Genomic DNA, 922746 nt, shown 5'->3' on the forward strand with positions numbered 1-922746 from the left:
GAAAATTTAAAGAATGCGAAGCAAGTTGGAATAGAGAACGGAATACACACATACACGATTGTAAGTGATCCACTTCATATGAAACGCGCAATGAGAATCGCAAAACATATTAATATTGAAGCATATGCTTCACCAACGCCGACATCAGCATATAAAACGTTAGATACAGAAATACCATTCTTCTTTAAAGAATTATTCTCGTATATTGGATATGTAACCTCTTTGCCGTTAAAAGCATTGAAGGGGGACTAATATAAGAAAAGGATCTATCCTTAAATAGGAACTTTTCTTATTAGTCAAAAACATTGTATTTTTATCGGAATAGTGAAACAATAGAGAGGTAGCTTCATATAATCATAATGACAAAATGAACGGTTTATGAATCGAGCATAAAGTGAAACTTTAATCAGTGGGTGGGTTTCCCACTGATTATTAGTTGAACCAATCGGGCGTTTACGGGCAGTTGATCTCCCACCTAACTTCCTTTGCTTCACCTGAATTTTTAGGTGGGAGTTTTACTGCCCGCAAATAGCGGGATAAAGGAGATTATAGTATGGCACTCTCATTTGTTGAAACAGAAGAACAGTCTTTAATTATTGAGAAAATAAATAAATTGATTCCGAAGTTCATGGAAAGGGAGCATCAACTAAGTGAATTAGGATCATTTCCGTATGAAAATATAAATGATTTGAAAGATATCGGATATACGAAATTAACGTTACCGAAGGAATTTGGTGGTAGTGCGATTTCTTTATATGACTTCGTTTTATTTCAAGAAAAAATCGCGGAAGGCTGCGGAGCTACTGCATTATCGATTGGCTGGCATCTTGGCATTGTGAAAGAATTAGCGGAAAATCGCTCTTGGGATGATGATGTGTTCAAATGGTTTTGCGAAGAAGTAGGCAATGGTGCGCTCTTTAACAGGGCAGCAACAGAGCCAAAAACAGGGAGTCCGACGCGTGGTGGTAAGCCAGAAACAATAGCGATTCAACAAGGCGAGAAGTGGATTATAAATGGAAGAAAAACTTTTACAACAATGGCGCCAGTACTTGATTATTTTATTATTTCAGCAAGTATGGAAGGCCAAGAAGAAGTTGGTGAGTTTGTCATTCCAAGAAATACGCTCGGTGTATCCATTGAAGAAACGTGGGATAGCGTTGCAATGCGAGGGACTGCTAGCCACGACCTTGTCTTACAAAATGTAGAGATAGACAACCGCTTTTTTACGGATGTAAAAGGCGGGAAAGTGAAACAAAAGGGTATTGGCTGGTTGCTACATATACCAGCATGTTATTTAGGAATTGCACAATCAGCAAGAAATTATGCAGTTCAGTTTGCGGGATCATACAAACCAAATAGTTTAAACCATTCTATTAGTTTATTACCGAATGTTAGAAGATTAGTTGGAGAATTAGAACTCGAGCTTATGCAAGCTCGCGTCTTTTTATATCAAATTGCGAAAAAATACGATGAGGCAGAAGATAAACTGTCACTGCAAGCAGAATTAGCGGCAGTGAAATACGCCGTAACAAATGCGGCGATATCCATAGTGGATAAATCAATGCGCATCGTAGGAGCAAAAAGTTTATCAGAAAAAAATCCGCTCCATCGTTACTATTTAAACGTCAGAGCAGGATTACACAATCCGCCAATGGATGATGCAACATTGTCTATGCTGGCGGATGCGGCGTTTCGGTCGTAGTTTTTAAAGCTTATATTTTATTGTTTATGGATAAAATAGTTGTTTTGAAAGCACGGGTTTGATTAGTGATCAAATCCGTGCTTTTTATGTGTATGAAGTACTTGGGTGAGATGTAGGTTTTTAATATAAATGATTATCATGGTTTTGTGATTGTTTCTTGTTGAAAAATTCTTGTTGTAATGCCAGTTTGAAGGCTGTATAAACATTTTTCGTATTTAATCCCAAATTAATGGTCTTTCTAAGTTTATCATTCGTAAATATTGTAAAAATTGACCTGCATGGACCGCATCATGATAGGCAATTCGTAATAGCATGTCTCCTAAATATCTTTGATAGCCAACATCGCTTCGATCGATAAGGGTTGAATCTAGCTCTGCTATGTTTATGGATTGAACATACTCTATGAAGTCAGTAAAGTATGATTGTGCCAATTCAATTTCCTTTTTTACACAAGTAATTGGCTCTTCATCATACGGGAAATGTATATCATTTATTGAGCCGTTGTTTTTTAAAATCATATGATAGTAAAAAGTTGAGCTCCATACGTGACGAATCATCTCACCAAAAGAAATAGCCTCATTATCAGGCCTCCAATTAAGAAAATTATCGGGAAGAGAATTCCATAATTTTTCTGAGCGCCTTCTCGTCTCTTTCAAATTTAATATACTAAGATCAATTGCATTCATAATAAATTCTTCTTTACTATTAAACTTAAAATAATTGTATCAATTTAACAGTTAGGGTATCATCGAAATATGAATGTATATCCGAATATCTCATATATAGCTAAACTAATTGCTGAACCTACAAGAGCAATCATCTTAGATTGTCTAATGAATAATCAGGCACTACCTGCTAGCGAATTGGCTTATATGGCAAAAGTGTCACATCCAACAATTAGTTCTCATCTTTCTAAATTAGTAGAGGGGAATCTACTTACAGTTGAACAACATGGTAGACATCGTTATTATCGACTTGCTAATCAAGAAGTTGCAGAAGTGCTTGAAAAGTTAGAGACAATCGCACCAACAGTTCAAGTTCGCTCTTTAAAACAATCAGGTCAACTAAAACAAATTCGTTATGCTCGAACTTGTTATGATCATCTTGCAGGCAAACTCGGTGTAGAGATAACTGAAAAATTACTAGATAGGAAATTTATAATTTTAGGGGATGGAGAATACATTGTAACAGAACAAGGTAAACAATGGTTTCTGAATTTTGGAATAAATGTTGATGAGGCAGATACAAAAAGGAGGGTATTTGCAAAACCTTGCCTTGATTGGAGTGAACGGCGTTACCATATTTCTGGTTGGCTAGGGTCTGCAATTGCAAAACTGCTTTTTGAACAAGGATGGATTACGAAAACGGATAAGAACCGAGCTGTCCATCTTACAAAGAAAGGTGTAAAGTTATTGGAAGATCAATTAGGCATTGATATGAAAACTGAGGAAAGAAAAGCTTGAAATTAGAAAAGTACGTCAAAATGACGGGCTTTTTCATTATGGTAGGAGTGTACATGAATAATAGGATGTTACCAATAATCGTTGCCAATAAAAAATCTTTCTTTTCATTCTTCTTTTTTAAGTTTTAAAGGAGAAAGCTAGGCTTCTTATTTTTACTAATGTTATAATAAGAAAAAAGCACGAAAAGAGGTCATCTCATGTTAGAGGTTATTGCAACATGTTTAGAAGATGTAAAACGAATTGAAAGCGCTGGCGGGAAGCGGATTGAATTAATTTCATCTTATACAGAAGGTGGTTTAACACCAAGTTATGCTTTTATAAAAAAAGCGGTAGAAGCGGTGAGTATACCAATTCATGTTATGATTCGTCCGCATGCGAAGTCTTTTACATATACGGAAGAAGAAATTGAAATGATGAAAGAAGATATTATAGTTGCGCAGAAGTTAGGAGCAGCTGGTGTAGTATTAGGCGTATTAAACGAACAAAATGAAGTAGATGAAGAGAAATTAGCGGATTTACTATCTGTTGTAGATGGAATGAATGTAACGTACCACCGTGCGATAGATGATATAGAAAATCCAGTAGAAGCGATGAGAACTTTAAAGAAGTTTCATAAAGTAACTCACGTTTTAACTTCAGGTGGACAAGGAGATATTGTAGACAATATTCCGGTGCTTACAGAAATGCAAAAAGTAAGTGATGGTCAAATTCAGCTTGTAGCTGGAGCTGGCGTGACGAAAGAAAATATAAAGCGATTGCTAGATGAAACTGGAATTTCGCAAGCACATGTCGGTACAGCGGTAAGAGAAGCAAAATCATGTTTTTCTGAAATAGATCCTAATGTAGTACAAGAACTAGTTGAAATAATAAAATAAGTGCTTAAGAAAGAGGAGAAACGATGAAGGAAAATACGAAGAAAGAATTATTCTCTTGGGCTAAAACGATAGGGTTTACCCTTGTATTAATTGCTATTATTCGCGGTGTTTTATTTACACCTTCTTTAGTACAAGGTGAATCGATGATGCCCACTTTAGAAAATAACGAACGAGTTCTCGTGAATAAGATTGGTTATAGTATAAGTGGATTAGATCGCTTTGATATTATCGTCTTCCACGGAAAAGAAGGGTACGATTTAGTAAAACGAGTAATTGGTTTGCCAGGCGATACAGTTGAGTATAAAAATGATGTTTTATATGTAAACGGCAAAGCGATGGAAGAACCATATTTAAAACAGTTTAAAGAAAAAGCAGTAGGCCGTGTATTAACTCCAGACTTTACGTTAGAACAAATCACAGGGAAAACGAAAGTGCCAGAAGGCCAAGTATTTGTTTTAGGGGATAATCGTGAAGTTTCTAAGGATGGTCGCATGTTTGGCTTTATTTCAGAAGATGAAATTGTCGGAAAAGGACAAGCTGTTTTCTGGCCGTTAAAACAAGTAAGAGCGTTATAAAGTGTGGTGAAGTATGGGAGAGATATTCTTCCATACTTTTTTATTTGCTTAAAATCTATTGATTGAATTGAAAGAATATTTTATAATTTTAAATTATATGTTTGTTTCGAAAAATGGAATTTAAGTTCCGTAATTCGGAACGAAAGGGAGATAGAATGAGTATAAATAAAACGGCAGTTAAGACAATGGATATTTTAGAGTTGTTTTATGAGCATGAAGAGCTAAGTTTAACTGAGATGGTTCAGCTTACAAATATGCCGAAAACATCTGTTTATCGTTTAATTGGCTCGTTAGAAGAGATGGAGTTTTTACAAAAAAACGAAAAGGGGAAATATCGTTTAGGGGTCGTATTTTTACGGTTCGGTCAACTTGTTTCACACCGGTTATCAGTAAGAAATATAGCAATTCCTTATATGAAAGAACTTAGAGATAGTTTAGGACAGGCAGTTAATTTAATAATTCAAGATGGTAATGATGCAATTTATGTTGAAAAGATGGAAGGTGTTCAGCCGGTACGCGTGTATACGGCGGTTGGAAGAAGAGCACCACTTTATGCTGGCGCATGTCCAAGAATTTTACTATCATATTTCTCTGAGGAAGAGAAACGGAGATACATAGAGGAAGTGGATTTAAAACAGTTTGCAGATGGAACAATCGTGGATAAGAAACAATTGTTAGAAGTGTTGCAAATGGCAAAAAAGGAAGGCTACACAATTAGTTATTCTGAGTTGGAAAATCATACAGCCGCGATAGCAGCACCCATTTTTGCGAGCGATGGAACGGTTGTAGCAGGCATTAGTATTTCAGGATTAGCAATTGAGTACAGCGAAAGTAACATTTCATATTTTATTGCGAAGGTGAAAGAAACAGCGCATCGCATTTCGAAAGAACTCGGCTTTTTGGCATAGAAAGAGGGAGTAGGATGAAATTTTCTGCGTTAGGGGATCAAGCAATTATTGTTACATTTGGTGAAGAAATTAAGATGGATATATATGAGAAAGTACAGTGGTTATTTCAAGCACTGCAGCAACAGCCGTTTGCAGGAATGATTGAGTGCGTTCCGTCGTTTACTTCATTAGCTGTTTACTACAATGCATATGAAGTATGGAAGAGAAATGAGAGAAGTGAAAGGTCATATGATTACGTTCGTCAGTATATAAAGGAGCTGTGTGATTCTTATAAAGAAGAAGTAAAACAGGATGTGAAACATATTTCTATACCAGTGTGCTACGGGGGAGAATATGGACCTGATTTAGAAGAGGTTGCACATTATAAAGGTTTACAAGTAGAAGATGTGATTCGAATACATAGTGAAACTACATATTTTGTATATATGCTTGGTTTTACACCAGGGTTTCCGTATTTAGGAGGACTATCAAAAGAATTAGAAACACCTAGAAAAGAAACGCCACGATTACAAATCTCTCCTGGTTCAGTAGGTATTGGCGGAAATCAAACAGGTATTTATCCGCTTGAAACACCAGGTGGATGGAATATTATCGGCCGAACACCTGTTACTCTATTTAATCCGAACGAAGAAATACCAACATATATTCAAAGTGGTATGTATTTACGATTTATCCCAATAACGAAGGAAGAGTACGTATCGCTTGAGGGGGCTAAAAAATGGATGTAGAGGTTTTGCATGCAGGGATGTTTACAACAGTCCAAGATTTAGGGCGATCTTATTATCAACAATATGGTGTACCTGTTGGCGGGGCTATGGATCAAAGTGCAATTCGGATGATCAATATGTTAGTTGGTAATGAAGAGAATGAAGCGGCACTCGAAATGACGATTATGGGACCTAAATTGTTAATAAAGAAAACGACTTTACTTGCGATTGGTGGAGCAGATATGGAACCGTTACTGAATGGAGAACGTATCCCGTTATGGCGTCCCATTTTAGCGGAAGAAGGTAGTATGCTTTGTTTTGGAAAAGTAAAAAGTGGTTGCAGAGCGTATGTGACTTTTGCGGGTGGCATCCATATTGATCACACTATGGGAAGTAAAAGTACGTACATACGTGCTGCGATTGGCGGTATAGAAGGAAGAATGCTCAACAAGGGTGACTACTTCCAAATTGGTGCACAACCAGAAATGGCGAATCGTTTCATTCAAGACTTACAAAAAAATGAGCGAATAAAAACGAAATGGGCAATTAGCAACAGCGTACTACCAAAATATAAGAAACATCCTAAGCTTCGTGTCATAACTGACTTTGAATACGATCAATTTACAGAAGAAAGTAGAAAGACATTTTTTACGAAAGAGTATAAAGTATCTAATTATGCTGACCGTATGGGCTATAGGGTTGAGGGAGAAGTTTTAAATAGGATTGAAGAAAAAGAGATTTTATCGAGTCCTGTTACATTTGGAACCATTCAAGTTCCTAATGGTGGACAGCCGATTATATTAATGGCAGATAGGCAAACGACAGGTGGCTATCCGAGAATGGGAAATATCATTTCAGTAGATTTCCCTCTTCTTGCCCAGCTAAAGCCGGGGGACTATGTTTCTTTTGAGAAAATTACGCTTGAAGAAGCGGAACAATTGTACATAGAACAGGAAGTAAATATGAATCTATTAAAGAAATTCATCGCTTTACGAAGCTGGAATTAGGAGGAATACATTGTGACTACAATCGATTTAAACTGTGATTTAGGAGAAAGTTTTGGAGCTTATAAAATGGGGAATGATGATGAAATTCTTCCGTTCGTTTCCTCTATAAACGTTGCTTGCGGTTTTCATGCGGGTGATCCGTCTGTTATGCGTCAAACTGTTGAAAAAGCTTTGGAGCATAACGTAGCGATAGGAGCGCATCCTGGATTTCCTGATTTAATTGGATTCGGTAGAAGAAACATGAATGTTTCAGCAAGTGAAGTATACGATTATGTTTTATATCAAATCGGCGCATTAGACGCATTTGTAAAAGCGGCAGGCGGGAAAATGCAGCATGTAAAGCCGCATGGTGCCTTATATAATATGGCGGCAACGGATTCGAAAATTGCAGATGCAATCGCTAAGGCAATTTATCATATGAATCCGAGTCTATCGCTTTACGGATTAGCAAATAGCGAGGCGTTTATACAGGCTGCAGAAAAATACAATGTAACTCTCGTACAAGAAGCGTTTGCGGATCGTACATATAAGCAAGATGGAACGTTAACGAGCCGTACAGAAGAAAATGCACTTATAAAAAATGAAGACGAAGCGATAAAGCAAGTGCTTCAAATGGTGAAAGAAGGCTATGTAAATTCGGTCAATGGAGAGGAAGTAGCAGTTCAGGCACAGACGATTTGTTTACACGGTGATGGAGAAAAAGCAGTACAATTTGCGGGAAAAATATACAGAATATTCGAACGTAATGGTATTTCTATTTGTGCACCGAAATAAAAAATAGGGGGAAGTGCTGGGATGATTAAATTAATCGGAATACTACTTGTTGCAGTGGGCTTTTTATTTAGATTAAATACACTTTTAGTAGTTATGGTTGCAGGTATTGTTACGGGGATGGTTTCAGGATTAAGTTTTTATGATGTGATCAGCATGTTCGGTAAATTTTTCATAGAAAATAGATATATGTCTATGCCAATTATATTAACTTTACCGGTAATCGGAATTTTAGAGCGTTACGGTTTAAAAGAAAGAGCAGAAGCACTTATAACGAAATCAAAAGGAGCAACAACTGGAAGAGTATTAATGTCATATTTTACGATAAGAGAATCGTCAGCAGCACTAGGGCTTAATATTGGTGGGCATGCACAAACGGTAAGACCGCTCGTTGCACCGATGGCAGAAGGGGCCGCGCAAGGTAAATACGGTAAACTTCCTGAAAAATTAAGAGAAAAGATTAAAGCAAACGCAGCTGCTGCGGAAAATACAGCTTGGTTTTTCGGAGAAGATATTTTCATCGCAACTGGTGCTATTTTATTAATGAAAGGGTTCTTCGATTCAGTAGGTATGCATGTGGGTGTATGGGATATGGCACTTTGGGGCATTCCAACTGCAATATCTGCACTTATTGTAAGCTGGATTAGATTTAGAAGGTTTGATAAATATATAGAGAAAACAATGAAGGCAGAAGGAAAAGAAGAGAAGGAGGCAATCTAATATGAACATCATCACAATGGATACAATCTATTATGTATTAGGGATAATCGTTGCTTTTATCGCTGTTCGTATCGCATTCGATCGTGAACATCCCAACAGATTCGGTTCTAGTTTATTTTGGGCATTGTTTGCAGTTACATTTTTATTCGGAAATGTAATTCCTTCGTTTTACGTTGGCTGTATCGTGCTCGCTATGGTCGTTTTAGCCTCGCTAAATAAAGTAACAAAATCAGAGGAAAAAGAAGTTCCAGTACAAGAGCGTGTAAAACATGCTGAGAAATTAAAAAATAAAATTTTTATGCCTGCACTATTAATTCCTATTTTTACAATTATCGGTACGTTGACCTTAGGGAAAATTAAATGGGGAAATGTCTCTCTTGTTGATCCAGATAAAGTAACATTAGTTGCATTAGCGCTTGGTGCATTACTCGCATTCGTTGCGGCGATGCGTATTACAAAATCAAAAATAACAACGCCTGTACAAGAAGGAAGCAGACTATTACAAGCTGTCGGCTGGGCTGTAATTTTACCACAAATGTTAGCAGCACTTGGCGGTATATTCGCGAAGTCTGGCGTTGGACAAGTTGTTTCAGATTTAGTCGGACAAGTGTTACCGACAGAGTATCCGTTCGTTGCTGTTATGGCGTATTGTTTAGGAATGATGCTTTTCACAGTCGTAATGGGAAATGCATTCGCAGCGTTTGCCGTTATTACTGGCGGAATTGGTTTACCTTTAATTGTTCAAATGCACGGTGGGAATCCAGCAATTATGGCAGCACTCGGTATGTTTGCTGGATATTGCGGAACGCTACTTACGCCAATGGCAGCAAACTTTAATATCGTTCCGGCGATGCTTTTAGAACTAAAGGATAAAAATGCAGTTATTAAAGCACAAGTACCAATTGCTCTTTCAATCTTTATTATCAATATGTTTATTATGTACGGCCTTGTATATCGTTTCTAATTAGGAGGGAAAACTATGAAAACAGTATTATTAACAGGATTTGATCCGTTTGGCGGAGAAAGCATCAACCCAGCTTGGGAAGTAGCAAAAAGTTTGCATGAAAAAACAATTGGAGAGTACACGATTATTAGCAAACAAGTCCCAACGGTATTTCATAAATCAATAAAAGTATTAAAAGAATATATAGAAGAACTAAACCCTGAAATGATTATATGTATCGGACAAGCTGGGGGCAGACCAGATATTACGATAGAGCGTGTCGCAATTAACGTTGATGATGCAAGAATTGCTGACAATGAAGGGAATCAGCCCATAGATGTGCCAGTTGCAGAAGAAGGACCAGCTGCTTATTGGTCTACACTTCCGATGAAAGCAATCGTAAAAAGACTGCAAGAAGAAGGTATACCAGCTTCCGTTTCACAAACAGCAGGTACATTCGTTTGTAATCATTTATTCTACGGTCTCATGCATGAACTAGAGAAGCGTGATAAGAAAATAAAAGGCGGATTTATTCATATTCCGTTCTTACCAGAACAAGCGAGTAAATATCCAGGGCAACCGAGTATGTCACTTTCTACTATTCGTAAAGGGATCGAATTGGCAGTTGAGGTAACGACAACAGTTGAAGTAGATATTGTAGAGGTTGGGGGTGCGACGCATTAAATAAAACGAATTGTACAACACCTCCTGTAAACAACTGGTATAATAAGTATAGGAATATACATAGAGGTGATTTTTGTGCAACAATTTGAAGAAGTACGTTCAATTTTAGAAAAAGCGAAGAAAATTACAGTATTAACAGGCGCTGGTGCAAGTACGGAAAGTGGTATTCCAGATTTTCGTTCAGCAAATGGATTGTATGCTGATGCGAATGTGGAGATGTACTTATCAAGAGGGTACTATAACCGAAGTCCGAAAGAATTTTGGAAGCATTATAAAGAAATCTTTCAAATTAATACGTTCCATCAATATAAACCAAATCGTGGCCATCGCTTTTTAGCTGAGCTAGAAGAACAAGGGAAAGATATTACGATTTTAACGCAAAATATTGACGGTTTACATCAATTAGGTGGCAGTAAGCACGTCATTGATTTACATGGAACACTTCAAACAGCACATTGTCCAAAATGTAAATCAGGCTATGATTTACAGTATATGATTGATCATGAAGTACCGCGCTGTCAGAAGTGTAATTTCATTTTAAATCCAGACGTTGTTTTATACGGAGATACATTGCCGCAATATCAAAATGCGATGAAACGTTTATATGAAACAGATGTACTTCTCGTTATGGGAACGTCATTAAAAGTACAACCTGTCGCTTCATTCCCAGAAATCGCAAAAAGAGAAGTAGGGGCAACAACTATTTTAGTAAATGAAGAGTTAACAGAACAGGAATATAACTTTGATTATGTTTTTCAAAATAAAATTGGTGAATTTGTTGAAGGATTATCTTCAATGAAATAAGTTATCGAAAAAACTGAGGTATCCGCCTCAGTTTTTTATTTGAGTAATCACTGTTTTAAGCCATATGAAAACATTTTGATAATGTAGTAACCACATCTCTATAATTTATAAAAATCAATTTGCCCCATTTTTCTTTTAGAATAATATTCATGTTATTGTGCATTAAGGGAATGGTAATAAATAGGATAATTAATTAAAAAACTGAAAATTAAATCTTTTATTTCTTTTGTAATTAATATAAAATTCTATATATATCATATAAATAAATTTGATACATAATGATTTTGCGTAGAAATGTTAATAGAATGAAGCGAGGGAGCGAAATGAGACAGAAAAAGGAGCAGAAGAAACAATCGAAAAAGAAAAAGACTCATATTCCTTTTCGGTTAAATGTACTATTTTTTATTGTCTTTCTTTTATTTTCAGCTATTATAATTCAATTAGGTAAAGTACAAATCATTGATGGAGAAACGTATAGAAATGAAGTAAACAAAAAGGAAGATGTAACGGTAAGCACTCCCGTTCCTAGAGGGAAAATGTTTGATCGGCAAGGTCACGTTATTGTAAATAATAAACCATTGCGAACCGTTACATATACGAAAATGAGAGGAGTAGACTCGAAAGAAGTTTTACAAGTAGCAAGAGATTTAGCCAAGCTGATTGAAATGTCGCAAGAGGACATGGATAAGTTAACAGAGACAGATAAGAAAGATTTTTGGATGCAGTTAAATGAAAAGCGGGCAGCAGCGAAAGTAACGAAAGAAGATGAGAGTAAATTTAGAAAGCAAGAAATAGAAGGAAAAGAATTAGATAAAAAAGTAGAAGAACTGCGCCGGGAAAGAATTACACAAGAAGAATTAAATGAGCTTTCAAAGGAAGATATAGAAGTATTAGTAATTAAAAGCAAAATGAATGCGGGATATAAAATGACACCGCAAATCGTTAAAAAAGATGTAAGTCAAAATGAATATGCTGTCGTTAGTGAAAGATTGGCAAGTTTACCGGGGGTAGATACGACAGTAGATTGGGAACGAGAATACCCAAATGATAAAATACTGCGCTCTATACTAGGTAGCGTTTCTAATGAAAATGAAGGGTTGCCAAGAGAACAATTAGATTATTATTTAGTTCGTGATTATAATCGAAACGATCGTATTGGTAAAAGTTACATTGAAAAACAATACGAAGATGCACTACATGGAACGAAAGAACAGTCTAAAAATATTATGGATAAAGCAGGGAAAATTGTTCGAACAGAAAAAGTGACCGAAGGAAAAAGTGGAAATAACTTAATGTTAACAGTCGATATGGATTTACAGAAAAAAGTAGAGGGAAGCCTTGAAAAGAATTTACGAGCTTTTCATGCTGCAGAGCCGATGATGGATCGTGCGTTCGTAGTAATGATGAATCCGAAAAACGGTCAAATTTTATCAATGGCAGGAAAGAAAATTGTAAATAAAGATGGCGGTATGCAAATAGAAGATTATGCATTAGGAACGATGACAAGTTCTTATGAGTTAGGATCAACTGTAAAAGGTGCTACTTTATTAGCTGGATATCAAACAGAAGCGATTAAGCCATATACACATTTCTTTGATGCACCAATGTATTTTAAAGGAAGTTCTAAGCCGAAGAAATCGTGGAAAGAATTTGGGGATATTGATGATTTAAGAGCTTTACAAGTTTCATCAAACGTTTATATGTTTAATACAGCTTTAAAAATGGCAGGCATTAATTATGTCCCAAATAATCCATTAGATATTAAACAAGAAACATTTAATAAAATGCGCTACTATTTTAGACAATTTGGCCTAGGTGTGTCGACTGGTATTGATCTGCCAAATGAAGCAATCGGTCAAGTAGGTAGAACTGATAACATACCCGGATTTTTACTTGATTACGCGATTGGACAGTATGATACATACACGCCGCTTCAGCTTGCGCAATATATTTCCACAATTGCAAATGGCGGTTACCGAATGAAACCACAAATTGTACAAGAAGTTAGAGAGCAACCGAATAGACCAGAGGATGTAGGAAAAGTCGTTCGGTCGATTGAACCAGTTGTATTAAATCGAGTGGATATGGACACTTCGTACATTAATCATGTAAAAGAAGGGTTTAGAAGAGTTTTTCAAGAAGCTGACGGAACAGGTACCGGAACGTTTAAAGGTTTACCATATAAACCAGCGGGAAAAACAGGAACAGCTGAGACAGTATATGGTGGAGAAAGTGATATTGGAAGAGATGAGAATAACAACCGAAAAAAATGTTATAATTTAACTCTTGCCGGTTATGCACCATATGATGCTGATCCGGAAGTAGCTTTTTCAGTTGTTGTACCATGGGTGAATGATGATAAATCAGGAATTAATTCTGCGATTGGTAAAGAGATTTTGGATGCGTATTTTGAATTAAAAACAAATAGATCAAATACAAATTCAATTCCAGTAGAACAACCGAACAAGGCACAGTAAAAATAGTATCACTGCATGGAAACATATTGTGCAGTGATATATTTTTTGAGTTAAAAAGCGCTTTATAAGGTGGGAATGGATATGAAAAAGGAAATTAAGAGAGGCTGGGGAAAGTACATACTATTTATATTGGTGATGGTAATAGGCTACCATTCTTTTACTTTATGTAAAGTGGAAGGGGAATCGATGCAGCCGACTTTATATGAAGCAGATTACGTATTTGTAAATAAAGCAGTAGTACGTCTTTCTAATTTACAACGCGGAGAAATTGTTATTATAAAGGAAGCGGATGAATCGAAATATTATGTGAAACGTGTAATAGGGCTTCCGGGTGATGTAATTAACATAACGAACGGAAAGGTATATGTGAACGATAAAAAGCAAGAAGAACCATATACGAACAAAGATTTATTTAACAACACACAAGTGTTTTATAACTTTCAAAAGACAAAAATTCCGCCAAATAAGTTATTTGTAATGGGAGATAACCGCGAAGTAAGTAGAGATAGTCGAAATGGCTTAGGATATATTGAAGAAGATAACATAATTGGCAAGGTGGAATTCGTATATTATCCTTTTTCAAAAATGAAAATGATAGAATAAGTGGGGGAGAAGCAAAACCCCACTTATTAAAGTTTCACTTTATTTTCTTTAAAAAACCTTTTGGATTAAATGATATGAAAAATTTATGTTTAGACTCGTCGATTATGAAGTTATTATTTTTAGTTAAAAACTCATCCACAGCCTCCATCGGACCAGGACCCCAATCGGGAAGAAGCGGATTTCCATTAATGGAGGTATCTTCTACAATCATATAACTGCCAGTAGTGACGATAGATTTATATAGTAATAGTTCTTTGGATACATGCTCTTTACTATGATCAGAATCTAAAATAACTAAAACCACATCATCAGGTTTGCGCATGCTTACTATTGTTTGGACGGCCTGCACAGAAACAGAAGAGGCTGTTAAATACGTAATCCGATTATGTGATGGCCGATTTGGCTGCGGAGTTATATCGATAGTAAGTACGTGACCTTTTCCAATTAAATCTAACATAGAAGCTAAATACAGTGCACTACCACCGTGAAAAGTCCCGCATTCAATAATTAAATCGGGCTTTAATTCATAAATAATTTCTTGATACAAAAAGAGGTCAGAGGGAAGTTTACAGATTGGAACTCCGAACCAGTGTGTATCGTTTAACCACACGAGGCTGTTGTAATATTGGTTTAGAAATTCATTGCTTATATTATCGATTTTAAATTCTCCTTTCTAAAAAGGATTCTCTCGTTTGACGTAAAGTGTTTACGCATGAAAGTTGTACTATATATTATGTAGTAAGGAATTGTAAGGCGAGTGTTTTTACTTGAAAATAAGCCAAATAACTCATGTGGAAAATGAAAGGAAATGATTGTATGTACAAATACACAATTTGTTTTATTAGAAAAAGCGATAAAATACTGCTATTAAATAGAAATAAAAAGCCGAATATGGGGATGTGGAATGGTGTTGGAGGAAAAATAGAAGATAATGAAACGCCATACGAAGGAATAATTAGAGAAACGTTTGAGGAAACGGGTATAGAACTTTCAAGTGTAATGTATAAAGGGACTGTTGGTTTTAAAGGTAAAGATGAGCCCCAGGCTAGTGAAGGAATGTATGTGTTCGTTGCTGATTTGCCAGATGGAATGCAAATGAATACACCATTTCGTACGGCTGAAGGATTATTAGAATGGAAAGAAATTGATTGGATATTAGATGGTGATAATAGAGGTGTTGTTAGCAATTTACCAAAATACTTACCGACAGTATTAACAGAAGAAAATAAGTTAAAACATATATTCACGTATGATAACCGGAATATTATTCATTACACAACTGCATGTTTGACAGAAGATGATGCGAATAAGCGATATGAAAAACAACTCATTTCTCAATAGAAGAGGATAGTGAAAAATCACGTTTTTGCTCTCATTATATATGCGAGATAATATGAAGTGACCTCCTAGATTATCAAGTCAGGGATTTTAACCCATAATAATGAATGAAAACATTATGAATGGGGTTATACCCTATGATAATAGGAGGCCACTATGGAAAATATAATATATATTGGGATGGATGTCCACAAGGAAAGTTTTAGCTTATGTGCACTACACGGAACAACTGGGGAAATTGTAAGAGAAGCACGATGTGCTTCAAATGTATCTCTCGTAAAAAAATTCGTTGAGAAACTGAAAACAAAATATGGTGAAGATATAAAAATTAAAGCTGGATATGAGGCTGGTTGTTTAGGGTATTCACTTCATAATCTTCTTGAACAAAATGGAATTGATTGTGATATTTTAGCTCCCACAACAATGTACAGTTCATCAAAAAACAAAATGGTGAAAAATGATAAATTCGATGCCAAAATGATTGCTCTTAATTTAGCAAATGGCACCTATAAAGAAGTATATGTTCCAGAAGAAGAGGATGTTGCCGTGAAAGAGTATATCCGCATGTTAGGTGATTTTAAAACATCTTTGAAAAAAATAAAACAACAGATAAAAGCATTCCTTTTAAGACATGGCTATGTGTATGAAGGGAAATCAAGCTGGACAATCGCTTATATGAAATGGTTAAAGAATCTTGATCTACAAGGATTATTCAAAGAAACGTTAGGCGAATACCTATTACAGTATGATGTTCTAGTCGATAAAATTGAGCGGTTCAGTTTGAGATTAGAAGAATTATCTCATCGTGAAAGGTACGAAGAACCAATCGCAAAGTTAAGATGCTTAAAAGGTATAGATACAACATCGGCAATGACTGTTCATGTGGAAATTGCAGACTTCACTCGTTTTCCCACGGCTAAAGCATTTATGGCTTATGTAGGATTGACGCCAAGCGAAAGCTCAAGTGGAGAGAAAATCAGTCGACGTTCGATTACAAAACAAGGAAATTCGACCGTTAGGTCTACTCTTGTAGAATGTGCAAATGCGTTGGTAAAAGGAGCAATCGGATTAAAATCGAAGCGAGTGAAAGCAAGACAAAAAGGGCAACGAAGCGAAGTGATTGCTTATGCGGATCAGGCTGTAGAAAGGTTACAAAGAAAATATTATCGCATGATATATCAAGGGAAGCCTAGAAATGTTGCCGTTACAGCTATCGCAAGAGAACTGGGGTGTTTTATATGGGGATTAGAAACAGGTAAAATTCACCGAAAATAAAGAGGGAAGGATATGAAGTTGATTGATTCATAGTTAGAAATCAAAGGTATCAATTGATGGCATAGATGAGCTTCAGAGATAGTGAATTACAGGTCTGGCTATCTATGACTCACCTCTTCTGGCATGGCTGAAATTCTGATAAACAAGCTATTTATTAGAATTTGAAAAGGTGTGATCCACGCAGTGAGATTATAAGAGCCTAACGACGAACCATTAACCTGAGGTAACCAATCCACGAATAACAGAGTGGTTAACTGTCGATAGATCTTATTTCTGAAGCTTTTGTATGCCATCAAGAAAAATATTATGGGTGAAAAACTATTGACAAAGGTCACTTCATAACAGGTGATTATATGTTTCAGAAATACAATTCATTGGTCAGAATTGTAATATATATGATATAACTTTTCTTATGGTGAAAGAGTAGAGAATATACGTAAACGGAACAAAAAGGAGGTGGCTTTGCCACCTCTTTTTGTTAGCTACGAATCGCCTTAATTATAAATCGATGTTGATTCACATCTAAATATCCTTTTTGCAAAATAATCTCATGTATACGATATAACTCCTCAAAGTACTTTTCGACAGTAAAATCAGGAATTTGCCACGGAATTGCTTTTAAATAATAGATGATAGCGCCAATATCATAAAAACGTTGGAAAGGGAATTCTTCTTTTGCTTCTAAAATAGTAAATCCATTTTGGTTTAACTCACTGCATGCAGTTTCGAGAGACCAATTTGCAAACTCACTATTTAGAGGCGTACCCAATTGTTCATTAAGTTCAACGCAATCAAGACCGCCAACTTGTTGTGTAAGAAATGTTCCATTAGGAGAAAGTATTCTATTTACCTCAGAAGCAGAATAGGATTCATGTTGATTCAGAATGAAATCAAACTGTTCATTTTGAAATGGTAAAGCAGTATCATCACTTACTGCCACAACTGTAACCCCTAAAGGTTCTAATTTCTTCTGAGCAATTGGCACGTTTGGAGCGTAGCCCTCAGTAGCGAATGTAGTTGACGGGAACGGTTGTAACATAGATAAAAACTCTCCGCCACCAGTACCCATATCGAGCATTGATTCTGCACGTTGCATAAGCTGAAAAGCAGTACTGCCGTACGACCACGATAATGGCTCGCTCTTCATTCGACCCGTTTCTGAAATGAAAGAAAAATCCCAGCCACTAAAGTTTGTATTTGCACTTTCTAATAAAGTTAAAAATAATGGATCACGTTTCATAAATTTGTCCTCCTATTTTTTAATGGATAATATGATGAGAAAAGAAAAAGGGAGGACCTCTTATTAAAATGAAGCAGTTTTATGTTTCATGTTCGAATAGATTCATATAAATTCGCTCCTTGTGAGAATGGTTATTTATATATTCGGGATAAATAAGTGGAAATCCTTTGATCAAGAGCTAGGGAATTTAGTAGATATGACTAAGGAAGTTCTAAATCGCTTGGAAAGCATGATAAGTGATAAAAATATATTAATTGGAATGCACCGAGAGAAATAATCGTTATTCACGAAAAAATATAGATGGAGGAAGCTTTGTTAAACCTGTTGAAGAATGCAATAGAACATTCTAAACCAGGTGGTAACATAATGATTCAGGTCAAAAATTCTCCAATCTATATCGAACCAGTGATCCAAGATTTTGGAGAGGGAATTTTAGCTGAAGAATTACCTCATATTTTTGAACGATTCTATAAATCAAGTAGTTCTAAAAAGCTTGGCTCGAATGGAATTGGGTTGGCACTTGTCAAAGCTATTATTTAGGCTAACTAACATATTGTATGTTTCAGTATCTATTTTATAAAAAAGAAAATAGATGTAACGGTCCTCCTTTTAATAAAAAAATCCTATAAAAATATAGTGCTCTTAAAAAATTTTGTTACAAATTTGTTTTGTTTGACTTTAAAAAAGGAAAGTAATATTTATTTGTAGAAAATTTTTAAGGATAAAAATAGGATGAATATCCATGGTAAGAAAAAGGGGGCACTTAAATGTTAACAAATGATTTAGATTTTCGATTAGAACCACGTTTAAAAGAACTGTATGAACAACATAAAATAAGAGCGCAGAAGATAGACTGGGCTTATCATGAGTTTTTACCATGGGATAAGGGAATGGACTTTAAAAGAGTTCCTTGGGATGAAAGTCAAGTTACTCTCCCTTCTGGTGTAATTACGGCCATTGAAACAGCTTTATTAACAGAAGTGAATTTACCATGGTTTACAACGTATTTATCTGCGACTTTTAAAGGTTCCCTTTCTGTTATTACAGACTTTATTCATACTTGGACCTCAGAAGAGGATCAACATTCGAATTTATTAGAGACATATTTACTACTCACTCGAAGTGTAAACCCTAAACGTATACATGAATTAAGAAAATCAGTCGTTGAGTGTGGATTTGAGCCTGATTTTCATACACCAATCGAAGCCATGACATATACGACGCTACAAGAACTTGCAACAATGGTGTTTTACAATAATGTAGCTAAGGTGGCAAGTAAGCATGATCCAGATCTTGCTACATTATTACGCCGTCTTGCAAAAGATGAAACACTTCATTATGCGTTTTATCGAGACGTTATTCGAACACATTTAGAATTGGAACCAAATTATTGCTACCATATTGCCAATGTGATTAGGAATTTTAAAATGCCAGGTGCCGTCATGCCTGATTTTGAAAATAGAATGGCTGTGATTGCAAAAGAAGCAAACTATGGCCCACTACAATATTTTGATCAAGTACTTGATGTAGTGGTTGAGTATTGGGGGTTAAAAGATTTACGACCAATTGCCCCTCTAGCAGAAAAAGCAAGAATTGAGATTTTGGAGTATCATATAAGATTGAAAAAAATACGGGATCGATTTGGCCGTTTTCAAGGGGAAATTGATCTACGTTAATGGGTGGAGATTTCAGGATATACGCGTATGGATTCCCTTTTCTTTTATTGGAAATCTCGAACGCTCTTTGGTATTTTACGGCTGTTTTACTTGATTTAACTTTTGAAGAAAAAAGTAATTGACACCTAAAATGAACTTGTGATATTATTAAATATTTGATAAAAAACAACATATGTGTTAAGCTTGAAAAGGTTACCACATATGGAGGTGGATTATATGTTTCAAATTGGCGATAACATTGTTTATCCAATGCACGGAGCAGGTATAATTGAAGCCATAGAAGAAAAAGAATTCTCAGGGGAAAAACAACAGTATTATGTCATCAAAATGTCAATCAGTAATATGCAAGTCATGATTCCTACGGGTAAAATATTGAATTCGAATATACGCCCAGTTACTGATATACTTGCATTAAAACACATTATACACATTTTTCAGCATGAAGAATCATGTAAATTACTGCCGTGGAAACAAAGGCATAAAGTGAACACGGACAAAATAAAAACGGGTGAAATACAAGAAGGTGCTGAAGTTGTACGCGATTTAATGCGTATGAAGAAAGAAAAAACACTGAATACAAGTGAAAAAAAATTGTTGGATGATGCATATAAGTTTTTGGTCAGTGAACTAGAATTAATTAAAGGAATCACTGAAAATCAAATAAAAAGTTTCTGTTAAGGTTTATTATAGATAATGTATTATATTTCCCGAAAACATCCTGAATTTTTCGAGAATATGATGAGTATTAAAAGTAAATCATTTCAAAGACATTCAATTTCTTCAACTCACTTTTAGAGTAGGAACCTCTTTTGTTATTACTTCAATCTAATCCATTTTTATTTTTAAATTTATTTTACGAACATTCGAAGTTTCATTAAATAACTCGATTAAATAGTCACTTGATTTTTGCAATCCTGATTCACACTGGCACGGACAAGGAGCCGTAAGGATGAAAGAGAGGTAGGGCTTTCATTGTTTTAGGTAATATACTATCTAAGTCATTATTTCTAGAAGAAAAAACAATCAATCTCACCGCCAGCTTTAAGAGTTCCTTACATCTACTGAGACAGTGAATAGTAATTGTTTATCTTCTTTACGTAAAATTGATAAACGAACTGGTAACACCATATGGTAAACTACAAAAAATGGTTTCCAGACCAAGAAACCATTTTTTATTTTATTTACATAACAATAGTAAATTAAGCAGTAAGAAGGAGTCCGCACATGAAAAAAATGTTAACAAAAGAATTAAGTAATGAATTAAAGAAGCGAGAAGGGATTATTTCTATTACAGTTGAGCCTTATGAAAAAATCGAAGTTGGTGGAATTCGTGTAGATGGACCAGCTATTATTCTAATTAATCAAGAATAGGTAAAAATAGTTGCATGCAAGGAGAAAAGGATCAGCCTTTAAGAAAAGGGGGATCCTTTTTGCTTGCTGCAGCTAATATGGGATATACATAACTTTTATCTGATGTGTTGGGCTTAAAAGGAAGGAGAGGATGGAGATTATCATGGTGGAAAGCTTAATATTGGTAGGATTTCTTTTTACGTTATATAAATTAGTTGATAAAAAAACAAACTAATTATTTAAAACGATAGATTGTTTCCTTTTTAAGGGCGAGATTTATCTGAGAGTGAAATGGATCATCTAAAGGAGGAATTAAAATGGATGCAAGGAAAGAACGCATAAAATACGAGAAGATGTCAAAGAATTATGATCGTATTTATTTAGTTTCGTTTATCCTATTAATTGTACTTGTTTGTAGTAGTGTGATTATCATAGGAGCTACAGGCGGAAAATATGGAGTATTTTTATTGTTAGCAATTTTACTTAACGCACGTATTACGAAAGAATCTCAAAAAAAGTATGAGCACTATTCTAATAAAGGGCGTATTTAAAATGATACATAACCAGAAAGGAACAACCTAGATGTATATTCAAAATATCCCTTTATCATCTCCTATTAACTAGTAAAAGTAACTTTATATAAATCATTTTTTTAGCAATGTAGAAATAGAAACCGTACCCTATTAAAATGTTATTTCCGTCCATATAATGAATTATCCTTCTAGCATATTTATAAGATTTATATCATATATTAGTAGAAAGAATGCAAGTTAGAAAGGAGTTTTATAGAATGAGTTATTTGGAGGGAAATGACTTTAGTAAACAAAATATGGTAAGTGTGCCTAATCCCTATGTATATCAGACATTACAATCAGTAATTGGTAAACATGTGGTTATTGAAACTGTAAGAGGCAATATAAGAGGTAAATTAAAGGATGTGAAACTAGATCATTTGCTCATTGAAGATACGGTGCCATATATTGTACGCATTCAACAAATTGTATGGATTATGCCAAAACAATAATCACATGTAATTTGATTTATAATAGATTAGCATTATAGAGCATCAAATAAAAACACAGGGTTTTATCTCTGTGTTTCTTCAAATTTTCGTTTTTGGATATATGCTTGAGCATGGATAATTTCTTTCTGAAGTTCTTTTAATTCTTCCGTAGATCCAGATTCAATCCTCATGTACGTAGTAACTAGACTAATCATCATATCCATCTTCTCTACTATATTTTGAATGACCTGTTCAGATTGCTCTTTTTTAGGGTGTTGTATTGCTATTAGAGCATTTTCTATATAATTGTTCTTTCTTTGCTGGATATCATAAATAAACTGTTTTGTGTTTGAGTTCATTTGTTATTCCTCCGTTTTGGATATACTACTATTCTATCATATTTGAATGGTGAATATTAGATTCCCCTAAATATACACCTGTCACATACATCTCCTCAAATATAGAAACTAATTCCTTAACGTACAGGGAGCTAATTAAACTATGTTAATTTTGTGTCTAAACGTACAATTTTTGTTTTTGATATGGTGAGCCCTAATTGTAGTGCCCAATCCGATGTAAATTCCTCAATAACAACAGATTTTTCCATATCTCTAATACCCTTATGTATTTTGTGCTTGAATATAATATCAGATTTAGATAAGCAAAACTATTTCAAGTGAATAGAATCCACTCTTTAAGAATACATAAAAAATATATATACAAGTGTATTCTAATCACTGCATCATTGGTGAAAGTAGAATTCTATAAATTTTGGAGGAAGAGATATGCAAAAAAAGGTTCTCCTGTTTACAGATTTAGGGATTGATGATGCGTTTGCTATACTGTACACCTTTTTTCGTAAAGACATTCAACTTGTAGGAATTGTGGCCGATTATGGAAATGTATCAAGAGAAGATGTAATAAGAAATATTAACTATTTAAAGTACATTGCGGGAAGAGAAGAAATACCTGTATTCCTTGGTGCTTCTGTACCGTTGACAGGTATAGTGATTCAGTATTTCCCTGAGGTACATGGAAAAGTTGGATTAGGACCTATTATTCCACCTGAAATTTCATATCCAGTTTATCCTTTAAATGATATTTATCAAATTATAGAATCAAATTTAGAAGATCTTACAATTATCAATTTAGGAAGACTTTCTTCGCTAGCTACGACTTTTGTATTAAATTTAGAAACAATGCGAAATGTAAGAGAATGCATTTGCATGGGGGGAGCTTTTTTCTATCCAGGTAACGTAACTGCTGTGGCTGAAGCTAATTTTTACGCAGACCCTTATGCAGCAAACTTAATTCTGCAGCATGCAAAGAACTTGACGATTATTCCTTTAAATGTGACTCAACACGCGATTGTTACACCCGAAATGGTCCAGCAAATTGATGCATTTCATCGGAGTACACAGGATCTTGCAGGACTCATCATCAAACCTATGTTAGATTATTATTATAATTTCTACTCCAAGTCTAATCCTGGTATAAGTGGAAGTCCTATGCATGATTTTGTAACAGTTTGGTATTTGCTAAATCAAGACGCTGTTAGTCTTTCAAGAGTACCTATTAAAGTAATCCCTGATCAAGGAGAAGGATTTGGTCAAAGCATTGCAGATTTTCGTTTTGTTACTAATCCAGGCTATAAAACGCATAATGTAGCTTTTCAGTTTGATTATGAAAAATTTAAGAAAGATATTATGGAAACGTTCCTAAAGAAGAGAGTGTAATAGACTTTATTAACTTCAGATAATACGGATTATGAGAATCAAATGTCACTTAACTTAACTGTAAATATCAAATTAACAAAACAAGTTCCCCTAAAATAAAAAAGACGTTGACTTCTCTATGTAATTAACTGTCGTTTCATGTCCAGCGATGATGAATAGCCAAATTGTCGAAAGAAGCTCGTTCTTATTCAACTTGTTTTCTTGCTCTCTTGTTTGAATGAGATCGTTTATCAAATCAGAATCAGGATTTAGACGCTTTTCGTTAAGTAATGTCTCAATGTAATGAATAAACTTTTAAGTGTTGTTTTAACTTCAGTTCCCTGAATAGGTTCCACAGAGGTGTCCATGAGTTTTTTGTCTATTTGCGGAACTGGTTTCGATCAGTGGCGGGAATCCCAAGCACCTCTGAAATGAAAATAATGGGTAGTGGTTAAGCAAAATCTGCAATAATTTCCATCTTTCCTTGTTCTTGTACAGCAACTAACAATTCGTCGGCAAGTTGCTGAATACGGGAACGAAGGTCCTCAATCATACGTGGTATAAAGGGTTTAGAGACCATCCGACGCAGGCGAGTATGATTAGGAGGATCTACCGTAAGCATATTCGGACTCTAGATTCTACAACATTTCAACTTACAGACAAGTTTTCTTGACATATACATTATTTTAGACAAGCCTTTTATAATGCATATAGGGTAAATTGTTAAATTTTGATTTTTTATATGTAAAATGATAATAAAGTTATTTAATTTCAAAAGTCCAAATAAGTATAACCCGATCTAAATTTAGATCGGGGTTAAAAATATAGTTGTTTAATCTTGATGTAAGAAACGTCACTAGATTGAAAAATATAACAAAAAAGTTATTGAAAAATGAATCTTTTCACTTGATATATATTTCTTCTGGAGCATTTATACATTTTCATAGTAACCAACCAGCTAATCAATATGATTCCTGCAAAAAGTAATAGTAAATTACTATACAAATGAGTGAAAGAATTAGCATTCATAGGTAGTAATTTTCGGTTTAGCAAATGTATCGATAATAATCCACCTACAATCGCAATCCCCATTCCTTTCGTTAGAAAGCCTGGGAAATTAAGCAAACTCATTCTAGTACCAGCAGCCTTTTGTTCCAAACTACTGAAACACTGATAGAGATAACTGTTTTGGTCATGAACTCACTGTTGTAATATGTCTAGTGTGTCTTCATGGTATGTTTCAAGAAAAGGCCGAATGGCATATTCAGCGTTATTCCTTTTCGTTATTTCATACATGGTGTTGAATGAGGTTTCAAAATCGTTCAGACCATATTTTTCAACGTATTTTGCGATAGGCATGTACATATATCCGTTTGTGAATGTGCCTACTTCTGTTGTATTTTCTGGTCCTAATGTTTTCAGTAATATATGTATTGCTACATTAAAATCTTTTTGTAAAGCATTGTGTAATTCATCTGCTATTACTTCAATACGTTGTTTTAACTCTAAATTTTCAACTTTATATGTTACAGAATCTACAAAGATTCTTTTAGAAAAATTAGGATCGTGTTTACAAATAGAATCAGCTATTTTCTCTGCTAATTCTTCATTAAATAAAAATTTTAACGGAACATATTTACCCATTTTTTCACCTCGGTGGTCAAATGAAAACAATTTTTATTTTTTAATCGACAATCCATAAACTAAAGTCTCACTCGGAGTCGTAATACTAAAACCTGTCGTCTTATAATCAAGTTTCACTGTATCACCAGTGTATTCTTTCGTGAATGAATCCATTTGTACGATAAGCTCTACATCTTCATATACAACATCATCTGCGTTATATGTATCCCAAATTAAATCGACATCAACGAAAATACTACAAGAGTTCGTCATTGTTCCTCTAATGCGAACGATCTTTTTATCTTCACGTTCTAATCTACGTATAGCTGCTTTTGCTTCATCAGTAATACGAATGTTCATTGTATCCCAACCTTTATTTATATTTCCTTTATTATTGCAAAAACAGGAGCAATAATAAAGGAAAGAGGTTTGCAACAAAAAACGAGCAAACAAATTTGTTTGCTCGTTTCACTTTATTTTAGTTCACATTTATCAAGTGGAATCACTTTTGTTTTTTTCGTAAATTTATAACCTAACCATAGTACTAAGAAGAGTGGTAAACCGATGTAAGAAACGAGTACACCGTTCCAATCAATTGCTTCACCCATAAATGCGCCGTAGTTTTGTCCTAAAATTACGATGATACAAAGTGTAAATGCGAAGATTGGACCGAATGGGAACCATTTTGCTCTATATGGTAAGTCTTTTAAATCTTTTCCTTGTGCGATATATGCTTTACGGAAACGGTAATGACTAATTGCAATTCCGACCCATGCGATAAAACCAGACATTCCAGATGCGTTTAATAACCAAATGTATACAACACCGTCACCGAATAAAGAAGCAATGAAAGCAATACTACCAACAATTGACGTTACGATTAATGCGTTAACAGGTACACCGCGGCTATCTAATTTACCAAGAAACTTTGGTGCTTTTCCTTGGCGAGCTAAATCCCAAAGCATACGAGTTGATGCATACATACCAGAGTTACCAGCAGATAGTACAGCAGTTAAAATAACAGCGTTCATAACAGAAGCAGCAAAGGCAACGCCCGCTTTTTCAAAAATAAGTGTAAACGGACTTACTGTTACATCACTTGCAGCAAGGCTTTCAGTTGTATAAGGAATTAGTAAACCGATAACGAGAATCGCAAGGATATAGAATAAAAGAATACGCCAAAAGATTGAACGAATTGCTTTTGGGATATTACGTTCTGGATCAGATGTTTCACCAGCAGCTACTCCTAATAATTCAGTTCCTTGGAAGGAGAAACCAGCTGCCATAAATACACCGATAATTGCCATGATACCGCCGTTAAATGGTGCATCTGCAACTGTGAAGTTTTTAAATCCAACAGTTTCGCCGCCCATAATTCCGAAAATCATCATGAAACCAACAATTAAAAAGATAATAATAGTAACTACTTTAATAAGTGCGAACCAATATTCAGATTCACCAAACCCTTTAACAGATAAATAGTTTAAAAGGAAAATAATAGCTAAACATAATCCACTCCAAATAAGAGAAGGAGTATCTGGGAACCAAAATTTCATAATTAATGTTACAGCTGCAAGTTCAGCAGCAATCGTAATTGCCCAGTTATACCAATAGTTCCATCCAAGTGCAAAGCCAAGTGATGGATCAACAAATTTTGTTGCATACGTACTAAAAGATCCAGTAACAGGCATGTAAGCTGCAAGTTCAGCTAAGCTTGTCATTAAAAAATAAACCATAATTCCAATTGCGGCGTATGCAATTAATGCGCCACCAGGTCCAGCTGTATGGATGACACCACCGCTGGCAAGAAATAGTCCGGTACCAATTGTACCACCGAGAGAAATCATCGTAAGGTGACGAGATTTTAATCCGCGTTTTAATTCACCTTGTCCTTGTGTAGTTTGCGTTTTAGAGGTAGATTGATTTGTTGCGCTATTCATGTTCAACACTCCTTTTCTTGTAGGTTAGGAAGGAGCGGGGGAGAAAAATACAAAAAACCGCCAAAGGAATTTGGCGGAACGTTTCACAAATAACCACCCCATCATACCCTTCCGTTAAGATAGCACCCCACGTTTACACGGTAATTTGTAAACGTGACAGTTCTGTTCCTTTCGGAGACAGCCCCAGCTCATATTTCCAGAGAAGAAATATAAACTTCGGCAACCTTTCCTTTCAAACGGAGTTGGTGACATTCTCTGTGTCTCGTCCGTTTTACTCATAAAAGTCGCAACCTCTACCTCATCGGATTGATGAGGATTTGATATATTGCTAAGATTTTTAATATATGGCAATTGTAATGACTTTCTGAATATATTGCAAGATATTTTGTTAGGAAAAGTCAAAAAATATCGGTTATTGTATAGGAAACGCTTGCAAAACTCCACCCGAACCTACTGTTATGTAACAAAAAAAAAAGAAAGAAATTGTTATACAAATGTTTCGCAAAAAATATTGAAAAATCCTTTAAAATTAAAAGAAAATTCAGAAAATATAATTCGACATAACTATCAAAAGAGGATTATTCCTTAAATTCGTTTCAAAGAATAAGTATAAATCTGATGAATAGAATGAATATTCTTTTTATTTGTGATAAAATTGAGGCGTTGTTTAATTGAAAAGACCTGCGGTAGTATGTCAACTGAAAAATAATATATTTTGAAGTTATCAAAGGACAAATTGCTTAAAAAAGACATCACGAAACTAGACCAGCACCGCATGTAAAATACTGGAATTGATTGAAAGGTAGCGATGACAAGTTTTATGTCACACTTTCACACACCTTTCAGGCGTAAAGAGTTGGTGATTACGTAGTAGCGCATCCACCAATCGCACAAATTTTCTTGCGGTTAGAACGAGTGCACGTTTGTGTTGATGTTTTGGTACTTCATTATACTTTTTTGCGTAATATTCTTGGTATTCCAATACATGCTTTCTTACAGAGTTGGCGGCTTCAACTAAGTAATACCGCAAGTAATGATTCCCATTACGAGATAATGAAGTATTTTCAGCGGTGAACCGGCCAGACTGGTATGTACGCCAATATAACCCGGCATATTTTGCGATTTTGGTTTCATCGTCAAATCTTTCGATTTGGCCAATTTCAGCGATAATACCAGCGGCATATATAGGCCCGATTCCAGGAATGGATTCTAATGTTTGCGTTAATCCAGCCATGATCCGCTTAATAGATTTTTCTAGTTCTTTAATTTGTCTTTGATAGGTACGAATGATTTCGATTGATGTTCCTAAAAGAATATCGATTGAGTCTTCTACCACCTTATCTAAACGGTACGACGTGCGAACAGCCTTTTGAATGGTTGATGCGACACATTTCGGGTCACCAAATCGATTTTTACTCTTTTCCTGTAGGAACTCAGCGAGTTCCTCTAAAGGCATGTCAGCTAGCTCTTCTAGACTGAATTTTTCAAGGAACAATTCCATCATGGCGTTACCAAATATAGAAGAATCGACTTCTTGTGAGAACGTATTACATTTATAACTTAGGTGTTGTAGAAAATGTTGTTTCTCCTTTGTCAACATTCTAACGAGTTGATAACGAGCTCTTGTTAATTGCTGTAATGCCACGTATTGACTTTCTTTCACGATGGACATTTGATTTCGCCCAAATCGTAAATAATCAGCGATGACAAAGGCATCAATTTCGTCAGTCTTATTCATGTCTGAATAACTTTTCTTGAAGTTTGCGACTTGTTTTGGATTTAGAAGAAATACCTTTGTGCCAAATCTTTTTAAGTCTTCGTCATGATGGAGAAACATGGATGGGTGAAAACTGTAAACAGATGTAGATTCTAAGCCGATTTTTAAAGTTTCAACCTCTTGATTGGTTGTGCACTGTAATAATCGTTCTTTAAGTACCTGTGCACCTGGTAAGTCATTACTGACTGAAAAAGAATCTAGCTTTTCTCCTTCACCATTTAAAAAGCAAACTTTCATATCAAACGAACTTACATCTAGACCAACAAATAATCTCACGTAAGAGACCTCCTTTCGATTTAGAATCATTGCTTGGACGTCTCGAGATATCTCTAGTGTGTACGCCGACCAACAACCTCGTGTATAAGAGCTAGTCCTGAATCGAAAGCCGCCCTAGAGCTACTAACATCTAGGTTCGAGGATCAGGCTGCTCAGCCTGCGAGTAGGGAGCCCCGCGCGTTCACTGAGAAACACTCTTTTCGTGTGGTAAATCCACAGGGGAATACAGAATTGTCCCAAATGATCCTAAGACCATTATCTAGAAATATCTTGAGACGTCCAAGTATTTTCTTTATTACTGGACTCTTATTAGAGAGAAAAACTAAGCCTGAGATAGGGCTTAAATATTAATATACGAGGGGAAATCAACATGAAATTAGAAACAGAAAGACTCTATATAGTACCGTGTACAGAAGAGAGTATGCAAGTTGCTAACGAGCAAGGATATAACAGTGGTCCGCATATTGTAGGGCATGTAGAAAATGTAAAACAAAATAAGGTTTTATTACCTTGGGGCGCGTGGTATGTCATTCGCAAAGAAGATGACATCGTTCTAGGTGATATAGGATTTAAAGGGAAACCAAATGAGGAACATACAGTAGAAATTGGTTACGGATTTATTGAGAAATATTGGAATAAAGGGTATGCGACAGAAGCTGTAAGAGAATTAATAAATTGGGCTTTTCAAACAGGAGAAGTAGAAACGATTATTGCGGAGACACTTCTTGAAAATGATAGCTCGATTCGTGTATTAGAGAAATTACATATGAAGAGAATTGACACTACAGAAACGATGATTAATTGGAAAATAAAAAAATAAAAAATACCGCTCGAAGTATATCGGGCGGTATTTTTGTCGTTATGGTAGCATTTGTTTTTGATCATTCGGATATCCGGCTGTCGATGCGTTAGAACGCTTGGAATGATTGCGAACAGCAATGAAAATAGAAATAATAACGACAAGACCAACTGCCACGTAAGAAAGTGAAATAATAGTTGGATCCACTTTAAATGTAGTCAGCAGTGTACGTATATTCGTAAAGATAATAAGACCACCAACTAATACCCCAAGTAAATGTGCTGGAACGATACGAACTAACCATGCAGCAATTGGAGCTGCGACAATACCGCCAAGCATTAAGGCAAATACCCAAACCCAGCTTACTTGTTCCCAGCCAAGTGAGATGAAGAAACCAATTGTTGCAGCGAGTGAAACAGGAAATTCACTCGTATCTACAGATCCAATAACTTTTCTAGCTTCATTTCCTCTTGCTAGAAGAACGGGTGTCGTAATCGGCCCCCAGCCACCGCCACCAGTTGAATCAACGAATCCAGCGAATAAACCAAGCGGCACAAGTTGTTTTGCAGACATACGTTTATTTGAAGCAACAATTTGTTTTTGAAGGACGAATCGTAATAAAATATAAACCCCTAAAGTAAATAAAAAAACGGAAATGTACGGTTTAATTACATCGCCAGGTAAATTACTTAAAAAACATGCCCCAACAAATGCACCAATTGCTCCAGGTAATGTAAGTCTGGAAACTGTATATTTATCAACGTTTCCAAATTTGATATGAGATGCACCGGAAGCGGCGGTTGTAACGACTTCAGCTAAATGAACAGAAGCGGAAGCTACAGCCGGTGCGATACCAAACATTAATAATAGTGAGGTAGATGTTACCCCATACGCCATTCCAAGTGCCCCATCAATCAATTGAGCGAAAAATCCGATAATAGCAAAGACAATTAATTTCTGCATAAATAATCCCCCTGTAATAATAAATGAAAAAGGCACTTTTCCCGTATGAGAAAAGTGCCTTTGGTTTTTCCAATCAGCAATAATTAAATTTGTTTCATTATAATACATATTAATCGTATAAATCAACTGGGTTTTAAAGTTTTTTGAATTGAATGAAAGAAAAATAAAATATACAATAAAAGGATGGAGAGAAAGGGGAGAAGGACATGTTGCGATTTGATCATCTAGTACACGCCGTACATTGTACACCGGAAGAAGCGGCAAAACAAATGCAGGCGCACGGATTTTATACTGCAATAGGTGGAGAGCATATTACTTGGGGTACTTGGAATAGTTTATGTTATTTTGATTTATCATATATCGAATTTTTAGCAGTGCAGCATGAAGAAAAAGCGAAAGAAGCAGACAATCCATTAGTACAAGAAACAGTAGTGAAATTACAAGACGGAGAAGGAATGCTGCAAATCGCAATTCGAACAGATGCAATTGAAGACCTAGCAGTAAAGTTTAGTAAGCACGGTTTACATACGATAGGACCATTTGAAGGGAAACGTATGAGAAAAGATGGCCGCCTTTTAGAATGGAAAATGTTATTTGTAAAGCAAGAAGAGAACGGACCGAAATTACCTTTCTTTATACAATGGAATGAAACGGACGAAGAAAGAAGAAATGATTTACGTAACATTGGAACAATCACGGAACATAAAAATAAAGTACAACAAATTGAAACGATCCATTATGCAGTGAAAAACGTTCGAGAAACGGTGCGGAAATGGAAAGAAGTAATGGGGCTATCTACAAGCTCAGTTGTGAAAAGTGAAAAATGGAATGCCGAGTGTCAAAGTGTAGTATTTGGAGATATTCATGTGCAGTTTTGTGAGCCGATTGGAGAAGGGCTAGTGCTAGAACATCTGAATAAGAATGGCGAAAATCCTTTTGCAGTGGAGTTTAAAGGTGAAAATAAACGAGAGCATGAAGTGTTACATAGTTTGTACATATATTGATAGAGGTGAACGTTGTGAAGGAAATGCTTAGAGAGATAGAGAGTAAACTAGAATGGCCTCGTATTGTAAAGTGTACAGTTATTTCAAAAGGTTTTTCACATGAAGAGAAATATAAAATAGAATTAGAAAACAGAGTAACATATTTTGTGAAAGTATGTGATGCTGTTCATTTTGAACGTAAACAAGAAGAATATATGTATATGAAACAATTAGAGTCATTACATATTCCAACGCCTAAGTTAATTCATTTTATAAAACTTGAACAAATAAATAAATGTGTTCAAGTATTTGAATGGATCCAAGGTATAAATGGTGAAGAAGGTTTAGGGAAGCTATCCGTGGAAGAACAGTACCATGCAGGAAGAAAAGCAGGAGAAGTACTAAAGAGGATTCACTCAATTGAAAGAGAAAGTGCAAGTAATAAATGGGAAACAGTTCGATGGAATAAATACGAAAGATACGTAGAAGCGTTAGCAAATTATGAAATAGACTTCCTTGATTTGAAGCCAGTATTAAGATTTGTAGGGGAGCATAAACAATTATTGAAAAATCGCCCTATTACCTTTTTACACGATGACTTCCATCCAGCAAATAGTATGATTCATAATAAGGAGTTTATCGTTATCGATTTTGGTGGATATGATTTTGGTGATCCAATACATGATTTTTATAACGTAGCGATTTTTACTACAAGAATAAGTAAACCATTTGCGGTTGGACAAGTTCACGGATATTGCGGAGGCGAACCGTCGCTTCATTTTTGGAAACTGTACTCATTATATGCAGCAATGACATTCCCAGCTGATATCGTATGGACAAACCGAAGCACGCCACATTTAGTAAATGATATGAAGGAAAGATTGAACGGAATTTTAGAAGATCATAATCAATTTTCATCCTATATTCCAAAATGGTATCAATCACAACATGAGGATATAATAAACTATAAGTAATGGAGGGATTCATTTGGATAAAATAGCGGTAATTTCAGATATACATGGTAATATTCCAGCATTAGAATCTGTACTGCAAGATATTAAATTAAGAGGAATCGAGCGCGTCGTGTGTCTTGGAGATTTAGTCGGAAAAGGTCCTCATTCTAGCGAAGTGATTGAAATCATTCGTAAAGAATGTGAAGGAGTTGTAATGGGGAACTGGGATGATTTCATTACAAAACCGACTGAATTTGAAACGTTAAAATGGCATCAAAAACAATTATCGGAAGAACAAAATGACTATTTAAGAAGCTTACCATTTTCAATCGAATTTTTTATGAGCGGCAAACTGATCCGTATGTTCCACGCTTCACCGAGAAGTTTATATGAAAGAATTCAACCACATGCCTCAAGAGAAGAGCGTATTAGTATGTTCGAAAATAGTGAGCTCACAGAGAATATAGAAGGGGAAAGAAAACCAGATGTCGTTTGTTACGGTGACGTTCACCAAGCGTTCGTTCAAAATTTCAGAGGGAAAACGTTATGTAATGCCGGTAGCGTAGGAAACCCACTTGAAATAACACAAGCTTCCTATTTAATATTTGAAGGAACTTACAATGAAAAAGAAGCAGCGAGCTTTTCTATTCAACTCGTACGAGTACCGTATGATATTGAACTAGCCATCAGACTAGCAGAAGAACTCGATATGCCAGAAATTGAAGAATACAAACAAGAATTACGGACTGCTTTATATCGAGGGTTTAAGGGAAAGTAAGCCAATCATAATATATCAACGATTTTTTTCGATATATCGACGATTCGAAAAAGAATATTGACTTGCCGACAAATAGCGACATAAGTTATAACTCATAATTATATTATGTAAACCGATTGTGTGGAGGCAATATCATGAACCGAAAACAACAAATCAAAAAAATTGCAGATCATATTTTAAAGCTAAACTTAACCCATCCAACAAGAGTTGGAGTAAGTGGTATTACAGCGTCGGGAAAAACAACATTTGCAAACGAACTAGTGGAAGAAATAAAAAAACGAGGATTACCAGTAACACGCGCCAGCATTGATGATTTTCATAATCCGAGAGCAATTCGATACGCGCAAGGAAAAGAATCTGCAAGAGGGTATTATGAAGATGCACACGATTATACAGCTTTCAAAGAAAGATTATTAAAGCCTTTAGGGCCTAACGGGAATTTACAATATGATACGATTTCTCATAACTTAATAACGGATATACCTGTCCATAATGGGCAGCTATTGGCTCAACCTAATATGGTACTAATAGTAGATGGGACGTTTCTATTGAAAAAAGACGTAGAGCATTTATTTGACTATAAAATTTTCGTAGATACAGATTTTGAGATTGCGAGAAAACGTGGTGCAAAGCGCGAGACTGAGGCTTTTGGAAGTTATGAAGAAGCTGAGAAAATGTTTTTAAACAGATATCATGCGGCCTGTAAGATGTATATAGATGAGCATAATCCGAAAAGTTGTGCGGATGTTGTATTTCAGAATAGTGATTTAGGAAATCCAGAAGTTATATTTCATGAATGAGCGTATTACATAATCAGAAATATATGTATAGCCTTTTGTTTATTGTTATAATTAAATTAATTTTATGAAGCAAATAAAAGGGGATAAGACAATAAAAAACGCAAAAAGGGGACAAGAAATATAATGAATGAAGTACTAGAACTAAAAGAAGAACTACTACAAATTAAAAATAATAATTATGCTGTACCAGAAGACGTAGATGCTTATCCATATGCACAGTGGATGTTAGATTATATCGGGTCAACTGATGCTGAATTACGTGATGATTTAATTTATAGTACGCTTCACAAATGGATTACAAATGATGTGTTTAGACAAAAAGAATTACGAGGATTAATGCTGCAAGCAATTAGCCCTGATTATTTATTTTATAAAATTGGTGAAAAGGGAACAGATTCTGTCTTTAAACGTGCCTTTTCTGTATTAATTCCACCACTTATTTTATCTGTTCATGAAAGAGAACCATTGTTATCTGAAGAACAACTGTACAGTGTGGCAGAACAAGTGCTGGAATATGTATATTTAGAAGAAGATGTAAGAGGCTACGTAGAAGGAAAAGGCTGGGCACACTCTACTGCACATGCAGCAGATGCGCTCGATGCTTTAGCACATACAATCCAAAATCGTGAGTTCTCATATGCAATACTAGCTGCTGTTCGCCAGAAGGTACGCTTACATGACTACGTATACATTCACTTTGAGGATGAGAGATTAGTAGCACCAATTATGTCGTTACGTAACCAAAATCTTTTAACTGAAGAAGAGTGGAGCAACTGGTTACATAGTATAGCAATTGTTGAAGACATCCCGCATCCTCAATATGATATTTTAGTACAAAATATTAGAGCTTTCTTAAGAAGTTTATATTTTAGAGTTTTAGAGACAGAGGGTAGTACAGCCTTTACAGAGGATATATTGGAGACTTTGAAAGGGTTGCGTAGGTATTAAAAATACGTTTTTCTAAGAGAAAAGTACATAAAACCACTACCTCCCAACCATACTAAAAAATGTGTTGGAGGTGAATGTTATGGACAATAAAGACTTTGAAAAAGTTTATAATGATTACTTACATCAAGGAGAAGAACAAGCTCAATTTGAAGTAGACCATGAAGTTAATTCAGGAGCAGAACAAATTGTTGCTGTTCGTAAAAATGATGATGGTGATTTAATTGCGTTTAAAACAAGTAGCGGGAGAGAGTTAGATTATATGACTGCCCTTGAAGAAGCAAAATCAGGGAAGTTAGCTCATGTAGACGTATTTCATAAGTATGGCAGAGATATTATACGTAGTGAACCTGATGGAATAAAGGAAAATAACTTAGATAATTTACCTTCATTTTAAACGGGTAAACCTCAAGAAGAGAATGTTCATTTGGATATTCTCTTCTTTGTGTTGCGAAGTTTTCCTTGCGAAAAGAAGGTTCATCTTTAATGAGCGATCATACTTTTAAAGAGCGCTCTAAATTTCTCTTTATCTTCTGCTGTAAATGGTTTCGGTCCCTTTGTACGCTTACCGCTTTTTCGAACCATTGCACTTAAATACCGTGTTTGTAACAATTGTTCAATGTTGTCATTCGTATACTTATAGCCTTTATGGTGTAGTACGATACAGCCTTTTGCTAAAGCGAGTGAAGCAAGACCGTAATCTTGCGTTACGATTAAATCTTCTTTTTTTGCTAACTGCATAATCCGGTAATCCGCAGCATCTGCTCCAGAATCAACATAAATTGTTTCGACACCTTTTGGCTGCTCTGCATTAGAATAATGTGAAAAGCTAGTAACGAGGGTAACAGGAATTTCCACATTCGTAGCCTCAAAAATAATTACATCTTTTACAGGACAAGCATCTGCATCAACGTAAATCTTCATTTTATCACTCCTATAAATAGGTTCGAGTTGATAATAATGGTAGATTTAGGTTTTGTCAAACGAGAAAGCTTTATTTAAAGTTATTTTCACATACCAAAATAGCCTCGCGTAAACGAGAAATACCTTCCTCAATTTGATCAATATCCACTTTTCCATAAGATAAACGTATATAACCATCTTTCGCACCGAAAATACTACCTGGCATAAAAGCAATTTCTTGTTTTAAACTTTGCATAATGATTTGTTTTTCGTTTATAGGTTCTTTTAATTTCCCCCAAATGTATATACCACCAGTAGGGTTTGAAAAAGAGATTTTATCATGAAGTTGCTCGTTTAGGGCACGAACGATAACGTCTCTTTTTTCTGCTAGTTGTTTTCGTAACGGTACGATATGAGACTGAAATGGTACAGTTTCAAAAAATTGTTGCATAAGCCACTGCGGGAAAATACTCATTCCTAATTCCATTTGGTGCCGTGCATCTGATAATCGCTCTACGACAGACTGCGGGGCGACAAGCCAACCGACTCGTAAACCTGGTGCAATCATTTTTGATAAAGAATGTACATAAATGACAGTTCCATTTTCATCTATTGATTTCAAAGTAGGACAAGGTTGTTTCTTTTCTAGCGTCAGCAAACTAGATGGATCATCTTCAACGATTGCAATTCGTAAATCTGCGCAAAGTGATAATAGTTTTTTTCTACGGTTTGGATGAAGCATCGTCCCCGTAGGGTTTTGGAAATTTGGATTTAAAAAAATCATTTTAATGCGGTGCTTTCTGTATAGCTCTTGTACATCGTCTGGATTAATGCCGTGTTCATCGACAGGTAATGGGAAAATACGAATACCTGCTGATTGGAATAACGGCAGGGAATAACAGTGTGAAGGACTTTCGAAAGCAACAGCATCACCTGGATTTAATAAACATTGCACGATAAGGTGCAGTGCTTGTTGAGCGCCGGATGTAATCATAATGGATTGTTCAGTCGCCTCAACTTTTAAATATTCTTTCATATATTTTACGACCGCTTGTCTTAGCGGGAGATAGCCTTGCGGATGATCGTAACTTAATGAATGCGTTAACGGTTGTTCACGTAAAATCGTTTGTAGTTGATCGTGAGGATAAAGATTACAACCGAGTTCTCCATTAGCGAAATCTATAATATTTTCATTTTGTTGTACTTCTGCCCGAATATGGCGAAGTAGTGGTAAGTTTGGTAAAAAAGTACCACCTTCTACGAAATTTCTCCAGTTCGGCGTTAATGTTGGAGAAACGCCCCACATATGTGTACTCACACGTGTACCTTTACCAGTCGTACTTTCTACAATTCCCATAGCACGAAGTTCATTATAAGCAGTCGTTACTGTACTTCTGTTTACATTTAACTGCGTAGCTAATTTCCGTTCTGAAGGGAGGAAGCTTCCTGGAGGAAGTTCTCCATATGTAATACGTTTTTCAATAAAGTCAACCACTTGCTGATAAATAGGGATTTTACTGTCACTATCTAGCTTCCATTCCATACAAACGCCTCCGTATCTCTTATATACATTAAGTATAACAAATTGGCTGGGTAAAAAAACAGCCAATTGGACGGTGCTATATCCAGCCAATTTTACTATGCTAAATATGGAAGGGGAGATTCGGATGAAAAGATGGCAAATGGAATGGCTCCTAGTATCAGTAGCGTTAGTATGGGGAGCAAATTATACAATAGGAAAGTATGGCGTGGCATATATGTCATCCATTCAATTTAATAGTTTACGATTTTTAGTAGCATCACCGGTCTTATTACTTATTACATTTATGATGGAACGCTCATTACGTATTGAAAGAAAAGATTGGTTACGATTAGTAGTAGTCGGTATCGTTGGTACGGCAATGTATCAAACGATGTTTATGTTATCTGTGAAATATACTTCAGCAACGAACGCCTCATTATTAATTGCGATGTCACCTATATTTACAGGGATATTAGCAGTATTGCACAAACAAGAACGTTTTTCGATGAAAGTACAAATTGGTTCAATAGTAGCGTTTATTGGTGCAGCATTTGTTTTATTAACAGGACATACAGGAGGAGCTACTTACGAATATGCGTGGCTCGGAAATGTAATTGGATTAGTCGCAGCAATTGCGTGGGGATGGTATCCAATATTAGCGCAACCTCTTATTACAAAATACTCCGCAATGAGAGTTACATCATGGTCTACTTTAATTGGAATTGTACCACTTGTTATATACTGTTTATTCAACGTAAACTCTTTAACATGGCCAGTAGATACGCCAAGCTGGGGTTCACTAGCATATTCAATCATCTTTGCGACCATCTTCGGACTAGCAATGTGGTATGTCGGTATTAGTCAAATAGGCTCAACGAAAGTAATGGTTTATATGTATCTCGTACCATTGTTCGCAGTTATCTTTGCGGCAGTTACAATTGGAGAGCAAATTAATATGATGCAACTCGTTGGCGGACTTATTATCTTCATCGGCTTATATGTTGTAAAAAAAGGCGGAATCAAAAAGCCTGCTTTCAATTTGAAAAAAGTCAGTTAATAGTAAAAATGATCTCTTTCATATAGAAGGAGATCATTTTTGTTTTCGTAATAAAAGTGCTTGTTCAACCGCCCATTTTTGATGATCGTGAATGAGAAGCTTAACAGCAAGTAATGGAGACATCCATCGTAAAACATGATCCTCCCCACAGTTTTCAGTTTGTTTCTGCACCATGTTCGCAATATAAAAGAATCCATCATTCAAATAATATGTATCTTCCTTTTCTGCATAAAAATATCGAGCCGCATTACCGATATACTGATCAATTTTAATTGCCCATCCTAATTCCTCTAGTAGTTCACGGTGCAAACATTCTTCTTTTGTTTCATTACCTTCCATACCGCCACCAGGTAAAAAGTAACGGTCACCTTTTTGGATAACAGCAATCATTGAAGAAGATGAATGGAAAATAACTGCATAACAACTAGGTCTTAATACATAATGAACGGTACGCTTTTTCGAGCCAAACGTAAGTTTTGAAATCATAAAACACGACCTTTCTCTATAAAATACATAAAAGGGATATTAAGGTAAATGCAGAATGATATAAGTATAATCTTAATAGATTGGAGTGGTAACAACATGATAAATCGAAAATGTTCAAGGTGTAAAGAGATAACGGGTACAATACATGGGGGTAAAAAAATTAAGGAAGAATTTTTATGTGAGGACTGTTTGCAAAAAGGAATTGCGAGCGGGGAAATCGAATTATCACAAGTGGAGAAAGAACAAACTTCGTATCTTTCTATAAAAATATTAAAAATAATGAGTGTTATTTATTTAATAGTATCAATTATAACCGCTTTTTCTGCTGGAGCATTTATACAGGATCCAGGGCTTGGTGGAATATCTTTTTCAATAACAGGTGCAGTTGGTGTTATGATAATTGGATCGATATTTCAGTCTGTTCTTGTATTTTGTGGAATATGGGTATTCATCCTTTTAGTAGAAACGGTTATTAAAATTTATGAAAAAATGAAGTGAGTGAAAGGGAGAAACATATGCAAGTAAGAAACATCCAAGGGGAAGATTATGTAAAGATTCATTCTGTTTTAAATGATTGGTGGGGCGGTAGAGATATGGCTGCTATGTTGCCAAAACTGTTCTTCGTTCATTTTCAAGAAACGAGTTTTATCATTGAAGAAGATGGCGAAACGTTAGGTTTCTTATGTGGATTCTTTTCACAAACATATAAAGATGAAGCATATGTTCATTTTATCGGTGTCAATCCGAAGTATAGAAGAAGAGGAATCGCATCGACATTGTATTCTTATTTCTTTGATATCGCTCGTGCAAATAATCGTAAAGTTGTAAAAGCAATTACGTCACCAATTAACAAAAAGTCGATACAGTTTCATCAAGAAATCGGTTTTCGAATTGAGGCCGGGGATGATGAGGTAGAGGGTGTATCGGTACATACAAATTATGATGGGAACGGCGGTAGTAGAGTTTTGTTTTTGAAAAATGTGTAAAAGTAGGCTAGCTTAACGGTAGCCTTTTTGTTGTGAGGAGATAAAAATATGGAGAGTAAACAAAGTAGAAATGAATACTTACGACGCATTTATAAAGTGCAAGATTATATAGAATCACACATAAATGATTCACTATCCATTGAAGAGCTAGCGGATATAGCAGGATTTTCAAAGTTTCATTTTCATCGGATTTTCAAGGGGATAGTAGACGAGCCATTATCACGGTATGTAAACCGATTGAAGTTAGAAAGGGCAACAAATCTACTTACATATCGCACAGATATGACGATTACACATATTGCGTATCACTTCGGGTTTACAGATTCAGCAGTTTTCTCCCGAACATTTAAAAATTATTACGGTGTAAGTCCGTCTCAATATCGAAATGACAATAGCAAGAATTGCAAAGACGTAAGCGAAACTTCTCAATACAATGAGTGTAAGAAGGTTCGAGGAAATGTTGAAATTGTAACAGCGGATAATATAAACGTCGCATACAAAAGACATATCGGTACATATGAAGAGTTAACGATAGCTTTTCCAAAAATGATAGAGAAATTATTTCATTACGCAGCGGTGGAAAACTATTATGTATTTGAGGATACGAAAGTATTAACCATTTACCACGATCATCATGAATTTACTGAGGACAATCATTTAAGAACTAGTTTATGCATAACAATTCCGAATGAGTCCGCAGTAGAAACGAACGACATTGGAATAATGGTTATACCTTCTGGAAAGTATGCGGTAGGTCATTTTGAAATATTCCAAGATGAATATAAAGGAGCATGGGATTTCTTATACGGTGAGTGGCTTCCAAATAGCGGATATAAACCGAGAGATTCATATCCTTTTGAAATGTATAAAAATGACCCAAGGCAGCACCCGGAAAAGAAACATATAGTTGATATATATGTACCTATCGAACCTTTTTAATCGTTGATTAAGGGGGAAGAACAATGCAAACTGCTGAAAAGCTAGACTGTATTATAAAAGAAGAATACAAAAATATTAATGGTATGTTAGTAGTGCAGAAAGATAATGTTGTTTTTGAAAATTATTATAATGGTTACAGTCCAGATAATGCGTTTCATGTAGCGTCAGTTACAAAAACGATAATCTCTGCGTTAATTGGGATATGTATAGATAAGGGCTATATAAAAAGCGTTGATCAAAAAGTAATAGAGTTTTTCCCTGAATATACACTTAAGGCATCTGACATAACAGTGCGACACCTCCTTACAATGACAGCACCATATCCTTTTACGGATTGGCAGGAACCGTTAGAAGAACTATGTACACAAGAGGATTGGGTACAGTATACACTTAATAGAATGGGGAACGGCGGAGAAATCGGATCTTTTAAATACTCATCTGCAGGAGCTCATTTACTATCAGCAATTATTACGAGCACAACAGGAAAAAGTGCTCGTGAATTTGCAAACAAATACTTATTTCAACCACTCGATATGAGAGAAATTCCAAACTATAATATGAAAGCATTTGGATTTGATGACCTATTCGGAAAAGATGTGAAAGGATGGGTTCACGATCCAAATGGTATTTCAACAGGCGGTTGGGGACTAACGTTAACGGTTAGGGATATGGCGAAGTTTGCACAGATGTATTTGAATGAAGGTATTCATAATGGAAAACAAATACTATCAAAATCATGGATAATAGAATCAATAGCGATGAATTCAAATCAATATGGTTACTTATGGTGGTTACGAGAAGAAGATGGAATCTTTTCATACTGTGCTATGGGTGATGGTGGGAATATGATTTGTTGTATTCCGAAGCAGGATTTGGTTGTAGTAATTGCTTCTGAAATTATACCGAATGCACGGGATAGATGGGAATTGATTGTGAAATATATTCTTCCTTACTTACAAAACAATTAAATTTAAGATATAAAGGCGGTATGAGATCTCATACCGCCTTTATATATGGCATTTTACATAGAAAGGGAGATGGGAAAATAACTTAATGTCATTAAGTTAACTGGAAAATAAATATAGCGTAAAAAAATGTTAAGATTTCGAAGGCTTGATTTTAACCTTTATTTTTCTATGTATAATGAAGCCGCATACTAAAAATCTTTTAAAGAAAGGGGATGAAGTGTGTATGAAAAACGAATTAAAAGCTAATGTGCATTTCTTGATGGCTTAAGGAAACAGAATAATATTTTAAGTTTTTTTGATAAGTACAGCGTTTATATGGAATTTGTCAAAAAGGATATTTATCTTTTTGACGTTTGGAGGGTATATGAATCTAATATTAAAAGAAATAGCAGTGAACATAAAAATATTCATTATGTTATTTATTGGATTTACTTTAACAATTCTGCCCATACTTATAGCGATGTCGATTCGAGATTATTACGATGAAAAATTTTATGAGTATAAAAATGGTTATTTTAAATATTACTATGCTATTCAGCTTACTAGTTTTGGGGAATTGGATTTTAAAGCAATCCAAGCGATAACAGAAACTAGTTTTAAGAATTCAAGTGTTATTACAAATGATATGAGAACCAAACTGCCAGGCATAGGTGAAGTAACGATGGTTGGTCTTATAAATAAAAATTGGTCTCCGCCTTTAATAAAGGGTTCTCATATGGAAGATGGGGAAGAAAATAGTGTAATTGTCGGAAAGAGAATTTATAAAGAATCTGAAACAATAAAACTGTTTAGTAGAGAATATAGAGTTAAAGGCGTGAGCGCTGCGAATACCGGATACGCATATGACTACAATGTTTTTGTCGGCTTAAGTGACATGCCTGATGAGATAAAGCGACGTATGCAAAATGAAAATACATTTGAAATGATAGTAAGGTCTAACGAAAATCCTAAACAAGAAATAGATACATTTATTCGGTATGTTAAGCAAAATAGAACTGATACAAATGCGAAAGTGATAAATGAAAAAGAGAATTATGAGAACGAAAAAAGCTCGAATAAAGCTATGAGAGCACAACTTACTCTTCCGTACAGTCTACTTTTTATTGCTGTAATGAACTGTATAATTGCGAGTTATTTTTGGATTTACACGAAGAAGAAGAGTATTTCCTTAAGGAAAACGTTGGGAGCAAGCAATTTGAATTTATTTGTATTTATATTTAGCCAATTATTCATATGCGCAATCGTTGCAGTCATTTGTGCGATATGTATGCAGTGGATTTTAAGTACAATGAATAAAAGTATAGTATATGTAATGGGTTTTACTATTCATATAGATGTTTTCAAAGTTGTGATGAGTGTAGTAATTTCCTTGTTTATTTCGTTCATCACCGCTGTAATACCATTTTTCAAAATACTTAAAATTGAACCTGCTAAAGCGTTAAAGGAGTAAATAAGATGAGACTAAAAAGTGCTCTTATGGCTTTGAAAAATAGATTGCTCATTTCCATATTTCTCTTAATACAATTCACGTTTGGATTAGCGGCAATAACCCTTTCCATTAATATGCTTTGTAATTTTCACTATCTTGGAAACAGTTCCAACTCGTTGCTAGATTTAGAAAGTACATATTTTATCACTTATGATGAGATGACTACTGATAGGTTGAAGGCAGATCAATTTAATAAAGGGCAAATCGAAGAAGTTTATAAAAAAATGCAGCAAAATAAAGATGTGATTTCGTATGGTACATACGAAGAGAGCATAATCGAACTAGAATCAAGCAATCGACTGCTCCAAGAAATTATGTTAGAAGAATTGAAAAATAAAACTTTTCGCGATAAAAACCCTACTATTCTTATAATTACAATAGATGAAAATTATTATAAATTACTGAATATACCTATAAAAGCTGGAACAGGCTTTTCTTATCAAGACTTCCAAAAAAATAGTGAAGAGAAAACGAATGTTTTACTAGGTCCTTACTTTAAGAAATATTTTCAAATAGGGGATACAATCAATAATCAATATACGATTATTGGATTTTTGCCGGGAAATAAATTCATTATAAATGGTAACGGAGCGAATATATACCAGAAATTAGATAAGGCTATGCTATCACCCATGCCAATTGATAGATATGAACATTATGAAATAATGTTTTCAAGATTACATCAAAGTACAATTATGAATTTAAAAAGAGACGCAGATGTAAACAAACTACAAGAAATGATTCAACTGAAGGGAAGCGACGTTACGTTGTACTTGAAAAATTTAGGAGAAGAAATAAATGAAGCCGTTACTAGTAGTATGGATACGGAAAATATCGATCTTATAGTAGGAAGTCTATTTATTTTATTTATAATAGCGGGAATTGTCGTAACGACAATTGTTTCCATCATGATGAGAAAGAGGGAATTTGGTATTAAGATGGTCCTTGGAGAAAGTAAGTTTGGGATGTTCATTCAAATTGTATTAGAAAACATATGTATTGCGATAGTTGGTAAGTTTTTATCGATAGTTTACTTTTTATGGAGATATGAGGATCATCTGCAAGTTTCGAAGGACTTTGATATGGCATCTGTACGCGAAATAAATTTAAATATGCCTATTTTATTATTTGTATTCCTATTCTTATTAGTGATCATCATTATTTCAAATCTCATTGTCTTCTTGTTTATTAGAAAACTTGAACCGAAAACATTAATAGGTGGGATGGAATAATGAGTTTAATTGAATTGAAAGACATTAAGAAGGTGTATAGTAACAAGAACCATAATACGTTCGCGTTAAATGGTATAAACTTAACGATAAATAAGGGCGAAATTATAGCGATAATGGGTCGATCAGGGTCGGGGAAAAGTACGCTATTAAATGTTATAGGGTTAATTGATATGCCAAATGAGGGTGAATATACGTTAAATGGAAAACCATTAAATGAAATTAGAGCGAATAAAGTTCATAAAACAAGAAATGAAATGATTGGATTTATTTTTCAATATTTTGCATTGTTAAAAGAACATACTGTACTGGATAATGTAGCACTACCACTCACATATAGAAAGTTAAAGCAACGAGAAAGAGAAAATAAGGCGAAGTTCTATTTAGAAAAAGTAGGTTTAAAAGAACATATGCATAAAACACCGGACGAGTTATCAGGTGGACAACAGCAGCGCGTCGCAATTGCTAGAGCGTTAGTAGGCGAACCAGAAATAATTTTGGCTGATGAACCGACAGGGAATTTAGATAGAAAAACAGGAGAAGAAATTATGGATCTACTATTACAACTGAATGAAGAAGGACGAACGATTATTATTGTAACGCATGATATTGAGGTAGCGAATAAGTGTAATAGAATTATTGAGTTAATTGATGGGGAGATTGTGTAAAGGTAAAGAATGAGCGCTAATAATTACTTTTTATTTTATAGAACTAAGATTATAGTGAAAATCTGCATTCCACCCGTAACTTTTAAGAGCAAAAAATCGTTTAACAAAAGAAAGGATTTTTAATGATGAATGGGGGAGAACCATGAAAATTCTAATTCTAGGCGGTACACGATTTTTAGGAAGAGCATTTGTAGATGAGGCTTTACAGAGAGGGCATGAAATTACGTTATTTAACCGAGGAACAAACAAAGAAATTTTTTCTAATGTGGAGCAGTTAACCGGTGACAGAAATAACGATGTATCAAGTTTAAAAAATCGAACGTGGGATGTTGTCATAGACACATGTGGATTTTCTCCGCATCATATTAGGAATGTTGGAGAAGTGCTTAAAGATAATATTGAACACTATATATTCATCTCAAGCCTTTCCGTATATAAAGATTGGATTCTGCATGACATAAAAGAAGACTATATATTACAACCTGAACCGACGGAAGAGCAAATAAAGGCTGTAGAGAATGGTGAAATATCTCCTTATGAGCATTATGGTGCGCTGAAAGTATTATGCGAAAAAGAAGCAGAGAAGTATTGGCCGGGGCGTGTTTTACACGTAAGAGCAGGACTTCTTTCAGGAATGTTCGATTATACAGATCGACTTCCATACTGGATCGGGCGTGTAGCAAAAGGAGGTAAAGTGTTAGTTCCAGGAAGAAAAGACCGTCCAGTACAGATAGTTGATATAAAAGACGTCGCAAACTGGGGACTAAACATGGCAGAAAACAAAAATGCAGGTACATTCAATGTAACAGGTCCGAATTATGATTTGACGATGGAAGAGCTATTAAATACGTGTAAAAAAGTTACGAATAGTGATGCTGAATTCGTTTGGATAGAGGAATCGTTTATGAATGAACATAAAGTGCAGCCTTGGACAGAGATGCCTTTATGGCTTCCAGAAACTTTTTCATTAGAAGGTGAAACGAAGCCGTGGAAAGGTGGATTTTCAATTAGTATTGAAAGTGCTGTTAAAGAAGGACTTACTTTTAGAAGGTTAGGACATACAGTTACAGATGTGTATGAGTGGATGAAGAGTGTGGACGAATGGGAATTAAAAGCAGGTATTTCAGGGGAGAGGGAGAAGGAATTGTTAGAAAGATGGTATCAATAAATTTAGCGGTGTCCTTTGAATATACTTGATTGCACATAAGGAGGAGAAAAGGTGATGTGGAAAGACACCATTCACAGTATCTCATCAAACTTAAGCTTAAAAAATTCGGCTACGAAGGAGGAACTTACTGATATACAACAATGTATACATGTGGAGTTACCGAATGATTTATATCAATTATTACAGGAAACAAATGGTATAGAAGGTGAATACGGTGACTTTATATGGTCTGCTTCAAAAATTAAAACTGAAAATATGAGTATGAGAAATATAGTTGATTTTAAGGATTTATACATGCCTTTTGACTGTTTATTATTTTTTGCTGATGGCGGAAATGGTGATTTGTTTGGCTATTCCATTTTGAATGGAAAAGTGCAAAGAGATGATATATATGTATGGAATCATGAAAATGATAGTAGAACGTGGGTTGCTCCTTCTTTAAAGACTTTTATGGAGTGGTGGGAGAGTGGGAAGATAATAATTTAAATATAGTATCAAAAAAAGCGCCTTGTTACTAAAGAAACAAGGCGCTTTTTCACGAATAATTAATCTACTACTCAATCGGTTCTTCCCCATACATCTCCCATAGCTTAGGAAACATCTTTTTTAAACCTTCTTCATCGTCTTCATTCCAGTCAAATTCAAAATCTACATCGTCGAATTCTTCATTAGATAAGACATGGTAAAGTGTAAAGTAAGTATCATCTTCGTCACCAGTTTTTTCTGCATATACAGTGAAACCGAAATATAAAGAAAGTTCTTCAATCTCTGGGACGTCATACTCACTCAAGTTTTCTAATACAGGAATTAATCGTTCTGGATCTTCAATACAAGCTTCGTATGTCTCTTTTCCTTGATATAATAACCATCCGCGGAAGTAATCGAAAGTATCATCTGAACAGCCACCCATAATAATATAGGCTGCTGCCCATAAACGGGAGGTATAGGAGTCTTTCAAAAGACGATGCATATGCGTATCAAATGCTACAATTTCATGTACTGTACGTTTAGCAAGGTGAGAAGTAAGCCATTCTATTTGTTCTTCTTGGTCCTCACCTTTCGTTTTTGCACGATGAAGTAGTTCCCAAAATTCTTCTTCGGTTATCGTTTTTTCTTTTATGTAATCTTCCCCAGGCAACGGGTCTGTATATCCTTTTTTACGTTTGGAAGCAACTAGTTTATTAGCTTCTTTCATACATTCTTCTTCTGTTTCAAACTCTTTCGCTTTCACACTGCCAGCTGTGCCAATTTTTCCGTAAAACACAACATAGTCTTTTTCTTTCACAACGATTTTCCAAAACTTATTTGATTTCTCAGTTTGCTGGATTAATAACGTTTCCATCCGTACCCCCATAATGTTTTCTAGTGTGCAATGTGATTGTAACATATGTATATACACTTGTAATGATGAAAAATAATAGTTTAGAAAATTCAAAAACCATTGAATGAAGTGGATAAATTTAGTAACCTTATTTGTACAGTAATTACATAATTGTTTTGTAATAATTCGATATTTATATGAGGGGGCATTACGGATGGATCTTACGTTTAAAGTAGAGGAAACATGTTTTAATTATCGCGTCGGAGCAATTTGTAAACAGGATAATAAAATACTTATTCTTCAAAACAAAGGGGAAGATTATTGGTATGTACCAGGCGGAAGAGTGAAAATGCTAGAAAATAGTGAAGATACGTTAAAACGAGAACTTGCAGAAGAATTAGGTGTTCCTATGAAAGGGAAAAGATTAATATGGTCAGTAGAAAATTTCTTTACACTTTCTGAGCGAAAGTTTCATGAAATTAGTTTTTATTATGAAGTAGAGCTACATGAGTTACCTGCAAATGGAGCGGATCAATATATTTTGGAAGAAGAAGGTAGAACGTATTTCTTTAAGTGGGTGCCGGTAGAAGAGTTAGAGGCATATAATTTACAGCCTGCATTTATAAAAGAGAAAGTAAAGGATATAGCAGTTCATACAGAACATATCGTTTTACAAAATTAAATGTATTCGGAGGGGAAAAGGGTGAAGGGGACTAAAAAAGAAATACATATAGATGATAAAGTAATTCGTTACACACATATCGAAAAAGGTTCTAGTAGGATTTGCTTTATGTTCTCCGGTTCAGGATACAATTACGATAAACCGTTATTTTATTATGCGACGATGCTTATGCTCGAAAATAAAATAGATGTAGTACATATTCATTATTCTTATGACGAACAAGTAATGAATAAAACAATGGAAGAAATAACGAAAGTAATGATGGATGATATTAATTCTATAATGAAGGGCGTATTAAAAGGTAAGCAATATAACGATACTATGTTTTTAGGGAAATCACTCGGAACAATTCCGATTGCAAATGATTTAATGAAGAGAGACGAATTCGCGCAGTCAAAAATGATACTACTTACACCTTTACTGACGTTTGATACAATTTTTGATTCTATCTTACATAGTCGACACGAAGGGTTTTTAGTTATTGGGGATAAAGATTACCAATACAATGCAGATCAAATTGATCAGTTATATAAAACGAATTTACAGATTGAAGTTGTCAAAAATGCAAATCATTCTGTAAATGTTGGGGGATATGAAACGGAAAATTCAATTGAGGCTATAGCGAAAATAATAGGAGAACTTAAAGAAGTTGTTAGGACAAACTAACCTATTAATACATGCAAAAGAGGTGCGAATTGCACCTCTTTTACTTTAATAAGCCTTCAAAACATGAAGTAAATAATCCTTACGGTTCAGCGGATTATAATCAACACGTTTTCGAGTAGGGAAGGGAGCCATAAGCTTTGTGAAACCAGCTGGCTTCGTTGTAAATATGCCGTCTCCTTCTGTAAATGAATGTAGCATTCGTTTAAAATTCTCTGTTTTTGCAACAGGTAATGATCCTGTTAACTGGTAAGAGTTATTATTCAATATAGGCTCTCTAAAAGTTGCTGGAACGGCAGCGAGCTTATACATCGCGGTACTAATTGCGTGCTCCGGTACAGTTAATTCAAACTCGTTTATTGGTTCATATACATGTGTTTCAGCTTGCTTTAAAGCATCCATTAATACGATCGGTGTTAAATTTCTAAAGTCACTCGCTGTTGTAACAGGACTAGCATAACCAGTATGTGTTAACGTGACGATAATATCTGTAACTTCCCATCCATATAAACCTTGTTTTAACGTTTGAAATACCGTATCTTCAATCGCTTTATGGAATGCTAATGGAAGTGATCCAAGCTCAACACCTAAGTTATACGTTATGCCAGAATTAAGTTCACCACGCTCCACTTCGAAGCCAATTGTTGCGTAAAATGGATTCGCTTTTTCGCCCATTACTTCAACGCTATTCCCTATGCCAATTGGTTTCTCAATACATACAACTCGTGTATTTGAGAAAGTAACCTGCAAATTATACTTCTCAAAAAGTGTGGTTTCAATTACTTCTTTTTGCACTTCACCGAAAAGGCGAATGTATAGTTCCTTATGAACATCATCTTTCCACACTTTAATGAGTGGATCTTCTTCACAGAGTTCCATAAGTGCAGCGTATAAATCATGAATTCTTTCTTTTGATACTGCATCAATGGCCGCTTCCATTTGTGGTTCGGCAAAGTGAATATCTTTTATATAACGAGTCCGTTCACCGATAATATCACCAATTTTAATATCATTCAGTCCCCACACTTTGCAAAATTCTCCGCTAGGAACGATAGAAGCTTGAACAACATTCCCGTTATGAAATAGACATATTTTCTTAACCTTTTCTTTATGCCCCAGAACGTCTCCGCGCTGTATATCAACATATTTTCTTACGTGTAAACGACCAGAAAAAACTCTTACATAAGCAATCTTTTCTCCAGAAGGTTCACGTTCAATTTTAAACACAACACCGGATAATGTTTCGTTTTCTGCCGACTTATTAGCTGGAAATAAGGTTGAAATATTTTCGAGCAGTTCAGTTACACCTATACCTGTCATGGCTGAACCGAAAAAGATTGGGTACACACTTGCTTGCTGTATTTGTTTTTCGAGTTCTTCTCTTAATAATACGTCCGGTACGATTTCATCATTTACATATGACGCAAGTAACGATTCATTATATGGCGCTAACAGTTCCGTACAATCGTCATATGATTTGTATGCAATAATCCGGGCTCCTTTCGTTCCTACGTTTAGAACAGAGTAGAAGGGGAATGCTTCATTTGAAAGAATCTCTTTTATTTGTTTCATAACTTTTTCAGTATTTGCGCCATTACGATCAATTTTATTTACGAATAATATTGTTGGTATGTTTAGTTTCTGTAATGTTCGCATTAAAATCTTCGTTTGTGCTTGCACACCTTCAACGGCAGAAATAACTAAAATCGCACCGTCTAAAACGCGGAAGGATCGCTCCACTTCAGCGATAAAATCAGCGTGTCCAGGTGTATCAATTACATTTACTTTTAAGTCATTTATATAGAAAGAAACGACAGATGCTTTAATCGTAATTCCGCGTTGTCTTTCTAATTCCATTGAGTCAGTTTGTGTATTACCACTATCAACTCGGCCAATTTCTTTAATTACATTTGTTTCATAAAGAATACGCTCAGTCAAACTCGTCTTGCCAGCGTCTACGTGCGCGACAATCCCTATATTTATTGTTGTCATATTTAAATATCCTCATTTCATTTTCCATTTTCATTTCCTCATTTCTATTTGTGTATTGCCGCATTACAATCACTCTCCAGTTCTTTAAATTAGTATTATTATAGTGCAATTAACATTATTTGTAACGCTACAAAGCGCCTTAATTTGGAAAAAATAAAATAAAAACAAAATGCTTGCATTCTAAATCGATATAGATTATATTAATTGACATATCAACTATTGATACATCAAATGTTTTTATTTTGATTGTAAAGGAGGGGTAATTTGACAAGTTCATGCTCAAAAGAAGCGATTATTTTATATAAATTACACTTTCTAAATAAAGAAGTAAGTTCGAAATTTGAAGGGTGTACGGGTATGAGCCAGTCTCGATTAGAGCTTATACTTCAATTATTTGAAGTAGGTGAAATTAGTCAAAAAGCACTTCAGCAAGAAGTGAATATTGATAATGCTGCGATAACAAGGCATTTAAAGCAGCTTGAGGCCAATGAAATGATTGTAAGACGTAAAAATCCAGATGATAACAGAATTACGTTAGTTTCTCTTACTGAAGAGGGACGAAATAAAATTCAAGCATTTCAAGAGGAAAAAGAACGTTTTGCAGCATCTGCATTTAAAGGATTAAGTGAGGAAGAACGCGATAATCTTTTAAATATGTTAAATCACATTCAAGAAAATATAAAAGAATTATAAAAAAATTATAAAAAAGGGAGAATACAACTATGACTAACTCAGTAAAAACAAATGATTTTAACGAAATTTTAACAGGACGTCGTTCAATTCGTAAGTACGACCCTTCAGTGAAAATTAGCAAAGAAGAAATGACAGAAATTCTTACAGAAGCAACACTTGCACCATCTTCAGTAAACATGCAACCATGGAGATTCGTAGTGATTGAAAGTGACGAAGCGAAAGCAACACTTGCGCCACTTGCGAAATTCAATCAATCTCAAGTAGAAACATCTTCAGCAATGATTGCTTTATTTGGTGATTTAAACAACTTTGATAACGCAGAAGAAATTTACGGTACAGCAGTAGAGCGTGGTTTAATGCCAGCAGAAGTAAAAGAAGACCAAATGAAAAAACTTTCAGCTTACTTCTCAATGGTTACACCAGAAGTAATGAAAGACACTGTATTAATTGACGGTGGTCTTGTAGCGATGCAGTTTATGCTAGCAGCTCGTGCGCACGGTTATGATACTTGTCCAATTGGTGGATTTGAAAAAGACCAAATTGCAGAAGCATTTGGACTAGATAAAGAACGCTACGTACCAGTTATGTTAATTTCAATCGGGAAAGCTGCAGACAGTGGTTACCAATCAGTACGTCTTCCAATTGAAAAAGTTGCAGAGTGGAAATAATTTTATAAAAGAACTTCAATAAGTGAAAGATGAGAGGGGAAGCACCATGATTATTATTCACGCAATATTTCAAGTAGATCCAACGAAACAACAAGCATTTTTAGAAGAAATTCGTCCGCTTATTCATGGTTCAAGAGAAGAAAGTGGAAATGTATCTTATGACTTATATAAAGATACAGAAAAAGAAAGTGTTTATACGATGGTAGAAGTATGGAAAGATGAAGCAGCAGTTGCGAGCCATAATACGAGTGCACACTTCACATCTTTCGTTAGTAAAGCAGCACAATTTTTAACTGCTCCGCTTAATATAAAAGCTTATAATGGAGAATTAGTAAAATAATAAGGTAGAAAAAGATGACTTTAGCATATGGCTGAAGTCATCTTTTTTGTATAAGTAGAATCCATCTTGGACTCAGTTATGTTGATAGATAAGCGTTGCTCGCACCCTCAGTAACAGTTCTGAATTGTATGTTAAATTCGAACATTCGGTTTATTTGGATATTTTTCCGTGTTATAATTTTCTTGTAAATAAAAGGTAGAGGGGAGTAAGTAATGGGAGAATTTCAAAGTAATTTGCATACGGCAACGCAACTTGCAACGAAAATGAGAAATGCTTCAGATAGGATGCAAAGTGCTACTAGTCGCTCTATAAATAAGGCAACGCGTACGACACTATCTGTGAACTTCAAAGCACAAGAAGCAAATCAACAAAATTTACAAATCACGAAACAATTTTGCGCTACTTTTCAACAAACGATTGATAATATCCATTCCGTAGCAAATGAATTTGAGAAAATGGATACTGGACTTCAAAAGACTTTTCAATAATGTAACAACCTACGTAAAGGGGAAAAGGTAGGGAGAAAAGATGAGTCAAGAAATTGAAACGAGAATCAGTCAATGTAATCAAAAATTACGAATTATATTTGAAGAACAAAATGAAAACCGAATCGCGCTGCAAAATCAAGAACGAGCTGAGGCTAGTTTTCATGAATGGAAAAATAGAAGCAATCGTTTATTTAACCGAATACTAGAAACTTGGCACGACGACAAAGAAGTGTTTCACCTTTTTACGAATATGCGGCAAGAAATCGGACAGTATGAAAGAAAACTTACATTCGAATTAGAAAATGAAAAAGAGACGTTGCTTAAAGAAAAACGGCATCGCAGTGAGAAAGAAAACGACCTTTCCTATGAACAGCAGCAACTACAAAGGGAGGCCGATACATGAGTTTAAACATGTATTTGGGAGAAGTACAAAGTCAAACTCAAAGTATGAACGCTATATGTAATGCTACGATTCAAAGTATGGAACAAGCCATTCAATCTATTGATGCCTTTGCGATAGACACAGTATTACAAGGACAAACATACAGTAGTGCAAAAGCCTACCTTGTCCAAACATTTCGGCCATTAGCGCAAGGAATCATATGCTTATGTGAAGAATTAATTCGCCAAAACGAAGCATTTCCAAACGAGTTCCAAGCGAAAGTTGCTTCGACAGATGTGATCGAACAAGAAATAAGAGAACAAATACGGGGAATTAATCAATCGATTACAAGTATAGAAGCAATAGAAGTACTTACACCAATGCCTGGAGTAGACGCAATTATTGCAGTCTTAATTGCAATGAGAAAAAAACTAGAAGAAAAACTAGAGCGTCTATATGAATTCAATCATTCGTCCAGCAACAACTACAGCACCGCCCTCCAATTAGCCGCTAGCATCACAGCCGGACTCGCTGAAGTGCAAAGCGGGAAAGGGTTTAGTCCTGTGAGTGGGACGTTTCATAGTGAAAAGTTAAATATGGAATGGGCAAAGCAAATTCAAATAATTATAGAAGAAAAAATACGGAAATCTGACAATGGTATTGGAAAAAGTGTAGATTTAGAGCACAATGTGTATAACGACTTTGAAGGAATAAGCAGCGAAAATCAATCTATCAATAATAGATTTACAAAAGATGAGATACAAGCGACACAAAAATACCTTGAAGGAATTAAAAATGGTACAATAAAAGGGAATATAGGTGAGGATTTCCAAGTTGAAACCGATGATTATGAAATGGAGCATAACATTTTTGGCCAGCCAGTCGGTGGTAGAAGGCCAGTACTCGATCCTTTTTTAATCGGTGTGGCGAAGTTTGGATTCGATTTTCTCTTTGGTGATCTTTTCACACTCTTTGACCCAGAAGCTACCTATGGTGAAAAACTCCTAGCAGTTGGGATGATGACTCCATATGGGAAAGGTGTAAAAATAGTTGATAAACTTCATGATTTAAAAAAGGTTGGAGATGTGAAGAAAGCAACGTCTGGGAGTGCGGGGGTTGCTAAGGGGATAGATAATCCTTTACTACCAGGTGAAGGGAAAGTTGGAACATATGAAGAATTAATTGATGCAGGAACACGTGGAGACAATATAACTCCTCACCATATGCCGTCTGCAAAATATATGAAAACAAAAGCAGAGGTACATAAAAATGATGGAGTAAGTATGAATATGGAGCACCCTCATCCAGGGAAAGGGGGCAGGCACCGTCAAACTGAAACATACGGAATGACTGGTAAGAAATTAGATGCCTATCTTAACCTTGAACCACGTGACGCTTTAGCACGTGATATAATTGATGCAAGGAATATTTATATAAAAGAAGGACTTTACACTCCTGAGATACGTTCAGGACTATTGGAAGTAATAAAATTAAATAAAACAAAGTACCCAAATATTTTTGACAGACAATAGGAGGTGGGGAAAGTTGGACATTTTAGTCGAACTTACCGAATTAAAGAATAGTCGTTTATTAAGAGATGAGAATGAAGTAGAAAAATTTGAAAAATCTATTGGGAATATTTTAGAAATGGAGGATGTTAACCATATAGAAGTATTGTGTCAAGGCTTTGATGATTTAACTGAAAATGATGAAGTAATGTTTGGTTTAATTCATGCTATAGAGTCGTATGACAAGATTGTTAGTTCTGAAGTTTCGCTGAAAGTGTTAGCTAATTCTATTCCTAAGATGATTCCTCATGCTAAGGAATGGTTAAAGATACTTCACAAAAGAATATTGAATCATGAACCATCGAGGAATATTTATAAAAAAATCATCCCTACATTAAACAATGATATTCAGAAATATGTTGTTTCTCAATTAACTAGTATTAAAGAAAGAAACCCAAGTCGTTTTGAAGAAAGTGTAAATTCAATATTAGATTTTTTAAAGTAAGTTAAAAACCTTGACTGGCTAAATGCCTTTCAAGGTTTTTTAGTAAACTAAAAGGTTTTACTTTTTGAAAATTTCACATGTAAATCAAAACTTATAATAGTAAATTGATATTCAAATATAGCGACAAAACTTACAGAATAATAGTTATCTATTAAATGAAACTACAATTCATAAGTGTTGATTTCTTTTTCTACCATTTTAAAACAAATATTATATTACTCCTAAGATTAACACAAATAGCTACCACAATATTAGGCGATAAGGCACTAAATAAAGTAGGCTATATCACAAAAGGAGCAAAAGCATCAAGTGGAGTAAGTACATTTGCTAATGCAGTAAAACTAGCAAAAGAATTGAAGCCTACGCTTGAAATGTTACAATCATTTAAGAAAGAGGCTTCCTATGCATTCTCTAATGTTGGTGGAACTATTATAACCAAAATACCACAAGGCGAATTATTAGAAGCTTTTTATAAGTTTGCGAAGTCTAAAGATGGTGGTAAGGGTAAAACTGGTGAAAAACTATCTAAAAAGAAATCAATACCGGACTTTGTGAAAAAGCAATGGGAAGCAGGGAATAGATTTAATAAGGAAAATCGTCCTCGATATCCTTATAATGAAGTAGAGTTAGAGGCAAAGGAAATCAATGGGAAGAAATATGTTGTAGATTCTTATATTCCGGGTGAAGAAATTGTCTCGAGGAAATTTACCCAATTGGCTGAAGTAAAAGAAAAGACGGCATTAAGTTATTTAAGTGAGTTTACTAAAAAGTATTCTTCCGGTTCAGAAGTTTCTTCAGGTAAATTTAATCCTAATGCTTTAAAAGGTGGTCGACTAGATGGAGAGTTAATTTTGGAAATCCCTGTACAAACAAAGCCAGTTCCACAAAAAATTATTGAAGAGGCGAATGAGAAAGGGATTATTATTCGTGATATTAATGGGAAGGTGTATAATTAATGGGAATTTATTATTGTGATAAGTGGTCTAATATAAAAAAGAAGCCTTGGAATATTATTGATGAGAATACAGCCAAGACACTTCATGAAAATCGTCATTCTTATACTGCTGTTCTTAGTGATGGAGAGCAGCCAAAGTATTTAGTAAATGTCACTGAGAAATGGGTATCGGTAAGTTTTTTGGATGATTTTCTTCGTAAATATTTACACTACGATTTTATTGTTAAAGAAGATAATAGACTATTCCTAAGGACAATAATGTATTGGGAATATGACGGGGATACACAGTTAAAAAGTATGATTTTGGGGTATCAAGAAAATGGTCATATTGCTATGGAGCAAAAAGATTCTAAAACTGGAGAAGTAGAAGAGCGAGAGATAAAAGATGATGTATCTAGAAATTGGGATGCATTCCCTAAGTTTGGCCAATACTTATATTTGTGCAAAGAAGAGAGGTAATTCTTTTGAATATAAGAACAATAACTAGGCGAGATAGCTATTAGTGGGCTAAGAATATAAATAAATGGAATAAACATGAAACTAATGAATTCGTAAGTTTTAAAGATATTGTAAAGTTAATTGGAAATTTCCCCAAATAATCCTACTTAATAAACAGATGAACTTAAAGCACTTGATTGCCGACTAAAAGCAACAAGTGCTTTTTATTTCGGAATTACAATATTTGGTACGGTGAATTATATATTCAAAAATACCAAAACAAAAGTTTCAAATGATGAAGTGCTTCCACAATTCTCTTTCATGATATGAAGAAGTTTTCAACGACTGGATTATCGTAGCAGTTTACTCTACGAGACATGCCAATCAATCGATTACAAGTATAGAAGCAATAGAAGTACTTACACCAATGCCCGGAGTAGGTGCAATTGTAACGGTATTAGGTACAATGAGAAAAAAACTAGAAGAAAAACTAGAAGAAAAACTAGAGCGTCTATATGAATTCAATCATTCATCCAGCAACAACTACAGCACCGCCCTCCAATTAGCCGCTAGCATCACAGCCGGATTCGCTGAAGTGCAAAGCGGGAAAGGATTTAGTCCTGTGAGTGGGACGTTCCATAGTGAAAAGTTAAATATGGAATGGGCAAAGCAAATTCAAATAATTATAGAAGAGAAAATACGGAAATCTGATAATGGTATTGGAAAAAGTGTAGACTTAGAGCACAATGTGTATAACGACATTGAAGGAATAAGCAGCGAAAATCAATCTATCAATAATAGATTTACAAAAGAAGAGATACAAGCGACACAAAAATACCTTGAAGGAATTAAAAATGGTACAATAAAAGGGAATATAGGTAAGTATTTCCAAATTAAAACCGATGATTATGAAATGGAGCATAACATTTTTGGCCAGCCAGTCGGTGGTAGAAGGCCAGTACTCGATCCTTTTTTAATCGGTGTGGCGAAGTTTGGATTTGATTTTCTCTTTGGTGATCTTTTCACACTCTTTGACCCAGAAGCTACCTATGGTGAAAAACTCCTAGCAGTTGGGATGATGACTCCATATGGGAAAGGTGTAAAAATAGTTGATAAACTTCATGATTTAAAAAAGGTTGGAGATGTGAAGAAAGCAACGTCTGGGAGTGCGGGTGTTGCTAAGGGTACGGGTAAAACTGTAAGCAATTATCTTGATGATATAGTCGAGGCTGGTGGTACCAGAGGAGAAATAGATTCTAAACTTCGAAATCCATTAGATAATCCTAAGATAGCAAAGGAGATTGAGGGAAATACTGAAGCTATATATGGATATTCACCTAAGAAGGAATCTGCCTTAAATAAGTTTGGGGTAGACTGGACAAATGGTGATGAAGTAGCTTATGCAAGAAGTGAAAGAATAAAGTATCATGAAAAAATACAACAAAAAAGAATACAACTAGAACAAGATATTAAAAATCTTCAAAATGATGGACTATCTATGGAGGAAATTGCTAGATTGAAAGTTGAAGAGCGAAATCAAGGAAGAATGGAAACGTATATAAAATCTAATAATTTAGATGGATTGAATGCAATGAAAGAAAGAAATATTCTTGAATATGGCAGGGCAGAAGGACCTACACCTGAACAACTTTATAAAAAGTATGGTTCATGGGAAGATGTGATATATGGCAGTTTAAAAACAAATCCAGCAATGGATGTCTTGACAGGATTATTTCATAGTATGGGAGGAAAATAATTATGAAAGAAGAAAAAATACAAGGTAATATAAAGTGGATTGCATACAATAATTTAAGATTTAGAATAGAGAAGGTTAATGATGATTCATCCGTAATTTGGGTTTCTGATAATTTTGTGAATTTATGTTTTACCTTAGTAATGAATGACTTTTTAAGTAGATGTGAGGATGAGTTGAATATAAATATTGAAATTGATTTTACTTGGAATAATCATAGAGGTTTGATTATAAAAAATCATGATATAAATCTAATTTTAGGAGAAATAATTAATTTTATTAGTGAATGGGAGTTAGAAGGAAATTCAAATGCTGATAATTTTTCTACGGAAGAGTGGTATTCAGCATAAGCTTACAAGGTATGCTAGCTTTCCATCATTCTTAGGAATTTAAAAATATGGAGGGAAATTTAAATTTAATGTATGTTTAGGGGATATTGAATGTGAATTGAACCTAAAGAGTTAGATAAATATTTTAAGCAACTAGTGAGGAATGAATTCTGTATAGTAAAGAATTCATTCCTTTTAAGTTTGTTTTAATTTACTTGTAATTATAGTAGTTAATATTTGAAGAGGCAATCACCCTAAGTCATAAAGAGACGAAAGCCTATACTCAAAGTAAGATTTCAAAGCTTTAGGAAGAAATTGGTTGAGTTAAAGGGGCTAAGGATGATACTTAGGCTGCGGCTAACGGTAAACCTAGCAGTAACAAAAATACAAATGTAGACAATTTTGACGCAAAAACAGCTACAAATAAGCAAAAAGGTAATTATGGTGAAATAAAATCTAGTGACAATTTATTGAATAATCAAAGTTTAAAAGAAGCTGGATTTGATTTTAAGCCAGTCGGAAAAAGTGCACCATCAGGCATAAATGATAAAATAGTAAAAGGGATTGATGGATTATACGAAAATGCAAATCCAAATTCAAATATTAAATATGTTATTGATGAAGCAAAGTTTGGTAGTTCACAATTAGGAAAAACTAAAGATGGACGACAAATGTCAGATGGTTGGTTGACAGGTGTGAATACTGAAAAAAGTAGAATATTGAAAGCTGTTGATGGAGATAACAAATTAGCAGATAAGATTACAAAAGCGTTGGAGAGAGATAAGGTAGAAAGAGTATTATCAAAAGTCGATAGTAGCGGAAAGGTTAAAACATTTAAGATAGATGCAAAGGGTAACATCGTTGGAGAATGGCCATAATTTAGAAGCTAGGAGGAATTGAATGGTATGAGAGATTATTTATGTATAGAAGAAAAGTGTAGAGAAGGAATTGAATATCATAAAGAGTTTATAGAGGAAAATAGAGAAGATATTAAAAGTTTAGAAGAAGATACTAAAAATGGAATTCAAAGATATTCTAAAGATAATAAGAGTATTATAGAAGGGACATATCTAGCCAATTTTAGATATGAGATGGAGGATATTAGGGCAAAGTATTCTTTAGGGGAAGATGTTAGTGTAATAGAAGAAGATTTTCATAATGCAATTTATGATTTAGAGAATACAGGAAGTAGGGAAATTGGATATTTAAGTCTGATTTGGATGATTTCCTTAGGGATTTTGTTAGAAACGGATAAAAAGAATATAGAAAGATTAAAAAAGATAGTTGATAAAAAAAATGTGAATGACGCAGTAATTGATTTCCTCTTATGCGCTAGTGATATCGGATACACAAAAATGATGAATAGATATTATAAAGAAAATCCATATGCAAAAACGAGAGAGATTATAGAACTTGCACAAATAGATAAAAAAGAAGCGTCTAAAAGATTACAAACGTACATGGAGAAAGAATGGTTTAGAGGCCATTATGATTATGAATGGAAAAATGCGCATAAAGAACCTGGATATGTAGGATATTGGAGCTTTGAAACGGCAGCGCTTGCGAAAATTTTGGAACTGGATGATATAAGTTTAAAAGATAATAATCATTATCCATATGATTTGGCACATTATAAAAATGAAATGAAATTTAAGCATATAGACCTAAGTGAATATCACTATGAAGATGAGACAGAAGAAATCGAGGATATAGTAGAAGGAATTGAACATAATCCTGCATTGGAAAATATTATTCCGCCAAAATGGCATTCATTGGTCAATGAATTAATACATGATTATGAGAATATGAATGATAGTAGTTTTTATGAAAAATACAAAAAAACGATAGGAATAGGTCAAGTGTGGTTCTTACCACAAGAGTATGAAGAAGAAAATGAGCAAAAAAATCTATTAGGAAGTTTAATTGTGTTTGCCCTGACGGTAAGAGATTATATACTACAATTGGACTATAAAGAAGATTTAGAGGACTACATCGATAATCTTAAAAATTTCTGGAATGTTTCAGAAACAAAGTTAGTTCAATTTATGTTAGAGAATGATCAAAATTATTATGCATGGGTACCAAAAGAAGTAAATATCCCAAATATGTATGAAGTGAAGATAGAGAGTGTCGATGTAGAGGAAGTTCTATAATAAGCATATTAAAACATTGTGTATCATGAGTAACGTTGAAAAACTAATTTATACGGAATTTAATGAATTAAGAGGTTAAAAATAGTGGTAGTTTGGAGAATCCAACTGCCACTATTTTTGTGTTTACGAATGGTTCTGTAAATTAAGTAGAGTATTTCAGAGTATATATATTATGTAGGAGAAGTAAATAAGTTAAAGGCGCTAAATAAAATCGGTCATATCGCAAAGACATCAAGTGGAATAAGTACAATTGCTAATGCAGAAAAACTAGCAAAAGAATTGCAGCCTACGCTTGAAATGTTACAATCATTTAAGAAAGAGGCTTCCTATGCATTCTCTAGTGTTGGTGGAACTGTTGTAACCAAAATACCTCAAGGTGAATTAATAGAAGCTTATTATAAGTTTGCGAAATCTAAAGATGGTAGTAAGGGTAAAACTGGTGAAATAGCTAAGGAATCTAGAAAAGTAGCCCAAACATTAGAAGCAGCTAGAGCACAACAACGTACGGTAATAGAATCAGTAGAAAGTGGCGAAGTAGCTTTAAAAACAACGAAGCGTAAAGGAAATTATGGTGAAATGAAGATGGATGACTTTTTTGAAAGTCAAACATATACTAGAATTAGTGATGATCGTGTATTAACATTAGATCAAAAAATTGTTAAGGGAATAGATGGTATATATGAAAATTCATCTCCGCCGCCTAAGTATGTAATAGCGGAGGCTAAGTATAATACTGCGCAACTTTCAAATACAAAAGATGGAAAGCAAATGAGCGAAACATGGATAGATGGTTCTAGACGTTTGGAATCAACTGTTGGAGAAGAAATGGCAGATAAAATTCGAGAAGAAATGCTTTTGAATCCTGAAAATGTACAAAATATACTAATTAATGTTGATAAGGATGGTAATGTGGTTAAAAGCATTTTGGATTCTTCTGGGAAGAAAATAATTGAGTAAGGAGAATGAAATGAGAGATATTTTAAAAAATGAAGATTATTTCGAGGATTATTTAAATAGACAGAATAATAGAATAGAAAAGTATAAAGAATTAGCAATGAAAGTAAAAAATGAAAGACCAAATGATTTAGGTAGTATTAAAAGAGCTTATGGATATATTGAATCAATTTGTATTGATAAATTTAATTGTTTATATTCAATGGGAAGACCTATGGAAGTACTAAGAGATTTTTACCCCGAAATAATTGAGGCGATGAAAAAGGGGTGGAGTGGCAAATATAGATATATAGATTTATTGTGGGTTCTTTCTATTGGGATAATGCTAGATGTTTCAAAAGATTATATAATTGAATTAGAAAAGTTGGTAGAAAAAGAGAAATTGAATGATTATTTGATTGATTTTTTATTTAGTTATAAAGATGAAAATTGGGAAGGGAATACCACAGAATTTATCTTTGCAGACCCATATAAATCAATTTATCGTGTGGTCAATGCAAAGAATAAAGAAGAATCAGTAAAGGAATTGAAAGAATATTTAGAGGGAAAATGGTATAAGGGGCATAGTGATACAGGCTGGTATGATTCACATGAAAATAAAAATGATATCTACAATGGTTATTGGAGTTACGAAAGCGGAGCAATCGTAAATATTTTAAAATTAGATGATTCAAGTTTAAAAAATACTTTATACTACCCTTATGATATGGTGCATTATCAAGGAAAATAAATGTAATAATCCACAGTGTTCAACTTTTTACACTGTGGATTTTTTAGTTTGTGTTAAAGTAGCTATAAGGGTAATGTTGGTAAGGGATCTAGTGAGCTAGAAGTAAGGTTGATGCAGAACTAATTAGGAATTATCACTGTTTTTTTATCTAAATATCCATAATATCTAATTGACTGTTAGTAAATTCATCAACATGTTGTTATCAGAATATATTTTTATATATATAAATTGATTTAAGAGTTTAGCTAAATCTTCAATAGGCCATATCACAAAAGGAGCAAAAGCATCAAGTGGAGTAAGTACATTTGCTAATGCAGTAACACTAGCAAAAGAATTGAAGCCTACGCTTGAAATGTTACAATCATTTAAGAGAGATGCTTCTTATGCATTCTCTAGTGTTGGTGGAACTATTGTAACCAAAATATACCTCAAGGCGAATTAATAGAAGCTTATTATAAGTTTGCGAAGTCTAAAGATGGCGGTAAGGGTAAGACTACAGAACCATACGATGTAGTACCGTATAGACCAAGCAATTCACCATTAGAAAATCATCATGGCGTTATGGATGTATGGGCTGAACATAATGTCCCTGATTATGTTAGTAGAGGGGCGAATACTCCAAATATAGCTTTAACTAAAGAGCAACACAATGATACTAAAGCTGTTTATAGACAATGGCTCTTTGATAAAACAGGGAAAAAGGTTGGAGGTAAAGTAGAGTGGAAATCTGTTTCAACAAAGGAAATACAAGAATTGACGGAAAAAATGTTTGATGCTGCGAATGTACCACGTTTAGCTAAGCAAGAGTATTATAGGGCTTTTAATCAATATAATTTTAGGGAGTAATTCAGATGGAAAATATTAATCAGTTGATTAAAAAAGTAAAATCATTACCTAATTGTCGAGTTCAGGAGCCTACAGAATTACCGTTAATTGATAAGAATAAGCATATGCTACCAGGTGATTTAAAAGAATTTTATAGTCTTTGTGGTGGTCTAACTTTATTTGAAAATGAGGAATATCCTATTCATATTGTTACCCCAAAGGGGTTTATTTTGGCTAATCCCGTAATTGTAGGAGAGTTATGTGAAGAAGATATTTCATCAACTTGGTATATTATATGCAATGATGGCAAGGATGAATATTTAACAATAGATCTTAGTGAAGAAAGACTAGGTAGATGTTATGATAGTTTCTTTGATCGGCATGGAATAGTTGGGGAGTCGCAAATTATTGCCACTTCATTCACTGACTTACTTGAAAAACTTATTAAGAATAATGGACAATATTGTTATTGGCTAAAGAGTGAATTTGAATCACTGGGTGATGCTTATGATGATCAAGAGTGAAAAGAGAATCTTTAAGTGAGATAGGAAAGTGACAGGGTGTTTGAAAATACGTATTCTATGATGGTTGAACCATTATGGAGTACTATGTGCAATTATAGAATAGAAAAAGAAGTACGAGTTTAGGTGAGATGAGACCATGAACAGAGAAGATTCTCTGAAACGATGTAACAATGGCAAAAGAGAATTTGTAGAACGAGAGATATTATTCCGTTATATGAGTCTGTTCGTTATGGTGAAAAGACGTATACGGATTTAGATGTGGAAGAAATAATGAAGTGGGTAGAGGAAGATGGGAAGGTGGATACATAAATATCCACCTTTTCTTTTTTTATACGGAAATTTGATTAACATGAATTCTTTTTTTATATGAAACCGTCTTCAAATAGGTAAACAAAATTAACTTTATTTACTTATACTTTATTACATGTTAACCTATACTTAATTTTTATAAAATATACTTAATTTTTGATTTTTTAAGGGTGTGAAAATGTAATGAAATCGGTATTAAAAAGCATACTTATTTCCTTTGTTTTTTCTGCAGTAGGTATGTGTTGGTTACTGTACGTATTATTCAAAGGGGACGGAGACTGGTTATTGTCTTGGATAGGTGTATTAATGGCATATTTATCTTTATATACTTTAATAGATTTATATTGTAAAAATACATACGATAAAAAAATAAATAAATGGCTTATAAAAACATCGGTGACTAGTTTTAGTTTTGCTGTATTAGGAATCTCATTTTGTATCATACATGAGCTATTAACACCATGGAGTCTTAGTTTAATGGTGTGGTATTGGTTGCTAATGTTAGTATTATTTTTAACGACTATAATATCATTAATCAGTTTAGTATTTGTTAATCGTAAAAATCACAATTTCACCGTTGGATATAAAATGCTCATACTTCTAAATGTATTTCTTACATTGGGACCAGTATTATGGCCGCTATTACTTTCTATTATTGGAAATGGTATGAATGCTAGTGCGGGCTGGTAAAAAGGAATTTAGATTAGTTGTGCAAAGAATAGGATGACAAGTTGATATAGAATTTTAAATGTTTATGAGAACATGTTTACATAAAAAATGAAAACATGTTCTCTTTTTATTTGCATGCATAACTCTTCCTCAGTTTACCGTATTTAAATTTAAACGTAAGTATTTCGTAAGGAATGGATAAGAAAAAAGAGAGATTTATCATATAGGATGAAAGTATAGCTTGAATCAATCCGATATTAATGGAGGAGAGAAAGCCTTATGAAAAAATGTAATTCAATTAAGTTAGCAAGTTTTGCAGTTTTATTAGCGGGTACTGCTCTATTCACACCTGGTTTTACTGTGACTGCAGAGTCAACTCAAAATATTTCTAGTTCGTCACAAGTACATGATCAAAAGAATCGTAATGGCTGGAAACAAGTAATGCAGGAAACAGTACAGCTTGGTGCTGTAGGAATATTAGCTAAGGCGTCTAATAACGGAAAAACTAGTAGTTTTACTGCTGGCTTGGCGGACTTAAGTACAAAGAAACCGGTGAATTCGGATTATCGCTTTCGGATTGGTAGTGTGACGAAGTCGTTTACTGCCACGACTATTCTTCAATTAGTAGGAGAAAAGCGCTTACAACTTGACGATCCAATTGAAAAGTGGCTACCGGGTCTCGTGCAAGGAAATGGGTATAATGGTAATCAAATTACGATACGACAACTTTTGAATCATACGAGTGGTATCGCTGAATACTTAAAGTCAAAAGACGCGGACATAATGAATTCGAAAAAAACGTATACAGCAGAAGAAATAGTGAAAATAGGCCTTTCGCTGCCTCCAGATTTCTCGCCGGGTAAAGACTGGTTGTATTCAAACACAGGATACGTAATACTAGGAATGCTTATTGAAAAAATAACTGGAAATAGTTATGCGGAAGAAATCGAAAAGCGAATTATTGAACCTTTGGACCTATCAAATACGTTTTTACCAGGAAATTCACCCGTCATCCCAGGAAAGAATCATGCTCGTGGATATGTAAAAATGGAAGGAACAGGCGAGTTGAAAGATATTACTTATTATAATCCGAGTTTAGCTAATGCAGCTGGAGATATGATTTCTAATGCGGATGATTTAAATAAGTTCTTTTCATCTTTACTCGGTGGTAAGTTACTGAAGGAACGCGAGCTAAAAGAAATGCTTACTACAGTTCCTATAGAAGGAAAAGGGGTTGGTGACGCATACGGTCTTGGAATCTATGAGACTAAACTTCCAAACGGTGTTTCAGTTTGGGGGCATGGAGGAGGAATTCCTGGATTTACAACTTTTGCTGGGGGAGTAATTGGAGGCAAACATACATTGGCTATCAGTCTCAACTCTATAGGTGGGGTCGATATTGTTCCACAGTTTAATAAAATGATGCAAATTGAATTTAATAAATAGATGAAAAGAAAGTGAATGGAATTTTTTTATAGTTATATTTAAAAGAGGTGCTTTTTTAAGTTCGCAACTATGGACAGTAGTTGCATTTATGATATGGCATCAAGTGTATTTCAAAGTGAAAATCAATCTTAATGCTTACGATAAAAATAAAAAGGATGTCAGTTGCATGGCATGCTTTTTATTTTGAAGAAAAGAAATGTGTTTATTTCTGAAAATTGTTATTTTTATAATCTTTTCATATAATGAAAGTAATAGGGGGTATAAAGGGGAGTTATGAATAGATGATACTTTAGTTTGTTAATTATTTCTAATATTAACTAATATAACAGTGGAGTTGAATACGATGGGACAAAATCATTTTAAATGGAGTAATAAGCAATTACGAGAACATGTTGAAGTACTAGACGGCACAAGAAGTCCACACATATTATTAAAGAATGTAACATATTTAAATTCCTATATACGCGAGTGGATGACAGCGCACATTTGGATATATAATGATCGAATTGTATATGTAGGGGAGCAGCTGCCAAAGCAATTAACGGAGTGTGAAGTTGTTGATTGTGAAGGAAAGTATGTCGTACCCGGTTACATAGAACCCCATGCACATCCATATCAGTTGTATAACCCAGAGACGCTAGCGAATCATGCGATGCAGTTTGGGACAACAACTTTTATTAATGATAATTTAACTTTATTTTTCACATTAAAGCGTGAAGAAGCATTTCGTTTATTAGATGAATTCAATAAGATTCCAGCAAGTATGTATTGGTGGTGCCGTTTTGATGGACAGACTGAATTACAAAACGGGGAATCTTTGTTTAATAGTGAAGAAATAGTAGAGTGGCTACAGCATGAAGCGGTGATTCAAGGCGGCGAGCTAACAGCATGGCCCAAATTATTACATGGTGATGATGAAATGTTACATTGGGTGCAGGAAACGAAACGATTACATAAAAAAGTAGAAGGACATTTTCCAGGTGCATCTGAAACGACTTTAGCGAAGTTAAAACTGTTAGGTACAGATTGTGATCATGAGGCGATGACAGGGCAGGAAGCTTTCGCTCGTCTTATGCAAGGTTACACTGTTTCCCTAAGAAATTCTTCAATCCGTCCAGATTTAGAAGTTTTACTGAAAGAATTGTTGGAACTAGGCGTAAAGCAGTTTGATAGATTTATTCTTACTACAGACGGCTCACATCCTTCGTTTTATGCAAATGGAATGACAAACGTTATGATTTCTACCGCGATAAAACAAGGAGTGCCAGTAATAGATGCATACCATATGGCAAGTTATAATATTGCTCGCTATTATAATATGGAGCATGTGCATGGTTCAATTGCGACAGGTAGAATCGCCAATGTCAATATTTTAGAAAGTAAAGAAAATCCGGTGCCAACGAGTGTAATCGCAAAAGGACAATGGGTAAAGCGTGATAGAGTAAACAAAAATGAATCGTTACTTATAGAATGGAGTAACTTCAAAGTAACTCCACTACTGTTAGACTGGACCATAGAAAAAGAGGATATGGTTTTTTCTAATAAAGCAGGTATACACTTATTGAATAACGTTATAACAAAACCATACGTTAGCGAAATCGACTTAGGCCTTAATGAACTGTCTATTGTTCATGATGAATGTTTCCTCATGATGATTGCCCGTGATGGCAGTTGGCGAGTGAATACAGTTGTGAAAGGTTTTGCGAATGAATTAGGTGGCCTTGCTAGTTCTTATTCAGGTACAGGCGATATCATTCTTATTGGAAAGAGTAAAGAAGATATGCTTACAGCTTTTCATAGAGTAAAAGAGCTTGGCGGAGGGATTGTAATTGCTGAAAAGAATGAAGTATTGCACGAAATTGCATTACCATTGCTCGGGATTATGTCGGATGTAAAGATGAGTGAATTAATACAAGAAGAGAAAAAGATGGTGAACTTACTGCAAGCGCGAGGATATGCTTATAACGATCCAGCATTTACGATTTTATTCTTTTCTGCGACGCACTTGCCTTTTATACGAGTAACACCTATAGGATTATATGATGTGAAAAGTAGTAAGGTAGTTGCCCCGCCCGTGAATTTGATAAAGCAATATTAAAAGGAAAGGTCCTATAAAAAATTTATTTTATAGGACCTTTCTCATTTCTAGCATAAGAATATTGTAAGCCTCAAATAATATAGTATCTAAATCATTTGAGGTGATATGTAATTATGAAAAAAATATTGTACATCTTAAGCATATTTATTTTGTGTGTATCGATACAACACGTTGTACATTCTCAAACAGATGCACCAAAGTTAACTTCAGATTGTCTCGAAGAAAGTAAAATTCGGGATGAAAAGTATGTGGAAAATATTATGAAGGACATTAAATCCGTATTTCATTTGGATTTTGATGAAGGTGGCTTTTGGGAAGTTAATAAAAGAGATTTAGAAGCTGCACATTTAATGTATGGTGGTCGGATTGATGATACGTATTATAATTCGTTAACTAAAGTTTTTGAAAGTGGTGGATATAGAGGAGAGCCAAGATTGTTTGTAAAGCCGCTTGAAGCATTTTTACTCTATAAAGAAATAGACGATACAAATGTGATAAAACACCTTGAACTTGAAAAAGGGGAATGGGTTGTTACTGAAACGCAAAAGAAGCAAGGGGAAATAGTGGAATACAAACCGTTGCAATGTGAAAAAGATTATTTGAAAAAGAGATATGAGTATCATAATCCCAAATGAAATAACGGAAATTTTGAAGGAGAAAAATTTCGTTAATACTTGTAAATGAGGCGGTAGAAATTCCTAGTAATTTCGCCATAAAAAAAACGTCATTTTATAGATTAAAAATGACGTTTTTTTTATTCTCAAAGCTTTTGTATTGCACTCTCAATTTTATTCACCAAATCAGCTGACACTTTATGAAAATACCCCAAAACTACCTTTCGAATATCATCGGATATAACTTTCAAATCACTAGCTAAGTTTTCAGCGAGATGTTCTTTTTCTATCGGCTGTAACTTCGTATAAAATTCACCAGCCTGCGTAAAGTCATTTTGTTTTGTTATAGAAGTTCTTTCAAGTTTACCTTCAACGTATCTTCCGTCACCGCTCGTTATTTGCTTAGTCGGTGTCCAATCTTGCTGCTGGTTAATCGTTAATTTGCGAAATTCGGGACCAATTCTTCTTCGTTGTGAATCACTGTAAATATTAGCGCGCCCTTGCAGCATTTTATCATCTGATAGTTCTGCACCATCCAGTAAATTAGAAGGGGAAAATGCGACTTTTTCTACTTGTTCCATAAAATTTTCAGGATTTTTATCTAATACCATTTTCCCGACTGGTATGAGAGGATACGTCTGTTCATCCCATACTTTTGTGTCATCTAAAGGATCATAAGATAGGTAAGCTTCATCTTTCGGATCCATGAGCTGGACGTATAAACCATACTCCAATGGTTTACCATTTTCAATAGCATCATATAAATCTTTCCCGCTATAATCAGGATTTTCAGCAGCTAGTTTAATTGCTTCTTTACTAGTAATGTACTGTACACCTTCAAATGGGTACCAATGATACTTTACATACTTTCGATTACCTTCCGCATTTCTCCATACATATGTATTAACACTATGTCCTGGAATGTGGCGAAGACTTTTGGCCGTACCATTATTAGAGTATAAACGGACAACAAAATGAATAGATTCAGGTGCTTTAGCGACAAAACTCCAAAATCTATTAGGGTCTATTAAGTTATTTTTAGGTGAAGGCAATAATGCTTGAATCGTTTCAGGGAAACGCATCGGATCACGAACAGAAAAAACAGGGATGTGATTGCATAAAAGATCAAAAATGCCTTCTTTCGTATAAAATTTTGTGGAAAAACCGCGTACATTTCTAGAAGTATCCGGTGTTCCTTTCGTACTAACAGCTAACGAAAATCGCACCATTACAGGAACTTTCTCATTAGAATTTTGTAAAAAACTTAATTTAGTATGTTCAGACATCGAATATATCGTTTGAAAATAACCGAACGCACCAAATCCTTTTACATGAACAGGTCTTTCTAAAATTTTTTCATGAATAAATTCTTGTAATGACTCATGCAGTACACTATCTTGCTCTAGTACGGGTCCACGTGAACCAACTGTTTGAGAGTGAAGTTTAGCTTGTTCATTACGTTCGTCATTTTCATTAAAGTCTTTCCCTAGTATAGATTGCCCCTGTTTATCATAGTTTTCATCCATCGATATAGCCTCCAAATCTTTTTTGTCCATTGTTACTAAATATGATTCTATAGCCTTAATTATGTATGACACGCACAGTTCAAAGCAGTAACATACCGCTAGATGAAAAAAACACATATGTAGTGGACCTGTTGAAATAGAAGAAATTATGGAAAAATGAATATCGGGAAGAGAAAGCACACGTTTTACTAAAAATGTGGAAGAAAACCACTATTAAAATTTCAATCTTAAAACTTAATTTATAAACGATTATATAGAGAATGAACGTTAAAAAAGGGAAAATAACTAGGAGGAATTTAGCATGTCGGATTGGTTTCAATTAGATAAAGAATATATGATGTCTACATATTGTCGTACAGAGGTTGCAATGGAAAGGGGAGAAGGGTGTAAACTGTATGATGTAGATGGTAAAGAGTATTTAGATTTATTTTCTGGCGTAGGAGTAAATGTATTAGGATATAATCATCCTAAAATTGTACAAACGACAATGGAGCAAGTTGCGAAATCGTTGCATTTACCGTTTCATTTTTTAAACCCAGTTGCAATTGAGTATGCAAAGAAATTAGTAGGTTGTACTTTAAAAAGCGGAAAAGTCTTTTTTACAAACTCTGGTACGGAAGCGACAGAAACGACATTAAAATTAATTGATAAATATAGATCTATTGCGAATGAAGAGCGTGATGGAGTAGTTGTGTTAAAAGATAGTTTTCACGGGAGGACGTTAGGGGCACTACATTTTACGAGACAAGAAAAGGTATATCAAAATTTTCCTAAAACATCTATTCCTGTATATGAAGTAGAGCGCGAGAATATAGACCAATTAGAAGAAACCATTATTAAAGAAAATCCAATTGCGATTATGCTAGAGCCTGTTTTAGGTAGCGGGGGGATTTATCCTTTATCAAGTGAATATTTACATGGTGTTCAAAATTTATGTAAAAAATATAATGTACTTCTTGTCGTTGATGAAGTTCAAAGTGGAATGGGTCGAACGGGAAAACTATTTGCTTATCAAAATTTTAATATTACACCGGACATTATTCAAATCGGTAAAGGAGCAGGAGGCGGGATACCGCTAGGGGGAATTATTGTAGGTGAAAAGTTATGTGATGTATTTTCACCAGGAGATCACGGGACAACGTTTGCTCACTCATCAATGGGAACAGCATTAGGTTTAACTGTATTAAATACATTACTTGATGATGGGTTAATGCAAGAAGCTTATGAAACGTCACTATATTTAAATGACAAACTGCAAGACATTCAGAAAGAAAATTCTTATTATATTCAGGAAGTGCGTCATGCGGGGATGATGTTTGGGATAAGTGTGAATGACACGAATGAAAATGTGAAGAAATTACAGATTGAGTTAATGAATAAAGGGATGTTGGTCGATGTAACACAAGGGAATATTATTCGATTACTTCCGCCGTATATTATTACGAAAGAGGAAATTGACGCATTCACTTATGAGTTTATTTCCTGTGTTCATAACATAGCTGCTACAGCAAGTATTTAAAAAAATATAAAAAAATATAAAAAGCTAAAGAAGCCGCTATTTTAGCGGCTTCTTTAGCTTTTTAAAATAGTAAATTACTTAACATAGAGAGCATCTCATTGGACAAATAATTAATTATGTGAAACAATAATAACAGATAAGGAGACGTTAATTTTCCTTAAGTGCTTCGAATTAATTTTATTCAATAAGAGAAGGTGTGCTTAAAGAAGTTAAATTAAATAAGGAGCTGTTTTATTATATGCAACAAAATAATGATTTAAATTTTGAACCTCAAGACGTTAATATTGTCAATCCTAAACAAGCCAGGAAAGCAGTAATTGCTACTGGTATAGGAAACGCAATGGAGTGGTTTGACTTCGGATTATACGCGTATTTAGCGGTTATTTTAAGTCAATTATTCTTCTCAGGTGTTGATAATAGTGGATTGCAGCTTGTACTTACATTCGGTACATTTGCAGCAGCCTTTCTCGTTCGACCAATCGGAGGTGTATTCTTTGGTAGAATAGGAGATAAGTACGGCCGAAAAATCGTGTTAAGTACTACTATTATTTTAATGGCACTTTCTACATTATTCATCGCATTACTACCAACCTATGAACAAATTGGTGTATGGGCACCAATACTACTTTTAGTTGCCCGAATGATTCAAGGCTTCTCTACAGGCGGCGAATATTCAGGTGCAATGGTTTATATCGCAGAATCTTCTCCAGATAAAAAGCGTGGTATACTCGGTAGTGGTCTTGAAATTGGAACACTCTCAGGTTACATTGCTGCATCGGTAATTGTTACCATTTTGACGTTATTGTTAACAGATGAGCAAATGCTCAGCTGGGGATGGCGTATTCCGTTCTTAGTAGCTGCACCAATTGGTTTGGTCGGTTTATACTTACGCCGTCATCTAGATGAATCTCCAATCTTTGAAGAGATGGAAAAAGCACAAGAGGAATCTGAAGACAATGAACAATTTTCATTTATGGATATTATTAAATATCACAAAAAAGACTTCTTATTAAGCACAGTAATTGTCGCCTTCTTTAATATTACAAATTATATGATTCTTTCGTATATTCCTTCTTATCTAACTCAAGTACTTAAAGTCGAAGAAACAACAGGCTTATTAATTATTTCTATTACGATGGCACTTATGATTCCACTAGCACTATATTTTGGTAAGTTAAGTGATAAAATTGGTAATAAACGCGTTGTGCAAATTGGTTTACTTGGTTTAACTGTATTTGCAATTCCAGCATTTTTACTAATAGGTAACGGACATATTGCAGCTATATTTGCAGGTATTTTCGTACTAGGTTTCTTCTTAAGTGTATATGAAGGAACATTACCTTCATTATTACCATCACTCTTTTTCACCGATGTACGTTATCGAGCACTTTCGATCTCATTTAATATTTCTGTATCGATATTCGGTGGAACAACACCGCTCGTATGTTCATACTTAGTTCATGCAACTGGTAACCCGCTCGCACCGGCATTTTATTTAGCAGGTGTAAGTATTATTGGATTAGTTGTATTTAGTGTACTATTTGTTACGACTTCAGGGCGTGCGCTAAAAGGTTCATATCCTACAGTAGAAACGAAAAAAGAAGCACACCTAATCGCTAAAGAAGACCCTGAAGAAACACTTTGGTGGCATGAAGAGTCATTAGAAATTGAAGCAGGGAAGAATGCTTCAATTTAAAAAGCAACGTAGAAGTATAAAAAGACTCCTATGAATAAATAACGGGTTCAGTTACGGGAGAGAAAATATAAAATAACAAACAAAAAAGGGATGTAAATCACATATGATTTAGCATCCCTTTTTATATTGTTATTAAAATGTTTAAGCACTTTTATGTACTCTTGCTATTTTATATACTAAAACCATTGCTAAATTGGTTGTCTAGAAAGACCTTTAATGATAGCTCGTGGAGATGGTAAAAGTTATATCCATTCTAATTTTAATCCAAAATACGCACAAATGGCTCTAACGATAATTCGAACCCATTATAACTTTTGTATACCATTTACCACAAACGAAGGGAAAAAGAAAACAGTAAAAACACCAGTATAACGATTGGGTATTACTGGAAAACAGTTTGATTTAAAAGATATAATTTAATTTAGATAGTTCACTCAAATAATGGTGGACTATATTTTTTAAAAGGTAAATGGAAAATTACGTTAAAATAATTATAGAGATTGTGAAAAAATGTTCTTAAACTAACGGTCAGGTTACTTTAAGCAGGATTTTTCAAAGGAAATGGTGAATATCATATTTTGAAGGTGTGATTGCAGTGAAGTAAGTGATTTTTTTATCTTGGTTAAATACTTTGAAGAAAGGGATTTATAATTATGAACACAAAACTAATAATAGTAGAAGGTTTACCTGGATTTGGAAAATCAACCACTGCAAAGCTAATAAATGAAATTCTAAGCCAAAATAAAATTGAAGTTGAACTATTTTTAGAGGGAAATTTGAACCATCCAGCCGACTATGATGGTGTATCTTGTTTTAATAAATTTGAATTTGATAGATTATTATCTAACAGTGGAGATTTTAAAGAAGTGCTTCTTAAAAGAGTTCTAAAAAAAGGAAGCAATTATTTATTACCATACAGAAAGATAAAAAATGAGTTTGGTGATCAGTTTTCGGACGAATTATTTAACGATATTTCAAAAAACGATATATATGAATTGCCATTCGATAAAAATGTTGAATTAATTGCTGACAAATGGAATGACTTTACTGAAAGTGCTCTAGAAGACAATAAGGTTTATATCTTTGAATGTTGTTTCATACAAAACTCATTAACTATTGGGATGATTAAATATGGTGAACAAAAAGAAAAAATAATAAATTATGTAATGAAAGTTGCAAAAATCATAGAGAATTTAAATCCAATGTTATTGTATGTAGAACAAGATAATCTTGAATTTTCATTTAGGAAGGCACTAAAAGAAAGAACTCCAGAATGGTCCACAGGAATCGTCGACTATTACACTAACCAAGGCTATGGGAAAGAACATAATCATTCAGGTGTAGAAGGAGCGATAAAAGTTCTTGAAGCTAGAAGGAATTTAGAATTAGAAATATTCGATATGTTAAAAATGAAAAAAGAAAAAATCAATAATACAAAATATGAAATTGACTCATATAGCTCAATGTTAAAAGATAAGTTAACAATACAAATGGTGAAATAGCTTTTTGCACTAACTGGTACTTTAGTTGAAGAAGGAAATGAAAACGCTCAGAATATTTTCTGAGCGTTTTAGTTTGCTATTTATAATGCGAAATACATACAAATTATTGTGTTATTTCTAATGGTTATTAGCATTTTTCTCTCCCTAAACTGAGCACATGAATGAAAAAATAGGAGTCTTTTGTTGTCTTATTTCTTTCTTTTCTTCAAATGTTTTTGATATGCATAAAGCTTATGAATCTCTTCCTTAAATTCATGCAGAAGTACAGTGTTTTCACCATTTGAATAACGCACCGTATTATAAGCATCTATAATAATATCACTTTGAATATTTACATCTTCTTCATCATGTATTCTTTCTAGCCAAGCCTCAACAGTTTCTCCCCGTTTTCTATTTAAAGGAGGGGTTAACTTACTCTCTAGCTTGAAAATTTCCTTCCGAATTTCGTTATGCGGCGGTTTATTTCGTTTAAAACGATTTTGGCTCATTCCTTCTTTATCAGTAATGATAGTAGATTCGAAGACGTGCATATTTGGTAAACTTAAATGTTTTCGTTTTTTTACTATTTTCCAAACGACGTAAATAGCGATAGCTGTACAGACTATTATTGTAGCGCTATTTATGAGTATTGGATCAAAATCAGGAATTTTTTTTCCGTCTTCAATTTTTGGTTTTAAGAGATGTCCTTTATTTGCCCAAACATCTTCAGTATCTTTTAATTCCGCTGCTTTAATTAATGGCATTAAAGCATAGCCGACGCCTAATGCGACTACTTCCGTTATAAAACCAAAAATAAGTCGAATGAAAGGAAATATTTGAACAATTAATATACTCATTAAGCCAATCGTAATGATAGAAGCAAAACGTAATAGTTGTTGTTTGCGATTTGCCCCGGTTAACCAAAATGTAATCATAAGATGCAAGGCTAACATTAATAGTTTCCACAACGGTGGAAAGGGTGCATAAAATATAACTGAAACGACAAACCATACAATACCACCTAAAGATTTTTGAACTGGATATCCAGGTCCGACCACATGTACGATAAAGAAAAATAGTGGTAATATGATTGTGCCAAAAAGAGAAAAAGGTAAAAATAAAGAGAAAAGAACGATTTGAAGAACTAAAAGTATTACAAATCCTGTTGTTTTTTTCTGCATAAATTTATGAATAAGAAATACTCCAATATAGCCTGTTGTTAAAAATATTGCAATACTAATTAGTTCATCTCTTTCTGTTAATAATGAAAGCAGGAGGAGCAGAATGAAATCATGAATGTGATATAGCCAAGTTTTCAACCGATTCCACCATCCCTTCACTAGTAATGAGAAACGTTGGCTGCGAGAGAAGAGGGAGTTCATTTCTTTGTAAACCAATGTATATCATTGTAGACGATCGTTCTCTCTTTCTCTTTACATAATGAAGGAATCCTTGTTTCGGAAGTAACGTACTATCATCTGAAATACGGGCTAATTCTTCTAAAGCTTTTGCATATTGTGTTTGTCCTTCATGTAACGGTACATGTAATGCACCGCCTTCTGCTAATACACTAATAAACAATTCAAACGGAATGTGGTGCTTCGTTGTGTACTGGAAAATGTATGTTGCATATGAAATAAGTTCTTCTACATTATCTTTCCAACCAAATCCACGATCGGCAGCTAAAGAAAGACAAATCGTCCAACTATAATTTTTTACAGGTTCATATTGCTTCGCTTGTAATTGTTGCATTTTAGCAGATGCCTTCCAATGAATAGAGCGGAAAGACTCACGCTCATATCGCTTTACACCGATAATAGATGTTTCATCATTGTAAAAAGAAAAATTCGTTCGATAAAATCCATTCAAAAGTTGCTGAAGTTCTTGCAAACCTGCTACTTCTTTAGGAGAAGGATACACAATAATTTCAGTCCTTAATTTATCAAAAACAGGTAAATGTACAGTTAATAGATGAAATGGATCTTTTAATACACATTCAAACTGTTCAATTTGAAACACACCACGCTTCGTTGCGGTTAATGTTAAACCCCATTTTTGTGCCGAATGTGCGGGTTGTGAAAATGGGAAAGAGAATAATGTTTTTGATATTTGTTCAATGCCTTGCTCTTTATGCGGTATAAGGGACGAATTTAAATGAAAGTAACAAACACCATTAACGAGCGGTATGCTGGCTCCATTTTTTAAATGAATAAAAAACTGTCCAGATTCCTCAGGAAAAAGCCGTGTAGTTTGTTTCTCATTTATGATTTGAAACTTCTTCTCTATGAAAGCGACATATTTATAAATAAAAATCGCAAATATATAATAGAAGAAAAAGAGAAACATAAGCATTCGTTGCGGGAAAAAGAATGTGAAAAGTAACGCGATTGGAACTGTTAGTTGAATAATATGAAGTTGAAAAAATAAAGGTACAGTTACAACGCGCTGTCCATTCATGCTTGCTCAATCTCCACAGGTACGTCAACTTCTTTTAAAATACTTTTCATAATATCATTTTTTGTCGTACGTAATGCACCTTCCATTGATAAGACGATACGGTGATTCCAAACAGAAGGAACTAACAATTGTATATCTTCTGGTGTGCAATATTCTCTCCCGCGTAAAAAGGCTAAAGCTTGAACAGCACGTACTAAAGCTAATGTGGCACGTGGGCTTACACCGTTAGCGATATAATCATGATTTCTTGTAGCATGAGCAAGTTTAATAATGTAATGTTCTAAAGGTTCCGAAACAAATATTTCTTTTACTCGTTTTTGAGATTCTAAAATATCTTCTAATGAGATGACAGATGTGACACTTTCTAATGGTAAATCGTTCCGAAAACGTCGCATCATTTGTAACTCATCTTTAGGAGTTGGATAACCAATTGAAATCGTCATTAAAAAGCGATCAAGCTGTGCATCTGGAAGAGGGAAAGTCCCTTGTGATTCGATTGGGTTTTGCGTCGCAATAACAAAGAACGGTTTCGGCAGAGGCGTAGATTTTTTTTCGAGCGTCACTTGTCGTTCTTCCATCGCTTCTAACAAACTCGACTGCGTTCTCGGCATTGCACGGTTAATTTCATCTGCTAGCAAAATGTTTGTCATAACCGGTCCAATTCTTAATTCGAATTCGCTTGTTTTTGGGTTGAAGTATTCAATACCTGTTACATCACTTGGAAGTACATCAGGGGTGAATTGAACGCGAGAAAAACTACCACCAATACTTTTGGAAATGGTTTTCGCCAGTAACGTTTTCCCAGTACCAGGCACGTCTTCGAGTAGTGCATGTCCATCAGCAAGAAGTGAAACGAGCAGTAGATCAATAACATTTTCTTTCCCAACAAACACAGATCCGATGTTTTCTTTCAATTTATGTATCATATGTACCATTCCTTTCATTATAAAAGAGCTAATATTTCTATATTTTAACAAATTATTCAGAAAATTTGTATGGTTTTTTAATTCAAAGAAATGGATATTTAATTATTAAATTACTCTTGCATATTTTGGAATATGATTATACAATATCGATATATGATGTATCGCAAGTCGATATATCATAAGGCGATGCATCGGAGGTAGTTATAATGAATGCGAAGGCGCAAAAATATATTCCGTTAACTGAGGCGACATATTACATACTGTTATCACTAGTGAAACCAATGCACGGATATGGAATTATGCAAATGGTAGAAGAGATGACAAATGGGGAAGTAAAGCTTGGTCCTGGTACTTTATACGGGAATACGACGAAGTTACTAAAAGAGAAGTTAATTGTTGAAGTTGCCTCTACAGATAGAAAGAAGTGCTATGAGTTAACGCCGTTTGGGAGAGAAGTGCTGGAACTGGAGTACAACAGATTACAGCGGTCTGTAAAGAATGGAAACAGTATATTAGGGGAGTGAATGGAAGATGGAGACAAAGAAGATATTCAAACCTTTCGCAGTATGGAGCTTAGAAAAAGAAGAAGCGTATTTACGTAAAATGCATCAACAAGGCTGGGCGTTACAAAAGTATAACGTAATGTATAGGTTTAAGAAAACTGAGCCGAAAGATGTAGTATATAAAGCAGACTTTAGATTAGAGTATAAAGATTCGACAGAAAAACAAAAAGAATATATCGAAATATATGAAATGTGTGGTTGGAAACATGTAACGAGTTTTGCGAAGTGGAATTACTTTTGTAAAGAAGTAGAAGAGGAAAATGAGTTACCTGATATTTATTCAGACAAAGAAACGAAGATACAAAAACTTGTTGAATTGATACAGTTCGTTGCAATTATGTTTGTAATGTTAATTCCAGTGCTTTACTTATGTTTTCTTGGAGTATCAGAATCAGGATTATATAAAGGTATGGTAGGGTTTTTAGTTTGTATATATTTATATGCGTTTATTAATTTATTTAGGAAGATTAAAAAGTTAAAAAAGGAAATATTTTAACAAAGAGTGATATTCTTAGAGAAGATATATATTGATGGGAATCAACTTCTCTAATTTCTATATATATTTTTTTTGTTCATTCTTTTTTATATAATAAAAGACCAACTTTTTAATTCATAGAACTAACAGTTACAAAGATAATATCAGTAACAACACCTAAAAAAATCATAAATGAAGAAGAAATAATCAACAATAACGAACTAGCAATTAATATTAATTTATTAGATTTTTGATTTTAAAAATGGTAGTAAAGTAAAAGACTACAAATAGTAGAAACAATCCATATTGTTAGATCGTAAGGAGTCGTTATTTTCTCCCAATCGAAGATCCAAAAGTAAAAGATGACTATATGACAAGTTAATAGTAGAAATATTGATGGAAGCGTTATCTTTTTATTGTTTGTTTTACCTCTCTTATGTAAACATTTCTAAAAGAGTGCGAAGTTTAACATATAATAAGGAAGAAACACATTTTTAATTAAGTTATTAAACGGAAAAATCCCTTATAGAAAAATCTATTTCTATAAGGGATAATAATGTTTTTATTAGAAAGACTGATTTTGAGCAGGTTTAATAAATTGTTCTGGGTTTTCAACAAGCCCACATACAGCGCATTGGACGCGATAAGTAGGTCCTTGATAGGCCATATGAAAAGCATTCATCGTGTCATTTGTATATTCTTCTTCTACTTGACCAGTTTGTGGATTTAATTTGACTGGTTTTACTTGTTGCTCAAGAATATTAAAGCGAGTACGGTTCGTTTTACAACTTGGACATAGCATTGGTTCCATATGTATACACCTCCATTTGTATCATTTCTTAAACTCTTTAATTTTATGCAAGCAAAAAACTTTCTCAATATAAATAGGTGTTTAATGTATTTAAAATTCAGAAAAAATAAAATATAATAAAAGTACGAACTGGTTATGTCCAAACCAAATCTCCTGTTTTATGCCAATAAGCTGGGGGGCCGAGAAATCGGCCTCATTTTTTTTGCTCATTACTACAAAGAACAAGGTTTTTATGAGACTTTTGTCGAAATTTTAGGGGTAGATATAAAGGGGGATGTAAAATGGATTTGAAAATGAAGTACATCATTTTATATGTAGAAAAGTTTGAGGAATGTTTAAAATTCTATAAAGATATTTTACAGTTACCTATAAAAGCAGAGCACGGTACATATATTGAATTTAATACTGGAACTACCATTTTAGCGATGAATACGCGGCAAGATGTGAAAGAATTAACAGGACTACCGCTTACAGAAGGTGAATTACAGTCTTCTCATTTCGAATTAGGATTCGTTGTTGAGAATGTACAAGAAACGATTGAGCAATTTAGAGAACAAGGTATTAAGATTTTAGTTGAACCTATTGTAAAACCGTGGGGACAAACAATTTCTTACATTGCTGATCCAGATGGAAATTATATTGAAATTTGTAGTTCATTAGAATAGAGGGAGAAAGAGAGATGGGATTTCCGAAACTAGAAACAGAACGTTTATTCTTAAGAGAACTTACACTATTAGATGCGGAAACGATGTTCCGTTATTTTTCGAAAGAATCTGTTATACGTTATTTCGGAATGGATTCTTTCCAAAATATTGAGCAAGCGAAAACAACGATTCAAACGTTTAAAAATCGTTATGAAGAAGGAAGTGTATTTCGCTGGGGAATCGAGAAAAAAGGGACGGGCCAATTAATTGGGACGTGTGGATTTCATTTAATTAACAATCATCATAGACGAGCTGAAATTGGTTATGAATTAGATGATACATATTGGGGACAAGGGTACGCAACGGAAGCGTTACAGGCGATTTTAGCTTACGGGTTTGAAACATTGCAACTTATAAGAATTGCTGCTGTTGTATATGTAGAAAATAAAGCTTCTCAAAAATTATTAAGTAAAGCAGGGTTTCAAGAAGAAGGATTACTTCGAAAACATATGATTCAAAATGGAGTTGCTCATGATACTATTTTATATTCTTTATTAAAAGAAGAGTGGAAGAAGTAATGAGCACAAACGAACTTATAAAGATTATGAAGAAGCATAGGGAAAATAGATTCATTTTAGGTATAGATGGTTTAAGTCGATCTGGAAAAACAACATTCGTAGCAAATTTAAAAGAAAATATGAAACAAGAAGGCATTCCGTTTCATATTTTTCATATTGATGATCACATAGTGGAGCGTAATAAACGCTATCATACAGGATATGAAGAATGGTATGAGTATTATTGTTTACAGTGGGATATTCCATACTTGAGGCAGAAGTTTTTTCAGAAGTTACAACATGAGACAAAACTGACTTTGCCTTTTTATCAAGAGGAAACAGACTCATGTGAAATGAAAAAAGTACAGATTCCTATTGTAGGCGTAATTGTTATTGAAGGAGTCTTTCTACAGCGAAAAGAATGGAGAGATTTCTTTCATTATATGGTCTATTTGGACTGTCCAAGAGAGACAAGGTTTCTACGTGAGAGTGAAAAAACGCAGAAAAACCTTTCAAAGTTTGAAAATAGGTATTGGAAAGCAGAGGATTATTACTTAGAAATGGAATTGCCGAAGGATAGGGCGGATTTAGTCATTGAATGATTTGAAAATAGAAGGTGAATAGAATGAATATTTTATGGGATTTTGATGGGACGTTATTTGATACGTATCCTGCATATACAATGATGCTTTCTGAAATATTAGGTGATTCAGTAGAAAAACAAGAAATATACAAAAACTTAAAAATATCATACTCTCATGCAATTCAATATTATAATATTTCATGCGAGCAGGAAGAAAAAATTAAAGTTTTGAAGGGGAAATTTACTCCAAAAGATATGGAACCTTTTGCGGGTGTCGAAGAGGTTTTGAAATTTGCAAATAAAAATGTGATTATGACCCATAAACATAGGAAAGGGGTTATGGCCATTTTAAAATATTACGGCTGGGAAAAATACTTCGTAGATATGGTTACAATTGACGATGGCTTTCCTCGAAAGCCGAACTCTTTGGCTTATAATCATCTGCATAAAAAATACAATATTGATTTAGCTATTGGAGATAGAGAATTAGATTTATTACCTGCAAAAGAATTAGGTATTTCAACATGTATGTTTCAAGGTAATTGTGATGTAGCGAATTATTCTTTATCACATTACTCGGAGTTTTTTAAGGTAGTGATAAATAGAGAGTTTTCTTTATAAAATAAGTTAGTATTTAAGACTGTATATTTCATTTTAAAGGTACAGTCTTTATTTTTTAGAACTATTTCATTTTATTTTCTGTATATAAAAATTGCTAGGAGTTAAAGAATGTCCGTCCATCTTTATTAAAGAAGTAGCCAGGTTAATTGTTAGATAGAAATAAACTGAAGGATAAAGTGATAGCGTCCACTTTATCTTTTTTATGTTTTAACCAAATTATGGTTATTCGTGTTAATATGAACTCATAGCTATATAGAAGGGGTGGGGTTAGTATGAAAACAGAAATAGTTCCTAAAAAGAAGTACAGTATAATAAGCTATATATCTTTACTCATCGGTATTTTGTGTTTTCTATTCGTGTTTATAACGCCAACAAGGATAGCGAATGCAGGTAATATAGTTGGAGATTATATTACAATTGCCCTGACAGGTGTAGGTATCATGCTTTCAATAATCACAATGACGAAAAGAACAGAGAAGAAGGGAATTGCTATTCTTTCATTAATACTGTCCTCATCATTTTTTATATTTTGGATCATAGCAATTATCCTATTGTTTACTGGTCAAATTAGTTTTGCGCCGTAATGTGTAATAAAAAGAGTCCTTCTCGTATGAAGGACTCTTTTTATTCGGTTTCTTCAGGTTGATATTCTAAAATATCACCCGGTTGGCATTCTAATGCTTTACATATTGCTTCTAAAGTTGAAAACCGAACTGCTTTTGCTTTTCCGTTTTTCAAAATAGAAAGGTTAGCCATTGTAATTCCAACCTTCTCCGAAAGCTCTGTTACACTCATTTTTCTTTTCGCTAACATTACATCAATATTAATGATAATTGCCATATTATTCACCTCAGACCGTTAAATCATTTTCTGATTTTATATCTATAGCATCTTTTAATAGTCTTTGGAGAACGGCAGCAAAGACCGCGATTACCATTGAAGCAAAAATCATAATCATTCCGATAATAATAATGCCAGGGGCGTCATCTCTCTCTGCCACAAGATAGAAAAGTGGCATACCTAATACATATAATACACTAATTGCCAATGCGCTGTACTTAATATTTTTTAAAGCTTTAACAGATAACTCTGAAAATGCGTTGTTTTTATCAATATAGTTTAAAAGCTTAAATGTTTGGTACAGTGCGAAGTAATAAGGTAGTGCTGTTGCGTATAAGTTGATAAATACAAGATATTTAATATATGCAATATCTGGATATAATTCTGCGGCGAAATTTCCTATTTTAGGGACTAAAAAAATGCACATAGCAAGAACAGGGATTCCGATCAGAATCACAACGGTCTTTAAAAAGAGTGTGGATCCTTGTTTCATAAAAAGCACCTCATTTATTTAATATCTTATTAATTTAACATGAAATTTATTGTTTAACAATAAATTTTTATTTCTTTTAATCGAGGATTTATTGTTAAACAAGTAATTAATGAAAAGAATGCTAAATCTTTTTTATAAGATAGATGAAACATACCGATATTTAATTAAAGAAAGAGAAGGTAACTATTGTTAGCTTTATGAGAATTGGGAACTAATAAAACATATGTAGGTTTTGGAATGGAAAAGGAAATAAGGTGTATTTAAATGAATGCAAAGTTTATGGAGGAACAATCATGTTGAATTATGGTGTGAAGATAAAAAAGTTGCTATTAGTGGCAGCTATAATAGTAAGCGTATTAAGTACGGAAAGTATGATGAATTATCATGCGGCCAAAGCTAAGGTGAAAAAAGTAGAACATCAGCCTAAAAATATAATTATGATGGTTATGGACGGGACTAGTTCAACGGCGACAACATTGGCTCGCTGGTATAAAGGGGCACCGCTTACGTTAGATCAAATTGTAACAGGAGGTGTTCGTACGTTTTCGGCGGAATCAGCTATTACAGACTCAGCGCCAGCAGCAACAGCATTAGCAACTGGAAATAAATCGAATTCAGGATATGTAGGTGTACTACCTTCTATTGTAAATTCACCTAGCTTAAAGCCAATAAAAGAAGAGGACAAGTTACGGCCGGTCGCAAACGTATTAGAAGGTGCAAAACGTACTGGTCGTGCAACGGGAATTGTTGCTACATCTGAAATTCAGCATGCTACTCCGGCGGGATTCTCAGCTCACCATGTCAATCGCAAGCAATTTAACGTAATCGCGAAGCAGCAAGTATATCAAAATATAGATGTCGTATTAGGCGGGGGAAAAGCGGCGCTTCTACCTATAAAAAGTAATGGAATCCGAAAAGATGGTGAAAATTTAGTAAAGGTGATTCAAGACAAAGGATACGATTTTGTTGAAACGAAAGATGCGTTATTGAACTCCAAATCTAATAAAATTTGGGGCTCTTTCTCACATCATGCTCTTGCGTTTGATATGGATCGTATAGCAACAAATCCAGAACAACCGACACTTTCTCAAATGACAGAAAAAGCAATTCAAACATTATCAAAAGATAAAGATGGCTTTTTTTTATTCGTAGAAGGTAGTAAGCCAGATTGGGCAGCTCATGCTAATGATCCGATTGGGATTATTAGCGATGTATTGGCATTTGATGAAGCGGTAGCAAAGGCGTTACAATTTGCGAAGAAAGATGGGGATACGATGCTTATCGCTTTAACTGATCATGGTAACAGCGGCATCTCTATAGGGAATAGGAATACGACAAAAGGATACAATACTACACCGGTTTCTGCATACATTGATCCATTGAAAAAGGCGAAAATGACACTTGAAGGAACTATAAATAAACTGAAATCTGATTTATCAAATGTAGAAGATGTAGCTAAACTATACGGTTTGGATAATCTAACTCATGATGAAAAAGAAAAATTAAAAGCGGAAAAAAAGAAAATGGATGTAGGACGAATCCTTACTACATTATTGGCTAATCGTGCAAATATCGGCTTTACGACAGGAGGACATACAGGTGAGGATGTATTCTTATATTCTTATGGACCTCAAAAACCAGAAGGCTTAATCCAGAATACAGACATTGCGAAGACGATGGCCAAAGCGATGGGCTTTAACTTAGAGGAAGTAACGAATAAAATATTTTTAGAGAGTGAGCAAGCCTTTAAGAAAATCGGTGCAACTGTAACAGCCGACAAAACCGAAGGAGTAAACCCGTTACTTGTGGTAAAACATAATAAAGTAGAAGCACAACTATTTGGTAACAAAAATATAATTCGTATCAATGGTAAAGGGTATGAATTAGGAAGTATTATTGTAGAGAGTAATGGAAAGTGCTATGTACCACAAGAAGCAATTCAACTATTTGTAAAGCATTCTCGTTAAAAAATTGCCAACCAGTTAAGCTAACTGGTGGCAATTTTTTGTGTTCATTCTAAATATAAGGGCTCGGATTGTTTTGTAAAGTTTTTCAGAGGAGACTTGTATAAATGTTAAAGGGGAATTATATTCTTTTCTTACATTAAAAAATTTCGTTTTGTAGAATAGAGAATTTATACATATAGTAAAGTCTAATGTATTATCAATTAATATTTACGAAAAATATATTAATACTTTAGAATTTCTTTAATTTTCATTATTTTTTATTTAAGGTTATCCGTTATATTTATAATGTGTTTATTTCAATTTATCGTATTGTAGCGCAGTTTCATATAATTAGAAAGCAATCCTCAAAATAAAATCTCCACTAGAGTAAATTTATTATTTTTTTGCGTTTTTTATTTACAAAAATTATTATGCCGCTAAGAAAACTGTAGTTTATTGAATTAGAGATATATTAGAATTTATTTGAAGAAAGAGAGAGGGAATAAAATGAATATAGTGCACTTACGTCCTAAACAGCGTTCTAAGTATCGAATTATGCTAGGGACGTGGTATTACTCTACAAAGAGGTATATTCAGTGGTTATCAGACGGAAAAACATATGCAAAAAGGTTCCAACAAGAAAAGCTACCTTGTACAGCAATTCAGCACCGAACGATATTACTCCGTAAGCTCAAAGATGTAGATATGTGGTATCAACAGAATAAGGTTGTTAATTTGAAAATTGCTGTTAAAAAACTAAATGGTATCGTCATTAGACCAGGAGAAACATTTTCTTACTGGCGTTTAATAGGTAAGCCTACGAGGAAAAAAGGGTATGTAGAAGGTATGGTATTACATTACGGATCTTTTCAAACAGGTATTGGAGGAGGTCTTTGTCAGCTTTCGAATTTAATATATTGGATGACTTTACAGGTTCTTTCCCGTATTAGTTGAACTCTCGTAATAGAATCTTTTTTCGCAAAATATCAAAATTATTCCTGCCATACATAATCCGTTTGATGAGCTTTGTTTTATTCACACTGCCTTCCGCTAAACCATTACTATAGGGATATTTACAAGCATGGAGTACAGACTCAAAATCTCGTTTTATTCCATGTAGGAAGGAGTCTACTTCTGGAATAGAAAGTTTTTCTGCTTTAAGTATCCATTCAGACAATTTTTCATACTGTTTTTCTGCCAGTATAGTTTGAAACTGGTATAGCAAAGTTAACAATTCCTGAACAGATGGATAAAGCTCAAAAATTTCTTCTATCTGTTGACTCTTCAATGCAGGATCCCCTGCTGGATTAAAGATCAATCTAATAATTTTTTGTCTAGGAATAGAATGAAAAAATGGTTTCTTGATGTTCTGTTGCTTCTTGAGCAATCGGATATGGTAACGAGTTGTAGAAACACTGCCTGTGTATCCTTGCAAAACTAAATGATCATGAATTTTCTTTGAGGAGTATCCTTTTTGCATATATGTAATCATGTGCTCCAAATAAGAATTGATTTTTGTAGTTCGACCAGAACGGGTTTGTACACTGATTGTTCGTAAATTTTCCTTTATATACCTTCGTACCGTTCGTCGATCTAAATGTACGTATACAGCAATTTTTCTGATACTCATTCCTTCGGAATGAAGTTTTTTCACCTGTTTGATTATCTGCTTTTTTCGTTGTATGTTTTCAAATCTTTCCCTTTCAAATTTAGTCATGAAAAGAGTAGACAATTGATGTTTAGGCAGATGAATATACTTTTGAAGCGTACGAATGTCCATTGCTAATTCTTTTGCAATCCTAGAAATAGGTATCTTTTTTTTCTGTAATTTTTGCGCGATCACAATTTTTTCTTTTCTGGTAAGCAAAGAGTAAGCTGGATTTATTTCGTCCACTAATGGGCTATTAATTTGTATAGAAGTAGGTAGTAATCGTTGAAAATATTTTTTTATATAATCCATTACGTTTTTTACTAAATGAAAGCGGTCATTAACTTGAATAGCTGTAGGGTGTGCCGCTGTAATTGCATTTCGAAAAGTGACAGAACCGTCTCTAGAAACGATTTCTAGATGGGGAAATGTTTTCAACCAGACAGTCACATCTTCTAAATCCCTAGAAGGGATTAAATCGACGATTTTATGCGTTTCAATATTTACCATAATCGTTCCATATCGATGCCCTTTTTTAATAGCGAAATCATCAATACAGACCTTGGTAATATTACTTTTATCGATTATGATTTCTTTTTTTTAATCCAACGGCAAATGGTGCTTTTACTAATTTTAATTTTCTGTTGATGGAGCCTTTTAGCAGAGTTAATCGAACTCATTTCTAAAGAAAGAGCCAAAATTTCCTTTTGTAAACGCTTTGTTTTGCGTGCCTTCGGCTCGATATAAGGAAGTGGCATGCTAAAAGTCGTATAAGAGCAGCTAGCGTTTATACAAAAAAATTTAGGCAGCTCTAGATGAATAAGGGTTTCAAAATTTGAAACAGGAAGATCTTGAAAAACTCGATAGTATTTTGAATGTACTTTGTCTGATTCCATCATACAATATGGGCATATAGCTTTTATATATTTTGTTTTAGCTTGAAAAACAATTTGATCGTCGATAAATTCATGTTTTACATATTGAATGTTAGAATCTAATACACTTAAAATATTTTCCATCGAATATCCCCCATACCTTTTCCCTATTTTATATGTCATTATATCAATTTCAACTAATACGGGAAAGAACCACTTTACATACACCACTGACAGTAACAGAACGATATCGTCATAGCTTTGATGTCTTTCCTGATTCTAGGCGAACTCAACCGTTTGGGAGTGGAGCAACTTGTTCCTATAACTATTTGGATTTACAAATTAAAAATGAAACGGACCAACCGTATCAACTTCATCTTTATATGACAGATGAATATTTAGTTGGTGAATGGAGAACAGTCTATCCGCAACTTTATCAATATGAAGTGTATGAGAAAGAACATTCAATTCAACCTGCATACTGGGGCGGTTATATACGACATAATGTGATTCAACGTAAAGTATATAATCAACAGAAACAGTTAATAGAAGATCAATATGTAACAGAGAATCACGCTATAATGATGTACGAACCACTATTAGCTTGTAATAATGAGAATAGTGAGTAATATGGTAATCCATAGATTAAATAGTATAGAAAATATTTAATTCTTATTTTTATTAAAAAAGTATGAATCCCAGATTTACTGGATTTTAATTGTAACTAAGAACATATAAAAGTTCACTGTTATTTATAGGAGAGTCTGTTTGTTTTTATATCTTATGTATTTCACCCTGCATAAAAAATATTTCTCAACATTTTATTTGTTGAAAAAGATTGAATATTCGTATTATAACGAATATTATGTTGTTATCGGCAAAAAACGATAATTTGCAGACACTGGGGAGGAAATACATTGAAAAAGAAAAAGAAATTAAAACCATTAGCGGTATTAACAACAGCAGCAGTACTAAGTAGTACGTTTGCTTTTGGAGGTCACGCAGCTTATGCTGAGACACCAACATCATCTCTACCAATAGATGAGCACTTAATACCGGAGGAGCGTTTGGCAGAAGCGCTAAAACAACGGGGGGTAATTGATCAATCTGCATCACAAGCTGAGACGTCAAAGGCTGTCGAAAAATATGTTGAGAAAAAGAAAGGGGAAAACCCTGGGAAAGAAATCTTAACAGGAGATAGTCTTACACAAGAAGCTTCTGATTTTATGAAAAAAGTAAAAGATACAAAAATGAAGGAAAATGAACAGGCACAGCAGCCTGAAGTAGGCCCAGTAGCTGGACAAGGTGCAGCATTGAATCCAGGGAAATTAAATGGAAAAGTACCTACTACATCAGCGAAGCAAGAAGAATACAATGGAGCTGTTCGAAAAGATAAAGTACTTGTTTTACTTGTAGAATTTAGCGATTTTAAGCATAACAATATTGATCAAGAGCCAGGATACATGTATTCTAAGGACTTTAATCGTGAACATTATCAAAAAATGTTATTTGGTGATGAACCATTCACTTTATTTGATGGATCGAAGATTAACACATTTAAGCAATATTATGAAGAACAATCTGGTGGTAGCTATACAGTTGATGGGACTGTAACAGAGTGGCTTACTGTTCCAGGAAAAGCATCAGATTATGGTGCTGATGCGGGTACTGGGCATGATAACAAGGGGCCTTTAGGACCAAAAGATTTTGTGAAAGAAGCATTAAAAGCAGCGGTAGCAAAAGGAATCAATTTAGCAGACTATGACCAATTTGATCAATACGATCAAGATGGTGATGGAAATAAAAATGAGCCAGATGGCATTATTGATCATTTAATGGTTGTACATGCTGGCGTTGGTCAAGAAGCTGGCGGCGGTAAATTGAAAGATGATGCGATTTGGTCACATCGTTCAAAACTAGGTTCAAAACCATATGCAATTGATGGCACGAAATCTTCTGTTTCGAACTGGGGCGGAAAGATGGCTGCATATGATTATACAATCGAGCCTGAAGACGGAGCAGTTGGTGTGTTTGCACATGAGTATGGCCATGATTTAGGCTTACCAGATGAATATGATACAAAGTACTCAGGACAAGGTGAACCTGTTGAGTCATGGTCTATTATGAGTGGTGGTAGCTGGGCTGGAAAAATTGCAGGAACAGAGCCAACGAGTTTCTCGCCACAAAATAAAGAGTTTTTCCAAAAGAATATGAAGGGGAACTGGGCGAATATTCTTGAAGTAGATTATGACAAACTTAGCAAAGGAATCGGTGTTGCAACATATGTAGATCAAAGTACTACAAAATCTAAACGACCTGGAATTGTTCGTGTTAACTTGCCGGACAAAGATATAAAAAATATCGAATCGGCGTTTGGTAAGAAGTTCTATTACAGTACAAAAGGAAATGACATTCATACAACACTTGAGACACCAGTATTTGACTTAACAAATGCAAAGGATGCTAAGTTCGATTATAAGGCATTTTACGAACTTGAAGCGAAGTATGATTTCCTTGACGTATATGCGATTGCAGAAGATGGAACGAAGACACGCATTGATAGAATGGGCGAAAAAGATGTAAAAGGCGGCGCGGATACAACTGATGGTAAATGGGTTGATAAATCATACGATTTAAGCCAATTCAAAGGGGAAAAAGTAAAACTGCAATTTGAGTACTTAACAGATATTGCAGTAGCTTATAAAGGATTTGCGTTAGATAATGCAGCCTTAACTGTAGATGGAAAAGTTGTTTTCTCTGATGATGCAGAAGGTCAGCCAGCAATGACGTTAAAAGGCTTTACTGTGTCTAACGGATTTGAACAGAAAAAACATAATTACTATGTAGAGTGGAGAAATTACGCTGGTTCTGACACTGCGTTACAACATGCACGTGGCCCAGTATTTAATACAGGAATGGTTGTATGGTATGCGGATCAAAGCTTTACAGATAACTGGGTAGGCGTTCATCCAGGTGAAGGGTTCTTAGGAGTAGTAGATTCTCATCCAGAGGCAATTGTAGGGACATTAAACGGACAACCTACTGTGAAGAGCAGTACGCGTTATCAAATTGCCGATGCGGCATTCTCATTTGATCAAACACCAACATGGAAAGTAAATTCACCAACACGCGGTATCTTTGATTATAAAGGATTACCAGGAGTGGCAAAATTTGATGATTCTAAGCAATACATCAACAGCGTTATTCCTGATGCAGGACGTAAGTTACCGAAGCTAGGACTGAAGTTTGAAGTAGTAGGCCAAGCTGAAGACAAGTCTGCAGGTGCAGTTTGGCTTCATCGATAAAATAAGGTAAAAAGAAGAGAAGCTGCGATAAGTCGGTGAAACTGACTGATTGCAGCTTTTTTCTTCTTGTGAAAAAACTCGCTGTTTTTTATGTACTTATTGGAAAAATATGAAGTTTTTTTGATACATAAAATGCTCCGTCTGTCCAATTATAGAAGCTATTTTGGACGTAAGAAATTTGTAAGTAATGAGTAAGAAAAAAGAGATTTTCATAGTATAAAATATTTATTATAGCTACTTTTAACACCTGATACTAATAGTGTGCTATAATATGAATTAGCAACAAAAAGGAAAGGAATTAGAACAATGACCTTAGAAAATACTAAAAATTTAAAAAAACAAGTTGCTCCTTTTGAAAAATCAACGATTAAAAAAAGTGTTTGGCAACTGATCAACACAATCGTGCCATTTATTATTTTATGGTACCTTGCTTATAAAAGTTTGTCAGTTTCTTATTGGTTAACATTAGTTCCAGCACTGTTAGCCGCTGGATTTATGACAAGGATTTTCATTATTTTTCATGATTGTACCCATTATTCATTCTTTAAAAGTCGACGTGCAAATAGAATAGTTGGAACGTGTATGGGTGTTTTAACATTATTCCCATTTGATCAGTGGGGGCATGAGCATTCTATTCACCACGCTACGAGTGGTAATTTGGATAAGAGGGGTACAGGGGATATTTGGACGCTTACAGTAGATGAATATGTAGCAGCACCATTTAGACTCCGTTTAGCATATCGTTTATATCGCAATCCATTCGTTATGTTTGGGTTAGGCCCAATTTATGTTTTCCTGCTTAAAAATAGATTTAACCGAAAAGGTGCTAGAAAAAAAGAACGTATGAACACTTATTTAACAAATATTTTAATCGTTGCTGTAGTAGCTATACTTTGCTGGGCGATTGGGTGGCAATCGTTTCTGTTAGTACATGGTACTATATTCTTAATAGCAGGTTCAGTAGGGATTTGGCTGTTTTACGTACAGCACACATTTGAGGATTCTTATTTTGAAGAGGATAAAGATTGGGAATATGTGAAAGCGGCAGTGGAAGGAAGTTCTTTTTATAAGCTTCCCAAAATTTTGCAATTTCTAACGGGTAATATTGGATTCCATCATGTTCACCATTTAAGCCCAAGAGTACCTAACTATAAACTAGAAGAGGCACACAATAATACGCTTCCTTTAAAAAATGTACCAACGATTACGCTTGCTACAAGCTTACAATCACTACGTTTCCGTCTTTGGGATGAGAAAAGTAACAATTTTGTTAGCTTTAAAGATGTCAAAAATATAATTAAAAATAATGTTTCTGTTCGGGTGAAATCTGAACTATAATTGCATCGCATATAAAACTCCCCTTAATCATTTTCGATTTAAGGGGAGTTTTTGTTATATATAACTGATATCGAGGACGTGGAATACTCATATGTAGGTATAAATTTAAGGATACGGTAATTATATTATGTAAATAAGATTAATCATCATAATTTTTTATTATTGTGAAGGATATCATACATATATAATGGAAAGCAGAAGGTAGATGATAGTAATTATAAGAACAGAAACAACGTAATATAATAATTCTTTCAAAAGGAAGGGGACATGAAAGATGTTGAAATTACAAGGAAAATACAATGAAGCGAAAGTATTTACGAATAACGTTGATGAGACTGCGACTGGGCAGATTATTGATCTTTGTAATCAAGAATTCGTAAAGGATAGTCAAATTCGTATTATGCCAGATACACATGCAGGAGCAGGTTGTACGATTGGAACAACAATGACAATACAAGATAAAATTGTTCCTAATCTTGTAGGGGTAGATATTGGGTGTGGAATGGAAGTTGTTGTAATTGATAAGAAAAAAGAAGAAATTAATTTCGATTGTTTAGACGAAATAATTCGTAAATTTGTTCCAAGTGGTTTTCGTATACGAGATAAAGAACATCGATTCTCAAAAATGATTGATTTTGATGGTGTGAGAGCTCCATTTACATTACAACGCGCTCAAAAAAGTATAGGTACTCTTGGGGGAGGAAATCATTTTGTCGAATTAAATGAAGATGAAAAAGGAAATGTATATATTGTCATTCATAGCGGTTCTCGTAATTTAGGTAAGCAAATTGCAGAGTATTACCAAAAATTTGCATATGAACAACTCACTGACGTTACATCAATGAAAGATGAGATTATTAAGAGATTAACTGAAGAGGGTAGAGCAAAAGAAATACAAGAAACTTTAAGAGGAATTCAGAAGCCTAAGATTCGTAAAGAACTAGCTTATTTAGAAGGGCAAGGATTCAAAGATTATATGAATGACATGAATATTGCTCAAAAGTACGCTACGTTAAATCGTAAAGCAATGATTGATGAAATTGTTATGAAAATGGACTGGAAAATAACGGATCAATTTACTACAATACATAACTATATTGACATGGAAAATATGATTCTACGAAAAGGTGCTATTTCAGCCCAGAAAGATGAACGAGTCATTATTCCAATTAACATGAGAGATGGTTCAATTATTGTATTTGGTAAAGGTAATCCAGACTGGAACTTTTCTGGTCCGCATGGGGCAGGACGTATCATGAGTCGTAAGAAGGCTAAAGAATTATTGAGTCTAGAGGACTTCCAAAATACGATGACAGAGGTGTGGACTACATCGGTAGTAGAGAGCACAATTGATGAGGCACCAATGGTATATAAGCCAATGGATGAAATTATCGAAAATACGAACGAAACAATAGATATAAAGCACATTATTAAGCCATTATATAATTTTAAAGCGAATTAGAAGGGTTAAATAAGCAGCTAGAAAAAACTATTTTTCGCATTTTATGTTCGCAAACAATCTAATCAAGGGAAGTAGTTTCATTTTATGGTGATGGGATACGAAAAAAAGTCGATTTCCTGTGGAGTTAAGAAATCGACTTTTTTATTTATTATGTGAAATGAAAACAATCATTAGCTTAATAGTAAATGATTATAACCGTCTATTTCTCCCAAAGTTCAATCAATCGACCTTCAGGATCCTTAATCCAAATAAACTTTCCAAATTCACTCATTTCTTCTTTCTTTTCAAGAGGTACACCAATATTCTCAAGATGCTTTATAGTCTTGTTTAGATTATATACTTGGAAATTTAACATTACTTGTTGTTCTGTTGGAAAATAATTGTCATTCTCAGTAAAGAAAGAAAAGATGGTCTCATTTCCTAACTGGGGTTTAATCACAGTCCCATTCCAATCTTCTATATCAAGTTTCAACACTTCACTGTACCATTTTTTTATAACATCAAGATTCTTAGTTCTCCAAAATATTCCTCCGAAACCTTTTATCATCGTATCTAACTCCTGTCTGTCTTTAAATATATATTAAATATATCAAAACAAAACAGTAATAGTAAGCTGAATCATCAACTTATGAACAGTAAAAATCATAATTGCTAGTATTGTAGCATTTACTACATTAACACTTTCAACATCATCATTGGCAAAACTTGAAATCTGGGGGGAAGGTATTGAAATGCTCACTTTTCAACCCATAGTTCATCTGAGAAATTCAGAACTTAAAGTGTTATAAATAATCCTTTCAATAGTAGGGAGAAATGAAAGAAGGAACGATAAAAGACCATACATGAAGTGAAGCGCCACGTGTGGTCTTTTATGTATCGTCAAATATTACATAGTCTCGCTAATTTTACTTTCACTATGAGTGTTAGTAGATATTCTTTTCTTAACTTTAAAGTGATAGTAGGTATAGCAAAAGATGATAAATGGTACAGTGCAATAGATTCCAAGTCGTTGTTCTGGGATAAAAATAAGACTGATTAATATAATGCCATACAATCCAAAACCAAGAATTGGTACGAGTGGATAAAGTGGTGTTTTAAATTTTAAGTCTTCTAATTTTCCACCGTCTGCTAAATAATGTTTGCGGAAAAAGAATTGAGAAACACAAATTGACATCCAAACAATAATGGTAATGACTCCGGAAATTGAAATGAGCCATAAGTAAACCGTTTCAGCAGCTACTACGCTTGTCAAAAGAGAAAAAGCAGAAATAGCTATCGTCATGATTAAAGCGTTGAGAGGAATTCCACGTGATGATAATTTCTTTAAAAAGGTTGGAGCCATTTCGTTTTTTGATAAAGACCAAAGCATTCGAGTAGCAGCGTATAGTCCTGAGTTTGCAACAGAAAGAACAGCAGTAAGAATAACAAAGTTCATAATATCAGCTGCATATGGAATACCGATATTATCAAAAACAGCAACGAATGGGCTCTTTGTTAATCCAGCTTCTTCCCAAGGAATTAAAGCAACAAGAACAAAGATTGCTAAGACGAAGAAAAACATCGTGCGCCATATAATATTTCTAATAGAACGAGGTAAAGTTTTTGCTGGATCTTCACTTTCACCTGCTGCGATTCCAACAAGTTCTGTACCTTGGAAGGAATAGTTGACTGTAACCATTGTTAAAAGAATAGCGGCAAGTCCATTTGGGAATAAACCACCATGATTTACGAAATTTGATAATAGCGGAGCGGGTTCGTCGCCTTTTAAATCAATAAAACCGAACATAGCGGCGCCGCCAAGAATAATGAAAGCGATAATGGCAGATACTTTTATACTTGAAAACCAAAATTCTGTTTCTGCATAACTACGAGCAGATAATGCGTTAATAGTGAAGATTGTAACGCCAAATATTAAACACCAAACCCAAACAGGAATATCAGGAAACCAGCGCTGCATTGTAATGCCGGCAGTTGTAAATTCAAGACCGGTCGTATTCGCCCAGCTTAACCAATACAACCATCCGATTGTAAAGCCAGTTGCAGGATTGATGAACTTAGTGGCATATTCCTGGAAAGAACCTGAGACAGGCATGGCTACAGCGAGTTCACCAAGACATAGCATAACGAAATACATTAATAATCCACCGGCCATAAAGGCAAGTACGGATCCACCAGGTCCAGCTTGACTTATTATAAAGCCAGATCCGTTAAATAACCCCGTTCCAATCACACCACCGAGTGCAATCATGAATAAGTGTCTACTTTTCATCGTTCGTTTTAATTCATTGTTTGTATTACTTACTTGGGCCATTGTTTTCCTCACTTTCGTAGTTGATAGAATAAAGTTTGATGTTTTTCCGTATTATGGAATGTATTCCGTGATGTGAAATCTTGTTATAATTTTCAGATAATTAAAAAGAAAAGTCAATATTTTTTTGTTTGCGTTTTCAATTCTTTGTTAGTGATATGTTTTTATTGTTAGAAAATTAAATAAATAAATTGATTTCATTTCGAATGTTTGCTAAATTGATAGTTAATTAAGCATACTAACATATTACGAGTAAAGTTGAGGCGAGTTATGGTACAGTCCATTGATCGAGCGATAAGTATTATTAAATTATTGAATTCTACAAATGAAAAAGAGTATTGGGCTATTTCTGATATAGCAGATGGAACACATCTCCCAGTTAGTACAGTACATAGATTACTTAACTCTCTAATGGAGCATGGGTTAGTTACACAAATACCAGAGACAAAACAGTACAAAATTGGACCAATGTGGATGGAAATAGGGTTACGTCAATTGGAGAAGGTAGACTACAGATCAGTTGCAAGAGAAGTGATGAAGCGGTTGGCCTTTGAAGTCGAAGAAAGTGTCTATTTAAATATTCCAAACGGAACACATTCTATTATCATTGAAAGAATGGATAGTCCTTTAAAAATTCGAGTTATCGATAATCTAGGGGAACAAATTCCACTTTCAATTGGTGCCGCAAATAAAACGATGCTTGCTAATATGAAAACGAATGAAATGGAACATATTGTAGAACATTTACTTTCTTCATTACCAGAACAAAAGCAAATTCTTCTTAATCAAATAAAGCAAATAAAAAATGAAGGATATGCTGTCAGTTATGGTGAAAAAACAGAAGGGACAGCTTCAGTAGCTGCACCTATTATCGGATTTAATCATAAAGTAGTAGGAGCATTAAGTGTTGGGTTAATTAGTCATCGTATTAATGATGATCGACTATCTTTTCTTATTAGCAAGGTAAAACAAGCAGCTCATGAAATATCAATAAAAATCGGCAGTACATCAGAACTATAATTTTGATAGCTGTCGTCATTTTTTTATTCATATACTGGAATTCGTTTTCATAATGCGGAAAAATAGGGGGATTTATATGTCAAAGTGGCAATCAAAAGAACAATTGATTCAATTATTAAGCAGTCTTGTTGAAATTCCTAGTATTACCGGTTCAGAAGCTGAAGTAATATTGCCAGACTTTGTTGTGGAACAATTATCTGAATTACAGTATTTCAAAGAAAACCCGCATCATTTACAAAAAAATCCGACAGGGGACGGACGATATTTTGTTACAGCACTAGTAAAGAAAAAAGATAGTACAAAAAATACTGTAATTCTAGTAAGTCACTTTGATGTTGTAGATGTACAAGATTACGGAGTGTGGAAAGAAGATGCATTTAATCCTAAAAAGTTAACATCTATGTTTTATTCTCATAAAGATGAACTTCCAGAGCATGTGCGTGAAGATATAGAACATGGGGAATGGCTGTTTGGTAGAGGAACAATGGATATGAAATGCGGTCTAGCATTACAAATGGCAATGATTGAACAAGCATGTGAAGGAAGATTCGATGGGAATGTTCTTTTATTGGCTGTACCAGATGAAGAAGTGAATTCTGTAGGGATGAGGGCCGCTGTTCCGGGACTGTTAGATTTAGCTAGAGAGCATAACTTAGATTATAAAACGGTCTTAAACTCAGAGCCTATGTTTTCAAGACATCCTGGTGACCAAAATAAGTATATTTACACTGGCTCTATTGGTAAAGTGTTACCTGGTTTTCTTTGCTATGGAAAAGAGACACATGTAGGTGAACCTTTTGCAGGCTTAAATGGGAGTTATATGGCTTCATTAATAACAGCAGAATTAGAGTTAAACACAGACCTTTGTGATATTGTAGAAGGGGAAGCGAGTCCTCCGCCAACTAACTTACTTCAAAGGGACTTAAAGGAGGATTATTCTGTACAAATTCCGCATCGTGCAGTTACATTATTTAATTTGTTTTTATTAGAAAAATCAATGACAGATGTAGTTTCATTGTTACGTCAAAAAGTAACGAAAGTAGCAGAGAAAATAGAAGAGTCGTATGAAAAACATGCATATCGTTTTTCTAAATATAATCCATTTATACCACCTAATCTCAAAGTAAATGTATTAACGTATGAAGAGCTTATCACATATGCAATTGAGCAACATGGACAAGAAAAAATAAATCATATTCAATCTAATATTATAAAAAATAGAGAAGATAAAGATGATCGTGCGGTAACGATTGATTTAGTAGATAAATTAGCGATTTTATGTAAAGAAAAGGCACCGATGATTGTACTTTTCTTCGCTCCGCCGTACTATCCAGCTGTGAGTTCACGCAACAATCCTTTAATAAAAGAGGTGGTTGTAGAAATGGAAAAGTATGCACACTACAATCATAAGATTACATTTGAAAACCAAAATTATTTTGGGGGGATTTCAGATTTAAGCTATGTAGGCTTGCAGTATCCACTGGATTCAATGAGTTCGCTTGTAGACAATATGCCATTATGGGATAAAGGTTATTCAATTCCGCTTCAGGAATTAGAAGAGTTTGATGTTCCAGTATTAAATATGGGGCCGGTAGGAAAAGATGCACATCAATGGACAGAACGTCTAGATGTAAACTACGCATTTGAAACACTATTAGATATGTTACCGAAATGCATTGAAAAATTATTAGTTTCTAATAAAATTACACAATCATAGTAGGGAATAGGTAAGGGATAAAACAGAACCTTTAAAGAAAATTCAAATGAAATTATTTTAATATAATTAAAAACGGAACGGCCAAGCTCAATTTTATATGAGTTTGGCCGTTTATCATGTAGTGAATTTTTAATTAAAATTATGTGAATTCATAGCTAACGTAATCTCTTTTATAGTTTTATTTTTTAGTTTGACCAGATAGTTCAACAGACTTTTGCGTACAACGCTGCATAGCTGAAATAATCGCTGTTCGTAATCCTTTTTCCTCTAATGTTGCTACAGCTTCTATTGTCGTTCCACCAGGAGAACAAACCATATCTTTCAATTCACCTGGATGTATTCCTGTTTCTAGTACCATTTTTGCAGAGCCTAACACAGCTTGAGCAGCGAATTTATATGCTTGATTTCTAGGCATACCATCTAGTACAGCAGCATCTGCCATCGCTTCTATAATCATATATACATATGCTGGTGAAGAACCACTTACAGATGTTACAACATCCATTAATTTTTCACTTACGATCTCTGTTTGACCAAAACTATTGAAAATGTTTAGTACATCTTCTAAATCTTTTTCTGTCACCATTTCATTAGGGCATAATGCAGACATTCCTTCTCCAACAAGAGCAGGAGTATTAGGCATTACTCTTACAACTTTTAATTTTTTATTAAAGGCATTTTCAGTACTTTCAATACTTTTACCAGCAGCGATCGTAACGATGATAGCATCGTTTTTGATTACTTCTTTTATTTCATTAATTATTGATGCGTATAGGTCTGGTTTAATTGATAAAATTAAAATATCAGCATTTTTAGCTACTTTATTGTTGTCGGTAGTTGTAGTTAGCCCATATTTTTCACTAGCATTTTTTAAATTAGCAGTGTTTAAATCTGAACAAATAATATGATTTGAAGACACTATCTTTTTGTTTAGCATCCCGCCAATCATAGCCATTCCCATATTTCCGCAACCGATGAATCCAATTTGTTTATCCATAATAACTCAATCTTGCTCCTTTTATAATCAATTATATCGGTTTGGTATTGTTATCTTAGAATAATAATAATATCCCTGTGCAATATAAAGAAACATTCTAAGAGAATATATTCCTTTTTGCAACACTAAAAGATAAAAATTAATTATATTCGACATTATGTAAATATATACACTATAATGTAAGGTTTTATGTTTATGAATATGAGTTAAACTTATATCAATTTGTATTTTCATTCAGTAGGGCAATAATTTCATACAAGTCACTTGTGGCACTATTTATTTTTAAAAATACCTCTTGACACCGAATTGAACTATATCGCATAATATAAAAAAATTAGATTGAAAATCGTTGAAGGGAATTAGTACATATGTCTTCTTGCGAAAGAGAGTGGAATTCACCGGCTGAAAGATTCCTCGTATAGAATGTATCGAACCTATCCCCGAGTCTTAAATGAAAGTTTAGGCGTTCGCCTGCGTTATAGGCACCAAGTGGATATCTATGTATATCAATTAAGGTGGTACCGCGGAACAATGACCGTTTCGTCCTTTTTATTTTATTAAGGGCGAAGCGGTCATTTTTATTTTGCTCTTAAATACTTCAATGCAGCATTGATGAGAATAGATATAGTTGCAAAGTGAATGAAGTGTAAACTATAAAAACTTTGATTTTAGACTTGGGGGATAAAAAGGTGAAAAAACAACGAATTGTTGTAAAGATTGGAAGTAGTTCCTTGGCAGATAGTCACGGAGGCATCTCTACAGAACAGCTTTCAGATCACGTTGCCGCATTGGCTCGGTTGAAAGAGGAAGGGCACGAGGTTGTGTTAATTACATCTGGAGCCGTCGCTGCAGGTTTTTCAGCGCTAGGATATCCTAGTAGACCTGTAACGATTAAAGGGAAACAGGCTGCAGCAGCTGTCGGACAAAGTTTGTTAATGCAGGCGTACACGGAGGAATTCCGTAAATATGGCATCGTTACTGCGCAACTTTTGCTGACGAGAAGTGATTTTTCTAGAAAAGAACAATATAGTAATGCTTACGCTACGTTAGGAGAATTACTAAACCGTTCCGCTCTTCCAATTATTAATGAAAATGATTCCATCTCTTTAGAGGAGCTGACGTTCGGTGATAATGATATGCTGTCAGCTTTAGTAAGCGGGCTTGTTTCGGCGGATATGCTTATGATCTTTACGGATGTGAACGGGTTATATGACAAAAATCCTCAGAAAAATGCGGATGCAAAAAAATATTATTTTCTTCCTGAAGTTACGGAAGAAATTTCTTCTCTTGCAGGAGATGCTGGCTCAAAACTTGGGACTGGTGGTATGAAATCAAAAATCGATGCTGCAAAGACAGCACTCTCTCTTGGTGTGAGTGTATTTATCGGGACAGGACGTGGACAGGAAAAGTTTGTAGATGTTTTGAAGGGTAAGGGTGATGGAACGTATGTTGGTAATGCTCCTCAAAAAGAAATGAAGATGAACAAGCAATGGATTGCCTTGCATTCGCTTGTTAGCGGACAAATTGAAGTAGATGCTGGGGCGGCTACTGCCATCATTCAGCATGGTAAGAGTTTACTTCCAGCTGGTGTTACGAATGTATCAGGATTTTTCCAAGTGGGTGAAGTTGTAGAGGTTGTAACGCAACAAGGGCGCGTAATAGGAAAAGGACAATGCACATATAGTGCAGAGGAACTAAGAGATGTAAAAGGTATGCAAAGCCAAGATATTCAAGTAAGAGGCGAGAGACATAGTTATGAAGTCATTCATAGAGATCATTGGGTTTCACTTTAAAAAGGAGGAAATGAAAATGAATGAAGTGTTGGCAAAGGGGATAAAAGCAAAAGAGGTTGCTAGAGAACTTGTGCTTAAAACTACAGATCAAAAAAATGAAGCACTTGCTGCAATTGCTAATCAGTTGATAGTAGAAACAGCTTATATTTTAGAAGAAAACAAACGGGATATTGAAGAAGGTAAGGAGAAAGGATTTTCTGATTCACTCCTTGATCGCCTTTTGCTGAATGAACAGCGAATTGTTGATATGACAGAGGGTATTAAGCAGTTAATTGAATTACGTGATCCTATTGGAGAATGTGTAAGTGCATGGGAACGACCAAATGGACTATCTATTCAGGAGATGCGCGTACCACTTGGTGTTGTCGGAATGATTTATGAGGCAAGACCGAATGTAACTGTTGATGCTGCTACAATTTGTTTAAAAACAGGAAACGCAGTAATACTACGTGGTAGTTCTTCTGCTATCCATTCTAACAAAGCCATCGTTAGCGTTATTCACCGGGCGCTTAAGCAAACTAGCTTGCCTTCAGAAAGTGTACAGCTCATAGAAGATACAACGAGAGATAGTGCAAAACAGCTGTTTACATTGAATGAGTACTTGGATGTTCTTATACCAAGAGGCGGTAAACAATTAATTGATACAGTAGTGAGAGAAGCGTCTGTTCCAGTACTTGAAACAGGTGCGGGAAATTGTCATATATTCATTGATGAAACAGCGGATAAACAAATGGCATTTAATATTATTATAAATGCAAAAACACAGCGCCCATCTGTATGTAATGCAATTGAGACGATTGTACTTCATGAGAATTGGGCAGAGCAATATGGTAGCGAGTTGTTTTCTTCTTTGAAGGAAAGAGGAGTAGAGCTACGCGGTGATAATAAAGCAGTGGCGATTGATACTTCTATCTTACTTGCGACAGAAGAAGACTGGGAAACAGAGTTTTTATCTCTCACACTAGCAGTGAAAGTGGTTGCCAATGTTGAAGAAGCGATTCATCATATAAATACGTATGGATCTATGCATTCTGAAGCGATTATTACTGAAAACGAGGAAAACGTCAGCAAGTTTTTTACTTCTGTAGATGCCGCGGCACTTTATCATAATGCATCGACTCGTTTTACAGATGGATCCGAATTTGGATTCGGAGCGGAAATTGGTATCAGTACGCAAAAATTACACGTAAGAGGACCAATGGGGCTTCCAGCATTAACTTCCACAAAATATGTAATTCGTGGAAATGGACAAATTCGGAGCTAAGAATAACAAAAGACATCCAATTTAATTGAGATGTCTTTTGTTATTATAATATCCATTTACCATACAAAAAGCCCTACAAGCATAGCGCTTAATAAAGAAACAGCCATCCCGCTAACAAGAAGCTTCCAAACATTTTTACCGATGACTGATGATTTTTCCCCGCCAAATAATGAATTGTAAGTTCCGTAAATCATACCTACTGTACTAAAGTTAGCAAAAGAAGCTAGAAATGTTGTTGCAACCGCAACCGTATGCGGTTGTAGCGACTTTAAGTTTGATTTTAAATCCATCATAGCAACAAATTCATTCGTTGTAATTTTTATTCCCATTAATTCAGCTACATACATAGCATCTTTGCCGGATAAACCGAGTAAAAATGCAAAAGGACTAAAGATAATGGAGAAGATTTTTTGAATTGTTAACCCCGTTACAAAAAAGCCTAAAATCCCATTTAAACATGCTGTTAAAGCTACATACCCAATTACCATGGCTAAAATAACGATAACCATATTCATTCCAACTAACATACTGTTTGAAATAGTAGAAAAGAAATCCTTTTTTTCATGCTTTGAAGGTGTATATACGACATCATCTTCTTTTGTAACTTCCACAGGATTTAATACATTGGCTAAAATTAATGCATTAATACAGTTTAAAGGGATTGCACTGAAAATATATGTAGCTGGTACCATTGATAAATAAGCGCCAAGAATGGATCCGCTAACGCTACTCATACTCATAATTCCAAAAGTCAACAAACGATTTTCTTTTAAAACAGATAATTGATCACGAACAACTGCAAGTGCTTCAGTGTTTCCTAAAAACATCATTTGAATGGAAAAGAAATTTTCTAACTTTGGTAAACGAGAAATCTTTGAAATAACCGCACCTACTTTATCAATAATCCAAGTTAAGATTCCGAAATACGAAAGAATATCGAAAAAAGTAATAACAAAGATGATAGGCAGTAATGCACTAAAGAAGAAATCAATGTGTGGACTGTCCATAGCGGAAGGAAATGCAAATCGAATACCTTCGTTCGCGCATGCCAGTAGCCAACTGAAAAATGACGCAATTTTATTAATGATAATACTGCCGAGCTTCGTGCCTAACATAAACCACGTAATAAAAAGCTCCAATATGATGAGAATTACAATTGGTCTCCATTTTATATGGTTTTTGTTAGGTGAACATAAGAAAACGATTAATATGACAACGAAAATCCCTAACATATTTAATATGAAATGCATGTCAACCACTCCTTGAGCTTTATTATTTGTATATAAAAAAGCTCTTATTCTTCTTAATTTAGAATGAATGTGGTTTAATTTATATTTTTATAAATTCTAAAAATATAGAAGGTGAAATTCGATAAAAATAGAATTTAATACATAGCAAACAAGGAGGGGATAAAAATGGAGGTCTATCACATAACGAGTAGAAAGAGGGAAACATACAACGTTCAGGTGAAATATTCGATACTTTTCGAATGTGCACTTGGCATTGCAGCAATTACTCATAAAAGGTTAATTAATACACTTGAAAAGACTGAAAGTGAATGGGAAGGAATTAGACAATCATTAACAAATGAGATGAGAGAACACTTACAGTTTGTAGAAGAACATAATACGTGGAAAGCATTGCTTCAGTTATTGTATGAAGAGGATTTTCAGGACTTATCGCAGTTTAATTTTAAAATTGATTCACTTTCAGAAGAGGATTTGAAATTTATATGTTTACCGTTTTTAGGAGAGAAATATGAAGAGAAAAGACGTTTAGCTGCAACGGGAGTTGTATGTGCAATACACGAACTAAAGGAACTAACAGATGATCATCCGTTTTTTTCTACTTATATTAGCTTTATATGTGATGTAGATGTACAAGTGCTGAAATCTCATTTAATCACTGTAATGACAGGTTGGTATGAGAGCATAATTAAGAAAGAGGAAGAAGAAATACTTTCTATATTAAAACGAGATTATGAAGCAAAAAATGAAATGAATAAAAAGATGAAACCGGAAGAGTTTGTCGAGTGGGCGACTGGCGGAGTGAACTATATGCCAGAGCCAAGTGTTCATCACGTACTTCTTATTCCGCAAATGACGTACAGACCGTGGAATATTGAAGCAGATATTGAAGATACGAAAGTATTTCATTATCCAGTTGCGAATGAAAGCATTCATCCTGAAGATCCGTATGAACCGAATTATTTTTTAGTTCAAAAACATAAGGCTCTTGGGGATGAGGCGAGATTGCGAATTGTAAAAATGTTGTTTGAAAAAGAACGTACATTACAGGAAATAACGGAAAGATTGCAGCTTGGTAAATCGACAGTACACCATCATTTGAAATTGTTACGTGCAGCGAAGTTAGTTGATATACATGACGGAAAGTATGTATTAAGGAAGAAAGCAGTACAGTCGTTAGCAAAAGAATTAGAAGCGTTTTTGAATAGATAATATGCAACAAGAATGTACATAAAGGGAGGAATTTAAGAGAAAAGTTGGTGAGCTATAGTGAAGAGTGTATTGAAAAATCGTTCTTTCTTTTTTATGTGGATTGGTAGTGCAATCTCAGAATTAGGAGGGGCTTTCGGAACGTTATGTAATTCAATTCTAGTATATGAATTAACAGGATCGGAAATGGCTTTAAGTAGTATGTGGCTATTATATTTCATCCCATCACTCATATTGCAATTAATAAGTGGCCCATTTATTGATAAATGGAGCCGGAAGTGGATTATGATATTTTCACAATGGATACGAGCGTCCGTATTTTTATTACCTTTGGTGATGCTAGTTTCGGGTAGTATAGAAGTTTGGCACATTTATGTTGTTCAAATTGTAGTGGGACTTATTACACCACTTTATACACCTGCAAGTCAAGCAATTACACCGAGCATTGTAGGGAAAGAACAACTTCAAGATGCAAATGCGTATATTGATGGGATGACTCGCCTTATGATGTTTCTTGCGCCAGTATTAGGCGGAGTAGTCATTCATTTGATTGGAACAGAACTTACATTATCTTTCGTATGCATATGTTTATTTGTTAGTGGCACTTTCTTATTTTATATAAAAGAAAATAGAACGTCGCAACCTATTCGGAAAACGTGGCTAGAACAATTTCTTCACGGTTTTACATATTTTTTCACAAAACCAATCATCGTTTGGCTCGGTATATTTCTTACTTTCGTGCAGTTTGGAGTAGGGGTAACGATGGTCACAAATCTTCCTTATATAAAAGACGAGCTGTCAGCGGGATATGCAGAGTACGGTTATTTCATGGCAGGTTTTCCACTTGGCTACGTAATTGGCTCAGTATTAGTCAGAAAAGTAACATATAAAAGTCGGCGTATACTTATGCTCGGAGGATTGTTTATAGTGGGACTCACATACATTTCATTAGGATTCAATCATAGTATTATCATTGCAATAATAATTGAAGTAATAGCAGGGATTTGTATTGCATTTTTCAATGTTCATAACACGACAATATGCCAACAAACCGTCCCAAATAATATGATAGGACAAGTATTTTCAGTGCGTTTATTTTTTATACGATCCGCTATGCCATTAGGTGTGTTAGTAGGGGGAATATTGAGTGAAATGTGGGGAGTAAGAGCGCTATATGTAATCATCGGTGCAATTATATGTGTTACATCTTTAATAGGGATGTTACTTCCATATTTCAAATTTTTAGATGAGGCGATAGAAAAGAAATCAGCATAATTCAAAAAATTAAAACTTTACAATTGAAAATAATTATCATAATCAATTATAATAGAAGAATACTAGTATTCGTATAACAAAGAGGGAGTGGGATATATGTTTATCGAAACGAAAACATTTACAGTAAAAGAAGGTACATCAAATATAGTTGTAGAACGTTTCACTGGAGAAGGTATTATTGAAAAATTTGAAGGCTTTATCGATTTAAGTGTTCTCGTGAAAAAAGTAAGACGCGGCGACGAAGAAGTTGTCGTAATGATTCGCTGGGAATCTGAAGAAGCATGGAAAAACTGGGAAACAAGTGAAGAACACTTAGCTGGACATAGAGCAGGCCGTGGTAAACCAAAACCAGATCATATTATTAATGTGGATCACGCAGTTTATTATGTGAAATCATCGAAATCGGCTTATCAACAGTCTTAATATACAAGCAGAGGATACATGTTGTAGAAGCAAACATGTATCCTCTTTTTTATTACTGGGGGATGTAAATGATAGGAAATCTTTCATTCATTAAAAAAATGTTCTAGGATATAGAAAAAAATATTAGACTTATAAAGCATAGTCTTAGATGGAACGCTTGAATATCTTGCCTTACATATTTAAGGGTTATGAAAATGAGTCTATATCCCTTCTGTTTACAAGGAGATGAGTACATGAAGCTGAATCATTTAAATTTATGTGTTGATGACTTATCAGAAGCAAGACATTTCTTTGAAACATTTTTTGATTTTCAATTTTTGGAACAAAAAGGGAAAGCACTTGTAGTTATGAGTGATGAGAGTGGATTTATACTTGTGCTAAGTGATCCAAAAGCATTTAAAGGGAATAAGGAAGTTACGTATCCGGAAGCTTTTCATATTGGTTTTTTAGTGGAAACTACAAATGAAGTGGATCAAGCGTATAATCGTTTAGTAGCAGGCGGCATTGAAATAGATAAGGAACCTTATTCGATGCGAGGTAGTAGTTATGGTTTTTATTTTACAGTATTTAATGGCTTATTAATTGAAGTGTCTTGTCTTGATTATAGAGAAGGTAAGAAAATTTCAAAGCTTAATAGTAATCACCAAGAGTAATCATTTGAAGGTGTATAAAATTTAAGTATGTATCATATTAGAAGACGGATTATGAAAGTTTCACTGTAAAGTAAAAAAGACAGACTAATAAATAGTCTGTCTTTTCACATTAATTTTTCACATCATCATAAAGTTCAAGCGCCTCTTTCACATTCAATCTATTCTTCACAATACCATGTATTGCTTGAATCATCGCAGCTGGGTGCTCAGATTGCCATATGTTTCGGCCCATGTCTACTCCGATCGCGCCTTCTTGCAGTGCATTGTACGTAATGTTTAATGCGTCTTCGATTGAATCTAGTTTTGGGCCACCCGCGATGACAACTGGGGCAGGGCATGTGCTCGTTATTTTTTCGAATCCTTCGCAGTAATACGTTTTAATAATATCAGCACCCATTTCAACACATACGCGGGAAGCAAGTGCTAGAAAGCGAGCTTCACGTTTTTGTAATTCCTTTGCGACTGCGGTAATACCGAGTACTGGTAGGCCGTAATCGTGAGCTTCAGAAACTACATTTGCGAGATTCGAAACAGTTTGTGTTTCATAGTCTGATCCGACAAAAACAGAAACGCCAACGCCAATTGCGTTTTGCTTCACTGCTTCTTTTACAGGTGTAACAATTGTTTCATTCGCTAAATCTTTACCAACGACAGTAGCGCCGCCAGATACACGCATAACCATCGGTGTACTGCAGTTTTCAGGAATACAGGAGCTAAGTACACCGCGCGTTAAAAAGAGGGAGTCTGTATAAGGAAGTAAGTTTTTTACTGTTTCAAGTGGTTGTTCTAGTCCGTGAATTGGTCCTAAGAAATATCCGTGATCTATTGCTAACATAACCGCTCTACCATCAGGTAAAATTGTATTTAATCGATTTTTAAATCCCCAAGTCATTCGAAATCACTCCTTCGTTAATGTTGGATTTTCCGTTTGTACCGTATCTTTATTTGGTAAATGTGGTGACTTTATAAAAACAGCTTTAAAAGGTTTATCAGAATGGTTAATCAGATAGTGAGATTCATGAGGGCGAACTTGCAGGACATCACCTTGTTTAATCGGAACTCTTTCGTTATTTACATAGAAGTCTATTTCACCTTCTAACGCATAAAAAACTTCTTCACACGTTGTATGATAGTGATTTTGAAACTCTTGCCCAGGCTGAATGACAACAAGACCAAGATCAATATTCGGGCCTTGTATTAAATATTTCGGCCCGTTATCACCGAAGCGATAGGAGAAATCATTTTCATTCGCTTTTAACATACAGTTCACTCCTTTATGTAAACGAGTTACAGTGCACCTGGCGCAATCCACATATGTGTTGTAAGTCCTTTATCAGCTAAAGTGAGCTGACTGTTATACACGGTTTTCCATGTTTCATAGAATTCCTTGTATAGCTCGTGATTTTCCGTGATTGGTTCAAATGTATTTTCCCACTGTAAAAATTGTTCGGCAGCCTCTTCCATAGATGTATATATTCCAGCGCCAACTCCAGCAGCAATCGCAGTTCCTAAAGCAGCTGCTTCTTTCACAACTGGTACTTTTACAGGAATGCCGAGTACGTCTGATAGAATTTGTGGCCATAGTTTCCCTTTAGCGGCACCGCCAGCAAAAACAACTTCAGAAGGGAATGTATCAGTAAGATTTTCAATTAGTTTTAAGTTTCCAAGTGTAACGAAGGCCGCATTTTCTTCAATAGCACGGAACAGTTCCTTTTTTCCGCATTTGTCAGCGTCTAAACTTAAATTTAAGAATGAAGGTGCGGCATGACGCCAAGAAATGTAGTTCATAACGTTTGAAAAAGTAGGGATAATACCATATGAACCGACAGGTACGTCTTTCGCTTGTTCTTCTAATAATTCATAAGCGTCTACACCGAGTTTTTCAGCGAGCTTTTTTTCTTCTTGGCAAAAAGCGTCTCGAAACCAGCGCATAACAAGACCAGGGAAAAAAGCGATTGTTTCATATTGCCATAGATTCGAAATGACATGGCAATTTACACGAATCGCAGCATATGGATCTGTAATTGGTTCTGTAATATTTACTTCTTGTTGCCAAAAGCTGCCTCCGCATATTAATGTTTGATTTGGTTTCACGACTCCAGTTCCGAGTGATGCCATTTGAGCATCTCCGCCGCCAGCGACGACAGGAATTCCTGCCAGTAATCCAGTTAATGCTGCACACTCTTTTGTAACGTTTCCGATTACTGTACCAGCCTCATTTACTTTTGGTGAAAATGGCAAAGTTATACCACACTCTTTAGCGACATCGTTATCCCAATTTCTATTTTGTAAATCAAAGATTCCAGACGTACAACCGTTGGAAGGGTCGATTTGCAGTACATCGCTTAATTTATACAAAATCCAATCGTTTAACATCGTAAAGGAGTGGATATTACAATAGATTTCTGGTTCATGTTTTTTAATCCAAAGTAGACGTGGTAAAGCACCTAATGAAAAAGTTTGCCCAGATTTTCTGTATAAATCTTCTTCAAGATGTGAGCGGATTTCTTTTAGCTCACTAACTTCAGCGGATGCACGGCCATCAACATTTGCACATGCCCATATTTCTTGCCCATTTTTATCATATAAAACAAAACCTTCTCGCATACTTGTAGCGCTAATAGCTTGAATAGAAGAAGGAAGTATATTACTTTTTTGTAGAACTTCTTTCGTACACTGTTGTACGAGTTGCCAGTTTGCTTTTACATCAAAATTCATAGAACCGGGGTAACGAGGATCAGTTTTATGAACCCATTCTTTTTGGCTTACTGCAATTTGATTGCCTTGTAAATCAAAAAGAACAGCTCGAATGCTTCCTGTACCAGCATCGAAAGCTAATAAAGTAGACATTAAGAATCACCTTCCTTTCTTAATAAGGAGAGCGCAGTTTCTTCATCAGTAATTAATGTATGAATAAATTTCCCTTTTAAAGCCCCATAAATGGCATCTATCTTTTGAGTACCTCCAGCCACACCAATGACATGCTTCATACTGCGAAGAATCGTAAGTGGTGTGCCAATTAGACGATTATGATGCGAGAGCTCTAATAAATCACCATTCGTATTATAAAACTGTCCTAAAATATCGCCCGCCCCGTTTTGACTTCGAATATATGTCATTTCACGTAGCGTTAATTTTTCTTCTTTTACAATCGTAGCGTCTTGAGATAACCCGCCAATACCGACAACTGCCGTATGTGCAAGTGAAGCGACATGAAGCATATCTTTCACGCTTGGTTCTGATAAAATACTTTGTGCCATTTCAGTAGAAGATGCTAGAAAAGGAGTAGGAATAATATGAAGATCACCTTGCATGTAGTGTAAATAGTTTTGTTTTCTTGGGAGATAGTGGTTTACTCCGCCTGTTAGCGTTACGAATGAAAGATTAATAGAACTTTCAAAATGAATGTTTTCTAGCATTTTACTTATTGTTTCACCCCAGCCGATGCCGAGTAAATCACCTTGTTGGAGATGAGTCTCTAAATATTGTGCAGCGGCTTTTCCGAGAGAAGCGTGATAATTGTCTATTGGAGTAGGGATAATGAAAGCATCTTTTAAGTGGAATTTTTTCATTAGGTCACGCTCAATACTTAAACAGTGTAAACCAGTTCCTTTTACGTGAAATGTAACGATACCTTCACTGCGTGCCTTATCTAATAACCGGACAACTTTATTTCTTGAAATGTGAAGAAGTGAAGCAATTTCCTGTTGTGTTAATTGGTCTTTATAATAGTACCAAGCTACTTTAGTTAATAAATTCTCTTCAAAGTTCAGCTGTGTCATACTCTTCATCCCTTTCAACAATTGACCACTCCTTAAACATATGTGCCACATATTTTGTTTATTCCAGTTGAAACGATTAATTGTACGTAGAAAAAAGTGTTCTAGATATAAAAAAAGGAATATACAATGCTACAAAACAAGTAGAACAAATAATCATTTTCTCAAAAAATGTTCTGGATAAAGGCAGGTGACATCATGTGGAGAACGTACCTTTATTACAAATAAAGAAAATGAGTAAGGCGTTTTTAAATCAACTTGTATTAAAAGAAGTGAACTTACAAGTAGAGCGTGGAGATATATACGCTTTAGTGGGAGGGAATGGCGCCGGGAAATCAACATTAATGAAAATATTAACGGGGTTATATTCGTATGATGATGGAGAGATGTATGTAAAAGGAATGAAGCAACAGTTTTCAAATCCGTCAGAAGCACATAGAAAAGGTATTTATTTAATACCGCAAGAACCACTCATTTTTCCGCATATGACTATTGAAGAAAATATATGTATCGGGTTAAAAGAAAAGAAAAAGAAACTAAGAGTACAGATTCAGCAATTGATTAACAGTCTAGGGTGGGATATTGACCTTTATGAGTTAGGAGCATCATTATCCATTGCGCAGCAACAGTTAGTAGAAATCGTTAGAGGATTAATAAGAGAAGCTGAGATTCTTATTCTAGATGAGCCAACATCGACATTAACAACACACGAAATTAAGAGTCTTTTTGTGTTGATGAAAAGTTTACAAGAAAAAGGAATTGGGATGATTTATATTACGCATCGTTTTCCAGAAATCTTTGAAATTGCCAACAAAGTAGCAATACTACGTGATGGAATGATTGTAAGCCAAGGTGATGTATGTGACTATACATATGACATGCTAATGGAGGGACTATTGCCAAAAGGATATAAACAGAAAGAGAAAATAGAAGTAGTTCAAGAGACAGCAAGGACGAAAAAAATATTAGAAGTGGTTGATATAAATGGTCACGCATTCAAAAATATATCATTCACTGTACATGCGGGAGAGGTTGTAGGTGTTGCTGGCATTATAGGATCTGGCAGAACGGAATTAGCAGAAGCGATATTTGGATTGAAAACTATAAAATCAGGGTCTATCTTATTAGATGGAAAATCAATTGATACGTGTTCTTTGCATAAAAGGCTAGACGAAGGACTAGTTTATGTGCCAGAGGATAGGGCGAGGAATGGAATTTTCTCAATGGCTTCTGTTAAAGAAAATATTGCAGCAGCAAGTTTACAGCAAAATAAGCGCTTTTTTATAAATCAAGAAAAAGAAAGCGCTTTAGTTAATTTTTTTATAGAACAATTCCGAATTGTTGTACAGAATATGAATGAAGAACTCGCATCTTTATCGGGAGGAAATCAGCAAAAAGTCGTACTTGCGAAGTATCTCGCATGTAATCCGAAAATTATTATTCTTGATGAACCGACTCGCGGAATTGATGCGAAAGCAAGGCTTGAAGTGTATGAGACGATAGAAAAAATGAAAAGGGAAGGACTTGCAATTTTATTAATCTCTTCAGATGTTGAAGAAATTGTTCAATTAGTAAACCGTGTATATGTAATGAGAAATGGACGATTTGTTTCTCATATGGAAAAAGAACAACTGAGTGTGAATGAAGTTACACGCCTTGCAAACGGAGGTGTAGCGAAATGAAACGTATGTTAAAAATGCATGAAACGTCTATCATACTGTTACTACTAATTTATATAGCCATGGTCGGGATAATAAATCCTAGTTTTGTTCAGTTTAACTCGTTATCGTTAATGATGAAATCAAGCGTTATTTTAGTCGTTCTAGCAATTGGCCAATCGTTCGTTTTATTTACGAAAAATATAGACGTATCAGTTGGCTCAATTATGGGATTAAGCGCGGCAGTTTGCGGGATGTTATTAACGAACGGATATAGTGCAGTCTTGTCGATACTTGCTGCTATAATGCTTGGTGCTATTATCGGTTTCATAAACGGGATTGGAGTTGCAAAGTTTCGGGTACCAGCCATTATTATGACATTAGGGATGTTAGGAATTGTTAGAGGTGCAATGTTAATCTTCACAGGCGGGAAGTGGATTGAAGATACTCCAAATAATTTTAAGAAACTTTCATCTATCGTCATACTTGGTCTGCCGATAATTGTATGGGGTGTTCTTATTATTTTATTACTACTATACTTCTTTTTAAGGAAGGTACCATACGGAAGATACTTCTATGCGGTAGGTGACAATGAAGATGGTGCGAGGCTCATTGGGATACCTGTTAATAAAGTAAAGATAAATGCGTTTATTATATCGGGCATAAGTGCGGCAATCGCTGGTTGCATATTTGTTATGAATATCGGGTTCGTTCCAAATCAAACTGGTACAGGAATAGAACTACAGGTGATCGCAGCTGCTGTGCTAGGAGGAATTCATCTAAAAGGAGGAACCGGTTCTATATTTGGAGCCGCATTAGGAGCATTATTTTTAGAAGCAATAAGCAGTTCACTCGTCTTTTTAAAAATACCAGCATTTTGGAATAATGCTATTTCGGGTTTTTTACTATTACTTATTATCATACTAGATAGTGTCATGAAGAAGTGGAAAGTAGAGAGGAGGATGAATCTATGAAGTATTTTTACAGATGGGAAGGTGTTCTAATCGTATTACTTCTTATAGAATTCATTCTCTTTAGTTTTATAAATCGTGATTTTTTAAATATTAGTAATCTCCTTTTTAGTACAAATGATTTTCTGTTTATAGCAATCGCAGCGATTCCAATGACTTTCGTTATTGTAACAGGAGGAATTGACGTATCTGTAGGATCTATTATGGGGCTAACTTCGATTTTAATTGGTGTACTTTGGATGAATGGGATTCATATTTTATTAGCAGTAATAATGGCACTTATAGTCAGTTGCTTAGCAGGCGCTTTAAATGGATTCATTATAAAAATGACAGATGTAGAACCACTAGTTGTTACACTCGGAACGATGTTTTTATATGGAGGAATTGCACTCGTCATTTCAGGAGGGGCGGGTGCTTCTGGATATGAAGGGATAAGTGGTTTACCTGATGCTTATGTACAACTAGCAAATGGTAGTTTTATAGGAATACCTAACTTATTATGGCTTCTTATCGCATTAACAATTGTATGCACGATTTTGTTTCACCGAACGATATATGGACGCCACGTACAATTAACAGGAGCGAACGAAAATACAGCAAAATACACCGGGATTCAGACGAAGAAAGTAGTAATCATTGCTTACATACTTTCTGGGTTAGGAGGTGGATTAGGGGGTGCTTTCTTAACTGCATATTTCGGTTCCGCACGTGCTGATATGGGAAGTGAAACAATATTACCAATCATTACAGCAGTCGTATTAGGCGGGACACTTATTACGGGAGGAAAAGGAAGTATTATTGGTACTGTACTAGCGAGTATTTTTATAGGCCTTATGCAATATGGCCTACAAATGACAGGTTTAACAAATGAACAATCAAATGTAGTAATAGGTATTATCCTTATTCTTTCAGTTATTATGAGACATTTCAAATTACATCAATTCTTAGCAGGGAAAAGACGGAATTTGCATAAGGGGGAAATGTCATGAAGAGAAAACTAGGGATTGTATTGATCGTATGTATTTGTTTAATTGGTTTAATCGCTTGTTCCAGTCAAACGGCAGATAAGAAAAAAGCAGATGATGTGAAATTTGCATTTATCCCGAAATTAACTGGAGTTGGCTTCTTTACATCGGGCGGTGAAGGAGCAAAGGAGATGGGAGATAAGCTAGGCGTACAAGTGAAATATGATGGGCCGTCTGAAGCGAGTGTATCAGGGCAAGTAAAGTATATAAATAATTTCATTAATCAAAACTATGATGCACTTATGGTTTCCTCTACATCAGTTGATGGTTTATCGCAATCACTGCAGCGTGCTAAGAAAAAAGGAATGACTGTCTTAACGTGGGATTCTGATGTGAATCCGAAAGACCGTTCTTTTTATATAAGTCAAGGGACACCAGACCAACTTGCTAACTTATTAATTGAAATGACTTCCAAGCAAATTGGAGATAAAGGAAAAGTAGCTTTCTTTTATTCTAGTCCAACAGTAACGGATCAAAACCAATGGGTAACGAAAGCGAAAGAAATTATTAAAAAGAAATATCCGAACTGGGAAATTGTAACGACGCAGTACGGTGAAAATAATGCGCAAAAATCGTTATCAGTAGGGGAGAACATATTAAAAACGTATCCAGATATTAATGCAGTCATTTGCCCGGATGCAACGGCACTACCAGCGATGGCACAAGCAGCTGAAAACTTGAAAATGGATAAAAAAGTTGTTGTAACTGGCTTCTCTACACCAAACGTTATGCGTGATTACGTAAAACGAGGAACAGTACAACAATTTGGATTATGGGATGTAAAACAACAAGGTGCACTCGCAACGTATGTAGCAAATGAAATAGTAGTAAAAGGGAAGAAGTTAAAAGTAGGGGATAGTTTTGAAGTAAAAGGAATCGGAAAAGTGAAAGTAGAGCCAAACTCCATCCAAGGTTATGATTATGAGGCAGAAGGAAATGGAATTATTGTATTGCCAGAGCGGGTTGTATTTACGAAAGAGAATATTGATAAATATAATTTCTAGTAACGAAAAAACGTCCGAATATATCGGACGTTTTTTATTTCTTCATTAGTTATGAACTGTTTCTTTTTCATTTAATCCAAGCGTACGACCTGTAGAAGTGTGTAGGTCTTGGAACAACCTTGGATTTTCAGTTAGTGAAATGCCATATGAAGGAATCATTTCTTTTATTTTTTCTTCCCATTCTACCATGCGGCTTGGGAAACATTTTTCTAATACTTCAAGCATGACGTGAACAGCAGTAGAAGCACCTGGTGATGCGCCTAGTAATGCGGCGATTGAGCCGTCAGCTGCACTTACTACTTCTGTACCAAATTGAAGTGTTCCTTTACCGCCAGCATCAGTATCTTTAATTACTTGTACACGTTGTCCAGCAACTACAATATCCCAATCTTCACTTTTCGCGTTCGGAATGAATTCGCGTAATTCTTCCATGCGTTTTTCGTGCGATAACATAACTTGCTGAATTAAGTATTTTGTAAGTCCCATTTCTTTTACACCAGCAGCTAACATCGTTAAGACGTTATTCGGTTTTACAGAACCGATTAAGTCAAGATTTGAGCCAGTTTTTAAGAATTTAGGTGAGAACCCTGCGAATGGTCCGAATAATAAAGCTTTTTTATTATCTATATATCTCGTATCAAGGTGAGGTACAGACATTGGCGGAGCGCCAACTTTAGCTTTACCGTATACTTTCGCATGATGTTGCTCTACAACTTTTTGGTTTTTACATACCATAAATAGTCCACTTACTGGGAATCCACCGATATGCTTTGATTCAGGGATACCAGTCTTTTGAAGTAGAGGTAGACTACCGCCACCACCGCCAATAAAGACGAATTTAGCAGTATGATGCTCAATTTTACCACTATTCATATCGTGTACTTTCACTTCCCACAAACCATTTTTCGTGCGCTTAATATTTTCAACACTATGCTTGTAGTTTAGCTCGACATTTTTCGTTTTTAAGTAATCAAACAACATACGTGTTAATGCACCGAAGTTAACATCTGTTCCAGAGTCAATCTTCGTTGCCGCCATCGGTTCATTAGATGTACGGCCTTCCATAATGAGTGGAAGCCATTTTTTTAATGTTTCAGGAGCGTCGGAAAATTCCATTCCTTGAAACAGTGGATTTTTTGAAAGCGCTTCAAAACGGTTTTTTAGAAACTCAACATTTTTTTCCCCTTGTACTAAACTCATATGAGGTAGTGGCATAATAAAATCTTGTGGATTACGAATTAATTTGCTTTTTACAAGATATGCCCAAAATTGTCTTGAAAGCTGGAATTGCTCATTCACTTTTACAGCCTTACCAATATCTATAGATCCGTCAGATTTTTCGGAAGTATAGTTCAGTTCGCATAGCGCAGAATGCCCTGTACCTGCATTATTCCATTCGTTAGAGCTTTCTTCCCCGGCACTTGCGAGTTTTTCAAAAACTTTAATTTCCCATTCAGGTGCTAATTCTTTTAGTAATGAGCCTAACGTTGCACTCATAATTCCTGCACCAATTAAGATAACGTCTGTTTTTTGCTGCATGTTGCTCATGATAATCTCTCCATCCCCTATATTGGCAAAAAAGTGTAGGTGTTTTCTATGTCTAAGCCGTAAAAGAGAAACACCGCCTAGGCCCCACCTAGGTGTATACCTTTTTTGTCTCAATTATATAACCATCTCATACTCTATTATAATAATTAATAGACTAAAATATCTAGTGTTATCTGATAATTTTAAACTATTTAACGTTTTATTCGCTAAAAATCTTATTTAACAAGCTCTTTTAAGGTGGTAAATAGAAAAAAATTACAGTTTGAAATTATCTCGAAAAAGCTTACGTATCCTTAAGTGACTAAATCGAGTACCTTTTTATGGGATTATTCTTTCTGTAATGGTAAGATTATTCTGAAAAATAAAAAGGAGGGACTCTAATGTGTACAAAAGAACAAATTTCAAACTTATTTCGAAACTTTTCAATAAAGGAATGTAAAGGGTCAAGTGATTTATATGAATATTTATCAATGAAAATTGCTGAAGATGAGGAAGTACTTACACTATCGTCCTATGCTCAGGTAGGTCAACCAGTCCCAAACTTACTATTAGGTGCAGTACATTATTTATTGCTAGCAGGGAAAGAACATCATTTAAAAACGTATTATAGTAGTTTAGTTGAAAATGCTGATACAAATTTAGATAAAGCTTTTAATCATTTTAAAGATTTCTGTAAAGAGTACCGAGAAGAAATCATTACTTTGTTACAAACGAAACTCGTTCAAACAAATGAAGTAAGACGGTGCGCATACTTATACCCAAGTTTCTGCTACATATTTAACAAAGTGAAGAAGCCGTTAGCGTTAATTGAAATTGGGACAAGTTCTGGGTTGCAACTGTTCTGGGACCAATATCGTTATTCGTACGGGACGGATGAAATGTACGGAAATATAAATTCAAATGTGCATGTAACTTCTGAAATAAGAGGGGAGAATGTACCGCATTTTCTAAAAGAAAGCCCATCTGTCGTAGAAAGAATCGGACTGGACTTACATGTGAATGATTTACATAATGAGGAAGATTATTTATGGTTACGTGCTTTAATTTGGCCAGAACATAAAGAAAGGCTTGAGATGTTTGATCAAGCTGCATCTTTAGTGAAAAATGAATCTGTCCAATTCATAGAAGGAGACGGTGTAGAGCTATTATCATCTATTATTGAACAAATAAGTGAAGAAGCTGTTATTTGTATTTTCCATACACACGTCGCAAACCAAATACCAGAACAAGTTAAACATAAATTAGAAAAACAAATACAAGAAATCGGCGCAAAACGTGATGTATTCCACCTGTATAACAATATGTGGGATCGTGACCTTCATATTGATTATTATATTAACGGAAACGAATATCGTGAAACGGTTGGAGAAACAGAAGGACACGGGAGATGGTTTAGCTGGAAGATTGGAAATGAGACGCTTATTTAGATTAATATTGGCGCTCTCACTTGTAAAAAGTGAGGGCATAGGTTCAAGCATTAACTAAATGACTAAGGAATAAATATTATTAGTACAATACAAAAAAAGCTTGGGAGAAATCCTAAGCTTTTTTTGTATTACACTTAAACCCCATAATGGATCATGTACTTTTGTTCTGTTGTAGCTTGTTCAATTTTTGAAGCTAACTCAATCAGCTCATCAGAATTTTTGAAGAACTTTGAAGATGTAACTGTTTCATAGAATATTGCTAATGATTCAGGCGGGATAATTGTAATACCGTAATAAGCTAAACCGTATTCCTGATTTTTGACTGTATGAAAGCAGGTTTTCATAATTGATAAATTTCGATTTAAGCTACTGATAATATCATCATCAACAGAAATACAATGATATTTCTCTGGTGTATAATCTTCGTAATTTTTTTGAGAAGTAAAATCGTCAATTATTCCAAAATCATGGACACATGCCATCATTATCATCCTTTCAATTTTAATAAAGTGAGTTCTATTAAAGTAAAATGGTCATTCGTTTAAGTGTAATAGAAATAGTTATGTAGTTCATAAAATATCTTCGGTTCTTCTTCGTGAAGACAGTTTATTTATCGATAAACTCATCGGGAGCCCAAGTGGCGATTTCATTCCCAGGTGCAGCGACTACAAGCCATTGCTCACATAGAACACCAGATTGCCAACATTCATAATAATCATGAAAACCATTTACAAAAATAATTTGTCCACTATCTAATGTAATAATTAAATGAGGGCTTTCTAAGCCAAGTTGTATATCGGTAACTTTTTGTCTTCTTATCTTAAATATTCTTTCATATTCTTCTTCCCCAGAATAAACTTCAAATTCATCTTCATTTAATGGGTATCTTTTTTGAGGTTTATTAAATAAACACCATTTTGATTCGATATTGATATATAATTGTCCGTCATAATCAACTGAGTCGTGAAAGTTTGTGAAATGAATCTTTATAGCGCCTGGAGAAATACCAAATTGTAATCCATCAACTTGTGATCCGATGAATAGATTTTTCAACACTTTTTCAGCGTAAATTTTATCCTCTTGATTCATTCTTGAAATCCTCCTTTTCTTAAAAATATACCTTATATTTTTATTGTAATAAATAAATTTTCATGTAAAATGAACCTTTTGTGAAAAACGAGCGAATATAGTGTGAAAGATCACGAGAAGGGGTTGTAATGTTGGATGAAGTAAAATTGAAAGAATGGCTATAGAGTTTACTTTACTGTTAAAGTATTTCATATAAAAATCACGCATTCATTCTAAGTCATTTACCCAAATTACGATATGTTCAATTTTCATAGGTTTCATCCATCCTATCTGTAGCAATTAGGCTTCCACTGTATTAAGTTTGCATTTGCATTGCAACAATTTTGCTTTGGTGTTAAAGCTAGTTGTTAATTTTTGATTATGTACGTACATACAATATGTAATTAAGTAAATGATCAACATAGTAATTACAGAAAAGGGTGAATGAAGCATATGAATCAATTTGAGCAAATGATGTACGTTGGTGTCATCATGTCTATTGTACTATCCGTTATGATTTTAGGGTCCTTATATTATAATCCTCGACTTTCATTAACTGATTATCCGAAAGATATTCAAAAAGTAGTTTTTCCAAAATCGATTCATGAAAAAAAGCAAACCATTTACTTTAATATTGTATATAATGCTATTCTTTTCAGTTGTCCTTTCGTTTCTACATATATATTACATAAGCATGAAAAATTATTGTATATTGATGCTTATTTACACACTTTTGGTATTTTAATGATTTTTAATTTAGTAGATTTATTTATAATTGATTGGCTAATTTTTTGCTGGATTACTCCGAGGTTTGTTGTGATTCCTAGTACAGAAGGAATGAAGGGATATAAAGATTATAAGTTTCATTTAAGAGGTGCTATAGTCGCTACTAAAATTTTAGCAATCGTAAGTTTATTTTTGGCGGGAATTGCAACAACTATTTAGTGTGAAGAAGGGCATGAAGCTTTTATAAAAGATAAGGATATTTATAATATATAGAATTAGAAATAAGAATTTGATAGTATTGGAGTAAGGAGTTTTAATAACAGTATATTAAACAATATTAATATACTGTTGCAAATGTTTTGATATTATGTAAAATTATACAATTTTACAGAGGCATTTGATAAAATTCAAAAAATATAATGGAGGCTAATATGAAAAAAGTAATTGGCGCAGCAACAGCAACTATTTTTGGATTGGGGGCGTTTACCTCAACTGCTACCGCAGAAACAATCGTAACAGCAGATGTACTTAACGTACGTGAAAAACCGACTACAGAATCAAAAGTGGTCGAAAAAGTAAAGAATGGGCAAGAGTTAAAAGTCATCAATACCGAAGATGGTTGGTCAAAAATTGAATTGAACGGTAAAGAAGTGTTTGTAAGTTCGGAGTTTACAAAAGATGTGTATCATGTAACGGCGAATTTGTTAAATGTACGTACCGAAGCAAACACAGAATCAGAAATTCTTGGCAGACTGAAAAAAGATGATGTAATTGAATCAACGCATCAAGTAAAAGACGGATGGCTGCAATTTGAGTATAAAGGAAAAACAGCTTATGCAAACGTTTCTTTCCTATCAAGTACAGCACCAACTGAAAAGAAAACCGAAGAGAAAACGAAGCAAGTAGCGAAAGTACAAAAATCAGTTAAAGAAAAGAAAGAAGTAAAGACGCAGAAAGTAGCAAAAGCGAAAGAAACAACGAAAGCACAAGAAATAGTAAAGCCTAAAGAAGAAGTAAAAGTTAAAGAAGAACCGAAAGCGCAAGAAATAGTAAAGCCTAAAGAAGAAGTAAAAGTTAAAGAAGAACCGAAAGCGCAAGAAATAGTAAAGCCTAAAGAAGAGGCAAAAGTCAAAGAAGAAGTAAAAGTTAAAGAAGAACCGAAAGCGCAAGAAATGGTAAAGCCGAAAGAAGAGGCAAAAGTTAAAGAAGAAGTAAAAGTTAAAGAAGAACCGAAAGCGCAAGAAATAGTAAAGCCTAAAGAAGAGGCAAAAGTTAAAGAAGAAGTAAAAGCTAAAGAAGAAGAAAAAGTGCAAGAAATAGTAAAGCCTAAAGAAGAGGCAAAAGTCAAAGAAGAAGTAAAAGTTAAAGAAGAAGAAAAAGAGCAAGAAATAACAAAAGCTAAAGAAGAAGAAAAAGCAAGAGAAATAGCAAAAGCTAAAGAAGAAGAAAAAGCAAGAGAAATAGCAAAAGCTAAAGAAGAAGAGAAAGCGCAAGAAATAGCAAAAGCTAAAGAAGAAGAAAAAGCAAGAGAAATAGCAAAAGCTAAAGAAGAAGAGAAAGCAAGAGAAATAGCAAGAGCTAAAGAAGAAGAGAGAGCAAGAGAAATAGCAAAAGCTAAAGAAGAAGAGAGAGCGAAAGAAGTATCAAAAAACAATATACAGTCTGCTAAACGTGAATTAACGGTAGTAGCGACAGCGTATACTGCTGATCCAAGTGAAAATGGTACATATGGTGGACGCGTTTTAACTGCGATGGGGCATGATTTAACGGCAAATCCGAATATGAGAATTATCGCAGTTGACCCGAAAGTAATCCCATTAGGATCTAAAGTATGGGTAGAAGGTTATGGAGAAGCTATCGCTGGTGATACTGGAAGTGCAATTAAAGGTAATCGTATTGATGTATTAATGGGGTCAAAAAGTAAAGCTATGAATTGGGGAAGAAAAACTGTTAAAGTAAAAATTTTATAGTAACTATAATGATCTAAATAGAAGTCAGTTCTCTTTATTGAGGCTGGCTTTTATTTTTTTAGTGGAAGTATAATAGGATTCTTAAATGACTTATTAATAAAACTGTAATAAAACATAAAAATTGTATCATGTTTAGAAAAACTATTAAGAATGAGGTAAGGAAGTAGAACAGAAGGTTATTGAGAAGTAGAGAAGAATAGTATGTTGCTACAATTACACAAGATATCGAGGAACGTGAACTTATTTCAGTAGTTGATTTCCAGTTTGGGGAAATGAATATATACTATTATTTATGTAAAGATTGTTCAATTATAAAAACGGAAACACAAAGTACATAACAAGACTAACATATTATATTAGTCTTGTTTTTGTATCGCAACATCATTAAGAATCGCATCAAATATATCTTTTTGCGTAAAGTTATCTGTAAAAATAGTTTCTCTGGAAACCTCAATTGTATCGTGCGGATTATACCATTTTTGTAGGGAATCTTCACCAAATTCATGTCGTTTGTCCCTTGTGTTATGTCGTCTAATAGTTTCCTCTAATGATAAATCAAAGTAATATGTAAATGCATTTTTATCAAAATAACGAATTAATTCTTTTAACATCTCACCATACCTACGACTGTTCAATATACCTTCTAAAATAACAAATTCACATTTTCCTTTTCCGTACTTTGTAATTTCAAATAGTAAATCATGTGATAAATTCCCCATTGTGTCGTGTACTCTAAGCATATCTCTACGCACAACATCCTGTGATACTAAAAGTGTACCTTGTCCGAAATGTTCTTGTAGTTGCTTTGCAATCGTTGTTTTACCACTTGCGGAGTTTCCTCTAAGAATGATTAAAGTGGATGTAAATATAGGATTAGACATAATGTATTCCCCCCAACAGTATTAATTATATAGAAAATTTTAACAAATAAAGTGAGGAAAGTGTATAATTAATATGACGGATATTTAAGGAGGGGGTTAGATGGGGGATATATTAAAAAATGCACGACCTATATGGAAACGGACTTGGTTTCGTTATCTAGGGGCATTTTTTATTGTTCAGTTACTGTTTATTCCGCATTAACGGGCAGTAAGACCCCCACCTCAAAATTCAGCGAAAGCGAAGAAGTTAGGTGGGGGATCAACTGCCCGTAAAAGCCCGAATGGTTCAACTAATAATCAGTGGGGGATGAACAAAACCCCCACTGATTAAAGTTTCACTTTATTTTGTGTGAAATAACTGCGTGGGCACCAAACTTTAGGCCAGGCGGAGAGTTTTTTAATAGAATATTAAATTCTCAATTTTTCACTGAATGGTTCACACTCTATACAATCCCGCAATTTAACGTATTTACAGCATTTTTTTCGATTACATTACTACCATATGCATTAGTAGGTGCAATGAAAGATATAACATCAAGAAAAAATATAAAGGAATAATAGAGGTATAATATGCTTTTTCAAAAAGAAGGTTTATTGATTAGATACGTAATGGAAGATGATGCATCTATCGTTTCTAAATGGTTAACGGACCCAGCAGTCCTGCGGTATTACGAAGGACGAGATAATCCGCAGTCTGTAGAAAAGGTGCTTGATCATTTTATACATAATCCAAACAATAATGAAAAAAGATGTTTAATAGAATTTGATACCGTTCCGATTGGTTACATACAAATGTACCCAGTTGATTCAGAGTGGAAAGCGTTATATGGCTATAAAGAATCACAAAATGTATGGGGAATGGACCAATTTATCGGTGAACCAGCCTATTGGGGAAAAGGAATTGGACAAAAACTCGTTCAGGCAGCAATTACATATATTATGGGTGAAATGAGAGCAGAAGCAATTGCAATGGATCCGAAAGTAAATAATGAACGAGCGATAAAGTGTTATGAAAAATGCGGATTTAAAAAAGTAAAGATTTTAAAGGAACATGAGCTGCATGAGGGGAAATTAGAAGATTGTTGGATGATGGAATACAAACAATTATAATGAATATGCAATGGCTTATATAAACGAAGGGAGCTGTGCGAAATGAAAAAAGCGTTAATCGTAATTGATGTGCAAGCGGGTATGTATACAGCTGGAATGCCAGTACATAATGGGGGAAAGTTTTTACAAACACTGCAAGAGCTTATTATGGAATGTCGTTCAAATGATATCCCAATTATTTATGTCCAACATAACGGTCCTAAAGACCATCCGTTAGAAAAAGGTACGGATGGATGGCGAATCCATGCGGCCATCGCTCCGCAAGAAGGAGATAATATTGTTGAAAAGACGACGCCAGATTCATTCCATAAGACAAACTTAAGCGAAGTGTTACAAGAGAAAGGAATTGAACACGTTATTCTTTCGGGAATGCAATCAGAGTATTGTGTAGATACGACAACGCGCAGAGCATGTAGTGAAGGATATAAAGTAACGTTAGTGAGTGATGCGCATAGTACATTTAATACAGAAGTGTTACGTGCTGAAGATATTGTGCAACATCATAACGCAGTATTGGGAGCGTTTGCGGATGTTGTTGCATTAAAAGACTTGAAAGTGGCTGCCTCTAAATAAGAGGTAGTTTTTTTATTAGAAAAAAGCGTCAAATATTGTCGGTAAGTCGATATTTTGAAATAATCGTTTATATAATTTCACGTACCATAATGAAAATATACAAAAAAGGAGCACCACATAATTAAAAAGGGTGCTCCTGCATTAAAATGTTACTTCTTCTTGTCTTTATCCAATATATTTTGTTCTTCAGCAAATTCCGTACCATATGCAAAGCGGCGATTAATACGAATGTTATCATTGTTGTGCCTTGTATGAGAGTTAGAGAAGCGATGAACGATTACTTCAGATAAAGTGAAGACGATGGCAGAAAGGATACTGCCCCATGCAATTTGCATATAGTTGTCTAATAAAATATTACCGAAAATCCATACGCTTAAATATGTTAATAAGAAATCCGACATAATGGCACCAGTATTGCCAATTCGATTTAAAATGATTTTATCAACGAACATGTAGGATACGATTGTAACAAAGAGACTGAATGAAATAATTTGAACAAACGTTGCAGGGAAAAATAAAGCAAGCCCAATGCTAAATGCGATAATGCACGATATAAACTTGATAAGCACTACTGTGAAATCATTCAAAATTCACACCTCCGATTTATACATAGTTTTTCAATAAATTCTGGAGTTCATACATTGTAACGGATTTATTTACGTAAAACTTTTTCATGTTCGGAATTTAGTCTAAATATTATAAAAACAACGGAAAAATGTTATAGTAAAATGAGAGTGTATGACATTTTTAGGTAAGGGGGAATCCAGGATGTGGATTACTTCAGAAGTAGAAATTCCAGATGAGTTAATCGATCACCTTGAGCAAGGAAAGTTAGTGTTATTTGTTGGAGCGGGAGTTTCTATGAAAGGGAAATCAAACTTACCGAATTTTGATGATTTAGTTGATGCAATTGCAAAAACGTTATATGTCGAAAAACGTGAAATAACAGAACCACATGATTATTATCTTGGTAAAATTGCAAAAACAAAAGATGTACATCAAGTTGCAAGAGATCTTGTTCATATAGAGAAATCAAAACCGAATCCATTGCATTTTGCAATTCCAAGGTTATTTCCTTTAGATACAGATATCCGCATTGTAACAACAAATTTTGATCAACATTTTACAACTGCAATTAAGGAAATAAATAGAGATATCAATGTTTATTATGCTCCAGCTTTACCGACTGGGAGAGCATTTAAAGGTCTTGCTTATATACATGGTAATGTAGAACAGGAGAAAGAGGCTTTAATTTTAACAGACGGTGATTTTGGAAGGGCTTACTTAACCGAAGGGTGGGCGAGAAGATTTTTAGTCGATCTATTCTCGAATTACACCGTTTTATTCGTTGGATATAGTCATAATGACCCAGTAATGAAATATTTAGCAACTGGTTTACCACCAAGTACAAGACGATTTGCTTTTGTCGCACAAGGGGAAAATACGTACCACTGGGAACATTTAGGGATAAGACCAATTGTGTATCCGAATAAAGTGAATAATCATCAATCCCTCGTAAAAGCGGTAAAACGCTGGGCGGAATTAATGGGCGATAATTATATTACGAAAAGAATGCGTATTCGGGATATTGTAACGGTTCCCCCGTCAGTAGAACAGGAACAATTATCATACATAAAGCAATCAATTAAAAAAATTGAAACAGTTCGTTACTTTGTGGAATTTGCTCATGATTATGAATGGGTCGAATGGTTAGAAGCAGAAGGTAAATTACAAAATTTGTTTATGCTTACGCCAAACTATAATGAAGTAGATGAATTACTTGCAGAATGGTTAGTGGAACAATTTCTTTTTAGTCATCAGAAAGAATTATTTCAATTAATTTATAAAAACTATTCTAAAATATCACCGTTATTATGGAGAACGATTTGTAACTACTTAAACGAAACGAAGAGTAAGATGGATCCGTTGTTGTTTGCAAGATGGACACTCTTTTTATTAGAAACAGCTGAAAAAGATAGTAGCTCTATAGAAAAGATTTCTAAGTTACTGCAAAAATGTTCTTTTCCTGAGCATAAGGAAATTGCCTTATTGTTACTAACTTTTATTTTAGATGGAAAACTGAAGTTGAAACGTGTAAGAAAATGGGGAAATGATACGCAAGAATCAATAGAACTCGAGGAATCGAGTCGCTTACCAGTATCTACATTTTCTCATGTGGAGCAAATTTGGAACGAAAAGATGAGGCCATATATCACCCATTATGCTGTTCCAATTATGATGATCGGATTAGAAAAATTGAGAATGTTGTCGTTAAGACAAACGGCACTGAAAAAAAGAAATAAGGAAGATGTAGAAAAAGATTTTCATCAAAATGATCTTGCATTTTTAATACAAATTGTAAAAGAGTGTCTAACTTATTTATGTGAAAACAATGAGAAAAAAGCGGATTATTATATTACAGAAATGATAGAAGCAAATAGTGTACTTCAAAAGCGAATTGCAATTGACGCGATGAATAAAAATATTTTTGTTCGTGTAGATGACAAAATGAAATGGTTGTTACATGAAGGACTTCTTTTAGATTTCACTTATAAACATGAAGTTTTTCAACTTTTAAAAAGGCATTATGCACATTGTTTAGAAGAAACAAAAGAAGAAGTCACTCGAACTGTAATAAAGCATCTTACAGAAGAGAGGGTATTTGATGCATGTCTCGTATTAGACTTATTATTCAAGTGTGATTCAAATAGTCCATCTACGGCAAATGGGTATGAGTTAATGAAGCAAAAGCATCCTCATTTTCATTCTGAACGATACAGTGTACAAAAGAAAGAGGATACAGCGCAAAGCATTACTTGTAATGTAACAGCTGACGGATTATTGCAGCTGAAAGATGTTGAAATTATGAAGCAAGTTCGGCAATTTTCGCAAGATGGTGTTTTTGAACAACGCCATTTTTTAGAGATGTTATCAAAAGCATGTAAATTGAATACAGAGTGGAGTATTTCATTCGCATATCAATTAGTAGGAGTGCAAGAAATAAGTAATGAAGTATGGTTTGTTTGTATTAGAGAATGGCGAAATAACCGAGGATTGACAAATGATCAAATCCAAAAAATTATTCCGCTATTGCAGAAATTTGTTAGAAATACTGCTTATCATTGGTTAATTAGTAGTTTTCTATATGAAATTAGTAATCGACTAGAAGAGTTAGAAGAGAATAGTATACGTGTTGTAAAACGCTTTGCTTTTTCAGTGTTTCCTCAAGTTATGAAGAGTGATACGGATTTTAAGCTTGGAAAACAAGATTTTTACAATGAATCAATTCAGCATCCTGTTGGGAAAATGACGGCTGTATTATTAAAGTTGTTATCATATGATCATTTATACGATCGTAATGTATATGAATATTTATTTTTATTTGAAGAACAAGTAAGAGTTAATTTGGAACGAACAAACTTTATGTTTGCTCGTTTAATAGCAGATATTACATTTCTATATCATATTGAAAAGCAATGGTGCCGAAAATATTTGTTACCATACTTAGATTTAAAAAAACAAAATGAAATTACGGAATATGCATGGGCTGGTTTATGTTACACGCAAATAAATTTACCTTTATTTACAGAAATGAAGCGTTTTATTAAGTATGCGATAGAACATTTGGAAGTATTACATCCGCATACGAGGGAAGCTTTCTTGAAGTGGCTTAGCTTTGTATTTATTAAATGTGTACTATATTGGGAGCAAAAAACAGAGTGGTTATACCCTTTACTCATACTAGAAAATGAAGAAAATAAAATTAAATTTATGCAGTTTTTATGCTATTACGTCAAAACATTAAGCGTAAAAGAACAACAAAAATTTTGGACAGCTTGGCTCAGTGTATTTTTACGAGAACGACCAAAAATGGGTGAGATAACTGCGAGAGAATATGTAATGCTTTTACGTATTATCTTATACATGGATGAAATATTAGAAAAAGGATTATGTATTATGTCTCGTGCATTTTCAAGTGTACATGGTAAATGTACAGGTGAGGAAATGAAGCAGTTATTGATTGAAATGCTTCATAAAAAAGAAAGTATGAAAGCGCATAAAGAAATGTTTGCAAATGTGTTTTTTATTTTACTACAAACATGTCACGAAGCCGTTTTATTTGAAAAAGAAATCATACAAATAAAAGAATTATTAGTTCAGTATGAAGTAGAGGAATATGTTTTACATTTACTAGAAAATGAAATAATTCGCATAGGAATTGTAATGGGTGATTTACAAAAAGAATTATAGGATGAAAGTGGAATTTTAAAAAAATATATAAAAAGTTGTTGACAGTGTTTTAAAAAGCGTTCTATAATACGAATCATACTTATTCAATTTCAAAAACATTTGAATAAACAAAGTGCAATGAAGAGATCACAGTAGTGGTTAGTCTTACTGTAACAGAGAGCTGGTGGTTGGTGTGAACCAGTACAGGGATAATCATGAATTACAGTCTTGGAGCATCTTTTTCGTAATAAAGATAGTTTGTCTTTATGAGGAAAAAGCGGTCAATTGATCGTTAACAGTGAAGAGAGGTAGACGGAAAGTTAGTCTACAACTAGGGTGGTACCGCGATAAATATCGTCCCTACTGATTTATTCAGTAGGGACTTTTTGTATTTTAGTGGTCCAACTTGAAAATAAAATAGTCATGCATTGAAAGGAAAAGCAGTAGTTGTTGTTTCCCTGTAACAGAGAGCTGGTGGTTGGTGCGAACCAGTACAAAAACAAGAGCGAATTACAGTCCTGGAGCATCTTTTTCGTAGTAAAGATAGTATTTGTCTTTATGAAGGGAAAGACGGTCAGATGATCGTTAACAATGAAGAGAGGTAGACGAAAGAAGTCTACAACTAGGGTGGTACCGCGATAAATATCGTCCCTACTGATTGCATCAGTAGGGCTTTTTTGTACAAAAAAGTGGGTTTTTAACTAGTAGTTCATGTCTTTGTACGAATTATTAGTTTAAAATAAGAAGAGGTATCGATTCCACTATAAATTTGTATAATTAACCAGTTCAGAAAATAGAGAATCTTTTATTCTCTTACTATACTTTTAAAACATTAGAGGAGGATTTCCAAATGGCAAATCATGAATTAGATCAATTACGTAAACAGGTAGATGAAATTAACTTACAACTATTACACCTTTTAAACAAACGTGGTGAAATTGTTCAAAAAATTGGAGAGCAAAAGCAAGTACAAGGTACGAAACGCTTTGATCCAGTACGTGAGCGTGAAGTACTTGATATGATCGCAGAGCATAACGAAGGACCATTCGAAACATCAACTGTTCAACATATTTTCAAAACGATTTTCAAAGCAAGCTTAGAGTTACAAGAAGATGATAACCGCAAAGCGTTACTAGTATCACGTAAAAAGAAACAAGAAAATACAATCGTTGATGTAAAAGGTGAATTGATTGGAAACGGAACACAAACGTTCATCATGGGACCTTGTGCAGTAGAAAGCTTAGAGCAAGTTCGTCAAGTAGGGCAAGCGATGAAAGATCAAGGCTTAAAATTAATGCGCGGCGGTGCATTCAAACCGAGAACATCTCCATACGATTTCCAAGGTTTAGGAGTAGAAGGACTTCAAATTTTACGTCAAGTAGCAGACGAGTTCGACTTAGCAATTATTAGTGAAATTTTAAATCCGAACGATGTTGAAATGGCATTAGACTACGTTGATGTAATTCAAGTTGGTGCACGTAACATGCAAAACTTCGATTTATTACGTGCTGTAGGTAAAGTTAACAAACCAGTATTATTAAAACGTGGATTAGCAGCAACAATTGATGAGTTCATTAACGCAGCGGAATACATCATTGCGCAAGGCAACGATCAAATTATTCTTTGTGAGCGTGGTATCCGCACATACGAAAGAGCAACACGTAACACATTAGACATTTCTGCAGTACCAATTTTAAAGAAAGAAACACATTTACCAGTTATCGTTGATGTAACACATTCAACTGGACGCAGAGATTTATTATTACCAACAGCGAAAGCGGCACTTGCAATTGGCGCAGATGCAGTAATGGCTGAAGTGCATCCAGATCCAGCAGTTGCATTATCAGATTCTGCACAACAAATGGACATTCCAGAATTCCATAGATTCATGGATGAGTTAAAAGGTTTCAAAAATAAATTATCTTAATTCCATATCATATATGCATTGAAGAGGAAACAGTAGTGCTTATCTCACTGTTAAAGAGAGCTGATGGTCGGTGTGAATCAGTACAAAGGTAAGCATGAATTACAGCCTTGGAGCATCTTTCCCGACAACTTATGGAGGGGAAGACGGTCAAACGATCGTTAAAGAAGAAGAGAGGTAGACGACAGTTGTCTACAACTAGGGTGGTACCGCGATAAACATCGTCCCTACTGAGCGCTCAGTAGGGACTTTTTTGTACAAAAAAATAGTAAAGGGGCAAGAGAAATGAGATACATTACAGCTGGAGAATCACATGGACCGCAGTTAACAGTTATTTTAGAAGGTGTACCAGCAGGTTTGACACTTACGGCGGAACATATTAATAAAGAATTATTAAGAAGACAAAAAGGTCATGGACGCGGAAGACGCATGCAAATTGAAACAGATACAGTTGAAATTGTAAGTGGTGTTCGTCACGGGATGACACTTGGATCACCGATTACGTTAATCGTAAAAAATGATGATTTCAAACATTGGACGAAAGTAATGGGTGCCGAGCCAATTTCGGAAAAAGAAAGTAAAGACATGAAACGTACAATTACAAAACCACGTCCCGGACATGCGGATTTAAATGGAGCAATTAAATATGGTCATCGTGATATAAGAAACGTATTAGAGCGCTCATCTGCAAGAGAAACGACAGTTCGTGTAGCTGCTGGTGCAGTTGCAAAACAAATTTTAAGCGAATTAGGCGTGGAAATTGCAGGACATGTTCTTGAAATTGGTGGAGTAAAAGCAAAACATATTTCAAACTTATCAATTGAAGAAATTCAAACAATTACTGAAAACTCACCAGTTCGATGTTTAGATAAAGAAGTAGAGCAAGAAATGATGAATGCGATTGACAACGCAAAAAGTAGTGGAGATTCAATCGGTGGCATCGTGGAAGTCATTGCAGAAGGTATGCCAATTGGCGTTGGTAGTTACGTTCATTACGATCGTAAATTAGATGCAAAACTTGCTGGTGCAATTATGAGTATAAATGCATTTAAAGGTGCTGAAATTGGCGTAGGTTTTGAAGCGGCACGACAACCTGGAAGCAAAGTGCATGATGAAATTCTGTGGGATAAAGAAAAAGGATACACGAGAAAAACGAATAATGCCGGCGGTTTAGAAGGCGGTATGACAACAGGTATGCCAATTGTCGTAAGAGGCGTTATGAAGCCAATTCCTACTTTATACAAACCGTTAGCAAGCGTTGATATTGATACGAAAGAAGAATTCCAAGCGAGTATTGAAAGATCTGATAGTTGCGCAGTACCAGCAGCGGGTGTAGTAGCTGAATCTGTTGTGGCATGGGAACTTGCAGATGCACTAGTCGAACAATTCGGAAAAGATCGTATGGAATTATTAAAACAAAACATTATGCAACACAATAACTACGCAAAAGAATTTTAATAAAAAGGTGGGTTTAACGTGCAAGTAAAGGATCAACTATCATCATTACAACCATATAAACCAGGTAAATCACCAGAACAAATGAAAGAAGTGTACGGAGATCATTCGTTTGTGAAATTAGCATCGAATGAAAATCCATTCGGTTGTTCACCGAGAGTTTTAGAAGAGTTGCAAAAATCTTGGTTGGAACATTCTTTATATCCTGACGGAGGTGCTACAACGCTCCGTCAAACAATCGCAGATAAGTTGCATGTGCAAATGGAACAAGTACTTTGTGGTAGTGGTTTAGATGAAATCATTCAAATAATAAGCCGCGCCGTATTACGAGCGGGAGATAACATTGTAACAGCAGGTGCAACATTCCCGCAGTACCGTCATCATGCGATTATTGAAGGCTGTGAAGTGAAAGAAATTCCTTTAAATAAAGGTGTATACGATTTAGACGAAATTTCGTCAGCGGTAAATAATAATACGAAAATCGTATGGATTTGTAATCCGAACAACCCGACGGGCACATATGTGAATGAGCAAAAATTAACTCAATTTATTGAAGGCGTTAGTGAAAATACGTTAATTGTCATTGATGAAGCGTACTATGAATACGTAACAGCAAAAGACTTCCCTGAGACATTATCGCTTTTAGAAAAACATAAAAACATTCTTGTACTTAGAACGTTTTCTAAAGCATACGGATTAGCTTCTTTCCGCGTTGGATATGCGATCGGACAGGAAGAGCTAATTGAGAAATTAAATGTTGTACGTTTACCATTTAACGTATCTTCATTAGCGCAAAAAGCAGCTACAATTGCTTTTAGTGATGACGAGTTTATTAAAGAAATAGTTCGCGTGAATACAGAAGGATTACAGCAATACGAGAGTTTCTGTAAGGAAAACGGTATACCATTTTATTCGTCACAAACTAATTTCATCTTCTTACCGGTAGATAATGCTGGAGAGATTTATGAAGCTTGCGCACATGCAGGGTTTATTATTCGTCCATTCCCAAATGGTGTCCGTATTACAGTTGGAACAAGGGAGCAAAATGAAGGAGTGATTTCAGTGTTAAAACAACACTTTGAAAATAAAAAAAGTAAGTCTCGAGATGAGGCAAATGCGTAAAAAGGTAGTATTAATTGGAACAGGTTTAATAGGAGGCTCTCTCGCATTAGCAATTAAGAAAGAGCACGATGTAATGATAACAGGTTATGATATATTTAAAGAGCAAGTAGAGCGTGCAAAAGAATTACACGTAGTAGATGAAATAGCAGTTGATTTACAACATGCATGTGAAGAGGCACATTTAATTGTTTTTGCTTCTCCAGTTGAAGAAACGAAGAAGTTATTACACAAACTTGCGTCATTCCGTTTACGAGAAGATGTTATAGTGACTGATGTTGGTAGTACAAAAGGGTCTATTATGAACGAAGCGGAAGCTTTATTTTCAAAGGAAGTTTCTTTCATTGGGGGACATCCGATGGCGGGTTCTCATAAAACGGGAGTTGAAAGCGCAAAGGCGCATTTATTTGAAAATGCATTTTACATTTTAACACCGATGAATCATGTACCAAATGAACAAGTGGAAGACCTTAAAGTATGGTTAAAAGGAACAGGATCACATTTTCTTGTTTTAAATACAGAAGAACATGATTATGTAACAGGGATCGTTAGTCATTTCCCGCATCTTATCGCAGCAGGTTTAGTAAAGCAAGTTGAGAAGCATGCAGGAGATAATCCGCTCATTCATCAACTAGCTGCTGGAGGTTTCAAAGACATTACACGTATCGCATCTAGTAGTCCGAAAATGTGGAGTGATATTGTAAAGCAAAATCGAGAGCATTTAATGGTATTATTAAAAGAGTGGATCTCTGAAATGGAAGGTTTATATAAGACAGTTTCTACTGGAGATGCAGGCGAGATTCAAAACTATTTTGCAGATGCGAAAGAATACCGTGATTCTTTACCAGTAAGAAAGAGTGGTGCAATTCCTGCTTATCACGACTTATACGTTGATGTATTAGATAAGGTGGGGGCATTGGCTCATATTACGAGTATTTTAGCGCGCGAGGAAATTAGTATTACGAACTTGCAAATATTAGAAGCGCGTGAAGGACTGCTTGGGGTATTACGTATTAGCTTCCAAAGGGAAGAAGATCGTATGAAAGCAAAGCTAGCGCTTGGAGAAGAAGAATACCAAACTTATGAAACAATTTAAATGAGAAGGTGAAAAACGTGAAAGAAAGAACAATACAACCTGTTAATAACGGATTGAATGGCAATATTACAATCCCAGGTGATAAATCCATTTCACACCGTGCTGTTATGTTCGGTTCGATTGCAGAAGGGAAAACAACAATTAAAGGTTTCTTGTCCGGTGCAGACTGTTTAAGTACTATTTCATGTTTTAAAGAAATGGGAGTAGAAATTACGCAAAACGGTGATGAAGTTACTGTAGTTGGTAAAGGATTAGAAGGTTTACAAGAACCGAAAGCTGTATTAGATGTTGGTAATTCTGGTACAACAATTCGATTAATGTCAGGTATATTAGCTAACACACCATTTTTCTCTTGCGTACAAGGTGATGAATCTATCGCAAAAAGACCGATGAAGCGTGTAACAAACCCATTAAAACAAATGGGTGCAAACATTGACGGCAGAGAAGAAGGAACATTTACACCGCTAACAATACGTGGTGGAGATTTAAAAGCAATTGAATATATTTCTCCTGTTGCAAGTGCACAAGTAAAGTCAGCTATTTTACTTGCAGGGCTTCGCGCAGAAGGTGTAACAGCTGTTACAGAACCACATATTTCCCGCGATCATACGGAAAGAATGCTTGAAGCATTTGGTGTTAAAGTAACTCGAGAAGGAAAGACAGTGAAGCTGTCAGGTGGACAAAAATTAACAGCAACAAACATTCAAGTGCCAGGTGACGTATCATCAGCAGCATTTTTCTTAGTAGCAGGTGCAATCATCCCAAATAGTAAACTAGTATTACAAAATGTAGGAATGAATCCAACTCGTACAGGTATTATTGATGTTTTAGAGAAAATGGGTGCTACGTTCACTGTAGATCTAATTAACGAAGGGGCATCAGAACCAGCTGCAAATATTACAATTGAAACATCTTCATTAAAAGGAATTGAAATTGGCGGAGATATTATCCCTAGATTAATCGATGAGATTCCTGTAATCGCATTAGCGGCAACGCAAGCGGAAGGAATTACAGTAATTAAAGATGCACACGAATTAAAAGTAAAAGAAACAAATCGTATTGATACAGTCGTTGCTGAGTTAACGAAACTAGGAGCTCGCATAGAAGCAACTGATGACGGCATGATCATTTACGGAAAATCAGCTCTAAAAGGCAATACAGTAAATAGTTATGGTGATCATCGCATCGGAATGATGCTTGCGATTGCTGGCTGCCTGGCAGAAGGAAAAACAATTATTGAAGATGCAGAAGCAGTAGGTGTATCATATCCTACATTCTTTGATGAACTTCAAAAGTTAGCTAAATAATAAGGATGGAAAGCAGATACGTGATGTATCTGCTTTTTTTGTTAAAACGTCTTTCTAATTTCACTTACCGAACTACAAAAGTAAGAATTGTGATACAATTCAAACGGGGAATGGAGGAGAATTATATGAATGTCATACAATTAAAAGAAGATAAGTTCAGAGAAGCATTACGTTTATCAGAATACGCTTTTCAATATAAAGTAGATGAGGAACGATTACAGCAGCAACTTACAAAGATGAAGGAAAGTCATAAAATATACGGCATTATGGAAGGGGAAGACTTAGCAGCAAAACTACATCTTATTCCGTTTCATATTTACATAGGTAAAGAAAAATTTAAAATGGGTGGCGTTGCAGGAGTAGCGACGTATCCAGAGTACAGAAGAAGTGGGTATGTAAAAGAGCTACTTCAATATTCACTTCAAACGATGAAAAAAGATGGCTATACAGTCTCTATGTTACATCCATTTGCGGTTTCATTTTACCGTAAATACGGCTGGGAACTTTGTGCGAATTTAGTCACATGTCATATGACTAAGAGCGATTTAGTGATGAAAAAACAAGTAAATGGCACTGTGAAACGTTTCAATAAAGAAAATCATCCAGAAGAAGTCGAGAAGCTCTATGAAGTATTTGCAGAACGTTTTTCAGGTATGTTAGTTCGAGAGAAGAACTGGTGGTTTCAAGCGGTTTATGATGATTTAACATTAGCGATTTACTATGATGAAAATAAAAAGGCAGCCGGTTACATGTTATACAAAATAGAAAACTATAAAATGACAGTAGAAGAATTTGTACCACTGCATAATGAAGCACGAAATGGTCTGTGGAACTTTATTTGCCAGCATGATTCTATGATTAAAGAACTTGAAATGACAGTAAGTGAAAACGAACCGTTGCTATATTCATTGCAAGAGCCACGCGTGAAGACAGAAATAAAACCATATTTTATGGGAAGAATTGTAGATGTAGAGCAGTTCTTAAAACAATATGAGTTGAGCTGGAACAATGTACAGCAAGAAGTGATTCTACACATTACAGACGCATTTGCTCCGTGGAACAACGTATCAGTGAGGCTTGCGAATCATGAAATAACAATTGTAGAAGAAACAACGGAAAAAGGAATAAAACTGGATATTAATGCACTATCGGCAATAATGTTTGGTTATAAACGCCCATTAGAACTAAATGAACTTGAATTAATTAGTGGAAGTGACGAGGCAATACGGTCAATTGAGAATCTAGTACCAGTGCGTAAGCCATTTATTTATGATTTCTTTTAATTTGTATGTATGAAGGTGGGCTATCCTAAGTGGAATTTCGGGATAGCTTCCTCTTATATTGTGAATTTTTGTCGGTAAGTCAATATATCATGAAAATCGCTGATATAATTAGAGTTGCGCCAATATATCCAGAAAGTCGCTCGTATAATTACATTCACAAATAAGGGATAAAAAATCACAGCTATACTTTGTCACGCACTTGACTTTTAATTCATGTAATTTATAATTAAAAACGGAATGAATTTTCATTCCTGGAAATTGAGGTGGAAAAATGGCTAAAAACAAACAAGAGGATATTTTTGATGCTGCAATACAACTTTTTGCAGAACGAGGTTATGATGGTACAACAATTCCGATGATTGCTGAAAAAGCAAAAGTAGGCGCAGGTACGATCTACCGTTATTTTGAAAATAAAGAAGCGCTTGTTAATTCTTTATTTACGAAAAGTGTTTTACAACTATCAGAATTAATAAAAAATGATTTCCCGGTCGATGCAAATATTCGTGAACAGTTTAGCCATACATACAACCGTTTATTTGAATTTGCGAGACAAAATGCAGATGCTTTTCTTTTTACAAATTCTCACTGTGATAGTTATTTTCTAGATGAACATAGCAATGAAATATTCGAGGACTTCATGGGTTTCTTCATGAACTTGATTGAAGATGGAATCGAAAAAGGTTTGCTTCGTCCATTACCACCAATTGCTTTAATTATTATTGTATATCAACCAATTGAAAAATTAATTAAAGTAATGGAAACAGGGCAGTTAGAATATACAGATGAATTGGTAAAGGAATTGGAAGAAAGTTGTTGGAATGCTATTAGAATCATTTGATTCTATAGCGTTATAAGGATAGGAATGAACATTCATTCCGAGAGAGGTATGAAAAAGAATAACAGGAGATGATAACTCTTTATAACTAAAGGAATGAATATTCATTCCGATTCACCTAGTTTAATAAAGTTAATTAATAAATTAATAGAATGATAGGAATGAACGTTCATTCCGGAAAGTGTTTTCAAAAGATTAGGAATGAATATTCATTCCACATGTGAATTTTATAATGGGAGATGATTCAAATGAGCAAGTTAAAAAGTTGGAGAAGTTTATCTTTTCTATTATGGATAGTTATTACTATTACAATGGTCGTAACGATGCCTAATATGGATAAATTAGTGAAGGAAAAAGGGAAAATTACAATCCCTAATACAGAACAAAGCAGCATTGCTGACAAGATGATTAAAGAGATGGATAAAGAAGGGGTTGAAAAGTATGAAATTATAGCCGTTTTTAATAGTGGCAATAAGGCAGCTTTAACAGATGAACAAAAGAAGGAAATAACAAAAACGATCAACGCCCTGCAAAATGAAAAAGTGCAATTAGGAATTAAGGAAGTTGTTTCGCATTTAGATAATAAAGACTTGGAGAAACAATTAGTTTCTAAAGATAATACGACTATTTTAACGCAAATATCGATAGATAAAAAACATGGTGAAATATCAAGGGTTTCAAATAATCTGCATGAAAAGGTGCAAACGAAAGGAGTAAAAACGTATTTAACAGGAAGTGACTTAATAGCGGGTGATTTTCTTAAATCCTCTCAAGAGGGAGTGAAAAAGACAGAAGTTATTTCAATCATTTTCATTCTTGTAGTATTAATCCTCGTATTTCGTTCACCAGTTGTTCCGATTGTTTCTCTTCTTACAGTCGGTGTGTCGTATTTAGTTTCAATGGGGATTATTGCTCAGCTTGTAGATCAATTTAATTTCCCATTTTCAAACTTTACACAAGTGTTCGTAGTCGTCGTCCTCTTTGGAGTAGGAACAGATTATAATATTTTATTATATACGAGGTTTAAAGAAGAATTAAGTAAACAAGAAAATGCATTTTGGGCCACGAAAGAAACATTTAAATCGGCAGGTAAAACCGTATTATATAGCGGTATAGCGGTGCTAATTGGTTTTGCATCACTTGCGTTAGCAAATTTTAAATTATATCAATCTACTTCAGCGGTAGCAATTGGTGTTTTAGTATTACTACTCGTATTAACGACTTTAAATCCATTTTTCATGGTGCTTTTAGGAAAAGGAATGTTTTATCCAGTTAAAACATTTAACGGTCATGAGGATAGTCGCTTATGGGGATTTCTTGCGAAAAACTCAGTAGTAAGGCCATTTGTCGCTTTAATCATCGTATTTGTAATATCGATTCCTTTCATATTAAAATACTCTAATACACTAAATTACAATGATTTATTTGAAGTAGATAATAAGTATGAATCAAAGATGGGTATTAACGTAATAGAGGATCATTTTCCGCCTGGTTTCTCTTCACCGAGTACATTAGTCATTCAATCTGATAAAAAGCTGGATGAAGGAACCTCTCTACAAATTTTAGACGAATTAACTGATAAAATTTTGAAAGTTAAAGGTGTATCAGAAGTATATGCACCAACACGTCCAACTGGGGAAAGGATAAAAGAATTATATTTAAATAAGCAAGCGGGAGAATTGAATACAGGATTAGGAGATGCCGATGGTGGCATAAAGGAAATTAATGATGGATTAACGGATGCGAAAAATAAAATGGGAAGTAATGATTCAAATAGTCTTGCGAATGTTCAAAAATTAATTGATGGAACGAACGAGGCGAAAAACGGGGTATCAGCATTAGGAACAGCTTTACATCAATTATCAAATGGCATAAACGACGGTGCACAAGGGGCACAGCAAATTGAGAGTGGCTTAGCTTCAGTAAACGAAAATATAAATGTTCTATCTAATGCAACGTCGCAGCTGCATGCTGGCTATGCACAGTTAGAAAAAGGTTTAAGCTCTTACAATCAGTACTTCGGAAGCATTTCTCAAGCAATTGATGGTGCGAAAAAGGGATATGAACAAATTGAAATGTTAATGACCAATTTCGTTCAAACGAAACCAGAACTAGCGAATGATTCAAACATACAACAAACGATAGGGATTGCTAAAGAAGCTCAAAAACAATTAAATGTACTTTCAAAAGAATTAAATCAATTAGCAACGCAGCATAAAGCAGCGATGAGTTCATTTAAAGAAGCGAATCAATCGTTACTGAAAGTGGATAACGGCTTAAAAGAAATGAACAATGGAATTAATAAGTTACAAAAGGGAGCAGCCGATCTTAAAAATGGATTAAATGAAGGTTCTGCAGGTTCAAAACAAATTGCGAATAAATCAGCTGAGTTACAATCTGGATTAACGAAAATAAACGATGGGCAAGGGCAACTTTTAACGGGCCTTAAAGACCTGCAGGAAAAGATGGGGCAATTACAATCTGGTTTATCTAAAAGTACAGAAGGGCTTGGAAAAGTAAGCAATGGCCTGCATGACGCGCAGAAATATTTAGGGGAGCTCAATGAATCGAAAAGCTCTGAGAAGTTTTATATTCCAAAAGAAGTGTTAGAGGGAGACGATTTCCAAAAAGCATTGAACACGTACATGTCACAAGATAGAAAGATTGCTAAAATGACCATCATTTTAGATGTAAATCCGTATTCAAAAGAAGCAATGCCGATTATTCAAGAAATCAATAAAACAATCGAGGGCACTGTAAAGGGAACGGAATTAAAGGATGCGAAAACAGCAATTGGCGGAACAACAGCTAGAAACGTTGATTTAAAAGAAGTAACGGGGCAAGATTTCTTACGTACAGCTACGATTATGTTAATTGGAATTGCGATTGTATTACTTGTAATTACACGTTCATTATTAAATACAATATTTATTATTGGCTCATTACTATTAGCGTACTTTGCATCGCTTGGTATAAGCGAACAAATTAGTGCACATGTATTACATGTAGAGTTATTAAGCTGGAATGTTCCATTCTTTAGCTTCATTATGATTGTCGCTTTAGGAGTGGATTATAGTATTTTCGTAATGATGCGCTATAACGAGGTAGAAGGGGATTCGGTAACGAAAATTATAACTGCATCTCGTCATATAGGAGGAGTTGTATTATCAGCGGCGCTAATTTTAGTAGGGACATTTGCAGCATTAATCCCTTCAGGTGTATTAACACTTATACAAGTAGCATCAGTTGTTGGCGTTGCACTATTACTATTAGCTTTAATCGTGATGCCGATATTGTTACCTGCTTTAATGGGGTTAACGAGTAAATTGAAGAGTTATAAAGAAAAGATAATAAATACGAAATAAGTGAAGACTGTAGGGGATGATTTCTCTACAGTTTTTCTATATATAAAATTTTGAATGAAAAATGAATCCAATGTATTACAGAATGAGAAGTGAATGGTTATATGAGAAAGAGGTCAATGATATACATACAATAGCTAGGGGAATGGATAAAAACTATCCGATTTCATTATAGAAAGGTAATCAACCGTTGCTATTCATCCAGCTTCTACTATATAATAGCTATAGTCTACAATAATTGAGTCGTAATATGCGATTTTTTAAGACAATCGGTGAGAAAACGCTGAAATAAGCGGTATTAGTAGGAGGACACAAATGATTACAGTAAGTAACGTTAGTTTGCGTTTCGCGGATCGCAAATTATTTGAAGATGTTAACATAAAATTCACGCCAGGTAACTGCTACGGTTTAATCGGAGCAAACGGTGCTGGTAAATCAACATTTCTAAAGATTTTATCTGGAGAAATTGAACCATCAACAGGTGATATACATATTACGCCAGGTGAGCGTCTAGCAGTATTAAAACAGAACCACTTCGAATATGAAGAGTTCCCAGTATTAGAAACAGTAATTATGGGTCACACGCAACTTTACAAAGTAATGCAAGAGAAAAATGCTATTTACATGAAAGAAGACTTTAGTGATGAAGATGGAATGCGTGCTGCAGAACTTGAAGGTGAGTTCGCTGAGCTTAACGGTTGGGAAGCTGAGTCAGAAGCTGCAATCCTTCTAAAAGGTCTTGGTATTGGTGAAGATCTTCATGACAAAAAATTATCAGAATTGACTGGTGCAGAGAAAGTAAAAGTATTACTTGCTCAAGCATTATTCGGTAAACCTGATATTCTATTACTAGATGAGCCTACCAACCACTTGGACTTAAAAGCGATTCAATGGTTAGAAAACTTCTTAATGAACTTTGAAAATACAGTAATCGTTGTATCCCATGACCGTCACTTCTTAAATAAAGTATGTACGCACATGGCTGATCTTGATTTCGGTAAAATTCAACTTTATGTTGGTAACTATGACTTCTGGTATGAGTCAAGCCAATTAGCTTTAAAATTAACACAAGATGCTAATAAGAAAAAAGAAGAGAAAGTAAAAGAGTTACAAAACTTCATTGCACGCTTTAGCTCAAACGCATCTAAAGCGAAACAAGCAACTTCTCGTAAAAAATTATTAGATAAAATTACATTAGATGATATTAGACCATCATCACGTCGTTACCCATTCGTTGGCTTCACACCTGAGCGTGAAATAGGAAATGACTTATTAACTGTTGAAGGCCTTTCTAAAACAATTGATGGCGAAAAAGTGTTAGATAATGTGTACTTCACTTTAAATAAAGGTGATAAAGTTGCATTTATCGGTCGTAACGATATCGCGATGACAACATTATTTAAAATCCTTATGGGTGAAATGGAGCCAGATAGCGGTTCATTCAAATGGGGTGTCACAACATCTCAATCTTACTTCCCAAGAGATAACTCTAAATACTTTGAGAACAGTGACTATAACTTAGTTGATTGGTTACGCCAATTCTCTCCACAAGATGAGTCAGAAAGCTTCTTACGTGGTTTCTTAGGCCGTATGTTATTCTCAGGTGAAGAAGTTAAGAAGAACGTTTCTGTATTATCTGGAGGCGAAAAAGTTCGTTGTATGTTATCTAAAATGATGTTAAGTGGTGCGAACGTAATCACACTTGACGATCCAACGAACCACTTAGACCTTGAGTCTATCACTGCATTAAACAACGGTTTAATTGCTTTCAAAGGTACAATGTTATTCACATCTCATGACCATCAGTTCGTACAAACAATTGCAAACCGCATTATCGAAGTAACGCCAAACGGTGTAATCGATAAAGAAGCAACTTACGATGAGTACTTAGAAAATGAAGAACTTCAAAAACAAGTAGATGCAATGTACAAAGGTCAATAATATATAATGAAAAAACTCGCTCTTTTTAGAGCGAGTTTTTTTGTCGAGAAAACATAACACCATTGGTGGGGGCAAATGAATAATTATTCAAATATAATATTAGTGAACATGAGGATTTTTCATGTATGGAAGAGATGTAATGACTTTAAGATTTAGTTGAAGCAGGGGAATGTAAGGTGAGCAATATAATTAAATAACATTATTTTGTCATGTGAAATATGTACCAAAATTGGGGATAGAATAGTTTGCGAATGAGTTTATAAAGGTATATAGTATGGGATGTCATAATTAGTGGATGAATCTTGGGAGAAAACAGGAAATGTTACAAATTTATTTTATTAAATAGAAACCAAGGTCAAAATGTTTAAAAAGAAATAGTTGAATAAATACAAGCTTCAAATTATAATTACTAATATTCTTCATATAGTTAAATAAAAAAATCTATTTGAAGAAGAAAAATCGAATAGAGAGACAGACTTATAAAAAATAAGCCTTGGATGATCAAAAGAGGTGGAGAAATGAAACAGTTCTTATTAAAGAGCAAAAGTGTGTTAAGCAATCATTTTGGATTCTTTCTGTTTGCCGTTATTTTATTGTGGCTCAAAACGTATGCAGCCTATGTAACGGAATTTAATTTAGGAATTTCAAACACAATCCAAAAATTCTTGCTGTTTTTTAACCCGCTTAGTTCAGCAGTTCTATTTTTAGGACTTGCATTATTTGCAAAAGGGAAGCGATCTTATATTTGGTTAATTGTTATCAACTTGTTATTGTCGATTCTTTTATATGCAAACGTAGTTTACTATCGCTTTTTCAGTGACTTTATTACGTTCCCAACATTAACACAAACGAATAACTTTGGAGATTTAGGTGGTAGTATTCTTGCGTTGCTACATCTTTATGATCCACTATACTTCTTAGACACGATTATATTAATTGTGTTAGTTGCAACAAAATTTGCAAATCCAAAACCAATTCGTGTTGCGAAGCATAAAGTATCTCTAGTATTTGTAGCAGGTATTTTATTATTCAGTGTTAATTTAGGTCTTGCAGAGTCTGACCGTCCTGAATTATTAACAAGAACATTCGATAGAAATTATATTGTGAAATATTTAGGGGCATACAACTACACAATTTACGATGGTATTCAAAGTGCGAAAGCATCAACAGAACGAGCATTAGCTGATGGGGATAATATGACAGAAGTAAGAAATTATTTAACATCAACTTATGCAAGTCCAAATCCTGAGTATTTCGGTAAAGGAAAGGGAATGAACGTAATTTATATTCATTTAGAGTCATTCCAAAACTTCTTAATTGATTACAAATTAAATGGTCAAGAAGTTACACCGTTCTTAAACTCATTTACAAAAGATGCGAATACGCTATACTTTGATAACTTCTTCCATCAAACAGGACAAGGGAAAACATCTGATGCGGAGTTTATGTTAGAGAATTCAATGTTTGGTTTACCGCAAGGTTCTGTCTTTACAACGAAATCTCATAATACGTATCAATCAGCACCAGCTATTTTAGGACAACAAGGATACACATCAGCAGTATTCCACGGTAACTACAAAACATTCTGGAACCGTGACGATATTTATAAATCATTTGGTTTTAATAAATTCTTTGATGCGTCATACTACGATATGAATGAAAAAGACGTAGTAAACTACGGATTAAAAGATAAACCGTTCTTTAATGAATCTATTCCGTTATTACAAACGTTGAAACAACCGTTCTATACGAAGTTTATTACGTTATCGAACCATTTCCCTTATCCAATTGATAAGGCAGAAGCAACGATTGAACCAGCAACAACAGGTGATTCATCAGTAGATACGTACTTCCAAACAGCACGCTATTTAGATGAATCTGTAAAAGGCTTCATCGATTACTTGAAACAATCTGGTTTATATGATAACTCAATTATCGTTATGTACGGAGACCATTACGGTATTTCAGATAATCATAACGCAGCAATGTCAAAAGTAATGGGTAAAGAAATGAACTCATTTGAAAATGCACAGTTACAACGTGTGCCTTTAATCGTTCGTGTACCAGGAGTGAAAGGTGGCGTACAACATCAATATGGCGGTGAAATTGACGTTCTTCCTACGTTATTACACTTACTAGGTACAGATACGAAAAACTATGTTCAATTCGGTTCAGATTTATTATCACCAGAGCATAAACAAGTCGTTGCGTTCCGTAACGGTAACTACGTAAGCCCAACTGTTACTGCACTAAACGGCAAATACTATGATACAACAACTGGAAAACCTGTAGAATTTACAGATGAAATAAAGAAAAATGAACAAATGGTTCAAAACTCACTAAAATACTCTGACCAAGTCGTAAATGGTGACTTATTACGATTCTACACACCGGAAGGATTCACTCCAGTAGATCGTTCGAAGTATAACTATAACAATCGTGATAAAAACAAAACGAAGGTAAAAACGTCTCCGGAAGGGGAAGCTAAATAATAAAAAGCGCTATTCATATGAATAGCGCTTTTTATTTGTAAATATACCATCATTATTAGACAGAACTAGCTGTTGCTTTTTGTTTTGCTTTTCCGAAGAACACTACACCAACAATGATCATAATGATAAATGCCCATTTAATGAAAGGGTTACTTTCGAAAAATCCAGCGAACCATTTCTCATCTACAATCATTTTTGCAGCAGTATAAGCTAAAACCGCTGCTCCAATCGTAATGATGACAGGAAAACGATCTACCCATTTTAAAATCAATGTACTGCCCCATACGACTACAGGAATAGAAACTAATAGCCCGATGATTACTAAAGAAAAGTTACCATGCGCAGCTCCTGCAACAGCGAGTACATTATCAATACCCATTAACGCATCAGCAATGATAATGGTTTTAATAGCAGACCAAAATCCTTCTTCTGCCTTAATATCATGGTCTTTGCCTTCAGCAATTAATTTGTAAGCAATCCATATAAGAAGTACACCACCAATTAAAAGTAATCCTGGTATTTTTAATAACCAAACGACAACTAAAGTAGCAAGAGCTCTTATAGCAATTGCTCCAACGGTTCCCCAAATGATAACTTTCTTTTGTTGATCTTTCGGTAATCGTCTTGCTGCTAATCCAATTACAATGGCGTTATCTCCGGCTAACACTAAATCGATTACGATAATTGCTAATAAAGCAGACAAATATTCAGGTGAAAGAAAATCCATAAATATATCACTCCTTATAATTAATATGTACTTATAAGCTATTCCGTATTAAGAATTCTAAGGATTATTTATTAAAATACAATCTCTTCAAATAGTAATTAAGGATTATAATTATGGTGCATAAACACTTAAAAAGATGGATACGGTACAATTCTGGAACCATCTTTTAAGTGCTTAATTTTTAATTATCATTTTTTGTTTGAAGATTTACTTTCGTATCTTTGATTATTACTTTTTTAGGCGTGAAACATGCAATAATTAAAGCCACAATAGATAAGACTAACATAAATACGTACGCATCACTTGAGCTATAGATAGAAGATAAGTTTGTTACTTGCATAGCTGATATATTTCCATTCTCACTAGATAACTGTGAAATGTGTGAAGTGGATTGAATTGTATACACCGTGATAATAACTGCTGTTCCAATAGCACCTGCTAATTGGCGAATCCTACTATTTCAAGCTTAACGGTTCAGAAAATCGCAACAAAAGCAGGGTTAAATCGAACAACATTTTATTTGCATTATCAAGATATTCAAGATTTACTAGACCAAATCACTAGCGAAATTTTAAATGAGCATTCAAATAAAATTGTTGATTTAATACATGCAAAAGATTTATCAGAAAAACAAAAGCTAACACAATTGCTAGATTATTTATGTATTCACCGAAATTTTTTATTTATATTATTTAAAATGAATCAATTTGAGGAGCAATTGTTTTTATTTTTAAAGCAATTAATAGAAACGAGAAGAGAGAATACGAAAAAGAATTTACCTGATGATTACGTTGCAGTTGATATTAAAACAGCCTCTTTGGTAGGGATTATCATGTGGTGGATAAGGAATGGACTTCACTTTAGTTCAGATTATATTGCAAATCAAATTTATTTAATGTATAAAGGATGATATGTTAAAATCAGTCATATGTATTAGTAAATAAAAATCATTATATCTAAGAGTTGAAATTAATGGGAGATAGAAAGTGTCTTACAAGTTAAGAAAGGCGTATAAATTTCAAATTTATAAAGTAAAAGTTTTATAGCAAGAAGAGGAGGAATTTATGAATTTTCAAAATAAAAAAATAGTATTACATTTAGAGGTGGTGAAATACCAATTTAAAGATGCAAAAGAGGAGTGTGATAGAAATTGGCTAATAGTAAAAGCGAAACTGTCAGAAGGAAATAAAGTTTTTGAAACGATGGATCCTTTTCTACAAACGTTCGACTTACAGCGTATGAAAAAATGGTTTCAATCATTACCGAATCCTACATATACCGAACTAGATTTCATAGAGCCTAATATAGCGTTTGAATTAATGGGGGAAAATGAAGATGAGTTTCAAATTGTAGTCCGATTATCTCAGGAACTTACCCCTTCATGGTGTAAGGAAGAGGAGTACGAATTTTCTATAAGTATTACACAAGAGGACAGAGAAAAGATTATTCTTTTTATTGAAGAGCAACAAAGAAATTTCCCAAAACGATAAAAAAGACTTGATAACCTACTAGAGGGAATCAAGTCTTTTCATTACATACGATTATCATGCCAGAAGTTTAATGGGAAGTGTTCGTTCTCATTATATGCTTCTAATTCATATCCTTTTTCTTTCAGTCCTTTAATAATTCCAGGTACTGCTTTTACCGATTGTGGATGAATATCATGCATAAGGATAACTTCTGTTGGATTTGTAGCACCATGTAGTACGTTCTCTACAATTTTAGCAGATGCAGCATCAACTTGCATTTTGTTATATTTCCAGTCTAAAGAATCAATTGTCCAATCCCAAACCTTTAAGCCATTTTCTACAACTTTGTTGCGAAGAGCTTCGTTTAATCCTGGCATTGATCCGTAAGATGGGCGAGTTAATACTGGTGATTTACCTAAAACACCAGCGATTAAGCCTTGATCTTCCTTCATTTCATCTACATAATGACCTTCAGTGTAAAGTTTCTTGTAGTTATGAGTCATACTGTGCATCCCAACGTAGTGGCCTTCAGCATCTTCGCGTTTTACAAGATCAGGGAAAGCTTTTACGTTTGAACCAATTAGGAAGAATGTTACTTTTGCATTTTCTTTCTTTAACATATCTAAAAGCTCAGCTGTGTATTTTCCGGGACCGTCATCAAATGTTAAGTAAGCGACTTTTCTAACTTGTCCGTTATAATGCTTTGGAGCCTCTTTCGGAGCAAGAGATGTTTGAATCTCACTTACAAGTTGAACAGATTTTGCTTCATCCTCTGTACTAGCTAAAGCAGTATGTACTGATCCTAAAGCGGCTTCGTATGTAAATAATACCCCCGCACAAACCAACATAGCCCTTTTTACCAAAGTTGTCATTCGAATTCCATTGTGCATAATTTTCCTTCTCTCTATAAAAGTTCTACTCTACTATATTAGCAATTATAGGTAGGGAAATGCAAAAAAACTTTTTTACAAGTGTAAAAAAGTTTGGCAAAAAGTATGCAAGATTTTAAAGGAATGTCATTTTGGAAGAAACATCACAAATGATTGGATAAATTGAATGGTGAATTGGAAACAATACAAGGGATATTAATTTTAGGAGGTGCTTTAATTGAATTATAAAAAAATGCTTTCAATATTAATGACAAGCATATTTACAGTAGGATTATTAATTGGCTGTAATCCAGCTCCAAAAGATGAAAAGGAGCCAGATCCAACGGAGGAACCTTCTGAACAAAGACAGGAGGAAAAAAATAATGAATTAAACAAAAAGGATGAGCAAGAACCAGATCCAACAGAAGAGCCATCTGAGGAACAAAAGAAGAAAAAAGAAAATGAGTAGTTGTAGTTTAATGAAATGTGTAGCATGATTTTGTAACAAAAAATACTTTTTAAAACATACAACCACTTTTCTTGCTTTATAAAAAAGTGGTTGTATAAAATTGTATATGAATTTAAACATTTCATGGATATGACTTTTGCTTTAAGGCTAATTTTTAATTCATGTAGTTTGTGATGTTTATTTCCCCTAAAATGAAGCTTGAAATCAATATTCATCTCTCGTTACAAACTCTTCAATCATCAAATTTAATTGATCCGATATTTCTATCAACAAACTTCTATATTAAATACCTCGTACAACATAATAGCACCTAATGCAGTAATTCCTTCATAAAGCATTATAATGCTTTTTATTAAAATCTTTCCTTAATTTAAGCCTAATATCCCCCTGATGTGTGTTAGTAAGTATTGTTGTGTTAAAATTTTGACAAAAACTATTAATTTATTCGTTTATTTTATGAAGATTTGCTCCTTCTTTTAACGATTAAAGGATTAAATATATTAGAAAGTTTTAATAAAATTAAAACTCTATTTTCTTGGAAGTAGGAAATAAAAAAATTTATAGGAATTAGACTAAAGTCTTAAAACGAAAGGAGACTAATCATACTTTCGTATCACTTCATTTTCGTTCCAATTATTGATTCGAATATTTTTGTTTTTTATTAAAATATTGGTAAAGAAATAATTACATAAAAAAAGGAGTGGGAATATGAATAATTATATTTGTACTACATGTGGAGTACAGTATCCCGAAAATGAAGAAGCACCTTCTCGTTGTAAAATTTGTAATGAGGAAAGACAATATGTTAATCCAATTGGGCAGTCATGGACAACATTAGAAACAATGCAAAATAGCAATTTATACAAAAACGAAATAATAAAAGAAGAAAGCGGTTTGTATAGCATTACTACTAAACCTAAATTTGCGATTGGACAAACAGCATTTTTAATACAAAGTAAAACTCTAAATGTTATGTGGGATTGCATTAGTTATTTAGATGATAAAACGATACAACGTATATATGATTTAGGTGGTATTCAAGCAATAGCACTTTCTCATCCACATTATTATTCTACACAAGTTAAATGGGCAGAAACATTCAATGTACCTATTTATATTCATGAAGATGATAAAGAGTGGGTGGTTCGTCCGAGTAAGCAAATTAAATTTTGGTCTGGGGAGCATCTTTTGTTATCGGAAGAACTTATATTACATCGCTTAGGAGGCCATTTTAAGGGCGGGACTGTTATACATTGGAAAGACGGTAATGAAGGGAAAGGTATTTTGTTATCAGGTGATATTATACAAGTAGTTTCGGATCAAAAATGGGTAAGTTTTATGTATAGTTATCCCAATCTTATTCCATTACCAGCGAATAAAGTTAGAGATATGGCAGAGAAAGTAAAAGATATCCAATTTAGTCGACTATATAATGCATTTCATGGTGTGGTGGAAGATGCAAATAAAGCTGTACAAAGATCTGCTGATCGGTATATAAAGGCCCTGCAAGGAGAACTATTTCATACGTAATAGCTTGTATTTCATCTCTACATTTATATAACTAATTTTATATGAATTTTATACGAAAGTCCTATTGTTTATTAACTTATAGGTCTTTCAACTTAGGAAGCTCACACTAATGAGGGATGTTAAAGGGAATATATGTAACCTATACTAATTACTATAAAGCTTTGGAAAATGAAAAGGAGGAGATTTGCATGAAGAATTGGGTTCAATTTAGAATTGCAAGACCAACAGATAGATTTGAAGAAGTGATAAGTTTTTATGAAACAGGATTAGGATTAAAACGTATAGGGGAATTTCACAATCATGAAGGATATGACGGGGTTATGTTTGGTTTACCAGATGAAGAATATCATTTGGAGTTTACTACACATGTTAATGGAAGTCCATGTCCGGCACCGACAAAAGATAATTTACTAGTTTTTTATATGCCTAATAAAGGTGAAATTGAAAAGATAGTGAATCGATTAAGTAATATGGGCTATCATGAGGTGGAACCAGAAAACCCGTATTGGATAGAGAAAGGAACCACAATAGAGGATCCAGATGGTTGGAGAATTGTGCTTATGAATGCATCTGAATAAAGAAACTATTATTATATGAAATAGAGTGTAACAAAATGATTTAGACATAAATCCCTACAGTGTTTGTAGGGATTTTTATATAAGAAAATCTTATTGAGAGAGTTATTAAAATGTAGAAAGATTTTGGCTAAGAGCAAATGTAATAAACATAATTTATGAAGGAGGTATAAAAGTATGATAGTAAAACATTTTAAAGAGTTTTCTAAACATGTTGGAAATACACCTCTCATGAAATTAGAATGCGAAGAAACGAAGAACCTTTCTATCTATGCTAAATGTGAATGGCATAATCCTACAGGATCAATTAAGGATAGGGCCGCACTTGGAATGATTAATAAATATTTACAAGAAGCGGACAAAAAACAAAATATTTTAGAGTATAGTGGTGGAAGCTTAGCGAGGTCAATTGGGTGTATTTGTAATTGTTTAGGGATTGAATGCACGTTAGTGTTAAGTTCTGCAACTGGTCAATCTCTATTAAATAAACTCAAATATTATGGTGCTAACGTAATCTTAGTTGATAAATGTAAGGGGTTTTACGCAGTAATTGAGAAGGCAATAGAGATTAGCAAACAAAATCCAGAATTATACTTTTTATTCCAACATTATAATAATGCAAATATAGTAAGTCATATTGAAGGTACAGGGCGAGAAATTATTGCACAAATGATTGGAAAACCAATACATGCATGGGTAGCATCTGCTGGTACTGGTGGAACTCTAATGGGAGGCTATACAGCAATAAAGAATTATACAAAAAATGTTGAACTACATTTAGTAATGCCTGCTGAATTGCCTTATGCTTCGGAACAACCACCAAATGATTTAAAGAAATATGCTGGATCAGGTGGGTTCGGCTTAGGAAGGAAACAACATTTCATAGAACAGGAAGAAAATTTGATAGAAAAACAATGGACTTATTCATATGAAGATACCCTGTATGAAATGGCACGTTTTTACAAAGATACTGGTATAAAAATAGGAACTTCTGCGGCAGCGAATTTATTAGCTGCTAAACAAATTGGGAAAGAAAAAGGTGCGAATTTTAATGTAGTTACAGTTTTTCCGGACGCAGGGTCAATAGAAGAGTGGTCAGATGTAAAAAAATTAGTTGAAAAATAGGGAATAGACCAAATGATAGAGAGGACCATTAAAAGTTCTATTGTAGTTTATATCTTATTCTACGCAAAATTGATACCATTAAAAAACTGTATGTTTAACATGTACAGTTTTTTAATGGTGTAGCTGTGCAATGTTTAGAAATTTCACATACCGTATTTTAAAAATAAATATAGGAAAACCAAAAAGTAATGTAGAATATATCGTGCATACATGTATAAAGTCAACATAAAAGATAAAGAGGTGGGTATATGTTTCTTGAGGAAGTAATGCAGCAACTAGAGAAATATGGAACAGAACAAAATCGTAAAACGTATAAAAACCACGGAGCGAAAGAGCCACTATTCGGAGTTAGTTTTGCGAATTTAAAATTGTTAAAAAAGAAGCTAAAAAAAGATCATGATTTAGCAGTTGAATTGTGGGAAACAAAAAATATGGACGCAATGACATTAGCAACTTATATTTTAGATCCGAAGAAAATAACGACAGAACAGCTTAATAGTTGGGTTCAGGATGTTGATTATTACTGTTTAATGGATCTTCTTATGACATCTATATGTACTTCGCCAATTGCAATAGAAAGAATGGAAGAGTGGACAAAGTTTAATGATGAATGGATTGGAAGAGCTGGCTGGTCTTTATTAGCAAATATAGCGATTAAAAATAAAGCGTTACATGATGATTTCTTCTCTCCGTACTTAGAAGAGATTAAAGAAAATATACATAATGAAAAAAATAGAAAAAAAGAAGCGATGAATAGTGCTTTAATCGCAATAGGAATTCGTAATGAAGACTTAGAGCGACAAACGATTGGAATTGCGCGTGAAATTGGAAAAGTAGAGGTTGATCACGGTGCGACATCATGTAAAACACCAGATGCAGAAAGCTATATAAAAAAAGCGAGAGAAAGAGCTGAAAAAAAGAAAGTGAAATAAGAAAAGAGGAACGGTTATGAAACCAATTGAAGCAGCACAAAACATAATTACATCACAATTTCCGAATTGTGATGTAGCTTTACTCGGCGGAAGCGTTGCACGAGGAGAAGCGACGAAAACATCTGACCTTGATATTGTAATAGTCGATCAAAGTTTAACTTCTTGTTATAGAGAATCTTTCTATAGTAATGGATGGCCTGTTGAGGTGTTTGTTCATAATTTTGAAACATATAAAACCTTTTTCAAAATGGATTGTGATCGAGGGAGACCTTCGTTACCACAATTAGTTTCAGAAGGGATTGCATTAAAAGGGGAAAAGGAAATTGTTGAGAAATTAAAAAAAGAAGCGAATGGTTTACTACATAAAGGACCAGATAAATGGACGGAAGAAACGATTAAGCAGAAGCGATATTTTATTACGGATACTTTAGATGACTTTATTGGTGCAACGAAAAGAGAAGAAGAATTGTTTATCGCTAATCTATTAGCGGATTTAGTACATGAATATGTATTAAGAGTAAATGGTAGGTGGCTTGGGAGTTCAAAATGGTTCATTAGAGTGCTAAGAAGGTATGATGAGCAATATGCAAACAAATTTGTAGCCGCTTTTGATCATTTTTATAAAACGGGAGAGAAAAATGAATTAATTCATTTTATAGAAAAGACGTTAGAACAGTATGGTGGAAGAGTGTTCGAAGGATTTTCTATTGGTAAATAAAAAGGGGAGAGAAAAATGAATGTACCATATGTTCAATTAAGAGAATTGACATTAGATGATGTAGAAGATCGCTATCAATGGTCATTAGATAGAGATGTAACAAAGCATTTAGTCGTACCAGATCAATATCCTCCGTTCACTCGTGAAGATACGAGAAACTGGATTGAAGCTTGTATAAGCCGAAAAAATGGTTATGAACAAAGGGCAATTGTTACTGAGAAAGGTATACATATTGGATGGGTAGACCTTAAAAATTTTGATAAAACAAATAAAAATGCAGAACTAGGAATTGCGATTGGAAATAAAGACTATTGGGGTAAAGGATTTGGAATGGCAGCTCTAAACAGCATGTTACATATAGGTTTTTCCCAGTTTGAATTGGAGAAAATTTGGTTACGTGTAGATGAAGATAATACACAAGCTAAAAAGAGTTATGAACATGCCGGATTTGTATGTGAAGGGTTAATGAGAAATGATCGATTGAGACAGGGGAAGTTCATTCATCGCTATCGTTACAGTATATTAAAAGAAGAGTATGAATTAAAAAATAATAACCTATAAAAATATTATGTAAATGAAAAAGGGGAAGATAAAATGATTCGATTACTTACAAAAGCGGATGCAAAACAATATTGGGAGTTACGTTTACAAGCACTACAAGTAAACCCAGAAGCATTTGTAACGACTTATGAAGAAGCAGTACGTCAAGAAAACCCTCTTGAACGCGTTGCTAGTAATCTTTCATCTAACAGTAGTTTTACATTTGGTGCTTTTAATAATGAAAATCGTTTAGTTGGGGTTGTTACTTTATTAACAGAAGAAAAGGATGCATATAAGCATAAAGGGCATATCGTTGCAATGTATGTAGATACTGAAAATCGAAGAAGTGGTCTTGCACGTGATTTAATACGTAAAGCAATTGAAAGGGCAAAAGAGATGAAGCTAGAGCAATTGAACTTAGGGGTTGTGTCAACGAACGAACCAGCCAAACGATTATATGAATCAATGGGATTTAAAACGTACGGAATTGAAAAAAGGGCTATAAAAATGAATGGTGTGTATAGTGATGATGAACATATGGTGTTGTTCTTTTAAGAGAGGAAGTTTAGCATGAAAGATCTCCATTTAGAAAGAAATATGGACCTTCAAGTAGCGATTTTGTATGCGACGGTTGCTGATACGTTTAATAGATTGCAAAGGTTAGTAGAAGGTACTGAAGAGAACGAACTATCCTATAAAGGGTCTGAAAATAATGAAAATAGTATTGGGCAGTTACTTCAGCATTTAGCAGTTGTCGATTTACATTGGGTGTATCGTTTCAAGGGAGAAGATGTTCCAACAACATTTGAAAATAAATATGGTCCTATGTTGAATGAAGTAGGAGAAATGCCGAGTTTAAGAAAATACACGTTGCAAGAGTTAATGCAAGATTATGAAGCAGTGCAAAAATTGTTTCATGAAGAATGTATGAAACTAACAGAAACTGATTTAACGCGGGAAGTTTTGTATGAAAAAGGGGAAACTGCGACTATAAGATGGGGAATTTGGCATATAGCAGATCATAATCGATATCATCAAGCACATATAAGTCGATTGAGGAAATTATATAGAGCTAGATTACATACAAGTTAAAGATTGTGAATTTTAATTATATTTATTTTGTTGTATAGTATTAGGGAGAAACTAAACAAGGGGTTTTACAATGAAAGCAATTGTTATAGGGATACTGGCATCATTTTTCTTTGCCTTTACCTTTGTTTTAAACCGGGCAATGGACTTAGAAGGTGGAAGCTGGATTTGGAGTGCATCATTACGGTATTATTTTATGGTTCCAATGCTATTACTTATTGTTATGTATAGAGGGAACTTAAAGCAACTCTTTCAATATATGAAAAACAATCCGAAAGAATGGTTAGTATGGAGTATCGTTGGATTTGGTCTCTTTTATGCACCGCTTAGTTTTGCTGGAGCGTTCGGACCAGGTTGGCTTGTTGCATCAACATGGCAAATTACAATCGTTGCAGGGATTTTGTTAACACCATTTTTTGCGGTGGATCCACTACATAAAAAACTTCCGATGAAGGAATTAGTTATGTCGGGTATTATTTTATTTGGTGTTGTTCTCATGCAAGTAGAACATGCTTCTTCATTAGGTATTCGTGAAACCGTTTTATGTGTAGTTCCTGTACTTATTGCAGCATTTGCGTATCCTCTTGGAAATCGAAAAATGATGCAAGTTTGTAAAGGGGAATTAGATGTATTTCAGCGAGTACTCGGTATGACATTAGCAAGTTTACCATTTTGGTTTTTATTATCTGGTTACGAAGTATCAACTGGCGGATTACCGTCAAGTAGCCAAGTTTTTCAATGTTTTATTGTAGCAGTTAGTTCGGGGTTAATCGCGACAGTATTATTTTTCTTTGCAACAGATCTTGTGAAAGATGATCCACAAAAACTAGCAACAGTGGAAGCGACGCAGTCTGGTGAAGTTTTATTTGCGCTAGTAGGAGAGCTGATCTGGTTATCTGCACCAATTCCGTCATCATTATCTTGGATTGGTATGAGTCTCGTTATTATTGGGATGATACTTCATAGTTATGTAGCTGTCGTTGTAAAAAAAGAAGAAAAAATAACGGCGTAATGAGACTAGCTCTTTTTATTAAGAGCTAGTATTTTTTCGTAGAAAGGGATGAAAGTATGAATTTACAACTTGTTGAACAACTTGAAAAAGATTCAATATTAAATGTGCTACAATATGCCGTCGGTCCAAATGAAATAAGCTTAAAGAAAGCAGTATTACTTTATCAAAATAATAAAGGGACTTTGTACAAATATGAAGAAAAAGCTTGTATAGGTATAGAAGTAATCGGAGCAACTAAAGCACGAGTATGTCATATAGCAGTGGATCCAGATTATCGTCAAAAAGGAATTGCACTGCAAATGATTAAAGAGGTTGTAAGAATATATCAATTGACTTATATAGAAGCAGAGACAGACGATGGGGCGGTAGAATTTTATAAAAGAATTGGTTTTCGAGTTAAAAGTTTAGGAGAAAAATATAAGGAAATCGAAAGATTTCATTGTTATTTGGAAAAATAGTATAAAAATATGCATATGGAGTATAGTCTGAAAAAATAAGATCTACATTTTTCTTCATTTCAAAAAACTCTCGTTCATCATTATCTACGATTTTAATAGAGTTTTGAGTCTTCAGTATAATAATATACATATTTTTGTAGTAATGAATATGATTAAGTTAAAAATTAAGAAAAATATGATAATATATTTATATAAAAGTTTAAATTTACATGGCTAGTGGGGGAACCAATATGAAAATGAATGATATAGTAGCAAGTACAAAATTTCCAAATACAATCGAAACAATAACAAAAGATTTAAAAGCATTAGGAATCGAAAAAGGAATGACAATTATCGTTCATTCATCACTAAGTTCTATCGGGTGGATATCTGGTGGTGCGGTTGCCGTAGTAGAAGCATTAATGAAAGTTGTTACGGAAGAAGGAACGATAATAATGCCAACGCAATCTTCGGATTTATCCGATCCGAAACATTGGTCAAGACCACCTGTACCGGAAGACTGGTGGCAAATTATCCGAGATAACGTCCCGGCATTTGATTCACGTATAACCCCAACAAGGGGAATGGGTGAAATAGTTGAATGTTTTCGTACATATCCGAATGTAGTACGTAGTAATCATCCGTTAGGAAGTTTTGCTGCATGGGGAAAACATGCAGTAGAAATAACAATGAACCATTCGTTATCAATGAGCTTTGGAGAAGAATCTCCATTAAGAAAAATATATGATTTAGACGGGTACGTATTATTAATTGGTGTTGGATATGATTCCAATACGTCTGTTCATTTATCCGAGGTGCGTACTGGTGCATGTGAGTTAATACAAGTAGGAGCACCTATTATAGAAAACGGTGAGAGAGTGTGGAAAGAGTTTGTTGAAATGGATTACGAATCTGAGAAGTTTGTTGAAATTGGTGTTGAGTTTGAGCGAAAAGGAACTGTAAAAAATGGGAAGATAGGGAATGCAACGTGTCGTCTAATGAAACAGCGTGATATAGTTGACTTTGGAACAGAATGGTTTCGTAAGAAAAATTAGTAAGGGATGGTTACAATGAAAGGGAAAAAGGTATTAATTACGAGCGGTGGTTGTCTAGAAAAATGGGATCAAGTACGCGGGCATACGAATATGGCTAAAGGTACAATCGGAAGGATAATCGCAGAAGAACTTCTAGCTAAAGGGGCACATGTTATATATTTACACGGTTATTTTGCGGAGAAACCGAGCGATGTACATAGAGGGTTAGAATTACATCCATTTGAAGGGATTGTTGATTTACAAGATAAAATGAAAAGTATCATCACACATGAAAAGGTTGATGCGGTTATTATGGCAGCGGCTGGATCAGATTGGATTGTGGAGAAGATCTGTGATCAAGATGGTAATGTTCTTAATATGAACGGAAAAATTTCAAGTGATATTGCACCGATTATTCACTTTCAAAAGGCTCCAAAAGTATTAAAACAAATAAAAGAATGGGACCCAGAAACAGTACTTATTGGTTTTAAACTTGAAAGTGATTTAAATGAAGAAGAACTGTTTGAAAGAGCGAAAAATAGAATGAAAGAAGCAAGGGCGAATGTAATGATTGCGAATTCACCACATTCTTTATATTCGCGCGGAGCTGTGCATTATGTAATTGGACAAGATGGTAAAGGGAAGTTGTGTAATGGGAAAGATGAAACAGCGAAAGAAATTGTCAAAAGCTTAGAGGTATTATGTAATCGTGTCACTGCTTTTTAAAATTAAGTTTTTAGATAAGAATGAATCCGCATAGTAATAAGTAAGCGAAACTTTAATTGGTGGGAATTTTACTTTTACACGAATGTGAAGCGTATATCAATCAAGAGCTATACACAGAATAATTGGTGAGGAGTGGATTCTATGGAACATTTATTAAAGCAAGCTATTAAACTTAGAAACGAAAAGAAATATGCGCAGTCTAAAGAGATGCTTATAGGATTAACAAACTTTACAAAGGATGCAGAAGTACTGTATCAGTGTGCGTGGATACATGATGTAATGGGGCTAGAAACAGAAGCAGTTCCGTATTATGAGCAGGCAATCGCAAATGGACTTGATGGCGAATCCCTTTGCGGTGCTTATATTGGTCTAGGAAGTACATATCGTTGTATAGGGGAATATGAAAAGGCAATTACAGTATTAGAAGCTGGGGTGAAAAAATTCCCAGAGAACGATCCGATGAAAGTATTTTTATCATTAGCAAAATATAACGTAAACGATCACGAATCAGCTATGAAATTATTACTTGAAACTGTCGTGAAAGTAGAGGAAGTAAAAGAATTTGAGCGTGCCATTTCATTTTATAAAGACCATTTAAATGAGGTTTTTAAATAAAGGAGTGAACGTATGAATGTTACACTATCGCGAAGGCGAAAAGGTATTTGGATTGGACTCGTCTCTTTAATAATACTATCAAACTACTTATTGTATGCCCTTCCAATAGTACCAGCTGCGCCGAAAGAAGTTGTGCTTGGGTCATTATTAGATTGCATGTTTGTCATTCCAATCATCACGTATTTCTTCATTATTCGAAAAAGATACTCGTTAACGTATATATTTCCTGTTGTAATAGCTGGATATATTTTTGCAAGATTTATTATTCCAAGTTACTATTTACAAGCTTTTTCATTCATCTCTTATATTATTGTTGCGGCTGAAATTGTATTTGTAGGTCTAGAATTATTCCTTCTCTATAAAATTGTTAGAGTGCTTCCTAAAATAATAAAAAAATATAAAAAACATAGAAGAGAAAATTATTCCTTTTCTTATGCGATTGATGCAGCATTTGAAGCTACTATGAAAAGAAATAAATTAATAGATATCATTGTAACGGAGTGTAAGTTAATCTATTATGCATTTTTATCGTGGCGTGAAAAAGTACCAGAAGGTGAATCCGTATACTCATATCACAAAAAGACTGGTGCAATAGGTGTATATATCATGATCATCCATGCGACCTTAATAGAAAGTATCGGTTTTCATTATTTGTTTCATCAATGGAATCCGGTTGTAGCATGGATTTTACTTATTTTAAATGTATACGCGATGATTTATTTTATAGCTGAAATACAAGCGATGCGTAAAAATCCACTTATCGTAACAGAAGAACAAGTAATCATTCAAATTGGATTAGGAAAGAAAATTGTTATATCATTTACACAAATTGATAATATTGCGTTCTACAAGGATGAATTGCTAACGGCAAAAGAAGGGAAACAGGTATTGGATGCAACTGTTATGGAGTTCATAAAAGAACCTGCTACTTTTGAAATAACATTAAAAGAGCCAGTGAAAGCACAGTTGTTATATGGATTTTCTAAAACAGTAAGTCGTGTGCACTTAAATGTTGATGAAGAACGAAAATTTTATGATGCGGTTAAGGAAAAGTTAAAACATGAGTAATAGTGCTGTTAGTTACATAAAAACAAATAAACTTCCGTTAGAAGTGAAAAACTCTTTCTAAATAAGAAGGAGTTTTTCTTGTATAAATCATTATATAAAAAACTATATACTTCTTTATCACTATATAAATGGATATAATTGAGGATAGAACTAGTGTAAGGGGAAACAAAATAATGAATAAGTTACTTACATCGAAAAGTGAAATTATAGAAAGAAAAATCCGGTATAACTCAACAATAGTAGATCACAATTGTTTATTACTTGAAAAGCAATCACAAAGTATCGTTTTATTTCACGAGGTGCAGTATTCATTTACAATGACTGCAAATGATACTAAGTTAACAATCCCAAAAGGGAGTTATACAATCGCATATTACTGGAAAGATTGTCCGTACAATTTATACGTATGGAGAGATATAAAAGGGAAGTATTTAGGTTCCTATTTTAATATCGTAAAAAATACACAAATAAAAGACGAAGTGGTTTCCTTCGAAGATTTAATCATCGATATTATGGTACTTCCAAATGGAGAATACTTCATATTAGATGAGGATGAATTACCAGAACCATTAGGAAATTTCGAAGGTGGTTATGTGAAGGAAGCTCTTTATATATTAATGGATACAATTAAAACGTTCCTTCCAAAAATAATAAAAGGGACTGCTGATATCTTTAAAAATAAATAATGTTCGCTAAAACCCAGTTGACTTATCGGAAATATTTGTATAATATGTACTTAATTCCATAACGTATTGCTGATTGGAGAAACCAAAGGCATTTTATCTGTTGATAAAATGCCTTTGGTTTTTTTATTGCACAAATACTGAATCTGTTCATTTATATGAATCATTTTAAGGAGGGGAAGAAATGACTGTTTCAATTGATGGGGTATCAAAATATTTTTTGAAACAAACTGGTACTGTTCAAGTATTAGAGAATATTAATTTTCAATTAGAGAAAGGGGATTTTGTTACAGTAATTGGTCCGAGTGGGTGTGGAAAAAGTACATTACTAAAAATTGTTGCAGGTCTAGATAATGATTTTGAAGGGGAAGTTGTTATTGACGGGGAGTCTATCTTAAAACCGAGTAAGAAACAAGGTTTTATTTTTCAAGAACATAGGCTTTTTCCATGGTTAACAGTTGAAGAAAATATAGCGGCAGATTTGTCGTTAAAAGATAAGTATGTGAAAGATAAGGTGAGAGAATGGGTTGAAATCGTTCGTTTAGATGGCTTTGAAAAATCGTATCCGAAAGAAATTTCAGGTGGGATGTCACAACGTGTTGCGATAGCGAGAGCGTTATTAAGAGATCCGAATGTATTATTACTTGATGAACCTTTTGGAGCGCTGGATGCTTTTACTCGAAGTCATTTGCAAGAAGTATTGCTAAATATTTGGGAGCAGAAAAAAACAACAATGATATTCGTTACACATGATATAGACGAAGCGATTTATCTTTCAAACCGAATCATCATTATGAGTGCAAAACCAGGGAAAATACATAAAGTGATTGAAAATAATTTGCCTTATCCGCGAAATAAAACTTCTCAATCGTTCCAACAACTTCGAACGAAAGTATTACAGCAGTTTGAATATGGAGGATTGATTCAAACAAGTATATAGGAAAAGGGTGATTTTATATGTATAAAAAATTTAAAGTTCTTTCTTTTGCTTTAGCTATATCAGTATGTTTATTAGGATGCGAAAAAAGTACAGCAAGTAGTAAGAAAGAAGATGTAACAATACAAATTGGTATACAGCAAGGATTAAGCCCGCTATTACTAGCAAAGAAAAAGGGATGGTTTGAAGAGGAGTTTAAAAAAGAAGGAGTTAAAGTGAAATGGACAGAGTTCCAAAGTGGACCTCCTTATTTTGAAGCAATCGCATCAAACCGGTTAGACTTTGGTGAAGTAGGGAATTCTCCAGTCATTTCAGCGCAAGCAGCAGGTATTGGATTTACCGAAATCGCCAATACAAGTTATGCGAGAAAAGGAACTGGAATTCTCGTTCAAAAAGATAGCAAGATTGCGAGTGTAAAGGATTTAAAAGGTAAAAAAATTGCAGTAGCAAAAGGAAGTAGTGCCTTTAATTTATTGTATCGAGCACTTGATAAAGAAGGTATTGATGCAAAAGATGTAAATGTCATTCAATTACAACCAGATGAAGCGCAGCCTGCATTTGAATCAGGATCAGTAGATGCATGGGCGATTTGGGACCCTTTCATATCATTACATACGTTAAATAAAGGTGCGAAGGTGATTGCAGACGGTGAAACATTAAATGTCTCTTCACCAGAATTTTTAATTACGAGGACAAAATTTGCGAAAGAACATCCAGAATTAGTTGAGAAATTCCTCAAAGTTTATGAGAAAGCACGTGTATGGCAAGATGCTAACTTAGATGAAGCAATAAAAGTATACACTTCTGTAAAAAAGATAGATGCAGAGATTGTAAAAGAAGTGTTTAATCACGACAAACCAATTTTAGTTCCGGTAACGAAGGAAATAATAGCAGAACAACAAAAGACAGCGGATTTTCAATATAAGCTCGGTTCTATAAAGAAAGAAATTAAGACGGAAAAAGTTGTAGATAATTCTTTCGTAGAAAAAGCATTGAAAGCGAAGTGAAAAGAGGTTTTGTAAAGTGGAAAATACGAAAGCTGTTATGAAACCAGCGAGTATAACGATTAAGAAAAATGGCATAAAGAAGGTACGAAAGTTAAATGTAAAAGTTTTAGTAAGGGCGATTACTATACCGGTTATTATATTAATAATTTGGCAGTTGGCTGGCGTATTCGGTCTTGTTTCTAAAACAGTTTTACCAACACCATTAGATATTTTTCTAGCTTTCCAAGAGCTTATTAAAACAGGAGAGTTATTCGGCCATTTAAGTATTAGTGTATTCAGGGCTGCGGCTGGTTTCTTTATTGGTGGGGGCTTAGGAATCATTTTAGGAACGATTGTTGGATTTTCAACGAGAAGTGAGCAATATTTAGACCCATCTGTGCAAATGTTAAGAACTGTACCTCATTTAGCTGTTGCGCCGCTTTTCGTATTATGGTTCGGTTTTGGTGAAACATCGAAAGTGCTATTAATTGCAGATGGTGCATTTTTTCCTTTATACGTAAACGCATTTTTAGGTATTAGAGGTGTGGATTCAAAGTTATTTGATGTTGCGAGAGTGTTAGAGTTTAGCAAAAGAAAACTAATTACGAAACTAATTTTACCATCTGCATTGCCTAACCTTTTACTAGGAGCAAGGTTATCGTTAGGTGTTGCATGGGTGAGTTTAGTAGTAGCAGAACTTATGGGATCTACAGAAGGTATTGGTTATATGATTATGGATGCAAGGCAATTTTCAAATACAGATATCGTATTTGTCGGCATAATTATCTTTGCATTTGTTGGGAAGTTTTCTGACTCTCTAGTACGTTTATTAGAAGTGAAGTTTTTAAGATGGCGAGATAATTTTAAAGGTGAGACTAGGAATTAACATATAAATTATTAGGGGTAATTTATATAGAATTTGTTAGTATACGTTTCAAAATAAATAAGGGGTGTGTAAAGGTATGGAATTATTATGGTTTATTCCGGCTTATGGAGATGGTCGATATTTAGGAACGACAAAACGAGGAAGAGCAGCTGAATATGGTTATTATAAGCAAGTTGCTGCGGCAGCTGATTATTTAGGATATACGGGTGTTTTACTTCCAACTGGTCAAGGATGTGAAGACCCTTGGGTGTTAGCTTCAGCTCTTGCTGCTGAAACAGAAAAACTAAAATTTTTAGTAGCAGTGAGACCAGGACTAATGTCACCTACAGTTGCAGAGAGGATGGCATCTACATTTGATAGAATTTCAGATGGGAGACTACTTATTAATGTAGTAGCTGGAGGAGATCCAGTTGAACTACAAGGAGATGGATTATATCTTGAGCATGATGAAAGATATGAAGCAGCGGATGAATTTTTAAAAGTTTGGAAATCGACATTGCAAGGTGAAACGATCTCTTTAGAAGGAAAACATATTCAAGTTACAGATAGTAAAGTTGTATTCCCGCCAGTTCAAACACCATATCCTCCTATATATTTCGGAGGATCATCAGCTGCTGGAAAAGAAGTAGCAGCTGAACATAGTGATGTATATTTAACGTGGGGAGAGCCACCAGAGCAAGTGAAAGAGAAAATAGAAGAAGTAAGAAAACTTGCAGAAGAGAAGGGGCGTACAGTACGATTTGGCATTAGATTACACGTAATTGTAAGAGAAACAGAAGAAGAAGCGTGGGAAGAGGCAGAACGTTTAATTCAATATGTGGATAATGAAACAATTGAGCTTGCTCAAAAGACATTTGCAAGATATGATTCGGTTGGTCAAAAGAGGATGACACATTTAAATAAAGGTACGAGAGAGTCGTTAGAGATAAGCCCTAATTTATGGGCTGGAATCGGACTTGTAAGAGGTGGGGCAGGTACTGCACTTGTAGGCAATCCACATACAGTAGCAGAAAGGATAAAAGAATATGAATCGTTAGGAATTGATACGTTTGTTTTATCAGGATATCCGCATTTAGAAGAAGCGTATGAAGTGGCAGAATTGTTATTCCCATTATTGAAAAACGAGAAGAAAGAAGAAAATAAAATGGTTGGTGAAATGATTGCTGATGCATATGCATTAAAAAAATAGTGAGAAATAAAGTTTCACCTATTTATTGCTTTATTTTGTTTACTGCCTGTTAATACGGGATAAAAAACCCGCAAGTTATTCGCTTGCGGGTTTTCATCGTAAATTATTAGAAAATATGGTAAAATTAAAGGGTAACTTAAGGTGCGGTTGGTTGTTCAATTATCACTTCTCCGAGTAGGAGGGGGGTGATAATACGTGAGTGAAATAGCGTTGCTACTGCAAGGTGGACTGTTTCTCGTTGCATTGTTAACGTTCGTCGTCGTTTTAATAGACAAGCTCAAAAAATAACAACCCACCTATGCTTATAGAATGTGGGTTGTTTTGTTTGTAAGAAACAAATAGGATAAATGAACAATCCAATCTGCTAAGTTACGTGGACTAGTGTGTAGCCGCACATTAGTCTTTTTTATTTATATACAATTTATAATTGGTTTATGTGATTGTATTGTTCTTTTCATACTCATTATAACACAGTGTCTTTTCATCAAGAAAGGAGACCGTATGTTCTGGTTTCTGTTATATAGTAGGTGCTTTTTCTTTAAACAGCCCATCCATATACTGTTTTAAACTTTGGACATAAAATTTCTGCGTATTCACATTATTTACACCGACAATCGGCGATGGAAGGTCAAATCTTTTTTCTGATAAATGAACGACAACATCAAAGATGTCAAACAAACGAATGAAGCAAAACAGGCCGTCTTTATCGCTAAGTAAAATAAAGTAATGATTTTCACTACTTGTATTTAGCGTATTCCATAAAGAACTTTTGCTTAAATCACGTACAATGCTTTTTTCTTTTAGTTCCACGAAATCTGCATTGGAGAGAATGGTAGAAATATCAATTGCATCTTGATCTTCAAAGTAGCCGTCAACTGCTTGTACAGCGAATGTATAAGCCATTTTTAATACACTCATTTTATATTTACGGTTATCTAATAGTAATTCACGTTGAATAGAACTCGCTACTTTCGTTACACGTTCCTCTTTCCAAATTTCATTATGTAAGGAAATATCGTGCTTTTTACATAGTTTCATAATTAATGCATTAGAATAAAGAATCTCGTCGCTTACTTCGACAACATCAGTCTCAGCAGCCGCAAGTTCCTCACCGTGCTCATTCGTATAGAGTGGGGAATCAATTTGTCTTTTCATTTGTTCAATCTTAAATTGACTCAATTTATGCCTAATTAAAGGACGATCAATATTTGTTGTCATTTGTTCATGACAAGTATCACAAATTGAGTTTGTGAAATAATATCCACATAATATTTCTGGAATGACATATTGTTCACTAAGTTCTTTCGTATCTTTTCTGCAAATGATGCATTGTGTCATTTTTATCACCTTTACCTGCAAATTTGTATGTAATCTCATTGTAGTGTATTTATCGGTATTTTGGAATATTGTAAAGGAAAATATTATGTGAAATTCATACTTATTTTGGTACAATGAAGAGAAGTGCTAGTTTAAAGGAGGCCGTTTTTTTGAAATCAAAAGTGCACTTTTGGACATTAGAAGTGCTAATGGTTGTAGGAATCATATTTATTTGCACAAAAATATCATTTTTATTTCAACCGATTGGTATCTTCATATCAACATTATTTTTCCCAATCTTAATCGCGCTTTTTTTATACTTCATATTTAATCCTGTATTAATCTTTTTGGAGAATAAAAAAGTACCTAGAAATTTAGCGATATTACTGTTATATCTTTTTATCATAACATTAACTGCGGTTGGCGTTGGAGTAGTTGTTCCTACGATTTCACAACAGCTAATGGACTTAGTAAAAAATATGCCAGGCTACATAAAAGAGGGAAAAGTATACATACAAGAATTATCACATCATAGGTTGTTTGAATGGTTATCTACACAAAACTACGTTTCCATTGAAACAATTGAAAAAAATGCAATTGAATACTTAAAAGATATACCAAATACAATTACGTCGAGTGCAACGGCTTTATTTGGTATTATCACGAACGTTGCATTAGTTGTATTTACTGTACCGTTCATTTTATTTTACATGTTTAAAGATGGACATGCCTTTCCAGGAAAAGCGGTAAGTTTATTACCAGAGTCTTACCGTGAAGAGGGGCTTCGTATCATTAAGGAAACGAACGAAACATTATCTGCATATATTCAAGGACAAGCGCTCGTTTGTATATTTGTAGGTGCGTTTACATTTATCGGTTATTTAATTATCGATTTACCGTACGCTTTCGTTTTAGGAATTATTGCAGCATTTACAAACATCATTCCTAACTTAGGTCCATTTATTGGGGCAGCGCCAGCTGTTATTGTAGGACTGTTCGTATCTCCGATGCAAGCATTGTACGTAATTATTATCGTAACAATTGTACAACAGTTTGAAAGTAATATTATTTCACCACGTATTATGAGCTCGAAATTAAACATCCACCCATTAACAATTATTATCCTAATTTTAGGGGTAGGTAACTTTGCTGGAATCATCGGAATGATTTTAGCAGTACCAGTTTATGCAGTAACAAAAACAGTTGTTTCGAACTTAGTGAGATTGTTTAAGACGAAGAGAAGTAATCGGAAATAGTAAAACCTGAGAAAGATACACCGCTTTTTAAGTGGTGTATCTTTTGTTTATAAAAAATAATTAAAAGTGGGTTGATTTGATTTTATTATATATTTTTTATACATCAAATTCAGTGATGAACTTGTGTGATATAAGGCTCTATAAAACTATGTGGAATCCCTCTGAACTATCCAAATCATTTCCTTACAGCACGCTATCAACATCAAAATCGACTCCTTTCAATTCTATATAGTTAAACGATTAAAGGTGAGTGTAGTATTTGCTTCTACGATCTCGAATTTCATTAATAACTTGTTTATATTGTCTTTCTTGTTTTAATTCATTTTGAGATATTGTTTCTTTTTGAATCGTAATCGTTAAAAAGAAAAGGTGAAACTTCATATGTGAATTCCTCCTTTCGAATTGGAATTACAGATGACTACAGTAATGACTTTGTCTTTCTTTTACAGAATCCATAGCTTGATTAATTTGTCGTTCATGAAGCATTTCAGACTCAGAAAATTTATTTTTTTGAATGGTAATGGTTAAAAAGAATACTTTAAATTTCATTGGATAATTACCCCTTTATAAGTGATTTAGAAAAGACGAGTGTAATAAGAAGATTGGCGCTCTTTTACTTCGTCCATAATGTTTTGGATGTGTTGCTCACGTAAAATCTCTTTCTGTGAAAGCTTACGTTTTTGAATGGTGATTGTTAAAAAGAATGCTTTAAATTTCATGAATATATTACCCCTTTAAAATATATTTTTAATACATTTGAGTGTAGTATGAACTTTTAATGTCAGTTATTTTATCAGTCAGTTGTTTTAACTGTTGTTTACGAATGATTTCAGTTTCAGATAAAGTATTTTTTTGAAGCACAGTCGTAAAAAAGAAAATATGAAAAGTCATAAATGAATTCCTCCTTTCGAAAAGGAATTACAGGTGATCACAGTAAAGTGCTTGGCGCTCCTTAACATCATTCATAGCTTTTTCAATTTGCTCATTATGAAGAATTTCATCTTTGGAAATTGTATTTCTTTGAATCGTAATACTTAAAAACAATACGCTAATAGTCATTGAATGTTGCTCCTTTCTTAGAAAAATAATGTAAGAGACTAAAAAAACCGCGCAAAAAAACCACAGGAAGATACAGTTCTCCTATGGCGGGGCGTGAAAAAGCCACAGGAAAGTATACGACCTCCTGTGGCGAATTTATGAATTAAATGAAATAAAGTACGATTTTCAATTCTCCATTAGGGTGGTCGAATTCATATTTAATTGTCCAGAAAACACAGGTGCAGTTAACGCTAAAGTTAATGCATGTAATTGTAATTTCATCATTTCCTTCGACCTCCTTTTAGAATTTTTTTCTTACGTTAGTAAGTATATACAATTAATGGATAATTGTAAACATAAAAAATGAAAATTTTTAATTTTGATTAAAATGCGTATATTTAAAAAGGGATTTGAAAGTAAATATTGTAATTAACGAAATATCGATAAAAATGGGGGATGCTAAATGAAATATATGCATCATAACATAATCGTTATGCTAACAATTTTTTTATTCATTACGGCTTGTTCTAACGGAGAAAGAATAAAAGATATATATGATGTTAGGTCAGATGATTTTAAGAAATATACTGGGACATACGTTGGTAATAATTCAGATGTGGTTGCAATTATTAATCATTTATCCGGTGGTGGAACAGTTCAAAGTATAAGTTTAGAAAATGAAAATATAAAAGTGAACTATGGTGCAAAAGAGAGTGGAGCTCTTACAGAAGAAATGATTGAGACGTATTGGTTTGATGAGAAAGATACGATGAAGAAGAATTTTCTCTTTAATGCTACCTATCTAGTAATTTTAGTACCAAACGCAAAAGCTTATGAGTTTCAAATAGAAAATAAAAACTTTAAGATAACGAGGGAAGAAATGTTATCAATTTTGCATAGGGAATTCGATGATTTTCCAAAAGAAAAAGATATATGGGATAAAAATAAAGTTATAAAGTTCTTTAACGGCAATGAAGAAAAAATTAAAATGCTTGTGGAAGATAAAGATTTTCGGAAATCTTTATTTGCTAAATATCCAGTGAGCCAGTTGAAATAATGGAGGGGAGAAGATGGAGTTAGTATACAAAATTTCTTATCATAGAATACAGGACCTTTATTACAATTTTTGAAAGAAGACATTCCGTACATCCCGCATGTAACAGTCGGAAGAAAAGAAAGTGTCGCGTTAGCTGCTGAAGTAGTGAAGGAGATTCCTAGTTTTCATGGGAAGTTAAATTGTGTGATTGATAGAATAAGCGTGGAGCGAATTGGAGAGAACGGGGAATCAATTATTGAATTTGAAGTGCCATTTCTAAAAAGCTGACAAAAGTCAGCTTTTTATTTCGTAGCATGAAGTAATGCACCAATTGCACCGCTATTACCACCATCTTGTAAAAAGATTGGTGTTTTATTTTGATATTCGGTGTAGCTACTAATAATATGTTGAAGTTGTATGTTATTACATAAAGTTGAACCAATATAAATAATGTGTTCAATGTTTTTTGTTTCAGCGAATTGAAGGCTTAATGCAGTAACGACTTCACCGACAAGTCCTTGTACAGTAGCTAGTATATCGGAGCTACTATTATTTAATTCTGTAATGGCTGCTTTTCCGAAGTTACTAGCAGTTAAGTTATTATCGATAGGGGAAAGAATACCACCATAAATATCTCCAACCGTAATATCTAGTTCTTTTCTAGATCCTACTTTTGTTAGAGGGATTACATCTTCAAAATGATCTATATTTGTTAACAATTTTGAAAGTCCCATAATAGTCCCACCGCCAACTCCGGTTCCACCAGCGCGAATATATTGTTCATTATAAACGTAATGGATAGAAGTACCTGTACCGATATTGGTTAAAATAAAATTGCGTATAGCATGTTTTTCTTCTTTTAATATGTATTGGATACCTGCAAGAGTAGCTTCAAATTCGTTTAGCTCTATTATTTTATATGAACCTGTAAGCAGATGCTGTAATAGTTTCGATTTACCACCCGTAATACATATTTGTTTTATGCCATTGTTGTTTTTAATCCAATCTATTATTTTATGTTGTTCATGCGAATAAAATTTTTCAAAAGTTAATAGCTTTTTTTCGTTAAAATAAGCTATTTTCGTTAATGTGCCTCCAGCATCGATACCGATAGTACGTTCCATTTCCCTGCTCCTAACTACGTAATATATTTTCTTATTTATTTAATTGGTTGAGAATAGATATTTCCAACTGATATAAGGAACACTTTAATCTGCTTGATATATTAATAGTTTTTCTATAGTTACAATAGGCTGGTCGTTTACAGTTGCAATACCTTTACCAAGAATAAAACCTCGACGATTGCGCGTTAGCTCATAATGTAAATCAAGTTTATCACCGGGATATGCTTTTCCGTGGAATTCAACTCCATCTAAAGAGGAGAGAAATCCTAGTCCTTCAGAATCACTTGTATGTACAAATGCACTAAGCTGAGCAAGTGCTTCTACAATTAACATATGAGGCATATGTTTGTGACTATCGTTTATAAACCATTCGTTATTTGTAATGAGTTTATATCCTGTAACGAATTCATCTTGTTTTACATTTATTACTTTATCAATCATTAAAAATGGATAACGATGGGGAAGTGTGTCTTTAATATGCATATGAAAGTACCTCCAATTAATAATACCCCTGCTAAAGTTAAGCAGGGGAGTGGGAACTAATTTTTAACTAATTCATTTACTTTTTCAAGGACGAAAATGCCGCTATTTCTAATGTTTTCAACAACTTGTTGCAACACTTCTTTATCTTGAACGAGTGCAATACGTACGAAGCCTTCTCCGTGAGGTCCAAATGCATGACCAGGTGTAACAACGACATTCGCACGATCCATTAATGCATAAGCGAAGTCTAGAGAAGTCCATCCTTGTGGAATTTCAGCCCAGACAAACATACTACCGGCTGGCTTATCGACATTCCAACCAAATGTTCGGAATCCATCGACTAAAGTATCTCTCCGTTCTTGATAAATATCGCGGTTTTTCTCACAAAATGCAGCGCCATTTCTTAGTGCTGCAGATGCCGCTTTTTGAATTGGTAAAAATACACCGTAGTCGGTATTAGATTTAAATTGAGTAAGTGCACGAACAATTTCTTCGTTTCCAATCATATATCCAATACGGCTACCTGCTAAACTATAACTTTTTGACAAAGAATTGATTTCTACACCAACTTCTTTAGCACCATGTACAGAGAGGAAGCTAATTGGCTTATTACCATCGAAATAAAATTCAGCATAAGCAAAATCATGGACAACGATAATATTATGCTTTTTCGCGAATGCGATTACTTCTTTAAAGAAATCTTCATGAGCCATTGCTGGAACGGGATTCCCTGGGAAGTTTAAAATCATCATCTTCGCTTGATCGGCAATTTCTTCAGGGATGACTCCTAAGTCTGGTAAGAAATCATTCTCTTTCTTTAAAGGCATGTAGTAAGATGTTGCACCAGCCATTTGAATACCTGTTTCATAAGCTGTATATCCTGGATCAGGAACTAATATAATATCACCTGGATTTGCATAAACCATAGGTAAATGAACGAGCCCGTCTTGTGAACCCATTAATAATAAAACTTCTTTATCCGCATTTAATAAAACGTTATGAGTGTTGTTGTAATATTCAGTTACAGCTTCGTGAAATTCTTGAATACCTGATAATGTATACCCGTAGCTCTCTTTCTCACTCGCTGTATGTACCATTGTTTCTCTTACAAAATCAGCGGGCGGCATATCAGGATTTCCGATGCTCAAATCAATCATGTTATGACCTGCTGCAATTTTTTCTTTTTTATAGGCTCCTAATTCACTAAATATAGAAGATTGGAATGCTTTCATTCTAGTTGCTAACGTGTAAGTCATCAAAACCCCTCCTAAAACAGTGCTTTCATTCTGCGTTTTTAATTATTCTGAAAACACATGTTTATATTTTATCATTTTTTTATGAAAATTAAAACGATTGACAAATTTAGAGGAAGGATTAGCCTATTTTGAAAAGTATCGATGTAAATAGCGTAGACGTGTTAATTGAAATGTCTATTATAGGATTCATTTTATATAACTTAAGTTATTTTATAGTTTTTATTAAGTATTTGTGGAAGATTTCTAAAGTGAAATAACGCAGAAAATATTTTCTGCGTTTCCTCTGAAATGTAATCATTTCTTTTTATACGTGCATAATTTTTCAGCTATCAAAAAGTATACATTTAATGTACCGTCGGCAACTTTTAAAGTTTGCTCTGATGTAAATGAATTACCATAATCAATGTGATATACATTAGAATTTTTGACAAATGAGCCTTTATATAAATCGTCTTTATTCTTTGTGGTTTGCATTTCTACTAAATTTTGCACAATTTCCTCTTTATTTTCTTTTTTGACAACTGTTTCAAATTTATAATATACAGGGCATTCACCATTTTTATTGTCAACGACTTCCCAAGAACCGTATATATCGTTATTGCTGCATCCACTAAGTAGGATGATTAGTATAGGAATTGTAAGTAGAACCTTTTTCATTTTGTGCTCCTTTCTTTTAAATTTGAATAAACGTGCGAATACGATAGGGATATTATAATAAATAAAGTTTAAATTTTTTTAAAGAATTATTTAATTTCATATAAAAATTTAGGAGAAATTAAATAAGCATGAATCTAGTGTAAAGTCAGATTCATGCTAGTACCATAGCCTATGTTATATCTTTTTTGAGGATAAATAAAGAGGAAAGCAGAAGCACTATTCCATTTAATATATATACGCTTGCGATCATAAAGGCTAACGTACCTGCGCCAAATCCTGCTTTATCGAATATAGAAGCAAATGTTGCGATAGTCAAAAAGATAATGGGAGTCAGTAGTAAAAATATGAAACCTGCCACGATTCTTTTTTTTAAACTATGTTCAGATAAGGAAATGGCTAAAAAGTTTAGGATGCTAAACAGAGCAATTGCAAAGAGCAGGACAATAAATACTTCAATGCCATCAGACATTTTACCACTCCTTTTATAAAGAGTACTCTTTATAATCTATTCGAAATAAAAGGGGGATACTCCTTTAGGTAATTTCAATAAACGTAATAAATAGGCGTATTATAGAACAAAGAAGTATGGATTCAATATTATATCCATACTTCTTTGTTTATTTTATAAATTCGCAGATTGTGAATGCTGTTTTTCATAATGTTTCTGCTTAGAAAGGGAAATAGAAATAATCAATAATGAAACGACTCCGAAGATGAGAACCATATATTGTAACCCAATTGTATCTAAGAAGAACCCTGTGCCAAGTAAGACGATTTGGAACATAACCCTCTCAAACATATTACGGAATGAGAAGAGGCGACCGTGATAACTTTTTTCCACTTTCGTTTGGAAAATTGTCGACATAATAGGGAAGAAGCAGCCAACACTAAACCCAAACAAACCAAATGATGTAAGAGCCATCCATTTTATATCGCTAAAGAACAATGACAGGTGTGCAAAAGCAGTACAAATTGCGAAGAAATATAGTAATTTTTCGGGTTTGAAATGATCAGATAGACGTTTAATTACGAAGGCACCTAACATAAATGCGACACCTTCAATTGTATATATGAACCCTTTAATCGTAGGATCATGTTGCATTTCGCTAATGTTAATAACCATTAAATTAAACCCTGCTATAAATAATAGAGGGATGATACTTAATATAAGTGCTGTAAAAGCAATAGGAATTCCTTTTAAAATACGAAATACTTCCATAAAGCTATTATCTTTTGCAGCTTGTTTACTTGGTGTTGTTGATTTCTTGTCTTCGAATTGTAGGAAGAAAGTCGAGAGGAATAATAAGGCGTATGCTGCCATTGAGAAGGCATACATGTACTGTAAACTCATCACAACTAAAAGAATTCCACCTAGTGAAGTACCTGCAATACGAGCGATTGTACCAACATTCATATGTACACCATTCATTTGTAATAACTCATGCTCACGTACGATGAGTGGAATTACAGATTGTAATGCAGGGAAATAAAATGCTGCTGAAATTTGAAGAGCAACCATAAATGCAATCATAAATGCGATACTTTCAAATTGAATAGCAAAAAACATGAAAATAACACTTAAAACTCGACCAAACCCAGCGTAAAGAAGAACTTTTTTCTTTTCATACTGATCGATGACACGGCCAGCCATAGGTCCAACTAGAACACCGGCTAATAGTCCGATAAATAATATAACTGATTTCATGAAATCAGAAGGGACATATTTTTGCATAAATTCAAGGTTGCCAAGAATACCAAGCCATAATCCTAGACCTGCAATAAACTCCCCAATTAAAACAATCCAAACGTTTTTATTACGCCACATAACATAAAACCTCTCCGTCTTTTAAAATGAAAAACTCGTATATAAAACCTCCTTATTTATGTAGTATTTTTATACGAACTTTTTTAGAGTCAGAGTCTATATTACGTGTTTCATAATTGGATTTCAATCTTTTTGATTTGTAAAAAATTTGATGTATTAATTGATGAAATAAATGAAGCAAAACGTAAAAAATTCATGATTAAAGCTAATAGAAAGTAAGGATAAATATAAAAAAGCAAGAACGTATAACTACGTCTTGCTTTTCCAAAGTACAAAATTAAACATTAATTTCAATTAGCAATATTTACGCTCTTGTCCAATAGCTAAAGCGCTAAAAGATAGAGGACCAGCAACTTCTGTACTTGCACTACTAATAAGGTTTTCTACAGTTAATGAATATTCGTGTGTTCCACTGCTAACGTTTTGGTCTGTAGCTTGGAATGTTTGTACGTAAAATTGTTCAGAATTTGTTGATTCAATACCTACTTGTGTATTGAAAATTTCAATGTTATCAAGGAAAATTCGGAATAAAACTTGTGAAATCTCAGTTATACCTTCTACACCAACTGTAGCTATTAATTCTACTCGATTATTACGTGAATCTCTACTTGAAATTCTCAATTTCAAATTTGCTAGAATTACTTTGTTTGGAGAAGAGGGGATTGCAAAAGTTGTTGCATCAGTTTTACTTATAGGTTGAGTAGCTTAATAATCAATGATATGAGTCATATTCACAACCTCTTCATATACTGAAATACGGAAATAGGGATGAATTATCTTGGACAAATACTAGAATATTATAATAGAGTCCACAACAATTGTTGAAAAGAAGCAATTTACATAAAAGCATCAAGAATATATCATAATAAGATGATATTTTTCTTAATGCTTTTTGTAATTAAGCAGAATATTCTTCTTTACGTACTTCAAAAAATTCATTACGTCGTAAGTAATTATAAATTCTCTCAGAAACTTCTTCTTCTTCAGACACTAAGAAACGATGGTCAAAAGCGTAGAAAGATTGACCTTTAATTAATTTTACATAATATATATTAAACGCCTCCTGACACTAGATTATTACTTTCTTCATATTATGATGGCCTATATGTCTGCTAAAAATACTTGGAGTTTCAAAGGAAGTAAGTAAAGGGATGAAAGAGCTTACAATTTTGTAAGGTTTATGTCACCTTTTTCGATAGTTTACATTCACCAATTTCTTCTATACTACAAATAAGTTGCATAAAATAAGGGGGTAAAAAGATGGATGAAGTAATTGGAGAAGTTGTAGCAGGTATTTGTGAATTTGTAGTAGAAGTAACAGCGGATGCTATAGGAAGTTTAGTTTCCGGAAATGATGAGGAAAAAGAAACATTATAATAATTTGTAAAAGTATAAAGTTGATCAAATTGTAAAGGCTGATTTCTAAAGGGAAGTCAGCTTTTTATTTTTTACATTATATTAACTTAATTTGAATATTCATTTGTTATTATATTGAAGAAACCTATATAAGGAGGTGAATAAACAAATATGTCGAATTCGGGGGCTGATTTATCTGTTTCTCGTTTGATTGTGGCAAATGTAGAGGAAAAGGAATATCATTTTATTGTTCGTGAACATCCGATTGTAGGGAAAGTTATATCGCTATTTGAAAATGGTAAAGAATATGGTTTACTAGATAAACAAATCGCTAATAAAGATAAATTTATTACATCGGAGCTTACTAAATTAGATTATTTTAACTTAGATGTTTTATATCATACACCTGGGTGGATATGGATTGGTATGGATCAATTTGGTTTACATGCTCGTGAGGCTACTTATAACGAAGTAGATGTTATTATGAAGTTGAAAGAGGATTTATATTATATAGATATATACGAAGAAATAAAAATGTAGTAAATATTTAGTCAGGTTAGGGGACAAGTTCCCGTAGCCTTTTTTGTTTAATAGTAAAACGTAAAATTATATTATTTTGATTATAGGTAAACTTGATAAGAAGTGAGATGAAAAGAGGATTTGAAAATACATGAAGAGAATTGTAATAATTATATGAATCGTATATGTAAATAACAATAGAAAGAAGATGATAAAATGAGTAAGGAAGAGCTTGTGAAAAAACAGTTTGGCAGTAATGCAGATAAGTATGTGAATAGTAAAATACATGCTAAAGGACAGGACTTACAATATGTAGTTCAACAAGTTGCGTCTCGCCATAATAATCGTCTTCTTGATGTTGCTACTGGTGGCGGACATGTTGCGAATATGTTAGCACCTATGTTTGAAGAAGTAGTTGCACTTGATTTAACAGAACAGATGTTAGAAGAAGCAAAAGGTTTTATAAAGCAGAATGGTCATGGAAATGTGTCTTTTGTAGTAGGAAACGCAGAGGATTTACCATTTGCAGACCATTTTTTTGATACAATTACATGCCGGATTGCAGCCCATCATTTTACGAATCCGGCTCAATTTATTTTTGAAGTAAATCGTACGTTGGAGGATAATGGATTATTCATCTTAATAGATAATGTTTCGCCAGAAAATAATGAATATGATACATTTTATAATTTTATAGAAAAAAAGCGGGACCCAAGTCATGAACGAGCTCTAAAAAAGACAGAATGGCTTACTTTATTAGAAAAAAACGGTTTGCAAATGCAGTCATGTCTTACTTTTGATAAGAAGTTTGATTTTGACTGGTGGTGTAATATGATGAATGTCCCTGTACAAAAGCGCGAAAAATTAACAGAATGTATGATGAAAGCACCAAACGAAATGAAGGGATATTTTAATATTCAATTTAAAAATAATAAAGTAGATTCATTCTATACTGAAATGGCTATGTTTATATGTAAAAAAAGTACAACATTAAAAAGATAAATGTGTTGCAGTCTTTCTGAAGTACGATATACTTAGTACAGAGAAACTGAGAATTGAGGAATAGTTATAATGATTCGTGTACGCATTGAAGGTACTGAGGAAGAAATGCTTGAATTTATGGGGAAAATGCCGGACATTCCTGGATTTGAAAAGACACATATGAGAGAGCCGAGAAAAGGAAATAACCCGAAATACGATTCGAGTAAAAATGTACTAGCATATTTGTCTTATAAAAAGATTGAAGTCGCCAATAAATAGGCGGCTTTTTTAGTTTGCGCTGTTTCACCGCCTTGTCTTTTTCACATAATAATAATAGTAGATTATGCTGAAGAGGGGTGAGAATAGTTAATAAGAAAATCATCTTTTTTGGAGACTTTGGTATTGATGACGCCGTAGCGTTAATTTATGCAAATAAAACATGTAAATTAGATATTCTAGGTATTGTTGCAGAGTACGGGAATGTATCACGAGAAATCGTTACGGAAAATGTTTATTTTTTAGAAAGGTACTATGCTACACATGTAAAAATTATTGAAGGTGCGAGTAGGCCGATGACAGCTGAAGAACCTTTGTTTTTCCCTGAAATCCATGGGGATCACGGTTTAGGTCCTATTAATCCACCTGAGATGAGAATTTGTAAACGAGAAAATTTTTGTGAATTAATCAAATTAATCGAACCTTGTCCAGAAGATATTATAATTGTGGCGACAGGAAGACTAACGACGCTTGCTACGTTATTTTTATTGTATCCCAATATAATGGATCGTATTTGTTCGTATTATATAATGGGCGGTGCTTTCCTATTTCCAGGTAATGTTACACCAGTATCTGAAGCGAATTTTTATGGTGATCCAATTGCAGCAAATATTGTTATGAAATATGCGAAAAACGCTAGTATATACCCGTTAAATGTAACACAGGGCGCGCTTATTACGCCTGAAATGGCCAATATAATAGATAAACAAGGAACTGGACAGGCGAAACTCATTAAACCAATGATTGATTTTTATTATGAGAACTTCTATAAAAAAGAATATCCGGGTATTGGTGGAAGCCCTATACACGATTTACTACCGTTTGTCTCGTTTATAAATGATAGTATTTTTGAATATAAAAAATCGGCAGTGTGGATTAGTACGACAAATGATGTGACTAGGGGCCAAAGTGTAGCTGACTTTAGAAAAATAGCTGAACCAACAAGGTTTGATGGTCGGCCGATTCAAAGAATTGCTGTTGGTTTTAACTATCCTGCTTTTAAAGAAGAGTTTATGCGAACAATATTGAAGCCAGATTGTCCTTAATGTGTTAATAATAAGTCGGATAAATCGTTAGTCCGAAAAATGGTTTATCAGTCTGTATTATTCTCAAAAGTCTTATAGTTGAGCAGCATGAATAACTTATGAAAAATGTCACATAACTAATGGTAAGCAATTGTTTCTAATTATATTTTGATTGGTTAAATATAAAGGAGGTTATTATATGATTTGGTCTTTAATCGTTGGTGGTTTATTAGGATGGTTTGCAAGCTTAATTACTGGAAGGGATGTACCAGGTGGTGTAATTGGTAATATTATTGCTGGTATTATCGGTTCTTGGATTGGTACGAAATTACTTGGTAGTTTCGGTCCTGTAATAGGCGGATTTGCAATCATTCCTGCTTTAATTGGTGCGGTTATTTTGATTTTCATTGTGAGTTTTTTACTACGAGCAATGCGGAAATGAATGTAGCAGGACTGTTTACATTTGTAAGCAGTCCTTTTTATATGTTATGCTAGTATTATACAATCAGGAGGTGTCAGCATTGAAATCATTTACAGTAAATTTCCATCAAGAAGATAATGCAAAAGCGACAACAGTACATAAATTAAGTGAAGAGGACTTCAATAAAGCAACTGAAAAAGGTACTCGTCATTTATTTGATTTAGATACAAACGTTGGCTTCTTCGTATTCTTTGATGCAGAAGATGCAGAAGGAAATGATCAATACTTAATGTTACAATATGAAGGGGATCATGAAGAACCAACTGCGTGCTACGGATTTGATTTAAAACTATATTATCAATTTTTAGCGCTATACTTAAACGATCTTGAATTCCAAGGCGAAACAGATGAGGAAGAGGAAGAATACGGTCCAATTCATCATTTAGCGCACTTACTTTATCATATTGTTGAAGATGGTAAATCAATCGAAGTATAATATACATATTTGAAGCTGTCCTTTTGGGGCAGCTTTTTTATATGACATTGAATTGGTGTATTATTAGTTGAACCAATAAGGCTTTTACGGGCAGCCCTGCCCATCTAACTTCTTTGCTTCTGCTGAATTTTGAGGTGGAGATTTTACTGCCCGGCAAATAGCAGGATAAATTCATAATAGAAATTTATTTATTACTTTCATGTTAGCATCGTAAAACACCTGTTATAATGATTGTAATTAAATTCATGGAGGCTAATTCTATGCTTGTAGATGTAAAAGCTTTTATTAAAGCTGCAGGTTTAACATGTATTTCATCATTAAGTGGAGATAACACGTTTGTTTATAATTTTGAAACTGTAAAAAACACTATCGCTACACTTTTTAAGAAGCTAAGATTTACCATTTAATTTCATTTCAACCAGTAGGAAAAGAGTAATCACTTCCTACTGGTTTTTTTTCTGTTTGAAGGAGCTGTTGTGACAACATGTTTTAAGTGATAGATAGAGGATATTGTCATTGAGAAGAGAAGGGTTAAATAAGGAGATGAAAATGGTTTCGTTTATCAGGAGGTAGTTACTTCGGATATAACAGAATTGGTTACTTTTTAGAAACAGCTTTTGTAATATATTTTGTACAAGCTTTTTGAGAGAGTGAAGTACTGACTTTTTGGAACAAACATAATTTGAAAAGTAGTGTAGTGGGATGGTTAACGAAATAAATAAGATGCAATAGGGGGTAAAAATGATGAAAATATATTTAAAAATAGTTATGTTATTTTTGGTGTTTACATGTATGTTTGCGCTAGCCGCATGTAAAGAGACAGACGAAAAAAACGAAACAAATCCAACTTTGGAAAATAATAAAAATAAACAAAGTAATTCTTCAGAAGAACAGAAAGATCTTGAAACAAAACCAAGTAATGAAAAAACAACAAAACCATCAACTGAGCCAGATTCGAAAAATAGAACATTTAATCAAAAATCAATTAACCACGTTAAAGATTTGTTTGAATTAGCAAAAGAAGGAAAAGTACCTAATGTACCATTTGGAGCCCATACAGGGGATATTGAAGAAATAGAAAAAGCATGGGGGAAAGCGAATAAAACCGAACAAGCAGGGAACGGAATGTACGCAACTTTTACAAATAAAAATGTTGTTTTTGGATTTAATAAAGGGTCACAAGTTTTTGATGTACGCTCATATCATGCAGAACTAAAATCGATTACATTACAAGAAATTGAAAAAGTGTTAGGAAAACCATCTTCAGTTAAAGGGAATGGTGGAGACAAAATATATGTATACAAAGTAAATAACCAGTATGAGTTAAAATTTGTCATTCCAAAATCGACTGGTAATGTAGATCATATTTCCGTGTTTTCACCAGAGGATAGTATTAATAAAATGGCAGGATAAGAAATTAAGTGATTTCAAAAACACCTCGCTCTTTAAGTGAGATAATATGAAGTGACCTCCTAGATTATCAAGTCAGGGATTTTAACCCATAATAATGAATGAAAACATTATGAATGGGGTTATACCCTATGATAATAGGAGGCCACTATGGAAAATATAATATATATTGGGATGGATGTCCACAAGGAAAGTTTTAGCTTATGTGCACTACACGGAACAACTGGGGAAATTGTAAGAGAAGCACGATGTGCTTCAAATGTATCTCTCGTAAAAAAATTCGTTGAGAAACTGAAAACAAAATATGGTGAAGATATAAAAATTAAAGCTGGATATGAGGCTGGTTGTTTAGGGTATTCACTTCATAATCTTCTTGAACAAAATGGAATTGATTGTGATATTTTAGCTCCCACAACAATGTACAGTTCATCAAAAAACAAAATGGTGAAAAATGATAAATTCGATGCCAAAATGATTGCTCTTAATTTAGCAAATGGCACCTATAAAGAAGTATATGTTCCAGAAGAAGAGGATGTTGCCGTGAAAGAGTATATCCGCATGTTAGGTGATTTTAAAACATCTTTGAAAAAAATAAAACAACAGATAAAAGCATTCCTTTTAAGACATGGCTATGTGTATGAAGGGAAATCAAGCTGGACAATCGCTTATATGAAATGGTTAAAGAATCTTGATCTACAAGGATTATTCAAAGAAACGTTAGGCGAATACCTATTACAGTATGATGTTCTAGTCGATAAAATTGAGCGGTTCAGTTTGAGATTAGAAGAATTATCTCATCGTGAAAGGTACGAAGAACCAATCGCAAAGTTAAGATGCTTAAAAGGTATAGATACAACATCGGCAATGACTGTTCATGTGGAAATTGCAGACTTCACTCGTTTTCCCACGGCTAAAGCATTTATGGCTTATGTAGGATTGACGCCAAGCGAAAGCTCAAGTGGAGAGAAAATCAGTCGACGTTCGATTACAAAACAAGGAAATTCGACCGTTAGGTCTACTCTTGTAGAATGTGCAAATGCGTTGGTAAAAGGAGCAATCGGATTAAAATCGAAGCGAGTGAAAGCAAGACAAAAAGGGCAACGAAGCGAAGTGATTGCTTATGCGGATCAGGCTGTAGAAAGGTTACAAAGAAAATATTATCGCATGATATATCAAGGGAAGCCTAGAAATGTTGCCGTTACAGCTATCGCAAGAGAACTGGGGTGTTTTATATGGGGATTAGAAACAGGTAAAATTCACCGAAAATAAAGAGGGAAGGATATGAAGTTGATTGATTCATAGTTAGAAATCAAAGGTATCAATTGATGGCATAGATGAGCTTCAGAGATAGTGAATTACAGGTCTGGCTATCTATGACTCACCTCTTCTGGCATGGCTGAAATTCTGATAAACAAGCTATTTATTAGAATTTGAAAAGGTGTGATCCACGCAGTGAGATTATAAGAGCCTAACGACGAACCATTAACCTGAGGTAACCAATCCACGAATAACAGAGTGGTTAACTGTCGATAGATCTTATTTCTGAAGCTTTTGTATGCCATCAAGAAAAATATTATGGGTGAAAAACTATTGACAAAGGTCACTTCATAACAGGTGTTTTAGTTGTAAACAAGGAACGTCTCATTTCATATGCGAAATACTTCACTTTTGTTTTTTAGCATGCATCCAATAAGAAATGTTGATCTACTGAAAAAGTAGTAACTTATAAATTATGTGTAGGCTGGTTTGCGATTTTTTTTCGTTCCAAATTTTGAACAAATAACGCTTGTACAATACCTCCAACTAATAAGAAACTAGCGCAAATATAAAACAGCATACTTCCATTTAACTTACTTAATAAAACTGCACCAATAACTGGTCCACACGTTCGAGATATATCCCAGTGTATACCGTAAATTGAAAAATATAAACCACGTTTATCATGAGGTGCAATTTCTGAAACGAATCGTAATAAATGGTTTAGAGCAATACTTTCTCCAATGACTAAAAAGAGTAAGGTGAAGAATAACGACAATATCGTCGTTGAATAACTAAAGCCAACTGCAGCTATTGTATAGCAGGCGTAAGAAATAAGGATGATTTTCGCCATAGAAAATCGTTCAGACCATTTTACGAGGAAGATTTGTAGAATGATTTCCAAAATGGCTTTACATGTTGAAATAAATGCGAGTATGAATACGAGATTAAGAAATACATGTTCTGCGAAAATACGATAATTCGTCTCAGTTTGTGCATAAAAAAAGCTAATAGGAAGTGTAGAAACCATAAGACCGAATATGGCGTAATGTTTAAAAATAAATTGCTTTGGTGAACTTGCCTCAACTGTTTGTTTTGACATACTTATTGGTGGAACGGTTTCTGGGAGCTGGGTCCAAACAACAACGGCATATATCGTAAGGGTTACACTTTGCACGATAAATAAATATTCTGGGTGAGTATTATAAAAACTTGCACCGATTAAAGGGCCGACTACGGATCCAATTGCTTCCATCGTTTGTAGGAGAGCAAAAATTTCTGCTTGCTGCTCTTTTTTTGTTAAATCAGCAATTTGTGCACGTTGAGCCGGAATATATAAGGAACGGCCAATGCCATTAATGACATATAACAGTGCAAATATAAAAACGGATTGAGCGAAAACGAAACTACCGATTGCAACACTTTGTAGCAATAAGCCGAGTAACATAATCTTTTTCCGGCCATATTTATCAGTAATTCCTCCAGCAATAAGTGTAAATAAAATGTCTGAAAGTGGCTGTAATCCGAAAATCAGCATAGTTATTATTACATTGCCGTTTAACATTTTATTGACGTAAATAATCATAATGATAGCTAACATAGATTCAGTCGTTCTGGTTAATAATTCACCACACAGTCTAATAAAAATAGGTTTATTGTAACGAAGTAAGAGATAATTCAATATTAATTCCTCCTTTCTATATTGAAATGATAAGATGAAAGAAGAATTGGAAAAAGTGTAGAAACAATAGGGAGTATTTTTCACCTTTTAGGGGGATTATGATGTTTATTTTAGATCAATACATTGAACTATGGAGTGCTTATGGAAAAGGGGAAAAAGAGGGAGAACAATTGGAAGTAACAGTGCAAAATATATCTGAAACATTATTTTGTACAGAGCGTAATAGTAAATTAATTATAAAAAAATTAGATGAGTTAAATTGGATCAAGTGGTTTCCAGGTCGCGGCAGAGGAAATCGTTCTAAGTTAATATTTCAAAAGGACCCGATATCTTTAATTTTAGATAGAGGAAAAGAAATAACGAAAAAAGGGGATGTGAAAAGCGGGAGCATATTTGTGGAACGCTATAGCTCACATTTTCCATTAGTAAAGGAAGAATATCACTCCTGGGTGGATTCAATATTTGGTCATAAGATTGAAATGACATCTGAAGGGAGAAGAGATGTACTCCGGTTGCAAGTACAAATGAATTTAGATATCACATTAGATCCTGTATACGCTACAATGCGTTCAGAATGCCATATGGTAAAACATATATTCGATACACTCGTGTATGTAGACGGTAATACAAACATTATAGAGCCAAGACTTGCATTTCACTGGGAATATAATGATGCTGAAAAAATATGGACGTTTTATTTACGAAAAGGAGTTCACTTTCATAATGGAAAACAACTTACTGCACATGATGTTATATACTCATTGAATCGATTTATGAAGCTGGAAAATAATGCACACGCATGGATGTTACAACACGTTGAAAGTATTCGTTCAGTGGATGACTACGTTGTCGAAATTCAATTACATACGGAAAATCGAATGTTTTTACATATGCTAAGTGCAGAACAGTGTTCTATCGTGAATAAAGATGAAGCAGGAGAGCTAATTGGAACAGGGCCTTTTCAATTATATAAAAGTAATGAAAATTTGTTCATTTTAGAAGGTCATCCTTTATATTTTCGTGAAAGACCTTTTTTAGATCGTGTTGAGTTGTGGAATGTAGAACAAGGTGTAAGTACATACGATGTTTTAGTAAAGGCGCAGTATAAAGATAAAGAAAAACATAATAAAGAATTGTCTCGGCTTGAGTCGAACGTGACATATATAACATGTAATCATACGAAAGAAGGACCAATGCAAGATGAGTTATTTCGGAAAGCATTATATAAAATCATTCATGGTTATACAATCGTTCAAGAACTCGGCGGAGAACGTGGAGAAGTGGCACAGAAACTAATATTAGCAGGTGAAAGCATTGTAGAGATTGAGGAAGATGTAGAAAGTTTAATTAAAAGGAGTACTTATCATAATGAAGTGCTACAACTCTACACATTTACAGGACGAGATCATGTTGAAGATGCACAATGGATACAAAAAGAGTGTGTGAAGTACGGGATTCGTGTAGAAAATAATTTTCTTGACATAGAAGAGCTATTGGAAGTAAGTACGATACAAAAGGCCGATATGATGCATGATAGTGCCACAATAAGTGAACGAATAGAAGATAGTCTATTATATATGTTTCTTACAAAAAATAGTTTTATTCATGGACAAAGCAGCATGGACTTTCATGAAAAGTTGTCTCCTTATTTTAAACAAGAAGAATTAGAGAAAAGAGTTACACTGTTACGCGATATTGAGGATACTTTGTTACGTCAAATTCATATTATTCCTTTATATCGTAATAAACAAGAGGTAAGTACACATGAAAAAGTCCAAAGTATAATGATTAATTCACAAGGTTGGATTGATTTTTATAATATTTGGTTTAAATCTTGATATATAAGGGCTTTTGCGCATTTTCATAAGATGTGTAAGAGCCTTTTTTTGTATGTGGGAATAGGTTTGTTTTACACATTGTTACCCTACTTGTGATAAAAGTCTATTTACAGCGTAACAGTGTTATGTTACATTGTTATCAGGAAGGGGTGTTATACAGTTGAGTACAGATTTAATTTCAAAAAAAGATTTATTAGAACTAACTGGTATTTCATACGGACAGTTATATAGGTGGAAGAGAAAAAATTTAATACCGGAAGATTGGTTTGTACGAAAGTCAACATTCACGGGTCAAGAGACATTTTTTCCGAAAGAAAAGATATTAGAGCGCATTGATAAGATCCAAACGATGAAAGAGGATTTATCACTTGATGAACTAGCGAATATGTTTTCACCGAGTGTGAGAGAAATTCTTTTAACAAAGGAAGACATTTTACGTAAGGAGATTGCATCAGAACCAGTTTTACAATTTTTCATAGAACAAACGAATAAAACAGCAGAGTTTCAATTTGTAGATATTCTTTATGTGTACATGTTAGAAGAATTACTACAATCGGGAGAGATTAGTTTAGAAGAAGGAAAAATGGTCTTGCAAGTTTTACGTGAAAATTATGAAGCAATTAAACATAAAACTTGTGATTTAATCGTTGTCCGAAAATTAGGGATTTCTACATGTTTATTAGTTTCAAACGTGGACGATTTAATTTTTGAAAAAGGCACTAAAATCGTTTTACGCGAAGCGATTATGAAATATACCGAAGCATTAAAAACTAAATTGTTGTAGTGGAGGAGAAAGTATGCGTACAGATAATTTGATTATAAATGGTTACGGTTCATCCAATGGCGGCGAGTTTCATAAAGTACAATTAAACGGAAAAGGAACTGTGAATGGAAATGTTGAATGTGAGCAATTTGAATGTAACGGTTACGGTGCAGTTACTGGCGATTTGAAAAGTAGCAGTGCACGAATTAGCGGATCTGGTAAAGTCGATGGCACAGTTCATGCTGAAACGATGCGAATTGATGGGAAAGCAACAATTACGCAAGATGTAAAGGCAAACAGTTTGAAAATTGCAGGAAAAGGTACGATAGGTGGAAATGTCACTGGTGAAGAATTTAAGGTCAATGGTCAAGCTACAATTGACGGTAATTGTGAAGTGGATACTTTTTCTTCAGAAGGACAATTTACAATTGGCGGATTATTAAGCGCTGATGAAATAAATATTAATATTCACGGTACATGTCGAGCGAAAGAAATTGGTGGTCAAACGATTAAAGTAAAGCATAGACTAAGTACTTTTAGTAGGCTGTTTAAATCAGTATTTGGTATGCAATTAGAGGCTGAACTATTAGAAGGTGACAATATCGATATTGATTATGCTCACATAAGAACGGTAAGAGGAAATAATGTTACGGTAGGACCGAACTGTGAGATTGAACTAATCGAATATACGGGTGTTCTTACTGTTGATAAAAGCGCAAATGTAAAAGAAATTAAGCAGATTTAATGGAAGGGAGAAAATGATATGGAACATCAACACAGTCTTACTGTTAATGGTTCTGGTAGTTCAGCGGGCGGAGATTATAATAAAGTAAAGATTCGCGGTGAAGGAACGATTTCTAATGATATGAGCTGTAATGAATTTAAAACGTACGGCACGAGTGAAGTGTGCGGTAATATGAAAGTGAAAAGTTATGTCGTGTATGGAGATAGTGAAGTACAAGGAAATGTAGATGCGGAATCTGTAAAAGTATACGGAAATACACAAATGCATAGTGATGCTCATATTGAAAAAATAAAAGTAAGAGGTATGATAGAAGTTAAGGGGAAATTAACTGGTGATTTCGTAGATGTGAAAGGCGCTTTAAATGTAAAAGGAGATATTGAAGTTGAAGAACTATCACTAACTGGTGGCCTTGAAAGTGATGGATTACTTAATGCTGAAAATATTGAAATTTCACTTCGTTATGAAGGTAGCAAAGTAAGAGAAATTGGCGGTCAGAAGATTACCGTTCGTAAAAAAGTGAGATTTATTCCATTTACCAATCATGCTGGAAGCCTCCAAACGTCTATCATTGAAGGAGATGATATCTATTTAGAACATACGATTGCTGAAGTTGTAAGAGGAAACAACGTTACAATTGGTCCTGGATGTGAAATTAGTATTGTAGAATATCATACTAGTTTTAACCAAAAAAGTAATGCAGTCGTAAAAGAACATAAACAAATATAAGTAGTATGAGGGAGAGCAAGGTTATGGTTGAGAAGAATAATAAGCTCGGCTTTGTTGTAGCGGGCTTATTGCTAGGTATTTTAATGGCATCAATGGATAATACCATTGTCGTTACAGCGATGGGAACAATCGTTGGTGATTTAGGAGGCCTTGAAAACTTTGTATGGGTCGTTTCTGCCTATATGGTCGCAGAAATGGCAGGTATGCCGATATTCGGAAAACTATCAGATATGTATGGTAGAAAGAGGTTCTTTATTTTCGGTTTAATCGTCTTTATGATTGGTTCGGCACTTTGTGGTACTGCTGAAAATATTACACAGTTAGGGATTTATCGTGCCATTCAAGGTATTGGCGGCGGGGCATTAGTGCCGATCGCGTTTACTATCGTTTTTGATATTTTCCCTCCTGAAAAGCGTGGGAAAATGGGTGGTTTATTCGGAGCAGTATTTGGTTTATCAAGTATTTTTGGTCCGTTGCTTGGTGCGTATATTACAGATTACATAAGCTGGCACTGGGTATTTTATATTAACTTACCGCTTGGCGTTTTAGCACTTATTTTTATTACATTCTTTTATAAAGAGTCAAGAGTTCATAGAAAGCAAAAAATTGATTGGTTTGGCGCAATTACTTTAGTTGGAGCAGTAGTTTCTTTAATGTTTGCGCTTGAACTTGGCGGACAAAAGTATGATTGGGATTCTAAGTTTATTTGGTGGATTCGCTATTTTAATTATTGCATTCATTTTTATTGAACGTAAAGTAGAAGAACCGATCATTTCATTTGAGATGTTTAAACAACGTTTGTTCGGAATGAGTACAATTATTGCTTTATGTTACGGAGCTGCGTTTATGTCAGCAACTGTATACATTCCATTATTCATTCAAGGTGTATACGGTGGCACTGCAACAAACTCGGGATTATTACTTTTACCAATGATGTTAGGCTCAGTCGTAACAGCGCAGTTAGGTGGGTTTTTAACGACAAAGCTTAGCTACCGAAACATTATGATCATTTCTGCGGTTATTATGCTAATTGGACTATTTTTATTAAGCACATTAACGCCAGAAACAAGTCGTGTATTATTAACAGTGTATATGATTATTATCGGATTTGGAGTCGGCTTCTCATTCTCTGTACTAAGTATGGCAGCTATTCACAACTTCGGTATGGAACAGCGCGGATCTGCGACTTCGACGAGTAATTTCATTCGTTCATTAGGTATGACACTTGGTATTACAATCTTCGGAATGATCCAAAGAACAGGTTTCCAAGATCAATTAGAAGAAGCATTTAAAGGCATGAGCGGGGGAATGAATACAAACACATTAGGGGATTCAAGAGCCATTTTATCAGAATCGGCAAGATCTCAAATCCCTCCGCAAATATTAGATAAGATTATTGATGCTCTTTCTAGTTCAATTGTTCAAACATTCATGTGGGCATTGGTACCAGCTGGATTAGCATTCATATTCATTTTCTTTATGGGAAATGAGCGCATGGTAATTAAGAAAGAAAGAACAAACAAATAAAAAAAGTGAAACATCAAAAGCGTAATGAAAAAGCTCCTTTCCAATTGGAAAGGAGCTTTTTCGTATGTATGGTGTTAGATTAGCCTTCAATAATTTCGTATTCTTCGTCTGCAAGTAATAAAATTTGTGTTTTCTTACCTTTGTTTTGAACTTCAATTACATCGTATGCACCTAAGTCTCTTACTTTGCTTTGAGAAGCGTTAACCATAACTTCCATAGAATCGATTAAGATATCTTCTTCAATGTATGATTCAGGCAATGCCATATCTTCAGTTTCTAATACACATGCATATAGATTTTGTAAGTTTTCAGCAGTTGGGTTTTGTTCCTCAACATCAATGATGTTTTTTACTGCTTCCATATTTTCTTCTTTTACTTGGTATACTTTAATTTTAGCCATTGTTTTAATCTCCTTTATAACGTAATCGTAGAGGCTACACTTCATTATAACGTTTTTTTCATGAAAGATGAAATTGTTATATGTATTTATAGTAAAAATTATGTGTTATTACTCATTATTGGTGTAATTCCCGTACTAATGTTATGAATAGATAACGATATTCCTACGTTAAAGTTATATTGTCCAAGCTTTTTTGTTTTCCTTTCATATATATGTATTAGCTATTCTATATAGAGAAGGGATGGAGTGTAAGTGGATTGTGAGCCGAAACGTGATTGTGGGTGTTGCCAAAATAGTATATGTGAATTTTTACAAAGTCTAGAACCGTATACTAAAGTTGAAAGTATTGTAATAGTAGGAAACGAAATCGTTGTATCTTATTTTCTTTCATTTAATGCGATGAAAGGGATTGTATCATTCGTACAAGAAGACAGTGAGGTTATTTTTGTAGATTGCTCAAAAATTGATGTAATCCGAATAGGAAAAGTTTGTAGTTGCAAATCGAAAGTTAAATATATTGAAGAGGACTTTAGCTTGCTAGGAAATGTGTGCCCGCAATGTTTAACAGAGGGGAGTACAATCTTTTTTGATTTTCATAATCCAGAATTAAATTTATCTTTACAAGCGAAAACAATTGATGCACCTATATGTACTGAATTTACAGATGAACTTGGGAATGTAGTAAAGCAATTTGCAATTGTAGGTGAAGCGATTGTTTCTAAGGATTTTGTTCAAGTACCTGAACTGTTAGATTTTCGATTAGTTTTATCGGATACTGCTGCGAACCCTTTGAAGTTTGGAATGCTGTTCATTAATTTTCCTGATATTACATTCGTTATTCTTTTCGCATCTAGTGGATACTTAAACATTTCAAATTGTTTAAAGGTAGAGAGTGGAACTGGTAATATCGAAATAGAAGAGCTGAAAAAAATGATAAAGGATGACGTTAACACGTACAAGTCAGTTGTTAAATTGACTAAAGTATATAAAAATGGTGAAATGGAATCTTTTATTTCTAAGAAGGAGTTATAACGCATTTTTTGATAAATCCTCATACATTATGTTGAGGGTTTATACATACACGATGTATATTCTAAAGTTTAAAAAGTGAGATACTCTTTTTTTATTAGATGTTATAATAATTTTATATTTGTGAATGATTTATAATTATATAAAAATTTAGTTTAATAGGTGTTTTCTTATATGGTAAATGGTTGATTGAAAAATTATATAAGTTTATTCTAAAAGATTTAGAATAAGATTGATTTTATAGAAGGCGGGAATGTAAATGATACATGAAGCGAATATACATACAAGAAAAAAACTAGTTTCTATGTTTGATGATTTCAATAACGTTATTTTACTTTCTTATTTACAAGGGCATATGGGGACTGCTTGGGTAAATGATCTTGAAAATCCAACAGTAGCACAAGTTACGGTAGGAATTTTCACATTTTACGCTGGAGACCCAAATGTGCAAGAAACAGAAGAGTTATTACGTAACATTCCTGAAAGAATTCTAGTTATCGTAAATAGTGAAGAGTGGAAACAACGCTTAGAAACATTCCATGAAAGAAAAATAGATAAGTTTTTACGCTATAAGTTCAAACGAAATTCAGAAGGTTTTAATCGTTCAAAATTACAGTCTTTTATATCAATACTTCCAAAAGGATATGAGTTAAAAAGAATAGATGAGCATATCGCAAATAGCCCTACATTACATAAAATCTCTGAAGATTTTATAAGTCAATTTCAGTCGGTAGAAGATTATATAAACCGTGGTATAGGTTATAGCATTTTATATAACGGAGAAGTTGTATGTGGTGCATCCTCGTATAGTATTTATAATGATGGAATTGAAATTGAAGTTGCGACTGATCACAATTATAGAAGAAAAGGCTTGGCAACTGTAGTTAGTGCAGCTCTTATATTGGATTGCTTAGAAAATGGAAAGTATCCAAACTGGGACGCAGCGAATACTACATCTGCTAACCTAGCAGAAAAGTTAGGATATGTTTTTGATAAAGCGTATGATACTTATTTTGTGGATAATAGATGAGTGAAGGAAATTACATACTAAAAAATAAATACGCCCTAGTACGTAAGTCTAGGGCGTATTTATTAGTTGGTAAATATCTTCATAACAATCTTATCACATTTTATCTTTTGAATGTTTGGAATTAAAGATATTTATGTGACTTTTTGAAAAAATAAAAGAGCAGCTAGCAAAAGCTAACTGCTCCTCTCCAAGGGAGAATGGAGAAATACAATCATGTTACCTATAGTATTGACGGAACATTGAGTTTTAATCAGCCATTTATAAAAGGAGAGATAAAATATCTTTGATTAATCCTTAGGCTCCGATTAGGAGTACTGATAGAAAAACGATTGAGAATATACTTTTTATTATATTTACAATTTAAATAGTAGAACGTGTTTATCGTAGTTCTCCAAACACCAATTATATTTTTTTAGAATAATTGGATGGACTGCTTCTTTCGTAGTATCGACTTCAGTATAGCCATATTTCTTATAAAAGTTTTCTAATTCCTCAAAAGGAAGACAATATACATCTTGTATTTGTGATTTTTTTACAGTTTCTACTAAAAATGAAACAAGCTCACCAGCTAATTGTAGCCCTCTAAATTTAGGGAGAATAAAAATCCCGCCCATTTCTATAGTATCTGCATCTATTTGGACTAATCGTCCAACACCTGCATACTCGTTGTTATATGTAATAATTGCAACTTTATCTCTCTTTAAATCACTTCGTACAAATCCTATTGATTCATATTGATTATTAATCCATTTTAAATCGTTAGATGTAGCTAGTTGAATACTCATATACATGCTCCTTCCGAATACTAGCGCTCTCTTCATTATATAGAACATAAGATACTATATCAAAGGAACCTTGAGATAGCACATTTGTTTAAGTTATTAGTTAAAAGTGTGGGGTTGCTGGCATTGAAATGTAGGCTTCACCAAATATAGGATAATAATGTTGTGAATTTAGTGTTACATAGTCAAAATAAAAAATAGTTCATGTGTTCGATAACGCACGATTTTTTTAGTGTAGAGAAAATCATAGGGATATTTTAATTAGTAGCTACTGTATTCATTGAAGCTATTAAGGAAATGTGGTAATCGCCAGCCTTAGTGATACAAATCATATTAGGATTTAGTAAAAAAACTCTTCCTGAAAAAGAGGGAGATTAAAGATAAGAGCACTTCGAAAAGTGCCCTTCAGTAACGACTACTCATTCTAAAAATATTATATGAAGTTAAGTGTATTTAAGTATGGGTCTTTTATATAAATGTGAAATAAAAGATGGTTGTCTTCTTGTTAGAAGGCTATTTTTTGTTATTACAAAAAAGAATTAGAAGTAAAATATAAATTCAAGTTACTTGTCCAAACAAATTATTAAAAAATACATAAAATGCTAGTAGTTAGCCAATATTTTAATATTGCTAATTTTTTAGTTTAAAAGGGGTGATTTTATGTGTGATTGTGAAGTTTGTAGACGAAAGAAAAACCGGGATCCATTAAATCGGGATTCTGAACGAAAAAAAGTGGATTCTGAGCCAATAAAAAAGGATTGTGAACCAAAAAAACAGGTTTCTGAGCCAATAAATCAGGATTCCGAATCAGTAAATTCTTATTCATATAGTAAAAATGCAAATTTTTTAGAAGAAGCTATACAAACAGATGAAATCGATCAAGTTTCTGAGGAATATATTGAAATAGTAGATTCAGCAGATGTACAAGTTACTACTACAGATACAAAAGCTGCGCTATCCATCCAAGCTGCGTTACAAGCAGCTATTGTGGTTGTAGTAAGTATTTCTATAGCAGATAGTGAAAAGGCAGATAAAATAACACAAGAATTGTTTCAAAAATCATCTATTAAACAAATTAATAGACAAAAAACATTTATTAAAAATTCCAGAAACGTAACCGTAACAACTACTGATACAGATATTGCAGTGAATATTCAAATTCTCCTTCAAATTTTATTAGCGTTACTAGTTAAACTAAACATTTTATAAAGTGTCTATCCCATTTATATTTAGCTATAATGGTTGACTCAAAGTAAATATTTTTTTGTTGTAATATGTGGTACAAGCTTGGACTTCTTATTATGACTAAATTAAAATTCAAGATTGATGGGAAGGTAAGTGGGGATAACTATACAATAGCAAAGGTGAACTTATTATTTAACAGTAATTAAAACTTATATATGTTAAGTAACGGGAGGCTGTCTTCGCATTAGAAGACAGCCTTTTGATTTCATTAGTAAAAAGAAGGGAAAATAGAAGATTAAGTTACTTGTCCAAGCAATTGTTATTTAAATACATATAATGCTGGTAGTTATTTGAAATTTTTATAGAAAACTGATAGGAGTGAACATTGTAAATGGATGATTTAAATAAATTTTCTTCCTTTAAGTTTGATAAAGATCAAAAGAATATAATTATAGACCTTTTACTCTCAGATATTTTTAATAGGCATGGGATAAATGAAGAAAAACTAAAAAATTTATCGCCAGAAAAAAAGCAGCAAATTAAAAGTATTATTTCTGAAATACAATCACAGGTTAATAATTATTTAGATTGAAAGGGGGTGAACTTATGGAAAAAACATGTCATTCAGATGGAAATAAAAAGTGGAGTGCATTAGATTCTTCAAATCCTCATCCGTCTTTTAAAAATGCTAGCGTTTCAGAAGCAGCTGCGCAAGAAAGTAAAACTTATCAAATTTCTGAAGAATCTATTACAATAGTTGATTCAGCAGATGTAGAAGTTACTACTACTGATACAAAAGCTGCGTTATCTATTCAAGCAGCTTTACAAGCAGCTATTGTGGTTATAATAAGTATTTCTATAGCAGATAGTGAAAAAGCTGATCGTGTAGCACAAGAATTGTTTCAAAAATCATCTATTAAACAAATTAATAAACAAGAAACTGTTATTAGAAATTCTAGAAATGTTACAGTTACGACTACGGATACAGACATAGCAGTAAATGTTCAAATTCTTCTCCAAATTTTATTAGCTTTACTAGTAAAATTAAATATTTTATAAAATGTTTAACCTGTTTTTTTATATAGTGATTCTTACAGGTGAATATAGTACAGGCTATAAATATTAATCATTAACATCGCCAAAATAATAATGAGAACAATGTGATGGGAAATAAAGTTTGGTTGTTTTATGGAAATTTAAAAGCCATTTCCTTTATTGGATGTGGCTTTTAAATTTTAAACAGTATAAATTTTAAACAGTATAAATTTGAAAAGATTATATTAAGATAAAGAATTAAAATATGATGATACAAAATACTTATAAAATTATTCGTGTTATTGAAAAATGATAAGAAAAAGGTGTTTAAAATAGAACCATTTTCATTAATAGTTCAAGTTTTGAAGAATAGTGCATACAATATAAAGTGTTTTCCTTTCTTCATTTAAGTTTTACGTATATAATTTAAAAGTACTATTTTTATTTTATTATTTTATATTTATAACAGAATAGAGGTTTAAAAATGGGTGTTAAAATCATTACGGATAGTGCGGCGGATTTACCAGTAGAATTGCTGCAAGCATATGATATTGATTTAATTCCACTCCGTGTATATGATGAAGTAGAAACAGAGTATTTAGATGGAGTAACATTAGAGTCAGTTACATTACTGCAAAAAATGAGAGAAGGCGCTGTTTATAAAACGTCATTGCCTTCACTTGAAACTTTCCAAGAAAAATTTGTTTCTTATGCAAAAGAAGGTAATCCTTGTATATATTTAGCTTTTTCATCTGAACTGTCTGGTACATATCAATCATCAGTTGTCATTAAAGAGGAAGTAAAAGAAACATATGCAGATTTAGATTTAGAAATTATTGATACGAAATGTGCTTCGCTTGGTCAAGGGCTTGTCGTATTAGAAGCTGCTAAAATGGCAAAAAACGGCGCATCAAAAGAAGACATATTAAAACGTGTCGCTTTTCTAATGAACCATATGGAACATATCTTCACTGTAGCTGACTTACAGTACCTTGTTAGAGGCGGGCGCTTAAGTAAAGTAGCAGGATTTATCGGTGGTTTATTAAACATTAAGCCGATTTTGAACGTGGAAGAAGGAAAACTTGTCCCACTTGAAAAAGTACGAGGGAAAAAGAAAGTATTAAGCCGTATTGTTGATATTATGGAAGAACGTGGAAAATACCTTAAAGGTCAAACAATCGCTATGACTCACGGTGACGACTTAGAAACAGCTGAAGCGTTAAAAGCATTAATTACTGAAAGATTTGGCTGTGAAGTATTTATCGTAAATACAATTGGTGCAGCAATCGGTGCACATACAGGTCCTGGCGTTATAACGTTATTTTTCTTAAATGAAGTAGAGTAAAGGATTGATCTTTTGATCAATCCTTTTTTATTTTTTAATCTGTGATAATCGGTCGATATGGTATGGATGAAGATGAAACCTTTGAAGTTAGCCTATATCAAATGCAATCCTGTAGAGGGAGTATTTTTTATATGTGAAATGATACTTTATGGTAGAAGAAAAGATATAAATAAGAATGCATTTATAGAAATCTGAATATTTAAGGATATCGAAATTTTTTTATTTCATATATAATTGTGTAGGAAGAAATATCTGTAACTATTTGTAAAAATAGGAGGCGGCTATAAAAATGCAAGAAATTGCTAGATGGGATTTAAATCGATTGTATTTGAATGAGGATATTCTATTTCCGATTTTAGAGTTGAAAGAGCAATATTTTGTAACAAAAGATGTAGAGGTTCTTTCAAAGCTTATACAAGCTATTGAAAAAGCAGAATACTATTTGTATTGTCAATGGGTTGAAGAAAGTGTTTCATCTGACCTTACTAAATTGAATGTGAAAGTGAAGGAACTAAAAAGTGAAGTACAGCAAATAATAAAACATAGTGAAGTAGAAACTTCCGATAATATTAATATTAAGTTTATAAAAAATGAACTTAGTGCGTGGGAAGATATGTACATACAATTACGGGATAGGATAGAAATAGAGCACAATAATAAACAATTATCATTTGGACAAGCAAATAATATTGCAATGAATAGTGAAAATGAAAAGGAAAGATTAGAAGTATTCGAGTTACTTACAAGTACTTTACATAAGGAAAAAGAAATCTTTGCTACTGTATTAAATCAAATAGGGAGATTGCGTAATGCAAAGAGTAATGAAATAGAAGATAGAGAGATTTTAACACAATCTTTTCATGCGAATGGCATTTCAGAAGCTGTATTATTCCAAATGTGGAATGCGACAGAAGAAAACCTTGATAAATTAGTAAGTGCTTTAAACGTGTATAAGAAGGGAAAAGAGTCAATTACATGGCATGAACTTATGACAGTAAAGGAAAGTAATGAGGTTATAATTCCTTTTTCAGTAGCAGTACAAAACGTTTATGATGCATGTAAGAATATTGATGAAGAATTAGCAGAATTTGCACGTAATGCGATAGAAAGTGGATGGGTAGATGCTGAACCGAGAGAGAATAAACCACCAGGTGGGTTTTGTGCTCCATTTTTCAGTGAGAAAGAATCACGAATTTCAATGCGCTATGATGGGAGTATAGATAGTGTAAGAGTGCTCGCTCATGAATTAGGACACGCTTGGCATTTTTATAATATGAGTTTCGAACAATCTATATCTTTTTTAGATGATAATTTGCCAATGAGTACGGCTGAATCAGCATCTATTTTCTTTGAAACGGTACTCTTAAATTATCTAATTGAAACAACGGATAGTAAAGATATGAAAAAGTCATTACTTAGCTGGAAAATAAGAAATAGTTTTAATTATGTAATGGCAATACGAGCATCGTATCAGTTTGAAAAAACATTTTATGAAAAATGTAAAGAGGGTCCTTTAAGTGCTGATGAAATTGAGAAATTATCTATAATGGCACAGAAAGCAGCTTATGGAAATGCTTTAAGTGAATACCAACCGTTTGTATGGATGAAATATATTCAATTTTATATAGCAGATGTTCCTTTTTACAATTATCCATACACATTTGGATATTTAGTAAGTTTTAGTTTATTAGAAATCGCTCAAGAAAGTAAAGGTACTTTTCATTCGAAATATAAAGAGTTTTTACGAGAAACAGGAAAGGTTCCAGTAGAGGAGCTTATGAAAAAATATTTTGAAATAGATATAAGAAATTATGAATTTTGGAATAAGGCTTTTATTCAAATTTCTAAAGATATTGATGAATATTTGCAGCTTATGTAAGGGGAGAGTATAGTGGATCAGCAGTTTATAAAAGGTATACCTTTTTCAACTTTAGAATATGCAAAAGCTATAAGTTTATTAAAAGGTTGGCTACATGAACAACAAGAGAAACCAAGGTTTGTAGTAACTGCAAATCCTGAAATTGTTATGTCTGCAAAGGAAAATACGGAAAAATCAAAGCAGTTTAAAAAGATGTTACTATCTGCGGATTTAATAACAGCGGATGGGATTGGTGTCATAATTGGCTCGAAAATATTAAAAGGAACTTTGAAAGAACGTGTTACTGGAGCGGATTTAACTCACGATTTAATAAAATATTGTAACGACAATGAATATCGTGTCTTTCTTTTTGGAGCCGCTCCAGAAAGTAATAAAAAGGCATTAGAAAAATTAAATGAGCAGTTCCCAGGAGCGCAGTTTAAAGGACAGCATGGATTTGTAAATGGTGAAGAAATAGAAGAAATAAAAATGAAAATTAAGCAATTCAAGCCGCATTTACTACTAGTAGGACTAGGTTCACCAAAACAAGAAGAGTTCATCTATGAAAACATACAAACATTAAACGTTCCGCTATCTATTGGTATCGGAGGCATGATTGATATAATATCTGGTACTGTAAAAAGAGCACCGAAAATGATGAGGGATACCGGAACTGAATGGCTGTATAGGTTACTCTCACAGCCGAAAAGGTTAAAGAGACAACTTGTACTTCCGAAATTTTTATTGTCGGTTATGTCTGAGAGGATTAAAGGGATTAATTAATAAAGGAGACTACATACATGAACAGAATCGGCATTATTGGAGCAATGCAAATTGAAATAGATTTACTTTTAGAAAAACTAGTTATACAAGAGGAACAGACAATAGCGGGAATGCCTTTTTATATTGGAGAATTCATGGGAATAGAAGTAATTATTACACGTTCTGGTGTAGGGAAAGTAAATGCAGCTGCATGCGCACAAACATTAATTCATAAATTTGATGTAGACTCTATCATTAATACAGGCGTTGCTGGTGGGTTACATCCAGATGTAAAAGTTGGCGATTTAGTTATTTCAACTAACGTAACCCATCATGATGTAAGTAAAAATCAAATGAAAAACTTATTTCCGTTCAAGGAAGAATTTATCGCAAGTAAGGAATTGGTAGAGTTAGCACGTAAAGCATGTAATAGTAGTAGTTTACGTACTAGGGTTCATGAAGGAAGAATCGTCAGCGGTGAATGTTTTGTTGAAGATTCAAAGTTAAAGGCGAAATTAATAGACGAATACGCACCTCATTGTACAGAAATGGAAGGAGCAGCAATTGGACATGTCGCCTACATAAATGATATACCGTTTCTTGTTATAAGATGTATTTCTGACAGTGCAGATGATGAAGCTCAAGTTTCTTATGATGATTTCGCGAAAACTGCCGCAAATTATTGTTCAGAAATTATCGTTGAGATGCTGAAAAATATATCGAGTAATACTTATAGTTCAAAAGGGGAGAATGACATGTTACAAGCGTTAATTTTTGATATGGACGGAACGTTATTTCAAACAGATAAAATTTTAGAATTATCGTTAGATGATACTTTCAATCACTTAAGATCACTACAACTATGGGATACAGTAACACCAATTAATAAATATAGAGAAATTATGGGTGTGCCGTTACCGCAAGTTTGGGAAGCTTTATTACCGGACCATTCTATTGAAGTAAGAGAACAAACAGATGCATATTTTTTAGATAGACTAATTGAAAACATAAAAAGCGGAAAAGGCGCTTTATATTCAAATGTAAAAGAAATATTTACATATATAAAAGAAAATAATTGTTCAATTTACATTGCTAGTAATGGTTTAACTGAATATTTACGAGCAATCGTAACTTATTATGCTTTAGACAAGTGGGTGACTGAAACGTTTAGTATTGAACAAATACAATCGCTAAATAAAGGTGACTTAGTTAAAAGTATTATGAACAAATATGATATAAAAGAGGCAGCGGTAGTTGGTGACAGGCTATCTGATATAAATGCAGCGAAAGACAACGGTTTACTTGCGATTGGATGTAATTTTGATTTTGCGCAAGAAGATGAACTTGCTCAGGCTGATATAGTAATAGATGATTTAATGGAGTTGAAGGGGATATTATCTGAAGTGAAGAATACGCACGCTATAAATTACATAAAGTAACAACCATAAAAATGCTCAGAATAAATGATTCTCGAGCATTTTATATATTTTCGTACTTAGGGGGAATGGACTTGAAAGATATACATATTCAACAAATAGAAAAATTAATGGGATATGAATTCAGTCATCTCGTTCAAGACAGTGAAGAAGAAGGTTTTAATTTCCTTATAAGGCTAATAAGTGAATATAAAAACGAAATAAATACATTCAATAAAACTGGAGAATGTTTATATGGTATTTTTCAAGGTGATATGTTAATTGGAGTTGGAGGTTTAAATGAGGATCCGTACACAAAAGACAATAAGATTGGGCGGTTAAGGAGATTTTATATTTCAAGGGATTATCGGCGTTTAGGGTTAGGGAACTTATTATTAAACCAACTATTATGTCATGCGGAAAAGTATTTTGAAGTGATTGTTTTACATACTGACACGAAGCAAGGGGATGTGTTTTATACTGCGAATGGATTTGTAAAAGGGGGATTATATAAGGGATCGAGTCACTACAAACTATTATAGAGATTGCTATCCAAATAATAGCTACGAACAGGTTTTTTGTTGGTAAATCGATATATCTTAAAAATCGCTGATATATGAAGTTGCGATCCTTATATTAAAAACCAACTTTTATAATTTCATTTACTAAATTGTTATTATAAAAAAGAGCACCTTAGCTTTTAAAATTTAGCTTATAAGGTGACTCCTTTTCAGTCAATTACGTTTTAACGTTCATTTGTTTCAATAATAATCCTGGTTTACCTTTTACATAATAAAAATGCGGATTATTTTCATCATCATAAAGCATAATATAAGGCTTTTCATTTAGTGGGAGCAGTATAAGTACTTCGTCTATTGTAGTGTGTAACCATTGATTAGTAATAGAAACCGGCTTAGATAATGGGATTTTTATCATATAGCCATCTTTTGGAACGACATTTAAGTTTTTAAATGGACCGGTTATTGCTTTAGCGTATTGAACTGCTTCTTTTTGGATTACTGGATCTAAAGATTGTTTTTGAATGACCATTTCTTTTTGACAATCAAATACTTCAATTTGTTGATTGGTTTTTGCGAACGCATTTGTTGATAATAGAAATAAAAGAAGAGAAATGACCCCGATTTTTTTTATCATAATACAACACCTGTTATGAAGTGACCTTTGTCAATAGTTTTTCACCCATAATATTTTTCTTGATGGCATACAAAAGCTTCAGAAATAAGATCTATCGACAGTTAACCACTCTGTTATTCGTGGATTGGTTACCTCAGGTTAATGGTTCGTCGTTAGGCTCTTATAATCTCACTGCGTGGATCACACCTTTTCAAATTCTAATAAATAGCTTGTTTATCAGAATTTCAGCCATGCCAGAAGAGGTGAGTCATAGATAGCCAGACCTGTAATTCACTATCTCTGAAGCTCATCTATGCCATCAATTGATACCTTTGATTTCTAACTATGAATCAATCAACTTCATATCCTTCCCTCTTTATTTTCGGTGAATTTTACCTGTTTCTAATCCCCATATAAAACACCCCAGTTCTCTTGCGATAGCTGTAACGGCAACATTTCTAGGCTTCCCTTGATATATCATGCGATAATATTTTCTTTGTAACCTTTCTACAGCCTGATCCGCATAAGCAATCACTTCGCTTCGTTGCCCTTTTTGTCTTGCTTTCACTCGCTTCGATTTTAATCCGATTGCTCCTTTTACCAACGCATTTGCACATTCTACAAGAGTAGACCTAACGGTCGAATTTCCTTGTTTTGTAATCGAACGTCGACTGATTTTCTCTCCACTTGAGCTTTCGCTTGGCGTCAATCCTACATAAGCCATAAATGCTTTAGCCGTGGGAAAACGAGTGAAGTCTGCAATTTCCACATGAACAGTCATTGCCGATGTTGTATCTATACCTTTTAAGCATCTTAACTTTGCGATTGGTTCTTCGTACCTTTCACGATGAGATAATTCTTCTAATCTCAAACTGAACCGCTCAATTTTATCGACTAGAACATCATACTGTAATAGGTATTCGCCTAACGTTTCTTTGAATAATCCTTGTAGATCAAGATTCTTTAACCATTTCATATAAGCGATTGTCCAGCTTGATTTCCCTTCATACACATAGCCATGTCTTAAAAGGAATGCTTTTATCTGTTGTTTTATTTTTTTCAAAGATGTTTTAAAATCACCTAACATGCGGATATACTCTTTCACGGCAACATCCTCTTCTTCTGGAACATATACTTCTTTATAGGTGCCATTTGCTAAATTAAGAGCAATCATTTTGGCATCGAATTTATCATTTTTCACCATTTTGTTTTTTGATGAACTGTACATTGTTGTGGGAGCTAAAATATCACAATCAATTCCATTTTGTTCAAGAAGATTATGAAGTGAATACCCTAAACAACCAGCCTCATATCCAGCTTTAATTTTTATATCTTCACCATATTTTGTTTTCAGTTTCTCAACGAATTTTTTTACGAGAGATACATTTGAAGCACATCGTGCTTCTCTTACAATTTCCCCAGTTGTTCCGTGTAGTGCACATAAGCTAAAACTTTCCTTGTGGACATCCATCCCAATATATATTATATTTTCCATAGTGGCCTCCTATTATCATAGGGTATAACCCCATTCATAATGTTTTCATTCATTATTATGGGTTAAAATCCCTGACTTGATAATCTAGGAGGTCACTTCATATTATCTCACCATTACTATCCCCTCAAAAGCTTTAAATATTTTTCTGTCACATTCATGTAACAAAGATGTTGTATGATACAATTGGTTTTTGTTTAAAAGCAATGGAGGAAAAAATATGAAAGTTTTAATTGCAGATGACGAACAAGATATGTTAAGAATTTTAAAAGCTTATTTTGAAAAAGAAGGCTTCGAAGTTTTATTAGCGAAAGACGGAGAGGAAGCACTTCAAATGTTTTATGATGAAAAAATTGATTTAGCAATTTTGGATTGGATGATGCCGAAACATAGTGGTATTACTGTCTGTCAGGAAATAAAAAAGAATTCAAGCGTAAAAGTGTTAATGCTTACGGCGAAAAGTGAAAGCGAAGATGAATTAGCAGCGCTTCAAAGTGGGGCAGATGAGTACGTAAAAAAACCATTTCATCCAGGAGTACTAATTACACGAGCGAAAAAGCTTATTCAGCATGATGATATTATTCAAGTACAAGATGTAAAGATAAATTTCGCCAAAAATAAAGTATATAAAAATGATATAGAGTTAGAAATTACAAAAACAGAGCTCGAATTAATAAAATGCTTTTTAAATCATAAAGGAACGATTTTAACTCGTAAAAAATTGCTAGATATTGTATGGGGATTTGACTATTTCGGAGAAGAGAGAACTGTTGATACACATGTAAGAAGGCTGCGTAAAAAAATTGGAGAAAATATTATTAAGACGCATCGCGGGCTGGGCTATAGTTTGGAGGAACAAAGTGAATAAACTTGGAAAAAAGTTATTTTTCAGTATTTCTGCAACTGTTATTCTCATCTTTATGATTTCGTTATTATTCATTAACAATCTCTTACCGAACTATAATATTTATAAAACACGTGAAAACTTAAATAAATTTACAACACAAATACAAAATACAACAGTGGAAAATATAGAGGATGTTATTCATACAATTGAAAGTGAAAATAACGTTACAATTGCGTATACGCCAATTAATCAGTCAGAAGATGCTATGAACGAAGCATTACGCATGCAACTTACGAAAAAGAAAGTGACGTTAAATAAGCTTTGGATTACGAAAGACGAAGTCATGAAAGTGAAGACGGAAGGGCAATCGAATAAACTGTACGATCAAGGAAAGGTAAAAGCGAGTTTTTTTGCTAAATATATTGCGAAAGATGATACGATAATTTTAATTGGGACTTCTATTGCGAATTCAAATGAAATTATAAGTACGTTAAATACATTTTACTTATACATCGTATGTTTCTCGCTGCTTCTTATTATTTTACTTGTGTGGATACTTTCAAAAATAATAACGACGCCACTGAAAGAGCTAAGTGATGTAGCTCAGGATATTTCACATTTGCAGTTTAAAAGAACGAAAGTGAAAACGAATGATGAAATAGGAGAGTTGGCCAATAGTATTAATATCATGAGCGAAAAACTACATGAAGCACATCAAGATTTAACTGATCGTAATGAACATTTAAAACGATTTATGGGTGATGTGACGCATGAATTAAAGACACCGATCGCATTAGTAAAAGCATACTCTATGGGGATTAAAGATGGACTAGATGATGGGACTTACGTAGATACAATTATTAAACAAACAGATCAAATATCAAACTTAATTGAAGAACTATTACGATTTTCTAAACTAGAAAGAGATATTTTACAAAAAGAAGAATTCCCTATTGAACCACTGGTCCAGAGTATATTAGATAAGCATCAGATTGAACTGGATTCGAAAGAAATTAACTTGCAAGTAAACTGTAATACGAGCGATACAATCGTTTATGCAGATTTAAATAAAATGAGAATGGTATTTCAAAATTTAATTTCTAATGCAATAAAATATTCAGCAAATCAAAACATAATAATTACTTTAGAAGATAGAAATAAAAGTATATATTTTCAAATAAAAAATGGCATTCATACGGAAAAAATTAAAGATATCGATAAAATTTGGGAGCCTTTTTACGTACTAGAATTTTCTCGTAGTAAAGAAAAATCAGGTACAGGATTAGGACTAGCGATAGTGAAAAGTATTTTAGAAAGACATGGTTTTGAATATGGAGTTTCCTCTATAGATGGAGAAATTCAATTTTATATAAATGTGAAAAAGGATTAATGAAAATATTAGTCCTTTTTGCAGCTTTAGAGGTTAGCGATACAGGATGAATCACCATAATTTTCAAAATTGATGTATTAAATGGAGAATTAGCAAATGTTCTACTTTCATTAAATTCACGTGAAGTTCACAGGGAAACGTTACATTTACATAGTTACATTTGAATTTAATGAAGTGAGGTATTCGGATTTGAAAAGAAAGAAATTAGTAATAGGTAGCATTTTAATGGGGATGACGTTATCTTTATCCGCATGTGGTTCATCAGATACTATTGTAACTACAAAATCAGGAAGCATTTCAGAAAGTGATTTTAACAAAAAATTAAAAGAAAACTACGGTAAACAGAATTTATCTGAAATGGTAGTAGAGAAAGTATTAGATGATAAATATAAAGTTACGGATGAAGAGGTAACGAAACAACTAAAAGAATTAAAAGACAAGATGGGCGATAATTTTAATACATATATGGAATCTAATGGTGTGAAAAATGAAGATCAGTTGAAAGAGAAATTAAAGCTTACTTTCGCTTTTGAAAAAGCTATTAAAGCAACCGTAACGGAAAAAGATTTTAAAGATCACTATAAGCCAAAGCTTCAAGTTAGCCATATTTTAGTGAAAGATGAAAAGACAGCAAAAGAAATTAAAGAAAAATTAAATAGTGGCGAAGATTTCGCGGCATTGGCTAAACAATATTCAGAGGATCCAGGTTCTAAAGAGAAAGGTGGAGAACTATCTGAATTTGGACCAGGTATGATGGTGAAAGAATTTGAGGATGCTGCATATAAGTTAGAAGTTGGTCAATTGAGTGAACCTGTTAAATCTTCCTTCGGATATCATATTATTAAGTTAACGGATAAAAAAGAGCTTAAACCGTATGAGGAAGAGAAAGAGAATATTCGTAAAGAATTAGAACAGCAACGTATACAAGATCCTCAATTCCATCAACAAGTTACTAGAGATCTGCTTAAAAATGCAGATATAAAGGTATCTGATAAAGACTTGAAAGATACCTTTAAAGAGTTAGAAAAATAATAAATGGAATGTAAGACAATCGATAGAAATATCGGTTGTCTTTTCCTCTATTTATCCCGCTATTTGCCGGGCAGTAAGACCCCCATCTCAAAATTTAGCGGAAGCAAAGAAGTTAGGCGGGGGCCCTGCTGCTCGTAAATGCCCGATTGGTGAGTGCTGATTACAGTTTCACTTTATAAAGAAGGGGGGAGTGGGAAAATACTTTCACACCTGCATTAAATTTTACTTAATAAGAAATCTTTGAGTTTCTCAACTTTTACATAAAAATAAAACTGAATTTTCAGTTATTTTTTATATAGTAAAAGAGAACGAATAAGGGGAGGGAACATTTTGAGTAAAAAGAAAATGGCAATTACACTGTCAGCAATGCTATCTGCAACAATTATACCTAGCTTTACTATGGATGTGCATGCAGAGAAGAAGGAAGAGACTAAAAATACGAAAATTGAATTAGAAAATGGGATGACAAAGCCGATTTATTCTCTCGATGAAGCTATTATCGAAAATTTATATGTAGAGACAGAAGTTGATAGTGATCGCGACGGTAAGAAAGACAGAGTATCGATAAAAGTTATGCGTCCAAAGACAGATCCGAATGTGAAGGTTCCTGTTATTTATGAAATGAGTCCATATCGATCTGGATTAAAAGATGTTCCTGTATATAATGTAGATGAAGAATTGTATGCGTATGAAGGAAAACCGTATGGAGCAGTTAATCTTGGTTCGTATGGGAACTATTACGTGCCAAGAGGTTATGCAGTTATTCTAGGCGAAAGTATCGGTACTGGAAAATCAGATGGATGCCCTACAACTGGAGATGAACAAGAAATACTCGGTACAAAGTCTGTTATTGATTGGGTAAACGGTCGCGCGAAAGCATTTACAGAACAGGGTGAGGAAGTTCAGGCAAATTGGTCTACAGGAAATGTAGGTATGACTGGCGTTTCTTATAATGGTACATTACCAAATGCTGTTGCGACTACTGGAGTTGAAGGTTTAAAAACAATTATTCCAATCGCAGCAATTAGTAGTTGGTATGATTATTATCGTGCAAATGGTGCAGTCATTGCTCCAGGCGGATATCAAGGAGAAGATACAGATAATATGGCAGAAGCAGTACTGACAAGAAAGAATCCAGAAGTTTGTGGTCCGATAATGACAGAACTTACTGCTGGACAAGATCGGAAAACGGGTAATTATAACGATTTTTGGGATAAAAGAAATTATGTAAAAGATGCTAAAAATGTAAAAGCGAGTGTATTTGTTGTTCATGGTTTAAACGATTGGAATGTTAAAACGAAACAGTTCGCACAATGGTGGGATGCTCTTGGAGAAAATGATGTACCTCGTAAAATGTGGCTACACCAAGGTGTTCATGGTGGGACATCAAGTAATAACTGGCAGCAAACACAAAATAAATGGTTAGATTATTGGTTGTACGGAATTGAAAATGGAATTATGGATGAACCAATGGTTGATGTGCAAAGAGAAAATAAATCGTGGCAAAAGATAAAAAATTGGCCAGATCCAGCGGCTGTACCTTCAAAAATCCGTATGTATTTAAGTAATAAATCAGTCAATTTGCGACTAAGTATGGGATCGGTTAATAAAGTTTTCTCATTCGTAGATGATGCACAAATAAAATCAAATCAATTAGTAGCAAACCCAGAATTAGAAGTAGCCAATCGATTAGTATATACAATGCCTGTACTGCAAAAAGATACGCGTATAAGTGGTATACCAAAGATTTCAATTACAGGAAATATTGATCAATCTGTATCAAATTTAACAGCATTACTTGTTGACTATGGAGGAGCGAAGCCGGAAATCGTAACGAGAGGCTGGATGGATCCACAAAACTTAAAGAGTATAGAAAATTCAACGGCGATTCAACCGGGCAAAGATTATACATTTACATGGGACATGCAGCCAGATGATTATGTATTTAAAGTGGGGCATCAAATCGGAGTTGTTTTAATTGCAAGTGATTATGATTATACAATTAGACCGAAAGCTGGAACGAAACTTACAGTGAAATTAAGTGAAGTGACATTGCCGATTGTGAAATAAATATTTTTTCTAAAGAGCTTACTAAAGTAAGCTCTTTAATTTACAGTCTGAATTTTTAATTTTTATATTTCAAATTGGAAGGTTATGTAATACAATATCATTATATTCTATGGAAAGTGAGTGATATATTATGACAGTCAGCTCTTTCAAAATCTCATTAAAATTCGAGGTACAGGAAGATTAGTTGAATTGAAATCTTCCGTACGTAAAAACGGAGGAGAAAATAAATGTTTAGTTTTTATAGTACACTTTGTACGGAACTGTATGATTACACAAAACCAGTCGGTTATTCTTTGAATGGTGATATTGAGTATTACAAAGAACGTTTAAAAGATTGTAGAGGAAGAATCCTCGAAGCTGCAGTAGGTTCAGGGCGTGTCATCATTCCACTTCTAGAGGCTGGTTTTACAGTAGATGGGATAGATTATTCACCTGAAATGCTAGATTCTTGCCGTAAGCGCTGTAAAGAGAGAGGCTTACATCCTAATTTATATGAAGGAAGCTTGCAACAATTATCACTTCCGCATAAATATGAGGCAATTATCATTCCTACTGGATCTTTTTGTTTAATTGAAAATCGTGTCGATTCTATAAACGCATTGAAATATTTTTATGAACATCTTAATCCAGGCGGCCGATTAATCGTAGATATTATGCTTCCGTATGACTGGAAGACTGGGGAAATTCATATATCGACTTTTTCTTTGCCGAGCGGAGACGGAATCACATTAGAAAATAAATCAATTGAAATAGATTGGCTGAACCAAGTTACTGTATCATATTTGAAATATGAAAAGTGGAGTAAAGGACAGTTAGTACAAACAGAACTACAACGCTTTGCGGTACGTTGGTATGGAATAGAAGAGTTTAAACTTCTGTTAGAAAGTATAGGTTTCTCTAATATTACTTGCTCTGCTGAATATGCTTATAAAAACGAACCGTCAAATGCAAATCAAATGTTTACTTTTGAAGCTGTGCGAAAAGAATAGAACTAATACTATGAATAAAAAAATAAGGCAATCGATTAAAAATCGGCTGCCTTATTTTTAATTTTATGTAATTGTTTATAGAGAAAGATCGGAGGGAAATAAATGAAACTTATATTAATATTTGGCCCACAAGCAGTTGGGAAAATGACAGTGGGTCAAGAATTAGCAACATTAACCGGTTTAAAACTTTTTCATAACCACATGACAATTGATTTAGTAAGTCCAATTTTTGATTACAGTACGACAGAAGCAAAAAGGCTAGTAAGTTTATTTCGTAATGAAATATTTGAAGAAGTATCTAAAAGTGATTTATCTGGAATGATTTTTACGTATATATGGGCATTTGACCTCCAATCGGATTGGGATTATATACATTATGTAGAAAGTATTTTTGAATCAAAAGGTGGGACAGTGTATTTTATAGAGCTGGAAGCGGAATTAGATGAAAGATTAGAACGGAATAAAAGTCCGAATAGATTAGAACATAAACCGAAAAAAAGAGATATTGAGTGGTCTCAAAATAATTTGAAAGAGACGATGAAAAAGCATAGATTAAACTCTCTTCATGGTGAAATTGAAAAAGAAGAGTATATAAAAATTAATAACACGTATTTGAGTGCAAAAGAAGTAGCGGAAATGATTAAAGAGAAGTTTCAATTGTAAAATTTTCGAAGTCTATTTCGTTTCCATTGTCTAAGCATTCTCCTACTAATTACATATACTATTTATGTTAAAATCGGTCGCTATTTTAATATATATAACTATACAGGGAAGAGGAGAGAATAAATTTGGAAAACGTAGAACAAGATAGAATTGAAAATCAAGTGTATTCAAATCGTGTAGTAAGATCAGAATTTGATGCGAATTGGGAAACTTGTATATCAAAGAGTGGTTATGTAATTTATGTAGCAACAAGTAATAATGCTGAAGTAATAGTGCTTCTTGCAGATGGTTCAAGTAAATTATTAATTTTCGAAAAAGGCGGTAAAGTAGTAGTTGGTGGCGGTGGAACAAGTCATTACAGTAAGCCGCATATTGCAATAAATATTTAAGGTAAAACATGTTAATTGAGAAGAAGCTGAAAGACGGTTAGTCATTCATATTTAGAGAATGACTAACCGTTTTTAAATGTAGTTTTTGAAGAATTATATATGTTATAGTATAATAGTGTTTTAAAACAATGTTATTTTAATATATTTCAAATTTTGTTATGTATTATTTTTATATTAAATTAGCACCTAAAGTATTTTTTTATATAAGGAGTAGTAATTAGAGAAATGAAAAATATAGACTTTATACTAGAAAGTGATGAGGCATTAAAACCGTCTGAACGATTAGTACTATTACTATTAGAGAAGCATAGAATGTTATATACGAACGATCTATTGGCATTATCAAATTTATCATATAAAACATTAACAGATTCATTAACGGCGCTAGTTTTAAAATCGTATGTGTTAAAGGAAACAGGTAAGGGAAGAAGACAGAATTGCTATAGATTAATATGATAAGGCGGCTGTTTTAGAAGCTTTTACATATGTTTTTTCAATCGTAAGGCGAAAATGTGTTTTTGTTTTCAAACGAAAATCTTACTATAAGAGTGGTTAAAATAGTAGCATTTCATTTTTGTAAGTGTAATTATTTCGTCATTGAAAATACTAAAATAAAATAAACCGCATAAAACAGAAATAAAAAAACAATCCATTTTAAAAATGGATTGTTTTTTTATTGGAATAATATTATTTGATATGTTGAAAGCATGAATAGCAGAATAAACATTACCTGTTTTAGTTCATGCAACTGAACAAATATGATGAAAACTATGTGTATAGTTTTTTTAATTGCTTTTTTCAGTAACTCTAATGAAATCATAGTCTTTATTGTTTAAAGGTATTATTTTTAACATTATTGCTATTCAACATTTAGTACAAAAGTGATTTATAATATTATTATGTAAACTTAAGTTTTTAAAAGGAAAATGTAATAATTAATAGAACATGTAGAAGGGGATGCTTAAATATTTTGAAGGATAGGAGATTATTATGGAGCATTTACAATCAATAGCACAAGCTGTTTTAAGTGGTCATAAGGAAAAAGTAGCGGAGTTTATAAAGGCGAGTCCAAGTATTGTTAACGAATGTAGTGAAGATGGATGGACACCACTTCATTTAGCAGCTTATTTTGGACAGAAAGAAATAGCGAGTTTTCTTTTAGAAAGCGGTGCAGATATACATAGTAGAGCGAAAAACGAAAATGAAAATACGCCTTTGCAAGCAGCAATTGCGAACAAGCAAAGTGAACTTGTTGCTTTCTTAATTGAAAAAGGATCAGATGTAAATATTATGCAAAGTGGTGGCTGGACAGGACTTCACGAAGCGGCATTATTAGGAAATGAAGAAATAATTATGTTACTCCTTAAAAATGGAGCTAATAAGATGATAAAGAAATATGATGGGAAAACAGCGTATGATATTGCATTAGAAAAAGGATATGATCATCTATTACATCATTTGAAACAGGAAGTGAACTTATGATGAATAAATGGAGTGTTGGTATATTTTTATTTAATGAAGTAGAAGTGTTAGACTTTGCAGGGCCATTTGAAGTTTTTTCTGTAACTGAGGTGAATGAAGAAAAACCATTTACTGTTTATACCGTTAGCGAGAATGGGGAAATGATTACAGCAAGGAACGGATTGAAGGTACAGCCAGATTATAGTATTGAAAATTTACCACCAGTGGATATTTTAATAATTCCGGGTGGGCTAGGTGCTAGAGAATATGAAATAAAAAATGAAATAGTAATAAAATGGATTGGCCAGCAAATGAAAGAAGTAAAGCTGATGACGTCAGTTTGTACAGGAGCGCTATTACTGGCGAAAGCAGGTTTATTGGCAGGTTTAAAAGCAACAACACATTGGGCTAGTATTGAAAAGTTTAAAAATGAGTTTCAAAATGTTGAAGTTATAGAAAATGTAAAGTTTGTAGATGAAGGACATATTATAACATCTGCCGGAATTTCAGCTGGAATTAATATGGCATTTCATATTGTGAAAAACTTGTTAGGTGTGCATGTTGCGGAGGACACAGCGAAGCGAATGGAGTATGATATTAGTTTGCCAAATTAAAAAGCCCGGATTGGGCTTTTTATATTGAATGAATATAGTTAAGCTCTTCATCACTCAAAATAGGGCGAACAGATGCATTTGCATTTTCTTGTGCTTGCGTTCCTGACTTCGCACCAGGAATTACAACACTTACTGCCGGATGAGAGAGTACATAGCGAAGTGCAAGTTGCCCGAGGGTCTGATTTTTATTTGAGAGCAACCTAAGTTTTTCTACGGTTTGTAAGTCTTCTTGAAACCAAGTTTCATTTGGCCATTCTTTGCGTAAATCTCCATCTGGAAAAATTGTTTTATTTGTGAATTTTCCAGTTAAAATGCCCATTTTTAATGGACCACGAATAATAGCTCCTAGATTTTTCTCTTGTAAGAATGGTAATATATCTTTTTCTGGTTTTCGATTTAATATATTGTAATCAAGTTGTACGATATCAATTTCGTTGTTTTTATTGAAATGATGAATGTATTGTAAATCATGAGTCGAAACACCGACTGCTCTTACTTTGCCATCACGTTTTAATATGTCAAATGCACGTAGAAATGCTTCTGTTTCTCTACGATTATGCCACCAAATATGACAAAAATAAAGATCAATATAATCTGTTTGAAGACGTTGTAAACTTGTTTCGAATACGGCGATGATTTTTTCGGGAGTATCATATACAGGAACTCCATTAGGATCGTAGTGGTGTCCGATTAAACCACCTTTCGTTGCTAGGATAATATTATTACGATGTCCTTTAATCGCGGTAGCTACCAACTTTTCACTATGTCCTAAACCATACACATCCGCAGTATCAATAAAATTCACACCACACTCAATTGCTTTTTTTATAGCAGTTATAGATTGTTTATCGTTAACAGGTCCCCATTCATCACCACCGATTGCCCATGCCCCAAAACCTATTTCAGAAACAGTTATTCCAGTTTTACCTAATGTGCGGTAATGCATATTTCCCCTCCTTGTAAGCATGTTATAACATGGATATGTGGGGAAGGAATTTTGTGTGTAAAAAAACTCTTCTACAATAGTAGAAAAAGAATTACAGAAACTACTATTTTATAGCAGCATACATAAAAAATTTCGATGTAAATATGGAAATGTCGTCGAATGCTATCTTTAATTGGTTAATTTATGGGATATTTTTGTGAAGGAGTTTATTTTATAAGAATAGAATTTAGTTTAGTAAGAAAACGTGCCGATGGTAGTGAAAAATATGGGTTAGGGGGATTTGAATGAGGAAACTCAAACGAGTAAATGTTCCTAATATACCAGAGCAATCATCACAACCTAGTGACAAGCGTAAGATAAATAAAAAGAAGTTAAGGCGTCTTATTTTAATGGTCCTTTTTATTGCGGCAACTACTCTGTACGTTCAATATATTTTAACGAAACAACAAGAAGTAATTGATAAAAAGAAAGATATGATTACGGATCAAAAGAAACAATTAGTATCTTTAAAGAAAGATAAAGGTTCTTTAAAGACTAACATAGAAAATTTAACAGACGATGAAGAAGAAATTTTGAAGTTTGCGAGAAAAGAGTATCAATTTTCTAAGTCAAATGAAACTATATTTGTGATGCCAAAGTAATGAAAAAACAGTTAGCCATAGCTAACTGTTTTTTCATGTTTAAATGTCATGGTACAAGGAACAATCACATATTGTAAAAATGAAGAGTTTGAGATATTTTCACAATTATGGAATATACACTGAAATAAATATTGTTAAAATTCTGTTAATTGTATTATAATACAAGATAAGCGGATACATTTTTTAATCAACGTTGAGTTCATCGCTCATACGACTATTAAGAAACCCGTTATCCTCGTATAAGAAAGGAAGGTAGCTGTGTACGCTTCAAATACAATTTATGTCGTAGGGGATGCGAAAGCACCTCAAAATAATCCCATTACTGAAAAGTTTAAAAGCTATTTCGTAGCATTTGTTCTTGTTAAGGATACAGGGGAAATTGTAGATGCAGATTGCTCAGCGACAATTGCATTAACATCTCAATTTGTTAAATATTTATTTTTACATAAAAATATAAATGACCCAGCGTTAGTAATGGAAGTGAAGAACCGTTATTTCGGTTCTTCTCAAAAAGCGTTACTTGTAGCGCTAAAAGATGCACAGAAAAAATATAATCAGATTGCTGCTTTGTCTACTCAATCATAGACAAAATCCAGCCGTAAGAATCATTCTTATGGCTGGATTTTTTTATTCCACTAAAGTCCTACATCAAAAGCAAAGTAGAGAGATAGGAGAGTAAATGCTCAATAGGTTTACCTAATAATATGTGGGTATAAATTTCCGGTGGATTAAGATTTCACTTCATTGGAGAACGAAAGGATGAACAAAATGAAAATTACAGACGTAAAAGTAAATCGTAGACGTATAAAACTTCATACACCGTTTAAAACCGCGCTTCGTACTGTAACAGAAATTGAAAGTATAGATGTTTATATTCATACAGACGAAGGAGTGATTGGTAAGGGGGCTGCAGCCGCAACGCCAGTTATTACGGGTGATTTCACCAGTGGAATGGAAGAAGCGATTTTAGGACCGATGCGTTCATGTTTAATTGGTCAAGATATCATTCAGTTTCAGCAGTTACTACAGCGCATTCAAATGAGTTGTATTGGAAATTCAAGTGCGAAAGCAGCGGTAGATATCGCTTTATATGATGTATATTGCCAATATCAAAATGTGCCGTTATATGCATTGTTAGGCGGGAAGAAAGAAATTTATACCGATATTACAGTGAGTGTGGATGAGCCTGTATTAATGGCAAAAGAAGCGAAGAAACATATAGAAAAAGGATTTCAAACATTAAAGATTAAAGTGGGTAAAGAGGCGCATTTAGATTTGGAACGTATTGAGGCAATTCGAAATGTGGTACCAAGAAATACGACATTACGTTTAGATGCGAATCAAGGTTGGAGTCCAAAAGAAGCGATCTCTATCATTCAAGAGATGGAAAATCGTAATTTAAATATAGAATTTATTGAACAACCAGTACACGCGAAAGATTGGGATGGGTTAAAGTACGTCAAAGATCGTGTGCAAACGCCAATTATGGCCGATGAAAGTATATTTTCAGCAAGTGATGCATTAAAGCTCGTTCAAGGAAGATACGCAGACTTAATTAATATTAAATTAATGAAATGTGGTGGCATACGTGAAGCATGGCGTATTGCAGATATCGCAGAAACGGCTGGTGTGAAGTGTATGGTGGGAAGCATGATGGAATCTTCACTTTCCGTTAGCGCTGTTGCACATTTAGCAGCAGCACATCCTAATATACATTATTTTGATCTTGATGCACCGCTTTGGTTAATGGAAGAGCCAGAAGGAATGACTTATTCTGGATCAAAGGTAAACCTTCAATCAACAGTGAATAGTAAGTCTTAGGAGAAGAGACTAGTAAACTATTTTTTTAAGGGGGATATATATGAAAAAAGTAGGAACTGCATTTTTAACAACTTTATTTATATTTTCATCGTTTACATCGGCAAATGCTGAAGAAAAGAAGGATAATAAAGCATATATAGATGTATCTGCTGCAACGTTATGGACAGCACCTGATTCATTAAGGTCAATCGATACACCGAGTGCAACAAATCCAGTGGATCTTTGGAAATGGACGAAATCAATGACACTTGACGAGAAACTATGGTTAACAAATGCAAATAAATTAGAAACACAAGCGTTACTCGGTCAAGAAGTAACTGTTATTGATAAGAAAGGCGAGTGGGTGAAGGTATTAGTGCATGGACAGCCAACACCACGAAATGAAGAAGGTTATCCGGGCTGGATGCCTGAAAAGCAATTAACATATAATCAAGAATTTGCAGATAAAACAAATGAACCTTTTGTGTTAATAACAAAGCCAACAGCGATTTTATATATAAATCCTTCTGAAAAACATAAATCACTTGAAGTCAGTTATAATACAAGACTGCCGCTATTAAGTGAAGACACAATTTCATACCGTGTATTGTTGCCAAATGGTCAGAAAGCATGGCTACGAAAAAATGATGGAACAGTTTACCGTTCTCAAACTGATATTCCAAAACCGACAGCTGATGATTTAATTAACACAGGGAAAATATTTTTAGGTTTACCGTATATATGGGCTGGTACAAGTGGTTTTGGATTTGATTGCTCTGGCTTCACGCATACGATCTATAAATCGCACGGCATTACAATTCCGCGAGATTCTGGACCGCAATCAAGAGCAGGAATTGCAGTTGATAAAGAAAACTTACAAAAGGGAGATTTAATCTTCTTTGCACATGATCAAGGGAAAGGTAGTGTCCATCACGTTGCAATGTATATTGGTGATGGCAATATGATTCACTCACCAAGAGCTGAAAGGTCGGTAGAGATTATACCGCTAAATACACCAGGATATATAGAAGAATACGCTGGTGCACGTCGTTACTTACCTTAAAAATAGAGGGGGTTTTCAAATGAAAAAAATTGTTCGTTACTCATTAGTTAGTACTCTATTAGCTTCTTCATTTTTAGTTGGCTGCGCAAAAGAAAAAACTGCAACAAAGCCGAAAGATGAGAAGAAAGTATTGCAGTTACTAGAAATAGGTGAAATTCCGTCGTTAAATTCAGGAAAAGTAACAGATGCAGTCTCGTTTAACGTTTTAAATAACGTAATGGAAGGACTATTCCGTTTATCGAAAAATGATGAAGTAATTGAGGCAGGCGTACAAAAATATGAAGTGAGTAAAGATGGAAAGACATATACATTCCAATTGCGTGATGCGAAATGGTCTAACGGAGATCCAGTAACCGCTCATGATTACGTATACGCTTGGAAGCAATTGATTAATCCAGATACCGCTTCTCAATATGCATACATTGCGTACGATGTGAAAAACGCTGAGAAGATAAATAAAAAACAACTAGGTCTAGATGAATTAGGAGTAAAAGCGAAGGATGATAAAACATTCGTCGTAGAGCTAGAACATCCTGTACCGTATTTTACGAAATTATTAATTTTACCATCCTTCTATCCAATTAACGAAAAATATGCGAAAGAGCAAGGTGATAAATACGGATTAGAAGCAAATAAAGCGGTATATAATGGACCATTTACATTATCAGAGTGGAAGCATGAAGCTAGCTTTACAATGAAGAAAAACGATAAGTATTGGGATAAAAAAGAAGTGAAGTTAGATGAAGTAAACTATCAAATTGTAAAAGAAATTTCAACTGCGGTAAATTTATATGAAACAGATAAAGTTGATAGAGCTGTTATTTCTACAGAATTCGTAGATAAATATAAAAATAATAAAGAGCTAAAACAATACACAGATCCAGTTATGTACTTCTTCCGATTTAATGAAAATGTACCGATTCTTAAAAATAAAAATGCAAGGCTTGCGCTAAGTACAGTTTTTGATAAGAAAGGACTCGCAGATTCATTTTTAAATGATGGTTCGGTTGCTGCAAATTATTACGTACCAAAAGGATTCTTAAAAGGCCCAGATAAGAAAGATTTTAGAAGTACGGCTGGTGAGTTTAATAAGACGAATGTAAAACAGGCGAAGGAATATTGGGAGAAAGCAAAACAAGAGACAGGTACAAATGAAGTGACGTTAGAACTATTAAATTATGACTTAGAAAACTTTAAAAAAGTCGGAGAGTACATTAAAGAGCAGCTTGAGAAAAATTTACCTGGATTAAAAGTGAATGTGAAATTACAGCCACATACGCAAAAATTAGCACTTGAGAAGAAGAAAGAATATGAAATGTCGTTATCACGCTGGTTACCGGATTATCCAGATCCAATGACTTACTTAGAAGTATTCCTTTCTGGAAGCAGTGTTAATAATACAGAATATGCAAACCCAGAATATGATGCGTTAATTAAGAAGATTAAAACAGAATTAGGTAATGATGAAAAGGCTCGCTGGAAAGCAATGCAAGATGCTGAAAAAATGCTACTTGATGATGCAGTAATTGCACCGGTATTCCAGCGTGGATTATCTTACTTACAAAAACCATATGTGAAAGATTTATATGTACATCAATTTGGTCCATCTACAAGTTTAAAATGGGCAGATGTACAAAAATAAAAGAATGGGGAAACAGACTTCACGTGTGTGATAGTCTGTTTTTTGTACAGTTCCGAATGAAATATAGACATTTCATATGTTTTTTCACGACTTAAAAATAAAATTATTACTAAAATTCCAGTGTGAAATTTATGTAGAATCTTGTATAATTAACGTGTTTCTATGGAAACATTTTCTGGCGCTATTTATATAGGGCTTAATAGAACAAGGAAGGAAATACATACATGTATATAATAGATAAATAGAATGGAACATGTATAGAGAAAAAGGAGAGAAAAGATGACGTGTCAAAAACAAGGGTTACAAGTTAATAACGATAGAAAGAGGGACAGAAGATGAAAATGAAGCATGCTTTTGGTCCTATAATTTTAGCGTGTGTGCTGTTTTTCATTATCATTCTAATCCCATCGAAAAGTTTGGTATCGCTTATTAGTGATAAGAAGGTAGAAGATGCGGCAACTTCTTTACAAAAAGAGAAATTACAAAGTGCTTTCTTACAGCAAAAAATGTTAGATAATTCACAGTATTTACCGATGTACGGTTCATCAGAATTTTTACGAATGGATGCATATCATCCGTCTAATTATTTCAAAGTAAATCCAGCTGGTTTTACACCGTTTTTAATTGGAACTGGCGGTACACAAAGTTTAGCTCATATTTTAAATATGACATCTACTATGGATGAATTAGAAGGTAAAAAAGTAGTCTTTGTTCTTTCACCACAATGGTTTACAAAGACTGGTGTATCACAAGGGGATTTCACTAATAATTTCTCCAAACAACAAGCATATCATTTTATTTTTAATGATGAGATAAATCCAGAAATGAAGAAGCAAATCGCGAAACGGCTATTAGATTATAAAGTTGTTCAAGAAGATGATATATTAAAAAATTCATTAGAAGGTATTGTATATAATGATACGAAACATAACATAAAAGCAGGTTTAGTTAAACCACTTGCTTATATGCATCGAAATATTTTAGATCATAGAGATTTATTTAACTCTTTATTTAAAATCGAACCGATGAAAGAGAAAACAAATAGCGGACTTCGTTCAATTTCTTGGGAAGATGCACGTAAACACGCAGAACAAGAAGGGAAAGCTGAGTCTACTACAAATACATTTGGAATTGAAAATCCGTATTATCATAAGAATAATCTGAAGAAAAAACTTAAAGGTTTAAAAAACTTTAGAGCAAATGAAACATATGATGAATCACCAGAATATAATGATTTACAAATTATTTTAGATTTATTTAAAGAGAAAAATGTCAAACCGCTCTTTATTTCTGTACCTGTAAATGGGCCTTGGTATGATTATACTGGATTCCCGAAAGAACGCCGTGAAGTGTATTATAAAAAAGTTCGAGAACAGGTTGAGAAAGCAGGATATCCAGTAGTTGATTTCTCTGGCCATGAATATGATAAGTATTTCTTAAAAGATACGATTCATTTGGGCTGGAAAGGTTGGATTTATTTTGATGAAGCAGTGCAGAAATTTTATTCTGAGAAATAAAGTATAGAAATCGGAATGGCTATGAGCCGTTCCGATTTTTTTAGTATAGAGGATTTTGGTGAGGACAATTTGGGAATGCATGTATATCTTGAACCTGTCTATAATCATAATGTTTCATTGCGAACTGAGCTTGATAAAGGTATTCATACACATATAATTGACCATCATGCGCTGAACATAATACGCCGGAAGTTCCTTGCCCATTTATGAAGGAAATACCGATAGGGCGTCCGATTAAGTATGGTATTTTTTGCTGCCAATGCATAGGGGAATCACTCCTTTTTGAGATAATATACGAAAAGAATGATCGAATGGTTGCTTATCCATGTAAATGTAGATGGAAAGGTGTTATATAATTTCTGAAGATTAATTCATATATAAATAAAAAACCGCTATAACTTCGAATGAATTTATAGCGGTTTTTATTATATTCTTAAGCAAGATTTTTGCGCTTTTTTGTCCATTTTTTTATAACGAAGTATAAAAGTATAAGTACGACGCCACCAATTGCAAATGATTTCACATACGGACCAGCAATATCGTTTATATTCTCCCAATTTTCACCTAGTTTTTCACCTAAATAAATGAAAATAATAGACCAAGGGATAATCGCAAGTGCTGTTAATGTAGTGAAACGTAGTAAAGGCATTTTTGTAATACCAGCAGGAATTGAAATCGCATGACGCACTACTGGAATGAAGCGTGCTGTAAAAATGACGCCAGTTCCGTAACGATTAAACCAATCTTCTGCAGCATCTATTTGTTTTTTATGTATGAAAATATATTTTCCATAACGTTCTAATATAGGGCGTCCGCCGTATCGTCCAAGCCAATAAATAAAGATTTGGGCAATAACACCGCCAATTGTACCGAATACAACTGCGCCTATAAATGAGATACTACCATTGAATACTAAGTATCCTGCATAAGCAAGGACAATTTCACTTGGGATAATCTCAATCATAAGTCCAAGCATAATGCCCCAATAACCTAATCCTTCAAAAAACGTTAATACTGAATGAATAAAACTACTTAACATTGTTGCACCTTCTAATTTATGGATTTTTGAATATATGCCCCTTTACTTAATAATATAAAAGGTTCACTATATGTATATTATACCTTATTCATATAGGGGATTGCTATTTCAATTCTTTTATGTCTCCCATAAGTATTATAGTAAAGGATATAAGCCACGTTTTCATGAAGGGTTAATGAAAAGATTATTAAAAATTTCTTATAAAAAAATAGAAGCATTTCTGCTCCTATTTTTTAAGGCTTCACATCTAAGTTCTGTAAAAATAACGTTGCTGTTACGTAACGTTTTGCTAACATTTGTACATAAGCGGTATGTACAGAAAGGGTCGCAATAATAATAGCGTTACGAATTGCTTCGCGTTGTTCGTTATTAATTTGATCGAACTTGCTTGCGATTTTATCAGCTTTTTCTTTTACGATGTTTTCAATTGTATGAACTGTATCTGTTGCATTTAGTTGTAAGCAATTCCCTTGATTGAGTTCTTCAAATAGAGAAGAGTATGCTACATATAAATGAACAGGATTGATTAAATCATCACTTCGATCGGCTGGGTCATTAACGATAAGGCGTAATAGCTTACGAATTGATTCAAAATCAAGTGCTGTTTTTAAATCTTCGACAATGAACAGTAAGGCTGCTTGTTCAATCGAATATTTTTTCCCTTTTTGAGGAGAGCCAATCATTTCTTTTATATCTCGTTTCACCCAGTTTTGCATAGCAGTTACAGAGAAACTTGTGTTTTCAATCTGATTGCCAAGCGCAACTATTTCATTTAAAGAAAAACCGACATCAGTATCGTCAATTTTAATCAGCTTTTCAAAAATAGGTGAAAGTGCGGTAGTAATAAAAGCTGTAACGCTTTGTCCGCTTTCAATATCTTTTTTATGTGACTTTGCCCAAGCTTCTTGTAAAATACCGAGAGGCTTTTTCGTATTCCATCCTCTTAGTGATAGAAGAAGGGTAGCCATTTCGTTTCGTGTGAGATGAAATGTTTCCATCTTTTCACCTCCAAAATAATAAAAAGTTCTTATGAACTTATAATATGTTTTGTTTCATTTAAAGTCAATTCTGTTTTGCTTAATTTTTCCTTTGTCACCAAACTGTCGGAAGTAAATAATACTTGCATATTTCGACAAAAGTTCATATAATAAGTTCATAAGAACCTTTAAAATGTTCTTAAAAACAAATCTATCATTCTGAATTTACTAGAAAGATAGATTTCACATATATCTATATAAAAGGAGAATGGATATAATATGTTGAAAAAACTTGTAGCAGTAATGACAGCATTCATGGTTATCTTTGGGGCTAGCAGCTTTATGTTCGTAGATCATGCAGCAGCGAAAAGTTACAAATCTGGTAAAAAATCATTTACACCAAGTTCAGGTCAAAAGTCAAAAGTTGATTTAAACAAAAAAGACTCAAATGTAAATTCTCAAAAAACGACTCCAGATTCAAAAACGAAAGCAACAAACACAGCACCAAAAAGTAATAAAGGAAGCTTTATGAAAGGTTTATTACTAGGTGGTCTTGGTGGTTTACTAATGGGTAGCTTATTTGCAAATATGGGAGCTCTTGGTTCTGTATTAGCGTTTATGGTAAATATGTTAGTAATGGCTGGTATCGTAATGTTAGCAGTTCGTGCATTTAAATACTTCAAAGACCAACGTAAAAAGAAGGCAGATGAAGTAGCATGGAAACAATAAAAATTTCTGAACAAGAATTAATAAATGCGCTTTGCGTATATATAGCTGAAAAAAGACAAGTGGGTCCAGAAGAAGTGTTAGTTGAACTCATGTATGACGATGACTACGGTTTCTCTGCGGAAGTAGAGGTAAATGGTCGCCAGCAAATTTTAATTCAAGCAAACTTAATCGAAGCATTACGCTTATTGCTTGACAGAGAATATAATGTCAATTCATTCGCAGCGAGATTACAACTTGAATTAGATGATGAAGAAGGTATTTACGCATTAGCGAAAATTAACAGTGACGAACAATAAGACTGTTAGGGCTTTATGCTCTAGCAGTTTTTTTATTTTAATTTCTATTATTAGTATGTTTCCTATTTTGGGATAAAATTCAATTATTAATAAATGAATGAATTGGTAAAAATATGTTATTCTTATTAAGAATGTTTTATATTAATAGGAGGATATTATGAAAAAGAAATTATTAGCAACAATAGCTGCGGTATGTTTATCTTTAACTGCTTGTAATTCAACGGAGCAAACAAAAGATGTACAAGCGAACGAAAAAAAAGATAACAATACTGAACAGCAAACAGCAAAAACTAGCCCGAAAGCTAAAGAGATAAAAGAAAAAAGTGCAGTGGAGAGATTATCACAAGATCATAGTGTTTCGTTAGAAGGTGATGGCGCGAATTCTTCTGATTTTTTTGAGTTAAAATCCGGATTTGTTATTGCGGAAGTAGAACATACAGGAGAAAGTAATGCAATTCTAGAGTTAAAAGATGAACAAGGTAATGACTCTGGTTCACTTTCGAATTTTATTGGTAATGGAAAAGAAAAACGTGTAGTTTTATTAAACAAGAGTGGAAAATATTTTATTAATCCAATGGCAGATGGTCACTGGAAAGTGAATATGTCTCAGTCTATTCCAATAGATAAAGTAGTAACAGCTCCAGGAACAATTAGTGGTCACGGATCTGATGTTGTTTTTGTGAAGCTTGAAAAAGGTTTGAAAGAATTGCATGGTGTACATAAGAATGGTGAAAGTAATTTTGTAGTTGATTTAAACGATAGCATGATATTTAATGAAATTGGTGCTGCCGATACTACGAAAAAAGTACCTGTAAAAGAAAATGGTATACATATATTCACTATTCAAGCTGATGGTGATTGGACAATCGAAGTGAAATAATTTGAAAAGCTCTCCTTATGTTTTTGATAAGGGGAGCTTTTTGACAAATAAGTCTTATTAAATAATTTCTTGTTGTTTATAGAAATCTTTATCATTTGTTTGGAATTTATGCCATAAATTATTCATCTTTCGTCTACCGATATCTACCATCGGATTAAACTGAATTGCAGCTTTCTGACGAACAAAGTGAACGTTTTGAATGGCGTGATATAATTGTTGGTCGACTATATCACGTTTTTTACTTGCATATTTAGCAATTGATAGACCTGCAACAGTTCCTTGCGCCATCGCAATTTTTCCGCTTTCAATGCCTGTAATATTGCCAGCTACAAATAAACCTGGAAGAGGGGTTTCCATTGTTTCGGAATGGAGAGGAACGTGTCCGCCTAATTCTGAAATGTAATGGAAGGGACAACCAGCTACAGCTGCAAGTTCGGCAAGTGGGTATAATCCCCCGGCAATACAAACAAAATCTGCTTCATATATTTTCTCTGATCCATTAATAACATTTCCTTTAGAGTCAATATTAGCAATACGTACACCTTCAACTTGATCTGTTCCGATAATTTCAAGAGCTGCTTTCCGAAGGTGAAGTGGCGTTCCGTTTATTTTCATTCCGCTGTTTGGATAGAATGTTAATCCAGCTTTTCGAATCCAATCATATTTCATAAAGTGGCTACCTATTCGTAAAATAGCAGAAGGAGCGAGATGTGCTGCATTTAAAAGAGAGTTTAAAACTTCTTCAGGTTCACCAGCTTTTTGACTTAACTCGCTTTTTTCAGGGAGTACAATATGATCTACTTTAATTCCCGCTAATTGCAATTCACTTAAAATGGCGAAAGACAAAATGTTAGCACCAATAATGATTCCTTTTTTTCCAACTTGCACGCGATGAACATTTGTCATAACTTGAGCTGCTCCAATTGACATCACTCCTGGAAGTGTCCAGCCTGGAAGGGGAATAGAATATTCCGCAGCACCAGTAGCAAGTAGTACGAACGGTGCTTCTAACGTACCGATATTAGTATGTACAAACCAATTGTTTTCATCTTTATCTAAATTATAGACCGAAACACCGCACCTGATATGTACTGAAAGTGATTCTGCTTCTTCATGAAGTCGCTTCGATTCTTCTATTCCGTTCCACCATTCTCCAGTAGGCTCTTGATGCAACTGTCCTAACAATCTCCCACCCGGCTTCATAAATTCATCAATAACGAGCACTTTTAGTCCGAAACGAGCACAAGAGATAGAAGCAGATAATCCCGCTGGTCCTGCACCAATGATAATTACATCACTCATCGTTTTTTCACCATCTCTCTCACGATATTCGGATGCTGTTTCCCGCTTTCAACAACCATGTTTTCTTCTACAACAGTTAAGCATGCGCGTACATTTGTTTGATTATTTACTGTCACGCGGCATTCAGAACAGTGCCCAATATTACAATAAATACCTCGCGGTGTCCCGCTATCTTCATGAACTCTTAATGTCCGTATTTCATTTGCTAACAGGGCAGCAGCTATCGTTTCATGTTCATATGCTTCGTATTGATGACCGTTAAATTGAAAAGTAATACGCTCACTACTTTGTAAAGTACCTAAAATAGGGTGATGTGTAATTCTACTCATTTACTTTCACCTACCGATCCAAAAGTAACTGCACGTATTGGTGGTTGATATTTTAACGGTAGTTCATTAAGAGTTACGTCAGGATTCGCATTTTCAATCATTCGATCTATCATTATTCTGCATGTACGACCACCGCAAAATCCCATGCCAGCACGTGTTCTTAGTTTTAATTCTCTTGCCGAGCAGTTATATTCAGCAATTGTCGATTGAAGTTGTCCGTATGTAACCTCTTCACAACGACAAACGATTAAGTTGTTTTTATTGGTCATGTGTATTCCTCCTCTAGTTCGGTTTGCACAAATTATATATGCAAAAATCATGCCAATATAGAGGAAGGGGAGAGAGCTACCTGTAAACGCCTAATCGGTGCATACTGCTTCTTTATTGAAGTCCAAGTTTTTTTAAACGGTTATATAAAGTAGCCCTTGTTACGCCAAGTTGTTTTGCACATTCTAATTTATTCCCATTTAAAATTCGTAAAGCCCTTTCAATAACTTTTTTCTCATGCTCATCCATCTCTTCTTGTAAAGAAAGGATTGTATTATTGTTGCTGAGTAATAGGGAATGAGCTGTATGATTGTCTAAATTTTCGGTTGTATGAAATGGTAAATATTCTTGTTTTATAATTCCGTCTGTCGCAAATACCACAAGTCGTTCAACAACGTTTCGAAGTTCGCGAATATTACCTGGCCAATTGTAATGAAGCAGTTCATGCATAATGCTTGAAGGTAAGTCACGAATTGGTCTGTTATAGTTGATTGAAAAATCGTTTAAGAATGAGTATGTGAGTTCGATAATATCCTCTCGTCTTTCACGCAGCGGTGGAATATGCAGGCTAACTACATTTAAACGATAATATAAATCTTCTCGGAAAGTTCCTTTTCTCATTTCTTCTTGTAAATCCCGATTTGTAGCAGCGATAATGCGGAAATCAATATTAATTTCTTTTTCTCCGCCAACTCGGTAATACTTTCGTTCTTGTAGTACACGTAACAGTTTTACTTGCATATCGAGCGGCATTTCGCCAATCTCATCGAGGAATAAAGTACCGCCTTGTGCGAGTTCGATTTTACCTTTTTTCCCTTTACTATTCGCTCCAGAAAAGGCCCCACGCTCGTAACCGAATAATTCACTTTCAAATAAAGCTTCTGGAATTGCCCCGCAGTTAATCGAAATGAAAGGCGCCTTCGCTGCTTCACTTGCTTCATGAATTGCTTTCGCAAATACTTCTTTTCCAACTCCGCTTTCCCCAAGTATTAAAACAGTTGATTTCACCGAACAAACTTTTCTAGCTAATTGTATCGTTCTTTGTATAACAGGACTTTTCCCATTCATCGCAAGGAATGGATCGGATTCATCTTTATACTTTGCCACTTCTTGTTCTAAACGGTGCATTTCATGTGACATATTAAATAGTTTTTCATTTAAAGCGACTTGATTTGTAACATCTGTTTCTGAAACGACTGCTCCTATAATTTCATCATTACAATAAACTGGATTTGAATTAATTAATACGAATAAATCGGGACGAGGCTGATGGAACTGAGCGACTATATTTTTTCCATCATGTAAAGATTGTAAAATTTCCAAGTCTTTATAATCAAAAAAACGAGTAATCGGTTGCCCAATAATCTCATTATGGTTGACTGAAAATATTTTTTCAGCACCATCTGTCCAAGTTCGAACGCATTCTTTACTATCAATGACTGTAACAGAAGAGTCAGTTGTTTGTATTACGGTGTTATAAAATGACTGTAGTTCATTGTAGGACTTATAAAGAAATGGAATCATTTGCTGAGAGGTTATACAGAATATCGGCTCATCATTTTCGTTAAGGATGATAACAGCTAATTCATAAGAAAAAGCGTCAATTAATGTAGTGAATGAGTCATCTACATAAATAATGGCGCAATTATATTCTTCTGTAGTAGAAGGGAGATAATAAAACCTTCCGTTTACTTGCTTAATGTGATTAAGGCTACATGTATGATCGATTAAAATACTTTCCAAAAACTCTTGTATAGTCGGAAATGAAAATGCCATAATATCCTCCCGTTATGTATAAAAAATTTGACAGTGATAAAAAAATAATACACCTATTTACTATAAATTTGAATTATTTTTACAAATAAAAATATTGTTTATGGAAATTGTATATGTGCAGAATTGGCACGTCAATTGCATAAAAGAAAGTGAGAGGTTTAGGGAAAGGAGGAGTATATTGTGAGGCACTGCGACGTTTTAATTATAGGTGGTGGAATAATAGGGTGTTCTATCGCTTATTACACTTCAAAATACGGAAGAGACGTAACAATCATTGAAAAAGGAGAATTTGTCAGCGGGACGTCTTCACGGTGTGATGGGAATATTTTGGCCATTGATAAAGACCCAGGGTTTGATAGTCAAATGTCTTTAGTAAGTCAAAAATTAGTAACTGATTTAAGTGAAAAATTAGAGCATTCATTTGAATATAGGGCACCAGGAAGTATTCTCGTATGTGAGTCAGACGAAGAGATGGAAGCTGCGCAGCAATGGGTAGATCGGCAAAAAGAAGCTGGATTACCGTTTCGAATGCTTGATAGGCAAGATATAAGAGAAGAGTCGCCTTTTTTTGCTGATGATTTATTAGGCGGTTTAGAATGTGCGACGGATTCAACTGTGAATCCATATCTCCTTGCTTTCTCGCTTCTGTCAGAGGCACAAAAGTTTGGCGCAAAAGCCTTTAAGCAGACCGAAGTAAAGAGTATGAAAATAGAGACGAATGGTTCATTTGTTGTAGAAACTACGAATGGTACTTTTACAGCAAAACAAGTTGTAAATGCAGCCGGTGTGTGGGCTCCTAAGATTGGTCAGATGTTAAATGTAAATATACCAATTGAACCGAGAAAAGGGCATATTATAGTAGCATCAAGGCAACAACATGTAGGATGCCGTAAAGTAATGGAATTCGGTTATTTAATTTCTAAATTTGGCGGAAAAAGAAAAGTAGATGCTTTAACTGAAAAATACGGGGTTGCGCTCGTATTTGAGCCTACTGAAAGTCAAAATTTCTTAATTGGAAGTAGTCGTGAATTTGTAGGGTTTCATACGAGAATAAACAATGAAGTCATTAAATGTATCGCAAATAGAGCGATTCGCTTTTATCCGAAAATGGCAGATATGATGGTAATTCGTTCTTACGCTGGTTTACGTCCGTGGACAGAAGATCATTTGCCGATTATTTCACGAGTGGAACATATTCCGAATTATTTCATTGCCGCTGGACATGAAGGGGATGGGATTAGTCTTGCAGCAGTTACTGGGAAAGTAATTGAAGAGTTATTAAATGAAAAAGAGACAATTATTCCTATTGAACCACTTCGTTTGAGTCGTTTTACAGAAAGGGTGTTAAACGGATGAGGTCACAAAGAGTCTTTACGACTATTGATACACATACGGGCGGGAATCCAACGAGGACATTAATTAGCGGACTTCCAAAGTTGATTGGAGAGACGATGGCAGAGAAGATGTTACATATGAAAAAGGAATATGATTGGATTCGAAAATTGTTAATGAATGAACCGCGTGGTCATGATGTAATGTCAGGGGCATTATTAACAGACCCGTGTCATCCTGAGGCTGATATAGGTGTTATATACATAGAGACAGGTGGATACTTACCGATGTGCGGTCACGATACAATCGGTGTATGTACAGCGTTAGTTGAATCAGGTTTAATTCCAGTAGTTGAACCGATTACTTCTTTAAAACTAGATACCCCGGCTGGCTTAGTGGAAGTAGATATTGCTGTTCAAGATGGAAAAGCAAAAGAGGTATCTTTCTGTAACATACCAGCTTTTTTATTGAAAAATATTACTGTACACGTCAAAGACATTGGAACTGTAGAGGCTGATATTGCGTATGGAGGGAATTTTTATGCCATTATTGATGCGAATTCAGTAGGCCTAGAATTAGTACCAGAAAATGCATCTACAATCATCGATAAGGCGATTCATATAAGAAACACAATTAATGAGAAGTTTGAAATCATTCATCCAGAGTATTCGTTTATTAGAGGATTAACACATGTTGAATTTTATACAGATGCTACTCATGAATGTGCGAATGTGAAAAATACAGTTGTTGTACCACCAGGCGGAATAGATCGATCCCCATGCGGTACAGGAACATCTGCGAAGCTAGCTGTATTATACGCTCAAAAAGAAATCAAAATTGGTGAAGAGTTCATTCATGAGAGTATCGTTGGTTCTTTATTTAAAGGATATGTCGTGAATACGACACATGTTGAAAATATTGAAGCTGTCATAACGAAAATTACGGGATCAGCTTGGCTTATGGGTATGCATAAATTTTTTTACAATGAAATGGATCCACTCAAAGAAGGATTTTTGCTAATTCCGCCGATGGAACATGAAACGGAGGATATAAAATGAACATTCAAAAAATGTATACAGCAGTAGACGTACATGTAAATGGCGAGGCATTTCGTGTAATGAAAGACGTACCATGCAAATACTACTACAGTTTGGAGCAATTAAATGAACAATTTTCAGGTGAATTAGCAGAAGAGAGGAAGCTTTTATTAAATGAACCACGTGGTTTTATCGGTTTGAATGGGTGTATTGTCGTTCCATCTATCCATAATGAAGTGGATGCAGCTGTATTATTTTTTAATCATGAAGGTTCGATTCCGCTTCATTATGGGGGCATTGTTGCGGTAATAACGATGTTACTCGAAAGTGGGTATTTAAAAAAGAGAGAGTCCAATCAATACAAAATTGAAACGTTATCTGGAATATTTTTAGTTCATGCGTATGTAGAGAATGATGAAGTTGTATCTGTTTCGTTTGAAAGCAAACTTTGCTATTTGATTGAGGAAAATTTACAGGTTGGTAATGTAAGTTATTCTCTCATACAAGCAGATAAAGTATATGCAGTTGTAGAAAAAGGTGCGTATTCGCCAGAAATTCGTGTTGAAAACATTCCAGAATTGAAAAGATGGGGAGAAGCTACACTGCAGGTTATACAAAAACAGTCGCTAATAAAAAGGCTTATTTTAGTAGATCCTTCGCAAAAAGAAAAGAACCATATAAAGTCGATTACATTTCATGAAGATAACTTTATCGTACGTTCGCCAGGTTTTGTTTCTACTATCGTTTCCTATGTTCATGCGTTATTTAAAAATGATTATATGGCGGATAAACCTTTTAAAAATGAAAGTATATTTAATAGTTTTATAACTGTGGAAAAAGTGAAGAAGGAGGAGCTAGGATACATTTTCGGTTTTGAAAGTAGAGGATTTATTACAGGAATGCAGACGTTTCTATTAGACCCTACGGATCCATTTCCGGCAGGGTTCTTATTAAAATAAAATGTGATAAGGAGAGATAAATATGCAAAAAATTAAAGGGGCATTTCCAGTATTAATAACACCGATGGATGAATTTCAGGAAATTAATTGGGATGGGGTAAAACAAAATGTAAATTACTTTATCGAACAAAAGGTTGCAGGCATCATCATTAATGGAAGTACAGGAGAGTTTGTAAGTTTATCAAAAGAAGAGCGATTTAAAATGGTAGAAACCGTTTTGAAAGAAATTGATGGCCGTATTCCAGTCATTGTTGGAACTGCTGCGGAAACCACGAAAGAAACAATTGAATATACGAAACATGCAGAAGCGCACGGAGCGGATTGTGCATTAATTATAAACTCTTACTATTGTAAACCGAAGGAAGAGGAGATCTATTTTCATTTTAAAGAAATCTCAAACTCTGTAAATATACCAATTATGTTATACAATAATCCATTTACTTCTGGTGTTGATATGAGTACAGAGCTAATGCTCCGTATTGGAAAAGAGTGTGAAAATGTTACACATATTAAAGAATCTAGCGGAGATATTCGAAAAGCAAGAGATTTAGTAAGACAAAGTGAAGGGGCTTTCCAAGTCTTCTGTGGTTCTGAAGATTTAGTTATGGAATCATATTTAGTTGGTGCCTCGGGATGGGTTTCAGTAGCAGGAAATATCGTTCCTGGTCTCGTTACAAAAATGTATGAGCATTTTCAAAATGGTGAATTAGAAAAAGCATGGGAAATAAACGATGCTATTTTACCACTTTGCGAGTTTCTTGAAGGGTCAGGGAAATATGTTCAAATCGTTAAACGTTCCATGGAATTACATGGGCAAGCGGGAGGACCTTCTCGCTATCCAAGACTAGGATTAACTGTTAACGAAGATCAAAAGCTTCAAACGATTTTATCAAATATTGCAGCTCATGCAGCTGTTTAAATAAGGAGGAGAACATAATGTTAAAGACAAATATTGAGCTGAAACCAAAAGTGGAAGCGTTTTTAAATGAAGAAATTAAAATGTTTATTAATGGCGAATTTGTTTCTGCTATTGGCGGAAAGACGTTTGAAACGTACAATCCAGCAACAGAAGATGTTTTAGCAGTCGTATGTGAAGCGCAAGAAGAGGATATTGATGCTGCAGTAAAAGCAGCAAGATCTGCATTTAAATCTGGTCCGTGGGCAGAAATGACTACTGCTGAAAGAGCGCATCTTATTTATAAATTAGCAGATTTAATTGAAGAACATAGAGAAGAGTTAGCGCAATTAGAAGCTTTAGATAATGGGAAGCCGTATCAAGTAGCACTTGAGGATGATATTTCAGCGACTGTAGAAAATTATCGTTATTACGCAGGATGGGCTACAAAAATTATTGGGCAAACAATCCCGATTTCAAAAGATTACTTAAACTATACGAGACATGAACCTGTAGGTGTTGTAGGTCAGATTATTCCGTGGAACTTTCCGCTCGTTATGTCTTCTTGGAAAATGGGAGCTGCACTGGCGACAGGTTGTACGATCGTATTAAAACCAGCAGAGCAAACACCTTTATCCTTACTATATACAGCAAAACTCTTTAAAGAGGCTGGATTTCCAAACGGTGTTGTAAACTTTGTACCAGGCTTTGGTCCTGAAGCAGGAGCGGCAATTGTAAATCATCATGACATTGATAAAGTTGCTTTTACAGGATCTACTGTTACAGGAAAGTATATTATGCGTCAGTCTGCAGAAATGATTAAGCATGTAACGTTAGAGCTTGGCGGCAAATCACCAAATATCATTTTAGAAGATGCGGACTTGGAAGAAGCAATTAGTGGTGCATTCCAAGGTATTATGTATAATCACGGTCAAAATTGTAGCGCAGGATCACGTGTATTTGTTCATCGTAAACATTATGAAACTGTAGTAGATGCACTTGTGAAAATGGCGAACAACGTAAAACTTGGAGCAGGTATGGAGAAAGGAACGGAGATGGGTCCACTCGTATCTAAGAAACAACAAGAGCGTGTGTTAAATTACATTGAGCAAGGGAAGAAAGAAGGTGCTACAGTTGCGGCTGGTGGTGAACGTGCGCTTGAAAAAGGTTATTTCGTTAAGCCAACTGTATTCACAGACGTTACAGACGATATGACAATCGTTAAGGAAGAAATATTTGGACCAGTTGTTGTTGTACTTCCATTTGATTCGACAGAAGAAGTAATTGAACGAGCGAACAACTCATCTTATGGCCTTGCTGCGGGTGTATGGACGCAAAATATCAAAACGGGTCATCAAGTGGCAAATAAATTAAAAGCAGGAACAGTGTGGATTAATGATTATAACTTAGAAAATGCAGCTGCACCATTTGGTGGATACAAACAATCTGGTATTGGCCGCGAATTAGGTTCATATGCGCTTGATAATTATACAGAAGTGAAAAGTGTTTGGGTAAATATAAAGTAATAGGGCGTTTTACTGACAAAAATTGAGGGATGAAATAATGAAAGATGCGGACAACTAGAAAGTTTGATAATAGTTGTCCGTTTTCTTATATACAAAATTGTTTTTCAAAAGAATGATAAGGGGGATTTGGATGGAGAATTTAGTAGAATGGTTAGTAGGGCAAGTGTGGAGTATCGGTTTAGTTGTTTTTGCATTAGGGGCAGGCGTATATTTCACGATTGCAACACGCTTTTTGCAAATTCGTTATTTTAAAGAGATGATTAAACTATTATTTGAAGGAAAGAGTTCAGAGACGGGAATATCATCTTTTCAGGCATTTTGTTTAGCCTTATCAGGAAGAGTTGGAATTGGTAATATCGCAGGGGTAGCGACAGCAATCGCTTTCGGCGGGCCTGGAGCTGTATTTTGGATGTGGGTAATGGCTTTGTTAGGGGCAGCGAGCGCGTTTGTTGAATCAACATTATCTCAAGTATACAAAAGTAAAGTAGGGAATGAATATCGCGGCGGTACTCCATATTTCATTGAGAAAGGTTTAAAAATGAAATGGTTTGCAGTCATTGTAGCGGTAGTTGTAACACTTTCATATGGCGTGTTATTACCAGGTATTCAATCTAGTAGTATCGCAATTGGATTTGAAAACTCTAATGGTATTAACAAATATATAACTGGTATATTTTTAGTCGTGTTACTAGCAGCAATTATTTTTGGTGGTGTAAAGAGAATAGCTGGCGTTTCTCAAATGCTTGTTCCATTTATGGCAATTGGTTATGTAATTGTTACATGTATCATATTAATTGCGAATGTAACGGAGATTCCAAGTATGTTTGCTTTAATTTTCTCTAGCGCATTTGGTGTAAATGAAATGTTTGGTGGAATTGTTGGTGCAGCTATTGCATGGGGCGTAAAACGCGCTGTATTTTCAAACGTTGCTGGTGTCGGAGAAGCGACGTATAGTTCGGCTGCTGCTGAAGTATCGCATCCTGCAAAACAAGGATTAGTTCAAGCGTTTTCCGTATATATCGATACAATTGTCGTATGTACAGCGACAGCTCTTATGATATTAATTACAGGTATGTATAATGTTATACCTGAAGGGAAACGCGCTATTGTAAAAAACATAGGAAATGTGGAAGCAGGTCCAATTTATACGCAACAAGCAGTTGAAACTGTGATGACAGGGTTTGGTCCAATATTTATTTCAATTGCAATTTTCTTTTTTGCATTTACAACGTTACTCGCTTATTACTATATCGCTGAAACGACACTTACTTATTTAGATCGTCAATTGAAGTATGGCTGGTTAAAACCAGTTTTAAAATTTGGATTTTTAATTATGGTTTACATCGGTAGTGTTGAATCAGCGTCGCTTTTATGGAATCTCGGAGATTTAGGAATCGGTAGTATGGCATGGTTAAACTTAATCGCGATTCTATTATTAAGTAAAATCGCATTAAAAGTGTTAAAAGACTATGAAACGCAGAAAAAAGAAGGGAAAGATCCAGTATTTGATCCTAAAAATGTAGGGATTGAAGGATTAACATTTTGGGAAGAAAGAAGTAAAGAGGTTGAAAGGAAAAGTTCTAGAGAAAAAGTTATAGTAGATGATAATTTAAAATTATAACGTAAATTAACTGAAAATTCTTGATTTAAAAGAAGGTATATTGCCTCCATTTCATCGCATACTACAATAGGTATGGATAATATGACTGGAGGGAATAAGATGGAACATGAGCAACATAGTTCGATAAATGATATTCTACATCATTATAAAGAAGGTATAGGTAGTTTTACAAATCAAATTCCTGAAATCGCTGAGACATATAATGCGTTTACGCAAGCTTGTTTTCAAGAGGGTGCTTTAACAAAAAGAGAAAAACAACTTATTGCATTAGGAATTAGTTTAGCAACGCAAGATGAGTATTGTACAATTTATCATACAAAAGGTTGTCTTGATCAAGGATGTTCGGATAAAGAGATTCTGGAAGCATGTGGTGTTTCAGCAGCATTTGCTGGCGGAGCTGCGATGAGTCAAGCGGTAACTTTAGTGCAAGAGTGTTTAACAGAACTGAAAAATCAAAAGCATTGAATAAAAAAACGTTTTAAACTTTATGTTTAAAACGTTTTTTTATGTGAAATTAAATTTGTATTCACTTTAGTATTCTATATCTTCATAAATCGAATTCTCTACATCAGGAAGAACTGTGTATATACTCTTACCGATTAAAGCTTCTAATTCTTTCTTAATTGCATAAAACCCTTTCCAATGTAAAGATGTATGAGATGTTGTACCATGACGCAAACCAACGGAAATTAATCTTCTTTCCAGCGTAGTAAAGCCATCCGCGTCAGCAAGAGCGTCACAAAGAGTAATTACTTTATTGTATAAGTCGTAGTTACTATGTTCATTCAATATTGCAACCAACCGGCTTTTCATATGGTCAGGAACGAGATGCCATTCCGCTGCGATATCTATATGTTCATTTTTACAGGGAAATGAGTGTGTCACACAAATAATGGCGTTTCCTGCATATCCTAAATCATTCATATACATATAACCATCATAGGAATGAATGACCGATTTGGTAAAACCTTTGTATCTTCCGATATCATGCAAAAGGGCAGCGTTATATGCTATGTCAGCGTCTAGGTCATACCCTTTTTTGATAAGCTCTATAATTATGTTTTCAGTTGCATGAGCAACATGTAGTGAATGTTCAAACCAAGGGCCCGGGTTTTGTTCATATGCCCATTCGAGTAATTCTTTTGCATATGTTCTATCTAATATATATTTCATATCGTTATCCTTTCAAAAAAAATCATATCCTAAATAAATTCATCTTATTATTTCATTATTCCTTCTTTAAAAATTGTTACAATGAAACAAAAGGGGGAAAAGTAATGCGAAATTTAGTAATTGAAGAAATTAAGCAACTAGAAAATGATATGGAAGAACTTTCGAAACTTTTGAAAACGGTTGTAAATGATGGGGCATCAATTGGTTTTTTGCCTCCACTGGAACAAAAAGACGCAACAAAGTATTGGCAAACAGTATTAGCGCCAGAAGTGATATTGTATGTGGCTAAAATAAACAACGAAGTAGCAGGGAGTATTCAATTACAATTAGTTACAAAGCCTAACGGAATTCATAGAGCCGAGATTTGCAAATTAATGACTCATCCAAACTTTAGACGTAACGGTATTGGACGATTGCTTATGCAAAAAGCAGAGGAACGAGCGAAGCAAGAAAACAGGTCTCTTTTAGTATTAGATACTAGAGAAGGAGATCCTTCCAATAAATTGTACAAATCACTAGACTACCAAGAAGTTGGAACAATACCAGGGTATGCAATTTCTCCGAATGGAAAGTTAGATGCTACGGTTCTTTATTATAAATGCATATAAATTGTGATTAAAAGGTTATCATACTGAATAATAAGAAACTATTTTAACACCGTCTATATTTTTCTGGCGGTGTTAAATAAATTTATTGATATAATCCATTTAACGCACTAAATGAATTTGAGAAAGTTTTTAGAGGGTTCTTTTAGTAATGATTCTCGTCTTATAATAAATGTAGAGAAGATGACTAGCCAACTATAGTTATTTTCGCTTTATTATCGGAAGGGGATGAAAGAATGAAAAAGAATAGTTTACAAAAGATGAAGAAAGTTATTTTAAGTGGTGGCGTATTACTTACGGGATTATTAACATTTGGATTTTCAGAAAAGGCTTCAGCTCATGGTTATGTAGAATCACCAGCGAGCCGATCTTATTTATGTAAGCAAGGGGTAAATGTAAATTGTGGACCGATTCAATATGAACCACAAAGTGTAGAAGGGATAGGGGGATTTCCGCAACTAGGACCTTCTGATGGACAAATTGCAGGGGCTGGTCATTTTCCTGCTTTAGATGTTCAAACTGTGGATAGGTGGAAGAAAGTTACGTTAAATGGCGGGACGAATACATTCAAGTGGAAACTAACTGCTCCTCATAGTACGAAAGAGTGGAAATATTATATTACGAAAAAAGGCTGGAATCCAAATAAACCTTTAACGCGATCAGATTTAGATTTAGTGCCATTCTATGTGAAAAATGACGGTGGGGCTAGACCAGGGACAACAGTAACGCATGAAGCAAATGTACCAACTGATCGTAGTGGATACCATCTTATTTTAGCTGTTTGGGAAATTGCAGACACTGGAAATGCGTTTTATCAAGTTATAGATGTAAACCTTGTGAATAATGGCTTAGCTTCAAATTTCGCTTTTAACAACGTAGTGCAAGCTCCTACACTATTTTAATTGAAACATATATTTCGATCATCTAATTCATTTTAGATGATTTTTTTTATGAAAATGATGAAAAATATAGAAGAAAGTGCAATTATTTATAAAAAAATATGCTTTAAATATTGTCATATTTGCTTCTTTAAGATATCCTTTTCATGAAGAGGTGGAAAACATGGAAAAAGTACTAGTTTTCGGGCATAAAAACCCAGATACAGATGCAATTTGTTCTGCAATTGCTTATGCAGAATTGAAAAAAGAATTAGGAATGAATGCTGAGCCTGTACGTTTAGGCGAAATCAGCGGTGAAACTCAATTTGCGTTAGACTATTTTAAAGTAGAAGGACCGCGTTTTGTTGAGACAGTAGCAAGCGAAGTGGACAACGTTATTTTAGTTGACCATAACGAGCGTCAACAAAGTGCTAACGATATCGAATCAGTTCGTGTGTTAGAAGTTATTGACCATCACCGTATTGCTAACTTTGAAACAAGCGATCCTATATACTATCGTTGTGAGCCAGTTGGATGTACAGCTACAATCTTAAACAAAATGTACAAAGAAAATGGCGTTACAATTCGTAAAGAAGTTGCAGGTTTAATGTTATCTGCAATTATTTCAGATTCTTTACTATTCAAATCTCCAACTTGCACAGAACAAGACGTAGCAGCTGCTCGTGAATTAGCGGAAATCGCTGGTGTAGATGCTGATAGCTACGGCTTAGAAATGTTAAAAGCTGGTGCTGACTTAAGCGGAAAAACAATGGAGCAATTAATCTCTCTTGACGCTAAAGAATTCCAAATGGGTAATGCGAAAGTTGAAATCGCACAAGTAAACGCTGTTGATACAAACGACGTTCTTGTACACCAAGCGGAACTTGAAAAAGTAATTTCTGCAGTAGTAGAAGAAAAAGGTTTAGACCTATTCTTATTCGTTGTAACTGATATCTTAACTAACGATTCTGTCGGTCTTGCGATCGGTAAAGCAGCAAACGTTGTTGAGAAAGCATACAACGTATCACTAGAAAACAACACAGCTACATTAAAAGGTGTTGTATCTCGTAAAAAACAAATCGTACCAGTATTAACAGAAGCATTCCAAGCTTAATTTTATTGAGTACACATAAACAGCAAGGACAAGTAGTCAGATTGGCTACTTGTCCTTTTTTATCTCTAAAAAACAGAAAATTAAATGCAGGATTTAATAATTATAGTGAGTATGCCTTTAAACAAAAAAATAGAGATTACAGTATTGAAGATTGTTTTAAGTTTCATGAGTCGATAGAAAAGTGTGTTGTACCAATTTGGAAACAGTTAGGAAGTTTTCTTAAAAAGAATCTTGATGTAAAAACGTATCGTCCCTGGGATCTTGTTCCTTGTAATTTGCAAAAATATCCATTTGAAAATTATATTAATTTATTGGATGGAATTGAAGAAATGTTGCGGAAGACAGATTCATGTTTTCATGAGGAATTTACTCATATAAGGAAAGCGGGATTAATTGACGTACAAGAACGGAAAAATAAAGCACCAGGAGCTGCTTGCTTTACCTTATCTCATAGTAAAGACGTTTTTGTTTATTCTAATTTTAGTTCTTCATTTTATGCGATTCATGCATTAATACATGAATTGGGGCATGCATTTCACTTTTATAAACAATTTAACAATGAAAGTAGTATGCAGGAAAGATACCTTCGTGAAGAGGTGGCGGAACTTTATTCCCTTAGTCTTGAATTACTATTAATGGATAAGCTTAATATTTTTTATACGCAAGAGGATGATTATAAAGAAGTACAGCAAGCTCAATTATATCGTACTTTATCGTTATTAATATCGTCAGTTTCAGGAGATGTATTCCAGCACTGGCTTTATACAAATCCAAACCATTCACCAGAAGAGCGAGATGAGAAATATATTGAACTATGTAAAAGGTATCAATATTCATCAGTTGATATTGCAGGAGTAGAGAATGAAATTGGTTCGAGTCATTTCACTTTGTTCAGTTTCCTTTTTATAAAATTGAATATGCAATTGCGCAAATAGGAGCGATGCAATTGTTTCAAATTTATCGAGAGAATCAGGAACAAGCGATTGCTTTCTTTAAAGAGGGAGCGAGTTCAGATTGGAATTTACCTATACAGGAAATATATATAAATACAGGTGTTGCGTTTGACTTTTCGGAAGAAAGGATACAAAGTACTGCAAGGGCTATTTTAGATTTGATTAACGAATTAAAATAAGGATAGCGTTAGCTATCCTTATAATCGTTTATTCGTAAGATTTTTTCTTGTTTATATAAAATGTGATTATCGCAGTAATGAAGAAAATAGGTATCGCATACACTTGCCCAACAAATAACTTCCAGCCGACATAATTATAGCCTTCAGATGCTGGGATGATAACGGAAATAACGCAAACGATAAAATAGACTAATAGTGCAGGGATAATATTTTTCATTTTTATGAACCTCCTTTTTAATTATATCTATACATCCTTATGTTAAAATTTATATTTAATATTTTGAAGAAAAAAAGCAAAAATTTTTATGGTATTATAATATTTGCAATGAGAGTGATCCATAGTACGTATATGGTAAAATGTGTAATTTTAGCTTTCGGAATTATTATATAGTATTTCGAGAGAAAAATGTACAAAATAACGAATTTTATTTACAGAAGTAAAGGGAGTAGAAATATATATGAAAAGGCTATGTATAATTCCTTGTGGAAAAAAGAAAATTTGGGATAAGCATTCAAACTACGGACCGATGGAAGCAAAAGATGTATATATTAGTCCGTTCGGAAAAGCATGTCAGGCGTACACAACTATGTTTTTCGAAAACTGGGTTATATTATCAGCGAAACATGGATTTTTAAGACCAAATGATATTGTATTAGAAAACTATGATCTTGCATTTGATTCAAAAAGCGATGAGGTAATAAGTATAGAGCAATTACAAAAACAGATGGTAGATAAAAGTTTATTACAGTTTGACGAAATCGTCTTACTAGCAGGAAAAAAGCATAAAAAAGTAGTGACAAAGTTATATCCAGAAGAAATGATTACATATCCGCTAGAGGGGTGTAAAGGGATTGGGTATATGTTGCAGAGGTTAATAGAAGCTGTGAAGGAAGGGGAGGAAATATAGGTGAAGTTTCAGTGATTTTAAACTCTATTTATTTAGGGAGCTTAGGCATCGCCGAAAGGGTGATGCTTTTTTGTTCGTACCGTCAATTTTAGAAAATGTAGGGTGTATGGGTACAGTTAAGATTGTAAGTGGGAATAGCAATAAGACAAGTTTTGAATAGAATATTAAGAAAGGAGATGTTGATGAATAATGGCTAGATATAGTTTGCACGGAGGACATAATAGTATTGTTCAAGGTGCTAATTTCGGGAATCGGAAAGAACACGTTCTGGATAGGCAAGTTAAAGATGCCGTGGCGGCTAAGTTAAGAGCCTTAGGACACACGGTTTATGACGATACGGACGAGGTAGGAACAACTCAATCACAAAATTTAAATAATATCATTCGTAAAAGCAATTCCCATGCTGTGGATTTAGTTATTTCTTTTCATCTTAATGCAAGCGATGGAAATGGACAGGGTGTTGAGGTTCTGTATTATGATCAGAAAGACTTGGCGGCTAAAATCTCAGCTCAACTAGCAAAAGATATTGGATGGCGTGATCGAGGTGCAAAACAGCGTACAGATTTAGCGGTATTAAATGGGACGAAAGCACCTGCTATTCTTATAGAATTAGGATTTATTGATAATGAATCTGACATGGCAAAATGGAATGTTGATAAAATCGCTAATTCTATTGTGTTTGCTCTTACAGGACAAACTGGAGGAGGTACAGTGGATTTGCTCAAAGTAAAAACTGGCGGTGTAGCATTTAGTAATTTACAAGCTTTGGCTCAAGCGATGGTTGATGCGGGTATTGATGGACAAATTGTCGTTCAGAAAGATGGCATTGGTTATGCTATAACGAATGGCTATCCAGCTGGAAATATCGATAAATTTACAGCTTGGTTAGATGCGCGTAAGTGGTACTATGAGTATGTGAGATAAAGTAAAACTTTAATCAGTGGGTTAAAAATACAAGTTGGCTTTTATTATTTTAATGGCTCACGATAATATACTATGTAACCACAAATATGGACAATGTATATAATTAAAACCACCTATCAAAAAGGTGGTTTTAATTATATACTTTAGTTTTTTTGAATAATCATCTTTTAAATCTATAATAATATTCTATTTTTCGATACATAAGTTAAATTTTAAATCATTATCAATGAATACAAAATCTCTACTGCTAATTAAAAAACTGACTTGATTGTTTAAGGGATAAGAGCAAAAAATACAATCTCTGAATATGATAATAAAAAAGGAGATGATGAATAATGGGTTACATTGTAGATATTTCAAAATGGAATGGCAATATTAACTGGGATATCGCAGCCCCACAATTAGATTTCGTAATTGCACGTGTGCAAGATGGTTCAACTTATGTTGATCCTTTATATAATAATTATGTACAAGCAATGAAAGTAAGAAATATTCCGTTTGGTAATTATGCATTCTGTCGTTTCGTTTCAGTAGAGGATGCACGGATAGAAGCAAGAGACTTTTGGAACCGTGGTGAAAAAAATGCCACAGTTTGGGTAGCTGACGTAGAAGTAAAAACAATGAATGATATGAGAGCGGGTGCACAAGCATTTATTGATGAATTACGTAGATTAGGAGCTAAGAAGGTCGGTTTATATATTGCTCATCATATGTATGCTCCATTTGGAATGGCAAATGTCAATTCTGATTTTGTATGGATTCCTCGTTATGGTGGTAACAAACCGGCGTATCCATGTGATATTTGGCAATACACAGAAACAGGGAATGTAGCTGGTATCGGAAAATGTGATTTAAATGAGCTAATTGGAAATAAACCGTTAGCTTGGTTTATAAATCAAACTGTTGAGCCAATAAAGAAACAAGAAGGGGTTGGAATTATAGTGAATAAATATAACAAAGTAGTTACTTATGAATTTGGTGTAAATTTAATTCCTGACATGATTCAAATGATGGATAAGCTTGGATATACTTCTAAAATAATATCTCCCGGAAATAACCAAGGACTTGTGTATTTCGAGACAGATTATCGTCAAGGGAACGAACTGGACAAAGTAACGGCTTGGTTAGATACGAAAGGAATTAAATTTTTTTATACAAAAGAGTAGTTTGCTAAATAAAAAGCCGTCATGTGACGGCTTTTTATTTTTATGTAATCTTCTAAATCTAGTTATAATATGGAGAAAATAGACTAATAAACAAGCCTTTGTATACTTTCAAACATAGAATATGATGAATTCTATTAAGGAGGAAGCATATCCATGGGGAATACTTGTCATTGTGGGCATTCCCGAAATTGTAATAAATTTTGGGATAATTTAATGTTTGGGAGATGTAGATGTAAACGCAGTGATTTTCACGAATGTTGTTGCAAAGAGAAACCGAAATGTGAGTGTGAAAAATGTCATTGTAAAACAAAACCGAAATGCCATTGTAGAGATGAAGATGAAGGGTATTAATAATAAAAAAGAGTACGATACTGAACTGCACCCCAATTGTTAGACACAGTCTAACAATTGGAGGTGCAGTTTTTCTATGGCTAAATTTACAGCTGATGAAAAAATACAAATCGTTCTACGTTATTTGAACGGAAATGAAAGTTATCGAGAAATGGGTAGATCGCTCGGTATAAGTGACACAATCATTTTGAATTGGGTAAACCAATATAAACAGAATGGTCTGGAAGCTTTTCTAAAACGATGTACAAATTACACACAACAATTTAAACTAGACGTACTAAACTTTATGATTGAAAACGGTATGTCCTTATTTGAGACGGCAGCTATCTTTAATATTCCTGCCCCTTCAACGATTTCTGTTTGGAAAAAACAGCTCGAAACACAAGGAATTGATGCCCTTCAATCTAAGAAAAAGGGGCGTCCATCCATGAAAAAAGATTCAAATAAACAATTAAAACAACATTTAGCTGAAGGGTCAGTCGAAGCACTTGAAGCACGCATTAAACAGCTTGAGATGGAAAATGAGTACTTAAAAAAGTTAAATGCCTTAGTTCAAAACAAGGAAAAATCACAAAACAAGACAAAGCGCAAGTAATCTATGAATTAAGGCATAAATATTCGGTGAAGGCACTCGTGGAGCTAGCTACTATTCCTCGAAGCACGTATTATGATTTAGTAAAGAAAATGAATCGTCCAGATGTAGATGCCGATTTGAAAGCTGAGATTAAAGCGATTTATGAGGAAAATGAAGGTCGTTATGGTTACCGTCGCATTCGTGATGAATTAACGAATCGTGGCCAGAAAGTGAACCACAAGAAGGTTCAGCGCATTATGAAAGAGCTTGGGTTAAAGTGTGTTGTGCGTATGAAGAAATATAAATCCTATAAAGGAAAAGTCGGTAGAATTGCACCTAATATTTTAGAGCGTAATTTTCATACAGATGCACCGAATCAAAAGTGGGTAACAGACATCACAGAGTTTAAATTGTTTGGAGAAAAACTGTATGTATCACCTGTATTAGATTTGTATAATGGTGAAATTATTACCTATACAATTGGTTCTAGACCGACGTATTCGCTTGTTTCAGACATGTTAGAGAAAGCATTGGAACGTTTACCTGAAACGCACCAGCTACTGATGCATTCGGATCAAGGATGGCATTATCAAATGAGACAATACGTCCGTACACTAGAATCAAGAGCTATCGTCCAGAGTATGTCTCGAAAAGGCAACTGTTACGACAACGCAGTAATAGAAAATTTCTTTGGGATTATGAAATCGGAGTTCCTCTACATAAAAGAATTTGAAAATGTAGAGCACTTTAAAATAGAATTAGAAAAATATATAGATTATTATAATACGAAACGGATTAAGGCAAAATTAAAAATGAGCCCGGTACAATACCGGACTCACTTTTATCAAGCTGCCTAATCAAATAACCGTGTCTAACTTTTAGGGGTCACTTCATACGTACTCTTTTTTAGGGTGGTTATATTCCATCTTGAACAGATTTCTTTACAATTACCCATGTGTCTTTCTTTTTAACCGTTATAGCTACATTAGTTCCATTAGATTCCTTATAAAAGATATATCCATTGTTTGAGTTTACATATGTTACTGGCTCACCTATGCAATCTCGCGAGCAGGATTTGTTGACCAGTTCAATTAGGGATAGTTCGCTTGGATCGGTTTTACTTGCTTCTATAACAGCATCAAGGTTTGTTTTTCGATAACCTTGCAAGTTTATATGAAAAAGCTGCTCTATTTCTCCTGTAATGCTAGTATTCATTACTTCTACTGAATTCTTTTTTTCTTGAAGAAATCCGTTTTCATAAAGTAATTTTGTATATCCAATCCATGCTATTAATACTAGCATGAAAAACATACCCGTCATTTTAAGCGTTCGAAGTCGTTTACTTATAATTGTTTCTGAGTATTTCATTCAGTCTAATCCTCCAATGTTTTTAATTTAAAATATGCTTGGATACATACTTTTAGAAGAGATGAGAATGAATGAGTTTTCAATAAAAAAGAAAACATCCAGAGCTAGATGCTTTCCTTTTTTGTATGTTTCGCTATCTGTTAGTTACTTGTTTCATCAGCGGTCTTATTTCTTTAACTGGTGGTTTCTTATCATAGGCATCAACGTAAGAAAAGTAGTAGTTTAAGTTTCTTAGAAGACCTTTTCCTATTTTTGCACTTAAGAAAGGAAATACTTGTCCAGTATAATCATCGAGAGATTTACAGTAATATTTTTCATCTAAATATATACTGTATTTACATGTTAGTTCTACTAAAGGATTCCCTTCATCATCAAATACTTCTTTAGAATCAATAATATCTATTAGTGCAAATTTTTCATTTAGGTAAACTTTCTTTTTTTTCTCGTGTTTATTTGTAAGTATAAAAACGAGCCCAATCGCGTTAATCAAACTATTTCCTCCTATAAAAAACGGATATTAATAAAATATATCGATATAAGCTAAATGTAAAGAGGAGAGGTGAAATATCATGGAGAGAAAGTTAAATAAGCCGATTTATGTTGGGGAATCGACTTATTTTATCAAGTATTACTTAGTAGTAATACCTACTCTGATTAACATTTCACTTTATTGAAATACTTGTGGGAATTGTTTTACGATTGCGTTTGTTATCATGTCGGCCATTTCTAATGCTTCTTTTTCAATTTTATCGTAAAGTTGTACTCCTGCTTCATAATCTTTATTTAGGAAGGTAAGTGCTTCTGCTTTCGTTAGTGCTAAATGTTCATAAAACATTTTTCGGAATTCTTCTTTTCCTATATATGGGTTGATGTTATTAAGAAACTCAACGATTTCATCACCATTAGCGTACCATTTTTTCTCTATAGCGGCAGCTGCATTTTGATTACCAGTTTTTGCGGCTTTAACAAGATCTGCTGCAATGACTAAGTGATCCTTAATTAATGCACTATATTTTTTTACTGCATCTTCACCGTAAAATGGTTCAAGTGATAGTCCCATATGTGTTGCGTTTTGTAGAAGTCGTCCAACAGTAACGTTAACATCGGGTAAATTAAATACAATACTTATAATAGCCAATCTCGTCCAAGCGACGTGTTGTTCCCATAAAGAACGCATATACCCTTTTAAAAAATTCTCGTTTTTACTAATTCGGTAGTTACGTACAGATAAATCATAGTTTACATAAGGGTTATGGTAGGGGGAGTAATACGATTGCCAATAAGAATACATAAATAGTAACACTCCTTTGAACATGTATAACTCAAAGTATGATATAGATTTATGTTTAGTTACGTGTCCTAGATTATTTTTAGGGAATTTTGAATTGGAGAAATTAGGTGAATGATCTTGTGGTATATATGAATAAATTGAATATAAAGTAAAAGAGGGTCTGCAAGGGAAGTTACAGACCCTCAAAAGGGTATTGCCGAGATGTCGGACTCGACTACGTAATGTTATCATAAAATTCTTTTGAAAAAACCTGGTAAATGTGTCCAAATGAAATTGGGACCTTAATAAAGTCAAAGAGACCTGCTTCCCGCGGCAGGCCCCATTAACTAGATAATGTCGATGAGCAAAAACTCATCTGGAGTACTTTCATAGTAACAAGTAAAATGTGTTTTGTGTATTGAGAAAGAAGAATTGCATAATTATATGTGAACAATTAAAATCCCAACAATTTATGATTATCATTAATTGTTGGGATTTAAATATGGTTATAAAATGGAAAAAAGACTTGGAAGTGAGATTGAGGTGTAGAAGTAAGTAATCATGAAAAAGACCTGCTAATATAAGCAGGTCAACTTAAGGGGTTTATCCAACAGATTATTATATATGGTAACAACTGAATTGTAGTAAGTCTATACATTTAATATTGAGAAAAATTCTGCGAATGATATATTTTTTGCGCATATATTAACATCTAAAAAGTTGAGAAAGAAAATTAAAAAGCTTTTTATAAGAGAATAATGGTTGGTACTTATAGTATGATTCATATTTCCACGCATCATTATTAGAGAATTGGAGTTGTGTTGTTTTCTTTTTTGCCGTGATGGAACTCATATTATGATGTTTCATATAGAAACCTCCTGAATTTATATGTATACGATTAGTAGTATTCAAGAAAGGGAAATAAAATGAATATTTAAATTGAAACTCTTTCTTCATGTTTACTGGATTTACGTTATAAATGTTGTAAAACATATAAAACATGGATGCTAATTCATATTAAATAGGTGGAGAAACATAGAATAATGAAAAAATAATAAGCATCTATTCATCTCTTTCAAGTCGCATAAGTGATTGATATAATAGAAGTAGATGAAAGATAAAGAAAAGCAGGTGACTCTTTTTTGTTTACTAAAGCACAAGAACTTTTAGCGTCCTATTTTGGTTATTCTTCGTTTCGAAGAGGACAAGATGAAACAATTAAAAATGTACTAGATGGGAAAGATACAGTATGTATTATGCCAACGGGTGGCGGTAAGTCGATTTGTTATCAAATTCCGGCATTAGTATTTGAAGGAACGACGTTGGTTATATCGCCTTTAATATCACTTATGAAGGATCAAGTAGATACATTGGTACAGAATGGCATTTCAGCTACATATATTAATAGTTCTATTTCTATTGCCGAAGCAAATCAGCGAATTCAATTAGCGAAACAAGGACATTACAAATTACTTTATGTCGCGCCTGAGCGTCTTGATTCGATGGAGTTTGTTGACCAACTTATCGATATGAAAATCCCTATGATTGCGATTGATGAAGCACACTGTATTTCACAGTGGGGACATGATTTCCGTCCAAGTTATTTACATATACATCGCATATTAGATTATCTTCCAGAAAAACCGCTCGTATTAGCATTAACAGCAACAGCAACACCGCAAGTACGTGAGGACATTTGTAACACACTTGAAATTAATCAAGAAAATACAATTATGACAACGTTTGAGCGTGAGAACTTATCGTTTTCTGTCATTAAAGGGCAAGATCGAAATGCATATTTGGCGGATTATATTCGTCAAAATCAAAAGGAATCTGGGATTATATATGCAGCTACTAGAAAAGTAGTCGATCAGTTATATGAAGATTTAATGAAGGCTGGAGTTTCTGTATCAAAATATCATGCTGGTATGAGTGATAGTGATCGAAATGAGCAACAAGAACTCTTTTTACGAGATGAAGTAAGTGTAATGGTAGCAACATCTGCATTCGGGATGGGTATTGATAAATCGAATATTCGTTACGTAATTCATTATCAGCTTCCAAAAAATATGGAAAGTTACTATCAAGAAGCAGGACGTGCTGGTCGTGACGGATTAGATAGCACATGTATATTGTTATATTCTTCTCAAGATGTACAAGTACAGCGTTTTTTAATTGATCAATCAACTGGAGAATCACGTTTTTCAAATGAACTTGAAAAATTGCAAAATATGACTGATTACTGTCATACAGAACAATGTTTACAATCATTCATTTTGCAATACTTTGGAGAAGAACCGAAAGAAGATTGTGGACGCTGTGGTAATTGTACAGACGATCGCGAGAGCATTGATGTGACAAGGGAATCACAAATGGTTTTATCATGCATGATTAGAACGAACCAACGCTTTGGGAAGCAAATGATAGCGCAAGTATTAACGGGGTCGAAAAATAAGAAAGTTATTGAATTTAATTTTCATACTTTACCAACGTATGGGCTTTTATCGAACCGTAGTGTAAAAGAGGTCAGTGAGTTTATTGAGTTTTTAATTTCAGATGAGTTAATTGCAGTTGAACATGGCACTTATCCGACGTTAAAAGTAACAGAAAAAGGGAAAGAAGTATTACTTGGTAAAGAGAATGTTTTACGAAAAGAACGAGTAGAGACAAGACAAATTGTACAAGACCATCCTTTATTTGAAGTGCTTCGTGAAGTACGTAAAGAAATTGCACAAGGAGAAGGTGTACCTCCGTTCGTTATTTTCTCTGACCAAACATTAAAAGATATGTGCGTGAAAATGCCGCAAAGTGATTCCGAATTGTTGACGGTAAAAGGTATCGGAGAACACAAACTTGTGAAATATGGCTCGCACTTCTTACAAGCAGTTCAGCATTTTATTGAGGAAAATCCAAATTACGCTGAAACGATTAAGACAGAAGTAGTTGCAGAGCGTAAAAAGTCAGGAAAAGCGTCCGCAAATTCTCATTTAGAAACGTATGAAATGTATAAACAAGGTATTGATTTGAATGAGATTGCAAAAGAACGTAACTTATCAAGACAAACAATCGAAAACCATTTAATTCGCTGCTACGAGGATGGAATGGAAGTAGAGTGGCAAAGTTTTGTTCCAGCAGAGTATGAATCTCTTATTGAAACTGCCGTTCAAAATGCTGAGGGTGGTCTGAAATCTATTAAAGAACAGCTTCCGAATGAAGTGAGTTACTTTATGATTCGTGCTTATTTACAAATAAGAAAGTAGAGACATATAAAGGGGATAAGATTTTATGTATCATGTTTTCGTTTATGGCACGTTAAGAAGAGGACAAACGAATGCTCATTATATGTTAGGTGCAACGTGCATTGCAGACAGAGCTTGGACATATGGAAAATTATTTGATACGAATGAAGGATATCCGGCTATGACTTATTCGATTGAAGAAAAGGTGTATGGAGAAGTTTATGTAGTAAATGATGAGATATTGTGTAAGTTAGATGAACTAGAAGAATATACAGGTAATGCGGAGACCGATTTATATGATCGAATCACGCAAACAGTATATGTTGCTGATAGGGAAATAGAAGCATATGTGTATATCGCTCAAGATAAAAAGATGATATTGAAAGTTATTGATTCTGGTGACTGGGTGGAGTATCAAAAAGAAAAATAAAAGTAGCTAAAGAGTAGATAGTGGAATAATCCATTATCTATTTTTTATACTTTCACTTTCAAAATTCTTATTATTTTGATGAATTGTAAATATAGGGAAATCAAAAGGAGGATTTTTCATGGGCATTAGAAATTTAGTTTCTCACCTGTAACAGAAAAATAATTTGCAGGAGGAGAATAATAATGAACGAATTAAATGTAAAAGAATTTTATAAAAAACAATTTGAACTAATAAGCTATGATATAAATAATGAAAATTGGTTACAGGAAGTTGCTAAAGAAGTGCAAGAACAAGTTGGATATCCAATTCAGACGATGTTAGAACTAGGAGCTGGAAATGGCGGATTTGCAAGGGCGATGTCTAATTTGAATGTAAAAATGACTACTGTTGAGCTTGTACCGGAGTTAGCTATGTTTGCAAAAGAACATGCTACTAATGATATTGAGGTTCATTGCGCCGATTTTTATAAAATTAACTTTAAAGAAAAGTTTGATGTTGTTATTTATTTAGACGGATTTGGTGTAGGAACAGATGAGGAACAATTGATTCTATTAAAACGAATTAAAAATTGGATGATGGATGATGGATGTGCACTTATTGATATTTATCAACCGTTATATTGGGAAAAGGCCAATGGACAAGAAATGCCGATAGGTTCTGCAATGCGAAAGTATGAATATGATAGTGAAAATGCAAGAATGCTAGACCATTGGTGGGAAATAGATTCTTCAAATGATATCGTGACACAATCTTTACGCTGCTATGCTGTAGGTGAGATTAGTAATTTATGTGCCGAGGCTCATTTAAGTATAGTTGGGATTTTCCCAGGAGGAGCGCATGATTTTGAAGCTGGGAAATATAAAGAGCGATCCTCTTTAAATGAATGTTTATCATATCGAATAAAAGTAAAAAAGAGTAGGGATTAATGAAGTGACCCCTAAAAGTTAGACACGGTTATTTGATTAGGCAGCTTGATAAAAGTGAGTCCGGTATTGTACCGGGCTCATTTTTAATTTTGCCTTAATCCGTTTCGTATTATAATAATCTATATATTTTTCTAATTCTATTTTAAAGTGCTCTACATTTTCAAATTCTTTTATGTAGAGGAACTCCGATTTCATAATCCCAAAGAAATTTTCTATTACTGCGTTGTCGTAACAGTTGCCTTTTCGAGACATACTCTGGACGATAGCTCTTGATTCTAGTGTACGGACGTATTGTCTCATTTGATAATGCCATCCTTGATCCGAATGCATCAGTAGCTGGTGCGTTTCAGGTAAACGTTCCAATGCTTTCTCTAACATGTCTGAAACAAGCGAATACGTCGGTCTAGAACCAATTGTATAGGTAATAATTTCACCATTATACAAATCTAATACAGGTGATACATACAGTTTTTCTCCAAACAATTTAAACTCTGTGATGTCTGTTACCCACTTTTGATTCGGTGCATCTGTATGAAAATTACGCTCTAAAATATTAGGTGCAATTCTACCGACTTTTCCTTTATAGGATTTATATTTCTTCATACGCACAACACACTTTAACCCAAGCTCTTTCATAATGCGCTGAACCTTCTTGTGGTTCACTTTCTGGCCACGATTCGTTAATTCATCACGAATGCGACGGTAACCATAACGACCTTCATTTTCCTCATAAATCGCTTTAATCTCAGCTTTCAAATCGGCATCTACATCTGGACGATTCATTTTCTTTACTAAATCATAATACGTGCTTCGAGGAATAGTAGCTAGCTCCACGAGTGCCTTCACCGAATATTTATGCCTTAATTCATAGATTACTTGCGCTTTGTCTTGTTTTGTGATTTTTCCTTGTTTTGAACTAAGGCATTTAACTTTTTTAAGTACTCATTTTCCATCTCAAGCTGTTTAATGCGTGCTTCAAGTGCTTCGACTGACCCTTCAGCTAAATGTTGTTTTAATTGTTTATTTGAATCTTTTTTCATGGATGGACGCCCCTTTTTCTTAGATTGAAGGGCATCAATTCCTTGTGTTTCGAGCTGTTTTTTCCAAACAGAAATCGTTGAAGGGGCAGGAATATTAAAGATAGCTGCCGTCTCAAATAAGGACATACCGTTTTCAATCATAAAGTTTAGTACGTCTAGTTTAAATTGTTGTGTGTAATTTGTACATCGTTTTAGAAAAGCTTCCAGACCATTCTGTTTATATTGGTTTACCCAATTCAAAATGATTGTGTCACTTATACCGAGCGATCTACCCATTTCTCGATAACTTTCATTTCCGTTCAAATAACGTAGAACGATTTGTATTTTTTCATCAGCTGTAAATTTAGCCATAGAAAAACTGCACCTCCAATTGTTAGACTGTGTCTAACAATTGGGGTGCAGTTCATAAATCCTTACTCTTTTTACTTTTATTGTGTGAATAATTGTCGTTTTTGTATACATCAATTTAATATATGTGTAGTTGTGTGATTTAAATGTTGCATATTCTTTTTAAATTAGAAAGATGAAAAGTAAGTTTTTTCGGAAAATTTAAATAGAAACTATTGACTTTATGATTGGATTTTTAATACAATGATACTTCGACTGAAAAATTAGAACGGACAGGAGGGAATCGTCGAAATGAGCAACATATTTGAAGATGAGTTACAAAAAATGAAGGATACTTTGCATACGATGGATGAGCAATTGGATAAGCTTGAAAAAATCCCAGTTTATTATGGAGAAGATTTTAAGGAGCAAATTCTTGAAAGTATGAGAGAGTCTAATAGACAAAATTTACGTATTGGTGTGCAAGAGCCATACTTTGGAAGGTTAGATTTTCAGGAAGATGGTAAAGAAGCAGCTATGCCGATTTATATTGGAAAAGTAGGGGTTTCGGATATGGACACGATGAAACCAATCATTATTGATTGGAGAGCACCTGTCGCAAGTATGTTTTATTCATTTACCGGTGGAGAAGAATTAGCATTTTATCAATCACCAGATGGGTTAGTAGAAGGTGATGTGTATTTAAAACGAAACATTTCTATTCGAAAAAGAGAACTTGAACGTGTCGTTGATACATATGTAAAAGGAAATGAAGATGTATCACATGCCGATGATTTTCTTCTATATCGATTAGGTGAGAATAAAGATAATAAACTAAAGGATATTGTTTCAACGATTCAATCGGAACAAAATGATATTATTCGTGCGGAAAGAAACTTGCCATTATTAATTCAAGGGGTTGCAGGGAGCGGAAAGACAACAATTGCTTTACATCGCCTTGCTTTTTTGATTTATGAATATCGTGAGCAGCTAGAAGCTGAGAGAATGATCGTATTTGCGCCGAATAGTCTGTTTTTAGACTATATTTCGAGTGTACTTCCTGAATTAGGTGTAGGGAATATTAGTCAAACAACGTTTCCGGATTGGGCATTACGCACGTTAGATGATTCAGTGAAACTAAAGCAGACAGAAGAAAAATTGAAAGAAGCATTTTCAATTAATCGTGATGAAGAAAAGGTTATGCTCGGTAAATTGAAAGGTACACTGGAATTTAAGTTCTTTATTGAAGAGAGAATGATTCAATTTGAAAATGAATTAATACCAACAAGTGATTTTGAGGCATGGGACAAAGCTATTATTCCAGTAGAAGACATAAAAAAATGGATGCAAGTTGAATATAAACATTATCCATTAAAGAAAAGAAGAGAAAGATTAGTCGGCCGAATGAAGCGCTGGATTGAAATTGAACTGAAAAAGTATGGAGAAACAAACGAGAAGAAATTATTAAAAAAAGAAGCGACAAAGAGATTGAACACTTATATGAAGTTTTGGCCGAAAATGAGCCCACTTTCACTATATAGTTCAATATTGAAAAGTAAAGAAATACTCGAAGTATTGCCTGAAGAACTTGTGAAAGAAACTGAAAAGAGTTGTCGTAAAAAAGAAGTGTATGTAGAAGATTTACCAGCTTTAATTTACATACATCACCGCATAACAGGTATTGAAATCGGACAGAAATTCCATCACGTCGTTATTGATGAAGCGCAAGATTTTCCACCATTCCAAGTTTATGTATTAAAAGAAATTACACTAGGTAATTCTTTTACTATATTAGGTGATTTATCTCAAGCAATTTATGATTATCAAGGAATTGAAGATTGGAGTGCTTTTAAAGAAGTATTCCAAGAAACAGGTTATTATGAACTGACGAGAAGTTATCGTTCTACAAAAGAAATTATAGAATTTGCGAACGAAATAATTAAAAATGCAGAGATTCCAGTTGGGCTCGCAACACCAGTTTTTCGCAGTGGTGAAGATGTTAAGGTAATCCATGCAGAAGATCAATTTAATGAGATTATGAAGACGTTAAAACATCTACAAAACGAAGATGTGAAAACCATTGCGGTAATAGGAAGAACAGACGATGAATGCCGCGATATATATGAGAAATTAACAAAAGCAGGATTGGCTGTAAACGTTATTGAAGCAGATCAAAGTAAATATGAAGGTGGTATTTCAGTAGTACCTGTCTATTTAGCGAAAGGTTTAGAATTTGATGCGGTGCTTTTAATTGATGTGGATGAAGAACATTACAAAAACACAAAACATGATGCAAAGTTACTATATGTCGGATGTACGAGATCACTTCATGACTTATGGATTTTCCATAGTGGGGAAGCGTCACCTTTAATTAAAGGATTAAAATAAAGTGAAACTATAATCAGTGGGGAGTTTTACTGCAAGCTAATGTGGGATAAATATAAAAAGAGGATTTTCTAGTACTGTATGAAAATCCTCTTTTTTATATTGAAATGGTAGATGTGTAAAATGACAATAAAGTTATTTAATTTTAAAACCTAAAACAAGTATAACCCCGCTCTAAATTTAGGACGGGGTTAAAACATAGTTATTTAATTTTCGATATAAGATACTTCACTGTACTTAAAAATATAACAATAAAGTCGTTTGAAAATCTAAGTTTTATTCAACAATACCGCCCATTGTTGAATAATGTTCAATTTTAAACGAATAAAGCCATTAATATTAAATTTTGATAGCTATCATCCAATTTTACACCCTTTGCTTTTCTACCCTCTTCAAAGAAGCCTAGATTCTTATATAACTGGATTGCACCTAGATTATCTTCCATTACCTCAAGACAAACTTTTTCAATCTTACTGTTATTTTTAGCCCAATTGATTAACGTTTCTAGAAGAGCTCTTCCAATACCATAATTTCGATATTCAGGTAGTATGGTCATCGCAAAAGCCCCTTGATGACTAATTTTTTCTTTGTTTCCGTTCTTAAAATCTATTGCACCGACTAACTTACCATCAACTTCAGCAATAAACTGTACATAATTTGGATTTTCATGATAAGCTTTTAACGTTTTTTGAATAGCATCGATACGCACCTTTTTTACATCCTCAACCGTACTTAGCATGTATGGAGCGTTTATTAAAGCTTTTGAAGCAGAATCTAGTATTCTTTCTGCATCCTGTTCTTTAGCTTCTCTAATTATTACTGTTTTTCCATCCTTAGATTTATAAGTAAAAACATTAGTTGATAAGATACTACACACACCCTTTCGGAATATAATTAATTAAAATTTTTAACTGTTTCGCGATTCTTAAGTAAGAAAAAGTCGTATCACCTTTTTCTGCATTCGCTCTGCTTCAACTTAATAACGATTATTTCAAATGTTTCTAATTTTTACAATAATTTATTCCGTTATATAACCCGATTTTTGAATAACATGACTGGCGTTTTTTAAACAAATTCATTATCTCTGTACAAGATGAATTAACGACTTGAGCTGTTGTATAAATAATATACAATGACCTTTTCTAATTCCTTAGTTTGTCCTTTTTCCCGTATACGAACGGCATCTACTGGAATTTGTGTATGTTTTAACCAATCTAGAATAAGGTGTAGTTGTACTTGTATTTGACCAATGTGTAGCTTCTTTATGTTCTTATTCTGAATTCTATTAATTAATTGCAGCATATAGGGAAGTTTTTCTATACATTCGCTTAAATCTCCGCAATAACCTGAAGGGAATTCATTTGTACCAAATTCTAAAGTATTGATGTAATTAGAAACTAGGTATATCATGGCTTTTTGTTCGGTATAACCACCTAATTCAATCGCTTTTCGAAGGGATTTTTCTAAATCGTCTTCTTTATTGCTAGAGTCCATATAAATTCCTATCCATCTAAAAGGTCTTGAATCAATCGGATTGTTTTCTGTCCATCTATATAGAATATCAATTAGAAAACTATTTAGTGAGAAAGTTAAGACCTCATCTTTTTCGTTTAATGCATCTAAAATAGTAAACAGCGAAATGGCAAACTCTTCTTGATCTTTTGATTCCCATTTCTTTGCATTTGAAATAAATGTCTCTAAATGTTTATAAGCTAATTTTCGAAGTCCCGCTTCGCGATGCTGACAGTAACAAATAAAATCATGCCAATGTTCATTTGTATTCATATTTATAATAATGGTTTGTAATGCAGTGTGAGGTTTATGTATTATAAGTCCCCCAATCTATTAAGAACGTGTTGAAAATTTAGTGTTATTATATCATTACATAAATTAAAAAGGGAGAGTTACTATGATTACAAAAGTAATTACGAAAAGTAATTGGGAAATAGCAAAAATAATTGGAGAAATTAATGAAGATTCACTTATAGAAGAGGGATTTATTCATTGTTCATTAGTAGATCAAGCTTTAAAAGTTGCAGAAAAATATTTCAAGCATGAAGAAGATGTTTTATTACTTACAATTGATCCAGCCCTATTAAAAGCAGAAGTAAAATATGAACTTGCTTCTAACGGTCAAGAATATCCGCATGTTTACGGAGTAATTAATGTTGAGGCGATTGTAGAGGTTGTTCCATTGCATAAAGAAAACGGAGAGTTTATCCCGCATTAACAGACAGCTCGATTGGTGAGGGCTGATAATCAGTGGGGAATGAACCAAACCCCCACTGATTAAAAAAGATAAGTATGTTATATATGTTAGTGAGAAAAGCGCAAATCATATAGTTAGTGTGTTTTATTATCCGTTTTTTTGTAAAAAATATTGTTTTTATCACACTAATACTGTACGATACATAGTATAAAACATATACTGTATGACATATAGTAATGGAAAAGAGGTGAGTGAATGGATGCTTTATTAAATTCGTTAATTACTGAACTAAGAAGAGGAACATTAACATTAGCGGTTTTAAGCCAGTTAAGAACACCGCAGTATGGGTATTCACTTGTCCAATTATTGGAGAAATCAGGGATCACAATCGATCAAAGTACTTTATATCCACTACTTCGCCGATTAGAAAAGCAAGAGCTAGTGACGAGTAGTTGGGATAAAACGGAGAGTAGACCGCGTAAGTATTACGTTTTAAGTGAATACGGATTAGAGATATTTTTGCAGTTAAAAAAGGAATGGATAAAGGATTCGAAGGAACTTTATAACTTATTAAAGGAGGACAAGAATGAATTTAATTGATATTTATGTCGAGGAAGTAGCGAAGAGATTACCTGAAAAAAATCGTGAAGATATTATTCTTGAACTACGGTCAACAATCGAGGATATGTTACCGGATGATTATAATGAAGATGATGAAAAAAGAGTTCTTGAAAAATTGGGAAGTCCAGTTGCATTAGCTAATGGGTACTTGGATAGACCAATGCATTTAATTGGACCACGTTATTTTGATGTATATATGACATTATTAAAAATGATCTTACCAATCGCAGTTGTAATTGCGCTTATTTCAATGGTTGCAGAAAATTTTATTAGTTATAGTGGTGATCAGGCTGTATTAAATGTTATTTTAAAATTGATAGGTGAAGGCATTGGAAGAACGTTTGAAGTAGGTTTCCAAGTATTTTTCTGGCTGACAGTTGTGTTTGCTGTTATAGAAAGAACGGATAAAGAAAAGGACCCACAACCATTAACAACAAGTTTAAAAAAATGGACGCCAGATGATTTGAAAAATATTGCGTATATCCCGAAGAAAAAGGCGATCTCAAAGTTTGAAGTGTTTGGAGGTCTAATGTGGACGGCAATATGGGCTACACTTTACTTCTATGCGAATCATCTCGTTGGCGTATACAATGGTACGGAAAATGGACTGAAGTTTGTCTCGCCAACTTTTAATCAAGATGTTTTACTGCAGTACTGGCCAATTGTTGTAATTATGATCGTTTTTGAAATAGGTATATCCCTTTATAAATTAGTGCAAGGAAAATGGACGCAAAGATTGGCGATTGGAAATGCTATTCTTCAAGTAGCTGGGACGATAGTATTCATTGTAATTGTAGTAAATCCACATTTATTTAACACAGGATTTATTACGTATTTGGCAAATGCATTTACTATTTCCACAGAGGAGTTTAAAACGTGGCTCATTGGGGGAGGAATTTTCTTCTATACGTTATCTGCTGCAATAAATATATTTGATGGTTTCCGAAAAGCTAGTATTCGTACGTAGATAAAAATCGGAAATTTCGGTAAAATAAAACTATTAAAAAGATAGTGAAATAAGATGAACATGATGAAAGGAAGAAAACAATGATAAGGGAAGCAACGAAAAGAGATTTAGCATACATTTTAGATATTTATAACGATGCGATACTTTATACAACAGCTGTATATGCGTATAAACCTGTAACCCTTGAAAATAGAATAGATTGGTATGAACAAAAAAAGGCCGAAGGGTATCCAATTTTTATATACGAATTAGATAATAAAGTAGTAGGATTTGCGACATTCGGCCCATTTAGAGCGTGGCCTGCTTATAAATATTCAGTTGAACATTCTGTGTATGTAGATAAGACATATAGAAAAAATGGCATTGGGTCTTTATTCATGAAAGAATTAATTAAAATTGCGAAGGAACGAGAGTATATGACCTTAATTGCTGGAATTGATGCAGAGAATGAGAAAAGTATTGCCTTGCATCAAAACTATGGATTTGTTCATGCAGGGACAATAAAAAAAGCTGGTTATAAGTTTAATAAATGGCTAGATTTAGCTTTTTATCAGCTGGAGCTTAACGGTCCTGAAAATCCTATAGAAGAATAAATATTTTTCGGTAGCAAGAAAAAATTCATGCTACCTTTTTCTTATTTTAATAGCTGATGAAAAGGTTTTTTATATTCAATATTGAATTATTAGAAGTTAATATAACGATATGAAAAGACCTGCGGTAGTATGTCAACTGAAAAATAATATATTTTGAAGTTATCAAAGGACAAATTGCTTAAAAAAGACATCACGAAACTAGACCAGCACCGCATGTAAAATACTGGAATTGATTGAAAGGTAGCGATGACAAGTTTTATGTCACACTTTCACACACCTTTCAGGCGTAAAGAGTTGGTGATTACGTAGTAGCGCATCCACCAATCGCACAAATTTTCTTGCGGTTAGAACGAGTGCACGTTTGTGTTGATGTTTTGGTACTTCATTATACTTTTTTGCGTAATATTCTTGGTATTCCAATACATGCTTTCTTACAGAGTTGGCGGCTTCAACTAAGTAATACCGCAAGTAATGATTCCCATTACGAGATAATGAAGTATTTTCAGCGGTGAACCGGCCAGACTGGTATGTACGCCAATATAACCCGGCATATTTTGCGATTTTGGTTTCATCGTCAAATCTTTCGATTTGGCCAATTTCAGCGATAATACCAGCGGCATATATAGGCCCGATTCCAGGAATGGATTCTAATGTTTGCGTTAATCCAGCCATGATCCGCTTAATAGATTTTTCTAGTTCTTTAATTTGTCTTTGATAGGTACGAATGATTTCGATTGATGTTCCTAAAAGAATATCGATTGAGTCTTCTACCACCTTATCTAAACGGTACGACGTGCGAACAGCCTTTTGAATGGTTGATGCGACACATTTCGGGTCACCAAATCGATTTTTACTCTTTTCCTGTAGGAACTCAGCGAGTTCCTCTAAAGGCATGTCAGCTAGCTCTTCTAGACTGAATTTTTCAAGGAACAATTCCATCATGGCGTTACCAAATATAGAAGAATCGACTTCTTGTGAGAACGTATTACATTTATAACTTAGGTGTTGTAGAAAATGTTGTTTCTCCTTTGTCAACATTCTAACGAGTTGATAACGAGCTCTTGTTAATTGCTGTAATGCCACGTATTGACTTTCTTTCACGATGGACATTTGATTTCGCCCAAATCGTAAATAATCAGCGATGACAAAGGCATCAATTTCGTCAGTCTTATTCATGTCTGAATAACTTTTCTTGAAGTTTGCGACTTGTTTTGGATTTAGAAGAAATACCTTTGTGCCAAATCTTTTTAAGTCTTCGTCATGATGGAGAAACATGGATGGGTGAAAACTGTAAACAGATGTAGATTCTAAGCCGATTTTTAAAGTTTCAACCTCTTGATTGGTTGTGCACTGTAATAATCGTTCTTTAAGTACCTGTGCACCTGGTAAGTCATTACTGACTGAAAAAGAATCTAGCTTTTCTCCTTCACCATTTAAAAAGCAAACTTTCATATCAAACGAACTTACATCTAGACCAACAAATAATCTCACGTAAGAGACCTCCTTTCGATTTAGAATCATTGCTTGGACGTCTCGAGATATCTCTAGTGTGTACGCCGACCAACAACCTCGTGTATAAGAGCTAGTCCTGAATCGAAAGCCGCCCTAGAGCTACTAACATCTAGGTTCGAGGATCAGGCTGCTCAGCCTGCGAGTAGGGAGCCCCGCGCGTTCACTGAGAAACACTCTTTTCGTGTGGTAAATCCACAGGGGAATACAGAATTGTCCCAAATGATCCTAAGACCATTATCTAGAAATATCTTGAGACGTCCAAGTATTTTCTTTATTACTGGACTCTTATTAGAGAGAAAAACTAAGCCTGAGATAGGGCTTAAATATTAATATACGAGAGGGATGGAAATGGAAACTGTCATAAATAAAATAAAAGAGGTACAATCTAATTATGTGGGAATGGAAATTTATTCTACAAAAAAAAATCGTATAGTTGCTTCATATAATAGTGAATTAAATATTCCGTTAGCATCAGCAGCAAAATTAGTTATTGGATTTGTAGTAGCACAAATGGTGAAGGAAAATAAACATAATTGGAATGATATACTTCATCACATTAAATTTAATCCGCATGAAGATAGTACGCAGTTATATCCGCATTTACAAGGAAGAACTTCTTTAACACTTAGTCAAGCGGTCGAGGTAATGATAGCTTGTCATGATAGTTACGTTGCACAGTCAGTTGTAATGCACTGTGGTGGATGGGATGCTGTGAAAATGTATGTACAAACGTACTTTTCAAAAATTCATATACAAGAGAATGCTAGAGATGAGAAAAATATTGGAGACTTAAATGAAGTTCTTGCCCTTTTGATACAAACCTTTCAAGGTTATAAATCAGAACCAGAATTATGGGAACCAATTATTAGTGGCATGGTAAGACAACAAGGAGAGTATGAAGAAATCCCATATTATCATTTAGCTCATATGACAGGTGGATTGCTCACAGCTACAATAAATATTGGTATAATAGGAATGTTTAACGAATTTCCGCTTCTTTATGTGATTGGGGGAAAAGATTTACCGAATCGACGTGAAAATAAAGAGGTAGATGAAGCTTTTGCAGTAGTTTTAAAGTACATATACAAAGAATATAGTGAAAACATGCTAGGAGTGAGCGGTTGAAAAGAAACTTAAAGACTTCAACAATCATTATTTTAATTTTAACGATTATTGCTCTTGAAGTTGGAATCGCACTATCTAATCACAATTTGTCATTAGATACAATTTACTTTGCAGCAATCCTTATTTGTATTGTATTGCTTTTTGGTACACGTGTTTCTGAAAAGAAAGAAAGTAAATCGAAACGAGGGCGAAGAAAAACAGCTCTTATATTTTGGCCATCTATTTTATTGTCTATCACTTGTTTCGCAGTTATAAGTTACATAAGGATAGGCTATGTCTCTGTACCAGGGATAATTGGCTTTTCATGCTTTGTTACATATGGTGGATTCGTATGTATTAGTATTTTAAAGAGAAAAAATAAAATGTAGCTTACTGAGCTGAAAGGAAGCAATATATATGAAACATATAAAGAACGGTACACGCACTGAAGGAGAATATATTAAAAATAAAGTTATTCAATATAATATGTCCATCTTAACAGATGAGGCAAGACAGACGATGGAAGAAGTAAGCCTCGTAGTAAAAAATGAAGAAGGAAAAATTTTTGGTGGCGTAACAGGTACGATGTATTTTTATCACCTTCATATCGACTTTTTATGGGTTGATGAATCAGTTCGTCATGACGGTTATGGTAGCCAACTTTTACATGAAATTGAAGGTATTGCGAAGGAAAAAGGGTGTAGATTAATATTGCTAGATTCATTTAGTTTCCAAGCACCAGAATTTTATAAAAAGCACGGTTACAGGGAGTATGGTGTCGTTGAAGATCACCCGAAAGGTCATAGTCAGCACTTTTTTGAAAAGAGATTATAAAGTGAAACTTTAATCAGTGGGGGTTTTACGGGTAGCCGGATCCCACCAAACTTCTTTGCTTTTGCTGAATTTTGAGGTGGGGTCTTACTGCACGGCAAATAGCGGGATAATAATATTATGTATACTGGTTGATGGGAGAAAGCATATGTACACGTATAAATTGCAACAAGAACAACCAGTCTGTGCAGAAAAAATAAAAAAACTTTATGATTCTGTCGGTTGGTGGCCAGAAAGAAAAGAAGTCGATATTGAAATAATGTTAAAGAATAGTATAGCAATTGGAGTATGGGAAGAAAATGAATTAATTGGATTTGCTAGAGTCGTTTCTGATGGTGTTTTTCGAGCATACATTGAAGATGTTGTCATACATGAGAGTGTAAGAAATAAAGGTATTGGAGAGAAGATGCTTACAATATTACTTCGAGAAATATCTCATATTGATATTGTTAGTCTATTTTGCGGAGAGAAGCTAATAAAGTTTTATGGTGAGCAACAATTTCAAGCAACGAAGCAAATTGTGATGCATCGTAATCAAACAGGGAAAGAATAAGAGGTGCCAATTAAAATGAATGCAACAAGAGCGTACTGTTTATCGAAAAGAAAAGCGACAGAAGATTCTCCAGATGGTTGGAGTGCAACATGTATGAGGCTTAATAATAAAATATTTGCGATAGTAAATCATGAAGAAGGTGAAAAAGCTGCGATTACATTGAAGTGTGATCCAGAAGTCGCATTAAGAATAAGAGAAGATTATCCAGAAACAATTATTCCAGGGTATCATATGAATAAAAAACATTGGAATACCGTTTATATTCGTAAGGGTATAGAACAGGAGCAAATAAATAAAATGATTGATTGGTCGTATGATTTAGTACTACAATCATTTTCAAAGAAAAAGCAGCAGGAGTTAATGAATTAATATGTATTAGGAGTGTGTGTAATGAAAGATTCGATTAAAGATACGTATGATAAATTAGCGAGTACATATAAAGAAAATCTAGATTTCGCAAATCCATATAACAGTTATTATGAAAGACCGGCGATGATGGAGCTTATTCCAAAGGAACTAGAAGGAAAAAAGATACTAGATGCTGGATGTGCAGCTGGATGGTATACTTCTCAATTCATAGGAAGAAGAGCAAATGTTACAGCAATTGATATAAGTCCTGAAATGGTAAAAGCAGCAAAAGAAAATATAGGAGAAGAAGCAACGTTCCTTTGTCATGATCTGCAAGAAACATTGCCATTTGAAGATAGTACGTATGATGTGATTGTAAGTTCGTTAACTCTTCATTACTTAGAAAATTGGAATCAAGTATTTCAAGAATTTCGTCGTGTACTGAAGCCAGGTGGAGAACTTATTTATTCTATTCATCATCCTTTTATGGATTTCACAAAGTTTCCATGTGAAAATTATTTTGAAAAACAGTTATTAATAGATACTTGGGTTAAACCGAATATTACTATTGAAGTCAAGTTTTTCAGAAGGTCACTACAAGACATAATAAATGAAACTACAAATTATTTTGTATTAGAAGAGATAGTGGAACCGAAGGCAGTTGAAAAGATGAAAGAAGTAGACGAAAAATCATATTATTATCTAAATATGAATCCACATTTTCTTATCATAAAAGCAACTAATAAATAGCTAGTAAAATAACTTTATTTTACTAGCTATTTACAGTTATACATTATATATTAGGAGACTTTAAAATGAATACGAAACGAAATAGAGTATTATATGCACTATTTACTATAGTTGTTATTATTTTAGGTCTTAGCTCAAGGAAGTTTTCTTTTGCACTACCACATCTATTAAATGATTACTTAGGCGATGCTTTATGGGCATTAATGATTTTCACTGGCTTTGGATTTTTGTTTCTTAAAACAGAGACGAAGAAGTTGTCTTTTATTAGTTTAATGTTTTGCTACGGGATTGAAGTGAGCCAATTGTATCATGCTGAATGGATAGATAGCATGCGTGCAACGACTTTGGGTGGACTCGTGTTGGGATACGGTTTTTTGTGGAGTGATTTAGTGGCTTATACAATTGGTGTTGGAGTGGGAATACTGTGTGAGGTTATTTTTCGGAAGAAATAAGAATTGTAAAAGGAGTATTTGTAAATGGAACAAGCACTGGAAATTGCAAAGTTTTGGTTTCAAAATGAACATGTCACAGCTACTGTAATGCAACCAAAAGTAGCGAAGGTTATATGCAAGAATAAAGAGTATATTTTAAAGAGAACGGGATCGATAGACCAACTTCTAGTTGAATTCGATGTTTTGGATCAACTGTATGAAAAGGGAATTAAAGTACAGAGAGTAGTAAAGACAGAAAATGATGAACAATATGTATTATATAAAGAAAAATATTATTGCTTATATGAGTATGTTGCCGGAAGTGTTTTAGAAATAAAAGATACGGATAAGCTGGAAAGGCTAGCAAGTACAATTGGAGAAGAAATAGCTAATCTGCACAAAGCATTACATTCGGTGAATAGTGATCATGAGTTAATAAAAAGAAATTTATATAAGACGGTATTTGAATGGGCTATACCAATTTTAGAAAAGAATGAGTATGTTCATCGAGAGGTAATTCAAAAGATGGAGCGAATGCACACAGATTTCAAGGAAACGGTCCATCCATTACCGAGACAAATTATTTATCGTGATATGCATCTATCAAATGTAATCTTTAAAGATGATAAACTGGAAGGGTTTATAGATTTCGATATTTTAGAAAATAATGTAAAAATATTTGATATATGTTATTGCTGTACAAGTGTATTAAGCGAGGTATTTAGTGATGAAAGATTAAGAGGAAAATGGTTACATATCGTTAGCAAAGTCTTTGAAGGTTATTATAAACAAAATGATTTAACGAAAGAAGAACTAAAAGCTATTTGGTATGTTATGCTTTCAATTCAAATTATCTTTATTGCTTATTTTGTCCAGTTACCAGATTTATTAAAGTTAAATGAAGAAATGTTCTTCTGGATCTTTGCTAATAAGGAAGATATTGAAGAAGTTATAGAAGGTATCGTAAAGGTATGAAAAAAATAATATTAATTGGTTCTGGTGGTTCAGGAAAATCTACACTAGCAAGACAGTTAGGAAATAAATTAAATATTAAGGTGCATCATCTTGATGTATTATTTTGGAAACCGAATTGGGAAGGTGTTCCGAGAGAAGAACAAATAACAGTTCAAAATAACTTAATTAAAGATGAGAAGTGGATTATTGATGGGAATTATGGCGGGACGATGGGTATCAGACTGAATGCAGCTGATACAATTATTTTCCTTGATATTCATAGAACAATTTGTATTTATCGTGCTTTTAAAAGAATTGTAAAATACCGAAATAAAACAAGACCAGATATGGGCGCGGGGTGTGAAGAAAGATTTGATTTGCAATTTTTTAAATGGATATGGGAATATCCTAATGCTAAACGACCTACAATTTTAAAAGAGTTAGAGCAATTGCCCGAAGAGAAAAAGGTTATTGTTTTAAAATCTCCAAATGAGGTTCGGAAATTTTTAGAGCACATATAATAATAGAATGTAACACAAAAATTCTTTGTGGATCTTACCGATTAGTTTAATAAAACTAATCGTTTTTTATTATGAAAAATTTAACGCTTTTTGAAAATTGTATTTTGTAATGAGTATATGACTATAAGTTCATATAAAATGAACGTTTGGAGGAATAGAAAATGACTAACGATTTAATTCAACTAATCGATTCATTAATGGTCAATATTCCAGCTGGAGAGGTAGTATTAAGAGATGATCGAATAAAAAAAGAATGGCTAGTACAAATTCAACCATTTCTTCTTGCAAAGTATGCTGTAACAATGGAACTATATGATGCTATTACAAATAGTACATTAAATAATTTTGAAAAAAATCATAAACCAGTTGTAAATATTTCATGGAACGATGCCATTGCGTTTTGTAATGTACTTTCAAAAATAGCGGGATTAAAAGAATATTATTCTATTAGTGATGTTGGTCAAATTGTGAAATGTAATTTAGATTCGAATGGCTACCGATTACCATCTGAGGCAGAGTGGCAATATGCATGTAAAGCAAGTACAACCGGATATACATACGGGAAACTTCTTGATATAGCGTGGTATAATGAAAATTCAAATGGACAAATTCATGACGTTGGCCAAAAGGAACCGAATGCATGGGGACTTTATGATATGCTAGGGAACGTTTGGGAATGGTGCTATGATTTGTATGATGAAAAAGTATACGGATCATACCGCATTTTTCGTGGAGGTAGTTGGGCGGAGGCAGCGAGAGGTTGCGGCGCTACTTGTCGTCGCCGAAGCCATCCCACATTTCATATAGAAGATCTCGGTTTTAGACTTGCTAGGTCAATTTAGCAGGAATATGATACGAACAACAAAGAAAAGAGTATGGAGAGAATCCATACTCTTGCTAACATAGAAATGATTTAACGTAAGGAGTGTTTATAATGGCGCGTGTTTTATGTATTAACGCTGGATCAGAAGGACATATAAATCCAACTTTACCGGTTGTAGAAGAATTGATTTCTCGCGGTGAAGAGGTCGTTTATTTCTCAATAGAAGCTTTCATGGAGCGGATTGAAAAGACAGGTGCTACTGTACGAACGATTGATGATCAAAAATTTATAAAAGCGTTTCTATCTGGAGGCAGAAATTATTTACAGGAAAGAATAAACGGTCTTCTACATACAGCGGATATTGTTATACCTAGTGTTCTAGAACAAATTGAAGGTGAACATTTTGATTACATAATTCATGATTCTATGTTTGGCTGTGGGCACTTAATTGCTCAAATTCTTAAACTGCCATCCATAAATTCATGTACATCTTTTGCGCAGGATGAAAAATCTTTTGAACAAATGTTAGGTCATCTGTCAAAAAATATTCCAGTAGAAATTCATGATAAAATACAGAATGATTTTCAAAACTTAACGAAGGGAATTGCTGAAAAATATGGTGTTGAAATAAAATCACAGTATGAAGTTTTCTGTAATCCTGCACCCCTTACTATTGTGTATACAATTAAGGAGTTCCAGCCTTTTGGTGATACGTTTGATGAAACATATAAATTTGTAGGACCATCTATCTCTGCACACGTGAAAAACAGAGACGTTGATTTTACTTCAATTGAAGAAAAAAGTCCGATTTATATTTCATTAGGTACTGTTTTTAATGAAGCGATTGACTTTTATAAACTGTGTATGAAGGCCTTTGAGAATAGTGAGCATACAATTGTTATGTCTATTGGTAATAAAACGAAAATAAGTAATCTAGGCGAAATTCCTAAAAACTTCATTGTGAAACACTATGTGCCTCAAACCGAACTGCTTACTTATACGAAACTATTTATTACACACGGCGGGATGAACAGTACGCATGAAGGACTATATAACGGGGTTCTGCTCGTTGTAATACCGCAAAGTGCAGATCAGCCAGCAATCGCAAAGCAAGTGGAGAGTCTTGGAGCAGGAGTTCAATTACATATGAATGAATTAACCGTGGAGAAATTGCGTGAAAGTGTGGAGTTAATTTTAAATAACCCTTCATATAAAGAGGCTGCTTTGAATTTGAAGGAATCATTCCGAACATCGGGTGGATATAAGGAAGCTGTTGATGAAATTTTTACATTTGTAGGTCAGTAATAAATATAAAGTTATACATGAAAAAAGTGTCTATATTAAATGATATAGACACTTTTCTGTTGTAAGAAGAGAAGAATTGTTTAAATGGAAAAAATGAAAATACTAAATGTGAATTTTGAGAACTAAGTCTACAATTTCTGCTGCACACTTTTATTTTATCCCGTATTAACCGACCGTAAAACCCCAACTAATTAAAGTTTTACTTTATGATTTCAGGATGTGGTTTTATATGTTAGTAATAATTTCACTGTTTCTGCACAACTTCTGCACATGCTTAGGCGAGTTCTATGTCATGATATATTCATAAAGTGAAATATTTCACAAGGAAAAAATATATTTTCACTGCGGTGTATGCATAATTAATACATACATCGGTACAAGTTTGTCTCTTGTTATTCTTTTACATCAAAGCCCACATTCCACTACAAAGTATAACAAGAAGGAGACATGAACATGAATAATCGATTTTTAAAACAACTACAAAACATGAAAATGAACAAAAAAAGTTTAGGAGCTGTAGCATTAACAGCTGGAATTATTAGTACGACACTTATTCCTCAAAATGCTTATGCGCACGGTTTTGTTGAAAAGCCCGGTAGCCGATCCGCTTTATGTAGTCCAACTTATGGTGCGCTAAATGTAAACTGCGGAAGTGTTATGTATGAACCACAAAGTTTAGAAGCTCCAAAAGGGTTCCCACAAGGTGGTCCAGTAGATGGACAAGTTGCTTCAGCAGGCGGAAAATTTGGTGGTATTTTAGATCAACAAACAGCAAATCGTTGGTTTAAAAATACAATCACTGGTGGGGAAAATACATTTACTTGGAAGTATACTGCGCCTCACTTAACGAGTAAGTGGCATTACTATATTACTAAAAAAGGATGGAATCCAAATAAAGCGCTAACAAGAGCAGATTTTGAACCAATTGGAACTGTGCAACACGATGGTTCTGCAGCTTCAAATAATTTAACTCATAAAATTAATGTACCTACTGATCGTAGTGGATATCATGTGATTTTAGCAGTATGGGATGTAGCTGATACAGCAAATGCATTCTATAATGTAATTGATGTTAATCTTATTAATGATGTGAAACCAGACATAGAAGCGCCAAGTATTCCAAATGGACTTCAGACGAAAAAAGTAACAGCGAATAGTGTAGAACTAACATGGAACTCTTCTACGGATAATGTAGGGGTAAAAGGATATCAAATCTTCCGTAACGGAGAGATGATCGATACAATACTAGGCACTCATTTTATTGATAAGAAATTACAACCAAGCACAGAATACTCTTATACTGTAAAAGCAATTGACGCAGCTGGAAATGTATCGAAAGAAAGTACAGCGCTTACAGTAAAAACAACAGTTGCGACTCCTGATACAGAAGCACCAACACAACCAAAAGGATTACATAGTATGGGAACGACAGCATCAAGTGTGGATTTAATGTGGAGTCCATCTGACGATAACATTGGTGTAGACCATTATGATATTTATAGAGAAATAGAAGGATTAATGAAAAAGATTGCAACATCCAATACAACTTCTTATATGGATAAAAATCTGCTTGCTAATACTACTTATAAATATGTAGTGAAAGCTGTTGATGTAGCTGGAAATGAATCCGTACAGAGTGATATATCCACAATTACTACAAAAGCTGAAAGCGCTTCATATGAAGCGTGGGATGCAAAAAAAGCATATAAAAAGGGAGATAGAGTTCTACACGAAGGAAAAGTATATGAAGCAGTCCAGAGTTATCAAGGAAATGGTGATCCAAACTGGATTTATGCATTATCATTATGGAAAACAGTGTAAGCTTTACCTAGGCATGAACTAAGAGATGATGGGCTTTGATGCAAAAGGGAATCTTGAGAATTCGCTTTTCTATTTATAAAAAAGACGACGTATTGAACTGACCCCAAAAAGTTAGACAAAGAAGTTAAGCGACTGATTGGATGTGAGTCCGGTATTGTACTGGACTCATTCCATTTAACTTCACTTTAATTCTTTTGTGATTATAATAATGAATATAATTCTCTAATTCTATCTTAAAATGCTCCATACTTTCAAAATCTTTAAGATAGAATAATTCAGATTTTAATAAGCCAAAGAAGTTTTCTATGACTGCATTGTCCAAACAGTTTCCCTTACGGGACATACTTTGGATAACCTTATGTTTTTTTAGTGATTGTTGATATATCTTCATCTGATAATGCCATCCTTGATCTGAATGAAGAATAGGAGTTTCTCCATCATTTAAGCGTGTAAAGGCTTTATTAAGCATTTTTGATACAAGTGAATACACAGGTTTATTTTCTATATTGTAAGCTATAATCTCCCCGTTATATAAGTCTAAAACAGGAGATAAATATAGTTTTTTACCATGGAGATGAAATTCAGTGACATCTGTTACCCACTTTTCATTAGGCTTAGATGCATTAAATTCACGCTTCAAAATATTCTTTGCGAATTTCCCTACTTCTCCCTTATATGAACGGTATTTTTTTATACGAACCATGCATTTTAATCCAATAATATTCATTAAACGACGAACTGTTTTATGGTTTAATATATATCCACGGTTACGTAATTCTAATGTGATACGACGATAACCGTATCTACCATAATTCTCTTCAAAAATCTCTTGGATTAATTCTTTAATGTTCTTATATTTATCTGGACGTTCCATTTGTTTAATCCAGTAATAGTACGTACTGCGGGCAATACCAGCGATTTTCACAAGATCGATGATTTTGTATTCGTGCCTTAATTCATAAATTACCTGTGCTCTGTCTTGATCTATGATTTGTTCTTTTTCTGAACTAAGGCATTTAACTTTTTTAAATAATCATTTTCCATACGTAAAAGTTCATTTTCTGCTTGTAGTGCTTCTATAGACCCCTCAACTAGCACTGTATCTTTTTTGGGTTGCACCTTAACCTTCTTATTTTTCATAGCTGGACGTCCCTTCCGCTTTGAACGTAGGGCATCCACACCATTTGAATCATAAGCTACTTTCCATCTACGAATTATTTCAGGAGAGGAAATATTAAAAATTGCCGCTGTTTCTCTAATAGATGTCCCTTGCGTATCCATATATTTAAGCACATCTAGTTTATACTGAAGCGAATAAGTTGTATAGCGTTTTTCAAAAGCTTTTTCTCCAAATGCCTCATATTGTTTGATCCACTGATAAATTACACTAGAATGAATCCCTAGAGATTTAGCAAGCCTTTTTCCACCATCTATTCCATTAAAATATTGTTTTACTATCTGTATCTTTTCTTTAGGAGAAAACTTTCCCATAAAAAAATACACCTCCAATTGTTAATTGTGTCTAACAATTGGGGTGCACATCAAATTCGTATGGGGCTTGAATCTTATACACCTGAGCATCTTACTTTACTACGCTTATTAATCGCTTCATTTATACTTCTGTTGTTTTCTTTTATCTACAAGTTACGGCTACCGGATTTAAAGGATATCCCAGCAATTTTTATGTTCGGTGCTTTAGGATTCACTTTTTATCACATTGCATTAAACTACGGCGAAAAAACAGTAAATGCTGGTTCTGCAAGTTTAATTGTTTCGGTCACACCTATAGTAACGGCAATTCTTGCTTCTATATTTTTAAACGAAAAAATGAAATTAAATGGTTGGATCGGTGGTGTAATTAGTTTTATAGGAATTGCTCTCATATCATTTAGTCAAGGAGATAGTATTCAATTAAATAGTGGGGGATTATTTATATTATTTGCAGCAATTTCAGAAAGCCTATATTTTGTTTTTCAAACTTCTTACTTAAAAAAGTACGGCTTCTTACCATTTACCATATATACAATTTTATCTAGTACTGTATGTATGCTTATTTTCTTACCGGGAATGTATCAAGAAATACTAGCAGCTCCTCTTGAAGTGAATGTGAGTGTTTTATATTTAGGCTTATTTCCAACAGTACTCCCATATATCGCATTGGCCTATATCATATCTCATGCTGGTGCTGCTGAGGCAACAAGCTCTCTATATTTAACCCCAGTAACTGCATGTTTTATTGCTTGGTTATGGTTAGGAGAAGTGCCAACTTTAGTTTCGATAATTGGCGGAGGGATTACTATACTTGGTATCGTGATTGCTCATATACCAGTATTAAGAAAAGAAAAACATAGGAATTTAGCAAATAATCAATCCGTATAATGTAATTCAATAATGATTTTATGATACTTTTTCATATAGTTTCTTTCTTATGTTGATAAATATAATATTTTGTATTTCAGTTAAATATTGTATGTTACATTTTATGTAGTAAGCATTTTAAAAGGAGATGACAACATAATGAATGGAAAAAGAAATATTTTCACATGTATTTCTATTATAGGAATCGGTCTAGCTAGTTTTTCTAGTTTTAGTTTCGCAGCAAATGTAACGGACAATTCAGTACAAAATTCTATTCCCGTAGTTAATCAACAAGTAGCTGCTGCAAAGGAAATGAAACCATTTCCCCAGCAAGTTAATTATGCAGGTGTTATAAAACCTACTCATGTTACACAGGAAAGTTTAAATGCTTCTGTAAGAAGTTACTACGATAATTGGAAAAAGAAATATTTGAAAAATGATTTATCTTCTTTACCTGGTGGTTATTACGTAAAAGGAGAGATTACGGGTGATGCGGATGGGTTTAAGCCACTTGGAACTTCAGAAGGTCAAGGGTATGGGATGATAATTACAGTATTAATGGCTGGTTACGATTCGAATGCCCAAAAAATCTATGACGGTTTATTTAAAACAGCAAGAACTTTTAAAAGCTCTCAAAATCCTAATTTAATGGGATGGGTTGTCGCAGATAGTAAAAAAGCACAAGGTCATTTTGATTCTGCTACTGATGGGGATTTAGATATTGCGTATTCTCTTCTTCTTGCTCATAAGCAGTGGGGATCAAATGGAACAGTTAATTATTTAAAAGAAGCACAAGACATGATTACAAAAGGTATTAAAGCTAGTAATGTTACAAATAATAGCCGACTAAATTTAGGAGATTGGGATTCTAAAAATTCACTTGATACGAGGCCATCTGATTGGATGATGTCACACCTTAGAGCATTTTATGAATTTACAGGTGATAAAACTTGGCTTACTGTTATTAATAATTTGTACGATGTTTATACGCAATTTAGTAATAAGTACTCTCCAAATACAGGACTTATTTCAGATTTCGTTGTAAAAAACCCACCACAACCCGCACCTAAAGACTTCTTAGAGGAGTCAGAATATACAAATGCATATTATTACAATGCTAGTCGGGTACCATTGAGAATTGTAATGGACTATGCGATGTACGGCGAGAAAAGAAGTAAAGTCATTTCTGATAAAGTCTCTTCATGGATTCAAAATAAAACGAATGGAAATCCTTCTAAAATTGTGGATGGTTATCAATTAAATGGATCTAATATTGGTAGTTATTCAACTGCTGTATTTGTTTCACCGTTTATTGCTGCAAGTATAACGAGTAGCAATAATCAAAAGTGGGTAAATAGCGGTTGGGATTGGATGAAGAATAAGAGAGAAAGCTATTTTAGTGATAGTTATAATTTATTAACTATGTTATTTATTACAGGAAATTGGTGGAAACCTGTACCTGATGATAAAAAAATACAAAATCAAATAAATGATGCAATTTATGAAGGATACGATAATTAATTAAATTTGAGAATGGTTACTTAAGAAAGGAATTAGCATACGCTAGTTCCTTTTTAATATTTTGTAAAACATTATCCATTCTAAAATTCGCATAGATATACTTGCTTTTTTCATATACATAGTTATTGATGACTCTATGTTTTTATGAGGGGAGAGTATTTCTTGGAAAAAGTATTATTTTTCGGAGACCCAGGTATTGATGACTCATTTGCCATTATGTATGGTTTACTGCATCCCGAAATTGAAATTGTAGGTATTGTAACTGGATACGGAAATGTTGAGCATATACATGCTGCACATAATGCAGCGTATATTTTACAGTTAGCAAATAGACAAGACATTCCTGTCATTAGTGGTGCAACAAAACCACTTACAGAAGAAATTACTACGTACTACCCTGAAATTCACGGAGCAGAAGGATTAGGGCCCATCCATGTTCCAGAAAGCGTATTATCTATTCCAATATACAATTTTGGTAGTATCGCTGCGATTCTTGTAAAGTACGGAAAAGATTTAACGATTGTTGATGTAGGAAGATCTACCTCGTTAGCAATTGCTTTTAATTTATGGAATGATTTAATGCTAAATGTAAAAGCAATATATTTCATGGGTGGTGTTTTTTTAGAAGTAGGAAACGTTACGCCGTTAGCAGAGGCAAATGTGTATGGAGATCCTATAGCAAGTAAAATTGTTTTCCATCAAGCAAATAATTTATTAATATTCCCTTTAAATGTAACAAACAAAGCTGTGTTAACACCAAATGTATTTAGCTATATTCAAGCTAATACAAAGAATCCATTTCATATGATAATGAAACCAATGTATGACTACTATTTATCTGCATACCAAAAACTTAATCCATCTATCGAAGGACCTTTGCTACATGATGTGGTTGCAATAAGTGGATTAGTAAATCCAAGTTTTTTTGAATTTGTGCATCGTACAGTAAATGTAGATACATACGGAGATACGAAAGGACAAACATTTGCTGATTTCCGCCCTAGCTCTATACCTGAAGGGGCCCATATAGCATTAGAAATAGATGAACAAAAATTCATTCAAGATTTTATAAAAATCATGTTATAAGTTGTTGTCGAAAAAGGGAATTATTTCAATGCGTTGAATATAAAAATACATCCCTCTAGATAAAGGAGCTTACAATATTGAATGTCCAGTTAAAGGTTGTTACGAGAGAAAATTGGGAAGAAGCATTAAAGCTACAAGTTAAAGAAAATCAGTTGAAATTTGTTCCATCCGTAGCAGTTTCGCTTGCTAAAGTATATATAAAACCAGATGGTGACAATGTAGAGTACATACCATTCGCTATATACGTTGGTGACCTTATGGTTGGTTTTGTAATGCATGCAGTTGTAAGAAAGACATCAGATATGTATTGGATTAACGGATTTATTATTGATCAAAAGCAGCAAGGTAATGGATATGGAAAAGCAGCATTACAAGAAAGTATTAATATAATAAAAAATACTTTTAAATCGTGTAAAGAAATTAGATTAACCGTACATAAAGATAATATCTCTGCAAAGAAACTATATGAACGATACAGTTTCAAATCATTAGAACAGGAGTATGATGGCGAGCAAGTATATCGTTTATTTGTTTAACTATTAGGAAGTAAAGGCGTGAAATGAAATATGCAATTTACTGAAGTGAAAATTGAAGTGTTCATTCCTGAAGAATATATTGAAACATTAAGGGATGAATTAAATAAAATTGGAGCATGTAAAACGGGCGAATATGACCATTGTCTTTCCTATAGTTCAGTGAAAGGATATTGGAGACCGTTAGACGAGGCATCTCCTTTTAATGGAGAAATTGGTCGAATATGCGAAGGGCAAGAATGTAAAGTTGAAATAAAGTGTAAACGAGAACTTGTAAAAGATGCTCTTGAAGTTATTAATGATATTCATCCGTATGAAACACCTATGATTTATATTATACCAATACTAAATGACTATTTTGAGCAACTATACATTGAATAACTAGGAGGAATATCAATTGAAAAGTAAATTTCATCATATTGTACGAGCAGTCATGATAAAAGATGAAAAATTATTAGTTGCTGAATATATTGGCCATCATTATTTTTTACCTGGTGGCCATGTTGAAATTGGAGAATCAGCAGAGAATGCATTAATAAGAGAGTTAAGAGAAGAACTTGGAGTAAACTGTAGTATACAACAATTTTTAGGAGTCATAGAAAATCAATGGCAAGATAAAGAAGTGCTTCATCATGAAATTAACCACATTTTTGAAGTAGAGTCACAAGATTTACATACGGACTTACCACCGAAATCTAGCGAGTCTCATTTAGCATTTCAATGGATAGATTGTAATAAAGAAGCCTTAAATCATTATGAAATCATGCCAATGCCTTTAGTGAAGGAAATTACTAGAAAGAAAGTTAAGTGATGAACTACTAAATTGTTGGATTAGTAATTTTTAAATCACTTTATTTATAGTAAATACGTCCATCGAATGAATATAAAGAAAATAGGCTGAAAAACAAGGTACATCACCTAGTGTAAGTTCATATTTTGTTGATGTACGCATTTAGTCTATAGTCTTGTTTCTACTTTGTTCACAAGAATTTATTAACTTTAATATTTGGGCGGAATTTATATTTATAAATGGAGGGGTTCTTAATGAATCAGTTTCAACATGAACTACAAACATTAAATCTTAATGATTATCAAACTGGTAATGTTGTGTATTGGGATCAACAACAAAGTCAATATCCATACTACTACATTCAAGACGATGCACGTCGTTGCGGAGGATGCGGAGGTTGTGGTGGACGCTGTGGCGGTTGTGGCGGCGGTAGATGTGGTGGCTGTGGTGGACGTTGCGTAGATTTGTATACATACGAAAAGTTGATTTCTTGGGTAGAAAATATAAAAGAAAAAAATCAAAGTTCTGCTGCAGCACTTTGTATTATAAAAGATAATAAAATCGTGCTAGAGCATTATAGTGGTTATCACTCAAATACATCTACAAGCAAGAAAGTAACAGCACCTTCACAATTTAACGTTGCTTCTGCTAGAAAAAGTTATTTAGGATTAATAATAGCGTATGCGCTTTATGAGGGGAAAATAAACTCTATTGATGATGAAGCGATAAAATATTTTAAAGACTTTGATCCTGTATTGCTTGGTAAAACGACGATAAGACATTTAGTAACACATTCGCACGGATTAGAAGAAACGAATGACGGGACAATTTTTCGTGAATTTGAACCGGGACAATCATGGGCGTATAGAGATATTAATGTAAGAATGATGACACGTCTTATTTATCAGCTATATAACAAAAGTTTTCCTGAATTGTTAAAAGAGCGTGTTTTTAAACCTGCTAAATTTCAAGAAACAGGATGGAGAATACAGCAAGATGAAAATTTGGTTGAAATTATTAATAATCCAAATGAAGACCCGATAAGTGGAATTGGTACAGTAAATGATGGTACTGAAAAAAATCTATTTGTCTCAGCTAGAGAATTTGCGCAGTGGGGCAATCTTCATCTAAATCAAGGCATGATACATGATAAACAAATCGTTCCAAAAGAAGTTATAAAAATTGCTACGAGTTTGCAGAGTCCAACATTTATAAACAAAGAGCTACCACAAAATGGGGTGTTTTGGTTCATCCAAAATGAGCCTGCACAATTAAGCGAACTTGGTGAACGTATTCCAAAAGGGTCGTATCAAATATTAGGGATTACTGGACCGACTATTTTAGTAATACCTGAATATAATGTAGTTGTTGCAAAAATGTATAATAAAAGATATAACTACGGCGGTGATAATTACTTATATTATTTACGTGAATTTAGTAATTTAGTCGCTGATACATTTAGTAACCGTATTAGGGCATAATTACTCCTATAACAAAAAGGGGTGATTGAAAGTGAAAGATAAAGTGAACAAAAATAAAAAGCAAAATATAAAAGATGTAAATACAGAGCAAAATGCAATTTATAGCGATCCTAAAGATGCAGCTAATATGCAAACTGTACCGCAGCCGAAAGATTTTGATGAAATCGAATATTAATTTTTCATCCGACTATATGATGAATGAAAAATACGTCTTAAGTCTCATAACATTTAAGAAATTATTTGATAACATATATACATAAGCATTTGAAAATGTCTTATCTTAACAAAGCTTTCTTTAGAAATATCTGATATAACCTGCAAAAGGCACTTCTTTATGAAGTGTCTTTTTGTGTATATGAACTTAATTACCATTTTCCGTACAGTATCTTGTAATTTATGATGGATATACTAACTGTGAAAATTCATGTCAAGATAAAAGAAGGGGACAAGTTAGTATGAAACAAAGTTCTATAAATCCGTTACTAATTGTTCTAGGTACAATCATTGTTCAAATTGGCCTTGGAACAATTTATACATGGAGTTTATTTAATCAACCCCTTGTAAGTAAGTTTGGATGGAATCTTAATTCAGTAGCGATAACTTTCTCCATAACAAGTTTTTCTTTATCATTCTCAACTTTATTTGCAGCAAAGTTGCAGAAAAAATTAGGACTTCGAAAACTTATTGCTACTGCAGGAATTGTTTTAGGACTCGGCTTAATACTTAGTTCACAAGTTTCTTCTTTACCACTATTATATTTATTAGCTGGTGTCGTTGTTGGTTATGCGGATGGAACAGCTTATATTACATCACTATCTAATTTAATTAAATGGTTTCCAAATCGGAAAGGGCTTATTTCAGGTATATCTGTATCAGCGTATGGAATGGGCAGCTTAATCTTTAGATATATAAACGGAAATCTTATCGATAACCTTGGTGTATCACAAGCATTCTTATATTGGGGTATTATCGTGTTACTTTTAGTGTTAATCGGATCGTTCTTCTTACGTGAGGCAATTGTAAGTAATGCTGTAACTGAAACATTACACAATGACTATACTCCGCGTGAAATGATGCGAACGAAACAAGTATATCTCCTATTTTTTATGTTATTCACCTCGTGTATGGGTGGTTTGTATTTAATAAGTATGGTAAAAGATATCGGCGTACAACTCGTTGGACTTAGCGCAGCAACCGCTGCAAACGCCGTTGCTATGATTGCAATCTTTAATACAGTAGGTAGAATTATTCTTGGGACGCTATCAGATAAAATCGGCCGAATGAAAATTGTCTCTGCAACGTTTATTATTATAGGATTGTCAGTCTTTACTTTAAGTTTTATTCCGCTAAATTACGGAATCTATTTTGCTTGTGTAGCAAGTGTCGCCTTTTGCTTCGGTGGTAATATAACTATATTCCCAGCTATTGTCGGAGATTTCTTTGGATTAAAAAACCATAGTACAAATTACGGCATTGTCTACCAAGGTTTCGGATTTGGTGCGCTTGCAGGATCATTTATTGGAGCGATACTCGGGGGATTTCAACCAACTTTCATTATAATCGGTATTTTAAGTGTTATTTCCTTCATGATTTCAATATTAATCCGTCCACCAACTGCAGAAAAGAAAAAGGAACTAAAACATTTACATCGGAAAGTTGCTTAATTTTAAAAAGAGTCCTCATGTTAGGGCTCTTTTTTATTCCATTAACTTTGCTTCTTTACTAACTCATTAAAGACAGGACAATATCATTATAAAATTGAATAGATAAGTAAAAAGGAGCGTGACACTTAAAATGAAAATAGTACAGCAGTGGGTACAAGAAGATAGTGATTACATAAGAGAGAAAGTAATTGAATATAATCAAAAATATCTCGCAGATGAAGAAAAAACACCTTCAGAAAAGGTTAGTTTCATAGTAAGAAATGAAAAAGAAGAAATCGTAGGTGGGGTAACAGCAATAATTTTTTGGCACCATGTACACGTTGACTTTCTATGGGTTTCTGAAGAATATAGGCATGAAGGTTACGGAAACAAGTTAATAAAGCTTATTGAAGAATTTGCAATTGAAAAAGGTTGTAGGTTAATTAATTTAGATACCTTTAGTTTCCAAGCTCCTGATTTTTATAAGAAACATGGATATAAAGTAATTGGAGTAAGTGAAGATCATCCGAAAGGACATAATCATTATTATTTAGAAAAACGGCTAAAAAGTATATAGAATTTGTTAACATTAGTATTTGGAATACAAATGTAATCAAGGCGAGGTTATTATTAATTTTAGTTTTAATTTAATCAATTTTCATGCTAAAACTTCAAGAACGTTCTTTGGATAATCTTCCTAAGATACGTTCTTTCTTTATATATCAGTGGCCCATTCTTATTAACTCCACCAATAGCGGTAAAGGCAAGACTTAACTAACTTATATATATTAAAAGGAGTTAATGGTAGAATGGATAGAAGACAGAAAATTCCTTTTATTAAAAATAGAGGAGGTACATATGAAAAAAGTTAATGTTACATACGCGATTTTGTACGATAAAACTAATGAAAAGATCTTAATGGTAAAAAACACAGGGGAAAATGGTTCTTATTATACATTACCGGGTGGCGCAGTTAAATTAGGAGAAACCTTAGAAGAAGGAGTAATTCGGGAAGTAAAAGAAGAAACAGGGTTACATATAAACGTAAAAGGGATTTGTTCTATCAGCGAAGCCTTTTTCGAGGAAAGAGATCATCATGCAATTTTCTTTAATTTTCTAGGCGAAATAATCGGCGGGGAGACATATATATCAAGACCAAAAGAAATCGAAGAGATTACTTGGATGGAATTACATATAGCAGCACCGTATTTACGCATACCAGAACATTTACTAGATTTATTACAAAAGAAAGAAACAGTACCTTATTTTTTTAACGGAACAATCGTTCATCAATCTTCATAAAAATATTATCTCATGTAAGGCGGGGAAAACATGGAGTTCATCGTTAATCACAAACAATTTACTCAAGCACTTTCAGAAGTTAACAAAGCGATATCAACAAAATCTTTAATTCCTATATTATCTGGTATAAAAATAACTGCAGATCAATCTGGAATTACTTTAATTGCAAGTAACTCGAATATTTTTATTGAAAAATTCATTCCTGTTTCAATTGAAGACGAAAAAATTGCAACTATTTTAAAGGCAGGAACTATTGTTGTACCTGCAAAGTATTTCATTGAAATAATAAAGAAAATGCCAAGTGATATAGCAATAAAAAGTAAGAATGAGCAAATTATTAAGATACAATCAGAAGAAATCACATTAAGTTTAAATGGATTTCCTGCAGATGAGTTTCCGAATGTACCGCTTATAGACAATCATGCAGAAATCAAGGTAGAGACAGAGCAATTGATTGAAGTATTTAAACAAACAGTCTTTGCGGTAGCGAAAAATGAATCTAGACCTGTTCTTACTGGGGTGCATATAGAGTTATCTAATAATAAGTTTATTTGTGCTGCAACTGACTCACATAGACTAGCGATACGTGAAACGCGACTTTCCTCAGATGTAAAAGCAAATTGTATTGTACCAAGCGCAACCATTAGTGAACTTCTAAAATTAATGAACAGCAATTCGGAATTCGTATATATTTACCTTTCAGAGAGTCATATTATATTTACGCTGGGAACAACTACATTATATTCAAGACTAATTGAAGGGAAATATCCTAATATTTCTAACCTTATTCCAAATGACTTTAAAACGATTATTAACATAGATAGAAAAAAGATATTACAAGGTGTAGACCGATCAAGTTTATTAGCAAGTGAATGGGCCAATAACAATGTTAACTTAGAAATCATAAACGAATCTACAATTAAAATTTCTTCAAACGCTTCTCAAATTGGGCAAATATCCGAAACGCAACAAATAGATGCGATTCAAGGTGAAAAACAATTAAATATATCTTTCGATGGGCGTTTTATGGTTGATGCTTTAAGAGCAATAAAAGAAGAAACGATTACTTTAAGCTTTGGCGGTTCTATGAGACCGATATTGATTGAAGCAGGAGAGCAATCTGCAGCAATCCATCTTATATCTCCAGTAAGAGCTTATTAAAAACGGAGGAAGGAATCACATTATGTACAAGCACACTTTATGTTTTATAAAAAGAAATGAAGAGATACTTATGTTAAATAGAGAATATGATCCGGTAAAAGGATTATGGAATGGGGTAGGAGGAAAGATAGAAAAGGGAGAAACTCCTTTAGAAAATGCGATTCGTGAAATAAAGGAAGAGACTAATATAAAAGTTACGTATGACCAAATTCAATTTAAAGGTATTATTAAATGGGAGGATTCTTCATATTCTGGCGGTATTTATGTTTATCTAGTAGAGTTACTTCATGAATTTACATATCACACTCCAAAAAAAGTCTCAGAAGGAATTTTAGATTGGAAAGAGGTTTCTTGGATTCTTAGTGACTATAATTACGGTGTAGGAGAGATGATACCTAAATTTTTAGTTGAAGTGCTCCACAATGAATTAATATTAGAGCATAATTTTATTTTATCTAATCATAAATTAATAGATTATAGGAATAAAGAATTAGCTAAGCAGGACAACTCTATAGATAATATAATTCCATTATAAAAAGTAAGAATCGTAATCTATCATACACAGCAAAATAATTATCACCTAAATATAAAAGCCATAGATTATTCGAAGAGTAGCTAAGGAGAAAATTTATATGAGGATGAGTGTGATGAAGAAAATAATTATTTTACTCATAGGTATCGTTTTAATTACTATTGCTTTTTATCAATACAACAAAAAAGAAGGTTTAGCTAAAAATGATAAGGTGTATGTAGAAGACTTTAAAGGTAAAAATGATTCAAACAAAATACAATCTGCTATTAATAAAGCAGAATCTAGTAAAATTAAAACAGTATTGCTTGATGATAAGAAGTATAAAATTACGTCACCAATCGTAGTGAAACAGGGTGTAAAGTTATTATTTGGTTATGGAACACAATTTGTTGTTGAAGGTAATTTTAGAGTTCTAGAATTAGAAAAAAACGCTTCTATTGAAGGAGCTTATATAGCTATAGATGATCCTAAATTTAATTCTGAAGTTATATATTTAGACGGAAAAAATAAGTATTATAACACTTGGCACAAAACACAAATAAAAGATATAAATATTATCAATTGGACAGAAACGAATAAAGGTACCGGCATTTCTTTGTATTCTGGTGGGAAGGAAAATGAAATTTCATTTATTAATTTTGAAAACATAAAAGTTGTAGGCATGGAAACTGGGGTGAAATTAGTAGCAAAGAAACCACAATCTGGACATGCATGGATAAATGCCAACCGTTTTATGAACTTCTCTCTCGAAGATTGTGTAAATATGATTTTTATGGATAGTAATGTAACAACGCCAAATGAAATTAGTGGTAACCTATTTACAAACCTTCAAATACAACCTACAAATAAAACGAAAAGTATTGTAAAGGTAAGTGGACAGCATAACGAGTTCCATGGAATGGTGTGGGATTTACAGAAAATCAATCACGAAAACGAACTCATTGAACTAAATGATAAAAGTATGAATACAGTGATTGAAATGTCCAGTGTACCAGCAAATAGAATTTTAGATAGCGGGAAATCAAATATAGTGAAATAAGTTTAAATACAGAAAAAGAGCGAATTCCTTATAAGAGAGTTGAACTGCACCCCAATTGTTAGACACAGTCTAACAATTGGAGGTGCAGTTTTTCTATGGCTAAATTTACAGCTGATGAAAAAATACAAATCGTTCTACGTTATTTGAACGGAAATGAAAGTTATCGAGAAATGGGTAGATCGCTCGGTATAAGTGACACAATCATTTTGAATTGGGTAAACCAATATAAACAGAATGGTCTGGAAGCTTTTCTAAAACGATGTACAAATTACACACAACAATTTAAACTAGACGTACTAAACTTTATGATTGAAAACGGTATGTCCTTATTTGAGACGGCAGCTATCTTTAATATTCCTGCCCCTTCAACGATTTCTGTTTGGAAAAAACAGCTCGAAACACAAGGAATTGATGCCCTTCAATCTAAGAAAAAGGGGCGTCCATCCATGAAAAAAGATTCAAATAAACAATTAAAACAACATTTAGCTGAAGGGTCAGTCGAAGCACTTGAAGCACGCATTAAACAGCTTGAGATGGAAAATGAGTACTTAAAAAAGTTAAATGCCTTAGTTCAAAACAAGGAAAAATCACAAAACAAGACAAAGCGCAAGTAATCTATGAATTAAGGCATAAATATTCGGTGAAGGCACTCGTGGAGCTAGCTACTATTCCTCGAAGCACGTATTATGATTTAGTAAAGAAAATGAATCGTCCAGATGTAGATGCCGATTTGAAAGCTGAGATTAAAGCGATTTATGAGGAAAATGAAGGTCGTTATGGTTACCGTCGCATTCGTGATGAATTAACGAATCGTGGCCAGAAAGTGAACCACAAGAAGGTTCAGCGCATTATGAAAGAGCTTGGGTTAAAGTGTGTTGTGCGTATGAAGAAATATAAATCCTATAAAGGAAAAGTCGGTAGAATTGCACCTAATATTTTAGAGCGTAATTTTCATACAGATGCACCGAATCAAAAGTGGGTAACAGACATCACAGAGTTTAAATTGTTTGGAGAAAAACTGTATGTATCACCTGTATTAGATTTGTATAATGGTGAAATTATTACCTATACAATTGGTTCTAGACCGACGTATTCGCTTGTTTCAGACATGTTAGAGAAAGCATTGGAACGTTTACCTGAAACGCACCAGCTACTGATGCATTCGGATCAAGGATGGCATTATCAAATGAGACAATACGTCCGTACACTAGAATCAAGAGCTATCGTCCAGAGTATGTCTCGAAAAGGCAACTGTTACGACAACGCAGTAATAGAAAATTTCTTTGGGATTATGAAATCGGAGTTCCTCTACATAAAAGAATTTGAAAATGTAGAGCACTTTAAAATAGAATTAGAAAAATATATAGATTATTATAATACGAAACGGATTAAGGCAAAATTAAAAATGAGCCCGGTACAATACCGGACTCACTTTTATCAAGCTGCCTAATCAAATAACCGTGTCTAACTTTTAGGGGTCACTTCAAGTTCGCTCTTTTTCTATTTATAATTAAATTTCTCTCCACCAAGCTGTTGAAGGATAGTTTGTAGATTTTAACGTAATAGATTCGCCAATTTGAGGCGTTGTAATTTTAACTTCTAAACGGTTAGCTTCTTTCGTAACACGCTCTATCGGATCACTCCATTCGTGTAATGCTAATGTAAAAGCACCCCAATGAATCGGAAGAAGTAATTCTCCTTGTACATCAATATGAGCTTGTACAGTTTCTTCAGGCAACATATGAATCGCAGACCACCTCGGATCATATTGTCCGCATTCCATCAATGTAAGATCGAATGGACCATATTTATCACCAATTTCCTTAAAGTGAGGGGCATAACCGCTATCGCCACTAAAGAAAATTTTAGTCTCTTGACCAAGGATAAGCCATGAACACCATAATGAACAATCTCTATCTGTCATACTTCGTCCAGAGAAATGCCTTGCAGGCGCACATACTAACTTAATATTATCAAACGTAATTTCGTCCCACCAATTATGCTCACTAATTTTACTAGGCGAAACACCCCATTTAATAAGATATTGTGCAACTCCAGTTGGAACATAAAAGTGCTTTGCGCGATCTTTTAACTGAATAATACTTTTGTAATTCAAATGATCATAGTGATTATGAGAAATGATAATCGCATCAATTTCTTGAAGGTCATCACGTTCTAAAGAAAAAACACCACTATAGCGTTTACTATTAAACAAAGGAAATGGGGAAGAGGCATCTCCGAACATAGGGTCTAATAACAGTTTTTTACCTTCTATTTTCAAAAGAGAAGCAGAATGGCCAAACCATGTAACACTCTCTAACGGTTCATTATCTTTATTTGATAAAACGATAGGCAAACCCTTTATAGGACGCAGCTTTGATTTTATTTTAAAGTAATCCGTCATTAAACTTATAATATCTTTCGGTTTAAAACTCATATCAGTATGAATTTGATTTGTATATTTCTTATTCATTCGTTCTCCTTTTTACGATTAACAATTTACGTATGTTGTTATTGTAGCTATTTGTAGTTTAAACTATATTATTTTACCTTTCATCTAAAATGCCTTGTATTTCATAAATCCGTCAAATTCATTATTTGTATCTATAAAGTACAAATCGCACAGCAGCAGCTAAGACAAATATTAAGTACATGTAAATTGTTTTTATTTAGTAAATTCCTTCTTATACGCAACAAAGAACATATGTTTCTTTGTATGTTATAGAAGAAAATATGTCTCTAATAAAAGAAAGGAAGGAGAGGATATAAGTGCACATAGAGCGAAAAAAGAAATCAAAATGTAAACTATCAAAATCTGAAATCATGCATTTGTATACTGAAGGGAAGAGCACCTCAGAAATCGCTGTGCTTGCTAATGTGTCTGCAAGGTATATTCGTATGGTTTTATCAGACAATAACGTACCAAGGCGCGCTATAGGGAGTTGGAAGAGAAAGTATGACATAACAGAAGATTACTTTAAAACGTGGTCAAACAATATGGCTTATATTTTAGGGTTTATAGCAGCAGATGGTGTTATACAGAAAGAAAATCAATGTGTCAGTATATCTCAAAAAGAAAGTTATATTTTAGAAAATATAAAAAAAGAACTAAAAACAAACCAGCCACTTTATCAAAACAAAAAAACAAGCGTATACATGCTAAATATTAATAGCAAAACAATAAAAGACGACCTTATGAACATACACGGAATTATGCCATGTAAATCATTTAACATCGAATTTCCTTTTGTACCAGAAGAATATTTGCATCATTTTGTTCGTGGGTATTTTGATGGGGATGGTTACGTCAAGTATGAAACTTATACAGTTAATTTCATAGGTGGATCATATAACTTTATGAATTCTTTACATCAAATTCTTCAAAATCGCAATTTACGAGCCGATTTACTAAATCAAAACAAACATTACCGCGTTATTTTATCTGGAAGAAAATCAATACAACTATTTTCAAATTGGATTTATAAAGACAAAGATATTTATTTGCATAGAAAATATGAAGTGTTTCAGAGAGAAAGTCTGAGTTTAGATCAATTACAAGATCGAAAATTAAAACAAACTCAAACTGCCGTTAAACAAAGAAAACAAAATTTCCTTGAAGAATATATGAAAAATAAATGTAATGCTACAACTTGTTCAAATTTAGAAATAAGTGAATCGGCTTTCAAACGTTGGCTAAAAAATGATAATCAATTTAAAAGAGATTATGAAAAGATTAATTTAACAATGTCCACTAGCGATAACTAAATATAAAATCCTAAAAAACCTTAGAATAGGTATGAAGATAGCTATTCTAAGGTTTTTTATTTTTAAATCATAAAGGATTCTTAATTTTATTGATTGAATATAGTAAATACATAGATTTTACAATTTTCTTGATAAAAAAGGAGAGAGGCACCTTGCAAAAGAAATTTATCAATCCAGAAACGATGCCACCAACTTTTGGATATTCACATGTAGTGGAAGTTAGTAACGCTAAACGAACAATTTACATATCTGGACAAGTAGCGATTAACACTGATGGTCAAATAGTTGGCATTGGTGATTTAGCTACACAAACGCGACAAGTTTTCGAAAATATTAAAAGTGCATTAGAAACTTCGGAATTAAGATTTAATGATGTAGTAAAATTAACATTTTTCCTAACAGATATTTCTCAAATGGCCATGGTTAGAGATATACGAGATCAATACGTTGATACTAAGAATCCACCAGCAAGTTCAGCTGTCGAAGTTAGAAAGTTAATTAACGATAACTTATTAATTGAAATTGAAGCAATTGCTATAGCAAACTAATTTTAAGAACTTATCCGTAATCATATCAATGCAATTCGTTTAATGCGTTCAGTTAAAACGAATTGCATTTTTTATTGTCTTAAATATAATTTATATCTGGAGACATTTTCATCAACAACTTATAAAACAAACAACTAAACAATCCATCACACAGAATGATTAAAAAGAACGAGGGGAGGCTAATCACAAAAGCTGTCTTATTTATAATAAGTTTATAATTTGAAGTTAGTTAACATAATATATATTATAGGTAGTTATAGAGACAAAGCGATTACAGGTATCAAAAACCAAGTAAACTATACTTAATGAGACGGAACGGAGATTTTTAGTGAGATTCATATGAAATCTTATCTAAACAAATTTCTTCGGTTTTTATCGTTTTTATTTGTTATAAATTCATCACAGCAAATCTTACTCAATAATCGCTTAAGATTTAACGAATCCAAATCATTTTTGATCGGCAAGAAATTTTTATACAGAAAAATTATTTCTATACAAAATATAAATTAGTAATTTTATTTTATGTTTTACTTAATGAACTTATTGCTATTTGCACACGTTTTACAACTTTACATTATTTGTTGTTATTTCTGTTATTTAGGCTTGCCTTTCATTACACTCATTGTTTTTTATTCTAGTTAACATAACGCTTATTTTTAACATAAAAAATCCTCCTCACCTTCAGGAAGATTTTTTGTTTGCTATTAATTTATTTATATCTTCTAGTAACAATCCCAATTGTAAATGACATTGGAAAAATCTAGATTTAACAGCTCTTCCTTACGTATAAAGAAATTAGCAACCCCAGAATCGCCCCACATAATATTTAATGAGTCGTCTGTATCGATTTGCAGCAATAATATGTCATGTTGCTGGTATTTTTCTTCCCATTCTCTCGGATCTGTCTGTGTGAAAAATGGATATCCACCAATTTTATGTCCTTGATCTTTACATAAATCATCATACAGTTCGCCTAATTCTATATTATTTTCTTCATCAACAATCTCTTCCCAATCAATGTTATCACTAAAAATCATTTCAAATCGATAATCTCTTGGTGTTACTGGTTGATATGCCAACTCAAACTTTAGTTTTGCTGCTTCGGGTATGATAAAATTCTCTAAATGTAAAGTGTTTAAATAACTAAAATCAGTAATCACCTTAGTTAAATCCGCTGTGATTGTAGAATGATAAACAATTCGAAAGTCTTTTTGGCTTGTGGGATGATCAAAATCTGCTCCAAAAAGATCTTCTTCAGGACTTACGAAAAACTGTAACAATCCCTTTTGAGGCATATATTCAACATGCGGCATTTCTTCAAAGTTTAACTGCGCAAGTAGCATCATAGGTTGTCCATTTGAGTCTTTAGGATGCTCTTGATCTATAGGTAAATACGGATAACCACCAAACTTACTTTCAAAAAGCGTTGTCTCTGCTAATGTTCCAGACACTTTAACATACGGTTTCACACTTTCTTCTAAAATACTACGATACTGTTCTAGTTCTTTCGGAATTTGAAGTTGATACGTATTCTTCACTACATTTGCCTCCCTTTAGTAACGAATTGAAAATGCCTAACTTAATTATATAGTAAGCGATAGCTTAATTGAAAATCGTTAAAAATCCATTTTCACCCTCATTTTTTGCGCGCTTGTCGGACAAAGTAAATTATGCTCTAAAACCTTTTTATTGATAGTTCGAATTAATTCCGCTGCTTCTGCCGTATTTGTATTTTCTTTTAGTCTTTCTTTTAAATCTTCAATTTCTTTTGAAAGCTCAATCCACCTAGGCAAAATATGATTATTTGCTAAAGTTCTATAAAGTTGCTTTTCAGGATTGTAAGAAAGATCTTTATCGAGATTAAGAGGTTTACCTTTACCAGGTAAATTATCAAAAGCTCCTTTCTGTTCTGCTTGTTTAACGATAGAACTAATATGATCCTCATACGTATACGACCAAACTTTTTCATCTTTTACTAAAATCTCTTGTTTCTTTAATTTTTTATCGAGTTCTTCCTGATTCATAGATTTTCTCTCCTTTTTATTTTATAGTGTGGTTTTTATCTATTTCAAATCTTTCAATCCATCAAATAACTTTTTTCACCCTCACACGCTATCATGACCGTCTTGAAACTCTTCATAAGTGGTTTTGTACCCTTTATCTTTTAAAGCTCTATACAAGTGATTATTGGCCGTTAAAAGAGGTTTGTTTTCAAGTTGTCCTGCTACCATATAAAAGTGAAGTTGAGTTGCATTAGAATTTATAGATGAAATTTGATTTTCAATGCGAGGAATATCGTTTTCAAAAGTTAGTTCTTCTAGCTGATTAACATGATCTACAGCAATACATGGCGGTATTCCATTTTCGTAAATTAAATAATTGAGTGTTTTTGCGATTGAAGATTACTTAATGCATGGATTTTTATTAAAGACAATGAAATGTTCTTGAAGATGTGAAGTTTGAGAATAATTATGAGGTAGATCAAGATGTTTTGCCTTTGCTGCAATGTGGCAGTAAGGATATTTAATTTTGATAGAATGATATAAGAGTTTTGCTACACTTTTGTAATAAGACTCTTTAAATAAGTTATTTACTAGAATAATTGTCTATTGCTTGAATAGAAAGTTCAAACGATTTTATTCTTCTTTCTAAAAGCGTTCTTTGAGGACTCCCAAGCTTTGACTTAACGTAAATCTTTTCAATTGATGGAAGCAAACCAATCAGAACATTACGAGCTTCTGCTAAATCTTCCTGAGTATAATGATGAGTTTCTTGCTTCCAAACACTTTCTAACATAGCTAAGCCGATACTAGCTGCTTTGAGTCTTTTTTTCACTAAAGTAGTATTTGATCCTTTTTGAGTCATCTGTGATAAGGCATTTTCAAGTTTACTAATTGTTGACTGTAAAGATTTTATTGATTCTACTTTATCTATATTTGATACGTTTTTCATGTTAATGTTATCCCTTCTACGTTGCTAACTTGTTTTGTTTAATGTTCAATGAAATCCTTAAAAGCTTGATTTCACTCGAAATATTTTAACATAAATAACTAACTGTATTCGAGTTGGACAATAACTTAAAGCAAAACAGCTATTCCTCTCTCCTCCCCTGTATCATTCTATTATATGTACTTCTTTCTTCTCATTAGAATTCCTATATAAACTAATTGTTAATATTGAATGTTTTATGAACAAAAAACGTACAAGTAATGTAACCTGTACGTTTTCGCTTTTATTCAGTAAGGTAATAAAGTAATAGCTTCCTGGTCTTCTCATAACTTATGAAATCTCTATACAAAATGGGATAATTCACAATTTCTGTTTCTAGAAAACGATATTGCGGAAACCACTCAAAAAACGATTTTCTTAACCACTTTATTTGTTGAAACGTAATGTTCTGTTCGTTTCCATTTAGTACAGAATTTAAAGTAGCTGCTGTATGCATCCAATGATGATTAAAATCAGCGTTTATACAATTATCTTCGGTAAATCTACTTTCTAAGTTTCGCTGCAATTTTGCTGTAGCGCGATAAGGAAACGGTTTGTACAGCGGACTAGGCATTTTCTGCAATTCATTAAAAATAACCCTTTTTCCTAACTTCAACTTTCTCCTCCTTTATTTCTCTATCCAATTTAATAAGTTTTCATAATGATATTGAGCATCTATATAGCCAAGGTTATATAAATTAACAAGTTTCTCTTTATTTCTTTCTATTCCGCTTATTGGAAGCTGTACGCTAGGCTGAATGACATAAAAGTTGTCTTTTTGTTCTATTTGATTCATATAAGATATCGTCTCATTATAAAAACGATAATGTTCTACTAAAGATTCTGCGATATTCGGATATTTTCTATATAAAATTTTAGCCAGTCTAGAAAATTTATTCCGCTGCTTTTCGTATCCTTCTGGTTTTGTCATGATAACTACATTCTTTTCATAACCATCAGTTTGAGCTTTTAGAACTGGAATAGGATCTATAATTCCTCCATCTAACAACTTACGATTATCGTATTCTACAGCAGGTGCTATAAACGGAACTGAGCTAGATGCACGGATGATTTTTAAAATATCATTTCCATGTTCTATTTTATTATAATAAACAGCTCGTCCTGATTCGCAATCAGTCGTCCCTATAACAAATTGTTCATTACAGTTTAAGAAAGTTTGAAAATCAAACGGGACAATTTTATTAGGTACTTCATCAAATAAAAAGTCCATCCCAAATAATTCACGTTTTCGAATTAAATTTCGATAAGATATATACCTGTAATCTGATACTAGTTCTGTATTTACTTTCTTATTTCTCCCTTTTTGACGTGACAAATAGGTTGCCCCCATACAGGCTCCAGCTGATACGCCGACTACATACGGAAAGAATAAGTTCTTTTCCATGAAATATTCGAGTACACCTGCAGTATATAAACCTTTCATTCCTCCGCCCTCTAATACTAAACCGATATTCTTCATGTTATATCCCTCTGCTTCTTTTTTCTTAATTTCATATTAGCACAAGATTTTAAGATGAAGTTATATAAACTAATTACAACAATAACCAGAAACTACTAAAGTAATGTCATAATATCTTTGTGAGTAACATGTTACAATATAAGTAATTCATTCCACATATATTAAAGGAGGAATTTAATATGGGTTTATTTAGCGGTATTTTAGGAAATGCATCAAATACGAGTTCTGAAAGTGTAGAACGTGATTTAGAGAAGATTATGCTAGACGATGAAAAAGTAGAGCATGCTTATAAATTAATTCGTGATCTAATCGTATTTACAAATCGTCGACTTATTTTAGTAGATAAACAAGGAGTAACCGGCAAAAAAACAGAATACCATTCTATTCCTTATAAAAGTATTACACAATATAGCATCGAAACGGCTGGGCATTTTGATTTAGATGCAGAACTTAAAATTTGGGTGTCTAGTATGGAGGATCCAATTACGAAAGAATTTAAAGGTGACGATAGTATTTTAAGCATTCAAAAAGCGTTAGTGACATATACGACAAAGTAGTGGTTTCTTGTATTTTTATTCATTTCAGAAATTACTAACCCGAGTATTTTGGAAGAAAATACATCATTTTTGTATATTTAATCTAAAATAACATAAAAAGGTAAAGCGTGTTTTATATGCTTTACCTTTCTTTTTTGTAATAAATAAGTGTAGTTTTATCATTTAATTTCTTTATAACTTCTGTTCTTTTATACTCCATCTTTTCATACAAAAAACAATTTTTCTCTTCTTCTAAAATAGTAGCAAGTTCCCAGCTCGTTGCTTCAGGAAACATTTCCTCAATTAATGTAATCACCTTTTGAGCAATTCCTTTTCCTTGATAACCCGGATGAATAAACATTGGACTGATCCAAAATTTAGAGGGTGTTTCTTTTTGTGAAATGCATATCGCTCCAACAAGATTCATATCCACTATTATTTTATAGAAGCCACCGTTTACTTGATTTATTCTACAAATAGTTTTTTCGATAGTTTCATTTGCTGGATTTGTTTCATAGTCTTTATATTTATGTAATAAAGGGCTAAATGAGTCTATTTGCATTTGAAATATAACTTCTACATCAGTTTCTGTCGCCTTCTCTAATATAATATCCATGTTACCAATTTAGACGCTTTCTTAAAGAAGTAATATGAGCGGTATGATGACGACCATGCCATGCGTATAGTCCTATTGCAACAGCAAGTTTTGTTTCACCAGTTTCAGGATGGTTAAATGTCTTTTCTAAATCTTCAATTTCTAGAGAATATAAAAGGTTAACCCATCTTTTATGTAATGAATCTAGCATTACTAGTGAAACATCTACCGGTAATTTTGAATCGGGTAACTCTGCCCACTTCTCTTCTTTATACGGCTTAATAGTTGGATTCTTTTCTGTCAGTGCTAATTTAAAGCGTATGTAGCTATTCATATGGCTATCAACGACGTGATGAACTACTTGGCGTACAGTCCAACCTCCAACGCGATATGGTGTATCTAACTGCTTCTGATCTAAATCTTTAATTGCCTTTGTTAGTTCATGAGGTAAATCTTCAATTTCTTGAATCCATGTATCAATCATTTCTTCCGTTATAGGACGTTTGTATGTAAATTGGCCAATTGGATAACGCAAATCATTCATGAATAAGTCCTCCTTATTATAAGCGCGAAGTATTTCTCCAAATATAATGTACAAACTTCACATGTTCTCCATTTAATTCTACAGATGTTGTATCTGATTCGTTTTGATAAGAAGAAAATCCGCTTTTTTCTAGTACAATTTGTGATGCGAGATTATTAGTCGTTGTTTTAGCATAAATGTCAGTAATTTCATTATTTTTCGCTACATCTAAAATTAATTTTACGGCTGCTGTTGCAACTCCTTTTTTAGTAAATTTTTCTCCGACCCGATACCCTAGTGAACTAATTCGAGTTTCCGTATCTATATCTACTAAATTGATTCGCCCTACAATTTCTTTTTCTTCATTACGAATTAAATAAAAATAAGAATCTCCATCCGCTTGTTCTATTAATAAATCGTCTAGTAGTTTTTGGAAATATTCAAATTCAAAATATTTCGAGCCACGATTTGGTACCATTGTTTCAAAAAAAGATTTATTCGTAAGTTCAAACGTAAATAAATCCTTAACATCTTGTTTCTTTAGTTGCTCTATGTATATTTCCATCTCGTATTCTCCTTCTTGATTTACTAACTGTTATACATTCTTTTTTAATCAATTATATTCCTGCTATTTCTTTCGATTAAGCAATACAGATAGTAGCACTTTCGGATGAAAAAGATGAAATGGACTACGAATTAAATTCATCACTCGTACTAATCGAATATAAACATCAGAATTACTTGCGGATAGTCGATATATTTGTTTCGTATACCATAGCTGAAATTTTTGTTTTGTAGTTAATTCTCTCTTTAGCTGCGGGTGACGTGATATTTCTGTCGTTGTCATATCCCAAGGGGTTTCTATTATATTAGCTGTCTTTTTATAAAATTGTTGTGTAAATGTTTTATCAAGCTGTTTTCTGCCTTGCAGAAGTAATTGCAACTGGTGAGCCTCCATAGCAGCAACTGATACGCCTTGGCCGAAAACGGGATCAAAACGACATTGCGCATCTCCAACAACTAATAAGCCTTCTGGTACATTATTCACTAAATCAAATCGCCGGCGTACTTGATAAGGAATTTTGTATGTCTTTATATCAGTAATTCCCTCAGCCTTGTTTAGGAAGTCTGTAACATTAGAAATTGATAGGTTTTCAGCAAAATCATAAAACTCATCATCTGTTTGTGGTGCTTTCTCATTTGCGTATCCACTGAAAGTAACAAAATAACGATTATCTTCTATCGTTTGAATAAGAACGCCATAAGGGTTATCAGGGAAACTCGGAGACATTAGCATATTACAACAGTCTAACTCCTCATTTTCTTTAAGTTTGAACATTTTCGTTGCGTAAAATAAATCAATACGAACTTTCTCTTCTTTTACTTCAATTTCGTATTCTCGTAGCCATTCTATACTTTTTGAGCCAAATCCACTCGCATCAACTACAAGATCTGCATGAACTTCTTCTTGTGTGTCTGTCTCTAAATATTTAACTTTTACTCCACACACTTTGTTAAGCTTTGCATCTACCAATAACCCTTTAACCAATATTTCATATTTAATAGTAATATTTGAAATTTGATGTATTCGTTTTTGAATATGCCATTCTAGCAAAGGACGACTTTGTTGAATCATATGTACTTCCCCTATGAACGGTTGTTTCCATAGACCGAATTGATGCCATTTCAAATCACGCGTAAAGTTGTTTATAATACTACCCGCTTCTATTAATTCGTTCGTAATATTAGGAAACAATTCTTCAATTGCGTTTTCTCCACCTTTTAATAACACGTGAGGATGATTACTTTGTGGAACTCTTTTTCTCGAAGACTTTCCATCCCATCTTTCACCAGCTTCTATAATGATTACTTCTTTAAAAGAAGTTGATAATGCTTTTGCTGCAAACTTTCCTGCCATACTTCCACCAATAACGATAGCCGTATTAAACATATTTTCCCCCTTAATAAAAAGAGATCCTGCCTTGTATGAATGAAACAGGATCTTAAACTAATTAACTTCTTTATCATTATACTTAAAATACATCAGTAAATTGCAACATTAAAATTAAAATACCTAATCCCCATACGTAATACGCGAATACTTTTAAGGAGTGACGTTTTAAATATTGAATCATCCATGAAACGGCTATGTATCCAAAAAACGCTGCTGATAACGTTCCGACAATTAAAGATGTACTAGAAATAGATTCTGCTTTCCCTTGAAAAACGTCTACAAATTGCAAAATAATGGCTCCGACAATGGCTGGCGTTGATAATAAAAAAGAAAAGTAAGCAGCAGTTTCACGGTCTAACTGCCTCCATAATGCAGCGACGATTGTCATACCAGAACGAGAAATCGCTGGGAAAATAGCAGCCGCTTGAAATGAACCGATAATTAATGCGTCTTTATATGTGATGTCATCCATTTTTTTACGACCATTCTTTTGTTTATCTGCCATGTAGAGAAAGAATCCGCTCACTAAAAACTCCCAACCGATCGTGATTCCTGTTTTTGAAATATCTTCAAAGAAGTCTTTAAACAATAAACCAATAACAACTGCAGGTATCGTCCCAACAATAAGTAATAACATGAGCTTTGAAAATGGGTTTTTAATTAAATATATAAATTCTTTTTTGTAATAAATAAACACTGCAAGTAAAGTCCCAATATGCAACATCGTATCTAAAAATAAGCCTGCTTTATCTAATTGAAATAAATGCCTTCCTAAATAAAGATGTCCGGTACTACTGATTGGTAAAAATTCTGTTAAACCTTGAATTATACCTAATATGAAAGCTTCTAACCAATTCATGATGGTCTCCTTTCTCTTTTGCTTGTACCAATATATGAGGGTTAAATTTTCGATATGAAAAAAACTATATTTCTCTATGAATTTACTTTTAATTTATGGATATATATGTAAAGAGAATTAAGGAGGGTTATTATGTGGAAGCACACAAAATTTGGTAATGTATTACTTTGGGTAGGCCCTATCCTTGTATTTTTAGGACTATGTATGACAAATGTTATTTCAGATATTCCTTTCTTTGAGGGAAAACATAAAACGCTTGGTATTGTACTTATATTTATAGGGATATTCTGTTTTATTGTGGCTAATCATTTGAAAAAAGGAGAAAGATATGAAGAATAAATCTAAATAAAAAACAATCCTGGCATATTAGCTAGGATTGTTTTTTATTAATGTTCATTATTTGTAGAATACTTTATCAACGTTATATTTCGCTTTATATTCATTAATGATATATGTTTCGTAAATTTCTCTTTCTGTTGGATCTTCTACGATACATGCATCAATGCGGTATACTTCATCACGGTGATTTTTAATTGGTGAAACATTATCTTCAAAATGCTTCTTAATACGTTGTCTAATTTTACGAGCTTTACCTACGAAAAGAAGTTCGTCATTAATATTGTAAAACATAAAAATGCCGCCTTTATCTCTAGGGAACAAGTGAAAATCGATAAATCCATTAATTGGAGTAATGATTGGCTCGTCTCCTTTAATAACTTGTTTACGTTCAGTAATTGTAACATCAACTTCAGGGATACTAATTTTAATCAAGTTCATTCACGTCCTCTTTTATTATAAAGATAAATAATAGCATACATAAGTAAGAAAAGCTATGTTCAGAGGCATATTTCATTTTATAATTCAAATATTATAGGTGTATCATGTAAATTGTTCTTCCAAATCATATGATCACTGGATTCGCCCCAGTAATCTTTCAATACATAGCTAGGTTTTCCAAACTTTTTCGTCCATATACTTTGCGCATTTTTATATCCACTATCTAAACAATATTCTGTTATCCCTCTGCTAAGTAATGTAAGAAACATTGTATGTAGTAATAAACTCCCTATTCCCTTTCTTTGATACTCCGGAAGTATGAATACAGTTCCTATTTCATACAAATTTTTAAGTACACCACCTGTACAACTATTAATCAATGTACTTGCTGGACCAATTTCGATTGTTCCAATGATTTTATCGTTACTTGTATCAATTGCTAATAAAAAGTAACGACTTTCTCCGTTACTATCAAAATCACTTTTCAAATACTGCTTTTTTGAGTTAATTTCATTTTCTATGTCATCCAATAATTGTGACAATCCTTCATTTTTGTATGTATTTGTAATAACTATACGGAAAAATAAATATAGTTCATCTACATCATTCAAATTTGGTCTTCTAACTGCAACGTTAGTCATGAATGCATTCTCCAATCTTCATTATGCCATTGTCAATACAACACTTTACATAATCTATTCATCATTATTCTGCAAAAACCTGCATAAATCCAGCAGTATAGAAAGCTCAGTATAAATATTGATAAAATAATTTTTATGTCCATAGTTGTATGAACAGTAGGACCAAGTACCGGAAAACGGAAAACATCGAGAACGATCATAATCCCTATAAGTAGACAAGTCGCTGAAAAGGAAACAATCCAAATTCTCCTCTTGAATTTTAAAAAGGCTAGTCCTAAGGCTAGACCTAATAAGCCTGTAGTAAAAGGAAAGACAATTAGTTCACTTGGCTCAATAATAAATAATAGAAAAATAGTAAGAATATAAGAAAGTATTCCCTCACGAATAGAATAGAGAATAGCAAAAAAAATCGGCAATGTCGAAAATGGACTAATGAGCAAACCTATACCAGGAATTAAGTTCCCCGCTGCTTGAAACATGGTGGCCAATGCACTCATCAAAGCTGTAAGTACTAACTTATTCGCAAGGGACAAGTTTCTTTTATGAACAAAGCTTATATCATGCTCTATCATCAGTTGAAACCAATAACGTACAAAACGATTCATTAAAATACCCCCTAAAGATACCTCATTCATTACTTTCTATATTATTCGTACACATATGGTTTATGAGTTACTTTCTCCAAGTTAATAGATGCTAATACATTGAAGATTTTTAGGGGGACAAGTTAAGTCTTGCGTTTTGGAAACAGAATAAATTCCTTATGTTTTTAGACTGAGCATTTGTATCGTATCAAGGAATAATTTCAAAAATGGTACCTTTGTTAAAATCAGTTACTTTCATAGAACCGTAAACTCCTAAATATAACCTAGTTTGAGCCGAATTTGTTCCTAAACTCATATAATAAGCTGCTTGCGTACCAAAATCATAATTGGTTTCAATAGCATGAAAGTCAGCATGTTTACCGTCTGTACCGGCTCTAGTATAAGCTAAAACACCCTTAACTGGCGGTCGAGAATCTTCTTTTTTAGCAAGGTCGGTAAAAACAACGCTACCCGTTAAATTTGAAATTGCATTTCCCATATATGGCTGAACTCCTGTAAGTGAAGTTCCTCCAAACTTATCGGTTCTAAAATCTTTATGAAAATAACTAAGTAGAGGCAGAATACGCTTCACTGAAGTTTGTATTGTTTCATCATAATAAACTATTGTTCTCTCATCCAAAGTCTGATTTTCGGAACAATGTCGTATAAAAGAAGTAGGTAAATCCCCTTCCCATCCTCGCCACCCAAAATTGATAAAACCATCTTGATTGGGAGTTAACCTCATAAAATGCATTTGAACAAGTTCTGTAACTGGTATAGGTTTATATTGAACAAATGAAAAAATAGACTCTACAATATCCTGTCCGACATTTCCGGTGTATTTGATATATTGATTATAAAACCTTTGAAATGAAATGCCGGTTATATTACGTACTCCTTTTGCAATTACTGTAAGTGTTTCTTGTATAGATAAAGGAAGGTCATTAAAGCGTGTAACTACAGGAGGGTTATTTATAAATGTATTTTTATTTACATCGATTTCAATTATTTTTCCTGCTATTTCTAAATCATCTTGGCTTAAATTAAATGGATCATAACCTGATCCGCCATCTCCATTTGTAAAAACAAGTTTTCCAGTCTCAGGTGAAAAGTTTAAACTATTGACTCCGTTATGATTAAAAAATGGTCTTCTTACATTCAGTAATGTTCGTCGCTTTTGAGCTTGGCCGTTAGATTGTAAAGTCCATTCTTCCACTGTATCAATGTGATCATATTGCGTATTTCTATTAACCCACTTTAAATTTAACGTTTTAGGGTCACAAGGATTCGGTTTAAATTGTTCAGAAAGTGCACCTGGACCTTGAGTTCCGGCTACTGAATAATGAAGATAAAATAAACCGTTTTGATAAAATTGTGGATGAAATGCAAGTCCTAGTAATCCTCGTTCATCATAACCGCTACTAGAAACACCTTCTTCAGATGTACCTAATTTAATAATTAGGTGACGCATATCTAAAAATTTCTTTATAACTCCGTCCCCTATGTAAAAAATCTCTCCTAATTGAGTTGCGATAAATAGTCTTTCGGTCGATTCACCTGGAAGTATCGTTGTTTTCAATACGGTTGGTAAATTTACGTTATGAACAATGGGTCGTAAATTAACTTTAACTTTTGTCAATTAACTGTACACCCCTTTTTCTTCTTTTTTATAGAAGAATATGATTAGAGTAGTTCTGTTAGTATTAAATAAGTCGCATTCCTTTTTATTACAATTTTGTATATAATATAAGTATCAATATACTGGGGGGACTAATTATGACACTCTTATTACAAATCATCGTACCACTTATATGTGCAATATACTTATTTACCCTCTATCATAACGGAACGTATGGATCAGCTTCATTTATTTTAGCAGTCATGATAGGAATTTTCGGTTTAGAGAATATTTTTCAATATGCTAGTCTAACAGATCATACTATTTATCCATATTGGGGAAGTTTGAAGGCTGTTGTTATCGTTTTATCAGTCGTATTTCTATTTAAAAAAGGTGGTTTAACAGGGAAATATTGATTTTTAATGAGGTACATGTTTTCTTGTTAAATTGCTTTTATTTTATAAAAGAAGAAATATTTATGTGAAAACAAGAAGGGATGTGATACATATGTCTATAAATATTATTTCAATAGTCTCTATCATAATATGGATTGTGTTAATTACAGAACTTATAAAACCTTCAAAAGAACAGAATGGACGAAAAATAGTAACTTTAGTAACTGCTGGTTCCGCATCAACACTAATTTTGACGGTTTCATTTATTCAAAATATCCCGTTTTGGAATTGATAGTGATATAACAACCAAAAATATGTATAAATAAAAAGATTAGGATTCACTCCTAATCTTTTTATTTTGGGGTAGCACCACACATCCATCAACTTAAGAATAAACGCCACCAAAACAAAAAAAGCCCCAAAGTTTTCTTGAAAATAAGTTGGGGCTTTTGAACCAGAAAAGTACATTTTCAACTATGAAAACTACGATAAATTTTTCCTTTTTTCCTACTTGCTAAATTCAGCAAGTAAAATATTTTTAAAAGGATTAGGACTGCCAGTTCTACCCAAACTATTCCAATTGACGACCAACGTATGATTGCCTCCAAGTGTACCTCCAACTAGAGTTGTAAACCCTAGAATGCCACCTGAGTGTCCCCATATCGAGACACCGCTTGGCAGCTTAGTTTCATAGATTCCAAGACCATATCCATCGATTCCTTCTTTTCCTGTAGGAACTGTAGTAAGCATTTGTTTTAGTTGCTGTTCCTTCAGTAATTTGCCACCGAGCAAGTAAGAGAAGAATTTGTTTAAGTCGTCAGCAGTAGAAATCATATCTCCAGCAGAGCTACCTGCACTTGGGTTATAATAAGTAACGTCTTTTAGCTCACTTGCTCCGTCTGGTTGGACATATCCACGGGCATGGTTAGTGCCTGGAATAACACTTGAGTTGCCTGGTAGGAATGTATTCGACAATTCAAGTGGTTCAATAATTCGATTTTCAACCTCTTCCGCATAGCTGTTTCCAGTTACTTTTTCAATAAGAATGCCCAGTAATACGTATCCTGTGTTTGAATAAGACCAGCCCTTTCCTGGAGCAAAGTCTGGAGGCAGAGAAACCCCCATCTTCACTAACTCTTCAGCCGTATACGATTTTTTTGTATCCGTAAAATCAGCGTCTTTTGACCTTGAGTATTCAGCGATACCACTTGTATGGTTCAATATGTGCCGGATAGTAATCTTGTTACCATCATATCCATTTCCTTGAATGACACCAGGCAACCAGTCTTCGATGTAGTCGTTTAGCTTCAGGCGATTCTCTCCAGCTAATTGAAGTACAACTGTTGCGGTGAACGTCTTCGTCACACTCCCAATGCGAAAGCGAAAATCTGTTTTCATTGGTTTCTTGGTTCTCAGATCCGCTATTCCAGCGGCATACCCCCACGTTTTTCCACCCTCAGAAGTTTTAGCAAGTATCCCCGGGTATCCAAGTTGCAATGTATCCCGCATTGCTTGCTTGACGGAAGTATGATCTCGTTGCGTATTTGTTTGTAACGAACTAGATACATTCTGAGTGGGCTCTGCTTTTATAATTGAGGTTGGTGTTGTATATAGCAGGGAACTTCCAACTATTAAAAGGGCCAAACTTGCACATGTAATTTGACTACGTATTTTCATAAGGCATTCCTCTCCTTTATTCATATTGTATAAGTGTTTGCTTGCTGTTCCTTACTTCCTAACAAGACTTAGGGAAAGGCCCTCACGCATATAGATTAAAGCCCCAGTACAAAGGTATCTATCAATACCAACAAGTTGAGCCATTTAAATCTCCATCCCTTCTATAACAAAATTATTCAAAGGTATGAAAGCATATTATGTACCCTTAGTTATTGTTAGGATTAACACAACATGAGACATAACCCTAACCCATATTTTACTTTATTTATCCATAATATGTATTGAGAAAGAATGTAAATTCGAATCCTTTCCGTAACCCAACTATTGATTGTTTTTTCACCTATTATAATTAGTTATTTTGAATTCCATAATAAAAAAACTGTAAAAAAATAACGATTCCCTTAACGTACAGGAAGCGGTTGAAAAATATGTCTATACGCACAATTTTCTTGTTTTGATATGGTGAACCCATCGCCATTAAGCTAAGGTTTTGAAGTACCCACTAAATGAAATTTTTCTTTCTCTACAGTTAGTTACTTTGAGAAGTCATCTCATTTTTTTGTTTTTGGGGTGTTTCTTTTTCTTAACTTGATGGATGTGGGGTCTCGCCACATCCATCAAGTTATCTAAATAAAATACCCTCTAAAAATTAAGAATATTCAAAAATTAAAATAGACATTTATTCACTTCGTTCGTTATAATTCAAACAAAATAAAAAATCGTTTACATTTTACGATATCAAATTTACTGGAGGGGATAAAGATGAAAAAAGCACTTTACATCAATATAGGTGGAGAAGGACACTTAAATCCAACATTAGGATTAGTACATGATTTAGTACAACGTGGAGACAACATTGTCTATTATTCATCAAATGATTTTGAAGAAAAAATCAAAAAAGCAGGTGCACAATTCCGTCCCATCAATCAAGAGGCACAAAGAGAGCTTTCGGAAACTATGAATCTTATGACTTCCCATCCTCAAGAGTACTTATTACACTTCCTTCATGCTATGGAAAGAATTACTGATTCCATTTTTGAAGAAACCTCCAAAGAAACATACGATTACATCCTCTATGATGCATAGTCTTTACCTGGAAAATGGGTTGCATATTTCTACGGGAACCATAATTAATAATCAGCCTGAATTCTATCAAAAATGTTTCGTCGGTTTAAAAGATCTCAATGCGAAAGTAGTACTTAGTATAGGCAAACAATTAATAGTGGAGCAGCTAGGAGATATACCTGATAATTTTATTGTTGGTAACTATCTTCCACAATTAGATATACTGCGTCAAGCAGATGTATTTATTAGTCATTGTGGAATGAATAGCACAAGTGAATCACTTTATTTTGAAGTACCTCTAGTTATGCTCCCATTTATAAATGATCAGCATACGATTGCTGAGCGAGTATACGAACTTGGCGCAGGATTTATGTTAAATATCCAGCAATTATCGGCCGAGGATTTAAAACATGCCGTTAATGAAGTGTTGCAGCATTCGATTTACAAAGAGAATGCCAAAAAAATTAGTCAATCATTCCGTGAGGCAGGTGGTTATATCAAAGCTGTTGATGAGATTGTTACATTTACTCGTTAATTCTGCTATTGTATGCCACTCAAGGCCTATTAACTTAAGAATTTTATAACACCCTACAACAAGAATATAGAAGATAGAAGAAATGCTGGCAGTATCCCATACTCATCAAGATAAGAAATTAAATACCCCATTACTATCAATTCTTAAGTTGATAGTAATGGGGTAGCACCATATACCCAGCAAGCTAAGGTCTTGAAGTAGCCCCTAAACAAAAATTTAAATTTTTCTACAGTAATTTATGTGAATTCAACTCGTTTTTGGGAACATATGTGGTCCTTTTATAATTTGAATTTCTTTTTAAGCTTCTTATATTTTCTGTACGAACGTCTAACAATGTTTAACATAAAATACGGTATTTTAACGGGGAAAGGCAATTTATAAATGAAAGGAAAATAAAAGGTGAAATATGCCTTTTCTAGGTCTCTCCACTTACTATCTTCTTTTGTTTTTAAGAAATCAGATACATCGACCACATATCCCCTTCCTTTTTCCATCATCACATTTTTCCCGTGAACATCACAAGGAGTTAACCCTTGTTCCCTCGCATACTCCAAAGCCTCATTGATATCAAGTATTACCTGCTTAGGAATTTTAATCCCCTTATGAATAGCATCGTATAAAGTAATTTCTTTTAAACGTTTCAATACTATGAAATTTTCTCCTTTATATATAAGCTTTGAATAAGAAGGATGATTTCCAATTCTTCGGTATGCTTCTGACTCTTTTTCAATTCCTTCTCCTTCTCGCACGTAAACTTTCACTACCCAATCTTTGTATTCTCTGTGCATGAATACTGCGGCATAATTACCTGTCCCTAAACACTTCCAAAGTCTAGGAATATCTTTAACTACTACAGGCTCGAATTCATCCTCACTTCGTATGCTTACCTCTTTTAATAATTCGTCCTTTATTAATCCCACAAAACTATTTATACTCATCATTCCCACTCCGGTTTTGCTAAAAGGGGCCCACCCACATTTTAACGAAAATATACACTAAGCGAATTTTAGCATAGAACGAGTCATCTTTCTTCTTAAAATAAAAAGATGACTCGTTCTATTTGAACTGTTGAATACTTAATATTTATTCCGCTATTCATAGCCAAAAACTGTACAACATAAAAATATTTCTAACTATTTTCATTTTTTCACAGGCAACTGTATAGGGCTTTTCTTAGTGCAAGTTCTCTTAGTTCATTACCCATGCCAAATCTATATTACTCTATTTTATAATCTAAAACACTGTTTAGAAGTGTAGCAAGATTTTTTTAATTGTTCAAATTCTTGTTCCACTAATATCTTTGTTAGCTAAAACTTTTATTGTTTTAATAGCCTTTTGTTTAATTCCCACAATGCTATTTTGTTGCTATCCCATTTCAAAAACGTTACTGCTTCCTCGAAGCATAACCATTTATAATTGAAGTGTTCTTTAGATAATGATATGTTTTTTGTAGGGACTTTAACTCCAAAAGAAAATTCTTTTATTACATAAACCTCTTCTCCCCAAAGGAATCCTCCAACTACATCCTCTACTGGTAGTGAAGACACAGAATCTAATTGTATATATGGACATTCTCTTGTAATACCAGCCTCTTCAAACGCTTCCCGTTTTGCTGATTCAATAGGAATCTCACCGTCTTCTCCGCCACCAGCTATTCCTTGCCAATAACCATAATCACTTCGGTTAAAAATACCATATTGAATAGAATCGTCAGTTTTTATATAAGGAAATATCAATACTTGATATGGTGCTCTCATTACTCAACCTCCTCTCGAAAATAAGTTTTAAATCAATATGAATAAAGAGTCGACATCACAATTCTACATTATTAATGCAGGTTTATAATGTCGGCCCTCTATTTTTAAAGAATTTTATTTTTCATAAACAGGCATACTCTTAACAGAGGAAAAACTGTTTATTCCTTGTCAAATTTGTTTAGCATGGTTTTCCTAAATGTTAGCAGTACTCCATATTATTCAATTGCTCCAGCAACGTCATAATCATTTAAATCTAATTCAATCGGTTGTCCGAGCGCTAGTTTAGCAAGTTCCGCTCCTAAGTATGGACCAGCTGTTAAACCCGAAGCTCCTAATCCATTCGCAACGAGAATTCCTTCAAAGTTAGGTAGCGGTCCGATAACAGGTAAGAATCCTGGTGTGAATGGTCTGAATCCAACTCTCGTTTCAAGCATTGTAGCATTTTCTAAGCCAGGTGCAACTGCTAATGCTTTATGGAATACTTCATGTAGACCACCTGCTGTTACACGATGATCGAAACCCGTATCATTCTCATGTGTTGCACCAATTACGACATGACCATTGTCGAACGTTAAAATATATTGATCGTTTGGCGGCATAACAACTGGCATATTTTCTGTTGCTGTATTTTCAATTTGCAGATGAACAATTTGTCCTTTTTGGAATGTAACTAAGAAATTAATTCCTAATGGGTTCAAGATTTCATTCGCCCATGCACCTGCAGTTACAAGAACCTTTTCTGCTAAAATTGTTTCATCGTTTACTATAACTCCAGTAATATGATTTCCTTCACGGACTAATATGGCATCGCCTTTTATAAAAGTTGCACCATGTTTTTTCGCAGCACTTATTAATGCATTGCGTAATAATCTTCCATTTACTCGTGCAGCACCACTAATATGAACAGAACTATATTCGTCTGATAATGCTGGGAATAATTTTTTTGTTTCTTCAGCTGATAAGCGAGTGATTTCACCAATCTCTGGGGCATCTTCACGTCGTTTATAAGCTCGCTCTTCCATTTGATCTAACTTTTTTTCGTCAGTATGTAAACTAATTGCACCTACACGATTATATCCTGTGTCAGTTTCACCGTCTTCTTCTAATTGCTGAATTAACGAAGAATAGTAACGTGCACCGCCTTTAACGATTTTATACCATGCTTTATTACGACGCTGTGATAGCCATGGACATACAATACCTGCTCCTGCATCAGTTGCTTGCCCTAATTGTTGGCGATCCACGATAGTAACATTCGCACCTGCTTTAGCAAGATGATAAGCAGTAGACGCTCCTAAAATTCCAGATCCAACTACAATATACGATTTCATTTCAAACACCTTTTCTCTTTTTGCTAATTATATAAATATAAGAACATTCCTTAGTATAATGGAAGGAATGCTTTTTTCAATGTACTCATCACAATTAATTGTTGCAGCATTGTGACTTTCTTAGTCATTATTTTTTCTTCTTACGGAATAATTCAATTGTTTTATAGCCTTGTGAAAGGATTTTTATCATTTTCTCTAGACGTTTTTCACGTGTTTTTTCTTGTTTCATAGAAAAAAGATTACGTGCCCAATCTTTTTGGTATCCAGGCGTTAAACTTTGATAAAACTTAAGTTCATTCGGATGATTAGCTAATAATGCTTCAACATCTTTAATTCGATCTGCATAATCGGCAACACATTGACTCATAGCAGATGTTTTCATTGTTTTTTTCTTTTCACGTTTTAAACCTACAACAGTAAAGACTTCATCCATACTTACCATTCGTGCAAATTTAATATTGCTTTCTCCCACATAACCATCTTCTCCAACGTTTAATGCCGGAAACATCTCATCACGGTGAATAAACGTACTATAACGAGCATTACCTTTTTTCGGATATGCGAAGAACACGTAACCTTTTTCAATTAGTAATTCTTCATTACTAATAATAAAATTCGTTTGTTTCACCATTTCATCAAGCGTTTCTACAAATATAAAGATAGCATCGTGTTCTTTTGAGAATACAGTTTCTTTACCTGTAAAAATGTCATAATTACTTGGTTCGTTAATTACGACCATATTTGTATACTTATTAAGTTTCAATTTATCAATAACTGACATAATAATCTTCCTTTACATTCAAAATTCATTGTACATACTTTTTCGTACTGTTCTAGTGTATTATATGTATTAAGAAAATCAAACTTTAAATCATATTATTCTGCTGCAAAAGAACCAGTTTTTCATACATATGAAGAAACTGAGGAAACATTAACTATACCGCAGTTTCCGAAACATATTAGACGAAAACCATTTACACCAAAAAATAATAAAGATAGCCGCCTCTGATTAAGTACCGGCTATCTTTATTATTCATAACTTAATAGCAAATAAAGTATATAAAAGCTCTCTATATTGCTCTTCTGTAACCTCACGCTTAGTTTTTGCTCCATAAATAATTTCAGTTACACTATTATTCGTTAAAGAGACATGCCCAGAGTCCGTCAATTTCACTGCAATTGGTCCCTTATTAAAAATAGATTTCTCATCTTCTATTACTCTTCTTTGAACATCGTTTACTACTATCTCATCAATAATATGTTTATAAAAGGCATGACAAACTTTCCATTCTCCTTCAGCATCTATTCTTTCTAAAACATAATTTCCTTTACTCGTATCTTTTCGTCTCACCCGGTACGAACCATTCTTTGAAGAAACAGACTCATCAGTAAAAGGTACAGGAACAAGAGGTACTAATGAAGCTATACCTACATCAATTAAATACTGTAGATTATCATAAGTTAAAATAATTGTTATATGGCCATCCTCAAGTGCCCATGCATTTATATCATTTTTATAAACCGTACCTAATGCCAGTTGTACATCATAGCCACAGTCTTTTAAGAAATAGTAAAAAAGGGTGTTTAATTCGTAGCAAAGTCCACCACGGGAACTAGTTAAAATTTTCTCTCGTAAGTTTTCCAGAGAGATTTGATTCGTATTTCGTGCTATAACGTCTAAATTCTCAAATGGTATAGTATGTGCAAATGAAAAGAGTATAGTAGGTAATTCTTCAAACGTTACTTCATTACGTTTTTTAAGATTTAATCTTGCGAAAAGCTGATCTTGTAAACTTGTCATATTTAGCACCCCTTAAAATTTTATAAGTTTAAATAATATATGCTGATTGTAAGTTTTAAGGGGTACTGTAACAACGTACATTTTATGTAACTGTACCGGTACAAAAAGTCTAACCGACAAGATCACTAAAGATAAGAAGCTACAAATACAAATTTAATAGTTTGTCTATAGGTGAATTATTACAATCGCTTAAATCAACAAAATACTGAAGTTGCCACATTTGGCTCTTTTTAAAAGATAAGAAAGTATAAGTTTTTAAGCACGAATTGCTTCCTTGGAAAGCTTGTTATGTAAGGGATTTTGAACAATATTTGGAATTTCCATAATGCGCTAGATTGTGATATTTTTTAGTTATGGAAGCAAATATATTAAAACGTATTTTCTTTGATGAACATAATCATTGGGAACGATTTAAAGATAAATATGGAGCGAGGATCCGTCCAGTTGTTTTGAAAGAAATTGAAAAATTTAGAGGGTGTGGAGACCCTGAAAATGGATTTAAATTGTTTGTATGTGAAGGGTGTCATCATGTTCGAAAAGTTCCTTATCGTTGTAAAGGACGATTTTGTACAACTTGTTCTGTAGGAGAAAGTGAAGAATGGAGTAGACTTCTTTCAGAAGACGTACTTCAGGTGAATCATCGTCATGTTATTTTTACCGTAGATGAAGGACTTCGAGATATTTTTCTTTTGCACCGCCATTTATTAAAGATTTTTATGGATGAGGCCGCCAGGCTGTTGGTGGATTATTTTCAAAAGAAAATTAAGGTAACACCCGGTATTATCGTAGGTCTTCACACCTTCGGCACTAGAATTAATTTTAATCCGCATGTTCATATACTTGTTACAATGGGTGGGATGACAAAGATTGGAGAGTGGAAAGGGTATGATTTTCTTCCGTTTGAGATGCTTCGGAAACAGTGGCAAACCATCGTGTTAAAACTGATTCGAAAAGAGCTCACGGTGGCAGAAAAAAAGCCAATTCAATCGAAACTTCAAAAAGCATTTTCTGATAATGGGAAAGGCTTCTATGTACATGCTCCGAAACAGAAAGGAAACGTAAAAAAACAACTTCGGTATATTGGCCGCTATATTCGTCGACCTGCTATTGGGTTGAACCGGATCGAGGAATATGATGGGCAATCTGTTTCTTTTACATATACGGACAAATTAGATGGGAGGAAAAAAGTAGAAACGATATCTGTAGAAGAGTTTATTTCTCGATTAATTCGTCATATTCCAGATGAGCAATTCAAAATGATTCGTCATTATGGCATGTATGCACGTCGAATTAAAACATTATGTAAAAAACTATTAAATGAATGGCAAAAGAAAGCCAGACGTTGGATAATAAAAGTGAAAAAAACACTACGTCGTCAGACGTGGAGGGAACGAGTTATCGCGAGTGGAAAAAAAGATCCTCTTCTTTGTCCAAAATGTGAATCATTTTATGAATACAAGGGGGAAGTCTGCCTAGAAAGCAGAGAATGGAAAATAAAAGTAGCTTTATGCCAAAATACGCGAAATTATTTAAAGAGGGTGATTGATTATTTCGCCAGTAAGCAAACATCGAAAAAAGAAAAAGAAGAAAAACACAGTTGGACATAAGCGAATTAGCTATGTACAGTATGTTTGTGTAGGCTGTGCTCAAACAGAAAATATTCCCGATTCTGTGGTAAGAAGATTTGATATCATGGATGTAGGAGATTCGATTGTTCCGCCTAGGTTTTCCTGTGAACGATGTGGTGAAGATATGTATCCGCAGGATTACACAGGGATTGATGGGATTATGTACAATTTATCGGATTTTCGCTAGACGAAAAAGGACCGGGTGGTTTTCCCGGTTTTTCTTAGCTTGATTGCTGACAGGCTTATCCCATATAGGATAAATCCTCATAGCCATCTTGCCTTTTTGATTTTGTGTTCTCAAGATTTTTTCCTTAAGAAGAATCTCTTTAGGCAAAATGAATTGTCCTAGTTTATGATCATCTATACAAGTAATAACTAATAAATCAGGAGCAGCGTCATAAGAAAATGCTTGATTTTGCATGTTGTCATCTTTCTCCCAAAAAGAAACAAATTGACCAATTTTATTAGGAGTAACTTTTGATTTTCTAAAACGAATGGTTTTGTTATTTAAGCGGAATAAACATCCTGCATATTCTGCGTTTTGCTTTTCTTCTTTTAGATTCGTAATCATTAAATTGTTAGGTTGGTAAACTATATTATTTAAATTTCGGATCGTATCATTAAAATTGTTCAAAAAAACTCCCCCTTTATTCATCTCTTAGTTTACCACAAACATCAGTTCTTCTATATCGTATATAATCATGAACTAAGTGAAATGGGGGAATTTAGCAGGATATAATTTTTACTTTAATGTACTTAGTTTTTCAATTGCTTGTTGCTCAGTTGCTAAGTAAAAAATGTCATTCCCTTTATTACATTCATAAATAAAGTCTTTTAAGCTTTTACTAGTGTAAATAGAGAAATCCCCAATGATAGCAATCTTTACCTTGTAGTTTATAAACTTTTGAAGGATATCACCCGCAAGACGTGTTTTTAAATCAAAGAAGCTTTCACTTATTAATGACTTGTGGATAATAATATGCTTCGCATCTACCTCGTATTGAACTGTTGCCATAGTATCTAATGCAGACTGAACATCCGATATTAATACCTTATCGTTTCTAATGACCGCAATATTGATTCCATCGATTACTACTTTCTTTATGTCCATAGTCCCACCCCTTTATAATGTGCACCGTATGAGTAAAATTGTTTTACAAAACTTCGTATTAATCATAGATTAAATTAGCCGCAGCTATTAAAATCGCCTCTATTCTTTATTACTAATACGGTCAATGAAATTAATGATAGTTTCTCTTTTTTATATTTTTGAATATATATATGAAATTGCTTTTACTTGTTATAAAAATATTGTGGAGTAACATAACTTAACAAACTATCCAAAGTGTTAATCTCGGCATATGGTTGTATTTTGGTAGTATTCTTGATTTTTTGAGGGTTAAACCACACACCTTTTATATTTATATTTTGAGGACCAGCAATATCCTTTTCTAAGTCATCCCCAACAAATAAAGTATTTTCCGGCTGTAAATTTAGCTTATTTAACGCTAGTTCGAATATACGTTTATCAGGTTTACTAAATCCCACTTCTTCAGAAATAATGATTGTTTCAAAATACCTATTTAAATTCGTGTTAAATATTTTAGCTTTTTGCCTCTGAGTTGAGCCATTTGTTATAATTCCAACTTTAAAGTGCTTCTTTATTTGATTTAAGAAATGAATAGTATTTTGGTCTATTGAAAAACATCTAGGGAAATTATTATTCCAAAAATCTTGGATATAATTGCGTGGCAATCTATACTTCGGCGTGAATTCATCAAACAATGATTCTAAAACTGTCGTTTTATTACTTATGCCATATTCTCTTTTATCGTATTCTTTGAATTTCTGTAACATGTTGCTTTTAGCCGCACCATCTACATTTTCATAACACTTTTCTAAAACAATTAAAAATAATGCCGCTACTGCCTTATCCCTATCAAGTAAGGTATCATCTAAATCAAACAGCATACCTTTATAACACTTCAAATCATTTCACAACCTTTCTAACATTATATAAATCTCTCCAAGTTTGTACCTTTAAACTTTTGGTTTAGCCAGAACATTGTTATGTAGTGATTAACGATTAAATAGAAACTTGATGAGAGAAATCCAAAGTTCTTGGCACACACTCTAGTATTACTGTAGCTTCTTCTATATTAAAATTCCTTTCCCTCTTTTGGTAAAGAAGCACAAGTATATTTTCACAAACTTTAAGAAATTACATACAATTCACATTATTATACATTAGTTTTTCGTAAATATTATTCATACATCAATTCATACGATAAGTTTTTTAATCAATTATTTCTCCATAAAAAAGTAATATAGCTAATAATACTTTTTGGTAGTAAACGTCCTATGAAGTTTACTACTGTATCTCCACATAAACTCCAGATAGTACGGCTATAATGACTACCAGAGGTGATATTATGAAAAACTATCATATTCTCGTGGTAGAGGACGATCAAGAAATTCAGGAATTAATTAAACAATTTTTAATGACACAGCATTATACAGTGGTAGTCGCTTCAGATGGACTAGAGGGTATGACACAATTTAATAAGCAATCCTTTGATTTAATTCTCCTAGATGTCATGATGCCCAATCTTAATGGGTTTGAAGTTTCTAAAATGATTCGAAGTCAGTCAAACGTACCAATTATTATGCTAACTGCGTTGGAAGAAGAGGAAGATCAAATGAAAGGATTCGATCTTGGGATCGATGATTATATAACAAAACCCTTTTCATTTCATGTTTTGATTAGACGAGTCGAAGCTGTACTTAGAAGAAGTTATGATAAAAATGTAAATAATCATTTGATATTTAAAGAAGTTCGTATCGATGTGGATGCATATAGAGTCTATGTAAATGATGTTGAAATTATATTAACGACAAAAGAGTTTGAAATTCTACAACTACTATTTCAAAATGAGAGAAAAGTACTTACAAGAGAAAATATCGTAGAGAAGGTTTGGGGGTACGATTATTTTGGAGAAACACGAATAATTGATACACATATTAAAAACCTACGCAAAAAATTAGCTATCCCTTATATTAAAACAATAAAGGGTATTGGTTATAAAATTGATGAATAGTATTGTGAAACTCATGAAGATGAAGCAAATTACTTATAAACTCTTTATGACTACATCTCTCATTTTGTTATCCTTTGCAGTATTGATTTATTTAACTTTATACTTCTTTCTCCCTACGTTTTATGAGCAATATAAAACAGATCAACTTCAAACAGGGATAAACGAAATCATTGATAAGTCTAAAAATCTTACGTTTCAAGATGCGATACCACTTTTTGATGAATACGCAAAAAAAAATAATGCGATGCTTTACCTTCAAAATAAAGAAGGAGTAATTATTTACTCTCCTTCATTTTCTTTTATTCAAAGTGGTACGCAAAAAACAGTAGTTACTAAAGCAACACGATTCGAGAATGCAAGTACCCTTAGCAATTCATATAACGTTACGAAACCAATTCAATTCCAAGATGGTAGTTTAACACTTATAGTCTTTGCTACATTTCAACCGATTGATGAAGCTTCACAGGTTTTAGTACGATTTCTCCCCTATATTAGTATCATTGTGCTCATTATTGGTATAGGAAGTGCTTATTTTTATTCCAGGTTTATTACAAAGCCACTTATTTATATTAATGAAGGTGCACAAAAGATGGCAAATTTAGATTTCTCCGAAAAAATTGAGGTTCGCTCTACAGATGAGTTAGGAGAATTGTCTAATAGTTTGAATGACATGTCTATTAACTTACAACAAGCTATGTTTGATTTAAAAAAAGCAAATGAACAATTAAAAAATGATATTGAAAAAGAAAGAGAAATAGAAACAAAACGCAGAGAGTTTTTTGCGATTGTAGCACATGAATTAAAGTCCCCTCTTACTGTAATGAAAGGATACTTAGAAGGGATGATATACAATATTGGCCCTTATCAAAATCGCGATCAATATTTAAAGAAAAATCATCAAATTATTGAAAGTATGGAACAATTAGTTCGTGAAATTTTAAGCGTATCGAAATTAGAACAACACACCTTCAAACTAAAAGTAGAGGAAGTTAATCCTTCAAAGTTAATAGGTACAATCACAAAAGATCTCGAATTTTTTGCTTCTCAAAAAAGTATCGAAATAATAAAAGAATTTGATTCTGACCTTTCTATTTATACAGATTGTGCTCTTTTAGAAAAAGCATGCAAAAATATTATCCACAATGCGGTTATGTATTCACCACATAATGAAAAAGTCTATATAAAGTTAAGAGAGAATTCTAAACAAGATCAAATCGAAATGAAAATTATAAATACAGGTATCAATATTAAAGATGAAGATATTCAACAAATTTTCAAACCATTTTATCGAATTGAAAAATCAAGGAATCGAAATACTGGAGGAAGTGGTTTGGGGCTATATATTGTTAAACAAATTCTTGAAACGTTAGATATAAAGTATTCAATAAAAAATATGGAACATAGTGTGCAATTTTGCATGAGTATTCCGCTATCTAAACATAAAAACAAATAAACTCTCCTTTAAATAGGGCGAGTTTATTTGTTTTTGTAGTAAGTATAAACTTATTAACAGGCTTTTCGTTTAATGACGTATGCTACTTTTTAAATGGCGATTGTCATAAGTAGTGACAAACTGTATTCAACTTAAATGTTTACCTATAACAGCAAAAAAAGCGAAATTACGCTTAGCAGCAAATTAGATTCTCTTATTTGAGATACATTTCATCTATGAAACTGAAAAGGAGGATGAAAAATGTTTATTCACCTCCATTTTTCAGATTAATTTGGAATTCTTTTATGATAAGCTATATGTAAAGATTAAACATAAAGGATGATTCGTATGGAAATAAGACCAAAGGTAAGTGAATATAACTCCTATTATGCAACGTATACCAACTTGGTATCAGACGGAAATATCATACATATTCTAGAACAACAAATGAAGGAAACGAATCTTTTATTAAAGGGAATTTCTAATAGTAAGGGACTTTTCCGGTATGCTCCTACTAAATGGAGTATAAAAGAAGTAATCGGTCATATAGCAGATACAGAACGTATTATGGCGTATCGATTGCTATCTATCGCTCGAGGCGAGACAGCAGAACTTCCAGGCTATAATGATGATATGTATGTTCTTAGAGCTGCTTTTGATAAGCAATCTATGCAAGATCTTCTTGAGAATTTAATAGTTGTTCGCCAATCTACCCTGTATTTACTTAGAAGCTTAGATAAAGAAGCCTGGTCACAAAGAGGAAATGCGAATAATTCTGAAGTTACAGTTCGTGCATTAGCATACATCATTGCCGGTCATGAGCTTCATCATCTTCAAATTATAAAAGAACGTTATCTTGGTTCTGATGCATATCCAGCAAGTTAATATTTGAAGAACAAGAGTCCTATTTATGTAGGGCTCTTGTTCAGTATTTATAACGTACTAGCACTTAGAATCATGGCAATTAAATGCATTTATTTATAAAATTCACCACATAATATATATGCTATCCTCTTTTATTCTGTACATAATTTTCTTTAGGTTGATATACTATAAACACAATAGTTCTGGAAAGGTGATGATATTATGTATGAACAACAAAATAATAGAGATAGAGATCAAAAAATGATGTTTTCGATGCAAGGAGTTCCCACAAATAAAATTAACATGAATCAATTACCTAAATGGATTAAAATTTTTGGATATTGCGCGTTTGGTTGGATGATAGTATTTAGTTTAATTATGATTGTAGGTTTAATTCTGCAATAACTATACAGATACATAGATAGGTAAACGGGACGATATTTAGATTATACATCTAGTTAATGTTCCGTTTTTTATGTATGATTATCCCATGATATAGGTAACCAATTATACTAAAAAGAACTTGTAGAATATCCTACAAGTTCTTTTTCAAATATTATTAAAACGGGAACAACAAACTATTTTAACATTCAGTACAGGGAGACCATTTTGATTATGGCTTGATTTTATTATAAAACAAATATAAGCTTTTGAAAGGTCTAGATTTTGAAAATTATGTGAATTGAACAGCTACGATGTTTATATTAGATTTCATTTACAACCAACTTCTTCTTACTTAAATACACTGCACGATCTGATTTTTTAGCAACCTCCTGTGAGTGCGTCACAACAATAATACATTTATTCTCTTTATGTGCAAGTTCTTGAAACAGTTCTATAATATCCATTGCGGTTTGCTCATCAAGGTTTCCTGTTGGCTCATCCGCAATCAATAAATCAACATTACAAGATAGTGCTCGAGCAATTGCTACACGCTGTTGTTGCCCACCGCTTAGTTGCAGGACGTTTCGTTTCGCTTCAGCTTCTGAGAGTCCTACCCTCTCTAATAACTGTAATGCTCTTGCTGTTTTATTTTGCACTTTAACACCTGTAATTTCCATTGCTGTTAAGACATTTTGAAGAGCTGTCATATAGGTTATTAAGTTATAAGATTGGAAAATTACAGATACATTTTGATTACGGTATCGATCCAAACCAATTTTTCTAATATCTTTGCCATTATACAGTACATAACCATTTTTAGGGACATCTAGTCCACAACCTAAGCTTAGAGTTGTGGTTTTACCAGATCCAGATGGTCCTAAAATCGTGTAGAAATGTCCTTTTTGAAAAGAAAAGTTAACATTTTCTAGTATTGCTACATTTTTTCCATTACTTTCATAATAATAATCTAAATTTTTAAACTGTAAAATTGTCTCCATATCGAGCCTCCTCATTCATCTTTTAAAAGAATTTGTTTTGGGTTTAAACGTAGAATAGATAATGCCGGAAGAAGCGTTGCTATTATAGCAATAGCTAGTCCAATTCCACCCATTTTTCCTACATCTTCTCCTGTTACACTTACATCAATTTTATCAATTGGATCTTCTTTTTGATTTTGTAGCGTACTACTACCAGATCCAGACATCATTACAGTACTATTTCGCGTAGTGTCCGTTTCTTCGTTTGCTGTAGCAATTTCACTCGAAAGTAAATTATCCCCGATATATTGAGAAACCTTAGCTCCTGTTGTTATGGATAATCCAAATGCTAAAATAGCGACACATACTACTTCTACTACGAACTGTGCCATCAGTTTCCACTTTTTCTCTCCAATAGATAACAGAATCCCCATTTCCTTACGACGTCCTTTAATTGATAGCATAATGATTAATCCTAAAATGATCGCACCTGCAATCGATACAATATAAATAATCATTTGAGAAGTCGAAGAGATATTTTCGATAGGACCAATCATTTGCTTGTACAATGAATCATGCGCATCTAATTTATAATAATTAAAATCAATATTAAATTTTCTTGCTTCTTTTTTAAATGCATCAATATATTGTGGATCATTCAAGAAATACACGACTTGAACACTACTTATACCTTGGTCTACTTCTAATTTTTTCATAGTTGAATGCGGCATATATAGTTTATTAGCTGGATCCATAATAGGAGGAGCCTGTTGACCCATTGCTTGCTCATTTGTTTCGTAAATACCGATAATTTCAACCTCAAGGGTTTCCTTCTTATCCCCTGATTGCACTTTAACTTTGTCTCCTACTTTCAAATTGTTTAATTCCGCTAATCGTTTTTCCATTAAAGCTACATTCTGATCCTTCATTTGCTCTGTTATTGGTTTTCCATCAATGATTTTACTTTTTCCGTTTTTAAAGCTTTCTTGTAATGCAGTCTTGCGAACTCCCTCAATCATAAAAGAAGCGTTCATATCGATTTCTGTACCAGAGCTTGAACCGCCTCGCGCAGCCGCCATTCCCACTTTACCTTTTCCTTCTCCTTCTGAAGCTCCTACTAGTTTAAGCCCATCAGAAATACCGAAAGTGTTAGCTATGTAATTATAATCTTTTACATACTTGGACTTCGCTAATTGATCTGTTTCTTTTGCATCGAGCTGCGGCGGATTTGGCATTTCTCCAGTTTCCTTAGCTTTTTGACCTAATTTGTCGAAATCAAGACCTAAAGTAACATCTGCACCAAGTTTTTTTCTTGCAGCATCCGCTGCTTTTTTTGATGCATTTTGGATTGTGAAACCTGAAAGAACCAAATTTGTAACAATCAGAAAAACTGCCATCAAAATTAATGATGTTCCTGTCCTTTTTTTCATACTGAGAATTGCTCGTTTCATAAAATTCATTTTTTCTTACCTCCTTGATAACTTGTATTCTATATAGGTTATCTAGAGTTTATATGGAGCTAATCGGTAGTTTAACTAGAGATATAAGGAGTTTATGTGTAGTTATTTACCTGTTTCAGAAAAGCTAGAACACAAATTCAAAAATGCAGCCGTTTTTGAATATTGATATGGAGTTATTCCGTTTAATAAATTTATTAAAGGTTAAGATTAATTTAATGTATGTAGCACAAAAAATATTTACTGTGTAATTTCTATACAATAAATATAGAGAAACCTATTTGTAAATATTTATATGAGAATGTAAGTTCCTAATAGAAATTACATCTTTTAATAAGAAAAGAAACAATTTAATATTCTTTTATATGGATATGAACATTAACTTACTTCTTAAATTTTAGTATATATTTATAGTTTTATTTTATTGCAAGCTTTATAATATGATATACAAATTTATCACCTACTATTAGGAAAAGAGAATATTTTATAATTAATTTACAACATAAATTTTGTCCATGTTTTAAACAATATGTATCTTGGAGGAGGTTAATTTGATTTTTTCAAAACTCATTGATCGGTACGCCTTGTATGATTTACATAAAAAAAGAAGTGTAGAGTTTCAGTATACTTCCCTTTCTAACACTTCATTAAATATAAAGGACATAGAATCTTTTTATAAAGTAAAACCATCACATATTCATTTTGACATTAAGCATTCAAAGCAGGAAAATGAATACATGGTTGGGCAATTCAACTATAAAAGCTCGGTTCAATCCGGTGATTCACGCAACGATTCTGTAACTGGGGAATTATTCTTACATAAAACTGAAGATGCCCCTCATGTTATCTTTGTTCACGGTTGGAGAATGGATTCTAACGAACGTGTAAAAAAAATATTCCATGACCATATGACCAGCCTGAAGTGGAATATGTATTATTTCACTCTACCCTATCATTTTGAAAGAAAACCCGATCAATCCTTATTCAGTGGAGAGTACATGGTAAGTGCAAATATTGAACGAACAGTACAAGCAACTAGACAAGCGGTAGCTGATTTACGGGCTTTGATTAAATGGATTAAAGCAAATAAAAATGGGCCCCTCATTCTAATAGGAATTAGTTTAGGCGGATTTATTACTAACTTAACCTCTCTTGTTGAAGAAGAAATTGATGTGTTAGCATCCATTTTCTATGCAAATCGACTTTCTTATTCTATTTGGAATACAACTCCAGGTAAATTTATTAGAGAAGACTTGGAACATCATGGTGTTACGTATGATGATTTAATAGATTATTGGAAAATCACTGAACCGAGTCAAGCATTGCCAAAAGTAAAAAAAGAAAATATTTTATTAATTTCAGGTAAGCATGATCTATATGTGCATTCTGAGGATACAGACTACTTGTGGGAATCTTGGGAAAGACCTCCACGATATATTTATAAATGTGGGCATGCCGGGATCGTTCTTAAACGTAAAAAAATTGCAACTGATACTATTGATTTTATTCAAAATCGATTGAACTCCCCGCACTTATCCAATGTCATGCCTTAAATCGCGAGATTACTAAGTACAAAATCTTATACTTATATTGTTATATTTTTTACTAGTCACCTTTGTAAATCTTCGCCCCTAGCCTTACACGATTGAAAATGAAATAAAATAAATAACTAAGGAACTAATTTACCATATGGAAAAACATTGCTCAACATTTTCACTAGTAGTCCCTGTATATGCAATATTACATATAAAAATCTTTATGTATTCCGTTATTAATTTAAAAGGAAATTATTCATCCATTAATCTATACCATCCGTATTTGCAGTTAAGGATACCCTAATTACATATGAAAAAGAGAGAAGAACATTGGTTAGTTCTTCTCTCTTTGTTTATTTTTAAGATAACTATCTATAAAATTTTGCTTTTCATAATTCTTCATGAGTCTAGAAAAGAATCTAATCCTTTTCTAGACTCAAAAAGAAATTTTTCTAATGTACATAATTACAACGACATTAAACCACTTTGCTCTTAAATCCAATACTTGTATTATTAATTGCATGAAAGTCCTTCTTGAGAAAGGTTTTAATTTCCGAATATTCTGTTGACCGTTATAACATATCCAATTTACAATTTAATTGTGGTGTTCTTTCACAATTAAACTACTTAGAATATACACTTCATTTATTTGAAAACAATTACAAATAGAGGTGCTAAAATGAAAACTAGAGTAAATCCAGAATTATTACAAGGGTTAGAGATGTTTCCGGATCTCGATTTACGCCCGGAAAACTTGCAATCAATCAGAGAAGGAATAGCTCAAATGAGACCACCTACCGTTGTTGATGACTCTCTTTCTTTAACAGATAAAGTCATTGTTGGGCCTGATGATAATCCGTTACCATTACGAATTTATCGTCCAAAATCAAATCATGAATCTTTACCTGTCTTATTATGGATACATGGTGGTGGTTATATCTTAGGTTCTATAGATGATAACGATGATACTTGTATGAGGTTTGCAAAAGAAGCTGGCTGTGTGGTTGTATCTGTAGACTACCGCTTAGCACCTGAACACCCTTACCCAGCACCAATTGAGGATTGTTATTCAGCTTTAAAATGGATTGCTGATAATGCAAAGTCATTAAACATTGATTCAAATCGTATTGGGGTTGCAGGAGTAAGTGCCGGCGGTGGACTAACAGCAGCATTATCATTATTAGCCCGAGATCGAAAATATCCTTCAATTTGTTTACAAATGCCACTATATCCAATGATTGATGACAGAAATGATACACCTTCAGCGAATGAAATTAAAGAGGGATTTGTTTGGAATCAAAAGGCAAATGAAGCTGGCTGGAAAATGTATTTAGGAGAAATGTATGGAACGGATCAAATCCCTGCCTATGCAGCACCTTCTCGAGCTGAGGATTATAGTGACTTACCGTATACTTACACATTTGTTGGTCAATTAGATCCATTCCGCAGCGAAACATTAACCTATGTAAGCAAACTAGCGCAAGCTGGTGTTGATGTGGAGTTTCATTTATATCCAAATGCCTATCACTGGTTTGAAGGGTTAAATCCAAATGCCGATGTATCTATTTATGCTGTGAACGAAATAGTACAAGCAATAAAGACTGGTTTCAAACGAGTATCCAAGGTTGAGGCTTAATCCCATTACAAGATAAATACTTATAAATAGTATATATGTTATCATTTAAACATAATAGCCGATTCTAAATGAGAATCGGCTATTAATATGTAAAATCCGCCTAATATATCAAGGTTGAGAAACAGATATAAGATGTTTAGGCGATGTGTTTATTTCCTCTGCCAATGCTTTTATGTTCATCATGATTTGAAGTATTTCTTCTTTTGTTGTCCTTGGGTTGATAGAGCAAAGTCGAATTACTACTTTTTCTTTTAATTTAGTAGTACTTAGCATAGCAAATCCTCTTTGATTAATTTTTTCCACCAATTTTTTGTTTATTTCATGAATTGTATCTGTAGATGTTAGCTCACATGGAATATAACGAAAAGTAACAATTCCTAATTGGGCGGGTGTTACTACTTCCCAATCTTTTTCTTTCCTTAAAAACTCTTCAACTTGTTCAGCTAGCATAATGCCATGATCAATTGCCTCACGAAAAGCTGTAACTCCGAATGCTTTAAAAGAAAGCCATACCTTTAATGCTCTAAATCTACGAGAAAGTTCAATTCCACGCTCCCCAAAATTCACTTTTTCTTCTATATTAGTTTCTGTATCCTTAATATACTCTGGGATCATACGGAATGTTTCACTTAAATATTGGCTATTTCGAATAAGTACACAACCAACATCATAAGGCTGAAAAAGCCATTTATGCGGGTCTAACGTTAAAGAATCGGCACGATGAATTCCACTTAATAACTCCCTTCCTTTTTCACTGAGAATTGCTGCAGCCCCATAAGCCCCATCCACGTGTAGCCATATATCTTCATCATTACATACATCAGCCAATTCATCGAGGGAGTCCACCGCTCCGCAATTCGTTGTCCCTGCATTAGCAATAACACAGAATGGTTTTTTCCCTTTTAATCGATCTTCTTTTATTTGTTTTCTTAAAGTACTAACTGAAATTTTTAAGTCTTCATCTGTCTCAATTCGGCAAATTTGATGCTGTTTAAAACCTAATACTTTAAGTGCTCGATCTACAGAAAAATGAGTTTGGTTAGAAAAATAAACAATCGCATTTTCTATGTCATTATTCAGCTTGACCTGTCTCGCTACAGTAAGTGCAGTCAAATTAGCCATGGAACCACCACTGACAAATAGTCCTTCAGCTGAATCAGGGAATCCTAGCATTGATTTTAACCAGTTAATTGTCGTTAATTCAATTTGTTCGGCACCTGCACCTACTATCCAAGCTGTAGGAAATACATTAAACCCACTTGCTAAAAAATCTGCTAATACACCAACATAATTGTTAGGACCTGGCACAAAAGCCATAAAATGAGGATGATCCACATGAGTAATTTGATTAAACACATTGTTATTAAGAAAATGAAGTAATTCTTTTGGATTAGATCCGTTTTCCGGAATCGTTTCAATTAGCTTGTCTCTAAAAATATTACTATCAATCGTTTCTGAAACTGGTTTACTTTTTAAATGATTCATATGATCAACAATCAAGTCAACCGCTTGATATCCTAACTGACGCATTTCTTCGGCTGATAACTGTAATTTTTTTGTCATTTGATTTACTCCTATTCTATTTAAAAAGGCGAGTTCTTGCTCGCCTTTTCATTTTTTATAATTTGTAATCACAAATTGTTTGTATTGGATTTTGAAGAATCGTGTTGATTAACCCATGGATGTGATTTAATATTTCCTGTATTTTCTCTGCTTCATATACCGTTTGATCATATCCAAACTTTATTGTAAGTCTTTCTTCAGGGAAGCACATAATTCCATACTTTACATGTGGCTCATCAACAACTTCGTAATCCGTGATAGCAAAATGTCTGTTTTCATTTGAAGAAAAGATTGCTGGATTAGTTGGATAGTTTTCAAAAACCCAAAGATGGTCAGTCAACTCAGTTTTTAATTCACTTTGCTTTTGTATATCAACAAATGAATAGTATGCATACTCATTACATTTCAATGTCTCTAGTTGTACCTTTTGCAGAAAATCCACAAAAGATTGCGTTTCTGTCCATGCTAATCGGATAGGCAAAACATTTGTGAACAGACCGAACATATTTTCAATTCCTTCTACTTCGGGAGGTCTGACTGATACTAGATTAGGCAATACTACTTCTCTCGTTCCGTTAAATTTGCCAAGCAATATTCCCCATACAGCTAGTAATGCCGTATTCATAGTTATATTATTTTTAGTTACAAATGTCTGTAACTGATCAGTCAAATCCTTGTCTAAGGTTAAATCCATAAAAGTGAAGTTTAACCCTTCACTTTTAGATGGGACTTTCTTTTTAGGAATACTAATTTTCTGATTGTATCCTGATAAATAATCCCTCCAAAAATGACGGGCTTTCTCATGATCTTGTGCCAAAGTCCAATCTATAAATGTTTCAAAAGGTTTTACCATAGGTAACTCCGCCGTAGTTCCCGCATTTGTAGTTTCGTAGAGCTGGAATAATTCGTCTATCAAAATGCTGACGCTCCAACCATCACATAATAGATGATGGGAACTCCAAATTACCTTATACTCGTTATTACCTAGTTGGAATATACAGAGACGGGTCATAAGTTCACCATTTTTAAATCCTTGACTTAAATTTTCATTCATCCACTGATCTAGGAATTCTTGCTGTTCTTGTTTCGTCATCTCAATCAAGTTTTTTATTTCTGAATTTATTTGAACATCATATAGAACAGCTTGCCAAGGTTTTGCTTGTTCATCTTGCACAATTATTGTTCTTAAAGAATCATGACGATCAACTAATTGTTGGAAACACTGAATAAAGAGTTTAATATCCAGCTCCCCCTCAAGTGCCCAAATTGTTTGTTCAAAATATGCATTTGTATCAGGTTCATTCGTAGCATGCTCATAAATAACTTCCTGGAAAGGTGCTAGCGGGTAAATACGTTCTATTTTTATATCCGGCATTTTTTCTTGTATTTTGGTAAGTGTATGTTGATTAAGTTGTTTATCTTTAACATTTAGTAATGTAGCTTTATTATCGTTCATTATATTTACATCATTTGTTTGTGAACTTGAAAACTGGTCTAGCTTTTTAACAAATTGAACCATATCTCTTAATATAGGAAATGAAAATAGATTTTTTGGTTCAAGCTCGAATCCTTGTCGATACAGTCTAACGGACACTTGAATTGCTTTTATCGAATCTCCACCTAAGGCGAAGAAATGATCATTTACTCCAACTTGATCTATTTTGAGTACTTCTTGCCAAATACTAGTTAATATTTTTTCCATTTCAGTTTTTGGGGCAATAAATACTTCATTTTTTTGTTTCTCCGGAGTAGGGAGCGCTTTTCTATCTAATTTCCCGTTTGGAGTCAGGGGTAATTGGTCCAAATAAACAAAATAAGAAGGAATCATATAATCTGGCAAGTGATCTCGCAAATGCTTTCGTAGTTCTGTTGTACTAATATTTTGCTCAGTTACCACATATGCAACTAAAAATTTTATTCCGTTCTCATCTGTTTGATCAATTACGACAGCATGTTCGACTTGTTTATAAGTTAGAAGACAATGAGCGATTTCTTCTAACTCTACTCGATACCCTTGAATTTTTACTTGGTAATCTTGGCGGCCTAAAAATTCAATATATCCCTCAGAATGCATTTTTCCACAATCTCCTGTTTTGTATATAAGACCAAAATCAGGATGTGACACAAACGCTTCATTTGTTTTCTTTTCATCATTTAAATATCCTTTAGCAAGGCCCACTCCCCCGATATATAAATCTCCAATTACACCAACAGGGCACATTTTCTTTTCATAGTTCAACACATAATACGTTTGGTTTGCCAAGGGCATCCCGTATGGAATACTATTCCAATGTGATTCCACCTGTTTGACCGGATAATAAATTGACCAAATCGATGCTTCTGTTGCCCCTCCTAGTGAAACTACTTCTGCAATCGGAAAATGTCGTTTTATTTTTTCTGGTAAAGAAAGCGGAATCCAATCTCCACTATGTAAAACTAAACGTAAAGAAGAATGTTCAAAATGAGAACCTACTTGATCCAATGCCAAATCCATGATTGCAGGCACTGTATTCCAAATTGTAATCCCTCTACGTTCGACAGTGCGGATTAATTCTTGCATGTCTCTCGGATCACGAATCATTACTAACATTGCACCTGTGCTTAAAGCTCCGAAAATATCGTATACAGATAGGTCAAAACACATGGAAGAGATACTAATAATACGATCATCTTCATTTACCTCATATTTTTGATTTATGTCTTGAATCGTATTTGTAACCGCTTGGTGAGTAATAATTACTCCTTTTGGTTTTCCTGTACTTCCTGAAGTGTATATAATATAGGCAATATCTTCTGGACCAGCAATAGCGGGCATGTCTTCTGTTGTATAAAATGACAAATCATTTTCTTCATAAAGACTAGGTTCTAATAAAAGCTTGCATGAGCTATTTTTTAAAATATATGTTTGGCGATCTAAAGGATGATCGGGATCAATCGGAACATAAGCAGCACCTGCTTTTAAAATACCTAGCATATTAACAATTGTGTCAACTCGTCTTTTGGCTAAAAGACCCACTTTGTCACCAAGACCAATGCCCTGCTCTTTTAAGAAGTGGGCAATTTGATTGGAGCGTTTATGAAGTTCCGAGTATGTTAACCATTTTTGCTCAAATACCACCGCTACTTCATTCGGTGTACGTTTTACTTGGTCTGTAAATAATTGATACAGAGTAGTTGAAGGTATTTTTTCTGTTGTTTCATTATATTGTTCAATTAAAGTTTGATCCGACTCTTTCATCTGCAAAGATGTTATATCGCTTTGTTTCACCAATTGTTCCAATAAGTCAACAAATTGGGAAAACATTGCTTCTATCACATCAATATCAAACAACTCTTCAACATAATTCCAGCTAATTAATAACTCACCATTTTTTTCAATTACTACATTATCCAAATACACTTGTGGAGTCCGAGCATGAATATAGCGAAGAGAACCAAGTTGTTCCCAAGAGAAAGCACCTGCACCTGCTAACATCGAGGTGAAAACGATTGGCATAACTGCTTTTGGTGTCATTTGATGATATCGAGTAAAATCTCGAATAAAGTTAACTCCATCGTAATGACGATGTTCAAGGCCATCTAATAACGTAGATTGCGTTTCTTTTACTCTAGTAAAGAAAGTTTGCTCTGGTTTTACATCAACATCCAATAAAATAAGCGATGTGAAATCTCCAACAATCTGTTCTACTTCATCATGAACAGGATAACGGTTAAATACAGTCAAGTTAATTGCTAATCGACGTTGATTACTCCAATATGCCAACACATCACCATATATTGTACAAAGTAGAGCGGAAGGAGTTACCTCTTTCTCTTGTGCTAACTTTCTTAGCTTTGTCCATTTTTTATTATCCAGGATTTTTGTAAGTGATTGGAATTTAGGAGTAGCAATCTCTGCTGGATCCTTTTTTAACAGCAAAGAAGGTGCAAACGGAAAGTCAGGAAGCTTACTTGTCCAATAATCTTTTGCTGTTTTATATTCTTCGCTTTGTTCCATTTCATCATAGATAAACATATAATCTTGAAAATCAAAAGATAAAGATTCTAATTTTTGATTTGGTTTATAATAATAATGCAACAAATCCTGTCCAACAATGTTCATGCTTGCTCCGTCCATTAACAAAGCATCGTATCGAAAACATAATAAATACGTGTCTTCTTTTAAAAGAAAAGCTTTCAATTCAAACAAAGGCCATTGCCCCAAAGGGAATACATGGTTAGTCATTCGAGAACGCTCTTCTTGTAAGCGAGCATGTTGATTCCTATCATCTAAATCTATGAGACTCACTATTTCAATCTCGTAATCAGGAACGCTTTGTAATATTTGCTGTTTTCCCTCTGGTAAAATTACAGCTCGCAACATTGGATGACGATGGATTACCTTTTGAAAACTTTTTGAAAGACGATTGATATCCAATGTTGTTTCATATTCAAAATATGTTTGAGGTGAAATACCACTTAATTCAAACTGTGAATTCCTTCCTAACATATACGCTGTCTGAACTTCTGTTAAGGAAAATGGATTAGATAAATCTTTAACATGAGTTGGTCTACTTTCAAAGTTTTCCTCTTTATGCTCTAACTTTACACAAGAACTCAGTTGAGCGATTGTAGGGTGCTTAAAAAAATCTGTTGTACTTATTTTTAAGCAGTCTTTTCTTAGTAAATTAATTACTTGAAGTGCTTTAATGGATTCTCCTTTTAATGCAAAAAAATTATCATGAATACCGATTCCCTCAATCTCCATAACTTTTTCCCATGCACACACTAATTTTTGTTCAATTTCATTGCGCGGGGCAACGTATGGGATTGATACATAATCCGTTTGTGTTATATCCAATAACCTTTTTCTATCCACTTTTCCATTTGGATTCAATGGAATCTCTTCTACCTGAATCATTTTTTCAGGAATCATAAACTCAGGTAATTTATCACTTAAATATTTTCTGATTTCACCAAAAGACACCTTGTTATCCGATACATAGTAGGCAGCTAATAATTTCCTATTTCCATACACTTGATCAACAACGATAGCCTGGTTTATTTCTGGATATTCCCTTAATTGAGTTTCGATTTCTCTTAATTCAATCCGATACCCCCGAATTTTCACTTGATGATCCATTCGACCTAAATACTCAAGTTCTCCATTAGGCAACCAACGAACGAGATCACCTGTATGATACATCATTTCTCCTGCCGTAAAAGGATTCGGTACAAATTTTTCATCTGTCAGTTTACTTTTACCAAGATACCCTCGTGCTACCGCTACTCCAGCAATGCAGAGTTCACCAGGAATTCCAAATGGTTTTAATTGGCCATACTTATTCAATATATAGGAATGATAATTCGGATTTGGTTTGCCAATCGTAACTTCTTTGGAAATGCTCAAGTCTTTTACTGTTGAGCAAATGGTTGTTTCTGTGGGACCATAAATATTTAAAATTGTTGCTTCACTGATACAACGAATTTTTTCAACCAAATCAATGGAAAATGCTTCTCCTGCTAATAAAATAGATTTTAAATCTTTTAGAAAATTTGCCCCTTCTGGATCACTCAAAATCACTTCCATTCGCGATGGCGTTGATTCCCATAAATCCACCTTATGTTTTTTGACCAAATGAGCCAATTCTTTTGTTGCAAACTGGTCCTCTGTAGCAATTACTACTTTTGAACCTTGCGTTAAAGGAAGACATATTTCTAACAAGGAAATATCAAAAGATACACTAGCAAGAAACAAGAATGATTGATTAGCCTTTACTTTTTCTCTCATTACATTTAAAAAATGAACTAGCGATTTTTGTTCTATCATTACCCCTTTTGGATTTCCTGTCGATCCTGATGTGTAAATAACATAAGCCAAATCATTAGGATTATGTTCTCGTACTAAATTACTTTCTTCACCTTGGAAAAGATATTCTTTATCAAGATACAGTACTTCACCCGCAAATTGCGGCAATACTTCCTCTGTTCGCTTACTAAGTAAATATTTTGCTTGACTATCTTGTAACATATATTCAATTCGTTCAGTTGGGTAGTTAGGGTCGATTGGTAAATACGCTGCTCCTGCTTTTAAAATCCCCATCATACCAATAATCATTTCTAATGACCGATCTACCATAACGCCAATAATACTTTCTTTTGAAACACCTTTACTTTGAAGAATAGAAGCCAATTGATTCGCTTTCTTATTCAATTCTCTATATGTCAAAGATTGATCATTACAAACAACAGCAATTTGATCTGGAGTTTTTAATACTTGCGCTTCAAACAAATCTTGAAATGATTGAAACAAGTCTATGCCCGTTTGAAAAGTATTCAATCCTTCTAACAACTCTTTTTCTTCTTCTGCAATAATACAAATATCTTTCAATGCCAAATTCGGATTTTGTGAAACTTGCTTTAAAACATAACAATACGAATTGGCAAACTGTTGCAAAGAAGAGAATGAACGGGACTTACAAGAAATTTGAAATTCAAATTCATTATGTATTTCATTCCATTTTCTTCGTATCCATAGGGCTAAATTATTCTCTGCGTATTCTTCTAGCGAATTTTCATTATGTAATCCTTCCATCCCGATTACAATTTGAAAAGGAGTTAAATTGTGTTTAACTAATAATTCAGAGAGCGGATACTCCTGATTTTCATACCCGAATAAAGTCGTTTGTTCAATCTCATTTACTAATTGTTTAAAGGGGTGATGCGGATGGATTTCACTTCCTAAAGGAATCAACTTATTAAGATTCTCACTTTGTTCAAGATTCTTTTCAATTATAGGAATACCAATGGTAATTCTTTCTTGATCTGTATAATGTGCCAAACAAACCCTTAAAGCGGCTTGAAACCAGCTAAATAATAATAAATCTTGAGACTTACTTATTTTTTGTATACTTTTACTAAATTCTACATTCACTCTGACTTGAACGTACTCACAAGGTGTTTCTTTATTTAGTTGGTAATCGCTATTAAATTTAAATACAGAAAAATCGAGAATCTCGGAAGATAATTGCTCCTTCCAAAACGCTTCTACTTCTTTATTTTCATGAATTGAACTTCGATCTTTAATGTGCATTTTTATCTTTATCCCCCTAATATTCATTTCTTCTACTCGTTAATTTTTAAGCCAACTTCAAGCCCATGGAGAAACACTTGATGATTATCCAAACATAAAAATTGCTGAATATCTTCAAATTTCATATGACCAACTGAACAAACCCCTAAATTTAATGTTTCAGCAACCATATTTAAGGTAGCAGTGATAATGCCTGACTCAATACAAGCAAATAAATATCCATCTGAACCGTATTTCGGGATAGAAGCGTTCGCATTATAAATCAAATAAACTGAGAATGCAGATTGAGTAAATAAATCCTGATTAATTAACTCATGATCACTTTTGATCACTTGATCAATGTTGTTTACAATCACAAGACTGTTTTTTGATGGGTTATAATAATAAAATCCAGCTTTCATACCCTCTATACGTTTTGGTTTTATATAAACAAAGATATCAATGGGATAGAGCCCGCCTGCACTTGCGTAATGATAGTATATTTTTTCTTCCTTAACCTGTTTTAGAGTTGATAAGAATTGGGAAAATTCCGAAAAACTAATGTGTTTTTCCGTATCAAATTGACGACAAGATCTACGTTCCTTAATTATAGTAGGTAGCTCATTTGTTGTTTCAAGTTGAATTTCGGTCGACCGTGCAGCAACGTGCGTGCGATTTAATTGTTCACTCATATACTTATCTAACTTTTCTTTAGAAAAGCGAATCTGGTTGCTATATGGATTTGAAAAAATCTTTTCTTGTGAAGAAAATACTTCTCTTGGGTGTAATATATTACTTACTAACACACGATTTTTTATCATGAGCTCTATGTTTTTTTGTGTCTCTTCTACATTTCCTAACGAAAAGCGCTCTACTAGTTCACTAATTTTCACACCTTTTTGAGCCATAAAATAAAAATCTGGAAACCACTCAGACAGAATACCTGTAAATCTCATTTCCCCTATCAAAACTTCATTATGCAACTTCTCCCAATGCTTAATCGGAGACCAGTAATAAATTTTCTCGCTCATATAACCCTCCATAAACGTTTAACTTATTTTTGAAATGCAATTTTCTAATTTACAAAAATTTTTTTGGATTCTGCTCCTTGTCTCATAGTGATTATAAATACATGCACTTTAACGAAACTTGAAAATAATGAAATAACTTTTTCTTCATTAAAATTTTTTATTTCATCATAAAAAATGATTTCTTTTTGGATATTTCACATCCTTTCCCACAGTAATCCTATAAGGTATAAACCATTTATAACATTGAGAATATTCATGTATTTCCAATGTGAAATTATTGTAATGGATTGGAGAGCGGTTGAATATAGTTATTAAATCAAATAATGTTGAGAAAGTTTTATTTATTATATCGATAAAATTTTATGATGTAATTTATTACAAATAGATTAAGAAAAGAGTTTTAAATTTTTCTTAATCAGTTAGTGTGAAAATATCACATACTATTACATACAATCGAGTTACTTACATTTCATATTCAAAATAGAGAAAAGACACCTTGAATGGTGTCTTTTCTCTATTTTAATTCCTTATACTTTTTACGCCTTTGTTATTTTTAAACGATTTGTAGGAATTAATACAACTCGAACATCTAGTTCGTTATATGTTCGAATATATAATAAACATTATCTGAATTACGAATGTATTTCAGGTAATTTTATAAATAAACTCAAAGATATCTTCTTCTCCTACTGCCACAAAAGAAATAATCTATTGCTTATTTCTTTTATTAAATTGTAATATAATTACAGTATGTGAAATTATATTACATTAACTTTAAAAACGAAGTGAGAATAATCTTCACTTCGCTTTTTTTATTTGCAATCCTTGTTAAATTTGCTCAATGCAGTATTTATTTCCACATTCTTCGCTTTTATTTAATCGGTTTCTCTGTTTTTAAGACAAATGAACTTAATGCAGGAACTTTAATTTTATTGTCATGGACAACATAAAGTGGTTTACTTCCCGCCTGCTTCCCGTCTACTAGTACTTTCCAAGGACCTTTCGATGGAAGTGTTATATCAACAGCTTCTCTATTTGCATTGTGAGCCACTGTAAAGTATTCATTTTTATTCCCCTCTATTGTATAAGCTACCGTATTTTTCGGGGCATCAATAAATGATACGTGTGTTTTTATTTGCTCTGCAGATGTCATTCGAAAAGCTGAGTACTTTTTGCGTAATTCTATTAAACCCTTCATATAATCTACTTCATTATTAAACGTTGCAAGGCGCAGCCAATCCATCTGGTTAATTGAATCTGGAGATTTGTAACTATTATGATCACCGTATTTCGTCCGCATAAACTCTTGCCCTGCATGTAAAAATGGAACTCCTTGTGATGTTAATAAAATTGAAGAAGACAATTTGTGCATTTGTTTTCGCACTTCTTCACTGTCACCTGAATTAGTTAACTCAAGTTTATCCCATAATGTATGATTGTCATGTGCTTCCACATAAGTTAATACCTGTTCCGGATCTTGATAGGTAGACGAATTTGTATCGTAGTCAATACCTGCCGTAATACCTTTTTTAATACGATCTTCCATGTTTTCCTTTCCATTTATAAAACCATTTTCCTTTTCCTCAAATACACTACCTTTCAACCCATCACGTATATTATCGTTAAAATGAGCAATTCCTTTCATTTTCTCTGCATTTTTTTGATTTGCTTTCAGCTCAGCTGCAAGAGGTGTATTTAAATCCCATCCTTCTCCGTGTAGTATAATAGAAGGGTCAATTTGATTAACAGCTTTACGTATTTCATTCATCGTTTCATAATCATGAATACCCATTAAATCAAAACGGAATCCATCTAAATTGTATTCTTTTGCCCAATATGTGACGGAATCTATCATAAATTTCCTCATCATTTTTCTTTCTGAAGCAGTATCATTTCCTACTCCAGTTCCATTTGCAAATGTTCCATCTTCATTGTAACGATAATAATAACCTGGAACTAACTTATGGAAATTAGATTCAGCAGCGTTATACATATGGTTATATACTACATCCATCACTACTCGAAGATTATTATCATGTAGTGTTTGAACCATTTGCTTCAATTCAGTTATTCGCACAGTCGGCTCATAAGGATTTGTAGAATAGGAGCCTTCTGGAACGTTGAAATTTTTAGGATCATATCCCCAGTTATATTGCGGTTCATTTAAAGTCTCTTCATTTACAGAAGCATAATCAAATATTGGTAAAAACTGAACGTGAGTAACACCTAGATCCTTTATATGATCAAGTCCTGTTTTTACACCTTCTGGCCCTTTTGTTCCTTTTTCTGTTACACCTAAATACTTCCCTTTCTGTTTAATACCACTTTCAGGTTGGATGGAAAGATCGCGTACATGTAACTCATAAATAATAGCATCTTCCGGATTTTTAAATTTTGGCTTTTTGTTTGCTTTCCATTTTTTCGGATTTGTTTCTTCTAAATTAACGACTGCACCTTTATCCCCATTTACAGAAGCAGCACGCACATATGGATCAACCGCTTCAGTCCACTTATCACCAATTTTGACCTTATACGTATAAAAGAGCCCTTTTTGGTTCCCCTTTAGTTCTGCTGTCCAAGTTCCCTTTTCACCTTGTTGCATGTTTATTTCAGCACCTATTTTATCGTTCCAGTTTTTATATGTAACTAACTTCGCTTCGCTTGCAGTAGGAGCCCATAAACGGAACTTTGTATGTTGCGCGGTATATGTATTCCCTAAATCGTTACCACTATAATAAAATAAATTATCAAATTCCTCGCTACGAATGACTTTACCAATTTCAGTATTCGTATCAGCTAAGTTTTCTATTTTAACTTTGTATGTTTGTTTTAAATCAATTTTCTGTTCCGTAATTATTTTGACCTTATTAGTAATATCTCCACTATTTATATCATAAGGACTAATATTTTTAATTTTAATGCCTTCAATTTCAATTTTCTTTTCCCTAATATGAAACGGGACATTAGTCGTTATGGTAATTTCATGGAAACTATCAATAGTTGCTTTTTGAATTGAGAGATCTGAAGAAGGCTTAGAGTTATATACTTTTTCATCGCCCGAAAGAATCCATACTTCAGCACGACCGCCCTTTATATTTTCAATCCAACGATCCCCACCATCTTTTTCCCATTCATTTGTTCGAACTATAAATCCTACACGATTATAGTCACCGTCTATTTTTATCTTAGCGTATTTTCCAAATTCATCTTCACCAGTAAATTTATAAGATGTACCATTTGCATTTTCTCCCCATAACCAAAGATTCCAGTCTTTTGTATTTCCAAGCTTCTCTTTGTAATGAATGATAACTTCAGTTGTTTTCGAATTTGAAACTGCCTTCACACCCTGAAAGGAGAAAACAGATGATAACATAACGATTAAAGTAAGTAATAAAACTGTTTTGTTAATTAATCTTTTTATAATTTGCACCACATACACCCTTTCTTCAAATATTACTAGCGATTTATTATGCTTACACTGAATAACACTGCTTAAATTAATCTAGAAATCTCTTTTGCTTCACCTCCATATTGGCTATTTTCACGTATGTATTTCAATGACCTTTTAATACGGAAGCGTTTGCATAAATTGCTTAAAAAAATAGATTTGTGTATGCCCTCATATATTTGTAAATGCTAAAAGGTCAGGGAAATCATTTTAAAGCAATCGTTTGTTATCACTTTCATTTTATAGACTTTCTATCAAGAGGTCAATATATTATTAATTTTCTGTTTTTATATACTTTAAACCTTATTTATTTGTCGCAACTTCTTACAGATAACGCGCCTAATTATTGCTTAGTCAGTTTATTTTCAACAATACATCGCTACGTAAAAAAGCTAATATCCTTAAAATGATATTAGCTTTTTTTCATAATGTATTAATATATGAATGAGAACTATAATTCTAAATTACTTAATTTTTGCTGCATCAAATGCCTTTTGAACTGCTTGAACTTCAGCTGTATTCGCCCCATATTTATTAGTTGCCACTCGAATACATGCTGATCTCAATTCTTTGAAATTAGAAGTCATGTTTAACTCATCAGTATTTGCATAATAGAAAATATCAAACATTTTATCTTCACCAATTCCTTTAACAGTTACTCCGTTATGAGTTCCGCCTTTTGCAATGAGATACGCAACTTTATTAATAATACTTGAATTAAAATGAACACCGCCTTGATCCCATCCATTAAAATCGTTAAATTCACTGTAATCATCTGGATAAGGTACTCCGAGTGAAGATGGAACAGAAGCTGGGTTTTCCATATCACGGAAAACAGATCCCGTTTGTTCTCCCATTGTCCAATTAAAGTTTCCATTATTTACGTATTTCTCAATAGATGTTCCCATAATATCAGATAGCGCCTCATTAATCGCACCGGATTCACCGTAATATTCAAGATTAGATTCACTAGAAGTAACAGCATGTGTAAATTCATGTCCAGCTACGTCATATGCTTTAACAATAGGATCCCCATATACAAGCATACTTCCATTATTAGCACTTAATGCATTCTGCCAATTCTTCGGATCATTCGTCTCTTCAGAATCCCAAGCGTGTACAACTGAAACTACCTTTTGTCCCTTATTATCAAAGCTATTACGCTTGTATTTATCTTTATAAAAATCAAATACTTTTGTTGCTAAGTAATGAGCACTTACCGCTTTGGGATCGTTAAATGTTGCCGAAGTACTAGTCGCTAATGTACCAGGATAATAGCTTTCTTCTTTAGTAATATCTTTGTAATTCACATCATATGTTTCAATCCCTTGCCCTCTTGTATAATCAGCAAGAGCATATTTGCCATTACTTTGTTTAGAGATACCAAATGAACGAGAAATACCTAAATCATCTTTTCCTGTTCCAGTTAATGATGTAAGACTGCTTTGTTTACTTTTCTTTAAAGCTCCAACTAGTTTGTCACTGGCCTTTAAGTTAGATTCTTGTACCATATTTTTTAACATATCACCATTTTGTGCATTTACTAAATAAGTACCAGAAACATAGTTTGGTGTTGCGGCTTCAAAGGTAACTTGGTATGCATTTTTAGCTTGTCCATTATTTTCATCAACAAAAATAACCTCTTTAACTTCTGGCTCAGTAATAAACTTGATATCGTTCCCGTACTTCGTATAAATAAATTGTTTTGCTTCATCTTTTGATAGATTAATAGGTTTTTTCAATTCTTCTTGTTTTAAATTTTGCGCGCTATCACCTGAAACACTTTTAATAACACCATTATTATCTACATGTGCAGTTAATTGATGGCCATATACTTCTTTTCCTTCGTATGTTTGCTGCATACGTACAAGTGTAGTTCCATCATACGAACCACGTTTTTGAAGGACTTTATAATCTACTCCTGCTTCTCCATTGACTTGTTTTTGGGACAGAGCTTGCTCTGTTTTCTCCTTAAGTGCATCCTTTACTACATTTTCTGGTGCCTTTTGTGACGGTTGTGTAAGTTCACCCGAACGGAACGATTCCTCCTGAATTTGAACTTGTAGTTGATCTGTTTCCTCTGCATGACCTACCCCATATGGTGCCACAGCTGTTAAAGCTAATCCAGTTGTTAATGCTACCTTAGTTAATGTCTTTTTGTTTTTCATTATTTCACCTCGTATAATTTTTGAAATAGAAAGCTTGTACAAAGTATACTGTCTATTTCTGTCGGAAAAAAGAGAAAATACACAATTTATGTAACATTATGCAAAATTACATAAATTGTGGTCAATATTATAAATAATGAACGGAACACATATGTACATTAATTTGAATAAAAGAGAGTCCTTATAGGCGCTCATCCAATTGGTTAGTTATTAATTATCTATATTCATTGTAATAAAAGTATACTTACCTCCAAATAACAACATAAAAACCCACTCTTTACTATTTTAAGAGTGGGTTTAATGTTGTTAAAATAACAATTACTATAAGAAACCTTATAATTTATATTTTTTTAGTAATCCTACTAAGTTTTTTGTAAAATTCACCTTTCGTTTTTATATGCTTAAACTGATTTGGATTAATATTTGCTTTTTGTGAGAGTGCTACAATCTCTTCTTTTGTAATTGAATCTTTCGTATTTATAGATGCTATATTTGTGTATTTTCCGTCTTCTGTTTTTGGAATTTCTAAAATCCCTTTATTCACAAGATCAACTACAGCCTTATGCTCTGAAGAATGTAAATCTACACCAGTAATTTTCCAATTACGCATAACTTTTGGCGTGTATACACCGTTCTTTACCTCTTTTAAATATGTAATAGCAAGGTTACGAATGGTTCCACCTGTTTCTCCAAATGCATTCTCTTGTTTAGATGACCAAATTTGTTCAAACTTACGCCCCTCTAAAGCTCCTCCTTTTGCCTGAAGAGCCTCCATTCTGTATGCATTCATTCCCAGCGTCATAACATCGCTCATTTTGATTGGTTTGTTTGTACGAATAGAGCGTAAATTTGTAATTCTACTTCCGTATGGTTTTGTTAATTCAATTTCGTATTTTACGCCTCCAAAGAAATCGTTCGTACTGTATTTAGATGCACGGCGGGTTTTATCAAAGCTAACGGTTACATCTCCGGCACGAGATGAGTTAAAATATCCTGCTGCCCATTCCATATAGTCTTTTAAATCTTTTCCAGAAATCTTATATACTGTAATCTCTCCCAAGGCATATTGGTAATTATACGCAATATCTTTTTTCTTAATAGGACCTGTATCCAAACGGGCATAATCATTATCAATTTGATGGGCTACTACATCTGCTTTACTGTAGTAGAGCATGACTTCATGAAAGAAATCTGATAAAGGTGTTTCTTGAATCTGAACACTTGGAATACCCTTTATTTCATTTTCAGGAACAAGATTTCTACCCTTTAATTGAGCGACTACAACATTTGCATCTCCTCTCGCATATTCGTGAAAAGGTGTTAGTGTTTCTTCAAGTGTAGGATCAGATAATATCGTTGTTCCATCAGCATTTTTTACAGGTATAGCGGTAGCAGTTTTATCTTTTAAAACCAACTTCCCATCTTGCTTTGTAAAAGTAAGGTCAATACGTGAAATATATGTTCCATATTTATCTGGCTCTGTAATAATTACGCCATTTACAACTTCTTTTTTTACAAGTTTATGCATGTGAGCCGCAAAAATAGCGCTTAGTTCCGGACAAGCATTTGCAATATCTTGAACACCAGTACCAGGGATACCATTCTCATTTTCTAATCCCATATGCATAACTCCTACCATTACATCTACTTTACCTTCTAATTCCTTAATTGCCTTTTTCGTCTCTTCTACCGGATTTTTCACCACTAAACCATTTAAGTGATCTGTCCCTTTTTCAAAATCACTAATCATTGGTGTATTCATACCAATAATCCCAACTTTAATTCCACCTTTTTCTACAATTGTATATGCAGGAAGAAAGCGCTCTCCATTTTCCTTATAAATATTTCCTGCTAACGTTTTTCCCTTATATTGCTCACTAACTTTTTTCAATGTATCTAATCCAAAGTTGAATTCATGATTTCCAAATGCCCAGGCGTCATATCCCATTGTATTCATCGCTACCATCATTGGCGATTGTGGCTTATCGTTGAATAATTCTACTGAGTTTCCTTGAATTGTATCCCCGGCATCTACTAATATGGTATTTTGATTTTCTTGACGGACCTTCTTTATAACCGTATAAAGCTGCGTCAAACTTCCACTCATATTTGCTCCATCAAGCGCATAATCCCAAGGCATAAATCTGCCATGAATATCTGCAGTACCTAACAATGTAATATTAACTTCAGATTCCTCAGCCTTAGAGATAGGTGGTTTGACTATTACTGCTGTTCCGAGCAGTAATAGAATTACAAAGTAACATACATAGTTCTTCCATTTCATTTTTTGCATAATAATAATATTTCTCCCCTTTTTGTACTTTCGTAAAGTTGTTTGAACTTTAAAAATGTAACTTATTATTCGGGAAACTTCAACTACAAAAGATAATTTTGAAGGTGGTTCTGTTGCAAAAATAAAGAGAATAAATTGCATACATCCCCTAACAGAATTGTATTTTATCGTTTCCTGACAGAATACCCCTTCCTTAAGGGTGTGAAGTGTACTTTCAAAATAAGGATATATCATTCATTATCATTTCAATTTATTAAAACGTGCATATACAATATGTTATGATGATTAATTTTTTGAATTTCGTTGCTGATTTATTTCCTTTTAAATAAAAACACTTTCAAAAAAAATAACCCCGCTCTTCATTTAAGACGGGGTTACACTTATACAGAAAATCGGATAGTTTTATATTTTCTTAAGCTTATTGGTTACTTTCAACTAATTTCATTCTATTTTTGTTTTCTTCTGAATCAATATGAATCAATCGTTTCCCCTGTTTATAATACGCATCAATAAACAGGGAATGATTTTTACTTTTCAATTTCACAAAGCAATTTTCTCTCTTTGATTTGTTCTATATGACGCTGTTCATGCAAATAGATTAATTCTATCCACTGATCAAGAAATAATTCTCCAAGAGCTGGATGCATCACTGATTTTTTTACTAATTTAGATTCATCTTCTATTGTACTCAGAAAACGCATCAATTCTTTTCTTGATTCGTTTAGCATATTGAGCATTTGCTCCACTTCAAATGGTTCTATACTTGGTTCAATCATTTCTGGAGCTATAAACTTTTTCGTTCTATCTAATAAAATAGTGTGAATTTCTTTACGCTCATTTTGGGTACTATCTAACTTTTTTAACCCTGAGGAAATAACTGTTATCACTCTTTCATCTAATAAAACTAAATGATGACAAACTTGTGCAATACTCCATTTATCCTTATCTGGTTTCCTATTAAATTGAGCATCACTCAACAAAAAAATTTCCTCAACTAATTGATTTCTCGTTTCATAAAACTTGTCATTTACAAATGTATCCATGCGGATTCTCCTTTCATTGCAACCTACATACTTAAATTTCTACGCTAAAAATATTATCTTCGAAAACAGATTTTCTTTCACTACTATTCCAATTTCATTTTAAAGCCACAAATAAATCAACTTTTAACTTTCCTTCTAGATCTTCAGCAACATTATTTAAGCAAAACTCTAAATTATCTCTATCATAATCTGCACCATACTCACTATTTAGTAGCCACTCTGCATACATGTATTGATACGCTTCACTTAATTTATGAGGTTCATCATAGAACTGGTATAGACCATATGTACCTCCATCTAATCTTTTAAATTGCACATCATGATACTTTTCTTTATCGAAGTTTTCAGGAATCGTAACACATGCATCATGCCGGCACTTATGACTTGCAACGAGTTCAGGATTATCTAATGATATTCCGATAAATGATTGCTCTGGTGGATAAAGGTTATTTTCAATTGACCAGTTCAGTAACTTTCCCCAGTGATCTTGCGGTTCAAAGTAGCTACCAGTTCGTCTTATATACGCTACTTCTAATGGTGGTAATTTTTTTATAACAACTTTCATTTACATCTTCTCCCCTATAAATACGTACACTGTTTAATTAGCTTTTTTTAACATTTATTCCTTCTTAAATTAAAAGAATTCTCTAATCATATAAAGTGAACCTTTAATCAGCGGGGGATAAATTTCAATTGTAATATAATTGATTACTACTACTAAAGTAGTATGTACTTTCATACTTTTATTTGATTTTACATTCTTTTTAAATCGATATATTAATTGTAAGGAAATAAAAAGGTGGAGGATTTTAATTGATTAAAGGAATATACGAAGCACATTTACCAGTGAGTAATTTACAACAATCTATCGAATTTTATGAAAAACTAGGATTGAAGTTAGCCTGGAGCGATGAGTCAACAGCATTCTTTTGGATTGAGGATGGGAAAAGTTGGCTAGGATTATGGGCGGGCTCTGAATACGAAACAAAATATCATCCTTCTTTACGTCATATTGCATTTAGAGTTTCATATGAGGATTTAAAAGAATCATTACATTGGTTACACTCACTTCAAATTAAAACCGTTCCGTTTGGAAGTAATGAATCTATTGAACCCTTTGTCCGTCCACATCAAGGTAATGCATCTGTTTATTTTATTGATCCAGATGGTAATAGCTTAGAACTTATTTGTCATATTGTTGTACCTAATGCACTAAAACATATAACTAATAAATTATCATTTAAAGATTGGGAGACACTATTAGCTGACACATTTGAATGAATATAAGCTATAAATCATAGTGGCTCGCCTTTATTTTTATAACATGTATAACAATCGTGAATAATAATGTCCTATCAATTTATCATTAAATAAATGTAAAAAATGACCCTATTTATTCATTTTTCATGCGTATGTATGTACATTTGTGAATTTATTCGATATATTATGGGTATTGAATGATTACGAAAAGTGTATAGGTCGCTTATATAACACCTTATATTTTTATATCCGTGAAAACTACAAAGTGTATGAAAATCCATTTGTCAAATGAATTTAGTGCGGAAGGAGGTTTGTGGTTACTTCATAGGGTATAATAATCAGTTTTTACTGATAAAAATATAGGAGGCGACATAATGTTTCGTACGATTTCAAATTTCATGAGAGTAGCTGAGATAAGAAGGAAAATCCTTTTTACACTAGCGATGTTAATCGTTTTTCGAATTGGCACGTTTATTCCAGTTCCTCATACTAACGCAGAGGTATTAAAAGTACAAGATCAAGCTAACGTTCTAGGTATGTTAAACGTATTTGGTGGAGGAGCATTGCAACATTTCTCAATCTTTGCTGTAGGTATTACACCATATATTACAGCTTCCATCATAGTACAATTACTACAAATGGATGTTATACCTAAGTTTTCGGAATGGGCAAAGCAAGGAGAACTGGGCCGTAAGAAATCAGCTCAATTCACTCGATACTTTACAATCATTCTCGCATTCATACAGGCCATCGGAATGTCTTATGGCTTTAATAATATAGCAGGTGGACAATTAATAACAGATCAAAGCTGGACTACATACTTATTTATTGCGACAGTTTTAACTGCAGGTACTGCATTTTTACTTTGGTTAGGCGAACAAATTACCGCTAACGGAGTTGGTAATGGTATTTCGATGATTATCTTCGCAGGTCTCGTTGCCGCGATTCCAAATGTTGCAAATCAAATTTATTTACAACAATTCCAAAATGCTGGCGATCAGCTATTCATGCACATAATAAAAATTGTTTTAATCGGACTCGTAATTTTAGCGATAGTTGTTGGCGTTATTTACATTCAACAAGCTGTACGTAAAATACCGATACAATATGCAAAAGCTGTTTCAGGAAACAATCAATATCAAGGAGCAAAAAACACTCATTTACCTCTTAAAGTAAATAGTGCTGGTGTTATACCAGTTATCTTTGCTTCTGCATTTTTAATGACGCCGCGTACAATTGCGCAGCTCTTCCCTGATTCAAGCATATCAAAATGGTTAGTTGCAAATCTTGATTTCGCACATCCAATTGGAATGACACTTTATGTCGGTCTTATCGTTGCTTTCACATACTTCTACGCATTTATTCAAGTAAATCCTGAACAAATGGCTGAGAATTTGAAAAAGCAAAATGGATATGTTCCTGGTATTCGTCCTGGTAAAGCAACTGAACAATATGTAACTAAAATTTTATACCGTTTAACATTTATTGGTGCAATTTTCTTAGGTGCAATTTCTATATTACCGCTCGTATTCACGAAAATTGCTACGTTACCACCTTCTGCCCAAATTGGTGGTACAAGCTTACTTATCATTGTCGGTGTAGCACTAGAAACTATGAAGACGTTAGAAAGCCAGCTTGTAAAACGTCATTATAAAGGTTTTATTAAAAAAGTGAATTAATTATAAAAAACACAGTTGGAAAAATAACCAACTGTGTTTTTTATTGTATCAGTCCTGTAATATACAGGGCTGTTGCTTTATTAAACTACATCTCCTTCTCTAATAACCGCCCTTTTTTGAAATAAGTCCGTAGTGTAGAACGATTGGCTAAAAATACACCAATCAATATAAAACAAGCCCCCATTCCCATTATAGGATTTAAAGGTTCTCCTAAAATGATATATCCCACAATTATTGCAATTAATGGTGATACATATAACCACGTCGATGGAAATACTGGATTTGTTTTTGATAAGAGCCAGTAATATAGTCCGTGTCCACCGATCGATCCGATAAATATGAGATATAAAATAGGCCATTGTACACTCCATGAAGTTAATACAGTTACATTTGGTTGTTCTACAATAATAGATGCGATTAGTAGTAAAATCCCTCCATAAAACATTTGAATACCGTTAATAAGAAATGGTGATACATTTGATAAATCTGAAAGTATTTCTTTCGAACGAATAGAGCCTATTCCGTAAAATAACTCTCCTATAACTAAAACAATACAAGCAATACTCCATATGAAACTTACTTGTTGATGCATTCCTGGTAAAGAAACAAATATAACACCTATTAGTGCGATAACTAAAGCAACGAGTTGCTCCTTTTGTAATTTCTCCCTATTCCTCTTTGCTTGTATTAATAAAATCATCATTGGTCCCGTAGCAGAAAGAACAGCAGCTAATCCCGAAGAAATATATTGTTCTGACCAATATAAACTTGCGAATGTCATAAATGTTAAACAAAATCCAGCATACATAATACGTTTTGAAAATATATGTGGCATAATTTCTTTTCGCTTTAATTTAAAAATAATCATAAGGATTATGCCCGCTAAAAAGAATCGAATTCCTGCTGAAAACAACGGTGGCGCCCCTGCTTCAATTCCAATTTTTATTGTTAAAAATGTTGTCCCGAAAATAATACATACTAAAATGTAATTAAAAATGACCATTTTTCTTCCTCCTTTTTACTCTTAAAATGAGTATAGAGGGTATGGTGTATAACAGTGTATCAATACATATAACAGTTACTTCAAGTTGTAGTTGATTCCCTATATATTTTTCGCTTTAATTAAATTAAAAAGAAAAATAGGTGAAACTATGAAGATTGTATTGCGTAAAGAATCAAACATACCGTATTACAAGCAAATATATATGCAAATTGTTGAAAGAGTACAAAGTGGTATGCTTTCACATGGTGAATCCCTTCCTTCTTTACGTTGTATGGCCACAGATTTACAAATCAATGTATTAACTGTTCGTAAAGCGTATAAACAGTTAGAAACGAAAGGGTATATACGCATCGAACAAGGAAAAGGTGCTTACATATATAAACGTGTAAAGAAAGATTTCAAACCGATACCGTATAAATGGCAACAATCAAGATCTATTAATGTTATGCGTTCTCAATATGCAATGAATAAGCACCGTAAATATTATGATTTTTCACAAGCAATTCTGTATCCTCGTCTGTTACCAAATCCATTTTTGGCAGACGAAATGCATAAATTGCTAGATAAAAATCCGATGTTGTTAGCAACTTATGGGCCAGTTCAAGGCGATTATGAACTGCGAGTTGAAATAGCAAATTACTTAAATGAACACCAGAAATTAGTGACGGACCCATCTCAATTATTAATTACAAGCGGAGCACAACAAGGAATTGATTTAATTGCTCAAACATTATTAAAACCTGGAGATATCGTATTAGTAGAAATTCCATGTTACAGTGCTGCGCTTGACGTTTTCATCAATAAAGGTGTTCAAATCATTCCTATTTCTCTTGATAATCATGGAGTTCGCTCCGACTTAATTGATGATATTTGTCAAAGTAAAAATCCTGTTTTATTGTATACAAATCCCACCTTCCAGAACCCGACAGGTACAGTAATGAGTAAAGAACGAAGAATGGAACTTATAGAACTAGCGGAGCTATATCAATTTTTTATCATTGAAGATGATTCTTTCGGAGAAATATATTTTGAAGGTGCTATAGTCCCACCACCAATCAAAAGTTTTGATAAGGATGGCCACGTGATATATATAAAAGGATTTAGTAAAACGTTAGCACCAGGACTCCGTATCGCAGCACTTTTTGCCGATGGTCCTATTTTTGAATGGCTATATGCAGTGAAAGGTTCCATGGATATCGGTAGTCCTTTATTAACACAGAAGGCACTTCTACCTTTCTTACGTGCGGAACGTATGAAAAATCATTTAGAAAAATTACGTACAGCTTTACAAATGAGACGTGATTTAACAATTGATATACTATCGCCATTAAAAGGACTAAACTTTGAGATACCAAATGGCGGTTTTAATTTATGGGTGAAACTGCCTGATTCGATAGATCCCTTTACCTTATTACAAAAAGCAAATGAAGTAGATGTCTCTTTTTTACCAGGAACAGCTTGTCTATTAAACTACGAAACAAATGATAACCAATTAAGAATTAGCTATTCAATGTTAAACGAGAAAGATATGGCAATTGGATTAGAGAAATTACATGATACAATACGAAACAGTATTTGTTAGAAGTAATAACACAATAGCCAACAATAAATAATACCCGAAAATGACAATGTGTAGTATGGGCTATTATTTATTGTTGAGCTTTTTCGTTATTCTTAACAACCGATTTTAAAACTTGTCTTTCTTTCAATTCTTCAACACTGCCATATCGATCAATAACAATTGCTTTCATTTACTCTCCTCCTTGCTGTTTATTTTAATAACATACAATTATTTCTCAAATTTTTTTGTCTTGAATTACCATATAATTATTTTTGGGGGTAATTATGCAAGAAGCATTATAAAGTGAAACTTTAATCAGCCCTCACCAATTGGGCTCCTACTGCTCGTTAATACTGGATGAATTTCAAAACAAATCTTACACACATCTTAGAATCATCCAAAACTGTTTTATTAATTAAATTCAAAAGAAATGAGGCTAACTATATGAGTGAAAAGATATTTAAAATAAACGGAATTGATATATGTACAGAAAGCTTTGGGAACCCTAAGAACCCTGCTATTTTATTAATTATGGGCGCTACATGTTCCATGGTTTATTGGGACGAAGAGTTTTGTGAGCTGTTGGCTAGTACGGGGAAATTTGTTATTCGCTTTGATAACCGTGATGTTGGACGCTCTGTTGCCTACGAACCTAGAACTTCCAATTATACAGTAACAGATATGGCTGAAGATGCAATTGGAGTACTAGATGCTTATCATATTGATAAAGCTCACCTATTTGGTATGTCATTAGGTGGTATGATTGCTCAAATTGCCGCTATAAAACATCCCGAAAGAATTTTGACGCTAACTTTACTAGCGACTAGTGTAATAGGATCTGATGACAATACTCGCGATTTACCTCCAATGGATGAAAGAATTTTAACACATCATGTAAATGGCACAAGTATAGATTGGACAAATAAAAACGATGTGGCAGAGTATTTAGTTTCAGGATCTCGTCTATTATGTGGATCAGAACGAATATTTGATGAAAATAGAGTTTATACACAAGTAAAACAAGAAATAGAACGCGCAAATAATTTATTAAGTATGTTTAATCATGCTTTACTTCAAGGTGATGATGCATATGAAGGTGTACTTCACTCCATACAAGCACCTACATTGGTTATTCACGGAACAGATGATACAGCACTCCCATTCGAACATGGCCTCGCACTAATTGATGAAATTCCAAACTCAGTACTATTAACTCTTAAAGGGGCAGGCCATGAAAACCATCCAGATGACTGGGAAAGCATAATTACTGCTGTTTCTAAACATACATCTGAAATTTAGACAAACAAATAATTAACAAAAGGGGCACAAATTATATTATGCCCCTTCTATTTACAAACAAAAACCCATCACTGTATTCGTATGTATAGTGATGGGACTTCTTATATTTTTCTATGTTTAAAAAAATGGACAATCTAATTGATCAACAGATTCCCATAATTTTTTTTTTGCATTTTCGGTGGATGTATTTGTTTCTAGTGTCATGTTTTTAAAAGGGTTTACTTCAACTTTTAATAAGGATGAAGGCTCCACATATAATGAGAAAACATGGCTGCTTGGTAAAGCTTTAGAAACGTCAATATCTCCTACTTGTTTAAATAGTTGCTGCGCAGCAAAAAAGAAGAAATTAGTTGGATTTGATTGTTTATTCAGCCACGCAAGCATTTCAGGTGATACCGATTTATGAATATTGATTTTTACTCGATCACCACGTTTATATCGCCTAGATCGCATACTTCCACCAACTAACTTATCGTTAAGTTTGTAAATCCTAACTCTTTTTGCTTATGCTCTCTATATTTTGGCGAACAAGTATAGACTAATAATCCTCGTGCATTGGTAAATAACGGATTATCTACAAAGATTACATTTTTGAGTCGTCCTTTTTGCTTTAAAATCATTTTTAAACTGTTTTTAATAATTACTGCACCACCGCCATAAATAAACACGTATGGATCGTCTTTCATATCATCAATTTTATTTATAATATCTGTTGCAACACGAGCTGCTAAACCTAATAGTGCCGGCTGTGATTCCTCAACTAATAAGGTATTTCTCGGATGCTTATCATTTAAATAAATTTGATTGAATTCTGTAATACTATCAATCGTCTTAGTTGGATACTTTCGGTTCCATCTCGTGATAATTTGTAATAACGTCTCTTTTACACCATAAGATAAACCTTTACTTAGTTGCGGACGGAAATTTACCCCTAATGAAACAACTTCTTCTGTCGTCCCTGCACCAATATCAAAAGAGAGTAGAGTCTTATCTACAAAATCAATTTCAGAAACTTGATTCGGCTCACATTCTATTTTATGTTTCACAACATTTCCTTCTTCATCGTATACAATGCCCCACGTCCCAGATGCGCCCTCAGGCAGGCATTTACAAAACTCAATTGAAACATTAATTGTCACATCGCGTCCGTTCGGATAATGGAAAATAACCTTATGATTTCCCATATAACGTTTTGCATTTTCAGCAGCTATTTCTTGTGTAATAAGCTGCATAGGAAGAGCGACAGATAAATCATAACGAATATTAATATGGCTAGAAGTTGGACTTTGACGCATAGCGCTTACCGCCAAACCTGATAGTATTGTAATAACCATTAACTCATCCGTTGACTTATTCGATTTCTTCTCTACCTCAGTACCTTTTAATTGATCTTGAATGACTTTTTCTCCAACGATGTATCGTACATTATTTAGCATTAACGATGGCGAACTTATAGTCACATCAATGTGGTTTTCTAATTCAGATAATGAAACATCTACCTCATCTAAGAGTCCTGTAGGCTCACCTATATATAAAGAATAAATACTCGGAATAAAAATAGGGTCTTGCCCTTTCACCATTAACTTCAAACCGTTGTTTCCTGCATCTGCACCAGCTTTTAAAAGTATAGACATAACTACCCCCTAAATTAATCTGACATCCCTTCCAAATATATGCGAGCCCATTCTTTTACATTCAAATGTATTGTAATTTTTTATTTATCATAAAACCAAAATATTGCATACTTACATATTTTATGTAAAAAGTATTTGACATGATACTTTTCCAATTTTATACTTATATTTGTAAAGAGTTTTTTACAATCGAGGGGGGCAATTATTTATTGAATACTAAAAAAACTATTTTTATCATCATTGTTTTAGCATTAATTGCAATAATAGTACATGGCACATATAAATACATCACTGAAGGTTCTATTTTGGGTAGTACGATTTTTGCTATTTCGTTAATACTTAGTAATTTAATTAATCACATTACTTGGGGAGATCCCCACGGTGTATCAGAAGAAAGTCAAGATGAAATGGGCCAACAAATTACATATAAAAGCTTTAAAATTGCGTATTTTGTGCTTGTAGTTATAATGTTCCTTTTATTAATCTTCTCCGAAGGATTTTCTATGGGGGCTAATTTAGATGGCGTTAAAAACCTCCCTCTGTTCATCGCAATTTGCTCTTCATTCTTTATTTATCCTATTGTCGAACTCATAGTTGCAAAACAATATAAGTAAAAAGATGAGGTTTTCTACATGTAGAAAACCTCATCTTTTTATATTTACATACTCTCTACAATTGCTTTTAATTTATTCACAGTCCGCCAATTCCTAACTGTAGCTGGTGTATGTAACTTCTGAAACTGGTTCATTAATTTAGAATTTCGAATGCTATTTTTGAAAAACAAATAAGCAACCTTCTCATCTATATAGCAATCTTCAAGTTCACTTTTAAATGTAAGCAATTGACTACTCTCTTCTTCAGAAAGTACATTAGCTAAAAAAGCAACATGAACACTTTCTCCTTCTAACAATGAATGAACTTCATACGGACATTGTTTAATAATATTTATAAATTCATCATGTGTTCTTAGCATGACTGGAACATCGAAATCAAATTCATTTTTCATTTCAGATTGTATTCGGTCCTTTAGAAAGTTTATACCTTCCTCAGATTCGAACACGATATTACCACTTTGTATATATGTTTTCACATGTTTTAATTCTATTGATTCAAACAATCGTTTTAAATCAGCCATTTTGATTACTTTATGTCCACCGACATTGATTCCTCTTAGTAGTGCAACATAAATTGTCATATTATTCCCCCACAATAAAATGAATTTATCAACTGAATTGATTTTCCCACTCATATTTCTCGGATATTTGTTTTAATTCTTCTAACATATCATGAATAGATAATACCTCAAATAAAATAATAGATTCACTTGAAAAATGGTGATGATAATGATCTGGTTTATAATCTTTTAAAACATTTTTATAACTCCAAAATTGCTTGTCTAATTCAGCAATAAGTTTAAAATGTTCCTCATCAATTTCATTACAACGGTTTCTCAATATAGCAATTATAGAATAAGTTGTTTGTTGTAATATTTCCCTTTCACTTTGTGACCAGTCACAGGTCTCAATTGACACTCGAGCTAAATTATCTATATGGTAAATGATTTGCTGTAATAAATGCAATTGCTTTTGTACAAGTAAAAAGCTTCTCATTTCCTTCTTTGTATGGTGATGATACTTCCAATCTTTCTGCTCATATTGAACAAATTGTATCGCCTTATGCAATAATAAAGTCAATTTAGATAGATCCTGAGCTGTCTCCTTTTTCATACCTTTTCCTGCAAGTAATGCAGTAATCCATTCTTCCATAATATTTGCTGTTTTAGCAAATAGATCCTCTGTACATCCAAAAATCGTTTTCGTGTAGTGTGGTGGGAAAATGAAAAAATTCACTAAAGTAGATACTATAATACCAGTAGATGTAGTAGCTAAACGAATTAAAAATGCAGTAAAATAATGATCTGCCGTAATTGGAATCATAGCTACAGCAGTTAAAGTCGCGACTAATGTTCCCGCATGTAACCTTAGTTTTTGACATGTAACAATCGTAAACATCGCAGCTAATGCATAAGAAATTGCTTGATGGCCTAGGAAAAATGTGAAAGTCATGGCATATGCCGATCCAATTGTTGAGGCCGGAAAGCGAATAAGCCCTTTTTTTATTGAGTCTGTTGCAGTTGGTTCAATTGTAACAATTGCTGTTATTACAGCAAAAATAGTTGGGATGTTAAAAAATTTACAAACTAACACTGTAAGAAAAACTGCAATCCCAGTTTTAATCACTCTTCCCCCAACAATATTCCATTGTCTATCTTGATTCATTTTTTATATCCTTCATTTCTGTTTCATTTTATATACATATATTATATATTGTTAAAATAAAAAAACCTACTATATGAATATTCAAGAGTAAGTTTTCTATCTCATTATTTCATTATAGGTAAATGCATTATTATTTGTTGGCCAATTGGTCCCATTCTTCTAAAACCTTTATCTTGGAAGCCGACTTTTGCATATAAATTTTGTGCAGGAATATTTCTTTCATTCACAGCAAGTACAACTTCATTTTTTATTGGAAAATAACGTTTTACAAACTCTTCTAATAATAACAATGACTTTTTAGCGTATCCCTTTCTTTGTCTATTGTGATTAATAGAAAATGATGTTAAAAGTAAAGCATCCTCATTATCCGTAAACTCCTTTACTCTATCTCCCGTTTGCAATGCGAAAAGACCAACCGGTACCCCATTGTAATCTAAAATAACAATCACATTTTTTGTACGATCACTTTTTGCTTTCTCCAGTAATGCGCTTGGATCTGATGTAAACTGAACTTGTTCACTTGGTAAAGTAAATGTTTGTATAACTTCTTTATATTTCTCCTTATACGGAACTAATTGAATTTCCCCTGTGTGTATGTTCATGCTAAACTCTCCCATTTTTTGCTTATTAACTTATACCTTGCTGTACTTTTGAATGCACTCTTCCATCTAAAAAGGTAATTTCAACAAATGAATTTGGATCGTTTCCTTTCCAAGAAAAAATTTGTTTAATTTGTGTAGAATGCTCTCCCCCTTCTTCTATAAGTAAATCCCCTTCACAACCAATTAAATCTTTTACTTCTGTATAAGTCATTCCTTCATTTATGTTCGAGAAATGGTTTATATTGATAGACGCTTTCTGTTGCCTTTCCATCACAGTAGAAGAAGTTGCTGTTTGATTTTTCACTTCTTTTCTCTTTTCACACGCTGTCATACTGAAACCTAAGCAAAAACTAAACAATATACATGCGCTTTTTTTCATCATAACAGTTGTCCCTCCCATCATAATTAAACCATATATTCCCTTAAAAATAAACTGAATATTTAATATTTTATTCAAAAACCTCGTACAATTAAGTACGAGGCTAATTTCATTTATTCAAATGATTATTTGATTGATCATCCTGTTCTTTTCTTAGCTCTTGTTTTTCATCTTTTGGTAATTGTTTATCATTATCTTTAATTGGATTCGTTTCTCTATTTTCAATCATATCATTTGGAACTTGTGGCATTACTCGGCCCACAATAGCCGCTAATTCATCTAGTATACCTTCACCTGTTTTTCCTTTTTTAATTTGCTTTCCAATTTGTTTGAGGCGTTCATACGTATCAACATCTGCTACAACGACTGCATTAGCACCGTCAGGATCATTTTTTAAACTTTCTGCAACAGAGTATTTAATTGATTCAACTCGAGTTCGATCAAGTTTTGCTTTTACGTCTATACCTACAATTGCATATTTGCCGACTACTACGGCTGTCGCATCATTCACACCTGGCACACTTGCAGCTAAAGATGCTAAATGATCTGCTGCTTTTTCATTTGGCTTATTTAATTTATTCGTATAATTAACATTTTTCATTGAGACATTTTTTTGTTCCGGCTTTTCGTTTGGATTGTCTTTTTTTCCAATACTGCATCCAGTTATAACGAAGCAAAGCATCAATATATATATTAGAGTTTTCATTATTTTCACCACTTCACTATTAAGGTTTAATCATAAATTTTTTCAACAGCTTGCATTTTCTTTACCTTTTCTTCGGCCCCACTATTAGCATTAATGAATATTTGGTACGTATCTTTTCCTAAAGTACCTACAAATTCATAGCAAAGTACTTCATTATGCAAATCATTGACTACTACAGCTTTACGTTCTTCCATTACTTTCACATCCGGATTGATTTTCTTTCTTGCTTCTGCTACAGTTAACTTTGCCGATGGAACTGTTCGTTTTTGATGCGACGCTAAATATTCTTTTGCGGAGAACCCTACGATAGAACCGTCATCTAAAGCAATTTTCATTTGGATTGCTTCTGGATGAATTCGTACTCCATTTTCATTTACTACATACGTAAACACACCAACATTATCATATTGAGAGCTATCATAAAGCTCCATATTATTAAACTTATGGTCCTTTAAAAATTTCAAACCTTTACTACCTGCATCGTTTAAACTAACTTTCTGTTCTTTAATTTCGCGGTTATTCATAACCCAAATTGGATATCCGCCTTTTCCCGTAATATCCATATAAAACTCATTGTTCGTTGCTTCATCTTTAATTTTCACACTATAGAAAGATTCTTTCGCACCTTTTCCGCTTTTCTCAACATCTACTTTTTCATTTCCTTTTAAATTCAAAAACGATTTTGCAATTTTCGCCGCTTCATCTTTAGAAATTGCCTTTCCTTGCGCTTCAAATCCGCCTTTTTTATTTTTTTGCGCACTTGTAAAGGTCGGTCCGAAGTTTGTAGAAGAATATGATGTTACGTTTTTCTCTACAGTTTTCAATCCATCAATAATTGTGTTATCTGCTGGATCGCGATTTGATGCAAGTGCCATTTCTACATCCATCCAGCGTAAATTATTTTTCAAAACAAGATGTTGTACTTTTCTTAGTTCATCTTGTATATTTCCTGCATTTGAATATAAAGTTTGCAACGTTTTATATTCTTGCTCATTTAAAGGCTCTTTTTCTAAATCACGAATGGCTGCACGGTAACTAAAATCACCGATATTCGCTAAAAATTCTTCCGTTTTATTAAATGGCATTAATGTTAAAGGAAGTTGCCCTACATCTGAGCGAGCTTCAGATGTTAAACGCCATACATCCGCTAATGCAGGTGATAAAGATGATCGTGAATTCATCGCAAGTGTTGTGCCAATTTTATCGTGTAATAAATCGACTTCGTATGCTAAATCATGGAATGCACGTTGATAGCTATTTTCCGCTCTAATTAAAACCGCATTTTTCTCTTGGTGCTCTTTATAGCCCCAGTATCCTGTTCCTACTACACCGACTGTTAATAATACAATGATAATACCTCGTAACATTGTCCCACCTCCGCTCTATTTACAGAAAATATGTTTACCGATTTTTTTAATTTGTGGACGAGTCCAAATCCATTTACTAGTCGCAGTATCTGGATTGAAATAATATAAAGCATTTCCTGTTGGATCCCATCCATTAATCGCATCTAATACAGCTTTTTTCGCTGTTTCATTTGGCGTTAAATATATTTGCCCATCCGCAACTGCCGTAAAGGCTCTTGGCTCAAATATTACTCCTGAAACGGTATTTGGAAATGATGCACTTGTAACACGATTTAAAATAACAGCAGCTACTGCAACTTGTCCTAAATACGGTTCACCACGTGATTCCCCGTATACTGCGTTTGCCATGAGTTGAATGTCATTTTGCGAATAACCATTCGGAACATTTGTCCCTTTATTTTGAGATGGTTTATTTTTTTGTGCAGTACTACCACTATTTCCTTTATTGGCAGTGGACTTGTCATACTTCGTTGCCTTCACGAGCATTTGCTTCGTTTTAGCTCCAGCTAAACCATCAACGGGTAATCCGAATTTCTCTTGAAAATTCCGAAGTGCCCAATATGTACCCCATCCGAAAACACCATCCACTTTTCCCGTATAAAATCCGTTATATTTCAAACGAGATTGCAGTTCAATGACATCTTCGCCAGATGCTCCTCTTTGAATGACTTGATTAGAAAAAGCTTCTACATTCTTTAGTTGTATACTACTGACCATTAAAGACAGTCCTATGAACGCAAGTAAAACTGCTATTTTAAAAATAGCTTTTTGGCGCATACTTTTCCCTCCTTAATTACAGAAATGATTTCTTGGTTATGTTTTGTAAAAGCCTCGCTTTTATGTAAAGAAGACAAAAAAATCCAAACTAATATCGTTGAAAAAATATGTAAACAATATAAAAAAAGGATAAAAGGAGTTCATCATGAAAAAATCGTTAAAACGTGTCGCACTCGTCATTCTGTTCCTAACAACATGTTCAAATATATATACAGGCTCATCAATTGTTCATGCGCAGCCGCCGTATGCCAAATGGGGTAAACTTGCCGTAGAAAAGACGAAAGAACAATACCCAAAAGCAGAAATTATTGATTATCTACATATAGGTAGAAAACCCAAAACAGTTCAAATAACTGTTGAAAAATTTAAATTGTGGTTACGTGAAGATGGAAAAGAATATGGTGTTTTTGTTGATGTAGAATTTGAAACGAAGACGGAGAAATTTATAAAGTTGTCGTTTCAGAAGACGAGTAGATAAAGTGAACCCCCACTGTTAAAAACAGAAACAGTGGGGTTCTTGCATTTCTAAAATTCTTTCCTAAAATTTCGATTCCCTAAAAATCTTACCAATATACAAATAGCGCCAATTACAACAGCTATCCCTATACTATATAAAAGGACTCTACCATATCCTCCTATTCTCGGATCTAAAAAAGGATATGGATACCAATTTACGATTGGACCACGTAATAAGCTATATACAACGTAAAAAAACGGGAATAAGAGCCAACTTGCAGCTTTTTTCCAGGTGATTTTCTTATTTGGTGGATTTAAAATCCAATCTAAAAGCATGGTAATTGGCATGATATAATGCAGCACCGTATTTACCCATGGTATTGCAGTTTGAAGTGATTCTTCTAATCCTCTTAATAGTAAAAAATAAATTAGTCCTGTCGTAAGTATATATACCGTTGCCGCACCACGAAGTATACCAAACTGCTCTGATCGACCAAATGTAGCTGTTCCGATACTGCTTAAAAGGAGAATACATGCAACTAAAATGTTACTTTCGATCGTAAAGAAACTAAAAAAGTTAACTGGATTGAACGGTTTCACTTGTGCCCTGATTATGAATTGCGTAATAATGGCGCTACATGCTAGAAGACTTAAACATAATCTAAATAAAGATAAAGTTTTTTCACCCCTCATACATTCCCTCCTTTTCTTATAAATAATTAGAATTTCCCTGTACATGCTCAATAAATAATTTTAATGGAACGAGCCCACGCTTTGGCATATGACTACTTATAATAGCTACTACTTCTAACTGAGGAATGATAACGATGTATTGTCCGCCATATCCCATAGCGAAATATATACAATACGGTATGTGAAATCTTTCGTTATGTAATACCCACCAGTGATATCCATAGGCACCGACATGTTCATATGTTTCAAATTGCGCCCTGCTTGACTCTTCTAACCATTGTGCTGATACAATTTCTTTCCCATTCCAATATCCATTTTGTAAACATAATTTTCCTAATTTTAATAAATCTGTAGATTTCATTTTCATACCGAAGCCGCCAACATATATACCCTGCGGATCTTGTTGCCATTCGTATTCGTTAATTTCTAATGGATCAAATAAATATTTCTTTGCAAACCGCTCTGTCGACATTCCAGTAGCTTCTTGAATAATATAGCTCAGTAAATGAGAAGAACCTGAATTATAATTCATTTTTGTAGCAGGTTTTTCAATTATTGGCTTTTCTAATATGTACTGTACCCAGTTCTCTGATTCTACAAAGTCATTTGGGAATACTACTCCATTCCCAAACTCTTTCCAATCCTCACCAGTAGTCATTGTTAATAAGTGATAAAGCGTCAAATCATGTTTTTCCCCAGGTACATTTTCAATCCACTCTGTAATCGGTGTATGTATATCATTTATATAGCCCTTATCAATTGCAATACCAATTAATAAAGATACGATACTTTTTGTAATCGAATTTATTTTATATAAGTTATTTGTACATTCAGGTGTTTTATAATACTCAGTTGTTAATTCCCCTCGTATATTAATATTTAAGCCCTATCTCAGGCTTAGTTTTTCTCTCTAATAAGAGTCCAGTAATAAAGAAAATACTTGGACGTCTCAAGATATTTCTAGATAATGGTCTTAGGATCATTTGGGACAATTCTGTATTCCCCTGTGGATTTACCACACGAAAAGAGTGTTTCTCAGTGAACGCGCGGGGCTCCCTACTCGCAGGCTGAGCAGCCTGATCCTCGAACCTAGATGTTAGTAGCTCTAGGGCGGCTTTCGATTCAGGACTAGCTCTTATACACGAGGTTGTTGGTCGGCGTACACACTAGAGATATCTCGAGACGTCCAAGCAATGATTCTAAATCGAAAGGAGGTCTCTTACGTGAGATTATTTGTTGGTCTAGATGTAAGTTCGTTTGATATGAAAGTTTGCTTTTTAAATGGTGAAGGAGAAAAGCTAGATTCTTTTTCAGTCAGTAATGACTTACCAGGTGCACAGGTACTTAAAGAACGATTATTACAGTGCACAACCAATCAAGAGGTTGAAACTTTAAAAATCGGCTTAGAATCTACATCTGTTTACAGTTTTCACCCATCCATGTTTCTCCATCATGACGAAGACTTAAAAAGATTTGGCACAAAGGTATTTCTTCTAAATCCAAAACAAGTCGCAAACTTCAAGAAAAGTTATTCAGACATGAATAAGACTGACGAAATTGATGCCTTTGTCATCGCTGATTATTTACGATTTGGGCGAAATCAAATGTCCATCGTGAAAGAAAGTCAATACGTGGCATTACAGCAATTAACAAGAGCTCGTTATCAACTCGTTAGAATGTTGACAAAGGAGAAACAACATTTTCTACAACACCTAAGTTATAAATGTAATACGTTCTCACAAGAAGTCGATTCTTCTATATTTGGTAACGCCATGATGGAATTGTTCCTTGAAAAATTCAGTCTAGAAGAGCTAGCTGACATGCCTTTAGAGGAACTCGCTGAGTTCCTACAGGAAAAGAGTAAAAATCGATTTGGTGACCCGAAATGTGTCGCATCAACCATTCAAAAGGCTGTTCGCACGTCGTACCGTTTAGATAAGGTGGTAGAAGACTCAATCGATATTCTTTTAGGAACATCAATCGAAATCATTCGTACCTATCAAAGACAAATTAAAGAACTAGAAAAATCTATTAAGCGGATCATGGCTGGATTAACGCAAACATTAGAATCCATTCCTGGAATCGGGCCTATATATGCCGCTGGTATTATCGCTGAAATTGGCCAAATCGAAAGATTTGACGATGAAACCAAAATCGCAAAATATGCCGGGTTATATTGGCGTACATACCAGTCTGGCCGGTTCACCGCTGAAAATACTTCATTATCTCGTAATGGGAATCATTACTTGCGGTATTACTTAGTTGAAGCCGCCAACTCTGTAAGAAAGCATGTATTGGAATACCAAGAATATTACGCAAAAAAGTATAATGAAGTACCAAAACATCAACACAAACGTGCACTCGTTCTAACCGCAAGAAAATTTGTGCGATTGGTGGATGCGCTACTACGTAATCACCAACTCTTTACGCCTGAAAGGTGTGTGAAAGTGTGACATAAAACTTGTCATCGCTACCTTTCAATCAATTCCAGTATTTTACATGCGGTGCTGGTCTAGTTTCGTGATGTCTTTTTTAAGCAATTTGTCCTTTGATAACTTCAAAATATATTATTTTTCAGTTGACATACTACCGCAGGTCTTTTTGATAAACAAGAAATGTATTCACTTTTTTCTTTTCGAATTTATTTTCTAGTTGCTTGAAATCCAAAAACTTTACCTCCATTTAAATAGTTACTCCATTTATTATATCTTGTTACTTCATTTTAAACATAATTGTGCTCAAATAAAAATAAACCTGTCAGCCATAATGAACTGACAGGTTTATTTTTATAATTTCGTACGAACATTCCAAAGCTCTGGGAAGAATCTTTGATCAAGTACTCGTTTTAAATAAGAAACACCGGAGGATCCACCTGTTCCCATTTTATGTCCAATAATTCTTTCTACTGTTTTCATATGACGGAAACGCCATTGTTGTAGCCAGTCTTCAATATCAATCAATTTTTCAGCAAGCTGATATAAATCCCAATATTTTTTCACATCCACATACACTTCTAACCACGCCGCTTCTACTGTTGCATCTTCTTCATAAGGCTGCGTAATATCACGGTTTAACACATCTTTATGAATAGGGAATCCTTCTTTTACTAATGCTTGAATCGCGACATCATATAGACTTGGTGCATGTAGCGCTTTATGAAGTCGTGCATGTAATTCTGGATCCTTTTCATAAATTTTTAATGCGTGCGGCGTTTTATAGCCAAGTGCATACTCAATCATACGATATTGATACGATTGAAAACCTGAAGCTTGACCGAGTGAATCACGAAACTCAATATATTCTGATGGTGTTAATGTCGCAAGAATATCCCAAGATTGAATAATTTGAGACTGAATTTTCGATACACGTGCTAACATTTTAAAAGCTGGTTGTAATTTATCTTGTTTAATAGATTCAATCGCCGCATTTAGCTCATGTAAAATGAGCTTCATCCAAAGCTCACTTGCTTGGTGGATAACGATAAATAACATTTCATCATGATGGTCCGATAATCTTTTTTGAGAAGATAGTAAACTATCTAATTGTAAATACTCCCCATACGTCATATTCTCTTTAAAATCCGTATGAATCCCTTTTTCAATAATTACTTTTTCATTTTCTTTCATATTAGCCAAACGCCCCTTTTATATAATTCTACTTATATTGGTCTAATAACGGCTCGAACTGGACTTCCATCTGCATCAGTTAATGCAAGTGGTAATGCAATAAGTTCATAATCACCGTCTGCTACATGATCTAATACGACATTTTCTAAAATATGAATTCCATGTTTAAATAATTGATGATGCGCTGCTAATTCTTTATCATCTAACGGATCAACTGATGGTACATCTACTCCGATTAAACGAATACCTTTCTCTGATAGAAAAGGTGCTATGTCTGCACGTAAATGAGGGATCACATCTGGAAATTCTTCATTTTTTCCATGTGAAGATGTACGTAATAATAATCGTTCTACACCTTCTAAATGAAAGTTTTCTAATTCCTTTTTCCCGATGCTTTCAAGATTAGAAACGTCAATAATCCGTGCTGGGCCAACATAAACTTGAACATCTAAATCCAATACTTTCTTTCCATCATTATCAAAATGAAATGGTGCATCAATATGAGTGCCTGTATGAATACTCATCGTTAACTTTCCGACATTTACCGAGCCACTTTCTTCTTTTGACCATGAAACTTCATACGAGAACGGTGTGTCTCCTGGCCACGTTGCAATATTATTATTTAGCGGTTGTGAAATATCAATCCACTCTGATGTTTTCATACTTATGCCACAACCTCTCGCTTATTTTCAAACTGCTTATACTTTTCTTCTTTCATAATTCCCTTTAATATTTGTACAGATTTCCACACTTCTTCGTATGTGTTATATAAAGCGACCGGCGCAAGTCTCACTCCATTTGGCGCTCTAAAATCTGGAATTACTCCATTTGCCTTTAGCGCTTTACATATACGTGCTGCTTCTGCATGCTCTAAATAAATGTGCCCGCCTCGACTTTCATCCTCTAACGGATTTCCAATTGTAAATCCGAAATCTTTTAATTCATGATCAATTAAATTCAGCATGTATCTCGTAATATGTAAAGACTTCTCACGTAAACGTTCAATACCAGCATCTTTGAAAATTTCAAGAGAACCAATTAATGGTGCTATACTTAATACGTGAGGTGTACCAATTTGATAAGCACCTGCATGATCAGCGGCTGTTAATGTATGCTCCATATCAAACTGCTTATCTTTTTTAGAACTAAACCATCCAGACAACCCTGGCAGTCTATTAAAATGTTTATTATTTACATAAAGTCCTGCAACACTACCCGGTCCTGCATTTAAATATTTATAATTGCACCAAACAGCAAAATCAACATCCCAATCTTTGAAATGATGCGGAATAGATCCTATTGAATGACATAAATCAAATCCGATATGAATGTCTCGTTTATGTGCTTCCGTTGTTAAACGTTTCATATCAAGAATTTGACCACTTCTATATAAAACAGAAGGTAATAAAATTAAAGCGATATCATCTTCCATCGCATGAATAATATCTTCTTCAGAAAGTGTTCTACCATCTCGGCTTTTCACTCTTACTAGATGCTCATCTGGGTCTAATCCTTTTAAACGTATTTGACTTTGAAGTGCATAAATATCTGACGGGAAAGTTAATTCATCCGCAAGTATTTTTGTACGTATTCCTTTCGGTTCATAAAACGTCGCAATAACTTGGTGTATATTTGTAGTCGTAGAACCGGTTACAATAGTTTCCTCCGGTAAAGCTCCAATAAGAGGGGCTGTAAGTTTACCTAATTTCTCTGAAAGGAAGAACCACGGGTGCTCACCTTCAGTCCAACCGTCAATTCCATATTCTTTCCACGAATCTAGCAACGTAAGTAATGATTTCTCTGCTCTTTTTGAAAGTAGCCCTAATGAGTTTCCATCTAAATATATAGTACCTTCTTTTTTATAGAATTCAGTTTGAAAATCTTTCAGTTCATCATGTTTATCACATTCAAGCGCATACTTATAAGTTGGTTGAAATGGTTCTTTATACATGGTGTCACCTTCTCTTAATTTTCTTTTTATTCTAACTAATTGAAATATAGCACCTTAATTGATATAACGTCAATGATATTATGTCAGTTGACTTTATATATGAACTTCTTTTACAATACAGTTATATTTTCAGACATTTCAGTATAAAGAGGTGATTCTTTGAAAAACTCTACTCTTTCATCAAGAAAACACCGCTCCTTAGAAACGAAGAAGAAACTACTACACTCTGGTTACACTATTTTTATACGTAACGGATTTCAAAAAACGACAATTACACAAATTATTAAACATGCAGAAACCGGTTACGGAACAGCATATGTATACTTCAAAAACAAAGACGATCTCCTAATTAGTTTAATGGAAGATGTTATGAATCAATTTCATAATATTGCCAAGCGCTCCTTTTTGCCTCAAACGAAGGAAGAAGCTCATAAAATGATTCGAAATCAAGTTAGAGCATTTCTCCAACTAGCAAAGAAAGAACGAGCTATTTTACAAGTTGTAGAAGAAGCAATCGGATTATCAAAAGAGATACGTAAAAAATGGGACGAGATACGGGAACGCTTCATAAACAATATTACGCAGGATATTACATACTCTCAAGAAAGTGGATTAGCACAGCCTGAATTAAATAAAGAAATTGTAGCACGTGCTTGGTTCGCAATGAATGAGATGTTTCTTTGGGCGATTGTGAAAAATGATAAAAAATTAGAGTTAGAAGAGATAGTACATACATTGACGGAAATGTATACGACGGGGTTATATAAATAGCACACCTGCAATAAATACGGTGTGCTATTTTACATTTATAAAAATATTTTATCTGGGTATGGCAATGCTAAAAGGGGCTTTTCAGATAAAGGGAAATATTTTAGTTTTAACGATTCACCATCTATCGATTTCAACTCGCCACCGCTAACTTCACACTCAAACACAACAATAATATATTCTACTTCATCACCATTCGGATATGTATGGCGGTACTTTTCTCCTCCAAATACTCCTTTTTGTTTTTTTACTTGTACTTTCAATCCTGTTTCTTCCCAAACTTCCCTAACTACTGCTTCTTCTGGAGTTTCCCCAAGTTCAATTGCTCCAGCTGGCAAACTCCAGTATTCCCCACCAGGATATTGAAATAAAGTGAAACTTTAATCAGTGGGGGTTTTATTATCCCCCACTGATTATTAGTTGAACCAATCGGGCTTTTACGGGCAGTTGATCCCCCACCTAACTTCTTTGCTTTCGCTGAATTTTGAGATGGGAGTCTTACTGCCCGTTAATGCGGGATAAAATATCCCCCTGTTTATTTTTTATAATAGCAGCTACACTCGGCATGAATATTAGTTCATGCCCTAATTGCTCACGGATTTTTTATAATATAGTGACATTGATATACTATTCTCTCCTAATCTATTAATAACTGTATTTTCTGATATTTATTGTATAATATTCTTAATACAAACTTCTATATAGAAAGGATAAAAACATGTCGCAAGAAAAACTTGCAAACAAATTTCTATCATTTACTGAAAGTGGTACTCAATAGATTGAGTACCACTTTTACTTTACATGCTTTTCATTAGCGTACTTTTTCTTCAGTCACCCTACTCACAATTCCAACAATAAATTTATATTCAATCCTTCTCTTCTTATCTTTCTTAAAACCCTCTTTCGTATCAAAAATAAAACACGTTTTCCGAAACCAAATTCGTACGTATACAGACTCTAAGTAAATAGGTTTTATAATTCCTCGTTCTTCAAATTCAGTCCCATCTTTATTTTCAGTTTCCGTTCGAACGAACCACTTATTCCCGATTCCAATCTCAATATACTTCACATACTAACCTCCATTAGGAAATTTCCCTTCTAACAATTCTATTATTTCCCCGGTAAGCGCAGATTCCGACAGAACATGAGCCCACAAAGAAAAAGTAGATTACAAAAATCTACTTTATAACTTATATTTTTGCATTCGCTTATAAAATGTACTACGGGGTACATCTAATAGTTTTGCAGCTAATGAAACATTTCCGTTTGTCTTTTGTAATACCTCAATCATGCTATCACGCTGTATTTTTTCGCGAAAATTTAGTGGATGTTCTGTTTTATTTTCAACTTGTAACTCAAGTTGTTGTTGATTTCCCATCATTGTTTGTAGCAAAAAAGCGACTTGCTTTTCGCATATTTCCCGTCCTTGCGACAAGATGTAAATGCGTTCTAATACATTTACTAGTTCTCGAATATTTCCGGGCCATGTATGTTGTAAAAATTGATTGCAAATACTCTTTGGAAATACAACATTCCAATTCTTCCGTTCGCAAAAGTGTTGTATAAAATATGAGATATCCTCTTTTCTTTCTATTAACGATGGAACATATAACGGATAAACGTGCAAACGATAATATAAATCTTGACGGAATTTCCCTTCTTCTACTAACCGTAGTAAATCTTTATGTGTGGCAGTAATAATACGAATATTTACTGGTACCTCTTTTGAACTTCCTATTGGAGTTATTGTACGTTCTTGTAAAACACGCAATAATGCTACTTGCATCTCTGGTGGTACTTCACCAATTTCATCTAAAAATAATGTTCCTCCATGCGCTTGTTCAAATTTCCCTTTATACCCTTGACGTCGCGCACCTGTAAACGCACCTTCAACGTAACCGAACAATTCACTTTCCATTAATTCTTTAGGCAGAGAACCGCAGTTAACAGCTATAAAGGGCCCATCTTTTCTTGGGCTATTTTCATGAATCGCTCTCGCAACATATTCCTTTCCTACTCCTGTCTCACCACATACATACACACTAGCATCAGTCGGTGAAACAAGCTTAATTTCTTCTAGTGTGTGTTGAAATGCTTTGCTTGTCCCGGTAACTCCTGAAAAAGTAATTCCTTTTATAAATGCGAAAGCAGAATATGTATTTATTTGTTTGTTTTTCTTTAAATACATACATTTCCCAATCATTCTTTCATTACTATATACTGGTATCTCTAATTTAGTTTCCAATCCATGGTGCATTAACTCTTCAAGCTTCATTCTTGACCAATTATTTATTCGTTCACGAACACTCTTACTCGCAGAAACGATAACATCACGATGATTACAAATAACTACTTGTTCGTCACTATCAATGACATCCAAAAAACGATGAATTAAGTGTAATTCATTTTGATGAACTCTTATGCTACATTCACGTTCTATTGCATGTGCAATTGAAGTTACCATACCGAGCATATATGGATGCGAAAATTCAATTGGACAGGAGAAATCTAGAACACCAATTAATTTCCCGTCATCATTATGGATAGGAGCAGCCGCACAACTCCAGCTATGAGATGCCACGGAATAATGTTCAGTACCACTTATCATAATAGCTTCTTCAATTTCTAGCGCTGTTCCAATTGCATTTGTACCAACAGCTGCTTCTGTCCATTTTACACCTTCAATAAAATTAATATGTTTCGCTCGCTTTAACGTTTGTTTATTTCCACTTAACGATAGAACATAACCATCTGGATCGATTAATAATGCCATCATTTGTAGTTCATCAATGGTTTTTCTCATATTTTGTATTTGAGGTAATGCTATATCAAGAAAAATTTCACTCTTTTTCTTTTGTTCTTGAAAAACATTAGAAGACAAAATTTTCTGACCTTTATTCATATAAGGATTCACATTTGCTTGTCTACATCGATGCCATGACTCTGAAATTCTTTCGTTTATACGGTTCGAATCAAAGACTCCTTCATCAATAAACTTTTTCCATGTATGTAAGTAAAACGGTGAAGCTAACATTGTATCATCTCCCTTTTAATTGTTTTGGAGATTTATAAAACATACTTCTATTATAAAACTGAATAAAAGCGTTTTCAATACAACTAGAAAGATGACACAAATATGTTAATAATTTGAATATATTAATGTGCGTCTTTATTCTTTTTTAGTAGCACCATATTTTGTATAATGGACGCAAAGAAAATACATAACCAAAACCACTTTTGTGGATTACCATTTATAAAGAAAACAATCACGGCTATTGCAAATAAAATAGCGGCTGATAAACTAATATATAATTTCGTTCTGACCTGCATTAGTCTTCGCTCCTATTATTTTACAGTACATACTAACTCTTCATTTTTCATCTCTACTATGTACTTCTGTAAAACATATTCTCTTCCGCCATGTTTTTCATACCAATCATGTATTCTTTTTACATGAATCTCGTCACTTCTAATTTTCGATTCAATTTCTTTATACCTTTCAAAACTATCATATTCCCATATGGCGAATACTTCAGACGTACCATTCTTATTACCTTTCATCCAGCGTCCTATTAGCCTAGAGCCATGCTTTAACTGATTAGGTAAGTTCGTGTTATTGAAATGATCATTAAATACTTCTATGAATTCATTTTTCACTACATAGTACTTCCTTCTGTAAAACATACCTCTTCCCCTCTTTTATGAAAAGTATCAGTAAACCTTCCCATCACTACCGTATTATAATACTTTCCATCCGATAGTCTTTTGTCATTTTTCAAAATGCCTTCTACTTCAAAACCTAATTTTTTATACAGATGAATAGCTTTCTCGTTTGTCTCTAATACTTGTAAAGATATTTTATTTACTGCATTTTCATCAGCCCATTTAATAGATTGTTGCAATAGACTCTTACCCATTCTATATCCCCAAAACTCTTTTAAAATACAAACACCAAACTCCACTTTATGAGATAATCTCTTAAAATTTGACCCTTCACATCTTGAAAATCCAACGATTCGATTGTGCACTTCTACAACTAAAAAGAGATTCTTAGTCTCTTCACTATCTGTTTTTATTATTTTTTGAAATCCTAGATCATCTATAAATCCCTCTCCAGCATCTCTATCCATATTTTCAGTTTCTCCATCAATCTGAACTCTAATTTTCGATAACTGCTCTGCATCTTTCTCAGCTGCAGAACGAATTGTATAAGTTAATCCATTTATATGAAACTCTTGCTCTTTTACAATCATGTCAAACTCCTTTCAAATGAATATAATGGCGCTATTACAACTTGTTTACCTTGTTTCTCAAAGTCCTGAACAGTTTCTTTACTAGCCTCTTCGTCAGTTATAATAATGTCAATTTTTTTTAGAGACTCTCCTCTTATAAAACAATCTATTCCAAGTTTATTATGCGGAACTAAACAAATATTTCTTCTAGCAATTTCACTTACTCTTTTACTAAAATAAGCAACTTCAGGTGTTGCGGTACTAATACCTTGTAATGAAATGCCTCCACCTGTAGAGAAATACAGATCAATAGAAAATCTACTTATCAATTCAGAGGCAAGTGTATCAGTAATATTCCCTGAAGGTTTTACTTTTCCGCCAATTAAATACGTATCAATATTCTTATATTCTCGTAGATAACCAGCTATTTCTATAGAATTCGTAATAACCGTAAATGATACTTCCGGTAAATATTTCAGCATCGCATTATGAACGGAAGCCCCACCAATAAAAATTGAATCACCTTCTTGTATATAAGATACCGCAACTCTTGCAATTGTGTCCTCATATATTGAGCTATCACTATAACGTTTAGTTGGTTCCGCAGCTAAGTTTCTCACTCGCGTAAGTTCAATTGCACCTCCGTGCGTTCTTTTTAATAAACCTTCCTTCTCCATAATAGACAAATCTCTTCTTATAGAATCAATAGACATATCAAATCTTTCCGCAAGATCCTTTGCGATTACTCTTCCATCTGTATTAAGTAGTTCTAAAATTTTCTCTCGACGTTCTTCAGTAAACATGTTATCACCACCGTTATTGAAGATTCAGAAATTTGAACTTTATATTAATTATATGCACGTTTCTTCCGTTTCACAATATTTTCAATCCTTTTTCTTCCGTCTTTATGCAGTGTTTTCCTCTTTTTCTATTTTGTTAACTTTACATAAAATAAATGCAGATTTGCATATTTCACTAAAAGACTTCTATTTATTTCCTTATTCATGTAAAATTATTCCTATGTTTTACTTTTTAATACAGAAAGGGATTACTATGAAATCATTAATCAAAACGACATGTACAGCATTATTATTTACAGGAATATTAACAGGGTGCAATAGCAATACTACACCAAAACAAGAAAAGAGCGCTCTCGAAAAGAATGCAATGCACTATGGAGAAATAGTTAAAAACGAATACTATAGAGCGACAGTTGAAAATGCAAAGTTTGAAAAAATAGACGAAGAGCGGCGCCTTACTACTCGTGTTATGATTAATAATGTTCGAGACGATGGACAAACTATTGATCTTTCGGAAATAAAATATTTCATACAAGATGAAAAAACTGGTCAGAAATATGAAGGTAAAGCTCATCCGATAGGTGACGAGCACTATAAAAATGTTCCACACGAATTCTCTTTAACTACTGACGTTGTATTTGAACTGAAAACTTCACCAAAAGATTTAAATAATATGTATTTATACATAGATAGCAAAGCTGCGCCGTTAACAAATACATATTGGAAACTTGATAATTTAGTATCTAAATAGAAAGACCAGTCTTATACGACTGGTCTTTTTACATTCATACATTTAACTTTCATTAACACTTATATTAATTTTCTAATAACAACTTGAATAACATCAGCTAAACCAGTGTGCCCTTTCCCTTCAACTCGCTCTTGTTCTCCATTAAAGAAATGAATTACCTTATGTTCTTCACACCAAGTAAGGATATCAATTGGATCATACAGCATATCAACATCTTTTGGTCCACCAGTACTATAGTTTATTTGTTTTTTTGAGTAAACTTCAAACATAATTAATCCACCAGGTTTTATCGTTTGTATCATTTTATCTAATATCATTTTTTTATAATCATCATGAAAATGTCCAAATACCATAATTGCCGCATCATATTCATTTTCTGGCAAACTATCAGCTAATAAATCTACTTTTTTTGTATGCACGTTTACGTTATGCTTCTCTGCCAATTTTTTTGTCTTTTCTAATCCATCTTTCGAATAATCAATAGCTGTTACTTCGTTCCCTTGTCTTGCTAGAAATACAGCATTTCTACCTTCTCCCTCCGCAAATGCTATTACTTTATTGTGATTTGCTAAACGAAATGCTTGTTCTTTAATAAATGTATTAGGTTCTTCCCCGTAAAAATATTCATCTGATTTATATCGATCATTCCAAAAATTATTCATCATCTTCTCTCCTTCGTCATATCATTTTCTAACTACAATTAAAGATATTAAAGAGCCTTTTTATCCTTAATTAATTTAAAAATAAAAGCAGATTAAAAATCCACTTTTATTTTTTTCGCAAGATCTACGATTTTTTGATTTCTTAACTCTTCTTCCATTTTCTCTTCTGCTGCGAGCATTGCCTCATTAATTAAACATCCAGGTTTGTCATGTAAACAACAGTCAAACAATGATGTTTTGCCTTCAATTGCATGTATAATATCTAAAAATGAAATATCTTCCCAATTCTTACTAAGCGAGTAACCGCCCTTTGGACCAGATGATGAGTGTATCATCCCTTCCTTCGTCAACTTAGTTAGTATTTTAGACAAGTACGTTGGTGAAACATTTTGCATTTCTGCTAATTGGTAAACACTAACTAACTTATTTGGTGTGGCCTTTGCCAGAAAAAGCATTGTATGAAGAGCATAATTTGTAGCTTTAGAATATTTCATAGTACAGCTCCTATTGTAGACTCCATGTATCTACAATAACTTTATTTTTTTATTATGTCAAACGTTTGTAATACTCCATACAACATTATTTCTTCACAAGTAATACATCTGCTGCGCAAATCGTCACTTCTCTAAATGGAGAGTCAAATAAAACACCTAGTTCAAAACCATCTTCAGTAAGAGCTATTTCATGATATAGCCACCAAGCACTGTCAAAGTTTTCCTGCATAGAACACTTTGTTACTCCTATAAAGGTTACTTCAAGTTTATCAAATTCACTAAAAGTACCACTGCAATCTAATACGATAGACAAAGTATCTTCTGATTCTCTCTTTATTACTTTAATTACACTATCGTGTAGTGATGTCTTGTGTAACTGAGCGACATTTGACGGAAGTTTTTTCTCAATGGAATTAAAATATTCTACGTATGATTGATCTAATTGTGCCATTCTTTTCTCATAATCTGTTGTCCACTCTTGCATAAGTTTTTTCAGTTCACCTGATGGGTATTCTGAATTAATTGTTATGTTTTGTATAATTGAGTATATCGATTCAGGAAGGAATTTTAATAAATCTATTTTCCTTTCCTCTATTTCTTCCTTTAAACTTTGTATATCCATTTCCGACCATTCTTTTATAGACTCTATAAAACTTACAAATTCTAAAACTTGCATTTTTTTATACCATTCTCTTGTAAAATATTTCAATGACACCTCTCCTAAAATATCTTTACATCCAGTAAAAGCAATACATCCACTTATTATATCATTCCAATAACCATTTTTTCTAAAGAAATAATGTAAAAATGTAAATATTCCGCCTATTATTTCTAAAACTTCAGAATATTTACAAAAGTATAAAATTAGAATACATTTTAGCTGTACAAGATTCACCTGTACAAAAATTCAAACAAAAAGGGATGGTTATATGTTGAAGAAATTAGTAGCAGGGACATTAGTAGCGGGTTTTGCATTAACTGGAGGACTAGGTGCAGTAAGTGCTGAGGAAAAAAGTAACACAATTAAGTCATTTGATTATTTAAAAGTGGATGAACAAAATGTTAATTCATTTGCAAAATTAAGTGATCAGGATAAGAAAGATATCCAAATTACTATGGTATTACCTAAGCAAAATGAAAATGGAGATTGGCTAGCTTATGGTTTTACTAGCCGCGAAACATTGGATGCGTATATTGCAAAGGATAAAAAAGCAATTAAAAATAATATTAATCCTTTAGGTAGTGGTGCTGGTAGTACTGATTTTTATGAACATAAAGATAAAGGTGGCCAATATATTTACTGGAGCAGTGGCTTTAAAAACTTACCATCTAGCTGGAATGACAGAATTTCTTCTGTAAGTACAGCGTCGCCTTCTGCAAGTTATTCAACAACACTTTGGGAACACACTTCAACACAAGGATATGGAAAAGGCGTTTTATTTAAACACGCTGATTGGTACGGTAAAACTGCTAATTTAGCTCCTGAATGGAACGATAAAACTTCAGCTATTGACATTAAAAAGTAATAGAGGATTTAATTTCTTCTATAAAAATTCAAACCACTATTCTCTCATTCATTTAGAGAATAGTGGTTTATTATAATTCGATTTAAGCATGTACAGCCTGTCCTACAGCTTGCAATAATGCTTCATGAATCGCTTCAGATAAGGTTGGATGCGCTGCAATATAATCTCTCATTATATCAGCGGTAACTTCTGTATGAATCATTACGGTCCCTTGACCAATAAGTTCAGTTGCATGAGGACCGATAATAGAAATCCCTACAATTTCTTGGTATTTAGGTTCCACAATGACTTTTACTTTACCCGTTTGTTCTCCTAAAATAAGAGCTTTTCCGTTCGCTGTAAAATGGAATTCTCCAATGAGAATATCACCATATTGTTCTCTTGCACCTTTTTCACTTAACCCGACACTAGCTATTTCTGGAGCTGTGTATATACAACGGGGAACAGCGTGATAATTTACTTTCACGTCTTCTCCGCTTGCGTGTAATGCTGCTGTCGTTCCTTCATGGAAGGCAACGTGAGCAAGCTGAATTCCACCGATCACATCACCAACTGCGTAAATATGTGATACGTTCGTTTGCATATGTTCATTCACAGCAATCCCTTTATTTGAAAACTGAACTCCTGCCTTTTCTAATCCTAATTGTTGTACTCGTGGTTTTCTTCCTACAGAAACAAGAACAAATTCTGGAGTTACTTCGTGAGTAATTCCCTCGTATTCAAATGAAGCTTGCTTCTTATAGTTATTTAATCCTTTTAAAACTGCTCCCGTAAAAATTTCCACACCATCTTTTTCTAATTTCTCTCTTAAAATATTCGCGATATCTTCATCTTCACCAGGTAGTAATTGCGGTGCCATCTCAACTATCGATACTTTTGTGCCGAGTCTACTATAAATACTTGCAAACTCACATCCTATTACACCACCGCCAACGATTAACAATGAAGATGGTACACTCTCAAGAGACATTGCATGGCTACTATTTAAAATCCATTTTCCATCGAACGGAGCGAATGGTAATTCTGTAGGTTCGGAACCAGCTGCAATAATAAAGCTCCCTCCATCAATTACTTCTTCTTTATTTCCTTGTACAACTCGCACACGATGATCCGTTTCGAATTTCGCTTTTCCTTTTACAACTTTAATTTTATTTTTCTTCATTAAATATTGTATTCCTTGGACGAGTTGCTTTACGATTTGTGATTTCCTCGCCTGTATTTGACCCCAATCAATTGAGATATTTTCTGTATTAATCGTAACTCCATAATCATTCGCTTTTCTCACAATGTCATGTACTTCAGCACTTTCTAACAGTGATTTCGTAGGCATACACCCAACATTTAAACATGTTCCGCCAAGGTCAGCTTCATCAATAAGAGTGACATCTTTGCCATTTTGAGCCGCGGTAATTGCTGCTACATAGCCAGCAGGTCCACCCCCAATAACAACTAATTTACCCATTCTCTCACCTTCTCTTTATAAAAGAATTGTTATAGGTTCTTCTAAATAATGTTTAATTGTGCGTAAAAATGCAGCTGCTGGTGCACCGTCTAATACACGATGATCGAATGTTAAACTTAAAGGTAACATACTTCCTTTTCTTAGTTTTTTCCCTTTATATACAGGAACATGTTCAATTGCACCTACACCTAAAATACCAGTTTCAGGTGTATTTAATACCGGCGTAAAATATTCAATACCAAAGCTACCTAAATTACTAATTGTAAATGTCGTTCCGTGCATATCATCACTACTTAAGCTACCTGCTCGTGCCTTTTGTGCCACATTCTTAATCTCTTTAGACAACTCTACTAAAGATAAATTAGTTGCAAAGCGAATAGCCGAAACGACTAATCCTTTTTCTAATGCGACTGCCATGCCTAAATGAACATGTTCAAATTGATGAATTGCATCATCTATATAAGCGCTGTTCATTTCTTTATGCTCCCCAAGCGCTAATACAACAGCACGAGAGACGAAATCCGTAATGGTTAGTTTGTTATCATATCTTTTTTGTACAACTTCTGCTATTTCTTTATGTAAAGCAACTAAATCTGTTACATCTACTTTCATCGTTAACGTTAATTGTGCGCTATTTTGTAAGCTTGCGTGCATACGATTTGCGATTGCTTTACGCATACCAGTAACAGGAACCGCGTTACTTTCTTCTCGTTCAGATATTTCCGGAACGTTTACTCTTACCTCAAGTACTTTTAATACATCTGCCTTTGTAATCCTTCCGCCAGGACCTGTACCAACTAATGCCTTGATATCCAGATTTTCAGACTTTGCAATTTTCTTGGCTACAGGTGAAATTTTAATTCTTTGCTTCGATACTTCTTTCCCATTTGCTTCTTGATTTTGTACATTTTGTACTTCTATATTAGATGTTTTTTCTTCTACAACATGTGTGCTTTCCTGCATTTCTACCTTTTCATTCGGTTTACCGATGTAGCAAATTACAGTACCAGGCGGCACTCCTTCATCTTCACTTACAGCTATATCAAGTACCGTACCATCAGCGGGTGCTTCAATTTCCGTTTCAATTTTTTCTGAGTTAATACTAGCGATCAGTTCTCCTTTTGCTACATTATCGCCTGCTTTAATATTCCAGCTCGTAATAATACCTTCTTTCATCGCCATACCTAACTTCGGCATTACAACTTCTACAGCCATGTGTCTCTCTCCCTTCTCATCGTTTTATTACACATGTAATAAAGATCGGTCTCCAATCATTTCTGATACAGTTTCAATTACTTTTTCTGGCGTTGGCAAATACAACTTTTCAAGTGGTGGTGAGAACGGAACAGGTGTATGTGGTGCTGTAATTCGTTTAATAGGTGCATCTAACAAATCAAAACCTTTATCCGCTACAATTGCCGCAATATCTGTTGCAATACTACATCTAGGATTCGCTTCGTCAATGACGATAAGACGATTTGTTTTTTCAACAGATGATAAAATAGTATCTTCATCAAGCGGTGATAAAGATCGTGGATCAATTACTTCTACTTCAAGCCCCTTTTTCGATAATTGCTTTGCAGCTGCAAGCGCTGTATGAACTTGCTTTCCGATTGCGACAATTGTTACATCCGAACCTTCCCGTTTAATATCTGCTTTTCCTAATGGAATTGTATAGTATCCTTCTGGCACTTCACCTTTCATATTGTAAAGTGTTTTATCCTCAAAGAAGATTACTGGATCATCATCTTCAATTGCCGCTAATAATAAGCCTTTTGCATCATACGGTGTGGAAGGAACAACAACTTTAATACCTGGTATGCTCGTAAATAATGCGTACAAACTTTGTGAATGTTGAGCTGCTGCGCTAAAACCAGCGCCATGCATCGTACGTACTGTAACGGGTACTTTTGCTTTACCTCCAAACATATAACGGAATTTCGCACCTTGGTTTAATACTTGGTCAAGACAACTACCGATAAAATCATTAAACATTAACTCAGCTATCGGACGTAACCCAGTTGCAGCAGCTGCCATCGCAGCTCCCATATAACCCGCTTCAGAAATTGGTGTATCTAAAATACGATTTCGGCCAAACTCTTGTACAAGTCCTTTCGTAACACCAAGAACACCACCCCAAGCTTCATCATCTTGCAGGTGATCAACTTGTGCACCGCCTGCAACATCTTCACCTATTAAAATTACATTTTCATCACGACGCATTGAGATTTTCATCGCTTCATTAATTGCAGTTGACATACTTACTGTTCTAGTCATAATTTTTCACCCTCCTCTTATTTGTAAGAAACGTATACATCTTTTAATAATTCTTCATCGTCTGGGTATGGACTATTTTCACTAAATTCAATGGATCTTTGTACTGCATCATCTACTGCTTTTTCCATATCAACAAGTTCAGATTCTGTTAATAAACCTTCATGAATTAAATGCTTACGGAAATTCACAATTGCATCTTTTTCGTTTAAATGTTCTTCTTTTTCTTCTGATGTTTTATATGTTTGCGCTTCACCTTCGAAATGACCATAATTACGATATGTCATACATTCAATAATTGTTGGACCATCACCATTACGCGCACGTTCAACTGCTTCTGCAGCAGCTTTATATACAGCTAGAAGATCTTTTCCATCTACTTGAACACCTGGAATATTATAAGCTTTTGCGCGATCAGCGATAGAATCACAACTTGAAGCATATTCAAATGTAGTTGCTTCACCGTAACCGTTATTTTCTGCAATAAAAATAACTGGTAACTTCCAAATCGCCGCTAAATTAACCCCTTCATGGAATGTTCCTTCATTATTTGCTCCGTCACCGAAGAAGCAAACACTTACATCTTTTGTTCCTTTATATTTAGCTGTTAATGCTGAACCGCAAGCAAGTGGGAAACCCCCGCCTACAATGCCATTCGCACCAAGCATTCCTTTATCTAAATCGGCAATATGCATGGAACCGCCTTTACCTTTACATAATCCTGTCGCTTTCCCGAAAAGTTCAGCCATCATACCATTTAAATCACAACCTTTTGCGATACAATGTCCATGACCTCTATGTGTACTTGTAATACTGTCACTATCCGTTAAGTGGGCACATACACCAACTGCTACCGCTTCTTCACCTGCGTATAAATGAACGAAACCTGGCAAAACGCCTTGCGCGAACAATTCATGCACCTTATCTTCAAACTTACGAATTTCTAACATTTTTTCGTACATCCAATGAGCTTGTTCTTTCGTAATTTCATTCCCTTTACTTTCAGTTGTTTTTAACATGTCCAGCCCTCCTATTTTCTTGTTCGTCTTTTATATTGCAAGTATTGTGCCAAATTCTAATCCTTGATTTCATGGGTTTTCTCATTTCTTTCATAATAAAAAAGTGGACAAAATGAGACGTTTGTCTCGTTTTGTCCACCTTTGTTCACCTAATTTGAGAACTATTATCTTATTCATTCTCAAAGCTCTGCTGTAATTTTCGGATGTAAATAATTTGCCCAATATGATATGCATTATGAGTTGTTACATTCGCTAACACTTCCCACCACTTTGCAGAAACAGGAAATCCCACTACATCACTTTCAACCTTTTCTTCATTAATGAGATTTTGCCATTGTAACAGTTTTTCTAGTAGTTTTTCCCGTAATTCATCGAAAGTTTGATTATCTGAAAGCATAAAACTTTTGTTATTATCTCCTATAGCGGGTACTGCATTCACATTTGATTCTTTATACCTAGTTTGCCACGTAGAGTTCCAATACAGTAAATGTTGTACGATTTCAGCTATACTATTACTCTCTTCATTCGGTTTCCAGCAAGCTTCCCTCTCAGACAAACCCTTAACTGCATCTGAAAATGGCATATACCAACTGGGATCATTTGCATTTGCTAATAACTGATCCGCTAATACAGCTTTTACATGGACCATTTTTCTTCCCTCATTTCATTATCATATTAATATACACTACTCTATATACGCTGATTCCCTATAATCCCCTTTTTTTACATACAAATTGATTTCATACTAAATGTAAGAATAATAGATTTTCTTATCATAACTCGTTATGATAAAAGAAAAAGAAAGCTGGCGAAAAATGAATAAAAAAATCGCAATAATTACTGGAGCCTCAAGTGGATTTGGACTATTAACTACACTCGAACTCGCAAAAAAAGATTATTTAGTTATTGCTACAATGCGGAACCTTGAAAAACAAGTGAACTTACTATCTCAAGCTACTCAACTCAACTTACAACAAAACATAAAAATTCAACAATTAGATGTAACCGATCAAAACTCTATACATAACTTCCAATTATTTTTAAAAGAAATACAAAAAGTAGACCTACTTGTTAATAATGCAGGATATGCAAATGGCGGCTTTGTAGAAGAAATTCCAGTAGAGGAATACCGTAAACAATTTGAAACGAACCTATTTGGAGCTATATCAATTACCCAGCTTGTCTTACCGTATATGAGAAAACAAAGAAGTGGAAAAATCATTAATATAAGCAGCATTAGCGGCCAAGTTGGATTTCCTGGTTTATCTCCTTATGTATCTTCAAAATATGCATTAGAAGGCTGGAGTGAATCGCTTCGCTTAGAAGTAAAACCTTTCGGAATAGATGTTGCTTTAATTGAACCAGGTTCTTATAACACAAACATATGGGAGGTTGGTAAACAACTAGCTGAAAACCAATCTGATACAACATCTCCTTACAAAGAGTATATGGATAAAATACAAAAACATATTAATAGCGGTAGTGATACATTTGGTAATCCGATAGATGTTGCTAATAAAATTGTAGAAATTGCTGAATCTAAGCGTACAAATTTACGATATCCTATTGGAAAAGGTGTAAAATTTATGATTTTTGCGAAGAAGATTCTTCCTTGGAGATTGTGGGAACACCTTGTTTTGAGAAGCTTTAAGAAGATGTAATAAACTTTTTGAAAACTATTTTGAAAGAGGTGCTAATTAAATGTTAGGTTTACCGTATGGGAAAGTGTTTTTAGTGCCGTGGACTGAAGAATGGGAAATTGAGTTTATGAAAGAGAAACAAATCATTGAGGAACAAATTGGCGAACATATTTTAGCGATACACCATATTGGTAGTACTTCTATTCCATATTTAAGTGCAAAGCCAATTATTGATATAGCAATTGAATTAGAAAATTATACGGACGGTATACATTGTATTAAAAAGTTAGAACTACTAAACTATAAATATAGAAAAGAAGTATTACCCGAAAGATACTATTTTAATAAAGGTGAACCAAGAACTCATCAAATTCATATGTATGAACAAGGGAATACATATTTAATAGAACAATTACAATTTCGTGATTACTTAATAGACAATAAAACTGCACGCATGCAGTATGAACAGTTAAAGATTCAACTTTCACAAGCTAATCCTACTGATAAACATAAGTATGCAGAAGATAAAACTAATTTCATTACATCTATATTAACTAAAATAAATGCTTAAATAAACAAGAAACCATTTAGTAGTAAATGGTTTCTTGCTTATTAGTTATTTCATTATTTGTACTATCAAATTTTTATTATACAGCAGGTGGAAAGAAGTAAAATAGTATCGAAGTCATAAAAATAAACGTGAATACCCCAATTACCGAAAATATATATTCTTTCGATTCTTTATCATACTTCCATTCCATCAATGCTCTTAAGATTAACGTCCCACCTAAATAAGTAAAAATGACATAAGCGATATTAACACTTTCAAATTTAAAGATAAATATAAAGCTAGTTATTAAATAAATAAAAAGTAGTCCTATTTCCAATTTTTTATGTAAACTATTTACATGTTTCTTATATCCCCAAAAACCACCCTTGGGCATATTCAATTTTTTTCTTAAAAACTTATCGAGAAAGTAGACAGCTATACAAAAAACAATAGTTATAATCCCAAAAGTAGAAGCTCCCATTTTCACCCCTCCTATTATTTCATTTAATTACTTGAAATAAATTGGACTATATTACGGTTATCCCCTTCTAAATAACTTATGATGCCTTCAGGATATGTCGGCTTCTCCTGTAATTCCTCTAGACTTTTCCAAATTAATATAATATCCTCATGCTCTTTATGCCTTATTTCATTTGTAATGATTTTTTCAACAGTCCCCCAATGTATCAATGTACAATGATGACCATTTTCGTTGCCCCACTCAAAAATATGTTCATTTACAATTGCTAACTCTTGAACATCAACTTTCAAATCGTATTCTTCTATTAACTCTCGAATTATTGCTTCTTTTGACGTTTCACCAAATTCAATAGAGCCACCTGGAAAACGATAAAATGATTCATTCTCATCACATTGTACTAGTACTATTGAATGTTCGTCGTTTACAATCATTACTTCAGCCCGTAAACGTGGTCTTATCATTTTCTCACCCTTTATTTGTATGACCATTCATCACCAATACGTATTATAGAATACATTCAAAATAAAACCTGTAATTATTAGTAACGGAACAATTCCAAACGAAATAATATATTCTTTTGCTTTCCTATCATATTTCCACTGCATATATCCTTGAAAAATGTACAACGTCATAAAAAAGAAAATTGGTATATAAGTCATGTATATTGGATTCAAAATTGAACCTATCATCATAAGTACTACATAAGAAATAATGATAATCCATTGCCCCCATTTATGTGATTGGCTGACATATTTACTATTCCATCCAGTTTGTCTCGGTATATTTAACTTCTTCCTCACAATTTTTTCTAAAAAGAATAAAATTATAATCCATAACAATAAGACAATTAGTTTCAAAAGAAACAGAAAGGCCTCCTCCTTTACCTTTTCTCCGGCTGATCACTCGGATACGTAGCACTCTCTTTATTTTCAACGTCCCAACTAATTATAGTCGCACTATCGCGTCCGAATTGATGATGAACGTGCTCTAATACATGATGAACACTTTCTTCAAGTTTTTTATTATTTCTATTCATATTATTATACAGATTTACTGGCGTTTCATATCGGCGTTCCCCGCATTCTAATACTCCATCTGTCACCATTACAATTCGGTTCTTTCCAGTACGTAATTCACGAATACCTGATGAATAACAAGGAACAGGTAAATCAAATGTGTTTACATTTCCAATCCATTCGTAAAAATGACGTTGATTTAATGCATATTGTCCTAACTTATGTAACTCTTCATGAAATACATACACTAAACAATCACCAATAGAAAGCCACCATATATAATTTTCTTTTCTTACACATAGTAAGCAAGCTGTTTCACCTTGTATTCTTTTGCACTTTTCCTTAAATGAAGATGACTGAAAAATTGTAAGTATATGATTTTCAACATACTGAAATACTGTATCAATTGGTTCATTCAAAATTATTCTTATATTTTCATATTCTTTTTCGATTGTATTTACTACTAAATCAACACTTTCTGCACTATTATGTCCATCTAATATAGCTGCAAATTCCCATTCACCATTTGACCAAACTAATGCACCATCTTCATTCTTTTTCGCTCCAGCACTTATATTCCCGCCATATTTACCAAGTACAATATCACCATATTGCTTAACTGAAATTTCTCCTAAACACATTTCTATATTTCCAACCCATGAATATTGTGTATTATTTGTTGTATGCATACTCATTTACCATATACTTACGTATTCTTTCGCATAGTTTTTTTATTTTCTCTTCATCACCATATGGTGCACCAGTCCATTTCGCTACTTCGGTTGGTGACCAAAATTCTTTTGGTGTATTCGGATAACGTGGAATAATGTGCACCTGCATATGTGGTACACCATTTCCTGAAACAAAAGTGTAAATATACTCTGCACCTTCGCTTTCTTTTAGCGCTTTACTTACTCTACTTGTTATAAGTCCGAACGCTTTCGCTTCTTCATCTGTTAGTTCAGCGAGGCCAGGTACATGTCTTTTTATATCTATCATTACATAACCTAGGTATGATTCTTCACTATCCCAGTAGACATGTCCAACGTAAACGAGTTCATCTTCGTAAATAGCTCCACCTGGAACTATAATATTTCCTTTATGTTTTTCGCAAATGAAGCAGTTTTGTTCTACTTGATTGTTTGTTGACATATCCATCACCATCCTTTTCATATATAATATCACAAAAAAAGGAAAAACAGGTTTAACATTCCGAATATTCATTCTTTTGATACTGCAACTTTGAAATGAATTTACACCTCATTATTTCTTCAAAAACGCAATCCCAATTATAATCCCAATCACAATTCCGATTACTAAATTATTTGTAAAGTGCCCTTGAAATACACCGATCACAACCCCTATACCGACACCTATTGCCAAAGCATCATTTCTTTTTTTATTTTTAGCCAAAATTGCATCTCCTCCCATCATTTCTCCCTAAACAACATGCATTCACTTAAATGTATTAATATACGCACTATCTCGCTTGAATCTTTTCAAAAAAAGCACTTTAACTTCATATATAATATTTTCCATTTTCTGTACATACTCCTTTTATAATGAAAAAATTTCAAGTAACCATTAAATATATATAGGCATTTACTATAAGAAAGATCCGTAATTTATTGACGGAGGAACGATTCAAATGCATCCTCATTGGAATCCAAATATAAATCAACAGTATGTTTATTCCCCCCATCCTGTAAGGAATACATTGCATCATGATTCACAATATATGATGCCGCGCATCGCTAGCCTTGAAAGTCAGTTAGCTAAATTAATCTCATTAATCGAAGAAAATAATCAATTAATTAAATCCATGGAACAACAGCAAAACCAAGTTTGTGCACCAGCTGGAGGTTCTGTTATCGTTCGTATGTAAACTGGATGCAATAAAAAACACACTTTGTAGTATAAAAGTGTGTTTTTTGGTCATTATTTTCTTTTCGTATGGAACCCTTGTGTAATTCGGTCTAATATAATTGCGATTACTACGATAGCTAATCCAGCTTCAAATCCCATTCCGATATTAACTTGTGTTACCGAGCGATATACATCAACTCCAAGCCCAGGAGCTCCTACAAGTGACGCTGTTACAACCATTGATAACGAAAGCATAATGCTTTGGTTCACACCAGCCATAATCGTTCCGGTTGCAAGTGGTAATTGTACTTTAAATAGTTTTTGTGATGCTGTGGATCCAAATGCATTCGCTGCTTCAATTAAATCTTCTGGAACTTGTCTAATTCCTAAGTCAGTAAAACGAATTGTAGGTGGCATTGCAAAGATTACCGATGCAATAATTCCAGGTACTACACCAACTCCGAAAAATGTAATCGCTGGAATGAGGTATACGAATGCCGGCATTGTTTGCATAAAATCTAATGTTGGTTTTAAAAATTTTGAAAAACGTTCATTTTGAGATGCTAATATTCCAATTGGAATTCCGACAATAATTGAAATAATAACAGACGTAAGTACGAGTGCTAATGTTTGCATCGTTTGTGCCCAGTAGTTAATATTTAAAATAAACAATAAGCCGATTAGTGTAAAAATAATTAATGATACTTTTCTCGTTGTGTACCAAATGAGGAAACAAAGGATAATAATCATCAATATGGCCGGTATTATTGTTAAAAAATTAGTGAGTAAATCAACGAATCCGCCGATAATATAAGAGAAACCTCGGAATATGCCTTCAAGGTGCTCATATAAACTTGCAACAAATGAGTCGACCCATTCTCCTAAAGGAATACGTGGTATATTATTCATCGTCTTTCACCTCTTCCTCAATGTTTCCTGCAAGAGCTTGAATGACACTTTCACGTTTAATAATTCCTCTTAGCCTTTTCTTCTCATCGATTACTGGTAACGGATATTTCATCTCCGCCATTTTTGCATATGTCTCTTCCAGTAAAGTATCTAAATACACATGCGGAATATCATTAAGTAATAAATCAGCAATCGGCCATTGTTTTTGAACTGCTTTACTCGCATCATCCGCGGTTAATATACCTAAAAACTCATACTTTTTATTGACAACATATACAGTTGAAACACCTGCATTCCTCATAATTTGAAGGGCTACACGTGGTCCACGATCAATTAATAAAGTTTCTGGTCGTTTTAATATAGATTCCGCTGTAATTACTTTTCCTAAATTCACATCCGCAACAAACTTTTCTACGAATTCATTAGCGGGGCTCATCATAATTTCTTCTGGCGTTCCAATTTGGACAATTTCTCCATCTTTCATTAATGCGATACGATCCCCAATTCGAAGCGCTTCATCTAAATCATGTGTAATAAATATAATCGTTTTTTCCATTTTATCTTGTAACTCTAACAATTCATCTTGCATTTCTTTTCGAATAAGTGGATCTAATGCACTGAATGACTCGTCCATTAGTAATACATCTGGATTATTCGTTAGTGCTCTTGCGATTCCAACGCGCTGCTGCATACCACCACTAAGTTGACTTGGATAATTATCTTTATGATGATCGAGTCCTACTAACTGTAGCGATTCTAACGCTTTTTTCTCTCGCTCTTCTACCGAAACCCCTTGTATTTCTAAACCATATGCAACATTTTGTATAACCGTACGATGCGGAAATAGAGCGAACTTCTGAAATACCATACTCATTTTCGTTCTTCTTACTCTCCGTAACTCTTCTTTTCCCATCGTTGCGATGTCTTCACCATCTATGTATATATGACCTGCAGTTGGTTTAATCAATTGATTTAACATACGAACTAGCGTAGATTTCCCGCTACCAGACAAACCCATAATAACGAAAATTTCTCCAGAGTATACCTCAAACGTTGCTTTTTTTACACCAACGTTCATTCCTGTCTCTTTTAAAATTTCCGATTTGCTTTTCCCCTCTTTTAATAAAGAAAGGGCTCTTTGCGGATGTTTCCCGAATACTTTTGTTACGTTTTCAACACGCACCTTTGTATTATCCATGTCACTACTCCTTTTCTACCCATCTATTCACATAGTGTTGCGATTTTGCAAAGAAATATTACATAAAAATGACATTCATAAGATTTCTTTAAAATTCTCGTTTCCGTTCATAATAAGAATGCTTACTTATACATTTATTTTATAAGGCAAACACTACTTAGGAGGTTTTCGATGCGAAAGAAAATTTGGTTTATATGCCTTGCATTATTTATTACTATGATTTTCACTTCATGTAATGCAACAAATGCAAATTCGAAAGGAAAAATTAAACTTGGTGTAACAAGTTGGAAAGAAAATATTGCAACTGCAAACATGTGGAAAGTTTTATTAGAAGAAAAAGGCTACAAAGTTGAGCTTATGTATTTAGAAAAAGCCGCAATTTGGACTGGTGTCGCTCGTGGTGATGTTGATGCGAATTTAGAAGTATGGCTACCCGTTACGGATAAGCCGCTAAACGATCGTTATAAAGATGATATTGTCTTAAAATCAAAATGGTACGAAGGTACTGGACTTGGTCTAGTCGTACCTTCCTATGTGAAAAATATTAACAGTATTGAAGACTTAAATGCTCATAAAGATGAATTAGATAATAAAATTGTCGGTATCGAACCTGGTAGTAGTCTTATGAATTTAACGAATAAAGCAATGAAAGAATATGATATAAAACTAAAACTTGTCCAATCCTCAGAAGCTGCGATGATGAGTGAATTAAAGAAAGCATATACGAAAAAGAAACCAATCGCTGTTACGCTTTGGAATCCGCATTGGGGTTTTTCAGAATTTGACTTAAAATATTTAAAAGACCCTAAGAAAGTATATGGTGAAAAAGATGACATTTATTACTCCGTTCGTAAAGGTTTCGAAAAAGATCACCCAGATGTTATAAAATACTTTGATAAATGGAAAATGACCGATGAACAACTTGGTACGTTAATGGTCATGTTAAATAAAACAAAAGATCCTGAAGAAGCTGCGCGAAAATGGATTAAAAAAAATCAAGCATTAGTTGATGAATGGGTAAAAGATTAATAAAAAGGCTAGAGAATTAACATATCCTCTAGCCTTTTTCATCTTATTTTTTCGTAACAACATCATCTACAATTCCATATTCCTTAGCTTCTTCTGCGGTCATAAAATAATCTCTTTCTGTATCATGCGCTACTCTTTCAATCGGTTGGCCTGTTTTTTCTGCAATCATTTTATTAATATCATGCTTTAACTTTAATATCCTTTTTGCTGTTATTTCAATTTCTGTTGCTTGCCCCTGTGCACCACCAAGCGGCTGATGAATCATAATTTCACTGTTAGGGAGCGCAAACCGTTTTCCTTTTGCTCCTGATAATAATAACAATGCACCAAATGATGCCGCAAAGCCCATGCATAGCGTTTGTACATCTGGTTTAATTAAATTCATCGTATCTAATATTGCAAAACCTGCTGTCGTTGAACCTCCTGGGCTATTGATATATAAATATATATCTTTTTCTGCATCTTCTGCTTCTAAAAATAATAGTTGAGCTACGACACTACTCGCTACTTGATCATTAATTTCTGAACCGATAATAATAATGCGGTCTTTTAATAGCCTTGAATATATATCATAGGAACGTTCTCCTAATTTTGTTTGTTCTACTACATATGGAATTGCATTCATTTTAAATCCCCCCAATACTTGTTATGCAACGCAAAGCATACAACTGTAGGAAGAAGGTTCTTTTACACTAAATAATAAGACTGGCTGTTTAGATGGTAACTTAGTAAAATCTATTGTCGGAAGAAGTTTCGTTAACAATTCCGGTCTTTCCTCACGAATAGACGTTACAACAACTTCAATATCCTCTGTGAATTCGACTATCTCGATCCCTTCTTCACTTACAGTTTTCAGCCTATTTCTACTCCGAAATAAAGAAGCTTTCACTGCACCTTCTGATACAGAACACAATTTAGCAATATCAGCGATACTATATTGAAAAACATCTTTTAATAATAAAATTGCGGATTGCTGTACATTTAATGAAGACAATACTTTCCCTACCATTTCATGCAAATCTGCAATGTTCTCATGTGGTTCTTCAACAGTGATTTGTTCTCTTATTTTTTCATGAACAGACTTAGACTTCATCTGATCTAACCAACGATTTCTAGCTATTTTATAGACGAGTGTCATACAAATATCTTTATTTCTATATTTTTGAAGCACTTTACACACCGTTTCTTGGGCGAGATCTTCCCCATCCCATTTGTTTTTCGTTAAAAAAGTACAGTATCTTTTTAGCTCTCCATATTGTTCAATTAAAAAATTTATATTTGAATGATTCATATCGATATGATTCTTTAAAACATGAGTTACTTTTGTGCACAAAATAACCACTCCTTTTCAGCGCTTACTTAATAAACGATTCTACATTTAAAAAAGTTACGGGGGGTATAAAAAAATAATGTTTATGTTCAAGAATTCGCGGTCATAAATATGTTATGTACAATTTTACGTGAGGAGGAACAAATTTGCCAAAATTAACAATTGAAGGTGCGGGAACTTTTGATGTGAAAGAAGGAACAAAGTTAGTATTAGCAATTGAAGATAGCGGTGTCAACATTCTCCATCGTTGCGGCGGGAATGCACGTTGCACGACTTGTAGAGTAGAAATACTAGCAGGTGATTTCTGTGAAGCGAGTGCGAATGAGAAACATGCAATGACGGAAAAAGGGATTGAAGATCATTTACGATTATCTTGTCAAATGCGTGTACATAAAGATATAGTCGTTCGTCCGGTACTTACAGTTGAAAATTCAAGTCTTGATGCTGGGCCACGTCCGGCGGAGTAAAGCGATGAATTTAAAACAACTCGCTGGCGAATATGCTGCTAACTTTGTAAATGATGGTATGAAGATTGGGCTTGGTACAGGTTCTACTGTATATTGGACAATACAAAAATTAGGTGAGTATGTAAAAGAAGGATTATCATTTCAAGCTGTACCGACATCAAAGGAAACTGAAGCATTAGCACAGCAACTAAATATCCCCCTAATTTCGTTAAACGACGTACAAAGTCTTGATCTTACAATTGATGGAGCGGATGAAATTGATTCAAATTTACAACTTATAAAAGGCGGTGGTGGTGCATTACTTCGTGAAAAAATCGTTGCCTCTTCCTCTAAAGAACTAATTATCATTGCTGATGAATCGAAACTTGTAACACATTTAGGTAATTTTCCATTACCTGTTGAAATCATCCCTTTTTCATGGAAACAAACCGAAAATAAAATTCAGTCTTTAGGGTGTCAAACACATGCCCATCAACTTAAGAGAACAAATAAAATGAAGTTCCCTTCAAAATAGCTACCAATTGTTCATCATATTGATTATTTCTAAAAGCACGCACACTAAATAAACTCTACCGAGTTTTATTTTTAAAACTATGCAGCTTTCTTTTGTTCCCTAGCTATACTATACTCATAATGAACACCCATGATATCAAAGACCGTTTTCTTCTCATATCGATGAGATTTCCGTCCGTTTTGTTGTAGAAGGTGGAACAGACGAATTAGAAGCTTTGTTATCTCTTGGGTGTTTTTCTGTATGGCTTGATAGAGGAGAAATAGGTGATCTTGAATCATTCCTATCGCTTTATATTCACTTAATTCTATTTGTTTCTTCTGTAACAAAAGTTGGCGCATTTTAAATATAGTAGAAGAACATAAAAAAATAGCAATTAGTTTTCCATATAAGTGGCACTCTATTCTTTCTCGTTTGACAGTGCGACAATGATCTATATCAAACAATGATTTCCACGTTTTAAAAACAATTTCTATCTGCCAGCGTAATGTATACAATTCATGTACTTGTTCCATCGGAACCCATTCCCAAGGTGCATTTGTCACATATACATTTAATCCTGCTACTAATTTACTTTTCTCTGAATAGGTTCTATGTTTCAACTTTTCTTTTTCTGCAATTTTTTTCAAGCGTTTTTGTAATTGTGCTGCTGTTAAACGATGAAAAACGAGACGTGAAAATAACTGCTGTTTATCTCCAATATAAGCTTGCTGGTATTCTATTGTTTCACCTGGTTGGAGTTGATTCAAAATTTGCATGACATTGATTTGTATGTATTCTGATTGCTTTTTAATGGTACCATTTTTAAAGTACTCCGGACTTGGATTTTTTACATATACGTTCGTATTTAACTTTAACCTCGAAATATAATATGTCCCCCGTTGATCCATTTGGTCTAAATCTTCTAATGAGAAATACCCTAAATCACGAATACATAAATCGCCTGGTCGTAACGTATCTAAACATTCTGTTCCGAATGTTTTATCATTATTTTTTCCAGGTCCCACTTGAAAATTGAGAAATTGGCCACTATGTAAGTCATATTCTAATTGAATTTTGATCCCAGCTGTTTGCGCACAACCACCTGAACCAGGATATATATGTTCCAAAGTATTAGGTACCTGAAACATAGTGGCATCCATGATGCGAATACGTTTAAAATGAGTATAAAGTTGGCTAGAAATGTGCGTTTGCTCGCAGACTTTTTGTTGTAACAACAAAGAAAAGATATGTTTTAAAAATAACACTGATTTTTCATTAAATCGTTTATTTAAGCCCTCCGGACTAAGTACAGTACCTGTAACTGCGTGAAGCCTACTACATAATCGTACTAAAGGATCACTGGCCACCCTTTGGCTAATCCAAATACAAATGGTAGCTAAATCTGCCCCCGAAAATTTGCGCTTTCTCTTTACAAATTTCATCTCTCTTGCGAGTTCTTCCAAAAAATCAGGTGTGATATAGCGCTGTAATTCTTCTGCAAATGGTTGTAACTCCTCTTGAATCGAGAGATTCATAAAAAAACGTCACCCTTCCTTATAGTTTATTAAGAAAGAATAACGTTTTTTTTGTACTTGGGGGTAGTAAAAAGGCTTAAGTTGATGGGCATGGGTGTCAAACAACATTACGTTTGAAAAATAATGAAACCTATATAACCGATAACAATAACATGATTATCGATTGTATATTCTCTAATCATATTTCTAATCCTGCCCATTTACACACCCAATTAAAAATGATTACTGGTGTAGTTGAAACAGGATTGTTTATAAGTATGACGAGTAAAGCAATTATCTGCACTAAAAATGGGATAAAGGAATTGTAATAAAAGCTGACTTTTTAAAGTTGGCTTTTTAGTATGTTCATCTTCTCTTAATAGCACTTTATTATGATATACTATGAAAACACAAGCTGATTACACTAGAAAGGACTGAACATTTTGCAATCCAAACTTATAACAGAACTTACTGATTTAGAAACTGCCTTTCACATTCGAAAAGAAGTATTTGTAAAAGAACAAGGTGTCCCTCTTGCAGATGAATTCGATATATTCGATGAAATCGGAGAGCAATGTAAACATATTTTAGTTTATTATCATGAGTTTCCTGTAGGCACAGGGCGTATACGATTTGTTGATGGTGTCGGAAAATTAGAACGTATTTGTATTTTAAAAGATTATCGTACATACGGATTAGGTAAAGTTATCATTCAAACGTTAGAAGAAATTGCTCGTAACGAACAAGTTACAAAAGTGAAGCTACACGGTCAAACACAAGCTGAAGGATTTTATAAAAAATTAGGCTATCAAACTTCTTCTGATATATTCATGGAAGATAGCATTCCACATATACTTATGACGAAAATGTTATCATAATAGAAAGGTGACTATATTGTTTATTCATATAGTCACCTCTCTGTATCTTATTCACTTGAAAGTCTCTTTAGTGAATATTCCAATGAAAGAACTTTTAACTTGAAAGCAAAGAACCTAGCATACATAGTCTTAAAACACCCTTAATGAAATTGGCATTCTCTAGTTTTCTATTCGCACTATATTCTGTTTGCTTTCACTTTAAAAAGAATATTTTATTAAACTCACTATGAATTGTTGTCTAAAATCTCTTGTCTTTCTTCTCTTATTTGACCGATTAATGAAACTACTGAACCAACCGCTTGAATCCAGCTCCCCGTAATCACTATAATCTGTCCATCCTCCTCATTTCCTTCCGAAATTTCTTCCACTTTATCCCGACTAGCTTTCAATTCATCTATTCCACCTATTGCCTGTAATGAATTTCCAGTCGCTTGTAACACATTCCCAACAATGTTATACGATTCATCTATGTCGGAACTATCCTCTAATTCACCACCTATTGATGTAATACCACCTAATGCTTGAATCCAATTCCCTGCAATCACTACTTTTTTTTGTGTATTATCTTCAAATTCTATAATGAGTCCTGTTAAAACCGTTACATTACCAATTGATTGGATTTCATTACCGATTTTTTCAAGAGATATTTCCCCTTGTCCATCAGCTTCTAGGCCGTTCCCTGTTGCCTGTAATACATTCCCCCATACGTTTAAATCTCTTCTTAATTCGTCATTCAATTTTTTAAAAGGTGTACTACCAACCGCAGCAATAATTGTCCCTACTGCAACAAACCAAGCACCAACTATCTCCTTAATCGGATCATCCATTTTCAATCTATCCCGTCATTAATTTACTACTTACAGGATATGAATTTATGCATCTCCATGTTAATAGCCTACTTCTCTCCATTTGAATAAAAATCAATATTTCTTTAATATTATAAATACATCTAGTGTGACATCCCTGTTTGCCGTTAGCTTTTGCTAACGGCTCATTTATTTTTTTCTTGCTTCTCGGAGAATTCTCTAAATACGTTTCCCAATACGTACACATTCTTTATTCCTCCTCGAATACAATACATAACTCAATATAATATCTATATATCGATTAGTTAAACTTGGCTAACTGCTCCTTTATTTATAGTAAAATTAAATTTCTATAATTTTTTTAAAAATCCATCTCGACATCCATAATTCCAAACATTTAAAATCAAAAATATAATTTTATCATCACAGGAAAATTTTCTGAATAACTTTCTTGTTAAAAAGTTTTCACCTTAAAATTTGACAAGCATATGTTATTGAATGGAGATTCTCCATTCATAAGATTCTTACCTTTCTTATCTAGAGCACACTTTAATGTGTGCTTATTTTTAGTTAGAAACTACAACATTCTCAAATAGTATGCATATCAAATTGTTTTTTCAATTATTTTCAAGAGCGGATATTATTCTTTAGTACAAGCACTCTTTCCTTTTAATTAATACTATATATTGATATTCCAAAGAAAGGAGAGCAAAATAATTATGGCTAATTATTTTTATAAAGATGGTAAAAAATATTATAAAAACCAATCGTATTCGAACGATCAAAAAAATAACTGTTTTATTGAAACTCATACGATAACTGGTTCTGAAGAAAATGCAAATGGAAATATACCTTTATCTGTTTTCCTTGAAACCACCGCTCCACAAACTGTATTTGAGGATTTCACAAACAATCATAATAAAACATTAATTCAGTTATTCGTTGTCGGGATGAGTGCACCCGTTCAAGTAACTATTCTAACAAGAAAATCTAGCCGCCCAATTACTACAACATTACAACCTGTTCAAACAAAAATATTTCAAGTTGAAGATTTTCAAAGTCTTACTTTTACGAAACAGGAAGGCCCTACTAGTATAGTTAGTTTATTTGTGCAAAAAACATTTTGTATTTGCTGTAACGATAATAAAGATTCATGTGATGAATATCATCAAGATTGTAATTAATAGATTAACGCACCAAAAGAACCCGTTTTACAAAGGGTTCTTTTTATTTCACTCCATACATTTTCAAAAACATTTTAGAATCATACACAACGATTTTTCTATAAATCTCTCCTTTTCCCGCTATTTTATTAAAATAACACTTTAGTTTAATTAATTACGGGACTTATCATCATTGAATGAAGGGAAGTAAAATTTAGAAAAAAAGACGACGCTGAATATGATGTGCACCCCAATTGTTAGACACAATTAACAATTGGAGGTGTATTTTTTTATGGGAAAGTTTTCTCCTAAAGAAAAGATACAGATAGTAAAACAATATTTTAATGGAATAGATGGTGGAAAAAGGCTTGCTAAATCTCTAGGGATTCATTCTAGTGTAATTTATCAGTGGATCAAACAATATGAGGCATTTGGAGAAAAAGCTTTTGAAAAACGCTATACAACTTATTCGCTTCAGTATAAACTAGATGTGCTTAAATATATGGATACGCAAGGGACATCTATTAGAGAAACAGCGGCAATTTTTAATATTTCCTCTCCTGAAATAATTCGTAGATGGAAAGTAGCTTATGATTCAAATGGTGTGGATGCCCTACGTTCAAAGCGGAAGGGACGTCCAGCTATGAAAAATAAGAAGGTTAAGGTGCAACCCAAAAAAGATACAGTGCTAGTTGAGGGGTCTATAGAAGCACTACAAGCAGAAAATGAACTTTTACGTATGGAAAATGATTATTTAAAAAAGTTAAATGCCTTAGTTCAGAAAAAGAACAAATCATAGATCAAGACAGAGCACAGGTAATTTATGAATTAAGGCACGAATACAAAATCATCGATCTTGTGAAAATCGCTGGTATTGCCCGCAGTACGTACTATTACTGGATTAAACAAATGGAACGTCCAGATAAATATAAGAACATTAAAGAATTAATCCAAGAGATTTTTGAAGAGAATTATGGTAGATACGGTTATCGTCGTATCACATTAGAATTACGTAACCGTGGATATATATTAAACCATAAAACAGTTCGTCGTTTAATGAATATTATTGGATTAAAATGCATGGTTCGTATAAAAAAATACCGTTCATATAAGGGAGAAGTAGGGAAATTCGCAAAGAATATTTTGAAGCGTGAATTTAATGCATCTAAGCCTAATGAAAAGTGGGTAACAGATGTCACTGAATTTCATCTCCATGGTAAAAAACTATATTTATCTCCTGTTTTAGACTTATATAACGGGGAGATTATAGCTTACAATATAGAAAATAAACCTGTGTATTCACTTGTATCAAAAATGCTTAATAAAGCCTTTACACGCTTAAATGATGGAGAAACTCCTATTCTTCATTCAGATCAAGGATGGCATTATCAGATGAAGATATATCAACAATCACTAAAAAAACATAAGGTTATCCAAAGTATGTCCCGTAAGGGAAACTGTTTGGACAATGCAGTCATAGAAAACTTCTTTGGCTTATTAAAATCTGAATTATTCTATCTTAAAGATTTTGAAAGTATGGAGCATTTTAAGATAGAATTAGAGAATTATATTCATTATTATAATCACAAAAGAATTAAAGTGAAGTTAAATGGAATGAGTCCAGTACAATACCGGACTCACATCCAATCAGTCGCTTAACTTCTTTGTCTAACTTTTTGGGGTCAGTTCAACAGGACGGCTCTTATTTTTACTTTACAAATGTAACATATTCACCAGAAACCCATTGATTTCCACCAACATTATACCAACCATCTTTATATCCAAACGATTGATATTTTGCACCTTGGTACACATTTTTCACAATACCGTAATTTGTTCCTGGTCCGGTACGAACACGCAATACATCCGCTATTATAGTAACTACGCCTACACCATCGTTTGATGATTGTGAAGTTGCGGGTACATTTCCTCCCGTATAACGAATATATGATGGATCGTTATAAATCCACTGATCGCCACCTAAATTTAACCAGCCATTTGATTGCCCAAATACTTTGTAGGACTCTCCTTTCCCTAATTGGCGAATAACACCATATCCAGTACCAGGTCCTTTTCGTAAATTTACATTGCTACCGTTAATATAAGCTACCCCTACACCATCATTCGTTGGAGGAGGAGTCGCTACGTTTTGAGAACCTTTTCCAAAAGTATCCGTTCCATACCCTTTGTAGTTATATTGCAAATGCGGACTATCCACAAATCCTTTCCAGTCACCGCCCCATTCAAAGCCAATTTGTTTAGCATAACGAATTGCTGATGCCCACGGTTCTTTATTATAGCTATTCCAATCTTCTGTACCATTCGACTGAATTGGAACAAAATCTAATGCTTGTCCTACTAAGTGATATGAGCGCATCGTTTGCGATGCTCCTTTACGAACATATTCACGTTGTCGCTCGACCGTACGGATTGTTTCGTAAATTAACACTTCAATACCATTGTCAATGCAGTACTGATACCACTTAAAAGCGGCAGCTTTCGTATTATCCGCTAATTTATTCAGATTACTTACATTTCTATTGTGATATTTCAATATGCAACATCTCCTTTTCTATTATCATATGCAAAATTCGTCTCATGGGTTGTACATATACCTAGAACGATATGAAGTACAAATACATAAGAAGCCAATTCATCTAAAAAGGTTTTCACTTCTAGCTTCAAACTTTGTAAACTGAAATCAAAGCAATAAAAAACCACAACCTAGGTCTTCCAGTTGCGGTTTTTGGTATTTTCTTTTGATATGATACATGCCTTCTTGCATTGATAATCCTAGTATACAGGTTGTGTAAATTTTCCCTTTATGAATAACACTACTTATTCATGATTTTTCAAATCCAATATTGAATGTAAATGATCTGGATAATTGGTAAACATCCCGTCGACTCCCCATGCAAGTAACTTTTTCATATCATTTTCATTATCTACTGTAAATGGATGAACTTCTAATCCACTTTTCTTTATTTTCTTTACATAATCTGAATCGATATATTTGTAATTCATACCAAGACCTATGCAGTACATTTTATACTTTTCTATCTCTAATTTTGTTAATTGAACTGCTTTTTTATAAGGTAATAATTGTACTATGGATATATTACTATTTAAGCTATGAATCTTTTGTAGACTTTCTTCACTAAACGATTGAATAATAACTTTATCCTGTATTTCGTAGTAATTAATAATTTCTAATAATTTTTCTTCCATTCCTAAATATTCATCAGGTGATTTTGTTTCGATATAATAGTTCGCGTTATGCCCAAACGTTTCAATAATTTCTTTTAATGTTGGGACTTTAGCATTTTCAAATTCTTTCTTTGCTAAGTTCGGATATTTTTCATTAAAAAAAGAACCTGCATTTAGTTGCTTTATTTCTTCTAATGTATGCTCTTTCACTAGCCCAGTACCATTTGTTGTACGATTTAAGGTTTCGTCATGCATAGCCACTAAATGTCCATCTTTTGTCATTTGGAGGTCAATTTCTATATAATCTCCATTCATTTGTTGTCCTAATTTATATGCTGCTATTGTATGTTCAGGTGCGTACGCAGAAGCACCTCTATGTGCGATATTTTTTATATGATTTGATTGATTAATAGCTTTAGTATACTTATGTTCATTTATTTTCTGAAAAACAAAGATACTTATTACTATAAAGGCACAAATTATTGTAACAAGATATATCTTTTTCATAACGATTTATAAGCTCCTATATAAAGACGATTTAACTAGAATGATTTACTCAATTAAATGTCGATTTTCCAATACAGTCATTTTACCGATAGCTTGAAATCCCGATTTTTTATAAATATTGATTCCATCGTGTGAAGCTTGTAATACACAATAAGTATTTTTAAATTTTTGTGCTTCTTGCAGAAGGAAATTGAACATAGTAGATCCGAATCCTCGTCCTCTCATTTCTTCTTTAGTTGCTATGTCATAAATACCAATACTATCTTTTGAACATATCAATGAACCAACAGTTACGACTTCACCTTCATAAAATCCTAAAAATAGTTTCATATTCTCACTGTTCCATAAATCAAGATTAGAAATTTGATTATAGAATGCTTGTACATGTATACCTTCTTCTGATGTGCCGAATAGATTAGCTAATGTTTCTCCAAATTTTTTTATTTTTCCAGATGAAGATGCTTCTTGAATTGTAAAACTTACTGGCATGTTTATTGGTGGAGAAATTGTTTCTAAGTCTGCTACCATCGCAATATTCTGTTCCGCTTCTTTTAAACCGATTTTAATTAACTCGCTTTTTATATCTCGCTCTTGCTCCTCATCCCATAACCAAATACTCATTGGAAATTTTTTTTGATTATAGTAGAATACCTCCTTATATAATTTCTCAATCCCTTCCGTTAAATTATTATTTAGTAGAGTAATAACATTGAATGTATCGGCAGGTAATCCGCAATCAACAGAAATATAATCTTTCGTTTCTTTTACACTCATTCCGGGCACAAATTGCGCAACATATGAAGTTTTAAACACAAAGTTATCTATTAGTAATTGTTTATAATTCATCAATAGTTCTCCTTTTCATAAAAAGTACTACTCGAATCCTTCTATATTAAATATAACATATTAGAAATTTACCTTTTTCTATAAAAAGTACTTCTTTAAATTGTGCTCTATAGTTTAAAATAATTAAAAATGATATAACGTTGTCGGAATGAAAAAAGTGGTATATAATAAATATTAACATTACTAGTAATTATTTTAGGTATTCCTAGAATAAAGGAGCGATACATATGAAAATTACTATTTATTTCGGAAGTCATGAAGATCAAGATGTTCGTACTATGGACTGTCATTTAGATGTAGAAGATACAGAAGAGATTGTTTCTGTATCATAATATAAATAGTTAGGATAAACCCTATTCCTTACAGCGTTTAAGGCACCTTTTATAAGGTGTCTTTTTTGTTATATTTTCATCAAAAACCCTTTACTTTATAGCGTTTTAATAGTAAAATATAAACATACGAACAAATGTTCTTTTTATTTTAAACGTACATGAAGGGATGATTTTAACAATGGCTCCATTAAAGCGCAGAGGAAGAAAAAAGCAAGCACCTATTATTTCAAATACAGGCTTTATCGGCTCTGTCTTTATTGATACATTGGAGTTACAAAAGAAATCCTATTATTTCGCTCGTAAAAAACTTCAAATTGTTCATCACGTATTAGATGGTCTCTCTGGAGCAACAAGTGCTTTATTTAAAGAACATAACATTTCAGCATACATGTCATGTGTGTATTTACATAAACAAAAGAAAATTGGTTTTGTTCTTTCAACGAAACCATTTGAACAAAGTGATGGCGTTGCTTATTTTGTAAATTATTTAATCGAAAAGAATTTTTACGGCGACCATGACGAAGATGTAGAATATCAAGAAGTATTTAATACAGGTTTTATCGGTGTAGTATTCGCTGATTTGTCTAGTATAGATCGCTTTAATTTCGAGTTTGAAATGGGTATGCTAACGAAATTAATGAAAGATATGATTATTCCGGTTAAAGAACTCTTTTTACGCCATAATGTACCGGCTTACATCTCCACTTCTCATTTAGAAGAACAAAACAAATTAGGTTTCGTTCTCTCTGTAAAGCCATATGATGAACGCGCTGAAGCTGATTTATATTTTGAAGCGTATTTAAAAGAACGAGGATTATTTATTGGTGATGAAGAAGATGATATTGATAAAATTGTTATTAGAAAAACAGCTGAATTACGATAGAAAAGCGCAGGATGCTGATCCTGCGCTTTTTAAGTTACGTTAAACACTATAATCTTTTGAATGAATTTCTAAATTTAACTTATTTGTTAAAATTTTATTCAAAGTAAAAAATACAATCCCCCCTGCAATGGGAAGCGTGTAGGCTGGAATGAAATTTAATAATAGTCCTGATATTGCAAGTGCTATTGGCTGCATTATTTTACCTAAGCTTAATCCAATACTAAGAACTCTTCCTCTATATTCTTCAGGAATCTCATTTTGCATGAAATACATTAAAGGAATATCAATTTGTGCTATCATAAACCCTAAAAAGAACATAATCATGCAATACGTAGTAACATATACCAAATTATTTACTACAATAGATTTAAATAAAACAGGTATTCCTGAAACTATCATAAAAATTGCCAACATAAAACTTATTTTTTTCAATAGATAAGAATAAGAAAAACAATCAGTTATCTTTTTTACTAATATTGCACCAACTATCATACCTATCGGAAAAGTCCCTTGAATCATACCAAATTGCTTAGAACTAAGATTGAGAACTGTGTTAATAATGTATGGCAACGGAACAGTTACAGCAAAGCCTAAAAAGAAATTAAGTGAAATTAAAATACTAAAAGTATTTTTTAAGCTTTTCCGCTCCAATAAGTAAGAGTATCCCTCCTTTATATCTTCAATAAAATTAATTTCTCTAATTGAACATTCCTTATTTATGTTTTGCTCGCACAATTTAAAGTTTATAAACAATATGGATATAGCCGAAAGGATAAATGAAATACCATTAATAATTATAAAAGTTTTCATATCAAAGACTGCAAAAACAATGCCCCCTAACATAGGCCCTAAAATTAAAGATATAGAATCGATAATTTTACTTATAGAATTAATACTCATTAACCGTTCTTTAGTAACCATATTCGGTTTTACGGCCTCTAATCCTATTCCAAAAAACGTTGTAAATACTGTCATAAGAAAGGTAGTAGTATAAATGATGAATAAGTTTAATCCATAATAGCTGCTTAATATATAAACAGTTATTAATAATAATCCGCTTAGTAAATCCATACAAATAACCAGTTTCTTTTTATCAACCTTATCAGCAATGACACCGGCAAATGGATTCATAACAATCATTGGAATCGTTCCTAATATGAGCGAAATTGCAAAATTTAACGCAGATCCGGTTATTTGTAAAACATACAATCCTAATGCAAAACTATAAATAGAGCTACCAAATAGTGATACTGTTTTTGCAATTGAATATAAACTAATATTTCTTAATTCTTGATTGCTTTTTTTATTTTCTATATGTAATCGTAAACTTCCCATCACTTTTCCCCCTGCCTAACTTTGTGTTACGTACATTGTAAGTTCTTGGGTCAACCCAATAGCAATATGTACTATTTGAAAAGTTTTAAGGGAAAATAAATAAAAGATGGGGTTAACCCCACATGCCCATCAACTTAAGAGAACAAATAAAATGAAGTTCCCTTCAAAATAGCTACCAATTGTTCATCATATTGATTATTTCTAAAAGCACGCACACTAAATAAACTCTACCGAGTTTTATTTTTAAAACTATGCAGCTTTCTTTTGTTCCCTAGCTATACTATACTCATAATGAACACCCATGATATCAAAGACCGTTTTCTTCTCATATCGATGAGATTTCCGTCCGTTTTGTTGTAGAAGGTGGAACAGACGAATTAGAAGCTTTGTTATCTCTTGGGTGTTTTTCTGTATGGCTTGATAGAGGAGAAATAGGTGATCTTGAATCATTCCTATCGCTTTATATTCACTTAATTCTATTTGTTTCTTCTGTAACAAAAGTTGGCGCATTTTAAATATAGTAGAAGAACATAAAAAAATAGCAATTAGTTTTCCATATAAGTGGCACTCTATTCTTTCTCGTTTGACAGTGCGACAATGATCTATATCAAACAATGATTTCCACGTTTTAAAAACAATTTCTATCTGCCAGCGTAATGTATACAATTCATGTACTTGTTCCATCGGAACCCATTCCCAAGGTGCATTTGTCACATATACATTTAATCCTGCTACTAATTTACTTTTCTCTGAATAGGTTCTATGTTTCAACTTTTCTTTTTCTGCAATTTTTTTCAAGCGTTTTTGTAATTGTGCTGCTGTTAAACGATGAAAAACGAGACGTGAAAATAACTGCTGTTTATCTCCAATATAAGCTTGCTGGTATTCTATTGTTTCACCTGGTTGGAGTTGATTCAAAATTTGCATGACATTGATTTGTATGTATTCTGATTGCTTTTTAATGGTACCATTTTTAAAGTACTCCGGACTTGGATTTTTTACATATACGTTCGTATTTAACTTTAACCTCGAAATATAATATGTCCCCCGTTGATCCATTTGGTCTAAATCTTCTAATGAGAAATACCCTAAATCACGAATACATAAATCGCCTGGTCGTAACGTATCTAAACATTCTGTTCCGAATGTTTTATCATTATTTTTTCCAGGTCCCACTTGAAAATTGAGAAATTGGCCACTATGTAAGTCATATTCTAATTGAATTTTGATCCCAGCTGTTTGCGCACAACCACCTGAACCAGGATATATATGTTCCAAAGTATTAGGTACCTGAAACATAGTGGCATCCATGATGCGAATACGTTTAAAATGAGTATAAAGTTGGCTAGAAATGTGCGTTTGCTCGCAGACTTTTTGTTGTAACAACAAAGAAAAGATATGTTTTAAAAATAACACTGATTTTTCATTAAATCGTTTATTTAAGCCCTCCGGACTAAGTACAGTACCTGTAACTGCGTGAAGCCTACTACATAATCGTACTAAAGGATCACTGGCCACCCTTTGGCTAATCCAAATACAAATGGTAGCTAAATCTGCCCCCGAAAATTTGCGCTTTCTCTTTACAAATTTCATCTCTCTTGCGAGTTCTTCCAAAAAATCAGGTGTGATATAGCGCTGTAATTCTTCTGCAAATGGTTGTAACTCCTCTTGAATCGAGAGATTCATAAAAAAACGTCACCCTTCCTTATAGTTTATTAAGAAAGAATAACGTTTTTTTTGTACTTGGGGGTAGTAAAAAGGCTTAAGTTGATGGGCATGGGTTAACCCCATCTTTTTCCGAAAAATGAATATGTATAAATTTCTTCTCCTTGAACAAAGAAATCCTCGTACCTTCCCCCTCGTATCAAATAATTTGAAGTACTTTCATCAATAGATTGAAACTGTAAATTTTCGATTTCTTTTGTTACTTTTGCAGATGTAAAATTCTCTCTGAGTCTAGGTGCAATTTGGCTATTTATACTAAATTTATTAAATAAAATAAATGAACTTAATAAATAACAATTGTGTTTAAAAAGGGAATTTAATTCACACAATAAGAACTCCTCATATTCAAAACTATAATTACTTGTACCTGATTGATCGATTACAATATCAACAGAATTATTCTGAATAGGTATGTTTAGAAAGTCGGCACAGATAAATACAATATTTCTTTTCACATTTCTTCTCTCAATTACATCTTTTAAAAGTAAAAGTTTATTCAAATCTCGATCAACAGCAATATATAAACACTCTTCCGGTAGTTCTTCATAAATATTTCGTAAAAAGAACCCAATACCAGACCCTAAATCAAGTAGTATTTTTTCATTTAAATCTAATTGCATTAGTTTCTTTTTCGCCCATTCTCCTCCTCTTTGAACATTTTCCAAAAAAGCAGTATCAGTTTCATGAATATAATCCGAAATAGAATCTTCAAGTGATTTCTTTTCATACGCTTTCACTGAGTTGCCAGCTGTTAAAACCCCTGAAATAATCGTGTATTCTTCACCACAATTACAAATTAACTTTCCCTCAATAATTTGATTCTTATTAATAATGCCATCTTCAAGAATTAAATTTCCGTTACACTTAACACATTTAAATAAATGAAGTACTTTTAAATCTACCCCTAAAATTGAACTCGAAATTTCAGTTTCTATAGATAAATTATGTAACGCTTCCTTTAATTTGCATTTTCGTTCCTCTAAAGTTTTTATTTCTTGTTCAATCTTTTCATATTTTACTTTAAATAAAGATTGATAAAAATTATCCTTTTCATAGTCTAAGGATTTCCCTAAATTTTTATAAAGAAACAGTTCTTTAATTTCATACAAGCTAAACCCTAGCCATTTGTACTCTAATATAAGTTCTATATCCTTTTGACAATACTCGTCAAAAAAATAGTGACTTCCTTTTTTCTCGGGAATAACGAGTCCGAGGTCCATATAATGTCTAATCGTATCTACACTTACATTATTTACTTCTGCAAACTTACTGATTTTCATCCTAATCACTACCATTTATATATTTGTTTATACATACTTCTTTATTATTTTAAAAAATCCTTTCATCTGCCTATACAAAATTATTTATGCTATGAAAAAGATGTAATTAATTTTAAAGTTTCGCCACATACCCATTAAGCTAAGCTTATATAAGCTTAGCTACTCTTTTTTAATCTTGAATTTAAAAAAGAGTAGCAGGTAGTACGTTTATGTCTATATATCTAAAAACTGTGAGTTCATGGATGAATTTAAAACTGCGGCGTAAGTACTGCAGTTTCTTCCTTTTTCATTGAGTTGAAATATGTAAAGTTACGTACTTTAACTGTAGCGGACTTGTACTACGCGTTCATATAAATTTTATAGACGTTAAGGATTTTGTTTTATGGGAAGTGTTCTTGCTATGGAATCGGAATTGTAAATATAGATGAACGTGATTCAAATCAAAAAAAGGTACTCCTAGAAGTACCTTTTTAACTATTCTATATGTGCGAACGTTTTCAAAAATTATTGGATATAAATTGACGTACGCATTGTATTAAATGGCGCGTTTATAGATGTTTTTTGGTATTCAAATGTTCCTTGTTGATGTCCAGACGCATCCCATTTGTAATACCAGCCAACGATTGGTTTTCCGCCGATTATTGTGGATCCAATACTTTTTACATTAGAACCATTCATTTTAGTAAACGGATTTTGACCGTATCCCATCTCTTTCGTTGTAATATATAAGTATTTTCCCCCGTGGTTACGTGTTGTGCTAAAGCTGTTTTGGTTAATTGTTTCTACTCCGCCCAGCTCAGACTCTACTTGTACGACGTTTAGTGAAGTAAGTGGTGCTGCTGGTCCAGCTGAAGCTTCTGTTGCCATCCCTAATCCGACGAACGCTGTGATTGCTAACGATGAAATCCCTAGTGCTGCTTTTTTAAACATAAAAAACATCCCCTTCCATCTATTGTTTTTTCTTTCATTGTCAATATAATCCTAATAATCTTATATGTAAATAGATTGTAACTGTAGAAATAAAAGGTAGAATATTCTGATTTATTAGCATTTAAAAATATGACTTCAACTTTTTTCGTTAAAGATAGTCATCAATCTCTAACTACCTAATGACCTCAAATAAACGCTATTCAAGTCATTTTAAGAGGTACAAAAGACCTTATAGTATATAAGGTCTTTCCCAACACTCTGAAAAAACCCGTGAATGATTCACGGGTTTTACTTTAATAACTAATTGCTATTGTTCCCTCACCTGCATGAACCGCAAATGAAATTGGTAATGGATATAATTTGAAATCCATTTCGGGGAATGCTTGTTTAATATCTGCAATCCATTCTTCCGCTCCAGCTTTATCGTTAGCATGGAACATATGAAGTACTTTTGGTAATTCTTTTTCAAGTTCATTTTTAATATATTCTCGACATTTTTGGATTTTACGAACTTTCTTTTCAAGTAAAAGCTCTCCACCTTTTACTTCTAGTATTAAGTTCACACTTAATAAACTTCCAAGTAAAAATTGAATACCCTTTACACGACCACTCGCATATAAACCTTTTAAACTCTTTGGGAATACATGAAAAGGTCTTCTTTTTTCATCTACTAATGTTTTGTGTATATCTTGTAAAGTCATACCATCATTGTATAACGATTTCGCTTTTCTAATTAATTCATCCATTGGATAACTTGTTGTTTCACTGTCTAATACAGTTAATGGAAAACCTGCCATTTCTGCAGCTAACTTCATATTTTGATAGGTTCCACTTACTTTTCCGCTAATAGCAACTGCAAATCCTTCTTCATATCCTTCTTTGCATTTTGTAAACAACTCTACCATTTCCCCAATATTAGGTTGTGAAGTAGTGACTGTTTTACCTTCGTTTAACGCATTATAAACCCGTTCACGTACACCTTCTTCACAATCTTTGTACGAAATTCCATCAATAATAACTTCGATTGGGATAACAAAGTTATCTCCTTCTGTTTTAAAATTCGCAGTTGTACTATCAGTAATCCAAGCAACACGCTTCATGTTGTTCCTCCCTTAATTCAATTCCTCTTTTCTAATTTTTCTATATATTTATGTTATAAAAAGAGAATATCCCTGTAATAGTAACAGGACTTTATTATTTTGGCTATAGTAGATGTATATTAAATGTGACTATTTCTTGTCTATTCCACAAATAAAAAAGAAAATCAAGGAATTTGCTCGATTTTCTTCTTATTCATATACTATTTAAAAGTTTCATTATCTAAAATTACAACATAATCATTCGTTAATCTTCCTGCCTCTTTTGTATAACTAACAAGCCTTTGTATATTATCACAGCAAATTTTTGCTCCCCATACGAGTAACGGTACGCCAATAAAATCGATATGGAACCTTCTAGAAAACAGACCACCAAAAGTCATTGGTAAAGGTACGGTTGGTGATGTATTAGAAAAAATAATTTTTTCATGACTTTGATAATGTTTTTGCAAGATTTCTCCTAAATGCTTCATCGCTGGTACAACAACTTTTGATGCGCCACATCCAATCGTATATACAGGATGACCGTTTTCGTCTATTCCATGAAAAATAATTTTTCCCATATCTTCTGTTTTCAATTTATTAAAGTAATCTACATTCAAAATTTCTTCTTTTGTTAACTTACGATCCGTTGGTAATTTATTTAAATGATATGCTGCAGCTAGTGATGTTGTATGTGTACCGCCGAAGTCTGTGTAAATGTATATCATATTATCATCCCTTGTTGTAAAAGTTCAATGTTATTTAGTATTACCGTTCGCAACAATGTTAAACAAGGGATGCATGTATTTACGCTTTTTGTGTTAATTCATTATATTTTTTCCAAATATAATAACGTCTACTAATTACGGTGCCTAATGTAATACATAAAAAGGCATTTGTTACAACCATTAGTGTCTGGTGCGTGCTACCAGAAAACATACTTTGTTTAATAATAATTTTTGCTCCTAAAATAACAAGAAGAATTATTGTACTTACCCAATTTCCTTTCCGTAGTACATGACCCGTTTCACTATCTAATCGAAATGTTAAAGCTTTCCCCCGTATAATTCCAATACCTAAGCCAATTCCAAGCATTACAAAAAACAGTAGTCCTTGCAGCAAAGTTATTTGTCCCATACGAATAATGGACTGAACTGTTACAAAGCACAACAAAGCCGGAATGAGCCAAATACGGTTTATTTTCACTTTTCGTTCTTTACTTTGCATCAAAACAATAATAAGAACAACAAGTAAAATATCCATTTAGAATCCTCCTATAAACTTGTTTATCTTTAAAGATTATATTCTCCTCTTTTCATTCCATAATTGAAATACAATAGCTACTTTCAAGTGTAAGATGGAAAATGTGAGTTCTCATCAGCCTTAAGCATTATTTATAAAAATAAAAAGACGTACTTTTTACTCGTACGCTTTTAATAACTTGTTTAAACTCCTATTTATCAACTAATTCCACACCTTTAGAATTAGTTTTACCCAACAATCGAATGTTAAATTTATTAATAGCTTTTAAAAAGATATTATAAATACAATATCCAACAATAGAACCTATAACATTACAGATCACATCATCAATATCAGTAATACGTCCCACTCCACTAAATAAAGACTCAATTAATTGTAGCAATTCAATACTAACTGATATAGCAAATCCTAATAAAATATTATTTTTGAATTTCGTATATTTATCCCATAAGATTGGTGCTGAAAATCCTAAAGGCATTAATAATAAAATATTCCCGCCTACATTTCTTACAATTAGACCAATCATAAACAGGGCATCCCCATCATAAGCACTACCAATTTGATTGATGTCTTTAATAATTGATGCAAATGGTATTATATTGACCGAGCGATTCAGATTTTCAACATTAGAAGGAAAACCAATTGGTAAAGGGAATAAAGTTACTGCAACAACCATACAAATGTAGACCACGAATAAAAAACTTATTATTTCTTTCCACCAAATCACATGTTTTTTATTTTTGGTACCAATTAATATTCCACGTACAATTAAATAACAAATAACCCCTAAAATAATAAACAAACTACCGTTGATCATATACAAATTGCTAACACGCCCTTTCATATGAATGAATAATTAAAATTTACAACTATATAGTAATGTTTTCGAATTCCAAAATCTATATAATTGTATATATTTTTATGAAATTATAAAACCCTTTATTTACTAAATAAAGGGTTTCTCGTTAACTAAAATATTTTTCAAAATAGAAACTATCATGAACCCGTTTAAATTATTTTTGTATCTCTTCTTTAATATCCATATAATTAAAAAGCTCTTTCTATTTCTGTCATTAATTTTTCGGGTCCTGCCCCTTTATTCGATGGAATAACTAAAGTGATTCCTAATTCTGGATATATAGACGAGCGAAAACTGACGCCTGGATCATATCCCATTATATGATATTTGAATACCTTGTTTTCTCGTGTTTCAATCCATATTCCATAGCCGTAAGACTGTTTATCATTTACTTGAATGTGGGGAGTTAAAAGTAACTTTGTATATTCCTTTCCTAAAATTTCATTATTAAATAGTGCCGCCCAAAATTTCAGCATGTCTGGTGCAGTAACATATGCACCTCCATCAGCTCCTCCTTTTATTGGTATAGAGTAGGCGTTTGTTCTCCAATTTTGGTTAGTTTCATCCTTTATATATCCTAGTGCTGTATGTCTTGGTAATCTATCTAAAGAAAAATAGCCAGAATCATTCATACCAATTGGATTAAATATGTTCTTTTCTATATACTCCGTAAATTTAAATCCCGTCTGTTCTTCTATTATTAATCCGAGTATGATAAAACCTGCATTGTTGTAGTGAAACTTACTTCCAGGTGTAAACATCATATTACTGTTTTGGAATAATGGTAAAAAATCTTTTAAGCTCTTTAATAGATACATAGGTGTTTGTTTCCAAAGATCTTCGAAGTTATCCATAATACTTTCATCAAAATAATCTGGTATACCAGCGCTATGCGTTAGTAGTTGATGTATTGTAATATCTTCATCAAAGTTTGGAAATTTTATCTCTAGACAATCTTTTAATTTTGTATGAAAAGAAATAACACCTTTTTCAACAAGTTGACAGATGCCAATTGCAGTGAAAATTTTACATCCTGAGGCAATGCCGAATCTTGTTTGTATCGTATTGCTTATACATTCACTTTGGTTTGCGTAACCCAATGCTTTTTCATAGACTAGGTTTTTTTCTTTTTTTACTAAAACTACTCCAGAGAAATCTATTTCCTTTTGTATTTCTTTTACAATTTTATTAATCTCATCTTTTGTTTTTATCACGACAACCACCCTTATCTTTCCAAATTGTTCTTTCCCCTTATTAATTTTTCCATATAAAGGGGAAAGAACCCTCTTATTGAATACGATAAATTGTTAATGAGAACACAAAGTTTATTTCGAATTTATCCCGCATTAACGGACAGTAAGACCCCCACCTCAAAATTCAGTGGAAGTTAAGCGGGGGATGAACAAAACCCCCACTGATTAAAGTTTCACTTTATTGATTCAGTAGAATACAACTTAGATTGCAATGGGAATAAAGTAAACACACACAATACGATAGTGATAAATAACATTATTAATGACCCTACAATAACTACAAGTTGTATAGAAATGAACTGAGTCGCAACACCAGATAATATTGTAATAAAAATTGTTACTAACGCAATAATAAGCCCATATATACTCCCGATCCGTCCCATCATATGAACAGGGATGTTATTTTGGTAAAATGTATAAAATCCTGTATTTGCATATGCCATCGAAAAAGATAAAATAAAGAATCCAATAGCAGCTATTAAAAATACATTTGAAAAGGCATAAATTAAATAACCAATTGCGATGAATAATGATCCTATTCCAATTAGAAATGAAGGTGCTAATTTCTTTGACAAAATTGTATTTGTTATGGCACCTAATATATAGCCTGCACCAGCTATACTAACTAGAAAACCGTATTCACTATCTGTTAGTAGTAATACCTCTTTCGCAAACGATAGTTCAAGTGAATCAGTAGCAGTTGCTAATACGAACATACTTTGAAATAAAAAATACACATATACGACATACACATGTTTTCTACTAAAATTTATAACAGTGCTCCAATCTTTTTTTAATACTGTAAGGGATAATGTATTACTAGTTGTATCCGAATCTTTTTTCTTATCAAGGTTGGGTAAAAGTAATGTAATTAATCCTGATAAGAGAAATGCTATAGCATTCATATATATAGCGAATTCTGGTGTACCCGCAATTAATAATCCCCCCGCTACTGCTGGTCCAATTAGTGATGCACCAGATCCTATTAAACTACGTAGTGAGTTGAAACGTTGTCTTCGCTCTACTGGAATTAATTTCGTCATATACGTCATAGCAGTTGACTCATAAATTGCACTGGCCATACTTATAAAGAATACGAATACATAAACAATCCAAAGTGACGGAAGTAAAGGTAAAATAGCGATAAATAACGCACGATATATATCGAGGTGAATCATTAACTTCCGTTTATTTAAACGATCAATCATACTCCCAGACCAAGCGTTTGTAAATAAAGTGGCTAATGGTTTTATTACATATAAAGTAGCAACAGCTAAGGCTGAGCCACCCATATTATAGACAAGTACATTCAGTGCTATTAAGTAAATCCATGCCCCTAAATTCGCAATACCAATTCCGGACAATAGTAATAAAGGATATTTCCAATCTTTAAGTAAGTTTTTCATTTTTGGCCCCCGCTTTCCAAATTGTTTTACAACAATAAAAAAATCCCACCCCCAAGACTTTTAATCTTAGGGACGAGATTATCATCGCGGTGCCACCCTAGTTTGTTAATATGTCACCATACTAACCTTATCAGGTACTGCATTCTCATTCATGCTTATACCATAGCTCTATAACGGGAGCTCCCGTCACACCACCCCCTTCATAACAGGTTCCGGTGTACTGCTCAGAGGCTTGATTCAATAAAGAATTTTTACTCCTTTTCAGCTAAATGGAGCTCTCTGTGAAAAATTCATTTTATTTACTATTCTCTTCACTGCATTTGATTTTTTCCATATTATCACAAATGATTTTAACTGTAAATAAAAAATAATCAGATATTTAATAACGTAGTATTATTAATTCGCTTATTTATTATTTTTTCTAAAAATTACGGTGCGTGAAATTACTTATAACTCTAAAGAAAGAGCCATTTTCATATAGCTCCTTCCAAATACCTGAATTAATTTGTATTCGCCTCTGTTAACGGTTGTAACGGAGGTTCTAATTCTATTTCTAGTGTATCTCCTTCTTGTAAACCTTGTCCTTTTTCAATACTTTGGCTCGTTACATAACCCGTACCAGAAGTTTTCAAATCTAATTTCAAAAGCTTAGAGAAATACATAACATCACGCATGGACCAACCTTTTACATTTGGCATATGTGCGTTATTTCCTAATAAAAATATACGATCTCCTTCACTTATTACCTCGCCAGACTGTGGGTATTGTTTTATTATTTTTCCTTCTCCTAAAATTACCGGCTGTAGCTTCTCTTTTTCTACACTTTTCTCTATTGTATCCATCGATTTATTTACATAATTTTGCACTTTTAATTGAGATTGTTTCGCTGCATCAGCTATTTGTTTTTCTGTATACGGTTTCACTTTTAAATATTCAAGGCTGTTTTTTATAACAGGTTTAAATATTTCAGCAAGAGGCTGAGCTCCATACTCATCTCCTTTTACTTTGGCTGCTTAATAGCTAAGTATACGATTAACTCCGGATCATCAATTGGAGCCATTCCTAAAAAGGAGAAAATGTAATTCTCTTTCCCTTCCATATATCGGCCGTTTTCAGGATTCGGGATTTGTGCTGTTCCTGTCTTACCTCCAATTGGATAACCATCCACTTTATACATTGTACCAGTTCCTTTTGAAGATGTTATAACACGCTCCATTAAGCTTCTAACCTTGTCCGCTGTTTCTTTTTTTATCGGATTCCCAATTTCTTTCGGTTGATTTTCCATAATAACTTCTTTGTTTGTTGGATTTACAATTTTATCAACGATATATGGTTGCATCATTTTCCCATCATTTGCTATTGCAGTAGCCGCTTGGATTAATTGAATAGGAGTTACTGTAGAACCTTGACCGAAAGAAGTTGTAACTTGTTGAATTTGCGTATTTAATAATAAAGTATTTTTACTTTCACCAGGTAAATCTATTCCTGTTTTTTGATTGAATCCAAATTTATTCATATATTGCTTAAATTTATTTGGTTTCAGTAACTGATCTTCTAAAATAGAAAAAGCTACGTTTGATGACCTTTCAAAACCTTCATCAAACGTAATTGATCCCCATCCAAATCCACCATTATGATCTTTTATATCAGATGAACCCACGGAATATTTTCCAGATTGAAAATATTCTTTTCCGTTATATACACCTTCATTAATGGCAGCTGCTAACGTAAAAACTTTCATTGTTGAACCTGGTTCATATGCATTTGCAATCGGATCATTTAAAAAGTATTCGATATCACCTACATTAGGATTGTAACTAGGTTTACTAGACATTGCTAAAACCTTTCCTGTTTTTGGATCAGCAATAATTCCAATTAACATAGAAGGATCATAATGCTCTTGTGCTTTGTTCATCGCTTCTTCTAAAAAGCTATTAATTTGTTTATCAAGGGTTAAATATACGTTATTCCCATTTTTAGCAGGTTCTACTTTACCTATATCATTCGTAAGCGGAATCCCCCTTCGTGTACCCACATATTCTATATTCCCGTTTGTAGAGCGCAAATATTTATCCAAACTCTTTTCAAGCCCAAACTTTCCTTCTGTATTCCCTTTATCATCTGGTCTAGCAAAACCAAGTATATAGGATGCAAAGTCTTCATTCGGATACACTCTTGCTTTTTCCGTCATAAAAGATACACCTGGTATTTTTAAATTATTAATTTTTTCCTTCGTTTCCCTAGATAAGTTCCGACCAATTTTTCCAATTTCAACTTGTGTACGCCCTTCATGCAAGTTTTTCAATACTTCTTCTTTATCAATTTCAAGTGCATCGGCTAATTGTTGTGCGGTTTCATCTTTATTTTTCACTTTATCTTTTCCTTTTAAATTCACAACAACTCGATACGTTGTAGAATCTTGTACTAACACCTTCCCGGTTTGGTCATAGATAGTGCCACGATTCGCTTCTAAAACACCTTTTTTATTATGTTGTTCATTCGCTAGATCCTTTACATTCACATTATGCACGACTCCTACTGCCTGAATATAGAATATACGCAAAATCATAATAAGAAACAAAACAATAAAAGCAATCATCATATATCGAGCGCCTTTATTCGTTTGGAGTTTTTGCATACTTATCTCCTCTCTTTTGGAATGGATTCGTACGAAGATACGTTTTTAAATTTGTAATTTTTGTTTGCGATACTATATGTTTCGAAGTTTTCTTTTTAATTCCTTTAAAACAATGCAAAACTAACTGTTGTTATTTTGTGTCATTATTTTATATAATTTAAATTCGGTGCGTGAAATTTCGAAATATTAATTAGTACAACTTGATTACAGAGCACTCTAAACTCTTTTCGTATTTCCTATAAAAAAGTTCCCCTCTGGATGTCCAAAGGGGAACTTTTTTATAATACAATTATGCGATATGGTTATATTTCGCTAAGAAAGGAATTCGTCTCGCTACTAATGCATACATTTTGAATACAAGTTTCGCTATTGGTTCAAACATACGTGCACTTTGCATTACTAATGCGCTCATAATAAGTGTTAAGAATGCTGCACCAAGTATATCTAAAGGATAATGAACACCTACGTACATACGTGATATACCGACTAATACTGCCCATAATAGCGCGATATATTTCAGTTTTTCTCCTCTAAGAATAAATACGAAGACGATTGAAAATACAAGTACAGAATGATCGCTAACGAATGATGAATCTGCTGCATGTGGTACTAATTGATGTACATCATGTGATACGAACGGACGCGGATGGTAATATACTGCGTGTATAAGAACATTTACTAATAATGCAAAAATAACCGAAAGCGTCGTATATAAAACTGTATATTGTTTTCTAATTGCCTTATCTTTCTTTCCATTATTAAACCATAAGATAAGCATAAATAAAATGGCTACGTATGCAGCGCTATTTGTAATAGCAACCATTAACGTATCTAATAGTTTGGATGAATCAGCAAAATTATTAAACCACTGAAATACTGTGTAATTCATTAAACTCTCTCCTTACATACAAGTGTTCTTGATTTACACAGTATACAATACCATTATGAAAATAGGCTTAAACTTTTTTCATCTAATCCTCATTTTACTATTATTCATATGACAATTATAAAACAAATTTTATACGCAATTTATGTATAAAGCTGGTAAGCCTTTATAATAAGGCGGTTCGTATTTTTTCATGTTTGGGATACATAACATATTCATTTAAATATACTAATTGCAAAATCATATTTTTTAATTCATTTGAAGTACAATATTTCCGAATTGTTCTCCATGTTCCATACGGCTTAGTGCTCGAATTGCTTCTTCTAACGAGTAAACTTTATCAATAATTGGTTTAATTTGATGTTTTTCTATAAATTTTATCATCTCATTAAATTCCTCACCGCTACCCATGGATGTTCCCATAATATCAATTTGATTGTAAAATAGCGCGCGTAATGGTAATTCAATTTTATCTCCTGAGCTTGCACCAAAATTCACGATTCTTCCATTTGGTTTTAATACATCAAAATATTTCAAAAAAGTTGCCGGACCTATACTATCTATTATTAAATCTACTTTTTCACCTTGTAAGCTCTCTTCCCAATTTCCAGCACTATGAAAAGAAATATCTGCACCATATTTCTCAGCAAGTTCCCTTTTATTCTCTACCCTAGAAGTAACACTCACTTTTGCGCCAATTGCTTTCGCGAATAACATGGCAAATGTAGCAACACCACCGCCTATTCCCGGAATTAAAACGTGTTCGCCGCACTTCAGTCTACCTTTTGTAAAAAGCGCTCTATATGCAGTTAGTGCGGATAAAGATAAAACACCTGATTCTTCCCAAGTAAGATATGAAGGCTTTTCTACTACATTTTCAGCTGGTACAATTACATATTCAGCAAACGTTCCATCTTTCGGTCCACCTAGCACTTCCGGTAACTCCGGTACTTCAGTAGCATGTTCCCATCCAATACTAGGATTAATAATAATTTCTGTATGTAGTTTAATATTTGAAACTCCTTCTCCTATTTCTGTAACAACTCCTGATCCATCTGACCCTATTACTAATGATAGATCCATTTCTTTTCTATTATTTATAATAAATAAATCCCTATGATTTAATCCTGCAGCTTTTAACTTTACTTTTACTTCACCTGCATTAGGACTTATCTCAGGTGAAAATTTATATTCTAATCCCTCTAATCCTTTTTTATATTGATGTACAATAGCTTTCATTGCTTAATTCCCCCTTAATATTTCCAATGTACTCGAAATATCAAAATAAATAAAATAGTTTGCCTCCAATAATTAGAACTTATATATTTTGTCATGAAAAAAACAAAAAATCCCCTCCCTATAAAAAGTATAGGAAGAGGTTTCAAAACTAGTTAGATAAGAATCTATAAATTTATTGAATTCTAGCCAATTCTAATATTTTTCGAATAAATGGCGCTTTTGCCTTTGTATATGAAACACGATCAAAAGCATATGTAATAGCAAGCCTCTCTTTTAATTCTCTATATTCTTTACGTGCCCATTCATGGCTTATTAGAAAGTCACGAAATAAAATATTGTTTCTCCACTCATCACTATTATAAATATAAATATGCAAATGATGAGTACCCGCTCTCCATTTTCCCTTTCTAAAAAAACGCCAATTGGTTGCATCTTTTGGAACATACTCATATCCAATTTCCGATAGAACTTCAATCCAGTTTTCAGTAATTTGTAAGTCTGTTACGCCAATCATCATATCAATAAGAGGTTTAGCTCCTAATCCTTCTACTGCTGTGCTTCCTATATGTTCAACAGCAATTATTTCTTGTCCTAACAAGGAACAGAATTTCTCTTTTTCTTTTATATACTCTTCAACCCAGTCTTTTTGATATGCTTTAATAACAATTTGTTGATCCATTGTATTCACCTCTTTATAAGTATTTATCATTATATTTATAAAATTTTATATTATTAGCATAGGATTTCCATAAAATATGTCGAATAGTGGAATATACAACATAATTATATTAAATGTGAGGTAATCTATGAAAGATAATTCCGTGGAAATTCAGTTAAATAACGTAACATTCCAATTAAAAGAATATCATAATTTTGATTGGCTTATTAAATTAGGGACCGTATTTGCAGTTTTTGACCAGCAAGACTCAGGTAATATAAGTTTTGGTGTAGAAAAAGATGGGCATAAGAAATTTATCAAATACGCAGGAGCACAAACAATTGCATTTGAAGGAACAACGGGTCACGCTATTAAAAGGCTAAAAAATTCAGTTACTATCTATGAAGATTTAAAGCATGAATCGCTCATAAGACTAATTGATCATTTTCCAGTCCAATCTGGATATGTATTAATTTTCGATTGGTTTGATGGTGAATGTCTTCATTCGCATTGGAGTTTCCCACCTCCTGAAAAATATAAAAATCCAAACTCACCATTTTATAAATTTAGGCATTTATCTGCTATAGAACGAATTCATTCCTTATATTCCATTTTTTCTTTCCATACTTATGTAGAAAAGAAAAACTATGTAGCAATAGATTTTTATGACGGTAGTATTTTATATAATTTTAATACAAACGAAACAAAAATTTGTGATATAGATTTATACAGTAAGAAACCTTACATAAATAAAATGGGCCGGCTATGGGGTTCCTCCCGTTTTATGTCACCAGAGGAATTTGAACTAAACGCAACAATCGATGAAAGAACAAATGTATTTAATATGGGAGCAATGGCTTTCTCACTTTTAGGCGGTGAAAAAAATCGTTCTTTTATAAAATGGGAAGCAAGTAAGGAATTATATGAGGTAGCGTATCGTGCTGTAAATAAAGATCGCGCAGAACGGTATGCATCAGTTACAGAATTCTACGAAGCGTGGTTAAAAGCAGCTAACGCAGAAAAGATATAACCCTAAATTATTAAAAGAAATATAGAGTTTATACTGTTATCATGTATATTAAGACTGTTTTTATGAGTATTTCGTATAAAGTGTGATGTAACTGATTAAAGCTATTTTCAAAGGCGACATATCGGCAATAAGTTATGTCTATTCTGTATAAGTGTTAGCAAGTTCGTTTGCAAACTTGCTAACACTTTTTTGTTTAAATAATTCACACATTTTTTCTTAATATACTGATTATGTTTCCAATTGTGTATTAATGTGTGGGTTTGACTACCCATATTTTAGACAAAATGGACGGTAAGGGTGCGGACAATATAAATATGTCTTTTTCTTTGTATATGTTTATTTCACGAGCTATAAATTTTTTCAATTCCAAGCATGTGTATCATATTCTTCATTATTACAATAAATGCATTTCACGGTAAAGATAGGGAATTTGTATATCTAATATTCATAATTTACGTTATGGTACAATATGTTAATTAATTACAATACTTTCTAAAAGACCTGCGGTAGTATGTCAACTGAAAAATAATATATTTTGAAGTTATCAAAGGACAAATTGCTTAAAAAAGACATCACGAAACTAGACCAGCACCGCATGTAAAATACTGGAATTGATTGAAAGGTAGCGATGACAAGTTTTATGTCACACTTTCACACACCTTTCAGGCGTAAAGAGTTGGTGATTACGTAGTAGCGCATCCACCAATCGCACAAATTTTCTTGCGGTTAGAACGAGTGCACGTTTGTGTTGATGTTTTGGTACTTCATTATACTTTTTTGCGTAATATTCTTGGTATTCCAATACATGCTTTCTTACAGAGTTGGCGGCTTCAACTAAGTAATACCGCAAGTAATGATTCCCATTACGAGATAATGAAGTATTTTCAGCGGTGAACCGGCCAGACTGGTATGTACGCCAATATAACCCGGCATATTTTGCGATTTTGGTTTCATCGTCAAATCTTTCGATTTGGCCAATTTCAGCGATAATACCAGCGGCATATATAGGCCCGATTCCAGGAATGGATTCTAATGTTTGCGTTAATCCAGCCATGATCCGCTTAATAGATTTTTCTAGTTCTTTAATTTGTCTTTGATAGGTACGAATGATTTCGATTGATGTTCCTAAAAGAATATCGATTGAGTCTTCTACCACCTTATCTAAACGGTACGACGTGCGAACAGCCTTTTGAATGGTTGATGCGACACATTTCGGGTCACCAAATCGATTTTTACTCTTTTCCTGTAGGAACTCAGCGAGTTCCTCTAAAGGCATGTCAGCTAGCTCTTCTAGACTGAATTTTTCAAGGAACAATTCCATCATGGCGTTACCAAATATAGAAGAATCGACTTCTTGTGAGAACGTATTACATTTATAACTTAGGTGTTGTAGAAAATGTTGTTTCTCCTTTGTCAACATTCTAACGAGTTGATAACGAGCTCTTGTTAATTGCTGTAATGCCACGTATTGACTTTCTTTCACGATGGACATTTGATTTCGCCCAAATCGTAAATAATCAGCGATGACAAAGGCATCAATTTCGTCAGTCTTATTCATGTCTGAATAACTTTTCTTGAAGTTTGCGACTTGTTTTGGATTTAGAAGAAATACCTTTGTGCCAAATCTTTTTAAGTCTTCGTCATGATGGAGAAACATGGATGGGTGAAAACTGTAAACAGATGTAGATTCTAAGCCGATTTTTAAAGTTTCAACCTCTTGATTGGTTGTGCACTGTAATAATCGTTCTTTAAGTACCTGTGCACCTGGTAAGTCATTACTGACTGAAAAAGAATCTAGCTTTTCTCCTTCACCATTTAAAAAGCAAACTTTCATATCAAACGAACTTACATCTAGACCAACAAATAATCTCACGTAAGAGACCTCCTTTCGATTTAGAATCATTGCTTGGACGTCTCGAGATATCTCTAGTGTGTACGCCGACCAACAACCTCGTGTATAAGAGCTAGTCCTGAATCGAAAGCCGCCCTAGAGCTACTAACATCTAGGTTCGAGGATCAGGCTGCTCAGCCTGCGAGTAGGGAGCCCCGCGCGTTCACTGAGAAACACTCTTTTCGTGTGGTAAATCCACAGGGGAATACAGAATTGTCCCAAATGATCCTAAGACCATTATCTAGAAATATCTTGAGACGTCCAAGTATTTTCTTTATTACTGGACTCTTATTAGAGAGAAAAACTAAGCCTGAGATAGGGCTTAAATATTAATATACGAGGGGAATACATAATGAAAGCAACGAAACTCATAGCGTTGACAGTGCCAGTTCTATTATTGTTCGGTTGTGGGCTAGGAGATAAAGATTCTACTCCTAAGACTGAAGAAACTAGTAAAGCAATGTTGAAAACTACAATATCTGAGGAACAGTATCCAAGTTACATGTATGAACAATTACTAGATTTTAACTTTAATAAGGATGACATAATAATAGGTTTAGGTTATGCACTAAAAGGTGATGAAAAGTATAAAGAGGTATTCAAAACGGCAAGTATTTTGGATGAAGCTTTAGATCGAATGGAGAACGTAAAAGTACCTGATAAGTATAAAGACACGCATAAACTCATCTTAGAAGGGATAGAGGATGCAAGAAAAGGTACAAAACCAATATTAGAAGCTAAAGGTAAAGAGGTAAAAGAAGTTAGTGTAGTTATTGCGAATAGTTCTCCCCACCTGTTAGGCATGGATAGAGAACAGTGGAAAGAAGCAGTTTACCAATTAGCTAAAGAAAACAAGGATGATTTCTCTAAGGTATATGATAAGAAAGTAGAGGAACATCAAAATAGAAAGAGTAACTCGTAATCAATTATACAACACGATAAGGAAATATAAGAAAATGATGATCAAAAAGGTAAATTATTAAATTTTATTGAAGCTAAATACGAAGTTAAAGAAAAGAAATAATACATACTTAATATTTCTTTTAGGGCGCATCTTCATGAAAGTTGTACGCTCTATATTTAAAGGCTTTCGTTTAATGGGCTTAATTGTAAAGACTTAACTTAAAGCATTATCTAAAAGTAAACATAATATCCCTCCATGACTCTAATGGTACCATTAGCAAGGACAAATTTGAACAACTAGGATATTTATGTAAGTCAGATATAGTGTCTCTTTATCAGTTGCAAGAAAAAAAGTGGCTCCCTATTCTCTCACATGGAATCCACTCTTTCTATTTCTACAACTCTATTTTTATACGTTCCTCTTCTTGTCCTTAACAGGACTGCCATCACTAAATCATTAACATAATTATCTTTAGCGGAAGTTAAAAGTTTTTATTTTCTTACTCAATTAAAGCGCCCGTTAGTTAAAGATTATGGATAATTAATTTGAAAGTGTTTTATCTAAATACACCTTTTCTTTTGGAAAGCCAATCTTCTAAGGCATCTTCGTGTAGTTTTGTGAATAATTTTGGTATTTGGTCTATTGGGAAGTATTTTAAATCCAAAGTCTCAATACCATCTACAGTAAGTTCTCCGCCAATTGGCTTACATTGAAAACAATGAGTGATAGTCTGAGCTTTATCTCCGTTCGGAAACTCACCAGAATATTTAGAGTAGACACCTATAAGATGTTCAACCTCAACATTTAATCCTGTCTCCTCAAATATTTCTCGTTTAGCGGTTTCTTCAAGAGATTCTCCAAGTTCCATAGCACCACCTGGTAGACCCCGCTCATTTCTATCTCCCCGTTTTTGTAAAAGAATTTCATTTCGTTCGTTATAAACAATACCTCCAGCAAAATTAAGAAATATTAAATCATGCCCTACTTTTCCCCGGATATAACGAATGTAGTCCTTATTTGTAGTCATAAATTCCCTCCTATTTATATATAAAATACAAAATACAAAATACAAAATAATTATATATAAATATAGAAGAAAGTGGTAATAAAAATGATATTATTCCTTATTCTCATAAGGGATTCGCTTTCTTTTTTTATCAATCTATGCGTTTTTTAAACATTTCTATTTTGGCACAACTTAGGTTTCTCGTTTGTTACTGGATTAGCCGAAAAACTATATAAAATCTTGCATGCCCGTAGCATGTTTTTTCAATGCTACAGTAATTTGTATTCGTCTCTGTTTCCCTATTTTCTTTTCTCTCATAGATATATGACTACCTTTGACATCTCCTACCTTCAATTTCAAAATGTCCCAGATTCTTAGGCCTGTATTGATTCCGATAATGAATAGAATGTAATTACATAAACTCCTTTCCTTAAAGTAATCTTTCAGCTACTGTATTTGCTCTGGATCACGTATTGATTGAACGAAACTTATTAAAAAAAGTTTGATAATTAATATAATAAAGTATTCTTTTATAATGAAAAATAACACTTTTTCTTTTATACGTTATAATATAATATATAAATATATTATATTATTATATAAAATATTATAAGGAGTTCATTAAATGAATCAGATTGACTTTATTTCTATACAATCACCTGTTAATCAATTAGCTATACAGGCAGCTATTATGTTCCTTGCTATCGGAGTTACTTTTGGGTTAATTTATATCTTACTGTTAAAAATCCATGCTCCAAGATGGTTAGCTAGTGTTTTAGCAACCACATGTACTATTGTAGCTATTTATCAAACGCTTTTAATTTTATTTCCATGAATACAGCAAAAAAGAGACCCTATGGCTCTTTTTTATTCCTTAATAACAATCTAAATATGGTAAAATATATCCATCTCTCATATGTCCAACTATGCAATTTTCAAAGTAGCAAAATTATAACTAGACTTATACAACATGATTCAAAATAAAATGAAGGAGAGTTTTTAACGAAAGGACATATTCGAAAAAGAGGAAATAAGTACTGTATCGTTATTGATGTCAGTCCTGATTCAGAGATAGGAAAAAGAAGCTGAGAAAGATATGGTGAAAAAAAGGGATTTTTGTAAAGCCATCTAAGCTTACTTTAAAAGACTATCTGGTTTAGTGGTTAGAAATTAAAAAGATGAGTTTAGAAAAGAATACCTACGTTTCTTATAGTAGTTACATACCCCACCATTGTTATACCTAGCATGGGAAATTAACGCTTAGGATTTATTCTCATATTTTAACGAACTTGCAGGAAGAACCAGTAAAAAATTTTGATAAAAGTATCTTTAGATAACTAATGTTTGCATTTTATAAAAAAAGCTAAATAAATCTTGTATGAACAAGGTTTATACATCCTAACACATGTTATCATGTATAATACATATGTTAAGTAAATTCAGAATAACGAGGCAAATATTATGGACTTTGTTTATATTAACCAAAACGTATTAAATAACCTTCTATACATTTTATGTAGTATATTTGTTTTTTATTTCATATATGATAGCAGGCATTATTTGAAAAAATACAAAATATTACTGATTACCCTTTGTTCTAGTATCCCGCTTATTTTATGTATGCGATACCCTATCTATATGGATGAAAGTTGTATTCATGATTTAAGACAAATTCCGGTCATAATAGGTACGCTTTATGGTGGATTCCCTGTCGGTATCATATTGTTTACAATTTTATTAATTACAAGATTTATATTTTATGGCTTTAATATGCTAACAGTCGTTGTTTACGGAATAATGTTCATCGTTACAGCACTCGCATCTTCAAAATTTAATACATATAATAGAAAGCTTAAAGTAGCTTTTTCCATGTTTTTAACCTTTTTCCTAGCAATATTTACAACTGTAATTGTATTAACTTTATCAGATTTTGAAGTGAATAATTTGTATATTATTTATTTCATGGTATTACCGACTACTTTAATGTTATTTATTGTTTATATAAATGAAGTTATAAAAGATGCTGTATTAATGCGCTCAAAATTAATTAAAATGGAAAAAATGGAGATTGTTAGCCAACTCGCTGCAAGTATATCGCACGAAGTAAGGAATCCTTTAACGGTTGTAAAAGGATTTACACAGCTTTTAAAAACACCAAATTTAACTCCTGAATCAAGAGACGAATATATTAAACATATACTTGAAGAGTTAAATCGTGCCCAAGAAATTATCGATGATTACTTAACGTTTGCCAAACCTTCTCCAGAAAAATTAGATCAAATTTCAGTAAAACAAGAGTTAAATCGAGTTATTAATATGATATTGCCATTGTGTAATATGAATACGATACATATTACACAGGATTTTTCTGAGGCAACCATTGTTGGTAATAAACAACACTTTCAACAATGTTTTTTAAACTTAATAAAAAACAGTATTGAAGCAATGCCTAATGGTGGTACCTTAAATATTTCCTCATCTATCAATAATAGTAAAGTTGAAATACGAATTGAAGATAGTGGAGTTGGAATGTCACAGGAGCAAATACATCGATTCGGTGAACCGTATTTTAGTACAAAAACGAAAGGCACCGGTTTAGGTACGATGGTTGCTGTTAAGATTATTGAGACGATGTATGGAAGTTTAAAAATCCGAAGTATCGTTAGTAAAGGAACGACTTTAACGATTACGTTCCCAAAATATAGTAAGAATACGCATTAAAACAAATAAAAAAGGAGCATAGTCGCTCCTTTTTTATTTGTTTCGATACATAAGTATCTTCAATGTTTTTTAGTTTACATTTGTGAAGACTAATTAAAAATTAGTATCCTCCGCCCCAGCAGCTGCATCCTACAATTATTAATAGAATGAATAACACAACTAATAAAGCGAAACCTCCACCAAAACCACAAGAACCACCGTAACTCATATTTTCTCCTCCTTTTGGTTTGAAAACTAATAGGTAGTTGATCATTTTAACTGGTTCGTATTATACATTATGTGTATATCCCTTTTTTGAGCATGTCTACATAAAAATAAGTAAAAGCACTCGTTTAAAGAGTGCTTTAAAATGGATACCAAAAATTTTGAAATACGTTTAATTTTAAATATACGGCAACAATGAATATGAAAACACCGGCAAATAAAGCGATGAAATCTTCACGTTTCGCCTTACTTGTATAAAACCATGTACGTTTATCCTTCTTTCCAAATCCTCTTAAATCCATTGCATTTGAAACCGTATCTATTCTTTCTAGAGAATGAATGATTAGTGGCCAGAAAATTAAAACACGGTTCTTCATACGAACCCATAAACTTGCTTCTCCTTTTTCAAAAGCCACTCCTCTCGCTTCTTGCGCGTGTTTAATAATTTTATACTCAGACTGGATGTCAGGAATATAACGCAGTGCAATATTTATTGCATATGTAATCTTATAATGAATACCAAATTTACTTAAACTACTTACAAATTCACTTGAATCTGTCGTGTAAATAAAAAGAAGTGTAAATGGTAATAACGTAAAATACTTTAATGAAAGTGTAGCTGCATAAAATAATGTTTCATATGTAATTGTTGCATATCCAATATGTAAAAACGAGGTATATGATTCAGTTAATTCAGATCCATAAGTGGGTGTAATAAATAAAATCATGACAGAGTTTAATAAACTAAATGTAAATATGACACTAAAAACAATTAAAATTTTACGAAATGGAATTTTAGCAATTCCGAGTCCAATACACCCAATAATAAATAAAATTAGCAACAACCTAAAATCAAAAAACAAAAAAGTAATCGTCATACAAAAAATAAATAAAAACAATTTTACTACCCCATCCATACGATGAAAATATGTACTATGCACCTTCCTCCCTCCTATTACTGTCTAAATAAAGCTCCATAAATTTTTCTGGACATACAATCCCACTAAATTTAACAAGCTTGGTTAAAGAACTCTCTCTTAAGTTGGCTCTTTGTAAGGTTTCTTGATCACCAAATACATTAGACACTGTATTATCCGCAATAATTTTCCCTTCATGTAGAACTACTGCACGGTCTGCATATTCTAGTGCGAGATTCATATCGTGAGTGATAAAAACAAATGAGATTCCCTTTTTAGCTAGTTTTTTAATAAACGACATAAATTGTTTATAATGATAATAATCTTGTCCCGCTGTCGGTTCATCTAATATGATAAGCTTGGGATCTATTGTTAATACAGATGCGATTGTTACTCTCTTTTTTTGCCCATAGCTTAGCGCTTGAATTGGCCAATTACGAAATGGATATAAACCACAAATTTTTAAAGTTTCTTCTACTCTATTCTTAATTTCTTCCTTAGAAAAATTATTTAATTTTAATGTAAATGAAACTTCTTCAAAAACAGTGGGCTGTGTAATCATATGATTTGGATTTTGCATCACGTAAGATATGGTTTCCCCACGTTTACGAATAGACCAAGAACTAATATCTTCACCTTCTAACAAGATTTCCCCATTTTTCATTTTGTTTATGCCTATAAGACTATGAGCTAATGTTGATTTCCCTGCTCCATTATGTCCCAACAGTGCCACAATTTCTCCTTCATATATTGAAAGGTTTACATTTTCTAATACTTTTTGTTTATTAGGGTATGAAAATGATAAATTCTCCACTTTAAGTAATTCCTTGTTTTTAGTATTACCTTTTAATATGACTTGTTTCTCCATCCACTCTCTTATAACGTTGCTTACCTTTTCCTTTTGAAGGTTTTCCATTGGATATATTACGTCATTATTACTATCAAAATGTAATCTCTTTAATGCTTCGATGTAAATAGGCTCTCTTAAGCCAATACATGGTAATATATTTGACGCTAAGATTTCTTTTGGTGTTCCTATTGCAATGACTTTACCTTCATCAATTAATATAACTTTGTCTAAATCCAGCTTTAAAATTTCTTCTATTCTATGTTCGATAATAACAATCGTTTTATTATATTGCTCATGTATATCTTTCATAAGTTCTATCGTATGTAAGGCGCTTAGCGGATCTAAGTTCGCTAACGGTTCATCGAACAATAATATATCCGCATTTGTTGTTAATAAACCAGCAAGAGAAACTGTTTGTTTTTGACCTCCTGATAATTCATGTGGACTTTGTTTATGAAACGTATGCATCTTCACCTTTCTTAATGAGTCCGAAACAATCTTTTTCATATCCTCTTGATTTACACATTCATTTTCTAAATAAAAAGCTACATCTTCTTCTACTGTCAGACCAATAAATTGAGCATCTTGATCTTGCAAAATTGTTCCCACATGTTTACTCTGTTCAAAAATACTGCCTTCCCTCGGGTCTTTACCGGCAATTAATACGTTACCTGTACTAATCCCTTCATAAGAAAATGGAATTAGCCCATTGATACAATGAGCTAATGTCGACTTTCCTGAACCACTTCGTCCAGCAATTAGCACTTTTTCCCCAGGGTATATATGAAAGGTAATATCACTTAAAGTAGGCTGCGCAGCATGCCCGTATTGAAAGGTGAATTGTTCAAACGAAATAATTGGTTGCATGTTAACATCCCTACTTTTCAATTTTTAAATGTGCATGTTTCTTATTGGATTTCGCCAAGCCAATTGTAAGTGGCAATCCAAGAACTAAGAATACGATAACGTCGGAAATTGTTGCTCCTAATACTTGTATAACAATTTTGTCAAATGGTTCTCCCATCACAATAATATCGAATGCCCCAGCAAATATAATAGCAATGACAATACCAACTAACCCAGTAATTGCTAAATAAGAAATATCTCCCTTGTTAAATGACCCGTTTTTCACACTAAAACCAACTCTTTTTTGAATAAGACCCATTGAAAAACCAATAATCCCTGAACTAATAACCCAGCCCCACCAAATCCCCCAGCCAGCAATCGTATCTGTTACGGTATGACCGATAAGTCCGATTAAGAGTCCTGCCACTGGACCAAATAATGCTCCAAAAACAGTTAATATAGCTAATGCTGGTTTAATAAATGTATTCGGTGCAATAGAAAATCCCCAAAGTCCTAATATCCCGTATAAGGCTGCTCCAATCCCGATTGCTACTACTAACTTTGTTGATAATTTATTCATTACAATTCCCCTCTCATATTGGTCAACTTTTATTATTCTATATTTATTTTAAAAATGAATTATGCATCGACACTTCCTTTCTATACAACAAAAAAATGACCTCTTACATAAGAGGTCATTTTCTTTCACGTTCAAGAATCCTCTTATCTTTCAAAAAACACATCGTGTCCTCTGCGGAATTAGCACCTTCCTATAAAATTGCATAGGGGTTGCTGAGGTTTCTTAGGGCCGTTCCCTCCACCTCTCTGGATAAGTATTAATTTGTAATTCGTATTATGGCACTAAAAAGCATGAATTTCAATACTTTTCTAACTATTTTTATTTTTCGTTAAATAGTACATTTAAATCATTGTATTCTTATCGGAATTATGAAATAATAAATTCAAAATCGTTTCGGGAGGAATGCATTATGAAAGTTATTGGTTTAATTGGGGGATTAAGTTGGGAATCTACATCATTATACTATAAACATATTAATACACTTACACTCTCTCAATACGATCAAAATGCGAAGCTAGTTTTATATAGTATGGACTTTGGAGAAGTAACTACTTTATTACAAAACCATCAATATGAAGAAGTAAAAAATGAACTAGTCACGGTTGCAAAGAAGGTTGAAAAATCTGGGGCTGACTGTTTATTAATGTGTTCAAATACTGTACATCTATTTGCCGAAGAAGTAGAACAAGCAATCTCTATCCCGCTTCTTCACATTGGCGATGTAAGTGCTAAAGAAATGGTAAAACAAAATATAAAACGTATCGGACTATTAGGAACAAAACAAACGATGGAGCAAGATTTCTATAAATCACGATTAGCGAAATATAACATTGAGACAATTATCCCAAATGAAGAGGAAAGAACAGTTATCCATCATGTCATATTAGATGAATTAAGTAAAGGGATCATTTCAGAAGCATCTAAAGAAAAGCTATTACAAATTACAAAGTCATTAATTCAAAACGGCGCTGAAGGTATACTATTAGGCTGTACTGAAATACCTTTACTCATCTCCCAAAATGATCTTACTGTTCCCGTTTTTGATACTGCTTTTTTACATGCAAATACTGCTGTGCAATTTGCTGGATAAGAATATACAAGCATAAAGGTACGAACCTCTATGCTTGTATATAGTTACGACTATTTCCCCCGCTATTTACGGGCAGTAAAACCCCCAACGATTAAAGTTTCACTTTATTTAAAAGAGATTCAATAACTGCAATTACTTCTTTTGAACCACCACATTCTAAAAAGCTATCATTAAGTTTTCGTATACCATGCTTATACTTTTCGTTTGAAAGAACATCTGTTACAGCCTCTTTTAAAGTGTGCACATTAACATGTTCTTTCAATAGTCTACGCGCTGCTTCCAGTTCAGTTAATCTTTGCGCTATCATAGGCTGATCTTTATCATGCGGTATTATTACAAATGGGACATTATAATGAATGGCATCGTGTACGCTATTCATGCCGCCATGTGTAATAAAAATATCCGCTTCATTTAATATTTCTGATTGAGGTACGTATGGAGCAATTATAAAATTATCTGGTGCTTTCTTAATTTTAGAAATATCATTTCTATCACCAATTGCCATTACAACTATCCCATCAAAATCTGAAAAAGTATCAATACAAGTATTAAAGAATGGTTCGAGTCCTTCAAGCAGTGTTCCCATTGAAATATAAATAACTTTCTTCTCTTTAAGTGATTCCAGTGGAAACTTTATATTTGTTTTACGCTTTGAAATACTCGGTCCAATAAAAATGTTATTTTCTCCGAACGATTCGCTATTAGGTTGGAAATAACGACTTGTGTATACGAGACAAACATCACCCTTATTATTCATAAATTGAAGATTATTCTTTGGTTTTACTCCAAATTCATGTTCCATCTGGTTTAGTAATTTTTCAGAGATCTCCTCTGGTTGGAATGGTATATCTGCATTTGGATGAAAAGGTAATGTCTTCAAAAACTCTGAAGGAATTAAAAATATAGGCGAGGACACTACACCTGGAACTTGTAAATACTCCTTTACTAACTCTCCCGCACCAAATATATCATAAATTACGAAATCAAAATTTATGCTTTCACTTAATTGTTTCGTAATTTCTAATATATATAAAGAAGTTTGAACATGCACATGAAAGAAAGCATTTAACCCAGATGAGGTTTCAGCATCAATAGAAATCTCCTTTAATAGATCCGGATGTGTATGTACAGTAGCTCCTAAATCTTCAATCCTATCTTTAAAGTTTGCAGTTGTAATATAATGTACGTTATCCCCTCGTTCAGTAAAGGCTTTCACTAAATTTAATGTAGGGTTTACATGTCCCTCTGCTGGAAAATTAACTACTAAAATATTTAGCACTTATTCCTCACTCCTTACATTTCACTGTTTTAATTAAAGCATACTGTTATTTGTACATGTAATCGTCCCCTAATAGTCCTAAAATGCTTGCTACATTATGTTGATAAATAATTTTCAGTCATCAACATAAAAAAAGCATCTACCTATGTAGATGCCTAACCGTGATAAGGAGTGTTCTGTGAGGTTAGAACAAGCTTCTCTGCTTGTCCTATGCTATCAATATATGATTTATTTTATAAAACGTGAATAGTTAATAGAATTATTTTATCCATTTTATATGATCAAATGGATAAAATACCATTTCTACTTTACCTATTATATTTGACTCATCAATAAGTCCAAGTGTATTCCTACTATCTTTACTATGATTACGATTATCACCTAACACAAATAATTTATGCGTAGGAACTTTTATTTCTCTCAAATTTGAAAAACGATTGGATACTTGTGACATATCTAAATGTATATACGATTCATCACGCTTTTTACCGTTAATAAATACCTCATCCTCTTTTAGTTGTATGTTATCCCCCGATAATCCAATAATTCGTTTCACATAGTAAGTAGGCTCGTCTTCTTTTTTTATAATGACAACATCTCCATGATGAAAAGACGATAAACAGACGTTTACCTTATTAACAAGTATATAATCTTTTTCATTCAAAGTAGGTTGCATCGAAATTCCTTCTACCATACAAAATAAAAATGACTTATTAATAAAAATAACCCCTATTATAATTAAGATGTAGCTACATATGTTCCTCCAATATTTTAGAATAAACGGCTTCATATATACCTCATTTCTAATCTATTCCCAGATAAAAACGCCTCTAGTTCACATGAATGCTAGAGACGTTTCGTCCATTTTAATTCTCTTTAGAGGCATCTGTTTTTGGCGCTTCACCAGTTAATCGCTTATTTTTCAAATCAAAATAAGCATCTAAAACTTCTTTTCCAATATCGGAGTTAATGCCCGATTTATCATTTTCAACCCATGGTACTACAACAGAAAATGCTACTTCTGGATCATCATATGGCGCATATCCAGCTAATGTTAAGTTATAACATTCTCTACGATCGCCTTTCGCATTTCGCCCAATTTCATTTTCTCCACCATATACAGTTTGTGCGGTCCCTGTTTTACCAGCTGGTTTATATGGTGCTTTTTGGAACGCTCTTACTCCCGTTCCATCTCCTTCTTGAAATACTTTTCTAAATCCTTCTTTTACTTGATTAATATATTCTTGTTTCATATCGATTCTATTTAAAACAACGGGTTCTATTGATTGTACTACTTTACCAACCTCATCTTTTTGAACGGTTTGTTCTCTAATCTCTTGAACAATTTGTGGTTTCATTCGATACCCTCCATTTGCGATAGTCGAAATATATTGTGCAAGCTGAAGTGGTGTATATGTATCATATTGTCCAATAGAATAATCTAATAAGAAACCAGGCTGATTATCTTTTCTTCCAATTTGTCCTGCAGTTTCATTCGGTAAATCAATACCAGTTTGTACGCCTAGTCCAAATTGCCTGAAATAATATCTCATTTTATCAAAATATTCTTGTTTAATATCTAGTGAACTATTTTTCACATAATCCACACCAGCAATTTTTAATGCTATATTAAACATATAAACGTTTGAAGAAACTTGTAACGCTCTTAGATCGTCTATATCACCAAAATTTTTCCAAGACTTCTTTTCCTTAGTTCCTTTAAACTTCATAGGTGCATCATAAAAATGTGTTCCAGGAGTTATTGCATTTGTTTCAAACCCTGTTAACACTGTCGCACCTTTAACCGTTGATCCAAGCTCATATGAACTTGTCAGCGTGCCTAAAGCATAATCTTCTACTTCCATTTTCCCATCTTTTTCTACAAGCCTTTTCCCAGCCATTGATAATACTTGGCCATTTTTAGGATTCATCATCACTACGAAAGCACGGTCTAACATTGATTCTGATCCTTTATATTGTTTTAATATTTTTTCTATACTCTCCTCTACTTTTTTTTGCAATTCCATATCTATGGTTAAAGTTAAATTTTTACCGCTTTTTCCTTCCGAAACCGTTTCCGTTCTCATTGTATTGCCTTGTTTATCAGCAATGCTTCTTACTTCTTTTTTCGTACCATGAAGTACATCTTCGTATTGCTGTTCGATATAACTTTTGCCGACCCTATCATTTCGGCTATAATCACGCACTAAATAATAATCTAATCTTTCACGTGGCAATCCTTCATCAGCATTTGAAACGTTACCAAGAACGGAACGAAATAGACCATCATTTACATAGATTCTCTCCCAATCAACTGATGCGTCTACCCCTGGAAGTTTCGCTAAATTTTCACTAATCACCGCATATTCCTGTTCACTAACGTCCTTTTTAATAATTTGAGGTGCCATCTGAAAACCTGAGGTCATTTTACTTTTAATAGCTAACACTTCTATATCTTTAGCCGTTAGTTCTTGAAGATTTTTATCTGTAACGCGCTTCCTTTTTAAATCTTCTATTTTTTTGTCTAGCTCTTTTCCGGTAATATCCTTATCTCGGAACTTATCTATTTCTTTTTTTGATACTAAGTCTTGAGTAAGTTCTGGATTTAATTGCATCCAAAAGTCTTTCTTATCAGTCTCAGTTAACTTATCTATATCTTCTTGCGGCATTTCAATAATGTCTGCAAGTTGTCTTGCTGATTTTAATATTTCTTCTTGTTTTACACCTTTCACCTTTGTATATGTAATCGTACGTAAAGATTTATTATCAACTACTGGATTTCCTTCACGATCAAATATTTTCCCACGTGGTACAGAAAGGCCCACGGTTGTATTTTCTCTCTTCTCTACTTCATTTTTATATGTTTCTCCATCAAAGATTTGCACTTTTCCTAACTGAATAATGATGCCAGAAAATAATAAAAAAACACAAAGGAATAAAATATTTAACCGGAGAGGTACTACTCTACCACTCTTCTTCTCTTGTTTTTTCACCTTGTCATAATCTCCTCCTTACAATATTCCAAATAATAATCACTTTTCTATATTAAAAGTAATGTACAATTTTTATACATTGCTTTGTACAAATATTAATATAATGTTTAAAACTTAATAGAAATTAAAACAAATGTAAAGAAAAGATAAAGTTTACTAAATTAAATATAAAAAATACCCAATAACAAAAAGATTAGCTTTCACTAATCGCTTTGTTATTGGGTATTAATTGATTTAAGAATTACTACTAGTGCGTATTGCTATACATTTATCGTCACAATTAGAAAAAGATTGTTTACTTTGTACTTTCGGTAAGTAAATTGTTACTGTTGTCCCGACACCAACCTCGCTCATGATACTAATTGTCCCTTGATGACTTTCAATAATTTTATAACTTAACATTAATCCAATACCAGTCCCTTTTTCTTTCGTACTATAAAAAGGTTCACCTAATCTCTTAATTCTTTCTTCAGGTATTCCTATTCCTTCATCTATTACATGAATGATGACACCATCATCATTTATTTCTTTTATGTGAATTGAAATTTCCCCACCATTTGGCATAGCTTCGATTGAATTTTGCAAAATATTAATAAATACTTGTTTCAATTGATTTTCCGAGCATTCAATAATTATATCTTTGTCATCCGTAAATAGTTCAACTTGAATATTTGTCATAATTGCTTTTGTATTCATTAACGATACGACATTTTTAAAAATTTGATAAATATTTTTCTTTTCTGTATTTATCTCATCTGTTTTAGCAATTGACAAAAATTCTTGCAGGATCGCTTCTATCCTTTCAATTTCAGAAAGCATAAGATCAAAATATCTTTCTTGATCTTCTTTATTAATTTGGAATAACTGTATAAAACCTTTAATTACAGTTAAGGGATTTCTTACTTCATGAGCTACCCCAGCTGCTAATTGACCAATTGCTGCAAGCGTATCTGATTTGTTTAGCAATTCTTCTGTCTTTTTTCGCTCTGTAATGTCACGTACAATAATCATAATTTTATCATGTAATAATGGTAAGCACCTAGCTTCAAAGAAATCAATACTTCCATTAAGTGTGAGTGGATATTCTACAATTACATTCGTTCCTTTTTTCTTCACTTGATTAATGGCTTCCTGAAACTGCTGTGCTACTGAAGATGGTAATACTTCGTAAAACTTTTTTCCCATAAAAGCTTCTGCGGGTACGTAAAACTTTGTAGGAGATCCTGCTTTGTAATCTATAATTGTGCCATCATCTTCTGTTAAGAAACATAAATCTGGTAAAGCTTTAAATATTAATTCCAGTTCAGATGTTTGTTGTTTTAACTGCTCTTCTATCGCTTTTAAATGTGTAATATCTACACCAACAGCCCAATAACTATATCCTGTTACAGGAAACTGTTCTGATATATTAGACCACATTATTGTTTTGATTTCACCATTTTTACATGTTAAGTGCATTTCCCAATCTCTGAAATTTTTTCCACAAGTTAAAAATTTCTTTTGTATTTGCTGGCGATAACTATGATCAGGATATAATAATTGAAGTGCATTTGGATTTCCAATTATTTCTTCAGCGGTATAACCTGTTACAATTTCACATTCTCGGTTCCACAAAACAAAATCTCCATTATAATCAAGCGCATCGACCATAACAGGCATGTTTTGTAAAATCGTATGTAGTTCCTCCTCTTTCTGAGAAAGCAACGTTGTTTTTTTACTTTGAATTACTTTTATTGCGCCATCTAAAATTAAACTTGAGAGCATTTCAAAGTATTTTTGACAACTGAAAATTTCGCTTTTTTTGGACCATACAACAAAAGATCCTAAATGTTGATTGTATAAGAAAATGGGGATTTCAATCTTTGGAAGTTTACTCTTAATTATCTCATTCCTTCCGAATGAAAAAATACACTCTTTTTCAGCATCAAGAAGTTGATGTGATATGTTAGTTAATTTATAAAATTGTTCTGCCATGGTTTCTATTGTACTCACATCAATAAGTTCCATTAGCCGCGAATTCATTCCTTTTTCACCTCAATATGTAAAATTAATACAAATCTAAAATTCATACTTCTCCATTATACGAAGAAAGCTAGTGTAGGTATATAGCTGTAGAATAATTATTCGCACAAATTTTATTTTTCAATTAAAATAAGAAAAGAATGTATATACTGAATATACCTTTAATTAGTAGATATTTCGTTCATTCCTCCTTACATTCACTGAATTTTTCCTTGAGGGTCATACGCGTCACTAATAACGGTATAAAAATGCAACAAGTATAAAATTCATAAAATATTCACAAATTTCATGAAAAATATAAACATTTATTCCAATATATTCTATATAATGAAATGTAATAAGGCTTCTATGAATCTCATAGAATACCTTACCCCTAATAAAAAAGAAAAAAGAATCCCTTTGGATTCTTTTTTCTTTTTTAATTACATTACATATTTATATAAAGCATGTGCCACACCATGTTCTTCATTTGATAACGTTTCGTATTTACAGATTGTTTTTATTTCTTCAACTGCATTACCCATCGCAATTGATATGTTCGCTTTTTCCATCATAGAAACGTCGTTTAGCCCATCACCTATCGCTACAGTGTTTTCAACTGGAATATTAAGATATTCTGCTAAAGTATATAATCCATTCCCTTTTTGAGCATCTCTATGATTAATCTCTAAATTGTGCCAATATGAAGATGTAATTGCTAAATCTGTATTATGAATAAATGTTTCTTTTAGTTTTTTTAATTTCTCAATATCATAAGAAAATGGTAATAGTTTATGCACATGTATATCTGTTTCTACAATTGGCTTACAACTTTCCGCACTATGAAACGCTGTATGCTCAAGATATAATGCTGCGATTGTTTTTAACTCTTTCAAGTCGAAATTTTCTTTTGAATTCTTCACATACTCAATTTCATTACGTACACTCTCTACTCCATAATCCGGTACATACACACCTTTATCAGTATAAAGCTGATAATATAAACCATTCTCTTCAAGATATTCCACAATTTCAAGTGCCTGCATATTTTGAATTGGATATCTCTTCATCATTTTCTTATCTTTATATATAAGCGCACCATTTTCCGCAATGATTGGACACTCTAAATCAACTTCTAACAATAATCGTTCAATATCAACAATAGAACGTCCAGTACAAATTGCTACAACATGGCCAGCTTCTTGACATGTTCGAATTGCTTCTGCATTTTCTTTACTAATCATTTTATTCCCCGAAAGAAGAGTTCCATCTAAATCAATTGCGATTAATTTCATTATTTCTTCACCACTTTCTATAAATACACGAGTTCTAATTAATTATTAGGTATCGTTTTCATACAATCCTCGTGAGGTACTTCTTATTTATAATTTATGAAAAGCGTTTCAGGTCAAGAAATAATTAAAAATAAAATCCAAAGCTTTTCTTTTTAAAAAGCTTTGGATTTCAAACTATGAATTATAACTAATGTATTTTGTCTCACACATGTACACATTTTTTTCTTCAGTTGGGATATATACTTTAAACTTTTCTAACCGTTTTCCATAGATATGAATTGTGATAACGCTTTCCTTTTTGCTAATTTCAAGAATATGACAATCCGCAGGTGGAATGACTTTATCGGTTTCTCCTTCTCCCAAATAAAGATTTCCTGTATGTGTTAAATAAACAAGTGAATTTCCAAGTTGTTTCGTTTGTATAAAGTTCTGCACCATTATCCTTCCTGAAAAGACGCCTTCTACCCCCCATGTGCCGTCATGATCATGTAAAGGTGTAGATTGTCCATCTTTCCATACGAGAGCTAGTACTTCAAAACGTTTGAGCGGATCCTCATACAATAAATGTCGTGCATATTGAGTCGAATTCGCCTTCTGTTTATCTAACGGAAGCCATGTTTTCTTTTCTAAAAGTTCTTCTAGTAACTTTTCAATGCCACACACTATTTCTTCTTCAAATAAACCGTTTTCCATAAGATCTGTAACACCTTTAATAAACTTTTGAAATGATTTACTTCCATTACAAGTCAACATAGGAATCCTCCTCTACGTTTTATACAACTCCATATTAAGGTAATTACCTGAAACTCACAATTGAGAAACAAAAAACAAGATGCAAATGTATGCACCTTGTTGAGATTTTTATTTGGCTTTCAATCGAATAGGTAAGTATTTTAATGTTTGTTCATTTTCCAATATACATTTTTCTAAACAGAAAGATGGAGATAGCTCTATTTTTTCAAAAGCATTTATAAAGGTAGTTAATGCAATCTCAGCTTCTAAACGTGCAAGTGGTGCTCCTAAGCAAAAGTGAGGACCTTTCCCAAAGGTTAAATGCTTTTCATTTCCTATTCGATGTACATTAAATTGAGAGGGGTGTGAAAATTTTTTCTCATCTAAATTCGCTGCACTAACCCACGCAACAATCATCTGATCCTTTTTCATTAAAGGGCCAAATATATTTGTATCCTCTGTAATCCTCCGGGCCAATGTAACAGGAAAGCGATAGCGTAATACTTCCTCAATCGCTTTTGAAATTAAGCTAGGGTTTTTTCTTAAATCTTCATAAATTCCAGGTGAATCTACTAAAAAGCAATAAAAGCTATTAATAATTAAATTTGTAGTGGTTTCATTCCCAGCCGCTAGTAAACCTAATGAAAAGGTTACAATTTCTTCATCGGTTAATCTTTCTCCTTCATATTCAGCTCGAATTAAATCGGAAATGATATCATCAGTTAAATGATATCTCTTTTCCTGAACGATCGGTAGAAGATATGCCTTGAATTCATTTAATGCTATCCCTTTCTCAGCATCCAGATCATTAAACTTTTCTTTACTATACGGCATAAATAAAATATCAGACCATTCTTTAATTTTTTTACGATCTGTTGTTGGGACTCCTAATAAATCAGAAATAACGGTAACAGGTAAAGGGGCAGCAAACTGTTCAACGATATTAACTTCACTATATTTTTCGATATGCTGTACAAGTTCATCTGCGATAACCTGTATTCGAGGTTTCCACTGTTCTAGACTTCTTGGAGTAAATGCCTTAGAAACAATGGAACGTGCATTGCGATGTTCTGGTGGATCTGTAGAGTTTATATTTATTCTAGTTTCTAATGGAGGGATTGAGAATTGTCTGCGCTCCCTTCTACTTGAAAATAAGCGATAATCTGATAAAACACGATTTACATCATCATATAAAAAAACATTCCATACATCCTGCTCTTCATCATAATGAACTGGGTGATTATCCCTCATCAAACGATACCATTCATATGGATTCCATAATTCTTCTTTTGTTTTCAGCTTTGAAATTTCATGAACTAAAATAACATTTTCAGGTGAAGCCATAGTTCTTTCCTCCCTTTTCTTTTACAATAAAAGTGATAGGTCGGCAGTTCAAAGTTGTATAAACTATCATATGTTATTTTAACATATATTAAAGGAGATTTTTCATTAGAGGACTTGAGAAATATATAAGGGGGATTTTTATGTACGTTGACATTTTACTACTAGCAGAATTAACGACAGGACCAAAACATGGATATGAAATCAAAAAAAATGTTCAAAATCGTTTAGGTGAGAATTTTGAATTAAATCACAACATGCTTTACCCTGCCCTTCGGCGCTTTGAAAATATGGGTGCTATAACGAAAAAAATACATAAACAAGTCGGAAAACCAAACCGAAATATGTACGATATAACAGAAACAGGAGAAGAAATTTTTTCTGAAATGTTACGAGATTTTCCCGAAAAACTTGCGACAAACAATGCAGAATTCCTTGTTCGTATCGCACTATTTGAAAAACTTGACTATGAGGCTAGAAAAGAGATTTTAACTATACGCCAAAACGTACTACATAATCAGCTTACTGCTATTCAGTCTCTAGAGGTTACCTCATCTTTTATTACTGAAGTCATTGAATTTAGTAAATCACGAATTGAACATGAGTTGACTTGGATTACATCACTTATGAAAAAAATATGAAAAAATAACAAGAAAATTTAAAAACAATGAATGAAAATGATATTTATTATCAATACTATAATTAATAAAAGGGCAACCACGATTTGGCTACCCTTAAACAATTTACACTTCTGGATCGAAAGTTTTGCAATCTGTTTCTTCCGTTGTAGATGCATGTTTACCTTTATGACTTACTACGTAAATTGCCTCTGCACTACATTTATTACCATTCGCCCAAAATTTACAGTTGTTTACTTCACATAAAACGTCTTGTGCCATAGTATCACACCTCCTTGTTCTATTATCATTAACAAAATTCGGAGGTATGATACTCTTTGTCATGCATTTTTTATTACCTTTTTAGTTTTCTTAATGATTCAATATCTCCTCGTACAATCACATCTATATTTTCAGTTATTTTTTCAATGTCAAAATGCCACCATTGAATTTGCAATAATTCTTGAATTGTTTCATTTGAAAATCTCTCTTTTATTTTATTTGCAGGGTTTCCACCAACAATTGTATATGGTGCGACGTCTCTAGTCACAACAGATTTAGCTGCAATGATTGCACCATCCCCTATTTTTATTCCGGGCATAATTGTTGTATCCATACCAACCCAAACGTCATTTCCTATAACTGTATCACCTTTGTAAGGTAAATCAGACAAACTAGGTGTATACTTCTCCCACCCATTTCCAAATATATTAAATGGATATGCCGAAAATCCATCCATCCGATGATTGGCTCCGTTCATAATAAAGTTAACTCCAGATGCAATACAACAAAACTTTCCAATAATAAGGCGATCTCCAAGAAATTCATAATGATGTAATACTCGATTTTCAAATTTTTCTCCATCTTTCGCATCATAATAAGAATAGTCACCAACAAGTATATTAGATTTTGTTATTGTATTTTTTATAAATTGAACGTTTTGATTTCCTTCAATAGGGTATTTAATATTTGGATTAGGATTCATTCTGTACAGCACTTCCTTTACCACTTATTTCACTTTCTATCGCTATTACTGGCTTTAAATTGTATATAGGTATAATAAACAATAATCCAATTATAAAAAGTAAAGCCGTCCCTTCATACATCATACTTAATGAAAACATCTCTTTTAATGAGCCAGCTATACTCATCGTTACTACCATTGAACCGGTAAATAGCGGACTTAAAATACCATTTACACGACCTATAAAATCGGTATCGCTATTTTGAATAATAAGCGTATTAATACCAATTTGGATACAAGGAAGAGCTAAACCACTAAAAAGCTGCGCTGTAAGTGTAACCCATAAATTTGTAGAATACCCTATAATGCTAATACCAATTGCTTGACCAAGCATACCGATAATTAACATCTTTTGCGGAGCAACGTTTTTCGCAAATACCATCGCTAATGCCCCGCCAACAATCATTCCCGCACCATTTACTGTTAGTAGCCACTGTAAACTCTCTTTTGATAATCCTAACTGCTCAGTCACAATAAATATACCTAATGGCTGAATTAATCCTATACCTAGTCCTGCAGCCATAAAACAAAGCCCCAGCAAAGTTAATGCTTTTTTCTTTTTGACATACTTAATACCGTCCTTCATCTCCTGCAACAGAGTGATATCTTTCTTTTCTACGTCGTTTTCAAGATCTTTCGGAAGAAATAACAATACAACTGCCGCAAGTACAAACGAGATGCCTGTTATGATGATTGAAATATAAATTCCAAAACTATGAAAGATAAATGTCCCTAGGATTGGTCCTAATACCATAAATATTGCAAATATCGTTTGATATATAGACATTGCTAATTGAATTTGTTCCGTTGATAAATGTTGTTTAAACAACTTCATTCCAGATGGTTGTGAAAACTGTGAAAGGATTGCAGAGATGAGTGTCACAAAAAACACAATTTTCCACGTTCCAAACATAAGCGTAATTAATACAGCGAATACTGAAATGGAACTTAACGTCTCACACCATATCATTGTCTTCTTTGGCTTCCACCTATCAGCAAAAGTACCGCCAATAAATGAAAATATAAAAATTGGAGCGAATTCAGCAACTGAAATCATCGAAATAGCAAAAGCATCACCTTTTGTCATTTCCATTACATATAGTAATACCGCAAAGTTTCGAACCCATATTCCTATTTGTAAAAATAATGCTGATGCTAAAATCCCTTGAACAAACCGATTTTTTAATACTTGTGATACCCCATTGTTTTGTTTCGTTACTACATTTGTCGACATAAAAAAGCCTCCTATTTCATGTTCTGAACAGGAGGCAGCACAAATCATATAAAAAGACTATATATTCGCAGAGCGAAATACATCCCTTTTCTATAAATGTACAGACTAACCCTATTCAGAAGAATATTTCGTTTTTTAACGAAGATCTCTTACAAATAGAATTAGTTGATCATTGGGATGTCTTCACCCTTCCGTTTCGAATTTAAATAACACATACATACTCTATGTAAATCATTTTCGATGTATGCATGTCTCCTTTTACTATTCTAGAAAGTTAAAGGCAATTCCTCTAAAGAACGCATTAAATAGTTACCTTGCCATTTAATTTCTTCACGATTCCCTTTTATTTGTAGTTCAGGCATTCGATTAAACAGAGTAGTAATAGCAATCTTTGCTTCCAACCTAGCAAGTGGAGCGCCTAAGCAGAAATGGCTCCCATGACCAAAGGCAATATGACGATTATTTTCCCGAGTAATATCGAATACTTCTGGGTTTTCAAATACAGTTTCATCACGGTTTGCAGAAGCTAAGGCAATGACAACCATATCTCCTTTTTCGATTGTTTGGTCGTGAATTTGAAAAGGTTCATCTGCCCATCTTGAAGTTGTAACCTCAACTGGAGAATAATATCGTAGTCCTTCCTCAATAGCGGCATCAATTAATTTTGGATTTTCTTTTAATAACTGTAATTGATCTGGATTTTCGAGGAGCGCTAATACCGTATTTGTTATTAAATTTACCGTTGTCTCGTGTCCCGCCACAATTAGTAACATTATCATTGAATATAGTTCCCGAGCGCTAAGTTTATGCCCTTCACTCTCTGCAAGTATTAAAGCACTCACCAAGTCTTCTTTTGGCTCTTTTCGTTTAATATCAACTAAATATTGAAGATATGTAATAAACTCAGATAGTTGCTTTTCAGTTTCTTTTATTTCTTCTGGTGTTTCTGGGTAAGCAATGACAGCATGAGACCAAATTCTAAATTTCGCTTGATCTTCTTTTGGAATGCCAAGCATTTCACTTATTACAATAATCGGTAAAGGGAACGAATAATCATCAACAAGATTTAATGAACCCTTTCGCTCGACTTCATTTAACAAATCACCTGCAATATCCTGTATTCTTCCTTCCAATTGCGTGATCATCTTCGGTGTAAAAGCTTTTTGTACGAGTGATCGTAAACGATTATGGTTAGGTGGATCTGAATTTAACATATGAGTAGTTAAATAATCACTATTGTCAACAGTAAGAAACACATTCAATGTATCTTGAGAAAATACATTGGCTGGATCTTTTTTTAAGCGACTATCTTTTAAAAGTGGCAAAGCATCTTCATATCTTGTGATAAGCCATTCCGCACCTAGTTCAGTTTTATTCACAAATAAGATAGGTTGCATTTTTCTAGATTCTTTATAAATTTCATACGCATCTTCTTTAAATTGAGCTGAAGCTAAATTAATGCCCTCCTCTATTTTTAGTCCAACCTTGTTTTTCATTGACATTGTATTCCCTCACTCTCATTTGTTTTTGAAAACCAACCCAACATATGCATTATACTCTAATAAAAACGTGAAAATTGTAAATTTTTAACCAAAATCTTACTTCGTATATTGAAAAATAAAAAAGTGAGAGAGTAAAATCGTTTCACTCTCCCACTACTCTTTATGCGAAGCACATAAAATTACTAATTTGTTGATAGCGATAACTTACTTTACGACGACGACCACCTTGCCAAGTGTAACCTGATACTCCGTTTCTTCTCACTTCAGTCGGAAAGAACCATAAGTCCCTTCCGAAAGGACCAGGACGATGTAAACGTAAATAGCCCCATCTTCCTAGACAATTACACATCCATGATTTCATATTGCCCGCTTGAGATGGAGACGCAAAGGTAGACGGTAACGACGGAGCTTGCGACGGCGGTGGTGACGTTGGAGCATCTTCCGCATCATCTGGTCTGTAATCTTCTTGTTCCATATCTCTCGCTTCATCTACAGATTCATACCCGTAGTTTTGTGGATTATAATACATCGCTTGATCATATGGATAATTTTGTTGGTTATACATATTAACAAATCACCTACTTTTCATTCATTACCTTTAACATTTATATGTGATATGCCCTCTCTGGGAAGCTTATGTTATAGCCCAAATTCAACTTAAAAAGCTCGTATTATTAAAAATACGAGCCTTTCAAAAATAGAAGGTGTTTATTATTTCCTTAACTTCACACTATAAAAACGCATTTCATCTAACGAACCTTCAAATTCAAATACTTCTTGTTTAATTAATTGTTTCAAGCGATATTCTAAGAAAGTATCTCCAACCAATTGTTCAACAAGACCAAGTGCTTCACCAATTACTCTAGGAGCTTTGAGGAATTCTCGATCAGCACCCACACTTTTCGCGCATTCAATTATAAATTGATCAAAATAATCTTCTTGTACAGAATATACTTCATTTTCTTTCCACACTCTTAAACATTCTACGCTTCCCGATATTCTATCCCATTCATGTTCAAACTTCATTCGCTTCTCTTCAGTTAAATACGGTAACTTTGCAAAACTTTTTTGGAATAGAGCTAAACTTTCAGGTGGTAATTCTCCAGTTCCACGAATATCATACTCTTGTTTTAATATTTCTCGACTTGCTTCAGATGTATTAATAACTCGAATTTTTTTCTTATCCTTTAATTGTGCCATTACAAAACTTAGGCCTACATGTTCATGTGCATTATCAGCCTTCCAAATTGTAATAGGCGTTTCAACAGGAATAGTATGTAGTTCTTCTATAGTTGCTATAAATCTTGATAAATATTCTTCTTCAAAATAACTATCATAAGCAGTTAAATTATTTATTAACCACTTCTGTCTTGCTAGTTGCCCCCCATTCGTATGCAACTTATATATCGGTCCAATTGAAAAGAATTCAGAAAAAGCAACAACACTCTCTTCAAATAATTCTTCTTGACTTAACATATATGTTAAGCAACCAGCCGTTGAATCATCAAAAGCAATATGTACGTGCGTACTTTCTTTTACATTTCTTTTATAAGTAGGATTACTCGTTAATTGTTTCGGAATATCCATCAAATTTTTAATTGTATCTTCACTATAGTTTTCTTCTAATAAGTTTAACTGTATGAGAATACTTTGAAGTAAATCTTTAACCTCATCCTCGTACATATCCTCTACAGCATTTTTAATTTTATCTATCACACAAATCCCTCTATTCATTTCAAAAATAACATAGATTATAGTGTATCATTTTAGTATAGTTCTTTAAAGTCAAATCCAGATTGCTAGAGCAATCTGGATTTTCAACAAATACTTTCCTTATATTTTTGAATTGCTAAATATTTTTACTTTGAAAATCCTTGTATCTAAATGTATAATTATATAAAAACAAAAATATAGGAGCTACATTTATGGAGAAAGTACTTACTAATTATAGACATTACTTAAAAAATTGGAGATTTATATTTATTTGCATACTACCTGTTATCGCCTTATTCGTTACTTTCTATGTCATCTTCGAACTACTGTTTCATCAAGATTTCTACTTATCTAACTTAATTTCTGCTATCATATTATTTTTAATATTTACTAATGTTAAAGATAAATTTAACATTAAAGGCTAAAGAACATTATTTAAAAATAGCCCTTTATTCTTGCATCCTACTATAAAATAAGGCTTGCAGTAAATTTTTACAAAAATAAGAGCACCCTGCAATTGGATGCTCTTATGTGATTAGAGGTTTTTTCTGAGTATTAAGTAGGACACGAAGATCTTGTCCTACTACATAATATATGCTTGTACTTATTATTTCGTGCATATATTATGCACCATGTTCAGGTACTTAATATATGCATAGTCATTGCTAAAAAAATCTACTCAAATATTCACTATACAATTTCATATTTATAAATTAAAAAACATCCATTGGGGATGTTTTTTATCTAACGATTTTAAGCTTCCATAAACTTAGCCGGTACACCAATTTTCTCAACTACAGAAGATATATTAGTAGGATTAATCATTACATTTTCAATACATACTAATTTATTTTCTAATATCCCATTCTCTGTAGTAATAAGTTCTTCAAACCGATCTAAAGTCATTGAAAATTTGTGTTCACTTCCACCATTCATACTAACTTTTACATACTTCATAGTGTCACCGCCTTTCATAATAATTTACATTTCGACAAGAAGGCGCTTACACCCTTTTTTATTTACTCTTGGATTTCTCACGTTTACATATATTTTGAGAAAAGAAACTACTATTATTTACTCACAAAATTATTACTAATAAGAAAGATAAAGATAAAAATGCACAAAGTGGAATATATAAACCAGTATCCATTCTAGCAAAGTGCGTATCTTTTTGTCGTTTAAAGATACCAAAATAATTAAACTCACCAATTACTCTAATAGAAAAGACGCTCATACAAATCCAGGAACCGACTTGAATAATAACATTAGGAACTGCAAAATGAACAATATTTGCTTGTTGCAACAAAATTATCGCTGCCATACTTAATAATAATGCAATGAACAATGTCATTCCGGCACGAGGTGTAAACGCCTTTTCCCCTGATTTAGTTGGTATAACACTATTTGTCCCCCAATTACCTCCGAAACCCCAATATACATGTAAAAAGCTAACTAAGAATAATATACAAGCAGATATATATGTAATGATAAGCATTTTATCCTCCCCTTATTTTATTTAACTTCTCACCTATAAAATATGCTATCCCCCCTCATTAGCAACCTTTATTTAATTACATAAAAAAACCGTAATGATTTATCAATATTAAGATAAGTCATTACGGGGTTATTAAACTTCATTATGCATTAAACCTATTTCTTCGGCGTTCCATCCTTGTTTGACCTTGAACTTCATTTTCTTTGTATGGATCTATTTTCTCTGTCATTTTATATGTTGCAACTGGTTCTTCGTACTTATGCTCATGTATCTTTTCTGGAATTTTACTTTTAGATTCTTTCCCACCAAACTTAAATAGTTTCATCTTTAATTTCGGTAATCTCGGAAGACGAATCTTAAATGATAATTTTTTGCGTTTCTTTTTTGGTCCAAGTAGATTTATATTTTCTTTATTATTATCTTTCTCTTTGCGGTGAATGAACATCGCAAGTAATCCTCCTAATACAAGTCCTCCAATTAATAGTAATATATATACATAATGGCTTGTCATTAAACTCGTCATGCGTTCAAGTATGACTAACGACTGTACTTCTTTTATATCCCATAGTAAAGCGGCCCATAATGAGAATAATCCCAAAGTAAGTCCATATGTACGAAAACGAAATAAACATGGAATTAACGCGACACATGCAGCAATTTTCGCATTTGCTATGATTGAGCTTGTTGTAATATCCTGATGCCAAATAACTAACAGTAATGTTATAAATGGCGCATACGCTATCCAGCTGCATATACGTGAATACATCTTTTTAGCAAAATAACTACCGAAACTAGTAAAAAATAAAAGCCCTCCAATATATACAGATTGTTCTAGAGGGATTTGCTTTGTAAGTCCTGCAATTGGAAAGAGGACGCTCAGTAGCATTAAGAGCACATCTAATTTCTTCACCATTCCCCATTCCTTTCAAATTTTTTCAATTAATAAAAATCGCTTTTCCATTTGGTATAGTTTTTGTATTTCTAAAAAACATATTAATCCTGTCTGCACATAAAGTAAATATGTAAACGAAAAGATACTTGACAAATGATATCCTTATTTGCATAAAAAAATGACAAATCCTGATCGATATAACGAGCAGGATTTGTTTACTAGTATTTAAAGTAGAATAATTGAATCTTTCTTTTCTACTTTTACTACATCTACATCCAATTCATCATCAAATTCTTTAAATTCTCTTGCATCTATGTCAGTAATATAACTCTTTATTACTTTCTCCATATGTACGGAATATGTCATGTGTACATTCTTTTTCGAAAGCATACTAGAATTACAGCACATGTAATGTATCATTTTAGCGATATAATCCCTTTCTACAGGTTTTACACCTAATGGTAGAATTTCAATTATATATCGCTGAAAAACTTCACTACAATTAAGTGAATATTCACCAGCGCTATAATACATCCCTTTTTGATCTGCATATAAGCCTATTCTATCTAGAGCATCATCACATTCTATTACACCGTAGCTTGGTACATCAAAACCTGTATTTATTCTAATAATATTTAAGTTGGGAACCTTTAATACCTCTGGAACAATATTAGGTAAAATATCTGTATTAATTTCTTTATTTTGTAACTCTTTTATCCAATATTTTCTCAAATTTGCATCTACAATGAAGTAAACTTGTTCATTTTGTTCTTTTGCATATTGTACAATTTCCATTAATGTTTCGAAAACATATTGTTTAAAAAGAGCCCCCATATCATTTCTCTTTGATGGTTGTGATAAAAATGCATTATGTTTATTTATATTTAATAATACGTAATCAATCTTTTGCCACTCTGTATTCCCATATAATTTATATAAAATTTCTTTTCCTTTTATTTTTGAAAGAATAGGTAAGAAATCAAATTTCGATATTCGTTCAATTGATAAATTAACATATGTACAAGGTAAATTTATCTTATTCCAACTACGCTTCAAAAATCCTTTTTGTTCTAATAGACTAAAAACACTATTTACAATTGTTTTACGAGATACACTTTGGCCTATAAATAAATTAATAAATGTTGAAATACGATTTGTTCGTGCAAATCCCTCTCTAATGATTTGTTTTGGATCAATTTTTTCGCGTCCATCACAATTTTTCATTGCGATTAATGCTAATGTCGCATCACTGCGCTCACCCGCGGTAGCATAGACAGCTTTCGTAACATCATCTACAAGATTTGTTTTATATTTTTGACAATATTGCATTTTATATGGATTTTGTAACACCTTTTCAATATTGTATCTCACAATCTTTAATAATACTGGGAAATCTGTATTCAATACAAAAGAATTTTCACCAATTTTAGTCAAAACAATTTCGCTATCAAGTAATACTTGTTCTATTTCCAGCGCTATATTTTCAGACCAAACTTCTAATGTTAATGTCTCTAATCCTTTTGGTGCAAATAAAGGAAATAATTCATTTTTGTTATTTGTTGCTACCTTTTTACATTCTGGAAGTATTGTGAAATAAGAGAATTTACGCTGGAATTCTTTAAATAAATACTCTCTTTCCTTTACTTTTATACCTGGTTCTATTTTAGTACCTTGGACTTTATATATTCTTTCATTGTATGGAAATAACACCCTTTTATTTTCCCCGACAATATAATCTTTCGGATATTGGAGAATATGGTCTAAATCCAAATCTCCACCTATTTGAAAATCATCTTTTAAATTTCTAAATATCTTAATCCATTTCATGCCGGTTGTAGCTTGTTGCATTTTTAGTTTTACAAACCGTATTTTTTTATTATTTGATGCAAACTCTGGGGTAGAAATCAATATCATCCCTCGTTTTCGTCTGAAAAGTAAAGGAATATCTGGATGATTATATTCTTGATAAAATCTCCGAATCCCTATTGAAATATTTAATAATGGAGCGTTCTCACCACCACGGGTTATGCATTCGAATCGATATACATAGGAGAAAAAATCTTGTGTTTTTTCATCTTTTATTGGCCCTGACATCGCCTCACAAATATTTTGTGATCTAAGAGGAGAAAAATAGATTTCTTCTGCATTTGTATTTTCTAAATATATAGGACGCTCACAAAAAATATGTGAGATTAAAGCGGGCACCCACTTAGAATACGTTTCATTATCATGTAGTACTGGCAAATTAGAAATCAAATCGGATTGCCATTCATATTTTGGTGGCTCTACTAATTTATTTGGTTTCCAATCATGAATAATCTCATACCAACTTTGAAAAATATAATTGAGCTGCTCTTGTTTAATAGGTTCTTTTGATACAATCCATGGTGTATTTTCATTTAATACGTACGGATTATGCTGAATAAACAATATATCAGAAAACATATCATACAGTCTTTCATTCAAACGTTTCAACTTACTCGTTAATAAAAACGTCTTATAATGTATCTCTACGATGTCCAGCCATTCAATAGGAAAGTATATAAATGATACCTTTTCATTTAAAAGAGGTTCTACTATATTTTCAAATGTTAACAACCTTAATTTTTTCATAAAATGATTCTTTCCTTTCTTCAGTTGTCTTGATTATCAAAAAGCTAGAACAAAAGTTACTTAATCTAATCCATTTAAACAAAGTATTTAAAAGAAAAGTAAAAACTATCTACATAAAACATTATCAAACCGACTCTTTTAAAAATTAAAAGTAATTATTATCTACAACACCTCTTAGTATTCGTAATTTAATACATCTAAATTATATAATATATATAATATATTGTACTTATCATTTACAATAACTTTACAGAAAAACCAAAAAAGAACACCTTAAATCGGTGCTCTTTTTACAAATATCAAGCGTTATGTAGTTGAACATATAGATAACATGAACCCTCCAAATGAAATTACTCCTAGTAAACCTACTATAAATCCTGTTAAACAAATACAATCAGCAAGACAAATAGAAGACTGCGATAATGGAACGAATGACCTACTTGTACTCGACCCATATTGTTTTATTTTTTCATAATTCATATCTAACATTAAATGTAGACATGTTACACCATCCTCAATAGTATGTAGAGATTCTTTTTCTAATCGCTCCAATAATTTACTATCAAAAGAAACTGATAGAGGATACTGCTTATCTAATTTTATATTTTGATAAATTAGTTGCAAACGAGATAATATATTATTTTTCTTCTTTTCAGATGTTACTGTACATTTCATATTATTAAATTCATTTAATAACAGTGTCAATTCATCTCTTTTTCCGTATAAATCTTTAGCTATTTTTCTCTTTACTTTATAAGAATGGAAAATAGATTTTAGTTCAACCATATTCATACACTTCCTAATTACATATTATTTACCCAATTATTTTATAGATAAACAGTACTTTTTAATCTTATTTAAAATACACTCAAGCAACTTATTTTACTATCGATTAACATTACATTAACCTTACACGGTTGTAATAAAATCATTAGCTAGAAGGAAGCAATGCCCAAACTAGACAGATATTTAATGATAAAACCATAAGAAAAAAACAATGATTAGATTTTAAATCTAGTCATTGCTTTATCCATCACATCTTGATTACACCTATATATCTTATTGTTACTCTTTCACTTGAATGATTGAATATATCCATTAATAATGACTATATTCTTTGTCGGCACGTACATATATAAAACTAATGTTTTTTAATTGATAAGGTGAAACTTTAATTAGCCCTCATCCATCGGGCTTTTATGGGCAGCCGGCCACCTAACTTCTCTTTGCTCTCGCTGAATTTTTTTAGGGTCTTACTGCCCGGCAAATAGCAGGATAAATACAATCAATATTCATACGTTATAATAGTACCAGTAGTATCAGTAGTACCACTAAAACCATCAAAACAATTAGAGCAACCGCCACAACCTCCGCAACCAAAACAACCGAAGCAACCAATACAACGGAATCCGCCACAACGACCTCCGCCACAACCCCCACAACGACCACAACCCCCACAGCGACGAGCAGCATCTTCAATATAGTAATATGGATATTGATTTTGCTGGTCCCAATAGACAATATTTCCAGATCGGTAATCATTAAGGCTTAACGCTTGTATTTCTTGTTGAAACTGATTCATTTTCATAACCTCCGTTTATAAAATACAACCTCATTGATGCTTCCCTATATTTCTGTTCGTTACATCTAAGTAGAAATAGCGCTATAAACTAAGTTCAATACGTACACCAACAAAGTATGACTTATCACTAGATGATGCACCTTGTTCATATACCTATTTTTACTATGGGCTCATTTTTATAAATAGAAATTATAAAATATAAATTCTAGCGTCATATCTTCATACTTACTAAGCTCAATTAATTTCTCAATAATCACGCGGACAAATCCTATATATTTCCATATATCACTTAGATTTTCTTGTACTGTAAATGCCTTTGCTATAACACCTCTAAGTAACCGGTTTCTATGACGGTTAAGAAATTCCTATAAAGAAAAAAGCCCTAATTAGGGCTTTTTATTCTATTTCTCCAGCAAAGCTCTCTATGAAATTTCTAATGGAAAAAAGACACACTTAGATTGATGCGTCTTTTTGTGATGCCTCTTTTGTGAAATCATATAATGCAATTGCGCCTAAAAGAACAAGTATACCTTGAGGAACATCTAGTAAAATAGTTTTCCAAATTTCTGGAATTACCCATTTAATATCTGTTGCTGTTTCAAGATATGTTTGGAAATAGCTGATTGTAAAATTAATTATCCCTAAAAATACAAACAACGATAAACCAAATCGAATTAATTTCTTATTTGTAAACATATAACACCTCTCAAAATTCATTGGATATTCCTGCTTTTGCTTCTTTATATTTCCATATCTCTATATTTGATTTTAACACACAAAGAACTCAAAAAAATACAATATGCAAATTTGCATATTGTATGAACAGCACTTCATGTTAACTTAGAAATTCCTGCAAAGAAAAAACAACTCCGTTACAGCTAACAGCTCGGGTTTCTTTTCTTATTTAACTTCATACCACCAACATTTACGTTCTTTAATTGTAAAATAAATGTGACAGAAGTTTATCCAGTTAATGCGTAGACAATTAAATGAGCTAAATTATCGATATTCTATTTCACCATATTCGTAGCACTAATGACTTTACGCAAATTTGACAAGAAAAAATATAGAGATAGGTATGATCCATACCTATCTCTAACATTACTTCTATTCTTTATCCAATTACGTCTTTTACGTCTGTATCCACTGGCCACTTTTCTAATGTATAAGCCATTTCCCAAAATGAATATTCATATTGACTGCTAATAATAAAATGCTGTTTCATACGCTTGCGGTCTGCCTCTGTTACTTTTTCAGCAATAGTATCTAACCGTGTAATTTGTTCTTCAACTAGCGTACGGAACCAATCAGATCCATAAGCAGAAATCCATTCGTTATAAATTGGCTCTTCCGGCTGACATTCTTTTAAACGTTCCCCAATTTCGTAATACAACCAATAGCAAGGTAAAATTGCTGCAATGATATCTCCTAAATGCCCTTCATACGCAGCACGATACATATGTGAAGTATACGCATATGCAGTTGGCGCAGGAATAAAATTATCTTTTTCTTCTTTTGTTATCCCTAGCTTTTTAGCAAAATTCTCATGTAAAGATAACTCGGCCTCATATGTATTTTGAGCATGATGTGCCATACGAGCTGTCGTCTCTAATTCAAGAGCTTTTGCAGCTCCTAAAGTTTGTACTCTAGCAAAATGACTCAAATAATATGAATCTTGAAGCACATAATAGCGAAAACTAGCTAAATCTAACGTTCCTTCACCAAGTTTTTTTACAAAAGGATGGTTAAAACTCGCTTCCCAAATTGAATCTACTTCTTTACGTAATGATTGTGAAAAAGTCATTTAAATCCCTCCAATAATGTATAAAATATAAGTATTTATCCACAATTATTAAAGCTGTAAAATAAAAAAACTTTCTTTACAGGCGTAAAGAAAGTGAAATTGACAGTATTTATTTACTCATTAAATAGCAACGTCTTTCCCACTTCCCTACGCTGGCATTAACCAGATCAGGTACTAAGAGTCTCAAAATCACATTTAATCTCAGCCTATAAAAGGCCCCCCTAGTGGATAAATATTTTGTTTTTATAATGTATTCATCATAGCATACTTCGTGAAACTGTCAAAAGAATTAGTTATATAATCCCCTTAAAACCCTTCTTCTTTTCTAACTTTTAATGATGTTTCAATAATCATATCTAATAGTTTGCTATAACTAATTCCCGCTGCTTCTGCACTTTTTGGCAATAAACTTGATTGTGTCATCCCTGGTAATGTATTAATTTCCATTACATATGGAATTCCATCCTTCACCATCATATCAACTCTTGCATAAACACTACATTTTAATGCTTTATAACAAGCCAGTGACGCTTTATTTACACGTTCATTAATTTCCGCTGGAAGTTCGATAACTTCCTCAACTGTACTAGTATCATCATATTTTGCATTGTAGTCAAAGAACTCGGCTGCATGTCGAATTGAAACTATAGGTAACTGTTTTCCATCCAGAATGGAACATGTAATTTCATCACCTTTTATATACTTCTCAATTACTACTTCAGAATCCCATTCAAATACAGTTTCTAGCATTGAGATCAATTCATTTTTATTGTAAACGATTTTCACCCCGACACTCGATCCGCCAGAGTTTGGTTTTACCACTAATGGAAATCCTAACTTATCTAACTCATCAAGCTTTAGATCCTCCATTTTTGTAAGTTCAATCCAATCTGGTGTTTCTACACCTTCATAACGTAAAATCTTTTTCGAAATATTCTTATCCATACATATACTACTAGATAACATATTACTTCCGCTATAAGGAATCCCTAAACTCTCCAGTGTTCCTTGAACTGTCCCATCTTCTCCATATTTCCCGTGTAATGCGAGCAACGCAAAGTCAATGTCTTTCGCTTTTTCAATTAAATCCATTTTTTCATTTAATGTAATTGGGAGTATTTCATACTTATTTTTATCTAAATGAGCAATCATTTCATTCCCTGTCATAATTGAAACTTGTTTTTCAGACGATACCCCGCCCATAATAACACCGATTTTCATTTTCTCAACTCCAAATTTCATTTTTTAATGTATCACCAATTATTTTAATTCCCCGAACTATTTCTTCTTCTTTCAAGCGCGAAAACCCTAATCGGAAAGTGTTCGCCCCTTCTCCATCAGAGTAAAAAACATCTCCAGGTGAAAACGTAACGCCTTTCTCATAACACTTTTGTAAAAGTGTGCGGGCATTCATATGCTCTTCTAGCTCTATAAATAAATGAAGTCCACCATCTCCAGTCATTCTTTTGAAAGGAATGAACTGATTACACGCGCCGACAGCTAACTCATATTTTTTCTTATAAACCGATCTTGCCTTTTTTAAATATTTCTCAAAATATCCCTCATGTAAATATTGAAATAGAACCGCTTGATCTAACGTAGATGTGTGGATTGTTCTTGCTCTTTTTACGCTTTCTAAATAATGAATCAGCTCTTTATCTGCAATAATCCAACCTACACGTAAACCAGGGAAAAGTACCTTTGAAAAGCTACTAATATAAATCACATTATTGCCAGCTCCAGCAAAAGTTAATAAGGGAGCTAAATGTGAACCTGAATAACGTAATTCTTCATTAAATCCGTCCTCTATAATAGGAACCTTATATTTCGAGAATAACCTCATCAATTCCGTTCTTTTCTCTGAACTCGTAACAATACCGGTTGGATTATGATAAGAAGGAATTAAATAAGCAAAATCAAAATCTTTTTCACGTAAGCTTTTTTCAACTTCATTCGTATCAATACCATCCTCATTCATATCAATCCCATGAACTTCAAGTCCATGTAAACGGAACAGCTTTAGTGCAGCGTGGTGAGTTGGATTCTCACAAATGACACGACCGGATTTTTTTGATAAAGAAGAAAGTACAATATCCAATCCTTCTGTAAATCCATTTGTAATTAGAATATCTTTATTCGAAATGTCTACACCTTTCATTTCCATGTAATGAAGTAAATAATTCATTAACGGTTTATATCCCTTTGCATATCCGTAGTTCAATACGATGTCCCCTTCAATGGACATACGAGTAAGAAAAGCTCTTTTGAAGTTTTCAACATCAAATAGCTTCTCATCCGGGGCTATACTATTAAAAACAATCATTCCCTTTTCCCAACGAACACCATGTTTCATTAAATCTAATTCATCCGCTAATGCGGTCACTGTATTAAGTTTATTTTTCCAATCTATTTCAACAGACGAAGTGTTAGATATATCTACCTTCGCAACAAAGTTCCCTTTTCCTTTAACTGCATAAATGAGTCCTTCTTGCTCTAAATCTGCATAAGCAGCAAGTACAGTGTTTCTACTCACACTTAGTAATTCACTTAGTTCCCTTGTTGATGGGATTTTTTGATTCCCGAGCAAGTGCCCTTTCATAATCATCTTCTTCAAATAATCTTTCAATTGAATATAAACGGGACGATCTTTAACAACTTTAAAATCCTTAAACAATTCCTTACCCCCTGCAATCATTTTTGCATATTTATTTCATTCACAAAAGGTCCACGACATATGTATTTTTTATAAAGGGCGGTACGGTCTTACAAGTCTTTTCGATATAAGTTAATTACATCTTTTAAAGCTGCAGCTGCAGCGCCTCGTGGATTAGAAGCCCCACCAATTGTAGTAACTTGTCCCATCGTATCTGTAAAGAACGTAATTCCTTTTTCGGTCCCATTTACTTTTGCTAACGGATGATCTTTTTCTATTTCGCACGGTTCAACATTTAAATTCACATTGCCACCCTCATCCTTATATATTGATGCTATTAATTTAATAATTTTATGTTGTTCCTTAGCATTTTGTATTTGTTGTTTTGTAACGTGCTCGATTCCTTTTATATGTATATCAGTAAGTGTTTTCTCTGTTTCCATTAAGCTGTTTGTCAAAAGTAACAATTTACACGCACTATCTGAACCACTTATATCTAATATAGGGTTTGTCTCAGCAATTCCTTTATTTTGCGCTTCTTTCAGTGCTTCTTCAAATGTCATATCTTCCTCATACATTTTCGTAAGAATATAATTAGTTGTTCCATTTAATATTCCTTCTATTTTTTCAATACTGCAACCGGCTAAACTAAATTGTCCGATATCTAGCGTCGGTAGTGCAGCGGCTGTTGCACCGCTATATCGAATTCGTACATTTACGCCTCTTGCTGCTTCATTTATTTCTCTCCAGTTTGTAACGAGTGCACCTTTTGAAATTGCTACTATATCCATCTGTTTCTCAATCGCTTGTTTCATATATTGTTTCCCTGGATTTCCATCTTTAAGATTTGTAACTGTTGATTCTACCAATACAGTACCACTTATGCTAGTTGTTGCACGTTCCTTCGGATGATACTCTAAATATTTTTCAATTGCAGCGGTACCGCCACCATACATCAATAAATGATGAAGAGATAAGCCGTCTTCATTATGTATTGCAATATTTCTTCCTAATACGCCACTTACAACTAATTGAATCCCATATGTTTCATATATATATGAATACTTTTCATTTAATAATTTTATAAACTCTCTGCCTACTGTTCCGTATCCTGATAATACAACTTGAATCTTCATAATATCCCCCCATATTTTTCTACCAAACCCCTCTTTCAATATAATATAAAGCGCTCTCGAATTCCATCGAGAGCGCTTTATTATTACTTATTTCGGTAAACGTGATAGCTTTTCAGCAATTGTTCTATAAAACTCTTGAATGCTAGAAAAACCTAACGAGTCTGAAACACTTAATCCTACCATGTCGAGATGATCCCAATTCGCTTTCGTTTCGATATGATTCCATTTTCCAACCTGTAATGACTCATGATTATTTACAGCAACATTAGAAATTGGTGCAATCATAGAATTGGTATTTACTACACCATCATTTTGCCACCAAGAAGTATCAACTAACGGACGGTTTTCTTCATATCTCGCATAAGAACCTAAGAAAAATGCATTCCCCATCAACACTTTATTCATCGTTATATGAGGCAAATGTAAACCTGTAATAGGTGCTGCTTGTGATGCATGTCCACTATAAGATAAGTAATAAACATCCGGTTGCGTCTTTACCCAATTATTTAACTCCTTTGCACCATCTGTACTTAAATCCCATTGACTTATATCTTTTGTATTTTTCCAAAGTGAACTATTTAGAATACGATTACTATATTGGAAAAAGGACTCTCCAGCAATCTTCTTTATACCCCATTGATCCAATTTAAAATCATATAAAGATAAATTATTGTTTCCTCCAAAGCTCGCAGCTGTAATGAGTAAATCTTTAACGAACGGCAGCAGAAGACTACCATCCGCAAGTGTTGTACCGTTGTGAGGGGTTGCTAATGTTGTAACACTATGAACATATGATTTTCCGCCTTCAAATAGTGGTGATATTTTGGTGTCTGGGTGATTTTTCGCATAATTCTTTTCTTCAAAACTACCTTCTTTTAATAGCTGTACTAATGTTCTAATCGTTTGTCCACCCATGCTATGCCCAACTAAATGAACTTTATTTGTTTCACTCCAATTCGGCGTAAAACCACTATAAGTTCTGCCAAAACGATTATGTCCATGTTTCTCAGCATGCGAGGCACCATAGTCTACTGTGCCACCGCTAATTTGCGCATACAATTCACATGCACGATCCCAGTTACTAGAAACAGGTCCAACAGCTGCGGTATGTACCGTATAACCATTTCGTTTCAAATCTTCCTGTATATCATGAACACCACCCCAATACTTTACGCCAAGCATTTCTTCTCTACCCCATCCAGCAAATCCATTCACCAATATGATAGGATAATTATTTGGTTGCCTCTCTTCAGCATATGATATTTTCGCTACGAATGAACATAAGGTCACTAATGCGAAAAAACATATTTTTAAAAATAACTTCCCCATACTTTCTCCCCCTAATAAAACGTTTACATTTTTCTTCTAAAAATTAACACAATGTTTTAACAACTTAAACATAATGTAAAGTATTTTATATACGTTGTATATATAGAAAACATATACAATTGTTGATAAATATTAATTCAAGTGAACATTTACTTTTTACAATACAACTTGTAAATCTGTTTATTTGAATTTATAATTAGATATAGTTTCCTCATGTTAAAAAAATTTAAAAACCATAAGAAAACTAATCTCATTGCTTGAAAAGGAGGAAAAAGCATGCAAATCGGATCAAATATTCATACATTATCTCAACCTACTAAAATAACTCCATCTACTCTTGAGCATAATACTATCTCTTCTACTAAACTGGAAAGTAAGAAAGTAAATGATCCTATCAAGTTTGATATTCGTTCATCTGAAAAAGAAATGAAACAGCCTGAGCATAAATTTAATGAATTAGATTTATGGAAGATGTTAAAGGATAAAGGTGTTCCTTTATGGATCATCCTTGAAATGCTACAAAAGGCTCGTAAAGAAAAAGAAGCCCAAAATAATTCAGTTCAAAATTCAAATGCGATTGAGGAAACAAACGAGACTCGATTAAATGAAGTAATGTAAAGCATAATATTTGATTGGTCTACAAACTAAAAAGAGTTCGGGGGTGATAAAGTTTCTATCAACCTCGAACTCTTTTTTTATGATTTTTCTCCAATCGTTACAAACTGGAAAGATACTTTTCCTTCCAAACCTTTAATTAGTTTATTTACTTTAACATTTTCATTAACCAATGTATTATCTGTCGACATTTTAGGTTTTTCGTCACCTAGAGATTTTTTCAAATGAAGAAGATGCATTTTCATTTCATTTGCCTTTATTTCTTTATACACACTATTTTTTGCTACAATCATATACCATTCCGTTGAATATTTACGATTGTTACCTATCCAGGCATCACTATCGTATGTAACAGGAATCTCTTCCCCTCCTATTTTAATACTTTTCATAGTCTTATCGTCTTCACTTGTAAATAATAGTGACCCTTCTTTTGGGAATTTCGGTAACGTATCTATAATATAATTGGAGCCATTATCTTGTTTTCGAAAAAGTTTTTCTTTAATCAATGCTTGTGCTGTAGATTCATTTAAAATTAAGACATTTCCATTTCCAACTTCCCCTTTTTTCACAGAAAACACTTCATTTTCTTCCGTAATTTCCTGATAACGATTAATAATTGGTGAAATATTATTTTCATCTCCAATAATTAATACACCGTTTGCAGGAAATGAGTTGTCCTTTTTAGAACATGCACTAAAGCTTATTAAAAGTATTATAGTTAACATAAAAATAGTTAATATTCTTTTCATCACGATTCCTTTCATCATACAGTTCATTTTTCCACATACTTTAGTGTAGTCTTACAAGCTAATAAATTCTATTGCTCCATAACCTTATAAAGCTTTTGCAGGTAACGCCAACGGGTTATAAAGAAATATAAAACTTGTATACATATAAATGAAATTAAAATAACGATAGAGCTATTTATGATAGAAAAATCGACTAATTGCTGTAATGCTATATAAGCAACTACAGTATGAATCACTGCAACGAAAATTGGTAAAAAGAACATTAATAATAACTGCCTCGTTACAACTTTTTTCAACTCACCTTTACTTAATCCCATTTTCGAAATCATTTTATATTGCTGTTGGTCGCGATCCAAATCTGTATATAATCGGAAATAAATAAAACTAGCGGCGAATGTAAAGAAGACGATTCCAACTAAAATACTTACCATAAGTAATAAACCATTCTTTTGCTTTGCTTCCAACAAGTTTAATGTTAAAGCTTCAAAGTAGAAATCTCTGTCCCTAAGATTTTTATCGAATATACTCTTTAATTGATTTGAAATCTCTTTCGTTTTTATCCAATCATCTACAACAAATCCGTAAGTACGATATGGAATTTCTTTATTAACTGGGTCACTAGTAAGAGGTATTCCATCATATACCTGATCTTGAACAGCGATATAAATAGTTCTAGAATCATGTGGTAAAACTAAATTTTCTACAGCTTTTTTCACATGAAATGTCTTTGTCCAGTCACCTTGAATGACTTCTATATTCTTTTTATACTCGCCATTTTTAAATTCTTGTTTTTGTGATACGACTCCAGGAATTAATAAAATTTCATCTTCTTTTTCAATTGTTTCTTGTTGATAGCCTAGTGCTTTAGCAAGATCGTTGTATTCACTTAACTTCATTACATTTACGCCATTTTCTGTGTATATATATGAAGATGAAGCCATTCGATACGGAATATTAGCATCAGAAAGGTGTTTTTTTATAATAGAAAGATTTTTATTCAATACTTTGTCATTTTCAAAACTTCCATACAAAAATGTATACGGATTTGTCATCCTTACCAAATCCCTATTTCCAATTGCGGCTGTTGTACCAATTGCTGTAAATGCAACTGCTGAAACAATAGATACTATAAAAAACATCGTTGCATTATCTTTCATACGGTAAATTAATTCAGAAAATGTTAATATATTTGTTCTCTTTAAAAAGAAAGATTCTCTCCTTTTAGCAAGGTGCAGTATATACACGCTACACTGTGTATATAAAAAGTACGTTCCTATAATTACTAGAAGCACACCTATTCCAAGCGTAATAAAATTGGTACTTGGTATGAAGCGAAATACTGAAAAATATCCATACCCTATACTAATTAAAGAAAGTATCGATAATAAAACTGAAGATTTCGGTTCAGGTTTTGGCTTTTCCTCTGCTCGAATAAGTTCCACAAGTTCCGTTACTTTTATCATTTTAAATGTAAATAATGAAACAATTAAAAACAAGAAAAGAAATGTAATAACTGTTAATAATACAGCCTGCACTGGTATATAAAAAGGTAAACCATTATTAATCATTAATACACTTGCACTTATCAATAAGACTAGTTTAGAAAATATAAGTCCAATGAAAATCCCTATACAAATTGAACCAAGTCCAATCAACATATTTTCAATTAATAATAATTTCTTAAGCTGTCTCATTGACATACCTTGCATCATTAAAATACCAAATTCTTTCTTACGCGTTTTTAAAAACGAACTAACTGAATATAGAATGAAGAAAAATGAAAATACAAAAATCAATCCTTGCGAAACTGAAAATCCCAATGTACCAAATGCACTTATTGTTGCACTTGTCGATTTCAACTCACCTTGTAAATCAGGATGAAATAATAAAAGAGCATACGTAAAGAAAATCATAATAGAAAATGCACTACTTAAAAAATGGGCAGCATATGTACGCTTATTGCGAAAAATATTATTAAATGCGAACTGACGAAAAGTCATGCCTTTTCCCTCCTAACAAAGAAAGGACATCCATAATCTTTTGATAAAAAGTTTGCCTACTTTCACCACAATAAATTTCGTTATATAGTTGACCATCTTTAATAAAGATTACTCGGCTGCAAAAGCTCGCTGCATACGGATCATGTGTAACTAACATCATCGTTGCTTTTTCTTCTTTATTTAGAGTATCAAGCATCTCCATTACATCATTTGAAGATTTAGAGTCTAAATTCCCTGTTGGTTCATCTGCAAGTAACAATTGCGGCTTATGAACGATCGCACGAGCAATTGCTGTTCTTTGAGCTTGTCCCCCTGATATTTCAAACGTTCTTTTACTCAATATATCTATAATGTTTAATTTCTGTGCAATCTCTTCCACTCGTTTGTTCATATCTTGCACAGAAACACCATCTAAAGTCATCGGCAATACGATGTTTTCTTTTACAGTAAGTGTGCTAAGAAGATTAAATGATTGGAAAACAAATCCTAATTGTTTTCTGCGAAATAACGCTAATTCTTCTGATGATAATTGGAAAGGATTTGTACCATTAATAAATATTTCTCCCGATGATGGAGAATCAATAGTAGATACCATATTTAATAACGTTGTTTTCCCACTACCTGACGGGCCCATAATTCCTACAAATTCACCTTCTTGAATTGATAAATCAATATCTACTAATGCTTTAAAAGGTACTTTCCCTCTATATACTTTACTAATACTATTTGCCTGCAAAATTTCCATTTATATTCTCCCTTCATTTCCACCGCTCACTATAGAGTGTAAATGAATTGTCTTACAGCTCATATTGATTCATCTTTCATTTATCTTACACGCTTGTAAGATTTCTAAAAAAACTGATAACAAACCTATTTTCAATCTATAAACAAAGCATATCTATCTTATAATATTTGCATATTGGTTTGAATTACAATGCTATTTTCTAATCTTTATTTTATTAATATGAAAAGACCGATTTTTATCGGTCTTTTTACTTTCAAATATTATATTTTAACTGTTGTATGTAGTTAAAGCATATTTGAGTTACCCATTAAATACTATTTCACTTTATAATAACCTCTGCAAAAAAAATGAGTGCTTCGGTTTCATTGCAATCAAAAACGAATTGTAAATATCTGAGGCGGAAATGAATGTGTTTATCCAACATATAAATAATAAAATTGATTTAATATTTCCTGATACAAAGAACGACATCATGGCAGGTACTACTGATAATACAATAATAGGCAAGCTCATAAAGACCCAAAATCTCGTTTTGGATAAGACTGCATTTGTATTTAGCCCAAAAAATCTTTTACTAAATGTTAAGCTAATATCCCCTTTTTTACTTATTACTAAAATGTGTAAACATTCGTGAATGATAAAGATTAAGGTACCTATGCCGGATAAAATGAATATAAAAAAGCTTAGAGTTTTAGCTCTAAGCTTTTTTATGATTTCGTATTAATTCCTTTTACTGCACAATATTTTTTATCCATTCAGATTTACTCAATACATAATGATTATATAGTTGATTTGCTATCTTGTGTTCACTCAAATAAGTAAACCCGCATTTTTTAATAACTTTATTTGATGGTACATTGTTAATTAAAGTAATTGCGTTAAGGACAATTAAATTTGTTTCTTTAAACAAATAGTCAATTAAGCCTTTGGTCGCTTTTGTAGCATAGCCATGATTTTGATGTTTATTTGAGATAGCATACATTATCTCTCTGTTTGGTGAAGGGAGTTCTTCTTTCATGCCTGTGCAGCACCATCCAATGCATTCATTTGTAGCTTCCTTAAATATTCCTAGCTTTAACATATGATTATCTATGTTATTCGTAGTTTTCACTGCCTCAAGAAATGCTTTGTTTGCTGGTATTTCATAATTTGCAATCCAATCCACCCTTTGTTCTTTCGTCGATTTCCAGTCTGGTAAAAACTTTTCTATTTCCGGTTGATTGGCTATTTTATAAATACTTTCTGCATCTTTGACCATAAACCCTTGCAAGTATATATCTCCACAATCTATTCTAAATAACTTAGTTGAACTCTCTTCTCCCATGTTAATTCCCCTTACTTACGTTATAACGCCTTTATCTGCTTCGTAAGTTCTATAAATCGTTCATCAAGTTCTTTATATTCTTTGTCGTTAGAAGTTAAAAAGCATAATTTCCCTAATACTTCTTGTCTCTCTGTTTCTAACGTTAAACGTAGCTCTTCAATATTATCTCTTGTTTTAGTAGGTTCTTCTAGCTGCTTTTGTATCGTATTGTTTAAAAACACGAGTTTTATGTTAGTTGTTTTCTCTAGAAAATATCGATCGTGAGAAACAATTATTAATGTTCCATTATACTCAGCTAATGTATTTTCAAGTTGTTCACGTGAAGGTAGATCCAAGTGATTCGTCGGTTCATCTAAAATGAGTACATCTTTTTCATCTAAAATATAAGCCATTAGCTTACATTTTACTCTTTCTCCCATACTCATATGCTCAATCGGCTCTTTCCATTGAGAAGCTTGGAACCCTAAATGTTTCATTAAATTTTGGACTTTTCCTCTTTCTTCAAATGTCTCTTTAAAAAATAAATCTTCTGGCGTTTTGTCCAGTGGCAAATCAAAAACCTCTTGTGTTAAATAACCGATGTTTGCAGATGGTGAAATCCATATTTCTCCTTCAGCAGTTTCCGCTCCCATAATCATCTTCAGTAATGTTGTTTTCCCGCTACCGTTTGGTCCAACAATTGCAACTTTCTCACCGTGCTGAATTGTAAAATTAACGTTTTCAAATAATGCTTTTCCATTAAATTCTTTTTTTAATTGCTTTACTTCTAAAAAGCGTTTTCCTACTTTTTTACTCGCTTGAATAGAGAACTCAATTGAATACTCTTCTTTCACACGTTCTACTTTCGTTTTCTCCAGCTCTTTTTCGAGACGTTTTCTTTTTGACTTCACTTGCGCATCCATTCGTTTCGCTTTTACACGATAAAACTCTTTAAAACTTTCTTGTTTTGTAGACTGCGCGTGTGCCTTTTGTGACCATGAACTTAATTCTTTTATATGTGTTTCTACTTGTTCTATCTTTTTTTGCTGCTTTTCATATTCTCGCTGCTGCGACTTCCTTCTTTGCTCACGTGCTTTCATGTAGCTTGTATAATTACCACTATGGTCAATTAATTTTTTGTCCTCAATTGACCATATTTTTGTTGCGACAACATCTAAAAAATATCGATCATGCGATACAATGATAACTGTACCTTTCATATTTTTTATTTGTTTAATGAGAAATTCCGTACTCATTTCATCTAAATGATTTGTCGGTTCGTCTAATATTAAGACATTAGGATTTTTAGCAAATCCTTTTGCTAATCGAATTTTTAACTTTTCACCACCACTTAAAGTATGAAAATCGTTCGTTGGCACGCCCCATTTCGCAAGCAGTTCTGCTTCTTTTGCAATTACATCGTTACTAATAAAAGATTCTATTTCTTGCTCAACATATGCGGTTGTCATATTCATTTGCTGCCATTCAACAATCCCTTTTGAAGGCTCAATCTTTCCATTTATTAATCGAAGTAACGTTGATTTACCAGCACCGTTTTTACCAATTAATCCGATAACATCCCCTTGTTTTACTGTCACATTCATTTTCTCTAACAACATATTTTCTTTTATTTCAACATAAACATCATTTAATTTTAATAGTTCTTTCATAATACCGATCCCTTTCATTAAGGGAGAATAAAAAAATCCTCCCAAATAAATTTGGCAGGATTAGTCGTTAAAATATTTACACCCAAATAAGCTATTACGCAACATAAATAGCAATACCGTTGTATGGAAATCGGGCAGACTAATCCTATTTTTTAGAAATTGAAATTTATTGAATTTCAACATTTAAAAATAAGATTAGTTAATCATCGTCCACCCATCATTCCTTTCCCTCATTAGTAACCATATTGTACCATAATAGTACTGTATGAGTAAATGCAATTATTTGTGCTGCTAAAAAAGATTGCTTTCTTTTAAGGTCTATTCATTATTTCTTCACTTCATATCGAACAAGTATCAGCCACATTTGTTGTACTACTTGCTTTAGCTTTCCCTAGCAATAAAATTGTAAGCATTCCCTCTTATATAAATTTTATATAAATTCATCATAAATCATATATTATACATACTAAATTTCAGTTCTTATAATAAAGGTATCATTTTTAAGGGGTGGTTCTACAATGGAATTTAGTAAACTAGGAAACAGTGGATTAACAGTAAGTAAAATCGCATACGGGAACTGGATAAACCATGGTGGAAAAGTAAACGAAGATACTGCAAATGATTGTGTAAAAGCCGCACTAGATGTTGGAATTACAACGTTCGATACTGCTGATGTTTATTCGGACACGATAGCTGAGGAAGTACTTGGCCGATCTTTGCAAGGTATACGCCGAGAAAGTATAGAACTATGTACAAAAGTATGCCATCCGACCGGTCCTGGAAAAAATGATCGTGGATTATCAAGAAAACATATTATAGAAAATTGTAATGCATCGTTAAAACGATTACAGACAGACTATATCGATATTTATTATGCACATAGATTTGATATAACAACTCCTCTTGAGGAAACAATGTTAGCTTTCTCAGATCTTGTAAGACAAGGTAAGGTTCTCTATTTAGGCGTAAGCGAATGGACATCAGAACAAATTACCCGTGGTGCAGCACTTGCACGCGAATTGAACATTCCATTTATCGCTAGCCAACCTCAATATTCGATGTTATGGCGAGTTATTGAAACTGATGTGATTCCAACATGTCAACGTGAGGGACTTGGCCAAATCGTATGGTCGCCACTTGCACAAGGTATTCTTACAGGAAAATATCAACCTGGTAAACCATTACCAAATCAATCGCGTGCTAACTCCGATGCTGGAAAACCGTTTTTTGACAAACTCGTGCAACGTTGGATGAGTGATGATGTGCTTACCGCTATCCAGGAAATTAAACCTATCGCACAAGAAATTAACCTTACCTTATCTCAACTCGCAGTTGCTTGGGTATTACAAAATCCAGCTGTTTCTTCTGCAATTATTGGTGCTTCAAATCCGGAACAAATAAGAGAAAATGTAATTGCTTCTAGTGTTAAATTGCAACCTGAAATTATGGATCAGATTGACAGTGTATTAAAAGGTTTCGCTGAGTATGATACTAGTAAAACAGGTTGAATCATGAGTAAGTTTTATCTATAAATAAACACCCCTTGCCAACTTCCCACAGCCCATCCTATAAAGATGGGCTGTGGGAAGTCATATAAACCTCTCTAACAACTGTTAAAAAGTTCTTTAACACGACAGACTTTTCATCCTTCCTCCATCCAGCATATAAATTTATTTCCGGTGTATTTTCTAGAATATCTTTATACATCACTCCTGATTTTTTATAGCTTTCCACCGAGGATGGAACGACAGAAATCCCCATTCCAGCTGCAACTAAGTTTACAATCGTTTGCATTTGAACTGCTTCTTGAACAATATTTAAACTTACCCCATATTTCCAAAAGTAACTAATAATTAAATCATAAAAATTTGTACCGAAATGACGAGGAAATAAAATGAATGGTTCCTCCACTAATGATTTGATTGAAATATTAGGTAACGAAACGAAAGGGTGATTTTCATGCAAAACCAACTTTAAACACTCTTCAGAACAAACTTCAGAAGATAATATTTCATTATTTTGCTCCGAACGAATAAATCCAATATGAATTTGTTTTTCGTAAAGCGCTTTTATTTGTTGGTCTGTTGTCATCTCACGTAATATGAGCTGAATTTTTGGAAAACGTTCTCGAAATGTTTTTAATATGCCTATAACTGTTTCTGTAGAATCGACAAAACCGATGATTAAATGCCCGATTTTCCCTTCATCTGCAAGCTGTGTTTCTTTAATCGTTCTATCTACTTGAAGTAATGTTTGCCTAGCACCTTCTAAAAAGACTTTCCCCGCCTCGGTAAGCTCAACCATCCTTTTTGTCCGGTGAAAAAGTTGAACTCCTAATTCTTCTTCCAATTTTCGAATTTCTTGACTTAAAGGCGGTTGTGCCATCATAAGACGCTCTGCTGCACGACTAAAGTTTAATTCTTCTGCCACCGTTATGAAATATTTCATTTTACGAATATCCATTTCAAGCCTCCTATCATTCGCAACTTCTATAAGATTCTATTTTTATTATAAAAAATGGTTCATGTATGTAGTCTTACATTTATTCTTATTGGGTTCATTTTGCCTCTCTTATCTATAGAATATTTCATTCTCCAATGTTATCAAGGGTACAAAACAAGGCTAAAAAACTTATCTCCAAAGTTCTTTAGCCTTGTTTACTTTTTACACATTAAAAAATATTACTCGCACTACCGTACCTTTACCAACTTCTGAATGGATTTCCACACTATGTCCTAATTGTTTTGTAATTTCATATACAAGATATAGCCCCATTCCTGTTGATTCTTTAAAATCTCTACCGTTTTCTCCTGTAAAGAAAGGTTTGAATACTCTTGGTAAATCTTGCTTCGGTATACCTACGCCATTATCAGCAATTTCAAGTATAACGGTATTACCTTCCTTACAAGCTTTCATTTTAATCTTTTCTCTACTACCTGATGAATACTTAATCGCATTCGATAGTATTTGTCCGATTAAAAACTTTAACCATTTCACATCACTTTCTACAGTAATGTCCTTATCAATTTCAAGCTCTGGATATACAAAATTCCGTATAAAGAAACGTTTATGTTCATGTACCGAATCATTCACTATTTTATGTAGTTGTACCCTTTCTACATAAAAATCTTGTGTGAACGCTTCTAATCGTGCGACATATAGAGCCATTTCCAATCCCTTTTTTAATCGGTCTGTTTCCTCATTTATACTTTCAAAACGTGAATCTACTTCATCCTGTGTAATTAATTCTATTACAGATAAAGGTGTTTTCATTTGATGGATCCACTGATTCATAAAGGTTAAATGGTCATTATTTTTTCTCTCTTGTATTTGCAGCTGATTTTGATAATGTCGATATTGCACCTCAAGTAGTTCTTGAAGAGCAGCCGATACAGCTGCAAAATCAGATTTTTGAACAGATTCATCTAAAGATTGCATCGGGTTTGCTAGGCGCTCATAAAAAGAACGATGTGTAAAATAACGAAACACTAAATAACTTCCCATAAAGAAAACACCTAGAAACATTGCGTATAACGCCGTTGTAATATGATTATGCCCATCAAACCAATATACGAGAAATATAGCTAGTAGTTGAATTATGGTAAAGCAAATAACTGGTATATGATCACGTATAAACAACCTTATCATTTTTCTATACCATTATCCCAAGTAATGTGCAATCTATATCCAACACTACGAATCGTTTCAATCGCACCTTCTATATGTAACGTTTGTAACTTTTTACGCACACGTGTTGTATTTACACTTAATGTATTATCATCAACATAAGATTCACTATCCCATAATTTATTAAGTAACACTTCTCTACTCACAACACGCGGATAATTTTTCATTAATGTCTCTAATAAAATAGCTTCGTTTCTCGTTATATCAATTTCGTCGTTTCTAAGTTTCAATACAAGCCTTTCAGGATATAAACAAAGGCCTTGTTGCTCAATCATTCGCTCTTCTAGTTTCGGTGCATAATCTCCATATGCACGTCTTAAATGACTACGAATTTTCGCCACTACAACTTCATAATGAAAAGGCTTCGGAATAAAATCATCGCCACCGTTTTCTAACGCCATAACTTGATCCATCGTGCCTTCACGGGCCGAAATGAATAGTATCGGACATGTAGAAACACCGCGAATTTGACGACACCAAAAGTACCCATCAAAACTCGGTAAATTAATATCTAATAAAACTAACTCTGGTTGTTCTTCTAAAAAAATGTTTAATACATTTTGAAAGTCCGATACAATAACTCCTTGATAACCATATTTCGCAACATGTGTCGATAATAGTTCTGCAATTTTCATATCGTCTTCTACAATCATAATTTTGACCATTATTGAACTCCTTTTTAATCCACAATCTCAAATATACTTATATAAAATAAATACTACCTCTTTTCACAAAATCAGTAAATTAAAAAAAGGATGCTTTTATACGAAAGTATCCTTTTTCGTCCCTTATCTATTTAATATGAAATTTACTAAAAGTAAATCCTAGTTTCTCCACATAATCCATTCCTAGTTCCATACGCGCTGTTTTCAGCGGATCCACAACTTGGCAAACTTTTAAATTACCTGCTGCCGATAATAAAAGCGTTGCATCAGCTTTAGACATTGCCAATTCTTCATGTAAAAATGTCACCATATTACGTACAGCACGATTTGCTGCATCATCTAACAATTTCTCTGAAGCAATCGTCATCATTTTTTCTTTTTGAATAGCCATTGGTAATGGCCATTGTTTTCCTTTTATCGTTTGAACTGTTACCGTTACCTCACCAGCAACCTCTACACCACTAACACCAATTTCACCATCACCCATTGCTGCGTGTAAATCACCTAATGCTAATAGTGCTCCTGGGACATTAACTGGTAGTAGTAGTGTTGTTCCTTCTTTAATTTCTTTACAGTCCATATTCCCGCCGTGATCATGCGGTGTGCCACATGAAATGCTCTCTTCTTTCGGTGCAGTACCAATTACCCCAATCATTGGATTAATCGGGATTTGTAGTTCACTTGAAAACAAAACATATTCATTATGTATTGGGACAATTTTCACTGTATTTTCATTTAACTCATCACCCATTACACCAAGGTTTGCACCTGTAGTTAAAACACCCTGCTCTGCAATTTCAATTTTTTCAATCGTTACGACTAATATATCACCAGGTTCTGCTCCTTTAACATATACAGGTCCAGTCGCTGGATTAATTCGGTTCCAATCTAATTCTTGTAACACAACATCTTCAGAATCGATTTGATTTTCAAAGCAATCATATGTTTCAAATACAAGACTGCTCCCAATTTCTACTTCCATACACGGCTTATTTTCTGGTGACATTGAGTAAATGATATGGTCTTTATGAATTCGATACATAATACCTCTCCCTTTTATATTTATCTACTATTACTAATTAGCTTTTTTTATACAAGCTCCTCTTAAAATTAAATGTTATTTTCATGTAAAAAAGCACGCAGATTGTTTTATAACATACACTCTTTACTATAACAGAAAGGTGGTATCACTATGCCCCTTATTCCATACAACGAAAGTGATGTTGATTTACTAGCTCGATTAATTCGTGCTGAAGCTGAAGGCGAAGGTCGCCAAGGTGAGGAGTTAGTTGGATGCGTTGTAGTAAACCGTGTATTTTGTGATTGCTTAGATTTTAAACAACTCCGTACCGTACGAGACGCTGTATATCAAAGCCCCGGCGGATTTGAAGCAGTACAATATGGATATTTTTATCAACGCGCTCGTGAATCAGAAAAAGAAATCGCACGAAAAGTTTTACAAGGTCAATGGCGCTGGCCTGCACGATGGGCTCTTTGGTATTTCCGTCCAGTTGGAGCTTGTCCGCCTGAATGGTATAATCAGCCATTTGTAGGACAGTTTAAAAGCCATTGTTTTTATGAACCAAGTGGTGATGAATGTCCGAAAATGTATTCACGATAGTAAAATTTGCAACGCAAGTACTTAGAAATTTTGGTACTTGCGTTGCTTTTAACTGTGTTTTAGAAATCTAATAGTGTGATGAAATTTTCTATGCCTACTACATGTATTAATAATGGTATACGAGGACCATTTGATTGATTCATAATGAGCTTATATATAATAGTGAATAATTGTTTTTGATTTTCTTTCATTATTTTTTTATTTTCATGATGACAAATCGCATATAATTGCTCCATTAAGTGAGAGTAATCTTTGTTAGAACGAAGTATATCGCAAACTTCTACTAACCATTCTTTCTGTCTTTCATCCAATGTGTTGTAAAACTCTGTATTTCTCTCTTGATTTACCGCAATTAATTTTTCAGATTGAAAATTTCTTATCCAATACTCTGTGCGATTACTCACCGCTCTCATTTCATCTAATGCATAGCTCCTATCTATTTTCTTTAATATCCCCTGTAAAATAGTTGAATCAAAATTTAATAATGGTAACGTTCCTGCTACTTGATTAAATTTCGGATATTCTTTAAACCCGATAGTAACTCTAGAAAGTTTAATTGCATCAAGTAAATCTTCATTTTTGAGCGTTTTATTTTCATAACTATCTTTCAATCGCTCATATTCTGTATAATTGCGAATCACATCTTCATCAAGACCGATATGAAAAGCTGCGTTTGGTCTATATTTTGCAAACATAAACAGAATTACTTCTGGTAAATACACTTTTAACAACTCACTAGGTGTAATACTATTTCCTGAAGAACTAGACATTTTTTCATGATTGCCTTTAATTCCAATAAAATCATAAGCAACATAATGAGGAGCTTCACGATTGAATATTTTCCTTGCAATTTCTTTTGATACATTATAACTACCCGTTTCTGCTGAATGGTCTCTGCCACCCGGCTCAAAAACAACCTCCTCTATCATCCATCTCATCGGCCAATCGATTTTCCAATTTAGTTTCATTTTATTTGTATTTAATACGGATAACTCTTTTTCATTTCCGCATTCACATTCATACCGGATTGTTTTTAATACTTCATCAAAATGTGTAATAGTTGTTGTATCTTTCCCGCACCTCTCACAATATAATGTAGCTGGATAAAAGCTCTCTCGCTCTTCTTCACTACACTCTCCAGTTTTAAAATCCATTAAAATATCATATATATCTTTTCGTTTATACAAAGCCTCTAATATATTTTCGTTATACCTTCCGCTTCTATATTCATCATGTTGATAAATAAATTCCACTCCAATTCCAAATGCTTGAAGCGATTTTTCAAACTCTTTTTCAAAATGCTCCGCATACGAGTTATGACATCCATACGGATCTGGAATATCACAGTATGGCATACCAATATACTTTGCAAAAGATGGATCAATATTTTTTGGAACTTTTCTAAACCTATCATAATCATCCCACGAAAATATAAAACGAGTCTTTTTCCCTAAATCTTGAAGTGCTCTTACTACGAAATAAGTCGTTACGATTTCACGAAAGTTCCCAATATGAACAGAACCTGACGGACTAATTCCAGATGCACAAACAAACGTTTCTTTATTTGGATGTTTCCTAATTAATTCATGTGCTACTTCATACGCCCAATGCATATATTACTCACCTCAATTATTTTTTTGTTTTCTAATTTCCAGTTTTATGCAACAAAAAAAACTCTCACCCCCAAGATTATTCATCTTGAGGACGAGAGTTGTTAGCTTCGCGGTACCACCTCAGTTTGTTAATATGTCACCATACTAACCTCTTCAGGTACGGCAAAATATGCTTATACCCTATCTCTATAACGGGAGAACCCGTCGCACCATCCCTAAATAAATTAGTTCCTTGCGCAGCTCCAAGTCTTTTTTCGTTAAGATGTATACCGCTCTTTCTCAGCTACCAGAGCTCTCTGTACGTATTCTTTCTTAACTACTCTTCTCTTCTATGCCTTAAATATTAGTTTTTTAATATGATAATTTATAACACTTTTATTGTCAAACTTTTCCGAATCGAAATCGTAAAATTATCTAAAAAAATTCTTTATCGCTTCTAATTGAATTTTGTGGCTACACTCATCACAACAATATGCCCCTTTTGGTTTCTCTTTAAATCGCTTATATTTTTCACTACCTTCGTAAACACGAAATATATTCTTACAAGAAAAGCAAACAATTTCATAAAACATCATATGCATTTTCCTCTCCTTGTTTATACACTTTTTTAATCACTTGTGAGAAGGTCATTTTTCTACATTATAAATTTTAATATCCTTTGACTAAAAGGTTTACCTCTATTCTTATCGAATTATATTAATATCTTATAACGCGAGGTGAACATCTTGTTCAGTAATATAGAATTAGTTTTAGATGCTAAAGCAAGTTTAGCTGAAGGACCATGTTGGAATGAAAAAAAGCAACTTTTATATTGGGTTGATATTATGGAGAGAAAATTATGCATATACAATCCTACCGCTAATACGAACCGAGTAATTGCTCTCAATCAACAAATTGGCTGTGTTGTTCCATATTTAGAGGATGTACTACTCTTAGCTATGGAAAACGGCTTTTATTCTATTAATGTAAATACAGAAAAACTGACACATATTTTTGACCCCGAACAACATTTAATAGAAAATCGTTTTAACGATGGAAAATGTGATCCCGCTGGTCGTTTCTGGGCAGGTACTACAGATACATACGGTATTAATGCTGCAGGTTCCTTATATTGTTTACATAATAATTTGAGTGTAGAGAAAAAATTTCACATGTAAATACTTCAAACGGAATGGCTTGGTCACCTGATCATACATACCTTTACTTTATAGATACACCTACTAAAAAAGTGGTTCGCTATCAATATAATATACGTACTGGAGAAATTCATAATCCAAGTGATGTAATCATTTTCTCTGAAAATGACGGTCTACCTGATGGTATGACAATTGACGAAGAAGGTTGTTTATGGATTGCACATTGGGGAGGTTCAAAAATAACTAGATGGAATCCCTCTACTGGAGAACAAATATTAAGTATTCCAATTCCTGCGTTATATGTAACATCATGTACGTTTGGTGGGCCTAACTTAACTGATTTATATGTTACAACAGCCAGAACAAGAATGACGGATGACGAATTAAAACAGTATCCACATGCTGGTGGTATTTTTCGAATTCAAACAAATGTTAAAGGCTGCCCCACCTATTCATTTTGTAATGAAAATATTGGAACTGACACAATATGAACCGTATCGATTACATAAGACAAGAAGAAAAGGAATATCACGATCTTTGCTATGAACAATATAAACTATTTGAAACTGGATCTTGGCTTCACAAGCCGGTTAAAACAGTTATGGATTTAATGGACTACTTTGAAGAGAAAAACAAATTACAAGTGCTTGATCTTGGCTCTGGCGTCGGTAGAAATAGCATTCCAATTGCACAAAAGATTAAAAATGCTAGCGGAACTGTTACATGTGTTGATTTACTTGATTCCGCTTTAACAAAGCTACAAATTTATAGCAAAGAACATGACGTATTCGAGGTTATAAAAACAGAACAAGCAGCAATTGAAAACTATCATATTAGATCTAATACTTATGACTATATCGTTGCAGTATCAAGTTTGGAACATGTCAAATCAGAAGAAGATTTTAAAAATGTACTCCAATCTATGAAAAGAGGTACAAAAAACGGCGGTATTAATTGTTTAATTATTAACTCTAACATACAAGAAATTGATTCAATAACGAATGAAGAATTAGAAGCTTTAATTGAAATTAATCTTTCAACCGAAGAAATGATAAGTGCTTTAAAAAGCATTTATAAAGAATGGAAAAAACTAAAAGTTGAAATAAAGGAATTAGCTTATAATATAGTTCGTAATGAAAGACACGTTCAATTAAAAACAAATGCCATTACGTTTGTCGTTCAGAAATAACACTATAAAAAGTAAGAATATTTCCTCATATATTCATAGGAATACCCTTACCTTTTATTTTGTTATTAGTTTTCGCATCATCTAAAATATAATTTTCATTCGAAATACTACTCAGCTATTAATTGAATTCATTAACTGGAAGAAATATTCCACTTCATGAGTCTCATTCAATTTATACCATGAATGAAGTGTATCCGGCGCAAATACATCTAATTTCCTTAATACTTCCATGGCAAATTCTAGAGGTGCTACACCCGATGCAGTAATAAGATTTTCACTGGATGCTACAGGTCCTACTTCATAAAAATTTTCTCCTTTATAAGTAGGACAAACCATTTTCATATAATCTAAATTATTACTTGTGTGATTTATAGAATCCAAGTAACCGTAATTTGCAAGACCTATAGTTGCACCGCAAATGGCAGCCACAATTGTACCAAGCCTTAAGGCTTCACCAACTTTTTTCAAAATAGGTTTATGTATTTCTTCACTCCAAGTATTCCCTCCAGGTAAAATTAATAGATCGTTACTCTCAAGGATACATTCATCTAGGGAAATATCCGGCTTTATATTCAAGCCCCCCATTGAAATAATCGTTTCTTTATTTATTCCAACTGTTACTACTTTAAAAGGCGCTACATCTTTTTTGAAATATCTTCCTGTATTAAGTTCAGCAATTAAATGTCCGTATTCCCAATCAGACATCGTGTCAAATACATATAGATATGCTTTTCTTGTTTGCATTCAATAACACTCCATTCATATACTACAGTTTTAAATAAAAAAAGTACTCTTTTCAAGTTTAACATTTTATGCAATATTTATGGTTTAAAATTCCAAATAAAAGAGCACTTGTTTCCGCAAGTGCTCTTTTCGGGGATTTTGAGATACCCTATTAACGAAAGTTAAGGTTACTTAAAGTTAAGAGGTATTTATACTATATGCTTGTCCTTTATATTTGTGCATAATCAATATATAAATATCTTTAGGAATATTTAAAAACTTTTATTTATAGTTCTTTCTGGCATTTTATCATTAAGAAATTTATTGAAGGTTTATTCTCCATGTTCTTATTTGGTTCATCAATTTCGGAAACTTGTACTAGTCCATATTTATTAAAATCTCGTTTTATAGATTCAGAATTATAGAAGAACATTTTTATGCCTTCCATTATTTCGAAATAGTCTTTATCCAACTGTTTCCCCTTCCCAAACATTGGGGCTTTTTGAGAAACAGTTGTGAAAACCATATATCCACCTGGTTTTAGCTGATTATAACAACCTTTAATAAATTGCTCTCTCTCTTGCTTATTCAACAAATGTAGAAGTGCATGACTATATATACCCTCATATGATTTGTTATTAAAAGGCATCTCATTTACCGAACCGTGATAGATACTAATATCTTCTAGGCCATTTTGCATTGCTAAATTAATGGCTGTTTTTGAAATCTCAATACCTGTTACATTTATACCATTATCGATAAAAACCTTTGCATTTCTTCCATATCCAATACCAGGAACTAATATATCCTTAACGTTCTTTTCAAGGAAAAAATCTTTTGTACAAATTGCAGATTCTGTAGGTTCAAATCCCCACATCGTTTGTTTTTCAATAAAACTTGATTCCCAAAATTCCATTATGTATCTATCTCCTTATTTTCAATCCATTTTTAGTATCAAATTAAAAGCATTTTTGTATTTGCTATACAGTTTTTTCTTCTACTTATACCACTTACCTTAGTCATCGTAGCTCCATTGAATATAGCATAATAATAAGCCCATATCTAATATAAAGATTGGTTAAAAATCTACCCTATTTTATTAATCCTTACGTTTATAGAAAATAAAAAAACAGCCAATATTTTTTTGGTAGTATTGGCTGTTTCTCATGAGAAATTATCTTTTTATATTGTACCGATCTAATACTTTTTCTAACATTTCTAAAGTTATTGGTTGTGCTTCTTTTATTAATTGATAACCAATACGCCCATTCGGTTCCGCTGTAACTTGCTGTAAACTCTTTACGTCATGAATCCCTTTTTCTCTTAATTGCATATAAAGTTGTTGTTCCGACATTTTTGCCTGCATCAAATTCTCTTTTACAATCTCTCCGTTTTCAACAATTATAATGCTACTTCCATTTAGGAATTGTTCCACCTTCCTTGATTTCAATTCAAAGAAATGAATGATAAGTAATATGCTTGCAAATATGATAGCCGCAAATATAGATGGGACTACTTTTCTACTTAATACAGGTTCTACAATAATACGGCCAATTGATACAACTATAATGATTTCAGCTCTTGTCATTTGGCTGGCAGATGTACTACCTGTCATTTTCAAAACAATTATTCCAGTAAAAGTTAATATAATACTTTCCAAAATTATATTCATAACTACCCAATCCTTTAATGGTGTATTTTACTATCATTCCCATTAAAGGTGTGTTTTACTTACCTATTAAGTTGTTAAATCCTTCAGACCATGATGGAAATAAAGGTATCCAACCATACTCTTTACGTGCCTTATTATTGGAAGCTCCTCTTTCCCAACTATTTTTCCCATCTTGAACTTTAGGCTGAGGTGCCCCTATCGCTGCTGCATATATTGGTAACCATTCTTTACTAGTTGCTGGATAATTATCTACAATATTTACGATTCCTGAAGGCCAATTAAGGGCTAGCATAGTAGCTCTTGCAGCATCTTCAACATGTATAAACGAGCTTATCCCGTCTGATGCGATAATTTCATTATTACCATCAGAAAGTATACATATTTGTCCATTAGTTTTAAGAGCTTTTTGCAATGCATGAAATCCACTATTTGTAGCAGAACATTCGAAACCATAATTATATGTTTCTATTATTTTTTCTTCTGAATCATATATGTTTTTCGCACCAAAATTCTTTGCAAAATCTCTTCTATTTTTATTAGGCTCAACAACATCCACGTGCTCAACGCCTACATAGTATTTTAAGAAATAACAAGCGAGTAAACCAATAACTCCCATTCCAGTTATAAGTACTTTTTCATCCTGTTGCGGGTTTAGTTTCAATACTCCTTTAGCGGCATCACACGAAAGAATAGATAATAAAGCAACTTTAGGTTGTATAGAACTAGGCACTCGAATTACTTTATGCCCCTTAACTATCCCTATTGTTTCATGTCCATAAAAAAACTACTTTATCGCCTACGTTTACATGTGTTACTTTATTACCAACTTCAATCACTTCACCATAACTTTCATATCCAGTTTTTCTTGGATAAAAAGGATTCGTATCCGTAACATCGGATCCATTATACTGTGGTAACTCGGCCCCAATGCTTATAGCTCCTGCAATTGTTTTAACAATAATTTCATCGTCCTGTACGGATCTAATTTTACCCGGTTCCCACTTAAGTTGTTTCGCACCTTCTAAAACTAACTTATACTGTTCCATTCATATCCTCTCACTTTATAAAAATATATTCTCACTAAATTTCAAACAATGTATAATAGATTCATCCAAAATTAAAGCTATAACGTTGGCTAGCACCCAACAGTGATAACATGATAATTGAATTTGATGGATATAGAATAAACGAGTATGTTATTGGCCGTAACTGTTCTATTAACGAATTAATAACGATGTATTTAAATGTAAGAAATGAAGAGATATCTAATGAGGATCTGCTACGCTTATTTTGTGTACGATATTATTACAAAAAAAATCCAAAGTTACTACAAGAAGACGTCACTAGCAATGTTGTCATTGATTTAGATACGGACTATATTTATACCCCAAATAGATAACAGTAAACTAAATTGATTAGTATTTATGATTCAGCTAAGTGTTTAATAAAATAAGTAATTGCCCAAATTAATGTCGCAAATTGAGTGACAAAATACATTGTCCATTCAAAGCCAGTCAGTTTTCTCTCTCGTTTAACCTTCTTTAAGTATCTGTAAAATATGAGTGTACTTAAAAACATAAGTAACAATGATAATTGCTGTAAATCATCGACTATACGTACCGCCATAGACTCCATCGCCCTCCTATTCAAAATAAAAGCTATACTTTAAGAGTATCATTAATTGGTAGTTTATTTCCATTTTAAACAATTATGTCATAAATAAAAAGAGCATTCAGCTATTGAGTGCTCTAAAAAATATTAATTAAACTCAGTTCCTTGTAATGGTTACATGTAATTCCCCTTACTTTTTATAACTCAGTTCTATTACTTGTGGTATATACTTACTATCATATTTTCTCGTATAGATTTCTCCATCTGGAGTAACTAATTGTAAAACAATCTCACCACAAACCCCATCTAGTATTTCAAATTCACCTTGTGCATTTGAAATACTGCGTTCCTTACTTTCTTCAATTGAATCTTCATATATTTTCACATTAGATATAGGTTCGTTATTTTGATCTACGATAATACCTCTTGAATACTTACCAACCACGATGCATTGGTCATCTTTTTTATAATATTTAGTCACAACTATAGCTCCAATTATTATAGCGGCACACACAAACAAGAGAATTATTTGGCGCCTCACAACAAACCTCCTAATTCAAATTATTCTTTTCTAAACTGAAAATTCAAGTGTCTTGATTGGTTGATTTCCTCAATTACTTTACGAATACCTTCTTCAATCTTATCTTCTTTTACATTCGAAACATTTAACTTTAACAGTTTTTCTTTAGGAAAATTCCTCATATAATTCTTATCAATAGTATCGACACTTATTTGCATGTCACCTAATTTTTGTATAAGTGTTTCTGTAACTGTGTTTTTCTGCATTTCTAAACAAGTGTGTATTCCAAATGTGTTTTGTCTATTATATGTAAATAATGATTGATCTTCATTTTGCACTTTTTCTAATGTTTCTGCTAGTTTTATTGATCTATTGTAGTAGGAAGAATTAATTTTACTTTTATGACGTTCAAACATACCGCTCTTTATATAAATTTCTAAAGCCGCTTGAGAAATCATCGGACTATCAATATCTAGTATCTTTTTGTATGTATAGAAAGCATTTGCAATGGATGGTGGGATGACTGCAACTCCAACCCGTAAACCAGGAAAAATAATCTTCGAATAACTTTTCAAATATATGACATGACTACAATTATCCAAGCTATATAACGGATCTGCTTTTGAATCAGTTTCTAAATCTGCTAAATAATCATCTTCCACTATAAATACATTGTATTTCTTAGCCAATAGTGCGATTTTTTCTTTCTCATCTTTAGAATAAGAAGTTCCAAGCGGATGATGATATCTCGGTATCGTATAAAAGAATTTTATTTTTCCAGTTTGAAATATTTGCTCCAATTCATTCAAATCGATACCTTCATTCGTACGTTTAATACCGATTACAGGAACTTTATTTATTTCTAGATAATCAATATATAGATGATATGTTGGCTGTTCAATTAATACAGTTTCATTTCCATTCGGAAATGGTATAGAAGTTAATATAGCAAGCGCCTGCTGCACACCTGACGTTATAAAAATATTGTCTTCTTTCGTGAACACTTGATAATTTGCCAACTGTTTTTGAATGACTGGAATTAAAGATGGTAACCCTTTCGGTGTTCCGTATACGAACAAATCATTTTTATAAGTATCAATAGCCTTATTAATGCAATGCTGAAAATCTAAATATGGGAAAACATCTGGATCTGGTGCTGAAGAAGCGAAATCAATTATCTCGTTATTTTCTATGGTACTCCCAGATTTCTTAACAACGTAGTATCCACTTTGAGGGACAGAATATATAATGTGACGCTTTTCTAATTCATGAAGCGCACGTATAACTGTTGCCTTATTACATTCATATTGCGTAACGAGTGACCGTATAGACGGTAATTTCTTCCCTTCTTTTATTTCTCCATTTTGAATCATATTTTCTATGTCATTTAAAATATGTAAATACTTATACATATTACACCTCCTCCAGCAATTCTATATTTAATTACATCGGTTCTCTATTCATATAGCATTCATTCCTCAATTAGTTAATTTTCCGATCATCTATATCGTAAATCCCAATAGCATATGAATCATTTTCAATCCATTTCTTTACTGCTTCTGTTTTAAGTACACCTTCAACTTCTTTTTCTATTTTCTGTCCAAGTTCTCTCGCCCCTATTTCATCATCGCTAATCTTAGTTTTTATATCAATGGTAACAGGTTGATTCTTTTTATAATTTATTTGCTGAATACCAAACCCTTCATATCCGTTTTTTCTGAATGCGTCATCAAATATATGTCCAAAAACTTGATTCCATCTACTCTCTGCCTTTACAACTTCTCTATTTCTTTGAGTTATATTGATTTTATAAGCCATTACACCTTGTATCGCCAACCTTTTATTAATATCATTTTTTATTTCGTTACTATCTTCGCTATCAGCAATCTCTAAATCTACTATCCTTTCTTTTTCATCTCTTATAGCAGCACTAAAAAAAGATTCCTCCTTTACAGCTGCTGTAGCAATATCCATCACTATAGAATCTTCACTTTTAGCATCTTCAATGTCATTCTCACAGGCACATAATAAAGCAAATGGAAATAAAAATACAAGTAACTTCTTTCCCTTTCTCATGTAGCACCCCTCCAAACATTTTCATTTACGATAAACTTTTTACTTTGACATATAAATACCTTCTTTAATTATTTAAATTTAACATTATTTCACATTTACCCCACTTAACAAGGGAATTACAATTAATAAATAGAATATCTCTATGAATAAATAAAAAGTGAGGGATATATAATGCAACGTGTAAATACGATTGATATTAGTAATGTACTACAATTGGAAAAAACTCTTTCGACTTTATTAAATAAAATGATTTCTTCAAAACTAGACCTTGAAAATTGGTTAAAAGAGCAGTCAAAAGTAATTTGGGACATCGAAGAACAATTAAGATCACATTACATCGCCTTTCAATGTAATACGGATGATGAAGAAATAAAGGATACTTTTGAACATGATCAACAATTTGTAAAGCCACTTTTAAAGCGGTACCAAAATTTATTGGATAATAAATATTTAGAGTCACCTTTTCGAATGGAATTAGATTCTAACGTATATGGTTTATTAGATACAAAAATAAAAAATGCTCAAAAGTTATTTTGTGAGGAAAATATCGAATTAGAAATACAGGAAGACAAATTAGTCACAGAGTACTTTGAAATTACTGGAGGATTAAGTGGAATTTGGGACGGAGAAGAAAAAACGATAACAGAATTACAATCCTATTTACAAGATTCGAATCGTGACACCCGTAAAAAGGCAAAAACCATTATTTCTGAACAATTTTTATCTGTTGAAAAAGAACTCCAAAACATATTAAATCAATTAATTGAAATTCGCCATCAAAAAGCAAAAAATATTCAACTAGAGAATTATCGCGATTATATGTTCAAAAAATACGAGCGTTTTGATTATTCAGCGAAAGATTGCTATGAACTAGCTGAATCCATACGTAAGTATGTTGTGCCTCTTAAAGATAAAATATTGCTAGAGAAAAAAGATAAACTGCAAGTTGATACGCTTCGCCCGTGGGATGTATCAGCTGTAACTCCAGATCAAAAAGTACTTAAACCTATTGCAAATGAAAATGATTTAATTGAAAAGAGCACTCATATCTTTAATAAACTAGATGTTGAATTTTCAGCACTTTTAAACCGAATGTATAAACACAATTGTCTTGATTTAACAAGCCGCAAAGGAAAAGCAGCTGGTGGCTTTTGTGAGTACTTACCAGCTTCACAATTATCTTATATTTTTATGAACTTAAATTATACACAAGATGATATTGTCACTTTTATACATGAAATGGGTCATAGTATTCATAACGAACTCATAAAACCATTAAAATTACGACAGTATATAGAAATTCCAGCTGAAACAGCTGAGCTAGCCAGTATGACAATGGAGTTATTCTCGCTTAATTATTGGGATACCTTCTATACAGACAAAAAAGATTTAAAACAAGCAAAAATTAACTTCTTTAAAGATGTTATTTCATATTTACCTATTATGCTTATTGTCGATCAATTTCAACACTGGCTGTATGAAAATCCAAGTCATACTTCTGAAGAAAGAAATGAAAAATACTTACAACTTCAAAAACATTATCAGTCTAGCGTCATACATATTGATGGCTACGAAAACTGGATAGCAACGAGTTGGCTACCTGTACTCCATATTTTTGAAGTACCATTTTATTATATTGAATATGCGATCGCCCAACTTGGTGCATTACAAATGTATAAACAATATAAAGAGGATCCTAAGCAAGCGCTAGAAAATTATAAAAAGGCATTATCACTAGGAAGCTCGCAATCTATAAAAGAAGTGTATGATGCAGCCGGTATTCGTTTTGATTTTTCTGGTGAAACAATTAAAGAACTAATGCTATTTGTAGAAAAAGAATTAGAATTACTTGAGCAATTATAAGAAGAAAGCTGCACCTATATTTTTGGTGTAGCTTTCTTCTTTATTTTATTAATCAGCTCTATGTACTGAGTATCTCCATATCCGATTGTTGGAAAAAGATAAAACAACTTTATTAATAATTCACGAGTTGATAAATCTTTATTTTTAGAGATGAATTTCATTACTGCATTATCTTCTGTTAACATTTCTAAAAATAAGTCTATAGCCTGATACATTACAGGTGGTACCTTATGAGAGGTCTTTTTATGGTTTACTAATACTTCATTGTATATAGAAGAGTAATTCCCCAATTCAAGTTCAATTTGATTTACTTTAAATTCATCCTCTCTAAAGCTATTTAAGTATACCTTCCCTTCATAAGCAGACTGTTCAAGGTGAGAAAGTATGGTAAGTAGGTTCATTTGGCAAAACATATCTTCACCAAACCATAGAACAATACATTTATACTTTTTCGTAAAAAGGTTTTCTAACGGATCTATAACCTTTTTTATATAACTTTCTACTGAACTGTTATGTCCTTTCGCTCTTGTTTTAATAAACTCTTCATTAAAAACTTGAGTAGTAGCCAAGTTCACACACATTGCCTCATTAAATGGTGCATAATCAGAATCACCCATTAGCTTTTCGTTTTTAAATTCTTCATACATAACTTGACCATTTAATATGTTAAGTACCTCTTTATCAAATAGCTCACTCTTCCTATTTCGTAACTGCTCAACCTCTATTTTTCTAGAAATATTCATATTAAACGCCCCTTCTTTATTTAAATTTAGTTTAACAAATGATTGAATAGGCATTTTGTTAAGTTGGTATTCTCTTGGATTCATTCCAAAAACATTTTTAAAACTTCTACTATAAACCTCTTGGGAAGAGTAATCGTAATCCAATGCGACCTCAATTATCTTCCTACCATTCTTTAAATCCTCCGTAGATAAATACAACCTTCTAAGAAGAATATAACGTCTAATACTGAAACCCGTTACTTGATGAAATTTAAAAGAGCAATAATAAGGAGAATACCCCATGTAACGAGATAATTCATCTAATGAAAATCTCTTTTTTAAATTGCTCTCAATCCAATTAATCATCTGCTGTATATGTTCATTCATTTCCTTCACTCCTTATTTAAAAGTATAGGAGAAGTGCGTTTCTTTCTTTTGATATCTCTTGTGTTTTATAACATGAGCCTTTCTCTAAAGTCTTTATAATCTATATATAAGTATTAATTTTATATTTTTTCATCTATCTTATTTTGTCATACCTTCTATTCATTTTTCAATTTAGCGTTAATGAGTATGTTGGCAACACCTTACTAATTATTAAAGGTCAATTTACATCATATTTCATTTTAAAGGATTTCAAAAATTAAACACGAATTTTATAAAATAAAATTCTTTTAATTCCCAAGTTAAAAAATTAAGGTTTGGAAAGGACGTTTCAATGAACAAGCTAGAAAAAGAAATACTTCAATTCATAAATGAACAGTATCCGTTGAATTTTATTAACATTAAGCCAATAACAAATGAGATGTATGAATGTCTTACAGAACAAGGTACATACTTCAGTAGAATTACAAACTACAAAACATATGAAGAACAGATAGAGGAAGTTTTATATACAAATTTTTTATATCAAAATGGTTTAGGTGTTCCACCAATAATCCCTTCATTACAAGGGAATTTTGTAGAAAAATTCACATTAGACAAGGAGATTTTTGCTGTATTATATAAAGCTGCTCCTGGTATACATTTACCAAGGTCTGAATGGAATTCTAATATATTTAAAAAACTTGGTAAACAAATTGGAAAATTACATCGTATATCTAAAAGCTTTGAAAAGATTAAACCAGTAAAACATATAAACGATTGGTATGAAAATGAAGAATATAATTTTCTTAAATATATCCCTAAAGAAGAAAATACAATAAGAGAAATTGCATCTGACGTTTTAACTTCCATAAAAGAGCTACCAAAATCCCCTTCAAATTACGGCTTAATACACGGAGATTTATGGTTAGAAAACATTTTAGTCGAAAATAATTCAAACTTAACAATGATAGATTTTCAAGACTGCGAAAAACATTTTTACATATTCGATTTAGCCGTTCCTATTTATAGTGCAATAGAATATTCATTTGCTGGAAATGGGAATATCGTTGACTATGAGTATTCTATTACAAAAGCACTATTTGAAGGCTACCAAGAGGAAAATGAGCTACCAAAAGAGATGAAAGACAAGTTTCCGTTATTTATTAAATTAAAGGAAATTTTTGAATATAGCTTAATGCATATGTATTGGGATAAAGATGAATTAACGGAGGAACAAGTACGGATTATGAACCTTTATAGGATGAAGATCGAAAATAAGAATACCTATATCAATATTTAAGAATACTGTTGTTTAACTACAAGGAAACTTTGGTTAAACAACAGCATTTATTAATTAGCTGACAACCTTTTTTATGACTTATAAATACTGATTCAATAATCTTTTCAAATACACTTCATTTTGCGGTGATACTTTTTCAGAAAATCTAGCTGCAATAATAATAGGAGCCCATTGAAAAACTTCATCTCTTGATATGCCGGTACGACTGCAATATATATGTAAATACATCTCAGCTAATTCTACCGAAGATTGTGAGTACAACAAGTATGTTCGAAATACATCTGCGCGAATATCACCTGAACTAGCATCTACCCAATCTATAACTTTCACTTTCTCTTCCTTACTCAAAATCAAATTAAATGGATGAAAATCTCCATGACATAGCCTAAAATCAAATGTAATAGATTCTAATTTTTGTAATATATCCTTCTTTTTGCGTTCATCCAATTTATGCACAGATTTAATTTGACGCTCTAACCTTTCCCTCATTAACTCCATTTCATCTGTATTCACATGTATAGCATGGATCTTTTTTTGCTCATTAACACAAAGGCCGATATAACGCTCTGCCTCATTTAAATTATTAAGCAGAAGATCACCAATGTTGTCCCCTTTTACATGTTCCATAATAATTGCCTGTCTATTTTGTATCTTTGTCACTTCGAATACGTTTGGAACTGGCAGCCCGCATGAATAAGCATATTTTTGTTTTTTTGCTTCATTCATAGACTCTGTATCTGGGAGGTAATCTTTAAATAATTTTACAACCTTATCATCAGTTAAATAAATTTCTGCAGTATTCCCTTTTGCAATTGGATTACCTAGATTCACTTCATTTCTCTCCTTAAAATAAGTTTGAATAACGCTTAATCCTTTTCTTTGCATTCACTCTAATCATAACGAAAACCTTCTTCACGAAGATATAAAAAACTTACCACTTTCTATCCTTAAATAGAAAGTGGTAAGTTTAGTTCTTTAGGAATATTGGAATGAAACTCTGGTGTATACACAATAGAAAATGAATATCCCTGCTCAATAAATGATACTTCATTATGTTTACATTCAAAGGGAACATTATTTTTCTTAAAGTTATTTTGGATGTGCTGTAAAAATGCTGAATCCGGTGTTCCGAAAGAAACATGAACTTTCGGTGGTAAAGCTTTCATTGCGATTGGAATCCAAGGTCTCTGCCACCAAGTCGCGACGATATATGCAGTGCCACCTATAACAAAGTTAAAAATATCCCCATCTTCCATCGTTTTCATATTTAGATTTGATTTTAACCATTCCGTAAAAACAGGTACACTTTTAACAGGAAGACCAATTTCCCTTACGTATAAAATGTTTAAAGGTGAGTGTGGTACTAATACATCTTCTTTAACATAACTATGCGCGATAATTTCGAGAAGATTTCCATCGCCATCTCTGAAATATAAGTTGAATCGGCCGCTCTCTTCATCAATTGTATGACCATCTTTCCATTTTACAATGAGTAATCCAGACTTTTCAAGCCATCTTGCAACTTCATGAAATTTTGAATATGGAATCTCAAAAGCAAAGTGCGCAGGTGCAATTGGTTCATATAATTCTTGAAAACTAATTGTAGTGTACGGTGTTACTTTAAATTGAATAAATGATTCTGTTTCTTTTTTTATTGGAAAAGATAATATGTCCCTATAAACTTGTTTTACCCCTTCTATGGAAACCGTTTGTAATTTTATATCTAATATATGTGTAATCACGTTACATTCCCCCTTGTTTCTTATTATCTATTCGTATTGTATTACACTTATAAATAGATAAAATCAAACGGAAGGATGGATTTTTCATGTAGAAACTACAACTTTAGTATGAATATGTTAGCTCCAATTATTTTTTATTTCTGCTATAACAATTTCTGGTTTATCCCAGTGCAACATGTGTGTAGTATCAGGAATTACTTTTACTATACTGTCCGTTTTCTCTTTAAAAACATTTACTGTCTTATCTCTATAATCCGCCCAAACTTGTGGGACTGTAGCTCGAAGTAATACAATATTAGCCGGTAGCTTCTCATATATATCTATAGTTTCATCTTTATGCATACCTCTTATTATATTACTAGCTGTATTTCCCCTGGCATGCCACCATACTTTATTATCCATTTCGATCCCTAGATCCTTTACAGCAACTTCTAACAATGAAGACCACCTAGTATAAGCTGCTTTTTCACTTTTGAAAAATTCGTCCCAATTATTAAAAACGTATTCATCAAAGTCCTTTTCATAATAAGCCATTTCATCTTCCAACGTTTCTTCTTTAAGCCTTTTTGTTTGATATCCACCATCAATAAGAATACTTCCTTGTACTTTTTCTGGATGATTTAACAAATAAAATAACGCTACAAAACTTCCCCATGAATGTGATAGAAAATAGAAGTATTCGATTCTCAATTCATTTATTTTTTCATTGCTAATATAGTAACGTTTCAAAACATTTATCCTCCATATTTTGATTTTTTAATTTACACTTTATTTATTTCTATTATTTTCAAGTATCTCCTGTATTCTTTTCCACACAAAAAGCTGCTTTTCTTTAAATGAAAAGCAGCTTTTACACTAAAATATATTATAATTTAACAGCAATAATCATAAATCTTTTTGAATTAGTACGAATCCCTTTTTCAAAACTATACGTATCAATGAACTTTTGTAAAATAGTAAAATCCTCTTCCTGTTCTCCGAATCTAGGAATAATAGGGGTATGTTTTAATAAGAAAATGAGATCTTCAGACCTACTGTAATAATCAGTAACATCATATTCACGTACTTGCACGAGATCAAATCCTGCACTAATAAGTTCATTCATATACTTTTCTTTTAAAGTACCATCCCGTTCACCTAAGCATTGCCCTCTACCAAATGCTTCTTTCAGGTTTAATTTATCATTCTCACTTACTTGTTGTGTTAAGAAAAAGGCACCCTTTTTCATTACTTTCGCTAACTCAGATGCCAGAAACGGGGCATGACAACTTGAAGCAATATCAAAATGTGCATGTGGAAATGTTAAAGCTTCAGAACCCATTTGAAGAAACTCAACATTTTGTACACCTGATTTTTTCAAGTTAGAATGTGCCGTTGCAATCATGCCGTTAGAATTATCAATTCCAATCAACAATTTAGCTGATGATGCTATGTTAAGTACATTTTCTCCTCCCCCTGTACCAACATCAAGTAAAATATGTGATGGTTTACACCTTTCTTTTACCTCACTATAAAAGTCCCATGTATCTCCTACAGTTTCACATTTTATTTTACTAAAATCCCATCCATTTAATCTTCCTACTTTATCATAGAAGCTTTTATACTCTAATTCGTTCATCTTATTACTTCCCCTTTGTAAAAATAAATTAAATATGTATAATAACCTACGACACTCCTTAATTATATATTATAAATTACAAATTATTAAAACAATATTTCCCTTCACACTACAATAAGTTTACATAACATTTTTATGGTTTATCTTTATCTATATATTCTAAATGCCCTCTTCCCCAACTACACATACTATCCAAAACAGTACTGACTGTTTTTCCATGTTCAGTTAAGCTATATTCTACTTTAGGTGGTATTTCTTGATAAATTTCGCGTTTTATTAGTTGATCTTGCTCTAATTCACGTAATTGCTTCGCTAACGTCCCTTGAGATATATCTGGTATCAATCGCTTTAATTCACCAAAACGTTTCATTCCATCTGTTAGCAAAATAAACAAAATGAGTGGCTTCCATTTCCCACCGATTATTTGTAATGTTGCTATTACCCCTTTTAACTTCGGTTCTTGTAAATCCATTTTTCTCACCTCTCCTCAGATATCATAAAGTGAAACTTTAATCAGTGAGGGTTTTGTTCATCCCAAACTGATTATTAGTTGAACCAATCGGGCTTTTACGGGCAATTGATCTCTTACCTAACTTCCTTGCATTTTCCTAACTTTGAGATAATATGAAGTGACCTCCTAGATTATCAAGTCAGGGATTTTAACCCATAATAATGAATGAAAACATTATGAATGGGGTTATACCCTATGATAATAGGAGGCCACTATGGAAAATATAATATATATTGGGATGGATGTCCACAAGGAAAGTTTTAGCTTATGTGCACTACACGGAACAACTGGGGAAATTGTAAGAGAAGCACGATGTGCTTCAAATGTATCTCTCGTAAAAAAATTCGTTGAGAAACTGAAAACAAAATATGGTGAAGATATAAAAATTAAAGCTGGATATGAGGCTGGTTGTTTAGGGTATTCACTTCATAATCTTCTTGAACAAAATGGAATTGATTGTGATATTTTAGCTCCCACAACAATGTACAGTTCATCAAAAAACAAAATGGTGAAAAATGATAAATTCGATGCCAAAATGATTGCTCTTAATTTAGCAAATGGCACCTATAAAGAAGTATATGTTCCAGAAGAAGAGGATGTTGCCGTGAAAGAGTATATCCGCATGTTAGGTGATTTTAAAACATCTTTGAAAAAAATAAAACAACAGATAAAAGCATTCCTTTTAAGACATGGCTATGTGTATGAAGGGAAATCAAGCTGGACAATCGCTTATATGAAATGGTTAAAGAATCTTGATCTACAAGGATTATTCAAAGAAACGTTAGGCGAATACCTATTACAGTATGATGTTCTAGTCGATAAAATTGAGCGGTTCAGTTTGAGATTAGAAGAATTATCTCATCGTGAAAGGTACGAAGAACCAATCGCAAAGTTAAGATGCTTAAAAGGTATAGATACAACATCGGCAATGACTGTTCATGTGGAAATTGCAGACTTCACTCGTTTTCCCACGGCTAAAGCATTTATGGCTTATGTAGGATTGACGCCAAGCGAAAGCTCAAGTGGAGAGAAAATCAGTCGACGTTCGATTACAAAACAAGGAAATTCGACCGTTAGGTCTACTCTTGTAGAATGTGCAAATGCGTTGGTAAAAGGAGCAATCGGATTAAAATCGAAGCGAGTGAAAGCAAGACAAAAAGGGCAACGAAGCGAAGTGATTGCTTATGCGGATCAGGCTGTAGAAAGGTTACAAAGAAAATATTATCGCATGATATATCAAGGGAAGCCTAGAAATGTTGCCGTTACAGCTATCGCAAGAGAACTGGGGTGTTTTATATGGGGATTAGAAACAGGTAAAATTCACCGAAAATAAAGAGGGAAGGATATGAAGTTGATTGATTCATAGTTAGAAATCAAAGGTATCAATTGATGGCATAGATGAGCTTCAGAGATAGTGAATTACAGGTCTGGCTATCTATGACTCACCTCTTCTGGCATGGCTGAAATTCTGATAAACAAGCTATTTATTAGAATTTGAAAAGGTGTGATCCACGCAGTGAGATTATAAGAGCCTAACGACGAACCATTAACCTGAGGTAACCAATCCACGAATAACAGAGTGGTTAACTGTCGATAGATCTTATTTCTGAAGCTTTTGTATGCCATCAAGAAAAATATTATGGGTGAAAAACTATTGACAAAGGTCACTTCATAACAGGTGAGAGTTTTACTGCCCGTTAATGCGGGATAAACCATATTTAGCGATTTTTCCAATTACTTATCCGCATAAATAGCGATTAGTACGAAATTTACGACTATGTACATATAAAGTGCGTACTTTTCACTTGCTCCCTTTTAGCGAATAATAAAAGCATAGCACAGTTATATTCTAAATTTTTTATTAAAGGAGTGGCTAAAATATGTCTATTACTACATTAGAAAATAGTCGTATTGTTATCATTGGCGGGAGTTCTGGTATTGGATTGGCAACGGCAAAACAAGTAATTGAACAAGGAGCACATGTTATTATTGCAGGGCGTTCGGAAGAAAAATTAAAAGTTGCTAAAAAATTAATAAATAGCAATCATCTTCAAACTTATATATTGGATAATCAAAATAAAGAGCAATTACAAATTTTTTTCAAGACAGTTGGGAACTTTGATCATTTATTCACACCGGGAGCCTCTTACACACTTGGACCAATTACCTCTACAGAGGAAATTGCTGAAAGTAGCTTCATCGGAAAGTTTTGGCCTCAATATTATGCCGTAAAATATGCAATTCCTTTTCTTTCAAACTCTGGATCTATCGTGTTAATGTCCGGTGCATTTAGTCAAAGACCACTTAAAGGCGCACCTGCTTATGGAGCTTGCAATGGTGCTATTGAAAGTTTAGGGAAGGCTTTAGCTGTGGAATTAGCTCCTATTAGAGTTAATGTGGTTTCTCCTGGAACAATACAAAAAGAAAATGAACAAAATGAAAATAGACTAGTTGCTTACGAAGCTTATAAATCTCTTTCACTTGTACAACGAGCTGGATATAATGATGAAATTGCACATACTGTCCTATATTTAATGCAAAATAGTTTTACTACGGGTAATGTATTGTTTCCTGATGGAGGGTACACATATCATTAAATTATTTAAGACAAAAGCCCCTTATTACGGTGGCTTTTGTTGCTCATTTAAACATTGCTGAAATTTCCAAATAGATGATTACATTACTTTAGTACCAACTGGTTGGTTTTTAGATGATTCATTACAATCCGCTCATTTTGTACATTTGCAAATAAAATTGTGCTAGTAGTTGACGAATCGAATCTCGAAGTAATTTGTCTTGATATTTATGGATAAGTTTCCAAAGAAAAAAGGCATATAATTAATGCCTTTTTTCTTTATCATTATTTAACTGGATAACAAACTTCTGTAACCCACTTATTAGGATCCGATTCCATCGCTGGGCTCACATGATAAATATTAAACATCGGGCCTGCTAATTTGTAACCTTCTGTCTCAATCCATTTTGCCGCAGCCTCATTTACAGCTGTCATCTGTTCATAACTTCCATTAACTGTTATAGAAGCTATATTGGTTGATTTCATATTTTTAAATGTAACGTCTTTTGTATTTTCGTGCTTACCTAGAATACTTAGCTGTATTTCTATATCTACATCATTTTCTTTGTATTCACGATCATGGAAAACCGCAATACTATAACTCGGATGGGCAATACTAATATTTTTCATTTGAATTTCTTGCATTAATACACTCCATAAATCACCTTCGCAATTATACGATGGAATAATCTTTCTAACACTAGCTACAGTTCTTTCTGGAATTTCTTTTATTGAAACATGATAATTCATCTCAACAACATCCTCTCTCATCGTTTTCATTGAGTCTTCGAGGAGACGTAATTGTTTTTGGAGGTTATTCATGTCTTCTTTAATTTGAGCACTACGATTTAAAAATTGCTCTTTTATGCTATCTATATTATCGCATTCTATTATTTCTTTGATGGTAGCAATATTAAACCCCATAGCTTTTAATGTTTGAATTTGATTTACTTTTTTTAATTGGTCAGCTGAATAAAATCGATATCCACTCTGCTCATCGACTTTTACTGGTTGTAATAATTCCACTTTATCGTAGTGTCTCAACATACGTATACTAATGGAAGATAGTTTCGAAAAATCCCCTATTTTAAACATGATTTCCTCCTATAAGTTACATCTACTTTGAAGCTCAACTTCATCATAAACAATGACATTATGTGAGGGTCAACTATTTTTAACGATTTAAATAATAATTTAACATGTTATATTTATATAATTAAAAACCTATATTCCTGTTTTTATGACTACTGCAATTGATAACCATTAGTTATTTTTCTCAAGACATTCATAAACCGCCATCATATCTCGTTTATCCAACTCACGAATACGATTAAAAATTGGTATTTGCCCAACAGCTTCTGTTAATAAGCTCTCATCCACAACATCACTAACTTTTCCAGTTAACCACGTTTGTACATCCACGCCCTCGACAACTTCTTTTAACCCTTCGTCATTAATACCACTTGCATTACAAGTTACACATGGAATTGTTAGTTTAAAGACACCATCATGTAGATTATCTTCGGTTATCACTTTCTTACCTTTACAAAATGGACATGGATTACTTTTTTTAATTTTATTAATTTGGGTAACTATTTTTTTGTATCCAAACGCTTCGTATACATACGTAAGTTTTTTATATTTACCATTTGTGAAATACTTATCTATAATGTTTTCTCTCGTTTCATAAACATTAGGGAAATCACAAACAGTTACTTGATTATTAACACTAATGGATTCGATATTTCCTTTTATTTCACCCCAGAATGGTAAGACATTTTGTAACACCATTTCATAGTTTGAAAAGCTTGCTTGTTCTAATTCAAACATCTTCAGTGCAACTTGTGCTTTTCTTGGCAATAAAGAAACATCTTCTGTCAATACCATATCGCCACCAACAATAGACTTCAATTTAACAAGTGTCGGTAAATCACCAACTGTTTTCACTACTTCATTAATAGGCTGATTAATTATTTCACGAATATCTACGTTATCAAATTTAAGTGGTTTATGATGATTTAAAACCGTCCCCTCGCAAATTGGACATTTCATCATTTTTTTTGAACTTTTAATTTCTTCTTTAATAGGTGCTTTTGAAATAACAATATATCCACCAATAATTGTATTAAATCCTACCCATGTTCTGCGTGTCTTTCCTTTTTTATCATAAAATGATTTTTCAAAATACCCGTACCAAAACGTATGCTTTTCTTCTTCTGACATATCATTATAGCTCTTTGACAAATCGTGATCAAGCTCATTTTTTATTTCTTCGAATAGAAATTCTATTTTTTCATGCTGATAAAATTTTAATACCTTCATGATTTCTGGATCGAATAGCCCATCCCAAAATGGAACACTTTTATCTTGAATGGCAATATCTTTATCAAAAACTTCAATTTGAAGACGTCCAGAACAAGATGGACAATGATTGTCCTGTGAATAGAAATCAAAACTTCTCGTATCTTTATTAATTGGATGAGCAGCTACAATATGATTAATTAATCCACCAATCTCATATAAGAAACTATATTGACTATATAAATGTCTTTCAAGATCAATAGCAATAACAGGTGCGATTGTATCAGATTCATATTCACCATAAATTAACCTAGCCATTGATGATAAACTTTTTAAAATACCGCCCTTATAAATATTTTCGGCATTTTTAAAATAGTTAATATGATTTTCTTCTAAATAGTGAACCCCTTTTTTCTGCTTAAGCATTGAAGAGATGTGTATTTTCTCTGTGCTATTCACATTACTTTTTTGACGATAGTAATCCTCATGATTGACAACATCCAAATGCTCTATAGATTCATTCTGCCTTTTTCCAAAATCAACTATATAATCAGAGCTTTCTAACATGTAACGATTATGCTCAATCATAATGATCGAAACTGATTCATCTTGCAGAATACCTCTAATACTATCGATAAATTGATTCAAAATATTTTGTGATAAACCTTTTGAAGGCTCATCAAAAATAAATAATGTATGTGGATTTCTAGTGTTTGCAAATAATTCCGAAACTAAATGAACACATTGAAACTCACCTGTCGATAATGTTTGTGTTTTTCTCTCTAATGTTAAATAGCCAAGCCCTAATTTAATTAGTAGGCTCAAACGTTTATAAGCGATATCTTCATTTGGAAGTTCATCAATAATATCCTCAATCGAGCGCTCAAAAATATCATCAATGTCTTCACTATACTTTGTCAGTTTCTTTTTAATATCTAGGAAAGTTGCTACAGTTGATCGACTTGTAATTGATTGATTTCGGTCTTGTCCTACCATAACTAATTTATCTTTTGGATATCGTTTCAAAAAATCTGTAGCTAGACATTCGTTGACAAGTGTAGATTTCCCACATCCTGATTCTCCTGTAACTGTTACAAGCCTGTTTTTAGGAATTTGAAACTCAGCCATTTGGATATTACGGCAATATAAATCATAGAATGTATAATATTCTGTTGGTATTTCTTTATTTCGATCCCACAGTATTGACTTTGGTCTTGGTGATTCTTCCACAATTTTCCCGCCATATTTTCCGCTACCAGATCCAAAGAACAATTGCTCATCAGTTGTATCTAGTACTGTATCTGAATGATCAATAAGCCAAATTTGATTTTTACACCCTAATCGTTTAATCTCTTCTAAAATTTGTAATAAAGTTTCATGATCAAGTCCAACTGAAATCTCATCAATAATAATTACAGCATTTTCACTTACTGCCATGAATTCGGCCAAATAAAGTCGTGTTAACTCTCCACCTGATAACGTACCCATAATTCGATTTAATGTTAAATAACCAATGTTCATATTAATAATATTTTGCAGTATATGCTGTTTTTCTTCACTAATATTTAACTCTTTTGCTAGTGAAAGAATAGATTCAATACTTAAATCATTAATATTTGAGATTGAATGTGGCTTGTCCAACAAATCAATTTCATGTTGTTCAATTTCTTCACTATAACGTTTTCCCTTACATTTTTTACACTCAACATTTTTTGTAGTACCACGGCCTTTACAACCAGTACACCAGCCTAATTGATTATTAAATGAAAAGACCTCTGGAGAAAGATTAAATACCTCAGCAAGTTTTTCCCGAACCTCTGTAAAAACACCAGTATGAGTACCAATCGTTGAACGCGGATTAGACGAAATCGATGATTTTCCTAGAAAAAGTACTAAAGGTATTTCTTCCATCTTAATGGCACTAAAATTTGTTTCCATAATGTTAGGAAATAAATATTGATATTCAGCCTTTGGCAATAAAGAAACTAATCGTTTTTTTGATTCTTCACCAATTGTTTGGCAAAAAGTTGTTTTACCCGATCCAGATAAACCAGCAATTCCAAACGATTTATTAAACGGTATAGTTGCATCTAATTTATTTATGTTATTAGCAATTAATTGATTTACTTTCATATTAACCTCTATTCTTATTTATTCACAAAAGCATTTTTACAATATAATAATTACATAATGAATATTACCTATTATGCAATTATCCTCTCACTTCATGAACTTATACTTGTATATTTCAAACCACTGTTGCCATTCATCTTTAGAAAATTCTTTCTCTTCTCCTTCTAAAACGTAAGAAAAAAGATTTAAACAAATATGCCAACCAGCTATATCTCTCGGTGTATGATCTGTTAATTCATGAATGTACTCTTTTAGGAATAAAAGAGTACCATTTTCCTCTTTATGTATTTCAAATCGGACACGGTCTTTATCCCAAGTAAATTCAAGTACTGAGTTTAGTTGACACTCTAAAATATCAATGTTTATGAATGAACCGTCCATCATGTCGAACTTTATTATTCCACCAGTTTTAAGGCTTTCAATCTGTAAATTGGACATCCATTTTTTCAGCTTACTGTTTTCTGTTAATACAGACCAAACTTCCTCTACCGTATATGGAAATTCGCGTTCAAATTTTACAATATATCCACCAGTTAGTTTCCCAATTTCAGCTATCATTTTAATTGCCTCCTTATATAGAATATATGTTCTTATCTCATTTTACACGAATATAAATATAAAATAAATATTTATGTCAGCGAAGTGTTAATTTAAAGTGAATGGTGCTGAGAAAAACTTAAATATTTTCTAAATCGAGTTATATAATATTGAAAATTAAATATAGATTTGCGTACAAATAAAAAAGCCGCATTTGCGACTTATGAAATCATAGGATTAACTCCTGTTTTGTTGAATGATTAACGCTTAATCGCATCGACAATTAGCGATGGAAAACCAAGTTTATCGCCTTTATTTCTAGAATCATACCTTTTCGAACGGAAAATAACACCGTCGTTTGCATCCCATTCGTTGTAATAAAACCGACCATTTTCATCACAATATTCAAGTAAAACTACCTCGAATCCAGCAGTTTCAAACATTTCCGTTAATGTTATATAATTATGAACGATTTTATGACTTGCTGCTGGATGATCTTTCGGACCGGGTCCCCCTATTTGAACTATATTTTGATATGCCTCATCCTGAAAGAATGCATCAGGGACTCCGCACCGAATATGACCAGATGGTTTTAAAAATTCATAACAAATTTCAGCTGCTCTTACACCTTCTTAAAAAGTAAGGTGTTCCCATACATGCTCAGCTAAAATAGCTGAAATAGAGTTGTATTCAAATCTTTCTTCCCACGTAGCTTTATCTAGTAAGTTAAGTTCATCTTCTTGCGTTTGAATCCAACCTGGATTATTATTAAACACTCCAGCTCCGGCAACTACTTTAATTTCGTCTTGTTTTATTGCCACCATGTTCACCTCTTAAATATTTTAATTCATTAATATATTCTATGTTTACTATTATCCTTCCTCCTTTAACAAATTTAGTACCATGAGTCCAGTACAATACCGAACTCATGTCCTAAAACTCTCTAACGCAACGATCTGTCTAACTCTATAAAATTAGTTCATAATATACGATTTTTCTTACAGAAATATAGCACAGCAAACATTAGCATAATACCAATTACGTAAAAAATTGTTGTTCCGCTCCCACCAGTATTAGGAATTACCCAATTATTCTTCGCATTTTTCACTGTTATTTTTTGTGTCTTTACTGCTTCTGTAATTTCTATTTCTATTTCTATTGGATCCCTAAGTAACATGTATCCGTTCGGTGCTTTTATTTCTTTAATCGTATACTTTCCAATTGCTAATTGGTTGGAAATTACCTTTCCTTTTTCATCCGTTATTAATCTACTAACTTCTTTCCCTTCTTTATCTAACACTTGAAATACAGCGCCTTTTAGCTTTAATTCACTATCCTTATCATCAACTTTTTCAATTTCAAATTGCCCAGTCGGATCTGGCAATTTCTTATTTTCTATTTTAATTTCTACTACTGTATCTTTTTCTATTTTTACAGCTATTTTTTCTTTTAATAATTCATAACCTTTAGGTGCCTCTATTTCCACTAGGGTATAGTTTCCTATTGGTAAGTCCTTTGATATCATTTCTCCTTTTTCATCTGTTATTAACTCTCCAACTACTTTTCCTTTTGAATCTTCTATATGAAACTTTGCTCCTGCTAGTTTTTTATTTTTATCACTTATGTCTACTTTCACAAGCTTCATTTTCCCCATTGGATCTGGCAATTTCTTATTTCCTATTTTAATTTCTACTACTGCATCTTTTTCTATTTTTACAGTTATTTTTTCTTTTAATAATTCGTAACCTTTAGGTGCTTCTACTTCCACTAAGGTATAGTTTCCTATTGGTAAGTCTTTTGATATTACTTCTCCTTCTTCATTTGTTACTAGTTCTCCAACTATTTTCCCTTTTGAATCTTCTATATGAAACTTTGCCCCTGCTAGCTTTTTATTTTTATCACTTATGTCTACTTTCACTAACTTCATTTTTCCTATTGGATCTGGCAATTTCTTATTTCCTATTTTAATTTCTACTACTGCATCTTTTTCTATTTTTACAGTTATTTTTTCTTTTAATAATTCATAGTCTTTTGGCGCTTCTATTTCTACAAGGATATAGTTTCCTATTGGTAAGTCTTTTGATATCGCTTCTCCTTCTTCATTTGTTACTAGTTCTCCAACTATTTTTCCTTTTGGATCTTCTATATGAAACTTTGCTCCGACCAATTTTTTATTATCATTATTACTATCAACTTTTTTTATTTTTACTTTTCCAGTACTAGGCTTGTTCCAATGTTGCCAGTTAAATTTGAAATTGTGAAATTCAAATCCACCAGTTTGTTGTACCGCACCGACAAATGCTTGTCCATTAATCGAACCGCCTTTTGTTTCTAATACAGCATTGGGGGCAAACACACTACCAACGACACCATATCCCTCTGTTATAATTTTTTTCGCATTTGGAAAAACCCAAATCACTTTCCCATATAGCTGAGTAAACGGGGAATTAGGAGAATATGGTTGTGATGTAGGAACTATATCTGTAGCCCTTCCAATATTGTTCGTGTCATATAGAATAGACCCATTTTTAAATGTAACCTCTGTTGCATCCGAATACATAACAATAAAATCTTTGTCCTTAGCATTTGGTAAAAATACATCTCTTATATCTAAATTAATTTTCCCTGTCAATTCTGATGAAACATAAATATTAGGATTGTTTATATCTTTTCCGATTCCATGACTCATATTTGGAATTGGGGTATTTGTTTTATATTGACCTGCATTTTTACTGACTTGGTTCACTATATTGCGAAATTCATTAAATTTCGCGTCAATTTCTAGTTTTTCTTTATAAACGATACGATCATAAGAGGATTGTATGATGCGATCTGGATCACTCTCTTTTGTCATTACTACTATTCCGTTTTGAATGATAAAAGATTCTTCTCTTGATTTCTTAAATTTTCCAGACAACAACAAGGACGGATATCCCTCATCAACCCATTTTTCACCTACTATATTAGATGTTCCCGCTGCAGCACCTACAATTGTATACCCCGATGCATCCATATCACCTTGAACTGCAGTTGCTCCTTCAATGTCGCCACCTATTGCTTTATGGTTACCAAAGACAACTGCATTATAACGCGATATATCACCTAGACCTTCTAAGTTTGTCGTGGATCCATATACTTCTTTTGGTACATATATGACAAAACTTACACTTAACATTAACAAAACAATAAAATGAATACTTACCAGCTTTAATCGTAGCCTCAATTCCTTTGTTCCCACCTTTACCGTATTTTTTCTATAGTCGAATAAAATGACATATTCACCAATGAGGATTTACTTCATCTTTTATATACTTTATATACTTTCTTTACTTATCTCTGAATTTCCGGTCCCACTTCCCATTAATGCAGGATAAATAAATACATTCTATCGAGTTAACCTTTTCTTATAAATTACGACTAGAAACACACATAACAATAGGATTGGAACTATTACAGTCCACTTATTAAATATAAATATCTCTGTACTCACTTTTTGTTTTTCTTTCCCGTTTAACTCCACACGCACACCTCGAACTAGCAACCTATTGGTGTTTACTCCATAAGGCGTACACGTAATTAAAGTTGTATAATCTTTATTTTCTACAATTTGTAGATCGTCCGTTTCGTGTGGTAACACTACTTTAATTTGATCTACTTTATAAGCAAGAACTTTGTCTAAAGAATGAATATAAAAAAGATCTCCTTCACTCAACTTATCTAAATCTGTAAATAATTTTGCTGATGGTAAACCACGATGCCCTGTTAAAATAGTGTGCGTATTTTCTCCACCTATCGGGAGCGAAGAAAAATCTAAATGACCTATCCCGCGGCTCAATACTTCCTCAGATGTCCCTTGATAGATTGGCAGTTTTATATTAATTTTCGATATTTCAATATACCCCATTACATCTCCTAAATTTAACGCATCAGCATATGCTTGATGATTACTTTTTTTTTCAGAAAATGGATCAGTAAATGTTTTCGTGGAAGTGTGAACTTGTTTATTATATTCGGCTGCTTCTTTTTCCCTACGTTCGACTTCTTTCTTTTGTAATGCTTTGATATTCTTATCGTAAGAGCTAATCTCAGAATAATGTGCACGAGTCGCCAACCAATTACTAATAGTAGGATATAAAAAAACACCTAATCCAAATAAAAAAATACCTCCCAAAACAAGATTTCGTTTCATATTTCCACCTCTGTATATGCTTAAATATCGAAAAGAGGGAAGCATTTTGCTTCTCCCCTTTTCCCATAGTTACATGTTCCTAAAATCTTAATTATTAGCAGACTTTTTTCTAAAGAAAACAAATGCCGCTGTAACCATTAACGTAAGACCTATTACAGTAAAAAGAGTCGTTCCTATGCCACCCGTTACCGGAAGAACCCATCCACTTTTATTATTTTCAATCGTTAATTTAACCGTTTGATTATTTTCGCTAATCTTTACATCAATGGGATCTTTTAATAATTGATAAGAAGCTTTTGTACCATCTTCTTTTGTATATGTTGGAGCTTTCGTTTCGAAAATTTGATAGTCTCCATATGGAATGTTAGACCATTTAATAACACCATTTTCATCTGATACACCTGTTACTTCTTTTCCTGCTACAACAACTATTTTTCCATTTTTATCTTTAAGTACAAACTCTGCACCTTTTAATTTATTCTTATTAGCACCATCAATTTTTGTTAACTCAATTATTCCAGTTGTTGGAACAACAACTACAGGTTTAGATTCCTTTTCTTCAATTACATCATTTTTATTTGTAAAATCAATTTTTGCTGTATTTAAAATTTCCGAACCAGATGGTACTCCTTCTTTTACTTGAGATTTAATTTGCAAATGAAATTCTTTTTTACCATCTAATTTTGTGAAATCTTTTACTGTAGCTGTTACTTTTTGACCTTCTATAGCTACCTCTACAATGCTTGCATTTACTTCTGCTCCATCAATTTTCACGATTGGCTTTCCTTGAATCACTAAACGATTATCCAAAGTATCTGTTACCACATATTTTTTGTATTCCTTAATGTCTTCTGGAATTAATGTTTTAATATCATAATTATAATTAGTTAACGGATTGATCGGTAACGCTTCCAATTTTCCGTTAATCTTTTTATCAATTATTGGTTCTTCATAGTTTTTCACTTCTAATTTAACTACTGTACCAGAAGTAATAGTTCCATCTTCATTAATTGTTCCGGAGTTCTTAACAAAAAACTCACGTTTAGTTGGATCTATTACATAGCCTTTCGGAGCTTTTGTTTCTTGGAAATAGTATTCTCCATACACCAATCCTTGCACGCGAATATGACCATTAGCATCTGTTACTAACTCTTTTTTCACTTCTGTACCGTCTTTTTTAAATAAAGAGAATACTGCACCTGCTAATGCTTTTTCATTTACACCAGTTTTTATTAAATCCACTGCACCACGTTTAACCTCATTTTTAGGATACATGTGAACATCATAGTTTAGCACCTTACCCTCTTTATTCGTTAATGGGATATCCACTGTATACGTATTGGGATTTAGATTAACATGTGGAGGTCCTGCCACTTCTTTCACCTCATAACGTCCTAGTGAAATATCTTTTAATACAGCTTGTCCGTTATCATCTGTTACTACTTGCGTTGGAGTTGCTCCCATTACAGGTTTCACATCTTCTTTCACGATTTTCCCATCGTTTGAAATTTTTTCAAAAGACGCAACCTTTTTCACTTCAAACGTTACACCTTTTAATGGTTTCGCATCTTTTGGCACCTCTTGATTTGCAGAACCGTCACCTTCTAGTCCCTGCGCTCCATCTTTTTCTTGTTCATACTTATGAATCGTTAAAGTACCTTTAGATGGTGAATCTGCCTTTACTAATACACTAGACCATGTAGAAAATGTTAAGAATAACACTAAAAGCACACTAAATATTTTTTTCATTTCTCTTATCCCCTTTACTACTTCTATCATTTTAAAAATCTCTTTATTACTATTACCTTCTTAAAAGCAATAGTGTGCCAAGTATCAGATTTAAACGAATAACATAAAACATAGTCGTCCAACAATCCATTGTTTACAATCACTTATTCACATTTCTTATCTTCTATTATTACGTTGTCTCTCCACATGATATATGTAATTTTCTCCCCTAAATTACACTTATATCTCTACTTCAAAAATCATTACATTTGTTACATAATAGCTTTCACTGCTAATTTCGACTAGTCACTTACTGTCAATCTATTAATTTCTCACTTCCTATCCCTATTTAAAATCCAACCTTAATCATTTTTAATACATATAAGTAATAACCAACAAATAAGTGTGACGATTCATATTTTACGCTACTGTCCAAAACTATTACCTGTATATTCAAATAATATGTGCTATTCATGTTAAATTATGGTATTATTCTTAGAAGTTTATAACTTTTATTTATATTTTTTATTAATAAAGGTTTTCCGTTTCTACTTATGAAAAAAGGAATATATGTTTATTTAACTATTACGCATAACTGTAAGGAGGAAGAATATGACTAAAAAGCTCAGTCTAGTTGAGATAGAGTACATTTGCAATATGTTTTTCCAATCTTTTGAAATTCCAGTTTGTTTTTTAGATTGTAACAAAAATATCCTTTTAGAATTCACATCAAAAAATGATTCACACTTGTTGTATACATCAAAAATAGAACAGTTACATGTGCTTTTTCAGAGAAATGATACATATAATTCCCCCATCTTCAGAACTCACGAACATCTAGGGCACTTCATTTTAATTCACATAAAGAGCGATTATATGGTGAACGGTACTGTTATTATTGGGCCCTTGGCACATGTAAATTTTTCTACAAGTAAAGCGGATAGTAAACTTAATTTTATTCCAAATTATAAAAGAACAAGAGACCATTATTTTTCATTGTCAGTCAAAGATCAAAATTTCTTTGTAAATATAGCAATATTGTTCTATAACATTCTCTATAAAAAAAATTCAGATGTAAGCACATTTTCAAATAACAGTGACTCACTTCATATAAGTCATAGCAGAATCTTAAACGAAGATGTATATATTTCAATGCAAAAAGACGAATCCATTTATCATAATTTATATATAGAGCAGCAACTACTTGGTTCTATAGAAAACGGGGATAAAGAAACCGTGCTCAAATATTATTACGAATTCCAACAAGAGACTCTTTCATCTTTATCTTCATTCCATCAATTAAGACGTCATAAAAACATTTGTATTTCATCCATTACGCTCGCCACTAGATATGCGATAAAAGGGGGTCTTCCATCTGGGATAGCTTACAAAATTTATGATTTACATATTCAAAGAACAGAAAATTTAAAAGACAAAGAATCTGTTTGGGATTTATTAAAAAATGCTTTTTGTACCTTTGCAGACCGTGTAAAGGCACAAAAAACACAGCAACATTCACAGACTATTGCTATTTGCAAAAACTACATTCTTAAAAACATTTACAATCCAATATCTGTTAAACAACTTGCTAAATTTGCAAATGTGAATTCAGATTATTTATCTATATTATTTAAAAAAGAAGTCGGTATTTCATTAATTGAGTACATTCAACGTGAACGAATCGAAGAAGCAAAGAAATTATTAACTTTCACCACCTATCCCTTATCAGACATATGCGCTTCGCTTAATTTTAGCGATCAAAGTTATTTTACTAAAATTTTTAAAAAATTCACCAATGAAACACCTGGTAAATATCGAAAATCTCATGTTGTCATTTAGAGTGACACTTCCATTAAAGCAAAGTGTTTTCAGTAACTTATCAATGGCAAATTAGAAGTACTCCTATATTCATGAGCTATAGGATTTATGCTATTTTCAAATCAAAAAACACGTTACTATTCTCATTAAAATAAAAGAATAGTAACGTGTTTTATATGTAATATAGTTCTGTAGACAGAATAGTATCCAACTGCAAATTTTTATAAAGGTCAAATGTACCGCTTAAGTATTAAAATCTTAATAAGTAAAAAATCCATATTTCGTTTTATTTACTTTCTACTTTATTTCTTTTGAATACTGAACTCTTTTCTTCAAACGAATAATCCCTACTATTATTTTTGTATCTTTCTAAATTTGCGAATCAAAGTGAGTACTGTACCTGTAATAATCATCAATATGCCGATTGCTGCACTGTTAGTTGTACTTACACCCGTCTTTGGCAGCTCCTTATATGTATATTCTTTTTTATCGCTATTACTGTTGTTTGAAATATTACTCTTATTTGTCTTATTAGCAAGACCATTAGGTTTGCTAGTTTCTTTATCTTTCACTAATACTTTTTGTATTGTATTTACCTCATTACCCACGGAATCTCTTACACTATATATTATTTCATAAATACCAGCTTTAGTTGTATCTATAGTTCCTTTATACGCTACTTTAGAAGTAAGATCACCGTCTTCTTTGTCAGTAGCCGATACTCCTATCAACGGATCAAATTGATCACCCTCAGTAATCGAAGTTGTAGCAGGTACTTTTAGTATTGGTTTTTCATTTTTAATTTCTTCTCTAACTTTGACCGTTACAGTTTGCTTCGCCGTTACTTCATGACCTTTAGAATCTGTAACCGTGTACGTTAATACGTAAGTACCGGCTTTTGATGTATCTACTTCACCATCAACTTTAATTTTAGAAGTGAGATCACCGTCTTCTTTATCGATAGCTAATACTTCTGCCATTGGAACAGATGAATCTCCTACATGAAGTATCGCTCCAACAGGCACTGTTAATTTAGGTTCTAAATCTGATATTTCTCCATTTCCCTCTACAATTACAGTCTGTATAGCCGTTGCATTCCCGCCTTTAGAATCAACAACCAAGTATTCCACAATGTATGTACCTGGTTTTGAAGTATTTACATCGCCTTTATGCTTTACTTTATTTGTTAAATCACCATCTTCTTTATCAACAGCTTTTACATTTCTCATTGGATCAAACGTATCTCCTACACGTAGTGTAATCGTAAACGGTACAGTTAACTCTGGAGCTTGGTTTTCTGCTGTTTTTTCGTTTTCTTTCACTTTTTCTATAATTTTTGCAGCATCAAAAGCATTTTGGACTGCTTGAACTTCAATTGAGTTCGTTCCATATTTATTAGTTGCCACTTTAAGGCATGCCAATTTCAATTCAGAAAAATTAGAAGTCATGTTTAATTCATCAGTATTTGCATAATAGAAAATATCAAACATTTTATCTTCACCAATGCCATTTACATTTACACCGTTATGAGTACCACCTTGTGCAATTAAATACGCAACTTTATTAATAATACTTGAGTTAAAATGAACGCCTCCATAATCCTCTCCATTTAAATCATTATATTTACTATAATCATCAGGATACGGTAGTCCATCTGAAAAATTAATTGCAGTTGGATTTTTCATATTACGAAAAATCGATCCAGTTTGTTCTCCTATTGTCCAGTTAAATTCCCCATTATTTATGTATTTCTCTATAGCCGTTCCCATAATATCCGATAATGCCTCATTAATTGCCCCAGATTCTCCTGAAAATTCAAGGTTAGATTCACTTGATGTAACTGCATGTGTAAATTCATGACCGGCTATATCGAACGCTTTTACCATAGGATCTCCATATAAAAGCATACTAATGTTATTAATATTAGTACTAAATGCATTTTCCCAATTTTCAGGATCATTTGTTCCTCCAGAATCCCATGCATGTACAACTGAAACTACTTTATTTCCTTTATTATCAAAACTATTACGCTTATATTTTTCTTTATAAAAATCGTATACCTTTGTTGCTAAGAAATGAGCGCTTACCGCCTTTGGATCATTAAATGTTGTTGAAACGCTAGTTGCTAGTATACCAGGATAATAACTTTCTTCATTTGTAATATCTCTATAATTTACATCATATGTCTCAATTCCTTGTCCTCTTGTGTAATCAGCAAGCGCATAATTCCCACTGGTCTGTTTAGAAATACCAAATGTACGAGTTACGCCTAAATCATCTTTTCCTGTTCCAGTTAATGATATAAAATTGCTAGTTTTATTTTCCTTAACGGATTGAACATACTCTTCACTTATTTTCAAACTTGATTCTTGTACCATATCTTTTAACATTTCACCATTATGAGCATTCACTAAATAAGTTCCAGATACATAATTTGGTGTTGTAGCAGCAAATGTAACTTGATATGCATTGCTAGCCTGTCCATGATTTTCATCAACAAAAATAACTGCCTTAACTTCTGGCTCAGAAATAAATTTAGTATCGTTTCCGTACTTTTTATAAATATATTGTTTTGCTTCTTCTTTTGATAAATTAATAGGTTTCTTTAAATCTTCTTGTGTTAAATTTTGTGCGCTATCTCCTGAAATACTTTTAATAATACCTTTTTTATCTACGTGAGCAGTCAACTGGTGACCATATACTTCTTTTCCTTCATATATTTGTTGCATGCGCACAAGTGTAGTTCCATCATAAGAACCACGTTTTTGAAGAACCTTGTAATCTACTCCTGTTTCTGCACTAACTTGTTTTGGAGACAAAGCATGCTCCGTATTTTCCTTAAGTGCATCTTTCACTACATTCTCTGGCGCCTTTTTTGATGGTTGTGTAAGATCACCTGTACGGAACGAATCCTCTTGAATTTCTACTTGCATTTGACCAGTTTCCTCTGCATGACCTAATCCATATGGCGTTACACTTGTTAAAACGAATCCTGTTGTTAATGCAACTATAGCTATTTCTTTTTTATTTCCCATGATATTCCCCTCGTATAAATTCCTATTATTTATATGAAACTGCTAAAATGTATACAATCTATTCCTAACATAAAAAGATGACTTTTGTAATCAACAAAAGCCACCTCTTTAATATGTAATATCCCTAAAATGTTTTTAATACATAATTTCTATACAAAAAAGAAAAAAGCATTCATTAACGAGCATTTTGCAATACTTTTATTAGGTCATTTATATTTTCAACTTTCTGTTGAAACTGATCAAGTCTGCTATGTAGCAATGAAGGATTTTTATCTTCAGTTGAAATAACTTGTTTTAATTCGTTTTCTAATTTATCATACATATCAAAGAAATTATCAAATTCTACACTTACAAGCTCTTCATTTTCGCGATAGAATCTTTTTGCTTCTATATAAGTCATATATGATTTATTTAAAAATCCTAATGAAATTAAATATTTAGAAGTGTTTTCTTGATAAATAGCAATATCACACGCTATTTTAATATCAGAATAAGTCTTTTGAACAAGACAATGCAATTCAAAAATCTTAAACTTTAATCCATTATTCATTTCATCCCCTCCCATCGTATCTATTCTACATAAAATTAGAATATTATACAAAGAAAATTATTAGCATGAAATTGACAATTAAAAAGATAACTTAAGGATAAACAAATTCCTCTCATTACAAATTATAGTTGCGAAGCATTTACCAACTTAACAGAAAAAATAAAAAGCGAAAAGAATAAATCCCTTCCGCTTTTAGAGTAATAAATACATTTCATATTGCGCTAAAGAATTCTTTTCAAATCCACATTTCTTTAAAAAACCCTCCAGTAAATTATTGTTAGGAAACCCAATTGATAAACTTGATAAAATTAATTCTTCTCTTGCTACTTCTAATAATTTCATCCCAACACCAATATTTCTATAAACTTTGTCTACGAAAATAAAACTAATTTTACCTTGTTCATTTACACATAGAGAGCCTTTTAAGTCATTATCGACATATGCACCATAAAATACATTATTTGTTTTTTCGATATAATCAACATCATTTTGCCAATTTATATGGAAGTTTAACCATTTCTGAATTTCATCTTTAAAAGTTGGAAATTCTAATTGTTTTACTTCAATATCCTTACAATCTTTATTCATTATTTTAGTCAAATCATTTAAATTATAATAAGAAAGATCGTACACTTTTTCATAGCCCAACTTATTATAAAAATGAATCGCTCGGTCGTTTCCTACAATGACTTCGAGAAAAAGTTGCTTACATCCATGTTGAATCGCCTCTTCTTTATGCAGTTCAAATAATTTTTGACTCACACCAATACCGCGGTAATTAGGATGAACCGCTAATGTTCCACAGCGCATAGTCTTTATACTTTCATAATCCTTTATACCACCTAATATTACGCCAACTGATTTGTCACCGTCTAAAGCAAGAAAAGAATGTTCTAGCAAATTACCTTCTGGTCCAAAAAAACGTTGTATAAAACCCTCTTTTGAAACTTCCATCTTAATAATATAATCGGAAAATCCATCTTTAAAAGCTTCATATACTAAATCAATATTTACTTCACTACACCTTTTATATTGAATCATATAAAATTGCCCTCCAATTGCTTGTATTAATCTCAACATGTACCCATATAATATATTCCATCTATTATAAATTTCAGCTCTTAATTTGAAATGAACGGACATTTCCCTACATATAACTTACTATTAATTTGTTTTATAACAAACTATCTATTATTTACTACATTAATCTCATAAACACGTAAAAAAGCAATTAAATGCTCACATGCTCTTTCGCATGCTAGCATTTTAAAGATTTTTTGTTCTTCTTTCGTTTTATCATTTGCTTGATCTGAAGCAGCTTTTAAACATAAAAATGGTTTTTTATTTATTTGACACACATAGGCGAAAGCTGCTACTTCTTGATCAACTGCCAATGCTCCGTATACAGTATGAAGTAAATATCTCATTTCTGAACTACGAATACGTTGATCTCCAGATAAAAATGTACCGAAATGTATCGGATCATACAATCGTATTTTTTTTATTCTTCTTACAAGTGATTTTGTTGTTTCAATAGGTGCTGTTCTACCGTTATATAAATTAAAAACATCTTCTCCTGAGCCAGCAGCAGTAACATCGTGTTGTATTGCGTTTAGTGCTACTACAATATGACCGTTTTTCACTTTGTTTGATAAACTTCCGCATATTCCTGTCATAAACAACTCATCTGGCTGAAACTCACTAATTAACAATTGTACACAACTAGCGCAGCTTACTTTACCGACACCAGTTACAACTGATATAATTTCCAGCTCATTGATAGTATGAAAATGAAATTCCCAAGCTGCTCTTTTTTCAACACGTTCACTCGGATAATGTTGATGCAAATACGTCAGTTCTGGTTCCCATGCAGATACAATTGCAATACGTTTCATTACACGCTTCACTTCCCCTATTGTCATTTAAATAAGTTATCTATACTTTCTCGTTCATAATCTGGAATCCATTCTTTATATTTCTTATATAAATCTCGTATTATTTCTTTATTCTTCGCAATTACTTCACATCCTCTATCATCATACATAAACATGACAATATCTTTCGTTGCATTTATGAGAAATACATCTGGATAAGAAATTTCTTTTTTCCGTCCAAATCGAGGATACAAAACAGAGAAATCCTCATGATTAGCAGCTTGTATAAGCGATTCATATTTAATATCTTCCGCAAGACATTTTAAAGAAAATTGATATGTACAATATAATGTGAAACTTTAATCAGTTCATCCCCCACTGATTATCAGCCCTCACCAATCGGGCTTTTAGGGGCAGCCCGCCCCCCACCTACCTTCTTTGCTTTCGCTGAATTTTGAGGTGGGGGTCTTACTGCCCGGCAAATAGCGGGATAAATCTGCCTCTTCATCTTCAAATAGAAACGGTAACGTTTCTTGTCTTATATGAAATCTTAAATCTCTTTTCTTAATATATTTATTGTATACATTTATTTTCTGTGGAGTTTTTGTGTTTTCCTTTTTAAATCTATAAACATTTGTCACTACAAACACTACATCTTCTTTTGAAAATATGTCTTCAAATAAGAATTTATTATATGTATATAGCTGAGAAAAGTATTCCATATTTAAATCGTCGGTTCCTTCTACAATTTGATATTTATCTTTTCCAAAATCAAAATACAAATGATTTCCCCACTGAGAATATAAGTACGGTACTAATGTAACTCCTGGAAATGTTTGATTCATATATTCTTTTAATTGCATTTCCTTGTCCCTTCTACTGTACAATTCTTTTTAAATACCAATATGCTTCTTCTAGCCACGGATGTATAACTTTCAATGTTTCTTTCCTTTCCCACAAATATGAAATATATACAAAAGCAGCTTTTTCCAAAGATTTTTCCAATCCTTTTTTTATTTCTATTAAATATGGTGGTGTCCCCTTTTGATCCCATTCTATTTTATCTGCAACAAATAAAACTAAATCCATCTTTGTTGGGTGTTTACGCAGTGTAGTATGACAACAAATTGCATCTAATACGTCTTCATCTTCTACTTTAAATATTTCTTTTGCGATTACTCTCGATAGTTTTTGATGAATAATCATAGGAAACTTTCTTTCTGCTCCCTCTATTTCTACCCCAAATTCTTCAGCAACTGCAATCCGCTCCTCATTCGGAAAAATGCCACTAATATCATGTAAATATCCTGCAATTGCTGCTTTTTCTTTATCTACGTGAAACTTTTCTGCAATCTTTTTTGCCTCATTTGCCACACGAATTGAATGTTTATATGTAAACTCTTTATTATATTTTAGTAGAAAATCTTTAATATCATTGTCTATTTTTCCAGTTGGAGCAAATGAATATATATCATTATATAACATAGAAAATCCCCCTTATAACTAACTTTCAGTATAATGCAGAATTTAAATATCTTTGTTATTTTATATTCGTTATTAATCTTTTTACTCCTTTTTAATACGTTACATGAAATTTTATACAGAATCATTGCTACAAGTACATAAATGTTTGATATTATAGTAATGTTGATGATTTGTAAGGAAAGGAACTACAAAATGAATAAAAACATATTAATTATTGATGATGATAAAGAAATTGTTGAATTACTTGCTGTTTATTTGCGAAATGAAGGCTATAACATTTATAAAGCTTATGATGGCGATGAAGCATTGCAGAAGGTTTCTACATATGAAGTTGACCTTATGATTTTGGATATTATGATGCCAAAACGAAACGGATTAGAAGTTTGTCAGGAAGTACGTGAAAATAATACTGTACCAATTCTAATGCTTAGTGCAAAAGCAGAAGATATGGATAAAATATTAGGTCTTATGACAGGTGCCGATGATTATATGATCAAACCATTCAATCCATTAGAATTAGTAGCTAGAGTGAAAGCTTTATTACGAAGATCATCTTTCCAAAATGCTACTTCGCAAAAGAATGAAGATGGTATTATTCGTATTCGCTCTGTTGAAATACACAAACATAATCATACTGTTAAAGTAAATGGAGAGTATATTAAACTAACCTCTATTGAATTCGATATTTTATATTTACTTGCGAGTAATACAGGAAGAGTATTTAGTTCAGAAGAAATTTTCGAACGCGTTTGGAATGAAGATGGTTATGGTTCAAATAAGACGGTAATGGTCCATATTAGCAACTTACGGGATAAACTTGAAACGGTAATGAATGGAGAAAAATTTATTCACACTGTTTGGGGAGTTGGCTATAAAATTGAGAAATGAAGCATTTGATATATTAAAAGATATCCCTAAATGGAAACTTATTTTTTGGCTCTTACTAGCTATCACACTCACTCCTATTACTGAATTAATTATTTATCGCCTCGTTACGAGTGTAATTGAAAGTTCACTTACTCTAACCGAGCTCGGTAAAGAATTCATTCGAATTTTTGGTTATGAAAAGTATAAAGGGGTTAAAGAATCTTTATGGATGATGATTGTTTCTTATTTGTTTTTATTTTCTATTTTTTCATCCTATCTTTACATTTTTTATCGTCACGAGAGAAAACTTTACTATGAAACTTGTATAAAAAAAATGATAGAAGAAATTCGTTACATTGCAAATGGAAACTTCAATCATAAAGTTTCTGTTGTAAATCATAATTATTTGGAAGAGTTAGCAATCGGGGTCAATGAAATTGTTGAACAATTAAAAGTCTCAATTGATGAAGAAAGACAAGCGGAACAAGCAAAGAGTGAACTTATTACAAATGTATCACATGATTTACGTACTCCCCTTACTTCTATAGTTGGATACGTAAATTTAATTCATCATGATAATTATAGAGATGAAGTGGAATTGCGATACTATATTCAAGTCATTTATGATAAAGTAACTCGTCTTAATGCATTAATGAATGACTTGTTCGAATATACACGTGTTCAAAATAAAGAGTTAAGCTTGTATTCTGTCCCCATTGATATTGTAGAGTTACTTGGACAATTAACTGTTCAATTCCGAATACAGGTTCAAGAAGCTAATATAGAATGTAGACCTTCTTTCCCATCTCAAAAGCTCATGGTATTAGCTGATGGTGACAAATTAGTGCGTGTGTTTGAAAATCTTATTATAAACGCTATCGCTTATGGAAGCGAAGGTCGCTATATTGACCTTACTGCTTATGAAAGCAATAATATGATTACAATTGATATAACAAATTACGGACAACCTATTCCTAGTACGGATTTACCTCATATTTTTGAACGTTTTTATCGCGTTGAAAAATCGCGCTCTACAAACACTGGTGGATCTGGACTTGGATTAGCAATTGCAAAAAGTATAGTCGAATTGCATAAAGGAACAATTGAAGTATATAGTGATGACGAAAAAACAACTTTCACTGTAAAACTACTCCCCTACAAAGGTTAATATCACAAATAAAAAGTTCAATTTCTTATCATATAAGAAATTGAACTTTTTCCATTAATTACAAAAAATTAATAATCCTTTATAATTCTTTAGAAATTCTTTACCTTTTCTTTCTTCCTAATTAAGCATTCTTTTTTACAATACTATTATTGATGTCATAATAGGAGGATCGCTTATGCAATTCTTAAAAAAATTCGCTATTTTATTATTATCTTTTTTCATTACTGCACTTATCGTTTTATATTTTTACCTTTATGTAAATGGTCCGATTATTCAAGCTAAATCAGCTATCTTAATAAATGCTAATTCAGGTGAAATTGTTTATAAAAAAAATGAAGAAACTCCAGTACAATCAGCTGCTTTATCTAAATTAATGACAGAATATATCGTATTGGAGCAACTAAATGATAGAAAAATACAGTTAGATGACTTCGTACAAATAAGTAACGAAGTTTTCCGAGTAGAAACAAGCCCTATACAAGTAACATCGAATGATAAAACAACGGTTCGTGATTTACTTCATGCATTGCTACTGGCAGGGAATAATCGTTCTGCACTCGCTCTTGCAGAACACATTGCTGGAAATGAAGATAACTTTACAGTATTAATGAATAAAAAAGCAAAAGAACTAAAGTTATTACAACCATCTCCATTTCTAAACTCTACTGGAATTAATAATGATACAAATAAACAATCAACTACAACAGCAATAGACGTAGCTAAATTAGCAGCACGATTAATAAAAGATTTTCCAGATGTATTGAATATTACGAAACTAACCTCTTACCAATTTTCCTTCAAAGATTCCCAGGTTTTCAATACGAATAAAATGATATATTCCCTTAATGAAAACATTAAACTTCAAGGTGTTGATGGCTTACAAACTAGTTTTTCAACTAATGGTAATTATAGTTTTGTCAGTACAGCAAAACTTGAAGATACTAGACTAATTTCAGTAATATTAGATGCAGATGAAGAAAACATTTCATTTATTGAAACAAAAAAGTTGCTACAGTATGGTTTTGATCCTTCCTCGTACTCTGCACTCCAAGCTTTTAAAGACACCCTTACATCGTGGACAATATTGCTTCAGTTTAAAAATTTAATTATACAAACTATAATGATTTTTTTAATCATTACCACCTTAATGTTTTTACATATACGTCAGAAAAAATCCGAGGATTTCAATTAAGAAATCTTCTTATATATAAAAACCGACTTGCGTTTGAGATGCAAGTCGGTTTTTAATTCTATCATCCTCTTCCAATTAAATTTGCTGAAACTGGTTGCAAGTTTAACTGCCTCGCCCATATAGACAGCTGACCAATATGATGAATTTCATATCCCATGTCTTAAAACCTATGTTTTTCGAGGCATACACCCATCTCTGTTTCCGTTCGTTGTGTTCGTTTGTTTAGTTTAAATGGGTTAATCTATTAATTCTATTAAATCCAACAATTTAACTATTACATATTAAAGTTCTATTCATATACTATAGTAGATTACTAGAAAGGAGGCTTAACTATGGATAGTTGCGTTGTATTTGTAAACGGACAACCTTTTTTAGTTCTTTCAGTAGCTGGTATTGAAATTGCTAGATTAGAGATTTCCCTTCAAGTAGCATTAGCTCTAAGAGTGCTTGGGATACCAATCTGTGATTAATTACCAAATTAATAAAAAAAGAGGGCATTAGCCCTCTTTTTTTTATTTTCTTCTCACCTTTTCTTAACAACAAACAAAATTCAAATTTGATTAATTATAAAAAATTAAAGTACATGAACGTTACATGAAACACTTGTTAAGATCGCTGTCCTTCACACTATTTATTTCGCCGACATTATATAATCAAAGCACACGATGATTAACTTTTTATACGGCTTATTTTAAGTGTGCTAGCCAATACTTTTACTTGTATGTTCTATACACTCACTCTCTACGGTATACTGATACCAACTTATATTTTTTGATGAGAGCCCATTTCCCTATATCCCTCTTTATTCCCATGCACTTTTTTCTCAAATCCAAGCTAAATAATCTATATTGTTATCTTTTAAACTCGCCTCACTATCCGATTATATTAATAACCTATCACCTGGTAACCATTATCTAATTTATCTTCAATTGGATGGTCCATCATTTATACTTACGGATTGGCTTTCCCGTATCTATTGTGCATGGACATTAGGTTTTCTAGCATCTAGCTCATTTCTTTAAAAATGTAGGGTATTTCGTCTATTATTAAATGAATAATGTTTAGAAGGGTGATGTAATATGACAGAAATTAAAGTAGGGCTTACACAATTTTTAGACTTCACACTGAAAGGTAGTACAGCTAAAACAAACTTTATAAAAAATCTAAAATCCCAACCTGAATATCAACCAGCTTTTGATTACTGGAAACAATTACGAGAAACTGTTATTAAATTTCATCAAAACAAACTACCTTTTGAATGTTTCGAAACATTAGTACAAACGGTTGATCAGAAAAAAAAACAAAACTACATTGATGTTATAAAGCAATACAAAAAATTCATTAAAAATAAAGACATCTCCTGGTTTGATCCAGGTAAATCACATTGGAAATCAGATGATTTAATCGTCCGTTCATCACCTGAACTTGGCTTATTCATTAATAATGAGCCACATCTTATCAAACTGTTTTTCAAAGGAAAAAAAGAGCGAATTGATAAATACAACATTAACTCGACACTTACACTATTAAATGAATCAACATTTTCAAATGAACGAAACGATGTGAATTATACGGTACTTAACATCCAAAAGAACAGAATGTATACGAATAACTCTATTAATAATAATCATTTAGTAGCGCTTAAATCAGAAGCTAACCAGTTTTGTTACATATGGAATAATCTGTAAAGTTTACTATTCATCCCTTTCAATACCTTGTTGATGCATACTTTAGTTACAATTTTTACAGATTCATTCAGTTTCGTTTAATTAGGGCTCACCCTCTTATTCCTCAGAAACAATGCAGGTGGGCCTTTTCAAAAATGGTTTCTTTGTCAGTTTTAATATACTAGCTCTCCCCCTGAAACAGCTGCAATTGAAATTATTTTTGTTTTATTATCCACTATACCCACCAAGCCCCTTTTGTTAACATAATATAATTATAAATTACTATTGTTGCTACTTCTTCCATTCATATTCTAACATACTCATTTCCCATAAATTCCAATACGTTTCTCCTACTCTTTTTGACTCTCTTAATAAGCCTTCTTTTACAAACCCTATTTTTTCGTAACAGAAAATGGCCGATGTATTAAAATCGTACACACCAAGAGTTACCCTATGTAGTTTTAATTCGTCAAAAGCAATATGAAGTACTGCTTTCATCATATGTTTTCCTATAGAACGTCCTCTCATCTTCGTATTACCAACTAATACTTTTCCAATTCTAGCGGACTTATTAATATTATCTATTTGCCCAAGCGAAATATGACCAATAACGTCTGAAGTCACTTCATCTACCACTTTGAAAGCGAGTGTATTTGCACTTTCTATATACTTCTCTAATTGCTGTTCGTCTAAAGGGAATGTGAATGCATTTCCTGACCATTGTATTAGAAATTCTTCGGAGTTAATCCAATTTATTAATTGTTTAAAATCAGATTTCTTAAAGCTTTCTAGTTTAATCACTTCCTTGCTCCTTTCATACATCATGCTTTATAACCTCAAACTTATTTCTATATAAAGAATATATTCTCCTTTTATATGAAATTAAAATAAAGCCATTCATGTGAATGGCTTTACAAAAAAGCAGCATAATTATGCTTTGTTTGCTACATCAATACCATTAAAATCAAAGTCAGCAGTAACCGTTGTAACAGGTGGGAAAATTGCTTCAATTTTACAAATGGAAATAATTACTCCAACCGATCCAGGAATAGCCGCAAGCCTAACTACATCACAACTTACAGACGAAACAGTACCTACATAAGTACGTCCCTCTGTATTAATTTGAACTGTTCGATTAATTAATTTCTTAAGTTCATCTCTAATTCCTTGTACACAAGAATTATCACATTTCTCATGCTGTTCTTTTTTACACTCTTCGAATACTTCCCAACAATCATCTTGTTTACATGTACACTTCTTTTTACAATTATTAAATCGAGAACCCAATACCTCACCCCCTAATCCTTTCTATTAGTAAATTATGTCCACTAGCTTAAAAGGGTACGAGGCAAACACATAAAAAGAAAAAAACAAACAATTGTACCAAACCTTCTTTTCATTATTCATTATAAAAACAGACTTCTCCTAATTAAAATCTTGTTTAATGAGCGGCCGTGAATTTAGTCCTACTCCATTTAATGTTTAGACACCACTTTCTAAAACAAATCTTTTTCTTTTAATAAGACGCCCCTTAAAAACACACTAGATTTTCCCATTAACTCACATATACATAGACTTTATTTGTGGATTTCCCATTTTTCATTGTGAAATATACATTTAAAAAGCGTACTCGAAAATAAGATATTATTTGTAATCAGAACATTTTCTTCAATAAATGTTTATTGAAAAATACCATAACTAGTAGTAGTTCTCTCCACTTTCTCTTAAAAATTAGCATAGTTTGTATGAATTCTATATCGAGTAGAAGACACTCTATCATATAAAGATAAAATAGTAGGTTAATAAACAAGCCATTTTTTTATTAAAACATAGAATAATATGAACACTTTTGAAAGGAGGTAGAAATAAATGTCCTGGAAAAATGATTGCTGGAGTTCTCAGAAAAAGCATTGTTGTGATGATTGGTGGAAATCTAAAGAAAAGCATCATTGTGATGATGATTGGAGTTCTAAGGAAAAACATTGTAATGATGATTGGTGGAAATCTAAAGAAAAGTGTCATCGTGATGATGATTGGAGTTCTAAACGAAATAAGTGTCGTTGTAAATGTTTCTTTATTTGTTGCCATTGTAAAAGAAAAAATTGGTAATATTTTTAATGTCAACGTAAAGAAAAAAATATGTCTTTTGGAATCAATCAGGCTTTTCCGGAAAGTTGATCCCTCACCTACTTCCTTGCTTTCGCTGAATTTTTAGGTGGGAGCATTACTGCCCGGCAAATAGCGAGATAAATACTAGGATGTAATATATAAAAAGCTGACTGAGTATAGTCAGCTTTTTATATATTAATACGTAAAGGTTTAAACCGGCATATAAGCAGTCGCGCTTTGTCATCACCTTGTTGTTGTAAATTAGTATTTCTCCATTGAATAGACATTCCATAATATCGTATTTTGATTAAAACAAAAAACATACTTAACACCAATAGTAGAATTTTTCTTCTTCATCAAATTCACTTCTTTTCTTTTTATTAACATAAAAAAGGAGCTCTGTTTATATAGAGCTCCTTTCTAATTTTATAATTTACTAGACTGTAACCCTTGAATAAACGGTACTACTTCAGGATTTACAAGTGACGACAAATCACCTAATTCTTTTCCTAAATAAGCTGCTTTAATAACACGGCGCATTACTTTAGAATTACGTGTTTTCGGTAAATCTTCTACAACGTGGATGTCTTTAGGACACAATGCTTTTCCAATATGTGAGTTTACTAAACTCATTAATTCTTTCTTTAAATCTTCTGTAAATATTACCCCTTCTCGTAATACAGCAAAGCAATGACAAACTTCACCTTTCACTTCGTCAGGTACACCAATTGCAGCAGCTTCGATTACATCGTTATGTTTCACAAGAATAGATTCATATTCAGCAGGTCCAATACGTTTACCTGCAATATTTAACGTATCGTCTGAACGCCCTGTGATGATATATTGTTCACCATCGTAAATGACCCAGTCACCGTGGACCCATTTATTTTCAAAACGCGACCAATATGTGTTCACGTAACGTTCATCATCTTCCCAGAAGCTTTTCGTCATACCTACCCAAGGTTTTTCTAAGCATAATTCTCCGACTTCATCTCGAATTGGTTTACCTTGATCATCCAGTACGACAGCTGCCATTCCTGGTAAAGATGCGTTAAAACTAATCGGTGCGATTGGCTTAATAAGAACATTACCGAAAATCCCACCTGAGATTTCAGTTCCACCTGAGTAGTTACAGATTGGAACATTTCCTTTTCCAACTGTTTCAAACAGCCACATCCATGGATCAGGATTCCAAGGTTCTCCTGTTGATGCGAATACTTCCAAACTCTTTAAAGAATGTTTATTGACATACTCATCACCTTTTGCCATTAATGCTCGGATTAACGTTGGCGAAATACCTAGATGAGTAATTTCATATTTATCAACTGTCTCCCATAACCGGTCTGCTTCTGGGAAGTCTGGAACACCTTCGTACATAACCATCGTTGCTCCATTAATGAGTGAACCGAATAATAGAAACGGCCCCATCATCCAGCCCATATCAGTTACCCATAATACACGATCACCTTGTTTAATATTCATTCCAAATCCTGCATCAAAAGCTGCTTTCAAAGGAAATCCTGCATGCGTGTGTACTGTTCCTTTCGGCTTACCAGTCGTTCCTGATGTATAAATGAGCATTAATGGATCATCACTTTGCATTTCTTCGGCATGTATGAATGGTTTTTCTTTTTCTAGCGTACTCCACGAAAAGTCATAGTTATGTGGTGTAAAATCATTTCCTGCATGACGAACGATAACAACTTTTTCAACAGTTGGGCAATGTTCACAAGCTTTATCTACTTCATCTTTTAAAGAAACAATTTTACCGCGGCGTGAAAATCCATCTGCGGTAATAATCATTTTTGAACCTGCCGCTTGCACACGTGTCATAACTGCATCAGACGCAAAGCCTGAGAATATTGGTGAAATAATTGCTCCAATTTTCATTACAGCTAGCATCGCAACAACTGTTTCTGGAATCATCGGCATATAAATTGTTACACGGTCACCTTTTTCAATACCCGCGTGTTTCAAACCATTGGCAACACGGCTTACCCAGTTATCAAGCTCTTCATATGTAAATGATTTTGAAGTTCCATTTTCTCCTTCGTACTGAAGTGCTGGCTGTATTCTTGTCTCTTCATCCGCAAGCCAGCGGGATAAAGCTGATTCTACAACGTTACATGTTCCGCCATTATACCACTGTGCAAACGGTGTACCATTTTCTAAATCTAACACTTCTGTATAAGGTTTCATCCATTGATAGCCAACTGCTTTTTCTGCCTCTCCCCAAAGCCAAGCTGTTTCCTCAATAGATTTATTATAAAAAGTTTCATAGTCTTCATATCCCAATGATTTCATCCAACTATATAAACGTGTTTTTTCCTTGTACTCTTCTGTTGGAAACCAAACTGCTTGTTTCAATGTTTTCCCCTCCTTAACTTTTTGAGCAAGAAAGCCCTAAATAGGGCTTTTAAACTGGATATACAGGATGTTTACGATCCGTGAATACTTGATATTTACTCATATACATTTCGAAACGTCCTTTTAACTCTTCACGTAAATTGTTTGGATGAACAATACCATCAATCACCATCTCTGATGCTAAATGATAAATATCAATATCTTTCTTATACTCTTCACGTTTTTCAGCAATGAAGCTAGCACGCTCTTCTTCTGGTAAAGCTGCAATTTTATTTGCATATACAGCATTAACCGCAGCTTCTGGACCCATTACCGCAATAGAGGCTGTCGGTAATGCCAGGCAGCAATCTGGTTCAAATGCTGGACCTGCCATCGCATATAAACCAGCGCCATATGCTTTACGAACAACGATAGAAATCTTCGGTACAGTTGCTTCACTCATTGCAGAAATCATTTTTGCACCGTGGCGAATAATACCAGCACGCTCTACTTTTGTACCAATCATAAATCCTGGTACATCCGCAAGGAATAATAATGGAATATGATATGCATCGCATAAATTAATAAACTTAGCAGCTTTATCAGCTGAATCGTGAAATAATACACCGCCCTTCATACGCGGCTGATTTGCAATAATACCAACTGGCTTACCATCAATACGTGCTAAGCCTGTAATTAGCTCTTGAGCAAATAATTTTTTTACTTCATAGAATGAACCTTCATCAATAACTCTATTAATGAGATCTTTCATATTGAAAGGAGCATTTTGATTTTCTGGAATGATTTGTTCTAACGTTTTATCGAATTGTTTCGGTTCTTGAGGTGTAACCAATGGAGTCTTTTCTAAGTAGTTGTTTGGAAAATATGAAATGTATTGTCTTGCTTGTGTAATCGCATCTTCTTCTGTCTTACATAAAACATCTCCGCATCCTGATACAGAGCAATGCATACGAGCTCCGCCCATCTCTTCTAAAGTTACCTTCTCACCGATAACCATCTCAGCCATACGAGGAGATCCTAAATACATAGATGCATTTCCTTCTACCATCATTACAACGTCACAAAAGGCTGGAATATATGCACCACCAGCAGCAGAAGGTCCAAATAATAAACATACTTGAGGAACTTTACCTGATAATTTCACTTGATTATAGAAGATTCTTCCTGCACCGCGGCGCCCTGGGAACATTTCTACTTGATCTGTAATACGCGCTCCAGCAGAGTCGACTAAATAAAATAACGGAACACGTAATTTTTCAGCTGTTTCTTGAATACGTAAAATCTTTTCAACTGTGCGTGATCCCCATGATCCAGCTTTTACAGTAGAATCATTAGCCATTACACACGCAGTACGACCATGTATTTTACCCGTTGCAGTTACAACGCCGTCCGCAGGTAAGCCTGTTTGTTCACAGTTAGCAAATAATGCATCTTCTACATATTCGCCATTATCAAATAGAAGCGCTAAACGATCTCGAACAAATAATTTTCCTTTTGCTTTATTTTGTTCATGATATTTCGGTGCCCCGCCTTGTTTAATCGTTTCAACACGTTCTTCAAATGAATTAGATTGTTGTTTTTGGTCTAACATATTTACTCCCCCTTATACATCGGTTTACGTTTTTCTTTGAATGCCTGTAATCCTTCTATTCGATCTTTCGTATGGATTACACCTTCATACGCTTGTTTTTCCATTTGTAATCCGGTATGTAAATCAACTTGAATACCATTTGAAATTGCCTCTTTTGCTAATCGAACAGCAATAGGTCCATTACTAGCAATTTTCTCTGCTATTTCAATCGCTTTCTCTTCAAGTAAATTAGCTGGTACAACAAATTCTACTAAACCATATTCTTTTGCTTCTTGCGCTGAAATACGTCTACCTGTATAAATTAATTCTTTCGCTCTACCAACTCCAATTAATCTTGGTAAGCGCTGTGTACCACCTGCTCCTGGTATAATTGCAAGTGTCGTTTCAGTAAGACCAAGACTTGCAGATTCAGCAGCAATTCTAAAATCACAAGCTAAACTTAATTCCGTACCACCACCAAGTGCGATTCCATTTATAGCAGCAATAACTGGCTGTGGTAATTGTTCAACCATCTCCATAGTAGTGCGAATCATACTAACAGCATGACGAACTTGTTCTTCATTCATATCGGCACGCTCTTTTAAATCTGCACCAGCACAAAATGCTTTTTCACCAGCACCAGTCAAAATAACTACACGTGCGCTTGAATCTTCACTTATTTGAGTTAATATAGTTTGTAATTCATCTAATAATGCCAAAGATAATGAGTTTGCTTGTCTCGCACGATTTAACGAAATCTTTACTACGTGAGGTGTTACGTAATCAACGGAAATGTTTTGTAATTGTAGCATCTACTCACCTACTTATCGTTTTATGTTGAAGCGCTCTATACACATGACTCGGTAATTGGATATTTAACTTACTTTGAATAAATTGACTAGCTCTCAATAACTTTTCTTCGTCTATATTCGTTTGGACTCCTAATTTATGGAGCATATGTACTAGGTCATCAGTAGCAACATTACCTGATGCTCCTGGTGCATAAGGGCAGCCCCCGAGCCCACCACAAGAACTATCAAACGTTGTAATACCGTATTCTAATGATTTAACTACATTCGCTAGAGCCATTCCATACGTATTATGAAAATGCATTGCAAACTGCGAAGCATCATACTTCTTTAATAGGTGTTCTAATACTTGTTCTACTTGTAATGGATTCGCTACACCGATTGTATCCCCAAGAGAAACTTCATAAATGCCGTATGAAAACAGTTGATTACATAATTCGTCAACTGCTGTAGCACTTATATCCCCTTCATAAGGACATCCAAATACAGTAGAAACATAGCCTCTTACCTTTTTCCCTTCGAATAATGCCTGTTTTGTTATATCTTCAATTACAACTAATGCTTCTTTAATCGATTTATTAATATTACTTTTATTATGAGATTCACTTGCTGATAAAAAAACATTCACCTCATCTACATTTTGCAAAAAAGCTCGTTCCAAACCATTTTGATTCGGAACAAGCGCAGCATATGTAACATTTGGATCCCTTTTCAGCTCAGAAAATACATCATTTGCATCTGCTAATGCAGGGACCCATTTTGGGTGAACGAATGAGGAAACTTCAACATACGACAATCCTGCTTCTGTAAGTAGTTGAATCCATTTTACTTTATCTTTTGTGCCAACAATCTTTTTTTCATTTTGTAAGCCATCACGTGGCCCGACTTCTTTAATGACAGCAAAATTAGGTAGTTTCAATTCGCTTCCCCCTATATCTCCCTATTCAATTTCTAATAATACATCTCCTTCATTTACAAAATCGCCTTCTTGCACATTAATTTTCATAACTGTGCCGGCTTCTTCTGAAATGATTGGAATTTCCATTTTCATAGATTCCAAAATGACGACATCCTGCTCTTCCTCTACTGTATCTCCTACTCCTACAACAATCTTCCAAACGTTTCCTGCCATCGATGCGTATACTTTCGTCATCATTTTTTCCCCCTTAATATTGTTAAATCTTATTTTTTAACGAGTTGTTTCGTTACAAAACCCGTTGTATAAATACCCTCTTTGAACACTTCGTCTTCCAAAACTTGCAGTAGCATTGGCGTGTTCGTTTTAATACCTTCTACTTTTAATTCTTCTAGAGCATCATGTAATTTCGAAATTGCTTCTTCACGAGTCTCGCCATGTGCAATGACTTTCGCAATCATTGGATCATAGAAAGGTGTAATCGTTACATGATTTTCTAAGAAGTGATCGATCCGTACATTTGACGGTAATGTTAAATTTGTAATTTTCCCAGGTGATGGGAAGAATGTTTTCGGATCTTCTGCATAAATACGAGCTTCAATGGCATGACCACTACGTTTTACACCATCCTGAGTAAATGATAGTTTCTCTCCACTTGCGATAAGAAGTTGCTGTTCTACAAGGTCTAATCCCGTAATTTCTTCTGTCACTGGATGCTCTACTTGTAATCTCGTATTCATCTCTAAGAAATAGAAGTTCTTCTGATCATCTACAAGAAACTCAACTGTACCTGCATTTGTATAGCCAAGTGCTTTGGCAGCTTGTACAGCAACTTCTCCCATTGCCTTTCGTGTACCTTCATCTAAAAATGGTGAAGGTGCTTCTTCGATTACTTTTTGATTTCGGCGCTGCACCGAACATTCACGCTCCCATAAATACACTGTGTTACCATGTGTATCTGCTAAAAGCTGAATTTCAATATGATGCGCGTCTGCTATATATCGCTCTAAATACATTTCTCCGTTACCAAAAAAGTTTTGCGCTCTTGTTTTATTACTTTCAAACGCTTTGGTGAGCGTTTGCTCAGTTTCCATCAACTGCATACCAATGCCTCCGCCGCCTGCGGATGCCTTAAGCATTAATGGATAACCAATTTGTTTTGCAATTTCAATTGCTTCTTCAGCAGTTTCAATATTTGTAGTAATACCTGGGACTACTGGGACATCTGCTGCTTGCATTGCGATACGTGATTCGATTTTACTTCCCATCTTCGTAATGATTTCTTCTGAAGGACCGATAAATACGATTCCTTCTTCTTTGCAACGAACCGGAAAAGACGGATTCTCTGATAATAAACCATAACCTGGATGAATCGCTTCTGCATTTGTCTTCTTAGCTATTTCAATAATTTTTTCAAGGTTTAAATAACTTTCTTGAACACGCGGTCCACCTACTAAGTAAGCTTCATTTGCCATCTTCACATGAAGGGCATTTTCATCTGCTTCAGAATAAATAGCAACAGTGCGTATGCCAAGTTTTTGACAAGTTTTCATAATACGAACAGCAATTTCCCCGCGATTCGCAATTAATATTTTTTGAAACATAGTGATTCCTCCCTTTTATCTACATCCTAAATGTCTAGCAATTACGAGACGTTGAATTTCAGAAGTTCCTTCACCAATTTCTAATAGTTTCGCATCACGAATATGTCGTTCAACTTCATATTCACGCATATAACCATATCCACCATGAATCTGTACTGCTTGATTCGCAATACGGCTTGCTGCTTCCGATGCAAATAGTTTTGCCATTGCCGCTTCTTTGCCGAAAGGTTTATCGTTATCTTTTAACCAAGCTGCTTTATGTACTAAATTGCGTGCTAGCTCTACTTCAGTCGCCATATCAGCTAATTTAAATTGAATCGCTTGGAAATTAGAGATTGACTTTCCAAATTGTTGACGTTCTTTCGCATATTGCAATGCACGTTCAAAGGCTGATTGCGCAATACCAACTGCCAATGCTGCGATTGAAATACGCCCTCCATCAAGTGTATATAAAAATTGTTTAAAACCTTTATTTACATCACCAAGAATATTTTCTTTCGGTACACGCACACCATCAAGTACGATTTCACAAGTATTAGAAGCACGAACACCCATCTTATCGTATGGACTTGAAATCGTTAATCCTTCACTTGTAGTAGGCACGATAAATGCAGAAATACGTTTTCTACCATTCTCTTCAACGCCATTGACAGCGGTTACAATAATTGTATTTGCATACTCTGCGTTTGTAATCCAACACTTCTCACCACTGATTACATACTCATCGCCATCTAATACCGCTTTCGTTTGAGTACCACCTGCATCAGATCCAGCATTCGGCTCCGTTAATCCGAAGGCACCTAATGTTTTACCTGACGCCATTGGAACTAAATACTTTTGTTTTTGTTCTTCTGTACCGAAATAATAAATTGGAGAAGCACCTAATGAAATTGTTGCAGCATAGCTTAAACCAGTGCCACCACAAGCGCGACCAATTTCTTCAACTGCTAACGCATACGATACCGTATCGCCACCTGAACCTCCATACTCTTCTGGGAATGGGATGCCTAGTAATCCTAGTTCGCCCATTTTTTGAAATGTTTCATATGGAAACTCTGCAGTTTTGTCATAATATACAGCTTTCGGTGCGATTTCCTTTTCAGCAAAGTCACGTACCATTTCTTTAATCATTTGTTTTTCGCGAGTTAGAGTAAATTCCATTCCGCTACACACCCCTTATCGAATATTGAGTTTCGACAGCGTGCGAGTTTCTACTACAAACATAACAACTTAAAAGACAAGAATATTAGTTAGACAATTGCTATAATTCTGTCATAACTTAATTTTAAAACAGATTCTGTACTAATGCACAAAAAAATTCCTACATTGTTCTACAACAACATAGGAGGTTTTGTGTCGAATTATGTAATTTATTGTTTAATAATCTCTACCTTTTCCGGAATCAGAAATTTCTACTAATGCTTCAGGATATGGTTCGAAATATGTTTGTCTTAATAAATACTTTTCATCAAATCGAATAGCCCATGATTTTAAAATTGTAAGTAAACTACTAAGTGGTATTTTCTTTTCTGCATACTTTTGTAACAGTTCTATAAAATGATCTTTTTCTTGTTTTTTTAACTTTGTTTTAAAATATCCAAAAATGTGCTCGCATACATTTACATTCGATGTATAACGGGGCGCACGCATAAATAATTCATATAAAGTCTTCTCATAGTTTTCAAATACCACTTCAATCTTTTCATTTTTTTGATTTGCAATTATACGACCTAATTCCTTTTGTTTCACCTGATTATATGCCATAAATAAATATTTATTATCCGACTGAAACGATACAAGTTCTTTCATATTTTTATTGTGTTTAATCATTTTGTAATATGCGATTGTAAATAGCCTTGTAAAGAAATGCTCTCTAATAATAAAATTCGACAATCTACCTTCCTCTTCAATAGGAAGATGCGAAAATTTTTTTACTACTGCTCCGCCAAATAAGCCAGCTCCTTTTCCCTTTGCTGGCGCTTTTTCAAAACCAGAATAAATTTTCACATCACGCGTACCACAACTTGGTGAACGATTCTTTAAAATAAAACCATCCACATCCGGTATCGTTTGTAAAAAGTCATTTGAAAACTGCTCCATTTTTTCAGTTACATCTTCTCGTGTCGACGGTTGCACAAGTCTATTCTCACCATTTTCTTCTACAATTCGTATCGTTTCACGAGGAGTCCCCAATCCAATCTCGACTTCTGGACAAACAGGTATAAATGTAACAAATGGCTGCAAATTTCGTATTGTTACATCTGGAATCATCTCTCCATTATAACGACAAGCATCAAATTCTAAACATTTACTTACGACGATTGTAGGTTTTGCAAATTGTCGCATCTTATTACCTCCTTATTACTAGTCCGTATAATATAAATTGTACTAAGATTAACATTTTAAGCAAAGTTTGATTCAGTTATTTTTATGAGAAATATAAATCCAATGATACATTAACAATCATTCAACTCTATTTTCTATAAATGTGCGCCCTATTAATGAGGGTTTAGATATTGTGAAATGAATAATACACACATGCTTCGGAGAAATTAATGATTAAGAAAGGAGGGATTGTTATGAAAAAGAAATTATCATCTATTTTAAGTGTTTTAACACTATCTATTATGTTTTTAGGTACATCTACGCAAGCTGAATACGATGGAAATAATATGAATAGAGTTAATAACACTGATATTTCAACTCGAGTAAATGACAATAACTTAGACAGAGTTAATAATGATGTAAGAACTCGAAATGTAAATACAACAAATGATTTAAATGATAATCGTGATAAAAATAATAATTGGGCTTGGCTTGGTTTATTAGGACTAGCAGGATTATTAGGTCTTAGAAGAAGAGACAAAGAAACACGCTGATTTAGAATGTTTTTAGTAAACAAGCACTTATTTATCAAAAATATATAATGAAAATAAATCGCCTTTTTAAAGGCGATTTATTTTTACTTAAAAGTAATGTATGTAATTCACACTTCAACGATTAAATTCGTGGAGTTAATCCATACAATATAAATTGAATCGTATTTTCAATTTCCGCTTCATCATTCCATTTTTCTTCAGGCAATAATAAAAATCGTGTTAATAATAAACCTAATACAGCTGATAAAGTAAGACGTAGTACGGAAGATGGTGGTATCTCAATAATTTCCCCTTCTTCTTGAAATTTCACAATCAACTTTTTGAAATGTGAAAACAGTTCTGTTTCTACTAATTGCTGTATTTCATTTTTCAGTTCTGGTTGGAATGGCACCTCTTGAATTAATATTTTTATCATAGGAAAGTGTTTTTGAGCAAATTTAAACCTATTATGAATTACAACCCTTAAAAGTCCTTCGTATGATTCATACTCCGATTTAAATATTTCTTTTGCAAAGGTTTGTACGAAAAATGGTGCAGCGAACTTAGTTAAAGTTGGCATTACGACCGCTAGTAATAAATCTTTTTTCGTCTTATAGTAGCGGAAGATTGTTCCTTCCGCTACACCAGCCCGTTTTGCAATTTCACTTGTTGAAGTTGAAGCGTATCCTTTTTCTCCAAACATATCAACAGCCGCCTCTAATATTCGCATTTGACGTTCATTTCGTTTATCCGTATTAGTTGCAGCTATTAATTCCTCCAGCCAATCCTTCTGCATTTATAAAGCTCCTTTTTGTCATTATTATATTTTGCGATGTTTCTTTAAAGCAAATACGTTTCCTACTGCAAATAATATTGAAAAAAGTAATAATACAGTAAGATCTAATGCAATCTCTGTAAACCCTTGATTCCGAATCATCACTTGTCTCATTGCGTCAGCGCCGTATGTGAGTGGAAATACTTTCCCTAACATTTGTAGCCACTTGTTCATAGATTCCAATGGAAACAATCCAGAAAAGAAGATTTGTGGCACAATAACAAGCGGTATAAATTGAATCATTTGAAATTCATTATTTGCGTATGCCGATAAAAACGTACCTAATGTTAGTGCAGTTAAAGAGAGCATACATGTAATAAGTAGCGTTAGCCATATGGAGCCAGCTACGTATAAATCTAAAATATAAACGGAAAAGCTTACGATAATAATGGATTGTATAAAGGCAAAGATTCCAAAACCAATAATATAACCTGCGACTATTTCCCATCTTCTTACTGGGGTGGATAATAACCTTTCTAGCGTACCACTTAAACGTTCTCTTACGAAAGATACACCTGATAATATAAATACAAAGAAAAATGTAAAGAAACCAATTAATACAGGACCAAGCCCATCAAACATCGTAAAGTCTTTAGAGCCATGTAAATAATTTACTTCAGGTTTCATAATCGATACATCATTCTTCTCTGTGCTTTTTTGCAATACTTGAAGTACAGCACGATTTTTTGACGAATCACTACCTTCCAACAGAAGTTTCATTTTTCCATTCTCTATACGAAATACTGCATCTACCTTTTGTTTTTCCAACTCAGAAATCGCCTTTTCCTTACTGTATTCATAAATTGACGCTTCTTGATTTTTCATCATTTTTACTATTTGAGCAGGCATATCAACAACAGCAATTTGCGGTATATAGTCTTTCTGTGTAAACACTAGTGACAAAAGCCAAAGTAATAACATCGGTGCTCCAAACATCATTGCTAACGAACGCTTATCTCGAAAAAATTGACGAATAATACGTATAATTACACCAGTAACTCTCATGATGGCACCACCTCTTCCAGCAAAAAGACATCTTCAATCCGTCCAGATGACACGCGTTTTTTCAATTCTTCAGTTGTTCCAACCGCAACTAGTTTCCCTTCTCTAATTAATCCTAGACGCTCACAAAATTCAGCTTCATCCATAATGTGCGTCGTTACAATAATCGTTGTGCCTTTCTTTTTAAGATCATAAAATTTTTCCCAAATCGTTTTCCTAAGAAGCGGATCTATCCCCACTGTAGGCTCATCTAAAATTAATATTTCTGGTTCATGGAGGAGTGCTATTGCTAATGATAAGCGTTTTTTCATTCCACCTGAAAATTGTTGTACTTGCTTTTTCATATACTGTGACAATTGTACAAGTTCAAAAACCTCTACAATTCTTGTCTTTTTACTTTTTCCCTTTAATCCATACATCGTTGCTATAAAATCTGCATTTTCATATGCTGACAATTCTTCATATAATGCATCCGCCTGGGCCATATAACCAATTCGTTTCATTTCATTTAAATTAGGCATATTAGTATTATTAACAAGCACTTCACCTTTCGTTGCCTCATTAATACCTGCAATCATTTTAATGAGCGTTGTTTTCCCCGATCCAGAAGGTCCAACAAAACCAAAAATCTCTGCTTTTTCAACTTGCAATGAAAGATTGTGTAACACTTCTTTTTTTCCAAAACTTTTTGATACAGTCCGTAAAATAATTGAAGGTTGTTGCACGTTTCATCCTCCTTTTCCAATAAAAATGAGTGAGTACTCACTTTTATTTTACTCTTGCTTAATTATATGTCAAACTTCGTTGATTAGTATGTATGTTCAATCACCGATATTAAAAAATGAAACAGAGTCGACATTAGAATTTCATTTCCTAAAGTCGACTCTGGTTCATTTAAACTATAAATTTCACTTTACGTTTTTAAATTCATATACTTCCGAATTCTAGCAACGTCTAAAGAATATTCGATAACTAATTGCTGTAACGGTAAAATAACTGTGTCAGGATATAAATGTGCATATTGTAATGTTTCTGCATATTTTTCTAACCTTTTTTCTAAATATTTTATTATTTGATCAGGATGACTTACTAATAAACATTTACAATAATAATGTATTTGTTCCTCAATCGCCGTGTATTCTTCAATTTCATATTCTTTATGCATGTGTACACCCCTTTAAGTTTTTTACATGAATTACTTATCACAATTTTCACTCGACAAATTTTAAGTTTTTTGATTATTTACACTATAACAAACACTCAAGGTCAAATTTTGTTACTTTATGTAACGTAGAAAATTTTTAACAAAATTGTAATGTTAACTCCTGCAAAATACATAAAGCCCCTTTACTCATTTTTGTATAAAAAAAATCGTACAGCTTAATTTAGCTGCACGACTACAATTTCTGGCCTATTCAAAATCCTTTGCGGAATGATACTATTTCCTAATCCTCTACTCACTACCATTGATGTATTTTGTTCTACATATAAACCCGCTGTATATTTAGGTAAAACACCTTGATTTGGCGCAACTAATCCTCCGATAAATGGCAATCTAACTTGCCCTCCATGAGCATGTCCCGATAAAACCAAATCCAACCTCTCATTCGTATATTCCTTTATAAATTCAGGCCGATGGGATAATAATACATTATATTTATCTGGCTGCATTTCAATTTTCGCTTTTTTAATTTCATCTATTATAATATTTCCTTCATCACGGTTTCCAGTAACAAACTCTGGATCATCAATACCTAGCAAGTTTATTTCTTGCTCACCCTTTCGAATGCCTACATGTTCATTCCTTAAAACATTGACATCATATTTCTTCAACTCTTTTTCTAAATTGTTATACTTTCCAGACCATTGTTCATGGTTTCCTGTCACAAAATATACAGGATATTTCTTTACAATTTCTCGTATTAATTGCATACTAACTTCTGCATCGTATGATTTACTGTCAATTAAATCACCCGTAATCGCAATAATATCTGGGTCTATACTTTTTATTTTTTGAATTAACACATCTTGATTATCGCCAAATTTTTTATTGTGTAAGTCTGAAATTTGTAGAATTTTATACCCTTTAAAAGAGGATGGTATTTTACTAGAGGTTATTTTAACCTCAGTTATACTTATTAAATTGTTCTGTAAATATAAAAAGATTGTAAAACCTACTAATATACAAATAATCATTACGATTCTATTAATCTTTTTTTTCATATTTTCTCCTTTATATTCTCATCAAACACTTCTATATGCTAACTGAATTATATTATACTTTCTTGAAATTTATTTAAATTAATAAAATAATACAGTACAGAAAATTTCATATGAGATACGTCATATATATTCGTTATATTTTTACTTTTACCTTTTTAATAATAAGAACACAAAAACGACTCTTATCACACGAAAAGAGTCGTTTTCTAACTTTATACTTTTAATACTTTTATGTTAAAAATGCGAAAACTAAAATACTATTACCTAAGAGCCTTAACTATAACTTCCGTTGCCTCTGCAATGAGTTGATTATCATAGCTAGCCTCTTTCTCATCTTTACTAGATAAAATTGCGATGATAATTGGTGCTCTATTCGGAGGCCAAACGATAGCAATATCATTTCTTGTTCCGTAACTGCCAGCACCTGATTTATCTCCAACTACCCAGTCAGTTGGTACGCCTGCACGAATAAGTTTGTCCCCTGTAGCATTTCCTTTCATCCACTCTGTAAGAATTTTACGTTTTTCAGCTGGAAGTGCATTTCCGACCGTAAAAGCTTTAAGATTCGTAGCAATTGCTTTCGCTGTACTAGTGTCACGAATGTCTCCTGGAATAGCTTCGTTTAATTCTGTTTCAAAGCGATCAGACATAGTAACCCGATCCCCCATCTTTCTAAGCGCTTTTTCATATCCTTTAGGTCCGCCTATTTTATTAAATAAAATGTTCCCTGCAGTATTATCACTTGAACGAACAGCAGCCTCAGCAATTTCTCCTAGTTTCATTCCAGTATCTACATGTTTCTCTGTAACAGGTGAATAATCCACTAAGTCTTCTTTCGTAAATGTGATTACTTCATTTAATGTATCAATTGAGTTTTGCTGTAGTAATACTCCTGCTGCTAAAGCCTTGTAGGTTGATGCGAAGGCAAATCTTTCGTTAGATCGATAAGAAATTGTTTGATTTGTACCAGTATCAATCGCATATACACCTACTCGAGTATCAAATTTTTTCTCAAGTTGAGAGAACTCTTTATGCGTCGCCTGATTTTTATGTTTCACTTGTCCAGTCTTTTCTTTCGCTTCAACTTGCAGTGCCCCTCCTGTAAAAGCTTCTAGGCTTGTAATACTTAAACCTAATATACCAACGCATATTCCTATTTTTAGCATCCTCTTATTTTTCAAAATCATCATTCCTTCCAAATTTTTAGCACCTTTTTATACGTACACATAATAGACAATCACCGAACCAAATTTGTTCCATAAACTAAAAAAATTATAGCTAGTATGAGAGTTATTAACAAAATAAGAGATAGTAGCTACGACGCCTCTATCTCCTATTTCATATTTCATTTTTTTACTTATAAATGGCTTTATATGAACAGGTTCTTTCCCTGAGAAAAGTACTCTAATTTTGCTTAGAACTACCTGTACTAGTAGCTTCACCATGTATACGTTGCTGTTTTAAATCAAAGTATACATCTAATACTTCCTTTCCGATTATAGAATTAATTCCATTTTTATCATCATGAAGCCATGGAACTACTACGGAAAATGCTACTTCTGGATTATCATATGGAGCATATCCAACTAACGTTAAGTTGTAACATTCCATACGTTCTCCTTTTGCATTTCTACCAATCGGGTCATCTCCACCATATACAGTTTGGGCTGTTCCTGTCTTTCCTGCTGGTTTATATGGCGCGTTTTTGAAATATTTCACGCCAGTTCCATCACCTTCTTGGAATACCCATCTAAACCCTTCTTTTATCCGATCAATGTGTTCTTTCTTCATATCAATTCGATTTAATACGACAGGCTCTATGGAACGTATAACTTTGCCAACCTCTTCTTTTATTGATTGTTCTCGTATTTCTTGTACAATTTGAGGTTGCATTCTATAACCACCATTCGCAATCGTTGAAATATATTGCGCTAATTGCAACGGCGTATACGTATCATACTGACCGATAGAAAAATCTAGTAAAAACCCAGGTTGACTATCTACTTTTCTCGTTTGTCCAATTATTTCATTCGGTAAATCAATACCTGTTGGGACACCTAAACCAAATTGCTTGAAATAATAGCGCATCGTATCAAATGCTCCTTGCTTAATATCCAATGAGCCATTTGGTACGTAATTAACTCCCGCAATTTTTAAAGCTGTCTGGAACATGTATACATTCGAAGATACTTGTAAAGCCCGTAAATCATTAATATTACCAAATCCGGATACATTCCACGATTTCTTAGCTTGTGTACCTTTAAATTTCATCGGCGCGTCATAAAATTGATCTCCTGGATGTATTGCGCCTGTCTCATATCCAGTTAATAAAGTAGCACCTTTTACAGCTGACCCTAGCTCATACGAAGTTGTCATGTTTCCTAATGCCAAATCCTCAACTTCTATTTTCCCTTCTTTTTCTACAATCTTTTTGCCTGCCATTGATAAAATTTGTCCGTTATTTGGATTCGTCATGACAACAAAAGCTCGATCGAGCAGTGGCTCTGAACTCTTAAAAGCTCTCAAGTTTTTCTCTATACTTTCTTCCACTTTCTTTTGTAATTCCATATCAATCGTTAATGTTAAACTATTACCACTTTTTCCTTTAGAGATTATTTCTGTGCTAACAATGTTTCCTGATTTATCAGTAATATTTTTCACTTCTTCTTTTGTGCCGTGTAATACATCTTCATATCGTTGTTCAATATAACTTTTTCCAACACGATCATTACGGTTATATCCACGTACTAAATAAGAATCTAAATTTTCTTTCGGTAATCCTTCTTCACTACTCGTAATATTTCCTAATACAGAACGAAATAAATTACCGTTTACATAATTACGTTCCCAATCAACAGTTGCATCTACTCCTGGAAAATTCGCAAGATTTTCGCTTATCCGCGCATACTCTTCATCTGTTACATCTTTTTTAATGATTTGTGGTGTTAGTTGATAACCTGAACTCATTTTACTTTTAATAGCTAACACCTTTAAATCTTGTGCTGTTAATTCTGCTAATTCTACCTCTGTAACACGACCTCGTCTTAAGTCTTCTATTTTTTTATCTAACTCTTTTCCCTCTATACCCTTTTCTTTAAACTTTTCTATATCTTTCTTAGTAATCTTTGTCTCCGCACGTTTCGAATTCAACTGCATCCAAAAATCTTTTTTATCGATATCTGTTAATTTATTTATATCTTGTTCAGGCATTTCAAGTACTTTCGCCAAGTCTTTTGCTGTTTTTAAAATATCTTCACTCGTAATTCCCTTCATCCTTGTATACGTAATTGTGCGAAGAGATTTATTATTAACAACTGTTTTCCCTTCTCGATCTAAAATTTGTCCACGTGGAACTGGAATACTAGTTATTGCATTTTGACTACTTTCCACTTGGTTCTTATAAGCCTCTCCCTCAACGATTTGTACCTTTCCTAGCTGCATAATAATAGCTGAGAATAGTACAAATATGCAAAGGAACATTATATTTAATCGAATAGATATATATGTCTTCTGCTTCTTGCCTTTTTGTTCTTTCATAAATCCTCCATTTAATCCTTTCAGAAATTGCTACAAATACTAAAAGCATTCCTTATATATTAGATACCGATAATCGGTTATAAATATTGCCTCAATTTTTTGCTTAATCCTTGTAAGCAACCATTTCTTTTCGTTTAGATACGGAATTAATAACTCTCCCTTCCTGTTTTCTCTCTATTTTTTTGCCACTTGCATGAGAAGTGCTAAACTGTATAATGACCCTTATCAAACTTACATATAAACTTGCTAGTAAATTTTCATGCTAATTATTCCTTTCTTCATGCTGTAATACTTAATAGACAACCTAAACAATAAAGTTGTTCCACATTTACAAAAAAAATAATTAAATATAAGATGAAATAGGCTACATAAGGGAGGGTTATATGTTACATATAAAAAGATGGAGATTTTTTGCGGTTTTTTCTATCGTAGGTTTGATTTTACTAATTTTATTAAAAATCAACTTCATTTCAATTACTATCGCAACTTCTTCAGCTGAAAGAGGAAAGATTTTTGATCAAAATGGTGTAATACTAGCTACAAATAAGAAAGTTAAGTCTCTATATTGCACTTCTAATGACGAAAAGCTATCGAAACAAGATACATCAAACACATTAGCTTTTTTTAATCAATTTTCAAGCGAATTTCAACATGATATTTCTACAGAGAACATAAAATCTCAATTACAACAATCTTGTAAAAAGCAGACTATGAATGATATACCGTTATACTCTGATATAACTGAAAATGAACTTGCATTCATAAACAAAAACAAACCCAATAATGTAATAATTAAAAATGAATGGATTCGATATTATCCTAAACACGAAATTGGTTCACAAGTAATTGGGTATGTAGAAAATGACCTTAATTCAAAGCATAAGGCTGTTGGAAAAAGCGGGATTGAGCTGCAATATGAAAATGATTTAAAAGGAAAACCAGGTAAAACTCTTATTTTTAAATTGAATAATAAAAAATTCTTATGGAATATTCAAACAGTACAAAAAGGTAAAGATGTACGGCTAGCTTTAGACTCTGAGTTGCAGCAAAAGGCAGAAGAAGCATTAAGATCTCAAATTAAGAAAACACCTGATGCTAAAGCTGGTTATGCTGTAGTAAGCGATGCAAAAACTGGCGCAATTTTAACTATGGCCAACACGGCAGTTTTTGATCCAAATATATTAAATACACGTATATCTTCTAGAAAAGAAAACATTAACTCTCTTTCGCAAAATAAAGCAATTCAAAAATTAAAGTATGGTGAATCTTATGTAAATATGGCTTCTACTATAAAACCACTCACTATTTTAATTGGATTAAACGAAAAGCTTTTCCAACCCGAAGATACTTATTTAGATAAAGGGACTTTTCAGTATGATAATCAAAATAACATTACGAATGCACCTGGAACGCCAACAGGTGAGATTACACCGAGGCAGGCTATCATTAATTCATCTAACACATTTATGACAGCAAAAGTAGCTCTGCCCCTATTCAACCAAAATAATGGGAATATAGAAAAAGTGGCACATATATGGACAGATTATTTAATACAATTCGGCCTACGTTCTAAAACCGGGATTGATTTACCCTTTGAAGAAGACGGACAATATGAATTCCACCCATCTAATAAGTTTGAAAATGGAATCTCCGCTTTATTAAACGCCTCTTGGGGAGGAAATGAAGTGCATACCCCTCTTCAACTCGCTCAATATGCAGCAACTTTGGCAAGTAAAGGTGATAAATATAAACCTCAAACTGTAAGTGCAATTATTAGTCCGGACGGTAAGGAAACAAAAAAGTTTAAACCAATTTTAGAAAGTTCAAATCGTTACCCGATGAACTTTTGGAGTGTCGTGCAAGGTGGAATGAGTCAAAATATAGAGGAAATTAAAAAGTTGCCTTTTGACGTCGCAGGTAAAACAGGTATTACAGGCTTTCCAAATGAGCAAGAAAGAATGATAAATCATTCTCTTTTCATTGCATATGCTCCTACTGAAGATCCACAAATTGCCGTTTCTGTCGTTATTCCTGGTAGTAATTCAGAAAAAAACATTGCCGCTCTCGTTACATCAGAAATTTTAGAGTCTTGGCATACACTTCAAAAAGAGAATAAAAACAAAGAGGAAGGTTCATTAAAGTGAACCTTCCTCTTTTACCAAATAGAATCTATATTTATTATTTTCCATTCACCATTATCATTTTTTTCGAACATAAATGAATACTTAATATCAGTTAAAACATACTCTTTTTGTACGTATCCAGTATTGCCATTAATTGTCGATATTTTTATATATCCATCATTTTGCACTTTTTCTGGAATCCAAGCTTTTACCATTTCATTAGATACTTCATATAACACTTGTGATTCTCGTTTTGGTTCAGCTAAAATTTTCGTTTTATTTCCAGTAACCGTTGCATATATAAAATGCGCTTGCTTTGGTTGGTTACTTTCTGTCAATCCACTTGGTACTTTGTATACTTTTTTTGTATCATTTGCAAACTCTCCCCCCATTGTAAGAGCGACTTGCAACTCATGAAAAATATCTTCATCAAACTTCAGTTCATCCTTCTTATAACTCTTCCCTTTAAATAGAACTTCATCATTTAACGCTTTGTACAGGTCATTTTCATTTTTCGAGTTCGTACTTTGATATAGTTCATTCATAAATTGTTTTAATGATGGATCTTGAGCAGACTCATCTTTTGTTTTAGGCTTAATTTGAGTACTACTTTGTACCGGTGATTTATTATCATCAAGCCAAGGTTGTTGAACAATGAAAAATAACATTGTACAAACTAAAACAACTACAATTGGTAATGCTTTTTTACGAAATGGTCTTTTATGTTTTACAAAATCCACTTCATTATTTTCATATATAGACTGCTTTATTTTAGAAATAAATTCTTCTTCATCTTTACGATTCTCCATTGGCCCTTTTTTTATTTTTCTATACCAGTCAGGATTTTGTTTATTGTTCATCACTACTACCCTCCCCTATTAATTTTGAAACCTTACTTCTCGCTCTACTTAATCTCGATTTTACAGTTCCAATGGATACTCCTAATGTTTCAGCCATTTCTTCATAAGATAATTCATATTTTGCGTCCAATATAATTATTTCACGGTGCTTTTTAGGTAGTTCTAATACAACCTTCCACACATCATTCATTTCTTCTTGCTTAAAAAATTCTTGTTCTGCTGACAGGGATTGCTTATCGTCACTAAAAAATCCTATTAAAGATATCCTTTTAAAATAGGAGGATTTCAAATAGTTTATTGCCGTATTTCTTGTGATTTTTAATATCCACGTTTTAATAGATGACTCCTTTCGAAATGAATTCCAATTTTTAAACACCTTTATAAATACATCTTGCGTGATATCATCTGATAAGTGTGGATCTTTCGTAATAATAAATGAATAATTCCATACATCTTGCCAATAGTCTTTTATAACATAGTCCAGCTCATCATGATTACACTTTTCAATAAACGTCTGTTCCATTTCCACACCTCAAACTTATTTGAATAAACATAAAAACTGCCCTCACTTTTATTATGGTTTCAATATATAGACAAGATACAAGTTTCATTTGTTCCATTGTTTATCTTTTTTCAGGCAGTATAATACTACTAAAAAAACAAGTAAAGCATACAATGATAAAAATCCACTCATAAAAATCTGTTTTTTTGAATTTAACGTAAAACTCCACTTGTCCATTTCAATTTGCTATCCCCTTCTATTTACCATTAGCAATGCCAACTTTTCTAGAATCACAGCAAAAAAGCATTCTCGATTAGAAAGAATGCTTTTTTGAAATTTAATTGTTCTATATTTTCCCCAATTTATATCTTTGAGTTAAGCAAACATGTAATAAATTTAGTGAAAAAATTCACCTTATAATTAAGTATTATTTCTGAAATACATGTTTTACTTTTTCACCTGGAACGTTACTTCCTCCTCTTCCTTTTACATCTTCAATCATCATTGTAACAATCATGTCTGGTGCATTTGCATCGAAAGCTGCGAACCATCCCAGTTCTTTTCCGTCTGCTTCTTTCGACTCTTTCAGTTCTGCTGTACCAGTTTTACCAGCAAGCGTTACACCATCAACCTTTGCAATTCTCCCTGCGCCATCAGGGTCATTAATGACTTTGATTAATGCACTCTTTAATATCTCTTGATTCTTTTTAGAAACCACATTTTCTTTCCAATTCCCTGCTACTTTTGCTTCTTTTAAAAGATGTGGCGACGGAATATTCCCTTCATTCACAATCGGTGCATATGTTAATGCTAAATGAAGTGGCGTCATTAATACTTGTCCTTGTCCATAGCCCGTGTCTGCTAGTTGAATATCGTTTTTTATCCCATCTTTTGCAATGATTGAAATAGGAAATTCGTATTCGATTGGTAATTTTTCATGAAATCCGTACTTTTTAAATTCCTTTACATACTGATCTTTTCCCATTTTCAAAGCTTGTTGAGCAAAATAAATATTATCAGAGTACTTCATTGCCTTATCAAAATCAATTGGACTTGCATCCTTTACACGCGTTACATAGTAATTTCCCCAAGACGAATCTTTTGTCCACTTCAATCCTTGAATTTTAAATTCTTCCTTCGGATTTATTGTGTTTGTTTCCAAACCAATTGCACCTGTGATCGTTTTAAATACGGAACCTGGTACAAATGCTTGTGTAAAGCGATTCGTCATTGGTAGTTTCGAGTCGTTATTCCATGCTTCTCGTTGGGCTTTCGATGCTCCTCTAACTATTATATTTGGATTATAAGCAGGGCTACTTACAAGTGCGATTGTTTCACCTGTTTTAGGATTGACCGCTGCACTAGATCCTGCTTCAGTTTTCATCTCATTAAAGATTTTTTCTTGAATTGCAGCATCAATTGTTAACGTAACATTTTCTCCTTCTTTTGCTTCTTTTTTTGCTACGTTTTTAATCTCTCTCCCATTCTCATCTTCTATAAATACGCGTCCACCCTTTTCACCACGCAATTTATTTTCTAACACTTTCTCTAAACCGGTCTTACCTACTAAATCATCTGCTTGATAACCTTGTTTTTGAAGTGATTTTAACTCCTCCGCATTCACCTTTCCTATATATCCAGTTAAGTGTGCCGCTGCTTCACCTAATGGATACGTACGAATATTTACTGGGCGAGATGAAACTCCTTCTAATTCAATATAATCATTCTGTCTAGTTCCCTCTTTTAAAACGCCAATTGGTACAAAGGAGTCTGGTTTTATCCATTTCGCTGTGAGCTTTTGTTCGACCTCTTCTATAGACATATCAAGTAATTGCGCTACTATTCCTTTCGTTTGCGCTGCTGCTTCGCCTAGTTTCTCTGGAATAATTCCAACCTCAGTTGCTTTACCATTCGTTGCAAGCCCTTTTCCATTTCGATCATATATTTCTCCTCGTTTTCCTTGCTCTATTTGCATACGTACTTTGTAATCTTTTTTCATTCCTGGGAAAATGAAGTCCGGTGTCCAATCTATTTTCCAAGATTCTTTATCTTTCACAAGTTTTGCTTCGTGGATGAATGAAACTGATCCTACATCCGTATCCATTTTAACTTCAAAAAGAAAAAGCTCTTTATCTTTCGTATTCTCTCCTTTCATTTTAACTTTTAAATTTTTAGCTCCAATCCCCTCATAGATTTTTTGATATTTTTCTGTGAATTCTTTTTTAGAAATCGATTTTTTGGCATGATCTGATAAATAATCATACATATTTGCAAATTTTCTATCATTCCATAAGTTGATATATTCTTCAAATGCTTGTTTTGGCGGTTCGTTTTTATTACATCCTACCAACATAACTGCGAAACAAACGAAAAGCAGCATCCATAATTTTTTCAATTCAATCTTCTCCCTTAGTTAAAAATGATGATTCCTTTCTTAATTTATTTAATAAAAAATGTTTAACGCTTAATAGACAGTGTAAGTAAAGACATTGTTCCATATTTACAAAAAACTAAAAAAGAGTGATAAGAATTCCGTAAATTTGGAATCCTCATCACTCTCGTTTGATATTGTGCAAATCATGAATATGAAATAATAATTTCTAATTTTAAAAAATAATTTTAATTTTCCAACTAACGAGATAAAAATCATGTATTTGTTCTATTTTTAATAATTCATAAATTCGTTGAAATGTTCGCATCAAATTCATCTGATGTTTTGGTATCTATTTTTCTCCCATCAATTGTCATCTTTATTTTTTGTTTTTGGTTTGCTGTTACCACCCAAGCGTTCGGTAAATAACGATCTTCATGGGATAATGTAGACGGTGAATTTATAACCTTTCCTCCTAAATATAGCGTAGCAGAAGAACCTCCATCCATTGCCATTGCATTTATAGCGCCTTTTTCATATAGAATATCTTGACACTCTTTCAACGTAGCCCCTATACTATGCGTCTGTCTACCGTCAATAACTAGAAACATAATTGTACCATCTTCTTTTTGGGCCATAATACTTCTTGGAGCCGACCCCCAACCGCCGTCTCCTTCTGTAATCATTTTTTCTCCATTTACAATTAACTGTGGCATAAATCCAGCTGCGGAAACGACTTGTTTATCCAACAGTTGTTGGGTAGAATAATTTCCTGTTATCATTTGACCAAACTTTGTTAATCCCGTAATAATTGTAGGGGCATTTCTATCCATATTTGTATCAATAGCTTTCCCATTTTCTATCACAATTCCAGTAGCAACATTTCCTCCACCCCTTCCTGTTTCGTCAGCAAATCCACTTGCATTCACAGCAACAAGTGCATGATTACGTTTTGCCATTACGCTAATTTTTTCTCCCCTGTTAGCGCCCTGTGTTCCTTGATGGCTAACAAGTTTAACATTGAAGGGATTGCTAATAGTAACTAATTTTCCTTCAAAAAGAAAGCGACTATCTTTGTTACTTTTAATCGTTTCTACATCAATTTCTAATGGCTGATTTTTAAATTCTTCTAATCTTTTTCCTGCTATTTTTTTATAAATATGCTCATCACTATTTGACCATTTTGGATGATTAATTCTATCTTGCAATTTATCTAGTTCCTTTTGGGATAGGAATGTATACTTCGCATATTGTGGATGCTGAGAAGTTAGTATACTCCCAGCCATTGTTATGCGAAGCTCCCGGCCATAGCTAGTACCAAATAATATTCCTATGCCAATAAGCATGAAAATAGACAATAGAAGCAAAATTCGTTTGAAGATTTTTCTTAGATGTTTCATAGTTTTATCCTCCGGTATTAATTACATTCAATGAATCTTTTAAAATATTTTTTAATAAAGACAAAGGTGTTTGATTTCCTCATGCCTGAATTCCCCGCTATATTTTAGCAATTAGGGCAAAATACTTATTCCGAATTTCATTTTTTCAGTGTATATTTATAAATTTAATAACATTTTTGCAACCATGAAATAAATTACTAATCCTGTTCCGTCAACAAATGTTGTAATAAATGGACCTGAAACAACTGCAGGATCTAGTTTTAATTTTCTTAGAATCAAAGGTAAAACAGCTGCTACAAGAGAGGCCCAAATAACAATAAATAATAAAGTAATTGCTACAACTTGTGCAACTTCTGTTCCAACTCCTAACATATAAGCACGAGTGAGCCCAGCTATCCCAAGTGCAAGTCCAAGAAGCATACCTATTGCAAATTCCTTTTTCATTACACGGAAAATGTCTTTAAATTTCACCTCTCCAATACCAATTGCACGAGTAATTGTTGCTACAACCTGTGTTCCTGTATTCCCTCCAGTACCTACTAATAATGGAACAAAGAAAGCAAGGGCAACTACAGTTTCAATTTCGTCTTCAAAATACTTTAATACTGTACCTGTATATGCCTCAGCAACAAAAAGAAGTAATAACCATGGTAGACGTTTGAAGAAAATACTCCAAACGCTAGCTTCAAAGTAAGATTGATTCAACGGTTCACTTCCGCCTAACTTTTGAATATCTTCTGTAGCTTCTGCTTCCATAACATTCATTACGTCATCAAATGTTATAATACCAATCATTTTATTATTTACTGTTATCACAGGTATGGCTGCTAAATTATAATTTAGTAGCTTTTTTACAACTTCTTGCTGGTCAACTTCAGCATGTACTGAAATTACCTCTGGCATCATGATAGTAGATAATATCTCTTCATCTGCTGCTAGTAATAACTCATGTATGGAAACGATTCCCTCAAGATAACCATTACTATCAAGAATATAACTATAAGATATTGATTCTACATTTTTAGAATGCTCCCTAATGTACTTCAATGTCATTTTTACTGACCAATTCCCTCTAACTGCAACAAAATCACTTGTGACAAGACTTCCTGCCGTCTCAGGTTTGAAAGTCATCAATTTTTTTACGTTATGTTTTGTAATTTTATCTAGATACGCCATTAATTTAGCTTGTTTTTCCGGATGAACCGCTAGAAGTAAATCTACTAATTCATCAATCGGCTGTAAATTTAATAATTTTTTAGCTTTATTTTCAGATAAGTGAATTAGGATATTATATTTTTCTTCTGCAGTCATATATTGAAGAATTTTAGAGCTTTTTAATACAGGAATCGTATTTAGTAATATGACTTGATCTTCAATTGAAAACTGTTTTACTTCTTGCGCAACATCATACGAAGGAAAACGTAAAACCTTCTCTGCATCCAAATTATTTTGGGTCACAAGTAATTCATTTAATAATTTCTTCATGTTAACTCCTCCTCATATTGCTAAGGGAGACTCTAGAGTTTCATGAGTGGTTTTGTTTTATTTTATCTGTCTTAGATTTTTTATTAGAGCAATAATAGTTACATTGCAATCAATTCATTATTTAGAATTACCTCCTTTTTGAATATAGACAAGATAAAAATAAATAACATTAAACAGAAAAACCTTTACTCTAAAAGGAGTAAAGGTTTTATCACAATACAAATAAATGATTATTAAGACAGCTCTGCCGAAATCACAGAGGTGCCTTTCTACCAAATCGTATACCACTCCCTCGTTGAGTTTTAGCACTGTATAGCATAGGTTTTTATAACCAGCTACATTAAGAAGGGCCTTAATCCGACCGTTCCTGTTGACCCATTGGCGTCTCTCGACATTTTTGGGCAGCAGCGTTTCTCTATACAGGAGCCTCACCTAACAAAGTTTATTGAATTACTTCAAAATTTAAACCAGAATTTAATATTTGTCAACTGACTTTCAATTCCATTCATAAAAAAATCTTTTATAGAAAATGAAATTATATTTTATTATAAATTTAAAATTCCCCTTAAAAAACATAGAATTCAAATAGATTTAATTCGAAGAAACGTAATAAAACATATGAAACTTATTGTTTTTAATCAAATTCCAACTTTATAACAAAAGATGAATAATTAGTCATTCTGTATATCAAAAGAACATTCACAAAAAAATCTTCTTTTATGATTAAAATCTTCTTTACTGTTTATCAAATTTATATGGTTAAACTACTTAATCAAACGATACACTACAAGTCAAAAATATGTACTTATACAGAATGATTACAGACATTTTTTCATATCATTTCTCAAAGAACTATAAAGCAATAAAACAAATAAAATTAGCAATATGGTTGCTTGACAAGCAAAAAAAATATATTTATGCTTGCTACACGAAACAAACACATAAAATTTATATTGCTTAACCTGTTAGGTGAGGCTCCTATGCAAACACAGGCTATTGCCCAAAAATGTCGAAAGACGCCAATGGGTAGAACAGGAATTGTCGGATTAAGGCTCTTCTTAAGATAGCTAAGTAATGAATTTTCATTACTTTACGTTGTATAGTGCCAAAGCTCTACTAGAGGGAAAAAAGCCTTATTTACTCATGCCATTTTGAATCCCTCTAGTTACATACTAGGGGGATTTTTGCGTAAAAAACAGGGAATAAGCGATAGAATCTTCCTAAACAAAAGTCATATTTAGTAATTGACGAGAACAAGATTCTATTCATTAGCAAATGTAATATTATGTTTTGTTTTAAATCAGGAGGATATTAAAATGAAAAAAATATTAAAACTCGATTATCTATTGCTCCTTCCTCTATTCATAACATGTACTTTAGGTATTATCATGATGTATAGTGCAAGCTCCATTGTCGCTGTCCAACATTACGGTTATAACAGTAGACATTTTGTTGATTCTCAATTAACAAAGCTACTTTTAGGAACAATAGGATTAATAATTTGTGCTTTACTCCCATATGAAATATGGAAAAAACGAATAGTCTCAATCTGTATTATGGTTGGGGGGATTTTTTTATTAATTATGGTTTTATGGAAAGGAAAAGTGGTAAATAATGCTCAATCATGGATCTTTGGAATACAGCCAGCTGAATTTCTTAAATTAGGAACAATCCTTGTAACAGCCCGTTTTTTTGCATTGCGACAAGAACAAGCTAAAAATAACTGGAGTGGTATCGGAAAACTTTTATTTTTTTTAGCTACAATTTTTTTTCTTATCTTTAAACAACCAAATTTAGGATCTGCACTTTTAATATTAGGTATAGGTTTTAGCATATTTCTTTGTTCAGGAATAAATATAAATCTACTAATCAAAAGAACTACCATCGGTTCTATTTTATGGTTACCTATTTTATATTATTTGATTCAATATAGTTTATCAGAAGTTCAAAAGACACGTATTACTACGATTTTCAATCCCTTTCTTGATGCGCAAGGAAATGGATACCAGCTTGTAAACTCTTTTATTGCCATGGGCTCTGGAGGAATCACTGGTCGTGGATTTGGAAATAGCATACAAAAAACAGGTTATCTTCCAGAACCACACACTGATTTTATAATGGCAATAGTTTCTGAAGAACTAGGATTTATTGGTGTATTTATTCTATTGGTTGGAGTTTTGACTATAGTACTTCGCTCCTTAAAAATTGCACAATTATGTGTAGATCCATTCGGCAGTTTTATAGCAATTGGTATAGGATGTATGATTGGTATGCAATCAGTTGTAAATTTAGGTGGTATTACGGGACTATTTCCTCTTACAGGTACTCCATTTCCATTTGTAAGTTTTGGTGGAAGTTCTTTAATGGTGAATTTAATAGCAATAGGAATATTGCTTAATATCTCAATTTTCAATAAAATAAAACTTTCTCCTTTTTAAAATCTATTGTACTTTAGTCATTTTTGTTACATTTAGAGAGATTATGCAGGCTTTCATAATGATTTGATTAAACTGTAGATTTATTAATTTTAAACGAACATTTAAAATATTTTATAGCATAGAATAGACAGTATACAGTAGACACCACTAATATCTACTAGGTGAATAAAAAAGAAGGAGAAAATAAATGACTCTAAATATAAATAGAGTATTCCCACGTAATTGGTATGCTGTGAGTTATGTAAAAGATATAAAAAAGATCCCAGTAAAAAAAGAGTTACTGGCAAAGATTTTGTATTATATCGGGATGAAAAAGGCGAAGTTCAGGCTCTATCACCTTACTGCCCTCATCGTGGCGCTGACTTATCACTGGGACAAGTAGTAAATGGTAAACTAGTCTGTCCCTACCATGGTTGGGAATTCGATAGTTGTGGTACTTGTGTAAGAATTCCATCCCAACCCAATAAACCTATCCCGAAATTTGCTCATACCTTCTCATACCCTGTAAGAGAAAAAATTGGGTTGATTTGGATATACCCTGATAGTGAGGAAACTCCACCTGAATGGCAAACTTTTCATGTAATGGAGAACACTCCTTTTAAACTCTCTTTCTTCCACGCCACTTGGAATGCACACCTTACTCGATCAATCGAATCTGTGCTGGATACTGCTCATCTTGCTTATATACATAAAAAAACGATTGGTAGAAAAACAAAAGCCGAATCAACCAATTATAAGCTGGAGGGAACACTGGATCAGTTTATATTCTCAAATGGTGATGCTTACCTTGAATACAAATTCCCACATCAGTGGATGCTTCACAGTGGCAAACAGGAGAATGAGTCATTTATTCCGTATATTACGTTTAAACCAATTGATGAAGAAGAGACATTAATTATGGGATATACCGGAAGGACATTTTTAAAGTACTTCCCTTTACTAGACCAAATTTTAGCTAAATTTAGTTTAAGAGTACTAAAAGAGGATCAAATTATTGTAGAAAGTCAACATCCTAGACCTATACCAGAAGCTTTAAAAATGGAGGCCCACGTTCATGCAGATATGGCTCAAATTCAGTTTAGAAAACGTTGGTTTCAGTTTTTACAAAATGGGTCTTGTTTTTCACTTGATTAAAGGCACGTAACGCAGTATTAAATATAGGTGTAGTGATGTTGATAGACGTGGATGCTACCCCATCGCCATCAAGCTAAAATTTTATAGTACCCCCTGAACCCAATTTTGTACTAACTCGTAACAAAAAATCCCTTCAAAAAAAGAAAGGCGCCTATGCACCTTTCTTTTGTAATTCATTCTCACTCTCTTAGCATTCAGAATCCCTTATGAATCACTTTAATGCATCATTGTACGAACCTAATGACTCTTTAGAAAAGTAATAATTTGTCTCCTTACTTTTCAGTAACATATTTCCTCTTATTATTAAAAATAAGTCGTTTCTACTTAATATTTTTACTATAACTCTAACTAGTGCTAACCAAAGGATCATAATAAGCCAAATATAATTTATTAATCACGTTTAAAGTACATAAGTCTGCACTGATTGAAAATGCAGAACCAGCATTAATATCGTTTAGCGTATTTCTAATCCGCTAACGACTTAAATCACCTTATTTCACTCTCTTCGGTAAAGTTGAGCCTGAATGTTCAATTACTGGATGAACATAAACATTAATGTCAGCATTACTAAAATAATTTTCACCTTGATCCCAATTCTTACTTATTTTCTTCCATTCTTTATAATTATTCCGCTTATATACTTCTCCTAATGCTAATACATCCACCTTATATTTTTTTGAACAAGCTTTATTGATTTTTGAATCCTTTGCTCCATCTCTTTTGAAATATCCTTCGTTAAGCGTTTTTCATCCATAACTTGTTTATAATCGCTAAAATGCAACTCCGCCAAAGTACCCTCGAGAAACAAATAGACGGATGTTTCTTCTCATTTCATGATCACGAATATGTACATCTAGCGTATTCTGTAAAACATTAGGATTCGAGAGTGATTTTTCAGAAAAAATAATCACTTGTATATGCGGAAAAAATAATTCACGACTAATTTTTTTAGCAATAATTCGTATTTGTTCAAATACACTATCTGCTTTTGCACTCACATTAATATAATTATTCCCTGCCCCTTTTCCACCTTGCTGCGCTAACTTACTGGGAAGTACCATCTGATACGTCCCTTTCATAATTGGATTTGATTTCTTTTCCTTAACAATATCGTAAGACGCGCCTACTACAAATCCTCTTTCTTCTATCTCCATTAACTCAGAGCAACCACTGTATTTTTCTGTTTAACTGTTGGGATTCAGCTCATAATGAAACATATTTTTACATAAAAGACTTTCGTATATAAATTTTTCAAATGATTTATTAGCGAATTGTTGACCAATATCACTTTTTTGAGTGAGTAATTTTTTAGATTGATGATGTAATGAATTTTGTTCGTTTCTTTTATGTAAAATATTCTAGTTTTGCATTAGGAAAGAACTGTTTCATATAGGAATAGAGATAATTTTTTATATCCTCTTCTTCTTCTTTTTGATAAATGTATTTTCCGATTCCATATTTCCCCCATTTATACCTTCTTTTCTCTTCATCTAATTCTAATTTTGTCATCGGGTAGTTTTTTTCAATCACTCTCTTAGCTGGCTTTGTAAAACGATGTTGAATAAATTCAAATGTAATATCATCCCGTGCATCAAGAGGTAATTCAGCATTTAGGCGTTCAAACATATGATAGTATCCTTCCTTCCAGCCTTCATGTAGGTAAATAGGAGCTACAATGAAACCAAGAGGATATCCAGCTCTAGCTACTTTTCCTGCTGCCTCAATTCGCTTAGCTAAGGGAGAAGTTCCTGGTTCAAAGTTTTTAATCACATAATCAGCGTTTACACTAAAGCGAAATCTTGTTTTTCCATTATGTTTAGCATCAAGTAAATGATCTACATGGTGGAATTTCGTAACAAATCTCAATTTCCCATATTCAGATTCTCCAAAATGCTCAATGGCCCGTTTAAGGGTATGCGTTAAATAATCGATTCCTACAATATCTGAAGTACACGACGCTTCAAATCTTGTTACTTCAGGTGCACGCTCTTTCATGTATTTATCAGCAGCATCTAAAATTTCTTCAACATTTACATACGTTCGTATATAAGGCTTACTTCCCATCGTTGTTTGTAAATAACAATAATGACAATGTCCCATACATCCCGTTGCAAAAGGAATTGCATACTCTGCTGAAGGCTTGGAAGTATCGAATTTCAGTGTTTTTCTAACACCAACAACCAGCGTGGATTTTGCTACTCGATACTTTTGAAAATCGTTATCCCCTGGCAAATCTCTTACTTGATTATGAGAAGTAGTATGTCGAATTTCAACATCCATCTTTGAAAACTTCTCAAACAGCTCTTTCCCCAAAGGATAATCTAGTGCTTTCGGTTCAAAATATACGAGCTTAGGCATAAATGGCTTATTCATTCTAACATCCCCTCTGAAATATCACCATAATAGTAAGTGTAAGCTTGGTTTGCCTCATCTTCGGTAGCATATATAGCCATCTCATTTGTTAGTGGATAATACGTTTCGTAAAGAAATAGTGCTAATTCATTAGGTCTTTCAGGATTATTTACAACTGCTGCAGCTTGTATGTTAGCTACGTCTTGAGTATGAGGATTTCGGTAAAAAATATAAACAATGTCACCAGCATGATACGTATTACTTTCAGAAGAAAATTCCATTCCATCACCATCTCATTTCATAAAATTCAATGCTCACAGTTTTACTTTCTAATTTCCTTGTAGTGTAACTATTTAATTACATTGATAATGATTACGTCATACAAACATATTTGAAAAATGAATAATAAATGTACTCCCAAAAAGGCAAGCATATATCAATGCTTGCCTTTCGTTCTAACGACGATGTTCAACAAGATCGATTACACCTAAAACGACGTGTGCTAAACCAAAACCAAATACTGTATTTGCAATCATTTTATTAGTTCCACGAGTTTGTTTAAGAGCATAACCTGCTGCTGTCACTGCTGTACCTAAAGCTGTTGGAATTAATCCTTCACGAATGTCCACAGTGATGCCTCCTTGTTTCGCAGTTAGTAAATTTGTTTTAATAACTCTAGGTAAAGTATTAAAACAAGTATTAGTATTTTTCTTTTTAATAAAATTATGTGAAATTTTTATGAATAATATTTTAAATTCATAACAGCTATAAAGATTGAAAAAATTATTAATTAACAAATAAGAAAATATCTTCAAAACGTATTTTCATATGAAAATTTTATACCTCTGACAAAAAAACTTTGCGGAAATTCTCTCCATAAAAAGTGCTCCTAAATTTATATAGGAGCACTTTTTTATGAAACACTATTCTTTATTTGCTTATGAACCACTTTATTATAATAACCATGCTTTACAACCTGCCTAAAATCATCTATCTCGATATCCATTCTTTCCGCAATATCTACAACAATTGTATTTTGTAAAACATTCACCACAAATCCCATTAATTGCAAATTAGGATTTTTACGATATGAAAATTGAACGTAATCCCCAAGTGTTACTTCTTTATTATGCTTCATTTGGCGCCCCCTAAATTATCGATAATTATACAATAGTTTTCCCCTTTTTCACTTCTACATACTGGGTCACCAGTTTATCATTTTAGCCAATTCATCTCCCACCTACTTATTTCGCGTTCCTTGAGGAAGGGGTCTTCTTGGTTAAAATGATAAAAGTTATGCATATAATAAAAAAAGACAAACTCTCCAATGTGAGGAGTTTGTCCAAAACCATGATTTCTTTAGTTTAACAATATAGAATTCAGTTCCGATAAGAATCTTTCTTTTTTCCATATCCCACGATTTTTGCATCGATACTAACAATAGTGGATTAGAATAATGACTTAATACTTGCTAGGACAGTAAGAATACCTATAATAATGACAAATACATTGCTCGATTTCCCTTTGTATTTAGCAAGTACTGATACTTTATGGATTGCATACATTGGTAGTATACATAAGATAGCAGCAACTAGCGGACCGCTAAGGGCATCAATGATTCCAAGAATACTTGGATTTGTATAAGCAACATACCAGCATGTTAATACGACAAAAGTAAGAATCATTGTCTTAACTGTTTTTTCTCCTATATCTTTCCCACGTTTTTTACTGGACTTGATAATCATGTCACGCATTACCTCATACGCTCCTATATAATGACCAAGGAAAGACTTTGTAATAGCCACAAATGCAATGATAGGAGCTGCAATAGTGATTACTGGCGAATTAAGCTCATTAGCAAGATATGATAGGATTGACAAGTTCTGTTCTTTTGCCACCTTAAGATCATTTGGAGTCAAACTTAAGGTACTGCTCCAAACAAAGAACATAACAACTACGAATGTCATAATATAACAAACTTTTTGTATTTGAGCACATTTAGCATCAGTAGCATCTATTCCATACGTAGCTCTCTGTTTCATAACAAATGACGAAATCATAGGCGAATGATTAAACGAGAATACTATGATTGGAAGTATCATCCATATCGTTCCTAAATATCCTGTTCCTGTTGAAGCAGTAGAAACACTTGAAAAACTAAGCATTGACGTATTCCACTGTGGAATCAAAGATATTGCGATAAAAAGGAGAGAAGCTATAAAAGGATACACTAGCATGCTCATGATCTTTACAGTTATATCTTGACCAAAATTTAGTATAGCGATAAGACCGAGTACTAAGACAAGCGATAAAATGGACCTTGGAGGCTCCGACATGTGCAATTGATGCACGATAAAGCTACTAGCGGTATTTGTAAGTGCGACCGAGTACATCAGCACGATCGTATAAATGGAGACAAAATACACAATATTAAAAATGATACTTGCCTTATTTCCAAAATACTCTCTTATTGTACCTGTAATCCCCTCATCGGCAGAGTTCGAAGCGTAAATCATTTTAGCAAGCGCCCTATGTGAATAATACATAACAGGATATGCAAGTATGGTAATTAACAGCAATGATAATAAACCACCTGAACCTGCATTAATCGGTAAAAAGAGTACTCCTGCTCCAATTGCTGTTCCAAAAAGGCTCAATGCCCAGGTAGTATCCTGTTTATGCCACTTTTTAGGGTCTAGATATTTCTCATTTTTTACTGCAGTGTTATCAGCTTGAAATTCTATGTTTTTTGCAGTATTCCCATCCATATAATAATTCCTCCTTGTGTCCTATTCTTAATTTTCTTTTTTTAGATATAGGAATATAGACCGTTCTTGAAAAATGAATAGCTTATATAGTGCGCCACAACGAATATCCCCCTTCTAGGTTAATAAAAATTAAAAAATTAGCGAAGCATCAACCTGAAGGGTTTATTACCACTTATAAAATATTTTAATTATATAGTAGTATATTTTATTGATAACTCCCCCAATATACAGACATCCTTAGGCGAACAATAGAGTAAAGATTGTTAAAATTTTCACAATACACTCGATAACTTATTGATTTAATTGTTTCTCCCCAAAGATTTTATTTTTAATGGCAATTCCTGTAGGTGTAGCTGCAATACCACCTAAACCTGTCTCTCTTAATTCGCGAGGCATCTGTCTTCCAACTCTATACATGGCTTCAATCACTTCGTCAGCATTGATGAGATTGTTTACGCCGGCTAATGCGATGTCCGCTGCTGCTAAAGCATTTGCCGTTCCAATGGCGTTTCTCTTTACACAAGGAATTTCTACCAAACCAGCGACCGGATCACAAACTAAACCGAGTAAATTTTGTAATGCAATCGAAAAAGCTTCAGAAGATTGCTGTGGCGTTCCACCCGCAGCTGCAGCCGCCATCGCTGAGGCACTTCCTACTTCAGCTTGACATCCTCCGTACGCTCCTGAAATACAAGCGTTGTTTGCGACTATCGTTCCAAATAACGCTGAAGTGAATAGAAAATGAATCATATCTTCATGACTTAACTGCAACGTATCTTTAATACTAAATAGGACTCCCGGAGTCGTCCCACTCGCACCTGCTGTTGGAGTTGCACAAATAGCTCCTAATGCAGCATTTACTTCATTAACACCGATAGCACTTTGAATCCCTAACACCATCAAATCTCCAGAAAGAGTTTTCCTATTTTCTCGATAGTTTTTAATTTTTACAGCATCCCCTCCGGTCAAACCTGTTGGAGAAAATACACCGTCGCCCTCGATACTTTTATTTATTGCATGTTGCATAGTCGCTAAATTTCGTTCCATTTTACTCCATACTTCTTCATAAGAAATTTTAGTTTGTTTGATTTCCTGTTCGATTGCTAATTCATAAATTTGCTTTTGGCTTTTATTAGCTGCATCCACAATTTCTTTTATGGCCATATACATATTTTTCACTCCTAAATGTGACTAAAGAATAATAAGATTAGCTATATTGCTTAAATCTCCTAATTCCTTCTGAGCATTACCTGGCAATATCGAATCCAAAGCGAATGCATATAAATATTTTGTTTTATCTTCCAAACTATGAAAGTTGTTAATTTCCACATCATATTGTTTAAAGATCCTGCGTAAAACAAATTCAAAGTCAGCTCTTTCTGAAATCGCAATAACAACTGGCAATGGCCCCTGCAGATTTAAGCTAAATCCATCAATTTCAACATGTTTGACTTCAATCAACCCACCACCGACCGAAATCCCCATTACTCTAATACTTCGACTTTCATCCTCTGCATATACATCTGCCGTATTTGGATGACCAGCAGGACTATTACCCAATTTTTCAATAAAGGTAATGTCAATTCCCTTAGACTCTGCTATTTTAATAGCATCTGGCACTTTGCTGTCATCAGCAGCAAAGCCTAATATACCAGCAATAATTGCAAAATCAGTTCCGTGACCTTTATGGGTTTCAGCAAATGATTCATAATACTTTACCACAACTTTTTTGGGAAGACCTTGAAATAATTTATTAGCAACTGTTCCAATAGCCAAAGCACCTGCAGTATGTGAACTTGAAGGGCCTATCATTATGGGCCCAATCACATCAAAACAACTTTTGTATTTAACAATCTTTTTTTCTTTAATAGATGCTACATTTATGTTCATATAAGCACCCCCATAATTTATTATTTTTAGCTGTAGTTGAATCTAAGTTGTTAGAATGATCGATTCAAAACAAGTTTCATTTGATAACGCTTTCTTTATTGAGTTGAATAAACTTTCCTTCTAATCCGCTATCCACCGTATAGTAATCATATCAGTATGTCCAATTTTAAAAAATTACTGGCAAGTTCTTTAGAATTTTTAATCCAAAACAAGGTTTGATATTTTCTCTAGAGGTAATAAATTGTGTCTCGACGCCCTCATTATAACTTGTATATTTATAAGTTTAATCTTTTTTTATTTTTAGAAAGATTGAATAGACAGAATTTTGAATAGGTAATAAATCACACTTAGTATGTAGCAATTGTGTCCTTTGTTTGAAGCTGTATTAGTTAGTAAAAAAGCAAAAATAACACAGAGTTCCTTTCATAAACACATTGATTATATTGAAAAATCATTATAAAGATACTTATATTGTCTTTTGTTTGAACATCTTATTTTGGACGGGAAATCTGTTGCAATAAATAATTCATTCAGATGAAAAGGAATACATTAATGAAATTTAAAACCACTTCCGTATACTAATTACACAATTTGTATAAATATTAATTATCAGAAAAAACAAACTTCCCATTCGGATCTTAACATAAAGGATACATTCCAAATAACAATGGAGATTCTGCTTTATCAATTTCTTTATACGTTATATTTCCCTCTTTACCTGCAACAGCAACTTGTACTTTTTCATTTGTTTTCACCTCTTCTGCACCTATTGCACCACCCGCCAATAATCCTGTACTTAACAGACTCTCGTGAACAAAAGTTAGAGAGTTATGGAACAAAATATAATGTGTATGTACATACATTTCTTTTAAAAGAAGTTTTGTAGTATGCAACTGAATTAAAAAAATATAGATTTTTATGACTCTTTTTAGGGGATATAGCAAAGTGGGATCTTTTATATGCACATTGCTATACCGAACTAGATTTCAGCATAGTATTTTTTTGCAACTCATTGATTTTTACCAAACACGTATAAAAACCAAAAATATGAAAATAAATGACTGGCTAAAATTTTACTTTCAATAAAATAAAAAAGAACCTGCAAATTTGCAGATTCTCCTGATAATGATTTATATGAGTAAGACTCGGAAATATAATACAATGATTCAAAAATAAGTTCAAGTAAATTCAAAGAACCCGCTGGAGTTCGAGTTCTTTCAGAAGTGATGATGTTTTCTAGGCTTAGCAAAGTGAGAAAATACAAGAATATAATACATTGAGATTTAGAGAATTTCAATACTTAAATTAGAGGTTATTTTAATATGATGTAACATCAGCATTTTGAAGGAATAGCAATGAATACCTTATACATTCCCAGTCTACATAACGCTTTATTATCAGTAGAAAGAAAAAGGAAAATCCCTACTTTCACAATAAATCCGTCTTGCTACTCTATTCATTTTTTGATACATTCCTATCCACCGTTTTAGGCTTCTCTTTTGTACTGTGTTAGCCGAAAAATTGTATAAATCATAATTCGTTTTTCTTCCACCTGTTTCACCCTTTCTACACCCTAGTTTTACAAAATAAGAAGTCATCAAAACTTATATTTATTACTTTCTGTTATCTCCTTTCTCTTGTTCTATGCATAGTCTATCTGAATTTTTATTAGCTACTAAAAAAAGAATTTACAGGACGATTAAAAAAAGCCAAGTGCATTGCACTCGGCTTTATGGTCGATTAAACAATTTTACTTCAGACGTATTAAACTGATGTAGATAGTCTTTAGTAGAAGTATAGCCTGAATTCATGAGTGTTTTCTTTTCTTCTTCTGTGATATCGAAATTAAACGACGGCGTAAAGAATGTATTGATAAATACAGTACGGGCAGCATCTTCTTTGGTTGTTTTTCCGCTCTCATGACCTTTGATCATCGTTTGAGACAAATTCCATGCAAAATGAATAAGAGAATGGCCAATATGATGTTCTGTTGAAGTTGCGATATGTTTTAACATGGCAATCTCGGCCTGAGATTCTAAACGGAAACCCAGTGTTTCTTTGTTGTAGACAATTTCATCTGCAGGATCAAAGAAAGATGCATTGTATTTCGTGTGTAAGCTTCTTAGTGTAGAATGATCCTCCGTATTGCTTACCAGTTTATTAACCTCGTCAATCGTATCTGTGGTCGTGAAGTGTTCTTCTTTATTCACAAAACTTTTCCGATCAAATAAACGAATTGGGTAGTTATCCAGTACACCTCCGTCTACATAATAATCTTTATCCCATTCCACAGATTTAAAAAAGAATGGGATGGACATCGAAATCCGCACAGCAACTACTAACGGGACATCAGGTGTCGTTTCGCGAGAAAACGTACGAAGCTGGTGTGTAGAAATGTTCGTTCCTTGGAAAAACACGTCTTTTCCTGTTTTGTCATATAACTGCTGAAAGGTTGTGTCCTTACTCCCTGTCCACTTTTCAACGATCTTTCCTACCCACTCAGTGAAGAAATCCCCTTTATAGATACCAAAACCATCAAAAAATAAACGAATATTATCTTGTACAATCGAAAAATCATCATCTTTAAACGCTTTAAAATTCATGTCTTTGTGGATTTTTACAAGATCTGCGAATGGAATGGAAAGACCTAAAAGTAATGCAGTAATCGCTCCTGCTGAAGTCCCCCCAAATCGTTGTATTTCTGGTAAAATCCCTTCTTCATTTAGTGCACGGATGGCACCTATATAAGCGCTTCCCTTTACTCCGCCACCTTCAAATACTAAGTTACGAAATGGATATGCCATTATATACCTCCAATAGAGAAATTTTCGATCTGTTATAGTATCGGAAGTATATTGAAATATATTCCAAATGGTATTAAGAAAGCTTCATGCCCTCCGATACGTATGGCGGAATTATCTTTATTCAATGGATGAATTGTTTGAAAGAGAAGGTATCTGCTTGGAATGGTAATTTAGTATGATAGGAAACAGGAAACGGAGCGTATCTATGGATGCACTAACTAATAACCCTTTTTGAATCGTATATAACGTAACTTCTTTTCCGATGTATCCTCAAAGTAAAATCACGAGCAAAAAACCAAGAAACAATCTACATTTCATAAATCCCTCACCATCTATAACATACAATCCAGTGAAATAATTTGTTTCAGATACGTAGAAATATGATTTAACCAGCAATCAATAATCAGGTCTTCTTACCCTAAATATACCTGAATCTATTTGTTTCCATACCGGAAGAGTTAAATCATTTTGTTCCCATTCATGCAATTAAACAGATATGTATAATTGCATATCCATTAAATCGCTTTTAGTGCTATATTTTAATAGCGATGAATGCTATTATTTCATAAGTTGTCAACAAGCGTTATGTATGTATGAGAAAAAGGAAGGAGCCAAATAGGTCCCTTCCTTTTTCTACTAATTAAATAAATTACTCTCTGGTAAAAATTTAATTAGTGATGCTCCTTTACAAGCGTCTGATTATGCATTAAAAATGCTAGCTTTGCTTGCTGTCGGAAAAATTAAAGATGATAGCATTAAGTTATTAAGAGACAAAAATTCATCAACACGAAGACAGATTCGTCTTGGCTAGATAAATTTGGTGATAAATACAGGAAGTAACTCTTACGATTCAATGATTCCTTTTCCTGCCTTCTACCCTTGCCACTTCTGTTTCATGACTTGCAAATATAGATCTTCAAACTCGTTAAAATGGACGCGAAAAGCACCTAATGTATCGATATAAGCAGTAATCACATCTTCTTTATTAAAATGGATCCCTTCCTGTGCAATATCATAGCTATCATCAAGGCTGTATAAATCAAAATATTCCTCTTCCCAATATACGCCTCTGTTTACTAGTAAACGAGTGGAGCAAGTAAGCGCTTGTTTCACATTACATTTCTGAGCTACTAACTTTTCATTTAAGACAGAAAGAAGGATATTTACCGAGTATTTTTCATCAACTATGCGGCTATATGACAGTAAAGCCGATTCTATATATATCAGCTTTGCTTTAGACATTAAAGATATCTCCATAATTTCATATGGCGGGTGCTCATTTGCTTCAATCAACCTATCGCACCATGAAATTACCTCCTCTCTATCCCAAAGCCCGCAGCCTAGTCCTAATGCATACAAGTGGGCTAACGTTTGATAAGATTTCAATATGTTTCACCTTCTATTTAACTGTATAGTGTTATTGCATTCATTTTGGAAATAATCACGTTTAGTAATAAATACAATAAACTCCCCAAACGGACAGCTTATTTGCATTAAAAACGCTACACATGAACTTTTGCTTTTTTTCGACGAATAAGCCACCAAACTAAAGATAGCAGTACTAGAGGGAACGGAATTACCTGAATAAAGAAAAATACTTTCCAAAAATCGTGCATCGTACTACCAGGGGAATCTGTTGCCATCCCGCCAATAAAAAAAGACAATGGAATGACAAGTATATTTATACCTAAACTAATCATTAGAAATGATAGATTCTCCTTCCAGATTATTAGTAATGCAGCCACGATAAATAAAACCAATGCAGTACCCAGTATAAGAAACAGTGCTCCAAAAAAAAAATACAAAGTATAAAATACCATTGATTAAAGGTTCCACAATAGCCCTCCTAAGGATTCATTCTATAGAAACACTCATGTTATTTAGAAAGTCAGGATGCTAAACCTCTTAGTTCTCTTTCAATTTCTTCATTGCTATAGTCTTCTTGTCTTCTACCATTTTATCAGCTAAGAATACTTTATCTACATGCTTATATTCTGGACTGCGTTAGGACATATGTTTCTATTGTACAACCCGCTAACACTTAGACCTGCTAATACGATACCTTTAAAGGCTCTGTTCATATTCATTTGCCCCTTTTATCTTTTCGTATTTTTTTCTCCATCCATAGACAGTCCATTATGAACGTTTTCATTATAAGTATTGTCTGCTGTTACTGTTTTACTTTCCTAACTATCTGTTTCGGCCCTGATTCTTACCGTTTCAGTATTACACTTCAATTCGCATTATCATTACATAAAAAGGACATACCTATTTATATATACCCCTTTATTATTTTATAAATATTATACAAAAATTAACAATTAATCATTTACTCAACAATAGATAATATGGATAAAGAAAAAATACTAGAGAGTATCACAGTGTAGTAGTCTCCTAGTATCTGTTCATAGTATTTTAACGGCTATGCAAATGAGGAGGGATAAAAAAAGACCTCTTACGGAAAGATAAGAGGTCATCAAGAAGATAAAAATGTTGTATTTGAAACACGCGAGTTTCTAATTCACATCATAACACAATATATCCGCATATTCAATATATACATTAATTAAAGGAATGTATGTTCAAAAAACACATGGAATATTAATTTGGAACAGTATGTTTTCTTCTTTTATCCTACTTTTTCTACACTGCCGTAATTGTAACAATGGATGGTCTCCTCTATATACTGATGAGCAATTGTAGCAAGTTTTTCTAAATTCTCTTCCGTTACCTCATGAATAAACAGAACAAAATTACTGTCGGATTCGGAGTCTGTTGAAATGGAACCATCGATCCGTTATGAAATGTTGAGCTTGCATCTCCTAGATTCCATGTAAATATTCGCTAATTCCAATCCCCTTTCGTGTCTATTTTATGTTTAATATAGTCTCGTACCGTACAAACGGGAAATGTTGTTAATTTGAAAAGAGAGAGGAATAAAATTTCTTTATCGCCTCTGTTCTTTCTTCTGTATGATAGAAAAAACGGAGAAAGGTAGAATTTTATCTATTCTCATAATTTGTTAGAAAATTCTAATTTGATTAAATTAAAAGAAAATGATATATTGATTTTATAATAACAATCCAATTAATGGATGACAACCTAATACCTGTAAGTAGACTATGAAAATGTCAGATAAACGGGAGGAATTTAATATGAAAAAATTATGTTCATTTGCTTTAATTGGTGCCTTAACCTTTTCGGGTTTTATCGTTTTAGACAGTACGCTACCTGATAAAGCGCGCGCTGAAGTAAATACGATTAAGCAAGCTTCAGCTGTTGTGGATGATTGGCCATGGCAAACGTATTTCTTATTGCATCACAATGCGGACTATATACAAGAATTAGCCCCTGGTAGGTTAAAACAAGGTGGTACGTTTGATACGACGGTATATATAGGCGGAAAAGATGTGGGTGTTGTAAAGATTTATAGATTGAATGGAGAAGGTGAATTGCAGCGCTACAAAACCATTTCTGCAGGTGAGGCTGGGCACCACTACTATTCTAGGTTCACAACACCTATTACAACAGTTTACACACCAGGTACATATGTAGCAGTACTGAAGATAGACACTTCATATTATTATGGTGGCTCCTTCCAAATTACAAAGTAAAACATATAGGTATATTTGTCTGAAACGCACTGGGTTACGGTGCGTTTTTGTTATCTAACGAATAAATGATCACGCGGGAATTCAAAGCATATTATCGAAACGGAGCTGAATGTGATGAAAATTGTAACAGTTAGTGCGGATGCAACAGTCCATGTTGGTATTTTAAAAGGGATGACAGGAAGTGTTACTAGTTATGATGCGGATACTGAGATGGCCGAAATCTAATTGGATCCATTTACAACGGTTATAATTAGGTCTGTATTTCTAACACAATAAGGTTTGTATAGGATTCTTTAGAAAATTAATATTTGATTTTTATAGTGACTCAATACATTCTATGATTAAAACTGAGTTACATATTTTAAAATCATCACCAGGAGAATCTGCAAATTTACGGGTTCTTATTTAAAACATAATGCCAGAAAAGCTGAGGTGAATAAAGTGCAAAGTTTAAAATCTTTAAAACGTGACGTATACATTTTTCTTCCATTGTCTATTTATTTTTCCTCCATTTTTATTTCATTCTATATTATAGAGAATACATTCAACTTGCTAAGTTTTTTACCAGCACTTGGAACCCTGTATGTCTGGGTAACTAGTGTGATAGACATTAAAAATAAAAATTACAAAATAAAATAAAAAAGCAACTGAACTAAATGCTTTGCTCTTAATGTTATAGAATATTGACGCCCATGACCATACAGCTACCAAAAACAATACATACCAAACCTAAAAATATTAAAAACCCTGGCAAATCAATATGCTCGAGTAGCGCGCATATTAATAATAAAAAGGGATAGACTAGAATTTCAATCCAGGTAACGCCCCCTGCTTTCTTTATTTCTCGGTATGATACTATGCTGACAAGTAAAATGCCTAATACAATTAGCCCTATCCCTAACATCATCCATCCATTCACCCTTTTTAGAATTTTAAAATTTAGCTCTTCACTTTCATATACTGCTCTTTTACACGCACCAGTAAGTCCCTCAGTTTCTTCTCTACAGGATGTTCTTGATTTTCTGGTACTTCTCTCCCGTATGATGAGAAGCTTTGTGAGCATGCACTAGGTGTGACTTCCAATTTCGCGTATGAGAAAGTATGCTCATTTTCTTCACCGATGTTTTCAGTAGTGCTTCCATTTGAACCAACGCGTATGCAGCTTTCGTCAAGTTTGGTGCGCTTTCCTTCCTTGTTAACCGTGTAATAGGTATCGTTGACTTCCCCATATTTCATATTAGGTGTTGATGTTACTGCGGTCCCGTCTGCAGAAAAAGTAACAACACGAAACCCATCTTCTTCTGGCAACAACTCAGCTCCTGGAACATTGTATAGAACCAAAAGGTCTCCTTCGTATGCTTCTGGAATGAGATAAATGGTATCTGTAGTGTCTTTTCCGAATCGGATACAACCGCTTAAAAGAATCATACTAAAGATCCCACAATACATTATAACTTTTCTCATAGAGTCTCTCCCGTTATGTGTAAGAATGGTATAGTATGTATTATATTCCCTTGGATAGAATAAGTTTCTAGTTTGAAGACGATTTTACTATTGTTATATAAAATATTTATGTCAGTGGATGATTAGCACGAAGAGAAATGGAGTGAATTGATGAGCAGACGTTTTGCATTAACATATGAAAATAAGATTTTGAGAAAGATAATGATTACCGTAAGCATTATCACACTCGTTTTCATTACAACAGGGTGTGATTCAGTCCAAAATGATGCAAAGGATGTAACGGAGATTCCGCTAAACAGCAAACTAGGTTCCCTTATTTCAGAAAGTATCATTGCCTGGAATCAAGACAAATTAAATCATACAAAAAAACAATTTGAGACGCATGTAATCTATGGAACTGAGATGAAGGATGAAAAAATGTATGTCTATCTCCATTCCCTCATGCAAGGATATAACCGCGAAACACAGACAGTTCCTCAAGCAGGACATTTACTTCCAGTCCGTGTGACAGTCACAAAAAATGGCGATGATTACATCATTGAAGATTACCGTGAACCAGGAGATGGTGCTGAAAATGAACCTACTTTGCGCAACATGTTCCCGAATAAGTATGCGGATCAAGCACTTGCTATATCAAATGAAACGATTCAATCATTAGAATCTCGTATGCAAGAATATGTTTCTAAGTGGTTGGAAGATACAAGTAATAAGAGACAAGATAGATAACAAATATAAGTATGAACAACCTCTCTTGATATATGAGATGCTCGTTTAGTAACTTGTAACATCCCATCAGTAGAAAAAGTAACTTCTTGTGTTGTGTTTTTTACTTCTCCAATTAATTTTTGCAAGTTATCCAGCATACTATTAAAAGACTTCACAATGCTCCCCTTTATTAAGGCCCCAAAATCCTAGTATAGATAATATGATACAAGAGACACTTGCTATAACTACCATTACGTTTAGTGTTGTGCCAATTTTACTGTTTTTTAAAAACGACAATTAAATTCATTCAATATTTATATAACAATTAAGTAATTTATTGTATAAAAATAAAAGATATTTAATTATTTATATACGATAAAAACCCTATACTTACATTTAAATAATAAAAAATAAATAAAGAGCGTGTTGGTATATATTTAGATCAACGCGCTCTTACATATATTTAAACCCTATATCAATTTCTTATTCCATTCATTTAACTCATAAATACTTTTATATCCGGCTATCATGCCAGAAGTTTATTGGAAAATGATTGTTCTCACCATAAGCTTCAAATTCATACCCTTTTTCTCTTAATCCTTTTATAATTGCTGGAACTGCCGCAACAGATTGTGGATGAATATCGTGCATTAAAACAATTTCCTTTGAAGACGTCGCACCTGCTAAGACATTTTGAACAATTTTTGCGGCCGCTACATCCACAGGTAGTTTATTATATTTCCAATCTAGAGAGTCAATTGTCCAATCCCATACTTTTAAATTATTTCTGACTACTTCATTTCGAAGTGATTCATTTAATCCAGGCATTGATCCATATGGTGGGCGTGTTAATTTCGGGGAGTTTCCAATAACATTTCTAATTAAAGATTGATCCTCTTTCATTTCCTTCACATATTCCTGATTGGTGTATAAATTTTTAAAATCATGTGTCATACTATGCATACCCACATAATGGTTCTCTACATGCTCTCGTTTCACTAAATCTGGGAACCTTTTCACATTATCGCCAATTAAAAAGAATGTTGCTTTCACATCATTTTTCTTTAATACATCTAATAGGTTAGCTGTATATTTTCCTGGTCCATCATCAAAAGTTAAATATGCAACTTTTCTTTCTTTACCATCAAAACGATTAGGTATTGGTTTTTTTAATTCATTTTTAGGTAGACTGCTCACTTGTTGAACACTGTTTCCCTCTTCCGCATTTACCAGCTTAGGATTTGTAATAGATTGAAACATGTAATACCCTATTGCTACTAATGTAATAGCTAACAATACACTTATAATTCTTTTTTTCTTAAGCTTAATTTTCATATTATAATCTTCTTTCTATCAAATCATTCCACTTTATGTCGTTTAGTTTTACTATCCTATTAGCTTATTAAGTTTTTTAACTTAAACAATCTCAATTTTGGACTAATCATTTTAATAATCTATATAGGTGAAAATTAGTGCCCTGCACTAACGTTCATGGCATTTCCTATAATAGTTAGAACTACTGGAAATAATACTGGTCCTAAGGTAAGGACAATGTTTAAAAGTATAATAAAACTATATAGTAAGCTGTAATTTTTACTATTACCGTTTTCGAATACTAGGATGACTAATGTTATTACAGTAATTAAATGTAGTAATAAAATTATCAGCCAATAATACATCATTATAGTAAGATTCCACTTTCCTAATAGTTGGTATGTTACCCCTATTATTATCCCTAATATAGTTACATTAAAGGAAATAAACAAAGTTCTTTTTAGTATTTTAGGAAATGTTTTGTGATCCACAGTTTTATTATATAAACCGATTAAAATGCCCAAAGATAGATATGCTAGTAATAGCCCTACCCAATTCCAGATCCAATCTTGATCCCCCATTAAATTAAACAAAAGCGAAAGGATCCCTCCTACTGCAAAAATCGAGGAGATCATAATACTATTTAAAGCTGATTTCATACTTTTTTCACTTCCTTAAAAATTTTACAATACAGCATTGAAGTCTACTCTTAAGTTGTCCTTTACTTATTAGAATCCTTTTCATTAAAAATCTTGTATGGGAATCCCATCATATAATCCGGTCATCATACCTATTAGCATATACGAAGAATGGATAGCCCAGCAAAAATTACATGTACATGATCCCATACCATAATTTTTAAACTAAACGAAGCTCCACCAAATCCTACTCCACATGGTAGATATACAAATAGAGGATGCGATCCATCAACTTTTATTTGTATATCAATTATTCAGACGAGTAGCAACTACTGCATTACCTTAAAATACATGCTTTGATTTTTCATCGTTAATAAAATAGCACATTTGATTCTTATTAACTTATGTTCCCCCTTCTTCTACTGCTTTACTATAACCAGCTGTATATTCAAAAATAGTAGCCCCTTTATTTCTAAGTAAATCTTTTTCCCACTTTTTCGCAGCTGCTGCCATATGTACATACGATATTTTAAAATTAATCATAATTTATTATAATTAAGTATATATTAACAATATATTAAGTATAAGTAAATAAAATTAATAATAATTTAATTTCATTTACTTATTTAAAGGGGATTACATATATGAACAATATTAATGTTGGTCAAAAAATTATGGCATTTAGAAAAGGTGCCGGATTAACCAGTAAACGTTTAGCAGAGTTAGCTGATATAACACCTTCCATGTTAAGTCAAATTGAGAAAGGAATCACAAATCCATCATTACAAACACTAAAATTAATTTCTGTAGCATTAAATATTCCATTGTTTAATTTTTTCTTAGAGGATACCAGTACAGAAGAATTAGTTGTAAGAGCTAACTAAGAAAAACCGGGAAAACCACCCGGTCCTTTTTCGTCTAGCGAAAATCCGATAAATTGTACATAATCCCATCAATCCCTGTGTAATCCTGCGGATACATATCTTCACCACATCGTTCACAGGAAAACCTAGGCGGAACAATCGAATCTCCTACATCCATGATATCAAATCTTCTTACCACAGAATCGGGAATATTTTCTGTTTGAGCACAGCCTACACAAACATACTGTACATAGCTAATTCGCTTATGTCCAACTGTGTTTTTCTTCTTTTTCTTTTTTCGATGTTTGCTTACTGGCGAAATAATCAATCACCCTCTTTAAATAATTTCGCGTATTTTGGCATAAAGCTACTTTTATTTTCCATTCTCTGCTTTCTAGGCAGACTTCCCCCTTGTATTCATAAAATGATTCACATTTTGGACAAAGAAGAGGATCTTTTTTTCCACTCGCGATAACTCGTTCCCTCCACGTCTGACGACGTAGTGTTTTTTTCACTTTTATTATCCAACGTCTGGCTTTCTTTTGCCATTCATTTAATAGTTTTTTACATAATGTTTTAATTCGACGTGCATACATGCCATAATGACGAATCATTTTGAATTGCTCATCTGGAATATGACGAATTAATCGAGAAATAAACTCTTCTACAGATATCGTTTCTACTTTTTTCCTCCCATCTAATTTGTCCGTATATGTAAAAGAAACAGATTGCCCATCATATTCCTCGATCCGGTTCAACCCAATAGCAGGTCGACGAATATAGCGGCCAATATACCGAAGTTGTTTTTTTACGTTTCCTTTCTGTTTCGGAGCATGTACATAGAAGCCTTTCCCATTATCAGAAAATGCTTTTTGAAGTTTCGATTGAATTGGCTTTTTTTCTGCCACCGTGAGCTCTTTTCGAATCAGTTTTAACACGATGGTTTGCCACTGTTTCCGAAGCATCTCAAACGGAAGAAAATCATACCCTTTCCACTCTCCAATCTTTGTCATCCCACCCATTGTAACAAGTATATGAACATGCGGATTAAAATTAATTCTAGTGCCGAAGGTGTGAAGACCTACGATAATACCGGGTGTTACCTTAATTTTCTTTTGAAAATAATCCACCAACAGCCTGGCGGCCTCATCCATAAAAATCTTTAATAAATGGCGGTGCAAAAGAAAAATATCTCGAAGTCCTTCATCTACGGTAAAAATAACATGACGATGATTCACCTGAAGTACGTCTTCTGAAAGAAGTCTACTCCATTCTTCACTTTCTCCTACAGAACAAGTTGTACAAAATCGTCCTTTACAACGATAAGGAACTTTTCGAACATGATGACACCCTTCACATACAAACAATTTAAATCCATTTTCAGGGTCTCCACACCCTCTAAATTTTTCAATTTCTTTCAAAACAACTGGACGGATCCTCGCTCCATATTTATCTTTAAATCGTTCCCAATGATTATGTTCATCAAAGAAAATACGTTTTAATATATTTGCTTCCATAACTAAAAAATATCACAATCTAGCGCATTATGGAAATTCCAAATATTGTTCAAAATCCCTTACATAACAAGCTTTCCAAGGAAGCAATTCGTGCTTAAAAACTTATACTTTCTTATCTTTCAAAGAAAAAAAATAACTTTTCCTGAAAGCGGCAATGTTTCGTATGAGCTATTATCTCCTAATTTAGATGGATCACTAGAATTGGCTTTAATGAATCTGTTACCTCAAACTGCTTCATCTATGGAGCCTGTGGCACATAAAGGGGAAGAAATAGCATTTATTATGGAAGGACAAGTAAAACTATATCTAAATGATGAGGTTTTACTTCTCAATACAGGTGATAGTGTTAAAATCCCACCTTATGCAAAGCATAAATGGGAAAACACTTCTTTAAACAAGGTCACTGTTATATTTGGAGTAACTCCACCATCTTTTTAATTTCAAATACTAGCGAAGAAAAGTTAGAGAAAATAATCCTCTAACTTTTCTTGTATACATAACTTTATTTTAAGAAAGTAAAAAAATTGTCTCTCAATTATATGAGATTATAATCTAATCGATTAAAAGTAGTGAAATAGATCTTTTTAATTACATACTTAATTTACTTTTTAATGTCCAGTATTTTTCTCCATTCGCTTCAAAAGAGAATTCTACCCATCCATTTGGATCTTCACGATAAATAAAGATGGTTGTTCCAGAAGTTACTGTACCAACTTTATTCTCCTCGACAGCTACATCTGGTCTACTTTTAATTTTTAAATTAAATGGATAAGGTACCTGATAGTAAGTAGCTGATGATACAACATTTGAGCTTGAACCGTCTGCATACATTTTATATGGAATTTCATTAGATAATGCGTCGACATCTAATGTTTCAGGATTCTTTGGTAATTTTTTTGCATATGTATAGTCTTCTACACGAAACGGTTTAATACGTTCCATAATACCCGCAATTTTCTTAGCCCAACCTTTATCTGATGCATATTTCACGTTCATGCCAGTTAATGTTGGCCCGTTATAATACATACCACTTTCTTCTAAATATCTTTCTCGTACATAATTAGCGTTATAAGCAATGCTATCGCCGTAGCTTGGTAAATATTTCGCATATTTAAACGGATCTCCATCATATGCACGTAGACCGAATAGATTATGTTTTTGATATGCGATTTCTGATTTTCCGTATCCAGATTCTAAAATCGCATGCGCTGCTAAATAATGAGCACTCACGCCATATTGATTTTGCGCATTGATAAAATCTTGCCCATGTCCAACTAAAGGACTATCCGAATGATATTTCGCAATAAAACTATCAATCTCTTGAGCTGTAATTTTCGAAGCCACTGTTAAATTTAAATCTTCATATGAAGTAGCAGTAATAATCTCTTTTTCATCGTTTGAATTTTGTTGTAACATATCTGTTTTTGCAGTAAGTTGAGCAGCTTCAGCACGTGTTATAAATCTATTTGGTTGCCAACCGTTCTCAGTACCATTAGAAATTTTTAAATCTATTAAAATATTGGCATATTTTTCTCCCCAATGCCCTTTTAAATCTTCAAATCTAACCTGCTCGTTATAATTTGGTGTGCTTTGTAGTTTATATGCATTTACTAGCATCGTAGCCATAGCAGCGCGAGTTACTTTCCCGGATGGATTGAAGATTCCATTACCTTCACCTTTAACAATACCAGCTCTTTCAGCAGCAGCAATATAAGGAGTAGCCCAGTGGTTTTGTGAATCTGTAAAAGATGGTTTTGCATTAGGATCAATTTGTATCCCTAAAACTTTTGTCATAATTTTTGTAGCCGAAGCTCTGTCTAATGAGTCATTTGAACCAAAAGTTCCATCTGGATAACCATTCAATACCTGTTTATCAACTAAATAATTAACAGATTTATCAGCCCATACAGGAACATCAGGGAATTTATGAGTATCTGCTAAAATATTAGAAGAATAGGATAATATAGATCCTGCAAGGATACCTGTTGCAATTAATTTGTGCTTCATTAAAATAAACACCTCTACCATTGTATTTATCAAATTGGGATTTTCTATTTTTATATTTACATGTTTGTAATAATAATAAAATCGTATTATCACACATTCAATTTGATGTAACGAGTATAGTTACTTATATACGCAAGTGTCAATGAATGTCTTTTACAAAAATGTATAACATTTACATAATTTTAAATTTTACATGATCTTATAATTGACTTATGTATAAATTTTGTAAAGGACCTTTTGATAGATTACTTATTAGCTTACCTGAAGAAATCTCTTTAGTTGTTAATTTGCCAACCTTTCTTATTTACTATGAATCAATTAAAAAAAGAAGTTTTTTGTTTAAGAGCTACTTTAAAATCTTAAGTTGATGGATGTGTGAACGTACCGCTACTAAAATTCTTGCTTTTAAATCATTATCACTGTATTATGTTTACGTAGCAATATAAGGATTATAGTATGTAAAAAGGAATCAAATCTACAAGTAATATTTAAATCCTTTTCCAAGTCAAAAAGACTTTGCCAAAATCTAATATAATTTATACTTGTCTTTTTAATATGTATCAAGTAAAAACATATTTTTTATCAATAGAATTCTGTTTTCAATATAAATTCAAACTTTTAAATAGAAGTTTATTTAATTTCAATGATAGGAATTATTGTTCTAAACAAGGAACCATACAAAGTGATCTGAAAAACCTGATAGATATTGTATGTAGTTTGCTCATCTCGAGGTACTACAATAAAAGAGCCTTACCTCTCTAGGTAAGACTCTACTAGTTTCGTTGTATAATATTTACATGATAACTAAGAAGCAGAAAACATATAACACCAAATAACAGCACCCTATTACTCCTCCTACAGCTAATACCTGTTTAACCCAACTCTTAAATTTTTGATTACTGTAAATCGCTTGCACTCTTTCCATATTTCCTCCTATTAAGGAGAACCCTTAAAGACTCTCACCTCGCTATAGTACCATTAAAAAATGAATGATAGAGATCTAATGTATAAATATGCAATATTGCATACGAAAATGTATTGTAATAATTGTAAGCGCTTACTATAATGAATTTATAAAGATTTATCATATCCTAATACGAAAAAAGAGGAGAGAATAATATGGAAATCGCAATGGCAGTTTTAAAATTTATAGGTGGAGCAATCCCATTAATTCAAGAACTTCTAAAAGCATTTATGTAAATTCACTATTCAGCAATTATTTACAAAAATTATCATACAAATGATCTGCCTATCAAAAATGAATTGATTTACAGATCATTTGCGTGATCAAGGTCCCTTTAACATGACTAAGGGGACTTTTTTAAAATTTCCAAATAATTAAGGTTACGTCACATCACCATCAAGTTAGCAAAATAAAATGAAACTTTAACTTGATGGTACTGTTGTGATTTAGAGATAAGATCAGATTATACAAAGATTACCCACTGATATGTGGAAGATAAAGAGATAAAGAATACACTTGCGAAATTTAAACGATTGAATTAAAAAACTTGATATTAGTGCGGTTAACAGAATATGAAAATTACTTAAAAATCGTGATATTAGCTAAAAAACACCAAGCCCCCCTCCCCTTCAGGGCCATCTTGGTATTTTTTACGTTCACCTACAAATTATTATTTATATTGTTGCATGGGTTTCCTTTTAAATTATATACGTCTACTTTACCATCGATAAGCAATGACTCATGTCTCCCATTTAATCGTACTGATTATGTTTTAAAAACCATCTTGGCTAAAATGATAAAGTAATCTAGCAACTTAACCACGTATAATACTATCACCGAAACCATATATACGATTTCTATAACCTGCTACGATATTTTTCTCTTTTATGCTTTATATGACCAAATGATGATCAGTAAGAACATCTTTAAAAGTTGTATCTGCCCGTAACATTTGTTGCTGCAAGTACTGAGCCTGTTAAAATCATTACTTTCATTTTCATGCTATTTTCCCCTTCTTATCCTAATTATTTTTCATTATTAATAATAAAAACATTAATTTCTCCCAGAATGCTATAGACTTACTAAAAAACTCTTCTTGCCTATAGAAGAGTTTTTACTATGATGTGACTCATACATCAAGGGTACTGTTAATTTTATATGGAAAATAAAAAGACTCCATTTTGAAAAAAGGTTAATCAAAATGGGGTTTTTTATTATAAATCTGAATTTATATATCCTTCTACCTAAAACATCGTATTATCATTAACTGCTTCACTTGGAATCTCTTGAATTACATCCCAGTGTTCGACAATCTTTCCATCCTTGATACGAAATATATCAACTATAGCAACTCCCTTATCTTGAGAATTAGTACGAGAATGTACATGAAGAGCAACTGTATCCCCTTCAGCTAATTCTTTTTTTCAAAAAACATTTAAATTCTACCCTAACGCTTGCAGAATTCTAGCATCCATTACTTTTCTTCTTGTTCTTAAATTTGTCATTGTCCTTAGTAAATTAATCCCAAAACTTATCATAAACTAACGCTCACTTTTCAATATAAGTAGACATGAGTATACTTATATTGAATTCCTTGAAACTTAATAAGTCCAATATTTTCTCAAAAAAATAGCAATGTAAGCTACCTCCTTTTCTACCATAGTACTAAGACACCTCTTATACGATATATTCAATAGCAAACATTTAAGCATCAAAAAATCACTTAGCGAAATTTGTACTATCTTAGCTATATTTTGTCGCATTACAAAGGGTGGGTAACTGCCATATTCTGAATATTCTGTATATTGATGAAAAAAACTCATTGTTAAATTTAATGTATCTAATTCCTGTTATTATCAGAATAAGCCTTTACATAGAAAAGGGGGATATTATGAATGTTCAAGAGAAGAGTAATGAGCAATTGATGGGATTATTACACGAATGGTATGAAGAAATTCGTTTATATCATGTAAAAGAAGCAAAACAAACATACCTAAAAGTAAAAGAAAGTTTAAAAGGACTAAAAGCAGATCACTATGTATCATTCTATTATTCCCTACTGAATTTTAGATATATGGTCTTGGTAGATGCAATGAGTATTACAAAAGATTCTTTTAATCAAATAGAAAAACTCTCTACTATCAAAGATGATTTTTTATTTTTAGCTTACTATTATCATTTCTTTAAGGCAATTCATTCTACAATTTTAGCAAATTATACTGAAGCGAAAACACACTATGAAAAGGCGGAAGAACTTTTAATTGATATACCTGACGCAGTAGAAAAAGCCGAGTTTGAGTATAGATTTTCAACTTACTGTTATCAATCTTATCAACCATTTGAAGCAATTCAACATGTAGTAAAGGCAAAAAAAGTATACCAGAATCATGTAGGCTATGAAATTAATGTTGCCTTATGCGACAATGTATACGGTTTAGCTTGTATAGATCTAAGAGAGTTTGAAAGAGCTGAAGAATGTCTCAATACGGTTATTGATGTTTTTAAAAAGTATAATGAAGAACAATTATTATTAAGAGTACGTCATAATTTGGGCTGGTTATATAATATTCAAGATTTATTTCCATTGGCGATCAGACAGAGTTCTGAAATTATAAATACCCTACCGAATCATTTTAAAGCATTATTTGTCTTAGCAAGAGCATATTATAATTTAGAAGGCATTGAAACAGCAAAATCATATATCGAGCAAGGAATGAAGTATACAAATGAATCAGGAAATGAGGAATATAAGCATCGTTTCGCAGTTTTAAATGAACTAATCACAGAACTACCTAGAATTAAACTAGAAAAAGTAGTTACTGATGCTATTTCTTATTTTGAAAAAGAGGAAATGTGGGATTGTGTAAAAGAATATGCAGGGATTTTAGCAATCCAATTTTATGAGGCAGATAATCATGTTAAGGCAAGCAAATATTTCTATATTAGTAATAATGCTGATAAGAAATATTTGAGAAAAGGAGCGTTAAAATAATGAAAAAGATTAAGAAAATTGTATTAAATATGGTAGTAGTAAGTGCATTAGCATGTAGCATAATTAGTTTAAATGTATCACAACACTCTTCGTTTAATGGTGGAGATACGCCAGCACCAACAAAACTGATTGTCTCTGGTGGAGTATCTATTGATTAACCTAATACATTTCCTTTATTAAAATCCAGAAAATTCAACTTATTACCTTTTACAAACCGTTGAATGAAAATGGATAAAATCTCGAACCTCTAATCCGAAACATATTTGTTTCGGATTATTCACATTATCTTTTTATATCCTCCCCTTCAAGCCCAGGAACTCCGTATTTACTAGGTAATGAACTCTATTAAACAATTATTAAATCTCTTTTCATCCAAGTTAAAGTAACTGTAAAGTTCATTTCATTCCTGCCACATTCTTATAAATATATGCCTTTACAACAACTATTGATTATTTTTTATTTCATTAATTCTATAATTTCTTTAATACACTTACCATTATCCATTGTTATATCTAATTTCTAATTAAAACCCTTCTTTGTAAGTTTATACCTATATATCGTGTTAAATTGTGTATGGCAAGATAAAACAAGCTGTTAAATTTAAATTATTGTTAGGTAGTTTCTACAGTATGATATTATCACACAATTAGTTATACATATAAAAAAGGTTTCCTGCCTTGTAACAGAAAACCTTTTATGTATTATTAATCTACAAACCTAAAATTTCAACAATCTGACGTGCCTTAGCATTATCTATATAATAATGCATCTCTAACCCTCTTCTTTCTGAACGGAGTACGGTTCCCCTTAATTTTGATAGATGTTGTGAAACAGTAGATTGGGGGATTCTTAATATTTCCGTTAACTGTGTAACATTACACATTTTATGGTGCATTAATTCATTTACAATTTGTAATCGAACAGGATGTGCCATTACTTTTAATACATCTACATCGTCTTCGTGGATTTCAGCTAGATTTTTTTCAGATATTAATGTTATCATTTCGCATTCTCCTTTATTATTAATTTCTATTTTCCTTTTATTCTTATAACTAATACTTATAGCTGATTACCATTTGTCCTGTTGAGAAAATATATTCTCTTTTTAAAACAAAAAGGACACTAATTCATTAAAACGTTTTTACTGCTTTAATGAATTGGTGCCCTCTAATTTTTTGAACCAAATATATCTTATTTTAAAGGATATTTTCAATTCTTTTTTCTCACATCTAGTAAAAATTTTGTATTTTCTTTAAAATCAATATAAAGAATATTCTTCAAATTATGAAAGTATAAATTTGCGACAAACTTATGCTTTCTATCACATTCCATACCAATCAAGATAGTTAACACTATTAATGTAGTACTAACTATCTTAATTAAATATTACTAATAGTAAGTCTAAATATTATCAATTCACTTTATATTACATATATGTAAAAATAATAACATGATAAGCTTTTTCAAATTTTTCTCCTTGTAAAGATTTGAAAATAGCATTTCATTACTCTCCTTACTGTTAATATGCCTAGAAAAAGAACCCCATAGGGTTCTTTTTCTGTTCATTCCCTAAAGTCCCATATTAATAAAAAAAGAAGAGGGATATATCCTCTCTTCACCAATAAAATCGAACATCTTTACACTTAAGGAAGGGCATACATTCATCAAGAGATGAAATGAACAATAATAGTTCACCTAGTGAATTATAACATAAACCCAATTCCATTAATAGATAATATTAACATTTATGGAATAATTGTGACAGAATTGTTAAATATCTTAATATTAAAAGGCTTTATATGTATGTAAATTGAAAGTGGATAGTGTAAGGATAAAATATAAGGGGGATATATCATGTTTAACAAAAAACAAACATTCGTAACAACGGTAACAGCTTTAACACTAGGATGTGGATTTACATTCGGATTAACACCGGCCTTTGCAGATTTTAACAAGATTTCCGCCAACAATATTCCTGTTCATTCTATTCAGAACCAAGAACAAGAACCTTTTACTGGATATGTCATTTCAGTAGAGAACAATTATTTAGTAGTTGCAGCTACGTCCACAAAAGATGAAGCTCTTGCTTATCAACATGATTGGTGGAATCTAGTTTCTCAAAATAAGATTTTAAGAGTTCCTGTTTCAGATAGTGAAAACTACACATTAGGTGAGAAATTAAATGTATATGCAGCTGCATGGACTAAATCCCTACCACCAATAGCTGTTATGCCCACAATTGAAAAAGTATTTCATTAAATTATATTTAAAATTAAGAAGGGCATCATTCTAATTAGAATGATGCCCTTTATCTCACCAACTTTTTTCTCTTATTAATCAAGCTGTCTAGTGATAAATAAGAAATGGTTACAGTAAGAAAACCCCATAGCCTTTGTTTAATAACTGATTTACCTTTTAGAATAAGCTCTTCTCATTATTCAAATAGATCTTTAAGATTCCATAAAAGATCATTTCAAAGAGCATTATATAAAAATTGAGCATACTGTTCACGAGTTGCTGTCATAAATGGAGCAAATTCCCCTATCTCTACTCCTGCTAAAATATAATTAGAGTAAACTACACTAATTTCTTCTTCTACCCAAAAGTTAGCAGGTATACCTTTAAATTAATGCGGAGCTTTCACACTGTAGGGAAAAGCATTTTTAATTATTTGTTCCATCTCCGCGCGTGTAAACGTACCTTTTGTCCTAAGATTTCCTTTTTTGTCTCCTTTAAAAATCCCTAACTCTGTCACCGTCAAAATTTCTTTTAAAAACATTGTTGAGTTTTCATTAATATCATGATAAAGATTAGCAAATGACGACTTCCCTTGAATATGTAGTATCTGATCATCTTTCACATACCCCTTCAAATGCGCTCGATAAAGTAGTGCATCTACTTGTTCACAGGTACATTATCTCCCAAACCAAATATACCATCTCCGTATCCTACAATAACATTTCCCTCATTAGATAAATTATATATTGCATAAATGACCAATAATCCATTGGCACCTCATCAAACAGAATTCGTTTCGCTTTTACTTCAGCAAAACCTGTACTAGTTAATAGTCTCCCTATAATCGTATTGCTCTTAACACTTTTCCACTCTTGTTATTCTGTATATTATAATTTTATATAAAATCACAAAAAATTATACACATATTTCATAATTAATGTTAATATAACGATATACAGATTTTATTATTAGTAATTTATAACAGGAGATGAAAAGATGAAAGGACTTGAATTTTCAACCAGCCTATTATTCTTTTGGATAAAAGGCAGAGTAGACGTTGATAATAGGTTTGTAAAAACCAACTTATCAAACACATTATTTGGTTTTGTTCCTGCTGGTAAAGACCAACAAAACATTCCTCTAAAAAATATTTCTGGAGCAATGTTATCTACCAAGTATTTCTTTAAACCAATGATTTTAGGAATACTAATTTTCTTATTTGGATTAGGTACTTTAAGTGATAGTTTTATTGGTGGATTAATTTTACTACTATTAGGTATTGGAATTGCGGGTAGCGGTATCCAGACAATATTAAGAATTGAAAAAGCAGGAACACCTTATTATATTAGTGTCCCATTCTTTGAAAAAGAAAAAATGCAATTATTAAATGATATTATACAAAATGCTTTAGCAGACGACACAGACAAAACAGATTTAAATTTATTCTTCGATAAAAAATCACAATAAATATTATTATAGTTAAAATAAAACCTTATAATATAATTATATTATAAGGTTTTTTAAGTTAATCTAGCACAAGTTATTCTCAATAAAATTCTACTTTTACCTTCTCTTCTTGTAAAATTCATATGAATTCCCATCCCATCCCATCTCGCCTTTTACAAAATATTTTTTTATTTCTCAACATAAAATGATTAGAATTAAATTCCTAATCATAGTACCTACAGTTGTCAATTATCCTCCCTTTTTGAAAGGTCCTATCTTTAATGACAATTCCATTCAAATTTTCCTAACCTAAAATATCCTCTCTATTTCGTTTTCTTTTTAACCCCAATAGTATATATCCTCTTTTAATCTATTATATTCAAGTTACATGCCTCCATTTAGAGATGTTAAATTAACAAATATCTACTAAATGTCTATTAAAAACTCATATTACAATCGTTATCCAGAACCCAAAATACAAACAGATAAAGTACTCTTATTTCCTATTAGTGGCTATATCAGCGTAATTGTCTCTTGTCAGAAGATCCTATAATATTATGTACAACGAAATTAATTTTTCACTAATAAATTGGTGGGTGATATAAGTAAATCCACCTAACGCATCATCAGCAATCTACGTATTAACGGATTTATTCTAAGTAGATTAAAATGAGAGATTGATATCAAATTTACAAAAGGAAAAGAGAACGTTTAATTTGATTAATGTTATAAAACATATAAAGGAGGTTAAAACGTGGTACTCTCAAGACAAGATTCCTGGACGAACGATAACGATTTACTTCTCGCATCCACAGTACTCCAGAAGATTCGTAACGGTGGAACACAGTTAACTGCATTCAAGGAAGTAGCAAAGCTACTAAATCGGACACCTGCAGCTTGTGGATTTCGCTGGAATTCATACGTGAGAAAACAATACCAAGAGGAAATACAACAAGCAAAACAAAATCGAGAAGTGGGAAACAATATTTCTCCCTCTCAACAAAAAAAGAAACATACTCTTTATCTTTGACATTAGATGATATTATTCTCTTTCTACAAAATTATAAAAAAACATATGAATTTACAAACTTACAAAGTCAAATAAAAACTTTAGAGACAGAAAATCATTCCCTTCTACAACGTGTAACTATGTACGAAGAAGAGTATCGTATGTTACTTAATCATATTGATAAGACAAGAAGTCTAGTTGAAATTAATTAAATAAAGTAGCAAATTACTTTTATACACTTAAGTCGTCACCTAAAAAACTCACTATATATAAATTAAGTTTAAACACTAATAAATAAAGTGCACGTTTACTCTTAATAAACGTGCACTTTATTTAATCCTTAAAACATAAAATTTAATTTTCAACTCATTAACAATATTAAAATTAAGATGTTTGTTTTATAGGTATTTGTTTACTTCTATTCTCAATAAGTCTATCTAATAGTAAGTAAACAAATCCAGAAATAATACAACCCACACCTAAGATTGTAAATAACATATGTCCTAAAAGCTGATCCAGTAATACACCGCCTAGAAGAGGTCCAAATACATTACCTGTAATCCATTGCAGATTAGCCGCCCCCATATAAGTCCCCCTCAAATGTTCTGGAGCTATATTAGCGACGAATGTCATTTGGACAGGTGACATGATCATTTCCCCTACTGTATAAACTGTATAAGCTATTAATAATGAGCCTAGAATAATTAAATCATTTGCGTCTATTACTTGAAACCACTTTGGTAACCATCCTATTGCTAAAAGGCCAACGCCAAAAAGAATAGCACCATATAGCATTGATTTACCAATTGGTTTGTGAGTTAACCACTTTGAAATAGGAAATTGGAAACATACAACCAATAAGCCATTTAAAGTCATTAAATATGGAAATGGATTACCATTTCCAAAAATCATTGTATTCTCATTACTAAAATGAAGTGGTAACATACCTTCCGATTGTGAGAATCCCATAAATATAATGATTCCCGTCACTATATAGAATAGAAATATTCTATCTCTTATAACAACTCTTAACGTAAATCTTATTGACTGTTTATGTGTTTCCTCATGTATCATTATATTTTTAGGCTTTGTTTCCTTTAGAAACAATAACATTAATATTGTATAAAACAGCATGGTTCCAGAAGTAATCAAAAATATGACATCTTTTGATACAACCACAACTGCTGCACCAATTATAGGGCCTATCGCAGCTCCTATATTATGAGCCATTCTAAGTAATCCATATGCCTCAGTTCTTTTTTCAGGTTCTGTTACATCGGTAACCATTGCAGATGCCGCTGGTTCAAAGAAAGAATTACATAGCCCTAAACCAATAGATAAAATGGCATACCCTATAAAACTATCAATAAACAAAAAAACAAGCATTAGTAGCCCATTACTGGCCATAGAGAGTACCATAGTTGGTTTCCGTCCATAAGTATCCGCTATATGCCCTCCAATTAATGAACCAAAACTCGCCGCAATTGGGGATAAAGCTATAACTATACCTACCTCAAGTAGAGAATCCACTTTATCCTTTAAATATAATGCAAAAAATGGCATTAACATCATCATTGCAATACCATTTAAGGCTTCTCCGATAAAGCGGATCCAGACATTAAGATCCATCCCCTTTAATTCTTTCCATGTACTCCTCATATAGTTACCTCGCCTATGCTCAAAGTATATTTTTATCCCAACAAAAGTTTTACTATATTATTATTAAAATCTAAATTTAGTCGGCTATGCTGACCCCCCCCCCCCGAAAAAACCTATCTTTTGATAAAGTAATATAAACTTGTCCCTATAATTTCTAGTGCCTCCTGCATACGTTGAGGAGAAATATTTTCTAAAACGGTATCTTGAGGTGTATGGAATACCTTTTCAACATGATAAATTAGGGGATTCCAACTCTCTACATCCATCCAAATAAATAGTGCTGAGGAAATTCCAGCTTCGTAAAATGGTACATGATCACTAGAATCAAACTTTCCAGTTAATACAACCGATTTCCCTAATGCTTTACTAGTAGCTACTGCAGTATTTGTTACTTCATTTTGAGAGCCATCTAGTGTCATTGCATATAAGTCCTTAGCCTGTTGGTAACTTGTCGCTATCATATCTGCATTAAAAACCCCTAGAATATGTTTCTTATCTGTTGTAGATAACTGATTAACATAATGGTAAGCACCTAAGGATTCATTTTCTTCTGCTCCAAACGCTATGAATTGAATTTCTTTATTAATCTCTATATCTTTAAAATTGTATGCTAACTCTAATAAAAGTCCTACGCCAGAAGCATTGTCATTTGCTCCAGGTGCTCCGATAACACTATCATAATGAGCACTCATTATTGCTACATCCTCATTATCTGTCTTGTATTTGGGCTTTTTTTTCGCAATAACATTTAATGAACTCAAATTCATTTCATGTTTTGCCTTTAAACTAACTATATTTTTATTATGCACTATTTTATCTTTCATTCTAATTCCCTGATTATAAGCAAGCCCAAATACAGGTATTGATTGTTTCTTTTTTAGAACTGGGTTAAAGGCTTCTCCATAGTTGCCTCTATCCCCAATCGTACTATATAACAATACAGCTTTTGCTCCCTTTTCTACTGCATACTCAACTTGTTCATTATATTTCTCATACGTATCAGCTTGTTCCAGTAATACTATTTTCCCATGAATTGGCTCAGGTGAATTTTTAATATCGTTCTCTTTTCCTATAGAAACTACCGGCCCTACGACAGGATCTTTAGGTATAGATGCATTAGATGCTGCTCCAACTTGCCATTCTTTTTCTCCATACACACTAAAAGAGATACTCCCAATATATTGATCTGGTACAGGAAAGGCCTGATACTCAACTTCATACCCTAATTTTTTTAATGTATCTCCAATGTATGTAGCTGCTTTATGTTCTTCCTTAGTCCCACTTGGACGTGGACCAATTTTCTCAGACAGAAAACGTGTATGTTCAATAGCTCGACTAGCACGAACCTTATCTGACATGAGAGAACTTTGGTCGTTCTTAGTCATAGCATGTACTAGTATTACATCCTCAGATAAATTACTAAAAAGGAAAAGCAACAAAATCCCAAAAGTTACAATAAGCTTCTTTATAAGAGTTAGTTTTTTCATTTGTCCTCCCTATGATTAAAAAAGATTAATATTAAAACCTTCCCTCCTAACACACTTACTTAGAAGAAAAGGTTCATTAAAATAATCTCTAACTCAAGTTACATGTAAAAATAAATAAACCGATAGTGCCTTTTATATCTCCAAATAATTCATTTTTGTTTGCATACCAGTAATATTTTTATGAAACCAATTAAGAGTCTCCCATGACCTCTTTCTATTCGTATAATCAGTTTCCTGAACCTCAAATACAATTCCTATGTTTTTATCCAAAGTATTGTTCTTCACTTTTAATAAAGTTTCATGTAATAAACTTTCATCAATAGATCCATTAGCCGGATTCTCTCCCTCATAGCAACGTATCTCACTATAAGGAATCGTTAAATGCTTAAAAGAACTAAAATGAAAATGTTTAATATAATCCATTAAGCTTAAATACTTATGAAAATCCTTATATTCAATTTCTTCTTGCCTTAATAATTTAGAAATACCTAAACGTGTAAGATAGGTTATAGACCAATGACATATATCCCATGTTATTCCAACGTTAGATAACTCCAGATTAACCAAATCAGTAAAATCTTCGGGATATATAAATATAGGATCAAAATCATCGCCCAAGTTTCCAATAATGGGTAGGTTTTCAACGCCAATCCATATATCAGTCCCTTTTATTTCCTCATCTAGCATATTAAAGAACTCTATAATCCTTTTTCTATTATCTAGAAGATTATAGTTTTGAAATTCCGCGACATTCATGAATTGATTAGCATGCACTGTTATACCTGATGCATTATACTTTATAGCAAGGTTAATAAATTCATATAGTTGCTTTTTAATAAATTCATCATTGAGATAGTCTGCATTATCAGTAGGAAAATGCAGCGTTAACAAGGATGGATTAAGGGTTTGAACAAAAGACAGGACCTCAGAAAACCTTTTTGTATATGAGTTATCAAATAAAGATGTCCCATCAAAAATATTTGCTTCTAATCCATAGCCTTTTTCAACCCATTTTAAGTCAATCTGTTTACTATCTAAACCAAAGAACGGGACCTGTGGTATTAACATATTCTCTTCACCTACCATGTCCCCCTTACTAACATAAATGCCTCAGCCGCTTGGTATCCAGATTTGGCACCCCATACAAATGCGTTATGTCTCATTGCTTCTATAGAGCGTGGATGAGGAAATTCCCTTAACTCAGATTCATAATGTCTCATCGCACTTAATTTCTCCTCCAAATGATCTTCAATATTCACAAAATAATTAGGAAGAAACTTATCTTTTTCATTATAATTCCACTCTGTAGAAGATAAAGTTTCATATGCAAATACCCATTTGATATTAGTATCTGGCAGAGGGCGTGTCGCTGTCATTACTGCTCTGTAAACAACAGTATGATCAATATTTATATCTCCACCATATTGAGTATAAATAATTGTAGGATTTATTTTTTTAATGTGATTTTCAATCTCTTTCACTACATCAAGTAAGGGTAATGTATCAAGACGATTATCAGGGAAATCTAGTCTTGCAAAACTTTTTACACCAAGTGTAGTACATGCCCCCTCTGTTTCTTTATAAGATAAGTTCTTAACCTCTAAATCTAGCTCTTTATATTCTTTAGCTCTAGAAGATTTTCCCTCTGCAAGTATTACAACATGTACATCATCACCTTGTTTCACATGTTTCGCTATTGTTCCACCAACACCAATTATTTCATCATCCGGATGAGCGGCAAATACAAGTACATTCATAAAATTTTAGACTCCTTTAATTAATTTTTCTGTTTCCTTTGGTCCACAATTTAGTAAAATATCTAAAATAGATAAATGTGGTATAAATTCCCCAAATAATTGCTTGTAGGAATAATCCCTTATTCTTTGGTAGATAATTTCTATATTTTCATTCTCAAAATCATTTTCGTCTAAATAATCTTGCCCTAAACTTCCAGAATAATAAGTACTGGCATTAAATTTCTGACACAACTCTAATACAAAATCACTTTTCTTACCTGTAATCCCCTCTAAATCTGATACATAATATAGTTCCGTATCAATGTTTAATTCACGGATAATAAAATGAATAAAATTCATGTTCATATCATTTAAATTAATCCAATCTTCCGAATAAAAATTTTCTAAATAATCCTTATATACATTAAAGTAAGGTGCATTAGAATAATTAATTCTTATTGCTTTCCAATGCTTCCGTTCCCAATCTTGAGTATTGTCTATCTTTAACTTATTAAATGGAATTTCTTTATAATTCTTCATTTGTATTGGAACAGTTAACCAAGACGCTCCTTGTGAAGTTTTAATACGATTCCTATTTAAAAAACCTTTTTTTTCAAATTGTGCTATATCATGAAATACAAACACATCTGATTTATGAATTTTTTCAAAAAAACCATACCAAGGTAAATAACTTGGTTGGTGGCCACTAATAATCATAGTTTAAATCCTTTCTTTTAAACAAAAACATTTTTTCAAAGCTGCCCCCCAGTATATCTTAGGTCTAGCAATCCCTTTATTATGTGAATATCCTAAATCCGCATACTTTAATTTATTATGAATTGCTAATTCAAACGCATCATTTAGTAGTAAATATGAAGATTGTGAATTTTTCCCTTCGGTATTGTTAATGTTAATCCAATAATATAAAACCTTTTTATCCATTATAAAAATGCTGGAACTAATTAATTCTTCTTCTAAGAATGCCCCTAAGAAAAGGATTTTTTCTTGCAAATTAAGAACTAAATGATAAAAAAACTCTCTACTAAATGAATAACTCGCTCCTATACTTGTATTATGTTCTTGATATAATTGGTAAAACTCATCTAATTCCGCTACAGTTATAGGACGAACTTCAACATTCTGTTTACGTGCATACCTAACACTTGTCCTAGCTTTTCCAGAACACGATGTCCATAAATCCTCAAACCTATTTGGTAGATCTAGCATATAAGTTTCTTTATAATCCCACTTTTCTTTACTATAACTTTGAAAAGGATTTATCGTTATAGGTAATAAAAGCTTTTGAATTTTATTTTCAAACTTCTTATTTATTATGGATTCATAAACTGAAAAATCTATTTTATCTTGGCCAATTATTATTGGACCTCCATAACCAATTAAACTTCCCAAAAGCCTACCATCCTGTACATACATAGGAGTTAAAACTACTGTATCTCGTGTTTCTATTAGTACTGGGAAAAATTGAACACCAGGTAATAATTCCATTAACTTTCCCCATTCGTAACTATGAAATACAGAACCATTGTATTCTTCCATACAGGCATCCCAATATTGGGCGTCAGTACATATTTCGATTTCCATATAATCACCTTTTAATTCTTATTCTCTAAATATTTCAGAATTTGACTACATATATACTTAAGGTCCTTATTCACTAAAGGATATTTAAAAGGTATTGATAATACCCTTGGCCATAAATAATCTATATTTTCTGACTCAGTTGCGTACTTCGAAAAAATAGGGATCTCACTCAGGGGTAAGTAATTCCAACAAGTTTGTATACCTTTTTCCGCTAAATGTACAGAACACTCATATCTATCAGATAATTCTTTGAATATAATGGTAAAATAGTTTAAATAAACATTCTGAGCTGAAAATATAATCTTAACGCCATACTTTTCTTCAATTTCCTGCAGCATTGTATAACACAGACTAGCGTTGCATATATTTATTTCTAAAATCTTCTTTGTTTTCTGTAGGTGTTTATCAATTAACAATGAACGTACTATAGACATTCTTTTTGGATTTATAACTTCCGTTTTCTCCGGTAAAGAATCTAATTTACTATTATTATAGGAGGGCAGAATCTCTAATTTCCTCCAATAATTAGTAAATAAACTCAGTACTCTACTCTTTTTTATTTTTATAGCCAATTGTGTTTTTAAATGATTCTTATAATCTAAAATTACTTCTTCCTTCTTTTCTTCACCCATGTCACATAATTCACTTATTGTACGATTAAGAAGTAACGCTCCTCCCCCAATACTTGGGATCGGTTTAGTTCCCCCAAAACTTAAAATACCAATGTCGCCTAAACTACCAACTGGCTTTCCATTTTGATAAGAAAACATTGCTTGTGCAGCATCATCGATGATATAAATATTATTTTCTCTAGCCCAGTCAATAATTTCTAAATCGTCATGACATCCATACAAGTGCGTAAGAATAATTGCCTTTGTATTAGCATTCCAATGTTTTTTTATTTTATTAAGAGAAATTGAATGATTAGTGTTTAAATCAATTAATACAGGTTTTGCTCCCACCGTTAATATTGCTTCTATTACATTAGGACAATTAAAGTTTGATAGAATTACTTCATCTCCCTTTGCCACTTTTAAGTACTTTAAACCAACTACTAATGCAGATGTACCGCTATTAGTTAATACAATTTCTGCATCCGGATAAAGAGCTTGAAGACTTTTTTTAAGTTTAGAATCATTAGGTCTATATACACTTTTCAAAAAAAATACATGATCAGATATACTCCAAGGAGAAGAATATATGGGATACTTAATTTTCTTTGGATTCTTAGGATATAGATACTGTGTTTCCATACTTCTCCCCTATTATTATCTCTAGTCCTTTATCTAATGAAATAATTGGTTGATAGTTTAAAAATAATTTAGCTTTCTCTATTGAAGGGATTCTTCTAAAGATTTCAATGCTAGAATTTCGGACTCCCTCTTCACCTAAATCAAGAAATTTAATTTTACTTTTATTGCCCATTAATTCATTAATTTTTATTGCTAGTTCTTCCATAGATATAGGTTTGTTATTGCCAATATTAAAATCTGCAAAGTTTTCTCCTTCATATTCAAAGGCTAGTATAGTTCCGTTAACAATATCACTTATATAACTAAAACATCTAATTTGCTGTCCATCTCCATAAATAGTAATATCTTCACCACTATGAGCTTGTTTTAAAAACTTAGAAATTACAAAGTTATCATTTTGTTGTGAACCGTATACATTAAAATAACGAACCACTCTAATTTTTAAACTATTACTAGCGTATTCTTTCAAATAATCTTCGGACATTAATTTAGCTTTTCCATAAGCTGATTTTGGAATTTTAATATCATTTTCTTTAAACGGAACACTCACTCCATCCCCATATACCTCCGAACTGGAAGAAAACAATAATTTTTCTATGCCATTTTCGTTACAAACCTGTACAATATTTTTCGTGCCTTCAAAGTTCACCCTCACTACATCTTCTTCATTTAAAAGGCAATTATCAACACCCACTAATGCAGCTAAATGGATTACCCCATCGACATCAATAAGATTTTCTCTTAATGTTGCAATATCTAAAATATCAATTTCTTTAAAAGGAACATCGTAACTACTCAGCTTCCTCACGGAGGCTTTTTTCATTTACTAGTCTGATATGTACTTTTTGTGTGAATACTAGATATATCAGACAAGGAGGTGGTATTTATGTTGAAAAAACAAGAAATTCTAGCTGTCTATCAAAAGGGACCTCAAGCTATTTACGATTTTGTTCATCAATTAGAAAGTCAAATACAGAATTTAAAAGAGCGTATAGAAGAATTAGAAAATCGTTCAAAAAAAAACTCTACAAATAGTCATAAACCACCCTCTACAGATGGTTTTCGTAAGCCTATTACAAAAAGTTTGCGAAAATCATCCCAGCGTCAAACCGGTGGCCAGTTGGGCCACAAAGGACATACACTTCATTTGACAACGACTCCTGACAATATGATTACCTATTCTCCTACGCATTGTATTTGTTGTCACACGTCCTTAAAACATGAACCTGTAAAAGGATACCGCATTCGCCAAGTGTATGATTTACCACCTATCCTGATAGAAGTCACAGAACATAAAGTGGAACAAAAAGAGTGCCCACATTGCCATTCTATCCAAGAATCCCAGTTTCCCTCTACTGTCTCTCGTCCTGTTCAATATGGTCCAAATATAAAAACACTGATTCCTTATTTAACACATTATCAATGCCTTTCTTTGAAACGAACAAAAGAATTCTTTCAAGATTGTTTTGGACATTCGATAAGCGAAGGGACGTTAGTCAATCATACCCATGCTTTTTCTGCTCAATTGCGGCCGTTTCTCGAAGAAGTAAAAGAACAGATTCTGCAGTCTTCTGTTGTCCATTTTGATGAAACCGGTATGCGAGTAGAAAATAAAACACAATGGTTACATACTGCGAGTACACCGGAGGTGACATTTCAACATATTCATGAAAAACGCGGAAAAGAAGCGATGGATGCAGGTGAAATCTTGCCTTCTTTTTCTGGAATTGCTATGCATGATGGGTGGAAACCGTATGATGTGTATACAGATTGTCGTCATGTTTTATGTAATGCCCATCTCTTGCGAGATTTGCAAGGGATTATAGATAGTACCGGAGAAACATGGGCACAACAAATGAAAGAATTCCTTACACAAGCTTTGACAATAAAAAAGCAATACAAGGGAAATATTCCAGAAATAGAGAAAAAGAATCTGTTTGCCGCATACCAGGCCATATTGAAAGGCAAACAGGTGCCTTCTGCAGAACAAAAAAAGAAAAGAAAACAGACGCCTTCTCAAAATTTATGGAATCGCTTTGCTAAGTATGCGGACAGAATTCTAGCGTTCTTAGAAAGTCCAGATATTCCATTTGATAACAATCAAGCGGAGCGAGATATTCGGATGACGAAAGTCAAACAAAAAGTGTCTGGGACGTTTCGAAGTAAGGAAGGTGCAGAATCATTTTGCCACATACGTAGTTTTATGAGCACCATGAAAAAACAAAATCAATCAGTATTACAAGCGATAAGTCAGGTGTTAAAAACCGGAACGGTTCCTTGGAATACCACTCTTTCGTAAGAGAATGTTTCTATTTCATATAGATTCTTTCTCTTATCGGAGTGTGTTCTTTTTCATGTTTTCGAACAGGAAACATGTATTTGGCATGCTTTTTTGTTTAACTAAGCTGAGTAGTTACGGAACATCAATACTTGGTTTAAATTTATCAAATATAACTACTTCATACCCCCTTGCTAGTAACTCCTTTGTAACATGCTTACCAATAAATCCGCTGCCACCAATAACCCCAATTTTCATAAATATTTACCTCCCTATTTTTAATTGATATAGACTTTTTAAAGACGTTATAATATGTTCAACCTCATTGTCTGTAAGAGCACTATACAGTGGTAATGAAATAATTTGATTAAATATCTCTTCCGTTTTAGGTAAATATACGTTAAATCTCTCTTCATAATACGGATGCATGTGAACAGGAATAAAGTGAACACTTAGCCCAATGTTTCTCTTTTTCATTTCTTGAATTACCTGATCTCTACTAACAGGAGAATTAGAATTAATTTTTATAACAAATAAATGCCATGCGTGTTTTACACTTAGATTGTTAGTATAATTAGGTAACGTTATATACTCTTGAACCTCTTTTAATTCCTCTTGGTACCTTTCAGCTATTCTCTTGCGTTTTTCAATCATTTCATCAGCTCTTTTTAACTGACTAATACCCAAACTAGCTTGTAGATCCATCATGTTATATTTAAACCCAGGTAATAGAACATCATAACGCCAGCTTCCTTCTTCACCATAACGATTCCATGCATTTTTGGTGATACCATGCCAACCATATAATCTAGCTTTTTCAGCAATCGATTCATTTTTAGTGACTAACGCTCCACCTTCACCTGTTGTTATATTTTTTGTGGCATAAAAACTGAAACAAATAACATCTCCATGTGTACCAATTAAAGTATTATCATATTTTGTTCCTAATGCATGCGCTGCATCCTCTATCAAAAACAGTCCGTATTCTTTACATAGTTTTTGAAGTTCTTTTAATTTAGCCGGATATCCAGCAAAGTGAACTGCAATAATTGCTTTCGTTTTTTTAGTGATTTTTCTTTTAACATCTTGAAGATCAAGACATAAATTCTCTTCATCTATATCTACAAATACAGGTTTTGCACCTACATGCATAATAACGTTTACACTTGAACAAAAAGTAAAACTTGGAACTATTACTTCGTCTTCTAATCCAACTCCCAGAGACAGTAATGCTAAATGTAATGCGGCAGTCCCTGAATTACAACTTACTACATGTTCAGTATTCAGATATTCTTTTAAATTCTCTTCAAACTCTATCACTTTTGGCCCCTTTGAAAGCCATCCAGATTTAAGGGCAGAAACTACCCTATCTATATCTTCATCATTGATTTCCGGTCGATAAAAAGGAATAAACTCTACCATGTAATCACCTACAAACTTATAATATTTTTTTTATATACTGATTCATCTTTAAATATGTTTCTTGTGTCTAAAATTAAACAATTTACCTCGTTAAGCAATTTAAAATTAATGCAATCATGATCCGTATGAACAATAATTAAAGTGTATTTGTCTAATTGACTTAGGTTTAAATCTATAGATTTTTTCAATGTGTTATCGCCCACAATGAGTTCCTCTATAAACGGATCGTAATAATCCACGTTATAGTCTTCTATCATTAAATCATTCATAATATCCAAAGCTGGCGATTCCCTAGCATCATTAACATTCTTTTTATATGCAACACCAACCATAAGAATATCCTTACCATCTTTATCATCTAGTAACTGTAGTGCTCTATTAAGAACGTACTTAGGCATGTTTTCATTAATTTCTCTTGCCACATCAATCATTTTTGTTGCTAAATCCTTATTATTTGCAATCCACTTAAAATAAATAGGATCAATCGGAATACAGTGTCCTCCTACGCCAGGGCCAGGATAGAATTTTTGAAATCCAAATGGCTTAGTTCCTGAGGCATCAATTACTTCCCAAATATTTATGTTTAACTCATTACAAATTTGTGTCATTTCATTAATAAAAGCGATATTTATAAAACGATACGTATTTTCTAATAACTTAGCTGTCTCTGCTACTTCTGGACTGCTTACCTTATGAATATCCTTAATTAAGTTACTATAGAAAGCTGCTGCACAATCGGTACAATTAGATGTAACTCCACCTACGATTTTTATAATATCTTGAATTGAAAACGATTGATTTGCAGGATCGATTCGCTCTGGAGAGTATGCTACAAATATATCTACACCAATTTTAAAATTAGTTTTCTGTTCTAATTTGTATAAAACTTCTTCTCTTGTAGTACCTGGATAAGTAGTACTTTCTAAGATAATTAATGTACCTTTTTTAATGTATTTAACTATTTCATCAACTGCTGAATGAATATATGTTAAATCTGGTTGTTTACTAGTTCTTTCTAATGGTGTAGGAACACATATAACTACAACATCACATTCGTTTATATAATCCATTTCTGTACTAACAAAAAATCTATTTGTATGTAAAGCATCTTGGATTTCAGTATCTTGAATATCACTGATATAGCTTATTCCACGTTCTAGTTTTCTTATTTTTACTGAGTTTTTATCAAAACCTCTTACCGCATAACCTACTTCTAAACATTTAAGAGCCGATGGTAGTCCAACATAACCTAGGCCTACATATCCAATACACGCATTTTTATTTGCAATTTTTTCAACTAATAAACTTTTAGTTTCATTATTTAATACTGTGACCATTACTTATCACTTCCCCAAAAGATTTGATATTAAAATGCTTACTAGCAAATAATAACTGTGCGTTCTAAAATCCCATGGATGCATATAAAATACTGAATTAGCAACAAACTACATTTTTGGCACTATCAATCCTCCTAATTTAATAAACATCTAAATTTGTAGAAATTCATGCGAAATATCAAGATGTAATTTATATCTATAATATTCACACGTTATTTTTTGGGATTCAATTGATATTTTTCTATTTTTTTACTTTCTCAATATATAATAATATTTATAACTCAGAAAATTCTTTTTTTAAAAAACCAAATATTTTTATATCATTAAAACAATATAATAGTTGTTATATCTACATTTAGTACGATTTTCATCCTTGAATAAAGAAAAAATTATGCTTATGATTATCCAATAAATCCCATTTTTTAGTGATTTAAATGAACATTTAACCATAACTAAAATGGATGAGTTTCATATTTTTTACTTTTCATTAAAATTAATGGAAAAAAATCTATCTGAATTATAAAAAACAATTTGAAATATATTCAAATTGTTGACATAACAGATGAATTTATTAACACTTGTTGATTTTGTAATAATTCTCAAATACATAAACTCCTTAATGCTACCCAAAAATCATAATGACGCTTTACATCAAAAAAATTGCAACCCTCTACATTTAATGGGGGTTGCGATTTTTATGTACAAATAATTTTTATAAATTTTGCGTTAACCTAATCATATCCATACATTGAATACCATTTTCATATATTTCTTCATTATAATTTCGTAAGAAAAAGTCCTTATCCACACTGGTTATTCTAAAACCACATTTTTGATAAAGGCCTAGTTGCATTAAACTAGAATTTCCTGTGCCTATTTCTATAGTTTTATATTCTTCTTTTTTAGCATAGTCTATAGCAAACCCAAGTAAATATTTCCCATATCCTTTTCCTTGCTCTTTTTCGGAAACTGCTATATTTATAATCTCAATCGTTTCTGTTCGGGTAGGAATTAAAATCATAATACCTACAGTAACAGCACCTTTTTTTAAAACAAAACAATCTCCCTTTTTAAGATATCCATTAACTACTTCTGTTGAGGGATCAGCTAGTAACAATAACTCCATTTCTTCCATGTTAATACTTGTACTTTTTTCTATACTAATTCCATCCACATTATTTAATTCCATTTCTAACATCCTCCCAATCAATATTTTCAATTAATATCTTAAATGAATTCCTTCTTATAAGACAATATCAAAAACAATATTAATGTTTTTTAATAGACAGGGTGCTGGGAAATCTTTTTGAATTTTATAGAATGAATATAATGAAATATAATAAAGACTATAAATTTTCCACTTTAAATTCACTTAATCCGTATAATAGGTATGTTATTTTATTTCTGTTTTTTCATTTCTTCTTGCCATGTAGCACCAACACCACCTGATGGTGTATTCCACCGGTCTTCTTGTCGTTTAATACGCTCCATGTCTGCATCGCTCGGCTTAAATCCTTCTACTTCCTTATGTTGCTGTTCCTTATTATGATATTGTTCAACTTCTTTATTATTAGGTTTACAATTGGTAGTAGCTTCTTCGGGCTTATTATCTGCCTTTATACCTGCTGTACTAGATGCGGGCTTATCATTCGTTTCAATATTCTTGCCTTCGTTTATTTGAGGCTTGTAATTATTTGGATTATTCTCATTAGATTGCACGCCTACGTTTTTCTCTTCAGCCCAAAGATTATTTTTTTCACCCCATCCAACAGGAATAACTGAATACATTTTGTTATCTTGACCAACATAATCCGCACCAAGTAACTAATCATTTCATATTTATTTTTTCATTTACTTTTGTTGGAAACTCGTCTATCTTCACATCTTCCCAAGCTATTGCACTTTTTTTCAGTGTAATATACATGTAGAAATACTTCTTTACGAAGATTCAAGTTGTACCACATGTATCATCTCACTATTTACAAAATAAAGTTAGGCTCAAAATTCTTACACTTGAACAACTGTTTTGTTTTCATACCGTTTATAAGCCTTTGTAGAGGAATAGTATTAGTATGTCCAAGTTTGATAACTTTTTTTCACCAAAACCTACAACTGATCTCATCACTACCATATCTTTATCAGTAATTATCTTCATTGTGGGTTCTTAAATTAAACTATTTTCATAACATATGCAGAAGAAATATAACCTACTTGTTTTTAATCTGCCGTTTTAAATAGTGCGTTCTAAAAAACTACTCTTCTTCTAAAATAGCGTAATAATATTCATCCCACCATTCATTCCCATGTGGTATACACTTCCTAAAATAGCCTTCTCTTCTCATTCCAATCTTCTCCATCACTCGATATGATGGAATATTTTGTGGCTGACATGTAGCTATAATCCTATGTAATTTCATTTCCTTAAAGCCATATTTCAATGTAGCTTGTGCTGCTTCAGAAGCATATCCTTTATTGAAGTATTTTGGATTGAACACCCAACCAATCTCATATGTATGCTCACCAAAATATTTATGAAAAACTATATGACCAATCAGAATATCTTTATTAATTAATACTACAGGAAAGTTCTTAGCGTTTTCACCAATGTTTTCATTCACAAAGTTCCTTGTATTTTCTTCAGTAAAAACCCCTTCAGGTATGTATTTCATAACATTGATATCTGATGTATACTCATGAACAGCTTGCCAATCTTTGAACTCAAATTTTCGTATTAATAATCTTTCTGTTTTTATAAACATTTACTTTTCCCCCTCAAAAAATTGCAACTATATTTAAAATCCACTTTTAACCCTTAAAACAAAAAGAACTTGCAGGAATCTCTACAAGTTTTTTTATTTTAAGGTGAAAATACGGGCCAAACAAACAAACTATCTTACAGCTTGACTTTAGAAACTTTAGGGGTAATGCTTTGACAAATATACTATATAACAAATATTGACATCCACGGAATTTATTTTTGAAAATTTTGTGAATTAAGAAAGAAAGTAGTTTTTTTCTTAGATATTATTGTTAATAACTGATGGTATCATTATATTTCATTCTGCAACTTATTTAGAAGAGATATGTACATTTCGAAGAAGTTCTTCAATAAGTTTTGTTTTTTCATTTACCTTTGTGGCATATGTGAAATCACCATAACAATATGGATACCTAAAATTATTTTTATTTCCACCACAAGTATACATCGCTGGATTTTGATCAACCTTCATCTTAGAAAACGTTTTGGCTGAATCCTCCGAGTGTTGTTTAACTTCTTGACTAGCAATAAAATCAATATACCCTGGCCCCATATTATAGCTTTGAATAATTGTATCCATGCTAACATCCTTGTCCGTTCCATATTTGTACATTTTAGCAAAGTGTTTTACCCCTTGTTTAATGCTCAAGCTTGTCTCTTGAATTTCATTTGGTTTTAATCCAAGTGATTGTTAGTGATAGGTAAGGATTTGAAGTTATCTCTACCTTTTCCCCCACTCCACACCGTACGTGAGACTTTCATCTCATACGGCGCTCCATCTAATTTGCTTATTGTTTAATTTTTTCTAAATTACAAGCTCTTCGATATTGGTTTATTCGTTTAACTTGTTCCACAGTCAACGAATGTCTTTGAAAGTAAAATTCAATCGTTTGTTTATTTGTCATGTGAATTAATCTATGAAGTTCTTTATGAATGATTCTAAGATTTGCGTATTCATCTGTTCCACCTAATTCCTTCGGAATATAATGATGGCAATGCAGCTCACTTGCTGATAAAAATTCTTTGAGTATCTCACATTTTCCATTCAACATAGAATACCTTGCCATTCGATTATCCAAGTATTCTATACTTTCATTCGGGATATTTGCAGTTAATAGTTTCTTAATTTCGCTTAACACCAATTTATTTAACTCAATATGTTTGGCAATCCTTCGGCCTTGTTGAGTATAAGGCGTTTGAGTTTGCGTGTAATTCCATATAGTTGCTGTTTGTATATCCGCTAGTGGAAATAGGTAAATACCACATACTTTAAATGTTCGATACTTATTTTTAAAGAATTTTGTATACACCGGAGGTGCATTGATTGGAACTTCATATTTCCCGACACCTTTTAATCGATTGAATATTACTAATGATAGGTTAAATGCAAGCTGTTTCATTTCAATATTTACATGTGTAGCATACCTAAAATAGTTACGCAGTCCAAGTACATAGGCATTATATAATTGCACATTTTTCCGAGTTGTTGACAATTGAATAGCCTTTATTCGCTTTTTAATCTCAAGTTTGATTTGCTTCTTTTTCTTATTTGATATCCTAGAGTTACACACCCATTTGTTTCTTTTAGGTACTACATATAATGAATATCCTAAGAACTCAGATTTGTTTTTCCTAAGGTTGATTATTCTGGATTTTTCTGGTGAAATATCTAGCTTCAATCGTTCCTTGAGATACATTTTTATCGCGAAAAACCATTTTTGTGCCGTTCGGAAATCCTTTGCCATAATTTTAAAATCATCTGCATAACGAACAATAAATCCTTGTTTCAATTTAGTACCTTTCATCGCTCGCTTTTGATTTGCATTATTTGTATATGGATATGATGTTTCAAAATAGTGCCATTGACTTGCTATCCATTGGTCTAAATCATTTAAAACTATATTGGATAGTAATGGCGAGAGTATTCCACCTTGTGGTGTTCCCTTTTTTGGAATTCCAAATCCCTTAATTGGTGCTTTTAGAATTAAATAGATAAGTTTTAACACTCGCTTATCTTTAATACCCATATTCCACAATTGTTTTAGAAGTAATGTGTGATTAACATTGTCAAAGAATCCTTTTATATCTATATCTACCGCGTAATGAAAAGTATTTCTGCTTATCAAAAACATTACTCTAGAAATGGCATGTTTTGTTCCTCTCATCGGACGAAATCCATAACTATGTTCGTAAAATTTCGCCTCGCAAATCGGCTCCAAAATTTGCCTAATCATTTGTTGAATTAACCGATCAAACATAGTTGGAATACCTAAAGGTCTTTTATCTCCATTGGGCTTAGGAATAAAAACTCTCTTTACTGCTTTTGGTTTGTATATCTCTAGTTGTTTACAAACCAATGATAAAAATTCCTTTTTATACATTGGTTTATAATTATCTATCGTGAACAAATCCGTGCCAGCTGTTTTGGATCCCTTATTAGATTTTATTATTCGGTATGCTAAAAGAATATTGTTCTCCGAAGTAATCAGTTCATATAGACCATGGAATGATTTATTTCCTTGACTTTCTTCATATAACCTATCAAATGTTTCTTGCATATTGTAATATTCCCAATATCTCATTGTTGTGCTCAACTGTGGAAACCTCCTCGGTTTTTGCCCACATTCCTACCTGACCATTGAGCTTCATTTTCTTAAAATTAAACATAAACCAAACTAGACTTGGGACCATCCCTCCACGTTCATTAGACGCTTCAACGGTACTGTGCCCCTACCTTCACAAAAATAAAGGAATTTCGGCTCATCACCTTATATCCACCTGCCCAGTAGTAGCTGTTTGCATGTAGCAGTTTTTTGCTTCCCACGTTCCAATATATCTAGCTATTCATGATAACCGTAGGTGTTTGCTATAAGCCTGTAGAGTTTATAAGCTCATCGTTGCTTATCCCGAATTTCAGCCATCCGACCCTTACTTTTCGGTGCTCTACCACACTCTTGTGTGCTATACCTTTCGATATAGTGCAATTTTAGACCCGTACATTCGCAAATTCGTCAGACCCATAAGAGCCATTCTCACCATAGTTATCTTTTCAGCCATCCGACCTATCCTACACCATATGATTAAAAATCACTTAGGCTCGTTCAGCCGACTTCACCTAGCTTCATACACAATCTGTCTACTAACAAATCATGCATGTAGGAGTATTAATGGAGTTGTTTCAATTCAACATGACGAATTTCATTCCAACTCTCGATATATTAGTTATTGTTGCTAAAGATAAATTCCAGCAACACTCTCACTTCACGTCTAAACGCTTATAGAGAAACGTGTCGCGCCGGATGACTGCATAGGGTCGTTTCCCTCACCTCTACTCTCTTGGTACATAATTCCTAATAAAACTGCAGTTTTCTCTCCTAAATTATATTTTTCTAATTCTTTTTTTAAGGTAGACTCATATTGCAATACACGTTTTTCGGTGGCTAGTGCTTTATTTTGTTGAATATTGGTTTTATGATTAAAATAAAGCATTCCAAGTATTATTCCTAAGCCTAAAATACTAATAAGGAACACTTTTATAATTTGTTTTTTACTTGTATCCTTCATATATTCCTCCTCGTATAAAAAATTCAATTTTTCAAAGGTAATTGGTTATTTACAAACTATGTAATGAACATCTATCTCCCGCCCTTTTTAGACTCAAACATCAATACTTTAAGGTTTCAAGTTTAATATAAAAATTTAAAGATAAGGTAAAGATAAGATAAAGATAAGATAAAGGGCATTTTTTATACGTACTTTAAAAGATATTGGTACAAAGGGATATGTGGGGAAATTTGTTGATACAAAAGGAATTAGTAATAATGGAAAGGTTAACGTACAAATTATTAATTATGGAAATATCATTCCAGAAGATCTACCCTATCTTTTCAATATACTTCATATAAAAAATTACAACATAACATATAATAAAAAACGGCAAACCCTCGACGTAGGAGAATCCACCATCACAAATAAATGATTATTTCACACCTAGTTTTTTTTTTACTTTCTTAGGAAGCTCGTCTTCCTGCACTTCCTCCCAAGCTGTTACACCTTTTTTATCTAAATGATATACACGTAGGAATAGACCTACGCTACCTTCTTTCTTCACCTTCCCATAGAATTTGTTAACATTATCATCTTTCTCCTAACTAACATCTGTTACTTTTACTAATTTCATATGAGAAATCCCCTCCAAATGTACACACTAAGAATGAGATTTGATAGAAGATGCTTGTCTACATTTTGACTTTTCCAAAATACGAATAATATACCATTCGTTAATGGTCTGATTCGACTTTTCCTATTGAAACTGGAATATTTGGTCAAATATATTAAACACGCAAATAACTTGATATCGTATCTCATGATTTTTAAGAATAATTCTGTTTTTCATTGTAGTAGTAAGGTTGTTTATCTCATATTGAATTACCTTTCATTTTTCTTACAAGCTCGCAATGTTTTTGAAAATACAGTTTATAAAGCCGAGAATTATGATTTTTTCAGAGATAGCATTGAGGGGTTTTTCATATGCACTGTACTATACTCCCGTACAGGTTTCATTTACAATTCATTGTATTTTCTTTACCGTTCACCAAGTTAAAATGGAACAAATTTATTACTTAGAGTGTCTATTATGTGTATTCCTAAAAATATGAAAGGACTTATTATTCCCAAAAGTAAAGTGATGTAAAAAAAGTGTGTATTGAAATACTTCATTTAAATGTTACGAGTTTAATACTTTCACAGGTAAACTATTACAAGTGTAAGCAAAAAAGAAACACCCTAAACAGTAACCGTTCATTCATATAAACGCTTTGGTTCTGCTTATCCTGTTAAAATTCAACTTCAGAAGTATTGGTATCCAACACCCACTTTAATTAACATCGGTATTTAAAATACCAAAACAAAATCCATATATTGTTGAAAGAGGTTGAAAATTCATGTACGTTTTAAACAAGTTCTTTACCTACAAAAAGATTGTACCTGTCGTATTACTTTCATGTGTAACACTAATAGGGTGTTCTAATAGTAATACTCCATCTGAATCACCTAAGCAAACAAAACAAATAAAGCAAATTAAACAAGAAAATACAGGTCATGATTCTTTTGCTAAGCTTGAAAAAGAATATAATGCTAAGCTTGGTATTTATGCTCTGGATACAGGTACAAATCAAACTGTTGCTTATCATCCAAATGATCGTTTTGCATTTGCCTCTACATCTAAATCATTAGCAGCGGGAGCTCTTTTACGTCAGAACTCAATAGAAGCTCTTGATGAAAGGATTACGTATACGCGTGAAGACCTTTCTAATTATAATCCAATTACAGAAAAGCATGTGGATACAGGAATGACGTTAAAAGAACTTGCAGATGCTTCTGTTCGATATAGTGACAGTACGGCACATAATTTAATTCTTAAAAAATTAGGTGGTCCATCCGCATTTGAAAAAATCTTGAGAGAAACAGGAGATACGGTTACTAAATCTGAACGATTTGAACCTGAATTAAATGAAGTACATCCTGGAGAAACGCGCGATACCAGTACACCAGAAGCGATCGCTAAGACACTTCAATCATTTACATTAGGATCTGCACTTCCAACAGAGAAACGTGAATTATTAGTAGATTGGATGAAGAGAAATACGACTGGTGATAAGTTGATTCGTGCGGGCGTACCAAAAGGATGGGAAGTAGCTGATAAAACAGGCGCAGGATCTTATGGAACAAGGAATGATATTGCGATTATTTGGCCATCAAACAAAAAGCCAATTGTTCTTGCCATCCTTTCTAATCATGATAAAGAAGATGCAGAATATAATGATAAGCTTATTGCTGACGCGACTAAAGTCGTATTAGATACTTTAAAAGTTACGAATAAAAACTAATAAATTAATAGTTTTCCGTGTTAGGGAGTATATTCTCTGATAAGAGTAACCATACATGAACGTCAAATGATGTTAGAAAACGAAAAAACACGCAGTTCCATTTGGAATTGCGTGTTTTTATTTTGCTAATTTATTGGGGATAACCGCTTGTGTCATCCAGTGCTGATTGGATTGCACATGGTCTTTTTGAACAAATTTCCCTACGGATTTTGAAAAATCATTATAGTGAAACGCATCCGTTAATCTAAGTACATACCCTTCCTGAATCCCTCCAAAGAGTGAAGTACCGTTGTAGCACGAACGAATTACCTTTTCATTATAGGGGCCACGATATAACACTGGAACGTGTGCAAGGCCTAACTTTTTACACCATGCAACTGTTGCATCCCACGATAAACATTCATTTTTCTCATTCCATATTGAAAAGACATAAAAATAGGAAGTCAGTGCTGTGTAGTGAATGCTATGACAAGCATATACATTTTCACCACATATACGCCATCCTTCTGGAATTCTATACCCCATACTTCCTTGTAACGTTTTTACCCATGTTCTCGATGGGTGATGACCACTTGATAACGACCTTGCATGAATAGCATCTTTATAAAGGGATGTATTTTCACCATCTAACTTTTCTAGTACGATTACTTCTTGAGTTTCAAATCCGTCCATATTTTGTAGAACACGGTCATCACTTGTTACCCCTATCGACCAAGGAACGTGCAATGTTCGTGGATATTTACAAGCATTTTTTCCCTTCTTTACTTCGCAAATGCATCTGCATCTCGGAAAAAATATAATTTCGTAAGCATCTCATCACCGCAGTAATGATAGATTTCACGTGCTGCCTCTTCCCCGCCATGTAACATCTTCATATGAAACTCTGTAATCATTAATACTTTCTCAATAAACTCCTATTCGAAACCAAGTTCCATTAAAAAGTGGCAAGCGATGTGAGTACTGACATATTCGTGACCATAATACGAATGGTACCCTTTGAGCTTTTTAAATACACGGCAAAACGGTTTACCTGTATCATGGAATGCTGCAGCACTTTGCAGAAGAAATAAATCTTCCCCTACATAATTCTCTGTTAAATGAGCGTATACCATATATGTGTGCTGACATAATGGTAAGGAATGATAGGGGTTTCCTTGATTATATTGAAACATATCAGAAAAGAACGGGATGTTCTTCATGACAAATTGAACACCACACCCATGCGTCTCCTCCTGTTTCACCATTACAGTTTACTCTAAGTCCCGCTTTACTTGTTCGTTTATGGTTTCTTGTAGTTCGAATAAGACGATGCACAATCCGCTCTGATTTTATGTAATCTATTAGCTTGAATCGTTACTTAAATATAAAGGGTGTCTCGGAAACCTATCTTTTTTTCCTAAGGCAGTGTAAATCGTAATCTCTGAATAACTCATGAATATCTTTATACCAATTGTGATATCTACAATTTTCTCCCCAAGCAGCAATCAACATATTTTCCATTAAAGTTTTTTATTTCCAATATTTCATCTAACTTCGTACGATTAATTACTTCCTGTAGTAGTCTTTCTACTGTATCTATTTTTATCTCATTTGGTTTTCTCAATATTTTTCACTTCTATTTTTTGATTGTTATGACTGGCACCTGCTCGGTGTCGGAAAATTCACTGTAACCATAATAAAGTAGAAAAAACAATAAAATAATTGTCCAAATAAATATAAAAACTTTATAACTATACTTCATATGAAAAACCTCATTTTCCCTATATAAGTGAATGTACATACACCTTATAAATCCAATTACATAAATTATTGGATATTTCAGTAGTAGAGAATCATTAAGTATTAGAAATTGTTATTCATAAACATATCCAAGAAATCTTCTAAAAAATATCATCTAGGCATTTTAACATTTTATCAAAATGCACAGATAATATTTTTACGTTTAGCTAAGTAATGCTTTTTATGTAATAAATCCTTATCTCTATTTCACCTTAATGTTTATATGTACAAGAGTCTGTGTAGCAACTAGACTGTACTTTAAATATGTACTAAATTGTGTGTGGGAAAGGAAGCACATTTTATTTAAAGTTTTTACTTTAAACCCCTTAATTAGTTGGTAGTCTTCTTCATTCAGACAGAAAGGAAATTTAAAGTGTGCACTTATTTTCAACTCAGACTCTTTACTACACACACTCCTATACACATAAAACATCTATAAATTTCGTAACATTACAGAAACAACAAGAAACATTAACGAAACAATAATAACATTTAGTAATAGTTTTGTAACACAAATGTAACACAATGTATTTAATCGTACAATACTTTTTTAGCTAATTATCAACAAAGTTCTGTTAATATCGTTCAAATTTAATAATGTTCCCATAAAGTATTACATATTGCTTGTGAAATGATTTTTCAAAATATAACGAATCATACCATGACGGAGGAATATTAATTCAATTTAAAAATAAATGGATTGATATCTTTCTAGCTTTTGTATCCCAATCATGTTGTAGAGCGGATTATGGTTATCCAATTAATGTAGGTGACCATGCACAAGCTAAGCCTTCTAAATAATTACTGTACCTAAAAAAAACAAGTAATTATACTTGTTTTTTTAGTTTACTTTCCAATATCGAAACAGTTTTATGTGCTTTCTTTTCCTGTCTACATTGGATGCATATCTTACTAAAGATAGCTTCTATTTTTTTTTATGATTCTAGTGAAGTAATTAATTGCTGACGTTCTTTATCTCTATAAATTTTCATTTCATGTTTAAACTCGTAATTTCCTACTTCAAATCTAGCCCATTCCTTACTTGTCCAATATACTACATTTACATTTTCTCTTAAGATTGCAGAACACACATCCACTAATTCATCTTCGTAAAATGGAGCCTCTTTTGCTAATTCAAAAGCAAGCACTTTTGGATCCTTAGTTTTAATTTGAAGTTCCCTAGAGGTTTGCCCTAAATACTGCCATGGTGATGGTATTGATTGAACTTGGGCATTTCCCCTATCTTGAAACTGTGATGGAGAATCATTTGTTGAAGCAAATGTAGGTTTACTTACTCCTATTGCTGTTCCTAAAAAAATAGAACCAATAATAAGTTTTTTAATCATTTTTTCAGCTCCTTTAATAATTTTGGATATGCTTCATTTTTATACCACGTTCATGGTCATGTAAATGAAGAAAATTTGACATAATTATGCATTTTTCTCGAAAAATGCATATTAATTACGCACCTTAAATTTACCCAAAACAAAATTATTGGTTTAACGAAACTTTTTTGTCATAAGTATACACTTTTTGTATAAAAATTAGTTTTTAAAATATTTGCATACTTATTGATAAAGCTTCCTGCTATCCGTTATTCGAAGCCAGTTTATCTCCACCTACTCACTTCGCATTCCTTGAAGAAGGAATCCTCTTGACTAAAATGATAAAAAAAGTTGGGGATTCCCCCAACTTTTTAATACGTCTATTGTCTGATTAAACCTGTAGATGTAACCCGATATGTTCTTTTCTTTCCTATATATTCCTGTTTTCCATTCTCAAGGTTAGTTAAAGTCGCTCGTGTTTTTTCCTTCGCCACTTCCCCTTCTATATGAGTAAATTCTATATAATCTCCTACTTTTACAGGTACTGTTTGGGTTTCAGCATTTTGTTGTCTATTTCCCATAATTTCCTTATTGTACAAAACGCTACCAGATGAATTCTGGACTTTAATACTTGCATATGTGCTATTGAAATAAGAATGCGGCACACCAGCTTCTAATTTGATTTTCAGCTCTTCTGCTGTTTTATTATAATCTACTTTTGCAATTTCTCGATCACTATATCCTTTTAGGGACCATGCAAATTGTTTTCCATCTAGAATTGTTGTCTCTGGCATTTTTTCTACTTTCTTTAATCCCTCTTTTGTAACCTCATACCTTGCTGACTTTCCAATAGTCTCATTTTTATTATTTTCAAGATTCGTTAATGTTGCGCGTGTTTTTTCCTTTGCTGCTTCCCCTTCTATATGAGTGAATTCTAAATAATCTCCTACTTTTACAGGTACTGTTTGGGTTTCAGCATTTTGTTGTCTATTTCCCATAATTTCCTTATTGTACAAAACGCTACCAGATGAATTCTGGACTTTAATACTTGCATATGTGCTATTGAAATAAGAATGCGGCACACCAGCTTCTAATTTGATTTTCAGCTCTTCTGCTGTTTTATTATAATCTACTTTTGCAATTTCTCGATCACTATATCCTTTTAGGGACCATGCAAATTGGTTCCCTACTAAAATATCAGAATTTTCATTTGTAATTTCTACTTTTTTCTCTACAGTTCGATCAAATATGTCTGTTAATGTAATTTTAGCAAAAGCCGTTTGAGGCAATTGCATAGTTTGACTTACCTCAGTTTTGTAAGACTTAATATTATCGATTACTTTCAAAGGTTGTCCCATTAACTTTTCATTGTCATAGATTTCAATTTTCCCTTTAAACTGTGGAGTACTTTGTTCTTTCAATTTCCATGAAACATTTAATTTTCCATCTTCAAAGCGAGTATTTTGAATATCAAAATCTAAATTTCCCATTTCTGGTTGACTAGGCTGATTTATATTAAAGGTTTTTCCAGTACCAATAGTTGATTGAGTATTTCCTCCTGCCCTAACCCATAGATATTCTGAAGTTGCTCCTCCATCGTATTGATAGGACGTATCATGTTGCCCAGAGATACGCTGATTATTCCAAGAATTCCATTGTTTATCTGAAACTTTTCTGCTGTATCCATTTTTAAGACGTGCTTCTCTTACATCTTGTCCATTACCAGCCCAGTCCTCTTGAAACATCGATAAACCATAGTTAAATGCCACATTTGCAACTGGATGATCCATAATAGCAACTAACTTCCATTGATTTAATTTATTATCTTTTATCCACTGGCCAAACTTTGTATGGCCATCTTCTTGCCAAGAACGTAGAGTCATTCGATACCATTCACTATCTTTCCAATTATAAGTTGTTTGTACCTTTAGACCTGTTCCTTCTCCACCAAATCTACTGGCTTCTGAAGTCGGCGATAAATATTCAGCTTTTATTGCTTGGTTTGATGCTATTGGATCCCAAAGCGCAAAGTGAAGGGTACGTTTACCGAATTGATCAAAACCACTTTGTTGTTGGAAGCCCGCATAACCACCACCTTCTCCTCCCTGATTCCAGTTATGCACAGCCCAATATGTATAAGGTGCTGTTTGGACTGGTGACCAGTCTATGCTAATAATATCTGAAGCAGCAGTATTCTGTGGTGTTACATAAACTGATGGGGCATGAGATCGGGTTGCTGCCTCTGTACTAGAAATTGGTGCTCCATACATTGACAACATGGTACAAGCCGTTGAAACCATAACAATTTCTTTTATTTTTCCCCTTGTTTTTACTTTAAACATAACTTCCTATCTCCTTTTAAATTATTTTAGTTACATTGAATAATAACCCTATATATCCCTTTAAACAAATTACGTAATAAAGTAACATTAGCTTTAAAATCTAGATATATTTAATGTTTTTTTCACTGCTATTACTAATCAAATTATAGTATTTTGTATTAAAATCGTATGATTTAGGACTAAATATAAAGTGAAAATTTTATAAAATTTCATAAATATGTAGTTTTAGATATTTATGATGAAAGACCCACTAAATAACTTAATTGATTTTATGAAAGATTCCCTTACTTTATTGATTACACTATTAAACCTAGAATTGTTTACCAGAAAAATGTTATGTAAACTTTTAATTTTTCGATTAGAAAAAATAGTTTATCTATTTGCTGATATCTTATCATTAGTTAGAAAGAGCCTACTTAAAAACGTAGACTCCTTTAGGTATCCAAACGTTACATATATAACAAACATAAAAAAATAACATCGAATTCTTCTGTTAGTTTATTTAATATTTAATGACGTAGATAATGTATTCCAAGGTGCATTTGTAGATGTATTTTGATATTTAAATTGCCCATTTTGCTGTCCTGAAGCATCCCATTTATATTCCCATCCATCCACTGTTCTATCCCCATTTATATCAATCATCTTAGAATCTACTTTTTTTAGTTTTTGACCACTCATTTGAGCAATTGGATTTCTACCATATCCCATTTCATTTGTATAAATGTATAAATAGCTCCCTCCGTGATCTTTAGCTGTACTTAAATTATTAGGACCAATAAATTCAACCCCGCCTAATTGAGATTCAACTTTTACCACATTTAATGATGTTAATGGTGGTGCAGGTGCTGCGGATACATCAGTCGCTAAGCCAACTGTTGCTCCCACTAATAATGATGAAACTCCTATAATCATTCTTTTTAGCATACTCTCATCCCCTTTCGATTTAATACAAATTGATTCTATCATAATAATTTCATACATTTCCTTCCCTTTAAAAGAGTTAACAAAAAGTACCTATTTACATATGAAATTGTGCATATTCATTGCTTTTTACCATTTATACTTATCATAAATCATACTAAAGCATAATTAGTTCTCTCCCCTGATTGACTTACTACATTTGGCCCCATCTCAAGGTGACTATTCTAAGAACTAAAAAATGGTACATAGTTCACTGGTTTAACAAACAAATAATAGAATTGCAAAGTCAACTTAATTTAAGTTGGCTTTTCCTCTAATATTATAAGCAAGATCCACCACTTGCATCAATTAACTCACCAGTTATCCAACGACTGTCTGATGATGAAAGAAAACCTACAATATCAGCTATATCATTAGGTTCTCCCCACCTATTAAAGGTCGATAAACCTGCAGCATATTTTTGTCCATCTTGGTTGCCCAATGTCTCAGCATTCATTTCTGTGTTAATTATGCCTGGGAGAATTGCATTTACTGTAATACCACGAACACCAAGTTGTTGAGCTAAAGTATGAGTGAGTGTATTTATTGCCCCCTTAGATATACTGTAGGCAAAAACACTTGGGGAGGCTACCCTTGTGACAAAAGACGAAATATTTATAATCCTTCCCCCATCTTTTAAACGTGGCAAAGCCTTCTGAATAATGAAAAATGGAGCTTTCACATTAATATTCATAACCTCATCAAAAGACTCCTCTGTAGATTCCTCTAATGTTAAAACCTGCCCAATTCCAGCGTTGTTTACAAGGATATCAAATGTAGTATTACCTATATATTTTTGAAGAGATTGATCCATCATTGAATACAAGTTATTAATGCCATTAAAAGTACTTAAGTCTGCACGAATCGCAAATGCGGAACCGCCATCTTGTTTAATTTTATCCACTACACTTTCTGCTTCTTCTTTTCTTTTACTATAGTGAACAACGACTAACGCACCAGCATGTGCCAAATGTAATGCAATACTTCGGCCTATTCCTCTACTAGCCCCTGTTACTAATGCAATTTTCCCCTTCAATTTATTCATCTCATCATCCCCTTGTTTAAAAAATTCTACTTAGTTATATCACAAGATACCCTTTGAAATGTTGCTCACTAATTTGATATCCATAAAACCAAAAGGCCCACTCATAATTATAAGAGTCGGCCTTTTCACTTCACATATTCATTTGCTTTACATACAGCCTCTCTAACTGTTGTGTACTTTGTACTAAGTATAATAAGGAATCTTGATGGTATTATAGGTAAAGCCAGCTTAAACTAAAGTTAATTCATGTACATTTTGCTTAGAGTTTCTACCTTTAAACAGTTCGTTTAGGCTTCTATGCATATATTCAACAATATTTCAGCAATGCCTGTATTTTTCATCTTTCATATTTTTGTTTCTTAGGCATGAGCATACTTAGAAAAATCCTAAAAACTAGTTGATAATCTTTTAGAATTTAATTTTCCTATAATACTCTTTGCTATTTCTTCAATATTTTCATTTAGAAAGAAATGACTACCTTCAAAAGAATGAAAAGTACACGTTTTACTTGTATATTGCTTCCATTTTATTACTTGATCATATGTAGTAAATTCATCATTTTTCCCATTAAATATAAGAAAATCAATATCACATGGTTGTATATTATTTTCATGAATATATGTCTCGACAATCTTAAAATCTGCTCTTAAAATAGGGAGAAAAATCTCCATTAATTCTTCTGATTGAAGTACCCCAGATGGTGTACCTCCCATTGCAATAACTTCTCTTTTAAATTGTTCATTAGGAAGATTATATCGGATATTTTTTATTTTACTATTTGGATGGTTTCTACCGGATAAAACAAGAAATTCGGGTAATTCGTTATTAGAACCCTGTATTTTTCTAGCTACTTCATAAGCAATCAAACTCCCCATGCTATGCCCGAATAGAATGTACGGTGAAGCGTCTATTTGCTTAACTATACTAGTGTAGGCATCATTTACGGCCTCTTCCATACCTTGGTACAAGCTTTCTTCAATTCTATATCCTCTACCAGCTAATTCTATCGGGACTACTTCAATATATGGATTAAAGTAATTTTTCCATTTTGCGTAGTTAAACGCAGATCCCCCAGCATGTGGAAAGCAAAAAAGTTTAGTCTTCTGCATTGATTTTCTCCTTACTTTCAAATTTGTATATAGTTTGGCAAATTGTATAAATGTCTTTAATTATTATCTCTTGCGGAAATTCATCTCTTGTTGCACAAGCAGATAACTTATAATTTGGATCAATGTTATATTGTTTAAAGTAAAAGTTTTTAGGTATATTCTTGTATGAAATTGAAGTTCGTGATTCTTTTTTTATAGAGAATGAATTTAATGGGGTATAAAGCCCTTTTCCAATCGTTTTTATATAGCTTTCTTTTAATGTCCATAAATCATAAAAATAATTAATTTTTTCATTAGGATTCATATTAGATATATCATAAAATTCTTCCGCTGAAAAAAATTCTTTTGCTAATTTAAAAGCCTCTATTTCTGAAACTTTTTCTATATCAATACCCACGTTAAAATTAGCAGTAGTACAAACCACCCATTCTCCTGAATGAGACACATTAAAATGAAAGTCAGAAATTTTTTCAACAAAAGGTTTTCCATACTTATTATATATAAATCTAATTTCTTTATTATTAATTTTATACTTTTGGCAGATTAGAGATCGGATTAGTAAATCTCCTATTAGAGTTCTATTAATGTCGCATGAATTTAATAAACGCTTCATTCGTTCTTTCTTCTCATTTGAAACTAAGTTACTAAGTTGCTTAAACAAATGACTTTCAATATTCTTTGGTATTTTCACAGCTTGAATTTGTATAATAAATCACTTCCTTTTTTAAAGAATTACTTCATATATGAACGTTACGGAAATTCAAATTAACTTTATTCTATTGCATATACAATAGAATAGGTGCATATTTACATATCAATGAAAATATGCACCTTTCCTCAGTAATATCATCAGGCATTCGCTTCTATTACAAAGATTTCATAGTATTTACATCATACTATGGGTAACTCATAAAGATTTCTATGTCTCTACCAATTACTTTTTACATTATCCCCTTAAAAAGTAATGCTCTTAATATATTCATTATTCCCTACACTTGATATGCAGGTATTGGTCTACCCTTTTCGTTCATTGCATTGCATCTTTTATACTCTCTACTTTTCCGTTAATAAAATGGATTTCTCTTTTATTCCTTCAAATTCATTTAGTAGATACATAGCTATTTTTTCAACTGCAGGTGAATCCACTATTTCTTCATGTGATCCAGGGACTGAATACCTATTTACTCTACCTTTTAATAAAGGTCCCCAATCTGTAAACAACTCTTTTCCTTCCTCAGCACTAAAGTAGAGAACTTCTCCAGAGTATGGTATTAAATCATGCTCTGCCATTATGTTCAGGCATTTCCTATGCGCATTGATAACTTGCTTCAAATTGATAAGATCTGCATCAGGCGTGAGTACTCCTTCCATAATTAATTGCTCCACAAGCATATCTTGTTTATGGACAAGGTCTCCTTCCTGCTCAGTAAGATCTCTAGGAATGAAATGCTCATATATATATGAGAGCATATCCTCACTTGTTTTATGATCCTGCTTTGAAGGTACTTTAGTATCCATGAGTACCAACAACTCAACTTCCTCACCTTGATTCTTTAATACAGTTGCGATTTCATAAGCAATCGTACCGCCTAAAGACCATCCTCCAAGACGATATGGACCTTCTGGCTGAACACGTTTTATTTCTTCCATGTAAAGTTGAATTACTTCCGGCAAAGTTAACTCGTCAATTTCTTTCTTTTCTATAAGAGGATTCTGTAAACCATAAAATGAACAACGGCTCTTAAGCAATCTTGCTAGTTGAATGTAACAGAATACATTCCCCATAAACGGATGAACGCAGAAGAAAGGTCTTTTCTCTGATTCTTGTAGTGGAACTAGCGCTGCTACTGATTTCGTCATATCATGCTTATCACGAATAAGGCATGCGATTCCTTCTACTGTTGGATTCTTAATCAATGTAGACACCTTAATCTCTTTTCCAAACTTCTCCCTAATTTTTGAAACTAATTTAATTACAAGGAGAGAGTGTCCTCCTCTATTAAAGAAATCATCATTTACATAGACATCTTCTATCTGTAACACATCCTGCCAGATTTTAATCAACTGATATTCAATTTCATCCCTTGGAATGATTGGTGTAGAAAAGTTATTTTCTCTTAAAATAGTTAAATTGTTCAATGCCTTTCGATCAACTTTTCCATTCGTTGTAAGAGGAATCTCGTCTACCTTAATAAAGTGTGCGGGAACCATATAATTCGGTACTTGTGTCTTGAGATATTCACGCCAATCATGCATACTACCATCTCCAACTACATAAGCAACCAATCTCTGCTCTCCTAATTTATCCTCTGTTACCAAAACTACTGCTTCTTTTACCAATGGATGCCTCTCTAGATTCGCTTCAATCTCTTCAAGTTCAATACGAAAGCCCCTAATTTTTACTTGATTATCAATTCTTCTCAAGTAATCTAAATTACCATCAGGTAAATAACGAACCAAATCTCCCGTACGATATAAACGCTCTTCTTCATTAAATGGATGACGGATGAATCTCTCTGCTGTTAATTCTGGGCGATTCAAGTATCCTCTCGCTATACCTGCACCCCCAATATATAGCTCACCTGTTACACCAACTGGAACAGGTAACAAATTTTTATCTAATACATAAGTTTGAACGTTCGGCAACGGACGGCCAATTGTTACTCTCTTACTATCTTTTTTGATATGATAGCATGTTGCATCAACCGTACATTCTGTAGGACCGTATACGTTATAAAAATCAATTTTTTCTGTCTCTACTAGCTGTTCCCATAATGACGGCATAATTGCTTCACCACCGACTAATATCTTACTTGGTACATGAACATCAGCGGTTCTGTTGCAAAGTTTGAAAAAACATCAACCTGCTTACAAAATACGGTTGTAGTTTAAGCAGTTCTAAATAACTGCTGTAATTCCTTGTACGTTGAAAAAGAGAAGTCTGGAATGTGACTTCTCTTTTGTTTATATATGGCATGAACCGTTTCGATTCCTTTCAATGTACGTGAAGCATGGCGCAGGTTTTGAAATCCTGCGGATTTAACAAAACGTCGTTTGATATGTCTATGGTCTTGTTCGATGAGATTATTGAAATGCTTAACAGTACAATGTTTCGTATGCACATAAAAGCCATTATGTTTTAGTTTTTTAAACGCACAAAGTAAAGCATGAGCCTTGTCTGTTGTGAGAACCGTTGGTTCTCCAAAAGCTTTCACTAACCTTTTCATAAACATATAGGCTGCTTGATGATCTCGCTTTTTGCGAAGTTGAATATCCAATGTGTGACCTTCCTTATCAATCGCACGATAAAGATAACGCCACTTTCCCTTGACTTTGATATAGGTTTCATCTAAATGCCATACGGAATGTGCTGATTTATTTTTCTTCTTCCAAATTTGATAAATGATATTTCCATATTCATGGACCCAACGCATAATAGTTGTAGGATGAACTGAAACACCACGCTCTCTCAAAAGTTCAGATACGTCGCGATAGCTTAAAGAAAAACGACAATAGTAGCCGACAGCTACCAAGATAATGTCTCTCTCAAATTGTTTTCCTTTAAAATATCCCATATGTTAGGCTCCTCATCTCATTTTTCTACAGTCTAGCTCAGCTCCAAAAACTTTGCAACGGAACCCTTTAAGCACTCACCGTGTCCAAATCAATGAAGTATTATTAGCAGCATTGGTACAAGCTACAGCAGCATGTACGGGGCAGCCGATATTAAGCGTAGATTTAGAGGGACATGGTCGAGAAGAGATTATTGAAGATGTTGATTTATCGAGAACCGTGGGATGGTTTACAAGTATTTACCCAGTTCATTTAAATATTACTAATGCTAATACGCCAATTGCAGCATTAAAAGCAGTTAAAGAACAAGTTCGCAAAATTCCTAATAAGGGTGTTGATTATGGGGTGTTGCGTTACATGAACGCAACAATGTGTGAGCAATTAAGCTTCCAATATACACCGTCTATTAGTTTTAACTATCTTGGACAATTTGACCAATTGTTTTCTAGCGATGCAATGTTTATTCCAGAGAACGAATTTAAGCGTTTAGATCATGCTGCCGGTTCCAAGCGATCGCATGTAATTGATGTAATTGGGGTTGTAACGGATGGAAAACTTCAATTCACTTGGGTATACAATGTTGGACAATTTGCCAAATCAACGATTCAAAGTATTGCACAGAATATGCTATATCAACTGAGTACATTGATCCAATTTTCAGATAGAGAATCTGCACTGACCATTTCGGATTTTGCAATGGCTAATCTTAGCCAAGAAGGTTTGACAAATGTACTAAACAAAATGCATCGCGGAAAGAACAATCAAATTACTGATTTATATCCATTATCACCTTTGCAAGAAGGTATGATTTTCCACACATTGCATGACCAAGGGGATGAACATGTTGCACCGTATATAGTGCAATTGAGTTTTATGATTCGAGGGAAAATGAATATTCCTACATTTGAGCAGGCGTGGAAATCTGTAATTCAGCGGCATGAAATTTTTCGTACAGCATTTGTATGGGACGAAATTGAAGAACCTGTACAAGTGGTGTATGAAAATATCCCATTTAAAGTGAACAAAGAAGACTGGCGTACAATGACGAGTGAAGAGATAGAGGAAAAAAGAAAAGTCTTTTTGGAATTAGATCGAAAACAAGCCTTCCAATTTGATGAAGCACCATTGATGCGGGTAACAGTCATTCAAGAAGGTGAGGAAGAATATCGGATTGTTTGGACCCATCACCATATTTTACTGGATGGATGGAGTTTACCATTAGTATTTAATGAATTACTTACAGTCTATCAAAAGAGAATGAATGGAGAAGCTGTGAAGTTACCTAAGTCCTCACCATATAAGAAATATATCCAATGGCTCAGAGAACAAGATAAGGAGCAGGCGGAACAATTCTGGAGAGAGAAGCTAAAAGGTTTTACTGCACCAACTTTACTGGGCTTAGAAAGTAAAGAGGAAGAAAAAGGTTACACAGAGAAGGTTACGTATTTATCAGAAGAGCAGACTCAAGCGTTACAAGGATGGGCGAAACGCAATAAACTTACTTTGAGTACAGTAATTCAAGGTGCATGGGCATATCTCATGAGCCGATATAGTGGAGAAAATGACATTGTTTTTGGTGTAACAAGCTCAGGGCGTTCTACGGAGATTATTGATGTTGAAAACATCGTAGGTCCTTTCATTACAACGTCACCGACGCGAATTCAATTGATGGATGATATAAAATTAATAGATTGGTTGCAGAAGATACAAGAGGAAGAGATAGAAAGAAGACAATATGAGTATGCTTCTTTGACAGAGATTCAGGCGTGGAGTGAAGTTCCTAGAGGAATACCGCTGTTCAATAGTTTATATGTGTTTGAAAATTATCCAGTGAAAGAGGAGTCTTCAGAAAATCTGGAAATTGGTGAATTGGAAGGGGTAGAAGAAACCCACTACCCATTAGGGTTAGCTGTAGTTCCAGGAATCCAGTTATCGTTAAAGTTAATGTATGACCGTAGTAAGTTTAATAGAGTAACCATTGAACGAATGCTGGGTCATTTACACAAAGTGTTAATGCAAATGCTCAAAAACATTGATCAAAATCTATCGGAGCTAGTATATATTACGGAAGCTGAACAAAGAAAGCTATTGGAAGAATGGAATAATAATACTATATCCTATCCACGTGAGAATGCAATCCATCAACTATTCGAAGAGCAAGTAAATCGTACGCCTGACGCGTTGGCGGTGGTAGATGAAAAACAGCAACTAACATATCGAGAGCTGAATGAAAGAGCTAATCAATTAGCCCATCATTTACAGAAATGTGGAATTGGGACAGAGTCATTAGTTGGCCTTTGCTTTGATCGATCAGTTGAGATGGTTGTTGGTCTAATGGGAATTTGGAAGGCCGGAGCAGCCTATGTTCCATTGGATCCATCGAATCCGGAAAGCCGCCTACGATATATTTTAGAAGACACAGATATTCAAGTGTTAGTTACGAATGAGGTATTAGTGGGCTGGATACCTAAAGAAATCAAGGTAGTTTGCCTAGATAGGGATCAAGCCATGATTTCTCGAGAAAGCAAACTTTCACCAACATGTGAGATAATATGAAGTGACCTCCTAGATTATCAAGTCAGGGATTTTAACCCATAATAATGAATGAAAACATTATGAATGGGGTTATACCCTATGATAATAGGAGGCCACTATGGAAAATATAATATATATTGGGATGGATGTCCACAAGGAAAGTTTTAGCTTATGTGCACTACACGGAACAACTGGGGAAATTGTAAGAGAAGCACGATGTGCTTCAAATGTATCTCTCGTAAAAAAATTCGTTGAGAAACTGAAAACAAAATATGGTGAAGATATAAAAATTAAAGCTGGATATGAGGCTGGTTGTTTAGGGTATTCACTTCATAATCTTCTTGAACAAAATGGAATTGATTGTGATATTTTAGCTCCCACAACAATGTACAGTTCATCAAAAAACAAAATGGTGAAAAATGATAAATTCGATGCCAAAATGATTGCTCTTAATTTAGCAAATGGCACCTATAAAGAAGTATATGTTCCAGAAGAAGAGGATGTTGCCGTGAAAGAGTATATCCGCATGTTAGGTGATTTTAAAACATCTTTGAAAAAAATAAAACAACAGATAAAAGCATTCCTTTTAAGACATGGCTATGTGTATGAAGGGAAATCAAGCTGGACAATCGCTTATATGAAATGGTTAAAGAATCTTGATCTACAAGGATTATTCAAAGAAACGTTAGGCGAATACCTATTACAGTATGATGTTCTAGTCGATAAAATTGAGCGGTTCAGTTTGAGATTAGAAGAATTATCTCATCGTGAAAGGTACGAAGAACCAATCGCAAAGTTAAGATGCTTAAAAGGTATAGATACAACATCGGCAATGACTGTTCATGTGGAAATTGCAGACTTCACTCGTTTTCCCACGGCTAAAGCATTTATGGCTTATGTAGGATTGACGCCAAGCGAAAGCTCAAGTGGAGAGAAAATCAGTCGACGTTCGATTACAAAACAAGGAAATTCGACCGTTAGGTCTACTCTTGTAGAATGTGCAAATGCGTTGGTAAAAGGAGCAATCGGATTAAAATCGAAGCGAGTGAAAGCAAGACAAAAAGGGCAACGAAGCGAAGTGATTGCTTATGCGGATCAGGCTGTAGAAAGGTTACAAAGAAAATATTATCGCATGATATATCAAGGGAAGCCTAGAAATGTTGCCGTTACAGCTATCGCAAGAGAACTGGGGTGTTTTATATGGGGATTAGAAACAGGTAAAATTCACCGAAAATAAAGAGGGAAGGATATGAAGTTGATTGATTCATAGTTAGAAATCAAAGGTATCAATTGATGGCATAGATGAGCTTCAGAGATAGTGAATTACAGGTCTGGCTATCTATGACTCACCTCTTCTGGCATGGCTGAAATTCTGATAAACAAGCTATTTATTAGAATTTGAAAAGGTGTGATCCACGCAGTGAGATTATAAGAGCCTAACGACGAACCATTAACCTGAGGTAACCAATCCACGAATAACAGAGTGGTTAACTGTCGATAGATCTTATTTCTGAAGCTTTTGTATGCCATCAAGAAAAATATTATGGGTGAAAAACTATTGACAAAGGTCACTTCATAACAGGTGACAGGGGAAAACTTAGCGTATGTTATCTACACTTCTGGTTCGACAGGGAATCCAAAGGGGGCTTTAGTACAGCAACATTCTGTAATAAACCTATCCTATGGTTTACAAAAAGAAGTTTTCTCACATGAAATACCTAATAATATGCGCGTCGGTTTGAATGCGTCAATTGCCTTTGATGTATCTATTCAGCAATTACAAATGTTGCTTTATGGTTCAAGTTTATATATTATCCCAAGTGAAGTTCGCACTAATCCGGAACAATTTGTGTCCTATATTAGGGAGAATAAATTGGAAATGTTTGATATGACACCTTCATTACTTCAATTACTTATAGATGGAGGATTGCTAGAAATAAGTGCTGATGTGGTTCCGTTGCAAAGTTTTTGGAGCTGAGCTAGACTGTAGAAAAATGAGATGAGGAGCCTAACATATGGGATATTTTAAAGGAAAACAATTTGAGAGAGACATTATCTTGGTAGCTGTCGGCTACTATTGTCGTTTTTCTTTAAGCTATCGCGACGTATCTGAACTTTTGAGAGAGCGTGGTGTTTCAGTTCATCCTACAACTATTATGCGTTGGGTCCATGAATATGGAAATATCATTTATCAAATTTGGAAGAAGAAAAATAAATCAGCACATTCCGTATGGCATTTAGATGAAACCTATATCAAAGTCAAGGGAAAGTGGCGTTATCTTTATCGTGCGATTGATAAGGAAGGTCACACATTGGATATTCAACTTCGCAAAAAGCGAGATCATCAAGCAGCCTATATGTTTATGAAAAGGTTAGTGAAAGCTTTTGGAGAACCAACGGTTCTCACAACAGACAAGGCTCATGCTTTACTTTGTGCGTTTAAAAAACTAAAACATAATGGCTTTTATGTGCATACGAAACATTGTACTGTTAAGCATTTCAATAATCTCATCGAACAAGACCATAGACATATCAAACGACGTTTTGTTAAATCCGCAGGATTTCAAAACCTGCGCCATGCTTCACGTACATTGAAAGGAATCGAAACGGTTCATGCCATATATAAACAAAAGAGAAGTCACATTCCAGACTTCTCTTTTTCAACGTACAAGGAATTACAGCAGTTATTTAGAACTGCTTAAACTACAACCGTATTTTGTAAGCAGGTTGATGTTTTTTCAAACTTTGCAACAGAACCTTCTCGTTTAACACCACAGTAATTTCCTCAGTTACTGCGCTTACTGGATTACTTATAGTACCATCTACTGGCAGTATAACTACGTCTTGTTCAGCCTGCTGCTCCCAGTAATGTAGCACTTCTTTTGATATTCCAGTTTCAGCGTAATGTTGTAATTTCTCCGACCATTCTTTAAAAGATGTACTCTTCATAGGTAATTGAATTTTTTGTCCTTGGACTGCTTGCGTATACGCTGTTTGCAAATCTTCCAATAAAATTCGCCAAGAAACACCATCCACAGCTAAGTGATGAATTGTCCAAAATAATCGGCCAGTCTTCTCATCTTCATCAAAATACACCATTCTCATTAAAGGACCATCATGTAAATTCAATCTTTCTTGTGCAACATTAATCTCTTTTTGAATAACTTCATGCCAATCCGCTTCCGGCACTTCGTCTAATGAAATGACAGTCAGCATCAATTGTTCTTTAATTCCTTCATTCCACTGTTCCCAAGTCCCATTAGGTAAACGTTCATATCTTAAACGCAGGGCATCATGATGAAGTAGAAGGCTACGCGCTGCCTTTTCCAGTGATCCTATGTCCAATTTTTCTTTCGTTCTAAAGAACATGGATTGATTCCAATGATGTGGATTAGGATGATTTTGTGCAAAAAACCTTTGCTGAATAGGTGTAAGTATCGTCTCTCCAGTTATAATTCCTTGTTCAGCTTGTACACCTTGTTCTTCTTTGACTACTTGCGCCAACTCAGCAATCGTTTGGTGTTCAAATAGTTGTTTTGGTGTCAACTGTAAACCAGCTTGCTTTGCACGAGAGACAATCTGAATGCTAAGAATTGAATCTCCACCAATTTCAAAAAAGTTATCATAAATACCAATACGTTTTGAACCTAGCACACGTTCCCAAATGATAGAAAGCTTATGTTCACGTTCATTTCTTGGGGCCGCGTAGCCTTCTTGTGTTCCTTGATAATCTGGTATAGGTAACGATTTCCGATCAACCTTTCCATTTATGGTTAGCGGTAATTCTTTCATTTCGACAAAGTAGGAAGGTATCATATGGATTGGCAGTTTTGTTTTAAGATACTCTCGCCATTCTTCTAAACTACCTTCGCCCACTACATAAGCTACTAATCTCTTATCTCCCGACTGATTTTCCCTAACTATTACAACTACCTCTTTTACCAAGTCATGCTCTTGTAAAGTCGACTCAATCTCCCCAAGTTCGATTCGAAATCCTCTAATCTTCACTTGATTATCCATTCTTCCTAAGTAGTCTATATTACCATCTGGAAGATATCTCACAAGATCGCCTGTTCTATATAACCTCTCGCCTTCTTTGAATGGATGAGAAATAAATCGTTCGGATGTTAACTCTGGACGATTCAAGTACCCCCTTGCTAGACCTGCTCCTCCGATATAAAGTTCCCCCATCACACCAACTGGAACTGGTAACCTATTTCTATCTAATACATAAGTTTGGACGTTAGGCAATGGACGCCCAATTGTTACTCTCTTACTATCTTTTTTGATATGATAGCATGTTGCATCAACCGTACATTCTGTAGGACCATATACATTATAAAATTGTATTTTATCAGTCTCTACTAGCTGTTCCCATAATGACGGCATAATTGCTTCACCACCAACCAGTACCTTACTTGGAACATGAATGCCATCGCACGTTTCTAACAATCCGACATCTATAAGTAATTGAAGCAATGAAGGTGTTATATCAAAGATTTCTAACTTGTTCTCCCTAATATAAGCTACAAACTGCTCCGGATCACTTCGTACTTCATTTGGAATAATATACAAACTTGAACCATAAAGCAGCATTTGTAATTGCTGGATAGATGCATCAAAGGCAATTGACGCATTTAAACCGACATGCATGTTAGATGGTATCTCATGTTCGAAAACCTCTTTTTGTAAACCATGTGACAAGTTTAGTACAGAATGATGCTGTATCAAGACACCCTTTGGATTCCCCGTTGATCCTGAAGTATAGATAACATACGCTAAGGTTTCTCCTGTTACTTCACATTTTGGTGAAAGAATGCTTTCTTGTGAAATCATTGCTTGATCCCTATCTAGACAAACTATCTTCATTTCTTTAGGTATCCAGTCTTCCAATGACTCGTTCGTAACTAATACTTGAATTCCAGTGTCCTCCAAAATATATCGTAGGCGACTTTCTGGATATGATGGGTCTAATGGAACATAGGCTGCTCCAGCCTTCCAAATCCCCATAATACTAACAACCATCTCAACTGAACGCTCAAAGCAAAGTCCAACCAATGATTCATTCCCAATTCCGCATTGCTGAAGATAGTGGGCCAATTGATTAGCTTTTTCATTCAGCTCTCGATACGTTAACTGCTGTTTTTCATCTACCACCGCTACCGCATCAGGTGTACGATTTACTTGCTCTTCAAACAGCTGATGAATCGTACTTTCCTGTAGATATGCTACAGCATCATTATTCCACTCTTCCAACTGTTTTTGCTGTAATCCTGATAATATAGGCAACTTAGCTAATGATTTATCAGGATTCTCCACGATTACATTCAACCAGTTCCCAAAATGTTCAGCCATGGATTCAATAGTTAAGCTGTCAAATAAATCAGTTCTATAAACAAAAGTAAGTAATAAACCCTCTTCCACTTCTGCAGCAGTTAAACTTAAATCAAACTTAGCGATAGGGGCATTACTTTCCATTACTTCTATATTTTTTCCATGTAGTTCTGGTAGCTTCTGTCCCGTATTTTGCAAAGTAAACATGGTTTGGAAAATCGGAGAATGGCTTGTATTTCGTTCAGGTTGGATAACCTCTACAATTTTCTCAAACGGAACATCTTGATACTCATACGCCTTCAATGCTTTTATCCGTACTTGAGACAACAACTCTTGAAATGCCGGTGCATTACTTAAATCAGCTCGATAAACCAATGTATTGACAAAGAAACCAATCAGTCCTTCAATTTCTCGATAATTTCGATTTGCAATTGGGCTACCAACAATAATATCCGTTTGTCCCGTATAACGAGCAAGGAAACTTTGATACGCTGCCAATAAGGTCATGAAAAGTGTGGCCCCTTCTTGACGACTTAGTTCGTTTAATTTATCCAGTAATGAGCGCGATAACAAAACATTATGAGTTAATCCATGGTGGGTTTGCACTGGCGGACGCGGACGATCCATTGGCAACATTAAGACTGGTAACTCACCGGATAATTCTTCCTTCCAATACGCAAGTTGTTGATATAGTAATTCATCTTTCAACCATTCTCTTTGCCACTGAGCAAAATCGGCATATTGAACTGGTAGTGGTTCCAGCTCTGCTTGTTTTTCACCAATCGCATTCTCATAAAATGCCATCCATTCTTGAAGTAAGATTTCCATCGACCATCCATCTGAGATAATATGATGCATATTACACAGAAGAATCCATTCTTCTTCTGAAATTCTTATGAGTTTCCCACGGAACAATGGCCCTTGTTCTAAATCAAATGGAGATTCGACTTCAGTTTGAATCCATTGCTCCAACTTTCTTTCTCGCTCCTCTAATGAAAGCTTAGTTAAGTCCATTTGCAGAAGCGGACGGAAAACGTACGGTTGAATCTGCTGGATAGGATGGCCATCCTCTTCATAAAATACAGTCCGCAAAGATTCATGACGCTCTATCAACTGATTCCATCCCAACTCCAATGCCTCAGGTAACCAATTCCCTGTAAGACGGCATGCCATTGGCATATTATAAAGTGCACTATTAGGTGCAAATTGATCAATAAACCATAAGCGCTGTTGGGCATAAGACAGTGGAATATTTCCCCCTCGTTCTATCGGCATCAATGGTGGAATTTCTCGTTTTTCGCTCCCCTTACGTAACTGATCTATTCGTTTCGATAATGCCTCGACCGTTGAATATTCGAACAGTTCACGTACTGGCAATTTGATTTGAAAGACCTCCTGTAAGCGTGAGACCACTTGTGTAGCAAGTAGAGAGTGACCACCGAGCTCAAAGAAAGAATCCTGAACATCAATGTCTCTTATTCCTAGCACTTGACTCCACACTGAAGCAATAAGTTCTTCCAGCGGAGTTCTTGGGTATACAGTATTTTCAGCGGATTGTTCACTAAGTATAGGCAATGCCTTCAAATCAAGTTTTCCATTCGGTGTAAGTGGTAAAAATTCCATCTCAATAAAGTTTGTTGGAACCATGTAATTAGGTAAATGTGTTTGTAGATGTTCTCGCCATTCATGGACACTTCCTTCACCAACTACATAAGCTACTAATCTCTTATCACCTTGATTATCCTCTCGCACCAATACAACAGCTTCTTTCACAGAAGAATGCGCCTGCAAAACAGCTTCTATTTCTCCCAATTCAATCCGGAAACCACGAATTTTCACTTGGTCATCTATACGTCCACGGAACTGGAGATTACCATCAGAAAGATAACTTGCTTTGTCTCCTGTATAATAGAGACGTTCTCCTGACTTGAAAGGATGTGGAATAAATTTTTCCTTTGTAAGATCCGGACGATTAGCATATCCACGTGCAAGACTCTTCCCTCCAATATAGAGATCTCCAATTACACCAATTGGTACTAGCTGAAGATGAGAATCTAACACATAAACTTCTGTATTCGCAATCGGTCGACCAATCGATGGCGTACCTGTTGTCACTCCTACAGGTACATAACAATCTGTGGTAACAACGGTATTTTCCGATGGACCATACTGATTAATTACCGCAAAAGGAATATCGTTAGATGGATACTGTGTTAATTGATCCCCACCAGTAATGATAAAACGAAGATCCGTTTTATCTGGCCAAGATAATTTCAAGAGTCTTTCCAGAATAGGCGTAGGTGCAAAACTAGCTGTTATTCGTGAATCAATGAGCCAGTCCCTTAGTGCTTCTGGATTAATTCTCAGTTCCTCTGTTGACAAGTAGAGTGCTGCACCAGCAGTTAGATACGGCCAAATCTCCTGGACAGCCGAATCAAAAGCAACCCCTGCAATCTGAGTCGCACGATCCTCTGCTGAAATACGATAAACTTCTTGATGCCAAGAAACCATATTCATTAATGAGCGATATTCAACCATAACACCCTTCGGTTTTCCTGTAGAACCAGAGGTATAGACAATATAGGCTAAGTTCTCTGGATTTATTTGACGTATAGGTGCAATTACGCTTTCCACCGTTAATTCTTCTAACCTCACCATTTCGACGTGTGCGAAATGTCCTTCTTGTACTTCCGCCGTCACTACAAATTGAATTCCTGCATCTTCAATCATGTATTCTAACCTTGATTTTGGATACAACGGGTCTAAAACAACATAAGCTCCACCAGCTTTTAAAATGCCTAGTAAACTTGCCATTAGCTCTGCTGACCTCGGAAGATAAACTCCCACCACTGACTCTGGGGCTACTCCCTTTCGCTGTAAAACATTTGCCAACTGATTTGCTTGTATATCCAGTTCACCATAAGTCCACTGTTTTGTTTGATCAACTATCGCAATCGCATCAGGACGCATTGCTACTTGCTCCTCAAATCTTTCGCAAATAAGACCCTGATGGGACATTTCCATTACAGTGTCATTCCATGTTTCTAATAACAAATTACGCTCGGGTTCCGATAGCATGCTCAGGTCATGCAACGGATTTTGTGGGCGATGAGAAACTTCATATAGCCATTTCTCAAAGTGTCCTGCCATCCGTTCAATAGTAGTAGCATTGAATAAATCCTTATTGTATTCAAAAGTAAAAAGTAATCCCTCTTCTGTCTCAACTGCCATCACACTTAAATCAAACTTTGCAATTGGACTATGGCTTTCTATCATTTCAATACTTCTACTAGATAACACCGGAAACTCTTGTTTCATATTTTGCAAGATGAACATAGTCTGGAAGATTGGCGAATGACTTGTACTTCGCTCCGGTTGCACAACTTCTACAATTTTTTCAAATGGGATATCTTGATATTCATACGCCTTCAATGCCTTTTGACGAACCTGATACAGTACATCTTGAAATGTCGGTCCACCACTCAAATTAGTTCGATAAACCAGCGTGTTAACGAAGAAACCAATTAGTCCTTCAATTTCTCTATAATTCCGATTCGCAATTGGGCTTCCGACCAAAATATCTTCTTGTCCCGTATAACGAGATAGAAAACTTTGATACGCAGCCAACAGCGTCATGAAGAGTGTAGCCCCTTCTTTTCGGCTAAGTTCATTCAATTTATCATGTAGCGTGCTTGGCAAAACTAGAGTGTATGTCGACCCGTGATGAGTTTGTAGTGCAGGACGCGGGCGATCCATAGGAAGTTGGAGTACAGGAAGCTCCCCAGACAATTCTTCCCTCCAATATTGAAGTTGTTGATCAAGCACTTCCTCCTTCAGCCATCCTTTTTGCCACTGAGCAAAGTCGGCATATTGAACCGGTAATGGTTCAAGTTCCGCCACCTTTCCATCCGTTGCTTTCTCATAAAATGCCATCCATTCTTCAAGTAGGATTCCCATTGACCATCCATCTGAAATGATATGATGTAAAGTACAAAGGAGTATCCATTCTTCCTCTCCCACGTGCAAAATACTCGTCCTGATTAATGGACCCTCTGTTAAATCAAATGGCACTTCTGTTTCTTGTTGAATGAAACGTTTAACCTCTTCTTCTCGGTCTTCAGAAGAAAGCATAGTTAAATCCGTTTTCGGAATTGATTGAAAAGCATACGATTTAATTTGCTGTACGGGTTGACCATTCACTTCTTGAAAGACCGTCCGCAGTGATTCATGACGTTCTATTAGTTGATTCCATCCCGTTTCCAATGCTTCAAGTAGCCAATTCCCTGTAAGACGGCATACCATTGGCATATTGTAAAGGGCACTATTAGGTGTAAATTGATCAATAAACCATAAACGTTGTTGGGCATAAGATAGTGGAATAGCTTCTCCTCGCTCCATCGGTATTAGTGGCGGAATCTCTCGTTTTTTATCTCCTTTACGTAGCTGTTCTAATCGCTTTGCCAGTGACTCCACCGTTGTATATTCAAATAGTTCACGTACTGGTAATTCGATTTGAAAAATTTCCTGTAAACGTGACACTACTTGAGTAGCTAGTAGTGAATGACCACCGATTTCAAAAAAGGAATCCTGCACACTAATATTTTTTATTCCTAACACTTGGCTCCAAACGGAAACAATGAGCTCCTCCACTGGTGTTCGTGATGAAGTAATATCTTCACTTATGAACTGTTCTTCTAATTCCAATAATGCTTTCCGATTCACTTTACCATTTGGAGTGAGTGGCATACCTTCAATTTGGAAAAAGTATGCCGGAACCATATAATGTGGTAATTGCTTCTTGAGATATTCACGCCACTCTCCAGTATCCCCTTCACCCACTACATAAGCTACTAACTGCTTATCTCCTGGTCGATCTTCCTTCACCAACACGACTGCCTCTTTTACAGATGAGTGATCATGTAAAGCTGCTTCAATTTCTCCCAATTCAATTCGGAATCCTCTAATTTTGACTTGGTTATCTATTCTTCCAATATATTCTAAGTTACGATCATTCATATATCTCACCAAGTCACCCGTTCGATATAATCGTTCCCCGTCCTTAAAAGGATGCGGAATAAAACGTTCAGTAGTTAAATCCGGTCGATTGAAGTAGCCACGTGCCAATCCTACTCCTCCAAGGTAAAGTTCCCCTGCCACACCAATCGGAACCACTTGTTGATATTGATCTAACACATACAACTCTGTATTATCAATCGGACGACCAATCGGAATAAGCATTGCCTCTTTTTCTAAATCACAATCGTAATAAGTCACATCCACAGTCGCTTCAGTAGGACCATACAAGTTAATTAACTTTGTTTGCTGAACATTGTAAAAGATCCCCTTAAACCGGCGAACCTGCTCAGTGTTTAACGCTTCTCCACTAGTAAAAACTTGAATTAAAGACGATACATCCCTTTTCGAATTATATAGTTCCATATAATCTAAAAAAGTAGATAACATCGACGGAACAAAGTGCATGGTGGACACACGATATCGTTCAATATACTCCTCAATCACCGCAGGATCTTTCTCTCCTCCTGGTGGAAGTAAACAAACACGTGCTCCTACAAATGACCACCAAAATAATTCCCAGACAGAAACATCAAATGAAAACGGTGTCTTTTGTAGGATTGTATCGTCCTCGGACAATGGATATTTTTTCTGCATCCACTGTAGACGGTTGATAACGGAATGATGTTCAATCATTACCCCCTTTGGATTTCCCGTCGAACCCGAAGTGTATATAATATAGGCTAAGTTATTTGCTGTTACTCCACTCACCGGAGCTAAATTACTCTCTTTAGAAATCATTACTTGATCCCGGTCTAAACAAATTGCTCGAATATCTTTAGGTAACCAGTCCTGTAGTGCCTCTTTTGTTAACAGCACTTGAATTTGTGAATTCTCCAAAATGTATCTCAGGCGGTTTTCGGGATAACTTGGGTCCAGTGGGACATAAGCCCCACCTGCTTTCAAAATCCCAAAGAGACCAATAATCATATCAGGAGAACGTTCAATACATATACCGACTAATGATTCAGGTCCGATACCTCGTTTTTGTAGAAAATGTGCCAATTGATTCGATTTTTCATTCAGTTCTTGATACGTTAGCTTTCCACCCTCATAAACTACCGCCACTGCATTAGGTGTCCGTGCAACTTGCTGCTCAAATAGCTCATGAATCATACAATCATGACCATAAACTACGTCCGTATCATTCCATTCTTCTAAGAGTTGTTTTTGCTCAGTATCCGATAACATTGACAGCTTTGTATATGATTCATCTGGATGATACGTGATTTCATTTAGCCAGTTCTCAAAATGTCCTGCCATACGTGCAATGGTACTACTATCAAATAAATCCGTGTTGTATTCAAATGAGGCGAATAGACCTTCTTCCACTTCATAGGCAGTTAAGCTCAAATCAAATTTAGCAATAGACATATTACTTTCTACCATTTCAATACTTCTATCAGGCAAATCTAGTCGTTCTTGTTTTATATTTTGTAGCGTAAACATGGTCTGAAATATAGGGGAATGACTCGTGCTTCGTTCAGGTTGCACAGCTTCTACCACTTTTTCAAATGGTATATCTTGATATTCGTAAGCTTTTAACGCCTTTTTCTTTGTTTGGTTCAAAATCTCTCGAAAAGTAGGGATGCCACTCAAATCTGATCGGTAAACCAACGTATTAACAAAGAAACCAATTAATCCTTCTACTCCCTTATGGTTCCGATTTGCAATCGGACTACCAACTAGAATATCTTTTTGTCCCGTATAACGAGCAAGAAAGCTCTGGTATGCGGCCATTAAAGTCATAAATAAAGTAGATCCTTCTTGTCGACTTATATCCTTCAATTGACTAAGCAATTTATAAGGAAAAATTACGTGATGCGTAGCCCCAGAGTAAGTCTGCTTAACCGGTCGAGGTCGATCCACTGGCAGTTGTAAAATAGGAAGCTCACCAGATAATTCTTCTTGCCAATACGTAAGCTGACGATTTAGCACATCACCTTGCAACCACTCCTTTTGCCACTTCGCAAAGTCTGCATATTGAATGGATAATGAACTTAATTTAGCAGGATTTCCGCCCGTTTCTTCTTCATAGAAAGCAAGTAATTCATTCATGAATATACCAATGGACCAAGCATCAGAAATAATATGATGCATCGTACACAGTAATAACCATTCATCCTTCTCTAATTGAACAAGCTGATTACGAACTAAAGGACCATTCATTAAATTAAATGGTTCTTGCGCTTCTCTCGCAATTAAACTATCTACCTCTTTTTCTTTTACTTCTAGAGGAAGTTGAGAGTAATCTCTTACAGGTAATGCTCTAGGAAGGAATTCGACAATTTGTTGCACAGGTTGTTCTCCTACTTCTTTAAAAACAGTTCGTAATGATTCATGGCGTTCAATGAGTCGATTGAATCCCTTTTCTAATGCTTCAGGTATCCAATTTCCTTTTAGATGCCATACCGTTGGAATATTATATAAAGAACTATTTGGATTAAATCTGTCCATAAACCACAAACGTTGTTGTGCATAAGACAACGGGAGTGCTTCTTTATTCTCCTTTTTTTGCATTTGCTTCTGAAGCCATGCTCTCTTCTCAGGAGAAAGTGAACTCAGCTTTGCAAGTAAATCACTTCTCATTTTTTTACCCCTTCCTCAATCAAATTACTCTCGAATATCCCTTGTGCTTCTTCCTCTGATAGCTCTTCTAATTGCTTAAGTAGTTCCAGTAATTCTTCATCATTACTCACTTCTGCTTCTTTTTGAATATAGTCTTGAAGACTTACATTCTCCTTACTACCATTCTGCATTTCTTGATTTTTGTTATCGAGCAATTGATCAATCTGTTCTGCCAATTGCTCCACCGTATGAAACATAAATAAATCATGCAATGGTATGTCGATTCCAAAAGCCTCTTTAAGATTAGAAACAGCTTGCGTAGCAAGTAATGAATGGCCACCAATTTCAAAAAACGAATCCTGAATTCCGATGTTTTCCATACCTAAAACTTCATGCCATATCGAAACGATTGTTTTTTCCGTAGACGTACGAGGAGCAATATAACCACTTGCTATCTCCTGTTTCTCTGGTGCTGGTAAAGCCTTCCTATCAATTTTCCCATTAGGAGTGAGTGGAAATGCATTTAATCCAACAAAATAGGCTGGGATCATATAATTTGGTAGTTGATCCTTGAGATAATCACGCCACTTTTGAGCATCTCCGTCTCCTACAACATAGGCAATCAAACGTGGGTCGCCAGGATAATCTTCCCGCACCATCACAATAGCTTCGTTAACTAGTGTATGCCTTTGTAATATCGCTTCAATTTCTCCTAGTTCAATCCGGAACCCACGAATTTTCACCTGATGATCGATTCGCCCAACATACTCCAAATTTCCATCCGGCAAATACCTTACTAAATCTCCAGTCCGGTATATTCGCTCTCCTTCTTTAAACGGATGCGGTATAAAACGATTTTTCGTTAAGTCAGGGCGCTTTAAATATCCACGTGCTAATCCTGATCCACCAATGTACAACTCACCAACTACACCAATTGGAACCATTTTTTGTTCAGCACTTAGTACATATACTTCTGTATTGAATATTGGTTTACCAATCGGTGGGACCCTATGCATGACACCCTTTTCTAATTCCATATACGTGGAATACGTAGTATCTTCGGACGGTCCATATAGGTTGTACACCTTTTCAATCGTATTTCTCTCGTATAAATCTTGAACAAGCGAATATGGCAATGGTTCTCCAGCCAAATTCATCACCTTTACCGAAGAAGGTATTGTTTTTGCTCGAACCAGTTCCTTTGCTGCCGATGGCACAGTATTAACCAAAGTCACACCTTTGGAAGACAACTTCTCTAGATGTAGAGCATTTTCAGTGACAATCACCTTACCACCCATCGTTAAGGGAACAAATACTTCAAAAACGGATAAATCAAAAGATAGCGAAGTTGAAGCTAACACTCCCGCTAATTCCTTTCGGGAATACGTGTGGTGCGCCCAATGAATCATTGTTACTGTATTCCTGTGCTCAATCATTACTCCCTTTGGATTTCCAGTGGAACCTGAAGTATAGATAATATAGGCTAAGTTATCGCCCGTCACTTCACTCGTACATACCGTAGTTACTTCTTGTTCTATTTCTGCTCGATTACGATCAATACAAATCACGTTGACGAATTTAGGTATAACCATTTTTTGTTGTAACTTTTCCTGCGTCACCAGTACCTTTATTTGAGCATCTTCTAAAATGTACTGCAGTCGACTTTCCGGATACGCTGGATCAATTGGGACATATGCTCCTCCCGCCTTCATAATTCCTAAAAGACCGACAATCATCTCGGATGAACGTGTAACGCAAACCCCAACTAATGATTCGCATGTTACACCATTTTTTTGTAAATAATGTGCCAACTGATTCGAGCGTTCGTCCAACTCTCGATATGTTAGTTCTTCATCTTCGCACACTACTGCAATTGCTTCTGGTGTTTTTTTCACCTGTTCTTCAAACATTGTATGAATCGTACTTTCTTCCATATCTATAACACGCGATTTATTCCATTCCTCTAGTAGTTGCTTATATTCTACTTTCGATAACATATTCAGTTCTGATAGTACACATTTTGGATGAGAGACAATTTGATTTAACCAATGTTTAAAATGACTTGCCATACGTTCAATGGTTGTATCATTAAACAAATCAGTATTATATTCAAAGGTTAGTGATAATCCTTCTTCCGTCTCAGAAGCAAATAAACTCAAATCAAATTTGGCAACAGAAGCATGGCTTTCCATGAGTTCCATTTGTCTTTCAGATAGCTGAAGAAACTCTTGTTTCGTATTCTGTAAAGTAAACATAGTTTGGAATATTGGTGAATGACTTGTATTCCGTTCAGGTTTTACGGATTCTACCACTTTCTCAAATGGGATGTCCTGATACTCGTATGCTTTTAGCGCTTTTTTTCTTACCTGCGACAAAAGTTCTTGGAACGTCGGATTTTCACTGAAATCAGCTCGATAAACCAACGTGTTTGCAAAGAATCCTATTAATCCCTCAATCTCTTTCACATTTCGATTAGCGATTGGGCTTCCAACTATAATGTCGTCCTGTCCTGTATAACGAGAAAGGAAGCTTTGATACGCTGCCATCAATGTCATAAATAAAGTGCATCCTTCTTGCAGACTTAAATCTTTGAGCTTTTCCTGTAGGGAATTCGCCACTATTAAGGACTGACTTGCACCACGATGGGTTTGAACTGCAGGTCGAGGACGATCCATCGGTAATTGTAAAACCGGTAGTTCCCCAGATAATTCTTCCTTCCAATATTGAAGGTGCTGATTCAAATTCTCCTCTTTTTGCCATTCCTTCTGCCACATGACAAAATCTGCATATTGGATAGATAACTCCTTCAATTCCACTGGTTTTCCGGTTAGTGCTCCTTCATAAAAAGCCATCCATTCTTCAAGTAAGATTCCCATTGACCATCCATCTGAAATAATATGATGCATCGTACAAATGAGAACCCATTCTTCCCTGTCCACTTTCAATATTCGTGTTCGAATCAGAGGACCTTGTCCCAAATGAAATGGTTCCTCCGCCTCGTTTTGAATAAGGCGTTTCATTTCTCTTTCCCTTTCCCTATCTTCCAAAGAAAGATCTGTTAGATTCGTTTGAGGAATATGTCTGAACACATGAGATTGAACCTGTTGAAAAGGTTCATCCTCTTGTTCTAGAATTGTCGTCCTTAATGATTCATGACGCTCCAACAATTGATTCCATCCGACCTCCAATGCTTCAATTGACCATTTACCTGTTAAGCGACACGCTGCATGAATATTGTACATCGCACTATTTGGCATTAATTGATCAATAAACCATAGACGTTTCTGCGCATAGGAAAGTGGGATAACTTCTTCTCGTTTCATAGGTACAAGAGGAGCAACCTCTCGTTCTTTATCTTCTTTTCGTAACTGATCCACTCGTTTCGCCAATGCTTCCACTGTATCGTGCTTGAAAAGTTCACGTAATGGAATTTTAATTTGGAACAGTTCTTGTAACCGAGAGACGATTTGAGTAGCAAGTAGTGAGTGCCCACCACGTTCAAAGAAGGAATCCTGAATACTAATATTTTCTATCCCTAACACTTGACCCCAAACCGAGGCAATAAGCTCTTCCGATGGCGTCCGAGGTAGAACATTTAAATCTCCAATAGCTTGCTCATCAGGTATTGGCAAGGCCTTTCGGTCAATTTTCCCATTCGGAGTAAGCGGGAAGTGTTCTAACTCTACAAAGTGCGCTGGAATCATATGATTCGGTAATTGTTTTTGTAAATACTCTCTCCACTCCTCGGTATTTTCATCGCTTATTACATATGCAACCAATCGTTGATCACCTGGACGATCTTCTCTAACTAATACGACAGCCTCTTTAATAAACGAACATTTTTCTAAAGTGGCTTCAATTTCTCCTAATTCAATCCTAAAACCACGCATTTTGACTTGATGGTCCATTCTACCTATAAATTCTATATTTCCATCAGTTAGATATCTTACTGAATCTCCTGTTCGATATAGTCGTTCCCCCAATTGGAATGGATGCGAAACGAATTTTTCAGCAGTAAGATTCGGACGATTTAAGTATCCACGTGCTAAACCAGCACCCCCAATATATAACTCACCCTCAATTCCTATTGATTGCAAGCGTTGATTTTGGTCTAATACATATAATTGCGTGTTCTGTATTGGCTGCCCAATAGAAACAAATTCTTGATTAGGCTGAATATCAAATGCATTCACATAAATAGTGGCTTCAGTTGGTCCATAAAAGTTGGTTAATTTCACTTGTCCACTATAATTCCATTTCTGTTGAAATCGTCTAACTAACCCTGAACTTAGTTCTTCTCCACCAGAAAATACATGGCGTACGGACGAACAATTCATGTTCAATTCAATACGATTGAAGTGATCTAAGAAAACAGATAACATTGAAGGTACAAATTGAACTATAGTAACCTGATGTTGTTTAATCACTTCAGCTATAATAGAAGGATCTTTTTCTCCACCTGGAGGTAGGAAAGATACACTGGCACCAACGTGAATGCCCCAAAACAATTCCCAAACAGAGACATCAAATGAGAATGGCGTTTTCTGCAAGACCACATCCTTTTCAGAAAGCGGATATTTATGTTGCATCCATTCTAGATAATTAATTACTGAATGATGCTCAATCATTACTCCCTTTGGATTCCCTGTAGATCCTGAAGTATACATAACATACGCTAAATTTTCTCCTGTTACACCACTTATACATGGGGTTGATTCTTCTTTTTCAATTGCAGTGTAATCTTTATTCATACAAATCGTTTCTATATTTTCAGATACAAACAAATTTTTAGAATTCTCTTCCGTCACTAGTACTTCGATTCCAGCATCCTCTAATATATATCGAAGCCGACTCTCTGGATAAGTAGGGTCAAGTGGAACATACGCTGCTCCTGATTTTAGAATACCTAATAACGCTATCATCATTTGTAATGAACGTTCCATATATACTCCAACTAGAGACTCTGGGCCTACACCATGCTTTTGTAAATAATGAGCTAGCTGATTTGCACGCTTCTCCAACTCTTTATATGTAATTTGTTCATTTTCGTAACTAGCCGCGATTGCTTCCGGTGTTTTTTTAACTTGCTCCTCAAACATCGTATGAATCATGCCTTCAGCCGAATAATTAACTTGAGTATGATTCCATTCCTCTAGTAACTGTATCTGTTCTTCTTCTGTTAAATGAGTAATTTCAAATAGTTTTGAATCTAGGCTCTTCGTCATCTGAATTAATATTTGCAATAAGTGATTCTGAATCAGATTTATTGTTTCTTCATTAAAATAGCTTCGATCATACATCAACTTTAAAGTAATTTTCTTACCGGGCATTACAATGAGTGTTAAAGGATAATTTGTTTGTTCCGTGCTTGTAACATCTAGTAATCTTAAATCATCATTTCTCTCACCTTGAATTGGATAATTTTCAAACACATACAAGGTATGAAATAAGGAGCTATTTCGCGGAACCTCACTCCAGCCTTGAATATCTATCAACGAATTATACTCATACTGTCTTCGTTCCATTTCTTTCATTTGTATTTTACGAAGCCAATCTACTACTGATGTATTATCCGTTAATCGAATTCTGGTAGGTAATGTGTTAATAAATAGCCCCACCATATTCTCTGCTCCCATTAAATCAGTAGGACGCCCAGCGCTAGTTACGCCAAATACGACGTCACTGTCACCGCTATACCTACTCATCAAATAAGCCCATGCACCTTGTACTAACGTATTCAACGTTAATCGACTATTTCGTACCCACTCTTGTAAACTCTCAGTAAGTTCCTCAGATACTTGATAAGCACATTCTCCATAACCCTTCTCTTGTCCTTGTTCCTTTCTTTCCATTGCTAATGGAGTAGGTGCATAGAACCCTTTTAATTCTTCTTTCCAAAATTCCTCTGCTTGACTTTGATCTTGTTTATTTATCCATTGAATATATTTTTTATAAGGAAGAGGTTTAGGAAGATTCAACAATTCTCCCTTTATCATCTTGAGATAAACTTCCATCACTTCACTAAAGACCAATGACACACTCCATCCATCTAGCAAAATATGATGATGTGTCCAAATAATTCTCGTTTCCTCTTTTGCCTCTTTAATCGCAGTGACTCTCATCAATGGTGCTTCATCCAATAAAAATCCTTTTCTACGATCTACATTCAAAAACTGTTGTAATTTCTTCGCCCTTTCATCATGTGGATAGGTGCTCCAATCCTCTTGATGAATAGTAAAAGGAAGACGTTGGTAAACCGCTTGTAGTGGTTTTTCTACTTCCTCCCACACAAATACTGAACGTAAAACCTCATGTCGATGAATAACATATTCCCAGGCCTTTTCAAAAGTAGCAATATCCAATTGCCCCCCGAGCAAGAAGCCTACTTGTACAATATAGGAAAATGAATGTTCATCATCTTGATCGTATAAAGTATGAAACAGTAGTCCTTTTTGCAAAGGTGATAAACCATATATATCAATAACGTCTCCCATTTTTACACCCTCTTCTTTTTTAATTTAAGTAATACTTTGCTCAAGTTTTCTTCCGTAAGATCCTCTGCATCAGCAAAATCTGATACCGTAAAAGCAGACTCTGTTGTTGGTTTATTTATAAGTTGACGAAGATGCCTCAACATACCATCTGCTATCAATTGAATTTTTAATTTAGAAAACTGTTCTCTACTATACATCCAAACAAAATGTAACTTTTCATCTTTCACCATTCCGATAACATCAATTAGATGAGATGGTTTGGAATCTGGAGCATGATCTAAAAATGTAAATCCTGTCTCTTGCATAAACAAAGATTCCCTTGAGAAAACCTGATCAAATTGGCCCAAATAGTTAAAACTTATTGAAGGCTTTTGCTGATAAAACGGAAGTAATCCTTTATTCAAGTAACGTAAAATACCATAGTCAACTCCGCGATTTGGGATTCGACGCAATTGTTCTTTGACAGACTTTAATCCTTCAATAGGTGTTTGAGTTCCTTGAAAATTGAGATGAACGGGATAAATACTCGTGAACCAGCCCACTGTCCTTGATAAATCAATACCTTCAATTACCTCTTCTCTTCCGTGTCCTTCTAGATGAATAGAAACGGTTTGCTGATTTGTACAATCGACGATAGCTTGTCCTAATGCCGTTAATAGTACCTCATCAATCCTTGTCTTATGAGTTACTGGAACTTCGTGTAACAATTCATGTGTTTCTTCTATTCCTAAAGTCCTCGTCACTTGATCAATCGATTCCTCTGTCGTTTCTTGTATTGGATAGTCCATTGGAATTTTCATCGTTTCTTTTTCTACTTGTTGATTCCAATAATTTTGTACTTCTTTTGAAATACCCGAATCACTGTATGTCTGGAGTCGTTCAGACCACTCTTTAAAAGATGTACTTTTCGCAGGTAAGCGAACTTCTTGACCTTGTTTCATCTGGTTATATACCACCTGTAAATCTTCCAATAGAATCCTCCATGACACTCCATCTACTACTAAATGATGAATCACCCAGAATATTCGATCATTTCCAGTCAAGTTATCTTCAAAGTACACTACTCTCATTAACGGACCAGTAACTAAATTGAAACTAGCTTGATTAATGTTCATTTCTTCTTGTATTATTGTATTCCACTCTTTTTCATTAACTTGATTCCGTTTTACAACATGGAGTACTGACAGCTCATCAGTCTCTTCATTTCTCTGCCTCCACGTTCCGTTTGGTAACTGTTCGTACCGGAAACGTAAAGCATCATGATGTTTGAGTAAATTTAATATCGCTCCCTCTAGTAATTTCACATCCAATCTTTCTTTTACTCTTAAAAGCATTGATTGATTCCAATGCTCTGTATGTGGATGTTCTTGCTCGAAGAACCAGCACTGAATTGGAGTAAGAGGCACATCACCTATCACAATTCCCTGCTCCGCTTGTACTCCCTGCGTTTCTATAGCCACTTGTGCCAGCTCAGCGATAGTTGGGCATTCAAACATTTGCTTTGGAGTAAGTTTTAACCCCACTTGACTTGCTTGAGATATGATTTGAATACTGAGAATCGAGTCGCCACCAATTTCAAAGAAATTATCATAGATTCCCACCTTTTTAACACCTAATACTCGCTTCCAAATGGTAGTCAGTATCTGTTCGTTACTATTCCGAGGGCCAACACATTCACTATTAATCTGCTTTTCCTCCGGCATAGGTAAGGCCTCACGATCAACTTTACCGTTAGCTGTAAGTGGAACAGCTTCCATCGCCACAAATCCCGAAGGAACCATATAACTTGGTAGTTTCGCTTTAAGATACTCTCTCCACCCATCTACATTTCCATCTCCTACAACATATGCTACTAATCTTTTATCGCCCGGCTGATCTTCTCTTACAATTACAACTGCCTCTTTTACATATACATATGTATGTAAAGTAGACTCAATTTCCCCAATTTCAATTCTGAAACCACGTATTTTAACCTGATAATCAATTCTTCCACGATAATCTAGATTCCCATCTGGCAAATACCTCGCTAAGTCTCCTGTCCGGTATAATCTTGCTTTCGGATCACTACTAAATGGATGAGATATAAAACGCTCTGCTGTTAATTCAGGTCTATTTAAATATCCACGTGCCAATCCTGCTCCACCAATATAAAGTTCACCATCAACACCTATAGGAACAGGTTGTTGATAAGCGTCTAGTATATACACTTCTAAATCGGGAATCCGCTTTCCAATATTACTTCTTGAAGCATGCTGCACATCATCTAGAGTAATTGGATAATATGTAACATGAACTGTAGTTTCTGTAATTCCATACATATTAATTAACTGTGGGTTTTTCTCACCATACCTTTGAAACCACGGTAACAAGCTAATAGGTTCTAATGCTTCTCCGCCAAATATTACGTAACGTAGCTGCAAATTTTTATTCTTATCTTCTTGTTCACACACTCGTATTAATTGTCGAAATGCGGAAGGTGTCTGATTTAGAACTGTGACTTCTTCCTCCACTAATAATTGATAAAAATCCTTAGGTGATCGACTAATCCAGTACGGAACAACAACTAATTTTCCACCATATAATAATGCTCCCCAAATTTCCCATACTGAGAAATCAAATGCATACGAATGAAAAAGCGTCCAAGTATCTTTTTCATTAAACTGATACCAACAATCCGTTGATTTAAATAACCGAATGACATTGTGATGCTCTATCATAACGCCCTTTGGATTTCCCGTTGATCCCGAAGTATAGATTACATATGCCAGATTTTTGGGACCGACATTAGAAAGCGGCAAAGTCTTACTTTCTTTCCCAATCTCATCTTGATCACGATCCAGGCAAATCGACTCAACATTTTCTGGTAACCATTTCAATTCTTTTAAACTTTCTTGCGTCACGAATAACTGAATGCTAGCATCTTCTAAAATATATTGAAGTCGCTGCTCTGGATATGTTGGATCGAGTGGAACATAAGCCCCACCAGCCTTCAAAACCCCTAAAATACCTACAATCATTTCGAGGGAACGTTCAACGCATATTCCAACTAAAGTATCAGGTCCTACTCCCTTTTTCTGCAAATAATGAGCTAACTGGTTTGCACGTTCATTAAGCTCCTTATAAGTAATTTTTTCTTGTTCATACGTAACTGCAATAGTATTTGGATAAATCATCGCTTGCTGTTCGAATATTTCATGAATAGTTACTTGAGGTGGGACATTCAGTTTAGGATTGTTGAACTCAACTAAACTTATTCTTTTATCTTCCTCAGAAATGATTTCTATTTCAGCTACCTTCTGCTTTGGTTTTTCAAAAGTGTTTTCCATTATCGCTAACATCACGTTAAAAAACCGTTTTATCTCTTCCTTAGAAAATAGCTCCTCACGATAATCAATATGTACATGTAAAGAGTCAATATCAATTAGATTTTCAATATGCACTGCAAAATCTTGTACCTCTTCATGGTTTGGAATCCATAGTGAGTCACCACTTTCATCGCGATCCCTATAATCAATCGTAGTTCCGAAAAGTCTCACATTACTATTATTCTCTTTATTAATCTGCTTTAACAACAAATCAAATGGATATTTCTGGTGCCTCAATAATTTGCTTTGTTTTCTGGACACCCTGCTAATAAATGAAAGTACTTCTTCTTCTGGATCAATATCCATTCTTAAAGGAACTGTACTCACCATCATTCCAATCAATTTTCGTTCCATTTTAGTCATACGATTGCCGTAAGCCATTCCTAAACAAATATCAAGCGATGAAGTCCACCGATACATGGACAACGAGAAAGCAGCAACAAAAAAAGTGTATAAACTAATTTTGTAATATTCAGAAAATTTTCCTATCTTTCTCTTCAAATGCTCCGTTAATATAAATGTCTCACGTGATGCTTTAGTGCTAACTTGGTACGTATTATAGGGCTTCAATCCAGTCACAGATGGCAGTGTTTTAAATTCCTCTAACCAGAATTTTTGATCTTTTTGAAAGCGACTACTATTCAAGTATGTTTGTTCATTGGTCAGGAATTGAACATATGAATTTTTAATTTCGCCTTCCTCATTCTCGTTATGCATTTCATAATAATATTTTGCAATTTGCTCAGTAAATATTTGAATTGATAAACCATCCATAATAATATGATGAACATTTCCAAAGACTGCACATTCATTATCGTTTAATTTTATTAAAGCGAAATAGTATAAATCTGAATTAAATAATGTAAACGTGTCTTTTGTTTTCTGCTCAATCCATTCCTCAAGCAAATTTGTATTCTCCACATTACTGAAATCAAAAAACTCAAATTCTTGTTCTTCATGTTTAATAAAATATTGTTTCGGTTCCTGATGCCCATTTTCTTTTAACCTAATGCACAGACCGTCATTTTCACTGATAACGCGATTCACAACTTGGTTTAATTTTGAATAATTCATTTTCCGATGAAGTTTAAATAAAAATCTTAAATTACATATTCCTTTATCAGAATGAATAACTTCTGTATACCATATTCTTCGCTGCGGATGGCTTAATCGATAACATTCCTCATTGGTCATAAAAATCTCCCCTTCAAAAATTATTTGCTCTTATAGGTTCGTGTTTATGTTTAGCCCATAAATATTTCTGCAGTGAAACTCCAATTAATCCAATAATAACAAGCCCAATCCCTCCATAAACATAGAGTTGAGTTACTCCAAACAAATGCACTAATGGGCCACTCATAGCAGGAGAAATAATTAGAACTGCGTTTGTTAAACTGCTTTGTATACCAAATACTCTTCCTACTTGATCTTGGTCGGATTCTATTTGTAAAATGACTTGATTAGATACAAGCATCAGCCCACTTCCGATACCAGCGATAAAACTAATTAAATAGGCTAAAACGAAGACCGTACCGGGCGTTATCAAACCAATCCCCCCAAAACCAATTCCCATTAAAACCATACCTCCACATACTACCCAGCCATATTGAAATTGTTTTAATTTCTGAGTTAGTAGTGCACCAAGTATTCCGCCAAGACCAATAATAGAAATGATATATCCCATTTTACTTTTATCATGTGGGAATAAGCTCTTAAATAAAGTTGGGAATTGTGAGTCGACTAATTGTAATACTGCCATGGCTATTGTAACGAAAATCATGGTTGATAATATTATCCGATTAGATAACACATAACCCCACCCTTGTACCCAAGCGGTCCAAGTACTTTGTTTTTGCTTTTCAACAAATTCTTTCGATATAGTTTCTTTAAATTTTATTGTGGGTATGAGAACTAAGGTAGCTAATAAACAACTTATAGCTCTTATAATGAGGCAGAACTCTGGTTGAAACCAGCTCAGCAACATGCCCCCTATAAGTGGACCTACTATCTTGGTACCCTGCTCTACTATTCCGTTGATACTTACTGCTTTAGTAAGTAAGTCCGGGGATACAATCTGTCTTGTTAGTGTTTGCTGTGCAGGATAATAGAAAACAATAAAAATGGAACGAATCATTAATGCCACTAAGAGCCAGTGGATATCTTGTACAAATAAAAGAGCAATTGTTATTAGACCAACCATTAGATTACAGAACATCATAATTGGAATTTTTCTAAAACGATCTGCAATAACACCTGCCCATGAGCCAAAAATAATTCCAGGAAGTGCATATGCAACAGGGATCAATCCAATCATAGTAGGATCTACTTCCCATTCAAACCCAACTATAGTCATAATCGCTAACATATCAATAAAAACACCAAGCATAAGTAATGAATAAGCAGAGAAAACTTGTAAATAAACCCTATTTCCTAATAGGCCTTTTGAATCAGTAGTTTTCATAAAAGCAAGCTCCTTAGGTTACTAATATAAACGCTTTTGCGTATAAGGTACCCCTTTATTAAACCTAATTAATCATTATAAAGATTTCACCTAGAATGTAACTTCGTCAAAACCTAGACTAATCTCAAGGTTTAGTTTATTTTAAATAGTCAGATAAATTTAGGCGCACCTATTTCTTCGTATTTATATCAACTGTTACAACATAGACCTTTACCTTACACTAAAAAACAGCTAAACATTACCTTAATATAACCATTTATAGTTGTTTGCACATTCAATTCACATCCTTTTTAAAGTTGGCTTTTTTCTATCTCAAATACTATCACACAAATATTTTACCTACTATATTCATAAAGTTGAAATATTTGAATCAGAAAATTCGGATAAAAAAACCAACCCACAAATCATACCAAACAATTATTTAGTTATATTGTCAGTTTATAGATGGCTTTAGCCATAAGGATATCAAAAATTAAGTTTCTTAATTTTATTAACATAATAGTTTAAAGAGACTATAAATCCTACTAAACAAAAAGATAAATATACAATAAAGTATATTTATCTTTTCTTATCCTACATATTTTCTATGCAAATTAATTCCAATAACTAAAATTGATAATAAAAATATAATACTACCAATTACTAATGTACTCATAACAGAATTGAATAATATAGTATTAATACTTCTGCACCTACTACCTATTTTATTTATTAGATATTTACACTTCAAAAAAATTACAAATTATTCACAATTAGGATACACACCCAAAATATGATTTGAATATGTTATTATATTTTAAGATAATATAAAATCAGTTTTTCTATAAGAGAACTTAATTTTTATGTAGTACGAAATTGTTAGTACTACAGTATATATTTTAATTTAGTTATAAAAACGTTTAAAGACCACCTATTTCCATAAGTGATCTTTCTTTGTAATTCTACATTTATGCACTACTGTAGAAATATATCGTAGATACGCTTTGTATGCTAAATTTCTAGTTCTCTCCATTTACTAAAAAACATAGCTTAGCACAATTAATATCATATTCGTTAAATTGCAAACTATTATTTTGTCTTCTGTACAGACAAACTACTAAAAATCAAATCAGCAACTTTTACATATCCTTTTGAGTTTGGATGAATTAAATCCTTAGACCAAAGCGTATTGTCATTAACTAAATGATGATTCCAAAAATCAACATGATGAAACTTATATTCTCTGCTCAGTGAACGTATAACTTCATTTGCCTCTAATAATTGTTCTTTTATTACTTGTTTTTTTTCAGAAGCAAAAGGAAGCCTAACTGTAAAATCAGGAAGGTTTGCTATAATAATATCAGCCCCTGCTTTACTTAATGAATCTATCATAAATTCCATATCGTTCTTATATGCATCATGATTCCAACGTCCTTTTAAAACATCGTTTGCCCCTGCAATGAGACTAACCAAATCTGGATTAAAAGTTAACGCCTTTTCCAATTGCTGCGAGCGAATTTCTTTAGTTACTAAGCCACGCTTTGCCAAATTAGCATATTTTATATCGTTTTCACACAGTTGAACAAAATGATCTATCCAGCTTTTTAATGCAATTCCCTCAACTTCATCCCCTATCCCCTCTGTAAAACTATCACCAATTGCTACAAATCGCTTCCACATATGTATTCCCCCTTTATTATTAACCATATCTATACTATACAATAGCTCACACCGTAATTGTTATTTCTAAGTGGTTTTCGATTTCAATTATATTCCACTTTATTATATTTACATTTAGAATCCAAAATTGACCGATTCCTAAGTATACTTAGGAATCGGTCATATTCGTATATTTACTAAAGAAATAAAATTTCTCTAGGAATTATACTTTTTTCAAAAAATTGGTTGTTCTTTGTTTTGCCCAGTTGATACATTTCTTTTCGATTAAATGATATGAAACTATAGAAAAAAGTAGTGTCATTGCAATGCATAAAGTAAGAAGGAAAAAGATAGGTATCTTTGTATACAAAAGTTTAAATAGTACCATCATGATTGGAAAATGACACAAATAGATACTGTATGAAATTTCTCCTAAATATACAAATACACTCTTATTTAAAAATGCTTTTACTTTTAGGTTACTCATAGCCATTATAATAAATATACCAACCCCCATTACGACACCCCAATCTTTTAATAAGAAAGTAGTATCATTACGGGAAAAACCATAAATTAAAATGGAATATAAATACAGAATAATCCCTAATGCAATAAGAAATCCTTTTTTAAATTTTTTCATATTCCTATATGAGTAGATAAGTTTTTCCTGATACTTAAAAAGTAACATTCCAACCATAAACATAGATGTAAAATGCAGTGTATCAGCATAACCATTATAAAATCCTTCAGCTTTCCCAATATACAACACATTAAGAAAAACACTAATTAAAGAAAAGCTCAAAGCAAATAGTATCGTTTTCTTCCAATTCAATTTATAAAAAAGAAGGAATAACAAAGGAAACACAATAGATATACGCATTTCTTGAGCCAATGACCAAATAACTGGATTATAATTTTCCGTAAAAAAGTTATTAAGAAGCACAAAGTGGTTTAGAATATCTAATTTTGTTATAGACCCTTGCCACCTATCATAGAACCAATCCCGTAGTCCTACCACTTCATACGACGAAAATAAAATAAATAAAACAAAGGAAACAATTATCCAAAAATAATAAGGAATATAGATTCTTACAAATCTCTTAATTAAATATCCCCAATAATTTGTTTTTGAATGATAAAGTGCCATCGATAACACAAAACCACTTAGTACATAAAAAACGATAACAGCTTCCCCACCCGCCCATAAAAACCTAAGCGGGGAAAATTTAATAGAATTAGGCAACGATGGTAGCATTAAACAAAAATGTCCAAATACCACAGTAAGTGCCGCTAACCCTCGTATGGAATCTAATTCTTTTATTCTCTTACTCATAAAATGTTCTCCTTGTAAATTGTAGATTTTGCTTTTCATAAAGGCCACTATGCGAATGTAGTGAGAGAATTGTACACATCGTTTCTTTAAATTCCTAATATAAGCAGTAAAAAGTTAATTTGACCTCCATTTCTTTATATACATAATTTAAAACAAAATATTTAATACAAAGAAAAGATTTTATTAAATTTTTATAAAGTGAAACTTTAATGGGTGGTTTTTCATCATGTAACTTTATTAAACTAACCTTGCACCAGAATCCTTTAAATCGAAAGATTCATAATAAACGCCATCCCTTCTGTATATTTCTACAAAAAGAATAGCGTTTTTGGAGTATATGGATACAAATTTATTTTAGCTTAATAGAAATACAAAAAGTTCCGAAGGACCAAATTTGAAAAGTAATACAATCTTTCATTCCAAACTATCCACATAAGAATCTATAATACTTTGAAACCTTTTGTTTCAAACTAATATTTAGTTGTATCCTATAAAATTAGCTTTTTACTATATCAATCGCACTATCCCACATACCACTAAAAAAAGATCCAGTTTTACGTATAAAACGTGTAAACCAATTTGCTTGTTCCACATCAGATTTTGTTACAAGGTCTATTTGTAATGAATTACCTGATAAGAACCCAGGATCGGTATTATCTTTAGGCGAGATAATTATTTTACTAATTGTTACACCTTTTTTAATAGGCGCTTCTGGTTCTTTATTTGATACTTTAAATTCTTTTTTATAACCGTCTTTGTTTCCCTTCCGCATTGGAAGTGAAACAGCTTGCTTCGTTTGAACTACTACATCTTTCTCTTTTGCATTTGCTACTCGTACCGTTTCATGTCCTTTTACTACTGAATCTTTTCCGTAGACATTCTTCACTTCAAAATTCGCAAATCCATAATCGTATAATTTCTTTGTTTCATCAAAGCGTGCCGTATGAGATTTTGTTTTTATCACTACAGAAATTAGGCGCATACCATTTCTTTCTACTGTACCAGTGAAACAATCTCCCGCTTCTGGAGTCGTTCCTGTTTTCAAACCATCTACACCTTCATATTGCTTAATTAAACCTTTTAACATCCAGTTAAAGTTCGCCATATCAATTGGATATTTACCACCCTCTTGGAATGTTTTTTTAGGAATTTTTGCTGTATTCAATATTTGGGGAAAATCTTGAATAAGACGTTGTGCTAAAATTGCACAATCCCTTGCAGACATTTTATTTTTCTCATCTAGAGTTGTCCCTTCTAGGTGATATCCTTTTAAATCTTGATTTGTTAAGCCTGTAGAGTTTACAAATTTATAATCTTTCATTCCAAACTCTTTCGACTTATCGTTCATCATTTTTACAAAATTGCCCTCTTTACCAGCAATCTCTTCAACTAAAGCAATTGTTGCACCATTTGCAGAATAAATTGCCATTGCCTCATATAACTCTTTTACCGTATAAGAGCCACCATTTTCTAATGGAACATTTGATAATGAACGATCTTGCGAAATCTTATGTGCATATTCAGAAATTTTAACTTTTTGATCCCATTTAAGTTTTCCTTTATCTACCGCTTCATGAACTAAGTATTCGCTCATCATTTTTGTCATACTAGCAATTGCCAATGATTCATCTGCATTTTTTTGATATAAAATTTTTCCGGAATTTGCTTCTATTAAAATTGCTGATCCTGCTTCAACGTCTATAGCAGAAACTGTTTCCGCTGCTGCTCTTCCAAATGTAACGAACATACTAAAAAATAGTGTAAGCACTGTTACTATTGCAATAAATCTCTTGCAAAACATACCTTTCAATTCTGTTACCTCCAATATCTTTGTACTCAAAAAAGCGTTATTCTAACATAATCTCAAAAAAAATAGACAGTGTTCTCAAATTGTATATACATATTAAACGTTAGGATTGCTTTCATATAGACCATCTCATCTGACACTTTTAGGTGCCCTGATACTTTGTATTCCCACGCATATCCTTATTTTTAATCCCCTTATATTTTTTAAAATGATTCGCACTTTCATATTTTTTAGGATTACAATTAATAGACAATCTACATAATACATTTGTTCCACATTTACAAAAAATAAAGTGAAACTTTAATCAGTGGGGGTTTTGTTCATCCCCACTAATTATTAACCCTCACCAATCGGGATTTTAATTATTCAATTGAGCTATTTGCTAGACTTATATTAGAGATAAATTTTCTTTAGTCTAAACCATTAGTTTTTTGTAATAAAAAAACTACACCCAATACTGAATGTAGTTTTTCTAACTAACTAATTTATTTATTTTTTACTTCATTTTTATAAAAAGCAAATAATGGTTCGATGGATGGACTAGATAACAGCGGAATTGCCTTCTCGATCAATTTCCTATCCCAATCAAACCAACGCATTTCCATTAACATGTTTATTTCTGTATCAGTGAATCGTTTCTTTATTTCCTTAGCAGGATTTCCACCAACTATTGTATACGGCGGAACATCTTTACTTACGACAGATCCTGCAGCAACAATTGCACCTTCACCAATAGTAACGCCAGGCATTATTATAGCATTCATTCCAATCCAAGCATCACTTTTAATGACTGTATCGCCCTTAGTTTCATATGATTGTTCAATTTGCTCAGCGAATGGATATACTGTAATCCATTCTGAGTGATGATTATGGTTACCACCCATTAAAATGACTACTCCACTTGCAATGCAAACATAATTCCCAATAATGAGTTTATCAAGATGCCATCCCATCTGTTCAATTGGATTAAACAGTGCTTGTGACTTAGCATCCCCCCACAAATACCTTACACAACCATCTTCAAAATTTTGATGACCATAATACCCTGAATAATAGGAGTACTCTCCTACTTCAATGAGTGGATTTGTTACTATATCTTTTATATATTTTGTTTCTGACCAATGATTAAATAATGGATGCTTCATAACTTTATTCCTCGCTTCTAAGTATTATATATTTTGCTATTTACTTAGAAGCTTACTACGACTGCTACATTTTTTAGCTTTCTCAAACGACGAATCATTATCTTCAAGCCTTTCTTTTATAATAGAAAAAGCATAACGCAATACATTACACTAGTCAAATTGTGTAATTTTGAACACATCTTAAACAGTGTAATACTGCAATAACAACATGAAAACACTCTAACTTCGATACAAATACTATATTTATTACATTTAGTTCATATTTTGTAAAAAAATCTTAATTGCCATGACAAAGCAAACAATAACCACTATTGGTCGTATTAATGACGTCCCTTTTGTAAGCACCATCTTCGCCCCAATATATGACCCTATAATTTGACCAAGCATCATAATCAATCCAATTGTCCAATCGATTTGGCCAAAAATAATAAAATACAACAAAGCAGCGAAATTACTAGTAAAATTCAAAATCTTAGCATTTGCAGTTGCCCGTGTAGCACTATATCCACATAAAAGAATGAACGCTAAAGCAATCAAGCTACCTGTTCCTGGGCCGAAGAAACCATCATAAAATCCAAGGAATGGAGCCACTGTTAACGCAAACAACAACATACTTATTTTTCTCGGTCGATCTTCGTTTGCTATATTTGGAGATAATAGAAAATAAAGACCAATAATAATAAGTAAAAAAGGTAATATCATGATTAGATATTCTGCCCGTATCTGTAAAACAAGCCATCCACCCAAAACTGATCCAAAAAAGGTCATTAAGATGGACAAACGCATTTCTTTAAGATTAATTTCTTTCTTCTTAATAAAAAACACTGTCGCCATGAGAGTTCCGCTACTCCCTTGCAGTTTATTAGTTGCTATCGCTACAGAAGGAGACATACCTACTAATAACATTATCGGGATAGTTATCATACCACCGCCTCCAGCAATTGTATCTATCCACCCTGCTAATACAGCTACTAAAAATAGTAATATGAGTAATTCAATAGTAAAATCCATACAAAGAATATGGGAAGGCTTGAGCTATTATACCCCAAACCTCCCCATCGTCCCTCCTCTCTTTAAACTAGTTAATAATATCTGTAAAGTAACTTTCTTTCTGATCACGTAATCGGCTGGAAACGTACTGCCTGCAAACAATTCTTCTTCCGTACTTATTATCTCCAATCGGAATTTTATATTCTTCCTCAGATAACCTTTCCCTACCATGAGTTACATTTGTTTGTTTACCATAGTATGAATTTGGAATAATTAATAAATCTTCAGATGTAAGTGGAACCTTATAAGTGGGCGTTGTTCGTAAGAGTTCTAAAAACATGTCAAATTTCAATTTTTCTTCTTCACTTTTTCCCACATAAATCAATCTATTTTCTGCTCCATTCAAACAAGTTGCAATAATATCACCATTATCATCCAAAAATATGATTTGGTTTATTTCCCCTACAAATCCCGATATTTCACCATCCGCCATTCCTGCGATATGAGCAATAGGCATTTTACTTATCGCCAATATATCATCTTTACTGAAGTGATTTTCTTCAAGATGCTTTTGAAGTAATTTTGGCGTTCCAATATGAGTTTGAGTTTTTAAATTTAACACTCCTTTTAATAAAAGAGCATCAACTCTAGTAAATTTTCCACAAGTAATTTCAGACACTATTCGTTCCACGGATTTATTAAGTCTATTTGATACAATTTCTAAATTCGTATTGAATATTTTCAATCTTGCTTCAATATCTGATTGGTCTTTCATGTCTGTATACACTGTGGCATCGTTATGTTGATAAAAGTTCCCGCCACCGGTGCTTGCACCGACATTTCGCAAAACTTCATCGTTGTTCAAAGGGGAAATGAGGTGAAATCTATTTTTCCCTGCATGTTCGGATGGGTGAATTAAAGCATCATAATTAAAAAGTGTGGCAAAAAGCCATGTGACCCATTCTGCATAAAAATATTTTTTCATTCTATCGTCTTCGTCTTCACCATAATTAAAACCTTTGCGATTTTCCCCAGGTAATAGGGTTTCCATAGGATCACATGGAATATTTTTAATAAGAGTAGGTGGTACGTTTCCACCACAATTCGCTACTTTTATCATATGTAGTAGTTTTTTCATATCTGAATTCGAAGTTTTCTTTGAATAATCAATCAAACAATTAAGCCACTCTCTTGAAAAGCTTGCAGCTATTTCTTGATCACAAGTATAAGGATTATGAGTTTTTAATTCATGGTCTATTAGATTCTTGATTTTATCCTTCAATACATTAGGAATGCTAATTTCTTCGATTTCTGTAATCTGCAGTATTCCTTTATTCATTATAAAACCTCCGTTGTTTTATTTTTTCACCATATCTTCTATTAAATAAACTACCTACTTCTTTTTTGCTCCTTTGCTTTTCGTCAGAGCTATTACAGTTACCAAATTACAGAGCATAAACGTGGAGTAAACAAAATTTCTTTTTAGTTACATTAACCCCGTAAATCTCCATTAAATTAGTATATTTAATGGAGATTTCTTTTCATACTTTACTTTCAAACTATGTTTATAGGATTTTCAATTCAAGCACAAATATTCCTTTCCCTAGAATTTTCCTAAGATTGAAATCAGAATTTTCAATACACTAATATTAACAATAAAAATATAACACGAAACCAAAAAATGTAAACGAATAGTTTTTTTATAAAAAATAGTCAGACTATTTTAAGGTAATTTGTATTTCATTGAACTAACTGTAATAAAGTGGAACTTTAATCAGCCCTCACCAATCGGGATTTTACGGGCAACAGGGCCCCCGCCTAACTTCTTTGCTTCCGCTGAATTTTGAGGTGGGGGTCTTATTACCCGGCAAATAGCGGATAAAAAAGCCCCCTAAATGATAGAGGACTTTCTTTACAAGAATATTCTATTTTAAAATCCTTACTTACCTTTTATTTTAAAAGATATTGCTGTAACTTCTTTATTAATAGTTCCGTCCCCTCTGGACTTACAATAATCTTCCCATTCGCTAACGAAATATTGCTGTCTGAAATATCACCTGTAAGTGCACAAGCTCTTGGAGATTGATATTTTCGTAAAATAATCTGATCCTCTTCTATAAACATTTCAAGAGAATCTTTTTCTACAATTCCTAAACTCCGTCTTATTTCCATTGGAATAACAATACGCCCCATGCTATCTGCTTTACGAGTAATCCCTCTTGATTTCATAAAATGCCACCCTTTATTTTTATCTAATATTACGGTACTTATTTTAGCAATAAACAACAATAAGGAATAGTTCGTATTACAGTACTTTTTTTAGGAATAAATACCAATTAAAAATAGCTTATGTTAGGATTGTTTCTTGTTTATTCTTCATTTTTAATATATTTATCCTTGATCATTTTTATATATTGTTTTCTTTCTGTTAGTTCAAATATAAATAATGCCTTTTTTATGTATGTTAAACCAACTTCATTAGAGTGCTGAACTTTCAATAAAATTGCACCTTTTTCAAAAAACAATTCACCTAATAAGTATAAAGTATTCATATTTATGGCTAATTTTATACCTATTTCACTATACTTAATCGCTTCTTCATATTGATTTGCAAGGTGTAGACATTTTGTTAACGTATGAATGAGTCTTAATTTGATTTCTTTTTCTCTAGGAAATTCTATCTTATTAAAATTAATTAAACTTTGTTTTAATATATTTATGCTTTTCTCATACTCTTCATTTTCTGCATGTATTATAGCAATTGAATTCATTATGCTTATTTCTTTTTCTGATAAAAAGTTACTACTACTTAAAGTTTGTTTTAGTGCTCTATTTAAAATGTCAAAAGCATTAATTGTTGCTCCATTTACATAATATATAGCAATCGCTTCATGCCATAATAGAAATTGTTTATCTTCTTTTGATTGGAAATTATTTTCGTTTTTCTCTTTTTTCACTATTTCGTAAAGCTCATTATATTCTTTTTGTTTCACACAATCTCTCATTACACATTTTACATTTTCAATATATTTTATTTTTTTATTTTTGGTCAGTGCAAATATATAATTTGGATCAATACCAAGTCTTTCAGATAGTTGATACAACAATATGCTAGATGGATAAATAATCCCTTTTTCTATCTTACTAATTTGGCTTTGTGAACATATTCCATGACATAATTCAGATTGTGACATATTTTTTTCTTTCTAAGTTCTTTAATAATAATACCAAGATTGTAGAATTCCATCTTTCCTCCCTCAAATGTAACACTTTATGAGTATAAGAATATTTTCCAACTTTTAATGTAATGTAAAATTAGTATAGTTACAATTACTATTTATATGGATTTATAGTTTTTCACAAACTTGTATCACAATATGAGAAATTATTACAATAAAGTTCACTAATAACCAATGGGAGTTTTATTCATCACCACTGATTATTAGTCCACTCCAAGCAGGCGTTTACAGGTAGTTCGATTTCTTTGTCACAGCTAAATTTTGAGGTGAGAATCTTATTGCCCGCAAATAGCGAAATTAAAAGAAATAAATATGATTTTTGACCTTTATTTCTTTTAATAGTTTCTTTTGATTTTATATAAACAATTTCGAAGGGACTTATTTTATGAAAAGAATATTAACCGAAAGAGAATTAGAAGTGGCTATTTATGTAGCAAAAGGATATACAGATGCAGAAATTTCCAGAAAAATATATGTTACCCCTAGAAGAATTTCAACGATAATTAATCATATTAAAGAAAAATGGCATATTAATTCTAGAGTGGAATTAGGTATTTTAGTTTATCATTATGGTTTTATAGATGCACCCTTATTTTCTAATAAGGAAATTCAGCTATGCAAAAAGGTTGTACAGTAGATAGCAGAATATAAAAAGGTTAGAGAATTAACTTCTCTAACCTTTTTATATTCAATATTAGCTTTTAAACAGCCCTAATGCTACCATTAATCCTGTTATCTGTTCAACCTTGTATAAACACAAAAAAGAATTAGCCCTTCCTACTTTTCAAAACTAGTTACAATTCTCTCTTTCATTTTCTGTATTACTTCACTGCTCAATACTTTTTGACCAGCAGGAAGTTTTAATATGGCAGCGGCACCTTTGCTAAGGTATATTTCTTGATCATTATTTTGATTTACTACCAATATTCCTTGCCCTTCAAATTCGAAATAACTAATATCTTTTGTTTCATTTGTATTATTTTTTATTGCTTTATATAATCCATATAAATCTTTACTTCTATTTTCTCCGCCCGTTCGAATCGGTTCAGTATCATTCGCAACAATTAGTCCTTCTGGCTGCTCACCCTTCATAATAAACCACAGCTTTTCATTTGTTGGTAATAGCAATTGCTTAAATTCAGAGCTATTTAAAATTTGCTGTGCTGGAATTGTTGCATAGATTGGTAACGAAAATGGAGATGTTGTTATTTTTTCAAAATTTAAATTTTCAGAAGAACTTCCCTTACTATATTGATAATCTTTTAATGCGATCGATTGTACTGATTCACTTTTATTTTTTGATGCATAACTAATTTTACTAGCGAAAATAATAACGGTCATTAAACACATGCACGGTATCACAAGCTTAAGTAGATTTCCCATTTATGAACCCCCGCTTTTAATATTATTAGTTTGCATGGATATTATAAACAGTTTCACTCCACCAAAAATTATTATTGTTATGGAACGTACTGAAATTATGATTATAATGATCACCATACCAAGGGTCCATGTACGTTATATAATCTGTTCCATTTGTCCCTTTATAAAATCCATCAAGTACTAGAAAGTGTCCGATGTTAGCTCCATTTTGCCACATAATAAGTACAATCATCGGCTGATTACTATTAATTTGACTTTTGAACCAATCATACGATTTTGCTCCAGAACTTATAGCTGAACTAACACCATATCCCGATAATCCATATTGTATTTCACGTGAAGTTGCAGGATTATTATATGATCCACCCTTAACATACCTAACGTACTGATCTTGTGAAGGAGTTTTCCCAAAATAATTTAAAACTGAAACCGAAGTGCCTGCCCAACACCAATTTGATCTTTCTTGTAATATGTTAGGTACAGATAATTTACGGTCTATTGGTGTACTTGGAGGATTTCCATTAATATACGCTGACGTTACATATACTTTTTTTCCATCTTTAAAATAGTAAAACCAACGATTATCTAAATTTCCTGTCCAGTAATCTTTAACCGCTTCACCATACTCCCATCCTTTAAAAGATACTTTTGTATTTCCGGGAATCACATCTACAATATTTGCATTCAAACTTTTCGCCTCTCTAACATTTACATTCAATGGAGCTGTTGTCCCTGAAAATTCAACTTCTTCTGCTATTATTTTCTGAACACCAATAAAACTAAATGTGAAGAACAATAAAACCATACAAACAATAAAATGCTTTCTTCCCTTCATTTCTCCACCCCTTCATCAGTACTAAAAAACATCAACAATTCATCCTTATTAATTGTTCAAGCTTAATATTACATACTAACGAAAAATGACTTCTCATAAAGTAAAACTTTAATCAGTGGGGGTTTTATTCATCCCTCACTGATTATTAGTTAAACTAATCGGGCTTTTACGGGCTGCCCGATCCCCACCTAACTTCTTTGCTCTCGCTGGATTTTGAGGTGGGAGTCTTACTGCCCGGCAAATAGCGAGATAAATTCCAATACAAAAAAGGAGCCTATAAATTTTTATAGGCTCCTTTTTATTTCGTCGTTATTACTTAGCTAATTCTTTCGTACCCTTCATTACATCAACGAAGAATCCCCAGTTATTCACTACAGAAGAGATACTGATATGTTCATCTGGAGTGTGGACGTTAAAGATGTCTGGTCCGAATGAAATTGCATCTAATTCAGGCATCTTTTGAACGAATGCGCTACACTCAATCCCCGCATGTACAGCGAAGATTTCAATTTCTTTATTGTATTTTTCTTGATGTACTTTTTCAAATAAATTACGAATTTGTGAGTTTGGATTGTATGGCCATTCTGGATACTCTGACTCTATTTCAAATGTAGCACCAACTAATTCAGCAATATATTTGATTTCTTCTGCAACATGTTGTTTTAAACTACTTACAGAACTTCGCACTTCGTTACGTAATTTAATTTCATCTTGCAACGTTTCAATAACGCCTAAATTTGTTGAGCTTTCTACAAGACCTTTAATATCCATGCTCATACTTTGAATACCATTCGGAATTAAGAATAATGATGAAATAAGCTGCTTTTGTGTCTCTTTAGCAAATACTTTTTCAACTGTTTCATCCAATTTTGTCAGTGTAACATGAACATCTGAATCAACAGCACGCATTTCTTCTTGTAATACACGTGTCCATGATTCTAGTTTTTCTTCTACTTGCCCTACATCTTCTGTACGAATTAAAATTGTAGCTACACTTTCACGCGGAATTGCATTCGTTTTTAATCCGCCGTGAACTTCACTTATGTTAAACTCCGTATGTGCTGATAAATCACGTAACACTCGTCCTAATACTTTGTTCGCATTACCGCGTTGTTTATCAATTTCCATACCAGAATGTCCGCCTTTTAGACCGCCAACATATAGACGGTATGCATCCATATTCGCTGGTGTTTCATCCCAAATTACGGGAATTGTTTCAACAGCTTTCGCACCACCTGCACTACTTACAAGTAATTTATGATCTTCTTCAGAATCAATATTTATAAATATCTTTCCTTCAAAATGATTTGGATCAATAGCAAAAGCCCCGCCCATTGTCGTTTCTTCTTCAGTAGTGATAACGACTTCAAGTGCTGGATGCGGAATTTCTTTTGAATCTAATAAAGCTAATGCATACGCAACTGCAATACCATTATCCGCACCTAAAGTTGTTTGATTTGCATATAACATGTCCCCAATGATTCGTAATTCAATTGGATCTTTTTCAAAATCATGTACTGTTGCTTGATTTTTTTCGCAAACCATATCCATATGACCTTGAATAATAATAGCTGGTACATTTTCATAACCAGCTGTTGCTTCTTTTTTAATAATGACATTTAATGCTTCATCTTGAATGACTTCTAAGTTACGCTCTTTTGCAAAGCCCACTAAATAATCACTAATTTCCTTTTCATTACCTGATCCTCTAGGAATCTTTGAAATTTCTGCAAAATGATAAAATACAGGGTGCTTTGTTAATTGTTCTAAAGTAGAATACATTTTTCAAGCTCCTCTCAAAATGAAAAAATAGTATGTAAGTCTTTTATCATTATACCATGATTCATTATTTTACCTTTCTTTTAACTTTTATTGTTCATTTTATTTACAACACTCATACAACATTATAAGGGCGTTGTAAGCTATATCGATTTTTCTCATTTAATAATAGTCGTATACTTTTTAAAGAAACACATTAAAGGAGATAAAGAAAATGAAAAAGTTTGCAGCAATTATTACACTATGTTTATTATTTTTTAGTTTTACTATTGGCTGTGAGAGAGCGTCACTAAATAAAATTGGTAAAGATGTATATTACATGCAGATAAAAGGCGAAGGAGCTATCGAAAAAGTAGATGGTAGAAACTTACGAAACTATACGCTGCCCGCATATCATGAAGATGGTGTCAAAAAACAAATTACATTTAGAAGTACAAAAAAAGAAAACGACCATAAATTAAATGAAGACGCGTTTTTACGCCTTTATGTAGATCAAGATGATAATAGCAAAAATGAAATATCATCAATTGAAGTAAAGTCCTATGAAGAGATTCAGAAAACAGATTTACCTAAAAAAGTAAAAGATAAGTTTACTATTAAATAAAAAACAAAAGAAAATGCTCTATGCATTTTCTTTTGTTCTTTTCACTTGTATATATTTTGAACTACTATTATTCATCAGTTTCTCTAACCGATTTATATTCTCCGTTAATGCACCTTTCACAAGAGAGAAATCTGTATTGGATTCTTCTTTTTTTTCTTTAAAAAACGAAGACTTTTGTACATTGACTTCAGCCATCTCTTCTCCCCCTTTTCAAAAAGATACAACCTTTTATTTATATTATATAGCAAATGTAGAAAGAGTGTACACTTATGATTTTCTTTTTAATTCTTCTTCTAATTCTTCTACTTGCTGCAACGCATCCCCTTTTATTAAAGAGAAATCTGTTGTATCTTCGTTATCTTCTTTAAAAAAATCATTGTCATAATCTTTTACCACTACAATCACCTCTACATGCTAGTGTAGGAATGATTGTCCAATTTTATTCAACTTTGTCGGATTTTGTTTTTAATTTATGTATAGAAGAAAAGGACAGAAAAAGATTCTGTCCTTATTTACTAAAATAACTATGATGTATTGTTAAATTATATACATTTTCAAAATCCCGATCTTGCAGGTTATTTTTCTTTCCATCAATAACAATGAAAACATCACTTACTATTTTTGCTGGTATAATCCCGACATTTTCTACTTGCACTGCTTTCTGCTCATTCAATTGCTCGATATGTTCTAACGGAACGATAATACTAAATTGCGAGCGAATACCACGAAAGTTTGTATTTAATTCCTTTGCCGCTTCAAAAACAACAATTTTCGCGCCAATTTTTTCCCCATATGAATCTAAAAATACATTTAAGCTCTTTGTATATTCTTCTTCCGTATGCCATTCCATCGTACCGAAAACTGCTGGATTAACATTTTGAATAATTGTGGTGTATATTTCTCCTCTCGCTTTAGATGCAATTAATGATCGTTTTATTGATTGAACTGTCTTGCCAATATCGCTAAATTTCGCACCCCATATTTCTGAAATATTAGGCGTTAAAATGAACGCAATATCAACAAAAATAACCATTGCAGTAAACATTAAAAGATTTTTCCAGAGGGTTAAATCAATTCCTTTTATCATGAAATACACGGTGACAGATATGATAAACAAACCATACCAAGTCTTTCTAATACGTTGCTTTTTCTCTTCGTACAACTCCTCATTTTTCCAATAAAAGAAAACAAGGACTACAAAGACAATCGCTAAAACAAATAAGCCAATTCGAATGTTAGAGATCATTAATCACATCACCCTCCATTCAAAAACTACTCACGATATCATTACATGCGCAAGCCGCTCTCTTTATGACAAAAGACATGGACAAGCTTCTAAATTTAGCTACATCGCATATATATTAGAAGGTACCACGTCTTTTATCCTGCTATTTGTGGGCAGTAAGACCCCCACTGATTAAAATTTTACTTTACCATGAGTCTATATTGTATATGTAGACAAGCATTCATTTCAAATTTTCGTATTAAAAAGAAATATGTTTCGGAATTTCCCCTTCAGGTACTTCTCCATCCATACTTAAATAATAATGACGAATCGGACGTAAGTTTTCGTCTAATTCATAAACAAGCGGAATACTAGTTGGAATATTTAATGAAACTACACCATCACTCGAAAGGTTGTCTAAGTATTTTACTAGCGAGCGAATTGTGTTACCGTGTGATGAAATAATTACTTTATTACCATTTTTTAATATCGGCGCAATTTCTGAGTGCCAATAAGCAAGTACTCTCTTCTCCGTATCCTCTAAACATTCAGTTAATGGAAATTCACCTTTTTTGAGTGTTTTATATCTTGGATCGGTCGCTTCATATCGAGGATCGTCTTCAGTAAGAGCCGGTGGTCTTACATCAACACTTCTTCTCCAAATATGAACTTGCTCCTCACCATATTTTTGAGCAGTTTCATCTTTATTCAACCCCTGCAATGCACCATAATGTCTTTCATTTAGCTTCCAAGATTTATGTATTGGGACCCAAGTAAGATCCATCTCATGAAGTACAATCCATAACGTCCGAATTGCGCGTTTTAATACAGATGTATAAGCCACATCAAAAGTATATCTGTTTTTCTTTAATATTGCTCCTGCTTCTCTCGCTTCACTTAATCCATTCTCTGATAGATCAACATCTGTCCATCCAGTAAAGCGATTTTCAAGATTCCATAAACTTTGTCCGTGACGAATAAGTACAAGTTTTATCATTATAATTCCCCTTTCGGAAATGTGAATTTTATTGTTCCATTGCGTACACGTATAAAGTATCTAGTAATGTATCTTTTTATCCATTCACTCTATAACCAAACGATAGTTGCCAAATGTATGGATAAAATTTGTTCTTTTTCAAACTATAAAAACAGAAGTTTTTCATTATTTTTGATCGACTGGTATTTCCCGTTTTGATATCCAAGCATCAAAACCTGATCGACTATTTGCCATTTCATTCATAACTTGATGCCAATTGTCTTCACATGATTCACCAAATTTTGAAAAAATAGCGCCCATTTGTTGTCTTTGTACATCGCTCAATTTTTTCTCTAAATCTGCACCTTGTTCTGTTAAAGACAACTGTTTCACACGGCGGTCATGTGTAGCTTCATTACTCTCAATTAAGCCCTTTTCCACAAGTTGACGTAGTGGCCCGTGGAGAGCTTGTTTACTTATTTCTAATAATGATAATAACTCATTTACACTTATCCCTGGAAAACGTGCGATAAAAAATAAAATTCGATGATGTACTCGTTGAATGCCATATTCTTTTATAATTTCATCTGGCTTTTCAGTAAATGTTTTATATGCAAAATAAAATAATGCTAATGCCTCATTCATCTGTTCTTCTTTATGTTGTGTCATCTACTTTCCCCCTGTATGTAAATTATACCACAATCTAGTAATGAATATTTTAATCAACTTATTAGAACCTGTTTAGTCTATTGAAACATTCACTGCATAATTAGGAGATGATTCATTTGAAAAAAATATACTGTAAGTACATATTTATTGGATAGACTACACGGATTAGGAATTGAACATACATTCGGGGTTCCTGGTGATTATAATCTTGCCTTTTTAGATGATGTAGTACCACATGAAAATTTAAAGTGGATTGTATTATTAGTATTGGTGTGAAGTTAACTGATACTATTACAGGCGGCTTCACACAAGGTTTTACAAAAGAACAAGTTATAGAAATCCATCCCTACACTGTGAAAATTATAGATAAAAAATACGGTCCAGTTGTAATGCAGGATATTTTACAACATTTAAGTGATTCAATTGAGCATCGTAATAAAGATACTCTTGACGTTAAGCCATTTATTTTAAAATCATCTCTTTTTACTGAAGAGTTCAATCCCAAATCACAAATGGTCACACAAAAACGTTTTTGGCAGCAAATGTACCATTTCTTACAAGAAAACGACATCTTAATTGTAGAGCAAGGAACACCTTTCTTTGGTAGTGCTGCTATCCCTCTACCTAATAACACTGCATATGTAGGACAACCGTTATGGGGATCTATCGGATATACACTGCCCGCTCTAATTGGTACACAGGTCGCCAATTTATCACGGCGCAACATTTTAATTATTGGTGACGGTTCTTACCAAGTAACTGCCCAAGAGTTATCAACTATACTACGTCAAAATTTAAAACCGATTATATTTTTAATCAATAACAACGGATACACTGTTGAACGTGCCATTCACGGCCAAAACCAACCATATAATGACATACAGATGTGGGATTATACTAACTTGCCGAACCTATTCGGATCAGAAGAAAAAAGCCTAACATTTAAAGTGGAGAATGAAACAGAGTTAACAGAAGTCTTAACAAATATAACTTTTAATAAGAATCAACTTATCTTTATTGAGGTAATAATGAGCCAAAGCGATCAACCTGAATTGTTAGCTAAACTCGGGAAAAGATTCGGTCAGCAAAATTCTTAATATAAAAAAACTAATTATACAATTGGTAGTGTAAAATTTGTTTTGAGAATAGTTTCGACACTCAAAATACATAAGGAAAAGGATGGAAAGCACCATCCTTTTCTATTTTAAGAGCGTTCTTCGACTAACGCCCCGTGTGACAAACAAAAATTCTTAATCCATCTTTAACTTTATAGCTTTTGTCGCAATAAATGTTTTAATATGCTTATCTAATATCCTTGTCCCACCAAAATCATCCTCATAAAAACCTGTCATAGCAAAACCAGCTTCAATTTGGCCTTGGATTTGGTCTTCTAAAGTATGCGCATATTCTATTGTTTGATTTGAATCGATGTAATCTTGAACTTCATCCTCTGGTAAATAATCCAATGTTGATGAAGGAATTGAATGTTTAACATCAAGAATACCTTTTTGTTCTTGGTTATCATCAAAGATCCATAGTAATGGATTTGTAAATCCAGCAATAAGAATACCTTTATTCTTTAAAACCCTAGAAACTTCATTCCATACAAGATGAACATCTTTTACAAACAAATTAGAGACAGGATTTACAACAATATCAAAATATTCATCCTCAAAGTCACCAAGGTCTGACATATCTCCTTGTACGGTTTTTAAAGTCAAACCATCCCGTTTTGCTACCTTTTCATCTTGTTCCAATTGCTTCTTAGATATATCAGTAACTGTTACATCTGCTCCAGCAGCAGCTAGAACAGGTGCTTGTTGTCCACCACCTGACGCTAAGCAAAGTATCTTTAATCCATCTAATGACTTTGGAAACCACTCTCTAGGAACTGACTTTTCCGTAGTGACTGTAATCTCCCATTCACCTGATTTGCTTTTCTCAATAATCTCGCTACTTACAGGCTGCGTGTATCTAGAACCTTCTTCAACCTTCTTCAACCTTCTTCAACCTTCTTATCCCATGCATTACTGTTTTGTTGTGTAGTATCCATTGCGATTAGTCCTCCAAACGATCTAGTGGCATTCAATGTGTAAGCTTATTAACTATTTATACTTTCCTTTTCCTATTAACCTGCCTGATAGTTCATACATAGTTGTTTACATTTATATTAACAGATAAATACTAATAATTACTAAAAATTCTAAAAAGAAACAAAAATATACATCTATTCCATCATTCATTTAAAATAATCGTAGAATTGGTAAGTTTTAAACAACTCATTTCCACAAAAAAAGCATTCCAAAACTGTTGACAGTTGGAACGCTTTTTTATGTTATTTCATTTTTCAAGCTTTTAACTAAATCCATTAAACAAATAAGCTACGCTTTTTCTTTTTTATTCAGCAAGAGTTAACTGCCAAGATACACCATACTTATCATTTAACCAGCCAAACTTTTTACTAAACGGATAAGAACCTAAAGGCATGAGAATTGCTCCATCCTGCGCTAGTTTATGAAAGACCGTTTCAATTTCTTCTTCTGTCTCACAAGTTACATAAAGAGACATAGCTGGAGTGAATGTAAAATTATGATTTACATAACTATCAATACACATAAACTCTTGGCCATTTAGCGTAAAAGTTGCATGAATTACAGTTCCCTCTTTACCAGGTCCATTTTCATCGTAGCGAGAAATACTTACAATTTCCGATTGATCAAATAGCGACGTATAAAAATTCATTGCTTCCTCAGCTTTGCCTTCAAACATTAAAAACGTAGTAATTTTTTGATTTGTGTTACTCATATGGAGACAGCCCCTTGTTATATATTTATGTAAAACATAAGTCGGCCAAAAAACCGAACGTATATTCCCATAAGTGTATTGTCTATAAAAACGATGAGTTTGTCAATTATCTACTTTCTTATTTCTTCTTAAATAATGCTGTCCAAAGAAATGATTCTCCAAATATTTCTTTCGGTTGTTTCATTTGTTTCATCCTTCTAATCTCAATTACCTCAAATTCTTTAAATATCTCTCTTAACTTTTCTTCCGAGTATGCAAGACCACCTTGTAGACTCCATTCTCTATATACGTCCCAATCTGTTATTTCTGATCCATTTCGCTCATCTAAATTGCCTGCTGCAAAACATGTTAATCCGAAATAACCACCCGATTTTAATGAGTTTTTAATTAAATCCACATAATTTATTCTTCTATGCGGTGGAATGTGATGCAAACAGCCCGAATCATATACAAAATCAAATTCGTTTTGAACCTCTAAATTAAAAATTGAATTACAAATAAAATGAATTTCTACCCCTTTTGCCAATGCCCTCTCTTTTGCCCAGTTAATGCCTTCTACAGATAAATCCACTGCTGTTACATCAAATCCTTGAGTCGCTAAATAAATGGCATTTCTACCTGGACCACATCCAAGTTCTAATACCTTCCCTTTTGAAACTCTCTCTTTTTGTATATTCGAAACTAGATTCTCATCTGGAACATTTTCAAAAAACGGAACATCCTTTTCTCTATTCTCATAAAACTCATTCCAAAATGGTTCTGCAGGTCTTAATAATGAATCAAGCATTTTTAAGATGTCTTCTTGTGTGTGTAACGTTTCAGTTTTCATTAATACCCCTCCATGAATTAATGTTCAGAAAATTATTATATATCTTTTTGAACTTTCAGACGAATAAAGGCTCCACATTTTAATTTTTTCTTTATTCTTTAAATTATTTTAAATACGGTAAATGAAATTATAAACTTTACTCTTATGGTGCAAATGCACGCCAACCTATTATTAAATACAAAAAGAGCCACAAATTTTTGTGACTCCTTCTGCATTAATAATTATATCAGGATTTTTTATTATATAGCGATTTCTCTATTAACAAACGATATATCTCTTCATCCAGATTACCATTTCATACTTTAACGGCCACGTCTTTGCTGACCTTGCTTTGTACTACCTTTTTTATTACTTGACTTATTAAATGATCGGTTATTTTCATTTCTTGAATCACTTCTCGAGCTATTTCTCGAATCACGTCTTGATTCACTTCTTGAACCTTCGCGGCTATCTCTTTGACGATTTTGACCTGATTTCTTTGGAGCCGGCTTTGGTACCGGTTTTCCATTTTCATCTACACGTTTTATCTTCGGTTGTTCGATTATTTCTCTTTGTATTGGTGCACCAAGCGTTTTTTCAATTTCTTCTAAATGTTTTTCATCTTTCGCTGCAACGAACGTAATTGCAAGACCTGATCCACCTGCACGTCCTGTTCGGCCAATGCGGTGAATATAACTTTCTACATCTTCAGGGATATCAAAGTTAAATACGTGCGTTACACCATCTACATCAAGTCCACGAGCTGCTACATCCGTTGCGATTAAGTACTGAATTTTAGCTTCGCGGAAACTCTTCATAACTCTTTCACGTTTCGCTTGAGGTATATCACCATGAAGTTCAGCACAATTATAACCTAGTCCTTTTAAATTATCATAAAGCTTACTTGCTCTAACCTTTGTACGACAGAAAATAACTGCTAAAAATGGCTGGTCACGATCCATAACAAAACGAAGTGCATCTGGCTTTGCACGATCTGTCGTCTCAATGACACGCTGCTCAATTGTATCTACCGTTACTTCTTCACTTTGTACTTGAATCATTTGCGGCTCATCCATATAACGCTTCGCCAATTTTTTAATATCTTTTGGCATCGTTGCTGAGAATAACATCGTTTGTTTACTACCAGGTGTCTCATCTAAAATATCTTCAATATCATATAAGAAACCGAAATAAAGCATTTGATCCGCTTCATCTAGTACAATCGTTGAAAGATTACTTAAATCAATTGTTTCGCGTCGTATATGATCTAATAATCGTCCTGGTGTTGCAACAACAATATGTGTATTACCTTTTAATTTTCTCAATTGTTGTGCTACATCTTGCCCACCATAAATCGCTAGTACATTAATATCTTCTCTTTGAACAAGCATTTTTTTAATTTCAGTTGTAATTTGCAGAGCTAGTTCCCTTGTTGGTGCAACAATTAAAGCCTGAACATCACTAGACTCTGGATTGATTTTTTCTAAAATGGGTAACACAAATGCTAACGTTTTACCCGTTCCAGTTTTCGCCTGCCCAATAATATCTTTACCTGACAGAATAACTGGAATTGCCTTTTCTTGAATTGGTGTTGCTTCTGTAATTCCATTTTCACGTAATGTATGATTAAAAGTTTCACTAATTCCTAATTCTAAAAAGTTTTTCAAATAGACCACTTCTTTTCCTTATTTTTCACATTAGCTTTCATTGTACCATTTGTTTCGCTAAATATGAAAAATAAAAAAATTCTTATCTTCTTTTTTTATATTCATCCTGTACTAGATGGACAAATTCTTTTTGCTTTTTCTCGGATTTTATTAATGGTTCCATATTTGCAGAAGTCAAAATATACTTTTTAATTTTTCTATTACTCCAAATTAAACTTGTATACTTCGGATCTTCATGTAGATTTCGAAACCACTCTAATTCACTTAATTTTGCAATATGGTGTTTCAATTTCATGTCATTTCGAGGATAAAACAAAATAACATTTGCTATTACATCAAATAACGAACCCATCTTCTCTCTCCTATATCCTTGCTCAAATTATATATATTCTTTTGTACATATACATTTCAATTTTACCGAAATATACTGTTACTGATTTGGTTGAAATCGCAAAATATATGAACTAAAAAACCGATCTTTTTGATTTAGGAAAGACCGGTTTTCATTATTTTATAAAGTCAGCTTTCCTCCATGGTAGCAATAATACTGTGCTGCTTTAAGACTTTTAATCCTATTTAAAGACTTTTCCGCCCTTTCTATATCTAAGCAAAAATCCGGATTAGCTATTACTAACTCACGATTCTCTTGAACCGCTGCATCTCCTGTAATTACACAGTCTAAATTCGGAAAATATAATGAAATATGCCCCGAAGTATGTCCTGGCGTCGCTACTATTTGACATTCATTATTCAAAATCATTTGACCATCATGTACTTTTTCATCGACGGAAATATGTTTTATATTTTTTAACTGTTGAATAAACCATTTACCAAATTCTTTTTCTTCATTTGGCATACGTTCTAACATTTTTTCAGCTTGAGCCAACCTCTCTGATCTTATATCACCACTAATATAGTTAGATTCAATTTCACTAGCAATAACATTAATATTTGGATATTTCATTTTAAAATCATATAAATCCCCTATATGATCGTCATCATAATGGGTAATAATTATATTCTTTAAGTTTTTCATCTCATATCCATGTTTTAATATTGCATTTTCAATTAAAGGTAAAAAACTTGGATATCCTGTATCGACTAACGTTAATTCATTATGTAATATAATTAAACTTGGATAAATACATTGTTTTTGCCCGTTAAATTCGAATTCAATTGGTAGTTCTATTATTTTCATTTTTCTCCCCCCATACCGCTTATAAAATGCATAATAATAACTAAATCATCCACATACATTTTACAATATATATACTATGTAACGGAACACTGTGAATCGTGGCATAATCCACATTATATTATTTTGAACAGGTAATCCCCTATTTTTATGGAAATATATAATAAGAAAAACAATAACATTGATTAATCTCTCACTTCTTTGTCTATCCTTTTAAAAAATCTATGTTTTTGTAAAAGGAGTATTTATATGGAGAAACAGACACTTTGGAAAAAGTTCAAAAAAAGCTCTGTAAACCTCGGTAAATCCAGCGTATATGAAAGTATTATCTTATTCTACACAATGAAAAAGAAAGAATTACCTACTAAAGCGAAATTCATAATATTAGCCGCTTTATCTTATTACGTATTAACAATTGATTTCATTCCAGATATAGCTGCTATTATTGGGATTGGCTTATTAGATGATGTTTTAGCAATCGCTGTAGCGCATAAATATGTTATGCGCCATGCAGATGCTGAAATTCGAGAGAAGAGCAAGGTAAAAATGGAGTCATTATTTACTTCAGCACAAGCATAATTAAACTATCTAGTCATTTACCATGAGAGCATTGCAGAATAAATCCCTAAACAAAAGCATTTCTCTTAGCTCTCAAACCGTAAACAAAAAGGGTGTCAGCACGTGTTCCTAAGTTCTGACACCCTTTTATTTGTTCTTATATCTATCTGTTATACAGTTGCATGTGTCCCCTTATACAAAACTGCTATTGCCGCGACTATAAGGATCATACCCATAAAAGCAGGTGCAGCATGACCAAGCGATACATAGATTTGCCCTCCAATAATAGGACCAATCATTCTTGCTAAAGCTTGAATAGATTGACTTCCCCCTTGAATCCTTCCTTGTTCACTAGAACCGCCAGACTTTGAAAGCATCCCGTTGAATGAAGGCCCGAAAATTGAATCCCCAAAACCATACATCAGCATTCCAACGATAAGTAGTGGATAGAGTGAAAACAAAGCTGATGCCGCAATAAAACTGTATCCTATAATCTCCGAAACCATCCCAAGAATTGCTATTTGTTTATCACTAAGCTGGATCAAAAGCTTTGGCATTATAAAACTTTGTGAAACAATGTCTTGAAAGCCCAAAATTGAAAACATAAGTCCGATTAGTGCAGGTTTCCAACTGAAAGTATCCATTGTAAATTGCGTGAAAATTGCTTGTAAAGATCCGTTAGGTATCCAAAGTAAAAACGCTGAGACAAGTAACCATTTTAAATTTTTCATGGAAAGTATGTTTGCTAGCTGTGCAAAAGGATTCAACCTTACAAAAGTAATCTCTTTTAACCTATTATTTTTGTCAAGACTCTCAGGCATATATTTGATCCCATATACAACATTTATTAACGTTATGATTGCTCCAAAATACATAGGTACAGTATCACCAAACTTGGCAAGTAATCCCCCAATAGTGGGGCCAATGATAGTTCCCGCACCTACAACTGCACTCACCCATCCAAAGTATTTCGTTCTCTGCTCTTTTGGAATGATGTCTGCAAAATATGCGAAGATAGTACTTATGCTCCCGCCTGTTATTCCTTCTATTATGCGTCCAGCAAATAGTACCCATAAAGCTCCTCCTATACCAAAAACTAAGTACCCAATTGCAGAACCAAATAAGCATATTAAAAGTAATGGACGACGGCCATACTTATCGCTTAAAGCTCCGAGTACTGGGGCAGCTAAAAACACGCAAGCCGCATATACGGAAGTTAGTAGTGTAACAACTAATGCTTGTTCTTCCGGATTACTTGTATATGGCTGTACTAAGAATGGGACTACAGGCATGATAATACTGAAACCTATACCACAAAGAAATACAGAAATAAGTCCGAATAGTAAAGCATGTTTATCTATGCTTTTTTCAGTTTTCCTTTCATTTTGTGATCTAAATATAGACATTTAACTTCTCTCCTTAAAATATTTTGTTGTCGTGTCAACAAAATGATAACTCCATTTTGTTGATTAGTCAACAAAAACAACATAATAAAAAAGCAGCCTATTCTCATTAGAGTAAGGCTGCCATTTCATTATTAAAATGTATTAGGATTTAATATGTATACCTTGTTTCTTTATTTCTGCATCCAAATGTCTACTATACTTTTCCACGAAACTAATTATACTGTCGAATTCTTCTTCAGTTACTTGCTCAAATACAGCTTTATCCCGCTCTTGAAACTCTTTGTGCAGATCTTCATGGATTTTATAAATTTCTTTCCCTTCTTCGGTAAGCCTAAAATAAATTTCTTTCTTATTTTCCGACTTTTGGTAGCTTTCAATAAGGCCTTTTTGTATGAGCTTCTTAGTCATTCTACTTATAGCACCGCGAGTCACATAAAAAGCCTCTGCAAGTTGTGTCACATTAGAATCCACATTATTTTCAATATATTCAATGCAGTGGACTTCAGAAGACTTAAAACCTTTAAGACCTTCTTCCATCTTATCTTTATTAAGCCAAACCAGCTTATTATATAATTCCCTGAAACCGTTCATGACCTGTTCTTCTTTATTCATGACCTGCCCTCCTCACCGCTCATTAGTACATTAAAACTATTATATTAAATTTCTGCTTACGTTTCGACAATATTGAAATAATTATTGTAACATTCAAGATATGTGTAAAAATTGGCGCTTAAATAAAACAATTCATTAAACAGCAAATTTATTGCTACTTACAATAAACAGTAGACAAAAAGTAAGAGCTAAAATTATTTCTCTTAGCTCTTCTTTCATAAAACTATTTCACTTCATTAGCGACAAAAAAGTGCTCACATACACTTGATATGCGCTGTAAGTCCACGTTCCCACCAGATATAACCGCTACTACTTTTTTTCCTTTTATATAGCTATCAACTTTTCCTGCAAGAAGTGCAGCAGTTGCTAATGCACCTGCACCTTCTACAACAGCTTTCCCACGTTGTAATAAATCTTTCATCGCTACTTCCAGTTCTTTTTCTGATACAGTTACAATATCATCTACTAATTCTTTTACAATTTCAAATGTTAATTCCCCTGGTATTTTAACAGCGCAACCATCTGCAATAGTAGGCGCCTCATAATGTTCTACGATTGCTCCTTTATCGTAAGATGCCTTCATTCCATGAACATTATCTGCTTGGACACCAATTATATTAATCGATGGATTAAAAGATTTTAATGCTACAGAAATACCAGAAATAATTCCGCCTCCACCTATTGGTACAATGACAGTATCTACATCCCACATATCATCAAGAATATCTAATCCAATTGTACCTTGACCAGCCATTACCTCTACATCATCATATGGATGTAAGTATGTCTCACCTGTTTCCCTTATAATTTCTTCACATTTTGCCTTTGCATCATCAAATGTTTCACCATGTAAAATTACTTCAGATCCATATCCTCTAGTTGCTTCGACTTTAGCCTGCGGTGCAGAAATTGGCATAACAATTTTACTCTTAATACCGAGTAAATGAGCAGATAATGCAACTCCTTGTGCATGATTACCTGCTGAACATGCAATTACACCTTTTTCTTGATCCGTGAGCCGCGACATTTTATTAAATGCGCCACGAAATTTAAAAGAACCCGTTAATTGCATATTTTCTAATTTCAAATGAATTTCTCCGCCCGTTTTACTAGTCAAGTAAAAAGATTTTACTAATGGCGTTTTACGAGCATTTCTATCTAGAATCTTGTGAGCTTTTTTAATATTGTCTATATGTAATGGTAGTTTTCTAGTTATCATACTTACACCTCTTCCAATGTTCTATTCCTAAGTTTTCGTAAGTCGTAGCTCCTTTATACGAAAAGAAAAAGTCTTTATATATGTACCCCACTCTGAAATAAACACATTTGCAAACAATTTAACATCCTCTTCATATCACGTTCTTTATAATGATTTAAACATGCAATTTGGATCCAGTTATTCTTTTGTAAATACGCTGATTCATAATGGACAATATATCCTTGTAAAGCTAACGCATCACCTACCGTTTTAGAAGACTGACCTTCGCTTAATTGAATTGTAAATATAATTTTCGCGGCATGTTCTTTAGGTGAAACAAGCTTTAACCCCATATCAGTAATAACTTCTTCAATATATTCGTATGTCTCTTTAATTTTTACAAATACCTTTTCATCTTCAAATCTCTTCAACGCTTCTTGCAATGCATAAATTAAATTCCATGATTGTGAGTATGGAATGCTTTCATTTTCTTCATACATACCAATGTCCATATAGGCCGGCACAGCCTCGTTTATTTTTACAATGTGGTTATGAAAAACGAAAGAAATTCCTGTATATGATTTAATCGCTTTACCGCTAACACCACTTGCAAAATACACATCCTTTAAGTCTAATGGTATTGCTCCAATTGAGCTTATGCAATCTACACATAGTTTTATTTGATTCTCGTTACAAAGAGTATTTAGCTCGTTTAAATCGTTTAACATTCCAGTAGATGTTTCATGATGAACAAACCAAAGCCATTCATAATTTCCAGTTGTCATGATTTCTTCTAATTCGGTATAAATAAATGGATCTCCCATTTCCTTTTTATAAGTATCAAAATGTAACTGTGCTCGTTTTGCATGTCCAACTAATCTATTACCAAATTCCCCATTTGTTAATACTAGTCCTTTCCCTTTTAAAGAACGGAACTGTAAAGCGATCGCATCATTTGCTAACGTCCCTGTTCCTAACATAAGCTGTACATGTTTTGCTTTTGTCATGTAAAGTAACCGTTTTTTCACATTGTCCATCATCACTTGAAATGACTTAGAGCGATGCGAAATAGGCCGCGTAGAAAATGCCTTTCGAACGTTCTCTTCAATATCTACTGGACCAGGTAAAAACGTATATTCTTTCGTCATAATCCCCCCAACGCTCGATTCTTCAAACATAGCAGGGGTAACATACATTGGCTGGTAGGTTGCTGCTTCTGTACCAACTAACGTATGGAAATCTTTGAATCCCATCTGCTCATATAAAGCTAGTTCACGTGTTGTTGCAGAAATGAGTGCTAATTCATATCCGTTTAGAAGCAAATAACGATGTAGAAAACGGATTAATCCTAACAACGCTCTTCCATTCCTATATTCACGTTCTACTGAAAGTAAACGAATTTCATACACTTTTTCTCCATGCTCTTGCAAATAAACATCTAAATTTGAAATTTTATAATCTAACGAGAATGGTCGTTTTCCCCGCACCGCGACCATACCTACTAATCTATCCTCATCTAAACAAATTAAATATGTATTTTCTTCATGAAACCTATCTATACGAAACTGGTCTTTCGTTTCTTCATGTTGTGGAATCTCTTCCACAAAAGTTTTATAATTTAATTTATGTATACTTTCAAATTCCCAATCTTGATCAGCAACTTTATAAATTAACCCCATGCCTTATCTCCTTTATCTATTTAATAAAAAATGATAAGTGGAGATTATCCCCACTTATTAAACATTCATTTTATTCTCGATTTACATATAGAATAAGTACAATAATCATTCCACTTAAAATAGTCGTAACAATAGAATAAGAATAAAGAATCATACAAATTGGTAAACAAGCAATCGTAATTAGTCCTGGCTTCGTAAATCCTTTAAATATTAAATAAAATACAATAAAAATGCCTATGAGGGTAAGCGCTATCAAATAATCAAATGCGATTAATCCTCCAATAAATGTTGAAATACCTTTACCGCCCTTACCTTTAAATAAAACTGGGTAAATATGTCCAATAATAACGGCCAATAATGTTAACATTACGAATGTAGGATCTTCAAAAAGATATTTTGCAACAGTAACAACGATTGCTCCTTTAATTGCATCACCTAAAAATGTAGCGATGAAATACCCTTTTCCATATAAGCGCCCCATATTTCTTGCACCAGGATTTCCGCTTCCTTCACCCCTAATATCAACGTTATGTCTCAATTTTGTTACTATATAAGCGGTCAAGATGTTTCCAATTAAATAAGAAGCCACCAAATATAAAAACTGCATACTATTAATCATGTAATCATTCACTTTCTACATGGGATTACATATACAATATTCAATTACTACGTATATTGTACGTTTTAATATACATCCCTTTATACATTTTAACATCATATTTTTACAAATCATACAAAAATTCTCATACGCTATTTTTAAAAATATATATCCCTCATTAAATAATATGTTCCTTTCACTGCCATTTCTGCTTGTGATACAAATATAATTTCTTTCATACTTTCTTCACAGCATTTCTTAAATACAGCAAATATTTCAGGAACTAAACGCAATATACTGCCACTTACTGCAATTGGCGTTGAGTGCTTAAAGTTTAACTTGTTATAAACATTTACTGTAATCCTTGCTAATTCCTTTCCAGCTTGCATTATAATTTCATGTGCATCATCATTTCCATTTCTCGCTTCCTGAATAACTAATGGCGCGATTGCTGCAATTTTATCTTTAGAAGAAGTATATACTAAGCTTTTTATATGAGACGGTGTCAAAAGTTGAAACTGCCTTTGAATATTCAAACTCAATGGACAAAGACTGATTCCTTGATCAAATTGAATTGCCATTTTCTTTAAAGATTGTAATGCAATCCAATATCCACTTCCTTCATCACCTAAAATATGTCCCCATCCACCGCTATACTCATACGCTTCTTCTTTCTTTCCAAGACAAATCGCACCTGTACCACCAATTGTTAAAATTCCGTCATTCCCTTTTAAAGTAGCTGCATGTGCGATCATTGCGTCATTGAATACTTCAATTGGTGTTCCATACTTCTTTTTTAGACGTAATGTTAATTCATTTGTATTTGCTCCACTTACACCCGCTAATCCTAAACAAATACAAACGCAATCCCCCTTTAATAACCCTTTCTGGCATTGATCAATCACTTCCATAATATGCACAAGAGCTTCTTCAAAATCTATTAATATATTTCCAAATCCACTTGTAGCTCTTGCAAATTCGTTACCGTCTTTATCAAATGCAATTGCCTCGGTCTTCGTTCCCCCGCCATCTACTCCAATCATATACTTCATATATTCGCCTCATTCTCTTCAAATTGGAGGGAATGTTATATTCCCTAAAACTACAGATTGCTTTGCACCTGTTGCGCTCGGCACATTACTCGGATTACGATGATACGTTTCGTTTGCTAAAATCGCAAAGGCGATTGCTTCTTTCGCCGCTGAGGAATAGCCTAAATCTTCTTGAGTAAATATTTTGCATTTTTCTTCCTTTAATCCAAATCGTATCATTTCAACAAGTGTACGATTATAACTTCCGCCCCCGCCTAAAATTACTTCATCGATTTCATAATACGGAAAAATAAATTCCTGATAATGATGAACAATTGAACTTGCTGTAAACATTGTGACAGTTGCCAATATATTTTCTCTACTATGCTTTTCAAATCGATTCAATAATTCAGTCACAAACGCTTCTCCAAACTGTTCTCTACCTGTTGATTTTGGTGGTTTCACGTTCAAAAATGGATGGTTCATACAATAAGTCAAAATTTCATCTACAACTACTCCCTGTTTTGCAATCTTACCATTTTGATCATATGACAACTGAAATAATCTTTGACATACTTCATCGATTACCATGTTGCCTGGTCCAGTATCAAAAGCAATAACACTCTCTTTACTTCGTTTACTTGGAACCACTGTAACATTACCAATCCCACCAATATTTTGTAGTAGTCTATTTTTAGTTTGATGCCGATATAAAATAATCTCTGAATATGGTACAAGTGGTGCACCTTGTCCCCCTGCCGCCATGTCCATCGTTCGGAAATTCGAGATAACCGTCGTGTTCGTTTCATATGCTATTACTGCTGGTTCCCCAATTTGCAATGTTGAAGAAATAATATTCCCTTCTTGCTTTGGCTGATGATAAATCGTTTGTCCGTGAGAGCCTATTAAATTTAATTGTCTCAAAGGAAAATTGGCCTCTTTACAAACTTCCTTTACAGCATTGGCGAAGCATAAACCAAGTTTAAAATTTAAACTACATATAAGTTGGACATTCGAAGTTTCAATTGATAACGCTTGTTGGATCTCATTTTTCATATCATTACAAAATGGAACAGTAGTAAAATGGATGAGTTCGATTTTAGAATCTACACCACTTCCTTCTATATGAACGAGCGCTACATCTATTCCATCTAATGAAGTACCAGACATTACCCCTGCAATATACATAACGTGCATGACCTCCTATTTACTAAAAAACAATCATGTAAGTAACGAACGTACAACCAATCGAAAACAATATAAATCTAAAAAACAACTGAGCTTTCGATGCAAACGATCCATCAATGAAAGAAACAACTACCGTAAGCAAAACGCTTGCCGCAATACTTGTAACGAGCCATATACTATGCATTTGTGATAGATTTAGCATGCCTAATAAAGGGACAAAAAGTAAATTTGCACAAATCACTCCAAATAATAATAAAAATACGCCTTTATAACTAAATTTTATATTCATTCTATTTCCCCCTTTCTAGTTTTAATGTGAAAGAAGTGATAGACAAAAAGTCTATCACTCAAAATAACAGCGTGCAGATTAAGGATTAACAGATTCCCCGTCACCATTCTTTTCAATTTCAAGCATATTTTTGTCGTACATTTTAAAGAATGGTAAATAAATAAGGAACGATATTGCTATATTTATAAAAACTAATACAATCGCACGCCAATCTCCACCTGTTGCTAAATATGCACCAATTGGAGCAGGTAATGTCCATGGCGGCATAATATGCGTTGGTGTTACAAATCCCATCGCAGTTGCTGAATATGCAACAGTTGCTGTTACAAGTGGTGTAATGATAAATGGGATAATTAAAATTGGATTTAGTACAATCGGTAATCCGAATATGACTGGTTCATTAATATTAAAAATACCCGGAACAATACAAGTTCTTGATAATGCTTTCGAATATTTCGATCGACCAAATATAATCATAGCTAATACAAGCCCTAACGTCGCACCAGAACCGCCAATCCATATAAACCATTGATATAACGGCTCTGGTGAAATAAATGGCAACTGATCTGCTCCACTAGCAACTGCTTCACCATTTTTCCCTAGGTATACTTCCCATAATGGCCGAGCAACAGTTCCAACAACCGACACACCATGGATTCCGAATGACCAAAAAAACGTAATTAAAAACACTGGAATCATTACACCGAAGTAACTATCCCCAGCTTTTACTAATGGTGCTGCTAATTTATCAACAACATGGTGTAAATCAATGCTAAAAACGACAGTTACTAGACTCATTATAATAATAACGAATGCAGCAGGTATAAGTGCTTCAAACGAACGCGACACAGATGGCGGTACTTGTTCTGGCATTTTAATCATTACATTTTTCTTCTTACAAAATCTTAAAATCTCTACGGATAAAATAGAAACAATCATCGTCACAAATAATCCATGACCTCCGAGATTTGTCATCGGAAGCATAAATCCTTTTTTATCAATTAACTCAGGCGTTAATGTTAAAAGTAGTGAACATACCGCAAGCTGTGCTCCTGATAAAGCATCTAATTTATAACTTTTCGCTAAATTATATCCTATTCCAAATGCTATATATAAGGACATAATAAACATAGTTAAACGATATGGTATCAATATACTTGTTTGATTCTTTAATGCCCAAACCGATATGAAACTATCTTTCGGCAGTGGTGGAAATGCTACTATTAAAAAGAAGCTTCCTACTATAATAAATGGTAACGCCGAAATAACTCCATCACGGATTGCTTGTAGATGCCTCTGCTCAGAAAGCCTTGCCATCGGGCCAGATAAGTTTTTATCAAGAAACGTGACAAACTTATTCATAACGCTTCCCCCTAACTGATTAATTCATTTACAGTTTTTAATAAAGTCGGGCCTCCAAGTGGCGTGTATGCTTGCGGTGGAATGATGCCACACGGAATAGATTCCTCCTCTGCAAATTTTTTTACAGAATCAAATCGGTGTCTTATTTGAGGTGCCACCATTACGACATCCCAGCCATTCTTTACTTCTTCCTCTACCTCATTCGTTCCAATTGCATGCACTTCCATGTTCACACCATTTTTCTCCGCTTCTTTTTTTAAAGCGTTTACAACAATTGCACTGGACATTCCTCCAGAACAGACGAACAAAACCTTCATTTATTAATCCTCCTATACTTATAATTTATTACCCTTCAAATGAAAGGAAGTTTCACTTTACTAACAAGCATATGAAGTAGTAAATGAATTTAGTTATAATGAAAGTAAATTTCATTAAAAATATTTTTCCTATTAAATTAATGTTTCAATATGCAATTTTCTCTATTGCAAGGTCAACCTTGCCTCAGATATTATTTTAAATAATCATATGATAGGGAGGCGTATAAATGATCGTTAAACGTTTATTAATGATATGTTGTATCGTTATCTTGTTCATCCCTTTCTCTTTCATTCCCCCTCACTCTACTTATGCTGAAGTAAATACTACGTACAAAAAACATGAATTACGTGCTGTATGGATCGCATCAGTTCTGAATATTGATTGGCCATCAAAAACTGGCTTACCTATTGAAAAACAGAAGCAAGAATTTATAAGGTTATTAGACAATGTAAAAAGCACTGGTATGAATACAGTTGTTGTACAAATTAAACCAACCGCTGATGCTTTCTATCCTTCAAATTACGGTCCTTGGTCTGAATACATTACGGGTACACAAGGAAAAGATCCTGGTTATGACCCGCTCGCATTTATGATTGAAGAAGCTCATAAAAGAAATATAGAATTCCACGCTTGGATTAATCCATACCGAATAACGATGAATCACACCGATATAAATCGATTATCAAACTATCACCCTGCAAGGCAACATCCCAATTGGGTTGTCCCTTATGGCGGAAAGTTATATTACAATCCCGGTATTCCAGAAGTGAAAAAATTTATAACAGAAGGTGCTTTAGAAATCGTACAAAATTACGATATTGATGCGCTGCATATGGATGATTATTTTTATCCATATAAAGTAGCCGGTGAAGAATTTCCAGATCAGAAAACGTACGAAACATATAATAACGGTAGATTTACAAATATAGAAGATTGGCGACGTAACAATGTAAATGAACTTGTAAAAGATTTAAATAATGCTATAAAACAAGAAAAATCATATGTAAAGTTTGGCATTAGTCCGTTCGGCGTATGGAGAAATATAGCTGACGATCCGACTGGCTCTAACACAACCGCAGGCCAAAGAAACTATGATGACCTTTATGCTGACACACGTGAGTGGATACAAAAAGGATATATTGACTACATTACACCGCAAATATATTGGAATATAGGTTTCACCCCAGCTTCATATGACATATTAGTAGATTGGTGGGTTAAAGAAACAAATAACAAACCGATTCACCTATACATTGGTCAAGCGGCCTATAAAATTAATAATAACTCCGTCCCTGCTTGGTCTGATCCAGAAGAATATCCAAGACAAATTGCATTAAACCGGCTATATCCTGAAATCAAAGGTAGTATGCATTTTAGCTTAAAAGATATTAATAACAATCCACTTGGAGTTAAAGATAGACTCTCAAAAGACATATATAAACACCCTGCATTAATCCCGCCTATGCCTTGGATTGATCATAATCCACCAAAACAACCGACTTTAAAAGGTGCCATTCCAAGAAATGAAGGTATTGCAATTGGCATCATTGACAATAGAGATAATGATTCTGCTTATTACGCTATTTACCGCGCGAATGGGAAAAATGAAGTGGATATACAAAACCCAAAAAATTTACTTACTACTGTAAGAAAAACAAAACTTGGAGAAATTTATGTAGATAAAACCGCTATTTCCGGAGAAACGTATACCTATGTCGTAACTGCAGTTGATCGATTGCATAATGAAAGTGTGGCTTCTAGTAAATCTACTATTCAAGCAAAATAAAAGTAAGAGCCCCCATTTTTTTGAATGCGGGCTCTTACTTTTATTTTCGTAGTTCACTATATTGAATATGAATTCTATTCTCAGGGTTTTTATCTACTGTGTAAAGTACAAATAAGAAGAACCATTCTAGTGGCTTCATTAAAATATAAACAAAATCAGCCGACCATTTCGTATTAATATGTTTACTAATCGGATAACCGTATTTATCATAAAAATTACGAATAACTTTATGACATTTTGGTACCCGATCCTCAATTACATTTTCAAAAGCGTTCGCAATTAATAACTGTCGATTAACTGTAATTCTTTCCCCATGCCTAATTCCTGCTCGTAATGGCTTAACGATGTTTTTATGGCCTTTCACAGAAACTGTACATAAATAATGCCCATCCCCGGAGACAATTTGAGGACTTGGGGCAGGAATCTTAGAATAATTAAAACTACTTGTTTCCATAAACACTCTTATAAAACTATCTGGTTTTTGGCCAAACAGTATTAAAATAAATTGAACAATTAACAAGACAGGAAATAAACTTATCATCCAGACTGTAGCCATTTTTTGATATCCAAAAGAAATACGATACAGCAATAATATAATTCTGTTGCTCTGCGTATAATCTTTCTCATTCTGAGATTGTATGAAATAACCTAATGTATTTCTTAATTTAGCTAAGAATAATAGACTAAAGGCAAGCATTCCAACTTGAATACAAAAGACTGGAATGTATCTCAATCCTCCTAATTCCGTATAAAAGGCAAAGCCTGTATGGGTAATATAGATGAATGTATATACAATGTTTACTATCATTAAAGTACTATAAAAAATATAAAATATTGGTGAAAGTTTTATTAAGCCTGTTGTTAATTTCCAATACGAAACTCCACCTAAAATAACTAAGAGAACTACTATCGTAACGTGGTCATGGGCTAAAGAAGCATATTGATCAGACATCATTCCGTTCTTTTCAAATTTATGTAATGGTATTCCTGCTCTTACATCATTTGCATTCCACATAATACCTAAACCAAAGATAAAATAACTCAAACCCAGTGATAATATTTCCTGTGGCTCGAACTTTAGTATACTTGAGGAATTCTCCTCCTTCGATTGGAAACTATCCCAAGCTTTACTAATAGGGTAGCCAAGAAATATAAATAGAATTACAAATAGTATAACTAACTCAAATAGCACAATATCATACCCCTTTTATAATAATTGTTTACACAAAGTATAAAAAAACACTCTATATTTTACCATTTATTAACGTTTGTATATATAATTTCACAAAAGATTGCACTCTCTAAATTCACAAAAAAAAACGCCTAAAAGCTGAAACATTCAACTTTTTAGGCGATCTCTTCTATTTATTCTTAAACTTCTCAGTCGCTGCTCTCATCTTCACATTTAAATCGTGATCAATCGAGTCGCGAATATCTCGCTCTACTACTTCCATTTCTTTTTTGAAATTTTCCAAGTAGACCTTCAGTTCTTCTTCCTTCTCTGGTCTTTGTGAAGGTGGTAATTGTACTACCAACGATAACATGGCCGTTAAATCTTTCATTAAGAATGTTTCAAGTTTATGTTGTTGTTCAAACATGCGTTGCTCTTGATAGTACGGAAGTGCATTTAATACTGAAATTGTAATATCATCAACCGTTCTTTGTAATGAAGGATTTATTGAGTGTTTATACGCTTGAATTGCATTTAATGCGTCTGGATAACGGTCATAAAAATACAATTTGTAAAATGATAAGTCTGTCGGTTTTACAGTTTGCTGCGTTTCTTGTCTTAAGAAATCTTTCACTTTCATCGCAGCCACATCAATATCTTCATTCGTAAGCTTTTTCGTAGTTTTTGCCATTACATGCACTTTTTTCTGCTTTTCTTTCGGTAACATCGAGAAGACTTGCTCCCTCGTACGTTGACCTGATGTACAAAATAGAGTATTTAATGTATTTTGTTCTTTCTTTCCTTCGGTGCGAATCCAGCGATAAAACAGTGGATGTTGTGTAAATTCTTGTAGAAACGGTATTGATTTGTTTGATATCTTATCTAGAGAATCTTGCGCTCTTTTATATGGCTTCGTCCATGAAAAATACAGTTTCCGCCCGAAGTATACGACTAAAACAACGACAGTAAATGCTATTAAAAGCAATGTACCGAGTAGTAATAGTACTGTTTGAATGAAACTCATTTGTTCACCTCCTCTAATAATCAGTTATTTCCTTGGACGCTGAATGAGTTTCTGCTTCATCTCATCATTAAATGTGTCTAGTTCAATAACGAACTTCTTACTTGACTCAATAATACGTTCTGAAGATTTTTCAGATGCTTCAATTGCAGCGAACACATTTTGGAATGATTCACGTAATTTATCCATGCTAATAGCAGGGTTTTCAAGCAATTTCGTCGTTTCTTCTGTATTTTGTTTTAACGCTTGAGAATTACTTAATACCATCGATTCAATTGCTTCATTCGTCGCATTTACTGCATCAATTGTTTTACGTTGATTCGTTAATGCAAGCTGAATAGCAGCTGAAACTGTTACAACGTTTTGCGTCATCGTAATCGCATTACGTATTGCCTCTGTTAATTTTTCGTTATTTTTCTTAATGATGTCTACAGAAGCTATAGATTGTAATAATACACTTTTCGCTTGCTGCATATTACGTGTACGTACAAGTATCTTTTCTAATGCATCGTTAATTAACGGAATATCCCTTTGACGCTCTGGGTTTTGTTTCTCAGCTTCAAGCATGCCAGCAAGCTTTTTCCCTAAGTATACTTGTTTATCAAGAGCATGAATTTTATCGTGCGATTGTTCTTTTAACATTTCAAGACCAACTGTATCCTCTTGTAAGTTATCACGACCAATTAGAAGGGATCTAATAATTTCCTCGATTTGTTTATCTATAGATTGGTATTTATGCACGTATGTTTCAAGTGGATTTTTCTTGAATACTTTAAACATTATTTTCTTCATACCACTTGCTTTAAGTGAATTGGGATCAAGCTCTGATACTACTTTGCGTAATTCTAACAATGTATTTGGAATTTCTTCATTTTTCCCATTCATCATCGCTGTTACAGGGCGTTTTAAAGCTGATAACGTTTGTCCTGCTGCTTGTTGCTCTTTATCCCCTAAATCTCCTAGCTGAGACAATACTTTTGATAAATCTGTATTTTGCTCGCTATTTAACTTTTGTACATAAAGATCCGCTTCTTTATTTAGTTCCTCTAATTCTGCATCTTTTATAACTGTATCAACTACTACTTCTACATTATTATCTTTCACAATGGATACAGGTTCTTTTTTCTCGAGTTCAGTCAACAAAATCGCTCCTTTATTTATATGTGCGAATTTATATGCACTATATTTCATCAATTATATCGTATTTCATATACATTCTGACTGCTTGAAATCGACTTTTTTAGAAATGCCTGTTTATGCAGTCATTCCCTGTTTCTTACTATAAGTATACCTGTAATCAACATAATTTTCCTCAGACTTAAGACCTAGAGAACAACATGCTGAAGGCGGATTCTTCATATATTTCCTAAATAATTTACGTTCTTTCAATCGTGCTACACTCAATCTTTTGACATTCACCTGTTTTCAATGTGATAATTCTATTACACTCACTTCTATTTATTTTTGCGAGCTACAAATGCTCCCTTTTGAAACGCTAATAACACCGTTTCAAACGTATCATCTTCTTCAATCATTTTTATAAACTCATCTAATTCACTCGCATGAGAAGTTGCATTATCAACAACAAGAAAACCTTTTGGTTGTAACATACGTTTTATATGCTCAAACCACCACATGTATTGCGTGCGCTCTGAATCTAGGAAAATAAAATCAAATGAATGATCTAATTGCGAATCTAAAAATGCCCCGGCTTCTTGATTATGAATATCGATTCTTTGTAACAGATTTGCCTTTTCAAAATTGACAAGTGCCTCTCCAACTCGTTCTGAAGAAAGCTCTACAGTTGTTACATTTCCATTTGTTTCTTCTACCGCATTAGCTAACCACAATGTAGAATAACCATTAGAAGTTCCAATTTCCAAGATATTTTTTGCATTACACCCTTTTACTAAAATTGATAAAAATTGCCCCATCTCACGAGAAACATTCCGTAATTTTTCTTCCCTTGTTTTTTTATTTCGATCATGCTCTTCTCCATATTGTTCAAGTTGCAATAATAATGAATCTACTGTATCCATTCTTTTCATCGCCTTTCCAAGCAATATGATGAAAAAGCTCTTGCTGCCCGTCTACTTTTTATTATATGCGAAACAAAAACCTTTTTCCTGTTATATGACAAAGATTTATAATTTTTTATAGCATATTGTTTCGTTTTTTGGTAAAGTTAATTTCTACGTGCAATTATTCCATTCATATTATTTCATATTAAAATTGCAGTTATTAAATTATATAAACCCCATTTAAATGAATCGATATTTCAAATTCAATTAAGCGCCCTTTTCGGACGCATTTTCTTTGTTTATATATTTCCAGAAGAAAGGATGCTTACAAATGAACGTGATTAGCTTAGATGCTGCTCGAAAACGAAAGCAGCATAAAAAATTAATGATTACTATACCGATTATTACACGTATTTATGAAGAAGACGGGGAAATTAAATTTGAGGTAGCGGGCGAAAAAGATGTACCTCTTGAAATGTTAGAAAAATAATAAAAAACGCATTTCTGAAGAAATGCGCTTTTTTATATTTTTACATTTAAATGCATAAGTTTTTCAGGATTAACCATCATATAAATATTTGAAATTTTCTCATCCTCAAATGCAAACGAAAGAACATACGTTACTTTATTATTTATTGTAACTATAACTCCTGGTATACCATTTACCATTTTGAAATCAACAGTGTACTCTTCTGTCAATCGTTGTGCAATCCCAAAGAACAAACGTATAATTCGATCCGCAGAATAAATCGGATTAATCGCAGTCGTAACTTTACCACCACCATCAGCTTTGAGTATAGCATCTGTTTTTAATACTTCTAACATACCTTCCGCATCCCCACACTGTAATGATGATACAAACTTTTCAACATAAGAAGCCATTTTCTCCGTGCTTAATTTTGATTGCTTCGGTTTCTCCAAAATGCTTTTTCGTGCACGTTGAAAGATCTTCCTGCAGTTCACACTACTCTTATCAACAATTGAAGCTATTTCTTCGTATTCATAACTGAAAACCTCTCTTAATATGAAAACAATCCTTTCTACCTCAGATAGTTGTTGTAAAAGTAATAAATATGCGGTGGAAAGGGATTCTTTCATTATAAATGACTTTGATGGCTCATCACTCTCGTCTACAAGTGGCTCTGGTAACCACATCCCTACATACACGTTACGTTTATGCGCTGCCGATCGTAATTTATCAATTGAACGATTTGTCGCCATCTTACATAAATATGCTTTCATATTTTCTATAGATTGAGGATCTTCTATATTATTTAGCGAGATAAATACATCCTGAACGATATCCTCAGCATCCATAACACTCCCAAGGATTCTGTATGCTAACGAAAATAATAATGGTTGATACGCTTCATATAACTGCTCCGTTTCCATGATGAACTGCCTCACTTCCATATTGCTTTAAAATGTGTAACGCTGCTCGTTTCCCGCTTGCTACCGCAGCATCAGCTAATATTTCATCATGCCCTGCCCAATCTCCTGCAACATAAACACCTGGCATTTCAGGTATATTAGGACCCGGCTTTTCAACACGGTCAATATGAGGAAAATCATGTACTACTGTTATTTTCGGTAAATATTGCTGTGCAACAACTTCTCTTTTCCAATTTGGATGTAACAACTCCATCGTACTTTCCAACTGTTCTTTATCTTCATGAATATGATTCATCTCTCGCATAGGATTATGGTACTTAATTAGACTCACTGCAATTGATCCATCTTCACTTAATTTAGCTGCTCTCGATTGATTTGTGAAAAATATAGGTTGATCTAATCCTAATACAAATTGATGTGTAGGATTGGGTAATTGTCTCAAGCCAATATCTAATGCAGCAACAGTAACCGGTACCGATTGTTCATTCCATCTATGCAAACTTGTTCCTTCTGCACCTTTTATTATTTTACAAGCCTCTTTTGGCGGAGTCGTCACGATGACTGTATCTACTGCAAAAACCTCATCATCAACACAATGTATTCTTTGTTTATCTTCATAATGCTCTATTTCCAAAACATGCTTTTTAGCCAAAAATTTTACCCCGACATCATTCGCTAAATCTCTTAATTTTGTTATTATCGTCTCCCAACCACCATCTACATAAAGCACTCCTTCTTTTATAGAAAGCTGTATTTGCTTTAGTACAGATGATGCTAATTGTATTGTAGGAGCAAACGTATATGTTGTTGTCCGGCATAGCGCATAAAATATATTACGAACCATTGGATCTTTTATTTCATTTTCTGCCCATGTAGTTAGACTCATTTTCGGAACTTCTCCTACATCTAAATTTCCTAAACGAATCATAAGACGTGAGAATTGTACTTTTGCAGACCACGAAAGTAGTGGTGTTGATAAAATTGAGCGAAAATCTGTTGGGATGGTGAATATATCCCCTTTCCATATTCCATGTGCTTTTGTAGATGGTATTCCACCTGGAAGATTCAAACCGAGCTCATTAAAAGTTATAAACGCTGCCCCGCCTCTATATAAAGCATGTGCACCAAGATTCATGCAGATTCCATTTTTATTTATAGTCATCCCTCGGCCACCGAATTGACTGGATTTTTCTAATACAATCACTTTCTTTCCAGCTTTCGCTAAATATATAGATGCTGTTAATCCAGCAAGCCCACCGCCAACAATTGCTACATCAAATGTATTCATAATAAAATCCCTCCTTATCGTTCTACATACAAGACGAACGATTAAGGAGGGATGTGACATGAAAATAAATTTTTATTACCCTACTTTATTTCATTACTTTTTAATTCGGTCATATTGCATACGAAATAACTCAATTGCAAATGGAATATCCTCTTCACTCTTTATATAATAACTGATCCATCCTGATTCAGGTAATACGTGATGTGGTTTTACCAATCCTTGCTTCACTAATTCATCTCGCTTTAACTTCGGAAATGGTAAATCAGCTAATTTATCACCATGAAGATGGCCAAGTTCTTTCTTACCATAATTTATTTCAATACCACCAAATCGATGCGGTTTTTCAGAAACACCCGCCCAGCTGAGTACTTCATTTCTAATCATTTCACTAAATGACATGAACATTCACTCCTTATAAATGATTGATGTACTTTTAAATTAACATTTTCATTACTTTTTTCCATCAATCCAAAGTATGAATGGGAATACGAATATAGTTTAATCTTTATACTTTATTCTTTATGGAATAAGTGAATTTATTAAGCTACCGACAACAGCACAAAACAAAGACTAGACACATATCCTAATTTTGTAACCTAACTTACCTATAGAAAGGCGGGTAATACAATTGACTGCCAACATCGACTATACCTCCCCCTCAACCAATTTTACTTATGATGTAAATAAAAGTAATTTTTTTCGGAAAGATGCCCAAAATTATATAAATGTACTTGGTATTAAACAATTAAACACTTTAGAAAATACTTCTTTATTAGATATTTATTTAAGTACAGGAAATGTTGTAGAACCACATATTCATCAAAATGCAGCTGAACTTGTTTATTGTATTTCAGGGTCTGCTGTTGTTTCTTTACTTAATCCATTTACGAATCAAATATTAAACTTACCGATAAAACCGGGGCAAGTTGCCAACATTCCACAAGCGTGGTGGCATTATGAAATTGCTACAGCTGATAATACTCATTTATTAGCTATTTTCAATGCCCCAGCGCCAGAAGTTATTTTCGGTTCTGATATTTTAAGATTAACTCCGGCTCATATGATGGCCCATACTTACTGCCTCAATGAACAACAATGGAAACAAGCGGTTTCTCCTATTCAATCAACTACTGTTATTGGCCCTCCGGCAAACTGCAATCAAAACCGTGGAATGAAAAATTACCCAACCCAGCCCCTCCCTCAACAACATAATCCGTATCCCCAAGATTCTTATTACTTTCCTCTTTACTGGGGCTATTAATTTGTAAATTTTTAAAAGAATCATCATTTATCTCCTAGGAAAATACCGAGGAGATTTTTTTATTGTATGTTCTCTTCCTATTAATAATAGTAACAATTGATAGTGTCCATACATATAATATTTATATATTAAATTGGAGGTGATAGTACTATGAGTAATTATAACTATCGAAAAAACTACTCTTATAATAAAAATAGTAGCTCTTCAGCATCCTCTCAATCTTCCAATTCCCAATCTTCCAATTCCCAATCGCAAAGAGACTTAACTCAGCAAGGCTATGTAAAGAAAAAAGGATGTAACTGTAATAAAAATAAATAGTTTATTTTATGGATGAATTCTTTTGTAAAAGAATTCATCTTTTTTTGCTGACCGGAATTTTTTTATGTTACATAACTTATTCCTTAAATAGGAAAGGATAAATTATACTTTTTATACGAACTTAACAAAGAGTGATTATTCAATTGATTTATTACCTATTCCCCCAAAAAATATAGTCCTTCCTAAATTTAGGAAGGACTATATACAAACCTCTGTTTAATTTCCTACTAAACGTTGTAACAAATTAAACGATATTAATACCTGCACTTACAAATCCAGCAACTGCAGCTATTGGACTTGCTGCTGTTAATGAAACATATAACAGTATTTTATCCCCAGCCGCTACTGGAATAGCTTCAGCTATGATTCCTGATGCTGTAGAACCAATCGCTATTGCGGCAAATGCTGGTGTTAATAATAGAGGTGCGCCTTGTACTGTAAACGTATTGCTTGCTGCAGGTGCAGTTAATATTTGTATTTGCACTTGAACAGGTGATAGTGGAGCTAATGCAGCTGTTGCACTAAAGAAACCTGCTAATGACGTAATAGTTCCTGCGCGCGGTGCTACAAATGCATAATCACCTATACCTAATGCTAATGTGATACTTGTTCCACCAGTTAAAGCTACACCAGGCTGACTAAATCCAAATCCAAGAAGAGTTCCTGTATTAGCTATTAACGCGTTAACTAACGCAGATGGAGTTGTACCTGAAGCAAATGGAATAATAGCTCCGCCACCAGTTGCACCTGTTGCTCCAGTTAAACCTGTTGCTCCTGTTAAGCCTGTTGCTCCTGTTGGGCCTGTTGCTCCTGTTGGGCCTGTTGCTCCTGTTGGGCCTGTTGCTCCTGTTAAACCTGTTGCTCCTGTTTAGCCTGTTGCTCCTGTTAAGCCTGTTGCTCCTGTTGGGCCTGTTGCTCCTGTTGGGCCTGTTGCTCCTGTTAAACCTGTTGCTCCTGTTAAGCCTGTTGCTCCTGTTAAGCCTGTTGCTCCTGTTGCTCCTGCTCCTGTTGGACCTGTTGCTCCTGTTGCTCCTGTTGCACCAGTTGCTCCTGTTGCACCAGTTGCTCCTGTTGCTCCTGTTGCTCCGCCTCCTGGACCTGTTGGGCCGCCTCCTGGAGTTGCACCAATTAATTGAGTTAATAAGTTTAATAAAAGTTGTAAACTTGCCGGATCAATTTTTAAAGAAAAGAAAAATGGTGCAAGAGCACTGTAGAATTGTTGTAATAAAGAAAGTAATTGACTTAGATTTGGGTTAGGAGACTGTAGTAAATTAATAATACTTTGAATTAATTGTTTTAAGAAATTCCCTTCTGGGGAAGGTGCTAATTCATTTAGTAAGTTCAATAGTTGAGTAAACAAATTTCCGTAGTCTTTTCACAATAAAATAGTTAAAAAGAAAGGGCTACATACTATACGCGAAAGATTATTAGATAATGAAATTTATATTAAAGACTAATTGTTTTCGAGGGAGGGCATGGCCTATAGTGGTTAGGGAATTATTAGACAATACAATAAAATTTGAAATATAATAATAATGCCAGTGTATCTTTTTACTCAATGTGGGTACGCTTTCGAGCAGTAACTCTTAAACAAGTTTTGGAGCGTTGGCGTATATAGAAAAAAACTCCTTCAAAAAGGAGTTTTTTTCTATATTTTAAACTTATTATAAGAAAATAAGTCGTTTACTCTGAATCTAGACAAGATTTTATTTAAGGTGTGCAGAGCCTTGTACCCATAAGTAGCGGAGTGCCCCAATTGCATATAAGAGGTCTAGGAATATAACGCTAGCCCCAATCCAGTTATGGTCGGAAACACCTTAAAAGGTCACTGCACATACAATCATTATAACAAATCAAGCAAAAAAGATAAAAAAGTTCGTAAATTATGAAGGGAATAGAGCGCTAGATAAAGAATTTTGTCTTTTAGAAATTTAAAAGACTATATGCAAATGAAATTCGAAAACTTATATAGTATTTAATAAAATTAGCGGTTGAAATTCTTTAATTATTTGGGGCTGGCTCCTGGTTAGACCTCTTTACTTAATATGAAATTTAAAGTCTGGCGTTATAGTCCTGACATACTACATTGGGCATTAAGCTCTAACGGAAAATTGGACAGTCAGATTTATATATCGCTAGGAGGATTTATGTATGAGTGAAAAAACTGTAGCACCCTTTCGTTTTATAGAAGATTCCAAGGAAAAAGAGAAAGAAAATAAAAGGATGATATATCAGTTATTTGTGGGAATTGACATTGGTTCTACCTTTCACGTAGCTAGCTGTATCCCTTTCCAATCCTTTTTAGATCCTAAGGGACGTGAATGGAAACGATCAAAGACAATGAAGTTTAATGCAGACAGTCTTGGAATAACTCAATTTTTACAAGCCTTAGAACACATGGAAAAGCAACTAGGAATTTATAGATCAGATTTCTTGGTTTTACTAGAACCAACAGGTGGTCACTACTCTTATTTGCTTCAACAAGTTCTTTTGAATGGAAATTTTGATGTATATTTAGTGGAAAATTCCGCAGTAAAAGACTTTCGAGAAAAACATTTAGGAATTACTGAAAAATCAGATGCGGTAGACGCAAGGGTAATGTCCTATATGGGGTGGCACAAAACGTTACACCCTTACATGAAAGGGGTTAATTTACTTAAACCAGCTTCTGTGACTCAATCTATTTTTCGTTCGTTAACCCGCGACAGATGGTTACTAAATACTCAGTTAACGCGGCGTAAAAATCAGGTACAGCAACTTTTAATGGTTACGCATCCAGACTTAAAAGTAGCATTTAAGAAACTAGGAACACCTTCTGTGATGAAGTTTGTATTAAAGTATCCAACTAGTAAAGATCTAAAGCTAGCTACACAGGAAGAACTACGACAAACAATGATTGAATCTGGAGCAAAGCGAATAGCTACAAAGGCATCTGAGGCACTAGCAAAAGTTACAGCAAAGTCTATAACAATTGATGTCCCCCATTTAGTTGGAAGACAAAGTTGGATAATTGAAGAAGCGTTACGTATTGAAGAAAGTATTAAAGGGATTGATAATCATATCCAAGAATTACTCCATGGAAATGCAAGCAAAGGTATTAAACCTCATCCCTATACAGAGTTATTATTCTCTTTTCCTTTTATGAGCGATAATTGGGCTTGTACTCTTATTGGAGCCATTGGTGATATTGAACGTTTTAATACATATAAAGAGTTTAAAAAATATCTTGGTGTCTCGGCAGAAAATAAACAATCAGGAACATCTGTAAAGGGTACAAGAATGACCTTTAGTGGTGTTCGAGATGCACGTCGAGTGCTCTTTCAAATGGCGATGATTATTATTGCGATGAAAAACCAACCCTCCGTATTCAGTTTCTATTATCATCGTCTAGTAGAGCGTAAAATGAATGGTAAAACAGCAATTGGTCATATGTGTGGGAAAATTGCTAAAATCCTTTATATGATGCTTAAAAAAGGGCAAAAATATGATCCTGTAAGACACGCCCAAGCAACAGGTATTCCTTGGGATTCTGTTTACGATAAAAGAACAAAAAGTGTAAGCTCAGACAAGTATTATCAAGAAGCATTAAAACTTGCAGGAAATTCAGCATCTGATAATGTAGAATTGATTGAAACAGAGATAGATTGAGAATAAAAAATTCTTTTTTATTAAAAAAATTTAAACATAACAAAGATTTTTAATTCATCTTGGTTATAAATGATTGAAATGTGTTCGAAACAGTACGAATCCCCTCTATAAGGGATACATCTTTATTTCAAACAGCCAACTATCTGTAAGTGTTTTAAAACATAACAAGTAATTGTGGGAGGTATCAAAGCTAAGATGAGTTTTTGTTTTCTCTCTTAGGATAGCACTACACTACATTGAGTAAAGCTAATCTGTTTGCATCACTTGGATTTGCAAAAAACGCTGCAACAGCCGCTATTAAAGAGTTTAGTAAAGTAATTAATCTACCTAATTGCTCACTAGTAATTGGAACTGTCTGTGGATTGTTACAGCAATCTGGAGTGAAAACAATCGGATTATTGCAGTGGTTATGACCGAAACAATTATTGCTTGTCATTTATGTCCTCCTTACTTGTTTTATATTTGAGTTTTTCCTATTATAAGGATCATAAAGTTGTAAAAGAGTATGTGTTATATATTGACTTAAAATAGGAAACATGAAATATAATTAAACTTGCAAACGCTATTTAATTATGTTCATGACTCACATATTAATTATATGTTTTTAATAATTGACTGCTTAGATTAAATACCTAAACTTAAGAGTTTATTTTATTTTTCCACGTTTATCTCTTAGGTTCAAATACACATATTAATTTGAATATACTCAACAATTAACGGTGCCATTTTTTACATATAAATTCACATTATTTCTTTACTAAAATTGTGGTCTCTTTTTAAACATGAAGCCGTTTGTATCATAGAGAACTCTCATATAATATATTGAAAAATTCATTCTATATTTTATTCCAATACACAATGAAAAGGATTGAAAGTAAATTTCCTATCATTCAACCATTTATAACATCTAGAAATTGAATGTACCTTCACTTAATTTTAACTATTTAAATATGAAACAAAAAGGACAGATTCCTTTTCATTAAGGATCTGTCCTTTTAATTAATAATGATAAATTGTAATATAATTGAAGATCCTTGCGATGGTGGTTGCGTATCCAATAAAGTTAATTTACCAGTACTCACTTCATATAATGGTTGTGGCTGCAGTATTCCGTTAACAAACAAATTAATATAAGAAACTTCACTAGGAGACAAAATATTTGTTGTACCATATTGAGGTATCCCGTCAGTATCTGTATATATAAGTTTCTCTCCATCTGCAAAAGTGTAATATAACAAATTGGTTGTTGTTATAGGGCCAATACCCCCAGTAGGACCTGTTGCTCCAGTTACTCCCGTTGGTCCTGTTATTCCAGTTGGTCCCGTTATTCCGGTTGGTCCGGTTACTCCTGTTGGTCCTGTTGGTCCTGTTGCTCCGGTCGGTCCCGTTATTCCGATTGGTCCCGTTTCTCCGGTTAGCCCGGTTACTCCGGTCAGTCCCGTTACTCCCGTTGAACCTGTTATTCCGGTCGGTCCCGTTTCTCCGGTTGCTCCCGTTATTCCGATCGGTCCCGTTTCTCCGGTTGCTCCCGTTATTCCGATCGGTCCCGTTATTCCGGTCGATCCCGTTTCTCCGGTTGCTCCCGTTATTCCGGTTGAACCTGTTATTCCGGTCGGTCCCGTTTCTCCGGTTGCTCCCGTTATTCCGATCGGTCCCGTTATTCCGGTTGCTCCCGTTATTCCGGTCGATCCCGTTATTCCGGTCGGTCCCGTTATTCCGGTCGGTCCCGTTTCTCCGGTTGCTCCCGTTATTCCGGTCGGACCTGTTTCTCCTGTTGGAATATAAATTGGTGGAAGAATCGGAAATGTAGGTCCAATATTTTCTGGCCCTATCATCCCCTTATTCAATGATAAATTGTCATTGCGTTTCAATTTAATACCTCATTCCACATGTTTTTTAATTCATACACATCATTATGATCCTATTATTCAAGAATGACTTTATAACTATTCTCTTTTTCTTCCCAAAGAATTATTACATATATTAAACATTTTACCGTTGCTATAACCGCTTTAATTAATATAATAAATAAATCATTCTATTTAAAAATTACTAAATCTATAACATTCTTATTTAAAAAGATGAGGTGATTTATATTCAAGATAATAATGAAATTAGAAAAAAAGAAATAATGTCAATGGCCCTTGACATTATTTTCCCTTACAGGCTTACTGGGCCTACCGGGAGTACTGGACCTACCGGAAGTACTGGACCTACCGGAAGTACTGGACCTACCGGAAGTACTGGGCCTACCGGAAGTACTGGACCTACCGGAAGTACTGGGCCTACCGGAAGTACTGGTTTAATCGTTACAACAAACTCTATGTTCGCTAATAATACATTAGGTGGTCCCATCTCTGTGATATTAGGTGGCACTAATATTCCTCTTTCTAATAACCAAAGCCTCGGTAATTTTACAGTTAACGCCTCAAACGATATATTTACAATTCCTGTAACTGGAAGATATCATTTAACCTATCAAGTTAATACGACAACCTCTCTACTTGCTGGAACAAGACTACTATTAAACGCTTCTACGCCAATTCCTGGCTCTATTTTTTCTCCCGCGTTATCAACTTCAAATTATAGTAATAATTTAATTACTAATTTAAATGCTGGTAATACAATTTCACTACAATTATTTGGTATATTATCCGTCGTGAATTTAGTTGGAGGCGGATCAACAGGTGCCTCTCTTACAATTATACGAATTGATTAAAAAATGATTCATTCTTTTTATAATAAAAAATCTAAATACTCACTTAGTAAATGTTACTATAGTGATTAAGTAATAAAAACAAATTATACTATATCCATAGTAGAAAACATCTATACTAAATTTTCCGTATATATATTATCAATTTACACTTCCCCCAAGTCGATGTTACATTAAAGATGAAGATTGTTTCTCCTTTACAGACCATCTCAATATGTATTTGAGAAACATCTCCAATCCTATACGCGAGAGCAATACTATATTGACACTCAATTGAGTGTCTTTTTTTATTCAAAAAAATAAAACCATCTCTTATAGATGGTTTTAACAATACACATTTACTTTTACTCTTTATATTATTGCCAGCTTATAAAGCTGGATAATAAATAGTCATACTTAACCGAGTTAATGTTCTTCCTGAATTAGTATAAGTATGCGGTCTATCCGCCTTAAAGCGAATTGAGTCTCCATTATTTAACGTATATTGACAATCATTTATATCAATTTTCAATTCCCCTTCAAATACCGTTATAAATTCCTCAGTACCCTCTTTATGTGCTTCTGAACTTAAATTCCCTTCTGTTTCAATTTCAACCGTATAGATTTCGAAGTTTCTATCATCTTGGAAAGGAAATGAGGGATACACTTTATATCTCCCATTGTCTTCAGACAATGCTTGAACATCATTTCGTAAAATCACTTTCGTATCAGGCTGTGGATTATTAATTAAAGAGGTAAAGGATACTTTCAAACCATTAGCAATTTTCCATATTGTTGTTAGTGTCGGGCTTGAATCTCCTCTTTCAATTTGTCCAATCATCGTTTTACTTACACCTGTTAATTGAGAGACCTTTTCTAAACTTAATTTTTCTTTTTCACGTATTGATTTTAAATTTTTTGCCAGAATAAGTTGAATTTCTTCCATAAAAAACACTCCTACATTGTATACAATATAACGTCCGTTATGTATAATAAAAAGCACACGTTATATTGTTCTTTTTGATCATTATAACATACAAAATAATTAGGGGGTTTTTAAATGCCAATATTTTCTTTTTTGTTATTTGTTTTTATAAGCAGCTTCACACCTGGCCCTAACAATTTCTTAGCTATGACATACGCAAATCAACACGGATTAAAGAGAAGTATAAACTTTTGCTTTGGAGTAGCATTCGGTTTTTTCATCCTCACTTCTTTATGTAGTTTCTTTAATATTGTATTAATTAATATTGTACCTATAATTGAATTGCCTTTAAAGATTTTAGGTGTCGCGTATATGCTATATTTAGCCTTTAAAATAATCACTAGTAAAGGCAGTACAGAACCCGATGAAAAAAATAATAAAAACTTATTTACAGTGGGTATTTTTCTTCAATTTGTTAATCCAAAAGGAATATTATTTGGACTCACCGTAGTCTCTACTTTTATACTCCCTTACTACAACTCATATTCAATTTTTCTACTTTTCTCATTATTCCTAGGTATAGTTGGTTTACTGAGTACATTTAGTTGGAGCCTTTTTGGTTCCATGTTCCAAAAAATTTTATTAAAACATAATCAATTATTTAACATCATTATGGCTGTTTTATTGATTTTCAGTGCTATTTCAATTGTTATTCACTAGCTATTAACTCATTCTGGGTGCTTTTTATCCTCTTTTCTGTATACATCACATCAATATTATAATAATCTTAAAATGTTTTTATTAATAATCTATTTCGTAGTTTCACAATTTATGGATTGGGACTACGAAGTAAACTAGAATGTTTCTCACTAGATAATATTAATTTTGTTGTGTGCCGCTAGCTTAATAAAGTTCTTCAACATTATTCGCTTTAGTATTATACGATTGTAGGCAAAATGAAAACAATAAGTCTACAACATAGGTATTTTAAAATCTTTTTATAATTATAGAGAAAAAATACCGTATAATATAAATTACTGCTCTTTAGGAGGATCACAATGGCTGATAAGTATAAATTTTTAATTCTCATTGTTACCGCATTTTTTTCATTCTTTTCTTTAATAAAAGATTTCCGCAACACTTCAAAAAGTTTCTTTTGGGGTAGTTTTTTAATTCTTACAAGCTTCATGATACTATTAATACATGCTCTAGATTTAACTCAAATACTTATTTATCCAAAGCAAATTGCGCTTGAATTTATTACAATACCACGTAAATTATTTTTGCCATCTGTCACTGAGGCCGCCAGTTTCCCTACAACACTAAGATAATAATTTGATTAAGAGCTCTTTTTTAACCTAAACATACCATATACAAAATCCAACCTTAATCACTTAATTACTGATAAGAACCTAACTTATAAAACGCATAATAATTATACTCATTTACTAGTATACAAGCCGTATCTCTTAGTAGAAGCACAGCATAGAATACGATACAGGACAAAACCTTCAAAAAACTTGTCTGAGTTAATTCTCAAAAAGGGGTGAATATAAATGCCTATCGTTAAACCTTTTATAGCTGGAAGACGATTTGTAAGTACAGCAGCAACAGGAACTGCTGCTGGAGCAGATTTAACTTTTGCTAACACAGACTTCACTGATGACACTGGCGCTGTAACAACATTCCCTGCTTCTTATGCCTTTTTAACACTTTATATTAATGGTGTTATTCAAACAGGTGATACTATTACTGGTGTGACTACTACAGCTGCTACTATTGTAGGAGGAGCAGTCCTAGATGGAGGCACTCCTATTGCAATTGAATTTACTATAACGTAACTTGATTTATCTTTTTAGAGGTTTCATTAAAAGAAACCTCTAATTTTAAAAATTCACATCAATTTTAGTAGCAACTACATATAGTACAGTGCATATACTAGATAGAATGATAGGAACTTATACTCACTCACAAAAAGAGCACTTATCTATAGTGACCTTTTATATGGCACAATAATTCTTCTCCTATTTGCTCTTAGAGAACCTACTAAGCAGTTAGCTAATTTAGCTAACTGCTTTTTCCATATATTATTTATAGCTTTATCCGTAATAGTAACGCTTGTGCACTATCTACTATAAATTTTCATATATTGTATTATGATTGTCCAAAACGTGAAGTTAATACTCACGCAATCTAAATACAAGAAAGGAGTGAAAATATGCGCTCATCAATTCGTAAATTCGCTAATTTTAATTGTGAAGCACAAGCACCTAGTACACTACCTGCCCTAGGTTTTGCCTTCAATGCTACTTCACCTCAATTTGCAACATTATTTACACCACTACTATTACCTAGTACAGGCCCAAATCCTAACATTACTGTCCCTGTAATCAATGATACAATTAGTACTGGAACTGGTATTAAAATTCAGATAGCTGGTATTTATCAAATTAGCTATACATTAACAATTAGCCTTGATAACGTTCCGGTAGCCCCGGAAGCAGCGCGCTTTTTCTTGACATTAAATTCATCGACTAATGTTATTGCAGGATCCGGAACCGCAGTCCGTTCTAATATTATCGGAACTGGTGAAGTCGATGTATCAAGTGGTGTCATTCTAATTAACTTAAACCCTGGTGATGTAATTCAAATTGTCCCCGTTGAAGTAATAGGTACAGTAGATATTCGTTCTGCAGCGTTAACAGTTGCGCAAATTCGTTAATAAAGTGAAACTTTAATCAGCCCTCACCTAACTTCTTTGCTTCCACTGAATTTTGAGGTGGGGGCCTTACTGCCCGGCAAATAGCGGGATAAAAACAAAAGACTTGGCTAACTAACATTTAATGTTCCTTATACACACTAAAATATATTTTTATAGATTTGACACACATTTATATTAAACAAGCATATTTTATTGTATGTTGACTATATAGTCATACAAATCTAAAGCGTTCATAAAAGCACACTTATATGTGTGCTTTATTTTTAATTAAAACCTACAACATTCTCAAACAATATCCATATATTATCTTGATTTCTCTCTAAATATATAGTTTGTCTCAGAGCGCTATACTGCGCTCTTTTTATTTAAATCCCAATTTTTAAAGTTCGATTTTATGATTTACGTTATACACATGGTCCGCTACTTTTGAAACAAGGTATACATCTAGAACACTTCAGTCATAAAGATATGTTCATAACATTAAATCGCTATTCACATGTTTTGCCTGGAATGCAGGAGGATGCTGTTAAAATATGTAGTGAAAGACCATTAGAATAATAATATTTTCAAATATAAAAAAATGCGGTTTCTCCTCTCAAGAGAAACCGCAACATATCAATGCTTTTACTATATTTTAAACTGACTCGTATACAAATCAAAATAGAATCCTTTATCTTCCATGAGAGATTCATGATTCCCTCTTTCTAAAATATTTCCATCTTTTATAACAAGGATTTGATCTGCCTTTTCAATTGTTTTAAGTCGATGAGCGATCACAAAACTTGTGCGACCTCTCATTAAATTATTTAGTCCTGCTTGTATTTGTAATTCTGTTCTTGTGTCAATATTAGATGTCGCTTCGTCGAGAATTAATATATCTGCATCTGCTAAAATTGCTCGTGCAATCGCAAGAAGTTGTTTTTGTCCTTGACTTAAATTCGATCCTTCTGAAGCAATTTCTGTTTCATATTGATTTGGAAAATGCTTAATAAAAGAATGTGCAGATGCTGCCTTAGCTGCAGTGATGACTTCTTCATCACTAGCATCTAAGCGTCCATAACGGATATTATCCATAATCGAGCCTGCAAATAAATACGTATCCTGTAAAACTACTCCTATTTTACTTCGTAAAGAATTAATATCATAATCTTTTATATCTTTTCCATCAATATGAATTTGTCCTTGCTGTATATCGTAAAAACGAGTTAACAAATTAATGATTGTTGTTTTCCCTGATCCAGTCGGACCAACTAAAGCAATTGTCTCTCCTGGCTGCGCTTTAAGACTTACTTCTTTTAAAATCGTTTTATTTTCTGCGTAGCCAAATGAAACATTCTCAAGTACAACATGCCCTTGTAAATTTTGTACAACAAATGCGTCTTTTTTATTTTGAATTTCTGGTACCTCATCCATAATCTCAAAAACACGTTCTCCACCAGCAACTGCTGCTTGAATTGTATTCATTAAAGTCGCAAATTGACTTAACGGTCTTGAGAATTGACGAGAATAATTAATAAAAGCCGCAATAACACCTACTGTTGTCATTCCGTTTAAGACCATAACTGATCCAGTCCCAATGACAAGCCCCATACCTAAGTTATTAATAAAGTTCATACTTGGAAAAATAAAAGCTGAAAATGTATCAGCCTTCGTAGCTGAAACTCTTAGCTGTTCATTAATTTTATTGAAATTTTGTACAGTTTCTTTTTCTTTTCCGTACAACGTTGTAACATCCGCACCTGTAATTGCTTCCTCAATAAATCCATTTAATTCACCTAAATCTTTTTGACGCTTCGCAAAGTTTTTACCACTATATGCAACTAGTTTTTTTGTAACGTAAAACATAATAGGTACTGTAATTAAAGTTACAATTGCTAAAATCCAATTTAAGGCGAACATCGCAATCGTTACACCTATAAAAGTTAACGCTGATGAAATAATTTGTACAACACTTTGTGTCAAAGCTTGGTTCAAATTATCTATATCATTTGTCACACGGCTCATTAAATCACCTTGAGAACGTACATCAAAGAACCGTAAAGAAAGCGTTTGGATTTTCTCAAAAATATCTTGTCGTATTTTTTGAATTGTTTTTAATGCAACGTTAATCATGACAAACGTTTGTAACCATGTTAAAAGTACCGTTACACCATAAATCGCGATAAGTAACATACACATTCTTGCTGTACCACTTAAATCTTTCGGTACAATATATTGATCTATAATGACTCCCATAAAATATGGACCTAATAATCCAAGTAATGTAGTAACAACTACTAGAAATATAACAAACATAAGAGCAGCTTTTTGATAGCCCATATAATTCCATATCCGCATTACAGTTCCTTGAGCATTTTTAGCTTTTCCCATCTTTGGCGTGTTTCTTCTACCTTTATTAGCAAATTGTCCTTGAAAATTACGCATGTTCTTCCCCACCTTCTTTATACAAATTACCACCTTGGGAAAGATAAATTTCCTGATAAACCTCACTTTGTTCTAACAATTGTTCATGTGTACCATTACCAACTAATTCACCATTATCTAATACAAGTATTTTATCCGCATCCATTATGGAAGAAATTTTGGACGCAATTAATAAAGTCGTTGTGCCTTTATATTTTGTTTTTAAAGCTGTTTGAATAGTAGCCTCTGATTTCGCATCAACTGCTGATGTAGAATCATCTAATATTAGAATCGGTGGTTTTCTCACAAGTGCTCTTGCAATTGATACACGTTGTTTTTGTCCACCTGATAGATTTGTTGCACCTTGTGTTAAATTATATTGATAAGATTCTTCCAGCTTATTGATAAACTCAGTCGCACAAGCTGATGCAGTTGCTACTTCCAGCTCATCGTGTGTTGCATCTTCTTTACCATAACGTAAATTCTCTTCTATACTACCTGAGAACAACAACGCCTTCTGAGGTACAAAGCCTATTGAAGCACGGAGTTTTTGCAAATCATATGTTTTAACATCTATTCCATCTATACATATTTCACCTTGATCCACATCATATAGACGTGGTAACAGTTTCGCTAAGGTTGATTTACCACTTCCAGTCGATCCAATAATCCCTACTTTTTCACCTTTTTGTATGCTAAACGAAATATCTTTTAAAACATATTCATTATTTTTCGTATAGCTATAACTAACATTTTTAAATTCTATATTCCCCTCGATTTTCTCAGGTTCAATCGCATTCGCTTCGCTTATAATATCAACTTCAGTATTTAACACTTGCTTTACACGATCCGCAGATGGAAAAGCTCGCGCAATTTGAATAAATACCATGCTAATCGACATAAGTGACATTAAAATGATATTCAAGTAATTAATAAATGCCAAAATCGCTCCTACTTGAAGTGTTCCACTGAATACTTTTTCTCCACCAATCCATAATGTTGCAACAATCCCGCCACTTACAACTAGCATAATGATTGGCATCATTAAAGAAATAAGTTGCACGGCTCGAATATTTATCTTCGTTAAATTTGTATTTACATTTCCAAATTGAGCGATTTCATATTTTTGTCTTACATACGCTTTTATAACACGCACACCAGATAAATTTTCTTGTAACTTTGTATTCACTTTATCTAATGCCTCTTGCACCTTTTTAAATGTACCACTTGCTTTACTTGCAATTAAAATAATTGCAAGTAATAAAATTGGAACAACTACAAGTAATATTGGAAATAACTCTCGCGCTGTTACAAAAACAATAATTATACTTCCGATAAATAACAGTGGGCCACGAACGAGAACACGTAATGTCATCGTCATTGCCGATTGAATAGAAGTGATATCATTCGTCACAATCGTTAATAATTTACCTGTTCCAAATGAATCACGATTATTACTAGAAAATGTTTCTATTTTCGCAAACACATCTTTTCTTATGTCTGTAGCGAAATTAACAGCTGCTTTTGTAGAATACATCATACACCCAAGCCCTCCAACTAAACCGAGTGCTGCTGCCCCTATCATAAGAAGCCCCATTTTTATTACATAATTTAAATCCCGATTTGCAATCCCAACATCAATGATATGTTGCATAATAGTCGGTTGAATTAAGTCCATCGCAACCTCAAGTACCATAAATAGCGGTCCAATAATAGCGAAGAACATGTATGGTTTTAAATACTGTAATAACTTACGAAATGATTTCATACATAATCTCCTTTTCCCATGAAATTACCACTGAATAATTCATATCCCTCCTTATTTAAGCGATATATTTTGTAATTTCTTCATTACTTCTATTATATTATGTAAATTAATATTTAACATTATTAAATGATAAGCATTAATGACTTTCTGGTCAATAAATGTGCTTTATATTATGTAAATACAAAAACCGCATTCTTACTGAAAAGAATACGGTTTTTCATCTATATTTCTTCAATTGTAAAATTTAAAAACTCAGTCTCAAATCCCTTATTTTTAGAAGGACTACACGTGTAAAAACCTATTTTAATAGGCTCATTCCCTATATCCTCCATTAAATGAGTGATTCTTATTTGTTCCCATTGATGGCTCTTTTTCACATATATTGTATAATCACCACGTTTTCGAATAATTCGAAAACGAATTTGTTGCTTAGCTTCTTCAGTTGGATAATCTTGCGTTGACCAGTCAGAATATCCATTATTCGTTACGACAGCACCTAAGTGAGATGGCCCTTCAGGGATATATTCTAAAGATGTTTTTAGCCAACAGTTCTCCGAAATCATAACAAAAAGACCTGCTTGATCGAATTTTGAATTTGGATTCATACGTAACTGAACTTCAGCTTGAAAGTCTGTCATCATCTCATTATAAAATACATGACCATTCATTACTTCAAAACCATAATGTGTTTTAAGCCAAAAATCAGTTTCTGCTTTCGAACGGACAATAAACGCATGATTGTCATTAATCTTATAGTATTCAGGTACATTCATTATAGTGAGTTGCTCAATACGTTCTGGTATATACGATATATAAAGCATTTATATAGACATTTAAAACTCCGCTAATACTGGGAATTTATAACCTTTAAAATCTAACTCTTTATCACTTCGAACCATTAAATACTTACTAGACTGTAATTCTGTAAACTGTACATCCTCAATCCCTAATTGATCTGGAGAAAAATAAAATTCGATTTCCGTAAACCTTTCATTGATTTCTCCACATATTTCATCTAAAACCGGAAGTACTGGCGCAAATACTCCAAATAATTTCAACTTTTCATTGTCTACTTCATAAACGATTAAAGCATCTAGTTTCTCTGAATAATACAATTTCTCATTCCATTCCGAGTCATACATATTCAAATAAAATGAAGGACGGAAATTTAAAGTTGAAAAATTATTTGAAAGTCTTTGGCCACTATCAATAGTTTCATGTATTAACTGTCTATTCTCTACATTATAGTAATCTAATTTTTTAAGTAGTGAATCGTTATTATTGTTTTTATCGTATGGTATAGTCATCAAATATTCCTGCACAACTTTAAATCCAAACGCTGTATATAGTTCAGGGTTTTCCGTAAACAATAATGTACATTCACATTTCTTATCGATTTCTTCTATCATTTTACCCATTAATTGTTTCATTAGCCCTTGTCTACGGAAATTAGGATGTGTCATTACTGATTGAATACCCGCCGCATTTATTTTTTCTCCATTAATTAATAATGGGAGTGAAAATGCCGCAACATTTGCAATCACTTTATCTTCTTGTAAAAATGATAAAGCTTTATATGTATCATCCCAATACCCTTTATCCGAAAAATCATTCAATGTTTGAGTTGTAATTTCAAACACTTCTTCAAATAAAGGAAATAACTGCTCTCTTTTCGGTTCTTCTATTAGAAGACTTGCCATTTTTTCAACATTCCCCATGTTGTACCTCCAAATGTTAAATTCCATTAAATTAGATATACTTATATGACCTACTCTTAAAAATAGAGGTCTTACCAATCAATATACTATCATAAAACATAAAAAAAAAGTCTAATTAATTTTATGTTTTGACTATTTGAAAATAAGTCGAATAAAACAATATTAAGATTTTTGGATATTAATTAGTTTATTATATAAAAATAGCGCTTTCTAATTAGCTTTTACTAATAGAAATACACTATTTATAATAAAATATTTTTAGTCTTTTATCCCTTCAAGTCTTTCCTTCGTATTAATTTCTTCTCCACTTATACGCTTTTCAAAAGACTTTCTCCAACTACTTGAAAGTGCATTTACTTCTAATATCCTTTTTATCCCTTCAATATTTTGTTTTTCCTTGTGCATGATACGGTTAGCAAACGCTACTGAAACACCTTTTGGATCAGACTGTAGTCTTTTTAATGTATCGACTGATGATACCCATCCTTCTTTTAATACGCGAAAATAGAATCCTGTATATCCTGTTTCTTGAAAATATAGTGGTAACTTTGGAATATTATATTTTTTTGCTAATTTAAAACAAGGTTGCCTTGGTTGTGTTACCTGTACGATTGCCTGTCCTAGCTCAAACGTATCACCAATACAAACATCCTCTTCGCGCATACCACTAACTGTTATATTTTCTCCAAAAGCCCCATATACAAGATCTTGATTCAATTCTTGTTCCCAGTATGGATAGTGATCACCAGTATAAACACAAACTGCTTTATCTACGCCTCCATGATGAACTAAGTCCGCCTGTCCATCTCCATTAAACTTTACAAAGGATAAATATACCGGTTCCTTTACTTGTTTCTTATTTATGCCTGTATGAATTACTTTTCCGCCGTATGTAACCTCTTTTGGTAATCCTATATTTAAAGATAATAATCGATATTCATTAGCCATTCTATTTCCTCCTTTAAAGGTGTTACATGTATTTTCTCTCGATTAATTTTTACAACCCTCTCTGCTATATAAAGATGATTATAAAACCTCTAAAATCATTGTTCAATTCAATTATTTATATAATAATGATAGGTATAACCTATTATTATACTTGAGGTGATTTCAATCGAATTACGACAACTTGAATACTTTTTAGCTGTTTCAAAAGAATTACATTTCACAAAAGCAGCTGAGAAATTAAATATTTCACAGCCTTCACTAAGTCAACAAATACGTGCATTAGAGCATGAAGTAGGAATGCCACTTTTCGATCGAATTGGTAAAAAAATATCTTTAACTGAAGCAGGGAAGATTTTATTATCACATTGTAAAACCATTTTTCATGAAGTCGAACAAGCTCGTTCAGCCCTTCAAGACCTAAACGGATTACAGCAAGGTTCCTTAACAATAGGGGCTTTGTTAACCGTCGTAAATTATTTACTACCACCAGCTATTTTAAATTTCAATAATTTATATCCCAATATAGAGCTTTCTGTATTAGGGCTTCGTACAGGAGATATTCGTGAAAAATTATTACAAAACGAACTAGATATCGGCATTACATTTCTCCCGGTGCAAGATAAAGAAATTATCTCCATCCCTCTATACAAAAGCGACCTTACATTGGTCGTGCCAACTGGTCATCGATTAGCTAAACGTAATCATGTATCTATTACTGAACTACAGAACTACCCTTTAATTCTTTTACCTAAAAATTTCTTTTTAACCGAACTAATTACATCTCATTGTCAAAAATTCAACTTTAGACCAAGACCAATTTTAGAAATTAGTACGATGGAATCTTTAATCCAAATGGTTTCTAAAGGAATGGGAATTACAGTGTTACCACAACCATATATAGACTTTTTACAAAATAAAAACATTCAAGCTATTAAAATAGAAAACCCTACTCCAATAATTGAAATAGGGCTTATTTATAGAAAAGATAAATATATGTGTGCTGCCACTCGAGAATTTATTGAGCAACTACAAATCACAGTACGTTCTTTCCAAAACTAAACAAAAGAGATTGTCCTATGAAATCGTTTCACAACGATCTAGTAGAATAATCTCTTTTCAAAAAAGTAAACATTGCATGTAAACTCTTATAAATTTTAATGTACCTTTTTAGATATTGGAATATATTTTGTAAAATATGCACCAACTAGCAATAATACAATTGAAAATAACCAAGTAAAAACACCGCCAAAATGAAACCAATATGCAAACATATTTAATATTGCGAGTGAAAAGAAACAAATAGAAGTTAGCGCACTTTTCAATCCTTTTATCTCGGATTTTTTTCTCTTTTGATAAGCAATATACATCGCAATAACAAGAAAAAAGATAAGAACAAATGGTAACATAACTTTTAGCATTGGTAATCCCTCCAGTGTATATGCACTCTTTATATTACCATCTTATCCCATTTATCTTTTAGGCATCAATTTATTCTTATCTTCCCTCCAAAAGTCAGTATAAGTTTTATTTTTAAAGTTCACATTCACCTCAGAAAAAGGCATACTTCCTCCAACTTTCAATGAGTAAAAACCGGGAAATCATTAACGATTCCCCAATTTTTCAAACCATATTAAAGTATCCCCTTTTCCACTAAAGTCTCTGCGATTTGAACTGAATTCCAAGCCGCACCTTTCAATAAATTATCGGAAACAATCCAGAGGTGGAATCCGTTTGGCGTATCAGGATCTTTACGTATTCTTCCGACAAATGTATCTATTTTCCCTTCTGCATATAATGGCATTGGATACAGCTGTTCACTAGGGTTATCCTGCAAAATAACACCTGGTGCATCCATTAATACTTCCTTAATTTCCGCAACGGTTGCTTCTTTTTCCAGTTCTATATAAACCGATTCTGAATGCCCTGATACGACTGGAACACGTACACAAGTAGCTGCCATTTTCAAGTTTTCATCTTCTAATATTTTCTTCGTTTCTTGAATCATCTTTACTTCTTCAAAAGTAAAATCATTGTCTGTAAATATATCTACTTGAGGCAGTACATTAAACGCTATTGGATAATGTTTTTTATCTTTTTTCGCCGGTAATATATCACTTTTCACTTCTTTACCAGCAAGCATAGACTTAGCCTGCTCTTGTAATTCATGAATCGCATGAATGCCAGAACCCGATACAGCTTGATATGTTGAAACGATAATTCTTTCTAAACCGAATGATTTTCGAATCGGCTGAAGTGCAGTTACCATCTGTAATGCTGAACAATTTGGAACTGCAATAATACCTTTATGCCGCTCTAAAGTATGCACATTCACTTCCGGAACAACGAGCGGTACACCTTGTGCCATTCGGTACTCACTTGTGTTATCAATTACAATCGCACCACTAGAAACTGCATGAGTTACAAATTGTCTAGATACTTCTCCCCCAGCACTAAAAAAGGCAATATCTACACCTTCAAAGCTAGTTGTTTTTGCCTCTTGTATAATTATCTCTCGTCCTTTGAATCTTACTTTCTTACCGGCGGATCGTTTTGATGAAAGCAATGTAACTTCAACTATATTAAACTTCATTTCATTCTCTAACAGTTCAATAATTTTTTGCCCTACCGCACCTGTAGCCCCAACAACAGCTACATGATAGCCCTTTTTGATCATCTTTTCTCCTCCAATATCACTTGAATGAATATTTCCACAATTTTATTTTATACGGAATTTAATCATTTGGAAAATTAAAATACATGATATAATCATTCACAAATCATGATAATAAAAGAGGGATCGCTTATGGAAATGAGACATGTTAAAACATTTTGCGCCATTGTGAAGTATGGTAATTTTTCTAAAGCTGCTCATGCGCTAGGTTATGCGCAATCTACTGTTACAGCACATATGAAAGCTTTAGAGAACGATTTACATATTCCTCTTTTCGATCGGTTAGGGAAAAAAGTGCTACTTACAAAAGCAGGTCATCAATTTCATCCTTATGCATTAGAATTACTTGCAATATATGAAAAAGCGCAAGAAATCCCCCAAAATACAGATTATTTAGAAGGTACATTAAGTATTACATCTAATGAATCATTAGCGGTATACCGATTACCACAATTATTACGTACTTACAAACAGAAAAATCCGAAAGTAAATATCGTACTTGAAACAAACACAAATGAACAAGCATTACAAAAATTACGTGAAGGAGAAACAGACGTTGTCTTCATAATTGGAGAAAGTATAGAACATAATGATTTTATTACGCGTACTTTTAGTAATGAAACATTTGGATGGATTTTACCAGCTTATTCCGCTGCACACGCAAATCCATTCCAGTTATTACAGGACACCCAGTTCATTTTTACAGAACAAAGCTGCGGCTATAGGCCAATGGTAGATCGTTTTTTACGTCAAAGTGGAAATATTCCAGCTAAAACATTTGAAACTTCCAATGTTGAAGTCATTAAACAATCCGTTATGTGTGAATTAGGCATTTCAATTCTTCCTTATATCGTTGTACAAGAAAGTTGCCAAAAAGAACAACTATGTTTTCAGCCTATCGAAACTCCAACCATTATTCAAAGTCATGTAATCTATCATAAATCCAGATGGATTTCCCCGGTATTACAGTTGTTTCTTTCCTTACTTGAACGAGACTAAAATATTAAGACTTACATATAAAAAGAGTAATTGTGAACTGCACCCCAATTGTTAGACACAGTCTAACAATTGGAGGTGCAGTTTTTCTATGGCTAAATTTACAGCTGATGAAAAAATACAAATCGTTCTACGTTATTTGAACGGAAATGAAAGTTATCGAGAAATGGGTAGATCGCTCGGTATAAGTGACACAATCATTTTGAATTGGGTAAACCAATATAAACAGAATGGTCTGGAAGCTTTTCTAAAACGATGTACAAATTACACACAACAATTTAAACTAGACGTACTAAACTTTATGATTGAAAACGGTATGTCCTTATTTGAGACGGCAGCTATCTTTAATATTCCTGCCCCTTCAACGATTTCTGTTTGGAAAAAACAGCTCGAAACACAAGGAATTGATGCCCTTCAATCTAAGAAAAAGGGGCGTCCATCCATGAAAAAAGATTCAAATAAACAATTAAAACAACATTTAGCTGAAGGGTCAGTCGAAGCACTTGAAGCACGCATTAAACAGCTTGAGATGGAAAATGAGTACTTAAAAAAGTTAAATGCCTTAGTTCAAAACAAGGAAAAATCACAAAACAAGACAAAGCGCAAGTAATCTATGAATTAAGGCATAAATATTCGGTGAAGGCACTCGTGGAGCTAGCTACTATTCCTCGAAGCACGTATTATGATTTAGTAAAGAAAATGAATCGTCCAGATGTAGATGCCGATTTGAAAGCTGAGATTAAAGCGATTTATGAGGAAAATGAAGGTCGTTATGGTTACCGTCGCATTCGTGATGAATTAACGAATCGTGGCCAGAAAGTGAACCACAAGAAGGTTCAGCGCATTATGAAAGAGCTTGGGTTAAAGTGTGTTGTGCGTATGAAGAAATATAAATCCTATAAAGGAAAAGTCGGTAGAATTGCACCTAATATTTTAGAGCGTAATTTTCATACAGATGCACCGAATCAAAAGTGGGTAACAGACATCACAGAGTTTAAATTGTTTGGAGAAAAACTGTATGTATCACCTGTATTAGATTTGTATAATGGTGAAATTATTACCTATACAATTGGTTCTAGACCGACGTATTCGCTTGTTTCAGACATGTTAGAGAAAGCATTGGAACGTTTACCTGAAACGCACCAGCTACTGATGCATTCGGATCAAGGATGGCATTATCAAATGAGACAATACGTCCGTACACTAGAATCAAGAGCTATCGTCCAGAGTATGTCTCGAAAAGGCAACTGTTACGACAACGCAGTAATAGAAAATTTCTTTGGGATTATGAAATCGGAGTTCCTCTACATAAAAGAATTTGAAAATGTAGAGCACTTTAAAATAGAATTAGAAAAATATATAGATTATTATAATACGAAACGGATTAAGGCAAAATTAAAAATGAGCCCGGTACAATACCGGACTCACTTTTATCAAGCTGCCTAATCAAATAACCGTGTCTAACTTTTAGGGGTCACTTCATTGCCTAATAAGCAATTACTCTTTTTCATTAATTAGTATACTATTTATTAGTCTGTCCCCCGCCTGCAATTAATTTACTACCTGAATATGTACCTTTGTTCATAAACACTTGATTAATTAATTCTTTTTGCTCAGCTTCCGACATTACTCCTTTTCCTTCTCCTAAATTCCCGCTTTGTAATTTCCAAATCTTATTGTGATCTGCATCAACTTTTTCATATTTTCCTTGTTTCCATCGTTCTAAAATTTCTACATATGTACTTCCCTGTACAAGATCATTACTCTTTACAATATCAATTAAGCTTTCAATCCGCTCTTGTGTAATAAAAATATAGCCCCACTTTTGATCAGCTTTCGCTTTTTGATGTGCCATTTCATGTAATGCTGTCTGTATGTTCTCATCTGTCCATTTAAAATTTTTATTAAAACCACTATTCGGCAATGAATAATTGCCATTTTCTAAAAACTTTGCATCTTCTGCTTTTACATTACTATCAGCTAATACTTCTACTGCTGGAGCAGCTGGTGATGCCTTTTTCGCAGCTGGTTTACTATTATTTAAATAATACAGCATACCATATGTTAAACCTACTCCAATTACCGCCATACCAGCTAGAATACCTATTATTTTAAATAGTGTTTTCATCGCGCTTGTTTCCTCCCAAATATCTCTGTTCTTACTACCTAATTACTTCTTATATAAAAACTGTTCCTTCATTCAAAATATCGCATCCCATCCCCTATCATATTATTTATATATACTTCCTCATATTGTATTTCTTTTTCTTTAAAATTGAAAGATTATTCTGTTAAATATTGAAAATATTCTACAAATTTTCCCTTTATATTTATAAAGAAACAAAAAACAACGAGCGCGATAAATAACACTCGTTGTTTTTACTTTATGCACGATTTTCTTTTAACCACTTCGTAATAGCATCTAACCTCGAAACATCAAAACGTCTTTCTTCACAAACATTTAAACTGTTTAAATTCTTTACAATTTCTATTTCATTCGATTTTACACTTTTCGCCTCAATTAATTTACAATACCCATCTGTAACAGAATTTAAATTTTCATAATAACACTGAAACGATTTTGATATATGTAAATGTTTTTCAAAGTTTCTCCTTCTTTTCGTTTCATCAGATACTTTCCGCTTTCTAAGTTCTTCATCGTTCGTATATAAATAAAAATATTGATCCGGAAAACCAATTTCCCTATTTATCATCTTTTCTTTATAAAAATTTTCTATTACAGATAATGGCTGATTAAATAGATCAAAATGAAAACACCAATTATAACTAAGTGGCTGATATATATCGCCATCGAGTATTACTAATTCATATTGCTCTGACTTCTGAACAGCTATATTCCAGCGCTCAACTTGTTTTTCAAAATACCATGTTCTATGTTCATTTTTTGGCCTTTCAAATAAAGAATTCACTTCAGGTATTATATAAGCACCATAATTCTTTTCTAATTCACGGCACGTGGTACTTTTACCAACAGCGCTTGCTCCCTCAAATGCTATTATCCCCATAGTTTCTCCCCCTTTCATTAACTAAAACTTCGTTGTTTCACTTTTCTTCCCATAACTTTCTCCATAAAACAATTGAAGCAATAGCGAGCATGATTGTTGTAATGATACTACCTTCAATTCCGAACGAACCTCCATGAAGGAATTCGGGGCCATTTGTTGTAGGTTTAAATAGCGGCGTTGAATATATGGTCATCCCGCTAACTGCAAAACCGTAGACGTTATATTGTGCCCAATTCCAAATGGAATGCCATGCGCAAATCCCCCACAGACTACTGTCTTTTAAAACGTAAACAGCTGCAAATACACCAACTAATATTATATTCGATATTGAAAGAGTTGTAATACCTGGATTAAGTAAATGAAGAAAACCAAATAAGAAAGACGTCACAACAATCCCAACCCATATACGACTTCTAACAGAAAGAACCGGGAATAACCAACCTCGTACAATAATTTCTTCCGTTGCCCCTTGTATTAAAAATGCAACTAAAGAACCTACAATACCCAACATAGCGGTTACTGTAATTTGTTGCATTTGTAGTGTCACAACTCCTGCCAATAGGAGTAAAATTACTGGTATTGAAATGAAAACAAATCCTATTAATGCACCTCTCAAATATTTTCTTATCCATTGATTTCTCCAAAAACCAATGGATGAAAATGATCTTTTCTCTACAAATCTAATCCATAAAAACACCAAAAATATTGCGCCGCCAAACGTTAATATCATCTCAATGTCGCTATAAATCGCCTTCATAAAAGTTGTTTCTGCTTTCGGTAAGATCAGCATAAACAACATAAATAATTCACCTAAAGTTAAAAATATAATCGCGAGTATGACAGCAAAAACAGGATGAACTTTTCTTCTTCCTTCTTTTGCTGCTTCAATTATTTTAAATTGTTTATTTTGCAATATTCTATCCTCCTAATTATGGTACTCGTCAGTAATATTAAAATAATATTTAGCCTTTTATTTAAACTTATTTTTTCATATAAATGATTTTTGTTTGGAATAAATTCAAATTAGGAATAATATATAAATAAAAGAGATGCCTTTGTGCCTTTACTATTATCACCCAGATTAGTCAGTGGTATTACCAGCACTTGCTATTTCCCACCATTTGTTGTAAGATAGTAATTAAGGTCAATTTAACACTATATTTTCTTTGCATATTATCAAGTATCAATCAGGGACATTTTGTACTCCTTATGGGTTTTTGATAATATGTGAACTTTTATTTTCATTCAAATAAGGCCGATCATATTGTAATTTTTCTACTTTTAGGAGGCATTACCATGACATTAACAGGTAAAGTAAAATGGTTTAACAGCGAAAAAGGTTTCGGTTTCATCGAAGTTGCAGACGGTAACGACGTATTCGTTCACTTCTCAGCTATCACTGGCGACGGCTTCAAGTCTCTTGACGAAGGTCAAGAAGTTAGCTTCGAAGTTGAAGAAGGTAACCGCGGACCTCAAGCTAAAAACGTTGTAAAGCTATAATTCAAACAATAAAAAGGTTGTTACCAGCAAGGTTAACAACCTTTTTAATATATAACTAAAATTTTTTACATAAAAGGAGTGGTTACATGTATCGCAATCGAAAGAACGATGTAGCAGAAGTACCACCAGAACAAACCCCTGTTTGGGAATGTGAATCAGAGGATTGTTTAGGATGGATGAGAAAGAACTTTTCATTTGAAGAAGAGCCTAAATGCCCTTTATGTAAAAGTAGCATGAAAAGCGGAGAACGTTTATTACCTAAATTAGGTTAATTTATAATAAAAAAAACCTCTTTTAATTAAGAGGTTTTTTTATTATAAATTTATGTCCTCAACATCAGTTCGCACTATAGAATACAATAATGCATCGTGTTGCTTATTTCCTTGATGAATATATCCGCGCAATAGCCCTTCCTTTTGGAAGCCAATTTTAGATAACATTCTACAAGAAGTAACATTTTCAGGATATGTAATAGCTCCAATTCTAAACAAACCTAAATCTTTAAATCCATAATCAATAATTTCTCCAGCTGCTTCTGAAGCATAACCATTTCCCCAATAGCGAGGATGCAGATCATATCCAATCTCAGATCGTTTACTCCATAATTGTAAATTGTTTAGTCCAATTGTTCCTATTAAAACGTTCGTTTCTTTTAACACAATTCCCCATCGTATTGCCTTTTTCTCAAAGTAATTTTTTGAAAAAGATTCGATCATACGTGAAGCTTGTCCAAACTCCGTAAAAGAATTCATACCGTAGTAACACGTCACTTCATCCAATGAAAAGATTTCATATATTTTTTGACAATAAGATTGTTCTATTTCAACTAAACGTAAGCGTTCTGTTTCTAATATAGGAAATGCCATAGGATCACTCCTTTCTCTCTACTCATTCATTATATCAGAAAAAATATGTATAATTAGTAAAGTCCTTATTGTTCCATAAATCAAACATTTCTAATGGCACATTCTCTCTTAATTCTATATACACGAATTAGATACCTTCTGATTGCACCTCAAACATGACGCTATAATTTCCATAAATCGAATTTTAAATTATCAAGAACTGTAAAGAAATTGTTTCTTCATTTTCTCCTTCTAAACAACCAACCTACCCCATACATTTATGGTAAAATATAGTTAATATTTATTTTATTGTGGAGGTGAAGATTTCCTATGTATATATTCATCAGCTTATCCCTCTTACTCATATTACTTATTTTTTTATTCGCAAAAAAATTCACACCAAACTCATTCATGATGACTAGCTTTAAAGGTAATAGCTTTAGGAAATTTTCAATCGGTATTTTAATCGCTGCCATACTCTCACTTTCATATGGAACTTATCATGCGGTAACATATCAACCTAGTTATTTAGATATTAAATTAAAAAATCAAAACTATACTGTTTTCGGTAATGTAGGCGAATTCGGTTATTTCTCCGAAGAATTATTAAAAAAAAATACAGAAGTACAACTATATTTCGTCTCTTGGAAAACAATACAGTTAAAAAATCCGGTAATACTTATAGAATATCCTTCAGGAAAACAAGAAACATGGAAGCCAAATATCGTATCAATACCGGTAAATAAATTACAAGAAAAACATGATATAAAAGATATTTATCAACTATCACCGTATTCATTTAAAGAGTCTGGAGAAATAACATTAACAATAAAAGAAAACAATGTAAAAAACAATACAATTTCCATTCAAATAAAATAAATAAAAACTGTTCCTCCATTTTGCTGAAGGAACAGTTTTTATTTATTCTACAGTATTATTCATTTAATGTAGCCATTATTTCATTGGCTATATTCTTTCCATTTCCAATACACGCACCAATTCCGACACCATAATATGAGGCACCAGCTAAATATATATTTGGATAAAGATTCGTCATTTTTTCTTGCAATGCTTGAACCGCTTGATTATGTTCTAAATGATATTTCGGCATTAAATCTTTCCAATTTGTAACTTCGACTACTTCTGGTTCACCTTTAATTCCGAGACTCTTTTCAATATCATATAAAGCTACTCGTACTAATTCTTCTTCACTATAATTTTTGATTGTTTCATATACCGGATTGGTGCTCTTATAAAACATTCTTACCAATAATTTTTGTTTACCGGATGTATGTTTCCACTTTCGACTTGTCCATGTACAAGCATCACAATGTAAATCACTGTTTTCCGTTACAATAAACCCTGTGCCGTCAGCTGGTAGTTGTTCATCTAGTATGTCAAATCCTAAGTAAATACTTATAAGAGATGAGTTTTTAAATGTATTAAACTGCTCATTTAACTCATTAGACTGTAATAAAGTTTGTGCTATATCATGCGGAGCTGCTAAAACAACATAATCAGCTTGTATTGTTTCATGATTTACAAAAGAAATCTCATATCGATCTTCTTGTTTACTTACAGCCGTCGTTATAGCACCTTTTTTTACGACAGTTTCAGTAAGCACTTCTTCTAAGCGATTAATTATCGTAGATAGTCCACCTTTAAATGATACGAATTTTTTATTTCCTGCTGATTGAAATTGTTTTTTATTCTCTTCAAAACCTTTAATAATACTTCCATACTTATTTTTATAATCCAGTAAATACGGTAATGTAGATGCCATTGTAAGCTCATTCAATTTACCAGAATATACGCCTGAAAGTACAGGAGCAATTTGTCTTTCCACTAACTCTTTCCCTAAGAAACTTTCTAAAAATAGAGCAAGTGATGTATCTTTCGTAAACTCTTTATTTTTCGTTATGAAATCTTTTAAAGCTACGATTTTCCCTTTCGTTGAGACTAGCGTACTGCTAAACAAAGACTGGGCGCTCATCGGTATCCCAAATATAGTATCAGAAGGAATCGGATGTAACATGTTTTCAGAATATATGTAAGAAATACCCGTTTCATTATATACCATTTCATCTTCTAAATTTAAATCTTTTACAAGTGGCATAACATATTCATTACGAGCAACGATTGAATCCGCTCCTGACTCCATAATGAAATCCTTTTCTTCCACACTATGGATTTTACCACCTAAATACTCTTCTTTCTCAATAAGAATTAAATTTAAATCGATATTATAATCCTTTTTTAATTTTTCTAAATAAAACATAGTAGAAAGTCCCGTTATACCTCCACCGATAACAACAACTGTTTTCATATGTGCTGCGCTCCTAACCGATACAATTAATAATTCCTTTTTATTATAACCAAAAGTCCTTATATTCGACTAGCAAGTTGCGCATTCTGTAAGAAATTAGACAATATATTTGAATATATTTTCAAATTACCTAATAAAAAAGAACTATAACATATACAAACCACGTCATAGTTCTCTTTATTTTAAAAACATAAAGTAATTGATTAATTTGTCTAGTTCTTGACTCAATGCCAATACTTTTTCATGTTGAATTCCATAATCCGATACTAAATATAAAAGTTCTTCTTTTTTTATTTCAATTACTTTTTCTAATTTCGCTAGTTCCATGTCGTTTTACATCTCTCCAAAAATAAAATGTATGTATTTCAGTATAGCCTACTTACATAATTAGTAAAAGTAAAATACGCATGTAAAATCTTACAAATTTGAAAAAATAATATACTACTAACAAAAAAGAAACTAGATTAAGCTCCCTCTTACAGATTATTGACGTTCATTAAGAATTAATAACATACCGGAATTTTTCTAATGTTATATCTTTATAATCTGGAGCTCTCTTTATATGATTAAAATAACTATATGAGAATTTAAATACATGACCAAAATCCCAATCGAATTCACTATAGTCTTTTATCCAAAATATATTTTCAGTTGGTAAAATATTTGCACGTTTAGATTGAATTAAAGGTAATCGATCTATAGGTGAGTGTAAAGTTATTCCCGTATTCAGCTTGAGCTTTTGGCTAGCTCGTAGTACGTATACTAGTTTTAAAAGCGGGCGTATCCCTCGTTGAAATATATCTATATGCCCTAAATCGTACATTATATTAATTGCGTGGGAGTAAGTAAGCAAATGCCCAATTAAATCATGATGCGATTCCGCTCGATAAATACTATTAAATTTCGATAACTCATTTAAAATGAACTGAGATACTTGTGTTGGATTACTCAATTCACTTTTTATCTCATCTTCAAAACTTAATTGTTTTACTTCTTTCGTCGTATAACCAATCCACGATCTACCTGGAATTGTTTTTCGAAATGATAAAATAAGAGTAGTAATCCCTTCAATTGCTTGATTATCGCCCCATTTTTGTAGCTCTTTCATAGCCAATAAACTTAATGACGCATAAATGACGTTATGCCCCACCCAATGAAGTTCATCAATCGTTTGTTCTAAAGATTTTATAATCATATTCTCCGCAATTTGAAAATCTATTTCTTTTTTATCATCAATCATCTCACCAATTTTTTTCTTGTTCAGCATCATCCTTGTTTGCGAATACATATTACGAGCTGTTTCTTCATCAATATTATTATCTTTCATAAAAAAATAACTAGCAATTGCAGCTGCTCCAAAATGCGCATGCCAAATATCATTTGTTTCTTTTTTGCATTGAGAAATAATTGAAAGGCCGCCTTTTAAAATACTTTTGTTTTCCATTTTCTATCTCCCCTAATAAAGTGAAACTTTAATCAGCCCTTACCAATCGGGCATTTATGGGCAGTTAATCCCCCACCTAACTTCTTTACTTTCGCTGAATTTTGAGGGAGGTCTTACTGCCCGTTAATGCGGGATAAAAATCACTATATTTTCACCCTAAAGATGGTGTCAGTACAAATAAAATGTGATTCGATTCATCACTTTTATTCAAAAATCGATGCTTCACATTCGGTGGAATACGTACAACATCGCCTTCTTCTAAAAAATATTCTTTTCCCTCCAATTCCACATACACTTCCCCTTTCATAACAACAGCAATCTCTTCCTTATCTTCATGGGAATAATGGCTTTCTGTTGTGTTTGCTTGTTTATTTAAATCCATCATTAGCATTTCAATACGTGCTTTCATAAAATCAGGTGTTAATACATCATATACAATGTGATTATTGTTTTCCCGATATACTTTTTTTCGATCTTTTTTCTTAGAAATGAGCGAATCTGTATCAATTTCGTTAATAAAAAGTGTAAACAGCGGTACATTTAATGCTTTTGCAATTAATTCCAAAACATTTAAAGAAGGATTAGCATGCCCTCTTTCAATTTGGCTAATTAACGATGTACTAATCCCTGCATAATCAGCGAATTCACGAATTGTCATGTTATTTTTCTTACGGTAACTTAATACCGTTTGTCCAAGCCTATCATGTATCATAGTAAAAATTCCTTTCGTCCATCATAATGCATGTTTCTTTGTCTTTGTGCTGACATACTAAACAAAGGCAAATAATCCTTCCCTATCATCTCTGGGACTTATATACTTACTTTTGTACATTATATCGTATTAAGTTTATTATAATAAACATTCTATCGGAGGGACAAACTTTGAAATCACCTATTCTTTCATATTGCATCTTATTTTTTGGTGTATTCGCCTTATCAACTTCTGCAATTTTTGTAAAATTGGCAGATGCTCCTGCTACAATCATTGCTTTTTACCGATTATTCTTTGCCACACTGATTCTGTTACCGTTATTACTATTTAATAAAAATAGTCGAGATGAGCTAAAAACTTTAACGAAAAAACAATGGGGATTCGGATCCATATCTGGGCTATTTTTAGCTGCACATTATGTACTTTGGTTTGAATCATTACAATATACTTCTGTAGCAAGCTCTACAGTTATCGTAACGCTACAACCTTTGTTCTCAATGATTGGTGTTTATTTTTTATTTAAGGAGAGATTTACGAAAGGAGCGGTTATTGGTTGCCTCATCGCTATTTCAGGTAGTATCGTTATTGGCTGGCAAGATTTCCAAATTAGTGGAGCAGCTTTATATGGAGATATTTTAGCATTTATCGCTGCCGGTATCATTACTGCTTATTTTTTCATTAGCCAACACGTTCGTAAAGATTTGGCACTTATACCATATTCGGTAATTAGTTATGGAAGTAGTGCTGGCTTTCTTGGCATATTTGCTTTCACGCAACAAGAATCTTTCATCCATTATTCTACACAAACTTGGTTGTGCTTTATTGGATTAGCTTTCATTGCTACAATTTTAGGACAAACCATTTTTAATTGGTTATTAAAATGGATGAGTGCTACTTTAATTTCCATGAGCATTTTAGGAGAAACAATTGGAACTTGTATACTAGCGTACTTTATATTACATGAGACCATTTCTTTACAACAAGGACTAGGAATTACCGTTATTTTTATTGGTTTAGTATTATTTTTATTACAGCCAAATTCTAATAAAAAAGCATGACAGTATACTGTCATGCTTTTAACTATTAATTATGTACAATTAAACCATCCGGTCTAAAACGACTCATCATAATTTCATTAATAAACTTTCCTTGAGCTTTCAAATTCCCTATCTTTACTCCCTCTTCTACAAATCCAAATTTTTCATATAAAGCTTTTGCTTTTGGATTCGTTTCTAACACACCTAGTTCCACTCTCTCTAACATTAACCAATTATCAGCCAGATCAAGCATCTTCGTAAGAAGTACTTTCCCAATTCCTTTATTATGATATTCACTATCGACCCCAATGAATAAATCGCCTGAATGAGATCTTCGTCCCGGACTTTGTGTTAAACCTACAAACCCAACAATTTCTCCATCATATTCTGCAACAAATTCAAATTGATTTGGTGCTAAATTTCGAATTCTATTTTCCATAGCGTCTACACGCATGCTAGGTAAGAAAACCATATACGGTAAAACTTCATCTTGTATACATATACGATGAATTGCTCTAGCATCTTGTATTTCTACTGCTCTAACGTTGATCCCCATCTTTCTCTCCTCCATATAAATAACAATATATTTGTTTGTGTGTATTCTAGAAACGTGTATGAATGACCTTCTCACTCGTATTTCTTTATGTCATTTTCACATAATTATTTCGATATAATACTTATTTTCCTAAAAGATTAACAACTATATGGATATGGTTAACTTTTCACCTTGTTATATAAATTAAGCAAATTTTCAATCAGAATACCATTTAGTTTCATGCCGACTATATCACAATTTTCTATTTCAATATTTTTCAGATTACTATTACTTATGGTGCTACCTTCCAAATCACATTTATCGAATACAATAGGTTCCTTCTCATCTCCGAGACTTGTATTTTTAAATTGCACTCCACCTAAAGTCACCAAATTAAATTTACTGCCAGAAAGATTTAAATCTGCATATGATGACCTTCTAAAATTTATATTTCTAAACTTTGATTGACTTACATTACAATTACTCATATTCGTATTCATTATATTGCTACCAACAAATGAACTGTTTTTTAAATTCACTTGATAATACTCTGTATTTGCTAAATTACAGTTTTCGTATTGACTATTTTTCATATCTTTATTTGTAACTACACTCTCTTTGTTTGAGCTTGTTTTTATTCTTTTCACGTAACAATACTCATCTTCCGATTCAAAAATCATTTGGTAACCTATCTTTTTATAAAAGTGATGATTGTTAATTTGTCTACTAGATGTTTCGAGATCCCAAATCTTTATGTTCGGATATTCCTTTTCTATTAATTTCATAACATGTGATCCAATTCCTTTTCCTTGATAAACAGGATCTACAAAAATACGATCAATTCGACCGTACGACTTACCAGAAATCGTAACTATTATCCCTCCGATTATTTCTTTATCCATGACAACTTTGAAAGAATCCAATTCTTCAATGGAATATTCCATCATTTCAACTGAAGAATATCCTGGCGGTTGAATGTTATAATCAATGACATTATCTTGGCCGTATAGCCATTGTTTTGCTTCTGCATCAAATGTTCTTTTCATTATTTCTGTTAATTTCTCAGCATCTAAAATTGTAGCTTTTTCTATAGATAGCATTGTTGTTTTCCCTTTCATTATTACAAACCAACAACTATTGTGAATTCCATAATTATCAATTCATTTTTATTTTTAATGCTTTTCCCATTATTATATATGGAACATCATTTTTACTTGGATGAAATGGCTCTAATACATTTACCCAATCTAATCTTTCATATAACGAACGTGCTTTTTCATTGTTTATTTGTGTTGTTAAAACACTTGTTCTATTTGAAAGCCCTTCTAGTAATTTATTATGTAATTTCGTTCCAAGACCTTCATTTTGGTATTGTGGGTGAACTGCTAACTCTACAAATTCAAAACAATCTTGTAACCATTCGTCTACTTGCTCTAGATGTAACGCTTCTCTCATTAATTGATTATAGTACTGTCCCTCCATTGAGCGATAACCATAAGTAAAGCCAACTACTTCATTTTCATCATTTATTGCTACTATACCTTTAAAACCTGTATATTCTATATGCCTATTCATTCGCTCGATCATTTCATTGAAATTTGTTTTCTCAAATACTTTACAATACAATTTTGCCATATTCCCAATTAAGATTTCATCTTTTTCAATGCTTAAGAATTTCACTTTATTCCCCCCTATTAAAACATTTATATCCTTAAATTTTTAAAAACAAAGAAAATTAATACTAATCACTCTCTTTACTATTAAACTACAAATCACCCTATATTTTCCACAATTACTTAGTATTAATGAATAAAAGAAGAGACCATGTAATATCAACATGTTCTCTTCTTTTATTCATTTTCAATTTTATCCCGCTATTTGCCGGACAGTAAGACCCCCACCTCAAAATTCAGCAAAAGCAAAGAAGTTAGGTGGGGCCCTGCTGCCCGTGAACGCCCGATTGGTGAGGGCTGACCCCCCCACTGATTAAAGTTTCACTTTATATAATTAAAAATTAGATATTACTTAAGCCACTCGTTGCAAGTATTACTTAACTGCTGTAAATCTTCTATAAATTGACTCGCATCATATCCATCACAAACCGAATGATGTACTTGCAATGAAACTGGTAGCATAACCTTATTTCCTTCGTTAAAATATTTCCCACAAGTTATAATTGGCAATAGAAATTTTTCATCATTATTAATATTAAGATTAAATCCAGTAAAACTAGTCCAAGGTATGCTAGAAATCGGAAATACATTAGGCGGAATATTTTCTTTCGTGAAAAGACCATGAACATTAGCATAGCATCTCATATCGTCTTCATAATTTTTATAGAAAGTGCGGAAATCACTTGAATAATCCGTCCATATACTTGAAAAAGACTTATCATCTTTATGAAAGATTGTATAATTCGGTATCATTTCCTCCCAATAGCCTAAAACTCCTTCATCGTTAAAACATGTTCGAAATTTTTTATGATTATTTACTACTCTAGAAATTAAATATATAAAAACGGGATAAAATTTTATTCCCTTTTGATATACTTCCTCTAATAACATCGTGATATCAACATTCACAGTCATACTAAATGTACATTTCAACTTTAAATAATGCTCAAAATACTGCTCTCTATTCCAATCTTCTCTATCAATTACATGGAACTTCATTCTAATAGCCTCCTAAAATTTTCTTTTTATTTTAGAAGGCTAATTCCCTTGCTTTCACCATAATTGTTCACTCCTAACAGTGTACATTTCACCCTAATTATTTATTTAATTATATAACATATGTAAGAATCAATTCACATATTTCTGGAAATCCATCCACATACTATAGATAAATCAAATGAAATTTGGAGGATACATACATGAATAACAAAAATATGAATAAAAAAGAAAATGTTACTGAAAACACTACATCTATTCAAAATAATAATACTGCAAACCTTACTATCGAAGAACAAGCAATGAACGGCTTATACGGAATGCCCGAAACAACAATTGAAGATGCTGATCACGCTTCAGCTGATGATTTGACTTCAAAAAATTAATTAACTACATTGAAAAAGCCAAGGAAAATATCCTTGGCTTTTTTAACTATGCATCCACCTTTTGTATTTCTTCACTCTTTCTTGAAAGTTTACCTGGCCAAAAAGCAAATCGGCCTAACACAACTGTAATTGCGGGTACAAGTAACGGTCTTACGATAAACGTATCTAGTAATACGCCAATTGCAGTTACAATACCAAATTGAACTAATACTTGAATTGGAAGTGTACCTAACACTGCAAAAGTTCCTGCTAAAATTAAACCTGCCGATGTAATAACACTACCTGTTTGTATTACACCATTTTTTACTGCATCCATGTGATTTTGTGTCTTTCTGTTTTTCCATATTTCTGAAACCATAAAGATATTATAATCTTCACCTAAAGCAACTAAAAATACGAATGCGTACAACGGTATCGCACCTTGAATGGCCGGCGCTCCCATACCGTAATGAAGCAATATCCATCCTGCTCCTAACGCTGAGAAGAATGATAAAACGACAGTTACAATTAAATAAATCATCGCAACAACCGATCGTAAGTAGACAAGTAATAGTAAAGCGATAATGCTAATCATTACTGGAATAATTACTGATTCATCACGTTCAGTAATTTGCTTTGTATCATATAATGAAGCTGTTTCTCCACCAATCCACAATTGATCTTCAGTATTACGAATCCCAGCATCTTTTAATACTTTTTCTACATTACTTTTCAATTTAGGAATTTGATCTAACGCTTCAATTGAGTATGGATTTTCCGCTAAAGAAACTTCATACATTTGTATTTGCTTATTTTCTTTTCCCTCTTTTGGCTCTTTCACTGTATTTACGAAAGAAAATTTCTCTAGTTCTTGTTTAATAGGAAGCTCTTTTCCTTTCGTATCAACAACCACTTTTACTGGTGCTAGTTCACCAGCTGAGAAATGATCACTAATTAACGTAAACCCTTCACGAGAAGGCATATCCTTTGGAAACGATTCTAATAAGTCATATGTGTATTGAATACGTGGTACGAACGAAGCCAATCCACCTAATACAAACACAGTTAGCATAATTATTGTCCACGGTCTTCGTACTACTACATCTCCAAGTTTTTTACTAAAGGAGCCTTTTGATTTTTCAACTTTTACAGCCCTCTTTTTCTTTCTTGCAAACTCCTCATTCATTGAAGTTGTTCTCGGTATAAACGGGAAAAATGCAATCCTACCGAAAATTAATAATAGTGCTGGTAAAATGGTTAAAGCCGCGATTCCCATTATAAATACAGCAACACTAAATGGTACTGCAAATCGATGAAAGGCACCATAATGAGCAAGTAGTAATGTTCCTAATCCAAGTACAACAGTTAACGCACTCATTATTATTGCACCGCCAGAAGCTTTAATCGCAAGTTGTAATGCTTTATATTTACTTTCTTCTTCTAACAAGTACTCTCTATATCTTGAAATTAAAAATAGACAATAGTCCGTTCCAGCACCAAACAATAATACTGTCATAATTGATATTGCTTGGGCATCTACTTTAATCCATCCGTGATCAGCTAAAAAACCGAGTGTAGGACTAATGATACCGTATGCAAAGCCAACAACAAGTATAGGTAAAATTGCTAAAATTGGCGAACGGTAAAGCAAAATTAATAGGACCAAGACTAATAATACAGTAGCCACTAACAATTTCACATCTGCTTGACTAAATAAACTAACTGCATCCGTTTGAATACCTACAGGCCCAGATAATCGAACATGTAAACCAGATTCACTTATTTTTTGTTTAAATGGATCTTCATCCACCTTACTATTCACTTTTTTTTCAAGCTTTTCCAGATTTCCTTTTAATATATCCGTACCAGCAGATTTATTAAAGAATACCGGTGTAACAAATGATGTACCATCTTTTGATGCACTTTTTGATAATACTTGCTCTGGAATTGTATCAAATGGCGGTAACGTTGATTGTTCTTTTAAAGGATTAGCTTTTAACTCTTTATAAACGTCTTGTATGAGTTTATAATCCTGTGACTGTAATCCACCATCTCTATACCATACTACTAACAACGGATTCCCTGTATTATTCGGAAACTCTTTTTTCATAAGCGCTTCCGCTTGCTGTGACATAGCTGTTTCAGGTAAATTTTTTGGATTCGGTTCTTTCGTACTGTTTACTTGTGGTAACGTAAATGAAAGTAATAATGTAATAAGAACCCACACCGATAAAGTGATCCATTGCGTATTTTTCCCTGCTACAAGCCTCCCTAACATATGTAACGGGTGCTTTTTCATAAAAACCCACCTTCCTTTTTTCCTCCATTATTAATTATATATACTGGTCGGTTAATTAATCAAGAATGATTGAAAATTATGTTATAATTATCTCAATCATAAATGTCAGGAGCGAATGTATTTGGAACAAAAACAACGTCCTCTCGGAAGGCCGCGTCAAAATAAAAATACAAAATCTACAAAAGAAACCATTTTAGAAGTGGCAACCCGCTTATTTCTTACACAAAATTATCAAGTCGTTTCTATGGATGAGGTCGCAAAAGTTTGTGGTGTTACGAAAGCAACTGTCTACTATTACTATTCAACAAAAGCCGATTTATTTACCGCTACTATGACCGAAATGATGGTACGTATACGCGAAAATATGTCTCAAATACTCTCTACAAACAAAACGTTAGAAGAAAGATTATTAGACTTCGCTAAAGTTTACTTACACGCAACGATGGATATTGATATGAAAAATTTTATGAAAGATGCAAAACTGTCGTTATCTGAAAAACAATTGAAAGAATTAAAAAATGCTGAAGATAATATGTATGAAGTACTAGAAAAAGCACTCGATAATGCGATGCACATCGGAGAAATTCCGAAAGGAAACGCTAAATTTGCGGCTCATGCTTTCGTATCTTTATTATCAATTGGGAATTTTAAAGATGAGAATCACAATCCTATTCTTGCAAATATAGATGAATTAGCACAAGAAATCGTTTCTTTTTATTGGAATGGGTTAGGTCATTCATATTAAACTGATTTACTTTAATAAAAGAGCATGTTTAATTTTTTCAAACATGCTCTTTTATAATTTATTTATATACTAATAACCAGATTATACTTCAACGTCACTTAACAAAAAACTCCATTTTAACTTTACAAATTTTGAAGTTGAACATTTATATTCTCCTTACTTAATCCCCCATGGTAACAAACTACAGATTCAATATGTAAATTTAAATACTTCTTCAAAGACTGCTTTGCTTCCTTAATATTTATAGTTGTTGGGGCGTGAATTCCTCCTAACATCCCATTCACACTATACATAGAGTCTCCTGCAATAAGAATTTTACTTCGTTTCAAATATAAACTAATATGACCCGGAGTATGCCCTGGAGTATGAAGAATTAGTATTCCACCGCAATACGGAAGTTCTTGCCCGTCAATCACAGTATCACTCACTTTTCCTTTTGGTCGGTTCTCTACATTTCCTTCCTTCAATAAAGGCAAATCCCCCTCAATATATGGCTTATCTAATTCGTGCGCATAAACCTTAATATTATTTCCACAGCGCTGCAACAACTCCGGAAGACTACCTATATGATCAATATCCTGATGCGTCAAAATCACGACTTTTAACTTATCAAATGATACCCCAACCTTTTCCATCTCTACTTGTATATCTTCAATTTGTCCTGGGAAACCCGTATCTATTAATACTGCCATTTCATCATCCCATAAAAGAATTGGATGAATAACAAATTCTTGAAATTCAAGTTGTAACATTTCTATCCCTTTAGCAATCTCCATACAGCCATTCTCCTTTATACTGAAGTTTGAAAATATGTACGAGTAAACTGAAAATATAAAGTGAAACTTTAATCCGTTGGGGTTTTACTGCCCGGCAAATAGCGGGATAAAGCACCTTTATCTTATAATATGTTTTGTCATCCCAATAGAGAATGCTTCAAACCCTATAGATTCATAGTAAGATTGCAATTTTTCTACACACATAAGTTGTGGAATAACCTTGTTTTGTTCACAGTGCTGGATTAATCGTTTCACTATTTCTTTTCCGATGCCACTAGACTGATATTTTGGCAATACACCAACTCCACAAATAATGCCTGTTATGACTCCATCTGATATGACACGCCCCATCCCTACTAACCTCTTATCATCAAAAACATAAATTGCATACCAACTTTGCTTACACATTTGTTCTAACTCGTTAACCGTTAATTTAAGAGAATTCCATCCTAAAGATTCGTATAAGGATAATAATCCATTAAAATCTGTAGGATGTTCACTTGTGTGGCGTATACTATTTTCCATGTAAATACTCCCTATTCTCTGGCTTGTTTATATTTCATAAAATTCCCTTTACACAAATCTAATCGATGTAAAAATAACTAGAACAAACTTCAATAAGAAAGATAGAATTCCTTCTCAATATAAAATAAAAAGAAGTTATCTCACTTAAGATAACTTCTTTTATATAAGACTCTCATTATATTATCAACCAAAAAATATACAACTGCATACGATTAGCACAAACAAAACTAATAAACCATTTGAGAAATAACCCATTGAATACTACCCCTTTATTAAATTATGTAAAAGATTTTATCATAAAATGATTTACAACTTAATAACTGAAAAAGACATTGCATTCATTAGTTATATATGTTAAGTAATATTTTATTTTCGGGCATATTCTTCTTAACTTAAACCACTTCCCATTCCCTTATACTTAAGTTCTGATAACTTCAGAACAATACATAAAGAAGACCTTAACTTATTGACGTCTTCTTTTCAACTACACTAATAGCTAATTCACGTTTTTTATCGAATATATATATATCCTTCACTAACAGAGACATATATAAAATGTATTCCCACTACATAAACATCTATAATCTGATTATCAACATCCTTATAACCTTCAAATCTCATCCTCGGTTATTCTAATAGCTTTCTTATTCAAAAATAGATTTTTAAAAATTCCTACCCCCACAATTAATAAACCTATACCAACTAATTTATTTATTTGTAATGGAATGCTCTCCATTCCAAATAATCCGAATGTATCAATGCATAACGCAACGACCAATTGAGTAATAAGACTAATTAGCACCGTATATGCTGGACCTAAGCTCTTTATTGCACCCATTATACAAATAATTAACCCGATGCCAAACAGTCCACTTACATAAAACAAATAATTTGTAGTATACACTTTAATGTTAATACTGTTTTCTGTAATGATATAAAATAGAATAGAACTAATGAGACCTATTCCAAGGACACATGTAGTCGTTAACCACTGTCCTACATTTTCATTTACTTTTGCATTAAAAACAGATTGTAAGCTAATTAATATTCCTGCTAATATAGCTAAACTAAATCCAATCAAAATCTTCCTCTCCCTTTCATTGCTCATATATATTATCTTTAGCGACTTCCTTCATTCTAGAAAAATCTTTAATGACAATAACTCCATTACTCTTTTCAATTAATTTATCATTATAAAATCTTTGTAATACCCGAATTACGTGCCTATAACTTACCCCTATAAAGTCTGCAATACTTGTTACCGAAGTCGTATCCAAATCCCCTTTGTACATATTCCCGTTACTATCTGTTGAAATTGAAAGTAAATAACTAGCTACACGTACTTCTACAGGATAAAGTAAATTAAGAGCAGTAAAACGAGTCGATATTTTTAACGTGTTCGCAATGTTTTCAAGTAAGAACTTCATAAATATAGGATCATGTAATAACTTGTTTCTAATAACCGTATTAGAAATGGAGATAGCTATAACATCTGAACAAGCTTCAACGACATTATGTGCTTTGCTATTTTGAATTAATTCAATATCACCAACAATGGCCAATGGATTGATAAAGCGAAGGATTAGTTTCTTTCCTTCTGATGTAATCGTGTAAACTTTTACTTTACCTTTAACAACAAAATATAAACGATCCATTTCGTCATCTATATTGCAAATAAGCTCGCCTTTTTCAAAGTAATTTAATTGAAAATAAACTGTATCTATTTCTGAAAAAATCTCGAGCGTTTTATTGGTTCTCAAATAATGCGTAATTAAACCTGATTTATCCTCCATATTCATTTCTCCTTTCATTTACATATTAAATACAACAATACCTATAATCATTACTATTGTTCCCACAATATGATATCTCTCCATCTGTATCTTTTTTATATGAAACAGTCCTTTCATTTCAATAACTGTTGCCGTTAACAATTGAGCAACCATTAGTGTGCCAGCTGTCAATGTAACTCCTAGTGAATATATCGCCATCGTTTCTGCACAAATAATGAATCCACCAAATGCACCCGCTGCTAAATATACTTTTTTCACACTCTTTAAATCTGTTACTTTCTCTTCTTTCTTTAACAAAAATACAGTTGTTGCAATAAGGAATCCAATTAAATGGGTTATAATACTCGTCGACCATATACCGATATGTGAACTAAGTTTCGCATTAAAGGTTCCTTGAAGTGTTATAAATATCCCCGCAAAAACAGCAAATATAATACCTTTCAAAAAATCATCTCCTCATCTTTTATTTCTGACTTAATTAAAAGCTATAATCCTATAATGGCAAAAGGACAAATGTCACATCACTATGAAAATAACTTGGAATGAACAAAAAACACACCTCAAAAATGCGAGATGTGTTTATCTTTATTATTTATATATAAAATTTTATAAATTTGAATTACGCTACATTAAAAGATTTCTTTTTCATAACAAACTTTGCAAATAAGAAACGTACAAGCGGTCCCATAATAATTAATTGTAATGGATATGCCATTATGAAATTTTTAATAAAAATCGAAAAATAAATTGAAACAAATGAAGCTCCTTGTAGTCCACCATGTAAATGCATCATAGCCATACCGAAAAATGACATAAAGAACACCATTCCGATTACCATAGTTGTCGCCATCGCAACGATAATATTTATTTTCTTAGATTTATCAAATGGCAACATGAATACAATTTTTTTCGCACAAGGTCCAACGATACATATTTCAATTAATAGCGCAATAATAAAGCCAATTAATAGTTCTAATGCAATCTCTTTAATATAAATTGGTCCTCCTGTTTCATTCATTAGTAAATTGTAAAACGTCATTACGATAACCATCCCAAGGCACATCATCATACCAAATTGGAGGTTTTCTTTTCTTGTTGTTGGCAAAATTCATCATCCTTTCTCTTTGAGTCTTTGTCATTATATCGATATTGAAACCCCCTTCGTAAGTGAACATTTTGTGAACAAATTTAAAACGTTTTCATGTATTTTCTTTACTTTCAACTCAAATTCTCACTTTTACTTATAAAGGTTTTATATATTTCAATGTTGAATTACTAAATTTAACATTGCATTACATTATTACTAGGAGGATAACCATGAATGAACAAGGATTTTTCGTATATCATATCGTAACAAAGAAAAAAATGCATATCGGACAAATCATTCCTTTTAACAAAAATCAACACAATACTCTATATCACTTCTTTTTTGAAAGAGAACAATTAAATGCTAATGGTGAAGATGGCATACAAATTTTAAATAAACACTATAAAAATAACGAATTACATATAAATAATGAAAATGCTAAAGTAGTCATGAGTTATATGGATCAAACAATTAGAGCAGCTAGAGAAACAATTGTAGAAATGGTTAGACTACAAGAATTCCCTGAATATCCTTCCAGATTATCTTGTTTATACGCTGCAAAAAGCTATGAAGATGCTTTAAAATGGAAAGCATTATTTGATTCTTACAATCGAGAAGTTTTACAGATTGTTAAACTACAAGTAATCGGAAGTTCTTTTGAAGGTGACGGGAATCTTTTACCAAAAGAAGATGGTATTCCTTTTTCTCAAAAAATCGAACAAGCTAGAGAGTATTGGAAAGGAAATATTAGAAATGAACTTCCTGAGCTACTGATTAATGGAGAAATTGAAGTGGTGGAAATTATTGATGACTTCTCCTCAATTCATATTTAATTTCTAACTAAATCATATAGGATGGAGATTACAATGAAGAAAAAAGTGTACTTCAATCATGATGGCGGCGTAGATGATTTAATTTCATTATTTTTATTACTTCAAATGGAAAACGTTGAGCTTACCGGTGTATCTGTTATCCCAGCAGACTGCTATTTAGAACCCGCAATGTCTGCCAGTCGTAAAATTATCGATCGCTTCGGCAAAGGTAATATTGCAGTAGCCGCTTCAAACTCTCGCGGGCAAAACCCGTTTCCAAAAGACTGGCGGATGCATGCATTTTATGTAGATGCTCTACCAATTTTAAATGAGTCTGGAAAAGTTGTAACACCCGTGGTGGCAAAACCCGCGCATCATCATTTAATAGAAACGCTTCTACAAACGGAAGGAAAAACAACTTTATTATTTACTGGGCCCCTAACTGACCTTGCTCGTGCATTATATGAAGCTCCCATAATCGAAGATAAAATTGAACGTCTCGTTTGGATGGGTGGTACATTTCTTACAGCAGGCAATGTACATGAACCAGAGCATGATGGAACAGCTGAGTGGAATTCGTTTTGGGACCCTGAAGCAGTGGCTCGTGTATGGGATGCAAAAATTAAAATCGACTTAGTGACACTAGAAAGTACAAACCAAGTTCCGTTAACTATAAACATACGTGAACAGTGGGCAAAAGAACGAAAGTATATTGGTATGGATTTCCTTGGTCAATGCTATGCAATGGTCCCCCCTCTCGTTCACTTCTCAACGAACTCTACTTACTATTTATGGGATGTACTAACTACCGCGCTTGTCGGAAACACTAACCTTGCAAAAACTGAAACGATTAATAGTATCGTTCATACATACGGACCAAGCCAAGGACGTACAGAGGAAACTGCTAATGGACGACCTGTAAATGTCGTTTATGATGTAAAACGTGATGTATTCTTTGAATATATTACTGAATTAGCAAAGAAAGCTTCTACTTGAACCACTATCTATACGAAAAATAAATAGAATAAAATCACTTCAGACGATGAACCCCTATATTTAGAATTTAGTTGAAACTACATATTTAACTATTGAAAAGAGTATTGAATTAAATTTCAATACTCTTTTTGTGCAATTTAATTATATTGGATTAATGTAGTGTCTTATTGATTATTCATTTCATAACCATTGACAAAATACGTTATTGTTTCTAACTCATCTTCATTTAATTCTCTATCTAGTTCTTGTTTATACACTGCCTTTATCTTCTCTTCATCGCCTTTATGAATTTCTGTATAAGTTCCTACTGTTTTTAACATACGAATCTCTTGTAAAAACTCCTCTCGATTTATCGCTTCCCCATGAGAAAGAATATATGTCTCAGCATCAAATTTCTCTAATTCATCTATCAATTTAAACGTTCTTTTCGTCGTATAGTTCCACTTCGAAGAAAAAATATCTGCATATATACAGTCTCCTAAAAACAATATCTTTTCTTCTTTTATGTACATAACAACAGAATCATGTGCATGATCTCCGCCCACATGTTTTAACACGCAGGTCACTTCACCAAGGTCTAATTCCATTTGATCCTGGAACGTTAAGGTTGGAGGAATAATGTTAATATTTCTCGCTTTTTCTTCAAACTCTTTCTTGATGCAATCCGCACAAAATTCAATTTCAGTACCCTCTTTTACGCGTGCGTCCAACGCTTCATCTGTCCATTCATAAGATACTATTGCCTGCATTTCTTTTTTCGTTTCAGCGTGCGAAATAGTTAATGCATTCCGTAATACAGATAATCCAAAAATATGATCCCAATGCCAATGCGTTAGTGCTACAAAATCAGGATTCGATACATTTTGTTCTTTTAACATTTCTAAAAATAATTGTGCATGTTCTTCTGAATTCCCTGCATCAATCATTAAAGTTTTTTCTTTTCCAACAACCATTCCTAATATAGGTCTATCCGTTTCAGAAACTGGTGTCATATACCAAAATGAGTTTCCTATTTTTTTAATTTGTTGCATAACCAATTCCCCTCGTATATTAATATTTAAGCCCTATCTCAGGCTTAGTTTTTCTCTCTAATAAGAGTCCAGTAATAAAGAAAATACTTGGACGTCTCAAGATATTTCTAGATAATGGTCTTAGGATCATTTGGGACAATTCTGTATTCCCCTGTGGATTTACCACACGAAAAGAGTGTTTCTCAGTGAACGCGCGGGGCTCCCTACTCGCAGGCTGAGCAGCCTGATCCTCGAACCTAGATGTTAGTAGCTCTAGGGCGGCTTTCGATTCAGGACTAGCTCTTATACACGAGGTTGTTGGTCGGCGTACACACTAGAGATATCTCGAGACGTCCAAGCAATGATTCTAAATCGAAAGGAGGTCTCTTACGTGAGATTATTTGTTGGTCTAGATGTAAGTTCGTTTGATATGAAAGTTTGCTTTTTAAATGGTGAAGGAGAAAAGCTAGATTCTTTTTCAGTCAGTAATGACTTACCAGGTGCACAGGTACTTAAAGAACGATTATTACAGTGCACAACCAATCAAGAGGTTGAAACTTTAAAAATCGGCTTAGAATCTACATCTGTTTACAGTTTTCACCCATCCATGTTTCTCCATCATGACGAAGACTTAAAAAGATTTGGCACAAAGGTATTTCTTCTAAATCCAAAACAAGTCGCAAACTTCAAGAAAAGTTATTCAGACATGAATAAGACTGACGAAATTGATGCCTTTGTCATCGCTGATTATTTACGATTTGGGCGAAATCAAATGTCCATCGTGAAAGAAAGTCAATACGTGGCATTACAGCAATTAACAAGAGCTCGTTATCAACTCGTTAGAATGTTGACAAAGGAGAAACAACATTTTCTACAACACCTAAGTTATAAATGTAATACGTTCTCACAAGAAGTCGATTCTTCTATATTTGGTAACGCCATGATGGAATTGTTCCTTGAAAAATTCAGTCTAGAAGAGCTAGCTGACATGCCTTTAGAGGAACTCGCTGAGTTCCTACAGGAAAAGAGTAAAAATCGATTTGGTGACCCGAAATGTGTCGCATCAACCATTCAAAAGGCTGTTCGCACGTCGTACCGTTTAGATAAGGTGGTAGAAGACTCAATCGATATTCTTTTAGGAACATCAATCGAAATCATTCGTACCTATCAAAGACAAATTAAAGAACTAGAAAAATCTATTAAGCGGATCATGGCTGGATTAACGCAAACATTAGAATCCATTCCTGGAATCGGGCCTATATATGCCGCTGGTATTATCGCTGAAATTGGCCAAATCGAAAGATTTGACGATGAAACCAAAATCGCAAAATATGCCGGGTTATATTGGCGTACATACCAGTCTGGCCGGTTCACCGCTGAAAATACTTCATTATCTCGTAATGGGAATCATTACTTGCGGTATTACTTAGTTGAAGCCGCCAACTCTGTAAGAAAGCATGTATTGGAATACCAAGAATATTACGCAAAAAAGTATAATGAAGTACCAAAACATCAACACAAACGTGCACTCGTTCTAACCGCAAGAAAATTTGTGCGATTGGTGGATGCGCTACTACGTAATCACCAACTCTTTACGCCTGAAAGGTGTGTGAAAGTGTGACATAAAACTTGTCATCGCTACCTTTCAATCAATTCCAGTATTTTACATGCGGTGCTGGTCTAGTTTCGTGATGTCTTTTTTAAGCAATTTGTCCTTTGATAACTTCAAAATATATTATTTTTCAGTTGACATACTACCGCAGGTCTTTTCATTTTCTCACTTAAATTTAATATATAAATTATAACGAATCACTACTTTTTTCTCTATACTCAAACACAATTACTTGGACTAATCCAACTTAATTTTTCGTAAGCTAAAAATAAGGGAATAGAATCGGAGTGTGATACTATGGAACGTTTATGGATCCCAATGATTGTAACATTTTTTTCGTTCGGTGGATTACTGTTAGGTGGTGCTGTTGGAGTAGCAACACGCCAACTCATTGAAGAAAAGATGCATCGTTTATACGCATTATGTGGTGGTATTTTATTCGGGTTATTATCACTTGAAATTATCCCTGAAACATTTTCAAGCTATGAAATAATTGGGCCTATACTTGGTATAGCCATCGGTATTTTAGTTATGAGCTTATTAGATAACTATTGTCATCATCCAATGATACATAAAAAAGATCAACAAGCATGGCAAACCTTCCTTTTTCTCTCTTTCGCTATATTTATTCATAATATACCTAGTGGATTTGCGTTAGGTACAGCTTTTATAAATCATAATGACTCTGCCATTCCCTTTTTAATAGCAATCGTCGTGCACCATATTCCAGAAGGATTAGCTTTAATTATTCCATTTCTTTTTACAAAGCATAAATATATTTCCTTTTTATTAACGACTTTATTACTTTCTCTTATTCTCGGTACTGGTACGGTTTTTGGAATTTTGATGGAAGGAAAAGCTCGTCACCTGCAAGGCCTCATTATGGGAAGTGCTATTGGTTCACTTGGATATGTCACAATTCATGAAATGCTTTGGAAAGCTAAGAAACAGCTCTCTTTCCTTACATTTCTAATGTGGGCAACTAGTGGTTTTCTCCTAATAATAGCGTTTACTCTACTAGCTGGACATCACTAAATTAAACAAAAAAGATAGCTGAAAACAATTTGTCTTCAGCTATCTTTTTTATTCTTTCTATCTCTCTATAGAAAGAATAATTCCAGCAATCATAGAACTAAGTCGCTCTAAAATATTCCCTAGAAAAAACGTGCATACACTTTGTTTCGAAATAACTGTAGCATTTCTTTCATACTTCGGGTCGTTTCTCTTAATAAAACATTATCATTTTAGTAATTTATTGGAAATAACATTATGTTTTTCGACCATTATCAATCTTTTCCTTCTTTATAAAAAACATAAAAAGAGCCCTATTTTCAAAACAAGGACTCTTTTCATAAACTATTTAGCTACCTCTTCTTTCGGCATTACCATCCCTTTATAAAGTTGAACAGTTATCCAGTAATAGATGAAATAAATGACTAAGAAGATTCCTATTGGCACCCACACTTTTACAAACGGATCAACTAATATAAAGCTGAATAAGTTAAGCCCCACTAAAACGTGAGAGATGCCAATGATTGCTGGGAAGATAAATAAATATGAAATTTCTTTATATATACTTTTCGTTAACATACTACGTCTTACGCCGATTTTTCGTAACATTTCATAACGGCGTACATCACGAGAAGCACCTGTTAATATTTTGAACATAAGGGAACTCGCCATCATTGCTAAAAAGGCAATTCCGAGGAAAAATCCCATAAACATTGTTCCGCTCATGAAGCTGTTCATAAACTGATAAATTGTCATTTTCGTAAATAAGTCTACCTTTGCACCTGTTGCTTTTTCAATTTGTTCTTTTTGTCTCTTGTCTATTTCGATCAATAACGGTTTATATTTTTTCATATCATCTACTTTTGCTAATGTTACAGTGTGTTCTGTTCCTTGAATCCCTTTATAATGCTCTTCGTCTGCAATTCTTACTGGTTTTCCGCTAAATTGATTATGCGTAATTTGTATCTCTCTTACAACTGCGTCTTCCCAATCCTTTGGCATTTGAGGGAATTTTGCTAATTCAGGAGCCTCTAAAGCTGAATATACAGGTTCAGTTAAAGGTTCAGTCACACGTTTACGAACAGGCTCTTTTAAAGTTTTTGTATCAAAATGGTCTGAAACAAGTGGTGGTTTCGCAGTTAAGTCGTTACGTAAATAATAAACCGCTTCTCCATCTACTTTATATTTGTAATTGCTCTCTTCAACAATTTCCATTTCTTTCAAGGCCGCTTTGTCTTGATCATTCGGATCATGAATTACAACATCATATACACGAGAAAAGTCTGTCATAATACCTACATTTTTTTGGAACGCCATACCTGCAGTCATCGCACCTGCTCCTAATGCAATTAACATCGCTACAGTACCTAATACTCTCGATAAACTATTTACTCGAAAGCGTAGCTGTGCATATGTAAAACTATTTAGACCAATTTCATTTCGTTTTTTATTCCCTTTAATTTTCATCACAAAAAATGGGAGTAATGAACTAAAGATAAAATATGTGCCAAGTGTTGTAACGATGGTTGCTATAATAAAACCTAATTCAGCATATATTTTTACATTGATCATAAAATAGTACCCTGTACTTACCAGTAATACACCAAGTACTGTCATTATAATAATGCGAGTTTTACTTTTCTTCACTTCATCTAGTGTTTCATCTTCACGAATTAACTCTAGTTCAGTTTTACGTAACAATCGGACGCTGTTCATTAAGCCAGTAATGAAAAATAGTATTAAGAAGAAAATAGCTGTAACTAAAATTGCTGGTGTGTATACAGATGCGTAACTACCTTTTGCTGAAATTTCCATTCCATTCATTAAAAAGTTTCCTGCTACACTTGCAAGTAACATCCCTACTACAATACCGATAATAATACTTACAATCCCCATACCGAATGTTTCAATAAATAATAACTGTGCTACTTTTTTCTTTTTCGCACCAAGCATCATGTACATACCGAGTTCTTTTCTTCTTAACGTGAGCAAGAAAGAGTTGGCATATATAATATAAAATACAGTAATGAAAGATAATAGTATTGCACCTACCCAAAAGACGAGTCTAATACTACTAATTAGGCTATTATCTTTCGTAAATTCACTATTCATCGCCATCGTTTGGAACATGTAGAAAATACTAATACTAATAACGAGACCAATAAGTAAAACCATATAATCTTTTAACATCTTTTTCATACTATGACGTGATAATTTAAATAACATAGTTTCGCCCCCTACTTAGACTCAGCAGCTGAGCCCATATGAGCGAGCACACCTAAAATGTCTTGATAGAAATTCTCTCGAGTGCCTTGACGATTTAATTCTTTATAAAGAAGACCATCTTGAATAAATAAAATACGCTCACAATAACTTGCACTAAATGCATCGTGTGTAACCATTAAAATACTTACATTGTGATTTTCATGTAAATCTTGCATCGCTTCTAATAAACTTTTTGCGTTTTTACTATCAAGCGCTCCTGTCGGTTCATCTGCTAATACAATTGCCGGATTATGTACTAAAGCTCTTGCCGCCGCTGTTCTTTGTTTTTGTCCTCCAGAAACAGCAGTCGGATATTTTGTTAAAATTTCAGTGATGCCTAATTTTTTTGCAACGTCATTTACCTTTCCAGTAATCTCACTGGACGGTACGCCTTGCAAAGAAAGTGGTAAAGCGATATTTTCATAAATTGATAAATTTTCTAGTAAGTTAAAATCTTGAAAGATAAAACCTAATTTTTGAGATCGAAAATCTGATAATGCATTACCTTTCATAGAAGTAATATTTGTTCCAGCTATCGTCACACTACCACCTGTCGCCTGGTCAAGTGTACTTATCACATTAAGTAAAGTCGTTTTTCCAGATCCAGAAGGCCCCATAATCCCGACAAATTCTCCTTCTTTAATACTTAACGATACGCCCCTTAATGCTTTTGACTGATTCTCATTTCTTTTCCCATACGTTTTTTCTACACTTTCTACAGTAACTACATTTGTTGACATCTCTTTCACTCCATCCCTTTTGTATAAAATCAATTTCTCACATATTTCTTATTATTTTGTCATGTGAATTCTTAAGAATTTTTTAATTATGCATTCAATAAGAGTTACATCCGTAACATGAACCTATTTCCTACTTCATATTCTCATTTTTCTACAACTCGTTCCCTCGATTTCGCTTACATTTACCTTACATTTTTGTAAGATAAAAAAGAAAACACACTAATTTTTAATAGTGTGTTTTCTTTACAATCAATATTCTCTATTCTTTATTTCCTCTTCAATCCTTGCCACAAATACATCTAGCGCAACAACTTCTGACTTCTCTTCCCCATATTTACGTACATTTACAGCTCCGCTTTCCATTTCCTTATCCCCAATAACAAGAAAATACGGTACTTTTTGCATTTGTGCTTCTCTTATTTTATATCCTAATTTTTCATCTCGTGCATCCTGTTCAACACGAACTCCAGCTTTTGCTAATTTATGTGCAACCTCACTGCAATATTGTTCATGTACTGCATTTGAAACCGGAACTACTTTCACTTGAACTGGTGCCACCCATGCCGGGAACGCACCTCCAAAGTGCTCAATTAATATTGCTAAGAAGCGATCTAATGACCCTAAAACTGCCCTGTGAATAACAACTGGTCTTTTCTTATCATTATTTTCATCTATATAATTTAAATCAAATTTCTCTGGCATTTGGAAATCAAGCTGGATTGTTCCGCACTGGTGACTTCTATTTAAAGCATCTTTAATATGAAAATCAATTTTCGGCCCGTAAAATGCACCGTCACCTTCATTTAGTCTATATTTATAATTTAGCGATTGTAATACATTTTCTAATGCTGCTTCTGCTTGCTCCCATAATTTATCATCACCCATTGAATCTTCTGGACGAGTAGAAAGCTCTACTTCATATTCGAATCCAAAAGTTTTATATACGTAATCAATTTGCGCCATTACGGATTTAATTTCATCTTCAATTTGTTTTGGAGTTACAAATAAATGTGCATCATCTTGGCAGAAAGTACGTACTCTTAATAATCCGTTTAACGCACCACTAAATTCATGACGATGTACTTGACCAAATTCACACATACGAATCGGTAATTCACGATAAGAATGCAATTTATTTTTAAACATAAGCATGTGCCCTGGGCAGTTCATCGGTTTTAATGCAAAACTTTTATTATCTACTTCAGAGAAATACATATTATCTTTATAATGTCCCCAGTGCCCTGATCTCTCCCATACTTCTTGGTTCATCATGAACGGAGTGCGTACTTCTTGATAATTGTACTCTTTTTGAATTTCTCTTAAAAATGCTTCCAATTCGTTTCGAATAATTTGTCCTTTCGGTAAATAAAACGGCATTCCCGGAGCCTCTTCAGAAAACATAAATAACTCAAGCTCACTTCCCAACTTACGATGATTTCTTTTTGCTGCTTCTTCAACGAAATGTAAATACTCTTCTAATTCTTTTTGAGAAGAGAATGCAACACCATATATACGCTGAAGCACTTGGTTATTACTATCACCTCGCCAATATGCACCGGAAACGTGAGTTAATTGAAATGCTTTCAAATAACCTGTAGATGGTAAATGTGGTCCTCTACATAAATCTACAAATTCACCTTGTTTATATAGTGTTACACTTTCTCCACTAGGAATTGCTTCTAAAATTTCTAATTTCAAACTATCATCTATTTCTTGAAACAGCTTAGCTGCTTCTTCTCGAGAAACCTCAACTCGTTCTATCTTTATATTTTCATTTATAATCTTTTTCATTTCTTTTTCGATTTTTCGTAAATCTTCTATGTTTACACTACTTGGAAGATCCATATCATAATAAAATCCATTTTCAATAACAGGCCCTACTCCAAGATTTATATCACCATACAATCTTTTTACAGCTTGCGCTAAAATATGTGCCGCAGAGTGTCTTGCAATTTCTACACCTTCATTTGAATCTATAGTAATGATTTCCACTTCCGCATTTTCTTCAATATTTCGGCGTAAATCATATAATCCATCATTTACTTTCCCCGCGACTGCTTTCTTTTTCAAACTACTGCTAATGGATCCAGCAATTTCTTCTAAAGTAACTCCATTTACAAATTCTTTCACGCTACCATCTGGAAATTTAATTTCAATCATTTGTTCTTTCATTTTTCATCTCTCCATTTCATAATAAAAAGCACACTCATCCCTAAAATAGGGACGAGCGTGCTTATACCCGTGGTTCCACCCAGATTCCCATTGTAAACATACAATGGCTTCTTTTACGGTAACGTCGTTTATACGGCACTAGATACTTAATTTCCCCAGTGCAGCTCTAAGGTGGTAAGTTATTTTTCTGCGTTAGGAAGTTCTCAGCTTTCCTTCCTTCTCTGTATAACCGGGTAAAATAACTCGTGTCCTTTTCTTCGCTTATTATGAAATTGAATGCAAAAAAGCATATTCATCCCTAAATATAGGGACGAATATGCTTATATCCGTGGTTCCACCCAGATTCCCATCACAAAAAACATAATGGCTTCTTTTGCGATAACGTCGCATACACGGCACTAGATACTTAATTTCCCTAGTGCAGCTCTAAGGTGGTAAGTTATTTTTCTGCGTTAGGAAGTTCTCAGCTTTCCTTCCTTCTCTGTATAACCGGGTAAAATAACTCGTGTCCTTTTCTTTGCTTTTTGTAAAACATCCATTTATTGTTATTTAATATATCTTATTCATTTTATTTTTGCAAGTGTTTAAAAAAATTATTTATTTAATTTAAAAAGTGAAACCAAATTTTTTTGGTTTCACTTCACAATTTTACCAATCTTGTGGTTCGTAATTTAAGTCTGCAAATAGACGTCTTTTCTCTTTCTTCGTTAAATCTCTCCACTGTCCAACTGGTAAATTATTCAATTCGATATTCATAATTCTCGTACGTTTTAACGTGTATACTTGATAACCTAAAGCTTCACACATACGGCGAATTTGGCGATTTAGCCCTTGGGTTAAAATAATTTGGAACTCATATTTTGATAGCTGTGTAATCTCACAAGGAAGCGTTTTTGTTCCTAAAATTTTAACACCCGCTGCCATTTTCTCTAAGAAATCAGGAGTAATTGGCTTATCTACTGAAACGATATATTCTTTCTCATGTTTGTTTTCAGCACGTAAAATTTCATTAACGATATCACCATCATTCGTTAACAAAATTAAACCGTCTGAGTCTTTATCAAGACGTCCAATGTGACTAATTCGTAAAGGATGGTTCACTAAATCGATAATGTTACCTTTTACAGCTTTTTCACTCGTACATGTAATACCTACTGGTTTATTTAAAGCGATATATACGTGATCTCGAGCAATTCGAAGCTGCTCTCCATTTACTCGTACATCATCACCTGGATTTACTTGGTCACCAATTTTTGCAACCTTACCGTTAATAATTACTCTTCTCTCATTAATTAGTTTATCCGCTCCACGTCGAGACGCTTTTCCAGCTTCACTAATAAATTTATTGATACGCAAATTAGGCACATCCTTTTCTAAAAAAAATTTCAAGCTCACACTGCTTCTACCGTACAATACAAAAGGGTAAGCCTCCTATTATAACTTAAATATATTAACATGAAAGGGTATATAACGTCTTCTATTAATTACTTGTTTATAAGAAAATATCGTTATTATACAATCATTTATGCACTTTTTCAGCGTTTAATATACAAGCCATTCTTCCTTACATACAGCTTGTTTTCCTTTTATCTCTTCTATATCTTCATGAATATTAGCTAATTTATATAAATCTGGGAAAATCTCTTCCACATAATGTTGGTGCGCTATTTCATCTTTCCAATACGTTAACACTATGTAACGATTTTCATTTTTTAAAGACTTCCCAACTACTCCACCTAGCATTCCTTTTGCTTTTTCCATTCCTTTATTCCAAATTGTTTCTTGCTTATGTAAAAAATGCTTTTCCTTTTCCAACTTTACATCACATATAGCAACTCTTACGAATGCTCCCTCTATTACAATATCTTCCAAATGCATATCAGTTATATCATACAACGTTTGAAATAATTCAATTTCACATGAAAGAAACGTATCCTCTTGATTACTATTTAAATAAATTGTATCGTGAGAAGCATTCATAAATGATTGATATACACTTCTATCTTCCCATAAAGTAAATACACATGCCTCATCTTCATTCCATCCACCAAATTGTCCATGAAAACCATCTAGGTGCTGTATATCACGCCATTTTTCTTGCGCACTTGAAAATAATTCTTTTTTCTCTTCTTCCACTTTACAGTAGATTGTTTTTAGTAACATTTTTAATTCCCCCCTATGATCCGATCCATTTCCCACTCGCCATACTTTCTATTTTTCCATATACACAAACGTTAATTTTTTTGTTATCAACTCCATTACTTACTCGAAATTTGATGCCCTCCGTAAATGTTGTAAGTTAATTACCGGAATACTTACCGGGTAAAAATACATCTAAAATATAAAAATTAAAATCCCTTGTTTTGCTTTCTTATCCCGCTTATAGTTTACATAACATAATTATATATTACTGATTATCTATATCATTCAATAAAACATCCTATTTTTTATACTTGGTAAACTATCCACTCATTTTCATAAGAAATACTATTTTATTCTATACGCATAATAATTTTAATTCCAACAATTCAGAATTAAAATCCAAAAAAGATAGGAAGTAAACAATCCTACATTATTATCTACTCCCTATCTCTTTAATCATCAATTATTTTTCAAATATAGAATACGTAATTTCTCCTGGATAATGTACTACCGTTACCTTCCGTTTTTCTTTTTTAAAACTAACAGTATGACCGTTTTCCCCTAAGTTCTCCCAGCCACTCGCCTTTGTAATTGGCATTACACTTATATATTTATAATCCTCTTCCTTTTCATCGTTAATATGGATTGCTGACATTGGTACTGGAAAATCTTCAATTTTAGATTCTTTGTCCAGATATATGAGTGCAAATAAGCCAACTAATATCATAGCCATTGAAATATTTGAAACTAGTTTTTTCTATTCATTTTCACTGAAAACCCTCTTTTCTCACATATTACTTTCATCATTTTACTAATCTTAGTTATTTATGTATATAAAAAATATAATTAAAATCAATTCTAGACTATATTCTCTATCATTAATACTGTTATTGTTATATATTATAATTAATAGATTTTAAAATTTTGGAGGCGTTACTCATTGAGGAATTTTTTTTCAAAAAAATGGTCAGTTGTAATTTCTATTTTTATTATTGCCAGTACGATTTTCTACACAATGATAGATAAAAATCATAACAAAAAAGCCACGGTAGAAACAATTGATACAAAAACATTCAAAACTAACCTGCAACCTAAAATAGATGAGTTAACTACAAATTATAATGACATCATCGAGAAAGATTGGTTGCCTGCTTGGGAGGATATTAATATAAACGAAGATTCGGTTGACAGGACTAAACTATTAAGTACAATGATTTCTGTTTCAAAGCAATATGAAACAATCATAAAAGAAATTGACACCCTACAAATTGAAGAAAACATAGTAGAAGTACATATACAAAAGCAACTAACCTATTTCACAACTGAATTTAAAACCGCATCTAACTTCATGAAAAATGCAGCAGATTTGATTATAACTGGAGCCAATAGCTCTACTCCAGCTAATGAAATAATTGAAAATGCTAAACACTCTTTAGAACTTGCCGATCAACTTATTGTCATCGCTTTATCCACCTTAGCTGAAGTTGAGGATAAATTAGGACTTTTGAAAAAATAGCATTCTTTACTATTTTAAAATAAAAAAATGATTGCATTTCATTAATTGTATAACTATAATGTTTTTATTGATTCTATACACATTCAATGCGTATAAGTTATTAATTTTATAATTCGGATGAACCATTCAGGAGAAGGTCTATTGATCTACCGACGGGGCAAAAAGTTGTAAAACCAACTTTGAAACTCTCAGGTCTTGGTTACAAGTAGAACTGCATGGGGACGAATCTCTGGAGAGACTCCCTTTCGCTTTATATAGCGCAGAGGAAAACGAGCACCGAAGGAGCAAATCCGCTACTATAGCGGATAATCTCTCAGGTAAAAGGACAGAGACAAGCGAAAGAAAATGCCGATTTGTATCGGTTTATTTTTCTATCCCTTGTTTCTCCAGAGACCATTTCATTTACTTGAAGTGGTTTTTATTTTTTTCTAAAAAAGGAGAATACAGATGGAGACAGTAAGTAAAGTGTTAGAACAAATCAATTACTATGTGTGGGGACTACCAACGTTGTTGTTACTCGTTGGTACTGGTATCATTCTCACAGTGCGTTTAAAAGGTTTACAGTTTAGTAAACTATTATACGCTCACAAACTAGCTTTTAAAAAATCAGAAGATACATCTTCTTCTGGAGATATTAGCCACTTCCAAGCGCTTATGACAGCTATGGCGGCAACGATTGGTATGGGAAATATTGCTGGTGTTGCAACAGCTGTGACAATCGGTGGTCCCGGTGCAATCTTTTGGATGTGGATTACTGCTTTGTTCGGGATGGCAACAAAGTATGCCGAAGCAATTCTTGCGGTGAAATACCGTGTTAGTAATGAAAATGGCGAATATTCGGGTGGACCAATGTACTATTTAGAACGTGGTTTAGGAAAGAAATGGCTTGCTGTTTTATTCGCCATATTCGGTACAACTGCTTCTTTCGGTATCGGTAATATGGTGCAATCTAACTCAGTTGCAGAGGCAATGCGAATTAATTTCTCTTTCCCCCCTGCTCTAACTGGTATATTGATGTCGTTTTTAATCGCTATTGTTATTTTAGGCGGAGTTAAAAAAATCGGGAAAGTGACAGGATATATCGTTCCTATTAAAGCTTTCTTTTATATCATTGCTGGCCTTATTATTATTTTCTATCACTACGATCAAATTCCAGAAGCATTTTCACTTATTTTTTCTGGTGCATTTACTGGTACTGCAGCTGCTGGTGGTTTTATCGGAGCAACAGTTGCATCAGCTATTCAAATCGGAATGGCGCGCGGTGTATTTGCGAACGAGGCTGGTTTAGGGAGTGCCCCTATTGCCGCGGCGGCTGCAAAAACAGATTCACCTGCAAAGCAAGCATTAGTTTCTATGACCGGTACTTTTCTAGATACGTTTATTGTATGTACAATTACAGGACTTGTATTAATTACAACAGGTGCATGGAAATCAGGTAAAACTGGCGTTGAAGCTACAACACTTGCATTCCAATCTGTATTCGGTACTGCTGGTAGTATGATTCTCGGTATCGCAATTATTTTATTTGCCTACTCTACTATTTTAGGCTGGTCGTATTATGGAGAAAAATGTGTAGCTTATTTATTCGGAGAAAGTGCTGTTAAATATTATAAAGCAATCTTTATCATCATGATTGCTATTGGTGCGAATTTAAAATTAGGCATCGTATGGACATTTGCGGATATTGCAAATGGACTTATGGCAATTCCAAACTTAATTGGTCTAATTGGATTAAGTAGTATTGTTGTCGCTGAAACGAATCGCTTTTTACAAGCAGAGAAATTAAAAGAAAGTCATAAAAAACAGGCAAGTTAATCAATAATAAAGGAATGATTCATACATAATGAGCATTCCTTTTTTTGTTTTCTTACTCAGTAAATATCATTAAAAATATATTTATATCAATCTTTCCCTTTTTTATTCCACTAAAAGTTTTTCACATAAATGACATAAATCGTATGGTCTAACTATATAGTTGAAAAGGAATGCGACATTAAAGCGTCGCTGAAAAACTTATCCAAGAAAAGGGAGGAAAAATCTTTTGAAAAACAAAATCATTGTTTTCCTATCTGTTTTATCATTTATTATTGGTGGTTTCTTCTTTAACACGAATACTTCAAGCGCTGAAACATCATCTACTGATTACGTTCCTAACCAATTAATCGTTAAGTTCAAGCAAAATGCATCTTTAAGTAACGTGCAATCTTTTCATAAATCTGTCGGAGCTAATGTCTTATCTAAAGATGATAAGTTAGGTTTTGAAGTCGTTCAATTTTCGAAAGGTACTGTAAAAGAAAAAATAAAGAGTTATAAAAATAATCCAGATGTAGAATATGCAGAACCGAATTATTACGTTCACGCCTTTTGGACTCCGAACGACCCATATTTTAAAAATCAATATGGATTGCAAAAGATTCAAGCTCCACAAGCTTGGGATAGCCAACGAAGTGATCCTGGTGTAAAAGTAGCTATTATTGATACAGGAGTTCAAGGCTCACACCCTGATTTGGCTTCGAAAGTAATTTACGGGCATGATTATGTTGATAACGACAATACATCTGATGATGGTAATGGTCATGGTACACATTGCGCTGGAATTACTGGAGCCCTTACGAATAACAGTGTCGGAATTGCTGGTGTTGCCCCACAAACTTCAATTTATGCTGTCCGCGTATTAGATAATCAAGGAAGTGGTACACTTGATGCTGTAGCGCAAGGTATTCGAGAAGCTGCTGATTCGGGGGCAAAAGTAATTAGTTTAAGTTTAGGAGCTCCAAATGGTGGTACTGCATTACAACAAGCCGTTCAATATGCATGGAATAAAGGCTCTGTTATAGTTGCAGCTGCTGGAAATGCTGGAAATACAAAAGCTAATTACCCTGCTTATTACAGCGAAGTAATTGCAGTTGCTTCTACAGATCAAGCAGATAAGAAATCTTCATTTTCTACTTATGGTAGCTGGGTAGATGTTGCAGCACCAGGTTCAAATATATACTCCACTTATAAAGGAAGCTCGTATCAATCATTAAGTGGTACTTCTATGGCAACACCTCATGTTGCAGGAGTCGCTGCTCTTTTAGCAAATCAAGGATATAGCAATACACAAATTCGCCAAATTATTGAGTCAACTTCTGATAAAATTAGTGGTACAGGTACGTACTGGAAAAATGGTAGAGTCAATGCATTTAAGGCTGTACAATACGCTAAGCAATTACAAGAAAATAAAGCTTCTTAAGAAAACTTTAATCAGTCGATCTACCATGAATGCGGAATAAAATAGAAGGAGAGACTTCTATAATTAAAGCCTCTCCTTCTTACAAACTATATTACTCTCCCTGCTTTTTAACCATATGTAAATACAGTACAAAATCCATCATTGTCGACGAATGACCAAGTTGACGAATCATCGCTGTTATATTTCCTCTATGATATGTACCATGATTTACGACATGTTGTACTAACTCTAAAATTGAAGTTTCTAATGCCCCTGCATATGGGTTCTCAATAACAAATACAGCATTCACGTCTTGTATTGTAATTAAAAAGTCTTTATATTGATTTGCCATGTTTTCAAACATTTTTTCTAATTCATGTAACGATTTAGTTTCAATTTGTTTTCGTAAATCTTCTCGGTCTTGTATTGCTTCATTCATACTTTTACCATGCAATATGTGTAACCACACTTGATCTGTAATATAAATATGCACAAAAGTATCCTTAATGGATGGGAATACACTCTGTATCTGCTCATTAAAAATTGTCTCATAGTTTGGTAACTCTTTTAATCGATTGAATAATCTAGTATTAGCCCAAGCATGGTAATCACACTGTTTTAATATATAATCTTTCAATTTATATTACCTCCTTATTGTATGAAACGAATGGTTTGTTTCTTCATTTCCGATTCTCTATCAGCCTTTGCAATCCCTTTTCCTTTCATTTCATGTTTATTTATCGTTTTATATTTTACATACGTATGAAATTCCGTTTGAAATGGAAATGGTGTAATCCGAATTGTTTCCTCGTCCACCCATTCAGCTTGAATAAGTTTCTCCTCCTTACTATTAAACATTTCTGTTCCTTCAAAACCATCTTTAAATAAATCAATTTCATCTTTCTTTTTTACACCAGGCTTATTCATACATACGTATAAAGAAAGTTCATCACAAAACTTTAATAATCTATAATATTTATCAAACATCGCAAACTGTTCCTTTGTTAACGTTTTCAAAATTCTTTTTTGTCGTTCTAATTCATGTTTATAAAATGACATCATCTCTTCATCTTCCTCGTTTAGTGGAAATGATAAAAAATGTTTACTGCAAAGCAATGCCCCGTATGGATTAGAATTTTCAATTTCATTCAAACCAATCGTATAAAAAACAAAACGTAATGGGCTTGGACAATCCATAAATGTATATGGAATATTTTTAGCATCATTCAAAATTGGTACTTTATCAAGCTCTATCCATCCTCTGTCATGCTCATATATTGCATCAACTGTTTCTTTTAAATATGTTTTACCTTCAAAAAAGTCCTCTTTTATATGCTTTGCAATCTCTCCAGCTAAAAAACCATGATCATGTTGACGAATTAATATACTTTCCTTCTCATTTTTTTCACGAAAAATCATTCCTATACTCCCCCTCATCCTCATACTTAAGCTTTTTATATGCATCGATTCTTAATTAATCCCTAAATAATAGAAGGGATTCAGTCTCTTGCAACGAAATTAACATAATTATATAGTATTCTTTCTAATCATAGTGATAGCTTTATCTTTACTATCTATTATACTAAAACATTCATTCCAAAAATTTTTTTATGAGGTGAAAACATGAACAAAACAGAATTAATTAAAAACGTAGCACAATCAGCTGATATTTCTCAAAAGGACGCTTCTGCAGCTGTACAATCCGTATTTGACACAATTGCTAATGCATTACAATCTGGCGATAAAGTTCAATTAATCGGATTTGGAACTTTTGAAGTGCGCGAAAGATCTGCTCGTACAGGACGTAATCCGCAAACTGGCGAAGAAATTCAAATCGCAGCTGGTAAAGTTCCTGCATTTAAAGCAGGTAAAGAATTAAAAGAAGCTGTTAAATAAACAAGAAACCAGCCATTTTATAGGCTGGTTTCTTGTTTTCATTTAAGCAATTGCTTTATATTCTCTGCATGGTACACTTCACAAATATAAAATACACATTTGCAGTTACTTACAATTTGATACTTTCTAGTTGGATACACATTCGCTGTAACAGAACATCCATCAAACAATTCGATAATATTTCCAGATGGCTGATATCCTTCATATAATACGTTTCTTCTTACTTCCATCTTTTCTATAAGCTTTTCAACAGGAATATTTCCACTCTCTAATTCACTCTTTATTGCGTCCGGTAAAAACGAAGTGTCTGCAAAAATTAGATTTTCAGATAAAACCTTACCTTTATAACTAACATTAGATACACGGTAAAGAAATGTTCCATCTTTATCAAAGAAATTCTTTGCTTCTTTCGGAATGTACTGTCTACCAAGTGCCTCTTGTTCAAGAACATCAAACTGAACTGTATCATTTAAAAGCTTTTCTAAAGCGTGAATGGATGATGTATCTCCAGAAAATAAAATATTTTTAATTGCTTGTATATTATAAGTGAATTCATTCTTTCTATTTTCCGCCACTAACATGAGGAACACCTCTTCTATAATTTTTTATTTAAGATTTAAAAGTGCTACCGCGTCTAATTGCGTAATTTCAGTCACTTCCTTACTGAATATTGCAACAGAAGCCATATAATCTAAACTAGGCCTTACATCTTCCATCATTGTATTATTTGCCAACTCTTGCTTATCCTTAAAAACCAACAATCTTGGAGGATTATTTGGAGCTGATACTGTAATATGTACTGGTGGAATCATTAGTCCTTCACCTGTCGCTTTCAACACCGCTTCTTTTCGAGTCCAATATGTTAAAAAACCTTCTATTTTCTGTTCATTTGGCAGTTTCATAACTTGTGCTATTTCAATCTCTGTTAATACACCTTCTGCCATTTTCATAACATCTACATTTGGATTCATTTGTTCTACATCTATGCCAACAGGTGCAGATTTTGTAAATGCAACGACAACCCACTCACCTGAATGCGAAACAGATAATTGCGGCATATCTTCTGGTAATTGTGGTCTTCCATGCTGCAATTTACATACGGAACACATTCGATCAATTGGTACTTGGACTGGTGACATAGAAAGTATCTTGCCGAGAACTAATCTACTAATTACGCAACCTATTATAAAACGAGCTCGATCTGCCGAATGATGATACGAATTTGCTTTCTCTCGCTCTATATTATTTAGTAAATTGTAATGCCATGATTGTAAATCTGAAATTCTTGCCCACCATATTTGACAATCATTCTCATTCAAAGTTGGAATAGAATCTACAACTTTACTTTCTATCATGTAAACTCTCCTTTATTCAACGAATATCAATTTTCATAAAAAAGCATACGTATATTGTTATTCATTGACAAGTACTTTCTCTTTTTCTGATACTGATAATGTTTTTTCTTTCTTCTTTGACATTACCTCTTTATCGGAAATACGTAAAGAAAATAGTAGTGCTATAAGCAAAAATATTGCTGATCCAATTAATGCTGCTTGATATGGTAAAAAATCGGATTGAACGTTATTACTTCCAAAACCAGCTAGTATACTAGCTAAAACAGCTACTCCTATTGCTGAACCTAATCGATTTTGCACATTGAATATAGTAGTCGCTCTCCCCATAGAAGGCGGCGTGATATTGTTAAAGGCAGAAAATTGAACTGCACCGACAGATTGACCTAAGAAAATACCAATGCCAAACAATAATGCCCGGATTTGCCACGGATTCGTATCGTGATTTACAAAACTCAATAAAACAAATATAACCGCCGTACATATTAATCCAATAGAAATTACCTTTCGAGCTCCTAATTTCTTATATGACCATGGCACAATTTGTGAAGAAATCATTAATCCAATCGCCTCTGGAAATGTCGTAAGTCCTGATTCTAGCGCGGAAACTCCTATCACATTTTGATACATAAGTGGAAAAACAAATAACATTCCTAATAAACCAGCTGATGAAAATAATGATATAATGCTCATCTTTCTAAATACTGGTTCTTTTAATAAGCGTAAATCTAACATCGGTTGCTTTACTTTCAGTTCTACGATTATAAACAACGCAATGAATACAAACCCAGCTACCCCGGTACTCATAATTTCTGGAGAAATCCACCCTTTTGATGGTCCCTGGCTGAGTGCATATATGAGCATCGCAAATCCTGGTGCTGATAAAATAAAGCCAAGAGAATCAAAGCGACCAGCTGATTTTTCAACATGCTCTGCTAAAAATAGAAGTCCAAATAGCAATGCAACGATTCCAAACGGTACATTAATATAAAATGCCCAACGCCAAGACATTTGATCTACAAAGAAACCACCGATGATAGGCCCAACTGCTGGCGCTACAGCAATTGGAAGTACAATGAACCGGGAAATCTTCGGTCTTTCCTTTGGTGAAAATGTTCGAAATAACATCGCCATTCCGACCGGTGTTAAAAGCCCTCCACCAGCACCTTGAATGATACGAAAAATATTCAATGAAGTAATATCGTTAGCCATTCCGCATAAAGCAGAAGCGATTGTAAATACGAAAAGAGCAATTAAAAATACTCTTTTCGTCCCAAAACGATCTCCTAACCAACCAGAAATCGGAAGGAAAACAGCTAAACTAACTAAATACCCAACATTAACCGTCCCCATTGCAGATGCAGGTACTTGTAGTTCTCTACTTATCGTTTGCAGTGCTACATTTACAATCGTTGCGTCCATCGCAGCCATAAACATCGCAGTTATATACACGATACTTACAACTACTTTTGGATTTAGTTTTGCTTTCATTATCGTTTTCCTGCTAATGTTTTTTCGCGAACTTGATTACTTTTCGGATTCAAATCTTTCCAGTTATATTCAACATATTCCAAGCAGCTCTGCCTACTAGCTTCTTCATATACGACATTCCAGCCAATAGGTACATCGAGAAAAGCAGGCCAGAGAGAATACTGGCCCTCCTCATTTATTAATACTTTATATGTGTAATTATCATTTTCAAATGGATTCGTCATACTCTACTTACCCCTTTCTTATTCTGCAAATATTTCGCTAATACTTGTCCAATTTCCGTGAGTGGACCTGGCTGACATAGATCTTTATGTCTACAATCAATATCGTGCTGCACAATTTGCCCGTCTAAATAATTTAGCCACGTATTTGGAGAAATAGGATCAAACCAATCTGGTATAACAGTAGATCTAAAGAATAAGATATCTCCGTTATAAACTTTCGGTACATACTTCCCTAACAACCCTACTGAATTTACATATGTTTCTTTCAAATTCAATATAGTCTCTTCTTCAAGACTTGCTAATGCACTTCCATCTTTACGAAGGATTTCAACTGCACTTTCCATTGTAAGTGGTTTACCATCCATGTTATCTGGGTCATATCCGCCTAAAGCAAGTAATGCTATTAACGCTTCCTCTTCAGTAGGCGCTTCCGTATTCGGTAAGAAGTGTCCAGGATAAGAATCAAGCATAACGAGTAATTCTACTTCTTCCCCTCCATTTTGTAGTTGCGCCGCCATTGCATGCACAACATTTCCTCCAAGCGACCAGCCTAGTAAACGATATGGTCCATGAGGCTGTACTTCACGAACGTGTTTCAAGTAATCCGCCGCCATCTCCTCTAAAGTTTTTGGAAGTTCTTCATTTTTAGCAATACCACGTGCTTGTACACCATAGATTGGATAATCTGTTCCTAAAGATTTCATAAGTCCTGCATAGCACCAACTTAATCCACCTGCTGGATGTACACAAAATAGTGGTAATTGATCCCCGCTTGCTCGTAATGGAAGCAACACATCAAGTGCACTTTGACCATTCCCCATCTCAAGTCTTTCAGCTAACCCTGCAACAGTCGGTGCTGCAAATAAAGTGCCAATGTTTAGTTCCACTCCAAGCGCCTCTTTAATGCGGCTCATAAGCTGTACTGCAAGGAGTGAATGCCCACCAAGATCAAAAAATCCGTCATCAATTCCAATTTGAGGTACACTTAGCACTTCTGTAAACAAGTCACATAACATTTCTTCTTGCGGTGTTCTTGGACCACGACTAGAAGATGATGCGATAAATTCTGGAGCTGGCAATGCCTTTCTATCTAATTTACCGTTTGGAGTTAAAGGTAACTCATTTACTACTACAAAAGCGTATGGAACCATATAATCTGGTAAACTACCACTAGCAAACTGACGCATTTCATTCGTATCAATCTCTTCATCATTTGATGCGACGATATAAGAAACTAACCGTTTATCCCCTGGTTGATCTTCCCGTACAATAACGGCTACTTGCTCAACTTTAGGGTGCTTCATTATGACTGCTTCTATTTCTCCTAATTCAATTCGGAATCCACGAATTTTTATTTGATGATCTGCACGTCCTATATAATCTAGCGTCCCATCTTTACGCCAACGAGCTAAGTCTCCTGTACGATACATTCTTGTACCTGGCTTGCCAAATGGATCTGCGATAAAGCGTTCAGCCGTTAATCCTGCTCTTCCTAAATATCCACGCGCAAGCCCTGCACCTGCAACATACATTTCTCCAACTACTCCAGGTGGCACTGGTTGTAAATAGTTGTCTAACACATACACTTTAAGGTCAGGTATACTGCACCCAATTAAACTATTTGCTCGTAAAGAGACGATAGTTTCATCTAATTCAATATAACTAACATGCACTGTCGTCTCCGTAATACCGTACATATTAATAAGCTTTGGTGCATTATGAGGATGTCGACTATACCAATCTTCTAAGCGACTTAGCTCAAGTGCTTCTCCTCCAAAAACAACATATCGTAAAGATAATTTTTGGCCAATCTCTTCATTTTCACGATCTGCTTGCATCAATTGATAGAACGCTGATGGAGTTTGATTTAAAACCGTAACCTTTTCTTTAACAAGAAGCTGTAAAAATTCTTTCGGCGAGCGACTTACAGTATGTGGCACTACAACTAAACGCCCTCCGTATAATAAAGGTCCCCAAATTTCCCAAACCGAGAAATCAAAAGCGTATGAATGGAACATCGTCCAAACATCGTTTCCGTCAAACTGGAACCAATGATCAGTTGCCCCTAAAAGTCTTACTACATTTTGATGAGGTATCATAACGCCTTTCGGTCTACCCGTTGAGCCTGATGTATAAATAACGTAAGCAATATGTGATGGAGATAATGGCTTAATTCGTTCCACTTCATCAATATTGTCTTCACTATATTTCTCAACTTCTGCTATTACTTTCACATCATCAACTAAAACTTTTAGTGCCTCGTCACATTCAATTTCCACTTCTGAATTCGTTAAAACACATGATGGTTTCGCATCGTGTAGCATAAATGAAATGCGGTCTGCTGGGTAATCTGGATCTAACGGAAGGTATCCAGCACCCGCTTTAAGAACAGCTAATAAGCTTACCACCATGTTTAATGATCTTGGCATCGCTAAAGCAACGAGTTGATCAGGACCAATCCCTTTTGCTATTAGGAATCGAGCTATTTTATTTGCTTTTCTATTTAACTCTTCATAAGTTAATTTCTTATCTTCAAAGACAACAGCAATAGAATTTGGATTTATATGAGACTGTTTTTCAAATAATTGTGGCAATGTCATTTCTGGTGCAATTTGAAAACCACCATTCCACTTTTCTAATACTGTATTTTTCTCTGCTAAAGTTAATATTTCTAATCTGCCAATGGATTGATCCGGATTTGTCGCCGCATCATCTAATAACAAAATGAATCGTTCTATTAGTTTTTGAACCGTTTCACGTTTATATAAATCGGTACTAAACTCTAGTAATCCATGTAAACCGTTCGGAGTACCATCATCCCCGTTACTCTCACTAATTTCAAATGTTAAATCAAATTTTGCAGAACCGACGCTTTGAATTTCAAGGCTCGCTTCTAAACCTGGTACATGAAACGTTGCTTCTGGTGTATTTTGAAAAGCTAACATAACCTGAAACAACGGGTGGCTGTTTCGAGTACGTACTGGATTTAACACTTCAACAAGCCTTTCAAATGGAACATCTTGATTTTCATAAGCTGCAAGATTTACCTGCTTCACTCTATTTAATAATTCTTTAAAACTTGGATCTCCTGAAGTATTTGTACGTAACACTAATGTATTTACAAATAAACCAACAATATCTGAAAGTACATCATCATTTCTTCCAGCAATGGGACTTCCAATTGGTATATCAGTGCCTGCACCTAATCTTGTAAATAGTGCACTAAGCCCTGCTTGTAACACCATAAACAAACTAACTCCATTTTTACGTGCAAGCTCTACTAACCTACTATGCATACCTTCATCTATATGAAAATGAATTGTTTCCCCGCGGTAACTCGTCTCAATTGGACGCTGGAAATCTGTAGGTAACTCCATTTGATCTGGTAAACCTTTAAGTTCTTCTTTCCAAAAATCTAATTGTGTTGAAATAAGACTCTCTGGTGTCGTTTCATCACCTAGCAATTGTTGTTGCCAAAGTGCATAATCTGCGTATTGAACTGGAAGTGTCTCCAGCTGAACTCTGTCACCTTGACATCGTGCTTTATACGCCGCTGTAAAATCTCTCGTTAACGGCTGTAATGACCAGCCATCACCTACAATATGATGTAATAAAATTAATAATACATGTTCGTTTTCACTCACTGTAAAAAGTTGCAAACGAACTGCCGGCTCAATATCGAGGTTAAAACTATATCTTACCGCCTCTGAAAGTACACTTTCTAATTCATCTTTACATGTTTTTGTTATAATCATTTCTAGATTTAAGTTTTCCATATCTAAAATTTTCTGATAGGAACTACCTAATACGTTAGGGAAAATTGTTCTAAGTGTTTCATGTTTCTCAACTACATCATAAAAAGCACCTTGTAATGCTTCCTCATTCAATATTCCATTCATACGAATGACTAGCGGAATATTATAAGTAGGACTTGGACCTTCTAAACAATTTAAGAACCATAACCTGCGCTGTGCAAATGAAAGTGGAACTTCATTTGGCCTACTTGCTTTCTGAATAGCTGGTCTTGCACTTTTTGCATGGTTTAATTGTTTCGCCAGTTCGGCAACAGTTGGTGATTCAAATAGTTTCCCGATACCTAATTCCACACTTAACGTTTCACGAATTCTTGCCATTAAACGAGATGCAAGAAGGGAATGTCCACCCATTTCAAAGAAATTATCATCAATACTAATTCGAGAAACACCAAGTACTTCTGCAAATAAATCACATAATATTTCTTCTTTCGGATTTCTAGCAACCCTCTCATTGTTCATTCCATTAAAATTAGGCGCAGGTAATTTCTTTCTGTCAACCTTACCATTTGGCGTTAATGGTAATTCTTCTAGCACAACAAATGCCGATGGTATCATATAATTCGCTAAACTTTCTGAAACATAAGAACGAATTTCTGAAAGATTAATCGGTTCCTTTTCTTCTGCAATGATATATGCAATGATGCGTTTATCATTTGGACGATCTTCTCGTACCATTACTACCGCTTGTTGAATATTTTCATGTCGTTGTAATACCGTTTCAATTTCAGCTAATTCAATTCGGAATCCACGAATTTTAATTTGATGATCTGCGCGACTAATGTACTCTAACGCACCATCACTACGCCATTTCACAAGATCTCCTGTACGGTACATACGCTTCCCTGATTCTCCATAAGGATTTGCAACAAACCGTTCAGCTGTTAACTCAGGTTTTCCTAAATATCCGCTTGCAAGTCCTTCCCCTGCAATATATAATTCACCAATAACTCCAGGTGGAACTGGTTGTAACCCTGCATCCAATACATACACTTCTGTATTGGAAATTGGCTTTCCAATAGGAGGTATACCCTTTTCACTTTCATCAATGTTCATGAAAGTAGACCAAATCGTCGTTTCAGTTGGTCCATATAAATTAGTTATTGAGCAACCTAATTCTTTTAATTTATTTGCTAAATGCGCTGGAAGAGCTTCACCACCAACAAGTATGTTTAGCCCTTGTAGCTTCTCTGGATAATCAGTTACTAACGCCTGCCAAAGCGTCGGTGTAGCCTGCATAACGGTCACTCTTTCTTCTTGTAAAAGTGTCGTTAATGCAGAAGGCTCTTGTATGTCTTCTTTTTGCGCAATTGTTAAACTTGCACCACTAATAAGAGGTAAATAAATTTCTAGAGCAGAAATATCAAACGCAAAAGTTGTAACTGCTAATAAATGATCATTTTCATTTAACGAAAACTTTTGTTGCATAGCCATTAAAAAGTTACTTAAACCTCTCATAGGAACAATTACACCTTTTGGGTTTCCTGTTGAACCTGAAGTATATATTGTATAGGCTGGGTTTAAAAGTAATACATCATTCTTACATGCTATATTCATACGAGAATATGTATGTAACGCTATTTTCGTTTCTTCGCCATCTAATACAATTTTTTTCATACCATTTTCTATAACTAACTTAGATGAAACAGATGAATGTGTTATGATACAAACTGGTTTTGCATCATCTACTATATAATTAACTCTTTCTGCTGGGTATTCTGGATCTATTGGTAAATATGCTGCACCAGCCTTTAAGACTGCTAGCATACTAACTACCATTTCTATTGATCTAGGGAATACTAAAGCTACAAACTGATTTGGTCGTATTCCTTCTTCTACTAAATAATGTGCTAGTTCATTCGCTCGTTCATTTAGCTCTTTATACGTAAGGTTTATACCGTCACAAGTAATCGCTAGTTTATTTGGATTTTTTTGCACTTGTTTTTCAAATGATATAGGTAGACTGATTAACTCATCATCTTCCTTCGTTTCATTCCATTCCAATAAAACCTTATGATTTTCTTCAGGCAGAGTAATATTTATTTTTCCAATCGACTCGTTTTTCTCATAATTCTTTATTACTAATTCAAATAGATTCATAAATCTTTCTTTATGCAATGCTAGCTCCGCGCCATTATATACTTCGGGATTCGCATCAAAATGAATCATTAGCTCATTTTGATCAAAACGTTTATATACATTTATCGATAAATCATCTACAGGTCCTGCTGATAAGTTATGCGTAATACCACGATTTCCAGCAAAATTAAGCCCGTAATCAAAAGGCATAACATTCACTAACGGTCCAAACAACCTTTGATTTTCACCTAGTAACTTTAAGTCTCTTCTTAATTCCTCGTGACGGTATTTATGATGACGACGTACATCTCGGATTTCTTTAGAAACTTGCTGCAATAATTCCGCAAGAGTTATATTTGGAGTTACAGTGAGACGCAGTGGTACTAAATTCATTACCATACTTGGTGTATGAATAGATACAGAACCTAGACGCCCCATCATCGGTAAACCTAAAACAATATCATTTTCACCTGTTAATTTATGCATATAAATACTTGTTACAGCGACAATGAATTCCGGCCAACTTGTTAACGAAATATTGATATCTTCTAGTAAAGTTTTCGTGCTAGAACTAGATAAATAAGCTGTTTCTCGTGAAAATCCATTTGATGTTCTCGGTGCTCGTTCTGCCAAGCTTACAACTTCTGGTTCATCAGCAAACTTTTCTAACCAAAAAGTACGATCTTCCTGAAATTGTTTAGACTCACGATACTCAATATCTTCTTGTACAACTTTTGTAAGAGAACCAAATGGCTTTTCATTCTTGTTTGTTTCTTCTATAAGTGATGTATACTCATTCGCTACCTTTTGGCTAAGAAGTGAAAATCCATAGCCATCCATCACAATGTGATGGATGCGCTGATACCAAAAGAAACGATTATTTTCAACTTGAATAAGTGCTTCCGTAAATAAAATATCTTTTTTCAAATCGACGGGCATAGATAAATCATTTTTCATCCATACTTTAGCAGCTTCTTCAGGGTTTTCTTCTTTACGAACGTCAATAAAATGCATATAAAACTGTGATTCTTCAATAACTTGCCATGGGCCAATTTCATCCTCTTCGAAGCGAACATGAAGTGCTTCTGCTTCTATTACAACTTTACGTACAGCTAATTCGAAAATTTCTTGATGAATATTTCCGTTTATTTCTACATATTCCCCAGTATTATAAATTGGGTTAAGCGGATCTAATTGTTGCGCAAACCACATACCAGACTGCGCAGATGATAACGAATGACGAATCTTTTGACTGTTAGGCATTCTTTACTACCCCTTTATTATGTAGTCTATTTGTTACAGCACCTGTGCTGTTTGTGAAGATAGTAAACTGTACCAACCTGCAACAGTTGGATGTTCTGCTAAATCTGCAAAAGTGATTTCTTTCCCTTCACGACGCCACTTCTCTACTAAACTCATAATTCTGACCGAATCAAGTCCTCTATTTAATAAGTCCTCATCAAAATCAATACTTTCTATTGGCTCACGAAGTAGTTGTGCAACTAGTTCATGCACTTCCTGTATAGTGATTCCTTCACTCTCATCACCTTTTACACTTTGCAAATCGTTTAACAGTAGGTTTGTTGATGTCGTTACTGCACATCTATTAGATGCATACTCCAATGCTTGTTTATGATGCTCTAGTGAAAAATCAGCAACTGCATCTGCTACAAAGAAGGGCTCTATACCATCCATAAATGCTTCACAAGCTGTTAAAAGACAGCCAATATGCGCATAAATACCGCAAATAATAAGTTGATCTCTTCCTTGTTCATTTAAAATTTCTAATAGATTTGTCTTTTTAAATGCACTATATCTCCATTTTGTTAGGAATATATCATCTTCATCAGGAGTAAGTTCATCAACAATTTTCTTTTTATCCGGTCCAGCAGGAATACCGTCACCCCAAAAGTCTTGTAATAAACCTCGTTGTTCTAACGTTTGCCCACCAGGTTGTGCTGTATAAACAACTGGTATACCAAGTTCCTTACATTTTTCTCTTATCATTTTAATATTTGAAATAAGTTCTACTTTTGGTGATTCTTTATCGCTATATGCATCAAGAAAATATTCTTGCATGTCATGAATTAAAAGTACTGCACGTTTCGGATCTGGTGTCCAATTCACTTTATTTTTTGGTAGTTCTGATTCAATTGGCATTTTATATACTGAAATAGATGGGATAGCCATCTAATCACTTCCTTCCGGTTTTTATTATTGTTTTACTGTAATAAGTTTTTCAGCAATGACTTTACGTAGTTCTTTTTTGCTGACTTTTCCGACTCCTGTTTGCGGGAATGATTCAATAAATTCAATTCGATCTGGAATTTTATAAGCCGCTATACCACGTTCTCTTAAAAACATTTTTAATTCACTTACAGTTGGAACTTGTCCGCGAGCTATAACAAAAGCACAGGTGCGTTCACCTAAATAATCGTCAGGCATAGATACAATTGCTACGTCATGAACCGCATCGTGTGCTAATAGATGATTTTCAACTTCTTCCGCAGCAACTTTCTCACCACCACGGTTAATTTGATCTTTATCTCTTCCTTCTACAATGATGTATCCTTGTTCATTTACTTTTACAAGATCTCCTGTGCGATAAAATCCATCCTTTGTAAATGATCGTGCATTATGCTCTTCGGCTTTATAGTAACCACGAATTGTATATGGACCTCGTGTTAATAAACTACCTACTTCGCCAGGTTTTACATCGTTGTCATTTTCATCAACAACTCGTACTTCATCGTGTGCAGACATTGGTCTACCTTGTGTATGAATAATAATTTCTTCCGGATCGTCTAATCTTGTATAGTTCACTAATCCTTCCGCCATACCGAATACTTGCTGTAACGTACATCCAAATGTAGGGCGTATACGTTTTGCAACCTCAGCACTAAACTTAGCACCACCTACTTGAATAACCTCTAGGCTCGATAAATCGGCATTACGAGAAGATGCAGCATCAAGCCAAATCATTGCTAATGGCGGAACGAGCGCTGTAATTGTAACTTTTTCTTCTTCGATAAGAGCAAATGCCTCATCTGGGCTACCACCAGTTGCCAATACCACTTTTCCACCCGCATAGAAAGTTCCAAATGTTCCTGGAGAACTCATTGGATAATTGTGTGCTACTGGAAGAACTGTCATATAGACGCTTTCTGCATTCAAATTACAAATTTCAGCGCTAACACGTAAACTATAAATATAGTCATCATGTGTTCTAGGAATTAATTTAGAAAGACCTGTTGTCCCTCCTGATAATTGGAGAAATGCAACATCACTGGGCTGAACTTCTGGCAATGAGATAGGATCCATATACAGATCATTTATGTTCACAAACTCTTCCTCTTCTCCCACTACAATTACATGTTGTAAAGTTGGCACTTTCTCTTTCACTTCTCTTGCTAGTTTTCGATAATCAAAACCGAGGGCCTTATCTGAAATAACGTAAGCGCTCGCCTCACCAAACTCACAAAAATAACTAATTTCACTACTTCGATGTGAAGGCATTGCAAAGACAGGAAGCGCTCCAATTCGAAATAGTGCAAAACATATTTCGAAAAACTCGATAATGTTAGGTAACTGGATTACAACTCTGTCCTCTTTCTTTATTCCTAAATTCAGTAAACCTGCTGCTAAACGATCTACCTTTTTATCAAGTTCACTGTACGTTACATGCGTCTTACCGCTTACAACCGCGATTTGATCTCCATATTTCTCAGCTCGCTCTCTTAACACTCCTCCAAATGTTTCACCAAGCCAACACCCTTCTTCTCGATAACGATCGGCAAATTCTTTTGGCCATTCCCTATAACCTACTAGCATTCTTTCTTCCCCCTATTTTTCATTAAGTGAACTATCTCTTAATCCTAAAGCTTTTAACATTGTTTGGAACTTAGCTGATGTTTCTGCTAACTCATCTTCTGGTTTTGACTCAGCAACAACTCCAGCTCCTGCATATAAACGAAGTGTATTTTCTTGTACTTCAGCACAACGAATTGTAACAATCCATTCTCCATCTCCATTTAAATCGCTCCATCCTAGCATTCCTGTAAAGAACTCGCGGTCAAATGGCTCAATATACTGTATAGCCTCTCTTGCCTTTTCCATCGGAGTTCCGCAAACTGCTGGCGTAGGATGAAGGGCAATTGCTAATTGTAAAGAAGAAGTATTTGGATCCTTAAGTTCACCTTTCACTTCTGTAGACAAATGCCACATCGCTTCACTATGAATAACTGATGGCTTTTCTGGAACATGTAATGTATGACAATACGGACGAAGTGCAGCGGCAACCGCTTCAACTACTACCGCATGTTCATGTAAATCTTTTGGAGAAGAAAGTAATTCCTCTGCTCTTCTTTCATCTTCTACTGGGTCCTCACTACGTGGCCTCGAACCAGCTAACGGGTTAGAAATAACTTGCATACCATTACGTGAAACAAGTAATTCAGGGCTTGCTCCAATTAGCGTCTTACTGTTCTCTTTTTCACCTTTCGGTAAATTCACAGCAAATGTATAACCATGCTTATTATGCTCTGCTAATTCTCGCAGAAGTTTTTGCTTATCAATCTTTTCGGAAGATTTAACATCTAACGATCTAGATAGAACGATTTTCTTCAAATCACCGTCCTGTATTTTTTTAATTCCTTGCTTCACACCATTCATATAAACTTCAGGTTCTGGTACTGGCGTCATTTCAAATGTTACGTTCTCATTTGTTTCAAGCTGATTGGTTGTATCCAATTGTAAACGCTCAGAAATTCTACTATATTCTGGTACGATAAGTTGGACTTCTTTTCTACGATCAAATGGCAAAGCACCCATAACAATAGGATTTGGATTTCCAGCTTGTTTCGCATTACTTAATGTCGCTTGCACAAGCTCTGGGAAACTTTCAATTTCACGATGCTTTACTGTAGTAAACTCTCCTTCTGCTAATATCGTTCGAGTTGGTGAAGCAAAAAAGAACGAAGATTCAGTCTTATAATCTTCTAAAAGTTTTTCTGACAATTCCTTTACAGCTGTATGTTCACTCATAATATAATAACCTCCTGATTTTTTATTAAACTCCTAACGTAGCACCGCCATCGACACATAAATTGTGCATTGTAATATGACTTGCTCTATCTGAAGCTAAAAATAACACTGCTTCAGCAACTTCTGAAGGTTGTGCAATTTTTTGTAATGGAATTCCGAGTCTATATGTATTTTGAGAACCAGCAATTATATTTTTAGCTCCATTCTCATCAGCCCATAGTAATCTTTGCATCTCAGTTTCAGTAGAACCTGGAGAAACTAAGTTGCAGCGTATATTGTATGCTGCAAGCTCTAATCCTAAACACTTCATAAACATCGTTGTTGCAGCCTTTGACGCAGCATACGCAGCCATCTCCATTCTCGGCGTATTTGCCGCATTTGAACCGACTGTAACAATTGCCCCTGATTTTCTTAACATCATATTTTTACTTACCGCTCGGGACATATTGAAAACCCCTGTAGTATTTACAGAGAATGTTTTATTCCAATCTTCATCACTTAACGAATGAATTGCTCCCATACGTAAAACCCCTGCAACGTTTACTAAAATATCTATTGGCGCTATTTCATTTGCAATATGATTTACAATGTCTTCAACAGCAGTGCTATCACTCACATCTAAACGAAACGTTTTCATACGTGTTTTATTTAATTCATTTTGATTTAAGAGTACATTTAACCCCTCTTCATTTTGATCAACCGCAATAACTGTGGCTCCTCTTTCTAAAAACATTTTGGCAACGACACTGCCTATGCCTTGTGCTGCACCTGTTACTAAAACTGTTTTCCCATCAAATTCCCCTAAGTTCATTTTCTCTATCCTTTCACATAAACATTAATTTCATTAAGTAACACCAATAATAATGATATTGATTTTCATTATCATCAGCGTTGTAAAAAATAATACACTTACTAAACTAATTGGTCAAGTGCGCATTACTTTAAAATCTATTTTATTGATAATGTTTTTCATTTACTATCTTACACCGAAATGATAATGTTTCTCAATAAACTTGTCAATCTTTTTTTATTTTTCAGATAAAGTATTTTAATGTTTCTTAATAAAATCATATGTAAACGCATTAAAAGTACTTATATTATAAATAAAATTCAAACTCCTCTTTTTAAAATTGAAGAAGATAAACTAGAGCTACGTTCATTAACAACGCTTTATGAAAAACTCAAGTATATATTTTCTCAATATTTTTCTGAAAACAAATCTTGCAAATACTAATGAATGTCTTCTTTGTTATTTAAGATTTGATATATATTTCGAATGCGATGTATTAATTTATTATATTCCAATATAACCCAAATAAGTACTTCACTCACTTTTACATCTATAAAAATCCAAAAAGTAATTTAACCTTGTTAAAATAACTCATAAAAAAAGCATCCTAATTAATAGAATAGGATGCTTTTTCGTAATCATAGTGTTATAGAAGATTTATATACTTATGCTACGCTGCGATACTCTTCTTCTTGTTCTTTTTTATGTTTAGGTGCTTGAATTAAAATTGCGATAATGAATGACACGACACATAATACACCAATCACCATGAATGTTGGTTTGAATCCACCCAGAAGTGCACCGATAAAGGAACCTGCAAGCGCCCCAAATCCAAATCCTTGATACACAATTCCATAGTTCTTACTATGGTTTTTCATACCGAAGAAATCACCAACAATAGCTGGGAAAATAGTGATATTTCCACCAAAGCAAAACGCTACACTTGCTACACATACGAAGTAAATACCATAATTTAAATCTACAAAACTTAGAACTAAAACTGAACTCGCCATAACAACAAAAGTACCAGTAACGATTTTTAAACGACCAATTTTATCCGATAACGGTCCTAAAATAATACGACCTAATGTATTAAAGATTGCAACCATAGCCACCGCATTAGCTGCTGTTGCTGCGCTAAGTCCCACAAGTTGAACACCAATGTCTTTTACCATACCAATTAAGTATAAGCCACTCATACATGATGTAAATAACATTATAAATAATAAGTATACTTGTTTTGTGCCTAACATTTCTTTCGTTGTGTATTCCTTAGTTTTTGTTTCATGAACTGCTCCTTGATCTGCGGCTTGATGGATTAAACAAGCACCAATTACAATCATAGCTGTAACAATTAAACCCCAGTATATAAATGCTTGCGATACACCAACTGATTCAATCAACTGTGCATTAACATATTTAAAAATTAAGCTACCTGAACCATATGCAGAGACAGAAATACCAGCAATTAAACCTTTACGCTCCGGAAACCACTTTATTAAATTTGATAGTGAAGTGATATATGCTGTACCATCTGCATAACCTACAACAACTCCTGCTAGTACATAAAGCAATATTAATGAGGACGCTTGTGAACTAAGTATTAATCCTAGTCCTAATGCTAATCCAGCTATCATAATAAGTTTACGAAGTCCCCATTTTTCTTGCAATTTACTCGCAAATAAAGTTGAAAATGCTAAAGAAAGACTAGTAATTGAGAAAGTTATCGCAACAGCGTTAAGACTCCAACCATATTTACTAACTAAAGGCTGATTGAATAAACTCCATGTATATATCGTTCCAAGCCCCATCTGTACTATAACTGTGCCAAGAACAACAAACCATGGATTAACAGTTGATTTTTTCATACCTTTCCGCCTCCTCTTTCTATTTCAATGCTATTCGCTAAATTTACTTTTTTTATGTTCATTTTGGTCACCTCTTTTGATTTAACACCTTCATTGTATAAGATGTTTCCGCCTATGTAAGCACTTACAAGATAGAGCGTCAAAAACATGGAATCAGTTACAGAAAACGAAGGACGAAATACATAAGTAGCTTTTATAATGTTTAGCTTCAATACAACTTACAACTGTTTTATCATCTTCTTTTATAAAAATTATGTCTCATGTTATACAATTGCTAAATTAAAATTTCCCTTTACAAGTAGAAAAAATTTTTATACTTCGATGTACCTTATTTTTTATAAAATCACAAATTTTTTTCCAATAAATAAAACTAAATATTCACTAATATATCTATCCGTGGTTTAATATATATAATAAAAAATATTTCTGTCTTTAAGGAGGTACTATGAAAGCAAACGTAGGGGATACTATACTTTTTCAACGAAACAATTTAAAGATTACAGGATCTGTACTAAAACTTTATACTGAATCGGTCTTAGTTGAAATTACAAATGTAAGCGGTGGTACTTTTGAATTTGATCGAACAATTGTAAATCATAAAAACTATAAAGTTTTAAATACAAATACATAAAACAACACAAAATAGCCCCTGCTCAACAGCAGGGGCCATTTTATATAAAAATATTTCACTAGTTTATATACCCTAAAACATTAACAATCTTACTCGCTTTTAAATTGTTAATATGATAATAAATTTCTAAACCTCTTCTCTCTGCTCGTAACACTTTACCCTTCATTTTTGATAAATGTTGTGAAACAGTAGATTGCGGAATATTCAGTAACTCTGTTAATTGTGTTACATTACAAGTTTTTCTCGTACTTAATTCATTTACAATTTGCAGGCGGATTGGATGCGCCATAATTTTTAAAATATCTACATCTTCTTCTGAAACTAAAGTTTTTCTCATTTCACTCGTATATGTTGTCATAAGACATTCCCCTCGTATATTAATATTTAAGCCCTATCTCAGGCTTAGTTTTTCTCTCTAATAAGAGTCCAGTAATAAAGAAAATACTTGGACGTCTCAAGATATTTCTAGATAATGGTCTTAGGATCATTTGGGACAATTCTGTATTCCCCTGTGGATTTACCACACGAAAAGAGTGTTTCTCAGTGAACGCGCGGGGCTCCCTACTCGCAGGCTGAGCAGCCTGATCCTCGAACCTAGATGTTAGTAGCTCTAGGGCGGCTTTCGATTCAGGACTAGCTCTTATACACGAGGTTGTTGGTCGGCGTACACACTAGAGATATCTCGAGACGTCCAAGCAATGATTCTAAATCGAAAGGAGGTCTCTTACGTGAGATTATTTGTTGGTCTAGATGTAAGTTCGTTTGATATGAAAGTTTGCTTTTTAAATGGTGAAGGAGAAAAGCTAGATTCTTTTTCAGTCAGTAATGACTTACCAGGTGCACAGGTACTTAAAGAACGATTATTACAGTGCACAACCAATCAAGAGGTTGAAACTTTAAAAATCGGCTTAGAATCTACATCTGTTTACAGTTTTCACCCATCCATGTTTCTCCATCATGACGAAGACTTAAAAAGATTTGGCACAAAGGTATTTCTTCTAAATCCAAAACAAGTCGCAAACTTCAAGAAAAGTTATTCAGACATGAATAAGACTGACGAAATTGATGCCTTTGTCATCGCTGATTATTTACGATTTGGGCGAAATCAAATGTCCATCGTGAAAGAAAGTCAATACGTGGCATTACAGCAATTAACAAGAGCTCGTTATCAACTCGTTAGAATGTTGACAAAGGAGAAACAACATTTTCTACAACACCTAAGTTATAAATGTAATACGTTCTCACAAGAAGTCGATTCTTCTATATTTGGTAACGCCATGATGGAATTGTTCCTTGAAAAATTCAGTCTAGAAGAGCTAGCTGACATGCCTTTAGAGGAACTCGCTGAGTTCCTACAGGAAAAGAGTAAAAATCGATTTGGTGACCCGAAATGTGTCGCATCAACCATTCAAAAGGCTGTTCGCACGTCGTACCGTTTAGATAAGGTGGTAGAAGACTCAATCGATATTCTTTTAGGAACATCAATCGAAATCATTCGTACCTATCAAAGACAAATTAAAGAACTAGAAAAATCTATTAAGCGGATCATGGCTGGATTAACGCAAACATTAGAATCCATTCCTGGAATCGGGCCTATATATGCCGCTGGTATTATCGCTGAAATTGGCCAAATCGAAAGATTTGACGATGAAACCAAAATCGCAAAATATGCCGGGTTATATTGGCGTACATACCAGTCTGGCCGGTTCACCGCTGAAAATACTTCATTATCTCGTAATGGGAATCATTACTTGCGGTATTACTTAGTTGAAGCCGCCAACTCTGTAAGAAAGCATGTATTGGAATACCAAGAATATTACGCAAAAAAGTATAATGAAGTACCAAAACATCAACACAAACGTGCACTCGTTCTAACCGCAAGAAAATTTGTGCGATTGGTGGATGCGCTACTACGTAATCACCAACTCTTTACGCCTGAAAGGTGTGTGAAAGTGTGACATAAAACTTGTCATCGCTACCTTTCAATCAATTCCAGTATTTTACATGCGGTGCTGGTCTAGTTTCGTGATGTCTTTTTTAAGCAATTTGTCCTTTGATAACTTCAAAATATATTATTTTTCAGTTGACATACTACCGCAGGTCTTTTATATGAATTCCATATTCATAAGATCTATTTCCAAATTTTTTAAAACCCTTGATTAAAACTTTCATATAGAAATAAAAGGATTTTAAATTTTTGAAAACAGAACTTACATTCACTTTATTTATTTATTTATTTGGTACATATACATAATACAATGTTAATATGTGCTCTATGTGAAGTTCGCATAAATTTGTGATGAAGATTTATTTAGCCACTCGCATCCTACTCATCTAATTACCCACTGCATAAAATCATCAGTTATTTTAACACATTTTAGGCGTTTGTATATACTATTTATAAAACAACTTTTATAAAGGGGAATTCATATGCCTACAGCGTTACAAGAAGAAGTCGAAGAAGCACGGGAAACATATGTCAGTCGTATCATCTTAGTTGGAGGATCCGCTTTATTTTTAGTAGGCGGAGTTATCTCGGCAATTTCAGCCTTTAAAACTTATAATCGTTTAGAGAATACGCCGCCTTCTACAGATAATTCATAGATATTTTATAAAATAAAACGTCGTCTCCAATGAAGAGACGACGTTTTATTATTCATACATATGACACTAAAAGTATCGGTAGGTTCCCTACTCCATTTTCTAGGCTTACTTCACCACAAACCTAGTCTGACTACACCCATCCTTCTGCTTCGTTACTTCTAATACAGCCGGCATTGCGTTTTTCAGCTCTTGTACGTGTGAAATGACACCGATAAATCGGCCTGATTTTTGTAAGTCAATTAAGGCATCTACTGCTTTCGTTAATGATTCTTCATCTAATGAACCGAACCCTTCATCGATGAACATCGTTTCGATGGAAATACCACCTTCATATGCTTGAATTACATCTGCCATTCCTAGCGCTAAGCAAAGTGATGCGTTAAATTTCTCTCCGCCAGATAATGTTTTTACATCACGTGTTTGACCAGTGTATGCATCGTACACATCTAATCCTAATCCACTTTGACGGTTTCTCTTTTCAACTCGCTCACTTCGTTTTAAATAAAATTGTCCATTTGATAATTTACGTAGTCGTTCGTTTGCGATTTGAACAATTTGTTCTAAATACTCAATTAGGATGTAACGTTCAAATGATATACGACTTTCGTTATCACCTTTCATTACTTCATATAGATCAACAAGTTCTTGGAAAGCTTTCTCTTCATCGTGAATTTGTTCGTCAATACGTCTAATGTTTTCATGTAAATCAGAAATATATGTTACCGCATTTTGCGCACGTTGACGTTTTTCTTTAATTATATCGAGATTAATTTCTAGTTCTTTTATGTGTTCACCTAAAGATGTAATATCCATATACTCTTTATCTTTTAATTCTGATTTTAACTCTTCAATTTGTTTTGCAAGCACTTCGAGAGATGAATAATAACCTTGAATTTCTTTTTGTAACATCTCCATCTGGGCATCGCTTAATTTGGCTTCTTTATACGTGAATTGATCTGTAAACCCGCTTTGTTCTAGCTCTTTCATAAAGCGTGCGAAAGTTTCTTCTTTCTTCAATTTTGCACTTTCAAATTGATTAGAAGCACCTTTCTGTTCAGCTTGAATACGTATATTTTCATTTTGCCAATGCTGATACGCTTCCTGCACTTTCTTCCATTCGTCCTCCATTAACCTAAGTTCCTGCATAGCTTGGTCCAACTGTGCTTTCCAAGCTTGTACTGTTTGTAAGTTTTCTGGAATATTTCGTTTATCATGTTCATATGACGTACGAAGTTGCATGCACTCCATTTCTGTACGGTGCTGCATTGTTTCTACTTCCCGTTTTTGTTTCTGAAGTTCTTCTATTTTTTCTTCTACGCTTTTCATGTTCACAGCAATCTGCTTACGTGTTTCTTCACTTGCTTTTAACGTATTCACGTTTGCTGCTAATTGTTTTCCTTTTTGAACAAGTGCACTATATGTTTCAGCTAATTTTTCCGAGTTGTAGCCGCGCTTCACAACTTCTTCTATCACTTGTTCATATTGTAGTCGATAAAAATTCCATTTCTCCTCTACTTGCACATTTAATTTTTCAGCAATGTTCTTCTTATCTCTTAAATCGTTTAACTCTTTTTCATCGATCGCATTACTTTGCTCTGTAGCTTTTTGTGGGTGATTCGTACTACCACATACCGGACAAGATTCACCATCATGTAAATGAAGAGCTAGTATACCAGCTTGTTCACTTAACCAGCGGCGCTCCATGTTTTCATACGCACGAACTGCCACTTGCATTTTATTATTTGCCGCTTCTTTTTCTTGCTCAAATTTTTGTTTTTCTTGCCAAACATCATATGCTTGCTTTAAAACTTTTGCATCTTCTCGCATATTGGTTAGTTCTTCTACTTTAGCTACATATTGCTCAAGTGCTTGTTCTAATTGCTGCAATTCATCAGACATTCCCTGTTTTTGACTTGTATGCTCTTCTAGTTGTTGATCCAACTTTTGCATACTTTCTTTTAATTTCCCTATTTGAATTTCGGCATTTTGTAAATTCAGCTTTCTCTCAGCTAATGATTCAATGATCGCTTGTAACTCTTCTAATCTTTGAACAAGTTTTTTAGCCTCTTCTCGTTCAAGTTCTTTATTCTTTACTACTTCATACTTCTCCTGAGCAAGCTCAAAACTATTCATTATCTGTTCTTGTTTGACGATTATCTGTTTTAACAAACTTTCAGCTTTCTGCTCATTTTGCATCGCTTCTTCATACCATTGTTCAAATGGTAATAAGCGTTTTGCTTGTTCCGCACGTTTAAAGGATTTTTCTTTCCCTTCAATTGCTGCACGGTTCTCTTGTAAAGTGTTATATTTCTCATTCTTTTGTTGTAAATCTATAAATTTCTCATTTACAGATTTTGCTGCATGAAAACGTGTTTCTGCATCCTTTAATTGCTTCGTTTGAACATCTTGTTCTACTTGTAATTGCTCAACCTCTGCCTTATACACGGTTGTTTCTTGTTCTAACGCTTCTACTACTTGATGCGTATTTACATGTTCTTGTGCCACTAATGTCTCTAATAATGCTCCATCACGGATTGGTAATTTAAAAACATTACGGAAATAGAGCTCTCTCTCTTTTTGTTTTTCTTGCAAGACGTCTTTCCATTGTTTTCTCTTTTGATCAAGTAACTCACGCATTAATTTATAACGATCCGTTTTAAAAATACGACGTAAAATCTCTTCTTTGTTTTCCGTCTCAGATGTTAATAGTTTTCGGAATTCCCCTTGGGGTAACATAACAATTTGGCTAAATTGATGTTTACTTAACCCAATTAAATCTTCCATTTTTTTGTTTACGTCTGTTACATGAAAACGATCGACGGCTGGAACGTTTTCTCCATCAATAACTTCATATAATTCTACTGCATGTCCTGTAATAGTCTTATTCCCTTGTTTTTTATGTCCAAGTTGTCGTTTTATTTCATAGCGTTTCCCTTTTAACTGAAAGGTTAGTTCAACACTTGTATAAACATTATCATCAGCAAATTGACTTCGAAGCATGCTCGTATCACTACGTTCTTCTCCGCTAGCCTCACCATATAATACATAACAAATCGCATCAAAAATCGTTGTTTTTCCAGCTCCCGTATTCCCAGAAATAGCGAAAATACGATGTTCTCCAAGATCTTCAAAATCGATTACTTCTTTCTGTTTATATGGCCCGAATGCTGTCATAATAAGCTGAATCGGTCTCATCCTCGTTCACCTTCCCGTTCTTGCACTGTTTGTAATACATCTATAAATAGGCGTTCTTTCTCTTCTGATAAATCTAACCCTTTCATTTCTTTATAGAAAGCCTTTAAAAGAGATAAATCATCCGTTTTATGTCTTGAAACAGTTACTTCATTTGTATCTGTGAGTTCTCGCCGTTGCATCGCTCTTTCAACGTGCATTGCATTTGGATATACAGATCGTATTTTCTCCATTGGCTGTAAGACAGGATTTTCGTCTAATAATTTTACAAATACGTAATCTTCACTTACTGGGTGCTGTATTAATTCATCTATTTTCGCTTCTACTGTTCGCATTTTACGACGTGGTAAAAGTAACCTTTTTTCAATTGCTACTTCACCGGTTTCATTCATTTCTACAATGTAATAACCTTTTTTATGTTTCTCTTCAGAAATAGAATAGGCAAGTGGTGAACCAGAATATCGAATCGTCTCATTACGTACAAAATGCGCTTGATGTAAATGTCCAAGCGCTGTGTAATGAAACTTATCAAAATAATGACTATTTACATATTCAGCACCACCAATTGAAAGTGGTCGTTCTGCATCACTTGTATTCTCCTCCGCTTCTCCTGAAGAAGTTATAAATGCATGTCCAACAAATACATGTCTAGCTTCTTTATCCATCGTTTCAGAGAGCTCATTCATAAAAATGCGCATCGCATCATCATGAGAACGTACGTCTTCATTTTTCAACACGTGTCTAACTATGCTTGGGTCTGCATACGGTATTAGATGGAAGTGAACCTCTCCATATTCATCATTTAGTACGACAGGTTCATACGGGAATTGAAATTGACCTACAATATGTAATCCCTGTTTTTTCATTAAACCACTTCCAAAATGGATACGATCCGGACTATCATGATTACCAGCTACTGCAATAACTGGTGTTTGTAATTCAATAACTATTTTTTGCAGCACATCATTTAATAAGTCTACTGCTTCTGTAGGTGGAATTGCTCGGTCATATAAATCCCCTGCAATAATTACGGCATCTGGTTTTTCTTCTTCAACCGCCTGTACAAACTGATCTAATACAATCTTTTGGTCTTCAGTCATATACACGCCATGAACAAGCTTACCTAAATGCCAATCCGCTGTATGAAATAACTTCATATTTTTCTACTCCTTTTAATTTACTGATTTTAGTGAAACGAGTTGATAGTTTATTGTAGTTTTTCCGTTCTCCCACTCTAGCTTCAATATCGTTGCACTTCCAATTCTTTCTTCATTTGATTTATATAAAGGCAATATTTCTTGAATTGTAAATAAGTGATAACCATCCAATATTAATTGAAATATATTTTCTTCAATATGTAATCTTACTTCTTTTTCATTTGAAATAATTTTTGTGTGCATCTCAAATTTCATGATAGATACAACCCCTTTTTATAATCTCTACATTTTAATAGTATAGTGGCTATGCAAGATTGACAAGTACATACACAGCAAAGTACACACTTTTCTATTGTTATATGTTTTATGTATTTTATATAAAATACGGTATGTGAAATTTTATATTTTCCCCAAAATAAAAATGTCTATTGTGACATCTTTATTTTTGTATAAAGTCTTTCATTACATAATATAGAACGGTAATTAAAACGATTGCGACGAAAAATGAGAACACTGCGACAATGTACCCATCTTTATTTAATAAAATACAGAATGAAATAGATATTATAAAAATCGGAAATACGAGACGTACTTTATCCTTCACTTCTTCTGTCGTATCTGTATGATGAAAATACTGCGTTATTCCTATCATTAAAAAAGACAAAATAATAACCGACAATAGTAAAGGTCCTGGCATTCCGATTTCTCCTTTCTCTATTTCTAATTCAGTGTAAAGTTTTTTATTACAATTGTACGATTCATTTTTTCTTCAAACACTCTTTTTAGAATTGATAATGAACAATTCACACCTATATAATAGCGCTTTTATTATTATAACTTCAAATAATTACACTTACAGTAATGTTGTAATATTCCCCCTTAGTCTCTGAAATCCTGCAAAGATAACTCGTCAAAATATGCGGTGAACAAATTAATATTTACCGTCAACTTTTGACAAAATTTATAAAGGACATTTCAGTACATATCAAGAATTAAGAATAAGAAGATATGTAAGGGAGGATGCATTATGACTGAACACGTTTTATTTTCTATTAGTGAAAACGGCGTTGCAACAATTACTTTAAACCGTCCAAAAGCACTTAATTCTTTATCTTATGACATGTTACAACCTATCGGACAAAAACTTAAAGAGTGGGAACACGATGAGCGTATTGCACTTATCGTGTTAAAAGGTGCTGGCACAAAAGGTTTTTGTGCAGGCGGCGACATTAAAACTCTTTATGAAGCGCGTTCCAATGAAGTGGCATTGCAACATGCAGAACGTTTTTTTGAAGAAGAGTATGAAATTGATACATATATTTATCAATATACAAAACCGATTATTGCTTGTTTAGATGGAATTGTAATGGGCGGTGGTGTCGGTCTTACAAATGGTGCGAAGTATCGCATTGTAACTGAGCGTACGAAATGGGCAATGCCAGAGATGAATATCGGCTTCTTCCCAGACGTCGGAGCTGCATATTTCTTAAATAAAGCACCTGGATATACAGGACGCTTCGTTGCTTTAACAGCATCTATTTTAAAAGCTTCTGACGTATTATTTATTAATGCTGCTGATTACTTTATGACATCTGATTCATTACCAGAGTTTCTTACTGAACTTGAAAGTGTAAATTGGCATAAAGAAGATGATGTACATACTAATTTAAAAGAAGTTATTCGTACATTTGCAACTGCTCCAAACTTAGAAAGCGAGCTGACTCCTTCATTAGAAGCAATCAATTCACATTTTGCTTTCGATACAATTGAAGAAATCATCCATTCATTGGAGAAAGATGAAAGTTCCTTTGCTCTAAAAACAAAAGAAACACTGTTATCAAAATCCCCTATTTCACTAAAAGTAACCTTAAAACAGTTTATTGATGGACAAGATAAATCCGTTGAAGAATGCTTCGCTACGGACCTTATACTTGCTAAAAATTTCATGAGACATGAAGATTTCTTCGAAGGAGTACGCTCCGTTGTCGTTGATAAAGATCAAAATCCGAACTATAAATATAAACAGTTAAGTGACGTTTCAGAAGAAGATGTGAATCGTTTCTTTAACTTACTTAATGCATAAAATGAAACTGTAATGCGTGGGTGTTTTGTTCATCCCCCACCTAACTTCTTTGCTTCAGCTAAATCTTGTGCGGTGGAAATCTTACTACCCGCAAATAGCGGGATAAAATCGAGGCTATATAGTAGTGTAATTACAGCTACTATATAGCCTTTTTATTTAATGATTTTTAATAAGATTTAATTTTATTAAATCCACTTTTGTGCTACACTAATTTTAATCAAATATTCTAAAAATAAAAAGGAGGGACGGCTATGATAGAAAATTATCTTCTTTTCATCATTATGTCTATTTGTCTTATCATTTTACCTGGTCCAGATACAGCAATGGCTACGAAAAATACATTGATTGCCGGTAAAGTCGGTGGAGTAAAAACAGTGTTCGGTACATGTATCGCGCTATTAATTCATACTTTAGCTGCTGTAATTGGTCTTTCTGCACTTATTGTAAAGTCAGCTCTTTTATTTTCTATTTTCAAGTACGTTGGGGCTCTCTATTTAATATATATCGGTATTAAAGCCCTTTTAGCAGTAAGAAATAAAGAAGGCGTAGATACAAATGATATATCTTTAAATAATGAAAACAAACATACTTCTTGCTTTCGCCAAGGATTTCTAACGAATTTATTAAATCCTAAGATAGCAGTCTTCTTTTTAACTTTTTTACCACAATTTTTAAATCCAAATCATAATACATTTATTCAACTTCTTGTAATGGGCCTTACTTACCTCGTTTTAACCGCCTTTTGGTTTGCGTTTTATATATTTTTAATTGATAAAATTAGTGCTTTTATGAAAAAACCGAAAACGCAACGTTATATTCAAGGGCTAACAGGAATCGTCCTAATTGGATTTGGTGTTAAACTAGCTTTTGAAAAAAGTAATTGATAAAAACGAAAAACACCACTATTAATAGTGGTGTTTTTCATTTCACAACTAATTTGACAGTCTACTCTTTATTAAAACCAGCGCTCAGTTACAACTTTTTTACGTGTATAGAATTGAACGCCATCTGTACCATTTGTACCTAAATCACCAAAGAATGAAGCTTTATTTCCTGCAAATGCGAAGAATGCCATTGGTGCTGGAACATTTACATTTACACCAATCATACCAGCATCGATGTTATCACGGAATGTTTGTGCATGTTTACCATTTGACGTATAAATAACCGCACCATTTGCAAATTTAGATTGATTTGTTAGTTTAATACCTTCTTCTAAATCTTTAACACGTACAATGCTTAATACTGGAGCAAAAATTTCATCTTGCCAAATTTTCATTTCTTGATTCACGCCATCAAAGATTGTCGCACCTACAAAATAACCTTCTCCAACTTCTTCATTAATTTTACGGCCATCTACTAATAAAGTTGCCCCATCTGCTACACCACTATTAATATAGCCTAAAACACGCTCTTTATGAGATTCACGAATTAATGGTCCAACATAGTTATCTTCGTTAAAGCCATCGCCTACTTTTAATTTTTTCGTTTCTGCTACTAATACATCAATGAATTCATCAGCAATTTCATCCACTACTGCTACTACTGAGCATGCCATGCAGCGCTCTCCACTACTTGCAAATGCAGATCCAATTACACCTTGTACTGTTTTCTCAAGATTGCAATCTGGCATTACAATCGCATGGTTTTTTGCACCCGCTAACGCTTGTACACGTTTTCCGTGTTTCGTACCTGTTTCATATACGTAACGAGCTACTGGCTCAGAACCGACGAACGAAACAGCTTGAATATCTTTATTTTCTAAAATGCTATTTACAACATCTTTTCCGCCTTGCACTAAATTTAATACGCCTTTTGGGAAACCTGCTTCATAGAATAATTCTACAAGTCGCTCCGCTAAAAGTGGCGTTCTTTCCGATGTTTTTAATACGAATGTATTACCGCAAGCAATTGCAAGTGGGAACATCCATAACGGAATCATCATTGGGAAGTTAAACGGCGTAATACCAGCAACAACTCCGATTGGGTAGCGCCAAATTGATCCATCAATTCCACTAGCAATATTCGGCAGCGCTTGACCCATCATTAAATTAGGTGCCGATGTTGCAAGTTCCACTGCTTCAATACCACGCTGTACTTCACCTGTTGCATCCGTTAGCGTCTTACCATTCTCTAGCGTAATGATTTTCGCAAGCTCATCTTTGTTTTCTTGTAATAGCTGTAAATATTTATATAAATTTCTTGAACGATTCGGAACTGGTACTTTAGACCACGTTTCGAATGCTGCTTTTGCCGCTTCAACAGCTTTTTCAACATCTTCTTTTGGAGATAGTGGAACGTAAGCGATAATTTTTCCAGTCGCTGGATTTGGAACTGCTTCTACTTCCGTACCTGTCGATTCAACCCACTCACCGTTAATGTGATTTTTTACTCGTTTAATTTCAGTTGTAATCATTGTATTCTCTCCTTTGTATAATTTATTTTTGATTAGAAATTAATTGCTCGCTAACTTTCTTATATAAAGCAGCCATATCGTTTTCACCATATCCAGCTTGACTAGCTTCGTCATATACGTTTAATAACATTTCGCTTACCGGTAAATGGAGTTCGCTTTCCTTAGCCAAGTCAACTGCAAATCCTAAATCTTTCTTCAATAAGTTCACAGTAAATCCTGGCTCGTAGTTTTCAGGTGCTATAAAACTTTTAAAATTACGTTCATAAATTCTACTTTGACCGTAACTTACATTTAAAATATCAAACATTTTATCTAAATCCATATTGTTCTTTTTCGCTAATGTTAAAGCTTCACTCACTCCAGCTGTATAAAAACCAATTAATAAGTTATTAATTAACTTAACAGTTGTACCACTATCAATCTGCTCACTAACGTGGAAAATGTTCGCGCCTAGTACGCCCATGATAGATTCCGTTTTCTCATATACCTCTTTTGATCCACCAACCATAAACGTTAATGTACGGTTTTCGGCTCCGATTACTCCACCACTCACAGGTGCTGCTAAAAAGTCTACTTTCTTTTCCTTTGCAGCTTCCTCTAATTGTTTGTTTAACTGCGGCGATACCGTACTTGTATCAATGAAAACTACATTCGAGTGACCATTTTCAAATAATCCTTCTGCTCCAAAATATACCGCTTCAACAGCACGAGGTGAAGGTAAACTTGTAAAAACTACATCACATGTTTCTGCTAGTTTTAAGATTGATAGACCGATAATTCCGCCTTCGTTTTCAAAGGACGCTTCTGCCTCTTTATTTAAGTCCACGCCATATACCGTGTAACCTGATTTAACTAGATTTTTTGACATCGGAAGACCCATGTTACCTAAACCGATAAAACCAATCTTTTTCATATCGCTTTCCTCCTATTTACACAATATATTTCCCACGATTTATAATAGCTTTCGCAATTTCTCTCTTCTTCATAAATACGTTCGTGTATAAAGGTACTAATAATTGACGGATTTCAGCTAAAATCACATGTCTATCTTTTTCTTCTGTGACAGCCGCTGAAAGTACAGAAATCGCCGCTTCTTCTACTTTACGATATCCTTCTTCACAAATAACATCCGTTATTTGTTGCTTCGTACGTTCTTTTTCCTCACCATTTTTACTTACTGCTTTTCTCGTACGTAAAAACGCTGATTCCATGACGTACACGTCCGTCAACATATTTGATATTACACGTGAATATTCTTGTTCTTGGTCGATTTTTAGACTTGGAGTTTTAGAGAGCGTTTTCAAAGATTGTTTCAACAATTTTTTCGCTAATAAAATGTAACGATGGTTTCTTTCGACATTTGCTACATCACTTTCTACTTCAGTATCTTCTAATTGTTCGATTTGCTTCATTAACATTTTGGCAACTGTTAATCTATTAATTTCGTTCGTTCCTTCAAAAATACGACTAATTCTAGCATCACGATACAATCGTTCTACCTCGTACTCTTGCATATAACCGTAACCACCATGAATTTGTACAGCTTCATCTACAATATAAGCAAGTGTTTCAGAAGCATTTACTTTATTTAGTGCACATTCAATTGCAAATTGAGACATTTTTTTCATAAGATCTTCATCGCTCTCATGAATTGCTTCATCAATTACACCTGCTGTACGGTAAGCTGCACTTTCGGCTCCATATGTAGCAATGATCATATTTGCAATTTTCTCTTGAATCATCGTAAAGTCTACTAATTCCGTTTGGAACTGTTTTCGCTCTTTTCCATATTGAACCGACAAACCAATTGCTTGTTTTGCTGTTCCAATATTTCCAAAAGCAAGTTTAAGTCTAGCAAAGTTAAGAATATTAAGAGCTACGTGATGCCCTTTCCCAACTTCCCCTAAAACATTTTCAACAGGGATGACAACATCTTCTAAAATAAGAGTCGCCGTTGAAGAACCTTTAATACCCATTTTCTTTTCTTCTAACCCAATGGATACACCTTCACATGTTCTTTCGACAATAAATGCTGTCATTCCTTTATTTGTCTTCGCAAAAACAACGTATACATCTGCCATATGAGCATTTGTAATCCATTGCTTCTCACCATTTAACTTCCAAGCTGTTCCCTCTTCATTCAATACTGCGCTCGTTTTTGCACTTAATGCATCCGAACCAGCATTTGGCTCAGTTAAAGCATAAGCCCCAATCCATTCTCCCGATGCGATTTTTGGTAAATATTTTTCTTTCTGTTCTTTCGTTCCGTAATATATGTAAGGCAATGTACCGACACCAGCGTGTATATTAAATGAAACGCTAAATGCACCAGCGTAACCCATTTTCTCTGCTACAAGACCTGAGACAGCCTTTCCTAACTCGAACCCGCCATAATCTTCTGGTACCTCAATGCCTAATAATCCAAGTTCCCCAGCTTTCTCAAATAATTGACGAGAAACTTTATAGTTATGTTGTTCAATATTCTCCATTTGTGGAACAATTTCTTGTTTAACGAATTGTTCTGTCGTTTTTGCGATTAAATCTTCATCACCTGAAAAATCTTCTGGTGTAAAGTAAGTATGATTTATATCTTTATTGAGTGAAAAAAATTCATCCCATGGTAACTTCGTTTTCTCCATATGTATCCCCCTATCATTCGGCTTTCATAGCTTTTTGCTTATGCTCGTCTACGATGAGTGGAATATCTTTTTTTGAAAATAGAAGGCGATGATTTTTCACATCAAGCATTTTATTTTGCCAAAGATGTATTTTCATCGCCTTCACTGCTTTATCTATTGATCTTCTGATAATACTGTTTTTGCAATACCAGTATCTAACTCTTCAAAGTCATGATATGAAATTGTTTCGTATAATTCACTTCTCGTTTGCATATTAGAAAGTGCATCTTTTTGAGAACCTGTTTCTTTAATCAAAGTAAACACATTTTCATACGCTTTCGCTGCAACGCGAAGTGAAGTTACAGGATAAATAACCATTTGAAAGCCCATATTCGCAAATTCCTCTGCACTATAATATGGAGTTTTTCCGAATTCAGTCATATTCGCAAGTAAAGGTGCATTTACCTTACTATTAAATAGACGGAATTCTTCCTCTGATTGAAGCGCTTCAGGGAAAATTGCATCTGCACCGGCTTTTACATATGCATTTGCTCTTTCAATTGCTTCATCTAATCCTTCAACGCCGCGAGCATCAGTACGTGCTACAATGTATAAGCTCGGTGCAACTTCTTTAATTGCTTTAATTTTTTGAACCAATTCTTCTGTAGTAACAAGTTTCTTACCATTTAAATGTCCACATTTTTTTGGTAATTGCTGATCTTCAATTTGGACAGCTGCTACTTTCGCTTCCATCATTTCTACAGCTGTTCTCGCTACATTTAGTACACCACCAAATCCTGTATCAATGTCAACAAGAACAGGTAAGTCTGTAGCTCTTGCTAAATCTCTTGCTCTCTCAGCCACTTCAGTAGACGTCACGATACCTAAATCTGGTAACCCTTTACTTGCAGTATAAGCAGCTCCGGATAAATAAAGAGCTGAAAAACCTGTATTTTTTGCAACTAAAGCCGCCATTGCATCATGAGCACCTGGAATTTGCAAAATTTCATTTGCTTCTACTAAAGCTCGGAATCGATTCGCAAGCTCCTCTTGTGTTGACTGCTTTTTCACAACCCAAGCCATTCTAAATTCCCCCTATTATTAAATTAAGAATAGATCTACAAATTCGTTTACATTCATATTTTCTAGTTTTTCTTCATTTAAACAAACTTCATGAATTTGTTCTTGTTGCTTACTAGAATAATGACCTGCCATATTTGCAGTGAACTTTTGAACAACTTTTGGGATTGCTTCGTCTCTACGGAAACGGTGACCAAGTGGATATTCACATTCCACATTTTCTGTTACTGTGCCATCTTTAAAGTGAACTTGAACAGCGTTGGCGATTGAGCGCTTGTTCGGGTCAAGGTAATCTAAACTGTACTGTTTGTTTTCAACAACAACCATCTTATTACGTAATTCATCTACACGTGGATCGTTTGCTACTGCATCTTCATAATCGTCTGCAACGATATCTCCTTTTAATAAACCAATTGCCGTAATGTATTGTAAGCAATGATCACGATCAGCTGGGTTATTTAATGGACCTTCTTTATCAATAATACGAATTGCTGATTCATGAGTTGTAATTGTAATACGGTCAATTTCATCTAATCTCTCTTTAATTTCCGGATGCAACTTCACTGCACATTCTGCAGCCGTTTGTGCATGGAATTCTGCTGGATATGACACTTTAAATAATACATTTTCCATTACATATGACTCTAGTGGTCTTGCTAATTTTAATTCCTGTTTATTGAATAATACATCTTGGAATCCCCATCCTGGTGCAGATAGGGCCGTTGGATAACCCATTTCACCTTTTAGAGCAGTCATTGCAAGATGAACACCGCGGCTCGTTGCGTCACCTGCAGCCCATGATTTACGTGAGCCCGTATTTGGAGCATGACGATATGTACGAAGACTAGAATTATCAATCCACGCATGTGATAATGCATTAAAGATTTCTTCACGTGTTCCGCCAAGCATTTTCGCAACTACTGCAGTTGTTGCTACTTTTACATATAATACATGGTCAAGACCAACTCTGTTTAAGCTGTTTTCTAAAGCGAGCACGCCTTGAATCTCATGTGCTTTAATCATCATTTCTAATACTTCACGTACTTTTAAAGCTTCTTTTCCTTCTGAAATACGAACACGGCTAATATAATCTGCAACCGCTAAAATTCCGCCTAGGTTATCAGATGGATGTCCCCACTCTGCTGCAAGCCAAGTATCGTTATAGTCTAACCAACGGATCATACATCCGATATTAAATGCACCTTTTACTGGATCTAGTACATAAGACGTACCTGGTACACGTGTACCATTTGGCACGATTGTTCCTGGCACAACTGGTCCTAGTAATTTCGTACATTCTGGATATTGCAGTGCTAAAATTCCACATCCAAGTGTATCAAGTAATACGTAACGAGCTGTACTGAATGCTTCTGCACTAGTAACCTCTTTATTTAATACATAATCGGTAATCTCTTCTAATAATGCATCTTTTTGCTTAATTTCATTTGTTTTAATCATGCTATCCTTCCCTTTCTGTCGAAAATTCGTTATTATTAATGATGGGTGTCGGTCAAACACCCATCTGGCGGGCGGCGCTAACAACTCCCCAGTTGTTCTTATTTACTAAGTACATGTCGCTCGCCAATATAATTTACACGTGGACGGAACAAACGATTATTTGCATGTTGCTCAATAACGTGCGCACATAACCCCACTGTTCTAGAGCTAAAGAAGATTGGTGTATAAAGTTGAATTGGAATACCTAGCATCCAATATACTGGAGCTGCATAATAATCAAGATTTGGATAAATTCCTTTTTCTTTTTCCATAATCTTTTCTCCAGCTTCACACATTTCATATAGTGTATAATCACCTTTTACATCACATAACTGTTTTAAAGCTTCCTTCATCATAAGTGCTCTTGGATCCATCTTCTTCATATAAACACGGTGTCCAAAGCCCATAATTTTTTCTTTGTTATATAGTTTCTTCTGTAATAACTCTTCAAATTTCTCAACATTACCAGCTTCTAAAAGCATGTACATAACCGCTTCATTTGCACCGCCATGTAAACTTCCTTTTAAAGATGCAACTGCACCTGTTAAAGCACCGTATAAATCTGATTGTGTTGATGCAATAACGCGAGCTGTAAATGTAGAGTTTGGCATTTCATGCTCACTATATAAAACAAGGGAACGATCAAAGATCTTTTCCTCAAGTTCAGTTGGTTTTTTACCAGTTAACATATAGAAGAAATTCGCACTATAAGATAATTCTTTAAGAGGTTCAATTGGCTCCTCATTATTTAAAATATGATAGCTATTCGCTACAATGTTTGGCACTTTACTTAACAGCTTGTACCCTCGGCTTTTATTCACTTCTAACGAGCGGTTTTCGATATCATTATCGTAACCAGCTAACGCTGACACACCTGTACGTAATCCATCCATGGGATGCGTCTCTTTAGGCAATGCCTTTAGTACGTTGAATACACCTTCTGGTACTGCATATTCTTCTTTTAGTTTCTTTTCAAGTGTTGCTTTTTCATCTTCATTCGGTAGGTGTTCCTCCAATAAAAGGTGCACAATGTCTAAATACTCTTTTGTTTTTGAGAGTTCGATTAAGTCATACCCTTGAATTACAATTTCACCTTTTACTGTGTCAAGAAACGAAATTTTCGTCTCCGCTGCCACTATACCATCTAATCCCGGGGAAAATTTTTCTTCAGCTTTCATCATTATTTCCTCCAATCCTAATAGATCTTCGTGCACATAACTGTAAGCCTTTACAATATTGTGAAAATACATTTCTACTTCAATGTATCAGAGTTTTTAGAAGATTTCAATTTATTTTATAATGATAAGTTTCCTACACTTTTCTTACTGTAACAATACAATTTTTTGAAAATAATTCTTATGTTTTATAAAGAAAGAATAGACTTCTTTGCATATTTTAAAAAACAAGATATAAAGATTTTTCATATAACACCGCCAAATATACAATTATTCTAATTTTATTTGAGAAATAAAAAAAACGAGCTATACATAAATACAGCTCGTTACTATATGATATTTATTTCACTATCTCTTAAATATAATTTTTATATAAAACTTATTCATTTTTAATAAAGTTATTATTTTACATAATTAAATTGAATTTCTTCCATTTCCTCATGATAACTTACAAATAAATCATAGTTTTGAAAATACCAAAGATCATCACAATCTACAAAAAATATAATACCTTCCTTCTCAACTGACACTATTTCTCCATCTGGTTTCTCAGCAACAACCCCTAAAGAATATCCGGGCTGAATTGAACTATCCCCTCCGTACCTTACAGTAACACGTACAGATTCACCGTGCTTTATACGTAATTCTTCCTGGAACCATTGCAGAGCTTTACGATCAATTGAAATTTCCAGCTTTATTCCTCCAGTTTACACAAACTCTTTTTTTCCTAATCGTTGTTTTACAAAGAAGACGAAAATAATTAAGGCTATCAATGCTGAAATTGCACTCCCTGAAAATAAAATACGATAACCAAACATTTGTGAAACAACTCCAAGTACAATAGCACCTAACCCGATTCCTAAATCAAACGCTGTAAAAAATGAAGCATTTGCAACTCCTCTTTTACTCGGATCGACAATTGTAAGCATTGCCGCTTGCAAAGCTGGCTGCGCTGAACCAAATCCAATACCGTATAATGTTGCTGCGATAATTACACCTATCAAACCATTTGAAATAGTTAAAACAACTATAGCTAAAATAGTAATACATAATGCTGGGAGTATGATGAATACTTCTCCACACTTATCTAATAGTTTCCCTGAAATTGGTCTTACAATTGTTAATGCAATTGCATATACAAGAAAGAAAGTTCCCGGATTTACATGAATTGATGATGCAAATAACGGTAAAAAGGTTGTTATTCCTCCATATGCAAACGATAAAAAGAATACTACAATCGTGATTGTTAATACGGATTTCTCAAATAGCTGAATTTTTCCTTTTTCTTTTTGTAGCGTAAATGGCATCTTCGTTATTAGTGATAATACGACTGCCATAAAAGATAACAACGTCGCTAATAAAAATAGACCATTAAATGAATAATTTTGCACAACCCATAATCCAATCATAGGTCCGATGGCCATTGCAATTGTCATCGCCATCCCGTACCAGCCCATTCCTTCTCCACGGCGTGAATCTGGAATAATATCAGTTATTGCTGTTCCAACAGCTGTTGTAGAAACAGCCCATGTTACTCCGTGAATAACACGTAAAACAGCTAAAAGGACAATAGTCGATGCTATATTATAGGAATACATCGTTAATCCAAAAAAGATAAGTCCGAACATAATAAAGGATCTTCTACCATATTGATCTAGCATTCCTCCAATAATCGGTCGTATTACTACAGCAGCTATCGTAAACATCCCCATCATGAGTCCAACTTGCGATTCATTGCCACCTATCTCTTTAATAAAGAGCGGTAGCGTTGGAACAAGTAAATAAAATCCTGTAAATAAAAATAACATTGCGAAAGTCATTTTAATAAATGATTTCGTCCATAATCGTTCCATAAAAATACCTCCATACACTCGTAAAATATTACGATTAACAACCTCATTGTACATTTTATTGATCTCTTTTCCCTCCGCAAATAGACGTATCTTTTCATATTAAATAGTCCACCATCAGCTTACATTAGTCTTAAGACTTTGTACGCATGTTTTAAACGAAAGTCCTATATATGTACCTTTATACGTGTGAAAAGAATATACTAATTTATTAACACAACTTAGGAGTGAATATTTTATGTGGGTATCATTAAGAGTAACTGCCGTAGTTCCTTCGACTCCTGGGATACATGTTCCTGCAGTTCATACAGCTAGCTCCGATGTAGGAATTGAACTTCCCGCAACTTGGCAACAATATCAAATTCCCGGTCAAGTTACCCCCTCATTTTGGCATCATGGTGCACACCCAAGTAGTACTACCATTTATAGCCATAGTTATCCTCCACTACCTCCGACTCAAGTCTTTTATCATTTCCCTTCAATTTATTTCCAAAATTTTTATGGTACGTTTAACATTTAATAGCTATCACTGTATTACCCTACATCTTAATAAAGCGAACCTTTAATCCAGTTTCAACATAAAAAGTCGAATTTCTTAAATAAGAAATTCGACTTTTTTATTGTTTTCCAAACGAAAGTAACCGTTAAAGAAAGACATTTATTAAAGACTTGAATATAATTCCCACTTATTTAATGCTTTATGTAATCCATTACAGTTAGTCCCTTTCCGGAATAACCCATACATACAATCATTTCTCTCTTTACGTTACATTTCACATAAACTACATTCACTCTTTTTCTTCTATCCGGCCCTTAACATAAAATTTTCTATAGCAAAATGAAAAAAGCACTTAAGATTGTAAATTCCCACAAATCTTAAGTGCTTTTTTGAAAACTTTTCTATAAATTTTTCTTATTGTCCATTATTGGCAGGAACCTCTCCTGCATTTCCACCATTATTTGGTTGTACTGTTGCAGGTGGGGTTGGAGTTCCTTGACCTCCATCATTATTCGCTGGAGGTGTCGTTCCTTGGTTTCCTCCGTTATTCGCTGGAGGTGTCGTTCCTTGACCTCCTCCGTTATTCGCTGGAGGTGTCGTTCCTTGGCCTCCTCCGTTATTTGCTGGAGGTGTCGTTCCTTGGCCTCCTCCGTTATTTTGTTCATTTTGTTTCTTTTCTTCTTCTTGTTTCTTTTGCTCTTCTAGTTTCTTTTGTTCTTCTTGCTTCTTAAGTTCCTCTTGTTTCTTTAATTCTTCTTGCTTTTTCTCTTCTTCAGTTTTTTGCTGTTGATCTTGTTTTGGTTGCTCCGTTGTATCCGGTACGCTAGTATTTGGCGATGAATCACGTTTTTCACCTTTTATACGTAGCTCACTACCTTCTTGAATGACGCTACTTGGCATTTTAAAGCGTGATTTATCTGTAGCCATTTCGCTCATCATTTCTTTAAAGATCAACTGTGCAATTTTCGTATTTTTACTACTAATATACTCGTCTTTGCCATCTTTCATATACCCAGTCCATACTGCCATCGTATATTGCGGTGTATATCCAGCAAACCAACTATCACGAGTTGCACTTTCTGGAATTTTATATTGAGCTAATTGTTTTGATGAGTAGTTTGTCGTACCCGTTTTTCCAGCTACATCTAAAGATGCTACATTTGCAGATGTACCAGTACCTGATCTAACTACAGAACGAAGCATATCTGTAATCATATATGCTGTAGAATCTGTCATAACTTGTTTTGGTTTTTGTCCAAAACTTTGTGACTTACCATCTGGATAAACGACTTTCTTAACAAAATGCGGTTTCGTATATTTACCATCATTACCAAATGCCGCATAAGCGCCCGCTATTTCAGTTGGTGATACTTCATTTGTACCAATCGCTGTTGATTCAGTCGGTGCTGCATTAAATGTAATGCCTAATTTCTCAGAGAAGTCTTTTGATTTATTAATTCCGACTTCTTTCGCAGTCTTAATTGCTGGGATATTTCGTGACTTTTCTAATGCTACACGCATTGTAATTGGACCCATGTGACTTCTATCTGAATTTCGTACTTCTTGTCCCGTTGAATACTTAAATGGAGAGTCATCAATTTGATGGTACGTAGCCCATTTTAAATATTCAATTGCAGGAGCGTAGTCGAAAATCGGCTTCATCGTTGAACCAGCTGCACGATCTAATTCAATTGCCATATTGTGTCCTTTAAATACAGCTTTATTTTCTCCACGGCCACTACCTATAGCACGAACTTCTCCTGTTTTCGTATCCATAAATGTAAATGCACCTTGGAATTTATCGTTCGGATAATCAATGATATTATTATTTAAAATATTATCAGCAAGTTTCTGTGCTTTCGGATCTAACGTTGTATAAATTTCTAAACCGTCAGAACCTATATTAGCATCTGGCAATTCTTTTTCTACTTCTTTCACAACTGCATCCATAAATGCAGGATATGGCATTGTTTGTAGTTGAGTTGCAGGCTTGAGTCCCTTTTCTACGTCAACTTTTGATGCTTCTTCCATTTCCTGTTTTGTTATATATCCATGTCGATTCATTAAGTTTAGAACAACATTTCTTCTTTCTGTTGCTTTTTGAACATTTTCTTTTTTCGTTGGATCATAGTTATTCGGTGCTTTCGGTAAACCTGCAAGCATCGCAACTTCTGGTAATGTTAAGTCCTTCAATTCTTTACCATAGTAGTTTTGTGCTGCTGTTGCGATCCCATATGAACGGTTTCCTAAGTTAATTTTATTTAAGTACATCTCTAATATCTCATGTTTTGAATACTGTTGTTCTAGCTTATAAGCTAAATATATTTCTTGTGCCTTACGCTTTGGTGTTTTGTCCATTGATAAGAAGTAGTTTTTAATAACTTGCTGTGTTATCGTACTTCCACCTTGAGAACCATAATCTCCTTTAAGACTTACTAGAACAGCACGGGCAGTACCTTTAAAATCTACTCCGCTATGCTCATAAAAACGTGAATCTTCTGTCGCTAAAAATGCATTTTCTACTAATTTAGGTATTTGCTCATACGTAACATTCGTCCTTTTTTCTTTTCCATATTCATATACCAAATCCCCGTTTTTATCATAAATTTTTGAGGATAACGGATTAACAAGTTTTGCTTTCTCAAGTTTTGGTGCATCCTTAATCATTACAAAAAAGGTAGCAACCCCCGCCACTAAACCAACAATACCAAGTAATAAACAAGTAATTAAAAACTTGCGAAAGAATGATGTTTTACCTTTTGGTTTTTGTGTTTTAGACGCTGGCTGTTTTTTCTTTTTAACTTGTCGTCGTTCCTCTCGAGAACGATAATTTTCTGACATGTTACTTTCTCCTGCCTTTCAATTCTCCCGTTGATTTACTTAAAAATATTGAGGTCACTTTCTAAAATGAATTTGATTAAGAAAGTATATTGACCTGGAGCATTCAATATTTTCCCAATTCACAGATTATAATTTTTAGAATACTTCTTATACAAACTATTTTCACTTCTATTTTTCCTAATAACGCTGCCCCTTTAAGCATAGAATGTAAAAAGTGAATTTTTAATACCTCGTATAAATAATATACCTTTTTTTCAAATGGTCAATATTTTCTTATTTATAAATCAAAGGTGAAATAAAAATAGCACAACGATATGTACTTCGTGTGAACTTCCTTATAATTACGTATAACAAACATTTAATATATTGCATATAAGTATAATACCTCTTAAATTATAAGGATTTCAACTTCATAACCTCAACATCTACAAGAAATTATTAAAAATGAAAAGTGAGGAGTTGCGTAATGATGAAGCTATCTCCCGTGATTTCAAAAAATATAGTTGCTGTTGGCTACAATCCTTTTTCTATGATTTTGCGAATCCAATTAAAGAATGGTATGTACGATTTCTTTAATGTACCAGAAAGTATCTATACTGGCCTATTACATGCACAATCTAAAAGTTATTATCATAAAACTTACATTAAAAATTCTTTCCGCCACACAAAAATTTAAACTTAACACCCACTAAAAAAAGGAGGTTAATCCTCCTTTTTTTAAAAAATATTTTACAGATAAATTACCTTCGATTCCTCTTATTAATTTCATCATATGCTTGAATTTGTTTTTTCAAACGCCGATCAGCTTTTTTATCATGCACTACAAGAATTGCATGTATAACTCCTGGAACCCAAAATATTAGTGTTAATATGAAATTTATTATTGCCTGAATTGGTTTTCCACAAAATAATACAGCAACAGGCGGAAGAAAAATTGCTAATAAATACATCATCCCTTGAAAACTCCTTATTTTGTATTTTATATATCACTTTTCAAAATATACGCAAAGAAACCTACTACTATTTTAATCTTAACTTGCCTCTAAAATCAATGTCTCTCCTTCTACTTATATAAGTATTTCAGACTTTTCATTGTTTGCTAGCCTATTTTCTTCCTCTATTGCAGTTACTCCAATTGCAGAAATTAACGTTCCAAGCGCTTGTATCCAAATACCAATGAGTGCAATTATTCTCTCATCCTTCTTATCAAAAATACTATCTTCATTTTCTCTCTCATCTTTCAATAAATTTGAAACGCCTTGATACGCTTGTAATCCAGCTCCTAAACTTTGCATGGAGTTACCTAGTATAATAATTTTCTGTAGTACATTTATATCCATCAAAGCTGCTTCTACTCCTAAAAAAGCACCGATTGATTGTAAACTGTTCCCTATAATAATAAGAAAATCATTTTCTTTCAATTGTTCATTTATATTAAAATATGTTCCTATTACATTTGATATATTCCCTAATGCTAATAACTCAATTCCTATTTTATCAAGTAATTTACTTTGATTCTCTAAGCCTATATTTTGATTTTCTCTTTTTTCTTCCCCGTCATCATACTTGCTCGCAATGATTTGTAATATATACCCGAGGGCTTGTAATGAGCTCCCTACAATAACAAGGTCCGATTCAACTTTCTCTTCTCCAATAAATCCTCTTGTCGTCCCAATAGCAGCTGTAAGGTTCCCTCCCACTTGAAACCATGCCCCTGTCACTTTTAAACCGCGTGGATTCATTTTTATCACCTATTTAAATATTTTCTAAAGCTTTCAAAACAAACAAATCTCACCCTTAATCGTTTATTTTATTTTTCATATGTGATTTTGTGAATGATATAATGTACTACCAATATAAAAAAGCACCTTAAAGGTGCTTTTTTATATGCATGCTGGACATGTCAACGAATCTCCATTTTTATCTATTGTTATATTCAATATATATTGAATTGCTTTATGTGACCAAGTTTCAGGTGTAGGTGATTCATTTATATATTGTGGAGCACATGACTTCAGCATTGGAGTACTAATACTCCCTCCAGGATCTAAAGCAACTACAGCCATGCCATAGGGTAATTCCAGGGCCATAGATTTAGTGATACCTTCAATAGCAAATTTCGAGGCACAATATGGCGCAAGCTCAGCCTCACCTTCTCTTCCCCAACTAGAACTCATATTAATGATAATCCCTTCTTTCCTAACTACCATTGCTGGAACAAACGCTCTTATTACATTTACTACACCATTCACGTTTACATTCATTACATTTTCAAATTCTTGAGCCGTAATTTTCCAAAGTTGTGCATTTTGATTTACAATCGATGCATTATTTATTATCAGATTGGGAGCCTTATGTCTATTAAGTATATAATTTGCCCAATTGGTAACTTGCTGAGAATCTGAAATATCAATTACTTGGAAATCATGTATTTTACTGTACTGTTTTTTTAGTTCTTCAATTTTATCTTTTGAGCGTCCACAACCATATATGTTCCACCCTAATTCATGAAATCGATCAACCATCGCACGTCCTAACCCTTGTGTCACACCTGTAATAATTACAGACTTACCAATTTCTTTTCTCTTCATTTCGCTCATCCTCCTTCCCTATATATTACTCTCTTCATTTTTATTCAGCCATTTACTATAGTATCAACTCAACTCATACTTTAGTAATAGTTTTGATATTGCATACATAAACAAAAAAAGTAACCATCATGGTTACTTTTTGCTACCTATCTAAAAATTCATTGTTTATTTCATTATTGTTTTTACATTTCAACTTCTCTTTTCCACATTTCTCACACTAGTAAATATAAACTACACCTAATGTACCTTTTTTTAAAATCCTCATTATCCTGCATCTTAATAAAAATATATTTATGTTTACAATGCGATTCACCCAAATAATTTTTAAACCACTTTTTCAACACAACACATTCCACCTTTATGATAGAACCTTTATTTAGCTGCCTTATGACATACTTTTATTTAAATGTTCAATCTCATATTGCAATTTTTTAAATTGCTCAAAATGCATGGTAATAGATTGACTACTACCATAATCAACATTTTGTTTCACTAATATAACACCCGTATCATGAAAAAGCGCTTCAAGTTCTTTCCTAATAGAAACTTTCGCAATATGAGCTGTTTTAATTGCAGATAAAATTGCAATTTCATTAAACTTTAATTTTATTTCATTTGGACAAAATGCGTCTTCAACTAATATAACTTCATTACTATAAATTAGTGCAACAAGATTACTTGATTTGGCATCTGTTAAATCAACTTTTTTCATAATATCTTTCATTACATTTTGCCTCCTTTATTTTCATATATATTAATTATACAAATTTTTCAAAAAAATACTCAACTTTATTATATTAATTTTAACACACTTTTATTGAAATCCATGCTCCAAACGTTTTACTATCCCACAATTTTTATTGTATGAACCATCTGGACTATAACTCCATATAGTAATGTTAACAACTTATTATAAAGCAGGTGAAAATTATGCCATCAGTTGTAGGAAATTTAGTTGTACAAAATAGTAATGGTTCATTTAACTTAGGTGATTTCTACAACGTTTCTCCGAAAGAAAATACGAAAGCTTATAATGGCTCCGGCGCATCAAACGTTGGTTTTGTTGTTAATACTTTTAGCGGTGTTAGCGCGACCAATACATTTGATTCTGACCTTGCAGATCAAAACCAAGTGGGTACAGCCTAATCTTATGTTTAACTTTCTGTATAGAAAATTTTAATTTGTCTATACTATAATCAGGCTGTTTGACAGCTCTTGTTGATTTTGGAGTACCCTATCTTTTTCTCCCTTTCCCTGGGGCTCAGCAGCTAGCTGCTTTTTCTTGTATTATTTATTTCATAAATCAGAAATAAAAGAAGCTGCCATTTAATATTCAGCTTCTTTTACGTTATTTCAATAATATCCATAGCGTTAAATACGTAAGTTTTATAAAAGGCGTCTGTACAAATTACAAATTGTTTTACCGGATTAATATGTACAACTGTCATGTAGCTTGTTAATATGTAGCCATCTTCAAAATATGTTATCAATATTTCTTTCTCAGACAGTAATGAATTTAATAATTTATCAGAAATTCTCTCTTTTGCTTCATTTGTTAAAAGCGGTTTTTGTACTTTTAATTTCTCTCCAATAATCTTTCTCATATTTAAAAGTTGTTCGGATATTACTGTAAACGGAACCCACTCTCTTTCTTCTTTTTGTATCTTTACATCGTTCATTTTTTATCTCCTTGATCATTTATACATTTATTTAGTCATACTATCCCTTAGTTATTTTTAATACTCACTAAACTCGGATTTACTTCTAAATTATAATTAGGTTATCCCTCTAAGGAACATTAGTTCTTATTATACACGAACTTACGTTCTTTTGAGAAGAGCCATACTTATTATTTTTTAACAAAAAACACAATTTTATTTACCTCTATACTTTCTTTTTCCTTTATCAAATAAACTTCTCATTTCTTATGTAAAATGAAATACATATAACAACTAAAAAGCGACTTCACACAAAGTGAAATCGCCTTTTTCTAAAAAATATTTCAAATTTTATTTTTCTATCCTAACTAATGTTCTTTCTGGAATACATAATTCATCTATATTAAAATGATTTATTTTTAATTTCAATTCCCCTACTCATTCCTTACCTTCATCACCAACCCAACAACTAAATAATTCGAAATAGTCTCCATCTTCCAAATAGCCTTCCATAATCTTGCATAAAGTTAAAAGTTTTTCTTTCGCTTCTTTTTTCCTTTACGTTTTGCCACTCGACAAATTCAATTCCCCAACTAGTTGAAACCTCATATGTGAAATTTGTTTGGAATTGATACTCTTGTACAATTTCAAGCATACTTTCATCTGAAAAACACGGTCCAAAAACAATTACATCATTAGAATCTGGAACCGTTAACTGAATTTCTACATTACAGCCTATGTAACTAGCTAAACTCATTTTATACTCCTCCAATATTCGTATAAAAAATACTTCATAGTATATTTATTCATATATAAAATCCCTACCCAAACAAAAAAGTTTTAAATTTTTTCGTTTATTAACCATCTATAACTGAAAACATATACTATGATGAACGAACTCACAAAGCATAAGAAAAGAGAACATTTACAACACTCTCTTTTCTTACATACTCTATGAAACTTTGCAAAACTGAATCAGTGATTTTTATTATTATATTTTATTACATAGGTTGTACTATTATATGTAACTCTCTCTCTGTATCCGATTTTTTCGGATGACGAAAATAATTAAGTTCGTACTTTAACACTTTATACTTAACCATCCCTATTTTAATCCCTTTCGTTTCTTTTAATATTGCTAATAAATCACTTATATTTTCATCATATGACTCAAAAATTTTCGCGCCGCCCTCTCCCTGAAAGATTACTTTCATATATTCTCTCCACCTTAATTTATTGATATGGTAAATGACGCGTTTAAAGCGATTCATTCTTTATCCTAAAATTTTCATACTAAAAAGAACATCCTTTCCAATCGAATGCTCAGCTTTTTACTAATTATCCACGTTAAATATTTATTCAAAAACATTATATGTATTATTTTGTAAATTATGTTCGATACCCATTATTAAAGAGTAAATATATGTAACAAACTTGCATAATGAAAACCGTATCATATCTACTTCCATTGAAATAATTATAATTCCTTTAATTTAAACCCATAATTTCCCATTGTAATTCTTAATATTTAAATGTAATATTGTATTGTCTTACTATCTATTTATAACTCACACACTAATTAGAAAAGGGAACTCTATATGAGTTCCCTTTTCTAGTTATGATTACAGTCATTATTTCTTTTCTAGAAATTTAAATGTATCTTTAAATTCTTTATTATTCACTTTAATATTAGCATCTTTCAATAAATCATTGACTACTTGTTGTTTCCATTTACCTGTCGTATCTTCTAGTCTTTGTTGTTCTAAATCTTTACGAATTTTATCTTTTACTTCATCAAATGGCTTCAATTCTTTTTTATCCGTCACTTTAATAATATGGTAACCGTAAGTTGTTTTAACTGGATCACTTACTTGGCCTGCATCTAATTTATACGCAGCTTCCTCAAATTCTTTCACTGTTTGCCCAGGAGCAAAACCAGATATTTCCCCGCCCTGTTCCTTTGAACCAGTATCTTCTGAATACTGTTTTGCTAAGGCAGCAAAATCTTCACCATTATTTACTTTCTCCTTTATTTCTTTAGCCGTTTTTTCATCTTTCACTAAAATGTGACTTACTTTCATTTCTGGTTTATAGTTATCTTTCACATCTTTTTCTGTAACTGTTGCTTTGATTGCTTTCTCAAATGCAATTTCTGGCTTCATTTTTTCTTTTAATTCATCTTCATTTTTCAATCCAAGTTGTTCTAAAGTCGATTTAAAGTTCTCACCCATTTTATCTTTTGCTTCTTCTACTTTCTTTTTTGCTTCCTCATCTGAAACTTTATATTTATCTAGCAATGCCTTACTTAACATCATTTGATATAAAGTACTTTCTCCATATTGTTGTCGTAATTCTTTACTTAATTCTTTCTCTGTAACATTTCCTACTTTTGATGTTACTACGTTGTCTGAGGAACCACATGCAGATAATGCTAGCATCAAGCATGAAATAATCGTTCCAATAAATATCTTTTTCTTTTTCAATTCAAATACCTCACTTTTATCATTATGCAAATTAACTATACACAGTCATTGTGAAAACAGTGTGTTTTCTACATGTAATTCATTTCATATGAGTAGACTATGCATCATGTATTTTCATTTTTAAATATAAAGAGTTTTCTTACTATGTATAGTAAGAAAACTCTTTATATGCTCCAAAAAAATATAACTTCTATAGTTACTTAATAATTACATGTTCTTCAGGTATCCAACTATTCTGCCCGATATCTACCGCATTTCCCACTCTATCCCACACTCGAAAAGATGTCGATCCATCTATATTTCCTTTATAATTCATACATTCAGGCTCTTCATAATAATTTACTCTGTAGCCGACAGGATATTTCGAAGTTGCATAAAACCATTTCACCTTAAAATGTTTTAAATATGCCCACTGCTTATCGTTCCCTAAACAAATCATATCTTGCTCACCGCCTCCCCAATAACCTGTTAAGATTAAATATGGAATTTTCTGAGTGAGTGCACCTGTAAATTGAGGATTCATAGGGTTCTCATATAAATTTATTCCGTATCCATCAGGATATTTCGAAACTGCAATACCAATGCCATTCGGTTGCTGTGTATACACTATGTTAGGTTGATTTGCTTTGTTCGAATCTATAAACCAAGAAAGTGACTTATTTCCTACTAATCGATTCAGATCACATTTCCCAACCCCAGGAACATTCCCTGAATCCGTATATTGCCAAATATCACATGGATATGCTGGCTTATTCCCTCCATAACGAGGGATCCATACGAAATCAGCTTCAATATTACGTGCTCCAAATGATAAATACATGTGATGCCCTACATATAATCCTACTTTTTCCGCACCTAAACGGCGTAATTCATCAATAAATGCCTGTGTCCCGCCTTGCATATCTGCCATCGTTTGAACTTCTACGTCCGCCACCCAAAACTTAGCTGATTGATCACCACGATTCCAAAAATCTTGTGCCTCTTTCTTTGCATCAGCAATAGATATAAAACGGCAAAAAGCATAATTACCGAATGGGATACTATACTTTTTCATTTCACTAACATAATTTTGATACATAAAATCCACCGTATTAGAGCCATCTTGAACTCTAGCTATCACTAAATCTAGCTGAGATGCTGCAATATCCCAATTGATAGTTCCATTCCATTTTGAAATATCTACAATATAACCCATACATTCCAGCTCCTTTTTAATGTCTTATTCATAGCTTGTTTTATTGTAAGCCTTATCTCTCTAAAACTAGCTATCTATAATATAAATAAAAAGAATCGTTACTGTTTTTCAAAATATATTCTCTTTCAGAAATATTTCTATTAGCTTTAACATGTATGTCACAAAAAATATTATCATATTCGAAATATACCTTACTATTTGTTATGTAGTCTCATCCTATCAATTTAGGTATTGATCATTTTTACGGATATTAGAAAAAATCCTCCTATAGTATTAACTTAAAACTTCCAGTATCAATTCCCTTTCAGTTAATAAAAATCATTCCTCATTTTCTATATATTCTTAAATCAAAATTACTATCTTTCCATGAAATATGAGATTTAGAAAAATTTTAATTAATTGAAAATTATTCCTGTTAACCTACAATTGTCCAACCTGAACACTATTGGTGCATAAAAAAGACATTTTCTATTACTGAAAATGTCTTTTTATAGTCTAATAAAACAATTTTGGTGTTAAATCTTTATTTTGTAATTGTGTATTTTCACTGTTCATAACACAACTTGTAGAAAATAATATTGGGCTATCACAAACCTCATCATTCATTACATCACGAAATACATTGGCAGCAACACCTGTAAACGTTTGACATAAGTTAGAAATATCGTCATTGAAAAACTGAATGACTTCCGCAGTGAACACCGGAAAGACAACATTCGGTCCGCCAGGGAACTGAGGCTGTACCACAACTTGTTCAAAATAAGGATTGTTTTCTAGTGCTACTTGAAATAAATGAGCTATTTCAAATGCATCTAGTGGACAAGGAAATGGATTTACAATTTCATTCTCATTATTCGTTACAATAACTGTCACACTTACATTCCCAAATTGTACAAAAGATTTTAAAAACGTTGCTAACGCTCTCGCTTTTTCATTACTTAACGCATGCACTAAAATAATATAATTACCACCAACAGGAATAAGTGGCCCAACTGTAACAGTTGGATCAGCACCTATTGAATTTTTTAATTCATTAAAATATGTGATCCACGGTGGCGAAAGCTGAGCTTGTACATTTTCTTCCACTATTTTATACTACCTCCTTATACAATTCTTACTAACATGATATGTAACAAATTAAAAAATGTATTAGTTATATTAACTATTTTCGTATTTATTGATTATATTAATTAAACATTTTATTTCGCATTCTCAATTTCCCTTTTACATCTTTAAGCACTTTTACTACTATGAAATTCTTTATTATAAGCAAATCCACTGAAATTTCATATTATACTAATACGACTCTATATCCATTAAATTATAATACTCAATATTAGGAGCTGATTTCATGGAAAAAAAGCCTATCGTGTTCAAAATCCCACCAAATTCAAAGCTAAAAGTTACATTTTTCGGTCCTTGTAACGAAGTAATTACAAATGTGTCTATTATTAATCAACTATGCACCCCAAAATGTCAAACTATCACGCAATATCCAGACTTTAAGAAATATGTAACTGAAGTACGATCGTTATCCCGTTGTTAGTCCGCATAATGCACGATTTTCACAACTTTGTTACCTAAAATAACTGAGAAAGAAAATGACTGCATTCCTAGACTAAAATTACTCATTTTATGATATTCCATTGATAATTCATTGATTTTTTACACGTTTTTATTAAAAGGACATATATTATCGTATGGAGATTATCCACTCATAAAACCTATCTTTCTTTGGAGCGTACTTATTATGTATGCTCTTTTTTTATGTAACCGTCCCCTTCTAAATTGACCAACAATATATTAAAATTCTTTATGTACTCAAGGAGGTCAAATATGTTCAAGCTGCATCCAATACTACTCATCTTAGGATTGATTTTGTTTTTATATAGTGTAATCGCCTTTATGTTATTCTTTTCAGTGTACTAGCATTCCCTACACAAATTTATGTTCAATATGTAATTTCTATATAGTAAAGAAAAAACGTAATGATGCGATCTTTTATGTATTTCGTCTTTCTTGTTCTATAAAAAAACTAGTAAACTTACTAACACTGAGTTTTCACAAGCATGTTACTTATTTACATATTATTTTTTTCATTATCTGAATAAGGTTAAAGCCTCTACAAATTAAACTACACTTTACCTGTTTACTTATATATTTTAGAAAAACAATAATAATCCCCCACCATTTGGTAAGGGGATTAACTAAACCTACTAAAAAACATTTAATGATCTGTTTTATTTAATTGGAGAAGGAAATCTTGCCGCTTCAAAGTGAACCGTATTTAAACCATTAACATTTTGTACAATTACGCCCGCAATACTACTTTCTACAAAAACTTCAACTGAATCTCCTGCTTCTAATTGAAGAATAGTAGTTACTGAAACATCATTATTAAAAAATACTCCTGTTCCAAAGAAATCATTATCTATCGCTATTGCTAGATTTCCATTTACACGAATTTCTACTCTAGCTCTGTAATTCACATTAAAATCATTTGGAGAAAATGTTATATTTCCTAATACACTATATACCCCTCTAGTTTTCGGAGTGAAAATGGATGTTACTGGATTATATTCATTCGCTAGATCAAATTGTTCATTTTGAAATAATACTTTAACAGGAGTATTTGCTAGAACAGGTTGATTAACTGTATTCACAGCTCTAAATGCCGATGCCCTTACAAGCTCCTCTTTCTTATCATCACAACACTTCACCTTTACATACTTCCTATCACATTTACTACTTTTTCTATAACAATCATGACTTTCCTTTTTGTAATCTTTACAATACTTACAGTAATAATAAGACATAGTTAGTCCCCCTTTACACTTATTTTTATATAGTATGCTATATAGATTAGAATAGCTTGGACGACCTGTTACTATTTTTAATAGAGTAAAAAACCCTCACCATTTCGGTGAGGATTTACCTTTAAGCTTCTGTAAACTCAATGTTTAATGACTTTATTTAATCGGAGAAGGAAATCTTGCTACTTCAAAATGTGCACCATCTTCTAAAGGACTTAAAACTCCATCTATACTACTTTGTGCATAAACCTCAACTTCATCCCCTGCATTCAATTGAACAATCGTCGAAACACTTACTACATTTCCAAAACTTATTGGACCAAAAAAGTCATTATCTATAGCTATCGCTGCGTTTCCATTCACACGAATTTCTACACGCGCTCTATAATTTAAAGTTGGATCGTTTGGAAAGAAACCAATCGTTCCAATAATAGAATATACTCCTTTAGTCTTCGGCATAAAAATAGATGTTGCTGGATTATACTCATTCGCTAAATCAAATTGTTCATTTTGAAATAACACTTTCACAAAAGTATTAGCAGGAACATTTTGATTCACAGTATTTCTAGCTCTAAATGCCGATGCTCTAACAAGATTGTCCTTGTTATCATGGCACTTACTAGTGTTCTTACAACAATCATGGTGCTTCTTTTTATACTCCTTACAATACTTACAGTAGTAATAACAAGACATACTAATTCCCCTTTCAAACTTATTACTACATATTATGTAAGATTGATTTATAAGGTTTGGACTAGCTATTTTTATTGTTCATAAGGGCGCTATTAACCTGCACCCTTATTTATATACACCACTTCATTCCTTACTAGTTATAAGTTGTATACAGTTCCATATGGAATAGTAAGAAAAGAACTTCCATACGGTGTAACATGATGTACTGGGTAAAAATACTCTACGGATGAGTAATATGGTTGTACTCCTTGCTGCTGCATTTGCATTTGTTGTTGCATTTGTAATGCTTGTTGAATAGCTTGGACTGTACTTTGTGCTCCACTATACGTTATAGACGTACCATACGCTGGTCGCATGCCAGCTTGAGAATTAAAATATGAATAAAACATGATTTTCAACTCACTTCCATATAATTTGTTACAAATTATATTATGATTCTTTATTTCAGTGGGTACTATAAAGCTAGTCCGCTCGCTTATATTCAAATGACAAAATAAAAAAGTAGCTGCTAGACTACCTCGAATTCTTCTTATCACCAAATGAAATGATATACATATTCTCCTGTTACACGCTCATCAATTCCCGCAACCCTAACGAACCTCAGTAAATCCGCCCCTTGAAGAAAATATACCGAAATCGTAACCGGTACTTGTGACCACATGAATTGATAAAGCTCATTCACTCTCTGATTCGTCGTAACAATTAAATCATTTACAGGTCCATGATTCCATGCAGAGGTTTGAACTGAAGTGAAAGAAAGATCTTTTCCATTAACCACTATTCTTGATACGCTTTGAGTTATGTCCACAATAATCCCCTCCAACATTACAAAAATCGGACCTTTTTTAGTTCATATTATTATAAATATTCTTAACTGCAATAAATGTTTAAGGCAAATCCCTAATAAAATTTTTTTATTAATATCCCTTAATTCCCATTACAATCATATAATTTCTAACCTTATTCAATTTTTGTAATTAAAATAAAAAGGCATCTTAATTAGATGCCCTTTACTTATCTTTTAATACAATTCTACTGTTAAAATAGCGATGCCGCATCTGATACAAGCGATAGAATCCTTAAGTTTATGAAACATACAAGAAACATCTTTATCTTCCCATGATAGAGAATTATTCAAGCTTAGGTTATTTATTGCAGTAAATAATCTAGAATTCAATTATTTGTTTTTTCTTTCTTGTTTTCTTTTTAAATAGGCGAAACTTTCTAATAATAAAAACAGACGATTTAATGTAAATGGTAACCCTGCAATTCAGAAGTTTGACACAATCCTGGAAAAAGCTTATAAAGAAAAGTGAGGTTCCGTTATTTTCACACTTAGAAGTGCAGTCATGTTATATACAAGTTAAAATACAGTTTTATAAGTGTGAACGAACTACAAAACTAAAAAACAAATAATAAGTTTGCAACATGTTTGCAAATACGAATTTTGCATATAAATTCGTGTAATATTGAAAGGAGTTTTACTTATGAAAGAAATTAAAACAGAACAAGAATTCAAAGACATCATCGCAAGCGAGGAGCCAGTAGTTGTTAAGTTCTTTACTACATGGTGCCCAGATTGCGTACGTATGGACAACTTTATCGGAGATGTAATGGAAGAGTTCAATAAATTTGAATGGTATTCTATTAATAAAGATGAGTTTCCAAGTATCGCTGAAGAGTATCAAGTAATGGGTATTCCAAGTTTACTTGTATACCAAAATGGTGAGAAGCTAGGCCACTTACATAGTGCTAATGCAAAAACTGAAGAGCAAGTTACTGAGTTTTTAGAAGCATACTAAAATAAAAGCCCTCTGGAAAATATTTTTCAGAGGGCTTTCATCTGTTTTCACAATTATCTTTTGATGTTTTTCATCGTTTAATGAATTACACCCTGTCATTATAAGAATAGTACATAGTAAGAAAAGTATTCGCTTCTTCATCCATCTACCCTCCTATCTCTTTAGTAAATAAACTCTAATTAGGTTCACACCCTGACTTTGTACTTTTCAACATATTTTTCCTTCACGAAACTTTGTTATCCCCTTCTTAAAAAGCTATAAAACGTCAACAATGTTTGTATAGACCCACACGACTTTCGTTTGATACTCTATTTATAGAAAGAAATTCCTTTAAAGAAAGGTGAGTGATTAAAATGGATACTCTTTCTCATAAAGAAGCTGATAAAGGTGCTATTGTCAGCATTATGGCCTACATATTTTTATCCTCTATGAAAATCATCATCAGTTATATTACCCTCTCTAGCGCATTACGTGCTGACGGTTTAAATAACTTAACGGATATCGGTGCTTCTTTAGCGATATTAATTGGTCTAAAAATATCTCGTAAACCTCGTGACCCAGATCATCCGTATGGGCATTCACGGGCCGAACAAATCGCATCACTTGTTGCGTCCTTCATTATGGCAACAGTCGGATTAGAAGTTGTTATTAGTGCCATTCAATCTTTCTTAAATCCGAAACAAGCAGCACCTAATGTACTCGCTGCATGGGTTGCTTTATTTTCTGCTGTCGTTATGTACTGCGTGTATTTGTATACGAAAAAAATTGCAGCACGAACAAAAAGTAAATCACTAGAAGCTGCTGCAAAAGATAATTTATCAGATGCACTCGTAAGTATCGGTACTGTAGTAGGTATTGTCGGTTCTCAGTTCCAAATGCCTATTTTAGACCCTATTGCCGCTTTAATTGTTGGTCTTATTATTTGTAAAACTGCATGGGAGATTTTCGTAGAATCTTCTCATATGCTAACAGATGGAATTGATCCTGATAAAATGGAGGAATACGCTGATGCTATTGAGCATATTGGCGGTGTGGAAAACATTGTAGATATTCGAGCACGTATGTACGGGAATCAAACGTACGTTGATATTACAATTGAAGTAGATGCTCGTATGGATGTTGGAGAAAGTCACTGTATTACCGACAACATCGAAGCTATGCTTCGCAAAAAGTTTGGAATTTACCATGCACACATTCATGTTGAGCCAATGAAAAAAGAACCTATTATGACATAGGTTCTTTTTTTATGAACGTTTTATGGAATATAACACATAAAACGAGCCAGCTACCGCCAGCTGCCCATCCTGCTAATATGTCAGATGGATAGTGCACGCCAAGATATATTCGGCTAACTGAAATAGATAATACAACAAAGCTTGCTATAAGAATAATTAGCAATTTTTTATGCAACGAAATACGATCTTCAGTAATTGTGACGTATGCAATAAATCCTAAAAAAGCCGTAGCATTCATCGTATGACCGCTCGGAAAACTATATCCAGTTGCAGTAACAAGCTGCGTAACATCAGGTCTTGCTCGTTCGTACCATAGTTTAAGCAGACTGTTTAAATAACGAGATCCGTAGTAATTAATTGTTAGAAGCAATGCACTAAGCAACTTTTTTCTAACGAGAAAATACATTACAAGAATAATGAGTAATGGGAAAAATATCCTTTTGGAACCAATAAAAGACACCCAAGTAAAATAGGTCGTCAAATAATCGTTTCGAAAGCTTTGAATAAAATGTGCGACTATATTGTCAAAATTCTCAATACAAGCGGTATGATACGAAAGTGATAATACGACAAAACAAATGAGTAACGTAAAACTTAGCAAGTATAAATGTCGATATCGTTTCACATACATAACCTGTTATGAAGTGACCTTTGTCAATAGTTTTTCACCCATAATATTTTTCTTGATGGCATACAAAAGCTTCAGAAATAAGATCTATCGACAGTTAACCACTCTGTTATTCGTGGATTGGTTACCTCAGGTTAATGGTTCGTCGTTAGGCTCTTATAATCTCACTGCGTGGATCACACCTTTTCAAATTCTAATAAATAGCTTGTTTATCAGAATTTCAGCCATGCCAGAAGAGGTGAGTCATAGATAGCCAGACCTGTAATTCACTATCTCTGAAGCTCATCTATGCCATCAATTGATACCTTTGATTTCTAACTATGAATCAATCAACTTCATATCCTTCCCTCTTTATTTTCGGTGAATTTTACCTGTTTCTAATCCCCATATAAAACACCCCAGTTCTCTTGCGATAGCTGTAACGGCAACATTTCTAGGCTTCCCTTGATATATCATGCGATAATATTTTCTTTGTAACCTTTCTACAGCCTGATCCGCATAAGCAATCACTTCGCTTCGTTGCCCTTTTTGTCTTGCTTTCACTCGCTTCGATTTTAATCCGATTGCTCCTTTTACCAACGCATTTGCACATTCTACAAGAGTAGACCTAACGGTCGAATTTCCTTGTTTTGTAATCGAACGTCGACTGATTTTCTCTCCACTTGAGCTTTCGCTTGGCGTCAATCCTACATAAGCCATAAATGCTTTAGCCGTGGGAAAACGAGTGAAGTCTGCAATTTCCACATGAACAGTCATTGCCGATGTTGTATCTATACCTTTTAAGCATCTTAACTTTGCGATTGGTTCTTCGTACCTTTCACGATGAGATAATTCTTCTAATCTCAAACTGAACCGCTCAATTTTATCGACTAGAACATCATACTGTAATAGGTATTCGCCTAACGTTTCTTTGAATAATCCTTGTAGATCAAGATTCTTTAACCATTTCATATAAGCGATTGTCCAGCTTGATTTCCCTTCATACACATAGCCATGTCTTAAAAGGAATGCTTTTATCTGTTGTTTTATTTTTTTCAAAGATGTTTTAAAATCACCTAACATGCGGATATACTCTTTCACGGCAACATCCTCTTCTTCTGGAACATATACTTCTTTATAGGTGCCATTTGCTAAATTAAGAGCAATCATTTTGGCATCGAATTTATCATTTTTCACCATTTTGTTTTTTGATGAACTGTACATTGTTGTGGGAGCTAAAATATCACAATCAATTCCATTTTGTTCAAGAAGATTATGAAGTGAATACCCTAAACAACCAGCCTCATATCCAGCTTTAATTTTTATATCTTCACCATATTTTGTTTTCAGTTTCTCAACGAATTTTTTTACGAGAGATACATTTGAAGCACATCGTGCTTCTCTTACAATTTCCCCAGTTGTTCCGTGTAGTGCACATAAGCTAAAACTTTCCTTGTGGACATCCATCCCAATATATATTATATTTTCCATAGTGGCCTCCTATTATCATAGGGTATAACCCCATTCATAATGTTTTCATTCATTATTATGGGTTAAAATCCCTGACTTGATAATCTAGGAGGTCACTTCATATTATCTCACTATGCAAAAAAATGGAGCGGTTGTTTTAGTTTTCCTCTCCATTCCTTTTTTATGCATAGTTTATTAAAAAATATAATTATTAATTTTTTGCTTCATCTCAGGGATATCTTCTCTTGTTACGGTAAAACGAATCACCTTCTCATCAAGATCAAGCGCCTCAGCGAATAATCCAGCTAAACCACGAGATTTTCTATCTACTTCCATAATAATTTCTAGTCGATCGTATGCACGTGGCAAGATTAATAATTCTAATTCATCTAATTTCCCATAATACTCTCCAGAAACTGGAATAAACTCAAATTCTTGTGCGAATGGAACTTGCTTACGTAATCGATGCGGTAATTCTTCACATTCTATATGACGTGCTTTAAACCCTAATTCATTTACACTATCTAAAACACTACTTAATAATGCATTGGGTAACACTTGAACGTAGTCGCGGTCACTTGGGTCTATACTATGTTTAATATCAAGACCTGTATGAATCCAAACCGTTTTCATATCAAGTGTAAGTGGTGCTTCAATTGGCATTGGAAAAGAAAATGGAATTTCAACTTTTTCATTCGGTTCTATAGAAAATGGTTCTGTTAAGCGTACTCGCTCTAAATCATACGTTGCTGTTACTTTTTTATCATCCACTTCTCGTACATACGACGTCGATAATGTTAAGTAAATGCTTTCAATTTGCTGGCTAACTGAACCTCCAGTTATATGAACATTTCCAACTATTTCTTCCCCAACAATATACTCATCTTTTTCAAGAACAGTATCTACCTTTGCACTCCCAATACCAACGCTTGCTAAAAACTTTTGAAACATGGAGTCTCCATCCTTTCTAAAGCAGAAGCTACATCTTGTTTTAAATCTTGTACATTCTCATAGTACGGCGTTTTTATTTGTAACATTCGCATAAGCATTTCGCGATTATAATTTTCCAAAGTTAATTCTTCGTACCATGGTTTTTCCTGTTTTTCATTAGATTCATATCCTGCATATAATAAAAATAACGAGAAATGACCGAGTGCATAAAAGTCGCTACGAAAGTGGACTTCTCGCATCAAAGCTTGTTCACCTTCGTAAGTTGTAGCTCTCTCATCACCCTCACCTTTCCATTTAGCCAATCCAAAATCAATAATACTAATTTGATTTTCTTTCATTAATATGTTTGGAATGCGTAAATCTCGGTGAATAATGCCTTCACTATGAAACACCGATACAATTTCTAATATTTCATATAAAATCTCAAAAACTTCACGTTCTGTATATACATACCCATCTATGAAAATATAATCTTCAAAATTTTTACCAGGCATGTACTCCATCACAAAGAAGCTCTTTTTCTCCCATATGAAATGATCATACAGACTAGGAATTGCATGATGATTTAATGTTTGTAAAATCATTTTCTCTTGTTCAAATGATTTTCTACCAGACTCATATCTTTGTTTACTTTGTCTTAATTGTTTTAAGACTTTATATCTATTTACTTGTAAATCATTAACGACATATGTGACCCCATAACTGCCCATTCCAATTACTGATTCAATTTTATAACGTTCTGCAACAATTGTATTTTTCCGCAGTGGTCTATCAAATAATGCTAGTACACGACGCCATTTCATCAGCTACTTGAAAAGAAGCTACGGCTTTTACGTTTTCTTTTATAATGTTGATGTCCATAACCAGATGAACGTCGTTTATAATCGCTACTTGAATACGAGCGCCCTCTACGACGGTAATCACTACTTGAATACGAACGATATTTTTTCTTTCCTAATAAAGAATCAATAATTTTTTTGAACATCCCTTCACCTCTTGAGTAAAATTTCATTTTAATTATACCAATAATTATTGACTATATTTGTGACAGGTTTGTAAAGAGTAAAAAAACGACGAGTTATGCCCGTCGTTACTTTCATTCATCCTCTTCATCAAAAACTTCATCAATCATGCATTTCTCTAATAAATACTCAAATGTAATATCTGCGAGATCTTCAATTTCTTCTCGTTTCGGGACGTACCCTCTTTCAATTAGTTGCTCATAAAAAAACTCCGCAATCTCTTCCGTATCAATCACGACTTCAATTTCCTTCATGAGCATCACTCCTTTATTTCTGTTTTATGAAAAAATCTCAAAATTATGTATATGAGATTAGAAAAATAGATTTTATTTTTTTATAGGTCATAAGCTTTGGACGAGATGCATACGATTGTAGTACAAGCTATTCAAAGGGGGAAATAATAATGGAAAATCAATATGAAGTAGGACAAACAAAAGAAGAGTTCATGCATGAAGATCAATGGGCAGACTCTCTTATAAAGTGGCTTTTTATTTTTTTAATAATTGTAGGCATACCTTATACTGCATATGTTGTTGTTCAATTTATTCTCTCTTTCTAGTTAACTATTTTTTCTCTGTCAATTTAACTAAATAATTATGAACAACATCCATTACAATTTTATATTCTTCATCTTTAAATGTATCGAACAATAATTGATAATCGTTATAAATATCAAGTAATCCATCAATGATTTCTTGACGATTCGTCTTAACACTCACTTTTTTCGAGTTGTTAATTGACTTTAACTTACCTAAATCTAATTTATTCATACCTGCTTTATCTTGTTTCAGTTTCTTCAAAATTGCATTTGCCGTTTGAGCATTGGCAAGTAACGTTAAATCTGACTCATCCGCTTCTAACCATTCACCATCCGTAATCCGTGACAATTCATAAATTGTATCTTCCCATGCGTCATTCTTATATCTCCATACTTCTGTACGAAAACCAACAATACGGAAAACATCTTTATCATATCCAGTTACTTGCACAAGATCACCAAACGTGAAATTATAATTTAATTCAATCCACTCCGTATCGCCCTTCTTCATATCTTGCTCTGTAACGTGCTGCAGCGTTTGCTCTACGTAAAATCCATCGTGATTATTGACTTCGTATACATAAACTCCATCTAAAACCTTCATATTTGTGATTTTCCCAACGGTTCCATATAGCGTAATCACGACTATGTCCCCTACGTTATATTTAGGTTGTTTTTTTCTTGCCATCTCTATCTCTCCTTTTTTTGACGTCGTGATTTTGATAACAGTATATGCAACCTACATAAAAACGCTTATCACAGAAGCTTATATTCATAAATTTTTTCAATAAAAATTATAATCTTATAAAATTTACGTTACACTCAAAAGAAAAGCTAGTAACTAGACTAGCTTCAAATCAATAAAAAAACATACAGAATACTTCACTTTAAATAAAGTAATGTATTCTGTATGTTTTCAAATAGTTTTTATCTATCTTGTATGTATAAATCCCAGGCTTCATCAAATATAGACATACTTTCTAGCATTCCGCTCAACTCTAAGTATGAACTAATTTCATCATAGTCTTCAGATTGCTTCGGAAAACTTAAATCATCATACATCGCCTCTGCTAAATCTGAAATTTCATTTCTAAATAAAGCTGCACGATGCTTCATCATATAATGGTAAAATGTCTTTTTCAAAAATATTCCCTACCTTTCTAACTTGGGTACATTATACAAGGCAAAAAAGAAAAAAACCAGCATAAAAGCTGGTTAAAAGTCGAAGTAATTTCTTTTTAATAGACGTGGTCTTCCCATTAATTCTTCATATGTTAGTTGTTTTGGTAAATCTTTCGTATAAATTAAAAATAACTGATCTTCAATTTCTTTTACTGTATGGTCTGATTGATAGTCCATCCCGCACGAGGAACAAGAAATACATGGTGTCTTTTGGATTTCAATGGCTTTCGTACCATCTGGTAATTCCCAATATACAGTATTCAAGCTTTCTTTCGCTTCTGTACTGTCACACCACATACAATTCATACTGCATCACCCTCAGTTTTTTTGTCGTTTTCTTCTAATTTAGCCATTTGTGCTTGATATTTTTTATCTTTTAATTGATCACGCTTATCACGTTTATCTTTTAAAGATGCATGAGTATCATTATCTTCGTAGTCTTTACGACGGTTCATACGCTGTAAGTCGTCTGGAACGAGGTTAAATTTCTTATCGCTCATAAGACCTGCGATACCAACATCTGAACGTTTTTCTTCGTAGTTCGGATAAATCTCTTTAAAGTATCCTTCCGCTCTTCCTGGAATATAGCTCTCTGGCTCTGGATACGTCGTAATAACACCTTCAAAGTTACGAAGTACAACTTTATCTGCACTTTGTGAGATTAAATAGTTTGGTTGAAGTGCAATTTTACCGCCTCCACCTGGCGCATCAACAACGAATGTCGGAACAGCATAACCAGATGTGTGTCCACGTAAACCTTCAATAATTTCAAGACCTTTAGATACTGGTGCACGGAAGTGACCGATACCTTCAGATAAATCACATTGATAAATGTAATATGGACGTACACGGATTTTTACTAAGTCATGCATAAGTTTTTTCATAATTGGAACGCTGTCGTTAATACCAGCTAAAATTACTGCTTGGTTTCCGACTGGAACACCAGCATTCGCTAACATTTCACATGCCTTTTTCGATTCTTCAGTAATTTCAATAGATGTATTGAAATGTGTATTTAACCATACTGGATGGTATTTTTTAATAATGTTACATAAATTTTCTGTAATACGTTGTGGGAATACTACTGGTGCTCTCGTTCCGATACGAATAATCTCAACATGCGGAATCTCTCGTAAATTTTTTAATACATATTCTAAAATTTTATCGTTAATTAGAAGTCCATCACCACCGGAGATTAATACATCTCGTACTTGTGGTGTTTCACTAATATAAGCAATCGCATCATCTAATTGTTTCTTCGGTACACCCATTCCAATTTGTCCACTAAAACGACGGCGTGTACAGTAACGACAATACATAGAACATTGATTTGTTACTAAGAATAGTACACGGTCCGGATAACGATGTGTTAGCCCTGGAACTGGTGAATCTTCATCTTCGTGAAGCGGATCTTCTAAATCATATTTTGTTTTATATAACTCTTCCGAAATCGGTACTGATTGCATCCGAATCGGACAGCGTGGATCATCAGGATTCATTAGCCAAGCATAGTACGGTGTAATGTTTAACGGGATCGTTTTCGTTGAAATTTTAACGCCCTCTTCTTCTTCAGGTGTTAAGTTAATTACTTTTCTTAAGTCATCTAACGTTTTGATCGTATTCGTTAATTGCCAAACCCAATCATTCCATTGCTCTTCAGTAACATCTTTCCATAATTCGATATCCTTCCAGTGACGATTTGGTTTGTATACATCATGTAACATTGCTATTCCCCCTCGTATATTAATATTTAAGCCCTATCTCAGGCTTAGTTTTTCTCTCTAATAAGAGTCCAGTAATAAAGAAAATACTTGGACGTCTCAAGATATTTCTAGATAATGGTCTTAGGATCATTTGGGACAATTCTGTATTCCCCTGTGGATTTACCACACGAAAAGAGTGTTTCTCAGTGAACGCGCGGGGCTCCCTACTCGCAGGCTGAGCAGCCTGATCCTCGAACCTAGATGTTAGTAGCTCTAGGGCGGCTTTCGATTCAGGACTAGCTCTTATACACGAGGTTGTTGGTCGGCGTACACACTAGAGATATCTCGAGACGTCCAAGCAATGATTCTAAATCGAAAGGAGGTCTCTTACGTGAGATTATTTGTTGGTCTAGATGTAAGTTCGTTTGATATGAAAGTTTGCTTTTTAAATGGTGAAGGAGAAAAGCTAGATTCTTTTTCAGTCAGTAATGACTTACCAGGTGCACAGGTACTTAAAGAACGATTATTACAGTGCACAACCAATCAAGAGGTTGAAACTTTAAAAATCGGCTTAGAATCTACATCTGTTTACAGTTTTCACCCATCCATGTTTCTCCATCATGACGAAGACTTAAAAAGATTTGGCACAAAGGTATTTCTTCTAAATCCAAAACAAGTCGCAAACTTCAAGAAAAGTTATTCAGACATGAATAAGACTGACGAAATTGATGCCTTTGTCATCGCTGATTATTTACGATTTGGGCGAAATCAAATGTCCATCGTGAAAGAAAGTCAATACGTGGCATTACAGCAATTAACAAGAGCTCGTTATCAACTCGTTAGAATGTTGACAAAGGAGAAACAACATTTTCTACAACACCTAAGTTATAAATGTAATACGTTCTCACAAGAAGTCGATTCTTCTATATTTGGTAACGCCATGATGGAATTGTTCCTTGAAAAATTCAGTCTAGAAGAGCTAGCTGACATGCCTTTAGAGGAACTCGCTGAGTTCCTACAGGAAAAGAGTAAAAATCGATTTGGTGACCCGAAATGTGTCGCATCAACCATTCAAAAGGCTGTTCGCACGTCGTACCGTTTAGATAAGGTGGTAGAAGACTCAATCGATATTCTTTTAGGAACATCAATCGAAATCATTCGTACCTATCAAAGACAAATTAAAGAACTAGAAAAATCTATTAAGCGGATCATGGCTGGATTAACGCAAACATTAGAATCCATTCCTGGAATCGGGCCTATATATGCCGCTGGTATTATCGCTGAAATTGGCCAAATCGAAAGATTTGACGATGAAACCAAAATCGCAAAATATGCCGGGTTATATTGGCGTACATACCAGTCTGGCCGGTTCACCGCTGAAAATACTTCATTATCTCGTAATGGGAATCATTACTTGCGGTATTACTTAGTTGAAGCCGCCAACTCTGTAAGAAAGCATGTATTGGAATACCAAGAATATTACGCAAAAAAGTATAATGAAGTACCAAAACATCAACACAAACGTGCACTCGTTCTAACCGCAAGAAAATTTGTGCGATTGGTGGATGCGCTACTACGTAATCACCAACTCTTTACGCCTGAAAGGTGTGTGAAAGTGTGACATAAAACTTGTCATCGCTACCTTTCAATCAATTCCAGTATTTTACATGCGGTGCTGGTCTAGTTTCGTGATGTCTTTTTTAAGCAATTTGTCCTTTGATAACTTCAAAATATATTATTTTTCAGTTGACATACTACCGCAGGTCTTTTTATACGCTCATCCTTTATATAAGCAATAGTTATGCCAACTTTACATTGTTGATAAGTAAATGTGCGGAGAACCCTATTACATAAGCGAAAAAATATTTTTAAGCGTTGTATGAAATCAATACTTAACATTATATTCATTACTTTTTATATATGTAAACGCTCTTTTATTCGTGCAAACACACAAAAACCGCCGATTATTCGGCGGTTTTGTCGTACTTGCTCAGTTTATATTGAAGCGTTTGACGAGGGATACCTAACATTTTTGCGGCTTGTAATATATTCCCTTCCGTTTCAATCAACGCTTGATCTATTAATTCTTTTTCTGTTTGATGAAGTGCTTCTCTAAGTGGCAATATGCTCTTCTTCTTCGGAAGATTCTCTTTCCGAAATGTACGCGGTAAACAATTAGCTGTTAATGTATTACCTTCTGCAATTATGACAGCATGTTCAATCGTATGTTTTAACTCCCGGACATTTCCAGGCCACTGATAAGCTTGCAGTCTATCTTTCGCTTCCTCATCAATTTGAAGTACACCTTTTTTATAACTTTTATTATATTCTTTCAAAAAATAAGATGCTAATAATAGTACATCCTCAGTTCTTTCACGAAGCGGTGGGATATATAATGAAAATACGTTTAAGCGATAATATAAATCAGTGCGAATTTTATTCTCTCGTAAACATATTTCTGGAGGCTGGTTCATTGCGGTAATAACGCGAACATCTACTTTTCTCGTCTTATTATCACCAATTCTTCTAATGACTCCATCTTCTAACACTCGTAACATTTTTGCCTGCAAATCAAGAGGCATTGAATTCAGTTCATCTAAAAATAATGTACCACCATCAACAAGTTCAAATAGCCCAGCTCTTTCAATCGCTCCTGTATAGCTTCCTTTTGTCGTTCCAAACAATAAACTTTCTAATAACGACTCTGGTAAAGCTGCACAGTTTTGTGCAATAAATGGCTTGTTTTTTCTTTTAGAAGCTTCATGAATTGCTTGTACGAACAGTTCTTTTCCTGTTCCTGTTTCACCATATATTAAAACATTTGCGTCTGTTGGTGCTACTTTTTGTGCTAGCTCTTTCGTCTGTTTAAACCGCGTATCATTTGTCACTATCGTCTCAAATGCAGCATGCTTTTTAATCAATTTTTTTCTAGATGACCGTTTTATTTTCGACTGTAAATCAACAATTGTGTCAGTAAGTTTTTGAATTGTAGAGTAATCCTTTGCAATTTCAACAGCCCCGGCAATATTTCCATCTATAAAAATAGGTAACGTCGTATTTACTGTACAAACATCTTCACCATTTAAATTTTGATAATGCTGTACTTGATGTACGATAGGTTTTTTTGTATCTAATACTTTCATCAATGTACTCGTTTCCCTTGATAAAGACGGGAACACTTCTAACAAATGCTTCCCTAACACTTTTTCAATCTTGGATCCATCGTGTTTTGCAGCTACAGAGTTATAAAATATTGTAATTCCATTTTCATCTACAGCGTGTATAGCCTCATCAATGCTGCCCAAAATCGCTTCAATGACTTCTTGTGTCGAAACTGCTAGCAATGTCATCCCCCCTTTTGCCGAAAATCCAGCAATTACATGCCGAATTTTCGGCATACCTATGTGCGATTGTAAGCATGACGATTCCGTTCTATAATTTTGATCAATTTTATATTTTAATTAGTACGGCTTTTTCGAACACCCAGCTCCACCTAACTATTTTGCTTTACAGCCGAATTTTGAGGCGGAAGTTTTACTGCTTTCGAATAGCTAGATAAATCTTTCACCCATATATTCATATCTTCCAACTTATCGAAAATGTAGCAATTATTCGCCAGTCTTCCTGTATACGTATAGCCTAATTGATGAAATGCAGCATTCATTCCGAAAGAAAGCGATCGAGCAATTGTATAGGAACAGAAAATAGATTTTTCTCGGAGCTCTTCCTCTAATTTAATTAGTAAACTTTTCATAAATCCATGTTTACGATATTCAGGTAAAGTAGCACAATTTGTTAATTCTGCATTCCCTTCTTTTATATTCATTTCTGCAGATGCTGTACTAATAATTTCCCCCTCAAATTCATACACGTAGTAAATTGTATCGTCTTCTTTCATCGTCTGTAATACATAACTCGCTTCATTTAAAGGTGTCGGATACACTTCAAATACTTTTCCGAATACAGTTGCTAATTCTTCTGCATCTTCTTCAGTCGCTTTTCTCAGCAAAAATTTCTCTGGAACTACTTTTTCTTTTATTTCTTTTCCTTTTACACCGCTTAATATAGTATCTTCCTCAGTCCAATGCATACTATTTCGTCTTTCATCATTATTATATTTCACAAAAAAGTATGCATCGTGTCCTTGAAAATAATGAGGTATCGTTGCTTCCAACAAAAAACCGAAAGAGAGCCATGTTGAAACATGCTCTCCCTTTCCTTTAATAATACATTTAGTGAAAGAATGTTTCTCTGCTAGTTCGTCAATTGTCTGTATAATACTTTCAACATTTCCTGTATAGTGGTCTACTCGGATACGTTTATTAAAATAATCTAAAACGCCTTCTACTGTATAACAATTCGTCTGTTCTCTAAAAGATTCATAGTATTTCATTTTTTCACCTCACACCAATCTAGTAATGTACATGCAATAATTTTTGCGGCAGCTATCATTTTATCAACTTCTATATACTCGTTTGGATAGTGTGCTACTTTTGTCTCTCCTGGACCAAATACTATAGTTGGTACACCTGAGATTTGTGTAAATAAACCTCCATCAGTCCCCCAAGGAGATGCTTCAATAATTGGTTCGTTCCCTTCGATTTCAACAAAGTTATGATGAAGTGCGGTAATAAGTTCATGATTTTCTTCTAATTCACCAGGAACCCATCTCGCTCCAAACCATTCTACTTCTACTGGATTTTCAACAAACCAATTGTCCACATCATTTAATTCAGCAATCCAATTCTCAAATTCTTCTTTTGCCGCCTCTATAGTCTCATTCGGCGCAACACCGCATCTTCCTTCTAAAATTAATTCATCGGGAACAGAACTTGGCCAACTCCCTCCTTCAATTTTCCCAATGTTAATTGGAATTGGAATCGGAATTCCTTTAAATAACGGATCTGTGATTCGACTATTTCTTTTCTCCTCTAGCTTTCTTACATGTTCTATAACAAACATACTTTTTTCAATTGCACTAACCCCTTCATAACGCGTTCCACCGTGTGCTGCTTTCCCTTTTACACGTAGACGAAACCACATGGAACCTTGTTGTTTCGGGAAAAACTTCATATTAGTAGGTTCTGGAATAATGACACCATCTGCCTTATATCCTCGTAATATAGTTGCTAATGTCCCTGCTCCGCCACTTTCCTCTTCTATTACACTTTGAAAATAGATGTCTCCTTTTAATTCAATGCTAGATTCAATAATCGCTTCCATCGCAAGCATGAGTGCGACATTTCCGCCTTTCATATCCGTCGTTCCACGGCCATATATACGATTTCCTATTTTCTCACCACTATAAGGATGATGTTCCCACTGATTCACATCCCCTTCCGGAACTACATCAATATGCCCATTTAATATCATAGATTTCCCGTCGCCACTTCCTTTTAAAGTTGCTACAATATTTGGGCTATCTGAAAAACTTGTACGGGGTGATACAAAATAAGGATGACCTTTCATTTTAGAAAAAGAAGGCTCCCAAATATCGAGGTCTAAACCTAATTCACGTAATTTTTCAATCACAATCGCCTGCGCACCGCTTTCATCACCAGATACGCTCTTTTCTTGAATTAATCGCTTTAAAAATTTTACACTTTCTTCTTCATGACTCTCAATATAATCACAAACTTGCTTTTTTAATTGCTCCACATATTACATCTCCCTTCATTCAATTACTAGTAAGTTAGAACTAATTTGAAAATCAGCTTCTGTATGTCGTTTTACATCTTCTACTGTGTATGGACTCATTAATTCTTGTAATATAAGTCCACTCGGAGTTACCTCCATGACCGCCATATCAGTAATAATTAAATCTACACATTTCTTTGAAGTTAATGGCAATGTACACTCTGAAACAATTTTTGCATTTCCATACTTATCAACATGATTCATCACAACAACGACCCGCTTCGCTTTTTGTGCTAAATCCATTGCTCCACCAATGCCTGGAACACGTTTTCCAGGTACAATCCAGTTTGCTAAATCACCATTTTCACTTACCTGTAATGAACCAAGAATCGTTATATCTAGCAAACCTTTTCGAATCATACCAAACGCTGTACAGCTATCGAAATAACTCGCTCCTGTTATAAGAGAAGTTGGTAAACCTGCTGCGTTACACAAATTTTCATCTTCATTCCCTTTACTTGGTGTTGGTCCCATTCCGACGATTCCATTTTCCGCATGAAACATAACATTTATATCGTCAGGCAAATGATTTGGTACAAGCGATGGTATGCCAATACCTAAATTTACAATCATGCCATTTTGTATTTCTTTCGCCGCTCGCCTAGCAATCTTATCTCTCACTTCTACGCCCATACCCATTTCCAGTTCACTCCTTCCGACGGTACAATATAATTTACGAAAACACCTGGAACGACGATTTCCTCTGGATCTAAACTTCCTAGCGGGACTATTTCTTCTGCTTCTACAATTGTTATATCCCCAGCCATTGCTACGTGAGGATTCATATTTCGTGCACTTTTGTCAAAAACAAGGTTACCAAACGGATCTGACTTTTTCGCATATACAATTGAAACTTCAGCAGTTAATGCTGTTTCAACTAAATATGTCTTACCATTCATTTCAACCGTTCGTTTTCCCTCTTCCACAATCGTATCAACACCTACATCAACTAAAATACCACCAAGACCAACACCACCAGCACGAATGCGCTCTGCTAATGTTCCCTGCGGAGAAAACTCAATTTGTAATCTTCCCTCGTTTAGTTGCCTTCCTGCATTTGGGTTGGAGCCAATGTGAGAAGTAATTAGTGATTTAACTCTTTCATTTGTAACAAGACGACCGATACCTACATCAGGAAATCCAGTGTCATTTCCAACCAAATTTAAATTTGTAACGCCTTTTTCTAAAATTGCCTGTATTAAAGATGGAGGGGATCCAATCCCTCCAAATCCCCCAAACATTAATGTCATATCATCATGGAACAAAGAAATTACTTCCTCAATTTCTTTTAATTTACCGAATGTATTTGTAATAGTTGTCATGCGATACTATGCCCTCCTTTTTGCATCATCTCTTCCACACTTTTAGAGAAAATTGAAAGTAATTCATCTAACTCGGAATATGTAGTTGTCATTGGCGGTGCTACTAGCAGTGCACTATCTTCTTTTCCTGCTTGCCCTGAAACTGCTTGGTATAAAAGCAGGCCATTTTTAGCTGCAACCGAAATAAGCTCCGACGCTTTTGTAAACGGTTGCAATTCTACTCCAATTAGCAACCCTTTTCCGCGCACATCAGCAATGATTGTCGATTGTTGTTGAACTTTCTGTAAGCCTTTTATTAAATATTCTCCCTTTTCTGCTGTTTTTTCAGGGAGATTATGTTTCTCCATATATTCAATAACAGCTAAAGCCGTTGCTGCAGACAATGGATTTGCACTTAACGTATGACCGCTCATTACTGAACGTGATCCACGTAATATTGGTTCCATAACACGATCACTTACAACTGTCGCTGCCATCGGTGTATATCCCGCTCCTAGCCCTTTACCAAGTGTCATAATATCAGGTTCTACACCCCAATGCTCCATCGCAAACCATGCTCCCGTACGACCAAGCCCAGTCATTACTTCATCCGCAATAAATAAAATATCGTAATGGTTGCAAATATCTTTAATGACTTTATAATAGTCTTTTGGCGGAACAACCGCGCCTCCAGCTGCTCCGATAATCGGCTCAGCAATAAAAGCAGCAATATGCTCTGCACCAATTCTTTCAATTGATCTTTCTAATTCAGTCGCACATGCCAGCTGACAAGTTGGATATACCTTTTGAACAGGACACCTGAAACAATATGGAGCTGGTATAGTCGGATAATCTTCCAAAATAGATACGAAACGTTGTCTACGTAGTGGGTGACCAGACATCGATAACGCACCCATCGTAATACCGTGATAACTCATCCATCTCGATAAAATTTTATGCTTACCTTGAATACCTCGCTCTTGAAAATGCTGAATTGCAATTTTCATAGCTGTTTCATTTGCTTCCGTACCACTATTTACAAAGAAACTCCAGTTCAAATCTCCTACACTTAAATCACTTAACTTCTTCGCTAATTTTTCAGCTGGTTCACTCGTAAACTGTGATCTATAAACAAAAGCAATCTCCTCAGCTTGCTTTTTAATAACGTCTGCAATCTCCTTTACGCCATGCCCAATACCTGCCGTAATTGCTCCTGACGAACCATCAAAATATTTATTACCATTTTGATCATACAAATAAACACCTTTTCCATGTGAAATCATTGGATACGGCTGACCAACAAGTGGTTTAATTAAGTAATCGCGCATAGCGCTCCCCCATTTCTCCAATTTGTATATATATATGAAGAAAATTGACGTTTCTTTCATAAAAAAGAATCCTCTGCAAAAGCAGTGAATTTATCAAAAAACTATTATAAAATATACAAATGAGTGCTTAAAAATACCTATAAAACAGAAAATTCAGAACTTAAAAATGAAGACCAACCCTTTTCTATACGCCCAAGTAACCCTCCCTTTTATATGAAATGACTACATCACCAAATGTTTTTATAGCATAATGCCAGCTGCCCTCAAATGCCGACATTCTGTACACTTCGACGGAACTCCCGTTAAACTCCTTCCTATTATCCTACTTTAAATTGCATATTTTAAAACAAATTTCGACAACGCTACACCTTTCTAATCAGTTCAGATTCATATTTAATATGTAAATTTTTCATTTTTAAACTATAAAAAAAGAACCGATTAACCACATTAATCAGTTCGTCATGACGCTCTCTTATGGGTTAATACTGTCAATTGCTAAAATAAATAGAAAAATCAAGTTTACAAATTCATCCTACAGCCTATAACACAAAACCTTTTCATAACTTCATTCACAATTACTATCAGGATATCCCTATCCCGAAGTGGCACCCCTTTCCTCAGATTCAAACTACCTTTCCTTTATAATTTATGTAGGACAATTATCACTTTGTATGTGTATTTGCCTATAATTAAAAAAAACCCTAGTTTTCTAGCGATTGCTGGACATGTATTCAATATGTTATTGAAATGCACTTTCAATTTGGCATTTATTTTACTTTCGTGCAATCATATGTACTGCTTTACTCTGCAAAATACTCGTAAGCACAAGCACCTCTTTATGACAACATATTTGTTGTAAATTTTTAATTTTCCCCTTTATAAAATCATTTTTTCGCATAACCGCTTTCTTGCTTCGCATATAATTTTAATGATGACAAAGGAGGAATGTTCATGTCTCAATCTGAAATTGAAAAATATGGACAAGAAGTTACGCAATACGAACAGCTCGCACGTTACTATCAGTTTCGTAATCCTAAAAAATATATAGAATTATATATGAAATATTGCGATGCACTTTCAAAACTTGTACAGGCGCATGAAACAAGGGATTCACAAGAAGCTACTTTACCGTCACATATAAGAATTTTTCATGCCGATCCAAATATACCGGCGGTTGACATTTTAGTAAACGGACAAAAAGTTATTAAAAATATTTCATTTAAGCAATTCAGCCCTTATTTATCATTAGTACAAGGTAAATACCGTATAGATATTGTCCCTGTCGGAAATGAAACTCCAATCTTTTCAGCATTGGTACCAATAATGGGAAATCATACTTATACTCTTGCTGCAATAAATAGTGATAATCACCTACAATTACAACCTATACTTGATAATACACATTTACCAGCTGGTCAAGCCAAAATACGCTTTGCACATTTCTCTCCAGATACCCCTGTTGTAAATGTCGATTTAAAAGATGGAGATCATTTATTTGAAAATGTACTCTTTAAACAGATAACAGATTTTTTGCAAGTTAGCCCCGGTACAGCGGATATTGAAATTTCACTCGCAAATAATAAAAACGTTTTATTGACTATACCGAAATTCAATGTTGAACCAAATGTTATTTATACAATTTCAATAGTAGGTTATTCAACTAAAGATCCTAAATTAGAAGCCGTTATACTCACAAATTAAAACAGTCTACACCATTCATTTGGTGCAGACTGTTTATTTTTGAAATGCAATTTGAAATTCTGTCCAATCGTTATCTGATCGACACATAATGGACCCATTATGTTTTTCCACAATTTGTTTACATACAAATAAGCCAATACCAGTTCCTAACTTTTTAGTAGTTACAAACGGTTCAAAAATCGTTTCTACATTTTCAGCTGGAATCATTGGTCCATTATTTTTTATCACAATTCGAATAGCTTGATCTTCTTCAAATACATCAATGATAATTTTTCGTTCTTCTTTCATTGATTCAAGAGCATCAATTGAATTCATTAATATGTTTAAAAATACTTGTCTCACTTCACTTCGATAACCAACAAGCGGAATTGGATACGGTAAATTCTTTTCAATTGAAACATTCGCATTGACCAAACTCGGATATAAGAATTGTATAATGTCTTGAAACAAGTCATTAAGCCAAAACCGTTCCGATTCATTCCACATTTCTTTTTTCGATACGAGTAAAAATTGCGAAATACGAAAATTTAATTGATCTAATTCATGCGAAATAATATCTAAATACGATAAACTCGGATGATCTGCCTTTAATAGTTTGACAAATCCCATAATGGAAGTAAGCGGATTACGAAATTCATGTACAAAACTAGCTGACATTTGCCCTAAAATCGTCAGCCTTTCTTTATGTGTTTCATTAATATATTGCTGTTTTTCCTCTAAATTCTTCGATATAATTTCCGAGTATTTTAAAACGGTATAATAAATTAATTTGTCAAAACAAGTATGTATTTTTGCCATAATTGGTTTCAATTCACGAGCGCTAACATCTAATTCACACATCGCTTCGAAAAGTTCATTTCTTCCCACGTTTGCGTTATAAACAAAATCTCCAATATTCGCATCTGCTCCAGCACGTTCAATAGCAATTTTCTCGCATAACGGTTGAAGATAATTTATATCTTTATCTTCCATAGTAAGTTCGATAATCAACTCTAGTAAATCCTCTCCATTTTGAACTACTTCTAGTTTAAATGGATCTTTTTCGGAAATTATCATTTTGTTTTTCCAGTTCTCTACGAATTGGTGCCTATTGTTTTTCAAGTGTGAACAAAATATTTCTTTAATATCCTTATCGATTGGAAAAACCTCCATTCCCTCCATTTCCATACGACGAATACCCTTTATATTTTGAATATTAACACAAAAAAGATGATTCGTTAATAGATTTTTGTCACATTTTGTTAATTTCTGTTGATAAAATTATTTTTTTCTTTCTTATTTAACTAATTGTATGCAAATACCCTTTTTCCTTCACACATTTTCATTATTTCCGTAGTCAACACGACTTTTTTTTGCATCATTTTTAATTCTTGCGTACAATAGAAAATGAAAGGTGTGAAAAATATGGTAAATAAAAATGTGGAAGATTATCTCCAAGAAGGCATTTACGGCCAAAAGCAAAACAAACCAGAAGAACGTAATATGTATTTAACTACATTACGTGAGCGTGTAGAAATCGCTTTAACGATCGGTCAAGTAATGCAAAGTAATGTATACTCTGAAGTGGCGGGTAGCATGCGCTCTTCTCAATCATTACAACTCCTCCTAAATGGTGGCATTGCTTACCCACATTTATCAAAATACATTAAATTAGCAAACGAAAAAAATGTTCCTTTTACAATTGTTCAAAATAAAGATACAAAAACACCAATCGGTTTAGTATTAACTCATGCTACTGCTGTAGATAAAGAACAAATTTATGTAGAAGATACTATTTTCAAACAAGAAATGAAGTAAAAGTTACACTTAATTAAATAGTTACTAGAAGCGTAAAAAACGAGTATGGAATCGTAAACATTTCCTACTCGTTTTTTAGCGCAAAGTTTAAGTTTTTCTAATTTATTTTTTAATACATACTAATTTCATTTCTGTCATTTCTTCTATTGCATATTTAATTCCTTCGCGCCCCGTGCCACTTTCTTTCACACCACCATAAGGCATATGATCTACTCTGAACGTTGGAATATCATTAATCATGACACCACCAACCTCTAACTCATCGATTGCACGCATTGCTTTAAATAAATTATTTGTAAATACTCCTGCCTGTAAGCCGTAACGCGAATTATTTACTTGCTCAATCGCTTCATCAAATTCTTTAAATGTATTTACTGTCATGAGTGGACCGAATACTTCTTGGCACTGCACAGATACATGATTTGGAACATTTGTTAATACAGTCGGTTCAAAAATTCTTGCATCCCGCTTCTTACCACCGTATAAAATAGTTGCTCCTTCCTTGATTGCTTCTTGAACCCACATATCAATTCGCTCTACATCTTTTTTTGAAATTAAAGCTGATACATCCGTTTCTTCAAGCAGTGGATCACCAACAACTACTGATTCCATCGCTTTCTTTAGCTTCGAAAGAAATTCATGCATTTTCGTTTCATGTACAAAAACACGTTGTATGGAAATACAAACTTGCCCATTATTAACAAATGCTCCCCATTTTACACGTTCAATGATTTCATCTGTTAACTCTACATCTTCATCAATTATAACAGCAGCATTTGATCCTAGTTCTAACGTAACTCGTTTTAACCCAGCCTTTTGTTTTATTCCGATTCCAACTTTTGGACTTCCGGTAAAAGTAATAGAAGCAACATAATCATTTTTAACGATTGCCTCACCCACCGTGGAGCCAGGACCAGAAATGATATTTAAAGCTCCATTTGGCAATCCTGCCTCTTCAAATAACTCAACTAATGCATAAGATGATAATGGCGTTTGATCAGCTGGCTTTAACACAACTGTATTTCCGGCAGCAATTGCAGGTCCAACTTTATGCGCAACTAAATTTAATGGGAAATTAAATGGTGTAATAGCCCCTATTACACCAATCGGCTTTCGGATTGTATATGCAATACGCCCATCCGCACCAGGTGCGGCGTCTAATGGCAATGTCTCACCATATATACGCTTCGCTTCTTCAGCTGCAAATTTGTATGTTTGAACAGTACGATCCACTTCTCCCCTAGCAGCACGTATTGGTTTTGCAGCTTCTTTTGCAATAATCTCTGCAAATTCTTCTCTTCTTTCATCCATTTTTTGTGCAACCTTCTCTAAAATAATCGCACGATCATATGCGGATAATTTATTCATTTTTGTCATTGCATTTTTTGCAGCAATAACAGCCTCTTTTACATCTTCTTCCGTTCCTTGTGCAATTTCTGCTAATATTTCTTCAGAATATGGTGCGTATAATGGTTTATACGTGTTTACAGATTTCCAATCTCCATTTATATATAAATGCTTTTTCATACTTCTTCTCCTTCCAAATATATGTATACAACAATAATTCACCTAGTGAAAGGTCTGGCTTATGTCATTGTATCATAGCCCCTATCCCTCAAAAAACATTATGCTCAAAAAAACTCTGCTATTTAGCAGAGTTTACGAGCTAATTTGCTCTTGTAATGAAATTTGTTTTTCATCTTCTAAAATAACAATCGATTCTACTATCTTTGTAACTTCCAATCTTTTTATATAGTGTCCATCTAATTCTTTCACACAAAACTTATAATTTTCAATTTCAATGGAATCCTCTTCAGCAATCTCTATATTCTTCGTTAAAATCCAACCACCAATTGTATCAACACCATCATCATCAATCCCTAAACCAAATAACGTATTCACTTCACTAACAAGTACTTTTCCCTCTAGTATCGTCTTCGTTTCACTAACTTGTTGAATTTCTGGCTGCTCATCCGTATCAAACTCATCCTGAATATCTCCAACAATTTCTTCCAGAATATCTTCAACAGTAACAAGTCCAGATGTCCCACCATATTCATCTATCAATATAGCAATATGTGTTCTTTCTTTTTGCATTTTTAAAAACAAATCATGAATTGGGATAGAATCGATAACTAAAATAATTGGTCTCATATATTGCTCTACTGTCTTTTTATTAACAACTTTATGTTGTACAAACTCAGTAAAAATATCTTTAAAATTCACAAAACCTATTACGTGGTCTTTATCGCCATCAACAACTGGATACCTTGTATATTTTTCACGAGACATTTTTTGCAAAGCTTCTTCAGCAGGCATTTCTTTACTTATAATATTCATTTCGGTTCGAGGTACCATTATTTCTTTTGCAATCCGATCATCAAATTCAAAAATTTTATTTACATATTTATATTCAGATTGATTAATTTCACCATTTTTATAACTCTCTGAAACTAACAACCGTAATTCTTCTTCTGAATGAACCTCATCATGCCCCTTCGGCGGTTTCAACCCTAGCAGCTTCGTAATGATTCGAGCTGAACCATTTAATATCCAAATAAATGGGAATGCAATACGATAAAAGAAAATTAACGGCTTAGAAACAAGCAAACTTACTTGTTCAGATTTTTGAATTGCAAATGTTTTTGGGGCCAATTCCCCTATTACAACATGTAAAAAAGTAATTAAAAAAAATACTAAAATTACAGCAAAAATGTCTGCTAGTTGAGTAGAGATATTCCAATTTGCAAAAAGCGTATCAAACATTTGCTTTAACGCAGGTTTACCAAACCACCCAATTCCTAAAGCTGTAACAGTAATTCCTAGCTGACAAGCAGATAAATATTCGTCTAAGTTTGTAATGACTGTTTTGACCGATGTTGCACGATTATTTCCTTCTGCAATTAAATAGTCAATTCGTGAACTTCTCACTTTAACAATTGCAAATTCTGCTGCAACGAAAAATGCCGTTAAGGCAATTAAAACAATCACTATACTTATACTATATATGTCCAAATACTTTTCCTTACTTACATTGTAAGCAAGGAAGCCACCTCCTACTTAATTATATTCAAGTGAAGTAAGCATTCTAATACTCTAACAAAATTCTACATTAGCAACCACCTTTTTATATATTATATGCATACATAAAAAAGATATTTATCATTATGATAATCTAATTCATTTACACTAGTCAAATTATTCTAAATGTTACGATAAAACATTTTTATTTAAACGAACTATTCTTCTCAACTCAATTTCGTGAAAAAACACTTTCTTTGCCGATTCCACACTTCTTTTGTCGCACTAGAAGGGAACTTACTTCATAGCTCGAAATCATTCAACAGGATATATATAGGAGGGATTATTTTGGAATATAAAACACCATTTATCGCAAAAAAATTAGGTGTTAGCCCAAAGGCTGTTGTCCGGATCGCGCAACAATTAAATCTTACGATAGAAAAAAACAAATATGGCCACTTTATTTTCACACAAGATGATGTCGATCAAATGTTAGAACACCATCTATTTCAAATAGAGCAGTCTCAAAATCCTCAACCTACTCAAAAGGCTTCCTCAAATGAGGTTGAAGAATTAAAAACTCAAGTCAATACAATTGTTCAAAACATATCATCGAATGATTTTGAGCAATTAGCTAATCAATTAAACACTATTACAAGAAGGCTCGATCGAATGGAAGAACAAATGCAAGATAAGGCAAATGATGTCGTCACGTACCAACTTTTACAACACCGTCGTGAAATGGAGGAAATGTTAGAGCGAATTCAAAAGTTAGAAGCTGCGCTAACGAAAGAAGAACCCATTTATATTACTCCTGATTCAAAACCAACATACGAACGAGAAAAGAAACCGAAGCGCCGCAAAATGATTTTTAGTATATTTGGATTATAATTTTTAGACCCTTATTAAAATAATAAGGGTCTTTTTTAATGAAGAGTTATATCTTATAAAAATATTATTCTCTTTATTATACATATTCACTTCGTTTTATTTCGTTAACATAATATTTTTACTGTATTCTGCAATTAATGCCTGTGCATGAGCATTCCCTTGAATCACATCACGAAATTCTTTTAAAGAATACAAATGCGTAACCCCTTTTCGAGCATGAATTCTTACTGGTACACCTTGTAAAGTATCATGAAACTGAAATGGATTATCTATCGGTTCAATTGGAAAACCGAGTGTAAGTAAATACATATACATTCTTTTTGTCACTGCTGCAATGTACCATTCAGCTTTTGTTTCTAACGCATGTATAAATAAAATAGCTGTTAACCTTTTGAAATGTCCTCTCCCACGAGATGTTTTCGAAATACTTAACTTGCCTATTTCATACACATTCTTCAAATCTTTTACTAAATCATTTTTAGAAAACGGATAGAAAAACTCAGAATTTGATTGTTCAGGTACCGTATACTTAATACATTCTACTGTACCAATAGGATGTTCATCTTCTATTAATAAAAATCGTGATGGATTTAAATTACGTTCTACAAACATTAAGTTTCTTTCTTCACAAAAATCTCCCCATAGTTGCTCGAACCCAAAATGTTCTTCCTTTGTTTGAACACGCTGGAACATATTTAACCGCCTTTCCCATCGCCGCTCTGTTTTTGATAACGCTTTCACTATCTATCATATAAGAACAAATCTTCGTATGCAACTAAAAATATTTATGACTTATTATATTCTGCAAAGTGAATTAGATTCCAATTTAATCGACTTTTATCCCGCGCTCACATTCCTTTTAATAACACATTCGTATCACTTTTCAAACCTAAATTACATTATGTTTCTTTCCATACAGCATATAATTCTTCTTAATCTAAAAAAATCCTTTATGAAAAAGGATTTCTTTTACTTCTGAATGCTTTTTAACCATTTTTCAAAAATTTGTACCATCCCATGTTTTCCAGCTAATTTCTCTTCCCCTTGTTTCGTCTTATATGGATATAACTGCAAGAAAACACCGCATCCAGACTCAATTTTTTTACTATGCATATGGCTTCCTGGATATACACAAATGACTTCATAAATTGACCTTCGATAATAGACTCGCTTTCCATCCTGTTCTTCTACATACTTTATAGACCAGTACTTATACATTTGCTCAGTTGCTTTTGTATTTCCGACATGCTGAAAAATATTGTACATTGGACTGTATTTCACTTCAATAATAATAGAAGATTTATATACGTAGTTCCCATCTTCTTTTACATAACAGTCTAAGCGAATATCTGGCTTCTTCGTATCCTCACCATTGTAAAAATTACTACCTTTACTTAATGCAATAAGAGGATGTGTTTCAATTAAATCATTAAATGCGACATGCACCTTTATATCATCTCGTTCTAAAACTACTGTCGTTCCATCTTGTAATCCATCTACATAAAAATGTTCTTGTATTTGTTCACGAATTGAGTTTCTAGCCTCAAAACCAATTTGCTCTAAAATTGAAATAACGATAAAAAAAGCGTAATATTCATACACTAAAAACGTTGGCTTATAAACAAATAATAACGATGGAGATTGATCCGTATATTGCGGGAGTACTTCTAAATGATGTAGTAATTGTTGATGTGGTATCGGTAAATCATGTAAGTTCATGTTACTTGTTTCAGTAACTTCCCTCCAAAACGAAGAGTGCATTAACATTTGAAAGTATTGTACATTTTCATGCACGATATGCGCCAATATTTTATATTCTTGTATTTTCATTGAGCTCTTTCGTAAATCGGCTTCTTTTAGTAAATGTATATTTTTATATTTTTGCTTCTCTCTATCGGTTACCGATCCATTTCGCTCAATTGTTTGTATAATCGTTTTTACGGCTTGAAACTCTTCTGATTTTTTCTTTTTTTCTCTTTCTAAGATTTCAATTGTTTGACGTAAAAAACTTTTAGCTTCAATTAAATAATGATAAAATTGCATCGCTTTATATTTAAGAAATGCATTTTCCTTACTATTTTTTTGTTCCATAAACTTACGATTATAATGTTTGGCATAAGGTTTTCTTTCTGCCACTATAGTTCCTCTTCTTGTTGGCTTTCGCTCTTTTCCTTCCCATTTATATGCATTTATAAATTTTGAACTTGATTCTATTTTCTTAAAGATTTGCTTTATCATTTTCATTTTTTGGGGTAACTTTCTAAGCAACACTAAATAAGAAGAATCCTCAATATCGCTAAGTGCAGAGAAAGTCTTTTTATAATAACCTCTATCCAAAATCAACTCATTTAAAATTGACTTCACATAGTCTTGAATCATTTCAAATTGATCATCAAAAAAGTTTTTCGGTACGATTTGAAAAGCGCCATAATACGTTGTATCTTCTATGCGCACTTCAAAATGGTATAAACCGCAGCGCCATGGATAAAAGAATTCTGTTTTCCCATGTTCATATATTAATACTCTTTGTTTTTTTTCATTTATTTCATATTGAGCCTCTTTTATATTTTTCTGTCCCTCATATACTTTATTCCATATAAAAGTAATATTCATTGGGATTTCATAATTATACTGCAATCTAATTGGTTTTAATTCTTGTACTTTATAAATACATTGAACCAATGCTGTAGTAGATGTACAAAGACGATTTAATAAAATATAATCTCCTTTCCCCTCATTTCCAATGATTAACTTTAATACAAAAGGGAGCGTTTCATTCGTATCAACGATTTTTGTTTCGTAACGCCCTTCATTTTGCATATCCATACAGCTCCAGTTCCCTACGTTTTTCTCGTATATATGCTAAAGAATGTTCAAATGTAGATACTCTGTTTGCAAGTGCAGATTGCAAAAGAGGTACTAAGGTCGCTCCCCTTTTGGCTTCTTCAGAAAGTAAAGACCCAACCATCATTTCGGTCCCTCTGATTTTCGTTAATACACGCTGCTTTATTTGTAAATCAAACCCCTCTTCTCTACTGATCATATAGGTATGGTTATTTTGGAACGGTATGTTTTGCAAATAAGTCGCAATTGCATTTGCACATCGGAAAGAAATTCCCTTAGACGCATCATGTGATGACAATACGACATGCAACTTATCTAATAGCTCTAATTCTTCTTCAGAAAACACTTCAATCATCGCTTTATTTCTCATCCAATTTATCCGAAATTCTCCCGCTGTTACTTTCAAAGGTGGGTGTAATACGACTTTCCCCTGTTCCATGCCCATCTCACAAAACGGAATTTTCTGTAACGTTATTAGGTTCGTTCGGTCTAATAATCGATCGGAGAGCTCTTTCGTTGTTTCATCAAAATTCACAGTACCTACAAATATAATATTTTCTCCAATTTCAATTGTTGATGGAATTGAATTCTCAATGTCCTGAACACCCTCATACAAGTTTAAAATACGATTTTTTGTTTCAAGTTGAAGAACAGAGAGAAATGGAGTAAACCAATGCTCAATATGAGACATGTTCATTTCATCAAAAACGATTATATACAGTTGATTTTGATTTTCTTTCGCCTTCATTAACGTCCTAACTAACTTCGTTTCACTTTCAATAAAAGTACCATTCGGATGAAGGTAACCAAGTAAATCATGTGGTTCTTGATACGATGGCGAAATTGGAATCCAAACCAATTCCTCCCCATACCGTAACCCTAATGCTTCTGCATAAGTTTGCACAAAACGTGATTTCCCAACGCCCGGTATACCACCAAGAATCGTTAATATATTTGTTTTTACACTTATATGGAAATTATAAATATCCGTTTCATCCAAATATAGCCCTTTATTATGCACCATACTTTGTACATACTGTAAAAAGGACGATTCACGCTCATCCCATTCCCATTCCTCTTTTTGCACTTTTATATCCTCTACTTCAACTATCTTACCTTCTTCATGCATTCGTTTTTTTAATTGCTCATACACATGATCACTTACAAAATATAATTGATCTTCTACCGCTATTTCTACATACTTCGTCCAGTCACTGCAGTTTATATATTTACATTCCCGTTTCTGTTCAAAATATGCGATTGAGCTAATTGATGACTTTAAGGATATGTTTCCGTACAGTCTTCCATCATGCCACAATAATTCGGGAGGCTCAAAGTCTTTCGGAAATTTTGGCATAAGAAATGATAAATAACCGTTGCTAAGTTTTCGTTCTAAAGACTCTCTTTTTTTATTATTTGTAACTTTAGGTGCCGGAATCATTTTATAGCTGCTTGCTATTTCTTTCGGTTCTTCTGTACATATTAACTCCACGTATACATTTCCTCTTTCATAATAAAGACGAAACATCACTAATTGCTTTTCTAATTTCCTCTTCTTTAATTCCGAAAAGATTTTTTCATTCTTTTTATTACTACATACCCCTTCAAATACATATGGTTCATTTGCAAATTGTTCCTGTAAAGTGAATGGTATTGGCGATAAGCATTGTACAAAGAAATTCTCTCCACTCTTCTCTTTCTCAGCTTTTGTAAATTTCCCTAAAAATCTCATATAGTACATTCGTTTTATAAAACTTGGCTGAAGAGCTTTATGTAATCTCACCTTAGTCACCTTCTTTTTTCATACTATTCTTAGTGTATGAAAGAAACGAAAAACTAGAAATAAAAAACCTGACGTTATCCGCCAGGTTCAAAATTAAAACGTATATTAATGAGAAGGAAATGCTTTTTTCTCTTGTAAAATTGCATTATGAGCAATTTTCATTTTAGCAAGTACGTAACGTAATCGATCTTCAGCATTTTCATCTTTACTTTTTTGTAATTCCGCCAAATTTTCAACAGAACTTGCTAAATTTTCAATGACTCCTCTCAATTCAGGATGATGATTAAAAAAAGATTCTTGCACTAATACTTTCCTTAACTCACTAGCTAAATCAATTATTCTAGACAACTGTTCTTTTTCTTCCATTCTCATCCCTCCTGAATATCTTATGTAGTAAATATTCTCTAAACAAAGAAAAAAGCCCTTTAAATAAAAAGGACTTTTTACATTTTTATATTTCCAGTTAATAACATATACAGGGATGTGATAGCCGCAACAATAATTGCCCCCATCACATATCTCTCTGCACCTGCAAAACAACGGTTCCCTTGTTCTTTTCTTGCAAACGTGTAAACAATAATTCCAATTCCATACACAATTGAAACTAGTAGTAAATTCTTTAAACCAGCTGCATAAAGAAGCCATACAGAGTAAATCGAAGCAATTAAAGCTAACGCTCCATTTTTTAATTTAGCGTCTTTTAGCTCGTTTGTAATGACTAATTTTAATTGGAATAACGCTGATAATAAATATGGTAATAAAATTGATGTTGATGCAATGAAATACATAATTTGATATGTTGATTCTGAAAACAGAACGATGATAAATATAATTTGAGCAACACCATTTGAAATCCATAATGCCATGTGCGGTGTTTGCTTTTTATTTGTTTTCGTAAAGACTTTTGGAAATACGCCATCTTTTCCTGCTACATGAGAAATTTCAGAAACAAGTAAAAACCAGCCAATTAATGTACCGACAAGTGAAGCAACTAACCCGATATTAATCGCACCTGCCCCCCATGGACCAACAACATGCTCTAATACATGTCCCATTGACGGAGTTTCTAACACAGAAAGTTCGCCTCTTGTCATAGCTCCCATTGATAGGACAGAAATTAAAATATAAATGGACATTACTAAAATAAGCCCCATTACTGTTGCCTTACCAACGTCTCGGCTATTTTTCGCTCTTCCGGATAATACAACCGCTCCTTCAACTCCAATGAAAACCCAAAGTGTTACAAGCATTGTATTTTTCACTTGACCAAGTATAGCAGAAAGTGAGAAGGTTCCTTCTCCCCAAAAATCATGTGTAAATGTGTCCCAGCGAAATGCTGTTACCATTACAGCGATAAATAGTACGATTGGAACTAACTTTCCTATTGTTGCGATAACATTCATAATAGAAGCTTCACGAATTCCAAATAAAATTAGAAAGTGAAGTGTCCATAATAAAAGTGATGCCCCAACGATTGACGCAACATTATTTCCTCCTTTAAAAATTGGGAAGAAATAACCTAATGTACTAAACAGTAACATAATTGTTGCGACATTACCTAAGATTCCTGCTAGCCAATATCCCCAAGCACTATTAAACCCAATATATTCACCGAAACCAGCACGTGCATAACTATAAATTCCACCTTCAAGTTCCGGTTTTTGTCTTGCTAACGTTTGATATACGAGCGCAAGTGGAATCATTCCCATCGCTGTAATACACCAGCCAATTATTATTGCGCCACTGTTTGCTCCTACTGCTAAATCATGCGGTAAACTAAAAACACCGCCACCAACCATCGTTCCAACTACTAATGCGATTAATGGAAAGAATCCTAATTTCTTTTCTATTTGTACCACCCCATCTGTCATTCTAGGTGTTATGTTCGTTCAACTATTAAAGTCACCTTTTTCTCTAATAGACGTTTCTCTTATATTTTTTCAGGAAAACATTACTTATTCTAAAAGAAAATGAACAAAAATGGAATACTTTTTTGAAAAAATGTATAAGTATGCACAAAAAAACCGCTCATTTTGTAATGAACGGTCATTTCAAACATATAAATTTGTATATTTCTTGTAAATTTAACGAAGTAAATTCTCTTTTTGTAAAAATTGTTTTGCGACTTCTTCACTACTTTTACCATTCACATTAACTTCATAATTCATTTTTCGCATTTCTTCATCTGTAATCTTTCCAGATAATTTATTTAATACCTTTTCAAGTTCAGGATATTTCTGTAACGTTTCTTTTCTTAATAATGGTGCTCCTTGATAAGGTGGGAATAACCCTTTATCATCTTTTAGCACTTTTAGTCCGTATTGCTCCAATTCACTATCTGTTGAATATGCATCAATTACGTTAACATCTCCAGATTGAATTGCGCTATAACGCAGCTTCGGCTCCATCGTTTTAACATTCGAGAACTTATAGTTATATAATTTTTGCATTCCTTTATAACCATCTTCACGATCAGCAAATTCCAATGTAAATCCTACTTTGGCTTCCTGCGCAACATTCCCTAAATCAGAAATAGTATTTATATTCTTTTGATCTGCTATTTTTTTCGGCATGGCTAGTGCATATGTATTGTTATACTCCATTGGCATCAACATAATCATATTATATTTCTTTTCCAGTCCAACGCGAGCCTGCTCATATACTTCATCACGATTTGTACTCTTTGGTTCTTCTTTCACGAAAGTAGATAGCGCTGTTCCTGAAAATTCTGGGTACACATCTACTTCACCTGATTTCAACGCTTCAAATACAAATGCTGTTTTCCCAAGACCTGGTTTTAATTGTACGTGTAAATCGGTATCTTGTTCAATAAGCTGCTTATACATTTGAATTAAAATTTCAGGTTCTGATCCAAGTTTGCCCGCAATAACAATATCTTTCTTTTCTGTACTCCAAAGAAATGGAGAAGCAATCATTACTACAACTATACATATCGTCAATATAACACGCTTAGAAGAGCGTTTCGGTCGTTCAAGTATGCGAAGTACTATATCAAAGAATAAAGCGAGTAACGCGGCTGGTACGGCCCCTAAAATGATAAGTGCATGATCATTTCGATCTATACCTAATAATATAAGCTTACCTAGCCCACCAGCACCAATGAGAGCTGCTAATGTAGCCGTTCCAACAATTAATACCATCGCTGTACGAATACCGGCCATAATGATAGGCAATGCAAGAGGAAGTTCTACCTTCCACAACCTTCTCCAACTATTCATCCCCATAGCTCTCGCGGCTTCTATTAGTGATTCATCTAATTCCCTTATTCCTGTATATGTATTTCGTAAAATAGGTAATAGTGCATACACAACTAATGCGATAATCGCTGGAAGTTTTCCGATTCCTACTAACGGAATTAATAGTCCGAGTAATGCAAGTGATGGCACTGTCTGCATTACCGCAGAAGTTCCTATTATAAATTCAGCCATTCGTTCTTTTCTTGTTAATAAAATGCCAAGTGGCACCGCTATAATTACTGCAAAAAATAGTGAAATAAGCGATATTTGTAAATGCTCACTTAATGCAGTTAGTAATTCTATTTTTCGTTCTTGGAACGTTTGTATAAAATTAGTCACTGTTTAACCTCTTTCCTTCATTTGTTCAACAATGTAATTGACAATATGACGACTTGTTAACGCTCCAATATATTGACCGTTTTCTTCAACTGGAACGACCTCCTCGTCACGCACACGAACTAGCGCTTCTTCTAAAGAAGAATGTAATGATAGTGCCTGCCCTTCTAATTGCACACTTTGATCAAGCGGCAATACATCTGCTACACTTTTCTCCTCATACCAAGTTCGTCCACGATTTCCAATGAACTCCTCTACAAATTCATTTTTCGGATTATGTATAATTCCTTCTGGTGTATCTAGTTGAACAACTTTTCCTTCTTTCATAATACAAATGCGATCTCCAAGTGATAATGCTTCTTGCATATCATGTGTTACGAACACGATTGTTTTTTGAATCTTTTTTTGCAACTGTACAATATCCTTCTGAAGCTGTTCCCTACTTAATGGATCTAACGCACTAAATGGTTCATCCATAAGAACGATTTTCGGGTTTGCGGCTAATGCTCGCACGACACCGACACGTTGTTTTTGTCCTCCTGACAATTCATCAGGCATACGATCTCGATATATATCCGGATCTAATCCAACCATATGTAACAAGTCATCGACGCGTGCTTTTATTTCCTTTTTGCTCCATTGCCTCATTTCAGGAACAACTGCAATATTTTCAGCGATTGTCATATGAGGAAACAAAGCAATCTGTTGCAACACGTATCCTATATCCCAACGTAATTCGTTTATATTATATTGTTGAATATCTTTTCCATCGATTAAAATCGACCCTTCAGTCGTTTCGATTAAACGATTAATCATCTTCATTGTCGTTGTTTTCCCGCAACCACTCGGACCGATGAGAACAAAAAATTCTCCCTTTTTAATTTCTAAATGCAATGAATCCACTGCTTTCGTGCCATCTTCATACGATTTTGACACATGATTAAATTGAATCACAAATACAACTCCTTTACTGTTGTTTCCTTTATTTTGATGGAATATGGCATTCATTTCAAATGATACGCTTTTAAATTAAAAAAGAGCTCGCATTTGAGCTCTAACGATCGAACAATATTGTTTTCATAATAGCAGCATATTCGCGAACATACATTTTTCTCTTAGAACGAATTGGTGTTTCAGCAGCTAGTGCCTCCATCTTCATGCCTAAACGCTTTGCAATTATTTTCGTTCGATATAAATGATACGTATTACTTACAACTACCGCATGTTTCACATTATATAAATCCATACTAAACTTTAAGTTTTCATACGTATTTGTAGATTGATCTTCTATTAAAATACGACTCTCATCTATACCATGTACCATTAAATAGTTTCTCATGCTATGAGCTTCCGGTATATCTTCATCTTCTCCTTGGCCACCTGAAACAATTACTTTCGCTTCAGGATGGGAAAATAAATACTCCAACGCTACATCCAAACGATTTTGAAGAGATAAAGACGGTCTATCTCCAAATAACTTTGCACCCAGTATAAGAACGTACGGAGAGTGATAGCTCAACTTTTCACGAGCAACTTTGTTCATTCGAAACGTCATATAAATGATGTATAGTGGCGGTAATAATAAAATCATAAGAAAGATCCATTTGTTCATAAATAAGTATTCACTCCCTTTCTTGTTATTATATAGAAAAAGAAAGGGAGGCAGAAGTGTTTTTTCAAACGATTGATTTATTAGAAACATGCGCCGCTACTTTACGTTGTGATAGTACATAATAAATAGCGATTCCTAATGAGAAGATCAATATGCAGCTTAATACGTAAAACGGCAGCATGACTCCAACTTTAGATACACCCGCTGTAAACAACATTAATAATAAAATTCGTATTCCAGTACCAATTAGGCGAAATAAGCTGTCTACACGTCCCATTACTTCATTTGGAATTTCCTCCATCATCAATACATTTCTCGCCACTCTTGTACCCGCATTTCCAACTGCATGAAAAATTGCAAGTCCATATAAGAAAATTACGGAAGGTTCAATACTCATTGCGGTAATTGAAATTACATAAATGAACATCGTCATAACGATTGAAACTTCTGTTTTTACATATTTCATTATGAGTGGAATACAGATTCCTGCAACAACCGCTCCAACACCGTACATCATCCCCTCTATTGCGTATACAGAGGCATTGGCTTTAAGTATATCCGAAATATAAACTGGTATTAAATAATTTGCCATCATAACACCTATAAACGGCATATAAGTGGCCAGTAAGAACCAAAAGAGCTTAGGACGTTTTTTCATAAAGTGAATTCCTTCAAATAATTGCTTCTTAAATGTTATTTTTCTTTTCACTTCTTTTTTCTTTACGTACGGTATACATAAGAAAAGAAAAAATGCTCCAGCAAAAGTTAACATGTCTACTAACAAAATCCACTTCAAAGATACAATTTCAATTAAGAAGCTCGCGGCCGCTCCAGAAATAACTTGTGTTAACTGTCCTTGTATTTCCATCGTTCCACTTAAACTTTTATAATGTTCCGCTTGAAATATCTCTTGGTTGAACGCAAATATTGTAGGATAAAATAATAAATAGTAGAATGATCCGGCTATATAAATAAGAATATAGTGAATAGAATGATAAGGTTGCCCAGCAAATCCCCATATAAACATTATTCCAATTACAGCTATTCCGATTCCTTCGTTACATAGCAATAAAGATTTTCTTGAAAAACGATCAATACTTTGCCCAATGAATGGTGTTAATAAAAACATAATGAGGGTTGCAATGATAGAAACATAACCAAATGTTGTCTCTCCTCCACTCTCTTTAATTAACAGCCACGGAATCGTTATCATAACAATTCCGGAACCAATAGCAGATAGACTATTGGCCCCTAGAATGTAATACAAGCGAGAATCATGATAAAGGGAGGACATATCACTCCACTCCTAGTTGCTTTTTCACCTCTTTATATACGCTCATATATGCTTTTAACTCTTTAACTACATCATGAATTAATGGTTTCGCATCTTCCCCAAGTTCCCCATCTTGCACATGTAATCCATCAAGCACAACTTGTTTTGGAATTGCATTTGCATAAACACCTCTAGCGACCGTTCGCATGCTGTTTAATGCATTTATTCCACCTTTACCGCCACCAGCAACCGCTAACAACGCAACTGGTTTATGAATAAATTCACTACTACTTAAGTAATCTAAAGAGTTTTTCAGCGCACCGCTCATCGCATTATGATATTCTGGTGTACATAATACAACCCCATCCGCAGCTTTCACTAACGTTTTCAATTTTTTTACTGCCTCTAAATCACGTTGTGACTCTTCTCCATTGTATAAAGGTAACTCCTCGATTGCTAAATCATATAATTCCCCTTCAAATTGATCCGCAATATATTTTGCCACCACGCGAGTTCTGCCAAATTTTCTTGGTGTACCGTTAATAACGACTAATTTCATGATTATTTCTCCCCTTTGTTTTTAAGTTCTACTTATATATTATCAGAAATTTCTATACAAAATACAATATAAAGAGTTAACTTGTTTCATAAAATAGTATGATAAACAAAAAAGAACTCATACTTTCGTATGAGTTTCGTACAATTACTTCGTTTCATCTCTCAGACTCAATGTACCTAAACTTTCATTTGCTTCAAAATGATTATATGCTTTTTCCGCTAATCTTTTCCGTTCTTCTGGTAATTCTATATATTTCATTACGTTTTCAATTATTTTTTCGTACGGAGTAAATACAATTCCCGGCCACTCTACCTCATCTTCTGGATTACTATTTTCGGAAATAATAAATTTTTTATTTGCGACTGCATAAGACACGCGAGGTGTTTCAAGAATTCCTGATAAGTAAAAATGAATATTTAATATAATTTTCGACCTAGCAATCAATTCATTTCTAACAATTCCCCACGCATTATTTTTAAAAACTATATTTAAATTCGGGGCAATCGCTTTTAGGTGATCAAAAATAGCTTGCCGCCTCGGATTAAGAGCACCTATAAACAGAATATCAATATCTTCAGTAATCTCATCTTCAAATGCATCTTTTTTTATTTCCAAAGTTGGAGCATAGTTCATTTCTACATGTTTTATTTCTTTTCCTACCCCTTTTTGTTTTAACCATTCTATATTTTGTTTACTATAATCCCAAATCACTCTATCTTTTAATAATATTAAATAAAGGGGGTGCGCATATGGACTTCCTTCGTATAGCTGTTCTAAATTATAAATAATTGCGTCTTTCGGAAGAAGGTTCGGGTTATATGCATATGTATGCGCTCCAAAAACAATTGTATTCTTTACATTTCCCAGTATTGTTTCTGATATAATTACTGTATTCCCCTCCTGCTCCAACCGCCACTTTAAAGCTCGCGCAACATCTATGAAACTACCGTATGTCTTTGGGCATATAAAAAGACAATAATCATATTCTTTATTCAAATAAGCTTCCATTAATTTTAGATTATTTTTATATAAATCTACATCCGGATGTTTAAGTACTAACTCATTTGCATGTTTTCTTGCTACTTTATATAATCCAGCATAATAAGCAGCAATGCATCTTCTTAATTCGATTCTTTCCCGATGTTCATCTAATACATCCATGTTTAAAAGAAGATTTGCGATACAATACGCTTTTAAATGATCACGATCATAATAATAGTCTAGTAGTGGCATCAATTCTTCATACGTATTTCCATGCACCGATTCTCCTAGTTCAATCGCCCATCGCATTAATTCCATGATTACTCCACTACTCCTTTAACCGAAAATGTATTTAATAAAATTTTGCATTATTCTCTACTATATTTGCTATATGAAATGGAATCTCTTCTTTAATCGATTCCAAATATTTTTGCGAAACGGCCCCTAAATGTTTTTTATGAGGTATATAGAAAGCACTAATAGAAATTTCATAATCAAATAAGTAATCATACACATGATAATCTACAAATAGAAGATCATCCTTTGGAAAAGGAATTTCCTTCCCTTGCAGAGCATACATCAAAGCAATATTGTTTTGAGATCGTAATCGATACAACCTTGCAAGTTGATATAATGGTTCAGCCCGGGTTGGTCTATATTCCCACGCTTTTTGAAAATAAAAAACAGCTAATGCTAAATATTGCTCTTCTTGCCCTTTAACAGTTTCTTTTTCATCAGCATCTGTCACTTCATTTTGTTTATTTGCTGAACGATTTGTTAACTGCTCATAACAAAATCCTATTCGCAATAACGAATAGAATACCTCTTCAACCCATCCCCCTGCTTCCACTCGTTTTTTATACCATTTAATCGAATCTTCAAATTGACTTAAATGAAAATAAGTCTGCGCTAAATAAAATAAATATCTTATATGCAAATCCGGCGTTGTTTCTGGGTCGCTTATTCCTTGTAATAACAACCTCTCATCTCTTTCAAATTTATCAGCTTTACTCCCGCCATCTCCAGGATCATTCACGACAAGAGTCTCTAACCGATCTACCCTCGTATTGTAATTCACTCCAACTTTTGAACGATCTATATCCCAATACTCATGAGTAACACCGACAGATTTCCATGGTAAAGAAGCTTTCAAAAGACGTGTAAGCCAATATTTAATATGAACATCATATTGCAATGTAAGATAATGATCTTCCGTTAAGCTCGTTTTATCGAAATTCGGATCAACCTCTAAAATCATATCTGCATCTAATATTAATAAATAATCCGCTTCTGGATATGTTTTTTGCGCTAATGAAACAGCTAAGCTTCTGTTATAACCAAAGTTTTTAAACGGCTCATGATGAACCGTTCCAGGTATCTCATTTTCCTTACACCAATTTTCAATAATTTCAGGCGTATTATCCGTCGATCCAGTATCACAAATAGAAACAAAATCTACAATTGATTTTGTTGCATTTAAACATCTTTCCATAATTCTAGACTCATTTTTGACGATCATACAAAGACATAACTTTTTTTCTTCCTTTACAGACTTCACTTGCTCATTTCCCATTTAACCACCTCATATTTTATTAGCACGCTCTTCTCATATGTAACAACATTTCTTAGCTATACTGATGACATAAGCACCCTTTTACTATTTATGAAAACTTCATTTTATTTATTCTTACTTTTATGTTGGGACATATTTCATACTTCGCTTTATATTTGATACAATCAATGCCAAAAAATATAATATGGGAATCCGTACATTTCAAAGTCTAAGGGGAGGTTATATTTTGTTGGATTACATTTGGCTAGATGACAAATCACCAATTTTAGAACAACTACCAAGAAACTTTAAATCTGCAGCTATATTGCTACATCCTTTTATCCAAATGCCTTTAGGATGGGAAAAGTCTGTGAGAAAAAGACCATATGAGCACATCTATCCTAGCACTGAAGAAATCATTCATAATGGGAAATCCGTTTCTTGGAAGGAAATGATGTCTTGTAGTGGATTACATTCATACGCAGAATTAGCAATGGCCATGTTGACTTCCATTAGTGCCCTTTCAGAAGAATATAAAAGAGAGGATTTAGCTGAAAAGCTACATTCAAACTTAAAAAAAGATCTTTATTATCCAACAGAAGATTATACGTCTATATTTTTATTACACAAATTACTTAAACTCCTCGGTTCTAAAGGTGCAAGAAATCTATATTTCTCTGAACCAATTCTTGATACAAACGGATTATTACAGGTAAATAATACTACTCCATTAGATATTTGGGACATTAGCAATAACGAGTTAATTATTACTGGCGAAGACAATGAGTATGCGTTTATGAGTATATACGATTCCTTTACAACCTTATTATTAGCTAAAGAAGAAAATATAGAATATATTGTTCAATCAATGAATGTTGAAGCTGTCATTTGTGACAAAAAAACGATGATTGATTGGTATTTGTAAATTAGTAATTTCTTAAACTATAAAAAAGAAACTTGCGCTTATGCACAAGTTTCTTTTCAAAAACATCCTTATTTTTTTACAACTTCATGTCCACCGAACTGATTACGTAGTGCTGAAACTACTTTTCCATGGAATGTATCATCTTCCTGAGAACGATAGCGCATAAATAATGACATCGCGATTACTGGTGCCGCTGCTTGTAACTCAAGCGCAGTTTCAACAGTCCATTTCCCTTCTCCTGAAGAGTTCATTACACCTTTAATGCCATCAAGTTTAGGATCATCTGCAAATGCTTTTTCAGTTAAGTCCATTAACCAACCGCGGATTACTGATCCGTTCGCCCATACTTTTGCAACATCTTCATAATTGAAATCAAAGTCACTCTTATCTAGTACTTCAAATCCTTCAGCGATTGCTTGCATCATGCCGTACTCAATACCGTTATGAACCATTTTTAAGAAATGACCACTACCAACGCGGCCAGCATAAGAATAGCCATTTTCTACTGCTAAATCTTTAAATAAAGGTTCTAATTGGTCATAAATTTCTTTTTCTCCACCAACCATTAAACAAGCACCGTATCTAGCTCCTTCTACACCGCCAGATGTACCGATATCTACATAATGTAACCCAAAGCTTTTCGCTTCTTCAGCACGGCGTAACGTATCTTTATAGAATGAATTTCCGCCTTCAATAACGATATCACCTTCATCTAATAACGGATACACATCTTTTAATACTGACTCTACAACTTCTCCTGCAGGCACCATTACCCAGATCGTACGAGGAGCTTCTAATTCAGCGATCATTTCTTTTAATGTATGACGTGCAGTAATTCCTAGTTTTCCTGCCTTTTCTACAAGCTCTTTATTTACATCGTATACAACTACTTCATGCTTGTCTTCATGTAAGTGTTCAGCTAATGGGAATCCCATTTTTCCTAATCCAATTAAACCTAGTTTCATATTAATCAATCTCCCATTCTATACAAATATATTTAATATCGAAATTAATCCAAGTGCTACAACTGATAGTATAGTCTCCATTGCGGTCCATGTTAATAATGTTTCTTTCACAGTCATTCCGAAATATTCTTTAATCATCCAAAATCCCGAATCATTCACGTGTGATAAAATTAATGACCCTGCGCCTGTTGCAAGTGCTAGTAGTTCAACATTTACACCAGGTGTACTTGCTGCAATCGGTGCTACAATTCCAGCTGCTGTCATCATAGAAACAGTTGCCGATCCAGTTGCGATTCGGATTAGTGCCGCAATTCCCCACCCTAATAATATCGGTGAAATATGCGATTCTTTCGCCATATCTGCAATTGTCGTTCCAATTCCAGAATCTAATAGTACTTTATTAAATGCGCCGCCTGCACCAATCACTAACAATATGTTTGCAATTGGCCCAAGGCAATCATTTGTAAATTGTAATACTTTATCTTTAGAAAATCCTTTTGCATAACCAAGGCTAAAGAAAGAATAAATCGTTGCAATTAATAAAGCGACTATTGGATCTCCAATAAAGTGTAACACTTGTGCAAGTTGACTCGTTTTATGTAACGCTACTTCAGCAATGGATGCACCAAGCATAAGAAATACTGGAAGTAAAATAGTAAACAATGTATTTCCGAAGCTAGGAAGTTCTTTCTTCTTATCTCTTTCAATAAATTGCTCCGCTATATCTAATGGTACTTCCTTATGGATACGAGCACCAATCCATTTCCCGTAAAGTGGACCTGAAATAATTGCAGTTGGAAGTCCGACAATTAACGCATATAAAATTGTCTTCCCTACATCTGCTTTAAAAATACCAACTGCCGCCATTGCCGCTGGATGCGGTGGAACAAGTCCGTGTACGACTGACAGTCCTGCTACTAGCGGAATACCGATTGTAATAAGTGATACCCCAGTTTCTAACGCGATTGTAAATACTAACGGAATTAATAGGACAAATCCAACTTGGAAAAATACCGGAATCCCTACTAAAAATGCAACGAACATCATCGCCCAGTGAACTCGTTTCTTCCCAAAACGATTAATTAATGTGTTAGCGATACGTTCAGCACCACCAGATTCGGCCATCATTTTTCCAAGCATCGTTCCTAGTGCTAAAACTATTGCTAAAAATCCTAACGTATTACCAAGCCCTAGTTTAATAGAATCAATAATTCCTGGATCTTTTGGTGAAGTTCCAATTAAAGGCATTCCCATTGCTAATCCTACACCAATTGCTGTTAAAATTAATGCGACAAATGGATGCCATTTTACTACCGTAATAAGTAAAAGTAGTATGACAACTGCCGCTAGTACGATCCCAACTACCATTTCTCCCAATCCCCCTATTATTTACGTTGGAAAGCAGCTATACAATCAAATTCTTCTTTCAAGCGATTGTAAAGTCGTTCATACATATAAAACATTTCTAAATATATAGCCGTATTTTCTTTATTCGGTACATGGTGATGAACAATATCAATCCAATCCTTTACCTCTTCAAGAGAATCAATTTTTCCTACAGCATATAAAGCAACTGCCGCTGCCCCAAGCGCAGATGCTTCATGACTTTCAGGTACAAGCAATTCTTTCCCCATCATATCGGACAACATTTGTCTCCAAAATGCAGATTTCGCAAACCCTCCTGAAACTCGTATTTCAGTAAGTGGCCCTGTACAATCTCTAATTGCGAGTGCTACTGAATATACACTCATACAAACACCTTCCATCACTGCACGTATAAAATGTTCTCGCTTATGTTGAAGATTGATTCCAAAGAATGTACCACGAGCATTTGCATTCCAGTAAGGTGCGCGTTCTCCAGATAAGAAAGGTAAGAACAATAGCCCATCCGCTCCAGCTGGTACGCTTTCTGCATATTTAATTAATAAATCATAAGGATCAATTCCGAGCTTTCTTGCTACTTCTTGCTCTGGACTACCAAATTCATCACGTAACCATCTCAGTAATATTCCGCCGTTATTCGTTGGACCACCGATTACCCAGTGCTCATCTGTTAATGCGTAACAAAACGTTCTCCCTTTCTCATCTGTATTTATATTTGATGAGATTGTTCGAACCGCACCACTCGTTCCAATGGTAATTGCAGCCGCACCCGGTGATATCGCCCCAACTCCTACATTTGCAAGAACCCCATCACTTGCTCCTATGACAATTGGTGTCTCTGCACTTATCCCCATCTTCTGTGCTAATTCTGGCTTCATACCTGATAAAATATATGTAGTTGGTACAGGGGTTGATAATTGTTCTGGTGACATATGTAACATAGTTAAAACATCTTCATCCCAGTTTAATGTTTCTAAATTAAATAACCCCGTAGCAGAAGCAATCGAATAATCAACTACGTAGCGTGAAAATAATTGGTAAATCACATACTCTTTAATGGAAATGAATTTATAAGCACTTGTATATAACTCTGGTTCCTCTTCTTTCATCCATAACAATTTAGAAAGTGGTGACATCGGATGAATTGGTGTACCTGTACGTCTATAAATTTCATGCCCATTCATTTGTTGTAATAATTTTTCTGATTGCTTCGTACTTCGATTATCTGCCCAAATGATAGAACGCGTTAATGGCGCACCATTTTCATCTACTGCAATTAATGCGTGCATAGCTGTACTAATACCGATTGAAGAAATATCTTCTGGTAATACATTACCCTTTTCGATGGCAACGCTTACACTTTTGTATACAGCGGCACATATTACATCAGGATCTTGCTCAGCCCATCCGACGTTCGGTTGAATAATTGGGTAATCGATTGCATGTGATGCAATGACTTTTCCTTTTTCTGTGAACACAACCGTTTTCGTACTTGTGGTACCGATATCAATCCCGATTACTCTCCCCCTTGTTTCCATGCGAATCTTCCCTTCATTTCTAGCAAAATACGATTTAGTAAACCGTTTACATGAATTAGTATATAAAATATTTTTTCATTTATCAAGTTATAAAAAGAAAATTTTTTTCATATAAAAAAATAAATCTACTCATTCCATTTCACTTATACACTAAATTTAGCTACTCCTTGCGGTAAAATTACGTTATATTCGTTACGCAATACACTCTTTCCTCTCATTAACAACACATACATAGTCCTCCATACGTTCTACTCATTTGCATGAAGAAAGAGTTGAAAAGCAATATTCATTTTTAGCGGTCACGTAATATCGCTATCAAGCCAAGAAAAGTAACTACCCGCAGAATGAAAATTCTGTGCATTTTGCTCTTGTTTATTGTTTTAAGTTCACTAGTCCTTTTGTCTTGATAAAAATAGAGCGCGGCCCCTACTATTACTTTTTTATCTTGTAAATATATCTTGCATACTATAAAATTCAACAGTATTTTTATTTTTCAGAAAAATAAAACAATAATATAGAATTTATTGTATAATGTTGTAAAAAGATGTCGGAGGGATTTAATGTTAAATACAATATCTCAATTCACAATTAAGCTTTCATCAATTCTTTTATCACTCTTACTATTATTAAATTTACCTTATTTATTTATCACTCAACAAGGATTTACCTTTCAACCAATTTATTTTTTTAATCAGATCGTTACCATGTTAAAACAGGTCTTCTCCCTTGAATCATTAGTGATTATAGGATCAGACCCGAAGTTTGGCCATTTCAAAAAAACACCATTATTTCCAACTGTTTTAGAACCTTACCTATATTCATTTACTATATTATTTTCAGCCTTTTTTCTTGCTCTCTTTTTATCATCTAGCATGGCATTTTTTTATTTTTTAGCAAAAGATTATATAAAAAAATGGATAAACCGAATTGTGTTCATATTAGAAGCTGTCCCTGATATGATGATGATGATTTGTTTGCAAATATTTTTCATATGGGTACTTCAGAAATTTGGGGAATCTCCTGTCACTATTATTTCTTTTAATGAAAATCGAGCTTATTTACTCCCTATTTTATCATTAGCTGTCTTACCTACATTACAAATGTTTCGGATGATGGTGTTATACATAAAAGAAGAACAAGGAAAACATTACGTAGAGGTTGCATATGGAAAAGGCCTTTCATCAAGTTATATATTATGCATTCATTTATTCAAAAATATATCTATCCACTTCTTCCACCATTTAAAAACGATTTTTGTTTTCTTACTTTCTAATTTATTCATTTTAGAATTTGTTTTTAATATGGAAGGCATTATTCAATTTTTATTTAATAAGGCGTTTGTTTCACCTCCAGCTACATTTATTATACTTGTTATGATTATTTTACCGTTTTACGCCATTTTCCAAATAATCTCATTCATGATGAATAGATGGAAAAAGCAATTGAAAGGAGTATCATTATGAAATCTATTTGGAAATCAAAACGCTTTTTAATCGGCTTTACTTATTTATTCATACTTATTTCAGCTAGTTTTATTTATAGTTGGTTCTTTAAAGATAACATCCCAAAACCTCCTCAGTTACTTTACAATGAAAATAACGAATTACTTGGAAAGGCTCCCTTTCCACCATCGTTAATTCCACCTTTTGGCTCTGATCGTTTTGGAGAGTCTGTTTTCTTACAAATTGTAGAAGGAGCAAAATTTACTATTTTATTAGCCGTGGCAATTAGCTTCTTTCGAATTTTATGCGGAACATGTATAGGAATCCTCTTAAGTTTATTTGCTCCAAAACTCAAGAGATTTTTCCAGTCATGCTCAGAAGTTTTTTATTATATTCCAACTCTATTTATCGCATTCATACTCATCACGCCCGTTAATATTATAATCACATCAAATGCTGATGGGGTAGATCCAAATATTTCATTTACGTTTTATCAAGTACTCGTACTTATTTTCGTCGCTCTGCCTACACTTTCTTTATACATATCCTCAGAGGTTGATGAATTTATGAAACAAGATTACATCTTAAGTTCACAATTACTGGGGGCTAGTCGTTTTCATATTATTAAAAAACACTTACGAGTCTTATTACTTGACCGCTTATTTGTATTATTTATGGAACATATCGTCCAAACACTCATACTCGTTATCCATTTAGCGTTGCTTAACATTGTAATTGGCGGCATACAAATGCGTGAACTCTATGACGGAGTGCTCAAACCTGTTTCTCTATCTAATGATTGGGCAGGTCTTATTGGATTAAATCGTAATGAAATGAATCTTTCATGGTGGATTATTTTTTATACTCTCGCTTCATTCTTTATTACGATTCTATTTATTAAGCTTATGACCATCGGGATTCAAGATGCACTGAAAGCAAGAGATTCGCAAATTGTAGCAATTCAAAACGTTCCAGATCATAAAAAATTTGTTAAACATAAAGATTCCTTTTCGTTTGCAAATAAAGTAAACCTTTAATCATTTCTCATTAATCAAGTATTAATTGGCATCGATATTAGTAGAAAATAAAGAAGATGATCCATATTAAATACAGGGATCATCTTCTTATGCTGTCTAACTTTTTTACATGTCCTTTGCTAGACTCATGCTTTTTATATTTAAAGTGAATTATTTGCAATCACAATTATGTTTTTTAAAATCAATTACCATACGCCCTTGAATTCTACCTTGTTCCATTTCTTCGAATACATTTTGTACTTTATCTAGCGAACAAGTTTGAACAACCGGCACTACTTTTCCTTCTGCCCCAAACATAAACGCCTCTTCCAAATCTTTACGAGTACCGACTAGAGAACCAACTACTTCAATTCCATCCAGTACAAGTCGCGGGATGTTTAAGTCCATTGTTTCTACTGGTAGCCCTACTGCAACTACTTTACCGCAAGCACGTACTGCATCAACTGCTGAGTTAAAGGCTACTTTAGAGACTGCTGTTACTACCGCAGCATAAGCGCCACCAAGCTCCTCTTGAACAATTTTATCAGCAGGACCTTGAGAAATTGGATTGATAGTCATATCAGCACCAACTTCTTTCGCTAAGGCTAATTTGTCGTCATTAATGTCTACTGCGATTACCTTTGCACCAAATACATTTTTAGCATATTGGATAGCTAAGTTACCTAATCCACCGCAGCCATAGATTACAATAGGTTGACCAGGTTTAATATCTGATACTTTAATAGCTTTATATGTAGTTACACCAGCACATGTAATTGATGATGCTTGAGCAGGATCTAATCCTTCTGGTACTTTTACCGCATAATCAGCTGTAACGATACATTGTTCAGCCATACCACCATCTACTGAATAACCTGCGTTTTTAACTTCACGGCAAAATGTTTCTCTACCAGTTACGCAATATTCACAACGTCCACAAGATTGGAACATCCATGCAATACTTACACGGTCACCTATCTTTAGCGAATTAACATCATCAGCTATTTTCGTAACAATACCTACACCCTCATGACCAAGAATACGGCCATCAGTGTTACCAAAATCATGATTCGCAACGTGTAAATCAGTGTGGCAAACTCCACAATACTCTACATCTACTAACGCTTCACCTGAGCGTAACGGACGTAATTCTTTTTCAACCACTTCGATGTTTGCTTTGCTGTTTTTATTAACCACTACTGCTTTCATATGTGATCTCCCCTTTAGTGTTCTAGCGTTTTAATGAGTTTATCTCACAACTACTTTCCTCACTACTTTGGCTAGTTACCGTACCAAATTTAAGTATTCAATCATCATTACATGTTCATCATAACATGACACTTCATAAACAAATTGTGAAATTATGAACAATATTTGAATCATTACACAAATCGGTCTTTATTTTTAATTTTTAAAAATGAGAGTTTATCACTGACTATATGTAAGTCATACATTTCTAAAAGAAAAGAAAATAAATTAACAAACTTCTCAACGATAAAAAAAAGCTCTTTACTCAATATTTTCTACATTTAAACACTTAGTTTCACAGTAATAGCCTTTACCGCCAACATAAACTTTTTCTATTTTATTTTTGCTATTGGTTGCTAATTTAACTAATATTTCGGAAGGCGAGTGTAAAGAATAACCTTGTTCAAATACATAGACTTCTTTTTGCAAATAGTGCTGTTCATAAAGGTAGCAAGCTAATGCACCGTTTGAAGTTCCAGTCGCTGCTTCTTCATTAATGTCGTATAGTGGAGCAAAATTTCTGCATATAATTCGATTGTCATTAAAAGTATATAGATGCATCCCAACAACATTATAATACTTGCTGATTTCTTTAATTTTTTCAAAATTAGGTTGCAGTGCATGTAATTGTGTTTCGCTTTTTATAGGAATTAAAATATCTTTTAAGCCCGTGGAGACAATTTGGATTGGGTATTTATTGTCTATATCTTTAATGTCAAAACAGTCGGTGAACTCATTTGGAGATACAAAATCATAGAATATCGGTTTATTTTGTTCCATGAATATGATGTCATCTGTTATGGTAATAGTAAGAACACCGCTGTTCGTTTCAATCGTATAGCGATTCTTGAAAATTTTATTTAAATGCATCAGTATCGCGAAAGAGCCAATTGTGGCATGACCACATAAATCAACTTCTTCTTTTGGAGTAAAATACTCAAATTTATAATCAGCAATTTCAGATTCTGATATAAATGCGGTTTCCGCATAACCCAGTTGTTTCGCTATTGTCATTTTTTGAGTAGTGGTCAATGTATTTGTATTCTCAATAAATACCACTCCTGCTTTATTTCCGCCTTTATGATCCTTGCTAAATGCACTTGCAACATAAACGGATATTTTCATAAGACACCTTCCTCACTTATAGTAAATTATATATAGAAAGCACTACATATAAATACAATTAGATAAATTATCCATAAAATACGAGACAAACTATTTTTAGCATTTGAACTCTCCAAAAATAGTTTGTCTACAATCTGAAAGCTCTTCATTTGAAGAGCTTTTTTATATTCGCTTCATCGAAATCGTTTCACGTATACTTTGTAAATTTTTTAGTGTTTCTTCTTGTCGCTGCAACGACAACCCTACATACAAAGTATCTAATAAGCTTAACTGTGCTAATCGTGATGAACTTGCTTCTGTACGGAATTCAGTCTCACGTGTTGATGTATATAACGTTATATCAGCAAGCTGACTTAATGCTGATTTCTTATAGCTCGTAATCGCAATAATTTTGGCCCCTCTTGCTTTCGCTACTTCTAACGCTTCAAGTAACCCTTTATTGCTACCAGAATGAGAAATGCCAATAACAACTGAATTTTCCGAGAGTAAACCTGCTCCCATAATTTGAAAATGCGAATCAGTATGAGCGATACAAGAAATACCCGTTCTCATAAACTTATGATACGCATCCATCGCAATAATACCAGAGCCACCATTTCCATAAAACTCAATTCGCCTTGCTTCTTGCAAAGCTCGTACAGCCTGCTCAAGTGCTGTTTCATTTAGCAAATGTAAAGTATCTTGCAGTCCTGTAATATGCGAATGAAAAACTTTTTTAGCAACAGTTACCATACTATCTTCTGCTGATACCTCTTCATGAATATTTTGCATCGGTGTATGTACAATTTCACGAGCTAATGTAATCTTTAAATCTTGAAAACCTTGCAAACCAAGGTGTTTACATAAGCGGAATATCGTCGCTTCGGAACTACTCGTAACTTCAGCTAATTCTGTAATAGATTTATGTACAACATCTTGTGGATGTTTCAAAATATGTTCGGCAATACTTCGCAATTTCGGTGATAAACCATTTAACGAAGCCTGAATCTTTCCAATCCCACTCCTTGTACCAGGCATAGCATATCCTCCTCTTCTATCGTAGCTTTATCCTGTAAAAACCGATTAGTTTAACTTTATTGTACCTAATTATTGAAAGAAGAAAAACCTATATTAGGGATTACTATAAATTTTAATTGCTCCTATGTATTCTGTCATACGATATAACAGAATTATTCATGCTTATGAATAATCCTCCCCATGTTTCACTGCGTATAATGCGGCTTGCGTACGATCATCCACTTCCAATTTAGCTAAAACGTTTGAAACGTGTGTTTTCACAGTTTGTTCTGTAATATGAAGTTCTGCTGCAATCTCCTTGTTGCTTCTTCCTTTCGCAATTTCGCGAAGTACCTCTTGCTCTCTTTTCGTTAACATTGAAAAAGGATTTTCTATTTCCTTCTTTACTGCGGTACGCCCCATTAATGCAGGTGTTACTTTCGGGTGAAAATTCGCATTTCCTTGATGTACTGCAATAATAGAAGCGACAAGTTGCTCAGGTTGTACTTCTTTTAATTGATAACCATCTGCTCCAGCTTCAAGTGCTGGTATAACATAATCTTGCTCTGAAAAACTACTTAATATAAGTACCTTTATCGTCTCATCGTATTGCTTTAGACGTTTTGTTGCCTCAATTCCAGCCATTTTCGGCATCGATACATCCATTAGTACGACATCCGGTCTTTCTTTTTGCACGAAATGTAATGCCTCTTCGCCATTTTCCGCTTCCCCAATAATTTCAAATTCTTCTCTCGTTTTCAAAAAGAATACAAGTCCTCTTCGAACGATATGATGATCCTCAACTAGTAGCAATTTAATCTTCAATCTTATTCTCCCCTTCAAATCGGCAATTGAATTTCTATTTTTGTACCCTTTCTCAGCTCTGTTATAATTTGAAACGACCCCTTCATTAACTGAATACGTTCCTTCATACTTTTCAGGCCAAGTGCTGACTCCCTTACTTGCTCTTGTATAAATCCTATTCCATTATCTTCTATGTAAAAATGTAACTGGTTATTTTCTATTTTCAAAAGAACATGTACCTTTTCACACGAAGCATGCTTTTTACAATTATGTAGCGCCTCTTGGCTAATACGCCATAAAACTTCTTCTATTTCATCCCCAATTGAAACCATCCCATCAATTCGAACTTCCACTTGAACTCCTAATAACTTCCCGTAATTTTGAATTGCTTCTGCTAACCCTTTCTCTAATCCTTCAGGTCTTAATTGCCAAATTAATAGAGTCATCTCTTGTAATGCTTCTTGTGATAATTCTCCAATATAACTTAACATCTCTTGCAATTCTCTATCTTGCGTCATATTCAAAGTACCTTTCGCTGTTAGCATAATAGAAAATAACAATTGTTTTACTGAATCATGTAAATCACGTGCAAGTCGATTTCTTTCCGCTACCACTACATATTTACGTTCTTTCTCAACTAACTGAATACGTTGTATTGTTGTTCCAATTTGAAATGCAATTGATTCTAATAATGCTAACTCTTCCTCTGAAAAATGAGTCTTATGAGGCGCAGCCACATTTAGTAGACCAAATTTTTCTGATCCAGACCTAAGCGGAATTGTCGCATGATGTGTAACATCTTCTGTCTCTCCCCAATTACATTCAATTGCATCTTCTATTCGCTTACATTCAATAATATTAGTCGCTTTTTCTAATCTCCCATTCACAAAACGTTCTACACACCAACAGTTTCCTTCACACATCGGCTTCTTCTCTTGCCACGTAAGAGCCTCTGGTAAATTTTCGTCTACAAGCATGCTATGCTTTCCACTTTCATCAATAAAGAATATCCACCCTGTTTGTAAATTCATTACTTGTAACAATGTATGCAACACTTTTTCTAACATATCCTGTAAGTTTGTTGCTTCATTTAATAATTCAGCAATTTCTTTTAATGCTTCTAAACGATGCATCTCTTTTTCTTCAAAGTTCATTCTCATCACCAACTACAATTATAACATTAAGAAATTTCTAAATTCTATAAATAAAAAAAGAACCGAATTCCTTCAGCCCTTTCTTTATATCAATCATTTTATTATTGTTATTCTATCCAATGTTGGAATCAGAATTTTTGTTAACAAGCGATTCTACTTTAGCTGTCCGATAAAGATTGTCCACCATGAATATGCTGTAAACTTTCAGTAGTAACAACCATATTCGCTGCCGGCATTTGCACTTGATTCTTATGGAATATAGACATTAATTCAAATCTTACTTGTCTAGAAGTTTCAAAATAATCTTCTGGCTTTATTAAACCTGTAATACAAAATTCATAGCCAACATATTTCAGGTTAGGATTTAAGTCTGTAACACCGACGTATTTAAATGGTTCAACAGCCTCATCCTCTACTCTATAAAGAGTTTGATCCAATTTTTCATTGCATATAACACATACTTCTTCTAACAATTCCTTCACTCTTGTTGGATCTTCCTGATAACTTACCGTGATACGTTCAATTACACGCATCCATCCTTTATTAAAATTTTGTATCGTTCTAATCTCTCCGTGTGGGATGGTAAGTAATTTTCCTGACCATTCACGTATTTGCATAAAACGAATACTAATCTCTTCAATAGTTCCTGAATTTGTTCCGTTAAAAGTTACAAAATCACCAACTCGAAACTCTTTGTCCGCTAATCTTGCAAAGCCTAATATAACATCTTTTAGCATCTGTTGTGCAGCAAAACCGATGACAACTCCAGCTATCCCTGCACCTGCAATAATACTTTTTATATCTACAAATTGGCTAATTAAATATATGATAAGACTGATGATAATGATATATCTAAAAATAGATCGAATTACACTTTGAATTGTCTGCTCTACCTCTTCATCAAAAAAGCTTGATTTCCTAAAAAACCAATCAATAATACGGTTTATTACAAACGAAATAATGATTAAAACTAAAGCAAATAGCAAAAATCTTAAAAGTAAAAACTCCCTTACATAATTAAAAAATTCTTCAGTATACGTTAATAAACTCATCCATCCACTTCCTTAACTAATAAAAATTCTATACAAAGCCGCTATATTTTTTAAATTCATTAGACATTCTTCTATAAATATACCCTTTTTCATAACCTAAAGGGAGCTGGCAATTGAAATTTTTTATGACTTTACTTTAAAACTACACTACTCATCTCAACAAAAGGAAAACATTTACATTATATCGAATAGTTCATTTGAAAATATTATTACTCACGGAGGTTACAACCAATGGGATATATTGAAGAACTAAGAGAAGTTGTTGGATCAAGGCCACTCAATTTAGCAGGCGTTGCGGTAGCTGTTTTCAATGAACAAGGACAAATATTACTACAACAAAGGCGAAATGGCATGTGGGGTGTCCCAGGAGGTTTTGTGGAACTTGGTGAATCTACAGAAGAAGCTGGAAGACGAGAAGTACTTGAAGAAACAGGAATTGAAATTGGTACACTTCAGCTGGTAAGTGTATTTTCAGGTAAAGAATTTTTTGTGAAATTACCGAACGGAGATGAATTTTACCCTATGACAATCGCTTACCTTTGCAAAGATATTACAGGTGGCTCGCTACAAGCTGATCGAGTCGAATCATTACATGTACAGTTTTTTAATTTAAATGAGCTACCACAAAATATTAGTCCATTCATAAAAAAATTAATTGAGCAAAATGTCGTCTCGGTTTAAACGCAAAAAAGAGACCTTTTTAAAGGCCTCTTTTTCATTTCACTTCTGCATGTAAACAAGATTTAAAATGTCCAAGTGCAAATTCATGCCCTTGCGCATTAAAAGATGCAACTGCCTTTTCATAAACAACAATTTTAAATCCTTTATTATACGCATCTACTGCTGTATGAAGAACACAAATATCAGTACAAACACCTACAAGATGAACTTCTTCTATTCCTCTTTCTCTTAACTTCATCTCTAAATCTGTTCCAGCAAACGCACTGTATCGCGTTTTATCCATATAATATACATTCTCAGCATTTTTATATGTTTCGTATACTTCTTGTAACTCACCGAATAAGTCTCTACCATTTGTACCTGCTATATTATGAGGAGGGAATAATTTCGCTTCGGGATGATATTCATCATTTTCTTCATGTTTATCAATTGCAAACACTACGTAATCTCCATTTTCAATATATTGCTTCGTTATATGTACAATTTCCTGTTCGATTTCTTGACCTGGTTTTCCGCAAGTTAAAGCGCCTTTTTCCGCTACAAAATCATATGTATAATCAATATTAATAAGAGCTCGTTTCATAACTACTATCTCCCCTTCTCCTGTTTCACAGTAAACAATAGAAAATTTGTTATTACGACATCGTATGTACTATTCGACATTTCAAATGAAATACCTACATTTTTCTTGTAAAACTTATCTTAATCAAAGTTTATCATAAAACAGGCACACAATGACAAAACATATACTTCCCATTAACAAGTCATAAGTTTGATAATTAAACGTAAGTTGATTAACGTCTTGTATAGTAACCCAAATTACTGACATGATTATACTAATCAAGAAGATACGAACATATCGATTCATACCTTCAACCTTTTTCTCCATCATAGTAGTAACAAGTGATTCCTTACTGCTTAATCGTACTAGAAAACGAAATAAATTATTCCCTATTACACCATTCCATCCAAACAAAAAAGCACACTACTTTTTTGAGTAATGTACTTTTTATTCTGATTAAGACGCAGGCTTTGTCTCAAATGTTGCTTGATTAAAACTAATAACCTTTCCTTTCGGGTCATTGTTTTCATACTGAACTGCAGTAATTGTATGACTACCTGTTTCCAGCGTCTTTTCTTTTAATTGTACTGTTGTCTGTGTTGTACTAGTTACTTGATGTTTATCTGTATACATTTGATCTACAAATATGAATGTTTCTTTATCACTTTGAAAATTAGAAAGTTCTAATTCAACTTGCTGAATTAAAGTATCCTTTTTGATGAATACAGTCGGTATATTTCCATTTTCAGAAGTACCATCTGGAGTAATAACTTTTACTTTCCCTTCTCCAATTGACATTGCGCCTTCAGGAAATACAACCATATTCTCATCACTTGCGTTTACAACTTGTTCTTCCTGTTTTGATTGCGCGTCCTCTTTTTCCTGTGGAGCACCGCAACCTACTAATAACAATACAGACAATCCAGTGATTATGAATTTTTTCAAAATTCATCCCCCCTGTCATTTGATTATAATTTATTATACAAAAATAACTTTTAAAACTTTTATGAACATATAGAAGCTTGCTCACGATTAATGTATCATACTTTCCTTAATAGAACATTAATTTTTTTTATGAAATAAATAGTAATTCCTTCTTATTTATCATTTTAGCCCAACAAATCGATATAATACCCGCTCCAAAATAAAAAGACATTGATATGTCCAATGTCTTTTTATTTTGCACTTTAAAAAACAAATGTTGTGATTTCTTCTACTTCTTTTCTTGGAAGTTTTTTTGGCTTATCTTTCGGAAATCCGAGTGAAATAACCATATTTATTTGTTTTTCAGGCTCAATTTGTAAATATTGGCGCAGTTCATCTTGAGCTAGCAATACTGGCCCTGTCATTGGACAAGTACCAAGTCCCTTTGCATGTGCAGCTAACATTAAGTTTTGTGCCGCTAAACAGCTACTCTTAATCCCTTCTTCTTCCCAAACTGAATCTGGAACAAAAGCAATGGGATCAAATATCTTTTCACGAAACTTTGATTCATATGGTGTTGCCAAGCATACGATTAATACTGGTGCCTCAGAGAAAGCTGTCGCATATGGTCCGAAAGAACGCGTAAGTAATTTCCCTGCTTTCTCTTCTCCATTATCTGTTGCTTTTGCCGCAAGTTTATGTAAAGCATCCCATGTCATTTGTTCAATTTCTTTAATCTTCTCTCGGTTCATAATGACCAAGAATTCCCACGTTTGTGAGTTCGTATCGCTCGGTGCATAACGAGCACAATCAATTATTTCTTTTATATCATTAGTAGATACTTCTTGTTCTGTGAACTTTCTAACACTTCGTCTTCCGTGAATTACTTCTTTAAAACCTTCATAATTCATACATTAAATCCCCTTTTTACAGCGTTTTCAAATCTTTTCCTACGCTTGAATTATATCATGAAAAAAAGCTGAAGGAATATCAGCTTTTTTCTTCAATATTAGTTCATAACTTTAAACAATCTAATACTTTCTTCATATGCCACTTGGAGTTTCTTTGTAATTGGTCCTCTTTCGCCGTTTCCAAACTGTTCATCACCAATTTGAACGACTGGGAATATTTCAAGCGGCGTCGCTGTAAAGAAGCACTCATCAGCCTCATATACTTCTTGTAATGAAAACTCTCGTTCCTCTACTTCGATATGTAACTCTTTCGCTAATGTAATAACATAGTGCCGCGTAATGCCCTGTAGAATGAAATTGTCAGCCGGATGTGTAATCAATTTATTATTTTTCACCATAAAGAAATTCGAATGACACCCTTCAGTCACAATGCCATCTCGTACTAATATTGCTTCTTGATACCCTTGTTCATTTATTTTATTTTTAATCATGATATTTGGTAAAAGATTTAATGATTTTATATGGCAAAACTTCCACCTGATGTCCTCTTCTACCGTTACCTTAATCCCTGCCTTCATTGAAGCAACTGGTCTTGGGAACGAAACAAGATTTGCAAAATATGTCGGTTGTAAATCTGATTCATATACATGATTGCGTGGTTGTGCACCTCTTGATATTTGTAAATATACATTCCCATCTTCTTGAAATTGATTTTTTTCAATCATTTGATGTAACTCTTCCACTAATTCTTCCTTCGTAAATGGTGGAATTAGTTTTATTTCTGCCATAGAGTTAAAGAATCGTTCCAAATGTAAATCTAATAAATGAGGCTTGCCATCGTATAGTCTAAATACTTCATAAATACCATCACCAAATTGGAAGCCGCGCTCTTCTAATGCGACCATCGGCTGTTCTTCCTTCGTATTAATCATTCTCCCATTAAACAAGATCCACTCTTTATGAGTAGCTTTCATTCTTCCCCACTCCTTTATCACATGATTGATTTTATTGTACAACTTATGTCACCCTTAAAGAAGGAATTTTCTGTATTTTCACGAACAAAAAATACATCACTTCGTAAAAGTGATGTATTTTATCATTTATTTAAGGAAATATTTTTCAATATCATCTAACATAAGATTCGCAGCTTTAATACCGCCTGCTGTATTCCAGATTACTTCATCCACTTGGAATACTTTATTATTTTTAGAAGCCTGTAGTTGCTTAAAGAGTGGATCTTCTGTCCATTCCTTTGCTAACGAATTTCCTTCATTATTCTTATCTGCATCTTTATCAGACGTGAAATAAAATAAGTAGTCCCCGTCCATATTTGGAATTTGCTCTTTTGTAATTCCTTTTATCGCAAAATCATCTTTATCTTGTAATGGTGGTCGTTTAAATCCAATATCATTTAAAACAACTCCCGAGAATGAGTTTTTTTGATAAATACGAACATCACCTGGCACGAAACGAATAATAGAAACTTTAGAATTCAATTTATCGCCTAACTTCTCTTTCATTCCTTCAATACGTTTTTTATAATCATCAAGAGCTTTTTGCCCTTCTTTTTCTTTATTTACAGCTTTTGTATAAAGCGTAAAGTTTTCTTTCCAATCACCGCGTAATGTTTCTGCATAAACAGTTGGTGCGATTTCTTTTAGCTGATCATATATTTTTTCGTGACGCATTTTATTTCCGATAATTAAATCTGGCTTAAGCTTCATTACTGCTTCTAAATTAATATCACGTTCAGTTCCTACAACTTCCGTATTTTTTAATTCTTTCGCTACATGAGGGTACCATTCATCACCAGCACGTGGTTTCGTAGTCCCCACTGGCGTTACGCCCACAGCTAGGAGAGCCTCTGCACCTTCATTTGTTAAAACAACAACTTTTTTAGGTGTACCATTTACTGTCGTTTCGCCCATTGCATGCTTGACCGTATATGAATCTTTTGCTTTAGCTGATATATCATTTTCTTTTTTCTCTTCTTTACTACATCCTGCAATTACAACCATGAGTATCATAATGCAGAACATAATTAGTTTTTTAGTATGTATCATATGTCCTCCCTAGATGAAATCGATTATCATTAACAATTAAAGATTAATGTATACTACATACATTGTCAATGTATATCAGAAAACTTTTTTAATATATACCATTTCGATTCTATTGGCTTTTCTAATGTTTCTTTTTAACATATAGTGTATAAGTATGAAAATTTATGTTGTTATTACAATGCGTATCTGAGTTATACATAACAAAGATACGCATCCATATTGCATTATCATTTTAATTCCTAATATTGAGTATACTTAATATACGATGGATCATTATATACCCACTGATTTCCACCAAGGTTTAACCAGCCATTTTCATTTATATATACTAAATAAGATTCTGGAGGATTTAATTGACGGATAACTGCAGATGTAGTTGATGGACCACTTCTTAAATTTACATTCATCCCTTGTATATATGCAACCCCAATCGGACTTCCATCACTATTGCTTGTCTTTACAAAATTAATGTAAGAAGGATCATTATACACCCATTGTCCATTCCCCAAATCTAACCATCCGTTACTTTCCTGATATACAACGTAAGATTCTGGAGAATTTAATTGACGAATAACTGAGGAAGAAGTTGATGGACCATTTCTTAAATTTACATTTTTCCCAAGGATATAAGCGATTCCCTTCGTTTGAGGTGTCGGTTGTGGGTTTGGAGGTTGTGGATTTGGAGCTACTCCAAAAATAGCCGCTATTCCATTTGCATACGCTTGACTTAGATCTTCAATAAATTGTGGATTCTTTAATAAATTTGCATCAAACGTTGTATCAATAAAGGCAGTCTCAGTTAAAATTGCATCCATTGCGGTTTCTCTTAATACCGCATAATTTTCTTTTTTTGCTCCTCGATCACGAAGACCGTATTTTGTTAATACAGGATTTACTGCTGTATGCATCTTTTGTTGCTTTGCATATGCAGTGCTGCTGTTGGATAACGCATTATAAATATAGCTTTCAAAACCTGTACCCCCGCCGCTATTAATATGAAATGAAATAAAATAATCCGCACCAAAAGCATTAGCAATATTAGCACGTTCCGATAAGGAAATAAACACGTCACTATCACGTGTCATTTTAATTGTAATTGGGTAATTTACCGTTAAAATATCTCGAACGCGTCTAGCAATTTGAAGCGTTAAGTTTTTTTCTACTAAGCCATTACCAACAGCACCAGAATCATATCCACCGTGCCCTGCGTCTATAACAAGTTTCATTTTACTACCCCGCCCCTTTCTTGTAATATGTTAGCATTGCTACTCGTCCTATTTTATGTGAAATGTACAAGTTCTGTTACAATCACAAATAAAAAAACCGCCTTATGTAAGGCGGTTTCTATCATCTTGCTTTAACCAATTTAAAATAAATATATACGATTGATAGTGAATATAACGTATGCAAAATAAAATAAATAAAAGTACTATTCCAACACCACTATAAAGTAAACCGAACTTTAAAAAAACATTCACAAGTGGTGGAAAGTTCATTATATTTTGTAATGTACTAAGCATACAAAATATAATGAAAAAGACGGGGACGTATTGTAATTCATACGGCTTTCTTTTCTTAATCATTCTTTTTCGAATGATTATATGACATAGTTCTGCTACTATAAAGCACCCTCCAATTAATACAAGACCAGAAGTCATTGTCATACATCCACCTGCCTTATATTTATTGTATCGCATAAATAATCATCGTTATATTTTCTTCACATACGCTCCATCTTCTGAAGTGAAGCCAAAACTCTCTATGAAAGAATGCGCTTTTTCTGTTAATTCCTCTTGTAGCACTTTTATTTCTTTCACATTTCTTTGTTTCATCATTTCTTCAAATGTAAAATACGTATTTGTACCATAACCATAACCTTGGTAATCAAAATGAATAATTAGCTGTGATAAAACAGCTCGTTCCTCTTGAACACTATAATCTATTACACCAATATATGTATCATCAACTTTCACACAATACTGTACCTTTTTCTCACCTAAACTATGCGATTTAAACATTTCTTTAACAACGCTTTCATTTTCTATAGTAACTTTCTCAAACGTAATCATATGTTGTCCATCCTTTTACTATTATTGTATCAATAATACTTCCTATTTATGAAAAAAAACCTTAAGACCGTATGCGATCTTAAGGTTTTTCTAATTACACTAAGCTATACGCACGTTTTGTTTCTTCATGGAACTTGTTCGTATCGTATTTATGCTCAACATAAATTTGGTGCCATACCATAAACGCAAGTACAGTCCAAATTTTACGGCTATAATCGCCTTTATCTGCACAATGTGCTTCCAGTAAGTTTAATACATACTGTTTGTCGATTAAATGCTCTGTCTTACTTTCGTTTATAATATTTATAGCCCAATCATGCATTTCGTCTTTTAACCAGTGACGAATTGGTACTGGGAATCCAAGTTTTTTACGATCTAATACGTGATCTGGAACGATTCCGCGTGCTGCTTCACGTAAAATAGCTTTCGTAGTTCCGTTAGCAATCTTAAGTTCAGTTGGAATTTTAGATGCAACATCGAATACTTCTTTATCTAAGAACGGTACACGAAGTTCTAATGAGTTTGCCATTGTCATTTTATCAGCTTTTAATAAAATGTCACCGCGTAACCATGTGAACATGTCAATGTACTGCATTTTACTTACATCATCATAATCTTTAATCTCGTTATACAATGGTTTCGTGATATCCATATAGTTAACACTTTCATTGTAATACTTCATTAATTCAGCTTTTTCTTCTTCACGGAAGATTTTCGCATTTCCATAGTAACGCTCTTCAATTGGTGTACATCCACGCTCTAGGAAGCTCTTACCTTTAAATCCTTCTTTAAGAGCACCACTCAATGCTTTTAGAACACTCTTACCTGGGCTAGGAATGTAAGAGAACATTTTTAGTGAGTTTGGCTCACGGTAAATGTTATAACCACCAAATAGCTCGTCTGCGCCTTCACCTGAAAGAACAACTGTTACATGTTTACGTGCTTCTTTAGCAACGAAGTACAATGGTACAGCTGCTGGATCAGCTAAAGGATCATCCATATGCCAAATGATTTTTGGGAACTCATCCATAAATTCTTTCGCTGAAATGAATACGTTATGGTTTTTAACGCCTAATTTCTCAGCAGTTTCTTTTGCAACATCAACTTCACTGAAACCACGTTGCTCAAAACCAACAGAGAATGTTAAAAGATTTGGATTCATTTCTCTTGCAATAGAAGCGATGATAGATGAATCGATACCACCAGATAAGAATGAACCTACTGGTACATCACTACGCATATGCACTTTTACTGAATCATATAGTACATCACGAATTGCTTGGATATGCTCCTCTTTCGTTGCACTTGAAGCATTGAAATAAGGTTTCCAGTAGCGATGGATTTCCATCTCTTTACCGATTTCTTTTACGAAATAATGACCAGGCTCGATTTTATTAACATCAATTGTTAATGTTTCTGGCTCTGGGCCATATTGATACGTAAAATAATGTTGTAGTGACGTTGGATTAACGCCTTTATCTTCCATCACATGCATAATACTTTTCTTCTCAGATGCGAAGAATGTAGTATCACCTTGCTGTGCGATGTATAGAGGTTTAATACCGAAGTGGTCACGTGCACCGAAAAGTTTCTTCTCTTCACGATCCCAAATCATAAATGCAAACATACCACGAAGGTAGTCTACACATTTTTCTTTCATATGTGCATACAATGCAATAATAACTTCTGTATCAGATTGCGTTGCAAACGTTGCACCTTTTTCAAGTAACATTTCACGTAATTCTACATAGTTGTAAATTTCACCATTAAAAATAATTACATATCGATCATTTTCATAAGTTAGCGGCTGATGTCCTGCCTCTAAGTCAATGATACTTAAACGGCGGAAGCCAAATTGTACATGTTCATCACGAAAATATCCTTCGTCATCTGGACCACGGTGGAAAATCATCGTGTTCATATTTTCAAATTGATGTTTTTCTGTTTCTGAAAACTCTCTAGGGTTTTCACATAAACATCCTACAAAACCACACATACTTCTTACCCTCTTTCGGTTTTCATTCTGTTTCTATACTACTATATCAACCCTATTTATACTAGCATAATCAACTGAATATGGCGACCAAAAACTATAAAAAAATCACTCCATTTCACATTTTTAACAATTTTTTATGAAAACATGAAAACTAGGCACTCACCTTTCTCCGCTTTTGTCATATGATATTGCAAATTGATTTCTAGGAGGGAATACCATGAGTGAAGAAAAAAAAGATTCTTCTCGCCCACCGGTTCGTAATTACTTAAAGCAAATTGATGATTTCTTCGAGCAAACACCTCTTCGCAATGTAATCGCTGATTTAAATCATTTTTTCCAAAAAGGAAACCGTTTATTAACATTCCCTGTAGATTTATATGAAGTTGGTGAAGAACTCGTTGTTACAGCTGAACTACCAGGTATACAAAAAGAGCAAATCCAAATTGAAATACAAAGTGAATACTTAAAAGTCTCTGTAAAAGAAGAGATACTCGAAGAGGAAGAAGAAACATCCCATAACTATTATCGCCGAGAACGTTCCATTTCAGAAGCATCAAGATTGATTAAGTTGCCGTATTCAATTAATAAAAAAGCAGCAAAAGCTTCTTATCAAAACGGCGTATTAGAAATTCGGGCGCCGAAACTTCCCCAACAACATGACATTTTATCCATAGACTAATGCAAAAAAAATAAGGGTGCTATGCACCCTTATTTTTAATCCACTAATCGCTTCATATCACGTATAATGTCTTCGTATGGCGTATTACTAATGCCACTATACTTTTTCATTACTTTTCCGTTTTGATCAATTAAATAAAATGATGTACCATGCATGACCTGACCGTTCTCCGGCTTATCTACAAGTGATTGGAAATTATCTTTTGAAAACTTTGTAATATCTTCTAACGAATATCCCGTTAATAAATTCCAGTTACTAGTATCCTCTGTAAACTTTTGAATAAATGCTTTCAGATTTTCTGGTTTATCAAGGTCTGGATCTACACTAAATGAAACAAACTGAACGTCTATCTTCTCTTCTTTTGCCATCTTTTGCAGCTTGGCCATATTTGCAGTCATTGGTGGACAAACTGTTTGACAATTTGTGAACATAAAATCTGCAACCCAAACTTTCCCTTTTAAATCTTTTGTACCAAATTGCTTTCCATCTTGATTTGTAAATTGGAAAGTTTCTAAATCCCAATTCAATGGTTTACGAAGCTTTGAACCTGATCCACTACATCCAGCAAGTACAAAGAGACAAAATACAACCATAAGACCAATTATTTTTTGATAACGCTTCATTTATAAACCTCTTTTCTCTATCCTAAATTTAAATAGGTTATGTTTATAATAACAAAAGTTAACACTACGAGAAAATTGTTTACTACATTTGTTCACGAAATCGTACGAATTTACGTATGTTACTTCTTTATTTCAAGCGAATTACTAGACAAAATATATTTTTTTACTATTATTTCTATAAATAGAAGTGATAAAACTATTTTTATTGTTACTTTTGTAAATACCTTTCCCTATTTTTTAACAATTCCTTAAACATTAATCCATGTTTTACACTGTATTCCTTAACAACATTTCGGTACAATACAAATACAACGATTTTAAATGAGGTGATGTTCATGGCAAAGCGCTATGAAAATATGGATAATGTTAGTACAAAAAAATCAATTCGCTCTTTTTTACGCTGGCGTAAAGAACGAAAGCAAAACAAAAAAGATTTTTCTTTCTTAGTAGAACAATCACCCGTTAAACAAAGTGCATTTTTGCAAAGTAATGTAAAAAAAACGACTGTCACATGGATTGGGCATTCTACTTTTCTTATCCAAACGAATGGACTTAATATATTAACAGATCCAGTATGGGCCAATAAATTAAAGCTAGTTCCAAGACTTACAGAACCTGGACTCTCTATAGAAGCACTACCTAAAATTGATATTGTCCTTATTTCACATGGTCATTATGATCATTTAGATTTTTCAACTCTTCGTCAGTTGAATGATGATGTTCTATACCTTGTACCTATCGGATTAAAAAAATTATTTACTCGTAAGAAATTTAAACATATAGAAGAGTATAAATGGTGGGAAAGTACGATAATTAACGAAGTTTCTTTTCACTTCGTACCTGCTCAGCACTGGACGAGAAGATTCTTATTTGATATGAATACGTCTCACTGGGGGGGATGGATTATTGATAATGAAACGACTATGGAAACCATATATTTTTGTGGCGACAGTGGCTATTTCCAAGGTTTCAAAGAAATTGGTGAACGCTTTTTAATTGATATTGCTCTTATGCCCATTGGCGCTTATGAACCAGAATGGTTTATGAAAGTATCTCATGTTTCACCTGAAGAGGCTGTGCAAGCTTATTTAGATTTAAACGCTACTCATTTTATACCGATGCATTACGGAGCATTTGCACTCGCCGATGAAACACCTCGTGAAGCAATAACTAGACTTCGAAATAATTGGAATTTGCGCATGTTACCATGGGAACAACTGCATGTACTCTTTTTAGGCCAAACTTTTATTTATAGTAACGCAACAAATGATAAGCAAATAAATGAAAAAATTGAAACTTTACATGTGTAACGTAGCGACTGATTTTCTACATCTAACATATAATATAGAAAATCCTATAGTGAAGGCTTTTACGGACAGCCCGTTACCTAACCTCTTTGCTCCAGCTAAATTTTGAGGTGGGAGTTTTACTGTCCGCAAATTGCGGGATAAAGGGTGTTTTCTATGAATAGATATTTACAGACTCGCTATATCATTAGCGGTAGTGCCTGTATAGCTCTTCTTATTTCTTACTTTCTATTTACATAAAAAAGCTACTTGAAATATATTTTCAAGTAGCTTTTTTATTACTCTGCTAAATACATAAATCCGATTGCACCCGGACCTGTATGAGTACTAATTATAGGCGTTGTATAGAAAATTTCTGATTGAGCAAACCCATTCACTTTTTCAACCGCCGCTTTCATACTTTCAGCTAAAGGAATTGCTTTCGCATGTGGAATTGCAACAGCCTTTACAACTTTTCCAGCTGTATCTTGCTCAAATAACTTAGCTAATGTTTTTACAATTTGGCCTTGGCTACGAACTTTCGTTACAGGATTATAAACACCGTCTTCAAGACTAGCAATTGGCTTTATATTAAGCAGCGAACCGATAAACGCTTTTCCTTTACCGATACGTCCACCCTTCACTAAGTTTTCTAATGTATCTACTACTACATATAAACGAGTATTCTTTCTTACTTCATCTACACGTTTTAAAATTTCTTCTAGTGAGCGCCCTTCATTTGCCATTTTTGCAGCTTCAATTACTTGATATGCTAAAGCATGTGTAATAAATTGAGAATCAACAACTGTTACTTTTGTATCGGTCATTGATGCAGCACTATTTGCAGTTGCTACAGTACCACTCATTCCACTTGTCATATGAATGGAAAGTACTTCACTTCCATCTTCACCTAACTTGTTATACATTTCTACAAATGTACCCATTGCTGGTTGCGATGTTTTTGGTAATTCCTCTGATTTAAGCATTTCTTCAATAAATTCATCTGGTTGTAGATCAACACGATCTAAATATGTTTGTCCATTTACAGAGATTGATAATGGTAGAACATGAATGTCATACTTCTCGATTACTTCTTGTGATAAATCTGCCGTTGAATCTGTTACAATTTTAATTTTTTGCATATTATATTCTTCCCTTTCCAATACGCTCTCCTTGTTATTATACTAGTATTCCCATTGCTTTCAACAATTTGGAACGAAATTTCATCAAATTAATTATATTTTTATATCTAAAATGAAAAAGACAGAGCTCCTAACCCTGTCTCTACTCTATATCATGCATTTTTTTCAAGAGTATTTGTTTTATATACATTTAAATAATCATTCCACTTCAAACAATTTTGTAAATATTCACGGAAAGAATATGCAAATCTTGGATGTTTTTGTTTTTGAATTTTTGCAATAAATAATTGAAGACGAGACTGAATTAGAAACGATAATGGATGCTGCGCCTGTAGGACAGGGATTTCGAATATTTTAATACAATCCCCTGTTGAATGAGTGAAATAAAAACTTTTCGTAATCACAATATCAATCCTCTTTTTCATTGGATTTTTGAACTTCCTCTACTTTGCGTTGTAACACGTTGTTTAAAGTGGAGTAAAATCAGACTTATATGATTTCTGTAGTCCTTATGGCTAGAAGATTTATACTCTATTCATCTCCACCTAATCCATCTTCCCATCCTAAATATCTCCGAGACGGGAATCTCATTATCCATCAATTGTTTAATACATTTAGTATAAGCTTATAAAAGCGCAAAGTTTGTCTAAATTTTGGAGATTCTATAATTTTTTTCTTCTATATATTGTATACGTTTATAGCTATAGTATAACCAATAAATAAAAAAGTGCCTTTATAACGAGGCACTTTTCGACTGCATTTCTTCTCTTTTCTTTTTCCTCTTACTAACAACCTTTGATAAAGCAATACTTACTTCATAAATACAAATAAGCGGCACCGCAACTAAACTATGAGATAAAAAGTCAGGCGGTGATATACAAGATGCAATGATAATCAGTGCTACGTAAGCATATCTTCTTATTTTTATTAAAAATTCCGCCGTAAGTATTCCAATACTAGTTAAAAACATTACAACGACTGGTAATTCAAAAATCACAGCAAATGGGACTGTTAAATTAAGTACAAAATGAAAATACTTTTCTGTCGTAAACATCGTATTAAACATTTCATTACCTATCGTAGTTAAAAAGTGAAATAGAAATGGCATTACAATAAAGTATCCAAAACATAAACCTGCAATAAATAATATAGACAATACCGGTATATACATTATTGTCATCTTTTGTTCATTTGGATGTAAACCCGGTTTTACAAATAACCAAATTTGTATAGCAGCAAAAGGAATTGTACAAACGATAGCAAATACTGTAGCAATCGAGAAAAAAATCCACAATACATCACTTGGACCGAGAACAGTTAATTTCATTGGTAAATCTTTTACAAGCCAAAAATAAATATCCTTTGTAAAAGTAAATCCGATAATTAAAAATAGTACAAAGGATAACACCGTATATATTACTCTTTTTCGAAGCTCAACAATATGTTCTACTACGCTCATTTCCCGATCTTCCAACTCGTTCACCACACTTTATTTATCCATTACAAGGAAAATACATTACATTTTTTCTTTCTTTTCCTTTTCTTGAAATGCGTCATCTGTCAATTCTTTCGTTGATTTTTTAAACTCTTTTAACGTTTCCCCTAAAGCCTTCCCGATTTCCGGCAATTTTTTAGGCCCAAATAAAATGAGTACTGCTACTAAAATTAAAATTAACCCTGGAAAGCCAATATTTGAAAACATTTCCCCATCCCCTTTATTAGTAGTTTCCTTGTCCTACTATTACATAATTTTATTTTGTCAAAAAAGTTTGAAAACGTCAACAAATCCATTGCCTTTTGTCAAAAAAATTCAAAAATATAATCAATTATACAAATTTCATTTTCTATTGCCCCTGTGTATGATATGGTAAGGGAAATGACATATTATTTCATGATAGTAGAAAGGATTTGCATTATGACTGAAAAAATGACACGAATGACCCAATTTGTAAAAGAAGAAATTGCAAATGCAATTACACATGGTATCGGTGCCATTTTAAGCATCCCTGCCTTAATCATATTGATTATTCATGCTTCTAAGCACGGTACCGCATCAGCTGTAGTTGCATTTACTGTTTATGGTGTAAGCATGTTCTTACTGTACTTGTTTTCAACATTGCTACACAGCATCCATCATCCTAAAGTTGAAAAAATATTTACTATTTTAGATCATTCAGCCATTTACTTATTGATTGCTGGCACGTATACTCCTTTTCTACTTATTACACTTCGTGGCCCATTAGGATGGACGTTACTTGCTATTATATGGACACTTGCAATCGGAGGTATCGTCTTCAAAATTTTCTTTGTACGTCGCTTTATAAAGGCATCAACTTTATGTTACATCATTATGGGCTGGCTCATAATCGTTGCCATTAAACCACTTTATGAAAATCTAACTGGACATGGTTTTTCACTACTTTTAGCAGGTGGAATTTTATATTCTGTCGGAGCTATATTCTTCCTTTGGGAAAAGCTACCTTTCAACCATGCCATATGGCACCTGTTCGTTTTAGGTGGTAGTGCGATGATGTTCTTTTGTGTACTCTTTTATGTCTTACCTACAGCATAATAAAAAAGGTTTCAGCTTACTATAAGCTGAAACCTTTTTTACTACTTATGTAATTGTGATGCGATAACTTCCTGTGTATGCTTCGTTAATTCTTTAATATCCATATTCGCATAATCTTCAGGTGTAATCGGCTTAGAAATTGTTACTGTTGCATGAGCTGGCTTCATACGATTTCCATTCGCTTCAAACATCTTATATGTACCATCTAACGTTACAGGTAAAATTGCTACACCTGACTTTACTGCAAGATGAAAACTACCAGCCTTAAACTCTCCAACTTCGCCACCCTTACTTCTTGTCCCTTCTGGGAAAATTACGATAGAATGTCCATTCTTTAATAGCTCGATTCCATCTTTAATTGCTTTAAGAGATTGACGACGATCGCTACGATCCATAAATACACAATTCATAAGTTCCATCCAAGTTGGCACAACTGGGAACTTTTTAATTTCTGCTTTTGACACGAATCCAATTGGTTTATTTAAGTAACCTAGTAAAACAGGGATATCCATATTACTTTGGTGATTACTTACAACTAGTACCGGCTTGTCTTTCGGAACATTTTCAAGCCCTTTCACTTCTACTGTCCCTCCAGCTACACGTACCATTTTCTTACCAAACCAATTTGTCGTTTTGTACACAGCATTATCTTTTTCTTTTGGCGCCATCGTATTTACTTGTCTTTTAAGACGCCACATTCTCGGTGTAATCGCAATTACGATTAAAATTAAATAAAAGATTTTAAAAAACGTTTGAATCATACAGAACCCCCACCTATTATCATTCCGACCTTCATTATACTAGACAAACGAAGGAAAAAGAAGAAAAAAAGTCCAAACATCAAGTGTTTGGACTTTTTAAGGCATTCTATATTAGAAACGTTTTGCTAATTCACGAGCATTAGCAATTGCTGCTTCTTTAATTTCTTGTGCTTTTTCAGGGTTTGCATTCATACCTTCAACTGCAATATATTCAGTTTCATTTACTCCGACAAATCCTAATACAGTTTTTAAGTGATTACGACCGAAGTCTACAGCTGCGTATGCTCCTTCAGAATATACGCCACCTGTTGCTTGAATGTGAAGTGCTTTTTTACCTTCTAATAAGCCAACTGGACCATTTTCAGTATATTTGAATGTTTTACCTGCGATTGCTACGTTATCTAAGTATGCTTTTACTACTGGTGGATAGCTAAAGTTCCACATTGGAGTTACGAATACATAACGATCTGCATGCATAAATGTTTCTAAGTTTGTGTTCATTGCTGCTACTTTTTGTTGTTGAACTTCCGTTAAAGTTTCAAAGCCTTCACCTGCTGCAAATTTACCCCAAGCACCAAATACATCTGCATCGATTGCTGGTACAGTAGTATTGAATAGATCAATTGTTACAACTTCGTCTTGTGGATGCTCGTTTTTATAAGCCTCGATGAAAGCTTCCCCTACTGCCATTCCGAAAGAACCTTCTGCTGAATTTGGATTTGCTGTGATAAATAGTACTTTTGTCATTGTATTCTCTCCCTTTTTTCTCTTTATCTTTAATTCAAGATTTATTTTTCGAAAGTTAATAACTTACCTTATGTAAGTATAATACAAAAAGTTTTAATTAATGTCAATAAAAAATAGCTGCTTTTTTTTCGTAAGTTAATGATTTATTTTGTTTCTTTAAAATTTAGTATACAGATATTAAGACTCCTCATACAAAAAGGCTATCTCTATAATTTATAGAGATAGCCTTTTATTACATATTATTTTTGAAAAACATGTTTCACTTTTTCAGCTGGAATGTTACTTCCACCTCTACCTTTTACATCTTCAATCATCATTGTAATGACCATATCTGGTGAATTCAAATCAAATGCAGCGAACCAGCCTAGTTCTTTTCCTTCGGCCTCTTTGGATACTTTTAATTCCGCTGTACCTGTTTTTCCAGCAAGAGTCATTCCATCAATTTTAGCAATTTTCCCTGTACCATCCGGATCATTAATTACTTTCGTCATAGCAGTTTTTAATATATCCTGATTTCCTTTAGAAATTACATTTTCTTTCCAAGCTTTTGGTTGTTTATCTGTTTTAATAATATACGGTGATGGAATCGTTCCATCATTTACAATTGGCGCATACGTTAAAGCTAAATGAAGAGGAGTCATTAATACTTGCCCTTGTCCATATCCTGTATCTGCCATTTGAATATCATTTTTAATACCGTCATTTGCAATTTTAGAAGCAGGGAATCCATATTCAATTGGTAATTTTTCATCGAATCCGAATTTTTTCGCTTCACTCATAAACTTGTCTTTTCCGATTTTCAATGCTTCTTGTGCGAAGTAAATATTATCCGAGTATTTCATCGCCTTATCAAAATCAATCGGATTTGCATCTTTCACACGCGTTACATAATAATTACCCCAAGAAGAATCTTTTGTCCATTTTAATCCTTCAATTTTTAACTCTTCTTTTGGATCAATCGTTTTCGTTTCAAGACCAATTGCAGCTGTAATTGGTTTAAATACAGAACCTGGTACCGATAATTGTGTAAAGCGATTCGTCATCGGTTTTTTCGGATCATTATTCCAAGCTTCGCGTTGTGCTTTCGATGTTCCTCGTGCAATTAAATTCGGATCATATGCTGGACTACTTACTAGTGCAATTGTTTCTCCACTTTTCGGATTAATTGCTGCACTTGAACCAGCTTCGCCCTTCATTTCATTGTACGTTTTTTCTTGAACAGCACTATCAATAGTTAAAGTTACGTTTTCTCCATCAACAGCATCTGTTTTTGCCAAGTTTTTAATTTCTTTTCCTTGTGCATCTTCTACAAAGACACGGCCACCTTTTTTACCGCGTAGCTTTTCCTCTAATACTTGCTCTAAACCAGCTTTACCAACTGGATCATCAGCTTGATAGCCTTTCTTTTGAAGCGTTTTTAAATCTTCAGCATTTACCTTTCCGATATAACCAGTTAGATGAGCTGCCGCTTCCCCTAATGGATATGTACGAACATTTACAGGTTTTGTTGAAACACCTGCTAAATCAATGTACGTATTTTGCGTTGCCCCTTCAGGCAAAATTCCAATTGGTACGAGATACCCTGGTTTTACCCATTTAGCAGCTAATTTTTGATCAATTTCTTCTACAGTCATATTTAACAACTTCGCTACTGTCTCTTTCGTTTGCGGAGCAGTATCGTCTAATTTTTCTGGAACTATTCCAATTTCAGAAGCTTTCCCATTCGTTGCAAGACCTTTTCCATTACGATCGTATATTTCACCACGTTTTGGCTGTGTTGTCTGCATACGCACTTTACTATCTTTCGTCATACCAGGGAAAATAAAATCAGGAGTCCAATCTATTTTCCAAGATTCTTTATCTCCATCTTTTTCTTTCACCATTTTTGCTTCATGGCCAAAAGTAATTTTACCACCAACTGTATCCATGCTTACTTTAAAAGGAACAGGGCCTTCATCTTTTTTATCTTCTTTTACTTCCCCTGTTTCTACCTTTAAGTCTTTTACTTCGATACCAGAATAAATTTTTTCATATTTCTCAGTAAACTCTTTCTTTGAAATATCTTTTTTTGCATTTTTTGATAGTTGATCATACATATCTGCAAATTTTTGTTTATTCCATGCTTTTACATATGTATCAAACGCTTCTTGTGGTTTTTCTTCTTTACCGCATCCAACTAACATGAATGTTAAGCAAAGAAAAAGAATCCCCCATATCTTTCTCAATCCATTCTCCTCCTCTTTCTATATTAGTAATTTTGAAAATTTTAGCATTTTTTACATGCTACCTATCATTATAGCACTATCGAATCTCATCTATAAACTTATATTGGTGAATATAAATAAAAAGATTGATGCGAATTCTCACATCAACCTTTTTTATTATTGTTGTTTCTCATATACATGGTAATAATACGTATACGGGTTTTGTTCATCCGTTAAACCTTTTTCCACAAAAATCTCTTTCCAATTTGTCATATCCATTTCTGGGAAGAATGTATCTCCTTCAAATGCATAATGGATTTTTGTTATATACAATTTGTCTACATAAGGTAAAAAGAGATCATAAATTTGCGCCCCGCCAAAAATAAAAATCTCTTCTTCATTTTTACATAGTTCAAATACTTCTTCTACAGAATGAACAACTTCACATCCTTCAACGTGATATCCTTCATTACGAGTTACAATAATATTACGTCTTCCAGGCAGCGGTCTACCAATCGCTTCATAGTTCTTTCTTCCCATAATAAGCGGGTGACCCATCGTTGTTTTCTTCACGTATTGTAATTCACTCGGTAAACGCCAAGGTAAATTATTATCTTTACCAATTACTCTATTTTCGTCCATTGCGACCATAAATGAAACAATCATTTTTTCATCTCCTCTACAATTATACTGCAACCGGTGCTTTAATTGCTGGATGCGGATCGTATCCTTCAATCGTTAAATCTTCCATTTCAAAATCGAAAACAGATTTCACATCTGAATTTAATGTAAGTTTCGGGAACGGACGTGGTTCACGTGCCAATTGCTTTTCTACTTGTTCAAAATGATTTGTATAAATGTGTGCATCTCCAATTGTATGAACAAATTCTCCTACTTCAAGACCACATTCATGTGCAATTAAATGTGTTAGTAGTGAATAACTTGCGATGTTAAATGGAATTCCAAGGAATATGTCACCACTTCTTTGATATAACTGACAAGAAAGTTTTCCGTCCGCTACATAAAACTGGAATAATGTATGACAAGGCGGTAATGCCATACTCGGTACGTCTTCAGGATTCCAAGCAGAAACGATTAAACGACGTGAGTCTGGTGTTTTTTTAATCATTTCAATTACATCTTTTAATTGATCAAGTGTCTCACCGGCTGTCGTTTTCCAAGCACGCCACTGTTTACCGTATACGTCTCCTAAATAACCATATTTATTTGAGAAATCATCATCTTCTAAAACGTTCTTTTTAAACAATTCCATTTGCTCATCGTACTGTACTTTAAATTCTTCATCTTGTTGTGAGCGAAGACCAAAATCAGTCATGTCAGGACCAGTATACTCGTCACTTTCCACCCAGCTCTTAAATGCCCATTCATTCCAAATATTATTATTATGCTGCAATAAATAGCGAATATTTGTATCACCTTTCATAAACCAAAGTAGTTCACTTGCTACAAGGCGAAATGGTACTCTTTTTGTCGTTAATAAAGGAAATCCTTTACTCAAATCAAAACGCATTTGATATCCAAATACAGATACAGTTCCTGTCCCTGTACGATCTTCTTTCTTCGTACCATGTTCCATTACATGGCGGCATAAATTTAAGTATTCATTTTCAGCATGTTTCATATGTAGGAAAACCTTCTTTCAATCGTATATGCAATTTATCATAACATGAAAAATGGTAAAGTTAATAATCCTAATTAATAAAATTTCTCCCACTAATTCTTACAAAATTATTAACTTTCCAAATTTAAAAAGGTTTTCATTTTCTATTACCGAAAGTATAGTGCGGTAGAACAAAATTTATATTTGGAGGTTAGAAGTATGTCTAAATTTGGAACGCCTGTTATGACTTCTTTACAAACAACGGTTGAAAAAATGATGAAGGATTTAAATGTTCCTGGTGCTGCTGTCGCTGTAATAAAAGACGGTGAAGTTATTATTTCAGAAGGTTTCGGCTATCGTAATATAGAAACAAAAGAGGCTGTTACACCGCATACTCGATTCGCAATCGGTTCCTCAACGAAAGCTTTTGGCACACTTTCATTAAGTTTGTTAACACAACAACAAAAATTTAATTGGGATAGTCCTGTCCAGTCTTTTATACCTAACTTCTCTTTATCTGAAGTACTTGCTAGCTCACAAGTTACCGGACGAGATTTAGCTTCTCATCGAACCGGTGTAAGCCGTCATGAGGCTCTTTGGTATAGCTCTTCCTTATCTCGAAAAAATCTCGTTGAAAAAATAAAACATTTACCACTTGATGCGCCGTTCCGAACAGCGTTTCTATATAACAACTTAATGTATACAACAATCAGCTACATTGTGGAAAATATTACAAATCAAACGTGGGAACAATACGTTACAGAACATATTTTAGAGCCTTTAAATATGAATCAAACAAACTTCTCTGTTACAGATTCACAAACTACAGATGATTATGCTTTACCTTACGTTGAAAATGAAGGTAAAATAAAAGAAGTTCCATTCCATAACATCGATACAGTTGGAGCTGCTGGGTGTATTAATTCTACAATTGAAGATATGGCAAATTGGGTCCTTCTTCACTTAAACAAAGGTAAATTTGGAAATCATGAATTAATCTCCTCTGAATTATTACAACAAATGTATACACCACATAATTCCATTCCAGATCAACCAGTTTTATCACTTCCTGAATCTCCATTAAATAGTTACGGTCTTGGTTGGTTTATTAGCGCTTACCGTGGTAATAAGGTAATTCATCATGGCGGTAATATTGATGGGTTTTCAGCACTTGTTTCATTCATACCAACAGAAAACATAGGCCTTGTCATTTTAACGAATGCTGGAGGAACATTACTTCCTACTTATCTCGCTAATCAAATTTATGACGAACTACTTGAATTAGAATCCATTGATTGGCATAAACGTGCTGTAGAAGATACTGAGAAAATGAAGGAAATGATGAAAGAAGCAACTGAATCGCTTCCTGAACAAATTAAAGGGACTACACCTTCTCACAAGTTAGAGGATTATACTGGTACTTTTGAACATCCTGCATACGGAACATTACAAGTATACAAACAAGATGATTCGTTATTTGTACAATTTATGGAGATGAAGGTTCAATTGCACCATCATCACTACGACATCTTCTCTGCAAAAATTGACTTATTCCAAATGAAAATGAGTTTATTATTCGCTTATGAAATGAATGTGAGTGGTGAATTCCCATCTCTTCAGTTACATGTGCCAGCTATGTTAAGTACTCAGCCGCTGACATTTAAGAAAATCAAATAATTATTTTGATGGTAAAAAATAAAGGTAGGTGCGAATCACACCTACCTTTTCTATTTCATATCCATCTTATCTGGTTGAAACCAAATCGGCTTCAATAGTTCAAAGTTTTTATGATCTTCTAATACAATATGAAGACGCTCTAACGTATCCTCCAACATATGCGGTGCTGCTCGTAATGTCCAGACAACTGATGAGAAAACTGTCATGCCAACGTACACCGCATATAATTTCCAGAACTCCTCTGGTATTCTCTCATTAAAGTATCCTTCTATTTGTCCGATTGAATATGGAATACTAATGTCTCTTGCAAATAGTGCAATTTTTACGAAATCATGCAGTGGGTCGCCCCAGTCATAACCATTAAAATCAACTACACCTACATATCTCCCATCCCGTACAATTATATTTTCTAAATGAAAATCATCGTGTTGAAATCGATTTGGGCGATCCTTTACATACATTTCATTTTCATCTATAAACTTAATAATTTTATCATCATTTTCAATTTTAATTCCGCATGTTTTATACGCCTCTAAATATTTCCTATGTTTTTTCATTGCTCTTTCATACCACGGAAGTATATTCTTAGGAGCTTCAAGTGTATGCATTTTCGCTAAATCTTTTCCTGCCTCTATGCCAATATCATATTGTTCTTTTGGTGAATACGTAGACAATAGTCTCTTCGCATCTTCCCCTTCTAAATATGAAAAAATACTATAGCATACACCTTCTTCTTCCAATATACCTATTTCAATTGGCCTTTGTGCCTGTACGTTACATTTTACCATTTCATTTAAAATTTGAAACTCTATTTTCTTTCTTTCATACTCTTTTATATCGCCTGTCCGAAATAAATATTTTTCATTATTCGCACTCATAATTATATATTTCTTGTCAGGCGAAAAACCTTTAGAAATTTCTTTAATATCCACTGCATCTTTTACAATTTGTATATTGTTTTGCTGCGCTGTAATTATCTTCATATCTATTCCCCTTACATTTCTGCCTTTGGTGTATAAGCAACTTCTACAATAAATCCATTCGGATCGTAAAAATCAATCGTATAGTAACCTTCCGAATAATGATTCATTTCAATTGGACCACGTATTACCTTCACTTTCGTACTAGAAAGAAAATCTGCTACTTCATCAACTACTTCTCTATGAATAGCTTGATAACAAATATGTCTAGGCCCTAACGTCCTTACGATTTCCTCATCTACTTCTTTAAAATATATTTCACTTTCTCCTGTGCTATATGCTACTTCATTTAACTTTCTCCATCCAATTATGGAAAACAACTTATTATAAAAAGAAATGGACTCCTCCAAATTCGCTACCCAAAATTCAATATGATGAATGCCTGCTCGAAGTGTATTCATATTAAGAATACGCTCCTTGTACTACTTCCACAATTTCCATCGGCTTATGAACCATATAATCTGGTGCATCTTTTTTCACTGTTTCAATGACATCATATCCCCAAGATACCCAAATCACGTTCACTCCAGCCTTTTTACACGCTGCTACATCTCGCTGTTCATCACCAACGTATAACATATCCTGCTCTGTTATCTTTTTCGATTTTAAAAATCTTTTTATCATTTTATCTTTACCAAACAGATTTTTAGAACAATACACTTCTTGTATATTTTCTATATCATTCTTGTGTAAAAATGCCCGAATATGCTCTTCTGAGTTAGATGATATAACCGCAATACCGTATCCTTTTTTATATAGTTCATCTAATACATCCTTCATCCCATGAAATAAAACAAGATCTTTTATAGCAGGCTGATATAATTTATAAAACTCCAACGCTAATATCGGTAATTTATACAGTGGTACATCGAGTTGTTTACATCTCTCTGGCATCGTTAATTTACGTAAATGTTCAATTTCTTCTTCCTTTACCGTTTTATATCCGTGCTTTTCAGCAATTTGATTATAAATTGGTACAAATATATTTTGCGAATCTACTAATGTGCCATCAAAGTCAAAAACAATGTATTTTTGCATCTCCATACTCCTTTTACTTCTTTTTTCTAAACCTATGTTATTCAACAACATAGTTGTCTGTCCCTTCTATAAACATAAAAAAGAACAAGATTTTCTCTTGTTCTTTTTAAGACAACCATTTCGGCGGTACATTTGTATTCCAATAAATATTTCCTAACTCATGATGTCCAGAGTATCCATCATCAAAACGGTGATAATGGAAATTAAAATAATAACCATCTTGCGGCGGATGATCTCTTCTTACATGGAAACGCAATAAATCATTTCCTGATTTCGTATCGTAGACGTGAAAAATCTTTTCATTATTTCCACCAGCTGGTTTTTGAGAAATCGCTAATGATTGTAGTGAGTCTTCTGGTACATCACTAGCAAGCTCAGCAATTGCCTCTTCAATTTTCGGTAATATTACATCTTTAAATTCATCTTCAATTACTGGACCAATTTTAGTACCAAACTTTTGCATCGACTGCTTCTCTGCTTCTTGCATTGCATAAGTAATAAAAGTATCGGTGGTTAACCTGTCATTCGTTTCTTCATATGTATAGGACGTGCTCTCCAAACTTTGTTGCCCAGCTGTGCTCGTAGGCTTGTCCGCAGCTTTGGCATTATCAAGCAATATGGAAGGAGGCGTCACTAAACCAAATGTAAATACGGTAATTAATGCGACTAAGGTTTTTCTAAACCAATTTGGCATTTATGTTCCCTCCCCTTTCACTCATTATTTTTTATATAACGGTGGTTTCTTCTATTATACAAAATGATTATAATTTTTGCACTTTACAATTTTGTTAACGTTCACATATTTTTCACTTGAATATGAAATTGTAAGATTTCATACAATATTAATACCACAATATTGAGGAGGCACTTGAATGACTTTAGATGTCATGTATTCCGCCGCAAGCATACTCGTTTTAGTATATTTTATTTATCAATGTGTTACAGACTAGAAAAAGAGCCGTCAATGGCTCTTTTTTTATGGTAAAAATACAATCCATACAATTAATAAAATAAAAACAAAGCCACCAATCACAGCTGGCAATAAATAAAACTGGGCAAGTATAACTATTGCATACAAGAGTATTGCTGGTAGTAATAAATAACGATCTGCCTTCCATCTTAACAATAGTAATTTCCCTTCATCACAATATAAACGAAGAAACATCTTATTCGTAAATTCATTCCAATAATCACGTGCATAGCGAGAAATTGCAACTACAGCAAATACGAGAACAATAGCTGTAATCCACCTTGGAGTCATAATTATACTTGCAGTACTGATACATACAATTTGAATATAAAATATTCGTGCAGTACTTGTACGGAAAAATTCTTTCAAAAAAGATTCGACAATACGAGAATCAGCTTTTTTTCCTAATAGTCTTTTAGAGCGCGGAAACATCCACGGTTTTTTATTCGAACTACTCGGTTTAGCCGCATGACCACCAACTTGCATAATTCCGCTCGTCCAGCGCATGCTTTCCTCCTTTTCTTTCTCGATTTCTTTAAAAAAGAACTTTTTATAATTCATTTTCTCTTTTACTAATACACTACTTAAGAAAATTACTAAACCGATAAATAGAATTGAATAAAATGGATTTTTATAAATAAAAAATAAACTAATTCCCAAAAAGGACACGCTCATAGAAAATACTACATTTTTTATAATCCATAAAACCCATCGTTTCCCCACATGTACATGAATAAATCTCGTTAACAACGACAACATAAATCGAAATATAGTAAAGAATACCCAAAATAATAGGACTTGTATCTCTGTTACCTCGATACTTTTCATCAACACCGGTAACATAATAACGACCACTATTATATTCGTTATCGCTATTCGAATAAATGTGTACATCATGCCATACTGGACTAATTTTCGCATATGTGTTGCATACGAAATTAAAAATAAACTATCCGCTTGCTCAAAAAATGAACGAACTCCTCTCGGATATGTTACTAGATAAAATGCTAGTAATCCTAATCCGAAATAAATCTTCTCTTCCATTGATAATTCATTTATCCATAGTGACCTATAATAGATTCCCATAAATATAAGTATTGGAATAATAATATATAACGCGACTGTCCAATCTGTTACCGAACGTATAGACTTCCACTTCCGCCGGAGCTCATGGCGTAATCTTTTATAAAATTGTTGTTTAATCATGTTGTTCACGCCTTACAATTATATCAAAGCAGTCTAGTAATGAGCTACCAAGCATTTCCGCTAACATTTGAATAGATTCTAAATGTCCATCTGCGACTAATGTACCTTGTGAAATGAGTAAAAATCTTTCACAAATTTTTTCAGCCGTATCCAATACGTGCGTACAAAGTAAAATTCCTGCCCCACGCTCTTTTTCTTTATATAAATAAGTTAAAAACTCTTTCGTAGCTACTGGATCTAAACCGATAAAGGGTTCATCAATAATATAAAAATCTGGCTCAGTTAAAAACGCCAATATTAGCATCGATTTTTGTTTCATACCTTTTGAAAACTTTGATAAATACTCATGTTTATGCTTATCCATTCGAAAAGTATGTAATAATTGTTCCGCTCTTTCTTCCCAGTTTCCCATTTCACTTCCACGAGCAGCCATTAATAATTCAATATGTTCCCAGAGCGTCAAGTAATCATAGTATGTTGGATGTTCTGGCACATATGCATACGGATTTTTCTTTTCACCGAATGATATTTCACCGTCCATATTTACAAGTAATCCGAGCATCGTTTTTATCGTCGTACTCTTCCCAGCACCATTTGCTCCAATAAGAGCAACTAGTTCACCTTTTTCGATAGAAAAAGCTATATCATGAATTGTTTCTTCGCCTATTTCATATCCAGCTGAGCGGATATTTACTTCTAACATGTCTTTCCCCTCTTTCCATTTCCAATACAATCAAGGAAAAGAATAACATATAACTATCTATATATCATTATAAAATATTTATTTTCATAGCAGGAAAAAACATTTTTTAACAGAATATTAAATGTTTGATTACATTTTATTGGAGTGGATAATATGTCTTTTCAAATTCGTGAAGCAACGATAGATGATATAGACGCACTTTGTTCTTTAACGAAAGAATTAAAAGGTTCCTCTATTTCCTATGAAGATATGAACAATCGATTACAATTCGTACAAATGAGTCCGTTTGATTTTTTATATGTTTACGAAGAAGAAGAAGCTATATTTGGATTACTTGGATTTCGTATACGTGAAAATTTAGAAGATGTAACACGTTATGGAGAGATTTCAATTATTAGCGTCGATTCTAACATACGACGGAAAGGCATTGGACAAGTGTTGATGGATTATGCAGAGCAATTAGCAAAGAAACATAATTGCATTGGCACATGGCTAGTTAGTGGAACAAAAAGAGTAGAAGCTCATCCTTTTTACAAAAAATTAGGTTATGAAGTAAATGGCTACCGATTTGTAAAACATTTCTAAACTACTTATAATTGAAGGGACTATAACTATGACAAACATTAAAGCAATTTTCATTGATCGTGACGGTACAATTGGTGGTGACACTACAATACATTATCCGGGATCTTTTACATTATTTCCATTCACAAAAACATCCTTGCAAAAACTAAAAGCTAAAAATATAAAAATTTTCTCTTTCACAAATCAACCTGGTATCGCAGATGGAATAGCAACTGTAGCCGATTTTGTACAAGAATTAGAAGGCTTCGGTTTTGATGATATTTATGTATGTCCTCATAAACACGGTGATGGTTGTGAATGTCGTAAACCAAGTACAGGCATGCTGCTTAAAGCAGCAAAAAAACATGGGCTTGATTTAACACAATGTGCTGTAGTTGGTGATCGCTGGACTGATATTGTTGCAGGAGAAAAAGTAAATGCGACTACGATTCTAGTCCGAACAGGAGCTGGGTATGATGCTTTGCATACGTACCGAGACAAATGGGCACATATTGAACCAAACTACATTGCAGATAACTTTGAAGATGCAACAAACTGGGTTTTAAATCAACTATAATACAAATGAAGATTTTGATGCACTCAAAATAATTTAAATCATAGTTAAAATATCCTTTTTGGCAAATAATTTTCTTCCACAAAACGGATTACCTCAAAAGGTAGCAAGTTCCCTTTTGATACGCAAACATTGCAATTCAAATTATATTTTTTATTACTAACAGCAATTAACATAAAGAAGGAATAGCTTAGTGGCTATCCCTTCTTTATTGACTTCTATTATTTACATTTGTTATCTTTTTTTATTGAGTATTCTCATCGTTTTTATACTCCAAAATATCCCCTGGCTGACACTCCAAAGCTTTACATATCGCTTCCAATGTTGAAAAACGAACCGCTTTTGCTTTCCCATTTTTCAAAATAGAAAGATTCGCCATCGTAATTCCAACCTTCTCCGAAAGTTCCGTTACACTCATCTTTCGTTTTGCTAACATGACGTCAATATTAATAATAATTGTCATATCCGCCACCTCAGACCGTCAAATCATTTTCTGATTTTATGTTAATTGCTTCTTGTAGAAGGCGTTGAAGAATAGCAGCAAAAACAGCGATAACGAGCGAAGCAAAAACGATAATAAGTCCCACTAACCCAATAGGAGGGTCCATTTTTTTCGCTATAAAATGAAAAAGTGGCATACCCAATACATACAAACCACTGATTGTAACTGCACAGCGCTTTATATTCTTTAACGCCTTTACAGATAATTCCGAGAACGCTGTGTTCTCGTCAATATACTGTAAAAGATTGAAAGCCTGATAAAGAGCAACATAAAAAGGCACAGCTGCTCCATACATCACAATAAAAACAAGATATTTTATCGGAGCGATATTAGGATACAAATTCGCTACAAAATTCGCCATTTCCGGCACTAAAAATATGCATAAGGCAAGCACTGCAATTCCAGAAAGAAAAATAATTACTTTTAAGAACGTTGTTGAACTTCATTTAAGGTTCATTTACAATAACTCACTTATTTAATGACAACATAATTTTACCACACAATTTATCGTTTAACAATAAATAAATATCGTTTTATCGTTATTGTCATACTTTTTAATTTAGGAAAAAATAAAAAAGTATTTCTCATTACAAAGAAATTCTTTTTCTTGAAAATGCCTCTTTCAACTTAATTTTTTAAAACGTTAATTCGTAATGGAAATAACGATTATCTCTCAAATAACCATTTTCAGCATATAATCGTTGTGCTGATAAATTATCAATCTCTGTTTGTAATTTTACACCTTTTGCTCCATTTTCTAATGCGTATTCTTTAGCAGCTTCTAATAATTTTTTACCTGTTCCGGCTCCACGCTTCGCCGCTTGTACAAATAAATCATTTAAAATCCATAATTCTTTCATTGAAATGGAAGAAAATGATGGATATAGTTGTGTGAACCCAATATATTCGCCGTCTTCAACTGCTACGAAAATAACGGACTCTTTTTTCTCAATTCGGTTTCGTAAAAATACTTTTGCCCCTTCTAAATCAGAATCCTGCCTATAAAACATGCGATAGTTATTAAAAACTGATGCTAGTCCATCTAAATCTGCAATTGTTGCCTCATATATTCTCATTTTACTCCATTCCCCTTCCAATACTGTCTCATTATATCCGTTGCCCATTTAGGCTGGTGTATTTCTTCTTTCGGCATAAACTCTTTCATTATTGGTTTTATATCCAATATAGGAGTGCCATCAATAGCATCTAATCCCTCAACAATAATTGATTTACCTTCTCTTTTGATCACCTTTACAATTGTTACACCTATGCGATTCGGGCGATTTTTCCCGCGCTGTGCAAAAATACCTACTTCAGGATAATCCTTATTATTTCTAGGATGTCTAGCAAAATACTGAATTTGCTCGTCAGTTACTTTATGAAAATAAAAAACAACTTCAATATGAGAAAAATCTTCAATCCCTTGTATACTTTCTTCTGCATACATTTCAGTTAAAGTTATACGGGATCTTACTTCTCCCCACTCATCATCTTTTATTTCCTTTCTTTCATTATGTACAAATGCGATTGGTTGAACTGAAAACATGCGCATTCCCCCTTAAATGTAACCACTTACATTATAAAATATTTTCTGAATGTTTTCCAGATATATGAATTTAGTTTGCATAATATAATTACATTCTATCTAGAGCTACCTTGACTGCTTCAATTGCATGTATATGAGTCGTATCAAATATCGGGACAGATACGTCTTCTTGCTTTATTAATAACCCTATTTCTGTACAACCTAATATGATTCCCTGTGCTCCTTTTTGCACTAACTCTTCGATGACTCTTTTATAATATTCTCTAGATTGAGATACTATTTTTCCTAAACATAATTCTGTATATATTACTTTATTTATTTCTTTTCTATTTTTTTCTGATGGTACTATTACTTTTATATTATTTTCTTCTATACGTGACTTATAGAAATCTTGCTCCATTGTATATGTAGTTCCAAGCAGACCAACCTTTTGAATGTCTTTTCTTTTAATTGCTTTTGCAGTTGCATCAGCAATATGTAAGACTGGAATATCAATTTTCGCCTTTATTTTTCCAACTACCTTATGCATTGTATTTGTACAAATGATTATAAAGTCTGCTCCTCCCTTTTGTAATGAATATGCCGCATTCCCTAGAATTTCTCCAGCACCATCCCAATCTCCGCTAGACTGACATCGTTCAATCTCTTCAAAATCCACACTATTAATCAAACATTTTGCTGAATGTAGCCCTCCTAATCTCTCTTTTATTTCTTCATTAATAATTCGATAATATTCAGAAGTTGATTCCCAACTCATACCACCTATAAGACCTATCGTTTTCATATAAACAACACCTACCTAAACTTTTTTATAAAACTAATAACAACGTTTTATTGTATATATTATACATAATAAAACAAGACTTTAAGTTTGAAATATAAAGTCTTGTTTTACGGAATTTAATATGGAAATAATAAAGAGTAATTGTACTTTCATTTCCAAGGAAATTTTTATAGAATATTCTGAAATTAACAATCTGATGTTTTTATAAATTCTTTATACTTATAATTAAAACACTCTCGATACAACGCTTTGATTTCATCATATGATGGAACACGTGGGTTATTAGCTGGGCTACCACTTTCAATTGCATCTGATGCCATTTTAGAAATAGCATTTTCAAATTCAATTTCATCGATTCCATATTCTTTTAAATTTGGAATACGAAGATCAAAGCAAAGTTTTTTTATTTCCCCAAGCGTGTAGTCTGCTACTTCCTCATCAGAATTCGAATACAAATCCTTATTTAAACTACGTCCAATTTTTGCTAACCTTTTCACTGCACTTGTTTTTGTAAACTCTAACACTGTAGGTAATAGTATGGCATTTGATATTCCATGCGGTACATGAAATAATGCTCCCACTGGCCTTGACATTCCATGAACTAATGTAACTGATGCATTAGAAAATGCAATTCCAGCTTGTAAGGAAGCAATCATCATCGCTTCTCTTGCCTCCATATTACGTCCATCTTCATATGCTATACGTAAATATTTCATAATACTTTCAATAGCTGAAAGAGCAAGTACATCTGTAAGTGGCTGTGAAAATTTAGAAATATAAGCTTCAATCGCATGACATAACGCATCTATTCCTGTTGCTGCCGTAATTTGTGGTGGTAACGAACTTGTCAAAACTGGATCTATAATTGCTACTTTCGGTATAAAACTAGGATGCTTCATCATCATTTTTACATCTGTTTTTTTATTCGTAATTACTGCTACACTTGTAACTTCCGATCCAGTACCAGAAGTTGTTGGAATTGCAATAAGTGGTAGTGGATTGTTTTCTATTTCAATATCCTTTTCGACATAATCCTCAACTTCTCCACCATTTGTATATAAAACCGCTACTGCTTTCGCAGCATCAATACAACTTCCACCACCAATACCGATAATAAAATCACACTTTTCCTCTTTACAAAGAGATAAGGCTTCTAACACGTGTATATTTGTAGGTTCAGCATCCACTTTATTATATGTACTAACAGTAATACTTTTCTTATTTAGTTGTTGTATACACTTTTCAAGATATCCTAATTTCTCCATAATTGTATCAGTAACTATAAAAGCTCTTTTCCCTAACTTTTTTGATTGTTCCCCAAGTTTTTCAAGCGAATTCCTTCCATATAATACCGACTTTGGCATACGAAACTCAGAAACTTCTTGCAAGTACTCCACCCCTTCTTATCCTATTTAATATTTTATGATATAAATTATCGATTTGATGAATCTTTACGATTCGAATTTTTAATAGAGTCCTGTTAAAGTATAGAACGCGATAACTAAAAATACAGCAACCGTTTTCAAAACTGTAATAGCAAATATATCTTTATAGGACTGTTTATGTGTTAATCCTGTTACTGTAAGAATAGTAATAATAGCCCCGTTATGCGGTAGTGTATCCATTCCTCCTGATGCCATTGATACGATACGGTGCATAACTTCTAATGGAATATCAAATTGATTGGCCGCTGCAATAAATTTATCTCCCATTGCACTTAATACTATTCCCATTCCTCCTGATGCAGAGCCTGTAATTCCAGCTAAAATATTCGTCGTTACTGCACCATTCACTAACGGATTTGTGAAAGTAGCAGAGATGCCATCTCTCATAATTACGAAGCCTGGAAGTGCTGCAATGACACCACCGAATCCAAACTCAGCTCCTGTATTCATCGTTGCAAGTAGCGCTCCACCAATACTTGTATTCAATCCAGCTTGGAAACCTGTTACTACTCGCTTCCAATATAATAATAACGTTGTTAAGATCCCTATAATAAGTGCCAATTCTACAGACCAAATTCCTACTACTGCACTTAATTCTACTTTTCCAAATGCTTTCATACCAATTGCAGAAAAATCAAAACCGCTTGGATACCACTTTGGTATCATAATAGTAAACACTTTATTCATTACACCTACTAAAATAAGTGGTATAAATGCAATAAGTTGTTGTGCTCTTGTAATTTCAATGTTATTAATTAATGGCATATTTTTTTGTTCTAATTGCAAAGATGCTGCCATTTCAGTATTTCCATCATTAAAACCAAAATATCCTTCACCTGCCGCTTTTGCCTTCTTACGTCTACTCTCTAAATATAGTAAACCTAATGTAAGAACAAAAATTGCTCCTACAATGCCAAGTATCGGTGCAGCATAAATATTCGTTTTAAAAAATGTTGTAGGTATTACATTTTGAATTTGTGGTGATCCAGGTAGCGCATCCATTGTAAACGTTACTGCTCCAAGAACAATCGTTCCAGGGATTAAACGCTTTGGAATATTAGCTTGTCGAAACAACTTAGCTGCGAACGGATAAACAGCAAACACTACTACATACACACTAACACCACTATACGTTAAAATAGCCCCCATTAATACAATCGCTAATATAGTACGTTTTTCACCAACTAACTCAATAATCGTTTTTGCGATAGAATCTGCAATTCCTGACATTTCCACTACTTTTCCAAATATTGCTCCTAATAAAAACACAGGAAAATATAACTTTATAAATCCAACCATTTTCTCCATAAAGATATTAGAAAAGAAAGGTAATACATAACTAGGTTCTGTCAAAAATACTGCAAATAATGCAAATATCGGTGCGAATAAAATAACAGAAAAGCCTCTATATGCTACGAACATAAGTAAACTTAGTGCTAATAATATAATAACTAACTCCAATTTTACCCCTCCATTAAACAGAATATTCTAAAATTTATTGATAAACTTCTACTAATCTTTTAATTCTGACATCCCTCCTCTTATTCATACAATTTTTTCATGCTAAAAATGTCTAATTATAAATATTCGATTACATATGAAAAATCCCTTTAAACAGAAACGAATTCCTCATCATACGTTATAAAGGGATTGTTAGTACCTATATTTACTGGTTTATTAAAATTTTTCTTACACAAAAATGATACAGTTCTTCAACATCTTTCACTATGTAAGTCGCACTAACTTCAGTCAGTTCTTTCTCACAGCCATAGCCATATAAAACACCAATTGAAGCAATTCCATTCTGATTCGCACCTATTATATCGTGCTTTCTATCACCAATCATTATCATTTCTTCTTTATTTAGTTCTTCATTTGTTTGTAAAATATGAGCAATTATTTCTTCTTTTTTTATTCTCGTACCATCTAAATTACTTCCAATGATATCTTCGAAATAATTCGTTAATTGAAAATGCTCTATAACTTGTTTCGCAAATACAGTGGGCTTTGAAGTAGCTACGAATATGCGATTTCCTGAACTTTTTAATTGTTGCAAGAGCTTCAGAATCCCCTCGTATACATTATTTTCAAACAATCCACGCTGCTTTAAATACTCACGGAAGTAAAAAACTGCACGTTCAACCTCTCCTTCACTCATATTATATCTCTCTACGAATGATTGCTGAATAGGAGGACCTATAAATGAATCTAACTCACTTATATGTACTTCTTCAATTCCTACTTTTTTTAACGCATACAAAACCGAATTTACAATCCCTTCTTTCGGATCCGTTAAAGTTCCATCTAAATCAAATAGAAATGTTTTATACATGTTTCATTCCTCCACTGAATTTGCTGTATAAATAACTGCTAACATCTCTTCCACTTCTCCCTATTATACTATCATTATCTATTTTTTCGAAAAATCAATTTCCATATGTCACATACTTTCAGTTACAAAATACGATAGATATGATAAAGTAAAAAAGTTACAATTATTTTAATAGAAACTGGTGAAACAAATGTCAATTACGTTAATTTTTATAATGGCTTTCACAATTGTAATCCACGCAGTTGAAACAAGCTCTTATAGTATTCGATTAGCGGGGGTTCGTTTAAAGAAGATTGCTGTCGCATTATCCGTCGTAGGAATTGTATTACTCATTTCAAGAACGTCAAACTTACTACAAGCCTTTTTACTTGGCGGGATTGTGGACGAAGCAAAACTAGATCCTTCTATTGATTTAGAGCATATTATACGTCTTGTACTATTATCTGCTTCTATCGGTACATTGCTTGCGATTATACTGTATCCAACTTTGACAAAACTATTTGGATATGTCATTCAAAACTTTGAAACAGACGGTTCTTTCATTCGAATGATGAAAACGAATAACATTCAAAAATTAAAGTACACAAAAAAATATGTCCGCTTTCCAAAGTTAGAAATGATTCATAGACTGCGTATCGGTGGTATTCCAAAGCGTATTATGCTTATTAACATGTTTGCTACTGCTATTTATACAGCTGGGGTACTTTCTGCCCTTTACGCTTCTTTTTTAAATCCAGATTATGCAACAAATGCAAGTACAGCTTCTGGCCTTGTAAATGGTTTCGCCACTATTTTATTAACTGTATTACTCGATCCACGCATTGCTCTTTTAACAGAACGTGCTTTACAATCAGAAAGCGGTGCTGAATCTATGAGTAAAATGTATGGTTGGCTAATGATTTCTAGACTTCTCGGCACATTATTGGCACAACTACTATTTGTACCAGGTGCTTACTGGATTTTATGGATTATTGAACTTATGCATTAATTTACTAGAAAGGTGAATTTATCAATGAAGATCAAAACAGAGAAAGATATAATTCGCTTAATAGAAAACGACGAATGGATGATGAATGTATTACAAATGGCAAAATCACTAGAGTTACCTGATTGGTGGGTTTGTGCCGGCTTTGTTCGTTCTAAAATTTGGGATACTTTACATGACTATGAAGCTAAAACGGCTATGCCTGATGTTGATGTGATTTATTATGATAGTCTACATCAAGATGAGATATACGAACAATCATTAGAAACGAAATTAATGAATATTGATGCTACTATTCCTTGGTCTGTAAAAAATCAAGCTCGTATGCATGTAGTGAATAATATGCCACCATATTCTTCTTCTGTTAATGCTATTTCTAAATTCCCTGAAACAGCAACGGCTTTAGGAGTTACACTTGATGAACTAAACAATGTTATATTAACAGCCCCATGTGGTATTGAAGATGTCCTTTCCTTACAAGTGAGACCAACAGCTCATTTTCTTAAATCGAAAGAACGATTACATATGTACAAAAACAGAGTTATAAAAAAGAATTGGCAAAGTAAGTGGCCTAACATCACAATCACATATCCAGAAATTTAGAAAGAGTGCCTCTCATTTATAGAAGCACCCTTTTCTTCATTTCAAAAAATGTATGACTGTTTCTGCAAATCTATCTGCTTCCTCATAATGAGGTGAATGACCGCTCTCTTCAAATACGATATACTTGCCGTTTCGGGCATCTTTATTAAATGTTTTAATTTGTTCTTCACACGTTACTACATCATGTTTTCCTACTATTAATAACATTAGATTTTGTACATCTTTTATTTTTGATAATAATGATGTATGACATGCTCCCTCTAATTTTAATCTATCAAAGTGCATTTTGGAGCGATTTGAAAATATTTCCCACTCTTCATCACTGTATAAACTCTCATCTGTCCTATCTTCCTTATTATTGTAAATCTCCATTCTTTTTTCTTCTAATTCAGCGCTTAATCTTATATAAGCTTCTAACAACTCTTCTGAACTAGCATCGCTAGATGAATAAGCAAAGCACTCTTTTGCTACTTCTTCTTTTCCATACTTTTTTAATAAATGCCCTGTCTTTTGCAACAAAGCTCTACTTGTTAATGCAAAATCAAAAGTTGGTCCTTCAAATATTATTTTCTCTATTGAACTTGGATATATCGACGCATAAAGCAATGCTACATATCCACCGAAAGAATGTCCAATTATAGACCACTTCTCAATTTGTAATACTTTTTTTAATTCCTCACAGTCTTCAATCAAATCATTTAATCCAAAAGCTTCGTCTTCAGTAATTTTTTCTGAACGACCAACACCTCTTTGATCTATCATAATTACATATAGAGAATCTTTTAAACGTTCCGCTTGATGAAATGAAAAATCATAACAACTCTCTCCTGGTCCACCATGCAAGTATAAGACTGGCTTATTTTTAGGATTTCCATGTGTTTCAACGTATAGCTTTTTCCCTCTAATATTCATATACTCTCCTGTTTCTATCAAATTCGCCATAAACATCACCATCTTCTTTTTTCACTGAATATTATAACATTTAATGTTAAATAATCCCTATTACATTTAAGAAGACGATAATGATTGCGAGCGGTGCTACAAATCGAAGTAAAAATGCCCAACAAGTAAATACTTTCTTTCCATAATTTCCACCTACAAAAAACTCTGCTTCTAGTATCTTCTTTTCCATTTTGAATGAAACGAAAATACTAATAAATAGTGCTCCAAGTGGCATTAATATATTACTAGATAAGAAGTCTACTGCATCAAAAATATTCTTTCCGAAAATCGTAATATCACTCCATACTCCAAATGATAACGCTGATGGTATACCTACTAAGAAAATGCCGAAACCGATCAGCCATGATAATTTCGTTCTCTTTTCTTGTTCACCATTTGCTAATGCTGAAACAACAGTTTCTAGTAGAGAAAATGCCGATGTTAATGTCGCAAATGTAAATAGTGCAAGGAATACTGTTAAGAAAAATCCACCGAATGGGATTTGACTAAATACAGATGGTAATACGATAAATAGTAATCCAGGTCCTTCTGTCGGCTCCATTCCTAATGAAAATACGGCCGGAAAAATGGCAAGACCTGCAAATAAAGAAACAAATAAATTCAATCCAACAATTGTTATTGCTGATTTTGGTAAACTTTCTTTTTTATTTAAATAGGAACTATAGGTAACCATAATTGAAATCCCGATACTAATTGCAAAGAATGATTGCCCCATTGCGAACAAAATACTTTCCGAAGTAATCTTTGAGAAATCTGGTTGTAAGAAAAACTTCACACCTTTCATAGCATCATCAAGTGTTAACGAACGAATAATAAGAGCGACAAATAAAACGAACAATGCTGGCAACATATATTTACTTGCTTTTTCAATTCCGTTTTGTACACCCTTTGATACAACCCATATCGTAATGAACATAAAAGCGAAATGTCCCATAATAGCCCAAGTGGGATTCCCAATTGTTTCAGTAAATAATGCTCCGTAATTTTGTCCCGGTGCAATTAGTTGTCCAGTAATTCCTCTGAATAAATAAATTAACACCCATCCACCTACAACACTATAAAATGAAAGTAGTATAAAACACGTTCCAACACCAAGGCGTCCAATCCAGTGCCACCCTGTATTTGGTGCAATACTTTTAAATGCGCCAACTGCTTGTTTCTGCGTACTACGTCCAATCATAAATTCAGCTATAAGTAGTGGTAATCCAATTAATATAGTAAATAATATAAAGATTAAAAAGAATGCTCCTCCCCCGCTCTTCCCGGCGATATAAGGAAACTTCCATATTGCGCCAAGTCCAATTGCTGATCCTGCTGCAGCCATTATAAAACCTAATTTCGAAGTCCATTGCTCCGTTTGTTTCATCTCATTTTCCTCCTAATTAAATCTTTTTATATAGATAAATAAATTTTATAGACCTATCCAAATAAACCCTCCACTTCTTTTTCCATATAATAAAAAAATGGCCTAGCATCTCTATATAAAGAGACGCTAAGCCATTTACTTAACGCGGTACCACCCTTATTGATTCCATTATGAATCCACCTTAGTAGTAATCGTTTGATTACAAACCTAATATCGAAGGTTAACCGTTAAGATTTACTAAGAATGTGATTCCGTTCCACCTTACTGCTCCTAGGCGAGTTCAGGATGTCATTTGACTATGTCGCACCAACCCATAGCTCTCTGTACAAATACATGACCTTACTACTCCTATTCAACACATTGTAATATTTAGAATATATTTTCTTTTGAAATTAATATGAAGTATATCGGTTATATTTGTAACTGTCAAGGGGTATATTAATTTTTTGTCGAAATGGTTCATATTGATAACTCACTTTTACTAAGCTTATTAGCAAAAGAAAGAGTCTATATTTTCATCTTTTTACGGTATAAGACGAGTACAATCTCTCGGAAAAGCACTCGCCTCTCGTACATTTGTTAATTCTAATAGTTTATATACAATCCTTTCTAACCCAATTCCGAAACCTCCATGCGGGGGACAACCGTATCGGAATGTATTTAAATAAGATTGAAATTTCTCTGGGTGTAATCCTTTTTCTTTAAACGAAGCGAGTAACATTTCATAATTATGAATTCGCTGTGCCCCTGACGTTATTTCTAACCCTTTATATAATAAGTCGAATGAATCAGTAATAGCTGGATTCTCTTTATTTTGCATCGTATACATCGGTCTCGCTTCTTTCGGATAATGTGTAATGAAAACAAATTCACTATTATATGTTTCCTTTACATATTTCCCTAGTAACTTTTCACCTTCTGTATCTAAATCCCCTACAGGAGATTCTTTACGATACTTACTTTTCAAAATTTCTTGTGCTTCTAACAATGTAATTTTAGGTATTTCAGTAATAACAGGTACTTCTATTTGTAATAGTTGTAGTTCTATTTCACATTTTTTCGCTACTTGTTGAAACATATATCGTAAAACATCCGTTTCTAGTTGCATCACTTCATAAAAATCATGAATAAAACCAAGTTCTACGTCTAACGATATATATTCATTCAAATGACGGGAAGAATTATGATGTTCCGCTCTATATACAGGTGCAATTTCAAAAACTCGTTCTAACCCACCTGCCACCATCATTTGCTTATAGAACTGTGGTGATTGTGCTAAATAAGCTTCTTTTTGGAAGTATGGAAGCTTAAAAACATTTGCTCCTCCTTCTGCCCCTTGCGAAACAATTTTCGGCGTAAAGATCCGTGTGAAATCGTTCTCTATAAGAATTTCACTAAAGCTCTGAACGAGTGTAGATTTCACTTTAAAAATCGCTGCGGTTCGCTCATGCCTTAATGATATTACTCGCTCATTAAGTAGTTGATCTAAGCCCACTTGTAACTTCTTTTTATTTATTTCAAATGGAAGTGGTTCTGCACCGTTTATTACTTTCACTTCATGAGCAAGTACTTCAACACCCAATTCTGTTTTCGACGTCTCGACTATTTCACCGATTACATGGACAACACTTTCTACATCAACTTTATATCCAGCCAATCCATTCTCTAATACACATTGAATTACTCCTGTTCTGTCCCGTAATAATAAAAAACTAACATTTCCAAGATGCCGAATTTTTTTTACCCATCCTTGAAGTAATACAACCTTTCCACTTTGCTTTGTACATTCTTTTGTGAGTGAACGCTTCATTATTGAATTCATTATTTTTCCCTCCAGTAATTTTATATTTATTTACGTTATTGTTGTCATCGTCATCATCCACGGTCACTCACCCCCTTTCAAAGAATACAAAAATCCGCCCCTATAAATAGGGACGGATTTTTTTCCGCGGTACCACCCAAATTGTCATACTGACCATCTTAGCCCTGATAACGGTAGGTACCGTTTGCTTTTACTAATAATCACGTTCAAAGCAACACTCACAGGTGTCTTTCCATCATGCGGTATCACAACCTTCTCAGCAACCGGCTGCTCTCTGTAGACCTTTGCACCATGTACTTTTCCTGATCATCACTTTTTATATTTACAGAGTATTCTAACTTCTAACTTTATAAAATGCAAGATTTTTTTGAAACATTCTGATTTTCTAACTCCTAACTGCTTCTAAAACGGGAAAAGTTAATTTTGTAATACATATTCTTATGTATCAAATCCGAAATTACACATCTAATATTTTCCTATTTTTTACATAAAAACCGTATTTTTCACGCATATTAATAAACAAATTTAAAGTGAGGTGTGCATATGCAAAAAGCAATTAGTTTCTTTCTCCTATTGTTTTGCCTAATTGTAGTAAACGAAACATACGCCTATTCACCAAAATCTTTACCAATCTCTCAAAACTCTGGTCAATGGCTAGTGAATATTGATAAACCGAAAAAAACAAACAAAAATATGCTTCAAGCTAAAAAAGATGAATTTCAAACATATCATTTTTCAGTAAAGAATATCGGGAATAGTGAAGTATATAACGTAAACGTCGAAGTATTCCGCAACGAACCAAATAAGAAAACGAAATATGAACTCTTTTCCCTAAAGGAAAGTCGTTTAGCAAGTGGAAAAACTGGATTTGAACACGCTAATTTACCTGTTGCTACAAAAGCGGATGAGGTTGATGTTATTATTACATGGCAAGAACACCCATTCCGATTGATGCGAAATGGTCAAAAAGTTGAATCTAGAAAATTTAAAGAACATTTTGTTTTTAAAGAAGCTAAAAAGTAAATGGGATACGGATATATTCACACTATCATTGATATAGCTTTATTTACTAGTACCAGTTCGTAAGCAAATTAAAAAGTCGTGGCTTATAATGCCACGACTTTTTATATTAATTCGTACTAATGCCTCTCGCTGCCCAAATACGATCGATATCAGCAGCATGTTGTCCGCCATATAAAAGAGCATCTGCTTGCTTAATCGCTTTTGCTCCATCACTGAATTTAGAGTTTGGTGTTAATGACCAGTGTGATTGTAAAATGATTTTTGTTGCTACATCACGGCCAAAAGCTTGTGCCATTTCGTATTGACCTTGTGCCCAAATTTCACCATCATCATGCACTTCATTCGTTATATCTTTCGGATATACTTTATTCGTATCTAATCGGCGTAAGCATGTTGGATCTGAACTAGAGTAAGCTGTCGCATCCCATTCTCCAACACATGCTTTTCCGTATCCTGTAGTCGATACTGCATCTTCATATGTAGCACCTAAGAAGTCGCCAAATCCTTCTCCCATCGCTCCGCCTTCTGCTGAACTACCAAAGCCAGGAACTTGGTTATCTTGAATCGAATGCCCATACTCATGTGCGATAATACCAGCATCTTCTGCATCATCAACACCGCCAGTACCGAAAGTTAAAGCTTTTGTTGATGGAGAATAGAATGAATTATCATCAGTTGTACCATTAACATTCACTTTTATCGAACGGTTATTAATATTTTTAAAACCTAACCCTTGAATGTAACGCTGTAATGTATCGATATGATAATACGACATCACATCTTCAAAGCTATCATTTGCACGTGTATAGTTAAATTGTAAATTCGTAGATTTTGTTTTCGCTTTTGAAGAAATCGTTACATATTCTCCAATTAAAAAACCTGTCCCATCTAAGCCTTTTAAAGTAACAGTTTTTAATTGATTCGTTAGCGCTGTTGAATCTGCATCGTTATTATCTTTTAAGCCTACTTTACTACCGCTAGATACGACTGGGTTAGGTAAAAATACTTTTCCTGACCCTTCAGCTTTTCGGTTTATATCAACTTTTTTAATTAACTTTCCATTTTCTGCATCAATAAATGTTTCCCATGCACCAAATGGATTATTAGAATGGACTACAACTTTATATACTGGACGAGCAATTCCTTCTTCAACAATATATCCGAACTCTTTATCTGTAGGAGCCCATAAATTTTGCTCACTTGCTTCTCCAACATACGCCATTGATTTTTGTATTGCATCTTTTTCACTAATTTTTGTCGTTACTTCCTTCACACCTGTAACAGGCTGATAATCAGAAACAGCGAGTACTCCCTTTCCCTCTCCGTTAAGCGTAACTGTTATTTGTTTTGAAAATACAGGAGCACCATTAACAACTTGTTGGAACCTAACATATGAAGCTACTGACGTTTCTGTTGTAGAAATATATTGCAAGTCTGAAAGGTCTGCCTTCAATCCATACTGCGCAGCATTTTCTTTTAAATATTCAGTTGCTTTTTTCTGTGGCGAATAAGCTTCTAACTTTACTTGCTGTTGTTTTTCCAATGCCGAAACCGTAGAAATCGTCCCCATTACTAACGGCACAGTCATTGCCATTGCCACCATTTTTTTATTAAACATAGAACCACTCCCCCTAATAAAGTAGCTCAACCTTATCCCGTTACCACTCAGCAATCATTCTCCACAAAATGGAGGGATAAAAATTGAATCTAGGAGTAATTCTCTATGGACAATTCTATTACCTTTCCATTTGAGGTAAGTGAAATTTTCTCAATATTTATGTGTAAAGTGAAAACAATACTGTAGAAATATATTTCTACAGTATTGTTTTCGGTACGCTATGAAAAAAGAAACTTGCTAGTAATCCTATCGAATGTATAGTCAAATAAATTCTAATCATACAAAAAAGGAAGTTGGAATCATTCCAACTTCCTTTTTTCTTTAATTAGCCGCACTTAATTTAATTCTAAGTTTTGTCTCACCTAAAGAAAGTTCATCGTCTTCGTTCGTTAAGTGACCAAATGTAAATTGTTTAACGAGTAAGTTTTCTTCCAATAAATCTTTATGGTTCGTTAACGTTCGCTGTAGCTCTACTTCTGTATCGAGAATAACATCGACTCGTAAATTAACTGGTAAATTCAACTGTTTACGATATTCTTGAACCGCACGAATGAATTCACGCGCTACTCCTTCTTGTAACAATTCTTCCGTTACATTCGTATCTAACATAACTGTGTATTGTCCGTTAGTCGTATTAGAAAATCCTGATTTTGCAACTTTCTCAACTAACACATCTTCAGCAGTTACAACTACTTCTTCTCCTGGTGTTGCTTCGTAAACTGCTCTTCCTGTTGATACAAAGTTTTGCACTTCTTCTTGTGATAATTGTTTTAGCCAACCATTCACTGCATTCACATTTTTACCGAACTTCGGCCCCGCTGTTTTAAAATTAAGCTTCAATTGATATGATGTGTATTTTGTTTCATCGAGTTCAACATGGAACGCTTTTACATTTAACTCATCCATAACGATATCACGATAAGATTCCCAATCCATATCATTCTCGTTATGCTCAAGTAATACAAGTTCTGCTAGCGGCTGTTTTACTTTTAAAGAATGCTGATTACGGTTACTTCTTCCAAGTTCAACAACTTGTAAAACAGCATCCATTTCCGCTTCTAATTTCGGCTGAAGTAGTAATTCATTTACAACTGGATAATCAGCTAAATGAACACTACTTCCTTCTAAATTAAGATGAATGTCTTCCGCGACAAACGGTGTGAATGGTGCAATTAATTTACTAATTGTTACAAGTACTTCATGAAGTGTCTCATACGCAGCAGCTTTTTCAGCGTTCATACCAGATTCCCAGAAACGATTACGTGAGCGTCTTACATACCAGTTACTCACTTCATCTACAAGTGCTGCAATTTCACGAGCTGCATTCGTAAATTGATAATCATCAAGTGCTGTTCTCACTTTTTTCGTTGTACTATGCAATCTTGATAATACCCATTCGTCTAATTTCGTAAGCTTTACATTATACGTTTCTTTCGGATTATACTCATCTAAATTTGCATATAAAACGTAGAAGCTATACACATTGACTAATGTATCTACAAATTTAGATTTCGCTTCCAGTACTGTTCTTTCAGAAAAACGCTTCGCATTCCACGGGGCACTATCAACAAGTAAAGCCCATCTTAGCGCATCTGCACCAAACTTATCTACTAAATCAACTGGGTCTAGTGCATTCCCTTTACTTTTAGACATTTTCTGTCCTTCTTCATCTAAGACATGCCCTAATGATAACACTCGTTTATACGGTACTTTTCCTGTATACAGTGCTGAGACTGCTAATAAACTATAAAACCAGCCGCGTGTTTGATCAATTCCTTCTGCAATAACATCCGCTGGAAACTGCTCTTCAAATAACTCTTTATTTTCAAATGGGTAATGATATTGTGCAAATGGCATAGAACCACTATCAAACCAAACATCAATTACTTCTGGTGTACGATTCATTGTTCCTCCGCATTTCCCGCAGCAGACTTGCACTTCATCTACATAAGGCTTATGCAATTCCAAATCTTCTGGTGTTTCGTTCGTACTATGCTTTCTTAATTCAGCAATGCTTTTCGGTGCGAACTGATGATTACAACTTTCACATTCCCATACGTTTAATGGCGTTCCCCAATATCTATTTCGGCTAATATTCCAGTCCACCATATTTTCTAAAAACTTACCAAATCGTCCATGTTTCATATGATCCGGATACCAAGTAACAGAATCATTATTTTGTAAAAATGTATCTTTAATTGCAGTTGTTCGGATTAACCAACTTTCTCCTGCATAATAAAGTAGTGGTGAATCACAACGCCAGCAATGCGGATAGCTATGTTCATATTTTTCTTTATGATACAGTAAACCTTCCTTCGCTAAATAACGAACGATATCCACGTCACAATCTTTTACAAATTTTCCTTTCAAAAATGGTACTGCTTCTGTATACTCACCTTTTTCATCTACAACGTGCAAGAATGACAATCCTTCACTTTGAACGACTCTATAATCATCCTCTCCATATGCTGGAGCAATATGAACAAGTCCTGTACCACTATCTGCTGTTACAAAATCTGCTGCGATAACGCGGTAACCATTTGTAACTTCTTTCATCGGAAATGGGGCTGCATAAGATGTGTTTAATAATTCTTCGCCTTTATGAACAGATAATACTTCATAATTCTCTTTTAATACTTCTTGTACACGTTCTTTCGCAACAATATATACATGACCTTCTTGTTTTGCTTTAACGTATTCCATATTTGGATGGACAGCAAGCGCTACGTTTGCTGGAAGTGTCCAAGGTGTCGTTGTCCAACCTAAGAAATACTCATTTTCACTATCTTCCACTTTAAACTTCACAGTTGCACTTAAATCTTTTACTGTTTTATACCCCTGTGCAACCTCATGTGAGCTCAATGAGGTTTGGCAGCTTGGGCAGTATGGTGAAACTCTATGTCCTTTATATAACAATCCTTTTTCATGGATCGTCCCCAAAATATGCCATACACTTTCGATATATGGATTCTCTAAAGTTACATATGGATCATCCATATCTACCCAATAACCAATACTTTCAGTGAATTCACGCCACTGCTTTTCATATGTGAAAACACTCTCTTTACACTTTTGAATAAATGGTTCAATACCATATTCTTCGATCTCATGTTTACCAGAAATACCAAGTTGCTTCTCAACACCTAGTTCTACAGGTAAACCGTGTGTATCCCATCCTGCTTTTCTTACTACTTTATAACCAGCCATCGTTTTATATCTTGCTACTAAATCTTTAATTGCCCGACCAAGTGCATGGCCGACGTGTGGTAAACCGTTCGCCGTTGGTGGCCCTTCATAAAACACAAACGATTGCGCGCCTTCTCGATTCTGAATTGATTGTTCAAAAATGCTTTGTTCGTTCCACTGCTTACGAATACGTGTTTCTCTCCCTACAGCTGACTCTTTTACATCTACTTTCTTCATCTACAATCACTCCTTTGAATGTTTTAAAAGCACACAAAAAACCCGCCCCTATGAAGTAGGGACGGGTTTACCCGCGTTACCACCCTAATTCTATTAGCTTTTCACTAATAGCGCTTAGCAACGTACTATCATACGTGTTCTTTGTAACGGTAGACATCCGTCCGGGCTTACTCACTTTCAGCCTCGGCTCCTCGGAGATGATTTTCAAATAACTTCTGCCCACCGGCTTTCAGCAATATACCGGCTCTCTGGAGAACAGTTCACTATTTTACTCTTTCTCGTCTTCAGATTTGTATACTTTATTAAAAGTTATTTTATGCCATTTGACAACTAATTGTCAACTAATTCAAAATATATTCTTATCCTTATCCCCTATTCTTATACAATTACTTTTCAAATTCTCGCAATGCTGCTAAATTTTCATCATCCTCAATAAGTTCAACAAAGAATCCCGAGTCATCCTCACGAAGGACAATTTCAAGCTCTTCCTTCGCCTCTTCATTTCTATTTAACTGTGCTAAATAACAAGCACGATCATATCTTGCTAACAAATCACTTGCATCCATTGTTAATACTTCATTTGTTATTTTTTCTGCCTTTAGTGTTTGGCCGGCACCATGATATGAAGACGCTAAAGAAAGAAGAATTACTGTTTCATTTGGATGATGTATAGAAGCATTTTCTAATACTTGAATTGCCTCTTCAAACCTTTCTTGACTTTGATATATCTCTCCTAAAGCAAGAAATGCTCTACTTACGAACGGTGTTTGGTCCGTTAATTGTAAGGTAATCTTTTCTGCTTTTCTTTCTTCCCCTGCTTTAAAGAATACTTGTGCTTGCAGAAGAAGAGTATCATAATCATCTGGTAGTTCTCGAACCATTTGCTTCGTTAATTCCAAAGCATCTCTTAACATATCTTCTTCCTCGCACTCAACGAAAAGATTTACAAGTTGCTTCGCTACTTCATAATCCCATCTATTTTCTAGTGATGTGTGCAAAATCTCTATCGCTTCTTTATTCATCTCTACATTCTCATAAAATAGCGCAAATCGCTGTGCTGCCATACTATTTTTCGGATTTAACTTTAAAGAGATTTCATATAAATCAATTATCATAGTAACCATTGAAATTTCTTTCGCACGATTTTTCATACGATAAAAAGCTCTCGTAATGATAGATCGTTTCGGCTGTTCATGCAGCTGGCGTTCAATCCATATTTCCGTAACCGCAGCTGCAGCATACATGAATGCTGTACTTCTTTCTGCTTTTTTCACCTTTAACGTATGAAGAAAATCTCGTATGTTAGACAATTTTTTATGTTGCTCTACTGCTTTTACATAAACATCAAATATACGTTCATTATCAAAATCTTTTTGTATTACTTTCATTGCAACTTCAATTGCTTTTACATTTCTTTTTTTCACTAATACTTTTGCATAATGATATAGAACTTCTATATGCTCACCATCTAATTGTAGCGCGTATTCAATCTGTGCTTGTTCTTTATCTATTTCATTCATCGCACCGTACACATATGCAATCGCATCTAAACGCCATATTTCAGGTACTTCTTCCGCTAATTGTTCTAGTTCAGTCAACAATTCTTCCTGAAGATTCATATCTACTGAAAGCTGTGCCAAATATTCCATATTAATATGCAACGGCTCTTCTTTCATCGCCTGAACCATATGACTTTGTTCTTTAAAACGGTTTTCTTCTTTTTCGTATATTTCCGCAAGCTGTAAATGTACACCTACGAAATTCCCATCAAGCTCTAAACATGTTTCATACGCTTGTTTTGCTTCCGTCAATTGTCCTAATGCCATAAGTGTTTCACCAATTCGGTAATACGGTAATGCCGTTTCCTTTTGTTCTATCGCCTTACTATATCTTTTCATCGCTTGGCCGTACTGTCCAATAGATTCATATAAAATACCTGCATAACAACCGTACTCACTTACTTCATTTCTTTCTTTGTGTAACGTTCTTAAAAACGCTATACCTCGTTGTACAAATTCCGTTCCTTTAATTCGATTCACATATTCATCTAACGCACTTGCTACATTATAATCACTTTTCTTTATACCATTTTCTAACTTAGATAGCGCTACTTTAAACCCTTCTTCATTTCCACCAAGTTCAATTTCAGCATCCCATAAAACCATTCCTGCATTCATGAGGAAATCTTGGCTCTTTTCAATTTGCTTCTCAAGACCAAGAATATATTCTTTTGCTTCCTTGTATTGTTCTCTTGCCATATACACTTGTGTAAGTCCGAAGTGAGAATAAACATCCTCATCATTTTCTTCTAAAGCACGCTTATACAATACTTCTGCTTCTTCCAAGCTATCATTTTGAAAATGATAGTCACCTAATTTTACGTAAAGAGGTGCTTTATCATCACAATTCTCAATACCGTTTAATAAAATTTCTTTCGTACTTTCCTCATCCTTCAAATCAGATTCGTATATTTCCGAAAGTTTCGTATAAATGTAAGGTGCATTACTATCCAAAAGAATCGCTACTTTAAGCCCTTTTATTGCTAAATATAATTTTCCTAGTTGATGTGCACATCTCGCTCGTTCATACCATACATGTGCTTCATATTTATACTCTTTTAACAAGTCATTAAAGATTTCATATGCTTCTTCATATCTTTCTAAATCTATTAATATTAAACCGTGATTCGTTAAAGTAAACCTTTCAGGACTACGCTCTAACGCAACTTGAGAGTATTGCAATGCTTTTTCAGATTGATCAATATACATATAGGATAAAGCGAGAAAACTCCAAGCAATAGGCTGATCTGCGTCTAATTGTAACGATGAACGAAAGCTTGAAATTGCTTCTATATAACTTTCCTGCTCAAAAGCATATCTTCCATTTATCAAATGATATAATGCACGATTATTTTTCTTCTCAACGCTTGTCAGCATTTGCTCGGCTTTGTCTACTTCCTGAAGACGAATAAAACACTGTGCACCATGCAATTTAACAAAGTCCGAGTTCGGAAACTTTTCCATTAACTTATCGATACAATATAAAATAAATTCTTTATCTACTTCAACATCTAAGTGCTTTATCGTATATAACCACGTATTTGGATTATCACTCGTTTCTTTTAAAAATTGTACTAAGTTACTAATTCCCTCTTTGTCATGTTCATCTAAATGATCCGTAAGAGAAAAAATAGATTTAAAATAACGATTTTCTTCTTCACTTAGAAACGCTAGTTGCTCCTTCTTTTCTTTCGGAACAAACGTGATTGCTAAACAGCCTGTATAACGATATTTTTCTTGTAATTTACTATATTCCACAAGAACTGGTTCTATAAAGTTTGGATCTTGAACATAGAAAGCTTGCAATGTATCATCATATCCAGATAGAACTTGTACGTGTGAAGCATGCTCAATATCTATACTTAATAAAACAGGAATTCCTTCGTCAATCAGTCTCTTATAATTCTCTTCATTCCCTTTAAAATAACGATATTCATAACCTAATTCTTCTAAATAAGAAACAGTATCTGAAAACTTCGAACCTGTCATATCAAAAATAAACTCTGCTATTTCATCTTGTGTACGTTTCTCTCCCCATATACGCAACATCATCTCTAAACTTGTCGGAACACAATAATTATCCTTTTGTACAATAGGAACTATCGGCAAGTGAACCTTTTTTCCATCCGGATTTTTTTCTAAATTATGATATAAAGATTCTTTTAAACTCTTTTCTTCTTTTAATAGTTTTTGTAAATCTGCAAATTTATTCATTTTGTACAGTGCTTCTGCACGTAAATGTACAAAGTAAGTATTATAGGCATGATACGGCAGCTGAGTATTTATGTTATCTATTACCGCTAACATCTCTTCATATCGCTCTAAATCTAATAAATACTTTATCTTCTCAAAATGAAAATATGGTACTTGTGGGAATTTTACAATTGCATCATCGATTAACTGTATCGCGCGTTTTTGTTCTCCTTTATTCGCATACAATTGTGATAATAAATAGGTAGATAACTCTTCACAATCTTCATGCTGCATGCCAGCAATAAATTGTTCTTCCGCTTTCTCCCATTCACCTGTATGCATATAAACGTAGCCCCATTTATCAAACACTGAGCGTGCACTGTACTCCTCTGCTTTTTGCATATACATTAACGCTTCTTCGTTTCGTTTCATTTCTAAAAGACATCGTACTAACGTAAAATATGTTTTCGCTAAAAAATCTGCATCTATTTCTTCTTTATTACTCTCTTCTAAAGTTTCTTTTAACAACTGCTCCGCTTCAAGAATTTTCCGCTCATCAATTAACTCATCACAATATAAAGAGAGCGTTCTCATATTTGGGAATTTTTTATAAGCGTAACGAATGAGGAATGAACTGTATTGGTGCATAAGCCCTTCATCAGTAAGGCGAATTAATATATCGAACTCCTTATGCGAAGGAATATTGGCAAGCCAATTCTTCACAGAGGATAAAGTATTCGTTTCTTTTATATATGCAATTTCATTATTTATTTCCTGTAATCCATCTACAAATCTCTTGTCTTTTAAACAAGTTTCTAACTGCTTAAAATCTAGCATGCATTCACCTCGAATTTATATTTAAACTGCTACTTGCTTAGATTTTACACACCATATAGTATGTATTCAACTAAAATCTCTTATAATGGATGGTATTAATTAATATTATTCAAATTTATAACAAAATATAGTAAAAATGATTGTTTTTCTCCGTATTTTGTTTAATTATATGGAATAACGTAACATGCGGTTTTAATCTTGTAGAAGCTGAAATTAGTACATAAAATTATATCGGCGATAATTCAAATATATCAGCGATTCTATGTCGAATATCGACTTATCGACATTAAACGACAATCCTTATACATCATACCTTTTAACAAACTATGTCACCAAATGTAATTTTCATATTGGGAGCGTATACAAAAGAAGAATACACATGAAATATTTTAAAAAATCGTAGTTCAGCTTCATATTGAGCTAGCGCATTATCATATGTTAATCCTCTGGCTATTAAACGTTCTACAAATTGTTGCTTATCACCCGGATCACCTGCAATCCCCTCTTCTTTTAATGATTGATACAAATCGTTTTTATCATTGTGATGCATATTTGAATCTAAAAAGTTCACTTTATCGCTTACTCTACATTCAATATTTTTCACACCTAATTCACTTAAATATATCGGTATTTTCATGCCTATATTGCCATCTTTACCATTTCTTTGCGTATCACTTTCAAATAATTTCTGCAAAACACCTAGCTGAATAAATTCCGATTGTTTCTCCCCATCTAGTAAATAAGAAGCCATATTAGAAATCCAATGTGGTTCAAAACAGATTATTTTCCCGCCTCCTTTTATATACAAAACTAAAGTTCTCTATATAATAGCCGTATTCCTACACTTTTCTTAAAATTTCAAAGCAAAAAAGCTAGTGTATTTTTAATAATACACTAGCTTTTTATTTGGAAGAAAAATTTAACAAGTACAATCACAATCAAAACAATCCGTACAGTCTAAATCGTCACAATCTGCTTTTCTCTTTCTTTTGTTTCTTTTAAGATAATAATATAGTAGCCCAAACAATAGTATACAAATAACAAAAGCTATTATTGCTTCTGTATACTTATTTTGAATCATAAAACCAATTCCACTTCCGCCTGAAATAAAAATTAGAATTAAGTAAATCCAGAACATCTATGTAAATACCTCCATTACTATATATCTTAAGATAATATCCATATAACACTAGAGGAAATGAATAATCCCATACCATTACCGCTTAACACACCAGTAGTTATTCTTAGCAAATTTGAGCTACTTCTCCATTTCCACTTTTGGGTGAACCCATCAATAAGTAACGGAATTTGAGCGAAAAATGATAGTATGATTGCCAAAAGAAATGAAGGTGTCATATAAAAATAAATTGGAAACATTAAAATACCAATAAGCATGCCTGTACAACGCGCACATAAAGGTATGTACTTTTGTAGTTTAAAAAAACTCCTATCTAATCTTCTATGACAAGGAATTTGTAAAATAAAAGTTCGAATCAATATGAATCACCCTCTCTAAAAAGATTTTAATTGATTTTGCAAAAAAAATATATATCCAATAAAAAAACAAACCAGGTTTATACTAGACCCAGTTTGTCAGTTTACTACTATGTTACATTTCCTCAGGTGCCTCCACCCCAAGTAAACGTAATCCTTCTTTTAATACAACCGTCACAGCATAAACCAATGCGAGTCTGCTGTCTTTTTCTTTGCTCTCTTCTAATATACGAACATTACCGTAATATTTATTGAATGATTGTGCTACATCTAATATATATTTCGAAATAATCGATGGCTCATTTTTATTGAAAGCTGCTTCAATTATTTGCGGGAATTTATTTAGTAATTTTACGACACTCCAGCTATGATCGTCTTTTAAAGCAAATGTACATGTTTCAAATTCTACACTTTCTTTTCTTAAAATAGAACAAGCACGTGCATGTGTGTACTGTACGTACGGGCCTGTTTCTCCTTCAAATTTCAGCATGTTTTCTAATGAGAATTCAATATTGTGCATACGCTCATTTTTTAAATCGTGGAAGATGACTGCACCAACACCGACTTGCTTTGCTACTACTTCTTTTTGTTTTAAGTTTGGATTTTTCTCTTCAATATTTTGTTTTGCAAGTTCGATTGCTTCTTCGAGTACTTCTTCAAGTAAAATAACTCTTCCTTTACGTGTCGACATTTTCTTACCATCTTTTAAAATGAAGCCAAACGGTACGTGTTCCATACCATCAACCCAAGTATAGCCAAGTTTTTTTAATACGGTGAAAAATTGATTGAAATGTAAGCTTTGTTCTGGACCAACAACATATAGCGCTTTATCAAACCCATAAGTGTTTTGACGATATAAAGCTGCCGTTAAGTCACGCGTTGCATAAATCGTCGCACCATCTGATTTTCTAATTAAGCAAGGCGGCATTCCTTCTTCTTCTAAATTAACGACTAATGCACCTTCTGATTCTTCAAGCAACTCATGTTCTTCTAAAATCCCAATAAAATCTTCCATTAAATTATTATAAAATGCTTCTCCCTGAAAATTAGTAAATTCTACGCCGAGAAGTTCATAAATGCGCGAAAATTCTTTAAGGGACTCATGACGGAACCAATTCCAAAGCTCTACCGCTTCTTCATCACCTTCTTCTAATTTCTTAAACCAAGCACGTCCTTCTTCTTCTAGTTCTTCGTCGTCTTTTACCTCTTCATGGAATTGGACATATAACTTAAATAGCTCACGTATTGGATCTTCTTTAACTACTGCTTCATTTCCCCATTTTTTATAAGCCGTAATTAACTTTCCAAACTGTGTTCCCCAATCTCCTATATAATTAATCCCTACAACTTCATAGCCACATTTTTCAGCGATATGTTTCAGCGAATTTCCTATCATTGTAGAACGTAAATGCCCCATCGAAAAAGGTTTCGCGATATTAGGAGAGGAATAATCAATTACTACTGTTTTTTCACAGCCAAAGTGGTTTTGACCGAACTCTTCTTTCTCCGCTAAAACTGTTTTTAATACTGCATCACTTACAGTTTCACGATTGAAAAATACATTTACATACGGACCAACGGCTTCTACTTTCGTAAAAAACGGATCATTTAATTTCTCAGCAACTTCCTTCGCGATAAGAGCTGGTGCTTTTTTATATTGCTTCGCTAATGAAAAACATGGGAACGCTGCATCTCCAAATTCATCTTGTTTCGGTGTTTCAATTAAATCTAAAATTTGTTTTTGCGTTAATTCATTCGTGAAAATATTAGATAAACTTTCCGCAAACTGCATTTTATAATCCATGATACAACCTCCTTATTTTTTAAAACACAAAAAACTCGTCTCTAAAAAAGAGACGAGTTTTAACCCGTGGTACCACCCTTGTTGTTCGTTACGAACCACTTTCCCGTTTATAACGAGGACAGGGGGGCCTCGGCTTTCTCTACTATTCGTTCAAGAAGCATCTCCGAAGTGCGCTTCATCTTTTTCTTCCGTACTAGGCTCACACCATCCCTAGCTCGCTTTCCTTCTAAAAAAGACTACTCTCTTCATCACAGACAGTATATTTAATTAATTATTGCTTATTATACATCTTTTCAAACAATTAGCAAGGGTCAATTACACCAAAATGAAACTTAGCACTTTTTCTTTTGTATACATGAAAATTGTGTTTTTCAAATCTAGAACTACGAAAATGATCTTTTAAAACAACACGTTTTCTCGCCACTCGTTTTGCCTCCGCAATTGTTTCGTCAGTAATATCATGATACAAAGCGAAGTGTTTTAATCCTTTAATTCCATCGGATTCTATGACAGTTTCTTCAAACATCGGATCAAGGTAAACGACATCATAACTATTGTCTTCACATTGCGCTAAAAATGAAAAATGCTCCGTTTGCTTTACTTGGATTCTTTGCATTGCTTCATCAATTTCAGAAACAGATGAAGACCATGTTTTCAAACCATTTTCCATAATATAAGCCATATATTCATTGCCTTCAAGTCCTGTTACTGTTCCACTTTCACCAACAACATAACTAGCTACAACACTATCTGATGCCATACCAAGCGTACAATCTAACACTCTCATTCCGCTCTCTAATTTAGCAGCTTGTACAAACGGATCGTGCTCTCCACGCATTAACCTTTTCACACGAAACATCGCTGAGTTCGGATGAAAGAAAAATGATTCTTCCGTACCTTTCGGATAAATAGCTAATCGGTTCTTTCCTACGACAAGTACATCTTGTTCATACTGTTCATGCAGCTTATGTACTGGTATGTCATTACGTTTAACGAAAGAAGCATTTAATTCTGCTGCTACCTTGTTTGCATAATCTGTCATTTCTTTGTTCGTTCTTCCTGCTGTTGTTACTATCATTCTTTCACCTCTATATAAAGAAAAGAGGGAGATTTACTCTCCCCCTTCTTTTAGCAATTCTTTTCGAAAGCTTGCTCTAAGTTCGTAATAATTTCGTCCATAGTTGCACCTTCAATTTCATGACGGTGAATGAAGTGAACAACTTCTTTTCCTTTTAATAATGCCATAGATGGTGAAGATGGAGGAATTTCTCCAAAGTATTCACGCATTTTTGCAGTAGCATCTTTATCTTGACCTGCGAATACAGTTACAAGATGATCAGGTTGTTTTTCAGCACGAACAACCGCTTGACCTGCTGATGGACGTGCTAAACCAGCTGCACAACCACAAACAGAGTTTACAACTACTAAAGTTGTACCTGATGTATTTTCCATAAATTCTGTTACAGCTTCTTCTGTAGTTAACTCTTCAAACCCAGAACGCACTAACTCTTGGCGCATTGGGATTACCATTTGGCGCATGTATTCTTCATAAGCATTTGACATCTTGTAATCTCTCCTTCAACTTTCATTCCAAATTCATCATATCACGCTCTATTAATAGGTGCAAAAGAAAGATAACGATGATTTCATTTTTTTGTAGGGATTTCACAAACCCCACCGCGGCAATGTCCCACTGGAACAAATTTTCTATTATTAGCGATATAATCGTATACTTTACTTCCAAAACCAAGTACGATGGATAGCTTTATAAAAGGAACGGCAAACCAATAAGATGGAACGGCCTTTGCTAATACATCTATGCTCTGAATGCCGTCATACCACTTATTATTTTTAAAAATATACAGTCTTTGTTCCATCTTACTTTGTAGTTCTTGAGAAAGCTTATATTTCTCAACTACATCTTCATTTCGAAATGAAACAAATTTCATCTTACCCTTTTTATCTAATTTTTTCGTACGTTCTGCAACGGCCGTACACATCGGACACCAACTATCATAGAAAACAATCATACATTATTCCCCTCGTATATTAATATTTAAGCCCTATCTCAGGCTTAGTTTTTCTCTCTAATAAGAGTCCAGTAATAAAGAAAATACTTGGACGTCTCAAGATATTTCTAGATAATGGTCTTAGGATCATTTGGGACAATTCTGTATTCCCCTGTGGATTTACCACACGAAAAGAGTGTTTCTCAGTGAACGCGCGGGGCTCCCTACTCGCAGGCTGAGCAGCCTGATCCTCGAACCTAGATGTTAGTAGCTCTAGGGCGGCTTTCGATTCAGGACTAGCTCTTATACACGAGGTTGTTGGTCGGCGTACACACTAGAGATATCTCGAGACGTCCAAGCAATGATTCTAAATCGAAAGGAGGTCTCTTACGTGAGATTATTTGTTGGTCTAGATGTAAGTTCGTTTGATATGAAAGTTTGCTTTTTAAATGGTGAAGGAGAAAAGCTAGATTCTTTTTCAGTCAGTAATGACTTACCAGGTGCACAGGTACTTAAAGAACGATTATTACAGTGCACAACCAATCAAGAGGTTGAAACTTTAAAAATCGGCTTAGAATCTACATCTGTTTACAGTTTTCACCCATCCATGTTTCTCCATCATGACGAAGACTTAAAAAGATTTGGCACAAAGGTATTTCTTCTAAATCCAAAACAAGTCGCAAACTTCAAGAAAAGTTATTCAGACATGAATAAGACTGACGAAATTGATGCCTTTGTCATCGCTGATTATTTACGATTTGGGCGAAATCAAATGTCCATCGTGAAAGAAAGTCAATACGTGGCATTACAGCAATTAACAAGAGCTCGTTATCAACTCGTTAGAATGTTGACAAAGGAGAAACAACATTTTCTACAACACCTAAGTTATAAATGTAATACGTTCTCACAAGAAGTCGATTCTTCTATATTTGGTAACGCCATGATGGAATTGTTCCTTGAAAAATTCAGTCTAGAAGAGCTAGCTGACATGCCTTTAGAGGAACTCGCTGAGTTCCTACAGGAAAAGAGTAAAAATCGATTTGGTGACCCGAAATGTGTCGCATCAACCATTCAAAAGGCTGTTCGCACGTCGTACCGTTTAGATAAGGTGGTAGAAGACTCAATCGATATTCTTTTAGGAACATCAATCGAAATCATTCGTACCTATCAAAGACAAATTAAAGAACTAGAAAAATCTATTAAGCGGATCATGGCTGGATTAACGCAAACATTAGAATCCATTCCTGGAATCGGGCCTATATATGCCGCTGGTATTATCGCTGAAATTGGCCAAATCGAAAGATTTGACGATGAAACCAAAATCGCAAAATATGCCGGGTTATATTGGCGTACATACCAGTCTGGCCGGTTCACCGCTGAAAATACTTCATTATCTCGTAATGGGAATCATTACTTGCGGTATTACTTAGTTGAAGCCGCCAACTCTGTAAGAAAGCATGTATTGGAATACCAAGAATATTACGCAAAAAAGTATAATGAAGTACCAAAACATCAACACAAACGTGCACTCGTTCTAACCGCAAGAAAATTTGTGCGATTGGTGGATGCGCTACTACGTAATCACCAACTCTTTACGCCTGAAAGGTGTGTGAAAGTGTGACATAAAACTTGTCATCGCTACCTTTCAATCAATTCCAGTATTTTACATGCGGTGCTGGTCTAGTTTCGTGATGTCTTTTTTAAGCAATTTGTCCTTTGATAACTTCAAAATATATTATTTTTCAGTTGACATACTACCGCAGGTCTTTACGAGACTCCGTCATTTGTTTCCATACAGAACCTTTTGCTTCTTCTCCGCCTTCAATACGCTCTAATGCTAGACGTGCTTGCATCGCTACTTCAAACTCTGGATCATCTTGCGCTGCTTTTAATGCTGGAATCGCACTTTCATCTCCAAGTTCAAATAAGAACATCGCTGCACGCCAGCGTACTAATTTACTTGGATCTTTCAGAGATTTAATCATAACGAACATCGCTGCCGGATCACCTACATCTGATAAACAATCTCCTGCAGTACGACGAACACTTACAGAGCGATCTAACAACGCTTTATATAATAACGGTAATACTTCATCACCTTTTACCATACCTAAATACGCTGTTGCTAAACGGCGTATTGAAACTTTTTCATCATCTAACGCCATCTTCAACACTGGAATATCTTCTTCAGTAGGATCCATTTGTTCTAATGCTGCAAAACGGTTTTTCCAGTCAGAATCTTTCATCATCTCTTCTGTTACTTTATATGGCTCACGCTTTTGAATCGTTACTTCAACAGCACCTGCTTGATTTAATAATTCTTTAACCGTTTCATTTACACGTTCTTCTGAATAAGCAGCAACAATCTCTTCTACTACTTCTTTCCCGATTTCTTCAAAATTACCGTAACGTGTACTTTGTTCTACCCATTTACGCTCTTTTACAACGTTTGGTGCAGACATTTGTACTTTCATAATTGATTCTTTGAAACGTTCTGGTAAGCCAACGCGTTCTTCCGATGTTCCATCTGTTAACTTTACTTGCATTGGAATTGTAAAGAACATTTGAACAAACACTTTCACTTCTCCAAAATGAGACAGTTGTTGTTCTTCACTTTCTTCCACTACTTCTTCGCCAAAAACAGCACGAACTTGTTGTAATAATACTTTCCAGTCATACTTTGCATTTCGCTCGACTGCTAAAAAGTCAGCTACATGATACACACCTTTAATGCCTTCAATTTTCAAAATTTCTTGCACTTGCATTGGTGCTTGTTCTTTATTTTCATTTGTATAATTATTACGCGCTCCTGATGGTAATACTTCATTCAAAATAACTTTCATTGTATTTGGACTTGGCGTCGGTTCAATTGCTTTAATCTTCACGTAAAAAACTCTCCTTTATTGCATGTTCTTAGCTGTATTGTAACATGTTATCACTCTATACTCCTACTCGGATGCTTAATTTTACTACTTTCTTCCCGCTACCATACTATTTCATTCTTTTTACATTTTAAATTAGGAACGGGATTTTAAAAGCTTTCGTTTCCGATGATTTTTATTTTTTATCCATTTCTTGAGGCATCGCCATTATTTTTGAAAAAAACACGCTAAACAAAAAAATATGTAAATAAGCTATCTATATGGATAGCTTATTTACATATTTTTCGTTATTGGAAGTTATTTATTTGCTAATAAATCTTCTGCGTAACATTTAATCATCATGTAACCTGCGTAACCGAACTGATCATACGTATCTGCTTCTTCTTTGGTCGCCTGTCTAAGTACTGAATATCCTTTCATTAACATACAATTCTCATCATGAACCATTTGTGAAGTGAAATACTCTGTTTCAATTCCATCTAATTCTAATGAACGATAGCCACTTATAAAACCATCCAATGCTGTTTCATGAATGGTTTTAATATGAACATCTATTTGTATTAACGTTTTACAACCTTTTAAATTTTCAGCCATAGGTGGGCTATCTCCGATCCAGTCCATCAAACCTGCTAAAAATCCCCTTCTACTATTTGGATCTGTTTCAATTACTCTACCACATGCAAATTTACTGTTATCTAAAGGAATAGTCCAAAATTGTCCTGGTACTAAATAACGATTTGATTTTGGTTTAAATGGATAGTTTATACTCATTGTTCTCCCCATCTCTTTTTTATCTATTGTATAACATATTCATGTAAAGTTAACATAACGTCTCATTATCGGTAGCAACAAAAAGGAGGATTCCTTACGCTCAGAAGGAATCCCTTTTTTTATTTTCTATCACTCGATTCATCTTTTTATACATTCCTATCCTGTGATGGGTTTTACGATTCTCGTTTGTTACTGGATTAGCCAAAAAACGTTCTAAAATTTTGTATACTCTTTACTTGTTTTTTCAAAAAAGCTGGCGGTATCCCCTCTTTAAGTTTATTAAAATACTTTCCACAATTTTTTCCGAAGCTATTACTTAAAATCACCTTTTATTACGATGCCCCCTCCCGCCTTCTCTCCAAAAAGGTAATACTCTCAATCACAACTTCAGTTCTATATATTCTCTTGCCTTGTTCATCATCGTAATTACTCGTCTGAATACGCCCTGTAATCCCAACAAGTGACCCCTTCTTACAATATTCAGTTACATTCTCAGCCGATTTTCGCCAAACGACACAATTAATAAAATCGACTTGTTGTTCACCTAAACTATTTCGAAATCCTCTATTCACCGCAATACATATTCTTGCATAAGCGACGCCTTGTTTTGTGTAGTATAATTCTGGCTCCTTTGTCAATCTACCGATTAATACAACTCGATTCATCATAAGTTATACCACCTCACATATTTTTCTTCATTGTAAGGAGAAGTATTTGAATAGTAAAAAGCACAAAATGATATATCCGTAAGTAAAAAGTATTATTTTAGACCCTACAAAACAAAAAAAGAAACCATACATAGTTCAAACATGTATGGTTTCAAAATTTATTACACTTCAGTACAAGATATGTAATATCCTCCGCGAGCCATCTTTATTTCAGCACGGTACATTACATTTTCTAAGTAGAACGTAATCAGTTTAACTTTACTCTCAAATTTTAGTCTCTCATTGCATTCAGCCGCATATCTCTCTATTGCTGAAGTAATGACTTTTGATGATGGATACGTTAAAGCATCATCTAGTTCTATGAAAAAACTTTTAGAAAATAGCTTTTTCATAATCCCTTTCTTCTCTTTCATCATATTCCATTCCCCCTTAACTCAAGTTACCAATATCCATATTATACCATGAAATCAATTTATCTTTAAAAATAAAAAAATCCTGCATTTCTCATGCAGGATTTTTTATTAGTCATTTTTCGTAAAGTAAGAAACGAAACGAAGAATTTCTAAGTATAACCATACTAATGTAAGCATTAGTCCCATCGCAGTGTACCACTCCATATATTTCGGAGCTTGACTACGTACACCATTTTCGATTAAATCGAAATCTAGTAATAAGTTTAATGCAGCAACTACAATAACAACTGCACTAATAATAATACCGATTGTACCACCTTGGTGAATGTATGGAACAGTTACACCAAACATATTTAGTAGGAATACGACTAAATACATAACCATAATTCCAAGTGTTGCTGCCATAACGCCTGTACGGAATTTATCCGTTACTTTTACTACGCGTGTTGCATATAACACTAACATTGCAAATAGAATTGAGATTGTTAGTAATACAGCATTTAAAACGATAGAATCGCCAAATTTCATTGTATAAACTGCTGAAATACTTCCTAACACAACCCCTTCTACCGCTGCATAGATTGGTGCACCAAAAGGTGAAATACGCGGGAAAAACATAGACGCAAATGCGATGATTGCCGCAACGATTAAAGCACCAATTAATACTGGCATCTTCATCGTCCCCTGCATCATTTGTATGTATGAATAGACAGACGTTGCAAGTAGCAAGATAAGCATAATGAACGTTTTGCCTACTGTTCCGCCAATCGTCATCGCAGAAGCGCTTGCTCCCTCTTTACGGAATGCCTCTTTTTTCAACATTGGATTAGATGTTCTCATTTTTTCCCTCCTAAAATAGGTTCTACCAATAGTGTAAAGTTTTTCTCTTTACTTTTCAATATATGCAGCTTGTTTTTATTTTAATCCTTCAACGATGTCTGATAGTTCACTCCATCTTTCCATCTTTTTTTCTAGCTCTTCTTCTGTTTTCTGCTGTGCTTCAGATAATTCTTGTGCCTTTGTGAAGTCAGATCCAACTTTCGCAAGTTCTTCCCCAATTGACTCAATTTTCTCTTCAAGTTCGGCAATTGTATCTTCAATCGTTTCCCATTCACGCTGCTCATTGTATGAAAGTTTACGTTTACGTTGTTGTTTTGGAGCTTCTTCTACTACTTTTTTCTCTTTTTGAACTTCCGCTTTCTCCATAAGTTCTCTCGTTTTTTCCATTTCTAAATAATCTGTATAACTACCTAGGAACTCACGCACTTCGCCTCCGCCAGTAAAGATGAACAGTTCATCTACTACCTTATCTAAGAAGTAACGGTCATGCGATACAGTTAAAACGACACCTGGGAAATCTTCTAAATAATCTTCTAGTACTGTTAATGTTTGTGTATCTAGATCGTTCGTAGGTTCATCAAGTAAAAGTACGTTTGGTTCTCCCATTAAAATACGTAATAAATATAAACGTCTTCTTTCACCACCAGATAGTTTACCAAGCGGTGTACCATGTGAATGAGTCGGGAATAAGAAACGTTCTAACATTTGAGATGCACCAATTACTTTTCCATCTGTTGTATGAATAACTTCTGCAATCTCTTTAATGTATTCAATCATACGCTGATTTAAATTCATCTCTTCATTTTCTTGCGTATAATAAGCAACTTTTACAGTTTGTCCTACTTCAACTTCACCACTATCAGGAGATAACTTACCTGCAAGCATATTTAATAGAGAAGATTTCCCGCTTCCGTTCGCCCCAATAATTCCAATACGATCACCTGGTTTCACAATATGATTAAAATTATGTAATACCGTCTTATCGCCAAATTTTTTCGTTACATCTTTTAACTCAAGTACTTTCTTTCCTAGACGACTTCCACTTAGTGCAATATCAACTGACTGTTTTGCAGCTGGTCCTTCTTGTTCCTTTAGCTCATCAAAACGCTGAATACGCGCCTTTTGTTTCGTAGAACGGGCTTTTGCACCACGACGAATCCAAGCAAGTTCACGACGATATAAATTTTGGCGTTTCGATTCTTGTGCCAATTCTTGCTCTTCGCGAAGTGCTTTCGCTTCTAAAAATGTACTATAGTTTCCTTCGTAGCTATATAATTTACCATTATCTAATTCAAAAATACGATTCGTCACACGATCTAAGAAATAACGATCATGGGTTACAAGTAATACCGAACCTGTATATCTCGCTAAATATTCTTCTAACCATTCAACTGTCTCATGGTCAAGATGGTTCGTAGGCTCGTCTAAAATTAATAAATCAGGTGTTTCAATAAAACATTGTGCCATTGCGATACGTTTTTTCTGTCCACCAGATAAGTTCCCAACAATTGCAGTGAAGTCCGTAATTCCTAATTTCGTTAGAAGAGATTTCGCATTTGCATTTGCTTCCCATGCACTCATTGCATCCATACGTTGCTGCACTGCAAATAATTGTTCCTGTACTTTTTCATTACTTGGATCTTTTTCAATATTTAATAGTGCTTTTTCATAATCACGAAGAAGACGAATTAAAGGTGTATCACCATGGAACACTTGCTCTAATACTGTCAGTTTTTCATCAAACTCTGGTTGCTGTGATAAATAACTAATTGTATACCCACGTGAATGCGTCATATCACCTGTATCAGGAGTTTCTAATCCTGCAATAATTTTTAATAATGTCGATTTACCAGTTCCGTTTACACCAATAATTCCGACACGTTGTCCTTCTGTAATACTACATGATAATCCATCAAATAACGGCTTTTCTCCATATGATTTTGATAAGTTCTCCACAGTTAACATTTTCATATTTGTGCATTCCACTCTTTCATAAATTGTTCAATAAACTGTTCCATGTAACGATGACGAATTTCAGCCTCTTGTTTTGCTGCATTCGTATTCATTAAATCTTTTAATTTCAAAAGTTTTTCATAAAAATGATTTAAAGATGGATCATTATTTTTTCTATACTCTTCTTTCGTCATTTCTTCACGCGGCGGAATAGTTGGGTCATACATTAATCTCCCTTTTGCCCCGCCATATGCAAATGTACGAGCAATTCCAATTGCACCAAGAGCATCTAAACGATCCGCATCTTGAACAATTTTCCCTTCAAGTGACTCTACTGTGCCGCCATGGCCACCTTTATAAGACATATTGGCGATGATATGAAGAATATGTTTACTTTCCTCTTCTTCAACACGTAACTCTTCTAACCAATCAGAAACTTTTTTCATTCCTGCTGCTTCACTTTCATTTAGCTTTTCATCTGCCACATCGTGAAGTAATGCTGCCATTTCAATTATAAAACGATTTCCACCTTCTTGCTCAGATAAAGAAATCGCCAGTTTATGTACACGCTCAATATGATACCAATCATGCCCACTCGCATCTTTTTCTAAAATATGTTTTACAAAAGTAATTGTTTTTTGGATTTTTTCTTGTTTTGTCATTTTATCTTCACCCAGTTACTTATTGTAACACGCCCGCATTTTTTCATCACATATTTTCTTGTCTGCCCATACACTAGGTGGTAGGCATCATCATGAAGGAGGAATAAACATGTTCTATAATAATCAACCGCCTTACCCAAGGCAACCATTTTACCCTCAACAGCAGGAACAGAGATACACAGAACAATACGAAGAACAAGAGTTACAGCAACAAGAACAACAATATGACGAAAATCCATATGCAACAACGCAAAATCAAGAAACTGAATTTCAACAAAATCCATATGACACACGTCCAAATTATGAATATCCTCAAAATCCATATGCAGTAGCACAAAACCAAGAACAACAATATCCTCAAAATCCATATGCAGCACCACAAAACCAAGAACAACAATATCCTCAAAATCCATATGCAGCACCACAAAACCAAGAACAACAATATCAGCAAAATCCATATGTAACACCACAAAACCCATACACAACTCAACCGCAATACCAACAACAAATGTATCAACCAAACTACGACGCACGTGTCTCACCACCTAAACCACCAACAATAGATCCAACTCAGCCACAAATTTTACCGCCTGGGCCAACATTAGACATTACACAACCACAAATCTTACCACCTGGACCAATTACAGAACCAACACAACAACAAATTCAACAAGTTGTCGGTACACAGTTTTTACCTTTCAAGAAACCCGTACTAGATTTCGTAAAACCATGGGTAGATTACGGTTTAAATGAAGCAAAACATACATCACATGAACACGCATTAACAGAAGTTGCTGCGATTATGTTTTTAGTTGGTAAAGGCTTCAATCCGACGATTGCACATTATATCGTTGAATCTTGGGAGAAGAATGAGCAGTTTTAGGGTTGTTTATTTGATAAAATATAAAAAACACAAAAGTGCCAAACCCCTTATACCACAAGGGTTTTGGCACTTTTTAATATCTAAAACAAATTTTATTGAAATAATTATTTTTATAGATTTTCATACTTTTTTATATAGTACGTGAACATATACAGTACAAAAATACACCTTTGTATACACATTTTTAGAAACATCCTACGTTTATCAAACAATAACCAAAAGACGTACCTGCAACCTCATCATATAAATAATAAATATTAAAAAGAGGACACTATAAGCGCCCTCTTCCTTAGGTTTTAAATATGTTCTCCATGATCCATAAACACTTCAATTGCTTCGTTTTGTGGTATGTCTTTTACATTAGTAAGACCAAAAGTAAAAACAGCGGATAACATCATCATTAATAAGATTGCTTTTTTCATTTTAGCGCCCTTCTTTCTATGCTCTTTTTGTCTGCATCTAAAGCGATGTGCAAATACTTGCTTGCTTTTCTGTGATTTTCTGAACCATAGAATCTTTCACCTAAAAGAGAAGCATATTCTTTTACCCAATCATATAATTCTTCTTTTTCAAAATACGAAATACCTTCTATAACCACATTTTCTAATTCTTCTTGCGGTACATAGTTATGTACTGCTTTTAAAATTCGGAAATGATGACGATAACATAAGTCGCTAATCTTATAGCCATTCTCAATATATTCATTAGCGATATGACTATAACCTAACTTAAAATGTTCTCTTGCTAAAAGAAACATAGTTTTAGCGTTATTTTCTAATGAATCCTCTAAGTGTTTAATTGCTAACTCTGGCATGTTTTGACTTGCGTATAAAAGTCCTAAATTATGCTTAACTCGTTTAATAAGAAGTTCATCATTAGATTTTTGGAAGGTACCTAGTGCTGAAAGTAAATATTCCTCTGCACTTTCGAATTCATTTAGTCGAATGTGTGCCATTCCTAAAGTATTTAAGCATGCTGCAGTTTTTAATTCATACCCTGGACTAATTGAAAATACTTCATTCGCCTTTGTAGCAAATTGAACTGCTAGGATCGGTTTTAATACGTGATAGTAATGGACTGCAAGCCAATAATTAAATTCAGCTTTTTCAATTTCATCATGCATGTACTCTAAAAACGTTTCAGCTTTTTCAAATTGCATTCTTGCTTCACTATGGTTTGCTTTATTAATAGCGTAAATTGCTTTAAATAAATGATGATAGTACTCTAAAAATGTTTCTGTAGACTCTGGTAAAGGCTCGATTTTGTCCAGAATATCTTTTGTACTATCCATATCCCGAATTAGCAGTTTATACCGTGCATTCAATAAAGCGTAGTAGACTAATATTGTTTGGTCTTCCTTAATATTATTGATTTTATTTGCAATATCTTCTTTTATTTTCTGAGACTGTAATACACGTTGTGAAATCATAGCTTGATACCATTCGTTTAATAATTTTGTGATTTCTTCTTTAGAAATAATGTCAACACTCATCTACTTCTACCCCCTTTTGTTAAATGTTATCATGACATGCTTGTTTGCATAAATAAGTTTTTGAATATTCTAACTTGAAAAAATTATTTTTGAATATTCATGTTAACAAAATGGTCCCTTTTCAAACCTTAAAAAAGAACACATATTTGTAGTGGAGTTAAAAAAACAAACGTGAGGTATTACATCATGGGATATAACAGCTTTCCTGTAGTACGTGGAAGAGGTATGGTGAAATGGAATCCGTTTGCTTCAATACCGGAGCAATACGAGGAAATACATAGAATGTTTGAGGAACAATATAAAGTACCTAAACCTTTTTTAACACAAGATACTATGGAACGAATAGAAAGAGCGTTAATGCAATCTTTTCACGAGGAAGAAGAAATACATATCTCATACTATCGTGATGGAATGGTGCAAGACATGTACATAAATGTATTACATATTGAACCGATGACGAAAACTATATATTGTACAGATGCCTTTGGTTTGAATACTAAGTTTAAGTTTGATGAATTGGTGAATATAAATTAAAAGAAGCCGCCCGACAGGACTGAAGTGCACCCCAATTGTTAGACACAGCCTAACAATTGGGGTGCACTTCACATATATAGGTGGCTTTTGTACGACAAAAAAAGAGCTCTGCTATACAGCAGAGCAAAAGAAAAATATATAACCCTATAAAAATAATACAAATTATTGATACTTTCAAAAGACGAAATTTAAATTTCCATCACAATAATAGCTATGTTTAAGTATGAAACATTCTACCTTCACTATAGCTATGAATATTCTTATTTTAGAATTCCATAGTATCCAAATAGCTCTTTGAGAGATACCTCAATACCGAACTTCTTCAAAGAATCTTTTCTTTGTTCAAAGAGAAGTTCTAAAACTTTTTTCTTATCTTTGTCTCTTCCATAATGAATCAACCTATGACAGTTCGGACATATACTAACTATATTTCCAACAACATCTAAACTATTTTCAAAATCAATTCATTTATACGATTAATTGTGTAAGAATTATGATGTGTGATTTCTCCTAATTCCTTGTACTGCCTTACGCTTTTTTTCCATTTCACAATTACAACATTATTTTTTTGTAACTGTTTAAATTGCTCTTGTGTTTCAAAGTTTACAAAATTCATATCAATTCCCCTCGTATATTAATATTTAAGCCCTATCTCAGGCTTAGTTTTTCTCTCTAATAAGAGTCCAGTAATAAAGAAAATACTTGGACGTCTCAAGATATTTCTAGATAATGGTCTTAGGATCATTTGGGACAATTCTGTATTCCCCTGTGGATTTACCACACGAAAAGAGTGTTTCTCAGTGAACGCGCGGGGCTCCCTACTCGCAGGCTGAGCAGCCTGATCCTCGAACCTAGATGTTAGTAGCTCTAGGGCGGCTTTCGATTCAGGACTAGCTCTTATACACGAGGTTGTTGGTCGGCGTACACACTAGAGATATCTCGAGACGTCCAAGCAATGATTCTAAATCGAAAGGAGGTCTCTTACGTGAGATTATTTGTTGGTCTAGATGTAAGTTCGTTTGATATGAAAGTTTGCTTTTTAAATGGTGAAGGAGAAAAGCTAGATTCTTTTTCAGTCAGTAATGACTTACCAGGTGCACAGGTACTTAAAGAACGATTATTACAGTGCACAACCAATCAAGAGGTTGAAACTTTAAAAATCGGCTTAGAATCTACATCTGTTTACAGTTTTCACCCATCCATGTTTCTCCATCATGACGAAGACTTAAAAGATTTGGCACAAAGGTATTTCTTCTAAATCCAAAACAAGTCGCAAACTTCAAGAAAAGTTATTCAGACATGAATAAG

The 922746-nt window shown here is 33.6% G+C and carries 854 protein-coding genes, 70 pseudogenes, 6 riboswitches and 12 other annotated features (2 of these 942 running past the window's edge); of the genes and pseudogenes, 380 read left to right on the top strand and 544 right to left on the bottom strand.

Features of this window, described 5'->3' with window-relative positions:
- A protein-coding gene (locus MHI28_RS01390) for a YdcF family protein (protein WP_000662217.1) crosses the window boundary here: on the top strand, positions 1 to 252 show its final stretch. 381 nt of this gene lie to the left of the window's left edge; the window shows 252 of its 633 coding nt (coding positions 382-633); its start codon lies off the left edge, out of view; its stop codon occupies positions 250 to 252.
- Positions 253 to 553: 301 nt separating this feature from the next.
- Positions 554 to 1702, top strand: coding sequence for an acyl-CoA dehydrogenase family protein (locus MHI28_RS01395; RefSeq protein WP_001218357.1), 1149 nt, complete (start codon positions 554 to 556; stop codon positions 1700 to 1702).
- A gap of 215 nt (positions 1703 to 1917) precedes the next feature.
- Here the strand turns inward: MHI28_RS01395 and MHI28_RS01400 are convergent, their stop codons facing one another.
- Positions 1918 to 2388 carry a DinB family protein gene (locus MHI28_RS01400; RefSeq protein WP_000991277.1) on the bottom strand — a complete coding sequence of 157 codons (471 nt, stop codon included), beginning with the start codon at positions 2386 to 2388 and terminating at the stop codon, positions 1918 to 1920.
- A gap of 69 nt (positions 2389 to 2457) precedes the next feature.
- On the opposite strand from MHI28_RS01400, the gene MHI28_RS01405 reads away from it, so the two are divergent.
- From MHI28_RS01405 to lepB (MHI28_RS01465), 13 genes are all read left to right on the top strand, one after another.
- The gene (locus MHI28_RS01405; protein WP_001103797.1) at positions 2458 to 3165 is read left to right on the top strand and encodes an ArsR/SmtB family transcription factor; all 708 of its coding nucleotides are present in this window, start codon (positions 2458 to 2460) and stop codon (positions 3163 to 3165) included.
- 197 nt (positions 3166 to 3362) lie between these two features.
- On the top strand, positions 3363 to 4040 hold the full coding sequence (locus MHI28_RS01410; RefSeq protein ID WP_000895107.1) for a copper homeostasis protein CutC: 678 nt from the start codon (positions 3363 to 3365) through the stop codon (positions 4038 to 4040).
- Between the two features lie 23 nt (positions 4041 to 4063).
- Positions 4064 to 4615, top strand: coding sequence for a signal peptidase I (gene lepB / locus MHI28_RS01415; protein ID WP_000662490.1), 552 nt, complete (start codon positions 4064 to 4066; stop codon positions 4613 to 4615).
- A 155-nt stretch (positions 4616 to 4770) separates the two neighbouring features.
- Positions 4771 to 5523 (top strand): IclR family transcriptional regulator, encoded by a 753-nt coding sequence (locus MHI28_RS01420; RefSeq protein ID WP_000026362.1) that lies wholly within the window; start codon positions 4771 to 4773, stop codon positions 5521 to 5523.
- A 14-nt stretch (positions 5524 to 5537) separates the two neighbouring features.
- The gene (gene pxpB / locus MHI28_RS01425; RefSeq protein ID WP_016077513.1) at positions 5538 to 6251 is read left to right on the top strand and encodes a 5-oxoprolinase subunit PxpB; all 714 of its coding nucleotides are present in this window, start codon (positions 5538 to 5540) and stop codon (positions 6249 to 6251) included.
- Complete coding sequence (locus MHI28_RS01430; protein ID WP_000382259.1) at positions 6242 to 7237, top strand: 5-oxoprolinase subunit C family protein; 996 nt, start codon at positions 6242 to 6244, stop codon at positions 7235 to 7237. Before pxpB ends, MHI28_RS01430 begins: the two co-directional genes overlap by 10 nt.
- A gap of 12 nt (positions 7238 to 7249) precedes the next feature.
- A complete protein-coding gene (gene pxpA, locus MHI28_RS01435) occupies positions 7250 to 8011 on the top strand; it encodes a 5-oxoprolinase subunit PxpA (RefSeq protein WP_000207324.1) in 762 nt (253 codons plus the stop codon).
- Positions 8012 to 8032: 21 nt separating this feature from the next.
- Positions 8033 to 8728 carry a DUF969 domain-containing protein gene (locus tag MHI28_RS01440; protein ID WP_000593392.1) on the top strand — a complete coding sequence of 232 codons (696 nt, stop codon included), beginning with the start codon at positions 8033 to 8035 and terminating at the stop codon, positions 8726 to 8728.
- A gap of 1 nt (position 8729) precedes the next feature.
- A complete protein-coding gene (locus tag MHI28_RS01445) occupies positions 8730 to 9692 on the top strand; it encodes a DUF979 domain-containing protein (protein WP_001021658.1) in 963 nt (320 codons plus the stop codon).
- A 15-nt stretch (positions 9693 to 9707) separates the two neighbouring features.
- Positions 9708 to 10355 (top strand): pyroglutamyl-peptidase I, encoded by a 648-nt coding sequence (gene pcp, locus MHI28_RS01450; protein ID WP_000859749.1) that lies wholly within the window; start codon positions 9708 to 9710, stop codon positions 10353 to 10355.
- Between the two features lie 75 nt (positions 10356 to 10430).
- On the top strand, positions 10431 to 11159 hold the full coding sequence (locus MHI28_RS01455; RefSeq protein WP_001183806.1) for an NAD-dependent protein deacylase: 729 nt from the start codon (positions 10431 to 10433) through the stop codon (positions 11157 to 11159).
- 323 nt (positions 11160 to 11482) lie between these two features.
- Positions 11483 to 13636 carry a peptidoglycan D,D-transpeptidase FtsI family protein gene (locus tag MHI28_RS01460; protein WP_001249189.1) on the top strand — a complete coding sequence of 718 codons (2154 nt, stop codon included), beginning with the start codon at positions 11483 to 11485 and terminating at the stop codon, positions 13634 to 13636.
- A gap of 81 nt (positions 13637 to 13717) precedes the next feature.
- Positions 13718 to 14239, top strand: coding sequence for a signal peptidase I (gene lepB, locus MHI28_RS01465; RefSeq protein WP_000711484.1), 522 nt, complete (start codon positions 13718 to 13720; stop codon positions 14237 to 14239).
- Positions 14240 to 14273: 34 nt separating this feature from the next.
- Here lepB (MHI28_RS01465) and MHI28_RS01470 read toward each other — a convergent pair whose 3' ends face one another.
- The gene (locus MHI28_RS01470; RefSeq protein WP_265736909.1) at positions 14274 to 14897 is read right to left on the bottom strand and encodes a cephalosporin hydroxylase family protein; all 624 of its coding nucleotides are present in this window, start codon (positions 14895 to 14897) and stop codon (positions 14274 to 14276) included.
- A 158-nt stretch (positions 14898 to 15055) separates the two neighbouring features.
- On the opposite strand from MHI28_RS01470, the gene MHI28_RS01475 reads away from it, so the two are divergent.
- Complete coding sequence (locus MHI28_RS01475; protein ID WP_000280180.1) at positions 15056 to 15580, top strand: NUDIX hydrolase; 525 nt, start codon at positions 15056 to 15058, stop codon at positions 15578 to 15580.
- Between the two features lie 153 nt (positions 15581 to 15733).
- Positions 15734 to 16852 (top strand): IS110 family transposase, encoded by a 1119-nt coding sequence (locus MHI28_RS01480; protein ID WP_277548338.1) that lies wholly within the window; start codon positions 15734 to 15736, stop codon positions 16850 to 16852.
- A gap of 478 nt (positions 16853 to 17330) precedes the next feature.
- Here the strand turns inward: MHI28_RS01480 and MHI28_RS01485 are convergent, their stop codons facing one another.
- A complete protein-coding gene (locus tag MHI28_RS01485; RefSeq protein ID WP_000817594.1) occupies positions 17331 to 18092 on the bottom strand; it encodes a class I SAM-dependent methyltransferase in 762 nt (253 codons plus the stop codon).
- Positions 18093 to 18255: 163 nt separating this feature from the next.
- Between MHI28_RS01485 and MHI28_RS01490 the strand changes: the two are divergent.
- The 6 genes and pseudogenes from MHI28_RS01490 to MHI28_RS01515 all read left to right on the top strand — a co-directional run.
- Positions 18256 to 18629, top strand: a pseudogene (locus tag MHI28_RS01490) (sensor histidine kinase); the annotation flags it as partial.
- Positions 18630 to 18859: 230 nt separating this feature from the next.
- The gene (locus MHI28_RS01495) at positions 18860 to 19768 is read left to right on the top strand and encodes an acyl-ACP desaturase (RefSeq protein ID WP_000957093.1); all 909 of its coding nucleotides are present in this window, start codon (positions 18860 to 18862) and stop codon (positions 19766 to 19768) included.
- Positions 19769 to 19984: 216 nt separating this feature from the next.
- Entirely contained in the window at positions 19985 to 20446 is a 462-nt protein-coding gene (locus MHI28_RS01500; RefSeq protein WP_000486293.1) for a CarD family transcriptional regulator, read from the top strand.
- A 546-nt stretch (positions 20447 to 20992) separates the two neighbouring features.
- A complete protein-coding gene (locus tag MHI28_RS01505) occupies positions 20993 to 21139 on the top strand; it encodes a BC1881 family protein (protein WP_000738546.1) in 147 nt (48 codons plus the stop codon).
- A 296-nt stretch (positions 21140 to 21435) separates the two neighbouring features.
- Entirely contained in the window at positions 21436 to 21669 is a 234-nt protein-coding gene (locus tag MHI28_RS01510; RefSeq protein WP_000340032.1) for a hypothetical protein, read from the top strand.
- Positions 21670 to 21908: 239 nt separating this feature from the next.
- The gene (locus MHI28_RS01515; RefSeq protein WP_000120816.1) at positions 21909 to 22142 is read left to right on the top strand and encodes a YuzF family protein; all 234 of its coding nucleotides are present in this window, start codon (positions 21909 to 21911) and stop codon (positions 22140 to 22142) included.
- 62 nt (positions 22143 to 22204) lie between these two features.
- Here the strand turns inward: MHI28_RS01515 and MHI28_RS01520 are convergent, their stop codons facing one another.
- On the bottom strand, positions 22205 to 22480 hold the full coding sequence (locus MHI28_RS01520) for a hypothetical protein (protein WP_001087712.1): 276 nt from the start codon (positions 22478 to 22480) through the stop codon (positions 22205 to 22207).
- A gap of 426 nt (positions 22481 to 22906) precedes the next feature.
- On the opposite strand from MHI28_RS01520, the gene MHI28_RS01525 reads away from it, so the two are divergent.
- Complete coding sequence (locus tag MHI28_RS01525; protein WP_001170286.1) at positions 22907 to 23857, top strand: nucleoside hydrolase; 951 nt, start codon at positions 22907 to 22909, stop codon at positions 23855 to 23857.
- A 117-nt stretch (positions 23858 to 23974) separates the two neighbouring features.
- Here MHI28_RS01525 and MHI28_RS01530 read toward each other — a convergent pair.
- The 6 genes and pseudogenes from MHI28_RS01530 to MHI28_RS01555 all read right to left on the bottom strand — a co-directional run.
- A pseudogene (locus tag MHI28_RS01530) lies at positions 23975 to 24464 on the bottom strand (cytochrome P450); the annotation flags it as partial.
- Positions 24465 to 24718: 254 nt separating this feature from the next.
- A pseudogene (locus MHI28_RS01535) lies at positions 24719 to 25029 on the bottom strand (tetracycline resistance MFS efflux pump); the annotation flags it as partial.
- 10 nt (positions 25030 to 25039) lie between these two features.
- Positions 25040 to 25480 (bottom strand): annotated as a pseudogene (locus tag MHI28_RS01540) (hypothetical protein); the annotation flags it as partial.
- A gap of 33 nt (positions 25481 to 25513) precedes the next feature.
- Positions 25514 to 25819, bottom strand: coding sequence for an iron-sulfur cluster biosynthesis family protein (locus MHI28_RS01545; RefSeq protein ID WP_001026197.1), 306 nt, complete (start codon positions 25817 to 25819; stop codon positions 25514 to 25516).
- A gap of 113 nt (positions 25820 to 25932) precedes the next feature.
- A complete protein-coding gene (locus tag MHI28_RS01550) occupies positions 25933 to 27399 on the bottom strand; it encodes an amino acid permease (protein ID WP_001083394.1) in 1467 nt (488 codons plus the stop codon).
- A 112-nt stretch (positions 27400 to 27511) separates the two neighbouring features.
- A riboswitch (Lysine riboswitch) is annotated at positions 27512 to 27703 on the bottom strand.
- A 519-nt stretch (positions 27704 to 28222) separates the two neighbouring features.
- Positions 28223 to 29452: an IS110 family transposase gene (locus tag MHI28_RS01555; protein ID WP_100909797.1), complete on the bottom strand. Its 1230-nt coding sequence runs from the start codon at positions 29450 to 29452 to the stop codon at positions 28223 to 28225.
- Between the two features lie 370 nt (positions 29453 to 29822).
- On the opposite strand from MHI28_RS01555, the gene MHI28_RS01560 reads away from it, so the two are divergent.
- Complete coding sequence (locus MHI28_RS01560) at positions 29823 to 30272, top strand: GNAT family N-acetyltransferase (protein WP_000764637.1); 450 nt, start codon at positions 29823 to 29825, stop codon at positions 30270 to 30272.
- Between the two features lie 39 nt (positions 30273 to 30311).
- On the opposite strand, the gene MHI28_RS01565 is transcribed toward MHI28_RS01560, so the two are convergent.
- Positions 30312 to 31322 carry a sulfite exporter TauE/SafE family protein gene (locus MHI28_RS01565; protein ID WP_002082558.1) on the bottom strand — a complete coding sequence of 337 codons (1011 nt, stop codon included), beginning with the start codon at positions 31320 to 31322 and terminating at the stop codon, positions 30312 to 30314.
- A 98-nt stretch (positions 31323 to 31420) separates the two neighbouring features.
- Between MHI28_RS01565 and MHI28_RS01570 the strand changes: the two genes are divergently transcribed.
- From MHI28_RS01570 to MHI28_RS01595, 6 genes are all read left to right on the top strand, one after another.
- Positions 31421 to 32218: a VOC family protein gene (locus tag MHI28_RS01570; protein ID WP_000943330.1), complete on the top strand. Its 798-nt coding sequence runs from the start codon at positions 31421 to 31423 to the stop codon at positions 32216 to 32218.
- Between the two features lie 14 nt (positions 32219 to 32232).
- A complete protein-coding gene (locus tag MHI28_RS01575) occupies positions 32233 to 33171 on the top strand; it encodes an aminoglycoside phosphotransferase family protein (RefSeq protein WP_000661762.1) in 939 nt (312 codons plus the stop codon).
- Between the two features lie 13 nt (positions 33172 to 33184).
- Complete coding sequence (locus tag MHI28_RS01580; RefSeq protein WP_000357646.1) at positions 33185 to 33928, top strand: metallophosphoesterase family protein; 744 nt, start codon at positions 33185 to 33187, stop codon at positions 33926 to 33928.
- Positions 33929 to 34062: 134 nt separating this feature from the next.
- Positions 34063 to 34728 carry a uridine kinase gene (locus MHI28_RS01585; RefSeq protein WP_001080543.1) on the top strand — a complete coding sequence of 222 codons (666 nt, stop codon included), beginning with the start codon at positions 34063 to 34065 and terminating at the stop codon, positions 34726 to 34728.
- Between the two features lie 123 nt (positions 34729 to 34851).
- Positions 34852 to 35676 carry a DUF2785 domain-containing protein gene (locus tag MHI28_RS01590; RefSeq protein WP_001006697.1) on the top strand — a complete coding sequence of 275 codons (825 nt, stop codon included), beginning with the start codon at positions 34852 to 34854 and terminating at the stop codon, positions 35674 to 35676.
- 79 nt (positions 35677 to 35755) lie between these two features.
- Entirely contained in the window at positions 35756 to 36070 is a 315-nt protein-coding gene (locus tag MHI28_RS01595; RefSeq protein ID WP_000368862.1) for a DUF3892 domain-containing protein, read from the top strand.
- Positions 36071 to 36156: 86 nt separating this feature from the next.
- Here MHI28_RS01595 and MHI28_RS01600 read toward each other — a convergent pair whose 3' ends face one another.
- Both MHI28_RS01600 and pdxR (MHI28_RS01605) read right to left on the bottom strand, forming a co-directional pair.
- Positions 36157 to 36597 carry a YaiI/YqxD family protein gene (locus MHI28_RS01600; RefSeq protein WP_000708771.1) on the bottom strand — a complete coding sequence of 147 codons (441 nt, stop codon included), beginning with the start codon at positions 36595 to 36597 and terminating at the stop codon, positions 36157 to 36159.
- Positions 36598 to 36667: 70 nt separating this feature from the next.
- Positions 36668 to 38119: a MocR-like pyridoxine biosynthesis transcription factor PdxR gene (gene pdxR, locus MHI28_RS01605; RefSeq protein ID WP_000454934.1), complete on the bottom strand. Its 1452-nt coding sequence runs from the start codon at positions 38117 to 38119 to the stop codon at positions 36668 to 36670.
- Positions 38120 to 38243: 124 nt separating this feature from the next.
- Between pdxR (MHI28_RS01605) and MHI28_RS01610 the strand changes: the two genes are divergently transcribed.
- The gene (locus MHI28_RS01610; protein ID WP_000832990.1) at positions 38244 to 39155 is read left to right on the top strand and encodes a DMT family transporter; all 912 of its coding nucleotides are present in this window, start codon (positions 38244 to 38246) and stop codon (positions 39153 to 39155) included.
- Positions 39156 to 39188: 33 nt separating this feature from the next.
- Here MHI28_RS01610 and MHI28_RS01615 read toward each other — a convergent pair whose 3' ends face one another.
- Complete coding sequence (locus MHI28_RS01615) at positions 39189 to 39641, bottom strand: NUDIX hydrolase (protein WP_000624005.1); 453 nt, start codon at positions 39639 to 39641, stop codon at positions 39189 to 39191.
- Between the two features lie 96 nt (positions 39642 to 39737).
- Here MHI28_RS01615 and MHI28_RS01620 point away from each other — a divergent pair, with 96 nt between their 5' ends.
- The 9 genes from MHI28_RS01620 (at position 39738) to MHI28_RS01660 (ending at position 47574) form a co-directional block, all read left to right on the top strand.
- Positions 39738 to 40139: a DUF3980 domain-containing protein gene (locus MHI28_RS01620; RefSeq protein ID WP_000610481.1), complete on the top strand. Its 402-nt coding sequence runs from the start codon at positions 39738 to 39740 to the stop codon at positions 40137 to 40139.
- A 17-nt stretch (positions 40140 to 40156) separates the two neighbouring features.
- A complete protein-coding gene (locus tag MHI28_RS01625; protein ID WP_001198087.1) occupies positions 40157 to 40627 on the top strand; it encodes a GNAT family N-acetyltransferase in 471 nt (156 codons plus the stop codon).
- A 48-nt stretch (positions 40628 to 40675) separates the two neighbouring features.
- Entirely contained in the window at positions 40676 to 41566 is an 891-nt protein-coding gene (locus tag MHI28_RS01630) for an AraC family transcriptional regulator (RefSeq protein ID WP_000444275.1), read from the top strand.
- Positions 41567 to 41589: 23 nt separating this feature from the next.
- Positions 41590 to 42534 carry a serine hydrolase domain-containing protein gene (locus tag MHI28_RS01635; RefSeq protein ID WP_001192445.1) on the top strand — a complete coding sequence of 315 codons (945 nt, stop codon included), beginning with the start codon at positions 41590 to 41592 and terminating at the stop codon, positions 42532 to 42534.
- A 364-nt stretch (positions 42535 to 42898) separates the two neighbouring features.
- Positions 42899 to 43984 (top strand): ABC transporter permease, encoded by a 1086-nt coding sequence (locus tag MHI28_RS01640; RefSeq protein ID WP_001048976.1) that lies wholly within the window; start codon positions 42899 to 42901, stop codon positions 43982 to 43984.
- A 5-nt stretch (positions 43985 to 43989) separates the two neighbouring features.
- On the top strand, positions 43990 to 45255 hold the full coding sequence (locus tag MHI28_RS01645; RefSeq protein WP_001237490.1) for an ABC transporter permease: 1266 nt from the start codon (positions 43990 to 43992) through the stop codon (positions 45253 to 45255).
- Entirely contained in the window at positions 45255 to 45920 is a 666-nt protein-coding gene (locus MHI28_RS01650) for an ABC transporter ATP-binding protein (protein ID WP_000052374.1), read from the top strand. Before MHI28_RS01645 ends, MHI28_RS01650 begins: the two co-directional genes overlap by 1 nt.
- 142 nt (positions 45921 to 46062) lie before the next feature.
- On the top strand, positions 46063 to 47088 hold the full coding sequence (locus tag MHI28_RS01655) for an SDR family oxidoreductase (RefSeq protein ID WP_000697692.1): 1026 nt from the start codon (positions 46063 to 46065) through the stop codon (positions 47086 to 47088).
- 54 nt (positions 47089 to 47142) lie between these two features.
- Entirely contained in the window at positions 47143 to 47574 is a 432-nt protein-coding gene (locus MHI28_RS01660; protein ID WP_000265344.1) for an SMI1/KNR4 family protein, read from the top strand.
- A gap of 67 nt (positions 47575 to 47641) precedes the next feature.
- On the opposite strand, the gene MHI28_RS01665 is transcribed toward MHI28_RS01660, so the two are convergent.
- Complete coding sequence (locus MHI28_RS01665; RefSeq protein WP_000449118.1) at positions 47642 to 48430, bottom strand: DUF4240 domain-containing protein; 789 nt, start codon at positions 48428 to 48430, stop codon at positions 47642 to 47644.
- Between the two features lie 193 nt (positions 48431 to 48623).
- Here MHI28_RS01665 and MHI28_RS01670 point away from each other — a divergent pair, with 193 nt between their 5' ends.
- Complete coding sequence (locus MHI28_RS01670; protein ID WP_000366247.1) at positions 48624 to 49091, top strand: NUDIX hydrolase; 468 nt, start codon at positions 48624 to 48626, stop codon at positions 49089 to 49091.
- Complete coding sequence (locus tag MHI28_RS01675; protein ID WP_179193181.1) at positions 49092 to 49757, top strand: alpha/beta hydrolase; 666 nt, start codon at positions 49092 to 49094, stop codon at positions 49755 to 49757. It begins immediately after the preceding gene.
- A gap of 45 nt (positions 49758 to 49802) precedes the next feature.
- Here the strand turns inward: MHI28_RS01675 and MHI28_RS01680 are convergent, their stop codons facing one another.
- Complete coding sequence (locus MHI28_RS01680; RefSeq protein ID WP_042598191.1) at positions 49803 to 51746, bottom strand: elongation factor G; 1944 nt, start codon at positions 51744 to 51746, stop codon at positions 49803 to 49805.
- A 264-nt stretch (positions 51747 to 52010) separates the two neighbouring features.
- Here MHI28_RS01680 and MHI28_RS01685 point away from each other — a divergent pair, with 264 nt between their 5' ends.
- The 22 genes and pseudogenes from MHI28_RS01685 to MHI28_RS01790 all read left to right on the top strand — a co-directional run bounded on the left by MHI28_RS01685 (position 52011) and on the right by MHI28_RS01790 (position 70148).
- The gene (locus tag MHI28_RS01685; protein ID WP_000204162.1) at positions 52011 to 52439 is read left to right on the top strand and encodes a MarR family winged helix-turn-helix transcriptional regulator; all 429 of its coding nucleotides are present in this window, start codon (positions 52011 to 52013) and stop codon (positions 52437 to 52439) included.
- Between the two features lie 29 nt (positions 52440 to 52468).
- Positions 52469 to 53107, top strand: coding sequence for a nitroreductase family protein (locus MHI28_RS01690; RefSeq protein WP_000185391.1), 639 nt, complete (start codon positions 52469 to 52471; stop codon positions 53105 to 53107).
- 46 nt (positions 53108 to 53153) lie between these two features.
- The gene (locus MHI28_RS01695; protein WP_000583832.1) at positions 53154 to 53447 is read left to right on the top strand and encodes a putative quinol monooxygenase; all 294 of its coding nucleotides are present in this window, start codon (positions 53154 to 53156) and stop codon (positions 53445 to 53447) included.
- A 212-nt stretch (positions 53448 to 53659) separates the two neighbouring features.
- Positions 53660 to 53935, top strand: a complete 276-nt coding sequence (locus tag MHI28_RS01700; protein WP_000503638.1) for a TIGR04197 family type VII secretion effector — start codon at positions 53660 to 53662, stop codon at positions 53933 to 53935.
- Between the two features lie 40 nt (positions 53936 to 53975).
- The gene (locus MHI28_RS01705; RefSeq protein ID WP_340827574.1) at positions 53976 to 54338 is read left to right on the top strand and encodes a DUF3958 family protein; all 363 of its coding nucleotides are present in this window, start codon (positions 53976 to 53978) and stop codon (positions 54336 to 54338) included.
- Entirely contained in the window at positions 54335 to 55849 is a 1515-nt protein-coding gene (locus tag MHI28_RS01710) for a T7SS effector LXG polymorphic toxin (protein WP_340827575.1), read from the top strand. Before MHI28_RS01705 ends, MHI28_RS01710 begins: the two co-directional genes overlap by 4 nt.
- A 13-nt stretch (positions 55850 to 55862) precedes the next feature.
- Positions 55863 to 56330 carry an Imm30 family immunity protein gene (locus MHI28_RS01715; RefSeq protein ID WP_000353837.1) on the top strand — a complete coding sequence of 156 codons (468 nt, stop codon included), beginning with the start codon at positions 55863 to 55865 and terminating at the stop codon, positions 56328 to 56330.
- 227 nt (positions 56331 to 56557) lie between these two features.
- Positions 56558 to 57286, top strand: a pseudogene (locus tag MHI28_RS01720) (cytoplasmic protein); the annotation flags it as partial.
- Positions 57286 to 57744 (top strand): hypothetical protein, encoded by a 459-nt coding sequence (locus MHI28_RS01725; RefSeq protein ID WP_086413316.1) that lies wholly within the window; start codon positions 57286 to 57288, stop codon positions 57742 to 57744. The pseudogene MHI28_RS01720 and the gene MHI28_RS01725, both read left to right, overlap by 1 nt.
- A gap of 352 nt (positions 57745 to 58096) precedes the next feature.
- Positions 58097 to 59479 (top strand): annotated as a pseudogene (locus tag MHI28_RS01730) (T7SS effector LXG polymorphic toxin); the annotation flags it as partial.
- A 2-nt stretch (positions 59480 to 59481) separates the two neighbouring features.
- Positions 59482 to 59826 carry a hypothetical protein gene (locus tag MHI28_RS01735; RefSeq protein ID WP_000656837.1) on the top strand — a complete coding sequence of 115 codons (345 nt, stop codon included), beginning with the start codon at positions 59482 to 59484 and terminating at the stop codon, positions 59824 to 59826.
- A 338-nt stretch (positions 59827 to 60164) separates the two neighbouring features.
- A pseudogene (locus tag MHI28_RS01740) lies at positions 60165 to 60683 on the top strand (cytoplasmic protein); the annotation flags it as partial.
- Between the two features lie 27 nt (positions 60684 to 60710).
- Complete coding sequence (locus MHI28_RS01745; protein WP_086413187.1) at positions 60711 to 61958, top strand: PoNi-like cognate immunity protein; 1248 nt, start codon at positions 60711 to 60713, stop codon at positions 61956 to 61958.
- Positions 61959 to 62255: 297 nt separating this feature from the next.
- Entirely contained in the window at positions 62256 to 62915 is a 660-nt protein-coding gene (locus MHI28_RS01750; RefSeq protein ID WP_000941894.1) for a hypothetical protein, read from the top strand.
- 10 nt (positions 62916 to 62925) lie between these two features.
- Positions 62926 to 63642, top strand: coding sequence for a PoNe immunity protein domain-containing protein (locus MHI28_RS01755; protein WP_044782834.1), 717 nt, complete (start codon positions 62926 to 62928; stop codon positions 63640 to 63642).
- A 256-nt stretch (positions 63643 to 63898) separates the two neighbouring features.
- A pseudogene (locus MHI28_RS36100) lies at positions 63899 to 64488 on the top strand (sugar-binding protein).
- A gap of 5 nt (positions 64489 to 64493) precedes the next feature.
- Positions 64494 to 64991: an SMI1/KNR4 family protein gene (locus tag MHI28_RS01765; RefSeq protein WP_000427920.1), complete on the top strand. Its 498-nt coding sequence runs from the start codon at positions 64494 to 64496 to the stop codon at positions 64989 to 64991.
- Positions 64992 to 65126: 135 nt separating this feature from the next.
- Positions 65127 to 65300 (top strand): annotated as a pseudogene (locus MHI28_RS01770) (signal peptidase II); the annotation flags it as partial.
- A 183-nt stretch (positions 65301 to 65483) separates the two neighbouring features.
- Positions 65484 to 65990 (top strand): DUF3902 family protein, encoded by a 507-nt coding sequence (locus MHI28_RS01775; protein WP_000843837.1) that lies wholly within the window; start codon positions 65484 to 65486, stop codon positions 65988 to 65990.
- Between the two features lie 258 nt (positions 65991 to 66248).
- Positions 66249 to 67415 carry a serine hydrolase domain-containing protein gene (locus MHI28_RS01780; RefSeq protein ID WP_000710629.1) on the top strand — a complete coding sequence of 389 codons (1167 nt, stop codon included), beginning with the start codon at positions 66249 to 66251 and terminating at the stop codon, positions 67413 to 67415.
- 343 nt (positions 67416 to 67758) lie between these two features.
- On the top strand, positions 67759 to 69513 hold the full coding sequence (locus MHI28_RS01785) for an adenine deaminase C-terminal domain-containing protein (protein WP_000531325.1): 1755 nt from the start codon (positions 67759 to 67761) through the stop codon (positions 69511 to 69513).
- Between the two features lie 113 nt (positions 69514 to 69626).
- A complete protein-coding gene (locus MHI28_RS01790; RefSeq protein WP_000723218.1) occupies positions 69627 to 70148 on the top strand; it encodes a hypothetical protein in 522 nt (173 codons plus the stop codon).
- Positions 70149 to 70273: 125 nt separating this feature from the next.
- On the opposite strand, the gene MHI28_RS01795 is transcribed toward MHI28_RS01790, so the two are convergent.
- A complete protein-coding gene (locus MHI28_RS01795; protein ID WP_000344195.1) occupies positions 70274 to 71653 on the bottom strand; it encodes a catalase in 1380 nt (459 codons plus the stop codon).
- Between the two features lie 301 nt (positions 71654 to 71954).
- On the opposite strand from MHI28_RS01795, the gene MHI28_RS01800 reads away from it, so the two are divergent.
- The 4 genes and pseudogenes from MHI28_RS01800 to MHI28_RS01810 all read left to right on the top strand — a co-directional run bounded on the left by MHI28_RS01800 (position 71955) and on the right by MHI28_RS01810 (position 76370).
- A complete protein-coding gene (locus tag MHI28_RS01800; protein ID WP_001286468.1) occupies positions 71955 to 73172 on the top strand; it encodes an aspartate aminotransferase family protein in 1218 nt (405 codons plus the stop codon).
- A gap of 238 nt (positions 73173 to 73410) precedes the next feature.
- Complete coding sequence (locus MHI28_RS01805; RefSeq protein WP_001186930.1) at positions 73411 to 74868, top strand: MFS transporter; 1458 nt, start codon at positions 73411 to 73413, stop codon at positions 74866 to 74868.
- Positions 74869 to 75060: 192 nt separating this feature from the next.
- Positions 75061 to 75240: pseudogene (locus MHI28_RS36105) on the top strand (hypothetical protein); the annotation flags it as partial.
- A 281-nt stretch (positions 75241 to 75521) separates the two neighbouring features.
- Positions 75522 to 76370, top strand: coding sequence for a hypothetical protein (locus MHI28_RS01810; protein ID WP_001093192.1), 849 nt, complete (start codon positions 75522 to 75524; stop codon positions 76368 to 76370).
- Between the two features lie 188 nt (positions 76371 to 76558).
- Here the strand turns inward: MHI28_RS01810 and MHI28_RS01815 are convergent, their stop codons facing one another.
- The 3 genes from MHI28_RS01815 to MHI28_RS01825 are packed head-to-tail and all read right to left on the bottom strand — an operon-like array spanning position 76559 to position 79732.
- Complete coding sequence (locus MHI28_RS01815) at positions 76559 to 77668, bottom strand: DUF4018 domain-containing protein (RefSeq protein ID WP_000860492.1); 1110 nt, start codon at positions 77666 to 77668, stop codon at positions 76559 to 76561.
- Positions 77640 to 78806: a DUF58 domain-containing protein gene (locus tag MHI28_RS01820; protein WP_001014388.1), complete on the bottom strand. Its 1167-nt coding sequence runs from the start codon at positions 78804 to 78806 to the stop codon at positions 77640 to 77642. The genes MHI28_RS01815 and MHI28_RS01820 overlap by 29 nt, the downstream gene beginning before the upstream one ends.
- Positions 78803 to 79732 carry an AAA family ATPase gene (locus MHI28_RS01825; RefSeq protein ID WP_000581418.1) on the bottom strand — a complete coding sequence of 310 codons (930 nt, stop codon included), beginning with the start codon at positions 79730 to 79732 and terminating at the stop codon, positions 78803 to 78805. The genes MHI28_RS01820 and MHI28_RS01825 overlap by 4 nt, the downstream gene beginning before the upstream one ends.
- Before the next feature lie 206 nt (positions 79733 to 79938).
- Here MHI28_RS01825 and MHI28_RS01830 point away from each other — a divergent pair, with 206 nt between their 5' ends.
- Positions 79939 to 80256, top strand: a complete 318-nt coding sequence (locus tag MHI28_RS01830; RefSeq protein ID WP_000991890.1) for a PadR family transcriptional regulator — start codon at positions 79939 to 79941, stop codon at positions 80254 to 80256.
- Between the two features lie 7 nt (positions 80257 to 80263).
- Positions 80264 to 80791, top strand: coding sequence for a DUF2812 domain-containing protein (locus MHI28_RS01835; RefSeq protein WP_000448309.1), 528 nt, complete (start codon positions 80264 to 80266; stop codon positions 80789 to 80791).
- 109 nt (positions 80792 to 80900) lie between these two features.
- Here MHI28_RS01835 and MHI28_RS01840 read toward each other — a convergent pair.
- Positions 80901 to 81179, bottom strand: a pseudogene (locus tag MHI28_RS01840) (hypothetical protein).
- A gap of 156 nt (positions 81180 to 81335) precedes the next feature.
- A complete protein-coding gene (locus MHI28_RS01845; RefSeq protein WP_000433605.1) occupies positions 81336 to 81581 on the bottom strand; it encodes a hypothetical protein in 246 nt (81 codons plus the stop codon).
- Between the two features lie 281 nt (positions 81582 to 81862).
- On the opposite strand from MHI28_RS01845, the gene MHI28_RS01850 reads away from it, so the two are divergent.
- The 5 genes from MHI28_RS01850 (at position 81863) to MHI28_RS01870 (ending at position 84570) form a co-directional block, all read left to right on the top strand.
- The gene (locus MHI28_RS01850; protein ID WP_000364500.1) at positions 81863 to 82246 is read left to right on the top strand and encodes a VOC family protein; all 384 of its coding nucleotides are present in this window, start codon (positions 81863 to 81865) and stop codon (positions 82244 to 82246) included.
- A 14-nt stretch (positions 82247 to 82260) separates the two neighbouring features.
- Positions 82261 to 82803: a GNAT family N-acetyltransferase gene (locus MHI28_RS01855; protein ID WP_000506642.1), complete on the top strand. Its 543-nt coding sequence runs from the start codon at positions 82261 to 82263 to the stop codon at positions 82801 to 82803.
- Positions 82803 to 83384, top strand: coding sequence for a kinase (locus MHI28_RS01860; protein WP_000106089.1), 582 nt, complete (start codon positions 82803 to 82805; stop codon positions 83382 to 83384). The genes MHI28_RS01855 and MHI28_RS01860 overlap by 1 nt, the downstream gene beginning before the upstream one ends.
- A gap of 23 nt (positions 83385 to 83407) precedes the next feature.
- Entirely contained in the window at positions 83408 to 83986 is a 579-nt protein-coding gene (locus tag MHI28_RS01865; protein WP_001024239.1) for an HAD-IA family hydrolase, read from the top strand.
- A gap of 272 nt (positions 83987 to 84258) precedes the next feature.
- A complete protein-coding gene (locus MHI28_RS01870) occupies positions 84259 to 84570 on the top strand; it encodes a hypothetical protein (RefSeq protein WP_000845550.1) in 312 nt (103 codons plus the stop codon).
- 40 nt (positions 84571 to 84610) lie between these two features.
- Here MHI28_RS01870 and MHI28_RS01875 read toward each other — a convergent pair whose 3' ends face one another.
- Positions 84611 to 84826, bottom strand: coding sequence for a helix-turn-helix domain-containing protein (locus MHI28_RS01875; protein ID WP_000974622.1), 216 nt, complete (start codon positions 84824 to 84826; stop codon positions 84611 to 84613).
- Between the two features lie 10 nt (positions 84827 to 84836).
- Positions 84837 to 85319 (bottom strand): DUF2975 domain-containing protein, encoded by a 483-nt coding sequence (locus tag MHI28_RS01880; RefSeq protein ID WP_000809121.1) that lies wholly within the window; start codon positions 85317 to 85319, stop codon positions 84837 to 84839.
- Positions 85320 to 85612: 293 nt separating this feature from the next.
- Between MHI28_RS01880 and MHI28_RS01885 the strand changes: the two genes are divergently transcribed.
- Positions 85613 to 87286 (top strand): alkaline phosphatase, encoded by a 1674-nt coding sequence (locus MHI28_RS01885; protein WP_000935910.1) that lies wholly within the window; start codon positions 85613 to 85615, stop codon positions 87284 to 87286.
- Between the two features lie 486 nt (positions 87287 to 87772).
- A pseudogene (locus tag MHI28_RS01890) lies at positions 87773 to 88195 on the top strand (VanW family protein); the annotation flags it as partial.
- Positions 88196 to 88211: 16 nt separating this feature from the next.
- Here MHI28_RS01890 and MHI28_RS01895 read toward each other — a convergent pair.
- Both MHI28_RS01895 and MHI28_RS01900 read right to left on the bottom strand, forming a co-directional pair.
- The gene (locus MHI28_RS01895; RefSeq protein WP_157812401.1) at positions 88212 to 89504 is read right to left on the bottom strand and encodes an ISL3 family transposase; all 1293 of its coding nucleotides are present in this window, start codon (positions 89502 to 89504) and stop codon (positions 88212 to 88214) included.
- The gene (locus tag MHI28_RS01900; RefSeq protein WP_075717486.1) at positions 89498 to 89932 is read right to left on the bottom strand and encodes a transposase family protein; all 435 of its coding nucleotides are present in this window, start codon (positions 89930 to 89932) and stop codon (positions 89498 to 89500) included. Before MHI28_RS01900 ends, MHI28_RS01895 begins: the two co-directional genes overlap by 7 nt.
- Before the next feature lie 71 nt (positions 89933 to 90003).
- On the opposite strand from MHI28_RS01900, the pseudogene MHI28_RS01905 reads away from it, so the two are divergent.
- The 4 genes and pseudogenes from MHI28_RS01905 to MHI28_RS01920 form a co-directional block, all read left to right on the top strand.
- Positions 90004 to 90417: pseudogene (locus MHI28_RS01905) on the top strand (VanW family protein); the annotation flags it as partial.
- Between the two features lie 288 nt (positions 90418 to 90705).
- Complete coding sequence (locus tag MHI28_RS01910; protein WP_000727452.1) at positions 90706 to 93093, top strand: immune inhibitor A domain-containing protein; 2388 nt, start codon at positions 90706 to 90708, stop codon at positions 93091 to 93093.
- Between the two features lie 306 nt (positions 93094 to 93399).
- On the top strand, positions 93400 to 94431 hold the full coding sequence (locus MHI28_RS01915; RefSeq protein ID WP_000171500.1) for a fatty acid desaturase: 1032 nt from the start codon (positions 93400 to 93402) through the stop codon (positions 94429 to 94431).
- Positions 94432 to 94705: 274 nt separating this feature from the next.
- On the top strand, positions 94706 to 95893 hold the full coding sequence (locus MHI28_RS01920; protein WP_000916217.1) for an RtcB family protein: 1188 nt from the start codon (positions 94706 to 94708) through the stop codon (positions 95891 to 95893).
- A gap of 199 nt (positions 95894 to 96092) precedes the next feature.
- On the opposite strand, the gene MHI28_RS01925 is transcribed toward MHI28_RS01920, so the two are convergent.
- Together MHI28_RS01925 and MHI28_RS01930 are read right to left on the bottom strand one after the other, a co-directional pair.
- Positions 96093 to 96440 (bottom strand): VOC family protein, encoded by a 348-nt coding sequence (locus tag MHI28_RS01925; RefSeq protein ID WP_000589588.1) that lies wholly within the window; start codon positions 96438 to 96440, stop codon positions 96093 to 96095.
- A 339-nt stretch (positions 96441 to 96779) separates the two neighbouring features.
- Entirely contained in the window at positions 96780 to 98204 is a 1425-nt protein-coding gene (locus MHI28_RS01930) for an amino acid permease (protein WP_000079997.1), read from the bottom strand.
- A 267-nt stretch (positions 98205 to 98471) separates the two neighbouring features.
- Here MHI28_RS01930 and MHI28_RS01935 point away from each other — a divergent pair, with 267 nt between their 5' ends.
- Positions 98472 to 99221 carry an IclR family transcriptional regulator gene (locus MHI28_RS01935; RefSeq protein WP_000250748.1) on the top strand — a complete coding sequence of 250 codons (750 nt, stop codon included), beginning with the start codon at positions 98472 to 98474 and terminating at the stop codon, positions 99219 to 99221.
- Positions 99222 to 99273: 52 nt separating this feature from the next.
- Positions 99274 to 100938, top strand: a complete 1665-nt coding sequence (locus MHI28_RS01940) for a M20/M25/M40 family metallo-hydrolase (RefSeq protein ID WP_003309623.1) — start codon at positions 99274 to 99276, stop codon at positions 100936 to 100938.
- Positions 100939 to 101116: 178 nt separating this feature from the next.
- Here the strand turns inward: MHI28_RS01940 and proC are convergent, their stop codons facing one another.
- Positions 101117 to 101935 carry a pyrroline-5-carboxylate reductase gene (proC, locus tag MHI28_RS01945; RefSeq protein WP_000360732.1) on the bottom strand — a complete coding sequence of 273 codons (819 nt, stop codon included), beginning with the start codon at positions 101933 to 101935 and terminating at the stop codon, positions 101117 to 101119.
- Between the two features lie 340 nt (positions 101936 to 102275).
- Positions 102276 to 102486 (top strand) — a binding site (T-box leader).
- A 138-nt stretch (positions 102487 to 102624) separates the two neighbouring features.
- Here proC and proB point away from each other — a divergent pair.
- Both proB and MHI28_RS01955 read left to right on the top strand, forming a co-directional pair.
- Positions 102625 to 103728, top strand: coding sequence for a glutamate 5-kinase (gene proB / locus MHI28_RS01950; protein ID WP_000744738.1), 1104 nt, complete (start codon positions 102625 to 102627; stop codon positions 103726 to 103728).
- 16 nt (positions 103729 to 103744) lie between these two features.
- Entirely contained in the window at positions 103745 to 104992 is a 1248-nt protein-coding gene (locus MHI28_RS01955; RefSeq protein WP_001006615.1) for a glutamate-5-semialdehyde dehydrogenase, read from the top strand.
- A 56-nt stretch (positions 104993 to 105048) separates the two neighbouring features.
- Here MHI28_RS01955 and MHI28_RS01960 read toward each other — a convergent pair whose 3' ends face one another.
- A complete protein-coding gene (locus MHI28_RS01960; protein WP_340827580.1) occupies positions 105049 to 106242 on the bottom strand; it encodes a NupC/NupG family nucleoside CNT transporter in 1194 nt (397 codons plus the stop codon).
- Positions 106243 to 106407: 165 nt separating this feature from the next.
- Between MHI28_RS01960 and MHI28_RS01965 the strand changes: the two genes are divergently transcribed.
- The 4 genes from MHI28_RS01965 (at position 106408) to MHI28_RS01980 (ending at position 109799) form a co-directional block, all read left to right on the top strand.
- Positions 106408 to 107451, top strand: coding sequence for an ArsR/SmtB family transcription factor (locus MHI28_RS01965; RefSeq protein WP_000454582.1), 1044 nt, complete (start codon positions 106408 to 106410; stop codon positions 107449 to 107451).
- A gap of 57 nt (positions 107452 to 107508) precedes the next feature.
- Positions 107509 to 108723: an MFS transporter gene (locus tag MHI28_RS01970; RefSeq protein WP_000843813.1), complete on the top strand. Its 1215-nt coding sequence runs from the start codon at positions 107509 to 107511 to the stop codon at positions 108721 to 108723.
- Between the two features lie 96 nt (positions 108724 to 108819).
- Complete coding sequence (gene hmoA, locus MHI28_RS01975; RefSeq protein WP_000469498.1) at positions 108820 to 109146, top strand: heme-degrading monooxygenase HmoA; 327 nt, start codon at positions 108820 to 108822, stop codon at positions 109144 to 109146.
- Positions 109147 to 109379: 233 nt separating this feature from the next.
- A complete protein-coding gene (locus MHI28_RS01980; protein WP_000773089.1) occupies positions 109380 to 109799 on the top strand; it encodes a VOC family protein in 420 nt (139 codons plus the stop codon).
- 109 nt (positions 109800 to 109908) lie between these two features.
- Here the strand turns inward: MHI28_RS01980 and lsrF are convergent, their stop codons facing one another.
- From lsrF to MHI28_RS02000, 4 genes are read right to left on the bottom strand one after another with little or no spacing between them, the layout of a single operon-like run.
- On the bottom strand, positions 109909 to 110691 hold the full coding sequence (gene lsrF, locus MHI28_RS01985; protein ID WP_000219780.1) for a 3-hydroxy-5-phosphonooxypentane-2,4-dione thiolase: 783 nt from the start codon (positions 110689 to 110691) through the stop codon (positions 109909 to 109911).
- A 6-nt stretch (positions 110692 to 110697) separates the two neighbouring features.
- Entirely contained in the window at positions 110698 to 111060 is a 363-nt protein-coding gene (locus MHI28_RS01990) for a cupin domain-containing protein (RefSeq protein ID WP_000909986.1), read from the bottom strand.
- 26 nt (positions 111061 to 111086) lie between these two features.
- Positions 111087 to 112649 carry an autoinducer-2 kinase gene (lsrK, locus tag MHI28_RS01995; protein ID WP_000105712.1) on the bottom strand — a complete coding sequence of 521 codons (1563 nt, stop codon included), beginning with the start codon at positions 112647 to 112649 and terminating at the stop codon, positions 111087 to 111089.
- Positions 112649 to 113599, bottom strand: coding sequence for a sugar-binding transcriptional regulator (locus tag MHI28_RS02000; RefSeq protein ID WP_000677766.1), 951 nt, complete (start codon positions 113597 to 113599; stop codon positions 112649 to 112651). Before MHI28_RS02000 ends, lsrK begins: the two co-directional genes overlap by 1 nt.
- Before the next feature lie 179 nt (positions 113600 to 113778).
- Between MHI28_RS02000 and MHI28_RS02005 the strand changes: the two genes are divergently transcribed.
- From MHI28_RS02005 to lsrB, 4 genes are read left to right on the top strand one after another with little or no spacing between them, the layout of a single operon-like run.
- A complete protein-coding gene (locus MHI28_RS02005) occupies positions 113779 to 115260 on the top strand; it encodes a sugar ABC transporter ATP-binding protein (protein ID WP_000432604.1) in 1482 nt (493 codons plus the stop codon).
- Positions 115257 to 116210 carry an ABC transporter permease subunit gene (locus MHI28_RS02010; protein ID WP_000827500.1) on the top strand — a complete coding sequence of 318 codons (954 nt, stop codon included), beginning with the start codon at positions 115257 to 115259 and terminating at the stop codon, positions 116208 to 116210. Before MHI28_RS02005 ends, MHI28_RS02010 begins: the two co-directional genes overlap by 4 nt.
- Positions 116207 to 117196, top strand: a complete 990-nt coding sequence (locus MHI28_RS02015; protein WP_000873535.1) for an ABC transporter permease — start codon at positions 116207 to 116209, stop codon at positions 117194 to 117196. The genes MHI28_RS02010 and MHI28_RS02015 overlap by 4 nt, the downstream gene beginning before the upstream one ends.
- On the top strand, positions 117193 to 118236 hold the full coding sequence (gene lsrB, locus MHI28_RS02020; RefSeq protein WP_000823653.1) for an autoinducer 2 ABC transporter substrate-binding protein LsrB: 1044 nt from the start codon (positions 117193 to 117195) through the stop codon (positions 118234 to 118236). The genes MHI28_RS02015 and lsrB overlap by 4 nt, the downstream gene beginning before the upstream one ends.
- Positions 118237 to 118281: 45 nt before the next feature.
- Here lsrB and MHI28_RS02025 read toward each other — a convergent pair whose 3' ends face one another.
- Positions 118282 to 119784, bottom strand: coding sequence for a malate:quinone oxidoreductase (locus MHI28_RS02025; protein ID WP_000069147.1), 1503 nt, complete (start codon positions 119782 to 119784; stop codon positions 118282 to 118284).
- A gap of 380 nt (positions 119785 to 120164) precedes the next feature.
- Between MHI28_RS02025 and MHI28_RS02030 the strand changes: the two genes are divergently transcribed.
- A complete protein-coding gene (locus MHI28_RS02030) occupies positions 120165 to 121211 on the top strand; it encodes a DUF2332 domain-containing protein (protein WP_000337438.1) in 1047 nt (348 codons plus the stop codon).
- Positions 121212 to 121345: 134 nt separating this feature from the next.
- Here the strand turns inward: MHI28_RS02030 and MHI28_RS02035 are convergent, their stop codons facing one another.
- Both MHI28_RS02035 and MHI28_RS02040 read right to left on the bottom strand, forming a co-directional pair.
- The gene (locus tag MHI28_RS02035) at positions 121346 to 121696 is read right to left on the bottom strand and encodes a hypothetical protein (protein ID WP_002162764.1); all 351 of its coding nucleotides are present in this window, start codon (positions 121694 to 121696) and stop codon (positions 121346 to 121348) included.
- A gap of 121 nt (positions 121697 to 121817) precedes the next feature.
- Entirely contained in the window at positions 121818 to 122300 is a 483-nt protein-coding gene (locus tag MHI28_RS02040; RefSeq protein WP_001070897.1) for a hypothetical protein, read from the bottom strand.
- Positions 122301 to 122732: 432 nt separating this feature from the next.
- Between MHI28_RS02040 and MHI28_RS02045 the strand changes: the two genes are divergently transcribed.
- Positions 122733 to 123224 (top strand): hypothetical protein, encoded by a 492-nt coding sequence (locus MHI28_RS02045; RefSeq protein WP_001071238.1) that lies wholly within the window; start codon positions 122733 to 122735, stop codon positions 123222 to 123224.
- A 212-nt stretch (positions 123225 to 123436) separates the two neighbouring features.
- Positions 123437 to 124975, top strand: coding sequence for a cell wall-binding protein EntB (gene entB / locus MHI28_RS02050; protein ID WP_340827581.1), 1539 nt, complete (start codon positions 123437 to 123439; stop codon positions 124973 to 124975).
- 356 nt (positions 124976 to 125331) lie between these two features.
- Here entB and MHI28_RS02055 read toward each other — a convergent pair whose 3' ends face one another.
- A complete protein-coding gene (locus MHI28_RS02055; RefSeq protein WP_000070084.1) occupies positions 125332 to 125856 on the bottom strand; it encodes a kinase in 525 nt (174 codons plus the stop codon).
- Positions 125857 to 125956: 100 nt separating this feature from the next.
- Between MHI28_RS02055 and MHI28_RS02060 the strand changes: the two are divergent.
- From MHI28_RS02060 to MHI28_RS02075, 4 genes and pseudogenes are all read left to right on the top strand, one after another.
- Positions 125957 to 126040, top strand: a pseudogene (locus MHI28_RS02060) (YfzA family protein); the annotation flags it as partial.
- 155 nt (positions 126041 to 126195) lie between these two features.
- A pseudogene (locus MHI28_RS02065) lies at positions 126196 to 126414 on the top strand (YfzA family protein); the annotation flags it as partial.
- Positions 126415 to 126426: 12 nt separating this feature from the next.
- Positions 126427 to 126966, top strand: coding sequence for a GNAT family N-acetyltransferase (locus MHI28_RS02070; RefSeq protein WP_000898779.1), 540 nt, complete (start codon positions 126427 to 126429; stop codon positions 126964 to 126966).
- A 42-nt stretch (positions 126967 to 127008) separates the two neighbouring features.
- Positions 127009 to 127539 carry a cysteine hydrolase family protein gene (locus MHI28_RS02075; RefSeq protein ID WP_000709535.1) on the top strand — a complete coding sequence of 177 codons (531 nt, stop codon included), beginning with the start codon at positions 127009 to 127011 and terminating at the stop codon, positions 127537 to 127539.
- 149 nt (positions 127540 to 127688) lie between these two features.
- Here the strand turns inward: MHI28_RS02075 and MHI28_RS02080 are convergent, their stop codons facing one another.
- Positions 127689 to 128126, bottom strand: a complete 438-nt coding sequence (locus tag MHI28_RS02080; protein ID WP_000997702.1) for a YndM family protein — start codon at positions 128124 to 128126, stop codon at positions 127689 to 127691.
- 181 nt (positions 128127 to 128307) lie between these two features.
- Between MHI28_RS02080 and MHI28_RS02085 the strand changes: the two genes are divergently transcribed.
- The 11 genes from MHI28_RS02085 (at position 128308) to MHI28_RS02135 (ending at position 148583) form a co-directional block, all read left to right on the top strand.
- Entirely contained in the window at positions 128308 to 131790 is a 3483-nt protein-coding gene (locus MHI28_RS02085) for a DUF4020 domain-containing protein (protein ID WP_000265189.1), read from the top strand.
- A 108-nt stretch (positions 131791 to 131898) separates the two neighbouring features.
- Positions 131899 to 132134, top strand: a binding site (T-box leader).
- 54 nt (positions 132135 to 132188) lie between these two features.
- Positions 132189 to 132425: a binding site (T-box leader), on the top strand.
- A 194-nt stretch (positions 132426 to 132619) separates the two neighbouring features.
- A complete protein-coding gene (locus MHI28_RS02090; RefSeq protein WP_001273575.1) occupies positions 132620 to 133696 on the top strand; it encodes a bifunctional 3-deoxy-7-phosphoheptulonate synthase/chorismate mutase in 1077 nt (358 codons plus the stop codon).
- 9 nt (positions 133697 to 133705) lie between these two features.
- Positions 133706 to 133925 (top strand) — a binding site (T-box leader).
- A 53-nt stretch (positions 133926 to 133978) separates the two neighbouring features.
- Complete coding sequence (aroC, locus tag MHI28_RS02095) at positions 133979 to 135151, top strand: chorismate synthase (protein WP_001269426.1); 1173 nt, start codon at positions 133979 to 133981, stop codon at positions 135149 to 135151.
- Positions 135152 to 135169: 18 nt separating this feature from the next.
- Positions 135170 to 136270: a histidinol-phosphate transaminase gene (hisC, locus tag MHI28_RS02100; protein ID WP_001197270.1), complete on the top strand. Its 1101-nt coding sequence runs from the start codon at positions 135170 to 135172 to the stop codon at positions 136268 to 136270.
- Positions 136263 to 137363: a prephenate dehydrogenase gene (tyrA, locus tag MHI28_RS02105; RefSeq protein WP_001228126.1), complete on the top strand. Its 1101-nt coding sequence runs from the start codon at positions 136263 to 136265 to the stop codon at positions 137361 to 137363. Before hisC ends, tyrA begins: the two co-directional genes overlap by 8 nt.
- Positions 137364 to 137380: 17 nt before the next feature.
- Positions 137381 to 138670 (top strand): 3-phosphoshikimate 1-carboxyvinyltransferase, encoded by a 1290-nt coding sequence (gene aroA, locus MHI28_RS02110; RefSeq protein WP_000664637.1) that lies wholly within the window; start codon positions 137381 to 137383, stop codon positions 138668 to 138670.
- Between the two features lie 125 nt (positions 138671 to 138795).
- A complete protein-coding gene (locus tag MHI28_RS02115) occupies positions 138796 to 139953 on the top strand; it encodes a GNAT family N-acetyltransferase (RefSeq protein ID WP_001100929.1) in 1158 nt (385 codons plus the stop codon).
- A 271-nt stretch (positions 139954 to 140224) separates the two neighbouring features.
- The gene (locus MHI28_RS02120) at positions 140225 to 140791 is read left to right on the top strand and encodes a TetR/AcrR family transcriptional regulator (protein ID WP_001107290.1); all 567 of its coding nucleotides are present in this window, start codon (positions 140225 to 140227) and stop codon (positions 140789 to 140791) included.
- Positions 140792 to 141036: 245 nt separating this feature from the next.
- Positions 141037 to 144153 carry an MMPL family transporter gene (locus MHI28_RS02125; protein ID WP_340827582.1) on the top strand — a complete coding sequence of 1039 codons (3117 nt, stop codon included), beginning with the start codon at positions 141037 to 141039 and terminating at the stop codon, positions 144151 to 144153.
- A 312-nt stretch (positions 144154 to 144465) separates the two neighbouring features.
- The gene (locus MHI28_RS02130) at positions 144466 to 146091 is read left to right on the top strand and encodes an ABC-F family ATP-binding cassette domain-containing protein (protein ID WP_000633860.1); all 1626 of its coding nucleotides are present in this window, start codon (positions 144466 to 144468) and stop codon (positions 146089 to 146091) included.
- 518 nt (positions 146092 to 146609) lie between these two features.
- A complete protein-coding gene (locus MHI28_RS02135) occupies positions 146610 to 148583 on the top strand; it encodes an LTA synthase family protein (RefSeq protein ID WP_000808775.1) in 1974 nt (657 codons plus the stop codon).
- Between the two features lie 55 nt (positions 148584 to 148638).
- Here the strand turns inward: MHI28_RS02135 and MHI28_RS02140 are convergent, their stop codons facing one another.
- Together MHI28_RS02140 and MHI28_RS02145 are read right to left on the bottom strand one after the other, a co-directional pair.
- Positions 148639 to 149310 carry a TerC family protein gene (locus MHI28_RS02140; protein WP_000346946.1) on the bottom strand — a complete coding sequence of 224 codons (672 nt, stop codon included), beginning with the start codon at positions 149308 to 149310 and terminating at the stop codon, positions 148639 to 148641.
- Between the two features lie 181 nt (positions 149311 to 149491).
- The gene (locus MHI28_RS02145) at positions 149492 to 149716 is read right to left on the bottom strand and encodes a hypothetical protein (RefSeq protein ID WP_000288051.1); all 225 of its coding nucleotides are present in this window, start codon (positions 149714 to 149716) and stop codon (positions 149492 to 149494) included.
- Positions 149717 to 149758: 42 nt separating this feature from the next.
- Here MHI28_RS02145 and MHI28_RS02150 point away from each other — a divergent pair.
- Positions 149759 to 150220: pseudogene (locus MHI28_RS02150) on the top strand (TetR/AcrR family transcriptional regulator); the annotation flags it as partial.
- Positions 150221 to 150374: 154 nt separating this feature from the next.
- The gene (locus MHI28_RS02155) at positions 150375 to 150800 is read left to right on the top strand and encodes a WapI family immunity protein (protein WP_001010973.1); all 426 of its coding nucleotides are present in this window, start codon (positions 150375 to 150377) and stop codon (positions 150798 to 150800) included.
- Between the two features lie 41 nt (positions 150801 to 150841).
- On the opposite strand, the gene MHI28_RS02160 is transcribed toward MHI28_RS02155, so the two are convergent.
- Positions 150842 to 151669, bottom strand: coding sequence for a peptidoglycan-N-acetylglucosamine deacetylase (locus MHI28_RS02160; protein WP_000551450.1), 828 nt, complete (start codon positions 151667 to 151669; stop codon positions 150842 to 150844).
- A 217-nt stretch (positions 151670 to 151886) separates the two neighbouring features.
- Between MHI28_RS02160 and MHI28_RS02165 the strand changes: the two genes are divergently transcribed.
- From MHI28_RS02165 to MHI28_RS02265, 21 genes are all read left to right on the top strand, one after another.
- On the top strand, positions 151887 to 152117 hold the full coding sequence (locus tag MHI28_RS02165; RefSeq protein WP_001106986.1) for a hypothetical protein: 231 nt from the start codon (positions 151887 to 151889) through the stop codon (positions 152115 to 152117).
- Positions 152118 to 152825: 708 nt separating this feature from the next.
- Positions 152826 to 153647, top strand: a complete 822-nt coding sequence (locus MHI28_RS02170) for a hypothetical protein (protein ID WP_001067271.1) — start codon at positions 152826 to 152828, stop codon at positions 153645 to 153647.
- A 188-nt stretch (positions 153648 to 153835) separates the two neighbouring features.
- Positions 153836 to 154225, top strand: coding sequence for a VOC family protein (locus tag MHI28_RS02175; protein WP_000800678.1), 390 nt, complete (start codon positions 153836 to 153838; stop codon positions 154223 to 154225).
- Between the two features lie 174 nt (positions 154226 to 154399).
- Positions 154400 to 155347: a PLP-dependent cysteine synthase family protein gene (locus MHI28_RS02180; RefSeq protein WP_000635842.1), complete on the top strand. Its 948-nt coding sequence runs from the start codon at positions 154400 to 154402 to the stop codon at positions 155345 to 155347.
- 248 nt (positions 155348 to 155595) lie between these two features.
- Positions 155596 to 156279: a DNA alkylation repair protein gene (locus tag MHI28_RS02185; RefSeq protein ID WP_000478212.1), complete on the top strand. Its 684-nt coding sequence runs from the start codon at positions 155596 to 155598 to the stop codon at positions 156277 to 156279.
- A gap of 16 nt (positions 156280 to 156295) precedes the next feature.
- The gene (locus MHI28_RS02190) at positions 156296 to 156997 is read left to right on the top strand and encodes a nucleotidyltransferase domain-containing protein (protein ID WP_000802430.1); all 702 of its coding nucleotides are present in this window, start codon (positions 156296 to 156298) and stop codon (positions 156995 to 156997) included.
- Positions 156998 to 157012: 15 nt separating this feature from the next.
- Positions 157013 to 157558 (top strand): GNAT family N-acetyltransferase, encoded by a 546-nt coding sequence (locus MHI28_RS02195; protein WP_001102493.1) that lies wholly within the window; start codon positions 157013 to 157015, stop codon positions 157556 to 157558.
- Between the two features lie 33 nt (positions 157559 to 157591).
- Positions 157592 to 158092, top strand: a complete 501-nt coding sequence (locus tag MHI28_RS02200) for a GNAT family N-acetyltransferase (RefSeq protein ID WP_000620322.1) — start codon at positions 157592 to 157594, stop codon at positions 158090 to 158092.
- Between the two features lie 15 nt (positions 158093 to 158107).
- Positions 158108 to 158629 (top strand): DinB family protein, encoded by a 522-nt coding sequence (locus tag MHI28_RS02205; protein ID WP_000653847.1) that lies wholly within the window; start codon positions 158108 to 158110, stop codon positions 158627 to 158629.
- A gap of 70 nt (positions 158630 to 158699) precedes the next feature.
- Positions 158700 to 159638: a DMT family transporter gene (locus MHI28_RS02210; protein WP_000644594.1), complete on the top strand. Its 939-nt coding sequence runs from the start codon at positions 158700 to 158702 to the stop codon at positions 159636 to 159638.
- Positions 159639 to 159694: 56 nt separating this feature from the next.
- Positions 159695 to 160096, top strand: a complete 402-nt coding sequence (locus MHI28_RS02215; RefSeq protein WP_001053229.1) for a GNAT family N-acetyltransferase — start codon at positions 159695 to 159697, stop codon at positions 160094 to 160096.
- 236 nt (positions 160097 to 160332) lie between these two features.
- A complete protein-coding gene (locus MHI28_RS02220) occupies positions 160333 to 161130 on the top strand; it encodes an aminoglycoside N(3)-acetyltransferase (protein WP_127726076.1) in 798 nt (265 codons plus the stop codon).
- Between the two features lie 15 nt (positions 161131 to 161145).
- A complete protein-coding gene (locus MHI28_RS02225; protein ID WP_000676727.1) occupies positions 161146 to 161835 on the top strand; it encodes a phosphopantothenoylcysteine decarboxylase domain-containing protein in 690 nt (229 codons plus the stop codon).
- 141 nt (positions 161836 to 161976) lie between these two features.
- Positions 161977 to 162450 (top strand): tetratricopeptide repeat protein, encoded by a 474-nt coding sequence (locus MHI28_RS02230; RefSeq protein WP_000400637.1) that lies wholly within the window; start codon positions 161977 to 161979, stop codon positions 162448 to 162450.
- 12 nt (positions 162451 to 162462) lie between these two features.
- Complete coding sequence (locus MHI28_RS02235) at positions 162463 to 163518, top strand: hypothetical protein (protein ID WP_001103384.1); 1056 nt, start codon at positions 162463 to 162465, stop codon at positions 163516 to 163518.
- A 173-nt stretch (positions 163519 to 163691) separates the two neighbouring features.
- Positions 163692 to 164204 carry a DUF402 domain-containing protein gene (locus tag MHI28_RS02240; protein ID WP_001037891.1) on the top strand — a complete coding sequence of 171 codons (513 nt, stop codon included), beginning with the start codon at positions 163692 to 163694 and terminating at the stop codon, positions 164202 to 164204.
- Positions 164205 to 164385: 181 nt separating this feature from the next.
- A complete protein-coding gene (locus MHI28_RS02245) occupies positions 164386 to 165141 on the top strand; it encodes an ABC transporter ATP-binding protein (protein WP_000218583.1) in 756 nt (251 codons plus the stop codon).
- Positions 165142 to 165158: 17 nt separating this feature from the next.
- On the top strand, positions 165159 to 166145 hold the full coding sequence (locus MHI28_RS02250) for an aliphatic sulfonate ABC transporter substrate-binding protein (protein ID WP_000276925.1): 987 nt from the start codon (positions 165159 to 165161) through the stop codon (positions 166143 to 166145).
- A 16-nt stretch (positions 166146 to 166161) separates the two neighbouring features.
- A complete protein-coding gene (locus MHI28_RS02255) occupies positions 166162 to 167010 on the top strand; it encodes an ABC transporter permease (RefSeq protein ID WP_000432136.1) in 849 nt (282 codons plus the stop codon).
- Positions 167011 to 167086: 76 nt separating this feature from the next.
- Positions 167087 to 168199, top strand: a complete 1113-nt coding sequence (ssuD, locus tag MHI28_RS02260) for an FMNH2-dependent alkanesulfonate monooxygenase (protein WP_340827586.1) — start codon at positions 167087 to 167089, stop codon at positions 168197 to 168199.
- A 195-nt stretch (positions 168200 to 168394) separates the two neighbouring features.
- Positions 168395 to 168487, top strand: coding sequence for a putative holin-like toxin (locus tag MHI28_RS02265; RefSeq protein ID WP_001289320.1), 93 nt, complete (start codon positions 168395 to 168397; stop codon positions 168485 to 168487).
- A gap of 228 nt (positions 168488 to 168715) precedes the next feature.
- Here the strand turns inward: MHI28_RS02265 and MHI28_RS02270 are convergent, their stop codons facing one another.
- Complete coding sequence (locus tag MHI28_RS02270; RefSeq protein WP_000189714.1) at positions 168716 to 169537, bottom strand: HNH endonuclease; 822 nt, start codon at positions 169535 to 169537, stop codon at positions 168716 to 168718.
- Between the two features lie 149 nt (positions 169538 to 169686).
- On the opposite strand from MHI28_RS02270, the gene MHI28_RS02275 reads away from it, so the two are divergent.
- Positions 169687 to 170772, top strand: a complete 1086-nt coding sequence (locus MHI28_RS02275) for an AI-2E family transporter (protein ID WP_000837892.1) — start codon at positions 169687 to 169689, stop codon at positions 170770 to 170772.
- 240 nt (positions 170773 to 171012) lie between these two features.
- Here the strand turns inward: MHI28_RS02275 and MHI28_RS02280 are convergent, their stop codons facing one another.
- Genes MHI28_RS02280 through MHI28_RS02300 form a run of 5 tightly spaced genes read right to left on the bottom strand, consistent with a single transcriptional unit; the run spans position 171013 to position 171831 of the window.
- The gene (locus MHI28_RS02280) at positions 171013 to 171153 is read right to left on the bottom strand and encodes a YrzI family small protein (RefSeq protein ID WP_000668498.1); all 141 of its coding nucleotides are present in this window, start codon (positions 171151 to 171153) and stop codon (positions 171013 to 171015) included.
- 27 nt (positions 171154 to 171180) lie between these two features.
- Positions 171181 to 171321: a YrzI family small protein gene (locus MHI28_RS02285; RefSeq protein ID WP_000669805.1), complete on the bottom strand. Its 141-nt coding sequence runs from the start codon at positions 171319 to 171321 to the stop codon at positions 171181 to 171183.
- 26 nt (positions 171322 to 171347) lie between these two features.
- Complete coding sequence (locus MHI28_RS02290; RefSeq protein WP_000668963.1) at positions 171348 to 171491, bottom strand: YrzI family small protein; 144 nt, start codon at positions 171489 to 171491, stop codon at positions 171348 to 171350.
- A gap of 28 nt (positions 171492 to 171519) precedes the next feature.
- Positions 171520 to 171663 carry a YrzI family small protein gene (locus tag MHI28_RS02295; RefSeq protein ID WP_000142727.1) on the bottom strand — a complete coding sequence of 48 codons (144 nt, stop codon included), beginning with the start codon at positions 171661 to 171663 and terminating at the stop codon, positions 171520 to 171522.
- Between the two features lie 27 nt (positions 171664 to 171690).
- Positions 171691 to 171831, bottom strand: coding sequence for a YrzI family small protein (locus MHI28_RS02300; RefSeq protein WP_000156193.1), 141 nt, complete (start codon positions 171829 to 171831; stop codon positions 171691 to 171693).
- 442 nt (positions 171832 to 172273) lie between these two features.
- Between MHI28_RS02300 and MHI28_RS02305 the strand changes: the two genes are divergently transcribed.
- Both MHI28_RS02305 and MHI28_RS02310 read left to right on the top strand, forming a co-directional pair.
- Entirely contained in the window at positions 172274 to 172867 is a 594-nt protein-coding gene (locus MHI28_RS02305) for a DUF4825 domain-containing protein (protein WP_000876530.1), read from the top strand.
- Between the two features lie 48 nt (positions 172868 to 172915).
- Positions 172916 to 173134, top strand: a pseudogene (locus tag MHI28_RS02310) (2'-5' RNA ligase family protein); the annotation flags it as partial.
- A 14-nt stretch (positions 173135 to 173148) separates the two neighbouring features.
- On the opposite strand, the gene coaW reads toward MHI28_RS02310, so the two are convergent.
- The 8 genes from coaW to MHI28_RS02350 all read right to left on the bottom strand — a co-directional run bounded on the left by coaW (position 173149) and on the right by MHI28_RS02350 (position 179242).
- Entirely contained in the window at positions 173149 to 173970 is an 822-nt protein-coding gene (coaW, locus tag MHI28_RS02315; RefSeq protein ID WP_340827587.1) for a type II pantothenate kinase, read from the bottom strand.
- Positions 173971 to 174054: 84 nt separating this feature from the next.
- Positions 174055 to 174453 (bottom strand): 3-hydroxyacyl-ACP dehydratase FabZ family protein, encoded by a 399-nt coding sequence (locus tag MHI28_RS02320; RefSeq protein WP_000547638.1) that lies wholly within the window; start codon positions 174451 to 174453, stop codon positions 174055 to 174057.
- Positions 174454 to 174509: 56 nt separating this feature from the next.
- Positions 174510 to 175709 carry an LL-diaminopimelate aminotransferase gene (locus MHI28_RS02325; RefSeq protein WP_000222703.1) on the bottom strand — a complete coding sequence of 400 codons (1200 nt, stop codon included), beginning with the start codon at positions 175707 to 175709 and terminating at the stop codon, positions 174510 to 174512.
- A gap of 294 nt (positions 175710 to 176003) precedes the next feature.
- Entirely contained in the window at positions 176004 to 176366 is a 363-nt protein-coding gene (locus MHI28_RS02330; protein WP_000757023.1) for a hypothetical protein, read from the bottom strand.
- 169 nt (positions 176367 to 176535) lie between these two features.
- On the bottom strand, positions 176536 to 176835 hold the full coding sequence (locus MHI28_RS02335; RefSeq protein ID WP_340827590.1) for a hypothetical protein: 300 nt from the start codon (positions 176833 to 176835) through the stop codon (positions 176536 to 176538).
- 153 nt (positions 176836 to 176988) lie between these two features.
- Complete coding sequence (locus MHI28_RS02340) at positions 176989 to 178191, bottom strand: MFS transporter (RefSeq protein WP_000269259.1); 1203 nt, start codon at positions 178189 to 178191, stop codon at positions 176989 to 176991.
- Between the two features lie 294 nt (positions 178192 to 178485).
- Positions 178486 to 178884, bottom strand: a complete 399-nt coding sequence (gene exsC, locus MHI28_RS02345; protein WP_223837280.1) for an exosporium protein ExsC — start codon at positions 178882 to 178884, stop codon at positions 178486 to 178488.
- Between the two features lie 205 nt (positions 178885 to 179089).
- A complete protein-coding gene (locus MHI28_RS02350) occupies positions 179090 to 179242 on the bottom strand; it encodes a YqbF domain-containing protein (protein ID WP_074789873.1) in 153 nt (50 codons plus the stop codon).
- 476 nt (positions 179243 to 179718) lie between these two features.
- On the opposite strand from MHI28_RS02350, the gene MHI28_RS02355 reads away from it, so the two are divergent.
- From MHI28_RS02355 to MHI28_RS02400, 10 genes and pseudogenes are all read left to right on the top strand, one after another.
- Positions 179719 to 180087 (top strand): hypothetical protein, encoded by a 369-nt coding sequence (locus MHI28_RS02355; protein WP_000071474.1) that lies wholly within the window; start codon positions 179719 to 179721, stop codon positions 180085 to 180087.
- Positions 180088 to 180282: 195 nt separating this feature from the next.
- On the top strand, positions 180283 to 181068 hold the full coding sequence (locus tag MHI28_RS02360) for a class I SAM-dependent methyltransferase (RefSeq protein WP_000031314.1): 786 nt from the start codon (positions 180283 to 180285) through the stop codon (positions 181066 to 181068).
- A 69-nt stretch (positions 181069 to 181137) separates the two neighbouring features.
- Positions 181138 to 181326 carry a DUF3970 family protein gene (locus tag MHI28_RS02365; protein WP_000621885.1) on the top strand — a complete coding sequence of 63 codons (189 nt, stop codon included), beginning with the start codon at positions 181138 to 181140 and terminating at the stop codon, positions 181324 to 181326.
- A 77-nt stretch (positions 181327 to 181403) separates the two neighbouring features.
- Positions 181404 to 182369 carry a nucleoside hydrolase gene (locus tag MHI28_RS02370; RefSeq protein WP_001223689.1) on the top strand — a complete coding sequence of 322 codons (966 nt, stop codon included), beginning with the start codon at positions 181404 to 181406 and terminating at the stop codon, positions 182367 to 182369.
- A 178-nt stretch (positions 182370 to 182547) separates the two neighbouring features.
- Positions 182548 to 182790: a GlsB/YeaQ/YmgE family stress response membrane protein gene (locus tag MHI28_RS02375; RefSeq protein WP_000638310.1), complete on the top strand. Its 243-nt coding sequence runs from the start codon at positions 182548 to 182550 to the stop codon at positions 182788 to 182790.
- A gap of 79 nt (positions 182791 to 182869) precedes the next feature.
- On the top strand, positions 182870 to 183265 hold the full coding sequence (locus MHI28_RS02380; RefSeq protein ID WP_000834883.1) for a hypothetical protein: 396 nt from the start codon (positions 182870 to 182872) through the stop codon (positions 183263 to 183265).
- Positions 183266 to 183525: 260 nt separating this feature from the next.
- On the top strand, positions 183526 to 183672 hold the full coding sequence (locus tag MHI28_RS02385) for a hypothetical protein (RefSeq protein ID WP_000959552.1): 147 nt from the start codon (positions 183526 to 183528) through the stop codon (positions 183670 to 183672).
- A gap of 140 nt (positions 183673 to 183812) precedes the next feature.
- Positions 183813 to 183983, top strand: a pseudogene (locus tag MHI28_RS02390) (aminopeptidase); the annotation flags it as partial.
- Between the two features lie 23 nt (positions 183984 to 184006).
- Complete coding sequence (locus MHI28_RS02395) at positions 184007 to 184678, top strand: DUF4309 domain-containing protein (RefSeq protein ID WP_002162767.1); 672 nt, start codon at positions 184007 to 184009, stop codon at positions 184676 to 184678.
- A 147-nt stretch (positions 184679 to 184825) separates the two neighbouring features.
- Positions 184826 to 185944 carry an IS110 family transposase gene (locus MHI28_RS02400; protein WP_277548338.1) on the top strand — a complete coding sequence of 373 codons (1119 nt, stop codon included), beginning with the start codon at positions 184826 to 184828 and terminating at the stop codon, positions 185942 to 185944.
- A gap of 454 nt (positions 185945 to 186398) precedes the next feature.
- Here the strand turns inward: MHI28_RS02400 and MHI28_RS02405 are convergent, their stop codons facing one another.
- Positions 186399 to 187613, bottom strand: a complete 1215-nt coding sequence (locus MHI28_RS02405) for an MDR family MFS transporter (RefSeq protein ID WP_340827592.1) — start codon at positions 187611 to 187613, stop codon at positions 186399 to 186401.
- A gap of 101 nt (positions 187614 to 187714) precedes the next feature.
- Here MHI28_RS02405 and MHI28_RS02410 point away from each other — a divergent pair, with 101 nt between their 5' ends.
- The 5 genes and pseudogenes from MHI28_RS02410 to MHI28_RS02430 all read left to right on the top strand — a co-directional run bounded on the left by MHI28_RS02410 (position 187715) and on the right by MHI28_RS02430 (position 193237).
- Positions 187715 to 189451, top strand: a complete 1737-nt coding sequence (locus tag MHI28_RS02410; RefSeq protein ID WP_044782803.1) for an ABC transporter substrate-binding protein — start codon at positions 187715 to 187717, stop codon at positions 189449 to 189451.
- Between the two features lie 160 nt (positions 189452 to 189611).
- Positions 189612 to 190235: a YhbD family protein gene (locus tag MHI28_RS02415; protein ID WP_000102242.1), complete on the top strand. Its 624-nt coding sequence runs from the start codon at positions 189612 to 189614 to the stop codon at positions 190233 to 190235.
- Positions 190236 to 190248: 13 nt separating this feature from the next.
- Positions 190249 to 190959, top strand: a complete 711-nt coding sequence (locus MHI28_RS02420; RefSeq protein WP_001258382.1) for a bactofilin family protein — start codon at positions 190249 to 190251, stop codon at positions 190957 to 190959.
- A gap of 18 nt (positions 190960 to 190977) precedes the next feature.
- The gene (locus tag MHI28_RS02425) at positions 190978 to 191685 is read left to right on the top strand and encodes a hypothetical protein (RefSeq protein WP_000401029.1); all 708 of its coding nucleotides are present in this window, start codon (positions 190978 to 190980) and stop codon (positions 191683 to 191685) included.
- A 23-nt stretch (positions 191686 to 191708) separates the two neighbouring features.
- Positions 191709 to 193237 (top strand): annotated as a pseudogene (locus MHI28_RS02430) (MDR family MFS transporter).
- Between the two features lie 54 nt (positions 193238 to 193291).
- Here the strand turns inward: MHI28_RS02430 and MHI28_RS02435 are convergent.
- Entirely contained in the window at positions 193292 to 193612 is a 321-nt protein-coding gene (locus tag MHI28_RS02435; RefSeq protein WP_001062742.1) for a hypothetical protein, read from the bottom strand.
- Positions 193613 to 193864: 252 nt separating this feature from the next.
- On the opposite strand from MHI28_RS02435, the gene MHI28_RS02440 reads away from it, so the two are divergent.
- The gene (locus tag MHI28_RS02440) at positions 193865 to 194644 is read left to right on the top strand and encodes a BC_2878 family exosporium-associated protein (RefSeq protein WP_000340384.1); all 780 of its coding nucleotides are present in this window, start codon (positions 193865 to 193867) and stop codon (positions 194642 to 194644) included.
- A 256-nt stretch (positions 194645 to 194900) separates the two neighbouring features.
- Positions 194901 to 195671, top strand: a complete 771-nt coding sequence (locus tag MHI28_RS02445) for a GNAT family N-acetyltransferase (RefSeq protein WP_000581063.1) — start codon at positions 194901 to 194903, stop codon at positions 195669 to 195671.
- A gap of 353 nt (positions 195672 to 196024) precedes the next feature.
- Here the strand turns inward: MHI28_RS02445 and MHI28_RS02450 are convergent, their stop codons facing one another.
- Entirely contained in the window at positions 196025 to 196456 is a 432-nt protein-coding gene (locus MHI28_RS02450) for a GNAT family N-acetyltransferase (RefSeq protein ID WP_000027164.1), read from the bottom strand.
- Between the two features lie 657 nt (positions 196457 to 197113).
- Between MHI28_RS02450 and MHI28_RS02455 the strand changes: the two genes are divergently transcribed.
- The 8 genes from MHI28_RS02455 (at position 197114) to MHI28_RS02490 (ending at position 204595) form a co-directional block, all read left to right on the top strand.
- Complete coding sequence (locus MHI28_RS02455; protein WP_000332789.1) at positions 197114 to 197662, top strand: spore coat protein; 549 nt, start codon at positions 197114 to 197116, stop codon at positions 197660 to 197662.
- Positions 197663 to 198029: 367 nt separating this feature from the next.
- On the top strand, positions 198030 to 198230 hold the full coding sequence (locus MHI28_RS02460; protein ID WP_000342252.1) for a spore coat protein: 201 nt from the start codon (positions 198030 to 198032) through the stop codon (positions 198228 to 198230).
- Positions 198231 to 198244: 14 nt separating this feature from the next.
- Entirely contained in the window at positions 198245 to 198697 is a 453-nt protein-coding gene (locus MHI28_RS02465; RefSeq protein ID WP_000415813.1) for a spore coat protein, read from the top strand.
- 460 nt (positions 198698 to 199157) lie between these two features.
- A complete protein-coding gene (locus MHI28_RS02470; RefSeq protein WP_000538298.1) occupies positions 199158 to 200018 on the top strand; it encodes a DegV family protein in 861 nt (286 codons plus the stop codon).
- Positions 200019 to 200307: 289 nt separating this feature from the next.
- The gene (locus tag MHI28_RS02475; protein ID WP_001155364.1) at positions 200308 to 201897 is read left to right on the top strand and encodes a M3 family metallopeptidase; all 1590 of its coding nucleotides are present in this window, start codon (positions 200308 to 200310) and stop codon (positions 201895 to 201897) included.
- A gap of 12 nt (positions 201898 to 201909) precedes the next feature.
- Positions 201910 to 202659 (top strand): WecB/TagA/CpsF family glycosyltransferase, encoded by a 750-nt coding sequence (locus MHI28_RS02480; RefSeq protein ID WP_000372659.1) that lies wholly within the window; start codon positions 201910 to 201912, stop codon positions 202657 to 202659.
- A gap of 17 nt (positions 202660 to 202676) precedes the next feature.
- Positions 202677 to 204077: a 5'-methylthioadenosine/adenosylhomocysteine nucleosidase gene (locus MHI28_RS02485; RefSeq protein WP_001079712.1), complete on the top strand. Its 1401-nt coding sequence runs from the start codon at positions 202677 to 202679 to the stop codon at positions 204075 to 204077.
- Between the two features lie 71 nt (positions 204078 to 204148).
- Positions 204149 to 204595 carry a GNAT family N-acetyltransferase gene (locus MHI28_RS02490; RefSeq protein ID WP_000651675.1) on the top strand — a complete coding sequence of 149 codons (447 nt, stop codon included), beginning with the start codon at positions 204149 to 204151 and terminating at the stop codon, positions 204593 to 204595.
- Positions 204596 to 204791: 196 nt separating this feature from the next.
- On the opposite strand, the gene MHI28_RS02495 is transcribed toward MHI28_RS02490, so the two are convergent.
- A complete protein-coding gene (locus MHI28_RS02495) occupies positions 204792 to 205208 on the bottom strand; it encodes a hypothetical protein (RefSeq protein WP_000591758.1) in 417 nt (138 codons plus the stop codon).
- Between the two features lie 355 nt (positions 205209 to 205563).
- Positions 205564 to 206682: an IS110 family transposase gene (locus MHI28_RS02500; protein ID WP_277548338.1), complete on the bottom strand. Its 1119-nt coding sequence runs from the start codon at positions 206680 to 206682 to the stop codon at positions 205564 to 205566.
- Between the two features lie 217 nt (positions 206683 to 206899).
- Between MHI28_RS02500 and MHI28_RS02505 the strand changes: the two genes are divergently transcribed.
- The 10 genes from MHI28_RS02505 (at position 206900) to MHI28_RS02550 (ending at position 216134) form a co-directional block, all read left to right on the top strand.
- Positions 206900 to 207547, top strand: a complete 648-nt coding sequence (locus MHI28_RS02505) for a response regulator transcription factor (RefSeq protein ID WP_000865984.1) — start codon at positions 206900 to 206902, stop codon at positions 207545 to 207547.
- Positions 207540 to 208916: a sensor histidine kinase gene (locus MHI28_RS02510; protein WP_001037226.1), complete on the top strand. Its 1377-nt coding sequence runs from the start codon at positions 207540 to 207542 to the stop codon at positions 208914 to 208916. Before MHI28_RS02505 ends, MHI28_RS02510 begins: the two co-directional genes overlap by 8 nt.
- Before the next feature lie 189 nt (positions 208917 to 209105).
- Positions 209106 to 209948, top strand: coding sequence for a peptidylprolyl isomerase PrsA (locus MHI28_RS02515; RefSeq protein ID WP_002162768.1), 843 nt, complete (start codon positions 209106 to 209108; stop codon positions 209946 to 209948).
- Positions 209949 to 210278: 330 nt separating this feature from the next.
- On the top strand, positions 210279 to 212018 hold the full coding sequence (locus MHI28_RS02520) for a Xaa-Pro dipeptidyl-peptidase (protein ID WP_086413177.1): 1740 nt from the start codon (positions 210279 to 210281) through the stop codon (positions 212016 to 212018).
- A 227-nt stretch (positions 212019 to 212245) separates the two neighbouring features.
- Entirely contained in the window at positions 212246 to 213007 is a 762-nt protein-coding gene (locus tag MHI28_RS02525; RefSeq protein WP_000490919.1) for a class I SAM-dependent methyltransferase, read from the top strand.
- Between the two features lie 102 nt (positions 213008 to 213109).
- A complete protein-coding gene (locus MHI28_RS02530; RefSeq protein WP_000767068.1) occupies positions 213110 to 213670 on the top strand; it encodes an AAA family ATPase in 561 nt (186 codons plus the stop codon).
- 125 nt (positions 213671 to 213795) lie between these two features.
- On the top strand, positions 213796 to 214059 hold the full coding sequence (locus MHI28_RS02535) for a hypothetical protein (RefSeq protein WP_000432422.1): 264 nt from the start codon (positions 213796 to 213798) through the stop codon (positions 214057 to 214059).
- Between the two features lie 225 nt (positions 214060 to 214284).
- Positions 214285 to 214515 carry a hypothetical protein gene (locus tag MHI28_RS02540; RefSeq protein WP_000789030.1) on the top strand — a complete coding sequence of 77 codons (231 nt, stop codon included), beginning with the start codon at positions 214285 to 214287 and terminating at the stop codon, positions 214513 to 214515.
- 534 nt (positions 214516 to 215049) lie between these two features.
- A complete protein-coding gene (locus MHI28_RS02545) occupies positions 215050 to 215541 on the top strand; it encodes an ankyrin repeat domain-containing protein (protein WP_000400687.1) in 492 nt (163 codons plus the stop codon).
- Complete coding sequence (locus MHI28_RS02550) at positions 215538 to 216134, top strand: DJ-1/PfpI family protein (RefSeq protein WP_000981420.1); 597 nt, start codon at positions 215538 to 215540, stop codon at positions 216132 to 216134. Before MHI28_RS02545 ends, MHI28_RS02550 begins: the two co-directional genes overlap by 4 nt.
- Positions 216135 to 216153: 19 nt before the next feature.
- On the opposite strand, the gene MHI28_RS02555 is transcribed toward MHI28_RS02550, so the two are convergent.
- Positions 216154 to 217080, bottom strand: a complete 927-nt coding sequence (locus MHI28_RS02555; RefSeq protein ID WP_000559361.1) for an aldo/keto reductase — start codon at positions 217078 to 217080, stop codon at positions 216154 to 216156.
- Positions 217081 to 217364: 284 nt separating this feature from the next.
- Here MHI28_RS02555 and MHI28_RS02560 point away from each other — a divergent pair, with 284 nt between their 5' ends.
- From MHI28_RS02560 to dltD, 6 genes are all read left to right on the top strand, one after another.
- Entirely contained in the window at positions 217365 to 217721 is a 357-nt protein-coding gene (locus MHI28_RS02560) for an FtsB family cell division protein (RefSeq protein WP_001228736.1), read from the top strand.
- Positions 217722 to 217979: 258 nt separating this feature from the next.
- Positions 217980 to 218306, top strand: coding sequence for a DUF3870 domain-containing protein (locus tag MHI28_RS02565; protein ID WP_000271322.1), 327 nt, complete (start codon positions 217980 to 217982; stop codon positions 218304 to 218306).
- 174 nt (positions 218307 to 218480) lie between these two features.
- Entirely contained in the window at positions 218481 to 219542 is a 1062-nt protein-coding gene (locus tag MHI28_RS02570; RefSeq protein WP_001038451.1) for a dipeptide epimerase, read from the top strand.
- A 40-nt stretch (positions 219543 to 219582) separates the two neighbouring features.
- Complete coding sequence (locus MHI28_RS02575) at positions 219583 to 220584, top strand: C40 family peptidase (RefSeq protein WP_000755431.1); 1002 nt, start codon at positions 219583 to 219585, stop codon at positions 220582 to 220584.
- 19 nt (positions 220585 to 220603) lie between these two features.
- Positions 220604 to 222226: a peptide ABC transporter substrate-binding protein gene (locus tag MHI28_RS02580; RefSeq protein WP_000725187.1), complete on the top strand. Its 1623-nt coding sequence runs from the start codon at positions 220604 to 220606 to the stop codon at positions 222224 to 222226.
- Positions 222227 to 222561: 335 nt separating this feature from the next.
- Positions 222562 to 223743, top strand: coding sequence for a D-alanyl-lipoteichoic acid biosynthesis protein DltD (gene dltD, locus MHI28_RS02585; protein WP_000782291.1), 1182 nt, complete (start codon positions 222562 to 222564; stop codon positions 223741 to 223743).
- Between the two features lie 40 nt (positions 223744 to 223783).
- Here the strand turns inward: dltD and MHI28_RS02590 are convergent, their stop codons facing one another.
- From MHI28_RS02590 to MHI28_RS02600, 3 genes are all read right to left on the bottom strand, one after another.
- Positions 223784 to 224008 (bottom strand): hypothetical protein, encoded by a 225-nt coding sequence (locus MHI28_RS02590; RefSeq protein WP_000558692.1) that lies wholly within the window; start codon positions 224006 to 224008, stop codon positions 223784 to 223786.
- A gap of 168 nt (positions 224009 to 224176) precedes the next feature.
- Positions 224177 to 224782, bottom strand: a complete 606-nt coding sequence (locus MHI28_RS02595) for a DedA family protein (RefSeq protein WP_000952913.1) — start codon at positions 224780 to 224782, stop codon at positions 224177 to 224179.
- A 233-nt stretch (positions 224783 to 225015) separates the two neighbouring features.
- Entirely contained in the window at positions 225016 to 225780 is a 765-nt protein-coding gene (locus MHI28_RS02600) for a DUF1836 domain-containing protein (protein ID WP_000447231.1), read from the bottom strand.
- Positions 225781 to 226038: 258 nt separating this feature from the next.
- Between MHI28_RS02600 and MHI28_RS02605 the strand changes: the two genes are divergently transcribed.
- From MHI28_RS02605 to MHI28_RS02615, 3 genes are all read left to right on the top strand, one after another.
- On the top strand, positions 226039 to 226488 hold the full coding sequence (locus MHI28_RS02605) for a hypothetical protein (protein WP_000914478.1): 450 nt from the start codon (positions 226039 to 226041) through the stop codon (positions 226486 to 226488).
- Positions 226476 to 226784: a YxcD family protein gene (locus MHI28_RS02610; RefSeq protein ID WP_000447761.1), complete on the top strand. Its 309-nt coding sequence runs from the start codon at positions 226476 to 226478 to the stop codon at positions 226782 to 226784. Before MHI28_RS02605 ends, MHI28_RS02610 begins: the two co-directional genes overlap by 13 nt.
- Positions 226785 to 226941: 157 nt before the next feature.
- On the top strand, positions 226942 to 227664 hold the full coding sequence (locus tag MHI28_RS02615) for a hypothetical protein (RefSeq protein ID WP_000727978.1): 723 nt from the start codon (positions 226942 to 226944) through the stop codon (positions 227662 to 227664).
- A gap of 57 nt (positions 227665 to 227721) precedes the next feature.
- On the opposite strand, the gene MHI28_RS02620 is transcribed toward MHI28_RS02615, so the two are convergent.
- From MHI28_RS02620 to MHI28_RS02635, 4 genes are all read right to left on the bottom strand, one after another.
- Positions 227722 to 228966, bottom strand: a complete 1245-nt coding sequence (locus tag MHI28_RS02620; protein ID WP_001286087.1) for an NAD(P)/FAD-dependent oxidoreductase — start codon at positions 228964 to 228966, stop codon at positions 227722 to 227724.
- Positions 228963 to 229295: a (2Fe-2S)-binding protein gene (locus MHI28_RS02625; RefSeq protein WP_000087063.1), complete on the bottom strand. Its 333-nt coding sequence runs from the start codon at positions 229293 to 229295 to the stop codon at positions 228963 to 228965. Before MHI28_RS02625 ends, MHI28_RS02620 begins: the two co-directional genes overlap by 4 nt.
- Positions 229292 to 229564, bottom strand: a complete 273-nt coding sequence (locus tag MHI28_RS02630) for a (2Fe-2S)-binding protein (RefSeq protein WP_000182619.1) — start codon at positions 229562 to 229564, stop codon at positions 229292 to 229294. Before MHI28_RS02630 ends, MHI28_RS02625 begins: the two co-directional genes overlap by 4 nt.
- A gap of 112 nt (positions 229565 to 229676) precedes the next feature.
- Entirely contained in the window at positions 229677 to 231338 is a 1662-nt protein-coding gene (locus tag MHI28_RS02635; protein ID WP_000885738.1) for a sigma-54 interaction domain-containing protein, read from the bottom strand.
- A gap of 180 nt (positions 231339 to 231518) precedes the next feature.
- Between MHI28_RS02635 and MHI28_RS02640 the strand changes: the two genes are divergently transcribed.
- The 7 genes from MHI28_RS02640 (at position 231519) to MHI28_RS02670 (ending at position 239173) form a co-directional block, all read left to right on the top strand.
- Positions 231519 to 232694: an NAD(P)/FAD-dependent oxidoreductase gene (locus tag MHI28_RS02640; RefSeq protein ID WP_001215272.1), complete on the top strand. Its 1176-nt coding sequence runs from the start codon at positions 231519 to 231521 to the stop codon at positions 232692 to 232694.
- Entirely contained in the window at positions 232691 to 233728 is a 1038-nt protein-coding gene (locus MHI28_RS02645) for a proline racemase family protein (protein ID WP_001257539.1), read from the top strand. Before MHI28_RS02640 ends, MHI28_RS02645 begins: the two co-directional genes overlap by 4 nt.
- Complete coding sequence (locus MHI28_RS02650) at positions 233725 to 234666, top strand: proline racemase family protein (protein ID WP_001025576.1); 942 nt, start codon at positions 233725 to 233727, stop codon at positions 234664 to 234666. Before MHI28_RS02645 ends, MHI28_RS02650 begins: the two co-directional genes overlap by 4 nt.
- A 22-nt stretch (positions 234667 to 234688) precedes the next feature.
- Entirely contained in the window at positions 234689 to 235585 is an 897-nt protein-coding gene (gene dapA, locus MHI28_RS02655; protein ID WP_001169450.1) for a 4-hydroxy-tetrahydrodipicolinate synthase, read from the top strand.
- 17 nt (positions 235586 to 235602) lie between these two features.
- Positions 235603 to 237087, top strand: coding sequence for an aldehyde dehydrogenase family protein (locus MHI28_RS02660; RefSeq protein ID WP_000920980.1), 1485 nt, complete (start codon positions 235603 to 235605; stop codon positions 237085 to 237087).
- Between the two features lie 130 nt (positions 237088 to 237217).
- Positions 237218 to 238708: an alanine/glycine:cation symporter family protein gene (locus tag MHI28_RS02665; protein WP_000429518.1), complete on the top strand. Its 1491-nt coding sequence runs from the start codon at positions 237218 to 237220 to the stop codon at positions 238706 to 238708.
- Positions 238709 to 238780: 72 nt separating this feature from the next.
- Positions 238781 to 239173 carry a carboxymuconolactone decarboxylase family protein gene (locus tag MHI28_RS02670; RefSeq protein WP_001999958.1) on the top strand — a complete coding sequence of 131 codons (393 nt, stop codon included), beginning with the start codon at positions 238781 to 238783 and terminating at the stop codon, positions 239171 to 239173.
- Between the two features lie 66 nt (positions 239174 to 239239).
- On the opposite strand, the gene MHI28_RS02675 is transcribed toward MHI28_RS02670, so the two are convergent.
- Positions 239240 to 239881, bottom strand: a complete 642-nt coding sequence (locus tag MHI28_RS02675; protein ID WP_000874108.1) for an HD domain-containing protein — start codon at positions 239879 to 239881, stop codon at positions 239240 to 239242.
- A gap of 104 nt (positions 239882 to 239985) precedes the next feature.
- On the opposite strand from MHI28_RS02675, the gene MHI28_RS02680 reads away from it, so the two are divergent.
- The 4 genes and pseudogenes from MHI28_RS02680 to MHI28_RS02695 form a co-directional block, all read left to right on the top strand.
- Positions 239986 to 240489 carry a GNAT family N-acetyltransferase gene (locus MHI28_RS02680; RefSeq protein ID WP_001245262.1) on the top strand — a complete coding sequence of 168 codons (504 nt, stop codon included), beginning with the start codon at positions 239986 to 239988 and terminating at the stop codon, positions 240487 to 240489.
- 233 nt (positions 240490 to 240722) lie between these two features.
- Entirely contained in the window at positions 240723 to 241388 is a 666-nt protein-coding gene (locus tag MHI28_RS02685) for a lytic polysaccharide monooxygenase (protein ID WP_000742282.1), read from the top strand.
- A 160-nt stretch (positions 241389 to 241548) separates the two neighbouring features.
- Positions 241549 to 242478 carry a manganese-dependent inorganic pyrophosphatase gene (gene ppaC, locus MHI28_RS02690; RefSeq protein ID WP_000416871.1) on the top strand — a complete coding sequence of 310 codons (930 nt, stop codon included), beginning with the start codon at positions 241549 to 241551 and terminating at the stop codon, positions 242476 to 242478.
- A 71-nt stretch (positions 242479 to 242549) separates the two neighbouring features.
- Positions 242550 to 243610, top strand: a pseudogene (locus MHI28_RS02695) (M3 family oligoendopeptidase); the annotation flags it as partial.
- Positions 243611 to 243638: 28 nt separating this feature from the next.
- Here the strand turns inward: MHI28_RS02695 and MHI28_RS02700 are convergent.
- Positions 243639 to 243827, bottom strand: coding sequence for a DUF4017 family protein (locus tag MHI28_RS02700; RefSeq protein ID WP_000789485.1), 189 nt, complete (start codon positions 243825 to 243827; stop codon positions 243639 to 243641).
- Between the two features lie 241 nt (positions 243828 to 244068).
- Between MHI28_RS02700 and MHI28_RS02705 the strand changes: the two genes are divergently transcribed.
- The 5 genes from MHI28_RS02705 to MHI28_RS02725 all read left to right on the top strand — a co-directional run bounded on the left by MHI28_RS02705 (position 244069) and on the right by MHI28_RS02725 (position 248390).
- On the top strand, positions 244069 to 244518 hold the full coding sequence (locus MHI28_RS02705) for a DUF6884 domain-containing protein (RefSeq protein WP_340827597.1): 450 nt from the start codon (positions 244069 to 244071) through the stop codon (positions 244516 to 244518).
- A 189-nt stretch (positions 244519 to 244707) separates the two neighbouring features.
- A complete protein-coding gene (locus tag MHI28_RS02710; RefSeq protein ID WP_000135285.1) occupies positions 244708 to 245442 on the top strand; it encodes an N-acetylmuramoyl-L-alanine amidase in 735 nt (244 codons plus the stop codon).
- A gap of 335 nt (positions 245443 to 245777) precedes the next feature.
- Positions 245778 to 246608 (top strand): GH25 family lysozyme, encoded by an 831-nt coding sequence (locus MHI28_RS02715; protein ID WP_000540626.1) that lies wholly within the window; start codon positions 245778 to 245780, stop codon positions 246606 to 246608.
- 217 nt (positions 246609 to 246825) lie between these two features.
- On the top strand, positions 246826 to 247002 hold the full coding sequence (locus MHI28_RS02720; RefSeq protein WP_000503006.1) for a hypothetical protein: 177 nt from the start codon (positions 246826 to 246828) through the stop codon (positions 247000 to 247002).
- 33 nt (positions 247003 to 247035) lie between these two features.
- Positions 247036 to 248390 (top strand): IS3 family transposase gene (locus MHI28_RS02725; RefSeq protein WP_208730123.1). Its coding sequence is split into 2 segments (ribosomal slippage): positions 247036 to 247489 and positions 247489 to 248390, totalling 1356 coding nucleotides; the frame shifts between segments, so codons are not numbered across the junction.
- Positions 248391 to 248448: 58 nt separating this feature from the next.
- Here MHI28_RS02725 and MHI28_RS02730 read toward each other — a convergent pair.
- The 3 genes from MHI28_RS02730 to MHI28_RS02740 form a co-directional block, all read right to left on the bottom strand.
- Positions 248449 to 248901: a hypothetical protein gene (locus MHI28_RS02730; protein ID WP_063675447.1), complete on the bottom strand. Its 453-nt coding sequence runs from the start codon at positions 248899 to 248901 to the stop codon at positions 248449 to 248451.
- Between the two features lie 133 nt (positions 248902 to 249034).
- Complete coding sequence (locus tag MHI28_RS02735; protein ID WP_000606231.1) at positions 249035 to 249391, bottom strand: hypothetical protein; 357 nt, start codon at positions 249389 to 249391, stop codon at positions 249035 to 249037.
- A 177-nt stretch (positions 249392 to 249568) separates the two neighbouring features.
- Positions 249569 to 250192 (bottom strand): hypothetical protein, encoded by a 624-nt coding sequence (locus tag MHI28_RS02740; RefSeq protein ID WP_000287735.1) that lies wholly within the window; start codon positions 250190 to 250192, stop codon positions 249569 to 249571.
- A gap of 1121 nt (positions 250193 to 251313) precedes the next feature.
- Here MHI28_RS02740 and recQ point away from each other — a divergent pair.
- The 3 genes from recQ to MHI28_RS02755 all read left to right on the top strand — a co-directional run bounded on the left by recQ (position 251314) and on the right by MHI28_RS02755 (position 254766).
- Positions 251314 to 253431: a DNA helicase RecQ gene (recQ, locus tag MHI28_RS02745; RefSeq protein ID WP_000494275.1), complete on the top strand. Its 2118-nt coding sequence runs from the start codon at positions 251314 to 251316 to the stop codon at positions 253429 to 253431.
- Positions 253432 to 253456: 25 nt separating this feature from the next.
- Entirely contained in the window at positions 253457 to 253840 is a 384-nt protein-coding gene (locus tag MHI28_RS02750) for a gamma-glutamylcyclotransferase family protein (RefSeq protein WP_000274901.1), read from the top strand.
- 182 nt (positions 253841 to 254022) lie between these two features.
- Positions 254023 to 254766: a class I SAM-dependent methyltransferase gene (locus tag MHI28_RS02755; protein WP_001004294.1), complete on the top strand. Its 744-nt coding sequence runs from the start codon at positions 254023 to 254025 to the stop codon at positions 254764 to 254766.
- Positions 254767 to 254802: 36 nt separating this feature from the next.
- Here MHI28_RS02755 and MHI28_RS02760 read toward each other — a convergent pair.
- Positions 254803 to 256157 (bottom strand): IS3 family transposase gene (locus tag MHI28_RS02760; protein WP_208730123.1). Its coding sequence is split into 2 segments (ribosomal slippage): positions 254803 to 255704 and positions 255704 to 256157, totalling 1356 coding nucleotides; the frame shifts between segments, so codons are not numbered across the junction.
- 288 nt (positions 256158 to 256445) lie between these two features.
- Here MHI28_RS02760 and MHI28_RS02765 point away from each other — a divergent pair.
- A complete protein-coding gene (locus MHI28_RS02765; RefSeq protein ID WP_000065164.1) occupies positions 256446 to 258521 on the top strand; it encodes a HelD family protein in 2076 nt (691 codons plus the stop codon).
- A 313-nt stretch (positions 258522 to 258834) separates the two neighbouring features.
- Here MHI28_RS02765 and MHI28_RS02770 read toward each other — a convergent pair whose 3' ends face one another.
- Together MHI28_RS02770 and MHI28_RS02775 are read right to left on the bottom strand one after the other, a co-directional pair.
- The gene (locus MHI28_RS02770) at positions 258835 to 259395 is read right to left on the bottom strand and encodes a GNAT family N-acetyltransferase (protein WP_000337118.1); all 561 of its coding nucleotides are present in this window, start codon (positions 259393 to 259395) and stop codon (positions 258835 to 258837) included.
- A 221-nt stretch (positions 259396 to 259616) separates the two neighbouring features.
- Positions 259617 to 260303: a hypothetical protein gene (locus tag MHI28_RS02775; protein ID WP_001095278.1), complete on the bottom strand. Its 687-nt coding sequence runs from the start codon at positions 260301 to 260303 to the stop codon at positions 259617 to 259619.
- A 124-nt stretch (positions 260304 to 260427) separates the two neighbouring features.
- On the opposite strand from MHI28_RS02775, the gene MHI28_RS02780 reads away from it, so the two are divergent.
- The 4 genes from MHI28_RS02780 (at position 260428) to MHI28_RS02795 (ending at position 262908) form a co-directional block, all read left to right on the top strand.
- Positions 260428 to 260748: a DUF952 domain-containing protein gene (locus tag MHI28_RS02780; RefSeq protein ID WP_000629079.1), complete on the top strand. Its 321-nt coding sequence runs from the start codon at positions 260428 to 260430 to the stop codon at positions 260746 to 260748.
- 234 nt (positions 260749 to 260982) lie between these two features.
- Positions 260983 to 261327: a PadR family transcriptional regulator gene (locus MHI28_RS02785; RefSeq protein WP_000339346.1), complete on the top strand. Its 345-nt coding sequence runs from the start codon at positions 260983 to 260985 to the stop codon at positions 261325 to 261327.
- A complete protein-coding gene (locus MHI28_RS02790) occupies positions 261314 to 262315 on the top strand; it encodes an HAAS signaling domain-containing protein (protein ID WP_001048843.1) in 1002 nt (333 codons plus the stop codon). Before MHI28_RS02785 ends, MHI28_RS02790 begins: the two co-directional genes overlap by 14 nt.
- An 80-nt stretch (positions 262316 to 262395) precedes the next feature.
- Positions 262396 to 262908: a GNAT family N-acetyltransferase gene (locus tag MHI28_RS02795; protein ID WP_000617519.1), complete on the top strand. Its 513-nt coding sequence runs from the start codon at positions 262396 to 262398 to the stop codon at positions 262906 to 262908.
- A gap of 261 nt (positions 262909 to 263169) precedes the next feature.
- On the opposite strand, the gene MHI28_RS02800 is transcribed toward MHI28_RS02795, so the two are convergent.
- Positions 263170 to 264399 carry an IS110 family transposase gene (locus MHI28_RS02800; protein WP_100909797.1) on the bottom strand — a complete coding sequence of 410 codons (1230 nt, stop codon included), beginning with the start codon at positions 264397 to 264399 and terminating at the stop codon, positions 263170 to 263172.
- Positions 264400 to 264768: 369 nt separating this feature from the next.
- Between MHI28_RS02800 and MHI28_RS02805 the strand changes: the two genes are divergently transcribed.
- From MHI28_RS02805 to MHI28_RS02860, 12 genes are all read left to right on the top strand, one after another.
- Complete coding sequence (locus MHI28_RS02805) at positions 264769 to 265545, top strand: serine hydrolase (protein ID WP_000450755.1); 777 nt, start codon at positions 264769 to 264771, stop codon at positions 265543 to 265545.
- Positions 265542 to 265913, top strand: a complete 372-nt coding sequence (locus MHI28_RS02810; RefSeq protein WP_000827988.1) for a hypothetical protein — start codon at positions 265542 to 265544, stop codon at positions 265911 to 265913. Before MHI28_RS02805 ends, MHI28_RS02810 begins: the two co-directional genes overlap by 4 nt.
- Before the next feature lie 28 nt (positions 265914 to 265941).
- Positions 265942 to 266358, top strand: a complete 417-nt coding sequence (locus tag MHI28_RS02815) for a GNAT family N-acetyltransferase (RefSeq protein ID WP_000680538.1) — start codon at positions 265942 to 265944, stop codon at positions 266356 to 266358.
- A 145-nt stretch (positions 266359 to 266503) separates the two neighbouring features.
- On the top strand, positions 266504 to 266908 hold the full coding sequence (locus MHI28_RS02820; protein ID WP_000288980.1) for a GNAT family N-acetyltransferase: 405 nt from the start codon (positions 266504 to 266506) through the stop codon (positions 266906 to 266908).
- Positions 266909 to 266923: 15 nt separating this feature from the next.
- Positions 266924 to 267277 carry an MmcQ/YjbR family DNA-binding protein gene (locus MHI28_RS02825; protein ID WP_000994625.1) on the top strand — a complete coding sequence of 118 codons (354 nt, stop codon included), beginning with the start codon at positions 266924 to 266926 and terminating at the stop codon, positions 267275 to 267277.
- 21 nt (positions 267278 to 267298) lie between these two features.
- Positions 267299 to 268006: a class I SAM-dependent methyltransferase gene (locus tag MHI28_RS02830; RefSeq protein WP_000655260.1), complete on the top strand. Its 708-nt coding sequence runs from the start codon at positions 267299 to 267301 to the stop codon at positions 268004 to 268006.
- A 65-nt stretch (positions 268007 to 268071) separates the two neighbouring features.
- Entirely contained in the window at positions 268072 to 268458 is a 387-nt protein-coding gene (locus MHI28_RS02835; protein ID WP_001093452.1) for a ribosomal maturation YjgA family protein, read from the top strand.
- 24 nt (positions 268459 to 268482) lie between these two features.
- A complete protein-coding gene (locus tag MHI28_RS02840) occupies positions 268483 to 269412 on the top strand; it encodes a phosphotransferase enzyme family protein (protein ID WP_340827599.1) in 930 nt (309 codons plus the stop codon).
- Positions 269409 to 269912 (top strand): DNA topology modulation protein, encoded by a 504-nt coding sequence (locus MHI28_RS02845; RefSeq protein ID WP_000720571.1) that lies wholly within the window; start codon positions 269409 to 269411, stop codon positions 269910 to 269912. Before MHI28_RS02840 ends, MHI28_RS02845 begins: the two co-directional genes overlap by 4 nt.
- A 161-nt stretch (positions 269913 to 270073) precedes the next feature.
- Positions 270074 to 270754, top strand: a complete 681-nt coding sequence (locus MHI28_RS02850) for a formylglycine-generating enzyme family protein (RefSeq protein ID WP_000180349.1) — start codon at positions 270074 to 270076, stop codon at positions 270752 to 270754.
- 92 nt (positions 270755 to 270846) lie between these two features.
- Entirely contained in the window at positions 270847 to 272040 is a 1194-nt protein-coding gene (locus MHI28_RS02855) for a macrolide family glycosyltransferase (protein ID WP_000124870.1), read from the top strand.
- A gap of 453 nt (positions 272041 to 272493) precedes the next feature.
- Positions 272494 to 273861: a lytic polysaccharide monooxygenase gene (locus MHI28_RS02860; protein ID WP_001065153.1), complete on the top strand. Its 1368-nt coding sequence runs from the start codon at positions 272494 to 272496 to the stop codon at positions 273859 to 273861.
- A 124-nt stretch (positions 273862 to 273985) separates the two neighbouring features.
- Here MHI28_RS02860 and MHI28_RS02865 read toward each other — a convergent pair.
- A protein-coding gene (locus MHI28_RS02865) for an IS3 family transposase (RefSeq protein ID WP_327947199.1) occupies positions 273986 to 275352 on the bottom strand; the annotation gives its coding sequence in 2 pieces (ribosomal slippage) (positions 273986 to 274890 and positions 274890 to 275352; 1368 coding nt in all).
- Between the two features lie 6 nt (positions 275353 to 275358).
- On the opposite strand from MHI28_RS02865, the gene MHI28_RS02870 reads away from it, so the two are divergent.
- The 15 genes and pseudogenes from MHI28_RS02870 (at position 275359) to MHI28_RS02940 (ending at position 288757) form a co-directional block, all read left to right on the top strand.
- Positions 275359 to 276240 carry a DMT family transporter gene (locus MHI28_RS02870; protein WP_445661795.1) on the top strand — a complete coding sequence of 294 codons (882 nt, stop codon included), beginning with the start codon at positions 275359 to 275361 and terminating at the stop codon, positions 276238 to 276240.
- Positions 276241 to 276378: 138 nt separating this feature from the next.
- Complete coding sequence (locus MHI28_RS02875) at positions 276379 to 277740, top strand: glycosyl hydrolase family 8 (RefSeq protein ID WP_001013608.1); 1362 nt, start codon at positions 276379 to 276381, stop codon at positions 277738 to 277740.
- Between the two features lie 162 nt (positions 277741 to 277902).
- Entirely contained in the window at positions 277903 to 278826 is a 924-nt protein-coding gene (locus tag MHI28_RS02880) for a nucleoside hydrolase (RefSeq protein WP_000416783.1), read from the top strand.
- 77 nt (positions 278827 to 278903) lie between these two features.
- Positions 278904 to 279362 carry a GNAT family N-acetyltransferase gene (locus MHI28_RS02885; RefSeq protein WP_001102680.1) on the top strand — a complete coding sequence of 153 codons (459 nt, stop codon included), beginning with the start codon at positions 278904 to 278906 and terminating at the stop codon, positions 279360 to 279362.
- A 30-nt stretch (positions 279363 to 279392) separates the two neighbouring features.
- Positions 279393 to 279740 (top strand): divalent cation tolerance protein CutA, encoded by a 348-nt coding sequence (gene cutA / locus MHI28_RS02890; RefSeq protein ID WP_001160789.1) that lies wholly within the window; start codon positions 279393 to 279395, stop codon positions 279738 to 279740.
- 16 nt (positions 279741 to 279756) lie between these two features.
- Positions 279757 to 280204, top strand: a pseudogene (locus MHI28_RS02895) (NUDIX domain-containing protein).
- Positions 280205 to 280403: 199 nt separating this feature from the next.
- Complete coding sequence (locus MHI28_RS02900) at positions 280404 to 281630, top strand: heterocycloanthracin/sonorensin family bacteriocin (RefSeq protein ID WP_340827601.1); 1227 nt, start codon at positions 280404 to 280406, stop codon at positions 281628 to 281630.
- Positions 281631 to 281661: 31 nt separating this feature from the next.
- Entirely contained in the window at positions 281662 to 281805 is a 144-nt protein-coding gene (locus MHI28_RS02905) for a hypothetical protein (protein WP_000653680.1), read from the top strand.
- 280 nt (positions 281806 to 282085) lie between these two features.
- Positions 282086 to 283294 (top strand): L-lactate MFS transporter, encoded by a 1209-nt coding sequence (locus MHI28_RS02910; RefSeq protein WP_000814377.1) that lies wholly within the window; start codon positions 282086 to 282088, stop codon positions 283292 to 283294.
- A 130-nt stretch (positions 283295 to 283424) separates the two neighbouring features.
- On the top strand, positions 283425 to 283850 hold the full coding sequence (locus MHI28_RS02915) for a GNAT family N-acetyltransferase (RefSeq protein ID WP_000706899.1): 426 nt from the start codon (positions 283425 to 283427) through the stop codon (positions 283848 to 283850).
- A gap of 281 nt (positions 283851 to 284131) precedes the next feature.
- Entirely contained in the window at positions 284132 to 284575 is a 444-nt protein-coding gene (locus MHI28_RS02920; protein ID WP_000757615.1) for an NUDIX hydrolase, read from the top strand.
- Between the two features lie 30 nt (positions 284576 to 284605).
- Positions 284606 to 285736, top strand: coding sequence for a DNA polymerase III subunit beta (gene dnaN / locus MHI28_RS02925; protein ID WP_000394477.1), 1131 nt, complete (start codon positions 284606 to 284608; stop codon positions 285734 to 285736).
- Positions 285737 to 285758: 22 nt separating this feature from the next.
- A complete protein-coding gene (locus tag MHI28_RS02930) occupies positions 285759 to 286271 on the top strand; it encodes an NUDIX hydrolase (RefSeq protein ID WP_002082688.1) in 513 nt (170 codons plus the stop codon).
- Positions 286272 to 286368: 97 nt separating this feature from the next.
- Positions 286369 to 287307 carry a hypothetical protein gene (locus MHI28_RS02935; RefSeq protein ID WP_001242970.1) on the top strand — a complete coding sequence of 313 codons (939 nt, stop codon included), beginning with the start codon at positions 286369 to 286371 and terminating at the stop codon, positions 287305 to 287307.
- Between the two features lie 95 nt (positions 287308 to 287402).
- Positions 287403 to 288757, top strand: a protein-coding gene (locus tag MHI28_RS02940) for an IS3 family transposase (RefSeq protein ID WP_208730123.1) whose coding sequence is annotated in 2 segments (ribosomal slippage) — positions 287403 to 287856 and positions 287856 to 288757 — 1356 coding nt in all. Because the reading frame shifts where the segments join, the coding sequence is not laid out codon by codon here.
- Between the two features lie 60 nt (positions 288758 to 288817).
- Here MHI28_RS02940 and MHI28_RS02945 read toward each other — a convergent pair.
- Positions 288818 to 289780 (bottom strand): MBL fold metallo-hydrolase, encoded by a 963-nt coding sequence (locus tag MHI28_RS02945; protein ID WP_001037074.1) that lies wholly within the window; start codon positions 289778 to 289780, stop codon positions 288818 to 288820.
- Positions 289781 to 290076: 296 nt separating this feature from the next.
- On the opposite strand from MHI28_RS02945, the gene MHI28_RS02950 reads away from it, so the two are divergent.
- Positions 290077 to 291072, top strand: coding sequence for an LAGLIDADG family homing endonuclease (locus MHI28_RS02950; protein WP_000546833.1), 996 nt, complete (start codon positions 290077 to 290079; stop codon positions 291070 to 291072).
- A 152-nt stretch (positions 291073 to 291224) separates the two neighbouring features.
- Positions 291225 to 291620 (top strand): RidA family protein, encoded by a 396-nt coding sequence (locus MHI28_RS02955; RefSeq protein WP_001169706.1) that lies wholly within the window; start codon positions 291225 to 291227, stop codon positions 291618 to 291620.
- A 722-nt stretch (positions 291621 to 292342) separates the two neighbouring features.
- Here MHI28_RS02955 and MHI28_RS02960 read toward each other — a convergent pair.
- From MHI28_RS02960 to MHI28_RS02980, 5 genes and pseudogenes are all read right to left on the bottom strand, one after another.
- On the bottom strand, positions 292343 to 293158 hold the full coding sequence (locus MHI28_RS02960) for a YwqG family protein (protein ID WP_000799798.1): 816 nt from the start codon (positions 293156 to 293158) through the stop codon (positions 292343 to 292345).
- Between the two features lie 78 nt (positions 293159 to 293236).
- Positions 293237 to 294109: pseudogene (locus tag MHI28_RS02965) on the bottom strand (DnaJ family domain-containing protein); the annotation flags it as partial.
- 97 nt (positions 294110 to 294206) lie between these two features.
- The gene (locus MHI28_RS02970) at positions 294207 to 294572 is read right to left on the bottom strand and encodes a hypothetical protein (protein WP_000800304.1); all 366 of its coding nucleotides are present in this window, start codon (positions 294570 to 294572) and stop codon (positions 294207 to 294209) included.
- A gap of 280 nt (positions 294573 to 294852) precedes the next feature.
- Positions 294853 to 295224 (bottom strand): YxiJ-like family protein, encoded by a 372-nt coding sequence (locus tag MHI28_RS02975; protein WP_000765972.1) that lies wholly within the window; start codon positions 295222 to 295224, stop codon positions 294853 to 294855.
- A gap of 12 nt (positions 295225 to 295236) precedes the next feature.
- The gene (locus MHI28_RS02980) at positions 295237 to 296088 is read right to left on the bottom strand and encodes a patatin-like phospholipase family protein (RefSeq protein ID WP_000789282.1); all 852 of its coding nucleotides are present in this window, start codon (positions 296086 to 296088) and stop codon (positions 295237 to 295239) included.
- 179 nt (positions 296089 to 296267) lie between these two features.
- Here MHI28_RS02980 and MHI28_RS02985 point away from each other — a divergent pair, with 179 nt between their 5' ends.
- Entirely contained in the window at positions 296268 to 296645 is a 378-nt protein-coding gene (locus MHI28_RS02985; protein ID WP_000522474.1) for a PH domain-containing protein, read from the top strand.
- A gap of 121 nt (positions 296646 to 296766) precedes the next feature.
- On the opposite strand, the gene MHI28_RS02990 is transcribed toward MHI28_RS02985, so the two are convergent.
- The 5 genes from MHI28_RS02990 to MHI28_RS03010 form a co-directional block, all read right to left on the bottom strand.
- Positions 296767 to 297240 (bottom strand): GNAT family N-acetyltransferase, encoded by a 474-nt coding sequence (locus tag MHI28_RS02990; protein WP_000351398.1) that lies wholly within the window; start codon positions 297238 to 297240, stop codon positions 296767 to 296769.
- Position 297241: 1 nt separating this feature from the next.
- The gene (locus tag MHI28_RS02995) at positions 297242 to 297763 is read right to left on the bottom strand and encodes a YfiT family bacillithiol transferase (protein ID WP_000999062.1); all 522 of its coding nucleotides are present in this window, start codon (positions 297761 to 297763) and stop codon (positions 297242 to 297244) included.
- Between the two features lie 16 nt (positions 297764 to 297779).
- On the bottom strand, positions 297780 to 298307 hold the full coding sequence (locus tag MHI28_RS03000; RefSeq protein ID WP_000409250.1) for a GNAT family N-acetyltransferase: 528 nt from the start codon (positions 298305 to 298307) through the stop codon (positions 297780 to 297782).
- A 63-nt stretch (positions 298308 to 298370) separates the two neighbouring features.
- A complete protein-coding gene (locus MHI28_RS03005; RefSeq protein ID WP_000483449.1) occupies positions 298371 to 299693 on the bottom strand; it encodes an FAD-dependent oxidoreductase in 1323 nt (440 codons plus the stop codon).
- Positions 299694 to 299775: 82 nt separating this feature from the next.
- Complete coding sequence (locus MHI28_RS03010; RefSeq protein ID WP_001104287.1) at positions 299776 to 300555, bottom strand: undecaprenyl-diphosphate phosphatase; 780 nt, start codon at positions 300553 to 300555, stop codon at positions 299776 to 299778.
- Positions 300556 to 300687: 132 nt separating this feature from the next.
- Here MHI28_RS03010 and MHI28_RS03015 point away from each other — a divergent pair, with 132 nt between their 5' ends.
- Positions 300688 to 300894, top strand: a complete 207-nt coding sequence (locus MHI28_RS03015) for a hypothetical protein (RefSeq protein WP_000265474.1) — start codon at positions 300688 to 300690, stop codon at positions 300892 to 300894.
- A gap of 57 nt (positions 300895 to 300951) precedes the next feature.
- On the opposite strand, the gene MHI28_RS03020 is transcribed toward MHI28_RS03015, so the two are convergent.
- From MHI28_RS03020 to MHI28_RS03035, 4 genes are all read right to left on the bottom strand, one after another.
- Entirely contained in the window at positions 300952 to 301332 is a 381-nt protein-coding gene (locus MHI28_RS03020; protein ID WP_001048947.1) for a nucleotide excision repair endonuclease, read from the bottom strand.
- A 77-nt stretch (positions 301333 to 301409) separates the two neighbouring features.
- Positions 301410 to 301973, bottom strand: a complete 564-nt coding sequence (locus MHI28_RS03025) for a GNAT family N-acetyltransferase (protein WP_000185962.1) — start codon at positions 301971 to 301973, stop codon at positions 301410 to 301412.
- A gap of 32 nt (positions 301974 to 302005) precedes the next feature.
- Positions 302006 to 302578, bottom strand: a complete 573-nt coding sequence (locus tag MHI28_RS03030; protein ID WP_001079220.1) for a hypothetical protein — start codon at positions 302576 to 302578, stop codon at positions 302006 to 302008.
- Positions 302579 to 302765: 187 nt separating this feature from the next.
- Complete coding sequence (locus MHI28_RS03035; RefSeq protein WP_000169959.1) at positions 302766 to 304196, bottom strand: PQQ-dependent sugar dehydrogenase; 1431 nt, start codon at positions 304194 to 304196, stop codon at positions 302766 to 302768.
- Between the two features lie 137 nt (positions 304197 to 304333).
- Here MHI28_RS03035 and MHI28_RS03040 point away from each other — a divergent pair, with 137 nt between their 5' ends.
- A complete protein-coding gene (locus MHI28_RS03040) occupies positions 304334 to 304591 on the top strand; it encodes a hypothetical protein (RefSeq protein ID WP_000173569.1) in 258 nt (85 codons plus the stop codon).
- 91 nt (positions 304592 to 304682) lie between these two features.
- Complete coding sequence (locus tag MHI28_RS03045) at positions 304683 to 304862, top strand: hypothetical protein (protein ID WP_000026325.1); 180 nt, start codon at positions 304683 to 304685, stop codon at positions 304860 to 304862.
- Positions 304863 to 305077: 215 nt separating this feature from the next.
- Here MHI28_RS03045 and MHI28_RS03050 read toward each other — a convergent pair whose 3' ends face one another.
- Positions 305078 to 306247, bottom strand: a complete 1170-nt coding sequence (locus MHI28_RS03050; protein ID WP_000702513.1) for a serine hydrolase domain-containing protein — start codon at positions 306245 to 306247, stop codon at positions 305078 to 305080.
- Positions 306248 to 307009: 762 nt separating this feature from the next.
- On the opposite strand from MHI28_RS03050, the gene MHI28_RS03055 reads away from it, so the two are divergent.
- Positions 307010 to 307333: a glycosyltransferase gene (locus tag MHI28_RS03055; protein ID WP_002162779.1), complete on the top strand. Its 324-nt coding sequence runs from the start codon at positions 307010 to 307012 to the stop codon at positions 307331 to 307333.
- Entirely contained in the window at positions 307326 to 307847 is a 522-nt protein-coding gene (locus tag MHI28_RS03060; RefSeq protein WP_232299573.1) for a nucleotide disphospho-sugar-binding domain-containing protein, read from the top strand. Before MHI28_RS03055 ends, MHI28_RS03060 begins: the two co-directional genes overlap by 8 nt.
- Positions 307848 to 308125: 278 nt before the next feature.
- Here the strand turns inward: MHI28_RS03060 and MHI28_RS03065 are convergent, their stop codons facing one another.
- From MHI28_RS03065 to MHI28_RS03080, 4 genes are all read right to left on the bottom strand, one after another.
- A complete protein-coding gene (locus MHI28_RS03065) occupies positions 308126 to 308785 on the bottom strand; it encodes a serine/threonine protein kinase (protein ID WP_000026523.1) in 660 nt (219 codons plus the stop codon).
- 378 nt (positions 308786 to 309163) lie between these two features.
- The gene (locus tag MHI28_RS03070; RefSeq protein WP_001202615.1) at positions 309164 to 309604 is read right to left on the bottom strand and encodes an NUDIX hydrolase; all 441 of its coding nucleotides are present in this window, start codon (positions 309602 to 309604) and stop codon (positions 309164 to 309166) included.
- Between the two features lie 215 nt (positions 309605 to 309819).
- Positions 309820 to 310935 (bottom strand): NAD(P)/FAD-dependent oxidoreductase, encoded by a 1116-nt coding sequence (locus MHI28_RS03075; RefSeq protein ID WP_002082676.1) that lies wholly within the window; start codon positions 310933 to 310935, stop codon positions 309820 to 309822.
- A 127-nt stretch (positions 310936 to 311062) separates the two neighbouring features.
- Positions 311063 to 311716, bottom strand: a complete 654-nt coding sequence (locus MHI28_RS03080; RefSeq protein WP_000110858.1) for a YdeI/OmpD-associated family protein — start codon at positions 311714 to 311716, stop codon at positions 311063 to 311065.
- A gap of 27 nt (positions 311717 to 311743) precedes the next feature.
- On the opposite strand from MHI28_RS03080, the pseudogene MHI28_RS36110 reads away from it, so the two are divergent.
- Positions 311744 to 311948 (top strand): annotated as a pseudogene (locus MHI28_RS36110) (hypothetical protein).
- Between the two features lie 20 nt (positions 311949 to 311968).
- Here the strand turns inward: MHI28_RS36110 and MHI28_RS03085 are convergent.
- Both MHI28_RS03085 and MHI28_RS03090 read right to left on the bottom strand, forming a co-directional pair.
- The gene (locus MHI28_RS03085) at positions 311969 to 312736 is read right to left on the bottom strand and encodes an arylamine N-acetyltransferase family protein (RefSeq protein ID WP_000202741.1); all 768 of its coding nucleotides are present in this window, start codon (positions 312734 to 312736) and stop codon (positions 311969 to 311971) included.
- 139 nt (positions 312737 to 312875) lie between these two features.
- Positions 312876 to 312968 (bottom strand): annotated as a pseudogene (locus tag MHI28_RS03090) (MepB family protein); the annotation flags it as partial.
- A gap of 121 nt (positions 312969 to 313089) precedes the next feature.
- On the opposite strand from MHI28_RS03090, the gene MHI28_RS03095 reads away from it, so the two are divergent.
- Positions 313090 to 314343: an IS91 family transposase gene (locus MHI28_RS03095; protein WP_100910182.1), complete on the top strand. Its 1254-nt coding sequence runs from the start codon at positions 313090 to 313092 to the stop codon at positions 314341 to 314343.
- 190 nt (positions 314344 to 314533) lie between these two features.
- Here the strand turns inward: MHI28_RS03095 and MHI28_RS03100 are convergent, their stop codons facing one another.
- The 3 genes from MHI28_RS03100 to MHI28_RS03110 all read right to left on the bottom strand — a co-directional run bounded on the left by MHI28_RS03100 (position 314534) and on the right by MHI28_RS03110 (position 316335).
- Positions 314534 to 315019 carry a MepB family protein gene (locus MHI28_RS03100; RefSeq protein WP_340827603.1) on the bottom strand — a complete coding sequence of 162 codons (486 nt, stop codon included), beginning with the start codon at positions 315017 to 315019 and terminating at the stop codon, positions 314534 to 314536.
- Positions 315020 to 315106: 87 nt separating this feature from the next.
- Positions 315107 to 315475, bottom strand: a complete 369-nt coding sequence (locus tag MHI28_RS03105) for a DUF4180 domain-containing protein (protein ID WP_000351862.1) — start codon at positions 315473 to 315475, stop codon at positions 315107 to 315109.
- 182 nt (positions 315476 to 315657) lie between these two features.
- The gene (locus tag MHI28_RS03110) at positions 315658 to 316335 is read right to left on the bottom strand and encodes an HAD family hydrolase (RefSeq protein WP_000895696.1); all 678 of its coding nucleotides are present in this window, start codon (positions 316333 to 316335) and stop codon (positions 315658 to 315660) included.
- Between the two features lie 461 nt (positions 316336 to 316796).
- Here MHI28_RS03110 and MHI28_RS03115 point away from each other — a divergent pair, with 461 nt between their 5' ends.
- From MHI28_RS03115 to MHI28_RS03130, 4 genes are all read left to right on the top strand, one after another.
- Positions 316797 to 317462, top strand: coding sequence for a response regulator transcription factor (locus MHI28_RS03115; protein ID WP_000800727.1), 666 nt, complete (start codon positions 316797 to 316799; stop codon positions 317460 to 317462).
- Entirely contained in the window at positions 317455 to 318915 is a 1461-nt protein-coding gene (locus tag MHI28_RS03120; protein ID WP_001084893.1) for a sensor histidine kinase, read from the top strand. The genes MHI28_RS03115 and MHI28_RS03120 overlap by 8 nt, the downstream gene beginning before the upstream one ends.
- 327 nt (positions 318916 to 319242) lie before the next feature.
- Positions 319243 to 319779 (top strand): DinB family protein, encoded by a 537-nt coding sequence (locus tag MHI28_RS03125; RefSeq protein WP_000405918.1) that lies wholly within the window; start codon positions 319243 to 319245, stop codon positions 319777 to 319779.
- A 201-nt stretch (positions 319780 to 319980) separates the two neighbouring features.
- Positions 319981 to 320163, top strand: a complete 183-nt coding sequence (locus MHI28_RS03130; protein ID WP_000273237.1) for a hypothetical protein — start codon at positions 319981 to 319983, stop codon at positions 320161 to 320163.
- 299 nt (positions 320164 to 320462) lie between these two features.
- On the opposite strand, the gene MHI28_RS03135 is transcribed toward MHI28_RS03130, so the two are convergent.
- Positions 320463 to 321140, bottom strand: a complete 678-nt coding sequence (locus MHI28_RS03135; RefSeq protein WP_000447865.1) for an ABC transporter ATP-binding protein — start codon at positions 321138 to 321140, stop codon at positions 320463 to 320465.
- 11 nt (positions 321141 to 321151) lie between these two features.
- The gene (locus tag MHI28_RS03140) at positions 321152 to 322579 is read right to left on the bottom strand and encodes an ABC transporter permease (RefSeq protein WP_340827604.1); all 1428 of its coding nucleotides are present in this window, start codon (positions 322577 to 322579) and stop codon (positions 321152 to 321154) included.
- A gap of 548 nt (positions 322580 to 323127) precedes the next feature.
- Between MHI28_RS03140 and MHI28_RS03145 the strand changes: the two genes are divergently transcribed.
- Positions 323128 to 324129 carry an alpha/beta hydrolase gene (locus MHI28_RS03145; RefSeq protein ID WP_000577725.1) on the top strand — a complete coding sequence of 334 codons (1002 nt, stop codon included), beginning with the start codon at positions 323128 to 323130 and terminating at the stop codon, positions 324127 to 324129.
- Positions 324130 to 324790: 661 nt separating this feature from the next.
- Positions 324791 to 325747 carry an alpha/beta hydrolase gene (locus tag MHI28_RS03150; protein WP_000857939.1) on the top strand — a complete coding sequence of 319 codons (957 nt, stop codon included), beginning with the start codon at positions 324791 to 324793 and terminating at the stop codon, positions 325745 to 325747.
- Positions 325748 to 325855: 108 nt separating this feature from the next.
- Here the strand turns inward: MHI28_RS03150 and MHI28_RS03155 are convergent, their stop codons facing one another.
- The 9 genes from MHI28_RS03155 to MHI28_RS03195 all read right to left on the bottom strand — a co-directional run bounded on the left by MHI28_RS03155 (position 325856) and on the right by MHI28_RS03195 (position 344909).
- Positions 325856 to 327310 (bottom strand): pyridoxal phosphate-dependent decarboxylase family protein, encoded by a 1455-nt coding sequence (locus MHI28_RS03155; protein ID WP_000162822.1) that lies wholly within the window; start codon positions 327308 to 327310, stop codon positions 325856 to 325858.
- 55 nt (positions 327311 to 327365) lie between these two features.
- Positions 327366 to 334382 carry a non-ribosomal peptide synthetase gene (locus MHI28_RS03160; protein WP_151618866.1) on the bottom strand — a complete coding sequence of 2339 codons (7017 nt, stop codon included), beginning with the start codon at positions 334380 to 334382 and terminating at the stop codon, positions 327366 to 327368.
- 32 nt (positions 334383 to 334414) lie between these two features.
- A complete protein-coding gene (locus tag MHI28_RS03165) occupies positions 334415 to 335392 on the bottom strand; it encodes a SagB/ThcOx family dehydrogenase (RefSeq protein ID WP_001290966.1) in 978 nt (325 codons plus the stop codon).
- Positions 335393 to 336263: 871 nt separating this feature from the next.
- Positions 336264 to 338822 (bottom strand): type I pullulanase, encoded by a 2559-nt coding sequence (gene pulA, locus MHI28_RS03170; RefSeq protein ID WP_340827607.1) that lies wholly within the window; start codon positions 338820 to 338822, stop codon positions 336264 to 336266.
- Positions 338823 to 339304: 482 nt separating this feature from the next.
- A complete protein-coding gene (locus tag MHI28_RS03175; RefSeq protein ID WP_000791451.1) occupies positions 339305 to 341008 on the bottom strand; it encodes a M4 family metallopeptidase in 1704 nt (567 codons plus the stop codon).
- Between the two features lie 340 nt (positions 341009 to 341348).
- Positions 341349 to 343301 carry a bifunctional metallophosphatase/5'-nucleotidase gene (locus MHI28_RS03180; protein ID WP_043311776.1) on the bottom strand — a complete coding sequence of 651 codons (1953 nt, stop codon included), beginning with the start codon at positions 343299 to 343301 and terminating at the stop codon, positions 341349 to 341351.
- Between the two features lie 418 nt (positions 343302 to 343719).
- Positions 343720 to 343845: a hypothetical protein gene (locus MHI28_RS03185; RefSeq protein ID WP_000769713.1), complete on the bottom strand. Its 126-nt coding sequence runs from the start codon at positions 343843 to 343845 to the stop codon at positions 343720 to 343722.
- Positions 343829 to 344344 carry a DinB family protein gene (locus MHI28_RS03190; protein WP_340827609.1) on the bottom strand — a complete coding sequence of 172 codons (516 nt, stop codon included), beginning with the start codon at positions 344342 to 344344 and terminating at the stop codon, positions 343829 to 343831. The genes MHI28_RS03185 and MHI28_RS03190 overlap by 17 nt, the downstream gene beginning before the upstream one ends.
- A 94-nt stretch (positions 344345 to 344438) precedes the next feature.
- Entirely contained in the window at positions 344439 to 344909 is a 471-nt protein-coding gene (locus tag MHI28_RS03195) for an AraC family transcriptional regulator (RefSeq protein ID WP_000869616.1), read from the bottom strand.
- A gap of 248 nt (positions 344910 to 345157) precedes the next feature.
- Here MHI28_RS03195 and MHI28_RS03200 point away from each other — a divergent pair, with 248 nt between their 5' ends.
- Both MHI28_RS03200 and secY read left to right on the top strand, forming a co-directional pair.
- Positions 345158 to 345625 (top strand): VOC family protein, encoded by a 468-nt coding sequence (locus MHI28_RS03200; RefSeq protein ID WP_000589638.1) that lies wholly within the window; start codon positions 345158 to 345160, stop codon positions 345623 to 345625.
- A gap of 353 nt (positions 345626 to 345978) precedes the next feature.
- Positions 345979 to 347283 carry a preprotein translocase subunit SecY gene (secY, locus tag MHI28_RS03205; RefSeq protein WP_340827610.1) on the top strand — a complete coding sequence of 435 codons (1305 nt, stop codon included), beginning with the start codon at positions 345979 to 345981 and terminating at the stop codon, positions 347281 to 347283.
- A gap of 85 nt (positions 347284 to 347368) precedes the next feature.
- Here the strand turns inward: secY and MHI28_RS03210 are convergent, their stop codons facing one another.
- Positions 347369 to 348286 carry a DMT family transporter gene (locus MHI28_RS03210; RefSeq protein ID WP_000234335.1) on the bottom strand — a complete coding sequence of 306 codons (918 nt, stop codon included), beginning with the start codon at positions 348284 to 348286 and terminating at the stop codon, positions 347369 to 347371.
- Positions 348287 to 348434: 148 nt separating this feature from the next.
- Here MHI28_RS03210 and pdxR (MHI28_RS03215) point away from each other — a divergent pair, with 148 nt between their 5' ends.
- Both pdxR (MHI28_RS03215) and MHI28_RS03220 read left to right on the top strand, forming a co-directional pair.
- Complete coding sequence (gene pdxR, locus MHI28_RS03215; RefSeq protein ID WP_000706773.1) at positions 348435 to 349868, top strand: MocR-like pyridoxine biosynthesis transcription factor PdxR; 1434 nt, start codon at positions 348435 to 348437, stop codon at positions 349866 to 349868.
- A 423-nt stretch (positions 349869 to 350291) separates the two neighbouring features.
- Entirely contained in the window at positions 350292 to 351146 is an 855-nt protein-coding gene (locus tag MHI28_RS03220; RefSeq protein ID WP_001290769.1) for an alpha/beta fold hydrolase, read from the top strand.
- Positions 351147 to 351263: 117 nt separating this feature from the next.
- Here the strand turns inward: MHI28_RS03220 and MHI28_RS03225 are convergent, their stop codons facing one another.
- Together MHI28_RS03225 and MHI28_RS03230 are read right to left on the bottom strand one after the other, a co-directional pair.
- Positions 351264 to 351599 carry a hypothetical protein gene (locus MHI28_RS03225; protein ID WP_001257762.1) on the bottom strand — a complete coding sequence of 112 codons (336 nt, stop codon included), beginning with the start codon at positions 351597 to 351599 and terminating at the stop codon, positions 351264 to 351266.
- 11 nt (positions 351600 to 351610) lie between these two features.
- Positions 351611 to 352780 (bottom strand): ParM/StbA family protein, encoded by a 1170-nt coding sequence (locus MHI28_RS03230; RefSeq protein WP_000025620.1) that lies wholly within the window; start codon positions 352778 to 352780, stop codon positions 351611 to 351613.
- Between the two features lie 209 nt (positions 352781 to 352989).
- Between MHI28_RS03230 and MHI28_RS03235 the strand changes: the two genes are divergently transcribed.
- Positions 352990 to 353394 (top strand): hypothetical protein, encoded by a 405-nt coding sequence (locus MHI28_RS03235; protein WP_001093136.1) that lies wholly within the window; start codon positions 352990 to 352992, stop codon positions 353392 to 353394.
- Between the two features lie 44 nt (positions 353395 to 353438).
- Here the strand turns inward: MHI28_RS03235 and MHI28_RS03240 are convergent, their stop codons facing one another.
- The 7 genes from MHI28_RS03240 to sleB all read right to left on the bottom strand — a co-directional run bounded on the left by MHI28_RS03240 (position 353439) and on the right by sleB (position 358890).
- Complete coding sequence (locus MHI28_RS03240) at positions 353439 to 353975, bottom strand: DUF1697 domain-containing protein (RefSeq protein ID WP_000158574.1); 537 nt, start codon at positions 353973 to 353975, stop codon at positions 353439 to 353441.
- A gap of 28 nt (positions 353976 to 354003) precedes the next feature.
- On the bottom strand, positions 354004 to 355059 hold the full coding sequence (locus tag MHI28_RS03245; RefSeq protein ID WP_001070857.1) for an aromatic acid exporter family protein: 1056 nt from the start codon (positions 355057 to 355059) through the stop codon (positions 354004 to 354006).
- Between the two features lie 104 nt (positions 355060 to 355163).
- A complete protein-coding gene (locus MHI28_RS03250) occupies positions 355164 to 355676 on the bottom strand; it encodes a GNAT family N-acetyltransferase (protein ID WP_003278429.1) in 513 nt (170 codons plus the stop codon).
- A 10-nt stretch (positions 355677 to 355686) separates the two neighbouring features.
- On the bottom strand, positions 355687 to 356043 hold the full coding sequence (locus tag MHI28_RS03255) for a hypothetical protein (RefSeq protein WP_000976436.1): 357 nt from the start codon (positions 356041 to 356043) through the stop codon (positions 355687 to 355689).
- A gap of 106 nt (positions 356044 to 356149) precedes the next feature.
- Positions 356150 to 356746, bottom strand: a complete 597-nt coding sequence (locus MHI28_RS03260; protein WP_000854051.1) for a YhcN/YlaJ family sporulation lipoprotein — start codon at positions 356744 to 356746, stop codon at positions 356150 to 356152.
- A 26-nt stretch (positions 356747 to 356772) separates the two neighbouring features.
- Entirely contained in the window at positions 356773 to 358113 is a 1341-nt protein-coding gene (gene ypeB / locus MHI28_RS03265) for a germination protein YpeB (protein ID WP_000943736.1), read from the bottom strand.
- A 15-nt stretch (positions 358114 to 358128) separates the two neighbouring features.
- Positions 358129 to 358890: a spore cortex-lytic enzyme gene (gene sleB / locus MHI28_RS03270; RefSeq protein ID WP_001249046.1), complete on the bottom strand. Its 762-nt coding sequence runs from the start codon at positions 358888 to 358890 to the stop codon at positions 358129 to 358131.
- 145 nt (positions 358891 to 359035) lie between these two features.
- Between sleB and MHI28_RS03275 the strand changes: the two genes are divergently transcribed.
- On the top strand, positions 359036 to 359368 hold the full coding sequence (locus tag MHI28_RS03275; protein ID WP_000749154.1) for a DUF3889 domain-containing protein: 333 nt from the start codon (positions 359036 to 359038) through the stop codon (positions 359366 to 359368).
- 47 nt (positions 359369 to 359415) lie between these two features.
- Here MHI28_RS03275 and MHI28_RS03280 read toward each other — a convergent pair whose 3' ends face one another.
- Together MHI28_RS03280 and MHI28_RS03285 are read right to left on the bottom strand one after the other, a co-directional pair.
- Positions 359416 to 360039, bottom strand: a complete 624-nt coding sequence (locus MHI28_RS03280; RefSeq protein ID WP_001213866.1) for a Pr6Pr family membrane protein — start codon at positions 360037 to 360039, stop codon at positions 359416 to 359418.
- A 16-nt stretch (positions 360040 to 360055) separates the two neighbouring features.
- Positions 360056 to 360907, bottom strand: a pseudogene (locus MHI28_RS03285) (serine hydrolase domain-containing protein); the annotation flags it as partial.
- Positions 360908 to 361262: 355 nt separating this feature from the next.
- Between MHI28_RS03285 and MHI28_RS03290 the strand changes: the two are divergent.
- Positions 361263 to 362492 (top strand): IS110 family transposase, encoded by a 1230-nt coding sequence (locus tag MHI28_RS03290; RefSeq protein ID WP_100909797.1) that lies wholly within the window; start codon positions 361263 to 361265, stop codon positions 362490 to 362492.
- A 333-nt stretch (positions 362493 to 362825) separates the two neighbouring features.
- Here the strand turns inward: MHI28_RS03290 and kynA are convergent, their stop codons facing one another.
- From kynA to kynU, 3 genes are read right to left on the bottom strand one after another with little or no spacing between them, the layout of a single operon-like run.
- Complete coding sequence (kynA, locus tag MHI28_RS03295; protein ID WP_000661939.1) at positions 362826 to 363665, bottom strand: tryptophan 2,3-dioxygenase; 840 nt, start codon at positions 363663 to 363665, stop codon at positions 362826 to 362828.
- Positions 363666 to 363697: 32 nt separating this feature from the next.
- Positions 363698 to 364327, bottom strand: a complete 630-nt coding sequence (gene kynB / locus MHI28_RS03300; protein ID WP_000858071.1) for an arylformamidase — start codon at positions 364325 to 364327, stop codon at positions 363698 to 363700.
- Positions 364328 to 364329: 2 nt separating this feature from the next.
- Positions 364330 to 365616 carry a kynureninase gene (kynU, locus tag MHI28_RS03305; RefSeq protein ID WP_000276310.1) on the bottom strand — a complete coding sequence of 429 codons (1287 nt, stop codon included), beginning with the start codon at positions 365614 to 365616 and terminating at the stop codon, positions 364330 to 364332.
- Positions 365617 to 365775: 159 nt separating this feature from the next.
- Here kynU and MHI28_RS03310 point away from each other — a divergent pair, with 159 nt between their 5' ends.
- Entirely contained in the window at positions 365776 to 366387 is a 612-nt protein-coding gene (locus MHI28_RS03310; RefSeq protein ID WP_000798548.1) for a TetR/AcrR family transcriptional regulator, read from the top strand.
- A 35-nt stretch (positions 366388 to 366422) separates the two neighbouring features.
- On the opposite strand, the pseudogene MHI28_RS03315 reads toward MHI28_RS03310, so the two are convergent.
- The 8 genes and pseudogenes from MHI28_RS03315 to MHI28_RS03350 form a co-directional block, all read right to left on the bottom strand.
- Positions 366423 to 366755 (bottom strand): annotated as a pseudogene (locus MHI28_RS03315) (NUDIX domain-containing protein); the annotation flags it as partial.
- Positions 366756 to 366906: 151 nt separating this feature from the next.
- Positions 366907 to 367010: pseudogene (locus MHI28_RS03320) on the bottom strand (phosphohydrolase); the annotation flags it as partial.
- Positions 367011 to 367195: 185 nt separating this feature from the next.
- A complete protein-coding gene (locus MHI28_RS03325; protein WP_000873836.1) occupies positions 367196 to 367453 on the bottom strand; it encodes a DUF3977 family protein in 258 nt (85 codons plus the stop codon).
- Positions 367454 to 367567: 114 nt separating this feature from the next.
- Positions 367568 to 369418: a sigma-54-dependent Fis family transcriptional regulator gene (locus MHI28_RS03330; protein ID WP_000881380.1), complete on the bottom strand. Its 1851-nt coding sequence runs from the start codon at positions 369416 to 369418 to the stop codon at positions 367568 to 367570.
- Positions 369419 to 369540: 122 nt separating this feature from the next.
- Positions 369541 to 369714, bottom strand: a complete 174-nt coding sequence (locus MHI28_RS03335) for a hypothetical protein (RefSeq protein WP_001198098.1) — start codon at positions 369712 to 369714, stop codon at positions 369541 to 369543.
- Between the two features lie 15 nt (positions 369715 to 369729).
- Positions 369730 to 370068 carry an NIPSNAP family protein gene (locus tag MHI28_RS03340; protein WP_000499995.1) on the bottom strand — a complete coding sequence of 113 codons (339 nt, stop codon included), beginning with the start codon at positions 370066 to 370068 and terminating at the stop codon, positions 369730 to 369732.
- Entirely contained in the window at positions 370041 to 370637 is a 597-nt protein-coding gene (locus tag MHI28_RS03345) for a GNAT family N-acetyltransferase (protein ID WP_000635676.1), read from the bottom strand. The genes MHI28_RS03340 and MHI28_RS03345 overlap by 28 nt, the downstream gene beginning before the upstream one ends.
- Positions 370634 to 371419, bottom strand: coding sequence for a DeoR/GlpR family DNA-binding transcription regulator (locus MHI28_RS03350; RefSeq protein WP_000493644.1), 786 nt, complete (start codon positions 371417 to 371419; stop codon positions 370634 to 370636). Before MHI28_RS03350 ends, MHI28_RS03345 begins: the two co-directional genes overlap by 4 nt.
- A 250-nt stretch (positions 371420 to 371669) precedes the next feature.
- On the opposite strand from MHI28_RS03350, the gene MHI28_RS03355 reads away from it, so the two are divergent.
- On the top strand, positions 371670 to 372167 hold the full coding sequence (locus tag MHI28_RS03355) for a hypothetical protein (RefSeq protein WP_000838462.1): 498 nt from the start codon (positions 371670 to 371672) through the stop codon (positions 372165 to 372167).
- A gap of 59 nt (positions 372168 to 372226) precedes the next feature.
- Here MHI28_RS03355 and MHI28_RS03360 read toward each other — a convergent pair whose 3' ends face one another.
- The 3 genes from MHI28_RS03360 to MHI28_RS03370 form a co-directional block, all read right to left on the bottom strand.
- Entirely contained in the window at positions 372227 to 372832 is a 606-nt protein-coding gene (locus MHI28_RS03360) for a class I SAM-dependent methyltransferase (RefSeq protein WP_002082658.1), read from the bottom strand.
- Positions 372833 to 372921: 89 nt separating this feature from the next.
- The gene (locus tag MHI28_RS03365; protein WP_000877653.1) at positions 372922 to 373323 is read right to left on the bottom strand and encodes an Rrf2 family transcriptional regulator; all 402 of its coding nucleotides are present in this window, start codon (positions 373321 to 373323) and stop codon (positions 372922 to 372924) included.
- A gap of 85 nt (positions 373324 to 373408) precedes the next feature.
- On the bottom strand, positions 373409 to 374032 hold the full coding sequence (locus tag MHI28_RS03370; RefSeq protein WP_000873450.1) for a DUF4085 domain-containing protein: 624 nt from the start codon (positions 374030 to 374032) through the stop codon (positions 373409 to 373411).
- A 220-nt stretch (positions 374033 to 374252) separates the two neighbouring features.
- Between MHI28_RS03370 and MHI28_RS03375 the strand changes: the two genes are divergently transcribed.
- Positions 374253 to 374849 (top strand): hypothetical protein, encoded by a 597-nt coding sequence (locus MHI28_RS03375; RefSeq protein ID WP_000914437.1) that lies wholly within the window; start codon positions 374253 to 374255, stop codon positions 374847 to 374849.
- Between the two features lie 82 nt (positions 374850 to 374931).
- On the opposite strand, the gene lpdA is transcribed toward MHI28_RS03375, so the two are convergent.
- The 5 genes from lpdA to MHI28_RS03400 form a co-directional block, all read right to left on the bottom strand.
- Complete coding sequence (gene lpdA, locus MHI28_RS03380) at positions 374932 to 376311, bottom strand: dihydrolipoyl dehydrogenase (protein ID WP_000517530.1); 1380 nt, start codon at positions 376309 to 376311, stop codon at positions 374932 to 374934.
- 15 nt (positions 376312 to 376326) lie between these two features.
- A complete protein-coding gene (locus MHI28_RS03385; RefSeq protein WP_000257776.1) occupies positions 376327 to 377526 on the bottom strand; it encodes a dihydrolipoamide acetyltransferase family protein in 1200 nt (399 codons plus the stop codon).
- A 27-nt stretch (positions 377527 to 377553) separates the two neighbouring features.
- A complete protein-coding gene (gene acoB, locus MHI28_RS03390) occupies positions 377554 to 378588 on the bottom strand; it encodes an acetoin:2,6-dichlorophenolindophenol oxidoreductase subunit beta (RefSeq protein WP_000198899.1) in 1035 nt (344 codons plus the stop codon).
- A 17-nt stretch (positions 378589 to 378605) separates the two neighbouring features.
- Positions 378606 to 379604 (bottom strand): acetoin:2,6-dichlorophenolindophenol oxidoreductase subunit alpha, encoded by a 999-nt coding sequence (acoA, locus tag MHI28_RS03395; protein ID WP_000921262.1) that lies wholly within the window; start codon positions 379602 to 379604, stop codon positions 378606 to 378608.
- A gap of 169 nt (positions 379605 to 379773) precedes the next feature.
- Positions 379774 to 380253 carry a DinB family protein gene (locus tag MHI28_RS03400; protein WP_000233779.1) on the bottom strand — a complete coding sequence of 160 codons (480 nt, stop codon included), beginning with the start codon at positions 380251 to 380253 and terminating at the stop codon, positions 379774 to 379776.
- Positions 380254 to 380419: 166 nt separating this feature from the next.
- On the opposite strand from MHI28_RS03400, the gene MHI28_RS03405 reads away from it, so the two are divergent.
- The gene (locus MHI28_RS03405) at positions 380420 to 381265 is read left to right on the top strand and encodes an oxidoreductase (protein ID WP_001034805.1); all 846 of its coding nucleotides are present in this window, start codon (positions 380420 to 380422) and stop codon (positions 381263 to 381265) included.
- A 40-nt stretch (positions 381266 to 381305) separates the two neighbouring features.
- The gene (locus MHI28_RS03410) at positions 381306 to 381815 is read left to right on the top strand and encodes a GrpB family protein (protein ID WP_000901208.1); all 510 of its coding nucleotides are present in this window, start codon (positions 381306 to 381308) and stop codon (positions 381813 to 381815) included.
- Positions 381816 to 381891: 76 nt separating this feature from the next.
- On the opposite strand, the gene MHI28_RS03415 is transcribed toward MHI28_RS03410, so the two are convergent.
- From MHI28_RS03415 to MHI28_RS03440, 6 genes are all read right to left on the bottom strand, one after another.
- On the bottom strand, positions 381892 to 382275 hold the full coding sequence (locus MHI28_RS03415; protein ID WP_000501282.1) for a DUF4181 domain-containing protein: 384 nt from the start codon (positions 382273 to 382275) through the stop codon (positions 381892 to 381894).
- Between the two features lie 23 nt (positions 382276 to 382298).
- A complete protein-coding gene (locus MHI28_RS03420) occupies positions 382299 to 382736 on the bottom strand; it encodes an NUDIX domain-containing protein (RefSeq protein ID WP_000620917.1) in 438 nt (145 codons plus the stop codon).
- 30 nt (positions 382737 to 382766) lie between these two features.
- Positions 382767 to 383132 carry a DUF4181 domain-containing protein gene (locus MHI28_RS03425; protein WP_000767735.1) on the bottom strand — a complete coding sequence of 122 codons (366 nt, stop codon included), beginning with the start codon at positions 383130 to 383132 and terminating at the stop codon, positions 382767 to 382769.
- A gap of 23 nt (positions 383133 to 383155) precedes the next feature.
- Positions 383156 to 383980: a PP2C family serine/threonine-protein phosphatase gene (locus MHI28_RS03430; RefSeq protein WP_000557598.1), complete on the bottom strand. Its 825-nt coding sequence runs from the start codon at positions 383978 to 383980 to the stop codon at positions 383156 to 383158.
- Positions 383964 to 384464 carry an HIT family protein gene (locus MHI28_RS03435; protein WP_003278553.1) on the bottom strand — a complete coding sequence of 167 codons (501 nt, stop codon included), beginning with the start codon at positions 384462 to 384464 and terminating at the stop codon, positions 383964 to 383966. The genes MHI28_RS03430 and MHI28_RS03435 overlap by 17 nt, the downstream gene beginning before the upstream one ends.
- A gap of 90 nt (positions 384465 to 384554) precedes the next feature.
- Complete coding sequence (locus tag MHI28_RS03440) at positions 384555 to 384722, bottom strand: hypothetical protein (protein ID WP_000508401.1); 168 nt, start codon at positions 384720 to 384722, stop codon at positions 384555 to 384557.
- Between the two features lie 217 nt (positions 384723 to 384939).
- Here MHI28_RS03440 and MHI28_RS03445 point away from each other — a divergent pair, with 217 nt between their 5' ends.
- The gene (locus MHI28_RS03445; RefSeq protein WP_000553346.1) at positions 384940 to 385176 is read left to right on the top strand and encodes a hypothetical protein; all 237 of its coding nucleotides are present in this window, start codon (positions 384940 to 384942) and stop codon (positions 385174 to 385176) included.
- Positions 385177 to 385229: 53 nt separating this feature from the next.
- Here MHI28_RS03445 and MHI28_RS03450 read toward each other — a convergent pair whose 3' ends face one another.
- Both MHI28_RS03450 and MHI28_RS03455 read right to left on the bottom strand, forming a co-directional pair.
- Positions 385230 to 386066, bottom strand: coding sequence for an ABC transporter permease (locus MHI28_RS03450; RefSeq protein ID WP_001059837.1), 837 nt, complete (start codon positions 386064 to 386066; stop codon positions 385230 to 385232).
- A complete protein-coding gene (locus MHI28_RS03455) occupies positions 386059 to 387264 on the bottom strand; it encodes a quaternary amine ABC transporter ATP-binding protein (protein ID WP_000370608.1) in 1206 nt (401 codons plus the stop codon). The genes MHI28_RS03450 and MHI28_RS03455 overlap by 8 nt, the downstream gene beginning before the upstream one ends.
- A gap of 171 nt (positions 387265 to 387435) precedes the next feature.
- Between MHI28_RS03455 and MHI28_RS03460 the strand changes: the two genes are divergently transcribed.
- Positions 387436 to 388293 (top strand): glycine betaine ABC transporter substrate-binding protein, encoded by an 858-nt coding sequence (locus MHI28_RS03460; RefSeq protein ID WP_001227626.1) that lies wholly within the window; start codon positions 387436 to 387438, stop codon positions 388291 to 388293.
- A gap of 43 nt (positions 388294 to 388336) precedes the next feature.
- On the opposite strand, the gene clpP is transcribed toward MHI28_RS03460, so the two are convergent.
- Both clpP and MHI28_RS03470 read right to left on the bottom strand, forming a co-directional pair.
- Positions 388337 to 388918, bottom strand: coding sequence for an ATP-dependent Clp endopeptidase proteolytic subunit ClpP (gene clpP / locus MHI28_RS03465; protein ID WP_000991620.1), 582 nt, complete (start codon positions 388916 to 388918; stop codon positions 388337 to 388339).
- Positions 388919 to 388939: 21 nt separating this feature from the next.
- Complete coding sequence (locus tag MHI28_RS03470; RefSeq protein ID WP_000337517.1) at positions 388940 to 389626, bottom strand: RNA polymerase subunit sigma-70; 687 nt, start codon at positions 389624 to 389626, stop codon at positions 388940 to 388942.
- A gap of 143 nt (positions 389627 to 389769) precedes the next feature.
- On the opposite strand from MHI28_RS03470, the gene MHI28_RS03475 reads away from it, so the two are divergent.
- Positions 389770 to 390090, top strand: coding sequence for a 2Fe-2S iron-sulfur cluster-binding protein (locus MHI28_RS03475; RefSeq protein ID WP_001125391.1), 321 nt, complete (start codon positions 389770 to 389772; stop codon positions 390088 to 390090).
- 4 nt (positions 390091 to 390094) lie between these two features.
- On the top strand, positions 390095 to 390604 hold the full coding sequence (gene rpiA, locus MHI28_RS03480; protein WP_340827613.1) for a ribose-5-phosphate isomerase RpiA: 510 nt from the start codon (positions 390095 to 390097) through the stop codon (positions 390602 to 390604).
- A gap of 77 nt (positions 390605 to 390681) precedes the next feature.
- Here rpiA and MHI28_RS03485 read toward each other — a convergent pair whose 3' ends face one another.
- The gene (locus MHI28_RS03485) at positions 390682 to 392118 is read right to left on the bottom strand and encodes an IS4 family transposase (protein ID WP_199665201.1); all 1437 of its coding nucleotides are present in this window, start codon (positions 392116 to 392118) and stop codon (positions 390682 to 390684) included.
- A 92-nt stretch (positions 392119 to 392210) separates the two neighbouring features.
- Between MHI28_RS03485 and MHI28_RS03490 the strand changes: the two are divergent.
- A pseudogene (locus tag MHI28_RS03490) lies at positions 392211 to 392426 on the top strand (ribose-5-phosphate isomerase A); the annotation flags it as partial.
- A gap of 114 nt (positions 392427 to 392540) precedes the next feature.
- Positions 392541 to 392975: a GNAT family N-acetyltransferase gene (locus MHI28_RS03495; protein ID WP_001190875.1), complete on the top strand. Its 435-nt coding sequence runs from the start codon at positions 392541 to 392543 to the stop codon at positions 392973 to 392975.
- Positions 392976 to 393199: 224 nt separating this feature from the next.
- Here the strand turns inward: MHI28_RS03495 and MHI28_RS03500 are convergent, their stop codons facing one another.
- Positions 393200 to 393802 carry a DUF6944 family repetitive protein gene (locus MHI28_RS03500; protein ID WP_000342605.1) on the bottom strand — a complete coding sequence of 201 codons (603 nt, stop codon included), beginning with the start codon at positions 393800 to 393802 and terminating at the stop codon, positions 393200 to 393202.
- A gap of 7 nt (positions 393803 to 393809) precedes the next feature.
- Positions 393810 to 394028 carry a hypothetical protein gene (locus tag MHI28_RS03505; protein ID WP_000337734.1) on the bottom strand — a complete coding sequence of 73 codons (219 nt, stop codon included), beginning with the start codon at positions 394026 to 394028 and terminating at the stop codon, positions 393810 to 393812.
- A gap of 472 nt (positions 394029 to 394500) precedes the next feature.
- Here MHI28_RS03505 and MHI28_RS03510 point away from each other — a divergent pair, with 472 nt between their 5' ends.
- Positions 394501 to 394965: a hypothetical protein gene (locus MHI28_RS03510; RefSeq protein WP_000024965.1), complete on the top strand. Its 465-nt coding sequence runs from the start codon at positions 394501 to 394503 to the stop codon at positions 394963 to 394965.
- Between the two features lie 271 nt (positions 394966 to 395236).
- A protein-coding gene (locus MHI28_RS03515; RefSeq protein WP_327947199.1) for an IS3 family transposase occupies positions 395237 to 396603 on the top strand; the annotation gives its coding sequence in 2 pieces (ribosomal slippage) (positions 395237 to 395699 and positions 395699 to 396603; 1368 coding nt in all).
- A 49-nt stretch (positions 396604 to 396652) separates the two neighbouring features.
- Here MHI28_RS03515 and MHI28_RS03520 read toward each other — a convergent pair.
- From MHI28_RS03520 to MHI28_RS03530, 3 genes are all read right to left on the bottom strand, one after another.
- Positions 396653 to 397498, bottom strand: a complete 846-nt coding sequence (locus MHI28_RS03520) for a M15 family metallopeptidase (protein WP_000873744.1) — start codon at positions 397496 to 397498, stop codon at positions 396653 to 396655.
- Between the two features lie 284 nt (positions 397499 to 397782).
- Entirely contained in the window at positions 397783 to 398658 is an 876-nt protein-coding gene (locus MHI28_RS03525; RefSeq protein ID WP_000725654.1) for a glycerophosphodiester phosphodiesterase, read from the bottom strand.
- Positions 398659 to 398703: 45 nt separating this feature from the next.
- Entirely contained in the window at positions 398704 to 399504 is an 801-nt protein-coding gene (locus MHI28_RS03530; RefSeq protein ID WP_001107084.1) for a GNAT family N-acetyltransferase, read from the bottom strand.
- Between the two features lie 510 nt (positions 399505 to 400014).
- Here MHI28_RS03530 and MHI28_RS03535 point away from each other — a divergent pair.
- Positions 400015 to 400719: a hypothetical protein gene (locus MHI28_RS03535; RefSeq protein ID WP_000035353.1), complete on the top strand. Its 705-nt coding sequence runs from the start codon at positions 400015 to 400017 to the stop codon at positions 400717 to 400719.
- Positions 400720 to 400758: 39 nt separating this feature from the next.
- Here the strand turns inward: MHI28_RS03535 and MHI28_RS03540 are convergent, their stop codons facing one another.
- From MHI28_RS03540 to MHI28_RS03605, 14 genes and pseudogenes are all read right to left on the bottom strand, one after another.
- Positions 400759 to 402054 (bottom strand): MFS transporter, encoded by a 1296-nt coding sequence (locus tag MHI28_RS03540; protein ID WP_000535182.1) that lies wholly within the window; start codon positions 402052 to 402054, stop codon positions 400759 to 400761.
- Positions 402055 to 402303: 249 nt separating this feature from the next.
- Positions 402304 to 403740, bottom strand: a complete 1437-nt coding sequence (locus tag MHI28_RS03545) for an IS4 family transposase (protein WP_199665201.1) — start codon at positions 403738 to 403740, stop codon at positions 402304 to 402306.
- A gap of 95 nt (positions 403741 to 403835) precedes the next feature.
- On the bottom strand, positions 403836 to 405059 hold the full coding sequence (locus MHI28_RS03550) for a MerR family transcriptional regulator (protein ID WP_000703286.1): 1224 nt from the start codon (positions 405057 to 405059) through the stop codon (positions 403836 to 403838).
- Positions 405060 to 405563: 504 nt separating this feature from the next.
- Entirely contained in the window at positions 405564 to 405989 is a 426-nt protein-coding gene (locus MHI28_RS03555; RefSeq protein ID WP_000472921.1) for a DUF4879 domain-containing protein, read from the bottom strand.
- Between the two features lie 293 nt (positions 405990 to 406282).
- Complete coding sequence (locus MHI28_RS03560) at positions 406283 to 407089, bottom strand: DegV family protein (RefSeq protein ID WP_000831922.1); 807 nt, start codon at positions 407087 to 407089, stop codon at positions 406283 to 406285.
- Between the two features lie 200 nt (positions 407090 to 407289).
- Entirely contained in the window at positions 407290 to 407796 is a 507-nt protein-coding gene (locus MHI28_RS03565; RefSeq protein WP_000639423.1) for a DUF3189 family protein, read from the bottom strand.
- 79 nt (positions 407797 to 407875) lie between these two features.
- Positions 407876 to 408331: a DUF1453 family protein gene (locus MHI28_RS03570; RefSeq protein WP_000353715.1), complete on the bottom strand. Its 456-nt coding sequence runs from the start codon at positions 408329 to 408331 to the stop codon at positions 407876 to 407878.
- Positions 408332 to 408521: 190 nt separating this feature from the next.
- Positions 408522 to 409154 carry a VanZ family protein gene (locus tag MHI28_RS03575; RefSeq protein WP_000281840.1) on the bottom strand — a complete coding sequence of 211 codons (633 nt, stop codon included), beginning with the start codon at positions 409152 to 409154 and terminating at the stop codon, positions 408522 to 408524.
- 224 nt (positions 409155 to 409378) lie between these two features.
- On the bottom strand, positions 409379 to 410404 hold the full coding sequence (locus MHI28_RS03580; protein ID WP_000598055.1) for a serine hydrolase domain-containing protein: 1026 nt from the start codon (positions 410402 to 410404) through the stop codon (positions 409379 to 409381).
- Between the two features lie 212 nt (positions 410405 to 410616).
- Complete coding sequence (locus MHI28_RS03585; protein WP_000793320.1) at positions 410617 to 411849, bottom strand: MFS transporter; 1233 nt, start codon at positions 411847 to 411849, stop codon at positions 410617 to 410619.
- A gap of 65 nt (positions 411850 to 411914) precedes the next feature.
- Positions 411915 to 412173, bottom strand: a binding site (T-box leader).
- Positions 412174 to 412349: 176 nt separating this feature from the next.
- Positions 412350 to 414487 (bottom strand): annotated as a pseudogene (locus tag MHI28_RS03590) (penicillin-binding protein).
- Positions 414488 to 414776: 289 nt separating this feature from the next.
- Entirely contained in the window at positions 414777 to 415376 is a 600-nt protein-coding gene (locus tag MHI28_RS03595; RefSeq protein ID WP_001110130.1) for an undecaprenyl-diphosphatase, read from the bottom strand.
- Between the two features lie 246 nt (positions 415377 to 415622).
- A complete protein-coding gene (locus tag MHI28_RS03600) occupies positions 415623 to 416612 on the bottom strand; it encodes a zinc-binding dehydrogenase (RefSeq protein ID WP_000644523.1) in 990 nt (329 codons plus the stop codon).
- Between the two features lie 172 nt (positions 416613 to 416784).
- Entirely contained in the window at positions 416785 to 417291 is a 507-nt protein-coding gene (locus tag MHI28_RS03605) for a GrpB family protein (RefSeq protein ID WP_000372679.1), read from the bottom strand.
- A 127-nt stretch (positions 417292 to 417418) separates the two neighbouring features.
- Here MHI28_RS03605 and MHI28_RS03610 point away from each other — a divergent pair, with 127 nt between their 5' ends.
- Entirely contained in the window at positions 417419 to 418300 is an 882-nt protein-coding gene (locus MHI28_RS03610; protein WP_000654535.1) for a protein kinase domain-containing protein, read from the top strand.
- Positions 418301 to 418943: 643 nt separating this feature from the next.
- On the opposite strand, the gene MHI28_RS03615 is transcribed toward MHI28_RS03610, so the two are convergent.
- Positions 418944 to 420173, bottom strand: a complete 1230-nt coding sequence (locus tag MHI28_RS03615) for an IS110 family transposase (RefSeq protein ID WP_100909797.1) — start codon at positions 420171 to 420173, stop codon at positions 418944 to 418946.
- Positions 420174 to 420543: 370 nt separating this feature from the next.
- Between MHI28_RS03615 and MHI28_RS03620 the strand changes: the two genes are divergently transcribed.
- A complete protein-coding gene (locus tag MHI28_RS03620; protein ID WP_000648403.1) occupies positions 420544 to 421113 on the top strand; it encodes a membrane protein in 570 nt (189 codons plus the stop codon).
- A 538-nt stretch (positions 421114 to 421651) separates the two neighbouring features.
- Here the strand turns inward: MHI28_RS03620 and MHI28_RS03625 are convergent.
- Entirely contained in the window at positions 421652 to 422122 is a 471-nt protein-coding gene (locus MHI28_RS03625; RefSeq protein ID WP_340827619.1) for an NUDIX hydrolase, read from the bottom strand.
- Positions 422123 to 422359: 237 nt separating this feature from the next.
- Positions 422360 to 422548: pseudogene (locus MHI28_RS03630) on the bottom strand (site-specific integrase); the annotation flags it as partial.
- A gap of 178 nt (positions 422549 to 422726) precedes the next feature.
- Between MHI28_RS03630 and MHI28_RS03635 the strand changes: the two are divergent.
- The 3 genes and pseudogenes from MHI28_RS03635 to MHI28_RS03640 all read left to right on the top strand — a co-directional run bounded on the left by MHI28_RS03635 (position 422727) and on the right by MHI28_RS03640 (position 424822).
- The gene (locus MHI28_RS03635) at positions 422727 to 422936 is read left to right on the top strand and encodes a hypothetical protein (protein WP_001071610.1); all 210 of its coding nucleotides are present in this window, start codon (positions 422727 to 422729) and stop codon (positions 422934 to 422936) included.
- Positions 422937 to 423115: 179 nt separating this feature from the next.
- Positions 423116 to 423352: pseudogene (locus MHI28_RS36115) on the top strand (site-specific integrase); the annotation flags it as partial.
- 210 nt (positions 423353 to 423562) lie between these two features.
- A complete protein-coding gene (locus MHI28_RS03640; protein ID WP_000348332.1) occupies positions 423563 to 424822 on the top strand; it encodes a sensor histidine kinase in 1260 nt (419 codons plus the stop codon).
- Between the two features lie 100 nt (positions 424823 to 424922).
- Here the strand turns inward: MHI28_RS03640 and MHI28_RS03645 are convergent, their stop codons facing one another.
- The 4 genes from MHI28_RS03645 to MHI28_RS03660 all read right to left on the bottom strand — a co-directional run bounded on the left by MHI28_RS03645 (position 424923) and on the right by MHI28_RS03660 (position 428219).
- Positions 424923 to 425030: a YjcZ family sporulation protein gene (locus MHI28_RS03645; RefSeq protein ID WP_000120182.1), complete on the bottom strand. Its 108-nt coding sequence runs from the start codon at positions 425028 to 425030 to the stop codon at positions 424923 to 424925.
- A 136-nt stretch (positions 425031 to 425166) separates the two neighbouring features.
- Complete coding sequence (locus MHI28_RS03650) at positions 425167 to 425967, bottom strand: energy-coupling factor transporter transmembrane component T family protein (RefSeq protein ID WP_000556368.1); 801 nt, start codon at positions 425965 to 425967, stop codon at positions 425167 to 425169.
- Positions 425960 to 427660: an ABC transporter ATP-binding protein gene (locus MHI28_RS03655; RefSeq protein WP_001182502.1), complete on the bottom strand. Its 1701-nt coding sequence runs from the start codon at positions 427658 to 427660 to the stop codon at positions 425960 to 425962. Before MHI28_RS03655 ends, MHI28_RS03650 begins: the two co-directional genes overlap by 8 nt.
- A gap of 10 nt (positions 427661 to 427670) precedes the next feature.
- Positions 427671 to 428219, bottom strand: a complete 549-nt coding sequence (locus tag MHI28_RS03660) for an ECF-type riboflavin transporter substrate-binding protein (RefSeq protein ID WP_001038209.1) — start codon at positions 428217 to 428219, stop codon at positions 427671 to 427673.
- Positions 428220 to 428359: 140 nt separating this feature from the next.
- Positions 428360 to 428475: riboswitch (SAM riboswitch) on the bottom strand.
- Between the two features lie 153 nt (positions 428476 to 428628).
- Here MHI28_RS03660 and MHI28_RS03665 point away from each other — a divergent pair.
- On the top strand, positions 428629 to 429309 hold the full coding sequence (locus MHI28_RS03665) for an aspartate/glutamate racemase family protein (protein ID WP_000864388.1): 681 nt from the start codon (positions 428629 to 428631) through the stop codon (positions 429307 to 429309).
- Positions 429310 to 429400: 91 nt separating this feature from the next.
- Here the strand turns inward: MHI28_RS03665 and MHI28_RS03670 are convergent, their stop codons facing one another.
- The 7 genes from MHI28_RS03670 to MHI28_RS03700 form a co-directional block, all read right to left on the bottom strand.
- Positions 429401 to 430588, bottom strand: coding sequence for a macrolide family glycosyltransferase (locus MHI28_RS03670; RefSeq protein WP_000932150.1), 1188 nt, complete (start codon positions 430586 to 430588; stop codon positions 429401 to 429403).
- Positions 430589 to 430847: 259 nt separating this feature from the next.
- Positions 430848 to 431378, bottom strand: coding sequence for a signal peptidase I (lepB, locus tag MHI28_RS03675; RefSeq protein WP_002162782.1), 531 nt, complete (start codon positions 431376 to 431378; stop codon positions 430848 to 430850).
- 76 nt (positions 431379 to 431454) lie between these two features.
- Positions 431455 to 433581, bottom strand: a complete 2127-nt coding sequence (locus MHI28_RS03680) for a peptidoglycan D,D-transpeptidase FtsI family protein (protein WP_000743784.1) — start codon at positions 433579 to 433581, stop codon at positions 431455 to 431457.
- A 234-nt stretch (positions 433582 to 433815) separates the two neighbouring features.
- Positions 433816 to 435603 carry an ATP-binding protein gene (locus tag MHI28_RS03685; protein ID WP_340827622.1) on the bottom strand — a complete coding sequence of 596 codons (1788 nt, stop codon included), beginning with the start codon at positions 435601 to 435603 and terminating at the stop codon, positions 433816 to 433818.
- 422 nt (positions 435604 to 436025) lie between these two features.
- Entirely contained in the window at positions 436026 to 436877 is an 852-nt protein-coding gene (locus tag MHI28_RS03690; protein WP_000766389.1) for a Cof-type HAD-IIB family hydrolase, read from the bottom strand.
- A gap of 174 nt (positions 436878 to 437051) precedes the next feature.
- Entirely contained in the window at positions 437052 to 437630 is a 579-nt protein-coding gene (locus MHI28_RS03695) for a cysteine dioxygenase family protein (RefSeq protein WP_000954440.1), read from the bottom strand.
- A gap of 108 nt (positions 437631 to 437738) precedes the next feature.
- On the bottom strand, positions 437739 to 438953 hold the full coding sequence (locus MHI28_RS03700) for a cytochrome P450 (RefSeq protein ID WP_000168008.1): 1215 nt from the start codon (positions 438951 to 438953) through the stop codon (positions 437739 to 437741).
- A 140-nt stretch (positions 438954 to 439093) separates the two neighbouring features.
- On the opposite strand from MHI28_RS03700, the gene MHI28_RS03705 reads away from it, so the two are divergent.
- Positions 439094 to 439591 (top strand): PadR family transcriptional regulator, encoded by a 498-nt coding sequence (locus tag MHI28_RS03705; RefSeq protein WP_000289119.1) that lies wholly within the window; start codon positions 439094 to 439096, stop codon positions 439589 to 439591.
- Positions 439592 to 439693: 102 nt separating this feature from the next.
- On the opposite strand, the gene MHI28_RS03710 is transcribed toward MHI28_RS03705, so the two are convergent.
- From MHI28_RS03710 to MHI28_RS03735, 6 genes are all read right to left on the bottom strand, one after another.
- Positions 439694 to 439849 carry a DUF1540 domain-containing protein gene (locus tag MHI28_RS03710; RefSeq protein ID WP_000046095.1) on the bottom strand — a complete coding sequence of 52 codons (156 nt, stop codon included), beginning with the start codon at positions 439847 to 439849 and terminating at the stop codon, positions 439694 to 439696.
- 73 nt (positions 439850 to 439922) lie between these two features.
- Positions 439923 to 440552, bottom strand: a complete 630-nt coding sequence (locus MHI28_RS03715) for a Vat family streptogramin A O-acetyltransferase (protein WP_001069208.1) — start codon at positions 440550 to 440552, stop codon at positions 439923 to 439925.
- The gene (locus MHI28_RS03720) at positions 440542 to 441825 is read right to left on the bottom strand and encodes an MFS transporter (protein WP_000106404.1); all 1284 of its coding nucleotides are present in this window, start codon (positions 441823 to 441825) and stop codon (positions 440542 to 440544) included. Before MHI28_RS03720 ends, MHI28_RS03715 begins: the two co-directional genes overlap by 11 nt.
- Before the next feature lie 266 nt (positions 441826 to 442091).
- Positions 442092 to 443327: a cytochrome P450 gene (cypA, locus tag MHI28_RS03725; RefSeq protein ID WP_000062094.1), complete on the bottom strand. Its 1236-nt coding sequence runs from the start codon at positions 443325 to 443327 to the stop codon at positions 442092 to 442094.
- 160 nt (positions 443328 to 443487) lie between these two features.
- The gene (locus MHI28_RS03730; RefSeq protein WP_000282691.1) at positions 443488 to 443892 is read right to left on the bottom strand and encodes a hypothetical protein; all 405 of its coding nucleotides are present in this window, start codon (positions 443890 to 443892) and stop codon (positions 443488 to 443490) included.
- Positions 443893 to 444038: 146 nt separating this feature from the next.
- On the bottom strand, positions 444039 to 445043 hold the full coding sequence (locus MHI28_RS03735; RefSeq protein ID WP_000565699.1) for a DUF1835 domain-containing protein: 1005 nt from the start codon (positions 445041 to 445043) through the stop codon (positions 444039 to 444041).
- 209 nt (positions 445044 to 445252) lie between these two features.
- On the opposite strand from MHI28_RS03735, the gene MHI28_RS03740 reads away from it, so the two are divergent.
- On the top strand, positions 445253 to 445465 hold the full coding sequence (locus MHI28_RS03740; RefSeq protein ID WP_000416837.1) for a hypothetical protein: 213 nt from the start codon (positions 445253 to 445255) through the stop codon (positions 445463 to 445465).
- A gap of 328 nt (positions 445466 to 445793) precedes the next feature.
- Here MHI28_RS03740 and MHI28_RS03745 read toward each other — a convergent pair whose 3' ends face one another.
- From MHI28_RS03745 to MHI28_RS03805, 13 genes and pseudogenes are all read right to left on the bottom strand, one after another.
- Positions 445794 to 445997, bottom strand: a complete 204-nt coding sequence (locus tag MHI28_RS03745) for a hypothetical protein (RefSeq protein ID WP_000878369.1) — start codon at positions 445995 to 445997, stop codon at positions 445794 to 445796.
- Positions 445998 to 446118: 121 nt separating this feature from the next.
- Positions 446119 to 446535 (bottom strand): DUF3995 domain-containing protein, encoded by a 417-nt coding sequence (locus MHI28_RS03750; protein ID WP_000905579.1) that lies wholly within the window; start codon positions 446533 to 446535, stop codon positions 446119 to 446121.
- Between the two features lie 142 nt (positions 446536 to 446677).
- The gene (locus MHI28_RS03755; RefSeq protein WP_043311782.1) at positions 446678 to 447445 is read right to left on the bottom strand and encodes a DUF3959 family protein; all 768 of its coding nucleotides are present in this window, start codon (positions 447443 to 447445) and stop codon (positions 446678 to 446680) included.
- 207 nt (positions 447446 to 447652) lie between these two features.
- The gene (locus tag MHI28_RS03760; protein ID WP_086413281.1) at positions 447653 to 450040 is read right to left on the bottom strand and encodes an RNaseH domain-containing protein; all 2388 of its coding nucleotides are present in this window, start codon (positions 450038 to 450040) and stop codon (positions 447653 to 447655) included.
- Between the two features lie 306 nt (positions 450041 to 450346).
- Positions 450347 to 450832: a hypothetical protein gene (locus MHI28_RS03765; RefSeq protein WP_002082715.1), complete on the bottom strand. Its 486-nt coding sequence runs from the start codon at positions 450830 to 450832 to the stop codon at positions 450347 to 450349.
- Between the two features lie 209 nt (positions 450833 to 451041).
- A pseudogene (locus MHI28_RS03770) lies at positions 451042 to 451173 on the bottom strand (site-specific integrase); the annotation flags it as partial.
- 152 nt (positions 451174 to 451325) lie between these two features.
- The gene (locus tag MHI28_RS03775; RefSeq protein WP_340827625.1) at positions 451326 to 451628 is read right to left on the bottom strand and encodes a heterocycloanthracin/sonorensin family bacteriocin; all 303 of its coding nucleotides are present in this window, start codon (positions 451626 to 451628) and stop codon (positions 451326 to 451328) included.
- 447 nt (positions 451629 to 452075) lie between these two features.
- Positions 452076 to 452339: a DUF3937 family protein gene (locus tag MHI28_RS03780; protein WP_002162787.1), complete on the bottom strand. Its 264-nt coding sequence runs from the start codon at positions 452337 to 452339 to the stop codon at positions 452076 to 452078.
- 397 nt (positions 452340 to 452736) lie between these two features.
- The gene (gene tenA / locus MHI28_RS03785) at positions 452737 to 453426 is read right to left on the bottom strand and encodes a thiaminase II (protein WP_000144509.1); all 690 of its coding nucleotides are present in this window, start codon (positions 453424 to 453426) and stop codon (positions 452737 to 452739) included.
- 127 nt (positions 453427 to 453553) lie between these two features.
- Positions 453554 to 453659, bottom strand: a riboswitch (TPP riboswitch).
- 73 nt (positions 453660 to 453732) lie between these two features.
- Positions 453733 to 454647: a D-alanine--D-alanine ligase gene (locus MHI28_RS03790; protein ID WP_002162788.1), complete on the bottom strand. Its 915-nt coding sequence runs from the start codon at positions 454645 to 454647 to the stop codon at positions 453733 to 453735.
- A 4-nt stretch (positions 454648 to 454651) separates the two neighbouring features.
- Complete coding sequence (gene pdxR / locus MHI28_RS03795; RefSeq protein WP_000471637.1) at positions 454652 to 456100, bottom strand: MocR-like pyridoxine biosynthesis transcription factor PdxR; 1449 nt, start codon at positions 456098 to 456100, stop codon at positions 454652 to 454654.
- Between the two features lie 89 nt (positions 456101 to 456189).
- Positions 456190 to 457215: a homoserine dehydrogenase gene (locus MHI28_RS03800; RefSeq protein ID WP_000701766.1), complete on the bottom strand. Its 1026-nt coding sequence runs from the start codon at positions 457213 to 457215 to the stop codon at positions 456190 to 456192.
- Between the two features lie 87 nt (positions 457216 to 457302).
- Positions 457303 to 458544, bottom strand: a complete 1242-nt coding sequence (locus MHI28_RS03805) for an esterase/lipase family protein (RefSeq protein ID WP_000517058.1) — start codon at positions 458542 to 458544, stop codon at positions 457303 to 457305.
- 276 nt (positions 458545 to 458820) lie between these two features.
- Between MHI28_RS03805 and MHI28_RS03810 the strand changes: the two genes are divergently transcribed.
- Positions 458821 to 459162 (top strand): DUF3914 domain-containing protein, encoded by a 342-nt coding sequence (locus MHI28_RS03810; protein ID WP_001165517.1) that lies wholly within the window; start codon positions 458821 to 458823, stop codon positions 459160 to 459162.
- 77 nt (positions 459163 to 459239) lie between these two features.
- Here the strand turns inward: MHI28_RS03810 and MHI28_RS03815 are convergent, their stop codons facing one another.
- The 6 genes and pseudogenes from MHI28_RS03815 to abc-f all read right to left on the bottom strand — a co-directional run bounded on the left by MHI28_RS03815 (position 459240) and on the right by abc-f (position 465626).
- Positions 459240 to 459923: a lipoprotein BA_5634 family protein gene (locus MHI28_RS03815; RefSeq protein WP_232299574.1), complete on the bottom strand. Its 684-nt coding sequence runs from the start codon at positions 459921 to 459923 to the stop codon at positions 459240 to 459242.
- 53 nt (positions 459924 to 459976) lie between these two features.
- Entirely contained in the window at positions 459977 to 461908 is a 1932-nt protein-coding gene (locus tag MHI28_RS03820) for an ABC transporter permease (RefSeq protein ID WP_000144146.1), read from the bottom strand.
- Entirely contained in the window at positions 461883 to 462653 is a 771-nt protein-coding gene (locus MHI28_RS03825; protein ID WP_000404444.1) for an ABC transporter ATP-binding protein, read from the bottom strand. The genes MHI28_RS03820 and MHI28_RS03825 overlap by 26 nt, the downstream gene beginning before the upstream one ends.
- 314 nt (positions 462654 to 462967) lie before the next feature.
- Positions 462968 to 463328, bottom strand: a pseudogene (locus MHI28_RS03830) (DUF3267 domain-containing protein); the annotation flags it as partial.
- Positions 463329 to 463383: 55 nt separating this feature from the next.
- On the bottom strand, positions 463384 to 463977 hold the full coding sequence (locus MHI28_RS03835; protein ID WP_000503550.1) for a GNAT family N-acetyltransferase: 594 nt from the start codon (positions 463975 to 463977) through the stop codon (positions 463384 to 463386).
- A 20-nt stretch (positions 463978 to 463997) separates the two neighbouring features.
- Entirely contained in the window at positions 463998 to 465626 is a 1629-nt protein-coding gene (gene abc-f, locus MHI28_RS03840; protein WP_086412997.1) for a ribosomal protection-like ABC-F family protein, read from the bottom strand.
- Between the two features lie 518 nt (positions 465627 to 466144).
- On the opposite strand from abc-f, the gene MHI28_RS03845 reads away from it, so the two are divergent.
- Complete coding sequence (locus MHI28_RS03845) at positions 466145 to 467134, top strand: aldo/keto reductase family protein (RefSeq protein ID WP_000395976.1); 990 nt, start codon at positions 466145 to 466147, stop codon at positions 467132 to 467134.
- A gap of 58 nt (positions 467135 to 467192) precedes the next feature.
- On the opposite strand, the gene MHI28_RS03850 is transcribed toward MHI28_RS03845, so the two are convergent.
- The 4 genes from MHI28_RS03850 to MHI28_RS03865 all read right to left on the bottom strand — a co-directional run bounded on the left by MHI28_RS03850 (position 467193) and on the right by MHI28_RS03865 (position 471020).
- The gene (locus tag MHI28_RS03850) at positions 467193 to 468089 is read right to left on the bottom strand and encodes a LysR substrate-binding domain-containing protein (protein WP_000354655.1); all 897 of its coding nucleotides are present in this window, start codon (positions 468087 to 468089) and stop codon (positions 467193 to 467195) included.
- A 201-nt stretch (positions 468090 to 468290) separates the two neighbouring features.
- Positions 468291 to 469274 carry a sensor histidine kinase gene (locus MHI28_RS03855; RefSeq protein ID WP_002082724.1) on the bottom strand — a complete coding sequence of 328 codons (984 nt, stop codon included), beginning with the start codon at positions 469272 to 469274 and terminating at the stop codon, positions 468291 to 468293.
- A complete protein-coding gene (locus tag MHI28_RS03860; protein WP_000238995.1) occupies positions 469271 to 469978 on the bottom strand; it encodes a response regulator transcription factor in 708 nt (235 codons plus the stop codon). Before MHI28_RS03860 ends, MHI28_RS03855 begins: the two co-directional genes overlap by 4 nt.
- A 127-nt stretch (positions 469979 to 470105) precedes the next feature.
- Entirely contained in the window at positions 470106 to 471020 is a 915-nt protein-coding gene (locus MHI28_RS03865; RefSeq protein WP_000285670.1) for an acetamidase/formamidase family protein, read from the bottom strand.
- 150 nt (positions 471021 to 471170) lie between these two features.
- On the opposite strand from MHI28_RS03865, the gene MHI28_RS03870 reads away from it, so the two are divergent.
- Positions 471171 to 471599: a cell wall hydrolase gene (locus MHI28_RS03870; protein ID WP_001128402.1), complete on the top strand. Its 429-nt coding sequence runs from the start codon at positions 471171 to 471173 to the stop codon at positions 471597 to 471599.
- 59 nt (positions 471600 to 471658) lie between these two features.
- Here MHI28_RS03870 and lysS read toward each other — a convergent pair whose 3' ends face one another.
- The gene (gene lysS, locus MHI28_RS03875; RefSeq protein WP_000558611.1) at positions 471659 to 473212 is read right to left on the bottom strand and encodes a lysine--tRNA ligase; all 1554 of its coding nucleotides are present in this window, start codon (positions 473210 to 473212) and stop codon (positions 471659 to 471661) included.
- An 84-nt stretch (positions 473213 to 473296) separates the two neighbouring features.
- Positions 473297 to 473553, bottom strand: a binding site (T-box leader).
- A gap of 69 nt (positions 473554 to 473622) precedes the next feature.
- Positions 473623 to 473793 carry a DUF2197 domain-containing protein gene (locus MHI28_RS03880; RefSeq protein WP_000551042.1) on the bottom strand — a complete coding sequence of 57 codons (171 nt, stop codon included), beginning with the start codon at positions 473791 to 473793 and terminating at the stop codon, positions 473623 to 473625.
- Positions 473794 to 473937: 144 nt separating this feature from the next.
- Between MHI28_RS03880 and MHI28_RS03885 the strand changes: the two are divergent.
- A pseudogene (locus MHI28_RS03885) lies at positions 473938 to 474839 on the top strand (SMP-30/gluconolactonase/LRE family protein).
- Entirely contained in the window at positions 474836 to 475537 is a 702-nt protein-coding gene (locus MHI28_RS03890; protein WP_001079445.1) for a class I SAM-dependent methyltransferase, read from the top strand. The pseudogene MHI28_RS03885 and the gene MHI28_RS03890 overlap by 4 nt, the downstream one beginning before the upstream one ends.
- Before the next feature lie 111 nt (positions 475538 to 475648).
- Here MHI28_RS03890 and MHI28_RS03895 read toward each other — a convergent pair whose 3' ends face one another.
- The 5 genes from MHI28_RS03895 to MHI28_RS03915 form a co-directional block, all read right to left on the bottom strand.
- Complete coding sequence (locus MHI28_RS03895; protein WP_001194778.1) at positions 475649 to 476281, bottom strand: type 1 glutamine amidotransferase family protein; 633 nt, start codon at positions 476279 to 476281, stop codon at positions 475649 to 475651.
- 265 nt (positions 476282 to 476546) lie between these two features.
- Positions 476547 to 477176: a class I SAM-dependent methyltransferase gene (locus MHI28_RS03900; protein WP_000397583.1), complete on the bottom strand. Its 630-nt coding sequence runs from the start codon at positions 477174 to 477176 to the stop codon at positions 476547 to 476549.
- 258 nt (positions 477177 to 477434) lie between these two features.
- Positions 477435 to 477932 carry a DUF421 domain-containing protein gene (locus tag MHI28_RS03905; RefSeq protein ID WP_001021412.1) on the bottom strand — a complete coding sequence of 166 codons (498 nt, stop codon included), beginning with the start codon at positions 477930 to 477932 and terminating at the stop codon, positions 477435 to 477437.
- Positions 477933 to 477987: 55 nt separating this feature from the next.
- Positions 477988 to 478662 carry a zinc-binding dehydrogenase gene (locus MHI28_RS03910; RefSeq protein ID WP_002082729.1) on the bottom strand — a complete coding sequence of 225 codons (675 nt, stop codon included), beginning with the start codon at positions 478660 to 478662 and terminating at the stop codon, positions 477988 to 477990.
- Positions 478663 to 478699: 37 nt separating this feature from the next.
- On the bottom strand, positions 478700 to 478978 hold the full coding sequence (locus MHI28_RS03915; RefSeq protein WP_002162791.1) for an alcohol dehydrogenase catalytic domain-containing protein: 279 nt from the start codon (positions 478976 to 478978) through the stop codon (positions 478700 to 478702).
- Positions 478979 to 479088: 110 nt separating this feature from the next.
- Here MHI28_RS03915 and MHI28_RS03920 point away from each other — a divergent pair, with 110 nt between their 5' ends.
- Positions 479089 to 479331: a hypothetical protein gene (locus MHI28_RS03920; RefSeq protein WP_043333358.1), complete on the top strand. Its 243-nt coding sequence runs from the start codon at positions 479089 to 479091 to the stop codon at positions 479329 to 479331.
- 23 nt (positions 479332 to 479354) lie between these two features.
- Here the strand turns inward: MHI28_RS03920 and MHI28_RS03925 are convergent, their stop codons facing one another.
- The 4 genes from MHI28_RS03925 to MHI28_RS03940 form a co-directional block, all read right to left on the bottom strand.
- The gene (locus MHI28_RS03925) at positions 479355 to 479558 is read right to left on the bottom strand and encodes a hypothetical protein (RefSeq protein ID WP_000290889.1); all 204 of its coding nucleotides are present in this window, start codon (positions 479556 to 479558) and stop codon (positions 479355 to 479357) included.
- A 175-nt stretch (positions 479559 to 479733) separates the two neighbouring features.
- The gene (locus MHI28_RS03930; RefSeq protein WP_001254188.1) at positions 479734 to 480084 is read right to left on the bottom strand and encodes a hypothetical protein; all 351 of its coding nucleotides are present in this window, start codon (positions 480082 to 480084) and stop codon (positions 479734 to 479736) included.
- A 20-nt stretch (positions 480085 to 480104) separates the two neighbouring features.
- A complete protein-coding gene (locus MHI28_RS03935) occupies positions 480105 to 481475 on the bottom strand; it encodes an aminotransferase-like domain-containing protein (RefSeq protein ID WP_000280114.1) in 1371 nt (456 codons plus the stop codon).
- Positions 481476 to 481545: 70 nt separating this feature from the next.
- Positions 481546 to 482139 (bottom strand): DUF4030 domain-containing protein, encoded by a 594-nt coding sequence (locus tag MHI28_RS03940; RefSeq protein WP_001225380.1) that lies wholly within the window; start codon positions 482137 to 482139, stop codon positions 481546 to 481548.
- A gap of 171 nt (positions 482140 to 482310) precedes the next feature.
- Here MHI28_RS03940 and MHI28_RS03945 point away from each other — a divergent pair, with 171 nt between their 5' ends.
- Entirely contained in the window at positions 482311 to 484002 is a 1692-nt protein-coding gene (locus MHI28_RS03945; protein ID WP_001190030.1) for a M3 family oligoendopeptidase, read from the top strand.
- Between the two features lie 14 nt (positions 484003 to 484016).
- On the opposite strand, the gene MHI28_RS03950 is transcribed toward MHI28_RS03945, so the two are convergent.
- Entirely contained in the window at positions 484017 to 485111 is a 1095-nt protein-coding gene (locus tag MHI28_RS03950; protein ID WP_001002110.1) for a helix-turn-helix domain-containing protein, read from the bottom strand.
- Between the two features lie 331 nt (positions 485112 to 485442).
- Between MHI28_RS03950 and MHI28_RS03955 the strand changes: the two genes are divergently transcribed.
- On the top strand, positions 485443 to 486390 hold the full coding sequence (locus tag MHI28_RS03955) for a phosphotransferase enzyme family protein (protein ID WP_001037122.1): 948 nt from the start codon (positions 485443 to 485445) through the stop codon (positions 486388 to 486390).
- 78 nt (positions 486391 to 486468) lie between these two features.
- On the opposite strand, the gene MHI28_RS03960 is transcribed toward MHI28_RS03955, so the two are convergent.
- The 5 genes and pseudogenes from MHI28_RS03960 to MHI28_RS03980 all read right to left on the bottom strand — a co-directional run bounded on the left by MHI28_RS03960 (position 486469) and on the right by MHI28_RS03980 (position 490222).
- Positions 486469 to 487221, bottom strand: coding sequence for an aminoglycoside phosphotransferase family protein (locus MHI28_RS03960; protein ID WP_001048505.1), 753 nt, complete (start codon positions 487219 to 487221; stop codon positions 486469 to 486471).
- Positions 487222 to 487337: 116 nt separating this feature from the next.
- Entirely contained in the window at positions 487338 to 488132 is a 795-nt protein-coding gene (locus MHI28_RS03965; RefSeq protein ID WP_000627905.1) for a VOC family protein, read from the bottom strand.
- A gap of 117 nt (positions 488133 to 488249) precedes the next feature.
- Positions 488250 to 488840, bottom strand: a pseudogene (locus tag MHI28_RS03970) (alpha/beta fold hydrolase); the annotation flags it as partial.
- Positions 488841 to 488997: 157 nt separating this feature from the next.
- Entirely contained in the window at positions 488998 to 489750 is a 753-nt protein-coding gene (locus MHI28_RS03975; RefSeq protein WP_001003870.1) for a class I SAM-dependent methyltransferase, read from the bottom strand.
- A 133-nt stretch (positions 489751 to 489883) separates the two neighbouring features.
- Positions 489884 to 490222 (bottom strand): winged helix-turn-helix transcriptional regulator, encoded by a 339-nt coding sequence (locus tag MHI28_RS03980; protein WP_000365520.1) that lies wholly within the window; start codon positions 490220 to 490222, stop codon positions 489884 to 489886.
- A 253-nt stretch (positions 490223 to 490475) separates the two neighbouring features.
- On the opposite strand from MHI28_RS03980, the gene MHI28_RS03985 reads away from it, so the two are divergent.
- Positions 490476 to 491594 (top strand): IS110 family transposase, encoded by a 1119-nt coding sequence (locus MHI28_RS03985; RefSeq protein WP_277548338.1) that lies wholly within the window; start codon positions 490476 to 490478, stop codon positions 491592 to 491594.
- 547 nt (positions 491595 to 492141) lie between these two features.
- Entirely contained in the window at positions 492142 to 492858 is a 717-nt protein-coding gene (locus MHI28_RS03990; protein ID WP_000029094.1) for an SDR family oxidoreductase, read from the top strand.
- Between the two features lie 263 nt (positions 492859 to 493121).
- Here the strand turns inward: MHI28_RS03990 and MHI28_RS03995 are convergent, their stop codons facing one another.
- From MHI28_RS03995 to MHI28_RS04025, 7 genes and pseudogenes are all read right to left on the bottom strand, one after another.
- Positions 493122 to 493931, bottom strand: coding sequence for a MerR family transcriptional regulator (locus MHI28_RS03995; RefSeq protein WP_000472619.1), 810 nt, complete (start codon positions 493929 to 493931; stop codon positions 493122 to 493124).
- Between the two features lie 168 nt (positions 493932 to 494099).
- The gene (locus tag MHI28_RS04000; RefSeq protein WP_000867738.1) at positions 494100 to 497270 is read right to left on the bottom strand and encodes an ATP-binding cassette domain-containing protein; all 3171 of its coding nucleotides are present in this window, start codon (positions 497268 to 497270) and stop codon (positions 494100 to 494102) included.
- An 87-nt stretch (positions 497271 to 497357) separates the two neighbouring features.
- Positions 497358 to 497828 carry an SRPBCC family protein gene (locus MHI28_RS04005; protein WP_000559851.1) on the bottom strand — a complete coding sequence of 157 codons (471 nt, stop codon included), beginning with the start codon at positions 497826 to 497828 and terminating at the stop codon, positions 497358 to 497360.
- Between the two features lie 239 nt (positions 497829 to 498067).
- A pseudogene (locus tag MHI28_RS04010) lies at positions 498068 to 498628 on the bottom strand (class I SAM-dependent methyltransferase).
- Between the two features lie 158 nt (positions 498629 to 498786).
- On the bottom strand, positions 498787 to 501030 hold the full coding sequence (locus MHI28_RS04015; RefSeq protein WP_086412995.1) for an MSCRAMM family protein: 2244 nt from the start codon (positions 501028 to 501030) through the stop codon (positions 498787 to 498789).
- A gap of 162 nt (positions 501031 to 501192) precedes the next feature.
- The gene (locus MHI28_RS04020) at positions 501193 to 501996 is read right to left on the bottom strand and encodes a class C sortase (RefSeq protein WP_079997319.1); all 804 of its coding nucleotides are present in this window, start codon (positions 501994 to 501996) and stop codon (positions 501193 to 501195) included.
- A gap of 87 nt (positions 501997 to 502083) precedes the next feature.
- On the bottom strand, positions 502084 to 503745 hold the full coding sequence (locus tag MHI28_RS04025; RefSeq protein WP_082180164.1) for an LPXTG cell wall anchor domain-containing protein: 1662 nt from the start codon (positions 503743 to 503745) through the stop codon (positions 502084 to 502086).
- Positions 503746 to 504336: 591 nt separating this feature from the next.
- Between MHI28_RS04025 and MHI28_RS04030 the strand changes: the two genes are divergently transcribed.
- Positions 504337 to 505563, top strand: coding sequence for a helix-turn-helix domain-containing protein (locus tag MHI28_RS04030; RefSeq protein WP_000162842.1), 1227 nt, complete (start codon positions 504337 to 504339; stop codon positions 505561 to 505563).
- 332 nt (positions 505564 to 505895) lie between these two features.
- On the opposite strand, the gene MHI28_RS04035 is transcribed toward MHI28_RS04030, so the two are convergent.
- The 6 genes and pseudogenes from MHI28_RS04035 to yqeK all read right to left on the bottom strand — a co-directional run bounded on the left by MHI28_RS04035 (position 505896) and on the right by yqeK (position 512486).
- A complete protein-coding gene (locus tag MHI28_RS04035) occupies positions 505896 to 508577 on the bottom strand; it encodes a M4 family metallopeptidase (protein WP_000527045.1) in 2682 nt (893 codons plus the stop codon).
- Between the two features lie 175 nt (positions 508578 to 508752).
- Positions 508753 to 509127 carry a hypothetical protein gene (locus MHI28_RS04040; protein ID WP_001059022.1) on the bottom strand — a complete coding sequence of 125 codons (375 nt, stop codon included), beginning with the start codon at positions 509125 to 509127 and terminating at the stop codon, positions 508753 to 508755.
- A gap of 192 nt (positions 509128 to 509319) precedes the next feature.
- On the bottom strand, positions 509320 to 510168 hold the full coding sequence (locus MHI28_RS04045) for a GNAT family N-acetyltransferase (RefSeq protein ID WP_000617064.1): 849 nt from the start codon (positions 510166 to 510168) through the stop codon (positions 509320 to 509322).
- Positions 510169 to 510311: 143 nt separating this feature from the next.
- The gene (locus MHI28_RS04050; protein WP_002082744.1) at positions 510312 to 511049 is read right to left on the bottom strand and encodes a phosphorylase family protein; all 738 of its coding nucleotides are present in this window, start codon (positions 511047 to 511049) and stop codon (positions 510312 to 510314) included.
- Positions 511046 to 511864 (bottom strand): annotated as a pseudogene (locus tag MHI28_RS36120) (DUF3885 domain-containing protein). Before MHI28_RS36120 ends, MHI28_RS04050 begins: the two are co-directional and overlap by 4 nt.
- 13 nt (positions 511865 to 511877) lie before the next feature.
- Positions 511878 to 512486 carry a bis(5'-nucleosyl)-tetraphosphatase (symmetrical) YqeK gene (gene yqeK, locus MHI28_RS04065; protein WP_000966600.1) on the bottom strand — a complete coding sequence of 203 codons (609 nt, stop codon included), beginning with the start codon at positions 512484 to 512486 and terminating at the stop codon, positions 511878 to 511880.
- Between the two features lie 192 nt (positions 512487 to 512678).
- On the opposite strand from yqeK, the gene MHI28_RS04070 reads away from it, so the two are divergent.
- The 3 genes from MHI28_RS04070 (at position 512679) to MHI28_RS04080 (ending at position 515713) form a co-directional block, all read left to right on the top strand.
- The gene (locus tag MHI28_RS04070) at positions 512679 to 513374 is read left to right on the top strand and encodes a response regulator transcription factor (RefSeq protein WP_001038808.1); all 696 of its coding nucleotides are present in this window, start codon (positions 512679 to 512681) and stop codon (positions 513372 to 513374) included.
- A complete protein-coding gene (locus tag MHI28_RS04075; protein ID WP_001243314.1) occupies positions 513364 to 514521 on the top strand; it encodes a sensor histidine kinase in 1158 nt (385 codons plus the stop codon). The genes MHI28_RS04070 and MHI28_RS04075 overlap by 11 nt, the downstream gene beginning before the upstream one ends.
- Positions 514522 to 514696: 175 nt before the next feature.
- The gene (locus MHI28_RS04080) at positions 514697 to 515713 is read left to right on the top strand and encodes a D-alanyl-D-alanine carboxypeptidase family protein (protein WP_001160048.1); all 1017 of its coding nucleotides are present in this window, start codon (positions 514697 to 514699) and stop codon (positions 515711 to 515713) included.
- Between the two features lie 61 nt (positions 515714 to 515774).
- On the opposite strand, the pseudogene MHI28_RS04085 reads toward MHI28_RS04080, so the two are convergent.
- Positions 515775 to 515864: pseudogene (locus tag MHI28_RS04085) on the bottom strand (DinB family protein); the annotation flags it as partial.
- Positions 515865 to 516045: 181 nt separating this feature from the next.
- Between MHI28_RS04085 and MHI28_RS04090 the strand changes: the two are divergent.
- Positions 516046 to 516183, top strand: coding sequence for a DUF3956 domain-containing protein (locus MHI28_RS04090; RefSeq protein WP_000376554.1), 138 nt, complete (start codon positions 516046 to 516048; stop codon positions 516181 to 516183).
- Positions 516184 to 516792: 609 nt separating this feature from the next.
- The gene (locus tag MHI28_RS04095) at positions 516793 to 517401 is read left to right on the top strand and encodes a hypothetical protein (protein WP_000136050.1); all 609 of its coding nucleotides are present in this window, start codon (positions 516793 to 516795) and stop codon (positions 517399 to 517401) included.
- 270 nt (positions 517402 to 517671) lie between these two features.
- On the opposite strand, the gene MHI28_RS04100 is transcribed toward MHI28_RS04095, so the two are convergent.
- Both MHI28_RS04100 and MHI28_RS04105 read right to left on the bottom strand, forming a co-directional pair.
- The gene (locus MHI28_RS04100; protein ID WP_000990084.1) at positions 517672 to 518205 is read right to left on the bottom strand and encodes a GNAT family N-acetyltransferase; all 534 of its coding nucleotides are present in this window, start codon (positions 518203 to 518205) and stop codon (positions 517672 to 517674) included.
- 105 nt (positions 518206 to 518310) lie between these two features.
- Positions 518311 to 518667 carry a hypothetical protein gene (locus MHI28_RS04105; RefSeq protein WP_000535577.1) on the bottom strand — a complete coding sequence of 119 codons (357 nt, stop codon included), beginning with the start codon at positions 518665 to 518667 and terminating at the stop codon, positions 518311 to 518313.
- Between the two features lie 582 nt (positions 518668 to 519249).
- On the opposite strand from MHI28_RS04105, the gene MHI28_RS04110 reads away from it, so the two are divergent.
- A complete protein-coding gene (locus tag MHI28_RS04110; RefSeq protein ID WP_002082750.1) occupies positions 519250 to 519489 on the top strand; it encodes a hypothetical protein in 240 nt (79 codons plus the stop codon).
- Between the two features lie 426 nt (positions 519490 to 519915).
- Here MHI28_RS04110 and MHI28_RS04115 read toward each other — a convergent pair whose 3' ends face one another.
- The 8 genes from MHI28_RS04115 to MHI28_RS04150 form a co-directional block, all read right to left on the bottom strand.
- The gene (locus tag MHI28_RS04115) at positions 519916 to 521856 is read right to left on the bottom strand and encodes an AMP-binding protein (RefSeq protein ID WP_000806506.1); all 1941 of its coding nucleotides are present in this window, start codon (positions 521854 to 521856) and stop codon (positions 519916 to 519918) included.
- 49 nt (positions 521857 to 521905) lie between these two features.
- Entirely contained in the window at positions 521906 to 523447 is a 1542-nt protein-coding gene (locus tag MHI28_RS04120) for an acyl-CoA carboxylase subunit beta (RefSeq protein ID WP_000886744.1), read from the bottom strand.
- A 2-nt stretch (positions 523448 to 523449) separates the two neighbouring features.
- Positions 523450 to 524238 (bottom strand): enoyl-CoA hydratase, encoded by a 789-nt coding sequence (locus tag MHI28_RS04125; protein WP_000939799.1) that lies wholly within the window; start codon positions 524236 to 524238, stop codon positions 523450 to 523452.
- Between the two features lie 4 nt (positions 524239 to 524242).
- Positions 524243 to 525154 carry a hydroxymethylglutaryl-CoA lyase gene (gene mvaB / locus MHI28_RS04130; RefSeq protein ID WP_000775428.1) on the bottom strand — a complete coding sequence of 304 codons (912 nt, stop codon included), beginning with the start codon at positions 525152 to 525154 and terminating at the stop codon, positions 524243 to 524245.
- 21 nt (positions 525155 to 525175) lie between these two features.
- Entirely contained in the window at positions 525176 to 525391 is a 216-nt protein-coding gene (locus MHI28_RS04135; protein WP_001987345.1) for an acetyl-CoA carboxylase biotin carboxyl carrier protein subunit, read from the bottom strand.
- Positions 525392 to 525417: 26 nt separating this feature from the next.
- On the bottom strand, positions 525418 to 526755 hold the full coding sequence (locus MHI28_RS04140) for an acetyl-CoA carboxylase biotin carboxylase subunit (protein ID WP_000486744.1): 1338 nt from the start codon (positions 526753 to 526755) through the stop codon (positions 525418 to 525420).
- A 15-nt stretch (positions 526756 to 526770) separates the two neighbouring features.
- The gene (locus MHI28_RS04145) at positions 526771 to 527916 is read right to left on the bottom strand and encodes an acyl-CoA dehydrogenase (RefSeq protein WP_000397282.1); all 1146 of its coding nucleotides are present in this window, start codon (positions 527914 to 527916) and stop codon (positions 526771 to 526773) included.
- Positions 527917 to 528132: 216 nt separating this feature from the next.
- Positions 528133 to 529101: a YbgA family protein gene (locus MHI28_RS04150; protein WP_001248638.1), complete on the bottom strand. Its 969-nt coding sequence runs from the start codon at positions 529099 to 529101 to the stop codon at positions 528133 to 528135.
- A gap of 233 nt (positions 529102 to 529334) precedes the next feature.
- Here MHI28_RS04150 and MHI28_RS04155 point away from each other — a divergent pair, with 233 nt between their 5' ends.
- Positions 529335 to 529634 (top strand): WGxxGxxG family protein, encoded by a 300-nt coding sequence (locus tag MHI28_RS04155; protein ID WP_000728159.1) that lies wholly within the window; start codon positions 529335 to 529337, stop codon positions 529632 to 529634.
- Positions 529635 to 529755: 121 nt separating this feature from the next.
- Here the strand turns inward: MHI28_RS04155 and MHI28_RS04160 are convergent, their stop codons facing one another.
- The 7 genes from MHI28_RS04160 to MHI28_RS04190 all read right to left on the bottom strand — a co-directional run bounded on the left by MHI28_RS04160 (position 529756) and on the right by MHI28_RS04190 (position 537210).
- Positions 529756 to 530409, bottom strand: coding sequence for a TetR/AcrR family transcriptional regulator (locus MHI28_RS04160; protein ID WP_001168192.1), 654 nt, complete (start codon positions 530407 to 530409; stop codon positions 529756 to 529758).
- Between the two features lie 24 nt (positions 530410 to 530433).
- On the bottom strand, positions 530434 to 531453 hold the full coding sequence (locus MHI28_RS04165) for an ABC transporter permease (protein WP_001266715.1): 1020 nt from the start codon (positions 531451 to 531453) through the stop codon (positions 530434 to 530436).
- Positions 531450 to 532175 carry an ABC transporter ATP-binding protein gene (locus tag MHI28_RS04170; protein WP_340827635.1) on the bottom strand — a complete coding sequence of 242 codons (726 nt, stop codon included), beginning with the start codon at positions 532173 to 532175 and terminating at the stop codon, positions 531450 to 531452. Before MHI28_RS04170 ends, MHI28_RS04165 begins: the two co-directional genes overlap by 4 nt.
- A gap of 188 nt (positions 532176 to 532363) precedes the next feature.
- Positions 532364 to 532615, bottom strand: a complete 252-nt coding sequence (locus tag MHI28_RS04175; protein ID WP_000548621.1) for a hypothetical protein — start codon at positions 532613 to 532615, stop codon at positions 532364 to 532366.
- Positions 532616 to 532830: 215 nt separating this feature from the next.
- On the bottom strand, positions 532831 to 533673 hold the full coding sequence (locus tag MHI28_RS04180; protein ID WP_000727189.1) for a metallophosphoesterase: 843 nt from the start codon (positions 533671 to 533673) through the stop codon (positions 532831 to 532833).
- Positions 533674 to 533933: 260 nt separating this feature from the next.
- Complete coding sequence (bla, locus tag MHI28_RS04185) at positions 533934 to 534860, bottom strand: class A beta-lactamase Bla1 (RefSeq protein WP_142287147.1); 927 nt, start codon at positions 534858 to 534860, stop codon at positions 533934 to 533936.
- 217 nt (positions 534861 to 535077) lie between these two features.
- A complete protein-coding gene (locus MHI28_RS04190; protein WP_000662984.1) occupies positions 535078 to 537210 on the bottom strand; it encodes a peptidoglycan D,D-transpeptidase FtsI family protein in 2133 nt (710 codons plus the stop codon).
- A gap of 383 nt (positions 537211 to 537593) precedes the next feature.
- Here MHI28_RS04190 and MHI28_RS04195 point away from each other — a divergent pair, with 383 nt between their 5' ends.
- Positions 537594 to 539354, top strand: a complete 1761-nt coding sequence (locus MHI28_RS04195) for a peptidoglycan D,D-transpeptidase FtsI family protein (RefSeq protein ID WP_000902383.1) — start codon at positions 537594 to 537596, stop codon at positions 539352 to 539354.
- Between the two features lie 11 nt (positions 539355 to 539365).
- On the opposite strand, the gene MHI28_RS04200 is transcribed toward MHI28_RS04195, so the two are convergent.
- The 5 genes from MHI28_RS04200 to mgtE all read right to left on the bottom strand — a co-directional run bounded on the left by MHI28_RS04200 (position 539366) and on the right by mgtE (position 545951).
- Positions 539366 to 540193, bottom strand: coding sequence for an SH3 domain-containing protein (locus MHI28_RS04200; RefSeq protein ID WP_001060761.1), 828 nt, complete (start codon positions 540191 to 540193; stop codon positions 539366 to 539368).
- Positions 540183 to 540716: an RNA polymerase sigma factor gene (locus MHI28_RS04205; protein ID WP_000438327.1), complete on the bottom strand. Its 534-nt coding sequence runs from the start codon at positions 540714 to 540716 to the stop codon at positions 540183 to 540185. The genes MHI28_RS04200 and MHI28_RS04205 overlap by 11 nt, the downstream gene beginning before the upstream one ends.
- Before the next feature lie 406 nt (positions 540717 to 541122).
- Complete coding sequence (locus tag MHI28_RS04210; protein ID WP_000737764.1) at positions 541123 to 543090, bottom strand: penicillin-binding transpeptidase domain-containing protein; 1968 nt, start codon at positions 543088 to 543090, stop codon at positions 541123 to 541125.
- A 278-nt stretch (positions 543091 to 543368) separates the two neighbouring features.
- On the bottom strand, positions 543369 to 544466 hold the full coding sequence (locus tag MHI28_RS04215) for a phosphodiester glycosidase family protein (protein ID WP_000681834.1): 1098 nt from the start codon (positions 544464 to 544466) through the stop codon (positions 543369 to 543371).
- Between the two features lie 156 nt (positions 544467 to 544622).
- The gene (mgtE, locus tag MHI28_RS04220; RefSeq protein ID WP_340827639.1) at positions 544623 to 545951 is read right to left on the bottom strand and encodes a magnesium transporter; all 1329 of its coding nucleotides are present in this window, start codon (positions 545949 to 545951) and stop codon (positions 544623 to 544625) included.
- Positions 545952 to 546232: 281 nt separating this feature from the next.
- Positions 546233 to 546398, bottom strand: a riboswitch (M-box (ykoK) riboswitch).
- 507 nt (positions 546399 to 546905) lie between these two features.
- Positions 546906 to 547082, top strand: a riboswitch (M-box (ykoK) riboswitch).
- A gap of 185 nt (positions 547083 to 547267) precedes the next feature.
- On the opposite strand from mgtE, the gene MHI28_RS04225 reads away from it, so the two are divergent.
- Together MHI28_RS04225 and MHI28_RS04230 are read left to right on the top strand one after the other, a co-directional pair.
- Positions 547268 to 548389 carry an FtsW/RodA/SpoVE family cell cycle protein gene (locus tag MHI28_RS04225; RefSeq protein ID WP_000722115.1) on the top strand — a complete coding sequence of 374 codons (1122 nt, stop codon included), beginning with the start codon at positions 547268 to 547270 and terminating at the stop codon, positions 548387 to 548389.
- A gap of 222 nt (positions 548390 to 548611) precedes the next feature.
- Positions 548612 to 549523: an aromatic ring-hydroxylating oxygenase subunit alpha gene (locus tag MHI28_RS04230; protein ID WP_002162798.1), complete on the top strand. Its 912-nt coding sequence runs from the start codon at positions 548612 to 548614 to the stop codon at positions 549521 to 549523.
- A gap of 211 nt (positions 549524 to 549734) precedes the next feature.
- Here MHI28_RS04230 and MHI28_RS04235 read toward each other — a convergent pair.
- The 12 genes and pseudogenes from MHI28_RS04235 to MHI28_RS04290 form a co-directional block, all read right to left on the bottom strand.
- Positions 549735 to 549833, bottom strand: a pseudogene (locus MHI28_RS04235) (HXXEE domain-containing protein); the annotation flags it as partial.
- 181 nt (positions 549834 to 550014) lie between these two features.
- Positions 550015 to 550695 (bottom strand): annotated as a pseudogene (locus MHI28_RS04240) (Ger(x)C family spore germination protein); the annotation flags it as partial.
- A 172-nt stretch (positions 550696 to 550867) separates the two neighbouring features.
- The gene (gene splB / locus MHI28_RS04245) at positions 550868 to 551896 is read right to left on the bottom strand and encodes a spore photoproduct lyase (RefSeq protein ID WP_001039638.1); all 1029 of its coding nucleotides are present in this window, start codon (positions 551894 to 551896) and stop codon (positions 550868 to 550870) included.
- Positions 551893 to 552156 (bottom strand): transcriptional regulator SplA, encoded by a 264-nt coding sequence (locus MHI28_RS04250; protein WP_000396091.1) that lies wholly within the window; start codon positions 552154 to 552156, stop codon positions 551893 to 551895. Before MHI28_RS04250 ends, splB begins: the two co-directional genes overlap by 4 nt.
- A 174-nt stretch (positions 552157 to 552330) precedes the next feature.
- On the bottom strand, positions 552331 to 552504 hold the full coding sequence (locus MHI28_RS04255; protein WP_000354585.1) for a hypothetical protein: 174 nt from the start codon (positions 552502 to 552504) through the stop codon (positions 552331 to 552333).
- Positions 552505 to 552788: 284 nt separating this feature from the next.
- Complete coding sequence (locus MHI28_RS04260; RefSeq protein ID WP_000682216.1) at positions 552789 to 553013, bottom strand: DUF2187 domain-containing protein; 225 nt, start codon at positions 553011 to 553013, stop codon at positions 552789 to 552791.
- A 310-nt stretch (positions 553014 to 553323) separates the two neighbouring features.
- Positions 553324 to 554643 (bottom strand): aromatic amino acid transport family protein, encoded by a 1320-nt coding sequence (locus MHI28_RS04265; RefSeq protein ID WP_000348957.1) that lies wholly within the window; start codon positions 554641 to 554643, stop codon positions 553324 to 553326.
- Between the two features lie 291 nt (positions 554644 to 554934).
- On the bottom strand, positions 554935 to 555813 hold the full coding sequence (sdaAA, locus tag MHI28_RS04270; protein WP_098684046.1) for an L-serine ammonia-lyase, iron-sulfur-dependent, subunit alpha: 879 nt from the start codon (positions 555811 to 555813) through the stop codon (positions 554935 to 554937).
- Between the two features lie 21 nt (positions 555814 to 555834).
- A complete protein-coding gene (sdaAB, locus tag MHI28_RS04275; RefSeq protein WP_001024890.1) occupies positions 555835 to 556533 on the bottom strand; it encodes an L-serine ammonia-lyase, iron-sulfur-dependent subunit beta in 699 nt (232 codons plus the stop codon).
- Positions 556534 to 558263: 1730 nt separating this feature from the next.
- Positions 558264 to 559337, bottom strand: coding sequence for a patatin-like phospholipase family protein (locus MHI28_RS04280; RefSeq protein ID WP_000331130.1), 1074 nt, complete (start codon positions 559335 to 559337; stop codon positions 558264 to 558266).
- An 873-nt stretch (positions 559338 to 560210) separates the two neighbouring features.
- Positions 560211 to 560723, bottom strand: coding sequence for a hypothetical protein (locus tag MHI28_RS04285; protein WP_000844532.1), 513 nt, complete (start codon positions 560721 to 560723; stop codon positions 560211 to 560213).
- A gap of 116 nt (positions 560724 to 560839) precedes the next feature.
- Complete coding sequence (locus tag MHI28_RS04290) at positions 560840 to 561157, bottom strand: hypothetical protein (RefSeq protein WP_225986881.1); 318 nt, start codon at positions 561155 to 561157, stop codon at positions 560840 to 560842.
- Between the two features lie 1335 nt (positions 561158 to 562492).
- On the opposite strand from MHI28_RS04290, the gene MHI28_RS04295 reads away from it, so the two are divergent.
- Complete coding sequence (locus MHI28_RS04295; protein WP_000732058.1) at positions 562493 to 562951, top strand: DUF5065 family protein; 459 nt, start codon at positions 562493 to 562495, stop codon at positions 562949 to 562951.
- A 673-nt stretch (positions 562952 to 563624) separates the two neighbouring features.
- Here the strand turns inward: MHI28_RS04295 and MHI28_RS04300 are convergent.
- Positions 563625 to 563858, bottom strand: a complete 234-nt coding sequence (locus MHI28_RS04300; RefSeq protein WP_000979114.1) for a hypothetical protein — start codon at positions 563856 to 563858, stop codon at positions 563625 to 563627.
- A gap of 32 nt (positions 563859 to 563890) precedes the next feature.
- Positions 563891 to 564415 (bottom strand): DUF6843 domain-containing protein, encoded by a 525-nt coding sequence (locus tag MHI28_RS04305; protein WP_001233342.1) that lies wholly within the window; start codon positions 564413 to 564415, stop codon positions 563891 to 563893.
- 150 nt (positions 564416 to 564565) lie between these two features.
- On the opposite strand from MHI28_RS04305, the gene MHI28_RS04310 reads away from it, so the two are divergent.
- Positions 564566 to 565141, top strand: a complete 576-nt coding sequence (locus MHI28_RS04310; RefSeq protein ID WP_000091045.1) for a hypothetical protein — start codon at positions 564566 to 564568, stop codon at positions 565139 to 565141.
- A gap of 492 nt (positions 565142 to 565633) precedes the next feature.
- Here MHI28_RS04310 and MHI28_RS04315 read toward each other — a convergent pair whose 3' ends face one another.
- The 3 genes from MHI28_RS04315 to MHI28_RS04325 form a co-directional block, all read right to left on the bottom strand.
- Complete coding sequence (locus MHI28_RS04315; protein ID WP_000694595.1) at positions 565634 to 566455, bottom strand: peptidoglycan-N-acetylglucosamine deacetylase; 822 nt, start codon at positions 566453 to 566455, stop codon at positions 565634 to 565636.
- Between the two features lie 134 nt (positions 566456 to 566589).
- Positions 566590 to 567093 carry a DUF3902 family protein gene (locus MHI28_RS04320; protein ID WP_000833540.1) on the bottom strand — a complete coding sequence of 168 codons (504 nt, stop codon included), beginning with the start codon at positions 567091 to 567093 and terminating at the stop codon, positions 566590 to 566592.
- 381 nt (positions 567094 to 567474) lie between these two features.
- Positions 567475 to 567615 carry a hypothetical protein gene (locus MHI28_RS04325; protein ID WP_003260087.1) on the bottom strand — a complete coding sequence of 47 codons (141 nt, stop codon included), beginning with the start codon at positions 567613 to 567615 and terminating at the stop codon, positions 567475 to 567477.
- A gap of 101 nt (positions 567616 to 567716) precedes the next feature.
- Between MHI28_RS04325 and MHI28_RS04330 the strand changes: the two are divergent.
- Positions 567717 to 567953, top strand: a pseudogene (locus tag MHI28_RS04330) (helix-turn-helix domain-containing protein); the annotation flags it as partial.
- A gap of 245 nt (positions 567954 to 568198) precedes the next feature.
- Here the strand turns inward: MHI28_RS04330 and MHI28_RS04335 are convergent.
- Positions 568199 to 569452, bottom strand: a complete 1254-nt coding sequence (locus tag MHI28_RS04335; RefSeq protein WP_100910182.1) for an IS91 family transposase — start codon at positions 569450 to 569452, stop codon at positions 568199 to 568201.
- Positions 569453 to 569572: 120 nt separating this feature from the next.
- On the opposite strand from MHI28_RS04335, the pseudogene MHI28_RS04340 reads away from it, so the two are divergent.
- Positions 569573 to 569890 (top strand): annotated as a pseudogene (locus tag MHI28_RS04340) (cupin domain-containing protein); the annotation flags it as partial.
- 150 nt (positions 569891 to 570040) lie between these two features.
- Here MHI28_RS04340 and MHI28_RS04345 read toward each other — a convergent pair.
- Positions 570041 to 571459 (bottom strand): S-layer homology domain-containing protein, encoded by a 1419-nt coding sequence (locus MHI28_RS04345; protein WP_000680994.1) that lies wholly within the window; start codon positions 571457 to 571459, stop codon positions 570041 to 570043.
- A 1013-nt stretch (positions 571460 to 572472) separates the two neighbouring features.
- On the opposite strand from MHI28_RS04345, the pseudogene MHI28_RS04350 reads away from it, so the two are divergent.
- Positions 572473 to 572659, top strand: a pseudogene (locus MHI28_RS04350) (hypothetical protein).
- 1008 nt (positions 572660 to 573667) lie between these two features.
- Here MHI28_RS04350 and MHI28_RS04355 read toward each other — a convergent pair.
- A pseudogene (locus tag MHI28_RS04355) lies at positions 573668 to 573847 on the bottom strand (nuclear transport factor 2 family protein); the annotation flags it as partial.
- A gap of 467 nt (positions 573848 to 574314) precedes the next feature.
- Here MHI28_RS04355 and MHI28_RS04360 point away from each other — a divergent pair.
- Together MHI28_RS04360 and MHI28_RS04365 are read left to right on the top strand one after the other, a co-directional pair.
- Positions 574315 to 575415, top strand: a complete 1101-nt coding sequence (locus MHI28_RS04360; RefSeq protein WP_001102552.1) for a response regulator aspartate phosphatase — start codon at positions 574315 to 574317, stop codon at positions 575413 to 575415.
- Positions 575415 to 575573, top strand: a complete 159-nt coding sequence (locus MHI28_RS04365) for a Phr family secreted Rap phosphatase inhibitor (RefSeq protein ID WP_000721348.1) — start codon at positions 575415 to 575417, stop codon at positions 575571 to 575573. Before MHI28_RS04360 ends, MHI28_RS04365 begins: the two co-directional genes overlap by 1 nt.
- A gap of 551 nt (positions 575574 to 576124) precedes the next feature.
- On the opposite strand, the gene MHI28_RS04370 is transcribed toward MHI28_RS04365, so the two are convergent.
- Positions 576125 to 576418, bottom strand: a complete 294-nt coding sequence (locus MHI28_RS04370) for an ArsR/SmtB family transcription factor (protein WP_000631350.1) — start codon at positions 576416 to 576418, stop codon at positions 576125 to 576127.
- An 851-nt stretch (positions 576419 to 577269) separates the two neighbouring features.
- Between MHI28_RS04370 and MHI28_RS04375 the strand changes: the two genes are divergently transcribed.
- Positions 577270 to 577674: a DUF3221 domain-containing protein gene (locus MHI28_RS04375; RefSeq protein ID WP_000482311.1), complete on the top strand. Its 405-nt coding sequence runs from the start codon at positions 577270 to 577272 to the stop codon at positions 577672 to 577674.
- A gap of 367 nt (positions 577675 to 578041) precedes the next feature.
- On the opposite strand, the gene MHI28_RS04380 is transcribed toward MHI28_RS04375, so the two are convergent.
- The gene (locus tag MHI28_RS04380; RefSeq protein ID WP_002162801.1) at positions 578042 to 578275 is read right to left on the bottom strand and encodes an S-layer homology domain-containing protein; all 234 of its coding nucleotides are present in this window, start codon (positions 578273 to 578275) and stop codon (positions 578042 to 578044) included.
- A 374-nt stretch (positions 578276 to 578649) separates the two neighbouring features.
- Here MHI28_RS04380 and MHI28_RS04385 point away from each other — a divergent pair, with 374 nt between their 5' ends.
- Positions 578650 to 579120, top strand: coding sequence for a hypothetical protein (locus MHI28_RS04385; RefSeq protein WP_000677076.1), 471 nt, complete (start codon positions 578650 to 578652; stop codon positions 579118 to 579120).
- A 733-nt stretch (positions 579121 to 579853) separates the two neighbouring features.
- Positions 579854 to 580320: pseudogene (locus MHI28_RS04390) on the top strand (RsfA family transcriptional regulator).
- Positions 580321 to 580492: 172 nt separating this feature from the next.
- On the opposite strand, the gene MHI28_RS04395 reads toward MHI28_RS04390, so the two are convergent.
- From MHI28_RS04395 to MHI28_RS04430, 8 genes and pseudogenes are all read right to left on the bottom strand, one after another.
- Positions 580493 to 581767, bottom strand: a complete 1275-nt coding sequence (locus MHI28_RS04395; protein ID WP_086412991.1) for an MDR family MFS transporter — start codon at positions 581765 to 581767, stop codon at positions 580493 to 580495.
- A 113-nt stretch (positions 581768 to 581880) separates the two neighbouring features.
- Complete coding sequence (locus tag MHI28_RS04400; protein WP_000737099.1) at positions 581881 to 583254, bottom strand: M28 family metallopeptidase; 1374 nt, start codon at positions 583252 to 583254, stop codon at positions 581881 to 581883.
- Between the two features lie 132 nt (positions 583255 to 583386).
- Complete coding sequence (locus MHI28_RS04405; RefSeq protein ID WP_003281342.1) at positions 583387 to 584322, bottom strand: endonuclease; 936 nt, start codon at positions 584320 to 584322, stop codon at positions 583387 to 583389.
- Positions 584323 to 584333: 11 nt separating this feature from the next.
- Positions 584334 to 585011, bottom strand: coding sequence for a PIG-L deacetylase family protein (locus MHI28_RS04410; RefSeq protein WP_001101895.1), 678 nt, complete (start codon positions 585009 to 585011; stop codon positions 584334 to 584336).
- A gap of 6 nt (positions 585012 to 585017) precedes the next feature.
- The gene (locus MHI28_RS04415) at positions 585018 to 585707 is read right to left on the bottom strand and encodes a WbqC family protein (RefSeq protein WP_000587149.1); all 690 of its coding nucleotides are present in this window, start codon (positions 585705 to 585707) and stop codon (positions 585018 to 585020) included.
- Positions 585708 to 585710: 3 nt separating this feature from the next.
- Positions 585711 to 586592, bottom strand: coding sequence for a GNAT family N-acetyltransferase (locus MHI28_RS04420; RefSeq protein ID WP_000401946.1), 882 nt, complete (start codon positions 586590 to 586592; stop codon positions 585711 to 585713).
- An 11-nt stretch (positions 586593 to 586603) separates the two neighbouring features.
- Positions 586604 to 587845, bottom strand: coding sequence for an aminotransferase class V-fold PLP-dependent enzyme (locus MHI28_RS04425; protein ID WP_086412990.1), 1242 nt, complete (start codon positions 587843 to 587845; stop codon positions 586604 to 586606).
- A pseudogene (locus MHI28_RS04430) lies at positions 587820 to 588638 on the bottom strand (NAD-dependent epimerase/dehydratase family protein); the annotation flags it as partial. The gene MHI28_RS04425 and the pseudogene MHI28_RS04430, both read right to left, overlap by 26 nt.
- A gap of 93 nt (positions 588639 to 588731) precedes the next feature.
- Here MHI28_RS04430 and tnpC point away from each other — a divergent pair.
- The gene (gene tnpC / locus MHI28_RS04435; protein ID WP_197233369.1) at positions 588732 to 590144 is read left to right on the top strand and encodes an IS66 family transposase; all 1413 of its coding nucleotides are present in this window, start codon (positions 588732 to 588734) and stop codon (positions 590142 to 590144) included.
- A gap of 117 nt (positions 590145 to 590261) precedes the next feature.
- On the opposite strand, the pseudogene MHI28_RS04440 reads toward tnpC, so the two are convergent.
- From MHI28_RS04440 to MHI28_RS04485, 10 genes and pseudogenes are all read right to left on the bottom strand, one after another.
- Positions 590262 to 590381, bottom strand: a pseudogene (locus MHI28_RS04440) (NAD-dependent epimerase/dehydratase family protein); the annotation flags it as partial.
- A gap of 6 nt (positions 590382 to 590387) precedes the next feature.
- Positions 590388 to 591545 carry a DegT/DnrJ/EryC1/StrS family aminotransferase gene (locus tag MHI28_RS04445; protein ID WP_017763167.1) on the bottom strand — a complete coding sequence of 386 codons (1158 nt, stop codon included), beginning with the start codon at positions 591543 to 591545 and terminating at the stop codon, positions 590388 to 590390.
- A gap of 8 nt (positions 591546 to 591553) precedes the next feature.
- The gene (locus MHI28_RS04450; protein WP_000259078.1) at positions 591554 to 592882 is read right to left on the bottom strand and encodes a nucleotide sugar dehydrogenase; all 1329 of its coding nucleotides are present in this window, start codon (positions 592880 to 592882) and stop codon (positions 591554 to 591556) included.
- 712 nt (positions 592883 to 593594) lie between these two features.
- Positions 593595 to 594071: a GNAT family N-acetyltransferase gene (locus tag MHI28_RS04455; RefSeq protein WP_000422453.1), complete on the bottom strand. Its 477-nt coding sequence runs from the start codon at positions 594069 to 594071 to the stop codon at positions 593595 to 593597.
- Positions 594072 to 594280: 209 nt separating this feature from the next.
- Positions 594281 to 594706: pseudogene (locus tag MHI28_RS04460) on the bottom strand (hypothetical protein); the annotation flags it as partial.
- 428 nt (positions 594707 to 595134) lie between these two features.
- Positions 595135 to 595641 carry a GNAT family N-acetyltransferase gene (locus MHI28_RS04465; RefSeq protein ID WP_000470152.1) on the bottom strand — a complete coding sequence of 169 codons (507 nt, stop codon included), beginning with the start codon at positions 595639 to 595641 and terminating at the stop codon, positions 595135 to 595137.
- Positions 595642 to 595950: 309 nt separating this feature from the next.
- Positions 595951 to 596331 (bottom strand): annotated as a pseudogene (locus MHI28_RS04470) (lysozyme family protein); the annotation flags it as partial.
- Between the two features lie 97 nt (positions 596332 to 596428).
- Positions 596429 to 598234: a group II intron reverse transcriptase/maturase gene (gene ltrA / locus MHI28_RS04475; protein ID WP_340827644.1), complete on the bottom strand. Its 1806-nt coding sequence runs from the start codon at positions 598232 to 598234 to the stop codon at positions 596429 to 596431.
- 703 nt (positions 598235 to 598937) lie between these two features.
- Positions 598938 to 599204 (bottom strand): annotated as a pseudogene (locus tag MHI28_RS04480) (lysozyme family protein); the annotation flags it as partial.
- A gap of 415 nt (positions 599205 to 599619) precedes the next feature.
- Positions 599620 to 599724 (bottom strand): annotated as a pseudogene (locus MHI28_RS04485) (YxeA family protein); the annotation flags it as partial.
- Positions 599725 to 600583: 859 nt separating this feature from the next.
- On the opposite strand from MHI28_RS04485, the gene blaIII reads away from it, so the two are divergent.
- Positions 600584 to 601528 (top strand): class A beta-lactamase BlaIII, encoded by a 945-nt coding sequence (gene blaIII, locus MHI28_RS04490; RefSeq protein WP_340827645.1) that lies wholly within the window; start codon positions 600584 to 600586, stop codon positions 601526 to 601528.
- Between the two features lie 117 nt (positions 601529 to 601645).
- On the opposite strand, the gene MHI28_RS04495 is transcribed toward blaIII, so the two are convergent.
- The 3 genes from MHI28_RS04495 to MHI28_RS04505 all read right to left on the bottom strand — a co-directional run bounded on the left by MHI28_RS04495 (position 601646) and on the right by MHI28_RS04505 (position 602772).
- Positions 601646 to 602200: an RNA ligase family protein gene (locus tag MHI28_RS04495; RefSeq protein WP_256941560.1), complete on the bottom strand. Its 555-nt coding sequence runs from the start codon at positions 602198 to 602200 to the stop codon at positions 601646 to 601648.
- A gap of 89 nt (positions 602201 to 602289) precedes the next feature.
- Positions 602290 to 602421 (bottom strand): hypothetical protein, encoded by a 132-nt coding sequence (locus tag MHI28_RS04500; RefSeq protein WP_000627209.1) that lies wholly within the window; start codon positions 602419 to 602421, stop codon positions 602290 to 602292.
- Between the two features lie 21 nt (positions 602422 to 602442).
- Entirely contained in the window at positions 602443 to 602772 is a 330-nt protein-coding gene (locus tag MHI28_RS04505; protein WP_000240601.1) for a hypothetical protein, read from the bottom strand.
- Positions 602773 to 603952: 1180 nt separating this feature from the next.
- On the opposite strand from MHI28_RS04505, the pseudogene MHI28_RS04510 reads away from it, so the two are divergent.
- Positions 603953 to 604108 (top strand): annotated as a pseudogene (locus tag MHI28_RS04510) (DUF2278 family protein); the annotation flags it as partial.
- A 134-nt stretch (positions 604109 to 604242) separates the two neighbouring features.
- Here MHI28_RS04510 and MHI28_RS04515 read toward each other — a convergent pair.
- From MHI28_RS04515 to MHI28_RS04550, 8 genes and pseudogenes are all read right to left on the bottom strand, one after another.
- Entirely contained in the window at positions 604243 to 604653 is a 411-nt protein-coding gene (locus MHI28_RS04515) for a hypothetical protein (RefSeq protein ID WP_000592185.1), read from the bottom strand.
- Positions 604654 to 605012: 359 nt separating this feature from the next.
- On the bottom strand, positions 605013 to 606974 hold the full coding sequence (locus MHI28_RS04520; protein ID WP_340827647.1) for a DUF3472 domain-containing protein: 1962 nt from the start codon (positions 606972 to 606974) through the stop codon (positions 605013 to 605015).
- Between the two features lie 498 nt (positions 606975 to 607472).
- The gene (locus tag MHI28_RS04525; RefSeq protein WP_000272949.1) at positions 607473 to 607958 is read right to left on the bottom strand and encodes a DUF4879 domain-containing protein; all 486 of its coding nucleotides are present in this window, start codon (positions 607956 to 607958) and stop codon (positions 607473 to 607475) included.
- Positions 607959 to 608217: 259 nt separating this feature from the next.
- On the bottom strand, positions 608218 to 608982 hold the full coding sequence (locus MHI28_RS04530) for an SDR family oxidoreductase (RefSeq protein WP_001037508.1): 765 nt from the start codon (positions 608980 to 608982) through the stop codon (positions 608218 to 608220).
- A gap of 386 nt (positions 608983 to 609368) precedes the next feature.
- Positions 609369 to 610091: a thioesterase II family protein gene (locus MHI28_RS04535; RefSeq protein ID WP_001172926.1), complete on the bottom strand. Its 723-nt coding sequence runs from the start codon at positions 610089 to 610091 to the stop codon at positions 609369 to 609371.
- Positions 610078 to 610782 carry a 4'-phosphopantetheinyl transferase family protein gene (locus MHI28_RS04540; protein ID WP_000701208.1) on the bottom strand — a complete coding sequence of 235 codons (705 nt, stop codon included), beginning with the start codon at positions 610780 to 610782 and terminating at the stop codon, positions 610078 to 610080. Before MHI28_RS04540 ends, MHI28_RS04535 begins: the two co-directional genes overlap by 14 nt.
- Before the next feature lie 362 nt (positions 610783 to 611144).
- Positions 611145 to 612938, bottom strand: a pseudogene (locus MHI28_RS04545) (thioesterase domain-containing protein); the annotation flags it as partial.
- Between the two features lie 41 nt (positions 612939 to 612979).
- Positions 612980 to 613666: an IS6 family transposase gene (locus tag MHI28_RS04550; RefSeq protein WP_100910633.1), complete on the bottom strand. Its 687-nt coding sequence runs from the start codon at positions 613664 to 613666 to the stop codon at positions 612980 to 612982.
- 67 nt (positions 613667 to 613733) lie between these two features.
- Between MHI28_RS04550 and MHI28_RS04555 the strand changes: the two are divergent.
- From MHI28_RS04555 to MHI28_RS04570, 4 genes and pseudogenes are all read left to right on the top strand, one after another.
- Positions 613734 to 616214, top strand: a pseudogene (locus MHI28_RS04555) (condensation domain-containing protein); the annotation flags it as partial.
- A gap of 103 nt (positions 616215 to 616317) precedes the next feature.
- Positions 616318 to 617436, top strand: a complete 1119-nt coding sequence (locus MHI28_RS04560; protein WP_277548338.1) for an IS110 family transposase — start codon at positions 616318 to 616320, stop codon at positions 617434 to 617436.
- Between the two features lie 342 nt (positions 617437 to 617778).
- A pseudogene (locus MHI28_RS04565) lies at positions 617779 to 618150 on the top strand (AMP-binding protein); the annotation flags it as partial.
- A gap of 64 nt (positions 618151 to 618214) precedes the next feature.
- Positions 618215 to 618901 carry an IS6 family transposase gene (locus tag MHI28_RS04570; protein ID WP_100910633.1) on the top strand — a complete coding sequence of 229 codons (687 nt, stop codon included), beginning with the start codon at positions 618215 to 618217 and terminating at the stop codon, positions 618899 to 618901.
- 4 nt (positions 618902 to 618905) lie between these two features.
- Here the strand turns inward: MHI28_RS04570 and MHI28_RS04575 are convergent.
- The 12 genes and pseudogenes from MHI28_RS04575 to MHI28_RS04630 all read right to left on the bottom strand — a co-directional run.
- Positions 618906 to 629195 (bottom strand): annotated as a pseudogene (locus MHI28_RS04575) (amino acid adenylation domain-containing protein); the annotation flags it as partial.
- Entirely contained in the window at positions 629192 to 635668 is a 6477-nt protein-coding gene (locus MHI28_RS04580) for an amino acid adenylation domain-containing protein (protein ID WP_340827651.1), read from the bottom strand. The gene MHI28_RS04580 and the pseudogene MHI28_RS04575, both read right to left, overlap by 4 nt.
- Positions 635669 to 635670: 2 nt before the next feature.
- Positions 635671 to 640227 carry an amino acid adenylation domain-containing protein gene (locus MHI28_RS04585; RefSeq protein ID WP_340827653.1) on the bottom strand — a complete coding sequence of 1519 codons (4557 nt, stop codon included), beginning with the start codon at positions 640225 to 640227 and terminating at the stop codon, positions 635671 to 635673.
- 13 nt (positions 640228 to 640240) lie between these two features.
- Entirely contained in the window at positions 640241 to 641494 is a 1254-nt protein-coding gene (locus MHI28_RS04590; protein ID WP_000858612.1) for an MFS transporter, read from the bottom strand.
- A 1068-nt stretch (positions 641495 to 642562) separates the two neighbouring features.
- Positions 642563 to 643153: an SGNH/GDSL hydrolase family protein gene (locus MHI28_RS04595; RefSeq protein ID WP_000265867.1), complete on the bottom strand. Its 591-nt coding sequence runs from the start codon at positions 643151 to 643153 to the stop codon at positions 642563 to 642565.
- 202 nt (positions 643154 to 643355) lie between these two features.
- On the bottom strand, positions 643356 to 644504 hold the full coding sequence (locus tag MHI28_RS04600) for an acyltransferase family protein (RefSeq protein ID WP_003282126.1): 1149 nt from the start codon (positions 644502 to 644504) through the stop codon (positions 643356 to 643358).
- 457 nt (positions 644505 to 644961) lie between these two features.
- Complete coding sequence (locus MHI28_RS04605) at positions 644962 to 646275, bottom strand: D-alanyl-D-alanine carboxypeptidase family protein (protein ID WP_000677658.1); 1314 nt, start codon at positions 646273 to 646275, stop codon at positions 644962 to 644964.
- Positions 646276 to 646757: 482 nt separating this feature from the next.
- Positions 646758 to 647417, bottom strand: coding sequence for a CatB-related O-acetyltransferase (locus tag MHI28_RS04610; protein ID WP_000682536.1), 660 nt, complete (start codon positions 647415 to 647417; stop codon positions 646758 to 646760).
- A gap of 252 nt (positions 647418 to 647669) precedes the next feature.
- Positions 647670 to 648428, bottom strand: a complete 759-nt coding sequence (locus tag MHI28_RS04615) for a TSUP family transporter (protein WP_000347991.1) — start codon at positions 648426 to 648428, stop codon at positions 647670 to 647672.
- Positions 648429 to 648495: 67 nt separating this feature from the next.
- Positions 648496 to 649746: a hypothetical protein gene (locus tag MHI28_RS04620; protein ID WP_001032355.1), complete on the bottom strand. Its 1251-nt coding sequence runs from the start codon at positions 649744 to 649746 to the stop codon at positions 648496 to 648498.
- Positions 649747 to 650357: 611 nt separating this feature from the next.
- A complete protein-coding gene (locus MHI28_RS04625; protein WP_000842214.1) occupies positions 650358 to 650636 on the bottom strand; it encodes an AbrB/MazE/SpoVT family DNA-binding domain-containing protein in 279 nt (92 codons plus the stop codon).
- Between the two features lie 140 nt (positions 650637 to 650776).
- Positions 650777 to 651654 (bottom strand): annotated as a pseudogene (locus MHI28_RS04630) (helix-turn-helix domain-containing protein).
- Between the two features lie 377 nt (positions 651655 to 652031).
- Between MHI28_RS04630 and MHI28_RS04635 the strand changes: the two are divergent.
- A complete protein-coding gene (locus tag MHI28_RS04635) occupies positions 652032 to 652283 on the top strand; it encodes a response regulator transcription factor (RefSeq protein ID WP_000821942.1) in 252 nt (83 codons plus the stop codon).
- Between the two features lie 140 nt (positions 652284 to 652423).
- Here the strand turns inward: MHI28_RS04635 and MHI28_RS04640 are convergent, their stop codons facing one another.
- From MHI28_RS04640 to pepD, 3 genes are all read right to left on the bottom strand, one after another.
- The gene (locus tag MHI28_RS04640; RefSeq protein ID WP_000527414.1) at positions 652424 to 653029 is read right to left on the bottom strand and encodes a hypothetical protein; all 606 of its coding nucleotides are present in this window, start codon (positions 653027 to 653029) and stop codon (positions 652424 to 652426) included.
- A 25-nt stretch (positions 653030 to 653054) separates the two neighbouring features.
- Positions 653055 to 653864, bottom strand: a complete 810-nt coding sequence (locus tag MHI28_RS04645) for a papain-like cysteine protease family protein (protein WP_000678376.1) — start codon at positions 653862 to 653864, stop codon at positions 653055 to 653057.
- Between the two features lie 312 nt (positions 653865 to 654176).
- Positions 654177 to 655646: a beta-Ala-His dipeptidase gene (gene pepD, locus MHI28_RS04650; RefSeq protein WP_000287540.1), complete on the bottom strand. Its 1470-nt coding sequence runs from the start codon at positions 655644 to 655646 to the stop codon at positions 654177 to 654179.
- Positions 655647 to 655857: 211 nt separating this feature from the next.
- Here pepD and MHI28_RS04655 point away from each other — a divergent pair, with 211 nt between their 5' ends.
- A complete protein-coding gene (locus MHI28_RS04655; RefSeq protein WP_000712655.1) occupies positions 655858 to 656247 on the top strand; it encodes a YxeA family protein in 390 nt (129 codons plus the stop codon).
- A gap of 18 nt (positions 656248 to 656265) precedes the next feature.
- Here the strand turns inward: MHI28_RS04655 and spoIISB are convergent, their stop codons facing one another.
- The 5 genes from spoIISB to MHI28_RS04680 form a co-directional block, all read right to left on the bottom strand.
- A complete protein-coding gene (gene spoIISB, locus MHI28_RS04660; protein WP_000852629.1) occupies positions 656266 to 656442 on the bottom strand; it encodes a stage II sporulation protein SB in 177 nt (58 codons plus the stop codon).
- Positions 656443 to 656514: 72 nt separating this feature from the next.
- On the bottom strand, positions 656515 to 656643 hold the full coding sequence (locus tag MHI28_RS04665; RefSeq protein ID WP_000237817.1) for a hypothetical protein: 129 nt from the start codon (positions 656641 to 656643) through the stop codon (positions 656515 to 656517).
- A gap of 112 nt (positions 656644 to 656755) precedes the next feature.
- Entirely contained in the window at positions 656756 to 657493 is a 738-nt protein-coding gene (locus MHI28_RS04670) for a type II toxin-antitoxin system SpoIISA family toxin (protein ID WP_000624981.1), read from the bottom strand.
- Positions 657494 to 657731: 238 nt separating this feature from the next.
- Positions 657732 to 658469 carry a 2,3-diphosphoglycerate-dependent phosphoglycerate mutase gene (gpmA, locus tag MHI28_RS04675; protein ID WP_000594159.1) on the bottom strand — a complete coding sequence of 246 codons (738 nt, stop codon included), beginning with the start codon at positions 658467 to 658469 and terminating at the stop codon, positions 657732 to 657734.
- 165 nt (positions 658470 to 658634) lie between these two features.
- Positions 658635 to 659117: a MarR family winged helix-turn-helix transcriptional regulator gene (locus MHI28_RS04680; protein WP_000191905.1), complete on the bottom strand. Its 483-nt coding sequence runs from the start codon at positions 659115 to 659117 to the stop codon at positions 658635 to 658637.
- Between the two features lie 147 nt (positions 659118 to 659264).
- On the opposite strand from MHI28_RS04680, the gene MHI28_RS04685 reads away from it, so the two are divergent.
- Positions 659265 to 659393, top strand: coding sequence for a hypothetical protein (locus MHI28_RS04685; RefSeq protein ID WP_043311436.1), 129 nt, complete (start codon positions 659265 to 659267; stop codon positions 659391 to 659393).
- Positions 659369 to 660214 (top strand): annotated as a pseudogene (locus MHI28_RS04690) (thiamine pyrophosphate-dependent enzyme); the annotation flags it as partial. The gene MHI28_RS04685 and the pseudogene MHI28_RS04690, both read left to right, overlap by 25 nt.
- Before the next feature lie 153 nt (positions 660215 to 660367).
- On the opposite strand, the pseudogene MHI28_RS04695 reads toward MHI28_RS04690, so the two are convergent.
- The 6 genes and pseudogenes from MHI28_RS04695 to MHI28_RS04720 form a co-directional block, all read right to left on the bottom strand.
- Positions 660368 to 661170, bottom strand: a pseudogene (locus tag MHI28_RS04695) (class I SAM-dependent methyltransferase).
- Between the two features lie 344 nt (positions 661171 to 661514).
- The gene (locus MHI28_RS04700) at positions 661515 to 661922 is read right to left on the bottom strand and encodes a VOC family protein (RefSeq protein ID WP_000072495.1); all 408 of its coding nucleotides are present in this window, start codon (positions 661920 to 661922) and stop codon (positions 661515 to 661517) included.
- A gap of 118 nt (positions 661923 to 662040) precedes the next feature.
- Positions 662041 to 662751, bottom strand: coding sequence for a class I SAM-dependent methyltransferase (locus tag MHI28_RS04705; protein WP_000846297.1), 711 nt, complete (start codon positions 662749 to 662751; stop codon positions 662041 to 662043).
- Positions 662752 to 663053: 302 nt separating this feature from the next.
- A complete protein-coding gene (locus MHI28_RS04710; RefSeq protein ID WP_002082792.1) occupies positions 663054 to 664406 on the bottom strand; it encodes a DEAD/DEAH box helicase in 1353 nt (450 codons plus the stop codon).
- 73 nt (positions 664407 to 664479) lie between these two features.
- On the bottom strand, positions 664480 to 664749 hold the full coding sequence (locus MHI28_RS04715; RefSeq protein WP_000535041.1) for a hypothetical protein: 270 nt from the start codon (positions 664747 to 664749) through the stop codon (positions 664480 to 664482).
- Between the two features lie 159 nt (positions 664750 to 664908).
- Positions 664909 to 665595 (bottom strand): MBL fold metallo-hydrolase, encoded by a 687-nt coding sequence (locus tag MHI28_RS04720; RefSeq protein WP_000691159.1) that lies wholly within the window; start codon positions 665593 to 665595, stop codon positions 664909 to 664911.
- A gap of 246 nt (positions 665596 to 665841) precedes the next feature.
- On the opposite strand from MHI28_RS04720, the gene MHI28_RS04725 reads away from it, so the two are divergent.
- A complete protein-coding gene (locus MHI28_RS04725; protein ID WP_000415089.1) occupies positions 665842 to 666171 on the top strand; it encodes a YkvA family protein in 330 nt (109 codons plus the stop codon).
- Positions 666172 to 666320: 149 nt separating this feature from the next.
- Here MHI28_RS04725 and MHI28_RS04730 read toward each other — a convergent pair whose 3' ends face one another.
- The 10 genes from MHI28_RS04730 to MHI28_RS04775 all read right to left on the bottom strand — a co-directional run bounded on the left by MHI28_RS04730 (position 666321) and on the right by MHI28_RS04775 (position 675830).
- On the bottom strand, positions 666321 to 667556 hold the full coding sequence (locus MHI28_RS04730) for an MFS transporter (protein ID WP_000021836.1): 1236 nt from the start codon (positions 667554 to 667556) through the stop codon (positions 666321 to 666323).
- 141 nt (positions 667557 to 667697) lie between these two features.
- Positions 667698 to 668168: a MarR family transcriptional regulator gene (locus MHI28_RS04735; RefSeq protein WP_001030909.1), complete on the bottom strand. Its 471-nt coding sequence runs from the start codon at positions 668166 to 668168 to the stop codon at positions 667698 to 667700.
- 223 nt (positions 668169 to 668391) lie between these two features.
- Complete coding sequence (gene tdcB / locus MHI28_RS04740; RefSeq protein WP_000632967.1) at positions 668392 to 669387, bottom strand: bifunctional threonine ammonia-lyase/L-serine ammonia-lyase TdcB; 996 nt, start codon at positions 669385 to 669387, stop codon at positions 668392 to 668394.
- A 74-nt stretch (positions 669388 to 669461) separates the two neighbouring features.
- Positions 669462 to 671045 (bottom strand): aminotransferase class V-fold PLP-dependent enzyme, encoded by a 1584-nt coding sequence (locus MHI28_RS04745; RefSeq protein WP_000523038.1) that lies wholly within the window; start codon positions 671043 to 671045, stop codon positions 669462 to 669464.
- Positions 671046 to 671115: 70 nt separating this feature from the next.
- On the bottom strand, positions 671116 to 671664 hold the full coding sequence (gene plsY, locus MHI28_RS04750; RefSeq protein WP_000610878.1) for a glycerol-3-phosphate 1-O-acyltransferase PlsY: 549 nt from the start codon (positions 671662 to 671664) through the stop codon (positions 671116 to 671118).
- Positions 671665 to 671801: 137 nt separating this feature from the next.
- Positions 671802 to 672695, bottom strand: coding sequence for a BadF/BadG/BcrA/BcrD ATPase family protein (locus MHI28_RS04755; protein WP_000876579.1), 894 nt, complete (start codon positions 672693 to 672695; stop codon positions 671802 to 671804).
- Positions 672696 to 672713: 18 nt separating this feature from the next.
- Entirely contained in the window at positions 672714 to 673862 is a 1149-nt protein-coding gene (anmK, locus tag MHI28_RS04760; protein ID WP_000274975.1) for an anhydro-N-acetylmuramic acid kinase AnmK, read from the bottom strand.
- 22 nt (positions 673863 to 673884) lie between these two features.
- Positions 673885 to 674151 carry a hypothetical protein gene (locus MHI28_RS04765; RefSeq protein ID WP_001021963.1) on the bottom strand — a complete coding sequence of 89 codons (267 nt, stop codon included), beginning with the start codon at positions 674149 to 674151 and terminating at the stop codon, positions 673885 to 673887.
- Positions 674152 to 674229: 78 nt separating this feature from the next.
- Positions 674230 to 675513: a PTS sugar transporter subunit IIC gene (locus tag MHI28_RS04770; protein ID WP_001032277.1), complete on the bottom strand. Its 1284-nt coding sequence runs from the start codon at positions 675511 to 675513 to the stop codon at positions 674230 to 674232.
- 11 nt (positions 675514 to 675524) lie between these two features.
- Positions 675525 to 675830 (bottom strand): PTS sugar transporter subunit IIB, encoded by a 306-nt coding sequence (locus MHI28_RS04775; RefSeq protein WP_000865907.1) that lies wholly within the window; start codon positions 675828 to 675830, stop codon positions 675525 to 675527.
- 227 nt (positions 675831 to 676057) lie between these two features.
- Here MHI28_RS04775 and MHI28_RS04780 point away from each other — a divergent pair, with 227 nt between their 5' ends.
- Entirely contained in the window at positions 676058 to 677617 is a 1560-nt protein-coding gene (locus MHI28_RS04780) for a glycoside hydrolase family 10 protein (protein ID WP_000636020.1), read from the top strand.
- Between the two features lie 40 nt (positions 677618 to 677657).
- Here MHI28_RS04780 and MHI28_RS04785 read toward each other — a convergent pair whose 3' ends face one another.
- From MHI28_RS04785 to MHI28_RS04800, 4 genes are all read right to left on the bottom strand, one after another.
- The gene (locus MHI28_RS04785; protein WP_000895913.1) at positions 677658 to 678809 is read right to left on the bottom strand and encodes a DUF6688 domain-containing protein; all 1152 of its coding nucleotides are present in this window, start codon (positions 678807 to 678809) and stop codon (positions 677658 to 677660) included.
- Positions 678810 to 678978: 169 nt separating this feature from the next.
- Positions 678979 to 679812, bottom strand: a complete 834-nt coding sequence (locus MHI28_RS04790; RefSeq protein ID WP_086412981.1) for a DUF3974 domain-containing protein — start codon at positions 679810 to 679812, stop codon at positions 678979 to 678981.
- Between the two features lie 24 nt (positions 679813 to 679836).
- Positions 679837 to 680949, bottom strand: coding sequence for a toxic anion resistance protein (locus MHI28_RS04795; RefSeq protein ID WP_000137396.1), 1113 nt, complete (start codon positions 680947 to 680949; stop codon positions 679837 to 679839).
- Between the two features lie 314 nt (positions 680950 to 681263).
- Positions 681264 to 681857 (bottom strand): O-methyltransferase, encoded by a 594-nt coding sequence (locus MHI28_RS04800; protein WP_002094007.1) that lies wholly within the window; start codon positions 681855 to 681857, stop codon positions 681264 to 681266.
- A gap of 304 nt (positions 681858 to 682161) precedes the next feature.
- On the opposite strand from MHI28_RS04800, the gene MHI28_RS04805 reads away from it, so the two are divergent.
- Positions 682162 to 682320: a hypothetical protein gene (locus tag MHI28_RS04805; protein ID WP_001100984.1), complete on the top strand. Its 159-nt coding sequence runs from the start codon at positions 682162 to 682164 to the stop codon at positions 682318 to 682320.
- Positions 682321 to 682352: 32 nt separating this feature from the next.
- On the opposite strand, the gene MHI28_RS04810 is transcribed toward MHI28_RS04805, so the two are convergent.
- The 3 genes from MHI28_RS04810 to MHI28_RS04820 form a co-directional block, all read right to left on the bottom strand.
- Positions 682353 to 683222: a sigma-70 family RNA polymerase sigma factor gene (locus MHI28_RS04810; RefSeq protein WP_000447145.1), complete on the bottom strand. Its 870-nt coding sequence runs from the start codon at positions 683220 to 683222 to the stop codon at positions 682353 to 682355.
- Positions 683200 to 684510: a phytoene desaturase family protein gene (locus tag MHI28_RS04815; RefSeq protein WP_086412980.1), complete on the bottom strand. Its 1311-nt coding sequence runs from the start codon at positions 684508 to 684510 to the stop codon at positions 683200 to 683202. Before MHI28_RS04815 ends, MHI28_RS04810 begins: the two co-directional genes overlap by 23 nt.
- 93 nt (positions 684511 to 684603) lie before the next feature.
- On the bottom strand, positions 684604 to 684909 hold the full coding sequence (locus MHI28_RS04820) for a luciferase domain-containing protein (RefSeq protein WP_000010317.1): 306 nt from the start codon (positions 684907 to 684909) through the stop codon (positions 684604 to 684606).
- Positions 684910 to 685138: 229 nt separating this feature from the next.
- Here MHI28_RS04820 and MHI28_RS04825 point away from each other — a divergent pair, with 229 nt between their 5' ends.
- The gene (locus tag MHI28_RS04825) at positions 685139 to 685771 is read left to right on the top strand and encodes a cupin domain-containing protein (protein WP_000126322.1); all 633 of its coding nucleotides are present in this window, start codon (positions 685139 to 685141) and stop codon (positions 685769 to 685771) included.
- A gap of 562 nt (positions 685772 to 686333) precedes the next feature.
- On the opposite strand, the pseudogene MHI28_RS04830 reads toward MHI28_RS04825, so the two are convergent.
- Positions 686334 to 687452: pseudogene (locus tag MHI28_RS04830) on the bottom strand (exosporium glycoprotein BclB-related protein); the annotation flags it as partial.
- 788 nt (positions 687453 to 688240) lie between these two features.
- Between MHI28_RS04830 and MHI28_RS04835 the strand changes: the two are divergent.
- Positions 688241 to 689737 (top strand): IS110 family transposase, encoded by a 1497-nt coding sequence (locus MHI28_RS04835; RefSeq protein WP_340827659.1) that lies wholly within the window; start codon positions 688241 to 688243, stop codon positions 689735 to 689737.
- 232 nt (positions 689738 to 689969) lie between these two features.
- On the opposite strand, the pseudogene MHI28_RS04840 reads toward MHI28_RS04835, so the two are convergent.
- Together MHI28_RS04840 and MHI28_RS04845 are read right to left on the bottom strand one after the other, a co-directional pair.
- Positions 689970 to 690173, bottom strand: a pseudogene (locus MHI28_RS04840) (hypothetical protein); the annotation flags it as partial.
- Positions 690174 to 690732: 559 nt separating this feature from the next.
- Positions 690733 to 691608, bottom strand: a complete 876-nt coding sequence (locus tag MHI28_RS04845) for a DUF4183 domain-containing protein (protein WP_340827660.1) — start codon at positions 691606 to 691608, stop codon at positions 690733 to 690735.
- Between the two features lie 215 nt (positions 691609 to 691823).
- Between MHI28_RS04845 and MHI28_RS04850 the strand changes: the two genes are divergently transcribed.
- A complete protein-coding gene (locus MHI28_RS04850) occupies positions 691824 to 692456 on the top strand; it encodes a BclA C-terminal domain-containing protein (RefSeq protein WP_340827661.1) in 633 nt (210 codons plus the stop codon).
- A gap of 364 nt (positions 692457 to 692820) precedes the next feature.
- On the opposite strand, the gene MHI28_RS04855 is transcribed toward MHI28_RS04850, so the two are convergent.
- Entirely contained in the window at positions 692821 to 693378 is a 558-nt protein-coding gene (locus MHI28_RS04855; protein ID WP_000391292.1) for a helix-turn-helix domain-containing protein, read from the bottom strand.
- Positions 693379 to 693492: 114 nt separating this feature from the next.
- Here MHI28_RS04855 and MHI28_RS04860 point away from each other — a divergent pair, with 114 nt between their 5' ends.
- The 4 genes from MHI28_RS04860 (at position 693493) to exsF (ending at position 696079) form a co-directional block, all read left to right on the top strand.
- Positions 693493 to 694077, top strand: coding sequence for a LysE family translocator (locus MHI28_RS04860; protein WP_001121280.1), 585 nt, complete (start codon positions 693493 to 693495; stop codon positions 694075 to 694077).
- Between the two features lie 338 nt (positions 694078 to 694415).
- Positions 694416 to 694688 (top strand): hypothetical protein, encoded by a 273-nt coding sequence (locus tag MHI28_RS04865; protein WP_000774122.1) that lies wholly within the window; start codon positions 694416 to 694418, stop codon positions 694686 to 694688.
- Between the two features lie 225 nt (positions 694689 to 694913).
- On the top strand, positions 694914 to 695198 hold the full coding sequence (locus MHI28_RS04870; RefSeq protein ID WP_001123247.1) for a DUF4183 domain-containing protein: 285 nt from the start codon (positions 694914 to 694916) through the stop codon (positions 695196 to 695198).
- A gap of 377 nt (positions 695199 to 695575) precedes the next feature.
- Positions 695576 to 696079 carry an exosporium protein ExsF gene (gene exsF, locus MHI28_RS04875; protein WP_001257874.1) on the top strand — a complete coding sequence of 168 codons (504 nt, stop codon included), beginning with the start codon at positions 695576 to 695578 and terminating at the stop codon, positions 696077 to 696079.
- Positions 696080 to 696706: 627 nt separating this feature from the next.
- On the opposite strand, the gene MHI28_RS04880 is transcribed toward exsF, so the two are convergent.
- The 5 genes from MHI28_RS04880 to MHI28_RS04900 form a co-directional block, all read right to left on the bottom strand.
- Entirely contained in the window at positions 696707 to 698503 is a 1797-nt protein-coding gene (locus MHI28_RS04880) for an ABC transporter ATP-binding protein (RefSeq protein WP_001243569.1), read from the bottom strand.
- Entirely contained in the window at positions 698496 to 700250 is a 1755-nt protein-coding gene (locus MHI28_RS04885) for an ABC transporter ATP-binding protein (protein WP_000834778.1), read from the bottom strand. Before MHI28_RS04885 ends, MHI28_RS04880 begins: the two co-directional genes overlap by 8 nt.
- 221 nt (positions 700251 to 700471) lie before the next feature.
- Positions 700472 to 701071 (bottom strand): DUF1349 domain-containing protein, encoded by a 600-nt coding sequence (locus MHI28_RS04890; protein WP_000965798.1) that lies wholly within the window; start codon positions 701069 to 701071, stop codon positions 700472 to 700474.
- A 12-nt stretch (positions 701072 to 701083) separates the two neighbouring features.
- Positions 701084 to 701968, bottom strand: coding sequence for a GNAT family N-acetyltransferase (locus MHI28_RS04895; RefSeq protein ID WP_000528683.1), 885 nt, complete (start codon positions 701966 to 701968; stop codon positions 701084 to 701086).
- Positions 701969 to 702226: 258 nt separating this feature from the next.
- Entirely contained in the window at positions 702227 to 702916 is a 690-nt protein-coding gene (locus tag MHI28_RS04900; RefSeq protein WP_001263005.1) for an MOSC domain-containing protein, read from the bottom strand.
- 156 nt (positions 702917 to 703072) lie between these two features.
- Here MHI28_RS04900 and MHI28_RS04905 point away from each other — a divergent pair, with 156 nt between their 5' ends.
- Positions 703073 to 703975: a LysR family transcriptional regulator gene (locus MHI28_RS04905; protein ID WP_000623400.1), complete on the top strand. Its 903-nt coding sequence runs from the start codon at positions 703073 to 703075 to the stop codon at positions 703973 to 703975.
- A gap of 95 nt (positions 703976 to 704070) precedes the next feature.
- Here the strand turns inward: MHI28_RS04905 and MHI28_RS04910 are convergent, their stop codons facing one another.
- The 3 genes and pseudogenes from MHI28_RS04910 to MHI28_RS04920 form a co-directional block, all read right to left on the bottom strand.
- Entirely contained in the window at positions 704071 to 704334 is a 264-nt protein-coding gene (locus tag MHI28_RS04910) for a hypothetical protein (RefSeq protein ID WP_000921855.1), read from the bottom strand.
- Positions 704335 to 704385: 51 nt separating this feature from the next.
- A pseudogene (locus tag MHI28_RS04915) lies at positions 704386 to 704505 on the bottom strand (C45 family autoproteolytic acyltransferase/hydolase); the annotation flags it as partial.
- Positions 704506 to 704546: 41 nt separating this feature from the next.
- Positions 704547 to 705590, bottom strand: coding sequence for an aspartate-semialdehyde dehydrogenase (locus MHI28_RS04920; protein WP_000591714.1), 1044 nt, complete (start codon positions 705588 to 705590; stop codon positions 704547 to 704549).
- Positions 705591 to 705719: 129 nt separating this feature from the next.
- On the opposite strand from MHI28_RS04920, the gene MHI28_RS04925 reads away from it, so the two are divergent.
- Together MHI28_RS04925 and MHI28_RS04930 are read left to right on the top strand one after the other, a co-directional pair.
- Positions 705720 to 706586, top strand: a complete 867-nt coding sequence (locus tag MHI28_RS04925) for a LysR family transcriptional regulator (protein ID WP_000425888.1) — start codon at positions 705720 to 705722, stop codon at positions 706584 to 706586.
- A gap of 88 nt (positions 706587 to 706674) precedes the next feature.
- Positions 706675 to 708029, top strand: a protein-coding gene (locus MHI28_RS04930; protein WP_208730123.1) for an IS3 family transposase whose coding sequence is annotated in 2 segments (ribosomal slippage) — positions 706675 to 707128 and positions 707128 to 708029 — 1356 coding nt in all. Because the reading frame shifts where the segments join, the coding sequence is not laid out codon by codon here.
- A 76-nt stretch (positions 708030 to 708105) separates the two neighbouring features.
- On the opposite strand, the gene MHI28_RS04935 is transcribed toward MHI28_RS04930, so the two are convergent.
- The 3 genes and pseudogenes from MHI28_RS04935 to MHI28_RS04945 form a co-directional block, all read right to left on the bottom strand.
- Positions 708106 to 708711 (bottom strand): PRK06770 family protein, encoded by a 606-nt coding sequence (locus tag MHI28_RS04935; RefSeq protein ID WP_000853596.1) that lies wholly within the window; start codon positions 708709 to 708711, stop codon positions 708106 to 708108.
- 256 nt (positions 708712 to 708967) lie between these two features.
- Positions 708968 to 709627 (bottom strand): AAA family ATPase, encoded by a 660-nt coding sequence (locus tag MHI28_RS04940; protein WP_003278212.1) that lies wholly within the window; start codon positions 709625 to 709627, stop codon positions 708968 to 708970.
- Positions 709627 to 710522 (bottom strand): annotated as a pseudogene (locus MHI28_RS04945) (lysostaphin resistance A-like protein). The gene MHI28_RS04940 and the pseudogene MHI28_RS04945 overlap by 1 nt, the downstream one beginning before the upstream one ends.
- 383 nt (positions 710523 to 710905) lie before the next feature.
- Here MHI28_RS04945 and cspD point away from each other — a divergent pair.
- Entirely contained in the window at positions 710906 to 711109 is a 204-nt protein-coding gene (gene cspD, locus MHI28_RS04950) for a cold-shock protein CspD (protein WP_000176366.1), read from the top strand.
- Positions 711110 to 711195: 86 nt separating this feature from the next.
- Positions 711196 to 711381 (top strand): cold-shock protein, encoded by a 186-nt coding sequence (locus tag MHI28_RS04955; protein WP_000286203.1) that lies wholly within the window; start codon positions 711196 to 711198, stop codon positions 711379 to 711381.
- Between the two features lie 42 nt (positions 711382 to 711423).
- On the opposite strand, the gene MHI28_RS04960 is transcribed toward MHI28_RS04955, so the two are convergent.
- A complete protein-coding gene (locus tag MHI28_RS04960; RefSeq protein WP_000885387.1) occupies positions 711424 to 711975 on the bottom strand; it encodes a GNAT family N-acetyltransferase in 552 nt (183 codons plus the stop codon).
- Positions 711976 to 712284: 309 nt separating this feature from the next.
- Here MHI28_RS04960 and MHI28_RS04965 point away from each other — a divergent pair, with 309 nt between their 5' ends.
- The gene (locus MHI28_RS04965; RefSeq protein ID WP_086412976.1) at positions 712285 to 712833 is read left to right on the top strand and encodes a hypothetical protein; all 549 of its coding nucleotides are present in this window, start codon (positions 712285 to 712287) and stop codon (positions 712831 to 712833) included.
- A 55-nt stretch (positions 712834 to 712888) separates the two neighbouring features.
- On the opposite strand, the gene MHI28_RS04970 is transcribed toward MHI28_RS04965, so the two are convergent.
- From MHI28_RS04970 to MHI28_RS04985, 4 genes are all read right to left on the bottom strand, one after another.
- Positions 712889 to 714280, bottom strand: coding sequence for a protoporphyrinogen oxidase (locus tag MHI28_RS04970; protein WP_000860361.1), 1392 nt, complete (start codon positions 714278 to 714280; stop codon positions 712889 to 712891).
- 177 nt (positions 714281 to 714457) lie between these two features.
- Positions 714458 to 714607, bottom strand: coding sequence for an aspartyl-phosphate phosphatase Spo0E family protein (locus MHI28_RS04975; protein ID WP_000417698.1), 150 nt, complete (start codon positions 714605 to 714607; stop codon positions 714458 to 714460).
- Positions 714608 to 714776: 169 nt separating this feature from the next.
- On the bottom strand, positions 714777 to 715724 hold the full coding sequence (locus tag MHI28_RS04980; protein WP_000428900.1) for a hypothetical protein: 948 nt from the start codon (positions 715722 to 715724) through the stop codon (positions 714777 to 714779).
- A 151-nt stretch (positions 715725 to 715875) separates the two neighbouring features.
- Positions 715876 to 716436 carry a helix-turn-helix domain-containing protein gene (locus MHI28_RS04985; protein WP_000581034.1) on the bottom strand — a complete coding sequence of 187 codons (561 nt, stop codon included), beginning with the start codon at positions 716434 to 716436 and terminating at the stop codon, positions 715876 to 715878.
- A 170-nt stretch (positions 716437 to 716606) separates the two neighbouring features.
- Here MHI28_RS04985 and MHI28_RS04990 point away from each other — a divergent pair, with 170 nt between their 5' ends.
- Positions 716607 to 717494 carry a DMT family transporter gene (locus tag MHI28_RS04990; RefSeq protein ID WP_000841795.1) on the top strand — a complete coding sequence of 296 codons (888 nt, stop codon included), beginning with the start codon at positions 716607 to 716609 and terminating at the stop codon, positions 717492 to 717494.
- A gap of 25 nt (positions 717495 to 717519) precedes the next feature.
- Here the strand turns inward: MHI28_RS04990 and MHI28_RS04995 are convergent, their stop codons facing one another.
- The 4 genes from MHI28_RS04995 to catA form a co-directional block, all read right to left on the bottom strand.
- Positions 717520 to 718029 (bottom strand): GNAT family N-acetyltransferase, encoded by a 510-nt coding sequence (locus MHI28_RS04995; protein WP_000512623.1) that lies wholly within the window; start codon positions 718027 to 718029, stop codon positions 717520 to 717522.
- A 158-nt stretch (positions 718030 to 718187) separates the two neighbouring features.
- Positions 718188 to 719126, bottom strand: coding sequence for a GNAT family N-acetyltransferase (locus MHI28_RS05000; RefSeq protein ID WP_003309472.1), 939 nt, complete (start codon positions 719124 to 719126; stop codon positions 718188 to 718190).
- 37 nt (positions 719127 to 719163) lie between these two features.
- The gene (locus MHI28_RS05005) at positions 719164 to 719688 is read right to left on the bottom strand and encodes a GNAT family N-acetyltransferase (protein ID WP_000670760.1); all 525 of its coding nucleotides are present in this window, start codon (positions 719686 to 719688) and stop codon (positions 719164 to 719166) included.
- 341 nt (positions 719689 to 720029) lie between these two features.
- Complete coding sequence (catA, locus tag MHI28_RS05010; protein WP_000668530.1) at positions 720030 to 720680, bottom strand: type A chloramphenicol O-acetyltransferase; 651 nt, start codon at positions 720678 to 720680, stop codon at positions 720030 to 720032.
- A gap of 200 nt (positions 720681 to 720880) precedes the next feature.
- Here catA and MHI28_RS05015 point away from each other — a divergent pair, with 200 nt between their 5' ends.
- Positions 720881 to 721063 carry a DUF4021 domain-containing protein gene (locus MHI28_RS05015; RefSeq protein ID WP_001060661.1) on the top strand — a complete coding sequence of 61 codons (183 nt, stop codon included), beginning with the start codon at positions 720881 to 720883 and terminating at the stop codon, positions 721061 to 721063.
- A 46-nt stretch (positions 721064 to 721109) separates the two neighbouring features.
- Here the strand turns inward: MHI28_RS05015 and MHI28_RS05020 are convergent, their stop codons facing one another.
- Positions 721110 to 723341 (bottom strand): MMPL family transporter, encoded by a 2232-nt coding sequence (locus MHI28_RS05020; RefSeq protein WP_086412975.1) that lies wholly within the window; start codon positions 723339 to 723341, stop codon positions 721110 to 721112.
- Positions 723342 to 723462: 121 nt separating this feature from the next.
- Between MHI28_RS05020 and MHI28_RS05025 the strand changes: the two genes are divergently transcribed.
- Positions 723463 to 724086: a TetR/AcrR family transcriptional regulator gene (locus MHI28_RS05025; protein ID WP_017763131.1), complete on the top strand. Its 624-nt coding sequence runs from the start codon at positions 723463 to 723465 to the stop codon at positions 724084 to 724086.
- A 122-nt stretch (positions 724087 to 724208) separates the two neighbouring features.
- Here MHI28_RS05025 and MHI28_RS05030 read toward each other — a convergent pair whose 3' ends face one another.
- The 6 genes from MHI28_RS05030 to MHI28_RS05055 form a co-directional block, all read right to left on the bottom strand.
- Positions 724209 to 724862: an MBL fold metallo-hydrolase gene (locus tag MHI28_RS05030; protein WP_000401471.1), complete on the bottom strand. Its 654-nt coding sequence runs from the start codon at positions 724860 to 724862 to the stop codon at positions 724209 to 724211.
- 117 nt (positions 724863 to 724979) lie between these two features.
- Positions 724980 to 725387: a GNAT family N-acetyltransferase gene (locus MHI28_RS05035; RefSeq protein ID WP_000431724.1), complete on the bottom strand. Its 408-nt coding sequence runs from the start codon at positions 725385 to 725387 to the stop codon at positions 724980 to 724982.
- Positions 725388 to 725997: 610 nt separating this feature from the next.
- Positions 725998 to 726468 carry a DMT family transporter gene (locus MHI28_RS05040; RefSeq protein ID WP_000579008.1) on the bottom strand — a complete coding sequence of 157 codons (471 nt, stop codon included), beginning with the start codon at positions 726466 to 726468 and terminating at the stop codon, positions 725998 to 726000.
- Between the two features lie 16 nt (positions 726469 to 726484).
- Entirely contained in the window at positions 726485 to 727180 is a 696-nt protein-coding gene (locus MHI28_RS05045) for a Crp/Fnr family transcriptional regulator (RefSeq protein WP_000389684.1), read from the bottom strand.
- Between the two features lie 18 nt (positions 727181 to 727198).
- Positions 727199 to 727624 (bottom strand): DMT family transporter, encoded by a 426-nt coding sequence (locus MHI28_RS05050; protein ID WP_000676020.1) that lies wholly within the window; start codon positions 727622 to 727624, stop codon positions 727199 to 727201.
- 175 nt (positions 727625 to 727799) lie between these two features.
- Complete coding sequence (locus MHI28_RS05055; RefSeq protein ID WP_001143403.1) at positions 727800 to 728285, bottom strand: hypothetical protein; 486 nt, start codon at positions 728283 to 728285, stop codon at positions 727800 to 727802.
- 212 nt (positions 728286 to 728497) lie between these two features.
- Between MHI28_RS05055 and MHI28_RS05060 the strand changes: the two genes are divergently transcribed.
- Together MHI28_RS05060 and MHI28_RS05065 are read left to right on the top strand one after the other, a co-directional pair.
- Positions 728498 to 729100 (top strand): DUF2441 domain-containing protein, encoded by a 603-nt coding sequence (locus MHI28_RS05060; RefSeq protein ID WP_001005235.1) that lies wholly within the window; start codon positions 728498 to 728500, stop codon positions 729098 to 729100.
- Between the two features lie 21 nt (positions 729101 to 729121).
- Positions 729122 to 730075: a nucleoside hydrolase gene (locus MHI28_RS05065; RefSeq protein ID WP_140153288.1), complete on the top strand. Its 954-nt coding sequence runs from the start codon at positions 729122 to 729124 to the stop codon at positions 730073 to 730075.
- 164 nt (positions 730076 to 730239) lie between these two features.
- On the opposite strand, the gene MHI28_RS05070 is transcribed toward MHI28_RS05065, so the two are convergent.
- Complete coding sequence (locus MHI28_RS05070; RefSeq protein WP_001184095.1) at positions 730240 to 731106, bottom strand: MBL fold metallo-hydrolase; 867 nt, start codon at positions 731104 to 731106, stop codon at positions 730240 to 730242.
- Positions 731107 to 731476: 370 nt separating this feature from the next.
- Between MHI28_RS05070 and MHI28_RS05075 the strand changes: the two genes are divergently transcribed.
- Positions 731477 to 732706, top strand: a complete 1230-nt coding sequence (locus MHI28_RS05075; protein ID WP_100909797.1) for an IS110 family transposase — start codon at positions 731477 to 731479, stop codon at positions 732704 to 732706.
- 288 nt (positions 732707 to 732994) lie between these two features.
- A complete protein-coding gene (locus MHI28_RS05080) occupies positions 732995 to 733732 on the top strand; it encodes a ZIP family metal transporter (protein ID WP_000440613.1) in 738 nt (245 codons plus the stop codon).
- Positions 733733 to 733804: 72 nt separating this feature from the next.
- Here the strand turns inward: MHI28_RS05080 and MHI28_RS05085 are convergent.
- From MHI28_RS05085 to MHI28_RS05115, 7 genes and pseudogenes are all read right to left on the bottom strand, one after another.
- Positions 733805 to 733905: pseudogene (locus MHI28_RS05085) on the bottom strand (MFS transporter); the annotation flags it as partial.
- 148 nt (positions 733906 to 734053) lie between these two features.
- Entirely contained in the window at positions 734054 to 735934 is a 1881-nt protein-coding gene (locus tag MHI28_RS05090; protein ID WP_000897903.1) for an FtsX-like permease family protein, read from the bottom strand.
- Positions 735935 to 735945: 11 nt separating this feature from the next.
- Entirely contained in the window at positions 735946 to 736713 is a 768-nt protein-coding gene (locus MHI28_RS05095) for an ABC transporter ATP-binding protein (protein WP_000106426.1), read from the bottom strand.
- Between the two features lie 249 nt (positions 736714 to 736962).
- Entirely contained in the window at positions 736963 to 738885 is a 1923-nt protein-coding gene (gene thrS / locus MHI28_RS05100; protein ID WP_000663089.1) for a threonine--tRNA ligase, read from the bottom strand.
- Between the two features lie 44 nt (positions 738886 to 738929).
- Positions 738930 to 739152: a binding site (T-box leader), on the bottom strand.
- Positions 739153 to 739188: 36 nt separating this feature from the next.
- Positions 739189 to 739412, bottom strand: a binding site (T-box leader).
- A 121-nt stretch (positions 739413 to 739533) separates the two neighbouring features.
- Positions 739534 to 740241, bottom strand: coding sequence for a 23S rRNA pseudouridine(2604) synthase RluF (rluF, locus tag MHI28_RS05105; protein ID WP_001222160.1), 708 nt, complete (start codon positions 740239 to 740241; stop codon positions 739534 to 739536).
- A gap of 186 nt (positions 740242 to 740427) precedes the next feature.
- On the bottom strand, positions 740428 to 741048 hold the full coding sequence (locus MHI28_RS05110; protein WP_000925175.1) for a YdbC family protein: 621 nt from the start codon (positions 741046 to 741048) through the stop codon (positions 740428 to 740430).
- A gap of 442 nt (positions 741049 to 741490) precedes the next feature.
- A pseudogene (locus tag MHI28_RS05115) lies at positions 741491 to 741834 on the bottom strand (hypothetical protein).
- A gap of 133 nt (positions 741835 to 741967) precedes the next feature.
- On the opposite strand from MHI28_RS05115, the gene MHI28_RS05120 reads away from it, so the two are divergent.
- From MHI28_RS05120 to MHI28_RS05130, 3 genes are all read left to right on the top strand, one after another.
- A complete protein-coding gene (locus MHI28_RS05120; RefSeq protein WP_001243468.1) occupies positions 741968 to 742543 on the top strand; it encodes a hypothetical protein in 576 nt (191 codons plus the stop codon).
- A gap of 219 nt (positions 742544 to 742762) precedes the next feature.
- A riboswitch (glycine riboswitch) is annotated at positions 742763 to 742882 on the top strand.
- 108 nt (positions 742883 to 742990) lie between these two features.
- A complete protein-coding gene (locus MHI28_RS05125; RefSeq protein WP_000451033.1) occupies positions 742991 to 744358 on the top strand; it encodes an alanine/glycine:cation symporter family protein in 1368 nt (455 codons plus the stop codon).
- Positions 744359 to 744584: 226 nt separating this feature from the next.
- Positions 744585 to 745778, top strand: coding sequence for a S8 family peptidase (locus MHI28_RS05130; RefSeq protein ID WP_000790929.1), 1194 nt, complete (start codon positions 744585 to 744587; stop codon positions 745776 to 745778).
- 91 nt (positions 745779 to 745869) lie between these two features.
- Here the strand turns inward: MHI28_RS05130 and MHI28_RS05135 are convergent, their stop codons facing one another.
- Both MHI28_RS05135 and MHI28_RS05140 read right to left on the bottom strand, forming a co-directional pair.
- Entirely contained in the window at positions 745870 to 746394 is a 525-nt protein-coding gene (locus MHI28_RS05135) for a DinB family protein (RefSeq protein ID WP_000656265.1), read from the bottom strand.
- A 14-nt stretch (positions 746395 to 746408) separates the two neighbouring features.
- The gene (locus MHI28_RS05140; protein ID WP_000577287.1) at positions 746409 to 747176 is read right to left on the bottom strand and encodes a DUF3891 family protein; all 768 of its coding nucleotides are present in this window, start codon (positions 747174 to 747176) and stop codon (positions 746409 to 746411) included.
- Between the two features lie 204 nt (positions 747177 to 747380).
- Between MHI28_RS05140 and MHI28_RS05145 the strand changes: the two genes are divergently transcribed.
- Complete coding sequence (locus MHI28_RS05145; RefSeq protein WP_001043905.1) at positions 747381 to 747653, top strand: HU family DNA-binding protein; 273 nt, start codon at positions 747381 to 747383, stop codon at positions 747651 to 747653.
- Between the two features lie 38 nt (positions 747654 to 747691).
- Here MHI28_RS05145 and MHI28_RS05150 read toward each other — a convergent pair whose 3' ends face one another.
- The 10 genes from MHI28_RS05150 to MHI28_RS05195 form a co-directional block, all read right to left on the bottom strand.
- Positions 747692 to 748234, bottom strand: a complete 543-nt coding sequence (locus MHI28_RS05150) for a hypothetical protein (RefSeq protein WP_000959120.1) — start codon at positions 748232 to 748234, stop codon at positions 747692 to 747694.
- Between the two features lie 24 nt (positions 748235 to 748258).
- The gene (gene sfp, locus MHI28_RS05155) at positions 748259 to 749008 is read right to left on the bottom strand and encodes a 4'-phosphopantetheinyl transferase Sfp (protein ID WP_000573012.1); all 750 of its coding nucleotides are present in this window, start codon (positions 749006 to 749008) and stop codon (positions 748259 to 748261) included.
- Between the two features lie 57 nt (positions 749009 to 749065).
- On the bottom strand, positions 749066 to 750496 hold the full coding sequence (locus MHI28_RS05160; RefSeq protein ID WP_000644937.1) for an MDR family MFS transporter: 1431 nt from the start codon (positions 750494 to 750496) through the stop codon (positions 749066 to 749068).
- Positions 750496 to 750720, bottom strand: a complete 225-nt coding sequence (locus tag MHI28_RS05165) for an MbtH family protein (protein WP_000184057.1) — start codon at positions 750718 to 750720, stop codon at positions 750496 to 750498. The genes MHI28_RS05160 and MHI28_RS05165 overlap by 1 nt, the downstream gene beginning before the upstream one ends.
- Positions 750717 to 757874 carry an amino acid adenylation domain-containing protein gene (locus MHI28_RS05170; RefSeq protein ID WP_001133916.1) on the bottom strand — a complete coding sequence of 2386 codons (7158 nt, stop codon included), beginning with the start codon at positions 757872 to 757874 and terminating at the stop codon, positions 750717 to 750719. Before MHI28_RS05170 ends, MHI28_RS05165 begins: the two co-directional genes overlap by 4 nt.
- A 33-nt stretch (positions 757875 to 757907) precedes the next feature.
- Complete coding sequence (locus MHI28_RS05175; RefSeq protein WP_001007261.1) at positions 757908 to 758801, bottom strand: isochorismatase family protein; 894 nt, start codon at positions 758799 to 758801, stop codon at positions 757908 to 757910.
- A gap of 24 nt (positions 758802 to 758825) precedes the next feature.
- Positions 758826 to 760442: a (2,3-dihydroxybenzoyl)adenylate synthase gene (locus tag MHI28_RS05180; RefSeq protein WP_340827668.1), complete on the bottom strand. Its 1617-nt coding sequence runs from the start codon at positions 760440 to 760442 to the stop codon at positions 758826 to 758828.
- Between the two features lie 12 nt (positions 760443 to 760454).
- Entirely contained in the window at positions 760455 to 761654 is a 1200-nt protein-coding gene (dhbC, locus tag MHI28_RS05185) for an isochorismate synthase DhbC (RefSeq protein ID WP_001289295.1), read from the bottom strand.
- A 25-nt stretch (positions 761655 to 761679) separates the two neighbouring features.
- Positions 761680 to 762465 (bottom strand): 2,3-dihydro-2,3-dihydroxybenzoate dehydrogenase, encoded by a 786-nt coding sequence (gene dhbA / locus MHI28_RS05190; protein WP_001048427.1) that lies wholly within the window; start codon positions 762463 to 762465, stop codon positions 761680 to 761682.
- A 644-nt stretch (positions 762466 to 763109) separates the two neighbouring features.
- Positions 763110 to 764312 (bottom strand): L-lactate MFS transporter, encoded by a 1203-nt coding sequence (locus MHI28_RS05195; RefSeq protein WP_000750108.1) that lies wholly within the window; start codon positions 764310 to 764312, stop codon positions 763110 to 763112.
- Positions 764313 to 764757: 445 nt separating this feature from the next.
- Between MHI28_RS05195 and MHI28_RS05200 the strand changes: the two genes are divergently transcribed.
- Positions 764758 to 764943, top strand: a complete 186-nt coding sequence (locus MHI28_RS05200; protein ID WP_000646793.1) for a YkvS family protein — start codon at positions 764758 to 764760, stop codon at positions 764941 to 764943.
- Between the two features lie 58 nt (positions 764944 to 765001).
- Here MHI28_RS05200 and MHI28_RS05205 read toward each other — a convergent pair whose 3' ends face one another.
- Positions 765002 to 765301, bottom strand: coding sequence for an ArsR/SmtB family transcription factor (locus MHI28_RS05205; RefSeq protein ID WP_000214801.1), 300 nt, complete (start codon positions 765299 to 765301; stop codon positions 765002 to 765004).
- 370 nt (positions 765302 to 765671) lie between these two features.
- Here MHI28_RS05205 and MHI28_RS05210 point away from each other — a divergent pair, with 370 nt between their 5' ends.
- Both MHI28_RS05210 and MHI28_RS05215 read left to right on the top strand, forming a co-directional pair.
- A complete protein-coding gene (locus MHI28_RS05210) occupies positions 765672 to 766901 on the top strand; it encodes an IS110 family transposase (protein WP_100909797.1) in 1230 nt (409 codons plus the stop codon).
- 472 nt (positions 766902 to 767373) lie between these two features.
- Positions 767374 to 767547, top strand: a complete 174-nt coding sequence (locus MHI28_RS05215; protein WP_001141667.1) for a hypothetical protein — start codon at positions 767374 to 767376, stop codon at positions 767545 to 767547.
- A gap of 105 nt (positions 767548 to 767652) precedes the next feature.
- Here MHI28_RS05215 and MHI28_RS05220 read toward each other — a convergent pair whose 3' ends face one another.
- The 4 genes from MHI28_RS05220 to MHI28_RS05235 form a co-directional block, all read right to left on the bottom strand.
- Positions 767653 to 770742: an AAA family ATPase gene (locus MHI28_RS05220; protein ID WP_001247457.1), complete on the bottom strand. Its 3090-nt coding sequence runs from the start codon at positions 770740 to 770742 to the stop codon at positions 767653 to 767655.
- A complete protein-coding gene (locus MHI28_RS05225) occupies positions 770739 to 771896 on the bottom strand; it encodes an exonuclease SbcCD subunit D (protein ID WP_000765155.1) in 1158 nt (385 codons plus the stop codon). Before MHI28_RS05225 ends, MHI28_RS05220 begins: the two co-directional genes overlap by 4 nt.
- A 15-nt stretch (positions 771897 to 771911) precedes the next feature.
- Positions 771912 to 772151 (bottom strand): DUF2584 family protein, encoded by a 240-nt coding sequence (locus tag MHI28_RS05230; protein WP_000667344.1) that lies wholly within the window; start codon positions 772149 to 772151, stop codon positions 771912 to 771914.
- Between the two features lie 184 nt (positions 772152 to 772335).
- Complete coding sequence (locus MHI28_RS05235; protein ID WP_001119404.1) at positions 772336 to 772593, bottom strand: hypothetical protein; 258 nt, start codon at positions 772591 to 772593, stop codon at positions 772336 to 772338.
- 330 nt (positions 772594 to 772923) lie between these two features.
- Here MHI28_RS05235 and MHI28_RS05240 point away from each other — a divergent pair, with 330 nt between their 5' ends.
- On the top strand, positions 772924 to 773979 hold the full coding sequence (locus tag MHI28_RS05240) for an enoyl-CoA hydratase/isomerase family protein (RefSeq protein ID WP_000134894.1): 1056 nt from the start codon (positions 772924 to 772926) through the stop codon (positions 773977 to 773979).
- A 251-nt stretch (positions 773980 to 774230) separates the two neighbouring features.
- Positions 774231 to 774863: a LysE family translocator gene (locus MHI28_RS05245; protein WP_000572346.1), complete on the top strand. Its 633-nt coding sequence runs from the start codon at positions 774231 to 774233 to the stop codon at positions 774861 to 774863.
- 71 nt (positions 774864 to 774934) lie between these two features.
- Here the strand turns inward: MHI28_RS05245 and MHI28_RS05250 are convergent, their stop codons facing one another.
- The 9 genes from MHI28_RS05250 to MHI28_RS05290 form a co-directional block, all read right to left on the bottom strand.
- Positions 774935 to 776395 carry a CoA-acylating methylmalonate-semialdehyde dehydrogenase gene (locus tag MHI28_RS05250; RefSeq protein ID WP_000633339.1) on the bottom strand — a complete coding sequence of 487 codons (1461 nt, stop codon included), beginning with the start codon at positions 776393 to 776395 and terminating at the stop codon, positions 774935 to 774937.
- 22 nt (positions 776396 to 776417) lie between these two features.
- Positions 776418 to 777308: an NAD(P)-dependent oxidoreductase gene (locus MHI28_RS05255; RefSeq protein WP_340827670.1), complete on the bottom strand. Its 891-nt coding sequence runs from the start codon at positions 777306 to 777308 to the stop codon at positions 776418 to 776420.
- Positions 777309 to 777324: 16 nt separating this feature from the next.
- A complete protein-coding gene (locus tag MHI28_RS05260) occupies positions 777325 to 779034 on the bottom strand; it encodes an acyl-CoA dehydrogenase family protein (RefSeq protein ID WP_000416004.1) in 1710 nt (569 codons plus the stop codon).
- Between the two features lie 13 nt (positions 779035 to 779047).
- Positions 779048 to 779170 (bottom strand): hypothetical protein, encoded by a 123-nt coding sequence (locus MHI28_RS05265; RefSeq protein WP_000690878.1) that lies wholly within the window; start codon positions 779168 to 779170, stop codon positions 779048 to 779050.
- Between the two features lie 17 nt (positions 779171 to 779187).
- Positions 779188 to 780096, bottom strand: a complete 909-nt coding sequence (prpB, locus tag MHI28_RS05270) for a methylisocitrate lyase (RefSeq protein WP_000312637.1) — start codon at positions 780094 to 780096, stop codon at positions 779188 to 779190.
- An 18-nt stretch (positions 780097 to 780114) separates the two neighbouring features.
- Positions 780115 to 781551 (bottom strand): 2-methylcitrate dehydratase, encoded by a 1437-nt coding sequence (gene prpD / locus MHI28_RS05275; protein ID WP_000598123.1) that lies wholly within the window; start codon positions 781549 to 781551, stop codon positions 780115 to 780117.
- 98 nt (positions 781552 to 781649) lie between these two features.
- Positions 781650 to 782771 carry a citrate synthase gene (gene mmgD, locus MHI28_RS05280; protein WP_001987369.1) on the bottom strand — a complete coding sequence of 374 codons (1122 nt, stop codon included), beginning with the start codon at positions 782769 to 782771 and terminating at the stop codon, positions 781650 to 781652.
- Between the two features lie 395 nt (positions 782772 to 783166).
- Positions 783167 to 783457 (bottom strand): HesB/YadR/YfhF family protein, encoded by a 291-nt coding sequence (locus tag MHI28_RS05285; protein ID WP_025989028.1) that lies wholly within the window; start codon positions 783455 to 783457, stop codon positions 783167 to 783169.
- A gap of 15 nt (positions 783458 to 783472) precedes the next feature.
- A complete protein-coding gene (locus MHI28_RS05290) occupies positions 783473 to 784618 on the bottom strand; it encodes an MFS transporter (protein ID WP_340827672.1) in 1146 nt (381 codons plus the stop codon).
- Positions 784619 to 784853: 235 nt separating this feature from the next.
- Here MHI28_RS05290 and MHI28_RS05295 point away from each other — a divergent pair, with 235 nt between their 5' ends.
- Positions 784854 to 785135, top strand: coding sequence for a hypothetical protein (locus MHI28_RS05295; protein ID WP_000270162.1), 282 nt, complete (start codon positions 784854 to 784856; stop codon positions 785133 to 785135).
- Positions 785136 to 785528: 393 nt separating this feature from the next.
- Here the strand turns inward: MHI28_RS05295 and MHI28_RS05300 are convergent, their stop codons facing one another.
- Positions 785529 to 787955, bottom strand: a complete 2427-nt coding sequence (locus MHI28_RS05300) for a transglycosylase domain-containing protein (protein ID WP_340827673.1) — start codon at positions 787953 to 787955, stop codon at positions 785529 to 785531.
- Between the two features lie 466 nt (positions 787956 to 788421).
- Between MHI28_RS05300 and MHI28_RS05305 the strand changes: the two genes are divergently transcribed.
- Entirely contained in the window at positions 788422 to 788631 is a 210-nt protein-coding gene (locus tag MHI28_RS05305) for a KTSC domain-containing protein (protein ID WP_000977080.1), read from the top strand.
- A 64-nt stretch (positions 788632 to 788695) separates the two neighbouring features.
- Here the strand turns inward: MHI28_RS05305 and MHI28_RS05310 are convergent, their stop codons facing one another.
- From MHI28_RS05310 to MHI28_RS05330, 5 genes and pseudogenes are all read right to left on the bottom strand, one after another.
- A complete protein-coding gene (locus MHI28_RS05310; protein ID WP_000990219.1) occupies positions 788696 to 788908 on the bottom strand; it encodes a YqaE/Pmp3 family membrane protein in 213 nt (70 codons plus the stop codon).
- 114 nt (positions 788909 to 789022) lie between these two features.
- Entirely contained in the window at positions 789023 to 789697 is a 675-nt protein-coding gene (locus MHI28_RS05315; RefSeq protein ID WP_001069566.1) for a DUF6944 family repetitive protein, read from the bottom strand.
- Positions 789698 to 789838: 141 nt separating this feature from the next.
- Positions 789839 to 790546: an SDR family oxidoreductase gene (locus MHI28_RS05320; RefSeq protein WP_000823054.1), complete on the bottom strand. Its 708-nt coding sequence runs from the start codon at positions 790544 to 790546 to the stop codon at positions 789839 to 789841.
- Positions 790547 to 790688: 142 nt separating this feature from the next.
- Positions 790689 to 790890, bottom strand: a pseudogene (locus MHI28_RS05325) (hypothetical protein).
- Between the two features lie 41 nt (positions 790891 to 790931).
- The gene (locus tag MHI28_RS05330; RefSeq protein WP_000651908.1) at positions 790932 to 791270 is read right to left on the bottom strand and encodes a hypothetical protein; all 339 of its coding nucleotides are present in this window, start codon (positions 791268 to 791270) and stop codon (positions 790932 to 790934) included.
- Between the two features lie 206 nt (positions 791271 to 791476).
- On the opposite strand from MHI28_RS05330, the gene gerPF reads away from it, so the two are divergent.
- Positions 791477 to 791692, top strand: coding sequence for a spore germination protein GerPF (gene gerPF / locus MHI28_RS05335; protein ID WP_001141569.1), 216 nt, complete (start codon positions 791477 to 791479; stop codon positions 791690 to 791692).
- Positions 791693 to 791889: 197 nt separating this feature from the next.
- Here the strand turns inward: gerPF and MHI28_RS05340 are convergent, their stop codons facing one another.
- The 6 genes and pseudogenes from MHI28_RS05340 to MHI28_RS05365 all read right to left on the bottom strand — a co-directional run bounded on the left by MHI28_RS05340 (position 791890) and on the right by MHI28_RS05365 (position 796968).
- Positions 791890 to 792225, bottom strand: a complete 336-nt coding sequence (locus MHI28_RS05340; RefSeq protein WP_002162812.1) for a YolD-like family protein — start codon at positions 792223 to 792225, stop codon at positions 791890 to 791892.
- A gap of 330 nt (positions 792226 to 792555) precedes the next feature.
- Positions 792556 to 792961: pseudogene (locus MHI28_RS05345) on the bottom strand (hypothetical protein).
- A gap of 244 nt (positions 792962 to 793205) precedes the next feature.
- Entirely contained in the window at positions 793206 to 793418 is a 213-nt protein-coding gene (locus MHI28_RS05350; protein WP_000864274.1) for a hypothetical protein, read from the bottom strand.
- A gap of 417 nt (positions 793419 to 793835) precedes the next feature.
- Positions 793836 to 794687 (bottom strand): peptidylprolyl isomerase PrsA, encoded by an 852-nt coding sequence (locus MHI28_RS05355; RefSeq protein WP_000727339.1) that lies wholly within the window; start codon positions 794685 to 794687, stop codon positions 793836 to 793838.
- A gap of 196 nt (positions 794688 to 794883) precedes the next feature.
- Positions 794884 to 795882, bottom strand: coding sequence for a glycoside hydrolase family 25 protein (locus tag MHI28_RS05360; RefSeq protein ID WP_000540670.1), 999 nt, complete (start codon positions 795880 to 795882; stop codon positions 794884 to 794886).
- A gap of 495 nt (positions 795883 to 796377) precedes the next feature.
- The gene (locus tag MHI28_RS05365; protein ID WP_000392278.1) at positions 796378 to 796968 is read right to left on the bottom strand and encodes a hypothetical protein; all 591 of its coding nucleotides are present in this window, start codon (positions 796966 to 796968) and stop codon (positions 796378 to 796380) included.
- Between the two features lie 265 nt (positions 796969 to 797233).
- On the opposite strand from MHI28_RS05365, the gene MHI28_RS05370 reads away from it, so the two are divergent.
- Positions 797234 to 797428 carry a hypothetical protein gene (locus MHI28_RS05370; RefSeq protein WP_000412557.1) on the top strand — a complete coding sequence of 65 codons (195 nt, stop codon included), beginning with the start codon at positions 797234 to 797236 and terminating at the stop codon, positions 797426 to 797428.
- Between the two features lie 694 nt (positions 797429 to 798122).
- Here the strand turns inward: MHI28_RS05370 and MHI28_RS05375 are convergent.
- The 4 genes from MHI28_RS05375 to MHI28_RS05390 all read right to left on the bottom strand — a co-directional run bounded on the left by MHI28_RS05375 (position 798123) and on the right by MHI28_RS05390 (position 800196).
- The gene (locus MHI28_RS05375) at positions 798123 to 798698 is read right to left on the bottom strand and encodes a hypothetical protein (protein ID WP_000122941.1); all 576 of its coding nucleotides are present in this window, start codon (positions 798696 to 798698) and stop codon (positions 798123 to 798125) included.
- 153 nt (positions 798699 to 798851) lie between these two features.
- Entirely contained in the window at positions 798852 to 799388 is a 537-nt protein-coding gene (locus MHI28_RS05380) for a C1q-like domain-containing protein (protein WP_002162813.1), read from the bottom strand.
- 137 nt (positions 799389 to 799525) lie between these two features.
- Positions 799526 to 799777 carry a DUF3947 family protein gene (locus MHI28_RS05385; protein WP_000500101.1) on the bottom strand — a complete coding sequence of 84 codons (252 nt, stop codon included), beginning with the start codon at positions 799775 to 799777 and terminating at the stop codon, positions 799526 to 799528.
- A 143-nt stretch (positions 799778 to 799920) separates the two neighbouring features.
- A complete protein-coding gene (locus MHI28_RS05390) occupies positions 799921 to 800196 on the bottom strand; it encodes a hypothetical protein (protein WP_000355694.1) in 276 nt (91 codons plus the stop codon).
- A 679-nt stretch (positions 800197 to 800875) separates the two neighbouring features.
- Between MHI28_RS05390 and MHI28_RS05395 the strand changes: the two genes are divergently transcribed.
- Together MHI28_RS05395 and MHI28_RS05400 are read left to right on the top strand one after the other, a co-directional pair.
- A complete protein-coding gene (locus MHI28_RS05395) occupies positions 800876 to 801190 on the top strand; it encodes a thioredoxin family protein (RefSeq protein ID WP_000658787.1) in 315 nt (104 codons plus the stop codon).
- A gap of 353 nt (positions 801191 to 801543) precedes the next feature.
- A complete protein-coding gene (locus MHI28_RS05400; protein ID WP_000380385.1) occupies positions 801544 to 802425 on the top strand; it encodes a cation diffusion facilitator family transporter in 882 nt (293 codons plus the stop codon).
- Here MHI28_RS05400 and MHI28_RS05405 read toward each other — a convergent pair.
- From MHI28_RS05405 to MHI28_RS05430, 6 genes are all read right to left on the bottom strand, one after another.
- Positions 802415 to 803050, bottom strand: coding sequence for a phosphatase PAP2 family protein (locus MHI28_RS05405; RefSeq protein WP_002082842.1), 636 nt, complete (start codon positions 803048 to 803050; stop codon positions 802415 to 802417). The genes MHI28_RS05400 and MHI28_RS05405 overlap by 11 nt on opposite strands.
- Positions 803051 to 803404: 354 nt before the next feature.
- On the bottom strand, positions 803405 to 804523 hold the full coding sequence (locus MHI28_RS05410) for an IS110 family transposase (RefSeq protein ID WP_277548338.1): 1119 nt from the start codon (positions 804521 to 804523) through the stop codon (positions 803405 to 803407).
- A gap of 174 nt (positions 804524 to 804697) precedes the next feature.
- Positions 804698 to 805453, bottom strand: coding sequence for a sporulation protein (locus tag MHI28_RS05415; RefSeq protein WP_000486635.1), 756 nt, complete (start codon positions 805451 to 805453; stop codon positions 804698 to 804700).
- The gene (locus tag MHI28_RS05420) at positions 805435 to 806256 is read right to left on the bottom strand and encodes a serine/threonine protein kinase (protein WP_000872072.1); all 822 of its coding nucleotides are present in this window, start codon (positions 806254 to 806256) and stop codon (positions 805435 to 805437) included. Before MHI28_RS05420 ends, MHI28_RS05415 begins: the two co-directional genes overlap by 19 nt.
- Positions 806256 to 806438, bottom strand: coding sequence for a hypothetical protein (locus MHI28_RS05425; RefSeq protein ID WP_000473371.1), 183 nt, complete (start codon positions 806436 to 806438; stop codon positions 806256 to 806258). The genes MHI28_RS05420 and MHI28_RS05425 overlap by 1 nt, the downstream gene beginning before the upstream one ends.
- 111 nt (positions 806439 to 806549) lie before the next feature.
- Entirely contained in the window at positions 806550 to 806729 is a 180-nt protein-coding gene (locus MHI28_RS05430) for a YozD family protein (RefSeq protein ID WP_000658451.1), read from the bottom strand.
- Between the two features lie 149 nt (positions 806730 to 806878).
- On the opposite strand from MHI28_RS05430, the gene MHI28_RS05435 reads away from it, so the two are divergent.
- A complete protein-coding gene (locus MHI28_RS05435) occupies positions 806879 to 807034 on the top strand; it encodes a DUF3930 family protein (RefSeq protein WP_000431485.1) in 156 nt (51 codons plus the stop codon).
- 4 nt (positions 807035 to 807038) lie between these two features.
- Here the strand turns inward: MHI28_RS05435 and MHI28_RS05440 are convergent, their stop codons facing one another.
- The 4 genes from MHI28_RS05440 to ablA all read right to left on the bottom strand — a co-directional run bounded on the left by MHI28_RS05440 (position 807039) and on the right by ablA (position 809919).
- Positions 807039 to 807701, bottom strand: a complete 663-nt coding sequence (locus MHI28_RS05440; protein ID WP_000101498.1) for a hypothetical protein — start codon at positions 807699 to 807701, stop codon at positions 807039 to 807041.
- Between the two features lie 239 nt (positions 807702 to 807940).
- A complete protein-coding gene (locus MHI28_RS05445; protein WP_000750717.1) occupies positions 807941 to 808156 on the bottom strand; it encodes a YozE family protein in 216 nt (71 codons plus the stop codon).
- 72 nt (positions 808157 to 808228) lie between these two features.
- On the bottom strand, positions 808229 to 808501 hold the full coding sequence (locus MHI28_RS05450; RefSeq protein ID WP_000995766.1) for a YokU family protein: 273 nt from the start codon (positions 808499 to 808501) through the stop codon (positions 808229 to 808231).
- The gene (gene ablA / locus MHI28_RS05455; RefSeq protein WP_000902145.1) at positions 808498 to 809919 is read right to left on the bottom strand and encodes a lysine 2,3-aminomutase; all 1422 of its coding nucleotides are present in this window, start codon (positions 809917 to 809919) and stop codon (positions 808498 to 808500) included. Before ablA ends, MHI28_RS05450 begins: the two co-directional genes overlap by 4 nt.
- A gap of 370 nt (positions 809920 to 810289) precedes the next feature.
- Here ablA and MHI28_RS05460 point away from each other — a divergent pair, with 370 nt between their 5' ends.
- Positions 810290 to 811519 (top strand): IS110 family transposase, encoded by a 1230-nt coding sequence (locus tag MHI28_RS05460; RefSeq protein ID WP_100909797.1) that lies wholly within the window; start codon positions 810290 to 810292, stop codon positions 811517 to 811519.
- 343 nt (positions 811520 to 811862) lie between these two features.
- Here the strand turns inward: MHI28_RS05460 and rocR are convergent, their stop codons facing one another.
- From rocR to MHI28_RS05490, 6 genes are all read right to left on the bottom strand, one after another.
- On the bottom strand, positions 811863 to 813248 hold the full coding sequence (rocR, locus tag MHI28_RS05465; protein ID WP_014895234.1) for an arginine utilization transcriptional regulator RocR: 1386 nt from the start codon (positions 813246 to 813248) through the stop codon (positions 811863 to 811865).
- A 143-nt stretch (positions 813249 to 813391) separates the two neighbouring features.
- Entirely contained in the window at positions 813392 to 814291 is a 900-nt protein-coding gene (gene ablB / locus MHI28_RS05470) for a putative beta-lysine N-acetyltransferase (RefSeq protein ID WP_017763117.1), read from the bottom strand.
- Positions 814288 to 815556 (bottom strand): peptidase, encoded by a 1269-nt coding sequence (locus MHI28_RS05475; RefSeq protein ID WP_000436695.1) that lies wholly within the window; start codon positions 815554 to 815556, stop codon positions 814288 to 814290. Before MHI28_RS05475 ends, ablB begins: the two co-directional genes overlap by 4 nt.
- A gap of 15 nt (positions 815557 to 815571) precedes the next feature.
- Complete coding sequence (locus tag MHI28_RS05480; RefSeq protein ID WP_000525278.1) at positions 815572 to 816234, bottom strand: CoA transferase subunit B; 663 nt, start codon at positions 816232 to 816234, stop codon at positions 815572 to 815574.
- Positions 816219 to 816917 carry an acetate CoA-transferase subunit alpha gene (gene atoD / locus MHI28_RS05485; protein WP_000208109.1) on the bottom strand — a complete coding sequence of 233 codons (699 nt, stop codon included), beginning with the start codon at positions 816915 to 816917 and terminating at the stop codon, positions 816219 to 816221. The genes MHI28_RS05480 and atoD overlap by 16 nt, the downstream gene beginning before the upstream one ends.
- Positions 816914 to 818224, bottom strand: coding sequence for an aspartate aminotransferase family protein (locus tag MHI28_RS05490; protein WP_001205879.1), 1311 nt, complete (start codon positions 818222 to 818224; stop codon positions 816914 to 816916). The genes atoD and MHI28_RS05490 overlap by 4 nt, the downstream gene beginning before the upstream one ends.
- A 951-nt stretch (positions 818225 to 819175) precedes the next feature.
- On the opposite strand from MHI28_RS05490, the gene MHI28_RS05495 reads away from it, so the two are divergent.
- Positions 819176 to 819925: a DUF4397 domain-containing protein gene (locus MHI28_RS05495; RefSeq protein ID WP_000083279.1), complete on the top strand. Its 750-nt coding sequence runs from the start codon at positions 819176 to 819178 to the stop codon at positions 819923 to 819925.
- Between the two features lie 33 nt (positions 819926 to 819958).
- Here MHI28_RS05495 and MHI28_RS05500 read toward each other — a convergent pair whose 3' ends face one another.
- Positions 819959 to 821092, bottom strand: coding sequence for a BA2291 family sporulation histidine kinase (locus MHI28_RS05500; protein ID WP_000425087.1), 1134 nt, complete (start codon positions 821090 to 821092; stop codon positions 819959 to 819961).
- Between the two features lie 237 nt (positions 821093 to 821329).
- Here MHI28_RS05500 and MHI28_RS05505 point away from each other — a divergent pair, with 237 nt between their 5' ends.
- Positions 821330 to 821722, top strand: coding sequence for a YueI family protein (locus MHI28_RS05505; protein WP_000247560.1), 393 nt, complete (start codon positions 821330 to 821332; stop codon positions 821720 to 821722).
- Positions 821723 to 821824: 102 nt separating this feature from the next.
- On the opposite strand, the gene MHI28_RS05510 is transcribed toward MHI28_RS05505, so the two are convergent.
- A complete protein-coding gene (locus tag MHI28_RS05510) occupies positions 821825 to 823249 on the bottom strand; it encodes an aldehyde dehydrogenase family protein (RefSeq protein ID WP_000716435.1) in 1425 nt (474 codons plus the stop codon).
- A 132-nt stretch (positions 823250 to 823381) separates the two neighbouring features.
- The gene (locus MHI28_RS05515) at positions 823382 to 824737 is read right to left on the bottom strand and encodes a hemolysin family protein (RefSeq protein WP_000356246.1); all 1356 of its coding nucleotides are present in this window, start codon (positions 824735 to 824737) and stop codon (positions 823382 to 823384) included.
- Between the two features lie 354 nt (positions 824738 to 825091).
- Here MHI28_RS05515 and racA point away from each other — a divergent pair, with 354 nt between their 5' ends.
- Positions 825092 to 825634, top strand: a complete 543-nt coding sequence (racA, locus tag MHI28_RS05520; protein ID WP_000456012.1) for a chromosome-anchoring protein RacA — start codon at positions 825092 to 825094, stop codon at positions 825632 to 825634.
- 96 nt (positions 825635 to 825730) lie between these two features.
- Here the strand turns inward: racA and MHI28_RS05525 are convergent, their stop codons facing one another.
- The 12 genes from MHI28_RS05525 to MHI28_RS05580 form a co-directional block, all read right to left on the bottom strand.
- Positions 825731 to 826327 carry a hypothetical protein gene (locus tag MHI28_RS05525; protein WP_000487795.1) on the bottom strand — a complete coding sequence of 199 codons (597 nt, stop codon included), beginning with the start codon at positions 826325 to 826327 and terminating at the stop codon, positions 825731 to 825733.
- 276 nt (positions 826328 to 826603) lie between these two features.
- Positions 826604 to 828454 carry a hypothetical protein gene (locus MHI28_RS05530; RefSeq protein ID WP_002162815.1) on the bottom strand — a complete coding sequence of 617 codons (1851 nt, stop codon included), beginning with the start codon at positions 828452 to 828454 and terminating at the stop codon, positions 826604 to 826606.
- Positions 828444 to 830261 carry an AAA family ATPase gene (locus tag MHI28_RS05535; protein ID WP_001236573.1) on the bottom strand — a complete coding sequence of 606 codons (1818 nt, stop codon included), beginning with the start codon at positions 830259 to 830261 and terminating at the stop codon, positions 828444 to 828446. Before MHI28_RS05535 ends, MHI28_RS05530 begins: the two co-directional genes overlap by 11 nt.
- Positions 830262 to 830366: 105 nt before the next feature.
- Entirely contained in the window at positions 830367 to 830627 is a 261-nt protein-coding gene (locus MHI28_RS05540) for a hypothetical protein (protein ID WP_000391447.1), read from the bottom strand.
- A 77-nt stretch (positions 830628 to 830704) separates the two neighbouring features.
- Positions 830705 to 832132, bottom strand: a complete 1428-nt coding sequence (locus MHI28_RS05545) for a basic amino acid/polyamine antiporter (RefSeq protein WP_000129437.1) — start codon at positions 832130 to 832132, stop codon at positions 830705 to 830707.
- Between the two features lie 213 nt (positions 832133 to 832345).
- Entirely contained in the window at positions 832346 to 833857 is a 1512-nt protein-coding gene (locus MHI28_RS05550; RefSeq protein ID WP_000181021.1) for an ABC transporter permease/substrate-binding protein, read from the bottom strand.
- 3 nt (positions 833858 to 833860) lie between these two features.
- A complete protein-coding gene (locus tag MHI28_RS05555; protein ID WP_000614075.1) occupies positions 833861 to 834808 on the bottom strand; it encodes an ABC transporter ATP-binding protein in 948 nt (315 codons plus the stop codon).
- A gap of 100 nt (positions 834809 to 834908) precedes the next feature.
- Entirely contained in the window at positions 834909 to 835466 is a 558-nt protein-coding gene (locus tag MHI28_RS05560) for a YdcF family protein (protein ID WP_001045718.1), read from the bottom strand.
- 64 nt (positions 835467 to 835530) lie between these two features.
- On the bottom strand, positions 835531 to 836760 hold the full coding sequence (locus tag MHI28_RS05565; RefSeq protein WP_000097155.1) for an MFS transporter: 1230 nt from the start codon (positions 836758 to 836760) through the stop codon (positions 835531 to 835533).
- Position 836761: 1 nt separating this feature from the next.
- The gene (locus tag MHI28_RS05570) at positions 836762 to 837298 is read right to left on the bottom strand and encodes an NADPH-dependent FMN reductase (RefSeq protein ID WP_000780355.1); all 537 of its coding nucleotides are present in this window, start codon (positions 837296 to 837298) and stop codon (positions 836762 to 836764) included.
- Between the two features lie 144 nt (positions 837299 to 837442).
- Positions 837443 to 838597: a hypothetical protein gene (locus MHI28_RS05575; RefSeq protein WP_000422336.1), complete on the bottom strand. Its 1155-nt coding sequence runs from the start codon at positions 838595 to 838597 to the stop codon at positions 837443 to 837445.
- Positions 838598 to 838631: 34 nt separating this feature from the next.
- Positions 838632 to 839852, bottom strand: coding sequence for a glycosyltransferase (locus tag MHI28_RS05580; RefSeq protein WP_000526226.1), 1221 nt, complete (start codon positions 839850 to 839852; stop codon positions 838632 to 838634).
- A gap of 139 nt (positions 839853 to 839991) precedes the next feature.
- Here MHI28_RS05580 and MHI28_RS05585 point away from each other — a divergent pair, with 139 nt between their 5' ends.
- Positions 839992 to 840756 carry a DUF2711 domain-containing protein gene (locus MHI28_RS05585; RefSeq protein ID WP_025989024.1) on the top strand — a complete coding sequence of 255 codons (765 nt, stop codon included), beginning with the start codon at positions 839992 to 839994 and terminating at the stop codon, positions 840754 to 840756.
- Between the two features lie 68 nt (positions 840757 to 840824).
- Here the strand turns inward: MHI28_RS05585 and gnd are convergent, their stop codons facing one another.
- Genes gnd through gntK form a run of 3 tightly spaced genes read right to left on the bottom strand, consistent with a single transcriptional unit; the run spans position 840825 to position 844642 of the window.
- Positions 840825 to 841721: a phosphogluconate dehydrogenase (NAD(+)-dependent, decarboxylating) gene (gene gnd / locus MHI28_RS05590; RefSeq protein WP_000765981.1), complete on the bottom strand. Its 897-nt coding sequence runs from the start codon at positions 841719 to 841721 to the stop codon at positions 840825 to 840827.
- 18 nt (positions 841722 to 841739) lie between these two features.
- Positions 841740 to 843089, bottom strand: a complete 1350-nt coding sequence (locus MHI28_RS05595) for a GntP family permease (protein WP_000260204.1) — start codon at positions 843087 to 843089, stop codon at positions 841740 to 841742.
- A 17-nt stretch (positions 843090 to 843106) separates the two neighbouring features.
- Positions 843107 to 844642, bottom strand: a complete 1536-nt coding sequence (gene gntK, locus MHI28_RS05600) for a gluconokinase (protein ID WP_000449998.1) — start codon at positions 844640 to 844642, stop codon at positions 843107 to 843109.
- Between the two features lie 560 nt (positions 844643 to 845202).
- On the opposite strand from gntK, the gene MHI28_RS05605 reads away from it, so the two are divergent.
- Positions 845203 to 846105 carry an ABC transporter permease subunit gene (locus tag MHI28_RS05605; RefSeq protein WP_000935302.1) on the top strand — a complete coding sequence of 301 codons (903 nt, stop codon included), beginning with the start codon at positions 845203 to 845205 and terminating at the stop codon, positions 846103 to 846105.
- Positions 846102 to 847121, top strand: coding sequence for an ABC transporter permease (locus MHI28_RS05610; protein ID WP_000836577.1), 1020 nt, complete (start codon positions 846102 to 846104; stop codon positions 847119 to 847121). The genes MHI28_RS05605 and MHI28_RS05610 overlap by 4 nt, the downstream gene beginning before the upstream one ends.
- 150 nt (positions 847122 to 847271) lie before the next feature.
- Here MHI28_RS05610 and adhP read toward each other — a convergent pair whose 3' ends face one another.
- The 6 genes from adhP to MHI28_RS05640 all read right to left on the bottom strand — a co-directional run bounded on the left by adhP (position 847272) and on the right by MHI28_RS05640 (position 853479).
- Positions 847272 to 848309: an alcohol dehydrogenase AdhP gene (gene adhP, locus MHI28_RS05615; protein ID WP_000649140.1), complete on the bottom strand. Its 1038-nt coding sequence runs from the start codon at positions 848307 to 848309 to the stop codon at positions 847272 to 847274.
- Between the two features lie 300 nt (positions 848310 to 848609).
- Positions 848610 to 849473, bottom strand: a complete 864-nt coding sequence (locus tag MHI28_RS05620; RefSeq protein ID WP_000704325.1) for a PhzF family phenazine biosynthesis protein — start codon at positions 849471 to 849473, stop codon at positions 848610 to 848612.
- Positions 849474 to 849635: 162 nt separating this feature from the next.
- Positions 849636 to 850490: a MurR/RpiR family transcriptional regulator gene (locus MHI28_RS05625; protein WP_001119651.1), complete on the bottom strand. Its 855-nt coding sequence runs from the start codon at positions 850488 to 850490 to the stop codon at positions 849636 to 849638.
- A gap of 162 nt (positions 850491 to 850652) precedes the next feature.
- Complete coding sequence (casR, locus tag MHI28_RS05630) at positions 850653 to 851294, bottom strand: two-component system response regulator CasR (RefSeq protein ID WP_000694628.1); 642 nt, start codon at positions 851292 to 851294, stop codon at positions 850653 to 850655.
- Between the two features lie 14 nt (positions 851295 to 851308).
- Positions 851309 to 852406 carry a two-component system sensor histidine kinase CasK gene (gene casK / locus MHI28_RS05635; protein WP_170925745.1) on the bottom strand — a complete coding sequence of 366 codons (1098 nt, stop codon included), beginning with the start codon at positions 852404 to 852406 and terminating at the stop codon, positions 851309 to 851311.
- Between the two features lie 179 nt (positions 852407 to 852585).
- The gene (locus MHI28_RS05640) at positions 852586 to 853479 is read right to left on the bottom strand and encodes a mechanosensitive ion channel family protein (protein ID WP_000055429.1); all 894 of its coding nucleotides are present in this window, start codon (positions 853477 to 853479) and stop codon (positions 852586 to 852588) included.
- 231 nt (positions 853480 to 853710) lie between these two features.
- Between MHI28_RS05640 and MHI28_RS05645 the strand changes: the two genes are divergently transcribed.
- Positions 853711 to 854160: an NUDIX hydrolase gene (locus tag MHI28_RS05645; protein WP_000540506.1), complete on the top strand. Its 450-nt coding sequence runs from the start codon at positions 853711 to 853713 to the stop codon at positions 854158 to 854160.
- 34 nt (positions 854161 to 854194) lie between these two features.
- Here MHI28_RS05645 and MHI28_RS05650 read toward each other — a convergent pair whose 3' ends face one another.
- The 9 genes from MHI28_RS05650 to asnB all read right to left on the bottom strand — a co-directional run bounded on the left by MHI28_RS05650 (position 854195) and on the right by asnB (position 862685).
- A complete protein-coding gene (locus MHI28_RS05650) occupies positions 854195 to 854743 on the bottom strand; it encodes a cysteine hydrolase family protein (protein ID WP_000816791.1) in 549 nt (182 codons plus the stop codon).
- A gap of 435 nt (positions 854744 to 855178) precedes the next feature.
- Complete coding sequence (locus tag MHI28_RS05655; protein WP_000713494.1) at positions 855179 to 855667, bottom strand: hypothetical protein; 489 nt, start codon at positions 855665 to 855667, stop codon at positions 855179 to 855181.
- A 242-nt stretch (positions 855668 to 855909) separates the two neighbouring features.
- Positions 855910 to 856557 (bottom strand): nitroreductase family protein, encoded by a 648-nt coding sequence (locus tag MHI28_RS05660; protein WP_001105348.1) that lies wholly within the window; start codon positions 856555 to 856557, stop codon positions 855910 to 855912.
- A 98-nt stretch (positions 856558 to 856655) separates the two neighbouring features.
- On the bottom strand, positions 856656 to 857531 hold the full coding sequence (gene dat, locus MHI28_RS05665; protein WP_000648395.1) for a D-amino-acid transaminase: 876 nt from the start codon (positions 857529 to 857531) through the stop codon (positions 856656 to 856658).
- A gap of 126 nt (positions 857532 to 857657) precedes the next feature.
- Complete coding sequence (locus tag MHI28_RS05670; protein ID WP_000581983.1) at positions 857658 to 858620, bottom strand: ABC transporter substrate-binding protein; 963 nt, start codon at positions 858618 to 858620, stop codon at positions 857658 to 857660.
- Positions 858621 to 858859: 239 nt separating this feature from the next.
- The gene (locus MHI28_RS05675; protein ID WP_000779884.1) at positions 858860 to 859846 is read right to left on the bottom strand and encodes an N-acetylmuramoyl-L-alanine amidase; all 987 of its coding nucleotides are present in this window, start codon (positions 859844 to 859846) and stop codon (positions 858860 to 858862) included.
- A 102-nt stretch (positions 859847 to 859948) separates the two neighbouring features.
- Positions 859949 to 860278, bottom strand: coding sequence for a hypothetical protein (locus MHI28_RS05680; protein WP_000200457.1), 330 nt, complete (start codon positions 860276 to 860278; stop codon positions 859949 to 859951).
- Between the two features lie 51 nt (positions 860279 to 860329).
- The gene (locus MHI28_RS05685) at positions 860330 to 860689 is read right to left on the bottom strand and encodes a GNAT family N-acetyltransferase (protein WP_000627501.1); all 360 of its coding nucleotides are present in this window, start codon (positions 860687 to 860689) and stop codon (positions 860330 to 860332) included.
- Positions 860690 to 860783: 94 nt separating this feature from the next.
- Complete coding sequence (gene asnB, locus MHI28_RS05690) at positions 860784 to 862685, bottom strand: asparagine synthase (glutamine-hydrolyzing) (RefSeq protein WP_000333819.1); 1902 nt, start codon at positions 862683 to 862685, stop codon at positions 860784 to 860786.
- Between the two features lie 217 nt (positions 862686 to 862902).
- Between asnB and MHI28_RS05695 the strand changes: the two genes are divergently transcribed.
- Entirely contained in the window at positions 862903 to 863364 is a 462-nt protein-coding gene (locus MHI28_RS05695; protein WP_001288086.1) for an Hsp20/alpha crystallin family protein, read from the top strand.
- A 35-nt stretch (positions 863365 to 863399) separates the two neighbouring features.
- Here the strand turns inward: MHI28_RS05695 and MHI28_RS05700 are convergent, their stop codons facing one another.
- A complete protein-coding gene (locus MHI28_RS05700) occupies positions 863400 to 863987 on the bottom strand; it encodes an SCO family protein (protein ID WP_000833341.1) in 588 nt (195 codons plus the stop codon).
- 335 nt (positions 863988 to 864322) lie between these two features.
- Between MHI28_RS05700 and MHI28_RS05705 the strand changes: the two genes are divergently transcribed.
- Positions 864323 to 865297 carry an MBL fold metallo-hydrolase gene (locus MHI28_RS05705; protein ID WP_340827678.1) on the top strand — a complete coding sequence of 325 codons (975 nt, stop codon included), beginning with the start codon at positions 864323 to 864325 and terminating at the stop codon, positions 865295 to 865297.
- A 275-nt stretch (positions 865298 to 865572) separates the two neighbouring features.
- On the opposite strand, the gene MHI28_RS05710 is transcribed toward MHI28_RS05705, so the two are convergent.
- The 4 genes from MHI28_RS05710 to MHI28_RS05725 form a co-directional block, all read right to left on the bottom strand.
- Positions 865573 to 866415 (bottom strand): DegV family protein, encoded by an 843-nt coding sequence (locus tag MHI28_RS05710; protein WP_043311806.1) that lies wholly within the window; start codon positions 866413 to 866415, stop codon positions 865573 to 865575.
- Between the two features lie 152 nt (positions 866416 to 866567).
- Positions 866568 to 866819, bottom strand: a complete 252-nt coding sequence (locus tag MHI28_RS05715; protein ID WP_000629010.1) for a DUF2535 family protein — start codon at positions 866817 to 866819, stop codon at positions 866568 to 866570.
- Between the two features lie 329 nt (positions 866820 to 867148).
- Positions 867149 to 867874, bottom strand: a complete 726-nt coding sequence (gene tatC, locus MHI28_RS05720) for a twin-arginine translocase subunit TatC (protein WP_000117643.1) — start codon at positions 867872 to 867874, stop codon at positions 867149 to 867151.
- A 57-nt stretch (positions 867875 to 867931) separates the two neighbouring features.
- Complete coding sequence (locus MHI28_RS05725) at positions 867932 to 868117, bottom strand: twin-arginine translocase TatA/TatE family subunit (RefSeq protein WP_000492443.1); 186 nt, start codon at positions 868115 to 868117, stop codon at positions 867932 to 867934.
- A 213-nt stretch (positions 868118 to 868330) separates the two neighbouring features.
- On the opposite strand from MHI28_RS05725, the gene trhA reads away from it, so the two are divergent.
- Complete coding sequence (gene trhA, locus MHI28_RS05730; protein ID WP_000136889.1) at positions 868331 to 868987, top strand: PAQR family membrane homeostasis protein TrhA; 657 nt, start codon at positions 868331 to 868333, stop codon at positions 868985 to 868987.
- A gap of 41 nt (positions 868988 to 869028) precedes the next feature.
- Here the strand turns inward: trhA and MHI28_RS05735 are convergent, their stop codons facing one another.
- From MHI28_RS05735 to MHI28_RS05755, 5 genes are all read right to left on the bottom strand, one after another.
- Complete coding sequence (locus MHI28_RS05735) at positions 869029 to 869748, bottom strand: lysophospholipid acyltransferase family protein (protein ID WP_000616579.1); 720 nt, start codon at positions 869746 to 869748, stop codon at positions 869029 to 869031.
- A gap of 111 nt (positions 869749 to 869859) precedes the next feature.
- The gene (locus tag MHI28_RS05740; protein ID WP_000170033.1) at positions 869860 to 870495 is read right to left on the bottom strand and encodes an FMN-dependent NADH-azoreductase; all 636 of its coding nucleotides are present in this window, start codon (positions 870493 to 870495) and stop codon (positions 869860 to 869862) included.
- A 239-nt stretch (positions 870496 to 870734) separates the two neighbouring features.
- Positions 870735 to 872720, bottom strand: coding sequence for a penicillin-binding protein 3 (gene pbpC, locus MHI28_RS05745; RefSeq protein WP_001227237.1), 1986 nt, complete (start codon positions 872718 to 872720; stop codon positions 870735 to 870737).
- A gap of 156 nt (positions 872721 to 872876) precedes the next feature.
- Entirely contained in the window at positions 872877 to 873365 is a 489-nt protein-coding gene (locus tag MHI28_RS05750; protein WP_000637208.1) for a dihydrofolate reductase, read from the bottom strand.
- A 19-nt stretch (positions 873366 to 873384) separates the two neighbouring features.
- Positions 873385 to 874341 (bottom strand): thymidylate synthase, encoded by a 957-nt coding sequence (locus MHI28_RS05755; protein WP_000679602.1) that lies wholly within the window; start codon positions 874339 to 874341, stop codon positions 873385 to 873387.
- Between the two features lie 198 nt (positions 874342 to 874539).
- Here MHI28_RS05755 and MHI28_RS05760 point away from each other — a divergent pair, with 198 nt between their 5' ends.
- The gene (locus MHI28_RS05760) at positions 874540 to 875997 is read left to right on the top strand and encodes a serine hydrolase (protein WP_000032719.1); all 1458 of its coding nucleotides are present in this window, start codon (positions 874540 to 874542) and stop codon (positions 875995 to 875997) included.
- Between the two features lie 50 nt (positions 875998 to 876047).
- Here the strand turns inward: MHI28_RS05760 and MHI28_RS05765 are convergent, their stop codons facing one another.
- The 6 genes from MHI28_RS05765 to MHI28_RS05790 all read right to left on the bottom strand — a co-directional run bounded on the left by MHI28_RS05765 (position 876048) and on the right by MHI28_RS05790 (position 880894).
- Positions 876048 to 876980, bottom strand: coding sequence for an aminoglycoside phosphotransferase family protein (locus MHI28_RS05765; RefSeq protein ID WP_000692069.1), 933 nt, complete (start codon positions 876978 to 876980; stop codon positions 876048 to 876050).
- A gap of 11 nt (positions 876981 to 876991) precedes the next feature.
- Entirely contained in the window at positions 876992 to 877378 is a 387-nt protein-coding gene (locus MHI28_RS05770) for a VOC family protein (protein WP_001094667.1), read from the bottom strand.
- A 1-nt stretch (position 877379) separates the two neighbouring features.
- Positions 877380 to 878015, bottom strand: coding sequence for an HAD family hydrolase (locus tag MHI28_RS05775; RefSeq protein ID WP_001174980.1), 636 nt, complete (start codon positions 878013 to 878015; stop codon positions 877380 to 877382).
- A gap of 106 nt (positions 878016 to 878121) precedes the next feature.
- Entirely contained in the window at positions 878122 to 878709 is a 588-nt protein-coding gene (locus tag MHI28_RS05780; RefSeq protein WP_001134421.1) for a YpjP family protein, read from the bottom strand.
- A 282-nt stretch (positions 878710 to 878991) separates the two neighbouring features.
- The gene (locus MHI28_RS05785; protein ID WP_086412968.1) at positions 878992 to 880191 is read right to left on the bottom strand and encodes an ABC transporter permease; all 1200 of its coding nucleotides are present in this window, start codon (positions 880189 to 880191) and stop codon (positions 878992 to 878994) included.
- Complete coding sequence (locus tag MHI28_RS05790) at positions 880184 to 880894, bottom strand: ABC transporter ATP-binding protein (protein ID WP_340827679.1); 711 nt, start codon at positions 880892 to 880894, stop codon at positions 880184 to 880186. Before MHI28_RS05790 ends, MHI28_RS05785 begins: the two co-directional genes overlap by 8 nt.
- A gap of 153 nt (positions 880895 to 881047) precedes the next feature.
- On the opposite strand from MHI28_RS05790, the gene MHI28_RS05795 reads away from it, so the two are divergent.
- Positions 881048 to 881479, top strand: a complete 432-nt coding sequence (locus MHI28_RS05795; RefSeq protein WP_000009776.1) for a GNAT family N-acetyltransferase — start codon at positions 881048 to 881050, stop codon at positions 881477 to 881479.
- Positions 881480 to 881507: 28 nt separating this feature from the next.
- Positions 881508 to 882035: an HAD-IIIA family hydrolase gene (locus MHI28_RS05800; RefSeq protein ID WP_000181784.1), complete on the top strand. Its 528-nt coding sequence runs from the start codon at positions 881508 to 881510 to the stop codon at positions 882033 to 882035.
- A gap of 241 nt (positions 882036 to 882276) precedes the next feature.
- Here the strand turns inward: MHI28_RS05800 and MHI28_RS05805 are convergent, their stop codons facing one another.
- From MHI28_RS05805 to MHI28_RS05840, 8 genes are all read right to left on the bottom strand, one after another.
- Complete coding sequence (locus MHI28_RS05805) at positions 882277 to 882495, bottom strand: helix-turn-helix domain-containing protein (protein ID WP_000152534.1); 219 nt, start codon at positions 882493 to 882495, stop codon at positions 882277 to 882279.
- Positions 882496 to 882505: 10 nt separating this feature from the next.
- Complete coding sequence (locus MHI28_RS05810; RefSeq protein ID WP_043311463.1) at positions 882506 to 882952, bottom strand: DUF2975 domain-containing protein; 447 nt, start codon at positions 882950 to 882952, stop codon at positions 882506 to 882508.
- Positions 882953 to 883169: 217 nt separating this feature from the next.
- Positions 883170 to 883610, bottom strand: coding sequence for a GNAT family N-acetyltransferase (locus tag MHI28_RS05815; protein WP_001223866.1), 441 nt, complete (start codon positions 883608 to 883610; stop codon positions 883170 to 883172).
- Positions 883607 to 884080, bottom strand: a complete 474-nt coding sequence (locus MHI28_RS05820; protein WP_000493250.1) for an SAM-dependent methyltransferase — start codon at positions 884078 to 884080, stop codon at positions 883607 to 883609. Before MHI28_RS05820 ends, MHI28_RS05815 begins: the two co-directional genes overlap by 4 nt.
- An 88-nt stretch (positions 884081 to 884168) precedes the next feature.
- A complete protein-coding gene (locus MHI28_RS05825) occupies positions 884169 to 884864 on the bottom strand; it encodes an aspartate/glutamate racemase family protein (protein WP_000848566.1) in 696 nt (231 codons plus the stop codon).
- 185 nt (positions 884865 to 885049) lie between these two features.
- Complete coding sequence (locus MHI28_RS05830) at positions 885050 to 886252, bottom strand: iron-containing alcohol dehydrogenase (RefSeq protein ID WP_001158664.1); 1203 nt, start codon at positions 886250 to 886252, stop codon at positions 885050 to 885052.
- Between the two features lie 78 nt (positions 886253 to 886330).
- Positions 886331 to 887770 (bottom strand): GntP family permease, encoded by a 1440-nt coding sequence (locus tag MHI28_RS05835; RefSeq protein ID WP_000424340.1) that lies wholly within the window; start codon positions 887768 to 887770, stop codon positions 886331 to 886333.
- A 205-nt stretch (positions 887771 to 887975) separates the two neighbouring features.
- Entirely contained in the window at positions 887976 to 888641 is a 666-nt protein-coding gene (locus tag MHI28_RS05840) for an HAD family hydrolase (protein WP_000278487.1), read from the bottom strand.
- Between the two features lie 190 nt (positions 888642 to 888831).
- Here MHI28_RS05840 and MHI28_RS05845 point away from each other — a divergent pair, with 190 nt between their 5' ends.
- Together MHI28_RS05845 and MHI28_RS05850 are read left to right on the top strand one after the other, a co-directional pair.
- The gene (locus MHI28_RS05845; RefSeq protein ID WP_000028912.1) at positions 888832 to 889629 is read left to right on the top strand and encodes a lipid II flippase Amj family protein; all 798 of its coding nucleotides are present in this window, start codon (positions 888832 to 888834) and stop codon (positions 889627 to 889629) included.
- 24 nt (positions 889630 to 889653) lie between these two features.
- Positions 889654 to 890229, top strand: a complete 576-nt coding sequence (locus MHI28_RS05850) for a nucleotidyltransferase family protein (protein WP_000695364.1) — start codon at positions 889654 to 889656, stop codon at positions 890227 to 890229.
- 36 nt (positions 890230 to 890265) lie between these two features.
- Here MHI28_RS05850 and MHI28_RS05855 read toward each other — a convergent pair whose 3' ends face one another.
- From MHI28_RS05855 to aspS, 3 genes are all read right to left on the bottom strand, one after another.
- Entirely contained in the window at positions 890266 to 891171 is a 906-nt protein-coding gene (locus MHI28_RS05855) for an alpha/beta fold hydrolase (RefSeq protein WP_001284944.1), read from the bottom strand.
- Positions 891172 to 891217: 46 nt separating this feature from the next.
- Positions 891218 to 892558, bottom strand: a complete 1341-nt coding sequence (locus tag MHI28_RS05860; protein WP_000814513.1) for a sodium-dependent transporter — start codon at positions 892556 to 892558, stop codon at positions 891218 to 891220.
- A 116-nt stretch (positions 892559 to 892674) separates the two neighbouring features.
- Positions 892675 to 892923, bottom strand: a binding site (T-box leader).
- Between the two features lie 158 nt (positions 892924 to 893081).
- Complete coding sequence (gene aspS / locus MHI28_RS05865) at positions 893082 to 894380, bottom strand: aspartate--tRNA(Asn) ligase (protein ID WP_001084712.1); 1299 nt, start codon at positions 894378 to 894380, stop codon at positions 893082 to 893084.
- Positions 894381 to 894485: 105 nt separating this feature from the next.
- Positions 894486 to 894699, bottom strand: a binding site (T-box leader).
- A 224-nt stretch (positions 894700 to 894923) separates the two neighbouring features.
- Between aspS and MHI28_RS05870 the strand changes: the two genes are divergently transcribed.
- Complete coding sequence (locus tag MHI28_RS05870; RefSeq protein WP_001167923.1) at positions 894924 to 895403, top strand: hypothetical protein; 480 nt, start codon at positions 894924 to 894926, stop codon at positions 895401 to 895403.
- Positions 895404 to 895509: 106 nt separating this feature from the next.
- On the opposite strand, the gene MHI28_RS05875 is transcribed toward MHI28_RS05870, so the two are convergent.
- The 10 genes and pseudogenes from MHI28_RS05875 to MHI28_RS05920 form a co-directional block, all read right to left on the bottom strand.
- Positions 895510 to 897021, bottom strand: a complete 1512-nt coding sequence (locus MHI28_RS05875; RefSeq protein WP_000482262.1) for a M36 family metallopeptidase — start codon at positions 897019 to 897021, stop codon at positions 895510 to 895512.
- A gap of 321 nt (positions 897022 to 897342) precedes the next feature.
- Positions 897343 to 900444 (bottom strand): isoleucine--tRNA ligase, encoded by a 3102-nt coding sequence (gene ileS, locus MHI28_RS05880; RefSeq protein ID WP_000754894.1) that lies wholly within the window; start codon positions 900442 to 900444, stop codon positions 897343 to 897345.
- A gap of 54 nt (positions 900445 to 900498) precedes the next feature.
- Positions 900499 to 900738 (bottom strand) — a binding site (T-box leader).
- A gap of 92 nt (positions 900739 to 900830) precedes the next feature.
- Positions 900831 to 905033, bottom strand: coding sequence for a bacteriocin-processing peptidase family protein (locus MHI28_RS05885; protein ID WP_000883827.1), 4203 nt, complete (start codon positions 905031 to 905033; stop codon positions 900831 to 900833).
- 316 nt (positions 905034 to 905349) lie between these two features.
- Positions 905350 to 905835, bottom strand: a pseudogene (locus MHI28_RS05890) (class I SAM-dependent methyltransferase); the annotation flags it as partial.
- Between the two features lie 117 nt (positions 905836 to 905952).
- On the bottom strand, positions 905953 to 906171 hold the full coding sequence (locus tag MHI28_RS05895; RefSeq protein ID WP_000498601.1) for a hypothetical protein: 219 nt from the start codon (positions 906169 to 906171) through the stop codon (positions 905953 to 905955).
- Between the two features lie 29 nt (positions 906172 to 906200).
- Positions 906201 to 906530 (bottom strand): DUF2085 domain-containing protein, encoded by a 330-nt coding sequence (locus MHI28_RS05900; protein ID WP_000621475.1) that lies wholly within the window; start codon positions 906528 to 906530, stop codon positions 906201 to 906203.
- 112 nt (positions 906531 to 906642) lie between these two features.
- Positions 906643 to 908331 carry an arginine--tRNA ligase gene (argS, locus tag MHI28_RS05905; protein ID WP_000384919.1) on the bottom strand — a complete coding sequence of 563 codons (1689 nt, stop codon included), beginning with the start codon at positions 908329 to 908331 and terminating at the stop codon, positions 906643 to 906645.
- A gap of 45 nt (positions 908332 to 908376) precedes the next feature.
- Positions 908377 to 908592 (bottom strand) — a binding site (T-box leader).
- 40 nt (positions 908593 to 908632) lie between these two features.
- A complete protein-coding gene (locus MHI28_RS05910) occupies positions 908633 to 909409 on the bottom strand; it encodes a class I SAM-dependent methyltransferase (RefSeq protein ID WP_000637461.1) in 777 nt (258 codons plus the stop codon).
- A 50-nt stretch (positions 909410 to 909459) separates the two neighbouring features.
- Positions 909460 to 909894, bottom strand: coding sequence for a BrxA/BrxB family bacilliredoxin (locus MHI28_RS05915; protein ID WP_000063706.1), 435 nt, complete (start codon positions 909892 to 909894; stop codon positions 909460 to 909462).
- Between the two features lie 83 nt (positions 909895 to 909977).
- On the bottom strand, positions 909978 to 910361 hold the full coding sequence (locus MHI28_RS05920) for a thiol-disulfide oxidoreductase DCC family protein (RefSeq protein WP_000634890.1): 384 nt from the start codon (positions 910359 to 910361) through the stop codon (positions 909978 to 909980).
- 370 nt (positions 910362 to 910731) lie between these two features.
- Here MHI28_RS05920 and MHI28_RS05925 point away from each other — a divergent pair, with 370 nt between their 5' ends.
- On the top strand, positions 910732 to 911961 hold the full coding sequence (locus MHI28_RS05925; RefSeq protein WP_100909797.1) for an IS110 family transposase: 1230 nt from the start codon (positions 910732 to 910734) through the stop codon (positions 911959 to 911961).
- Between the two features lie 133 nt (positions 911962 to 912094).
- On the opposite strand, the gene MHI28_RS05930 is transcribed toward MHI28_RS05925, so the two are convergent.
- The 7 genes from MHI28_RS05930 to MHI28_RS05960 form a co-directional block, all read right to left on the bottom strand.
- A complete protein-coding gene (locus tag MHI28_RS05930; protein ID WP_340827683.1) occupies positions 912095 to 913225 on the bottom strand; it encodes a conserved virulence factor C family protein in 1131 nt (376 codons plus the stop codon).
- 294 nt (positions 913226 to 913519) lie between these two features.
- Positions 913520 to 913993, bottom strand: a complete 474-nt coding sequence (locus MHI28_RS05935; protein WP_000026686.1) for an Imm26 family immunity protein — start codon at positions 913991 to 913993, stop codon at positions 913520 to 913522.
- Positions 913994 to 914325: 332 nt separating this feature from the next.
- The gene (locus MHI28_RS05940; RefSeq protein WP_000982013.1) at positions 914326 to 914661 is read right to left on the bottom strand and encodes a single-stranded DNA-binding protein; all 336 of its coding nucleotides are present in this window, start codon (positions 914659 to 914661) and stop codon (positions 914326 to 914328) included.
- A 161-nt stretch (positions 914662 to 914822) separates the two neighbouring features.
- Positions 914823 to 915077 carry a DUF4318 domain-containing protein gene (locus tag MHI28_RS05945; RefSeq protein WP_000975129.1) on the bottom strand — a complete coding sequence of 85 codons (255 nt, stop codon included), beginning with the start codon at positions 915075 to 915077 and terminating at the stop codon, positions 914823 to 914825.
- Between the two features lie 105 nt (positions 915078 to 915182).
- Entirely contained in the window at positions 915183 to 915914 is a 732-nt protein-coding gene (locus MHI28_RS05950) for a Bax inhibitor-1/YccA family protein (protein ID WP_001260655.1), read from the bottom strand.
- Positions 915915 to 915989: 75 nt separating this feature from the next.
- On the bottom strand, positions 915990 to 917885 hold the full coding sequence (locus MHI28_RS05955; RefSeq protein WP_000783172.1) for an ABC-F family ATP-binding cassette domain-containing protein: 1896 nt from the start codon (positions 917883 to 917885) through the stop codon (positions 915990 to 915992).
- Complete coding sequence (locus tag MHI28_RS05960) at positions 917882 to 918529, bottom strand: HD domain-containing protein (RefSeq protein WP_000165956.1); 648 nt, start codon at positions 918527 to 918529, stop codon at positions 917882 to 917884. Before MHI28_RS05960 ends, MHI28_RS05955 begins: the two co-directional genes overlap by 4 nt.
- Positions 918530 to 918638: 109 nt before the next feature.
- Here MHI28_RS05960 and MHI28_RS05965 point away from each other — a divergent pair, with 109 nt between their 5' ends.
- Positions 918639 to 919412 (top strand): hypothetical protein, encoded by a 774-nt coding sequence (locus MHI28_RS05965; RefSeq protein WP_000499692.1) that lies wholly within the window; start codon positions 918639 to 918641, stop codon positions 919410 to 919412.
- 296 nt (positions 919413 to 919708) lie between these two features.
- Here MHI28_RS05965 and MHI28_RS05970 read toward each other — a convergent pair whose 3' ends face one another.
- Together MHI28_RS05970 and MHI28_RS05975 are read right to left on the bottom strand one after the other, a co-directional pair.
- Positions 919709 to 919834 (bottom strand): hypothetical protein, encoded by a 126-nt coding sequence (locus tag MHI28_RS05970; RefSeq protein ID WP_000709202.1) that lies wholly within the window; start codon positions 919832 to 919834, stop codon positions 919709 to 919711.
- Positions 919831 to 920904 carry a response regulator aspartate phosphatase gene (locus MHI28_RS05975; RefSeq protein WP_000109862.1) on the bottom strand — a complete coding sequence of 358 codons (1074 nt, stop codon included), beginning with the start codon at positions 920902 to 920904 and terminating at the stop codon, positions 919831 to 919833. The genes MHI28_RS05970 and MHI28_RS05975 overlap by 4 nt, the downstream gene beginning before the upstream one ends.
- A gap of 186 nt (positions 920905 to 921090) precedes the next feature.
- Here MHI28_RS05975 and MHI28_RS05980 point away from each other — a divergent pair, with 186 nt between their 5' ends.
- Positions 921091 to 921438, top strand: coding sequence for a YolD-like family protein (locus MHI28_RS05980; protein ID WP_000541073.1), 348 nt, complete (start codon positions 921091 to 921093; stop codon positions 921436 to 921438).
- Between the two features lie 260 nt (positions 921439 to 921698).
- Here MHI28_RS05980 and MHI28_RS05985 read toward each other — a convergent pair.
- Together MHI28_RS05985 and MHI28_RS05990 are read right to left on the bottom strand one after the other, a co-directional pair.
- A pseudogene (locus MHI28_RS05985) lies at positions 921699 to 921899 on the bottom strand (HNH endonuclease); the annotation flags it as partial.
- Positions 921881 to 922054 (bottom strand): hypothetical protein, encoded by a 174-nt coding sequence (locus tag MHI28_RS05990; RefSeq protein ID WP_001012095.1) that lies wholly within the window; start codon positions 922052 to 922054, stop codon positions 921881 to 921883. The gene MHI28_RS05990 and the pseudogene MHI28_RS05985, both read right to left, overlap by 19 nt.
- A 369-nt stretch (positions 922055 to 922423) precedes the next feature.
- On the opposite strand from MHI28_RS05990, the pseudogene MHI28_RS05995 reads away from it, so the two are divergent.
- Positions 922424 to 922746: pseudogene (locus tag MHI28_RS05995) on the top strand (IS110 family transposase) (it continues 906 nt past the right edge of the window).

The organism is Bacillus sp. FSL K6-0268 (assembly GCF_038005425.1).
Taxonomy (GTDB): domain Bacteria; phylum Bacillota; class Bacilli; order Bacillales; family Bacillaceae_G; genus Bacillus_A; species Bacillus_A thuringiensis_S.

Bases quoted from the DNA above. Each gene is read 5' to 3' on its own strand.
- MHI28_RS03780 (WP_002162787.1), bottom strand. From the start codon at position 452,339: ATGAATTTTGAGAGGTGTTATATGTTTACAAATAAGAAATTAATTCGA.
- MHI28_RS04360 (WP_001102552.1), top strand. From the start codon at position 574,315: ATGAATGTTCAAGAGAAGAGTAATGAGCAATTGATGGGATTATTACAC.
- MHI28_RS05180 (WP_340827668.1), bottom strand. From the start codon at position 760,442: ATGCTAGTAGGTTATAGGGAATGGCCAAAAGAATTTGCCGATCGTTAT.
- MHI28_RS05410 (WP_277548338.1), bottom strand. From the start codon at position 804,523: ATGGAAAATATAATATATATTGGGATGGATGTCCACAAGGAAAGTTTT.
- MHI28_RS02930 (WP_002082688.1), top strand. From the start codon at position 285,759: ATGTACAAGCACACTTTATGTTTTATAAAAAGAAATGAAGAGATACTT.
- rpiA (WP_340827613.1), top strand. From the start codon at position 390,095: ATGAATTTAAAACAACTCGCTGGCGAATATGCTGCTAACTTTGTAAAT.
- MHI28_RS04005 (WP_000559851.1), bottom strand. From the start codon at position 497,828: ATGATAGCTGAAATTGGGAAACTAACTGGTGGATATATTGTAAAATTT.
- sdaAB (WP_001024890.1), bottom strand. From the start codon at position 556,533: ATGAACATAAATGTAGCATCTATTAAAGAAAAAAAGATTGTTAAATAC.
- MHI28_RS05395 (WP_000658787.1), top strand. From the start codon at position 800,876: ATGAAAGAAATTAAAACAGAACAAGAATTCAAAGACATCATCGCAAGC.
- MHI28_RS05340 (WP_002162812.1), bottom strand. From the start codon at position 792,225: ATGAACGATGTAAAGATACAAAAAGAAGAAAGAGAGTGGGTTCCGTTT.
- MHI28_RS04155 (WP_000728159.1), top strand. From the start codon at position 529,335: ATGAAAAAGAAATTATCATCTATTTTAAGTGTTTTAACACTATCTATT.
- MHI28_RS04960 (WP_000885387.1), bottom strand. From the start codon at position 711,975: ATGGCATTTCCTATATTAGAAACAGAACGCTTACGTTTAGTTGAAATA.
- MHI28_RS02715 (WP_000540626.1), top strand. From the start codon at position 245,778: ATGGGTTACATTGTAGATATTTCAAAATGGAATGGCAATATTAACTGG.
- MHI28_RS03900 (WP_000397583.1), bottom strand. From the start codon at position 477,176: ATGGAATTTTGGGAATCAAGTTTTATTGAAAAACAAACGATGTGGGGA.
- MHI28_RS05125 (WP_000451033.1), top strand. From the start codon at position 742,991: ATGGAGACAGTAAGTAAAGTGTTAGAACAAATCAATTACTATGTGTGG.
- MHI28_RS04370 (WP_000631350.1), bottom strand. From the start codon at position 576,418: ATGATAACATTAATATCTGAAAAAAATCTAGCTGAAATCCACGAAGAC.
- MHI28_RS01420 (WP_000026362.1), top strand. From the start codon at position 4,771: ATGAGTATAAATAAAACGGCAGTTAAGACAATGGATATTTTAGAGTTG.
- MHI28_RS02045 (WP_001071238.1), top strand. From the start codon at position 122,733: ATGAATCAATTTGAGCAAATGATGTACGTTGGTGTCATCATGTCTATT.
- MHI28_RS05430 (WP_000658451.1), bottom strand. From the start codon at position 806,729: ATGAAGGAAATTGAAGTCGTGATTGATACGGAAGAGATTGCGGAGTTT.
- MHI28_RS04720 (WP_000691159.1), bottom strand. From the start codon at position 665,595: ATGAAAATAATAGAACTACCAATTGAATTCGAATTTAACGGGCAAAAA.
- MHI28_RS02035 (WP_002162764.1), bottom strand. From the start codon at position 121,696: ATGATGGCATGTGTCCATGATTTTGGAATAATTGACGATTTTACTTCT.
- MHI28_RS02085 (WP_000265189.1), top strand. From the start codon at position 128,308: ATGTGGATTACTTCAGAAGTAGAAATTCCAGATGAGTTAATCGATCAC.
- MHI28_RS05685 (WP_000627501.1), bottom strand. From the start codon at position 860,689: ATGATTACGTTTGAGAAAGTTACTATAGAAAATGAAAGCGTTGTTAAA.
- MHI28_RS03760 (WP_086413281.1), bottom strand. From the start codon at position 450,040: ATGAAAAAATTAAGGTTGTTAACATTTGAAAATATAGTAGAACCTCTT.
- MHI28_RS05165 (WP_000184057.1), bottom strand. From the start codon at position 750,720: ATGACGAATCCATTTGAAAATGATAATTACACATATAAAGTATTAATA.
- MHI28_RS02775 (WP_001095278.1), bottom strand. From the start codon at position 260,303: ATGAATACAAATGAACATTGGCATGATTTTATTTGTTACTGTCAGCAT.
- MHI28_RS05640 (WP_000055429.1), bottom strand. From the start codon at position 853,479: ATGAGTTTATTAACGTATACTGAAGAATTTTTTAATTATGTAAGGGAG.
- tdcB (WP_000632967.1), bottom strand. From the start codon at position 669,387: ATGATAACTAGAAAACTACCATTACATATAGACAATATTAAAAAAGCT.
- MHI28_RS03530 (WP_001107084.1), bottom strand. From the start codon at position 399,504: ATGAATTATAAACAATTACTAATAGATAACTTTGTGTTTAAAACTTCA.
- MHI28_RS01590 (WP_001006697.1), top strand. From the start codon at position 34,852: ATGAATGAAGTACTAGAACTAAAAGAAGAACTACTACAAATTAAAAAT.
- MHI28_RS02215 (WP_001053229.1), top strand. From the start codon at position 159,695: ATGAATTTACAACTTGTTGAACAACTTGAAAAAGATTCAATATTAAAT.
- MHI28_RS04860 (WP_001121280.1), top strand. From the start codon at position 693,493: ATGCCAATATTTTCTTTTTTGTTATTTGTTTTTATAAGCAGCTTCACA.
- MHI28_RS03810 (WP_001165517.1), top strand. From the start codon at position 458,821: ATGCAAATCGGATCAAATATTCATACATTATCTCAACCTACTAAAATA.
- sleB (WP_001249046.1), bottom strand. From the start codon at position 358,890: ATGCGCCAAAAAGCTATTTTTAAAATAGCAGTTTTACTTGCGTTCATA.
- MHI28_RS01400 (WP_000991277.1), bottom strand. From the start codon at position 2,388: ATGAATGCAATTGATCTTAGTATATTAAATTTGAAAGAGACGAGAAGG.
- MHI28_RS03935 (WP_000280114.1), bottom strand. From the start codon at position 481,475: ATGTATAAGTATTTACATATTTTAAATGACATAGAAAATATGATTCAA.
- MHI28_RS01955 (WP_001006615.1), top strand. From the start codon at position 103,745: ATGAATGAAGTGTTGGCAAAGGGGATAAAAGCAAAAGAGGTTGCTAGA.
- MHI28_RS02170 (WP_001067271.1), top strand. From the start codon at position 152,826: ATGAATAATTATATTTGTACTACATGTGGAGTACAGTATCCCGAAAAT.
- MHI28_RS02025 (WP_000069147.1), bottom strand. From the start codon at position 119,784: ATGAGCAACATGCAGCAAAAAACAGACGTTATCTTAATTGGTGCAGGA.
- MHI28_RS01960 (WP_340827580.1), bottom strand. From the start codon at position 106,242: ATGCATTTCATATTAAATATGTTAGGGATTTTCGTTGTCATATTAATC.
- MHI28_RS05480 (WP_000525278.1), bottom strand. From the start codon at position 816,234: ATGGGTATGGGCGTAGAAGTGAGAGATAAGATTGCTAGGCGAGCGGCG.
- MHI28_RS05435 (WP_000431485.1), top strand. From the start codon at position 806,879: ATGGAAAATCAATATGAAGTAGGACAAACAAAAGAAGAGTTCATGCAT.
- MHI28_RS04725 (WP_000415089.1), top strand. From the start codon at position 665,842: ATGGAGAAACAGACACTTTGGAAAAAGTTCAAAAAAAGCTCTGTAAAC.
- MHI28_RS04395 (WP_086412991.1), bottom strand. From the start codon at position 581,767: ATGAGGAGTACATGGAAAGAATTAAAGGGGATGGATCTTAATGTCTGG.
- MHI28_RS05675 (WP_000779884.1), bottom strand. From the start codon at position 859,846: ATGAAACTTGTTATAGACGCAGGGCACGGTGGATATGATTCTGGTGCT.
- MHI28_RS04585 (WP_340827653.1), bottom strand. From the start codon at position 640,227: ATGACCAATGAGGAATGTTATCGATTAAGCCATCCGCAGCGAAGAATA.
- MHI28_RS05815 (WP_001223866.1), bottom strand. From the start codon at position 883,610: ATGAGAATATATGAGGCAACAATTGCAGATTTAGATGGACTAGCATCA.
- MHI28_RS04595 (WP_000265867.1), bottom strand. From the start codon at position 643,153: ATGTGGAAGCGATTTGTAGCAATTGGTGATAGTTTTACAGAGGGGATA.
- MHI28_RS01850 (WP_000364500.1), top strand. From the start codon at position 81,863: ATGGATTTGAAAATGAAGTACATCATTTTATATGTAGAAAAGTTTGAG.
- MHI28_RS05450 (WP_000995766.1), bottom strand. From the start codon at position 808,501: ATGAATTGTATGTGGTGTGACAGTACAGAAGCGAAAGAAAGCTTGAAT.
- MHI28_RS04820 (WP_000010317.1), bottom strand. From the start codon at position 684,909: ATGTCATTTAGTGAAATGATTAGAAATGAAGTACTCAGCTGGGCGGGT.
- MHI28_RS02245 (WP_000218583.1), top strand. From the start codon at position 164,386: ATGACTGTTTCAATTGATGGGGTATCAAAATATTTTTTGAAACAAACT.
- MHI28_RS02200 (WP_000620322.1), top strand. From the start codon at position 157,592: ATGATTCGATTACTTACAAAAGCGGATGCAAAACAATATTGGGAGTTA.
- MHI28_RS02985 (WP_000522474.1), top strand. From the start codon at position 296,268: ATGGGTTTATTTAGCGGTATTTTAGGAAATGCATCAAATACGAGTTCT.
- MHI28_RS01930 (WP_000079997.1), bottom strand. From the start codon at position 98,204: ATGGCCCAAGTAAGTAATACAAACAATGAATTAAAACGAACGATGAAA.
- MHI28_RS01505 (WP_000738546.1), top strand. From the start codon at position 20,993: ATGAAAAAAATGTTAACAAAAGAATTAAGTAATGAATTAAAGAAGCGA.
- MHI28_RS05670 (WP_000581983.1), bottom strand. From the start codon at position 858,620: ATGATACATACTAAAAAACTAATTATGTTCTGCATTATGATACTCATG.
- dapA (WP_001169450.1), top strand. From the start codon at position 234,689: ATGCAAAAAATTAAAGGGGCATTTCCAGTATTAATAACACCGATGGAT.
- MHI28_RS05820 (WP_000493250.1), bottom strand. From the start codon at position 884,080: ATGTTTTCAGTTCAACCAATCGCATTTGTACATAATGAAAGAAAGGAA.
- MHI28_RS03540 (WP_000535182.1), bottom strand. From the start codon at position 402,054: ATGGGAAGTTTACGATTACATATAGAAAATAAAAAAAGCAATCAAGAA.
- MHI28_RS02330 (WP_000757023.1), bottom strand. From the start codon at position 176,366: ATGAAAAAGGTTCTACTTACAATTCCTATACTAATCATCCTACTTAGT.
- MHI28_RS02590 (WP_000558692.1), bottom strand. From the start codon at position 224,008: ATGCATTGGCAGCAAAAAATACCATACTTAATCGGACGCCCTATCGGT.
- MHI28_RS01480 (WP_277548338.1), top strand. From the start codon at position 15,734: ATGGAAAATATAATATATATTGGGATGGATGTCCACAAGGAAAGTTTT.
- MHI28_RS01660 (WP_000265344.1), top strand. From the start codon at position 47,143: ATGTGGAAAGACACCATTCACAGTATCTCATCAAACTTAAGCTTAAAA.
- MHI28_RS04445 (WP_017763167.1), bottom strand. From the start codon at position 591,545: ATGGTAGAGTTTATTCCTTTTTATCGACCGGAAATCAATGATGAAGAT.
- MHI28_RS02205 (WP_000653847.1), top strand. From the start codon at position 158,108: ATGAAAGATCTCCATTTAGAAAGAAATATGGACCTTCAAGTAGCGATT.
- MHI28_RS03865 (WP_000285670.1), bottom strand. From the start codon at position 471,020: ATGTATCGAATTCATAAAGACCATATCATTTACTCAATGTCACCAGAA.
- MHI28_RS03860 (WP_000238995.1), bottom strand. From the start codon at position 469,978: ATGGTCAAAATTATGATTGTAGAAGACGATATGAAAATTGCAGAACTA.
- MHI28_RS02545 (WP_000400687.1), top strand. From the start codon at position 215,050: ATGGAGCATTTACAATCAATAGCACAAGCTGTTTTAAGTGGTCATAAG.
- clpP (WP_000991620.1), bottom strand. From the start codon at position 388,918: ATGAATGCAATTCCATATGTAGTAGAACAAACAAAATTAGGAGAACGT.
- MHI28_RS05330 (WP_000651908.1), bottom strand. From the start codon at position 791,270: ATGAAAGATATTATGAAAAAAGTTGATTTAACAGATGCCAAATCAAGT.
- MHI28_RS04225 (WP_000722115.1), top strand. From the start codon at position 547,268: ATGAAAAAAATATTAAAACTCGATTATCTATTGCTCCTTCCTCTATTC.
- MHI28_RS04145 (WP_000397282.1), bottom strand. From the start codon at position 527,916: ATGGAATTTACTCTAACTCGCGAAAAACAAATGATTAAAGAAATGGTA.
- MHI28_RS01630 (WP_000444275.1), top strand. From the start codon at position 40,676: ATGGAGAGTAAACAAAGTAGAAATGAATACTTACGACGCATTTATAAA.
- MHI28_RS03525 (WP_000725654.1), bottom strand. From the start codon at position 398,658: ATGAAAAAGATATATCTTGTTACAATAATTTGTGCCTTTATAGTAATA.
- sdaAA (WP_098684046.1), bottom strand. From the start codon at position 555,813: ATGTATATGGCCATAAAAGAAATTGTGGATGCAGCTAATAAAAGCCAA.
- MHI28_RS03455 (WP_000370608.1), bottom strand. From the start codon at position 387,264: ATGGATAATACAAAGGTGCGTGTTGAAAACGTAACAAAAGTATTCGGG.
- MHI28_RS03550 (WP_000703286.1), bottom strand. From the start codon at position 405,059: ATGAAAATCAGTAAGTTTGCAGAAGTAAATAATGTAAGTGTAGATACG.
- MHI28_RS01745 (WP_086413187.1), top strand. From the start codon at position 60,711: ATGAGAGATTATTTATGTATAGAAGAAAAGTGTAGAGAAGGAATTGAA.
- lysS (WP_000558611.1), bottom strand. From the start codon at position 473,212: ATGCATTGGGCGTATGAAGTAGCACATGAATTAATTAGGAAACATCCA.
- MHI28_RS03565 (WP_000639423.1), bottom strand. From the start codon at position 407,796: ATGATATACATTTACACAGACTTCGGCGGTACACATACAACATCACTA.
- MHI28_RS03430 (WP_000557598.1), bottom strand. From the start codon at position 383,980: ATGCATACAACAAATAATACACAATATTCATGGGTTGGAAATATAGAA.
- MHI28_RS03870 (WP_001128402.1), top strand. From the start codon at position 471,171: ATGCCCCTTATTCCATACAACGAAAGTGATGTTGATTTACTAGCTCGA.
- MHI28_RS04885 (WP_000834778.1), bottom strand. From the start codon at position 700,250: ATGAAATCATTTCGTAAGTTATTACAGTATTTAAAACCATACATGTTC.
- MHI28_RS04570 (WP_100910633.1), top strand. From the start codon at position 618,215: ATGGGATATTTTAAAGGAAAACAATTTGAGAGAGACATTATCTTGGTA.
- MHI28_RS04315 (WP_000694595.1), bottom strand. From the start codon at position 566,455: ATGAAAATTAAGCTTAAGAAAAAAAGAATTATAAGTGTATTGTTAGCT.
- MHI28_RS05315 (WP_001069566.1), bottom strand. From the start codon at position 789,697: ATGAATCCACGCGGTTTAAAAGTGACAGGGGCATGGTTTCAAGTGGGA.
- MHI28_RS05980 (WP_000541073.1), top strand. From the start codon at position 921,091: ATGGGATATAACAGCTTTCCTGTAGTACGTGGAAGAGGTATGGTGAAA.
- MHI28_RS05170 (WP_001133916.1), bottom strand. From the start codon at position 757,874: ATGCCTAACAGTCAAAAGATTCGTCATTCGTTATCATCTGCGCAGTCT.
- MHI28_RS02540 (WP_000789030.1), top strand. From the start codon at position 214,285: ATGAAAAATATAGACTTTATACTAGAAAGTGATGAGGCATTAAAACCG.
- ppaC (WP_000416871.1), top strand. From the start codon at position 241,549: ATGGAAAAAGTACTAGTTTTCGGGCATAAAAACCCAGATACAGATGCA.
- MHI28_RS03420 (WP_000620917.1), bottom strand. From the start codon at position 382,736: ATGATAAGACCACGTTTACGGGCTGAAGTAATGATTGTAAACGACGAA.
- MHI28_RS05580 (WP_000526226.1), bottom strand. From the start codon at position 839,852: ATGGGAAATGAGCAAGTGAAGTCTGTAAAGGAAGAAAAAAAGTTATGT.
- MHI28_RS05235 (WP_001119404.1), bottom strand. From the start codon at position 772,593: ATGCCAGGACCTTTACTATTGTCGGTTATTATTTTGTCTTTTTTAATG.
- MHI28_RS03745 (WP_000878369.1), bottom strand. From the start codon at position 445,997: ATGAAGTATGTAAAAGTTAGTATGAATGGTGGAAGTGAACACAAATTT.
- MHI28_RS05845 (WP_000028912.1), top strand. From the start codon at position 888,832: ATGTCAATTACGTTAATTTTTATAATGGCTTTCACAATTGTAATCCAC.
- MHI28_RS04365 (WP_000721348.1), top strand. From the start codon at position 575,415: ATGAAAAAGATTAAGAAAATTGTATTAAATATGGTAGTAGTAAGTGCA.
- kynU (WP_000276310.1), bottom strand. From the start codon at position 365,616: ATGTATAAAGAACCATTTCAACCAACTTATAAGTATGCGCTTGAATGT.
- MHI28_RS03850 (WP_000354655.1), bottom strand. From the start codon at position 468,089: ATGGATATTCGTAAAATGAAATATTTCATAACGGTGGCAGAAGAATTA.
- MHI28_RS02835 (WP_001093452.1), top strand. From the start codon at position 268,072: ATGAATACGAAACGAAATAGAGTATTATATGCACTATTTACTATAGTT.
- MHI28_RS04000 (WP_000867738.1), bottom strand. From the start codon at position 497,270: ATGAAAGTAAATCAATTAATTGCTAATAACATAAATAAATTAGATGCA.
- MHI28_RS01600 (WP_000708771.1), bottom strand. From the start codon at position 36,597: ATGAAGATTTACGTTGATGCAGATGCTTGTCCTGTAAAAGATGTAATT.
- MHI28_RS04645 (WP_000678376.1), bottom strand. From the start codon at position 653,864: ATGAAGGGAAGAAAGCATTTTATTGTTTGTATGGTTTTATTGTTCTTC.
- MHI28_RS05110 (WP_000925175.1), bottom strand. From the start codon at position 741,048: ATGTTACTAAAAACAATCTACTGTAAAGTGGAAGAAGAGAAAAAAGAA.
- MHI28_RS01990 (WP_000909986.1), bottom strand. From the start codon at position 111,060: ATGTTAAAAGCGAATGAAAATGATTTCTCCTATCGCTTCGGTGATAAC.
- MHI28_RS02910 (WP_000814377.1), top strand. From the start codon at position 282,086: ATGAAACAAAGTTCTATAAATCCGTTACTAATTGTTCTAGGTACAATC.
- MHI28_RS05775 (WP_001174980.1), bottom strand. From the start codon at position 878,015: ATGCAAAAATACATTGTTTTTGACTTTGATGGCACATTAGTAGATTCG.
- MHI28_RS03695 (WP_000954440.1), bottom strand. From the start codon at position 437,630: ATGTTGACTTGTAATGGAAGTAAATCATTTCAAAAGTTTATTAAAGGT.
- MHI28_RS04250 (WP_000396091.1), bottom strand. From the start codon at position 552,156: ATGGAATTTTCTTCTGAAAGTAATACGTATCATGCTGGTGACATTGTT.
- MHI28_RS04980 (WP_000428900.1), bottom strand. From the start codon at position 715,724: ATGGAAAACAAAAGTATTTTAAAAGGCGGCCTTTCAATTATTTCTCAA.
- MHI28_RS04815 (WP_086412980.1), bottom strand. From the start codon at position 684,510: ATGAATACATTTGATGTAGCAATTGTTGGCGGTGGGCTTGCTGGATTA.
- MHI28_RS05080 (WP_000440613.1), top strand. From the start codon at position 732,995: ATGGAACGTTTATGGATCCCAATGATTGTAACATTTTTTTCGTTCGGT.
- tenA (WP_000144509.1), bottom strand. From the start codon at position 453,426: ATGACTTTTTCACAATCATTACGTAAAGAAGTAGATTCAATTTGGGAA.
- MHI28_RS02920 (WP_000757615.1), top strand. From the start codon at position 284,132: ATGAAAAAAGTTAATGTTACATACGCGATTTTGTACGATAAAACTAAT.
- atoD (WP_000208109.1), bottom strand. From the start codon at position 816,917: ATGACAACTATTACAAATACATTCGGTAAATTAAAAGAAATTGAGGAA.
- MHI28_RS02670 (WP_001999958.1), top strand. From the start codon at position 238,781: ATGGATAATATGACTGGAGGGAATAAGATGGAACATGAGCAACATAGT.
- MHI28_RS02970 (WP_000800304.1), bottom strand. From the start codon at position 294,572: ATGAAAAACGTATCAAATATAGATAAAGTAGAATCAATAAAATCTTTA.
- MHI28_RS01765 (WP_000427920.1), top strand. From the start codon at position 64,494: ATGGAAAATATTAATCAGTTGATTAAAAAAGTAAAATCATTACCTAAT.
- MHI28_RS02625 (WP_000087063.1), bottom strand. From the start codon at position 229,295: ATGAGTAGAATTACACATCACCCTATTTTAGGTACTTTACAAAGTAGT.
- MHI28_RS01845 (WP_000433605.1), bottom strand. From the start codon at position 81,581: ATGGAACCAATGCTATGTCCAAGTTGTAAAACGAACCGTACTCGCTTT.
- MHI28_RS03375 (WP_000914437.1), top strand. From the start codon at position 374,253: ATGTTGAAGAAATTAGTAGCAGGGACATTAGTAGCGGGTTTTGCATTA.
- MHI28_RS02365 (WP_000621885.1), top strand. From the start codon at position 181,138: ATGATTCGTGTACGCATTGAAGGTACTGAGGAAGAAATGCTTGAATTT.
- MHI28_RS01550 (WP_001083394.1), bottom strand. From the start codon at position 27,399: ATGAATAGCGCAACAAATCAATCTACCTCTAAAACGCAAACTACACAA.
- MHI28_RS02710 (WP_000135285.1), top strand. From the start codon at position 244,708: ATGGCTAGATATAGTTTGCACGGAGGACATAATAGTATTGTTCAAGGT.
- MHI28_RS02900 (WP_340827601.1), top strand. From the start codon at position 280,404: ATGAATCAGTTTCAACATGAACTACAAACATTAAATCTTAATGATTAT.
- MHI28_RS04805 (WP_001100984.1), top strand. From the start codon at position 682,162: ATGAACGTGATTAGCTTAGATGCTGCTCGAAAACGAAAGCAGCATAAA.
- MHI28_RS03335 (WP_001198098.1), bottom strand. From the start codon at position 369,714: ATGCAGGTCAGAACGAAATTATATATTAGTTTATCAGCCGCTATTTTA.
- MHI28_RS01825 (WP_000581418.1), bottom strand. From the start codon at position 79,732: ATGATACATAAATTGAAAGAAAACATCGGATCTGTGTTTGTTGGGAAA.
- MHI28_RS04790 (WP_086412981.1), bottom strand. From the start codon at position 679,812: ATGAGTTTCATTCAAACAGTACTATTACTACTCGGTACATTGCTTTTA.
- prpB (WP_000312637.1), bottom strand. From the start codon at position 780,096: ATGGCTTGGGTTGTGAAAAAGCAGTCAACACAAGAGGAGCTTGCGAAT.
- MHI28_RS04310 (WP_000091045.1), top strand. From the start codon at position 564,566: ATGAGCAGACGTTTTGCATTAACATATGAAAATAAGATTTTGAGAAAG.
- MHI28_RS01430 (WP_000382259.1), top strand. From the start codon at position 6,242: ATGGATGTAGAGGTTTTGCATGCAGGGATGTTTACAACAGTCCAAGAT.
- MHI28_RS01485 (WP_000817594.1), bottom strand. From the start codon at position 18,092: ATGAAACGTGATCCATTATTTTTAACTTTATTAGAAAGTGCAAATACA.
- MHI28_RS01870 (WP_000845550.1), top strand. From the start codon at position 84,259: ATGAAAACAGAAATAGTTCCTAAAAAGAAGTACAGTATAATAAGCTAT.
- gntK (WP_000449998.1), bottom strand. From the start codon at position 844,642: ATGGAAACAAGGGGGAGAGTAATCGGGATTGATATCGGTACCACAAGT.
- MHI28_RS02030 (WP_000337438.1), top strand. From the start codon at position 120,165: ATGTGTACAAAAGAACAAATTTCAAACTTATTTCGAAACTTTTCAATA.
- MHI28_RS01925 (WP_000589588.1), bottom strand. From the start codon at position 96,440: ATGATAAAAGGTTTCGGAGGAATATTTTGGAGAACTAAGAATCTTGAT.
- mmgD (WP_001987369.1), bottom strand. From the start codon at position 782,771: ATGATGAAAGCTGAAGAAAAATTTTCCCCGGGATTAGATGGTATAGTG.
- abc-f (WP_086412997.1), bottom strand. From the start codon at position 465,626: ATGAAAGAACTATTAAAATTAAATGATGTTTATGTTGAAATAAAAGAA.
- MHI28_RS04890 (WP_000965798.1), bottom strand. From the start codon at position 701,071: ATGCTTTATATATCGTATATACCAGAACGTATTGAGCAACTCACTATA.
- MHI28_RS05795 (WP_000009776.1), top strand. From the start codon at position 881,048: ATGTCTTTTCAAATTCGTGAAGCAACGATAGATGATATAGACGCACTT.
- MHI28_RS02400 (WP_277548338.1), top strand. From the start codon at position 184,826: ATGGAAAATATAATATATATTGGGATGGATGTCCACAAGGAAAGTTTT.
- argS (WP_000384919.1), bottom strand. From the start codon at position 908,331: ATGGATTATAAAATGCAGTTTGCGGAAAGTTTATCTAATATTTTCACG.
- MHI28_RS05420 (WP_000872072.1), bottom strand. From the start codon at position 806,256: ATGAAATGGCGTCGTGTACTAGCATTATTTGATAGACCACTGCGGAAA.
- MHI28_RS01900 (WP_075717486.1), bottom strand. From the start codon at position 89,932: ATGGAAAATATTTTAAGTGTATTAGATTCTAACATTCAATATGTAAAA.
- MHI28_RS02555 (WP_000559361.1), bottom strand. From the start codon at position 217,080: ATGCATTACCGCACATTAGGTAAAACTGGAATAACTGTTTCTGAAATA.
- tatC (WP_000117643.1), bottom strand. From the start codon at position 867,874: ATGAGCGTAGTAGAACATATTGTTGAGCTTCGAAAAAGAGTAATATAT.
- MHI28_RS01690 (WP_000185391.1), top strand. From the start codon at position 52,469: ATGACTAACTCAGTAAAAACAAATGATTTTAACGAAATTTTAACAGGA.
- MHI28_RS05735 (WP_000616579.1), bottom strand. From the start codon at position 869,748: ATGATTCAAACGTTTTTTAAAATCTTTTATTTAATTTTAATCGTAATT.
- MHI28_RS03585 (WP_000793320.1), bottom strand. From the start codon at position 411,849: ATGAAAAACTTACTTAAAGATTGGAAATATCCTTTATTACTATTGTCC.
- MHI28_RS03790 (WP_002162788.1), bottom strand. From the start codon at position 454,647: ATGAAAATCGGTGTTATTATGGGCGGGGTATCGTCTGAAAAACAAGTT.
- MHI28_RS04935 (WP_000853596.1), bottom strand. From the start codon at position 708,711: ATGAAAACACTATTTAAAATAATAGGTATTCTAGCTGGTATGGCGGTA.
- MHI28_RS03545 (WP_199665201.1), bottom strand. From the start codon at position 403,740: ATGAATCTCTCGATTCAAGAGGAGTTACAACCATTTGCAGAAGAATTA.
- MHI28_RS05545 (WP_000129437.1), bottom strand. From the start codon at position 832,132: ATGACAGATGGGGTGGTACAAATAGAAAAGAAATTAGGATTCTTTCCA.
- MHI28_RS02980 (WP_000789282.1), bottom strand. From the start codon at position 296,088: ATGAAGAATATCGGTTTAGTATTAGAGGGCGGAGGAATGAAAGGTTTA.
- MHI28_RS02600 (WP_000447231.1), bottom strand. From the start codon at position 225,780: ATGGAAACATTTCATCTCACACGAAACGAAATGGCTACCCTTCTTCTA.
- MHI28_RS04040 (WP_001059022.1), bottom strand. From the start codon at position 509,127: ATGAATAATGGATTAAAGTTTAAGATTTTTGAATTGCATTGTCTTGTT.
- MHI28_RS05205 (WP_000214801.1), bottom strand. From the start codon at position 765,301: ATGACAACATATACGAGTGAAATGAGAAAAACTTTAGTTTCAGAAGAA.
- tnpC (WP_197233369.1), top strand. From the start codon at position 588,732: ATGTTGAAAAAACAAGAAATTCTAGCTGTCTATCAAAAGGGACCTCAA.
- MHI28_RS03070 (WP_001202615.1), bottom strand. From the start codon at position 309,604: ATGAGAGCACCATATCAAGTATTGATATTTCCTTATATAAAAACTGAC.
- MHI28_RS04920 (WP_000591714.1), bottom strand. From the start codon at position 705,590: ATGATCAAAAAGGGCTATCATGTAGCTGTTGTTGGGGCTACAGGTGCG.
- MHI28_RS02115 (WP_001100929.1), top strand. From the start codon at position 138,796: ATGAATGTCATACAATTAAAAGAAGATAAGTTCAGAGAAGCATTACGT.
- aspS (WP_001084712.1), bottom strand. From the start codon at position 894,380: ATGAATTCAATAATGAAGCGTTCACTCACAAAAGAATGTACAAAGCAA.
- MHI28_RS05305 (WP_000977080.1), top strand. From the start codon at position 788,422: ATGATGAAGCTATCTCCCGTGATTTCAAAAAATATAGTTGCTGTTGGC.
- MHI28_RS03045 (WP_000026325.1), top strand. From the start codon at position 304,683: ATGTCTATAAATATTATTTCAATAGTCTCTATCATAATATGGATTGTG.
- MHI28_RS03660 (WP_001038209.1), bottom strand. From the start codon at position 428,219: ATGAATAAATTATCAACAAAGTTAGTAGTAGCAATCGGGATTGGAGCA.
- MHI28_RS04080 (WP_001160048.1), top strand. From the start codon at position 514,697: ATGCAATTCTTAAAAAAATTCGCTATTTTATTATTATCTTTTTTCATT.
- MHI28_RS05680 (WP_000200457.1), bottom strand. From the start codon at position 860,278: ATGACTTCTGGTCTTGTATTAATTGGAGGGTGCTTTATAGTAGCAGAA.
- MHI28_RS03835 (WP_000503550.1), bottom strand. From the start codon at position 463,977: ATGGGAGAAGAGAGTTCAACTAAGTTATTTAGAATAGATTGTGGAGAT.
- MHI28_RS04730 (WP_000021836.1), bottom strand. From the start codon at position 667,556: ATGTCTATATTTAGATCACAAAATGAAAGGAAAACTGAAAAAAGCATA.
- MHI28_RS04985 (WP_000581034.1), bottom strand. From the start codon at position 716,436: ATGATACATGATAGGCTTGGACAAACGGTATTAAGTTACCGTAAGAAA.
- MHI28_RS02040 (WP_001070897.1), bottom strand. From the start codon at position 122,300: ATGAATCAAGAGGATAAAATTTACGCTGAAAAAGTGTTGAAAAATCTA.
- MHI28_RS03915 (WP_002162791.1), bottom strand. From the start codon at position 478,978: ATGGAACAGTATAAGTTAGTTTTAGAAGGTGCGAAACAACTTAAGTGG.
- MHI28_RS05560 (WP_001045718.1), bottom strand. From the start codon at position 835,466: ATGAACAAATGGATCTTTCTTATGATTTTATTATTACCGCCACTATAC.
- MHI28_RS02620 (WP_001286087.1), bottom strand. From the start codon at position 228,966: ATGAGTGATGTAATTATCATTGGTGCAGGACCAGCGGGATTATCTGCT.
- MHI28_RS04640 (WP_000527414.1), bottom strand. From the start codon at position 653,029: ATGGGAAATCTACTTAAGCTTGTGATACCGTGCATGTGTTTAATGACC.
- secY (WP_340827610.1), top strand. From the start codon at position 345,979: ATGTTTCGTACGATTTCAAATTTCATGAGAGTAGCTGAGATAAGAAGG.
- MHI28_RS02995 (WP_000999062.1), bottom strand. From the start codon at position 297,763: ATGAATGATTTGCGTTATCCAATTGGCCAATTTACATACAAACGTCCT.
- MHI28_RS03730 (WP_000282691.1), bottom strand. From the start codon at position 443,892: ATGTATAACCAACAAAATTATCCATATGATCAAGCGATGTATTATAAT.
- MHI28_RS02525 (WP_000490919.1), top strand. From the start codon at position 212,246: ATGTTTAGTTTTTATAGTACACTTTGTACGGAACTGTATGATTACACA.
- MHI28_RS03055 (WP_002162779.1), top strand. From the start codon at position 307,010: ATGAAAAAAGCACTTTACATCAATATAGGTGGAGAAGGACACTTAAAT.
- MHI28_RS02505 (WP_000865984.1), top strand. From the start codon at position 206,900: ATGAAAGTTTTAATTGCAGATGACGAACAAGATATGTTAAGAATTTTA.
- kynB (WP_000858071.1), bottom strand. From the start codon at position 364,327: ATGAAAACATCAGAGTGGATTGATATTTCACAACCGCTAAATAATAAT.
- MHI28_RS02055 (WP_000070084.1), bottom strand. From the start codon at position 125,856: ATGTCTAATCCTATATTTACATCCACTTTAATCATTCTTAGAGGAAAC.
- MHI28_RS05215 (WP_001141667.1), top strand. From the start codon at position 767,374: ATGCCTACAGCGTTACAAGAAGAAGTCGAAGAAGCACGGGAAACATAT.
- MHI28_RS05940 (WP_000982013.1), bottom strand. From the start codon at position 914,661: ATGATGAATCGAGTTGTATTAATCGGTAGATTGACAAAGGAGCCAGAA.
- MHI28_RS05570 (WP_000780355.1), bottom strand. From the start codon at position 837,298: ATGAAATTAGTCGTTATTAACGGTACACCAAGAAAATTTGGCAGAACT.
- ileS (WP_000754894.1), bottom strand. From the start codon at position 900,444: ATGAAGAAAGTAGATGTAAAAGAGTCAGCTGTAGGGAGAGAAACACGT.
- MHI28_RS02500 (WP_277548338.1), bottom strand. From the start codon at position 206,682: ATGGAAAATATAATATATATTGGGATGGATGTCCACAAGGAAAGTTTT.
- MHI28_RS03690 (WP_000766389.1), bottom strand. From the start codon at position 436,877: ATGAAATTAATCGCAATTGATTTAGATGGAACTCTTCTTTCGGGGAAT.
- MHI28_RS01755 (WP_044782834.1), top strand. From the start codon at position 62,926: ATGAGAGATATTTTAAAAAATGAAGATTATTTCGAGGATTATTTAAAT.
- MHI28_RS04070 (WP_001038808.1), top strand. From the start codon at position 512,679: ATGAATAAAAACATATTAATTATTGATGATGATAAAGAAATTGTTGAA.
- MHI28_RS04635 (WP_000821942.1), top strand. From the start codon at position 652,032: ATGAAAAGAATATTAACCGAAAGAGAATTAGAAGTGGCTATTTATGTA.
- MHI28_RS05295 (WP_000270162.1), top strand. From the start codon at position 784,854: ATGTGGGTATCATTAAGAGTAACTGCCGTAGTTCCTTCGACTCCTGGG.
- MHI28_RS04300 (WP_000979114.1), bottom strand. From the start codon at position 563,858: ATGATGTTAGGGATAGGGCTAATTGTATTAGGCATTTTACTTGTCAGC.
- MHI28_RS04405 (WP_003281342.1), bottom strand. From the start codon at position 584,322: ATGTTAATACCACAGGTCCCGTTCTTTGGTTTAGATAGTAAACAGATT.
- MHI28_RS03535 (WP_000035353.1), top strand. From the start codon at position 400,015: ATGGCTCCATTAAAGCGCAGAGGAAGAAAAAAGCAAGCACCTATTATT.
- MHI28_RS05015 (WP_001060661.1), top strand. From the start codon at position 720,881: ATGAATAACAAAAATATGAATAAAAAAGAAAATGTTACTGAAAACACT.
- MHI28_RS05970 (WP_000709202.1), bottom strand. From the start codon at position 919,834: ATGAAAAAAGCAATCTTATTAATGATGATGTTATCCGCTGTTTTTACT.
- MHI28_RS01675 (WP_179193181.1), top strand. From the start codon at position 49,092: ATGTATTCGGAGGGGAAAAGGGTGAAGGGGACTAAAAAAGAAATACAT.
- MHI28_RS03175 (WP_000791451.1), bottom strand. From the start codon at position 341,008: ATGAAAAACAAAAAGACATTAACTAAGGTAGCATTAACAACTGGATTA.
- MHI28_RS02645 (WP_001257539.1), top strand. From the start codon at position 232,691: ATGAGGTCACAAAGAGTCTTTACGACTATTGATACACATACGGGCGGG.
- MHI28_RS05400 (WP_000380385.1), top strand. From the start codon at position 801,544: ATGGATACTCTTTCTCATAAAGAAGCTGATAAAGGTGCTATTGTCAGC.
- MHI28_RS05825 (WP_000848566.1), bottom strand. From the start codon at position 884,864: ATGAAAACGATAGGTCTTATAGGTGGTATGAGTTGGGAATCAACTTCT.
- MHI28_RS04530 (WP_001037508.1), bottom strand. From the start codon at position 608,982: ATGAATAAATTGAAGGGGAAAATTGCATTAGTAACAGGGGCTAGTAGA.
- MHI28_RS02665 (WP_000429518.1), top strand. From the start codon at position 237,218: ATGGAGAATTTAGTAGAATGGTTAGTAGGGCAAGTGTGGAGTATCGGT.
- MHI28_RS04265 (WP_000348957.1), bottom strand. From the start codon at position 554,643: ATGGATGGGAATACTGCAAAAAACATAGAATTTCAAGCTGATAACACT.
- MHI28_RS01645 (WP_001237490.1), top strand. From the start codon at position 43,990: ATGAGACTAAAAAGTGCTCTTATGGCTTTGAAAAATAGATTGCTCATT.
- MHI28_RS02475 (WP_001155364.1), top strand. From the start codon at position 200,308: ATGCAAGAAATTGCTAGATGGGATTTAAATCGATTGTATTTGAATGAG.
- MHI28_RS05220 (WP_001247457.1), bottom strand. From the start codon at position 770,742: ATGAGACCGATTCAGCTTATTATGACAGCATTCGGGCCATATAAACAG.
- MHI28_RS03800 (WP_000701766.1), bottom strand. From the start codon at position 457,215: ATGAAGATTCAAGTTGTATTATCAGGATACGGAACAGTAGGCAGAGAG.
- MHI28_RS05790 (WP_340827679.1), bottom strand. From the start codon at position 880,894: ATGTTAGAAGTAAATATCCGCTCAGCTGGATATGAAATAGGCGAAGAA.
- MHI28_RS01795 (WP_000344195.1), bottom strand. From the start codon at position 71,653: ATGGATGAAAACTATGATAAACAGGGGCAATCTATACTAGGGAAAGAC.
- MHI28_RS04215 (WP_000681834.1), bottom strand. From the start codon at position 544,466: ATGAAACATCTAAGAAAAATCTTCAAACGAATTTTGCTTCTATTGTCT.
- MHI28_RS04995 (WP_000512623.1), bottom strand. From the start codon at position 718,029: ATGGGGATCAACGTTAGAGCAGTAGAAATACAAGATGCTAGAGCAATT.
- MHI28_RS02615 (WP_000727978.1), top strand. From the start codon at position 226,942: ATGAAAAAGAAATTATTAGCAACAATAGCTGCGGTATGTTTATCTTTA.
- MHI28_RS05195 (WP_000750108.1), bottom strand. From the start codon at position 764,312: ATGAAAAAATCAACTGTTAATCCATGGTTTGTTGTTCTTGGCACAGTT.
- MHI28_RS02755 (WP_001004294.1), top strand. From the start codon at position 254,023: ATGAACGAATTAAATGTAAAAGAATTTTATAAAAAACAATTTGAACTA.
- MHI28_RS02685 (WP_000742282.1), top strand. From the start codon at position 240,723: ATGAAAAAGAATAGTTTACAAAAGATGAAGAAAGTTATTTTAAGTGGT.
- dat (WP_000648395.1), bottom strand. From the start codon at position 857,531: ATGAAAGCTACTCATAAAGAGTGGATCTTGTTTAATGGGAGAATGATT.
- MHI28_RS04865 (WP_000774122.1), top strand. From the start codon at position 694,416: ATGGCTGATAAGTATAAATTTTTAATTCTCATTGTTACCGCATTTTTT.
- MHI28_RS01835 (WP_000448309.1), top strand. From the start codon at position 80,264: ATGGAGACAAAGAAGATATTCAAACCTTTCGCAGTATGGAGCTTAGAA.
- MHI28_RS03750 (WP_000905579.1), bottom strand. From the start codon at position 446,535: ATGCTTATCATTACATATATATCTGCTTGTATATTATTCTTAGTTAGC.
- MHI28_RS04560 (WP_277548338.1), top strand. From the start codon at position 616,318: ATGGAAAATATAATATATATTGGGATGGATGTCCACAAGGAAAGTTTT.
- MHI28_RS03655 (WP_001182502.1), bottom strand. From the start codon at position 427,660: ATGCAACCAATTATTTCGTTTGAACAATTCACCTTTCAATACGGGCAT.
- MHI28_RS04910 (WP_000921855.1), bottom strand. From the start codon at position 704,334: ATGCTAAAAGTTATGTTACCATTTGTTCTTATCTTTTTTCTTGTTATT.
- MHI28_RS03665 (WP_000864388.1), top strand. From the start codon at position 428,629: ATGAAAGTTATTGGTTTAATTGGGGGATTAAGTTGGGAATCTACATCA.
- MHI28_RS05260 (WP_000416004.1), bottom strand. From the start codon at position 779,034: ATGGAGAAAACGAAGTTACCATGGGATGAATTTTTTTCACTCAATAAA.
- MHI28_RS01620 (WP_000610481.1), top strand. From the start codon at position 39,738: ATGATAAATCGAAAATGTTCAAGGTGTAAAGAGATAACGGGTACAATA.
- MHI28_RS02325 (WP_000222703.1), bottom strand. From the start codon at position 175,709: ATGACTTACACGTTAGCAACTAGAATGAAAGCATTCCAATCTTCTATA.
- MHI28_RS05320 (WP_000823054.1), bottom strand. From the start codon at position 790,546: ATGAAGAGAAAAGAAATTGGTAAGTCTGTAATTATTACAGGTGTGACA.
- MHI28_RS03855 (WP_002082724.1), bottom strand. From the start codon at position 469,274: ATGATAAGGTTGTTTATACGTGATCATATACCAGTTATTTGCTTTACC.
- MHI28_RS03685 (WP_340827622.1), bottom strand. From the start codon at position 435,603: ATGAATTCGCGGCTAATGGAACTTATTGATGTGAGTACAATAGAAACC.
- MHI28_RS04810 (WP_000447145.1), bottom strand. From the start codon at position 683,222: ATGGAAACGGAGCAGTTATATGAAGCGTATCAACCATTATTATTTTCG.
- MHI28_RS04955 (WP_000286203.1), top strand. From the start codon at position 711,196: ATGTATCGCAATCGAAAGAACGATGTAGCAGAAGTACCACCAGAACAA.
- MHI28_RS05240 (WP_000134894.1), top strand. From the start codon at position 772,924: ATGACTGAACACGTTTTATTTTCTATTAGTGAAAACGGCGTTGCAACA.
- MHI28_RS04120 (WP_000886744.1), bottom strand. From the start codon at position 523,447: ATGTTAGACCAAAAACAACAATCTAATTCATTTGAAGAACGTGTTGAA.
- MHI28_RS02795 (WP_000617519.1), top strand. From the start codon at position 262,396: ATGATAAGGGAAGCAACGAAAAGAGATTTAGCATACATTTTAGATATT.
- asnB (WP_000333819.1), bottom strand. From the start codon at position 862,685: ATGTGTGGTTTTGTAGGATGTTTATGTGAAAACCCTAGAGAGTTTTCA.
- MHI28_RS03600 (WP_000644523.1), bottom strand. From the start codon at position 416,612: ATGAAAGCTATTGTACATCAATATAAAAAAGGATTAGAGGGATTAGAA.
- MHI28_RS03010 (WP_001104287.1), bottom strand. From the start codon at position 300,555: ATGAATTGGTTAGAAGCTTTCATATTAGGTATAATTCAAGGTTTAACA.
- MHI28_RS05945 (WP_000975129.1), bottom strand. From the start codon at position 915,077: ATGATGAAAGAGAAGAAAGGGATTATGAAAAAGCTATTTTCTAAAAGT.
- MHI28_RS02320 (WP_000547638.1), bottom strand. From the start codon at position 174,453: ATGCATATTAAAGACACACTTCCCCATCGTTATCCATTTTTAATGATT.
- MHI28_RS02830 (WP_000655260.1), top strand. From the start codon at position 267,299: ATGAAAGATTCGATTAAAGATACGTATGATAAATTAGCGAGTACATAT.
- MHI28_RS04765 (WP_001021963.1), bottom strand. From the start codon at position 674,151: ATGAATATAAAATTTAGTTATAAAGGCGTATTTTTATTATTATTTGGA.
- MHI28_RS02455 (WP_000332789.1), top strand. From the start codon at position 197,114: ATGTGTGATTGTGAAGTTTGTAGACGAAAGAAAAACCGGGATCCATTA.
- MHI28_RS04465 (WP_000470152.1), bottom strand. From the start codon at position 595,641: ATGTTTATAAAAACAGAAAGATTATTAATACGAAAATTTGAGTTCAAA.
- MHI28_RS04375 (WP_000482311.1), top strand. From the start codon at position 577,270: ATGTTTAACAAAAAACAAACATTCGTAACAACGGTAACAGCTTTAACA.
- MHI28_RS04295 (WP_000732058.1), top strand. From the start codon at position 562,493: ATGAAAAAATTATGTTCATTTGCTTTAATTGGTGCCTTAACCTTTTCG.
- MHI28_RS04260 (WP_000682216.1), bottom strand. From the start codon at position 553,013: ATGAAGCATAATAAAGAAGTAACACTTGGGGATTACGTTCAATTTTCA.
- MHI28_RS05935 (WP_000026686.1), bottom strand. From the start codon at position 913,993: ATGAGTATAAACTATCCATTTAAACCAAAATCAAATCGTTATTTAGTA.
- MHI28_RS03410 (WP_000901208.1), top strand. From the start codon at position 381,306: ATGTTAGGTTTACCGTATGGGAAAGTGTTTTTAGTGCCGTGGACTGAA.
- MHI28_RS01635 (WP_001192445.1), top strand. From the start codon at position 41,590: ATGCAAACTGCTGAAAAGCTAGACTGTATTATAAAAGAAGAATACAAA.
- MHI28_RS05705 (WP_340827678.1), top strand. From the start codon at position 864,323: ATGGCAAAGCGCTATGAAAATATGGATAATGTTAGTACAAAAAAATCA.
- MHI28_RS03450 (WP_001059837.1), bottom strand. From the start codon at position 386,066: ATGAATAATATACCACGTATTCCTTTAGGAGAATGGGTCGACTCATTT.
- MHI28_RS04305 (WP_001233342.1), bottom strand. From the start codon at position 564,415: ATGAGAAAAGTTATAATGTATTGTGGGATCTTTAGTATGATTCTTTTA.
- MHI28_RS02630 (WP_000182619.1), bottom strand. From the start codon at position 229,564: ATGACCAATAAAAACAACTTAATCGTTTGTCGTTGTGAAGAGGTTACA.
- MHI28_RS01780 (WP_000710629.1), top strand. From the start codon at position 66,249: ATGAAAAAATGTAATTCAATTAAGTTAGCAAGTTTTGCAGTTTTATTA.
- MHI28_RS02790 (WP_001048843.1), top strand. From the start codon at position 261,314: ATGAATTTAATTGATATTTATGTCGAGGAAGTAGCGAAGAGATTACCT.
- MHI28_RS05500 (WP_000425087.1), bottom strand. From the start codon at position 821,092: ATGGAAATGGAGGGAATGGAGGTTTTTCCAATCGATAAGGATATTAAA.
- MHI28_RS02700 (WP_000789485.1), bottom strand. From the start codon at position 243,827: ATGAAAAATATTATCCCTGCACTATTAGTCTATTTTATCGTTTGCGTT.
- MHI28_RS03940 (WP_001225380.1), bottom strand. From the start codon at position 482,139: ATGAGAAAGGGAAAGAAGTTACTTGTATTTTTATTTCCATTTGCTTTA.
- MHI28_RS02825 (WP_000994625.1), top strand. From the start codon at position 266,924: ATGAATGCAACAAGAGCGTACTGTTTATCGAAAAGAAAAGCGACAGAA.
- MHI28_RS05650 (WP_000816791.1), bottom strand. From the start codon at position 854,743: ATGAAACGAGCTCTTATTAATATTGATTATACATATGATTTTGTAGCG.
- MHI28_RS02280 (WP_000668498.1), bottom strand. From the start codon at position 171,153: ATGAAGTTTCACCTTTTCTTTTTAACGATTACGATTCAAAAAGAAACA.
- cutA (WP_001160789.1), top strand. From the start codon at position 279,393: ATGCAATTTACTGAAGTGAAAATTGAAGTGTTCATTCCTGAAGAATAT.
- MHI28_RS05290 (WP_340827672.1), bottom strand. From the start codon at position 784,618: ATGGAACGATTATGGACGAAATCATTTATTAAAATGACTTTCGCAATG.
- MHI28_RS01860 (WP_000106089.1), top strand. From the start codon at position 82,803: ATGAGCACAAACGAACTTATAAAGATTATGAAGAAGCATAGGGAAAAT.
- MHI28_RS02850 (WP_000180349.1), top strand. From the start codon at position 270,074: ATGACTAACGATTTAATTCAACTAATCGATTCATTAATGGTCAATATT.
- MHI28_RS05850 (WP_000695364.1), top strand. From the start codon at position 889,654: ATGAAGATCAAAACAGAGAAAGATATAATTCGCTTAATAGAAAACGAC.
- MHI28_RS02560 (WP_001228736.1), top strand. From the start codon at position 217,365: ATGAGGAAACTCAAACGAGTAAATGTTCCTAATATACCAGAGCAATCA.
- MHI28_RS05225 (WP_000765155.1), bottom strand. From the start codon at position 771,896: ATGAAGTTATTTCATACAGCGGATTGGCATTTAGGTAAGCTTGTTCAT.
- MHI28_RS04505 (WP_000240601.1), bottom strand. From the start codon at position 602,772: ATGGTGAAACAGGAGGAGACGCATGGGTGTGGTGTTCAATTTGTCATG.
- MHI28_RS01735 (WP_000656837.1), top strand. From the start codon at position 59,482: ATGAAAGAAGAAAAAATACAAGGTAATATAAAGTGGATTGCATACAAT.
- MHI28_RS05770 (WP_001094667.1), bottom strand. From the start codon at position 877,378: ATGAATACACTTCGAGCAGGCATTCATCATATTGAATTTTGGGTAGCG.
- MHI28_RS03245 (WP_001070857.1), bottom strand. From the start codon at position 355,059: ATGAATCAAGATAGACAATGGAATATTGTTGGGGGAAGAGTGATTAAA.
- MHI28_RS05090 (WP_000897903.1), bottom strand. From the start codon at position 735,934: ATGTTATTTAAATTATCACGTCATAGTATGAAAAAGATGTTAAAAGAT.
- MHI28_RS03260 (WP_000854051.1), bottom strand. From the start codon at position 356,746: ATGAAAACTCTAATATATATATTGATGCTTTGCTTCGTTATAACTGGA.
- MHI28_RS02650 (WP_001025576.1), top strand. From the start codon at position 233,725: ATGAACATTCAAAAAATGTATACAGCAGTAGACGTACATGTAAATGGC.
- MHI28_RS05860 (WP_000814513.1), bottom strand. From the start codon at position 892,558: ATGAAACAAACGGAGCAATGGACTTCGAAATTAGGTTTTATAATGGCT.
- MHI28_RS01395 (WP_001218357.1), top strand. From the start codon at position 554: ATGGCACTCTCATTTGTTGAAACAGAAGAACAGTCTTTAATTATTGAG.
- MHI28_RS03240 (WP_000158574.1), bottom strand. From the start codon at position 353,975: ATGACAATTTATGTTGCACTACTAAGAGGAATCAATGTCGGTGGACAT.
- MHI28_RS02425 (WP_000401029.1), top strand. From the start codon at position 190,978: ATGGAACATCAACACAGTCTTACTGTTAATGGTTCTGGTAGTTCAGCG.
- MHI28_RS05245 (WP_000572346.1), top strand. From the start codon at position 774,231: ATGATAGAAAATTATCTTCTTTTCATCATTATGTCTATTTGTCTTATC.
- MHI28_RS05870 (WP_001167923.1), top strand. From the start codon at position 894,924: ATGCAAAAAGCAATTAGTTTCTTTCTCCTATTGTTTTGCCTAATTGTA.
- MHI28_RS04025 (WP_082180164.1), bottom strand. From the start codon at position 503,745: ATGAAAAAAATATTTAGTGTGCTTTTAGTGTTATTCTTAACATTTTCT.
- MHI28_RS05230 (WP_000667344.1), bottom strand. From the start codon at position 772,151: ATGAAATTTGAGATGCACACAAAAATTATTTCAAATGAAAAAGAAGTA.
- MHI28_RS01655 (WP_000697692.1), top strand. From the start codon at position 46,063: ATGAAAATTCTAATTCTAGGCGGTACACGATTTTTAGGAAGAGCATTT.
- MHI28_RS03510 (WP_000024965.1), top strand. From the start codon at position 394,501: ATGGCTAATTATTTTTATAAAGATGGTAAAAAATATTATAAAAACCAA.
- MHI28_RS01565 (WP_002082558.1), bottom strand. From the start codon at position 31,322: ATGTATTATAATGAAACAAATTTAATTATTGCTGATTGGAAAAACCAA.
- MHI28_RS02875 (WP_001013608.1), top strand. From the start codon at position 276,379: ATGAATGGAAAAAGAAATATTTTCACATGTATTTCTATTATAGGAATC.
- anmK (WP_000274975.1), bottom strand. From the start codon at position 673,862: ATGTATATTGCAGGGGTAATGTCTGGTACTTCATTAGATGGAATAGAT.
- MHI28_RS02210 (WP_000644594.1), top strand. From the start codon at position 158,700: ATGAAAGCAATTGTTATAGGGATACTGGCATCATTTTTCTTTGCCTTT.
- MHI28_RS02015 (WP_000873535.1), top strand. From the start codon at position 116,207: ATGAAGTATTTTTACAGATGGGAAGGTGTTCTAATCGTATTACTTCTT.
- MHI28_RS02270 (WP_000189714.1), bottom strand. From the start codon at position 169,537: ATGACACAATGCATCATTTGCAGAAAAGATACGAAAGAACTTAGTGAA.
- MHI28_RS05950 (WP_001260655.1), bottom strand. From the start codon at position 915,914: ATGAGAACATCTAATCCAATGTTGAAAAAAGAGGCATTCCGTAAAGAG.
- exsF (WP_001257874.1), top strand. From the start codon at position 695,576: ATGCGCTCATCAATTCGTAAATTCGCTAATTTTAATTGTGAAGCACAA.
- MHI28_RS03775 (WP_340827625.1), bottom strand. From the start codon at position 451,628: ATGAAAATGAATCAGTTTCAACAAGAAATACAAGCGTTAAGCCTTAAT.
- MHI28_RS05965 (WP_000499692.1), top strand. From the start codon at position 918,639: ATGTTCTATAATAATCAACCGCCTTACCCAAGGCAACCATTTTACCCT.
- MHI28_RS03135 (WP_000447865.1), bottom strand. From the start codon at position 321,140: ATGGAGACAATTTTACAGTTTAAAAATTTAGATTATTATTATGAAAGT.
- MHI28_RS03225 (WP_001257762.1), bottom strand. From the start codon at position 351,599: ATGCGATCTAGGCGATATAAACGTGGTGATCGAGTAAAAATCAATATT.
- MHI28_RS05955 (WP_000783172.1), bottom strand. From the start codon at position 917,885: ATGAAAATGTTAACTGTGGAGAACTTATCAAAATCATATGGAGAAAAG.
- acoB (WP_000198899.1), bottom strand. From the start codon at position 378,588: ATGACTAGAACAGTAAGTATGTCAACTGCAATTAATGAAGCGATGAAA.
- MHI28_RS01965 (WP_000454582.1), top strand. From the start codon at position 106,408: ATGGAGGTCTATCACATAACGAGTAGAAAGAGGGAAACATACAACGTT.
- MHI28_RS03160 (WP_151618866.1), bottom strand. From the start codon at position 334,382: ATGCACATTAAAGATCGAAGTTCAATTCATGAAAATAAAGAAGTAGAA.
- MHI28_RS02785 (WP_000339346.1), top strand. From the start codon at position 260,983: ATGGATGCTTTATTAAATTCGTTAATTACTGAACTAAGAAGAGGAACA.
- MHI28_RS03720 (WP_000106404.1), bottom strand. From the start codon at position 441,825: ATGTCGACAAATGTAGTAACGAAACAAAACAATGGGGTATCACAAGTA.
- MHI28_RS03100 (WP_340827603.1), bottom strand. From the start codon at position 315,019: ATGAATAAAGGGGGAGTTTTTTTGAACAATTTTAATGATACGATCCGA.
- MHI28_RS03080 (WP_000110858.1), bottom strand. From the start codon at position 311,716: ATGTCAGTTATTGATAAATTGAAACTTAATAAGTATACAAATATGGTC.
- MHI28_RS03230 (WP_000025620.1), bottom strand. From the start codon at position 352,780: ATGTCTATACTTTTAAAAGCTGGTGCAGATGCAGGAAACAACGGTTTG.
- MHI28_RS05045 (WP_000389684.1), bottom strand. From the start codon at position 727,180: ATGGAGGATAAATCAGGTTTAATTACGCATTATTTGAGAACCAATAAA.
- MHI28_RS02605 (WP_000914478.1), top strand. From the start codon at position 226,039: ATGTTGAAAAAACTTGTAGCAGTAATGACAGCATTCATGGTTATCTTT.
- MHI28_RS04205 (WP_000438327.1), bottom strand. From the start codon at position 540,716: ATGGAACAGACGTTTATTGAAAAGTGTAATCATGATGAGCTGGACTAT.
- acoA (WP_000921262.1), bottom strand. From the start codon at position 379,604: ATGTTAAAAACAACTGAAAGTAAAGGGAATGAAATTACGAAAGAACAA.
- MHI28_RS01830 (WP_000991890.1), top strand. From the start codon at position 79,939: ATGAATGCGAAGGCGCAAAAATATATTCCGTTAACTGAGGCGACATAT.
- MHI28_RS01865 (WP_001024239.1), top strand. From the start codon at position 83,408: ATGAATATTTTATGGGATTTTGATGGGACGTTATTTGATACGTATCCT.
- MHI28_RS05620 (WP_000704325.1), bottom strand. From the start codon at position 849,473: ATGAAAATATCCGTTTATGTTGCAAGTGCATTTAGCAAGGATCATAAA.
- MHI28_RS05975 (WP_000109862.1), bottom strand. From the start codon at position 920,904: ATGAGTGTTGACATTATTTCTAAAGAAGAAATCACAAAATTATTAAAC.
- MHI28_RS03330 (WP_000881380.1), bottom strand. From the start codon at position 369,418: ATGTTAGCTTCACCGTTTTACTTACATACATGGAAAAAGTTTATTGAT.
- MHI28_RS05510 (WP_000716435.1), bottom strand. From the start codon at position 823,249: ATGAAAAAGCATTTATATATAAATGGAGATTGGAAATCTGTAAACACG.
- MHI28_RS03990 (WP_000029094.1), top strand. From the start codon at position 492,142: ATGTCTATTACTACATTAGAAAATAGTCGTATTGTTATCATTGGCGGG.
- MHI28_RS03880 (WP_000551042.1), bottom strand. From the start codon at position 473,793: ATGCATATGATGTTTTATGAAATTGTTTGCTTTTCTTGTAAGAATATA.
- MHI28_RS01510 (WP_000340032.1), top strand. From the start codon at position 21,436: ATGGATGCAAGGAAAGAACGCATAAAATACGAGAAGATGTCAAAGAAT.
- MHI28_RS04180 (WP_000727189.1), bottom strand. From the start codon at position 533,673: ATGAAAAAAAAGATTAATAGAATCGTAATGATTATTTGTATATTAGTA.
- MHI28_RS01640 (WP_001048976.1), top strand. From the start codon at position 42,899: ATGAATCTAATATTAAAAGAAATAGCAGTGAACATAAAAATATTCATT.
- MHI28_RS04925 (WP_000425888.1), top strand. From the start codon at position 705,720: ATGGAAATGAGACATGTTAAAACATTTTGCGCCATTGTGAAGTATGGT.
- MHI28_RS03995 (WP_000472619.1), bottom strand. From the start codon at position 493,931: ATGTTTAAAATAGGGGATTTTTCGAAACTATCTTCCATTAGTATACGT.
- MHI28_RS04615 (WP_000347991.1), bottom strand. From the start codon at position 648,428: ATGGATTTTACTATTGAATTACTCATATTACTATTTTTAGTAGCTGTA.
- MHI28_RS04780 (WP_000636020.1), top strand. From the start codon at position 676,058: ATGATCGTTAAACGTTTATTAATGATATGTTGTATCGTTATCTTGTTC.
- MHI28_RS04090 (WP_000376554.1), top strand. From the start codon at position 516,046: ATGGATAGTTGCGTTGTATTTGTAAACGGACAACCTTTTTTAGTTCTT.
- ypeB (WP_000943736.1), bottom strand. From the start codon at position 358,113: ATGTTACGAGGTATTATCATTGTATTATTAACAGTCGGTGTAGTAGGA.
- MHI28_RS03130 (WP_000273237.1), top strand. From the start codon at position 319,981: ATGTATGAACAACAAAATAATAGAGATAGAGATCAAAAAATGATGTTT.
- dhbA (WP_001048427.1), bottom strand. From the start codon at position 762,465: ATGAACTTAGGGGAATTTGATGGGAAAACAGTTTTAGTAACAGGTGCA.
- MHI28_RS04620 (WP_001032355.1), bottom strand. From the start codon at position 649,746: ATGAATAAAGGAATACTGCAGATTACAGAAATCGAAGAAATTAGCATT.
- entB (WP_340827581.1), top strand. From the start codon at position 123,437: ATGAAAAAAGTAATTGGCGCAGCAACAGCAACTATTTTTGGATTGGGG.
- MHI28_RS01680 (WP_042598191.1), bottom strand. From the start codon at position 51,746: ATGACAACAATAAATATAGGGATTGTCGCGCACGTAGACGCTGGCAAG.
- MHI28_RS02750 (WP_000274901.1), top strand. From the start codon at position 253,457: ATGTATCATGTTTTCGTTTATGGCACGTTAAGAAGAGGACAAACGAAT.
- MHI28_RS04775 (WP_000865907.1), bottom strand. From the start codon at position 675,830: ATGAAGGTTTTGTTCGTCTGTTCTGGAGGAATGTCCAGTGCAATTGTT.
- MHI28_RS05060 (WP_001005235.1), top strand. From the start codon at position 728,498: ATGAATGAACAAGGATTTTTCGTATATCATATCGTAACAAAGAAAAAA.
- MHI28_RS03560 (WP_000831922.1), bottom strand. From the start codon at position 407,089: ATGAAGCGTGTTGCTTGGATTACTGATAGTACAACTGCGAATTTTAAA.
- MHI28_RS04455 (WP_000422453.1), bottom strand. From the start codon at position 594,071: ATGGAATTAAATAATGTGGATGGAATTAGTATAGAAAAAAGTACAAGT.
- sfp (WP_000573012.1), bottom strand. From the start codon at position 749,008: ATGATAGAAAGTAAAGTTGTAGATTCTATTCCAACTTTGAATGAGAAT.
- MHI28_RS02410 (WP_044782803.1), top strand. From the start codon at position 187,715: ATGTTTATTTTAGATCAATACATTGAACTATGGAGTGCTTATGGAAAA.
- MHI28_RS02130 (WP_000633860.1), top strand. From the start codon at position 144,466: ATGATTACAGTAAGTAACGTTAGTTTGCGTTTCGCGGATCGCAAATTA.
- plsY (WP_000610878.1), bottom strand. From the start codon at position 671,664: ATGATTAATAGTATGCAGTTTTTATATTTGGTGGCTTCTTATTTAATT.
- MHI28_RS03920 (WP_043333358.1), top strand. From the start codon at position 479,089: ATGATAATTGAATTTGATGGATATAGAATAAACGAGTATGTTATTGGC.
- MHI28_RS01705 (WP_340827574.1), top strand. From the start codon at position 53,976: ATGAGTCAAGAAATTGAAACGAGAATCAGTCAATGTAATCAAAAATTA.
- MHI28_RS05525 (WP_000487795.1), bottom strand. From the start codon at position 826,327: ATGTTCCAGCGTGTTCAAACAAAGGAAGAACATTTTGGGTTCGAGCAA.
- MHI28_RS01980 (WP_000773089.1), top strand. From the start codon at position 109,380: ATGAAGCTGAATCATTTAAATTTATGTGTTGATGACTTATCAGAAGCA.
- MHI28_RS04625 (WP_000842214.1), bottom strand. From the start codon at position 650,636: ATGAAATCAAGAGGGATTACTCGTAAAGCAGATAGCATGGGGCGTATT.
- MHI28_RS02450 (WP_000027164.1), bottom strand. From the start codon at position 196,456: ATGAGTATTCAACTAGCTACATCTAACGATTTAAAATGGATTAATAAT.
- MHI28_RS04705 (WP_000846297.1), bottom strand. From the start codon at position 662,751: ATGAAAACTGAAACGTTACACACACAAGAAGACATCTTAAAAATGCTT.
- MHI28_RS02395 (WP_002162767.1), top strand. From the start codon at position 184,007: ATGATGAAAATATATTTAAAAATAGTTATGTTATTTTTGGTGTTTACA.
- MHI28_RS04515 (WP_000592185.1), bottom strand. From the start codon at position 604,653: ATGATTAAAAAACTTATTATTGGTTCTATTTTTTTAGGAACAGCAATA.
- MHI28_RS03605 (WP_000372679.1), bottom strand. From the start codon at position 417,291: ATGGATCAACAAATTGTTATTAAAGCATATCAAAAAGACTGGGTTGAA.
- MHI28_RS05750 (WP_000637208.1), bottom strand. From the start codon at position 873,365: ATGATTGTTTCATTTATGGTCGCAATGGACGAAAATAGAGTAATTGGT.
- MHI28_RS04715 (WP_000535041.1), bottom strand. From the start codon at position 664,749: ATGGGTTCGTTATTTGATGTAATAGCAAATGTTATTTTGTTTTATCCT.
- MHI28_RS05175 (WP_001007261.1), bottom strand. From the start codon at position 758,801: ATGGCTATCCCATCTATTTCAGTATATAAAATGCCAATTGAATCAGAA.
- MHI28_RS03125 (WP_000405918.1), top strand. From the start codon at position 319,243: ATGGAAATAAGACCAAAGGTAAGTGAATATAACTCCTATTATGCAACG.
- MHI28_RS04590 (WP_000858612.1), bottom strand. From the start codon at position 641,494: ATGAAAACTACTGATTCAAAAGGCCTATTAGGAAATAGGGTTTATTTA.
- MHI28_RS01920 (WP_000916217.1), top strand. From the start codon at position 94,706: ATGTTGAAATTACAAGGAAAATACAATGAAGCGAAAGTATTTACGAAT.
- MHI28_RS01790 (WP_000723218.1), top strand. From the start codon at position 69,627: ATGAAAAAAATATTGTACATCTTAAGCATATTTATTTTGTGTGTATCG.
- MHI28_RS01700 (WP_000503638.1), top strand. From the start codon at position 53,660: ATGGGAGAATTTCAAAGTAATTTGCATACGGCAACGCAACTTGCAACG.
- MHI28_RS02175 (WP_000800678.1), top strand. From the start codon at position 153,836: ATGAAGAATTGGGTTCAATTTAGAATTGCAAGACCAACAGATAGATTT.
- MHI28_RS01855 (WP_000506642.1), top strand. From the start codon at position 82,261: ATGGGATTTCCGAAACTAGAAACAGAACGTTTATTCTTAAGAGAACTT.
- pepD (WP_000287540.1), bottom strand. From the start codon at position 655,646: ATGTATTCTACTTTAGAACAATTAACAAAGCACCCTGTATTTTATCAT.
- MHI28_RS05910 (WP_000637461.1), bottom strand. From the start codon at position 909,409: ATGATAGTAACAACAGCAGGAAGAACGAACAAAGAAATGACAGATTAT.
- MHI28_RS01800 (WP_001286468.1), top strand. From the start codon at position 71,955: ATGTCGGATTGGTTTCAATTAGATAAAGAATATATGATGTCTACATAT.
- MHI28_RS02945 (WP_001037074.1), bottom strand. From the start codon at position 289,780: ATGAATAAGAAATATACAAATCAAATTCATACTGATATGAGTTTTAAA.
- MHI28_RS05095 (WP_000106426.1), bottom strand. From the start codon at position 736,713: ATGTCAACAAATGTAGTTACTGTAGAAAGTGTAGAAAAAACGTATGGG.
- MHI28_RS02185 (WP_000478212.1), top strand. From the start codon at position 155,596: ATGTTTCTTGAGGAAGTAATGCAGCAACTAGAGAAATATGGAACAGAA.
- MHI28_RS03040 (WP_000173569.1), top strand. From the start codon at position 304,334: ATGACACTCTTATTACAAATCATCGTACCACTTATATGTGCAATATAC.
- MHI28_RS05915 (WP_000063706.1), bottom strand. From the start codon at position 909,894: ATGTCAAATGCTTATGAAGAATACATGCGCCAAATGGTAATCCCAATG.
- thrS (WP_000663089.1), bottom strand. From the start codon at position 738,885: ATGAAAGAACAAATGATTGAAATTAAATTTCCAGATGGTAGCGTGAAA.
- MHI28_RS03120 (WP_001084893.1), top strand. From the start codon at position 317,455: ATGAATAGTATTGTGAAACTCATGAAGATGAAGCAAATTACTTATAAA.
- MHI28_RS01820 (WP_001014388.1), bottom strand. From the start codon at position 78,806: ATGAATGGACAGCGCGTTGTAACTGTACCTTTATTTTTTCAACTTCAT.
- casK (WP_170925745.1), bottom strand. From the start codon at position 852,406: ATGCATCGTTTAGAAGCATTAAAAGAAATTGCTGAATTATTAAATGAA.
- cypA (WP_000062094.1), bottom strand. From the start codon at position 443,327: ATGTCAATGAAAAACAAGGTTGGACTAAAAATAGAGGAGGGCATTAAT.
- MHI28_RS01515 (WP_000120816.1), top strand. From the start codon at position 21,909: ATGAGTTATTTGGAGGGAAATGACTTTAGTAAACAAAATATGGTAAGT.
- gerPF (WP_001141569.1), top strand. From the start codon at position 791,477: ATGCCATCAGTTGTAGGAAATTTAGTTGTACAAAATAGTAATGGTTCA.
- MHI28_RS03005 (WP_000483449.1), bottom strand. From the start codon at position 299,693: ATGTTTAATACGGCTATCGTTATTGGTGGAAGTATGGCAGGAAAGTTT.
- MHI28_RS02230 (WP_000400637.1), top strand. From the start codon at position 161,977: ATGGAACATTTATTAAAGCAAGCTATTAAACTTAGAAACGAAAAGAAA.
- MHI28_RS04190 (WP_000662984.1), bottom strand. From the start codon at position 537,210: ATGAAAGAACAAAAAGGCAAGAAGCAGAAGACATATATATCTATTCGA.
- MHI28_RS02550 (WP_000981420.1), top strand. From the start codon at position 215,538: ATGATGAATAAATGGAGTGTTGGTATATTTTTATTTAATGAAGTAGAA.
- MHI28_RS04165 (WP_001266715.1), bottom strand. From the start codon at position 531,453: ATGAGAGTTACTGGTGTAATTATACGTATTATTCGTCAATTTTTTCGA.
- MHI28_RS02445 (WP_000581063.1), top strand. From the start codon at position 194,901: ATGATACATGAAGCGAATATACATACAAGAAAAAAACTAGTTTCTATG.
- MHI28_RS03640 (WP_000348332.1), top strand. From the start codon at position 423,563: ATGGACTTTGTTTATATTAACCAAAACGTATTAAATAACCTTCTATAC.
- MHI28_RS03400 (WP_000233779.1), bottom strand. From the start codon at position 380,253: ATGGTCCATGTAAAAGCTGTATTAGCGGATCAGTTATTAGCAAATGCA.
- MHI28_RS02935 (WP_001242970.1), top strand. From the start codon at position 286,369: ATGAGGATGAGTGTGATGAAGAAAATAATTATTTTACTCATAGGTATC.
- MHI28_RS01460 (WP_001249189.1), top strand. From the start codon at position 11,483: ATGAGACAGAAAAAGGAGCAGAAGAAACAATCGAAAAAGAAAAAGACT.
- MHI28_RS04900 (WP_001263005.1), bottom strand. From the start codon at position 702,916: ATGGCTAATGAATATCGATTATTATCTTTAAATATAGGATTACCAAAA.
- MHI28_RS02225 (WP_000676727.1), top strand. From the start codon at position 161,146: ATGAAAGGGAAAAAGGTATTAATTACGAGCGGTGGTTGTCTAGAAAAA.
- MHI28_RS04610 (WP_000682536.1), bottom strand. From the start codon at position 647,417: ATGAAGCATCCATTATTTAATCATTGGTCAGAAACAAAATATATAAAA.
- coaW (WP_340827587.1), bottom strand. From the start codon at position 173,970: ATGGAACGTACTATCGGTATCGATGCTGGAGGCACATTAACGAAAATA.
- MHI28_RS04195 (WP_000902383.1), top strand. From the start codon at position 537,594: ATGTTACATATAAAAAGATGGAGATTTTTTGCGGTTTTTTCTATCGTA.
- MHI28_RS04135 (WP_001987345.1), bottom strand. From the start codon at position 525,391: ATGATGACGAAAGTATACGCATCGATGGCAGGAAACGTTTGGAAGATT.
- adhP (WP_000649140.1), bottom strand. From the start codon at position 848,309: ATGAAAGCAGTAGTGGTTAATAAAAACAGCAAAGCAAACATCGAAGTG.
- MHI28_RS02595 (WP_000952913.1), bottom strand. From the start codon at position 224,782: ATGTTAAGTAGTTTTATTCATTCAGTATTAACGTTTTTTGAAGGATTA.
- MHI28_RS03925 (WP_000290889.1), bottom strand. From the start codon at position 479,558: ATGGCGGTACGTATAGTCGATGATTTACAGCAATTATCATTGTTACTT.
- pdxR (WP_000454934.1), bottom strand. From the start codon at position 38,119: ATGGAATGGAAGCTAGATAGTGACAGTAAAATCCCTATTTATCAGCAA.
- MHI28_RS01665 (WP_000449118.1), bottom strand. From the start codon at position 48,430: ATGGAAACGTTATTAATCCAGCAAACTGAGAAATCAAATAAGTTTTGG.
- MHI28_RS01445 (WP_001021658.1), top strand. From the start codon at position 8,730: ATGAACATCATCACAATGGATACAATCTATTATGTATTAGGGATAATC.
- MHI28_RS03000 (WP_000409250.1), bottom strand. From the start codon at position 298,307: ATGGAAATATACATAGAGCAACTAAAGAAACAAGATGTTAAGGATTTA.
- MHI28_RS03505 (WP_000337734.1), bottom strand. From the start codon at position 394,028: ATGTGTACGTATTGGGAAACGTATTTAGAGAATTCTCCGAGAAGCAAG.
- MHI28_RS02140 (WP_000346946.1), bottom strand. From the start codon at position 149,310: ATGGATTTTCTTTCACCTGAATATTTGTCTGCTTTATTAGCAATTATC.
- MHI28_RS02385 (WP_000959552.1), top strand. From the start codon at position 183,526: ATGCTTGTAGATGTAAAAGCTTTTATTAAAGCTGCAGGTTTAACATGT.
- MHI28_RS05020 (WP_086412975.1), bottom strand. From the start codon at position 723,341: ATGAAAAAGCACCCGTTACATATGTTAGGGAGGCTTGTAGCAGGGAAA.
- MHI28_RS02335 (WP_340827590.1), bottom strand. From the start codon at position 176,835: ATGTCTGATGGCATTGAAGTATTTATTGTCCTGCTCTTTGCAATTGCT.
- MHI28_RS04800 (WP_002094007.1), bottom strand. From the start codon at position 681,857: ATGAAAAGAATGGATACAGTAGATTCATTATTATTGCAACTTGAACAA.
- MHI28_RS03165 (WP_001290966.1), bottom strand. From the start codon at position 335,392: ATGAGCGAGAAAATTTATTACTGGTCTCCGATTAAGCATTGGGAGAAG.
- trhA (WP_000136889.1), top strand. From the start codon at position 868,331: ATGACTGAAAAAATGACACGAATGACCCAATTTGTAAAAGAAGAAATT.
- MHI28_RS05145 (WP_001043905.1), top strand. From the start codon at position 747,381: ATGAACAAAACAGAATTAATTAAAAACGTAGCACAATCAGCTGATATT.
- mgtE (WP_340827639.1), bottom strand. From the start codon at position 545,951: ATGAAGAAATTATTAAATGAATTACTTGTGACCCAAAATAATTTGGAT.
- MHI28_RS03625 (WP_340827619.1), bottom strand. From the start codon at position 422,122: ATGACTACAAATAAGGACTACATTCGTTATATCCGGGGAAAAGTAGGG.
- MHI28_RS01775 (WP_000843837.1), top strand. From the start codon at position 65,484: ATGAAATCGGTATTAAAAAGCATACTTATTTCCTTTGTTTTTTCTGCA.
- MHI28_RS04400 (WP_000737099.1), bottom strand. From the start codon at position 583,254: ATGAAAAAACTAACTCTTATAAAGAAGCTTATTGTAACTTTTGGGATT.
- MHI28_RS02070 (WP_000898779.1), top strand. From the start codon at position 126,427: ATGCTTTTTCAAAAAGAAGGTTTATTGATTAGATACGTAATGGAAGAT.
- MHI28_RS01610 (WP_000832990.1), top strand. From the start codon at position 38,244: ATGAAAAGATGGCAAATGGAATGGCTCCTAGTATCAGTAGCGTTAGTA.
- MHI28_RS03385 (WP_000257776.1), bottom strand. From the start codon at position 377,526: ATGGCTGTAGAAGTTGTAATGCCGAAGTTAGGTATGGCGATGAAAGAA.
- MHI28_RS03740 (WP_000416837.1), top strand. From the start codon at position 445,253: ATGGAGAAAGTACTTACTAATTATAGACATTACTTAAAAAATTGGAGA.
- MHI28_RS03180 (WP_043311776.1), bottom strand. From the start codon at position 343,301: ATGCAAAAAATGAAATGGAAGAACTATGTATGTTACTTTGTAATTCTA.
- MHI28_RS03155 (WP_000162822.1), bottom strand. From the start codon at position 327,310: ATGACAAAAAAATTACAGTTATCAGCCGAAGAAATGCGTCAGTTAGGA.
- MHI28_RS04970 (WP_000860361.1), bottom strand. From the start codon at position 714,280: ATGAAAACAGTTGTTGTTATCGGTGGAGGTATAACGGGACTTTCTACT.
- catA (WP_000668530.1), bottom strand. From the start codon at position 720,680: ATGAAGTTCCATGTAATTGATAGAGAAGATTGGAATAGAGAGCAGTAT.
- MHI28_RS01750 (WP_000941894.1), top strand. From the start codon at position 62,256: ATGTTACAATCATTTAAGAAAGAGGCTTCCTATGCATTCTCTAGTGTT.
- MHI28_RS02575 (WP_000755431.1), top strand. From the start codon at position 219,583: ATGAAAAAAGTAGGAACTGCATTTTTAACAACTTTATTTATATTTTCA.
- MHI28_RS03705 (WP_000289119.1), top strand. From the start codon at position 439,094: ATGTACGTTGACATTTTACTACTAGCAGAATTAACGACAGGACCAAAA.
- MHI28_RS03805 (WP_000517058.1), bottom strand. From the start codon at position 458,544: ATGGGGAAGTTATTTTTAAAAATATGTTTTTTCGCATTAGTGACCTTA.
- lpdA (WP_000517530.1), bottom strand. From the start codon at position 376,311: ATGGGTAAATTAGTTGTTATTGGGGGTGGACCTGCTGGCTATGTAGCA.
- MHI28_RS02195 (WP_001102493.1), top strand. From the start codon at position 157,013: ATGAATGTACCATATGTTCAATTAAGAGAATTGACATTAGATGATGTA.
- MHI28_RS02155 (WP_001010973.1), top strand. From the start codon at position 150,375: ATGAATTTTCAAAATAAAAAAATAGTATTACATTTAGAGGTGGTGAAA.
- MHI28_RS01810 (WP_001093192.1), top strand. From the start codon at position 75,522: ATGAACACAAAACTAATAATAGTAGAAGGTTTACCTGGATTTGGAAAA.
- MHI28_RS04680 (WP_000191905.1), bottom strand. From the start codon at position 659,117: ATGACACAACATAAAGAAGAACAGATGAATGAGGCATTAGCATTATTT.
- MHI28_RS03645 (WP_000120182.1), bottom strand. From the start codon at position 425,030: ATGAGTTACGGTGGTTCTTGTGGTTTTGGTGGAGGTTTCGCTTTATTA.
- MHI28_RS02635 (WP_000885738.1), bottom strand. From the start codon at position 231,338: ATGGCATTTTCATTTCCGACTATACAAGAGTTTTTGGAAAGTATTTTA.
- MHI28_RS02135 (WP_000808775.1), top strand. From the start codon at position 146,610: ATGAAACAGTTCTTATTAAAGAGCAAAAGTGTGTTAAGCAATCATTTT.
- lsrK (WP_000105712.1), bottom strand. From the start codon at position 112,649: ATGTCTACTTTATTAGCTTTCGATGCTGGTACAGGAAGCATTCGAGCT.
- MHI28_RS03115 (WP_000800727.1), top strand. From the start codon at position 316,797: ATGAAAAACTATCATATTCTCGTGGTAGAGGACGATCAAGAAATTCAG.
- MHI28_RS02740 (WP_000287735.1), bottom strand. From the start codon at position 250,192: ATGTATTCTTATTGGCAATCGTATTACTCCCCCTACCATAACCCTTAT.
- MHI28_RS01570 (WP_000943330.1), top strand. From the start codon at position 31,421: ATGTTGCGATTTGATCATCTAGTACACGCCGTACATTGTACACCGGAA.
- MHI28_RS02780 (WP_000629079.1), top strand. From the start codon at position 260,428: ATGATTACAAAAGTAATTACGAAAAGTAATTGGGAAATAGCAAAAATA.
- MHI28_RS04200 (WP_001060761.1), bottom strand. From the start codon at position 540,193: ATGAACAATAAACAAAATCCTGACTGGTATAGAAAAATAAAAAAAGGG.
- MHI28_RS03595 (WP_001110130.1), bottom strand. From the start codon at position 415,376: ATGAATTACACAGTATTTCAGTGGTTTAATAATTTTGCTGATTCATCC.
- MHI28_RS04345 (WP_000680994.1), bottom strand. From the start codon at position 571,459: ATGAAGCACAAATTAATTGCAACAGGTATCCTTGCAGGATCTATATTA.
- proC (WP_000360732.1), bottom strand. From the start codon at position 101,935: ATGGATAAACAAATTGGATTCATCGGTTGCGGAAATATGGGAATGGCT.
- MHI28_RS02250 (WP_000276925.1), top strand. From the start codon at position 165,159: ATGTATAAAAAATTTAAAGTTCTTTCTTTTGCTTTAGCTATATCAGTA.
- MHI28_RS03635 (WP_001071610.1), top strand. From the start codon at position 422,727: ATGAATCAGATTGACTTTATTTCTATACAATCACCTGTTAATCAATTA.
- MHI28_RS01405 (WP_001103797.1), top strand. From the start codon at position 2,458: ATGAATGTATATCCGAATATCTCATATATAGCTAAACTAATTGCTGAA.
- MHI28_RS04770 (WP_001032277.1), bottom strand. From the start codon at position 675,513: ATGAATAAGTTTGTCACGTTTCTTGATAAAAACTTATCTGGCCCGATG.
- MHI28_RS04035 (WP_000527045.1), bottom strand. From the start codon at position 508,577: ATGGGAAATAAAAAAGAAATAGCTATAGTTGCATTAACAACAGGATTC.
- MHI28_RS04150 (WP_001248638.1), bottom strand. From the start codon at position 529,101: ATGCGACAATTTGCAAAACCTACAATCGTCGTAAGTAAATGTTTAGAA.
- MHI28_RS02180 (WP_000635842.1), top strand. From the start codon at position 154,400: ATGATAGTAAAACATTTTAAAGAGTTTTCTAAACATGTTGGAAATACA.
- MHI28_RS02570 (WP_001038451.1), top strand. From the start codon at position 218,481: ATGAACAAAATGAAAATTACAGACGTAAAAGTAAATCGTAGACGTATA.
- MHI28_RS05755 (WP_000679602.1), bottom strand. From the start codon at position 874,341: ATGAAACATGCTGAAAATGAATACTTAAATTTATGCCGCCATGTAATG.
- MHI28_RS01650 (WP_000052374.1), top strand. From the start codon at position 45,255: ATGAGTTTAATTGAATTGAAAGACATTAAGAAGGTGTATAGTAACAAG.
- MHI28_RS03500 (WP_000342605.1), bottom strand. From the start codon at position 393,802: ATGGATGATCCGATTAAGGAGATAGTTGGTGCTTGGTTTGTTGCAGTA.
- MHI28_RS02375 (WP_000638310.1), top strand. From the start codon at position 182,548: ATGATTTGGTCTTTAATCGTTGGTGGTTTATTAGGATGGTTTGCAAGC.
- pxpB (WP_016077513.1), top strand. From the start codon at position 5,538: ATGAAATTTTCTGCGTTAGGGGATCAAGCAATTATTGTTACATTTGGT.
- MHI28_RS03015 (WP_000265474.1), top strand. From the start codon at position 300,688: ATGTGGAAGCACACAAAATTTGGTAATGTATTACTTTGGGTAGGCCCT.
- MHI28_RS03050 (WP_000702513.1), bottom strand. From the start codon at position 306,247: ATGAAAATACGTAGTCAAATTACATGTGCAAGTTTGGCCCTTTTAATA.
- MHI28_RS05530 (WP_002162815.1), bottom strand. From the start codon at position 828,454: ATGCAAAATGAAGGGCGTTACGAAACAAAAATCGTTGATACGAATGAA.
- MHI28_RS03105 (WP_000351862.1), bottom strand. From the start codon at position 315,475: ATGGACATAAAGAAAGTAGTAATCGATGGAATCAATATTGCGGTCATT.
- MHI28_RS05760 (WP_000032719.1), top strand. From the start codon at position 874,540: ATGTCTAAATTTGGAACGCCTGTTATGACTTCTTTACAAACAACGGTT.
- MHI28_RS03025 (WP_000185962.1), bottom strand. From the start codon at position 301,973: ATGACTAACGTTGCAGTTAGAAGACCAAATTTGAATGATGTAGATGAA.
- MHI28_RS01885 (WP_000935910.1), top strand. From the start codon at position 85,613: ATGTTGAATTATGGTGTGAAGATAAAAAAGTTGCTATTAGTGGCAGCT.
- MHI28_RS02075 (WP_000709535.1), top strand. From the start codon at position 127,009: ATGAAAAAAGCGTTAATCGTAATTGATGTGCAAGCGGGTATGTATACA.
- MHI28_RS03190 (WP_340827609.1), bottom strand. From the start codon at position 344,344: ATGGATACATTTGTAAATGACAAGTTTTATGAAACGAGAAATCAATTA.
- MHI28_RS03555 (WP_000472921.1), bottom strand. From the start codon at position 405,989: ATGTTTAAAAAAGCAGCACTAGGGATTTCATCGTTAGCAATCACAGCG.
- kynA (WP_000661939.1), bottom strand. From the start codon at position 363,665: ATGAAAGAAAATGAAAAAGTAATTATTGAAAAAGGGATTCATACGGAT.
- MHI28_RS01725 (WP_086413316.1), top strand. From the start codon at position 57,286: ATGGGAATTTATTATTGTGATAAGTGGTCTAATATAAAAAAGAAGCCT.
- prpD (WP_000598123.1), bottom strand. From the start codon at position 781,551: ATGATTAAAACAAATGAAATTAAGCAAAAAGATGCATTATTAGAAGAG.
- MHI28_RS05380 (WP_002162813.1), bottom strand. From the start codon at position 799,388: ATGTCTTGTTATTACTACTGTAAGTATTGTAAGGAGTATAAAAAGAAG.
- MHI28_RS04870 (WP_001123247.1), top strand. From the start codon at position 694,914: ATGCCTATCGTTAAACCTTTTATAGCTGGAAGACGATTTGTAAGTACA.
- MHI28_RS02580 (WP_000725187.1), top strand. From the start codon at position 220,604: ATGAAAAAAATTGTTCGTTACTCATTAGTTAGTACTCTATTAGCTTCT.
- MHI28_RS04100 (WP_000990084.1), bottom strand. From the start codon at position 518,205: ATGATGTATGAAAGGAGCAAGGAAGTGATTAAACTAGAAAGCTTTAAG.
- MHI28_RS05035 (WP_000431724.1), bottom strand. From the start codon at position 725,387: ATGGAAAATAGTATACGCCACACAAGTGAACATCCTACAGATTTTAAT.
- MHI28_RS05595 (WP_000260204.1), bottom strand. From the start codon at position 843,089: ATGGTAGTTGGGATCGTACTAGCGGCAGTTGTCATACTACTTTTACTT.
- MHI28_RS03220 (WP_001290769.1), top strand. From the start codon at position 350,292: ATGAGTGAAAAGATATTTAAAATAAACGGAATTGATATATGTACAGAA.
- MHI28_RS04500 (WP_000627209.1), bottom strand. From the start codon at position 602,421: ATGATTACAGAGTTTCATATGAAGATGTTACATGGCGGGGAAGAGGCA.
- yqeK (WP_000966600.1), bottom strand. From the start codon at position 512,486: ATGTTATATAATGATATATATTCATTTGCTCCAACTGGAAAAATAGAC.
- MHI28_RS02530 (WP_000767068.1), top strand. From the start codon at position 213,110: ATGAAACTTATATTAATATTTGGCCCACAAGCAGTTGGGAAAATGACA.
- MHI28_RS03210 (WP_000234335.1), bottom strand. From the start codon at position 348,286: ATGGTCATTTTTAATTACATTTTAGTATGTATTATTTTCGGGACAACA.
- MHI28_RS02355 (WP_000071474.1), top strand. From the start codon at position 179,719: ATGTCGAATTCGGGGGCTGATTTATCTGTTTCTCGTTTGATTGTGGCA.
- MHI28_RS02435 (WP_001062742.1), bottom strand. From the start codon at position 193,612: ATGGCTAAAATTAAAGTATACCAAGTAAAAGAAGAAAATATGGAAGCA.
- MHI28_RS03060 (WP_232299573.1), top strand. From the start codon at position 307,326: ATGCATAGTCTTTACCTGGAAAATGGGTTGCATATTTCTACGGGAACC.
- MHI28_RS04535 (WP_001172926.1), bottom strand. From the start codon at position 610,091: ATGCAGAAGACTAAACTTTTTTGCTTTCCACATGCTGGGGGATCTGCG.
- MHI28_RS02485 (WP_001079712.1), top strand. From the start codon at position 202,677: ATGAACAGAATCGGCATTATTGGAGCAATGCAAATTGAAATAGATTTA.
- MHI28_RS04335 (WP_100910182.1), bottom strand. From the start codon at position 569,452: ATGGAAGCAAATATATTAAAACGTATTTTCTTTGATGAACATAATCAT.
- MHI28_RS03030 (WP_001079220.1), bottom strand. From the start codon at position 302,578: ATGAATCGTTTTGTACGTTATTGGTTTCAACTGATGATAGAGCATGAT.
- MHI28_RS05855 (WP_001284944.1), bottom strand. From the start codon at position 891,171: ATGGCGAATTTGATAGAAACAGGAGAGTATATGAATATTAGAGGGAAA.
- MHI28_RS02240 (WP_001037891.1), top strand. From the start codon at position 163,692: ATGAATAAGTTACTTACATCGAAAAGTGAAATTATAGAAAGAAAAATC.
- MHI28_RS05255 (WP_340827670.1), bottom strand. From the start codon at position 777,308: ATGAAAAAGATTGGTTTTATCGGTTTAGGTAACATGGGTCTTCCGATG.
- MHI28_RS04425 (WP_086412990.1), bottom strand. From the start codon at position 587,845: ATGGAAACACAGTATCTATATCCTAAGAATCCAAAGAAAATTAAGTAT.
- MHI28_RS03440 (WP_000508401.1), bottom strand. From the start codon at position 384,722: ATGGGAGGAGATGCAATTTTGGCTAAAAATAAAAAAAGAAATGATGCT.
- cspD (WP_000176366.1), top strand. From the start codon at position 710,906: ATGACATTAACAGGTAAAGTAAAATGGTTTAACAGCGAAAAAGGTTTC.
- MHI28_RS03825 (WP_000404444.1), bottom strand. From the start codon at position 462,653: ATGGAAATTTTGCAGGCAAATAGTATTAGTAAAGTATATAGAGGGAAA.
- lepB (WP_000711484.1), top strand. From the start codon at position 13,718: ATGAAAAAGGAAATTAAGAGAGGCTGGGGAAAGTACATACTATTTATA.
- MHI28_RS04600 (WP_003282126.1), bottom strand. From the start codon at position 644,504: ATGAAAAGCAAAATCTACAATTTACAAGGAGAACATTTTATGAGTAAG.
- MHI28_RS02705 (WP_340827597.1), top strand. From the start codon at position 244,069: ATGAAAAGGCTATGTATAATTCCTTGTGGAAAAAAGAAAATTTGGGAT.
- MHI28_RS01520 (WP_001087712.1), bottom strand. From the start codon at position 22,480: ATGAACTCAAACACAAAACAGTTTATTTATGATATCCAGCAAAGAAAG.
- MHI28_RS01935 (WP_000250748.1), top strand. From the start codon at position 98,472: ATGGTACAGTCCATTGATCGAGCGATAAGTATTATTAAATTATTGAAT.
- MHI28_RS03345 (WP_000635676.1), bottom strand. From the start codon at position 370,637: ATGATTGTAAAAGAGCAAGAGTTTCATATAAATGGATTAACTTATACA.
- MHI28_RS05990 (WP_001012095.1), bottom strand. From the start codon at position 922,054: ATGAATTTTGTAAACTTTGAAACACAAGAGCAATTTAAACAGTTACAA.
- MHI28_RS02360 (WP_000031314.1), top strand. From the start codon at position 180,283: ATGAGTAAGGAAGAGCTTGTGAAAAAACAGTTTGGCAGTAATGCAGAT.
- MHI28_RS01475 (WP_000280180.1), top strand. From the start codon at position 15,056: ATGTACAAATACACAATTTGTTTTATTAGAAAAAGCGATAAAATACTG.
- rocR (WP_014895234.1), bottom strand. From the start codon at position 813,248: ATGACATTGCTAGCAGTTTCGACACAAGAAGTCATTGAAGCGATTTTG.
- MHI28_RS04520 (WP_340827647.1), bottom strand. From the start codon at position 606,974: ATGTTTAAAGTAAAAACAAGGGGAAAAATAAAAGAAATTGTTATGGTT.
- MHI28_RS01560 (WP_000764637.1), top strand. From the start codon at position 29,823: ATGAAATTAGAAACAGAAAGACTCTATATAGTACCGTGTACAGAAGAG.
- MHI28_RS03445 (WP_000553346.1), top strand. From the start codon at position 384,940: ATGCATCCTCATTGGAATCCAAATATAAATCAACAGTATGTTTATTCC.
- MHI28_RS05625 (WP_001119651.1), bottom strand. From the start codon at position 850,490: ATGCCTGGTACAAGGAGTGGGATTGGAAAGATTCAGGCTTCGTTAAAT.
- MHI28_RS05200 (WP_000646793.1), top strand. From the start codon at position 764,758: ATGAAAGCAAACGTAGGGGATACTATACTTTTTCAACGAAACAATTTA.
- MHI28_RS02460 (WP_000342252.1), top strand. From the start codon at position 198,030: ATGGATGATTTAAATAAATTTTCTTCCTTTAAGTTTGATAAAGATCAA.
- MHI28_RS02190 (WP_000802430.1), top strand. From the start codon at position 156,296: ATGAAACCAATTGAAGCAGCACAAAACATAATTACATCACAATTTCCG.
- MHI28_RS01785 (WP_000531325.1), top strand. From the start codon at position 67,759: ATGGGACAAAATCATTTTAAATGGAGTAATAAGCAATTACGAGAACAT.
- MHI28_RS03255 (WP_000976436.1), bottom strand. From the start codon at position 356,043: ATGATGAAAAAAAGCGCATGTATATTGTTTAGTTTTTGCTTAGGTTTC.
- MHI28_RS02285 (WP_000669805.1), bottom strand. From the start codon at position 171,321: ATGAAATTTAAAGTATTCTTTTTAACCATTACCATTCAAAAAAATAAA.
- MHI28_RS03950 (WP_001002110.1), bottom strand. From the start codon at position 485,111: ATGAATGAACATATACAGCAGATGATTAATTGGATTGAGAGCAATTTA.
- MHI28_RS05605 (WP_000935302.1), top strand. From the start codon at position 845,203: ATGTTAAATACAATATCTCAATTCACAATTAAGCTTTCATCAATTCTT.
- MHI28_RS04755 (WP_000876579.1), bottom strand. From the start codon at position 672,695: ATGAAGTATATGATTGGAGTAGATGGCGGGGGAACGAAGACCGAGGCA.
- MHI28_RS05780 (WP_001134421.1), bottom strand. From the start codon at position 878,709: ATGCCAAATTGGTTTAGAAAAACCTTAGTCGCATTAATTACCGTATTT.
- hmoA (WP_000469498.1), top strand. From the start codon at position 108,820: ATGTTTATCGAAACGAAAACATTTACAGTAAAAGAAGGTACATCAAAT.
- MHI28_RS03980 (WP_000365520.1), bottom strand. From the start codon at position 490,222: ATGGATTTACAAGAACCGAAGTTAAAAGGGGTAATAGCAACATTACAA.
- MHI28_RS05300 (WP_340827673.1), bottom strand. From the start codon at position 787,955: ATGTCAGAAAATTATCGTTCTCGAGAGGAACGACGACAAGTTAAAAAG.
- MHI28_RS01710 (WP_340827575.1), top strand. From the start codon at position 54,335: ATGAGTTTAAACATGTATTTGGGAGAAGTACAAAGTCAAACTCAAAGT.
- MHI28_RS04700 (WP_000072495.1), bottom strand. From the start codon at position 661,922: ATGAGTAACACAAATCAAAAAATTACTACGTTTTTAATGTTTGAAGGC.
- MHI28_RS01880 (WP_000809121.1), bottom strand. From the start codon at position 85,319: ATGAAACAAGGATCCACACTCTTTTTAAAGACCGTTGTGATTCTGATC.
- MHI28_RS03195 (WP_000869616.1), bottom strand. From the start codon at position 344,909: ATGAAAGTTGTTATAAAAAAATTACCACCATTAGAAGTAGCGTATATA.
- MHI28_RS03815 (WP_232299574.1), bottom strand. From the start codon at position 459,923: ATGAAAGGAATCGTGATGAAAAGAATATTAACTATTTTTATGTTAACT.
- MHI28_RS04280 (WP_000331130.1), bottom strand. From the start codon at position 559,337: ATGGCATATCCATTTCGTAACTTAGTATTTGAAGGTGGCGGAGTAAAG.
- MHI28_RS05150 (WP_000959120.1), bottom strand. From the start codon at position 748,234: ATGTTAGTGGCGGAAAATAGAAAGAATGAATTCACTTATAATATACAA.
- MHI28_RS03110 (WP_000895696.1), bottom strand. From the start codon at position 316,335: ATGCTGTTTGATTTAGATGATACCTTACTTGATAGGGATAAGGCAGTA.
- MHI28_RS03700 (WP_000168008.1), bottom strand. From the start codon at position 438,953: ATGGCTTCACCTGAAAATGTTATTTTAGTTCATGAAATTTCAAAGCTG.
- MHI28_RS05415 (WP_000486635.1), bottom strand. From the start codon at position 805,453: ATGTTTCAAAAGTTTTTAGCAAGCGTTGGTATTGGGAGTGCAAAGGTA.
- dnaN (WP_000394477.1), top strand. From the start codon at position 284,606: ATGGAGTTCATCGTTAATCACAAACAATTTACTCAAGCACTTTCAGAA.
- MHI28_RS03075 (WP_002082676.1), bottom strand. From the start codon at position 310,935: ATGAAATCGTATATTGTAGTTGGATCTGGAATTTTAGGAGCGTCTACT.
- MHI28_RS05700 (WP_000833341.1), bottom strand. From the start codon at position 863,987: ATGAAGCGTTATCAAAAAATAATTGGTCTTATGGTTGTATTTTGTCTC.
- MHI28_RS01410 (WP_000895107.1), top strand. From the start codon at position 3,363: ATGTTAGAGGTTATTGCAACATGTTTAGAAGATGTAAAACGAATTGAA.
- MHI28_RS03945 (WP_001190030.1), top strand. From the start codon at position 482,311: ATGCAACGTGTAAATACGATTGATATTAGTAATGTACTACAATTGGAA.
- MHI28_RS01915 (WP_000171500.1), top strand. From the start codon at position 93,400: ATGACCTTAGAAAATACTAAAAATTTAAAAAAACAAGTTGCTCCTTTT.
- MHI28_RS03460 (WP_001227626.1), top strand. From the start codon at position 387,436: ATGCGAAAGAAAATTTGGTTTATATGCCTTGCATTATTTATTACTATG.
- MHI28_RS03355 (WP_000838462.1), top strand. From the start codon at position 371,670: ATGAAATCATTAATCAAAACGACATGTACAGCATTATTATTTACAGGA.
- MHI28_RS04550 (WP_100910633.1), bottom strand. From the start codon at position 613,666: ATGGGATATTTTAAAGGAAAACAATTTGAGAGAGACATTATCTTGGTA.
- MHI28_RS04855 (WP_000391292.1), bottom strand. From the start codon at position 693,378: ATGGAAGAAATTCAACTTATTCTGGCAAAAAATTTAAAATCAATACGT.
- MHI28_RS02915 (WP_000706899.1), top strand. From the start codon at position 283,425: ATGAAAATAGTACAGCAGTGGGTACAAGAAGATAGTGATTACATAAGA.
- MHI28_RS03340 (WP_000499995.1), bottom strand. From the start codon at position 370,068: ATGTTTTACAGAAGGAAGTACTATGTAGTGAAAAATGAATTCATAGAA.
- MHI28_RS03415 (WP_000501282.1), bottom strand. From the start codon at position 382,275: ATGGGAGCTTCTACTTTTGGGATTATAACTATTGTTTTTTGTATAGCT.
- MHI28_RS02820 (WP_000288980.1), top strand. From the start codon at position 266,504: ATGTACACGTATAAATTGCAACAAGAACAACCAGTCTGTGCAGAAAAA.
- MHI28_RS02235 (WP_001103384.1), top strand. From the start codon at position 162,463: ATGAATGTTACACTATCGCGAAGGCGAAAAGGTATTTGGATTGGACTC.
- MHI28_RS03065 (WP_000026523.1), bottom strand. From the start codon at position 308,785: ATGAGTATAAATAGTTTTGTGGGATTAATAAAGGACGAATTATTAAAA.
- MHI28_RS04325 (WP_003260087.1), bottom strand. From the start codon at position 567,615: ATGATTAATTTTAAAATATCGTATGTACATATGGCAGCAGCTGCGAAA.
- MHI28_RS04020 (WP_079997319.1), bottom strand. From the start codon at position 501,996: ATGAAACGAAATCTTGTTTTGGGAGGTATTTTTTTATTTGGATTAGGT.
- MHI28_RS04655 (WP_000712655.1), top strand. From the start codon at position 655,858: ATGAAAAAGTTTGCAGCAATTATTACACTATGTTTATTATTTTTTAGT.
- MHI28_RS04880 (WP_001243569.1), bottom strand. From the start codon at position 698,503: ATGCGTAATTTTCAAGGACAATTTGCTAATAAAGGTAGAAGAAACACG.
- MHI28_RS03845 (WP_000395976.1), top strand. From the start codon at position 466,145: ATGGAATTTAGTAAACTAGGAAACAGTGGATTAACAGTAAGTAAAATC.
- MHI28_RS04110 (WP_002082750.1), top strand. From the start codon at position 519,250: ATGTCCTGGAAAAATGATTGCTGGAGTTCTCAGAAAAAGCATTGTTGT.
- MHI28_RS03765 (WP_002082715.1), bottom strand. From the start codon at position 450,832: ATGAATATGGTTGAACTAAAATCTATTTTCCATTCTTATAAAGTAAAG.
- MHI28_RS03715 (WP_001069208.1), bottom strand. From the start codon at position 440,552: ATGAATCCTAATCCAAATATTAAATACCCTATTGAAGGAAATCAAAAC.
- MHI28_RS05800 (WP_000181784.1), top strand. From the start codon at position 881,508: ATGACAAACATTAAAGCAATTTTCATTGATCGTGACGGTACAATTGGT.
- MHI28_RS05840 (WP_000278487.1), bottom strand. From the start codon at position 888,641: ATGTATAAAACATTTCTATTTGATTTAGATGGAACTTTAACGGATCCG.
- MHI28_RS04095 (WP_000136050.1), top strand. From the start codon at position 516,793: ATGACAGAAATTAAAGTAGGGCTTACACAATTTTTAGACTTCACACTG.
- MHI28_RS03890 (WP_001079445.1), top strand. From the start codon at position 474,836: ATGAACCGTATCGATTACATAAGACAAGAAGAAAAGGAATATCACGAT.
- MHI28_RS03435 (WP_003278553.1), bottom strand. From the start codon at position 384,464: ATGAAAAGGATGGTGATGGATATGTCAACAAACAATCAAGTAGAACAA.
- MHI28_RS05360 (WP_000540670.1), bottom strand. From the start codon at position 795,882: ATGGGTTATATTGTAGATATTTCAAAATGGAATGGAACTATCAATTGG.
- MHI28_RS04030 (WP_000162842.1), top strand. From the start codon at position 504,337: ATGACTAAAAAGCTCAGTCTAGTTGAGATAGAGTACATTTGCAATATG.
- MHI28_RS05610 (WP_000836577.1), top strand. From the start codon at position 846,102: ATGAAATCTATTTGGAAATCAAAACGCTTTTTAATCGGCTTTACTTAT.
- MHI28_RS03405 (WP_001034805.1), top strand. From the start codon at position 380,420: ATGAATAAAAAAATCGCAATAATTACTGGAGCCTCAAGTGGATTTGGA.
- MHI28_RS02765 (WP_000065164.1), top strand. From the start codon at position 256,446: ATGAGCAACATATTTGAAGATGAGTTACAAAAAATGAAGGATACTTTG.
- MHI28_RS04525 (WP_000272949.1), bottom strand. From the start codon at position 607,958: ATGTATGAAATTATTATGATAGAATCAATTTGTATTAAATCGAAAGGG.
- blaIII (WP_340827645.1), top strand. From the start codon at position 600,584: ATGTACGTTTTAAACAAGTTCTTTACCTACAAAAAGATTGTACCTGTC.
- MHI28_RS05565 (WP_000097155.1), bottom strand. From the start codon at position 836,760: ATGTCCTCCCTTTATCATGATTCTCGCTTGTATTACATTCTAGGGGCC.
- lepB (WP_000662490.1), top strand. From the start codon at position 4,064: ATGAAGGAAAATACGAAGAAAGAATTATTCTCTTGGGCTAAAACGATA.
- MHI28_RS02340 (WP_000269259.1), bottom strand. From the start codon at position 178,191: ATGTGGCGTAATAAAAACGTTTGGATTGTTTTAATTGGGGAGTTTATT.
- MHI28_RS05710 (WP_043311806.1), bottom strand. From the start codon at position 866,415: ATGCAAAAAATTAAAATTGTAACAGATTCAACGGCAGATTTATCACAA.
- MHI28_RS05660 (WP_001105348.1), bottom strand. From the start codon at position 856,557: ATGAATTATGAAGGTTTTAAAGAAGTAATTCACGGAAGACGAAGTGTT.
- MHI28_RS03365 (WP_000877653.1), bottom strand. From the start codon at position 373,323: ATGAAATATTCTAAAGCTACAAATTATGCTCTTCATACAATGCTTTTT.
- MHI28_RS03820 (WP_000144146.1), bottom strand. From the start codon at position 461,908: ATGACTTTTCGTCAGTTCGCATTTAATAATATTTTTCGCAATAAGCGT.
- MHI28_RS02090 (WP_001273575.1), top strand. From the start codon at position 132,620: ATGGCAAATCATGAATTAGATCAATTACGTAAACAGGTAGATGAAATT.
- ablA (WP_000902145.1), bottom strand. From the start codon at position 809,919: ATGTTACATGATGTATACAAACCAAATCGTCACTGGAAGGATATCGAA.
- MHI28_RS01585 (WP_001080543.1), top strand. From the start codon at position 34,063: ATGAACCGAAAACAACAAATCAAAAAAATTGCAGATCATATTTTAAAG.
- dltD (WP_000782291.1), top strand. From the start codon at position 222,562: ATGAAAATGAAGCATGCTTTTGGTCCTATAATTTTAGCGTGTGTGCTG.
- MHI28_RS05070 (WP_001184095.1), bottom strand. From the start codon at position 731,106: ATGCAACAAATTAAAAAAATAGGAAACTCATTTTGGTATATGACACCA.
- MHI28_RS05250 (WP_000633339.1), bottom strand. From the start codon at position 776,395: ATGATTACAACTGAAATTAAACGAGTAAAAAATCACATTAACGGTGAG.
- MHI28_RS02845 (WP_000720571.1), top strand. From the start codon at position 269,409: ATGAAAAAAATAATATTAATTGGTTCTGGTGGTTCAGGAAAATCTACA.
- MHI28_RS04415 (WP_000587149.1), bottom strand. From the start codon at position 585,707: ATGATTATTAGTGGCCACCAACCAAGTTATTTACCTTGGTATGGTTTT.
- MHI28_RS05920 (WP_000634890.1), bottom strand. From the start codon at position 910,361: ATGATTGTTTTCTATGATAGTTGGTGTCCGATGTGTACGGCCGTTGCA.
- MHI28_RS05385 (WP_000500101.1), bottom strand. From the start codon at position 799,777: ATGTTTTATTCATATTTTAATTCTCAAGCTGGCATGCGACCAGCGTAT.
- MHI28_RS04735 (WP_001030909.1), bottom strand. From the start codon at position 668,168: ATGAATAAAGAAGAACAGGTCATGAACGGTTTCAGGGAATTATATAAT.
- MHI28_RS05440 (WP_000101498.1), bottom strand. From the start codon at position 807,701: ATGGCAAGAAAAAAACAACCTAAATATAACGTAGGGGACATAGTCGTG.
- MHI28_RS01805 (WP_001186930.1), top strand. From the start codon at position 73,411: ATGCAACAAAATAATGATTTAAATTTTGAACCTCAAGACGTTAATATT.
- lepB (WP_002162782.1), bottom strand. From the start codon at position 431,378: ATGAAGCCGTTTATTCTAAAATATTGGAGGAACATATGTAGCTACATC.
- MHI28_RS03620 (WP_000648403.1), top strand. From the start codon at position 420,544: ATGAAAGCAACGAAACTCATAGCGTTGACAGTGCCAGTTCTATTATTG.
- MHI28_RS02815 (WP_000680538.1), top strand. From the start codon at position 265,942: ATGAAACATATAAAGAACGGTACACGCACTGAAGGAGAATATATTAAA.
- MHI28_RS03095 (WP_100910182.1), top strand. From the start codon at position 313,090: ATGGAAGCAAATATATTAAAACGTATTTTCTTTGATGAACATAATCAT.
- MHI28_RS01545 (WP_001026197.1), bottom strand. From the start codon at position 25,819: ATGAACATTCGTATTACTGATGAAGCAAAAGCAGCTATACGTAGATTA.
- ssuD (WP_340827586.1), top strand. From the start codon at position 167,087: ATGGAATTATTATGGTTTATTCCGGCTTATGGAGATGGTCGATATTTA.
- MHI28_RS02420 (WP_001258382.1), top strand. From the start codon at position 190,249: ATGCGTACAGATAATTTGATTATAAATGGTTACGGTTCATCCAATGGC.
- MHI28_RS04965 (WP_086412976.1), top strand. From the start codon at position 712,285: ATGTATATATTCATCAGCTTATCCCTCTTACTCATATTACTTATTTTT.
- gpmA (WP_000594159.1), bottom strand. From the start codon at position 658,469: ATGATAAAACTTGTACTTATTCGTCACGGACAAAGTTTATGGAATCTT.
- MHI28_RS03280 (WP_001213866.1), bottom strand. From the start codon at position 360,039: ATGAGGGGTGAAAAAACTTTATCTTTATTTAGATTATGTTTAAGTCTT.
- MHI28_RS03250 (WP_003278429.1), bottom strand. From the start codon at position 355,676: ATGGGAGAGTTTAGCATGAACATACACACAGGGGAAATTCAATTAGTT.
- dhbC (WP_001289295.1), bottom strand. From the start codon at position 761,654: ATGAGTGAACATACAGCTGTAAAGGAATTGTCAGAAAAACTTTTAGAA.
- MHI28_RS02495 (WP_000591758.1), bottom strand. From the start codon at position 205,208: ATGATAAAAAAAATCGGGGTCATTTCTCTTCTTTTATTTCTATTATCA.
- MHI28_RS05885 (WP_000883827.1), bottom strand. From the start codon at position 905,033: ATGCTAGATTTTAAGCAGTTAGAAACTTGTTTAAAAGACAAGAGATTT.
- aroC (WP_001269426.1), top strand. From the start codon at position 133,979: ATGAGATACATTACAGCTGGAGAATCACATGGACCGCAGTTAACAGTT.
- MHI28_RS05895 (WP_000498601.1), bottom strand. From the start codon at position 906,171: ATGTTCTGGATTTACTTAATTCTAATTTTTATTTCAGGCGGAAGTGGA.
- MHI28_RS05370 (WP_000412557.1), top strand. From the start codon at position 797,234: ATGGAAAAAAAGCCTATCGTGTTCAAAATCCCACCAAATTCAAAGCTA.
- MHI28_RS04895 (WP_000528683.1), bottom strand. From the start codon at position 701,968: ATGGGGAATGTTGAAAAAATGGCAAGTCTTCTAATAGAAGAACCGAAA.
- MHI28_RS04410 (WP_001101895.1), bottom strand. From the start codon at position 585,011: ATGAATGTACTTGTATTTGCCGCTCATCCGGATGATGAAATAATTGGT.
- MHI28_RS04940 (WP_003278212.1), bottom strand. From the start codon at position 709,627: ATGAAAGGGGGAGAAACTATGGGGATAATAGCATTTGAGGGAGCAAGC.
- MHI28_RS04160 (WP_001168192.1), bottom strand. From the start codon at position 530,409: ATGCAGAAGGATTGGCTGGAGGAATTAATAGCTGCAACTAATACGGAT.
- MHI28_RS03275 (WP_000749154.1), top strand. From the start codon at position 359,036: ATGAAAAAATCGTTAAAACGTGTCGCACTCGTCATTCTGTTCCTAACA.
- MHI28_RS05495 (WP_000083279.1), top strand. From the start codon at position 819,176: ATGTCTCAATCTGAAATTGAAAAATATGGACAAGAAGTTACGCAATAC.
- MHI28_RS02305 (WP_000876530.1), top strand. From the start codon at position 172,274: ATGAAATATATGCATCATAACATAATCGTTATGCTAACAATTTTTTTA.
- MHI28_RS04580 (WP_340827651.1), bottom strand. From the start codon at position 635,668: ATGGGAGACGTTATTGATATATATGGTTTATCACCTTTGCAAAAAGGA.
- bla (WP_142287147.1), bottom strand. From the start codon at position 534,860: ATGATTTTGAAAAATAAGAGGATGCTAAAAATAGGAATATGCGTTGGT.
- MHI28_RS03150 (WP_000857939.1), top strand. From the start codon at position 324,791: ATGAAAACTAGAGTAAATCCAGAATTATTACAAGGGTTAGAGATGTTT.
- MHI28_RS05695 (WP_001288086.1), top strand. From the start codon at position 862,903: ATGAGTGAAGAAAAAAAAGATTCTTCTCGCCCACCGGTTCGTAATTAC.
- MHI28_RS02855 (WP_000124870.1), top strand. From the start codon at position 270,847: ATGGCGCGTGTTTTATGTATTAACGCTGGATCAGAAGGACATATAAAT.
- MHI28_RS04290 (WP_225986881.1), bottom strand. From the start codon at position 561,157: ATGGTATTTTATACTTTGTATTTTTTTTTTGGAGCACTGTTTCTTATA.
- MHI28_RS05645 (WP_000540506.1), top strand. From the start codon at position 853,711: ATGGGATATATTGAAGAACTAAGAGAAGTTGTTGGATCAAGGCCACTC.
- MHI28_RS04835 (WP_340827659.1), top strand. From the start codon at position 688,241: ATGAGTGAAAAAACTGTAGCACCCTTTCGTTTTATAGAAGATTCCAAG.
- gnd (WP_000765981.1), bottom strand. From the start codon at position 841,721: ATGAAACTAGGTTTAATTGGATTAGGAAAAATGGGATTCCCATTAGCT.
- MHI28_RS01615 (WP_000624005.1), bottom strand. From the start codon at position 39,641: ATGATTTCAAAACTTACGTTTGGCTCGAAAAAGCGTACCGTTCATTAT.
- tyrA (WP_001228126.1), top strand. From the start codon at position 136,263: ATGCGTAAAAAGGTAGTATTAATTGGAACAGGTTTAATAGGAGGCTCT.
- MHI28_RS04320 (WP_000833540.1), bottom strand. From the start codon at position 567,093: ATGAAATCAGCTTTAAATAGTATTATGATCTCCTCGATTTTTGCAGTA.
- MHI28_RS05725 (WP_000492443.1), bottom strand. From the start codon at position 868,117: ATGTTTTCAAATATTGGCTTTCCAGGGTTAATTTTAATTTTAGTAGCA.
- MHI28_RS03975 (WP_001003870.1), bottom strand. From the start codon at position 489,750: ATGAACGAATTAGAGTATAAAAGCTTCTATGATAAAGTAGGAAGATTA.
- MHI28_RS02680 (WP_001245262.1), top strand. From the start codon at position 239,986: ATGCGAAATTTAGTAATTGAAGAAATTAAGCAACTAGAAAATGATATG.
- pdxR (WP_000706773.1), top strand. From the start codon at position 348,435: ATGAAGATTGTATTGCGTAAAGAATCAAACATACCGTATTACAAGCAA.
- MHI28_RS03350 (WP_000493644.1), bottom strand. From the start codon at position 371,419: ATGTTTACTGAAGAACGTCGAGAGAAAATTTTAGAACTACTTAATACA.
- MHI28_RS02300 (WP_000156193.1), bottom strand. From the start codon at position 171,831: ATGACTATTAGCGTATTGTTTTTAAGTATTACGATTCAAAGAAATACA.
- MHI28_RS05505 (WP_000247560.1), top strand. From the start codon at position 821,330: ATGGTAAATAAAAATGTGGAAGATTATCTCCAAGAAGGCATTTACGGC.
- MHI28_RS02465 (WP_000415813.1), top strand. From the start codon at position 198,245: ATGGAAAAAACATGTCATTCAGATGGAAATAAAAAGTGGAGTGCATTA.
- ablB (WP_017763117.1), bottom strand. From the start codon at position 814,291: ATGAAATACTATGAATCTTTTAGAGAACAGACGAATTGTTATACAGTA.
- MHI28_RS05160 (WP_000644937.1), bottom strand. From the start codon at position 750,496: ATGAAAGCAAAACTAAATCCAAAAGTAGTTGTAAGTATCGTGTATATA.
- MHI28_RS03955 (WP_001037122.1), top strand. From the start codon at position 485,443: ATGAACAAGCTAGAAAAAGAAATACTTCAATTCATAAATGAACAGTAT.
- MHI28_RS04495 (WP_256941560.1), bottom strand. From the start codon at position 602,200: ATGGACGGATTTGAAACTCAAGAAGTAATCGTACTAGAAAAGTTAGAT.
- MHI28_RS04125 (WP_000939799.1), bottom strand. From the start codon at position 524,238: ATGCTACAATTACAAAACATTTCCGTTGATTACGTAACACCTCACGTA.
- MHI28_RS05140 (WP_000577287.1), bottom strand. From the start codon at position 747,176: ATGATTTTTCGTGAAAAAAATGAGAAGGAAAGTATATTAATTCGTCAA.
- MHI28_RS03085 (WP_000202741.1), bottom strand. From the start codon at position 312,736: ATGACAAGTTTACAAGATCAGCTTTTCGCAAGATTAAATCTTAAAAAA.
- MHI28_RS04045 (WP_000617064.1), bottom strand. From the start codon at position 510,168: ATGATTCAATATAAAAGGTGTAGTGAAGTAAATATTGATTTAGTATAT.
- MHI28_RS01440 (WP_000593392.1), top strand. From the start codon at position 8,033: ATGATTAAATTAATCGGAATACTACTTGTTGCAGTGGGCTTTTTATTT.
- MHI28_RS02840 (WP_340827599.1), top strand. From the start codon at position 268,483: ATGGAACAAGCACTGGAAATTGCAAAGTTTTGGTTTCAAAATGAACAT.
- MHI28_RS02010 (WP_000827500.1), top strand. From the start codon at position 115,257: ATGAAACGTATGTTAAAAATGCATGAAACGTCTATCATACTGTTACTA.
- MHI28_RS05785 (WP_086412968.1), bottom strand. From the start codon at position 880,191: ATGATTAAACAACAATTTTATAAAAGATTACGCCATGAGCTCCGGCGG.
- MHI28_RS05425 (WP_000473371.1), bottom strand. From the start codon at position 806,438: ATGTTCAAAAAAATTATTGATTCTTTATTAGGAAAGAAAAAATATCGT.
- MHI28_RS02675 (WP_000874108.1), bottom strand. From the start codon at position 239,881: ATGAAATATATATTAGATAGAACATATGCAAAAGAATTACTCGAATGG.
- MHI28_RS02290 (WP_000668963.1), bottom strand. From the start codon at position 171,491: ATGAAATTTAAAGCATTCTTTTTAACAATCACCATTCAAAAACGTAAG.
- MHI28_RS02125 (WP_340827582.1), top strand. From the start codon at position 141,037: ATGAGCAAGTTAAAAAGTTGGAGAAGTTTATCTTTTCTATTATGGATA.
- MHI28_RS03895 (WP_001194778.1), bottom strand. From the start codon at position 476,281: ATGCAAACAAGAAAAGCATATCTATATGTATTTGACACGATGTCTGAT.
- lsrF (WP_000219780.1), bottom strand. From the start codon at position 110,691: ATGACTTGGGGATTTAAAAATCGATTAAATACAATTTTACCTGATGGT.
- MHI28_RS05030 (WP_000401471.1), bottom strand. From the start codon at position 724,862: ATGGAGATTGCTAAAGGGATAGAAATGTTACAACTTGAATTTCAAGAA.
- MHI28_RS02470 (WP_000538298.1), top strand. From the start codon at position 199,158: ATGGGTGTTAAAATCATTACGGATAGTGCGGCGGATTTACCAGTAGAA.
- MHI28_RS02160 (WP_000551450.1), bottom strand. From the start codon at position 151,669: ATGCACAATGGAATTCGAATGACAACTTTGGTAAAAAGGGCTATGTTG.
- MHI28_RS03140 (WP_340827604.1), bottom strand. From the start codon at position 322,579: ATGAATTTTATGAAACGAGCAATTCTCAGTATGAAAAAAAGGACAGGA.
- MHI28_RS05575 (WP_000422336.1), bottom strand. From the start codon at position 838,597: ATGGAATTAATGCGATGGGCGATTGAACTAGGAGAATCGGTGCATGGA.
- MHI28_RS05265 (WP_000690878.1), bottom strand. From the start codon at position 779,170: ATGAAAATACATCTTTGGCAAAATAAAATGCTTGATGTGAAAAATCAT.
- MHI28_RS05805 (WP_000152534.1), bottom strand. From the start codon at position 882,495: ATGACAATTATTATTAATATTGACGTCATGTTAGCAAAACGAAAGATG.
- MHI28_RS02295 (WP_000142727.1), bottom strand. From the start codon at position 171,663: ATGACTTTTCATATTTTCTTTTTTACGACTGTGCTTCAAAAAAATACT.
- MHI28_RS05065 (WP_140153288.1), top strand. From the start codon at position 729,122: ATGGAGATTACAATGAAGAAAAAAGTGTACTTCAATCATGATGGCGGC.
- MHI28_RS03485 (WP_199665201.1), bottom strand. From the start codon at position 392,118: ATGAATCTCTCGATTCAAGAGGAGTTACAACCATTTGCAGAAGAATTA.
- MHI28_RS03610 (WP_000654535.1), top strand. From the start codon at position 417,419: ATGAAAGATAATTCCGTGGAAATTCAGTTAAATAACGTAACATTCCAA.
- MHI28_RS02730 (WP_063675447.1), bottom strand. From the start codon at position 248,901: ATGAAATACTCAGAAACAATTATAAGTAAACGACTTCGAACGCTTAAA.
- MHI28_RS04975 (WP_000417698.1), bottom strand. From the start codon at position 714,607: ATGGAACTAGCGAAATTAGAAAAAGTAATTGAAATAAAAAAAGAAGAA.
- MHI28_RS04420 (WP_000401946.1), bottom strand. From the start codon at position 586,592: ATGGAAATCGAAATATGTACTGACGCCCAATATTGGGATGCCTGTATG.
- MHI28_RS01625 (WP_001198087.1), top strand. From the start codon at position 40,157: ATGCAAGTAAGAAACATCCAAGGGGAAGATTATGTAAAGATTCATTCT.
- MHI28_RS04385 (WP_000677076.1), top strand. From the start codon at position 578,650: ATGAAAGGACTTGAATTTTCAACCAGCCTATTATTCTTTTGGATAAAA.
- MHI28_RS01940 (WP_003309623.1), top strand. From the start codon at position 99,274: ATGCGGAAAAATAGGGGGATTTATATGTCAAAGTGGCAATCAAAAGAA.
- MHI28_RS02610 (WP_000447761.1), top strand. From the start codon at position 226,476: ATGGAAACAATAAAAATTTCTGAACAAGAATTAATAAATGCGCTTTGC.
- MHI28_RS05490 (WP_001205879.1), bottom strand. From the start codon at position 818,224: ATGCGCGATTACTTAATTAAACCACTTGTTGGTCAGCCGTATCCAATG.
- MHI28_RS02120 (WP_001107290.1), top strand. From the start codon at position 140,225: ATGGCTAAAAACAAACAAGAGGATATTTTTGATGCTGCAATACAACTT.
- MHI28_RS03570 (WP_000353715.1), bottom strand. From the start codon at position 408,331: ATGGATATTTTACTTGTTGTTCTTATTATTGTTTTGATGCAAAGTAAA.
- MHI28_RS03360 (WP_002082658.1), bottom strand. From the start codon at position 372,832: ATGATGAATAATTTTTGGAATGATCGATATAAATCAGATGAATATTTT.
- MHI28_RS05350 (WP_000864274.1), bottom strand. From the start codon at position 793,418: ATGAAAGTAATCTTTCAGGGAGAGGGCGGCGCGAAAATTTTTGAGTCA.
- MHI28_RS04140 (WP_000486744.1), bottom strand. From the start codon at position 526,755: ATGTTTCAAAAAATATTAATTGCGAATCGCGGGGAAATTGCTGTTCGT.
- MHI28_RS05740 (WP_000170033.1), bottom strand. From the start codon at position 870,495: ATGACAAAAGTACTATTTATCACAGCAAATCCAAATTCAGCAGAAGGT.
- MHI28_RS05875 (WP_000482262.1), bottom strand. From the start codon at position 897,021: ATGTTTAATAAAAAAATGGTGGCAATGGCAATGACTGTGCCGTTAGTA.
- MHI28_RS05960 (WP_000165956.1), bottom strand. From the start codon at position 918,529: ATGACAAAACAAGAAAAAATCCAAAAAACAATTACTTTTGTAAAACAT.
- MHI28_RS05375 (WP_000122941.1), bottom strand. From the start codon at position 798,698: ATGTCTTATTATTACTGTAAGTATTGTAAAGATTACAAAAAGGAAAGT.
- MHI28_RS01500 (WP_000486293.1), top strand. From the start codon at position 19,985: ATGTTTCAAATTGGCGATAACATTGTTTATCCAATGCACGGAGCAGGT.
- MHI28_RS04670 (WP_000624981.1), bottom strand. From the start codon at position 657,493: ATGATCTCTAACATTCGAATTGGCTTATTTGTTTTAGCGATTGTCTTT.
- MHI28_RS02220 (WP_127726076.1), top strand. From the start codon at position 160,333: ATGAATGATATAGTAGCAAGTACAAAATTTCCAAATACAATCGAAACA.
- MHI28_RS04175 (WP_000548621.1), bottom strand. From the start codon at position 532,615: ATGCATAAAGAATATGAAATTGAAGAATACACGGCGATTGAGGAACAA.
- splB (WP_001039638.1), bottom strand. From the start codon at position 551,896: ATGAATAAGCCATTTATGCCTAAGCTCGTATATTTTGAACCGAAAGCA.
- MHI28_RS02860 (WP_001065153.1), top strand. From the start codon at position 272,494: ATGAATAATCGATTTTTAAAACAACTACAAAACATGAAAATGAACAAA.
- MHI28_RS04450 (WP_000259078.1), bottom strand. From the start codon at position 592,882: ATGGTCACAGTATTAAATAATGAAACTAAAAGTTTATTAGTTGAAAAA.
- MHI28_RS01670 (WP_000366247.1), top strand. From the start codon at position 48,624: ATGGATCTTACGTTTAAAGTAGAGGAAACATGTTTTAATTATCGCGTC.
- MHI28_RS05000 (WP_003309472.1), bottom strand. From the start codon at position 719,126: ATGAAAGGGAAAACAACAATGCTATCTATAGAAAAAGCTACAATTTTA.
- MHI28_RS03020 (WP_001048947.1), bottom strand. From the start codon at position 301,332: ATGAACTTGATTAAAATTAGTATCCCTGAAGTTGATGTTACAATTACT.
- MHI28_RS02805 (WP_000450755.1), top strand. From the start codon at position 264,769: ATGGAAACTGTCATAAATAAAATAAAAGAGGTACAATCTAATTATGTG.
- MHI28_RS02990 (WP_000351398.1), bottom strand. From the start codon at position 297,240: ATGGATATTATATTAGAGAAGGCGACAGAAACTGATGTAGAAGTTATA.
- MHI28_RS01525 (WP_001170286.1), top strand. From the start codon at position 22,907: ATGCAAAAAAAGGTTCTCCTGTTTACAGATTTAGGGATTGATGATGCG.
- lsrB (WP_000823653.1), top strand. From the start codon at position 117,193: ATGAAGAGAAAACTAGGGATTGTATTGATCGTATGTATTTGTTTAATT.
- MHI28_RS04745 (WP_000523038.1), bottom strand. From the start codon at position 671,045: ATGGGGTTAATTTATAAAGTTGCTGATCAAGATTGGGAATTTGAAAGT.
- MHI28_RS01595 (WP_000368862.1), top strand. From the start codon at position 35,756: ATGGACAATAAAGACTTTGAAAAAGTTTATAATGATTACTTACATCAA.
- MHI28_RS03710 (WP_000046095.1), bottom strand. From the start codon at position 439,849: ATGGCACAAGACGTTTTATGTGAAGTAAACAACTGTAAATTTTGGGCG.
- MHI28_RS05765 (WP_000692069.1), bottom strand. From the start codon at position 876,980: ATGAAGATAATTACAGCGCAGCAAAACAATATACAAATTGTAAAAGAT.
- MHI28_RS02660 (WP_000920980.1), top strand. From the start codon at position 235,603: ATGTTAAAGACAAATATTGAGCTGAAACCAAAAGTGGAAGCGTTTTTA.
- MHI28_RS05540 (WP_000391447.1), bottom strand. From the start codon at position 830,627: ATGGAAGAAAAAGAACAGTTGTCTAGAATAATTGATTTAGCTAGTGAG.
- MHI28_RS01875 (WP_000974622.1), bottom strand. From the start codon at position 84,826: ATGGCAATTATCATTAATATTGATGTAATGTTAGCGAAAAGAAAAATG.
- pcp (WP_000859749.1), top strand. From the start codon at position 9,708: ATGAAAACAGTATTATTAACAGGATTTGATCCGTTTGGCGGAGAAAGC.
- MHI28_RS03985 (WP_277548338.1), top strand. From the start codon at position 490,476: ATGGAAAATATAATATATATTGGGATGGATGTCCACAAGGAAAGTTTT.
- MHI28_RS05310 (WP_000990219.1), bottom strand. From the start codon at position 788,908: ATGATGTATTTATTAGCAATTTTTCTTCCGCCTGTTGCTGTATTATTT.
- MHI28_RS01495 (WP_000957093.1), top strand. From the start codon at position 18,860: ATGTTAACAAATGATTTAGATTTTCGATTAGAACCACGTTTAAAAGAA.
- spoIISB (WP_000852629.1), bottom strand. From the start codon at position 656,442: ATGGCTGAAGTCAATGTACAAAAGTCTTCGTTTTTTAAAGAAAAAAAA.
- MHI28_RS04050 (WP_002082744.1), bottom strand. From the start codon at position 511,049: ATGACAATAGGGGAAGTGAAGCGTGTAATGAAACGTATTGCAATTGTA.
- MHI28_RS03905 (WP_001021412.1), bottom strand. From the start codon at position 477,932: ATGAATATAATTTTGGAAAGTATTATATTAACTTTTACTGGAATAATT.
- MHI28_RS01695 (WP_000583832.1), top strand. From the start codon at position 53,154: ATGATTATTATTCACGCAATATTTCAAGTAGATCCAACGAAACAACAA.